Below are 922,746 nucleotides of genomic sequence, written 5' to 3'. Positions count from 1 at the left end.
GGGGCGATAGGACTGGGGCAGTGCTCTCAGCATACGCTGCCCGCTACTGGAAGGGCCTCCCCAGGAGAGTATACACTGGAGTATCCAGCAGCATAGCGGTTGAGGAGTACCTGCGCCCCAAGGGAATAGAGGTTGTATGGACTCCTGTGGGGAGCGTCGTGATATCCAGGATGATAAAGAGGGACGGCGGAGCCATATCGGGTTTCGAGGAGAATGGAGGCTACATGCACGTCCCCCACCAGATAGTGAGGGATGGAGCGATGAAAGCGGCCCTCCTACTCCACTTAGTGGATGAGGAGGGACCCTTATCCAAGATACTAGGCGAGCTCCCATCATACTATCCATTGAAAACCAAGATACCGGCGACCCGAGAGCAGGCGGCCTGCGCGGTGGAGGCGGTGAAGAAGTACTACTCAAGCCTGCGCCAGGTAACTATAGACGGGGTGAAAGTCTTCGGCGACGGCTACTGGATCCTTGTCAGGCCGAGCGGGACGGAGCCTGTTCTAAGGATAATGCTGGAGGCCGGCAGCAGGGAGGAGGCTGAAAAAATACTATCCGAGGTAAGGGAGGTTATTAGGAAGGAATGCGGAGTGGAGGGTTAGCAAGATGAAATACTTCGTAATGGACATTCTGGCCTGCCCCGTGTGTAAGAGCACAAACCTCTACCTACACGTGATAGAGGAGGTCGAGGAGGACACGAGTATACCGGTTGAGAAGGTGAAGTGCAAGCGGTGGTGCCACTATAAGAACAAGAATGCCAGTGAAGTCCCCCTAGAAGTATGCAGGGAGTGCGCGAGGAAGAGGATCAAGACGGGAGTCATAGTATGCAGGGACTGCGGGAGATGGTATCCTATAATAGACACGATAGCAGTAATGTTGGACGACGAGTACAGGGATGAGAAGATCTACAAGAGGTTCCTCGAGGAATACCTTGACAAGATACCGGCTAACGTGAGGGGAATGATGAAGATCCCCCCAGTGGGATCCAACCCCTGATCCAATATGGTATCACGCGAGTATCACAGAGGACCACCCAGGTTCAACCCAACTAGCCAGAAAAATTACATGGGGGTTATAGGTGAGCTATGCTGACGAGAAGGAACAATACATGAGCAAGGAGGAGGTCATATCCTGGATTAAGCAGAGGATCGAGGAACTAGAGTCTGAGCTGAGGGTTCTCAAGAGCATACTTGCACACTATGAACAGTCTGGTGGCGGTAGGCTCTCTCCCGACGAGAAGGTTGAGGAGGTCAAGGCTGGCAGGAAGCGGATCGCCCGCCTCTATGTTGGAGAAGACTACGTGAGGCTCGTTCCAGAGTTTGACATGGTTATCGTCGGCGACCTCAAAGAATACCTGGAGGAGACGGTGGAGGAGATCAGGGCGAGGCAGTCCAGGGAGGGTATCGGTGAGGAGGATCAGGCAAGACTCATTATAAAGGAGAAGGCGACTGGGGGAGTCAAGGAAGTTATGATAGTGAATATCGAGGGGATCTCGAGCATGATCAAGAGCAAAGCCGCCCTAAAGTACATCGCAGAGCTGGCATGGGATATCTATAAGGCTAGAGAGAAAGAATAGCGGCTCGGATCTCCACTCCACCGCATCCCTTACCACTAACGGACTTGCCGGGTCTCCTCACAGCCGGTAAGTAGCTGTGCGGCGCCAGGGGTATAAAGGAAACCCCATTCTCCAGGGAGACTCCTGCTTATAGGCTCTCCTCTGTAACATGATTTCGAGGGGGACCCTATTGGCCGATCTCGAGTTCAAGATCGTGGCTCAAACCTTCGATTCCATGGAAAGGATAACCTCGAGGACCCAGCTAACCCTCCTACTGGTTAAACTCTTCCGGCAAACACCCCCAGAAGTAATAGACAAGATAGTCTACCTTATCCAGGGAAAGCTAGGTCCCGAATGGAAGGATATACCAGAGCTGGGAGTCGGCGAGAAACTCCTGATCATAGCTATAGCGCTAGCCTACAAGGTGCAGGAGGATAAGGTGACGAGGCTCTATAAGGAGATGGGAGACCTCGGCAGGGTTGCTGAGAGCCTCTGCAGCGAGTATCGCGCGAGGATGAAGGGGGCGGGTCAGGGCCTTCTAGCCTTTATGGAGGAGGCCGGCGAGACCAAGCTCACCGTCTCAAGGGTCTACGAGAGCCTCTATAAGATCGCGAACGCCCAGGGTGAGGGGAGCAGGGACCTCAAGCTTAGGATCCTCGCAGGCCTACTAGCCGACGCGGAGCCCATCGAGGCCCGCTACATTGTAAGGTTTGTGGAGGGGAGGTTGAGGGTAGGTATTGGGGACGCGACAGTCCTAGATGCTCTAGCAACAGCGTTCGGCGGGGGAGCCCATGCGAGGGAGATCATCGAGAGAGCCTACAACCTCCGGGCAGACCTGGGCCTCATAGCACGCCTAGTCGTAGAGAAGGGAGTTGAAGCCCTTAGGGAGATCAAGCCGGCGGTAGGCACGCCTATCAGGCCCATGCTCGCAGAGAGGGGGAGGGACCCCGCGGAAATCCTCCGGAAGGTTGGTGGGAGGGCGCTCGTCGAGTACAAGTATGACGGTGAGAGGGGCCAGATCCACAAGAAGGGAGATACCATCTACATATTCTCTAGAAGGCTTGAGAACATAACATCAATGTACCCCGACGTGGTTGAGATGGTTAAGAAGCAGGTCAAAGCTGACGAGGCCATTATAGAGGGGGAGATTGTAGCAATAGACCCGGAAACCCTCGAGCTGAGACCCTTCCAGGAGCTCATGCAGAGGAAGAGGAAGTACGATATACACAAGATAATGAAGGAGGTCCCAGTCGCAGTCTTCCTCTTCGACATAATGCTGAGGGACGGAGAGGACCTTACAGTGAAGCCCCTCCTCGAAAGGAGGAGGAACCTGGAGGAGATAATAGAGAGGAATGATACATTCACTCTAGCAACCTCGATAATGACGAGCGACCCCGAGGAACTCTGGAACTTCTTCCTGAAAGCTATAGAAGATGGAGCAGAAGGGGTGATGGTGAAGGCTGTCCACGATCAGAGCATCTACAGGGCTGGAGTAAGGGGGTGGCTCTGGGTTAAGCTGAAGAAGGACTACAAGAGCGAGATGACGGACACAGTGGACCTGGTAGTGGTTGGAGCATTCTATGGGAGGGGTAAGCGCGGCGGTAAATTGAGCAGCCTCCTGATGGCCGCCTATAGTCCGAAGACGGACACGTTCAAGACCGTATGCAAGGTTGCAACTGGCTTCACAGATGAAGAGCTGGACAGGATGCAGGATATGCTCAAGCCCCTCATAATACCACACAAGCACCCGAGGGTCGACTCTAGGATAGAGCCCGACGTGTGGATAGAGCCAAAGATAGTTGCCGAGATACTGGGGGCAGAGCTCACGCTATCTCCAATGCACACCTGCTGCCTAGGCAGGGTTAGACCGGGAGTCGGGATATCCATAAGGTTCCCGAGGTTCATTAGGTGGAGAGATGATAAGGCCCCCGAGGATGCAACCACGGAGGACGAGCTCTACGAGATGTATAGGAGGCAGCTGAGGAAGATTGAGGAGGAAGCCAAGCCGTAAGAAGAGGATACTGAGAGACCTAGTATGGCAGAGGGCTAGAATACTATACGAGCACGCTGTAGAGGAGGCTAGGAAGGGAAGCCTAGACTACGCGGCGAGGCTAGGCTCACTCATACGGGAGCTTTCAGAGTCAACAGGAGTAAGGTTGCCGAGAAGCATCAAGAGGGGGCTCTGCAAGAACTGCAACATACCACTTATCCCAGGATTAACAGCAACATACAGGCTCAGGAGCCAGGGGAGATTATCATACATAGTAATTAGGTGTGAGAGGTGCGGTTGGATCCACAGGAGACCCTACAAGAGGGGTGCAGGGTTTGGAGAGGTTAAAGGAGAGAGTGAAGAGGGCGCACCACGGGCAAGCAGACGTGCTGATAGGAAAGAAGGGGATAACAAGCGAGGTGCTAGAGGAGATAGATAGGAGGCTTGAAAAGAAAGAGGTAGTCAAGGTCAAGATGCTCCGCACCGCTGTCGGGCCTGGGAAGGAGCGCAGGGAAGCGGCTAGGGAAGTCGCAGAGAGGCTGGGAGCCCGCCTGATGGGGGTAAGAGGGCGGTCCTTCATCTTATACAGGCCTAGGAAGAAGTGAAGACCACCATTGCCCAGTCCTTAACAATAATCTCCAGGAATATGATGTTAAATCCACCTGCCGGGTAGTAGGCTCTGGTCTTCCTGGAGTGTCCTTTGCCTGGGAGGAATTGGTAGGCTTGTATCCCCCCACCCTACCTCCGAACAATATCTACTAGTAGGGCGATGCCAGTGAGTATTAGCAGGTGTTCGACTAGTAGGGGGCCTGCGACGTCACGGCCATAGCCCATGGCCCTCCATTCAATGTAAGCCCAAAGGGATAGCCCTGTTTGGGCTATGAAGACGAGGGCTATACCTGCTAGCCTCGCCCCCACAGGCCCTACCTTCCTAGCCCCCCACACCATGGCTAGGAGCCATGCTACTAGCACCGCCTCGATTATTGTGAGACCGTATAATATGCTCCAATACGACATCATTTCTATTCACCCTCTACTCTCTTCGCGGAATCCAGTATGTCCTCCCATACCTCCTCCGCGATCCTTGTTAGCACGTAGGGGCTCCCATAACCCCTTCCAAGCCTCTCTACCAGCCCGTGCTCTTCCAACACCTTTAAGTGGTGTGTTATGCTCCTGTAGTTTACGTTAAGCTCTCTAGCCAGCTGGTTAGGGTTCATTGGCTTCTCCCTGAGTAATAATAATATTTTCGACCTGAGCCTGCCTCCCCTGCTCCCCTCTAGCAGCCACTTGAGAATCAGCCTGATCTCTCTGCGTTCTACCAATACCATACTCCAGTGTGGTAGAAATAGTGTGGGCGGGCATTATTTGTCTTCCCCGGGGTGGACTAGTATGAGGGTCCCGAACTCGTAGTCGTAGTAGTCGTGGTTGATTGGTTGAAGTTGAACGTGGCTCCACCGATGAAGGCCACGCTCCACACGTTCTTGACTCCGTGGCCTGTCGTGTCCCCCCTATTCATATCGTTTATCCAGTAGTATAGCGGGTATCCCTTGTAGGCTAGTTGTATTGTTCCATCGCTCCTCTTCGTGAAGCTGAAGTCGGTTAGGTTAAGGGTTGATGGTACTACGAGGCTGTTGGGCGTGAATGGCGGCCACTTCATAGCGCACTGTCCGTAGCAGTTGCTGGTACCGTTCACATCTTTGGCGAACACGTATAGGGTCTTGCCCTCCGAGTCTACCAGGTAGGCGCCTAGATCCGGCTTCACGGCTACTAGCACTGTGTAGTCGGGTTTCGCAATGAACCATACGCCTTTAATACCGTCCCCGTTTATGTCGCCGGGCTTCATGTCGCCTGCAAAGTAGTATAGTGGCCAGCCCTTGTAGGTTAGCTCCTTGCTCCCATCCTTTCTTACTACTACTCCGAAGTCGTCCGGGTTTAGGCCGGGCGCTATCTTGGGGTTCTCCACGTAGAATATGGGCCAGTGCTCTGCGCAGGTACCATAGCAGGAGCTGCTGCCATTGTAGTCTTTCGCGAAGAAGTAGAGTGTTCTACCCTCAGAGTCGACTAGGTATAAGCCATACTTTTCACTATAGGCTAGCTGCACGTCGTACTCTGCCTGTGCTGCTGCTCCTGTGCTGGTTTGGGTGTTTGAGCTGGTGGTCTCTGCGGCGCTTGTGTAGGTGTATCCATAGCCATAGCCGCTGGTTGTGGTTGTAGTCGTAGTACTGGGTGTGCTTGGGGTGTGAGCCACGTAGCCTATTGCGGCCCCCACTACTAGCCCCACTATCAGGGCGGCTATTAGGGTCGCGATGCTTGAATTCCCTTGCATCTGGCTCTTTCACCTCATGGTTAGTGTAGTCGTTTCTTATTATATAATATTTTTTCAAAGATTTCTACTAATTGTGTCTGATTTGCATGCAATTTGTAAGAACCCTCAAATCGGGTTGCCTCGACGGGGATCCCTCTGTGCTGGCGTATGAGGGAAATAGTATTTTTAATGGTGGCCGTCCGCGGTAACAGGTAAGTGGAGTGGGTGGAGTAAGCGATGGTCAACGCGCTGGAAGTACCCGCGGACATGCTGATCCGTAGGGTGGCTGAGAAGCTCAAGAAGTACGAGCAGATCAAGCCCCCAGTATGGGCGTACTTCGCGAAGACTGGCGTGCACAAGGAGAAGCCTCCTGAGGACCCTGACTGGTGGTATGTTAGGGCTGCCTCCATGATGAGGAAGATGTATAAGAGCGGGGAACCCATAGGCATAGAGACCTTTAGGACCATTTATGGCGGGAGGCAGAACAGGGGCTCCGCTCCGGAACACTTCAGGAAGGCGTCTGGTAGTGTTGCTAGGAAGATCCTGCAGCAGCTCGAGAATGCCGGGCTAGTGGTGAAGGTCCCCGGGAAGGGTAGGACTCTGTCACCGGCTGGTAGGAGCCTTCTAGACAAGACGGCTAAGGAGATAATGGAGGAGCTCGTCAAGGAGAGGAAGGATCTCGAAATCTACCTATAGCCTCACTTTAGCTGATACCCTTCTTATAAAACCCTGAAAACTACCACTTGTTAGGCTGGGTGGATACTATTGAGTATGGATGATAAGGATCTGGAAGAGATAAGGAGGAGAAAGCTACTAGAACTGCAGCGGCAGCTGGAAGAGGAGGAGAGGAGGAAGGCTATAGAAGCCGAGCTGAGGGCTAAGAAGGAGGCTCTTCTTAGGAGGATACTAACGGATAAGGCCCGGGAGAGGCTGGCCAATATTAGACTTGTCAAGCCAGAGCTTGCGGAGGCCGCTGAGAACCTTGTTATACAATTAGTCCAGGCCGGCCAGCTCATACCGCCGGTGAGCGATGAGCAGTTGAAGGCTTTATTACTCCGACTAGACTCCCATGGCAGGCGAGAGTTCAGGATACGCTTTGAGCGCAAGTAGGTGTAGCGGGATGGCGAGGAACAAGCCGCATGCGAGGAAGCTGAGGCTTGCGAGGGCTCTCAAAGTAAACCGTGCTATACCTGCATGGGTTATAATTAAGACTATGAGGAGGGTAACCTTCAACCCTGCAAGGAGGAACTGGAGGATTAACAAGCTGAAGAAGTAGGGGGTGGATTCGGGTGGCTGATAAGGAGAGGCTGATCGAGGCCCGCGTATACAATGTAAATCTCTCCCGCGTATACTGGGGGAGGAGGACCAATAGGGCTGATAGGGCTGTCCGCCTGCTGAGGAAGCTGATCCAGAGGCATACTAAAGCGGACAGGGTATTGATAATGGACGAGGTCAACAATTACATCTGGAGCAGGGGAAGGGAGAAGCCGCCTAGGAGGATCTCGGTGCTGGTAAAGGTCATTGAGAAGACGGGTGAGGAGGAAGAGGAGAAGATCAAGGAGGCCAAAGTATACCTGGCGCCAAAGAAGTTCAAGCCGGGCAAGGTCGAGCTAACCGCTAAGCAATAGGTGTAGTGGGATCGAACAACGGCTTTTACATCCTCCTCAAGTACTCTGTATCAATGGGTAGCGTGGTGCTATGTCATGGCGAAGTTCGAGGTTCAGGCACTCAGCATAATGGGGAACTCGAACGTCGGAGTATATATTGTAGCGACCGACTCCTACGTTCTCGTACCCAAAGGGATCGAGCCAGAGAGGAAGGAGATCATAGGAGAGGTGCTTAAGCTAGAGCCTATTGAGACGACGATAGCAGGGACCAGGCTCGTAGGGGTACTCGCCGGGGGGAATAATAAGGGTTTGCTCGTTCCATCAAATATCGAGGACGACGAGCTCCGGGCTCTCAAGAGGATTCTCGGCGACGGTGTGATCGTGGAGGTCCTCCCGTCTAGGAATAACGCTGTGGGGAACCTTATAGCGGCGAATTCACGTGCAGCGCTCGTCTACCCCGAGCTTGAGAAGGATGCTATAAAGATCATCAGGGATGTCTTAGACGTAGAGGTGTATCAGAGGGCTATTGCAGGAGTATCAACGGTCGGCAGCGTCGTCGCAGTGACTGACAGAGGCGGGCTAGTCCACCCCGACGCAACTGAGGAGGAGGTCCGCTTCCTCTCAGAGATATTCGGGGTCCCCATTCTGACCGGAACGGTTAATTTTGGCGTTGCATTCGTGAGAACAGGATTGGCGGCTAACTCGCGGGGGGCCATAGTAGGAGAGGAGACTAGTGGCCCCGAAATAGCCAGGATCCAGATGGCGCTGGGAGGTGGAGAGTAGTGTCCGAGGTTAAGATATACAGGGTATCAGGGGAGATGATGCTGTCCCACGACAGGTTCCCCGAGTGGAGGAAGTTCACGGTATATGTTAGAGCGGTTAAGCCAGAGCATGCGTTGGAGAAGGTTTACAGCGATCTTGGAGGAAGGCACAAGCTGAAGCGCTATCATATAAGGATAAAGGAGGTTAAGGAGGTTAGCATAGAGGAGGTAGACGACCTCTCCATAGTCCGCCTCTCCATGCTAACAAAGTGGGTGAAACCCTAGTGTCGAGGGAGGAAAAGAAGCCACAGCAGGTGGTAGTAGACCCGAACGCTCTACTGGCGCAGGCTCAGGAGCTGGCACAGGTTATAGAGAACTTGCAGAGCCTGATAGTCGATTTGAACGCTAGGAAGGAGAGCCTTATTAGGGCAAGCGAGACTATAGAGGCGGTCTCAGCGGCGGAGGAGCCCCTGCTGGCCCCAGCGGACCCTCAGGGTGTGGCGTTCTACAAGGCTGTTCCACACGATAGGGGCAAGTTCCTAGTACACCTAGGATTAGATGTCTACGCCTACCTGGACAAAGACAAGGCCCTCGAGAAGATAAAGGAGAAGGTGGAGGGCGTAGACAAGGAGATCAAGCTGGTATCTGAGAAGCTTGAAGATGCTAGGAGACAATATGAAGCCATACAGTCACTCCTACAGCAATTAGCTCTCGCCGCCCAGGCACAGCGGGGCGGGGGGCAAGCTACACAGGCGAAGTAATCCACCCTTCTAGCCCAAGACCATCTTAAACAACACACTTCAAGTGGGGTGCACGGGTTTTGTTCGACAAGCTGAAGAAAGCGTTCAAGCAGACCGTAAATAACATCAAGACAAGGGTCGGGGAGAAGATCCAGAAGGAGATAAAGGAGTCGGACATAGAGGATGTTCTCGAGGAACTCTTCATGGAGCTTGTAGAGGCGGACGTCGCCTACGAGGTTGCCGAGGCTATAGTTGAGAGTGTGAAGGAGACTCTCATTGGGAGGAAGGTCGCTAGGGGTACTGATATTGAAGAACTAGTCTACGATGCGATAAGAGGTAAGCTCCTAGAGCTCCTAGACAAGCCCGCCCCCGACATAATCAAGGAGGCCCTAGAGCGGAAGCCGGGGGAGAGACCCTTAGTGCTCGTATTCCTGGGAGTCAACGGTGTAGGTAAAACCACGACAATAGCTAAGATAGCTAACCTATACAGGAAGAACGGCGTTACACCAGTTATAGCGGCAGCCGACACCTTCCGGGCGGGTGCACAGGAGCAGCTGAAGGAGCACGCGCGGAGGCTCGATGTCCCAATAATATCTGGAAGGTACGGGGCTGACCCTGCAAGTGTTGCTCATGATGCGATAAGCTATGCAGTGGCCCGCGGATATAGGGCTGTCCTAATAGACACTGCTGGGAGGATGCATGTCGACTACGATCTCATGGGAGAGCTTAGAAAGATCGTGAGAGTAAGCAAACCGGACTATAAGATCCTTGTTGTAGATAGCTTGACGGGGAACGATGCAGTGGAGCAGGCCAGGCGCTTTAACGAGGAAGTCGGAGTAGACCTGGTTGTCCTGACGAAGACCGACGCTGACGTCAAGGGAGGGACTGCGGTCTCAATAGCAGGTGTGATCGGGAAGCCCATACTCTTCATAGGAACAGGGCAGGGTTATGATGATATTGAGAGGTTTGATGCCAAGAAATTTGTGGAGGAGCTGTTGAGGTAGTCTCTGGAAGGTTTAGCTGCTTGCAACCGCCTTCACGAACTCATGCTTTGTTATAAGACCTATCAATCTCCCCTCGTCGTCCACAACTGGTAGGGCTCCTATCCCGTTAGCGACCATTATTTGGGCGGCGTAGGCTGCGTCCTCGTCTCCCTTAATAGTTACCAGGTCCTCGCTCATGATATCCTTCGCTAGGGGGACAAAGTATTCTCTCACCGCCACAACCTTGTCCCTACCCATGATGTCGGGGGACTTCACCTTCCTGAACCTATCCTTACCCCGGGACATCCTTACCTCGTAGGATATGCTGGTGAACGCGAGGTCCCTCTTTGTTATTATCCCAATAGGTCTTCCCTCATCGTCTACTATTATGACCTTCCCCGCTGGGTCCAGTGATGAGAGGCGTGCGATATGGTATATGGCGTGGTAGGGGTTCGCTGTAGCATATGCTTCCCTCATTAGATCGCGGACCTTGTGCTCGCCTTTATGGTGGTCTGCGTAGGCCCTCGTTATATCGGTTCTAGTAATGATTCCCTTTAGCCTCCCGTCATCGCCTACAACTGGGAGGCCCCCTATCTTGTATCTCGCCATGATCTGGGCGGCGTGCCTTACACTCTTCCTCGGCGTTATAGTCTTAACATCTGTTGTCATCACGTCCTGGGCTGTTAGAGTGTTTATTGGCCTGGAGGGGTACTTGTTGAGGATCGCATCTACTATATCGGTTAGAGTGATTATACCCACAGGCTTCTCATCCTCATCAGTTACTATTATCCTCCCCACGTTATGTCTTAGCATTAATCGGCGGACGTGGGCTAGGTTCTCCCACGGTCTCACGACAATAACCTCGTCACTCATGTAAGAGGCTACCCTGGGAGCCAACGGTGATCACCATAGTATAGCCATGAGTATGTCTCTCTCAGTTACTATCCCGGTGACTTCCCCCTCCTCGTTAGTGACTAGGAGGCTGCTAGTGTTGTTCTCAATCATAGCCTGTGCCGCCTCTCCAGCATCCACGCTCTCCTCTACCGTGATTACTCCCTCAGTCATCACCTCGAATACTGGGGTCTTGAGGACCTCCTCGATATCGGTGCTCTCTAGATCCTTGAATGCCGCGTGGCTGCCGAAGAATGAGACATAGTCCTTCGCATTAATCATGCCTTTGACCTCGTCCCCACTCTCGCTGACTACGGGGAGGCGCCTGAAGCCGAACTTGACCATCCGCTTCGCCGCCTCATGGATTGTATCCTCTATACCTACTGACACAATGTTGCGGCTCGCTATCTGGCCAACCCTGACTCCGAGCTTCTTGCCGGCAACGTGTTTTACAATGTCATGCTCTGTTATGACACCATACACGCTGCCGTCCTCGTAGACCACGGGTATTATCCCGACTGCGTTTTCAACCATCATTATTATGACAGTGTCTAGGCTATCGGATCTTGAGGCGTATAGCGGTGTTGGATTGTATATTGAGCTTACATACTCGTCGCGTAGGGCTGAGTAGATATTCCTCTTGTGCCGGTTCATCACAATACTATAGTAGTCGCCTCCGCCGAGATAGTTGACTAGATCCATGGCTGTCAAGAGTCCTCTCAGCTGCTGCTTAGCGGGATCAGCTACTACGAGCCCCCTCACCTTATTCTTAGCTATGACCTCGGCCGCCTCCAGTATCGTGGACTGGGGAGCTATGGTTATGGCCGGGTGGCTGGCTGTATAGGCGACTTCCCCTTCTCTTGGAGGTATCCACTGCCTCCAATTCGGAGTACCATCCGCCCTTACCCACCTAATCCCCTCTGGCCTGAATACAACCTTTGGCCTGACCACAATCCTCTTGTTTACACGGGCAACCTGGACCTTCTTTACGGGAGGCCTCCTGGGAGCACTGCCCCCTCTACTAGTCCTCGCCATCACATACCACCTCCACACTACAAGATCAACTTCACGAGATCCTCACGATCAACAATCCCCACCAGCTGCTTATCTCTCTCAGACTCGACTACAGGGACCCTTCCAAACCCCTTTTCAACCATTATCCTCGCCGCCTCTAGGGCCTTCGACCATGGATACAGGTATACTACGGAGGCCGTCATAACCTCCTTCACCCTAGGACCCCTGTTAGGCCCGCCGGACGACTCGAGTGCAAGTCTTACCCCCTCGCTTAGGAGGTCAGACTGGGTGACTATGCCGACGAGCCTCCCCTTCTCATCAACTACCGGGAGCCCTGCATAACCCAGCTCTCTCATCTTCTCCCATATCGAAGCTACGAAGTCGTCACGCCCCGCAACCTCCACCCTACGGGTCATGATCGACTCGATCTCCAGTTCCTCCAGGGCGCTAGGGTTTTCCTCGAGCATCGATCTAATCACGTGCTCTAGTCCAAGGTGGCCTAGAAGCTTGTTCCCCTCAAGCACGGGAGCGTACCATTCGTCGGCAGCAAGCATGTTCTTCACCGAGTCCCCTACAAGGTCGTTTGGGGCGAGTACTATTGGCGGTTCATCCATAACAGACTCCACCGTAGCATTGCTCTTGGAACTCGAGATGACCAGGATCTCGCTCCTAGTTATCCTTCCCAAGAGCTTCCCTGTTCTCTCATCTATAACATACGCTACCCTAGCCCGGGTACTCCGGAAGAGGGCTCTAGCCCTGGTTAAGGGGTCACGTGGACTCAGGGTTAAGGGGGACGGGTCCATGAGCGAGGATACACTCCGACCCCTGGTGCGGGGGAATAAGGCGGTGTTCAAGCCAGGCAGTCACCATATATAATATATGATTGATGGTTAATAAAGTTGACCCCTTACGTGTTTTCAATTAACTATACCTTGAGTACAATGCTAACCTGAGATTTCGGCGATCGACCCAATAGCCTGCCCCGGCAGGTTAGGCTTGAACACCGCTATTAGGAGGGGGTTCCTCTTCCCATGCCTCCGGACCAGCCTACCCCGGTAGACCTTCCCCTTTCCATCCCTATAGATAATCGTCTTCCCTAAGAGCGAGTCAACCTTTCCCTCGTAGCCAATCACGCGTACAATCACTTTAGAGGGATACTGCCTCCCCCCACCCCTTGCGAATCCCTCGATAATCGCCTTCACAGCCAGCCACCCGTATTCTACACGTGTTTCTCAAAGAGAGTTATAAGGTGAGCGTCGGGGGAGAGATGTTCTTCCACGATCCTATAACCATAGATCCTCGCATACTCTCCAAGGAGAATCGAGGCGAGCCGGAGCTTCCTAGCCTTATACTCCAAGTCGCACGTCATCTTACCCACACAGGTTGGAGAGTGGAGGTTGAAGCCATATAGGGCGACCTCGCGAGCCCCAAACGCCATGGCTAAGAGGACAAGCCTATCCCCATCGGTGAAGCCTCCTATCCCGAGGACTGGCCAGGCACAGTAGGCTTGACTCGTATACACTACCCTCTCCCCATCCACTGGGCTCCAGGAGAGCACGTGTTCATAGTTATCTCCATGAATGTGGACGAGGCGGAACCTCTCACCCGCCGGGTCCTCAGTAATCCTGCCGCGGGTTACATCTAGATCACCGGAGACCAGGTCGCACTCCAGCCCCCACAAGGCAACCTGCTCCACTCCAACTACAACATCGCACCCTCTAGGGCGCTTCGAGAGACCATATAGTGGTCCAACCACGCAAACCCTACGCTCCGGGATATTCCTGAAGGCCCACTCGAGGAACCTGCACACCGCCGCCCCGCTGGCAACATGGGAGGCGTAGTAGGCCGCCTCAACCTCCCTCACCCTACTATAGCCCATAGCAGGCTCCACTATCTCTCTATAGAGGAGGCGGGCGGCTTCTAGGAGTCTACAGGCGCGTTCAAAGAGACTGCAGTAGCCTGTATACCCTGTCAACCAGCCCGTCATCTGCACCAGTCCTCCTCATACAGTCCAGCAGGTACCCTACAACCTCCCCGGAGGGGTCCATTACGCCCGCCCGGGCCTTAGTATAGATGACTAGCAGCTCGACGAGGCACCCATACCCTCTATGATACCCTCTAAAACCGGCTACAGTGATGGGCGTCAGCCTATCGCACTCGTACAGGGTGTAGGCACCGCTCTCCCCGACACGGTTTGGGAGGCAAGAGAACCAGCTCCCATACCCGCTGTCAAAGACAGCCCCAGGCATCCTTGATAGCCGTGCATCTAGCTCGTGCAGTACGCTTTCAAGGAACAACTCGGCCCTTGATGGGGCTAGGAGTAGGAGGCAATTTGAGCGCTTGAGGACTCGCTCTAGCCCCGCACCATGATACACACGGAAGAAGAAGGGGCCGCTGCCAAGAATGCCTAGGGGCATAGTATAGTCTAGGCTGCATGATACTGCTATGAACTCGTGGAACCTCCAGCAATCCCCACAGTCACTCATACCCGGTCTCCAGCCCCATATACTCCAGGCGCTATACTGGGATCAGAGTTATCTACCCTTACTACATAGGTAGGCTTGTTGGAGCGATGAGGTCCTCTGCCGCTGCTGAAGGGTCCCTCTAGTGGAGGGGCTCTTATGAGGGTGTGCGAACCCCTGACCGAGGCTCCTCCTCCGTGGAGAGGAGCCAAGTCCTCAGGAGCGTGACGGCGGCGCTTACCAGGGATAACCCCAGAACCGCTGCTAGGAGGCTGGCCGCTACCCTGGGAGGGTCGCTTGTTATTAGGGACATGCTGTTGAACATGAAGTATATCCCCGCGAGTATAAGGATGAGGGCGGTAGAGACTGTCACCACCTGCTTTGTCCTTGACATCACGTGCCGCCCCGCAGTGATACGGTGAGATTATCTAGGAAGCGTAGCCTCTTAGATATTGGGGGGTGGGTGGAGAATAGCTCCATGATGGGGTTCTCCTCCTCCCTCTTAAGAGCCTCTATCACATCGTCTACAGACATGAAGGATCCTCCCAGCACGTCTATGAGGGGTGCCACTATGAATAAGGGTGAGGCCAGCGAGTACTTTTCGGAGTTGTACCCTCCATCCTTTACGGCAAGGTATATCTTTGCTAGGGCTCTCTGGAGGGCCCTGGGCTTCCCCGTAGCTAGAGCAGAGTGGGCGTCGGCATAGTACTCCCTCAGCCTGTTGAAGTGGGCTATGAGGAATTGGAATACCACGCTTAACGCGATCAAAACAGCCCCTATCGCGGCTATGAGGAGGGGGCTGGAGTCTTCCCTCCTGCTATCCCCGCCTCCTAGAAGGCCGGAGTAGACTAGTATCCTTCCTAGGAAGTAGACCATTACCGGGATAATGCTAAGGGCTAGGATCCAGGTTACATCGCGGTGCTTCAAGTGCCCAACCTCGTGGCCTGCAACCGCTTCAAGCTCGTCATCGTCCAGGATGTTGAGGAGCCCCTTTGTTATCGCGATGTGCTTTCCCCCGAGGGGGCTACTGTATGCGAAGGCGTTGGGCAACGGTATGTCGGCGATCTTAACCTTCACCTCCCCCACTCCACTCCTAGAGGCGATTCTCTCAACGATACTCGCAGCGATCCTCTCCCTAGTCGATACAGGGTCCCTCGTTCTATACACCAGCCCTATAATCCAGGGTGAGAAGAGCCACTGGACGAGAATTATGCCGGCGGAGAGGATCGCTGCTCCAACTACTAGACCCTCTCCTCCAGCCCCCAGATAATTGGCAATCCCTACTATTAGGGCGAAGTATGCAGTGACAGTTGCTAGTGCAGTGACGATCATACCGCTTTTTAGGGCGGCGAGGCTTCTAGGCTCCCTCCCAACCAGCCTGTGCGCTCCTAGCACGAATATCCCAGTTACCCCTCCTACGACTAGGCTCTCGATTAGCAGCAGCCACCAGTAGGCTATCAGCCAGCCGAACATGGTATTACACCCTCCACTTTGAAGCCTCTTCTTTCGAAACCACTATCTCGCCATCCGGTATAATAGCCTTAATCCATGCCTTGGTAGCCTTGATACCTACAGATCCTATCTCATCCAGAAACTCGGAGAGGACACGAGAGATTAAATCCTCTACTAGGGACCCTTCCCCCAGCACCTCTTCAAGATAGGTGTGATCATACTTAGAAGTAACCCTCCTCAAGGCATCCTTCAACATGACAATATCCACTACCTTAACTACCTCGATGCAGGCCTTCAAGCCCACATCATGGCCATGCAGTCTCCCATCGAATTTCTCAGCCCTCAGCGCAATAGATATAATAGTGGAGACGCAGTAAACCGGCAACCATTGACACCTGTAAAGGATAATGACTCGACTAAGGACTATAAACTGGTTGGAGGTGGAAACGTTGAGTATTGATGAGAACAGCCTCGACAAGCTCATAGCTGAGAGCGGTGAAGGTGTAGCCATACATTTGCACGTGAAGCCTTCCGCCAAGAAGACTCTCCTCTCCCTCGAGTACGGTGAACTAGTATTCTACACTAGAGAGCCCCCTGTAGGGGGGAAGGCTAATGCGAGCCTCATCAAGTATCTATCAAAGCTACTGGGGGTCCCCCAGTCTAGGATTGAGATAGTCAGGGGTGGTAAGAGTAGGGATAAGATGGTTCTGGTTAAAGGTGTTTCAAGGGAGGAGGTGTTGGCTAAGATCATGAGTGTGGTGAAGTAGTGTATCACGGCCTCTTATCGGGGTATTAGTGGGAAGTCTCTTATCTTAGCCTCTCCACTCCTCCTCCCATCAGGCTTCTCAACGGTAACCGGCTCACCCAGGATTGCATACCTCGTATCGATATAGGCTTGCCCGATCCCCCTCTCGATTATCGGGCTGAAGGTTCCGCTCGTCACCCATCCGACAACTTGATCCTCTACCTTCACCAGGTACCCGGTTCTTGGTATGAATCTAGCGTGCTTCTTCTTCATAACTAGGCCAACCCTTATCCAGCGCACACCCTCTCTCCTACAAGCCCTCAGCGTGGGCTCCCCAACATAGCCCGTCTTCTTCCAGTCTATGGCTCCCAGCCCGTACCTTAAGCTTAGAGCGCATGGATACTTGACTGGGTCCTCTCCATACTCGTTACCTCCAAGCACGAAGCCCACCTCAATCCTTAGCGAGTCCCTAGAAGCTATGCCCACAGGCTTAGCCCCCGCCTCTATGAGCTCCTTTACAAGCTTAGCAGCCTCACTGTGCCTAGCCCAGAACTCGAATCCGTCCTCCCCAGTCCAGCCGCTCCTGCTTGCCACATAGACTTCAGCGCCACCTATCCTAACGTTGGTGGCGAACTCAAGCGGCTTCAAGCCAGTTACATCACTGCCGGCCAGCTTACCCAGAACCTCCTCTGCTCTAGGTCCTTGGAGGGCTAACAGGCTATACTCTCCCGTCAGGTCCTCTACCTCGACCTGGAGGCCGTATTCCCTTGCCTTACTCTTCATGTACTCTCTCATATGCTCTGTGACAGCCGCGTTGGGGACTACAAGCCACTCGTTATCGCTGAGGCGGTAGAACATCTCGTCATCCTTCACCCTCGCGTACTCGTTGAGCGCGAGCGTGGGGCCGCTCATAAAGCCTACTTTCGTCTTCCCAAGCCTCTTCGTGAAGAGCCTCTCCAGCAGTTCTAGTGAGTCGGGACCCTTGATGCGGAGCCTCCCCATATGGCTGATATCGAAGAGGCCAGCACTCTTTCTAACCGCAACGTGTTCTTCTAGAGCGGAGGTGTAGTACATTGGCACAGTCCAACCAGCGAACTCGCCGAAGGTGGCGCCTAGCTGAGAATGGAGGTCGTAGAGGGGTATCTTCTTCCCCATTGCAAGAGCACCATGAGATCCTAGCCTTCCCCAGTCTCTTTATTTCTTATTAACATTATGGGGGTGGGAGAATGTCTTGCAGAATCCAGGGGTTATAGTTAGAGTATAGTCTCATAGCCGACCGGAAGCAGCTCTCCCTGGGGGTCGTAGCCTAAATTATACCGGGGCTGGTAAGAGCACCATCCAATAGCTTCAAGCGCTCGTTTAACCCGTCCCTTGTAGAGGGCTCTCCACGCTTCTAGAACTAGGCTGTCAGAGGTTTTACCCGGACCATTACAGCCGGGGTTGAAGGTGAATCCCCCCTTAATGTAGAGCCTCGATAATGGTATCGCTTCACCTTCATATGTGTGGAAGAGAACGACTCCTCCATAGAGTATGGCCTTAGCCATTACGGAGTGTAGCGGGTCTCCCTCGCTAATCTCCCCGCCGGATAGGGCTCTCTCTACGAGATCCAGGACCCGAGAGGGGATCGCCTCATCAATCTCCTTCGACACTGTGGCTATTGCGAAGTTCTCGGATGCAGCTAGTATGACTGGATTATAGACTCGGACACGCGCTCCCATAATAATCAGTTCTCCCGGCAAGGGACCCCGCCCCCAGGATGCTACATGAAGCTTGTGGGGAACCCTTCATCCTTCCTTGTGTGCCCCGCTACTACTCCGAGCTCAGCGTTAAGTACAGTGGAGATCATCGCTAGAACGTTTACGAGGACCCTAACTCCCCCAGCGACGGCGGACCTGCTTAGCTCTTCATGGTAGAGTATCCTTGTAACTATAATGTTCTGCGGGTCTATATAGGAGGGCTGCACTACAACAACGCAGTCAGGGCATAGGTTGTAGACTGTTTTCAACACCTCGGCCACAACACGCATCCTCTTCTCTGGCTTAAGCCTCGCCAGCAACTCCCTGTGCTCGCTGCTAACCATGACTCCTAAAGTCATAATGATCCTGTCCTTCTTAGTAGATGGCTGCTGGACCACAACCTTAGCTATGACGGGAGGAACCTTAGCGGTGACGCTGAGTACCCATTCGAGGGGGGCCCCAGGAGGTACTGGTTCACTCTTGACCTCGTGGTCCTCATCGACAAGCCAGCCTATGATCTTATCCCTAATACTGGTATTGTTCAAACTCTAACACCTGGTTATCCGAAACGTGTTTGTCTTTATCTTATATATGGTGTCCCCATACCGGTATAGTGGAGAGCTTATAACTTGCAACGAAGGATACCTTTAACGGTGTTAAAAGGAGGGCATGTGAAATGACCACCGCACTGCGGGTCGAAGACCTGCATGTAAAGGTTGGAGGCAAGGAGATACTGAAAGGAATAGACCTAGAAGTAAAATACGGCGAAGTCCACGCAGTCATGGGTCCAAACGGTAGCGGCAAGTCGACCTTAGCATACGCAATCATGGGGAGGGAAGGCTACGAGGTAGTCAAGGGAGACATACTACTCGAACGGGGCAAGCATAAAGGACCTCGGCCCCGACGAGAGAGCGTTGAAGGGAATATTCCTAGCCTTCCAGGAGCCACCCAGCATACAGGGTGTGAGATTCTCAACATTCCTAATAGCAGCCATAAATAAGAAGATGGGATCAGAGGATCTAACAACGCTCAAGGATCCGAAGAAGCTCAGAGAGATCTACAAGCTGGTCGAGGAGGTAGGTCTTGACAGGAGCGTTCTAACACGAGAACTCTATGTAGGATTCAGTGGGGGAGAGAAGAAGAGGGCAGAGATGCTCCAAGCCCTCCTCCTAGACCCCAAGGTCATCATACTTGACGAGCCCGACAGCGGGCTCGACGTGGACGGAGTCCGCAAGGTGGCTGAGATAATAAATAAACTAAGGGAGAAGGGGAAGGCTATACTCGTCATCACACACTACGCACGCCTCCTAAACTACGTGGAGCCCGAGAAAGTCACGGTTCTAATAGATGGGAGAGTGGTAGCCTCTGACGGTCCAGAGCTGGCTAGAAGGATCGAAGAGAAGGGGTACCAAGTAGTCAGGTCTCAATAGGGGTGATAATGGATGAGTAAGGGAGCTGTGAAGCTTAGAGAGGATCTCTTAAAGGGAATGGACGCAGTTGACATGCTCGGCCTCACCGGTAAGCCTTACAAGGTGGAGGTTCAGCTGAAGGGTAAGATAACGAGGGATATGGTTGAAGAGATCAGCCGGTTGAAGAAGGAGCCCGACTGGATGAGGAGGCTCCGCCTCCGGAGTCTAGAGCTCTTCGAGAAGTTGCCTATGCCCAAGTGGGTTCCTGGGATCGAGGAGATCGACCTCGAGGAGCTGGCATACTATGTGAAGCCGGAAGCCCCTATGGCGAGGGACTGGGACGAGCTGCCCAAGGAGATAAGGGAGTACTATGAGAGGCTCGGAATACCGGAGGCGGAGGCCCGCTTCCTATCAGGGCTGTATGCTGTAATGGATAGTGAGACCGTATACGGGAAGGTTAAGGAGTCGCTGAGGGAGAAGGGAGTAGTCATTATGTCTATGGATGAGGCTGTCCAAAAGGACCTCCCCATACTCAAAGACTACTTCATGAGGGTATTCCCTCCGGGAGACCACAAGTTCGCCGCCCTCCACGGAGCCCTTTGGAGTGGAGGAGTATTCATGTACGTGCCAAAAGGCGTGAGGATCCCCGATCCTATCGAGGGATTCTTCCTGATAGGACAGGCTTATGAGGGCCAGTTCGAGCACACCCTGATAATCGCCGACGAGGGCAGCTATGTCAACTTCATAGAAGGGTGCAGCGCTCCAAGATTCGTGGGCTACAGCTTCCACGATGGAATGGTCGAGCTATACGCGCACAAGAACTCAGTGATAAAGTTCACAACCGTCCAGAACTGGAGTAAGAACGTGATCAACTACAACAACAAGAGGGCTATCGCCGAGTCCGGGGCGAGAGTAGACTGGTTCGAAGGCAGCATTGGCAGCAAGATAACAGTAACATATCCAAGCACCGTGCTTAAGGGAGAAGGCGCAGTCTCTAGGAGCATGGTAGTGAGCTTGAGCAAAGGGCCAGTGATAAAGGATACTGGGAGCAAGATGATCCACGCAGCCCCCAGGACTAGAAGCAGGATAGTTAACAGAGACGATCAGCGCAGAGGGCGGAGTGAACATCTATAGGGGGCTAGTAAGAGTCCTCAGGGGTGCAAAGTATGCGCAGGCTGATGTCGAGTGCGACTCCCTAATATTCGATAAGGAGAGCAAGGCCCACACTTACCCGCACAACCAGGTAGATGAGCCGACAGCCCAGGTAACCCATGAAGCCACCACAGGGAGGCTAAGCGAGCCCCAGCTCTTCTACCTCCAGTCTAGGGGCCTAGACGAGGACGAGGCTAAGAGCCTCATAGTACTAGGCTTCCTAAGCGACATACTAGCGGAGCTACCCTTCGAGTACCTAAACGTGCTCAGCAAGGTTATACAGCTGGAGTTCAAGAAGCTAGGAGGTGTAGGCTAATGTCAACCGCATACCTCAAGGAGAGATACCTAAAGGAGGCTGAGAAGAAGGAGTTCCAGGAGATCGCCGACTCCCCCACCCTTAAATACTACACAAACTGGGGCATATTCAAGAAGCGCATGAATGCTCCAGACTCAAAAACATACATCGAAATCCCCGACTGGGTCAAGGGATTATCCGATAAAATGGTGATCCTGTCAGACAAGGTAGTCGTGAAAGGAGTCCCAGAGGATCATGTAGAGGTCCACGATGAATACAATGTTGTAAAGGATCTACAAGTAGATGGGAAGATGGAATACTATGCAACAGCCCGCCTAACAAAGGCGGTAGAGATCAATATACCCTCCGAGGAGAAGGTTGAGGGCCTCGTAGTAGTCAGCCTCGGGGGAGATGGCTTCACAGGCCACCACGTGCACTTGAACCTTGGAAGCCTCTCAGAGGCAGAGATCATACTAGTAGACCTCGGGGGAGTATGGGATACATCAATAAAAACCCTAACCTTAGCAGGTGAATTGAAGAGTGACAGTAGGCTAAAGGTGTACTCTGCCAGTATTCATGGCGGATCGGCCACCTATAGTAGGAGAGTCTACCGGCTCTCGCCACGCTCCAGGCTGGAACTCTACACGCTGTACTCCTCGGGTGCTTCGACCAGGATCAACGAGGACGTCCATCTCCTAGGAGACTACTCAGAGGTGGAGATCGCCTCCTCGGGAGTATCGACTCCACACTCGTGGGGAGACGTGCTTTTGAACGTGAGGCACAAGGGCAAGAGGACGAAATCCTACATCAATGGGAGAGGAGTTGTCTTCGAGGACGGCTTCCTAACAATGAGGGGAGTCGCGATCGTAGAGGAAGAGGCCGAATGGTCTTCGACTCACGTTGAAGTCCACGTCTCATCCCTAGGGGAGACAGCTAAGGGGAACGCCAGCCCAATGCTAGAGATACACACGGGAAACGTGGAGGAGGCATTCCACAGCGCAAGCGTCTCAAGCCTATCAGAGGAGGAACTCTTCTACCTCCAGTCCAGAGGGCTGAGTAAAATTGATGCACGGAACCTCCTAACGGAGGGAACACTCTACTACTCGGGCGTCATGGATAAGCTCAGCATACCAGTAAAGCAGATCCTAACACCATTCAACAGCTAAGCCAACTCATCCTCTAATACCTTCATAAACTCCATTACAATCCTCAACCTCTCCTCAGCTATGGTTTTAGAGGCCTCCAAGTACATAAGGCCTGGAAGGCGGATTATCTTCTCCCTTATATGATTCAGGCTCTCCTCGAAGGCCCTCCTAAACTGGCAGCCTGTATGGAAGACGCGGGCTATACCAACTCCTCCTAGAGCGTCTAGCTTGTCTGCATCAGAGAGGATCATAGCCTCCAAGGTCCTCGCCTTCACTCCAAGAGAATAGCTGTGGGCGAGTATGGCATGAGCTACCGCGCCGATATCGCCCTTGAAGCCGATCGAGGCTAGGAGTTCCTCGGCGAAGCGGGCACTTTTCTCAGCATGGTGTCCTTCGCCGGGAAGAAACCTTCCAACGTCGTGCAGGAGTACCGCAGTTTCCAGGACAAGCCAGTCTACGCTCTCCTCTATCAGCGAGGCAATCCTTCTAGCCAACTTATATACTCGAACGACATGAGGCCATCCATGGGCCGGATCCTCACTCATGAGGGCTCTCGACACGAGCACAACGGCCCTAGGGGCTCTACCGAACTCCACTACGTCATCGTACCCGTAGCCATCCATGACCCGGGACCCCCAGGATAGCTGAACGGCGGGTGTTTATCTCTCCGCTAACAGGGTATAATCGATTATGGATTAGGGTGTTGGACCCGTAATGTGGCAAGGGTTGGGCACGAGCGTATAAAGGTGTGTATCTATATGTGTATTTACAAATGAATGGGACAAATCGATTACCTCGAAACCCCCACTATTAAAGACGAAACCCCAAGACTGGAGGGGAGTAGTTTGTCGCAGAACGTAGAGTGTAAGACGGAGAACGGGTACATTATTGTCCCCAAGGGATTAAAGAACGTTGTACCAGACGTTACCTACATCAGCGGAGTGGACCCGGAGGGCCGGGCTACAATTTACAGGGGGTACACTATTGACGATATAGGAGCTAATGCAAGCTTCTATGAGGCCGTCTGGCTGTTCCATAAGGGAGAGCTACCGTGTGATGAGGAGCTTAAGGAGATTAAGAAGAAGATCGACACCTATAGGGGTCAGGTACCGGAGAAGATCTTCGACGCCCTCAAGCTGGTTCCCAAGGCGCACCCCATGTACTATGGCGCCTATGGAGTAACCCTTCTAGGACAGTTCAACGCCCCCGACGACTGGAAGTTTGACCCCGACTTCCTCTTCGAGCACGCTCTCAGGCTAATAGCACAGCTACCAGTGATCTTCGCGGCAGGGTGGAACCTGGCCCACCACGGCACAGCTGTAAGGCCAGACCCCAACATGGACCACGCTAAGGACGTGCTGAGAATGATCGTCATGAGGGAGCCAAGCGACATTGAGGCCAGAGCGTTCGAGTCAAGCCTAGTCCTCTACATGGACCACGGCTTCAACGCATCAACCTTCACCACCAGGGTAATCGCCAGCACCCTAAGCGACATGTACAGCGCTGTTGCGGGAGGGATCGGGGCCCTGAAGGGACCCCTACACGGCGGCGCCAACGAGAAGGCCCTGGTAATGCTCCTAGATGCAAAGAAGAAGGCTGAGGAGAAGGGCAAGCCGCTAGAGGAGTACATTGAAGAGTACATACTAGAGAAGCTCGCAAAGAAGGAGAAGATAATGGGATTCGGCCACAGAGTCTACAAGCTCCATGACCCAAGAACCGATGTAGCCGCCAAGTACATAAAGCAGCTGCCCGAGGGAGAGTACTGGCTCAAGGTCCTCAAGAAGGCGGAGGAGGTAATGTGGAGGGAGAAGAAGCTGCCGGCCAACATCGACTTCTACACTGCAATACTATACATGCAGCTGGGCATACCGATACCAATGTTCACCCCAGTATTCGCCATGGGAAGGATAGTTGGCTGGACCGCACACTACATCGAGCAGGTGATGAACAACAAGATCATTAGGCCCAGCGAGAAGTACGTGGGCCCTGTCGGGAAGAAGTACCAGCCCCTAGAGGAGAGGTGCAAGAAGTAACACCGCCAACCAACTCAAATATTTTCTATTATTAAAATTTTCTTTTGAACGACTCCTTCGCAGGCCCAGCAACAGGTCTAAACGGCCCACACAGATCCATATTTGACTCCCAAAAGACAATTATCCAACCAGGTGCCAAGTCCTTGGCAACACTAGAAGAGAAACGGGATCTAGCCCACATACTAGCCGAGGCTCTGGGCGTACCGGTTGAGAGAGCTGAGAAGCTCCTGGAATCGAAGAGCACAAGGGTTATGAGGTACCGGGGCTTCAGGTACATAGCTTTGAGGAGGGACCTTCTAGGCCACTATGAGGGAACCACTATAATCATCTCGGGCGACGAGTATAGGGTGGTGGAAGGGTACCCCCACATCGAGAGGGTGTTGCTCCTCTCCAGAGCTGTACCCCGACACTTCATAGACGAGGTAGTAGTGGAGGAGAAAATGGACGGGCACAACGTTAGGGTGGTGAGGGTAGGAGGAGAGATCCTAGCGATTACACGGGGCGGGTACATTTGCCCGTACACGACAATGAGGATGAGGAGGAGGTATGGTGAGGGCCTCAATGCGATATTCGACGAGCTGGGCGATGACACTGTTGTTGCAGGGGAAGTAGTGGGGATGGAGAACCCCTACACCCGCTACTACTATCCGGAGGCGCCATACTGGGACTTTTTCGTCTTCGACATATTCAGGGGAGGGACCCCCCTCCGGGTAGGGGAGAGGAGGAGGCTGGTAGAAGAGCATGGTTTAAGGAACGTGCCCCAGCTCGGGGTAGTGAGCAAGGACGACTGGAAGAGGATCAATGACATTGTGAAGGGCCTCGAGTCCGCTGGCCGAGAAGGCGTGGTGTTGAAGGATCCAGAGTACAGGGTCCCCCCTCTAAAGTACACTACGAGCTACATAAACACCCACGACATACAGGAGGGGATGAAGTATCCGTTCGACGAAGGACATACCTTCATATTCCCCAGGGTCCTAAGGCAAATGTTCAGGGCATACGAGGAGGGATGGGACGAGGAGAGACTCCGAGAGGAGGCTGAGAGGATAGGTCTAGCAATACTCCTCCCCGCAGTGGAGAGCATAAGGAAGTATGTTATGGGGGAGCCCTTGGCTGAGGAGTTCATACTAGAATTCGCAAGCATTACTGAGCTGGAAGAATACATCTCCTACGCTGCCAGCCTAGGAATACCACTGACTGTTCTCTCAATCGATAGGGTAGACTCCTCTGTAAAGGTAAAGCTCCTCAAACACAAGAAGACGCCAGAGTACTACAGGAGGATCTTCAAGACGGGCATCTCACCCCTCGACTAACACTCCAAGCTCCACCGCGTAAGCGAGGCCCGAGGCGAGCGCCACAATATCGAGCACGGAGCCGGGATTCCACCCCCTACTCCTCCAGAGCTTGTCAAGCCAGGAAACCGCCAGATGGAGCCCGCTGTGTTGGGCGATGGAGAGGGCTACACGGGCCTCATGCATCGCCCTCTTATAGGCCCTCCACCCATACTTCCTCCCAATCAAAGTATCCCCGTACTCAGCTAGGAGGATTAGGACGGCTTCGATAATGGACTCCTCACCCACTCCCCCATTCAGTATTATTTTGAGGGCGGTCCTAGTCAACGGATAGCCCTCAAGCACCTCCCTGTGAACGTGATCCCACCTAGTATGATGTAATACTGGAACGAGGCCGGTTGGATACTCTCCCGAGCCCACGCTGGGCAGGGGTCCCTCATACCTTCCAAGGTGGGATACGCCTAGGCTCTCGAGAAGCCTATAGTACTCTACCCCCGACTCCCTCGAGTCGCAGGCAACCACCTCCTCGGAGGCCCGCTTGAGGAGCAGTCCAACTACCCCCTCCTCCCTAGAGGCGCGGCACACCGGCAGTAGAAGCAGGAGCGAGCCCAGGTTGAGGTTTGTCCCCGCCACCCTAGAGATTAGAGACCGGTAAGCCTTGAACCCCCTAGCCATGAAACCCCTACAGTCCCCCCTACAGGATGCCTCACAGGCTCTTAAGGCAGGATAGAGGCTCTTCGCATAGCTCACAATATCCTTGTCTGGGTGGCGGGAGCACCTGGTAACAGCGCCTGGCTTTGGGTGTGCTAGGGGTTCAAGCAATAGGCCCATAGCTACTGCGGCTCCCACACTGCACTCGCTGCTCAACCTAGTAGGCCCTTAGCCATCTAGTGGGTGATGCAAGGGTTAATTCCCTTCAACCACCGCAACCCCCTCTACGGGTGCTGTATTGTTGAAGGTGAAGCCTGCAGTAGCACTCCTACAAGCCCTAAGAGCCATGGCTGAATCAAGGGGGAGCGGGATCGCCGGCATCGCCAGAGCCGGCGGGCAGGAGAGGGTAAAGATCAATGTGAGGGCCCTCTTCAAGTACCACGACGAGGACACAGGGTACAGGCTAGTGGAGGAGGTCCTAGCCAGCATGGGGGAGGAAGACTACCGCATCCTCGAGGCTAAGGGTATTAGGCTGATACGGGCGGGGGAGGGTATATACATTGAAGTACCAGTCGAACTCCTAGAGGACCCGGGAAGGATCACAGAGTGAGGCGCAGGGCTTTGAAGATAGACTCACTAGAAGAAGCGTGGAGAACGTGGAGTAGGCTAGCATCGTACGCGAGCGGGAGGAGAGCATACCGGCTCCTAAAGATGATAACACTCTACCACAGAATACAGGCCTCAGCGGGCCTAAAGGAGGCCGTGAGCCTAATAGAGAGGATCCTAATAGATGAGGCCCCAGACAACGTGGAAGTCTACTCATTCAGGTACACGGGGAAGGCTGGGCCCGAATGGCTCAACCTCCCGGCCGGCTGGGACGTCTATGATGCATGGATAGAGGTACAAGGGATGAAATACACGTACACGCAACACCCTACCCTCCCAGCAGCCCATACACCACCCTCAGACGGGACAATACATGGAAACGTAGTACGGATAGGGGACCCTCTAGACGAGCGGGAGTACGAGAAGAATAGGGACAAGATAATCCTAGTCACCAGGCACCACAGGATAGCCTACAGGCTAGCGGCCGAGAACGGGGTCCCCGCAGTCCTGCTAGCGGATCCCAGCAAGCATCACGACTCATTCCCCTACATAGGACTCTTCCTAACAAGGGAGGAGGCGGAGAAGTACTCCACTGTAGCCGCAACCATACCCTGGAGAATGGCGGAAGGACTAGAGGGGAAGAGTATTAGCATGAGGGTAGACTCCGACCTCGGAGGGCCGGGGGAGCTGCCTGTACTCGCCGCGTGGATAGGGGATAAGGACGGCGAGGGACCCCTGCTCGCCGCCCACATATGCCACCCAGCTCCCGGGGCGAACGATAACGCGAGCGGCTCCAGCGCGGTCCTAGAGGCATTCCTTGCATTAGCATCCGCCATCGAAGAAGGAGCCCTCAGAGAACCAGACTACACTATACGCCTAGCCCTAATCCCAGAGTATACGGGGAGCATACTGGGGATGGAGGGATGGCTCGGCAACCTCGCGGCGTGGGGCCTGAACCTAGACATGGTGGGTAGAGCAGGTGAGTACTCGCCGGAGCCTAGGCTAGTATACTCTCCGGTAACAGCGGGACCCTCTAGGGCTGGAGACGTATACTATGACGTGCTCTACTCTACGGAGGCGGGGATGGGGATAGACTACTACATGGCTGGGAGCGACCACGACGTCCTCCTAGCCTATGGAAGGGACGCTGTAATGATCAACCAGTGGCCCGACACATACTACCACACGGACTCCGATGACGCCGACACTATATCGGTGGAGCGCCTAGAGAAGGCTGCAAGGAACGCGGCCGCCACAATATACCTCCTTGCAACAGGGTACCAGCCCACAGGCCTCTCCCGCTCTAGGCTCGTAGAGGAGGTAATAGGTGGGCATATCAAGAGGGGAGAAGTTGAAGCGGCTAGGCTGGCGGCGAGCATACTCCCACTCCGCTACAACGCCAGCGATAAGCTTGAGGGCGCAGTCTACGATTGGACGCCTGTAAGGGATGACAGGCTCATAGCCAGGAAGATACCAGTGTACGCGGGGCTCCTAACAATAAGCCTCGATCCACCCGGCATGGCCGAGTATACTAGGAGGCTCGAAGCCATAGGGTTGCCGAGAGACCTGCTTAGCGAGGTATTCATAGCGGCCGGTAGAGGATACAGGGTTGACAGGCTTCACAGCGAGCTGGCAGCGGTATACGGGGTGAGGGGTTTGAGCGAGAAGCTTGAGGCCCTCCTAGAGCTCCTAGCAGAATATGGGATGATAAGCCTCTCCTAGCCCTCCTTCAGGGATGATAGCACCCTATAACTCCTCTCCGCCACCGTGTAAGCCATGAGGGCAACCATGAGCCATAGGAGCATCCCAGCCCAATACGTGTTTCCGAGTGCAGCCAACAATGCTATGATGAATAGTGTGATCGTCCTATCACCCCTCTCCATCAACCCAACCCCCCGGAGCTGGACCCCCACGAGCTCCCCCTTAGCCCTCACATAGCTGATCGTAACAGCCAGCCCCACGCCCAGCACTACTGGGGCTGGTGGGAGCCCTGCCAGGTAGATTGCGAGGAAGTAGGCTAGGTCCGAGAGCCTATCAGTCACAGAGTCTAGGAACTCCCCGTACCTGCTGGCTCCACGGGTTATCCTCGCCACCGAGCCGTCGAGGGCGTCTACTAGGGCGGAGGCGAGGATCATAAGTGAGGCTGCGAGGTAGTGGTGCATGTAGGCTAAGAGGGGCACTGTCCAGGCGAGTACTCCCCCGAGGAGCGTGTAGAAGTCGGGGTTTGGGACTAGCCTGGCCAGCCACCTTGCAATCACTCCTAGCAGGTTCTGTGCCCGCGGCCTGGCCTTCTCCAACACCATCCCTAACCATACACCTCTAAACTCGATATATACCACACTGATATATTCCTGCCCGCCGCCAATTAGTAGACGGTGAATGGGATGCCTCCAATAAATCCCCTCCCCGAGGGCACAGAGGCCCCCGACTTCGAGGCAGTAGCCCATACTGGGGAGAAGGTTAGACTCTCCGACTACAAGGGCAAGATAGTAGTACTATACTTCTACCCTAGAGCAATGACTCCAGGATGCACTAGGGAGGGCCACAGGTTCGAGGAGCTGGCAGAGGAGTTCGAGAAGCGTGGGGCAGTAATATTGGGAGTCTCAACCGACTCCCCCGATAGGAACAAGAGGTTCGCGGAGAAGGAGGGCTTCAAGCACATACTCCTCCTGAGCGACGAGGAAGGCAAGATAGCAGAGTCCTACGGGGTATTAAAACCCGGGGCCAAGAGGCCGTCCGCCGCAAGAGTAACATTCATCATAGACAAGGACGGGGTAATCAGGAAGGTGCTCGTGGGCGTGAGGCCCGCGGAGAGGCACGCGGACCTAGCCCTAGAGGCAGTGAAAGAGCTATCAGGAGAATAGCACGTGGGGTCCCCCATTACAATGGAGGTATTCATTTTTCCCTTTCTACAAAATAATTCCACGCTAGAGTAAGACTGCAAAGCTTCACTCAGTGGAAATAATTCAAGGAGTGGCAACCAAGAAGTTACCGGTTATAGCAGACCCCATCCTACTGCACGCTACCTTAAGGTTCCCTAATCCTAACCGGGTCCGGAACCACGGAGGCTCCTCCTTGGACGTGCTTAATCGATGAGTGGATCGGTGTGGAGTCGATAATGACTTGTACCTTGAGCATAGATGCTTCGTAGGTTAGGGATTCCGCACGGCATTTGTACTGTTTTCGGTGAAGCCTGTATTTTTATCGATGTCCATATACGGTTAGTAGTGGCCTATTGGGAGAGGTGGCTTGTAGTTGACTGTGTTGGTTAGGAGGGACCCTCCTATATCCTGGGTTATTATTGACAGGCAGGATAAGGGTAATAGTCTTGATAGTGAGGAAGCTCGCCGGCTGGCGGAGAGGATCCGGGAAGAGTGTACTACCGGGGAGACTAGTGTTGTCGTCTTGACTGGTGCTGGGGACAGGTTCTTCTCCACCGGAGTCGACCTGGGGAGTGTGGCTGAGGTTAGAGATGAGAAGGATGCTTGGAGGCTCATGTATGAGGGCCTCGGAGCCGTCTGTGGAGCGGTCCATGACTGCGAGAAGCCAGTTATCGCGGCATTGAACGGGCACGCCATAGGGATAGGCTTCGAGATCCTCTACCACGCGGACATAGTAGTGGCGGTGCGCAGCGCTAAGCTTGGCACGCCAGCTGTGAAGTGGGGGATGGTCCCGCCCGCGACCCCCACTATTGGCCCTTGGCTTATCGGGTACAAGAACGCCGCCTACCTGGCATTGACTGGGAGGCTAGTATCCGCGGAGGAGGCGCAGAAGATGGGTATAGTGAACATTGTGGTGGAGGATAGAGAGGAGCTTGCAAGGGTTGTAGAGGAGATCGCGGGGGAGATAGCATCGAACGACCAGTGGGCTGTTAGGAGCATTAAGAGGCTCCTCCGCGGCGCCAGGCCAAGCGTGCTGGTGGAGCGGGGACTCACAACCCTAGTATACTCTACAGTTAGGAGGGAGACAAGGGAGAGGGCCAGAGGCTTCCTGGAACGCAAGAAGAAGTAGAAGAGTGCACCCCTCGATGGAAGGGTAGCCGTTATCCCCTCCCACCACCCCCTTATAGTATTACATGGAGCGTCGACTGTGGGGCCCTGGGCATTGCCGGGAGTAGCAGACCTGCCGCTGCACGGGGGGAGGGTCCCTCCGTGGATGCTCCGCATTATGGAGGAGCTCGCCGAGTCTATTGTGAGGTATATGGTTGAGGTCCGGGGCCCCTCAACGGTGCTAGCAATGCTAGCTGACCCCCTCTGGTTCCAGGCCTTCAACAACGTTATCGGGATGGACTGGGATAGTAGCGGTAGCACTACCGTGGTTACGGGTATACTCAAAACTGTAACGTGGAGGGACCCCAATATCGGAGTACTGGTGTTGGGTGGTAAGGGGGCTCGGATGAGGAGGGTCCCCGAAGAGGCGGTTGAAGCCAGCAAGCTGTACGGCGTTGACGCTGGAGAGCTTGAGAGGGCTAGCAGGATCGCGGCAAGGGCAGACTCATCATTCCTCCAGGACGGCTACACTCTGTACCACCACGCCCTCGTGGTGAGCGTGGAGGGAGACTACATAGTCGTGCAGCAGGGTATGAATACTGGGTCTGGTATGGCCAGGCGCTACCACGTCACCCGGTTCGAGCTGGAGGAGCCCCACTCGGGAGTCGCCGGTATATCTGGTGGAGAAGGAGTCTTGAACGCTGTCGCACGGGAGAGCAGGGATGCGCGGCGCCTCTACCTGGACCTCCTAGGTGAGGGGCCCAGGAGGCTCCTCCGCCTCCTCGGGGAGGCTAATAGGAGGATTAGGGGCCAGCCAAGCATCCTAGACTATATTGAGGGACCCTCCCCCCTCCAGGCGGGCAGGCGCCCTGCCTACTACCAGCCAGTCATCCCCTCCAGGAGCCTTGTGAAGACTATTGAGAGGCTTGCATCCGATCCCCCCATTGACGAGTTGGATCTAGCCTTGAAGCCTGGCGTGGGCCCCAGGCTTGTCAGGGCCCTCGCTCTCATAGCGGACGTGATCTACGGCGTCCCTACTAGTGTGAGGGACCCTGTAACCCACCCCCTAGACCCATACCTCTACGCCTACGCGATTGGGGGTAAGGATGGCGTCCCCTATCCCTTCGATCCCCGCACCGCTCGCGAGGCTATCAGCTTCTTAAGGGAGGCGCTGGAGGAGGCTAGGGTCGGGGAGAGGGTGAAGGCTAGAGCATTGGAGAGGCTCCACAGGCTCGTCTCATCACTTGAGAGGCGCTGCTTGTAAGGGGTAATAGTAATATTCACCTGCCCCCAGACATGGATTTTTGAGGAGTGGTATGGTGGCCCGGATCCTGCACGTGTCAGACATACACTGCCAGAATGATATACTGAAGCGCGTGCTTGCGGAGGAGGATTACGACCTAGTAGTTTCAACCGGGGACTTCGAGTGCATAGATACCGCTAGGATCTTCCTCGAGAATGCTAAGGCTAGAGCCCTAGCAGTGACGGGCAACCTCGACAACCCCGGCGTAGCGAGACTGCTCCGGGAGAAGGGGGCATTAATAGATGGGAGGGTTATCGATGTAGATGGCCTCCTGATCGCTGGCGTTGGCGGTATGGAGGTGCTAGGCAATATCAGGATGATAAAATCCGCCGCCCCCTCGAGGCCATTAGACCTGCTAGTAACCCACCATCCCCCCAGAGGGGTTCTCGATAAGACATTCTACGGGGTAAATGCGGGGATCGAAGAGCTGTGGGAGCTCATAAGCTTCCTCACCCCCAGCTACCACCTCTTCGGGCACATCCATGAGAGCCCGGGCGTTCTCGAGGGTGACGACGGCGTAGTGTTTGTTAACGCCGGCCCCCTTGCAAGGGGGAGGTACGCTGTGATAGACCTGGAGGAGGGCCGGGTAGAGCTCCGCGAGGTCAATAGGTGAGCTGCAGGCCAGACTTGCCCCAGGCCGCTACACCCACGGGTTCCCTTTATTATGCAATAGTAACAGTATAGGAGTGTGGTGATGTCGGAATGCCTAGGGCCCCCCTGAAGCATATAGCGGAGTACGCAGCCCGCTACGGGCTCAAGCCCCTGGAAGAGGAGGAGAAGCTCGTCATAAAGCATGAGGAGTACCCGTTGGAGATCGTGATCGAGCCACGCGGCGACGGCTACATTGTGCAGCTTAGGGTTGGAGAGGACTTGGAGGACAGCATATCAGAGTTGCTGGAGGAGGACGTTGATCCAAGGAGTGAGCTGGAGGACGTGATCGAAACTCTCGTTGCTGTCGTCGACTACGCTGTAAGGAAGCTGAGGGAGGAGGGCTTCAAGGTGGAGAGAGATACGAGGAACGCTATCCTCAACGTCTACGATGCACTGGAATCCTTCTTAGAGGAGGAAGAGTAGGGTTCAAGGTGCCTCCGGGCCTCGGCTAGGGCCGAGGCCATACCCTGTATGCTAGCTACTACTCTTGTTATGGGGATTTCCAGCTCCTCCCGCAGGTCTTTCCTAAGATACCTGTAGTCTAGGAGTATATAGACTGCCCTGTCCTCTGGCGAGCGGATGGCTCTTCCAAGCCCCTGCTTTATCCTAACTATCGTCTGGAAGTTGAAGACATAGTATCTAGCCCTCCTCTCCTCCATCCTCTTCGAGAGGTCCTCCTCCATAGTCCTGGTGTAGTCGTTCTGGCTGCGGGTATGGGACACCCACCATTACCACCGTGTGTAGCAGGTTCCTACCTTCATCGTCAACGAACTCGACTCCCTCCACGAGCTTCCCGCTCGCCACCGCATGTATCCCTATATCAGGCTCGGATCTCACCGCATCCTCTACTTCATCTATATTGGTGTCCCTCGACTCGATAATGATGTTAAGTGATACTGGAAGGTACCCTGTTATCTTCCTCATAACCTCATAGCTAGGGTACACGAAGAGCTTCGGCCCGGAGAGGCCTCGCGAGATCAGAGCCACGTAGGCTGAGAGCCTCTTATACATGTAGGGGCTCCTCTCCCTATACCGCGTCGTAACATCCCTCGCAACTACCGTGTAGATGTTGGCGTGCTTCACGAACCTCCCGAATACTACGTCGGTGTCAATGTACCTTCTCTGCCTATTAACTCCGAGGAGCTCCTGCACGTAGTCTCCTCTTGGGAGGGTCCCGCTCGCCAATATGACCGCTTTAGCCTCTTCCAGGGGCCTCCTCACAACCACTGAGGGATCCATTGGAGTAGCGACTAGGTCAGCCTCCTCATCCCCCGGCTCAGCAAAGAGATGGGATTCCGGGAGAAGCAGAGTCTCCACCCAGAGGGCCACCTTCGAGATCCAAGTCCTAACCCTACCCACCATGAGTGGGCCGGAGAGCACAGCCTCCTCCATCTTCTTCTCTCTCACAGCCTCCGCTGCGTCGAGGATCAATTCGAAGTCTACGCCGCTGTCGAGGACCGCTTCCTTATCCAGCCTTTCGGGCCTACGGAGCTTATCGGGGAGTATTCTGTTAACAGCCTCCAGCAGCTTCTCCAGCTCCTCTGCGTAGGCTTCTCCATTCTCAACGTACTTTCTCACCTCCTCGATGCTCTTCTCTATCACTGATCCCTTGATCCTCCTCTCCAGAAGCGAGTGGACTGTTGCCAGGGTGTGGGCCTCGTCCACAACCACTACGAAGTCGCTGTAGTCGAAGGGTTCTAGGACCCCCTGGAAGATGTCCTGCCGGAAGAAGTAGGGGTATGTCGCAACAGTGAAGGTTACATTGTCGACGAGCCTCCTCAGGGTGAAGAAGGGGCACGCCCCCTTCTCCTCGGCGATCTTCTTTGAGACGGGGACGGGCATGTCGCCGCTCGATAATAGGAGCTGCTTGACCTCGTCCAGGTCGACATCATCTACTCTCGTGTAGTACTGGCATATCCCTTTTACTCTCGCAATCCGGCAGTTGTCCCAGAAGTCCTCGGGTGGAGGCGGCCGCCCTTCCACGGTCATGAGGGGGCAACTCCTCCTAGCGCTGAATAGTAGGGTGAAGGGCTCCTTGAACCTCCTCAGCTCCCTTATGACGGGGTATAGCTCGTTAACCGTCCTCACTAGGTATAGGACCCGGTCCGCCCCCGCCAGTTTTAGACCGTAGATTATGCTGGAGGTCTTCCCGAAGCCTGTTGGGGCTCTCACTGAGAGTATCGAGCCAGTCTCCACTGTTTCCTTGACTAGCTCTGCTAGCTCTCTCTGACCCTTCCTGAACTCCTTGTAGGGGAATACTGGCTCTGCCACTGGATTCATCCTCTACCCTGCGTCTGGGGGGTCCCTCAGCCGCCACGTCCTCATCGCGTACATGCGTGCTCGGGGTTCGAGGTGGCGGTCATCCCTTTCCCTCGACTACTCGCCTATAACGGTGACTATTATCCTCCTAGTCCTGGGCCCATCCATTTCAACGAGCAGGATCCTCTGCCATGTTCCAAGGAGGATCCTGCCCTCCTCTACCGGTACTGTTGCGTGGTGGCCTAGGGTTGACTGGCCAAGGTGGGCGTGGGCATTATTGTCTATCCTGTTATGCTTCCACCTCCACCCCGGCCTGGTTAGCTCCTTGACATAGTCTAGTATGTCTTCTAGGAGGCCGCTCTCGGCCTCGTTAACCGTTATCCCAGCCGTGGTGTGGGGGACGTATACGTTAACCAGGCCGCGGGAGATGCTGGAGGATGAGACTATCCTCTCCACCTCGCTGGTCACGTCTACTATAGTAAACCGCTCTCGGGTAGGGACACTCACTGTCTCCCTGTAAACCTTGCATGTCAACCCTTCCACCTTGTAATATATTCCCGTGGCCTGGACGTTTTAGTGTGATTTGGAGGATAGGGGGAGGATGAGGCCCTATACTAGGATATTCTCCACGATGACGGTTGACGGCAGGATAGCCTCGAGGACAGGCTACAGCAGGCTCTCGTGCGAGGAGGACTTCACCCTCCAACACAGCTTGAGGGCTTGGAGCGATATCGTAGTTGTAGGGAGCAGGACTGCTCTAGCAGACGATCCCAGGCTGACAGTAAGGAGGGTCCCCGGCAGATCTCCAATGAGGGGAGTGGTGGATTCGAGGCTTAGGGTCCCTCCCACCGCTCGAATGTTCACGAGGCCGGGCGGAGTCCTCATAACCGTGGAGGGTCATGGGGAGGAGAGGCTCCGCCCGTACAGGGAGAGGGGCGTTGAAATCATACAGGCTGGGAGGGGTAGGGTCGACCTGGTCCAGGCTTGGAGGCTCCTTTATGAGAGGCTTGGTGTTAGGAGGGTGATGGTTGAGGGTGGAGGGGGCTTGAACCTTGGGTTGCTTGAGAAGGGTTTGGTAGACGAGGTTTGGGTTACCGTGGCCCCCTACGTGTTCGGATCCGGTGTATCGGTGTTCGAGGGGAGGGGATTCGACGGGCTAGTGGAGAAGGGTGAGCTTAGGCTTTTGGATGTAAAAGTATTATGTGGGGGCTGGGTGAGCCTCCGCTATGAGGTGCTCCGCCCCCGCCTCCCGCTTGATGTTTAGCCTAGAATATTATGCCCTTGTAGGCCTCCTTGTAGATCGGGTGGTTCTTCATCCTCTTCAAGTACTTGCTCCTGTCATACTTTTCTCCTGGGTTGAATGTCTTCACGTCCAGCTCCCTCTTGTAGGCTTCTAGGTCGGTTGAGTACTGTTTGAGTACGTAGTCCCTGTAGATGGTCTCCATCACGTTGTAGGCGCAGAAGGGTATCACCCTCCCATCGGGGGTGGTGTAGTGTATGTTGCACCTCCTCACCCTAGTCACGTCGTAGTTGTAGAGGTCCATGAAGTGCATCATTCCGAGGAACATCATCTTGTAGTGGAGTTCTCCTAGGGCATCGTAGTTTCTCTTTATGAAGACGTTCCAGAGCAGCTTTGTGAAGCTTAGTCCCTTGGGCATCTTATTCGTGTCCACGAACTTCTTTAGGTCGATCGCTCCCCTCAGCATGAGCATCTTCTTGCTCCTGCCCTCTAGCAGGTAGATCCTCTTCTCCTCGAGCCACTCGATGAAGCCGTCTACGTCGAAGAACTCTGATATAGGCACTATCTTGGTGGGGACGCCGTTCTCTCCCCTCTCTATAAACACGTATGTTCCTGCACCGCACATTGGGTGGTTGCTCATGCAGAACTGGGGTATTCCTGTCCAGGCCTCTATGAACTTGGCGAACTTAGCCGCTACTGGTATGGGGTACCATGCTTCCGGAGGAATCTGGTAGTCTGTCTGCTCCGCGATCCTGTGGATAGCGTCTGCTATGGTAATCCTCATCCTCTCCCTCTCCTTCTTCTTCATCTGCCCGCTGAGGCTGACGGGCTGGAAGTTGACCGCCCTGACAATGTCTATGTGCTTGCCTCCGAACCTTATGATGTCTCCGAGCTCGTGGTCGTTCATACCCTTGATAACGGTGGGTACTAGTACTACGCTGGTCATGCCAGCCTTCCTGAAGACCTCGAAGGTGAAGGGGACCTCCCAGTGGTTCTTCCAGTTAACCTTCGGGGATACTCCGTCGAAGCTCATATATACAGTGTTGACCCCAGCCTCTCTAAGCATCCTCGTGTACTTTACAGCGTGCTCGTAGTCGTCGAAGAACATCTTTGCAAACCAGATGCCGTTGGTGTTCAACTGTACGTGCCTCACGCCCTCCTCCTTGAGCATGCGGACAACATCTACTAGGTCACTCCTCATCATAGGCTCGCCGCCGGTGATCTGTATTGCTAGGGTTACGTTCTGCTTCTTCAGCTGCCTCACCTGGTACCTGAGCTGCTCAATGGTGGGCTCATAGACGTAGCCGGCCTTTTCGGCGTAGAAGAAGCAGTAGAAGCATGAAAGGTCACACCTGTTGGTAACAACCAGGTTAGCTAGGGCAGTATGGTTCTCGTGCATGGCGCAGAGGCCGCAGTTATAGGGGCAGGGGGTTGCCAGTCCCAGGTAGGCTTTAACATCGCCCGCACCCTTACCTGTCTCCTCGTACTTCATCATCCTGTGGTAGAGCTTCACGTCGCCGTAGTACAGCTCCTCGAACTCACCATGTTCTGGGCAGGTCTTCCTAATGTATACCTTACCATCCCTCTCAAAGATCCTGCCCGGGATGAGCCTCATACACACAGGGCACAGGGTCGAGGTGACCCGCAGGTGCTTCTCCCCCTCTCTCAGCGGGGGTAGCGGTCCTCCTAGCGGAATCCTCTTACCCGCTATTTCAACGTATGTTTTCCCGTTGATCTTTACGAGCCTGCTTGGGGGTGGTAGGGTGCGGGATTCGATTATTTTATTGGGTAATGTTGAAGGTTTAACAGCCATTTTATTACACCCTCTCGGTTAGATAATATCCTTAGACCATATATAACCCTTGACACGTGTTTATTGTTGACAACCACCTGGCTTACACTTTGTATGAAGGGTTTAGATTTAACTGGGCGCGGTCTAGGATTACAGGTACTGGGTGCATGTGTTGGGTAGTACTAGTGAGCTTGCGAAGAGGCTTGCGGAGGAGCTTTCGAGGAGGGCGGAGTTCGTAGAGACCCTAGCAAGGGATCCCGTGCCTGAGATTTCTAGGAAGGACTTTGACGAGCTAGTCAAGAAGAATAAGGTAGTGGTCCTCTACTTTACGGCCGATTGGTGTGGGCCGTGCATATCGTTCCTTGAAACGTTCAGGGATGTAGCCTTATCCCTTGCTAGACCCGGCGTTGCCTTCGCCAGAGTAGACGTCGACAGATCATATTCACTAGCCGACAGGTACAATATACAGCACATTCCCACGATCGCAATATTCAGGGAGGGGAAGCTGGTTGACACCGTCCTAGGCCAGACCTCGAGGGAGGAGCTGGTTAAGATAATAAAATCCCACATGAAGGCTGAGGGAATCCAAGTCTAACACTCAAATCCCGGAAGGCACGGGAGCCCTGTTGCCGCTCATTAAAAGAATCATTCTGCTGGGCATCCTCATCGCTCTCGCCATAATTGGGCTAGAGGGTTACATCCAGGTTCAACACCAAGTGGCTGAGGATGGAGAGGATCTTCTAGTAGTTGGACTCGTGGCGTACCTGATAATCCTGTCTGGGCCAGTTGCCCATTACTCGGGGCTTCCAGTCGCCGTTATAGAGCTGTTGATGGGGGTTCTTGCATCCTATTATAAGGTCTCGGAGAGCGAGGCACTCACCCTTCTAGCTGGTATAGGAGCTAATATGGTCCTATTCATGGCTGGAGCAGAAATAGATGTTGCACTCCTGAGGAGGAGGCTCCGCAGGGCCCTGGGTCTCGGCTTGATCGGGATGCTGGGCCCCTCCGCTGTTGGAGTAGCACTGGCGTATGAGAACGGGGTAAACGCGATAATATTATCGATAGCAGCCCTATCCGCAACGAGCGCCGCGCTAACCTACGGTATACTCCATTCGAACGGGCTGACTAAGTCTAGGACTGGCCAAATGGTGCTGGCAGCGGCTATGTTAACCGACATCGCCGGAATGATATTCTTGAATATCGCGACAAGCCAAGCAAACCCGCTGCTCCTACTCTATGGCGTAATTATTGTGATCGCCCTATTAGTACAGCCCATCCTCGCGAGGGTTGAGAGAGTAGGCTTCGAGACCGAGATAAGGCTGGTCACGATGGCCCTCATAGTGCTTGGGGCTGCGACAGAGTTCCTGGGGATCCACTCGGTTCTAACAAGCTTCATCCTCGGGATCATCGTATCGGAGACTCTAAGGGAGAGGAGGCTTCTCCGCGAGAAGCTTGAGGGTATGGCTTTCGGCTTCTTCTCACCATTCTTCTTCATAGCTAGCGGCCTCATGATCGACCCGTCCCTACTAGCCTCTGAGTGGATTCCTGTCATAGTGGTTGGGCTCGTATTGTTCTTGTTAAAGTTCCTCCCATCCTACCTGTATCTTAGAAGGAGGGGGACCCCACCCAGGTCCGCTATATTGTATGCCTCGAGCATTTCCCCCCTCCTCACAGTCACGCTGATCTCGGCCCAGGTGGGGGTTGCCACGGGCTTGATCGATGAGCGGTTATACATTATAATGGTGGGGAGTGTTTTGATAACGTCTATAATGGCGAGTATCCTCTCGCTCCTAGTGAGGGGAAGGCTACAGAGGCTCGAGGCTCACTTCTTCTAGCTGGCTGAGAACATACTCTCTTATCTCATCCAGGCTGGGTAGGGGGCGTATGAGTCTTCCATCCTCCATGTACTTCACGGTTACCTCTTCGAGGTTGGAGTCACACGTTGGCTTTTCATCCCATAAAGCTACTATCCGCTTCCCTCCGCACTTGTAGAGCTTCTTCGCTCCCGGCAGCTTGCCCCTCTTAGAAACCTTCACCCACTCGCCACCCCTATATACCTCTACTATATCCATGCTTAGGTCTATGTTGGGGGCCGAGGATATGCTCGTCCCTACGCCGAAACCATCCACCAAGTCTCTCAGCTCTACTATCTGCCTTTCCCCTATACCCCCGCTAACGATGATCTTCACGTTTGGGCGCCCCCTGAGCCTCAAAAGCCATCTTATCTCCTCGACTATCTCCCTCATCTTACCCCTCCTGCTGCTTGGAGTGTCGAGTCTCACTCCCCACAGCCTGTCGCCGAGGGTTTCCAGAGCCATCTCCACCTCGACTCTTTCATCGTTGAAGGTGTCTACGAGGGCTATAACGGGAGTCTCTTTCTCATAGAGGTCCGCGAACCACTTCCAGGCCTTCCTCTGGTCTCCTAGGGATATGATGAGGGCGTGTGGCATTGTCCCCTTGGGCTTCACTCCAAGGTATTTCTCGGCGAGAACTCCGCTGACGCCGTCTGCCCCACCTATGTATGCGGCCCTGTCGGCGACTGGGTAAACAAACGGGTGTAGCGCCCTGAGGCCGAAGTATAGGATGGTCTTGTCTCCTGCAAGCTTCTTCATCCTGGCGGCGGCGGTGGCTATTGTGGAGGAGAATCTCAGGCTTCCGAGTATTGCGGTCTCGAGCTCCGCGAAATCCTCGTATACACCCTCTATGACTAGTAGGGGCTCCTTCTGCCGGAATATGGTCCCCTCAGGGATGCTGTAAACGTCTACCTTCCTCCCCTCCAGTATAGCTAGTACCTCTTCGAGCCCCGCATAGACTGCCCACTCATAGCCTTTTGGCATGGAGTAGGCGTGGACTTCCATTCTAACCTTTAAGTCGGCGAGACCCGCTTCGCGGAGGATCCTCTTGGTTCTAAGGAAGTATATGTCTGTGGCCTCCCCGCTCTTTATCTCCTGGTGGCTGGCAGAGTATAGTCTTGGCCTCCTCTCGCTCAAATCCCATCATCCCATAAGATTCCGGGGAGGAGAGTATCGTATATATGGATAGCTACCTTGCCTCCAACTATGTTTTTCAACCCCGGTTAATTGCCTCCCATTTAATGGTGTCGTGGTTAAATGAGGGAATCGTGGATAAGGGACCCTCCCTTCAACCTGATAGTAACGCATATGCCGGGATGGCCCAACGCGAGGGATGCAGAGAGGCATCTAGAGTGGCTTCTAGACGATGTAGAGATAGTCCACCGTGCACCCAACATCATTCTAGCTAAAACCCATGATCCAAGGGCAGCTGTTGAGAGGCTTAGGAGGAGCCTGCCAGCCTCGACCCCCATACTACGAGTTATACCCGTGGATACCGTCACCTATCCAAGCGTAGAGGATGTTAAGAAGGCGGTCCATAAGCTTCTGGAGGAGCAGCCCCCGGGATCCTATGCGATAAAACTCGACGGACACCTTTACGGGGCGGATGGGGATCTGATGCATAAGGTGGACTCAATAGAGGTCATAGCTGACGGGATAGAGAGGCCTGTAAACCTCTCATCACCAGACATTCTAGTATATATTAAGATCGTCAAGTATAGGAGGTCGCACCTCGCAGCAATATACGTTGGCCCCAGTAGTGGGATACTCTCCACTGTGAAGGAGAGGGGCTGAGCATTGTCCAAGCTCTTCGGGACCGCTGGTATAAGGGGGAGGTATCTGGAGAAGATCACGCCCGAGCTAGCATACCGTGTTGGATTAAGCGTTGCAAACTACGTTGGCAGCTATGGGTCTGCTACGGTTGGCTACGATATTAGGACTACGAGCCCCCTCCTCGCCAAGCTCGTGGCAGCAGGACTGATGGCTGGAGGCTTAGACGCTATCGACGTTGGACTCGTCCCCACCCCGGTGCTAGCCTACTCGGTTCCAAACACGAAGTCTAGAGCCGGAGTAATGGTTACAGCTAGCCATAATCCTCCACCCGATAATGGGTTGAAGGTGTTCGACTCTGAGGGGATGGAGTATACTCTAGCAATGGAGCGGGATCTAGAGGGCCTGATATTCGAGAGGGACCCCAAGAGGCTCCATGCCCCGTGGGATAGGGTTGGACGCCTCGTCGCAAACCACGAGGTTATCGAGGAGTATGTTTACGATCTCCTCGATGTAATGACTGTTGAGAGGCCTAAGATAGATCTTCGGATCGCCGTGGACTGCGCTAACGGCACCGCGAGCAACGTCACCCCCCGTGTATTGAGGATGATAGGGGTTGGGAAGGTTGTGAGCTTCAACTGCCACTACGACGGTATGTTTCCCGGGAGACACCCTGAGCCGAGGCCCGACACGATCAGCCCCTATGTTAGTGCCGCTTCAAGCCTAAACGTTCACGCGCTCCTAGCCCATGACGGGGATGCTGATAGGCTAGCTATCGCGGTCCCGGGTCTGGGCTTCGTGAAGCAGGATCTCGTGATAGCATTGTTTTCCTGGTGGAAGCTGAGGGATCGTAGAGGAGCGATCGTCGTCTCAGTCGATGTTGGCCTGGAGGTTGAGGAGATGGTTGAAAGGATGGGGGGAAGGCTGGTGCGGAGCAAGCTCGGCAAACTGCACGAGAAGATCAAGGATACCCCGGGCGTACTACTCGCAGCGGAGCCCTGGAAGCTGATAGACCCCTCATGGGGTCCATGGGTTGACGGCATATACCAGGCGGCTCTCCTGGCAAGGATCTCGCTAGAGGAGGGTGAGACTCCCGCATCCCTCATCCAGAGGCTTCCATTCTACCCCTCGGCCAGGATAAACATCAAGCTCTCCAAGGATGAGGATAAGCTCAAGATCTACCCCGTTCTCGAGGAGAAGGCTAAGACCGAGCTGGCTAAAGGCTCAATAAGTATAGACGAGACTGACGGGGTTAGGATCACCTACGAGGATTCCAGCTGGATACTCCTAAGGGTGAGCGGGACCGAGCCGAAGATAAGGATCTACGCCCAGGCTACCAGCAAGCAGAGGCTCATGGATCTCATTGCTAAGGCGAAGGAGCTGGTGTACTCCACCGCAGCCCATTTAGGCATCCAGATAATGGGTATAGAGGAGCACATTGACGTGGGTAGGAGGCAGGGTTAGGGATCCTCAATTCTCTAAACCCGTTCACTTGGCTTCTTGGGGCTTCCTAAATTGTTCTCCCCTAAACCCGTATCTTTTGATGACCTCTGCCAGCCTCTTCGGGTTTTTCGTGTATAAGCGTAGTTTGAGTATTGTTCGCTTCGAGGTCTTCACGAGCTCGAACGAACCTCCTCTTCTCGTTAACGTTAACCTCGACATCCTCTGGTAGGGGGAATGTTACTGTAGTTGAGCCTACTATTCCCTTCAACACTATCCCCTTATCGGTGACGGTGAAGCCTGGCGGTGCCTGCACCATTGTGACCTTGCCAACTTTCCTCAGGGCCCACATGTAGACTGCCTGGTTTATGATGAAGAGGCCTTCAAAGTAGATGAGGAATGCGGTGAACTCAGAGAGCTTCCCCGGGCCCAGGCTAGCGGCGATTACAGAGTAGAGTTCATCCACATACCCCCAGAAGAGGAAGAAGTAGAGCATGGCGACCAGCATACCTAGGCTCGTGTACATTGTAAACTTCGACTGCTCCTGCATATCCTTCATGATCTCCGTATCCTTTGTCTGCAGCTCTCTCGAGTTGGACTCCTCATAAAGCTTCCTCCCCTTCAAAAGCTCCTCGGGCTTAACCTTCTCCTGGCCGAGAGGGTTCTTGCCAGACCTGCTCTGGACTATTGAAATTATTATGATGAGGATGAATACTAGGATAAACGTCTTCCAGTTCCTACCAAGGATAGCGGCTGCTACGGAGTACAGTATAATTGACAGCTGCCCTATCAAAACCCTGCTCTTAACGTCCTCTATCTGGTTCGCCAACCCTTTCTTCCCCTTGGACGGGTGGAGATTTAAGACGCTATTAACAGTTAGCAGGGAGGCGGGAGTGGGGATGAGGGACTCGTACTCTATACGTGCTGGAATGGCGGTTGTGGGGGAAGAGCTTGAATTAGTGAGGGACGCATGCATCCACGTTAGGGGCGGGATTATAGAGTCTATCTCTAGTGCTTCATCTTGTGGCAGGGGATTCTTAGGGGGCGGATCGATACTAGTAGCCCCGCAGCCGGCGCTCATCCACGTTCATAGTGGAGACCATGCATTCCCGGAGTATGGTGTGGATAGGAGTCTAAGCGAGCTCGTCGCCCCGCCGGATGGATTGAAGCATAGGAGGCTGGCTGGTATAAGTGAGGGTGAGCTTGTAGAGGCTATTCTGGAGTTCTACAGGCTCGCCTGGAGGCTCGGCGTAGGACTCCTGGCAGACTTTAGGGAGGGTGGAGGGGTTGGGTGCGCGGCGGCGAAGAAAGCATATAGTCGCGCCCCTGACGGGCTAGAAGTCCTCGTCTTAGGCCGTCCCGGCCCCGGTTTCCCAGCGGGCTGCGATGGGCTTGGATTGTCGAGTCCCTTAGACTACGAGGTTGACGAGTTGAAGCGTCTCACCAGTATGCTTAGGCCAGCCCTCACCCATGTTGCGGAGACCCGGGAGACTAGGTTGAAGGGGGACCTCGAGCTCGCATTGGAGGCTGGGTTCAACGCGGTCATACATGGAACGTTCCTATCAAGAGAGGACCTCCATATGCTAGAGGAGGATGGAGTAGGACTAGTACTGTGCCCTAGAAGCAATATGTGGCACGGCCTCGGACTCCCCCCGGTCAGGGAGGCTGCGGGTATACTCTCAAAGCTGGGCCTGGGCTCCGATAATGCCTCTTGGATGCCCCCCGACGTGTGGAGGGAATTGGAGGTTGCAGTGCTAATAGCTAGGGTGAAGGGTCCCGCTGGCGAGTGGTTGGCTAGAAGGATGCTGAGAGCAGTCTTCGTCGACTCATATAGGATGGTTGGAGGTGAACCCCGGATTGTAGCAGAGGGTGGGAGGGCCAGCTTCCTCTTATTCAATGTTGAGGGTTGGGGTATTGATAGGGCGGAGAGCGCGTACTATGCTCTAGTTAAGAGGCTAGGGGCTGGAAACCTGTTTGCGAGGGTTGATGATGGCGCTGTCTCCTTCCTCTAGAGGGTCTGGCTTGAGGATCCCTCAACCCGCTTAACCAGTCTAGAACATACGATAAAAATATATTGGAAGATTAATTAGATGGTATATCTCCTGTCTAGAGCGTTCGCCCCAGGGGGCTGGTCAGCCTTTAAGGCCAGCGTCTAGGAGCTTCTTCAAGTTCATAGTGTCTAGCACGTTGCCCGTGATCTTTATCTGTCTCTTCATGAAGGCTGCCATCGAGTCGAGCTCTCCCTTAATTTTCTTCTCTAGAACCTCGGCCTTACCGGTTATTGTCGCGATAGGGTTGCTGTGCTTGCCCTTCTCGACCTTCAACTCACCACCTGATATTTCGACGTAGAACTCTTCCCCGGTGTCCTCGACGATGAACTGGTATACCTTGTTCCAGCTGGATACCTCTGGTAGGCTGGACTTCGCCTTTTCGAATATATTCTTGAAGGCTTCGACTGCCTTCTCATATATGGCCATTAACGCCACCTCCCGCGTCAACTAAATGTTATAGCAATAACAGGATACTATTCCTTAGAGGGGAAAACACCATTACAGGATCACCACGGAGCATTTATAATTAGAAAGCATATAATCCCCAGGGTTATTTAAGAAAGCCACTATTGCCCTGTATGTGTACGGACTCAACTATTGATATTGGTAGCCATACTATTCGATGTAGAAGCGAGAAGCCTGTAGCGTTCGAGGGGTTTGTTATGGCTAGAAGAGTAGCGATAGTTGGAACAGGCCACTCTAAGTTCGGCGTGAGGAACGATGTCAACATCCCAGAGCTAGCATACGAGGCTATAAGCAAGGCAATCGCCACCGCTGGCATTGAGAAGAAGGACATAGACCTCGTGGTTACTGGGTATGTTGGAGGCTGGAGCAGCGAGCCCCTAGCCCCAGTCGTTGTCATGGAGTATGCTGGGCTTACAGGCAAGCCAGGGTATAGGATCGAGGCGGCCTGCGCTACGGGGAGCGCCGCTATCAAGGCGGCGCATGACGCCATAGCCGCTGGAGAGGCTGACATAGCGCTGGTAGTGGGAGTCGAGAAGATGAATGAGAGCCCCACCCCAACAGTGGTAGAGTTCATCGGGAGAGCTGGAAACTACTTCTGGGAGTTCGAGAACTTCGGCCTGACATTCCCAGGCTACTACGCCCTATACGCTACAGCATACATGCAGAAGTACGGTATGACGGAGGAGGACATGTGTAAGGTTGCTGTGAAGAACCACTACTATGCAAGCATGAACCCGAAGGCGCAGTTCCCAAGGAAGATAACGTTGGAGACCTGTATGCAGTCGAGGTACATTGCCTGGCCACTCAAGCTCTTCGACTGCAGCCCGATAACGGATGGAGCCGCAGCCGTGGTTCTCGCCAGCGAGGAGGTTGCTGAGAAGCTCACCGACTCCCCGGTATGGATTGAGGCTATAGGTGTATCCACTGGTACAAGCAACCTGTCGAAGAGGAGCCAGTTCACCAACCTCGAAGCGGCGAGGCTGGCAGCCCAGATGGCTTATAAGAAGGCTGGGATAGACCCCGACAACCCCGTCAAGTACCTCGATGTTGCAGAGGTCCACGACTGCTTTACAATCGCCGAGATAATGGCCTACGAGGACCTGGGATTCGCTAAGAGGGGCGAGGGATACAAGCTGGCAAGGGAGGAGCAGACCTACATAGGAGGACTAATACCAGTAAACCTCAGCGGCGGTCTAAAAGCTAAGGGCCACCCGCTAGCGGCTACTGGAGTCAGCATGGCGGTCGAGCTAACCAACCAGCTGCTTGGGAAGGTGGAGAAGGGTAGGCAGGCGCCGATCAATAACGGGAGGGCCATCGCCCACAACATAGGAGGCACGGGCCACTACGCCTACGTAACCATCTACTCGCTTTCTAAACCCAGATCCCCTGCTTGAAGGGAGGTGAATGGCTGTGAGTAATCAGAGAGAGCAGGCGGACATGTTCCTGGCCCAGATGGACCAGTTCGCGAACACCATGAAGGAGAGCGTTGGAGTCCCCGTGCTAATGGATCAGAAGACCGGGGTACGGATGTGGTGGGACCAGAGAGAGATCAAGCTGAGGTTCCTTATCAGCATTGAGAAGACGTTCAAGTTCTTCGAGGCCCTAGCAGAGGGCAAGCTGCTTGCGACTAGGTGCAAGAAGAGCGGCAAGATACTATTCCCGCCCCAGGTCGACTGCCCAGACGATCCAGAGGACGAGGTAGAATGGGTTGAGCTACCCAACAAGGGAGAGCTGCTAACCTGGACAGTCATATACGTGAAGCCCTACAGCTTCGGCCACTACCCAGACTACACAGTGGGCATAGCTAGGCTCGAGAATGGAGTGCAGGTGCTCGCCTGGGTGAGGGAGACAGACCCGAAGAAGCTGAGGGCCGGAATGCCCGTGAAGATCGAGATCGTGCGCAGGCAGCCGGAGAACTACCTCACATACGAGATAGTCCCGCTAGAAGAGTAGCCCCTGTTGAGGGACCCTCAAATAAACGCCCTACGCCTTTTTACCAATCCCGATATTTCTCAGAGCCTCCATAAGTTTCGTGTAAGCCATACGGGAATACTCCTGGCTAGCGTGGCCGATTCCAATCCTTATAGTGCCTGGAAGGTCGAAGCACTCTCCGGGATTGACCAGTATCCCTTCCTCGGCGTAGATCGACTGAGCCAGCTCCCACGTATCCTTTGTCCAGGGGACCCTTGCTAGGAGGAATGCTCCAGCCTCGGGCCACCAGGGCTCTAGTACGCCTCTATGATCCTCGAGCACTTGCTTAAAGACTTCTAGATTTGCCTTTACAATCCCTCTAGCCCTCTCCTCTAGCCTCCTCCTAACACTAGGCTCGAAAACGGCTATGGCCACAGCCTCGCTCAGCCTTGAAGGGCTTATACTTGTATAGTCTTTTACTGCCCAAGCCCTCTCTATAATCCCTTCGACATTACTGGCGATCCACCCTATCCTCAGTCCGGGGAGGCCGTAGACCTTCGAGAGCCCGCCTGTCGAGACAGCTATTATATTGTATTTCCTCGCCAGCTCTAATATTGAGGGAGGAGTCTCACCCGTGATCTCAAGCCCACGGTAAACCTCGTCGACTATGATCAAACTGTGAACCTTCTCAGCCTCCTCGGCGAGAGCCTTTAGAGAATCTCTTTCAACAGCCCCGGTGGGGTTGTTTGGATTAGTTAGGAATATGGCTCGGGGCTTCATCTTCCTCATCTGGTCTATGAGCTCGTCTACTGGGAGATGCCATCCATTCTTCGGGCTCCTCCAAGCCTCATACACCTCCGCGCTCCTGGCCTGGAGGAGGCCGTAGACTTGCTTGTAATTCGGCATGTCAACAATAACGATATCTCCTGGTTTGATGAGGCCAGCTACTACTAATAGGTTAGCCTCGGCAGTACCGTTTGTTATGAGAACGTTGTCCTCGTTTATATCGCCATAGTATTCCGCTATCCTCTTCCTCAGCCTCGGATCGCCCCTCGTCCATCCGTATCCTAGGTCTACGCTGTCAAAGTCTATCTCGGCACCGATGCCCTTGAGTTCTGAGAGGGTTAAAGGCTCCACTCCGCTCTCGCTTAACAGTATTTTGGCGGTGGTCTCCCTCTCGCTCTGCCATCTCTCAAGGCAGAATGGTGGTAGCTCGTATGGGAACGGCAAATTCCTATACCCCTGGTCATACGTCATGTTATCAATCAGTAAACTGGTTCTTATATATTACAAGAGGATCTCTACGACTTAATCTACCTATTATACACCTATAGTAGTATTAAAAAGAAGTTTTTGATATATATTTGCCGTGGATAACTTACTCCCTGGACTTTACGAGCTTAATGAACTCCCTCATCCAAGCTGGCAGGTCGGGCCACGCCCTGCTAGTTACAAGGTTTCCATCAACAACTACCTCCTTATCTACCCACGTGGCATCGGCGTTCTCCACATCCGGCTTGACGGCGACGTAGCTTGTCAGCGTCTTCCCCTTCACGAGGCCATAAGCTGCTAGTATTAATGGGCCATGGCAGATAGCTGCAACTGGCTTCCCAGAATCGAAGAAGTGCTCAACTATATTCTTGATGTGTGGGTTAAGTCTGACATACTCTGGCATCCTACCGCCTGGGATAACCAGGCCGTCGTAGTCGCTTGGATCGACTTCGCTGAAGCTCTTCTCAACCCAGGGGAACCTGTAGCCGGGCTTCTCAGAATACGTCTCCCATCCGGGCTCGAAGTCGTGTACTACTGTGAATAGGGTCTTTTTGCTTGGAGCGGTAACGTGGACTTCGAAACCCTCCTCTTTAAGCCTCCAATAGGGGTAGAAGAGCTCTTGAGCCTCCACTGCATCTCCTGCTATAATAAGGATGCGAGTCATTCCAATAGCCTCCACTAGCCTAGTTCGTTTAACAGTATTGTTGGAAGAAGTATAAATATTTTAATATATAAATATATTTTGAACGAGTATATTAAGCCGTAGAGTGCTGGTGGATGCCTAGAGACTGTAGAGTTCGGGCCTTCTAAGTCTTAATACTGGGAGCTTTTTCCGGGCCTCGTCCACCTCTTCTAAGCCTATATAGTAATGCAGCACCTTCTCTCCATGCCCAGCGTCCGCAACGACGACTCCGAAGGGGTTAACTATTAGGCTCCTACCGGTGAAGTGGTCCCCGTAAAGGATGGGCGAGGCTATCCATAATGTGTTCTCGTGGGCCCTTGTCTGCGCGAGGAACCTGTACTGCTCCTCCTTCCCGGGGCCATTGTACCAGCCGCTTGGGACTAGGATTAACTGTGCACCCTTCAACGCCTGGTAGCGGAAGATCTCCGGGAATCTTATCTCGAAGCAGATCGCGGCCCCCACCCTGACGCCGCATGCCTCTACAGGTTCAAAGAGCCTGTCTCCTGCCTCGAAGATCTCGCTCTCCCTATAGCCTAGAGCGTCGAAGAGGTGCGTCTTCCTGTAGGTGGCTATGATATCCCCACTCTCATCAATTATTGCGAGGGAATTGTAGGCTTTCCCTCCCTCACCCTTCTCGAAGAGTGTTGCGGCTATGCATGCCTCCTTGCTCCTAGCAATCCTCTTGATCATAGTCATCCACGGCCCGTCTAGGCTCTCAGCACCGCGGTTTACCTCTTCAGCTGTGAGCCCTGTGGGGTCGAACATTGAGTACTCGGGGATCGCTGTGATCCCATGCTCTACTACCGACTTCTCTAGCAACTTCTCCAGCATCTTCATGGATTCCTGCTTGTCCCTTCTAGCCCTCAACTGGATGAGCGTAACTGGTACCTCCATGATTGATCGCCTTTAACATATTCCTTGCCGTAATCGTGTATTACACTGGCGTTCCTGGGTTAAAGGGTATTACCGTTATCCCATTGATGGGGAGCCTTCGCCTATACGGGAGGAAGGATGAGAATGCGGATGACGACTCATGTAGCCTTTGGCCTGGGCCTGGCAGGCCTCCTCTCATCTTATGCTCGATGTAGCATGGATTGCTGGATTCTCTCACTCATAGTATCAGCGTCTATTAATCTAATTGTTGACCTAGTTGGCCATAGGTCTAGGTTAATGAAGCCTCCCATTAGGACCAGGGTAACTCATAGCCTTCCCGGTATAGTAGTGCTGTCGCTCGCAGTCTCTTACGTCACGGTTAGAGGGATTATCCTTCCACCCAGAGAGAGCTTTTGGCTCTACGTTATTGGTGTTGTAAGTGGGCTCTCCCACTGGCTCCTCGACGCGTTAAACCCGGGCGGGGTCTATATTGTTAGGAGGAGGTTTAGGCTAGCCCGGATACCCTACTACAGTCTAGTATGGAATACAGCATTACAAATGCTCGGGGGAGCGATGCTCCTGTACTCGCTCACCATGTTATACAAATGAGTATCGCCATTGAGGGTCCCTGCATCCCGTTTTAACCTGGAGGAAGGCAATTATATTATGGGGGTACTGGGTCATGGTTGAAGTAAGGGTCATAGACGTCACCCCAAGGGGGTGGGGGGCGGAGCTGATAGCCTCCTACCTCATCGTGTCCGAGAAGACCGCTCTAGTCGACGTTGGCCCCGCCAGCAGCGTGGACCAGTTGAAGGAGGCCCTTGAGGCGCTTGGAGCCGATCCAGACTATATCGTGGTAACCCATATACACTTGGATCACGCGGGGAGCGTTGGCCACCTCCTCCGCGATTATCCAAGTGCAAGAGTGATAGTCCACCCCCGTGGAGCGAAGCATCTCGTGAACCCGGAGAAGCTGTGGAGTGCTGCCCAGACGGTTCTGGGGAGGGTTGCCGAGATCTACGGGGAGCCACTCCCAGCGCCATCAGACCGTGTGGTCGCGGCTGAGGATGGGTATAGGCTGGACCTGGGAGGGGATGTTGCATTATCTATTCACCATACTCCTGGCCATGCTAGCCATCATCAATCAATACTCTTAGAGCCCGACGGGATACTCTTCACCGGCGACTCTGCAGGGATCTCGATAACGGTAGATGGGAAGCCTGTGGAGCTACCCACTACTCCTCCACCATTCCACCCGCAGCTCTACCTGGAGAGCTTGGAGAAGATGAAGGCTCTCAAGCCGAGGAAGCCTGCGCCTGCACACTATGGGGTTAAGGATGAGGATGGCGTAAGGTACCTGGAGAGAGAAGAGGACAGGATCAATAGATGGCTCAGTATTGTACGGGAGATCGTGTCTAGCGGGACGAGTGATGTTGATGAGGTGGCTAGGCTTCTCGCCGAGAGGGAGGAGGATGCAAGGGTGGCATTTGAGCACCCCAACCCTATAGTGAAGGAGGTCTTCTATAGGGGGACCGTGTGGGGCCTTGTTGAGGCGGTAAAGAAGATGATATAAGGATTTAGAAGGGGGAGGAGTGTACCTTTAACCCTCTTTCTTATACGCGTAGAGGCCAACCAGGTATCCTAGGAGTGCCGGTGTTACTATGTGGTAGGATAGGACTACTAGTAGTACGAGACCCCCTCCTATACCTGCTATGAGGTTGAGCCCTGCCAGTCCACCGGTGTAGGCTAGTGCTATGGCGTAGCCTGTTGCAGCAGATAGAAGGGCTAGTCCGGCCGATGCTCCAGGGGATGCCCTTGCTATTGCGATGGCCGCGGCCGCCAGTATCGGTGCTAGCGTTATCCCGGCAACTGGAATGTAGAGGGAGGCGAGGTAGAGTATGCTTCCGAATACCCATGCGAGGGCTGCTCTAGAGGCGTTCATGAGCTTCCACCTCCAATAAATTCAAGCATGGGTCCATTGTATGCTGAGGGATCCTCTCCAAGAGTGTAGGCTAGGTACTTGCCCTTGGTCCAGTAGTCTAGGTAGATGTCCTGGTAGTGCTGGCTGAAGGGGTTGCCGCTCTCTCCCCCGGGCAGTGCTATATTGTAGAGGCTCCCTGAGAGGTCTACCACCTGCCTTATGCTTGGCCCGTGGGTCACAGGCATCCCGTCTCTGGCGTTGAAGCTGCTTGGACTAGCTACGTTTATGGTGTAGGGTCCCCCGCTGGCCGGTATCTTTGCATAGTTCATTGCTTCAAAGGCTGGATGAGCCACGTTATAGTAGTGGATCTGGCCGTACTTCCACTTCGTGTAGTCGCTGGTCCCGTAGTATTCTGTTAGGGTGTTTAAGGCGTCCTCCAAGCTCTTGTTGACTAGTGCTTTGAGGTCGCCTCCGGGTATTAGCTTGAGGGCGTACTCGTCCCCCTGGGCGGCGGCCTTCACTATGCTCAGGGCATAGTGGAATCTTAGGAAGCCTATGTCGTCATCGCTGCCATATAGGTGCTCCCATAGCAGCTTGTGGAAGGAGTAGATCCATGCGACCGCTATTGTTGGGGCGTACTCGTCCTTCGACATTAGGGGTCCCTCGGTGGAGAGCCATTCTTGCAGTATGGCGGCGTAGTTTGAGTCGGAGTAGGGCAGTATTGCCGTCTCGAGGTAGTCCTTCACGCTCAGGTCGACTATGTCGGTTTGTATCTTCTTAACCTCGTCAACTGTTATAACGCCGTCGCTGAGGGACTCGTTTAGGAGCTGCTTAATCCTCTCCTCCCTATACCTGTCAGCGTAGTGCCAGCCCACCATATCACCGCACGAGCCGTCCCAGGGCTTAGAGTTGGCTGTGGCTATGTAGGGGATTGGGGGATCGTAGAGGATTGGGAGGTCCTCCTTGGGGACATAGCCAGCCCATTCTCCCTCTCCATTGCTCCCGTTGAAGGGTATGTAGCCCCTGTTCACTATCTCCTCCACGACTCTGCCAGCTACTGTAACGTTCCTTGCTAGGACGGGGAGATTCACCCGGACCGGGTAGGCGCCGACAGGGCTGTAGGCGAAGTTGCCCTGGTCATCTGCTACTACGAAGTTCTGGATTGGGGAGTGGAACCAGCGCTGCGCTGTTATAGCCTCCTGCACGGTGGAGGCATTGTTGAGTTCTACGAAGAACTGGAGCTCAAAGCTCGGGTCTAGCCCAGTCCACTTGACAGCGTATCTAACCCCATCCCTCTCGAGGACGGGCCCGTGGACTGTTCTCAGCACTGTTATCTTCTTCTCCTCGAAAGAGTGCTTCATGGGGTCATAGACTAGTATGGTTCTCTCCTTCTTCTCCGCCTCGAGCCACTGGCCCTTATACAGGTACCTGTCGCCATCCCACTTGTAATAATAGTAGTCTGTGAAGTCCCCCATAACATTGGTGAAGCCCCAGGCTAGGTGCTGGTTCCGTCCTATGACTATGAGAGGCGTCCCTGGGAAGAGTGCGCCTATCGCCTTAAAGCTGGGGGTGTGGATCTCTGCGAGGAACCATATGGGTGGGACTGAGAGCTGGAGGTGGGGGTCGTTAGCTACAATGGGCTTCCCCGACTCTGAAGCACTGCCGCTAACTACCCAGTTGTTTGAGGCGAGCCCTGCTGTTGCTATGCTCCAGAGGCTCCTCAGCTCATCTATCCATGAGAGGAGGGGTTCCGGGTTAGGGGGCGCCTCGCTCCCTCCAGCTAGAGCTACGCCCTCGCCTAGCGTTGAAGAGCTGTAGTTGTAGGGGTTCGGCTTAGTCGATACGTCTCCCCACTTCACCGCCATGCTGCAGCTTGCCTGCGTCACGGTCCCGCGCCATTCGTTCATATCCATGTAGGCTATGATCTGTGGCCCCCACTTGTCGACGAGCTTTCCTAGTACTAGGTCCTCATCGTTCCATGCGAGTCCTAGAGCTATCACTTTCTCAATGGCTATAGTATCCTCTGGCTTCCAATACACTGGTTTCTGGCCGAGGACCCTGTATTCTACGGGTAGCAGGTTGTGTTTTAGAGCATAGTCTATGTATGCGTTCACGCCATCTGTATAGGCTAATAGCAGGCTCTTCAGCTTCGACAGCTCTGGGTTGGACTGGATTAGCTGCCACGTCTCATTTATCGTCCCATCTATGCCGAGGCTCTTTATGAACACGTCGTTATCGTAGCCAGGCTCTCCGACTAGAGCTGAAAGGTTTCCTTCTCCAACCCTCCTCAGCATGTCCATCTGGAAGAGCCTCATGGAGGCTGTAACCCATCCTAGAGCGTAGACTCCGGCTTCGTCTGTTGAGGCGTATATGTGGGGGACCCCGTGCTCGTCCCATACAACTGTAGCGTTCTCGATAACCTGTACGTTATACTTCCCGGAGGGGAGGCCTGCTGCTAGGGCGGCTCCTGTGACTCCGTGTATGGGGTCTATGAAGGCTTGGAGGATTGGGGATGCGTATGGTAGGGCTAGGAATAATATTACTATTAATGCGGCTAAGGATGCGACTACTTTTCTCGCCAAGGGAGAATCCACCATATTTCCATGTATCATTGTTTGAGGTAGATAATAAAATTGAAGAGTAGGATGAGACAATACTATTCCTTCAACCGGTTATGACTATCCTCACTCCAGGCAGGCGGACCGGGCTGAACGTCCTACCCTGGCCGGAGTAGAATTTACTGAAGTACTCGTAGAAGTGGAGCCTCATGCTGTGGGCGAACGCTATTATTGCCTCCAGTCCTGCTACGAGTAGGTTTCCGAAAGCGTAAACCAGCCAGCCCGATGCTACTGCGATTGGGGAGGGTATGGATGTAGCGTTTGCTATTGCATAGTATAGCTCGGTGAAGCCCAGCATTAGTCCTGCATGCGCGAGGCCTAGGCCCATGATCCTAAGGAAGCTCGGTATATTGCCGAGCGCCATTAGCAGCATCTCGTATACTTCCATGAAGGCTTCTCCGAAGCCGTGGAAGAAGCTCTCCCCCTCTAGAGCGGCTCCAATAGGCTCTAGGAATAGCTTCCACAGGATTCCAATGATAGAGCCGTAGAAGACTATTGCTTGGAGGACTCCACCCGCCCCCTTATTGAATATGGCCTCGTGTATTACATGGCCCGCCTTAGCAGCGTCTGGTATAACTAGGAAGGGGAGTGTGGCTGAGAAGAAGAATATGAATACTGGTAGCTTCCCGAAGATCGCCTTAATCTTGTCTCCTTTAAGGAAGGCGTCTACCACGCCCAGCAGGGTCCCCAGGCTCAGCATGAAGGCGGCGATCCAGAGCGCTATCGTTATAGTGTTGAATAGGAGTGATCTAACCACTTCTCCCCCAAGGTGCTCTTCGACAGCGAAGGTCGCCTGCGCCAGCGGGGGCGCTTCGAAGCCGAGCTGCTCCCAGAATTTTAGGAGTCCAACCTTCTTTGCAACCATGGTGCCGAAGAATTCGCCTGCTAGGAACCCGGTGACCATGCTAGCCGCTCCCAGGATGGAGAGGATGTACTTCCAATCGGACTTCTTCCCGCGGAAGTACCATAGTGTGAAGAGGAGTACTAGTAGCCCGTGGCCCATGTCGGGGAACATTAGGGCGAATATGAGGGGGAAGGTGATCGCCACGAATATTGTTGGCACTACCTCGTCGGGGTCCGGCTCCCCATACATTCTAACTATTGAGTGGAAGGGCTTGAGGAACCCTGGCAGGTCGATCTTGGTAGGGACCCTCTCAGCCGCCCTCTTGACTCCGAGGGATAAGACTATGTAGGCTCCGCTTAGGGCCTCCTCCAGGATGGAGCGTAGCTTCTTGGAATCGGATCTATCCACGAAGCCCCGGAAGAGCGCCATGGTTTTGGTGAAGAGCGTGTTGGCTAGGAGCCTCCCTACTTCCAAGAGGGCGTGTATGAAAGTGTAGTATTCGTCTAGCTCCTTCTTCAAGGGCTTCAACTCTTCAACAATAGCGTCTGCCTCCTTCTGCATGCGCTCGATCTCCTTCACTATGGCCTCGTAGGCCTCCTTGGGAGAACCTGGAAGGTCCTCTGGTATCGAGATCGGAGTCCACTTAAGCCTCCTAATGGATGCGAGGAACCTCCTTATGTTATTGGGATGACCCGCCACAGCCACCACTGCAGTCTCGTCGCCCGTCTCCTCCACTGCAGCTACTATGCCGTGCTTCTCAGCCTCTCTCGCAATTATCGGGGCCACTCCCTCCCCCGCCACATAGCCTATGGCGTAGCCGATGAAGCTCAGCCTTGTCGCCTCCCTAACATCCGCTTCCACGTGCTTGACGAGCTCGAGGACGCTCCTGAGAGCCTCATATTCCTTGATCCTCGCCTCTATAACTGAGAGCCTCTGTATTCCCCTTTCGAATGTCTTCTCCACATCCCTATACTTCTCCTGGACCTCCTCGAAAGCCTCCTCCCATCCGCCGGCTCGAAGCTCTAGGCCTTCTACAGTTGATGGCTCCATTTCTAGGCTCTTATAGTAGGATTCGAGCCTGCTGTGCTTCTCGTTGATTCTCGCATACAGGGATCTATACTTTCTCGAGAACTGCCCACCCTTAACGTCTCTCGGAGGCTCGTCTACGTGGAATAACCCCTCCTTGACCAACGCCTCAACGGCTTTATTGTATAGTGGTATAGGCACCGCAACTACAACTTCTTCAACCCGCCTCGGCAACAGCATTAGTGTAGGCCACCTCCCACAGCGCTACTACCAGCCGCCAACCTAGCCTTGTGGACCCATGGAAATATTAACGATATGGGGAGACATCCACACCTATTAACCCGCCTATATAGGCTAACTCACAACTTGGGGTGGCGGGTTGGACTCTAAGCCCGGGGAAGGAAGGATCCTAGTAGTGTCTGACGAGGTGAGCGCTCCCCTCTTCAAAAGCGTGGGGCTCACTGTTAGGGAAGCAAGTGATCAGAAGAAGGTCATCGAGGCCGTTGAGCAGGCGTTTAGGGAATACAGTGATATAAGCCTCATTATAGTTCTAAAGCACCTTGTAGAAGACGAAGACGATCTCAGGAAGAAGCTCGAAAAGTACGGTGTAACCCTCCTGATCCTGCCAAGCAAATGGGCTAAGGCTGAACCCATAAACGTTGATAAGCTACTAGCAAAGGCTCTAGGATTCGGATAAGCCGGGTGCATGGAAATGGCTATATCGGGTAACCCGGAGAAAGTTGCTAGGGAAGCCGTCAAGAGAGAACTCGAGAAGGCCGAGAAGAACCTTGAGGAGGCTAAGAACGCATCAATCAAACTCTTAAAGGACGCCTATCAGGAGAGCCTGCGGGAGGCTGAGAAGAACCTCAGGGAGGAGTTCTCTAGGGCGGAGGAGCAGTTGAAGAGCCTCGCATCCGTCCTCGAACTCGAGCTGAAATCCAAGGTGGCTGAAGCCAAAAACAAGTATCTTGACACCGTCCTGGCCAAGGCTAAGGAGGAGATTAAGAGGAAGAAGGCTGAAGGGGAATGGTATAGAGCCTACATGGAGAAGGTGATAAAGACGCTGTCAGAGGAGGCCGAGTCCAAGCTAATAGTCCAGGTTGCACCCGAGGATAGAGAGCTTGCACGGGAGTTGATCGAGAAATATGGCGGCGGCCACCTCACTCTTTCCGATGAGCCCGCAGACATACTGGGAGGGGCTATCGCTTCAACCCCCGATGGAGCTAGCAGGGTTGATTATAGTCTAGACCTCATCATTAAGATGGAGGATTACAGGCTGAGGGGGGTTGCATCGAAAGTATTGTTTAAAGAGTAGAATCAATCGCATCCTAATGGAGGAGATGGGGATTGCCGGTTAGGGGAAGGATTGCGAGGATCGCTGGCCCCCTCGTTGTTGCTGAGGGGATGCAGGGCGCCCAGATGTACGAGATGGTTAGGGTTGGCGAGGACAAGCTCATCGGAGAGATAACCCGGATCAGGGGAGACAAGGCGTACATACAGGTTTACGAGTCAACCACGGGCCTTAAGCCCGGAGAGCCCGTCGAGGGCACCGGTGCACCACTCAGCGTATGGCTCGGGCCCGGTATTATAGGGAACATTTACGATGGAGTCCAGAGGCCTCTACCCCTAATAGCACAGGCCATCGCCGAGAAGGAGCCGAATAGGAGAATGTTCATAGAGAGAGGAGTCCACGTAGACCCCATACCCAGGAATAAGAAGTGGCACTTTAAACCAGGAGTAAACGGGTCTAAGCCAGAGCTTGGCTCGAAGGTGGAGCCCGGAGACCTAATAGGAACCGTACCGGAGACTAGCCTGATAGAGCACAGGATAATGATCCCGCCAGGAGTCAGGGGGCGCCTCAAGTGGCTGGCTGAAGAGGGAGACTACACTATCGAGGACACGATTGCTGTGGTAGAGCAGGATGGTAGAGAAGTAGAGGTTAAGATGGCTCACAGGTGGCCCGTAAGGATCCCTAGGCCATACAGGGCGAAGCTGGAGCCAAACCTCCCCCTCATAACAGGCGTGAGGATCATAGACACATTCTTCCCCATGGCAAAGGGAGGAACAGGGGCAGTACCAGGAGGCTTCGGGACGGGCAAGTGCGTCCCACCCTATACGCCCGTACTACTCTCCGATGGAAGCCTTGTCGAGATAGGAGAACTCTACGAGAAATACGCGGGGATGGGTGTCACGGTCGAGGAGAATGATGACGAGGTAATCATTAACGTCTCACATCTAGGCCTAAAAGTATTATCCTTCGACGGAGAGAAGCTCGTTGAAAAGCCCATCACGCACCTATACAAGGGCAGGTCCAACTACCTGGTAAGGATAAGGACAAAGTCGGGTAGAATAATAGAGGTGACCCCACCACACAAGCTCCTAAAGCTCGAAGAGACTGGAGAGATAGTTGAAACACCAGCCTATAAGTTAAAGGTGGGAGACAAGCTGGTTGTGCCCAGAAAGGTGCCAGTTAAGGCTTCCCCGCAGATAATAGACCCGTACCGGATAGGACTAGAAGATGCCACTGTGAGAGATGAGGAGACCCTGCAGGCGGTGAGAGCCAAGATAAGGGAGATGGCATCAAAGCTAGGAAGCCTGAAGGGGCTAGCCGAAGAGTTAAACGTGCACCCGAAGACTTTGGAGTCAATACTAAAGGGTAAGATCAAGCCGAGACTCAGCCTTGTAAGAAAGATCTACTCCCTAAGCAATACTGAACCCCCACTGCCTAGAAGGATCGGGCTGCCGAGGAGTAGGAAGTCGATAAAGCTCCCAGAGATTGTTGATGAGAGGCTAGCAGAGCTCCTTGGACTTCTATTGTCTAATGGTGAACTCACCGAGGAGAGCATTAGATTCTACAGCTCCAACAGCATCCTAAGGGAAAGGTTCTACGAGCTGGTAATGGAGCTGTTCGGAGTAGAGCCTAGGGAGAAGAAGTTTAACACGGTGCCAGGGTTAGAGGTCCACTCAAGGCTGCTGGTAAATCTAATGGCAGGCCTAGGTGTCTCAGCTTCCCGCGAGCCATGGAAAGCACGGGTGCCTCCAGTAATACTTTCCTCGCCAGAGCCCGTTCTCGCAGCATTCCTGAGAGGATACTATCTCGGAGCAGGTGTATTCGGGGAGAATGAGGTTGAGATAAAGGTAGCGTCACGCCAGATGGCTAGGGGTATCGGCTACGTACTCGCGAGGCTCGGGATACTTTACACGGTCAGAGAGGAGACTGTCAAGACTGACACCTATTATAGGCTAGTAGTAGCGGGCTGGGACGAGATCGAGAAATTCTACAACGCTATAAGGGCGGAGTGGACCGAGAGCATCGAAACGGTTAGGAGGATAAGGGACTACGTATCTTCCAAGAGGCAGGAGAGGGAAGCGAGTGGCACCGTGAGGCCTTCCTCCCAGCTACCCTTGCAGGCGGCGGTGGCGAAGCTATCCAATACCACTGTGCTTGGGGAGAGGACTGGGGTTGCACTCCTAGCCGGAGTATCGGGGGAGGTAGCCCTTTCCAAGCTGGCGAGGGCCCTAGAATACGTTGTTGTAGATGAAATAGTCGATATTGAGGTTGTCGAGGGCGACTTTACAGTATACGATGTAACCGTTAAGGATACACACAACTTCGTCGGAGGAGACACGCCATCCATCCTACACAATACCGTAACCCTCCACTCACTGGCTCAGTGGAGCGATGCGAGGGTAGTAGTCTACATTGGCTGTGGAGAGAGAGGGAATGAGATGACCGAGGTCCTCGAGAGGTTCCCAGAGTACAAGGACCCGTGGACCGGTAAGCCCCTCATGGAGAGAACGATCCTCATTGCAAACACCAGCAACATGCCCGTGGCTGCGAGAGAGGCCAGCATCTACGTGGGAGTCACTCTGGCAGAGTACTATAGGGACATGGGCTATGATGTGCTCCTCGTAGCAGACTCCACGAGCAGGTGGGCTGAGGCCCTCAGGGAGATTGCAGGCAGACTGGAGGAGATGCCCGCGGAGGAGGGCTACCCAAGCTACCTAGCCTCTAGGCTGGCAGAGTTCTATGAGAGGGCTGGCAGGGTCGAGGCCCTCGGAGCCCCCAACAGGCACGGTAGCGTGACGATAGTTGGCGCAGTAAGCCCGCCTGGAGGAGACTTCACGGAGCCGGTGACGAGCCATACGAAGAGGTTCATACGAGTCTTCTGGGCGCTCGACACCAAGCTAGCCTACTCGAGACACTACCCTGCAATCAACTGGATCCTCAGCTACAGCGCCTACGTGGACCTCGTAACTCCGTGGTGGAGCGAGAACGTTGACCCGAGGTGGAGGGAGTACAGGGACCAGGCCATGGAGATACTGATGAGGGAGGAGGAGCTCCAGGACATAGTAAGGCTGGTGGGTACTGAGAGCCTGGACGAGAAGGACAAGCTAATACTCGAAGCGGCTAGGATGATAAAGGACGGGTTCCTAAAGCAGAACGCCTTCGACCCAATAGACGCCTTCGCCACTCCAGTGAAGCAGTTCAAGCTGCTACAGCTGTTCATAGACTTCTACAGGAAGGCCCTGGAGCTGGTGGAGCACGGGATACCAGTTGCTAGGATAAGGGAGTCCATCGGTAGGCTCTACGTAGACATGATCAAGGCGAAGTTCGAGATACCCAACGATAAGCTTGAGGAGATAGACAAGCTCCGGGAGAGGGCTCTAAAGGCCCTCGAGGAGCTCGAGGCCCACTCGGGCTAAGGGGGGTGTGTGAGTAGTGTCTTATGGGGTAAGGGAGTACACGAGGGTAAGGGAGATAAAGGGTCCCCTCCTAATAGTGGAGGGAGTCTCCAACGTAGCCTACGATGAGATAGTAGAGGTAGAGCTCGCTACGGGAGAGAAGAGGAGGGGCAGGGTACTAGACGTACAGAAGGGTATAGCTGTAGTCCAGGTGTTCGAGGGGACCACTGGTATAACAACGACTGGGACAAAGGTGAGGTTCCTAGGCAGGCCCCTCGAGATACCCGTGAGCGAGGACATGCTGGGGAGGATCTTCAATGGATTAGGAGAGCCGATAGATAATGGCCCACCAATAGTCGCTGAGGATGAGAGAGACGTGAACGGCGCCCCATTGAACCCGGCTGAGAGAGCATACCCGGAGGACTTCATCCAGACCGGTGTAAGCGCGATAGACGGCATGAACACTCTGGTCAGGGGGCAGAAGCTCCCCATATTCTCTGGCAGCGGTCTCCCTCACAACGTGCTCGCAGCACAGATCGCTAGGCAAGCCACTGTTAGGGGTGAGGAGGAGGAGTTCGCGGTAGTATTCGCCGCGATAGGGATCAAGTATGATGACTTCATATTCTTCAAGAAGTTCTTCGAGGAGACCGGCGCCCTGAACAGGGTGGCGATGTTCGTCAACCTAGCCGATGAGCCCGCTATGATCAGGCTCGTCACGCCGAGAGCCGCCCTTACCCTAGCAGAGTACCTCGCATATGAGAGGGACATGCACGTCCTTGTAATACTCACTGATATGACCAACTACGCTGAGGCCCTAAGAGAGATCTCGGCCGCTAGGGAGGAGGTGCCGGGCAGGCAGGGATATCCAGGATACCTCTACAGCGACCTCGCAAGCATCTATGAGAGGGCTGGAAGGGTTAAGGGCAAGAATGGGAGCATAACCCAGATGCCAATACTCACGATGCCCAACGACGACATAACCCACCCCATACCAGACCTAACAGGCTACATCACTGAGGGGCAGATAGTCCTCAGCAGAGAACTCTACAACAGGGGAATCTACCCGCCGATAAACGTGCTAATGAGCCTCTCAAGGCTCATGAAGGAGGGAATAGGCCCTGGGAAGACAAGGGAGGACCACGCGGACGTGAGCAACCAGCTCTACGACCTACTCCAGGGGAGTAGAGCTTAGGAGCCTCGCCGCAGTTGTAGGAGAGGAGAGCCTCAGCCCAGTAGACAGGAAGTACCTCGAGTTCGCAGACCTCTTCGAGAAGAGATTCCTCAAGCAGGGGGAGAGGGAGAACAGGAGCATAGAGCAGACACTAGACATAGCATGGGAGATACTAGCAGTACTCCCGGAGGAGGAGCTAACCAACATAAAGGAGAAGCACATCAAGAAGTATCATCCAAAGTACAGGTCAGCCTAAACCCATACTCCCCCTTTCACCCGCCAGTTCTTTGATCCTCACCCTAACCCTCCTACCCCTAGCCTCACCAGTAAGCCTCCGAGTAAGCTTGCAGAAGGTGCAGGTTCCCCCAGAAGACAAGAGGCCGCACTCTGGGCACGCAGTGTAACTCTTCTCCCCCAGCCTCCACGGCTTCTCCCTAGCCAGGTGGTGGAGGAAGCCGAGCTTAATGCTAGGCCTCGACTCCTCCAGCCTGTTGAAGAACTCCTTAAACTGCACCTCGAGGCTCGTTAGCCTGGCGAAGGGGCAGTCCCTGTGAATATAGGGGAGGCCCTTTGAGAGCACGTAGAGGAATGACTCCTTCTCGTAGACATTATAGAGGGGCCTTATCCGGGGAGCCGCCAGTCCATCTACCCCCTCAACCATGGGGGTCAGCTTGGAGAGGCCCTCGTAGTCGCCCATAGCGAAGTCCTTCAAGGCGAAACCTATGATGTCGTCGGCATTATGGCCTGTCGCAACCTTTGCCCCAAGCTCCACCCCTACCGCGTTATACAGGTACCTCTTCACCGCTCCACAAATGCTACACGCCGGCCTCCTGAGCCTCCTGCTGGCCTCGGGTATGGTGAATCCCAGCTCCCTGCTAATATCGAAGACTATCAGGTCAACGCCGAGCCTTGATGCCAGTTCCTCAACAGCCCTCTGGCTAGCCTGGCTGTAATCTCCTATCTCCAGGTTAATGTGGAACGCTACAAGCTCGAACCCGACCCTATCCCTCAGGACTGCTAGGGTTGAGAGGAGTGTGGCGCTATCCTTACCCCCGCTAACGGCGGCGACAACCCTGTCCCCCCTCCTAATCAACTTATACTTCTCAATAGTCCTGGCAACCTTCTCCTCCACGAACTCAGCATAATGCCTGCTACAGTAGTACCTCTTCTGGTATGGCACATACGCTATCGCTTCAGCCCCACAGATGCTGCATTTAGCCACCACTAACCACTCTCACAACAACCACATCGCTACCGGGAGGGACCCTCTCCGACTCGGGGATAGGCTTGCCATCCACCAGCACTATATGGGATTCCCGGGATAAACCCAGTACACGGAGAAGCCTATCAACTGTAACACCCTCTCCAGCCTCTACCTCTACCACCCTATCCTCTGGGAGAAGCCTAACCCTCACCTTAACCATGCATCATCCCCTCCGGGAAAAGGCTATAGGAACACAGCTTTAACCTCCAGCAAGGACTATCAGGTCAAGGTGCACTTGTATTGGAGTATGGACTGAGTGGGGCAGTAATACTATTCATACTGGCAGCCGTATATGCAGGTGTAGCGCTAGCCTCCCATCACGTGGCAGCCTCAAGCAGCGACTGCAAATACTACTTCATAATATACGGGCAGGACTGGTGCCCACACTGCCAGCACATGGAGTCCTTCGTGATAGACAACTATGGCCCACAGTGCCTAGAGTTCAGGGACCTGGACGTCCCAGCCTGGAACAAGAACTTCACCCTAATAATACAGGACCTCAACCAGAGATACAACATACCAGTTCAACCAGCGTTCCCGTTAACAGGTATCCTTGTTAATGGCAAGCTAAGGGTCATAGTCCAGGGAGAGGTAACCAATACGGAGGCCATAGACTACATGGTTCAGTCCGCGGATGAGCAGGGTAAGGGACGGATAGCGGTATATATTGGAGACAACGGCTACGCCATAACACCAGATACTATTATCTTGAAGGCCTACACCCCACAAAAGCAGACCGGGCCAGGGAGTAGCGGGGTTAACAGGCTCCTCATAATAGGAGGGGTTGCATTAATCATTGCTGGGCTCGCGGGGGTCGCTTATCTCGCCTGGAGAAAGTAGGGGCACCGCTAGGGACCCCTTACTGCATACCCTATCTCCTCCCACACCACTGAACGTGCAGGGTGCTATGAGAGCTCTAACAGCTCTCCAGCGATTCTCAAAGCCCTCTTTCCAGATTCGCTGAGGATGCTGTTAAGGGCCTCAGGCGAGAGTCCACAATACTTTCCTGCAGCTTGAAGGTCTGAGTCGTCCAGCTTCCCCTTCCTAATATACCATCCAGGCAGGAGGGACTCCTCCCTGATCCTTGGCGCGGATATGAGGAATTTCGAGTAGCTCACACCTGCTATCTTATCAACTGTCTTGGCGTCGGGAGATTCTGTGATCTCCTGAGGGGATAGCGGGGTTCGCCTGCGGAACACGTATATCCTGTTCTTCCCTTCGCTTTTATAGGGCATGTAGCTGCTCCAGCTGATGACTAGTAGGGGCTCTATATGCTTGGAGAGGAGGCCCTTGGCTACCGCATAGACTTCCGCAGGGCTCTTCTTCAGGGCGGCGATTATCTGGGCAGCTCTTTCATCGGAGAGTATTATGGAGTCCCAGTGCCTCCTCTTCACAACGCCCCTGCTAGCTAGGACTAGGCTAACGCACGACCTCCTAAACCATGCAGCCCTACCCCTATCCGACTCCTCGGCTTTCCGGCGAAGGTATCCGAGTAAGTCGCCTGCTAGCCCGAGGGCAATCATCTGGAGGAGGTTCGTCACCGGCGTGTCGGTTAGGAGGGCTAGCTTCTCCTCTAGCTGATGGTATGGTGTGGGTTTGTGCTGGATGCCTGGTAGTCTGGCTAGGGATTCTAGGACGGGGTACTTCTCGAGCAGCCATCCCGCCTTCTCATCTCCTCTATCTGCATCGTCTAGCAGGTACCTTGCAGTCGCGTATAGTATTGCCATGGCTCTCGATGCTATAGCAGAGTAGGTCATGGAGATGTCGTGGAGGTAGACGTCGCCATACATGTATATCCTTGAGAGGAGCATGCTCTCGATAACAGACACGCCCTTATCCAGCACGCCGACGCCCAAGTTAACCCTATACTCCCCGCCGCCCAGCCCGCTCGTGATCCTCGGGACTATCGTGAGCACCGAGTAGTACCTGTTAATATCCCATATCCCGCTCCTGCTCCCAGTATGCATGCTATCCCTCAACGTATAATCGGCCCTATCCACGTCAATCGTGCTACTCAGAAGGTTGGCTATGATGCACTCCGCTACCCTCTCGAGGGCCCCCATGTCCGCCTCGAACTTTGGGACGAGGGTGTTACTCTTCCTAGTGAATCGTACGGGGCCGCAGGACTTACTCCACGCGCTCTTGTTGTATGCTCTATCCAGGATCTCCGCCACCTTCCTCATATCTACCTCCTGGCACGCGAACCTTACAGGCGGGCATTCCCCGCACTCTGCCCTAGCAGCTACTAGGAGGAGGCTCAGCTTCTCATGGTTGAAGCCCTCAAGCGCGGATTCACTCATAGTTATCCGTGGGTCTGGGCTGTAGAAGAGTATAGGGTCCCTTAAAGCGTCTTCTCCCGGATGGCTCAACGCTATATGGCCAGAGTCATGGTAGAGCGCTGCAGTTACAGCGACTGGCCTCAGCTCCTCAATCTTCCCTGCAAGGGCCTCTAGGAACTTTGCAAGGCTCTTGGCTATCGCCTTAAGCTCAGGGTCCCCACGGTATCTCTCGAGGCTGGGCACGACATGCTCCAGGGTATTGTTTACTAGAGACCTTAACGCCATCTGCATAACATGGGCTACTCCAAGCGAGTGCTCGAACCTAGTATGGGTGGCGCCTGGATAGACGAGGTGGGCTAGGCTGAGCTGCTTTATATCCCTGAGCCTCTGTAGGGCGAGCGTATCTATGGCTGTATCGAAGAAGTCTGATGGTAGCTCGACGAATTGGTGGACTACATCCTTCACCATCTTCGTCTTATACTCGCAGCCTCTCCTGCCCTGATTCAACCTCCAGTGCACCAGCAAGTAATGTTGTCTAGTCCATCTATGATGATCCCGCTTATAATGATTAAATAGTTTGCTAAAAGTAATCCTCTATACAGCTGTGAGAGGGTCCCTCTTGCTACCCTTATCCGTTCTCCTCCAGCATCATATATAGCGAGAACCCCGTCATGCCCTACACCAGTCGGATGATATGCTTCCAAAAAGGTAGATGTGCTCATAAGGTATACTCGAGGCCTTGAGAGAGTGTACATGAATAGTGCTATAGTGCTAGGTCAATGCAGCCCCGCCATACCAGAGTATATAAAATTTTTTGACTATTTTATTACACCGGGTGTTTTTCTGGTAGTACCGGGCATCCCCGTCTTCTAGCTCGGAGAGGGAGATATAGATCACTGGATGCTCTCGGAGCCCCCGTAGCATCGTTCACGTGCATGACGTGGTGGTTGGAGTGGATGATTGGGTTCGAAGGTGCTGGCTCTCCCCTCTCGCGGTAGTGTTGGGAATGCTATGGAAGGGTCCCTCCACGCTGGAGGAGGTGGAGGCATTACTCGCGAGGCTCTATGACGGATCCCCCCGATGCTGGGATTCCAGGGTTGCTAGGGGAGTAGTGGCTGTTTTGAAGGAGTATGGTTTGGTGAGGGAGGAGGGCGGGGTTCTACGCCTGGAGAGGAAAAAGCTCCACCCCGTTACGAGGGAGATAGCTGAGGGGGCCTCCGGCCTACTCTGACCCAACCTTTTCCACAACGAATACCCATCCGGGGAGGCTCCCACCATGCATCTTCTCGATGCTGGCGACCCATTCTTCAAGCGTCTCGTACCCGCTATGCTCTACGAGCCTTGACAGGATCTCGTAGCTCACCCTATGCTTCTCCTTAACAACAGCGTCGACCCACCTGGCGTGGTCTTCGACCCAGATCCTCACCCTCGTCCCAGGGTCTAGCCCGTACCTCATGATCAATGCAACCCTTCCATGCTTTACTAGGTGGTCTCCCATTGGCCCCTGGGTGAGGCGTATTATTAGTGGTCCAGGCATCGCGTTCAATCCTCCAATTATAACCTCTTGTATACACGAGTGTATTAAACTGGCTGTATAAGGGGTGGTGGGCTCAGAGGATGGTGCTGCCGATACTATACCTTCACTTGCGGAGGCTAGTGCACAGGCTGGCTAGGAGGAGGTTCATCCTACTCGCAGTAGCCTTCACCATACTATGGATTACGAGCGCCCTCCTATTCTACAAGGCCGAGGAGGGGTATGGGTTAACCCTCTCCTCCAGCCTCTACTGGGCCCTGATAACGATGGCCACAGTAGGCTATGGTGATATAGTCCCCCACACGGGCGCGGGCAGGGTGGTTGCCAGCCTAGCCGCAGTATTCGGCATCGCAGTCTACACCCTCTTCATATCAACCCTCGCAGACTACTTCATGGAGGCAACGGTGAAGGCGGCTATGGGCTTAGGGACCCTGCACAGGAAGAGGATCATAGTAGTGGGGGAGGGACCCATATGCGATGAAGCAGTGAGGGAGCTGGTGGCGAACAGCCTCAAAGACGATACAGGATGGCTCCTTGAACAGCAACCCCGGGGAAAGCCCCCAGTAGACTACATAGTCGGCCCCCTAAACGAGGAGGACCTCGACAGGGCAGGCATAAGGGATGCGGAGCATGTGATAATATGCCACGAGGACGACAGCAAAGTAATACACGCTTCAGCACTGGTTAAGGGGCTGAACCCTAGGGCGAAGATAACTGCCCTGGCAAAGGACAAGGCAACAATAAGGATACTGGAGCAGCTGGGCGTAGACAACATAGTCCCCGTAGCAGTACTAGGGAGGCTGTTGGCGAGCTCCACCTTCGAGCCATCCGTGACAACATTCCTCTCAGACGCAACCACTGCCGGGAAGGGAATAGACCTAACAGAATACAAGGCTGAAGGGAAGACCATAGAGAAGATAGAGGAGGAGACAGGATTCAGGGTAGTAGCCCTTGTAGGCAAGGACGGAAAGGTGAGGCTCCCCAAGCCAGGCATGACAGTGAAGGAGGACGAGAGAGTCATAGTACTAAGGAAGACGAGGGAGGACGAGGAGGAATAAGGCGAGGGATGAGCGAGGAGCAAATACTAGCAAGGGCAGTCCAACTCATACTCACAAGCCGGACAGAAGACGCACTGGAACTCCTAAGCAGGTACTATAAAACAACCACCCCAAAACTCCGGATAGGGCTCCCAAAGAGGTGCAACAAAGCCCTAGGATGCTACGTTGCAAGAGAGAAGACAATATACCTCCGCTCGAGCAGAGAGTACACGGACCCATTCGTAGTACTCCACGAATACTACCACCACCTCAGGTACAGGCTGGGAAAGCACAGGGGCACAGAGAAACACGCAGACCAATACGCCCTCAAAGCAATCCAGGCATGGAAGAGGCTACTGCAGCCAGGGGAGGACAAACTTTAAACCCCAAACCATGATAGAATAGGATACCGGCAAGGGGGCCGCCGTAGCTCAGCCGGTAGAGCGTCGCCCTGGTAAGGCGAAGGTCCCGGGTTCGAATCCCGGCGGCGGCTCCACTTACAATACTACAAAAATAAAAATATACTTGAGAGTGTATATTTGGGTTTCAATAGATTCTAGGATCAAATCCTAAGAATTTAGTTAATATTACTACGATTATCACTGCAACTATTATACTTAGTATTATAACTAATATAATTGAGTATACCGCTCTCGTAATTAGGTCTTTTACATCCACACCTCCTATCACGACATTTGGAAAATTTTGATATATATAAATTAATATAAAGAAAATTAAGATAACCATTACTATCCTTTCTATGTATAGTTCTGTTCTTATGCTAGCTTTCTTGTATGACATTACTAATACCCTATACAGTCTATACGTGTATTCAACGGAAAAAAAGTATATATAATCATTGCTTGGGATAAGCTTTAAGATAAAACTCTCAAGTTGGTATTACATGGTCTTGCCAGTTAAGCTTAAGTAGCAAGAATCGTGGGAATATACCTATATAACATAGTTCTCCAAAACCTTGCTTTTTGTTTTTCTCTTATAGAGAAATAAAAATAAGTCGCCGAAAAGCTTAGCTGGATAGGGATTGACTAGAATTTACTAGGAAGTCCCCAGACTTGCTTTGATGGAGTGGGGAGAATTGCAGGACATCCCAGTGTTGGGGCCAGATGCTCTCAGGATGCATTTAGACTTTAGGGGGTTAATCGACAAGATACGTGAGGTTTTGTTGAGTGATAGTGTTGCTCCGGTAAGGGCTAGCCTCACTCATAATGCTGTGTGGCTCGGTGCTATGCCTGCTGCGGGGCTTGGATTGCAGGTTGTGAAGATTGTCGGCGTCTATCCCGGCAATCCCGCTCGTGGGCTCCCTACTGTTCGGGGCGTTCTACTCGCTTTTGAGGAGGGGAGTGGCGAGCTCCTTTTCATGGCAGATGCTGGTCCGGTGACGGGTTATCGGAACTGCTGCGGCTTCGTGTCTCGCGCTTGGGCTGATGGGTTACCGTGGCGGTGGGCCTGTGGGTTTGTTGGTTCGGGTGTGCAGGCTTGGTACCATGCCAGTTGCCTAAGGTTAGTCTATGGTGTCTCGGACTTCCTCGTCATCAGCCGTCGTAGGGATAGGGCTGAGAGGCTTGCGGAAAGGCTCGGGTCTGGGGTGAGGGTTGCAGGGTCCCTTGAAGAGTTATTGATGGAGTCGAGGCTCGTGGTAGCTGCTACTACAGCGGAGTCTCCAGTGGTTTTGGGCCGGTTCCTCCAGCCCGGGAGCTGGTTAGTATTGCGAGGCGGATGACAGACTGTATAGTATTCGATAGGGAGGCTCCCTGCGGGGGGCCGCTGAGGGGCGTGCTTTCAGCCCTTGAGCTGGTGAGAGATGATATACTCTATGTGACTGTAGACCACCCCTACCTGAAGGCAGATACTCTAAAGAGGCTCCTCCACCATGTAGTGTTAATTCCGCAAGCATCGTCCTCTACGATCATAAGCGGCCCCGGGGAGACGGCTCAGTCCATAGGATATGTCTCTAGAGAGCTGGTGGAGAGGGTGGGAAAGATATGTAGTGCTAAGAGGGGGAAGGCGAGGCTTATCGATATCTACCGGCTACCTGGCTCGGTTCTAGTAGGCTGGAGCCTTCTAACGATGGATCCTGGAGAGTTCACTAACGTGAATAGGCCGGGTGTAGGGGCTAAGAGGGCTGGTTTGAGAGTGGACGAGGTGGTGTTCTTGAATCATGACTACTTCGCCGACTACATTAACCACCTTCTCGAAGTTGATTTGCTGGGGGCGTTGAAATCCCTCTACCTGGAGGCTTCATTATATTCCAAGCTAGGATTAAGATATTTAATCAAATATGTTTATAGGGATATTGATGCCCTCGTCAATCCCATACCATAAATACAATAATATATACATATGGCTGGATACCTGTATATATTCTCCTAAATATATATTTATTCCTTCTTCGCCTTAGTGAATAATGGGTTGAGAACAATCCTCTAAGGGTGTATTGGAAATGGTCATATTAATAAGCAGTGATATTAATGTTTTGCCGGGTATCGGGGGCTCATTTGAGAGGGTCCCCTCGAATAAAATAGAAGAGGTGATACTTGATTACACATTGCGCGGGGAGGCCGTTGTCGCAGTATACCCCCGTGCTTATGAAAGACTGCTCATGGTTATTGAGAAAATAAAAGCGGCTGGGGGCAACCCATTCCTCTATCAACCTGTGAGTGCCAAGCATGCCGAAGTACTTGGAGAGAGACTGCTGTCATTATACCTCGAGGTTAAGGAGCGGGAGATCTACGAGGGTAAGGCGTGGGAAGCACATTATAGGGTGACACTGGATAAGAAGGTCTCTAGAAGGGCTCTGCTAAAGGCTCCCCTAAACTCCATCCGCGAATATGTCGCCGCGCCCATCCTGGTTAACCCATACAAGTGCGAGTCTATAACCCGCTGCAACAATTGTATAGCAGCGTGCCCCTACGAGGCCCTAAAAGGGAAGCCTCCCGAAATAGATCTCAGCAAGTGTACCGGATGCGGGCTCTGCACTGCTTACTGCCCCTTCGAACTCCTATCAATGCCCGGAGCAGGCTGGAGTGCACTAATAGAAGGAGTTAGGGAAGCGAAGAGGCTTAATGGCAGGATATTAGTAGTGTTCGCGAGGAGGGACGACGCACCTGTAATAGACCACATCATCGACGAGGTAAATGCACCAGTATTCGTAGAGCTAGTGGATGAGCTCGGCTGGATAAATGAAAAGACGCTCATAAACCTGATAATGAACGGGGCCCACACTATTATAATATATACTGGCGAGGACGGAGGCGACGCGGATCTCCTCCGCCATGCTAGAGATCTACGTGATAAGGGTCTACCCATAATACTTGCTGGAGCCCTAAGCGAGCTAAAGGCGGAAGAGGCCCCAACAATAACGGGTGGATTCGAGGCAAGGATAATAACGGCAACCCCGGTAGCAGGCGTTGTACACGTAGACCCTGAGAACTGCACCATCTGCGGCGCGTGTGCTACGAATTGTCCAACCCAAGCATTAACCCTGGAAAATAGTGGAGATGGTGTGGCTCTCATATTCCACCATAGTAAATGCGTAGCCTGCAGGATATGCGAGGAAATATGCCCTCACAACGCTATAAGGGTGCTCTATGCCTTCGACCAGAGCATGATGGGTAGCAGGGTCACGCTTGCAAGAGATGAGACTGCAAGGTGTAGGAGGTGTGGGAAGCCTATCGGCCCATTATCGAAGATCCGTAAGCTAGAGGAAATCCTCAAGGCAAAAGGCCACAGCCAGTGGACTATAGACTCGATATGGTTATGCGAGGACTGCAAGAGGGAAGCTGTGCTCGGCCCCGCTATCCTCAAGGGCAAGACTGCCTAGAACCGAGTTCTATGATTATAGAATTACATAGCGTGGGTCGGCGGGCTGAGATTTATAGCTTGCAAATCATAAGCATAACATATACAAGTCTTTTCCGGTGCTATGTAGGGGTATAAGTTCGGGAATAAGTTTTTAACTGCAGGCTATCATATTATGACGAGAGGGGGATTAAATGGGAGCCTTCTTTCAGGGTAACGAGCTGTGGATAATCCTATTAATACTATTGCTATTATTAGGACCCTCAAAGCTACCCGCTTTAGCTAGGGCGCTTGGAGAGGCTATTAATGAGTTTAGGAAGGCTAGTCGGGGAGCCTACAATGAGAAGACCGAGAGCAAACCATCATCACAGGATAATATAGACGATGAGACTATAAAGCGCCTAGCGGAGAAGCTTGGCGTATCAACCGAGGGCAAGTCTAGTGAAGAGTTAAGGAAAGAAGTTATACAGAAGGCTAAGGAAAAGGAGCTGATACAATAACACCTCTCAAAGGATAAATTCCACGCCTAAACTCCTCTTTACACGAGGTAATGGTTTTGAAGATGTAGCGTAACTGATGAGTGGTGGTTAACAGGAGTTGCCAGATGAGGCCGAGTTCCGCGACGCCCCGCTGAGAGACGAGCCAAGGAATATTACAGAACATATTGTGGAATTATCTATCCGGTTGAGGAGGATAGTTATAGCTGTAGCCGTGGCTGGAGTGATACTTTCAGCCATACCTGTCGATACACATTACTACATTCCTTTGATCAGCTATTTCCCGAACAAGGTGATCAACTACGTCTTACCCTCCGAGGTGACGTGGAGGGGTCAGGTGATCCACGTACATATAGCACAGTATAATCCATTCGGGGGATTCAACATACTCTTAAAAACAGCTATACTACTCGGGGTTTTAGGTGCAAGCCCAATTATTGCGAAGGAGATATACGAATATATTGCTCCAGCATTATATCCTCATGAGAAGAGGCAAATCCTTAGATTATCCTGGGCAGCTATAGCATTATTCATGCTTGGAGTGTTTATAGCTTTCACCACGGTTATGCCTTTCGCCTTCAAGGTCATGATTATAACTTCCGCGGCTGTAGCTGGCCAGAATAACCTGATCGCATTTGCAGACGTAGAGAACCTATTCTCTACAATAGTTTTAATAGCGATTGCCACAGGCTTGGCTTTTGAAACACCGCTGATAGTTTACCTCCTAGTCTCCCTTGGAATAGTCAGCGAGGAATGGTTTACTGGTGAGAATAAGAAGTTCGTGTTCCTCGCAAGCCTAGTTCTAGGAGCAGCTATAAGCCCGGATCCAAGTGGTATGGGGATGCTGGTTATAGGGACGACCATGTTTGCTGCGATTATGTTATCTGCAAAGCTCGGTGCCAGGAACAAAGTTGAGAGGAAGAGGCGTGGAGAATAGACTACTATTCCTCCGTCAAGAGCAGTATCTGTCTAACGTTCATGACGCCCTCAATGCTCATGATTTCTGAGATGAGCTCCTTAATCCTAGGCGCAGCCCCTTTCACGACTATTGCAAGCATGCAGAGTTTGTGGGTAAGATGCACGTGGAGTGTTGATACTACCACGTCCCTGTAATCGTGTTGTACGTCCGTTAGCCGGCTATCCACTCCTTTTACATGGTGGTTGTATATGACTCCAATTATACCGGCTGTATTCCTCCCCGACTCCCAGCCGTGTTCGGCTATAAACAGCCTCAATGCTTCTTGGATAAGCCTTGATTTACTCTTTAACCCTGTCTTCTTCAAGAATTCTTCTATTTCAGAGGCGAGGTCTCCTGGGATGTAGACTCCGAACCTGGTATTGTTAGGCATGACGCATCCAGTTAGTAGAGTATGAGCGGGGAATTAACTCTTATACCAGGTGGCGATCTTTCAATGTATGCTCCCCTCCTACACGCTCCCCTAAAATAAGGACGCGGTGCCTCAGCGGTTGCCCGCCGTTCTCCCGGGCTACCTCCGTTGTTATACGTTGGGTGCATGGGCTTCCTCTCAGCCGCCTCATCGGAGTCGGTTTCTAGAATATTGCATTGAATTAATTGAATTGTACTATATTTAAACTATGCGGCCGTTCTCGATATATATCTTCCTTTCACACCTGATATCTTCATGAGTTTCGCCGGGTGAGGTTATAACAATCGTTTTTCCCTCTATTACCAACTCCTCTATAATGTCCTTGATTATCCTTTTTTTCTCGGGATGGAGGTTGCTGAAGGGCTCGTCCAGCAATAGTATCTCGGGGTCGTAAGAGAGTATGGAGGCTAGGGCAACTAGCTTCTTCTCGCCGAAACTAAGTGATACAGTCGGCCTGTCTAACAAATGCGTTATTCCCAGCAACTCAGCCGTCTTTCTAACCTTCTCATCTGTTGTCTTTTCATCGTATAACTGCCTGGGCCCATATGCTATCTCATCGTATACTGTGGGGTTTATCATCATGATTTCAGGGTTTTGGAATAACACTCCAAACCTCCTCCTAGCCTCCGGCAGGCGCTCTATTAGGGGGGCTCCCATATAGTAGACTTCTCCTCGAGTGGGCTTTAGTAGACCAGCCATTATCAAAAGTAGAGTGGATTTCCCCGAACCATTGGGTCCTATAATGCAGGTTATGGTGGATGCTGGGATATCTATGCTGATGTTTCTAAGTGCTGGCTCCTTCATTCCTGGATAAATATACGTAACATTCCTTACACTTAATACAGCGTTCAATTTCACTCCTTGAACACCAAGGGGTAATTTGTGAAGGTCCGGGCCTCTATAGCCATTTGCAGCCTCCTACTGTACGATGTAGACGAAATCATGAGGTTCCCCACTACGGTGGATAGTCTTCTCCACTCTATCCATGTGTTGCTCTTTAATGCTCTAGCATCATTGGCAAGTAGGAGTAATAGAGTGTGTCTCATCAGCCTTGGGAGCTGAACTATTAATATTGTGACTAGGAGGGCTATATTTCTCACTAGTGGAACCCTGTAGAGTTTTCTAGCTAAATTAGGCCATCCAGTATAGTAGAGAGTCACTATGACTGGAATGGGGGCAAGTGTTATCCTTACAACAAAGTTTAAGAAAATGTCTAATCCATTAGCATGGGTAGGACTCGCTGTCAATATATCAGTGACCCCATTTATCCTACTATGGCCGGTTAAAAGTATGGGTAGACCTATAACTGCGGATAGAAGTGCGAGGTAGAGGATGCTCTTAGCAATAATGTTTAGACTTGAACGTGAACTTGCTAGGATAATCGCCGAGTAAATGAAAGCAGCCAGCCATACAGTGTGGTTGTCGCTGACGCTCACCAGGTATGTGAGGGTTACTGAGGTCCCGAATAGCACGAGTACTCCGCTTCTCACCTTACCCATGATATTTATCCTATCAATTATGTCAGCGATGTCTCTAAGGAATGCTTCTACAATTCTATTCATGAGGCTTCACCATTTTACTTAGCAACCAACCTATAGCCATGATAATGCCCGTTCCCAGCAAACCAGCAAGCATGTAGCCGGCGACGGGATTCAGGCCCGGGAAGGTATAATCTTCGAAGGGGGTATGATATAGGCTTACCTCTTCGAGTCCTAGCTTTTCCGCTGCTACGTCTAAGGGTTCATGGTAACCGACTCTCTCGGCTAGGAGGACTCCGAAGAGAGGACTTATGATTATTAGTATAGTTATTACTAGGAGTAATTTATATCTCACAAAGCATCACCCCTAATCCCCAGAATGTCAGGGTTCTTCTTTACAATATAGGAAATCACTAACCCGGTGATTAAGCCTTCAATGATGCCTAGGGCGAAATGGAAGCCCCCCATTATAGGAACTGTTACAAGGATCCCGTAGGGGAATCGGGGGGATAATCCTATCTCGACACCTGCTACGACACCAGCTATAAAGACGGACATCCAGCCAGCAAGGAATGCAGGTATGAATACAGTCTTCTCCCCACTCCTCCCCGATAATAGCTTCACAGATATTTTATACGTGTAGTATCCTATGAGTACGGCTACGATTCCCATGTTCAGGATATTTGCTCCCAGAGTTGTTATGCCTCCATCGTGGAAGACGATCGCCTGGACAATAATGACTAATGCCATAGTTATGCTTCCAAGCCACGGTCCCAAAATTATACCAGCTAACCCGCCTCCCACGAAGTGGAGGCTTGTTCCACCGGGTATAGGCCAGTTTAGCATTTGGGCGACGAAGATCGCCGCGGCTAGTGTTGTCACTAGGGAGATTTTTTCTGGGGTTAATGAGGCTTTCCCCCTAACCCCTACTAGAGCAAAGTATAGTATCGTTAAAGTGTATGTGCCTGCTATCCATGGCGTTGAAAGGAAGCCGTCCGGTATGTGCATTTAGATGCACCATCTTATGTTAAAAGGTGCACCTGGTTTATAAGAATTATCCCGGTCCATAAAACCCACATTTATTTATGGCCGTTCACAGTTTAGGCTATTTATGGTGTATTTCCTTGGAGAAGTGGAGGCTTGCCTCTAGAAAACTACTTTCAAAAAGAATACTTTTATCTCATGGTGGTGGTGGGAGGGAAACCTATGAGTTAATTGAAAACTTGATCAAGGGACTGGTTCCCAGAGAATATTGGCGGGTGGGTGAGGGTACAGGGCTGGATCTGCTGGATGACTCTAGCATCATACCCGCATCTAACACGCCTATTGCAGTTACAGTTGACTCTTATACTGTCGACCCCATCTTCTTCCCGGGCGGCGATATTGGAGTATTGGCTGCAAGCGGTACGATCAACGACCTGTTAATGAGTGGTGCGAGGCCCACTGCTGCTCTCGACTCAATAGTAGTTGAGGAGGGGTTTGAGACCGATAAGCTGGCATTAATAATAAACAACATGGTTGAGACTTTCACCTCGAACAATGTTGCTCTGGTGGGAGGGGACTTCAAGGTTGTCCCAAAAGGCAACCTCGATAACTTGATTATAACCACCGTTGGGATAGGCTGGATTATTCACCCGGTCCGGGATGATAGGATTAAAGAAGGGGACAAGGTGATTGTTAGCGGACCAGTTGGGAATCACGGCGCCGCAATACTATCCGCCCGAGGAATGTATGGGTTAAAACTATCCATTGAGAGCGATGTGAGACCCCTAACAAAACTCATGATCCCATTGCTCGAAGATTATGGTTCATACATTAGTGGAGCCGGGGACCCAACCCGGGGTGGTGTAGCTATGCTCCTAAATGAATGGGCGAATAAAAATGAATTACTAATCTATATTGACGAGTCAAGGATCCCTGTCAGGGAAGAGGTAAAGGCTTACGCCGACCTGTTAGGAGTTGATCCGCTTGCCTTAGCAAGCGAAGGCGTCGCTGTCCTCGCAGTTGATGGGGATAGAGCAGGAGAGATTCTGCAGTTTATAAGGGATCTGGGCTGGAGCGAAGCTGAAATAGTGGGCGAGGTAAGAAAGCCCCGTGATCCAAGGTATAATGGGATGGTTGTTGCAAGGACTGAGGCGGGAGGATTCAGGATAGTCGAGCCGCCTAGCGGCGAGATAGTCCCAAGGATATGTTGAATCATCCATGGCATCTTAACGCTTTTTTAGGAGGTGTACAGCAATCGGCTCAACGTCTGTGAAGGCTTTAGTCCGTGCGATCCTGCTGAGATCTCCTATGGCGTCTTCTAGTCCATCATCATAACGCACTATAAACTCGTTCCTCCCGATCTTAAGCCTCTCGCCCCTAACCATATTGTAGACTATTGCGTCGGGTTCATGCCCCATGTCTCTGAGGAGTTTGAGGAACCTCAATAAGCTGTCAACCGCTAGCTTTGAGGGCGTTGATACTGCGACGATTCTTGGCTCCGGTATGTTTTTTAACAAGTCTAGTGTTACATCGCCAGCTCCCGGAGGAGTATCGATCACTACAGTATCGTACCCTGTATAGTCGGTTGCAGCAAGAAGCTCTCTCACAGCGTTAACTGCCTCTTCCCCCCTGAGGGGGAGGGGTTCTCCCTTAGAGTATGGTGAGATACTGAGGAAACCTACACCGTTAATACTTATGGGTTCTATCCCTTTCTTCTCGCCGGGCATTGTCTCCGCGGGGTTAACTCCTACTACAACATGCATGTTTGGGTCGGTTACGTCTAAGTCGACTAGAAGTACCCCTTTATTGTTTATTTTCAGAGCTACTCCTAGCATCACGGATATCGTGGTTTTACCTACTCCCCCCTTGGAGCCGAGGACGAGAATAACGTCTCTCCCCGATAACTCGCTACGTATCCTTGCAGGCCTTGGATCAGCAACTTTCACTCTCCGTCCACCTCGTAGACCAGTTTTACACCTCTCCCAGCTATTACGTCGAAGTCTGTTGAGCCGCACCTGGGGCATTTGATGTATGCGTGGATCGCTTCTGGCACGAAGTGAACTGCCTCTCTCACCTCGTCTGAGAGTTCAAGGTCTTTTAAGCGCCACTTATACCCGCATAGGTTGCACTTGAATATTGCCTCCTCCGTCTCAATACTATATTTTACATCTGGTGCTACTTCACCCATCATCATTTCTAGGTACTGGCTTAGGATGTGCTTGTCAATGTTCTGCAGTTCTCCAGTGATGATCTTGATCCTCCTTATCCTCCTGTTTTTTGATAATATGTTTTCCAGCTCTTTAACAATCGCCTCGGCTATAGCCCATTCATGCATCTGTTTGCACCCTAACCCTAATAGCCTAGTAGCCAGGTAGCTATTAGTATTAGCGTGTAGTATAAAATAATTTATCATAGCTTTAAACTATACGTGTATAGGAGCTGTCCTCCGGCAATACCACCATCGCCCGGCGGGATCTTCTCGTGATAGATAACGTTGACCCCGGCTTCTCTAGCAGCATCTTCCACACCCAACGCTATATACTCGTTTACAGATGCTCCTCCTGAAAATAGAATATTGTTATGCGTTTTTGATAGCGCCTCTTCTGCAAGCGTGTAACCTATCCAGTAAAGGACTGTAGCCGCACGCCTATAAGCTTCCAGCCTTTTACCTTCGAGTAGCGGCTCTGCAACATAGATGATTGACTCGAAGGGGTCGAGGTGCGATTCAATTAAAGGGGGATCTTGCCTCCTATATGGAACCACATTATTGGCTAGAAGGTGTGACTCTAGAGTAATGGCTGGCTCCCCCTCATATGTTCTATGGTATGATAATCCCAGTAGGGCTGATAGAGAATCTGCCAGTCTACCAGCACTACTAGTCAGTGGGCTTTTACCCGATATTCTTGCTATCATTGAGGCTTTCTCAACCCCTATAACGCGGGGAATTATTTCCAGCTTTTCAAGTAGCTCGGTTATTTCCTCCTCGCTCATACCGCGCTGAAGGATGCCTATAAGAGTCCTTACAGGTTCCTTCGTTGCAGCGTCTCCTCCTGGTAGCGTATAATAGTGGATGTGGGAGACTCTAGTGCATTCTCCACTTGAGACAGCGAATGCTTCTCCTCCCCATATGGCTCCATCGTCACCGTAGCCTGCCCCGTCAACAACTACTGCAGGGTATATATCGCTGGGGTCGAGGCCGTTATCTGCGATCGATGATAAGGCGTGTGCACAGTGATGTTGGAGCTCGACTGGTTCGACCCCGTATTCGTCTATGAAGTAGGGTGCTATCCTCCTGTTAGAATACGAGGGGTGCTTGTCTAATACAATGTATTCGGGCTTTAACCTGTACTGGTCAAGTAGCCATTTCAATTCACCACGCAACTCGTCCAATTGAACAGGATTGTCTAAATCACCAATATATTGGGTTAAAACAATCTTGTCGTGGAATGATACTCCACCAGCCGTCTGGAGCTCGGCTCCCAGGGCTATCGCTTCAGGGAGTCTCGCAGAGACTTCAATCCAGTAGGGGGCATACCCCCTAGACCTCCTCAACTGGACTAGGTGACCCCGGGTCCACCTAACCACGCTATCGTCTACTCTATGCACTATTTCACGCTCATGCTCGAGAATATAGTCTATTTCCCCGCCAACCTGGTCTAGGAGGCACTTCAAGTCTTTACACATTGGGAATCCATGCCTATTCCCACTAGTCATTATCAAGAATCCATCCTCAACCTGGTTTAATAATAAGGCTTGCAACCCCGTATATGGCAGCATTATGCCTAGCCAGTGGAGTTTTGGCGCAACTAGTTCCGAGGCCCGAGAAGCCCGTCTCCTCGGTAGGAGTAGTATGGGTCTCTGAGGCGATTTTAGAACGATACAGTCCTTCTCCTCCAACTCCACGAGCTGACCGGCGATTTCACAGTCCCTTACCATTAGGGCTAAGGGTTGAGTTGGCCTCTGCTTTATCCTCCTAATCCGCTCCACTACATTGTCGTCGCTAGCAATGCCAGCGATATGATAACCCCCTATACCCTTAACTGCAAGTATTTTCCCCTCTTCAAGGAGTCTCGCCGCCTCACTGATGGGATCACTGGTGTTGACGGGTTTGCCTCTACCGTCCAGGAGGATTGTTTTCGGACCGCATACTTGACAGCTTATTCCTTGGGCATGATACCTTCTCTCATTATATAGATCACGGTATTCCTCCTGGCAGTGGCTGCATAGCGGGAATTTATTCATGCTCGTGTTCTCGCGATCGTATGGTATCTTGTACATCATCGAGAATCTTGGACCACACCACGCGCAACTATTCCAGGGATAGCCGTACCTCCTATCCCGAGAATCTAGTATTTCTCTCAGGCATTCCTCGCATATCCCGAAGTCCGGAGGGATGGCGCTTCTCTCAGTAATTGTTCTCCTGCTAGGTAGTATCCTGAATTCTGTGTAGTTTTCTGGTTCTACATGCACAACTTTCATTTTCTTTATTATAGAGGGCGGTGGCTTCATGACTACCAGTTTTTCTAGGAACGAGTCGATCGAGCTGGAGGGTCCCTCGACGTGGACCTCTACTTCGCTACCCCCAAGATTTACAACGTAGCCTCTTAACCCGTGCGCGTGTGCTAACCGATGGATGTATGGTCTGAACCCTACACCTTGAACGAGACCTATGATTCTAATCTTCACCGCTTTCCTCTGCAATGTCTCCCTCCCTGAGGCCCTCAAGCATTTCTATGATTTCGCTCTCCTTCTCTTCGAGCTCTCTTATGAAATCGCGGATATCGTGTGCCCACTCCTCCATCTGCTCTATTGTCAGTTTAGATATGATTATTCCAGCATGGACTATAACATGGTCTCCTGGCTGGATCCCCTCAATAGTGTTTGCGTCTGTTTCGATAGTGACTCCATTACTGAATTCTACTACGGCTATACCGTTATCCTTTACCTCAACCACTCTACCCGGTACTCCAAGGCACAATCCTATACACCCCCTATCCTAGTCCGAGATCCTTTACGATCTCCTCGACAAGGCCGCCGCCACCGAATCTTGCCCAGACGGAGCATGCTCCTTCACTACTCACCATACACGGGCCATATGGTACTCCGGGTTTACATGTTTTCATGAATAATGGACAGTCTGTGGGTTTTGCGAGACCAAGTGTGACCTCTGCGCAGCGGCATCCTGGTGGGAGATCATATTTCCACTCTCTCTCCTCTAGTTCCCTTAGCCCATATTGGTGTATTGCGTTTATTGAATTATACTTCTCCCGGAATCGTAGACCGCTTTTGGGGACTATTCCTAGCCCTCTCCAGCTCGCGTCTACAACCTCACAGCACTCGTTTATGAGGCGTTTAGCCTTAGTGTTTCCCTCCCATGATACAGCTCTCTTATACTGGTTAACCAGTCTTGGCTTCCCATTCTTCAACATTAATAGAATATAGAATATGGCTGTCAAGATGTCTAGCGCCTCGAAGCCAGCTACAACTACTGGTATACCGTATTCTTTAGCGACGAACTCCCATGCTCCTGCCCCAACGATCGTTGAGACGTGTCCTGGGGCAATAACACCCCTTATCGGTGCATGTCTATGCTTGTCAAAAGTGTATTTCATGATAGGGGGTGTGAGGCGGTGGACATTTAGGATTGTTAGTCCCTCAGGGATTAGTTTATTCACTACTGCTGATGCTGTTGAAGGAGCGGTTGTTTCAAAGCCTACGGCTAGGAAAACGCTCTCACCACCATGATTACGATGGTGTTTTATCGCCTCAAGTAGGCTGTAGACTATTACCACATCTCCCCCTAGTGCTTTCGCATCGGCGAGGGTCCTAGGCCTCCCTGAGCCGGGCAGAGCTGACCCCGGTAGTAGATATGTATCTCCATAAGTGTATACTCTGACGCCATCCAATGCCAGCTTGATCACGGCGTCTACATAGTGGGCTGGTGTAATGCACACAGGACATCCCGGACCAGCGACTAGTGTAACATTTTCAGGCATAAGGCTCCTTATACCATTATAGACGATTGAGTGTTCGTGGGTGCCGCAGAAATCCATGATCTTTACTTCTTCGCCCTTAAGGGACCCTGCGATCTTCTTAATAAGTTCAACGATCATTGTGGTCTCTCTATGTATGCCTCTTATCAAACTCATTTCAATACACCTTTCATTTTCCATTTAATCCTCTTAGTAGCTTTTAAAAGGATTTATCATAAAATTTCAAATGAAAGTGGATTATTGTTTTATGAGGCGTAAGACATAACACTACCTCAACACAAGTATCCTGTATGAGGGGCTTATGGGGGTGTGGGTTGGCAAGGTCTGAGAACTTTAAAGGTGTTGCCGAGCTTTTTAAGGCTTTCAAGGAAATAACTAGCGTTATCGAGGAAATAGCTGGGGGCGTTGAAGAAGCTGTCTTCAAACCTCTTGTCGAGCCAGTAGAACATGCGGTAAACGAGGCTCTCCTCCGTGAATACCTCTATAACTTTAAGGTGCCTTCACAGGTGAAGCTAGAAGAGTTGGAGAGGATGATTAAGGAGTCGATGGGTGTTGAAGGTGACATCAGCGAATACCTCAGGAAACTCTTTAGAAGTACTAGTGGCGATAGTAGGGAGCCAGATTAGCTGGGCGGGCTTCTCCCTCATAGAAGTAGCCGAAGAATTCGATGAGAAGCGTATTGGGAAATGCATAATCAGGGATTCCGATGTTGATGTTATAACGCTGCTTGATTGGGCCAAGGAATATAGTGTATCCAGGATATACCTGGTGTTTCCAGCGGACACAGGTGAGGCAAGAGATCCTGGAGTCTATTTTGAAGGGTCTTATGAGCAACATGGAATTTTACGCCAAGCGGAACCACATGAGATAGTAAAGGATATTTGGATGAATCTAACGGGGAGCCTTAACAAGGATGACGTGGTATCAGCTTTAAAGATCCTAGCTCATATCCCATTCAGTGTTTACGAATGCCATCCAGATGCTTCAGGGTGTAGGGGTCCATTAAATGCATGGTTGAAGGAGGCTTGCAATGCTTAGAATAATAGGATTAGGTAACAGGATCTACGGGGACGATGGTATAGGTCCATGCCTAGCTGCAGCCCTCAAATCCTGCTCTCATCAAATTCATAAAAACATAGAGATTATTCCATTAGACCTTCCAAGCCACGGCGACATAACATACCTGATGGGGGCTGATACCATTATACTTATTGATTCAATCCTGGACGATGAGACCAAGCTATACAGGATAGACATAAACAAAGCTACTCCTAGCGAGCTACTTGAACTCGCCCAGTCGGGATCAGGGCACGGGTTATCTCCAACTACTCTAGTAGCATTGGCTAAGGCTTCAGGAATACTGGAGGATCAAGCAGTGTATCTACTGGTAATTGGTCCACTAACGCCCTCCTTCGGCAAAGGCCTCAGCGATAACGCTATTGTGAAAGCCATTCAGGCTTTGGATAGCCTTGTGAGGGTGGCATCCCACCATGGATACAAATTAAATGTTGATGAGGGGTGCGTTTACTCATTTCTGAAGGATGTTTGCTCTGACCCGCTTTCACCGCTGGACAGCGATTCTAGGAATCGATTATAGAATTCTTCAAGCGAACCGTTCTCCCAGTTTTCACGGAGTAATCTCTTAGCAACCCCACATACTTCCGTGAGGCTTTCCATAACTGCTTCAAACGCTGTAGTTGGATCGGAGCCACCACTCCTTTCAGCAACATACTCACTGCTGAGCACCATCGCCATGAATAATGGTGTGAATCCGAGCGTTAATCTGCGCTCGGAGAGGTTTATGATCAGGGGTAAAAGGTAATTTATGGAGTCTTCCAGTATCTTTTTCCCCCTTTCATTGTTTAGGAGGTAATCTATTTTTGCTTCGAGCCCACTTGACATAAATATCTGCACCATCGATTTCTTGACTAATTCATGGTTTTTATGCTTTAGCTGCATAACTGTTTCGAGACTCTTTATGTTTGAATGTTTGTTTGGTTATATTTAAATATTGACTAAGTAGTTATATAACACATATATATCTATGTGATTCATTTCACTAAAAAAGGGCAGTCCACCATTTGAGGGGTGCTAGTTGTGACGCTAAAATTAACCAGGAGAGATTTTCTAAAACTAGCGGGTCTAGGCAGTATTGCAGCTACTCTAAACTGGGACAGAATAATAAAGAAAGCGGTGGCAGCGGCTCAAAATGGAGAGATTAACGTAATATGGTTTGAAGCACAGGATTGTGCAGGGAACACGACGGCATTGATCCAAGCAACTGAACCTGATCTGGTCGAGGTCCTAGCTGGTGCAAGCCACGTAGTAGGTCCTGGAAACGTGAAACTATTATTCCATGAAACCGTTATGTTGCCATGGGGAGAGTCGGCTCTTGATATACTAAGGAAGGCTGCAGCGGGAGAGTATGATCCTTATGTATTAGTTCTTGAGGGAAGTTTCCCGGTTGACGAGAAGGCCGGTGGACCGCCTGGAAGCGACTTATTCTGCTATATAGGCGACGAGAATGGAAAGCCTGTTTCGTGCCTAGAGTGGATGAGGAGGCTTTTGAAAAGGGCGGTGGCCGTAGTAAGCGTGGGCAACTGTGCCAGCTATGGTGGAGTTGTGGCAAACAGGGTTATGGCGGAGGAGTTCTTTGACAAGCTGGGCTATTCCGAATACAAGAAGTGGGTTGGTGGCGGATGGAGCAGGAGTCCGACTGGGGGAGTAGGATTCTTCCCAGATAAGCGTAGGGGCCACAAGGGGTTAATCGACCTCCTACCAGAAGCTGAGCCTTTCAGGAAGTTTGCTTATGGCCAGTGTACTCCCAAGGTTGCCGGCCAACCCGACTGCAGGCCGGCTCTCGCAGTGCCTGGTTGTCCTGCCAACGGCAACGGACAGTTAAGAGTTATAGCCAACATGATACTCTGGGCGAAGGGGTTGCTACCACTGCCGGAGCTAGACGAGTATTGGAGGCCTAAGTTCATATTTGGACCCACTGTCCACGAGCAATGCCCGAGGGCGGCATGGTATGCTGCCGGAGACTTTAGGAAGACGCCTGGGGAACCATCGGCTCGCTGTCTATACGCGGTTGGATGCAAGGGTCCAGTGAGCCACTGCCCGTGGAATAAGGTTGGATGGGTTAACGGTGTAGGAGGCCCGACGAGAACCGGTGGAGTATGCCTCGGATGTACTGAGCCAGGATTCACGGATGCTTTCGAGCCCTTCTACGAGAAGCTTCCGTATGTTGGATCAAGCCGGCAGCAGTTGGAGAAGTATGTGGAAGCTGGGGCAGCCGCGACCGCGGCTGCAGGAGTACTAGCGGGAGTATGGGCTGCGGCACGAAGTAGGAGTAAGAGTAAGAAGGGGGAGGGGGAGGAATCTTGAAGTCTACAACGCTTACACGACTATGGTTTGCCAGCAACTTTATCCTCCTAGTCATTGTGATGGGGATTAGCTGGGGCCTAGTCTACTATCTCTCAATAGTACCCTTCCAGGAGGGAGGGGGATTTGCTAGGCTAGCTGAACTACTATCATCTCCTCAACTCGGCAAGACGCTTTGGTGGCGTGACTTCCTAGCACTGGCTTTCGACGTCCTGATAATTGCCGTTGCGATAATAGGTACGACTTGGGTCGCCGGGCATTTCGCGGTTGAAGCTAGAGATTTTAGAAAGTGGAAAAAATATTATAAAGAGCAAGGTCAATTCGATATATGGGTAGAGCGCATAGGATTATGGGAGAGGGTCCAACACATATGGATGATGATCACATTCATCATATGTGCATACACAGGGTTTGTGATGCACTTCGCTAACAATCCCTATTGGAGGTTCCTCTACATAAGCAGGGAGTCTTATGTTACAATACACGTTGTTAGCGGGCTCGCTATGGGCGTACTAGTTATCCTGCACGCAACCTACTATGGGGTGAAAGTGATTGCTGATAAGCTAAGGGGTGAGAGCCTGCTCAGCAAATACGAGTTATTCCAGTTCTACACTTTAACGTTCATCAAGACATTTCTAAGGACGCTAGCGTGGAGTATAACTGAGAGGGTCCAGCCGCCGAAGACGGGCAAGTACGATGAAGAACAAACCTTCGAATACTGGGGTGTGTACTGGGGGATCGCGGTGCTAGGAGTCCCTGGGCTTGTTATGTTACTCTATGGTCCTAGTGCTTTTGATGGAGTTATGTGGGTAATGCATGTTAAGGAGGCAGTACTAGCCTTCTTCTTCATCCTACTAGTACATATCGGTTATACACATCTCCGTCCAACGGTATTCCCATATGATCCAACATTTATACATGGTAAGATGCCGTTGAAAAGGATCAAGGAGGAGCACCCATTATGGTATGAGAAGCTTGTGAGGGAGGGAGTTATAAGGGAGGTTGTTGAAGAGGGGGGTACACCCTCTCCCACTCCTATTTCTTCTCAATCTTCTCGCGAGTCGGGGGGTGGTGTAAGTGGCTAAGCGCGAGATGGTTATTGATCCAATCACGCGTATTGAGGGTCACCTGGGCTTGAGACTAGTAGTTGATACGGAGAGTAGAAAGCCTATACCAGACAGTGTACGTAGCTTCGCCACTATGTTTAGAGGTTTTGAAGTTTTCAGTATAGGTCGCCCACCTGAGGACCTGCCACACATTACCAGCAGGATTTGCGGTGTTTGCGGTGCGAGCCACGCCAACGCTGATGTAATCGCTGCAGACATGGTGTATGGTGTCTCACCATACCCGATGGGCGTCGTGCTAAGAAACATGGCGTTCGCAATGACAGATCACATCTATGATCACAGCATTATACTGAATATGCTTGAGGGACCCGACTACAGCCAGGCGGTCGTGTCAAAGCTCACGCCCAGCGTTTGGGACGAGGCAAAGAATACTCTAGCGGAGAATAGGGATGTACATGGATTCACCAAAATCTCAGACATAATGGAGGCATTGAACCCAATAACGGGGAAGATGTGGCAGTATGCCATGAAGTTCCAGAGGTATGCTAGAGAAGCGGGAGTACTGATATATGGAAGACACAGTCATCCAAGCACCCTCATACCGGGAGGCATATCGACTGATCTAACAAATGCCCAGTATATTGCAATAGGATACACTTACAGGTTGACGAAGCTTACGGCCTGGGCTAAATACAACTACCTTGTATGGCACGACCTACTATCCTTCTTTGAGAACATAGGGTACGCTGACAATGGGCTCACGTATGATCCCCCAATCGCATTGAGCAGCGGGATATTTGAGGACCCGGACTCGTATAGTGGTTTAGGCGACTTTGTTGAGCCAGAGGAGTTCTACAATAATGTGGATAGTGCCGTAAGTAAACGGCTGCTTAAGCCGGGACTAGTTTTGAATGGAGAACTAGTGACTACAAAGTATACTGAGATACAGGCAAGCATAATGGAGCATGTAGCCAAGTCATTCTATATGGATTGGGCTGACAAGGTTAAGAACCTGGAGTTCTACACCGAGGAGGACCCTGCTGGAAACAAGCTGTTATGGGGCATACACGACCCAGCCTATCACCCATGGAACAAGATAACACTGCCAAACCCCACGGAGAGAGACTGGGCTTCTAAATACACTTGGGCTACCCATGTAAGATTGGTATGGAAGGATGGGACAATTACACCCTTCGAGGTAGGGCCATATGCAAGGCTATTAGTAACGTCAATGCAGCCGAGCGAGTTCGGATCAGGTAATAGGACTCTAAAGGTGACCCTTCCAAGAGCCTGTGCAGACGAGCTTCCACCTAGTGTGTGCGATGAAATGACGTTTGAATGGAAGGTGCCAATGAAGAGCACTACCATATATAGGCTCTGGGCCAGAGCCTTCAACCTCCTACTCAACGTCTATGCAGCGTGGGTTAACGTTGTTAGAGCCCTAGACCTAATTAAGTCTGGCAACACGGAAACTAGCAGGCCGTGGAAGGCTCCAGATAGGATTACTCGAGGCGTAGGGTTCACTGAGGCTCCGAGAGGCACAGTGAGGCACTGGATGGTTCAGAAGGGTGGGAAAGTCTTAAACATACAGATACACGCGCCCACCACTGGTAACGTGAGTCCATACGACGATTATGGGAGAAGCCCCTTCGAGCAGAGCGTGATAAACAGCTACATTACAGAGGAAGTAGCTCCCGAGCAATGGACGGGCCTCGACCTTGTGAGAGCGATTAGGAGTTTCGATCCATGCATTGCCTGTGCTGCTCATTTTGAAATACGAAACAATGGGAGAGTGTTAAAGACTATAAGGAAGATCATGATACCTCATACCTACACTCCTTAATAGATTGCAAGCCTCAACTATTTTTTCCTTCTCAACGTCAAACCACTTAGATATCCACTCCCCACTACAATCGAGGCTCCCTACGAGTGTATTGTACCAGCCTAAGTATATCTGCTCCTCCTTCAACCTTACGGCTAAGCAGGGCTCTATAGGCTGCTTCACCACTTGGATATCGCCTATCTCTTTCACCAGGTTAAACTGGTTGTTCTCGACCCAGTAGATTCTCTTGGACCAAACGTCGGCCTCATAATTACTAAACATATCAATATTCAGGGCTATAGCAATGGGGACCCTCCACGGGTACACTTGCTTTATCTCCCCTTCGTCATCTATTTCGACGAGTATTACCTCTCCTATACCGTAATCTATGCTTACTGCAATGTACCTGTGCCGGGATCTATCTATGTCCTTCAGTATTCGTATAATGTAGGGGGCTCTTCCAAGGGGTGTCTCAACCATAATTATGTTTCTCTTAGCTTCTGCTACAAATATTGGTACGCCGGACCTCGCAGCACGCTTGAATACACTATATACATGAGTTGTAACGTGCATCGCTACAACCACTAACTACGTTGTTTAACTGTTAATGGAGTTAAAGCTACTCTACGAGCCCAATATATACTCCTTATACTATTGGGAGAGGCTTGATAGGAGTAGGGCAAAGGTGCATTGCAGTAAGGATGGCTGGTGTTCTCTTCAATACACTTACTCATCTCTGGCAACCAATGGGCTAGGCGCTCTACAAGTAGATTGTTTGATTGTTTGTTAGAGGGTTTAACGAGACTGGATCAACATTGTCTAGAACCAGTGGTGTGTGCGCTAGCTCTAATTCAACCGGCAGACTGTCGGGTAGAGTGTAAAATCCCTGTTTAAATCCATGTTTAACTTCAATAATATGTTGTTGAGGTCCCTTAAAACACTTGTTCCGGCGAGTAGACGGCTACCGCCGACATAGACTGATTTATACATTGGGCATGTTGTGGTCGGCGGGCTAAGATTTATAGCTTGCACACCTTAACAGTGGTGGAGAACAGGGGATGGACCCGTAGCTCAGCCAGGATAGAGCGCCGGCCTCCTAAGCCGGTGGTCGGGGGTTCAAATCCCCCCGGGTCCGCCACAGGATAGGGCCGGGCTCCATCCCAACTATCCCCTTCAAAATCCTCGATAGCGTTGTTGGACCCCGGTTATAGTGGGCCGGAATAAATGCCTGGATAAAATCCTTCCCCCAGCTTGATTCTTCTAGCCGCATACTCCATAAGTATAATAACGTGGCTGTTAGCATCGCTTGAATAATGGGGCTGGCAGGTGTTCTTCAACCGCAGGGGGAGGGATGAGAAGAGGCTCGAGGTCCCTATCGACAACGACCTTGAAAGGATGCTAGAATACTATACGCGGTCCCGTAAAAACCTCAGCGTGGAGGAGGCTGTAAGGGAGCTGCTTAGGAAGGGTTACAACTACTGGCTTCTGGAAAAGAAGTATGGGGACAGAGTTGATTCCCCCCTCCTCTGGGATAGGGGCCTGCAATGCATGAGGGTGGAGTCGGCGTTCCTCTACTATAGGATGAGGGTGCGAGAAGTTATAGAGGAGCTGAAGAACGCTATCCTCATATTATCTGGTGTACTAGCCGACCTCGAATCCTGCTACAAAACCTGCAAGCCCGAGGCCGTTGACTTGAACCGTATCAACGAGTATAGGAGGGAGCTATCACGGTATATGAGGGAGTATATCAGGCCGTTGAAGGAGGAGGCTGAAAGCGATATGGGCCTAGACGTCGATAGGGTCGTCAGGGATGTCGAGAGGCTCCTGGCAGAGTATAAGAGCAGGGCCAAGGGCTAGCGGCGGCATATAGTTGGTGAGGTGTTGTAGCCCTTCAAGTACTCCAAGATCCTATACCATGCGGTCGCCTCCTCGCTTGAAGGCTCTTCCCTCGACCTGTAGTCGGCTTTGTCGATAAAGGATCTCGCCAGCCCCCGGAGATCCTCCAGCTTACCCCTCTGCACTCTAGCAAGCTCCTCTAGCAGCCCGGGGTCCCTCTTAGAGAGCATTGCGGCTACATCACTGTAGTGATTCCTGCATAGGAGTGAGGGTCCCCTCCTATATTCTTCCAGGAGATCCTCGTCGAGACAGCTGGCGAGGGCATTCACAAGGGACTCCTCCGCCTCCAAGGCGCTCCTGCATATGAGGCAAGAACTGCCCTTAGAGGAGCGCTGCTTGCCCTGCTCCAGGTCCTCGATCTCCTTCTCGAGGAGGTCCAGGTGGAGTATGGTCAGCCCTAAAGGCTCCACTATAGTGTCTAGCCTCCTCCAATAATACTCGACAGTCATCCACGAGTGGTATGGGCAGAAGCCTCCGGACTCTAATAGCTTCCTCCTGGTTTCGGGGTCGCTCAGCCCCTCGTAGAATAGGATGGTTATCGCCTTCTCCTCAGTCTTCCTCACTAGCCGGCATATGGGGCAACCTTGGTGCTTGAAGGCTTCTCTTAGACTTGATAATGCTATGCCAGAGCAGGCCTTCATCCCAATAATTGGCCTCGTCTCCATCGCCCTAGTTGCTTGATAGTTGTCTTCATGGAGAAAATAAGGTTTCAGGGGGACCTCTGGTAGGCTAGGCTTTTAGGGCGGCCTCAATCTTCTCTGTTATGCTCCTAGTCTTCCACTCTACGTATTTTATGAAGAGCTTTACCCCGAGCCTTACCAGGAAGGAGCGTGGGTCCTTCAGGTAGTACTTGTTTAGTATATCCTCCGCCCAGTATAGGCTGTGGGCTAGGATTTTCCTTAGAACCTCTTCATGCTCTGGTGTGAGGAGGTTCCTCCGGAACCAGTCCCTATTCTTCAATGCACCCATTGGGACGAAGAACATTGAGATAATGAGGCTCCTATAGGGCCTGAGCCTGTCCAGCATCTCCGCGGTTATCGCTACGTCTTCCGGCTTCTCCTCCGGAAGTCCCAGTATTAGGGTGGCTGCAGGTATTATGTGGTTCTCGTGCATTATCCTGAACGCGTCCTCCACTACCTCTGGCCACTTCTCGGGAGGGTAGGGGGCTGATTTGGCCGGCATTATTATCTTAGCCAGTCTGACGCTGAGGGTCTCGACGCCCACCTCGACTCCTAGGAAGTCCTGCTTTGTGAGTATGACGTCGTTCATCAACCTTGATATGAGCCTGTGCTTCTCCTCAGCATACTTAACCGCGGCCAGGCTAGCATGGCTCCACGCTATGCCTCCTGGGACGAGCTTTCGGACCATCTCGTGAAGTTTTAGCAGGGGCTCCGGTCTAGGCTTCACCCCGTCGGCACCGTATAGGAGGACGTCCTCGCTGTGGAGTATTGCACTCCGGATGCCGGCTTCGAGGTTTACTCTTATCTCCCTCTCAATCTTTTCGAGGGGCATGTATCTGAGGGGCCTTAGTGTTACGCTGCAGAACCTGCAGCCCCTGGGGCAGCCCCTCATTATCTCCACGAGGCCATTAACGCTTGGAGCCTTGATGACGGGGATCTCGTCTATACTGGGGATGTCCCGGGGCCCAACGTATATGTAGTCGGGGAGGGGCTCTCCATTCAAAGCCTTCTCAACTAGATCTACTATGACCTTCTCAGCCTCACCCTCTATAACAGTGTCTACTCTCCACTCCCTCCACTTCTCCAGCTCCCAGAGCCACTGCCAAGCCGCGGGTCCCCCAGCTATGATCCTTACCCCCTTCTCCTTAGCCCTCCTCACAACTGGGCTCTCCATGAACCTCCTGAAGGAGACCCTATTGACCGGCTCCTTACCTGTCAGCATCCACCACTCGCTGCTGGGGGGACCGTAGGCGAAGTAGTCGTGGTGGCCTATCATCAATACCTTCATTGTGTCGAGGTGCTTGTGGAGGTGGTCTCGGATCTATTACTGCAGCGTTGAATCCAGCGTCTTGCAGCTTGGCCTCTATCTTCCTCAAACCATACGGTGCCTCCCTCGGCCTCCCGAGATCGTCAGTCTTCATCTTTGGTGCGGCGAGCCACATCCAGAACTTCTCCGGCACTCCAATGGCTGGCCCAGTGGTCATGAAGCCGATGAACTCGTTCCCGTGGTGGTTTGTCATCATTGTTCTATCCGTTGTTATTACTATCTCATACCCTCTCACGATATCATCACCCCCGTCCTCGTAACGGGCTCGATTCCAAGGCGCTTTAGCACTGCCTCGTACTCCTCCAGCCCCTCCTCAACAATGTAGTCTGCCTCCCCACCATACTCTCTAACGAGGTTCTCTAGGTCCCTAGGGGATCCTCCATGATATCTAACCGTCAGTGTGTAGGCGATATTGTTTCGGATTAGATCCCTAATCCCCTCCATATACCTCATCCTGCCTAGCGGCGAGACTACGTGCACTACTACGCGCTTACCTCCTTTAGCGGCCCTCTTGTGGATCCGGGAGAGAGCCTTAGAGGCGAGCCTCGCCCCGCCACGACTATACACGAGCACCAGGTGGACAGCATCATCCTCAACCCAGACCATCGCTACTCACCCCCGGTCTTCTCGAGGAGTTCTGATAAGGCACGCTCTAGCCTTCCTAGAGCGTCGACCCTCCCGCCAATATCCCTCACAGCGTGTTCCAGAGACCTCCTCAGCTCAGCCAGGTGGCTCTTGACAAGCGACGCGACGGCCTCACTCCTAGCCCTGAATATCACCCTCCTCCCACGCATCCGGATCCTCTCGACGAGCCTCTTCTCCTCAAGGAGCCTTATGGTAGTGGATACGTGGCTCTTCGCGTACCCTGTGAGCGTGCTTATCTCGTCGAGGTCTAGGGCTCTTTCCTCGATGAGGAGCACTGCGACTATTGTTGCAGCGGCCGGGGGTAGTCCTATGAGGGTTAGCAGCCTTACTATCCCCTGCCCGCTGGGGAACATGACTCCCTCCCCCCAGATTTTCATATGCCATGTACTGTATGTTCGGTACGATCCGAATCATATAGGATTATAGTGTTGGGCGATGATAAATCTTTCCCGTCTAGAACGGGTTTGAGGAGTATTATTCTAATTTAGCCGGGCATCCCCTGTGGGCCCTTCTCAAGATAGTATTCTGGCCTCTTCTTGAACTCTTCCATACACATGCGGCTGCAGAAGTAGTATACTTTGCCCTTATATATGGTCTTGTAGGGCGTGCTCTGCTCCACGCTCATACCGCATACCGGGTCGATCCTCGAAGCCATGTATATACACCATGTACTATTGACTCCTCAAAGTATATATTATGGAGTATTGACACTAGATCTTCCAGCGGAGGATCCTGGCGCTGTTCGCCGTTACAGTAATGGAGCTGAGGCTCATCGCTAACGCCGCCACCTCTGGCTGTATAGTGACACCAGCCGGTGCAAGCACGCCTGCAGCTATAGGTATGAGGATGGAGTTGTAGGCGAACGCCCAGAATATGTTGAACTTCATGATCCTGGAGGTTCTCTTGGCGAGCTTTACTAGTTTAACCAGTAGTGTTAGATCGTTCTTAGCCAGCACTATATCCCCTGCTTGCCTAGCGACGTCGAGGGACTCGTTGACAGCGATTCCAACATTGGCACTGGCTAGGGAGGGTCCATCATTTACTCCGTCGCCCACGAAGGCGACAACCCCCTTCTCCCTTAGCTTCGATACGATGGCCTCCTTATCTAGGGGGTCGAGGCCGCCCATAGCGTTCCCGGGGGGAATACCGAGTTCTCTCGCTACGCGGCTTACAGCTTCCTGGGAGTCCCCGGATAATATGTAGACTTCTACACCCATCTCTTGTAGGAGGCGGACAGCCTTTCTAGCGTCATCCCTCACGCCATCCTCCAGGCCGATAACCGCCTTGACACGCCCGTCCACGACCACATAGACTCTCGTATACCCTGCTGTGTTGGAGGGAGGAGGGTTGAGGCCTAGGTCCTCGAGGAGCTTCTCTCCTCCAACCGCCACGCTCCTGCCATTGACCGATCCAATAATCCCCCGGCCGGGAACCTCGTCTACTGCCTCCGGCCGTGGAGGGTCCCTACCCCTCTCATTCTGGTAGTATTCGACGATGGCTCTTGCAATAGGATGCATGCTCTCCGCCTCCAGGCCTGCTGCAAGGGCTAATGCGTCAATATCGTCTTCTAGGATTTCAACAGCTGCAACCCTGGGTCTTCCATGGGTTAGGGTCCCAGTCTTATCGAATGCAGCAGTTGTGGTTTTTGACAGCGGCTGGAGGGCGTCGGGCCTCTTCAGTATAACACCTAGCCGGTGGGCTCTAGCCACGGCCGCCGCGGCGGCTGCTGGAATCGCTATTCCCAGCGCGCAGGGGCAGGCTACTACCAGGACGGTGGCGCCGATCATGAGGGACTCTATCACGCCTGCTCCTAGAATGTAGTGGGCTATCATTGTCGCCGTAGCTATGGCTAGCACTGTTGGGACGAAGACCGCCACCGCTCGATCCGCGAGCTCCTGGAGCCTAGACTTGTAGAGTCCCGCCTCCCTAGCCGCCTCTAGTGCTCTCTCAACAAGCCTATACCTGCCAGTGCGGAGCGCTGTTATCCTCAGCCATCCCCTTATCAAGGTGGAGCCAGCCAGAACAAGGTCCCCCTCGGAAACCTTCCTCGGCGTCGACTCGCCGGTGACGGGGCTCTCGTCTACCTCTCCCTCTCCACCGGATACCCTTCCATCGACTGGGAGCCTCTCTCCGGCCCTTACAATGACGGTTTCGCCTGGGGCTACCTCTTCCGCGCTTATATGGGTTTGTACCCCATTCCTCTCAACCCTAGCCTTCTCGGGGAGTATGCTTGTCGACTCCTGAAGGATCTCCTCAGCCCTCCTCTTAAGCCTGTCCTCCACATGTCTTCCGGCGAGGACGAATAGTGTTATGAAGACTATCGCCTCCGGGTAGGTTGGCCCCCCAACTAGCAGGCCATAGAGTGTTACTAGTAGTGCGGATCCAGTGCCCAGGGAGAGGAGGGTATCCATTATGAGGTATCCCCTCCTAGCTGCCTTGATTGCTGGGATGAAGAACTCGACTGCTGCCGGTATGAAGGCTAATAGGCCGGCGGCTATGGCTAATGGATGACTCAGTACAACGCCTACTGCGTAGAGGGCGGTGGCGGCGAGCGCGAGGAGGAGTGTGAGGGGGCTCTTTCCACTCCTGGCTGCGTGCTTTGCCGGTTCACTCTTCACCCCCATTTCACGGAGTTTTGTCACGATGTCATCCGGGCTCCGTGTGGCGGGATCGTACTCTACCTTTATGATCCCTGTCGACTCGACTACCCTCGCATCAACTATCCCGGGGACCCTCCTGAGGCTCTCCTCTATCCTCCTACCCATGCCTTCACGGAGGCCGTGGGCGTGGAGTATGAGCTTCTCTAGGACGGCGTCGTAGCCTATCCTCCTCAGGGCTTCTATTATAGCCTTCCTATCAGCATTCTCTTCCAGGACTACAGTGAGGGTTCCAGTGTTAGGGTCTACTGTGGCATGGGCTACTCCTGGGACCCTTGATAGCTCTGTCTCGATGATCCTCTTGCATGAAGCACAGTGTACTCCCACGAGCTTGTATCTCTCCCTAGCCCTCTTCTCTTCTTCTCTCGTTATTCTAAGCCCCAACAATCCTCCCAGGATATATATGTCGCGACAATATACAATAACTAACGTATATACGTGGGGGGTCGGAGGGGTAAGGTGTTTAACTTCCTCAACCCACCCAGGTTGTTCCTGGAAGGCTGCGTGGTTTAAGGGCGGTTGAGAATGATCGACAAGCGTCTGGTGGCTGCCGTCATAGTAATTGCAGTGATCGCTTTGGGCGTTGCATTCTACGCTGGCTCGAAGGAGAAGAGTTCATGCGGAGACTTCAAGATAATTAAGCTATGCGCTATGACTAACAGGATAATTGTTGAGACGCAGGGTTCGTGTAAGAGCGTAACCATGAAGTTCTACGATGAAGCTGGGGAGCTCAGGGCTGAGGCCGCGGTTGGGGTGGGCTCTAAGACGGTAGTCCCCCTCGAGCCCAACCTCCCACCGGGAAGGTATAGGGTCGACGTATACACCGGGGATAGTCTAGTTGAATCCTTCAAGGCAAACGTGAGCCTAGCTCCATACGTGGTGAGGTCTCAAGCTGTCGCCTGGCCGAACGGGACCATCATAGTAAACTTCCAGAGCCAGTACCCGCCATGCCTGGACAAGTACGGTATAACTGCTGTGATTGTGAGGCTCAATGATACAACCTATAATGTTACAGGCTTCTGGCCTGCTGGGGAGAAGTTCACGGTGCACGTAGACCACGAGATAACACCCAATACTAGGGTAATAGTGGTTCTAGTGGACTCGCTTGGAGACACGTATAGGGCCGCGGTGCTGCAGCCAACATAGGATGGGGGTGAATGGCTGTGGGGTTCCCGGAGGGGATACCTGGGCACGCCAGCCTCGAGGGGCCCTACAAGTGGCTCCAGGAGATGCTTAGGGAGGCTGGGGTTAGCTTCGAGGCTGAGGGGGAGACTACAAGGATACATGTTGGAAGCGTTATTGTCGAGGTTAAGGATGACCCTGAGCATGGGAGCATAGTTCAGGTCCAAGCACCCCTCCCGGTTCCAGGAGACAATCCTGGCGTGGCGGGTGAATCGCTGCGGCTGGCTGGCGAGATAATAGCGCGCCTCCACGGCAGCGTATACTATGAGGTGGAGGAGCTGGCTCCAGGATACCCCCTCCTGCGGGCGATCATCCCCTACGAGGATGAGTGGGTGCTTGTGAGGGACGTCTATGAAGCGGTCGCCTCTGCGGGGTCTAATATTATTAACGAGTACTAGCCGGGAGTATGTAGTGGGGTTGGGCGGGGCTCCCGCTTGGAATGGAGTAGGGGTGGACGCCGGTGGCTATAGACCCTCGAAAAGTGCTGCCTACGAAGATCAACCTGATAAGGCTCCGCAGAGAGGAGAAGATGCTCCGCAAGATAAGGGGGGTTATGGAGGAGAAGAGGGAGGTCCTCCTCCACTATATTAAGAGTGCTGGGGAGGAGTACAACCGGTACCAGAACGAGGTCTTCCGCGACATATACAAGCTCTTCTCCTACTACTACCAGGGCCTCGCAGAGGAGGGGGAGGCGAGGACCCGCGCCTACACCATGGCAGTCCCCGAGAGCCTTAGGGTTCGGGTGGACACGAGGGTCCTATTCGCTGTTAAGACCCCCACCTTCCAGGTAGTAGAGGAGACTATACCGGGGAACCCATACCCGCCAGAGGCTAGCCCCAAGCTGCGGGAGAGTAGGAAGATGCTGGCCAGCCTCCTCCCCTCAATACTCAAGCTCGCCGAGTACGAGGAGATGCTCCGGAGGCTCATAGCCGAGTTGAAGGAGACCCAGAGGCTGGTCAACGCCATGGACTATGTGATCCTCCCAAGCTACCAGGCGGCGATAAAGTTCATCAAGAGCGTCCTGGATGAGAGGATGAGGGAGGACTTCGTAAGGCTGAAAATGTTGAAGAGAAAGCTCGAGGAGAGGGAGGAAGAGGCTAGGGCCATATAGAGCCGAGTACGAGCAGCACTATCGCCGACACGATCAGCAGCTTGGCGAACTCCCCCGTATCCATATAGGATACAGCCTTCAACCCCCTATAGATTATCGCCCCCGCAATGAAGAGTCCGGCAAGGAGCAGTATTCCTAGCCCCGCGGCCGCTAGGTAGTAGCCTATGTCACCAGCATTTACACCGAGCGCCCCCTTGATGCTGTGTATAACCGCCTCCACGTCTTGTAAAGCCATAGTAGCGCACCCGACAAGTATTATTGTCTCAGCTGCTGGTATAGAAGGGTAGGCGGGGTGATACTCTAGTATCACGCCTCTCGCTGATTGCTATATTAAAGTTAAGGTAATTTTACCCTAACATGCTACTCTCTTAATCGAAGACCCCGCCCCTGTGCAGAATGCTGAAAGCTGCGAGCCCTAACGGGGGCCGTGAGCGGGGCCAGGACAGCGTAGGGGCGGGATCCAATGCCCCCGGCGGGTTTACTGGGATGGTGAGTCCGGTATGCCTATACCGTGGACGACGTACTCTATAATGCTGATAAGAGCCAGGTCCATACTCTTCAACGCTTGGAACGACTACGACGCCGGGGGCTACGAGTGGAGTATCAGGAAAGCCTGGCTCTCAGCCTCGATCGCTACCCTCCACTTAAACCCATTAGCCAGCGAGCCCATCGCATCGAGAGCCTATTATTCCAAGTGCGATCTCCTCGTGAGGGAAGCCTCAAGGGCGGCAGTGCTAGACTCCTTCAAGCACATAGTCTCCGATGAGTGGCTCCGTCTGGTCCTAGGATCCACATACTCAACGCCGAGCAAGACCGACTCCTTCGAAGCACTCGAAGCCGCAGCGAAGGTGCTGGATGCCGCCGAGTCCTGCGGTCTCACTGGGAGAGAGTTTAGGGAGCCACCCAGAACAGCGTTTAAGAACTCAGTGAGGCTTGGAAGCATACTTATAGGGCTAGATGACGGAGTTGGAAGACTCAACGCGTTTGAAAGGGTTAAGAGGTATAAGGAGAGCCTCCACCCCTCCTACTACAACATAATACTCACTGTGAGAGAGGCCGACGAGTACCTCAGGCTTCCGGGACCCTCTGCCATCGCTGAAAGGTGGAGCCTTGAGACTGTAACAGATGAGGGTGGAGTCGCGTCTAGGCTTGTCAAGAGGGTGAAGGGTTGAGTCCTCTAGCCTCCCCGAAGCCTCAAGGATTTATCCCGGAAAATACATAATAATATAGTGTTGTATCGCATCATGGTGCAGGCACTATATTGTCCGGAGGTGTATCTTGCCCTTGAAGCTCGTGCTCCCCGTAAGTAGGGGCGTTGGATCCTTTGAAGCCGCCGTCTCCGGCTTTACCCGAGTCCACGAGGAATACGATGTAGACGAGGTAGTGCTCCTGCACGTAACCGCCCTAGAGGAGGCAAAGAGGGTGGAGGAGTTCATAAAAAACAAGTTTAATGGAGTGAAAGTGGTGATCAAGGGTTTATCCACGCAGGCAGTTGCAGAGTACCAGGAAAGCCCTCTTCCAAGGATACTCCGGAAATCAATCCTCGAGGACAGCCCATCACTAGTACTTGTCTCGAGCGCGGGCAGGAGGCTAGCGGCGAGCGTAGCGATCGCAGGGGTAGACAAGGAGCATGCAATCCTCCACGTAAACTTCTACTGGGGTCCATGGACCGGCCTCTACTACCCCTACACGCCCAGGAGGCTCGAGCCAATAATCGTAATGCACCCCTCCCCACATGCAACCCCATTGCCAGAGCCTAGGAGTAGCGCAGACAAGCTCCCAGACATCTCGGTTGAGGGATGCAAGTTGCCCAAAGCAGGGACCCTACCACCCCTCCGCTACGCTGTAGCAGAGCTAGCTAGGAGGCTCAACAAGCACCCCGGATTTGTTAGGGGGCCGCCTCTCACCCACCGCTGCCCAACCCTCACGCTAGAAGTTGAGACCATGGGTAGGTGGAACGCAAACCTATGCAACCTGAAGAACGTGGAGCGATTCATTGAGAAGCTGGGCACCGCCCTGCACATGTGGGCTGAGGGGAAGGACCATATGAGGCTGAGCCAGATACTGGCATGGACAGGGGCGTCCCCTCTAGAATTCGAGGGTGACTTCTCGGGGACTCTAATAGCAAACACGAACCTCCTCTACCACGGGATCCACAACTACGCCTACGAGGGCGTGAAGGTAGCAATACCGGAATGCGCGGTCGCAGAGGTAATGAGCAGCATGGCTGAGGCTGTGAAGAGGAGGCGGAGGGACCCCCAATCCTTCGCCTCAATACTAGCATACCTCGCACTAAAGGAGGCGAGGGCTCACGGGGTGAACATAGTGCCAAGCGGCCCCAAACCCTGCGACACCGGCATGACTAGGATAGACCCCATACTAGTACAGGACGCAGTACTCGCAACAAGCGACTCGGGAGCATACAACCTCTGGACAGTACACCCAATCTCCAAGCTGGCAAAGCTGGTGCACGTACACTATAAGCCCGACCAGTACATAAAGCCCCACCCAGACAAGCCGGAAACAGTCTCACGAGCCTACTACGCCCTCCACCAGCTCATAATAGCAGTAGCACTAGCATCAAAACACGGAATACTAAACGCCAAAGTAGAAGCATACGTCGAGGGTGAAGAGGGAATAGTGAAGGCGCAGCCACCAACAAGCATACTCCTAGAAGCAGTAGGATACAAGACCAAGACACACAAGTAGCAATCAGGATGAATGAAGGCCTCATAAAGAATTAAACCCCACCCAGACAAGGATCGAGTAAACGGCGATGGGGCCCGGGAAGAGCCCCCCATATGGAGGGCGATGAACTACTACCAGGGCGGTCAAGCAAGATGGCCCGGGTAGCTCAGCCTGGTTAGAGCGCCGGACTGTGGATCCGGAGGTCCCGGGTTCAAATCCCGGCCCGGGCCCCACCCTTAAGATTAACAAGATAATTAAAAACAGAATTATCATAAAACAACCACAGGACGCTAACTGAAAAGGTGGCTATATAGTGGCCAACTTGAACGAATAGGGAGGGGTCCCTGCCTCATAGTCCTGTCATACGATATGGGTAAGCTGCTAGAAGAGGATCCTAGGGTTGTAGAGGAGTATAATAGAGAGTTTGCACTGGGAATAGAGAGGATTCTTAGGGGCGATCGGAGCCTATGCCAATAGAATTAATGGGAGAAGCGGCCCAGGGATAGAATACCCGCAGGCTGGGGAGTTCTCTAGAAGCTTCCTACTCTTCATGAGCCTCCGCGTCCAGCCTAGCCCGGCGGCTCCTAGAAACCCCCAGGTGGAATGGAGAATATCTCCCGCCCCTACATGTTCGATTTAATCGAATGTACATGGTAAAGAAAGGGGGTAGAGGGACTTATCACCAAGGGGGTATAGGTTCTGATGCTATCCTGCACCTTCTCCTCCGCTCTGAGAGAGGAACCGGTGGTATGCAGTCTTCCCTGTACTCGTTGGTGAGGCCTCTTTCTCAACCCTCACGATCATTGGCTCTCTTACCTTGGCGGCAAGGGCTTTCACAATAGCCCATCCACGGGGTAGTACTCTCACCTTTTCAGCTACTGGGCCCATGATCTCCTTCATCCTCTGTATGTCCACGTCTTCTACCCGGTGGGCTACGATGTTCTGGCCCATCTGGGTGGTTATCGTCTTGTCGATGAGGCTGGGCCTCTGCGTTGCTATGAATGGGGTTACACCGTTTCTGGGCCCGGTGGTTGCTATGAGTTTGAGTATGCTTTTGAGTTCTCTGACGTGCTCTTCGTCAGCTATTTGGAGTCCTCCCCTATACTCCGGCGCGTAGATGTGGGCCTCGTCTATCGCTACAATGCAGCCGAAGGTCTCGTCGCGGAGGACTTCATTGTAGATTCTTTTTAGGAGCCTTGCTAGAGTGTCGAAGGCGTGGTTGAAGTCGCTTACACTCGAGAGGTCTAGGTGTACTATCGTCTTCTCCTTGAGGAGCTCTAGAACTTCGCTTATACTTTTCCTTGCCTCCTCCTCAACAGGCTCTCCCGTCTTCGAGAGCCTGCTTTGCCATATGGTGATCTTAGTCCTCAGTTCCTGCGCTGTTTTCGGATCTCTTATAAGGGGTAGTATCTCGTCGCGGACAAACTCTGGAGTTAGGACAAGCTTCTCGCCCTGGTACTCCTGGACCGCCTGATACAAGGCCTTGGCAGCCTTAGGCCTTCTATCATAGTATCCTAGGATCTTGCGGAGCTTCTCTGCATAGGCGTGCTTGTCGGAGTATTCGTCTCCCCCTATCTCATCGATGCCTAATCTAATGTATTCTCCGGGGCCCGCTAGATTGATTAGTTCTTTGGCGCCGTATTCGCCGTCCTTGTCTATTATGAGGATGTGGGGCTTCCCTCCCAGCCTCTTGATCTCACGAATTGTTCTAGCGAGTATTGTTAGCATGGTGGTGGTCTTCCCTGTACCCACTCCTCCTACTACTAGGAGCCCCTGCCTCATGAGTTTTGGCAGCTCTAGCTTCAGGCTGTGCTTCCAGTTGGGGTAGATCTTCCCCACTTCAATGCTGGGCTCGCTGGGCTCTAGCAGGTTCCTTATTACAGTCTCGCTGGGCCTGTAGACCCTGCTGAGGGGCCTGATGTGCTCTATAAGCATCCTCAGATCGTCGGTGCTGGTCTCTCCCGCGAGGAGTCTCTCCACATCCTCAACGTATCCTATCTGTTTAGCCCTCGCCCTCGGGTAGTCTCGTGTCTCGTCTATTAGGGGTCTGCCAGCCCTGGCTAGGTCCTCCTCGTAGTCCCTAGCCTTTCTCCGGACTGGAACGTCTACTACCTGGTAGAATACGGGGACCCCTGGCTTAGAGGGGTGCTCTATGCTTACTATGTCCCCGATCTCTACCCTCTCCCCATGCATTACCGTGAAGGTTATCTCCGCGGGCTCATAGTAGCCCTCCTCGGAGAAGATGTAGCCCAGGGGCTTCTCCTCAACCAGACCCTCCAACCCCAACACTATACACCTCCGTACTCAGGGAGGACTGGGATTATGGCGTTGAAGCCCTGTTCAATGTACTTGTTTATCGCGTCGTGGAGGGCGTCCTCGTAGAGTTCTCGGAGGAGCCTATTCGTGATCTTAACCTCCTCGTCAACCTTCATCAGGGGGTAGGGTATGCCCTCCCTAGTCCTAGTCTTGTAGAGGTAGGCGAGTATCTCCTTGCAGAGGTAGGCAGTGTTGTGGGAGAAGTCTACCCTGTAGGGTGGCTGAGAGGGGCTTGTCCTTAGGAATGTGAACCTCGGCCGTGTCGCAGCAACTATCCTGTAGAGGTCTTCGTGGAGTGCTTCCTGGACTCGTGGAGGCTCCTTGGGCGGGGCTGGAGAGTATTCTCCCTCATCTAGGAGCCTTGATAGTACTACGTGGTCGAAGCCATCCACCCCGAGCCAGTGTGATAGGTATTTTGAGCGAGGCCTCTTAACAACCCCTATGAGCCCAACCCCCCTCTTCTCAGCCTCAGCGTGCAACCTTACCACGGCCTTCCTGTATCTCTCGAACGCCTCTAATTCGAGCCTTGTTCCAGCAACGGGCTTTACTAGGGCGTGGTAGGGGATCAGGGCTCCATCTATTATTAGGAGGTCCGGCTCCTCGTCGAGTAAATTGTAGGCAGTCTCGAAGACCATGGCCTCCCTAAGCTTGTCCACCACGCTTTTGACTTGATCGTATGCTTCGTAATAGCTGAGCTCGCTCGGGGTGGGCGGGACTATCTCTGGCTCGCTAACCTCGCGCTTCCGGACCCTCCTACCCTCTATGAGTATTCCCAGCGCAGCGGCGATCCCAATGTAGCCCGCGTTCAGCGCCATAACATTACCGCCGCCATCAACCACAGCGACTCTTTCCGGCTCCCAGCCGGTTCCTCCACTGCATACACAGTCTTTCCCTATCGAGGCAACCCTGCTCTCGTCTCCCTCCTGGTTGAGGGTCCCCGGTATCTGTGTGAGGAATGAGACCAGCTTCTCTCTCAGCTTGATTATTAGGTCGGGATCGGTGTAGACTTCCTCCTCTCTTATAGTGGCTGGTGACAAAGGTTTGCTCACATTATCCGATCAAGCCTCGGTAATACTATATATTTCTCCAAGCATATTACTTCATCGAATACCCCATGTTGTGGAGGCAGATTACAACCATGAATTTTAAACTGTATAAGTTTTAATTACATGACGGGGTATGTCGTTTTCCTACCGCTCCATGGGAACCTGCTGCTTTGAATACCTTGAAGGGGACCATCGCTTCTAGCATCCAGCTATATGAGAGTGTACCTCCTCATAAAGGTATATGTTTGCCGGAATACTGCATGGGCAAGAGAGTCTGGGAGGGGGTGGCTTTCTATATTCCAAGGAATTGATCAGCTCGTAGAATTCAATACCATCCTCATGATTATTCCTGTGAATGCTCCTCCTTCTACAAGCAATAAGAGCAACTGTTGGAGAAGTTCCCCCTAAAACGATGCTCCCTCCATGATATGTTATAATGTAGTCAGTCTCGTGTGCCTCTTGTATGTTATCTGCTTTCAAGAGGCGGTCACTGCTCGAAAATAAACACATCATCCAACTGGACGAGCCATTCATTAATTATTTTGGATCAGGGGTTATGCATACAGGTCATCATAGGCATTCCTGGATGCCATTCTTCACCGTTATGTTCCTCCATTGGCATCTCGTGAGGCATATGGTAGGGTTCCATGCAAGTCATGGAAATGGATGTTGCGATCACTACATTGTCTACTGAAGTTTTGATTCCTGTTATCGTAACGTTGTGCTCCATCATGTACATGGGGAAAACGTGGATATCCACTTCGTCATTGTATACTTTTTTCAGGTAGTTTCCAAGATTTGAACCAAGCAAAACAGTGTAATTCTCCCCATCCGATCTCACAACCATGAAGGGTATGTCTCTCCCTCCCGCTTCAATTACACCGTGAGCTTCAACCACCCCCCTAATCTGAATATACCCTTCTACACTCCCTATACCGGCGAGTCCGCACACGAATCCCGGAGCTCCTCGTTCACCGATGGTGCTGAGGACTGCCATGTTCTCATAGTATTTTAAAGGATATGTGGCATAGACTAGTGCTGATAAGAAAACTACTACTATAATGGAGAGTGAGAAATATTGTATCGGTTTCACTATCCTGTGCCCCCAGGCTATGGTGTTTCATCTGAGTGGATATAATTCATTGGCCCTGTTAGGTCTTTGCCTAGAACGTGTAGAGTTGATGCAATTGTAACTCCTCGATCACCATTGTATAGCCCATTTATTGTGATGTTTACCGTGTTCCCTTGTGAAACCATGTTCGTGATCTGATCTACTAGCCAGAAGCCGCTTAGCATATAGCCGTTATCCTCGTCAATGTACATTGGTTGTATCACTACGAGTACAGTGTCGTTTTCATTTGTCTTAACAATCAAGATGTTCTTTTCATTGACGGCTCCTACTACTGTACCGTTGATGGTTACTGGGATTCCATTATAGAAGTTCTCCGCATATTCCTCCATATTCTTTTCCATGTATTCCATGCCCGAGCAGTGTCCAATATAGTCGTCATGGTCATCTTCATAGTATGACTGGATCGGCATCATTCCGCTTTGACCCATCATTCCACCCATGCCCATTGGCCCATAGTCTTCTCCACCTTGCCTATAGGCTTCCTGCCCATGGGCATATGCCTGCAGGGCGACTGCAGCGGAACCTACAACTATTAGTGCGGCGATAATTAGGTAGACCGTATTCCTCGTGGTTCTTTCCATTTTTATTTCACCTCACGGTTAGTATAACGTCTTGTTTTTAACTTATATAGTAGACTCACTTAAAGTGAGTCGCCTTTAATCTAGCTAAGTTGATTGGATTGGGTGGTGGTTGGAATAATCGTAACACTGACGGCAACATCCATAGCTCTGATGATGTTGGAGGTAGTTGGATTCATCGGATTCTTATTGATCGCGTTGAGACTGTTTATCCTGTCTAGACTATTGAAGTCTGAGAGTCTAGAATACGCTACGATATCCTTCCTATTGCTGAGTTTCTCTCAGCTATCGATGGCTTTCAGCGCGATAATAGCAACCCCCAATATCTCAACAGCAATGTATGTTGCCTCAGGTGGATTTGCAGCCCTCGGATTCTACTCGTTGACAGATAAATATAAGGGACGTGGAGGGGAGTGGAACGAGTATGCATTATTTCCACTTTTATCACTCTACAAATTATTGATAGCGGTACCAGACCTGGCTGCTGGTTTTTTCGGGTTTAAAACTAGCAAGTCTGTTGAATCAAAAACTAATGCAGTAATGATAGGTATCGCCTTCACCTTCCTATTAAGGGGGCTCATCATAGCTTCAGCTATATTCAATCCACCACTAAGTATACTGGATTCAGGACTCATAGTTGTAGAACTAGTTAGATCCAGCTTGATCATGGCGCTCCTTATAAAGTACATTATAGAGGCAGGTGGGTTATGACGAGGAGAAGGAAGAGGTCAAAACTCTTGATAATAGCAGACGTACTAGACTATCTGCTAAAGGAGGGTGGAAGCGACTATGCGACAAGGATTGCGACTGGAACCGGGTTAGCCTATGATAGGCTGAGCAAGCTGCTTGAAGAGCTGGACTCTAGGGGGATAGTGAGGGTTAGGGATGAGGATGGGCGCAAGAAGGTTGAGATAACCGAAAAAGGAGTAAAATTGCTCGAAAATGTGCGGAGGCTTTGGAGCATTATAAGGGATTTCGGCTTAGACTTATGATGAACGTATATACGTGTACATAGAAATACATACTAAGATTATATATGCTTCATGTGAGTGAACAGAGAGTGAACAGACACGGAGGATGGGGGCTGTGGAGCCGGACTGTATAACACAGCACAGTTGAGGAGGATAAATCTGCCAGAACTAGCTACCGGCATAGAATTATTCCTAGTCAGGATCGATAATCTGAAACACCATGAAAAAACAATACCCAGCCGTCAAGCCAACATATCAAGGTCTATTGCAGAGAACGGATATCATGGCCCCCCGATCCTTGTAGAGGCCCGATACTTGATCATTCTTGACGGCCACCACAGGGTTAATGCGCTTAGAAGCCTCGGAGCCAGGTGGGTGCCAGCAGTCCTATTAGAGTATGGAGACGAACGCCTCACACTGTCCTCCTGGAGGCCGGATGTGAGTGTCACGCCTAGTGAAGTAGTGCGTAGGGCTCTAGCCGGCCTCCTCTATCCTCCAAAAACAACTAGGCATTTATTGAATATTGAATTACCCGTAGTTAAAGTGACTCTTAGGGACCTTAAGATCGGGAATGTAAGGGGTGTCATTATTGGGTGAGTGTTCCTTTAAGAAACTAGACATGATAAGGGCTCATAATATGCCGAGCATTGAGACCCTACTGGAGGAACTAGCCTTCATCCTTAGGGAGAAAAAATACGATCCCCTTAGATACAGGGGTGACGATAACCTAGCCTACTGGGTACTCCGGTTTCTAGGAGCAGACCTTATTCCCGTTGGAGACTGCGATGAGAAGATACCCATCGATAAGCTGGGATTCTATAGGCTCGCCGATTACGACGAATATAATGTTGCACATGAGCCTTTCATGCTTGTCATGGTTGGTAAGCCAACCCCCCTAGTCAAACTCTACATTGAGAAGAGGAAGCCACCCTTTATTTGGGCTAAGCTGGAATGGTATAATCCATATAGTCTCAGCGTGAAGGACAGGATTGCTTGGCAGATGATAGAGCTCAGTCTCGATAAATGTGAGCTATCAAGATATGATGGCATGATCGAGGTGTCTTCATCGAATACTGGCATCGCGCTCGCGGCATTAGCAGCGATACTTGGAGTAGATTTCAAGGTGCTTCTTCCAGCCTTCGCTCCTCTTGAGAACGAGAGGATCCTTAGGCTCCTTGGAGCAGAGGTGGAGAGGACTAGTGCCGGGATAACAACAGAGTTAATAGACAAGGTGAGGTCTGAGGCCATGGATAAGAACTTATATCATCCGGACCAGTTCAATAATGATGCAAACCTCCTAGCACATATGAGGTATACTGCCAGGGAGCTTTTAATTCAACTAGAGCATGCCCGGGTTAAGCCATCAAAGCTCGTGCTCCTATCGGGTACTAGTGGTACCGCTTCAGCAGTATCATTCCTCCTAACAAACTACTACCACCATGATCCACCTGAGACATTCATCGTTACTCCAGCACCAAATGAGAAGATTGAGGGAATCCGGAGGCTGGAGACAGGGGTGAAATGGCTCGATAAGATCGGGGTGGAGTATAAGGTTGTAGAAGTCAAGAGGTCTGAGGCGTTGGAGGGGATTAGGCTTGCCGCAAAGATTAATGGGATCATACCGGGTGTGAGTGGAGGTGCTGCAATCTCGGCTATAAGGAAACTCTATGATAACGGCGTTATTCAGAAAAAAGACAATGTTGTTACAATCATCCCAGATACAGGCTTCAAATACCCTCATGCAATCGAGAAGCTAGTTGGCTGACTCTCATCCATATATAAGGCGTTCCACTTGGTATTGTTCTGAGTGTTGTAGTAGGGGGTTAGATAAAGGGATAAAACGAGGATTGAACCCACACTCAAAACACATGGTGTTGTAGAATGCCTCTTGAAGGCCCAGAGCATTTATCCATGGCGTATGGGTTAAACCATTACAAACTGGACAAGCACTTGAAGGATACCCTCAAGTATTTCCTGGGCAGGGTCCCGGACCTAGACGATCTGGGAAGCTACGCTGGGACAACCGTGTACGAAGTCCTTTACCGGGTTGACAGGATGAGTCAACCATTACACGTAATGTGGAATCTAAGGGGAGAGAGGGTAGATGTTTCATGGCTCGACCCGTCCGAGAGAATTCTGATAAAGGACCTTATGCTGAAGTATGGGGTGAACCGCTACCCCTTCACCGGTGGAAGCTGGCATGAGCATTATGCAGGCATAAATTTAATCGGAGACCCTGGATTATCCTGTATATTTACTATAACGATCCAGAACAGCCTACGCCCTCAAAAAATACGGGCCAGAGGAGCTCCGCGCCTACTATGAGAGATTGGCTGGGCTCGCGGAGCCCCTCATGCTGGGTGCAACTTGGTTCACGGAGATCCAGGGTGGCAGTGACCTAGGAGCGAACACAACTACTGCTGTGAGGGGTGAGGGTGGAAAGTGGCTCCTCAACGGGTACAAGTACTTTGCCAGCGGGGCTGGACTTGCAGATATAGCCTTGGCCACCGCCAGGCCCAAGGGTGCTAGGAGCGGAGCCAAGGGCTTAGCCCTCTTCGCCGTACCACGGCTCCGCGGGGATGGGAGCCTAAACTTCTACCTCCGCAGGCTTAAGGAGAAGAGCGGCACAGTCGCGGTGCCGACTGGTGAGGTCGAGTTCATAGATACTGAGGCCTATCTATTAGGCGAGGCGGAGAAGGGGATCTACTACACCCTAGAGGACCTTATGGTTTCAAGGCTAGCCAATGCCGCAGGAGCTGTTGGCGTATCCCGGAAGGCCTACTTGGAGGCCTACATGTATACTCTACACAGGAGGGCCTTCGGGAAACGGGTTATAGACCATCCCCTCGCGAGGAGGGACCTGCTGGAGATGGAGATCCTCAACCTTGAATCCCTAGCCATAACCCATAAGGCCATAGACTTGTTCGAGAAGGCGTCGGGAGACCGGCCTCCATACACAAGGCAGTATCATTATGCAAGGCTCATGACTCACATCGCCAAGAACCTGACGGCGGAGAACGCTGCAAGAGTGACTATGCTCGCTATGGAGCTCTTCGGAGGCGTAGGCTTTCTATCAGAATACATGGTTGAGAGGTGGCATAGGGAGGCATTGATTACCCCCATATGGGAGGGGACGAGCAATATACAGGCGCTGGACATGCTCGAGGCTATTGTTGGGAAGAATGCCCACGAGCCCCTACTAGAGGATATGGGCCAGCTTGCTCGGGAAGCCTATGACCATGAGGTGGCGGGCAGCGCCTATGAGTTCATGAAGAGGAGGCTCTCAGGCCTAGCCGGGATGAGCCCCGCTGAGGCAGAGTTCAACGCGAAATACCTCCTAGAAGATCTTGGACACGCGGCGAGCGTCATACTATTAGAGAACATGGCCTCTACCCTAGATGAGGAAGTATATCACAGGGCCGCGGAGCTGGTATACAGATACGTGCTGGCGAGGAAGCCTCTAGAGAACCCGGGCACGCGTGTCCTAGAGGAGATAATCAGCCTGCAAGGGAGCCTCCCACTCTAGCTCGCGCTAATAAGTGTGGGACCTCATGAAATCCTGGATCTACTGTTAGCCCACATTTTTAATATTCCCACCCAATAATGGCTCTACGGTGTCCTACCTGTGACGGAGGAGGCTTTCAACGCGTATGCAAGCAGGCCCTGGCTTAAAAACTACGATGAAGTAGTACCCCCGGATGTAGAGGTGCCGGAGAAGCCCCTCTACTGGATCCTAGAGGAGGCTGCGAGGCAGTTCCCGGGCAGGGTGGCCCTATACTTCTACGGTTATAAGATGACATACCGGGAGTTGCTAGAGCAGGCTGAGAAGTTCGCCGGCTACCTCCGAAGCAAGGGGATCGGGCCCGGGGACGTGGTGAGCCTCTTCCTTCCCAACAGCCCCCAGTTCGCGATAGCATACTACGGCACATTGATGGCGGGGGCAACCGTTTCCCCCATGAACGTCCTATACGGTCCCACCTTAATCCGCCACCAGCTGGAGGATAACGGGGCGAAGATCCTGGTAGCTATAGATATGTTTAAGGAGAAGATAGAGGCGGGCGTCCCCGACAGTGTGGAGGAGATCATCTGGACAGGGATACAAGACTATCTCCCCTGGCTGAAGGGCGTATTGTATAAGCTGAAGACGAAGCCCCCTAAGATCAGGGAGGATTCGAGGAACAAGCTCTTCAAGAAGATACTCTACGGGAGCGAGAGGATAAGGGAGAAGCCGCATATCAACCCTAGGGAGGATATCGCCGCCCTAATGTATACTGGGGGAACCACTGGCGTCCCCAAGGGGGCAGAGCTAACCCACTACAATCTCCTCGCGAACACGATCCAGATCGACGCCTGGTACAAGATGGGTAAGAAGGCTGTAGACGTCTTCGTGGGAGCGCTGCCGTGGTTCCACATATACGGTCAGACAGCGGTGCTGAATAATGGAGTATACAAGGCGGCCTCGATAATAGTCTTCGCCAGGTGGGACGTGGAGGCTGTGATGAAGGCTATCGAGAAGTATAAGGCCAACGTGTTCCACGGAGTCCCCCTAATGTACATCGCTATAATAAATCATCCCAAGGTAAGCAAGTTCAACCTCAAGAGCCTCGAAGTATGCATAAGCGGAGCAGCCCCTCTCCCCGTCGCGGTTCGGGAGAAGTTCGAGCAGCTCACAGGGGCGAAGCTTAGAGAAGGCTACGGATTAACAGAGACGAGCCCAGTGACCCATGTAAACCCCATCCTCGGAGAGGCGAGGAGTGGGAGCATAGGCCTCCCAGTACCCAGCACGCTGGCCGCAGTAGCTAAGGTGGACGAGCCAGAGCTCCTACCGCCGGGAGAGGTTGGGGAGCTCGTTATAAGCGGCCCCCAAGTTATGAAGCAGTACCACAACATGCCGGAGGAGAACGAGGCGGTCTTCTTCGAGTGCTGCGAGAGGAGGTGGCTTAGAACAGGGGATATAGCGAAGATGGATGACGACGGCTACTTCTACATTGTTGATAGGAAGAAGGACCTGATAAAATACAAGGGATACAGCCTCTACCCGAGGGAAATAGAGGAGGTCCTCTACAAGCACGAGTGCGTCAAGGAGGCTGCCGTGATGGGGTCCCCCACCCCGAGTACTTCGAGGTACCCAAAGCCTTCATCGTGCTGAAGGAGGAGTGTAAGGGTAAGATAACCCCCGAGGAGATCAAGGAGTGGGCTAAGAAGCAGCTGGGAGAGATCAAGTACCCCAGGATCATAGAGTTCAGGGACGACCTACCCAAGACAGCGGTCGGGAAGATACTGAGAAGGGTGCTGAGAGAGGAGGAGCTGAGGAAGGCGAGGGAGGAGCAGAAGTAGCCCCCAGCCTATCTCAGCCCCACCACCTCCAACCCTCTACTAACAAGCCTTCTAGCAGTGGGAGAGAATACGACTAGAATCACCGAGTATACCAGGAGGGCTATAGCGGAGTGTATCGTGAGGGGGACTAGTTCCCTCCAAAACTCCGGGTATAGATGCCTGTTAACGCCAGAAACGTGAAGGTAGAGGAGGGACCCCGCGAAGGCCCCTGCAACTGCGAGAGCCTCTCTATTTTCCAGGGTGAAGTATAGCCTCCTCCTAAGCCAAACCGCGAATAGGAACAACTGTAGCAATGAGAAAGCTATGAGTACGAGTAGGAAGACGTTGAGGGACGATACAGGATCCCCCCGCAGCATGTATACCAGAGGCGCAGCGAATACGTATGGGGCCACCGCAAGGAGCGCGGAGTACTCTAGTGTGCGTGATAATAGCGTATTCCTATCAATCCTGCTCATGGTGGCCTCCGGCTGGTCCAGGGCGAGGAGGGCCTGGCGTATTATGTTAGCCACCCCACTGAACAGTGCTAGCACCGCCACGAGCTGTAGCGCGGTGGCTGAGGCAAGATACCTGGGATTATAGAGGTCTGCTATGGCGCGGGGTGCGCCTATGAATATGGAGGAGAGCATCCCCGTGAAGATAAGGTAGAGTACTAGGGACACCTCCACGTCCTCGGCCCTAGGCTTACGGAGGATCCTGGAATACATTGGCATCGATGTTAGGCTACTTGCCATCATGAGTGGGGTCTCGCTCGTCACGGCCACATTCAAGTATGCAACCGCCTCGCTGCTACCGGTGAGCCATGAAATGTAGGGCCTGTTGAAGAGCCTCATGATCCTGGAAACCATGTATAGGAGGGGGAGCCTCCAGTTACGGAGCCAGTAGGCTGCCAGACCCCAGTTGACGCCCCCCTCTCTAACCCCCGCTCTATCAAGGAGTATTATATAGCCTAGACCAGTAATGCTCGAGGCAGCGGTCATCGATAGTACCGCTCCACCAAACCCCCAACGGGCGGGGACCACAAGGATATAGCCGAGGAGGAACCGGAGGACCTCGTAAACAACCCTCATCAAGCCGACTCTTCCAGGCCTAACTACAAGGGTTATGTTAGATAGATAGTATTGTATCGGCGCCAATATCACGAACGCCCAACCCCCCGCTGTAAGGTCGAAGCTTATACCGAGGGCCCATGACTCTAGGGCTGCGAAGCCCAGGTAGAGTGGGGGGAGAATAATCAGGGAGTATGCCAGTGTTAAGGCTAGCCCCGCTCCAACCCCCTCATAGTCGCCCCTGGAAGCCCACCTCTGCGCCCAGAAAACCCATATGGTCGTGATCACCTGGGCTATTGTGGCGAAGGCTAGTATGAGGCCGAAGGCAGCGAACTCTTCAACCGACAGCTTCCTGGCAACTATTATCGTAAAGCCGACGCTCACAGCGAGCCTAACGATTAGTGAGGAGTACAGGATCACGTTGCTCCTCACTAGCCGGATCTCTCCAGGCACCTCTTACACCGCTTGGGCCGCGGAGGCGGCTTAATGCTCCCCTTTAACCGCCATAACGGTGAGTGGGTCGAGATTAATACTATAATCCTTCACCGAGCATTTCACCGATGGAGTGGCTGTTTCTTATTAATTCCCTGTAATCTTCCACATAATAGTATATACACTGGTCAGCTTGATGAAATAAAAATAGATTCCCACAATAATAACACCATGCACGGATTCTAGAGGTGGTTGGATGGGAGAGCTTCCTTCTCCGCAGGAATCCCTTAAGAACTTCATGGAGTCCAGGGACTACATCCTCTCCAGACCCCTCTACGAGGAGGCCCGAGCCAATTTCCGCTGGCCCCGCCTCGGGGAGTGGAACTGGGCAGTCCAATACTTCAACGGTGTCCTAGCCGAGAAAGCCACCAATCCCGCAGTCATCTGGGTCGACGACGAGCTCCTAGACTCGAGGGATAGTAAGAAGGTATCCTATCAGAGGCTTAAGGAGGACTCCGACAGGCTCGTGAACGCACTAGAGTCCAGGGGGTATAGTAAGGGTGACTCGATCCTCGTTATGACAGGCAACGACCTCGAGCTCTTCACGATATTCCTAGGCCTCCTTAAGGGAGGAATGCCAATAGTCCCCGCAACCATACTACTATCAACCGAGGACGTGCTGGACAGGGTGAAAAGAGCTAGTGTGAAAGCGGTATTCGCCGATAAGAACGCTTTCGAGAAGATAGAGGCAATAAAAGATAAGCTGGAGGCGAGCGGGGTTAGGGACTTCGTAAGCATAGGAGAGGATAGAAGGGGCTGGACTAACTTCGAAGACCTCCTCTCCGAGGGGGGAGTGGGCTACAATAAGGTGGTAACACGCGGAGACGACATAGCCCTCATATACTTCACCAGCGGTACCACAGCGAAGCCAAAGATGGTGTTCCACACCCACGCCTCATACCCAGCAGGACACCTCACCACAATATACTGGATCGGAGACCAGCCTGGAGACAGGCACTACAACATATCCAGCCCAGGCTGGGCCAAGTGGGCCTGGTCAACATTCTTCTCAGCCTTCAACGCTGGAGCTACGAGCATGGTATACGCCTACAAGGGCTTCAACCCCCCGAAGGTGCTAGAATTCATAACAGAGTACAAGGTGAACACCCTCTGCGCCCCACCCACCGTTTGGAGAATGTTCATACTAGAAGACATGACAAAGTACGACTGGAGCAACCTCCGCGAGGCAGTAAGCGCGGGAGAACCATTGAACCCCAAGGTCATAGAGACCGTTAAGGAACAGACCGGCGTCACCGTGAGGGAGGGATACGGTCAGACAGAGACAACACTCCAGATAGGATACTTCCCGGGCATAGAGGTGAAGCCTGGCTCAATGGGTAAACCAGCACCCGGATATGAAATAGTCCTCGTAGATCCGGAAGGGAACCCTGTCCCTCTAGGTGAAGACGGGCAGATAACGATAAGGATAGAGCCCGAGAGACCCCTAGGCCTCATGAAGGGCTACGACAACCCCGAGAAGAACAAGGCGGTGTTCAGGCTGGGACTCTACTGGACAGGCGACGTAGCCACAATGGACCACGATGGATACCTATACTTCATAGGCAGGGCGGACAACGTCTTCAAGAGCAGCGATTACAGGATAAGCCCCTTCGAAGTCGAGAGCGCCCTCATAAAACACCCAGCCGTGGCAGAGGTAGCTGTAGTGCCGAGCCCACACCCCATCAAGTGGACAGTGCCGAAGGCATTCATAGTACTGAAACCAGGCTACAAGCCAAGCCCAGAACTGGCAAGGGACATATTCAAGTACGCTAGAGAAAACATGGCGCCATACAAGAGGCCGAGGATAATAGAATTCGTCGACCAGCTCCCCAAGACCATAAGCGGGAAGATTAGGAGGGTACAGCTTAGGAGGCTGGAGAAGGAGCGCAGAGACAGGGGGGAGAAAGGAGAGAACGAGTACTTCGAGGAGGAATTCTTCCCCAAGCAAAAATAACACTAAATAATAGAAGTGAACATGACATAGAATCAATGGGTAGAGGGGCACAAGTTCAAACATTATTTCTCCATTCTCTAACCCTTCCATGCCTATCTAGTCTCTAACCCAACCCCCTATGGAAAACAAGGTATAGTGGAGTACGTGGAATCTATGGCACTTGCCCATCCTAAAACTAGTAATAATAGACTTTTTATTGAGGAAATAGTATTACCCCAGGATCCAGGTTGGGCATAACTGCCTAGGCCCTCAATGATGCTCTCCAGGGGAGCCCTTATAGAGTACTTTATTATCTATAAGGAATGTAATGGGGACTTCTTCCCCGAGGAGTTCTCTTAATTCTGCTACATTCTCTTCTGACCCGGATAGTGAGAATAAGCCTGCGATACTAGCTCGCGCTTTCATCGAGATCCTTATCAGGGGTTTTATACGGGTAGGATCGAGGTCAAGGGAAACTAGTAGTATTTTGGAGTTTCTCTCAAGGCATTTCTTGGGAACACCTACTGAGGCAAGGAGCCCGTTGCAGAGCTGGAGGGGCTCGGTTATTAGGTTGGACGAGAGGGGCCTGATCGATGAAATACAAAGTCTGGCTTTTAGGGATGTCGCTATTTGGGATGCGAGGGCGGCTGAGTACTCGTCAGGCGCAGATAATATTATTTCTATTTTTAATTTTCCATACTTCTCATAAGCCTTTAAGGATGCCAGCTCCAAGATCCCAGGGTTGCCTAGATAGCCCCACAAGTCCATAGAGCGTGGTAGTTTCTCCTCAAAAACTCTTTCAAATAGACGGAGAGCTCTTATTTTCTCAAGCAGTTTGCTAGTCGTTGTCTTCTCCGGGACGCTTCTGAGCATGATGTATCTCCATAGAACCTGGCTAGGGATTTCGAGCAAACTCTCCAGTTCCTTAAATGTATAGAAGTATTTTAGGACTCTCAGCTCACGGAGCAATTTATTCCTTGGATTCCTTTCTAGTGAACGCTCTAGAGAGTCCTCCAAATCGAACCTCCAGAGACGGTCATCTCTCGACGGGAATAAAAAGAGCGGCGCTTAAACCCGTTCGAGCTCGCGCTCCATTATATACGCGATTGGCTTGAAACCGTACCTTCTATAGAACGTGATTGCCTTCTTGTTTGCAAGCTCTACTCGGAGAGCCATACTATTCACACCTCTACTCAAAGCGTATTTGGCAGCCTCATCAAGTAATCTCTTACCAAGCCCTCTCCTCCTATGCCTCGCATCCACCTCAATGTCAATTATGAAGGCCTGCCTCTTGTAGTATACAGTATCCCACTCCTCTTTCAACCAGAGGAGGCCTACTATCTTATTGTCGGAGTCTAACACCACGAAGAAAACATTGTCTCCCGGAGACTCGTATAGAGCCATGAAAATTCTTCTGTGCAGCTGCTGGAATTCCTCATAGTTGCCATGCTTCCCACTGTCTTCTAGGAGCTCCCAGCTAATCCTTCTATCGAATTCTACAATTTCCTCGAGCATTGACTCGTCTGCTCTAAGTATCTTGTATCCTGTGGTGGGGTCCCTTTCTGATCTCACCCTTCACCGCCTCCTCTCTATCGATTTCTATCCATCCCTCTGGTGATAGGTACGCGTATCCCTTGACGTACTCCTCGTATATCCTGTAAACTTTCTCTCTGAAAGCTACGGGTATGTTATCGAAATGGGAGTTTGAGTCGTCGAACTGGAGCATTTCCACGTGATCGTGCCTCTTAGCCCCCACTATAGGCTTACCCGTCCTTTGCGCTAGCAGGTATAGGGAGTGTTCCAGCTCGTCTTTGTCGAGCCTTATCTTCCCCGCCCTAATCCTATCTAGGACGGTATCGATATGCGCCCGCTTATACCCTATAAGCTCCGGGTTGACACCGTTGGCTAGCAGGAACAGTATTATCCCGTTACACTTGGAGCAGGTTCCACACGGTACTATGCGGCCATTCTCAACGTGTACTGAGTGGCAGCTGCGCTGGAGCCGGAAGAGTTCAGGGTATCGTTTGGAAAGTACCCTTTCAACTATAAGGCCTGAAAGAGGCCTTACCACGGACCACTGTTTGAAGCCGAAACCTCTCTTTGAGAACCAGTTTGTCATATACTTGTCGAACTCCTGGCTCTGATCATATACTCCATTATAATGCCTAATCCCCCTATACGTGTATGATGTTCCAGAGGGGTCGTCGTATTCGTTCCCCAGTATTATATTGGCTATTCTCCTCTTGTAGATGAGCGGAAGGAACGAGAATACGTAGTGCTCGAAGAAGAATAGCCTGATTGGATAAGTGTCTGCCCTCCTTTTAGTGTATGCATTCTCCTTTAGTATCCTCATATGGCTACCTATGAACTTGTAGAGTCGGTCAACGTTGCTCCAAACCCTCATGGTCCGTGGATCGTGCTCGCGGAAATACCTATAAGCGGTTAGTGCAGTTAGCCAGTGATGCCCCGACTCATTGAAGAAGCAGGGGTAAACCTCGCATCCAGCCTCCCGAAGAATACCATAAGATAGCAGGCTCTCCTTACCGCCAGATGACATAACGGCGCACTTGCTCTCGTCTAGACTAGCGTATAGGGGCCTGGGGTCCACTGTATCGGTGAATACGAGTTCCGCCCTGGGCTCGGCGTCTTCTGGCTCGACGCTTTCAGGGTCGGGTACGAATTCTTCCCGGACAAACCCGGTCTTCTTCATGATCTTGTTGACGAATATATCGCGTGCAGTTATCCTAATCATATCCGAGAGGAATTGCTGGTCTAGCACGGTTAGAGGCAGGTCGAACACTATCTTATCCGCGAAAAGCCCATAGTTTACAGCGGGGACCGAGGCCATGAGTGCTGCGAACTCAACCGTCTCTTCGCCTTCGAGTTTTTCCTCGTACTTGTGTATGAGCCTATAGCGGAGTGTTCCTCCATCCAGCTTCTCTATAATGTAATCGGCGGTGATCCTGTACTTCTCTACCCGGAGATTAGATACAGTTATGCTTTTGAAGCAGTTGAGGTCGACCACTTCAGGCTCCCTCCAAGTAATCCCTCACTATCCCTCTCGCAACCTTCTCTACGCCGTGAAGGACTGGGTCGCAGGCTATCACGCCGTACTCCTTCTCGTAACGTTTAACGATCTCCTCGACTTCACTGGGTGTCAGGCCTTCATGGTTTATGGTTATGGCGTAGACCTCGCGACCCGTTAGTAGTTCTATTAGGCGCAGGTATCTCTCGAGGCTCGGCATGGGGTATTGGGGGAACCCGTCGAGATGCCTCCTGCCTGGGGCATGCTGGAGTATGATCACTTCGGGTCTTACCAGGGCGAGGATTTCGAACCCGCCGGGGAACACGGGGTGTAGGAGAGAGCCCTGGCCCGGGACTATTATGGCGCGTGGATTCTCAGCTCTATACGCTCTAACGATCTCATGCTCTAACCCCCCAGTGATGAAGTCGTTTATCATTGCATCCAAGACTATCCCGTACTTCGCGCCCTGCATCCAAGCCGTCTGCCCGGTTCCGATGAATATTGTCTTATACCCTAGCCTGTTCAGTTCATCTGCGAGCATGAGGGCGGTGGTCCTCTTCCCTATAGCTGAGTCGGTTCCTAAAACAGCTATCCTGAGAGAGTCAACCTCCTCTATCTCACCCGTATAGAATATTTTCATATCCCTGTAGATCTTCCTTACATCAATGATCCTTGCTCCCCTCTCTCTTGCGAGCCTCGAGAATTCTGGGTCCTCGCTTAGAAACTCGTGCAGCCCCGATACAATATTGAGGCCCCTCTCCAGCGCCTCCCTTACCATGGGCCTATAGTGTTCGGGGAGTCTTCCACCGGCTGTGGCGACTCCTATTATGAGTGTTTTTACACTTGGATTTTCGCGAAGCGCCTCTTCCAGGCTTGCATATATCGGGATCCCACGGGGCTTCCCATCTAGTACCTCTCCTGCATCGCTGCCGGCAAGCGTGCTATCGATCACACCCATAATCCTGTATCTTGCAGAGTAGCGGACTAAGCCATGGGCTGTCTTTGCATCGGTGCTCCGGTAGAGTCCTTCCGCTAATACTAGTGCCTCCTCCATGACTATAGACACCTACCTGTAAACACTACTACGTGGGCCCCGTCTCCATCGATCCCTCTTAGAATCGTGAGCGCCTCCAGAGTGGAGGCTGATGCTGGGAGGACGCATATGCCCTCTAACTCCATTGCCAGCCTCGAGTAGCGGGCCATCCTATGATCTGGGACTTCTACCACGAATCCACTCGTCTCCCTCACAGCTTTTAGAGCAAGGTCTCCGTCGAAAGCGATCATTGCTACGAGCGGCTCGTTCAGCCGGGTCTCCCTAACATTGGAGAGCGTGGGAGTCTTATCAAGACCATTCTTATACGCGTAGGCTATGGGGTTGCCGTGGATAGTCGTGGCCGCAATTATGCGAGGCATCCTCTCTATAACCCCGGAGTACAGGAGTTCCTTGAAACCCAGGTATATCCCGGCAAGTGTTGAACCGTTTCCTGCCGGCACAATTACACTCTCAGGTGCCCCTCCAAGGGCATCCACTATCTCGTAAGAGATGCTCATGTAGCCCTCTAACCCAATCATCCAATTCTTAGAGCCTGGATTTGCATCATACCATCCCTGCTCGCTGGCAATCCTAGAACTCTCTATAACGGCGTCTTCATATGACCCATCAACTAGTACAATTTTCGCCCCCAGCGAGGCCATTTCTCCTAGGCGCTCGTTGCTGTAGTGCCTGGGGACATAGATTACAGCTTGTAGGCCAGCCATTCTGGCGTAGTAGGCCAGTGATACTCCATAGTTCCCACACGTTCCTGCAGTTATTGTGTCGTAGCCCTCGCTCTTGGCAGTAGCTACATGTAATGCGGCTGCCCTGTCCTTCTGAGTCCCCGTGGGGTTAGAGCCCTCATATTTTACATAGAGCCCTTTTACGCCAAAGTAGCTTCCTAGACTATCTGCTCTTAATAGGGGAGTCGCAAGGCTTAGGGACCCTTCAAGGATCGTAGTCCTCAGGAGGCTTTCTACCACCATTTAACGCCTCTCACCACAAGCTAGGCGGGATAAACTAAAAATATAATAAAAATAGTTTTATTGAGAAAGCAGGTCATTTACCACTCTTCCTCCTCGACTTCCTCCTCTTCTTCGTATTCCTCTTCCGGCTCCTCTACCTCTAGTTCCTCTTCGTATTCTTCCTCTTCTTCCTCCTCCCTCCTCTTCCTGGGCGGCATACCGGTTCCCTCTTTTGGGGTCGTATCTACGCATAGAATGATGGGTGCTTTATCGGTGAGTAGACTCATGTGGTTCCAAGGCTGAACTAGTAAAAGCAAGGTATACATTACCCATATAGTACTCCAAGAGGCTACCATGTACTGTAGAAGCCGAGATATGATACCAGCCAATTATAAACTAATATTTATTAATTATCACTTATAATAATATTTAATTCCTATAAAAGAATACTCAATAATGACTTCACGATATGTATGAGGAGAGGAGAGTCGGGGCAGGAGAAGACACACATGAATTCTATATTAAACAAGAAGGGTTCTCCCCGAAACAAAAATAACACCACCAGCCAATACTGGAGAACGGGCGTCCTAGCAGGGCCCGTAGCTCAGCCAGGATAGAGCGCCGGCCTGCGGAGCCGGAGGCCCCGGGTTCAAATCCCGGCGGGCCCGCCACAGCCACGCTACTACCAGATATTCATTTTCACTGCTAGGCATGGCTTGGCGGCTTGTATTAGACGTTAACAAGCCCCTGTTTAACCATGTGAGCCTGCTGGATCTGATAAGATCTAAATGGTGTGTGTTGATGTAAAGAACTATTAAGGGATTTTGTAATAGGGGTTTCTAGAATAATTTTTTCACAATATATAATATTATGGCAAGTGCTATTACCACTATTGCCGCTGTCCCCACAGCTCCTCCGATTTTAACCATCTTGTAAGCTTTTTCCGTGTTAAAACCCCCGCTGGAAGACTGGGTTTCCCCCATGCTTGCTGAGCTGCTGCCTCCTCCATTATAGGTGTTGGAGCCGCCAACCCCACCGTTGCTAGTGGCACTTGATTTTGTGGCGGACCCTTCGTCTACTGCGTGGAAGTTCTTGGGAGAGGAGAGGCTAACGTCTCCCGCATTCACTACGTAAGATAGAGACCAGTAACTGTAGTCTTCACTGTATAGTGTTCCGGCTGGTAGCGCTACCGAGAATGAGACCTCGTTTTCTCCCACGTTTACATCTTGGATGGGCTGGAAGGCTACGCCTCCCGTTGGTGTTACAATAGCTATTGATGCATTGTCCACCTGCATCTCATTATTCTCGGAGTGGAGTACCACCATAACAGTATAGTTCCACATGCTCCCCTCATTCGCTACTTGTAGGACCCACATGAACATGTACCAGACATCCTTTCCTGTGTAGAGTCCTCCATCCAGCGTTATCTTTCCACTCGCCTGCCTCGATCCCCGATCCACGCTAAAGCTGGCGGAGCGTATGTCGAAGGAGGAGACAGGCGCATCTACCACGCCATTGCTGAGCATGACCACGTCCCCAGCATCATCAGTACCGGAGAATGTCTCGACCTGTGAACCGTGGATAATCGATGGCGTAGTGCTCAATGCCAGAAGGAGTAGGAGGACGAAGACTGCCTTCTCCAGCGACTAAATCGCTGGCACCCCTGGTGTTGGATGCTTCCTTAAATCTCTATATGAAAAACCATACTTTGAATGAAGGGCTGCTCTCGGGCTTCAATCCTCCTACTGCTGGCCATCAGGATCTCGTTGCAGAAGCACTTGTTGATCCTACCGGAGGCCCTGAGTACTCTCATGTGGAGCATGCTCCCGGTAGTCTGCTCTGTTATGGTTGCTAGTATGAATATTGGGGTCCCTATTAGGGGTGTGTTGCTGATGCTTCTGAGTAGTAGGATGGAATGTTATAGCTAACCCCATCACTAGTATTAGTTCGGTCCCGTTCCCTAGTATCTTGGAGTAGGTTCTCCAGTATCCGAAAGCTATGTACAGAATGTATGCTGCCGCAGCCGCTACCGATATTACTGGTCCTACCATCTCCATTTACCTTAAATTCGCCCCCCATTAATTCTTCACGGAGATTTAGGCTGGTCCTCGATATCTTCATAGTTTGGTATTACTCGTAAAGGTTAATCCCTTGGAATGGCTCCTACAAAACAAGTTGATAAGTAAGTTATCATAATCCATTTAAATATGTGATTAACTAGTTATACCGTGGTGACCTGGTTGGAATACGGCTACAGTATTGAGCCAGTCCCAAGAAGTGAGAGGAGGTACGGGTTCATAGAGAACCTAGCAATATGGTTCGGGGCAGGAATAAGCATAGCAGAATTCTGGGCCGGAGCAATACTCGTAGCCAGCCCATTATCACTCAACCTGAAAGCAGCACTCCTAGCAATAATCCTAGGCCACCTAATAGGCAACGCCCTCCTATCCCTAGTAGCTGTTATGGGCTCCGATACTGGTCTCCCAACGATGGTGTTGTCTAGGAGGCCCCTCGGAGTAAAGGGCTCTCACCTAGTCTCCGCCCTCAACTACCTGCAGCTCATAGGATGGACTGCTATAATGATTGTAGTTGGAGCTCGAGCCCTCGACACTGTCTCCGCCGAGGTATTTGGCCTCCACGCATACCATGCATGGATCCTAGTTCTAGGAGGCCTCGTAACGGCATGGGCTATAACCGGCCCCGAACGGTGGAGGTACCTCGAAGTACCATCGGCGATCCTGCTCCTACTCCTCGTGGCATGGCTCTCCTACATTGTGGTAAAGGACTACGGGTTCTCGAGCCACTTCTCCGGTGAGTTAAGCCTCTCCCCCGCCTTTTGGGTCGGGCTGGACCTTGTTATAGCAATGCCAGTCTCCTGGGCGCCTCTAGTAGCGGATTACTCTAGGTTCTCTAGGAGGAGTAGGGAGGCGTTCTGGGGGACCTATATCGGCTACTTCGCTTCAAGCGGCCTATTCTACTTCCTTGGAGCCTTCAGCAACATAGTGTTGGGCGAGATGGATCCGATAGGGGTTATAGCATTCTACGGGCTGGGGGTTCCCGCTATGCTCATCATACTATTCTCAACCGCCACAACAACGTTCCTCGACGTCTACAGTGCGGCGATAACTTACAAGAATATGAGGCCCGAGTCGGACGCCAGGCTCCAAGTCATAGTAGCTGGAGTACTTGGCACGCTACTCGCCCTCGTATTCCCCGTGGAGGAGTACGAGTGGTTCCTCCTCCTAATCGGCGGGGCCTTCGTAAGCCTCACAGCGGTGATGATCATGGACTACCTCGCCTGTAGAAGCTGCTACACGGAGCCCTCACGCGTCCTGAATCCAGGCGCCCGTGTAAGGTGGGGAGCCCTCACAGTATGGGCTCTAGGCTTCATCTTCTACATCCTACTTGCAATTGGATCCCTCATAGGTGTCCGGGTCCCCCTCTTCTCAGCCTTGGGGGATCGGTTGGGGAGCTCTATCCCCACGCTCATCCTGGTCTCCCCAGCCTACCTCCTATACCTTGCATTAACCGGGAGGTGGTCTTCCCGTGGAGAGTGTTGTGATCGGGAAGGTTGATAGGAGGCTCTTCGACGAGGTCATCCTCCCCCATCTTGGCAGGAGGGACCCCTCTATAATCGTGGGGCCTAGGCATGGCGTTGACTTCAGCGTGGTGGAGGTGGGGGATAAGGTCCTCATAGTAGAGGTTGACCCTGTATTCGTCGTCCCCGAGTACGGCTGGGAGAGGAGCGCCTGGTTCGCAGTAAACATACTCGCCAGTGACGTAGCAGTCTCTGGGGTGCCGCCAAGATACCTCTTCATAGACCTCAACCTCCCACTAACAATGAGCGACGAGGAGTTCAAGACGCTCTGGACCCTCATCCATAGAGAGTGCGAGAAGCTCGGAGTAGCCATCGCCGGAGGACACACGGGTAGGTACGGGGGAGTAGACTACCCCATGATCGGGGGAGCCACTATGATCGGGGTCGCTGGGAGGGATGAATACGTCACCCCCGCCATGGCTAGGCCGGGAGACGCAGTCATAATGACTAAGGGGCCAGCTGTTGAAACCGCAGGCATACTTGCAACCATGTTCCCAAGAGTCCTCGAGGAGAGGTATGGGAGGGAGTTCGCGGAGAAGGCAAAGGAGATCTTCTGGCTCCAGAGCGTCGTGGAAGATGCATTAACACTAGCAAGGCTGGGGCTGCGCCGGGGAGTTACTGCAATGCATGATGCAACAGAGTATGGGGTGTGGGGTGCTCTCCACGACATTGCAGAGGCCAGCGGTGTAGGGATTAGAGTATACAGGGACAGGCTCTTCATACGACCCGATGTCGAAAAGGTTGTCAAGGCCTTCAGCGAATACACGGGGATACCCATCGACCCGTACGCGGCGATAAGCGAGGGGACCCTCATAGCAACAGTATCACGGGATAAGGCTAGGGAGGCAGTAGAGCTCCTGGAGAGCAGAGGGATAGACGCTGCAGTTATAGGAGAGGTAGTAGAGGGGGAGGGAGTAGTCCTCGTGGATCATGGGGAGGAGAGGGAGCTCTCCAGGCCCAGCCAGGACCCCTTCTGGCCCGTCTTCTTCAAGACAATAGAGATCATACGAGGAGGCGGAGGAAGGTGAGGGTCCCTGTAGCCCTCACAATAGCTGGTAGCGATAGCGGAGGGGGAGCCGGGATACAAGCAGACCTGAAAACCTTCGCCGCCCTAGGAGTACACGGGGCATCAGCCATAACAAGCATTACAGCCCAGAACACGCGGGAGGTAAGGGCAATACACGATCTACCCCCAGAGATGGTGGTGGCGCAGATAGAGGCCGTAGCAGATGATCTAGGAGTAGACGCCGCCAAGACAGGGATGCTGAGCAACGCTGGAATAATAAGAGCAGTAGCAGGGGCGGTGGAGAAGTACGGGTTCCCCCTCGTCGTGGACCCCGTCATGATCGCCAAGTCGGGGGCACGCCTACTAAGAGAGGATGCAGTGGAGGCCCTGGTAAGAGACCTGATCCCACACGCGACGGTTGTAACCCCAAACAAGCCGGAGGCGGAAGCCATAACAGGGATCAAGATAAGGAGTCTCGGAGAAGCAAGGGAGGCCGCGAGGATAATAGTGGAGGACCACGGCGCGGAGGCCGCGGTGGTTAAAGGGGGACATATGACTGGAGAATACTCTATCGACATCCTCTACTATAAGGGGCGATACTACGAGTACAAGGCCGAGCGGATAAACACCAACACCACCCACGGCACAGGATGCTCCTTCTCCGCCGCCATAACAGCAATGCTCGCTCGAGGAGAGAGCATACCGCGAGCAGTCGAGGTGGCTAAGGAGTTCATAACCACCGCGATAAGGTACGGGCTCAGGGTAGGAGGCGGCCACGGCCCCGTAAACCCAGCGGCATGGACAATAATACCAGCCGAGAAGTACAGGGTGCTCGAGAACCTGAGGAGAGCGATCAAGATCCTAGAGGAGAACGGGAGGATCGTGAACCGGCTTGTGCCAGAGGTCTTCATAAACATAGGGATGGCGCTCCCAGCACCCTACGCTAGGACAATAGATGATGTCGCAGCGGTACCCGGGAGGATCGGGAGGTATAGGGACTCGATCATAGTGAAGGCGGAGCCCGAGTTCGGCGTGTCAAGCCACGTGGCCCGGGCAATACTCGCGGCAATGAAGTATGATCCAAGCGTAAGGGCTGCGGCGAACATAGCATATACCCGGGAAGTGGAGGAGGCAGCCAAGAAGCTGGGCTTGGTTGAAAGCAGCTTCGACAGGAGGGAGGAGCCCCCAGAGGTGAAAGCTGTGGAGGGGAAAACCACAGAGTGGGGGATTAGCACAGCCGTGGAGAGGGCTGGTGGGAGGGTCCCCGACATAATATACGATTACGGGGAGCACGGCAAGGAGCCGCTAGCCCTAGTATTCGGCAAGACCGCGGTTGAGGTGGCTGAGAAGATAATAAGGATAGGGAAAGTGATCGAGGCGAATAGCCCGTGGCTCCGACGATAATTGAATGGAAGAAATAGTTATTACTAGGCGTTGAAGGAGGGAGGGGAGACTCGTCCAGTCCGCTTCTCTACACTGGTACTCCGGCATGGGGATTTATTCAACCACTAATCGGTTGTTATAGTAACATTTTGCCCAGAAACCTTATTTTATAAGAGTATACTTGACCAGGCGGGATGCGGCATGGCCGGAGTAAAGAGAGTGTTCATCGCTACCCGGCCTTGGAGCTTCCCAATGACTATACTGGTAGTGCTCATCTCCACTGTGGTGGCGCCCCTAATCGATCATACTATGGATTGGCTCATGCTTACCATTGCGATCGCGGGCTCTGTTCTCCTCCATGCAATGGTTAATGTGCTGAACGACTACTTCGACTACAAGAGCGGCCTAGACAGGCCTGGGACGGGGACTGTAGAGTATAGGCCTCACCCCATAATCCACGGCATACTCTCGCCGGGATCCACTTTTGCACTCGGGCTGGGCTTCGGCGTTTCAGGGCTCATTCTAGCAGTGATCGCAGCATTCCTGGGTAGACCGCTTGCCGTTGTATTAGGGCTGCTGGGCTTTGCGATCGCATTCCTCTATACGGGTCCACCATTCCCCTTGAAGTATAACGCGCTAGGGGAGATTGGAGTCTATACTGCCTGGGGGATCCTTATACCCCTAGGCTCATACTATCTCGTAACTGGGAGGATTAGCCTCGCACCCATCCTGGTAGCTTTACCCATATCTATACTCATCGTTGACGTGTTGTTGGCTAACAATATACGGGATATTGAGGCGGATAGGGGTGCGGGGATCGAGACGCTAGCTACACGCCTAGGATTCAACGCTTCAAAACGCTTGTTTAAAACATTAATATACGGTGCGTATGCTGCTTCATTCCTCATAATTTTATTAGACAAGTCCCTCATTATAGCGTCCCTCCTGGGACTCCTCAGCATAGGTGAGGCTAGGAGGGTTGCATCCATGTTCGATGAGAACCCTTCTCCCCCCGACGCAGACCCTAGGACAGCTGTCCTTGTGCAAAGATTCTCCATCCTATACTTGATAGGCCTTATCACCGCAGTATTATTAAATATATTATGAGCTTTTGGTATTAATGGTTGCTGGGGCTTCGAGCGAGTCTGTTGGTGCTTTATAAAGTCACATCCCCTCCCAATTATCATTTCTTGGTGGAGTAGGACTGGTTGCCGGAGGATCCCTACTAGCCCTAATCTTACTGGGCTGGCTGGCGAGCAACCTGTAATAGCGGCATCCACTAGCCACATACGCTATTGTATCGGGCATCCCCCGGATGCGACTTCTATTAGTGCCTTCGAGATCCTAGTGGTATACCCAGATGATACTCCGCTGGAGCTCCTGGAAGAGTATAAGGGGATGGGTAAAACAGTGCTGGCATACCTGAATATAGGTTACGCGGAGGATTAGAGGGACTACTGGAACGATACAAGCCTCCACAGTATAATCTATGGAGGGACGGAGTATGAAGGGGAATACTATGTTGAGTATTGGAGGCCGGAGTGGAGGGAGGTAGTCATAGACCATGCCCTCAGCTATATTAGAGAATGGTTTGACGGGGTATACCTTGACAATGTCGACGCCTACTTGGTGTTGGAGGATGAGAACTTCTCCTGGACTAGTGGAGTGGCATTGAGGAGCGGGATGCTGAGCCTTGTAGAGGCTGTATCAACGGCGGTGCGGAATGATACTGGAGGCTCCGGCCTAGTCTATATCAACATTGGAGGCGCGCTTGAAGATCTAGACGGAGGCCTCGCCCTCAAAGACTACATAAACGGCTATGTTAGAGAGGAGGTTTTCTTCTACAGTGATGGAGCCTGTAAGGATCACAGGGCTCCATTCTGGGAGTGGTGGAGGCTCGAATACTATCTAAGGCTCGGAGTCGAGGCCGGGCTAGTCGGGAGCGTCGTCGAGTTCGTCTCGAACCCCACGGACGTCGCCTACGCCTTAATGGCTCACTCTCCATGGGGTAACGGCGTGATCCTACAGCCAGCCTGCGACCCATACTACTACGATCCCCAACTACACCTCTCCGCTACACGTTAAGCGGGTGAAGGAATAATGGAGCCCAAGAACATCACTGAGCGGTGAGGGGGCGTGAGTGGATGACGGAGTGCAGGATCCTAGTGGTGGGTTATGAGGGCTTCTCGAGATACTGGCCTAACCCGGCTGGAGAGCTCGCTTCCAGCCTCGACGGACTCGTCATAGGTGGGTGCAGGGTAAAGGGGGAGACCTTGCCAGTCTCCCTCTACTCGGTTAAAGCGAGGTTGCCAGTCCTCCTTAGGGGTGTGGATGCAGCGGTAGGGTTGGGCCTCGACCCTTCAGCCCGCCATCCTAGGCTGGAGCTAGCCGCTGTCAACATGGCCCACTACAGGGTCCCCGACGTTGAGGGGAGGAGGGCGATTCTAGAGGCAATTGTAGATGGGGCTCCCCTAGCCCTACCCACTGGCCTACCCTATAAAACGGTGTACGAGGAGTGCTCGGAGAGAGGTCTACCCTTATCGCCTGGCCTGGGGACGGGAACATACCTATGCAATACAATGGCTTACCTACTCCACTACTGGAGCATGGAGACGGGGAGGCCTGCGGGCTTCATACACATCCCCCCAGACACGGCTACCGTAATGAGGGTTGGAGGAGGCTATGGGGTCCCACGCTGGCTGCTCCTTGAGACTCTCACGTGTGTCCTCTCAGCTGTGGCTAGGGAGTTAAGGGTTAACACGTGATACCATGTAGGGTAATACTTGGCTGATGGAGGATCGAGGCTGTTGTGGGAGCCGCCGATAGCGTATACTGGGGCAGTCACTGGCTACCTGGTCGCTTCAGCCCTCTACTGCGAGTATAAGCCGCTACATGAAGCGAGGAGCTCTAAGAAGCTCACCCCAGGAGAGGCTAGGAGGCTTACAAGGAAGATGCTGGCCACCCTCAAGAACGCCCCCGATAAGGGGAGGTTTTTCGTAAGGACAACGCTGATCGGAGAGATTGAGGGATACCCCCTGGTAGTCAGCCCAGACGCAGTCTACATGGAGAACGGGGTTCCCAGGGGTGTTATCAAGTCTAGGATAAGGCCTAGCCTACGCCACTACACCTCGGACTGGGTTAGCCTCGTCCTATCATCCTACATACTGGCGGAAGCGTATGGTGTTGATAACATAATGATGGCCCTCGTGCTTGGAGCAGATAAGACGGCGCTCATGCAGGCACTCCAGGCTGTAAAGAGGGACGGGCCAAGGCCGAGGATGGGAGAAAACTGGCGGGTGGTAACGAGGGTCTACACGGGCCTGGAGGATCTAGCTCCCTACAGGAGGGCGGTGGACGTGATAGTTGGAAGAGCCCACCCAACGCCTCCCCCGTCGGAGAGGTGCCCTAAGTGCCAGTACAGGAGTCAATGCCCGTGGAGGAGGGATTAAGACCCCCTGCCAGGTAATTATTACTCCGGGATGGGTGGCGATGGAGAGGCTTGACCGCTGCCGACCAATAGGGCTTAGTGGGATGAGGAGCGAACCCGAGGCTCAAGCCACCCATATCAGGGATCCCTTGTAGGGTCCCTGGATTCGAGGCTTCTATGAGCGACTTTTAGGAGGAGTTCTCATACTCCGCGGCCCTAGTACTGTTCCTTCTCCCACGGATCTCCCTGGTAAACCTATAGACTAGTACCAGGGCGATACCCGACTCCAGCGTGGCGAATACCGCGTCCCTCCTAATTACAGCGTATACGTCTAAGAGGAGGGTCCCTGCAAGGTTTAACCCGTAGAGCCAAACCCAGTTCCTTATCAGGAAGCTGGCGAACACCAGCAGCATGCCGGCGACCCCTATCGCCTGGGCAGCGTCTATCACATTCACCACCTTGAACCACTGGGGAGCGGCTGCATTAGATTATAAGCTAGAGTCCGACAGGGCCCATGTATGAATTCTAGGATAATATAGTAGTGGCACACTCTATCCCCACGGGTGGATCACCTTGGAGCTCACGATACGATTGGATGATGAAGTTGCTGGAAGGCTGGAGCGCATGGCTGCGAGGCTTAAGGCGAGTGTAGAGGAGATTGTGGAGGCGTCGCTCTCATCGATGGCCGAATACGCCGGTGAACTGGCAAGATGGGGCCTCGACTTGAGGGTTAAGAAGGAGCACCGTGTTGAGAGCCTTTTCGACGAGGTATACTTCTACGCTGTCGAGGCTTGGAGGGGGCTGGTCTCCAAGATCCTGGACAGGCTTAAGGCGAGGGGGAGGTTCGAGCTTGAGATGCTGGAGTTCAACCCCTTAGAGCCGAGCATTATAGTAGAGATGACGGCGCTGGAGGGCAGCGACCTGCTGGCTGACAAGATAAGGATAGACTGGGGAATGGACGGCGTCCTGTTAGAGGCCTACTATTACCTGGAGGAGGGGGAGGAGCCCCCGCTTGCAAGGCAGGGGGAGGGGTATGACTGGGCTTATCTGCCCGACGAGCACGCTGTCGTGGTCACGGTTAGGGGGAGGAGCCTAGCCGATATTCCTCCTATACACGTCATCGACCGCCTATCGGGGCTTGTAGAGTGAGCGGGTCGTGGGTGGAGTTGGAGTGGGTCGGGATAGGGTTATGATAGTCGATGCTGGGAGGGTGGGCGTTGCAGAGGCTGCAGCAATCCCCCTATACATAGCGGGCCATTACCCAAGCGGGGCGGACATGGTTGTTGCAACAGCCCGTATATCCGAAGAGGGTGTTTCTGCAGGTGCTCTCAACCTTGTATGGTCCAATGAGAGGGCTGTTAGAAGGGCTAGTGGGGGGTTGAAGGCCAGCCTCCAGCCGGGGGACCACTACCTGGCGATCGTCCTCCGCTCGGGGAGCCTCCGCTACCTCTACACTAAGTATAGGGACATCCTAGCCGGCTACCAGGATGGGGTCATAGTAGGCTTAGGTCGTTCAGCTATGAGGCCCTTCATAGAAGTCTACTCCAGGAGGGAGCCGGAGGGGCTTGTGGATGCCTTTACAGGGGGCATGGAGGTTGCCGGCGAGGATGAGCTGGACCCCGACCTCCTAGTAGACGTGGTGGGGACCCTCACCGACCCCGCTTGGGTCGACCCGGTCGAGGCTTCCTCCGAGCTAGTCTCCTATAGGGTCATGAACGGCAACTACTACATCGGGGTGGTCGGCTACGTAGAGGACGGACTCATAATGGAGACGTGGCCGGACTCAAACATACACGTCTACCCGGCTGGGGCGGCGAGGGGGATATTCAAGGAGATAAGCATGGTCCCTCCAAGCCTCCCCCTAGCATTCCACGCTGCCAACGGCTTCCTGTCCGGGGTGGAGTTTGTGGGGGTGGATCCAGAGCATATTATGGAGGCTTTCCGCGGCTACATAACGGAGGCTGAAAGGGTTGCCGGGGAGTATTGAGGTTAGGGAGGAACCCCATAGAGCCTGCGTAGAGGAGTACACTGTAACCGACAGCGATGTTGCAGAGCACCTCGCAAAGCGTGGGAGGAGAGTTCTCTCAACGCCATGCCTTATACTCATGATGGAGAAGACTGCGAGGAAGTGCCTAGACCTAATACTAGGCGAGGGCAGGACGAGCGTGGGCTACAGGATAGATGTGAGGCACAGGAGGAGCGTCGGGGAGGGCGAGAAGGTTAGGATAGAGGCGAGAATGGTCTACTTCGACGGCAGGAGGGCAGTATTCCACATAACCGCGTCCAGCAAGGGCGAGATTGTCGGGGAAGGCTTCCACGAGAGGTACGTAGTGGAGGCATAACGCAGGGATGAGCCTGGAGGACATACCAGGCGTTGAGGTAGAGTACGAGGAGAGGACTTGGCTGATCCTCAGGGAGAAGAGGAGGAAGGCCGCGGAGATCATGAAGATCCTCACCCGCCTGTCTAGGGAAGTAATAGTTCACGGGAGTGTAGCGAGGGGGGACGTACACCCCTCCTCAGACATTGACATAGTGATAGTGCAGCCGGTTCCCCCCGGCCTGCTAGAGGTAGTGTTGGAGGAGGCGGGGTACCGGGTATACTACCGGGAGATAATACAGGCTACCCCAAACTACACCCCCAAGATATACTACTACCTCGACCCACACGAGGAGGTCGTTGTAAGCACCCCATTAAACAGGCTAAGGGAGAGGGAGAGGGAGTTCTACAAGTGGGGTGGAGAACTCGACCTAGAAGGGCTGCTGGAGGGGAGGAGGGTCCCCGGAGTAAACAAGGAGCTGAAACTCATCATACCAACGGCTAGGGGGCATAAGGAGGTGGAAGTCGAGGGGAACGAGTCCCTTGTAGCGAGGCTGACAGGGGTGAGCATAGAGACCGTGGAGGAGAGGATAAGGGTACTGGGGAGGAGGAGGGAGCATGGGAGAACGGGGGTGTTTGTCAAGGAGCCCGTGCCTGCAGGTGAGCCCGTGGAGGCAGTGATAAGGGAGCTGGCTCGGAGGAACCCATACTTCAGGAGGGCGATTGAGAGGTAGCCCTACGCGTGCCACCGGGACTGCTATTTTAGGCGGAATACGACATCCTTGCTCGTCACAGCTATCACGGGGTAGAGGCGTTTGAGGAGTAGATCCTTGTAGGGGAGGCTCTTTAGGAGGCTCGCGACAACTGCTCCTTTAGAGACACGGGAGAGCTCGCCCACCGCCTCATCCAGGCTGTCAACGAGGTCCAGGACAGTGAAGCTGTAGACAACGTCGAACGAGGCGGTTGGGAATGGGAGTTTTAGAACATTCCCCTCCACAACCATGCATTTCCCAGGGCAGATCCTGGAGAGCCTCCACTTCGCGATGCGGAGCATCTCCCAGCTGTAGTCGAGGCAAACGTAGAGGGAGACGCCTCCAAGGTAGCCTGCCGTCCTCATATACTCTGCAAGTAGCCCAGTTCCGCATCCAGCGTCTAGGATCCTCCCGTGGGGAGGGACCCTCCTAAGGGCGACACTATACTTCTCGTACTGCTCTGCCCTATAGAGCTCATCATATCCTGTGGCTGTAGCCTCGTACCTCTCCCGTATTATGTGCCCCTTCCTCCCGCGCCGCCCTCTCATCATACCATTCTCCAAATACATGTACCCCCAGCTATAATTCCCCCTAGGAACTAGTGTGAATGAGGAGGGTGTAAATAATCGTGGCCGGCGAGGAAAGGTTTAAGCTGATCCTGCACCCAACCTGCCCAACAAGCAAGTCTCTAGTAACGTACCTGCGCGAGGAGGGGCTTCTCGATGAGTTCGACTTCATAGTCCTTGAAAAGCCCACGCCACTCCCGGAGGGGGTCTTTCCATGGGCTGTCCCAATGGTCTTAGATGCTATGGGGGACCCTGTTGCCATGGATCCCCTAACTCCCGGCGAGCTAGCTTCACTATTGAAGGGTGAACCTGTCGAGATAGGCGATGAGGTCGAATTCTTCAAGAAGTCCATCCTGTACAGTGCCTATGCCAGCGCGCTCATGCTGGCTCACCACTCAATAGAACCACTGCTGCAGGAGTCCTTCCTATATCCAGCACTACGCCTTAAGCCGCGCAGGAGAAGGTATGAGGAGGTTTTGGAAGTCCTCTCAAACAGGGCCGAGGAGATATACGAGTCCGTGAAGGAGGTCGCGGCGAGGGCGCTGTCGCTTGCAGTTGTGAGGTTCTACTATTACAGCGGTGTACGGGGCTGGGAGAAGATAGCCGGGCTCAGCGAGGAGGACGTCTCATCCATTATACTTGCAATGGCGAGTGTGGGAAGGAGCCACCTCCCCGTTAAACCCGTCAAGCCAGACATGGCAGGCTATATAGCGAGCTTTATCTCACGCGGGGCGAAGGGGCTGTTGAGGAAGATCGAGAGAGAGTATCGCGAGACCTTGCTGGATGAAGACTACCAGTCGCTGATCAAGTCGCTGAAGGGCTAGTTCAATCGGAATCCCGCTCTCCTAATTTGTCCTATTGCATGAATAGAAATCTCGCGGCTGCATGAACGGTGGTGCTCACACCACTCCTCACACTTCTCCGCTATATCTCTCGAATTGTAGATGAGCCCGCACTTGCCGCATGCATAATACTTTTCTCCCTTGAGTGTAACAACTAGCATCGTCTACACCACAATATATGTCTACCTATAGTAACATATACCAGAGTATATACGTTGGAACAATAATTCTGGAAAGCTCCAGCTCCGGTATACCCTCGGAGCGAGCCTGCTGCTAGTATTACTGTTTATACAGGCTATTGTTTCCCAGCAGCCTTGAGGGACGCCATTAGTGCAACCAGTACTATCAATGCTAGGAGGGGTACGTGTTCTTTGGCTAGCTCGCCAAATTCTCCAGTCGGCTCAATAATGCTCCTGGAAACCCTCCCGGCGTTGAACCATGCGAGGCTCGCCGTGTAGATGTAGCCTTGACCCTCCAGGTGGAGCCAGAGGCTGATAGCGTATAGTATGGCTAGGGCTATGTTCTCTGCTATGAGGAATCTCTCGAGCTCGGCGATAAAGTTTATTCCAATATACCCAACTACCAGTAGTATTATGAGTATGGCTAGGAGGGCGTCGAACATATTCACCCCTTATCCACCCCGCCAACTCCAGCTGTCTGCTGGGCCCTACATTTATGGCCTTACACTATACCTGGAGGGGTCAGCAATGCTTTACTGGATTAAGAGGGTCCCTCAACACCATCGGGATGACTTCGAGGATGTCAAACGCCGTGAGCGCCTCACCATAGTATTCATACGCTATCTCCCCCGCCCTCCCAGCGATATATGCGGCAGTGATGGCGGAGTTGAGCGGGTCTGGGATTCCTAGGATAGATTTCCTCTTAGCTAGTATCCCCGCTGTTAATCCTGTTAGGATATCCCCGGTTCCGCCAACGCTCATCGCAGGGACCCCCGACTTGTTCAGCCTGCACTTCCCGCTTGGTGTGCACGCGGCGTCGACTGGGCCCTTGACTAGTGTCGTGGCTTTGGTATGCTCTGCTATCTTGGAGGAGGCTTCGAGGGGGTCGTCTACCGTCTCTCCTAGCAGCCTGGAGGCTTCTCCTCTATGGGGGGTTATCACGGCGTTCTCGTAGAGCTTCAGGCCGCATTCCTGGACTGCGTAGAGGGCGTCGGCATCAATAACTATGGGGGTCCCTCTACCCATAGCCTCCCGTATAAGGCTGCAGGTAGCCTCAACTGTTTCGGGGTCTCTCCCCAGCCCCGGGCCTATTGCTATCGAGTGGATCCTTGCAGAGAGCTTGGAGAGCTCATCTAGGTCGCTCTTGGAGAGGGCGTCGGATTCAAAGGGCACTGGTATGATTGTAGAGGACCTCATGGCCGCCTCCTCCGCTATCCTCCGAGTGCTGGCTAGGTATACTAGGTCAACGCCTGCCCGTGCGGCTGCGTTTGCGGCGAGGATGGCTGCTCCAACATAGTACTTGCTCCCAGCCACCACGAGAACCCTCCCCCCGACACCCTTGTGGGAGTCTCTTGGCCTGCGGGGGACCCTTGCCGCCACGTCTCCCGGACCTGCTACGAGCTCAACGTCGTGGGTTAGGCCGATGTCGGCGACAGCTATCTCTCCAGTGTACTCCACCGCCTTCAAGAGACCCTTCTTTACACGGTGCATTGTAACCGTGGCATCAGCCCTCGCGGCCCCCTCAGCAGCGCTGCCCGTGTCGGGGTCCACACCGGATGGAACGTCTATAGCTACCTTCAGCCCGGGCGCCTTGTTGAACTCAGCAACCGCCTCCCTAACGGGAGACCTGAGCCTCCCCCTCACTCCCGTGCCAAGAAGCGCATCAACTACAACATCGCTGTCTGAGACTTCTAGCCATCCCTTCGAGTAGGGCTTGACTATGCGTATACTCTCCAGGCTCATTAGGATGTTTAGGTTCGCCTTTGCATCCTCATGGGAGACCTCGGCGGGGGGATAGGCGAGGTGCACCTCTACAACAGCTCCTCTCCCTGCTAGGTGCCTCGCTGCAACGAAGCCATCGCCGGCATTGCCTCCCTTCCCGGCTAGGATCGCTATCCTCTTACCCCTAACATCGCCCAGCTTGTACTCGATATAGTCCGCTACGCTCCTCCCCGCATTCTCCATTAGGAGTATTAGGGGGAGACCCTTGCCCACAGCGTTGAGCTCGTATGCCCTCATGTCCTCGACGCTTATAGCCTCCTCTAGGAGTGGCTCGCGGATGATTCTAAAGCCATACTCCAAGACCGCCACCCTTTTACCAATAATCCCCCTCATGCTAGGTTAATTGCATAGTTGCTTCCTGCCGGGTAGGACTTAATACTATCGATGGGAAACAATTGTTTCCTGGAGGGGTGAGGGACCCGTGGCGTCCGTCGAGGTCCCAGAATACGAGATAGTCGAGTCAGTAGAGCTGAAGGCTAGGGAGACTGCAGTAATAGTAGTGGATATGCAGAACGACTTCGTCAAGCCACAGGGTAAACTATACGTCCCCACCGCCGAGAAAACGGTGGAGCCCATCAGGAGGCTTCTTAACAGAGCACGGTCAGCTGGAGCCAGGGTATTCTACACCCAGGACACTCACTACGATAATGACCCTGAGTACGAGATATGGGGAGAACACGTACGCTACGGCACCTGGGGATGGCAGATAATAGACGAGCTCAAGCCAAGAGAGGGGGACATCGTTGTTATGAAGACACGCTACGACGGCTTCTACGGCACACCTCTAGACGACCTCCTCCGGGTATACGGTATAAAGAACACGGTGATAGTCGGGACGGTCGCGAACATATGCGTCCTACACACGGCGGCGAGCGCATCCCTGCGATGGTACAAGGTAATAGTGCCAATGGACGGTATAAGCGCCCTCACAGACTTCGACTACCACGCCACCCTACGGCAGGTATCATGGCTCTACAAGGGACTGGTAGTGAAGAGTGTTGACGGGATAAGATTTATAGACTAATCTACCTTTTATTTATGAATATATTCGTGAATAACACTAATAAATCAAGAGCCCGCAACATTAACTATGCAACATGATGTGAAGTTACCCAGCGGGCTTCTCCCCAATGAAGGGGGAGAAAATAATCTACTTGTGGTAGAATGTCGTGGAAAGCTAACTTTGGCTGGCTCCTCCTTGGAGTCCTCACGTTAATTATTGGGATTAGCATCATCATCCTCATCCTTGTTTACCTCAAGGTTAAGGGCCACTGAATACATCGTAACTATTAGGAGGGTTTACTCTAAGTACGGCCTAGTAAGCCGGAAGACGGTAGAGGCTAAGCTGGAGTGGATAACTTATGTGATTGTTAAACAGGGCTTCTTCGCTAGGCTGTTCAATGTAGGTGACGTTATCCTTGCTACTCCCAGCGGTCCAATAATGAGTGTCGTGTTTAAGGGCGTGAGCGATCCAATGTACGTTAGGAGCCTGGTCTTACACTGGACGGAGAAAATCAAGGAGGCTCAGAGGATTAAGGAAAAGCTCAGGAGACTGGAGGAGGAATACGAGTTCGGAAAAATACCGGAACATAAGTATATCGAGTTGAGGGAGAATTATGAAAAAGAATTATCAGAAATAGAGTCTAGAGACGAGATGCCTTAGACTATTTCGACCCGGCAAACCACCTCTCCCCCATCATATCCTTTATGAGTTAGTATCTGTAACATGGAAGTTGTGGGCCGATGATCCCTGATCGCCGGCACCGAAGGAGGGTGTGGAGCAGGCTAAACGATGAGGCCCCATACCGGAGTATTACTGAGGGGAACATTCTCTCAACACTATAGGGGGATCCACCATGTATAGTGGTGGGCTGAGGTGTCTGTTCCGCCTGGTGCATGGCTAATAGTTGGCGAGGCTGCTGAGAAGTATAGGATGATGGCCGGAAGGTCTAGGAATCCCCATATAGCGGCTATTCTGAGAATGGCGGCTAACGTGCTGGAGCAGGCGGCTTGGGAGCTGGCTAATGGTAGGATCTCCCACTCTACACTTGAGAATCTCGAGGTTATGGAGAATCTCCTCAAGACTAAGGGTCAGCCGTTCTCCCCTGTCAGGTCCGCTAGGGAGCTGGCGAGGAGGTACTTGTCTAAGAGGCTGCTGGAGATTTCCGAGATCGCGGCTGACGATATCGGGCTTCCATCGTATGTTTAACCCTCGCCCCGTTTGATCTCGAATTCAACAGCCTCGTAGCCTGTTATCTTCGTGCCCCGTTTAACCTGGATGACTGCTATCCTGCCCTTATTCCTAAACGCTACTCTTCCCGGGGATTCAACTAGGCGTACCCTTCCATTGGGGGGTAGTATCCAGTATACTGTGTAGGGGTATTCTGCCCTCGAGGGCTCGTAGTAGTTCTCGTAGACGTTGACTCCCTCGAGGGGATTGAATGGTATTCGTATGTGGAATGTGAGGCTGTGCCTCCTCCTACCCCCCCTGAAGTGGAGCTTAACAGTATCAACTATGGGCCTGACCTCCACACCGTTTATTATAGTCCTCTCCGAGTCCATTGCCTCCTGCATAAGCCTCTTAGACTCTCTCTCCTCCATCCTTCTTGCTCGAGGGTCCCTGACGTATTCGTAGTATTCGCCTTCCAGGTCTATGTAGTCGAAGATTATAGTGTAGTAGATAAGCCCCCACGTCACGTGGAAGAATCCCTCACCGTATACGGGGACTATCCTCAACAGGTCCTCATCCTCCCATACTATACATTTTACCTGGCCGCAAGCATGCCTTCCAGGGGCAGGGGGTGAGTGATCCCGTACAGGCCCGCGTTTTTCATTGTGCTCCCGCCATATTATTACCTGTAGGCGGTCATCAGGGATTGTTGAGGGTTGGGTGGTGGCTGGCGAAGAACTGCTGGCCGAGATACACATGCACACCACGGCGAGCGATGGGAGCATGACTCCGGAGGAGGCGGTTAGGCTAGCCCGTGGAAAGGGTCTCACCGCCATCTCAGTTACAGACCATGATACCTTCCGAGGGAGCAGTCTAGCGGCGAGGATATCCAAGGTTATAGGAGGCCCCCTTATAGTGCCGGGGGCTGAGATAAGGACTGACCACGGTGATGTCCTAGTATATTGTGAGAGGCCCTACGAGGAGGTGCCTAGAAGCCTCCATGAGCTCCGGGACTGGGCGGATGAGAATAACTGTGCATTGGTGGCGGCTCACCCCTTCCACCCTGGTAGGGCCGCGGTTGGCTGGGCTATAACCCGCCTACTCCACCTGTTCGATGCGGTGGAGGTTTGGAATAGTAGGGGGCCTCCAGTATTCAATCTCCCCGCCATAGTGTTGGCTCATAGAAGGGGGGTCCCCGCGACTAGTGGGAGCGACGCCCATGTACCCCAGGAGCTAGGGGGTTCACCGGTCGCCCTCCCAGGGGAGCCCACCGGTGCAGGGGAGCTGGTTGAGTGGATCCGGAAGGGGCTGGTGAGGCCTACCTACGGCCTCCTCTCCCCGAGGGCTGTGCCCTATATTCTGGCGTGGAGTATAATTAGGAGGCTAGGACTGCTAGGCGAGGAGGACTAGTCTCTCCCCGAGGCAGGGGTCCCCTTCAAGGCAGGATCCTATCCTAGAGATGCACTCCTCGGTGCCTCCGGGGCAGTGGAATAGGTGACTGTACGCCCTTTGGTCATCGCTGCTACCGAAGCCCTTATGCACGGGCTTTAAACAGCTCTCCATAATACTGTAAAGGTCGGGTTCGCTCCTGGCGGGATCACAGCAGGTAGAGTATCCGATGGGGGTCGCTATAGTTCTAAGGTAGTCTATATGCCACCGTTTCCTCCCGCACCCGTGGATGTGCCTGCAGAGCCTCGCCCTTACCCCGCCTGGCCCCTTCCCGCTGCCTATGTAGGCGTAGACTCCTTCCTCGAACCACAGGTCTCCCAGGGACCCTACCCTTACATTCTCTCCCCTCTCTACTCTTAGGAGGAGTATGTAGACTCCCCTGCAGGATACTGGTATGCTTGAGCAGGCTTTCTCAAGGCTCAAGCGTTCAACAATCAATACTCTCCCCCCTCCAGGTGGGATGGGAGGGTTTAACCATTAATGGAGGCTCTCCTCCCAGTGATTATACCTCGTGGTGGGTGGAGCTGTACAGGCTGCTGGTGGTGTCGCCGCCAACTATAGACGTGATTGGGGATAGGTGTAGGGTTGGGGGCCCGGCGGTCTACGCGGGCGCAGTGTTTAGGAGGCTGGGTGGGTTAGCATACGCCGTGGGCCCTGTGGGGTATAGGACGCTTGGAACGGTATGGGTTGAGCGTAGGCTTGGCGTTGAGAGGCTCGGCTACTATAATGGTGGAGAGGGTCTCGTGTTCAATATAAAGTATCTGGGCGGCGGCCGTAGGATTGTGAGCCTCGAGTCAAGTACTAGCGGTTTGGATCCTAGCGTGGTGCTCTCGGCCTCCAGCGGGCTTGGACTATTAGATGCGGTATTATTGAGTCCCCTCTACGGTGAGGAGTGGGGTATGCTCGCCCCGCTCTTATCAGCTCGCTCCAGGCTGGTTGCAGTAGATGTTCAAGGCTATGTCCGCGCTGGCCTCAATCCTTCACCTACTAGTGGTGGAGCAGTGCTGGTTCATGCCAGTAGGGGTGAGGTTGGAGAGGGATTGCCCATCCTCTACTATGTTGAAACAGATGGTCCAGGAGACATAGTCCTGGTGGAGAGGGGTGGGATGAGGCTGGTAGCTAGGCCTCGTGGGGGACTGCTTAGAGATCCGACGGGAGCCGGTGATGCTTACACTGCTAGCCTACTGTATTATCTGCTGGAGGGCTATCCCGTTCGAGGACTCACTGGAGCTCGCGAGCGAAGTAGTGTATAGCGTCCTCCCCAGTATCCAGGAGGAGTTGTGGCTGGAGGACTGTAGTCTATGAGTTCGCCTGTATGAACCCTCTACTCTTTAACTGGCTGGGGCTTCCCGTATATGCTGGGAGAGCTGGAGGGTCTCGGGGATTGGATGAGGGTCTACTAGCATTCGCTGTCGGGCTTACGCTGTTCTGGATAGTGGTTTATGCGCTATATAGGGATAGGAAGGGTAGGGTGGAGGTTCACCCGGGCTATATTATTGCTAGGGTTGGTGTTAGCCTAGAGCCCATGCGTGAGGGCTGGGCTGCCCGGGCTTGGAGGATCTTTGGCTGGGTGAGCCTTATTCTCCTATTAATAGCGGGGATAGCATTCTACTATTACACTTTCAACCTCTTCATACTCCGCTACATACATCCCCCGAAGTGTGGTGGAGTCGCTGGATTTGTACCCTTCATACCAGGTGTCACAATGAGCTGGGAGGCAACCCTCTACATCCTACTAGTGGTGGGTATTGCAGCACTCGTCCATGAGCTCAGCCACGCATACGTTGCGAGATCTGTAGGGGTTAGGATACGGGATGCTGGGATCGCGTTATTCCTCTTCATACCTGGTGCTTTCGTCGAGCCTGATGACGAGGAGCTCGCTAAGACCTCCTCGAAGAACAGGCTCCTCATATACTCGGCTGGTGTCGGAGCCAACACTGTCCTTGGCCTACTGAGCCTCCTCCTACTGGGAGCACTAGTCTCGGGGGCTGTTATAACGGGTGTGGAGCACGGCAGCCCGGCGGAGGCGGCGGGGCTGGAGCCTGGCATGAAGATCCTCGAGATCAACAGGACCAAGGTTCACAGTGTTGGCGACGTCGTTAAGATCCTAGACTCCATGGGGATAGAGGATCCCAGTAGGACTGTAACTGTAGAGTTCAAGGTCGAGAAGAACGGTGTAGTTGAGACGATAATAGTCCATAGGGAGGGAGTCTCCAACGCTGGAGAATGTGAGAGGGGTAGGATAGGGATCACGCTCCAGGACCTCTACTGGCCTAGCCAGGCTCTAGGCGTCTTCCTAGGCTTCCTCTACCTCATCAATATAAGCCTCGCGATAATCAATGCCGCCCCCCTAGTACTGCCGCTTCCAGGAGGCTCCATATTCGCAGACGGCGCCTACGTGTTAAAGGAGTTCCTGCAGAAGGTTATGAGGGAGGAGGTAGCGACTCTCACCACGATCGCTGTAGGCAGCGGGACCCTCCTACTTGTACTATCCCTTATGAGCCTCCAAAGGATCATGTAGAACCACCTAACACACAAAATACCCCCACAGCCCCATCAACACCGTGGAATGGGTGGTTTAGTGGTGACTGAGACACTACGCTATGCGTCCATCGCCCTCATCGGGCTAATCTTATTGGGGCTCGGAGTATGGTTCTACCACTCCTATGCTCCAAGCCTCGCGAAGCCCTTCGACAAGAATCCAGTCGAATGCAACGGAAGCAAGTATGGGATCCCGCCATCTTATCTTGGAGAAATCGTTAGCGTTAAAGGATACATACACTATAGGAACGGTACTGTGATTGAACGCGACGGAGGGGTATGGAGGATCCACGTTATAAACGATGCCTGCAGGGACGGCTACGCAGAGGTGGTTATTGAGTCAAGCCTCCTACCGGCCCCCATGACCTACAACCTGACCCTAGACCAGCTCAGCAGCCTCCTGATCTCATCGCTTGACTTGCCAGCCATATACGGGCATCCCAGCAGTGCAGTAACCGGGCTCGGCCCAGCGCAGGCCCTCCAGATCAGCCTGCCCCCCAGGATAGTGGCAGGGTCAGACAACCAGTCGTACTACTACCAGTTCAACTCATACTACTATCACCCAGCAACCGGTTTACTCTTGAAGATAGAGTCACAGAGCATATTCGGAGTAGGAAACAACTCCACTGCGCCAGATCTAATCCTGCAACAGGCTACCGTTGATGACGTTCACTCGGCGACTGGTCCAAGCGGTGGGTTCGAATCCTACTCTAGGAGCGTGGAGCTGGGGGTCGCGGTCTCCATAGTCTCGGCCGCCTACATAGTTATAGGCCTCATACTCTTAGGATATGGTGTGGCTAGGCTTATAGCCTAGCCCGTCATAACTGATAGGGCGAGGAAAACTATACTTGTTATTATTATCAATATAATGCTAGGGCTGAGGACTTCCCTCGGCCTCATCAAAGCCCTTATGAAGACAAAGCCTAGAACAGTAGAGCTTCCAACCGCTAGGAATGATGCCGCCACCCTGGGATAGTCTGGGGAGGCCCCCGTTACCGAGTAGAGTAGTTTCGTGAAGTAGGCGCTAGCCGCAAGGTGGGATAGGAAGCCTGCGGAGAACAGGCCTGCTACGAAGCCGGAGATGGGGTTGAGCTTCATGTCTCCCGGCTGACCTGTTACCGCTAAAACTAGCCAGGCTATCCCCCCGGAGATCATCGCGGCTAGTATTGCTGAAGCGTATGCCTTGAAGGGCTCCCTCTTCCACGCAAAGTATGCTGGAGCGATATAGGTTGGTATTCCCGCTGCCATAGAGGCGAGGAGGGGGGAGCCTGTGGCTCTGAGCGTGGCATATGCTAGTATAGCGGCTAGTATTATGCTCCCTGTTCCAACTATTGGCTTCCTACTCCTCCTCGGCTGCTTTGATATGTTCAAATCAATACACCCACTTCAACGACCATGCCGCCTACAAGCCTCCATGCCTTTATATCAGAGGGCGAGGCTATGACCCATATATATGGCCACCTGCGCATGCCGTCAATATCTGTCCTGCTCGGAGCCGGCTCTCCGCATGGGTGGGTGTGGAATACTCCTAGAAGGCTTAAACCGTACTTGTCGGCCGCTGTGAATGCTACTACAACATCCCATGGGTCACCGGTGAATGCTGCCGGACTCCCCATGATATTTGATAACGGCATGTATAGCTGGACGACCCTGCCCCTTCCAAAGAGGAGGCCTATATGCTCACTCTGGTCACGGGCTAGCTGTTTGAAGAGTTGCGATAAACCCCTAATATCCAGTCCAACATCTCCAACATCTACTCCAGCCATACGAGCCTCGCCCGCATAGCCGGGACCTCTAGGATCGCCACGCTGGGCTTGGAGAGCCAGCCTCCCGCCTCTCCCGGGTTTAGGACGAGCACCCCCCTCCTATACGCTATCTCAGCCCTGTGGGTGTGCCCGTATAGTATGGCGTTCCATCTGCCAGAGTCTGCCAGGCTGTATACTATATTCCTGGTCTCCTCGGGGGAGCCGTAGCCGTGGAGGAGCAGGATCTTCGCCCCCTCCAATTCTATCGTGTATGGAGGGTCCCTTATCCCTGCCCCGTAGAGGTCTGCTATCCTCTTGAGGCCGAGCTTCTCCCCGCAGTTGTTGCCGTATACTGCTTCAACCCTAGCCTTAGCCCGCCCCGCCAGCTCTGCGAGGGTGAAGGGGGATACTATGTCTCCTAGATGGACGATTAGATCGACTCCCTCCTCATTGAAGATTTCAGCCGCCCTCCTAACATTGTCTAGGTTGTCATGTGAGTCGCTGATGACTCCCAGCTTCACAGTCCCACCAATATTATTATTATTCGAGTAGAGGGCTATTAGGTGATCGGTGTATTGGAGTGGCGTCTAAGCCTAGAGTGTTCGTTACGAGGCAGATCCCTGAGCCCGGGCTTAATAGGATTAGAGAGTACTACGAGGTCGATGTCTGGCCCGAGTACACTCCTCCCCCATACGAGGTCCTACTCTCCAAGGCGAAGGAATACGATGCCCTGGTAACACTCCTAACCGATAAGATCGACTGCAACCTAATAGAACAATCGCAGCCGAGGCTCAGGATAGTAGCACAGTACGCGGTCGGCTACGACAACATAGACTTGGATTGCGCAACCAAGCACGGAGTCTATGTGACCAACACGCCAGGGGTGCTGACAGAGGCTGTGGCCGACTTCACATGGGGCCTCATACTCGCGGTGACCCGTAGGATTGTTGAAGCAGACCAGTTCGTGAGGAGTGGGGAGTGGTATAAGACTAAGACGGGCTGGCACCCGCTAATGATGCTTGGATTCGAGGTCAACGGCAAGACTCTCGGCATCATAGGTATGGGCAGGATAGGGAGAGCCGTCGCCGAGAGGGCTAAGGGGTTCAAGATGAGGATACTATACTATGACACGAGGCGGCTCCCGGAGGATGTGGAGAAGGAGCTTAACGCAGAGTATGTTCCACTCGAAACCCTCCTAAAGGAATCCGATATTGTAAGCATACATGTCCCCCTAACGGAGAAAACCTATCACCTAATAGGAGAGAAGGAGCTAAGGATGATGAAGCCGACAGCGTACCTCGTCAACACAGCCCGGGGTAAGGTGATCGACACCAATGCCCTGGTGAAAGCCTTGGAGGAGAAGTGGATCGCCGGGGCCGCCCTAGACGTATTTGAAGAGGAGCCTCTGCCTCCAGACCACCCTCTAACAAAGTTCAAGAACGTGGTGCTGGCACCCCATCTGGGAAGCGCCACCACTGAGACGAGAACGAAGATGGCATTGCTCGTAGCCGACAATCTAATAGCATTCTACAAGGGAGAAGTGCCCCCAACACTTGTAAACAAGGATGTTGTGAACGTTAGGAAGCCCGGCTTCCACTAGCTCGAAGGGTGCCGCGGGTATGAGTGAGGACAGGGCTAGAGAGTATGAGGAGGCCCTAAAAAAGCTCAAGGAGCTGAAGGTGGGCGATCTTACTAGGCTCTGGATAGAATACGACAAGCAAAACGATATATTATACATCGTCTTCGGCGACGAGGAGCCCGACGAGAGCATAATGCTGGAGGACGACGTCGTACTCAGCCTTAGAGGTGACAAGCTCGTCGGGATATCGATTTACAATTTTTCAAGGAGAGCAAATATATAGAATAACACCTTAAATCTTTCTTGTTATGATTAATCGATTTACGAGATTAGAAATATTATCCCTAGTCTCACCTAAAAGTGAAACAGTGGAAATCTAGGTGAGTGGAATATTGTTGCATGATAAAGCCGTGACAATTATACTCCTAACTATAATGATTATAGCTCCAATGACATCACTAGTATCAGCAGGGCAAGTATCCGTTCAAGGACAAGTCACCGGCCAAGTCAATCTAGGCCAGACTCATAGCGCTGTGGACCTCCAACTATCCGCGACCGCCAACGAGTCATCCAACGCAACTGGTGCCCTCAAAATAGAACTCACCGCATCAAGCGATCACACTAATATCTCTGGCCATGGGAGCGCCAATATAACGCTCGAGGCTGAGGATGCTCCAGACTTTAACCTAAGCGTGCTAGGCGCTGCGGACTTCAACTCCGGCAACTACACATTAACAGCACAGATTCAAATCTACGCCAACTTATCCAGTGGTGGAAACACAACTTACATGATGCAGTCCATTTCCCAACTACCCTCCAAGGAAGAGCTACCTGTAATAGCCTCAGCCCTCGGAGGCATAATGGTAAACCCGCCCCAGCCGCCCATGATCAACTATACGGGTAGCATGATCTTCACACTCAACCTCAGCTACCAGAAGACTGGGTGGATGAGTGGGTTGAGCGGCCACACAGAGGAGGAGGCTAACGGGGCATTCAAACTGACAAACGGTGCCTTAATGATCGGAGTGCCAGGCGACATAGCGGGGACCATAACACTCCACGGCATTAGCAATACAGTCAATGGAACCACGACGTCGGACTCTACCATCAATATAACCTTCAACAGCGGCAACCCCCAGGTGGACCAGCTGGTGGCCCAGCAGGTATACATGTATCTGCAATTCTATATCTATAATGGTTACAACACTAACGTCACACTACAGCTGGTTGGCACCTCAATTATAATAACAAGGCACACCGTGAGCCAATTTTACGCGATAAACCTCCCAAGTATGCCAAATATACCCGGTAATATTCCTGGGATGGGTCCCTTCGGAAACATAACAATCCCCGAGGTAGGCAATGCTACCGTTATACCAGTATTCTATGAGAACGCAACCGGTCATGCGGCCTACAGTCTATCTATCAGGGGAGAACCCGACAAGAATGACATCGCGGTCAGCGGGATGTTCACAGGGTTCGTGAGTGGGATAAACCCTGACTCGACGCCCTTCTTCCCCACAGCGGTGGCCCTTAACGGGCAACTCAACGGAAACACTGCTAACCTAACAATACACCTAGAGGGTGACGGTGACCCCTCGATACCCTTCCTCATGGTCAAATCAATGCTTCTATTATTCCAGGGCCCTGGCTGTAGTATCATCAACATCAACGTTGCAATACAGACAGATGGGAGCGTGCACTTCTATAACGTGGCAACCGGGGAGGACCTAGGCACCTCTCTAACAGTGACGTGCGAAAACCTGGCGTTACTGAGGCATATTATTGTGGCGGAGGAAGGTGCCCTCGTCAATTCCCCCGCCATGGGAGTTATAAAAATCAATGGCGGAGGCGTAGTAACGCTTGGGATAGAACCGTTAATGCTTGCAAAAGTCTTAGAGGTCAACTCTACTAAGGTGGTAGTGAGCACTGGAGATGCGATACTAGCGGCGCCGAAGGCCATTCACATGATAACTGGAGGTGGACGCATTGTAGTAGTCTTGCTCGACCAGACCGTAATAAGGGGTAAGCTAGAGTTACAGTCCCTTGGCATGGACGAGGCCAACAACTTGGCGTCCCAATACGGTTACACTGCTCTTGGCCCTGGAGTAAAAGTTAACGGTATCGCTAAGGGTTCCGTGTCAATAACCCTCCCCCTGAAACAAGAAGCCAGTAATGTAGCAGTACTCGAAATAAGTGAGAATGGTTCCACCAAGCTGATAACGGACGTATATGTACACCCCAACGGTACAATTACTTTCACGGCTAATAGCTTTTCCTCATTCATACCCGTAGCACAAGCCCAGACTACAACGACCACTACACAGTCGACGACGAGTACCACATCCACTTCAACTACAGGAACAGGAGGCTACACAACCACCACTACAAGCCAGACAAGTACGAGCCAAACAAGCGGTACGACGACGCACTCAACCTATACCACTTCAACAGTAGGAGGCACCACGGGCCAGGGAACAACCACTACAGGCGCTGGTGGAGGCTCGGGTACGAGTTCAACAGGTCAGACCAGCGTGACTGGTACAAGTGGTGGAGGCTCGAACGCGGGCCTCATAGCAGGAGCGGTAATAGTTATAATAATAATTATAGCTGCAGCCTTCTATGTAATGAGGAGGTAGCCTAAATATACTGAAATATCCCATTATTTTTTATAGCAATACTGACAGGCATATATTCTATTCTCCACCCATAGGCACGTAAACGGGGAAGCCGCGTGGCCAAGAGGGTTAGGATCGTATTATTTGACATGGATGGTGTCCTGGCAAACATTCACAGCAGCTGGGAGTACCTTCACTCGTACTTCGGAGTACTAGATGAGGCTAGGAAGGTCATGAAGGAGTACGAGGAGGGCAGGTTCGACTATATTGAATGGATGAGGAGGGACACGAGCCTCTGGCTAAAAAAGAAGGAGAAAATACACATAAAAGAGCTAGTCAAAGCGTTCGATAGGGTAGAATTAAACCCGGAAATACGCCTAGTAGGACCAGAGCTCCACAAGAGAGGGATCATAATAGGCATTGTATCCGGAGGCATTGATCTCCTAGCCCGGAGGGTTGCCAGGGAGCTCGGAGCCGATGTCTGGATAGCTAACAGGCTGGTATTCGACAAGAGAGGATACCTTAAACCGGGAGGTATACCGCTTGTAGGCGTTGACAAGACTAGGGCTGTTAGGAGGATCCTTTCAGAGTACGGGATTCCCGGGGAGAACGCGATGTTCGTCGGAGATAGCAGGTGGGATGCTAGTGCTATGAGGATTGTGGGCTACCCGGTGGCATATGGTGATAAGTGTAGCGTGCTCGATGGTATAGTGAAGTGTAGGGTGAGGAGGCTCTCCGAAGTAGTTAGCTTGGTGGATGAGATTGAAAAAACAGGGGATTGCCCCAGCTTTAGGGTCTAGGCCTCCTTAATGAACTGTACTAGGGCGTCAGTGTATTCGGTGGTCTTGACTGGCTCCACGCCCGGCATGTGCCTTGCTAGGTCGTAGGTTACGATCTTGTTCTCTATCGCCTTCCTTATCGCGTTCTCTACGAGGGGCCTAACCTCCCTCCAGCCCATAACATCTGCTACTAGCAGCACGCCGCTTAGGATCTCTGCTGTCGGGTTGATCACGTTCTTCCCAGCATACTTGGGGGCGGTTCCGTGGACGGGCTCTCCCACGGCTATGCCGTCTCCAAGGTTGAGGCCTGCGGCCATTCCTATTCCTCCTACTAGGGCGTTTGCCTCGTCGCTGATGTAGTCTCCGTTCAGGTTGGGTGTAACGATTAGCTGGTAGTCCCATGGCCTCGTTATTATCTGTTGTAGCATGTTGTCGGCTATCCTGTCGTTTACTAGTATCTTGCCCTCAGGTAGCTCTCCATTATACTTGGACCAGAGCTCGTCCTCGGTCACGACATAGTCCCGGAACTCTTCAAGGGCTACCTCGTAGCACCACTGCCTGAACGCGCCCTCAGTGTACTTCATAATGTTACCCTTGTGCATAATAGTGACCCTTGTGAGGCCGTGGCTTACTGCCCACTCCATAGCCCTCCTCATATGCCTCTTAGTCTTGAACTCGCTGATAGGCTTGATACCGATCCCAGAGTCCTCTGGTAGCTCTACTCCAAACTCCTTCTTGAGGAACTCCCTGATCTTCCGGGCCTCCTCGCTGTCCTTCGGCCACTCTATACCTGCGTAGACGTCCTCAGTATTCTCCCTGAATACTACGAAGTTTACCTTGTCGGCATACTTGTGGGGGGCTGGCTGGCCATACCACTTTACAGGTCTAATGTTACTGTAGAGGTCCAGGCTCATCCTTATAGCGACGTTGAGGCTCCTGAAGCCACTACCCACAGGGGTGGTTAGGGGTCCCTTGAGGGCGAGCCTCGTCATCTTTATCGCTTCAAGGGTGGCGTCTGGTAGGAGTACCCCGCACTCATTCTTCGCTTTTTCACCAGCAAGCATCTCCCACCATACTATCTTCCTCTTCCCACCGTAGGCTTTCTCGACTGCAGCGTCGAGTACCTTCCTCGCTGACGCCATTATCTCGGGGCCTATCCCGTCTCCCTCGATGAATACCACTATAGGATTGTCGGGAACCACCAGCTTCCCGTTCTCCCACTTCGCCAGCTGCCCCTCGCTTGGAGGTTTAAGCTCCTCCTTTGAGCAGGCGTAGGTTGTCATGGTGATAATCCACCTCAATCTAAGAGGTCAATATAAATAAGTATATATGGGTGGTTAGATAGGTGGTATTGTTACTTCTCAAGGAGCCTCTTAAGACTCCTCATGTAGGGCGGGTATGCGATCCCCTTCTCGGTTATAATAGCAGTGATGTACCTGGGGGGAGTTACGTCGAAGCTGGGGTTGTATACGTTCACGTCTGGGAGGGTTATAGGGTATTTGCCCATAACCTTCCGTACTTCCTCGGGGCTTCTCTCCTCTATAACAATGCTCTCCGGGTCCGTGACGGGCTGTATCGTGCTTGTTGGAGCGGCGACGTAGAATGGCTTCTCGTTATCCCATGCAGCTAGGGCCACCATGTATGTCCCGATCTTGTTCGCGGTGTGACCCGTTAGTATGATCCTATCGGCGCCAACGATTGCGAGGTCTGCCATCCCCTTCTTGAAGACTAGGCCGGGCATACCGTCCGTTATTAGGGTGAAGGGGATTCCCTCCTTCTTCAGCTCCCACACGTTAAGCCTGGCACCTTGGAGCACAGGCCTGGTCTCAGTTGTGATAACGTGTATCTTTTTACCCTCATACCACGCGTACCGTATCACTCCGAGGGCTGTTCCGAAGCCCGCTGTTGCGAGGGCTCCAGTGTTGCAGTGTGTGAGGATCGTGTCGCCATCCTCGATTAGCCTTGAGCCGATCCTGCCCATCTCCACATTATTCTTTATGTCCTCAACATATATTGTCAGGGCCTCGTTCAGCACTGCCTCCCTGATGGCGTCTACACCCTCCTCGCGGTGCTCCTCAACAACCCTCCAGACCCTGTCTAGTGCCCAGAAGAGGTTGAATGCTGTCGGCCTAGTCGAGGCCAGGTACTCCCTTGCCCTCCTGAGTCCTTCAATATAGTCGTCGGTGTTAGCCGCTGTAGTCTCAAGGGCTGCTAGTGCCATGGCGAATGCGGCTGAGACACCTATAGCTGGGGCGCCTCTAATCTCCATATCTCTAATAGCCTCTCCAACACGCCGGTAGTCTCTAGTCCTCCTATAGACTTCCTGGAAGGGTATGAGCCTAGTGTCGAGCCAGACGAACTCGTTCTTATCTAAGTCCCAGTAGAGGGGTTTTATCTTGAGGTACTCTTCAAGCTTCTCTAGCTCCTTCAAGGGGTTCAAATAGTCCACCTCGCCAAGTGTGTGATGAGAGGATTATCCGCGGTTTATATTATTGGGTTGGGGGATGGGTTTAGAAGTATTCTTCTTCCTCGGAGAGTAGCTTGGCGATTCTATCCCTCACCGCATAGAACACCGCTGCAACCAGCGCAATGCCTACTAGGATCAGTATATATGGTATGAGCCTCTTCGCCTTGGTAACGTTAGTAGGCTCCAGCGTTACTACGAGTTCCCCATTCATGGGAACAGATAGGGCTACAGAGTTGGGAAGATACCCCTTGGCTTGAACCTCAACCCTATAAGTTCCCTCCAGCAGTTTGGCGGTAACTGTCCCATCTGGGAGCGTAACTGATGAATATACCAGTGTATCGTTGGAGTTGTAGATCTGGACTATCGCTCCCTCCAGCGGCTTCGATCGGTCATTTACAACCTTCACGATTACGGTATAGTATTTGAGAGGCTTCGTCGCCACCTCCTTTTTAACCTCGGGCTTAAGGGCTACATCTATGATTTGCGGACCCCAAGAGGGGATGCTGGTTGTGTAGTTTTTGAAACCGCTAGCTTTAACCGTTAGATTGTATGAGACACCGTCCCAAACATAGAATGTGACTTCACCGTCTCTGCCCGTCACTCCGGTTAACGGGTAGGGTTTAACGTTCAATCCCAGGCTTGGCTCCACCAATATAGGATTCAGCGAGACGATAGCGTTAGCGATGGGGCCAGTCGTGATATTGGCTGGGTATGTCTCATTCTCGGCTGGAGGTGGTACACGGACTTTAACAACTATTTCTCTTAGAGCGAAATCGATCTCCTCCTTATACTCGGGGAATTGGACGGTGACGTTCTTCGATATATAGCCTAGGCCTGGAACGTAGAAGTTGAAGATATAATTGCCACTTTGTAGGTAGAAGTAGAAATTACTTGTATTAGCAGGGACAACTGCGACTAATTCGCCTGTAGCGGCATCGTATACTTCGAGCTTGCTCCCCGTGGGCAGAGCCTGCGCTTTAGAGCCCTCCGGCGTCAGATAGAGGATGTTTGACGCTACCGCGACACGTATTATGTCAAGGTTGCTTAACCTCAGCAGGTAGAATACAGATTTTTGGGATTGAAGCGCTGAGGCTACTATGAGGTTAGGGGTGAAGGCCTCTCCTATGAGCCCCTGGAGCCCGGTTTCTATGCCATCGTATCCGTAGGGACCCCTCCATAGGGGGATCAGCTCATTGCCTGCGATTTCAACTAACTGTATCCTCCCCGATGCTGTGGTTACTAGGAGATAGCCTCCCTCCAGGAATGATACTTTGGTTACACTTTGACTGTCAACCTGGAGCGTTGCCAGGGTGAGGTAGCGGTTTAGAGTAGAATTCCACTCTAACCAGTAAACCTGACCGCTACTCGTCCCTATGAATAAGTCTGCTCCGTTTGGAGAAGACGCCACGCTGGTTACAGAGGAGCCGACGTCAACCACCTCTACATACTTGTATGGGGTCGATATCTCCTGGGGGTATAGCTGGCTATCCACGAGGTAAAGGTAAACGTACCTGTCGACTCCCATTACGAGGAGGCCGGTGGCTTGAGAGGGCCAGCTCTCTGGCCTCGACTCATACTGGAAGTACTGGAATAAGTAGCTTCCCCCCACCCCTGGCAGGTTCTTTGGCTCGAGGAGCAGGGTCATCCACGCGTCACCGTTGGGGCCGTATGAAGGGTTGGGGGTTGGAAGAGTGTATGTCCTAACAGCTAATAGCAGGTCTAGGCTCGTTCTCGTTCATTAAGGATATGCCGTGGTACTCCATGCAATCAGTGATGGTCTCTCCATGCTCCTCTAAGACAAGTCTTCCCAGGTTGAGTGTTTTACCGGGCTTTACACTAAACACGCCAGAAACCCCAGAGTAGCAGGTCGAGTTAACGATCTCTCCATTCACCTTGTTCTTGACAGTCACGATATACGCTGCGAAAATGGACTGCTTAACAGGGTATAGGTGGCTTGCAGAGATAGAGGCGTTCCCAGACTCGTTGAGGGCTGTGGTGAAATTGTAAGGATAGTAAACTATACCATAGTATAGGTGGGCTTCTACTGTGAGATTCTCGTTCCCGTTAAGCTCTGTAGGCTCCTCGGGCACCGCTGGCTTTAGTTCACCATTCTTATCCACGTAATATGGGTATAATACCACGCTGCCATAGGCGCCTTCCTCCAAGTTCTCCACTATAGCTGCGAGCCTTGATGGACCATTATACCAGTAGCCGTTGCTCTTGAACGTAACAGGCATGCTGGCATCATGTATTGTAAGGTTGGGTATACTGCCAATTGGTCCATTCTGGGGGTTATCTCCTATCTCGAACCATCCAGGCTCAGGGAGCTTATAGATGTAGACGTAGCCCTCGATATCTAAAACATAGAGTGTTGACTCACCGTTAAGGGTCCCTACTCCCAGCCTCTGTATAGGCTTCCTAGCGGCCGTGAAATACGAGACTCGGAAGTCGGGGTTCTTTGCATTAATGGCTAGTACCTCGCCGGAGTCTGTTCCTACAACAAACCATCCCGGGCTATAGTAATCGTCGACAGCGAGGGCAGTCGCCTTCCCAATGATACTATAAGCCCATATCACGTCCGGCGGCTCCGCGGTCAAGTCTATAAGGGCGACGTAACCTGTCCCAGCAGCTAGAAGCTTCTCTTGCCCCGGGATAAACTCTATCACGGAGAGGTCTCTTGGACCAATGATTGAGTATTGCTTCATAGATGATACAAGCGTTGAGTTCTCAGTTATCTTGAATTGGCTGTCTGTCACGAATCCCCGAGCCGTTAGGGATGCTCCATAGGAGGCAGTCATAACGAGTATCACTATTAGAGCCTGGATTATCTTGGCAGTGCTTTTAGAACGCCCCTTTTTCTCCAATAAGTCCACCACGTCTTCTATACTTGTCGCCCTATAGTATAATATAATTCCTAATGTTGGGACCACTCATATAGAAAGGGTTCTCTACTCGACCCCTACTATTATTAATTAACCCGGAATAATCTGGTTTAGAATGGGTTACTGCCGGGGTAGACACTATTTTGCCGAGGTTCAAAGGGTTTAGGATCCGGAAAAAGCCTAGTGGTGAGGAGGAGAAGAAGAGGGAGGAGATCAGGCTAGAGGAGAAGAGGAGAGCGGATGAGGAGAGGAGGCTGTACGAGCGCTTAATCTCCCTAAGAACCGATTATAGGATACTGGAGAACTACCCCCTCTACGACCCCTGGGCTAGAGCCCTTATACTTGAGAGGAAGACGGATGGAAGCATAATCTACTTCGTGGATGAGATCCCCCTCACCGCCGAAGAGCAGGAGATCTATGACAGGATTATGGATATCCTTTATTGGGAGCTCGAGCCCGCCCCTAGCGGGGTAGACCCGATCGAGCATTTCAAGCATCAGGCCTCAAGCATAATCAAGAGGTTCGCGCTCCGGTTCAAGTCAACAATCCACCCGGGTATAAGCTGGGGAAAGGTAGAATACTATATTCTAAGAGACACTATCGAGTACGACGTGATAACTCCACTCATGAAGGACCCTGCGATAGAGGATATCAGCTGCGACGGTGTAGGAAAGCCTGTATACGTGTGGCACCAGAGGTATGAGAGCATACCCACCAACATAAGATTCACTAGAGAAGAGGACCTCGACTCCCTAGTAGTGAAGCTCGCGCACAAGGCTGGCAAGCACGTGAGCGTGGCTTTCCCCATAATAGACGCCATCCTCCCAGAGGGGCATAGGCTCGCCGCCACCTATAAGAGGGAGGTATCCCGCCACGGCTCCTCCTTCACCATCAGAAAGTTCAAGGAGAAGCCCCTAAGCATAGTAGACCTAATAAGGGGAGGGACCCTCTCGAGCGAGCTAGCCGCCTACTTCTGGAAGCTCATGGAGTACAATATGACCGGGCTAATAATGGGAGTCACAGGGGCTGGGAAGACAACCCTCCTAAACGCAATCGCCACCCTGCTGCGTCCAACTATAAAGATCGTGACCATAGAGGATACACCGGAGCTTAGGCTGACCCACGAGAACTGGGTTCAGCTGTACTCCAGGCCCAGCTACGGGTTCGAGGCGGGCCTGGCGGAGATCACACTCTACGATCTAGTAAGGGTGAGCCTGAGATACAGGCCAGACGTACTGATCGTTGGTGAGGTCAGAGGCGAGGAGGCGAAGGTCCTGTTCCAAGCAATAGCGAGCGTCTCATGGGACACGCCTATAGCGGTAAAGGACCTAGCGACAGGAGAGGTTAAGATAACACCTATCGGGGAATTCGTGGATAAGTTCTATGTTAGGGGCGAGGAGAGGATTGCGAAGAGCGCCTTAGGATACGAGGTCCTCACATTCGACGGGGAAGAGGTGAGGTGGGAGCCGATAGTATACGTGCTCCGCCATAGGGCAAGGGATCTCTACGAGATAAGAGCTGAGGATGGCCTGGTATTGAAGGCTACCGGGAACCACAGCGTCTACGTAGTGGATGAGGAGACCCTCGAGGTAAAGGAGAAGCCAGTTAGGGATCTCAAGCCGGGAGACCTCCTGCTATCCTTCGAAAAGAACCTCCTAGGAGAACCATGGGAAGAGGCTATTAAGGACTCCGAAATAGTAGAGGTCCAGCCAACTACAGGCTCTGAATCCCACATATACGCTGATAGAGGAGGTGATTCGAACCCGCATATTCAAAGCAAAACCCCTATGCAAGCCTTGGATAGGGGAGAGGCGGCTAGGACTGCATGGATTATGAGAATGCATGGGCTCCACACAGAATACGTTGAGGTAGAAGACGAGATTAACGTGAAGATTGAAGAGGGAAGGGGGGCTAGAATACCGGTGCGAGCCCTATCACGCCTCCTAGGAAGAGGGGTGGAGGCTGCTCTTGAGGCTGGGTTTGCCGACTCCGAGACAGCCTTGAAGCTGCTGGAGGATGTCGATGCTGGAAAACTCGGTGAGGAGGAGTACAAGCTGTTTATGAGAGTGAAGGTCTTCCTCCGGGAAGGACTACGCCCTGTCAGAGTGCTCGAAGTGAGCAGGATAGACGGTTGGGAGGGGTTCGTCTATGATATAAGCGTGTTGGGGAGCGAGAGGTTCTTCGGAGGCAATATACCGGTGCTCCTCCACAACACAGGGCACGGAGGAATAACAACAATCCACGCCGAGAATATCGATGCAGCCGTGAAGAGGCTCACAAGCCCCCCAATGGATATACCGCCAGGCTACATACCACTAATGAACTTCGCCCTAGCCATCAAGAGGGTGAGGCTCCCAACGGGTAGCGGGAGCCACCGTATAGTCAGGAGGGTCACGGAGGTCTGGGAGATCAGGGATTACGAGGACTACCCACTCGTGGCGCGCTGGGACCCCGCTACCAGGGAACACTACGTGAACCTGGAGGAGAGCATGCTAATCCCCAGGATAGCGGAGATGACGGGCCTAGAAGTATCAGAGGTACTCCGCGACATCAAGATGAGGGAGACCGTCCTCAAGTGGATGGCAGTGAAGGGGATAACACGATACGAGCAGGTATCAGCCAAGATAATGGAATACTATAGGAGGCCCGAGAAAGTATACAGGGACGCCACCAGGGAGCTCGAGAAGCTGGAAGGCTTCACTTGACGAGATAGGGGGCTGGTGAGGGGGATGCCGAGGCTCAACCTGAGAAGACCGCGGAAAAGAGTAAAGAAGCCAGCGAGAAAGGTATCCGCAAAAGAAGCAATAGACTACCTATCAATAGCCCTGTTCTCGAAATACGCTGACCGGCTCGTGAGAGCGTTTGAGCTCGACAAGCACCTTGCAGAGGCAGGGATCCTAACCTATCCCCTACTCTACGCGAGCAGAGGACTCCTATACACCACGATCTCAGCCATACTATCAATCTACGCCCTAATAATACTCGCACTCCTACCCATATCCCTCGCCCTAAAAGTGATCCTAGGCATAATAGTCCTAATGACCCCCCTCTTCATCTTCTCCTACATACTCGTCTACCCTGCAAGCAAGAGAGAGGGGAGGAAGAGCGGGGTCGAGACAGAGCTCCCCTTCTTCGCAGCATACCTCACCACGATGGTCAGGGCAGGAGTACCCGTAGCTAAGGTTATCGAGAGGACAGCTCAGCTCAGAATATTCAAAGCCATTAGGCGGGAATCCCAGATGATAATGAGGAACATAACCCTCCTAGGCAAAGACCCGCTAGACGCAATAGAAGAGAACGCCCTAGAGCACCCCAGCCCCAAATACAGGGACTTCATGCTAGGCTACGTTACCAGCGTAAGGACGGGAGGGGACGTACTACACTACCTCGAGATAAGAACCCAGGACATATTCGCGTCGAGGATGAACGAAATGAGGATGATCGCCGAGAAGATGAGCATGTTCACCGAGATCTATGTGACTCTAGCAGTCATAATGACCCTCGTCTTCTACATATTCTTCACCATCCAGTCAATATTCCCCGCCGGCCCCGGAGGAGGAGTAGCACAGCTAGCACTATTCAGCTTCGTATTCCTCCCACTCCTAACAGTACTCCTACTCTGGATGATACACTCCAGCCAGCCAAAATCCCCCATAGAGTACAAGCGTCCATACAGGGCGATGCTCTCAATAGGACTACCCCTATCAATAGCAACATTCTCCCTACTATTCACACTCACGGGAGCATACAAGCTACTACAAGGAGAGGAAATAAACTACAAGAACATAATGTCGCTGACAACAACACTCAGCTTCACACTCATAGCACTAAGCCTACCACCAGCAATAATACACACCACTGAAGCCAGGAAAACAAGGAGAATAGGAGACGCGCTCGCAGCATTCCTCAGGGACCTAACAGAGGTAAGAAAGACCGGCTTGAGCCCAGAGAAGAGCATAATAATGGTAGCAACAAGGGGATACGGCCCCCTAGACCCCATACTCAAGAGAATATACACTGCACTAACCCTAGGACTAGAACTCGAGAAGGCAGTGGCAAGAGCCCTCAGGGGATACAAGGACTGGCTCCTCCTCGCAAACATGAGATTCCTAGTAGACTCGATCTCGGTAGGAGGTGGAAGCGCCGAGACCCTGGAGAGCCTGGCAAGATACGCTTTCAATCTAACAGAGCTGGACAAGGAATTCAAGAAGAGGCTCAGGAGCTTCATAGCAATGCCCTACATGGGAGCAGTACTAGTAGCAGCATCAAGCATGCTAGTACTAGGATTCACTTCGAAAACACTCCTCATAGGAGGTGGCCAGGCAACCACCCCCATCCCAAGCATGGGAGGAGCAAAAATAACCGCCGAGGATATGGCCATGGTTGCACTACTCCTCGCGCTAGGCTCTACCTTAAACTCTTGGCTAATGGGTATAGTAGCGGGGAAGATCCAGGATGGAAAAATAGCGGCAGGCTTCATACACGGGATAATACTAACCCTCATAACCCTAGCAACAGTAGCCCTAACCCTCAAAGGTATACAACTACCAACAGCCACACCATCCCAGCCGACAGCTGGAGCAATCATACCTGAAGGATTCCTAGCCCAAATCCTCATAGGGCAATAATAAATTATTCCGAGAGCCTCAAAAGGAGAGATTTAACAAAGAATATAAGGAGAGATTTAACAAAGAATATCCCAACACTTATAATCAACATCACCACAATAGACAATCCTGATAAGAGTGGTGACTGGTGGTGAGGAGGAGGGGTATTTCCCCGGTTATTGCTACCGTGATCATTGTGGCTGTTGCGATCGCGATTAGTATTGCGGTTGCTGGCTGGCTCTTCGGCGTATTCGGTGGTGTAAGCAAGACAGAGTCCCTGAAAATATTCCCAGACAGCTACATCGATGTAACCAACAAACAGCTCGTGCTACACGTGCAGAATGTAGGTGGCTCACCAGCCCAAATATACAAGATAGAAGTAAGCGGTTCTGAGATAACTACTGCGACTGTTACTACATCATCTCAGGGTGCAGCTACTACCACAACATCTCTTCCAGTTATTATTAAGCCAGGCGAGGATGTATACTTAAAAGTCCCACTCTCAGGTATCACGGCTGCGTCTGGTGTTGCGTATAGTGTCACTATTTATACTGAGGCTGGTAACGTATACACCGCCACAGTATACGGGAAGTGATCCTTATTAAGCTATTTTTCCTTTTATCTGTTTTTTTGGAGGTTGTAGTAGTACAATGGTTGCTGGTAGGAGGGGGGTATCGGCTGTACTGGTGGAGCTTATTCTTGTCTCAATTGCTTTGGCTATGAGTATATCGTTTATAGGTTATGTTATGGGTTGGTTTAGCTTCAGCACTTCTAGCACTCAGAGTATAAGGGTTTATCCAGATAGTTATATTGAATTAAATTATCAGGATAATACTGTATGTGTCCATCTACATGTATATGTTAATTATAAGCCCTATGTTATTGTAAATGAAATATTACTTCATAATACGAGGCAATCAAGCGTTGAGGTATTGGGCTTGGAACAGGGGAATGCGACGGTGAATGGGACCAAGATTATTTTATATGATGGTATGAAGGGATGGATTAAGGCATGTTACGGGGATCTAACTCCCGATAAGGTGCCTGAGGATTATCCTGGAAGGATAGAGGTCAATATAGTAACTAGTGAAGGATTTCTTATGAAGGGTGCTGTAAAAATAGAGGAGGTTAGCTAGTAGTTCATATTTTGAGGCCGAATGCTTGCCTCACTAGCTGTCTAACGATTGTTAGCCTCTGGATCTCGTTGGTTCCCTCGTAGATCGTGGTTATTACTGCGTCTCTTAGGTACCTGGCTACTCCTGTCTCCTCGTCTACTCCTACTCCTCCGTGTATCTGTATAGCCTGCCTGGCTATCCATTCGGCTGCTTCTGTTGCGAATGCTTTGGCTAGGCTTGAGGCTATTACGAATTCTCTCCTTCCCTGGTTTGCTAGGCTTGCTGCCCAGTATGTTAGGAGCCTTGCTGCCTCGAGCTTGATGTACATGTCTGCTAGCTTCTGCACTATCATCTCGAATGTGATGAGCTGCTGGCCGAATGCCTCCCTCTGGAGGGCGTAGTTTAGGGCTTGCTCGAATGTTGCCTGTGCTATCCCGACTGCCTGTGCGGCGATCCCGATCCTGGTGTGGTCGTAGGTTGTCACTATGTATTTGAATGCCTGGTTCTCCTCTCCTATGAGGTTCTCGGCTGGTACCTTGACCTCGTCTAGGATTACCTCGTAGGGTTGCTCTCCCCTCATTCCTATGACGTTGAACCTCTGCCCTATCTTCAAGCCGGGGGTATCCCGCTCGACTACGAATAGGCTTATACCGTACCATCTCTTCCCAGTCTCCTTGATGGCCTGCTCTATAGGCATTGTTCTAGCGGAGACTACGAAGTAGTCCGCCTTCTCGGCGCCGCTTATGAAGATCTTTCTCCCACTGATTATGTAGTGGTCGTTCTCCTTCCTCGCCTTTGTCTGTATGCCTGCAACGTCGCTTCCTGCTACGGGCTCTGTGTTAGCGTGTGCCCCGAACGCCTCTCCCCTGGCGATGGGGGGTATGTACTTCTTCTTCTGCTCCTCGTTGCCGAATAAGAGTATTGGTATGCCGAATAGGTGGTTTACGCCAATCGCTACTGCGAGGCTTGGCACCGCCCTGGCTACCTCCTCGGTCAGTATTGCTACCAGGAGCTGGCCTCCTCCCTGACCGTCGTATTCTTCAGGTATGCCTACTCCGAAGAAGCCCTGCTGGGCGAACTCCTCGAGTATCTCTTTGGGTATCTCGTTGTTCTTCTCTATCTCCTGCCAGCGCGGCATGACCTTGTTCTCAACGACCTCCCTGACCGCCTTCCTGAACAGCTCGTGCTCCTCGGTTATGTTGATCTTAAAGTCTTCAACGCTCTTGAACGGGAATACCACTTCTATAGCCCCTCCTTTAGTTCTACAGGTCTGTTTATTGAATTGTGGGAAATGGGTGTTTTCAGTATAAGTGTTAGCCCGTATAGTCTTCTCTCATGCCTGGTATTAAATAGGGGCCCGGTAAGCATACAAGCTGTCCATGAGGGCTTCTAGGATCTCTTTCTCCAGGGGGATTCGATTTGGAGACTAAAGAGAGGGAAAAACGAGTTTGATTCGGGCGGGCTCACGGTTATTCTATTTCCTCTTCTTCGAACTCTTCCGCTTCCTCTGTTGGGGGCATCGCCTCGAATATAGAGCCCACCAATAGGCCGAGTGCCCCGATGATCATTAGGATTGCTGAGGCGGTGAACCTAGCTATTGCGGGACCTATGCTCCCCTTCGCAGCTAACTTCTCCACGTAGAGGTCCCACCCGTATGTCCATGTGGTTATGAATACTAGGAATCCTATTAGACCCAGTATTATAGATCCCGTGTATACTAGGTAGGCAGGCGTCTCCGTCTCCCTGTATAGCACGTAGGATCCTACAGCCATGAGCGCCCATGGTAGTATGACTGTGAGGGCTTTGAGGGCGTTAGAGTAGCTTCTCAGGTGGAGTGCGCTTGCAGCGTTGGCCCCTGGGTTGCTGATGTAGGTTGATACTGCTTTTTGGGTTAGAATGGTTGCGACGATAGCTATTATTGCGACTATTCCGGTGAAGCTGTATGCTAGCTTAGCGTCCCAGCCCATCATTAGGCTAGCTAGGTATGCTAGCAGTATTCCTGATAGGAGCAGCAGTACTGCTATTAGGGATAGGTGGTGGGCTTCATTAGTCCAAGCCGCTGTTGGGACTGTTGGGGTGATTAGGGGTCCCTTGAATCCGCTTATCACGCTGACGTCTAGCTGTTTCACTATAGGGTATTTGATCGTATACTCGTTCAGTAGCCTCTCTGTGACAACGTTTTGGAAGTAGGATGCGTCCAGGAAGGCTAGTGAGAAGAGGAGCAGCGCTACTCCTTTCACAGCCTGCTCTCTTATCCTATAGGCATATGATAGAGCGAATATTATTAGGGATACGATTAGTAGGCTGAACCCCACCGTGTAATAGGTCATTAATCCAACCAACAAGGCTCTCTAACCCATCCCACTATTATAGAGGGGTTTAAGCATATAACGATTGAGGAAAGGAGAAGACGCCTTAAGAGGAGAGCTCCTCCAGTATCTGATCCCTCCAGAGGGGGATATCTGATAGTTTTACAGTATATATCACTCCATCTATATCTATGATTGACTCGCTGCCCAGCTCCTGGATGAGTTTCTCGGCCTCCTCACCACATAGGGTTCTGCCAGCTTTTTCAAGCGAGAACCTCATAGTATGCCCGTTATACAGTATTCTAAGCTTGTAATCCCCGTAATCGCCCACAAAGAAAACTATTGACTCGCTCGAAACATGCTTGTCGAGCTCCGCTTTGAGACCTGATAGCGGACCCCTGTATATAGTCTCTGCATGAGAAGATACTGTTAGACTGGCTAGTACGAGGCTGTCACATAGGACCTTACTTCCCTTGAAAACGCCGCCAGCCCTCCTCTCGTGACCCTCTCCCACATGCTTTACAGCTTCCCCGGTTTTCTCCTCTGCCACAGGAGGCCTCTCTACACTTCTAGGCTCTCCCCGCCCCACTGCCGGCGCCACGGGTTTCTCCTCTTGAACGGTCGCTTTTTCGGGGCCTTGTTGACGCTGCACCCTGGCTGGCGGAATGGGCTTTTCAACAGTTATCTCTGCAGTTTCAGTTGGTTGTGCAGGCTGCGCTTCAGCCTCTCGGCGGGGTGCCCTCCTGATATACACTGGACATCTCCTATAGTTGCCTTTACAGGGGTAGCGGAGGATTGATACTTTCTTGTTGAGGAGCATACATTTTGCGACTGTGCCCTTTACCCATTCAGCGTAGGGACAGACCACCTAATCCACCTCAGCAGCCCCCGCGGGCTTCCGTATAATCATTCCTACCTTAAGTTGTTTGTTTGTTGAAGCTTAAATTAATAGGCTTTTGGATGAAGGGGGTTTAGCCTACATGAGTCCTGATTGACCCACGTAGGCCTTGGTGCGCATCAACCTCAACCTCCATGGGGGTTCATTAGGGGTGTATCATTGGTCTTGCACCCTTTCGGGGCAACCCCACTCCTTCTCAGGATTGGGAGATTGTGCTCCTCCCAAACCATCACCGGGGGAAATCCCCACATCCTTAGCCATTCGGGTTATCCATCAGTCCCAGCTTCATCAAATGCTACATTTACCTACCAAATATTTAACAGTTTTGCTAGGCGAGATTGTATTAGAGTCTGTGTCCATCCGGGTATGGGGTCCTAGGTTTTTCATACATGTGTTTCGTTGCAGATGCTCTTCAACTTCTCAATGGTGGATCCTGGAATGCTTGGTGCAGGCACCTTTATTATTGTATTATTGTATTTTAATGCTTCCTGGTATAGCCATGAGTCTGCTTCTCCAACCGGCTCTCCTTTATCATCGACTGCTATGATGGCTATCGACCCGTTCTTTAGCAGGCTTTCAGCCAGGATGATGGATTGGGGATCTACCGCTGCCCCTTCACCCTTCTGAAGTATTACTGATATGTTTACGCCCATCCATGTTACAGCGTATTGCGTGAATGGTGATCCAGCAACACCCAGTGCTCCCTTGTAGTGGTCCCTGCACTCGTCTAGACTCTGTAGTTGCTCGAGTATTACTTGTAGGTTGGATTGTATCTCCTCCTTGCACTGGGGGAGGGCTGCCTCTAGTTTTTCCGCGACTCTACTAATGTAAATCCTGTAATTGTCTGGATCATAGATGGGCATGTGGGGATTTACGCCGTCTCCCGGGATCTCATAGTACTTTATCCCTTCTAGCCTCGGGATCTCTATTAGCTTATCGTCGAGGCCCAGGTTTCTTAGCTGTAATTCGTAGGATGTGTGTCCAGAGCTTACGACTACAAGCGCTTTTCTCACTATTGACGCTGATTTCGCGTCTAGATTGTATTGGTGGGGGTCTACTCCAGGGGGTATTAATGAGATCACCTCTACATTGCACTCCTTTACTAGGTATTCAAGATCGTATTTGAGGGGTTGGAGGGTGGCGACTATAGTGGGCTGCGTGTTATTGTGGACTGTTGTAAGGGCGTAAACTGCTACTGCTATGACTACTAGTGATACTAGTATTAATGCTATGATCTCTCTAGTCTCCATCTTTTACCACCACAAATTGAATGTGCATAGTCTTATCAGCTATAAAGCGTTGACGTGCACGGGTTTCCAGTGATAATACAGGTTATTCCCGAATGTATAAACATCCTAAGTATTGCTCTAGGTAATTATACCATAGTGCACATTAAACGATAAATACAGTGGAGTAAGAGTGGAAGTGTGCACGGTGGCGGTGGTGCGCATATCATTCGATGGAGTCGAGTACGAGGTAGGCGGAGAGAAGATACTAGAGGATATAAACTTATCAGTGGATGGGCCGGGTCTAGTCCAGGTGCTGGGCCCCAATGGAGCTGGGAAGACGACCCTCCTTAGGATAGCTGCTGGACTGTTAAAGCCGAGTAGGGGCAGGGTTGAAGTCTGCGGCGTAGACGCTACGGGAAGCCCGCGGCGTGCGGGGAAGTGCTTGGGGTATGTTCCCCAGAGGCCTCCGATATCCAGGTATAATCCTATGACTGTTCATGATTTCCTCGCGACTAGGGCTTCCTTGCGGAGGAGGTGGCCCAGGCTATTCAGCAGGCCTGCGAGGGTCGAACTCCTCAGGCTTCTCGAGAGGGTAGGTCTCCCGGGTGAAGTACTGTCTAAGAGGCTTTGGGAGCTCAGTGGAGGCCAGTTGATGAGGGTATTCATTGCTAGAACCCTTATGGGTGATCCCGGGATACTCCTTCTTGATGAGCCGCTGTCCCCTATTGATCCAAGGGGTAAGAGGGAGTTTGCCCGGCTCCTAGGCGAGCTTGCAGAGTCGAAGCTGGTTGTGGTTACGAGTCACGATCCGCTCCTACTAGAGAGGTACACTAAGGTTGTGGTGCTCCTCAACAGGAGGATTTATGCGGTGGGCCCGCCAAGCACTGTGTTGGTTAAGGATGTGCTTGCCAGGGTTTATAGTGGTGCTATCATTGAGGTTGAGAGGCACATTCACATCGTGGACGAGCATGGGGGTGTTAGTCTGTGAGAATGTATACGACTCTAGCATCGCTACTCCTAATCTTAATAATAATATTGGCGTGGGTGATCGGGGTAGAGTATAATCCTTACTGGGTACTTGTAATGGCATCTAGCGGTATAGTATTCGGAGCCCTCAGTGTCATGGTATATTCTAGAAGGCTAATGTACATGGCTGCCGCTTCTCCTCATAGTGCGTTTCTCGCGGCATCCCTCTCAATACCTTTATCGCTATCGCTTGGATTATCTATGGACGTCTGGATGCTCCTGGTAGGTCTCCTCTTGATCTATCTTGTCGGTCTCCTAGCGTATAAGGGGATGGATTCCGATGAGGCTACGAGTTTATTCGTTGGGTTCTCAGCGAGTGGGGGAGTTCTGGCATCATACTATGTGTTAACCCACTACCCGTTCTCATCTAGCATCGTTGCAGTAGTATTCGGTGACCCTCTCCTAGCATCTAGGAGTGATGTAATAATATCAGTCGCTACGGCTATCGTTCTTCTACTATTCGTATACACAGCGGTCGGCGAGATCGTCTATATTGGGGCAGACTTGGATGATGCATTACTATCAGGGCTAAGGGTGTGGCTATACGACCTCGCCTTCTATACTGCTATAGGAGTATCGGTGCTTGTTATGGTTAAGTTGGTTGGCTTTATACTAGAGCACGTCCTTATCTTACTCCCCGGGCTAACAGCGCACTACGCGACCAAAGGCGTATATAAGACTCTAACATTAAGCATACTTGTAGCCTTGTTCTCCTCCATACTTGGACTAGCGCTGGCAGTGGTTCTGAACCAGAGCCCATCCGCGATGACGGGGATGATACTGGTAGGAGCCTTCATAACCGCGTATATTGGGGGGTGGAGAAGGTGAAGAGGAGGTTCGGTATAAGCATAGACGAGTCGATAGCCAATACGCTAGAGGTTCTATCACACCAGACCGGCGTGAACAGGAGCAAGTTAATAGAAGAAGCCCTTAAAGGCTACCTTGAACATCACAGCCACCTACTAGTCCCCCACACGTGTAAGGGTATCCTAGTCGCCAGATGCCCCAACAGGAGCCTCCTAGCAGGAGTCTCCGAGCAGTACAAGGAGATCATAAAAGCATGGCTTCACTCCCACCTAGACGGCGAGTGCATGGAAGCATTCTTCGTCGAAGGGGACTCCGCAAAAATACGGGACCTATACTCCTCAATATTAAAGAAAGGATGTAGTTGCCGCTACGTTCCGGCGGAAAGCCTACCCCAAGACAGGAGAAGTGATTAAGCGTCCAACTCCCCTTAAACTAATCAATCCGACAATCTATACGCCTGGGAAATGAGTCGATGAGGCTTCTATGGCGAGCATGGTATATCGGCAGCCTACTATTGGTATGGAGTCTGGCGGAAGCCTACGTATCAAGGGATCTAAAGGGATCCTACTCTGCAAGCCTAATAGTTGCCGCCTGGGGGGTAACATGGTTCGCATCCAACGCTGTTTTCATAAAACACACGCTGACACCATCCTCCAGGAGGAAGCTGTACGCTATCTCAGCCCTAGCCGCTGTCACATCTCTAATTACTCTACACTATGCATCGCATAAGGTGGTCGGAGCACTAGCAGCCTATCTACTATCGACCTCATCGCTAGCAATAGCGACAACCGCAAGCGTCGCCTCAATACTAAGGGGGAGTATAGTGCACGACCTCGGAGCCCACATAGCGAGGCTAAGAATCTACCCCGGATTAACCCATGCCCTAATGGCATTGTTATTCAAGCTAATAGACCCCGCATTCTCCCTGCCAGTCCTAGTCCTACTCGTAGCGGTTCCCTCCGCGATCATGATACTCTCTGAGAAGCCGCCAATCATACCAGCAGTAACGATAGAGGTTTTCGACAGGTTTACAAGCCTACTCCTAAAAGGAGAGTACATTAATAATGGGTCACCTAGGATACCATTCTCGCTAATAGCCTTAATAATCTCTGCCTTATCGGTTGCCAAGCTCCTATATCTCCCTAGAGCAATGGGAGAGGTAGGAGTATATCATGCTCTCGTAGTCTACGCCACTGCTCTAGTCATGGGGGCATTCGTCGGAGCCTACTACAGGTCTCCGATAGCGATGCTGATACTAATGGGGGCTGCTGCCGGATCGACAATAATATCCCTTCACCCACTAGCTACTCTCTTCTTCATGGTGGCCTCCCTCGCCTACATAGAGGTTTACGCGTTCATTTCAACCGCTCTCATAACCCCTACTAGAATCCCCCTTCTATCATGGAGGATTGGATTATCGATGATGGTGATCTCAATCATATACTTACTCGTAGTAGTCCTGTGTGGTGGGTGCAGTATCATATTTTAATTAACTAGTGAGTGAAAATAAATTATTGATATGAAATAGATTGAATAACATATTGATTAGTAGGTTTGAAATATTAGTGTTCTCGTTCATCCATTTCAAAGGATACTTATAGCTGGAAGTAATCCTTTCTCTAAATTTATCGCTTCCAAACGGAACTCATTTATTTGGAGATACCTTATAAAATGAAGTAGAGTACTCAAAAGAAAAGCTAGTTGGGTGGGGGAGTTGGCTGATCTATTAGGACAGTGGGGCTTATACCCGGCCTTCAGTGATCGAGTACTCTCAATGATAGGTATCGAGGTCCACTGGGCTATACTGCAGTACGTTCTGGGCTTGAGCTTCCTATCATTCATAGCCTACCTAATATACATCAAGACTAATAATGAAAAGTGGGAGAAGATCGCCTACACGCTCTTCAAGGGATTCGTAATAGTCTTCGCCGTCGGCGCCGCAACTGGCACAGCGAGCGAGTTCGGACTAGTACTACTCTGGCCCAACCTAACCGAGGCGGCTGGTAGATACGTGTACTTCCCACTATACGCTGAGGTATTCGCATTCCTAATGGAGGTAGTATTCATTTACCTCACCTTCTACGGATGGCGGAAGTTTAGCAGAGGCGTACTAGCAATACTACTCCTGTTCTCGTTCATTGGTCCATGGTACAGCGCTGCAATGATAGTCAGCGTCAACAGCTACATGGTAGCTCCCACAGGCATAGTTCCAGCCTACGATCCCAACACGGGCGCCTGGCTATACGATCAAGGCTATCCCAAGTTGACACTCGCGGTTCCCAACGATCTTGTACCAGCTCTGAACCTAACGACGTTGCAAGCCCTCCACGTGACGGTAAAGGATACTACAGGTGACGCGGTATTAGTCGAAATGCCTGTGAGAATTGTTCAGCGCCTCGCCTACGAATCCTGGGCAGGGTATAAGGTTAAAGATAGCATTCTTGCCCTTGTAGCCAACAAGACTACCGTACAGGCTCACCCCGAGATCCTAGATATGCAGGTTAAGGATATAGTTGACAAGGTCCTAGCAAAGACCGTGGAGATTGTTGGGCCAACCATGGTTGCCTTCAAGAGCCCAGTCTATGCTGCGAGTATTCTACACGTCCTCGGGTCCGCGTTAACAGTCAGCGCGTTTACACTGATGGGCGCCTACGCCATGAGGATTAGGAGATACAATAGTGCATCTAAAGAGTACAAGGAGTACATAGATACAGCCTTCAAATATGCGGCGGTATCAGCCCTCATTATAATCATAGTGCAGGGCCTGGTCTTCGGCCACGAAATGGGCAGGGCGGTAGCAGAGTACAACCCGGAGAAGTTTGCTGCCGTGGAGGCTACGACTGACCAGATAACTCCGGTTACAAAGTACCTACCTGGCTCCGAGAAGTTAGTCGCCCTACTAGCATATGGCGACCCCAACGCTCCATTACCAAACTACGATCAGATTCCAAATGACTACTGCGTCTGCCAGGCGACTGCCCAGCAAGACTCGGCTAGGATAGGCTCCTGTAAGCCCCCACTAATAATACACTACCTCTACTACACCAAGATAACATTAGCTATTCTCCTCGGACTCTACTCTCTAATAATCGTCTACTACGTCTGGAGGAAGGGACCCGCTGGAACCCCTGGATGGCTACTTGCACTCGGACCCGTAGCGATAATCGTGGTGCAACTAGTGAGCTACCTAGGCTGGGCGGTTAGGGAGATCGGTAGGAAGCCATGGACCATCTATGGTGTAATGACGTCAGATGTAGCCCATACAGCGAATCCTGCAAGCACGGGAGTTGTCGCCCTCGTAGCGGTGTTCTTCCTCGCAATACTGGCGGCTTTAGGGTACAGCGTGTACAAGTTCCTCTGGCTCCCTGGTAGGCCCGAGGAGGTGAGCTAGCCATGTTGTGGACAGTATTCTGGCTTGCATTATCCTTCTCCTTCCACATAGTAATGGTAAACCTAGGCATATTCCTAGCACTATACGTCCCATACCTGAAGTGGAAGGCTGACAAGGAGGGCGATCAGGCGAAAGACAGGGTGGCTTACAAGCTGATGAGGTTCTACGCGGCAACCTACGGTGTCGCCGGCGTATTCGCAACGATCTTCACCGTATTCCTCCTCAGCTTCTACCCACACTTCCTTGGCCTAGCCGGCAACATCACCCTTATACCATTCGGATTAGCAATATTAATGATAGTGCTACACTTCTTCTCGATCACCGGATTCTACTATGGATGGTATAGGTGGAGCAGACCCGCACACTACACGTTTGGATTCCTCCTAGCACTGTCGGGGATACTCATACCATTCGGGTTCAGATCGGTATTCGCCTTCCTCAACATACCAATGGGCCTAGAACTCTCAGGTGGAAAACTACACCTCAATGTATCAGAGGCGCTACACAACCCAACATTCTGGCCACTCTACATCAAGAGCCTAACCGCCGCGATAACAGCGGGATCTCTCGCCGTGATAGGAGGCTTGGCATTTTCCTATGCCCGATCTAACGATGCAGACTATAAGAAGGCTATCGGCGAGGTGGTGAAGCAGCTCGCCCCCGTAGCCGCTGTAGGTCTAGTATTAATGCTGGTATTCGGGCTCTGGTACGCCCTCAGCCTAGAGAACATACCCTACAAGTTCAACAATGTATTCGCTAGGTTCGGCTGGAAGGCCGGAGATGGGACGATACACTATGATGTCAGCTGGCTATTCGCCCTGAAAATGATATTCTTCCTGGCACAGGTCTACGTGATCTCAGTAGCATACAAGCACCTCCGGGCCGGAGTAATCCCTGAAAACAAGGTCAACCTGCTCTTCTGGGGCGGAATAATAGCGCTTACCACCGTTGCACTCGGCGAGCTACTCAACGCCTTCAGCCAATACCCATACTTCATAGCATGCCTAGGAAGCCCCGAGCCATGCCAGGACATACTAGCTCAAATACCCCAGGACCAGCTGCCTAGGTTAGCATCTATACTAACCCTAGAAAACTACAACACCCTCGCAACTATCAAGAGCGTAGAGATCATCACAAGCCTATTCATGGCGTTCCTACTAGCGATGACCTTCTACTTCTTCTACGGGGTATTCGTGAAGGAGGAGAGGAGTCCCGCCCACTAAATAATTAAGCTTTTTTCCACAATCTCTCCCTCATTATAAATAATTTATCCTTAAATCGGGGCAACACCTCGCGTGATTACTTGAGGGACCCTGCATTGGCCTTGCGGGGAAACTGTTGAGAGGGTGAGGACTACAATTATCAGGATCTATGTATTGAGAGGCTCCAACTCCAGCCCCTGGGAGGGTGATTGTAGGAGCCCGCCTAGCATACTAGTTGAGGCTGGTTCAATATTCCTCTACAACTCTGGTAGGAATTATAGGAGCCTGTTAAATCATGCATCCCTATTAAGAATGAATCTTTCAACTCTTGATTTCGGAGTTCTAAGCGGGTGGTACAGGGGTAGCTATGAGGGTTTCTCGGCGTTAGCTGTGGTGAAAAACTACATTCCAATATATGCTCCTCCAGGCCAATATCATAGGCTGGAAAGGCTTGGATTCAAAGTAATACCTGTATCTCGTCCAACCCGCCCTAGCAAGGATATACATGTAATCCCGGTTGGATGCGGAGGTGGCTCCTGTAGGGCTCTCCTAGTAGTGGTAGAGTCTCATAGAGGATCTATAATTCTAGTGAGCTACGATAAGCCATTAAACATTGACCTTGAGAATTTAACTCGATATTCTGGCATGAAGCCCCTGATCTTAATTGCAGGTTTTCCTATCAATAAGGATTTAGCCTCGAGTATTATCGAGGAGATTAAGGGGTATCTATGCCTCGTAGGATGCGTTGATGAAGAGGTTATTGAGGGCTTGATAAAGAGATTTCCAGGTAGGGTTTGTAAGGCATACCCTGGAGCCAGCATACTTGTAGCCTAGGGGGGAGGGTAGAGGAGTTGAGGATAGCGGTAATTGCGAGGACAGCGTATGGGGCTAAGAACGCTTTTGGACCTATTATATCAGCTATAATAAAAGAGCATAGCCTAGACATCCCTATAAAAGTCGTGGAGGAGAACCCTCTCTCCTCAGCAGCGGAGTTCAAAGCCAAGGGGTACGAGCCTATCATACTCTATGGGGTCTCCAGCCCTCTTTACCTGGAGTTGAGAAGCGAGATTAGAAGAGCTTCACGCCTATACACTGTGATAGCCGGTGGCCCCCACGCTGAAGGAGCGTATTGGCACCTTTTACGTGATGGGGCATGGGCTGCCGTTGTCGGTGATGGGGAGAATGCTATAGCTGGACTCGTTGAAGCCCTTAAGAGGGGTGACGGTCCGGGAGAGGCTCCGAATGTAGCTTACAGAGAGGGGGACAAATTCAGGGTATCTAGGATCGAACACATTAATCTAGACGATTATGATCCCTATGTCGAATCCTTCAACCTATATCCTCCGATAGAGCTGATGAGGGGTTGCTGGTATAGGTGCAAATTCTGCCAAGTACCCTGGCTCTACAAGGCTAGGGTGAGATACAGGAGCCTCGAGAATGCACTCCGTATTTCCAGAGAGTACGTGAGGGCGGGCTACACGAGGGTACGCTTTATTCTCCCCATAGGGTTCTCTTATCTCAGTGATGGTAGGGAGCCTAATGTTGAAGCTATCGAGGAGCTGCTTTTAGGGGTTAGGAGGGTGGGAGGAATACCTTTTCTAGGCTCATTCCCCAGTGAAACGAGGCCCGAGTTCATTAATAGAGATGTTCTGGAAGCTGTTAAGAAGTACGCCGGTAACAGGAGGGTAGCGGTAGGGCTCCAGTCGGGGTCGGATAGGCTGTTAGAGCTGGTGGGTAGAGGACATACGGTTGCCGAGGCCGTTGAGAAAATAGAACTTGTATTGAAGGTTGGACTCCAACCCGTTGTTGACATCCTCTTCTCGCTGCCCGGCGAGGAGGAAGAAGACGTTATACAAACGATACGAGTAATGGAGGAGTTAGCAGGTAAGCATGTGAGATTGAGACTACACACATTCCTCCCCCTACCAGGCACCCCCTTTGCAAGGGCTAGGCCAAAACCAGTACATCCACTTTACAGGAGGACTATTAGGCGTCTATTGGGCAAGGGGGTATTGGAGGGTCACTGGGAGTGGCAGGAGGAGATAGCTCCTAAAATATACTGTCTTACAGCATTAGACCCCAAGCCAAGCCCAGATCCCGAGCCTTTACCTGGGGATATAGAGTACTGTTCTCGACTCTAACCGTCTATACTCTCTTATTATATCGAGTAGAAGATGGTTTATAATGAACTAGAATTTGACTTATGTGATTCAAGGGAACTGCATGTAAGAATGAAGGGTTTAAGAATAGATTGATTTATACGGGTCAAACCGGTGGTATCATGTCTCTCTCCGAAAAGCTGGATAGATACTTCAAGATATCCGAGAGGGGCTCTAGCATCAGAGTAGAGATATTAGCAGGCCTCACAACCTTCATGACGATGGCATACATACTCCTAGTCAATCCCGCCATACTGGGAGACAGCGGTGTCCCACCTGAAGGAGTAGTCACGGCTACCGCTCTATCATCAGCACTAGCCACGTTAATGATGGGGCTCTACGCCAACGCTCCATTCGCTCTAGCCCCGGGTATGGGGCTAAACGCCTACTTCGCGTATAGCGTTGTACCCTTCATTGCCGCCGTGCTCGCCGCTAAGGGGATAAACGGGGTAGAGCCGTGGAAGATAGCATTAGCCGCTGTACTAGTCGAGGGAGTTGTCTTCATAATACTTTCACTGGTTAAGGCTAGAGAGGCGGTTGCAAACGCCATCCCGCCAGGGCTCAAATACAGCATCGCCGCCGGTATCGGCTTGTTCCTCACACTCATAGGCTTCGAGAATGCAGGCCTAATAGTGTCGAACCCAGCCACATTCATAGGATTCAATATAGGTGCCTTCACACAGAAGGGTCCCCTCATAGCCCTAACATTCATACTAGTCGCAGGCATACTTATGGCGTTGAGGGTCCCTGGAGCCCTCCTCATCTCGATAATACTCGCCGCAATAACGAGCTGGGCCCTGAAAGTCTCCCCTCCACCAGAAGGCATAGTATCAGCCCCCAGCTTCAGCGCAGCATTACAATTAGACCTCCACTGCCTCCTAGACCTAGGAATAGCTACTGCTACAGCAATAGTATTCACCTTCTTCATGGTAGACTTCTTCGACACTCTAGGCACAGTAACCGGGCTCTCCGCAGTGGCAGGGCTAATGGACGAGAAGGGGAAGGTAAAAGGAATAGGCCGCATGCTGCTAACAGATGCCACGGGGACAACTATTGGAGCACTACTCGGAACAAGCACTGTTACAACCTATATTGAGAGCGCGGCGGGAGTAGAGGAGGGGGGTAGAACGGGTCTCACAGCGGTAGTTGTCGGCCTACTCTTCCTTCTAGGCCTCTTCTTCGCCCCAATATTCACCGCGACGCCAAAATACGCTACAGCCCCCGCCCTAGTTATAGTGGGCCTCCTCATGGCCCAGTCTATTAACAGGATAAACCTCAAGGACCCAACCGAGGCGATCCCAGCATTCCTCACAATAGCCGGGATACCTTTCACATTCAGCATAGCAGATGGCATGGCCCTAGGGTTCATAAGCTATGTGGTGTTGAAGCTGGCGACGGGGAGATGGAAGGAGCTTAACTGGATCCTGGTGCTGATTGCAGTAATATTCCTCGCATACTTCCTCAGCCTTCCGCATATACAGGCTCAAGCTCTAGGCTAATCCAATTATCTATAAAATATTTTTTATAATAATATAGTATAACTATCTGTCCTACTTTTAAAATATCCGATCTCAATCCGATCCCCACTAATGACGAGCGTTGCCCCTTATAGGATGGAGGCTAACGACAATCATATTATTATTTATAATAATTCCATAAATTATACTCGTTAATACAGGTGCTGGAGCATACACGGTGAATCAAGAAGTAAGGCTTAGAGGTCCAAAGATCCAACTCAAGCATATAGCAAATAGACCAGATTATAAGCTAGAGGTAGATCAATCGAGGAGCAGGCTAGACAAGAATAACAGCAACAAAGCAGACGATCTCGAAGCAAAAGCAGGCAACTTGCCCCCTAACCAGTCTCGGAGTAATAGTGCTATTCGATACATACCCCACTATGGATGATGGAGACGCTAAGATAGGAGCACCCTACTTGAGCGGAATGGCTCCAAATGCCTATCTTGGAGGGGCCATCGTGTGATTCCCTCACAGTCTCCTCTAATCCACCGCCTGTTCCGGAGCCAGGAATGCTCCCCGTAATCGTGGTATCCTCCCTTGTAGCTCTATTGTTGTGGAGGTTCTCTAGACTTTAATCCCCCTACCTCTCTTTTAGTGGCGAGGATGGGTATGTAGCCTGTCAGGGCATAAATTATGACCGCGTAGATTGTTACCTGTGATATAATATTCATTACCTGTCCACGGGGTAGCAGGGCTAGGATTAGAAGCGTGATTATCCTCCCCGCATCATAGAGCGAGATATGGGATCGATTAGCCTTCGACTCGCCTCCCCGACTCAGTGGGCGCCTATAGTAGGGGATGGGCAGGATCGATGCGGTTAGCAGGATGAACAGTATTAGTGGGTTGGGAAGCCTGCCCGCTAGGAGGGAGAGAACTATTACTAGGGAGTGAGCTATTAGTGGGAGCCCGTAGAAGTATTCGCGGCCAGGGACCCTCCTGTATACCAGTCTATAGTAGGCCCAGGGAACTAGTATCATGGCGTAGACAGTGTAGGGTACTAGGAGTGATCCGGGGGTGGATAATAGGAGTACTATGGGAACGACTACTTGATTATACCTGTCCACGCTCCTGTCCAGCATGAATCCCTCCCTTGTGGGACCCTCTATCCTCGCAGCTATCCCGTCAAGGGCGTCTAGGATGTAGGCTGCTAGGAGGAGTCTAACAGCTAGGATATCGTAGGACGTGGAGGTGTAGAGTGCTACTGATAGTGTTGATACGGCTGCTGATGATAGTGTTATGAGGTCGGCGAATCTAACCTTCAACGGGTGAGCACCATGCTGAGCAGTATTATCATCAACCGGTGAGCCGTCCTACAACGCTCCTCTTATAGTCGTCGATAGCCTGTATCTTCTCCGGGTCCCTACCTAGGAGCTCGGCTAGCCTAACGCTCGCCAACCCCGCAACCAGGGCGGCGTATAGTATTCCACCCAGCCTAGACTCCCCTATTATGTCGGCGAATTCTAGGACCTTTACAGGGCCTAGAACCGAGTAGGCTCTCGTTACGTGTTCTTTAATGAGGTTGCAGAGCCTACCACCTCCCATATCAATATAGAGGGTGTAGTAGTGGCCCCTGCTATGGCTCCAGCGGGCAATCCTATTATGGGCTGCCTCAGGGAATATCTCTAGGAGGCCGGGGTGCTTCGCGTTCTCGGCCAGCTCGGTTATCCACCTCTCAGCTACGAAGCCATAGGTTCCGCAGGATGCCACTATTGGAATGTAGGGGTCCCCATTATTGTAGAGGTTCTCAGCCACCTCCCCCGCTATATTGGAGGCTGTCTTAGTGTTAAGCACGCTGCTAGCACGCTGTATCTCTCCTTCCAACCCTCTTCCACCTATCAGGGCGGCTAATCCCCCTGCGAGAGATGCGAGGGAGGAGCGTGGGAAGCCGTCCTTCTCCACCTCTACAACCTTACCATTCATTGATAGGAGCCGTGCCAGCGTGCTGTTCTCACCAGCTACTCCTGCTACCTCTATATGGCGTTTCAGTGCTTGTTTAATGCATGATACCGTCTCGTAGGTTTCGCCTGAGTAGCTGACTCCGAGGACTAGATCATTGCTTGAGGCGAAGGATGGCAGGGTATCACTCCTCTCAACTATATACGGCTTATCCTCAAGGAGGGGCTTGATAGCGTATAGTGAGAAGCCCGAGCCTCCCATACCGCAGCCTATTATCGTCCTCTTAGACTCGAGGTCTAGGGGCTCATCTAATCCTTCGAGGCCAGCCTTATAGGTTTCTACTAGCTTGAGGGGCCATTCGAGATACTGGTCTCTAATATATTTGGCCATATTCCTCACCTTCTCAGCCATCCAGGATAAACTGCTACAGACCGAGTATAGTGTGTTAGTTCGGGGGGATAATTAATTAAGACCGGATAGAAAAGAGTCTTTACAGAACCGTCAAAGACGTGCCATGGAGTGAGGAGGGTAGGTGTAGAGCGTGGAGGCTCTCATAACACTGCTAACGATTATCCTTGTTAGCATTATAATCAATAAGTTTGCAACCGCGGCCCTCCAGAGAACGGGCCTGCCCAGGGATGTGGCCAGCTTCCAGGCTCAAAGCGCATTCTCGGGCGTCGGCTTCACGACGAGCGAGTCGGAATACGTTGTCAACCACCCGGTTAGAAGGCGGATAATCAGGCTGCTGATCCTAATGGGGAGCGCTGGCGTCTCCGGCGTCATCGCTACTCTTATCCTAACATTCGTAGGCCAGACAAGGGAGGGAGCTATAGTCAGGCTCGTCTACCTCTCAATAGGACTCCTACTACTCTACATCTTCGCCTCGAGCAGAAGGTTGATAAAGTAATTGGCAGAGTTATCGAGTGGGCGCTTGACCACTTTACAAGCATAAGAGTGGTGGACTATGAAGCACTGCTCGGCGTTGGCCACGGCTATACAGTCGCATCGCTCAAAGTCTCTAGGGACAGCTGGCTCGCCGGTAAAACATTGAAGGAAGCCAGGCTTAGGCAGGAAGGCGTGGTAGTCCTTGGAATATACAGGAGAACTAAGAAAGGGGAAACCATATACTTGGGAGCCCCGGGCCCAGACACCGTCATACGAGAGGGAGATGAGCTCGTAGTATATGGTCACGAGGAGACTATAGCAAACCTATCCGAACGACTAAAGGGGGTCAAGGGAGACCTAGACCACATAAAGATGGTTGAAGCACACATAGCCCGCAAGAAGGAAGAGGAAGCCAAAGAGTTAATCAGCTAATACACCTAGCAAAACCAAGCAACGATTAAGAACACGAGTAATGTATGGATCGCTTCATGGATCCCGTAGACTCTCACAGAGACCCGCTCATACACTCCTACCAAGTATAATGAAAGCCTAGCCACAACATCCAAAACAAGCAGGAAAGCGGCACCCCTGCAATACTGGTAGAGGCCCACAGTAGACGAGAGCACCGCGGATGCTCCGAGAACAACTGGAACCAGGAGGCGACCGTATTCTCCGGTAACCCTTGCACTAGCAATAGAGACTGTTAGCATCGTGTAGGCTATTGGGAATAAGGAGAGAACGGGACTCATAGAGGATAGGGCAATCCCTCCGCCCAGCCCAGCAACTAGGGGTCCCCCCGCCAGTATCAGCCTCAGCCCCTTAGACTTTAGCGCTACTATTAGAAGAGCGAGGGCAACGATCGAATAATAGATCGATGAAGGCCATGTAGAATAAATTACCGGCAAATAAAGAATGACAGCTGGGGCAACACGCTTCAACCTCCCAATACCAGGCGGGGCATTCATAGCGAGTGCAGTTAAAGGTACACCTATAATCGAAGCCAATATAGCTAGCCACTCGTTTAATCCTAGAACCTCCCTCGTCTTAACCAATACAAGCACTCCATAAACTACACTGGCAAGCCAAACGCCGAGAACGCCGCCCTCCCTTGGAATATAACTCTTAACTGCTGGGGTGCCGGCAGATGTTTGCTTGTTCCCGCCCAAGGACTCTACCCATGATGGTTTAACAAGGAGATCCGGGCTCCATGAAATACGTTTCTTCTATAGTCCACCAGTAGGTTGTTGTACAGTTAATTCATGGTGCGGGGGGTGGGATTTGAACCCACGCAGGCCTACGCCATCGGGTCCTGAGCCCGACCCCTTTGACCAGGCTCGGGCACCCCCGCACCCGTCCTTCAATCATATCATTACTAGCGGGTTTTTATTATTGCCCTCGTTGAACGCCGGTAGAGTGGTGGTGTCTGGTGTCGGGTTACTGTGAGGCTGATAGGGTAGGGGAGGCTATATCTGTTAGGGTTGAGAGTCTAGAGGACCTTGTTAGGCTCGCCAGCAGCCTTGCTAGCAGGATGGTTGTAATGCCAATATACAGGTATAGGATTGAGGGTGGGGCGGTCTACTTCCTACAGATGATGTATAAGGACTACTACAGGTGCCATGGTCTCCCAGTCATATACTATTATGTGAGCAAGGATGCAGAGAGAGAGTCTAAGAGCGCGAAGTACATTATAGCGAGGGCTGACGAGTCAGGTGAGAAGATCGAGCTAACAGATAGGGTAAGGCCTGGCTGGATAGCTGTGCCGATCATAAACCTGGCGGAGAAGCCCGTCTACGTGCCCGTAGAAGCCTGAGCCTCTCCAGCCTCTAATCCTCCCAGTACGAATTCTGCAAGCGAGTATGCGAGTCCCTTCCCCTGGGACTTCTCCAACAGCCTCCTCCCTATCAGGGTGATCTGGTAAATCTTGTAGGTGCCTCTAGCATACACCTTCTCTATGAGCCCGAGCTCCTCGAGGCAGTGGAATGAAGCCAGAACCCTGTATCTAGGCTCACCCGTTAACGCTACAACATCTCCCGGGGCGAGGGTCCCTCTAGCAGCCAGTATCTCCAGTATCCTCTCAGCCAGTCCCGGCAACTCGAACGCACCCGGTTCAAGGATTAGACTCTCGGAGAATTGTTCATGGGGTTGCCCCAGTGTTACCCATGGCCCACCCTAGAAGCTAATAGTTGCCTTCAGTTAATTGGAGTACGGGGCAAGGTAATGGGTCTAAGGAGGAAGCCGGCATGGATGTATAGGAGCAAGATCATGGTAAGGAGCAGGTGCATCCTGCCGAGGGGGGACGCGATCCTCTTACAGCGGGAGAGGAACGGCGTATACAGCGTACCTGGTGGGAGAGTGGAGTTCCTGGAGAGCCTACCATTCACTGTAGTGAGGGAAATGAGGGAGGAGGCTGGATTGGAGGTTGAGCCCCTTAGGCTAGTGTATGTGGTGGAGAGTCTTAGTGAGAGGAAGAAGGGGCCGAGGCACGAGATCCTCTTCTACTTCCTCTGCCAGGGGGAGGGTGAGCCTAGGAGGAGCTACGCCACTATATCCTTCGAGTGGAGGAACCCGGTTGAGGTGGCTGACAACTTCTGGCCGGCCGGGATGGCGGAGATAATAGCCCAGGATATACCCGACTTTAACAGGTTCGCCTATATCTCCTATATAGACGAGCGCCTCTCATTCATCAACACTTTCACGAGCCCTCCAAGATGCATATCAATAACTGGTAAAATGCCCGAGCACCTCAGCCGCGATACAGGGGGTGTGGATACGGAGTGAATAGGAGACTAGCTGCGGTCCTCCTAACCCTCCTAGTCGTTGGAGTCCTCCCCACCGTATCAGCCTCTACAACAACCCAGTCAGCAACACCTCAGAGACTACCCCTTTATAATGCAACTATGAAGCCCCTCCCGCAGGATCTGCCATGGTACTTTATAGTTGTAATCGGGGACGATAGGCCAGAGTTCGTCTCATGGGTTCAACTCCCAGAAGTATTCGTAGACTCCATAAAAGAGATATCCATGATCAACCCTCAAGCCCTCATAGGACTAGGAGACCATGTTAGCCAGGGCAGCGAGCGCCAGTACAAGGAGTTCTATAAAGTCATGATCTCATCCCACATAATAAACCAAATGTACGTTGTTGGAAACCACGACGTCAGCTATGGGAGAAAAGCCTACAAGTTCTGGAGAGAGTACATGGGGCCCTACCCGATAATATATGATGGAATACCAGGGTGGAGGATAGCGCTCCTCTCAACGGAGACAGGCTTCGATGAATGGAACAACAGCCTGGCAAGGACCTACTCGGGACTAGATGGGAGGAAGGTCATCCTCTGCTTCCACAGGCCTGTAAAACCCTACATCGGCCACAACCTCCAAGACGATAGTCCAGCCATGGCCAACACGCTCCTAGACTACATTAGGAGGCATGATGATACGCCGCTCGTACTACAATCCCACTGGCACGGCTGGGCCGAGTACAAGGAGAACAATACAGTATGGCTGATCGATGGTAGCCTAGGAGCCCCACTATACAAGACAGACCACTGCCAGGCAGGCGCGACCTGCCTCTCAACATACGTTTACCTAGTCCTCATACTCTACCCCGACGGCAACTACAAGTACATCCCAGTAAAGGCTGGAAACGGCTCCGGTAGCCTAGAAGTCGAGAGGCTCAATGAATCCACTGTACTGGTAGAAAATACTAAGGTTAATGTTTACGGCGAGCCAGTAAGCCTCCCTGTCAGGGTCGAGTTCAACTTGACCTCTAAGGGGCATAATTATACAGTCGACATAGTCACATTTGCACCAGCAGGTGGAAAAGAGATTATCCAAATAGTGGAGGGACCCTCCGGCCCAGTTATAGAGACCAATGCAACATCCCCCAACTCATACATCTACATAATGGGCTCCGAGACCGGAGAGGAGATAGCGGTGTATCAGGGCAGCATAAACGGCCTCAGCCTCTCACAGTGGATCGGAGAATCAGCTGTGCCCGCCTCCTCGCAGACTCCAGGTCCAGAAAACACTACTGGTCTAACTGGTAGCAGCGTATCGCATAGAAGTACTTCATCAGCCCTTTATGCGGGAGCGGTCATCATAATACTAGCGGTACTAGTGGCAGTAGCCTACTTGGTGAGGAGGTAGTCTGTTTCAAGCAGATCCCTATTCCTCCTGGTAAACTCGATTTTCTCCTCTCCCTCCCCAGCCCCCAATACTAGGTAGTCTCTCCTATCGAGCCCAAGGAGCCGACTAGTCCTCGTTGCAACGGCCCCCTTAACTTCAACGTGGACCCAGCCCATAACAACCGCTCCAGGCCCCATTCGGGAGGCCTCAGCAACCCTCAAGGCTGCGACACTGTCCTTGAAGGACTGTGCAAGAAGGAGCCCTCTCAACGGGATCCTAGCCATGGGCCCCTGCTTAGGGAACAGGCTGGATACTAGAACTTCATACTCTCGCACCAGTATACTTGGATCCGGGATCCCCTCATATCCTTCGGGAATCCTCCCAGTACGGGCTACCATGTTAGCAATATTTCTCGGGGGCATCACCCCTATTATCCTGGCCCCGCATTCTCGAGCTGTCTCGAGCATAGGCCTATACTTGTAGAGGTCGAAGCCCTCTGGGCCCTTCTCATACTCTCTAGCTAAGTCCTCGAACGAGATCTTCCCCATAAGCCAGGAATCCACAAGCTCCTGTTGCTCTACATTAAAATATTCCACTCCAAGGAATGACAGCCTCCCCCTAGCACACAGGTTTGTTAGGAGGCCTGCAACCTCACGTATAAGCCACTCCCTCTCATGTACCTCGCCTATGAAATATAGGTGGCTGGGGTGCCCAACAATCTCAGCCCTAGGAACAATCCTGAACGAGTAAGCATCAAGGTATACAGGGCCTGCACGACTGCTCACTTGTGGTTCACCTTTCACCATAAAAGCACAATACCGTGGACCACTATGTAACCTATAAGCGATGATAAAGAGGTGTATAGACTTGGAGGCTGAGAGAAGAGACTTGGAGGACGAGGAAAAGGAAGACGAGATAAAGGAGGCGAAGGAGCTGGAAATAGTACTCACTGCGGTATCCAGCTTCATAAAAGAAATACAGGAACCCCTAGCACGCCTCCTAGAAACCCTCATACAGCCTGTCAGGGGCGACAAGCTCGGCGAGGAGATAGCAGAGCTATATAAGAAGCTGAAGGAGAGCGGTATGCCAGAGGATCTAGCACAGAAAATGACCCTAGAATATTTCGAGAGGAGAACAAAGATACTAGAAAGCCTAGGCAACCTGGGGCAGCTATTCTCGAAAGCCCAGACCACCTGGAGTTGGATGAGTGAGAAAAAGCACCAGCATAAAGGAAGCGCTGGAGCCGGGGAAGGGGAGAGGGACGAGGGCTAACAATATTGCCATCCAGCCTCGACGAGAGGCTATCAAGGATCGAATTGATGCTCTCGGAGATCATCGACCGCCTCGTCGAATTAGAGATGCGGCTTAGAGCTAGCGAGGAGGCCGTTATCGCTGGAGAGCTAATTGGGGTGGCAAACCTACCAGCATATCGGGCCCTTGAGGCGGCGAGAATAGTGGTTAGACTAGCTAGGATCATAGGCGGTATAGACGAGATAACGAGGGCAATAATTGAAGCACTCGCCGCCAAGGGACCCCAAACCCTTAGGGGACTGGAGAGGGAAGTGAGGAGGATAAGGGGGAAAGCATCGAGGAGGAAGATCTCAGAGCGAGTACGCTTGCTTGAGGAGATTGGGGTTGTAGAAGTTGAGAGGAGGCCGAACCGTAGCATTGTGAGGCTGAAGAGTGTTGAGGAGAGCCCTGAAGATGGCTAAGGTCATAGGTTATTCTCTCCTACTCTTCGTGAGAGCCTTTTTCTTCGTCTCGTGGCTGAAGCTCCACCTCTTCTTGATAAGGAAGAAGAATAGCTCAATGTTTAAAAAGAGTATAAAGGACCTGCCTCCCGAGCTCCAAAGTAGGCTGGCCAGGGAATACGATAATAGGTTGAGGAAGGCGTTAAGTCTAAGCGTGACTGGCTTTGTCAAGAGGGCACGGGGAAGCTAAGCCAATAGCCCTTGCGCTACTACTAGCGGGATTCGGCGCCCTATTCAAGATTCTCGGCGGCGTACTCTATGGTTCAAGAGCAGTACTCATCGATGGAGCAACATGTATAGGGAACTTGCTTGCTGGCATAGCCCTCTACAAGGGGGTGAAGGAATCCCTCAGGCCACCGGATGAAGACCACCCCTATGGTCATAGTCGGCTCGTCCTCCACGGGGTCCTTCTAGTACAGGTGACCTATGCTTTCATAGCTGGCTTTAGCGCCGCAATACTATACTACTCCTTCATTGCGAGCTATGAGGTGGGGGCTGAGGCCCCAGTGTATGCTCTAATAGGGACCCTCTTCTACGCTGGCTCGATAATTATATCGAGGAGGCAGGGGTATGCGGGAACCGTTTTCGCAGGGTTCACTTACACAGAGATATTGGAGGGCGTCGTTACCATCGCTGCCAGCTATACTGCTCATCTCTATGGTAGACTGTACGATCTGGCAGGCGGGGTCCTAATCCTCTCCTACCTAGTCTACGAGATAATAAGTGAATCGTGGAGGCTAGGGTTGATGATGAGCGACTACGTGGATCCAACCGTTACCCGAGAGGTGAGGAGGCTGCTCGATGAGAGGGGGTTCAATGTGAAGGATTTGAGGATCCGCACTATCGTCCCGGGACACTATCATGGAGACGCTGTAGTCACAGCGGGGGGAATGCCCTACGAGGTGGCGGATCTCCTCGTCGATGAGGCCACCCACATCGCTAGAGAAAAGTATAACGTCGACCTAGTAGTTCATATTGATGTGGAGGACAAGCCTAATAGGCGTGGATCTCAATGATATCCCCATCCATTAGGACATGGTCCCCTCCAACCCTCTGCCCAGGATACTTAGCGCTAGGCCCCCACACCTTGGCATAGCGGAATCGTTTAACCAGATCCTTATGGATCCGCCTGGCAGCCTCTATGACAGTCGCTCCCTTCTCTAGGATCAGCGGGTCGGGGTCCGGCTCCTTATTGGGCTGCTTAGTATACACTCTAATTATTTCTAGGATATTGAATAATACCTCCCCCAGCTTATCAAGCCCTTCACCAGTAGCCGTGCTCACAACCAGCACGGGCACGTCTGGGGGAGCAGCCTTAACCGCCTCCCCAGCCTTCTCGCGTGAACCCTTAACGTCAGACTTATTCAATATTATGACTGCTGGCTTGTAGACTCTCGTTGTGAATATAGCGTCTTCCACATCGTCAAGGGTAACGTCGCCCTCAATCTCAACGACTGCATTATAGATCCTATACTGGCTGAGCAGCCTGCGCAGGTCGTCCTCCGTGAACCCAATCATCCTCCCATGCCCGGTGATCTTGACCCCGTTAACGCTCCTATCCCTCCTTATCCTAACCAGCCCCCTGGACTTAGTTATCACAACTCCTCTCTCAGAGAGGAACTCTATGAGTCTAACAAGCGTCCTCGCAGGGTCTGGGTTGTCTAAGCCTATAACTAGTGCCACTGCGTTGGCATTCCTAGCCAGCCCTATAACCCTATTATTGATGGGGCTGCTCGGCTGGTCTAGGAGGAGCGGTGGGGTATCGACTAGCTGGAACTGGATATCCTTGTAGTCCAGCATTCCCGGTGTGGGCTGCTGGGTTGAGAAGGGATACGGTGCTATCTCGGGGTTTGCATTTGTAACCCGGGCGAGCAGGCTGCTCTTGCCAGAGTTGGGCGGCCCTAATAGGACTACTTGCCCCGCTCCAGCCCTCTCAATGAATATGCGCGGCCCTCCCCCTCCTCTCCGAGCCCTCCTCGCTTCAGCCTCCTCCCTCAGCTCGGCGAGTCTCCTCCGAGCCCACAGCCTGATATTCTCGGTACCCTTATGCTTGGGTACGGCTGAGAGGAATTCTTCTAGCGCCCGAATCTTCTCCTCCGGCGTCTTAGCTTCACTGTACTTTGCCAGCTTCGCTTTAGCCTCCGGTGGTAGGTTTGCCGGCACGCACCCTTCCCCTTTATACATAGAACCATAGCCTGGAGTCTATTATAGTGTTGGAGTATAGGAGATCCTCTGCTATGCCGGTTGACTTACTCTTCCAATGCAGCCCTCTGGGCTGAATCCCTTCCTCTCCGCCGCCCTAACGCAGATCCTTGGGAGAGCATCCTCCACGGGAGCCTCTATTAGGATGTCGGGCTCGATCGGGGAGTAGATCTCCCCCACATTGACTATTATCACCCTTCCGCCCTTCCTCTTCACAATCTCCGGTATAATGTTTGCTGGGGAGACGTATAGGCTGCTCCCAGCTACAAGTATGGCGTCACTCCTCCTAGCAAGCTGGAAGGCCTCCATGAGCTCCCTCTCCGGTAGAGGCTCTCCAAAAAATACGACGTCTGGCTTTAGGACTCCACCGCAGTAGGGGCACCGGGGGACCCTCTGAAGCCTAGCCATCTCAACAGCCTCCTCGAGGGGGACCCTTCTCCCACACTCGACGCATACAGCATACTCCAAGCTCCCATGGAGTTCTATTACCCTCCTGCTTCCAGCCCTCTGGTGCAGGCCATCAATATTCTGCGTGATGATCGCTTTAAGCACCTCATTCTTTTCTAGCCAAGCTAAGCTGTAATGGGCTGGGTTCGGTTCAACGCTCTTCAGCGAGTCGTATAACTCGAGGAAGACCCTCCATGTACTCATGGGGTCTGACATGAAGTAGGATATATCGAACAGCTCTGGAGGGACCCTCCTCCAGAGCCCCTTGGGACCCCTAAAGTCTGGAATACCGCTAGGAGTCGATACTCCAGCACCTGTTAATGCAATAGCGTGCTTAGCCCCCGCGAGTATCCTTGCCGCATTCTCGATCAACTCCAGTATACTATCCATTCAGCCCGCCCACCATTGCCAATCTATAATTTCTTTATGGGTTAAATTGGCGTTGATGATCAACGGGTAGTACCCTGTTGTTACCACCCCATACTCCCCATTCTCTCTTGTACATAGATATTGAGTTATGGGTGGATTTTGATGGGAGAGGATGAGATCGTAGTCGAGTACTCTGACGACAAGTATGCTAAGGCTAAGACGCTGTCACAGGCCTTTCTAAGGAAGGGATTAAGGGTTAGGTTCAAGAAGGTTAACGGTAAAGGTGTCCTCTTGTTTAGGATTAACAAGCTCTTCTATAGTGAGTCTGATTACTCATATCTTGTAGCTAGGCTTGTAAATAGTGATCAGCAGAGGGAGCGGCGATAGCTTTCAATAAGCTCTTCGACCGTGTCTCCCCTCCTGTAGAGGACGGGGGCTACGCAGACCCTTACTCCTCCTCCAATGGTTGCGAATAGCCCTCCCCTCTGTATTGTGACTGCGCATTTCCTTGCCGCTTCAACGGCCTCGTCCCTGCTGCAATCTCCTATCTCTACCCTGCAGTGTTTGAAGCCATCACTGATAACCTTGGATAGAGAGGGGATGTTATGGTGTCCTAGGAGGGTGTCTATGCATATTGGTAGTATGTAGTAGGAGATGGGCTTCGCGAGGGCTCTAGCCCTCTGTATCTCCGCGTCCATCCCGGTGCTCAGGGGGATGTATACTCCCTCTGCCAGGCCAGTCTCCTTGGAGTGCTCCTTGTCTACAATTATGGCTGTGGTAACCGCTATTATATGGTCGCTCTGCGACACGTAGGCGTAGTCCCTTTCTTCTATCTGGGCCTTGATTAGATCGTGTAGTTGGCTCGCCAGCATACCCTTTAACGCTCCCTCACTTCTAGGCGAGTCTAGGTAAAGGTTGTGGACAAGTATGTCTACCTGTATATTGTGGTAGTGTTCATCGCCGTAGATCACCACCATCTCCGGGTCGAGGAGGCTAACGCTACCGCCCTCGCTGTAGGGGTAGATGCTGTGGTCTGAACAGTATTCTCGGAGATTGTCCTCGCTGAAGGGCCACCTATTCCAAGAGTCCACGAAGAGAGAATGTACGACTGGGTAATCCTTATCCACATTCAACTCCTCCCTAGCTTCTGGCCATGATCGACCGAGACCCTCTTTAGGGACATACTCGAGCACCTTCCCCAGCTTATCATAGTGGATCTCATCGATCGTGGTGGGTTCGAAGAGGACTAGGTCTTGCTCGGTTCTTCTCAATGCTTCTTTGAAGGCCTCGATAGCCTGGACTAGAGAGATATCCCTCACTGGCCTATCACCGACAGCGACATAGAGGGATCTAACCTGTGTGATGGGGTGGGAGACATAGGCTGTAACAGGCTTTGAGTCAACCAGGTACTCTCCTCTGGTCTTGAGAACCCTTTCTAGGAGCTTCACGAACTCTCTCGCAGGATGCTTCACCCCGTAAGTGTATATTGAAGTGCCGGGTTTAATGCTGTCAACTATCCCTAGAATATTGGAGTCTGCCGCCCTCCATGTTAGGTAGAGGACAGGGTCTATACTGTAGGGTGAGGCTGGGAGCCCGCTGCACCCCTTCGTGCCTAGTATCCTGCTGCTAGCGTCTAAAGCCATCGCTCTAAGCGCGTCGAAGTAGTCGTCTACAAGGTATATGATTGAAGCCTCCCTTCCGAGGGAGAGGAGCTCGCTTATAACAGGGTTGGCCGCGATCATCCTCCTGCTCATGTATGTTAGGTGGGCGAAGACAATAGCCTTCCTGCACCCCCTGGCATGTATCCTCTCTCTTACCCTCTCCACACCCCTCTTGAAAGCGCTAATCGCAGCCGGACGGGAGGTTAGCATCATAGCGATCAGCTGCTCTATGTCCTTGCACTTATTCTTAGAACCGTACTCTTCTTCGAGGAGGTCTTCGAAATGGTATACGCAGGCGGAGTCGCTGATGTTGAGCCTCTTGTTTTTCACGCAATTATAGATCTCCTTCAATCCTATCCCTGGCGTTCCGGCTATAATTACGACTTTCTCGGCATCATACTTCTCGCTCAACCCGTGGCTCCCAGGCAAATATGGGAGGCATTCCTTCTAATCAACTTATCACCTGGCTAGCAATGGGGGGTACGGGGACTACCTATTAAAACACTGCCTAGCTTATTGGAGGGTAGGATGGGTGGCGATGGGTAAGACTGTATCCGTAGTGCTGGAGTATGGAAAGTGTAGCTGGGGCGCCTGCTACTTCTGCGGTTGGGGTAAGCGGACTGCTAAGACCAGTCTAGACCAGCTGAGGGCTAAGTATCTCAGCGCCCTTTCACGCCACAGGGATATAGAGAGGGTCAAGCTCTTCTCCTCGGGCAGCATGGTTGACCCTCGCCAGTTCCCTCTAGACTTTACACGCTGGCTCATAGAGGAGGCGAGGAATAGAGGAGTAAGAGAGATCATAGTAGAGGCTAAGACTGATGATGTCACGCGGGAGAATTTAGAGAAGATAATAGTCGACGGCATAAAGATCACAATTGCCATAGGATTGGAGGTGGCCGACGACATCATCCTGTACAGGTACTATCGGAAGAACACTGGGGTAAAGGACTACATAAGAGCCGCGAGGCTCCTGAGGAAAGAGGGATTTGGGCTGCGAAGCTACATCCTAGTAAACGGGCACCCTATAATCTACCATAACCTCGAAGTTCAAGAAGTGCTGCTGGAAAGGACGATCGAGATAGCATCCGACTACAGCGACTCAATGGTTGTAATAAACGCCTATCCACACAGAGATACTAGGCTACTCCTAGACTGGCTCGAGGGAAGATGGAAGCCGCTGGACGAGCGCCAGTTCAAAGGGCTCGTTGAGAGGGTTATTGGGAGGCTTGGCGGCGAGAGAGTAAACGATAACCTATACATCTACAACAATGTGCCGGTTGAGGTTGATCACAGCAACTTCGCCTTCGTCCCCAAGATACCGAGGAGACTGTGGACTAGGATAAAAGGGGTTGGGAGAGATATACTTCTACACCCCCACTTCGAGGTATGGCAGGACTACTTCACCCGATTCTACAGGCCCCCCAATGGTAAGGACTACGCACTACTCCTTCCATGCAGTTATAGGAAGCCCTACAAGAGGAGCAGGACTCACAGAGCGATATTATCCGCGATCAGCGGGTATCCATGGTTCAAGAGGCTACACCTCATAGTCGTCTCAACGCCGGGCGTAATCCCATGGGAGTTCCATGACAGGTATCCCTTCACACACTACGACTGGCCAGAGTGGATGGAGACCGAGGAGGTGAAGAAGGACTACATAGAGATAACAAAGGAGAGGGTAAAGGCCTATCTCAGGGCTCACGCTGATAAATACAAGCTTTTCTTCGCATACTTCCACCTTGAATCAGAGACTCTTGAAGCCATAAAGGAGGCTTTCAAGGAGCTGGGGCTCGAGGATAAGCTAGTAGTTGTTCTTGACGAGGAAACCTACAGGCGGATAAAGGAAGAGATCGGTAAAGAGAGGGTTGGAAGCAGCGTGGTGAGGCACCCTCTAGCGCTGGGGAAGCTTAGGGAGACCCTCGCGAAGTACCTGGGAGGGGAATGGAATACAATAGCTGGGAGGACTAGTCTAGAATCTGGGGCCGGCGTGTGAGTTAAACCTCCGACCCCGACACTCCATATATGGGGAGGCCCTGCGAAGACGACGCCGGCCCCGATCCAACAATAATTATTGTTCAAGCCGCCCTACACCCGTTGGAAAGGGGATAGGAATCAAGGGCTGAAGCAGTAACTGTAGGGTTTGAGGGAGGCCGGCGGGATGCTCAAGAAGATAGCCTACTACTCGGGGCTCGCCATAATAGCGTCTAGCTTCTCACTGCTAGGATCGGGAGCATACGGCCTCTACCTATACCTAGCAGGGAACGCCGCCCGAGAACTGTATCCTGCCTCGGTGATGACTATTTTCGGCGGCTTCTATATCATAGCGGGCTATCTGCTTACCAGGGCTGGTACAGAGCCGTTGAAGATGAGGGAGGCAGTAGCAGTCACTGTCCTCGTATGGCTCCTGGTTCCGGCTCTAGACGCCATCCCATTCGCTATTGCATTGAAAATCCCCTTCGTAGACTCGCTCTTCGAGTCAGTGAGTGGTTGGACTACTACCGGCTTAACAATACTCAGTGGACAGCCCAGCTCATGGCATCACGTGTATGTCCCCGAGGTCAGTGCCATCCCGGATACGCTTAAGGTTTGGAGAACTCTTATGCAGTGGGAGGGAGGCCTTGGAATAGTCATATTCACTATTGCACTCCTTGCCCCGCCTGGAGTCTCGGTAGCGATGCTCTACTTGGCGGAGGGTAAGTTCGAGAGGCTGGAGGCTAGCCTGAAGAGGAGCGCCATAAAAATGGGAGCCATCTACATCATACTAACAGTTATAGGGGCACTCCTCCTATTCCTGGCCGGAATGCCTGTTGGAGACGCTATACAGCATTCCATGACGGGGATAGCCACCGCAGGATTCTCAACCCACACGGAGAGCCTAGGATACTACTTAAACAATACCTGGGTTCTCGTAGCATCCGCGATAGTAATGTTCCTTGGAGCGGTGAGCTTTGCAGACCACTACGCAGTATTAACGGGGAAGTTCAGGAGCTTAAAGAATAGTATTGAACTGCATGCCCAGCTAGTCATACTCGCATTATCAGTACTTTTCTCCTACTACATCTGGTGGAGGGACCCCTCATTCCACCACACATTCCGACCCATACAGGTATGGTATCACGTGGTATCCGCTTTCGCCACGGCAGGGTTCCAGGCAGGCGACCTTCACAACACGAGTGAATCCTACAAGATCATATTGGCAATCCTGTCAATCATCGGTGGGAGTGCCTTCTCCACGGCTGGAGGGATAAAGGTCCTCAGGCTCCTAATATCGCTGAAGAGCATATCCTATGAGGCAGACCTAGTGGTTCACGCGAGGGGGTATATGCCGAGGAGGAGGCTTGGAAACTATACTCTAGACGAGGATCTAGTACGGAGGACGCTGGCAACAGTAACAGCATTCATACTGACATACACGTCCCTAGTAGTACTCATGGCGGCAGTCTACCCGGGAATGTATGATCTTGGAGATATCATGTTCGAGATAGCTAGTGCCATGGGAAACGTGGGATTAAGCGCTGGGATCTCAGCCGCAGCGGCGCCTGTTGGCGCAAAGCTCATACTGATAGCAGCAATGCTGCTGGGGAGGCTAGAAGTAGTCGCTTACATCGCTACTCTCCGCTTCGTGTTCAGGAGACGCTAGTTCATCCCTTCTCCGAGACTCAACTATCTTCCTCCTCACATGCTCCGGGAGGGCGAAGTCCTCCCTCCTCAAGCCGGTTGGCTCCCTGACAATCATACCTCGGCCATCGACGATGTCCACCTCATGCATTACTAGGCTGTGCGGGGTCTGCCTCATCTTCTCGACTAAAACGAACCTCCTCAGGATCCCGCCTTTTATCATCCTGCGGAACCTTACAATGCCATCGGCTACGTGCTCTACTCCCCAGCCGAAGGCCTGCGAGGTTGTTATTGCATACTGGCTTACCAGGTATGTCGTGAAGTCCCACTTGTAGAGGACTCTCTTCACTGCATAGCTGTACTTCCTCGCCATTGCAGGCTTGTCCAGCCAGAAGGCGCTCATCGAGTCTATTATTAGCCTGGCTCTACCATATCCTAGCTTCTTCTTAGCGGCTAAGATCTTCTCCACGAGCTCGTCCAGGTCTAGGTCGCTTAGGCTCCACTCGTCCTGCTTACCCCTCATAAGAGCATCTATGATTATCATTTTCCCAGAGTCTACAGCCCTTGCAAAGTCCATCCCAAACTGGAGTGCCTGCTTAATAATACTCTCCCTGCTCTCCTCCGTAGTCACGTATACTACCTTATCTCCTTCCAGGACACCCTGCCATGCGAAGTGGATGCTGAACACAGTCTTACCAGTCCCGGGCTCACCAACGACTGCCACGAAGAAGCCCCGTGGCACACCTCCACTGATTAACTCGTTGAAGCCCTCTACCCCCGTTTTAAGCCTCTCAATATAGACTCCAGGCAATCCCCTCATTCCCGTGAAATGAATGGATGCATTCCAGGACTGATATAGCTGAGGAGGATTACGGGCCTCCGGGTACCCCAGAGCTAGTCACAGCCTCAACGGGCTCCTCTACCGGGCACGACTCACCCCATCGGCCCATTGATTATAGTCTTCCTCCAAGAGCAATAATTAGGTATCCCTCGGAGTATTGGACTGGTTAGCCCCTGATCTTCTCCAGTATGTAGTCTAGTATGTTATCGAGGTCCTGCTCACTGTATCCCTCGAGGGGCTCGCTTAGGAAGGGGAGATAGTAAACCCTCTTGGTACCCGTGAGGCTCAATACATCTCTAACCAACACACTCCTCAATCCGCCAGAGCCTAGCAGGACTTCTACAGCCTTAGCCCACCTCTCACCATCTACCACCCCTACAACCCCCCTGCCTACCACGAGTACTATGTCGGAGCCGAGACTGCTCGGGGAGGGCGCGGCTATGTCACTGTTGGACTCGAAAACCACAAGTTCGTGGCCCGCGAGGATCCTACTCATGCATGTCTCAACCTCTCCGATAAACTCGTAGCCTATAACACGCTCAACGAATCCGCTATCAACGCGTAGAGGGTAGGGCATGAGTCTTCCAGCCGCCTCCACGAGGCTGGCAGTAATGCCTGCTGGGACAACATTCAATGCCTCCACGTTTACAAAGTGGAGCGTATCGACTCTCTCACCGCACCTGCTAATCCTTCCCAGGACGATCTCGTCCTCTCTACCAGAAACTAGCCTCCAATCCTTAAGGCTCGGGTCTACAGGGGCGTATACGACCGTCAATGGATTAAGTATCTCTGGCGCTATAGAGTCACCCGACGAGCTCGCGAGCTTGATAGCGTCCCCGCTTACTACTAGCCTCCTCCTCTTTATCTCGTCCAGTATCCAGGGAGACTCCCAGATGTTGACTCCAGCCACCGGCTTGACCGCTACTGCATCATAGCCCCTCTTCCTAAGAAGGCCTACGAGGCTAGCGGTGAAGGTGGTTTTACCAGAGCTAAACTCGTTATAGCCAACAACTAGGATGCTGGCCATAGATTATGCCTCCATGGGCTCCTAGAGCCCCTGGGGCAGTTCCCTAGCCATATCGGCTGGAACGTATACTGGGGCTCTCCTGCTTGAACCGAACTTGACGATCAACCCCTCCTCTTCGAGAGCCCTAATGATCTTTCTAGCCGTACTTATTGTTACATTATACCTCTGGGATAGGCGTAGCGGTGTTAGATATTTGGTCCTCTTCAAGTCCTTCTTAGCCCTCTCCAATAGCTCTGGGGGCAGGCTAACATCGTACCGGGCCTGCTCTACTATACTCCTTGCCTTACCCTTTCCTTCCCCCTTGCCTTGACCCTTATCCTTCCTTGCCACACCAGTGCACCGTTAGTTAGGGTGCGATTGATACTCCTTATAAAAACACACGCTCCAGCCCGGCTCAGAAGCGGAGCCAATAGGGTTCATGCTAATAGTATGGGTTTTGTAGCTGATGACACCCAGAGCTATAGGATGGTGGCGGCGTTGAAGATCGTAATAGTAGCGGAGGGGCCGGTCAAGATACTTGCCGGCGGAAATCTTGAGGGTAGAGAGCTTGGAGGCAAGGGAATAATTATAACTATAGAGGGAGAGTCCTTTAAGGTAACAATTACTCCTCTCGAAGGGGGCTCTAAGCAGGCTGCTCGAGGGACGAGGGGAGAGAAGGCCGATATCATGACGCGTGAAGGAGCTCTTCATATTATTTTGGATCAGATGTTCAAAGGGTTCTCCGACATTCTGGACCGGGAGCTCCCACCTGGTGTTATCATTGATGAGGTTCTGGGTAAGGGGATAGAAGAGCCTATTAGGGTTGGCCGGGTCACTAAGTGGCCGGCCCATGACGACTACGACGTCTTCAAGATTGTCGAGCAGCTCTCGGATAAAGGGGGGAAAGTGGTATTCTTCACGGGCGACAAGAGGCTTGCACGACAAGTAGCCTCGCTGGGAAGAGATAACGTAATCGTAGAGTACCTGCCGCCCAACGAGTTCCCCGGTAAAGAGGCTCTCGCCAGAAAGATTATCGAGTCGACAATAAATGCTATGGGCTCGAATGGAGAGAATTAGAATCTCACTACTGCCAGGCCTTGTGGTGTAGGGATTATCAGGCTATCATATTTCTCTAGCCTCTCAAAGAACTCTTCCGGGGGTCTTGGGAAGTAAGCGTTGTGGAACGCCATTATCCCTCCACTAACAATACGGTTAACGAGGAGGTCGAATGCTTTGGGATACTGATACTTCTCGATATCAACGAACGCCATTGAAAACCTAGCATTATCGTCAAGTCCTTCAAGATATTTGATAGCATCCTCCACCACAACCTCAACCTCAACACCAGTCACCCTCTCTATAGCACTGGCATTCCTTTCTAGAACCTCTCCTACGTCAGGGTCCCACTCTACCGCCACAATCCTCGAGCCATCCTTGACTGATGCCCCCACAGCTAGCCATACCGTGGAATATCCTATCCCCGCTCCAAGGTCAAGTATAGTGCCTGGCGGGCTCGTGAAGGAGAGGGCGGCTAGTGCGGCTGCATCCTCCCTATCAATATGTGGAATATAATACTTACGGGACTCCTCCTCTAACCTGGCTATGAGGCTCCGGACTTCCCCGTCTAGTCTCAATAGAGGTCACCGCTCCGCTATAATCTATTAGTGTCAAAAGCCTATTAATAGGGATAGATTAATATCTTGTATTCTTAGTGAAGAGTTATGGTGTCGGAGAAGATCCTAGGTGGGCCTGCATATAGTTTGCTCGAGCTGGAGCTGTCGCCTGGAGAAGAGGTGTGGTTTGAAGCAGGCGCATACGTATACAGTCGGGGAGACGTGGAGATAAAAACCAGCACCGGGGGGATAGGAGCGGCTATCGCCAGGAAGCTATTTGGGGGAGAGAGCATCTTCCTCAACAAGATAAAGGCTAAGACGAAGGTGGTCGTCGGCCTTGCACCTAAGACTCCCGGAGACGTGATCGGGGTAGATCTGAATGGGTCCCTCCTCGTCCAGGATACAAGCTACCTAGCCCACACCGGGAATATCAAGGTGACCGTTGCTTGGAGGGGGCTGAAGGGTTGGCTTTCGGAGGGTCAATTCTTCTGGCTAAAACTAGAGGGGTCTGGAAAGGCGTGGATATCATCCTATGGAGCCATTCTTCTAAAAGAGCTCTCTCCCGGGGAGAAGATGATTGTAGACAACTTCCACCTCGTCGCAATGGATCCCACTATTGACTGGAAGGCTAGAAAGTTCGGCGGCCTCAAATCATTCCTCCTCGGCGGGGAGGGTATAGTGTTCGAGCTGAAGGGGCCGGGCAGGGTCTGGATGCAGTCCCGGCTCCTCCCAGAACTGGCTGGTCTACTATACAAGTACATGCCTAAAAACAAGTAGGATTTTAAGATGTGGGCCTACCATGGAGGCCCATGGGAGGTTCAAGCCTCTTTCTTAGATAGCAGTTCCCGGATTACCTCTTCAGCCCTTCTCTTTACATCCGCGAGCTTCTTCTCATAGTAGTTCTCTCCCGTCGTATCTATCGTTACAACTAGTGGACCGAACTCCTCGACCTCAAACACCCATAGAGCCTCTGGTATTCCGAGCTTGTCGAGCCAGTAGACGTCTACAACCCTCTTTATCCTGTCTGCCGCTAGGGCTCCGGCTCCCCCAGTGAAGACTGCATATACGGCCTTATACTTCCTCATTGCCTCCGCTGTCCTCTTCCCCATCCCGCCTTTTCCAACGATCATTTTCACGCCCGTCTTCGCTATGAACTCCGCCTCTACAGACTCCATCCTCATACTCGTGGTTGGCCCTGCCGCTACCACTTCCCAGGTGCCGTCGGGCCTCTTCCTCACAACGGGGCCGCAGTGGTATAGTACTAGGCCTCGTAGGTCTATAGGGGGCTTCTCGCCTCTCTCGATCGCCTCCAGTATCTCCTTGTGGGCTTCATCCCTCGCAGTAACCATGATCCCTGTAACGTAGACTATATCCCCTACCCGGAGCTTCTCTACATCCTCGTCCCGGAGTGGGGTCTTTAGATGGAAAACTCTAGCCTCGCTCATCACGCATCACCTCCTATAAAACGCACTCACCACCCTCCTCATGGAGGTGCCTCGACAGTATCCTGTATGATCCGTCCGGGGAGATCTCAATGCTACCCCTCCTTGTAGCCCAGCAGCTCGTTACAATCCCTATCGCGAATGTTGCAGGGTGCCTGTAGGCGTACTCCATCTTAACGTCGAGAGCTGTTAAGTGTCCTCCGAAGCCGTGGGGGCCAAGCTCTAGCTTGTTGAGGGCGTCTAGGAGCTCCTCCTCTAGCCTCGCTACATCGGGGTCCGGGTGTCGCTCCCCAATGGGTCTTAGAAGCGCCTTCTTTGCAAGGCTCATCACTATGTCTGCTCCAGCACCTATTGCCACTCCAACAATAACTGGCGGGCATGGTAGGGGCCCAGCGTTGGCGACCGTCTCTATAACTCCCTTCTTTAGGTTCTCGAACCCTTTGAGCGGCGTTGACATTATAAGGGTTGAGGGGGCCTCGCTCCCCCCACCCTTAGTCATAAGGTGGACTACTAGTTTATCTCCTGGGACAGGCTCCACGTGAACCCATGGAATATACCTTCCCGTGTTGTCGCCGGAGTTCTTCGCCCGCAGTGGGTCTACTGCGTTGGGCCTCAGGTACCCCTCTTTTGTTATCCTGCGGAGGGCGTCTTTGAACTCCTCAATTATCTTGGAAGGCTTTACTGGGAAGTCCTCTCCCCACTCGAGCCAAACATAGGGTGTACCGGTGTCCTGGCAGATCGGCCTCTTCTTTAGACAGGCGATCCTCATATCCTCTAATATGGCCTTCAACTGCTCCTTCGCGGCAGGAGTAGTCTCCTTCTCATACGCCTCCTTAATCTTGTTATAGACGTCTTCGGGTATGCCTGTGGCGACAGTCTTTATGAACTCGTAGAAGACTGGCTCTAACTTTAGAGTCAATTCCATTCACCCCTCAAGATTGCGTCGTATTTCTTCATGTTAGTATAGTATTGGATCGGGGTATTTACGCTGAAAAAGGATTCGACTCTTACCATTATAAATCACGTCCTTAAAGGGTGTTCTTAACTTAGGGATTTCCGGATAGGCTTGATTGGGGAGGAGATACAGTCATCTATAACAATCATCCCCAGCTATCCATTACTGGAGGGTGTGTGGTGTGGTTAAGGTCTCTCTCGTGGGCTTCGGCAATGTTGGGAGGGAGCTTCTGAAGAGGCTAGCAGATGTAGGTGGGGAGCTGGGTGTCGAGGTCACCGCGATATCTTCGAGCAGGGGCTCGGTTATCGTGGCGGGTCCCGGCGACCTGGCATATGCTCTCAAGCTTGCTAGGGAGGGGAGGAAGCTAGACGCCCACCCGGGGTTCAGGGAGGGGATGAGCGCTGTTGAAGCCTCTATTGTTGGCGACGCTGATGTAGCAATGATAACTCTCCCACCCAGCTACTCTACGGGTGAGCCCAACAGGTCAATCTACTATCGGCTACTAGAAGAAGGAGTATCCATAATCACTGCGGATAAGACTGTTCTATCGCTGGATGGCAGTAAGCTTCTAGAAAAAGCGATGAGAAACTGCCTCTTCATCGGCTACCGTGCCACTGTAGCCGCGGGGACCCCTGCTATAGATGCCGCTAGGGGTTTAAGGTTGCGGGAAGTAGCCCGGGTTAGGGCAGTACTAAACGCCTCCACAAACTATATTCTCGGCTTCATTGAGAAGGGTTTGAGCTTCGAGGAAGCAGTAAGGGAGTCCATCAAGGCTAAGCTGGCTGAGCCCGACCCCACAATAGATACTCACGGATGGGATCCAGCTGCCAAGCTAGTAATACTCGCGAACACTCTGGGTTCAGATGCTCGGCTCGACATGGTTGAAAGGACGCCTCTAGAATCATTCAGTGAGGAAGTCGTAAGAGATAGCGTCGGGCATGGGAGGAGGGTGAAGTATGTCGCTAGCGCCGACCTGGAGAAGGGGGTTTACAGGGTTCGGCCCGAGATACTTGACTCCAGGGACCCTCTAGCCACTGCTGAGGGGGAGGAGAACGTTATCGTGTTCGAGGTGGAGGGGACAAGTGTCTTGTTGAAGGGTCCCGCTGGACCGGCGTGGAGGACTGCTAAAGTCATGGTAACCGATATATTGGACTACCTCGAATGGAGGAATAAGTTAGAGTCATGCTAGAGCGGTGAAGCCAGTTTGCCAATCAATCCAGTCTGGGGCTTCATAGCATCATATGCAGTACTTGTAGCATTAGCGTGGAGGCTTAGGAAAGTATACCTAGTAATCGCTGCCATGATAGCTGTTTATGCCATCCTGAGCTCGACCGCCATGGAGGCGTGGGATGCAGCCAGGAGGCTGTCGGAATGGAATGACCTTAGAGTATTCGTCTACATATTCTTCTCAATGCTACTAGCAGGCCTAATGCGCGAAGCAGGACTCCTCAATAAGATGGTGGACTCCCTCGCATCGTCAAGCTGCAGGCTAGCCCTTACAGGGGTCCCAGCGCTTATCGGCTTAATGCCCATGCCTGGAGGAGCCCTAGTCTCAGCAATAGCATTGAGGGATAAGTATCTAAGGGAAGCAAGACTCTCACCAGATGACTCAACCTACCTCAACTATTGGTTCAGGCATCTATGGGTCCCTTCATGGCCCCTATTCCAGAGCGTCGTTATAACTGCAAGCGTCCTCTACATAAGCCCCCTAGACGTAGTTAGCCACTCGTGGATCGGAACCCTAGCCGCTATACTGGCGGGGGTGATTGTATCCTACCCTATACTGAAGAGGGTGAACTGTCTATCCAGGGGTTCCAATATCGGAGTATTCTTAGCATCAATATCTCCCCTACTAGCACTTGTTATACTGTTCTTCACCGGCGTATCCATGCTCTACTCTCTGATAATAGTCGTCTTAGTATTCCTGGCTGTATGGAGGCCGGGTAGGAGAGAGCTGATCAACGCGCTGAAACTAGCTACTAGACCCACGATACACCTCGTCCTCCTGGAAAGCCTCTACTTCAAGAACCTCCTGCTAGAGACGGAGATGGGTAAAGCCATGGAGGCTTTCGCGGGAAGCATAGGAGTGAACGAGTATATCCTTGTATTCATGGTACCCTTTATACTGGGCCTCGCCGCTGGAGGCGAGAACTTTTTCGCTTCAACTGCAATGCCGGCGCTAACACCCTACCTATTAACGGGGAGCGGCGTGGCCTGGGGCCTCCTCGCAATAGCATATCTGGGAGGCTACCTCGGGGTAATGGGTAGTCCAGTCCACCTATGCCTAGCCCTTACAGTAGACTACTTTGAGGCCAGGATGGGAAGGGTCCTGCTCAAAACATACGCTTCGATAATACTTAGCATAATATTCGGCGTCATACTCATATCACTACTCTATTTCTAGCAATAATATAAGAAATAAAATAATAAGTATCTGCTTATTTAACCCTTAAACCGGCCCACTAAACCGGAGAGTTGGAAAGATATGAGGAAAAATATTCTACTCCTAATCACCCTTTCATTCCTCCTAATAGCCCCCGCCACCGGCTATCTACAACCGGTAAAAGACGCCGGGGCCCAAAACATACCTCTAGAAGTTGAAAAATCGATTGCAGTCGGTACCTCCGATTACTTCAAGGCGATAGATACCATAGAGGACTCCAGCGGATACACAGACGTCCTGGCAGGGTCCGAAATAAGAAATGGGACAAACGCATTCTATGCGGCCAAGTACATTAACGGTCAAGTCGTTTGGTCTAAAACCGTGTTCTTAATAAATGAGTCAACATACCAGCACACAATGTTCAACGACGTAGCCGACTACCTCTTCGCTGGAAAGATAAATGGATCTATGAAAGCTGACACCCTCCTAGTACGATTAAACCAGACAAGCGGTGCACTCATATGCCAGAATATTATCATGCCAGGCAATATAAACTGGAACTCTGCGGCCAACGCAGTATCCCATACTAACTCCTCCGGAATAGCAACCGTTGTAGGGGCAGTTATTCTTGGAGAGGGCGACAACCAGTTCTCAACCGGAGCCTACCCGTACATTCTAGACGTAAACTCCGCCAACTGCAGCGTGGCAGGCGACTTCATAGTACCCTCAATACCGGGGGCTTTCACAGACATTACGATAGTTGATAACTCATCCAGCCCCTTCTACGGCTACAAGCTGATAAGCGGGTACAGTATAACTCCAAACCACGCGACAGGAGCAGTCATCATCTCCCCAGTAATCATCGCAGTTGATCAAGCAAACAATATAGTGGGGGGTAAAATGATAGACTTCAACACCGACGCCTACGCCACCAGTGTAACATATGCTGGAGATAAGATAGTATTAGGTGGAGCAATGTACACTCCTAATGGAGATACAGACGGGTTCATAGTAATCCTAGACAGCAATCTATCTGTAAACTCTACATTCAAGCTCATTGGACAAGCGAATGAAAGCATAGAATCACTCGCCACAATGGCGAATGGGACAATAATCTATACGGGAGTCCTGAATGAAAACGGGCAAGGAGGAGGCAACGCTGCAGCAGGCCTCTTAACCGTGACAGGTTCCCTGAACAAGCTACTAACGTACACCGGCACCCAGTCTAAAGGATACAGCATAACCTCAGATACCGCCGGCCGCCTCCACATAGCAGGAATGATAAGAGGATCATTCCCCAACAGCCTCACACACAACCCAGCACTAGCACTTCAACAGTCAGGTAACCCGCAGCTAGCCGCATACCACCCCTCAGTAAAGTACTATCCCCCTATAGAGGATACTGTAACTGTGAACGTCTACTCATACTGGCCTGTGGAGAACTTTGCCAACTACGCCAGAGATATGGGCCTATACCTTGTAACGGGCTTCGAGGAGACGCCTCCGCCAACCACAACGCCTAGACCCACAGGTACAACAACACACACAACCACGACCCATACGATGACAGTCAGCACTACCTCAATAACCCGAACACTTACATCGACGTCAACCGGAAACATGCCGGGTTGCATTGATATAAGCACGGGGACAACAGGGTACATGATACCACAGCCCTACGGGACAGTAGAGGACTATAATCAAGACTACCCCGACTGGAGGGTAATCAGTCCAGCGAACGCGACGCTCAGAGTAGCTAGTCTTTCAGCATGGATGGAGCCAAGCCCAAACGCTAAATGGATCACACCCTACAGCGACCCACAGGGTAACCCAATACACAACCCGCCCCCCGCACACTATCCACCCACAACATACCAGATGATAATAGCACTGCAGGTGCCATCTACACTAACAATGGAGTGGCCTGCAGATGATACCGGGAAACTATACATCGATGGAGCACTAGTCCAGGTAAACAATGCCTTCCCGTCAACCCAGGCATACACTACAGGCCTCCCGCCTGGAATACACAACTTAACAATAGTAGTAGAGGACAATGGATACTTTACTGGATTATACGTGGACGGCAAAATATGCCCCACAAGCATCACCACCTCAACCGCCTCCAGACCCACAACGACCACAGCGACTACTCCCACTAACGGTACCACTGGCACAGGAGGACAGCCATGTCCCTGCGAAGACACTATAACCTACGCCGCGGCGGGAGTATCCGGGCTCTTCGCGGCTGGATGGATAATAACATACATGATGATAAGGAGGAGGTAGAGAGGTCAGAGGCCTAGATAGGCCTCCTTGATAACAGGATTCGCCTGGAGCTCTTCCGGCGTACCCTCTAATACAACCCTTCCATTTTCTAGGAGATATCCGTAATCAGCGATAGTTAATGCGATATGGATGTTCTGCTCGACCAGGAGTATGGTCTTCCCCTCCTCATCCCTCAGCCTCTTAACTATACCAGCAATATCCTGGACCAGCTTCGGGGCTAGGCCGAGGCTTGGCTCGTCCAGCATTAGGATCTCGGGGTTAAGCATTAGCCCACGGGCTATAGCTAGCATCTGCTGCTCTCCACCGCTGAGGGTCCCTGCAAGCTGGTTCCTCCTCTCCTTTAACCGGGGGAAGTAGTTGTAGACTAGCTCGAGGTTCTCTTCAGCCCTAGCTCTAGCTCTGGGGATCATTGAGGCTAGTCTAAGGTTCTCCTCAACAGTTAGCTGGGGCCACAGCCTCCTCCCTTCTGGGACTAGTACCATCCCCAGGTGCACCTTCTCATGTGTAGGCAGGTATGTAACGTCCTCTCCATTCAATGTTATCTTGCCACTCCATGGATTCACCACGCCCATTATCGTCCATAGCGTCGTGCTTTTTCCAGCCCCATTCGAGCCTAGCAGCGTGGTTATTGTCCCCTTCTCCACGTTGAAAGATACTCCGAAGAGGACCTGGGTTTCACCGTATCCCGACTCCAGCTCTCTTACCTCGAGAATCTTGTCCCCAGTCATAATTAGCCACCTCCACTCTTGAACCTCTTAACAAACCTTAGCGCGAGTGTGGGATCCCCGAGGTAGGCTGTTATTACCTCTGGGTTATTGGCGACCTCCTCGGGTGTGCCCTCTGCCAGCTTCTTGCCGAAGTGTAGGACTACGATCCTGTCAGCCAAGTTCATAACTGCGTGCATGACGTGCTCTATCATTATTATAGTTACGCCTTTCTCCTCTCTTATCCTTCTAAGTAGGTTGAGCATGACCTCTACCTCGCTGGGAGTTAAACCTGCTAGCACCTCGTCGAGGAGGAGTAGTTCGGGTTGAGCTGCAAGGGCTCTTGCTAGCTCGAGCCTCTTCTTCTCCTGCACGTTCAGAACCCTGGCTGGAAGATCCTTCTTATCACCCAAGCCTATGAATTCGAGAACCCCCTCTGCTATCTCTCTGGCCTCTTCCTCTGTTATTTCTCCAGCTCTCTTCCCGAAAAGTGCTCCTATCATAGTATTTTCTAGTACTGTTAGGTCGCCGAAGGGCTTTACTATCTGGTGGGTTCTAGCGATCCCTAACCTGGCTATACGGTGTGGCTTCCAACCTGTAATGTCTATTCCCTTGAATACTACTCTCCCGTCCTCCGGCTTATAGACTCCTGAGATCACGTTGAAGAGTGTAGTCTTCCCGGCGCCGTTTGGACCGATAAGTCCAAGTATCTCTCCCTTAAAGACGTTGAATGATACATCTGAGAGTGCAACGAGGCCTCCGAAGCGCTTAGTTACATGTTCAATACTCAATATTACCTCCCTACTCATAACCTTCACCTCACTCCAGATACTTCCTGAGCCTGGGGAATCTATCCCTCAGTATTCCAACTACTCCTCTAGGCGTGAAGCTTACCACTAGGATGATCAGTATACCTAATATGACTAGTGCGAAGACTCCCGCTATGGTTTGAGTGTACCATTTCAGTGGATAGTAGATGAAGCTTCCTATAATTGGCCCGGTGAAGGAGCCTATTCCTCCAATGGCGTTCTCCAGCAACATTACCACGCTATTTAGGAGGCTGAAGTCTACTTGGGCGGAGAAGGACGTTCTAAACTCTCTGGCTACGCCCCAGAGGCTGGCTAGCCATCCAGCTATGGTGAAGGCGACTACTTTATACTTGAATGTATCGACGCCAATCACTTCTGCTGCGTCTTCATCTTCTCTTATAGCGGCTAGCCCGTAGCCAAGCCTGCTGACTCTTACGAAGTAGGCGACGAGGACTGTTATTATGAATACAAGGTAGTGCATCCAGTAGAAGTCGATGTTTGTGAGGCCCATTGACGGGTTTCCCAGTTCCTGCCCCTCTATACTCCCGATATAGTTTTTCAGGATGAATAATACTATGTACATTACCACGTAGTTTAATCCTATGGTTGCGATGGCGAAGAAAGCTCCTCTTAGACGGAGCACTGCGTAGCCGACGATGACTGCCACCAATACAGCTAGTACACTTGCGAGAAGTGAGCTTACTGTAAATAGTTTTAGAACCTCGCTGGTGGGGAGTGAGACGGAGCTGGGCGAGAGTCCAGCCTCTATAGCTTGTCTTCTAAGCTCGTTCATCGCAGCTATTATTGCGTCATAATTCCTTATAGCAACTATATAGGCGGCGGCGAAGGAGCCGATACCTATAAAGACTGTGTGGCCGAAGCTTACATAGCCTGCATAGCTCATAATCACCGCCATTGCTAGGCTTAGCCCTATCCACATCATCAGGTCCATGCCGTTTGCTATCATTTGCTCTGAGCCGATCCCGTATTGGCCTAGTAAACCTATTACTCCGAACAGTATGAGGAGGCCTAGTGCAATGTAGAAGCTTGGCCTCTTGATCTTGCTCATTGTATCATCACCCCTTACCGAAGAGGCCCTGGGGCTTGACTAGCAACATTATGAGGAGGATCGCGAATGCTGTGGCTAATGCTAGGGCTTGCTGTGGCTGGCCGAAGAAGGCCTGGCTAGCATAGACGATGATCTGGTAGATTAGTCCTAGTATAACTCCTCCAATATAGGTTCCCATAATACTGCCGAGCCCACCTAGAACCACGATTACGAAGCTTAGTGGAGCGATTATCGCCTCGGTTGTCGGGGTGACGCTTCCAGCATAGATTAAGTAGAGCACGCCACTTGCAACCGCTATGGAGGTTGATATTACCGTTGTTGCGAGCTTAACCATTACAGGGTTTATTCCGGCCAGGGCTAGGGCTCTAGAGTCTTGAGCAACGGCCCGTATTGTTAATCCGAGGCTAGTCCTGTTAATTATGGCGTGCGTCCCGAGGGCCAGTAGGAGCGCTACAACCGCTACAACGATCTGGGTGATGGATACTGTGAAGGGAGATGCCCCAATGCTGAGTGAGTATATATTGATCACTCCGGATCCTCCGATCGAAATTCTCCATGAGAGGCTTGGCTCAGTGCTATATGACGGGTAGAAGTGGTTTACTACATAGTGGAGGCCGAACACGGTTATGCCGAAACCGAATGTTGTCATGAGGGTGGCCATCTCTTCCTTCAGGGTAATGGTATCCACGTTACCGATGATCTTGTGTATTGATGTGTAGTAGAGTATTACGCCTATCGCTCCTCCTAGGAATAGGAAGATAATGAATATGGCGAAAGGATTTACGCCGGACTCTACGAACAAGTAGGCTGCAAGCATCGCTCCTAAAATAACTAAATGGCCATGGGCTAGGTTGACTACCTTCATTACACCCCAGATTAGGGTTAAGCCCACGGCCACGACTCCTAATGTGGAACCGTAGAGGAGACCTGCTACTATGCCCTGGGCTGTGAGTCTAGCCAATTCTCCAACGTCTACCATTTAGACACCCCATGCTCCCACTAAAGGGCTACAAGGTCCCACTTCTATGGGTATCCCGATAGATGTATAGATATAAATTTGTCTGAGTAGTAGAGGTAGGTATAAAATAATGAATAAATTTTAATAAAAAAGATTAAATTTATTATGGATTCTACTTCTTAGCATAGTAATATGCAGCCGCTATTATAATTATTAATATAATTATTACTACTGTCCAAATGAGAGCAGTATTCGTTTTACCCTCACCAGAAGTCCCAGTGGTTCCAGCACCACCCGTCTCTGTGGTCTGCCCAGCAGAGGTTGTAGCAGTGGTTCCAGCACCGCCAAACTGCCAGTTCGGAGGAGCGATGAGGGGCTGCGCCTCAGCATACTCCGTTGGATAAATTATTACTTGACTGCTGCCCTGCCACTGCATGATCAGCATTGGGTGACCGATCTGCTTCCCAGTGTTGGGATCGATCTTTAAGGGGCCGAAGAACGTCATGATGTATAGGTCGTTGAACGCCTCCCTAACCTTAGCGCTATCGGTTATCGCTGACTCACCATACATTTCATAGGCCTTCTTTATGGCTTCAACAAGATATACTACGGTTGCACCGGCTTCCGCAGACTGGTATGCAGGTTCATCTAGGTTGGGGCATACCTGCTTGAAGTAGTTGAGGAACTCGTCTATAGTGGGTCCGGCCCATGGTAGCCCAGCTTTCGCAGCAGAATCTGGATTGTAGTTCGCGTGGGGGCTCCACTGGCTTGGGTAGGCTACTCCGTTCGCAATAGACTCGCCTAGTTCATCGTAGAATTGGGGCTGGGCTGGAGCTACCAGTATTGCTATGAATTTGAGTGACCACTCCAAGTCATGGGCCTGCTTTACAAGAGCCTTGCCATCCTCATAGTGGCCACCTCCTAGTAGGACGTTGGCTCCCTTCTGCTTGGCCGCCTGTATGTACACGCTGAAGTCGCTAGTGCCAGGCTCATAATCGGCTTCATAGACTACCTTTATACCCTCTTTGTTTAGAGCGTCCACAAGACCACTCTTCACTGCCTGGGCGAAGGCGGCGTTCTCGAAGATCAATGCGACCTTAGCATCGGGTATCTTCTCCTTTATCAGCTTGGCTGCGGGCTCTAGGTACCTGCTTGCGGGAGTTAGAACCTGCACTATGTAGTAGTAGCCCTTGCTAACTATTGAGTCGCTCGCGCCTCCATGGCTCAGGATTAGCTTGTTGTTCTGCTCAGCCACGGGGAGCGCTGCAAGTGTCAGTGTGCTTGAATAGGGGGCGATGAGGAAGTCGACCTTATCCTGGGTTATCAGCTTCGTATAGAGCGAGGCTATGTTGTCCTTGCTTGACTCATCGTTATAGTAGATGAGCTGTAGCTTATACTTCGTTCCGCCAATGTCTACCCCGCCCTGGTCATTATACCATTTGATGACCGCCTCTACGCCGCAAAGCGCCTGGGTTCCCTCCGAGGAGAACTTACCTGATAGGCTGGCAGTCATACCTATCTTGATAACGTTCCCGGAGACCTGTTCTGGGTATGTGTCGGCGAAAGCTACCGGGCCAGCCATCATTAAGGCGACGAGGAGTATAGCGAATAGTGGAGTCACTCTCACACATCAACACCTCTTAGGGGATTTAGACTCTGTTTATATTAATGGGATTATGGGGGGCTATTTATGAATCCGGGGTAATTTCTCCATATGTTTTCATATATGAATGAATTCGCGGCAACAGTAAGTAGAATTACAGCCCCCATATTATAGTATTGAGGTTAGTAGTGTCATAAATGTGGGTGTGGTTCGTGGCTTGCCTCGATTCTAGGGTGGTATCAGCACACTGCAGCAAGATCGTTGATCCAGAGTACCTTGCGGATAGGATTGCACGCGAGACTAGGGATCTTACTCACCTGACCCTAGCAACAAGCGGGTTCGGCAGCGTTGGATACCCAAAGGTTTTCCCACCTGTCTTGGGAGAGAAGCTAGCCAGCGAAAATAGGAAGATGATTGTCCTCACGGGGGCCAGCGCTTACGGTATGGATGATAAGCTAGCCGAGCTAGGAGTGGTGGAGAGAAGGTACCCATACCAGTACAATCCACGTATGAGGAAGCTGATAAACAATGGAGCAGTCCAGTTCCAAGACTACCACCTCGGCGAATGGCCAGGCATGGTGGAATCTGGATTCCTCTGGAGGTTCTCCCACGGCATAGACATAGCCGTTGTTGAAGCGAGCATGGTATTAGAGGACGGCTTCGTCCCAACAGCAAGCGTGGGACCGGTAGCAACGTGGACTAGGATAGCCCACCGTATAGTTATCGAAGTCAACACCGACGCAAGCCCCAATCTATACGGCTTCCACGACATCTACAAGCCAAGAGCCGGAGAGCCCGTTCCAATAAGGAGTGTGAAGGATAGAATAGGAGAGCCCATCGTAAGGATCCCCAGCGAGAAGATCATAGGAATAGTTGAGGGGAGAGGAATAGACCATGGAAGCCCCCCTGTCGAGCCAGGCAAGGTTGAGAAGAAGATTGCAGAGAACCTCCTCGAATTCCTGGAAAGCGAGAATCGAGGCTGGAAGGCTCCCCAAGAACCTATATCCTCTCGAGAGCGGCGTTGGAACAGTGAATGACGCTGTCTTCAAGTCCCTCAGGGAAGCGGGGTTCAGGAACCTCTCGGCCTGGACTGAAGTAGCGCAGGACAGCCTCCTAGAACTCTACCAGGAAGGGATGATGGACAGCCTATCCTGCACAAGCCTCATGCTGACTCCAAAGACCCTCCAACATGTATACGAGAACCCTGGAGAGTACAAGGAGGGGGTTATACTGCGTCCCCAGGAAATTTCGAATAATATCGAGGTGATAAGGAGGCTAAGGGTGATTGCAATAAACACGGCCGTGGAAGTGGACCTGCTCGGAAACGTGAACTCAACACACATATTGGGTAGAAACGTTATAAATGGGATAGGGGGGAGCGGCGACTTCTCGCGGGCCGCATACCTCTCAATCTACATTACTCCTAGCGTTAGGAAGGAGGGGAGGATTTCCAGCATAGTCCCACTAGTTACCCATGTGGACATTCCAGACCATGATGTAGACGTGGTGATAACAGAGCACGGAGTATGCGATCTCCGGGGACTATCGCCCCGAGAAAAAGCACAGCTAATAATAGAAAACTGCGCGGACCCCGCCTACAGGGAACCGCTACATGAGTACTATTGGAGAGCCCTGAGCAGGGGCGGGCATATACCCGTCGACCTAGATCGTGCATTCGACTTTCATAAGGCCTACATGAACACTGGTGACATGAGAAGCACTAGGTAACTGGGTAAGGCTAACTCAAATATATTTCAAGGTACTCCCTTATGCTCTCGGCTATCCGCGCATGGAACTTCTCCTCCTGGGATATCTCGTCTAAAACAATACTCCAGAGTTCAGCGAATGAAACCGGTATACCAGATTCTTTAAGCAGCTTTTTCAATAACGGCATTACTACCATAACATAGTATTCTTCGGAAGCGAACTCCACGACTCCAACCAGATACTCGAACAGATCTAAGAGGGATTTCTTAGATAGAACCCCTTCGCGCTCAGCTTGTCTAACCTCCTCGAGCTTCCTCTTAAGCTTATTGACAGCCTCGCTATCACACTCTACCCGTCCACACTGTTCACAGTTAACTAATTCTCCCAGAGATTTCAAGCTTTTACCGTGGTTTTCACTCTCCCGAGCAATATGTAACAGCAAGCCCGAAATATAATGGGGTAAATACCTGGCTATGATTCTGTATAGTTCGGCCGTTAAGTTTTCCGCTTCTGCTATACACTTGATAATCTTTAATAGTTCAATATGGGATTCCTCATTGTCTTCCTCTTGATTATAGTGAGGCATTTTATTCCTCCCTACCATACTCAGTTCTAAAATTTGCTTGTTTTAAAGTATTCTATCAAACTCAAAATCTCTTCTTTAAATTTATTACTATCCTTTAGAAATAAACTTGTAAGAGCATCCAACATCTCTAATCTCTCTAATTTTATGAGTAGAGGCTTAATTATTATATTCTGGATAAAGAATTTAAGAGAATGTTCGTCACTATAATGACTGGATAATATATTCTTCAATCTGCCAGGATCATTGAAGAGTAGATCTATGAAACTTGACCCTCCCTCCTTGACGCATATGCGTTCTAGAAGCTCATAAGTGCCTGGGGCATAATTCCACAAGTAATCCTTATAGAATGACTTAAGCTTCATCTTTAAATCCTCACTCAAGATCTGATTCAACACTATCACCTCTCCCAATGAACGTATCGTGCAGCTTCCTTAGCAGCTCTGCATTGACAACGTCATTGTATTGGAAGCATTTTCTCTCTACTCCTCCCCTGGAAACACATAGGTAGAGATTCCTGGATATCTCGTATCTAGATGTAGCCACCAGGTCGAATGCCACGTCTGACAGTATCAAGTAGGCATTATATATATTTGGATTAATTTTATTTATAAGATTTACTATGAGTTTTCCTGACCTTTTCAAGTATAACAATTTATCAATAATATATCTGAAGTAAGGTTTATCCTTGTAGATGTACTCCAATATTTCTGGGTAGATATAGGCGACAACATCAGGATTAGCCTTCTCTATCTCTTCAATTTCAGTTGCTCCGAGTTCGATATAGCCCATACCCAGCGGGTTTATTGATACAACTTTAAGTCTTTCATCCATGAATTTTTCAATTATCATTGAGGTCTCTCTAGGAGGAATCTCAAAATCTTCTTGAAAAATAAATTTTAATAGATATTTTATCTCGTCCACGCTAAGCCAATAACTTATAATCATACCTTTCAAATTATATCTTTTTAAAGCATCAAGTAGTAGAACCAGCGACTGCGGCTTAGCACAGCAGGGAGGATAGAAAACACTTACAATTTCACCAAGCCTAATCCCACGTGAGACTGAGTCAAGCTTTTCCGAAGCGGTTCTTAGTGTAATCTTGTCTATTTTCCTTATACCTTTTATCGATGTAGGGGGATAGACACGTATACCTTTCTCAGTGATGGAGAATGGAAACTGGGCAGCCTTTACGGGTATTCCCCTAAACTTTCTAATCTCTAATTCACGTACAATTATGGAGTCCTCATACCTATACTTTAAGATTATTAAACCGTCAGCGACAAACTCTATGTCGCCGAGCCCCAACTGGCTTTCTCCGAAAGGAAGCTCTGCAAGCAAAATAACAAGCCCATTGATGAGGTAAGGTAGCTCGTAGAAGAAGTTCTGGAGGAGCGCCCTCATCCTCCTATTGGCCTTCACAGACTCGAGCAGTACGTTTATGGAATCAACCACGACGATCCTAGGAGCAAACTCGGCAACCTCTCTACTGATACTCTCAATAACGACTTGTGTATCTAGCGTTACTGGAAGCTTACTATACCTTATCTTCCCTTCAGACGTAAGCCTTAAGAATTCATCCCCCAACAATCCAACTGATCCCGCTAGTTTCTCCATCCTCTCCTGGAAGGTAACGTACAAGCATTTCTTACCCTTACGTGCATTATGAACACACATTGTTAATGCAAATGTGGTCTTCCCCGCTCCAGGATGACCCCCAACAACCAATAGTGAAGGATACTTGAAACGATAGCCTACCACCCTGTCAAGGCCTTTAATTCCTACCTCAATATCGGTTGTACTCAATGCAGTTTCACCACAAATCGAGTTATAATATATATATGAAGGCTGGGGGATAAATAAGTCATCCCATAATAGATACGAATTATCCCGGCGATTCTCTTACACATAATAACAGTCCAGAGCAAAATAGGAAAAACAAACCCACGCCAGCCAACAACTATCTACAGAAATTGACGAGGATTTATATACGAGGAGCACTATAATTATATTAATGAAGGGTGATTGGTGATGACTGGGAGGATTAGGGCTGTATCACCAGTAATAGCAACCGTGCTACTAATACTCGTAGCAGTCGCAGCCACAGTCATAATATGGACCTGGGTAAGCGGGGCAGCAGGAAACAACCCAACAGCCTAGCCAGCACTACAAGAAAAAATAAGAATAGACACAGTACAAGTCAGCAGTACCGCTGGCGGTACCACCACTGTAACAATATATGTGACGAACCTTGGAAACGTAAACACGAATATCACATCAGCATACGTGCTAGACGGGCTAACAGGGACAGCCGTTTGCGGTGGTCCATTAACTTCAGTAGTTACGGTAAATGCAGGTGCAACTAATAGCGTAGACGTAACTTGTAGTAGTGGCTTAACCTCAGGCCATCCTTATATTGCTAAGGTTGTGACTCAGAATGGTGTAGAGGCTACGTATAACTTCAATGGTTAAAGTCTAAAATAACGATAAGCTTTTTCCCCTTCTCTATTTTACTCTTTTCTAAGGGGCTTAGTGGATGGAGACTGCTGCTCTGAACATAGTCAAAGAGTACGAGGTCTCCAAGTGGGTTAGGATTAGGATCGTTGAGACTAGCGAGGATAAGCTAGTATACCATATTATTGAGCCTCCTCTCAGCGAGGCGGCATCGAAGATTTACCATAAGGTTATGGAGATGGTGTTCGATGACGTTGAGTTGCTGGAGAGGTTTTATGAGGCCCCGGACTTCGAGGATGCATTATACTTGGCAAGGAAGCTTGTCGGCGAGTTGGCTTCCAGGTATATGAGTAGCCTACCCCTCTTCCTGGCCTCTAGGCTGGGTAAGGCGGGGAGGCTGTCTGATGAGGACTTGGATGCAGCCGCGTATTATGTTGCCCGTGATCTCGTCGGCTATGGTAGGCTGGATCCCCTGATTAGGGACCCTCATGTCGAGGATATTACTTGTGATGGCCTCAACCTCCCCATCTACGTTTTCCACTCCGAGTATGAGTGGTTGGAGACTAATCTCGTGTTTAGTGACCCGGTTGAGCTGGAGAGGATCGTTTACCGCCTCGCATATAAGGCTGGGGTCGAGCCCAGTACTGCCCAGCCAATTGTGGAGGGGGTGTTGAAGCCCGAGGGTTATAGGGTTCACATTGTCCTCGACGCGGTCTCCCCTAAGGGGCACACGTTTACTATTAGGAGGTTCAGAGAGGTCCCCTACACTGTCGTCGACCTTATGAGTAGGAGGATGATTGATCCTTGGCTTGCAGCCCTACTATGGTTGGCTGTGGAGAATAAGGTTGGCACTGTGATTTATGGTGTGACTGGGGCTGGAAAGACTACTCTCCTAAACGCGGTAGCAATGATGTTGCCTCCAGAGTATAAGATCGTTACGGTCGAGGATACTCCGGAGATAAACCTCCCCTTCCACGAGAACTGGGTTAGACTCGTTTCGAGGCGAAGCACTGATCCGAGTGTTCAGAATGTTACTCTTCAGACTCTTATTGAATCGGCTATGAGGCAGAGGCCGGAGGTATTGATTGTAGGCGAGATCCGGTCAGTCGAGGCATACACCTTCTTCCAGGCAGTAACAAGTGGGCATGGAGGGCTAACGACTATTCATGCGGAGAACGCTGTATCATTGATTAGGAGGCTGTCTTCGCCTCCTATGAATGTGCCGAAGAGCATTATATCTTCCGCTAGACTCTATGTTGGCGTATTGAGGACTACTAGGCAGGATCGGGTGATAAGGAGGGTTCTTAGGATTAACGAGGTTGTAGAGTACGATCCCGGCAAAGACGCTATCCAGTTGAAGGAGGTCGCGAGGTGGAGCAAGGAGGATGACGTGTGGAGGATATCCCAGCAGCCTAAGATTCTCGAGCATATAGCGGGGGTAAACGCTATACCCCTCGAAGATGTCCGCAATGACTTCTATATGAGAGCCGCTGTCATGGAGTACGCGTACCGTAAGAAATATGATATTGTCTCACTCCAAGTTCTAGTTAGGAGATATAGGAGGGAACCGGCTAAAGTATACGAAGAGGCGGTAAGAGCTATTGGCGGGCACAGAGAACCTCTATGGGGAGAGGGGGAGGTTATCATCGTTTAGGCTACTCTTGATTATAAATCGTCCGGTTTACAATTTAATCTATAAGTTTAAGTCTGACCTCTCCGATATAGTTGTTGGCTCAGGGATCTCCCCCAGCTTCTACAAGTACGCTGAGGCCACGTCTACACTAATAACAATATCAATGATACTCTTCGGATTAATCGTCTCCCTCTCCCTCTACCGGCTGCTCGGATGGCTCTCCATATTGTTAGGGATACTAGTGCCTATCACAATAGTATTGCCGATAGGTATTGCTCTAGCTATACAGTTGCCATCTATCCTCTACAAGAATAGGGGGAGCCTCCTAGAAGCAAAGTTCCCCCTATTCATAGCGGTATTCGCGACCCTCGCGTCATCGGGGGCCCCGCTGCACCTTGTGTTTAGGGAGCTCGAGCATCGACTCGATATAATCAAGCCCTTTACTCTCGAGGTAAAGCTTCTAAACTCTCTAGTAAGTCTTGGCTACAAGATTGACGAGGCTCTGCTGAGAGTCTCCAGGATAACGCCTTCAAAGTCTCTAAGGGAGACCCTTATCTCCTTGAGGCCCATTTCGAGGATCGGGGGAGACCCTTATACTGTTGTTTCCTCAATATTTAAGAGATATAATGAAGAGTATAGGCTTAAAGTTGAGAACGTAGTAAACACTCTGGGAATGATTATGGAGATATTTGTCGCATCAGCGCTCCTTGTACCGATAACACTAGTCACAATGACTATACTCGTAGCCATCATACCCGGATCTCTCTCAGCACAGATGCTGATCATTGCACTAATACTTGTAACGGCAATCGCCAGCATAGCAATCCTGATAATCGCCGATATGATTGTCTCGAGGATGAGATTATGAATCGCAGAGTAGTCACATCAACACTGGTAGGATTATTGTTTATAGTATTTGGAATTATGGTATTCATACTGCCCTCACTCCCGCGAGTCATGGCTGGAATGAATATCCCAAACGAGACAGTAGCCTCCCTAAATGAATCCATTAACAAGCTATGCTCGGCAGACCTATGCACGGTTAGCGCTGGGATAAGCCCTGAAAGGGTCCCCGTGGTCAGCAAAGGATTCATGCTATTATTCTCACTAGTAGTTACGGGATTATCGCTCTCCTCCTACTATTACTTGAAAGGGAGGCTGAGTAGATACGAGAAGCTTAGGAGGCAGGTAGTAGAGTTCCTACCTATAGTGGCCTCACTAGCCCAAACCAGGACTACCACCGTGGAGGTGCTGAAGATGGCCGCCAATCTAATGGAGGACCCTCTCCGTACCTATCTCTTAAGAATGGTGCACTTGATAACGCTGGGAGAGGACCCGGAGACTGCATCGAAGAGGGTGGCTCAGGATGCGCCTGTCGAGGTTAAAGCGGTCTTCGACGCTGTAGCTATTGGTGCGAAGAGCGGTGGCAGATTCGGAGAGGTCCTAGAGAGGTCCAACGAGTACTTTATGGAAGTGCTGCGAATGGAGAGGGCTGTGAAAGATAGGCTCTCCGAGTACAAGATGATAGCCCTCCTAGCATCACTAACCTTCATAGCAGCCTCCGTGGTAGCGTTGAAGCTCATCTCCTCCATAGTCTCTGGTATTGGGAGTCTGCCTTCCGCCTCACAGGTAAATGTTGGTGTCCTCGAGTCCGCCTTGTTTATAACGTCAGTTATAGTCTCGCTCATGTCCTCCCTAGTCGTGGGGAAGGTTATTGAGGGGCATACCTTGAAGGCTCTAAAGTATATCGGCATAACAATGCTGTTGAACGGACTAGCATTTAGCCTCTACCAATTCATAATATAAGGGTGGACGGGGAAATGCCCTCGGAACAAGTATCGGCACTACTAATGCTGTTGATAGTGATAGCAGCCTCAATAATAGTATACGGCTACGCCATAAACATCATACAGTCCAAGACGCAGGACCTCGAAAGGATAGCATGGGAGCAACAGTATACTAGTTCGCAGGATCTATCAAAGCTACTAGCCTACATAAACGGCACCCACCTAATAATAGGAGTATACACGGGCTTAAACCCCGTAGACCTGGAGAGAGTATACATAAACAACACCCTCCGCACCGACTGCACACTCATCTACCAGGGAGGGAGCAGGGCAACTATAACGTCAAGTGGCACCATAAGGATCCCCTCCTTTTCAGCGGCGAAGATAATCTGCCCCATAAACAAGGACTACGCCATATTCAAGATAACCTACATGGGGGGAGCAGTAGTTGGCGAGGCATCAAAGATATAGGCGGAGTAGGAGGGGGTTATCAGGGATATGGAGCGGAGTACTAGTAATACTAATACTGCTACTCACATCATCCTTCATATTCGTAGCCCTAGACTACATAGACAAAGCAACCACCACAGCACTGAACACGGTGAAGAGAGCGGGAGAGTCATGCTCAATCACGAGATCAATCACAGGCTACTGGAACTATAACGATACCACTGGAGAGGTTACAATCAATATAACAAACTACTACCTTGAAAGCATAACAATAGTGTCACTAGGATTCATAATAAACAATAGTGGAACCATACAGAACATCATAATCGACAAGTACAACGCCTCAACATACGGAATAACACTCCCCCAACCAGTCCCCCCAGGTGGAAAGAAGAGCATAACCCTTACACTGCCAGGAAAACCAATAACAGTCTCAATAGGAATATGGGGCAGCGGCCTCGCAACCCTGATAATCCCTCCAGGTAAAGGAATAGAGGCCGTGGGAGCAATAAACCTGCCAGAAGCTGTAGGGTTGGGAAATAGGCTATCACTCGAACTGGTAGAAAACAATACAATATACTACACAGATATGAACACTCTACCTAACGGCTGGATACAAAAGAGTGGGAGGTGGAGGTTGGCAACAGATCAAGGATATTGGGGGACAGGGGACAACGCGCTGAGAGCAAGACTAAACAGGCGAAACCCAGTTGCAATTTACGCATGGAATACGAGTTTAACCAGTTATAATAATTTTACTTTCTATACTAAGATAAAATTTAGTAGAGTGGATCCTGGCACAGTCGCGACAGTAAGGTTAAACGGAACATACATTTATGTGCTCTGGTTTTTCCCTTTCCCTATCCCCATCCGGATCATAGAGCCTTACTTCTACAATGTAAACGTAACCTCAGAAAATCTAACACTAGAACTCATGTACAGGTATAGGGGGACTTGGTATTACGACTATCTAGCTGTACCAATTAGTATAGCTCAAAATCAATGGTATAGTCTAGTTGTGAGTTTAAAGCAAGATAACAATAATAATATAGACGAGATTAGAGTCCAATTGTATGATTCGTCCACAGGTTCGTTATTAAATAGTATTAATGCTATTGCAGACTTTTCCAGTATTTCCACAAGTGTCATTTATCATGCTGTTGAAAATGCTTCGTTAATAGGCTGGCTAGATACAGGTATCACTCGTAGGCCGTTTAATCTGTATTTCGACGAGGTGCTGGTGTCTACGGGTAACACTTCAATAATAACATTTACTGGGACAAACCCGGGATGGCGGGTCTCCGTTGGTTATGGCGGTAGTATTATTGGAGAATCGGTTGCTTCGGGGACTTCTACTAATGTTGATGTTGTAAAAGATGCCGTCACGGCTATTAACGGCTATTCTGACGTTTGCGTCGCCACGGGTGCTAGTACGGTGTGTGTCACTAGCGATATACCTATACTAGGAGGAAATGTATATAGAATCGTAGTTTCTGGTGGCGTTGTATCTAGGAATTTGGTTAGCATATCTTCTTCTAGCAGGTAGAAGGGATACAGGCTAGCTTGAGGACGCCAGTTTCTCGAGTATGGTTGACTTGAATTTTTCCGGGTCCTTGTATATTAGGTTTATGAGCTCTTCTTCCATGTCCAGCATATTGAGCTTTAGGAGTATTGGGCGGAAGATTAAGACTCTAAGGGCGAACCTCACAGTGTCTTCGTCGTGGTAGAGCTGTCTGAGCATTTCGAGGATTTTAGAAGGATGTTGAAGTAATAGTTCTGTCACCCTTCTGCACTCCATCTTAAGGCATATTGCCTGTAATAGCGGATATTGTCCTACAGCTTTCCTTGCGAGGTATCTCTTGAGCTCCGATTCCAGCTCCCATGTAAGCTCCTCTGGAAGTTCGATGCTTCTCCTCATTACAACACCCCCTGAGTTAGCTTTTGCTTGGCATTGGCGAGGATATCGTGGACGCAGTTGTAGAGTTCTCTCTCAGTTATCTTATAGGGCTTCTTACCTCTTCTCCAGGCATTAATTACATATTCTTTATCTGATGCGGTGTCTTTAACTGTAAACTCTAATATAACGATATAACGTCTGCAATCGAAGCCTTAAAATAGTATAAATCGTCGTCAGTTTTACTTTTTGGTATTACCGACATTATTCCTCGGCATTTGAACCTGATAATTTTATCATAGTATTCTATAAAGTACTGCGGGTTATTCTTGGCTATGGTATCTAGTACTTCTAATCCGTGGTAGACTACTACGTCCGGCTTGAACTCTTCTATAAGTCTATTCTCTATGAACTGGAGCTTGCTTAGCGAGTGGGCGAAGGGATTGATGCTAGCGATCTTGACTTTTTCAGAGATAAGATTTGCAATAGTTTCATGGTTTACCCTATTTCATTAGTTATTCTTTTTACCATGTTAATTATTGCTTCTTCTGAATACTTATATGATATAAATAACACGCGAAAGCCGTTTAATATTAATGATAGCAGGAATGTAGCAACGGTTTCTGTTGGCCTAGCATAGGCAGGGTATGTTATGAAGACATTGTCGGTTTTACTAAGAACCCCCACTGCCTCTTCTAATATCCTGCATGGAGGTTTTATGTATATTTGTGACTCTCTGATCCTGCTTGGATTGCCGGGCTTGAGGATCTCTATGCCCTTATTCTCCACTATGTCGAAGGGGTACTCTACAATTGAGAGTGGAGAGCCGCGTGCCTTTCTGATTTCCAAAATTCTCTCCATTAATCTATTTGTTATTCTTGTTTTCAATATTATAAAGGCATCTGCGACAAAATCCACATCACCTAATTCAACAGTCTCATCTCCAAACCGTATCTCCCCTATACCTATAACAAGCCCGTTGAGGATCTCAGCAAGCCTGTAGACGTAGTTCTGAAGCCATGCTCTAACCTTGCCTTGGTCTTCTAATAGTTTGAAGAGTGCTGTTATCGAGTCGATAACAACAACCCTGTATCCTCCGGAGATAGCTATTTTTGGATTTCCGAGAAAACATCCTCTACCGTGTCAACCATTGGAGCCTCAATTATTTTAATACTTCTGTTATCGATAAGTTTTTGCAGATTGAAGCCTAGTAGATTAGCCACCCTTACAAGCTTGCTGGCAGGCTCTTGAAGCGTTAGGTAGAGACACTTGTGGCCCAGCATTATATTCCTATAGCAAGCTGACAGTGCCAAGGTTGTTTTACCGGCTCCAGGATGTCCCGCTATAATCACAAGGCTTGGAGGCCTCAGAGAGTCACTTAATGTTTCATCTAAGCTTTCATTACCAATTGAATATCTTATTGAACTATTTGACATTTTATCCACCATATTCCCCCCCTTTCAGTATAGGAATAGAAGTAATGGAGCCTTATCTAGATTCAATTCATGTATTGGTTTAGATGTCTCATCATAAGCATGAAAGTGTTATAATTCACTCTTTTAGGTCTTTTATGGAAGAGTACTTGAGACTGGTGAAATGCACGGTGGCTTGCAATATTATTGAGTATCCTGGAAGGAAGCCGAGGGTCAGCGATTCAGCCTATATAGACCCCATGGCTAGAGTTATGGGCGATGTCTATGTTGGTGAAGATGTAGTCATACTATTCGGCTCGATTGTTAGGGGCGATGATGACAGCGTTTACATTGGAGGGAAAACTGCTGTGTTGGAGAACTCCCTTATCGAGGCTCCAAAGGGCTACCCGGTGAGGATCGGGGAGAGTGTACTCATCAGTCATGGAGCGATAGTCCATGGCGCCACTGTTGAGTCGGGCTCTCTTATCGGGATAGGTGCGATCGTCCTAAATGGGGCTAGGGTTGGAAGGGAGGCGGTAGTCGCTGCTGGCGCCGTAGTGCCGCCCGGGAAGGAGGTTCCGGAGAGGACTATTGTTGCGGGGGTTCCGGCTAGGCCTGTTCGGCGAGTTACAGACAGGGATCTGGAGGAGGTTAGGAGCGAGCTCGAGGCTGTGCATAGGAAGAGCGCTGTTTATAGGAGAATTCTCCCCCGGCTGTGCTGAAGGTTAACCGAACACTTTCCCCTTAAAATGAATAAATGGTAGAGGTAGTCTAGTATATTGAGCATATTTTTATATCGGTAATAATCTTAATGTAGCAAGGTGCCGCATAATAGTTTCCAGCAAGGCGCGAAGGAGGGAGAAGCTCTTATCCGGCCTATTAATTGTAGCAGTTACTCTGACTCTCGCCATAGTATTTCGTGAGGAGTTATCGTTTAACATGGACCTATATGCTCTCAGCGTAGTGAGTATGCTTCTTGCCTCCAGTGCCCTCATAGCAGAGCCTCTCTCTGTAGCACCTGCTATCGTGGAGATTGTGCTTGGCGTAATTGCGGGCGCTCTTGGAGTGCCTGCGACCTCATCAGTTAATCTTCTGGGCCTCGTAGGTAGTGTTTTCATAATGTATATGGCGGGATTAGAGATTGATGCATCACTACTCCGCAGGATACTGTTCCAGAGCCTCATAGCGGGCCTTGCCAGCTTTATCGCTCCAGCAGTATTCTCTTATGCGGTGCTAACGCTTATTGGTTATAGTAGTAGGGAGGCTCTTCTAGCCTCAATTGGAACTGCGACGACGAGCGTTGCTGTTGTTTACGCTATTATTAGGAGGAGGGCGATAAGCAGGCTTCCCATGGGCCAGTTGGTGCTGGCTACCGCTATGGTTGCTGATGTTACCAGCATACTAGTATTTGTATTAATCGAGACGGGCTTAACTGTCCACGTCATAGTATACTTTATCGGCGTCTTCATCGCTGTCCTGATTCTATCACGTTTCTTGGAGTGGGTGGCTGGAGGCGAGCACGAGGTCGAGTTGAGGCTTATATTATCGTTTCTAACCGCTGCCGCTTTGGTTAGTGAGTATATGGGGGCGCATGCAATCCTTTTCGCATTCCTCCTCGGAGTGGCGACAAGGAAGACTATTTCAAGACACAGGCTCCTGAACGACAAGCTCTCGGCCCTGACTTTCGGACTCCTAGCTCCAATATTCTTCGTTGACGCGGGGCTTCACGCTGCTCCAGAACACTTTATCCTATACGCTGAACTCGCGCTGCTCTTAACGGTAGTGACACTGCCTTCAAAGATACTTGCAACCCACTATACTCTCCGTATTCTAGCCGGGCGGAGGATTAGGTTGAGGCTTTCATCAGTGTTCGGTGCAAGGTTAACAGTTTCAACGGTCATAGCCTTCACGGGGGAGGCCACTGGGGCTTTATCCAAGGACCTGGCTGGTGCAGTTATAATATCAGCGCTGATAGCTACAATAGCCTCTGCATTAATCGCTGGAGCACCTATGACGGAGGAGGCCTGAGACTCTAGTTCCCAGCGTGGTAATTTTATATGGGAAAAAGACCTGTTGATCAGTAAAAAAGTTTTGAGATTTAATATAATATTTGGGCTACTCTGGAAGAACCGTCCTCCCGGCCGCTTCGTTGATTATTATGGCGGCAGAGGTGTAGATCGCAGAGGCCCCCGTCAGCACGCCCCATGCGCCGGCGAACTTTAGGAGGCTAGAGCTATTCGTTGCATCAGCTGCAGCTAATAGGAAGAACAATATCGTTAGTAGTGCGAGTACTACTGTGACAGCCCTCGCTTTTAGTGCTGCCGCACCAACCGCCATGTAGAGAGTGAATATTCCCCACAGAGCCATCCAAGCCGCTATCTCAGAGGCTGAGGATTCGAAGACTCCAGTGTTTTCCAGGAGTATCGCTAGGGCAAGCCCGATCCAGAATAGACCGTAGGATGAGAAGGCTGTACCGCCGAAGGCGTTGTTCCTCCTGAACTCAATAATGCCCGCGATAACCTGGGCCATCCCACCGTACATGAAGCCATATGCGAGTGTGAGGCCGGCAGTGGGTAGCGTCCCCATATTGTGTAGGCTTAGGGCGACTGTTGTGAGGCCGAAGCCTGCGAGGCCTAGGGCGGCGGGATTACCCCAGATGGCCTGGTTTTCGCTCATGGACTTATCCACCCCTCATTAGCTTCTTGAACTCCTCTACAGCCTTCTTCACTTCCTCTACCGCGTTGGGATCCTCTAAGGTGCTGGTGTCTCCTATCGGTCTTCCCTCAAGTAAGGCGATGATGATCCTCCTCATGATCTTACCGCTCCTCGTCTTAGGTAGCTTGCTGACGAATAGGATCTTGGCAGGTACAGCTATGGGCCCTATTATACGCTTCACTGTCTCCTTGAGTTCTTCCTCCAGCTGGGGAGTGGGCTGGTATCCTTCCTTCAAGACAACGACCGCCACGGGCACTTGTCCTTTTACGGGGTCGGGGGCGCCGACTACCGCTGCCTCGCTGACGGCGGGGTGCGATAGGAGAGCATCTTCCAGCTCTATCGTTCCGAGCCTGTGACCTGCAACGTTCATAACCTCATCTGCCCTGCCTAGTAGCCAGAAGTAGCCGTCGCTGTCCTTCACAGCATAGTCGGCGGGGTAGTATATCCATATCCCCTTGTCGGGTTTGCTGAACATTGACCAGTAGGTTCTTACATACCTGTCGGGATCGCCCCATACTCCCATGAGCATTCCAGGCCATGGCTTCTTTATGACTAATAGTCCCTTTTCTCCAGGGCTGGCGGGCTGGCCGTCCATCCTGAAGACGTCTGCGACTATCCCGGGTAGGGGGAACGTAGCGCTGCCAGGCTTCAATGGGACAAGGCTTATCCCTGGGGCGGGGGAGATCATCGCCGCCCCGGTCTCGGTTTGCCACCAGGTGTCAACTATTGGAGCCCTCTTCTTCCCTATCTTCTCATAGTACCAGCGCCACACTTCAGGGTTTATCGGTTCTCCGACAGTGCCTAGTATTCTTATGGAGTCGAATGTGTATGGCTTGAGCCACTCGTCTCCATACTTCCTCAGGAGGCGGAGTAGTGTAGGGCTGGTGTAGAAGGTTGTGACATCGTATCTCTCTATCATCTCCCATATGCGGTCAGGCCTAGGATAGTTTGGTGCTCCCTCGTACATAACCTGGCTTACGCCGTTCATTAGGGACCCGTAGACTATGTAGGTGTGCCCTGTTATCCATCCGATGTCGGCGGCGCACCAGTATACGTCGGCTGGCTGGGGGTCCCAGTTCCACTTGAAGACATGATATATGTAGGTCATGTATCCTCCTACGCTGTGCATTACCCCCTTAGGCTTACCTGTGGTGCCGCTCGTATAGAGTATGAATAGTACGTCGTCAGCCTTCCTTGGCTCTGGCTTTACGTATGCCTTGAGGGGAGCCTCCTTCATCAGCTCATGGTACCATGCGTCCCTCTCAGGGTTCCACTTTATATCAACGCCAGCCCTCTTCACCACGATTACCTTCTCTACCTTCACGCCGTTCTCGGCTGCCAGTGCGATTGCGTTGTCAGCCGCCTCCTTCAGCTTGATAACTTTTCCACGCCTGTAGAATCCGTCGGCTGTTATCAGGATCTTCGCTTTAGCATCAACGATCCTGTCTGCTAATGCTTGGGAGCTGAAGCCCGAGAATACGACGCTGTGGATTGCGCCAATTCTTGTCAGGGCGAGCATCGATATTGGCAGCTCCGGTATCATGGGCAGGTATAAGGTGACTGTGTCTCCCGGCTTTATCCCTAGTTGGTGCTTTAGGACCCAGGCGAACCTGTTGACCTCCCAGTAGAGCTCGCGGTACGAGATTGTCCTTGTATCTCCCGGCTCTCCCTCCCAGTAGTATGCAACCTTGTTGGCTGTGGGAGTGGTGATCCACTTGTCTAGAGCGTTTAGGTTGATGTTCGTCTCTCCACCCTTGAACCATCGATAGAATGGTGGGTTGGAATCATCTAGTACCTTGTCCCACGTCTTATACCAGATTAGTTCTCTAGCCTTCTCGTCCCAGAACTTCTCAATGTCCTCGATGCTCTTCTGGTAATAGTCGAGGTATGCCTCGAGGCTGGGAGTATACTTCTCGGAGAAGGGGAGTGCTTCTTCAGACAATATCCCACCCTTGTGGGTCATTAATATTGATTGGGCTAGTTCAATATATAAGGATTTATTGGAAAACTCTATAGACTGAAACAATCAAATAATTAATTCATATATATATTACATATATTAAACAATAATCGATATAGGCGCTCACAAGAGACTCTAAAAACGGGAGAATAATTGTAATGATGCCAGACACCATAGAATGCATAATAGACTCGCACGTCCATCTGCCAATCAATCCACCGCTAACTCCAAATATCCTAATGAAGGAAATTCAAAAAACAGGTATAAAAGCGGCAGTAATCCTGGGTATGCCAGCCGTAAAGAGCCTACTAGATAATCTCAGCCACGAGCAGGTTAGAAGGGAGCACGAGAGGGTGCAGGGATTCATCTCAAAATACCACCACAACCCCTGGGAGTTCCATCCCGACTCCCTCCTGGTAGCAACTTTGAGGTTAATCTCAAGCTACGGCAGGCTCTGCAGCTACAAGCCGGCAGGTGATAATTATAGAGTGCTGGCGGCAGCTGATCTGACGAAGAACCCAGATGAGCTAGCTAGAGAATTAGAAAAATATGCTACGAGAGGGTTCGCCGGGTTCAAAGTGATATCTACAATCTTCATGAAATACTTAGATGATCCCAGCGTTGAGGCCGTCTTCGAAGTGGCGGAGTCTAGGAATCTGCCGATTGTAGTACATGCCGGCTGCGATCCTGGGGTATGGGAGCTGCCCGGATACTGTAAGTATGGGGACCCATCACGCCTCCAGCCTTTAATAGATTCCCACAGGGATGTAACTGTTATCATCGCCCATATTGGGAGCTACAGCTATCTCGCCCCAGGAGTGTTTCTTGAAGAGACGCTCGAACTCGTGAAAAGGTATGGCAACATCTACGTTGACACTAGCGCAGTCCCCCCCCACTATCATACGGGCTGCTGCCGGTGTGATTCCACCTGATAGGATGGTGTTTGGAAGCGACTACCCGGTAGTTGATAATGTAGATATACCATTATTCATAACAGATGTGTATAGGGCTCTGAGAAGCGCGGGCTACTCCATCCGGGATGTGAATAAAGTTTTTTGGGAGAACTCATCAAATATATTCGGGTTAAGGTGTTGAATCTTGGATGTGGATTGCCAACAAGTAGTTGTTAATCATGATAAGATTGGCAGGATCACTGTCAGGAGGGGGACGCCGTACGATAAGAAGAAGCTCGAGAATTTCCTGGAAAGGCTTAGCGAGGAATCCATATATCACAGGTTCTTCCGGCTCATAAAAGACTATAAGAGCGTTGTAGATAAGATGTTCAGCGATGAAACAAGACTTTGCCTCCTAATAGAAAGGGAGGGCGAGGTCATCGGTTGCGCCGAGGTCTACAAGACCATTTGGCCCGATGTGGGAGAGCCCGCCGTTGCGATTCTAGACGATTATCAGGGAATGGGGTTAGGGACCCTACTAGTCTTCCTCCTAGCACTCTGCTCGTACAAGATCGGAGTCAAGAGGTTTAGAGCGTATATTTTCAAGGAGAACCTGCCAGCACTCAGGATAGCTATGAAGTTATCCCATAGGATAATAGACGACTACGGAGACTCTATCCTCATAGAGATGGATCTTGAGAACAGCGTAGCCCAGATACGTGACTATCTAGCGAGCCGACTAAGCCCGTCTAGACAAGAGGGCTAATACTAGAAGCAGTCATCCATTAGCCCTGCCAGGCGGAGGCTCGGTAAAGGCCAATCCGCTCATGCAGCTATCGCCGATAGCTGGTACATCATCGCCTCCATCTCCAGGAGGATTCTACTGTGGAAACATATAACGTTAATACGTCCCTGAGCGGGTTTCGGTTATAGGAGGCAGAGCTTGAGCAGTCTAAGGAGGGCGGTCGTGGATACGGCCCTCATAACTCCATCAGGCGCTTTAAGCCCGGGGCCATTATCTGCTTCCGCGATAGCAGCGGGCGCTGCCCTCGGAATACTGGGGGGAGTTTTGGTAGCGGTTGGCCACCTTCTAGTAGAGCTACCATACTATATTCTTCTAATCCTCGTTATGGGGGCTGTCGAGTCGAGGCTCGAGAGGATTAGGAGACTCCTTGACCTAGTGGCTGGTGGCTTCATGCTGTTCTTTTCAATCCTCTTAGTTGAGGCTGGCGTGGAACTCTATAATGGGCTCCCACTGCATGGTTCCGGCATAGTCTCTAGCCCCCTCACAGCCGTTATTACAGGGGCGGTTTTGACCGGTGCTAATGCCTACTTCCTGGCATGGTGGTTTACCGTGGGGAAGCCTATAATTGACCAGGCTAGGCGGGTTGGATGGGGCGGGGCTTCAGTGGTATATCTTGTCCACTATTCCTACGACCTGGGATGGCTTGCGCTTCTAGCGGGTCTAGGAGGGCTAGCCGGGGTTGCTGGGAGGATTATCCTCGCACCCCTCATGTTTATCCTAGCAGCAGTACTCGGCTATTATGGTATCAAGATGATATCGAGGGTATTCCTCGGTAAGGTTTAAACCCCACATTATATTCTACCCGTAACGGTGGAACTTGATTATGGCTCGCAGCTCGAGGGTGATTCGTGCCGTCTCCGCAGTCGGCGTGATTGCTTCCATCGCATACTTGCTAGCCGCATTCATATACTTAGCATTGGATAAGCCAAAAATCCATGCTAGGTTCATGCTCTATGGAGCCCTTGTACTGTTCCCCTACTCGGTGTCTCTCGCCTACGTTTCAAGTGTTGCGAAGAAGAGAGTTCCCAGCCTGATCCCCCTCACGGTGGGCAACATACTCTTGCTCCCGCTACCCGTGCTGTGGCTGTACGGTGTCAGCGATTCCTTCCTAGAGGGTATTCTCATAATTGCCGGACTCTTAGGCGTTCCATCAGCTTTCCTAGTTGCCAGAGAGAGGAAGGCCTCTGTCAAACTTAGCCTGGAGCTGGTGGGTTTAACCTATACCATTATGGCTGTTTCGGCGGCTTCCGCAGTCGTATCGACGGGGCTACTATTCCATGACCATGCATTGGCCCTAGTATATGCATTCCCATTACCCCTCGTCTACAGCGTCACAGTCAACGCCTTCCCGGCAACCTTTAAGGACCAGCCGAGCAAGAGGGCCTCCTACCTCCTACCACTACTAAGCCTGGTCTCAGCCATCCTCGTGCTACGAGGGAATGTTTTGTGGGCTAACATTGTATTCGCTTTAACCCTACTCCTATACATTTACGCGGCGAGACTCTATCGGATCCCGAGATACAAGGCCTTTCTAGATAACCTACCCGAAGGACCCGGCAGGGATGGACTCGCATACTTCTTATGGGGTCACTTGGCAGTATTAGTACTATCAGCAATCATTGTAGCCTACATGTTTCTGGGCGGAAGCATGTGCTCTAGCCTCTGCATCCTCCACCTGCTAGCATTAGGATTCACATCCCTCCACGTATGGATACATGGTCCAATGATGCTGCCCGTCATACTGGGGATGAAGCATAGGAGGAGATTCAATACATCACCCTATGCACTCCTACTCTTAGCCACGTTAGCATTCCCCTTCTCCGGTATCGCAGCGTTCTCTCTCTACATATTGTCGCTTGCAGCCGCATTGCTTATCGTGGTCTAGCCTATTGGACGCGCAGAAACCCGTTAGACCCCGGGTATGAGGAGGTTGGTGGGAGGATTACCCGTCGACCACCTTCACAGTGAAGGCTTCCTGTACTCCCTGACTCCTGGGAGCCTCTGGCTTCTTGGGGGCCTCCTTGGCCTGGATGCCTGTACCGCTGGCTAGCTCTAGGGTCTTGGAGAGCTTGTCCAGCACCTGTTTTGCCTCCTCCTTCTCCTTGGTGAATGCATCCTTCAGCTTCCTCAGGTGGCTTATTCCCTGCTCGAACTGCCTCTCGCCTACTTCACCGGAGAAGTAGGTCATCTGGAGTATCGCCATCGCTCTTGCAACGTGCATGTTCTGGACATCTATCTTCTCGATCCTCTTCTTGATCTCTGCTTCTACCTCCTTAGCCTTCATCTTCAGCCTTTTTATCTGGTCGGTGAGCTTTCTCTCCAGCTCCTTTAGGACCTCGCCGGGTATGTCTCCCTTCGCAGCCATCTCCTCAACTGCCCTCTTCCTCTTGTAGCTCCTGTCCAGGCTGTCTATGACCTTGATGGCCTGGTACTTCCACTCCGGGATCACAGTGATTCTTCCGTCCGCCACCTTGATCCTGTCGCCTGCTACCTTCTCAAGGCTGAGGTCCTCTACTTTAACCTCTATGTACTCAACGTTTCCCTCAGCGTCGGCGCTGACACTTACTAGCACTCCTACTTCTCTCCCGTACTCGTCGTATACCGTCCTCCCAATGCTCCCGGAGATCTCCTCTATCTTCAACAAGACTCATCCACCACTCTGGTATTACACTAGTATAGACGGTATAAAGGGGGGATAGGGATGAGACACCATGCAGTACCCTATAACATGAACTCCCCGACATACTAAACTGATCGGTGCATACCCCATGAGTCTAGACAAGTGGGCTAAGAACTGGAAGGGACCTGGCAAGAGGGAGACGATTGGGGAGAAGGTGAAGAACCTGATAAACCCGCCTGGACCCGTGAGGCACCAGGTGGTAAATGCTGTATACAGGCTCACCAGCCAGATACACAAGCTAGACTACAGCCTATCCAAGCTACAGGCCTACGATAAGCAGCTCTTCGAGAAGACTGTTAACGCACTCATAGAGGGAGATAAGACCAAGGCAAGGATGTACGCGAACGAGGTGGCAGAGATAAGGAAGATGGCGAAGATAATACTAACCGTGAGGCACACGCTGGAGAGGGTGAAGATCAGGCTAGACACCTTCCTCATAGTAGGAGACGTGCAGGCGAACCTAGCCCCAGCAGTAGTGGCCCTCAAGGGTGTTGCAGGCTACCTAAAGGGAATGATGCCCGACGTGTTCGCCGAGCTCATGGATATAGATGAGGCTCTCCAGGCTACAATGATGCAGACCGCAGTAGCAGCGCCTGGAATGATCGGAGGAGATATAGTCACAGAGGAGGCGCAGAAGATACTCAAGGACGCCGCAATCGTCGCGGAGCAGAGGCTCAAGCAGAACTTCCCAGAGCTACCAGTCATCGAAGGCATACCCGGCCAGACTGGAGCGCAGCAGGCGAGCATCGAGGAGGGCAAGTAGCCCCCTCAACCCTCCTCTTACCCTCTAATCACCCAGGGCTTTTAGAATACCCCATAGCTCGGAAAGGATCCTTCAAGCATACCTTAATAGAGGCTCCTCTAACGGCTTACTCTCTGGGTAAGCAGTCTTGAAGAAGCTTAAGGGAAGCACTAGTATACTACGAGGAAGCCCTGCTACACTTATCTACGAGGACTCCGACACCGTTTATATTGTGGACCCGGGTCATGGCTCTAAGAGGGCTAAGCAGCTCAGAAAAATCCTGGAAAAACTGGGGAAGCCTGCAGCCTTCCTTATAACCCATTATCACAGTGATCACCTAGAAGCCCTATCACACAATATAGGAGTACCCTTCAAGATCACCGCCACATACATGGACTCTCCTGGAATAGAGTATCCAGTCTACAGGATCGGAATGACGTTCGGGGCACCGCTTGAGTCGTGGGAGGATGCAATGCTCTATAAGGCTCCCGCATTGAGAGTCGATGAGAAGATAAAGTGCGGGGACAGCGTTGGCCCCCTCAAGACGATACACCTACCCGGCCACACGCCTGGCCAGATAGGAGTCCTAACACCAGACAACGTATTATACGCTGCCGACGCAGTCTTCGGGGAAAGGGTTCTCGAAAACTACCTGGCACCATACCATAGAGACCCATGCACTGCACTAGAAAGCCTACACAGGCTACTAGACGTGGACTTCGATATACTAGTACCAGGTCACGGCCCGGTGCTTGAGAGGGCTGAGGCAGAGAAGCTTATTCAGTTAAACATCAGGGTCCTAGAAGACTTCCAGGCAAAGTTGATCGAGTACTCTGCGAGTGGTAGCACCTATCAAGCCATACTCGAAAAGGTGATGGATGGGAGGAGCCCGGGATCACCAGGCCTCTATATGCTGGTAGAGCAGGCCGTCAGGGGAGGACTCACCTGCCTAGCCGGACGCGGGAAGTTAACGCTCGATACAACAGTTAATCCTCCACTCTGGAAGGCAGAGTCGAGTAGGGAGGCGTAAGGGTGGAAACAGCTGCTAGAGGGACCCTATGCCTGCGGAACCCCCCTTAACTACGACACCCCCCTCCTGGAGAGCATACCTCCTATCGTAGGCGGGACTTGTAGGCTTATCCAAAGACTTACAGAAGCCCCCTCTAGAGTCTACGTGAGAGTTAACACCCTGAAAACAAGCGTCGAAGACTATCTCCGGAGACTCAAGGAATCAGGATACCTGTTTGAGAGGGACGAGGACATACCGGAAGCGCTGTGGGTGAAGGTTGAGGGACCCTTCAGAATCCAGAGCATGGAGAAGAAGGTTGTAGCAGATAAGAGAGCGGCCGAGAACGTGATGATGGGTAGCGACCTATACATTCCCGGGGTAGTCGACCCGGGACGGGTAGTGAAGGGTGATGTGGTGACAATAGTCGCCCCCAACGGGATACCCGTCGCCAACGGCATCGCTGTTAGGAGCTACCGGGAGGTCCTAGAGGCGAAGCGGAGGAAGCATAGGGGGAGGCTAGGCGTGTTCGTAAAAGTTACAGAGTCGATCTATCGTAGTGTCAGGATAGGGGACCTACCGGGCTTGAGTGATGGATTAGCGTATGGGCAGAGCGTCTCCAGCATGTACGTTGCAAGACTCCTCAACCCGCAGCCCGGTGAATCGATAATAGACCTCACGGCGGCTCCTGGGGGGAAGATAAGCCATGTAGCCCAGCTAGCGGGACCCCACAGCAATCTGGTGGCTGTGGATAGGCCTAGTAAGGCGGGCAAGCTGAGGGAGAACCTCAATAGGCTGGGAGCTACATGGGTTAAGGTATTAGAGGCGGATTCAAGGTACCTAACATTAGACTATCCAAGCCTAGCCGGGAAGTTCGATAAGGCAATACTAGACCCTCCATGCACCAACCTCGGAGTAATACCCAAGGTAATGGACTCACGGAGCCATAGGGATTCGAGGAACCTAGCCCAATACCAGTTCCAGCTCGCTAAGACTGCAGCGAGGCTTCTAAGGAAAAACGGCATACTAGCGTATAGCGTGTGCACTCTCACCTATACAGAGTCTGAGGCACAGGCGAGGAGGATTGCGGATGAGCTGGGATTTGAGCCCATCGAGCCGGAGTTTAAGACTAGAAGGCCCATTAGGTCGAATTATGACTTCTGGTTATCCCCTCTCCTACACGGCGTAACAGGATTTTACATAAGTATAATGAAGAAAAAATAGGGCCGACCTCTCCGAATACGCGGGTCTGGTAAGCTACTCCATACATGCATATAAGAACTCGAACATATACTTATAGTAAGTGTATATAGAATTACGGTGAAATTATATATGAGAAGCGAATATGATATTATCATAATCGGTGGAGGGGCCGCGGGTTTCTCCGCCGCGATAGCTTCAAGCGAGGCTGGTGCAAGCACACTACTAATAAGTGATGGCCCCCTAGGAGGGACGTGCGTAAACTTCGGATGCGTCCCGACTAAGTACCTCCATGCCGCATTAACATTAGCTAAGAAGACCAGTAGATCCATGACCCTACCTGGTCTCCTAAAAGAGGCCGCTAGGATAGCCTCAGAGCTAAGGATTGAGAAGTACGAATCCCTACTCGAAAGCCTAGGCGTGGATTACATACGGGGGAGAGCGCGTTTCAAGTCTAAGGGGATCGTTGAGGTTGACGGAGAGGAAGTCACATATAGAAAGGCTGCTATACTGGCTGTTGGCGCAAAGGCTTGGCACCCCCCAATACCTGGCCTGGAAAAAGTCAGCAATGCCATAGTAGATAATGAGAGGCTCTTCAAAGAACAATTAGAGCCGGAGAGCATCGCCGTAATAGGCGGCCGGGCCCAGGCGGCCGAGATAGCACAAATAATGGCGAGGAGCGGGGTGGAGACTTACCTTCTACAGCGGAGCCCAAGACTCCTACCAACCGAAGAACCCGAAGCGGGGAAAACAATAAGAGAAATACTTGAGGAGGACGGAGTCAGAGTTTATACTTCCACAAAGATAGCAGGGATCGAGTCGAGTGGAGACCGCGTTAAAATTAAAATCAACGCTGGAGGAATGGGCCACATCATACACGCAGACTACATATACCTGGCGACTGGGAGGAAGCCCGTGCTTGACGGTCTAAACCTCGATCAGGTGGGTGTTAGCGTCTCCCAGAATGGCTACATCATTGTTAACGAGCACCTTAAAGCATCTGAAGGAGTGTACGCGGCTGGAGACTGCATCGGGGGTCACATGCTGGAGCCCGTCGCTGCAAGAGAGGGATACGTGGCAGCGATCAACGCTCTAGGAGGCTCCCTCAAAATGGATTACAGCGTTATTCCTAGGGCCGTCTTCACAGACCCAGAGTTTGCTAGGGTTGGGTTAACAGAGGAGGAGCTGGCGAGAAAATTAGGAGTATGCGCATGCAGAACCGTCGACTTGAAGACCGTGCCGAAGTCCAAGATACTAGGCTACGAGAAAGGATTCTTCAAGGTAGTAATCGATCCGCGCAACAAGCGTGTTGTTGGAGTACACATGGTAGCTCCGGGAGCTGCGAGACGCGATACATGAAGCCGCAGTAGCGATAAGGGCTGGAATGACTATCGATGATCTGATAGACACCATCCACGTGTTCCCAACCATATCGGAGGGAATAAAGTATGCAGCCCTCGCCTTCTATAGGGATGTCTCGAAAATGCCATGTTGCCTGCTCTAAAGCATTGAATTCCAGTCATGCGCATTAAAACGCGCCCTTGACCATTCCTCGCTGGAAGAGGGCAAAGGCTAGCATATATGAGAGCCATTAGAACCTCTCCTGCATCAGCCTCTAATCCCGTTGTGCGAGGGTCCCTGTGGCCGCTCGGAGCCATCCTCTTAACTCATAGCCCAGTGCTCGTTATCTCCAGCTCACCCACTCCTCACAGCGGCCACTAGAATAAAGTCCATATTACTGGTATTATATAGTGATTTCCAACCGTATGTTAGCCGGGTCTCTCCTAAGGCTTGCTCAGCGAGCCACAGCGTCTCGTACAAAATCATGATAAATGATTTCAATTCTATTGAACCTGGAGCCTACAGGACGCCTGCATAACTAGGCCTTCATTCTAGCTCCCTGTCGTAGCAGGGCTTCTCGGAGCTCTATCGGTACCCTTATTGGCTGGAAGGTGTCTGGGTCGATTGCCACGGTTACAATTGTGCATTCCGCCGATATAGCCTCGAGGTCTAGATTTACTATCCTATACTTGTAAGTTATGCTCTTCTCCCCTACGATTATGTCAGTTATCTCAACCCTGTACCTGTCGTGCACCCTCAGCGGGGCTTTGAAGTCGCAGGAAGCGTGTACTCTTGGAAACATTGGATTTCCGGGCTTCCACCTAGCACCTAGTACGCTGGCGAAGAACTCCTCCTCTGCCTCTTCACAGTATTTGAATATCGAGGAGAAGTGCGCTATCCTTGCCGCGTTCTGTTTCATTCCAGTATACTCTATCCTCCTTACTGTAAATCGGCCGAGCCAAGAGGTTATCACCGATATATGGTTGTAGGTCTCTGGTTAATTAGGGATTACAAGGAAGCTATCTTAACGTATCCTAGTATGAAAATATTTGCGATCACGATTCAATCCTAACTGACTTCTAAATATAAATTGGTGCAGACTATGGTCAAGAGGATCCTAGTAGTGGGCGGCGGCATCGCAGGTGTAGGTCTTGCCAGGGTGCTAGCTGAGAAGGGGAAGGGACAGGTCGAGGTAGAGATTATAACCAAGGACAGGTTCTACACCGCCGGTCCCAGCAAGCCTCTCATACTAACGGGCGAGCAGCAGACCGATAGGATCGCTAGGGGCTACGAGGAGCTTAAGAGGCAGGGTATCAAGGTAACCTTCGGAGCCGTCGCAAGGATCAGCCCCGAGGAGAGAATAGTAGAGTATACGCAAGTCCCCCCTGCCCACCACAAGAATGGTAAGGCTAGCTACGACTACCTCGTAGTTGCACCCGGAGTAGTGTTCGATGGCTCAGCGATCGAGGGCTATGAGACCGCGAAGGGAAGGATATCCAACGTCTACGAGCTAGGCAAGGTCCACACTCTGAAGAGCTGGCTCAACACCATTACGAAGGGGAGGGTAGTAGTATACGCGCCTCCAATGCCCTACAGGTGTGCCCCCGCCCCTAGCGAGACCACCCTACTAGCGGATAAGCTGCTTAGGGCTAGGGGCGTGAGAGAAAACGTTGAGATAATACACGTCGACGCCAACGATACTCCGCAGCCACCCGTTATTGGAAAGGAGCTCTCCACACTATTCGAGCTGAACGGTATACAGCTGATAACCAAGAAGCAGATCGTAGAAGTACACGACGACAAGGTCGTGCTAAATGATGGAGAGGAGATAACCTACGACATACTCGCGCTACTAGAGCCCAACAGGGCCCCCGACTTCGTGATAGAAGCAGGCCTCGGCAACAAGTGGTTCGAGGTAAGGGCCCCAGACAACCTAAGGCATGTGAAGTACGATGACGTATTCGGAGTGGGAGACGTAGCCAAGCTACCCTTCCCCAAGAACCAGGAGATAGCCTATGAGTCAGCAATGTTCGCAGCAAACAACCTGATCGAAGAGCTAGGCCTAGGAGAGACTGTAAAGGTCCAGTACGCCTTCCTAGGATGGGCATACGTAGGCAACTCAAAGGGCGACGAGCCAACCCTCAGCCTAAAGTTCGGCCTAAACTTCACCCAGAAGCCTCCGAAGCCCACCAAGGACCCAGAGCCCAAGGCAGAGTACACCAAAGCCAAAGACCAGTGGGAGCAGGCCTACCTCAAGAACCTCTTCGGATACTAGGCGCGGGCCACCCTATAGTTTATTTATCCCTCCTCTTTTAAAGATACTTATTCCACGGTGCTCCTCTCGTGGAGGATCATGTTGAACAGAGGATCTCATTCCGCTACAATCCTCCCAGGGCTGAAATAATAATAAACAGGCCGGAGAAAAGAAACGCTATGACCTATAACATGTGGAAAGCCCTCACATCCTACTACCGGAAAGCCTGCGAGGACAGCAGCGTCAAAATCATTATACTGAGAGGTGAGGGTGGAGCCTTCTCCGCCGGAGACGATATAGGTGAAATGGAGAGCCTTGCAGGCATCGAGGAAGCTAAGAAGTTCTTCAAGGCCCTAGAAGAGGCTTTCATCACCGTGTTAATGTGCCCCAAGATAACAGTAGCTGTTGTAGACGGGCCCGCTGTGGGGGGTGGAGGAGAGATACTCCTATTGATGGATTATGTCATAGCATCCACCCGGTCAAGGATAGGCTTCCCAGAGATCCGCATCGGTCTCCTCCCACCGGTCCTCTCAACGCTTGGAGTCTACATTCTTGGACTCCGGGCGGCTAAAAGGCTCTCCCTCACAGGGGAGATAATAGATGCTAGAGAAGCCCAGAGGCTTGGAATAGTGGACGAGGTAGTTGAGCCAGAGAGCCTCATGGAAGCCATAGAGAGAATAGAGAAGCTGTTCTCAAACCTCCCAGACATGGCAGTTGAGTCAATTAAGAGGCTCTTCAACGCCAACACCAAGCCTATACTAGAATATGGAGTGAGCGAGCTCATCCAGTTATCCACCACTAGCGAGGCGAAGAGTAGGATGAGATTATTCTTGGAGAAAAAGCTGCCTAGACCATCATGAGATCCTTATACTTTTCCACGAGGCTGACACTCTCCTTTAGATCCGCGAACAACCTCTCCGCTTCCCTAATATCTTCAGGCTGCACCTGTCTTGACCCCCTCCTCCTGGCGATGATCCATGCGGGATCCAGGAGCTGGAGCGCGTACCTGAGACTCCTAGTGCTACCTATCCTTGCCAGCTCATCAACAGCCTCGTCCGTTAAGGGTACTTCTAGCTCGTCGCTCCTTATCCTTATGATATCTCTTATCTCGTCTTCAGTATAAGGTCTAGTCGGTATTATCAGGAGCCTATCCAAGAGATCCCTGGGCATGCCATGCGGCGACTCTATATCTGTCCCCTTGATCTTCGTGACCCCCCTGTTCGTTGCGAGTATTATTAGGGGGGCGAAGTCGCTCTCCATGGCCTTAGTCAGGAATCCAAATGCTTCAATATCGAGTAGGTGAGCGTCATCTATAAACAGTACTCCAGGTACAAGCTCTGCCTTCCCCTCATCGATCATCTTCTTAACGATCTCATCAGTCTTCTTCCTAACCTCATCGCTGATCTCCCTCTCCCCTCCAAATACCGCGAAGAGCCCTGTGAAGATAGCCCTCTGGGCCGCTATGCTTACATCCACGTCGTGGAGCGTGAATGTTCTCACAACCTGCTTCGTCTTCTCAACGGGTCCCTCGGGGATCTCAACCTCCTCCTCAACCTCGATATCGTAGAGCTTCTTACCCCTACCCTTAGCCCTTCCCAGCTTCCTTACCTCAAGCGTCTCTGCGTCGATTACTATAACGTCTCCCTCCCTAACCCTCAACTGGTAAAGCTGTGCGGCAACCTCTGGAGGGACCCTGCTCAGCTCCAGCGAGTCATCCTTGGTCTCGAGCACTAGTCTGGCCCCGGCTAGTGTGGGGTAGGGTGAGAAGGGAGACCTCCTCCTTAAGTACTTGATCGAGGCAACAACCCCCTCCAATACCCTGCGCTGCTCGACCACCCTAACACCTATAGCCCTCCTGATCGCCTGCAAAAGTACCTCAGTCTTCTTCTTCTCAACACTGTACACCTCGCTAGCGTTGATCGCTACGAAGGGGGTGTCGGCTCCCAGCTCCCTGGCAATAGCTATAGCGATAGCTGTCTTCCCAGTTCCCGGCGGCCCTGCTAGTAGAACCCCCTTCCCAGCCAGGCGGCCCTCCCTCACAAGCTCCACTACAATTCCAGCAGCCTCTCTAGCCTCTTCCTGCCCTACAAGACCCCCGCCAATACGCTTAGCCTTACCGCTCTCATCTAGGCCGAGGCCTGTGATGTGGCTGTGGCTAGACACCTGGATAGTCCTGGCAGGGGCTCGGAGACCCGACTCCATGGCTCCCAGCCCACTCCATAAACATCCAGGGATATCGGGGATTTAGGATTATCGACAATAATACAATAATCATATATGAGGTTACATCTCGACAATAACATACGATAGCGGGAAAGCTTATCAAACACTTTCAAATCGAACTTTAGGGCAGGGTCAATGGATAAGGGCTTAGATTCCGGTCTAGGAGCGGTCGAGTTCGCCCTTCTAATGTTCTCTATGACGACTTGTCTGCCCCTATTTTTCCTGGGGCCGCTCGCCTTTAAGATGGAACTCAGCCTCAGCCAGGCTCTCACTGCAACACTAACAGGAAACGGTATCATCGCGGCGGCGATGATAGCTAACGGTTATCCCGGCGTTAAGGAGAGGATAGATTTTATTGAGCACTCAAAGAAGGTCTTCGGCAAACTCTACAAGATTCCAGTGATACTAAGAGGGCTCGTTGGAGGCTTATGGTATGGTGTTGAGGCCTTTAACGGGGCTCTCGCAATCTCCCTCATAATACTATACGCTGCGGGAGTCAGGGATGGAATTCTCGATAAGGCGATGATTATCCTACCAGTCCTCCTACTACTATATGTCGCCTCGGCAACAATTGTGTACCGGAAGGGAATGAAAACCGTGGGGAAAGCTGCTAGCCTCGCCGGCCCTATACTCCTGCTATACTTCCTCTACCTAGCCTACGCGAACAGGGGTCTCTCGCTATCCCCGTACAATGCTCCGGCAGGGGTTGCATGGACTAGTGCAGCATTCCTAACATACCTAGCTATACAGACCAACTGGTGGGCGACGGTAGCGATAAACGTGAGCGATCTAACCCGCAGCGCTAGGGATACGCGGAGCGTGGCCCTAGGAGTAGTAGTTGGGATGCTTGGAGGCCAGCTGCTTGGGACTCTCCTAGGCTACATACTAGCACTGCAATCGGGTAGTGCTCTCCCCCACGAGATAATACTAAATGGCTCCCCCAACGCAGCGGTTCTCCTCATAGGGCTCCTCTTCGCCTTCCTCGCGCCATGGACCACTGATCTAGCAGCGAACATTCCCGCCCTCGACGGATTAATACGGGCGGCCATCAACATTAACGCTAAGAGGGCAGCTTTAGTAGCTGGAGGGCTGGGATTCATCCTTGCACCATGGTACGCGATGGACAAGGCCCAGGACATTGTAGGATATGTTGCAGGCTTCGCCTCAAGCTACGGTGTACTGCTGGGCCCTATTTTAGGCTCAATGCTAGCATACCTCGCCTCCAAGAAGGTTGCAGGGCTACCAGCCTTCACAGGACTGCTCACAGGAATAGCAGCTGCATACGTCTACGCAGTAGCTACGGGGACAATACAATACTTCCAGGCGGGGTCCCTCACCATCCCATTCCCGCCAGGCGAGACAATATACATTGGACTCGCAACAAGCCTACTAGTATCCCTGCTGGCCGCACCAATAAAGAGTAGCACAATAAACTCGTAGCGTAATCAAGGTATTAAACTCATACCTTTTTAACCCTAGATACAGTATTCAATATTAAACCCTTCAATCCTATCACAGCCTAACCGGGCATGTCGTTGACGGCTAGCCGAGTATTGATAGTGGGGCATAGGGCTAACAGCGGGAGGATCGTTGAATTCTACAGGATCTCCAAGGTAACACATGTGGAAATAGACGTCAGGCAGAACGGCTCCGAGATACTAGTTGGGCATGGCAAGCCCGTTATCAACCGGGCGACTCCGATAGGCTCATTATGGGCTTGGCTAGACTACAAGCTGTTCTGGCGGGACCCGCTACTTAAGACCAGAACCCTAAGTGAGTGGTTCGAGGTCCTCACTGGAAAGCTTAGAGTGGAAGGAGTACTCCTAGACTTGAAGAATGAAGTTGACCCGGATACCCTAGCCATGACTATTAGGGAGTCCGGCTTCAACGGCGAGGTCTACGTCTCGGTCGAAGATCACAGGCGGATCCCCCGGCTAAAGAAGGAGCTCCCCCAAGCAAAGGTGCTAGCCTCATACAGCATAATGCCAGTAGATATTGTGGAATGCACAATCAGTTCGGGGGCTGATGGTGTCTCCCTTAGGAAGGATTATGTAACGAGGAGCGTCGTCGAGCAGCTACATCACTATAGATTACTGGTTTTCGCGTGGACGGTTAATAGGAGGAGTGATGTCCTACGAGTATACGAGGCCGGGGTTGACGGGATCATAACGGATAGGCCTGATATCGTGAGGAAAACCATTCTCAGTCTATGAAGGCTAGGTTCTCCTCGGTGTCCGGGTCGAAGAGCATTACCTTATCCCTCGGGATAGACAGGTATACAGTCTTACCAACTCTCTCCGCGGTAGATGGAGGGGCCAATACTTTAAGCAGGCTCCCATCCACCCGTACAGTAACTATAACCTCTCTTCCGAGAGGCTCAACAGTATAGACCTCTCCCTCCATAACTATACCATTATGTCCAGGCTTATCCCTCAGCATAGCATCTTCCGGGCGGAAGCCGACTAGGACTGTATCTTTACCCAACCTCCTCAGCCTCTCCGCTAAGATTCCTCTAGGGCAGAACTTCCCACTTGACAGTATGACGCAGGGCTCCTCCGTGAGGTCTACTTTCGCAGGGAATACATTGGCTGGTGGACTGCCGATGAATGTTGCAACGAAGACGTTCCTCGGCTTCCTGTATACTTCGTTGGGGGGTCCCTCCTGCTGTATCACTCCATTGTTTATGACTACTATCTTATCTGCCATGGCGAGGGCCTCGCTCTGATCGTGTGTCACGTAGATCGCGGTGATCCCCAGGTCCCTCTGCAGCCTTTTCAGCTCGCTCCTTATCCTTAGCCTAAGCATAGCGTCTAGGTTGCTTAGTGGCTCGTCCATTAGGAGGACGCTCGGCTCCTTAACAAGGGCTCTCGCCAAGGCTACCCTCTGCTGCTGTCCACCGCTCAGCTGGCCAGGATACCTGTCGAGGAGGTGGTGTATTTGCAGCATCCTAGCTACCTCCTTCACCTTCTTGTCTATGTAGGATTTGGGCTTCCTGGCTAAGCGTAGGGGGAAGCTTATGTTGTCGTAAACCTTCATGTGAGGGTATAAGGCGTAGTTCTGGAATACTAGGCCAATGTTCCTCTCGTTGGGCTTGAGGTGGGTGACGTCCCTCCCGTCGAAGAGTATCCTTCCCTTGGTGGGCTTGTATATTCCTGCTATTAGGTAGAGGAGTGTTGTCTTCCCTCCTCCACTGGGGCCTAGGATCGCGGTGAACTTGCCATCCGGTATCTCGAGGTCGACGTTGTTGACTGCTATGACGTTGCCGAATTTCTTCGTCACCTTAATAAGCTGGACTGACACCATTCGGCGTCACCCCTTAAGCCCACCACTCATAGTTTCTATAAGCAGCCTTTGAGTGAATATGAAGAACAGTATCGTGGGCAGCAGGTATAGGGTTCCGGCCGCCGCCATTATTGGGAGGTAGCTTGTCTCAAGGCTCCCGCTTGCCAGCTGTCCTTCAATGAATGTTGCAAGAGTCTTCTCGTTCGGGGGAAGGAATATCATGACGTAGATGAGGTCCTCCCAGCCGGCTAGGAAGGAGAATATAGCTACCGCGGCTAAGCCCGGCTTGACGAGGGGGAGTACGGCGTGGCGGAAGGCGGTCCACCTGCTACCCCCATCTACGAGAACACTCCACTCCAGCTCCCATGGGACGCGGTCGAAGAAGCCTTTGAGTATCCAGATGCTCATCGGGATCTCCAGGCTCGCCCTTGCTAGGATAACGAATACGAACGCGTATACTGTCCGGTTTTGCAGCGGGACATACTTTACCAGCGTGTAGTAGTAGATCGTGTAAACGCCGACTATGAGAGCCACTCCCGGAAACGCGTGTAGTAGGAGGAGTAGCTTGAGGCTTCCACTCCTCCACCGGTACTTCATCCTAGAGTATGCATATGCGCTGGTCGTGCTCCCCGCTATAACCACCGCTGAGACGCCAGCAGCCACTATTATCGTGTTCACAATCATCTCTAGGATCTGCCTGGTCGAGTAGATCCTAGCGTGGGTGGTGCTCAGCTCTCCACGGAAGAATGCGACCCAGTTATCCAGTGTCCAGTGGAATTTCACCCATGGGTTGGAAACAATGGTGTCGGCGAAGCTCGTAACAATTAGGGTCGTGTAGGCGAGTATGAGGGGGAGTGATACTAGGAAGAGGACCCCGACTAGGATGACAGCCTTGTACCCCGTGACAAGAGGGGACTGGAGCTCACTTTCTCCACCAGCCATCATATATCACCCTTAGGCTCAGCCGTGAGCTCCCCAAACCTCATCAAGCGGAGTGTTATGAGGCCCAGTATGCTCCCGATTATTACGAGGATCACTGCTGCAGCGGCGGCGAGGCCCTGGTTCTTAACGGCGCCAAAGGCTTCCCTGAAAACGAAGAGGGCCCATGTAGTGCCGTACCACGGGTCAACGATCCTCCAGTCTACCAGGACGAATAGGTGGGTGTAGCTTGTTGTGAGGCTCAAGAGCTGCCACACGGTTACGAAGACCAGGTGCCACCTTGTCAACGGGATGAGTATGTGCCTTACAATCTGCCATGTCGAGGCACCGTCAACCCTGGCAGCAATGATCAGCTCTGGCGGGATATTCCTGAATGCACTGTAGAATATTATCATCCCATAGCTTACCCCTACCAGCCCGTTCACGAACACTATGATGGACCATGCGCTCCAGGGTAGAAGGCTTGGATCGGTACCCCAGTATACGGGGTGGTCTATGAGGCCCATCTTGAGGAGGAAGGCGTTTAGTGTCCCTTGAGGGCTACCATAGAAGAAGTAGTACCATATCAGCCCGAATACCGCTAGCGGGGTCATCCTTGGTAGTAGCCATAGTAGCCTATAGCTTAGGCTGATCTTCTCTTCTAGGACATAGGTTGCTATCGCTAGGAGGAGCCCTCCTAGAACGTTGACTATTAGGGTTAGTGCTACGAATACTATGGTTGTCTCGAGTACTAGCCTGCCGAGTGGGTGTGTTGTTACGAATTTAAAGAGGGCCCTATAGTTTTCGAGGCCAACGAACTGTGAGAGTCCTGAGACTCTCCAGTTCCTGAGGGGGGTGAAGCTTATCCACGCCGTCACGATGAGGGGGAGTATGTAGAAGACTACTATGAGTAGGATTGCGGGGAGGAGAAAAAATATTGCTTTATCGAGCCTGTGGCCTAGCCGCATCTAGGCCTGCCCCTTCCCTCTTACTGCAAGGTATGCCGCTATTATTATTATAATGATTACTATTATTCCTATTACTAGGGCTGTGGTGCCTCCACCGCCCCCGCCAGTGGTCTGGGTTGCCTCTGTTGTGGTTGCTGTCTCCTCGGCTCCTCCAGTAGTGGTCGTGGTTGTTTGAGTCGATGGTACTAGGCTCCATCCGGCGGGTATGCTTCCCTTGAACTCTACGCTACCGGATAGATCGGGGTCAGCTTTCACGCTGTCCTCGATGAACTTGACCGCCTCTTCTGGAGTCATCTGTCCCTTAAGGACCCTGTCTACTGCCTGCGCGAAGATGTCGGCTAGCTTAGCATAGTATGGGTGGCTTGGGGCTAGGTGAGTGTATTCTAGCATGTAGCTCACGTTAGCTAGGAACTCAATGTTTATCGGGTTAGCGGTCTTCTGGATGATTGGCGATATCGCATCCATGACCTCCTTGGAGAGTGGTAGCTGGAGGTTTTGTAGCTCGTTTATGAAGGTCTCGTTCTTGAGGAGTGCTGTGGCAGCCTTTCTCACCGGTACGTGGGCGGAGATCACGCTGTGGACAGCGTTTATTAGCGGGTCGCTTGCAGCGACTACCATTAGGAAGGCGAGCTCCTGGTATACCATCTTATAGTCTGGGTTGTCGTAGTTGGGATTATCCTTTCCAGCGTTGGCGGCGATCATCCACATGAATGGCTGGCTGAGGGTTACTGGCTTGTCCCCCGGCTCCCCCGCTGGGAAGAGGGTGTAGTAGAACTTCTCCTTAACCTCCTCTGGGGTCAGGGGCCTCTTCTCACCGGTTGTGGGGTCTAGGTAGTAGTCCTTGGTCTGCCACTCTGTCCAATACCATGTCCCTCCAATGTCGAATAGGGTGTTGCCGGCTCCTCCAGCACTCTTCTTCTCACCGACAATGGTTGGGTGGATCTGGGTAGCCCAGTCCCAATCCATTATGTTCCTAGGGAGGAGGCCTGCGTCGGCGAAAGCGGCTTCTGTTGCGAGCCACTTGTATATCGCCGTCTCGTCTACTACGAGCTTGCCGGTGTCAGGGTCGTAGAGGGTCCCTCCGAAAGCGTATATGAACTGTATTAGGTCGGGGTGCGCGCTCCCCTTCCTATGGATTAGCCCCCAGTCGGCGCAGCCCTTCTCGACGGCCTCCTTAGCCTTCATGTAAACGTCTGCCCACGTGAACTTGCCCTCCTTAACCTTCTCGTCTAGGCCATTTAGATCCCAGCCCATGCACTTGGCGACGTCCTTCCTAATGTATAGGGGCCTGGCCTCAGTGTCCTGGGGGACGCCATAGTACTTGCCCTTGTACTTTGCAGCCTCCATTAGGGGGGTGTAGAAGTCTGAGAATGTGCTGTCCCAGTAAGCCTGGACCCACTTGGTTATGTCTAGGAGTCTCCCCTCCGAGGCGAGGGTTGCTATGTAGATGTAGCTGTTCACGAAGAAGTCGCCGTTCTGGCCGAGGTCGTACTGTGTTATGAAGTTGTCGTACTGCTTCTGGAAGCTGCTCTCCCAGTTGGTGTCTACCTTTACAACTACGTTGATCCCGTTGTCCTGCCATACCTTGTTGATCCTGTTGGCAGCCTCTACGATACCGTACATTCTCATAACGCTGTTGGGGTCTCCCGCGGCCTGCACAGTATAGTGTACTTCGGTGACACCGTGGGCTTCGAGCCATCTCCCTATAGCCACCACGTCCGCCTGCCAGTTGCCGGTCAAGTCAGGCACTAACTGGGCCCGGACCGCGTGTACTGCCGCCAGGGGTGCCGCGAGGATAGCAGCCAATAGTAGGGTGACAAGTATCTTCTGGGCATTCATGGCGAAAGCACCCGTTAGTTGAGTTGTCTCTTGTCGTATTAAAGTTTTAACTGGAGACTTAAAATGAAATATAAATTCCTCTAAGATACACTACCTAGATAATTTGTATGACTGGATGGATAAGTGTAGAGGCTTATGGGAGGTGTATGAAGGCGCCTTTCAAGTAGTCTAGGTACTCCTCGCCGCGGAAAACGTGGTCGGGTGAAGCCCCGCGGAGGCTCCCCAGAATCCTATAGGGTCCCCTCCACGATAGGGATTCCGATATCACTTTTAGGAAGAGGTCTCGGGTCAGGAAGTAGCTACAGCTGCTTAGATATAGGATAGCGTTGTCTCCAGCCTTCTCCGAGGCCCACCTGTATGCTTGGGTGTAGGCTTTAACTCCCCTCCTAACGCTCTCCGGATCTCCCCTCTGGATGAAGGCTGGTGGATCCACGGAGACTAGTGTGAAGTAGTTGGAGGGGACCCCTTCTGCCTGCCATATGCTCGTATTGATAATTCTATAGTTTTCTATATTGTTGAGCTTGAGGTTCTCCCTGAGGAGTTCGACGGCGTCCCAATCCTCCTCTATGAATACCACCTCGCGGGCCCCATTGTAGGCAGCGTGTATCCCGAAGCCTCCAGTGTAGGAGAAGACGTCCAGCACCCTGTCTCCATTAGCTGCGTACCTCGAGAATTCGAGCCTATTCATCCTCTGGTCTAGGTAGAAGCCCGTCTTCTGGCCCCTAACCACGTCTACTATGAACCTCACCCCCCACTCGTCAACGATTGTCCTCCTCTTCCTACCAAGCAACCACCTAGCACGGGGCTCTAGGCCGATATCCCTCCTACTCCTCTGCGTGCTCTTCTCGTAAACCGTGTCAACGCCTGTTAGATCATGGAGGATCCCGGCTATCCCTTCTAGGAGAGCGTCGAAGCTGTAGCTACTGGACTGGACAACAGCTATCTCACCGCCGAAAACATCTACAATTAGCCCCGACAGCATATCTCCATCGCTGTTTGCCAGCCTATAACTCCCCGTTTCTACTAGGCCGGCCCTCTTCCTAGAGAGAAATGCCTTCTCAAGCCTATCCCTCACAGCCTCGACAGGGTCCCTCCACTCGCAGGAGCCCACCCCTAATACTCGCACAGCCACAGGCCCCTCTGGCTCCCAGAGACCGCATGCGACAGGGTCCCCGCGGGGTGAGACTAGCTCGACAAGCGCTGCGGCTGGGAGGTTGTAGGGTGGCTTGACCCACTTCCTATAAACAATACCTGAGCCTCGGCTAGCCTTTTCCAGGCCCTTCCCATCTACCTTTACCTGCACCGGCCTCATACTTACCAGCCCTCTTCAAGTGATAGGCTACTACAGCAGTCACCACGGGCAGGTCGCAGTAGTTGTCCAGGTCGATAACCCCCTTCTCCAGGGCTGTTTTGAAATCAATGACCTTGCCTTCGAGGCTCTTGTTCCCCCTATAGAGCCATACGATGAGGATTGCGAGGAGTATGGTTGAGGTGATTCCCAGTACTTCTAGTTCGAGGGGGCCTATCAAGGAGAACGATACTGACATTGCTAAGGCTATAGCGCCAACTATTACTGTAAGTTTAATCCTGGCGGCAAGCCATCCTTCAACGTCCTCAAGTAGTTCAATGGCTTCCTCCTTATCGCATGGGAGCCTCTCCGTTATCATGATATACCACCTAGCTCGTCCTTCACGATGACCCCCCTGGCTATGACGGTGAGGGTCTTGTCATGCCCCCACTCGTAGCCTATCCACTTGTAGCTTGGATGCTCCCACACTACTATATCCGCGCATGCCCCCTCTGCGATCCGGCCGTGGCAGTCGTCTAGCCTAAGGCTCCATGACGCGTTAACTGTAGCGGCTGCTAGTGCTTCGAGTGGGGCTAGTCCTAGGAGGTAGGTTGAGATGTCCATTGTTGATTGGAGTATGGGGTTCATGCTGTTTGGATTATAGTCTGTGGAGACTGCTATTATGGCTCCTTTCTCCCTCAGCTCTCTAACGGGCGGCTTCTTCTCGGAGAATACTGAGAGCATGCTTGTTGGGAGCAGGTTTGCCACCGTTCTCTTCTCGACCATGGGCGGTATGTTTCCTGGTGGGAGGTGCTCTAGGTGGTCCAGGCTGTCGATGTCAAGGTCCCTTACTAGATCGCTGCACCCTATATAGGCTAGCTCCTCTGCGTGGAGCCTCGCCCTCAACCCCGCCCTTATTCCCGCTTCAATAATCCTCCTAGTCTCCTCAGGGGTGAAGGCTCCCTTATCACAGAAGACATCTATGTATCTAGGCTTTACGCTAGCCTTGAGGGAGCGGGGTATGATTTCTTTAATGAATAATTCGATGTAATCGCCTCGCCTCTCCATGTATTCTTCTGGGATCACGTGGGCGAGTAGGGTCGGAATTATCCTGGGAAGCCCGGGAGAGTCTAGCCCCCTTAGGGCTTCCAGCATCTTAACCTCATACTCGGGTAGTAGCCCGTATCCAGTCTTCACCTCTACAACTGTAGTGCCGTGCCGGGCCATGAGGAGCAGCCTTTCTAGTGCGAGCCTCCTCAGCTCCTCCACGCTAGCGCTCCTCGTCGCCTTCACAGTCCTGTAGATGCCCCCGCCCCTCGCTAGGATCTCCTGGTAGCTGTAGCCTTGGAGCTTCAGCTCGAATTCATCCTCCCTCGACCCGGCGAATAGTAGGTGGGTGTGGCTATCGACGAGGCCGGGAGTGACGAGGCGGCCGCCGGCGTTGATCCTCTCCTTAGCCTCGTATTTTGAGAGGATCTCAGTACTCGATCCTACCTCTATTATCCTCTCCCCCCTGACAGCGATTCCCGCATTCTCCATTATACCCGCGGCTCCAGGATCCTTTAGGAGCCTCGCGGGTACGGGTCCCTCGCGGAAGGTTACTAGCTGGCCAATATTGTAGATGACTAGGTCTGCTCTAGGCATTTCTACCGCACGCCTCCCTGAGCAGGTGTAGGGTTCTCGCGGCGAAGAGGCCCGCGAGCGAGACTGTGGCTCCACCCCTATCTAGCAGGGGTACGACCTCTACAATATCTAAACCTTTAGGGCAGAGGGCCGGTATCGCTTCTTCGAGGATCATCATTGTATGGTTGGGGTGGAGGCCCAAGGGTAGGGGCGCGTTCACGCCTGGAGCGTAAGCCTGATCCAAGTGATCCATGTCTATACTGACGTAGTAGGCGTCTGCTTCATCCTCAATATACTCTATTGCTTCATATATGCTTCCAGGGTCCCTAAGCACATCGACAGCTGGGAGAACGTGGAAGCCCGCCTCCTCTGCCCTCTCGGCAAGGTATGGTGGGTTCGAGTATTCTCCTACACCTATTATACTGGCAATCATCTTCTCCCCGTACATCTTATAGAGGTTGTAGAGCCACAATCCACTCGTATATCCTTCTACAACACTCCTCATATCATAATGTGCGTCAAGGAGGAGGAGTCCCACCCTATCGTACTTCTCGAGGAGCGGCTTGAGAGTCCATTCTGTTATACTATGGTCTCCGCCGAGCACGATCACATGCCTGTAGGATTCATAAGCTTCTCTCAACGCCTCAACAACTCTCACTCCTGTAAGGCTCCAGTCTCCCGGTGCCACTCTTACATCTCCAATATCCCTTGGCTTACAGTCGAGGCTTCCAAGTATTGGCGAGTACGTCTTCATAGAGTATAGCGCTCTTCTTATCTTGGAGGGAGAGAAGCGTGCGCCCGGCCTCCCAGTTATCCCCCAGTCCCATGGGACTCCTAGCAGTGCAATGTTATCGCAATCTGGCAGGTCGCCTATACGCGTGTTTAGAGGGTCCCTCATGAGTGGTGTTCCTGGAGGCTCCACTAGATCATCTATTCGCGCCAAATCAAATCAGCCCGCATAGGATCGTTTATCATTGTGGAGTCTTATTGTTCTACTCTCGCCATAGTATCCCTGTGATAGTGCCCCTCAACTAGTAGTATATGCCCTTCCACCTTACTCTATTATTATACACTAATCGTTCATAATATTGGATTGAGGGATCCTGTTATGGGTCTTGAAGGTATTCCTGGATGGGTTAGAGAGAAGTATTCTGGCAGGCCGATCATGAGGTTGATAGAGGAGGGCTACTATAAGCCTTGGGAGAGGCTCCGTGTAAGCCATATCACAGGCTGGGATCTCCACGTTAAGAGCGGCTCCTGGCAGCTTGAGGGACCCCTTAGGATGCTCTTCCACGTCCTCGATCCTGAGGTTGCGAAGGACCCTGAGCATCTCATAGTTTATGGCGGTACCGGGAGGGCTGCTAGGAGCTGGGAGGCTTTCGAGGCTATAGTTGATACCCTCATGGAGATGGATGAGGACCAGACCCTCGTGGTGCAGTCTGGAAAGCCTGTGGCTGTTTTCCGCACTCATAAAATGGCTCCCAGGGTTGTGATAAGCAATGCTATGCTAGTACCCAAGTGGGCTGACTGGGAGATCTTCCGTGAGCTCGAGAAGAAAGGGCTGACAATGTACGGCCAGATGACAGCCGGCTGCTGGGCTTATATCGGCACCCAGGGGATCCTCCAGGGAACATATGAGACCCTGGCCTTCGCTGCAGAGAAGCACTTCCCAGACGGGACCCTCGAGGGGAAGCTAGTGTTAACAGCAGGCCTCGGGGAGATGGGCGGGGCCCAGCCCTTAGCGGTCACCATGAACGGTGGTGTAGCGATAGTTGTTGAGGTTGATAAGAGGATGATCGAGAGGAGGATAAAACACGGCTACCTCGATACTTGGACTGACAGCCTCGACAAAGCCCTCGACATGGCTATGAAGGCCGTGGAGAAGAGGGAGCCGTTGAGCATAGGGTTGCTAGGCAATGCTGCCGAGATATACCCCGAGATACTGAGGGAGGGGATCGTCCCCCACGTGGTAACGGATCAGACGCCAGCACACGACCCCCTCAGCTATGTTCCCGCCGGGTTGAGCGTGGAGGAGGCTGAGAGGCTCCGCGAGGAGGATCCGGAGAAGTATAAGGAGCTCGCCCTAGAGAGCATGAAAGAGCATGTCCGCGCTATGGTGGAGTTTAAGAGGCGGGGCAGCGTCGTCTTCGAGTACGGGAACAATATTAGGAAGATGGCTTATGAGGCCGGGTATAAGGATGCATTCGAATTCCCCGGATTCGTCCACGCCTACATCAGGCCTATGTTTGAGGAGGGTAGGGGGCCCTTCAGGTACACGAGCCTCACCGGCAACCCCAAGGATATTGAGAGGCTCGACGATGAGCTTATAGCGGTGTTCAAGGATAACAAGAGGCTGGTCCGCTGGGTGGAGAAGGCTAGGAAGCACGTTAAGTTCCAGGGCCTCCCAGCCAGGGTTGTATGGCTAGGTTACGGTGAGAGGGCGAGATTCGGCAAGCTCATGAATGAGCTCGTACGCCTCGGCGAGATTGGGCCTATGTGGATAGGGAGGGATCACCTGGATAGCGGTAGTGTCGCGAGCCCCTACAGGGAGACTGAGGGTATGAAGGATGGTAGCGACGCGATTGGTGACTGGCCAGTCCTAAATGCCCTCCTAAACGCTGCTGCAGGAGCGACATGGGTGTGCTTCCACCACGGAGGAGGGGTTGGGATAGGCTACTCGATCCATGCCGGTATAGGTCTAGTACTAGACGGGACCAGGGAGAGCGAGCTGAGGGCTGAGAGGGTCCTAACAACCGATCCCGGATTGGGCGTGGTGAGGCACGCCGACGCCGGCTACGAGAGAGCTAGACAGGTGGCGTGTGAGAAGAATATTTGGATGCCCATGCTAAACTGTTAGCACCGGGTATATGTAGGTGTTTATATTATTCTCCACACATATATATTTTCTCTGGTGGATGAGATTGGCGGTGTACAAGCTCGAACTCACAGTAGAGTCTGCGAAATCTTGTAGAGAAAAACCGATCGCACTACTCTCAGTTATACTGTTGAAGGCCGCGCCAGGAGATATCGTTGAGCTGGAGGGAGAGGACCTCTACTACCCTTACAGGCATGTAAAGGAAGCCCTCCAGATCTCTGGAATGGAGATCCTAGAAGAGGACTACGACGGGTTCACGTACCGGATAAAAGCAGTGAAGAAAGGTGACATATAGTTGACTATAGACTGCGAGAGTGTGAGGAGGGATTTCCCCGAACTATCAAGAGGCAGGATAATCTATCTAGACAATGCCGCTTCAACCCTCAAGCCCAGGCAAGTCATAGATGAGATGAAGATGTTCATGGAAGAGCTGTACGCTAATGTTCATAGGGGAGTATACCCGCTGTCAGCCGAAGCGACTAGAATATACGAAGAGGCGCACTCGACAGTTGCAGACCTCATATGCGCCAGGCCGGAGGAGATCGTCTTCACCCCCCAGGGAACAACTAACGCGCTCCACCTGGCAGCCCTGCTCATCTACAATAACCGCCTTATAGGAGAGGGAGACGAGATAATCGTGCCCGGGGATGCCCATAACTCCAATCTACTCCCATGGGTTCAGATTGCAAAGTGGAGCAGGGCTAGTGTGAGGATACTGCCTGTAGGAGAGGACGGGACTCCAGAATGGCACAGGTTGGGGGAACTAATAAGTAAAAAGACGAGGATCGTAGCAGTTACCCACGTATCAAACGTTACGGGCTACGAGAGCCCGGTAAACGAGATCTCTAAGATAGCACGTGAAGTAGGCGCGCTCGTAGTAGTGGATGCAGCGCAGAGCGTGCCACACCAGCCAATATGCATCAATAGACTTGACGTCGACTTCCTAGCTTTCTCAGGTCATAAGATGCTCGGCCCAACAGGGATAGGTGTGCTATGGATCCGTAGGGATCTAGCTGTGAACCTGGAACCTCCCCTGGCCGGTGGAGGAACGGTCCGGGACGTAAATTACGACCACAAGGATAAGCTTGTGAGGGTGGAGTGGGATGAGCCTCCGTGGAGGTTTGAGGCGGGAACTCCTCCTATAGTTGAGGCTGTGGGCCTTGCAGCGGCCGCTAGATACCTTATGGAGAAGGGATTAGACAATATAGCGGCCCACGAGTCCAGCCTTACAAGGCAGCTTTTGGATGGTCTATCTAGCCTTGAAGGAATCAGGGTGATAGGCCCAAGGGATCCAGGTATGAGGAGGGGGATAGTGTCCTTCGTAGTTAAGGGAATGAACCCCGATCTCACAGCTTTAAGGCTTGGTCAGGAAGGGATCGCTGTGAGGAGTGGGACACACTGCGCCAACCTCCTACACCACATGTTAGGCGTAGACGAGGGCAGCGTGCGGGCCAGCTTCTACCTATATAATTGCCCATGGGAAATAGAATCCCTACTATCAAAGCTCTCCCAGATGCTAAATGAGAGATAACAGTATATACTCTCTAAACCCTAATAATAGACTGCTGGAGCAGGCCCGGGCGAGGGACCCCGATGTCGCGGGGATCAGTGAGCTCGGGAGGCTCCACCCCTAGGCCCTCATTACACCTTCCCACAGGAGAGGCGTGGTCTAACGATTGGAGGCTGGTTAAAGAGTTTAATTACTAAGAAGGCCACTGTAAATATACATATACATCCAAGATATATACAGGTTATACGTCAATATAGTTGTTGGGTGATGTAAATGGTACCTATAAAATTGCCGAGAAAAACCCTTCCACTGCTAGCACGTGATATAATGTCAGCACCGCCTCTGACGGTAACCGAGAAGACTCCTCTACGAGAGGCAGCGAAGATAATGTGCGAAAACAGGGTTGGAAGCGTTCTCGTAGTGGGAAGCAACGGGGAGCTTAGAGGAATTCTCACAGAACGAGACGTTACATGCGCCACTGCAAAGGAGACCAACGAGACCCCTATATGCGATATGCCTGTATGGGAGTTCATGACCCCCGATCCCGTCTACGTGAATCCCGAGACCCCGATTACTGAGGTAATGGAAAAGTTCAGGGAATTGGGTGTCCGCCACATACCAGTAGTAGATAAGAATAAGAAACCAGTAGGAGTCATATCCATGAGAGATATTCTCGCGGTCATCGAGCTACTGTTCAGAGTATTCCGTTAGACTATAACTCTAGATTCCACATTGTTTTTTATATATGATTACGTGCAGTTATATTCGAAGCACTAACTCTTGTATTAAAGACTCCGTTACTACTAAGATTCTGTGGGTGAAAAGTGGAGCGGTGGAGAGCATGAGCACTATAACCGGAACAATAACCATGCGCGCCGTGAATTGTAGAGAGAGGTTTCAACGCGCGGATCTCAACGATAGATGGATCCCTCGCCTTAAGTCGAAGATAGCAGATGTTGTAGCCGAGTGTATTGTAGAATTACTGGGTGAAGAAAACGTGGATGAGATCTATTATGTGGATTTAGCGGGCGGAGAAGTTGTACATTCCTTTGAAGGAAGAGATGTAGATCTCATTGTTAAGATTAGTAGGAATCTAGCAGGGTTAGAGAATGATATAAAACAGGCTCTAGAGAAAAGCCTCAACCCGATACTTAAGGATGTACTAGCATGGTATGTTTCCCTGAGCGGAAAGGAGGATCTACTCGAGGTTCACCTGGTTACAGATTATAGCCTCGGTTATGGTGTTCTTGTGAGGAGCAAGTTCTCTCCAGCTATAAAGATATGGCCGAAGAGAAGGGATGAAAGACTATTCTTCGATCTCCTGTAGTCTTGGCCTCTCCCATACTCGTATTAGCCTTGAATACCCGGAGAATATCATGTTCCAATAAGGTACGTCATCCTTCGACCTCACAATATGCACCTCTATAACGTTTGGAATGCCCAGTTTCTCAACGGGGTCGAATCCAAGAGTTTCACTTATTGCTAGTCTTGAGGCTTCATCCAACGTGGATTCAATGAGCCTCTCAGCCTCTCCATCGAGTTCGCTGCATCCTGGAGCATACAGTATTATATCCAGGTCTTTCCCTCCATGACCCTGAATGTAACTATGCTCTGCACCCGTTAGGTCTGCAAGGAATACAGTTTCTATGCAGTCCAAACCGCATTCCCTTAACACTTTTAGGATGCATTGGACTGCTGGATCAGCTATGCGCCTCTTAATGTATTGCCATGAATGACTCGCGTAGCCTTGCTCTTCAATATCCTTTAGGAGTCTCCTCAGGAGGGCTGGGTTCTCAGATAAATGCCTCAGTTCTTCCCTCGCCCTGTTTACCATACAGTATCCTATCCGATTGAAGCATTCGCCCGGCAGTTTCTACACCATGTTATTGTTATGCATATATTACATAATTCGTTGTTATTAAGGGTTTGTTACAGGGCTCTAGGGCTGTTTATACTGCATTGTTGTTAAACATAATGTTGTTCTAGCTAGCTCCTTCATGGATGCCAGTAGCGCTGCCGCTACACCCGATAGCCTTGATTTGTAAGTAGATATCTTCTTCAACCTTTCATCTATGTCGGAAAGCATTTCTAGAAGCCTCTTTCCACTTGTATTCGCAGCGGCAGAGGCTACCAGGACTAGCGCCTCGGATACCTCGTGTGCGACCTCTTCCCTTTCCTTGGCCTCGGAGTGGTAGAGTTCATCTACGAATAGCTTTAGACTTGACAGGAGGGAATACATTATGCCTACCGTCATTGGGTTGATGTTCTCGCCGCTGCATGTCAGCACCTTGTTCCTAAATACACTTCTAGCTAGGATGTCTATTATCATCCTTGCCTTCTCGTACTCTTTTTCAACCTCCTCTTTTGATACAGTATTCTTCGCTACTCCTTCTATCGAGTTCGCTATTATGTTAGCCACAAGCTTTAGGAACTTCCTGTTACCATCGTTGGCGGATAGCAACTGTGCCTCTATAACATTCATTACCTGAACCGCTTCTAGCACGAAGTCGCTCTTCTTCAACTCCTCGAGGATCTCTTCTGCGTTGACCCCGTTTGACCGCGGGAGTTCGATTAGGATCCTATCATACCCTGATATGAATGCGCACCTAGCGAGTTCTCTAGGATTTAACTCTTTCACATAGTTAGCGAGCTTTATGTTAACCGAGCCGATGTTCCTTACTAGTTCTGAGTTAGACGGGAGTATCCGAAGATGGTTTCCCTCATCTACAACAACTACTTCGTCTCCAATTCCAAGTCCTACTTTTTTAGCCCATGTCTTGGGCAGCGTTACTATAAGGCTTGAACCTCCTAGGCGCTGTACTCTTCTCTTTGTAACTCCTAAACTCAATGCATACCCCCGCTTACAATATAGGTAGGTTACAGGAATATAAGCTTTAACGCTGTTAAAGATACAGCGTTAAAGAAAACGACTAGCCAGCCGCATGCAACTCCTCCACGTCAACGTTGCCTACGAAAGGCCTGCTAACATCTTTAATACTAATAATTCCAACTAGTTTTCCATTCTCATCTACAACGGGGAGATGCCTGAAACCAAAGTGAAGCATTATCTCGAGCGCCCTTCGAGCAGGCTCCGACTCCTTTATGGTTATAGGGTCCCTCGTCATCACGTCTCCTAATCTCACTTTTTTCGGATCGAGGTCAGAGGCACATACTCTCCTGAGTAAGTCTCGCTCAGTAAATATGCCTATAGGCTTGAATTCCTCGTCTACAATAATTACACTCCCTATGTTCTCTTCAGCCATCTTCTTGACTGCCTCGTATACAGTGTTATCCTCCTTCATTACCACTGGAGACTTTGTTATTAATGACACTACAGGTAGGTCTTCAGCGTGTGACATTAGATATCACCGGTTAGAATTGGTGGCATCCGGAATAATAAAATAGTTGGTATATGGTTTAAATAACTATTTATACCTGTTCTTAATACATAATTTCCTCAGCCACTTGCTCATTTTTGAACAATCGAATTCCTTCGTCTCATCGCCATCGTGGATTTCTACTACGATCGTCTTAAACTTATCTACATCCTCTGCTGTGAGGAATGGTCTCGAAGTATTCTTAGCCGTATCCGTGGATAGGCATATTTCATTCTCTGGGTCATCAGGGTCTAGGACTGTAGTGGGCATCCAGTGTTTCTCTTTTAGCTTCCTACCGCTCGTGTAAACGTTTAAAACACCACCTACCAGTGCGAGTGGGGCCCCTGCATCAATCGACCTAGCTGTGAGGATTTTATCCACATAACAATGCTTCATTGTAACGAGGACACCGTCGCTCTCCGGCGGAGGTAGGAACCTGCTTTTGTATGGCATCATATGGCCTATCACGAGGTTTACTTTGCTAAATGAGAAAGCTTCAAAGATCATCGGCGAAAACAAGTCCTCATCTATAAAAACTCCGATTCTAGCTACAATATCCCCATTAATATCTATTATATTGAATATACCTGGCTCTTTTCCCCGTGTAAAGCCTAGATCTTCCTCAACCGGAGAAAGCGTGATCTTCCTATACTTCTCCAGTGATCCATCTGGTCTAATCAAAACCGTTGTTACGTAGCTCCTGGGCCCTGCCACCTCGTATACAGGCCCATAGAGAATGTTTACACCATAGTCATCTGCAAGCTTCAGAAGCATTCTCACAGGATTATTCTGGCTCATTGTCTTCGGGTTGAGAGTTGTGGCCCTAAACTTCACCTTCGCCTTCGCTCTCTCCGGGTTAGTTACGTAGGATGGAATGTTTCCTGTCACAGGGTAGGCGTGTGAGACGACTAAGTGTACTTTGAAACCTTTAGATTGAGACTGTTCTAAATGGTCTGAGATGAGGGAGACCAGCCTGTGAACGTTAGCATTATAGCTTGGCCCGCTTCTCGACGCCTTAACTGTTCCATGCAGAACAGATACGTGGAACTCCTTATCCATCACTCTGCCGCCTCCCCGCTGCCACCCGCCTCCATGTACTTAGAGACACACTCGGCCAACCCGTTTGACTCCCCTTTGCTCGCTTTAACTATCGGTTGAGCTATCCCCTCTAACTCACTGTATACCTCCCTCATTATATTCATTCTCTCGGCCTCTCCTCTCTCTATTGCCTCCATCTTTTCCTGAAGGATCCTGGTTCTCTCCTCGGATACAAGTGACGGTATCCTCTCCAAGTACTTGTATTCTATAATCTCCTCTAGCCCACGTGGATCGAGGGCTATTTCCCTTGTAAGGTACTCGTATACTGCCTTTCCTCTATAGGTTGGTATAATCCTGTCCTCGGGCCCCCTACTGATGTATTTCCTCTTATAGAGCGTCTCAACTATCTTAGCGTATGTGCTTGGCCTCCCAATACCCCTCTCCTTCATTAGTCTTATCACGTTGCCCTCAGTGTAGAGGGGGACCTTGCTCCTCTTCCTCACGAGTTCCAATGCTACCTCCATTTCACCCTCTGGCAGGGGTTGCTGTTCTCTAATGTAGGGCCATACTAGGGTGAACCCCTTCGTCTCTGGCTTATCATCCTCTCCAACCTTTATGATCCTGTCTACAGTTAGTGCTACAACAGAGGGCCCTATCTCTACACTATATGTTGCTCTAACTACAACTGCCTCCTTCATCTGGCTCGCCATGAACCTTCTGAAGATCAGGTCGTAGAGCCTGTAATGGGCTGGAGTCAGGTTGCCTGGGATCTGGATTACTCCCTCTTCTATAAGTCTTCTGAGGTTCTCTGCGTCAATAGGCCTAGTGGGCCTTATAGCCTCGTGGGCTCCTCCCTCTCCCCACTTCCTGGGCTTGAAGAGTTCTCCAGCCAAGTCGCCATATGTTTCCTGTAGCCATTCCTTGGCTACCTGGATGCCTCTATCGCTTACCCTTGTCGAGTCGGTTCTGTGGTATGTTATGAGTCCCATCTCGAAGAGGTTCTGAGCGAGCCTCATGGTCTCGGGGGCTCCCATTCCAAGGTAGCGGTTGGCGTCCATGATCATTGTGTCTGTGGTATATGGTGGCGGTGGTGCTATTACATCTTGCTTCACGTCGATAGTGCTTATCTTGACTACCACCTCGACCGTCTTTGTTTTCTTGAAATACTGCTTAAGCTCCTGGAGATTACCCGTTACATCTAGATCTGTAAAGTAGAGTCGCTGCCCGTCTACAATGAGCCTATACTCGTTAACCTTCTCCTTAGCCTCTTCCGCTCTTTCTATAATCCATCCAAGGACCGGCGTCTGAACCCTGCCAGCGCTCAGGTTGTAGTAGTACTTGTATCTCTTACACCTCGCTATCTCCCATGACTGGAAGTTCCCGATCTTGTTCGTCTTCCTCGAGAGAGACTCTAGCTCTAGTAGGCTTGGACAGTATACTCGTAGCCAGAAGTGGCACCAGAGTAGGGGGGAGAGGGTGAAACCTATCCACCTATCCTCTATCCTCCTAACTATCTGAGCGTCTACGAGGCGCTGGTCGAAGTCCCTGAGGCTCCTAAGGGCTTCCAGTATAGCCTTTCTAGTGACCTCGTGGAACTCGATCCTCCTTATACCTCTAGAGTACGGTCGCAGCAGGAGGGCTACGTCCCAGCCGATCTTCTCTCCCTCGGTGTCTGGGTCGGTTCCTACTAGGACAAGGTCTGATTCCCAAGCCAGCCTCTTAATGTCCTCTATGATTATCCTCGAATCCCTTATGTTCCTGCTCCCGCACCTTGGACATGTATTTGATTCTTTTGTGAACTGGTATCCACAGTCTAGACACCTCTTAATACTAGTGTAGATGGGGTGGAAGTCCCGGGTTCCCCTGTCGAGCACGTAGACACCGAAGAGCCACTCGCCCGCTTCCACTCCAGGTGGGAGATCGTTATCCAACTCTTCCGTCGCCAAATCGTATACATGGCCTCCGCTCGCTACGATTGAGAGGATTAGATCTCCGGTTGCAACCTCGTAGGCTCTTAGTCCACCTGGTAGGAGGCGTATGCTTGGTTGCCCGAAGAAGCCTGCTATTGTCCTAGCCTTATTGGGGGATTCTACTACGAGAAGGGCTGTCTTGACCAGGTCTCCTAGCTTCTCTTCTCCCTTGATGAGTCTCTTGACTCTGAGCCTCTCCTCCTCGATCTCCGAGATCACTTTTTCCAGGTCTAGCTCGTCGAAGCTCTTCCATTGAGCATCGGCCATCCAGCTGGTTCTTCTTATGAGTCCACGCAGGACCCTGTGGTCGTCCACTACCACTATGCTGAGGCCGAGAGTTATCCCTCCAGCGTAGAGCCTGCTGGTCCTCCCGCTTGCCTGCAGGTATGTGGCTGCGTCCGCGACCAGTATGTATCTCTCGCCATCCTCTCTCACTATAGCGATATCCTCTCTCTTCTCTAGGTGCTCCCACACCTCCTCATCGGATAAGGCGTTGAGGAGGAAATTGTAAGCCTCATAGATGGCCCAGGTGGCCTTGCTAGCCTTTGGATCTCCTTGGAGTATGCGTTCAGCGATCATCTGGAGGGCTGCGGGGCTTAGACTCCTAGTTATCCTCCTAACAATGGCTAGGTGCCTCCTAGCCTCCTCTGCTACATCCTTTAATGGTAGATCCGCGAGGAGTCCTAGGAGTCGTAGCACGCTGGAGGGAGAGGGGTATCCTACGCTTGCAGAGAACTTGTGCCTCGGCACCCCCGCGAATATTGCATACTTCACTCTCTCCGGGAGGTCTAGTCCCCTCACTAGTACGCCGTAGTAGTTTGCTACCCCCACGAGAACCTCTATCTCGCCCTTTGCGAACTCGTCTAGAAGAGCTAGATTCTTCTTTGAGTGGAAGGCCTCAGCCTTCACTCCTGCATTCCTAAGCATCTCTGCGAGCTTCTCCGCCCCCTCTATCCCGTGGTCTATGGGGACGTATACTAGGGTCCCGTCCCTAAAGTAGTTCTTCACGAGGGCAACTACATCCTCGTAGATTCCTTTCTCCGGATCCTTATAGGTGTCGATAACTCTTCGGAGGCCGATATCGCTTCTCCCTCCCGCCTCGAAACCTAGGAGAACCCTGAACAACTTTACCCTCGATCCTCTGGGTCTCCCTGTGGCGCTGCTGACTATGAGTGTAGACGCCTTCTTCTTAGACCTTTCAAGTATCCTTTCCAGCTTCTCAGCCTCTTCCTCGAGCTTGCGAAGCTCTCTCCTCAGCTCTTCCAGCTTCTGCGAGGAGCTCGGGGTTGGGGATAATTGGAGCCTCTGGATACTAGCCCTGAGGAATGCTATCCTTCTCTTGATCCTTAAGAGTTCCAGGCCTCTCTCTATATCCTTGTCGCTGAATCCTACTATGTGGAGTACGGCGTCAACGCTGCGGGCGCTCCTAAGGACAGCGTCGACATCGTCTATAAAGACAAGCTTGAACCCTATCTTGGAGAGTGCCTCGTCGTGTTTCCTCGCGAAGCTCGCGGTTGTTATCAATACGTCGAATTCTCCATTATTGAAGGCTTCAAGCGCCTCTTCCCTCTGCTTCTTTTTCAGCTTGCTGTGGATTGCCACTATTCTAGCCTTACATGATGCTTTCTTCGCGTACTCCTGTATTCTTCTATACGCCATTTCAACAAGCGTTGTAGTGGGGAAAACTAGGTAGCTCTTTCTTTTATGCCGGCATGCATGGTAGAGGCTCGCTACAAGTCCAAAAGTAGTCTTCCCCACGCCGGTGGGGGCTATGATGGAGAAGCTATCCCCTCTAACAATTCTCCTAGCCCATGTCCTCTGGGCCCCCCACGCGTCTGCTTCCTACTACTTGATTGAAGAAATCGATAAGTTCTCTTGCCTCCCGTTCAAGTTCGACCAGTTTCCTGAAATTCTCACTAATAGTCTCTTCCCTTTCTAGAACCCTGCCAATCGAAATTAAGTCCCCAAGGTCCGATGCATCCTTCTCGGGCAGGCAACGAGGGCACGGTAGGCCATGCTCTAGCCTCTTCTCTGTATTTGGACCACCGCAGTTAGGGCAAGAGTATCTGTAAGAGCCTCTACCGATTTTTAGATGGTGACTCAATGATCTACACCGTGCCCATCACACGCTTGCACCTAAATGATTACAGGTATACTGATATTATAATATAATTATCTGAATATGCATAAAAATATTTAATCTATTTTGTTCGACTAGAGACGTATATTACTCGGGCATTCAATTATATACTCTCGTCGATAGACTATTAGAGTGGTGAGTAGCATGAGTATAAGCAACATAAAAGTCAAAGTAAAAAGAATGGCGAGGGCAAAGCGCATCAGCTTCAAAGTAACTAGAAAGGATGAAGAGGACTATGACTGGTTCGTCACCAGCCTAATAGGGCTAGGAGCCTAGCTGGCCGGAGAAAAACACTGCTAGAGAATTATAATTACTCGCCAGTATCTGTATAAATATATTATCGTTTTAACTGCAGCTGTTATGGAAATCCTATATATTCTTGCATTAACCCCTACATATCCAAACCTTTAATATCTAACTATCAATTCAATTACCATGAGACCAAAGAGGTGTGAGAGGATATGCCCTTCAAGGTAAAGATAGAGCCAAGGGACACGTGCATCAGCGACATGGTATGCGTCTCAATATGCGGAGAAATATTCGAGATGAGCGACGAGGACGGAAAGAGCCAGATAAAGGCCGAGTTCAGGACCGACGCTAACAACGTCGCCGAGGGAGTAGTCCCCGACGACTTGAAGGACTGTGCCCAGGAGGCAGCTGACAGCTGTCCAGTCAACATCATCCACGTTGAGCCCGCCTAACCCAATTAATAATTTTTAATTCAAATTTATCTTTATTTAATCCTTTCTTTCAACTGCATTCGGGTCTTAGAGTATAATAGCGTTATCCAAAACTATAACGGTGGTATCATCTAGGAGAACAGGCAAGGAACGGTGAGTTTAGGGATGGAACTCGCATCATGGAGGCTACTGGCCAGGACGATGAAGAACGCTGACGTAGTACTAGAAGTGGTCGACATACGAGATCCTATCCACACCCGCAGCAGGCGAGTGGAGAAGATGGCTGAAGCCATGGATAAAGACCTCATTATAATCCTTAACAAGTCAGACCTTGTCCCTAGGAGCGTCGCTGAAAAGTGGGCCCGCATAATAGAGGGGCAGGGATACGATGTCCTCTACATCTCTGCGAGGAACAGGCTAGGTACAAGGATCCTGAGAGGCTATATCAAGCATGTCGCTCGAATAAAGCCCTTCAGCGTGGTTGTCGTAGGGTATCCCAAGACCGGTAAATCGAGCATAATAAACGCCCTGAGAGGTAGAAAGGGTGCTTCGACCAGCCCCATACCGGGGAGCCCAGGGTATACTAAGGGGATACAGCTATTGAAGATCGAGCCCGGCTTCTACATGATTGATACGCCGGGAGTCATTCCCGTGGAGGGGGGATGGCCGGAGGCAATTATAAGGGGTAGAAGCCCAGAGGAGCTAGTAGACCCCGTCCCCCAGCCCTAGCATTACTAGAGAGGGCTCTAAGATATAATCCTAGGGCTGTAGAGAGGGCTTACGGTATAACGGAGAGGGACCCTATGAAGATCCTAGAGAAGCTGGCGGCCAAGAGAGGCTGGTTCTATAAGCTGTCCGGAGAACCGCTCATAGAGGAGGCGGCTAGAACTGTTATAAGAGATTATCATAAGGCGAAGCTTCTCTTCTACGTACCGCCCGAGGAATACCTTGGAGCCGGAAGAGCGGGCTCTCAGTGACGAGCTAGATCCTCTCGAGTATTCGTTCTCACCCACCTATCCAGGCTGAAATTACGGTTATAGTATTATTTAATTGAGCCGGTGTGGAGCCCGGATACCTGGGGGTCATCCCAGAACGCCGCTGACAACGGCGCTGTCAAACCCCCAGGCGATACCCGTTATATCCCACGCTTGTGTGGGGTTATTAATGTAGACTTCACCTGGGGACTAGCAGACTTTACTCCCGGGCTCCACAGGCTCGGGAACGGTCAGGAATACGGGTTTAGACTCTCCACTGCATGGTGCTGCCAGTATCATCCCCTGGCTCTCCAAGCCCATCATCTTCTTAGGCTCAAGGTTTGCTACGACGACCACGTACTTCCCTATGAAGTCCTCGGGTTTATACCATTTCGCCAGCCCTGCGAGTATCTGCCTTTTCTCGCCTCCCAGGTCTACGATAAGCTTTATCAGCTTACGAGACTTGGGAACCTTCTCAGCACTCACTACCTTGCCGACGCGAAGGTCTATCTTAGCGAAATCCTCGTACTTTATGCTCCCTTCCATTGATCATCCCTATCCTTCTCTATCGGTGACAGTTACTTTTAAACGATTCACAACCGATCCCTAGAGTTAATTAATATTTAAACATATCATATTAAATCTAGTATATGTTGTGATATAAAACATCTCTCAATGACACATTTCTTATAGGTTATCGTAAATGAACGAGTACACGTCCAAGGCTAGTAAAGGCTACCTAGATACGGGTACACGTTTCCCTCGTAGAATGATCTGGGCTATGGGGCTCATCAAGGCCGCCGCAGCAAAGGCCAACTACGAGCTGGGAGTGCTGGAAAAGGACAAGTTCGAAGCTATCTACCAGACGGCATTAGAGCTGGCTAGAGGCGACTATGATGACGAGATTACCGTTGACGTTTTTCAGACAGGGAGCGGGACAGGGCTGAACTTAAATGTAAACGAAGTTATTGCCAAGCACGCATCTACAAAGCTGAATAGACCAATACATCCCCTCGACGACGTTAATAAAAGCCAGAGCAGCAACGATGTGGTCCCTACTGCTCTACGGATCATGACCTATAAGGAGACGGAGGAGCTGTTGGAGTCACTGAAGAAGCTAGCCAGCACCATAGGCTTGAAAGCGGGTGAATACGGGGATTATGTTAAGCCTGGTAGGACCCATCTCCGCGACGCCTTACCGGTTACCTTTGGAATGGAGCTGGAAGCGTATTCATTCATTTTCAGAGCACATGCTGAGGCACTAAAGTATGCTATGAGCATTTTAAGAAAGATACCGCTTGGAGGGACAGCTGTTGGCACTGGAGCCAATTCTCCTAGAGGTTATAAGGAGAGGGTTGTGGAATACTTGTCTAGCCTTACAGGTATACAGTTGGAGCCCATGGAGAATCCGTCTGCTAAAATGAAGAGTATATTCGACATCATTATACTTGCAGGGTCCCTCAAAGCGGTAGCACTGGATCTATATAGGTTAAGCCAGGACCTCCGCCTTCTCTACAGCGGCCCATTCACCGGCATCGCGGAGATCGATATCGAAACAGAGGCTCCCGGCAGCAGCATCATGCCGGGAAAGAAGAACCCGGTCACCCTAGAATCCATAATGCAAGCCGTCTCAGAGGTGTATGGTTTTGAGTCATCAATAGGCTTCTCCGCTACGCTAGGAGAGCTAGAGCTGTTCATGGGGTTCCCCGTCGTCGCGTACAATATTCATAAGATGATCGCACTCCTCAAGGAGTCTGTGGAGAAGATGACTACAGTAGTCCTACCCAGCATCAAGCCCGATAAGGAGAGGATGATGGAGCTGGCCAAAAGGAGTGCAGCCCTACTAACGGTTCTATCCCCTATACTCGGCTATGACAAGGTTGCTAGGATCGTTGAGAGGATTCAGTCGGGCGCTAGCCTAGAGGAGGCTTTGGAGGCGGAAGGGGTATCGAGAGAGCTGGCTGGTATGATTGATCCTAGGAGGATGCTAGGGGCCTACGAGGGGAAAATAAAATAAACTATAAAAACCAAAGAATGGGTTTATACTACTTTCTTACCCTTATAATGTATGATTTGAATATCTCCTTGAAGGTCTCTGAATCGACCACTGGCTTCCCGCCAACGCTTATCTCCTGCTTCGCAGGCGGCTTTTCCTTGTAGGTTGGTATGTAGTTCTGTATCCTGTCGAGTATCGTGTCCTTTGTCTTATCCTCGTAGAAGACGCCTACCGGTACCCTATCGCCCCATTCCCATGCCTTCTCTATAGCTTTGGCGATCTTCATGGGCCTCTCGCTCGGGTTTCTTACTACAGGGTCCCAGCCCGGCTCGTCTTCTAGCTTGTAGACTCTCTTCCGGTACCACTGCGTTGTGTAGATGTTGTTGTATGTTACGCAGGGCTGGAGAATGTCTACTACCGCTGCCCCCTTATGGTTGATAGCCCTCTTTATTATGCTGGTCAAGTGCTCTATGTCCATTGCGAAGGCTCTCGCTACGAACGTGTAGCCGCTTGTAATGGCTAGGGCTATCGGGTTAACGGGGTCTTGGAGGTTGGGTTTGGGTAGGGATTTCGTCTGCACGCCCGCTGGAAGTGTTGGACTAGCCTGGCCCTTGGTGAGACCGTAGACTTGGTTGTCGTGTATCAGCACAGTTATGTCGAGGTTCCTCCTACCTAGTGCTACGAAGTGGCCTGCCCCTATACCGAGCAGGTCTCCGTCGCCGCCATCTACTATCACTGTTAGGTCTGGGTTGCTCATCTTGATGCCTGTCGCGAAGGGTATTGCCCTACCATGCAGCGTGTGGACGCCGTAAGCGTAGATGAAGTGTGGTGTTTTACCGCTACATCCGATACCCGAGACTATCACGGTCCTCCACGGTGGTATCTCTAGCTCCTTCAGCGCCCTCTGTACTCCCGTTAGTATACCAAAGTCCCCGCATCCGGGGCACCAGTCTACCCAGACATCCGTCTTGTAATCCATTCTAAGCCCCATAGGTTAACACCTCCCTATCTGATCCCTCTAGGATCTTCAGGACTGCCCGAGAGAGCTCTCCGACATAGATGGGTCTCCCGGTCCACTTGAGTATATGCTTCTTGAAAACAAAGCCTGTATTCATAGTTGTCACCTTTGCAGCCATGCTCTCATAGTTTGCTTCTACAGCGATCACCCTATCCTGCGGGTACCTTCCGAGTACCTCTGCTACAAGCCTCTTGGGGAAGGGCTCGAACACCTTAAGGTGGAGGTACGCCCCCATATAGCCCTCCTCAGCAAGGAGTTCTAACGCTTCTAGCGCAGCCCCCTTAGTGGAGCCCCAGCCCACAAGGAGGAAGTCCTTCCCGTTACCATAGACTATAGCGCGCTCCTCTTCTGGTATCTCCAGGTCAGCTATCTCCAGCTTCTTCATTCTCAGCTCGTGCATCTTAAGCCTGTTCTCCGGGTCCTCGCTTATGTGGCCATCCTCGTCGTGCTCGTCCCCAGTGTACCAGGTAACCATTCCCTCCATGCCTACTATGGGTCTTGGAGTTATTGGGGACCCGTTCTTTTTGAAGTGCTTGTATCCCTCAACGGGCTTATCAAGAATCAGCCCCCGGTCAATGACAATCCTCTCGAATTGTGGTGGTGGTAGAGTTACGGTTGCGTTGGCCATGAACTTGTCAAGCAGGTGGATAACTGGAGTCTGGTATCTCTCAGCCCAGTTAAGCGCCTTTATCGCATCTAAGAATGCCTCCTCGTGATCCCCGCTCGCTATAATTATTCTCGGGAATTCCCCGTGGCTTGAGAATAGGGCTGAGAAGAGATCCTGCTGGCCACCTCTGGTCGGGAGCCCAGTGCTGGGGCCTCCACGCTGATAATACGTTATAACTACTGGCACCTCGTTTATCCCTGCCCATCCAAGTGCTTCAACCATCAGGTCGAAGCCTGGACCGCTAGTTGCCGTAGCGGCTCTTGCTCCTGTAAGGGCTGCTCCTATAGCTGATGTTATCGCTGCTATCTCATCCTCTGTCTGGAAAACTATGACTCCGCCTAGATCCTCCTTAAACCTTGCAAGGTTCTCGTGTGCTTCAATCATGAAGCTTTCATCCGCCGCCGGAGTTATGGGGTAGTATGACTGGAAGCGGAGTCCACCAACGATCTTAGCCATTCCAACAGCATCGTTTCCTGTCACCACAAAGTACTCGTCGGGAGGATTCTTGGGTTCTTCCAGCTGGTACCTGCCTCTCAGGTGGCTTGTCTCCTCGTAAACCTTCTCCGCCAGCTTCATGTTTTCCTCGATTATCTTTTCCCTCCCCTGGAACCTCCTCTCGAAGCCTGCACGGAGGGCCTCCAGCGTTAACCCTGTTATGTTAGCGATTGTTGCTATCGTGATCGTGTTCATATACCTCTTTGCCTGGAATCGTGGTATACCGGTTTCCTTGGAGAACTCGTCTAGTATCCTCTTATAGTTTAATGGTAGTGGTGTAGCCATCAGCTTATCCTTGGCGTACTTCACTGCGTCTTTTACTGTTGGGTCCCTTCCCTCGAAGAGCTTCCTGAGCCTCTCTTTCAGCTCCTTCTCCATGCTTGGAATGGAGCGGAGGGATACGTTCTCTTGTCCAACATCGTATATTATGGTAGTACCATCCCCAGCCTCGGTGAAGTGGGTTAGTATTGTCTCAGCGTCTATCCCCGCGATTATATGGGGGTTTTCTATGGGGGCGTAGGGCTGCTTGTAGGCGTTGACCCTCACGTTTATGTAGCTGTGCCTTCCCTTGATATTGGAGAAGTACTCCCTGCTTGAATACACCCTGTATCCTATCATGGCGTATGCTGATGCCAGTACTTGCGAGGCTGTCTCTAGACCCGTGCCCTGAGGGCCTCCTAGAAGAAATCTCGCCTCGACTCTTTTATCAGCCAATTTCAACTCCTCTATCCCTCAATATCACGTCCAGGATAAATATATTTAACACAGTTAAAGAACACATAGCAACATATATAATATGCGTCCAGTCATCGTTTTAGGAGCCCCCACCTAGCGCGTTGGCCCTCTCAACGACCTCGTCGTAATCTGGTTCAACGGCTGGGTCATCGCTAACCCACTTCCACCTCACTATCCCATCGGGCGTTATTATGAATACAGCCCTCTTCGCTAGCCTCTTGAAGCCCGCAAGCTCCTCGAGGACTACACCATAGGCATCTATAACCTCCCTGTTATAGTCGCTGAGAAGGTCGAAGGGCAACCTATTGGCTAGTTTAAACTCCTTGAGGCACCAAGGATTATCAACGCTGATACCGACGACTCTAGCATTTGCCTTTCCTAGCTTAGACATTCTATCCCTGAAGTTGCACAGCTCCCTAGTACATACAGGGCTGAAGGCTGCTGGGAAGAAGACGAGTACAACCGGCTTCCCCTCGGAGAGTAGCTGGTCGAGCGAGATCTTCTCCATATCTTGGTTCGGTAGAGTGAAGTTAGGGGCTTTATCTCCAACTTCAACCATATTCATTGCACCAACCTTGTAGTAACTTGTAAGAATGTATGAGTGTACGTATATATTACAAATCCTGCGGGCCATGATATATAATTCAGCCGATTAATTAATATAGAAATAGAATACATATTACTCTATATAAACCCAGCAATAATCACAGGCAATCCTCGGTTGAAAGCAATGACCAATACAAGCGATAAGACGCTAGACAAAGAGGTGCTTGAGCTCGCCCGCCAGAAGCTTATACTAGAACTACTGAAAGAAGAAACGAAAAAGAAATGCTGCACTATCAGTCCCAAGCAGGAGCTCTTCGAAGTCAACAGCATCGATGAATTCAAGAAGGCAATCTCAGGGTGTAAACTTTCACTGGCATTCTTCTATACTCCAACGTGCCCCTATTGTAAGATGATGCAGCCACTTGTAGAGGAGGCAGCAAGACTACTTGGAGACAGAATGATGATCTTCAAAGTCAATGCAGCACGTCTATATCAGATTGCAGGGGCCTACTACATTATGGGGACCCCCACTATAATAGCGTTCAGGAGGGGAAGAGAAGTAGACAGGCTTGTAGGACTCGTCCCCGTCGAGGTCTTCGAGGAATTCCTTACTAGGCTCTTGGAGAGCGAGGGATGCCCTATACCCGGATACGAGGAAGACGACTAAAGGAGCTGTTCAAGCCGCTTATATAACGCCCTACTAGTATCGTCCTCGTATACTGTTTCTAAACACCTCAAGGACCAGATTCAGCAGCTCTCTAGATAGCCTCATTTTATGACGCTAGGGGACTCATTTTTACGGTGGAGAAAAGCCGTAAGAGACGAGGCGGCGGGGAAGGAGTAAGATTGGCTAAAACCCTCTTATTAGCAGGATACGGTGGCCACAGCGGATACGCCTACGCAGTAGCATACTACCTTAACATGAAAGGTGAGAGACCCCTAATACTCGTTGCGAAGGGCAGCGGCTGGGTAAAGAAGAAACTCTCCAGGTTTGGAGAAGTAGAAGAACTAACACTACCCAGACGCCCCGGAGAACCGCTTGTTAGAACCCTTCATAGGTGGTTCATATGCCTTGGAGAGAGCATATTGAAGATTCCGGGAAGGCTAGAGGCTATCTTAGCCACAGGCTCGAACTTCAGCTTGATCCCGGCTCTCGTAGCGCGGGTGAAGGGTGTTAGAGTCTACAACTTGGAAAGCATAGATCGAATACTAGAAGCGAGTCGGGCGACCAAGATTATCTCCAGATTTGCGCACACAACCTTCCTACACTGGCCTGAGCAGAAAAAGAACTACCCTGAAGGCATAGTAGTGGGGCCAGTCTATGAACCTGCAACTGTGAAGCCTTATGAAGGGGGCTATGTGCTAGTAACGGCAGGGACCCTGGGCAATAAGGAGCTGTTCGACGCAGTACTCAAATCTAGTTGGGAAAGAGTTGTATTACAGACTGGCGAAGTCGATCCCGAACCTTATGCTAGGGCCAGGCCAGGCTGGAGAGTATTTAGGTTTACCCATGACTTCGACAGGGTCTTGGCTGGGGCGAGAGTTGTTGTTACACAGTTTCCCGGCATGACGGGAGCTACCGCCGCCCTAGCCTATAAGAAGCCGGTGGTCCTTGTACCTGGCCGCCACGTACCAATGTCCTCGAGCCTCGAAAACGCTCCATTATTCGCTGAAAAGATAGGGGCAGTATATGTTGATAGGATATCTCCAAGAGTGCTGGAAGAGGCGGTGGAGAAGGCTCTGAAGAAGACTCCTCCAAGCTATCCTAATGGGGCTGAGAAGATCGCATCAATACTCTTAGAGAACTCCATGGACCATTGGGACCCTCCTAATTAACTTATTGATTATAGGTACCCCGTCGCGGGAGACTGGTTAGGGGTGCAGGTTAGTGGCAGCGACCGCTGGAGTGCTCGGTCTAGATGCCCTACCCTACTGGTATATCGAAAAGCTTAGAGAGTGGGGGCAAACCCCAAACCTGTTAAGCATTCTTGAATCGGCAGCCAGCCTAGAGTGCATACCGCCGATAACTGAGGCCAGCTGGCCCTCGATAATGTCGGGCGTCAACCCTGGAAGGCATGGGATATTCTCATTCTTCCACGTGGACCGGGCATCTAGGGAGAGGAGGCTAGCCCTCGCCTGGGACCTAGAGCATCCGAGAGTACACGAGATGCTCTCATTCAATAAGCGTAAGAGCATCATGATTAATCCTATACCCGACTATCCCATCCTCCCCGTAAAATACTCTATAATAGTCAGCAACCTATTCTTTAACCCCTCCCCATCAAGCCACCCACTAAGAATATACGAGAAGTACTTCTCGGGGATAAACGCTGATAGAGATCAAGACTACCCAGCTTATATTCTAGAGTATCTTGAAGCGGTAAGGGGCCTCCTAGAGGAGGAGGGCGAGGTCGACCTCGCGTGGGTCACGCTAAACTTTCCAGACCATCTCTTCCATAAGAAACCTGGACTCTTGAAATCCCCCAGCCATGCCTCTAGGATATGGAAAAAGATAGACAAGCTAGCCGGCCAGATGCTCGCTTCCTATGATGACGTGTATATTGTGAGTGATCACGGCTTCAGGATGTACGATTATAGAGTTAACGTTAATGATATACTATACAGGCACGGCTACGTAGTCGCCTCCCAGGAGGACGAGGAAAAGCCTCTCGTAGACATGCTCGCGAGGCAGAAGGGGGCTAGGACTAAGAAAGTCAAGGTACCAAAGAGCCTCTACATGATAATAGCTAGGCTAGGCCTCGAGCCACTCGCAAGAAAGGCATTCCCTGCAATCGCACGAATATATGAGAGGTTAACGGGTGTGAAGCCGGTCGTTAGGTCTGGCTACTCAATCGACTACAAGAGGAGTAAGGCGTACATGCCGGAGGGGGGGACCTATGGAGTATACATCTTCGACGGGACCGTGAGCAAGCAAGAAATCATAGAGGTACTTAGAAAGTATAGGGGCATCAAGGTCTGGGATTCTCTGGAGGTCTACAAGGGACCCTATACAATAAGGGGTCCAGATGTCGTAGTATTGGGAGAACACGAGAAAGGCTACGTTCTTGGCCCCGCGAGAATAATGGGGACAATATACTTGAAGACCAAATACCACTCCCACGACCTCTGGGGAGTATTCGCGGCCAAGACAGGGGACGGCACAATAGAGGATGCAATCCGAGGAAGAACCTTCAAGAACACAATTGTAGCCCCATTAATAATGTGCCGCTTGAACGTTCCAGTGTCAAAGCACAGCGATGACCTGAGTACCTTGTCCTCCATATGTGGTAGGAGACCAGAGGTTGCCGATTATACTGGTAAGTTTAGGATAGTAAAGAGGCTGCATAAGAGGAATTGGGTGAGAGAAAGGGGAGGGAATAGACTATGAGGAGCCTCCTGCAACCTCTTCGGTCGGCCTCCTCTCAACTACCTTCTTGACCATTTCCCTGAGTTCTTTGGGTTTTAGAGTGTAGCTTGGCGGCTCCGGTATTATTCCTTTAGGCCTGAAGAATAATACGAGCAGTATTAGGAGGGCTATAAGTATAAGCTGTAATGCGTTGGCGAAGCTCCCGGTATCGAATCCGAACCTGGTGACATGCAGGGCTTCCGCAATGTCATTCTTATAGATGTTTATCGGGCCTATTATTGATGCTCCAACTATGATCGTCGCTATCGATATACCCTTGTTGCTACCCATCCCCCCGAGTATCATTAGCGCCCAAGGGAAGAACGTCCACTGCACTCGGTCGAATATGCTCTGCGCGGCTATACTTGATCCAGCGATCCATGGGGAGAAGCTGTATGCTACTCCAGCTACTGCGGCTAGAGCGCTTCCTATTATCATTGAGTCCCTCCTAACCTTAGCGATATCCTTTCCCACGGCCTCGGCACTCTCCTCATCGTCTCTCACAGCCCTGAATAATCTGCCGCTTGGACTGTTATGGAACCTCTCAGCATAGATGAATACTATAACTGCCAGGAGCGCTACGAATACCGTTGACCAGAGGCCAGGGTTGTCAGCAAATTTGAATAGTTGTGGTGTTGTTAATCCAACCGTGGGCGTCGCCCCCATCACAGGCTTAGTGTACATTAAGAGTATCCTTAGGCCTTCACTGGCTGTTAGGAGCATTATTGCCAAGTAGTCGCCTCTAAGCCTTAGCGCAGGGTAAGACGCCAGCCATCCGAGCAGACCACCCAGTATAAGCGCCGCTACAAGAGAGAATATGATCAGCATTACGTCGAGTATTGGTCTCGTTGCTAGGGCAGCGTTTACTTTAACCATTGTCGCCGTGTTGTCAGCTATGACTAAGTGCGCTGCTTCTCCAGGTGATACCCCTATCTGGCTCGCTACGAATGCTGCAGCGATTCTAGCCGCGAGGTTTGCGACTACAATGCCTCCTATAGCGAAGAACATTGCGTGGCCGAAGTCCGGTATCCCGGTTAGCCCAGCCTTTATGTTAAGTGCTACTGTTAGAATAAAATAGATTGCAACATAACTAACTATAATCTCGGTTAGACTGGCAATGTCCACCATCACCCTTCACCTCCACTCCTCTTAAATAATCTGGAGAACAACTCGCCCGCATTCTTCTCCTTCAGGTATCCCGCTATACCCTGCGGTGCGAAGAGGAGAGTTATTCCAACTATGAACATTGAGATGACCCTGCTGAACTTGAAGAGTTCGCTATAACCGGTTACCAAGGCTAGCCAGTGGGCAACGTATGTCTCCACGTATCCTATGAAGAAGCCTCCGAATATGCTCCCGAAGATACTATTCACTCCACCAACTATGCTGCCAGCGAAGGCGCTCACAACTATCTCGTCTGCAGGGCTACTAGCGCTTATCGGTTTCAACCCTCCACTACTCGGTTCTAGGAGCATTAGGAACCCCGCAATCCCTGCTGTAAGGCCGCTTATGATCCAAGATATCCCATAGATTCTATCAACGTTTACTCCCAGCACTTCTGCTAGCGGCGGGTTCTCTACACTGGCTCTCATCTTTATTCCTAGGGTTGTCTTGAATAGTAGGAGGTAGAGGGTTACTGCGAGCAGGGCGACTATTATGACTGTTAGTATGAAGCCTCCGGTAATGTATACTTGGCCCTTAGTGATCAGCGTGAAGTCGTAGGGGCTGAAGTCCATCTTTGATGCAAGTAGGTTGAGAGCCTCCTTTAGGATATACTTTACCCAAGAGTGTGAGTTGTAAAGGAACAGGATTGCATATAGTAGGAAATCGTAGGCTAGGGTCGCTATCATTAATTTGAGGCTGTCGGCTCCCCTCTTCTGTAGAGGCTTTAGTATCACGTAGTACTCGGCCATCGCCGCTAGTATCCCACCTATTATTGCCATGGTGAGGCCAATGAGATAGACGCTTGCCGGATAGGGTACTATGAGCTCCCCGCCCATGAAGCTCCTGCTGCTAAAATTAGCTTGTATCCCGTGTTCCCTAACGTATACCGCCATTGCAGTTGTTGCTAGGTAGGCTCCTACTAGGCTCAGTCTAGGATGGGCAAAGTTCACTACCCCCGTAGTCATATAGATGAGGGTGATACCTAGGGAGAGGAGGGCTAGAACGCCCCCGTAGATCGTGGTGCTCATGAACAGGTTAAGATCCACCCAGCTCACCCCCTCCTACACCAAGGTAGAGTTTCGCAAGATCTCTCCTGGCTAGGAGCTCCTTGGCGGGCCCATCGAAGACGACCCTTCCATTAACTACTAGAACCCCTTTATCACCGATCTCGAGGCCCGCCTTCACGTTCTGCTCCACAAGGACTATTGTATAGCCTTGCTCATTCAGCTTCTTGACATTTGCTAGCACCTCCTTTGCAAGCTTCGGAGACAGGCCCGCTGTCGGCTCGTCTATTAGGAAGATCTTGGGCCTCCTAATCATCCCTATACCCATCGCGAGCATCTGCCTCTCGCCACCGCTCATTGTGCCAGCCTTCTGCTTCGCCCTCTCCTTGAGCCGTGGGAAAGTCTCGAATACCTCTCGTATCCTCTCCTCTAGAACCTCCCTCGGCAGGTCGTGGCCTGCTAGCCTAAGATTCTCTATGACAGAGAGGTTGGCGAAGATATTGTTCAGCTGGAATATGAAGGCCATACCAAGCTTTGCCCTCTCATGTGGAGGCAGCCTAGTTATATCCTCCCCCTCGAGTTTTATCACTCCACTGTAGACCTTGGTAAGACCGAACATTGTCTTCAAAAGGGTGCTCTTGCCAGCCCCGTTCGGCCCGACTATCACCGTAATCTTTCCTCGGGGAACCTCTAGAGTGACGTCGAAGAGAGTCTGCAGCTTCTCGTATCCAGCGTTTACGTTCTCCAACCTCAATATAACGTCTTCGCCCACGCCTATCCCCCCAGATAGCTTTCCAGGACATTAGGATCGTTGAAGACCTTCTCAGGCTCGCCCTCGCTGATTACCTCTCCCATATTCATAGCGTAGGCGTAGTCAACGTACTTGCCTACAAGCCCGATTCTATGCTCTATTATAAGGAAGGTTACACTTCTCTCCCTGCTAAGCTGGATAATCCTTGAAAAGAGGTCGTGTACTAGGACGGGGTTCACGCCTGCCGCGGGCTCATCCATTATTATCGTATCTGCTCCCTTCATTATGGCTCTAGCGATTTCTAGTAGCTTGAGCTGGCCGCCGCTCAGGTCGCTTGCTTTAGAATCCCACTTATGGATTAAGCCGACCCACTTGAGTATCTCAAGAGCCCTCTCTGTTTGCTCTTCCTCGAACCTCCTCCACTTTCCCTTATATACTGGTGCAATGTAGGGGTTCTCCCCTGGGTTTCCCTCAGCAGCGGCCATGACGTTCTCCAATACTGTTAGGTTTTGGAAGGGCTTTGGGATCTGGAAGGTTCTAACAAGACCCATCTTCACGCGGTCGTGTGGGGGGAGCCTGGTTATGTCCCTCCCCTTGTAAACTACTCTCCCCTCCTCGGGGACGAGGAACCCGGAGATCACATTGACCAGAGTCGTCTTACCGCTGCCATTGGGTCCTATCAATAGGGTTATCCTTCCCTTCCTTAGCTTAATGTTTACCTTGTTTAATGCTATTATGCCCCCAAACCTCTTCACTATATTTTCAGTCCAAAGTATGTAATCTTGCCCCGTGTCCCGCTGGACTTGATATTCTCCGACACCTTTGCTCACCCTTTACCCACCTCGAGTTATCCCGGCTAAGTGGGATTCTCGAACCACAATTGCGCGAGAATGGATATTTATGCTCAACTAAGAAAAAGAGTTAAAGAATAGGAAAAATCACTTCTTGAAGGCGAATGCTGCAGCCACTATGATAATTATTATCAGTATTATTATACCTATGATTAGACCCGTGTTGCTGCCCCCGGCCTTGGCGGTGCCAGTTCCAGTGGTCCCAGCTGATGTTGTGGTTGCAGATGTAGTGGCAGCTGTTGTAGTGGTAGTGGTTGCTCCGCCTGCCCCTCCTCCGAATACTGCCTGGAGCTCCTCGAGATAGGTCTTGCCGCCGAACACGTCTAGAGGAGTGAATACGTTCTTGTCCTCGAGACCCTTATAGGTGCCTGCCTTCACCCAGTCATACTTGTCACCGACCTTCGCGACAAGCCACCAGTCGTAGTCGGCTGTAGCCCTATCGCCAGCGTCATTGAGGGGGAACTTCCCTGTTGCAGCGAACTGTGCGAACTTGTCGCTTGTCGTGATCTGTGGGAGGAGCTCCTTTACCTTGTTAACCAGCTGGTCCATGTCATCGGTAGGGCCAGCCTGTAGTATGGCAAGGGCAAGCGCAACGACTGCATCGTGGGCGGCGTAGGAGTAGGCGTCGGGCTTGACGCCGATCTGCTGCACTACATACTGCTTCACCTTCTCCTGCTCGTTGGTGGCGGCGGGGCTGAAGATTGGGTTGATGAAGAGTACGTCAGAGGCGAACTGGGCTGCGACAGGGTTGGAGGTTATCTCTGTTTGTAGGGCGGTTCCGTCGCTCCCGAACCATGGTACCTTCTTAAGGTTGGGATACTTAGCGGCGATGCTGAAGAGCTGTGCGACCTCGTCGAAGCCTATGAACACTATTCCAATCTCGCTGGGCTTGTACTGTTTGAGGAGGTTCCCTATCTCATCGTTTACCTGGGTGACTATTCCTGGGAAGTCGGGGCTCTCAGCATTGTAGCTGAAGACCTTGTTCTGTTTCGATCCCCCTCTCCTTAGCCGCATCGATGATGGCTTGCTTGAGTCCCTCACCCCATGTGTCGGCCCTGTTTATTATGATTATAACCTTGATTCCGGCATCCTGGAGTGTCTTAGAGGTCGCCTTGCTCTGAACATTGTCGGCTGGAGAGAACCTGAACACGTTGTCGTTGGGGATCGCTAGAGATATGGCCGTGCTCGATGGGCTTATTATAAGGACATTGTTCTGGTCAGCTAGGTCCTTAATCTTCTTAACCTCTGCACTTGTAAATGGGCCGACTATAAACTTGACACCCTGCGCTACTAGGTCGCTGAACTTTTGAACAGCGATATCCGGCTTTGTCTGCGTATCCTCGACTATGAGTTTTAGCCTAAACCAGGCATTATTCTCCTCAAGGTACTTGTTCATCTCGTCAACCGCGAATTTTACGGCGACCTGCTCCCTCTCACCATAACTCTGCAAGTCGCCAGTCAATGGTAGTAGAGCACCAATTGTAATTGTTACAGGCTTTGCCTTGGCGACCCTGAACGAGGCCGATGAGAGTAAAGGTGCTACGACTAGCAGCGTTATCAACACTATACTCAATACCCTATATTTACCGCTAACCATGTTTCCCACCCGTGTGGGTATCCTTGGGGAGTATCATGTCTTTTAACAGCATAAAAACCTTAATGCCATATGATAGACTTATTTGCATATTACAAAACCCTACAACACATATAATTTAATACTTCAAAGGACTCAGATATTAATAACTCATCATGCATATAGGAAAATTATAAATATAAATCTATAATTCAATAAAAATAAATGAAAATACCCGTGCAAATAACTATTCAGAGTCCATCGGCTCCATTATCTTTTCCAACAAGCCTAGAGAGTACCACCTAATCCTAAATTTACGCATTCCAATAGTCTATCTGATAAATCACGACACAATTTATGCTAAGATTGTAGCGGGCCCGCCGGGATTTGAACCCGGGGCCTCCGGCTCCGAAGGCCGGCGCTCTATCCTGGCTGAGCTACGGGCCCCATTGTAATATTGGGAGGGGTTGGTTGTAGTTTTTAATCTAGTTGTGGGGGTTGAATTGGCTGGGGTGGTGTAAGCGTGCCGGTGGAGATCAAGGATTGGAACGAGTTTGTAGAGATAAGCTCCAGGGCTCTAGAGTGCCGCGTCAAATATGCGAGGAAGGGTAATGTGGCCAAGATTAAGGCTAGGACTAGAAGGGTCCTCTACACTATTAAGGTTGAGAAGGATAAGGTGGAGGAGCTGGTTAAGGAGTTGAAGTGCCCCAGGATAGTCTTTATCGACACCGGGGAGGTTCGCGAGGTTAAGAAGTAGGCTGGGATGGACTGCTAGTCTAGCTCTATTACCTCGTTGTTTTCTGGCGTTAATACTTCAACGTTTAGTGTGCCTTCTATTTTCTCTTTGAGCGCTTCCTGGTTTTCGGGGTCCCCGTGTACTAGTATGACCCTCTCTACCCCGGATATGGAGGATAACGCCTTTAGTATGCCTTGTTGGTTTGTGTGGCTGGAGAAGTCGAACCACTGCACCCTAGCCCTTACAGGAAGCTCCTCCTCACCGTAGGTTCCCGTTTCGAGTATCTGTCTTCCAGGCGTTCCATCCGCCTGGTAGCTGACCATGAATACCGCGTTTTTCTCGCTTCCAGCCATCTTTTTGAGGTAGTATAGGCTGGGTCCGCCCTTCAGCATGCCTGCGCTGGCGATTATCACTCCAGGCTTCTTGTAGGCCTTCCTTCTATCCTGCCAACCCCTCACCATTTTAAACATCGACGCTGCCTTCGATAATAGTTTGAGGTCCCTAACATACTCGCCGTGGGCCAGGTATAGCTCGGTTACCTGCCTGATCATCCCGTCAACCCATACGGGGTAGCTGAAGTCTCTCTCAGCCAGTATTGACATTATCTCCTGTCCTCTGGATACGCTGAATGATGGTACGAGTACGGTTCCCCCCTTCCTTACAACTTCCTCCACGGACTCGTAGAAGAGCTTCTCGGTTTCCTCTCTCGGCGGGTGGTTGCTTGAGCCGTAGGTTGACTCTACTATAACCGTGTCAGCCTCGACCCCCGAGAATCTCGCGGGCTCCATTAGCTTGGTTGTGACTGTGTTCATATCGCTTGTGTAGAGGATCTTGTGGGCGTCCGCCTCTACTAGGACCGCGGCGCTGCCAGGTATATGGCCATTATATATGAACTGGAATGTGAATTGGCCGGCTTCAACCTCTTTATAGTACCCTACCGATTCCCCAGCCTTCAGCATGTCCTCAACGCTTGCCTCATCATATGGTAGGTGGGGGCCGTTCAGCTTGATCATATCGTATAGGAGGAGCCTCGACACGTCGAAGGTAACTGGTGTAGCGTATACTTTCGGCGTCATTGAAATGTAGAGGCTTGGAGCAGCCCCTACATGGTCGAGGTGGCTGTGCGTTATTACTAGGGCGTCGAGGTCCCTCGGCCTCACGTGAGCGGGGAATACGGGCCTGTCCTCCTCGTCGAAGTTTGTCCCGTAGTCCATGAGGAGGATACGCCCGTCCTTCTCAACCGCTACCGCCGCTCTTCCAACCTCTCTACCACTACCTAGTATCCTTATCCTTACCACTCTCTGCACCCTTCTCCACTATTCTATTCTCCACCCCTAACTGGGCGTCTCATATTGCATCGTATGCCTTTATGTTGAACGGGCTCGGTAAAGCTAATATAGGAAAACCATTGGAGGCGGAGGCTAGATTTCCCCTGCCGCCTCCCTCGCGGCCCTCACGAGGCTCTCTACATCCTCTATGGTATTGTAGACGTGGAGGGATGCCCTCACCGCGGAGACTCCAGCCTGCCCCCTCAAGCTAACCTTGAACCCGCGCTTCAATAGCTCCTTGTACAGCTTTTTGTTCAGGAATACTCCCCCGGCATCGAATGATACTATCCCGCTCAGGTTCTCAAACGAGTATTCCACTGCAGGGACCCTCAGCCCATAGGACATCAGCTCCTCCGCCAGAACCCTTGCTAGACCCAGGATGTGCTCCTCCACCCTTTTGATCCCCAACCGGTGCAAGTACTCTATGCTAGCCCTAGCCGCAACTATGCTGGGTAAGCTTACACCGGTGGGCGCCGCAAACCTCAGCCCATCGCCTCTCAGGGGCGGCGTGTCTATGCAGGTCTTGTTGGGATCCTCCCAGTATGCTTCCCAATCATCTATGACGGCGTTCCCTAGCCCATAGTAGGGCGGCGTCTTGTCAAGGAGCTCCTCTCCAACAACACACACAGCAGCCGTTGAGTGAGGAGCTAAGAGCCACTTCTTTGCAAACGCAGCGTATCCATCGGCTTCATTCTCCCCCTCCCTCAGGCTCAGGCCCCCAAAGTGCTGTACAGCGTCAACCACTACCCGGGCCCCCCTCTTATGAGCATACCTTACTACTCGGGCTAGGTCAGTCCTATACCCAGTAACCCATGATACTGCTGAGACCACTACCACCTCCGAGCCATCGTCCACAGCCTTCTCCACAGCCTCCTCTATCCTCCCCTCATAGACTCCAACCTCGCAGCCAGCCCTCTTACAGTAGGAGTTAACCATCATGACGACGCCGGGGAACTCCTCGCTACTAAAGCCCACCTTAGCCGGTTCCAGCGCGGCAACCAACTTATAGATGCAGTGGCTAGTCGACTCCCCAACTCCTATACGTCGCGATTCGAACCCGTAGAGCCCCGCTGTGAGGTCTATAAGCCTCGCTATCTCCTCGGAGAGTAGGCTAGACGCTCTCCCAGGATCCTTTACTGTTAACTCGAGGGCCCTCATCGACTCCTCGATTGAGGTGTTTGGAGGCAATCCAAGGGAGGCGGTATTTAGGTAATGCATCCCCTTAGGGAGGCTGCTGGAGAAATCCTCGGTAATCCCTTCCAGCCCAGACCCACCCCTGGGAATCGATCCCAGTGTATGAGCACGATTTTATCCTCGACCCCAACCCGGGGTTTCCAACACTGCCCGCTCAAAGTTCAACCACGCTGCCAGTAGCGACTGGAAGGTACTTGCTCGGATACCTCGCCTTGACATAAGATTTAGCATCGTCTCCACTGCAATGTGCGGGAGATAATAGTTCAGTCATGGAGGCGACCCTATCAAGAACCCTCTTGGAGGGATAATGGAATCCCCCGATCACAAGGTAGGCCCTACTATACCCTGAGGCAGAAAGCACCCTCTCCACGAGAACGTTTGCCCCGGGATGACTGCAACCCACCAGGACTACGAGGCCATTTGAAGCCTCTACTCCAATAGCCTGCTCGAATCCATCCACGGGGCCAGTTGTCCACACCCCATCTACTATCTGGCCGGGACCCTCCACGTTAACCACGTTGAAGCCCCATCGATGAGCCTCCCTGCTCTTCCCATCTGGAGGGGCGTAGAGTGGGATCCCCCTATTAAGCTGGCCTATAAGTGGGAGTCCCCCATAGTGGTCATAATGCCAGTGGCTTAATACCGCGAGGTCTAATCCCTCAAGCCTCACTCCTAGAACCCTTGAATTATGTTCTAGAACGCAGGGTTTTGTGTCAGCATCGAACAGGATCCTATACCTGCTTTCCACCAGTACGCTCCATCCCCACTCATTAACCAGTCCAGGAGATGGCTCGTTATCGTTGAGGACGACGAGCCTCAAGGCCATCCCCAAACTAGAATATGAGAGGCGGATTAACTAGTTATCATTAGTCCTGGCCTCGCTCTCGTGGCAGGCAGCCAATTCTTTAACCCTGGTGTAGCAAGCCCGATCGCTTCGGAGGCCTATCATACTAGGGAGGCTTATGCGCGCCTATTTTACCCCATAGGCCGCCTACATGGTCTGGAATGCCGCTTTCCCCCCTTGCGAGGTGTATGGTGTTTTGACTGGTTGCGAGTATGATATCGTATCTAATACTCCACTAAGCGAGTCTCTACTCCGCCTTGTTCACGGGGTCAGGGTCTATTCTCCGCCATCCCGGCTAGGCGTGGATGAAGCGTGGAGGCTCGCTAAGAGGTCGAGGGTCCTTGTAGCCTCCTTCATGCCAGTAACGAGAGAGATGCTCGAGGATCCCGGTTGCCTAGAGTTGATAATCACACGGAGCAGCGGCTATGATCACATAGATGTAGAAGCGGCAGGGGAGCGAGGGGTTTGCGTAGCGAACCAGCCGGAGATCATCACTGAGGCGGTGGCAGAGTATGCAGTCGCAGGAATACTGGCAGCGTATAGGCAGGTTATCGCGAGGCACAATGCGGTGGAAGAATGGTATAGGGAAGGGTGGCCGATTTACCTAGCAGGCTTCCTGGTGAGGGGTAGGAGCCTGGGACTCCTTGGTGCTGGGAGGATAGGGCAGAGCATAGCCTTAAAGCTACATGGCCTCGGAGTCTCCAGGATCCTATACTATTCGAGGAGTGCGAAGCCGTCGCTGGAGGCTCTCGGGGCGAGGAGGGTCCCTCTAGAGGAGCTGTTCGAGCACTCACAGATACTAGTGAACAGCCTCCCCCTATCAAGGGAGACCAGGGGCCTAGTAACCTACAGCCTCCTCCGCAGGCTGCCCGAGAACGCGGTTTACGTGAACATCGGGAGGGGTGGGACGGAGGAGCTCGGCGCTGTGGTTAGAGTAGCGCGTGAGAGGAGGGATCTCTTCTTCGTCCTAAACGTGCACCCCCAGGAGCCCATCCCACCAGGAGACGAGAGGCTCTCCTTTACAGGAGACCCTAGGTTCATACTAGCCCCCCACATGGCTGGTGCAAGCCTAGAGTCAAGGGTTGGGACCGCCATCCTAGCACTCCTACAGGCAAGAGACTACCTAGCACACGGATGCGTGTGGAACCCGGTCTCGAGGGGATGTAAAAGGTGCCCGTGGGGGGCTCCAGGTATTGATAAGGTTATTGAGATGGCTAGAACAGCCTATAGGAGCGCCTAGAAAGGGCTTGGCCTAGGCGCGAGGTGATAAGTGATAACCACCAGCATGAAGAAGGTCGAAGTCTACGCCGCCCTCGATTCATGTGAGAATGTGACCACTTACCTCGAATCCGAGAAGCTCTACTGGTATAAGGAGTTAGTTGAGATGGGAGGCTCCGGTAGAGTCTGCCGGGTAACCTTCTATGCCCCCGTCCACGCCCTAGTGGGCATACTGGAGGGCCTGGCTGGAGTACTTGATCTTCGGAGAAGGGAGAATACGGTAATAGTAGTGGATGTTGAAACCGGTATTGGAAGGCCCTATAAGACTACTGGGAGGAGATTCCGGCAGCTGGCGCGGGGATTGCTGGCGAGACCGCTTCCAGCCCTCCAGGAGGAGGCGGTGGAGAAGTCATCACTTTATCCTGCACAGGTCCTCCTAGTCGCGCTGGCAGGCATAATAGCTCTTGCAGGGCTTGCAAACAACAATCCCTACGTGATCATAGGGGCCATGCTCATATCGCCAATACTGGCGCCGATCTACTCTTTCTCCGTAGCAGTAAACCTCGGCGATGAGAGGACTGCCCTGAGAAGCATAGGTACACTTACAATACTCCTAGCACTAGCCTTCACCTCTACACTAATAGTAAGCCTGGCTGCAGAGGCTGCTGGAGCCCCTCTAGGAGCGACTAGGGAGCTATTATTGAGAACCCGCGCGAGCCTATCAGACCTGTTACTCGCCATGCTATTAGGCGCTGCGAGCGTGGTAGCGGTCTCCTCGAATGTGACTGAAGCCTTGACAGGAGTTGCTATAGCAGCCGCCATAGTGCCCCCATCAGCTACTCTAGGGTGGAGCGTGGCTGCTAATCCTGCCCTAGCGCCGGGCTCTTTGGAACTGATAATGTATAATGTAGCGGGGCTTCTAGCTGGAGGGACCCTGACTATAAGAGTACTGCTGGCAGTGGGTAAGCAGAGTTAGAGCCTGGCATCCACTGTTATAGGTTGTTTGAGTACAGAATCCCCTAATTACATTCTTAGACCCTACGAGGTAGATGATACCGTTGAGACCATCTAAACCTAAAAGGGACTATCCCACAGTCAACACATTTTAATCAGCAGAGGCCAAGTTACCATGGTGCCTATTATGCCTTCTAGCTCGACTCTTCCCTTATACCCAGACCCTCCCTGGCTCTACTGGGATGTAGAGGCTGTTATAGGCCTCGCACTCTTCAAGGCCGAATCTGTTAGAGGACTGCTCCCTAGAGGAGTGAGCGTTCTAGGAGATGAAGTCATGGGTGCGGTGTGGGTAGCTAGATACCCTCGGTCAACGCTGGGACCCTATAATGAGGCCCTCATAGCCCTCCAAGTATACGTGGGAGGGGATCCCTACTTTTACATCCCATACATCTACGTCGACAATGACATCGCCCTCGCGGCTGGCCGCGAAGGTGCCGGAGCCCCCAAGAAGTTTGCAAGGATAAGCCTGGAATGGCAGGGTAGAAGCATTGTAGGCTCAGCTAGCAGGGCTGGGATGAGGATTGAGGTCAAGGTGACCCCCGAGTACGTGGCGGACAAAGACCTCCTCACCAGCCTACTCTCGAGCGAGGGGACCCCGCTCCTGAACACGAGGGTGCTCCCGCCCGTTAAGGGTGAAGGCGAAGTAAGGGATCTCGTGGCATGGCATGCTAAGGTATGGTTCCATAAGGCGATGGATAGCGTTAAGGCGTGGGCTGGTAGAGCAGATATCAGGCTCGAGAGCGGGGCAGAGGATGACGTTGGAGCTCTAGGGATATCTAGCACTGCCGACGGATTCTACGCCTTCTTCGACATGGAGCTGGGCGTCGACAAGATCATAAGGAGGGAATAGCGGTTGCTCGCGAGGGGAATACTGCTAGAGGAGACCTTCTACCCACACGACCACGAGACCAGAATATTCCGTAAAACCGTCCGGGAGTGGGCTGAGGAGAACATAGCACCAATAGCAGGCAAACTGGACAATTCTAGCGAGAAAGAGGTTCTAATCGAGGCTAGGAGGATTATCAAGAAGACCAGCGAGATCAGGCTGCTCAGCCTAATTGTCCCAGAGGACCTGGGAGGCGCAGGGTCCCTCACCTACCTGGGCTCTAACAGTCTAGAAATCATATCATACTATGACGCTGGCGCGGCGACGAGTGTGGGGGCAGTATGGCTCGGACTACTACCCGTATTCATAGCTGGAGTCTTCGACGCAGGTGAATCATGGAGGAGGTGGCTAGCCCCATTCGCCTCCTCCGATGAACGGGGAGACCCGCAGGTATGGGCCTTCGCCATAACAGAGCCTACCGCAGGGAGCGATTATGAGAGGATCGAGCCGGGTAGTAGGCCCGAATACGTGACAGTGGCGAGGCCGGAGGGTGATGGCGGCTATAGGCTCACTGGGAGGAAGATCTTTATCTCGAACGGCCCCATAGCCGACTACGTAACCGTCTTCGCCGTGGCCGACAAGGAGAGGCCAAGGGAGACAATGACTTGTATGGTGGTTGAAAAGGGCGAGTTCAAGGTTGAAACAGTCTACGATAAGATGGGGCACAGGAGCAGCCCCACTGGGGAGCTCGTGTTCGAGGATGTCTCGATACCCAAGGAGAGGGTGCTTTGCCAGCCTGGCATGGGTTGGGAGGTCGCAGAGATCACCCTCTCATACAGCAGGGCCCCCGTGGGAGCGATAGGCCTTGGTATAGCTAAGAGGAGTCTAGAGGAGGCAATACTATACGCTAAGAGCAGAGTGCAGGGCGGGAAGCCAATAATAGAACACCAGGCTGTAAAGATGAAGATCGCCTCCATGCTAGAGAAAGCTGCAACTGCCGAGCACACAATCTACAACGTGTCAAGGATCCTAGAGGAGAAGTTCCCACCGCCAATAGAAGACTCGAGCATCGCGAAAGTGGTGGGCGCCGACGCCGCAGTCCACAACGCTCTAGAAGCTATACAGGTGTTCGGGGGCCTAGGCTATATGAGGGAGATGGGAGTAGAGAAGCTCCTACGGGATGCTAAGCTCATACAGATCTATGAGGGGACGAACGAGGTTAACAGGCTCACCTTCACAGAGAGGATAATAGACCGCATTCAGTGATGGGAGAATATATTCCACAACAATATCCAGTGTCCATATGGTGGGTTCATTGGATAGGCCCAGCGTAGACTATCCTCTAAGGAGAGGGTCCCTCCTCTTCCCCAATAGGCTCGTGGTAGGCCCGGACGCCCGGGTAACATACAGGAGCATGTACAATAGAGTGAAGAGGCTGGCAGGGTCCCTCCTAGATGAGGGTTTAGGAAGGGGAGACGTTGTAGCGGTAGCCGACGTTAACAGTGTACGCTTCATGGAGCTAGCCTACGCAGTAGGGCTAACAGGCTCCATACTACTACCGGTCAACTTCCGCCTACCCCCAGCCATAATTTCGGAGATCCTCGATGAAGCAGATGTTAAAGCATTCATCTACAGCGGCCCCTTCAAAGAGCTAGCGGCTATAGCGAAAGGAGCCGATAAGTACCAGTTAGAGGAGAGCTTTGAGGGATGGCTCGAGCACGACCCCTTGGATAGTGAAGGAGACCCGGAGGCCGACTACGTCCTCCTCTACACATCGGGGACGACGGGGAGGCCTAAGGGAGTACTATACAAGCAGTGGAAGATGGTTATGGGAGGGCTTTCAATAGCCCACCAGCTCTCACTATACGAGACTCCCGCGAGCCTCACGAGCAGGGACACGATCCTATCACTCATACCAATGTTCCACATACTCTCCTGGGGAAGCATATTCATAGCACCCTTCGTAGGGGCGAAACTAGTATTCACAGCCCGATTCGAACCCGAACAGATCGCCGAGTTAATGGATAGAGAGGGGGTGACCTGGTTCAACGCGGTCCCCACAATGCTAGCAATGCTCCTCGAAACCGAGAAAGACTTCAAAGGCGTGAAAGCCATAGTAGGAGGGTCCCCTCTTCCCAAGAACCTGTGGGATAAGGCCAGGGAAAGAGGCCTAAGGATCTCCATGATATACGGTGCCACCGACATGCTCGCGACAAGCATATCAATAATCACAGACCATACAAGCGAAGAGGATACCCGGCTAGTAACACACCCTGTCCCATACGCCGAGGTTAAGATCATAAAAGAAGACGGTACACCCGCAAAGCCGGACGAGGTGGGCGAAATATACTACCGTAGCCCATGGATGCCCGAGGGCTACTACAAGAACCCGGAGAAGACAAGGGAATCCTTCATAAACGGTTGGTTCAAGACGGGAGACCTCGGTGAACCAACAGAGGACGGGGGCTTCATAATCCTAGACAGGATCAAGGACGCTATAAAGAGTGGTGGCGAGTGGATACCAAGCAGCATACTCGAGTCAATAATCAGCGAGACGCCCGGGGTAAGGCTAGCTGCAGTAGTAGCGATACCCCACGAGAAGTGGGGTGAGAGGCCAGCAGCCTTCATAGTAGGTGAAGCAACAGAGGAAGATGTCATGAAACACCTCGACGAGGCGGTAAAGGAGGGAAGAATCGTTAAATGGTGGAAGCCCGACATGATAATCAAGCTAGGCAATCTGCCAATGACGAGCACCGGGAAGATCAACAAGAAGGCGCTCCGCGAGAAGCTGAGAGAATACATGGGCGGGTAGAAAGAGAGCCCTCAACTTTTTACCTCCAAAGCCAGGAACAGGCATCTCTAAACTCACAGATAGAGCCCTCTAATACCCGGCCTCTAGCAAATCTTAAGTCCACATTCTTATATGGAGACCGTATGGAGGGGTTGATGTAGAGGTTTAGCCAGTTGACAGTATACGAGCTGGCTAGGAGTAGGAAGAGTAATAGATGCTTCTCCACCGAACCAGTACCCATCGACGATGTCCTGTACGCGATAATGGTGGCATTGGAGGCTCCATCGGGTGCGAACCGGCAGCCTTGGCGTTTCATCCTGGTAAGGGACCCCCGTGTTAAGGAGAGTTTGAGGCGGGAGGCTGAGAGGTGGGAGAAGAAGCTCCATGAGAGCAAGAGTATTCCGGAGTGGTTCGCCGAGTGGCTTAGAGAGCGCGGTATAACTTGGAGGAAGGAATTCCTCACGAGAGCCCCTATCCTTATAGTGGTTTTGGCGGATAAGAGGGCCCCTTACTCCAGGGAAAGCGTCTGGCTAGCCATCGGATACCTCCTCCTCGCCCTTGAAGAGAGGAAGCTCTCCTCCCTCACCTACACACCCACTAATCCCAAGGCTATCGCAAGGATCCTAGGGGTCCCGGACCAGTATACCCTTGAGGCGATAATCCCGGTTGGAAAGCCGGACTGTATCAAAGAGAAAGAACCCAGGATCAGCCTGGAAGATGCAGTCTATATCGATAAATGGGGTGTAAGGCTGGCCTGAGCGGTAGCAAGAGAATCATACCCTTCCTTTTTAGTGCAGCCGGACTTCCTTTGTCCTCTTACTATGTTTCACTAGCTTGTCGTAGTCGACTTCCACTCCAATTCCAGGCTTGTCCGGGGCTACGAGCTTGCTACCCGGCTGCAGCTTCCAGGGCTCATCTACAATGTCTTCCTCATAGTACCTGTCGCTCGCGCTTATGTCGGAGGGGTATGCTACTCCGGGGAGGGTGGCTAACGCTACAAGATGACCCCTGCCGACTCCGGTTTCCAGCATCCCTCCGATCCATACTGGCCTGTGTGCTTTCATGCTCCATATGTCGTGTATCCTGAGGGACTCAATTATCCCTCCCACCCTTCCTGGCTTGATGTTTATTATTCTCGCTGAGTCTAGGCGGAGGGCCGCCACCGCTTCCCTGTGGGACTTTATGCTTTCATCGAGGCACAGGGGGGTTTTGATCATGGACTGGAAATCCGCGTGTTCTAGGAGGTCGCTGTAGTGGAATGGCTGCTCTATCATTAGCAGATCGTAGTCGTCGAGCTTCTTCAGCCTAGGCCCGTCTAGGAGCGTGTAGGCTGCGTTCGCGTCTACCTGTAGGGGGATGTCCGGGTACTCCTTTCTAACACGGTCTACCACTTCAAGGTCCCAGCCCGGGGCGATCTTTATCTTAATCCTGGCATACCCCTGGTCTAGATAGTATGCTATCGCCTCCAGGAGCTCTTCGACGCTGTCCTTTATCCCAATACTAACTCCTACCCGGACCTCCCTCCTAACACCCCCGATAAGCCTGTATAGAGGCACCCCCTCCAGCCGCGCCTTCAGGTCCCAGAGGGCCATTTCTATACCAGCCTTCGCCATGTTATGACCCCTAACCCTCTCCGCGCTGGCGATGAACTTCTCGGGATCCCCGTCCTCTGGTATCATCTTAACGAGGAAGTCGAGTGCTATGTGCCAGGCAGTCCAAACAGTCTCGTAGGAGTACCAGGGACCCTCACCCGCTACTATCTCCCCCCAGCCCACCGTGCCGGATTCATCCTCGACCCCAACTATAATCGCGGGCCTAAGCCTGGTCTCGCCGAAACTAGTACGGAATCCAGCCTTTAACGGCATCCAGACCTCGTAGAATTGGACTCGCTTTACCCGCGTCATATCAGCCCCCATTCCAGCGTTACAAATTTTACCTTAAAAATACTATTTACTGTACCCGGTACACGGCTGGGAGCCTGGGGGAGGGTAGTTTCTGGTTTGGAAATTCGAATGATTGTAAGGGATAAGAAGAGGTTGCTTGCGATAGCCACCTCGCTACTGCTCGTAGTGTTAGCCGTTAGTGGCTCGATCATAGCCTCGGAGGGATCCCTCGCGAGCGTTGCCAGTGAAGCCTTGAAGCGGAGCCAGTCAAATATCGAGATAGAGGTTAGTTCGGCTGGCGGGGCTATAGGAAATTCTAGTTATACCCGCATCCTAGACTCCTATAGGCAAGTTGGATACACCTACTCTCGCCTCAATCTCGATAAGAATGCTATAAGCATGCGTGGGAGTCTCATCTACACGCCGGTAGCTGTCCACTATATATTGAAGAAGGGATGCATCCAAAGACGGTTTTAGAGAAGCAATACCTGTCAGCCTTGATGGGAAGACCGTCTACTACGCCCACCTCGCCCGCATCATTAGCAGGCGTAGCGGGAGCAGGGAGACCTTATGCCTCTACAAGCTTAGCCTAGGAATCGCGACTCCCCTCGAACCCAGCCCGCCACCGAAAATGAGTATTGTTGAGGAACGCCTACCTGTCGAGGGCAAGACTCCTATAGAGGCGGCAGTGTACACGGGCTTCGCAGAATATATGGGGTGGAGAACTGGAGATGTTGTAGAGTTTCTGGAGAGCAAGTTGAAGATCAAGAGCCTCGAGGATGCTATTAAAGACGAGCTAATAAGGCTAGGTGCTGGATCGGAGATAAGGTAGAAAAGGGGACACTTAAGCGTCTCTCCACCAGCCATCTAAGAGGTAGAACTTGGTTCACAGGGCCTCTTAACGAGGAGAGAGGCGAGTTCCCAAGCGATCTCTCCGAATACGGGCATTACTCTCGTGACAATGAGCTCCCTAGCCTTCTCTACGCTAGCAGTATCCCTTGGCGTGGACCCTATCATCCATAGGAGGCTGTCGATGTTAAGCTGTGGTATACCCGATTCCTCGGATACTGTCCTCCAAGCCTCCAATGCAGTCCTGGGGTCTCGAAGGATATCCCTCCATTCTCTAGCCGAGACCAGGCCGGAGGAATATGTTATGCAGGATATTCTCACGTCCACTGGTAATGGTATATCCCTGGGTGCTGGGGGAGGTGGGTTGAGAATGCTCCTCACCGCATAGTATGCCATTTTCGCGGAGAACACTATCGTCTTGCGCCATGGTTCCTGGCGTAGAGCCCTTGAGAGGGACCCTGTAAGCCAGCTTGCTGATGGAAGTATGTCTTCTGGTTTATTGTATAGCTTCTCCAAGGCCCCCCTCGCACCAGTACACGCCCTCCTCACCCTCTTCTCCTTAGCCTCCCTCTGGACTACTGCTCCCCGGCACTCCCGCAGGAAGGAAGCTACAGCATCACAGGCCTCTGGCAGGGACCCTCTCTTTCCAATAGAGAAGTAGTCCCCGTAGCAAGCCCACCACTCTTCACCCTTCATTGCTAGACGGTAGCTCACCAGGGCTACTAGGGCCGCGGTTACTGATGCCCATCCTGGGCCATGATTGGAGGAGACCCTTCTTACAGCGTGTAGTTGAGGATCCTCCTCCTCCAGCTCGAGTATCCTCTCCAACCCTATTTTTCTAAGGAGGGCTCCTAGCCTCCTCGCCTTCTCCTCGTCGACCCTCTGCCTCAACCCCTCATATACCCAGGGTGTGGTATGGTTTCAAACCGGTGATTTATAGGTGGCATTACCAGGAGACAAGGCTGTCCGCGCCGTCCCGACAGCTGGGGAAGGCCAGGTGCAGCCCGCCGGAGTGGATCTGCGGGTCCAGCTGGTTGAGAGGATTATGGGGGAGGGAGTCCTTGATATAGGGTCTAAGGTTATACCCGAGGGGGTCCCTGTCGAGCCTGTTGATGGGTGGTGGGTTCTTGAGCCTGGGGCTTATAGGGTAAGGTTCCTCGATGCAGTAGAGGTACCTGGGGATGCTGTCGGCCTGTGCTTTCCAAGGAGTAGCCTGCTGAGGATGGGTGCCTTCCTCGCATGCGCTGTATGGGACCCCGGGTATAGGGGTAGGGGGCAGGCTCTCCTCGTAGTCTATAATCCAAGGGGGGTGAGGATTAGGATGGGTGCTAGGATAGCTCAGATCGTATTCTTTAGACTGGAGGGGCCGCCTGCGAGCCTCTATAAGGGATCGTATTATGGAGAGGGCCTCTAAGCGATATTCGAGGTGCCTCCTGTATAATGATGGTTTTAGTCAAAAACTAAAATTGGGGCGAGAGGGTATAGTTTTCTAAGCCTATATCTTCTTCGAGAGGAACTTCTCGGAGAGATAGTTGTTGAAGTACTCGGGGTTCACGGGCTCTCCTGTAGCCTTCTCTACCAGGACTTTTGGCGGGAAGGTAGAGCCCCACCTGTGTATCTTCTCTCTTAGATGCTCTTTTATGGCTTGGAAGTCGCCCTCCATAACCTTCTCCGCGAGACCGTTGAGCTCCACATCGATCTTGGCCCTTATTTGTGCGGCGAGCACGTTTCCGAGAGTGTAGGTTGGGAAGTAGCCTATGCTCCCGTGGCTCCAGTGTATGTCTTGCAGGACTCCCTCCTTGTGGGTTTTCGGTCTTACTCCGAGCAGTCTCTCCATCTCATCGGCCCATAGCTCTGGAAGGTCTGAGACCCTGATCTCTCCGGCTATGAGGAGCTTTTCCAGCTGGTATCTTAGGTATGTGTGGAAGTTGTAGGTTACCTCGTCTGCCTCGACCCTTATCAGCCCCGGCCTGACCGTGTTCACGTACCTGTAGAGGTCCTCCTCACTATAGTTTCTAGTGAAGTCTACGTGCTTGTCTAGTATCTTCTTGAGGTGGGGGATGAAGGCTCTACTCCTCCCAATAATGTTCTCCCAGAACCTAGACTGGCTCTCATGCACCCCCATACTCACGCCGGTCGCGAGAGGGGTTGCCATGAGCCTCTCGTCAATCTGCAGCTCGTATGTTGCGTGACCGAACTCGTGAATCACGCTGTAAATCGTGTTCTTGAAGTCTACTCCCTCGTACCTTGTTGTTATCCTCACATCCTTGATTCCTAGGCCGATAGTGAAGGGGTGGGGGCTCACGTTTAGCCTAGCCCTGCTCCAGGGGTATCCTAGGAGGTCTAGTATCTCCTTGTTCACTTTCTCGAAGGGGTCCCTTTCATACCTCACCTTTTCCAGCTCATGATGGCTGGGATAGTAGCCTTCGCCCATCACCTTCTCGAGCACCATCTTCGAGTGGGGTATTATGGAGTCGTATACCTGGTCCATGTCCCTGATCCTCAACCCCTCCTCATACAGGTCTAGGAGTGCATTGTATGGGTGCTCCTCATAGCCCAGGTACTCGGCTGTTTTCCTACTAAGCTCTACTATCTTCTCGAGGTATGGCTTGAAAATGTTGAAGTCATCCTTCTCACGGGCTACCCTCCAAGCCTCGAAAGCCTCCTGGGTTACTCTGCTGAACTCGTAGACATGCTCTGGTGGAAGCTTCTTCATAATGGTTATCTCTCTATCCAGTACCCTAACGACTCCCTGCTCGTACTCGTTGAGACCCTCTATACCCTTTGCCTTCTCTACTAGTTCTACGAAGTCTGGCTGTAAGAGGAGCTTTTGACTCAGGACTGAAAGCTCTGCTCTAGCAATGGCCCTCTCACTGACGCCTTCGCGAGGCATATAGGTTTCCGAGTCCCATCCCATGAGCCCCATCGCATGGTTGAGGGCCCAGATCACCCTGTATTTCCTAATGATCTCCTTTACAACTTCGTTCTCGAACACCAATCCCGGATCAGCCTCCATGATGCAAGATAATAGGCAGGATGGTTTAAATCAGTGAGTAAAGGGCGGCGGGTTAAGGATTAAACTGAGTCAAGGAACCACTTGTCTAGGCGGTGGAGGAATTTTGGAGTCGTACAAGGTCACGGTGGGAAACATTGAGTTCATACTTGTCAAGGGTATAAAGTATACGGATACAGACGAGTGGGCTAGGAAGGAGGACGGTATTGTTAGGGTTGGTATCACTGATTACGCTCAGAAGAGGCTCACGGACATTGTCGGAGTAGAGCTTCCGGAGGTTGGAGCGAGAGCCAAGAAGGGGGAGGCAATTGCGACCCTCGAATCCATGAAAGCCACCGCCGACGTATATGCACCCGTCTCGGGGGAGGTTGTTGAGGTGAATGAAAGGCTCTATGAGGAGCCGGAGCTAGTGAACAAGGACCCTTACGGGGAGGGATGGCTCTTCGCTATAAAACTGGAGGACCCCTCCGAGTACGAATCGCTCCTAGATGACGTGGCGTACCTTGAAAGTGTTAAGAGGAGACACCACTGATCAAGACATACCTATTTAAACCTTATCGTTACTCGATCATGCGAGCCTCTGCTCTAGAAGTTATATAATAAGTCTATATACTATATTCTCCTAGACCAGCAATAAGCCTTCGGAGGGGATAGGCCCCCGTGTAAAACGTGGGTGCACAGAATGGCTGTGGTTGAGACTATAGAGCACGATGTCGTGATTCTCGGTACTGGGATCGCTGGGCTTCGAGCCGCAGTTGAGATTAAGCGAAAATACGGGGATAAGGTGGATGTTGGGCTAATCAGCAAGATCCAGCTAATGAGGAGCCACAGTGTAAGCGCTGAGGGTGGAACCGCTGCAGTACTGTATCCGGAGGAGGGAGACAGCTTCGCCCTCCACGCATGGGACACCATTAAGGGCTCAGACTTCCTAGCAGACCAGGAAGCTGTATGGCTGTTCGTCAAGCTAATGCCCGAGGAGATAAGGCTGCTAGAGCACTGGGGGATGCCATGGAGCAGGAGGCCCGATGGAAGAATAGCTCAGAGGCCCTTCGGAGGCCACTCCCACCCGAGAACAGCATTCGCGGCGGACAAGACGGGATTCTTCGAGATGCAAACCCTATACAATAAGCTTCTAGAGTATGATGGATGGGAAAGGTACGATGAGTGGTTCGGCACCAACTTTGTAGTCGAGGACGGAGAGTTCAAAGGCCTGTACGCCATAAACTGGAAGGAGGGCAGACTCTACTACTTCAAGGCCAAGGCTGCGATAATAGCCGCGGGAGGAGGCGGCAGGCTCTACAATTTCACCACATACGCCCACACAGTGACGGGCGATGGCGCAGCGATGGCATTCAGGGCTGGAGTGCCTATGAAGGACCCCGAGTTCTTCCAGTTCCACCCCACAGGCCTGGTGCCAAGCGGGATACTCATCACTGAGGGTGCGCGTGGAGAGGGAGGAATACTCCTCAACAATAAGGGAGAGAGATTCATGCTTAGACAGGACTGCGCACCAACCAAGGGAGAGCTAGCCCCAAGAGACATAGTGTCGAGGTGTGAGATGAAGGAGATACTGGAGGGCAGAGGCTTCAAGGACGAGGTTTCCGGGCTAGAATACGTGCTCCTAGACCTCACTCACCTGGGAGAGGAGAAGATCAACGAGAGGCTGCCAGCCGTTAGAGAGATCGCGATAAGATTCGCAGGAGTGGACCCGGTCGAGGAGCCGATCCCCGTGAGACCAGTAGCCCACTACACTATGGGAGGAATACACACCGACATGTACTACAGGGTGCTCGACGAGGAGGGAAGATGGATACGCGGCCTCTTCGCCGCAGGAGAAGTCGCCGCATCCAGCATTCATGGAGCCAACAGGCTGGGCAGCAACAGTACAGCCGAGTGCCTCACGAGCGGTAGGCTGGCTGGCATGCTAGCAGCCGAGTACGTGGTGAAGGGTGCGCAGGCTAAGACCGTCTCGAGGGAGAGACACCAGAAAGAGGAGGACTTCGTGTGGGGCCTCTTGAAGAGGGAGAGCGGGACGCCCAGCTATGAGATCAAGAGAGAGCTGAGGAAAACTATGGGAGAATACTTCTACGTGTTCAGGACCGGTGATGGGATGAGAACCGCTCTAAGCAAGATAGTTGAGCTCCGCAAGAAGTTCAGGAGCGAGGTATACATAGAGGACAAGAGTAGCGTCTACAACACTGACCTACAGGCTGCGATAGAGACCCAGAACCTACTAGACTTCGCACTAATGGCTGTATCCGCCGGACTAGCTAGAACGGAGTCGAGGGGAGCCCACTACAGGCTAGACTACCCGAAGAGGGACGATGAGAACTGGCTCAAACACTCTCTAGTACTCAGGGACGGCGAAGACGAGGTAAGGCTTCTCTACACTCCCGTCGATATTTCCACGTACAAGCCCGTGGAGAGGAAGTACTAGGAGGTGTTGGTCGTGGCCGAGAAGAAGGCCTTAAAGGAGAAGATGAACAGGCCCGGGTGGATTGCAAGCGTCAACCCCTGGGTGTTGAGGATCGTAAACAATCCTGAGAGGCTAGCCTTCGTCCTCCACAGGGTGACAGGAGTCCTAATGGCCCTAATAATCATGGCCCACATCTACGTCACAGGCACGCCGGCTAGAGTTGGCTGGGACGCGTGGGTCGAAGAGATATCAAAGGCACACGGCATTACTGCTGTAACCCTCTACTTCTTCTTCTTCGCCGGCATCGCTTGGTACCACGGATTGAACGGCATAAGACTCCTCCTAGTAGAGTTCTTCGGCGTATGCATTGGGAAGCCGGAAAAGCCTAAGCCGCCCTACATAGCCCCAAGCCTCAAGAGCTGCCAGAGGAAGCTACTCTACCTGGTGTTCGCGCTATGGATAATCCTTTGGATCGCAACAGGATATATTGTATTCGTATCGTGATGGAGGTGGATCGTGATGGCGAGTAAGAGGCAGTTGTTGCTCCAGTATGTTACCGCGATACTGTTGATCTTCCTACTCACCTGGCACCTAGTGATAAGGGTGCCAGCCCTTAGGGGGGTAGGTAGCTTCATGGAGACGCTGAGCCCTAACCTCGTGTACGGCGAGATCTCCGGCTATGGAATACTATTATTGATTTTCGCGTATTCAGTCCTACTCCACGGCTTCAACGGATTAAGAACAGTGCTTTTAGAGTGGACGAATGGCAAATATAATAAAACCATAACAGCTATTATCGTAATATTATTCATAGTATTTGCTTACCTTGCAACCCTTACAGTGGTAGGCACGGCTCCGCCCTCGTGAGGTGAAGGAAAGGTGTCGTTTGATCCAAAGGCGGCAACGAAGACCCCTCCCAAGAAGGTGATCTTCCGGATCAAGAGATACGACCCAGAGACGGGCAAAGAGTGGTGGGAGGACTACGAGGTTGAAACCTACAGGGGAATGACGGTACTCGATGCCCTCATCAAGATTAAGGAGGAGCTAGACCACACGATAGTAATGAGATACAGCTGTAGAATGGGTGTCTGCGGAAGCTGTGGCATGGTAATAAATGGGATGCCGAGGCTGGCTTGCCAGACCCAAATTGCCGAGGTCGCTACCGAGGCGAACCCCATCGTAACAGTCGAACCACTAAAGAACTACCCGGTTATAAGGGACCTGTTAACAGACTTCACAACATTCTTCGAGAAACACAAGAAGGTTAAGCCCTACCTGCTGAGGAAGAACATTGAGGAACGGGAAACTGGAGACTACGAGTACGAGATGACCCCGGAGGAACACTACAACATCTACGAGTACACTCTCTGTATATCCTGTGGACTATGCTACAGTGCATGCCCAGTTGCAGCTAGCACTGACCGCTTCCTAGGCCCTCAGGCTCTAGCCTATGCTTGGAGGTATATCGCTGATCCAAGAGACGAGGCGTGGCAGGAGAGGCTCGAGATGCTTGACACCGATGAGGGACCCTTCAGCTGCCACTACGCCGCCAGCTGCAGCGCTGTCTGCCCGAAGATGGTAGACCCGGCCGCGGCTATACAGAGGCTGAGGTCCGCACTAGTAAAGTATAGGCTAGGCCTGTACAAGAAGAGCAGGATCAGTCAGAAGGTAAAGCCGATAACAGAGAAGAAAGAGAGGAAGCCTCTACCCCCAGAGGCTCAGCCCGTCGAAGGAGTAGACCCGTGGAAGAAGAATGAGGAGCCCGTCCAGATCCCAGTAGAACAGCTTTTAACCGCTTAATCGAAACTATTCTTTTTATATTTTAAACTCAAATATATTATTTCCCTATGCAATTGAGAGTCCCGAATGTATGGATCGTACAGGAAAATACTCGATTGAACCTCTAGTACACTCTAATCCTCTTAGTGATATATGGTCTTTCCTCTGAGTCGTTGATGAAGTTCCTAAGAGCCCTCCGTATAAGCTCGGATTTGGATATCTTCTTCTTCCTAGCATATTCCTCCAACAGTTCAAGCAGGTCTTCTTCTACTTTGAATGAAACGACTCTCATGCTATCACCGGGTAATACGATCAATCCCTGTCATGTGATATATCTCCAGCGCTATTCCTATTCTAGTAGTAAACCTTACAGGATCCGACATATCACCGAAGCATTTAATAGGAAGACTATAGTATTATTCTTGTATGGGGAAGACACTTGCCGACAGTCCACATATCACTGCCGTCAAAGACATATGAAGAGCTAAAGAAAAAGGCGGGAGAGCTCGGTATTCAAGTAACTGATCTCGTAAAAATCTACATCAAGAATGGGCTGGAGAAGGGCTTCACCAGCAACTCATGCGAGAACAACCTGGAAACTATTGAGGCTAAGATAAAGATTCTCGAAGAAAACCTTAAGCAGCTGAGGAAGATGGTAATGAGGGCTGAGGGAAGGTATAAGGAGGCGCTGGAATACTATCAGTATCTGAATGAAAGAATAGACTTCCTAGAGGAAATGGTAGTGCCGTTGAGCCAGGCGAAGAGCTCTACTAGATCTTAGAGTTTGCAATCGAAGGCTGTACAGCCCCGCCTCATAAGCTTGCGTCTCAGCTCTCGTCTTAGCTCATCTAGCGGTACTGCCCTCGTCGATGGCGACTCCCTGAGCCTGGACTGTTCTAGTTCTAAGTCTAGCTCAGTTACGATGCAGTGCATGTTCAGCCTTTCCCTAGCCTGGCCTATACCGCGGGTTCCCACTACTGCCTTGGCTGGCTCGCTCCACTCGTATACTTTGTCTAGATCTAGAAGGTAGGTGGTTGCGGTTAGTGGGGATACTTCCACCTTTCTAGTTTTGCCCCGTATTTCTCTGATCCCGTATTCTCCCTTGAAGGCATATACTGGGATTTTTGAGGCTTCACTGTGGATGCTTTCCATTATCTTTGATATGTATTCTACCTCAAACCTGCTAAGTCCCAGTACCTCAATCAGACCGTTCTGCCTAGCTATCGCTGCTATGTATTTGAGAACTGTTGAGGGGGGAAGCTCTCCATCCGCGCCCGGCCCGTGTACTGCCACGAACCCCGGTAGCCCCGACTCCTTCATGCCTGCTAGAGAGATAGCATCCGCCAGGGGGCTCCACAAGTTATCCTCACAGCCAAGGGCTAGTATGTCTCCCCCTGTATCGAGTCCTACAACTGCCTCAACGCCTAGCACCTCGTTAGCAGCTCTAAGGGCCTGTGAGACTCCTGCCACACCCTTAGAGGCGTCTATGAAAAGTGTTTCCTCACCCATTGCCTGTGATAGTCTCGCGAGCTGGAATTTCACCTCAACCCCGTACCTGTAGGCTATAGTATTCCCATTGACTAGTGCAGCGCTCCAACCGATTGGCTCCGCGTCTATTAGAGCCTCTATTGGTATGGGGCCCGGGTAGGGGTCGATAGGGTATCTTTCCCAGACGAGGGACCCGATTATGGGCTTCGCTCCAAGCTTCTTCAGCTTAAGGTACAAGTGCACTGTTCCCAGGGCATCCCCGCCACCACCCGCGCCGAAGACGAGTATCTTCTCGTGTCTCTCCGCTAAGTCTGCCAGGCTCTTGTAGCTCACCTTAAGCCACCCTTATTCAATCCAGCCACGCATATAGAGGGGTTATGATTGCAAGACTATATCCCTAAACAATAACATAATAGCGTGGAGTATTGAAGTGGTGACTTGTCGAGTTGAGCAAGTACGATTACATAATTGTCGGCGCAGGTATAATCGGTTTAACAACCGCCTACTACCTTTCTGAGTGGGATAGAGGCTCGCGCATACTAGTCGTTGAGAAGGGCCCGGGCCCAGCCTCTGGAGATACAAGTAGAAGCGCGGCAGCCTTCAGGGTATTCTTCACCTCCAGGATAAACATGTATCTAGCCAAGTCAAGCGTGTCCTTCTACGAGGACATTCAGAGGTCGGGCTTCGACCTCTCCTTGAGAAAAGTCGGCTACCTTTTCGCCGTCAACGCGATCAGGTATGAGAAGTTGAAAACAGGCTTAGCCCACGCCGACAAGCTCGGCCTCGAATACAGGATTCTGGAGCCCGCCGAGCTGGGGGAAAAGCTTGGAATGAGGACCGAGGTTGAGGGAACGGAGGAGGCGGAGATACTAGGGGCTAGAGACGTTGTTGCGGGGATCTTCATTCCTCAAGCGGGCACCTTGATGGCCGACAGGCTTGCCACCTACTACTATGAGAGGGCGAAGAGTAGGGGGGTAGAGTTCGCGTTTGACTCGCGGGTAACTGGATTCATACTTGAGCCCAGGAAGCCTATTGGGATAGAGGGAGAGCCTTTCCCATGGCAGGATAAGAGGGTATCTGGCGTAATAGTTGAGGGAGAGAAGGAGTATAGGGCGAGGAAGAAGATCATTGTAGCGGCGGGGGCGTGGACACCTTATCTCCTCGAGCCAATAGGAGTTGACAGCTTCTCGAGGCCCAAGAAGAGGCAAATCTTCGTTATAAGGGCTGAGAATGAAGAGCAGAGGAGGGTGCTCTTCGCAAGAGGCTTGAACGAGTATGGAGTGGCCCCCATGATCATACTGCCAAACATGGCCTACATGAGGCCAGCCCCGGAAGAGGCCTCATTCTGGACAGGATACAGTGATGAGCTAGGCAGACCATTCACCCTCGAAGAGAACCCTGTCCCAGAGGAGAGATTCTACACGTACACTATACACCCCCTTATCAGCGTATACTTCCCCCAGTTCGAGGGTTCAAGGCCAGCAGGCATGTGGGCTGGCCACTACAATCTAAGCCCAAACCTGCAACCCGTAGTATGCGAGCCGGAGGAGTCGGACCTGGTTATAGCCGCTGGGACCAGTGGCTCTGGGATACTGAAGGGAGACGCGCTCGGCCGTATTACCGCTGCAGTAGCTCTAGGCTGGAGTAGTGTGAGGCTCTATGATGGAACAGAGTTCAACACTAAATGGCTCTCCTACCGAGAGAGGCACGTTGATAGAGAGTACCTAGTCATATGAAACAACCCCCCGCCGGCCCCCGGCCTCCGCACTATACCCCATAATTCTAGTAGCATTTAGAACTGGCCCCATCAAAGAGGATACTGGAGCCAACGAGGTAATCGGGGGCTCGGGCGAGGAACTTTATCACCTCCTTCAACTCCTCGAGGCGGCCAGCCCGTTGCAGAGGAGACCTAGACTCGACCTCTCTCCTCCAGTATTCCTCGGGATCTACTCCAGCCTTACTAGCGAGCCTCTTAATAGTCTCCACAGCCCCTGGAGTCCTAAAGCTTCCAAGCCTAAGGAGCACGGGTAGAACCCTCCCCTTGTACTCGTATGTAGCAGCTTTGACTAGGGCTTCCAGCCCCCTCCTCACAGTGTCTGCGAGGATTAGCCCCGGATGCAGCTCGCTGGTTGTAAAGCTGGATATAATGATTGCTCTCACCCTTTCATACTTTGAGGCGAACCGGAGGAGCTCGGAGGTTGAGGCGAGATACATTCCTGCGGCCTCAATCCAGTCCCTCCACTCTACGCTTGCTAGGGTGCACGGCTCGCATGAGGGGTTGCCATAATTTATCACCATGACCCTAAGGCTCCCTTGCAGGACCCGTTCTGATTCTATTATGAACCTCTTAACGCTCTCCTCCCTTGACAGGTCCAGTTGGAGCAATACGGCGTTAGGAGCCCCCCTCTCTAGCAGTTTGTCGACGACGCCCTTGCTCCTTGCAGGGTCCCTGCTCGTTACTACCAGGCTGTATCCTTCCTCGGCGAGGGCTAGCGCCGCCGTGTACCCTATACCGCGAGTGGAGGCTGTAACAATTGCCCAGGGCACACCTTGAACCCCTGTTTTAGGAGTATTAGGGGACTGTATTTCTAGAAGGAGTTTTAATTGGGGTGTGTGATTGTTATTGTTTCTTCACAAGCTTTATCTCTATTGCTGAGACCCTCTTCTTCTTGCCGCTGGGGTCTTCTAGCTCCTCGCTATAGATGTTTACTCCGGCGACCTCGGTGTTCTTCATGAAGAGGTTCTTTACGTTCTCGGCGACGTCTACTGCTTTGCATATGTTCATTCCCCTAGCCCTTATAATGACTTCCTCAGCCCCGTCGTTGAAGAGCCTGATTACTGCTAGGACATAGTTCATTAGATCCTTCCTACCCACGAGCACCACATTAGTCTGGTAAGGCTCCACCATACCTCGACACACCTACCCTTATCCTTCTAAACTTCCCTCCTCCCTAGTATTATAAAGGCATATGGGGATGAGGAGTAGGGACCCTCCGAAAGATAAGCTGGTGTGGAGGGTGTCCTAGGCCGACCTCTTCCTAGACGGCTCATGACTACTTGCCTGCACTTCCCCCCAGCTTCTCTTTGAGCCACTCTACCTCGATCTCGAGCCTCTTAATCCTCCTCCTGGGAGTGCCTGTCCTGGATAGGTCGTGGTTCTCTCCCGGGAAGAGTGCTAGCCTCGAGTCTACTCCCCTCACCTTGAGAGCCGTGTAGAGGGTTAGGGCCTGGTCTAGGGGGCACCTGTAGTCTTGGAGGCCGTGTATGATTAGAGTGGGTGTCTCAATCTTGTCTGCGTGGAAGAGTGGGCTTATTCTCAAGTAGCCCTCGGGGTTCTCCCAGGGAGTGCCTCCCACATGGTCTCCGGCGAAGTACCATCCGATATCGCTTGCGCCCCAGAAGCTTGTCCAGTTACTGCAGCTCCTCATTGTTATCGCCGCCTTGAAGATCCTCGTCCTTGTTATTGCATAGTTTACCATCCACCCCCCGTAGCTTCCACCAGCTATAGCTACCCTCTCGGGGTCGAGCTTATCGTATAAGCTTGGCGCGACGTTCGCGAAGAGTATTATATCGTCGTAGTCTATGGTGCCATACTTCCCCCTGATATCAGCGAATTCCTCAGAGTAACCGTCACTTCCATGCGGGTTCCCATAAACCACGGCGAATCCTGCCGCGCTGAGCACGTGGAACTCGAACATGAAGCCTCCTCCAAAGCTTGTCTTAGGCCCTCCATGCACGTAAAGGACCCATGGAACACACTTTGCGCAGTCACGCTCGCCTTCTGGAGGGAGGATCCATAGGTCTAGGGATCCATTGCTCCCCTCCACTATATTATGCATGGGCTCGGAGAGGCTTCTCTCCCTTTCGATCCAGTCGTTGAAGTCGGTTACTCTCACAGGTTCACCTCCACGGTATAGGTAGAGTTCCTTTGGAATTGTGGGAGTCATGTAGGTGTAGGCTATTACTGCATCTTCGCCGTTCACGTCGAACTCGTCTATCACTCCATTTCCTGCGTTGAGATAGGGGAGCGGCTCCCCTCCCGGCTTCACCCTGTATACGTGTACCTTTCCAGCTTCGTGGACGTGGAAGTACAGCCACCCGTTCTTATCCCATGCTAGCCCGTTAACGCATGAGGGTCCCCTAACGTCGCTGTTCACAGTGTTTATCGTGTTGAGGTCTAGAGCGCATGTCGCACACTCCATTTCCCCGGTATCAACGTTGAGGAAGTAGATTTTGTGATGCGTGACTAGGCCCTTCTCGAAGAAGTGTCCTCTAACGGCTATGATGTCCTCGGTTGGGCTCCATGCGAGGCCGCTGATGCTCATATCCTTCACTAGTACTTTCTCCGCTCCAGTCTCGATATCATAGATTACAATCTCCCCCTTGTAGGGCTCCTTCATGCTGGGATATCGTGCGTAGGCAAGATACCTGCCTGTTGGACTCCATGTGGGGTGAGCAGCGTTTACTCCGTCGGGAGAGATTCTGGTTACTCCCCCCGAGGGATAGGATACCAGGTAGACTGAGCTTGGCCTGTCAAATATCCAGCCTGCACCGTTGAACCATGGAGGAATAGTGTCTATAAGGAGAACTTCTCTCTCATCATATTTCTTCCAGTCTTCACCCACATGCCTCGACACTACAGCGATAAACTCTCCATTAGGGCTCCAAGTAGACTGAGATATAGGTTGCTTGAACTCTGCAAGCACCCATGGCTCGCCCCCCTCAGAGCTTAGAATCATAATCTTGCTTCCTCCATCCTTAGAGGTTCTTACAAAAGAAATCATTGTAGAGTCGTGGCTCCAGACAGGGCAAGTGTCCTTCGGGCCGCCAGTCACCGGCTTAAACTTATCCCCATCCGTCAACCATATTGCCGAAGAGTACTCCTCCCGGGAAGGCCTAGTCGCTACGAATGCTACCTCCTCTCCACTCGGAGCTACACGTGGATTAGAGACCAGAGTTATCCTATACAGGTCCCCGGGCTCGAGCGGCTTCCTCGAAGTCATGCCAACCCACTCCTCTGGACCATGTAAAGGACTATTACAAGAACAATAATAACTACGGCTAAAGCGGCCGCGACCACTGCCGCCCTACCACTTGTCCCGAATATGATGGGTATAGGCCCGATAAGTATGACGCCTCCACCCTCAACCTCCCCCTTAGACCCGATACTGATTAAGCTACCCGTTACAACCAGGAGTATCCCTACTATTACTAGGACTATCCCTGCTAGAACCAGCAGCTCTCCCTGCACACTCTATCCCCCAATACTGCTAAATACACTCCCCGGGGAAATAGGTTAAATCGGCGTGCGGGTAGGGCTGGGAGGGTCGCCGCCTCCCCCACGGCCTAGCGCCGTGGCCGAAGGCGTAATGCGGGGCCAGCAACCGTCGGAGAGCGGGCTGCCCGGCGATGCCGGAGCCCGCCGGAGCCGTGAACCCCGTCCCGCGGGGCCGGCGGGGCTGGAGGCTCCGCTGGAGGGCGGAGTCTACCGCCGTCACCGGGGGAACCCGGCCAGGCCCGGAAGGGAGCAACCTGGCCCCGGACGCCGGCGTTCGCGGGGGTGCGGGGTGAGCGAGGGCGGGGCTAAACTCCGGGTCGCCGGAGGGCCTGCTCTCCGAGGAGCCGCGCGCCTCCCTACTCTGCTAACTGGTGGATGAGCAGATGGAGAGCGCCGGATTTTGTAGGGGCCTCGATAGGAAAGCTGTTGAGGTCATGAGCACCCCCACTATAGTGGCTAGGATGAACGATACCTTAGAGGATGCAGCCCGGCTCATGTATGAAAGCGGTGTTGGCAGTATAGTGGTAGTCGACGATGATGGGAGGCTTGCAGGCATACTGACTAGGAGGGACGTATTATACCTCGTTGCGAAGGGGGAGGCAAAGCGTAATCCCCGACTCTCAACTATAATGTCTACAAGCGTCATAACTGGGAGCCCGGATGAAGCTCTATCATCTATACTCCACAAGATGAGGGATGCCGGCGTTAAGCACGTGGTCATCGTGGATGATAAGGAGAAGCCGGTTGGAATCGTGAGCATGTGGGATATTCTAATGAGTATAGCTAGAGAGTGCCTCAGTGAAAGCCAGTAGCACACCCACCCCTCTAAAATAATTAGCCCGAAACGAGCTATGGACGAGTTTGGGGGAGTTTAGTGAAGTCGAAGCCCGCAGCACTAATACTAGTCATAGCATTACTCGCGGCATCGAGCCCTACTATGCCAGCTTGGGCTTCACAGCCTACCAGTCTAATAGAGCCAGGGGAAGTATTAGCCAAGATAGAATTCAATGGTAGAACAGGAGCAGTGGACTGGAGCCCGGATGGAAGCCTTATCGCAGTAGCCTTCACATCGAGCGCTAAGCTAGATCTTGTTCGACCCGATGGAACTATTATGGCTGAGTACTCACTACCCTACTCTGGCGAGCGGGTTGAGTGGAAGCCATCCGGCGACCTCATAGCAGTTGGAGCGGGTACTCGGCTAATCCTCATCTCACCCAACGGCATAATAGCCCTTGACAAGAATATGGGAAGCCACATCATGTGCCTCTCTTGGAGCAGAGACGGCCAGCTGATAGCTCTTGGCCTGGAGAATGGGACAATCGCATACTACAACTTCCGGGCTGGCATGTGGAGGAGGTTCGCCTATTCGAGCGCTGCAGTCACCGCGGTAGCCTGGAGCTCGGATAATAAGTTCCTCTTATGGGGAGATAGCGACGGGATAATCAGAGTACTGGATATAGACAGTCTCAGGCTTACCACGAGCTATAAGGTCTCTAGATCACCCATAACAAGCCTCAGCTATAATCCAGTATACAATATAGTAGCCTTCTCAACAGTTAACACCACCTACATGGCTTCCTTCAACAGGGGAAACATAACCATTTACACCCAGATACCGCGAGGGACCCTTGGAAACATAGAATGGTCTCCCGACGGCGAGAGGCTGATCATACCCTATGATCAAGCTGTCGCCATAGTGGGCAGGGATGGCAGTATTGCAAGAGAAGTTCATACAGAGACCATCTACCCGTATAGGTGGGCCTCCTGGAACCCCACCAACTACTCCCAGCTAGCACTCTCAGGATATAATACAGTCTACAGCAAGGGGGGACTCGTAATAGTCTACTCAGGTGCTCTTGTAAGCATCACAACAAGCCCTCCCATCACCAAGGTATGCTACTCGCAGACCTGTGGATCTAGCATAAGCTTCAATCCAGTCACGGAAACCTATAATGTGACCCTCACTCTGGAGGCTGGCGTGCCAGGTGGAGGGGTACAGATAGTAAACGTTACAGTGGCTGTGAGGGCGCTCCCCTTCCAAGAATACAGCTACAAAGCGTTCAGTCTCCTAGCTAATACGAGCCTCACGCGTAGAGTGATGGACGGGAGAGCCCTAGTCGTGATACTATGGGGAGCAGGGGCCAGCGCCTCGATCTCTAACAGCACTGGAGAATACAATGTGTCATCCAACGTCATAGTAGTCGAGCCTGGAGCCTACAATATCACGATCTACCATAAGAAGCCTAGCAGTTATATTGGTCCGTCCAGCCTCTTCGTGAAGAAGGTCGTATTCACAGCTCATGGGGGAGATGTCCTCGTATACAATTTCACCGGCTTCAACCCCGAAAACCACCTAGCATTGATCCAGCTCTTGACGGTACCAGGATCCACTCTCACCGTCTCCTATAACGGCTCCAAGGGGACTACGAGCGTCACTAACTCCTCCGCCACCTACCTTGTCCCGGCAGGCCACATACACATAACACTAGAGCTTCCCAGCAAGAATGTACTAGTCAGCGATATGAGCATGCTGGAGAAGTCCATCGACACCATACTCTACCCAGGCGACGTACTACATTTAACGTTCACCTATAATGATATTCTAGGCCGCATATCGATCAAGGGGCCTGAGGGAGCGATCCTATCCATCACGCCACCATGGTCTACACCCTATCATCAAGTAAAGTATAACTTCACCCTTACAGGGCAGGAACTAGAACTATGGGCGTATCCAGGAGTATACAGTGTAGAAGGCAGCGTTGAGGTACCAGCGAACTTTATTGGCCCGAAGACAGCCAGTGTAGAGTTCAATATAACCGTGGAGAGGGGGAGGACCGCGTGGATCGACCTCTATTCTCAGGGCAATCTAAGCACTGTGCTCGCGCTGCTGGAGAGATCCGCGAATTTGATTATAGAGTCCGAGCCAGGCTATACCGTGAGTATACATTACGATAACAAGACTCTCGAGTACAACCTGACCAACGGAACTATTAAGCTCCTAGTACCCCCCGGCGAGTACACTCTCAATCTTATAGATCCGAATAGACACGTTATAGTTAATACAAAACAGTTGACAGTGGCAGGGCCAGGGAACATAACACTCTCCCTCCAGGCCGCCGTACCGTCTACCACCCCATCCAGCGCCCCGGTGGTAGTAACTCAAACGGGGAGTAGTGGAATGATCAAGAAGGCCCTGGGAGTACTCATTATATTGATAGTTGTAGTAGTTGCAGCGGTGCTTGTTGCTAGGATGAGGGCAAGGGCTTTAGAATTCTAGCTTGGAAGCGGAGGATTCTCCACCATGGGTAGGTTCCTCGTTATAGGAGGGTGCAGGTTTATAGGATACGATGTTGCCGCATCCCTCATTGAAGAGGGAAACCAAGTCATAATATACGATGATACAAGATGCCCTTCGACGCCGAGTGGAATCGCCCGGATAATAATCTCTCCGCCAACAGACTATGAGAGACTCCTCGAAGAGGCAAGGGATGCAGATGTAATCTATAATTTCTACGAGTACAGCGGCGTAATAGAGTCCAGGAGGAATCCCGAGAAGGCGTTCGCCAGGAACGTCATGGTTTCCTCCCTCCTATACAGGATAGTAGCCCATTCACGCGTATACAGGGTAATCCACGCTTCTACAGCGGGAGTATATGGAGAGGCCCAATACCTCCCTATAACTGAGGAGCATCCAACCAACCCCCTAAACTGGTATGGTGCGACAAAGCTAGCTGGAGAGATACTCGCCCGGGAGATCCATGTAGAGAAGAAAGTTGACACGGTTATCCTCCGATTCTTCAACGTCTATGGGCCGGGAGAGTGGATGAGGGAAAATCCTGGAGTAATACATTATTTCATCATTAATGCTTTGATGGGCGCACCCTTACGCCTTGAGGGTGGAGGTGGACAGGTTAGAGACTTCATCCACGTAGCCGATGCTGTCAGGGCTTCCCTAACAGCCCTGGACATTAAGCCCGGCATTTATAATGTTGGCTCGGGCAGGGGGGTTTCGATAAGAGACGTCCTCGCTATAATCCAAGAGATACATGGTAGTCCATTAGAGGTTGTCATCGCCCCCGCCAGGTTCAATGATATCTCTAGAAGCGTCGCCGATATAGGAAGGATCAGCGAGGCTTCAAAGTGGAGGCCCCTAATCCCGTTAAGGGATGGGTTGAGGCACCTCTATAACCTGTATAGGGAGAGGTTGCAGGTCAGCTAGAGAGGATCCTGCATGCCTCCCGTATTATGTCCGCCTCTATTCTTTTATAGTATGAGTTAACAATCTGTTCATTAACCAGGCTTCCATGAGGCCGTAGGGCGCCCGAGAAAGTTTTCGGGATGTGGAGTAGCTCGTGGATAAGCGTCTTAACTTTCTCGCTGCAGGAGAGCTTGTTGAATCTCTCAGTTATCACCTCGATCACGTAGCCAGGCTCGAGGCCCGCGGCGATCCATGCTTTGGGGAGACCGTAGATCCTCGCTAATGCCCTCGATGCTGAGCCCTTGCTCTCGACGCAGCTTATCCTGTTAGGGTCTATGTGTGGGAAGAGACCTGTGGAGAGGATGAGGCGTAGGGCTTCACACACCTTTGGGGAGGGCTTATACTCGACCCTCGACATGCCTGCGGCTTCGCCCCCCGTCAAGCTACTTTCTCCACTGCTAGTGCTGATAGGATGGAAGCGTATATGTTGGCTGTAACCGGATCCGTGTCGACAACGATCTTGTTGAGCTTGACTCCTCTCAGGCTCGATGAGAGTATTAGGTCCTTGTAATTGTGCTCATCCACACCCGCTATGAACGCCGCTGTCTCCAGGGGACCCTTAGCGGTTGAAACCTCGTCGAGCGGCTTGGGCGTTGAGCCTGTGAGTATCGAGTAGTAGCGTGCGCCCGCCTCGAGGGTTGGCGAGTAATATATTGATTCATAGTTTTTACCAGCCAGGGATTCTAATTCTCTAGAGTACCTGTTGGACACCCATTCTACTGCAGAGTCGAGTGCCTCTACCTCCGCCTTAACCCTCTCCTCTCGGGCTCCCATCAGCTTAGGCCTCCAATATAGTGTCGCAGCCATCATGGTGAGTAGGGGGGCGGGCGATTTTACAATAATCCTCTCCACTCCAAGGCTGGACAGCGTCTCCTCCACCGCGGGGTGGAGGCTTGGACCCACTACTACTACTTCGACTCCTAGCGCTGAAGAGGCCATCGCTAGGTTAACTGTCCTAGCGTCTCTCTCGTCCATGGAGAAGGCTACCACCCTGTCTACCTCCCGGTATGGGAGGATGTGCACGCTCGCGAGGCTGGTATGGGCTAGGAGTGCATTGCGACCGGCGTGGAGTAGTGTGAGGTAGAGTGTGTATGCGGCTGGCTCTGCCCGCCAGGTATAGGTTATGATCACCTCTCCCTCCAAGCTGACGTGGGGGAGGGTTGACGCTTGCCTTAACGCCTCGTTGATCACTGCCTCAATGCTAGACGATTGCAATGTCCAACGCCCTGCAGCAACTGCACTTCCCGGGGTCCGGGTCCCTCGCCAGCCTTGGTATAGTCTTGTATAGTATTTCCTTGGCCCTCGAGACGTTCTGGGTCATTATCCTCTCAACCTCCTCCGCTGTAACGGGATGGTCTGCCCATACATCGTAGTCGGTGACCATTGCTAGTGTTGCGTAGCATACCTGGGCCTCGCAGGCAAGGTTTACCTCGGGGACGAGGGTCATACCTATAATGTCGGCTTTGAACACCTCCTTCCACACCCTGCTCTCGGCCCTAGTGCTGAACCTGGGTCCCTCGATGCACACGTAGGTTCCCTTGGGATGTATAGTGTAGCCTAGCTCTCGCGCTGAAGCGGTAATCTCCTCGCGGAGATCGTCGCAGAATGGGTCGGCCATGCTTACATGTGCGGTGATGGGGCCGTCGAAGAAGGTGTAATCCCTCTTCTTAGTCATGTCTATGAACTGATCCGGGACGACGAAGTCCCCCGGCTTATAGTCCTCGCGGAGGCTCCCCACTGCAGAGACGCTTATTATCCACTTAACCCCGAGGCTCTTGAGGGCCCATATGTTAGCCCTATAGTTTATCCTATGGGGCGGTATCCTATGCCCCCTCCCATGCCTTGGGAGGAAGGCGACTCTTACTCCCCCAAGCCTGCCAACTGTTATGAAGTCGCTGGGCTCCCCATAGGGCGTGTAGACCCGGACCTCAACAGGGTCCTCAATTATGCCTGGATCGTATAGGCCGCTTCCACCGATAATGCCCACGTGGGCGGAGACGCCCTCCGGCCTAGTCACGGGCCCGGTCAGGTACGACATAGACACCACCATCTAGAAGACTGTATCCCTGGAATCCATTAAATCTTGGATACCGCCCAGTCTACATAGGCGAGGCTTCTAACAGCCATAGTCGCATATAACCCTCGGGGTAGCGTGAGCCATAGTATTATCCTGCCACCCTCCACACGGCAAGAGGACCTACAAGCCTCAACAGCCACAGGCCTCATAGGGGCCTTAGCCGGAAGCAGGCGCGCTGGTATCGCCTCCTCCTCCAGCACCTCCCATAGTAGGGACGACCATCTCCCCGATTTGGAGAGGAGCCTCCTCGAGGGTAGGTGGGCGAGCCACGCCTTCCTCTCCACGGGGCAGAGGGCTCTAGACTCCCTCTCATAAACTCTTGGAGGAACCCCCTCCTCTAGTACCCTGCTGAGCATCCTATTCCATATATAGGATTCGAGGGCGTCCCTAGCAATAGATTGGGGAGTATGGTTGAGTACCCTGTAAGGGTCCCCCTCCTCCCTCATCTCCTCGAGGGCTCTCTCCTCATAACCCCCATGATAAGGGGGTTGCATGGGATACCAGTACCTATACTCTCGGACTAGAAGGCCTGGAGCCGGAATACCCGCTAGGAGCCCATAAAGGTGAGTGTTGGGCCTCTCAACACCGAACCGCTGGGGCCCATAGAAGCCAGGAACCACTAGTCCACCCGCCGCCCCGCAAACGCTCCGAGGATCTCCTTCAACTATGGTGACTTCAACCCTGAAATTATTCCAGCCGTGAACGCCTAGCTTAGGCCCCCTAGTCCTCCTCCCGATTAGCCATGCGTTGAAACCCTCTCCCTCTATCCTCTCCGGCCTCTTCGCAGCACCTCTAACAAAGACGTACTGGTACGAGATTGAGTCTGTGTCTTTGAGACCAAGAATCCTGGCCTCCCCACCCGTCTCCCGACTAATCAGGGATGCGAGCCTCTTAGATGATATCCCCTCCTTCCTTGCCCAGTAGAGTATCCACTCACCCTCCCTCTCCACCCGGAGCCTCCGCTCAGCTACTATGAAGCCGTCTGGCCTGTTGAGCCGGACGAGGGAGCCTGTGATGGGCTTATATCGTATCCCCCACGCCGCCTCTAGGGCTCTCGAGAGTACCGGCTGGATCGTCAATCGAGATCATTCCTCACCCGTATACCTGGGCGGGTAACAAGTATTATCGCGGAGGCTAAAACATAGTTGACTTGAGGCCGCGGTGACTGGGCCCCTACTCGCCGAGGCCGGGTCTGTATACTGGCTGTTGAGGAGGTGGTCCTCTGCAATAGTGTAGGAGCGGCCGCCTAGTATAGTTTCAGGCTTCCCGTCACCCTATCCACCAATGCGTTTGGAGCCGGCCCTACCGCGACCGCGGTCTTAGTTCCCGGCGGCAGCTGTGTGTGGCCGGCGTCGGCAACCAGGCTTGCAGGGAGGCCTTCGGCTTTCGCCTTCTCGTAAACCATTAGGAGCTCCTCTAAGCTATCAACCCTCAGCACCACCTTCTTCTGTCCCTCAACCCTCCACTTCTCGAGCCACTCCCTCCACTCCCTCTTCTTCGAGGATAGTATGAGGAATACAGCCTCGCAGGCCGCGTGAGCCGCTTGAGCAGCCGCCTTCCCCCTTCCCATTTCAAGGTCTCTACGCAGTACTATCGACTGCTTCATCCTACAGGGCACCGTTGGGAGCTTGTCTGGAGATGGATTAATAGATTGGATGGGGACCCTCAAGTGTACTGGTGGATGCATTGGTATGGTTCTCCCTAGTGGTGACTAGTGATAGAGTATACCGTGGTGAGAGGGAGGACAAGCTCACACCCCTGGTGAGGGAATACCTTGAAAGGAAAGGCCACGTCCTCATACACTCAACCATAGTCCCCAACGACCCAGGGATGATAAGGAGAGCCGTACTGGACGCGGCCAGCAGGGGGGATATAGTCCTCGTCACTGGAGGCACGGGCCCCTCCAAGCGTGATGTAACCGTCGACGTCCTGGAAAGAATCGCTGAGAGGAGGCTGGAGGGCTTCGGCGAAGCCCATAGGCTGAAGAGCATGGAGAAGGTGGGCTATAAAGCCCTCCTATCGAGGGCGAGCGCCTACCAGATCGGGCACTCCCTCATAATAGTATCACCGGGGGCACCAGGCGCCGTAGAGGTAGCCCTAGAGATGGCGATGGATGTAGCGGAGCACGTAAAGGCCATTGCTCAGGGGGCAAGTAGATGGGATAAGGGATGCCCGGGGAAAGACTCTTAACCCCCACCTCTTAAAAAAGGGGAGTTTGAGGGAAGGACGAGATGCCAAACGACTTCATAGTAGGCAAGCACGTCTATGGAAGCCTATACGGTATACCAAAAGACCTCGCCAGCAACGAGGAATACCTCAGGGACCTGATAAAGAGGGCAGTAGACGCTGCAGGAGCGACTCTAGCGGAGCTGAAGAGCTGGAGGATAGAGGGGGAGAAGGGGGGAGTGAGCGTTATAGCCCTTGTTCTCGAGAGCCACCTAGCACTCCACACCTGGCCCGAGTACGACTACGCCACCTTCGACGCCTACACCTGCGGCGAGAACACTGACCCATGGAAGGCCTGGGAGCTCGTCCTCCGCGAACTCAAGCCCAAATACTACACGGTCCACTACACGGACCGGAGCCAGAAACCGATACCATACCATCCCGAGGAGGAAGCCATTCCAGCCAAAGAGGCTCCAGCCTAACGTGTAAGACTGCTATCTCACTTTATAGTTTCAACATCGAAGATAAGCAGGTTCCCATTAACTGGATTCTTAAATGCTACTACAATTGAGAGCACTCCTGGATCCTGGGGGCTATTAATAAAGAAGTACAAGTTAACCTTCTGGAGCGGTTGAATAGTAATCCCCCAGAATGGTACCGCCATATCATCGGGTAGACCGACAACACTGCTCCTAGCCGCATCCAAGAGAGAGGGGCCGTTTATCGAGGTATCAATCTCGGAAGCATAGTATCCCAAACCCCTTACATCCGCGTCGGGCGGGAGAGGGAGTCCCCATAGCTCCCCAGACTCGTAGAGGTTGTATAGATCCTTGCATGGCATTATATTCTCGAACTCGACTGAATTAGTATTGTTGAGCAGCTCCACAACCCCATCACCGTCACTGTCATTGGCAATCCAAGCATACAGCTGCCTAGCTGGTTGCCCAGGATTGGTATAGTCTACTGGCGTCGCTATTATTGAACTGTCAACGGATAATCCACCTGTACCCTGTGCAACCGGGAGCAACGATAAGTAAACCCTTAACGGGTCCCCAGCCCTATTCGCTACACTAACCATGGTACAATACTGGTACTCGCCGTTAACGTTTGATGACGTGTAGATTTCAACGTGAACACTGATATAGTTAGAGTACGTAGAGTATGTGTTGTAGAGGGACTGTTCGACCCCCTGCCTCGCGTATATACCTGTAAAATAACCGTATAGGGCTATTGCAACGGCTAGTGTAGCTGCTACAAGTATCATTAGTGATATGGCGTTAGCCTGGCCCCTCCTCCTAGTGTTCGAATCCATCTAAACCCACCAGTCTCCCGCTACACTACAATATAACCTCACTCACATATTATCTTTTTACCGTAATCCACCCGCCACTGCCAGCCGTGAAGATGCGAAGTAAGACATATTGCTGTACATACGTCATTTAAAGGAGAGTGAGGGGGCATTTATTGTCTAAGAGGAGTAGAAGAGGCCAGTCAGAAGTTATCGGAGGCCTAATAGTGCTAACACTGCTATTCATGTTCGCGATACCAATAATTATGAACACCTACTACTCAATGGTAAAGACAGGGCAACAAGTCAAAGCCTCTCTAACACAGGAGAAGGGCAGCTTCAACGAGAAGCTCAGCGTTGGCCCCGTAGACCCGAACAGTGAACTTGCTCGGCGAGCTGGATGGGTGCCGGGAGTATGGATAAATAACACGGGAACGGTTGCCGTCACGCTGGACAAGCTCTACCTAGTAGACACCTACAATAACACGATCTACAAAGTATACGATTTAAAGAATGCGAGGCCGGGAACGCCTATTGATATAACTAAGATGCTAATAGATGTAACCTCGGAGGGCACCTCAAAAGGAACACCGCCCTCTGGACAACCCATAACACTTCAGCCAGGCGAAACCCTACTAATAGTATTCAACACATCCCTCATCAACGTGGCACCACACCTCGTAGTCTTAGTAGAATCCTCAAGGGGAATACTCCATCCCATAGCCGGCGCCACGGGCACACAAACCCTCTACCCCGGACGGCCAGGAGGCGCAGGGGGAGGGGCTGGAGCTTGGAGGGGGATATTTACACCCCAGAGCGGCTTCAGCCTAATAGGCTATGATCAACTCGCAAAATACGGTACATACTATGCGTGGAAGCCACCAATATTTGTGAAAGTGGAGCCAGAAGCTTTGGAGTTCTACCACAGCTTCATATATGAAGACCCAGACTATCCCGGGATGTATATGCTTGACGTGCAGGTTTATGAGAGCAAGCGGGGGCCCGATTACTACCTATTAGTCGTAACCCCCTATAAAATGAAGTCTGTGAATCTGAAAGATGGATATACAATATATGTGAGAGGATATGTAGGAACGTATGATACAGGACCGGGGAATAATAAGGCCACATATATTAGCGGCTACGCTTTCGAGGTCATTATCGTCAACTCTCATGGCAGTGTAAAATACCAGTTCGGCCCCTATCAACCCATCATCTTGGGATCTAGCCAGGATTACGGGATAATTGAGTCCGACTTCGATGGGAACGGGATAAATGAGCTGACCTTCTTCTCCTACCTTAATGGACCTACGTACTCGAGCAGTGAGAGAATTAATATAGACGCTGATGGCGATGGAAGTAGGAGTAAGGACGCTTTAGTCTGGACTTACATGGCTGCCAGGGATATAAGCGGTGTTGACTATGTGAAGGTTACCGTGAAGCTCAACTATTACTGGACAGACTTAATGCGTGGCGAATGCCCTAATTGGAGTTACAGGCACCTTAAGGTATTCTCTATAGTCGTGTGGAAGTATGACAGGGATTCTGGAACGTGGAGAATTGCGCAGTATCAGGACTTCGGGTATACGAGTGAGAAGCCTGTCCAGTTCCAGAAGACAGCAACATTCCCTCTAGATCATGACAGTACCTACCGTGTAGGAGTAATGATGTATGACAATTATAGGGACTGGGATGGTTATGGCTACCATTGCTATAAGGACTTCACCATGAGCCTGGAGCACATGATAGTCGAGTATGGAGTCTACAACCCGCTATTCCAGGAGAGCCCACCACTATACATTGTAGCTATTCCGCAAGCCGATCTCATCGGAGACATAGGAGAGAAGGACTATGCCAAAGCATATAACATCTCGGACCTATCAACGGCCAAAGTCCTAGCCCAACAGTCTCTACTCAATAAGCTCGAAAGCGAGCTGGGCTACGCGGGGGTGGCTGGCTATACGGTAGTAAGGGACCCCACTACACTCTGTAAACTACTCTTCTCTAGCGACCCTCCGAAATACGCTGTAATAATCTGGCTGCAGGGCAATAAGACACTCTCCGAAGTCACTGAGGGAGTCTGTAGCGTTGATTATTCTACACTCCGAGATAAGATCAGGGAGAATCACTGGGTACTAGTATGGCCCTTTGGCAAGCCATTCGGTGACATCACGGCTACATACACCTTTAACCACAGGGTCACTATTAATGGGCCCGGCAACTACACTGGGAACATTACTGAGGAGGGCATAAGTGTTAGGAAGAAGGCATACGCCTTCTACCTCCTAAACAGTGTCCCGTTCGAATACGAGGTCGTAGTTGGAGGTGACGATTTAGTAAAGAATACATCCTTCTACAAGATAGATGAGGATACCTATGGTACTGTTGGTTTCTGGGTATACGATTCCACCTATACGATAGTAAAGGGAGCGGTAGTACTCAACCCTGTCCACGTAGACTGGGATGCCTCTGGAGACGGAGCCCTTCCAGAGACTATCGCGCAGCAGGTAGTTTACTCGGCCCTCATAGCGTGGGTCGAGACATACCAGAACACTTGAGACCGGTAAATCCTTCCATTTTCCAACTAATACACTAGTGGACCGGCTAGTCTCTTTACTAGGATATGGAGCTCTCGTCACCTATAAAGGTGTATATTGATTACTTGTCTTTGACAATAATATAGAGTGGCAGTGGGAGCTATGAGGTCTGTTAAGTTTAAGTTAGCACTAGAAGATGTCCGAGAGGAGGATGGTAGATATACTGCTACTATTCGTTTGAAGGTTAGTGGAGAGGATAGGCTGATTAGGCTGGAGAAGCTTGCTCACCGTCCATATGAGGCTTGGGCCCGATTAGAGGAGGGGGTTCTCACGATCGACCTCATAGGTCCTGGCGGGGAGGGTTATGCGAGCTGCATAATCCACTTGGAGAATCTAGAGAAGCGGAATTGCAGGAGCCTGCTGCTTCCACCCTCCGAGTAGGAAGGATCCTAGGGGAAACCCGCTCTCCCTAAACAAGTGTTCACCGCTTGGGCGAGCGTGTTGAATCGGGGTCTAAGGGGATTACGGGCTCTAGCTATGTTCCTGGTATGGTCCCTGGGGTGTTTAACTGGAATTCAACCTGTGGGGGAGTTAGTTTCCGGTTAACTCTACCCCTGCTCGCCTGGCTGGTTGAGTTAAGCCCCGGTTAACTCTACCCCTCCAATCACAGCCAAAAACCATACCATTCGATTAAATATTTATACTAGTTTAACACAGATTATGGCTGTAATACTCTTCATCAGAGTACCCTGCAAGCTCAAACCCTTATGCTATATCTAGAGCGTTATATGTTGTGTGAGGCTAAGTGCGTGTAACACCTAATACTATATTTTAACACATTTTTATTACTAATTCCTGGTATTAATCACACGGTTTTTGGCTGGAGAGAGGGGGTTTATGGTCTATATTATGGGGCGGCTTGCTTGGGCTTCTCAGTGACCTTTAATACCAAATATAACCATTAATATTTATTCTTATGTTTATATCGAGTATTATTAGGCTGGATCCAGAGCCAACAATACATGCCATGATATAGCTGATAGCCCGCGGATCCTAGGAGTACAATGCCCAGTGTAATACCGGTATCATGTACCGTTAGACATCCACCAGTACACTTACCAGTTGACAGGAGAGTGGATGCATCCACACACTGCAGGAAGCACTCTACCCCCCGTTGGGGAAAGGCTTGTTCGACTATTGGATGGTAATAGGTACCGTGTTTAATGCCCCCCAATACCTTCAGTAATTGTGGGGATGATGTAGCCGACATAGTGGCTACTTGATGGCCGAGGGTCAATGGGCTGACCCGTCATGACGAGGACTTCATGATTATTTATCTTGATTGAAAGCTAATAATACAAGTAATGGGCGTTCAAAGTGCTCGCCCGAAACAGTAAATTCTGCATTGCTGGAGTAGTCTCGGAGCTATACAGTAGAAACTTAATAGATGATATAGTAAGCGAGGTTAAGGCTTCAGCGCGGAAGTTCCCTAATGAGTTTCTGGGCGTGTACCGTGACCCCGAGCTTTTACGGGAGGCTGTTGCTGCCTGCAATGTTGTTCTTCTTATCGTCGGGAGCGGTGGTACTGAGGGAATAATTTACAAGGGACTCCGACATTATAGGGGGAGCCTACTGCTACTCAGTTATAATGCCCATAATAGCTTAGCTGCCGCCGTCGAAGTCTTGCCGGCACTGCGCGACGCGGGTGTAAGGGTTACCCTGTATAATCACAGGTTGGGCTATGAGCGTAAAGGGCTCAAGGACTATTTGAGGGTCGCTAGCGCCCTGGCAAGGTTCTACTCCTCAAAGATAGGATTGCTCGGTGGACCTGCTCCTTGGCTCGTGTACTCTGGCATGACAGCTGAAGAGGCTGCCAGATTCGGGCCTAGGATAGCGGAGATACCATTGAAGAGGCTATATGAATATTACATGGAAGTTGGAGACGAGGAAGCCCATGAACTCGCAGAGATGTATAGGGGGAGGACTTCTTCCCTGATAAGCGATAAGGGCCTATTAAACGTTATGAAATTACACCTTGCAGTGAAAAGGATAGTGGAGGAAGAGGAGCTGGATGCCTTCACAATAGACTGCTTCGAGGTAACCAGGGTCCTCGGCGTAACACCCTGTTTTACTCTAGCCTATCATAACTCGATAGGGGTAATCGCCGGCTGCGAGGGAGACCTCTCATCCCTGCTAGCCATGATGATAGCTTCCTACATCTCAGGCGGCCCGCCCTTCATGGGCAACCTGGGAGATGCCACTCAGGACACAATAGTAGTCTCACACTGCACGGCCCCGTTAAATCTAGGCTTATACTACTTTACAACCCACTTCGAGACGGGGAGGCCGCTCGGGGTGAGCGTGACTCCTCCAGCAGGGAGGGTTGTAACCATACTGAAGCTCAATCATAGGAGGAAGCAGGTCTTGGTGGGTAGAGGCACCATTGTGTCTTCGAGCCCACGTCCAAACCTGTGTAGGACGCAGGTGGTTGTAAGGGTCCCCTTCGACCCCGAGATCCTACTAGAAGAGTCCCGGGGGAACCATTACACTCTAGTACTGGGAGACCATGTGTGGAAGGTTAGTGTTGCGGCGAGGCTATTGGGGCTCAACGTCGTAGACCTCACCCGGATAACAGGCTAGATACCTTCTCTACTAGCCACCCCAGTACATCTAGTATGCTTGGACCGTAGTGGGCGAGGCTGTCTGGCTCCAGTATTATGATTCTATTCTCTTCTAGCGCCTTCAGCTTATCTAGGCCTCTCTCCCGGAATGATTCGAGGATCTTCTCCTCACTGTACTTCTTGTAGGGGGCCTTCTCATATAGGAGGACGTGAGGGTCCCTCTCTATGATAGCTTTAGTATCGGGGTTTATTATCCATGGCTGCCGGATGTCGCTGAATATGTTAGCTAGCCCTACCCTGTAGAGAGCATCGTCTATGTAGCTGTGGGCTCCTATAGAGACTGGGCCTCCAAGATCTATCTCGTAGTATACTCTCACATCCCCTTCTATTCTTCCAAGCCCCTCAAGCTTCCCTGCAAGATCCTGTGATAGTCTTCTCGCAGCTTGGATCTCCCCTGTAACGATCCCTGTCTGGACGACCATGTCTATGATTCCCGGCAGGGAGACAGGTAGGGGGATGGGGTAGACTGTGTAGCCTTTACTGTCTAGTTCTAGTGCGAGCCTCCTCTGGGCTCCGGTCGTCACCAGTATTAGGTCCGGGTCGAGTTCTTCGAGCTTCCTGTAGTTTACCTGGAAGTAGCTGCCGAGCCTAGGCTTCTTCTTCGCCTCCTCCGGCTTGTTGCAGAAGAAGCTGACACCAGCTATCCTATCCTCTAGTCCCAGCAGGAAGAGGATCTCTGTTATCGCGGGGGCAAGGCTGACTATTCTCTCCGGCCTCTCTGGCACGCTCACCTCTCTTCCTAGGACCTCGGAGAATACCTTCACCTCTCCCATCTACTGGACACCCTAACCAATCCTGTACAGTAGGTTTCAAGTGATAGACTAATTAGCCCACTACATAACCATATAGGATTAATAGGATATATATCGCTCGGAAGTGAAGGGTCATGCCCCACCTCTTTAACAAGGATGAAGTAGAGCGATTGAAGAAGGAAGTTGAACGTTGGGAGAGGGAAGTCGTCCCCCAGTGGCTTAAACGGCTTCCTGAGAGGATGGATGAATTCACAACCCTATCCGGTATACCTGTCAAGAGGGTCTACACTCCAGCCGACATAGAGGACTTCGACTACATGGAGAAGCTAGGCCTCCCGGGCACATACCCCTTCACGAGAGGCATACACGCCACCATGTACAGGGCGAGACTCTGGACTATGAGGATGTTCTCCGGGTTCGGAGGCCCAGAGGAGACGAATGAGAGGCTCAAGTTCCTTATAAGGCATGGAGAGACAGGATTGAGCCTGGCATTCGACTACCCCACTCTCATAGGGATAGACCCCGACGACCCCCTGGCTGAGGGGGAAGTAGGCATCGTCGGCGTGAGCGTGCCAACACTTAAGGACATGGAGATCATATTCGACGGCATAGACATGGGTGCTGTGACCACGAATATGACGATAAACCCGCCAGCCCCGGTGCTCTTAAGCTTCTACGTCGCCACAGCCGAGAAGCAGGGGGTACCCTACGAGAGGATTGGTGGAACAACCCAGAATGATCCCCTCAAAGAGTTCATCGCGCAGAAGAGCTATGTCTTCCCGCCCGAGCCTGCAGTGAAGGTTGCAATGGACCTTATAGAGTGGAGCGTGAAGAACCTCCCCAAGTGGAACCCGATAAGCATATCCGGCTACCATATAAGGGAGGCTGGAGCCACCGCGGTCCAAGAGCTAGCCTTCACCCTTGCCGACGGGATAGAGTATGTAAGGCAGCTGATAAACAGGGGACTCAACGTCGACGAGTTCGCGCCTAGGCTGTCATTCTTCTTCGACTCTCACATCAACTTCTTCGAGGAGATCGCTAAGTTCAGGGCTGCGAGGAGGATGTGGGCCAAGATAATGAAAGAGTGGTTCGGGGCCAAGAAGAGGAGGAGCATGTGGCTCAGGTTCCACACACAAACCGCCGGCGTTAGCCTAACCGCCCAGCAACCCTACAACAATATAGTGAGGACCGCTATAGAGGCTCTAGCCGCAGTGCTCGGTGGAACCCAGAGCCTCCACACCAACAGCTTCGACGAGCCTTTCAGGGTGCCCAGCGAGTTCGCCGCCAAGATCGCTTTGAGAACCCAGCAGATCATAGCCTATGAGACGGGGGTGGCTGATACCATAGACCCGCTGGCTGGCTCCTACTTTGTAGAGTGGCTAACTGATGAAATGGAGGAGAGGGCGTGGAGGTATATTGAGAGGATCGAGAGGATGGGTGGGATGCTGGAGGCTGTGAAGAAGGGCTTCCCCCAGAGAGAGATAACCGAGGCGAGCTACCAGTTCCAGAAGGACGTTGAGGAGGGTAGGAAGTTCATTGTTGGAGTCAATATTTTCGTAGAGGAAGAGGAGGATGAGGTTAGAAACGTTCCCCTCCTAGAGTTCGACCAGGAGGAGATAGAGGAGAGGCAGAAGAGGAGGGTGAAGATGGTTAGGAGTATGAGGAACAAGGAGAGGTGGGAGAGGGCTCTAAACAACCTCCGCCGGGCGGCGGAGAGGGGTGAAAACATAATGCCATATGTACTAGAGGCGGCTAAGGCCTACGCGACCCTGGGAGAGATAATGGGGACCCTCAAGGAGGTGTATGGAGTATATGTCGAGCCCCCAATCTACTAGAGCGGTAGACGCTCTGCTAGCCCCCACGAAGAGGCCCATCAAGGTGCTCGTGGCGAAGATAGGTATAGACGGCCACGATAGGGGGGCGAAGGTTATCGCTAGAGCCTTGAAGGACGCGGGCTTCGAGGTAGTCTACACAGGTATAAGGCAGACGCCGAGGCAGGTGGCAGTAGCGGCTGTGCAGGAGGATGTAGACGTTATCGGCGTAAGCATACTGAGCGGCGCCCACATGCACCACGTCAAGAAGCTCATGGAGGAGCTGAAGAAGCTCAACGCCGACGACATACCAGTGGTGGTGGGGGGCACTATACCTATACCGGACATAGAGCCGTTGAAGAAGCTCGGGGTAAAGGAGGTTTTCCTGCCGGGTACAAGCCTTAGGGATATAGTGAGAGTCGTGAGGACCCTAGCCGAGGAGAAGAGGAGAAGAGAGGAGTCCTAACCATCACTCCCCAACCCAACATTTTATAGAGTAACACGCGGGAACCACCTACAAGGGTGCATCCTCGCTTGCAGATCATACACGCCTCGGACACCCATCTAGGAGCGAGACCCTACGGGATACCACAGCTTCGCGACCACGTCCTCGAAGCATTCAATAAACTGATCGAGTACGTGGTCGAAGCGAAGCCCGACTTCCTAGTAATATCCGGAGACGTCCTAGACAGGCCTAAGCCGGAGACCGAGATAATACACTATCTTGTAAGGAAGCTCAAAGAAGTGACTAGACACGGCGTAAAGGTTGTGCTGGCTCATGGAGAACACGATACTCCATCCCGACGGGATAAGACTAATCTGGAAGTGATAGCTGAAGCCTTGGATGGAGTATACGCGCCCAGGGTGAGCGGGGAGTCCCTAGAGGAGAGGGTTTCCCGCTCTATACTAAGGTTCGATGAAGGCACTATTGCAGTATACCAGTTCATTAAAGCTCATCCAGATAGGCAGAGGGAGTATGCAAGCCTAATTCTTCCATTATACAGTAGGGCTCTCGATAAGATAAACGGGGTGAAATTATTCGTAGCACACATCGGGATAGAGGGAGTGCTATTCGATAACGCGACGCACGCCAACATAAGAGACCTTCCAAAAGCCGACTATGCTGCACTAGGACATCATCATGGGAGATGGTATTGGAGGAGAGAGGGAGATGCAGGCCCCAAGCTAGCGGTATACCCGGGCAGCCTCTACCCTTTAAACATCAGGGAGGTTAGGAGCGATACTAAGAGGGGACCCCTCCTAGTGGATCTCTCAAGTGATGAGCCCGTGATCCAGGAGGAGTATGAGATTGAGGTGGCGAAACACGTTGTAGTGGGACCCGTCAGGATAGAGGCAAACAAGTACCTTGAAGCGAAGAGGAGACTCGTAGAGCTGGTTGAGAGGCAGATACGTGGCTTGAGTGGAGAGGTGATCGTTCACGCAGAGGTAAAGATCGGCCCCGGGGTATCGAGGAGCCGAGTTGACTCGATAGTAGCCGAGGCGGCCAAGAACCTTGGTGTACTCATAGTTCCCAAGATAGAAACCACCCACAGCATCAGGGGGGTAGCTGGAAGGGAGGTATCCATAGCAGGCATAAATCCAGTCGAGATCATAAAGGCCTCCTACGGCGTCTCCCAGGAGACGGCGGAGCTCATACTAGCGCTTAAGGACGCCCTCTCATCCGGCGATCTCGAAACTGCTGAGAAGATAATTGACGAGCTAACCACTAAGGGCGAGCTTTTGAAAATTGCTGCTAGAATGGGGTTGAGGTGAAAAATATGGGTAGGTATACGATCAAGGAACTCGCCCTCACAAACATTACGACCCACTCTAACACGAGGCTCACAGAAATACCAAGGCGTGGAAGCCTAGCCATTATAGGGCCTAATGGAGCGGGGAAGTCGAGCATTATAGAGTCAATATACTTCGCACTAACCCTTTCACCTCTAGGAACAAGAAATACCAGAGACCTAGTCTCATGGGGGCGAGAGCAGGGGAAGATTACCCTCGTACTAGAATCTGATGATGGAGACGAGATTAAATCCATCGTATACATTAAGGCCAGAGATAGGAGGGCGAAGGAAGCCTACCTATTCAGGCAAGGTAAGACAATAGCTACTGGAGTAGACAGCTACAAGAGGGAAATGGCAAAACTCCTGGGGATCCGTAGTGTCCGGGATTATGATGACCTCTTGAGGCTCAGCGCAATAATCCCACAGGGGGGACTGCAGGAGATAGCACGTGAAATGAGCAAACCCTCCAAGTTCAGGGAGCTTGTAGAGAAGTCTATAGGGTTGCCGGATTATAAGAGAGCCGTAGAAAAGCTTGAACAGGCTACACTAGAAGTTGACGGCTACACTTTCAACATACCAAGGATCTCCTCCGTACACCCGGCCATGATCGCCTCTAGGTCCAAGAACTACAAGAGACTAGTCGAGAAGATAGCTGATACAAGAGAAAACCTTGAAAAAATAAGGAAGGAGATCAAGAACAGCATTAACCTTAAGGAGAAGCTAGAGGATGAGACCAAGAGGCTGCAAGCCTTAGCTGATAGGCTAAAGAATGAGGTTGAAGAACTATCAAAGAAGCAGCAAACGATAGCCTCGAGGCTTGAGTCGGTAAAGCAGAAAATCAAGCTACTAGGAAGGAAGAAGGACGAATATGAGAATGCTAAGAGAGAACTGGAGGAAGCTAGGAAGGCTCTCCAGCTTCTCCCTAGAGTTGAGGAGGTCGCCGGGCTCCACGATGAGTTCACGAGGATCCATGAATTGAGGAACACGATAATGAAATTAGAATATAATAAGAAAGAACTGGAATCAATACTAGAAAACCTCAAAACAATTGAGGAAAACAAGAGCTATTACGAGGAGTATGAGGGGCTAGCAGAAGAGTATGATAAGCTTGAGAATCAGCGCCTGCAACTAGCAAGTGAAAAATCAAGCTTAGAGAAAGAGGTAGAAAACCTTAACAAGCAAAGAGAAGCAATCAACTCCATCATGGATCAGCTCTCACTCCTTCTAAACCTGAAGAGAACAGGCAGTATCGAAGAAGACTATGAGTGGATAAATGCAAAGCTGAAGGAACTGGAGAGGGACAGAGACGAAGCCCGCAGGAAACTAGAAGAATTGAATAGAGAAGAGTCGAGTATTGCGAGTAAGATCGAGGAGGCGAAAAAAGCACTGGATGCAATAATATCCGCGACACAGCCTAAGTGCCCCGTCTGTGGCAGACACCTCGACGAGAATTCAAAAAGAGAAATAATAAACCGTCTAGAGGAGAGTATAGTCAACTACAGTAACAAACTGAAGAATTTGAAAAACGAGAGGCTAAGGATAGAGCAAACCCTGAGCATTATTGAAGACCAGCTGGATAGGGCAAAAGCACTCCTAAACAAGCTCTCTCTCCTAAAGGAGAGTCTAAATACTCGGGACCTAGAAGAGAAGAAGAGAAAACTAGCTGATATAGAAAGGAGATACAATGAGGTAGAGAAGAGGATAAAGGAGGTAGGAGCGCGTCTTCTAGAACTCGAAGAAGCCGTGAGAGCTTATCATTCGGCCTTAGATAATCTAGAGAAACTTGGCTTAGACCCGTCCCAAAAAGTGGAGATAGAAGCCCGCTACAGGCAGTTGACTGGAGAGCTGGAAGAGCTCCGCGCGGAGCACGATTCCAGGATACGGAGGATCCTCGAGATTACTGGGAAGAAGAGGTTAGAGGATGCGCTGGTAGAGGTCGAGAGGGCGAGGAAGCTGCTGGTCGAGCTAAAAGTGAAAGCTAGGAGAGCTGGAGAGCTCGAAGAAAAAATAAGGGAGCTGGAGAGCGAGCTAGTTGAGCTCGAGGAGGCTGAGAGTCTCCTCTCCAATCTAGAAGAGGAGTACATGGAGATAGAGAGACTTCTAAGCGAGAGAAGCGAGGAGCTGGAGAGAGTTCGTGAGGAGAAGGAGAACACTGCCAGGGAATTAGCTAAGATAGAAGCTACGATTGAGCACCTTGAAGAGAAGGAGGGCGAACTGAAAAAGGAGCTTGAAGTTCTTTCAAAAGCCAAATCCAAGATGATAACCGCGATAATGGCTGGAGTTATTATTAAAGATACCCAGGAAAAGCTGCTGGAGACCACTAGGCAGGAGCTCGAGAGTGCAATGAGCGAGATCCTGGAGAAGTTCGGCCTGGCTTACAGAGAGGTAGAGATAGATAACACGCAAGAGGGCTTCGAGGTCTATGTGAAGACGATAGACGATAAAGGAAGGATAAGGAAGGCCCAGGTATCGAATCTAAGCGGTGGAGAGCAGACTGCTCTAGCCCTCTCCTACGTCCTCGCGCTCCAGAGAGTGCTAGCGATAAAACTGGGATTCCTAATACTTGATGAACCTACCAGCAACCTTGATAGCGAGAGGAGGAGCACATTGATAGACTTGATAAGCAACCTCGCGAACTATGACCTCGCTGGGCAACTGATTATTGTAACCCATCACGAGGAAGTCATAGACAGTGTTGACAAGACTTGCAGGATCGAAAGATTGGGGGGAGGCGTTCTCGAAGGTAGATTGCTAGGGCCTGGGAGCCCAGCCATAAAATTATAATCCCCTAATCTATTAGGGTTTTGAGAATCGCTTCTGTTATATCCACAGTGTCCTTCCTCACACCAGTTCTCCAGTTATAGTATGCGATGCCTATCCAGTCGTGCACTGCATCATCTGGTCCTCTATCATTTTCCTCGAGGTACATTGAAGGCCATCCTAGTGTGCCGGCACTCCTCCAGTTGAGGTCGTCAAGGTATACTATGAGGTCTGGAGGGTCCCCATTTACTTCAGGGTATAGTTCTGAGGGCGTGTAGACTTTCGTCTCCCACCTCTCTCCATCCGGCCCCCTAACTGACTCGAGCTTCTGCTTGAACTCCTCTATGAAGCCGGGAACCTCCTCTGGGTCTATGGTGCCCTTTGGCTCTCTCCCCTTGATGTTCAGGAATATTCTGGCATAGTAGCCTCCCCAGCCCCAGGCCTTCGTCTTCTCCCAGTCAACCATGTCTGGCCGCAGGTCTACCCCGGGCTTTTCGGGCTTCTTTTTGAGGGCTAGGTACCCCTCTTCTATCAGCCACTGGTTTATGGCGAATGCGCCCTTCATAGCCTTTGCTCCATGGTCGGAGACGACTATCACCCTTGTATCTTTCGGCACGACCTCGAGGATCTCTCCCACGTACTTATCGACGAGCTTGTAGTACTCGGGTATGACGTTCTCATACTTGTTTCCATGCCCTGGATAGCGCGGATGATTGGGATCATAGTACTTCCAGAATGCATGCTGCACCCTATCCACACCTATCTGAACGATCATTGCAAAATCCCACTTCTTGCCCGCTAACAGGTGCTTGAAGACCTTGAACTGATTCTCCGTCATCTCCCAGAGGCCCTTAACTATAGAATCCTTATCCTCTACCCTGAAGGGCACATCGAACTGGTAGGGTCCCCCTATAAGTGTCTCGATCTCCCTTTTGAGGCTCGGCGGCCAAGTATACGCCTTATCCGGGCCCGGAGTAATGAAGTCTGTAACTAGATACCCCTTTATGGGCCTAGGCGGATAGGTTGGAGGGACCCCCACCACAATACTCGATCTCCCAGCCCTCGTGTAGAGATCCCATACTCTTGGATAGCGTACATTCCTAGAGTTCACTATATACATGCTCTCATAGTCTCCCGGCTTCCTATGCCGGAACCCATACATCCCCAGCTCGCCAGGAGTCTTGCCAGTCAACATAACAGTCCAGGCGGGTATAGTTATCGGAGGGTGAGAACTCCTCAGATTGTGGGTCTCCTCCATTAGAGAGGAGAGGTTTGGAATCTCATCTTTCAACTCATCATACATGAGCCTCGGCGGAGCACTATCCAGGCCTATGACCAGGACCTTTTCTTCCGGCAACCTTTCCGCCAATGACAACTTAAGCCACCCTCATAACCACCCCAATACCAGGGATATAACAGGTTTCACTCGTTACTAGCACAGGAACAAATGCTACGTGTCTCAGAACTACATCTCCTCTTCAGGAGAGAATTACGAGATTCATGTATACATTGTGTGAACCTGTTATGTTGCGGGCTTGAGGGCGTCATTGCCACGGCTAGATTTCATAGAGGAAAAACTGCTAGGTGAAACGTTCATAGCCCTATAGCACCAGACTAGAGCACTCCGTGAATACGGGCTCAGATACGGTAAAGATTCCCTCCGCCTCTCTCCTCAAACAGGAGCCGAGACAAGTGAGACGGAGAACAGGCTCCATCCCGGTGGCTGAAGCTTTACATATACACACATACACAGTAACAGTTTAACAGAAGTTATCCTAATTTCCTAGATCGAGGCTGACGATAAGTTGCACGCTGAGAGGCTTAAACTGTGGCTCCCCATCCGCAGCCTAGGCTATGTAAACGTCTATGCTTTCACGAGCGGTGGGAGGGTTACCCTCATAGACGCTGGAATGCTGTCTGGAAGAACGATCCTCGACCTAGTATGGGGGTTGAAGGAGCTGGGCTACACCCTCTGCGATGTGGAGAGGGTGATATTAACCCACTTCCACGTAGACCACTCTAGCATCGCCGCAATACTCACACCATGTGGAGCGGAGATAGTTATGAGTGGGAATGATGCTAGAGTAGTGAAGGGGGATGTTAGGGGATTCATTGAGGCCGCCGCCAATCTCTTCCGTCTACACGGGGCTCCCGTGGAAGAAGTCAATGCTATGATAGAGCATCACCCGGCCCTGAGACTAGAATACGCTTTCTCCAAGCTAAAAGAGTCCGATATAAAAATTGTAGATGATGGAGATTATGTTCAGGCTGGAGATGTACAACTCAAAGTCATCTCGACTCCTGGCCACACCCCGGGAAGCATAGTCCTATTAGACATGGAGGAGAACTCGATTTACTCTGGAGACACTCTCCTCCCTGGAATAACACCGCACATAACTCTCCACGATCCATCAACTGATCCCCTCGGAGACTATATGAACAGCTTGAGGAGGCTCGCGGCTCTATCTCCTACGATAGCCTATCCCGGCCACCGGGAGCCTATAAAGGCGCCTGCACAGCGGGCTATGGAGATCCTCGAGCACCACCGGGAGAGGCTCGATGAGATCGAGGCGATAATCAGGCAGCTTGGAAGGGCTACAGCATATGACATTGCTAAGAGGGTTCGATGGAGGACCAGGTATAATAGTTGGAGCGAGTATCCCCCGCCTGAGAAGTTCTTCGCCTTGGGTGAGACGCTCGCCCACCTTCGCAGGCTGGAGGTTGAGGGGCGAGCTGAGCCCGTAGGGGATGGAGGCGTCGTTTATTGGACGAGCGCAGAGTAATAGGTATAAATAGACTCTGTCATCATTTTAAATCTATAAAATGGTGTCGTGGGGGATTCTATGGTAGTTGAAGATGAGCTAGAGCTAATAGAAGAGTGTGCAGACGAGTATATGAGGCTTTATGCCCGCACGAGGATACACAATGTAAGCGTACACCTCCACGATGTACCTCCCGGTCCTTCTCCCAACGAGATAGAAATCTACTTGAAGAGCGTTAGAGAAGTTAGTATAGACGAGATACCAATAGTTGTGGCACTCCTGGAGGCCTTCAAGGGCAGAAGGCTCGTAATATACGAGTATGAGAATATCAAGAAGAGGGATGACAGAGCTAGATTAGCCTCCAGGCTAGTTGAAAGAGGAGTGGAGGAGGGTAGGAGCTTCATCCTGGTGATGCCCAGCCTCATGCCTGTTAGCCTTGCTACAAGCCTCCCCTACGAGGTCCAGGATGCGGTGTCCGAGAGTCTAGGCCTAACAATAACCGTGACCTACGATAACATTCTCTACCTGCCAGAAGGAAAGCGTAGGGGGATCGAAATAGTTGCTAAAGAGAATAGTGAAGCCAGCTATGAAAGAGTCATGTGGCTAGAGAAGAAGGCAGAGGAGCAGGGCTTATACGTTAGGAGAACAGTATACCTCCCCGATAACAAGAAGATATTCGAGTACGTGACGGGTCTAGGGGCTGAGGGAATCTATGAAAGGGTCCCTGTCAACAAGCTTTCAAGCTACATAGTTGCCATGTCTAGGTGCCTCAGGATACCGGGTATTCGAGAATACATGCGCAGAGAGAACGTGAAACACTACGTTTACGGCTATAGGGTTCCTCACCAAGATTTCGCCCGACTCGCCAGGCTGCTGGAAAAATATACAGGAAGCTTCCCCGCCCCCAGCGGCCTCCTCTATGACGTCGTATATAGGGGTGTGAAGACGCTGATGGGAGAGTTATTGAATAGGCTCGGCCTGCTATGAAACTTCTATACTCTACTCTTCAACGTAGTCCGGCTCCTCCACGATCCTCGACCCTGCTACAACCTGGTCGATACTATGGATGACGCATCCGAGCAGGTCTAGTTTATCCTTTACTGCATTGAAGTCTATGTTTTCTCCCTCTATAGTCATGCTGAGCGTTATCGTTTCGACATCGATTTCCTTAACAGTTAGGTTTACTCCCTCAATCCCCTTTATTCCTGCTATCTCTCGAGCCACGTCGATAATCGAGGGACCCCTCAGAGGCTTGAGGATGTCGAGGACGAGACGCCTGATGGGTGCACCCAACCTTCTCTCTACCCTCCAGTAGACTATGCGAATGCTGGAAGTTTTTGAACATTGCCTTCAACATAACGTAATATAGTAAAATGTATTATCTCAAACCCTCCATAACAGCTTATGGGCGGATTGTATTGCATGCGGGGAGGCTAATAATACTATTCCATCCACTGCAGGAGGAAAGCTATATACTAGTAAAAGAGCTTATAGCAAGAGGCTATACCAGAAAAGTTGACCTCCTTCCCGCCTACATGGTGCCACCAAATATAAGAGGCATACCATGGAGCACCCCTGCTCTCTACACTCTAGACGGCGACCCGATAGCCATCAGCCCCCTCTCAGCCGAAGAGGCCATAAATATAATGGAGGGTAGATGGGCTCCAGGAGACATGAGGGACGACGATCTCCTAATTTCAAGTGTAGTAAAGAGTCCATACGCCTCGGCAATAGCACTGGTATGGGAGTCGTTGCTACCACTCATAAGAAACTGTGGCTTCCTAAAACCTGCTCTAAGACTACCTCTCAGGAATCTAGCATGCGAGCGGGTGAGTAGAGAGCTTGAGGCGTATGCGGATGAGCTCTATAATAGCGCCTGGAGGGGTATGATAATTAACCTAGCATCGAGCCTAACTTTCGACTACCTTACTGCCTCCGGCTTCAATGTTTCACCCGACGAACTCGAGAAGATGAGCTATAAAATTATAGCCCTATGGCTTTTATCGAAGGCCTCGATTGGATGGGTGGGAGCCCCCTTAACCAAGCTTGCTAAGAAGATTATCGACAACGTCAGCGACTATATCGCTACGAGGAGCTACCAGCTATTAGACTCCGTATACTCTAAAATCCAAAAAATAATGAGTGATAAAGAATACATGGAGCTAGTTGAGACCGAGACCGGCTGGTTCTACCCGTATCTTATGAGGAATCATAGTAGATAACATAGGTGTCCCCGTCATCGTATACTTCCTGGGGGGCTACACCGTAAGCGTACTTCCAGCTCCACCCTGGGTTCTCATCTATATCCGGTCCACCGACAGCCTTGTAGGATGCCCAGACCAGTTCGCTGCAATAATAGCTGCTGCCGTAGACTTGTTTGCTAAGCCAGTAGTAGTCGTAGGGCTTGCCCAGCTGGTTTAGGGCGAAGCTTACAGCTGCCGCCCGGACTGCATCGCTGGTCGCTACTCTTAGAACCGCTACCGTGTCGTAGCGGGAGAGGAATTCTTTCAGCGTAGTTAGGTGGACGCCCGACTCGTCGGACTCTATAACGAGCCAGTCCCCAATACTCGACGAGTAGCCTACTATCATGCCTGTGTGAGTCCAATACCCTGGTATGAGCCAGTCTAGCTTACCGTGGCCGATAACGATGTCTCCAGGCTTAACCCACGTGGGCTCCGGGTGCCAGTAGCTCCCGCCCGAGCCGAATGCATTCCCTACAAGGGCTATTGGGGAGGCGAGGAGAAGGGACGCTACGACCATAGATGCTAGAAGGAGGGACTTGGACCTCAATTAGCCCACCTACTCCCACCCTATTCCCATTTTATCTATATAAACATTAATGGAGACCGGAGTCCAACACTTTGTAATCTATGAGCGGGTTTGAAAGAGGCTTATAAGGGATAGATGCCAGGAGAGAAATTAAGAAGCTTACTATGAAAACTATAATTAATCTTAAGGTTTGAGCACCTATTTACGCCACCACTCTCTTACCTTCCCGGTCATCTTCAGATACTCCACCAGGAATGGTATCTGGAGTATGGGCGTTATAGCTGGTGGTATAGCCATAAGACCAGTTCCTGCTGATACGTCGATCGCCATTGCTGTCCCCTCATTTTTGCCAACGGACGTAAAGACTATAGCCATGTGCTCTTTGTAACTAAGACCTATCTTCTTATCCATGTAGGGAGCGGCATAGAGTGTTCGTGTAGTATAATGCTAGCGTAATAAGAGTCAGGCCTGCTATGCCTGGCTTGCTGGCTGCAAGCTTAGCTTTCTCGAGGAATACTAGGTATCGATATTGATGGGGGCGTTGGCTTTATTCTTTCGAAGCCTCTCGGACCCCTCTCGCGGATTAGGGCTATCCTTGTAATGTAGCCTAGTATTTGTACGATGTAATATGAAATCATATTTATTATTGTTTTATTTGTATAAAAATTTCTATCATACACATAGCTTATATACGAGAAAGATATTATATCTCTTATCGACATATCGCTCGGGAACAGGTGCATAGAATTGGACTGTGCTGCCGAGGCAAGAAACCTAGTGAAGATCTACCCTGGAGGCGTAAAGGCCGTTGACAACGTCTCGTTCTGTATAAGAAAGGGTGAGATCTATTCTCTCCTAGGACCTAATGGTGCAGGGAAGACAACTACAGTGAGGATGCTCTCTACGCTCCTCAAGCCAACCAGCGGAGACGCCGTGATCCTGGGATACAGCATCGTTGGAGAGCCGGACAAGGTGAGAAGGGTTGTGGGCGTTGTCCCGCAAGACCTTACGAGCGACGATGAGATGACCGGGTGGGAGAGTGTGTACGTCCAAGCCAGGCTGTACGGGTATTCGAAGAAGGAGGCTGAGGAGAGGACCCGGCAGGCCCTGGAGTTTATGGACCTCTTGAATGTTGCTAATAGAAGGGTTTCCACGTATAGCGGGGGGATGAGGAGGAGGCTCGAGATCGCTATGAGCCTTGTCCACGACCCAGAGGTCCTCTATCTCGACGAGCCTACACTGGGCCTGGATGTGCAGAGCAGGAGGCACCTTTGGGATTTAATTAGGAAGTTGAAGAGTGAGGGTAAGACCATACTATTGACCACCCACTACATGGAGGAGGCAGAGGCGTTAAGTGACAGGGTCGCTATAATAGACCATGGAAGGATAATCGCCGAAGGAACGCCTGCTGAACTAATCAGGCGGCTTGGAGGGGAAAGAATCCATCTTAAGACTAGAGGTTCTGAGGAGGCTAGGAAGCTGGTTGCCCGGCTCGCCTCAGCAGGGTTTAAGGCCAAGGCGTTTGGCGATACTGTTGTAGTAACCGTGGAGAACGCGGCGAGAGCATTACCTGAGATGGCCGGGTTCCTCTCAGACGTGTTAGAAGTGAGGATCATTAGGCCTAATCTCGAAGAAGTGTTCCTCGAGCTCACAGGCAGGCACTTGAGGGAGGAGGAGCCAATCGACTCTTTCAGATACCGTATCATGACTAGGAGAATAAGGGGGTGAGATGGGATGACGGGGATTTTAACTGGGACCCTCATTATTGCTTGGAGGGATATTAAGAAGTGGATTGGTAGAAGGGGAGTATTCGTAGTCAGCATAATCACGCCACTGATATGGATCGCCTTCTTCGGGAAGAGCATGAATATTCAGGGACTTCTAACAACGGGCGTGGAGGGAAACTTACCTCCTCACCTGAAGAGTGTGGTGGAGGAGGTCTTTAAGCAGGCTTTGAAGAATACTTTTGGAGCAGAGGATTACTTCACCTTCTTCTCAGCCGGAATGCTTGCTGTATTCGTATTATTTCAGAGCATGTTCAGCGGTGTTAGCGTTATATTTGATAAGAGGCTCGGGTATATGGACAGGCTGCTCATAACGCCTACTCCTAGGCCATCGATCTTCCTGGGGAAGGTGGGAGCTACACTCGTGAGGGTCACTGTATTAGAGGCGCTCCTTCTAGCCACAGCGATAGGACTAGGAATGCACCTAAAGCCTGATATCAGCGCCTGGGACCTCGTGGCGGCTTGGCTCATAATTATGCTTCTCACCGCCGGCCTCTCAGCCGCGTACACCACCCTGAGCTTCTATGCTGAAAACCAGGAAGTCATATTCGCAGTAGGGAATCTTGTAAACCTACCCCTCATGTTCACATCTAGCGCTATATTCCCAGTTGAGCAGATGCCCTCATGGCTACAGGCTATCGCGAAGGTCAACCCTGTCACCTATGCTTCAGACCTTGTGAGGTACCATCTAGTGGGCAAGCCTCTAGACAACTACGCATTCGATCTAGCAGTACTGGCGGCTGTCAGCATAGGATTATTCGTTCTAGGAATGGCTCTAAGCATCAGGTGGATGAACAACAGGTGAAACCCTCGAGTCACATCACGGGATCACGTCAACCTCCCCACATGTATGACTCTTTGAGCCCTCTATCCGTCCATGTCTAGTATACTGCTGCATACCTTATCATCGACGGGGCGCTTCGCGACATACCCATTACTCTTCTTAACCACTACCCCCTTCGAGGATAGGAAGTCCAGTATCTTAGTTATCATCTCGTACTCGAAGTATTCCATTATCTCCTCCATACCAGGGAGCCACCTCTTATAGATAGCTCCCCGCCCTACAAGCTTCCCTGGAGATAATGGATAATCACTGCTCAGCAAGCCGGCTACTCTCGAGAACTGCTGGCAGAGTCTTCCCAGGAAAAGGCCGAGCTCCTCCACCGCCTCTTCCCTGGTAAAGATTCTCTCCCTGTGGGATGTAGTATAGGCTCTACCCCCGAGCTCCATTGATGCCTTGATGTCTGCTATGAACGACTCGATACTTGACTCCGGGTGCCCATACCATGGACCGAAGCTTGTCAGGTCGATATCGGAGAGATGCACGTGATCGCCTATGATGAGCACGTGGTGTCCTCTCATATGTCCCGGGGCCGGGATGGCTTCTATTTGGATGTCCCCCACCCTTATAGTATCCCAATCCCCGTATTCATAGTCGGCTGGAGGCAGGCTCGTGAGCCCGAAAACCCGATGGACGTAATCGATCCACTCCCTCCACCTCCACCTTGTGTACCTCTTCGCCAGCTCTGGAAGGCTAGTGTAGACTGCGTCGGCAGATGGCTGGTAGGAGGGGATCCCTGCCAGCAGGTGGTGTTTTGATATATGGTCTGGGTGGATGTGAGTGTAGATTACAGCGTCTACCCTGCTTCTCACCTCAAGTATCTGGTCCTCTTGGCACCCGGCATCCACTAGTAGATTGGACTTTACGCCTTTAATGAAGAGGCAGTTTGAACTGGGGAAACGCCCCTTATTCCCGCCAACGAGCAGTTCCACCTTCAACCCTTCATCCCTGCTTCTTGCTCCAATTCATATACTAAGGGCTCCGATATATGAGCGAGTGTATGGGGAGGCTGCGGGTCGATGCCTGAAACCGGCCTGTGGAGGAGGGCGTTGGCAATAGCACTGCCTCTAATGTTAGCAGAGTCTGTCAACAGTATTCTCTGGATAATGGATACCTACTTCGTCAGCAGGCTGGGAGATGCTGCGCTTGCTGCGGTCGGTGTGGGCGGGTACCTTAGCTGGCTCACTTTCTCAGGCGGCAGCCTCTATTATACGGGGGCCCTCGTCCTGGTTGCCCAGGCTGTCGGGGCTGGTGATAGGAAGGCCGCTTCCATGTCGGCTGGTGAAGCACTCTCTGCCAACCTGCTCCTGTCCCTCCCAGTCGTGGCGGGCATGTGGGTCTTCTCCCCCGTCCTTGTAGGAATAATAGCTGGTGGAGGGACCTCCACCATAGTGAAGAGGCTTGCCATCGACTACTTCAGGGCGAGGCTCCTAGGCCTCCCCTTCACTTATTCCGGCCTAGTCCTTGGAGCGGTCTACCGGGGCGTAGGGAGGACTAGACCCGTCCTATACTCAACCATACTCTTCTCTACTGTCAACGGGGTCCTCGACCCCCTCATGATCTATGGGCTTGCAGGGTTCCCCGCTATGGGGGTGGCGGGGGCCGGCTACGCTAGTAGCATAGCTAGCGTGGTATATGCTGTCTCACTCTACATTATGGCGGCTTCCACCGTTGGCTTCAGCGTCCGCCCCCGCATCCCAGGAATATATGCGGTTAAGGCGACACGGATAGGACTACCAGCCCTCGTCGAAAGGCTGGCCTTCGTGGGCGGAAACCTCGCTTATATAGGGGCGGTTGCAAGGTGTGGCGAGGATGCTCTAGCAGCCCATACTATAGGGGTGAGGATTGAGTCTCTTGCATTCCTCCCATTATTCTCGATAGCAGAGTCCTCTGCTGCCCTCGCTGGTCAAGAGATGGGTGCGGGTAGAACACTGGAGGCTAAGAGGGCTGGGTGGGAGGTTGCGAAGCTTAACGGGGTGGCGGGATTAGCCACGATGGCCGTCATTATTGCATCGTCGGGTCTTCTTCCATGGATCTTCACCAGGAGCCCGAGGGTTGCGAGCCTCGCCCAGCTCTATCTTATAATAGCCGCGGTTACGGAGCCAGCGCTGGCGGTTGTCATGGCTCTCGGGATGGCTATTAGGGGGGCGGGTAATACTCTAGTCCCTACTATAGTGAATCTCGTAGGACTGTACCTTCTCCGCGTCGTCCCAGCCGGGATCCTGCCACGACTGATGCCTCCCGGGAAGTGTGTGCTCGGAGCGTGGCTTGCTATGGGTATAGACGTGACTGGTAGGGGGACTGTTATCTCGATTGTGTATAAGAGGTGGTTTGAGAGGATAGTTAAGAAGGTAGTGTAATGGGAGCTTCCTAGACCTTCACAACCCCAATCCTAGCCTTTAGTCCCCCTATATCCCAGTCTCTCGTGTAGGCTTCTGCTGGGGGCCTCTCATAGATTACCTCTACCGCCCGGGTCTCGCTCTTCACGTAGTCGAGCTTCTCCTTAACAGCCTCAATGATATTCTCGTCTCCCTCGATCCACACCCTTATCTTTGCCTCAACTGGCAGGTCCATCTCCTTCCTCATAGCCTGTATTCGTCTAACGACTTCCCTGGCGAGGCCTTCGATATACTCCTCCCTACCTATCCTAGTATCGACGCCTACTAGTCCCAGGGAGGTCTCTGTGACCGAGAGCCATTCGGGGTAGCCTGCCTTAATGTTGATGTGCCTTGGCTCCAACACTATTTCTTCTCCGTCCACCACTGTACGGTGGGCGCCCATTGAGACTATGTCCTTTGCAATGACCTGCTTGTTCTCATTGATGTACTCTATGATCTTCTTTGACTTCCTCCTGAATTCCGGTCCTATCGCCCGGTAGTTAGGCTCCACGTCATATACCTTCATGTCCTCGAAGAACTTGGGGCCTACAATCTCCAGCTTCTTCGCATTTGCCAGTGAGAGTATGATTTTCTCAGTCACCCTCAAGTGCTCCTCTCTATCACTCTCCTTCAGCGATACTATGATTCGTGAGACGGGCTGCCTGAGCTTCAATCCAGCCTTGTTCCTAGCCGCCGCCACCGCCTCCACTATTATTTTTGCAGTCTCCATCGCCTCTTCTATCTTCGGCCGCTTGAGGCTCGGTTCTCTCTCCGGCACCTCTAGAAGGTGGACTGAGACGGGTCCCTCGACAGCGTCTCTATACATCAGCTGGTAGATGTACTCTGTAGTGTATGGTATGAATGGGGCTGCGAGGAGCAGCCACTCCCATAGTACCTTGTGGAGTACTGCGTATGCAGCCTTCTTCGTTGGGGTGTCGGCCTCCTCCCACACTCTCCTCCTTATGATTCTAATATACCAGTGGCTCATGTCCTCTACTATGAATTCCCGGATGGCTCTGGCCGCCTCGTGGGGCTTGAGTGATTCCATAGCGTTATGGTATGCTTCCTTTAGGCTTGCGAGCCTAGAGAGTATCCACTCGTCCTCTACCTCAAGCCACTCCCTTGGTATCTCTTCAAGGGACGTCTTCTTGGGGTCGAACCTGTCTAGGGCCATATAGGTGGAGGCGAAGGTGTATACGTTCCATACTATGTTGAGGGCCCTCCACTCCTGCTCCATAGCCTTCCACTGGAACCTTAGATCCTCCCATACAGTGTTCTGCATGGCCCAGAGTCTTACTGCGTCCCGTGGGATCTTTGAGATGAGCTCGGTGAATTCTATGTAGTTTCCTAGGCTCTTGTGCATCTCCCTGCCCTTCTCGTCTAGTGCGAAGCCGTGGACTAGGACCTTCCTGTAGGGACCCTCTCCGAACCCTATTACTCCGCTCCGCAGGAGGCTGAAGAACCAGCCTCTTATCTGGTCGTGGCCTTCTACTATGAAGTCTACTGGCTTGAGCTTCTCGTAGAGTTCCTTATTCCTCGGGTAGCCTAGGCTGGCATAGAATGATACGCCGGAGTCGAACCAGACATCTAGTACGTTGGGGACCCTCCGCATTACTCCCCCGCACTTGGGACACTTCAACTCTACCCTGTCAACCCATGGCCTGTGCAGGTCCTCCGGAGCCCTGCCACCTAGCTCTACAAGCTCATCAATGCTCCCGACTGCATGGGTATAGCCGCATGATTCACACCGCCATACTGGGAGGGGGATTCCCCAGAATCTCTGCCTTGATATAACCCAGTCCCTCACGTCCTTGATCAGGTTTATGAAGCGGGTCTTAGCCCAGTCGGGGACCCACTCGACCTTCTCCGCCTCCTCTAGGAGCTTATCCCTGAGCTTCGATACCGCGATGAACCACTGGTTGGTTGCCCTCAACACTAGAGGTGTCTTGCACCTCCAGCATACGGGGTACCTGTGCTCTACCCACGACTTGTGGAATAGGGCGCCTCTCTCCTCGAGGTCATTCATTATGGCCTCGTTTGCCTCCGTTCTAAAGTATAGGCCCTTGTACCTCCCTGCCCCCTCAGTCATCCTCCCTTGATCATTTACGAGTGAGATGACGGGGGCGCCCACTTTCCTAGCGTTGACTTCGAAGTCGACGTCTCCGTGGCCTGGTGCTGAGTGGACTAGTCCCGTCCCTTCAGTGGCAACCACAGCCTCCGGAGCCATTACTACGCGATGGTACTCTTTCAATATAGACTGAGCCTCCACAAGATCTTCAAGCGGGTGGATGTACTTGAGACCCTCAAGCTTTTCTCCCGGGAAGGACTCGATTACCTCGTACCCGTCTACCCCGGCCTCCTCCATCACTTTCTCGAGGCGGGAGCGGGCTAGTATTAGGGTCTCTCCCTTCACGCGAACCTTCACATACTCTAGGTCGGGGTGGGCCATTATGAAGGCGTTGGCTGGCAGGGTCCATGGTGTAGTTGTCCATACTAGCAGGTAGGTGTCCTTCTCCCCCTCCACGGGGAACTTTACGTATATGCTTGGGTCTCTCAGGAGCCTGTACTCGCTGACCTCGTAGTCCGCTAGTGTCGTCTCACATCTCGGGCACCAGTGGACTACCCTGTGGCCCTCGTATAGTAGGCCCTTCTCCCACGCCTTTTTTATGAGCCACCATCCACTCTCAATATACTCGTTCTTGTAGGATATGTAGGGGTTGTCCCAGTCCATGAAGACCCCTATCTCCTTGAAGTGGTTGGTCATGGCCTCTAGGTTTTCCTTGGCGAACCTCTTACACTCTTCCACGAACTTCTCTACTCCTATCCTCTCTACTATCTCCTTCTTCGTCTTAACTCCAAGCTTCTGCTCTATCTTCACTTCAATAGGGAGTCCGTGGGTATCGTAGCCTGGCTTATCCCATACGTTGTAGCCCCTCATCCTATAGTATCTTAAGAGGACGTCCTTGATGACCTTGTTCCAGGCTGTACCGACGTGTATGCTCTTCGCGCTCGCATATGGAGGACCATCTAGGAAATAGAGCTTCTTTTTGCTCTTAGACGACTTCTCCTTAACGAGCCTGTAGACGTTATTTTCTACCCAGAACCTTTTAACCCACTCTTCCAGGCCGAACTGATCGTATTTCATCCTCGATATCCTATCGCTGATCGCTGGCAACCAACATCTCCGGGCTTGAATAGGCTATTCTAGGTGACAAATAAAAACAACCACTCATTCAACAGATGGATTCCACTCTACCTCCTCTTATTCTCGAGCTCTTCTTTAATCAGCTTCCGCACCAGTCTAGGGTCAACAGCCCTCTTCCCCACCCTCCTAATAACCTGTCCCACCAGGTAGTCGAGAGCCTTCTCCCTACCGGAAAAGTAGTCTTTAACCGCCTTCTCATTCTCTGCTATCACGCTTCTAACCAGCTCTCTCACCCCGCTCGCCCTCTCTGGGAGAATCTCTTGGAGGCTAGACTTGGGGTCCCTAGCTAGCCGGGGAAGCACTATCCCAGTCAAAGCCTCTAGAGGGTACTCTCCCCTCTCAACGAGCTGCGAGAGCCGCGCGAACACCTGTGGTGAAGGCCAGTTCTTCGGGTCGTATACGTCTTTATCGATCTCCTTGAGCACCCCCTTATAGTCTACTCCAATAATCCTAGCGAGGAGCCTTGGATCCCCGCCCATCTCTACAGCCTTCATAAATACACGAGCAGCTGGCAGAACCTGGGTTATGCTCCAAGCCGCTTCCCTTGAAACACCCCTTCCAGTGATCCATTCGAAGACTCTTCGTGGCTGCTCCTTTATCCTAGCCCGTGCCTCATCGAGGAGAGGCCTTGTTAGTACAGGTGGGAGGTCGGGGTTTGGCATATACAGGTATTCTTCCTCCTCCTCCTTGTGGCGTAGGGGCTTCGTCACTCTCCTCGCAGCGTCCCAGTGCCTGGTCTCCCTTTCAACTTTTCCGCCATGCTCTAGTATGAGCTTCTGCCTCCGGTACTCGTAGGCGAGGGCTCTCTCAACTTCGATCGTTGATCCAATGTTCTTGACCTCAACCCTTTCTCCGCTTTCAAGGCTTATGTTTGCATCAACCCTGAACGCGCCTTCAAGGCGAGGGTTCACCGCGCCGATATACTCTAGGCTTAATAGGAGGTATTCCACGAGGGCCCTCGCTTCACGTGGCGAGCCTAGGTCTGGCTCCGTCACAATTTCGAGGAGGGGGACGCCGCTCCTGTTGTAGTCCACAAGCACGATGGGGCTTGATAGTATGGATCCTTCGGGGTAAATGCTCCTCCCAGGATCCTCTTCAAGGTTGAGTCTCCTTATCCTAACACTCCTCCACACCCACGAGTCGGGGTCTAGGTACTCGAATACTCCCCCCATGCATACTGGGGCCCCGCCTGCCCTCTCATACTGGGTTATCTGGTAGTTCTTGGGGAGGTCGGGGTAGAAGTAGTGCTTTCTAGTAAAGACTATCGCTTTGGGGATCCTGCAGTTTAAGAGCATAGCTGCCGCGAGGGCGAGGACTACCGCGCTCCTCGAGGGTACTGGGAGGGCTCCAGGGAGGCCTAGGCAGACTGGGCAGACGTTGGTGTTAGGCGGATACTTTCTATACTCGCTGTCGCAGCCGCAGAAGAGCTTTGTCCCCGCCTGGGTCAGCTGGACGTGTATCTCTAAACCTATCCTCGCCTTCATGCAGCCTTCACCCCCCGGAGCCCTGTGATCTCCTCGACGAGGAGCCCCACGCGGAAGAGTTCCTCCTCGCCCCACGGCTTCGCCATGAACTGAGCACCTATGGGTCCCTCGCTTGACAGCTCTATCGGGACTTGAAGGGCGGGGACCCCTGAGAGATTCGCTGTGACGGTTGCTAGGTCTAGAGCGTAGAGGCTTAGAGGATCCTGTATTCTCTCACCTATCTTTGGAGGTGGAACCGGGCTCGTCGGAGAGGCCAGTATGCATTCCCTGGTATGGGAGAGGATTCTCGTCCCTCACCATCCTCCTAACCTTAGTCGCCAGCACATAGTATTCGTCCCTGTAGCCCTCGCTGAGGACTAGGACTCCCATCGCTATCCTCCTCTTAACCTCTGCCCCGAAGAGGCTTGACCTCACCCTCCTATTCCTCTCCTCCCATGAGCCCGATTTGTCGCCCATGCAGTTGTAGAGTCCTCCATCGTAGCGTGCGAGGTTGCTGGCGGCCTCCGCCATCGCGATAATATAGTATGCTGGTAGAACATGCCTCTGAGACCTTATCGTTACATAATCTATACTCGCTCCTTCACCCTCAAGAGAGTCCATGAGCCTGAGGAAGGCTCTGGAAACGGTTGGGTGCGAAGCCTCCACTAGATCCCTGACCACGCAGATCCGGAGGCTCCTAGGCTCCGCGGGCTCCAAGTCCTCTACCTTGACAGTGGGGCTGGGGATGCTTGTTGCATCCAGGGGGTCGTGGCCCGCTATGACAGTGTAGAGGAGGGCTGTATCCACTACGCTCCTAGCCATGGGTCCTATCTGCTCCAGGCTGTTAGCGTAGGGTATAAGCCCCCTCCTGCTGACTGCCCCGTATGTAGGCTTTAACCCAACTGTTGCAGTATACGCGCCTGGAAGCCTTATGCTGCCCCCCGTATCGCTTCCGAGCGCGAGATCCGCTGCCCCATATGCTAGGGCTGCAGCGCTCCCACTACTGCTGCCTCCAGGGACCCTACTGGTATCCCAAGGGTTCCTGGTTGGCCCGTAGGCACTGTATTCTCCTGTGCTGCCCATGGCGAACTCGTCCATGTTGGTTTTTCCTATGATCAGTGCTCCCTCATCTAGGAGCCTCTCCACCACGTAGGCGTTGTAGGGGGGCTTATAGCAGGAGAGCATCCTGCTCCCGGCGGTCGTGGTGAGCCAGCTCGTAGATATGTTGTCTTTAACAGCGACTATAACGCCTTCAAGCCTCCTAGGCCTCCCCTCTTCTATCCTCTTCCGGGACTCCTCCGCTCTCCTCCTCAACGCTTCCCTGTCGGCAAGAGTTATGAACGCGTTAACCTCATCCTCATACCTATCTATCCTCGAGAATGCCTCCTCGAGAGCCTCTACCGGATCATATGCTCCAGTCTTCAAGAGGGTGTAGAGGGACCCCGTCATCTCCCGCCCCTCCAGGGGAGCTTGACATAGCCGTCCTCAACTTCGATGCCCAGATCCTCTACCCTAACATGCTGGTAAGCCTCTCCCAGCCTCAGCTGGGACTCCTTCTCCCACACATGATATAACGGCTCCTTCTCCTCGACGAGCTCCCTAGCCTTCCTCAACTCGGAGAAGAAGCCTCGGATCGAGGCTATACTATCACAGTCACTAGGGTCTAGGTCGATTCTTGCAAGGGATGAGATAAGCCGGATCAGCTCGGCACACTCCTCCAATACTGAGCCCGCCTCATGTTCCATTACCCTGACTCTTTATAACTGTCCCTTTAAGGATTCATTGAGGGACCCTCTTCCTCAGTCGTGTATAGGTATCTACCCATTATACCCTGGTAACACCATTGTCCATCTGGGGCTGGAGGGTACCAGGATATGGATGGTATAAGGGTGGCTCTAGTCTCCTACACTAGAGACGGCGAGCGCCTTGTCGCCGCGGCTTCCAAGACAAGCCTCTCCAGAAAGCCCTTATCAAGCATCCTTGAAATCGGCGATGAGGAGGTCTACAAGTGGATCCTCGAGACTTGGAGGAGGCAGCATTTCAGCCCATGGGAGCACTCAAGCTACACATGGGTTGCCGAGGGATGCTCTAGAGTATGCAGCCACCAGCTTGTCAGGCATAGGCATGCCAGCTACACCCAGCAGAGCATGAGGTACACGGAGGGGGCTCTAAGGGATATGGCTCTAATGGCTGCTGAGGAGCTTGGGGTTGAATGTCCTAGGAGCCCCAAGGCGGCCGGGTACGAGAAAGCTTACAAATGCTATGCACACGTCCTCAGGGAAGCAGCGGCTGCGTTGAGCGACCCCCTCACGTTATCTAAGACGGCTTATGTCTTCCCTCCCAGCCTTAACAGGGAAGCCTTAGAGACTGTAGCCCGCCAGTATCTTTCCGCTACTGCAACCTACTATGAGCTACTCTCAAAGGGGGTCCCCCGCGAGGATGCCAGGTTCACTATCCCTGTAGCCGTGAGGACTAGGATAACTGTGACTATGAATGCAAGAGAGCTCGTTCAATCCTTTCTCCCCCTGCGGATGTGTACGAGAGCTCAGTGGGAGATAAGACGGGTAGCATGGCTTCTCTGGAGGGAGCTAGTACGAGTACACCCGCGGTTATTCAAGTGGGCAGGGCCCAGGTGCGTCTTCCTAGAGAACACTATAAGGGATAACCCTCTACCCCTCGAGGAATTGCTTGGAGATACTGGAGAATTCACCATACCCAGGTGTCCAGAGCTGGTTCCCAGAGAAGGAATCAAGAACTGTATTAAACACGCTATGAGCGGGTTGGACTCCTAAACCCGCTAGATCCACTGCTTAAGTTTTGCGTCCAGGGCGCCTATTCAATTTGAGGGCTTTACTAATGAATCATGTTGCCGCTATCACTATTACTAGTGATAATAATGTATTCACCAAGCACTTCAATAGGCACTTTTAACGGTGGAAACAAGGGTATCATGGGTCGTAAGGAAGGAATGACGGCGGCTCCTCCACCTCTAGGCGTGCAACTCTACGCCACCTGGCCACCTCTCCTACCCTGAACACTCTAGCGGCATGGAGGCCATAATTCCAGTGAACTACAGCTACATGGGAAGCCATTTCCACTGCTATGCGAGAATAGCGTATGGGAAAAGTAAGCGATACCTATACTATGAATAACACCGTTAATGCTACACGAAGGGGTGGCACTAGGATTCTGATAGACGATGATCTATTCCTTCGCCTAGAAGCCGTGGATCAAGTGGAGGAAGCACTCAAACTAATAGAATACGTTCGGAGGCGAGCCTTCCCAGCAGAGCCTACATGATATGCGGAGCTGTCTCATCTGCTTGGCTTATAGATGAGCACTAGTATGCAATGCTGGCCAGGGACCTTTACTGTTCTAATAGATTAAAGATTGATAGAACAATGGAGCTAGCAGGTCGTACTATTAGGATGCAGCTTTAATTTAATGGGTAGGAGACTTGGTATAAGTACATTTAGCCCTTCCTCTCTAGAAACTCCCTCGCCTTGGCAATGAAGTCCTCGCGCTCCGACAACACAACGAGGTCCCTAGCCCTCTCCAGCCATCCCTGTTTAACCCGCCTCAACCCTGACAAGTAGGAGCCAACAGCCTTCCAGCCACCCTCATTAATATTATTAGCCAGCATCTCAACAACTCTAACACCTTCATCAAGATCCTCCACAACGCCTGCAATGAGACCCAACCCTGCAGCCTCCTCAGCAGGTATCCTTATCATACCGAGCCCAGTATAGACGAGCTTCGAGGAAGCAGTGGCTGATGCAAAGCCTGCCAGCATGGGTGGTATGAGGCCCCATCGAAGCTCTGGCCACTGGAGCCATGAGCCCTTAACTGCAAATGCCACGTTGACCGCCAGAGCCAGCTCCGCGCCCCCGCGACCGCTGGTCCATTTAACAGTGCAACTACCGGCTTCCACGCTCCAGCCCCGCTCTCCTCCTCTCTACATGAAATGATCGCTTCTAGAAGGCTGACAAACTTCTCGAAAAGCCCCCTAACATCCCCTGGGGAGCTTGCAGAGGCTATCTCTCCAAGATCCATCCCCGACGAGAACAGCCTCCCCCTACCGGTTAATGCAACAAGGCTAGCCTCACTCCTGCAACCCTCCAGTACCGCCTCCCTCGCCTCTATAAGAGTTTTAGAGTCAAGGCTGTTGAGCTTATCCGGCCTGTCGAATTCTATCCAAAACACCCTTCCCTCCAGCCTCCTAACGACCATAAAGACACCCCAAGATACTCTTCTAGTTTATCGCATAATACTAGGGGAATAATATAAGTATGTAATGGAGCGGAAAGTCTAAAATCCGCTAGCAATGATTCCTAGAAGAGGGAGCCGCGGTCGCCTAGCCTGGTTAGGGCGCCGGCCTGCTAAGCCGGTGGGGGAGACCCCGCGCGGGTTCAAATCCCGCCCGCGGCGCCACACAATTTAAAACTTGTTCTCGCACCTTGGCGTCTACAGAGAACTCTTACGTAAGGGTCTACAGTGGGCTTCAGCTAGTATATGCCCTAGAGCTTGTCTAATTCTACTGTGAGGTTCAAGAGTTCTAGTGCTTCCTCCAGCGACCTAGGCGTTTTAGAGTGCTGCTTTATCCCTATCTTCCTACATGACTCTCCTCCCAGCTGTTTGGCTTCCCTTATGCTCTTCTCTTGGATTTCTAGTATGCTACTACTAGCCTCCTCGCGAGAGAGTATTCTGTTAATCACGAGTACCCGGCATCTCATTCCGAGTCTATCTAGGAGTTCCAGAGTGGTTTTGGCTTCATATACTGGTAGGGGCTCCGGCGTCGCTACTATCGCTACACTGGTTCTATCGTGATTCCTAAGATTCTCTGCCAGATTCTTGTACTTCTCGTGGAGCTCCTCTAGCTTCCTGAGGACTGGGTCGCTTGGCTTATACTCCCGACCGAGTGCTCTGGCTATGGCGTAGCGGAGGCTTATGATCTTAGTCCTTAGCTCATATAATTGCTCTATCCAGAAGGTGTGGAGGCTGGGTAGGGTTAGTATTCTATGTGTTATCCCTGTCGGGGGAGTATCTATAACTACATAATCGTAGTCCGACTCATATAGCTCCTCTAGTATCCTGAGGAAGATTTCCTCCTCGAAGCCCGGAGCGTTTCTAATAGCCTTAACTACTTCGTCTAAGTTCACTATAGTAAGGCCGGGCATAACCTGTTTGAGAGTTATAGTATACTCGCTGGAAAGCTTCTTTGCTAACGGTGCTATGTCGTATTGTACCGCGTATAGGTTTTCACCGATCCTTCTAATCTTAAGGGGCTTCTCTAGACCCAGGTATTCTATGAGGTGCTTCGCAGGATCCAGGCTTGCCACTAGGGTCCTTCCCTTCCTCGCATAGACGGCACCGGCCAGTATGCTGAACGTGGTTTTCCCGACTCCTCCTTTACCGATGACTATCAGTGTGTGCCTCCCCTTCACGTTATCGAGCAGTATCTCGCTTAGGAGCTCAGCGCCTGACGTCACCACTCGCCACCCATCTCAGTAAAGTATTCGGCCAGAACATCTGCCCCGAGGAAGTGCCGCTTCTCCAGGATCTTCACCTCATCCTTTAGTAGAGGAGCAAGCTCTATCGATAAGCCTATTGGCACCAGGTGGAGGCCTACTAGGCTCCCCAATACTAGGCTGAGGAATGCGTTCTCAGCCTCCAAGTACTCCAGTTCCAGCACTGAAACGCTATCTTCCCTCATAGCTTGGAATAGTCCTTGGAGGAACAATTTCATTTCCCTAGCAATCCTCTTCAGCGGATTGCCTCCCCTTTTAGACACCCATAGTTCACCCACTACCCACTACAATAGATAAGGAGCAGGGAGGAGAGAAAAATAGAGGGTCTTTAGACCTGTCAGGAGCTGGGCTTGGGGGCTCGGAGGCCTTTCACGAAGTAGTATATTAGGAGGAAGTCTAGCGCTAGGCTTATTACGACTATCGAGCCCGCACCGTACTTTTGCACTGCAGGTAATCCTGGCATTACTACTGTGGTCCACCATAGTAGTGCTAGCGTTACTGTTATCCAGAGGAACCATGCGGGGACCTGGATGATCCAGCTTATCTTGCCCCTCACATTCAGTACCACATACACCCATAGAGCCGTCGTTAGTAGCGCTAGGGCTGCTAGGAGCTGGTTGGTTCCCGCGAAGGCGGGCCAGACCACGTTGTAGGCTGCCTGAGTCTGGCCGCCGATTGTTACAGTGGGGTATGCTAGAGCCCATCCTATAAGGACTGCTAGGAATGTGGCAACGAACCTGTTTGTGAGAACCTTGTATAAGCCTGGGCTCTTCGGCTCTAGCCAGTCAAACATCTCCTGCCACGAGAATCTTGCAAGCCTTGTGGCTGTGTCGAGGGTTGTCAGTATGAAGGTTGCGAGTGCTATGGCGGCAAACAGTTTCGCAACGTTGAATGTCCCAGTAAAGTCTAGGCCTAGCTTTTCAAGAGCCTTCGCGGCCATATAGCCGTAGCCTACTACGAACCTGGAGACCTTGTCGAGCTCAAGTATGCTGGTCTGGTAGGCTGTCCCGGCGAGTTCTGGAGCGCTCCACGCGAGGCTTATAGGCATGATTACTGCCAGGCTAGATACTGCTCCCTCCGTTAGCATCCCGCCATATCCGATTAGGAGGGCGTCCAGCTCGTTGGAGAGCTGCTTGCTGGTCGTTCCCGATCCCACGACGCTGTGGAAGCCGCTCAGGGCTCCACATGCTATGATCAGTGGTATTGAGGGGAGGAATGGCGTTGGCTTCCCCGCTATGATCTTGGGTGAGAAGCTTGTGTAGGCGGGTCCAGTAAACTTGAGGTCTCCAACGAGGAATGCTGAGATTGCGGCTAGCGCGACGAAGAACCATAATAGGTATGCGTTGAGGTAGTCTCTGGGCTGCAGGAGGTACCAGACTGGGAGGCTCGCAGCTATAAAGGCGTATAATGATAGCACTGTCACCCATATGTGGTAGGTGCCCCATAGGTCTCCGGTTTTAGTAGCGGGGTTGTATCCTAGGATCAAGGGTACTTTGTAGGCGTAGTAGAAGGCGAGGACTGCTAGTATTAGTGCTATTATAGTGGAAGTCTTGACGTTTATCCCTATCCTATAAACCATGATCCCTAGGAGCAGTGCTAGGGGCATGTAGATTACGGCGAGGGTAGCTGCACTCGGGTTCTTCGTGTATACAGAGGCTGCTACGCTAGCGAATGCAGCGATTACTAGGATCAAGGCGGCGTAGACGTATACTAGGAATATGTATCTCGCCTTCCTACCCATAACGTTCTCCGAGATGCTCATGACGGAGAGTCCGCCGTATCTAACGCTGGCCATTACTGAGAGATAGTCGTGGACTGCTCCGATGAACACGTTTCCGAAGAGGACCCATAGCAACGGTAGAGCCCAGCCGTAGGCCATTGCTATTGCAGGACCTACTATGGGGCCTGCTCCCGCTATGCTCGCGAAGTGGTGGCCGTATAGCACGTACTTGTTGGCTGGGACATAGTCTACCCCGTCAAACCTGGTATATGCCGGCGTGGGCCGGTTTGGGTCAGCCTTTACCACCTTGTCCTGCAGAATCTTCTTGCCATAAAAGATGTAGGCTAACCCATAAATTATTATGACCGTTAAAACTATCTCTATGGAGTAGACCGCCATCACTGGCTCACCTCTTCAGCTTCTTCTTTATTGATACTGGCGTTTCGCCGAACCACAGCGCTGGTCCTATTAGTATGAAGAACCATCCTAGTAGAGTGAGCCATGCGTCTGTGTTGATCTTGCCAGCCTCGCCAATAGTGCCGTTAGCCGCTCCGTCGTAGAGGACATACACTATGAAGATTATGCCGAGGATGGTTATTGCCGCCCCTACCGCCTTCAAGACGGTACTTGACATGTTTTGAAACCCCCTTAAAGTGGGGCTTTCTATATTAACTCATACCATGGTCCCTATTAAATCATTTTTAGGGATCAGTCTATATACTCCGGGAGAATAGGGTGCAGGGACCGATTTGGCTTCGAACGGACTAACCGAGGCTATCGTCTTAATAATACTCATACTAAGCCTGCCAGCGGTGGCATGGTTCTTCAAGTTCCGTAAACCCATGATAAGGAAACAGTTGAACATACTAAGGTTCTTGGAAGCCGAGTACTCGCCTAGGGATAAGACCTACTGGTATCTAGGCTACCTAGTAGGATTTAGGGGAAAGTATAGGATAAGCAGGGGTAAACTGGAAAACGTATACGTTCTATACACTTCCCCACCTTATCACGTCTTCTTCTACCTCCCAATAATATGGCTCTTCAAGAAAAAGGAGAGGCTCGAAATAATACACCAGTACAGGGAGGACACCCCTATAAGGGGAGAGGCTCACATAGCTGATGTTAGGGTCAAATCCATAAAGCTATCACTACTCGCAGACTTAAAGGATCCCTCGAGGTACAATGTGAAGGAGCTAAGAATCGGGGAGAACAAGTATAAGGTCTACTATAAGGGTAAGGATGCCCTAGAGCTCGCAGAAGGGTTATTCGGAAAGCTCGCTCATAAACTGAGACTATTCCGCGTAAGCGTCGACGGGTCTCGTAAATCTATCCTCGTCTCATTCGAGCCCAAGAGCCTCGACGATATAAAGCTCGTTACACGGGAGCTATGGAGGCTCCCCAAGGAATGGACAGGGTAGTATTCAACGCACGTATTATTTTCAAGACACTCGCCCGCCTCGCCGGAGTCTATATAGCTGAACACCCCAACCGTTGTAGGCGAATACTCAAACCCAGCCAGATCATCATGATGATCTACGATTACCGGTCTGGTAGAAGAGGAGACGAGAGCACGCTTAGAGAGATAGCCTGCACCCTAGCCCAGGTGTCCCTTGAGATCGACGCGAGCCGGGCCGAGCTCTCAACATTAAAGGTCGATAAGCAACTAGGCCTTCACGAGCTAGCAACGTCGCTTCGTAAATTCTACGAGAAACCCTCAATCAATACGTTGAAGGATGCCGTAGAGGCGGTTGGAAGCAGTCTTGCCAAGCCCTGTGCGCCAGCTCCAGGTATAGAGGAGGAATTGAAGCGCCTGGATGAGCGTATGAAGTTCCTTGGCATCCTATTAGGCTTAACTCTACCCGTCCTCTTCCTAGCTTCCCTCATAGCGAATATCGTGCTAGGTGTTATTGTCATTGCTATCGCTATAGGGTTATGGATTATGATCAAGAGGGACGGAGATAGATACCAGTACTTGAACGTTGAGAAGGCTTGGCATGAATGCCTGTTCACGAGAGAAGTCCTGGAGAGGACACTTAAAGGGGAGAAACCACTACCCAGCGTATTTGAAATACTCGGGATACCACCTCCAAGGCTAGACTAGTAACGTCCTTGGAGCAAACCAATAAATTAACTATTCTATCGCATTTCAAGGATAGCCGGAGAGTGCTACCGACGAAGATGGAGGTTACAAAGTTGAGCACTGACTACGTGATCGCCGGCTTGCTACAGGGCTTCCTAGAATGGCTACCCGTAAGTAGTAGCGGGCAAGTTATGATAGCCCTCTCATTGGCCCTCGGAGTCCCACCCTCGGTAGCGCTCCGTATCGCATTGGCTCTGCATATAGGGACCCTCTTCTCGGCAATCATCTACTATTGGAGAGAAGTGCTTGAGGGCATCTTGAACCTCCACAGGTGGCGTAGTAACACTGTGGCCAAACTCTGGTTAGTCGCTACACCATTCAGCCTAGCAATTGGATACCCCCTTTACAGGCTCTATGAAGAGTTCATCGGCGATGTCCCCCAGGACTGGATAATGCTCCTCGTAGGAATCCCCCTTATAGTAATCGGGGCAGCTGGGTATGCTTTGGGGAAAACCTCCTGGAGAGAAGAGATCACAGATAGGGATATTGTACTTCTAGGCATAGTTCAAGGCACTTCGGTTATACCAGGAATCTCCAGGAGCGGGGTAACGATAGCCCTCCTCCTTTTCCGGGGGGTAAATCCACTAACTGCTGTCAGAGCTAGTTTCCTAGCTGGTATACCCGCGATTGGAGCGGCAGCACTCTACACTATAATAGTGGAGGGCGCATTCTCGAGTGGCTCAAACGCCCTAATCGGAGGCTTAACCGCTCTAATAAGCGGTCTAGCGAGTATATGGATCGTAGAGTGGCTCGCCAAGAGGTTCAACCAGTACCTATTCACACTCATTATTGGGGTTCTACTCGTCGTGGCAGGCTTGATCCCATTAATCTTCTAATCTTCTAGAATAACATTAAACAAAATAGTTTGCCTCATGTCCACATAATATTCTCGTCGTTTTATATAACATTATAATGAGCATAAAAGCACTCAACATTTTTTCATGTGAAATTGTAGGGCCTAAATCTACCATATACACATGTATGTATATACTGGCTCAGCTTTAAGGGATTAAGGCTTGGATATATATCATATATACACGACTGAGGTGTGAGATGAGATGACTAAGGGATTAGCGATCGTAATGTTCTCGGGTGAAGCAGAGAAGTTCATACCACTAGCAGTTCTAACTCAGACGGCGGCCAACCTAGGAGTACCTGTTAAAGTATTCGTGACCGGCTATGCCATGGCTTACTTCACTAAGAACAAGCCTGAGCCTAGGTTCACTAAGGAGTTTGAAGACATGGTGCCTAAGCTCCTAGAAGGGATGAAGAGGATGCAGCTCCCCAGCTGGTATGATATATTGAAAGAGGCAAAGGAGACCGGTGATGTCAAGATCTACGTCTGCAGCCTAATGGCGGAGGTAATGGGCGTTAAGAAGGAAGATCTCGACCCAATTGTCGACGATATGGTTGGAGCCGCGTACTTCATGACCGAGACAGCAGACTACCAGGTCATCTTCATATAAACCACTAGAGAGGGGAGTGAAGATGACAGAGAGGATCGTAGTAGATGCTAGAGGGACTGCCTGCCCAGGACCGATAACAAGGCTCGTTAAGGCATACAGGCAGGCTCAGAACGGCGATATAATAGAGGTGCTAGCAACCGACCCGGGCTTCAAGCCTGATGTCCAGGCGTGGGTCAAGAGGACAGGGAACGAGCTCGTAGAGCTGAAGGAAGAGGATGGAGTTATAAAGGCGGTGATCAAGGTCACCGCTAAGAAATAACACTATAATCTTTTTTCACGGGTGGTTCAAATGAGCGAGAAGATCCTAGTTTTGGGAGCTGGGACTGGAGGTCTTGTAGCGGGCAACCTACTTGCCCTCAACGGGTATAATGTAACAATAGTGGAGAAGAACGAGTACCATCTCTTCCAGCCTGGAATGCTATGGATAGCGTTCAGGGGGCACAAGCCAGACAAGTACATGAGGAGAGTAGACTCTCTAGTAAAGCCTGGAGTAAACCTTATACACGACAGGGTTGAGCTGATAGACTTAGAGGATAGAACGGTTAGGCTCTCCTCGGGCAAGACGATCGACTATGATAAACTGATAGTAGCTCTAGGAGCCTCCTTCGACTACGATGCAGTGCCCGGGCACAAGCGCCTGTGGGAGCAGTATGGCGACTACTACTCAGGACCGCAGCACGCTGAGAGGCTGTGGCGGAACCTGTCTAAAATCAAGGAGGGGACCCTCGTTCTAGCGGCAGCAAACCCCTCGTATAAGTGTCCACCTGCCCCTCATAAGGCGGCTTTCCTAGCGAGCGAGACTATAAAAGAGAGGGGACTAGCAGGGAAGGTTCGAGTCGTTCTAGCACTACCCTTCATACACGCTTACGCTTCCGAGACAATGGCTGAGATCATAGAGCCTAAGCTGGAGGAGGCTGGAGTCGAGGTTAGAACAATGTTCACCGTAGAAAGTATTGATGTTGAGAACAGGAAGATCTACTCTCTGGAGGGCGAGGAGCTAGAGTACGATATAGCGGCGGTGGTCCCCGTGCATAAGGGTCCACGCGTAGAGATCAAGCCGGAGAGTGCTGTCGACGAGGACGGCTTCTTAAAGGTAGACAAGTACACTCTTCAGATAGAAGGGTTCGATGACGCCTATGCTGTAGGTGATTGCAACAATACCCCAACTAGCAAGACTGGCGTCACTGCCCACCTAGGAGCCGAGGTAGTCGCTGACAGGATTATGGGCTACGACTCCAGGTTCACGGGAAGAACCAACTGTCCCGTTGTAGCTGATGGGACTGCCGCGTTTGTAATAAGTACTTACGACCACCCAGTCATACCTGTCAAGTTCAGTAAGTTCAAAAGGCTCCTCGAGGACTTGTTCATAGCGGCGTACTGGTCCAGCCTTAGGGACCCCGAGAAGTGGAGGACCGCCTTTAAAGCGTACTTTAGGGCGACGGATCCGAGCGTGTTGGGTGAGGAAGGGTGGTAGAAGTGATCGAGAGAGACCCCCTGGCTGAACTTCTCTCTGGGCTCGAGGATCCCGATCTACAAAATGCACTTTCCAAAATGATCGAACTATTGAAGAACCTGGAGAGGAGCGGCCTGCTTGACATGATGATAGCGCTTACTGAGCCTGAAGTAGTGAATAGGATCATGGACATGGTTATTACCACGGGCACTCTTAAACTGGGAGATTCAGTTGACACTCTACTCGACATGCTGGGCAAGCTGGCAGATGCTCTAGTCAAGGAGCCCGAGCCTATGGGTCTAAGCCAGGTTTTAGCGAGTCTAAAGGACCCAGAAGTCGCTAAGGGGCTTGCTAGGCTAGTGGCAATCCTCAAGATCCTGGGTAAATAAATCTAATTATTTTTATAAATATTTCATTTATTCTTAGATAAATGTTTAACCCCCAAGACAATGACCAGATGCCGAGGTGGACATGTTGTTTGGAATGAACCCGAGAGACCTCCAAAAAGCTATGAAGAGGCTAGGCATCAAGCTTGAAGAGTTGAACGCGGTAAAGGTAACTGTTGAACTCGAGAACGGAGAAATCCTCGAAGTAGAAGAACCCCAAGTAATGGTAATGAGAGCTAAAGGGCAGCCTCCAATGCTCTACATCACAGGGGATATAAAGAAGGTCGAGAAGAGGGCGATAGAAGAAGAGAAGCCACAGTTCACCGATGAGGATGTAGCGCTGGTTGCAGAGCAGGCTGGAGTCTCGTTGGAAGAAGCAAGGAGAGCATTGGAGGAGACTGGAGGCGACATAGCAGAGGCTATATTAAAGCTCCAACAGAACGAGTAGCCCCCAGCCTCATAATATAGAAAGGCTTAAGTGACAGGGGCTTGAAGGCAGTCCTTGTTTGTAGTCTGTCCTGTCCAACCATATTCAGAGCATCTCTCCCAGGAGGAAGGGTTACTTTAATATACGAGGGTCCCTGCCACCTCACCTTTATACAAGTATATAGAAAACGGGAGAACAGCCACTATAGGCCGCTCAATCCCGTCACAGCCTCCCCAACACTATATTTCCTGAGCCCATTTACGAGTTCCTCAACAGTCTCTGCTAGGCTCAGGATAAGGGGGACCCCGACAAGCTTAGCGAGTTCCACTGCAAGGGGGTCAAGCTTATCCCTAGGACCATGTATTATGACGATACCAGGCTTTACCGGAGATACCCTTACCGCAACCATTGGACTCCTCCCCATACGGACTCCTGTGAACACTATAGCTCTCTCAGGGGTGCCTCCAAGTAGAGCATAGAACTGCATACCCGACAGGCTAGCTATAGCCTTTATACTATCCACTACAGTGTAACCGTAGGCCCTCTTGTCTATGGGGTAGTCTGGCGCGAGCAGTACCCCGTTTACAGCCTCTAGGAGCTGCTCTATAGAGAGGGCTTCGCGGAACTCTCTCATATCTATTATAGCGCCTGCAGGTATTCCTAGAGTTCTGGAGAGTTCTTGTATCCTCGCCCATCCCCTCGACTGGTCTATGGCTATGAGAGCTGAGACGAATCGCTGTATGAATCTCGCACCCGGCAGCCGCCTCCCCTTCTCATAATCGCTTACCACGCTTGTCGAGACCCCCATCCGTCTGGCTACCTCGTTCTGGCTAGCCCCGAAGTACTCCCTCCACTTTCTCAGCGCAGCGCCGGTCTCCTCACTCATTACAATATCTCCGGCGATCCGCTTAGCTATTATTGTAATGGCGTACTCTCCTGGAGTTATAGACAATGGTCGAATCACCATTAAAGTCCTATTTGACTAGAGTCTAAAAACCTATCCCTAAACGATTATAAGCCACCCTGGAGGCATTAGGATAGCATGAGCTAGAAGGGAACCACCAGCTGGAGGGCCCGTCGTCTAGCCTGGCTAGGATGCGGGGTACGCCGAGCCCCTAGGAGGGGCGGTGCCCGACTCGGGACCCCGTGGTCCGGGGTTCAAATCCCCGCGGGCCCACCATACAACGCTCATCAATATGTCAACACATTAACATGCTATTGGTGGTTGCTCCAAACCTACACTGGAAGGCACCATCTGATTATTAAAGCATCAAGAATAGGACTCGGTCCCCTCGGTCCTAAACCTTAATCTAGACCCCCTGGTTGAACATTACAACACTATTCCCTAAAGCACCCTTGTTTCCCTTTTCCCAGTAAAGCGTCCATTGGGACAGCCCCGCTCTAGCATCGGGAAACTCTAGGTATCCCCATGATATAGAGCCTAAAGATCTAACCATAAGGTCACGAGGATTTTACTGTCACATTTATGTAGCCATAGGTATAGACTCCGGGTGTAATCTGGAATTCCTGCCTTAATTCGACTATACAGACACTACTAGGCATATACGCTGTCAGCTCAATGCTGCCCGCCTTCCAGCTACCAGTCCAGCTAGAGGGTGGAGTCATCATAATATAGCCTGTTGCACTATTGACAAGGTTCCCTCTACGAATTTCTATGGGTCCAGTCATGTCCCCCCACTCATTATAGAGGTATATGTAGAGATAACTGTCATCAATCAATGTACAGTTGGTTGAAATCACCTCGAGCCTGGTATCAAATCCACTGGGTAGATTCGAGTATATGTCTAGGATAGCTCCCGTGAATCTTATGACCTCGTAAACGTCCCCTCCAACCAAATAATCAAAACTCTTGCTAACGACAAGGCTCTCATCTGAATCATACACCTCGATCATAGCATTCGGGATTATCAGGTAACCCCAAACCTCCAGCGAGGCAACACCATCACTATCAGCGTATCCCTCATCTACTATCCCTCCTGTTGAGTCCTTGAGGACAACACGCCAGCCAGGCTGGAGCCCAGTAATATTAACAAGCCAGGGCTTAGCGTTAACAGTTATAATAAAATTATCAAAATATAGGTAGCCTCTCGTAATATCACCGCTCTCTTCATGCACTCCTATACCGACCCGGTCCGGAATAATCCTATAGGATGAACCTATACTCGCGCTGAGCACTCGTTGGGTTTGAGAACTACCTATAGTTTGTCCTTTTCCCCATAGTTCTGCCGTCCATGAGCTAAAATCAATGCCAGCACTTAAATTATGATAATAATCATACTCGAACCCTATTGCTCCACTTCCTAAGCTTGATTCGCCTAAGAGGGTTGATCGTCTATTATTCCTATAATAATACGCATCGGCAGTCGCATAATCTCCAGTATTACCAAGTAAGAACTCGTTGCGCAGACCCACAAGGTAGCTCTTACTAGCTGAACTATCTAAATATGTGAAGCCAATTCTGTGTATAGTACCACGAATACCACGATAACCCGAACGCCACATTATAGCTGACACGTATACTTTATCCCCGTTCCTAGCATACCCGCTAATATCAACATTCTTGGGATAAAAATAACAGTAGAGTCCATCCAAACCGCTAACGTTAATATAGATATAGTGGTTTGCATTATTCCATCCCCATAAATCATTACATCTATTCCTAGTTTCGAAATCTGAGGAAGGATCACTGTCGAACGTGTTATAGTATATTGCATGTCTTTCCTTTAAAGCTATATCTAGGGGCTGCATGTTGACGGATACGTCCGCATTTAGCCCCATCGCAGATACGGTTACGCCTGAGGTCCCTGGGTCCTGGTACCATATGGTGTAGGTGTCGGTTGCCATTAGCTTTCCATCCAGCTTTCTATAATTGAGTAATGCTGGGGTGGCTATTGTAGCTAATATTGTTATTGCCAACACTATTACTGTTGTTGACACCAATAGCGTTCTAGTAGGCTGATTCCCCATTACATGGCACCCCTCCTCAACTGTTATGGGCAATTATTACTGGCGTCTCAGCTAGTTCCTCATAGTATGTGATGAGGAAATATATTGTGAGGGCTGAGATGCCGATGAATGCCGCCGCTACTATAGGGTATAATGATGCTAGCCTGGTACTGTATATTCCCGCTATCGTATAGTATCCTCCAGAGGCGTGTAGTGTGAAGAGCCCGTAGGGTGTTGGATTAGACCCGCTTACGGGTATTGTAGGTATTATGTCCCTATAGAGGACTCTCAGTATTGAGATGAGGAATGCTATAGTCAAGCCCGCTACCGCGAACCCTGTGGCTGCCGCTTCTAAGTATATGCGTGGCACCTTGGCCCTTAGAATAGGGGATACGAGGACGGGGAGGACTAGGGCTATGGATAGGGTTGAGCCTAGTATTAGGGCGAAGGAGATCCTGATGAGGGAGTCGAGGACGGGTATCCTGACAGGTGATTCGGCAAGATAGACTGTATAGTGGGTGAGGCCTATCTCGCCGACTACAACCGATCCCCTTATAATGTATAGTGGGTGGAGGGTGATCCAGAGGATAAATATTTGCGAGGCGATAACAGCTAATGAGCCGAGAGAGAATCCAATTCTTAGCAATCTTCCCAGCCAATAATATCTGGTAGCCTCTACTGCTGCAAGCTCGAAGACCTCCTCTCCAGCCTGTTCCCGCCTACTAGACATGTATCGTCACCTTAACCCCCCTAGGATGTCCTAGGAAAACATAGTAGAACCTAACATCGATGATATCATTGCTCCATGATACAGGTAAGCCTACTATATAATGGGTGAATGGCTCTAATTCCACACTCTCCCTATAAATTATCCCTCTCCGGTGGCTGTATACTTCTATAGACCCGTTTATTGGGACCGGGTTATCGTTCTCCAAGACTACAGCGCTACCATTATAGGGTTTAACCTCGGGCTCCCTCCAGTTGAATGATAGAGGATAGGTACTGTTGAGGACGCCATAGTTGAAGCTGATGATGCACCTTAGGAAGATCGTGGTGGATACCCTTGCGGGGGGTGGTGGGAGACTCCATGAGCGGGTGCGATTAGAATCAAGCTCCCATAACTCCCTGAATACATCACCCGGTATTCTCACTACTATACTGGCGTTGCCGCCGTCCGCGTAGGCTTCCTCAACAAGAGCCTCAGCCGCTGTAGGTCTAACAACCATGCAACTAGGCGATCCTCTAAGAGTCAATATAGGAGTATATTTGAGTGATATGTTGACTACTCCCGAGGATAGGTTGAATGAAACCTTCTCACCGTAGACGCTGGGAGCATTTATCATAGTAGGGGTAGCATCTAACATGGATGAGCCAATATAGGCTAGGTTGAAGACCACATACACTATTATCATGATAAGGGCGAGAGTGCCGGGTGCCATAATAACGCGCCTCCTCTGGACACTGTAAGGGAGGTAGATGTAGTAGTAGGAGGCTGCTGCCCCTGCGGCTGCGAGGACCGCAAACACATAGGTTCTCGGTACCACCTCTACGACCACGTATGAGACCCTAGAGGATGGAACCGGAGGATCTAATTGCTCCACATTATCCCCTTTAGTGATTACGATGTATCCCTCCTCCCCCCTTCTTATTTCAACCACTCGGTGGATGACGCAGCTCGTCTTGAGCTTGTCCTCGGGAAGGCACCAGACTACTATATCCCCCTTCTCGACACCCCCCGCCATACTAGGACTAACACCTATGGCGAGGTCGAGGGGTTTCAGAGTAGGCTCCATAGATGAACCATATACGATCATTACCGCTACCGGCAATCCTAACAGCTTCCCAGCAAACAACGCTACTGCTACTGCAACACATGCATAGCATAGTGCTTTAGCCGCTTTAGTAGTCCTCGGCATTTTTCCCGCTCACCGTTGGGATAGCCGTTCACATTATATCCAGAGTCCCCAAGTTAATCAATTACAATTAATAAGAAAAGGGAAAATTAATGTAAGGGGTTATTAGATCCTTAATCCCCTAGGCTATTACCTCGGCTGCTCGCTACTACTACTCGACACGTAGAATCCTACTGTGAAGCTGTCGGAGGTGACGCTACCGGTAGCATTGATCATTACGTCTATCTGGAGTGCTTCACCAGAGTTTAACGTGATGGGTGTAGAAGTGATTCCTGTGGATTTCAAGTCGATTGAAGCTACTTGTGTTGTAGTAGTGCCATCAGTCTTATAGATTATCAGTTCTGCACTAACAATATTTGAGTCGGTAAGTGATTGGTTCACGTTTATCCATACATATACTGGGCTTGGACTGGTTATAGCTTTGGGGTAGCCGAAGCCCAGCACGTCCTGGAAGTACCAGGCTCCATTGGTGAGGTTGAAGTCGAAGTGGGCGTGCCCATAGAGGGTATTAGTTGTACCATCACTGGTATTAGTCCACTGGCAGACCGGGTTGTATAGGGTTACTTTTAAGCCATTATATCCGCTCGCGCCTACGCTCCAGTTTGCATCAGGGGCGTTGGTGCCAGCGTTTGGCAGCTGGTAATCGTTGGACACAGTGTTTCCTGAAGTAGCTCCTTTTATGTAGAATCCAGTGCAAGCCATGCCCGCGTTTCCGAGATTGCTTTCGGTTAGGCTGGTTAGGTCTGTTACCTGTACATTGCCTGTTAGGCTCCTGTATAGGAATACTGATGCGTTGACTACTCCCAGTGATGCCACTGCTACTATTACTAGGAGAACTGCTATCCACCTTTTCGATGATGCTTGCATTACTGTTCCCCCACTTAATTCTCCGGTTGTAGGTTTTTCCTAGTTATAAGCGTTTTAGACAGGTTATCGAACCCTTGAATTTAGGGAGGTAGCAAATTTGGGGTTTGGTAGTGAGGAGGGGGTGGTTTCCCTCATTGAGGTGAACTCGAGACGGTGGTTTAGGGGCTAGTATTATTCTAGGGCTCAGGCCTCACACGGTTCTACATTACGCTTCAGCTCCGAAGTCGGTCATCATCACCCAATCAATTGATGGAAGAGGGCCAGCATATAGCTTTATACATGATATTCATAATAAATAGTATATTTTGAGCTAGTAGATTCTAGGGTGTAGACAGGAACATGTTGGGAAGTATTCCAACTCCTTGAATATCTCCTTTCATAGCCGCGAAGGTCGGGAACTGCACCAGTGGAACTAGGGGTACATCGTTCGCTAGGTAGGTGTTTTGAATTGTCTCGTATATACTGGCTCTCAGGGAGTAGTCTACGCTCGCCATAGCCCTTTCAATCTGGACATCTACTTGGGGGTTTGAATACCCTATACCTAGCTCTATGTTAGCTTTACTATACATTGTTAGTAGTATGTAGAAGGTTGGATCGGGGTATATTGGGTAGAGCGTTACCAGTGCCATATCGTATTGCCCAGAGAGTATAGCTCCCAGGAAAGCGTCGTGAGTCAGATCCTTTATCTCTACATAGGCTATCCCGGTTGCTTCAATGCTTTTCTTTATTTCCTCCGCGATCTTCAAGTCGCTGGAGCCATACGTTGTTGATGAGACTATAAAGGTTAAACGCAGGAGGTTTGCCTCACCATATCCAGCCTTTTTGAGCAGGGCCTTCGCCTCTTGAATGTTCATTCCCGTATAGTTCTTGAACGCTTCTGTGTGACCAAGATAGCTTGACGGGATAACACCCAGGAGCGGCTCATCATAGTCGCCTGGCAGTATCTTGGCTATATCCTGCTGGTCTATAGCGTACGCGACAGCTTTTCTCACTTCTACGAGATGGCTCGGCCTTGAACCAGGAATGTGGAATGCCAGCAGTTTGACAGCGGTCTTAGCGGAGGATATGACCTTGAAGCCCTTACTCTTCAACTCCACGGCGTCACCGGCTGTTAGACCCCACCAGGCAACGTCAATCTCGCCCTTCTCTAGCGCCTCCTTCAACTTCTCGCTAGAATCATATATCTTGAAGACCAGCTTCTTGGTGCCGGGTTCTCCTCCATAGTACTTGGGATTTGCTACAAGGACCACCTTATCTATCCCGACACTCTCAATCTTATAGGGACCTATACCCCCATATTTGGCTCCCGCGACAGGGTTCTGGAGGGGATAATTAGGGCTCACCACATAGTAGACGGGAAGACTCGCCATCGCCGGAAAGTCCTGCACGGGCTTCTTCAACTTAATCATGACAGCTGTATCATTTAATGCCTTAACCTGGTAGATGAAGTCGGTTACAAGCCAAGAATAAGTACCCCTTATGATCATGACCCTCTCAATACTCCTTACAACATCATCTGCTTTCAGGGGGGTTCCATCATCGAAGACAGCATTCTTCCTTAATATGAAGATCCAGGTGACGCCATTGTCTGGGGTTGTCCATTTTACCGCGAGTCCCGGCTCTATAGCACCTGTCTCTGGGTTTATCTTGACGAGTCCCTCCATCACCTTGGAGAGTATCTCCCAGGACACGTAGTCATCGGCAATGGCGGGGTCTAAGTTAACCTTACTAGCAACTACACCAATCACCAGTTGACTGTACTTGGGAGTCATAGTCCCTTCAGCCGGCCCAGCAGTATTTGACCTCCAAGCCCAGAGGGCAATACCCGCCACGATTACCACTATCAATACGATAGCAGCGAGAAGAGTTGTTCGCCCTACCCCTTTACGAGACGGCAAGCTACCACCGATATCCCAGTATAAGATATCTATGAAATATATCGATAATGCCCTTTAAGCAAATAGGTCTGTGAGAAGGGTCCCTCCTAGAGCGTTCCAATGGACTCCGAGAGCTAGAAGCATTTGTTCGAATACAGTCTTCACGTACTCGTAGTACTTTGAAGAGTCAACCTCCGATAGCTTGGCAAGCTTAACAGGCTTTACACCTAGGCTGTCTCTTGTCTTAACATATGATACTATCGAGCCTCTCCCCACCCTTATTCCATTCTTCCTCAGGAGGAGTGCTGCCTTCACGTGCTGAGGAGTGTTCTTCTTGTACTCCTTCGGGTCTTTTGAGAGCATGACTTTTATCGCCAGCTCGTCGAGGGTATATGCCCTCTTCTTGAGCCTCTTGTAGATCTCGCTGACATGGGCTTTCATTTTTTCTAACACTTTTGCAACATCCTCCGGCTCATTCAGCTCGGTTAGGATCTCAACGGCCTTCCTGAACTCTTCTTTTATGAAGTTGGGAGTATTACTTTTCTTTCCAACCATTCCCTTTATCACTATAGATCCTTCTCGTGTTATTCCGATGTAGTTCTTCTTTAGACCGGAGAAGAGGGCTAGCTTGAACTCCTTGTCCTTCTCGAGATCTAGATCGAACTCCTTTTTGATATATGTTCGGAGCTCCTCAATCTTGTCCTCTGGAGGATCCCATAGGAAAATTGAGTCCGTGTCTCCGTAGAGGATTATCAGATCCAGCTCCTTAGCCTTTTTCTCTGTAGCTGTAAGGACCATCCTCCCAATGGTTGTAACGCTTTCGGCAACCGCCAGCGAGTAGAGGTGGAAGGCTTCTGCGCCGAAGACTCCGTAGCTGGCATTGATATATACCTTCATAGCTGCCTGGACAGTGTCATACCAGAGCCTTTCAGTCTCTGGGAGACTCTTGTCCTTCGCCTTTCTCTTATAGATCTTAACCCTAAAGTCCTTGAGGAGGCCAACTATGAGACTGGATATTCCCTGGATCGACTTGCACACATAATGGCCTACCTCCGGGATCTCTATCTTCTCCCCCTTGCAGTAAGGGTTATCCACCGTCTCATAGCTGAGGTTCCAATTCTTTATTATTGAAGGGTATAGGCTGGCGAAGTCCAGTACGTAGATGTTGAAGAAGACGCCCTGCGGGGGCTGGAGGACTTTCGCCCCCTTGTACTTCTTATCCTTAATAATGGCCTGCGAGCGGGCCTTGTTAGCGTACGCGGCTATCTCCTCCTTGGAGGGTATTAGGTATCCCCTCCTCCTATGCTCCCAGTTTATCAAGCTCTTTATCCATCCGGAGACTTGAGTCCTGGTGACATCTTCGAGGCCCATCTTGCTGATCCGCATTAGCAGGGTTATCAGGTTCCAGACTAGGTTATTCGAGTATGTCGTTAGCTCTACTGTCAGCTCTGCATCCCTCAAGTTGTACCTTGCAAGCTCTTCAAGGGTAAGCTCTGAAACATGCTTCTCAAGGCGGATCTTCTTCCTCCCCAGCAGTGCTTCTGCGACGGCGTCTAGGCTCTTCTCCCTGTACTTGTTTCCAAAGGCGTATACTTGGAGAGCTCTTATGTCGAAGAATCTGTGGAGATCAACGTGGAGTGCGTTGGTGAATGTGACATAGTCCTGTTTGAAATCAAATGGCAATAGCGAGGGCTCCAACCCGAGTGATACGAGCCTGTTGTACATGTATGGTAGGTCGAAGTTGTCACCATTGAATGTTATGATAACGGGATAGCGGAGCATTATCTCCAGCGCTCTTAGTAGGAGGTCAGTCTCATTATCGAATATCTCGACTTCAGCACCTATATTATCGAGATTTCCCGTCTCAACATCGCTCCTCCTTAGGAGCAGGACTTTCTTCACCCCCCTGTTGTCAGCTAGGGCTATGCTGATCACGGGGTAGGGGGCTGTAGAAGGGTCAGGGAGCTCGTCGGGCCGGGGAGAGTACACCTCAATGTCGACGGCGATTCTAGGAATGTCTGGAGGGGGCTGCTCGAAGACGGGCATCCATTCCACTGCTAGCTTCTTAAAGTCTTCACCCTCATCCGCGAATACCTCTGAGACGTGTCTCCAAGCCCTCTCCATATCTATGCCTTCCGGCTCCCACGTTTTAGAGACCCTGTAGATCATGCCTGGTATCAACTGGGCGTCGAAGATGTAGTTGTGGTGGTACCTTATATCGGCCTCCCAATACTTGAACCCGTTCTCCTTCACTCTCTCCCTCAGGCTCCTAACAGCTAGTGGGTCTGAGACAACTATCTTCGTAAGCCTAACCTTCTCCCTCGTAATAGGGTGGATCTTGGAGACAACCTCCACGTTCACAACTCGCTCGTCACTGGTTAATGGAGGCTTAAACTGGGCCAACTGCTCGGGAGAAGCGTTTGTTAAGAAGTAAGGTTTGTGTCCAGTCCTATCGATCCACTTAACGAGCCTCTCCCTATCCAAATCATAGATGTAAGCTACTGCTCTCCCTAGGTCTCCATCATATCTAACCTCAAGGAGGTATCCATATGCCTCCTTAACATATTCTTCCACTGATAACTGGGGAATATCTCTCGGCTCCGCCCCCTTCTTTTCACTAGCCTTGGATTTCTCCATTACACCAGCTATCTGGGCCTCCTTACTGTTTCCATCCTTCATTTCCGGTTTTACTTCAGGCTCTAGACTCGTTGTCTCCTGTGATAAGCTGGTTATAGCATCCGTTCCTTTCACATTTATCATTTTATTCTTCTTTTCTATTTCCTCCCTCTTTCTTCGTGGCTTTCCTGAAAAGAAGGCGTCTAATGTGACAGGGTTCTTTTCGGCGGGGCGAGGCGGTGTCTTCCTCGTACGCTCCTTTGGGGGTGTCAGAGTCCTTCCGTTGACTGCTTCATCTATCCTCTTAAGGAATTCGTTGAGTCTCTTAGGCTTCCTCGCCTGCACTACTCCTGTTCCCCAGTCATTTGTAGTGTCGTGGGAGTAATTAATCCCGCTTGCTATCATGGGTTTTTAAGGGAGAGGGGTATCTGGAACTATATGTATTTTATGAGCCCTTATAGTTTAGTATGATGTCCTCCTATTCTCTCCTGGAATTATCAGTGTTTGAGGGTGCTGGAAGTGGCAGACCCTGTTAGTATCCAGATCGAGCACTTTGCCATGGTGGAGGATCTAGAGCCTATAGTCTATATCGTGTCAACCATAACTGTAATCGTGCTATTGTACAGCCTTTACGCCGCCTACAAGCGGTGGACATATGGAGGCGAGAAAATACAGTACGGTCCATGGGGCCTGCGACTGAAGAATCTCTTGAAGTATGCGATCTTCCAGTGGAAGGTTGTGAGGCACAGGTTCCCTGGAACAATACACCTCCTCATTTATGGCGGCATGTTCTGGCTTCTCATAGCCACAACCCTCAGAGCGATAGACCTGCACGTCGCCAGGATACTTACCGGAGAAGTCTGGATGGTTTACAAGCTCCTCAACAATATCGCGGGGCTAACTGTGATAATAGGAAGCATCCTAGCAATTATCAGGAGGGCGCGAGGGCTAACCCCTAACCTGCCTAAGGATCCAGTCTACTATGTAGTACACATACTGTTCCTAACAATCGTTATAACAGGATTTTTCCTAGACGGCTTAGTAGCCTCAGTAACCAGAACAGCTTTCGAGAAGGTATGGTTTGATCCCATAGGGTACTGGATCTACAAGTGGGCTCTCGGCATGACAACAGGCGAGGTGGCATCTATCTACAGGCCCTTATGGCTGTTCCACTTCCTAATAGCACAGTTCACGCTCGCAATAATACCCTACACAAACCTCTGGCACATCGCCGCAGCCACGTTGAACGTGACCTTCGCCCGCCCCGAGCCTGCTGCTCAGGCGATCAGGGCGTTCCAGGATATAGATGAGAGGATCGAGGAGGAGAAGCCGATCGGGATCGTTAAACTCTCCGATACAACCTGGAAGCAGAGGATGGACTACGATGCATGCACAAGCTGTATGAGGTGTACCAATGCATGTCCAGCCTATAACTCTGGCAAGGTACTCTCGCCGAGAGACATTATTGTGAAGATGCGGGATCAAATGTATAATGGGAAGTGGGATGAGACTGTTTGGAAGGAGAACGAGGAAGAAGCTACTCTTAAGATAGATCCCGAAGCAGTATGGAGCTGCGTAACTTGTGGAGCATGCGTCAACGAGTGCCCAGTTCTCATACACCACGTTGACACGATCATAGACCTTAGAAGAGGGATGATGAGCACCGGTAGCGAGCAGATCCCGGAGGACGCACTCAACGCCCTCTACTCCATGCAGCAGACAGGGAACCCGTTCGGCTACAACCCAGTAGATAGGGAGGAGTGGATAAGAGAGCTAGCAGAGAAGTTCGGCGAGGACCTTATAGCAGATCCGGAGCAAGAGTACGACTACATCTACTGGATCGGGTGCGTGACAAGCTATGACCCGAGAATACGGCCGGTCGCTGAGAATACCATTAAGCTCCTAAAATCCGCCGGGTACAAGGTCGGAGTTCTCCTCGAAGAGGGATGCTGCGGAGAGCCAGCTAAACGTCTTGGAGAAGAAGCCCTCTTCGTTGAGATGATGAAAATGAACCTAGAGACCCTCTCACAGTACAAGTTCAAGAAGCTACTCGTAAGCTGCCCGCACGGATACCACGTGTTCAAGAACGAGTACAAGAAGTATCTAGACTACATCAAGAATAATGAAGAAACAAGGGAGCTGGCAGAAGTACTAGAAAACCTTGAGGTAGAACACCACAGCGTTGTCCTGGCAAGGCTAGTCAAGGAAGGCAAGATAAAGCCCTCAAAGACCCTAAACCTGGCCGTAACCTTCCACGACCCATGCTATCTCGGAAGATGGAATGGCCACTTCGATGAACCTAGAACCGTCCTGGAGACCGTCAAGGGCCTGAGGCTAAAGGAGATGCCGAGGAATAGAGACAAGAGCTTCTGCTGCGGCGGTGGCGGCGGCCACATGTTCTACGAGATCAAGAGGGGAGAGAGGATTGCTAGGATAAGGGCTGAGGAGGCGGCAAAGACCCTTGAGGAGGCGGGCGGAGATAAGAAGGTGGTGGCAGTCGCATGTCCATATTGTAACACCATGTTCCGCGGAGAGGCAGAGGACTTTGGCTTCGAGGTGAAGGATATAGCTGAGATCTTGGGGGAGTCGGTAGAGGATCCTAAAGAGAAATCTTCCTAGCCCTTATAATTATTAAACTATCCTTTTTATAAACCTTTACAGATGAGGGATCTATTGGCTGGGGTAGCTTATAGACACCCCGGAACACTTTCTTGGTCCTAGCAAGATGCCAACCCCTGAGGGCCTCCTCCACCTTCCTCTCATCCACCTCTCCCGCTACAACTATCTCTTCACTAGTTACTCTCACGTCGACGCTCTCATCCTTCACACCTGATACATCGACCACCATCACTAGCTCGTCCCCAAAGTCCCTTATCTCAACAAGAGGCTCCTCGACATCCGAGGTCATGCTTCTAACCCGCTCCTCGTATAGGTTTTCGAAATCCCTCACAACCTCCTCTATGTAGGATTCAAACCTCTCTCTGAGCGCCTGCATCCTCCTCAGCGCTTTTGCAATATCCCTCAGCATTTCATCGAATAGGTCCTCTGCCACGGCAACCACCCTTAACAAGCCCTTCTAAGACCCCCCTTAGGTATAGATTAGTGGGGGCCTGTACTCATACGTTTTACCCATCTTAGCCATGACATTGCGCGTCTCCTTCATTAGGTCCTTCAAGCGCAGCTTAAGCTTCTCAGCCTCCTCTAACAGCCTGGACACGTTAACATCTACTCCGGTAATCTTGGAAATAGACTCTACTGCAACCGCTGCAGCCTCTGGGTCGGGCAAGTCTATGAAGGATTCAACCATGAGTACAAGGTTTGGAACCCTCCTCCGAAGAGCCTCCTTGAGCAGGAGTGCATAGGGGCCAACTAGCATGCCGTTCTCAATCTTAGCAGGGTTCAGCCTACCCGCCTCTATCTCCGCCTCTCTGCCAACGGCTAGCGCGTATAGCCTTGGCTTCTCAACCTCGATCCTCTTAGGGGTCCCTAGCCCTGTAATGCTTAGGATCATCTTTACCTTGCTCATCTTAGCGAACTGAACGAGCGACTGTACGAACATTGGGAGTGCGGCCGGGATTATTGGAACGTCTGTAACTAGAACTCCAATACACTTTCCAGTATAGAGGCGTATCGGGTGCTTCGCCTCACCCTTGTGGATTACGACTACCGGTGGTAGGGCGGTATAGCTGTCTATCCCGACAACATCCTTCATGCCAAGCTCCCTGATTAGGTGAAGGCCTGCTATCGAGCCTACAAGACCCACGTCGGGTAAGGCTACCAGAAGGTATTCCAGGTCCCTGGGCTCCTCGAATATGTAATAGCTGAACCCGTTTATCTCTTCCTCATATATTCCCGTCAATAGAACTCACCCTCCCCACTATAATAAGGTATCTTAGCCCAATAATATTGGCTTGGGTTCAAGGCACTTGAGCGGAGAGGCCGGTAAAAGCAGCTATCTGATCAAAGTATTCCTACTACTCTCACTGGTATCCTTCTTCGCCGACTTCACATACGAGGGGGCTAGGAGCATCTCCGGCCCCTACCTGTCAGAGCTTGGAGCCTCACTCGTTATAGCAAGCAGCATATCGCTGGGCGAGTCCCTATCATACGCTGGCAGGCTTTTATCCGGGCTCCTAGCCTACAAGTACGGCTCGCCACGATTCTACTGGGGAATGGTCTTCCTCGGCTACCTGGTAAACCTGGGCGCGGTCCCCCTACTAGCGTTCTCAGGGAACTGGGAGGAAGCGTATATCTTATACATCCTAGAAAGGGTGGGTAAGGGGCTCCGGGTCCCAGTGAGGGACGCAATACTGTCCGAGGTCGGTTCGGGCCTAGGCTCTGGTAAGCTTTTCGGGATACACGAGCTCCTCGACCAGGGAGGCGCGATAGCAGGGGCGCTCTTCATATCATGGTCCCTGGGGGGAGCCGGTGTTAAGAGGGGACTGCTCTTCCTCGCCATCCCAGCTGCTATTGCAATAATGCTGCTAGCGGCAGCCTACTGGATGCATCCCAAGCCCAGCGTGGCTGCTAAACCCCTGCGCGGCGCCGGCCTCCTACTACGGGATGCCCTCAAACTCTCTATTCCACTCGCGGCCTCGATGCTAGTATTCATACACTGGGCAACTGCCGGCTACATACTCTCTACTAGACTAGAGGCCGAGACTATAGCACTATTATACTCTCTCGCAATGCTCGCCGATGGCATCATAGCAGTCCCTCTGGGCCTCCTATACGATGCCTGGGGAGGCAGAACCCTAGTCTTGACACCCATCCTCTCAGCCTCCGCCACCATCACACTCTTTACTGCGGGGCCGATCGTCTTCGCAGTCGTCTGGGGAGCGGCTATGGCAACATATGAGACCCTAGTCAAAGCCTACATATCAGACCATGTCAGGGAGGAGGAGAGGGGCGTAGTTTATGGTGTGGTTTACGCTGTAATGGGCCTTTCATGGACTATTGGAAACGTAATACTCGCATACCTCATCTAATCGGAACCCCCCATACGGGTAGGGATTCTAATAGCTAAATACCTGTCCGGGAGATAATTAGTAACGAGTTCTTACTGTGGGGGGAAATCATTGTCGTTGCCTGAAAAAGTTGAGAGGCGTCCTGGATACGATGTGACCCTGGACACAATCTACAAGAGGGCTCTCGCGTTATTCCCGGACATGGAGATCGTTTATAGGACGAAGAAGGGTGTAGACAGGTATAGTTTCGCGACAGCAGCAGAGAGAATGGAGAGGCTCGCGTCAGCCCTCTCAAGCCTCGGTGTTGGAAGGCTCGACAGGGTTGCAACCCTCGACTGGAACACCCACTGGCACTACGAGGCCTACTTCGCAGTTCCAATGATGGGGGCTGTGCTCCACCCAGTTAACATAAGGCTGGCTCCAGCAGAGATAGTCTACGTCATGTCCCAGGCTGAGGACAAGGTCCTCATCACAAACGCGGATTTCCTAAAACTTGTCGAGGTCATAGCACCAAAGATACCCAGCCTCGAGAAGATTATAGTAGTAGATACCGACTCGGTGCCCGAAAAGATCGCCGGGATCCCAGTCTACCACTACGAGGATCTTTTGAAGGAGCATGGAGGATCATTTGAGTGGCCCAAGCTGAGCGAGGACCAGCCTGCAGCCATGGGCTATACGAGCGGCACTACGGGCCTCCCCAAGGGGGCATACCACAGCCATAAGGCGATCGTTCTCCACACGATGAGCGGTGCCCTCCACCTCGCAACAGTCTCGAGGGACTTCAGGCTATCCAGCCTCAACACGATCCTCCACATAGTCCCAATGTTCCACGTCTACTCATGGGGGCTACCATACATAGCAACCCTGCTCGGAATGAAGCAGGTGTACCCGAACAAGCTAGACCCAGAAGTGCTCTTGGAACTCATAGATAAGGAGAAAGTAGACTTCACCGCAGGAGTCCCAACCATACTATACATGCTACTAGCCCACCCAGCCAGCCAGAAGTACGACCTCAGCAGGCTCACATTCGTAAACGGAGGCTCAGCCCTGCCACGCGGCCTAGCAGAGATGGCTAAGAAGCGCGGCATGCGGGTATTCGTCGGCTACGGTATGACTGAAACCGCGCCCATACTCACCCTAGCCGCCCCACCCGCAAAGACCGGTGTAACAGTTGACAGTCCAGAGTACTTAGACTACGCCTTGAGGACTGGATGGCCCATACCACTAGTAGACCTGCAAGTCGTAGACCCCGAGATGAACCCCGTACCCAAGGACGGTAAGACCATGGGAGAGATCGTGGTTAGAGCCCCATGGATAACGCCGGAATACTACAAGAACCCGGAAAAGACTGAAGCCGCCTGGAGGGGAGGATGGTTCCATACTGGAGACATCGCAGTATGGTATCCCGACGGAAGCATCGTTATAGTTGACAGGGATAAGGACGTGATAAAGAGCGGCGGTGAATGGATTAGCAGCGTTAGGCTAGAAGATGCTATAAGCAGGCACGAGTGCGTCGCCCAGGTCGCAGTAATAGCTGCGAAGCACCCCAAGTGGCAGGAGAGGCCAGTAGCACTAATAGTGCCTAAGCCAGGCTGCGAGGATAAGATAACCTTGGAGGAGATCAACGGCTTCCTCATGAAGAACTTCGTAGAGCCTGGAGAGATACCTAAATGGTGGCTCCCAGACAAGGTGATTGTAGTCGAGGATCTGCCGAAGACCAGTGTGGGTAAGATAAACAAGAGAGCACTAAGGGAGAAGTATTCTAACGTGCTCCTCGAAGAGGAGAACCAGTAAAAAGAGCCATTATTAACATCTTTTCCAATACCCGAATAATGTCACAAGCCATCATCTTTTTATTACCGCGGCAAACGACTAACTTGTAAACGACAATAATCTAACTGGAGGCGCTGTGATTTGCCTGAAAAGGAGAAGGAACAGGTCGACTGGTATTCTCTAAGCGTTACCCTCCACAAGTTCTATGGGGGGAAGATTGAGACTATACCAAAAGTGCCGGTGAGGAGGATTAAGGACTTCGCTATCTGGTATACTCCGGGGGTCGCGGAGCCCTCTAGGAGGATAAGTAGGGACCCCGACGAGAGCTTCGAGTTCACGAGCAGATGGAACACTATAGCCGTTGTTAGCGATGGCACCCGAGTCTTAGGCCTCGGCAAGGTGGGGCCAGAGGCCGCATATCCTGTCATGGAGGGTAAGGCTCTCATCTTCAAGTTCCTCGGCGGCGTCAACGCTATCCCCCTAGTCCATAGGAATAGGGACCCCGAGAAGTTCCTCGAGCTACTCGAGGCGGTAGAGCCCTCGTTTGGAGGGATCAACCTAGAGGATATAGAGAGTCCTAAGTGCTTCTACATATTAGAGGAGGCGAGGAAGAGGCTCAACATACCAGTATGGCACGATGACCAGCAGGGTACCGCCGCAGTCACCCTTGCCGGCCTGATAAACGCCTTCCACATTGTAGGCAAGGATATTAGAAAGTCGAGGATAGTTCTCTTCGGCGCAGGAGCCGCTAATATAGCGCTCTACAGGCTCCTAACAAAGTATGGTATACCTCCAACCAACCTCGTAGTGGTGGACAGTAAGGGGGTTCTTCACCCCGATAGGGAGGATATCGACAAGCTCATGATAAGCCATCCGTGGAAGTACAGGATCGCCATAGAGACCAAGGGAGGAGGACTGCCTCCAGGAGCCCCTATTGAGAAGGCTCTAGAAGGGGCAGACGCTGTAGTAGCCGCGAGCAAGCCAGGGCCCGGGACTATCAAGAAGGAGTGGGTCGCCAAGATGGCTAAGGATGCAATAGTGTTCGCAGAGGCGAATCCCGTGCCAGAGATATGGCCATGGGAGGCTAAGGAGGCTGGAGCCAGGGTCGTGGCAACTGGTAGGAGCGACTTCCCCAACCAGGTGAACAACAGCCTTGTATTCCCAGCGGTCTTCAGGGGGGTTCTCGACGTGAGGGCTAAAACAGTTACCGATGAAATGGCTATAGCCGCTGCTGAAGAGCTGGCAAAATTCGCAAGGGAGAAGGGGATACACGAGGACTACATTCTGCCAACGATGGAGGAGTGGGAGGTATATCCGAGAGAGGCCGCGGCTGTAGCAGTGAAGGCTGTTGAGCTGGGACTTGCCAGGAGGACTACAACCTACAGGGAGGAGCTGGAGAGGGCTGAAGCTATAATATCTACCGCTAGGAAGAAATACGAGGAGCTATGGAGGAATGGCTACATCCCAAAGCCCCCAGTAGATTATGAGTAGGGTTGAAGGGTGATTTGTGATGTATGAGCCAGCAATAGTTGTTAGGAAACCCCTAGAAGAGGACCTTGAAGCACTCGCTAACCTCATAAAGAGGTTCTACCTCTTCAACGAAGAGTTCGACCCAGCCTGGGCTGTCGCTGACAACCTCGACCAAGCCGTCCTGGAGAGGGCTAAGGCCTACATTAACGGCGAAGGCCTCACACTAGTAGCAGTATTAGATAAGGGCCCAGTTGGATACCTTCACGCAGAGGTTAAAGAAAACCCGCTCCTAGCCACGAGAAAGCTTGGCGTCATAACCGAGCTGTACGTTACCCCCTCAATGAGGAAGAGAGGCATAGCTACAAGGCTTGTAGAAGAAGCACAGAATGCTATGGCCGAGATGGGTATAACTCATATCGCCGCCGAATTCCCCAGCAAGAACTTTGTTGCAGAGTCCTTCTACAGGAAGCTCAAGTTTAGATCATATTCTAGCATATACCTTAGGGAGGTGTAGGCGGAGATGGCAAACATCTATGTGAGAGAGGCTAGGGAAGGCGACGTCCAGGTCGTGGCCGACATGGTAGCTAGGCTGAAAATGCTTAACGAGGAGCTCGACCCGCACTTTAAAGCAGTTGAGAACATAGAGGAAGTGGCAGAAGAGTATGTTAGGAAGGCAATAGAAGATCCAAACACGCTAGTCATAGTCGCCGTCGACGGAGACACCGAGACCGTTGCCGGAGTGATAATTCTAAGGATAGAGGACAGGATCTTTTACGAGCCCAGGAAGAAGGCGCTAATAACAGACTTTTACGTCAGAGCAAAGTATAGGAGAAGGAGGCTGGGAACACTACTCCTTGAACAGGCGATAGAGCATGCCAAGGAGAAGGGTGCTGGCCTAATCACAGCAGTGTATCCTGCAGGGAATATTATAGCCGATGAATTCTACAGTAAGGCTGGATTCAAAGACCTCCTCGTAGAAAAATACAAGCCCCTCTACTAGAGACTAGCGGGGAATACTCTACACACACCATTTTTATTTTATCCACACTATCCCATTTTATGTAGCCTAGAGGTAGGAGAATACTCTAGTATAGAGTCTCTCATAGTAGTTCTCCCACCACTTGAAGCGGGCGAGCTTCACCTTGGAATTACATAGCTTAACCCTAACGGTCTCACCTGGAGACAGCCTAGACGACTCCTGTCCGTCGAGGACCAGGTAGAGCGGGTTACTATTAGACTTGACCTCCACATCTATAGTCGCCTCAAGCGGTAGAACGACTGGTCTAAGATATAGCTGCACCGGGTTTAGCGGGGTTAGTACAATTACTTGTAGGTTTGGATCGATGATGGGTCCCCCAGCGCTCAGGCTATACGCGGTGCTCCCAACAGTTGTTGAAATGACGAGGCCATCCCCGTCTATCCCCATGATCCTCTCGCCCCCAACATATACGGAGAGTCTAACGAGCTTCGCATGATCCATTACTAGGACGGCGTCGTTGAGGACGCAGTTAGATCCTCCAGGGTATAAGACTTCGAGCCTCGGGTAAACATGGACCTTGTACTCGCCGTTTATGAAGTCCTCGAGCCTCTCTTCAACCTCGTACGATTCAACGTCCAGCAGGAAGCCCCTCTTGCCAGCCCTCACAGTCATAATAACTGTATCCTCCGGTCTACCGAGCCGCATGAGGGTGCGCAGGAGCGTTCCATCCCCGCCGATGACAACAATCTTCTCTGGAGGATCGCTTAGATTGAACTTGTCGAATTCACGGAGAGACTCGTACGCCTCCCAGCTCGTCTCCTCCACGAGAACCTCAGCTTCCAGCTCCAACAGGGCTCTCGCCGCTCTAATAGCCACCCTCTCTGCTAGGGCGCTGTTGGGCTTTACTACAATACCCACTCTGTTGGCCTGCAACTCCCCCATCCCAGTAAACTGCTAATAGGGGGATCTGGTAATAATATCCACACGTGCACACACTAGCATTCATGGTCGGAATGAGCGGGGAGCGCGTGGAGTCGGAGGCAGTGATAGTTGATAAAAGGGTCGCGGAGAGGGCTAGGAAGCTTCTACTAAGACATGGTCTACTCGATAAAAGCTTCAAGGCGGCGAGGGTTGGCGATCAAAGGGTAGCGTTCCCCGTGGTAGACTCCGGCTTAGCCTCTAAGATCCTAGAGGAAGAAGGAATACCCTTCGAGGCCGGTAAGTACCAGTTCACCCCAATAAGGAAGCCTGGGAGACTGGAGGGAAGGGTAAAGAGCTTCAAGATTATTGGTGATATAGTGGTTTTCAGCAGGAGCGGCGACGTTCCCCTGGAAGAATATGTGGACTCAGCCGTTAAACTGCTGGGGGAGAATCCTAGGCTGAGGGCTGCCTGGCTTAAAGTTGAGACTAGAGGAGAGGAGAGGCTCCCTAAGCTCATACACCTCGCCGGCGAGCGGAAGACGAGGGCCGTGGTCAAAGAATACGGTGTGAGGCTAGTCGTGGATATCTCTAGGGCATATTATAATCCAAGGCTCGCTGGAGAGCACTGGAGGGTGGCGGACCTAACTCGCGACGGTGAGCTGGTCCTCGACATGTTTACCGGGGTAGGGGCGTTTGCCCTCCACATAGCCAAGCGTAGAAAGACAATAGTAGCAGCCTCCGACATAAACTATGAGGCTCTAAGGCTGGCAGGCGAGTCCCTAGCACTAAATAGGAGGCTCTCGGGAGCCGTTATCCTCTTTAACGCGGATGCCAGAGCCCTTCCTCTGAACGCCCGCTTTGACAGGATTATAATGAATCTTCCAAAAGACAGTCTCCGCTTCATCCCCGAAGCCTGCAGGCTCATCTCAACGGGAGGATTCATCCACATATATACACTTCAACCCGGGAGTAGGGAGGCTGTTGAAGCAGTGGAATCAGCCCTATATTCCTGCGGGTGCACTCCTATTGTAGAGCTGTCTAGGAAGGTACTCGACTACAGCCCGACCAAGTCAATATACGTTGTAGACGTGATGGTAAAGGAGAGGAGGGAGCATAGAGAGTGTGGGTGAAGTTTAAGGCCAAGGGACACCCCAACGTGAAAGCTACCCATAAGACTACCCTCGAGATAACCAGGGAAGACTACCTCACCCCCAGAGGCGACTGCATCATTGGAGTATCGTCTGAGATGGGTGCAAGGGACCTTCCCGGCTGGTTCAAGGAGGCTGCTAAGAGTAGGGAGGCTGTAATAGTCATGGTATTATGCAGCGGGGAGATCTGCGACTCCATTGCTGGAAGGGGAGATCCAAGACTCACATTCGGGGACCCGGATAGGATTGTGGCTAGGAAGAGCGAGTATGTCGACGGGAAGACGCTCATGGTTAAGGCGAGCAAGAGCGCCAGGGATATCCGGAGGGATCTAGTGGAAGCACTCAGAAAAGGGTCCCCCTTGGAGGTTTACCTCACAGTCCTAGACTCTCGTCGAGGAGTATCCGAGCCCTGCAGGCATCACTCCTCCTAATCCCCCGCAATCCACTCCACCCGTACACTGCCTCAACAGCCTCTGCCTCGACGGCTGAGACCTCCCCAGGTATAATGAGGCTCGATGGCTCAAGCCAGTCACCGTCTTCTACAGCGAGCCCCTGTAGGCTCTCGTAGATTTTAACCCGGCCATCCTCATACCCCGCCTTCTCCACTACCATGACGCTAGAGTGGGATAATAGGTTGACACTCGCCTCCTCCTCTAGCCCCATCAGTATCCTCGCGGCCTCACTTGGTGGCAGTTGGCGGCCATCTGGATCTATATCGAGCAGGACATGAGTGTGGAGGCCTATACACGCGTTATCATAGATGTAGCCTAGAATACTGAACGCCTTCACCTGGCGCCACGGGCCTGGAACAGTCACAGTCCTACCATACTTGTAGTAGTCTAGCATAGCAAGGGTTTTGGAAGCACAAACCCCGGAAACGCCGGGGACAACCCTATAGGATACACCAGCCCTAGCCGCAGCCATGATAATAGCCTTATGGGTGGTCGCGATGAGAGGGTCCCCTGGCACCACGACAGCGACGATCCTATCTCTAGCCTCCTCGACAATACGCGCAGCTCCCTCCTCCAGCATGCTCCTCGCCGCTACCACGACCTCTCCACTAGCCCTACCCTTAACGTAGGAGGCAAGCCAGTCGGCCCCGGGAACAGTATACGACTCGACATAAACCTTCTCACTCTTCGATAGAATGTCATCAAGGATACCGGTTTGATAGCCGGGGCCAAGGCCGCCCCCAACCAGGTACAGCGGCACCCCCAACACCCCTTAAAACCGGGGACAGCCCAGTTTAAATGAGGGGGTCCGCTTCAACCGGGAGGCGTAGGAGGTTGCACTGCATAAGCGGCGAGATCCTAGTAGCCGCCTCAGCCCTCGGCCTTAAAGTCCTTGATACCGGAAATGAATACATAGTGGAGACTAAGGACGGCTTCTACATAACTGGAGGTAGGACCGGCATCCGCTTAGCTCCCTCGAGTGAAGGCTACAGTCTCTCCTGGGGAAGGGGGGAAGCGATAGTAACTAGAAATCCCTGCGAGGCCCTTATACTAGCATATAATCTCGCCTCGGATAATGCGAGGAGGAAGAACAATTCACGGTCAACAAGGATAGTAGAGAGGCTTAGAGCCTACACCCCCTCATCAGCCTGCGAAAAGTGGATCTCTCGAGCCACAGGAATCGCTGCAAGCGGCTCTCTCCCCCAGGTATTATGCAGATTATCACCCCTAATCCTAGCATTATACGAGCAGGGAGAAGGCAGGAATCCACTCCTCGCCCAGGCTAGTAGCGAGATCGCCTACTTCATAGAGGGGGCGAGTAGGATTGAGGAGGTTAGGAGTATAGCAGACTGGGTAAGGAGGCTCCTACCCGATCACACGGTAACCCTCCACTCTAGGCTCCTACACGCTACAATAGCTGGTATCACTGGTGTAAATGTTTGGGGGCTATTACTCGCCTCGTATCATGCATCTAAACACTGCGCTGCAGGCAGGGTGGTTGTGAGGGACCCTCATCCAGCCTCCCTAATCGCCGGCTCTGAGCTGGCATGGATCCTAAACGCCAGCCTCGAAACAAGTCCAAGCCCCATCGTTAAACTTCTAGCAGTATTTGCAGTTCCCCTCGACTACTACGCTGGGAGAGAGGAGTCTTCTACGATACGGGTATGTAATGGTTTATGCCGCATACCCTACCTGATGCTGGGAGATAATATCTTGCAGAGAATCTTCGAATCCTACACGGAAGGGATAGGCGGTGTAATCTACTTGGAGAACGGAGAGCCTGTCTCCTCCCTTCTAGGCGTGGGGAGAGAGCTTGCTTCTGTAGATGCTACAGGCGTCCATAGCTCTGCACAGGCTATATTAAGGGCGATGAGGGCTGTAGAGGAGCCCGTCTCGACCAGCAGTCTCACATCAAAGCTGATCTCGTGAATAAATAAGCCCGGAGAGTAATGGAGATTGTTAATGGCGGGGGTTGTGAAGAGGGCTGGTATTACCGAGGAGAACCGGTGAGGACGGACACCAGTATGAGAGCCCCCGCCGATAACAGTTATAGAGTAAACATATATCACAGCCTGTTATATCGTAGTATAATACACGGGTGCAGTTAGTGAGATGTAAAAAGCCTGGGATGAAGTGCCGGAAACAACAGCGAACCCAAACAGTATACAAGGAGAGCCTCAGGAACCTCGTCCTAAGAATACTCCTAGACGGCCCCCTACACGGCTATGAGATCATGAAGAGGATAGAGGAAGTCACTAACGAGAGGTGGAAGCCGGCTGCCGGGACCCTCTACCCCCTACTCGAGCAACTAGTTGAGGAAGGACTCATAGAAGTAGCGGAGATCGAAGTCAACAACGTGAGGGGAGGGAGGAGGATCGCCTACCAACTAACAGATAAGGGCCTAGAGGAGGCTACCCGGATAATCAAGGAGGCGGCCAAGGCGAAGTTTGACTTCACAATATTCTATATTGTGAGAGGAGCGAGAGCCCTGCGAAACTACGGGCTAGAGGACGAGTACAGGGAGATATGCTCCATAATCAAAGAGGGCTTCAGCAAGCTTGGAGTAGCTATAGACGAGAACTGCCAGGACTAACCCTCACGCTTTATTATAGATGAATAGGGCGTGGTATGGGTAGCCTCTCAGCCTTTCAATCAACACGCTAGGCTTCGGAGCAGCCCTGGCCGCGGCAACTATGAAGCCGTAGTCCATCAGGTAGATTCCACCGGTTCTGCTGGCTGCAACTATCCTCTCGTAGGCACCCTTCCAGGCTCCTTCAAAGGGCCTACCCGTGTGAGAAGTGTACCTCTTTATAATACGCTCAGCCATCTCCCCGTCCTGCACGGCCAGCGTCACCCCTCTCCCCCCAAGCCAATCCGCGGCAAGACTCATTGCATCAACAATCTCCCCTACACAGTCTGAGAGCCTCGGGCACGCAACCCTCTTACCCAGCAACCCAGCCGGCGGATCCCTTGGGAGACTAGCCCTTGGCCTAGCAAAGTACTCCTCTAGCCCCCTCCTCAAAACCTCGTTTACCATTCCCGTAGAGGTTTTGGAGGCCTGGAGGGCAGACTCTAGGAGATCCTGGAGGGCCCGGACCTTCTCCTCCTCAGACCACATAGCGGAGACGACCTGGCTGAACTCCTCAGGCGGGAGGATCTCTAGGGTTTCATGTTTGCGGTCCAGAGAGAGGTTGATCACCACCAGCTGAGCCCCTCTAAGCTCGACTGGAACATGTTCACTGCACTCTCCAGTCTCAATCCTCACCGGCCCAACTCTTATAGTGAGGGGCCTGTAGCCATCTATTATTCGAGTACACCGGGCAATACTGATAGGTAATTTCTCCGCCACTCCCGGCAGCTTCTCTCTGGGGCCCACAACTACTCCGCCGCCTAGGTCCATGTACCATGGGAGGTAGTTCTGATGGCTCCTCTCCTCTCCTAAACTTGTAGCCTGCTAGGGATCCTCGAAGACTCCAGTAGTCGAGGTAGCCTAGCCTCTGGAGCATGCTCACCGATTTCAAGCCCAGAATGGCATTGTGGAGTGCTTGTGTTGGGAGGACTATCATGGGGCTACCGCCAGTCCGTTCTCTAATAGCGTGCCAGAGGCGGATGATCGTGTTGTACGTTGTGGCGATAGAGGATGGGGTTGTCCTCTGCCTCCTAGCCATCCTCACCCTCTCATCGAAGTCCACAGGGTTATAGAAGGTGACTATCCTAGCTTCCCTTCCATCCCTCCCAGCTCTCCCAGCCTCCTGATAGTAGTCCTCTATGCTGTCGCTGGCCGTGAAGTGGAGGACCCACCTTATATTCGGAATATCCACTCCCATACCGAAGGCTTTTGTTGCAACAACCACTAGCGGGTCCCTCTCCCCGGAGCTAGCCTGGTATACGGTGTTCTCCCGGATCCTCCTCTCCCTCCCCGTGAGCTGGCCGTGGTAGCTGATGGTGGAGAGCCCAGTCTTCTCCCCCAGCAGCTCGGCGAGCTTATCAGCGTTCTTCCACTCCATGCTCGTCTTCTTAACGAATCCAGTATAGACTATACCCACCCAAGGCTCTCTAAACGATGAAGACCATTCCGCGAGCTCGCGTATAAGCCGAGCAGCCCTATCAACCCTCTTCGGACCCTCCTCCACCGGGACCACAGTAAACACAAGCTCCGGCCTCACCACTGGACCCCGGAATACTAGAGCACCTTCATCGGGATACTCGTAGTCGCTTGCCCCGTCGAGGTCCAGCCTCACGGTCTTGTACGTTGATACTCCGATCGAGGCGAGGGACCCTTCAACCACGTCATCCGGGGCCGTAGCGGTGAAGAGTGCCACGGGAGGCCAAGCATCGGTTTCCCTCAGGTTTGCCAGCAACTTCGCTGCGTGAAGGTATGCTGGCCTAAACGATTGACCCCATCTAGCAAGGGTGTGGGCTTCATCCAATACCACGAGAGTAGGCGGCGCTTCCACCAGCAGCTTGTTGAAGTCCTCGTCCATAAACCTCTCGGGGGTAACGTATAGTATGTCCACGGCCCCGGCCCGCGTGTATGAGAGGATCCTGGCCTTCCTCCTACCACTCACAGTAGAGTCTATCCTCTCCGCGGAGAAGCCATGCCTGCGAGCATTCTCAACCTGGTCCCTCATGAGGGCTCGGAGGGGTGAAACCACGAGCACGTAGCCGCCTAGGCCGAGCCTCTTCCCGATTAAGCCCGCCACCTGGAATATTGCGCTCTTACCGCTCCCGGTCGGCAGTATTGTATAGACGGGTTGATTGGGCCTGCTAGTCATCATCTCGACTAGGGCTGAGACAACTGTTGCCTGGTAGCCCCTCAACCTGTATCCGGTCCAGTGTTCCATGAAGACTCTCTCCGCCTCATCTACTACTTCACTTCTTGAAACCCTAACCGTTCTAGTAGCGGGGACCCTCTCCTCCCCAACCAGCTCTCCTCCCATGTGGTAGGCGAGCCTAGAGACCATGAGCCTTGAAACCTGGGATGCGAGAGAAGATATCCACGCCTCCAACTCTACGGGATCAGCGGGTTTACCGGGATAAGCCTCTGGATAGACCAGGACCATACGCTTGGCAATCCCTTTAAGCCACGGCATCCTGAGCAGGTCGCTCCACGAGGCGACAGCATCTAAACCCGTATCAATCCAGTCGTCAACATCTCTAGGAGAAGATACAAGGTATAATCCTAGCTCCCTCCCCGATATCGTAGCCGCGAGCCTGCTGGGGAGAACGTAGAGTGTGGGGCCACCGCCCCAAAGTTCCCTAGCAACCGATACAGCCTCGAGGGGGCCCCGGAGAAGGGGGGAGGCGGAGGCAACCCTAGGCTTAACTCCTAGGCCCCCTTCAATCTTTAACCCGGCCCGCCTCCTACAATCCTCAACCACACCAGAGCACTCGAACACGACATTATACATTGAGGGGTCTAGGATGCGGGCATCCTCCGGGGCAACCTGGAACCCTCCCTCCCCGGGAGGTGGGGAATCCTTGAGAAGGCGCTGGATGGCTTCATGGAGCTTCCCGAGCCAGGGCCTTTCCGGGTCCCGGTGAGGGACCCTCCTATAGTCTCCTCTCCTCACTGCAAGCGATTTGAGAGCGACCCAAGCCTCGCCTGGTAAGTCTTCGGGCCTCTCGCTTGGAGGATCTATTGTTTTAGGGATCCAGGTGGGGCAGGAGGCCCTCGGATGATCTGTTACGACAACTGTATCCCTCCCTATCCCACACCAAGAGTCCTCCCTGGATAAAGTGTTGGTGATCCACTGAGGGACCCCTATTTCATCTAGCCCATCAACTATACCCGCTATCTGGAGGGCGATGGAGGTCGCCCTTCCAACGATCTCCGCCCTAGAGCCTTCTATCCCGAGATGGTAGGAGAGGGCCGCAGTGGATAGGGGCATCTCCGGGAATACTATGCCTAGTATCCTCTCCGAGGATAAGCCGCCCCTGCAAGCCCAGGTAGCAAGGACTCCTGCTCCAAGGAGTGCTGCGATGGACTCTGGATGGATAGAGGCTTTTATCCTCGCCACCGCAGCCTCTGGTAGGCCTCTCGTAGTTATCGTCTTCCCTCCATCCCACAGCTCTACGACGCTCCTCCCGCAGTAGAGGGATGCTAGGAGTGGCCTTGGAGGCCTGTATCCGTAGGGTTCCAGGTAGGATGCCTGCCCCATTAGAATATGGAACCTAACAGCTTCATCAACTACCTCTTCTGGAACACTGCACCCCCTCTTGTATAGGAGGGTTATGGGCTCGTATAGCCCCCTCTCCCTCAGCCCATTGACTATTTCGACGCTGGGGCACTTTCCCTTGCTCGAGGCTAGGTGTATTATGGAGAGGTCTCGGCTCCTATCATAGGCGTCGAGGACAGCCTTCCATCCCAGCTCCGATTTCTGAGCGTATCTTCTAAGGAGGGCTAGAGTTATCCTCTTTAATGGCGGGGAGAATACGAGTGCGCCCAGCCCCGTCGCTTCCCTCAACGCGTATACTCTGACGCTGGCTAGGTATGCTAGGATCGGAATCGCTACTGCTACCATGAGGTATGCTATACTCGTGTTCTCCAACCTAGGGGTCCCTCCACTATGAAATGGTTTGGGGTTGGAGGGTATTACTTGGGTAAGACTCCACGAGCCATCCTAGCTACGAGCCTTGCTATTGCTGGAGCCGCCGTTAGGCCGGGAGACTCTATGCCTATAAGGTGTATTATCCTTTTAGACCGCTTGCTGTATCCTATGTGAAAGTCCCGTCCAATAGTGGTGGCGCGGAGTCCTACTATCACGTGGGGCTCTCCCCTTAGCTCGGCTTCTAGTAGGGGCTGGAACCTCTCCCTTAGCTCCGCCAGGTCCATCCCACTATACGAATAGTCGTCCTTCCCGGCTACGCCGGCATAGTTGGGGCCAAGCAGGGTCCCTAACCGGTGGGGTATGACTCCTCCACCCTTGGTCTCGCGGCCGGCGTCGAGCTTGAGCCATGTAATTATCGAGTTTACCCTTACCGTGCTGTAAACAGTCATCACCCCCTTTACGGGATAGATCCTGAAGCTGTCGCCAGTCATCGCTGCAACCTCGTCAGCGTGGAGGCCCGCAGAGTTCACGAGGAGCCCTGCCTTATACTCGCCCCTCTCAGCCTCGACAAGCACGTTGTCGCCGCGCACCTCTATGCCCATAACCCTGTCATTGTAGCTTATTGAAGCCCTCTCCTCCACGAGCCCCGCCATCTTCCTCGCAAGGCTTTCCGGGTCTACCACGCCGTAGCCCAGAACCTCTATGGCGATCTTTATCTCCCGGCTCGCCTCCGGCTCCACGCTCCTCACATACCTTCCATCAACCACCCTTACAGTGTAGGGTTTGGGGAGCTTCCTTCTAAGATACCAGGCGGCGCCTATAGCAAGTGGGTAGCGTAGTCTGCTCTTCAATGCTAAGTATGCGTTCACCCACCTAACTCCTAGGCCGAGCTCCTCGTCTAGTTTGTGGTAGAGGAGGTTTCCCTGTATGCAAAGCCTGCTCTTGAGGGAGTCGAAGGGCGGCTGGAGCACGTGTATTACGCCCGCGTTCCTGCTGGTAGCCTCTTTTCCGGGGCCATCCATCTTCTCAACCACTATTACGTCGTAGCCCATGCGTGAGAGCATGTAGGCTGTGAATAGGCCTACTATGCCAGCTCCTACTACTACTGCGTCGGCCTTATCCGGCATACTAGGCTACCTCATTCCCTGGAGGCCTGCCTTGAACCTGTCTTCCGAGTCTAGCGCCTTCTTGATCATCCCTGCTAGCTTCGTGCTTCCCGGGTACTCAGTACTAGCCCACTTGGCTCTAACCCTTCCAAACCCGTGATGGTGTAGTATTGAAGCTCCAACCCCTAATGCAGTCTCCAATGCAGTCCTCCATATCCTCCAGTATGTGTCGGGGTCCCTGTCGAAAACTATCGTCGTGTACAGGGCTCCACCGTTCCGGTAGAAGTGGGAGGCGTGGCTATAGGATAGTGCCACGCCCTGGGTCTTGTCTAGGGCCTCGTGGATCTTTTCGTGGAGCCGGGGGAGTATGCTCCAGTAGGTAGCCATGTCTATGGTTTCAAATGCGAGTCCTGTTGAGAGGACCATCTTCATGAGCCTGGAGTATTCGTAGCGGTTCCTCCACCATTCTTCAACGAGCCCCTCCCTCTCCCTGCCGCCGAGGGATTCGAGCAGCTCCTTAATGTGGTCAGCCTTCGCCTCCGCGACCCTCTGGGGGCCCATTACCTCGACTAGTACAACTGCCTCGTCTAAGCCGTATGTGAGCCTGGCCTCCCTTTCATCCTGGACTCTCATGAGCTGTGGAGGCTCCCACGAGTATACTCTCCTCGCAGCCATTATGGCTTCCGGGAATCCTGGTAGGGTATAGGATAATCCTATTCGAGCCTCGGGCTTCTCAACCACCCTCAACGCTACCCTCGTTATCACGCCGTAGGCTCCCTCTCCCCCGAAGAAGACCATGTTTACTCCAGGCAGGACTACGCCGCGGGGATTAGCCCTGCTCCCGACGATGAGCCTCTCTCCATCCGGCGTCACCACCTCGAACCAGAGGACCACGTCCTCAATATTGCCTATCCCAGGCGAGAAGGCCCCTGCCCCCAGGGTGCTTATGCTCCCCCCAATGCAGGCTAGCTTCTCTGACTGCGGCCTATAGGTTAGAGTATACCCCCTCTCCTCAAGCCAATCTATAAGCGATGAGATCCTAGCCCCAGCACCTACAACTACGAGCCTGTCCTCCGGCCTAAACTCCTCGACCTTATCGAGGCGGGATAGGTCTAGGAATACGCATTCGCCTCGAGGCTCAGTGTCACCCACAACATTGCTCATCCCGCAGACGGGTATTAGGCACACACCCGATTCTCGAGCGAGCCTAACCGCCTCCTCCACCTGCTCCGGTGTTTCGGGCTCTACTACGAGCTTTGGCACAGGTATACTCCGGCCCTGGAGCTTCCTCACAATATTGTAGGGCCACATGTCGAAGGGGGCGCTCCATCTATCGTAGTCGTCAACTACCACCTCACGGTATTTTTCATCTGGCCTCTCAAACCTTATACCGTGAGATCCAAGGAGCTCCTCGTACACCTCTACGCCATTCCTAGCCGCCAAAGGATACACCCCTAACGCAGTCCGGCCACGTGCCGTTTGCGCGTTCTACTACAACTATCTGCTCTGCCGGGTGGATCTCCGCCCACCTCCCGTGATCAGTGTCGATCACGAAGACGCCTGTGACCCTCACAACGTCACCCGGGCATACGCCCCCTCCCACCGGTGATAGAACACGGTAGTGGTCGGCCGGCACCACTTCGACGTGTAGTCCTCCCCTCCTCAAAATGATGTTACCTATCCCTAGAAGAGTCGAGTCGTTTACTTCTAGGTCGAAGCAATAGTCTCCATCACTAGCGATGCCGGGGACAGGCTTCACGACTCCCTCTACAGTCACGCATTGACTAATAATCCTCAGCCTTGAGGGGTCGTGAGTGTGTTGGAAGACGTTCCCAGATGCATGGCAGCCACCTGCCTCCTGGACAGCCCACCTATCGCTGCTCCAGCTGTGGGGGTTGAAGGGGTAGAGGGCTGCTCTCGCGTTATAAGCTAGAGGAGCACCTCCCGCCGCGAACCCTAATACCGCTAGTATTATGGCTGCCGCGGCGAGCCATGAGAGCTTGACGCTGGGGAGTCTCGTGTAGAGGATTGCTAGACCTGCGATCGATGCTAGTAGTAGGGGGATGGACAGGAAGGCGAGGGCGCTTAGCCAGTATGCGGCGAGAAGTACTATTGATGCAGTTGCGGCGAGAGGGTTGACTTCGATCCGGTTGAACCTATATATAGAGTAGGTGAAGGGGGCTAGTAGGAGCGAGTATATAGCTAGGCCCACGTGCATCCCGTCATCGCCGTAGATGAGGATCGCCGCTGAGAGAGCGAAGAGCTGCTCTAATGCAGCGAGGGATAAAGCAGCCCCCGCCGCGCCCAGCCTATGCTTAACCCTGCCGATCACGAGTACTAGGATGGGTCTCAGCACTAGGCTTGCAACAGCCACGGTTAGGAAGAGGCTCCTAGTATAGATGAGGATTGGTAAGGCTATGAGGTGGGCGGTGAGGAAGAGGAGGGCGCCTGTTAGAGGCGGGTATGCGAGGATCGCATAGTACTCTACCGCATATACTAGTCCATAGCCTACTAGTATGCCTGGCGCATTAACCATTGTAGAGGTGGCGAGGGCTCCCAGTAGTATGTAGAGGATGCTTGAGGCTCTAATGCGCAGGACAACCACCTGTTTCATAGAACACTATACACCATTATTATTTATCCTTTAGAGCGCCTCTGTAATGATTATAGTATCCTTCACGCTTGATACCCTAACATTTATAATGCCCTCACGAAGGGGGATGCTAGACCTAACAGTTACGAGCCACTCGTTGTCGAGCGTTACTGCGAGGTAGGTTCCCCTCAACCACCCCCTACCAAGCAGGCGCACCCGCAACCTCGACCCAGCCCTATACGGTACCATGTAGCGGGGGGCAGACCTAATCCCCCACTCTTCGGCCCTCCACGTCACTCTTAGCCCAGTCTCTTCCTCCAGCGTCTTCAGCCTCCTCCAGAACTCACTCCACGATAGAGCCTTCACCCCCCTCGGCCTCCTCCCATACTTGTGGATGTTGAACTTCTGGATGGTGGCTGGCGGCCATCTTTTACCAGCGCCTATCCTGTACGCCCATTTAACCACTTGGACAACGTCTTCATCGTTTACACCCGGAACCCACACGGGTGTTACGTGGAGGTCTATGCTAGTCTCCCTGGCAATATACTCGGCCATCTCTCTAACCCGGCCCACGTCGTACCAGGGGGTCCCTGTGAGGAGCCTCGCCTTCTCCGGGTCGAGGGTGTCTATACTGAGATTCACCCGGTCGAGGCCAGCCTCCTCCAGCTCGTCTACGAGCTCCTTCGTTAAAGCCCATCCGTGGGTCTCGACCGCGACGCTTGAGACTAGGCTCGCGTCTTCTTTTAAGAGGCGAACAAGCTGTGGGAGCCCCCTGTACGTAAAGGGGTCGCCCACGCCATCGATCAGCATCTCCACTCTAGTATTCTTAGCTCTAGCGACGCGGAGAGCCCATTCAGCAAGCCATCCCGGGTCTTCTACTTCGAACTCCCTTATCCTCCACCTACTCCTGGGACCGGCGTCCACGCTACAGAATATGCATGAGAGGGGGCAGAGAGTGGTTGGCCTCACCTGGAGTATGTTGGAGCCCCAATCAATAACTCCTATGAATACTGTTCCCACTAGGGGGAGCGGCTCTCCTATGAGTGCAAGCTCCCTCCTCCACCCCGTCAGCTCGATTACCTTGAGCCCTCCAGCTATAGGCCCCACCCTCACATGCTATATGCTGACTTGAAGCCCCCTAACACCCACAATAACCCCCCTCCTCCTGGAGCTTCTAAGTCTAGCCCTGAGCTCCGATAGGCTCTCGGGAGATAGGTGGTACGCTATAACTCTTCCAGCACTGATAGAGGTTGCAGTGTCGAGGAACTCTGTGACAGTAGTGTGCCCAGAGGCGATCGCCGCCTCCCTATTGCTCGAGGAGAGTGTTGCCTCGTGGAAGACAAGCTCCGCCTCCCTCACGGCTTCAACTATACTTTTACTTGGCCTGGTATCGCTTAGTACTGCTAGGAGAACCCTGCCCCGCTCCTCTATTATCAACCCATGGGTTGGGACCTTATGCTTCATTTCCACAGTTCTAGCCCAGTAGCCCTCGATCGAATAGTATCCACTTATCGAGTCAATAGCCAGCTTTAAACTATGGGGGAGGTGCGGTGGTATCAAGGTGGAGGCTTCCCCTGCAACCACCGGTGCGGCGAGAATCCTCAGGCGAGGATACCCCTCAGCTATCCTGGCCACTGCCAGCTGCGGGAGGCCGGCCCAGTGATCTATGTGAGTGTGGGTAAGGAATACTGTATCTATATCGCATGGCTTGTAGCCTGCCATGCTAAGCCCCGTAAGGCAATCCTCACCGCAGTCTACCAGTAGTGGGCTTCCGTCAACGTCTACGAGGATCGAGGGTCCCCCATACCCGGGAGGCGGGTATGAGCCCCCGGCTCCTACAAGAGTTACAAGCAAGCTCCCCACCTTCCCTACCCGGGCCGTTGAAGTAACATATTATTTCCGGGTATGGTGGAGACTACTATTAACGGTGTGGCCCCCTTTGACGGTTATTCAATTCCTGTGGGAGCTTTTCCTATGGTCTATAGGACTAGGCCTTATAGTGATACTCGTAATCCTTGTATTGAAAATACTGCCTGAGAGCAACGCTACGAGTTCGGCTGTAGTGAGATTCTATTATAGGCTTGTTCCACTAGAGAATCCTCCCGAGGATCTCATGGAGCATCTCCACTTGGAGCTAGGTAAGAGGGGCGTCTATAACGATCTCAGCGACGACGGTTTAGTGATAAACGATGTAATATATTGGCGTCTAAGCCTGCAGGAGTACTCTAACGGCAAATACATATCCGTAGAGGCTGGGGTAAAGACGTGGTATCTTATTCTAACAATTATTGGCGTCTTCCTTTTCTTCGTGGCGGGTGTCGCGCTCGGGCTCCTAGCATATTTGAGGTTTGTTGAGAAAAGAGATGTTATAAGGAGTGTACTCACAACTATTACGGGCGACCCCAGGCTAGCTGCACAGCTATAGGCGGTGGACACATGCTGGAGGAAGTAGTCGAAGCTATCCGTGAGAAGCCGCTCATAGTGTATAATTGGAACCCAGACAGTCTTATATCAACGATCCTAACCCTCACATATGCAACTAGTAATGAGGAGGCTCGTGTACTAGCACTCGACGATTGGCGGCCGAGCATTAAACTGTTAGAGAATATTGCGGTGAAGTCGAGGAAGGCGAAGAGCCTAGTACTAGTAGGGCTGGGCTGGAGTGGACCAGATATAGATCTCCTAGCTCCAATGGTACTCGCCCCAGTAGTGGTTATAGACCAGTCCTGGCACCAACTCCGCCCAAGAAGGCCCAACGTGATCTACTATAACCCCTCCCCGAAGGGAGAGAGGATTGGCAACTGGCCCAGCGTCTCAAGCCTCGTATCCATCGCGTTGAAGCACCCCCACCCGTTCCTAGCCGCATCGGGGATTGTCAGCGTTATGGGAGAGACTGCCAAGTCGAACAGGCTGTACCAGACCCTCATGACTATGGCTGGCCTCGACCACAACTCTGATTATGAGCTAGCATATGACTGTGCAATGCAAGCCTATGGTATAACAAGTATGGGGGAGCCAGGCATACATGGCGATGTCGCTAGGAGTATTGTTGAAGTCGGCGTAGACCCCTGCAAGGCTATGCTGAAGGACGCCCTCCTCACGTTTATGAGGGGCTCCGCTGAGGTTACTCTGGAAGAGGCCATCTCCAACGCCAGCGTCCGGGAGAATGGCGGCCTTACCCTCGTTGAGGCTAAGGGTTATGGAAGGCACGCATTCTATGTGGCAAGGCACTATGCTTTAGAGTACAGGGACAAGGTGGTGCTAACCCTCTACGAGGATAACATGACAGGGAGGAGAACCGCCTGTGCATGGAGCATCTCCGACAATAAACCCCTAGCAACACTATACCCGTCTCTCCGGGGCCTAGGCTATAAGGTGATAGCAAACTATCATGGACTAGTCAACTACATATGCTACACTGGGAAAGCCCCTGCGAGGAAGCTGGCAGAAGACTTCCTAGCCGCTGCCAGTAAGGGGGGATGAAGGGCTTCCACTCCTCCTCTCGACCCACCTGCCAGCAAAGTAAGTAAATGCTCCAACTACTGGGAGGAGGAGGGTCGCTACAATAAGCCAGTTTACGGGCCCGTAATAGTTCATGAACAATCCCGCCGTCGCTGTGCCCGTGACCCAGCCAAGGTTAAAGGCGAAATTGTAGAGGCTCGACGCAGTATACCTTTCGGATTCCGGCATCCTCGAAATGATATACACGTTCCCCGCCACGACTATCACTGCGTAGGAGACTCCCTGGATTACTTGTGCCAGAACCGCCATCCAGAGGCTTCTAGTATAGTAGTATGTGAGGAATACGAGGCTCGTAGAAGCTATGCCGGCAGAGTAGTACTTCAGCTCCCTCCCCCTTACCATATCCGCTATGAACAAGCTGGCAGCGGCCTGCACAACAGGATTTACCGCAAGAGCCACAGCGGTTTCTAGGATGCTTAATCCGAGTATCTGGTTGAATAGGACTGAGAGGATAGCGTAGACTCCTGAGGCGAGCGTATTCCTGGCTAAGAGGCCGGCTAGTACGACCCAAACGCTCTTAGGAGCCCTCGCAAGCACTTCCCAAAAGCTAGATCCGAGACCTCACGCGTGGGAAGCTGGTAGACAATGATACAATAGAGGCTAGTAGGCTTATCAATGATGCACTGTAGAACATCCACTCAAATCCAATATACGTTATTAGGAGGCCTCCAACAATAGACCCAGACGCCATACCCGCAGCCATCATGAATGCATTAACACCAACCCCCCGGGAGACTCCAAGATACAGGCTAAGAGCTCCCAGCGCGATGGGGAACGATGTGGAGAGCCCAAGCGCCTGTATGATCCTCGTCCCCATCAGGGGGGTAGGCTTAGTTAAATGTGCCATAAGGTAGACTGCTAAGGCGTTTAACAACATGCCAACAGCAACTATCCTATTCGGGCGTTCACTTCTATCCCCCAGCCTTCCAACTATAAGCGTGGAAGGGGTGATTACTAGGAAGTAAACCGTCGCCAAGAGCTGGACTTGGAGGTAGCTGAAGCCATTTATCTTGGCGTAGAGTGATAGCCAGAACCCCACGCTGCCAACCGTGTACATGTATGCGAATACAGGCAATCCATACTCTATGACCCTAAGCTTGCTACGTTCTCCACTCATTACCGGATAGTCACCTTCGCCTTGTGGGAACCATTATATCGATTACCAATATAGGCTTTCCCTCGATTCCCGGAACCAGTCCCGGAGGGTCCCTAATCTAGTATGAAGGGGGGTATGATCTAAACGAGAAAGGTGAACAGGCATGAGGCACGGGTTCAAGAAGGTCATTGGTGGAGTCTTCATCCTGCTAATGATAGCCCTGTCTCTAGCCTACCCACTGACGGCCCTCGCACAGTCAAGCGACGAAACCAGTGGGACACAGAAGAGCGGGAGAGGAGCCGAGCTTCTAGCCGCCAAGATGTATGTTAATAGAGTATCATTATTAATTAATAGAACCCTTGAAGTAGCCGAAGAAAACAACATAACTATACCAGATAACCTAACCAGCCATATTGATCATGCACGGCAACTCCTACAAAAGGCTAGGGACGCTCTCGAAGAAGATAATGCTTCGCTCGCAGTAAGGTATGCGGCCCAGGCATCGCAGGAATTCATAAAGGTATCAATATATGTCTGGACCCACCTGTCTACAGAAGCCCGCCAGAACCTCGAACAGGAGAAGGTGATAAACGCTATTGAGGCCAGGCTAGCGGCACTCCACCACCTGAAGCTCATAGTCGATAAGCTGAAGGATGCCGGAGTCAACACTAGCAGGCTGGAAACCATAATCCTACAGGTTAACGAGACGCTCAACAATGCATTAGAGCTGGCGAGACAGGGCAATATCACCGGTGCAAAGATGCTCTTAGCCCACGCAACCGATGATATAGGGGAAGCTATGAGGGCTACCCTGAAAACCTCCCACAAGAGCCTCCATGGCGCAATAGCTACTGCGGCTGCTATAAGGAAGACTACAGGAGTACTGCATGGAATAACCATGCGGCTCAACGAAACCATACAGTACATAGAAAACGGGAGCACTAGTGAAGCCTTAACTAGGCTGTACAAGATCGAGGACGCCCTAACCACCCTAACAGCATACCTTACCAGAGTCCACGAAGCCATGGTAGCAAGGAACCTTAGCGAGGAGTACCTGAATGCCGTTGAGCTACTATTAAACGCGACTAATACCAGCACAGTCTACATCAACGACTCGATAGCCAGCCTAGAAGCCAACGATACAAATGCCTCAATAATGTATATTGGAATTGCAGTAGACGTGCTCTCAACAGCAATAGACTCGCTGAAGGAAAACAAACTCCCCAACATAGTGATAAAGCAGGTCAAGGAGCTAAAGATAACAACCATGAAGGCGAGAGGGCTAATAAAGTGGAACAAGGCTAAGATGTACGCCGCACTATCAATGCACCTCGACAAGGAGAAGGTTAAACTGGAAATACTGCTACACCGGTATCAAGAGGGCAAGATACCCAAGATTAAGCTGGTGAGGGAAGCATTACACACGTACAAGGAGTTAATAGTATTGAAGCATTCACTAGGCCCCAATGCCCCCGACTGGCTGCTGAAGAAGATAGACGACCTACAAGAGTGGATAAAGACAAACATACCAGAAGCGGTACAAGGATAGAATGGGCATATAGGGGTCGCGGATAGCACATCTGTATAGATGGCAGGCCTTCAGCCGCAATGCAGGTGCGGTTATAGTATAGGGAATGGTGGAGAGCATTGAGTCCAGCAGTGCGTATCGGGGCCGGTAGGGGTAGGGTAGGAGTGGCTATAGCTCTATTCTTTCTTTTTCTTGTAAGCGTTACATTTTCTCCTTCACTAGCCTCTTCCGGTGGGTTGGACTCCTGTATCGAATCGCTCATGATAGTATACCCTGATGGAAGTGTTCTCATCAACGAAACGATACAGGTAAAAGAGGCTCCAGCAAACGTCACGATACACTTCATCTCGCCACCAATCTATGCATATGCAGTGGACTATAATGGAGAACCGCTCCCCCTCGACTATAATAGTTCCACCGCTGTAGTCACAGTATATGATAATGGAAGCTTCACCCTCTCCTACTACACGCTTAACTTAACCTCAAAGAACGGAGATGTATGGACGCTATCATTCACCCCGGAGTGCCCTGTATACGTACTCCTGCCGTCAAACGCTGTTCCAATATCCATTAATCCGACTCCAACCCCTACGATAGTAATGAATGAGACAGCCCTGCTCTTCCCTGCAGGCGCCGGCATAACCTTGAACTACTATCTCCTCCCCGGCCAATTCCTCACTACGCCTCCGCCAGGCTCGAGTGAAACAAGCGAGACAAGCGCCTCCCCACCTACTGGAGAGAGCAGGCTCGGATTGTACGCTGGGATAGCCCTAATTATTATAGCTATTGCAGTAATTATTTATATAATTATGCGCAGGAGGGGGAACCGTGTCAGCGAACAACTTCCACCCACTAGTAGAGTGGAGGCGGGCACCTTAGATGACAGGGATGAGAGGATACTGGAGGCACTTAGGAAGAGACCGATGACCGCTCCAGAACTGATGAATGAGACAGGAATACCGAAGACACCCTTGTATAGGAGGTTGAAGAAGCTGGTAGAGGAGGGCTATATTGAGTATAGTGAGGAGAACGGCGTTAGAATATATAGGTTAAAGGAGGATCAGGGGGAGGATAAGAATAGGTAAATTAAACAATAGATTATATCCTGTAGATATACATTCTTTCTCCGGGGCCGATTCCCAGTGGATGGTTATAGGACCGTGAGGGTTACGGGAGCGGTTCTCGAAGAGTTCCGTAAACCCTTCGTTGTCAGGGAGTTTGAATACCAGGTGCCCGAGGACTGGGTCGAGGTAGAGGTCAAGGCTGTCGGGGTATGCGGGCGCGATACTGTGGTTTGGAAGGGTGGCTTCCGAAACCTAAAGCCTCCGCTCCTGCTGGGACATGAAGTATTCGGCTATCATGATGGTGAACCCGTTGGAGTATTCCCAGCGTTAGTTGTTAGCGAGGAGTGTAGGAGGAGGATGGATACCGACCCTGCAGCCATATGTGGGCCTGGTGAAGCCTTGATACTCGGCGAGAACATCCCGGGGGGCTACGCTGACCGCGTATATGTTCCCAAGTGGAATCTGGTGAAGCTCCCCGACGAAGACTTTCCAAAGTATGCCGCGGCAGTCTGCGGCGTAGCCACCCTGATGAGAGCGGCTAGGGTTGCCAGGATAGCATCTGGCGATAAGGTGCTTGTCACGGGGGCTAGCGGCGGGGTTGGGATCCATGGTGTACAATACCTTCGCCTCCTTGGTGCGGAGGTCTACGGCTACACGAGGAGCCCGGAGAGAGCTAGGATACTCAGAGAGATCGGGGTCAACCCGGTTACATCCCTCGACTTCTACCGGGAGATGGGGAGGGTTGACGTGGTCCTCGAGCTGGTTGGAAAGTACACGTTCAACGACTCTATGAGGGCCCTTAAGCCTCGTGGGAGGATGGTTCTAATCGGGAATATCTCGGGCGAGCCGTTGGAGCTGTTGAGGCCGGCGTTGCTGGTTATGAGGGAGCTGGAGATCCACGGGTCCGCCGCCTACTCGAAGAAGGAGTATGAGGCCGCTGTAAGACTAGTGGGTGAGGGGGTGGTTAGAGCCTTCTATGAGAAAATGCCCCTCTCTCAGATAAATAGGGCATACGAGATCGTTACTAGTGGAGAACTTGTTGGTAGGATGGTGTTGGAGCCCTAGCCACGGCAGAATCCTATTAAACCATCCTCTATTGCCTTGCTGAGGCTCTCGGCGACCATGAACCCATTTCAATCCTCCGGGGGTATCCTAGTGACTCCTGTTAGGACTAGGAGGGAGTCTATTCCAGCCTTCACACCCATACTCATGTCAATGTCTACTCTATCTCCTACGAGGAGGGGGTTGCTCGGCTTCCCAGCCCGCTCCAGTGCTAGCTCGAGTATCCACTTCTCGGGCTTTCCAGCGTTATAGTCTGCCTTCCTCCCAGTAGAGGTTTCTAGGAATGATACTATGGCCCCAGCCCCCGGTATTGTTCCTCCCGTTACCGGGTAGGCTGGGTCCCTGTTGGTTATGAGGAAGAATGCTTTATTCCTGGTGAGGGCTTTATGGGCAGCCATCAGCTTATGGTACGTTATGTGCCTGTCGAGGCCCACGACAACGGTGTCGGCATACCTCCACTCTGTCACGCTGAAGGCCAGGTGGCCCGCGAGCTGTAGCTCGACTATAAGGCCCTCTTCCCCGATAGGGTAGACTCTCGAAGGGCCGCGGTGCCTCTTCAACCACTCGGCGGCGCTGTAGGCGCTGTTCACTATTCTGGACTCTGGTATCTCCCTGCCTATGGCGTCGGAAAGGAGGATTGAGTAGATCCTCCGGCTCCTGGTGGCGTTGTTGGTTAGGAATACCACATTTACCCCGGCGTCTATGGCTTTTCTTATTGCCCGTATATTCTCCTCTATAAGGGTTCCCTCGAGCCAGACTACCCCGTCGACGTCTAGTATTAGTGCGTCGTAGCAGTTGGGCATTAGAGGGTCACCCTAGGACTCGGGAGACTAGTTTTCTCACGAAATCGTCCAGCGCGCTCCGGGGTAGTCTTGCGCTTGCATATGTTTTGCTCCCTCCTCCTTTCCCGTTATAGGATTTAAGGAGGTCCCTTACTACTCCGCCGAGATTGACATTTAGCTGTGAGCCTATAGCTATATCGGCTTGCACTGTCCCTTCTTCAGCATCGCGGTAGATTACTACGAGTCCATCGTCAACTTTCTGGGTCAGTCTTCTCAATACATCCTGTATGACCCTTCTATCGGTTTCAACAGCCTCTGCAACAACGTACCTGTCCCTCTCTAGCCGTGATAGGAGTTCTTCTATCCACATTTCACGGTATCTTCTAAGGGATTCCTCCATCGCCTCCATTGACTCTAGCAGGGATTTTGCCTTCTCCTCTAGGTTTTGGGGCTTCGCTCCTATCGCCTCGGCTACGCTTTGTATCTTGTCCTCTAGCTCTTCTGCGACCTCTGAAACCCTTGTACCCGCCACGTACTCTAGCCTAACTACGCCATCCTGTATCTTTGAGGCTGATATGATCTTGATAGCTCCCGCCTCACCCGTGTTCTTGAGGTGTGTTCCTCCACAGGCCTCTATATCCCAGTCCTCTATCTCGACGAGGCGTATCGTTGGCGTCTTTGGCACGCCTCCCTGGTAAATCCTGAAACCGTACTTCTCCTCCGCCTCTATACGGGATAACTCCATGAATCTAAGGGGTCTTCTCGAGTCAACAACCATATTGGCGAGCCTCTCGATCTCGCGGAGCTGCTCCTTTGTTATGGGCTTATGATGTGTTATGTCGAGCCTAGCCTTCTCCGGCGTCTTCTCGGCGCCGGCCTGCCATACGTGCTCTCCGAGGACTCTCCTCGCAGCACCTAGTATTATGTGTGTCGAAGTGTGATGCCTCATTAGCCTGTATCTCCGGGGCCAGTCTATGATCAGCTTAACCCTCGCTCCAACCGGTATATCAGCTTTCTCGGCGAGTTCATGGACTACTGTTCCACCAGCCTTCTCCACCCTTACGACCTTATACTCTACTCCGTCATAGACTATTACGCCTGTGTCGTGGAGCTGGCCACCTCCGGTGGGATAGAATATTGTCTCGTCGAGGATCAGGTACTTGCCCTTCACCCCGATAACGCGGGCCTCGTGAACCCGCTTATACTGGTCTTCGTAGTAGACTTTCCTTGTCGGATTGAAGGATGAGGCCCACTCAACTATATCATCTGGTAGGCTCGCTTTCTCCTCAGCCTTCTTGATCTTGGCCGGAGCTTTATGCCTGCTGGCGACCAGGCTGTAGAAGTTGTGGGGTAGAGGGACCCTTACGCCCATCTTGGCGGCGAGCTCCGCTACTATTTCTGGGGGTATACCGTGGCTGTCGTATAGGTTTACTAGGTCTTCTACTGTGATCTCCCTTCTCTTTTTGAGCATCCTCCTGACTATCTGCTCTCCTTTCGAGATAGTCTCCTTGAACCTCTCCTCCTCCCAACTCGTGGCGTCTAGTATGTAGTCGCGGTTCTCGGCAAGCTGGGGGAAGTCGCGGCCCCAATAATCTATCTGCATGTCGACAAGCTCGGCTAGGGATGCCTCGGCGCCGAGAAGTCTTAATTGTCTCAGCGCCCTCCTTATAACAAGCCTTGCAAGGTATCCCTCGCCGGTGTTGCTTGGGACTATCCCGTCTCCTAGCATTAGGGCTATTGTTTTAGAGTGGTCTATTATACTATAGAGCCTGGCCTCTCTTTCTAGGACACGTCTAACTTCCTCCACGTCTATTCCGGTATTGGAGGCGACTCTTTCATAGTAGGCTTTAAGGCTCACTGGATCCTCCGGGTCAAGGTTGCCTGCCGCCCTGAAGGCCGCCCAGAGTATCGCCTCTTCCGGCTTCTCTACGCCTAGAATGCTCCTGTACTTGTCTAAGAGGCTACCGTATATTGTGTGGAATGCTGTGGGTGTCTTCCTCGTATACCATGCAATCCTTTCAACACCATAGCCTGTGTCGACTATCTTTAATGGTATATCCTCGTAGCGGCCGTCGACCACCTTGTACTTCATGAAGACGAGGGTTGCTAGTTCTAGGCCTCCAACCGTAACCTCGAAGCTCGGCCCCGCGTTGCCGCCTCCCTCCCACCAGGACTCCTTGAATACTATCTGCTCCGGCGGAATGCCTAGCCTCTTCGTGAAGAACTCGTAGGCTAGCCTAACGGTTTCCTCCTTCCAGTACACCTTCTTATCGGGGTAGTTGAAGGCGTGGTGGGCTGCCATCTCGAATGTTGTTAGGTGGCGTCCTATCGTTATACCCACGTTATCTATGTCTTCGAGCCTAATGCTGGGCTGGCTTATGACTAGAGGGTTGGCTGGTGGAGGTACTAGGCCGCTTGTGACGTGGGGCTGGAACACTACTATGCTGGCAATTGTCAGGTATAGGTCGTCCCTCCACCTGGCGACTACGGGGCGGGGCTTCACTGGAGTGTGGCCGTTTTCCTCGAAGAATGATATGAATTCCCTCCTGGCCTCAGCTACTGATAGGACACGTGATGATGGTATCTTGTCGAACCAGTAGTCTACGCATGGAGTGTCCTGTGGCTCCTCAAAGTCTGGGTTGAGAGTCCAGAAGTATTCTCCTTTACACTTCTTACCCTCCTTCCGGATAAAGCCATGTTCCTTGAAGAAGTCCAACTGGTATTCTTTCGGGTCAATCGGGGCTGTCATGTCTTAAACCTCCCAGTTTGAGAAGGATGGCTTTACGGGATTAAGAGGTTAAGAATAGATTCCGGGGTGGGTGGGCCTAGAAGCCGAATAGGCCTCCTAGGCCCTCGCTTAGATCGACTTCCTTCTCCTCCTCCTTCTCTTCCTCTTCCTTCTTCTCCTCCTCGGCCTCTCCGGACTCTGCTGCTGGGGCTGCGGCTGGAGCTGCCGCTACCGCCGCTACTGGGGCTGCGACTGCGCTCTTCAGCACCTCCTCCAGGTTGATCTCGCTTAGGCTTGCTACTAGCATCTTGATCTTGGCCTCGTCGACCTGGAGGCCGAGTGCCTCGATTACCTTCTTGAGGTTCTCCTCATTTACCTCCTGGCCCGCATAATAGAGTGCGAGAGCCGCGTGGATGTATGCCTTCCCCTCTTGCGCCATCTCCATCCACCTACCTCTCATCCGTCACTTCACGGCTTGCTTTAGAATATAAAAATCATATTGGGGGCTAGAAGCCGAATAGGCCTCCTAGGCCCTCGCTTAGATCGACTTCCTTCTCCTCCTCTTCTTCTTCCTCCTTCTTCTCCTCCTCGGCCTCGCCAGCCTTCTCCTCTGCGGGTGCCGGCGCTTGTGCCACTGGTATCTCTTCTATCCCCAGCTCCTTGGCTTTGTCGCCTAGCGCTGCTATTACTGCTAGGGCTTCGCTCACCGCCCTTCCCACCACGTACTCTGCGACGTCGCTGGTTAGGAACCCGGTTTCTCCAGCTATTGCTCTTATTGCCTGTTCTGCCTTGACTAGCGCCGCTTCTACCGCCTCCGGTACTGGCAGGTAGACTATCTCCGCTGCTAGGCCTAGCGCCTCCCTAGCAGCCTCCAGCACATCGTTCTTGAACTCCTCAAGGTCTACCAGGAGCTCTTCTCTCGGTATTACTACCCCGCCGTCATAGGCTGCCACTAGTTTTAGGCCTACCTCGAAGGGCTGTATGCCCAACTGTTGTAGTAGACCAGCCAGCTCTGTGCTTATAACATCGCCCGGCTTCGCTACTACCGTGTCCTTCTTAACGTAGACTGTCCCCTTCCTTATCTCGTAGGGGATCCTGAGCTTTCCGAACACGCTTAGCATTGGGCCAGGGGTTATCCCTGTGTCTCCCTCGGGTATGACTATCTCCTTGTCAGTTACCTGCCCTGGCTTCGCGGGGATCGGGACCTTCTCCTTCTCTATGAGCCTGGCCATCTTGAAGGGGTTCATTTTGGTGAAGAGGAGCATTGTGCTTCCTGTTATGTACTTCTCTATCTTCTCCTTCTCTATCCCGGCCCTCTCCGCCGCGAGGAGTATGAGGTTCTTCTTGGCCACCTTGAATACAATGTTTCTCCTAAACTTCTTCCTTATGAGCTGGAGCTGTTTGGTGGGCATTCCTGTTAGGTCTGCGATGCCCACTACAGGGTAGGTTTTGAAGTACTCCTCTAGCTCCGCTACAACCCTCTTCTTCCACTCGGGTATCTCTCTCCTCTTCTTAGCGTGTAGAGCCTTCATACTCACAACCAATCACCCCCATTAGAGCTGGACCTGGACGGGGGGACCCATAGTCTTTTTAATATATACTTTTGCTATTTTCTGCCTACCGAGCTTGCCCTCAACCGTCGATAGAACTGCTCTTATATTCTCGGCTATCTCTTCGGGCTTCATATCCTCCGTCCCGACCCTAACCATTATCTGGGGCTGATTCTTAGTCCTCACCCATACTGCAAACTTGAACCTGTTTACTAGAGCCTCGATATCAGCGTTGGGAGGAACTGGCGTCGGCGCCTTACCCCTAGGGCCTAGCGCTGGTCCAAGGGTCCCTCCAGCGAGACCCATTAGCGGCGCCATAACCAGGACCCAGTCACACTTCTTGGCGAGCTTTTTAGCAGCCTTCCTGTCCCCCCTCAGCTTCTGGAGCTCCTCCCTATTAATCACGGGGACTCCCAGGGCCTTTGCCTTGACCTCCATGTCGCCCTCGGCCACCACGCATATGGTGGGCTCCTTCGAGGGCTTGTGGGGAAGATATACTATCTCCCTTATCCTCCCCTCAGGGCTTCGGAGGTCAACGTCCTTTAGAACTATTACTAGGTCTATGCTCTGCTTGAACCTCCTTGGCTTGCCCAGGGAGATCGCCTTAGACACTGCCTCCTCAAGTCTTCCATCCACAGACATCTCTTACCCCCCTAGCGGGCCCCGTGTAAGGGCCCTCCTCCCCGGGCATGCTCGCCGGGGAGTCGTTTATGGTGTATCTGGGTGTAGGGATTAAATAATACTCGGTTACTCTTCCTCCTTCTCCCACTCCTCTTCGTACTTGGCTAAGACTGCGTCGTAGAGGCCTTCCTCTATCTCCCTCGTCACCTGCTTCGGATCCTTACCATCCACTGTTATACCAATGCTCCTAGCAGACCCTAGTATGGTCTTGACGGCGGCCTTCAGAGTCTTAGAGAGGAGCTGGGGCTTCTTCTGCAACGCTATCTCAATGATCTTCTCGATAGGTAGATCTCCTATCTTCTGGTGCATTGGGTCGCCCGGAGGCTCCTTCGCGCCAACAGCCTTTAAGAGGAGAGCGGTGGTAGTGGGTATTCCCACCTCTATCCTGTACTTCTTAGTCTTAGTATCTATTATTATCTTGACAGGTATCGTCATTCCTTCGAACTGCTTCGTCTTCTCATTGATCTCGTCTACCACCTGCTTCACGTTCAATCCGAGCTGCGATAGCATAGGCCCTAGTGGGGGTCCCGGCCTAGCCTTGCCCCCCTCAACCTGCACTGTCACAGTCTTCTCGCTGGGCATTCCGCCTCCACCAACCACTCACCTATGAGGCGATCAACAGTGAATTTTAATCCTATCCCATCCCCCATCACTACGATAACCCGGGGTATCCAGCTATTGAACAAGCTGGAGAAGACGAATAGGAGGATACTGGCTGTACAAATGCTAAGGGCTGCTAGGAGGTTCTATAAGCTCGTATACCTCTCCGAGGTTCTCGGCATCGACCCCTCAGTGCTCTCCCGGTATGCTACTGGGCAGACGCTTCCAAGCTATGAGCAGGCGGTTAAGATCATCCATGTTCTCCGGGAGAGGATCAACCTCCCAAGCCTAGTGCTTAGAGAGGCTGAAGGCCCGAACGGCATGATAGATCCCTCGCTTCCCTTAATGGATAAGAACCTCCTAACCCTGATAGCGATAGAGTTCTACCTCCGCCTTGAGGGAAGACGGGTATCCAAGATCCTGGTGCCCGAGACGAGTGGAGTCGTATTGGCCACCGCAATCTCAATGTATGTAGACGCAGACGTTATAGTGGCTAGGAAGAGGAAGACGAGCCCTCACCTCAGGTGGATCGAGGCCCACGTCACTGCTCCGCCCAATATTAACAGGTCCTTCTACGTGCCCTACAACTCTATAAGGAGGCGTGATAGGGTTGTGATCGTTGACGACTTCGTGAGGTCCGGGTACACGTTGTCATCCATGGTGAGGATTATTGAGGAGGCCGGGGCTAGCCTGGAGGGAGTCCTATCACTCATAGTCTTTGGGGAAGAGTGGAGGAGGGTCTCCGGGGTTAGAGATATAGACGCTATAGTGAGGATAGGAGAGGCTATTAAGCTTCCTCGCTGACAGGCCTGACTTGCTCCAGTGGGACTGTTATGATCATTCTGAAGTCTGATTCGAGGAGAACAAGAATCCACTTCTCCCCTTGTCTCGTAGACCTCTACCACCTTACCCTTCATCCCCCTAAATGGGCCGCTCACAATCTCCACTATCTGATCCTTGGACACCATTGGTACTTCAACGACTGGAGCGGCGAGCCGGACTGCCTCCTCCTTCTTGATTAGCACTGGCCTCCTCCTCTTCACATCCCTTAAACCCCTTATCAGGTCGAAGAGGTCTCCCGGGTTGCCAACCTCTACTATGAGGGTTCCCCTCAGCTCGAGCGGCACTATTATACTTCTAATATCTAAGCCGAGAGCCAGTGCTCTCTGTCGGAGTACTAGGGCAACTCTCTCCTCGGTTCCACCTGTTACGTAGATGGCGTAGAACCTTGACGGGTGCTCTTGCTCCGACACCTTCTACCACCACTCTAGCTTGTTAATAGCACGTATACTAGGTGGATGATGTAGGCTATTCCTCCTACCAGGGTGAATCCCAGAAAGTTTAGCTTTGTAAGCAGCATGAACTCCTCTTCGTCGGGCCTCCTCGAGAGGACGAGTATTCTCCTCCACGCATTCCAGTACTCCTTTAACTTGCTCGTCACCATCCCCTTGCCACCGCAGTAGACTAGGCTATAATGCCTCCTCGAATAAGTCTGGCTTTATGCCCAGTTTAATTAGTTTCGCATGGTACTCGTCTCTTAGGCTCCTGTATTCCACCGGGCCCATCGGGTATTTCTCCCTCCAAACCCTAGCCCTGAACCTGTATACTCTTGTAGCCTTGTCGAGCCAGCAGTCGGGCCATAGTCCAGCCTTTATACATGTCTCTGAGAGGAAAGTTGTCCTATCCCATACCTCGTCTACCGGAACGCTTGGTAGGAGGAGGCCAGCATACGGGGGCCTCTCCACCACCAATCCGTCCCTCCCAATCAGTATATTCCCGCGCCTCTCGCCAGGCGTGTCACCGAGGTACTCGTAGTCTGATAGGACTGAGACCTCGAATGTCACCTGGTCCAGCTCATACTCCTCCATAGGCGGGAACCTTGGATCGTTGAAAGCGGAGTTTAGAGTGGAGTCTATTACTGCCTCTATCAATGGCTTCACAGGCCTGGTTACACCTATGCACCCTCTAAGCTCACGCTTCCCCTCACCGTAGTAGGTTTCAATCGTCACGAATACTGCCCCAGGCCTTTTCAGCAGAGGATTGACGTTTGCCGGAGGAGTGGGAGGACGCCCCTCCTTGAAATAGTGCTCCAGGACCCTCCTAGCGAATTTCACCAGGTATTCTCCGTGCCTGTGTGAGAGTTCCTCCGGATCAACTGGTTTTCCCAGCATGCTTCACCGCCTCCACCAGCCTTCTAGCCTCTTCAGCTATTTTCCGGATATTCCTCCAGTGACCCCCCTCCCAGTATACTCTGCCGCACCGGGGGCATAAGTAGAATGTAGAGTACCTTTCATAAGCACCGGGAGGGACCCTGTCTTTGACCAGCTTTTTATCCCTCACTACCACGAGCTCCGCGTTACACTCGGGACAACGGCTCCTCGAAGGATCGGGGTCAAGGTGTATACCGAGCTTTAACACGAGCTCCGCGAGCCTCTCAGCAATCTTATCAGTGGAGACGTATACTGAACGGAGGCCCTGCTTACGAGCCCTTACATGCAGGCCCCAGTCCCTGGTTAGTATGACTCTGCCAGTTTTCCTGGCTATGCTTAGGATCTGGTAGTCGCTGTAGTTCCTAGAATATAATACGTCGTAGCCGAGTATCCTCAGCCACCGTGCAACCTCGCCGAGCATGGCGTCGGCTATCATGGCTGTCTTCTTATCGTTCCTACTTGTTCCATTATCCTCGCTACTCATCTCTACCACTGCATTTAGAGAAGGATTATTGAGGGGAGGCTATATTGTTAGTACTCTTGCGAGCTCGAGCCCGGTTATGACTCCAACGGGCCTCTCATTATCCAAGACAACAACCGCCCTGTACCTGTGCTCCAGCATCTTGGATGCTGCCTCTGATAATGGAGCGTCTGGATCTACACTTGGCGGCCTCAGCTTTATAGCGTCTGCGACAACAAGGTACTTGAGGGGTGTTATCCTCTTCGGCTCTCCTCTTGATAGCTCATAGTATTTTATAAAGATGAGGGCTATCTCATCTACCCCTATCACTCCAACGAACCTTCCATCCTCAACCACGGGGATAACGCTTAGGTCGTGCTGGTGTATTAGCTGGCGTGCGTGGAGTATCTTTGTCTGTAGCCCCACGGAGACGGGTGGAGTCTTCATAACAGTCCTGACACTAATGTCGCTACTCGCCTTAGCCTCGCTGATCAACCTTGCTAGCTCCCACCTAGATAGGAGTCCTACAGGCTTACCATCCTCGACCACCGGTATACTCGTTATCCCCCGCGACGTCATCTCCTTAGCCGCCCTGAGCAGCGTCTCGTTCTTTTCGAGAGTGAAGACAGGGGTGCTCATGAAGCTTGATGCGTGGAGTGCTGATGGCGTTGTCTGCTTGGTTCTAACAGTGCCCAGCTTAAAGATTACGTCTCTAAGAGTTAGTATTCCCCTTATCTCGCCCTTCTCGGTTAGGATTATCCTATCTGTCTTGTACTTCTCCATCTCGTCTAACGCCGCCGCCAGCGAGTAGTCCTTGTCGAGAACCGGATACTCTGTGGTCATCGTTTCAGCTATGGTCCTCAGGGCCACCTCTTCAAACATGAATCTACACCCCCTAGTCAATCCCATTCAAAGCCATATTATGTTATCCTATTCCATCCTACGCTTCATTAGAGCCAGATCTATATAGTGTGGTGCTAGCCGCACTATATCCCTCATTGATATGACGCCTACAACCTTCCTGCTCTCTGCGTCTATCACGGGGAGGTGGCCTATCCCATAGGACCCCATTATCTCTGCAGCCTCCTTTACTAGCGAATCAGTTGTCACATAGTATGGGTTCCTCGTCATGATCTCCCCCAGCATTACGCTCCCAGGATCCCTGCCGGGAGCGACGACTCCTCTAACGAGATCCGTTTTAGTCACGATCCCGAGGAGGCTCCCCCTCTCATCTGTAATGATAAGGCTTCCCACGTTCTTCTCTATCATTATCCTAGCAGCTGCCGAAGCGGTCTCATGGGGCGACGCTGTCACTGGCGGCGTGCTCATTATATCTTCGCATCTCAGGTCTTCTGGAACACTCGACAATCCTACCTTCACCCATGGTATAGAAGACTGGTTGCCAGCTATATATCAAATACACTCTACCAATTATTCGGCGGGGAGTTGCTTAGTGAGTGAGAGAGTACCAGGTAGAATACTAGTATACCCTCCAGGCCACCCATACCTCATAACAGTATATATACTGGTAGCATTCATAGTGGCTCTCTTCGCATCCAGCGCCCTAGCCCAGATAATAGCGGAGTTTGGAGGATTAAATTACCTCGTAGCCGCCTATACTGTAGCCTACCTGGTATTCCTAAGCCCCATCCTGAGCTTCATCAATATAGTGATAACAACAATCCGCTCCGGCTATGTGGAGAGGGTGCTCGAGCTGGAATATGCAACGATCTTCGGCATACCAGTCCCTGTGCCACGCATAAAGCTGGTGGAGAGGAGGAGCCTGCTCGCGATAAATGTAGGCGGTGGACTCGCGCCAATAATAGTTAGCCTAGTAGTGCTAGCAGTCCTCTGGAACGGCGCGGGCCCTAGAGGGTTGGGTGTCGCCGCAGCATCGATAATAGTCACTAGCGTTGCAACCTACCTGACTTCTAGAACGATACCGGGGGTTGGCATTGCCGTCCCGGCCCTCATACCCCCTCTTGCCAGCGCGACAACAGTGATCCTCGTAGCTAGTACGGGCCCCGTTGCGGCTCTATCGGCGTATGTTGGAGGGAGCCTCGGAGCTCTCATTGGAGCTGACATCCTTAGGCTTATGCGCGACGTTGACAAGCTAATGGCTCCCGTCATAAGTATTGGTGGTGCGGGCGTGTTCGACGGCGTCTTCCTGTCAGGTATAATAGCGGCTTTCCTAGTATACTAGTATAAAATGAAATGATTTTGATTTAATTATTTAATAGGTGGTGGAGGATAGAGGCTACTCCTCCTTTAAGAGTTCCTCTAGGGCAGAGGGACCCTGTTCTTTCAGCCTCCTGAGCTCCTCAATTAGAGCCTTGGTTACCTCCCTGTAGTCTCCAACTACCCCGTAGTCGGACTGCTGGAAGATCGGGGCGTCTGGGTCGATGTTAACCGCAACGATCCTTCCAGCCTCCCTTACTCCTATCATATGCTGTGCTGCCCCGCTTATGGCGAGGGCGATGTAGAGGACGGGTTTTACAGACTTCCCCGTCTGTCCTACCTGCCGGTCTGGCGGTATCCAGCCCGCGTCGACCGCCTTCCTGGAGCCGCCTACTACTCCTCCCAGTATCTTGGCTAACTCTTCAGCCAGCTTTACTCCGTCTGGGCCACCTACTCCCTTACCCACAGATACTATGATCTCGGCTTTCTCTATCAGGACTTCCTCTCTCTTCACGGGCTTGTAGACGGCCAGCTCCATTCCGGGATCTATGATGGAAGCTGTCTCCTCGATCACTCTCCCAGTCCTAGACTCGTCCCTGGGGGGAACCGGGAAGACATTTGGCCTCGCCGTCCCCATCTGCGGCTTCCTGAACGGGGTCTTGATGTAGGCTAACATTATCGCTGCGAACGGAGGCCTTATCATTAAAACATCTCCAGTCTTCTCGTCGACGTCGAAGTCAGTACAGTCTGCAGTAATACCTGTTCTAAGCGTGTTGGCTATGTAGGGAGCCATCTCTCTGCCGCGCATTGTTGCAGAGACGAGTATGACTGAAGGCTTGTACTTTTTGGCTAGGTCGACGATAACTTGCCCGTATACTCTGGGATAGTAGGTTTTCAGCCTTGAATCATCTACTACTATTACCTCGTCAGCCCCGTGCTTGATTAGCTCGTCTGCCCACTTCTTCACATTATAGCCTACCAGTACTCCAACGATCTTTTCTCCCAGCTTGGAGGCTATCTTTTTAGCTGGAGTCAGCATCTGCAAGCTGGCTTCGTGGAGCTCGTTCTCGTCCGCTTCTGCTACAACCCATACTCCCTTAAACTGCTCCGGGTCGTCGCAGGGCCACTCCGGGCACAGCTTCTCACAATCAGGCTTTTGCACCATACCTTATCACCCCCATAGAGCCTTCTTCAAAAACGGGGCAACTGCCTCGTCTGTGAAGAGCTGTTTGAGTATCCATCTCGCCGCGTCCCTGGCGTCCTTTGGCTTATAAACTAGCTTCTTCCTGGGTACCTCGGGCATGAATGTTACCTTCCCCACTACTGTTGGGGAGCCCTTGAGGCCGACGCACCTCTTGTCCAGGCCCAGGTCATTGTTAGTCCACCATACGATAGGCTTCTCCATCATCGCCCTTAGCTTATACTTCAGCCTAACAGGCCTAGCCTCTAGCGCCTTTATCGCGGTGGCCACGACAGCCGGCAGCTTGAGCACGTATTCTTCCACGGCCCTCTCAGTCTGCCTTCTAACCTTCAGCCTCCCATCCTCCAGTAGCTCGGCATCCCTTGCATAGTATACGTAGGGCCAGCCGAGCCAGCTCGCTACCTGGGCTCCGATATGGGCGGTGCTGGAGTCTATAGTCTCGTGGCCGAATACTGCCAGGTCCACGTGCCCTATCTCCTTATCGATTTTCTCTATGCCCTTGGCGAGAACGTAGCTGGTGGCTAGCGTGTCGGCTCCAGCGAAGGCCCTGTCGGTTAGCAGTATGGCCCTGTCAACCCCCATGCCGAGCACGTGCATGAGCCCCTGCTCGGCGCTTGGAGGCGCCATTGAGATTGCTATTACCTCTCCCCCATACTTGTCTCTAAGCCTCAGGGCAAGCTCTACTGCGGGCAGGTCGTGGGGGTTTATTATGGAGGGGACTCCTTCCCTGATGAGGGTCCCGGTCTTGGGGTCGAATCTCACCGCCTGCGTATTAGGGACCCACTTTATACCTACTACTATCCTCACATCAACCACCCCTTCACGCCTTAAGTGAACCTGTAGTGCACCCCTCTACCGCTCTTAGGATACTCCCACTTCATCCTGGGGTTGTTCGAGATGACCCTGCAGAGCCCGCATTCCAGGCATCCCTCGTAGCTGTAGAGGAGTTTTTCTCCAACCTTGGTGTAGCATCCGCAAGGGCATAGCAGTGTTAGGGCTTTAGGTATCCCGGACTGGTCGTCGCTGGGTATCGCTATGTGGGGCTCCTCATCCACGTCCCAGACATTCCTTTGGAGCAGATCCTCCACCTTAAGGGGTTTCTCAAGAACCTTCCCTTCCGAGCTCATAACCTGCTCACCACCGACATTAACTTAAACACAAACCGGGTTAGGGACATCTCCTCCTCCCTGAGAGATTCCAGCAACGCTTCCAATATGGTGGGTTCCTCGTAGTCAGCCTCATACAGCTTTGCCAGGATGCTGTTTACCACTGCTGGGAGCTGCTTGAAGAAGAGGGGCTCTGACATCACGTTTGCAATACCCCTATGCTTGTATAGCTCCTTATATATGAAGCTCTCCTTCACCTTCCTCTCATACCTAGCCATGTTCTCCTCGGTAGGGCCTCCATTACTGTGGGCCTCTATAATGGTCTCTGCCGCGAGCTTCCCGCTGTAAACGGCGTAGTCCACGCCTCTTATTGTATAGCCCGTGTTCAGGAGGAAGCCGGCAGCGTCACCCACAACGAGGAAGCCTGGAAGGTATAATTTCTTCGGCATGAACCTTAGTCCGCCCTCGATCGTCATGTGGGCTCCATACTCCATTACGTCGGCGTCGCGCCAGAACCTCTTGAAGAACGGGTGTAGCCTTAAGCTTTCGACAAGAGATGGCAGGCTCTCCCTTAGCTCACCCGAGTTGGCGGCATCTAGCGCCCTGCCTATATGGACTACTAGGCCTATGCTGACAGTGTCCTTCATAGTGTAGATGAAGCCTCCTCCCGGTATGCCCCGGGTAACGTCTCCCGCGAGGAGCCATGCTAGTCCCTCCCCGCTCTCTAGGGCGAAGCGCTCGTTTATCGCCTTCTCTCCAACCTTCAATACCTCCTTAACGCCTAAGGCTACCGTGTCGGGGTCGATCTTCTCTACCAGGCCTAGTTTCTCTAGGAGCTTCCTGTTGACTCCTTCAGCGTCTATCACGTAGTCCGCGTATAGCGTGTCGGGGCCGCTCCTTATCCCCACGACTCTTCCATCCTTTTTAACGATCTCGTCGACTACAACCTCGTCGACTAGGAGTGCCCCGGCCTCCACCGCCTTGCTCGCCATCCACTTGGCCATCTCTGTAAGGTATGTGGTGAAGGCTACACCCTTCCCCATCTTGAAGTCTATAGTAGTGATTCTATCGCCCGCTGTGATGCTCAGCTTCTCCCTAGTAACCCACCTGTGTATTGGGGCCTCCTTGTCGAGTTCGGGCCACACCTCTCTTAGGGGGGCAGCGTAGATCTTGCCCCCGTAGAGCTCCTTGCTGCCAGCCCCTCTTCCCCTCTCGACCATCACGACCTTGAAGCCGGCCTTAGCCAGCAGGTACGCTGCCGCGCTACCTGCCGGGCCAGCTCCTACGACGATCACGTCGAACTTAGTAGGCGTACTGGGGGTTGTACCCAACAGTTTTCCACCCTTTGAGTGGATTACTCCTTACTTGTATATTAGGCGAATATGGAAGGGGTTACTGCAGTTGTAAGGTGTGTGCCTTAAAAACCCTGTTATAGATTCAGCTTGTTAGACTCCGAAAGTCGATCACGCCGCCCCTGCCCCTCCGAACGCTCGTTATCCTGGCCTTGCCCGGTATCCTTGAAGCTAGATCCTGGTCTGGAACAGCGAGTATGTAGGCTCTCTCGTCTCGCGATAGGAGCTTTGAAAGCTCCTGCTTTAGGGCCTTCGCGGCTTCAAGCCTCCTTTCATCTCCCGGGACAAGGCTTCCATACGCTAGGGAATACGCTTCCACCACTTCCCTAGATCCCTGTATTATCCTCGGGATACCGTCGGAGTCAACACCTATACCTATCCAGATCCTTACTGGAACCGGTTTCAGATAGTTTTTCCTCCCGTATACCATTATTCCTCCCCTGGCTAGGTACTCGCCTGAGGGGGGAGAGAGTGATACCTGGCTTGCTGGCACGTAGAAGACCTGTACCGAGCCGACACCAGCCTTCCAAGCCCTGCTGTAAGCTACAGCTATGACTGCGGCATCGTAGAGGTCCCCCTCCTCCGGCGTTGAGCCCCGGGTCTTGACTACAACGGCGGGAGCCCCGTGTATGTCGGCGTGCATGAATATATCGTGGGGTTCAAGATACCTCCGGACTATTAGTTCATTCTGCCCTGCATCCTTCCCTCCTATCGCGAGGAAGCCGTTCCTCGTGATTGTGTAGTGGAAGGATTCGAACCAGTACCTCCTCCTCTTCTTATATAATTCTCCAATCTCTCTGCTCCTAGCCTTTACCGCGAGATCCTTCAGCTTCTCCTCGATCTCTACCCTCATCTTTTCAGCCCTCTCAGCTTTAGCCTCGAGGGTCCCTGCTCTCCGGTAGAGCTCTACTATGATCTCGTCAACGCTCTCGACGTTCACGGGTATCTCGACCCTGCGCTCCCGTACATTAACTACGAGTCTTCCACGCTCGAGGGACCCTTGCACCCCGTACCGGTCTAGGCACTCTGCTCCCCTCTCCTTTACGCACTCTAGGAACCTGGTGAATACGGTATAGCTACTGGAGATCCTCTCTGCAAGTAGGCGGAGGATCTCGGCCTCTTCACGGTATTCAGAGGCTTGCTGCCTCGCCTTCTCGAGGCTAGCTAGGAGCCTCTCCCTCTCCTCCTCGACGCCTCCTGCTGGAGTAGCATGTTTAGCCGCGGCCATTAATTCGAAGTAGTCATCCAGCGCCCTGTTGAAGTCTTCGTATTCTTTGATCTCAGCCTCCTCCTCGAGCCTTGAGGGGTAGAAGGGGTCTGCCTCGACCCCTACACCCTCCTTTACAGCCACGTACCCCTTGCCCGCGAGTGATTCCCTAACGATCTCCTTGACGGCATCGAGTAGTGCTTCAGCTTCCTCCATCTTTATACTAGAGGCATTCTTATCCACTCCCACCCGGAACGCTGCCTCCTCTGCGACCTCGCCGGGAATGCCTAGGAGAGACACCATTGCTGGAACGAGCCTGCCCCTCCTCTCAACGGCTTCAACCACATCCCCCGCAGTAATCTCCTCTAAACGCTTACCTCTAGAGGGTGGTGGAGTGTAGGCTTCCTTCGGCTTGATCACCCTGTCTCTTAGGCTAGCGTACCTAGTCGCTGCGAGGATAACTCCTTCAGGCGAGGTTAAAGCCGCTATCCCCCGCGGCACAAGCTCTACTATAATGCTATAGCCCCCCTCACTGGTGAGCGATATTATCCTATCTCCTCCAAGGAGGGATAGGCTTTTGAGCCTTCTGTTCCTCATGTGCTTTCTAGCAAGCACTACGAGGGGGTCTGGCTTGAACTCTGATGGCGGCTGCCTCCTTATTGTTACGTGAATCCTCCTCCCAGGCTCTGCTAGTACTAGTATTCCCCCCTTGAGCTTAAGATAGACTAGTCCCTCCCCTTTATCATAGTAGATGTTGGCTATGTGCCTTCCCAGCAGCTTCTCTCTAGCATGCTCGATCCATGCAATGACGTCTACGATGTTCATAGCCTTCCGAGCCAATACTCGTAACGCCCCGCTTACGGGATCCCTATCCCCTTTATTCCCTACCCCGTTATAGGTTTAGGGGGGCATGGGCTTGGCTCGAGTCATAATAGCTAGGAGGTACGCCGTTATAGCAGCTCTCGCCGGCTCATTACTAGGGGTTATTCTAGGGGTTCTCTCCGCTGTTGGAGCGCTGGATTCGATATCCCCTCTAGCCCGTGGAGCTATAGGTGTGGTGGCAGGCGCGCTGTTAGGGGTGCTCGTCGCCCCCGTGGGGGCAGGGTTCAAGTACAGGCTAGGGACCAGTCTTGTTGTCGAGGCTGCTCTCACCTCGGCCCTCTCAACTATAGTGGTGTGGCCAGTAGTCTACGCGGTGCTCGCGGGTTAGGTGTGACGTATACTTTTAATTCTATCAATCTATGATTGAATCCTAAGAAGAACGATTGGGGGTTGGTGGCTGAAGGGTGCCAAGGAACATAGTGGTGGAAGAGTATCTGCTACCCTCTGTAGAGGATATTGAGGTAGAGCTTGTTGAGAGGAAGGGTCTGGGCCACCCCGACTATATAAGTGACGCATCGGCGGAGGCGGCCAGCAGGGCTCTCAGCAAGCTGTACCTAGAAAGGTATGGAGAGATACTTCATCACAACCTAGACAAGGTCCTCCTGGTGGGCGGGCAGGCTCGCCCCGTATATGGCGGGGGCGAAGTGCTCCAGCCCATCTACATTATAATATCGGGTAGGGCGACGACCGAGGTTAGGACCAGTGATGGAGTCGACCACATACCCGTCGGCCCCGTCATAATAAAAGCCGTTAAGGAGTGGATAAAGGAGAACCTCAGGTTCCTCGACCCGGAAAGACACGTCGTAGTAGATTATAAGATAGGCAAGGGCAGCGCCGACCTAGTAGGGATCTTCGAGGAGAAGGAGAAGACCCCTAGAGCCAACGACACAAGCTTCGGCTCAGGCTACGCTCCCTTCTCCACGCTTGAAAAGCTCGTGTTCGAAACCGAAAGGCTCCTCAACAGTAAGGAGGTTAAAAGCAGAATCCCAGCTATAGGAGAGGATATTAAAGTGATGGGGCTGAGGAAGGGTAAGAGGATAGACCTCACCATAGCTATGGCGACTATAAGTAGGCTCATCCTAGACAAAGACGAGTACGTCTCGGTTAAAGAGGAGGCAAAGGAGCTGGTCCTAGACCTCGCCTCTAAACTGGCCGGCGACTACGAGGTCAACGTCTACATTAACACAGGCGACATTGTAGAGAAGGACATAGTATACCTAACCGTGACCGGGACGAGTTCAGAGCACGGCGATGACGGGATGACTGGGAGAGGCAATAGATCCAACGGACTGATAACTCCACTTAGGCCAATGAGCCTCGAAGCAACCGCCGGAAAGAACCCGGTCAATCATGTTGGCAAGATCTATAATGTTGTCGCCAACGACCTCGCCCAGAGAATCTATGGAGAAGTAAACGGGCTCAACGAGGTCTACGTTAAGATACTCAGCCAGATCGGGAGGCCTATAGACGATCCTCTCGTGGCCGATGTAAAGGTAAAGGCGGATAAGCTGACGAGCAACATGAGGAATGAGATCATATCCATTGTAGAAGAGACGCTAGATAACATCACGAAATACACCGAGCTCATACTAGAAGGAAAGGTAACACTCTTCTAACACAATACCAAACTAATCCAGCGGTACAAGCCCAGAGGAAAGAAGCAGGGACTACTACTATCTCTTCATTTTATTGGCACGTCTAGCGGACCTATATTCCCTTATAAGCCTCTCAAGGTCAAGCTCGGCGCGCTTCCTCTCTTCTATCTCCCTAGCAACATCCTCCAGCATACCCGTAACAATGCCCGGAGCGACAAGCAGACCAGCGATGCTCTCAACTCCCCCAGGGACCCTAGAGGAGGGGATAGCCGGTATGCCGTAGGAAACGAGTAAATCGGCACTCTTCTCGTCCTCTGCTATCACGCCATGAATGGAGGCCTCAGCTAGAATCCCTAGGGCCTCTCTATCTATAGGGGCTGAGCGGGGCAGGAAAATGATCTCTCCTGGAAGTAGTGGCCCGAGAACCTCTTCGCTCTTCCTAATGCTACGCGGTGTGAGCGAGGAAAGCCTTCTTAAAAGGACCAGGTCCCCCCTCTGGAGCTTAACCGCTACCTCTTCAAGCCTCCTTACAACACCCATAGCGTGCTCAAGCCTCTCTTCGAGCTCATTGATCCTTGACTCGAGGAGGCGGGCTCTCTCCCTCAGCCTTCGGACCTCCTCGTCCTTTAATATTTCAAGCCTAACCTGCCTTCTAGCACTAGCCACCTCAAGCTCAGCTAGCCTCACTCTCCTCTCCAGCTCTCTTATCTTATCCTCCAGGATCCTCCTCTCCGCCTCAAGCCTCTCAATCTTCTCTACGAGATACCGGTAGTCTGGCTCACCGCGGTTCTCCGTATTCCTGGCTTGTACCTCCCTATCGCCTTCCCCGCTCCTCTTCTTCTCTCCCAATACATCATCGATCGCCCTCTCTATCGCCTCGGCCAGCGTCACTCCCCTGACAACGCTCTCCTTAACCTTATCAACGTCGATCTCGACACCCATCTTGCTGAGCTCGTGCTCAACGTGCTCCAGCTTCCTCCTCATAAGCTGGAAGGCCTTATACGCTGCCGCTAATGCGTCTCTCTGATGCGTATCGACAGGTGGCCTTCCAAGTATCCTTGTAGCGATCTCCCTCTTCTCAGCCGCATCGAGATCCGCCGGGGGCGAGTAGACGGGCGCGTTGAACTTTGCCGCTATCCACCTAACGCTCTCGGGAACCTCGGAGACGTCCACGGCGAACATTACAGGCCTGCCTAGACCGGAGATCTCCTCAATAATCGAGCCCCTATCTATTCCCTTGATACTCGCTAGATAGATGGGTTTACCGTTCAAGTCTAGCACAGCGACCCCAGTGGTGACTCCTGGGTCCACGCCGACTATTACGGGTCTATCCGGCCTTCTAGAGTCGCTTGCTACGTTCAGCCTAGACTTGTATATTGTCTTAACGGTTATAGTGTAATCTAGGCCCCTATGCGGCCTCACTAGGCCGTAGAGGCGTGTCCGGGGAGCGTATACTGTGAAAACCGCCTGCTCCAGGCCGCCTACACTCCTCCTATAATGCATATCGTATTCTATCCCCGCCTTGTCGAGGGCCTCTTTAACCTTCATGGCTGCTATATGCACGCTTGCCCTTACACGCCTCTGCAGCCTCTGCTGGCTGAACCCTCCCCCTCTAGGGCTCCTCGCCTTAGACACTATGATTATCGTTTTCTCCTCTATAGAGCGGATAGGGGTTCCCTCCCCCTCCTTGGCTAGATACGCTGCAATGAAAGCTGTCTTGACCGAGGACAGCTTCCCCTTCCCAGCCTCTAGTCCATGCTCTCTTGCCACAGTCTTCAACTTCTGGAGACGGCCATCGGGGGATAGATTGACTTGTACTATCTCCGACTCCGGGGGGAATAGGCTTAGTATCTTCTCGAGCTCGCCCACGCCGGCCGCCAGCTCTAGGGGGTTGTCAAGCCCTATCTTAACAGGCCTATAGTCCCATGCAAGCCTTATGACTCGGGAGAGGGGGACCGATGGGTTAACTAGGACGGGCCGCCCGTCTCCGTTCACTATCACTACACTATACTTAGGCCTCCTCGAACCCTGGGGGCTCCCCGATGCTATATCTATCCCCATGTAGAAGGTTCTCTTGCCCCCGGTCATAGGGCGGCACCCACGAGTGCCTCCAGGATCTCCTCGGGGTCTACTGTTATGCCGAACCTTCTCTTGAAGAAGCTCGTGATATAGGTTATATCCCTCCTGAGTAGGGCCGGGGCTTCCGGCTCATCCTTGTAAACGTATTGGGGCCAGTCTATGACGTAGCCTCTCCCATCCTCGCCCACCAGCACATTATACTCTGAAAGGTCGCCGTGGACTACTCCAACCCTCTTGTAAGCAATCTCCACGGTCTCCAAAACGTCCCGCAGCACCGTCTCCGCGGTCTCCTTATCTAGAGTTCTTACCCGGTAGAGCTCTATACCGGGGATGTACTCCTGCACAACAGCGTTTCTATTCCACGATATAGGCCTGGGGACCCTGGCCCCCTCCCTCTCAAGTGCAACCATTACCTTGAACTCCCTCTCCCCCAGTAGCTTGGCTATGCGGAGCCACTGCTTCCTGTCAATGTTCATAGCCGCGCTCCTAAGCCTCCTTATTCTCTGAAAGCTCGTTCTCCCCTCACGGTGGAATTTTACTATCACCTTCTCCCCAGCGGGTGTAAGGCCCAGGTATACCTCGCCCTCCTTTCCAACCCCGATTTGCCCGCCCAGCACTGCTACAATGTTCCTCCTGTGAAGAGAGTCGAAGGCGAGCACGTTGAGACCGTGGAACGTTAGAGAGTAGCCGATCACGCTCCCCAGGTTCCTCCGGACAAGCTTGAGCTGGTTTAGCTTGTCCAGCGACCGGAGGATCCTGGAGGCAGGAATCCTGAGCCTCCTCTCAAGTACCTCGACTGGAACGTACATGTAGCGCGATGAGAGCTTCTCGATCGCGGCTAGCACTGCTATATCGCTTCTTTCAAGCTTCTCCCAGAGCTGCTGTGGATTCCTAGTCAAGGGTCTTCATTCCCTTCCTAACAGAGACCACTAGTACAGGTGTTGGATGAAAGCCTATATTTTATAACTGGTTTGATTAGCCTTAACGTTTAAACCAGTCCATCCACCACAATTACAGTAAAACAGAGATATGATGATTCTATATGATAACCTATTTAATCTCTTTGATACATGTTCGAATAACTGGTGGTCATTTAATGGAACAAGAAATTCCGTTCCAAAAAGAGGGAATCTATGCCAGGAACAGGACACTCTACGTCATAGGGCCAAGGCACATAGCTAAGGTGGCTAAGGTTCTAGCAAGCGAAACCCGAACCAAGATACTTGAAGTCCTCGCGGAGGGGGAAACTGATCTAGACTCGTTGGCTAAAAAGATAGGGCAGAGCAAGGCCAACATAAGCAGCCAGATAAGACTCCTAGAGTCGATAGGAGTGGTTAGGGCCTCCTACGTTCCCGGAAATAGGGGTATTAAGAAAATGCTCGAACTAAACGTTGACATGATCCTAATGAAGGTTAAACCCTAGCCCTCAACCCCCGGCGGCAGCCCTAAGGAAGCCTAGGAAGACCGGGGCTGGGGATAGGGGTCTGCTCTTATATTCTGGATGCGGCTGCGTGCCGAAGTAGAAGGGGTGTATTCTCCGATCGAGTTCAACAAACTCTGGTAGCCCATCGGGGCTCCACCCGCTGACTCTCATACCGTGCTCTTCCAGGAGGCCCACATACTTGTTATTCACCTCGTACCTATGCCTGTGCCTCTCGTATACGGTGTCTCTCCTGTACAGCTCGTAGGCTATGGTTCCCTTGACAACGTGTATCGGCGATGCGCCAAGCCTCATGGTGCCTCCAAGCCTATCTATTCTCTCCTGTCCTGGGAGGAGGTGTATTACTGGGTGGGGCGTGTTCGGGTCGATCTCCTGGGAATGGGCCCCCTCTAATCCTACAACGTTTCTGGCGAACTCTACGACGGCCAGCTGCATTCCGAAGCATATCCCCAGCGTGGGGGTCTTCGACTCTCTCAGAGCTTTGAGCGCCGCTATCTTCCCCTCTACTCCTCTAGCGCCGAAGCCGGGGAGGACTATGGCTGCGTCGACCTCTTCTATGAAGCTTAGATCCTCCTTACCCGCCTCTATGTCGGTTGCCTCCACCCATCGCAGTAGGGGCTTCAATCCTAGGCTGGCTCCAGCATGCTTTAGGGCTTCAACTATGCTAATGTAGCTATCCTTCAACTTAGTATACTTCCCCACCATCGCTATCTTCACGGGTTTAGAGGCTCTTGTAAGCCTCTCTACGAAGTCCCTCCAGTCATCCAAGTCTGCCCCCGGGTCCTCTAAGCCGAACTTGGATAAGATCAGCCTGGGGAGGCCTTGCTCCTCTAGCACGAGGGGGACACGGTACACTGTGTCGAGGTCGTGGTTGCTGAGTACGTGGTCTTCTGGGAGGGTGGCGTAGAGCGCTATCTTCCTCCTAGCCTCGGGCTCTAGGGGCCTCTGAGTCCTAACTATTACAGTGTCTGGCTGTATTCCTATCCTCCTAAGCTCCTGCACACTGTGCTGTACAGGCTTGGTCTTCTGCTCTCCTGTCGTTGAGAGTATTGGTGCTAGGGCAACGTGGGCGAAGAAGGTCCTAGAGGGTCCCTCCTCCAGCTTCATCTGCCTCACAGCTTCGAGGAACGGTAGGCCCTCTATGTCTCCTACTGTGCCTCCTATCTCGACTATGAGGAAGTCTACGCCCCGCTCCCTAGCGAGCTCCCTTATCCTATCCTTGATCTCGTTTGTTACATGGGGTATGACCTGCACTGTCTGGCCTAGGTAGTCTCCCCTCCTCTCCTTCTCGATTACGCTGAGATAGACCTGGCCGGTTGTTATATTATGTTTTTTACTCAAGTTTATATTCATGAAGCGCTCATAGTGGCCTAGATCCAGATCCGTCTCGCCACCATCCTCTGTAACGAATACTTCTCCGTGGGCGAAGGGGTTCATCGTGCCAGCGTCCACGTTAATGTAGGGGTCGATCTTCACTGCCTCCACGTGGAATCCACGGGATTTCAGGAGGAGCCCGATGCTACTAGTTACGATCCCCTTACCTACGCTCGACAGCACCCCTCCAGTCACGAAGATGTAGCCTTGCACCACAGGTATCTCCTGGGGGTAGGAGGTAGTGGGTGTGGCGAGTTTTATAATTGGTCGCCTCGCGGAGGCCTCAGGCAAATGCCTTCACGTCATCCCTTCGGCGTCGGGAGTAGACATCATTGGCCCGGTATTGACTTGTAGGGGTGCGGATGCTCTTATTTCCCGCTCTCCCTTAGCCTTTCCTCAAGCTTGCTCCTCACTATGCTGGCGACGATCTTACCGTCGATTCTCCCCCTCAGCTTAGCCATAGCCCTGCCCATGAGCAGCCCCATAGCCTTCATCCCTCTCTGCTTAACGGCTTCAATATTCTCATTAATGATCTCATCAATGATCCTCTCCGCCTCTTCCCTCGAGATTGTTGTGAGCCCCAGCTCTTCGGCGAGCCTGCTAGCGTTGTAGTTCTTCTTCTCGTAGGCCGCCTTCACAAGCTCTTCAAGAGCCTCCTTCGCTATCCTCCCCTCAGCCAGTAGGCCTATCAGCTCCTCGTAGAACTCCTCCGGTATTGCGTCTATGTCTACTCCCTCTCCCCTTAGTCCTCTTAGCGTGTTTATGAAGAAGGATGCTATGAGGGATGGTTTAACATGATCCTTATACTTCTCTATTAACGCCTCTATCACGTCTAGGCGGACATCGTTTAGTACCTCCTCCGCTAGCTCGGGCGATAGGCCGTAGTCTTGTATAAGCCTCTTCCTCTTAACGGGTAGGGGTTCCGGTTTAAGCTCCTCCGCCTCCCTATGGTGGTATTCGGTGATCCTCTTCGGTGGGAGGTCGGTCTCCGGATACATTCTCGCAGAGCCGGGCCTGGGGCGGAGGAATCTTGTAGTGCCGTCCTCATTGGCGCCCCTCGTCTCCTCGGGGACCCCTATCAGTGCTAGCTTGGCCCTCTCTAGAATAGACTCCACCGCCCTCCTCGCCTTTTCCTCGTCGGCGGCGACTATAACCACTGCATCCCTTCCCTTAACAGCGCCTGTAGCCTCGTATACTTTGTCTAGCTCCTCACTGGTTATCCCATACTTTGGCAGCTCGTCGCTGTGGAATATGCCTCCTACGCCAGCCCAGAACCTCACATAGTCTGCGAACTCTGTCCCAACCCTTCTCCCGGGCATAACCTCTCTTCCAAGGAGCCCGTGGAAGTGGGCTAGCTTGACAGCATAGACCCTGCCTCCCGAAGAGACTACCTTCCTGACGATCTTGCTCCTGGTCTCCTTGAAGACTCCTGTAACATCCACCGGCTCCACGTCGTAGTCTTCGCTCCTCGCCCCCCTCTTCCTGAGCTCATCTCTCACCTCCAATAGCGTCTTCTGGCGTAACACCTCGTAGTGGATTACCTTTGGGATGAGGTCTAGCCTCTGGACGCCCTTTATCTCCGTCTTCGCACCGCCACGTATACTAACGTTAAGGTCCTGCCTAATCGTACCTAGGCCCCTCTTAACCTTCCCAGTTAGCCGGAGTGTTCTTCCAATAGCAAGCGCGACTCTAGCCGCCTCCTCTGGCGTCTTTATGACGGGGGCTGTACTGATCTCTACTAGGGGTATCCCGAGCCTATCGAGACGGTAGCGTATCCTTAATCCCTCCTCCCTTATCTTCCTCGCAGCATCCTCTTCCAGGCATATCGTTTCAAGCGGCACCTCCTTGCCATCAACCGCTATACTGCCGCCGAGAGCGATGATCGCGGTCCTCTGGAAACCTGTAGTGTTGCTCCCATCGATCACTATCTTCCTCATAACATGGACCTGGTCGACTATGTGGGAGTTGAAGGCCTTCGCTATAGCCATAGTTATTATGAGTGCCTCGTCGCTTAGCTCGTGAGGGGGCTCCTCGTCAGCCTCCACAAGGCAACTATGGTATATGGGTGCCTCGTAGAGGTATGATCTACCCTTCCTCCACTCGAATAGTGCAGCGATGTCAACCTCTCCCATCTCTCCCCGAGTAGGCCTTAGCCTCCTCTCGAACTCGTCATGGTCCTCCTCGGAGAGCTCGGCGGGGCAGGGGCAGAAGAGCTTGGTCTTCGTAGCTAGCTGCTGGTGGATCTCTAATCCAACCTTTAAGCCTAGGGCCTCATAGTCTATCTTATCCCCGTTCACTCCAGCTACACCCCCACCTTGTAGCTATGATCCCATCTAGGGTAGAGGCGGAGGCTCTGCCTCTCGCCAATCTCGTAGGCTAGGGGAGTCTGCATGAGCCTCTTAACCTCCTCCAGGTCCCTCGTATGAGCAAGTACCCAGGAGAGCTTGACGTATGCTGTCTCAGCGATCATGTCATCAACCGGTATAGCGCCTGCCTCTAGCATCTTTCTCCCCGTCGAGTATACGTTCAAGTTCACCCTTCCGAACACGGTCTGGGTGGCGATAACAACTGGCACTCCGCTCCTAGTCGCCCTCCTTATGACCCTGATCGACTCGTCGTCAACATGGCCGAAGCCGGTGCCCTCAACCACGATCCCGTGGTAGCCCGCGTCTACCAGCATCTCTATCAGCTCCGATGCCCTGCCAGGGAAGAACTTGACGAGTGCAACCTTATCATCGAAGCCATTATCAAGTATAGTCTCCTCGGCACCCCTCCTTCGATACCTCTTATCTAGTATCTCTATCTCCCCCCTCCACGGGTACACTTTAGCTAGCGGGGGAGCATTGATGGATTGGAAAGCATCCCTCCTGCTAGAGTGCATCTTCCTAACCCGGGTCCCTCTATGAGCCAATGCATAGGTGTCCCCCGTCTCCCCATGCATCACTACAGTTACCTCGGCGAACGGCGCTCTAGAAGCAACCAGCACTGCTGATACGAAGTTGAAGGCCGCATCACTGCTAGGCCTGTCACTGCTCCTCTGGGATCCAACCAGCACTACAGGCGCACTCAGCCCCTTGTGGAAGGCGAAGGATAATGCGGCTGCAGTGTAGCCCATAGTGTCCGTTCCATGGGCTATCACTACTCCATCGTATCCTTTCCTGAGGGCCTCGCAGACTTTCTCTGCAATCTTCTCCCACTGGCTTGGCTTCATGTTCTCGCTTAGAATATTGAATAACTCCTCTACATCAATACTGCTATACCTGAAGGCTTCTGGAACCGCTTGAGCAAGCTCCTCAGCGTCGAGCTGAGGCTTTACCGCACCGGTCTCATAGTCTATCCTGCTCGCTATCGTACCACCCGTACCGATAACCAGAATCCTCGACTCCTCGCTTACTACAAGCTCCCCTGCGAGGGGTGCGGGCTCTCCCGGCTTCCTGATCCTCTCCCCGGAGGCTATTCTTTCAATACTCTTTATCCTCGAAGCCTTGATCCCTACATTGTACCCGTTGTCCAGCTTTAACACGATATGATCAGAGCCCTCCAACTCATAGCCAGGCAGCACTATCCCTTCAAGCACAAGTCCATCGTCTCTCTCGATCCTCACCCGCTCTCCAGGCTTCAAGTCTAACCCGGCCAATACCACCGCCTCGATCCAACCCGGTGAGTTATGGTTAGGATAATTCCCTTACCCTAGAATATAGACCGGCTTGTAGGATTGGAGTAGAACTCACACATGTTCTAGGAGGAGCTGTGCTACCTCCTCCGCCTCCTACCAGCCACCTGAACAGGCTGCTCTAGCATCTTCCTGTACTTCAACCTGTTCCTTATCCTGGGAGGCGGATTCTTCCTCTCCTTACCGGGGATCTTAGGCGTCTGCTTCCTCACCTTACCCGCCTTGGTCATTGAACCGTGCGTGGGCATCCCTTACTCCACCAGTACTGGAATGGTTGGAGGAACGGAGATATTAAAGCATGCAGTTAGGAGATTCTAAGTGTGCCGATAATCAACGGTACCGCTCTAGGCTGTGATGTGCTGGACGCGGAGGGGCCTGTTGCCTTCTCCCAGATATTTAAATACTATAATTATCATCATAAATGTGATATTTATGATGGCGGCATCGATATAGACTCGCTAGCTTCTACCTCTTCGTTTGGAATAGCTGGTGCCTTTGCACTCGTTCAAGCCCCTATACCCGCGCAGTGGTCTCAACCCATCTTAACGGATTATTTGACAGATGGAGCCAGAGCTGCGTACAGGAAGCATAAACTATTACACCGACCGATATGATGGGTTACTTCATTCATGCGCTAGTAGAGTGCTAACTGATACATACTTCGAAATTATGATGAGCCTTACTCGCCTTGCCGCATATTAAATGAGTTCTCAGCTTTGGTCTCCATCACCTCGAGGGTGGGTAATACTCATTATATTGAATGAAAGAGGTATAGTCTTAATAACAGCGCATGCACTTGGAGAGTATGGGATGACGAGTTTAGACGGGGTGTAGTATGGATTGAAAGTGTATATCGCCGACCTGATAATTGGGGCGTTTGCATTCAACGAGAAGGGGGAGAGGATAGACTACCAGCTCGCCCCTCGCGATTTGGATGAAGCAGTGGATCAAGCCCTTAAGATTGAGCAGGGGGAGGTGTACGGTCCCCTAGCGGATCTCCTGGAGAGGCTCCGCGGGGAGAACCCCACTATAGTTGTTGAGGACGACTATCTAGCGAGGTCGATCTCCAAGCTCGGCTTCGAGACCGAGGTTGAGCCTGCTAATGATATTGCGGTGAAGGCTAGGGAAAACCTGGTATCCCTTGCAGTTGAGACGGGCTTCGCCGAGGATGAGAAGAGGTTCCTAGAGTGGCTGTTCGAGGCTGAGCTGGAGTATACTAGGAGGAAGCTGAGGAAGGCTGCTGAGAAGAGAGACCTCCTAGCAGCACAGGCTATCAGGGCGATCGATGACATAGACAAGACGGTGAACCTCTACGTTGCGAGGCTGAGGGAGTGGTATAGCATCCACTTCCCTGAGCTCAACGATCTAGTTAAGGAGCACGAGGACTATGTGAAGATAGTTGCAGAGCTTGGACATAGATCCAATATAACGAAGGAGGCTCTAATGCAGCTGGGCTTCAGCGAGGCGAAGGCTGAGAAGATAGCTGAGGCAGCCAAGAACAGTATAGGCGCTGACCTGTCAGAGTTCGACATCGAGGCGGTTAGGACCCTTGCGAGGATCGTGAGCGAACTCTACAGGCTGAGGAGGAACCTAACAGAATACATAGAGCAGGTAATGAAGGAGGTGGCCCCCAACATAACCGCTCTAGTAGGGTCCCTCCTGGGAGCCAGGCTGATCAGCCTCGCAGGGAGCCTCGAGAAGCTGGCAAGGATGCCTGCAAGCACAATACAGGTGCTGGGCGCAGAGAAAGCACTATTCCGCGCGCTCAGGACGGGTGGGAAGCCGCCCAAGCACGGTATAATATTCCAGTACCCGGACATACACAGGAGCCCCAGGTGGCAGAGGGGTAAGATAGCAAGAGCACTAGCAGCGAAGCTCGCTATAGCGGCTAAGGTCAACGCTTTCAGCGGCAGGTTCATAGGAGACAAGCTAAGGGAGGAGCTAAGGAAGAGGATAGAGGAGATTAAGAGAATCTATGCAAAGCCGCCTAAGAGGAAGCCCGAAGCGGCTAAGCCCGCCGCGGCGAGGCCCAAGAGGCCCAAGAAGGGTAGGGGAAGACGGCCTGGAAGGGGCGGCGGTAAGAGGAGGAAGAGGAGGTGATGAATAGTGGAGGTAGTGAGTGTTAGGGAGCACCCCAAGTGGAAGGGTGTCTACGTGGTAGAGCTTGAAGACGGTAGCCTAAGGATAGCCACTAAGAACCTGGTCCCCGGCCAGAGAGTGTACGGCGAGCGTCTCTACCACTATGGTGGAGTAGAGTATAGAGAGTGGAACGCATATAGAAGCAAGCTCGCCGGAGCCCTCCTGAAGGGCCTCGAGGAGCTGCCAGTCAGTGAAGGAGACTCGATACTATACCTTGGCATAGCCAGCGGAACAACCGCTAGCCACATAAGCGACATCATAGGGCCGGAGGGCAGGATCTACGGTGTCGAGTTCGCCCCAAGGGTCATGAGGGACCTCATACTAGTCGTGAGGGAGAGAAGGAACATCTACCCAATACTAGGTGATGCCAGGTTCCCGGAGAAGTATAGGCACCTCGTTGAGGGAGTCGACGGCCTCTACGCGGACGTAGCGCAGCCAGAGCAGGCTGAGATAGTTGCGAGAAACGCCAAGTTCTTCCTAAAAGACGGCGGCTACATGCTCCTCGCTATAAAGGCTAGGAGCATAGACGTAACCACGGCGCCCAGCGAGATTTACAAGCGCCAGATCCAGACCCTTGTAGAGGCGGGCTTTGAGATCAAGGACGTAGTCCACCTAGACCCCTTCGACAAGGACCACGCAATGATCTATGCAAGGTATAGGAGAGGATAACAGCTGTGGGAGAGAACCTAAAGAAGATCGTAGAATCAAAGTACAGGGAGGAGCTAAGGAAGCTATCAAGCTATTGGCCCGCAGAATACCTCACACTCAAACAGCTCTCCGAGGGGAAGAGGAGGATCCGCCTCCAGACAGGGGGAGAGCACGTATTCCCCGACGACGAGGTCTCCAGGCTACTCTCAACAATACCCCCATATTTCCACGAGCTCATGAAGGTCCCTGTAACCCTACGCTATGAGAGAGTGGGTGGAGTAGCCCGGTATAAGGTGCTGGGGGACCACTGGCAGAGGCGCCTTGTCGAATTAATGCTTTCTGGCAAGTACTCTTATCATGGAAGAGAAGAGCTCTCAGTCGAGGAGTTCATAAGGCTCTTGAAGAGATACAAGTCGCTGGTTTTCGTCTCTGTCACCCTCTAGATGGAGATGAATAACAAAATGCATCTACAAATCGACAGTACTGTGATCTACTGGTGTAAATTTAAGCTCCTCTCATCCAGGGTTTTAAAGGGATGAGGCGTAGGGATGCCGGAGGACAACGAGTTGGCTAAGCCGATAGGAGAACTCGAGAAAAACAAGGCTGAGATAGCTGCTCTTCTCTACCGGGAATGGGCTGAGAAGAAGGCATTAATTGAGGAGGAGATAAACAGGGTCGTTAACAGTCAGATGAATGAAGCGGAACTCATAGATGTCGCAAAGTACATTTCGGCTGGGGGTAAGAGGTTCAGGGGATTCCTCACAATACTAACGGCGGAGGCCCTTGGGGGGAGGGTTGAGGATGCGATAGACGCTGCCGTCGCAATTGAGCTCGTACAGGCTGCTAGCCTAGCCCTCGACGACATTATTGATAGGGACTCGATTAGAAGGGGAAGAGCCGCCGCGTGGATAGTCCACGGGCTCCCCAAGACGATACTCTCAAGCCTCCTCTTCATACCCGTCTCGCAGAGGATGGTGGAGAAGCTCGGGTTCCGGGCAATATTCCATGTTATAAGGGCATGGGAATCAACGGTTAGAGGGGAGATATTAGACTCCTTTATCCCGGAGCTGGTCCCCGCCTCCAGGTATATTGAGTTGTGCAAGTTGAAGACCGGGAGCCTCTTTAAGCTCGCAACTATTCTAGGCGCTATAAGCGCCAAGGCCCCCGCGGACGTGGAGCGGAGGATGGGAGAGTATGGGGAAGTCCTCGGCATCCTCTACCAGGTTGCCGACGACGTAGTCGACTACTACAATTATAAGAGGGGGGCCGGCGAGTACGAGCCTGGCCTCAAACACTTCGAGAAATGGGCTAAGACAAGGGGGGAAGACCCTGTAAAGGTCGGGATCGAGTATCTAAAGGAGAAGCTGGACTACACCAGGAAAATACTAGCGGGGATAGACTTCAAGAGCGAGAAAGCAGTGCTCTTAGAATTCATACCCGAGTTCATGGTATCTAAAATGCTAGCGGAGGCTGGCCTAGAAAAACTCCTAGAGTAGAAGCCCTACCACAAAGGGCAAACCCCTTAAACCTTAACCGCTCATCCATGAATATTGGAGGCCGGGGTGGCCGAGCGGTCGAAGGCGGCGGGCTGCAGTGGACAGCCCCATGGCAGCCCATCGTAGAGACCCGTTTGATCCCGGGTTCGAATCCCGGCCCCGGCTCCAAGACACAACAATCCTATCAGGGAATGACCAGTCACCGCCAAATAGCCCGGTTACGAATCAGTGAGGGGCGGGAAAAAGCCTTATACCCTCTAAGGGGTCTAATTGGTTGACTTGGACCGGCCGTAGCTCAGCGGCAGAGCGCCCGGCTGTAGTGGGACGCGGGCGCCGCGGGAGGCCCCCTCTCATACTGGGGGTCTCCTGCCTGCAGAGACCGGGTGGTCCGGGGTTCGAATCCCCGCGGCCGGACCACCCGCCTTACACGTTACCCTTTCTAATATGATTTTAATCGACTTTATGTCTAATAATGCTTGATCTATGCCCTTGGCTGTGATGAGTGGCGGGCTTAGGAAGGGACCCTCACGGGGGATGAGCTGTGCGGTCGTAGCTGAGCGGGCTCTAGTGCTAGCCTAGGAACTTCGGCTTCTCCTTTCCATCCTCGTCCGAGGCAAGCTCATCCACTACATTGTCCACGTATTCCTTGAACTCGTCTAATACCCCTATCTCCTCGGCCCTCTCAAGGGCTATGCTAGCCATCTTGATGGCATTGTCTAGGTGGTCCTCATCCACCTTCTTAGGCCATTCCTTTAAAGCGAGCTCTAGCCCGTAGCTCGCCTTGTAGAGTGGTGCTAGGATCCATGCTTTCGTCTTATTGTCTAGCTTAGCCCATGTGGGTGTGCATTGGAATAGGAATCCCGACTCTATGAGGCTCTTTGTTAAGAGTATCTTGGCGGCCTGGGCCGAGTCTGCCACCTCGGCCGCCGTGTTTAGCCTTACAAGCTCTATCACGCTGGTGGGATCGTTGCAGATCTTTTTCCTCTTCTCTAGGAGGTATTCTCTCAGGTCCTCGTCTATCATGTTGAGGTACTCTAGGAGTACCTCCTCTGCCTCTTCCAGGGTCTCGGTCCAGTATATTTCCTGTATAACCTTTTTGAAGGCCTCGTTTACGGGGTCTGACATCTCCTTCCAGCTCCCTCCATAACCCGGATCCCGCGGCGGGACTTATATGATGTGGGTTATACTCTACTCTCTCCAGTCTTCTCGAGGAGGCGCGCTAGCCTCTCTCTACTGGATAGGTCTATTAGGAGGGCCTTCGTGTCGTCTGTGAGCCTTCTGGCCACGTCGGCCTTATGCCTCACACCTGGTGCTAGAGCGTCTGGGAGATCGAGGCTCCGCAGAGCCAGGTAGATTGCCTCCATCACCTCGAACAGCCTCCATGCCTCATCGTAGGATCCAGTTCTAACCTTCTCCAGCACGAGGCGTCTCAGCTCCCCTACAACGTCGCCTAACCCCTGGAGGTAGGGGGCTGGGGGGACCCCTAGCTCCTCGTAGCCCGGTATGTCCCTGCCCGTTACGATGTTGTAGAAGATTATGGCCTCCACATACTCGCTCATAGCATTGTATGCCATCCCAGAGTAGAAGAGCTCGGGGTAGGGCTTCACCAGGCCTAGGAACCTCCGGGTAGACTCTTCGAGGAGACCCTTATACTCCACCGCCTTATCCATGTCGCCCTTGTGGATCTCTGTGATCATCCTCCCCGAGTACTTGATCACGTCTCTCGATGCCTTGATAGCGTTCTCCCTTATCTCGTCCCTCTCGGATAGGAAGGCCCGGGCCTTTTCAACCTCCTCCTGTATCCTTCTCATGTAGTCCAATAGTCTCTACCCATCTAGCACCCTTGTGGGGGCGTCGAGTATATGACTTGAACACTCCACTAGCTGGGATAGTGGGAGTTGGACTATGAGGAACGGGTGCGTCGAGGTATCTGCCCCTTCACACGTCCATACTGGAAACATAGATATTAATGGGGGGCTTGGAAGACTCTACGGGACACTAGGCTTCACCCTAGAAGAGCCTAGGTTGAAGATGAAGATCTGCAGGGACAAGGATAACAGCGTTGCTGGAACCAGCCGCGGGGATGTTCTCGGCTACGTCGAACTCTTCTCGAAACTCTACAATGTGAAGATGAGGGTTATAGTAGAGGAGGAGATACCGCCACACGTCGGGCTCGGCTCGACAACACCCATAGCCCTAGGAGTAGGAGTCGCCGCCGCCATCCTCTCTGGGAGGAGATACAGGCTCGAGGAGATAGCATTAGCAGCAGGGCGCTCTCAGGTATCCGGGCTCGGATACCACGCTTTCATGGGAGGAGGCTTTATTGTCGATGGGGGCTTCAAGCCTGGGGTTAAAATGGTTCCTCCCCTACTCGCTCGAATCCCCGTTCCATCCAAGTACAGGATCGTTTACGCGGTACCCAATGCCCGTCTGGACGAGATTCTAGCTTTGAAGGAGAGGGAGGAGGAGATACTGGAGTCAATGCCTGTAATGGACGAGGAGATGGCGGCTCGGAACTCTAGGATCGTGCTCATGGGCATCCTGCCCGCCGCGTTAGAGGGAGACTGGGCCACGGCGGGCAGATGGCTCTACGAGTTCAATAGGGGTCTAGGAGAATACTGGGCTAGCCGGCAGGAGGGCGTATACTGCTGCAGGGAGGTCGAGGAGGTTGTGGACTTTCTAATGGAACGGGGAGCCTACTGCGCCTGCCAGAGCAGCTGGGGGCCGACAGTCTACGGGCTGTTACCTAGCCAACATGCAGACAATGTCTACAGAGAGCTGGGCGAACTCCTTGAGAGGATGGGTGGAGGAATCAGCGGGGTTTCCAGAGTAGACAATACGGGTGCAGTCATCCGGGTGGTGGGTGATGGCTAGAGTTCTCGGTATCGATCCGGGTACTGGCTCTATGGACCTCCTGCTCCTAGATGACGAGGATAACAGAGTCTTATATGAGGAGGCAGTTCCCAGGCCGCTGGTCACTAGGAATCCTCGAATCATAATTGATAGGGTCATGGAGCTCAACGAGGAGTACGGGTTAGACGCTGTTGCGGCCCCGTCGGGATACGGGATCCCCTTCATCCGGGATAGGGATATAGTCGACTACATAATGGAGGCCACCTTCATCAACGAAAACGATCTGAGAGAGAACCTGCAGATCCAGGGCCTGAGGAGGGTGATGCTCGAACTCCACGAGTCCAGCCTCAACGTTTACTTCACACCCGGAGTAGTACAGCTCTCCACTATACCCCGGTATAGGAAGGTAAACCGGGTCGACATGGGAACCGCGGATAAGGTGTTCACAGTTGCAGCCGCACTCTACGATGCAGTGGAGCTGAGGGGAGAGCCTGTTGGAGAGACGAGCTTCATAGTAGTCGAGGCGGGTAAAGCTTACAACGCCGCCATTGCAGTCGAAGCAGGCAGGATAATTGACGGTGTCGGAGGGACCCTTGACGGCCACGGATATCTAGGTGCGGGAGCCTTCGACGCGGAGGTAGCCTACGCCCTCGCCTCTCTGGAGGGGAGTTTCTCGAGGAAGAGGCTCTTCGAGGGAGGCGCCGGATACCTGGCTGGACGGCTGGACTTGGAAGACTATACGAGAGGACTCGAGAGGGGGGATGAGAGGGCTGTTGAGGCCGCTGTTCTCCTCTCAGAGTCTATTATTAAGAGCGTATTCCAGCTCCTGCCAAGCTTTAGAGGGAGGCCCCGCTCCATCTATGTTAGTGGGAGGCTATTCCGTGCAGAGCCCCTGGCCTCCATGATTCTCGAGCGGTTAGAGGATGCCCTTTCAAGGTATAATCTGGGCTTGAAGGTTAGGAGGGTCCCCCGCCTGGGGAGTGTTACCAAAGAGGGTGCTACGGGTGCCGCTCTCCTTGCGAGCGGGTATGCCGGTGGGAGGTACGAGTGGATAGTTGACTCGCTACGCCTTAGGGAGTCGAGGGGCTCTATATTCGAGCACGTTATCCTCGCAGGCCTCTGGGAGAGGGCTCCCCGCTACTTCACCCGCGTTGGCAGGGAGGGGCTGGAGCATAGGTGAGGACCCTGTGGTTGGAGAAGTCATATAATACCCTTCCAGGTGCCAATCCAGGAAGGGTGCGGGTAGTAGTGTCGACTGTGGAGGCAAGGAAGATAGACGTGTACGACCCTGTCACGCCCCCAGTGTGTACTAGCTGTGGCAGGATAATACACCCGAACGAGAGGGCAACGGTGTTCGTATGCCCCAACTGCGGCGTGGCCGTGATTAGGCGGTGCAGCAGGTGCAGGGCCCAGGGCACGCCATATACTTGCCCTAACTGCGGCTTTACCGGACCCTAAAGGAGAGGTGAGAAGGATATGGCTAGGGTAGCGGTTATAATGAAGGTTCTCCCGAACTCGGTCGAGATAACCCCCCAGCAGCTGCTTGAGAAGATAAAGGAGGTTCTCCCAAGCGAATACCAGATCATGGATAGCGGTGAGGAGCCCATAGCCTTCGGCCTCAAGGCCCTCAAGATAATAATCTCGATGCCCGAGGAGACTGAGGGGGGCACCGAGAAGCTAGAGGAGCTGATAAAAAGCATAGATATTGTTGAAGAAGTAGAGGTTGAGGCCGTCCACAGGCTCTAGCACGCAACCCCCTCCACTCTGGAGGGCTCATTGGAATTCTAGTTTATAGCCTCCTGTTGGAACACCATTCTTAACGGGATACTGTATAACGGGGTGAAGCCGCGGATTGACTGAACCGCAGGGCGAAGAATTCAGGAAGGAAGTCGTTCTCAGGGTTGAGGAGGCTAGGAACAGGGATACTGGTAGGAAGAGGGTAAGGATCGATATCCAGACTATGAAGGAGCTCGGGCTCCGGCCGGGAGATATAGTGGAGATTGAGGGTAAGAGGAAGACGGTCGCCATAGTATGGCCCGGCCTCCCAGAGGATAACGGTAGAAACATTATCAGGATGGACGGCATATTGAGGAAGAGCGCGGGCGTTAATGTCGGAGACAAGGTTATAGTTAGGAAGGCGGAGGTCCAGCCTGCTATTAAGGTGAAGCTTGCCCCCGTAAGCCAATCCTCCGTGATAGACGAGGGATTTAAGAGGTACATTAAGAAGAGGCTCCTCGGAATACCTGTTGTCGAGAGGGACATAATACAGATACCCGTCCTAAGCCAGGGAATACCCTACACTGTAGTTGTAACTAAGCCGAGGGGGCCTGTGATAATAACTGAGAAGACCACCATCGAGGTTCTCAACAAGCCGCTCAGCCCAAGCCAGGTTCCCAGGGTATTCTACGAGGACATAGGCGGCCTCGCCAATGTGATAGAGAAGGTTAGGGAGCTAATAGAGCTCCCCCTAAGGCATCCAGAGCTATTCGCAAGGCTTGGCATAGAGCCGCCGAAGGGAGTACTCCTCTACGGTCCACCGGGTACAGGTAAGACTCTCCTCGCGAAGGCAGTAGCCACGGAGAGTGACGCGTACTTCATCGCGATAAATGGCCCGGAGATTATGAGTAAGTTTTATGGTGAGAGCGAGCAGAGGCTTAGGGAGATCTTCAAGGAGGCCGAGGAGAACGCTCCAAGCATAATATTCATAGACGAGATAGACGCAATCGCGCCAAAGAGAGACGAGGTCGCAGGTGAAGTTGAAAGGAGGGTCGTGGCCCAGCTACTGGCCCTCATGGATGGTCTCTCCACGAGAGGACAGGTTATAGTCATTGCTGCAACCAACAGGCCTAACGCCATAGACCCGGCCCTTAGGAGGCCTGGGAGATTCGACAGGGAGATCGAGGTACCCCTCCCAGACAAGCAGGGGAGGCTGGAGATCCTCCAGATACACACCAGGCACATGCCGCTAGCAGAGGACGTGGATCTGGAGACACTCGCCGACATAACCAAGGGCTATACTGGTGCAGACCTCGCTGCACTCGTAAGAGAAGCGGCAATGCACGCCCTAAGGCGGTACCTGCCTGAAATCGACATAGAGGAGGAGAGGATACCGGTAGAGGTCCTCGAGAAGATGGTAGTGAAGATGGAGGACTTTATGGCAGCGTTCAAGGAGATAACGCCCAGCGGCCTGAGAGAGATCCAGGTAGAAATACCTGAGGTGAGATGGGGAGATATAGGAGGTTTGAAGGAGGCCAAGCTCGAGCTGAGGGAGACTGTAGAGTGGCCGCTCAAGTATCCGCACTCGTTCGCGAGGCTCGGCATCAAGCCTCCTAGGGGGATACTACTCTTCGGGCCGCCAGGCACCGGTAAGACTCTGCTGGCTAAGGCGGTAGCCACGGAGAGCGGGGCGAACTTCATCGCCGTGAGAGGTCCCGAGGTGCTGAGTAAGTGGGTTGGAGAGAGCGAGAAGATGGTTAGGGAGATCTTCAGGAAGGCTAGACAGTATGCCCCTGCAGTAGTATTCTTCGACGAGATAGACGCGATAGCCTCGGTGAGGGGCTCCGAGATAGGCACTAGAGTCGGCGAGAGAATAGTGAGCCAGCTGCTAACGGAGATAGACGGGATCTCGGAGCTGTCAGATGTGGTAGTAATAGCTGCAACCAATAGGCCCGACATAATTGACCCAGCCCTTCTAAGGCCTGGGAGGCTGGAGAAGCTGATCTACGTGCCCCCACCGGACATGGAGGGTAGGCTGGAGATACTAAGGATCCATACGAGGAACGTGCCTCTAGCGGACGACGTTGACCTAGTAGAGATCGCTAAGAGGACTGAAGGCTATACTGGTGCAGACCTCGCTGCACTCGTAAGAGAAGCGGCAATGCTGGCGCTAAGAGAGAACCTTGACGCCAAGTATGTGTCTATGAGGCACTTCGAGGACGCACTCCTCAAGGTTAAGCCGAGCGTTACAGAGCAGATGATAGAATACTATAAGAGGTGGATGGAGTCCGCCAGGCAGATGAAGATCTCGAGGAGGGCGAAGGCCGCCCCCACCCTCACATACTAGGCCAATCACAGTCTCCCTCCACTACCATTCTATTTAGGCTTCAATACAATACTCCAAGTCTCAATTGGAGGTGTTTGCGGTGAGCATATGGTCTCCTCAGCCGCTCATCAACATAGTCTACGAGGCCCTGCTAAAACTCTCAAAGGATGGGACGGTTCCAGTCAGCGAGCTAGACTTGATTGCAGAGCTTAAGAGGAGGGGCGAAGACGTCTCAAGGAGGGATCTGGCGAAGGTCTTGATGACCCTAGAGATACTAGGCTACATATCGACCCAGACAAGTAGGCGGGAACTCCTCATAAGCGTGAGGAAGGGGGAGTAGGCAGTGGGGGTAAATCTCAGGGAGCTTATACCAGACAATGCGAGGCAGGAGGTCGAGCTGAAAGCCCTAAAAGGTAGAGTGGTCGCCCTAGACGCCTATAACGCCCTATACCAGTTCCTAGCAGCGATAAGGCAGCCGAACGGCACCCCCCTCATGGACAGGCAGGGTAGGGTTACAAGCCACCTATCAGGCCTCTTCTATAGAACGATAAACCTTGCAGAGGCCGGGATAAAACCAGTCTACGTCTTCGACGGCAAGCCGCCGGAGTTGAAGAAGAAAGAGCTGGAATCGAGATTTGCCCGTAGAGAGGAGGCGGAGAAGAAGTACGAGGTTGCCCGGAAGACGGGGAGGGTGGAGGAGGCCCGCAAGTATGCTGTACAGGCGATTAGACTCACTAAGGAGATGGTAGAGGACTCCAAGAGACTCCTAACGGCGATGGGGATACCATGGGTCCAAGCCCCGGAAGAGGGTGAGGCCCAGGCCTCATACATCGCTAGGAAGGGAGATGCCTGGGCTGCGGGAAGCCAGGACTACGACTCACTCCTCTTCGGGGCCCCAAGGCTTGCCCGGAACCTCACAATAACTGGCAAGAGGAAGCTCCCAGGGAAGGATGTCTATGTCACCATTAAACCGGAGATCATAGAGTTGGATAAGCTGTTGAAGAGTCTCGGCATCACTAGAGAGCAGTTGATCCTCATAGGAATAATACTCGGCACAGACTATAATCCGGGAGGGCTCCCCGGCTATGGCCCGAAGAACGCTTTAAACCTGGTTAAAACCTTGAAGGACCCCGAGAGAATCCTGAACGCTATACAGTCTAGGCTTCCCCAGTACGATGTTAGGAGGATATACGAGTACTTCCTCAAACCCACTGTGACTGATGACTATAAGATAGAGTTCAGGGAGCCCAACATGGAGGAGATAAAGAGGATACTGGTCGATGAGCACGACTTTAATATCGACAGAGTTAAGAGGGCCTATGAGCGGCTTAGGAAGGCGTACAAGGAGAATCTTAGGAGCAGGCACGTAGGCCTCGACGCCTGGTTCGGCTAGCGGGTGGCTCCTCCCCTTACTCTAGTTTATTCAGTAGGTCCCTCACGTTAGGCTTCTTTATACCAAGCCACTCGGGCTTCAACACGCTCGAAGGACCCCCCTCGACGTACTCAACATACACTTGCCTCCCGAGAAGCTTCTCGGCGAGCTTCATCACGTACTTCCCCTTTATCGACTCGAGTAGGCGCTTCGCCTCCTCCGGGACCTTTACCACCAGCACCTGGCTCCCGTCGGGGAGGTATGCCTCGTGTATCCCGTGCACCTTGTAGGGGGCGATCAGGTCCTCGATCAGCTGCCTCTTATCCTTCCTGTGCTCTACTACTATCACTCTACTTATCTCCTCTGAGCCGAGGGCTCTCCTAACATCGACTCCGAGTGTTGAGGGTAGGCCGGGCTTCGCCTCAACGAGAACATATATTATATCATCTATCTGGTATGATTTCACGTACCGTATATGGTAGTCCCGGTACTTTTTCTCAACATCCAGGAAGGCCTTCATAACCTTCACATCTAGCTCCGTGTACTTGCCGCTCCGGACAAGAGACTCGCAACGTGGGCATAGGACTCCACTCTTAACGCAGATCTTGTCTAGCGGTATCTCCATCACTAAACCACACACCCCCGGGGAATGAGCTAGTGTATTGTTAGAGGTTAAGTAGATGCGTAGAGCATGGTTAATGGTTAATAACCCCCCGGGTCACAACAGCCCATTCTGGGTGTAGAGAATGCCGATAACCGACCCAGAGCTGATAGCGATAGTAGAGAAGAGGCTGTTCAATAAGCTAGTGTGTAGGAAGTGCGGCGCGCTCAACCCTCCGGGCGCTACAAAGTGTAGAAGGTGCAAGAGTAAGAACCTGAGGCCTAAGAAGAAGAAGTAGCCCCAACCAGCATAGTTCCCTAGATTTTACACCTGGACTACCCAGCGATTCCACGTTCTGTTCTCATATTCCATGCCAGACTAGGTACGAGTTCTGGTTCATCTCCTGCTGAACCCGGGTATGATTAGAGGAGTGTAGGGTTTGAGGGACCCTGACCGGGCCCCTAAGATAAACCCTCCGAGCCCGCGCATGGTGCCGCCGCCGGGATTTGAACCCGGGTCACGGGCTCGAAAGGCCCGCATACTGGGCCGGGCTATACTACGGCGGCGCCAATAGTCTGATTCCGCCTCACCGGGGTTATAAGGGTTAGCTGGTGATGGGGTGCCTAGGACAGCATTCCTTTTAAGACTATTCGGGAACTTGGGGGGTTCTGGGGAAGGGTTATGGGTGGAAAACACGGGAAGTACGTGTATGTGAAGAGGGATGATGGCTGGTATGTTAAGGTTAGGGTTTTCAAGAGTAGAGCAGAGGATGAGCCAGAGAGATACCTTGTAGTGGGCCCTAAGGTGAGGGAGCCTCCCTTCACATTCGAGGTGATTGATGAGGGAGAGCTGCCGGAGGAGGCCCGCGAGAAGGTGAGGGCCCTCTGAAGGGTCTAGAGTGATAAAGTTGAGCACCCCCAGGGCTACAATTATAATCCCTACATATAATGAGGCGGAGAACATCGGTCCACTGCTAGACAGGATAGTCGAGGTTATGGAGAAGGAAGGCATAGAGAGCTTCGAGGTCATAGTTGTCGACGATGACTCACCCGACGGGACATGTATGGTTGCTCGGAGAAGGAGCGAGAGGGACCCTCGAATAAGATGCATACTGAGGAAGGGGGAGAAGGGGCTCTCCTCCGCCGTAGTTACTGGATTCATGAATGCGAGAGCCCCCATAGCTGTCGTGATGGACGCTGACTTCCAGCACCCGCCTGAAGTGATCCCTCGCCTCATTAGAGCAGTTGAGGAAGGAGCAGACGTAGCCGTTGCAACCAGGTATGCCAGGGGAGGGGGAACTGAGGGCTGGAGCCCCATAAGGCTGTTGATGAGCAGGGCCGCCACTTTAGCCGTTAAGGTTCTTGTCAGGGAGGCTAGGGTGACGAGTGATCCCCTTTCCGGCTTCTTCGCTGTTAGGCTCAAATCGATCCGCTTGGATGATCTTAAGCCTAAGGGCTTCAAGATCCTTTTAGAGATACTGGCTAGGAACCCCTGCCTGAAGGTTAAGGATGTACCGTACACCTTCAGGGAGAGGAGGCACGGGGAGAGCAAGCTTGGGTTCAAGGTGATCACTGATTTCCTTAGACAGTCATGGGAGATCTCTCCAATGCCCAGGTTCCTTCTCGTGGGGGCCAGCGGGGTAGTGGTTAACCTCCTCGTAATGTGGCTAACGCTGCGTTTAACCAGCTATGTCGACGTTGCGAGCCTGGCTGGCATCGAGGCAAGCATACTATCAAACTATACATTACACGAGACCTTCACATTCCGCCACTTTTTCCGAAGGGATTGCAAGGAGAGGGGGGCTCTTAGGAGGCTACTTTACTATCACAGGGCTTCACTAGCATCTATCATAACAACTTACCTGTCTATGAGGATCCTGGTCACGATTACATCGATAAATCCCCTTATAGCCCAATTTGTAGGGATCCTCCTCGGATTCGGGGTCAACTATGTCCTCTCGGTAGAAACCGTCTGGGAGTGTGGACGGCATGGTGGATGCAGTGGAAGAGTACAAGAGGCTCGTCGAGGAGATTAGAAACTGCAAGAAGTGCCCCCTTTACCGGACGCGGAAGAATGCTGTTCCGGGAGAGGGCCCACTGGACGCTGATGTCATGTTGGTTGGAGAGGCTCCGGGCCGGAAAGAGGATGAGCAGGGCCGCCCCTTCGTGGGGATGGCAGGCAAGCTGCTCGACGCTATCTTGGAGAAGGTCGGAATGCCGAGGATTACTGTGTATATAACTAATGTTGTTAAGTGCAGGCCTCCGGGTAACAGGGACCCTAAGCCGGATGAGATACGGGCGTGTCTTCCATACCTTCGGAGACAGATAGAGCTTGTCAGGCCTAAGATAATCGTGGCTCTCGGGAGGATCTCCGGCAAACTCCTTTTCGAGGCCGCTGGACTCCGGTGGAGTGGGATCTCGAAGGAGAGGGGTAAGCTTAGAGACGCGAGGGTCTTCGGAGTTGATGTTAGGCTTATCGCAACCTATCATCCAGCGGCCGCACTTTATAATCCTGGGTTGAGAGACTCGATAGAGCGTGATCTCGCGGTGGTTTCACGTTCTAGGAGAGAGGCTGACTCCCGGAGGAGGGGGACTCTCGAGGATTTCTTCTAGCTTTCTAGGGACTCCCTGAGGATCTTTGCCGCGCTTTTAATGCTCGACAAGTATCCTACGACGTAGGCCATGAGCGCTACTATTGTTGCCAGTATAATTGTTTCTGTCGGAGTATAGGTCTGACCCTGTACGCTCTTATACTCGCTTGTTGTTTTGTTGATGCTAGAGTGTGCTATTGTGAGCATATCCCATACCATGGCGCTGACTACTGCTTCGTCTTTTAAGAGTATGCTGGCTTCAGTATTGTTTAGCTCCTCCTCTGCTATCGCATAGTCATAGTATGCTGGAGCGAGGCCTGGTGTGAGACCCCTATTTAGGAGGCGGATCACTATGGAGTCATAGAGCCTTGTGAGCTCCTTCATATAATCCGGGATTACTGTTCCCGGCCCCTTGTAGGCTTGGATCGAGGCCTGGAACATTACGTTTAAGCTTTGGGAGAGCAGCTCCCTGTAGAATCCTATTGCGGCTAGATAGTTTGACTGGTTCATGTACTCCACAGCCCTCTCCTGAAGCGAGCCAAGGATATCTATATAGACTAGGAGTCCCTTGCTCCTCCCATAGTATTTCACCGCATACTCTGCAAGCGAGGAGGCGTAGTCTCCGCTGGTGGTAGCGTAATCCCTGAGGATCCATGCTAGCCTCTCAATATCGCTACTGCTCAGTACGGGATTCTCGCTCCTAGTGGCGTTTGCGCTTTTGATCCACTCCTCTATACTCGTTATCCTAGCCGCCGCGTGGGCTAGCTCTGGTATTGCGTAATCATAGACCGTCTCGGCGGACTCCGAGTAGTTGTGGTATGCTATGAGGCTACTCCTAGCGGCGGCTAGCCTCGTGTACGCGGTTGCAACGAACTCTACGTAGTATATAGATCCATTCCTTGGGAGATCCTCTAGGATTTGCTCTAGGCTGTCGAGGCTCTTGGAAACGTTCTCGGCCACATCGTCTAGGATCGCCTTGGCCTCTTTGTAGGTCTTGTTCATTGTTAATCCTGTTAAGTAGATGCTATATGCGTCCCTTAGCGATGAGAAGGCTAGGCTTGCTGCAGCGTATGGGTGGGTTTCTAGTAGAGACTTACTCTGCCTGATAGTGTTCTCTATCGGTTCAATTTTAGCGTTTGCCACGCCTAATGATTTGGCTTTCTCTAGGAGATCCTCAGCCATGCCCGCCATCCTCTCGGCTGCTGCCCTCATGGTCTCGTTAAACTCTTGGGGGAGCGTGAATGGAGGCTTCGGCGTAGGAGGGCTTGATACGTGGAATACTTGGCTTGTGAGGTTGAGGATTCCCGTGTACCTGTACCCACTGCATGTTTTGGCGAGCTTACTAGTATAGTTTACTAGGGGATAGTAGAAGGCTAGTCCTCCCTCTCCGGCAGCCTGGCACTTATACTCTACCCCTCCAACGCTCGAGGCGAGGCCGTCGGGGGATACTGCGCCGGTAACCACTATACCCTTAAATCCCTCGCCTGTCGGGGCCCCTGAGAGGAGAGTGTATGCGACGAGAGCTACCATTACGCTTCCGCTTGGCCCATCGATTCCTGAATCTGTGTGAATGGTTAGGTTGAAGTCCCATTGCCTCCAGTCCACGCCGGAGAGGAGTGATGCCAGCTTTACCGCTTGAACAGTGCTCTTCAATGTTATGTCTCCAACCCCTCCCCCAGCGTTGACTAGGACTGTGCCGTTCCCGGGGTAGGTTATTGTGAGTGTCGCCGGGATTAGTACACCTTTATCCTTCCCCTCCACTACAGCCACAAGGTTGAAATCCACCGATAACCTGAGTCTCTCCTCGCCATTCCCGGCTGCATCGGCTATTGTGTTGGGTATAGAGGCGGCCGCGACCATCATAATTAATACTAGTCCAACTACCCTTTTCAATGCCCTCCCCGCCGACCGGGGTATGGGGAGGCTTAATCCATGCTTAATAGTCTTAAGAGGAACTGTTAAACTCAATTGGCTGGGGGAATGGGTATGGCTAAGAAGAAGGAGAAGAGCGGTGGACAGCAGGAGGGGAAGGGCACCAAGGACTTGAAGATTATTAGCGTTCAAGTCGTCACTCCCGAGGCTGTTATGAGGAATCCTAGGCAGATGGCGCTGCTCTACATTATCGATAGGCTCGGCCCCACCCACGAGAAGACCCTGCAGCACATAGCATACGTGATCCAGGAGGAGCTGAATGTTAGCCTAGGATATGATTTCAGGAAGGTTGGGAACACCCCTTACAGTCCACAGTTAAAGTCGGATCTAGTATCCCTCCTATACGTTGGATTCGTTGAGAACGAGCCCGGCCTGTACAGGAAGCTTAGGACGACGAGTTCGGGCAAGGATGCGCTCGAGAAGGCGGCTCCACCCGCGGGCCTGGTAGAGGCGATAAACAGTAACTTCGAGATGCTGAGGAACAAGGCTTCTATACTAGACAGCGAGCTCGACCTGGAGATAAGGAAGAGGATGAAGGGTCTCAGGGGGAGCAGGCGGCGCAGCTTCTTCTAGGCGTGAAGAATTGCCTGGAGGCCCGGCTTCCCTCTTTTACAAGTATATTATTGAGAAGTCCTTCTTCCTAGTCTATGGACCCTACGCTACTGGTAAGACTCATCTAGCCTACGAAGCCTACTTGGTTGCGGAGATGTATGGCTATAAGCCTATAATAATAGCTACAGAGCCCGGGACTGCCTCCTTCCTGTCAGGCCTAGACGTCGACTCTGTCCGGGTTCTAACAATGGATGAACTAGCGAGAGAGGCTACAAAGGCTGTAGTGAACGGTCGCTATACGGTTATCGATAGCATTAACTGGCTCTACCGTGAAAACCCTGGTCCAGAGCATGGGCGCCTACTAGCCTACGTATCGGCGCTTCTAGGGAGTAAGGGTGGATTTGCCACCGCCCAGGTAGCTGGCGGCGATGACGAGGCCAGCGGCTTCCCCTACATGTTTCCTTGGAGCAGAGTTATCGCAAGGACCCGCAGGGAAACGGGATTATACCTGTTAGAATTCATGAGACCCTTAAGGAGGATCCTAGGCTTCGAGATAAGGGGGAAGCGTGTAAAATGGCTGTAGAGAGCGGGGAACACGCTAGGAGCCTAGCAGTATATCTCATGATAACCTCGTTTCTCCTCACCATCACCGTCCTATACTTCTACTACTATATTGGAGAGCTGGAGTATTTCGCCGGGCTACTCGCATTCCTAACCCCCGCAATGACGGCGAATGGGTCCGCGGTTCTAGCCAAGAAGGTCAAGGGCCGCCTTCGAGGAGGTGATGCACCGCTTACCCCCATAGATGGGGGGAGGATGTGGAGGGGTAAGAGGATCCTTGGTTCTAACAAGACGTGGGAGGGACTATTCCTAGGCTCCCTCGTAGGAACCCTTGCCGGTATGTTTTTAGCAGTGATAGCATGGCTGGGCATCGGATGGAGATACTCTCTACTACTCGCAGCCTCAGCCCCCTACTCGAGCCTAGCAGCACTAGTGGGGGATGTTGTGTCGAGCTTTTACAAGAGAAGGAGGGGGCTCAGGCCGGGCGAGCCGCTGCCAGTCTGCGATCAACTGGACTTCTACATGTTCGCCGTAATAGTCCTCTGGCTGCTGGGGGTTCCAATGACGCTTGCAGATGTTTTGTTGGCTGCGCTCCTAGTATACGGCCTCCACATACTGACGAACTGTCTTGCTTGGGAGGCGGGTTTGAAGAATGTATGCCCGTAGGGGGCTCTATGGGTCCTCGAATTCCCCCGCCATCTTCTTCATTAGATACCTGTACTTGATGAAGCGGTCGTCTGGAGAGAAGCGGGGTGGATGAGGGACCCTCACTTCTCCACCGCATACTGGGCACTTGTCTCTGCGGAGCGTGTACCTTCCGCAGCGGACGCATTTTCTAAGTAGCCACTTCAAGCTGGGGACCCTCCTACGCCTTAATCCAGCTACTCCTTGAGCCTCTCGAAGGCATATTCTACTCCGAGCTTGCCCGCCTCCTTCTCCGCCGCCTTCAGTCCGTTCTTGAGTGCCTTCTCGAGGATCTTGTAGTCGTGGCTTTGTAGGTCCACCCTATACCTCGGCGCTCCGATCGTGTATACTCTTACCTTGATATCCTCTCCCTCCACCACCGCGTTATCCCGGAACCTCAGAAGCACCCTCCTTATCCTCTCTACTCCATCGGGGGCTAGGGAGCGGAGGGTTAGTATTCCGGAGATCTTAACCTCCTTGATCTTGACGTGCGTCTTCGCAGCCTCTAGGAGGGGTTCAATCCATTCCTCGGGTATCCCGGCCTCCTCCAGCGCCTCCCTACCGTAGATCACTGCCCTCTCAAGCCCTGTCATTGGGTCACCATACGCGTCCTCCAGCTTCCATATTACCTCCTTATAGGCTTCGTCCAGGCTCTTCCCCAGGCTCTTAGCTACAAGCTCTATTATCGAGACAGCCTTCACCCTCCTCTTGTAGTCGATCATCTTCCTCCTTCTCTCGCCCTCCATAACCCTCTTGAGGCTCACATCCACCTGCTTCCTGGCCTTGTATACCCTGATCACCTTGACGACTACCTTTCTACCAGGCTGTACTACCCTGTCTATCTTCCTCACTGCTCTCGTCGCTACCTCGCTCCATGGCAGGAACCCCCTCATCCCGTCATACTCGTCGAGTGAGAGGTATGCTCCGAAATCGTAGACTTCCTCAACTGTTCCTACGACTAGCTCTCCTACGCTGGGCAGCGGCTTCCTAGGCTTGAGGGTCGTCACCATCCCATCTAACACCAATGGATACTGGATTAAGGCGAGGAAATTAAGGGATAGCCTTCTAGCCTAGGATCCTTTCTATCTTGCCGAGGATCTTAGCCTTACCCCCAGTCGGCTGGACTAGGAGAGCGCCGCAACTAAGGCACCTTGCCGGGAATGTTGCGTGGCTGAAGACTACCTGCCTCTGGCCGCACTGGGGGCAGGTTACTAGGAGGAACCTGCTCCTAGGCTGGGGGACTAGTATCTTCCTCCTCCGCCCCCCGAATTCTACAGCCGACACTGCCTCATCCCCCCTATACGTGCTTCTCTACCAGCTCGATCTTCTTGAGCCTTATGCCTAGAATGTGCCTCTTGTACCCGCACTCTGTACAGCTTATCCTTAGCACTACCTTCTTTGTGACCTTGGCATACCTCTTCTGCTCAGGCCTCCTCTTAGAACCGTATCCCTCCTGCTTCCTCATATACCTCCTCTGGCCCTCTGACATGGTCCTCCTCTTCCCATGCTTGTATACCGCGACCGTGTGCACCGTGTGGGTCTTGCACCTTGGACAGTACGTTCTTATCTTCTTCGGAAACTTCACCCTGTCTTCCCCCACTACCTCCTCCAACCGCCTAGTCGTTTCCAGGTAATTTTATAGCTGTTTCCCTAACCGGCTCAGCCAGTCCAGCGAGAACGAGTCCAAATCCCCTGTTCAAGGGTAGAGGGAGAATCTCTCCAGGCTCCACGACGACACCGTCTAGCGAGAAGGGCTGCTTAGCCCTAATCACCACGTGCTCCCCATAGGTTATGAGGGCGCCCGCTATGTATTCGGCATAGAGGCTGACGAGGTTAGAGTACAGGTCTAGTACCCCCCGGTCTATCCCGGCATAACTTTCACTATAGGAGAGGTCGTAGATTCTAGCCCTAGCCACGAGCTCCGCCGCCTTCAATAGGCGGGGGAGGTAGCCTTTGCAGAATGCCCCTGGACAATATGTGTATAGGAGGCTCTTGGCCTCAGCTAGGTGCTCTAGGTTGAGGGAATCGTGCATCCCCGTTGAAGCCCTAAAGGGACCCCCAGCCGGTATGCGCTCTGACAACTATCTCACCCCCTTTTACCCTGCATAGCCCCTTTGACTCAAGCATTAATCCTATCTCGGCGGGGAGTGATGCCTCCTCGCCGGAGCGGAAGCCTCCATGGAATCCATAGTAGTTCTCCTCGGGTATATCTGATAGACACCTAGCCTCAACCTCTCCTTTAAACGGGGAGAGCATCCTGTAGTCGGGCCTCCAATCCCTCCCCACACTGACGGCGAGGAGGCTTGTCTTACCGTTTAGGCTCCCCTCGATCCTAAGCAGTCTCGAGGGATCCTGCGTCACCTGCTGGTCTATCTCAACAGCCACCCTTGAAACCGCTTTAAGGAGTTTATCCCTCCAATCCCTCCCCAGCGACCTGAGTGAGCCCTGCCCTTTAACGCCTAGGGCTCCAGCTATCCAGCCCCTCCACCCGGGCTCCTCCCGGCTGGGGAGGGCGGGCTGGTATCCTTTGGGGGGATTAAGGGGGAATAATATTCCAAGGTCGAGGCCGTGGGCCGAGATATACTGTGCTATCTCTTTCCTCTCATTTCTTCCGAGGCGGAAGCACTCCTCGCACTCTACGATCACATGGAACCCCCTATGACCTGTGAAGTAAACGTGCCAGGAGGCTGCGCCTAGATCCCTCTTGGTAATGTCAATTATCCTATAGGCCATTTCAAGGCCCTTATCAATACAGCTTGCGGGAGGCACGGGTCCCCCACATCCTTCCAGGTGGTCTACGTCTATGTCGAAGAATAGGTCTCCCCCTATCCACCCCTTCTCCTCCATGGACTTGGCCTCCGGCAGCTCGTACAGGGAGACCGAGTAGTAGGCTTGCTTGGGAGGATTCTCGATCATGTGTTCGAGGACCTCGTCCATTGACGAGAAGGACATGTGCCTCCGGTAGCCCTCCTCGCCGAAGTACTGGAACGCGAACTCCCTCTTCTCTATATCCGTTGGCTCGCGGAGTCTGGGTCTAAGAGAGTAGTAGGTCTTGTAGAGTAGGGGAAAGTCTACCCTTCCCCCTCTAACCCTGTAGACCTTCTCCCCCGGCCTATAACGTCGGCGATACATAGAATGTCAGCCTTCCCCCGCCCACATATTCCAAGTCCACTCTCACAGGAGCGTCCTCAGCGTATTTTATGGTGGCGGTCTCGGCCGCCTGGGCGGCTTGAAGCATTTGACTGAAGTATTCCAGCGAGTAGTCTGCCTTGTCCTCCGACTCTACTACTAGGTCGAGGAGGCTCTGCCTGTCCATTGACATCGAGAATTCCAGCTCGGCGCTCTCTATGTCTCCAATACCCCTCATAACGAATTTCTCCCCGGAGGCCATCAGCCTTATGGTGTCGGCTATTGGCTCAAGGGTCTTAACCGCCTCCCGGAAGACGGTTGCAAGCATCCTGGCTGTCACGGTGAATCCAATCTTGGGCTCCGGCGGCTTCTCGACTGTCAGGGAGATCTGGGGGATCCTGAACCTCCTAGTCCCCCTCCCCAGGAATACAATGTCTATGAAGGCGTCGGAGACCCTAATCTCTAGCTCGTCATCCTTCCTAGCCCTCCTGAGGACTTTAACTAGAGTGTCGAAGGAGACCCCGAACTCTACTTCCTGCTCCTCAAGCTCGTAGTCAAGCATGGCGTCGGAGGGGTAGAAGAGGTCTATCATCACAACCCTTGAAGGATCTAGGGCTCTAAAGGATAATCCCTCGCTCGAGGCGACGAATACCCCCTCCTCTAGGACCTTCTCCATCGATGCAACGATGTATCTCCACGTCCTAGCGTCCTGGAACCTTATGTGTGAAGCCATGCGCTTAACCCCCTCTTTGATATAGGATGATGACCCGGATAAAACTGTCTCGTGGCTCCCGCTCCCTAGCAGTCCATACTCTTCGCCAGGTCATGGGCTATCACAGCCAGGGAGTGGGCTAGCCTCTGCATCTCCTCCAGCAGCTGGCGGGATGTTATGGTGTATGGAGTCCTCTCGGCGGCCTCTACTAGGTCCCTAGCCAGCTTGTCTAGGCCTCTCGAGAGCGTATAGACCCTGGCGCAGTCGTCTACGCGTACTCTCTCCATGTGTAACCACACACCTTGCACTTGTAGAATCTTGTAGGGGGCTCGTCCGCCGCCCTCGTCTGCATCATCCAGAAGTAAACCTCGTCTGCGCCGCACTTCGGGCAGCGAACCTGGCCCTTCAGCAACACCGCTGTGGATGGCGCCTTATCAGCCTCTACTACAATAATCTTCTCCCTGGGGCTGTGCTCGACCTTCCTCTTAACCTTATACGCCTCCACATCCTCATCGTCTACGTTTAAGACGTAGCCGCAGCGGGGGCAGAACAGCTGGAGCTTCCCATCCTTCATCCTCGGGTACATTACCGATCCGCATCTAGGGCAAAATCTTATCCTAGACTTCCTCGCCGCCGGCTTTGTCGTGGGCATCCCCTGCACCTCTACGGATTAAGACTGTCTAGCGGCGTTATATGTTACTGGTCATGGATCCCCCGTGAGGATTCTCATAGAGCGGGACATCCATAGGGGTAGGCTGGATGATAATGCGAGGATTAGGGATTCAGTCTCCCCAGTCACAGTGGGTGGGGTGGGGAGGCCGCACCTACAGTCCCCCACAGCGTACCGCAGCTCTCCCGTGTAGCCTTTAGTCTCCAGCTCCCTGCATAGGGCGCTGCATGAGGGGCCTGCTACGGCCCCGTCAACATCGCTCCCCCTAAGGACTATGCCAAGGCATATGCCCGAGTAGCATTTTGATACGAGGACTCTTGCCTCCCTTTTAGCCCTCAACGTTTATCCCGGCTTCGCGATAGGCCTCGATAACCTTCTCCCTAAGCTCTCCCGCCTCCTCTAGGATCTTCTCTAGAGCGTCTGAGAGCACTTTTACAGGGTCTTCATCCACCGCGAGCTTAACGTAGACCTTGATCTTATCCTCAAGCGGGTGCACCAGGGTGTAGTAGGAGTTTACAACCCTCTCGTCCCGCTGGAGATAGTATTGTAGGAGGCTACCCAGTGTATGGTCCTCTCCATCTATAATGAACTCGTATTCCCTCTCACCGATCCTCTTCAGCTCCACCCTCGCCAAGCTCTAACCCTCCACCCTCTTTTCCTGCTAGGACCCTTTTTACTGCTTCCCTCCAATCCAGGTTGAGGTAGAGCTTCCCCTCGTCATCCTCCTCCAGAACGTCGTGCTCGAAACCCCAGTCTATCGCCTCTAGCACTCCAGCTCCCGTGGCGGCGCCGACAGCCATGAGGAACTTCTTCGCAGTCCTGGTGGCGTCGAGCGTCTTCATCTCCTCGAGCATCCTCGCTATCTCCCTGGCAGCGGAGTATACGAGGCTGGTGGGGGCCTTCGTCACTATCTCGTCATCTTCAACACGGGTCTCGTATCCATAGCGGGATAAGAGGAGTTCCAGGACATCGAGCGGGATGGCTACACCCGCCTCCCTATAAACTACCCTTCTAGGGATCCTCACCATACCCGCTCCAGGGACCCTTGGAGTGGAGAACTCTTCGAGGACCCGGCGAATGCCGAGCAGGGTCTGCCTTGCAAGTACATCGCCCCCGTAAACTTCTACTCTAACCTGATCACCCTTAACCCGTATCAGTACAGGGTCCCCGGCGACAGCCTTGAAGAGGCGCTCAAGGAACTTCTCCCTATTAGCCCTCGCCTCTGGGGGGAGCTTGACTATGAAGACCCTCTTCCTCCCCATATCCCCGGTTCACCTTATCGGTATAACGAGGTACTTCTTCAGCTCAAGGCTGAGGGCCCGGGAGGAGGCGAGCACAGAGACCTTCCTCTTCTCAACGTGCCCGCACCTGGGGCACTTCATAGTCCGGGGGTTAACGGGCTCCAGTACTGCCCCACACCTAGAGCACTCTGCGTAGAGGACCCCGTAGGGGGGCTCTACCGTGGAGAGGTGGTAGGGGTTCGAGCTGTTGAGAACCTTTACGAGAACTATGTCTCCTTTCCTGTAATAGTCGTCTATGCTCTTCACGTACTCCTCGCTTATGTTGGCTATGGGTATAGCGCCGAGGAAGCGGCCGCTGTACTCGTAGAGCCATTTGGGGCTGGGCTGGAGCCTCACTTCGCCATAAAGTTCCACGAGTACAACGTCGTGTCTAACCTGGGTTACTAGCCCCACTGCTGAGGAGCCTGGTCTGGGGACTTTCAGGGTCTTGTCTGCCTTCACCTCCACCGTCCTGGTCGCCATGTTATAGGTGGCAGTCCCCTTAACCGATGCCCTGATAACTCCGTGATCCTCGTCGATATACGTTCCTGGCCCGGGTATGAATTCTTCGATGGCCGCTAGTATCTCTCCTGGCAGGACCCTCTTATCCTTATACTCTCTCGAATACTGAGACATTCACCTCAACCCTCCTTATCCTAGACCTGTGGTGGCGCATCTGGGCTGGTATAGGGAACCATTCCCTGTAGAGCACCCTATGCCTGTACCCGTACTTCTCCGCCAGCCTTGTATGGTATTGTTCGTTACCGGTTTTTAGTATAGCGTAGATTAGGCGGGCCCCCAGCTGCATAGCATATGTTAGAAAGGCGGTATCTGCACCCCTCTTATGGACTCCGAATGGAGGGTTGGTTACGACGGTATCCACTCTTCCCTCGATAAGTGGGCCTCCGCCGGGCTTGATCCACGATAATATGTAGGCCTCAGGCCCAGGGAGACCTGCGCGCTGGAAGGCCTCCCTGCATAATGGTGGAAGGCGGGGATCTGCTTCTACAGCGATTATCCTCTCCGCCCCATAGAGTGCCAGTGCGAGTGACAGCCTGCAAGTCCCAGCACCCAGGTCCGCTATGAGGCCATCTCCCAAGCCCCCCTCCAGCATGATCGTGTTGGCTAGCCTAGCCGCTATATCGCCGGGCGTAGTGTATTGTTCAAGCATGGGCGACGGGTTGGGTATGGTGGGAGCAAGCTCTTCTACAAGCCTCGCAACCCGCGAGACGTGGGGCATCCCTGCTACCAGGGGAAGAGGTAGGGCTCCAGCCTCCCCGATAGAGCCATTCTAGCCTCTCCCGGTGTGAGCACTGGCTTCTCGTAGCCGTGGAGGTCGTCTAGGGGTATCCTGGGGCAGCTCGTGATGATCCACGCGTCGATTCCGGGTGTATCGATGGTCCTCAGCCTCTGCTCGTCAACATGCTCCATAGCGTATAAGTAGTATGTTCCCCCATTCTCCTCGATCATTCTCGCCAGCTTCTCGACGAGCCATGGCCTATACTGGCCTGTTTTGAGCCCGGCAACGAGCCCCCACACCCTTGCACCCATGGCCTTGGAGACCTTGTAGAGCCTCGCACCATAGAACCTTGAGAACTCGCTGGTCCTATCCAAAACCTCCCCCCTATACGGGTCCACCTGTATGAGGGGCTTGAGAGTGGAGAGGTATAGTCCGAGGGGGTGGAATACTCCCCCAGACACTATCACGTAGGCGTCCGCCTCTATTCTTCTAGCTAGGTGGTAGTCGCACCCCAGAACCTGGCCCTCCTCGAAGTAGGGGGGCTGTGCCGGCGGGATATACGCCTCCACTCCATAAGCTACGAGCCCTCTTCTCAACTGCGGGAGGAGGTGAGTGTGCTGGCTCGTTGCCGTTAGGACTATTCTTCTCCAGCCCTCCCTCTTAGCCCTCCCCGCTACCTCCTCCACAGCTCCTTCTGGTAGGGGGAGCCTGCTCCTAGCCGGGAGGTATAATATTCTAGGCCTCCCCTGGGGCTCGACTTTCTCGCTAGACAGGCTGGGAGGGTATGGTGTGTGGCCAACGTGTACTATGAGGTTTGCTCCCAGTATTTGGGAGAGTCTGGGCCAGTGGAGGTCGCATGCTCCGAAGCTGCTGTCCCCGTCAATGTAGACAGTCGCCCCTGTAGCCTCCTTTATCCTCTCGGCTAGGCAGGGAGCATATTGCTTGAGGCCATCGGGGAGCTGTAGGATTATTCTCTCAGCCTCTACCTTATCGAGTGGGGATAAATCGATATGGTAGGGTAGGTTGCAGTCTTGCATTAGGACACCTGCCCTGCCTGGGCTAGAGGCTTTATCTTGATCCTAGTGGGGATGGGGAACTTGTCGCTTCCCCTCCTCAGCGCCTCCTTGATCGCTTCAACGTCCTTGGCCCTGCCCCATACTTCGAGGATCACGTGGCCTGGGTATACTCTAGCAGCGGTTCCTATCGGCTTCCCGAAGGCCTGCCTCATCCCATCCTGGAGACGGTCTGCTCCCGCGAACGCCATCATCTTGTTCTCTCTCAGCACGTGGTGGGGGTATACTCTTATCCTGAAGTAGAAGTTGGCGTCGCCAACCGTGGAGGAGAGGTACTTGTTCACAGCGATCCTAGCGGCCTCGAGGGCATTATGCCTTATCTGTCCAGCCTCTATAGCGATGAGCTCGCCCTTGACCTCAGCCTGCTCTAGCATCTCCCTGTTGCCCATCTCGAACTTGGTTATCTTGGGCTGGGGTACACCGTGGATATACTCCTTCCTAGTGTAGGGCGGGCCGCTGAAGTGGGTATAGCATCTTGCAGGCCTGAGCGGCACGTGTCATCCCTCCATGCTCCACAATCCCCCCGTCTCCCCTCAAGGTTATATTTGTTGGCTAGCCTGGCTTCTCGAAGACGAGGAGTGAGACCCACAGGTCCCCGTGCCTCACCTTTCTAGCATGGGCTACTCTAAACCCAGCCCTCCTCGCCACCGTTACAGCATGATTCGACTCTGTAGTGACTATAGCAGCCCTTCCTCCAGGCCTCATTACATTGTAGAGTGACGGTATGAATTTGGAGTAGAGTTTGCGGACGCTTGTAGGGTCCCCTAGCCTTATACCATAGGGCGGGTTGCTGGCGGCGTAGTCAACGGTCTCCTCTCCCAGGACCTCCTCGAGCCTCCTCGCATCGCCTACTATGAACTCTATCCTCCCCGCCACCCTCGCGGCGAGGGCGTTCTCCAAGGCCCCCCTCACATGCCTGGGGTTCTTCTCATGGCATATGATCCTGGCGTCCTCGTAGAGTAGGGCGGCCTCGATTGCTACAGTCCCCCCTCCACACATGGGGTCTAGTATTACGGAGGAGTCTCTAGCCCCGGCTAGGCGGAGGAGCCCGTATGCGAGCGTCGACTTGAGCGCCGCTGGGTGATCGTATACCCTGTACCCCCTCCTATGCCCGCTCCTCTCACCAACTATAGCCACTCCCACCCTGAATACGTCGCCATCCACCTCAGCCACGACAGCCACTCCGGGAGCGCCTAGCCTAACCTCTGGGAGGTAACCGTACTCCCCCTGGAACGCCTCTTGAACAGCCTTTCCAACAACCCTTGCAACATCCATACTCGTATACTCGTGTCCCTCCCCAATCCTCTCAGCCCTCACGGCAAATGATGAGCCCTGGGGGATGTACCTGTGCACCCCCGAGGCTCGTGCAATATCAGCGATCTTGTCTAGAGCATCTGATCCATACCCTACCCTCTCCTCGGCGAGGAGGATGGCGGCGGAGTGTATGCTCCTCATCCTAAAGAGGGGGCGGATGAGAGGGGTCTCCGCTTCAACTATGACTCTCCCACGCCCCTTCCTAACCTCAACTATCCTAAGCCTACCCTGGTATTCCTCCTCAGCCTCTAGGGCTGTTACGTCCTCAAGCCCCGGGTTACATTTTAGAAGCATCCTCACTACGGCATCCCTCTATCAGGTTGCACGCCCGTGAGAGAAGGTATAATAGGGATCTAAGGTCTTTCTCGTAGCCCACGTTTCTCGCCGCCAGCCTCCTCAGGGATACTATAACTTCTCTCCTCCTCCGCTCGTCCGGAACCAGTATCCTAGCGAGGCTCTCCACGTACTTCTCTACCAGCCTCACGTATCTAGAGTCAACCATCTCCTCGGTCTCACTACGCCTGGCCTGGTAAAGCTCGTAGAGGAGTATAGCGGTAGCGTTAGCCAGGTTGAGCGCCCGGTAGCGTGGACTGGTGGGTATTGTCACCATTAGATCGCACTTGGAGAGCTCCTCTCTGGTTAAGCCCACACTCTCCCGCCCCATGACGAGGGCGACCGTACCCTTAACACCCGCCGCTATCTCCGCGGCCTTCCTAGGGTGTAGGGGGAGCCGGAGAGGGTCTCTCCAGCTAGCCTTAGCGGAGGTGCAGAGGGATAGGCTAGAGCCCTCGAGGGCCTCCTCGAGCGACTCCACTATTACTGCTTCATCCAGCCTTCTAGCGGCTCTAACCGCGTACTCGCGTGCCTCCTCGATGCTAGCCTTTGGCGATACTAGGTAGAGTTCGTCTACATCGAAGTTCTCGCAGAGCCGGGCTATCATCCCCAGGTTGACTGCCCCCTCTACCCCCACCAGGACGAGCCTCAGCTTCTCCACTACCCACCCCTCTCCGCGACGACAGCGTAGAGCTTCTCCATAAAGTAGGATTCCTCGAAGACCTCCACCACCCTAAACCCCTCACCTTCAAGACATGCCGGGGCGTCCCAGTTGGAGAGGCTAGAATAAACCATCACTATCACCCTAGATATCCTCGCCGCACCCTTGCAGGCCTCCTCCAACACTCCGGGGGCCCCGCTCCAGGCTAGGGCTAGCTCCCTGCACTCCCTCACCTCATCCATTACTGGAAGATATGGGGGATTAACCACTACTAGGTCAACGGGTCCCTTTATGCATGAGAGCCACCTGCAGAGGAGTAGTGAGGCATCTGCTCCTTGAAGGGTTCTTCTAGCCGCCTCGACCGCATAGGGGTTGATGTCTACACCAAGTAAGAGGGCTGCCGGGAATAGCCTGGAGGCCGCCAGAGCCAGTATGCCGGATCCAGTGCCCGCGTCGACTACAACCCTGGGCCTGTAGCCTTCACGGGCGAGGAAGCTGAGGGCCCTTATGGCTAGAAACGAGTCCTCCGCCGGCTCGTATACACAGGGGTGAGTGTACACCCTCAGCTCTCCAGCAGGCGTCGAGTACACCCTCCAGCCTTCTCCAGCATCCACTCGATGTCACCCACGGTTAGGTCCCGGACCCTCTTACCCGAGAGGAGCGAGAGCTCTCCCCGAGCGACTCCCAGGCACTTGGAGGCCATCTTATCGGCCAGCTTATTCCTCCCCGTGAAGAGGCATGCAGTCACCCTCTCGAAGCACTCGTCCCCCTCCCTCCACCTCCTTATCCTCTCCAGGAGCACTAGTGACCCGTGGACCTCTGGCCTGGGATAGAACCACTCCCTGGGGAGCCTTGCGACCTCGACGGGGTTAAAGTACCTCCTCACAAGTAGAGTGAGTCTACCATACTCGCTGGACCCGGGCTCTGCCAGAACCCTCCTAGCAACCTCGAGCTGGAGGCCTAGGAGGGCTCTATTGATATTGTTGTTTCTAGCAGCAGCCGCTATGATCCGGGAGGACTCCCCGTAGGGGGTGTTGGAGTAGAAGCCTGGGGCCTTCAAAGCCTCTATTAGAGATACTCCATCGCCTAGCAGCACGCTTGATCCCCTATCCTCTAATACCTTGGCGGCTATGCGGGCTAGGCCCTCGTCTATCTCAACGCCCAAAACCGGCCCAGTGTGGGCTGAGACGTAGTATGTGATGTGGCCTGGCCCCACACCAATCTCCACTATCGGGGGGGCTAGCAGCCCCGCTACCGCATCTATGAAGGCACGGATCCCCCGTGGATCTACGAGGAACACCTGGCCAAGCCTCTGGCTTGGCCTCCTACCGAGAATTAAGAAAACCCTCCGGATCCAGGAGTGTAGGTTGCTAGGCTCTTCTGGGAGGGTGGGCACCCTCATCTCTTAGACCTTGCCCTCTCGATCTTCTCGAGGTAGTTTAGGAATGGAGGCTCAGGGCTCGGTGGCTTGATGAACAAGTAGTATTTAGCCTCGCCGCGTATCTCTTCGAGGATCTTCTCGGTGAGAGCCTCAACGGGATCTGCTTTTAACACCTTCTTCACGTCTTCGAACGACTTGAACGGCCTCTGACTCCTCGCCTTGAGGAGCGTCATTAGAGTCCGCTTCCCAACGCCTTTGAGGAGGGATAGGCTGTGGAGCCGTATGTTTATTGGCTGGGCTATGTTGAAGAACGTAACGAAGTCAGCCTCCCTCTTCCTAATGATCCTCGCGACTGCCTCCTCCAGGTTCCTCTTAGCTAGATCCGACAGCTCCTCGTAGCGTAGAGGCCTCCTAGGGATTACTACTATCTTCTCCGGAAGACCCTTCTCTTGGGCAACGCTCTTGAGGGCTTCCAGCCTATCTAAGACTATAATTCTCGGGTCAGCGGCCTCCAAATCCATCCTTAGGAGGTCAACAAGCTCCTTATCCCTGTATTCTAGCGGTAGACAGTAGATCCTCTTATCCGCGCCTGGAAGGCACGCAAGGAGGCCCGTGTACTTCCTAGGCCTAGGTGTCCTGGGAGAGGGTGGGAGGAGTACTGTCCTCGGAACCTCTCTCGCCAGTGTGACCTCTTCTAGAAGGTCTACCTCCTCCAGCGGGATCCCGTCTGCTAGCGTAAACCTCCGGGTCCCTACAACCTGTGCTATAGGGGTCTCCCGGTGCTCCCTGTGGGGGTCGGCATAGTAGCCGGTTGGCATGTAGTCTAGGACGAGCGCCGTCCTCTCAAGCTCGGCCGGATGTGGCTCCGGCCTGCCTGGCCTCCCGTGCTCCCTAGCCTGCCTCGTCATCGGCGTGCCACCATAAGCCCACTTTAACCAATACATAGGGAGAGTAATGAATGTGAGGATCGCTTTAAACTATCCTATTCCTCGGGATAGGTGGATGAGCAGTAGTCTGATATGGCCTCTAGGATCTTCTCGAACGAGCTCCTCGTCGTATGTGAGCTCTTTCCTCATGGATAGGATGCTCCTAACCTCTCCCGGGGTTGAGGGGCATATGTTTGCCACCACCACCGACAGCTCCTCGTCGAGGCCTAGATTCATGAGCTTCTCAACCGCCTCCCTGGCCTTGTCCGGGTCCTTATCCCCGAACATCCTGAGGTAGTTCAGCGTCTTATCTATCGTTATGATTACTCCGAACTCTTTCTCCCTAACCCTCTTCTCGAGGAGCCTCCTCGCTTCAGAATAAGTTATGTTCCTCTCCCTTACAATGCGGCGCTCCAATTCCCTGCACCTTAACCAAGTCTAGCAGTTGGGTGGGTGGCTATTAGCTCTTGAGGGGCCTGATGTGCTCTGGGGTTACTATTAGGAGCTTCCTCTTCCTGCCCAGGTAGACTTCTACCTCGTAGGCTCTACCCCTCTTCCCCACTATGGTTCCGGTGAGCCCGTGGAACCTTCTATGGGGCATGGCGTAGTGGAATGAGGGGTCGATCTTTATCGCCACCTTATCCCCTATCTTATACGGGTATAGCAGCACGGTTATCTTGGGGACAGCCCCCTTCTCGCGCACCTTCTTCCTCAGCAACCTCCTGGTCCTGTGCCTGTACCCTCTCGGCGGCTTGACCATATCTACCCTACCCCATCCTCTAACCAGCTCGTCATCTAGGTTTTAAACTAGAGGGTTCCAGTCCAGGATGCTCCACGTAGACTACGTCCAGCTCTACGCACTCCGCCGGCTTACCGAGCACCTCCGTGAAGCTCGGCGTGGTCCTACCCTCGTCGCCGGAGACAAGCTCTTTAACGTAGAGGCCGCCATCGGCAACTATAAGGCACTCTGCAGCATTCTCCATAAGCCTCCTGCACCTTACACTATGCACCCTTCTCCTCCTCAGTACGTCCGGCCTCCTATGGAGGACCCTCCTAGGAGTCCTCTGAAGTATCAGCCTGCCCTTGAAGAACTCTTCGAGCCCGCGCAGGTCATTGTCGTCGACACTACCCTCGAATGCAACTAGGGCCTTGTAGGCTTTCCGCTTCTGCGAGTAGTCCTCCTTGTAGAGCCTAACCATCCGCCTCGACCCGAGGCCCTCAACCCTAAACTCTACTAGACCCCTCCCATCCCTGTTAGCAGCCTCCTCAAGCCTCTCTAATGGGAGCCTCCTCCGCCTCGGAGCCTTCAACTCTATCAAAGCAGGCCTCCCAGAGCCCAGCATGCGGGCGTCAACATCCTCCCTCCCCGAGGCGTGCAGTATCAGCCTCTCGCTACCCGTCTCCCTCAGGAGGCCCCAAGCGGCCTGTTCCACGCTGAAGTACCTGGGTCCCTCCGGTCCCGGCCAGTATGCTTGGCTTATGTAGCGTGCCTTCTTCCAGTACCTTACTCTTATGAAGAGGCTGTTAACCTGGACCTCGATCTCCCCGCTGGGATAGTGTACTAGGAGGGTTGCCTCCGGCTCCTCGAAGTCCGGGCTCATGTCATCGCCCATCATCCTCTTCCCGACCTCCCTCCTTATCTCTGCCTTGATGCTCTCACCGTAGGGAAGGCTGAACTCCTCCCTGATCCTCCTCTCCCTCTCCTCAACCTCGGGGTCGAGCTTCACCCCCACAATATACTTTGATACATCATAGGCTTTGAGTAGGCGTCTCCCATTCTCCGCCGCCTTCATTATAACCTCGTCGAGGCGTCCACCGCAAATGATGCACTCCCTAGCCTCCAGCTTCTCACCATAGAGCTTCTCGTATAGCGGGGCCGCCTGCATGCCAATGTTCCCCGCCACTCTCCTGAACTCTTCGAGGGCGCCCTCCTCCCGCCTCCAGATCCTCTCGTGGAGGCTCATCACCGCTACCCGCTTGAGGGCGTCCCCCCTCTCCCTGTTGCTCCACCCGTACCCTAGAGCCGCGAACAGCCTGCCAAGGCACCTGTCGCATAATGGGTACTTCTTCAACACCTCCAGCGCCTTCCCAGCTACATCGTTCACCCTCTACATCCCCACGCTTGAACAGGGCACAGCCCCTATATACCCTAAACCCGCTACACCATTGCCGTGGGCACACCATGAAGGTAACTGTGCTGGCCGAGCATGCCCCGTTAGCCAGGTGGATCCTCAGGCACCTGCGCGACTCCTCCACTGGGGTTGAGGATTTCAGGGAGTGGATGAGGCGGGCAGGCCTGCTCCTCGCCGCCCACATCTCCAGCGAGATAGAGTGGGAGATGGTTAGGGTTAAGACTCCTCTAGGGGCTGAGGCGGTGGAGCTGGAGCCGAGGGAGAAGCCGCTCCTCGTAGGCATACTGGGGGCTTCGATACCTCTCCTAGAGGGCTTCGAGCAACTATACCCTGGGAGCCCGATTGGACTGGTTGCGGCGAGGAGGATCGAGGAGGGGGAGGGGGTTGAGATAAGACTCTACTATGAAAGACTGCCGTCCCGCTACGAGGGCACAGCTGTACTAGTGGATCCAATGCTTGCAACTGGGCAGACGATCGCCGCGGTGGCAGACGCCGTTGCAGCGAGGGGGGCTAGAAGGATCATAGCCGCCACAGTAATAGCTGCAAGGCCCGGGCTAAGCTACCTCCAAGCCCATGGCGGCGTAGACCACGTCTACACGCTCGCAGTAGACCCCATGCTTAACGACAAGTACTTCATAGTCCCGGGCCTAGGCGATGCCGGAGACAGGAGCCTCGGAGTAACACCGGACCACTAAACCCCCTACACGCTCCTAGCCCTACCCAGAAACTCTTCGAAGTTACGCGAGGACTCCAATACCCTAATAGCCTCCTCAGCTCCAACCCTCTCAACGAGGCCTCCTAGAGCGTAGAGGAACTCGTACTGCTCCCAGGTTTCCGGGCCGCAACCCCTCCTCAGCCTGTAATAGGCGATCGCCTCCTCAACCCCTAACCCCTCTTCCAACACAAGGTATGCGGCGATGAGGGTCCCTGTCCTCCCGCAGCCAGCCATGCAGTGAACATATACGCTGGCGCCCCTCCTCCTCAGCTCGATAAGCTTCAAGAGGGCTCCGGTGAAGTTCCCTAGGGGCTCCACGCTACCATTAAATAAGGGGTAGCAGTACTCGACAGCACCCTCAGCCTCAACCCTGCAGGAGGGGTCGAGGCATATCACCGCGTCAACACGGGGCGCTCTAATACATCCCCCTCCAGCATAGAGGCCCTCCACGATCACCGCGTAATCCTTCCCCACAGTCCTCTACCCCCCGGGTATACTATAGGACCACAGTGCCCTACATGGTCCGGGTCATATGTTTCTCTCACCCCTACCACGGGGCGGCACCTCTCCCGCGCGCCACCTGCCCGGCGCCACAGCCAGAATTAAGGTGGTTGCGAGGAGGAAGCTTGAGACTGCAAGTGCCAGCAGCGGTGCACCAGACAACCCTAAGACTCCAGCAACTAGGAGTATCGTTCCCGTTATACTGTAGCTTGAAGATACGATCGCTGTCCCCATGGCTTCTCCCGCAAGGCTGGAGGCGTGTTTTACCAGTGATAGTTCTAGGAGAGGGTATAGTGGTAGGGTCCATAGGAGTGCCATAGCTATTCCTCTTGACTTGTCTAGGATCAGCGTGTAGGCTGCGTATGCAATGAGGGTCGCCGCGAGCACCCTTGTCGACCCAGCCTCATCGACCAGCCTGCCGGCTAGGGGCCTTGCAACTGCCCCTATTAGTCCAGCGGCGGCGTTTGCTATACTATATAGTGTTGTACCCACCTCCCTGCTTAGCCTCGCCATGTACACGCTCCCTATAATCTCAACTCCAGTGAAGGCTAGTGCCGAAGCGATTATCATCCCCGTGAATCGTAATGGCCCCGGCCCCTCACCGTTACCCGCAGTCTCCACGGGCTTTGAGGGTCCCGCCATCGCCGCCAACGCAATATATACTGCGATAACTGTAGCCCCCATTGCAGCGAGTATAGGTCCTCCCCCTAGCACAGCTGCTGGTATTGGAGCGAGGCTGCCTAGAGTGTAGCCTAGAGTGGCTCCAGCTGTAGCTATGCCGAGGCTCTCGCCTCTCCCACCGCTGCTCGTGAGCGTATACGCATAGATCTGGGGGCCGGCGATAGACCATGCCAGGCTTGCAGCGAACATTATTATGAGGAGGAGGGATCCATCCCCAAGGTATATTCCAGCGAGGACTAGGCCTATGCCCTCGAATATACCTATTAGGAGGGGGACCCTGTACCCGTACCTTTCACTCAACCATCCCCCCAAGAGCCCGGCTATGGTGGGTAGGGTTTCAGCCGCGGCCAGCCTCACCAGGTACGAGGGGTCCCCGTTGTAGACCTGCCTCGATATAGTGAAATACGCCGCCCAAGCCGCAACGTGGATTAGTTGGAGCAGCGCTATTTTGGCCTCCCGCCGCATAGCCTTCTCCCTTTAGGGGCATGATGATGGGCCCCCGAGATCCTGTCATTATACGCATGGACTATTAGTGGATGCTAGTCTCAAGGAAGCCTGTAACCACGAAGACCCTGACCGATATATCCTATTATACTTCTCCCTGCTACTTGCTCGGACCGTTATCTACTCGGCAATATACGCTATCCATGAAGTCCTTGCCACTACACCACTACATGGCCCTGGGAGTCCTAACTATGCTGTTGGGTGTGCTGGGAGGCAACGGGGTGGAGCCACTAGTCCCCCGGGATAGGGGCGGGTTTGGATAATCTTATCCCGGTGATTGCGTCTAGGCTAGCTTCCCTCCGGAGCCCATGCTCGAATCAACGCTCGCACAATAGTATCCGAGTATAACGTGAATGCATGTAAGCCTCGAATCATCCCTCAAATATCATCTACCCACAAGTATCCCTCTCCTAAACCTGTATATACTGGTTTATAGAAACATTATTGCTACGGTGTTACCCCTTTGAATCCTCAGAATAGGATCCTTGAAGAGCTAACTAGGATCAAATCTGGCGATATAGACCCTTCTGAAGGGAGGCTCTTCACCTACATATATGAGACTGGAGATAGCGAGCTCCGGGAGCTGGCTAGGAAAGCCTACACGATGTTCCTCGATACAAATGCTCTAGACCCAACTGTCTTCAAGAGCGCCTTCTTCTTCGAGAAAGAAATTGTAGCTTACGCTAAGCGGTTGATGAATGCTGGCCCCGAGGTTGTTGGCACCGCCACCTATGGTGGTACTGAGAGTATAATGCTCGCTGTGAAGGCGGCTAGGTGGGCTTATCGGAGAAGGCGCGGTAGCGGGGCTGCAGTGCCGGAGATCGTTGCACCCCTAACTGTTCACCCCTCAACTAGGAAGGCGGCCCACTACCTGGGCTTACGGTTCGTTGAAGCCCCGGTGGACCCGGAGAGTAAGAAGGCCTTGGTGGAAGCTGTTAAGGAGAGGATTAGTGATAGGACTGCGCTCGTAGTCTTATCTGCCCCTAACTTCCCCTATGGCACTATTGATCCCGTACGTGATATTGCAGAGTACGCTCGAGACATGGGGGTCCCTGTCCACGTTGATGCGTGTGTCGGGGGCTTCATACTACCCTACTTTGAACGGCTCGGCCTAAGCGTGCCAAGCTATGACTTCAGGGTTGAAGGCGTCTCCTCTATATCGCTGGACGCCCATAAGTATGGCTATACCCCGAAGGGTGCCTCAGTGATACTCTTCCGTGGGGACGAGTTGAAGAAGGGCACGATCTTCGTCGACCTTGACTGGCCCGGCTACCCTCTCATAAACACGACCGTTCTCTCCTCCCGGAGTGTTGCTCCACTAGCTGGGGCGTGGGCTGTAATAAATTATCTGGGGGAGGAGGGGTACCTCGCCCTCGCCCGTAGAGTTGTGGCGGCGAGGGACTCGCTCCTTGAGGGCTTGAGGAGGCTGGGTTTCAGGAGCCTAGCCCCTGCTGAGTCTCCCCTGCTCTCGCTAACCCTAGATGATGAAAGCGAACTTTTCAAGTACCACGCTGGCATGTCGTTAAGGGGGTGGGTTATAGGCTTACAGCCCAGAGTGGAGGGGATAGCCCCCTACAATGTGCATCTCACAGTTATGCCCGTTCATGATAGGGTGGTACCCGACTATCTGCGAGACTCGGAGGAGGTGTTGAACGCTCCACCGCCAAGGGAGCTATTGGAGGTGCTAGAAGCTACTGTGAGGGATCCCCTCAGCCTAGCCTCCAGGATAGGGGAGTCGCCTCTCGACTCTATAATCATCGCTAAGATACTCGAGTCAATCCCCCGGGAGCTGGCAACTGAGAATCGCTAGGCAGCTTGCTGTGGAGGTATTCAAGTGATGAGGAGGAAGCTCCTCCTTGCTGGAGTAGCTCTCGCAGTATTCGACACGCAGGCTATATGGGTTACCTTCTCCCCCGCCAGCTCGCTTGTAGCGGATGAGCTTGGAGTCTCTAATGAGGCTGTAGGATTACTTGCACTGGTCTTCCTGGTGCTCTTCCTAATACTATCCATCCCAGCTGGTCTCCTCCTTGACAGGAGGTTTAAGAGGTGGCTCAGCATAGGAGTCACAGTAACAGGGCTCGCTGGCCTCCTAAGGATACTCTTCCCCCACAACTACTACTGGCTCCTGTCATGCCAGATCCTTGGAGGGGTTGGGCAGGCCCTGCTCATAAACTCCTTCGCACCCTTCGCTAGTAGAGTCTACCCTGAGAAGAGGGGGATGGTGGTCTCACTCCTCAGCCTCTCAATGTACCTAGGAATAATATACGCGTTGGGGTCTGGGAGATGGCTTTACGAGGCCTATGGGCTCACGGGCCTCCTCGCCCCGGTGGCTGCGATATCCCTGGCTGCGATCGCAGTCTACTGGCTTGCTATACGCGGAGCATCGTTCACCGGCGATGGGCAGGGGAAGAGCGTGTTGGAGGAGATGAGGGAGGTCGTCTCCATGAGAGAGCTGTGGATACTAGGCTCTATACTCGGCTTAGGGGTAGCGTTGTTCGATAACATGTCTATATGGCTCGAACCGGTGCTCGCAACTGTGGACCTCGGCGCTCCGAGCAGGCCCCTCTGTAGCCTTATCCATTATAATGGGTCTTGCGGGGATAGCGGTCCTGCCCTCCATCGCTATTAGGAGGTCTAAGAGGAGCCTCTACATTAGGATCGCCGCCCTCTTCGCGACACTAGTCTTCACCACTCTAGCCCTAAGGACCAGCTGGCTTGGAGTGATGACCCTTATACCGGCGCTGGGCCTCATTATGCTCCCAGCGTACCCGATCATAATGGAGTGGATAAGCACCTTCTACCCTGTAAGGATACATGGGAGCTCATCTGGATTCATAGGCTTCGTCTCTAGGATCTTCACCGTCACCCTTGCAACCGTCTCCATCTTCTTCATAGGATCCCCGACAAGCTACTTCGCATTCCTAGCCTCACTGGCCGCCGCTGCGCTCATGGCAGCAGTCCTGCTACCATCGGATAGGTGAGGCTCTCGGATCTCTTACAGCATGTTTAGGATGTGTGTTGAGAGGAGTGGCGCCGCGGCCGGGATTTGAACCCGGGTCACGGGCTCTCCGTGGTCCGCCTCCGCCCCCGCTGGTATCTAATCACGTCCTATAACTCCTTATAAAGCTTCCTATCAGCCCGGACTCTAGGAGGACTATCACACGTCTTAATTCTTAGCTTAATGTAGGCCATCTTGGAGGATGGGGGCGGAGGCGGGCCTTGACAGGCCCGCATACTAGGCCAGGCTATACTACCGCGGCGTCCGCAGTTAGTGTTGATAGTGCTGGTGGGGGTAATAAGGGTTGCTGGAGGAGGGGGAGCATCTACTCCACGGGCCCGGAAGGCTCGATGTGGAGGCGGGGAGCGTAGAGGTCCTCGGATACCGTGTCGAGGCTGGTGGGAGCCTAGTTGTCCCTGTGGGGAGGAGTGTGCTGGCCAGGGTAGAGGCTGGGGCTAGGGCTTCGTATACGGGGAGATCCACTCCAGCTCCCAGGGGCTCCTATGAGAGGTGGTCGAGGGCCGTCGCCGAATTGGGGGATCTAGGCTCTCGGATACTCCTCGTGGGGCCCAGTGATGTGGGTAAGAGCACGCTTGCAGCCTGGATAGCTAATACCATTGCTAGTAGAGAGAATGTTAGGCCATTATTCGCCACCATAGATATAGGGCAGAATGAGAACTACTGCCCCGGCTTCACGAGCAGCGTGGTGGTGGAGCCCCCCTTCATCCCTGGCGGGGGCGGGAGGCTGTATCGGGCTTGCTTTGTTGGCTCCTTCACTCCTGCAACGAGTGTTGCGAGATATGTTTACTGCTCCCGCCGTATAGTGGAGGGGTGGAGCGGCCCCCTAGTTATGGATAGTGATGGGTGGGTCACCCTATGGTCTGGCCTTGAGTCTAAGGTTGCGGTTGCAGCGGCTGTCGGCTTCGATAAGCTCGTCCTAGTTGGCCTCCCCGATAATAGGGCCGAGTACGTGGAGAGGAAGCTGGAGGGGGTTGAAGTCGTCAGGCTCCCCTCGCTAGTCGATTCTAAGAAGACGAGGGGTGAGAGGAGGATCCATAGGGAGAGGCTCCTCGCCAGAGCCCTTGCTGGGGGCCGGGAGAGGGGGTTCCGCGTAGACTCCACCCCAGTCTATGGCGGGCCATTGTTTGCTGGTGAAAGGGTTGACCCCCGAGTAGCTGGCGAGGTGCTGGGGGTTAGGGTGTATTATGCTGAGAGAGTCGAGGGAGAGCTGCGGGTGGTTGCTAGGAGGGACCCCGGCGGTGTAGAGGGTGCTAGGATCGTGGAGCCTGGATGGGAGAGGGGGCTCCTGGCAGCCCTATATTCTGGGGAGAGCGTTGCCCCGGGGATCACTACCCGGGTAAACTATAGGACGGGGACCCTCTACATCTACACTCCCTTCGACGGGAGCCCCGACTATATAGAGCTGGGGGCGGCTAGGGTAGACCCCGACTCCTTCATGGGGAGGGCGAAGTGGTAGCTGTGTAACACCTAATACCCTCACCCCACCACCTATTATAATGGTGTATTCTCATGTCTTGTGGAGAGAAGGTGGCCCACTACTCTAGTGTTGTCGAGGAGCCGGTCCCGGAGGATATGGGTAAAGGGGTTACTATAAGGTGGCTTATCTCAGAGAAGGATGGGGCTAGGAGCTTCTACATGAGGCTCTTCAAGTTCGAGCCTAACACTCATATCAACGCCCACTTCCATCCATGGGAGCACGAGATATTCGTGCTGGAGGGGTCGGGCAGGGTTAGGATCGGGGGGAAGACATACGACATAAGCGAGGGCTACTTCATCTACATACCACCTAACGTGGAGCACGAGTACTGGAGCGGCAGCGAGGGGATGAGGGTCCTCTGCATGATCCCCGCGAGGCCTACGGCGGAAAAGCTGGATAAGCCGTTGGAGTGCTAGCCGCCGCGGCCCAGCTTCTTAAGATAGTCTTTCAGAGCCTCTACATTCCACTCGTGGACGCTCTTCCTCCTCTTATCAACATATAATCCCAGCTTCCTCGCCTCCGCCGGGGTTAGCCCTACAGCCTTCAGCTCTCCTAGGCTGAACCCCCTACCCTTCCTCACGCCCTGGTCTAGCCCGCCGTGCTTTATGAGCCTGGGCCTCTTCACTATGGGTGTGGGCGGCGTCACTTTTCCCTCACTCATCCCTTCCACCACCCTCACTTACCCGTAGCCTGTAGAGTTTTAAGACTTCCCCGCCCCTCCGGTAGGCTTCAGCGTATTGTGGCCTCTGGATCCCCGCCTTCTCCAGGAGCTCGCAGAGCTTGCAGAGCCTCCTTCCATGGCTTGTCGGCTCACCGCACTTCTCGCACCTTGGGAGCGGCTGGGGTTTCAGCTTGCTCGCCTCCTCTTCGAGAAGCGTGTCTAGCGTCTCCATGAATCTAAGGAGGGTCCCTGGCCTCTCCTCCTCCAGCCTGTATAGGGCCCTCCTCACCCGGGCCCGGAGGGTTGGCATGAGGTTTATGTAGGCGCACTCTGTCTCCTGGAGCGGGAACCCTCCTAGGTAAGCGTATGTGGCCGTCTCCCACTCGTAGATCTTTCGGATCGGCTTGACCCTTGGAACTATTAGGGGGCTCGCTGGCTGTGACTGGGGGTGCTGCCTGAGGAGTCCCTCCCAGTCCCCGCGGAGCAGGTTTATGAATGCGGCCTGGCTCTCATCGTCTAGGTTGTGGGCGGTCGCCGTCTTGTCGGCCCCATACATTCTAGCGTAGTGGTTTAGGATCCTCCTCCTGCTTATACCGCAGAAGGTGCATGGTGACACCCTTAGGCCGTTCTTGAAGGCCCTCTCAACGATCTCTGCAAGCGTGTAGCCAGTATACTCCTTTATGCTAGTCATTATATGGTCCACGCCGTATTCTCTCGCCTTCATCCTTACCCGTTCAGCGTATTCCCTCCGATTGTAGCCCGGTATCCCCTCTATGATTGTAACCGCGATTATCCTCCCTGGATCGTGTATCTGTGTAAGCGTGTCGAGGAGGACCCAGCTGTCCTTCCCCCCTGATAGGCCTAGGAGTATGGTCTCTCCCGGCTCTATCATGCGCCACCTTTCGATCTCGGCCTTAACCCTCATCTGCACGTTCTCCATGAAGCACTCTTTGCAGAGCCTCAGCCCCGTGTGCTTCTGGTATACTACTGCCTTCCTCACTCCGCACACGCTGCACGTGGCCACTCCGGCATCATCCCTGTATTACTCCTACCTTGTTAACTGGGGCTTCTTATCCTCCCGTATAAGAGGGTGCCTTGGAGGGTATTGTATCCATGGGGCTATAGGCTATGATGTGCCGGGTGATCGTGTTCGACTTCGACGGCGTCCTCTACCGTGAGGGTGATGTGAGGGGTCTGGGGATCGCGCTGGTAGCAGAGGCTCTCAGCCGCGGGTTTAGAGTCTATATTGTCTCTGGGAGGAGGGTTAGGGATCTGCCACTGGTGAAATCGATCCTCCGCGAGGCGGGGGTTCCTCCTGGGAGGCTCTCGGGGATCATGCTGCGGGATAGGGGGAGTGAAGCCTGGTTTAAGCTGTCAGCTTACTCCTCCATAGTAGACTCTGAGGGGTGTATTCTAGAGATCCATGACGATAACGCTGAGGCCCTATGGCCTGCGAGGAGGATTGTGAGTGGGGGTCTGGTCCTCCACTATAACGGCTACTGCAGCGTCATCTATGGGTCCACTGTTTTCGAGGCTTGTAGAGAGTAGAGTCTCCTTAGGATGCGCAGGGTTGCTCCCCATAGCACTCCGCCCGCCAGCCTATAGCCTTCGACGGTGAGCCCCCTCTTAGGATGTTTTACCTTCACCGTGGGTGTTCCCGCTATAGATAGGGGAATCCAGAGTACTGCGTCTACCTCGCTGCTGGCTGGCTTGGGGCAGAGGGGTCCCTTAGGCCTCGCCAGGACTGGGTAGATGAGCCTCCCACCTACTAGGGTCTTCTCGGGCGGTAGGAGTCCCTCAACCTCTACCATTGAGGGGTGTATCCAGGCCTCCTCCCATGCCTCGCGGAGCGCGGCTTCAACCAGGCTCTCCCCCCTCTCCACGTGCCCTCCTGGTAGGGCGATATCGCAGGACCAGTAGGATTCGAGCCTGCAGCTCTTCCGGACAACGAGTATCCTAGGGGGGTTCCCCCAGAGGAGTGCGAGGACCGCCGCTATCCTCAATATATACACCGAGCCGTGTCCGGAATTGACTTGTTGGATTGAAAGATATTTAATGTCTCTATCCCCCTCGATTGTCCACGACTATTAATCCCACAGGGTGGACACCGAGATGAGTTATAGGAGGAGGGCGGCTAGTACCACCACCTGGGTCGCGGCTATAATAATCATTGTATTGATCATAATTGGAGCCGCCTACTTCCTTGCAGGTAAGGGGGGAGGCGGAGCAGCGACAACTACGACCGGGACCGCGACAGGTGGAGGAGCCACCACTACAACAACCACGGCTACCGCGACAGGCGGGGTTAGTACACAGGGCGTAGTAGTGATAGGTGTGACTGACAAGATAACTGACCTCGACCCAGCGAACGCCTATGACTTCTTCACCTGGGAGGTCCTCAGCAACGTCATGGCCGGCCTGGTAAAGTACGATCCAGACACGGGCGAGATCGTTGGCGACCTGGCGACGAGCTGGGACGTACAGGATAATGGGACCGTGTGGATCTTCCACCTGAGGCACGATGCGAAGTTTGCCGACGGCACCCCTTGTACAGCGCAGGACGTGGTTAGGAGTATTGAGAGGGTTATGAAGATCCAGGGCGACCCGAGCTGGCTAGTCACCGACTTCGTCGAGAACGTCACAGCCCTAGACAACTATATTGAGAGGGTTATGAAGATCCAGGGCTACCCGAGCTGGCTAGTCACCGACTTCGTCGAGAACGTCACAGCCCTAGACAACTATACTGTAAAGTTCACTCTGAAGACTCCCGCGAGCTACTTCCTAGCACTTGTCGCGACGCCCCCATACTATCCTGTCAGCCCCAAGTACCCCATGGACCAGATTGCGAGCGACGCAACGTGGGGAGGATGCGGCCCATACATGATAAAGGAGTGGATTAGGGATGAGAAGCTAGTCCTAGTACCCAACCCATACTATTACGGCGAAAAGCCGAAGAACAGCAAAGTGGTGATCTCATTCTACTCCTCCGCTAAGGCGTTGAAGGATGCTCTCCTATCCGGGCAAGTGGATATAGCTTGGAGGACCCTCAACCCAGAGGATATCCAGGATCTCAAGAGCAACCCCAACTATAATGTGATAGAGGTGCCCGGACTCTACATAAGATATGTCGTGATAAAGACTGATGCCCCGCCAACCGATAACGTGCTCGTGAGGAGAGCACTCGCCGCCGCAGTGAACAGGACGGAGATCGCCCAGCTAGTCTATAAGGGGACCGTGGAGCCGCTCTACAGCCTGGTCCCCGCAGGTCTATGGAGCCACGTGGACGTGTTCAAGGAGAAGTATGGAGATGGAAACCTCGACCTCGCGAGGCAGCTCCTCCAGCAGGCTGGCTACAGCGAGAGCAACAAGCTCCACATAGAGTTGTGGTATACTCCAACCCACTATGGTGATACAGAGCAGCAACTCGCAGCGGTCCTCAAGACGGAGTGGGAGAAGACTGGAATGATCACTGTCGATGTGAAGAGCAGTGAGTGGTCCCAGTACGTGGACCAGTTGAGGAATGGAGAGATGATGGTGAGCCTCCTAGGATGGTACCCCGACTACCTTGACCCCGACGACTACCTGACGCCGTTCCTAGCATCTTCAGCTAATGGGTGGACTGGTACAGGGTACTCTAACCCAACCGTTGACCAGCTGCTGAAGAAGGCGCAGATCCTTACAGACCAGGACCAGAGGGCTGAGATATACAAGCAGGTCCAGGAGATACTCGCGGACGACGTGCCCTATATACCATTGATACAGGGCAAGCTCTTCCTTGTGACCTCGCAGAACGTTGAGAGCCTGAAGGTAAGCCCGCTGATGTTCTTGCTCTACGACACCATACAGGTAAAAGGATAATTTAATACATTCATTTCTTTTTTAATTGGTTAACCAAACACGTATATAATCCTACTATGAACCAATCATTCAACGCGAGTCTGGGTGTTGATGGAGTGGGGCGACTGCTGCGCTACATAGTGGTTAGGGGGCTCCTCATAATCCCAACGATACTCATACTCTACACGCTAGTCTTCATACTCCTAAGAGTGATCCCCGGAAACCCCATCCTCTCAGCCCTGGGAACACACTATGTTCCACCAGAGATCCTCGAGGAGAAGATGCACAGGCTAGGCCTGGATAAGCCCCTAATATACCAGTACTTCGACTACCTGTGGAATATTCTCCACGGGGACTTCGGGGAGAGCATGGTTATAGAGGGTAGGTCGATATCTCGGGACCTAGCATACAGGATCCCCGCTACAGTCGAGCTGACTATCGCTGGCTTCACAGTCAGCGTTCTCCTCGGAGTAGCCACGGGGGCTCTGGCTGCGGTTAAGAGGGGGTCTAAGACAGACTATGCTATGAGGATATATGGTATAGTAGCCTACACGCTCTTCATACCCTGGCTTGGCTCCCTCCTAATACTCCTCTTCTCCGTATACCTAGGCTGGCTCCCTAGTGGGGGGAGGCTTGACCCGTCGATAAGCCTCGACAGGATAACTGGGATCTACACGCTAGACGCCCTATTGACGGGTAACATGGAGGCTTTCATCAATGCTGTCAAGCACCTAATTCTCCCCTCCCTCACCCTCGGCATAGTCCTTAGCGGCCCCTACACTAGGCTTGTACGCTCCAATCTATCCGACATACTGCAGGCTGACTTCATCCGGGCTTATAGGGCTAGGGGGCTTGCGGAGAGGAAGGTGCTCTGGTACGCGTTGAAGAACGCGATGATCCCAGTGGTAACATACATGGGGCTGCAGTTCGCTATATTATTGGGTGGAGCAGTCCTTACCGAGACGACGTTCTCTTGGCCCGGGCTGGGGAGCTACTTGTTCGAGAAGATACAGTATAGGGATTATAGTGCGATCGAGGGGACTATCATGGTTTTCGCCTTCATAGTTGGCATAGTGAGCCTCATCGTCGACGTCATCTACGCATTGATCGACCCGAGGATAAGGTACTAGGAGGGGGTGGTGTGGATGAGGACAGCTGAATTGCTCTTTGGAGGCGTACTGGCGAGGAAGCCTGGGAGAGGCCTAGTCCTTGCGGGCTTAACCATAATAATCGTGTTCACGCTCTTAGCGGTTTTCGCTCCTTGGATAGCCCCGTATAGCCCGACGGAAACCAGTGTTCCCCTTAAGCTTGCAGGGTCCCCGCAGCCGCCTGATCGCAGGCATATTATGGGTACAGCCGAGCTCGGCTACGATGTATTCTCGAGGATCGTCTGGGGGTCTAGGGTTGTCTTGTTCGTGGTGGTGCTCTCAGCTATACTATCAATGATTATAGGCGTACCCCTAGGCCTAGTGTCGGGCTTCTACGGCGGCGTGTTGGATAGGGGGCTCAGCATGATCATGGATAGCATCTATGCTTTCCCAGGCATAGTGCTCGCTCTAGCTGTTGCTAGCGTGCTCGGCCCCAGCCCCGCCAACGCCGCCATATCGCTGAGCGTGGTGTATGTTCCCACCTTCTACAGGATGGTTAGGGGCCAGGTGCTCGAGGTTAAGGAGAGCCTCTATATTGAGGCGGCAGAGGCGCTCGGGTACCCGAGCAGCCATATAATGCTCCACCACATCCTCCCCAACGTCGCCTCCACAGTCCTGGTGGTCTTCGGGTTAGCAGCTACAGACGCTATACTCACTGAGGCTGGCCTAGCATTCTTCGGCCTAACAGTATCCTATCCAAGCCCTGATTGGGGCCTCGATCTAAGGGTTGGCTTGAGGTACCTCGACAAGGGGGCGTGGTGGGTCACAGTCTTCCCGGGGCTAGCGATTACCCTCCTAGCCCTCGGCTTCGCCCTCGTCGGGGAGGGGCTTGGGGAGAGGTATGCGATTAGAACTGAGAGGTGAAGCGTCTTGGATGCCCTGGTGAGGATAGAGGATTTGAGCGTCCACTACTACACTCTCACCGGCGTGGTTAAGGCTGTTGACAGGGTAACCCTCGACCTGCCGCGGGGAGAGTTCGTAAGCTTCGTCGGAGAGTCTGGCAGCGGGAAGAGTACTCTTGCCCTAGCCCTCCTCAGGCTGATCCCTCCCCCCGGCAGGATAGCTGGGGGTAGGATCGTCTTTGAGGGGACTGATCTAGTAGGGCTGCCGGAGAAGAAGATGAAGGGGATCAGGGGCAGGAGGATCTCCATGGTATTCCAGGATCCTATGACCAGCCTAGACCCCCTGCGTAGAGTGGGGGAGCAGATAGCAGACGTATACCTCGAGCATGGGGTTGCAAGCGATAAGAAGGAAGCCTTGAAGCTAGCGGGTGAGGCTTTAGAGATGGTGGGCATGCCAAGGGATAGAGTCTACTACTACCCACACCAGCTCAGCGGAGGCCAGAGGCAGAGAGTGTTAATCGCTGCAGCCGTCGCGTTGAAGCCTTCCCTCCTCATAGCAGACGAGCCCACTACCGCCCTCGACGTGATCGTGCAGGCCAAGATCATGGACCTACTAGAGGACCTCATGAGAGAGCTCAAGATGACGGTTCTCCTCATAACCCACGATATAGCCCTCGCCTCCGAGAGGAGCAATAGGATCGCCGTAATGTACGCGGGGAGAGTGGTAGAGTACGGGCCTGTGGATGCGGTGATAGAGGATCCACTCCACCCCTACACCCGGGGACTCTTAGAGAGCGCGCCCGACCTATGGGGGGAGAAGAGGATCAAGGGCCTCCCAGGGACCCCTCCAGACCTCCGCAGACCCCCTCCAGGATGCCCCTTCCACCCGAGGTGCCCCAGGAGGTTCGAGCCCTGCGATAAGGTTGATCCATCCTATACGAGGGTTGGGGATAGGATAGTGCTCTGCCACCTATACTCGGGGTGAGATTGTATGGGTGTACTGGTGAGTGTTAGGGGGTTGAAGAAGTACTTCGTCCAGGGAGGAGGATTCCTTGGCGGCGAGAAGCAGATCGTGAGGGCTGTTGATGGGGTCAGCTTCGACATAGCTAGGGGGAGACGCTCGCCCTAGTCGGGGAGAGCGGGTGTGGAAAGACTACTACGGGGAGGCTTGTCCTCCGCCTCCTCGAGCCTGATGAGGGAAAGATAGTCTTCGACGGCATTGATATAACCCACATGAGTAGGAAGGAGCTCCGCCCACTCCGGAGGAGGATGCAGATGATCTACCAGGACCCCTACGCCAGCCTCAACCCGAGGAAGCCTATCGGCGAGGCTATAGCAGAGCCCCTCATAGTCCATGGCCTAACTGACAAGGAAGAGGCGAGGAAGCGAGCCACTAAGATGCTTGAGAGGGTAGGGCTCACACCCCCCGAGGACTTCTATAATAGGATACCGAGCCAGCTGAGCGGGGGGCAGAGGCAGAGGGTGGTTATAGCCAGAGCCATGATATTGAAGCCAGACTTCGTAGTGGCGGACGAGCCCGTGTCAATGATAGACGTCTCGATGAGAGCCTCCATACTAGAGCTCCTGAAGAGCTTCCAACTGGAATACGGCCTGTCAATGCTGTTCATAACCCACGACCTCTCCGTTGCAAGGCTGATAGCCGACAAGATAGCTGTCATGTACCTCGGGAAGATCGTGGAGTACGGGCCCGTTGACGATGTGCTACAAGACCCTAGACACCCCTATACTGCGGCGCTAGCCACTGCTGCTCCAAGCATTCGGAGGAGGAGGAGGAAGAGGCTGGACATAAAGGGTGAGGTAGCAGATCCGAGGAACATACCCTCGGGGTGCAGGTTCCACCCAAGGTGCCCCTTCGCGAAAAGAGACTGCTCCCTGAAGGAGCCCGTGCTCAGGGAGGCGGACCCTGAGAGGCTTGTGGCATGCCACTACCCGCTCGAGGAAGGCTTCCTGAAACGCTGGCTGGGAGGGTAGCCGGCGTCTCATGCGGGCCTTGTCATCAACAGCGGCGCTCACACCCTGCTGAAGAGGGGGTCACGCCGCCTCTAGACCCGGGTTCCAGAACCCTGTCACCCGCCAGCCACCCTCCACCAGGATCCCCACGCGGGGAACCCTTATTACATTCCACCACCCAGAAATACTGTTACTGGTGCCTGGCTGGAGGGCCCGTAGCTCAGCCAGGCAGAGCGGCGGGCTCCAAACCCGTAGGTCGGGGGTTCGAGTCCCCCCGGGCCCACCACACACGTAGGTCCCGGGAGCTAGAGATAGGGGCCCTCCACCCTTTGCCTGCATCCAAATCCTAATATCCTGAGCCCGTGCCCCGCGCTCCTAACATGGATCAAGGTTAAACCTTTATCCCAGGTAATTGAATCCTTCAATGGGGTCTCATAATGGTTAGGAGGAAACCATACGTCACCCACATACTCGAAGCAAACAGCGATGGCAGCGTAACCATATATGGTATAGGGAAGCCTAAGAAGCTAATGCTCCCAAGTGAGGTGGCGGAGTGGGCTAGTAATAGCGTGATCGCTAGAAGGCTCCTAGAAGAACTGATCACCCACTACAAGTTCCGGGCGAGACTGAGCCATCCAGGTAGCCTGAGAAGCCTGCTCCTACTCCTATACTCGAGAGCCCACAGGATACCGCCGTACAAGACCGCTAGGAAGTATGGTGTCGCACCGGAGCAGCTCTACAGGATAGAGAGGGGGCTCAAGAAGGATGGATTATACGAGCTTGTCATGAACCTGTTAGCCCTGGAGTCGGAAAACCCCTAAAAACCCCTCACACCCAATAGATTCATGCGCGGAGGGCGCCGGGGTAGCTCAGCTAGGTAGAGCGCCGGGCTGTTAACCCGGTGGTCGGGGGTTCGAGTCCCCTCCCCGGCGCCACCGAATCCTCCTATAGACTTGAGAATTACTGGAAATATCCCCTTGTGTTGCTTGTTGCTGTCTATGCCGTGTTCTCCTACTATTTTATTATAGGGGTGCGGTCTGGCGGATTGTTGGATATCCGATATATCGGGGGTAGACATGGGGAGGCTGTGGACGAGGAACGTGGTGGCACTGACCCTCTACAACGTGTTCAGGGGCTTCGCTGTAGGGGGATTCATGACACTCTTCCCCATGTATATGAAGTATCTTGGCTACTCTATGAATAGTATTGGGGGTGTTATATCTGTTGGAAGCATCCTACTATCCATTATACTCCCAGTTATAGGGTATATGATTGACAGGTATGGGTCCCGGTTGATGGTGACTGTAACAGGCTTCCTCCTCGTCCTCGCAATGCTCCAAGCCATCCTCGCAGGCAGCCTTATAGGTTTAGGCGTCGCTTACGGCCTCTTCCTATTCAGCTTCCTGGCAGGGCAACCTGCTAGGATGAGCTTCCTCGCCTCCAGCGTTGGGGCTTCTAGGATGGGTGAGGCTGTAGGTTTATCTGGGGGCGTGTTTAGTGCTTCGAGGACTCTTGGCCCCCTTGTCTCGGGGATTGTGGCGCGGGTTTGGGGTTTTAGGCCGGCTTTCATCATGCTTGAGGCTTCAGCTCTCCCGGGGCTCGCCGCCTTCATAGTATTGAGTGAGCCCGCTCCATCCCTGGACAAACCTAAGAGTATTATTGAAGCCTACAGGTATCTTGCGAGGCCCCCTAAGCCCTTCGCACTGGTACTTGGCTTCGTCTCCCTGGACAGGTTCGCTTGGAGCCTCTGGTTCCCTATGCTGAGCGCCCACCTCTATGCTTCTGGTTATGGGGAGGATCAGGTCGGCTACATTATAACCTTGTCTGGGGTTGTGAGGACAATAACCCTCCCCCTGGTTGGGGGGTGGGTGGATAAGCTGGGTGCTTGGCTCGCAATCTCTGTTGGAGAAGTTGCAGGAGGCTTGGCCGCACTCCTCTACGCTGCCCCCTCCAACTGGATCAATGTAGTAGGAGCATCCATTGCAATGGGTATTGGTATAGCGGTATGGATACCTGGCTACAATAGTCTAATAGCTAAGGTTACCGGGGGGACTGGGGGAGCATATGCAGCTGCAAATACTGCGAGGAGCCTCTTGGGCTCACCAGCCCCCGTAGCCGGAGGCTTCCTCTACGATTCAATTGCCCCAGGAGCCCCCTTCCTAGCTAGCACCCTACTACTAGCTGGGGCAAGCATCTATGCAATAACCCTGCTACGAAGGGTTGAGGAGGCGCCCCCGAGAGCATAGTATAGTATGCTTCCCATGGGGTTTCCTCCAGCCTGGGGGCCCCGGGGGGCTCTCAGCGCCTGTGGAGCGGATAGCTCGTTGGGCCATCTCAAGCCCCTTCCATGGGACCTCACTCGGCTAAGAGGGTATCGACTCCGAGCTTTTCCACGATTGAATTGTAGATTGAACGCCAGGTATCACCCGTTGACTCAATGATCACGGAGACCCAGGGGCCCAGTATGAGGCCGAAGAGGACATCGCTTAGCCAGTGGACGTGTAATAGGATCCTCGAGAGGGCTATGAGGAGCGCATAGGTCCACCAGAGTAGACGGTACCTGGGGAGCCTCCTATCGAGGAAGTATGCTAGGATCGACGCCCTTGTAGCGTGGCCCGAGGGGAACGCGTAGTAGTCGGCGTTCACCAGCGCCTGTAGAATTGCCATGCTCATCGGGGACTCGCCGGGCCTTGGAACCTGTGTAAGCGCCTTCAGTAGGGCAACCAGGATCATCCCCGCTACTAGGGCTACTATGAAGTTCAGGGTGTCCAAGCTAACCCTACCCCTCCTCCTAACATCCCATATGATAAAGGCTAGAGCGTATACTCCGAAAGCCAGGCCCGCGGTACCAGTCAGGAATTCAATCCAGAGGGAATTCACCTGGGGGGTGCGAGCCGATACAGTACTGTCCACTCCATTGAATAATCCGAGGACCTCGGCTACAACCATGAACACAACAAGTAAGGTCAGGAACCCTAAGAGCAATGCCCTCGAATCACGCATCACCCAAACCCATTTATCACTCAAACCCGGGAATAGCCTGAATAAATTACTTAGTCCTCGTTTCAGTGTCTTTTGGATTCTTCAGTATAGGAGTAGGTAGCCTTGAGCTTCAGGGTTGCGATAGCCATAGATAACCTGGAGACCAAGCCACTAGTAGTTAACCCCATAACACCCGACTATGAATCATCCTCCACCCCCAAATGCTTCAAGATACTCCAGGGTTAACTCCATCTACCCCAATACATCGGATTGGATCATAAACCCCAATCTCCTCCAGGATATGTGTTAGATCAATCCCCCTCCACCTAATACCAAGGATCCCAGCTATATCCCTCGGCATCCCCAATATTCTCAGACTCACTATCCCTATCAGGCATTATTAAGCCAAAAACCCTTCCTCCACCCAACAGCCCTAACAGCCAAGAAAGCAGTAACTGTGGAGTCAATAACCACCACTCAAACCCAGAATCACTCCATCCTTCCCAAACCTACTCACCGTATCAACGATAAAATCAGTAGCCCCCCCCCCCCCCCAACAACACTCTCATAATCTAGATTCTCATGCTCAGCCAATAATTCATTCAACATCCACTCACCAATAAACTATATAACATGTTTCAATTTTGTTTTAAACATATAATAGTGAGTACCTGGGTGAGTCTAGCCTCTCTTAGTTTTGCTTGTTTTGAACGAGCCGGAGCACCTTCCTACCCTGCCTCCACTCCTCTTAGTTTTGCTTGTTTTGAACTGATAACTGGAAGGTTACCGCTAGTGCTGGGGAAATCTCTTAGTTTTGCTTGTTTTGAACTTAGCAATTATCTGTGGCGGTAGACCCTCCTCTCTTAGTTTTGCTTGTTTTGAACCGGGTATATCAAACTCGTTAAATCCTCCTGCCACTCTTAGTTTTGCTTGTTTTGAACGAGTGATACCAATATAACGCCTTCTATCTCGTCCTCAGCTCTTAGTTTTGCTTGTTTTGAACTGGGCTGAGTCCAGGGGACTGGGAACGCCGTCACTCTTAGTTTTGCTTGTTTTGAACTGGATATTGAGGGTAGATTGGGAAGGAAGATAAACTCTTAGTTTTGCTTGTTTTGAACTTGCTTGTTTTGAACTGAGACCCAGACCCGCGATAAGCCAGTCTCTTAGTTTTGCTTGTTTTGAACTTGTGGCAGTATTGGCTGGGTGGTTTCTATGACTCTTAGTTTTGCTTGTTTTGAACACAGCTATCTCAACATCAACCATAGGGTCATCGCTTCTCTTAGTTTTGCTTGTTTTGAACACATCTCAGTAGGGTTCCAGCCCTGTGACGGCTCTTAGTTTTGCTTGTTTTGAACTCACCTTTGGGTATCCTAGTCTCTCAAGCTCTACCGGCTCTTAGTTTTGCTTGTTTTGAACTGGTTTTTATCATAGGATCGGTATCTATCTCGTTTAAAAACTCTTAGTTTTGCTTGTTTTGAACCTGATAACGGTTAACACCCTGACTCTCGATCTCTCGGCTCTTAGTTTTGCTTGTTTTGAACCCGCCTGAGAAGGGACCCATAACCAAGGCGACTCTTAGTTTTGCTTGTTTTGAACTGTAAAGATGAGGAGGGGAAGCACCCGCCTGCCCACCTCTTAGTTTTGCTTGTTTTGAACCCTTCTTGGAGATAGCGGCTGAGTTGTACCCCTCTTAGTTTTGCTTGTTTTGAACGGAGGAAAACGGCGGGTGGAGGAAAATATACTTACCCTCTTAGTTTTGCTTGTTTTGAACTGGAGGATACAAGCTTACCATTATAGTAAAACTCTTAGTTTTGCTTGTTTTGAACCTGCTAATAGCCACCATCCACAGCGCAATGCTCTTAGTTTTGCTTGTTTTGAACCCGAGCAAGAAAATAAGGCCAGCGACATGCTAGTAATAGCTCTTAGTTTTGCTTGTTTTGAACGAAGAGGGATAATACTCATACCAAGTTACTGTTAGACTCTTAGTTTTGCTTGTTTTGAACGCGTTAAGCAATAGTGGATTCGGGGTAGGATGGGACTCTTAGTTTTGCTTGTTTTGAACGTGAATGTAGGCGAGAAGATTGATATAGGATTGATATCTCTTAGTTTTGCTTGTTTTGAACATGCGGTGTGGAGGATGGCGTATAGAAAACACACTCTTAGTTTTGCTTGTTTTGAACTGGTAGCTTCCCATTCACTGTTTCTATCGTTGTCTCTTAGTTTTGCTTGTTTTGAACTGTTAATTTCATAATAGTGTTCGGTAAAGATTCGAGTCTCTTAGTTTTGCTTGTTTTGAACGGGAGGAGGGCAAGGAGCTCCTAGTCACGCTTGGATTGGACTCTTAGTTTTGCTTGTTTTGAACATTATAGACGGCAGCGCCGAGAAGGCGGCCGACTCTTAGTTTTGCTTGTTTTGAACGCGGGCGGCTGAATAACGCAATATAATAATGCTCTTAGTTTTGCTTGTTTTGAACTAGTATAAAGCCAAAGCCGAAGCCGAAGCCACAAAAACCTCTTAGTTTTGCTTGTTTTGAACCGGGAACCGATGCCGGTCTCACACGACTCATGCGCAAAACTCTTAGTTTTGCTTGTTTTGAACGATCAAAACGAAGAGCAAGAAGATGAAAAAATTGAACTCTTAGTTTTGCTTGTTTTGAACTGGGGAGGGAGAATAGCCATGCCTGCCGCAGTATTCCGTCTCTTAGTTTTGCTTGTTTTGAACGCAGGAAGGAGAGGCCGATACTGGTCGCCAGGAGGGCGCCTCTTAGTTTTGCTTGTTTTGAACAGGAGCGCCTGCTTAGTCTTCATATAGTAGAGCTTCTCTTAGTTTTGCTTGTTTTGAACGTGAGCGGGGTGACAGGGACCCCAAGCGATTTCTCTTAGTTTTGCTTGTTTTGAACTTCATGGTCCATAAGGGCTGTTCCTCTCCGGGCGCCTCTTAGTTTTGCTTGTTTTGAACCTGGGCTATCGATACCGCCATGCTTGTCATCCCCCTCTTAGTTTTGCTTGTTTTGAACAAGAAATAAAAGATACCCTGGAAGAGCTGCGGGAAATAGTCTCTTAGTTTTGCTTGTTTTGAACGCGCACCCGTGAGGTTCTTCACCATCACGTAGCTGGCTCTTAGTTTTGCTTGTTTTGAACTAGATTTAGTGGATTTGCTGGAGGACTTGGCTGTACTAGACTCTTAGTTTTGCTTGTTTTGAACCTGAAAAAAGGGGGTTCAGGACCCCCTAACAGATTATACTCTTAGTTTTGCTTGTTTTGAACTAAGAGGTTGGGTGGGTATCCCGGGGAGGAGCTAACTCTTAGTTTTGCTTGTTTTGAACTTGCAACTATTCAACAAGAAGAAATATTTGCTCAACTCTTAGTTTTGCTTGTTTTGAACTAAGGGCTTCCTTCACCGGGAATCCATTTGATACCTCTTAGTTTTGCTTGTTTTGAACGCCGAATCAGATGACCCACATTCCCTCGTTTTATTCTATACTCTTAGTTTTGCTTGTTTTGAACGAGAAGGATAAGAGGGGACTAGCGCTAGGGGGATACTCTTAGTTTTGCTTGTTTTGAACTGAACTCCCTCTCAGGCTTGTTGAGGATGTCCGCTCTTAGTTTTGCTTGTTTTGAACCAAGACTGTCTCCAGGGTCCATGCAACGGGAGAGACCTCTTAGTTTTGCTTGTTTTGAACGAGGGAGAGAGTGATGGCTAAGGATAAGAGGATTTGTGCTCTTAGTTTTGCTTGTTTTGAACCCGTCTAACGAGAATGCGAAGCACCTTACTGCCTCTTAGTTTTGCTTGTTTTGAACTTGAGAAAGATTTGGTTTACCCACTCATTAGAGGTAGCTCTTAGTTTTGCTTGTTTTGAACTAGCCTGTTTGTGTGGTTCTTTTTCATTGTTTTTATCTTGGGGTGGGGATCCCTAGTTCCAACTGGATCCCCGCCCGGCGTGGCCCATGCTTGCTGGTTGGACAAAAAGTTTTTAAATCTATCTGTGTTGGAGAGGGGCTACTACCAGTCTTACGCTGGGAAAAACGAACCAGTTGGATAAATAAAATATATTATCGGTTCGATATCCTATAATATTTAGTATCGGAATTTTATTTTTAGATCTAGATTTCTGCGAGGAATCCTGGAGTCGGAAGGGGGGAGATGTTGGGTTTGTTGTTTTTAGGATTGTATTTTTATCCCTTCTTGTGGTTTTGGGAGATTTTATCTAACTCTTTTTCCTCTTCGCGTACTGGGAGCGATCCCAGGCAACCGTTAGCCTCGTCCTCCTGCACTTTCCTTCTAGGTGTTTTGCTAGGCAGAATGCTTTTAGGTGTAGTTGTTGGTAGATTGTCTTTCTAGTTCTCTTGTGTTGTAGAGTTAGGTACTCGTATAGTGTTTTTATAGCCTTCCTCACCCATTCTTGTGTGAGCTCGCCGGTCTCGTCCAATTGTGGGAGGCCTTCATTGTTTATCATCTGTATTGTCGCTTCAATTGCCACTGGCTTGAACATCTCGATGTAGTCGAATGTTAGCGGGGTGCTGTATCTTGTCCTGTGGAGGAAGCCGTATGTAGGGTCTAACCCTGCCGCGATCAGTGCTTTAGTGGCGAGGGAGTATAGGACTGCGTACATTACTGATAGGGTCTTGTTAAACGGGTCCGGGTGTCTGGGCTTCCGGCCCGTGAAACCGTATTCATCCTTAAGAGTCTCTAGTAGCTCTGGCCTTACTAGTTCTACTAGCTTCTGCCAGAGGGTGTGGGAGGCCATGGCCTCCCATGACCGTATGCTCTCCTCGTAGAGGGATGGGTCCCCTGGCGTGCTTGGCGGGTCCGGGATGCCTGGAGGCGGAGTCTTGTGGTATGTGAGGATGTTCTGCATGCCTTTTACTTTAGACTTTATATACTCCAGCGCTATTCCTAGGGCCTTCTCCTTCACTAGCTGGTATTGGAGCCTCCTGTAATTGTTGTATCTTGTACCTATTGGGTTGACGAGTACTGAGACGCTGTCCATGGCTAGGATTGCGAGGGGTATGTTATGCATTGATAGGACTGGGGGTAGGGATGACCTTATCCTGACACGAGAGCCTATCACAAGAACCGCGTCAACGTCTCGGAGCCCGCGCTCCACGATTCTATCCGCTAGTTTAATAATGAGAGTGGATCTCCCCTTAACTCCCAGCTCTTCCGCCCTCTTCACGACTACAAGGCGCATTCTTAAACCTCCCTGTGGGGGCAGTAGTCTGCTAGCTCGCAGAGACTGCATAGATTGGGATCCTTCTTGTAGTGGTTCTTCCCTTCGATAATCTTCTCATGGATGCACTCCTGGTCCTCCTTGGAGAGTAGTTTATACATTACCTTCTGGGGGGAAGCGATTATGACTCCAACAGGTATTAGGCTCTCATAGTAGAGGGCTGTAGCGCGGAGCAGGGCCTGCCACGGCTTGGCCCTGTTTATACCATGCGAGGACACCTCTATATACAAGTTCATGAGGCCGTAGCCCGTGTCTAGGATATATACGAGGTCGGCCTTCGAGAGGGCGCATAACTGCTCATCCCCTCTCCTAAACCCTATCACTAGGTCATACTCTCTAGCCCCGCTCACGATACACGGTTTTCTCCTGCCTCCTCTGGAGCATGGCTTGACCACGTCTAGGAAGATATCGTTCACAAGTCTTACTAGATTGTCATGTGGCTTCTTGCTCTCCTCTGCAGTTGGGTAGGAGGGTTGGTCTAGAGGCGTTGATCCGTGCCATAGCAGGTTTAGGGCGTGGCGGCAGAGCATAGCCCAGCCTAGGAGGTTGAGCCTAGTATACCTCGAACCTTCTCTCCTGCACGATGTAGTGATCTTTTCCATCAAATACGTGTGCCCTCTGGTATTCGTCCTCTCTAACGACGATGATAAATAGTGAGTCGCCTTCTTCAACGATTTCCTTAGCTCGCTCCGCAATAATCTGCGCAGTTGTCGAGGTTCCTGGCCCTGCATAGACGCTGCGGTTAACTCTTGAGAGACCCATTTTGCGGAGGAATCTTCGCAGCTTTCCCCTCCTCTTCTCCTCCCCGATGTCGTATGTGACAATTACGATCACCTCGCGCCCGCCTCATATGAATACGACTGCATACCTGCTCCCCTTGGGGGCAGAGATCTCTGCACCCTCACCGGTATAGGATAGGTATTCTGAGACCTCTCCCCCGAAGTCGCCCAGGTAAACTAAGGTATCCTTTGCCTGTGGAGCTTCGAGGGTTATACGATCGCCGATAGAGATTCTCCCATTTAACAATTTCATGAGAAGGCGAAGCTCTACTATTCTTCCAGAGAAGGGTGAGGGGTTTTTCTCAACGATGACTTTCAGGGTAGATCTCTCCGGCTCGAGGCTTATCCAAAGGGTTCCCTCATTATCAATTCCCTTTATCTTAAAATTCCTTACAAGTAGCCCTATGGAAGCCTCTCCTCTAACCTGGTTACCCATCCCCGAATCTATCTTGTAAGCCACTGTGAAGCCTGTCCGCCTAAACATTAGTAGCTTTGCGAGGGAGCTTGGCCGCCCCGCATAAGCTCCAAGCAGGGATCGTGCTTCCTGCCTGAGACTTTGGAGGCCGTCTCCCAACTTTTTGGCCCCGGAGATCCTTGCGAGGGAGGCGATGCCGAGAGAGTATATGAGTTTCCTTCTCATCCTCCGGAATTCCTCGGGTAGTAGGTTGGCGACATCCCTCCTCCTCTTCGGATAGTCAGGGTATACTCTCTTCACCCAGTCAACGAGCTCGTAGTATCCCATTCTCCCACGAGGCGGGTTCTCCTCCAACGCATAGGCGGGCAGGACGAGATATACCTTTGAATCGACTCCTCTTCTCCCAATTCTCCCAATCCTTTGAACCACATCCTCGGAAGATGTTCCGGCCGTGACGCCAAGCACCACTCTGCCAAGGTTTACTCCCTGCGTGGTTGCCTCACTCCCAACAATAATGTTGGAGCCTGGAGTACAGTCTTCCTGAGGAATTATAGAGGCTATACAGTCAACCTTCAGCCCCCTGCTAGATAGGCTTCGGGCTAGGACCGATACCATCCACAGCCTGTCTAGTATGATTAACGCCTTACCAGCCCTTAGCGTTCTCAGCATCGCCAACAAATCATTCTCTACAATGCTAGGGACCCTATCCGACGCCCTAAAGTAGGCAGTATATCCTCTCCCAGCGTCTTCTACTGGCAAGAGTATGAACTCTGTATCCCCTCTCACGGGGAACCCATCGCCTCCCCCAGCTAAATTTGCCCTTACACTAACCGGATTAAGCTGGACGTGGGGCTTGATTTCTTCTAGGATATCCTCGGCTGGGGTTGCCGAGGAGAATACTATTGGGTTCTCGCCGCCTATGTACTCTTTGTAGAGTTTGAGGATTGCAATGAGAGAATCTACCTCGTAGGGACCGTAAAGGTGGAACTCGTCTATGAATAGTGGCAGCTGGAATAGTCTCTGGGCTGTTGCGATGCTCCCTACCTCTTCCCTAACCATTACTTGTGTTTCTCTAAGGATGTCATCTACCTCCTCCAATGTCTTCCCCTCTGCGAGAGCTACCAGTATGTTGTGCAGTGTTTTCCCAACCTTGTTGAAGTCGCGGTAGGCTCCCGTGGATACTAGCATGTATGTGTCGGGGGTCGCAAACACTATGAGGTATGTATCCTCTTTCCTAGCATACTTGTTGTAGATCCCCTCTACCAGGTGTTCAATAACCTCCCTCTTGGGTTCACCGTTGGGGGAAGTGATATACCTGCCTGAGAGGGCGAGGAGGATAACATACCGGCTCCCAGCCCAGGCGTTCCCAGCCCGTGAAGTGTCAACCTTATACACTATAAGGGGGCTCTCCCCGATTATTCTCCCTGCCCTGCAAAGTTTTCCCTGGTCTGAGTCTTTTGCATCTATTATCTCAGCTCCTAAATGCTCTACTAGGATTTCTTCTACAGTGCACATTTGGTTCAAGAGGAGAGTATTGTTTGGATATAACGCGATGAAGCCCCTAAGCTTATGATTCCCGGGAATTGTCACCCCTTTTTCAGTATTGAGGAGTAGGGTAAGAGTCTTCCCTGACCCGGTTGGAGCTGTCAGGACAACATCTTCACCCCTGTTCACGAGTTCGTAGACTTCCGCCTGGAACTGGTTGAGGGTTAGCGTGTCCGATAACTGCTTCTTAGAAAATGGTATTGAGAAGGCCTGCACGAGTATTATAGGTGCAGCTGATGACATTACTACTCAGCCACCCTAAGGGATGGCAGTACTACTACTTGTTCCCTAGAACCGTGCCTCACCTTGTAGACTAGAGCTCTCTCGGCGACCCCGAACGAGGCGATCTGCCCAGCTCCATGATCTAATAGTATAGAGTATCCTTCAACACTCACAACATCTTTCAGGTTGAAGGGGTGGGTTACTCTCTGCCACTCCTTAATAGCAACCCTAACAGGGGTTAGGTGCACCCGGAGGACCCCGCTTCTCTTCGCTCCTATTCTTGTAACTATTCTCTTAGGGAGCTCCCGTCTTGACACGATAAGGGTTCTTAGGATTGAACCAGGCATTAATACTACGTTTTTAGTGAAAAACGGGTAGGCTAGTCTAGGCCTGCCTCTTAATGTAACTATGCCTTCATTCTGGGCGGCCATTAATATCTCGGATAAGACAGCCTTTGCTACTATAGCCGGATATGCATATACCCCGTATTCCTGGTATAGTTTTATTGGCTCCTTATACTTTGTATGGTTGAATATTGATACGTAGCCAACATCGGGGTCTACTATATATCCTGCTAGAGCTAGTGTAAGGCCATAGTTGTGGACAACCGGCTGTATATTGTGGACGTAGTATTTAGTGGTAGGGTGCGCCCTGCTGTGATACCATAGCATCCCATCTATTCTAATATCGGCGTGATAGTACCAGGGCAACTCTCTCCAGGCCCCCAGGGCTCCTATCCGGATTTTGAGCCCTTTCCACGCCGTTGTTGCTGCTTACCTCCGCCTCTCAGCTCTTCTGTTATCAATTTATAGAGCTGCTTTATGTATGATATGCTGCTCTCCCATAGGTCCTTTATTGCTCCATCTGGATCGCTTGGATCAACTCTGCCAATGATATCCTCGTTGCTTAATGGGGTGAATCCTAATTCCTGCAGTTTTTTCTTCAAGTGATTTATTATCTCGCTCGGCTTTGTTATTCCCTGCCCCGCTATTTCATCGGCTAACTCTAGGGCGGTTGACACTGAGTGGTTGCCGCATCTTACTCCTAACAGGCGTACTCTTATCGTGCCGTATACTCCGCTTCTACCTCCTATTTCCTCTATGGTGGCTAGCGAGTAGAGTGTTGCAAGAAGCTCTGGCTCTGTTACATCATTTAGGACTACCCTTCCAATGAAGATAGTTCCTGGCATAACGTGGATCTCGCTGAATAGCGCACCGCCGGTGGTGGATATGTGCCCCTCTGTTACCTTATTGTGGGTCTCTGGCTGGATCATCCTGGCGGTGGCGAAGGCCGGATCGAAGTGGACTCTTGTCTTGATCCCTATACTCATGTTTCCACTAGCTACTGAGAACTGGGCCTGGGTTAGTGCGGCACCGAATATTGCGCACGCCGGACAGTAGCCGTCCATCCCAATATCAGTTAGCTTCTCTCCGCCACCCTTATCAGCTAGTGGAGGCTGGATAGTGCAATTCCACCCTTTCTCTAAGTGAGTCTTTGCCTTCACGAAGCCAAGATCAGCGGCCTGCTCTATGTACTTGGAGAGATCGGCTCCAGCGTCCCTGTGTGCTCTGAGGATCTGCAGCGTCCTCCTCCTTACCACGGCCATTAGCTTCTGCGGCTGTATTATGGGGACACTTAGCCCAGTCTCGGGCAGGGTTGCCTCATTGATGTCCCCCGGACCCTCCGTTCTCAACAGTAGTAGATTGGCTGCCTCGATAGTGAATACTACTTCTATCCTCTTACCATTAGGGAAGAGCCTTCCAGACTCATCTACTTCCCTAAGGCACGACTTCACGCTATCAAGCCAAGACTCAGACGTCACGGGCTCTCACCTCCCATCTCACTCTCTGAGGTGGGGCCCTGCTCAGGGCCCTGTTTGGAAAAAATGTAAGAGGCTACCTCTCTCCCGACCGGGGGAATCTTATTATACCTGGCCATCTCGGCAATAGCCGCTAGGGTCATGTTCATCAACCTTATCCTGGCACCAATAGGAAGGTCGCGGGTCGTCTCCCTGAACCTTCTAAGAAGCCCGACTAGAAGGTTGGCGAAGCACTCCCTACCCTTCTTGCTTGTTATCCTGTCTGGGACGTTTGACTCGGCTGTGACGGGAATATATTCTTCGTACCGGTCCCATACCATGAAGACTAGGGTCTCCAGTGCCTTTCTAACCTCCTTAACGTATGCATGTGTGGATTTATCCTGCCCGTGACCCACGATGGAGCCTAGTATGCCGGCTAGGGCCCCTGCATAATAGTCTACCCCCCGGCCGGGATCATACTTGCAGAGATCCTTTCCCGCGTCCACACTTAACCACCTCCCAGTCTAACCCTAAGGGATTCCAGGATAGAGTAGAGTGAGGGGGAACCGTATTGGAGGAGGAGGGGGGAATGCTGAGGAGGATAATCTAGCACCTCTAGTACTGCTGGGAGGTTCTCATTAAGCCTGTACTTCCTATAATATAACTCTACGATGGAAGCCATTGAGCTAGCCACGTAGGGAGTGTACCTGCCAATCACTTTATCGGAGGGCGGATAATCATACAATGGCTTCTTTCCCTTATAGTATGTGAGGAGATTCTCGCTTGGAACCCGTGGTGGCTCCTCTGATATTGTTAGAGGATATATTCCCCAGGCTCTGAGTACCCCTGCATGAGTCATGTCTGCTACCCACTCCCTTACATGTTCCCTAATCTCGTTCCGGTAAGGGATGTATACTGTCGATGAGAAAACGTCGTAGACGTAGTTTGGCTCCCCATAAGTACCTATGTCCTTGACCACTTCATTAAGCGTATCCTCCCAGTCATCACTGTAGAATAGACCTAGTACACTGTCAACCCTCGGAATCCCATTACCTAGGATAGTCCGGGCTAACTTGTTCATAAGCAACCCCACATCTCTTAGAACTTCGACTGGAACAGGCGGTCGTATTGTGAGGCTTATGAGATAATCCGTGTCTAATCTACTCCTAACTATAGCGTCTCCTAAGCATAAGGGGTCTACCGCATAGCCTACTCGTGGATTCCTCATAATCGTATTGACATTGCCAGGGTAGAGAGTTCTGTTCCACTGCTCTGTCTTGATCTTACTATTAAAGAACTGAAGGAAGTCGCCGGGCACGCCTACTGGCGTCCGGAGACCACATATAGGACATGTATATGTGCCTTCAGCGAACTCCACACCGTTTAACTCGATACCTTGCAACATATCCTTTACATGGCTTGGGAGAATCACCCTCCCCTGGATCCTTGACCTATAACCGTAGTAGATAAGGGCTATCTTGTAAGAGTTACCCCTGAAGTCGGGGTGCACGCCCTCATCACAATTCCCCTTAGTGTACCTATGCTCGCTGCAGTGCCTTGGCTTAGACCTCCCAGAGCACTCCTCACGGCATCGAGGGTTATCGCAGCAGTCCGAGTCCCAGCGTAGATAACCCTCAGTAGTCGCATCGATTAGCCCTTTTCCGTCTAGCCCTTCTCTAACAACGTCCCAGCTTATGGAGGCCACATTATTCCGGGTGGACGTGGGATCACTTGTGATAATAGCGAGCCCCATCGGCGTTGAGACTGGTACTACAAAGTTGGGCGATTCCCCGGCATAGTCCAAGATCTGTTCGTAAACTATCCTGCTGAGTAGGCTTCTTAAGTGAGGCTGGGGGATAGTAATGTTGAGTAGTAGTATGTCTAGGTCAATACCGAGGTCCTTTCTAGCTTCTGCTAGGATTGAGACTATATCAAGGGGGTTGCTGACTCCCTGGAGGCGGTCTGATATCCAAAGGAGCCTCCTCGCAGACCTTGGAAGCGTGGGGTCTAGCATTGTCTCAGCAGGATTAGTTACTAGATATGTTAAGTAGTATTTTGCTTCATCGGGGGTTAGACCGTAGGCCTCAAGGCCCTCTTCTACCCATTGACGGACTCCTTCGAGCGATGATTTATCTATGATTCCCATTTTCTGGGCCATGTCGTGGAGGAAGCCTACTATGAATGCTTCCTCTTCATCGATCGTGTCTTCAGAGATCTTCTTGTATTCACTTATGAATAGCTGGAATGTAGTAGCTACGCTATAGCTGTGGAGCCAGAGGCTTATGCTTGTCCAGTATTTGGCTGGGAGTGCTGCTAGTGGGGGTGGTAGGAGGGTGTATGCTAATCTTAGTCTCTCCTCGGTTTCCAATATACCCCCCAACTCTATATTCTGATGTAGTCTTACTATTTAAGTCTTACTATACAGGGTTAACTCAACAATAGTAACCCTTTAATAGGTGAATAATACACCGCTCCCTCGTGGCGAGTGTGGGGTGGGTGATTGCATAATCATCCCTGTCGGGGTGACCAAGGAGACCGTTTTGAGCCTAGTATCAGCCTCGAGCCTGGGTGAGAAGCTTGAGTGCCTCGTAGCCGTAACGGTCGCAGGCCTCGAGGAGGAGAAGAAAGCGATACTCGCGGGCCTAGAAGACAGCGCACGCTCAATGGGCCTAGTCTATAAAGAACTATGGGTTAAGAGGGAGATCTCAGATTTCGCCTCGACGCTCCTAGAAGCCCTCCTAGAGCATAAGCCCACTCGTGTCTACTTGTCGCTGCTCAGCGGCTCACGGTTCCTCTACCCCATACTGACCCAGGTCCTCCTATACTACTGGAGGCTCACTGGGGCGAGCGTCTACATCCTCCAGGGAATCGAGGGCGGTCCTTGGAGGGCTGAACCCCTTCCCGGATATGCTACAGTCGAGCTACCTCAGGGTCAGAGGAGGGTGTTTATACAGATCTACGAGCATCCAGGCGAGGAGCTCAGGACTATGGAGGACCTGATAGAGAAGTATGGTTATGGTAGGAGCATTTACAAGATCCTAAGAGAGCTGGAGGTGAAGGGGCTTATAGTGTGGAGGAGGAATAGGATACGGAAGACACTGCCAGGCAAGATCCTGTACAGGATGATGGAGGTGTCGGGTGGTGGAGTACAGGGCCATTAGAGTCCTGTTAGAGGTTGATGCGGGGGAGAGGTTCTCTGATTATACTGTGAGGCTTACTAAGACATTCATTCATGCATTAAACCAGGATGTGCTTGGCCTCATCAGGGGGTTTAAGGGGGTCCCCCAGCCACTCCACATCTCCCCATTATTCACTCGTGGAAGGAGGGAGTGGGAGCTGGGAGATGTTGTCACGCCGCGATACGTTTGGGGGGAGGATGGGTGGAGGCTCGAGCCTGTAAGGATTCAGGGAGAGTACCTCCTCCACGTGGGTGGAGAGGCTGGGCTCGTAGACATGATAAGGGAGAGGCTCGAGCGAGCTGGAAGGGAGATGCACCATATAAAGATTGGCGACCGCTTCATCCCATTCAAGGTAGAGGCGGTTGAGGACGTGACTAGTGCTGTAATGGAGAAGGAGCTTTCTGGAGGGAAGGTCGCGCTCTACCTTAAGGCTCCTACTCTACTATTCAATGTTTATGCGAAGTCTAGGTTGCCGAAGTTCTCCCCCACAGCTGTAGAGGTGTTGATGACCCCCTTCCTTCTCCGGAGTATGAGGAGCATGGACTACTCTGCCCTGGTTGAGGCCTCGAGCCTCCTAGGACACCTTGTTGAGACGTACTACTCCCTCAACACCCTAAAGCCAGTAATGATACCGTTTAGGGGGAGGAGGGAGGCCGCCTTGATGGGGAGGATCACGTATCTGGTCGAGGATAGGGAGCGTATAAGGAGGGAAGTTGAGGAGATATTGAGGCTCGCCGAGATCCTGGGGGTTGGGGAATCTAGGATGAACGGGTTCGGCACAGTCTCATGGACCAGCAGATAGTTGGATTGGGGGTATGGGAGATAAAACAGAGCCTCCTCCCGGGGCTTGTGTACTGATCACTGTTGTTATGCTAGTGGGCCTGGCTTAGCCTGCTTTAGCATCCTCTTGACTTTCTCCTCCGCCTCCTTCCCAGCCTCTGTGAACAGCAGCTTTATCCTGTCGCTGTACTTGAGGTATGTTATCATGATCGGGGCCTGTATATGTGCCATGAAGGCTGGATGACTGCCATGAACCGGCCCTGCCTGTCGAATACTGAAACGAGTACTGCTATTGTGAGTGATACGTTCTTGCTGACAGCGGTGAAGACTACGCTCTGGTGCTGCCCATACTCGAGCCGGAGCAGCTTAGAGTTGACTAGTGCTGTTAATAGTATTGTTGTCCCATAGAAGAGCACAGCTAGGGGGGTTAACACTACTAGGTCCATGTAGTGGGCTACCACAAGTCTATCCTCGCTGGCGAATATCACGTAGAGTACTAGGTAGAATCCTATCAGGGTTATTGTTGAAGAGTAGGGCTTAACCCTCCCGTACCCTCAAGGATGCTCGAGAAGCATATTACTTTATGCTGGTTCACCTAAAACCCCCATAGAAGCAACCAATTACAGTATCATGATAATACATTGCATGAGGGACTCTCCAGTAGAGTCTTAGAAGCACCACGAGTGATCACGGCTCTAATAAAGTAAAGCGGCGGGGACGTGGTCGCCATGGGGATTACGCTCTTCACTGCCCCCTGCTAGAGGGGCTCCGTCGACCGTCGTCCGCTCATCCAGAAATAGATTTATGCTGGGAGGGGTTTTATCCCCGGCTCTACCTTGGCCTCTTCCCCTCTATGAACTCCATGAACCACCTGTGGGCCTCCTCGTCGCTGGGCGCCTGTACTGGTGGGTGCTTGAAGAAGGGGGCGGAGACGCTTATAACTGGGCCTGCTACATGCCTGTCTAGGGCGATTCTTAGCCCCCCTCACCGCATCTATCATTGCCCCGGCGAACATGCTCTTATCGTCGACCTGGAGCTTCACCTCTATGGTTACGGGGAAGTCGGCGAAGGCTCTACCCTTCAGGTAGATATAGGCTATCTTCGTATTGCCAAGGAATGGGACGTAGTCGCTGGGGCCGATCCTAACCTTCCCCTTCCTCCACAGCTCCTCCCCATATGGGAGTATGCTTGTGACGGCGCTCGTCTTACTGATCCTCTTGCTCTTCAGCCTCTCCTCCATGAGCATGTTCTCGAAGTCAGTATTCCCTCCAATGTTCAACTGGTAGGTTTCCTCAACCCTGAGTCCCCGCATATGCATTAGTCTAACCAGGGTCCTGTGGAGCACGGTCGCCCCCAGCTGCCCCTTAATATCATCACCCACCAGGGGGAGGCCCGCCTCCTCGAACTTCTGGGGCCACACCCCCTCAGGGTCGCTGGCTATGAAGGTGGGCATCCCGTTGACAAAGGCGACCCCGGCTTCGAGGCTGGCTCTCGCGTAGAAGCGGCTCGCCTCCTCGCTCCCGACGGGGAGGAAGTTTATGAGTATGTCTGCTCCGCTAGACTTGAGGACGTCCACCACCTCCCCAAGTGTTACCTCCTTGTCGTGGGGGTTGAACCGGTCCCTCATATGCGGTGCTACGCCATCAAGGACTGGGCCAGGGTGGACTGCTACACCTATCCTCCTGGGGAGGTCTGCGAACTTGGGGGTGATGTTGGGGGGCTGGAATATTGCCTCTGCCAGATCCCTTCCAATCTTATTCTTGGAGACATCGAATGCAGCGACCCACTCTATGTCCCCTACATGGTATCCTCCAAGCCTCACGCTGGTGAGGCCCGGGACCTGCTCGTTGTCGTCGGCGTCCTTGTAGTAGTACACTCCCTGGATTAGGGCTGAGGCGCAGTTTCCAACGCCTGCTACAGCGACTCGTATCCTGCCCATATTTCACCACCGCAAATATACTATCTGGATTAATATGTCACCCCGCCATATAATAACCCTTACCCTCAAACCACACTATGAAGCGGGTTAAAGGGATTGAGCAGGCCCCCACCACTAAAGAGGCTGGAGAGGAAGCTTACAGTAGAAGTCCTATGGCTCTACATAGTAGCAGTCCTCCTAGCCCACGGCCCCACCTACGGATACGATGTAAGGAGGAGGATCTGGGAGGACTACGGCTTCAAGCCGGCAACAGTGACGACGTACACCGTCCTCTATAGGCTCGAAAAGGAGGGGATACTGGAGAAGGATGAGAGGGGAGTATACAGGGTGACTGAGAAGGGGGTAGAACTCTACAGGGATGCACTCTCCATGCTCCAGGGCATTGTTGAGAGGCTTAAAGCAGCTACCCATGGGGGGACAGCATAGAGACTATCTCCTCCGCAACCCCATACCTCTCCCCCCTCTCGAGACCGGTCAAGTCATAGGTGCCCACAACCCCCTTGGGGGGAGGCATGAGGACCACTATCCTATCAGCTATCCTAGAGGCTAGGAGGAGGTCGTGTGTAACGAGGACTATAGAGAATCCCTCCAATAACTAGGCCTGCAAGCATGTCTATAAGGGCAGCCTTCCCAGCAACGTCCACGCCGCTGAAGGGCTCGTCTAGGAGGAGTATATCCGCGCCCATAACAAGCCCCCTTGCTACGCTGGCCTTCCTCCGGGTCCCCCCGCTCGCGTGCCTAGGATACTTCCCGAGATGCTCCTCGAGGCCGAGGAGGCGTGCAACCCGCTTAGCCCTCTCAACGGCCTCCTCCCTAGGAGTCCCGCGGACGCGGAGCGGGAGTATAATGTTGTCGAGCAGAGTCTTCCAGGGGAGGAGCATGTCGCTCTGGGGTATATAGGTGGGGGTTCCCCTTACCACTAGCCTACCCCTAACACCACCAACAAGGCCCGCGATAGCCTTGAGGAGCGTGGTCTTCCCAGCACCGTTTGGGCCTGCGATAACCACTATGCTCCCCTTCTCAACAGTGAATGTGGCTGGCCCCATCCTAGCACGCCCGCCCGGAGCCACTACGAGATCCTCCGCCTCAATCATCACGCGATCCACTTCCTGCTCCATGACTCAAGCCTCTCCAGCACAAGCTTATCCAACACCACCATGAGGGTTACCAGGAGTATGGCCCAAGCCATGAACCCCTCATACATGTGCAGCTGGTAGTATAGCCAGAGCCTATACCCTATACCCCCACTCGCCCCGAAGGCCTCCGCAACAACGCTGATCCTCAACGCCACCCCAAGAGCGCTCCTCCCAGAAGCGATTATGAACGGCACGCTGGCGGGGGCGAGTATGTGAACCAGCTCCCCCGTCCTGGATAAGCCGAGGATCCTGGAGAGCTCACCGTACTCGCTCCTGGCGACCTCGAATCCCTTGAGGGTCCCCGATAATAGTATGGGGAAAGATGTTGCCGCTGCAACCCCGACAGCGGGCAACCTGCTCGTGAACCCATATATTATTAGGAAGAGGAGGGCCCAGACCAGCGCCGAGACGCTATGGATTAGGACGTTGAAGGCTTTAACAGTCTCCTCCACGAGCCCGTTAACCATGGCTAGCCATGCAAGGATAAGGGATGCCGCGAGCGCCAACGTAAAGCCCGCCAGCGTATTCTCCAGCGTTACCAGTGCATCCCGTCCAGCCACATGGAGGTTCCTGGCTAGGAAGGAGAATGTATCCCTTATACCGGGGAGTATCCCGGAGTGGGTGGAGAGGATAAACCATGCTGAGAGGAAAATAATCGTTGAAACCGCATACGCTGTCGTGCTCCTCAGCCACGCCCTACCCAACTCGCCATTACCCATAGCGGTTAGCCGGTTGAGGATAGAGTGCTGCAGGTAATTATCCTGTCACTAGACGGGATCTCGTTGATGTATCCCGCCTCCTTAGCCAGCTCCCATATCTTGACCATTGAGTCGACGTAGTTGTCGGGTATACAAGATCCCGCTAGTATAGGGTCCCTCTCCCAAACCTTCTCAGCAACCTTCTCGTCGATATTGTATTCTCTGGCTAGGAAGCTTATTGTCCAGTTGCTATCGTTATTCCACTTCTCCGCGGCGAGCTCGTGTGCCTTCAGCACCCTCTCAAGGAGAGTCTTATTCTTAGCCACACTAGATGAAGCGACCCACACGAGCATTGGGTCCGGCTGGTCCCCTGCATACTGGCTCCATAGGTCCTTATAGGTTGCAACCACCTTCATCCCATACTCCACCACTGCCTCCGAGACGAGGGGCTCCCAGATCACTGCGGCGTCGACATCACCCTTAACCAGTGCGTCAACCACCGCGGGCGGCGGGAGGTTGACCACCTGTACATCATAACCCTCCCCCTCGCCAACCGATAGGTTGTAGAGTTCCTTCATGAACGCCTTGAACAAGGCGTAGGTACCCGAGCCCACGACGGCGGCAACCTTCTTCCCCTTAAGATCGGCTGGAGTACTGATGTTGGAGTCGGGCCTCGCGAGTATGGCCTGGTTTAGACCATAATCCACGGCTATAATGTAGACGTCGCCGCCCCTCTCCATCGTAACAGCGGCAAGCTCCACGGGCACCACTATGATCTGGGCGTCACCCTTCAGTATAGAGTCGACGACCTGTGGGGGAGTATTGAGTCTTAGGAGGGTAAGATTCAAGCCAGCCTCCCGCTGTATATCCTCTGAGGCGGCCACCACGTCTATACTGGATATGCCAGACTTTATAGTAGCCCCCACAACTTTGAGCGGCGCTCCGCCGCTCGCCTGCCTGGAGGCGAGGATGTATCCACCTATAACTATCACGACTACCAATAATACTGCGACCACAGCCCACGTCCTATTCAATCAACAACCACCCAGTGGTTCCCATGTCCTCACCGGGAATAAAAACGGGAGAGTATAGATTATAATAACAGGCCCCTATCACACCATTTTACAAGACCATATAATACCCGGATCCGCACGGATAATCTTATGTGGAATAGGTGGGAGTATTGGCTTTTGAAAAGAAGGCGTTCGAGGACTACATGGAAACCCCCCAGGGGAAGGCCAAGATCTACAGGATCGACAGGATCGACGAGCTGGGCCTGGGAAAGTACGAGCACCTCCCCTACTCGATAAGGATCCTCCTCGAGAACCTTGTGAGGAACTACGACGGATACGTAGTGACCGAGAAGGAGGTCGACGCTGCAGCTAGGTGGGAGGAGTACGCTGGTAAGAAGGATATCCCGCTCTTCCCCAGCAGGGTTATAATGCAGGACTTCACCGGGGTCCCTGCAGTCGTGGATCTAGCCGCTATGAGGGACGCCCTGAAAGACTTCGGGAGGGACCCTGCGCGACTGAACCCGCTGATACCAGTCCACCTCATCATAGACCACAGCGTCCAAGTAGACTACTTCGGGACATCATACGCCCTCCTCTACAATATTAGGAGAGAGTATGAGAGGAACTCTGAGAGGTACACCCTCCTAAAGTGGGCGCAGAACTCCTTTACAAACATGAAGGTAGCGCCTCCAGGGAAGGGCATAATCCACCAGGTGAACCTCGAGTACCTAGCCAAGCTAGTATGGGTTGCTAAGTGGAACGGAGAGCTCACAGCATACCCCGACAGCGTGCTCGGAACAGACAGCCACACCACCATGATAAATGGGCTAAGCGTGCTGGGATGGGGAGTTGGCGGAATAGAGGCTGAGGCGACAATACTAGGCCAGCCCTACTACATGCTCCTCCCAGAAGTCGTAGGGGTAAGGCTTGAGGGAGAGCTGCCTGAAGGCGCTACGGCCACCGACCTAGTACTCTACATTACCGAGAAGCTGAGGAAGGTGGGTGTTGTAGGGAAGTTTGTAGAGTACTTTGGAGAGGGTGTAAAGAAGCTCTCTGTCCCCGACAGGGCTACGATAGCCAACATGAGCCCCGAGTACGGCTCCACTATGGGATACTTCCCACCAGACGAGGCCACGATAAACTACCTCCTGCTCACCGGCAGGGACCCCGCCCACGTTAGGACGGTGGAGGAGTACCTCAAGAAGCTCAGGATCTGGTATGACCCCGAGAACCCTGTCCCACGCTACACCCAGGTCGTGGAGATAGACCTCAACAACGTCGAGCCAAGCATTGCAGGGCCAAGCCACCCCGAGGACAGGATACCCCTCAGGGAGGCCAAGAAGAAGGTTAGCGAGGTAATCAACTCGTACCTAGAGGAGAAGAAGAGGGGCAGGATCACAGTAGAGATTGAGAGCGACGGGGAGAAGTTCAAGCTGGGAGACGGGAGCGTAGTACTAGCAGCGATAACCAGCTGCACAAACACGAGCAACCCAGGCCTCATGATAGCCGCGGGCCTGCTTGCTAAGAAGGCTGTGGAGAAAGGCCTAACAGTCAAACCATGGGTGAAGACCAGCAACGCCCCCGGAAGCAGGGTTGTTCCAGACTACTGGGAGAAGCTGGGTCTAATGCCCTACCTAGAGGCGCTGAGATACCACATTACGGGATTCGGCTGCACAGCATGTATAGGCAACAGCGGCCCGCTGCCACCCGTGATAGAGGATGCTATCAAGAAGAACGACCTATGGGCGGCGACAGTGCTGAGCGGGAACAGGAACTTCTCCGGCAGGATCCACCCGCTGGCCAGGGGCAACTTCCTAGCCAGCCCACCACTCGTGATCGCGTACGCCCTAGCAGGGAGGATCGACATCGACTTCTACAATGAGCCGATAGGCTACGACCCCAACGGGAACCCAGTATACCTCAGGGACATATGGCCATCAGCCGAAGAGGTGAGGAAGGCTGTAGAGGCCGCGCTGGATCCAGAATCCTTCAAGGAGAAGTACGCGAACATATGGGAGGGAGACGAGCACTGGAACAAGCTGCCAGAGCACAAGTCGGTAACATACCCGTGGGACCCGAAGAGCACCTACATAAGGAAGCCCCCATTCTTCGAAGGCATGCCCCTAGAGCCACCAGAGCCCCAGGACATTAAGGGTGCAAGGGTACTAGTATGGGCCCCCGACAGGACGACTACAGACCACATAAGCCCCGCCGGAAGAATACTCCCCGACACCAAGGCGGGCCAATACCTGCTAAGCCTGGGAGTCAAGCCACACGAGCTAAACACCTGCGGGTCGAGGAGGGGCAACCACGAGGTCATGATGAGGTGCACCTTCGACAACCCAAGATTCAGGAACAAGCTCACCCCCGACAGGGAGGGAGGATGGACTATATTCTGGCCCACAAAGGAGGTCATGCACGTATACGACGCCGCGATGAAGTACAGGGAGATGGGGATCCCACTCATCATACTAGCAGGGAAGCAGTACGGGACAGGGAGCAGCAGGGACTGGGCGGCCAAGGGGCCAGCGCTGCTGGGAGTTAAAGCAGTGATCGCCGAGAGCTACGAGAGGATACACAGGAGCAACCTCGTAGGAATGGGAATACTACCCCTAGAGTTCATGCCCGGCGAGAACGCTGAGAAGCTCGGCCTCGACGGGAGCGAGGAGTACGATATCCTAGGCATAAGCGAGGGCCTAGAGCCAGGAAAGATACTAACCGTCAGGGCTAGGAAGGAGGATGGCACTGTAATAGAGTTCAAGGTAAAGGCGAGGCTCGACACCCCCATCGAGGTAGAATACTACAAGCACGGAGGCATACTCCAGTACGTGCTAAGAACCAGGTTCCTCAAGGGCTAGGCAGGACCCCTTAAGCCTCTCGAGAGCCCACTCATACACCCTCCTTTTACCACCCACATACCCGTAGCCAAGCTTAAACACTCTCGCGGAAACCCTCCTACCCCTAACCCTTGCAACTACAACCATGTCTCTCCACAATCCAATGAACACGCGCCCCTCCCTAACAATACAAGCCCCGGGGGGATTATCGCAGAAGCCGAGGCGGCTCCCCCAGTAGACTAGGCTCCTAGCCAGCCTCGCAGACACTCCAAGCTCCCCCGCCAGCACTATAGGGTCGCAGGGAACACTCCTCTCAAGAGCCCACACCAAGGGGAGGAGCCACGGATACCTCTCGAGCAACCCTCCACAACCCAGCCAACCATTATAGGCGGCCCCTGGGGTATAATCCATTCCCCGGGAGGGCGGCGATGACGCCCGCTGGGTTATATGACTGGGAGAGGGATGAGTAGTTCACGGACCAACAGAGCCGCCCTCCCACATAAACACCAGGCGCTGGAGGCGACACCGATTGAGTATATCCGGTTTAAGCAAGGATGAGATAAGGAAAATCGTCTATAAGAGGCTCCGCGAGGCGGGGGTAGCTAGGCCACCCTACCCTATAGAGGGGAGGATACCGAACTTCAAGGGGGCCGAGCAAGCCTGTAGGAGGATCGCGGCTCTCCCCGAATGGAGGAGGGCTGAGACGGTTAAGATAAACCCTGACTCTCCCGAGAGGAGCATACGCTACCTCGCCCTAGCAGAGGGTAAGCTCCTACTAATGCCCACCCCCAGGCTGAGGAACGGGTTCCTCCTACTAGACCCCTCCCGCATACCCCGGGAGAGGCTTAGGGAGGCCTCCACTATAAGAGGCTCCTTCAGGCTGGGCGAGCTTCTCGGGACCCTCGATAAGCTATCAGCTAGGATCGAGCGAGTAGACTTCATAGTTGAGGGGAGCGTCGCCGTTGACAAGTATGGTGGAAGGCTGGGCAAGGGCCACGGGTACGGCGACCTAGAGTGGGGGATACTGAGGGAGCTGGGGCTTGTAGGCGAGGAGACCCCCATAGCGACCGCTGTCCACGACCTGCAGGTATTCGAGGAGAAGCTGCCCCAGGAGCCTCACGACGTGCCAGTAGACTATATCTCGACACCAACAAGGCTGATCCATGCAGTGGGTGGGAGGAGTAAACCCAAGGGGATAATATGGAGTATACTAGATACTGAGAAGATCAGGGAGATCCCCATACTACGAGAGCTCTCGAGGGGTGCATTGTGATGGCCAAGTGCTGGAGGCTTGGAAACGGGATAACCCTCATAGTAGAGGAGGGGGATATAACCAAGGCCCGCGTAGACGCTATTGTGAACGCCGCAAACAGCCTCCTAATAATGGGAGGGGGAGTGGCCGGCGCGATAAAGAGGACTGGGGGAGAGGAGATCGAGAAGGAGGCAGTCAAGCACGCTCCAGTACCAGTGGGGGAGGCGATCGCAACCGGGGCCGGGAGGCTGCCGGCGAAATACGTGATCCACGCCCCCACAATGGAGAGGCCGGCAATGAGGATACCCTTGGAGAACGCTGTAAAGGCCACTAGGGCCGCCCTTAGAGAGGCGGAGAGACTGGGCGTAGAAAGCATAGCCTTCCCAGCTATGGGGGCAGGCGTGGGGGGCCTGCCTGTCCGCGGCGTCTCCCGGGAGATGGCTAGGGTTGTTGCAGGCCACAAGCCCGGGAGCATCAAGAGGGTCTACTTCATAGCATATGGTAAGCGGGCATACGAGGAGATGGTGGAGGGAGTAGAGGAGGCGCTTGGAGCGGGAGAAGAATGCGAGGGGATCCTTGGAGAGTGAAGTCTGTATCCCTAGCAATAACAGGGGCCTCCGCCGTAAGGGTAGGGGTAGCTGTAGCTAGAGCCCTCCACGAGTATGGCGTGGAGGTTGCTGGAATAATAGTTTCAAGGGGAGCCTACCAGGTAGCCAGGTACGAGGACAACCTTAGCCCCGAGGAGCTGAAGAGCACGCTAGAATCCTATGGGCCCGTCTACGATGAGAGCGACTTAACCTCGCCCCTCGCCAGCAGCAGTAGCCAGCCCGATGCGATGGCTATAGTCCCAGCGAGCATGAAGACGGTGGCAGCACTAGCCTCGGGGTATAGTGGAAACCTAGTGGTGAGGGCGGCTCTCAGCATACTCCGGCTCGGTAGGAGGCTGGTGGTGGCGCCCCGCGAAACGCCGCTTGGAGTCATTGAGTTGGAGAACCTAGCCCGAATAGCCAGGGCTGGAGCAGTGGTAGTACCCCTCTGCGTAGCCTTCTATAATAAGCCTAGGAGCCTGGACGACGTGGTTTCTTTCCTCGCCGGCAAGGTGCTCGACGCGCTCGGAGTCCCAAACGACCTCTACAGGAGGTGGAGGGGAGGCTAGAACTCCTCGTCGAAACCGAACTCCCTCTCCAGATCCATCAGCTCCTCCTCGAACTCCCTACCCTTCTTGGCTTTAACGGCGAGGGCGCACCTACCGTCGGGGAGCATTGCTCTCTTCTCGCAGTAGGCGAACCTGCAGCTCGCTCCAATACACTTGTCGCCTATCCAGGCGCACATTGCAACCTTGATCGGCCTCCCCTTATACTGTTCAGTCACGATTCTCAGGGCCCTCTTCTGGCAACGGAAGAAGGGGCAGAGGGGGTTGCATCGATCACCTATAGGCCTGGGCTTCGGCTCTCCTCTCCCGCCCTGCCTCCTTTCCGGGTATCTCCTCCTGGGACCCCTTGGACTATATGTTGACACGACTATACCCCTCAAGCATCCCCTGGAGCATCATGCCTCTCTACGTCTTCTTCCCGATAATTAGTCATGGCAGGAGCCATTTAAAGATTAAGTAACTAGGAGACCCGTTAGGCTCTACAGACGCGAGTATGAATGCCTTCCTAACACTATGGCTCAGCCTCCCAGCCCTAACAATATCCGTAGGCTCAAGACCCTCATCGTAGCCTACAACGTGTACAATGTATGGGGCGTGCTCCAGTCCAGGGCCAAGCCTGTAGACGGTGAAGTCCGCACCGAACTTGAGCCCGCTTCGCACTATGAGCCCCTGGGAGCGGAGTGCCTTGTAAACAGGGTATTCCAGGGGGAGGTCTGGGTAGTATTCCTTCATCCTATCCCACAGCTGGCTGAAACCTATAGGCTCTCCGCTTTCATCGACTATTGTGATCACTCCCTCCTCTAGCAGGTAGAGGGCTTCCAGGGGTGATAGCCTGACAGGCGAGTCGAATTGGGCGTTCCGCGGCTTCTCCACTCCCAGCGGGTGGCCGTAGAAGCCTTCCCCATAGAGGCATCTAGAGTCCTCTACCGACTCTACTACCGCCAGGGAGCCGTAGAGCCTCGCCCTAGGCTTACATTTCATAGGCGGTCCCGCCGCCACCTGTACTGGTGGAAGCCATCCCCACGCCTAGTATGAAGTAGTTGAGCGAGAGCTTCGAGAGCAGGTCCATTGCCTCCTCGAGCATGTCGACGGCATCCCTTACAAGGATGTAGTTCTTGAAGTCGCCGGCAGAGTGTATGAGGGTCTCAAGTATCTCCCTGTACAGTTCGTCGACAAGCCTTTCTACCTCCTGCACCTTATCATTCCTAGACTCCATCATCCTTGCAACCTCATGGTTCCCCATAACCCTCCCGGCTAGGCGGGCTAGGGTTGTAACATGCCCGCTCGCCTCAGCTATAAGCTTGAGCATCTCCTTCATATCACCCAGTATCTTCTGGTCTGGGACCGCCCCAGCCATCTCCGCCAACTTTATCCTATGGATGAACGCCTCGATCCTAGCCACTATATCCCTGTAACCCTCGGTTAAACGGAGGATCAGCTCCTTTGAGTCGACAAGCTCGATCCTCCCCGAAGCGATGTAGAGGAGGAGCTGGGCAACGCTCCTCTCAATCCTCTCCTTAGATAATGCTAGATCCTGCCTGAACAGCTTATCCACGACCTCAGCCCTAGGCAGGGAGTCCTGGTCGAATGTATTGTTGACTGCTACTATGATCGCCTCCAGCTCCCTGGCGATGTTGACCAGGTGCTCTACTACCACCTCTCTACTAATGCTACCAGAGCCTGCAAACATGCTAGCACACCGGCGGTTCTGCGTGTTTCACTCGTTAGGCATCCGGGTTATAAAGGATTAGACTCTCGCTACTCTAGACGGTTGAGTATCTCGTAGAACAACTCCCTCAGCCTAGAGGCCTCCTCTAGATCCCTGCTACCAGCATACTCTGCAAGCCTCTTCAGGAGCCTAACCTCCGAGTGATACGCTGCCTCCGCATAGTAGCCGGCTAGAGCGTATAGGGCCTCCGACTCCGGGCCAGCCTGTATCCGGCCTTCCTCGATCGATGCAATGATCCTCTCGGCATCGCTTATCAGGGCTCTGCGGAGGCTCCTCAATCTATTCAGGGAGTCTCTAAGCTCTGAGACCGTGCCTCCGGGGTCGACTGTAGCCTCCTTTATCATCTCCTCTATTGACTCGACCGCTCTAAGGTGCTCCTCGAGCTTCATGGAAAGGAGCTGGGCTAACACGTTTGCTTCTCCAGTCAACAATCCCCCACCCTTGGGGGTAAGAATGATGGTTAAGGGTGTTATACGTTCAGTCTTACTCCCAGCTTCTCTGTTCCCCTATAGGGTCTAACCGTTGCTATGCTCTCATCGGCGATCCCATGCTCCTCCATGAGGTCTGGGTTAACGTGGACATGATTCTCATCAACTTCCTCGTCCTGTATGGCGAGGAATACGAACCTGTGCCTACGGGCAACAACCACTTCCAGCTTCTCCGTTATACCGAGCATTGAGGCTAGACGGGGGTTGATCTTAGCCTTCTCCGGTGGAAGTGAGTCGTCGTATTTCAGCCTAATCCTCTTCTCCGAGATCTTCTTCTCCCTAACCTTTAGGCTAGACGCGGGGGGTATGACTGATAGTATGTCTTTAAGGGACCCCCTGGGCCTCTCGGGCTGCACCTCTTCACCTTGCTCGGAGCCCTCTATCCCCTCGCGGGGTGCTTCCTCCTCGAACACCACTCGTTATCACCCATCCACTCCCCGGCTGCTCTCTTCTTCGTCAAACCGTACCGGGGTACCCAGTTCATGGATATCTACTTTATCGTATAAGAACCTTGCCAGGGCCTCAGGGGCCCTCCCGAGCGGGAGGCGGACCTGCCTCCACGTGTCACGATCCCTCATTGTAACAGTCCCATCCTCTAGGGTCTGATAGTCCACGGTGAAGACGGCGGGGACCCCTATCTCATCCATCCTCGCATACCTCTTACCAATACTCCCGCTATCATCGTATAGCACATAGTAGCCGTTCTCGACTAGCAACCGGTACAGCCTCTGCGCCTCCCTCCGCAGCGACTCCTCCTTCTCAACCAGGGGGACGACCCCAGCCTGCACGGGCGCTATGTCTCGGGGGAGGCTGAGGATCGTCCTGCCAGCCTTCTCCCTGTAAGCGTACTCGAAGGCTACATATACGATCCTATCAGTTCCGAATGAGGGCTCAACGACGTGGGGGATTATCCTCTTGCCGGCAACCTTCTCCTCCCTCTCAACAACCCTTATCGCCTCCGGGGGTATCTCGTAGCCCGCTACCCGGATGGCCTCCCCCCTCTCAGCCGCCTCTAGGAGGCGCTCCTCCGGTATCCTAGCAGCCTCGCGGAGTATGCGGCCGGCCTCCGATCTAAAAAGTCTCCCAATATAGGCCTTGTCGAGGAAAGCCCTCTTCACCCTAACCTTGATCGGCTTCTCGTAGGGTTTGAAGACGGTGAGGTCGGCTCCACTGTACTTCATGTGCCTTGACAGGTCATAGTCCCCCCTATAACTGTGGCCTGCAACCTCCACCCAGCCCCACCGGGACACCTTAACCATCTGGTCGAAGGTCTGGGAGGAGTAGTGGGCCCTCTCATTAGGCCCCTTCTCGTCGAAGAACATGTTCTCGTCGGGTACTCCTAGGCTGTTCATGAACCTCTTAGCCACCGCCATCCAGTATGCGAGGCACTTATGTATAATGAGGCCCTTATCCACAGCCTCGTCAACAGTATACTCTCGGGGAGCCTCCCCCTTCTGCTTCATCTCATAGGTCCTTATCCGGAGAACCTCCCCCGCCACCCTATCGTAGAAGGGGCAGCTCCCCTCGGGGTCCTCGGGGTCTATGAAGTACTCCATCTCCATTATAGTGAACTCTCTAAGCCTCATCATCGCCTGCCTGGGGCTTATCTCGTTCCTACCAACACGGCCGATCTGCGCTATGCCCAGTGGGAGCCTCCCCCTCATAACCTCCAGGACCCTCTTGAAGGCGACGAACATCCCCTGGGCTAGCTCGGGGCGCAGGAAGCCGCGGTTCCCCTCATAGGGGCCGATCTGGGTCTCGAATAGGAGGTTGAATAGCTTAACCTCACCCAGAGGCCCACCGCACACGGGGCAGCGTATATCGTGCTCCCTGATAAGCCTCGTCATCTCCTCGGGGCTCAGGCCCTCAGCATCTATGCCTAGCTTCTCCTCTATCAGGTGGTCCGCCCGGAACCTCCTCCCGCACTTGAGGCATGACACTATTGGGTCGGTGAAGTTCTCAACGTGCCCGCTGGCCTCGTAGACGCGGGAGGGGCCTATTATAGGGGTCTCGATCTCCACCACGTAGTTGCTGTGATCCTCTACAATAAACTTCCTCCACTTCTCAATAATCCTCTTCTTCAAGACGGCGCCATAGGGGCCGAAGTCGTAGAATCCAGCGACACCACCATATATCTCGTAGGAGGGCCAGAAGAACCCCCTCCTCCTAGCGAGCTCCATGATCTTGTTGTAGAGGTCCTGCCTCTCCAAACCAAACACCCGCCACAGTAGCCCATTACACCCCGGGTTCCAGCGGCCCCAATTTATACGATGCAGGAGGGTCCCTCTCAACAAGGTGCTGGAGGGGTTGGGTGCGAGGGAGCTCTACACTAGTAGGGGAGAGTGCCTGTTTGGCCCCGAGAGGACTGTGGAGAACCCCCAGTATACTGTTCTAGGAGTTCCCCTCGACTCTACAAGCTCTTATAGGCCCGGGCAGAGATTCGCCCCCCTAGAGATTAGGAGGGCAGTCTACAATATAGAGTGGAACAGCCTCTTCGTAGACGAGGCCTACCTCTACGATGTAGAGGTCGAGGACGCCGGAGACCTAGCAGTAGTCCACGGAGACCCGAAGACTACTCTCGAGAGGCTAGGCAACGTCATAGAGGAGATAGCGGGCTCCGGCAGGATACCAGTGGTGCTGGGCGGAGAACACCTCATACTCTACGGTGTGATCGACGGGCTTGTAAGGGCTGGGCTGAGGCCATGCATAGTGTCCTTTGACGCCCACTTCGACCTCAGGGAGGAGTACCTCGGCCTCCGAATGAGCCACGCCACGGTGATGAGGAGGGTTGTGGAGAAGTTCAGGCCCCCAAGAATATACTATGTCGGCGTGAGGGCCTGGGAGAAGGAGGAGATAGAGTACGCGAAGACCCGGAGGGAGATAGAGTACGAGACAAGCATGGGGCTGAAGAAGATAGGCCCCCTAAACCTCCTAGCATCAATTAGGAGGAGCCTCTCCGGATGCAAGCACATCTACGTAACCATAGACATGGACGCCCTCGACCCCGCCTACGCTCCAGGGGTAGCGAACCCGGAGGCGGTGGGGCTAACCCCCAGCGAGCTCCTACAAATCCTATACGGGCTCGCAACAGATGAGAGGCTAGCCGGGTTAGACCTCGTGGAGGTCTCACCCCCCTACGACCCTGGGGGAGCGACGAGCATACTCGCGGCGAGAATACTCGTGGAGGCACTCATACTGAACCAGCTAGTAAGGAGGGGGGTTAGGCTCTCCGGGATACCCGGTTAGACAGCGTATATCCTCCGCCTCTTCAGGGTCTCCGGGGGAGGCCTAAGCTTCACGAAGATCCTCCCACCGCAGTTCTTACACATCATGTCGTGGAACTGCATAAGCTCCTCCCGCGACATTATAGTCCCGCACCTAATACACATGTAGTAGACGGGCCTCTCCTTGATACCATAGGGTAGAGTCGAGAACTCACCCTCCCACTCGTAGCCCTCACCTTCAGCCAAGGCTCCAGCACCATCCAACCCACAACTGGGAGGGTGAAGGCTTATATCCCTTAACAGGTAGTAACATGGAATCACGCAGGGAAAGGTGGTATCAAAGGCCATGAGTGACCTCTCTATGTGCGGCGGACTCCCCCCGGAGATCTGCGAGCAGCTTTCTGCGGAAGAGCAGATCATAAAGATCAGGGTTGAGAAGAGGAGATTCGGCAGGGAAGTAACAATCATAGAGGGCATCAACGAGAAGGAATTCGACTTGAAGAAGCTGGCCAGCACGCTCAAGAGCAAGCTCGCCACAGGCGGTACAGCTAAGAACGGGCGGATCGAGCTCCAGGGAGACCATAGGCACAGGGTTAGGAAGATTCTCGAGGAGATGGGCTTCCCGCCGGAGAACATAACGATAATAGAGTAAGCCCCGCCAGCCCGGGAATCCCCGCAGCGGCAAGGGAGCCATCCCTAGAGGGTCTTTCCCTCGTCCTAGACGGTTTTAACCCCCTCACCCCAAACCGAGCAGGCTCAACAAGTAGGAGTAGAGGTCCCCACCAGCCCTCCAAGCCATTGACGCCAGTATCCGGAGGGCCGCGAGGGGCCTCCCAGCCACCAGCCCCAGAAGCGCCTCGTGCCCATCATAGTCGATCCGGCCGTCCAGGACGCTGCACAATCCAGCGTCGAAGGCCGCCTTCAATAAGCGTGCGCCCGCGTCGGGTCCCTATAGTATCCCCGGGCGATCCTATACTGCCTCCGCAGCCTCCCAACCAGCTTGGAGACCGCTCCATCCAAGCCCTCCAACCGGTCGCCGGCGAGGTCTATGGAGGACGCCATGCTTGCCAGGAGAGCGTTTGGGTAGAGTCCGCCTCCTGTTAAGGGTTTATTGAAGCCCGCGGCATCACCTACAACCAGAACCCTACCCCTCCTAGGCCTCTCCAGTGGGGGCCCGTGGACCACTATTCCACCATACAATCCAGCCCCCTCGCCTGCCCCTCCAGCTACTGCCCGCTTAACCTTCTTGGGGTCGCGGGAGAGGGCTCCTACAAGAAGGGCCCCGGGCGTCGACAGCCTCCACCTGAACCCCTCTAGCCCCTCCTCAAACCCTATCCACACGTACCCGCCATCCTCCCCGCCTTCCCCTCTGAGTTCACGGTTTAAGCCAAACGTTGTTACTACACGATGCTCTACCCCTATGAGGCTCCTCAGCCGCCCATGCAGGCCCTCAGCCAGCACCACTAGGTCGTAGCTCCTACTCCCCCCCTCCCTAGTTGATACTACTCCCTCGCGGGAGAGGGAGTCAACCCTCACTCCGAGACGGATCCTTGCCCCGTGGGATTCCGCCTCCTCGAGGAGCTCCCACTCCAGCCTGATCCTGTCAAGCTTCACCACCCGGTTCCTCGTATTGATCCTGCACCTGCTTCCACCGGCCTCTAGCTCGACCCCCCTATATGTGGCTTGAATGCTCCTCCTCGCTGGGGGACCTATCAGCTCTACAGTGTCGGATGAAACGAGTCCCGTGCAGTGTGGGGGGAACCCTACTCTAGTGTGCTCCTCATATAATTCAACATCATAGCCCCTCCTTGCGAGCTTGTAGGCGAAGACTAGGCCGGAGAAGCCGCCCCCTACTACTGCGATCCTCAACCCAGCGACTCCCTCAGCGCCTGGCCCGCATCCACTACGCACTCGAAGCTGTGGGGGGCTGAGACTATTATCCCGTCTAGGAGCGTGGAGGCTGGAGTGGCGAGATCCACTATACTGCGGGGATTGGAGCAAAGCGCATCGTCCATTACGAGGTATGCGTAGACCCTCTTACCCATACCATGGGCTTCACCAGCCACCTCCATCAGGAGCCCCTTGTTGCTCCACCCCCTCCAGTCGAGGTTTAGGAGCATGTAGAAGCCCGCGGGGACCCCGAGCCTCCTCCTTATCTCCCCAATACTCCTCCTCAAACTCAAGAGGAGGCCGGGCTCCGGCGCCTCCGGCCTGGTCCTAGCATAATAGACCGCCTCCTCCGGCGTATAGTCACCCACGCTGCTACCCTGCTGCGGGGGGTCCCCGCGGAGGTATACGATCCTCTCTACTCCAAGGGAGCCCAGGGTCTTAGTTATAGTCTTTAGAGCGATAGTGTTGACGTCCACAACCCGGAGGTGAGCGATCACCCGGTAGCCGAGGGCGGAGAGGTACGCTGAGATCACTGGGGAATTATAGTTGGGCTTCCCCAGGGGAGCGTCTGGTATATCGATCCAGTCGAACACCCTCTGCAGCCTGCCAGCTAGCTCAACCAGCCTCCGAGGGTCCCTCGGCGGGTTGAACTCGGCCACCAGCTCCAACACAGCTACCCCGCTAGAGCGCCTATCATGAACCCTAAGAGTCCCAGGAGCATCGCTACTAGAACATTCCTCTTATGCGTTAAAACAGTCCCCCTCCCCTGATCGCGGACTATCCTTACAGACTCATAGACCAGGATTGCATCAACCACCGCGACGAACACGCCATAGGCGATGGGGTCGACGCCCCCCAGTAGTAGTGGGGTGGGGCTGAGGGCGACCGCGGCAAGGTAGAGTATAGCCGCTATAGCTGCAGACCTCCTCTCCCCTAAGATTATGGGGAGAGTCCTAGCCCCCGCCGCCCGATCACCCTCCACGTCAGCGATATCCTTCGCCACCTCCCGCCCCAGGACTGTAAGGAATACCATAGCCCAGAACACGAGGGAGTAGCCCTTCCACTCCCCCAGGACAGCCATAGCGTAGGGGAAGGGGAGGCTTGTAGAGAAGGCCACCATAAGGTTGCCGGGGAACCCGCTCCTCTTACCCCACAAGTCGTAGAGGCTCCCAACGATCCAGCCCAGCACGGCTACGAGGAGGGCCTCCCACCCCAGGGGGTAAGATGCGAGGAGCCCCACCGCTACGAGGAGGGCGTAGCAGGCGTAAGCCGCCTTCACGGAGATTAACCCCGACACGAGCGGCCTCTCGGGAGCATTGATCCTATCGATCTCGATATCAGCTAGGTCGTTGAGTACCATCGACGCCGCAGAGATGGAGAAGCCAGTCGTATAGGCTAGGATGAGGGTTTCCGGCGGGATCCGGGAGACCCCCCTCCCAGCGACTATGGCAAGGCCGACCAGAACAGCGAAGCCAACCATTAAACTGTTAACTACCCTTACCAGCCCAAGGCAAGCCTTAGCCCTGACAGCGAAGCCCTGCTCCAACCCCTGCGCCCTCCAGGTGTGCCTGGAGGAGAATGCTGGGTACTAATATTCTAATTAAGGAATTATAATCGCTTCTAGTAGAGGAGGCTGAGGGGGACCCTCCAGATGACCCTCTTAGCCCATGTATCGTGGATCGTGGTTTTTGGAGGATAGATCCTCCGAGCCAGCTCCTCCACCAGCACTGCCGGGTCCCTCACAACCACCACCCCCCGCCCACCCCGTGTGTGGGAGCCGCCAGCCCCAAGGACTGCTTCAAGGCGCCTGGTGGATGCCCCATGAAGGTTCACCGCCACGGATTCAATATCCCTAGCGTAGTCTATGAAGACGACCGGGACCCTCCGGGCTCCAAGCCTCCTCAATACCATCAGCCTGTGGTGTCCATCAACCAAGAGCATGGTCTCCTCATCTACAACCAGCGGCTTAACAACTGCCCTGATCCTGCGCACCTCCTCCTCCACAATAGCTAGCCTCGCAGGCGTCACACGCTCATGGGGTACAGGTATAGCTGCCTCTAACAGCTCTATTCTAGGCCTCACCCCACGCCACCCCAGTCTCGGGGGAGATTAGGAGGGCTAGGAGCCCCCGTCCAGCCCTGGTATATCCTCCAGCCTCGGCCCCTCAACCACGGCGTCGGTGAGCCTACCCTCCAGGTAATCGCTGTATCCTTGGAGGTCTAGGAGGCCGTGCCCGCTCAGGTTGAAGAGTATTATCCTCTCCTCCCCCTTCTCCCTCGCATCTACCGCCTCATCAATCGCAGCCTTTACAGCGTGAGCGCTCTCGGGGGCTGGTATGATGCCTTCCGCCCTAGCAAAGTATACCGCAGCATCGAACACCTCCGACTGCCTATAGGCCCTCGGCTCCACTAGCCCGTGCTTCACCAGCACAGCTAGGGTGGGGGCTACACCGTGGTATCTCAGTCCGCCGGCGTGTATTGGTGGGGGCACGAACCTGTGGCCGAGCGTATACATGTATACCAGCGGGGTCATCTCTGCAGAGTCCCCGAAGTCGTAGGCCAGCAGCCCACGGGTCATAGAGGGCGCCGCGGTGGGCTCTACCGCTACAAACCTCGTATCAGACCTGCCAGCCAGCCTGTCAGCCATGAAGGGGTAGCTTATCCCGGCATAATTGCTGCCGCCGCCAACAGCCCCTATCACGACGTCGGGGTATACTCCCAGCTCCTCCATCTGCTTCTTAGCCTCCAACCCGATAATGGTCTGGTGTAGGAGGACATGGTTCAATACGCTGCCAAGACTATACCTGGTATCCTCCCTCCCAACAGCGTCCATTATCGCCTCACTTATAGCGATCCCGAGGCTGCCGGGATGATTCGGGTCCTCTGCAAGAAGCCTCCTACCATACTCGGTGTACTCGCTAGGGCTCGGCACAACCTCGGCACCATAGACCTGCATAACGATCTTCCGGTAGGGCTTCTGCATATAGCTGACCCTAACCATGTAAACCCTAACCTTCAAGTCGAAGAGGGCCCCAGCCAGGGCGAGAGCGCTGCCCCACTGGCCAGCACCCGTCTCCGTTGTGAGGCGCCTCACACCCTCCAGCCTATTATAGTAGGCTTGAGCCGCCGCAGTATTGATCTTGTGACTCCCAGTCGGCAGTACGCCCTCGAACTTATAGTAGATCCTAGCAGGCGTCCCCAGCAGCTCCTCCAGCCTCTTAGCCCTCAGCAGCGGAGTCGGCCTACCAAGCCTAGCGTACAATGCACGCAGCTCTCCAGGTATCTCTATGAAGCGCGACCGAGAGAACTCCTGCTCAATAAGGCTCCTAGCGAATACCGGCTCGAGATCAGAAGGCTTAACCGGCTCCCCGTCGGGCCGGAGCATTGGAGGGAGCTCCTCAGGGAGGTCCGGGACAATATTATACCAGTAGGAGGGGATGAGGGAGGCGTCCTGAGACGCCCTCAGCCCAGCTAAATCCATTGGCGCATCGACATCACCTCAACCCAAACCAATAATGCAAGCAGTATAAAAACCTTTCCCACAAAACACCCACACCCATTCACACAACTATCAATCAAAAACCTAAAACCCCTAAATTTTAAACTAGCTGAGTGTATCCACCGTTTTGCTTATTTTCAACTAAAGCCCCGATTCCAAAAACCACTCTCTAGGTTTTGCTTGTTTTCAAGTAAGCAAAAATATGTCGACGCACGATAGTAGAAGTGGCGGTAAATGAAAATGGGCAAGCTAGGGAATGTAATCGCGACACTCATTTCACTCGCGGTCCTCGTGTTTCTGCTTTTCGTTATCCCGGGGATAGGCTTGTTTGTGCTCGCCCTTCTAGTCTTATACGAGGAGGAGCGGAGGAAGAAGAGGAGGAAGGAGAGGGCGAGGTGAAGCGTAGTGGCGGAGTATGAGTATCTAGTCGTGCCCTCCGTGTTCTCCCCCAGCATGCTTAGGCTGGACTCTTAGTTTTGCTTGTTTTCAACTATAATGTTGCGGGCTCACCGCGCTGGTGCTTCTCTTAGTTTTGCTTGTTTTCAACTCGTGAAAGGCGCAGATTTCTACTATAAACAAATCTCTTAGTTTTGCTTGTTTTCAACCCATAAGAAAAGCAAAGAATGGATGCTACGTCTCTTAGTTTTGCTTGTTTTCAACCCTACTCGGGCACAAACCTTGGCGGTGGAAATGCTGCTCTTAGTTTTGCTTGTTTTCAACCCATACCAATGTTAACATACTTCCATAGTTATCTCTTAGTTTTGCTTGTTTTCAACCGGTTATATCGCATGAAGCACTGCATCGATTACTCTCTTAGTTTTGCTTGTTTTCAACCGAAGGGTATGATTTAACCGCGTATCGTGATGAGGCTCTTAGTTTTGCTTGTTTTCAACCCTCTAGTCTACGCGCGTTAAATGAGTTATTCCTCTTAGTTTTGCTTGTTTTCAACCAGCTTTTTGATCGGCTATGCCACTTGTATCCACTCTTAGTTTTGCTTGTTTTCAACGCAAGAGCACCAAGCCTACAGCGGCTATGGCTACTCTCTTAGTTTTGCTTGTTTTCAACATGAGGGAAGAAAATCTACCAAAAATAACGGAGATCTCTTAGTTTTGCTTGTTTTCAACAAACACTATAAGGATACTTTTCAATAAAAAGACTCTTAGTTTTGCTTGTTTTCAACTAAAATCTCTCCGAAAACACCTAAAAAATTCAGCTCTTAGTTTTGCTTGTTTTCAACTTTAGATTTAACACTCTCAGGTGCAAAATCCCCTCTTAGTTTTGCTTGTTTTCAACAAAGTACGAGGTAGTGGCGAGTAATTTAGTCTTCTACTCTTAGTTTTGCTTGTTTTCAACTTGCCCGGCGCTGGATAGACGTACGTGGAGTAGTCTCTTAGTTTTGCTTGTTTTCAACACATCAACCAAATAAATAAGAGGAAGATATTCACTCTTAGTTTTGCTTGTTTTCAACAAAAATAGAACAAATAGCCAAATCACTAGAATCCTCTTAGTTTTGCTTGTTTTCAACCCTGACACCGGCCAGGCTCTCATCGCGGCATCTCTTAGTTTTGCTTGTTTTCAACTCACCCTCCTTGAACACCTCGGTCACCAACTCTCTTAGTTTTGCTTGTTTTCAACTTGAGAAGCTTATGGCGCCAGAGGGGCCCATAGCTCTTAGTTTTGCTTGTTTTCAACAGGTTAAACCGCCAACTGTTCAAGAATGGGTAGAATCTCTTAGTTTTGCTTGTTTTCAACCAGTTACAGTTATGTTAAGGACTCTCTCCTGGTTAGCTCTTAGTTTTGCTTGTTTTCAACGAAACTAACAAACCCAGAAATAACAAAAATCCACTCTTAGTTTTGCTTGTTTTCAACGGGGCATAGTAGCTACAAGTGGCTCAAGGCCTACCTCTCTTAGTTTTGCTTGTTTTCAACTAGCCCTGGACTTAACGCTAGGCTAGGGTGGGGGCTCTTAGTTTTGCTTGTTTTCAACTGGGGGTTGGTTGGGGTTAGGGTAGCTCGCATCCACTCTTAGTTTTGCTTGTTTTCAACTACTGGAGCCGAAGAGATCCTTGATAAGGAGCCTCTTAGTTTTGCTTGTTTTCAACTAGACATACCACGCGGTAATCACTTCACCCATGACACACTCTTAGTTTTGCTTGTTTTCAACTGGGCGGGGGTATAGGATTATTAGCCGCCATCACCTCTTAGTTTTGCTTGTTTTCAACTCCCCCAGGCTAACCCCAACCCATTCGCACCCTCTTAGTTTTGCTTGTTTTCAACTATAATCTACAAGGGGATTATAATATGGAATCGACTCTTAGTTTTGCTTGTTTTCAACTGTCTTGGTGAACTCCTTTAGACCACTGCTAAGCTCTTAGTTTTGCTTGTTTTCAACTGGAGCAGCTATCAGAATTCGCCGACGTCAACTACGATCCAGCTCTTAGTTTTGCTTGTTTTCAACAAAGATATGGAAAGATGCCGCCAACAAGATGCCACTCTTAGTTTTGCTTGTTTTCAACTAGGATACCGTGTAGTGCCTCTGGGTCTCCAGGCGCCTCTCTCTTAGTTTTGCTTGTTTTCAACCCCGTATAGCACTCGGTGAACGCGGAGAACACCCCTCTTAGTTTTGCTTGTTTTCAACCCGTGCTCCAGCACAAGGTCCCTTATCGCCTCTCTTAGTTTTGCTTGTTTTCAACGCAAGAGCACCAAGCCTACAGCGGCTATGGCTACTCTCTTAGTTTTGCTTGTTTTCAACACATCACGCTACCGAGCTGGCTACAAGGCCACTCTTAGTTTTGCTTGTTTTCAACGCGGGCTCTGGTTTCGGGATTGGCGGAACAGCTCGATGGCTCTTAGTTTTGCTTGTTTTCAACCCAACCCCTGGGTTGAAGCCGGTGCCTGCGGCTACTCTTAGTTTTGCTTGTTTTCAACCGTCCTCCAGCAAAGTGTAGAGGTCGAACGCTCTTAGTTTTGCTTGTTTTCAACTTTGAAGAACTCCCTGAGGAAGCCCACCACCTGGTCATCTCTTAGTTTTGCTTGTTTTCAACGAAAAGGAATTAGAGGCCGCCAGGGTAATAGCCTCTTAGTTTTGCTTGTTTTCAACTCCACATATACCGGCTAGAGCTACCGGGATGGCCTCTTAGTTTTGCTTGTTTTCAACTGGATCTATTATAAATCTTACGTTAAATGGAATGCTCTTAGTTTTGCTTGTTTTCAACGCTGCGTCCAAACGAGATGCGCGACGAGGAACGCCGCCTACTCTTAGTTTTGCTTGTTTTCAACCCGATAGGAAGTATCTCATAGTAATCCTCAAGCTTCTCTTAGTTTTGCTTGTTTTCAACAGTATGAAGACTGGAGGCTATACGCGGTTCTCTCTTAGTTTTGCTTGTTTTCAACGTGGATTAGAGGTCCGGGTCCAATACGAATACGGACGCAACTCTTAGTTTTGCTTGTTTTCAACCTACAATCTCCACATATACAGGATAGAGCTGCCACAATGGCCTCTTAGTTTTGCTTGTTTTCAACTAGCCTGTTTGTGTGGTTCTTTTTCATTGTTTTTATCTTGGGGTGGGGATCCCTAGTTCTAACTGGATCCCCTGTCTGGCGTGGCTCATGGTGTCTTGTTGATCAAAAAGTTTTTAAATGTATCTGTGCGGGGGTGGTGCTGCAGACCGATTTTACGCCGGAAAAAACGAACCAGTTGTATAAATAAAATAGTCGCCAAACATGTGTAGTATTTCATTTAATGGTTGTATTGTTTGTTTTTGTGCTGGTTTGGTTGTTTAGAGTTATTATTATGGTGGTGTTGTCCACCTGCCTTTATGGGGTGTGTAGAGGGTTTGGCTCGGCATTGGCTTGACGAGCTAGTTGATAGGTTGGAGGAGGGTTTGAGGCGGAGGCTTGAGGGGAAGGGTGTTGTCATTATTAATGGTGGGTTGAGTGTCTCTGGGCTCCAGCATATTGGCCGTCTTCGCGGGGAGGTTTTGCTTGGCGAGGCTGTTAGGAGGGAGCTTGAGAGGAGGGGTTACCGTGTAAGGCAGCTGCTTACACTGTACACGGTTGATCCCTGGAAGGGTAAGAAGGCGCAGCGGATGCAGTTCACCGACCAGCGGGAGGCTGAGAGGTTTGTTGGGTGGCCCTTGAAGGATGTGCCGGACCCAAAGGGCTGCCATAGGAGCTGGGTTGAGCATTACTGGAGTGATTTCGGCCCCTACCTGGGGGAGTTTACTGATGGAAGGATCGAGATCGTTACCACGGAGGAGTTGTACAGGGGGCCCTTCCGGGAGCTCATACTTAGAGAGGTCCTCCCCAACAGGGAGAAGATACGCGAGATCATCAACAAGTATAGGGGTAGGAAGCCATACCCAGAAGACTGGATCCCAGTGGAGCCCCGCTGCGCGAGATGCGGGAGGATCGATAAGGCCAGGGCCCTAAGAGTTACCGGGGACGGCCGGGTAGAATACGTTTGCAGCAACTGCGGCTACCATGGATACGCTGACCTCTCCGATGTGAAGTTGAACTGGAGGATCGAGTGGGCCGGCGTCTGGAAGGTCCTCTCCGTCGACTTCGAGCCCTACGGGAAAGATCACGCAACCCCCGGGGGGAGCAGGGATAGCTGCGCCGAGCTCTCTGTTAAAGTGTTCAACTATGAGCCGCCGCTTGGAGAGTGGTATGAGTGGGTAAGCTATCGTTTCGGGGGCAGGGAGGCTGACATGTCCAGCAGCAGCTTCACGGGTATGACTCCGAGGGAGTGGCTCATGGTTGCCCATCCCCAGATCCTACGCTTCCTCTTCTTCTACACCCACCCCCATAAGAGGGTGGTGGTGGACCCCCTCCAGATCCCCCAGTACTATGAGCAGTACTATAGGGCTGAGAGGGTCTACTTTGGAGTCGAGGAGGCCGAGGACAAGGAATACCTCAGGAGGACCTATGAGTTGAGCCATCCCAAGGAGCCGCCGGAGAGGCTGCCTGCCCAGGTCCCCTACACGCACGCAGCGATACTTGCACAGCTCATACCACCCGAGAGGATAGGGGAGGCGTTGGAGAGGCTTAAGAGGACGGGACACCTCCCAGAGGAGCCCGACGAGTATAGTCTGGAGTGGGTCCGGGGGCTCTTGGAGAAGGCGGGGAGGTGGGTTGAAGCATACAAGCCAAGTGGGTTGAGGGTCTCTATACTCGAGTCCCTAGATCCCGGGCTCGTCAAGGAGTTGAAGTATAAGGAGGTGTTCGCGGAGCTCGCGGAGAGGCTTGAGAAGCTGGAAGATTGGAGGGAGGACGGCATTAAACAGGCTATGATCGAGGCTACCAGCAGCTTGTCCGGCCGGGAGAGGAGGGAGTTCTACCGTGAATTCTACCGTGTATTCGTTGGAGAGGATAGGGGGCCGAGGGCAGCCCCTCTCCTAAGCCTCCTCGAGAAGGACTTTGTTATAGCACGTCTCAGGGAGGCTGCTGGAGTCGGAGGGGGAGAGTAGATGAGTGCTAGACGATCGAGGGGGCTAGCAGGTATCTCACTCTACTCCCATCAGGACTCTTGAATACTAGTTCTAGGGGCTTCTTGCTGGAGAACTTTATCTCCACCGCCTCCGCTATCTTTGTGAGGTTTAAGACGTTCTTTAGGTATGTGACATCGTATATGCTCGTTGATGGTTCTCTGACATCTAGGTAGAGGAGGGCTGTCGAGACGCCCTCCTGGAGTACTGCTTCAACCTTGGATCTGCCCTCGCCCTTAGCTCTTATGACCAGCTTCCCCTGGCTCGCCTCGAACTCTACCTCCTTACCTACTATCTCGACGTCCTTCACAGTCTTTTTAAGGACGTCTGACATCACGCTCGCTTCTACATCGTGTTCTAGTTCTAGGTTTTCGGGGAGGTCTAGGTATACTTCGATGTTGGGTATGAGGAACCTCTTCACCACGACGCTGTCGATCTGGATAAATATCCTGTCATCGGATACCTTGAATAGGACTGGCTCCCCCTTCTTCCCCTTCTTCAAGGAACTCGCAAGGGACTCGAGGCGGACGCCCATGTAGACTTCCTCCCTAGACTCGTCAACATTGTACTCGAGAAAGGATTCCCTGGGTATGAAGACTTCTATGTAGGCTACCTTGGCAGGATCCATGCCGGCAACCCTAACCCCTTCACCCCTTATATCGAATCTCGCCTCATCAAGGATCTTCGCCAGAGCCTCCACGAACTCCCTGAAGCTTTTAGCGTCGGGGTAGCGCAGTGTTGCGACAACATCCCTTATCTCTGATTCAAGCGTCTCCGCCAATCAACTCACCCTTTAAACATGTATAGCAGTGTCTTCCTAAATAGGGTTAACAGTCTAATTACCATGTTATCTGGGAGGGGGCCGATGACAGGTACGCCATCGCCCAACCCCACCCTTGGGGGATGGGGGCGCCCGTCCCCAGGAGGCCCCCCTTTACAAGTACTTCAACCCGGATCCCCGAGCCTGTACGCCCACTGCTACGGCGAATAATGCGTCGCTGAGCCTGTTCAACGTCTTCAACGCCAGCTTAACCCTCTCCTCTCCCGCCTTGAACTCCACCCCGGATCTAGCCGCTGCTACAAGCCTCCTCTCAGCCCTCCTCACTATACTCCTAGCCACATGTATGTGGGATGAGCACTTGTCGCCGCCGGGGAGTATGAAGCCCTTGAGCTCAACCCCCTCCATGTACTCGTCTACGATCTCCTCGAGGCGTTGCACCTGGTCCTCGCCAACCTCCGTGTAGCCGGCTAGGGAGAATCCTATGTTGAAGAGGAGCCTCTGCATCTCCTCAAGCAGGGATTTCTCGCGGCCACCGCAGTAGGCGGCTGCCAGCCCCAGGAAGCTGTTCGCCTCATCCAGCGCGCCCATGAACTCTATTAGGGGGTGGTCTTTAGGGACCCTGGAGGAGAGGGCTGCACAGTACGTTGTACCCTCGTCACCAGTCCTAGTATATATGCGGGGCACAGGGTCTTCACCCTTGAGGACTACGGTGTTGCCGGCCTCGTTATAAAATGGGGGCGTGGAGCCGCCGGCGGGATTCGAACCCGCGACCACCGGCTCTCCCGCGACCTCGGAGTGTGTATCAAGACCGTTACGAGGCCGGCGCTCTACCGCTGAGCTACGGCGGCCCCCAAGAGAATGGTCTAGGATGCCGTGGTGATTTAATCCTTTACCGTCCCCCCGGCTCGCCCGCCCGGTCTACTGAGGAGATCATTCTCCTCAGCATGTTCACGAAGTCCACGGGATCCACTACTATTATACCCAATTGCTCCCCCAGCCTCCTAATCCCCGCATCACTTGTAACTATTATCCCCTTCAACTCCATTGCGAGGAGTATAGTATCTAGATCCTCCACGCTGTCCACAAGCCCCTTACGGGTCGCCTCCCGATACTTGTCCCTCAAATCCCTTATCGACTCGCCTATACAGGGTTCCCCAGCCTCATAGCACTCCTTCGCAGCCCTTCTCAACGCAGTCTCAGCGACGCGGAGGCCCTTGAACAGCCTCCTCCTAATATCTGCAACGTATTCTGAGAAGACACTAGCCGGTATCTGGAGGCTTAGCTTGTCGGGGGCCTTCACCGTAATCCAGGCCGCCAGCTCCTGTATAGTGTCGAGGCTAACCTGGTTCCCAATAAGGATCCTCCTAAGCTCGCTCCAGGTCAAGGGGGTCATATAGAATCGCGCCTGGAGCCTAAGCCTCGCCTCCCTGATCAGCTCCGCTATCTTAGAGACTACCCCCTCAAGGTCGTTGACGCCGAGAGCCCTCCTCAGCCTCACCTCAGTTATGCTTGTCGTGTCGAGCACGAAGATATCCAACACTTGCACCTCGAAGCTTCATCCCTGGGGGGCACATTATTAGAGGTAGAGTCGAGACTGCTAAAAACGGTGCACACCACATTGGAGGAGAAGCCCAAGCTACCCCCATTCGCCTCGGGAAGGATAGCGGGGAGCTACAGCCTCCTCTTCGAGTACTGGAGGGTTGCGAGGGAGAGGGGTAGGGAGGACCTAGTCGAGAAGGCTATGCTGAGCGATGAAGACTATAGGAGGCTCCGCGAGATAGCCTCCCAGGGGGAGCGGGTGAGGCTCACCGATCTCCTCGACGAGCTAGTAGACTACTTCATGGAGAGAGTGGATGAAGAACTAGCAGGTGAGGCTGCGGGGAGGCTGGGGTACCGTATCAGCGGTAGTGATGCGAGGAGGCTCATCGCGAGACTCCTAGCTAGCTGGCTCGTCGAGGCCGGGGAGTACTGGAACATAATCCGGATCAAGTCCTAGCTCCTGTGAGCGGTTGATAGGCCCGCGGCGAGCGCCAGCTTCGCCCTCCCCACTATACCCGATAGGCGGGAGACGCTGGAGGCTGAGGCGAGATCCTTGTCAGTTAGGAGTTTGAGCAGAGCCTCCAGCTCGCCCGCCAGGTCCTCTAATATGATATCCCCGACCTCCGACAGCCCGAGCTCCCCTGCAAGCTCAATAGCCCTCAATACGACAGCATCTCTTGGAGTAGATTTACCCGTAAGGTACTTGTGTACCGCTGCAACCGTGACTCCGAGGCCTTCAGCGAGCTGCCTATAGCTCAGCTCCCCGGCTAGGACTTCTATTATCCTCCTCCTAGCCCACGGGCTTATTATGGCTACACCGGTCCTCGGCCTTAGAGCTTCCATGACCATCCTCCAAGAAGTTAACCGTGTAGGCTTGGAGGGGAAAAAGGGGGGTAGGCTTACTTTCCAAGCTTGTCCTTTACGAGCCGGGCTATCCTCCTTACTCCCTCAGCTATCTGCTCCTTGGAGGGGTAGCTGAAGTTCAGCCTCATAGTGTTCTTTTTCTTGGAGACTGGGAAGAAGCTCTCGCCGGGCACGTATGCTACCCTGTACTTCTCGATCGCCTCAAGCATGAGGGCCTTCATATCGATCTCTCCGTTAACGTATACCATTGTGAAGAAGCCGCCCACCGGCCTAGTCCACTCCGCTAGACCAGTCATGTGCTCGTCTAGGGAATTCATCATCACGTCTCTCTTCTCCTTGTAGAGGCTCCTGGCCCTCTCTATAGTTGCATCTACAATCCCCTTCCTTATCGCCTCCATGACTATGTACTGTGAGAGGGTGGCGGTGTGGAGGTCCACCGCCTGCTTCGCCAGCTCAATATAGCTTATTAGATCCCTTGGGCCTAGGACCCACCCTACACGCAAGCCTGGCGAGAGTATCTTGCTGAAAGTGGACGTGTAAATCACCCTCCCACTCTTATCGAGGCTCTTAAGATAGTCCACATTAACTGGCTCGAACGTGAAGAAGCTGTACGGGTCATCCTCTATGATCAGGAAGTCGTACTGCTCAGCCAGCTCTATGAGGTGCCTCCTCCTCTCCTGGCTCATAGTTGAGCCGCTTGGGTTCTGGGATGTCGGGACCAGGTATGCCAGCTTAGGCCTCTTCTCATCCCTACCCATACTTTTGAGCCTCTCCTCTAAGACGTCTGTCTGCATCCCCTCGCTATCCACCGGTATTGCTTCAAAGACGGCTCCATGCTCCCTGAACACATTCACCGCAGCCAGATAGGTGGGTTCCTCAACGATCACCTTATCCCCCGGATCCACCAGCACCCTCGCCGCTAGGAATAGGGCCTCCTGGCTCCCAGTTGTAACGATTACATCGTCGCCTGGATCAACCCTGATCCCCTTGGATGCTGCGAAGTCCTTCAAGACCTCCCTGAACTCCGTCACGCCCGCTGTGGGAGAGTACTGGAGAGCGCGCTCGCCCCTCTCCGCTATAACCTCCCTGGCTATATCGGCCAGCCTGGGATCAAACACCTTGGGGTCCGGGAGGCCCCCTGCCAGGCTTATGACGTCCTTTCCCTCGGTTAGCTTTAGAAGCTCCCTTATCTCTGAAGCCCTGAAGAGAGACGTTCTTTTAGAGGCGAATCTACTATATCCATCCACGAGAATCCCCCATATCATTTAATACCTCTTGCAAGATTAAAGAGGTAGATCATAAAGAGGATAATGGGATACGCGTGGGCTCCTCCACCCATCACCAGAGAGACTTTGTAACTCCAAGAACCGAGTCGGTCTCCCTTATCGCCTTCTCCGGGTCCCTCTCCAGGCCTGTCATCGCCTTTATCGCATCAATATTCTCCGGGACAACTATCGACTCCTGGTGGACTGCCTGGAAGAATACCAGCTCGCGCCCCTCAACGTGCACAGTGTCCTCGAATACTACGAGCTCTGGTATGTCGTATCTGGGCCGTGATTCCCTGGCTGCCTCTACAAGCTGGGCGGTCGACTTTATCCCGGTCGCCTCACTCGATACTAGCATTATCCTGGGAGCTTCCCTGAGGGCTTCCAGCACCTCGCTGCGGGACGCCTCCCTCCTCAGTATAACTGTCAGGTGGTGTACATGCATCAAGGTGGTAGGCACAACTACGGCGGCGGTCCAAATATCGAGCCACGGCAGCACTGCCTTCACGTCTAAAGCGTGGTGGCTCGGCAGCCTGGGCGGGTTTAGGACTATGCTGTTCACGGGCCCCCTCTTGATCTCTTTGGGATCCGCAGCCCTCCTTATCAGGGTGGCTCTAACCTTCTCCACTCCGAATGCCTTGTTGAGGGTGCATATTGCTCTCAGCAACCCCGTCGTGTTGCAGGATACTACTCGCAGGCTCCTCTTACCAATACCCTCCTCATAGTTGCATAGGCTGCTGAAGGATGCCTCAGCGACCTCCGCCTTCTCCCCACCCTGAAATATCGCCTTTACACCACGCTCCTCGTATATTGGCTTGTACTTGGCCCCGACTCCTCCGGGAGTCGCATCTACTATGACGTCCACCCTATCCAAGAGCTCCCCCAGGGTCCCTGCCACCTTTACTCCAGCCTTCTCGAAGGCCTGCAGCGAGTCTTCGTCTGGAGCGTATACGGGAATACCCCTAGCCAACGCTTGGAGGGCGGCGTAGTCGGGGCTCCTCTTTACAACCCCGACAAGCTCGAGCCCCTCTATCCTTGCAACTGCCGCGGCGATCCTCTTACCGATCGTCCCGTAGCCGTTCACTCCAACCCTGACAGCCACGAGGATCACCCCCTAAAGTACTTCTCATACGAGCTAGCTAAAGACTCTAATCCAGGAAGCCTCCTATTAGCCAGGAAGTATAGTAGGGCGCCCCCACCAGTGCTAATGTGGCCAACCCTCCTCCTAAGCTCCTCCGGGAGCTCTGATAGGATTGCGTTGAAGTGCCCCCCGCCGAATATTGTGAAGGCGTTAGACCTCAACGCGATCTCGACGAGCTCTCTGGTACCCCTTCGGAAGCGGGGGTCCTCGATAACCCCTGCGGGACCCCTCATAACGATCATCTTGGCGCTCATCAGCTTCCAGGAATAGTACTCTATCGTGGACGGGCCGATATCCTTCGGGGCCCCCTCTATACTCGATGAATCCACGAGCTCCACGTCACCGTCGATCTCAGCGTAGAAGTCGAGGGGGACCCTTATCGGGGCTCCAGACGAGAGGAGGCTCCTGGCTATCTCAACAGTCCCCTCATCAACCTTCGACCTTACAAGCTCCTCCGCCTCCCCAATCTTGACCCCAGAGACTAGGAGGAAGAGGAGTGCGACCAGCCCCGTGGTTAGGATCTCGTCGGCTACTCCGGCTTCGACAACGTGCTTGATCACCTTCACCGTATCCTTAACCTTCGCCCCTCCCAGCACGAACACCTTGGGCCTCTCCCCTTTCGAGAGAACCCTTGATAGTGTTACGACCTCTAGCTCCATAAGCCTCCCAGCTACGCTTGGAAGCACCATGGGGAACCCGACTATACTTGCCTGGCTTCTATGAGCTGTGGCGAATGCATCGTTTACGTAATAGTCTACTAGCTTGGAGAGTGTTGAAACCATTATGCCCCTACCGTGAACCTCTGGAGGAGCCTCCACATAGTCCTCGCTTATGATCCTAGTATTATCAAGCAGGAGGATCTCTCCCGGCTCCAGCTCCTTTATCCTCCTCTGGGCCTCCGGGCCTATCACGTCGGGCACGTAGCCTATACTCTTCCCGAGCAGCCTCGAGAGAACCTCCGCGTGCCTCTCCAGCCGGGTGAAATCCTTGCCCGTCGGCCTGCCCTGGTGGCTCATCAATACCACTGCTGCCTCTTTGTCGACTAGCTCCCTGATCGTTTTAAGGTGGGATCGGAACCGTGTATCGTCAAGTATTTCACCCGTAGAGGGCTCGATCGGGGAGTTGATGTCGATCCTAACAAGCACCTTCCTCCCCTTAACGGATACGTCGTCGAGGGTCCCGATCTTCTTATCGAGATAATCGATAGGCACCTGAACCCCCGGAGACAAAAAGCCGTAGCCTCGGAAATTAAGATTTATCAAATTAACCCGCATACAATTATAGCCTCCCCTCCCCCAGCTACTCCTACAGGTGGGTTGTGTGGCTGGAAAGCTTAGGGTTGAGTGGTTCGGCCACTCATACTTCACGGTAGCCTACGAGGACTATACTATAGCTATAGACCCCCATGATGGGGGGAGCCTTAACCTGCCAGAGTATAGGGTGAGAGCCGACGCTGTGCTTGTGACGCATAACCACTACGATCACAACGCTGTGGAGATGGTTGAGGCAGGGGAAGTCGTGAGGTGGAGGAGGGGCCGCTTCCGCCTTGGACCCTTCACTGTAGAGGGGGTGCTGAGCTATCATGACAAGTCCCGGGGGGAGCTTAGAGGCGAGAACACCCTATACAGGCTGGAGGCGGGACCCTATACTATAGTCCATGCAGGTGACCTCGGCCACGTTCCTGGAGAGGAGCTTCTTCAAAAGCTGAGGGGAGCCTCGATCCTCATGATCCCGGTTGGGGGAGTATACACTATAGATGCTGAGGAAGCATGGGAGATCATCTCTAAACGCAGCCGAGCCTCGTAATACCCATGCACTACTGGGTCCCCTACTCAACGCTGCCACTCGACCCCCTCGACAAGTTCCTAGCACTATCTAAGGCGAGGAGGATCCGGCTCGACAGCAGGGTCCTTGAGGTGGGTGAGGGCGAGCTCCCCGAGAAGACTACTATTGTTGTGTTCCCACCGCCTACTCCTTGAAGAACTAGTGGCGCCGGGGGCGGGATTCGAACCCGCGCCCCCCGTATGGGGGAACGGGTCTCCAGCCCGTCCCCTTGGTCCGCTCGGGCACCCCGGCGCCCGTCCTGTCCAGCATAGGATTCCTGTAGGGGAGGTTTTATATAGGATTCAGCCTGGTTGAGGGTTACCCCCTCACCTGTTTGATCTCGATCCTCACGTTGCGGGGGATCTGGATCCTCATGAGCCTCCTCAATACCCTCTCGTCGGCTGCAAGGTCTATGATGCGTTTATGTATCTTCATCTCCCAGTGCTCCCAGTACTTGCTGCCCTCACCATGGGGCAGCCTGAATATTGGCACCTCGAGCCTCTTCGTGGGCAGAGGGATGGGGCCCCTTATCGGTGCTCCCGTCTTCTTTGCTATCTCCCGTATCTGCTCCACCACCTGCTGGAGGCTCTTCACGTCCGTGCTCCATAGGTAGATCCTTATCTTGAACGCCATCCTTCTTCTCCACCCGTAACCGTAGATGGCTTGTGCTCCAGGTTATAAAGTAAATGCTCGCGGTGCGAGAATATAGGAATAGAATATATTGTTTTAAAGATTAGGGGTTTGTCTTAATTATAAAATGTTGATTGAATGAGTGGGGGGTTACTTCTTCCTTATCTCCACCTGTGCTGGCTTGACGTCGGTTATGATGCCGATACCGATGGTCCTGTTCATGTCTCTCATGGCGAACCTTCCTAGTGCGGGGAAGTCGCTGAACTTCTCAACTACCATCGGCTTGACCGGCTTGAACCTCACTATTGCGACGTCGCCGGGCTTGAGGAACTGCGGCTTCTCCTCCACCACCTTACCGGTCCTGGGGTCGAGCTTGGCCAGTATCTCAACCATCCTTGCGCTGACGCTCGCGGTGTGAGCGTGTATGACTGGCGTGTACCCTGGCGCGATGGCGCTTGGGTGCCAGATCACGAATATCCTAGCTGTGAACTCCTCCGCTACAGTCGGCGGGTTGTCTGGGTGGCCTGCCACGTCTCCCCTCCTTATGTCGTTCTTGCTCACGCCCCTGACTGCGAAGCCAATGTTGTCTCCTGGCTCAGCCTTCTCAAGGTCCTGGTAGTGCATCTGTATGCTCCTAACCTCTCCTATCACTCCCGGCGGCATGAAGATTACCTTGTCGCCTACTCTCAGCACTCCGGTCTCGACCCTGCCTACTGGCACGGTGCCTGCTCCTGGGATCGAGTACACGTTCTGTATGGGTATCCTCATGGGCTTGTCTACTGGCTTTGCCGGCGGCTGCAGCTGGTCTAGGGCCTCTACTAGTGTCGGCCCCTTGTACCATGGCATGTTGGGGCTCCTCTCGATGAGGTTGTCTCCCTTCCATGCGCTGACAGGTATGAAGGGTATCTGGTCTACCTTGAATCCTAGGCCCTTCATGAACTTCTTGAGTATGTTGGCTATCTGTTCGTACCTCTTCTGGTCGTAGTTGACGTCGGGCGCGTCCATCTTGTTTACCGCCACTATTACCTGCTCAATACCCATCGTCTTGGCTAGGAGGAGGTGCTCTCTAGTCTGGCCCTCGGGGCTCATTCCAGCCTCGAACTCTCCCTTCCTAGCCGATACAACGAGTATTGCTGCGTCCGCCTGGCTCGCGCCGGTGATCATGTTCTTTACGAAATCCCTGTGTCCGGGTGCGTCGATTATTGTGAACACGTAGTTCTTGGTCTCGAACTTCATGAAGGTGAGGTCGATCGTTATACCCCTGTCGCGCTCCTCCTTCATCTTGTCGAGGATCCATGCGAACTTGAAGCTCTCCTTACCCTTAGCCTTCGCCTGCTCCTCTAGCTCCTTCAGCTTCTTCTCCTCGATGAGGCCAAGCCTGAAGAGCAGGTGGCCTACTAGGGTGCTCTTTCCATGGTCTACGTGACCTATTACCACTAGGTTCATGTGCGGCTTCTCGGGCATTCCCTATACACCCCATAGCTACATCTAGCGCCGATTTGGAGGTTGTATTGGAAGGAGTTAAAAAGGCACCGTTTCAGTGGAGTAGGTGTGGGACCAGGAGGCTACCTGGAGCTGAGGGCGATCCTCTCGATCTCCTCCTTCTGCCTTATCGCGTGGCTCTGCGGGTCGCTCCTCGAAGCGAGGATTATCTCCTCCGCAAGGCACTCCTCGATCGGCTTGGGGTTGTTGAATGCACAGTTCCTCGCCCCCTCTGCCAGGAACCTGAGGGCTAAGTCAACCCTCCTCTGGGGCGAGACGTTTACGGAGACCCTGTATGTTATTCCACCGTATACGATCCTGGTGGTCTCCTCCCTTGGGGCGGCGTTCTCGATGGCCCTAACGAGGACCTGTATCGGGTTCTCCCCTGTCTCGAGGTAGATTATGTCGAATGCGGTCTTCACTATGTTGTAGGCTAGGTGCTTCTTGCCCCCATTCCTGCCAGGCCTCATGAGCTGGTTGATCAGCCTCTCCACTATAGGTACCTGGCTCTTAGCGAACCTCCTGTGCTCGTGGCGGCCGCCGGTGTGGGGGATCCATATTGGCCTTAGACTGATATACCTCTTAAGCCCGGGGTCCCTTACCTCAACCCCCACCCAGCTCCACTTGCCGAATAGCCTTATCGAGTCAGCCCTTACCTCTATTCCCTCCGGGAGGGTATACTCGTCCGCCGACACTTCCATCCAGCACCCTTAAACCCAGGCCTCTCCCCGACCCTTATAAACTTCCACTGGAAATCATAAGCGTAGCCAATTAGTTGATAAGCCTTAGTTCGGAAAGCCTATACCCAGCCGTGGGTGACAGGGTTGAGCGTGTTGCGCAGGGTCGTCGATATCGCGCCGATATACCAGGTGGTCTACGGCGACGATGATAACTATATAGTAATAGGTGGGAGAGGCAGGCTCCCTATAGGCATCCGCCTCTACCTGGAGGGGAACGACATTTTCGAGATGTACTATGTCCCCCCAGAGGTCGTGGATGCTCTGGAGATGATAAAGGAGGGGAACCCTCCGCCTCGCAGGCAGAGCCTATTCTCTCTCCTCGCCTTCCACGATGAGTTCAGGAGGATGATAGAGGAGAGCCTCGATAAGATAGTGATAGACGAGTACGATGAATCCACCGGAGTCTATACTGCTACAGCACACTTCGAGTCGGATGGAGTACATGTCAGTATAAAGATGATCCCCAGCCACGCCGTCTTCCTAGCGCTGGTTGCGGGGAAGCCCATCTATGTGACGCAGGAGTTAGTCGATATCTCCCAGGATATAGGCGATGATGAAGAGGATGAGGGGGAGGATGGAGAGGTCTGGTAGCTCTCCCACACCTACCTCCTAGGCTTCTGCTTCTTACCGAGCCACAGCGCCTTCAGTGAGACTCCGTTGACCATTACCACCTTGTACCTTACACCGGGGATGTCTCCCATCGATCTTCCCCTAGGACCCCCTATACCCTCGATGATCACCTCGTCGTGCTCGTCTATGTAGAGTATTCCACCGTCCCTGGGCACGAATGCAGTGACAACCTTCTTGTTCTTTACGAGCTGTACCCTGACGCACTTTCTAAGAGCCGAGTTCGGCTGCCTAGCCTCTACTCCAACCTTCTCGAGAACAATACCTCTAGCCATGGGGGCGCCTTCGAGGGGGTCGTACTTCTTCTTTAGACCGAGCCTCCTCCTCTTGAACTCTAGCTGGCTCCACCTGAACTTCATCCTCTTCTTCCTAAGCTTCCTAGCCGCGAATAATCCTACAGGCGACTTCTTACCGGTCATCCCTACTACCCTCCCTGCCATGTAAGGGTAGGGTCTTTAAAAACTAATCGCGGAGGGTCCCTGGCTACCTTATAACTACACTTGATACGCCGTAGAGCTTTTGGAGGACTAGACGGGCCCTCTTTATATTCCTACCCTCCTTCCCGATAGCCCTCCCTTTATCCTCCTCTGCAACCCTCACCACTACCTGTTTCTCACCGTTCCTCTCGTTCACTGTTATGCCTAGGATCTTCACGGAGGGGAATAGGTTTCTCACCATCGACTCCAGGTCCTCGGCGTAGGGGACTATCTCAATGTTCTTCTTGAGGAGGCTCCTCAAGAGTTTAACGTTCTTCCCGCCCCTACCGATAGCCTTGCCCACATCGGTGTCTTTGACGAGGAATATGAGCTTGTTATTGTCGTCGTCCATTATACACCTTATCCCGAGCGCGCCGGTCAGCTCCTCGAGAATTGAAAGATACCTTAGCTCTTCCGGGGTTATCCGTTCCTCTACCATCCCCAGCCCTCCTATCCTACGAGTTCGAGTATTCTCGACGAGCCCTCATCTACTACTCCTATCAGGGATACCACGAATGGTTTTCCAAGCGCGTGGCCCAGCTCATCGCTGGTTCCATCGTACTCGATCACTGGGGTCCCTCCTAGCCTGGCGTAGTATTGGACTCTCCTCTTAATCTCGGGCGGGGTGTTCTTAGCCATAATCACCAGTTTTACCTTTCCCAGCTTGAGTAGTTTTAGGGTCTCCCTGGTTCCGAGCACATACTCTCCGGTCCTTATCAGGTTCCTTAGCTCCCTCTCTACTGAGAGCGACATCCATGCTCACCCGTCCATCTACTCTTCCTTAACAGCCTCTACCTTCCTCCCGGTCTCACGGGATTTTAACCATACTACGATTCCGGTGCCTACTGGAGGGGGCTGGCCTATTATAGTCTTTTCTGAGACGCCGACGAGCCTCTCGTATTCTCCCGTAGCCGCTGCATCGTATAGGTTCTTCACTGTTACCTCGAATACTGCTCTTGCTAGGGGGCTCTCCTTCTCGCCGGCGACGCCGAGCCTTCCGATCTGGCGGATCTTGCCTGTGAAGGTCATCAGGTCTGCTACTAGCATGATGTGCCTTATGTCTACGTTGAGTCCAGAGTCTTGGAGCACCCTCTGGATCTCCCTTATGATCGCGTTCCTAGCCGCCTCTATACCTAGGACCTCGGCTATCTCGTGGATGTTGTTTGTGGTCGTCCTCCTATGGTCTACACCCCTCACTCTCAGTACTTCGGCGAGATTGCTTCCCTCGGTTACTATGTAGTATTCCTTGACTTGTTTTCCGTCTACCTCTTTCTCCTCAGCCTGTATGACTGCTCTCTTTATCCCCTTGATCCCCTTCAGGTAGATCTTCCTTATCTTGTTCTCTATCTCCCGGTAGACGCCTGGATCATAATAGTACTCTGGGGGCAGGAACTTCTCGGAGACTGTGAGCGTTATAACATATGGGTCGTCGGTGGTGGATACCTCTCCCAGCTTGCTTCTCTCTAGCGCCTCGATTACCTTCTCGACGGTGACACCCTTATCCTCGAGCTGCTCTGGGTCTAGAACTATAGTGAACTCGTTGCTTCCCTGGAAGTATTCTATCTCGCTCACTACAGCGTCGAGCACCGTGTACTGGATCCTCCTAGCTATCTCCTTAGCCTTCTCCTCGTCATACTTGTGCTTCTCGTCTAGGTATATTGTCATCATGGGGGTTGAGGGCTCCCTCCTCGCATCTATGATCTCTATAAGCCTGGGGAGTCCTAGGGTGACGTTCGAACTCGACTATTCCAGCGTAGTGGAACGTTCTGAGAGTCATCTGGGTTCCGGGCTCTCCTATAGATTGTGCGGCAACGGTGCCGACGGGTTCTCCGGGCTGTACTAGCGCTTTAATGTATGTGATTATGGCGTCTCTCACTATGTAGATCTTCTGTTTCTCGTTTAGCTTATCATTGTCTAGCACCTTCTCCTTTATCTCCTCATATTTGCTCTTGGGTAGTACTCTTCTAGCTATGTCCGCTAGGGTTTCAAGGTCGTCTACGAATATATTGTACGCCATTCCAGCATCACCTCACGTGCGAGTACTTCTCTATAAGCCTGTCCACGTCCACGGGGTCCCCGTGGTAGGTCTTCATCGGGTCAACCCCGTCTTCCCCGTATTTTATCTGTATCAGGTTGCCGTAGGCGTCTCTGACCGTGCCGTCATGCAGTACCACGAGGTCGTTTAGAGCGTTTATCAGCCTCCTCTGCATGTATCCGCTCTGGCTGGTCTTGACAGCCGTGTCTACTAGTCCCTCTCTTCCAGCGGCTACGTGGAAGAAGACCTCGGTGGGCCTTAGACCATAGCGGAAGTTGCCCTTAACGAATCCCTTAGCCTCTGGGGATAGGTCTCCTGGGGGGAAGTGGGCTAGCGTCCTCTTCCTGAAGCCCCTATGGATCCTCTTACCCCTAACCACCTGCTGTCCCAGCATGGCGACCATCTGGGCGATGTTTGTCTCGCTGCCTCTGGCACCTGTCCTCGCCATTATGAAGACGTCGTTGAATGGGTCCATGTAGTTGACGGCGACCTCCTGGCTCTTCCTGAAGAGCTCCTGCAGCCTATTGATGATCTTTATCTCGAGGCTCTCCTCCAGAGTCCTACCGGGTATCGGCTCGAGCTTGCCCTCGTGGAACTCCTTTATCATCTCGGCTATCTCCTTCTTAGCCTCTTCAATAAGCTTGGCTATCTCATCTCTAGCCTCCCTGGGTATGTCGACGTTCTGAGAGGCTGAGGCTGAGGCCTCTCAGCTCCAGCATTTTTATGAAGGACTTGTACAGCGTGTCTAGGAGCTCACGTGCCTTTTCATTACCGTATTCGAGCGCGATTATATGGAGGACGTCGTTGGGCTGCTCCGCTCCTATAGCGCTCTTATCGAAGACTCCCATGAGCAGCTTTCCATTCCTTATCACGATGTACGAGTCGTTGAAGCAGTCGTAGTTGTCGCATGCGAGTGGGCCAGCGTTGATCTTAGCCCTGCCCTCGTAGGAGAAGTCTTCCGGCAGGAAGAGGCTCACCACCTGCTTGCCTGTCCAGAGCTTCCTGGGGTGGAGGATGGCGGGTTCTGGCAGGTCTCCCTTGTAGCCGGCCTTCGAGAGTAGCTCTAAGACCTGCTCCTCGGTTAGGAGCCTCGACTTTACAGTCATTAGGTATGCTCCGCTGATGTAATCTTGCCTCCCGCCTATGATGGGGCCTCCATACCTTGGAGTGTTTATGTTCTTCTCTACTAGGAGGATCTCCTCAGCCTCAGCTACGGCCTCCTCGAACCTTGGAACGTGGAGGTTCATCTCGTCACCGTCGAAGTCGGCGTTGTATGGCGGGCATACCAGCGGGTTCAGCCTGAAGGTCTTGCCCGCCATCAACCTTACCCTGTGGGCTAGTATGGACATCCTGTGGAGGCTTGGCTGCCTATTGAATAACACTATGTCCCCGTTGAGCAGGTGCCTCTCTACTATGTCTCCTACCTCGAGGCTCTCTGCGAGCTGCTTGTGGTTCCTGTGGTATCTCAGGTCTATCTTCGTCCTGGTCCTAGCCTTTATCACATATGTTGCTCCCGGCCACTTGTAGGGGCCGTTCAAAACATACCTCCTTGCCTCCTCAATGTTCTCTGGCGTCACCCTCATGGGATAGGTTAGTATCATTGCTATATCGATCGGGACCCCAACCTCGTTTATACTTATCTCGGGGTCAGGGCTGATCACGGTCCTAGCGGAGTAGTTGACCCTCTTACCGGAGAGGTTGCCCCTGAGCCTCCCCTCCTTACCCTTCAGCCTCTGCGCGAGGGTCTTGAGGGGCCTTCCACCCCTATGATGGATCACGACCACGTTGGGGAGCTCGTTATCTATGTAGGCGGCGACTGTTTGCTGCAGTGTTATCCATGAGTCCTCCACCATAGTCTCCGGAGCGCTCGTTGCTAGATAGTGCTTTAGCCTCTCATTCTGCCTTATGATCTCGACTAGGGCGTGGGTTAGGTCGTCCTCCGACTTGAGCCCGGTCTCGAGGGTGATCGGAGGCCTAACAGCTAGCGGCGGCACTGGGAGGACTGTCGCGACCATCCACTCGGGCCTCGAGTACTCGGGGTCGAGGCCTAGGAGCTCGGCATCATCGTTTCGGACCTTCTCAAGCCTATCCCTTATCTCGATGGGGGTTAGCCTAACTTCTCCTTCAGGCCTCTCCTCGTAGAAGATGACTGGCCTGATATACCTTATACGGTACTGGCGGGCACCACAGTGGGGGCACACGCTGTTCTGAGCCGCCTGCTTCCTAACCTCCTTCACGAAGTTCGATGCCAGCTGGGGCCAGCGATTCTTAAGAGTCCTCAGGATCCTGAGCATCCTCTTAGCCTGTTCCTCGGGTAGAAGTATCCTGCTACAGGAGCGGCAGGTTGCCTGGAGGACAGCGTTGACGTGGTCGCTGTAGTAGGGTATCACCACCGGCCTTGCGAGGTCAATCTTACCGAAGTGTCCGGGGCAAGCGTCCCTCCTATTACCGCATACCGGGCAAGTCTCGCCAGGCTCTATTGCTCCGAAGTGCGGGTCCCTCGGGCCTCCCATAACAGGGGTTCCATCGGACTCGTACAGCTCGGGCCTTGTCACCGTGACACGGGCCATCCTCGAGATCTCGTGGGGTGGGAGGACACCGAACTTAATCCCGCTTAGAATATATCTCTCCTCGCTCACACCCAATCACCCCCTACTGGCTTCCCCCTTACCATCCTTCCCGTTCCCGCGGAGGCTCCTCTGGAGGAGGGATGCCTGGAAGCCTGGGAGCTTGTTCAACACGTCTATCTTACTGTTCACGATCAGCCTGGGCTTCACGAACATGCTAGTTACCTCTTGGAGGAGGAGCTTGAAGGCGTAAGGCACTATCACGGGCCTCACGTCGCCGTCCTCTTCATGTATAGGGCACTCATACACGCCCCTCCTCGCATTATACCATGCTATATGGCCGCACTTGCTGCATACCAGCATCTCGTACTTGTCGCTGTTGAAGAGCATCCTATCCCTCAACAGGGCGGTGGCGCCGTGGCCTATGAGGCAGTCCCTCTCCATCTCACCAAACCTGAGGCCTCCCTGCCTCGCCTTACCCTCTGTCGGCTGTCTTGTGAGGAGCTGCACCTTACCGGTAGCCCTTGCATGCATCTTGTCGCTTACCATATGGTATAGCCTCTGGTAGAAGGTGACCCCGATCGTTATGGGCCTCTCGATTCTCCTGCCAGTCCTCCCATCATACATTATCTCGCGGGCGTTGGGGTCGTAGCCCCTCTTTACCAGCTCGAGCCGCAGCCCGTCTATATCCTCCTTATAGAAGGGGGTGCCGTCGATGTAGCTGGCCTTCAATGCTCCAACCTTCCCAGCGATCGTCTCTCAGCAGCTGGCCGACGGTCATTCTGGAGGGTATGGCGTGCGGGTTCAGTATGACGTCCGGAACGATCCCGTCCTCCGTGTAGGGGAGGTCGTAGCGTGGGAGGAGTATGCCTATTACTCCCTTCTGCCCGTGCCTGCTAGCGAACTTGTCGCCGATCTCCGGTATCCTCTGCTCCCTAACCCTAACCTTTACGAGCTTGAAGCCGTCTATGTTCTGGGTTAGGATTACAGTGTCGACTACGCCGCGCTCCCCATACCTTAGCTGGACACTAGTGTCCCTCCTCACTAGGGAGGTTGAGACCATGACTCGCTCCTCGCCTATGAACCTTGGCGGGCTGACCTTTCCAATGAGGACGTCGCCGCCCTCAACTTCAACCTCTGGATCCACGATCCCGTCGGGGCCCAGCTTCCGGTAGTACTCGTCGCCCTTATGGTCTAGCAGGTTGGGCTCCGGCACCCTTATCTCGTCCATCGCTCCTCCAGCGTAGAGGTTCTGCACCGCAGTGTATACTCGGAAGAAGTGGGCTCTCGCGAGGCCGAAGTCTATGCTGGACTTGTTGAATACTAGGGCGTCCTCCATGTTATAGCCCATGTAGGCCATTAGAGCCACTACCATATTCTGGCCCGCAGGCCTCTCATTATAGCCTATGAGCTCTAGGGTGCGGGTCTGGACTATTGGCTTCTGCGGGTAGTGGAGTAGGTAAGCGTGGCTGTCAGCCCTATACTTGAAGTTCAACGCGTAGAGGCCGAGGGCCTGCTTGGCCATAGCCGACTGGTACGTGTTCCTCGGGCTCTGGTTGTGCTCCATGTATGGTATGGTTGCTGCGGCTACACCTACTATGCCGTGGACCCATAGCTCCAGGTGGGTGTGGTCCCTTGTGATATCCTCTGGGAACTCCGCGATGTAGGCGTTCTCCTCCTCGTCCGGGTCTAGGAACTCTATGACACCCTCCTTCACCAGGTCCCAGAAGGATATCTCGCCTCTCCTCAGCTTCTCCACGTGCTCTTTGGTCAGCTTAGGCTTCCCGTTCTCGACGACTATAAGGGGTCTCATGAGCCTGCCTTCATCAGTGTTGACGTAGACTTCATTATAGTACTCGGTCTGTATGTGGGCCACGTTCACCTCATAGTGGATCTTGCCCTGCCTCCTAAGCCTCCTTATCTCCTCGGCCAGCCTCTTACCGTCAGGGTGGAAGCCTATAGGCCTCCCGTTTAGGAATACCTTAGCCCCCGTCTCCATGATCTCCGGTGGCTCCCCATTAGCCACCGCCTCATCGACTACCTTCTTTATCGGGACAACACCCATCTTGTAGAGGAGCTGCTCAACGCCCTCCTCGGGTACTCCCACGGAGATGTAGGCTAGGAGCGCCAGGTTCTTCACGAGGCCACAGTTGATCCCCTCTGGGGTCTCGAATGGGCACAGCCTAGCCCAGTGGGTGCCGTGGAGGTCTCTCGCCTCCAAGTGCACCTGGCCCCTGCTGAGGGGCGAGATGACCCTCCTCAAGTGGCTGTGGAGGCTTATCCAGTTAGTCCTGTCGAGGGCCTGGCTTACACCGGTCCTATCCCTCCCCCAGTTCCCAGTGGCTAGCGCGGTCCTCAGCTTGTCCGATATGACGTCGGGCCTTATCACGTGTGATAGCTTAATCATGTTCGCCGGGCGCTGGGTGAGGAGCCTCTCCAGCTGCTGCTCTACCGAGTATACGAAGTTGTTGAGCGCATCCCTCAACACCTCCGCTAGGAGGTCTCCCGCGAGCCTCAGCCTCTTGTTCGAGTAGTGGTCCTTGTCGTCAGGGTCCCTCTTACCCAGGTAGAGCTGTAGCACCCTGTTAGCCATCTCGGCCAGGTAGAAGGCTTTCTTCTCCCTATCCTCCGGCCTCGTCCCAAGGTGCGGTAGGAACTGGGTGTCGAGGAACTCTAGGGCCCTCTCGATCCTCTTCTCCCTCGGCTGCCCGCTCGCGAGCCTGTTCCCAATATACTCGAGCGCCTCCTCCTGCGTCCTTATGGTGGCGGAGACCTTCTCGAAGCTTGTGATAAGCTCCCTATGTATGTCCGGGTCTGCTGAGACCGCGAATGCTATCCTTGGCTCCTCCACGAAGCCGAGGGCCCTCATGAGTACGACGAAGGGGACCCTCGCGTTTAGCCTTGACATCGACACCTCCAGGCTACCGTCGCTCATCCTGTCTACTATGACCTGCCTCCTAACACCCAGCATCGTGGAGACTACCTTGGCGGTATGGGTTATCTTAGCCGTTCCCGCCGCCGCTGGGCCAACAATTATCCGGTTGACTGCGAGATCCTCCTGGACAACGATAACCTTCTCGCTCCCATTAATTATAAAGTAGCCCCCCGGATCATAGGGGTCCTCCCCGATACTGATGAGTTCAAACTCCGACATCTTCGAGGTTGGGTCGATCTCTGACTTAACCATCACGGGGAAGTCTGCTATCTTGACCAGGTGCTTCTCCTTCTCAACACCATTAACTATGAGAGAAGCCTCAACGTAGAGGGGCGCCATGTAGGAGAGATTCCTGATCCTGCAGTCCAAGGGGTAGATCTTGGCCGCGTAGCCAGCCCCCTTAGCCTCCGGGGACCCCAGATATACTTTTCCAAGCTTAATCCTCACGTCAGGCAGTCCCACAGGGGATACTGGGGCGCGCCTTCTCCTAATCATACGCCACGCTGGAGCTATCTCACCTATCTCATCTATCATCTGCTGGATCTTGTATAATACCAGCTGGTTGTACGATGCTATATGCTGCTTCGCGAGACCCATGCCCTTAATGTAGGATTTGAAGACGTCCCATAGATCCTCCTTGCTCAATCCTGGATCCTTCTCTCCACTCCCCATAATACCCTCGCTCGTAGACACTACCCGACACCCCATGCTAGAATGCTACCACGATCCTATAGTACTCCGCTTCTCCAGCGGTTGGAGACTTCCTTATAATACGTATAATGTCTCCAGGCTTAGCCCCCAGCAGCTGAACGATAGGATCGTTTATACTGATTGCTGGGAGCCTATTAGGGGGTACTCCGAGCTTGCGAAGCACTTCCACCGCCTCCTCGAAGGAGAGGACTTCATGCTTAGGCACGAGCTCGTGCTCGAGTATCTTTTTACTAACCCTCCTCTTAGACCTGGATGGCAACCTTTACAAGCCCCCCATACTCCGCGCAGAAATATGGCTGGGTTAAATGGTTCTTATAGCCTTTACGCGACCCTCCACGCAACACGATTGTGGGCCCGTTCGATTCTTCACCAGGATCAATAACACTGATTGTAACACTTAAATCTATCCCGTGCTCATCGATACTGATAACTGGAGTGAGGGGAGGGCCCGTAGCTCAGCCAGGTTAGAGCGGCGGGCTTTTAGCGTGGAGGCGTGTCCTGGCCTCCGTCGGGGGAAACCCGTAGGTCCCGGGTTCGAATCCCGGCGGGCCCGCCACAAACCCCACAAAGAGGGCTCCTAATACTTTATACTCGGATAAGAGATTCCACCCTCCAAGGTTGACGCTAATGGAGCAGGGTAGGGTATGTGATAGGGCAGAAAGATATGCGAGAGGGGTGCTTGAGGCCCTCGATAAGGTCTCTGATCGGGTAGGGGAGGAGTACTCTAACCTGCTAGACGCTGCTAGAAGGTATGCTAGGGACGCCCTATACTATGTTGAGGCCGGCGACTGTGAGACCGCCCTCTCAGCCGCCTCCTACGCCGAGGGCCTCATAGACTCCCTCAAGTACACCGGTGTCCTGGAGCCCGAGTGGCCGAGTCTAGCGGTCGACGATAAGATCGTGTTCGTAGCGGGGACCTTCGACCTCATCCACCCAGGCCACATTGAACTATTAAGGTACTCCTCGAGGTATGGCAAGGTCCACGTTGTGATCGCCCGAGATAAGAATGTGGAGAAGGAGAAGGGGAAGAAGCCGGTCCTGGACGAGGAGACTAGGCTCCAAGTTATCTCCTCAATCAGGTACGTGTACAAAGCTATACTCGGGGACCCGGTGGATAAAATGAAGCCTCTAGAGTGGCTGAGGCCCGACGTGATAGTGCTAGGCCCCGACCAGCCATATGATCCAGAGAAGCTAGCCGACATCGTAGAGGAGAGGACTGGTAAGAGGCCAAGAGTCTACAGGTTCGAGGCGAAGAAGCCATTCTCAGGCGGCTTAATGGGTACTAGTGATATTATTAGGAGGATCTGTGAGGGAAGCTACTGCTCGAGCAATCAATAAACCCGGGACCGGCGCTGCTGGAGGCGATAAGCCTCCGCAGTTGCTTCGAGACTCTATCAGCTATCCTCGTGGGCTCGGGGAGCCTGTGGCCCCTCCTAAGCATCGATGCAACCAGGCTAGCGGCTGACGCAGGAGTGATCCTGTGGCCGGGGCTCACGTAGATCCTGGAGCCCCTCCCCGACTCCAGCACATATGCTATAACATTTCCTGACTCGTCTACGAGAACCCTCCTACCAGCCCTCTCCTCCTCCCTCCCGTAGAGCCGCTTCTTCGCCACTCCTATGGAGGGCTTATCCATAGCAATGCCGATATGACTTGCTATGCCGAGCCCCCTGGGATGCGCTATTCCATGGCCGTCGACCACGTATAGGTCTGCTCCAGCCTCCGCCTCTAACCTTATCACTGCTGGGGCCAGGAGGCTCATCTCCCTGAAGGCTAGGAGCCCCGGTATGTAGGGTATGCACGCCCACCCTACATAGGCTATGCAATGCTCAACTTTGAGGCTAGGATATGAGAGGAGGACTGCAACCCCCACTCCCATAGGGTCCCTGCCTCTCCGAGCATATGCTACGTCGAGGCCAGCCACCCTTCTTATGGGGCCATAAGCATCTCTAAGGATGAGCTTGGAGGCTAGGAGCCTCTGGGCCCTCATCGCCTTCTGGGGCGAGAACCTGGCTTCTATGCCCCTGCAGACTTCCCCAGAAGATTCTTCCAAGCCCGCTACACTTCCCCTCCGGCCTGCTCCTCCCTGGACTCGGCGATGCGGACTTCGAGCCTTATCCTCTTCTCCCTCACCCCATCCCTGGTGATGGAGAGTATATCGATCCCGTCACCGCTTCCAGCGTCTCTTATAATAGCGGTTTTCACAGCCCTCTCAACTATTGCCTCCGCCTCCTCTAGGCTTAGATCCTCCCTATAATTCGCCTCAAGGTAGCCTAGGGCTATAGTCGCCCCGCTGCCCACCGCCGCGTATGGCTCTTCAGTTATCGAGCCGAGCGAGTCTAGAACGTACAGCTTCGACTCCCCGCTCGGGTCTAGGCCCGCCACGATGGTCTCGACGTAGAATGGGAGCATCTTGTAAGAGTACATTATAAGGGAGAGCCTCTTAGCAACCATTAGCACGCTAGGCTCGGCATTATTGATTAAACTATAGCTCTTGATATCGGCTCGGAGCATTCTTATGAGCCCGCTTATGTCACCGTAGAGGCCCGCGAAGGCTATCCCAACCCTGTTGTTGATAGTATAGATCTTCTTAGCATTCCTGCTCATTATGAAGGTCCCATAGGACATCCTCCTATCAGTAGCCAGAACGACTCCATCCTTGACCCTCACACCCACGCTGGTCGCGCCGAAGTAGCTTGACACTCTAGGCACCCTCATTCAAGGATCGCCACCTTTAGAGCCAAATAAGTTACGTTCAATACCTGGAGTACTGCCACCTCGCACCCCTCCCCTCCCCCACCGTGATACCCTGTGTCCCGACAGCCTATGGAATACCGGGTGCAGCATTTCCCCCGGTGGGGATGGCGTGGAGAAGTGCCCCGTCTGCGGCTCTACACGGCTGGCGGTGAACCCTATAACTGGGGAGCTCGTATGCCAGGATTGCGGGACCGTTTTAGAGGAGAATCCCTTCGACGACACTCCCGTCCCCCCACACTACGATCCCTTACACCACCAGAAGAGGGCTAGGAGGGCTATGGTGGAGAGGCGCATGAGAGAGGTGATCTCCAGCCTAGACACTAGAAGGTGGGGCGAGCACCAGAGGAGCAGGGGCTTCGAGGAAGTCGACCAGGAGCTTATCAGTCAGTTGAAGACAGGGTTCCCCCCATACAGGATGCTGAGGAGGAGGACCCTTGCAGCAGTAGCAGTCTATGTGAGGGAGAGGAGCGAGGGAGCCTCTAAGACGGATGCATTAAAATCGGCCTCTAGGAGAACAGGGGTAAGCATGAGAACTCTTGAAAGGATAGTACGTGAATATAGGGACTGGATTGAAGAGGCTGTTAGAAGGGCTGCTAGAGGATGAAGAGCAGGCAAGCATACAGGGACCCCACAGCGGTCGCCGAGAAGATCCACGTCCCAACCTACGAGGAGATACTCGAGAGGATAAGATCGAGGTACCCCCGTAGGGCTAAGACCCTCTACGACAGGGAGGTGGCAGCGCTGCAGAGGACCCACGACATAGTGATATCGAAGACCGACTTCGTGAAGCAGCTGGCGGCGCTCCTAGACTTCCTCCATCCATTCTACTGGAGGCTTATCGAGATCGAGTTCGACAGGGACAGGATCCATAAAGCAGTCAAATGCATTAGCAGGGGGAGGAAGCTGGCGAGCAAGCTGTTCGAAAAGTACAGGTTCCTGCTAATGGCCGCCGAGAACAAGAGGGAGCTTGTTAACACGGGTAGGGAGGCTAGGGGGAGGATCCTCTCCCTCTTCAAGAAGTGCAGGAGGGAGCTGGACTACCTCCGAGACCTCGTAGTATTCATACAGAGGCTCCCCGCGATAGACGCTACCCTCCCAACCGTGATCGTGGCAGGCGCCCCCAGCAGCGGAAAGTCCACTCTCGTAGGAAACGCTACGAGGGCTAAGCCAAAGGTTGCAGTATACCCCTTCACAACAACAACGATACACATAGGCCACTACACCATGCCTAATGGCAAGATCCAGGTGATAGACACCCCGGGACTCCTGGACAGGCCAGTTGATGAGATGAACGAGATAGAGAGGAGGGCTGTCGCCGCCCTAAAGGAGCTTAATGGAATAATACTCTTCCTAGTCAACGTCAGCCCAAACGCCTACATGAGCGTTGAGAGACAGTTCGACCTCCTATCAAATGTTAGGCGGATAGCTCGGGGCAAGCCCATATACGTTGCCCTCAACAAGGTCGACAACCCCGACCCAGAGAGCCTCGAGGAGGCTAGGAAGAAGGCTCAGGTACTCCTCGGAGAGGGGGTGATCGAGGCGGTCTACGAGACCGTGGCCGCGGATAAGGAGAAGGTGTCCCGGCTAATGGAGTCGCTGGCCGAGGAGCTCACCTCGAAAGCCCAACGCCCCGGATAACTGCTTTGAATGGAGACTCCCCCGAGAGCTCCGCCTCGAAGCCCGGCACTATCATCTCTAGTAGCTTGAACACGGTCCTGGCGTGGCTCGTCAATCTAGCACCCGTATAAGATGAGACCCCGTCGGCTAGAGCCATGTACACGGGCACCATGTCTCCCGCGAACCTATCTATCCCCGCCCCCGTAGCGAGGTCTTCTAGAAGCTTGGATGCAGCCTCGCGTCCAACCTTCTCAGCAGGCTTACCGCGAGCCCCTAGACTGTCTGAGCCTAGAACGGTGTTCGAGGCTATACACCAGAGCGTGATCCCGCTGCCAGGCCCCAGGTGAGGGTCCCTCCCGGGCTCATACCATTCTATCTCGATAGAAGGCTTGACCCCAAGCCTCTCAATTATGAGGTCGGCGGCGGCTCTCGCCTGCCTCTCAGCCACATGCCTAGGGAGGCGGACAGCGTGGCTCCTCCCATAAACTCCCGTGATCTCCCCCCTAACAGTGAAGTCCACAGGCCTAAACCCACGCGGTGGGTCATCGATTCCTACTTCCACAATCCCGCCTCCACGTGGATAGTGCCCCCTCCTCCTAACCTCAACTGTGAACTCGTAGCCCATCCTCGACAAGAGCCTGGAGAGGACCTCTCTAACATAGTCTATGGTGGGCGACATTGGAACATCAGTGCCTCCAGTTAAGCGTAGACGGACAGGCCTGTCAGCATATGCTAGTGCTGGGAGGAGGGCCTGGAGAACTAGAGGTATGCTCCCTGCTGTCCCTATATCGAACCTGTAATCTCCACCCCTAACAGGGCCGGGCCAGAACTCAACCTCCATGCTCCCAACGCTAGCCCCCTTAACCCTAGCCCCCGTTATCGCTGCGAGAGCCTTCACAGCTGTAAGATGCTGGGGTCTCAGCCCCGGGTTCCTCCTCTTAGCCCTTATATTCACGACCCGAACCGGCCTCCCTGTAACCGCTGATATGGCGAGCGCGGTCCTCAGTATCTGTCCTCCTCCCTCACCCATAGAGCCATCAATCACTACCGGCTCCACTCCCAGGCTCACCTCCAAGAGCCATCCAGCTGGGAGGATTAGTCCTTAGCTGAGAGCCTCCTCAGCCTCCCCGCGAAGTCTAGGCGGGCTAGATCCTCCTTTATTTCATCGGGGATGCACGATGGGCTATCTACACCCTCTAGTATCTGGCTCCTTATCCTCGTCCCCTCGCACTCGCCCCTATCATACATCGGCTGCATTATTACTTCATAGCCCGAGTCCTTGAACAGCTCTGCTACCAGCGGGTTCCTTGTCACGACGCCGTCGAAGCTGGGGAGGAGCATTTCAAGGTACCTTACCCACACCTTATTCATGTTAATATCCATCACCGGGACCAGCTTCACCCTCCTACAGTAGTCCTCTCCGAGCCTGCTCTTTAGAAGCTTGTCCAGCAGGTGAAGCCTCTCCCCCGCCGTCAATGGATCCTTGAGGGTGAAGGACTCCTGCGCTGATCCTATTACGACGATGACCTCCTCAGCCAGCGATAGGGCATACTCTATCAGGTGGACGTGGCCGAGGTGTGGCGGCTGGAATCGGCCTACAACCACGAGCCTCCTATGGGGGTACTCCATTACCTGCACCTTGAAGGGGGATTCTGCGTTGAGAAAAATATTCTATTTATCGTTGAGATGCATGGATATCCCAAGGGAGCACCGGCTAATGTATTGGAAGATGGAGAGAGTGGTTTCCAGGCTAAGGGAGAGGCTGAGGGACCCCCGGGTAAGAGGGCTAGCCGAGAAGTACGGTTACCTCCCCTACATGATCGCCCGCTACCTAGAGGTACTAGGATATGATGGTACGCTGAGCCTCCTAGAAGCCAACGAGCAGCCCCTTCCAGACTCGATAAGATGCAACGATTACGCCATAGACTGCGGGGAACTCGTCGAGAGGCTGGAGGAGAAGGGCTACGTTCTGGAAAAGATCCCGTGGCTCCCCCACGGCTATCGTGTCGTTGAAGAGGGGGTTGGAAGCATTGGGGGAACACACGAGTACCTCCAGGGCTACTACTACGTGCAAGACCCTGCATCGATGAGCGTAGTATACGAGCTGGAACCCGCGCCTGGCGAGCTGATTATTGATATGGCAGCCGCACCCGGCGGTAAGTCCACCCAGATCCTCCAGCTAGCAAGGGACCGGGCAGTGCTTGTAGCGGTAGAGAAGCACCCGAGGAGGATAAGGAGTCTAAGGTCGAACCTTCAGAGGCTCCGCTTCAGCAACTACGTGATACTCAAGGGGGACTCGACGAGGCTCAGCCTCCCCACAGCTGATAGGATACTAGTAGATGCCCCCAGCACGGGGGAGGGCATTATAAGAAAAGACCCTCGGAGGAAGAGGTCTAGAACTATAAGCGACCTAGCATTCATACACGAGCTCCAAACAACAATGCTGGAGAAGGCCATTGAAACGGTGGCGCCCGGAGGGGTAATAGTCTATAGTGCCTGCACTCTGGCCCCCGAGGAGGGAGAGATGGTTATAGACAGGGTTCTGGAACAGCACCCCGACATCCTGGAGGTGGAGCCCCTCAAAGCCCCAACGAGCCCCGGCATCACAGAATACTTCGGCGTGGAATTCGATGAGAGAGTCAGAATGTGCGGCAGGTTCTGGCCGCACGTGCAGGGTGTGGAGGGCTTCTTCATATGCAAGCTCCGGGTGGTAGATCGTTGAGGACAGTGATTAAACAATATGATCCGGAAAGCGGCTACTGGGCTCCCCTAACAGGCTTCTTAAACGAGATAGGGGTGGATGGCGACCTCCTCCCACCCATTATAATAGCTGTGGAGAGGATAAACTATGAGTACGTCGAGGTCTTCTCGCCCTCCCAGGAGGTCTTCGCCCTCCTATCAAGGCTCCCCCTGGACAGCTTGTACAGTCTAGGCCTCTACATGGGGATGATGAAGCCCGGCTCCTGGTACAAGCCTGGGCTCCCCTTCGCACACAGGCTTGCTCCACACTGTGGGAGGGTGAAGTGTATTGTGCTAGACGAGAATGGCGAGAAGTACTTCCTCTATGGGAGAACAGTCTACGCCGAGAACACCGTATCATGGACCGCGGGGCCAGCCTTGGTTGTTAACTTGAAGGGAGAAGCCCTTGGCTGGGGGGTTGGGAAGATAGCTAATATAGGGGGAAGAAGGAGGCGAGTAGTGGAGCCTATATGGGATATGGGCTGGTATTTGAGGAGAGGTGGATGACGTGCCCGTGAAGGAAGGCGATGTAGTAGAGCTCCACTACACTATAAAGATGCTAGAGGATGGGAAGGAGATACTGTACGAGACCACGAAAGCCGATGTCGCGAAGGAGCACAACGCCTTCGACCCGAACAAGAGATACACCCCAATATTCATAGTTGTGGGGAAGTCCAAACTCCTAGACCCCATCGAGAAAGCCATCAGAGAGATGGATGTAGGGGAGAAGAAGGAGATCATAGCCAAGCCCGAAGAGGCGTTCGGCCCCTACAGGAAGGATCTAGTAGTAACAGTCCCCGTCAAGGCCCTTAGGAGGAGCGGTATAAGGCCTAGGGTAGGAGAAGAGGTTGAGGTGGAGGGTAGAAGGGGAGTCATAAAGAAGGTGACCGAAAGGTTCGCCTACATAGACTTCAACCACCCGCTAGCCGGGAAGACACTGAAGATCGAGGTAGAGATAGTGAGGAAGCTGGAGAAGGACGAGGATAAGATAAAGGCGATCGTGCTGAGATACCTACCCCTGAAAGAAGACGCCGTACAGGTTAAGGTCGAGGATGGAGTTGCAACGGTAGAGCTGCCGGCCTCAGTGATAGTAGTCCGTGATCTGGAGAGCATCCTACAATCAATACTATCAAACGTCTACGAGCTAACCAGTGTGAAGGAACTAGTACTCACCATCAGGATGCCCCTGAAGAGGGAGGAGGAAGAGGGTAAGGGAGAAGAGGAAACCGAGGAGGAGGCTGGAAAGCAGGAAGAGGAGGAGCAGGAGGAGGCTGGAGAGGAGGCTAAGCCCTCTCAATAACTCCAGTCTTTCTAGCCAGCCTCTCAGCCGCCTCCCTGGTTAACCCCTTTTCGCCGAGTATCGTATACCTCTCGGGCCTTATCCTGGCCGCAATTGTCAGCGCCTCTACAACCTCGTCATCAGTCACACCCAGCTCTCTCGCCGTGACAGGGAGCCCCACTCTCTTCAAGAGCTTCCTGATCTTCCTCCACGCTAGACCATGGAGGTAGGCCATCATAATAGTGCCTACACCCACGGCTTCACCATGGAGGGGCTTATTCCCCGCCACTATCGTGAGGGCGTGGGCGAAGAGGTGCTCAGACCCGCTGGCCGGCCTCGTGCTCCCGGCGATCCCCATCGCCACCCCGCTGCTTACCAGGGCTTCTAGGAGAACCCTTAGACCCTCACGTGTGCCGAGCGCTATCTCCTTGTAATAGGAGCTCACATGCCTCGCACTCATCAGTGCAAGGCTGGTAGCATATCCACCATAGTATTCTCCCTTCAGCTTATGGGCCAGCCTCCAATCCCTAACCGAGGTAAACTTTCCTATTAGGTCTCCGAACCCCGCCATATTGTAGCGGTGGGGTGCCGACGCGACTATGTCAACGTCTATGAGTATTAGGTCCGGGGACTTCGCCTTCACCGACATTGGCTTCTCGAATCCCTTCAGGCTCGCGAAGGGGCTAGTAATGCCATCGTGGCTGGCGACGGTAGGCATGCTTACAAAGCCCTTCCCCGACTCCTTCGCAGCGTACTTTGCCAAGTCGATCGACTTGCCTCCGCCGAATCCTACAATGATCTCTGCCCCCGACTCCTTAGCCTCGTTCGCCACTCTCACAGCAGTGTCGACGCTAGCGTCTTCCGCGATCGCATATGATACTGTGAACCCCGCGTTCTCCAGCGACTCCCTCAGAGCATGATAGTACCGTGAGTAGACGTTGGGGCCCAGGACTACTAGGACGCTCCTCTCCCTCTGATAAACCATTTTGAGGAACTCGCCTGCCCTCCTAAGTATCCCGTATCCCACAGCGATCTTCTTTGGGATATCTATTACGTGTATGCTCCTCTCCTCCAATTCCGGGCACAGCCCCTCAATAACAGCTCGAACCGGGGATGATATAGGAATATGACATATAGCTATAAGCTTCCCCCTCAACTAGGCGGAGTTGGAGAAATAGGTGATTGAACAGTGTACCCGGGATGGGAGAAGTCCTTCACGCCAACCGGGGGCCAGCCCAAAGCGATCCACGGGACAACAACTGTGGGCCTGATAGCAGGGGACAGCGTCATCCTCGCAGCTGATAAGAGGGCTACGGCTGGAACCCTTATAGCGAGCAGGAGGGTTAAGAAGATAGTCAAGATAACAGATCGGGCAGCCATGACGGTCTCCGGGCTAGTCGCAGACGCCCAGGCCCTGGCAGACGTGGTGAGGGAGGAGGCTAGGCTCTACCAGCTAATGCATGGAGTTAAGCTCTCCATTAAGGGGCTCGCCACCCTTCTCTCGAACATACTGTTCTCGTCAAAGTGGTTCCCATACCTCGTCCAGCTAATAGTTGGAGGCTATGATGTCAAGCCCAGACTATACACTTTAGACCCTTACGGTAGTATAACGGAGGATAACTTCACGGCTACAGGCTCCGGCAGCCCCGTCGCGTATGGTGTGCTCGAAGACTACTACCGGGAAGACCTTACGGTTGAAGAGGCGATCGAGATAGCGAGGAGGGCTCTCTGGTCGGCTATAAGGAGGGATTCTGCGACAGGCGACGGTATAGATGTAGTTATAATCAACAGTAAGGGTTATGAGGAAAGATTTATACCCTTCACTAAGTAATCCCTTCTACGGCGATAAGGTTATTCCTAGCCTGGCATGGGCCAGGCGGGAATTCTCTCCCTAGAGCCAAGGGACAGCTCGTGAGAGTAAAGGGTGTTTAAGATGGCGGTACAGTCTAGAGAGAGGCTGACAGGCGAAGACCTGCGGCGGATGATAATATTCGAGATATACAATGCCCTCCGGGGAGCCGATATAACCAGGATCGAGTTCGAGGGCCCCGAGATAGCAGTATACGTGAAGAACCCCGAGTACATACTGGCTAACGAGAAGGTCGTGGGAGAACTCGCTAAGAAGCTGAGGAAGAGGATAGTTCTAAGGACAGACCCCAGCACCAGGAAGAGCCACGAGGCTACCAAGAAGTACCTCCTCGAGATCCTACCAAAAGAGGCCGGGGTCGGCCCAGGCGATATAGAATTCGACGACCGTCTAGGCGAGGTGACCATCCTAGCGAAGAACCCCAGCGTGATCCCCTACAAGTCCGCCTCCTTCCGCAACAGGATCCTGGCGGAGACAGGGTGGAGGCCTGTAGTTATGAGGAAGCCCAGCCTAACGAGCAGGACTCTCAACATCATACTCAGGAAGTCGCTCACCGATACCAAGGAGAGGCAGAAGGCGCTGAGAGACGCTGGAGAGAGGATCTTCCGAGACATACTAGTGGGGACCAAGAGGATCAGGGTGATAGGGCTAGGAAGCTTCGGCGAGGTTGGGAGGAGCGCTATACTAGTCGATACAGGAGAGTCCAAGATACTCCTCGACGCAGGCGCCGCCCCCACCAGCCTAGGCCCCGAGGCATTCCCCTACTTCAACGCTCCAGAGTTCAGGATAGAGGATCTGGACGCCGTGATCATAAGCCACGCCCACCTAGACCACGTGGGCATGCTACCCCTCCTCTTCAAATACGGGTACCGCGGGCCAGTCTACATGACGGCTCCAACCAGGGACATAGCGGTCCTCGTACTCCTAGACTTCATAGAGCTTGCTAAGAGGGAGGGTAGGGAGCCTCCCTTCACACAGAAGGAGATAAACCTCATGCTCACCAGGACAATAGTAATGCCATACAACGTGGTAACAAACGTAGCCCCCGACACGAAGCTAACATTCTCCAACGCAGGCCACATACTTGGAAGCGCACTAACCCACCTCCACATAGGCCAGGGACTCTATAACATACTCTACACGGGAGACCTCAAATACTACAGGATAAAGGGTGATACAAGCACAAGGCTCCTCCCACCAGCAAACTACCAGTTCCACAGGGTCGAGACACTCATAATCGAATCCACCTATGGAGCCACCGAGACGCAGCCAAGGCACATGGCTGAGGCGGAGCTCATAGACCTCGTCAACGAGGCTGTGAAGAATAAGGGCAAGATCCTCATACCGGTCATGGCTGTTGGGAGAGGCCAAGAGATACTGCTAGTATTGAATAGGGCCCTCAGGGAGAAGAAGATCCCCGACATACCCATATACGTCGACGGCCTAGTATATGAGGTAACCGCAATACACACCGCGTACGTCGACTACTTCGCCAAGCCCGTTAGGGAGGCTATACTAAACGGGGACAACCCGTTCCTATCAGAGAACACTGTATACGTGAACAGCCAGTCCAAGAGGGACGAGGTCATCTACAGCGACGAGCCAGCAATAATACTAGCCACGAGCGGCATGATGCAGGGCGGCCCAGTCATAGACTATTTCAAGCACCTAGCAGAGGACGAGAGGCACATCCTGGCATTCGTAAGCTACCAGGCGCCAGGGACCCTAGGCAGGAGGCTGCTAGAAGGTGAGAGGGAGATCGCCTTCCAAGAGAATGGAAAGCTAAGGGTGGTGAAGGTACGCATGAAGGTGGCGAGGGTCGAGGGCTTCACAGGCCACGCAACACAGAGCGAGCTCCTCCTATTCCTCAGGCACCTCACCCCAAAGCCCAGGAACATAATACTAAACCATGGAGAGCCAACAGCCCTCCTAACCTTCGCCAGGAACATAAAGAACCGGTGGCAGAAGCTGGGCTTCGAGAACCCGCCGGAGGTCGTGGTACCGGAGAACCTGGAGGCTGTAACCGTATATCCAAGAAACTACAGGCTCCACTCCGGTGTACAGTACTAGAGGCTCTCACCCAGCCTCCAGAGCAGGTCCCCAGGCCTATGGATCACCTTGACAGCCCTACCCCTCCTCTCACCCTCGAGCCTCTCCAGCACCTCTCTTGAAGACATCAACGCCCTCCCAACAGCAACGGGGATCCCGGTAGCCTCGTCGACAATCACAACTATATCGCCCTCCCCGAACTCGCCTTCAACCCTCCGTATACCCGGCACCATCAGGTCTGCTCCACGGCCAACTGCAGCAGTAGCGCCCCTATCAACAACCACCCTCGGGAGCCTCCCAGGAGTCCTCCTCCTAACAAGGCAGAGGAGGTGAGGGAACCTCTCACCCTCAGCCTCAACAATGCAGGGGAGACCGTCGACAACGTAGACTGTGAACCCCTTATACTCCACATGCTCCACGCTGCCAGGCTCACTGTCTAGGCCAAGCATGTCCATAAGATACCTCGCAACCAACCTCCTCTCCTTCTTAGAGGCAGGGTAGCGTTTAGAGGGCTTCAACCCCTCTCCTTTATCCTTCCCCATCCAGCGACACCAGCCTATAAATTGGGTAGCAACGCTTTATATTGCGAGAGTAGAGCCTAGAGACTGGCAGGCGGTGCGCGAGTAATACCAGTGGCCTGGCATAGAGTATAGTGGGAGGGATGCATGGTGAGTAGCGAGACGCTGAGGGTGCTGGAGGACTTCCTAGAGAGGAACGTGCTCGTCCAGCTCAAGGGTGGAAGAATGCTGAAGGGGATACTAGAAGCCTACGACAACCACCTAAACGTTCTCCTAAGACAAGCAGAGGAGATCGAGGGAGGAAGAACCCGCCAGCTAGGAACAGTACTGGTAAGGGGGGACAACGTAATAGTCATAAGCCCGGCAGAGTAAGTGGGGCAAAAGGTGGCACTAGATGGGTAAGGGAACTCCATCGTTCGGAAAACACGGGAGGAGCAAAACCCACATAGTATGCAGGAGATGCGGGAGGAGATCATTCAACGTTGCCAAGGGATACTGCGCCCACTGCGGATTCGGCAGGAGCAGAAGGATGAGGAGGTACAATTGGCAAACCAAGAAAGTAAATAGGGTTAGAATAGTCTAAAGCAGGGCATTCCAGCATCGCATTCCTATAAACCACTCTAGCTAACATAACTCTACTCTATACACGAAGCCAGCTGCTCGGAACTAATCTCCTATCTAGCAGTATTAAGAGATAAACCAGCAAATAGCATTATTCAACCTGCGGTTTAATATCTAGCCGCACATAAAGAGCATAGTTTATCATCAAACTGCACAACCAACCAGCCAATTCTCCATGCAAGGCGGAGAATACACACTTAGAAATCATGGAATTTAATGTTGGAAAGAATGTTTCTCATTTTAGTGTCAACGCCGTAAATCCCTAAGTCCATACAGAATACATACTGGAAGACCAATAGCGGAAGGACGGTATAGAGGTTGAACCATAAGCATTATATTGACCTCTAGACCTGGGAATAAGCGTTGAATACGGCTATAGTAACTGGAGCTCTAATAATAGGATTAAGGGAAACATTTGAGATAGCGCTTCTCATATCACTCATTCTAGCCGTAGCGAAGAAGAGGAACGTGGCTACCCTACAGTACATTCTCCTTCCAACGCTATTGGCCCTAATAGCTGGGTTTTCGCTAGGGTCCCTGGCATACAGCGTAATATCTAGCAGCCTTGACACCTGGATGGCTGAAGCGTTATCGTATTTGCTGGCAACAATTATCGTGCTTTGGGTAGTAGTTTGGTCATCTACCAGTACAAGGAATATTGAGGCAAGTATTAGGAAGAGTGGAAGCCTTTGGATTCTTGGAGGACTAACATTCCTGTTCGTCGTTAGGGAGGCTCTTGAGATCGCGCTGATAGCGCTACCATTAGCCAGCGTAGAATTCCTCTCCGCTATTATAGGGCTCACCGTAGGCGGAGGATTATCAACGATCATAGCCTATACTATATACAGGTACGGAGTAAGGCTACCTATCGGAGTATTCTTCAGAATCCTTAGCGGTACACTTGTATTACTAGGGGCCTGGATGATGTGGGAGGCCATAAGTGAAGTAGTAGAGGGCGTTTCTCTAGCAGGCGAACTGGAGGAGATAGTGCCCTTGACCGCCGCCATCCTATATGCTATCGCCGCCATCCTTCTCATGACAAGGAGTAGTCATCCCGCAGCTAGGGAGAACCCATCATAGCAAAGCCTTCTATACCTTACCCCGTCAACATCATTTAAACTAGGTGGAATCCCTTGAAGTTATGGACAGAGAATCGTAGAAAGCTTAAAGAGCTCCTCCAAGAGAATGATGCCGACGCACTGGTCCTAACCAGTGCATCGAACATGACATACGCTACCGGGATAAGGGACCCTACAGGCATGCTTGTGCTGTCAGAGAAGTGCGGTGATTCGATCATAACACCCCTACTCGACTACTATAGGATACATTCAATGACTCCCGGGGATATAGAAGTCTATGCATTCTACCGTGGAGGAGAGGAGGGGGTTGAAGCCGACATACCCCCAAAGAAGCTCATAAAGGGATCCCCAGTAGAGGCTCTATCCAAGACGCTAGATCAATGTAACGGAAAGATCTTGGCAGATCTGGGATATGCCAACTATGGTTTAGGAAGAACCTTGGTTGAGAAGCTAGGCGTGGAGGATGCGACCCAGAGGATCTCGCGGGCCCGGATGGTTAAGAGCGACTCCGAGGTCCAACTCATACAGGAGGCTGCGAGGCTGGCCGAGGAGGCTTTCCGGCGGGCAGTAGACGCTCTAGGCGAGGGTGTGAGCGAGGCTGAGATCGCCTCCATAATATACTCGACGATCGTGAACAATGGAGGGTGGGGTCTAGCCTTCCCCACCATCGTGGCGTTCTACTCTAACACGGCATACCCCCACCACACCCCTGGAATGGATAGGTTGAGCGTTGAGGGACCCGTACTCATAGACTGGGGCGCAATATACTCTGGCTACCGGAGCGATACCACGAGAACCCTATGGTGGGGCTCCAGCCCCTCCAAACAATTCAAAACCCACCTAGAGAGCGTAGAGGAAGCAGTGGAGGCGGCACTAGACGTCCTAGCCCCCGGAGTAGTCGCTGGAGACGTCGACAACGCAGCGAGAACCGTGCTGCGTAAGAGGGGGCTGGCCAAATACTTCATACACGGCCTAGGCCATGGAGTTGGAGTGGACATACACGAGGAACCCTACCTGAGGCCCGCCTCCACCACCGTGCTCGAACCAGGAATGATCGTAACTATAGAGCCCGGAGTATACCTGCCAGGCCTATACGGTATAAGGATAGAAGACCTAGTACTCATAACAAAGACAGGCTTCAAACACCTAGTAAGACTACCACACATAATAGCCTAGCAAGAGGGTCACCGCCTACAAAGACCCGTTCAACCACATCTCCCCTAACAGGGGGATCGGGGCAGAGCGCTCGTCACCGGCGGATCATCCCCTACACGCTTTAGTGTCTTTTAGATTTCCTTCAAATACATGCATCCATCTGATCCCATAACCCTTCAGTATCTTTTGGGTTCTCCCGGTAAAAGCATTACTATGCCAACGCAATACTTCAAGATCACCAACCCCGCCATACCAGGGAAGCCGGTGAACAAGGGAGTCTATGTTTACATCAGCGAGACCGTCTTCAAGCACCTGAGGGGACAAGGGAAGATAAGAGACCTAAGCTCATAGACACCGCGACGCGACCCGCGAGATTATTCTATTTCTTGGTTTTTACTCTCCTCTTCCCCTCTTCTACCGCGGCATAGAGGTGTACACTCGGTTGAGCTGGGACTATGACCATACTACAGAGGATGAAGAGTTAGATGAGGAGCTGCTACTATTATATGATGACGACCTCGACCGTCAACCGCCACCCGCGACGCCATGCCCGACCCGCCAACCCCCTTCTAGAAGCGCGTGTAACACGGAGGGGTTGTGGTATGCAAGGGAAGGCGTGGAGAGGTTAACGCGTGTTGTCCGTGGTCTCGACCGGATGGGCGCAGACTTCCTAGAATATGAACGCATCTACACTCTTCTACCAAGCATAGACGCCTACACGTATTGTCTCGATAAACTATGTCGCGGCGGTCGACTCTCACGTGAATTAGAGGACGCCGCCCGCTTCCTGAGGAGAAAGGGTCACGAGAGACTCGCACGGTTCACCGAGCTGGGCAAGTCGTATCTTGACACAGCATGTTCTTACTGGTTGGCATGCGAGGACGCTGATAATAGACTGTGCTGGTTCAAAGTAAGAGTCACGGGGTGAACACGCCGTGACACTATACTATGCGAGCGTCCAAGACCTCCGCGTTTCAGTGTCTTTTGGATTCTTCGAAGTCTAGGTGCACCGAGCGCTAGCGGGCGGACGGCTACTAGATCCTTCTCGGTTTCAGTGTCTTTTGGATTCTTCGTGATGTGCTTGTTCACCACGCGCGGTATGCGCACTTGTTCCTTATGCGGTCTGTTTCAGTGTCTTTTGGATTCTTCAGGTTAACATAATCATAGACATACCTCGCGGTAATCACTTAAAGCGCTATGTTTCAGTGTCTTTTGGATTCTTCTAGCCTCTTCGCCTCCTCAATTGAGCATACGCCTTCGAGTCTATACCAGTTTCAGTGTCTTTTGGATTCTTCGAGGTGGAAGCGTGCGGTCAATAAGCAAGCGCCGCGCGTGATTGGCGTGTCTGCGTTTCAGTGTCTTTTGGATTCTTCAGTATGGTTATTTCCACCGGATATAGTTGGTCGTCTTTTTGTAGCGGCCTCTCGTTTCAGTGTCTTTTGGATTCTTCCAATCATTGTGTTTCTCGGGGACCTTATATATTCCTTGCGGGGCTTGATGGTCGCACCATGAAACAAGCCATCAACCCCGACCAATATACAAAATTTACCGTGTGTTCTGGGAGTTTAAATTAATAGAATTATATTATGGTGCGGGGGGTGGGATTCGAACCCACGCAGGCCTACGCCAACGGGTCTTGAGCCCGCCCCCTTTGGCCTGGCTCGGGCACCCCCGCCTCCATACTGTATAAGCGTTTCATGGAGAAGTTAAAATTCTCTCCAGACCCATGCTATTGTGGGGTCTCGTTATGCCCGATGCACCCTTAGAGCTTCTTGAGAGGGTTGAGGAGATAGCTTCGAAGTATGCTGTTGTGACTGATCGTGAGAATAGGGTCCCCGATGAGGCATTGGGGGAGCTTGTTGGGGCTGGTGCTTTCAATGCTGCGGGACTCGGCCCTCTCGGGATAGTGCAGGTTGTTAGGAGTATTAGCAGGCATAGTCCGGGTATGGCTCATGTTGTATTGGTTCACTCTACTTCGGTGTTCGCCTCCGGCCTTGGCAGTGTGGATGGGATTGTTGCTTTTAGCATGACGGAGCCTGGCGGGGGGAGTGATGTCCTCGGTAATCTTAAGACTACTGCTAGAGAGAGGGATGGCTCCGCGGTTATACGTGGGGAGAAGCTCTTCACAAGCAACGCTCCCTATGCGAGGTACTTCCTAGTCTTAGCCAAGGGTCCCGAGGGGCCTACACTGTACCTTGCTGAGAGGGATGAATCGATCCAGGTTGAGCCCCTCGACCTCCTAGGACTAAGGGGGACTGGCAGCTCTAGGGTCGTATATAATGATACACCTGCCCGGAGGGTTGGCGAGCCTGGGAGGGGTTTGAGGGAGGCCCTCAACGGTATAAACATGGGGCGCCTAGGCTACGCTGCGATAGCGCTCGGCATAATAGACGCCTCTCTAGAGGAGATAGTGAGGCACGCCTCAAGCAAGATCGTGTTTGGGAAGAGGCTGATAGATTACCAGGGGTTGAGGTGGAGGATCGCGGAGCTTGCAATGGAGAGGGAGGCGCTCGAGGCCCTAGTCTACAGTACTGCTAGGGCTGCGGAGGCTGAGGGTAGAGTGGACCCGTTGAAGGCTGCGGTTGCGAAGAACCTGGGAGCATCAGCGGCGCAGAAGGCGGCGTGGACCGCTACCCAGGCTCTGGGGGGTAGGGGGCTGCAGAGGTGGAGTAGGATGGAGCGCCTGTCAAGGGATGCAAGGGTGCTGGATATCGGGGAGGGGAGCAGGGAGGTTCTGTTGGACTTTATAGCATCGAGGATCGTGAAGGCTCTCCAGGGCGGATCGGGTTGAGCCTATATAATCTAGTGGCCTGCCACGCTCTACCCTGGTGAAGCGCTACGAGCAGAAACACCCTATTAGGACTATTATTAATAATATTGGTAATCGGCGGGGTCATGGTGTACCTCGGTCTCTCCCACAGCCAGGGAGGCACGAAAACCCAGGAGAATACAACCACCATGGCTCCCGGAAACGCTAGTCTAGGCAGCCAGAAAACCTACACGCTAGGAATCTCGGTTGGAAGCACTATAGCCTACAACAACTCCTACACCACGGGTGAGGGTAACGTCTCCCAGTCAACCATCTACACGGTTAACATAACCCAGATTCAGTGGCCCCTCCTCCTTGGAGTATACCATATACAGGGCTCCAACAGTACTGGGTCCGCCAAGATGGCTGTGGGGAACCTGCTCCTACCCCTAGAACTCCTAGGGAAGAAGACTGTGAGTGTACCCGTAATAATACCGGCAGTCAACACGGGAGCCTGCGCCAACCTAACCCTACAGGGTGAGAGAAGCCTTAACCTAACCGGGAGGGTCCTGGACGTATACGTCTACTCCATGAACCTCTCAACTGGCCAGTTCAGAGTCACAGGTGTGCTGGCATATAATAAGAGCAACGGGATCCTTGTCGACGCGAATTATACAGTCTACGGTAAGGGGGAGCCCCTCTTCGGCAACAGGCAGTATATCGTAAACGCTACTCTCACGGGCAGGACGAGGACCATGACTCCGAGCGACTGGTTCTGCACCCAGCCCTACTCCTCCGACTTCAGGTTCACCCTGGAGGGCACATACCTCCTCCAAGACGGGAAGCTAACCCCCGCCAGCATAGACGTGGTTAGGAATGTGTCCCTCCACACCGGTATAGTGGGGGTTATCGGTAAGGATGGGCAGGAGATAACCCTAGAGTTCTGGAAGACACTCCTGGAGGCGAGCATGAAGTGCCCCCAGGCCAAAGTCTACCTAGTCATAGTAGGCCCCCTCTCCGACTCAACCCAGGGTGCTGTCGCGAGGAACATACTCGAGAGGGGTGGAGCCGCCGAGTCCACGGTTATAGTGAAGTTCGTCGAGGGGGTCCCCGGGGATAAGGCCTACAGGTACGCCACTCTAGACGAGCTAACTAGCCTGTTATGCGGATCCTCCTAGACCCGACACCGTAGCCTTGGTAGGCGCCTATCCCCCCAAACACCCTCGCATACTCTCTCTCGATATCCTCAGTCACCAGGTGGAGGTACCTCTGCGTAACCTTGATGTCACTGTGGCCTAACAGCCTCTGCAGGGCTGGGAGGCTCATCCCCCTCCTGAGCGCCTCGGTGGCGAATGTATGCCTCAACACGTGGGGCCTCACGAGCCTCGGATCGACCCCGGCTCTCCTGGCGAGGCTCTTCACCTTCTTATAGAGCGCCTGGTATGAGAAGGGGAAGATCCTATCATAGAGTCTAGGCCTCTCCTCCTCTGCAAGGGCGGCGAGGGCCTCCCGGGAAACCGGGCCTAGGAGCACGATCCTCTCCTTCCCATACTTCCCCCTAACCCTCGCCACCCCCTTACCCAGGTCCACATCCCTCCAAGTAAGCTGCAGGAGCTCGCTAGCTCTGAGGCCGGACTCGGCCATCACTGCTATCATGGCCAGCTCCCTATAATCCCTCGCCGCCGCCATTAGGGCCTCAACCTGCTCCCAGGATAGGGCGTGGCTGAACTCCTTACTCCCACCGGGCACTGCTGGCAGGCCGCTCGTGTTACCGAGCCACTCGAGGAACCGCCTCACGAATATGCTGTAGTAGTGGAGGGTGGACTTGCTGGGTGAGGGGTTCCTCCTCCTCAGGCTCGAGAGCCAAGACGTGTAGTGGTCCTCACCCACCTCCCCAGCCCTAACACTCCCCCCGACGTGGGCCAGGAACGATTTGAGGGCCGCCCTATACGATTTAACAGTCTTCGCAGACGCCCCGCTGGCTGAGAGAGAGTCTAGGAAAGCCTCAACAGCCCTCTCCAGGCTGTAATCCCTAACACGCCGGGGAGGCGGTAGTAGCGGTATGCTTGGCACCTGATCCCCCACCCATATATCCATTATGTATATCCTCAATGGTATCAGCGTGGAGGCATAGTAGTACGTGGGTGACACTGTTGACAGAGCTGGACTGGAGGGCCCTCGTATCAGAACATCGAGCTCCTGGCAAAGGCGGGCTGCTACGACAAGGTTAACAGGATCCTAAGCCTAGGTCTCGTAAACAAGCTGAGGAGAGAGGCGGCAAGACTGGTACTCAAGGATAACGGATCCTACGCCGACCTAGGAGCGGGGCCAGGGGCCTCCGCCAAGATAATCAGGGAAGAGATGGGAGACTCAACACTCATACTTGTAGATCCATCGATACCGATGCTAATGATCTCCCATGACAATGTGAGGGACCCCCGGATCATAAGGTTGGGGGGCAGGTTCGAACGCCTCCCCTTCAAGGACAGCAGCATAGACGGGGTGACAGCGATGTTCTCCTACCGGGACGCGGTAGACTACTATGAAGCCCTAGATGAGATAGCACGGGTGCTGAAGCCCGACGGTAGACTTGCGATACTAGACTTCTACAGGAGCACCAGCAGGATCCTCCATTCGATCATAAAACTATACATAATAATAATGGTGCCAGTCGCCCTTACAGTCAGCCTCTGCCCCAAGCTCCTCCCAACCTACAAGAGCTTCCTAGCAAGCTTAGACAGGATGCTCACCGACAAGGAGCTGGTCGCGGAGCTGGAGAAGAGGTTCAGGGAGGTCGAGGTGATCAAGAAGGCCCCCGGAGTCGCTATATTCTATGCTGCAAGGCCGAGGGGGAAGGGTTGAAGAGGCTCCTCCAGGTCCCAGTAGTAGGATGCGTTTTCATTAAGAGGCTCAACAGGTTTGTGGGAGAAGCCCTAATAGGGGGATCCCCCGGGAGGATCCACATAACCAATACCGGGAGGCTCACGGAATACCTCACTGAGGGGAGGAGGTGCCTCGCGACACCGATAAGGGGGAGGAAGCTCCAATACAGGCTCGTTGCAGTAGAGGATATGGGGGCCTACGCAGTTATAGATACGAGGACCCAGTCTAGGGCCTTCGAGGCCGCGGTTGAAGCCAGTTTAATCTGCGGGATCCGCGGGTGCAGGGTCTCAAGGAAGGAGCCCAGAGTAGGCGAGGACAGGTTCGACTACATACTAGACTGTCCAGGCGGAGAGATGGTTGTGGAGACTAAGAGCGCAGTGCTCAGGGGCCCTAATGATGAGGCCATGTACCCCGACTGTCCAAGCGACCGGGGCCTGAGGCATATACGCCACATAACAAGGCTTCACTCTCAAGGTGTTCGCGTCGCGCTGGTCTTCACCGCCGCCCTCCCCGGCGCCAAATGCTTCAAGCCATACCGGGAGGGGGATCCTAGGATCTATGAGGCTCTCAGCAAGGCTTACATTGCTGGTGTCCCGATCATAGCGTATTCCATCAGGATGGAGCAGGATGGCTCGGTGATTATCGAGAACCCCTGCCTCCCCCTATGCAGGGACTGGATATCCAGGCTTAGGAGTTAAACCATAAGGGGAGTGGAGGGGATTAGGGTAAGGGTGAGGGCTGTGATGAGTGGTGACGGCTGTGACGCGGCCCACGAGGCCGCCTGCTTGGATGAGCATATGTCACCCTCGCTGAGCCCGTAAAAAGTTAATTTCGACCCGAATCCCTTCCACGATCCCGGCTTTAGCGACGGTGCATTGGGATTGCAGGGAGCTAGTGGAGGAAACGTGAAGACACACATGGACTACGCTTACGAGCTAGACCTGGTCGTGAAGCCCGATTCTAGAGCGCCGCTCTTCGAGCGTGAATACGCAGCCTTTACAGGGGCGGGGGTCCCCCTCTTCAGCCTGGGCGGGGGCTACTATAGGTACGCGCTCATAGATATTCTAGCCAGGTTCCATGCTAGGAGGGGCTACTTTATAGCCGAGACACCCATCATAGCCAGCACCTACCTATACCAGGTCTCCGGCCACCTGGACTTCTTCCGGCAGAACATGTTCCTCTTCAAGATAGAAGACCACGACTTCGCAATAAAGCCCATGAACTGCCCATACCACATACTAATCTTCCTAAGCCACCTAGCAAGGTATAGGCAGAAGGTAAGGCTCCCATTCAAAATATTCGAGGCCGGAAGAGTCCACAGGTACGAGCCCAGCGGTAGCCTCTACGGGCTGTTAAGGGTGAGGGCATTCACCCAGGACGACGCCCACATCATAACCCCGGAGGATAAGGCCGTAGACTCGCTAGTCTCAGTATTCGAGGAGATGAAGCTCCTCCTCGAAAAACTATTCCTAATGAAGCTCGACCCCCAGAACATAACCCTCCGCCTCAGCCTCTCCGATAAGGAGAAGATCGGGTCAGAGTTCATGGGGACAAGGAGGGAATGGGAGGCCTCGGAGACTGCTCTCGAGGAGGCGGCCAAGACCCTCCGAGACCGCTACGGCTTCGACTACTACAAGGAGGAGGGGGAAGCCGCCTTCTACGGGCCCAAGATAAACGTGATCATGAGGGTTGAGGAGAGCGGTATCGAGAAAGAGTGGCAGCTCGGCACCGCACAGTTCGACTTCAACCTTCCAAGAAGATTCAAGGTCTACGACGCGGTCCGCGAGATCTACGGGAGCGACACTAGAGTATTCATTATACACAGGGCCCTAATGGGCTCCATCGAGAGATTCCTAAGCGTATACCTCGACTACGCGAAGGGAAGAATGCCATTCACCCTCTCACCAGTACAGTTCGCGGTGGTGGCGATAAAGGTTGGAGACCCGTCTGTAGACGAGAAGATCGCGAAGCTGGCAGAGAGCGTCCACAAGGGACTCATAAGTGAAGGGTATAGGAGTGGTATGATCGAGACAACAAAGACAAGCCTCTCCGGCGAGGTTAGGAGGATAGAGTCAACAATCAAGCCAGCAGTGACAGTATACGTTGGGGCTAGGGAGGCGGAGGAAGGCTATCTCACCGTTAGACCCTACATACACTCAGAGAAGAAGAGGATCTCCAAGAAAGTCAGCATAGGGGAGAACCCCCACATAGACGTGATCATGGCTGTGAAGGACCTAGAGGAGGGTATAGTGGAGCTCGCAGGCTACCCTCCAAGGATACCGGGGGATGTATCCCACCTCCTCTAACCCTCCCCCGGATCCCTTATAGTAGGGTTCTAGGAGAGCCGGGGCCCCCTCCTAACAGATGCAGTAGTCCTCCGAGCTAGGCCCTCAGAGATCGCACTCCTCTACACTAACAGGTGCCCCGGCCCCTGGCAGGCTGCGTGCTAGAGTGAGAGCTGTAGAGAAGCAGTCCATACTGATCGAGGCGACAACTAGGTAGTCGGGGCTCCTAACCCTCTCAACCACATCCCTAACCTGCCGGTACCCGAGCACCTCCATAATGAAGAGTATAGGGGTGCTCCTAACCCTGGACCCCCTATACTTGGAGTCGAGCGCGTGCAGGAGCCCCACTGCAGCCTCACACATGCTCATAGGCTCCCCCGGGAGGGCGGCTATGACTGTATTATCCAGGCATTCAGGGGGGAGGGACTTATACGCCTCCCCCGCCCCCTCCGGCGAGCCATTATACTCTATGAACTCCAAGTAGACTCTTACTCCCGGGAGGAGGGTTACCGCGGGCATTACTCTTCCCGGGCAAACTCGCCCCGCTCCCATGGGAAGACGATCCAGTTCCTAGTGGTATAGGCGTAGTAGTCTGGCACGAACTCTGTCCAGGGCTTGATGTATATTGAGGCCGTCCTCACCTCCCCGGGCATGAAGAGGTTCACCGCCTCAACAGCGAGCTGGAGGGTTAGCCCCGAATCAGATATGTCATCGACAATCAGCACCCTCCTACCCGTCAGGGAGAGTATAGGGGGCTGGCGCAGGTAGGGCCTCTCACCCTTAATCCCTGTCCCCCTATAGAGCTTGATCTCCATCATAGTCAGGTCCTCGACCCCCAGCCTGTCGGCTACGAGCCTCGCAGGTATTACTCCTCCCCTCATGATCCCGACTATGACCTCCGGCTTGAAGCCCGAATCCTCAATTTTAGAGGCTATCTCATCGACTCCCTCGTCTATAGCGGTCCAGTCGACCATCTCAATATCCACGCCGTTCGAGCCACCGTGGATAGTGGGGAGGACCACTATCTCCCTAGGGGTCCCTCCATCGTAGAGCCGGTAATCTACACCATCCACGAAGACCATGTAGCTGGGACCTGGTTCTCCACTGGAGTTTAGAGCCTCTCTAAGCGGCTCGTATTCCTCCCTAAGCTTCGCGAGGGCCTCTCTCCAATCATCAGCCTCCACGACGAGCTCCTTAGACCCAACCCTCTCAGCTAGAGTAGCCATTAGTTTAACCCTTATCCTAGCCAAGCCTATAACCCCGCTTCTAGAGGATAAGCTAGCCCAGCCTATTATGCTGGACGCAAGAGAGTATGGGTTAGCCCGAGGCCTCCTTCTCAGCCTTCTTCCGCTGCAGGTTTACTAGGTGGGTTATGTAGCCGGCGATCTGGTTCCTCAGCTTCTTACTATCATACTCTATCAGCTGGGAGACTACTCTCTTATTATGCTCGAAGTCGCCTGTGAATAGCTCGGGGTACTTCTCCAGCAGCTTCCTCGCGGTCCTCTTGACCAGGGTGGTTCTTACCTTACCCATCCACTCTCCCCGCATGGGCGGGGATCCGGCTTGGATACTTAAAGGTATAACTCGCTCCCCCCTCCCAGGATGGGCGCAACGCTTATATAGAAGTGATAACCCCTTGGAAACTCGGAGTCGAATTAGGGAAAAGGTGACATGAGATGGCCGCAGGAATACCAATGGAGACGATGGGAGTCCCCGTGATTATACTTAAGGAGGGAACCCAGAGGTCCTACGGGAGAGAAGCTGTAAGATCCAACATAATGGCAGTACGCGCCATATCGGAGATCCTGAAGACCACCTACGGGCCCAAGGGAATGGACAAGATGCTCGTAGACAGCCTAGGAGACATAACCATAACCAACGACGGCGCAACCATACTAGACAAGATCGACCTGCAACACCCGGCCGCAAAGATGCTTGTCCAGATCTCGAAGGGACAGGACGAGGAGGCCGGAGACGGGACTAAGACCAGCGTGATATTCGCCGGCGAGCTCCTCAAGGAGGCGGAGAAGCTGCTAGCCCAGAACATTCACCCCACCATAATAGTAGAGGGCTACAAGGCAGCCCTACACGAGAGCCTAAGGCTCCTCGACGAGATGGCTGAGCCCATAGACATAAACGACAAGGAGACCCTCAAGAAGATCGCGCTAACCAGCCTAAGCAGCAAGGCCGTGGGTGAGGCTAGGGAGCACTTCGCAGAGCTAGCCGTTGAGGCCGTGAAGGCGGTAGCCGAGCAGAGGGATGGAAAGTGGTACGTTGACCTAAACAACATCCAGATCATAAAGAAGCACGGCGGCAGCCTAACCGACACCACCCTCGTAAAGGGTGTTGTGATTGACAAGGAGGTTGTCCACCCCGACATGCCTAAGCTGGTCAGGAACGCTAAGATCGCAGTACTAGACGCGCCACTAGAGATCGAGAAGCCAGAGATAGACCTAGAGGTCAGCATAACCAGCCCCGACCTCGTAAAGAAGCTCCTAGAAAAGCAGGAGAAGATACTCCAGGAGAAGGTCGAGAAGATTGCTGCTACTGGGGCTAATGTGGTTATTACTCAGAAGGGTATTGATGAGGTTGCCCAGCACTTCCTCGCTAAGAAGGGTATTATGGCTGTGAGGAGGGTGAAGAGGAGCGACATCGAGAAGATAGCTAAGGCGACGGGAGCAAAGATCGTCACCAACATCGACGACATAAGCCCCGACGACCTAGGATACGCTGAGCTAGTAGAAGAGAGGAGAGTAGGAGAAGACAAGATGATCTTCATCGAAGGAGCAAAGAACCCCAAGAGCGTAACAATACTCATCAGGGCAGGCTTCGAGAGGCTCGTAGAAGAGGCTGACAGGGCCCTCCACGACGCTCTAAGCGCAGTAGCCGACGCTGTCATGGACGGCAAGATCGTCGCCGGCGGAGGCGCTGTCGAGGCAGAGCTCTCCAAGCACCTGAGAGAGTACGCTAAGACCGTTGAAGGCAAGAAGAGCCTAGCAATAGAGGCATTCATCAGGGCGCTAGAAGCGCTCCCACAGACCCTAGCCTACAACGCTGGCCTCGACACAATAGAGATACTCATGAAGCTGAGGAGCGCCCACGAGAAGGGCGAGAAGTGGGCCGGCATCGACGTAGCCACCGGCGAGATAGTCAACATGAAGGAGAAGGGGGTAATAGAGCCTGTAAGGGTGAAGGCCAACGCCTTCAAGGCCGGCACCGAGGTAGCAACCATGATACTAAGGATCGATGACGTCATCGCCGCCAGGAGGACCAAGGAGGAAGAGTCCGGTAAGGGCAAGAAGTAAACCCCCAATCCCCATTTAACTCTCTAACCAGTACGATTTACCTCAGGATCAATTTCTTTAATTCATTTTTAAAATGCTAGTTATAGTGGGAGGATCCTCCTAGAACAGGCTAGATAATTACTCTTGGATTAAAATCCATCGTCTATGATGGGTGCAGTGCAGGGTTGACACAGTATACAAGATACGTTATCCCAGTAACTGGTGTGCCGGGAACGGGGAAGACGGAGGCGTCAACGCTACTCTCCCGCCTCCTAGGATGCAGATACGTCAACTCTTCGAGCCTCCTAAGGAGGCATGGCCTGGCGGAGAGGGACCCTACTGGGAGAATGACTATGATCGTAGATGTTGATAGGCTGGGGGAGGCCGTGGACCTACTCTTAAAGGCTGGAGAGTGCATTGTACTGGAGACCCTCTACCCTGTGGAGTGGCTTGAGGCTGGCCTCGAAGACCACGTGCCCGTAATACTTCTACTACGAACTCACCCCCTTACACTATACGAGAGGCTCAAGCGCTCCCGCCCCGATTGGCCTAGAGATAAGATTGTGGAGAATGTTCTAGCGGAATCCCATAATGTAGTGGCGGAGGAATTAGCTGATCGAAGCCATTACGTGGTAGAGGTTGACACAACCCGTCTCTCACCCGCCGAGGCTGTAGACGTTTTCTTCGAGAAGCTAGAGGCGTGGGATACCGGTGTCAGGATCGACTGGATAGCTAGGGACCCGGGACTGGTTGAGGCTGTCTCCAGGTGGAGCATGAGCCTTGACCTTGACAAGTACAGGCTCGGGTATTGAGGGGGCCTGAACTAGAGCTTCGCCGCGGTCCAGCTTGTCTAGTAGGTGGAGCCTGTACTCGTCGAGGCCCATAGTTGACTGGATAACCATCTTATCCCTCTGCCCGCGCAGCGCGTGCACGATCTTAGTGTTGGTGTTGAGGAAAACCCTGTCTGGTACACTACTAGGCGACTGGGTTGCGTATACTATGCTTACCCCGTGCTTCCTCGCCTCCGCCAGTATCTCCTCGAAGATCCTCGACTCTCCAAGGAAGAGGTTGTGTGCCTCATCAACAACCACCAGCACTCTACCCCTCCGCGCCGGGGCCGTGAAGTAAATATAGGAGAGGAGGGAGAGCACGTACGCCGCCCTAGCCCGAGGGCTCCGTATCCGTGATGCATCTACAACCACCAGGCCCTCACCGAGCCGGAGGCTCCCCTCGAAAGCATCCCCAGCAACAGTGAGGGCCTCAAGCTTCCTCCTAAGCCCCCTCTTCACCTCCCTATCCCACTTGGACTCCTCCGGCCAGGACTCGACAAGCTCAACTATCTCCCCGAGCGTAGACGGGGCCCTCTCCAATACCCTGGATAACATGTAGGTTTGCGGATTAGTTAGCCCCAGGCTGTGGGATAGGATCTCGGCGAGCATGAGCCTACCCTCCCTACTCTCGAGAAGCTCCCCCAGGGGCACAGGCACCCCTCCCCTCCCAGGCCCCGCGGCCGCCTGCGGTAGGACTCCGGAGTGCTCCCCTGTCCAATCCACAAGTAGTACACTCCATCCCAAACCGCTAGCCTGCAACGCTATCACCCTGAGAGTCGTTGACTTCCCAGAGCCTGTTGAACCAAATACTCCAACGTGCCCCTCGAGGTCTGCGCGCTCTAGGTATACAGGCTCCGGCATTGGAGTGTCAAGGTTGTCTCCCAGGTAGACTAGGCCCCCATGCCGCCTCCTCCTTGAGGGAGGCATTGTGATAGGGTTGACTAGAACCCCGCTATTAGGAGCCCCCGAGGCTAGATCGAGAACCAGGGACGCATCGATAACACCCCTCCTCTCAACCCTTGCACCCTCCGAGATGGAGGCTACTAGGGTCTCGAAGATCTCCGTCTCCCTCTCGAGGAGGCCGCCGCCACCGCAGACGAGGAGAGTTGACGAGACGCTCCCATCCCTGTTATAGTATGAGAGGAGGAGGTAGGAGGCGTAGCCCCTCTTAGCCCTCTCACTAACCAGCCTGTTAAACGCGGGGATGCCGCTGGGATCCCTCACCCTCACACCGTAAACCACGCACTCGTCGCCATGCTCTCGCGGGACACGCCTCTTCCGATAGGCTGCGAGGAGAACACCCGCCCCCGCCAGGGAGGCGGATGCCGCGTACACCATGACCTGTAGGCCCGGGTTTGGGGGGTGTAGTAATCCAGTTAGCCATAAGATGATCAGTGCACCAGCTAGGCCCGGAGCTATCCTAGCCCATAGAGGGACCCTCTCCCCAAGCTCCAACTAGACCCCAGTATAGGACCGGTGATTGGATAACAATGGGGGAGGGGGGCCTCCGGATCTCTCGTTGAATACACTCCTCAAGCCCGTCTAATACATAGGTAGTACTTTACCTCGGGCTCCAGCCCTATGTTCGGCTCGAACCGGAAGATCAGGCCCCATATTGAGAAGATGGTGAACTCGTCCTCAGGCTTCGAAGCCATGTATCCCTGCCCGCAGAATATGTACTTGTCCATACTTCTCGGCTTCTCCTTGTGGAACTCGAGCACGATCTTATCCCCGCTCTCAACATTAACAAGGTCCTCTATGAGGTCGAATTCAACGCGGACCCTCCTGCTCTTAGCCCTTACTATCCTCTGCCCCCTCAACTTACCCGGCTCTACCGCCTCCACGGTCACAGTCATCCTCTTATACGGTGAAGTCATCACTCACCCACCCTGCTAACCTATTAAACCCAATCCTCAACGATGTCCCGTTGGGGGTAAAAATGGCACTTGTAGGGGAAGCCTCCAGGAGGTTTATATCGAGGCTCAACGCCCTCCTCGGGAAGAGTGTGATAGTCCATACTATGAAGGGGAAAGTGTATAAGGGTATACTATACGGCTTCGACCAGTCAACTCTCAGCGTAGTCCTAACCAACGTGGAAGAGCAGGGTGGGAGGAAGCACCCTCTAGTATTCGTTACAGGCCACAACCTGGCGGAGATCACGGTTGAGGAGACCGCGATATTCGATGCGAGGGAGTTCGCCGACTTCCTGGTAAGGCACGGCGGGATAGCCCTCCACCAGGTGAGAGTCTATGATGACCTAAACATCGTAGAGGTCTCGAGGAGCGTTAAGGTCTCAAAGGACGGCGTGGAGGGAGCAGGACCCCTAGCCCAGAAGATCTACACACTCTACAGGGAGTACCTGAGGAGGAAGGGAGTAGGAGATTGACCAAGACCCCCGGAGCCTTCGAGATCAAAGACGTAGACCTAGCCGGAAGGATCGGGAGGCTCCACACCAGGAGCGGTGTGGTTGAGACGCCAGCATTCTTTCCCGTAATAGACATCTACAGGCAGGACCTCCCACCAGACATGATACGCGAGGCAGGCTTCAACCAGGCCATAACCAACGCCTACCTAACCCTCAAGAGATTCGGAGAGAAGGCGGCTGAGAAGGGGATACACGAGATCATAGGCTTCCACGGAGTCGTAATGACGGATAGCGGAGCCTACCAGATGCTCGAGTACGGAGAAGTCGACGTGGACCAGGAGACCATAATACGCTACCAGGAGAGGATCCGGAGCGATATAGGAGTCATACTAGACGTCCCAACAGGCATGGCCAGCTACGAGAAGGCTAGGGAGAGCGTATACGCCACCATCAAGAGGGCCGAGGAGGCGGTGGAGCTGATCAAGGACTCCCCCATAGTCTGGGTCCTCCCAGTACAGGGCGCAGGCTACAGGGACCTTGTAGAGGCGAGTGCTGAAGCCGCGAGGAGGCTAGCCCCCAGCTACGGGATGCTGGGGATAGGGGGACTCACAGTCTACATGGAGCAGTACGACTACCTAACAGTAGTAGAAACAATCCACGCGGCTAAGAGGATCCTCCCAGGCGGAAAGCCAGTCCACCTCTTCGGTGCAGGCCACCCCCTAATCATAACCCTGGCGATAGCGTTGGGGGTAGACGCCTTCGACAGTGCATCCTACATACTCTACGCCCGCGACGACCGAATCATAACAGACTACGGCGTTGAGAGGCTGGATAGGCTCGAATACCTCCCATGCACATGCCCCGTATGCTCAAAGTACACGCCCCGCGAGCTGCTAGAGATGAGTAAGGAGGAGAGGGTGAAGCTGCTCGCACTACACAACCTATACGCCATCCGGAGGGCGATAGACAGGGCTAAGCAGGCCATAAGGGAGGGAAGGCTCTGGGAGCTCCTCGAGGAGATCTCTAGGAAGCACCCGGCCGCCTACGAGGCATTCCGTGCATTCAAAGACTTCAAGGAGTACCTGGAATCAACAACCCCCTACTCTAAGGGGGTAGTAAGGGGCCTCCGCCTCTACGGCGAGGAATCCCTAAGCCACCCCAAGATCCAACTCTACAGGAAGAGGATCGAGGAATACGCTAGGGGGAGGAGGACGGACAGGATAATACTGAAACCCTACCCAAAGGGTGGAGACGAGTGCCCCAGAAGCCAGCCTCCCGGAGAAGCCCTCACAGCATACTACACCCCCTACCTAGGCATTATACCAGAGGAGCTCTGCGGCACCTACCCCACAATCCACTTCAACTACCCTGAGAGGAGGGTCCCCAAGGCAGTGGTAGAGGAGCTGGCAGAGTACGTGGCCGGCTTCATTAAAACCCACTACCCAGGAGCCCATGTTACTGTTGAGGATGGTGAGGGCTGGAGGCTGCAGGCGGCCCGCCTCATACGTGAGAGGCTGGGGCTACAGGATCAGTAGGCTCAGCTACATGTGTATGCCAGGCCTCCCCTTCTCCCCCTCACCCTTCGACTCCTCCTCCATCATCTTCATCAGCTGCTCTACCAGCTCCCTCTGCCTCACACCCATCTCCTCGAGAGTCTTAACGTTGACCTCCCGGCCAAGGAACTTAGACGCTATAAGCTTGACCCCGAAGGCGGCGGCAGTCCAGTCAACATCCTCCGCCGAAGTATAGGGGAGCACTATCGCGGCTGGGACCTGGAAGTAGTCTAGGTGCATGTAGAGGAGGGCTAGGGGGCCCATCACTCCAAGGCCAGCCTCCATCGGCGGCGCCTCCAGCTGGGGGCCGTTGTAGAACTTGTTCACGATATACCTGTACCCGTACTCCTCGCCCTCGGGCCTATACTCCACCCTCAACCCGCCGACCAGCACCGCGAGTCTAGGCTTGATCCTGCTCACCCACTCGCTCAGGCCCCACACGTACTCGTCGGTATGCTCCCTTTCCGGCAGGGCCCTATTGACTACTATCACGGTCCTAGGCTCCTCTACCAGGTATATGTCGTAGGGGTAGCCGGGCCCATCATCCTCAATGAGCACCAGCGGCGGCATGGAATCTGTTATAATGTAGCCTATCTTCCTCCCGCCGAGGAGGAGGGCTAGGTACTTGGATACAAGGTACCCGACCATGCCGAAGCCCCGGAAGCCTGTTACGAAGATTGCTCCCTCCAGCTCCCTCCTATCAACGTCTACGACCAACTCTACTCCCATCGCGATCACGCCCTCGACCTAACCCTAGCCACTTCACCATACACTAGGCCATCGATCATCCGGTAGGGGACCCTCAGCCTCCCCACCCCAACCAGTGCGTCGTTCTCATCCACTATTACAACCTCGTCCCCAGGCCTAAGCTCCGGATCCATCCCGGCCACGTCCCTGGCCAGTATACTACCCCTAACCTCCCTATCCCCCCGAATAATAATCCTATACCTGGGGGGCTCGGAGGCAGCAATTATCCTCCGGGCCGCCGCGAGTGAGGGGGAGAACAAGCCGTCGTTGGGTCTAAGGGTAAGGTAGACGGATCCCTCCATGAGAACGTACCTCATCCTACCCCTAACAATATCAACCATGAACCCCTCGGGGCCCGGTATGAGGGCCCGGGCCACGCTCCAATCCCACTGATACGCTGCCCGGGCCCTCAAGAGCATGGCATCGCTCTCCGAGAGCCTACGCCTCAACCCCATACTACCCTAGGGGAGGGAAGGGTAAGAGGGGAGTCTAATAGTGTTGGGTGAGGGACTGGGATGGTGAACTGCTGGAGCCCCTGATCCTACCCCTAACCTTCTCCACAGCCCTGAGGAGGTCTTCCATACTGATCCTCCTCCTACCCTCCCTTATAGCATAGTAGCCTGCCTCGGTTACTACGGCTTTTATATCGGCTCCGCTGAAGCCCTCGGTGATCCTAGCGATCCTCTCGAGGTCAACGTCTCCCGCGAGCTTCACCTTCCTAGTATGCACTCTAAGGATCTCCAGCCTACCCTCGAAGTTTGGAAGCGGGACCTCTATGATCCTGTCAAACCTGCCGGGCCTCAGGAGCGCTGGGTCCAAGAGGTCCAGCCTGTTGGTGGCCGCGATAACCTTCACGTTGGAGAGGGGCTCGAACCCGTCCATCTCGGCGAGGAGCTGGAGGAGCGTCCTCTGGACCTCCCGGTCACCGCTAGTGCCTAGGTCCGCCCTCCTAGCCCCTATAGCGTCGATCTCGTCGATAAAGACTATGGCTGGGGCATTATCCCGAGCGTACCTGAACACCTCCCTGACGAGCCTCGCACCCTCCCCTATGAACTTGTTCACGAACTCGCTAGCCACAACACGGATGAATCTAGCATTAGACGCCCTCGCCACCGCCTTGGCGAGCAGGGTCTTACCAGTACCCGGCGGGCCGTGGAGGAGAACCCCTTTCGGAGGCTCTATGCCCATCTCCCTGAAGACCTCTGGCTGCACGAGGGGGAGTACTACGACCTCTTGGAGCTCCCTTATCTGATCCCTCAGCCCGCCTATATCATCGAAGGTTACATTCGGCTTCTCTATAACCTCCATAGCCTTAACCATGGGGTCTACAACGTTGGGGAGCACCCTAACAATCGTGGAGCCCCTGTTATTGAGCGCCACCCTCATGCCGGGCCTAAGGCTCCTAGCATCAATCTTCTCGGAGACCTTCACCACAAGGTTTGGCCCAGTAGTGCTCTTGACGATCACAAATCCATCATCCAGGACCTCGAGCACAGTCGCCTCAATATGCGGGGGGCTCATCAGCTTCTCAATCTCCCGTCTATACCTGTCGAGATCCTGCTCTAGGCTCATCTTGATCTGCATGAGGTGCTTTACCCTCTCCCTAAGGAACCGCACCTCCTCCTCGACGTCGTCGAAGTGCCTCCTACCACTGGTACTCAGCGACAACCCCCAGCTTCACCATTTAACCACTAGTATCCAACAACCCTTATAATGAGGCTAGCCTTGTTTATCCTAGTATATACCACGCTACTATCGGGAGAGCACCATCCCCCCAGGAACCAGCCAGGTGCCCGCTTGCAGAGTATCGCTCGCCGTTAATTGTGTAACGGTGCCTTGATCCTAGGAGAGAGTATTAAGGCTCTGGGCTAGACGTGATAGGTTAGGGAGAGTGGCTAGAATTGCCTGGGACGGGCCAGGTATACTACTGCGAGATGTGTGGTAGGAGGATCGAGGGCCGCCCCTACAGGGCGGTGGTCGACGGCGTGGAGATGGTCCTCTGCGCGAGCTGCTATCTAAAACTCTCCAGGAGCGGGCGTGCAGTCCTCCTGAGGGAGGCTCCTAGGAGCCAGCCTAAGAAGAAGCCCGTGTTGAAGAGGAGGACCCCCAAGACCCTACCCTTGGACCAGTACGAACTAGTGGAGGACTACTATGAGAGGATCAGGAGGGCTAGGGAGGCTAAGGGATGGACTACTAGCGTCCTAGCCCAGAAGCTTAGGATAAGCGAAACAATGCTCAGGAGGATCGAGTCCGGCAAGATGAAGCCCTCCATAAGCCTTGCCAGAAAGATCGAGTCATTATTGAAGATAGAATTGCTGGAGCCGACCGAGCTCCCCGACATGGAGGAGGACTACAGGTCGGATCCAGGGACCCTCACCCTGGGTGACGTAGTTATTGTCAGGAAGGACGAGGACTAGCCCAGACCAGGACTCACTCCTCCTAATACCCAGGAGAGACCTCGACTACCTAGACGAAGCCCTAGCACTAGCCCAGACAGCAGGCTACAGGGTAAAGGGGATAATCAAGCTCCGCAACCCGGGAAGACCTGGGAAGGGGACCATCGAGAGAATAATGATGGAGGCGGACGAGCTCGGAGTAGGCACTATAATATACTACGGTGAGCCCCCACCCACAACAATCTACGCCCTCCAAAAGGCGACCCGGAGGAGGGTGATAGACAGGGTATCACTAATCCTCGAGATATTCACACGCCACGCGGGGAGCAGGGAGGCAAAGCTCCAGATAGAGGCGGCGAGGATAAGGCACCAGCTCCCCCTCCTAAGAGAGTACGTGAGGAGGGCGAGGATGGGCGAGGACCCCGGCTTCCTCGGCCCAGGAGAATACGCTATAGACAGGTACAGGTACAGCCTTGAGAGGAAGCTCGCCAGGATAAGGAGGCAGCTGGAGGAGCTCCGGAAGAGGAGGGTTAACAGGCTGGAGGAGAGAAGGAGGCAGGGCATGATCCACGCCTCCATCGTGGGCTACGCGAGCGCCGGGAAGACGACTCTCTTCAACACCCTCACAAGGGAGGACAAGCCAACCGGGGAAGAGTACTTCACAACACTCCACCCCAAGCATAAGGCTGTATCCTATAAGGGGGCTAGGATCGTGTTCGTCGACACAGTGGGATTCATAAGGAGGGTCCCCCACGAGATTATTGAAGCCTTCCGCTCAACCCTCGAGGAGGTAGCATACAGTGACGTGATCATATTCGTAGTAGACACTACCGAGCCAGACAGAGACATAGCCGAGAAGATAGAGGCGGGGCTCGAGACACTCGCAAACATAGGGGCCGCGGGTCTCGACGGGAGACTAGTAATCGCCGCCAACAAGATCGACCTACTTGAACCCGGAGAGGCCAGGGAGAAGATAGACTACATACGGAGGATAACCAGAAGCTTCGCCCCAGGGACCCCTATAGTCCCAGTATCAGCCCGGACTGGCGCGGGGCTAGGAGACCTGCTAGAGGTGATCCTGAGAATTGCAGGAGAAGCTGCCGAAACCGTGGGACCCCTACGGTAAAGTATACGTGCTCCGCCTAGGCCACAGGCCCCAGAGGGATAAGAGGATCACAACCCATGTAGCGCTGGTAGCGAGAGCCTTCGGGGCCAACGGGTTCATCCTAGCAGGCGCCTGCGACGACAGTGTGGAGAGGAGTCTCCGGAGGACTCTCGAGTGCTGGGGTGGGGAGGTCGAGTACGAGTGCGGAGTGAGCGGTAGGAGGAAGGTGGAGGAGTGGCACGAGATGGGAGGAGAGGTCATCCACCTAACAATGTACGGGGTCCCTGTCGACGATGTGATAGAGGAGATCCGCTCGTCAACTAGGCCGAAGCTGATAGTTGTGGGGGCTAGCAAGGTTGAGAGGTACTATTATGATGCAGCAGACTATAATGTGGCGGTTGGGAACCAGCCTCACAGCGAGGTCGCAGCGCTAGCCGTATTCTTGGATAGACTATATAGGGGCCGAGAACTATATAGTATCTTCTATGGAGCCAGGGCTAGGATAGTACCTAGCCCCCGCGGTAAAACGGTGACAGGCGGTGTCGAATGCTGATAACAAGCGGAAGACAGAGGCACTATTCGAATTCATAAGGAGGCTCGCTTTAAAGAACAGGCTAGACCCAGACAATGCTGTGAAGATATTCACAACCCTGCTCCAAGCCACCGATGGGAAGGGACTGAGCGACGAGGAGCTATCGGAGATAACGAAGCTGAGGCAGGGAGAGATAAGGAACGTGCTCCGAATGCTCTACTCGCTCAGGATGGTCGGGTATAGGAGGGGTAGGCACCCCACAACCGGTGCGACGAGATACTACTGGTACCCAGACTATACTGGGATCAACATGAGCCTCTACTGGAGGAAGAAGAAGGTGCTGGAGAAGCTCAGGCAGAGGCTAGAGTATGAGGAGAGCAACACCTTCTTCCGCTGCCCCACCGACGGGTTAAGGTACACGTTCGAGGAGGCGTTCGAGTTCGACTTCACATGCCCCAAGTGCAACACTATGCTGGTAGAGGAGGACAACAGTAGGGTTAAGGAGTACCTCCGCAAGCGCATCGCCATGCTCGAGGAGGAGATAAGAAGGGATGAGGAACTCCTTCGAGCTCCTTGACCTATTCTCCGGGGCCGGCGGGTTCGCGAGGGGCTTCGAGGAGGCCGGCTTCAAACCGGTGCTGGGAGTCGACAACTTCCCCCCAGCCGCGAAGACGTATAAGGCGAACTTCCCAGGTGCATACTTTATAGCCGATGATATAAAAGAGGTGGACCTAGCCGTTATAAAAGATCTGACAGGATACACTAGGGGAGACTTCGACGTAGTCATAGCGAGCCCTCCATGCGAGCCCTTCACGGGAGCAAACCCCCGGAGGATGAAGAACCCCCTAGACAGGCTCTACAAGGACCCCGCGGGCCAGCTATTCCTCCACGCTATAAGGCTGATAGGGGAGGTTAAGCCAAAGGTATTCGTGATCGAGAACGTGGCCGGCATCCTTGAGAAGCCAATACAGGCAGCAATACGAGACGAGCTTAAGAGGCAGGGCTATGAGAAAGTATACTTCAACACCCTGAAGGCAGAGGACTACGGGACCCCCAGCCACAGGACCAGGGTGTTCGTCTCAAACCTAAGACTCAAGCCGGCGAGGAGGAGGCCCCCAACAGTAATGGAGGCGTTGAAGGGCCTCCCAGAGCCGGGAGCAGGATACCCCGCGAACCACGACCCACCCCCACAGCTCTCCAAGCGGTATGCTAGGAGGCTCGCGAGGCTCAGGTGGGGAGACTCCCTCATAACATATACAGGCGCCGGGGGGAGGAGGCTTCCAAACTACATCAAGCTGCACCCGAACAGGATCGCCCCCACCGTTATGGGGTCGTCGAGATTCATACACCCAATCCACCCCCGCCTCCTCACAGTGAGGGAGCAGGCTAGGCTCATGGGGTTCCCAGACTACCACATCTTCCTTGGAAGCAGGGATGCACAATACGATATGGTGGGGGAGGCTGTCCCCCCACCCCTCGCCATGGCGATAGCAGAGTCTATAATCCACGCCCTCAACGAGGTATAGGAGGGTGCCGTGCAGGGTTGGAAGTGATACCTGTACTCCACAATGTCAGCAGCGTTCAAAGGGTAAGCGATATGGCCAGGCTAGTCTATAGTCTAGGCTACCAGACCCTCGTTGTAACCAAGGCCTACGGGGGCGCCGCGCAGGCCGGGATACCCGAGGCCACAAGGATAGCCCTGAAGGAGGGGAAGAGGCTTATAGTGCTGCCAGACCTAAACGATGCAGTAGAACTCCTAGCCCCGGACAAGACCCTTATAGTCACACGGGACTACATGGAGGAGGAATACGATCCCAGCAACCCGCCAGTATATGAGGGCAGAGTGCTCATAGTATTCCAGGGCTCCGAGCCGGACTTCACTGTTAAAGAGGCGAAGATGGGGACCCCCATATACCTCCGCGGAGTCGAGGGGAGGCTCGGCCCCATAGCGGAGGCCAGCATAATACTATACTCCCTGAAAGAGAGGGGTTGAAGCTCTGTGCCCCGGGGCTTTGGCAGGACGGTTAAGGATCTTATCAAGGAGGCGAAATACTACTCGAGCATAGCGGTAGACCTAGCCCTCTACTCCCTAGCGAGCGGGAGCAAGATAGCCGCGATGGAGGTCCTCCACATAGAGAATAGGATCGACGACCTAGTCAGGGAGATCGCTGCTAAAGCAAGCCTATCAGTCAGGAGCCCGGATCAAACAGGCCTCGCGACAGCAATAACCGACCTAGCCAGGGCCTTCGACAGGATAACAGACTCTGCCGGAGACCTGGCCGGGCTGGTGATAAGAGACTACCCAATACACAGGTATGTGAGGAGCGTTGTGAACTGCTGCGGGGAGGTCATAGGACTGATAAGATCCTCCAAGACGGTCTCAGAGCTGGATGGAAACGTCGATATACTACTCGTCAGGAGGGGAGACAATTACATCCTAGCACCCCGGGAGGAGAGGATACTTGAAGGCGACCTCCTAGTCATAAGAGGGACTCCTGAAGAAGTCCTTCAAGTCTCAAGGCAGCTGGAGGTGCCCGGAGACAGGACCCCGCTAGGCAACAGCTACCTGGTATCCGCAGCACTGGCGGGAGACGAGCTCGCGGATGGGCTCCTAAGATTGAAGAATATGAGCAGGCTTATGCTAGAGATCTCCTTCCACGCCCTAGTATATGTTGATAGGAGCCTGGCATCCCTCATAGGGGACCTGGAGACGGGGATCGACGGCCTCTACCTCGACGTGCTCGAGAACTCCTACGCATCATCCATCCCGGCGGAGGCGAGGGAATCCGTCAGCATCTCCATATTCGCCACAGCCCTCGAGGAAATAGCTGATGCGGCGGTACTCATTTCGAGGATAGTTCTCTCCCCAGAATATGAAGAGTACTCAGAGTTCCTGGGAGAGGCTGTCGAGGAGGCGGAGGAGGGGTATACGAGGCTAAGGGTTTCCAAGGAGCTCGACGGGGTCCCCCTAAGGAGCCTCAAGCTCGCAGATTATGGAGTAGAAGTGCTAGCGGTCAAGAGGGGATCCAAGTGGATCCTCCCCGTACCCCCAGACTACGTGCTCCGCGAGGGGGACGAGCTCCTAGTAAAGTACTTCAAAGAGGCCGGTCCAGAGGGGGTAGAGGACGAGGAGGAGATCCTGGGATCCCTCCACAAGCTAGGACTAGAGGAGCTGGAGGAGATAGAGGAGGAGTAGGTGTAGCTGATGCCCCGCATACCCCCCGAGCTCTGCGCCCGCTGCAAGGGGTACAAGAGGCTCTGCGGGCTCCCGAAATGCCCTATACTAGAAGCCTTCAGGGCCCAGGTTAAAGCGGCTACAAGCGCGAGGGGGACCCTCGTAGAGGGAGCTACCCCACCAGGGATACTTGTGGGCGAGCACGGCTACCCGAAAGTTAGAGTCTACTACATGATACCCCCAGGCCTCCACGGCGAGGAGGCGAGGTATCATGAAGCGCCAACCCTATGGGCCGTGAGGAGGGAGCCCCTCTCCAGGATCATAACGCTTCGCAGCGAGCTCCTATCAGCCAGTATGAGCGTGGATGCAAGGGACCCCTACAGGCTGTACCAGGAGGAGGTTGGCCTCGCCGCGGTCTCCGAGGAGCCCGTTGATAGTGAGGCGAAGCTCGCCAAGCCACCAGTGCCTAGGCTATCCTTCGACGGGATCAGCAAGCCCCGGGGTCCCTCCGCGCCCGTGGAGAGGATAAGGGTGGCTGGCAACCCCCGCCTCCCGAAGCCCGCTGAGAGGATGATCTGGGACGACGCTCCCGCCGCAGACGCTATAATAGAATTATACGAGGCGGGGCTGGACGTCTACTCGATCCAGAGGATCATGAGCGTTGGCTTCCTAGGCAGGCTCAGGGCGAGGAGGGTCGTGCCTACAAGGTGGGCTATAACAGCCGTGGATGAGACTATATCGAGGCACTTGAGGGAGAAGCTGAGGGATAAGCCCGAGCTCGACAGGGTCGAGGTATATCATGGAGAATACCTTGGCAACAAGTTCACCATAATACTCATGCCGGGTCCCGGGAGCATCGAGTGGATCGAGGCGTGGCAGCCAAACACGCTATGGACTAGGAGCGCGAGGGACCCTGTAATCTGGAGGGTTGAAGAAGACCCCCTCGGCAGAAAGACGGCTGAGGACGGAGGCTATTCTGCAGCCAAGATAGCGGTCCTAGAGCACCTGGCTAGGAGGGGTAGGAGGGCCGACGTTGTAATACTGCGGGAGATAACCCCCTCATACTATGCTCCGGTAGGAAACTGGCATATTAGGGAGACTGTCCGGAGGGCTATGGGGTCTGGGCCTATAGCCTCGTCGCTTGCCTTGGGGGAGCTTGAATCGATTGTTAGGGGGCTCCACGATAACCCTGATAAGCTCCTCTCTGAGAGCAGGTTTCTCCCATGGGGGAGGTTCCGGAGGAGCCGGGTTACAGACTTCTTCTAGCCAAGATCTACTATACGCTACCCTGCCCTGTATTTCTTGTTGGATTCTCCCCTCCGCGCCAGGTATTATTGAACATCAATATGCAAACCGCTAGTATAGGGTCCCTCGCGAGGCAAGCCTAACCCGCCTCTCCACCACCATAATACCGGGCCAGTATAGTAGTATGTGTAATGTTAACCCGCCTCCACACAGGATTCCAGAGACTCCTTCATGTTCTTAGTCAGGCCTATCCTGACTCCAAGCCTGGGATCGGTGTAGATGTATACTATACCCTTGCTCTGGAGTCGTCTAGCCACCCTTAGGAGCCAGTTGTAGTCTGCTTCCATAGCCTCCGCGAGGTTGTCCAGGTAGATGTAAGTGTTCCCCCACTTGGCGTAGTGTGAGAGGAGGCTTGAAAGCACCTCCAGCTCCTCCTCGTCTAGGTCGTCCTTGTACACCTTCAGCACGCATGCGGCCCTCCGAGCTCTTTCTTGTAGTTTATTGTGGCTCTTACCTGTTCGAGGCTCAATGAATGACAAGGAACCGCGGCCACGGCCCCCGCGGCTGGGGGAGTCTTTGTAGTTTATTGTCTCCTTAACGTTTACACTCGACAATATACGTTTGGCTATGGAAGCCATCTTATCCAAGTCCTCACTGGTCTCCCTCTCAAGGACCTTCTCAGCATACTCCTCCCCCTTCGGGGTGAGGGTCCAGTACCCGTTCGAGTAGTCCACGTAGCCCCTGGTCTTCCAGTATGAGAGGTAGCTTGACACGTACTTGGTCTCAAAGCCTAGTATCGAGGCTATCTCCGAGCTCCTCATGGGGCGGGATAGTAGGAGGACCATTATCGCCTCCACGATCCTGCTCCGCGGCCCGCCCCTCTCCCGCTGCCTCTCCTCGCTGAGTATTCGTCGTACTGCGTCGGCGATATCGTCCACTAGGCAGGCACCCGGTTGAGATTATTGCTTGGAGGAGATACTAGGGAGGGTCCCCTAGGTATCACCGCAGTACTCTCTCATGATGAGGCGGAGGAGGCCGGTGTAGGCTTTACCCAGGCATTCCCGGGGGACTATCACCACCACTCCCCTCTCGACTCCAGGGTCCCATGCCGTTAGGGTCTCAGCCTCACCGCCGGGTATGCCCGGGTAGTGGGGGACCCCCGCCTCTACACCCCCTATAATGCTTACCCTGCACTCCTCGGCTACCAGATAGTCTCTTACATTGTATACACCAACTAGATCCCTTACAGGCTCGGGCACCCCTGATACTAGGGCGTAGGAGTCTCCTAGAGGGGAGGCCCTCAGCCTATGGAAGCGTATCAGCCTCGACAGGACAGCATGGTATTGGATCCCCGCCTGGGAGGCCCTATGACCCCTCCCGCCGGGAACCTTTTCCACTAGGCCGAGCCTCTCCAGCCTGGATAGGAGGGTCTTAGCCGCCGCCTCGCCTATGCCGAGCTCTCTCTGGAGGCGGGGCCTTCCAACGGGGGGCTCCTGGGAGAGGAGCCTGAGGGCTTGTACCACATGATATGCGGTGTAGCCGGTGCTCCCGCCCCGCCTAGGCTCAGCCGCCTTCAACACGGCCTTTACGGCCTGGCAGGCCTGTTGCAGGCTCAACGTCCCATGCACCCTCGTTGGGCTGGAGGCCCGCGTCTATCATGTATACTGCGATGTCCTGGGGGGTTATCTCGTTATCCCCTAGTATCGCTTGCTCTATGCTCTTCCAGTCCCTCCTCACCCTCTTACCGAAGTCGTCCCAGAGCCACTCCACGAGGTCATCGAGGTCCGCGCCGGACTCTCTCAGCTGGCGGAGCAGGGCCTTCTTGATCGCCTTCTCCTTCATCCTAGCCCTGTAAGACGCCATCAAACCACACCCGTCTGTGCCGGTGGATGTGTTAGAGCCTATAACCCTCTATGACGCCTTATGAGGGTCCCTGGGGTGTTGGCTGTGACATTGTATAACTTGAAGGGTAGGAGCCTCACTTGCCTAACAGAGTACTCCCCCGACGAGATCCGGGCCCTTATCGAAATGGGCCTCCAGTTTAAGAGGAGGTACTATGCAGGAGAGAGGGTCATACCAGTCCTCTCGGGAAGGAGTATAGCGATGATCTTCGAGAAGCCCAGCACCAGGACTCGTGTAAGCTTCGACGTCGCCGCCTGGCAGCTCGGCGCTAGGGCGCTGTACCTGGGCTGGAGGGAGCTCCAGTTAGGCAGGGGTGAGACTATAGCCGATACTGCGAGGGTTCTGTCAAGGTATGTTGACGGTATAGTTGCACGGGTGAAGGAGCACAGCAAGGTCGAGGAGCTGGCTAGGCACTCGAGGGTCCCTGTGATCAATGGGCTAAGCGACCTGAGCCACCCTGTGCAGGCGCTGGGAGACTACATGACTATACTAGAGGTTAAGGGGAAGCTCAGGGGAGTGAGGCTTGCCTTCGTTGGTGATGGGAGCGATAACGTGCTCCACAGCCTCCTCGTCGCGGGGGCTAAGCTTGGGGTCGACGTGATCGTCGCCACACCCAGGCAGCTCCAGCCGGATAAGAGGATTCTTAGACGCCGCCCTGAAGGCTGGGGAGGAGTCTGGGTCGGAGATAAGGATAGTGGAGGATCCCTTCGAGGCCGTGAGCGGGGCCGACGTGGTATACACAGACGTCTGGGTCAGTATGGGGCAGGAGGCTGAGAGGGAGGAGAAGATCCGCCTCCTCAAACCATACCAGGTGAACTCCAAGCTGATGGAGGCTGCGGGCAGTAAGGCGTTATTCATGCACTGCCTACCAGCCCACAGGGGAGAGGAGGTAACCGATGAGGTGATAGATGGAGGGCAGAGCATCGTATGGGATCAGGCTGAGAACAGGCTCCACATACAGAAGGCGGTCCTCGCCACACTAATCCCTTAGGAGGAGGGAGCCCTTCCACGGGGTCAAGCCTCTACACTGGCTAGATCGAATAAGGGCTCCGTCAAACCATGCTCCTCCTTTATCTTATCGAACACGGCGTCAACGATCTCAACCATCAAGGGAGCCCTTCCACTGGCGACAGCTATATCCTCTACCAGCGTTGTAGGGATGCCCTCCTCCCTCGCCTCCTCCCCGCTTAGAGGGACCCTAATCACAGCCACCTCCACGGGGATACCGTACTCCCTCGCCAAGAATACCTGGGCCTCCCTAGCAATCCTCTCCGCAAGCCTGCTCTCCTCATCCGGCCCCGTATAGACTGTAACCATGATATAATCAGCCAACTCCTCAACCCCCCATTCAAGAGAAGTAGGGTCCGGCGGCATGATACCGGTTCAAGCCTGGTAGTAGCCGGGTAACATCGATGCCAAACTAAACATGTTTATAGTTTTATCAAGATTTATCAAGAAATCCTTATCACGTTGGACCCTCCACCCACCTCTGGAGCTAGGCCGTGGAAGGTCAACTATATAGGTGACGGTAGCGCTCTCCCTAGACGTGTTCAAGTTCCTCGCAACATGAGTGAAGAACCACGTTGCTGGAACAGATAGGGGGATATAGGGATAGCCAACTATAACCCGGCGTCATCCTAGCCTCTCCCCAGGAGTCTTATGACTTCACTAGCCTTTATCCCACCCTCCCTCAGAACAACTGGTTCCTCCCCGGTGAGGTCCACCACGGTGCTAGGCTTCCCGGTGGGGGTGGGACCCCCATCTATGTAGAGGTCAACGCTATCACCTAGCTCTATGTGGGCGTCATACGCCGTTCTAGGAGGCGCCCGCCCACTCTTGTTAGCGCTTGTGCCGACAACTATGCCTCCAAGCCTTCGGGCTATCTCCCTGACTAGGGGGCATTTGGGGAGCCTGACTCCCACCCCCCTCCATTCTCCTAGGCGTCCTGGCAGGTTCTCTCTGGGCTTCTCCACTATTGTTAGGGGGCCGGGCCAGAATGCTAGCGCTAGCTTCCAGAACTGGGGGCTTGGCTCTACCAGGAGTAGGGCTTGGTGGCTTTCGCCGAGCAGGAGTGGGACTGGCTTGCCAGGGTCCCTCCCCTTAACCCTGTAAAGTCTCTCGAGGGCCTCTTCGTTGAAGGGGTCCGCGAGGAGGCCGTATACTGTATCTGTTGGGGCTACTACTAGTCCAGCGTTCCTAAGGGTATCGACAGCCAGCTCTACTACGTCGTTGGTGGGGCAGTAGCAGTTAGCCTCGACCATTTCCACACTCAACCACCCTTGAGAGGCTCGCGAAGTAGAGTATGGGTTAAGGTCTCCACCCAGTATACGATATTCTCGACTGAAGTATAATAAGGCTAGAGGGGGAACCCTATTTAGGAAGGTGCCATCGAGGGTGCAACGCGGGAGAATAGACGAGACAAAGCTAGTGATATCTAGGAGGAGGCTAGCTAAGCTCCTGAAGGAGCTCAAACAGTGGAGTGCTCCAGCTACAGTACTCCTAAGCCTCTACGTTCCACCGGGTAGGCCGGTTAGTGATGTTATGAACCTCTTGAGCGAGGAGCTGAGCGTGGCTGATAACATTAAGTTGAAGAAGACTAGGAATGCTGTGAAGAGGGCGCTCTCGGCGGCTATAGATAGGTTGAAGATGATACCCAAGATCCCCCCAAACGGCCTGGTTATGTTCTGCGGCGAGAACATGGATACTGGGGACTTCGCCTGCTACGTCTTCAGCCCGCCCGAGAAGATCAATGTCTTCTACTATAGGACTGATAAGCGGTTTATAACAGACTTCCTGGAGGAGATGGTTGAGGATCGAGACGCGATAGGGATACTTATTGTGGAGAGGGACCAGGGGACTATAGGCATACTTAGAGGGTCCCGGCTCGAGGTCCTAGAGGAGGTCTCAGACTATATTCCAGGCAAGCATAAGATGGGAGGCCAGAGCCAGAGGAGATACGACCGTATAATAGAGCAGATGGTGGATGACTTCTTCAAGAGGTTCGCGGAGCACGCTGCCAGACACTTCCTCCCCTACGTTGAGAAGGGGATGCTCAAAGGGATCATAGTGGCGGGCCCAGGCTATGCGAAGCGGGACTTCGTGAAGGGCAAGTACCTAGACTATAGGCTCCAGAACCTGGTCTCCGACGAGCTAGTTGATGTAGCCTACCAGGGCGACCAGGGGTTAAAGGAGGTGGTTATGAAGGCTCATGGTGCAGTCCAGATCCAGCTCTACAGGGACTCGATAGAGGCTATGGAGGAGTTCAAGAGCCACCTAGCCAGAGCCACGGGCATGGTAGTATATGGTGAAGAGGATTTGAAGAGGGCGCTCGAGATGGGTGCAGTCAAGCTCCTACTGATACATGAGGATAGAGACGACCTGGAGGAGTGGAAGGAGATGGCCGAGAACTACAGTGGAGCCAAAGTCGTGGTCATACCCAGCAGCCTCCCCGAGTCTGAGTGGTTCAAGAACACCTTCGGGGGCCTGGCAGGTATACTGAGGTATAAGATTTCAAGGTAGGCCTCCCCAGGGAGGCTATCCTAGTCCTTCGCCAGAGAGTGCCTCAACCTCTCGATCCCGCCTATGGACAATATGTACTCGGCTGTCCGGGGAGTTACCGCTTCAATCCACCTTGGATCCCCGGAGGCCATCTGCTCCCTGATCCTCTCACCCCTCCACACCTCCCTGTTGAACACTGGAGGCCGGAGCACCCCAACCCCCGCGTCCTCGAAGATCTTCCCTATGACCGGGTTCCTGGTTAGGATAACGTCTACCCTCGGCACATAGGAGAGGACGTAGTATACGGATCCAATGCTGGTCTCCAGCGTCCTGATTGTGGCTGTTATAAACCTCTCCAGGCCTAGGCCTTCGTCCTGGAGGCTCAGCCTAATCATCTCGATCCTCTCGCCCGCGGTGAAGGGGTTGCGTGGTGTATAGTTCTCCGAGGCCATCCCTACCAGGAAGACTATTTCATCGAATCCCTGGTCTAGGGCCCACTTAGTTATAGCTAGGTGTCCTTTATGGAAAGGCTGGAACCTGCCGAAGATCAGGGCCCTCTTCACCCTCTCTGGCAACGCTCACACCACCCCATTGGAGAAGTCTATGCAGGGGGGATAGAAAACTAGATAGACACTAGTTGATCCCCGATACTAGACAGGTGAAGCGTGGATGCCGGAGGAGCTGGACAGGCCGAGCGAGGATATAACTAGGAACCTGACCGTGATATACCAGGACGAGGATATAATAGTCTATACCGCGCCGAACGAGGACGAGTTGAAAGACATCCTCCTAGACCTTCTGAGAAAGTATCAGAAGATGAATATACGGGAGCTACACGCCCACCTCTCGGGGCTGGCAAGCGAGGATAAGATCCGCATGGCTCTCAACGACCTCTTAAAGGATAACAAGGTCGTCGTTGACAGGAACGGGTACTTCTACCCAGCAGAGCTCGCCGAGGAGATCGAGGGAGAATACTATAGCGAGTATGACTGGGCCATGGAGGATTATCCTGTAGATTACCAAGGAGAATATTATTAAAATAAAATTTCTTATACTATTAAATAATTACGGACTATATTATTATATTGGTCCCATAAGGTAGGCCTGGTTAACAACGTCCTGGAAGTCCCTCGGCAATATCTTCTTCCTGCTCGTATAGTAGTCATACATCTTCTCCAGGAACTTGGTGAACACGGGGCACCCGTCGAATCTCCCGTCCCTATCGCATCTCCCAGGCCTTCCCTCTACAGTGACCATTAGCAGGCACTGCCCGGTCTTCTTATCGTAGTATGGGCACAGCTTGTGATACTTCTTAGCACTCTTAACCATACTGTTTACCCACTTCCTCTTAGGGTCCTCTTCCTCCCTCTTCTCCTCATGCTCTACGTCTACCATGCCTTTCAGCACCTCCCCTCTAACCCGCTCTTGAAATGTATGAGACCGAGACATTATTTTTTATCCCCTATAACCGGGAGGCCTATCGTCAGGGAATCCACCAGAAGATTAGGGATGCTGCGAACAAGAGGGCCCAGACGAGAGGGTCCCTCCTCGCAATCTTCGCTCCGTCTAGTGGAGGGATCGGTAGCAGGTTGAATAGGGCGACCCAGAAGTTCACCTCTGCAACAATCCTTAGATAGTAATGCCAGTAGGGGGTTGCAGCCATGCCTGCTGCGAGCACTATTAGACCCAGTATGATGTTCGCTGCGGGCCCGGCTTCAACGCTGCGAATAGCCCCCCTCCACCCGCGGGGTCCCGGAGCGTATACTTCCACGTAGCCTGGAGTGAGTATGACTAGGCCCGGTATGAAGCCTGTAAGGAAGGTGATCAGCAAGCCTGCTGGTACTGCTATGAACTCGGAGTATAGCCCGTACATTCTAGCAACTGCTCGGTGGGCTAGCTCGTGGGATATGAAGGCGACCAGTATCCCTATGAAGTAGGGTCCCGTGTAGAACGAGGGGTTAGTGACATTCCAGATCTTCCCTACCGAGAAGGTTAACGCTATTATAGCTAGGATCCAAGACCACGGCTCCCTTACCCCACCCCACCAGCGCGGCATGGTGTTCCAACCCATAAGGGTATACTCGGCCGAACCCCTTAATACAGGTAGAGTATTAAACCATGATTTGCAGGGGTTCCCAGGGCATGGATGCAACGAGCCTACCGGTAGATCTAGAGTTCACCCTAGAGCTGCTGGAGAGAGATATGGAGAGGCTTATGAGGGCGGCGGAGGCCTTCGAGCGCAACGGCAATACCAGCGCAGCCTACGAGGCCATTACGTGGAAGCTCGCCCTGGGAAGAGTATACAGTGAGGCCTACGGCCTCGCCGAGTCTATAAGGGAGGGCCGCCTCCTTGAAGCCTCGGCGAGAGCCTGTAGCCTTATCGACAAGCTCCACACCCTAATGAGGGAGGCCGAGGGCGACAGGCTCGTCTTCGTAGCGGCCCCCAGCAGGAGGATTATAGCCACACTATTAACCCTGGCCAGCAGCTACTGTGCTCGGGGATGAGCGGGCTTCTCGGCCTCTACCGAGTCGATGAGGAGGCTTTAGGCCAGCGACCTTCCCTCCATAATTACTGCGCGGGCCTCTTTATCGTAACGATTATAACCTCTCACTATATACTATGGTAATGGAGTAGAACATGTCTACTAAAGGGGTGATAGTATGACCACAGGTTATGAGGTCGAGTTCCCAAGCGTGCCCATTAAGCCCATCGGTGCCAAGGAGGTTAGAGAGCTCGAGATAGCCCTAATCCTAGGAACGATTCTCCGCCCAGACGTCTTCAAGGAGATCACGGAGCCCAAGGAGTTCACCACGTGGGTCGATAGCCTCGCCGTGGCAGCCGGGGCCCTAGCTAGGGAGAAGGCCGGCTACCCGATCTCGAAGATAGCCGAAGAGTTGGGGAGGACTGAGACCACTATTAGGAATCACCTGCAGGGCAAGACTAAGGCTGGCCAGCTGGTTAGGGAGACCTATGAGATGTTAAAGACAGGTAAGCTGAAGATAATGCTCCCGATAGCAGGCGAGGAGGTAGAGTCTCTCAGGAAGAGGGTAGAGGAGCTGGAGAACGAGAACAAGGCGCTGAAGGAGAAGCTAGACTATGCGAGGAAGACCCTCGAGGAGCTGCTAGCCAAACTGTCACAGTAATAAAGCCTCAGGGGACCCTCCGAGACCGGAGGTACCCGTAGAGTGTCGAATAACCTAGAAGGATACACGGGCGGTAGGAGGAAGGCAAACGTCATATACAAGCCGATCCACCTCCTATATACCCGGCCCCGATCCGAATGCGAATTTTTCCATTACCAGGAGGAGTCCGGTGCATACATAGCTTACTGTAAGGTTCTGGGCAGACCACTAACCAAGGACGAGGCTATCAAATGCGAGAATTATTGGAGGACCTGCCCGTTTAGGAGAATAGGTCTTCAAATGGAGGAGAGTGGGGTCTCGACGGGTTAGCCCCGTACCCTCTTAATGGAGACCCCGAGTTCCTTCGCCTTGGACAGCACTGATTCTGAAACCTTGGGTCCTGCACCGTATAGGACTAGGATTGGCTTGTAGCCCTTCTCCCCTGCATCACCGGCTAGCTTCTCCACCACACTGTCTTCTACAGGACCCGACTTATACACTACCTTCACGGCCAGCTTCTCGCCCTTCTTATACGCTGTGAAATTATATGGTGCATCCTCATCAATAGTATCCACGTCCACCTGGTAGCCTGCCTCCCTATACCTGCCGGCGACCTTGCCTACAACGCCGTACTTCTGCGCTAGCTTCTTTGCCTCAAACGCCTCCCTAGCAGTCGTCATACCACTCATCACCCCTTCGATTACACGTGGGAGCTAGTTTTTTATGGATTGTGGGACTATGAGGGTCCCGCTCTCCCCCTTGTAGACCTTGTATGCCTCGCTTAGGCTTCCTATGGAAGCAGTCCCCCGAGTCGCCCTGACGAATTCTATTGCGGCGAGGACTTTCGGCCCCATGCTTCCCGGCGGGAAGTGGCCTTCCCTATAGTACTCTTCAAGCTCATCCACACTTACCTTGGAAAGCCACTTCATGTTAGGCTCCCCATAGTTTAAGGCTACACCTTTCACGTCAGTCAGTATGATCAGCTTATCAGCTCCTATGGTCCTCGCTAGAAGGCTGCTGGCGAGATCCTTGTCGATGACAGCCTCGACCGGGTTCATATCCTCGTCGACAGGTATTCCACCGCCTCCAACAGCTATTACTATGTATCCCTCATCTACCAGCTTCTTGACCCTGTCTGCCTCATGGATCATGAGGGGTTTAGGGCTGGGTACTACCCTCCTATACATTCCACGGGGGTCCCTCTTCATGACCCACCCGTACTTCTCCGCCAGCCTCTTAGCCTCTTCCTTGGTGTAGTAGGAGCCTATGTACTTGGAGGGGTTTTGGAAGGAGGGGTCCCTCCTTGAGACCATTACCCTGGTGGCTATAACCGCGGTTTTAGCTTCAATCTTTAGGCTCCTGGCTTCTCTCTCGATACTGTGGGCTATGAGGTATCCTAGCCACCCCTGCGTCATCGCCACGGCTAGGTCTAGGCTCTGCCTCGGCTTCTCGGGGGGTAGGGATTCGAACGCCTCGATCAGGTAGCCTACCTGGGGGCCGTTTCCATGCGTCACAACTACCCTGGCTCCATTGCCGGCTATCCTAACTATCTCCCTGGTGGCTTGCCTCACTGTTTCCCATTGCTCCTCGGGGGTTCCTTTTGCTCCCTTCCTTAGTATCGCGTTGCCCCCTAGAGCTATTACTATCGTCTCCAATTCTATGCTTCACCGTTCTAGGGAGTACCTCAGCTTCTCCCTGGTCCTCTCCAGGAACTCCTCGACCATCTCCTCTATTGTTGGCCCCTCGATGACCTTGACCTCGTACCTCACCTGCACTATTGGCTTGTTCACCTTCACCACCCTGTCGAGTCTTATCGGGGTCCCCGAGACTACAACGTCGGCTGGCACACTGTTGATCGTCTCCTCTAGGTCCCTTATCTGCTCGGGAGTGTATCCTGTGCTCGGGACCACGGGTCCCATGTGTGGGTACTCCTTGTACATCTCCGCTATGATCCCCTTCGCGTAGGGCCTTGGGTCCACTATTTCGGCGGCCCCATACTTCTTAGCAGCCACGTATCCGGCCCCGTAGGGGGCGCCGCCGTGGGTTACTGTGGGTGAGTCCTCTACTACTACCACCCTCTTGCCCCTCACGGCGCTTGGATCGTCTACAACAACCTCGCTCTCCGCGACCGCTATCTTTGCCTTCGGGTTCACGGTGGAGATGTTTCTCTTGATCTTCTCTATAGCCTCCCTTGTGGCCTGGTCTGCCTTGTTTATTATGACAGCGTCAGCCATCCTCACGTTGACCTCGCCGGGGAAGCTCCCGATCTCATGGCCGGGCCTCATGGCGTCTGCAACAGTTATCATGTAGTCTGGCTTGTAGAAGGGCCAGTCGTTGTTGCCTCCGTCCCAGAGAATAATGTCTGCCTCACGCTCCGCCCTCCTCAGTATCTCGCCATAGTCTACTCCAGCATATACTATTAGGCCCTTCTCGAGGTAGTGCTCGTACTCCTCCCTCTCCTCAACAGTCACACCATACTTGTCAAGGTCCTCTATTGTCTCGAACCTCTGGACGGCCATCTTAGCCAGATCGCCGTAAGCCATGGGGTGCCTTACAGGGACGACCTTCAACCCCTTCTCCATCAATACCCTAACCACTGCCCTGGAGGCGCTGCTCTTCCCCGCGCCAGTCCTGACCGCGGTAACCGCGATAACCGGCTTAGAGGATACGAGCATTGTATCTCTGGGGCCTAGTATCATGAATGAGGCCCCCGCGCCTAGGGCTGCTGAGAGCTTACGACCTACTACATCGTAGAGTAGATCGCTATAGGCTAGTGCTACGAGGTCTACCCCCTGCTCTCTAACGATCCTCTCAAGCTCCTCTTCAGGGACTATCGGTATCCCGGATGGATACAGGCTCCCTGCTAGCTCGGGGGGATAACGGCGCCCCTCGATGCCGGGGATCTGGGCGGTGGTGAACGCCACCACGCGGTATTCTGGATTGTCCCTGAAGAAGACGTTGAAGTTGTGGAAGTCCCTCCCGCCTGCTCCCATTATAACGACCTTCACCGGCCTCGCCATCAACTATCACCGGGTAATAGAAGGGTGGCTGGGTGGAATTAGAGGTTTCTTATGGAGGGACCCCTATTTGGGTAACAGTTAAGTCCTCTTTTATGGAACTTGAACCGGAACGGCGGCGGGTTAAAGGGTGCCATAGTTGGCGAAGGTGAAGAGCAGGGAGTCTAAGGGAGGTACTCCTAGAGGAGAGATTGGCGGTATAACCTCCAGGCTGGCAGTATTTGCCGCGAGGTACTCAACGCTCCTATCAATACTTGTCCTAGCAGTGTTAGTGGCGGTTGGCGTATACATTAGGGTGCTGCCAGCCATCCGGTATGGCCTGGAACTGGATGCCAACGACCCATGGATAGCGTATTGGGAGGCGGAATACTTCCACCAGCACGGGCTCTTCAACTTCCAGGGGCTACACGATGTCAAGTCGTTCTGGTGGCCGGTGGGAAGGGACTTCACTCGCACAGACTCTCTGGGAGTCTCATGGCTAGCCGCAGCAACATATAGTATAGGGGCACACTTCGGCCTGACACTGAAAGAATGGCTGGCGCTATTCCCGGTGTTCGCTGGAGCCGCTGCAATAGTAATGCTCTTCATACTAGTATACGTGGTGACGGGGTCTAAGCTCGCCGGCCTAGTCAGCGCGGCCTTCTTCGCCCTAACCCCTGGAGCCATCGCGAGAACCACCGTCGGCTTCGTAGAGAAGACTGGTATAGCGGTTCCCGTGGTGGCTTTAGCTTACACCTTCTTCGCGCTGGCGCTCCGGAACAAGGGCTTGAGAAGCATGATATACGCGGCGCTAGCCGGGATAACTGGAGGCCTCGTAGGCTACCTGTGGGGAGGCTATCATGTGGTAACACTTACGTTCTCCCTAGCATTTCTCATCGACCCGATCTTCGCTAAGCCGAGTAGGGAGAGGCTGAAGGTATACGCAATACTATCACTATTCTATATCATCGTGGCGGCCGCGTACCCGAAGATCGGGCTCAAATACTTCATTGGAAGCCTGGGAGGCGCTCTCATAGCTAGCCTAATAATATATGCTATCGAGGTGTACATTGAAAACAGCCCATTAGCATCGAGGATACTGCCTGACGGCGTGACCCCCCGGTTCCAGCTGTGGCTCTTCATTGTGCTAATAACGGCGGCCTTCATATCCGTCTACTCTGGCCTTGTACCTGTCAGCAAGAGGCTGCTGGCGGCGGTTGGGATTAGGAACCTTAGCCCCCTGGTTGAGAGTGTTCAGGAGCACCAGCCAACCTCTATTGCAAGGATCTTCCAGGAGTACGGTCTAGCCCTCCTCTTCACGCTGGCTGGGATCATAGTATTCGCGGCCAGGGTGGTGAGGGGGTCGATCAAACTATACCAGGCCGTAACCGGGTCGATGATCTATATCATGGCATTATTCCTAGTATATGCGAATAAGCAGCTAGCTTACTTCACCCAGATGGCCTCATTCTACGTGACCATGGCGGCCGGGCTGGCAGTGGCAGATATAATAGCTGGCTCCGTTATGGTCTCGGAGCCTAAGAGTAAGAGGGCTTCCAGGGCTGCTAGCCAATACGAGGTAAGGGATCCCCTGAGGGTCTTGGCTGGGATCTTCATAATACTCGTTGTCGGCATTGGAGGAGTCTACTACGGGGTTCAGTCGTACAAGACCAACGAGTATAGGGCGCCCCAGATACTCACCTCTGGATTGTCTCCCTTAACGCTCCTCAGCTCCTCGGGTCAGTCTCGTATAGTGGTGCCTCTAAACAAGGCCTGGCTGAACGCTCTCGACTGGATCAAGAACAATACTAGAGAGGACGCCCTCATCGTGAGCTGGTGGGACTACGGGTACTGGATAACCGTGAATACTGGTAGGAAGACTGTAGCGGATGGCGCAACCCTCAACGAGACCCAGATCAGGGCGCTCGCTAGGGTACTTACAGGCGATGAGGGAGAGGCTAACTATCTCTTGAAGAACGTGTTCCACGCTGAGCCCAACAACACCTACGTAGTGTTCTACGAGATATTCGAAGGCGTAGTTGACTTGAAGAATAACATGACAATCCTCTACCCCAAGCCAGAAGCGATCCAGCAGCCCCAGCAGGGCATCCCAGGAGCAGTGATCCACGGATTCGCAGACTTCCCCAAGTCTACACAGATGCTGAAGATCGCCTATAGGATACCACCCTTCACCACTTCAGTGTTCTTCACGCCATACTCGAGCCTCTACATAGATAGCAGCGGGCAGCAGTGGGTGGAGTTCCCGGGATTCGTGGGCCAGCCGGAGGAGAACGTGTCCAGGGTGAGGAATACTCTCATATACAAGATGGCGATCAATGGAATATACGCTCTCCCCAATGTGGCTGTTGCAGACTCCTCATGCCAGGCTATAATTAACAGGACGCAGGCCGCGGTTATGGCGGTTGCAGCCGCTAGGAGCACGGCGGGAGGCTACCAGATCCAATACCTCTTCCCAGAGAGCCAGTTCAAGTCGTTCAAGCCCGTCGCAGTGAGCATATCCTGCCCGATAGTCAACCAGGTCGCAGACAGGTATACCATGCTGGCGGTAGTGGTATTCATATACCAGTGGACCGGGTAGGCCTTGAAAACCCCTCTTATACACTCCCCAGCCCTTCTATATTCTTGGAGCATGCATTGATTGGGAACCGCCTAGAGTGTAGTGATCCGAGATGAGGAGGACTAGCAGGAAGGACGCTATGAGGATGGTGCTGAACACGCTGTCAACAGTTAGAAGGGCCCAGCTAGAGGTTAAGAAGGCAAAGGCCCGGGCAAGGAGCATGTCCAGGCTTGTCCCTAGAGAGGAGTATAATAACCTCATAGTTACACTCGAAACCATAGACATCATTCTAGAGAGGGTTGCCTTGAGGCTACAAACTATACTTGCCTCGGGGATAATCACCCGAGACCTCCTCATAGTCCCCAAAGCCGTGGTCGAGAAGGCCTCCGAACTCTCATCATCCATACCATTAGGGCTCACCCAGTATCTAGCTGAGATAACAGACATGCTCGAAGTCCTAGCCTCAACAGCGCCCGCATCACCAGATACGCCTAGCTACATGGGAGACTTCACCCCCTCTAGAGAGGAGGTAGAAGAGGTAATCAGGGAGGCCAGAGAGGAGGCTAAACGCAGGCTAGAGCCGGAAGGACTAGTTGGATGAGCTAAACACCTCACGCCCGGGACTTGCCTCCCTAGGCAATCTTCATTACCAGAAGGTGCTCCATTGGGGCTACTTACACCTACACTGACAATTACCGGCTGCGCCCTCCATAGAGATTTAATGCGATGAGGACCTATCTTAACGAGCGACGCCTATTAGTGTAGTCTTTACACCCGGACTCTCAGGGTAAGGGATCATTCTATTCTATTAAGATTATAGGGCGTTTACTGGGAGGGATAATGAGGGCCTGTGAGGACTCCTAGCCAGGCTTACCGGTGGGGATGCTGAGTGGACCACAATCCGAGGCCCCTTTAAGTTAAAACCTTCCAGGATAGTGTGTGTTTCCCTGGGCTGGTAGGGTTGGTCTGGTCTATACTCGAGCTGTTGCGCAACGACCCCGAGAGGTTGAAGTACTATGTCAGGATAAGGCTTATGGACGAGTCACTGGTTGAGAGGGCGGTTAAACTAGACAAGGAATGGAGGCAGCTACTCACCAGGGTTAACGAGCTACGGCATAAGCACAACCAGACAAGTAGGAGCATAGGGAGGACTAGGGACCCCGAGGAGAGGCAGAGGCTGATAAGGGAGGCTAAGCGGCTCCTCGAAGAGTTGAAGGCACTGGAGGAGGAGTTGAAGAGAGTTGAAAGGGAGAGGGAGCAGGCTTTAATGATGCTCCCCAATATAGTTGAGGAAGACGTCCCCATTGGCGACGAGTCCGCTACTAGACCGATCGAGTTCTGGGGGAGGCCCCGGGTGTGGAGGGGCCACCTCCAGCAGTTCATGGAGGAGACGCGGGGGTTCAACGTTGAATTCGACGTTATAGATTGGAGGCCTATTGGCCATGCTGACATGTTGGAGAACGTGTTAAAGCTGGGAGACACACTTAGAGCTGCCAAGGTGGCTGGCTCCAGATTCTACTACTTGTTCGAGGACCTAGTGTGGCTGGACTTCGCCCTCCTCCAGTACGCGATAGACACCCTGACTAGGAAGGGATACACCCTGGTCCTTCCACCCTATATGTTAAGGCATGAAGTGGTGACTAGGGTTATCGATATTGAGACTTTCAAGGACGCCATCTACAAGCTCGAGAACGACGACCTATACCTAATCTCCACCGCAGAGCACCCGCTCGCGGCACTCTACTACAAGGACGAGTTATACGATGACGAGCTCCCACTCAAGCTCGTGGGTATAAGCCCCTGCTTCAGGAGGGAGGCGGGCGCCGGTAACAGGGATCTTAAGGGGATCTTCAGGGTACACCAGTTCCACAAGGTGGAGCAGTTCATATTCTCGACACCAGAGGAGAGCAGGAGGCTCCACGAAGAACTGATCAACAATGCAAAAGAGCTCTTCCAGGGGCTAGGGATACCGTTCCGAGTAGTGAACATAGCAAGCGGAGATCTCGGTGCATGCGCCGTCAAAAAGTATGACTTGGAAGCATGGATGCCGGCGCAGGGCAGGTACAGGGAGATGGTTAGTGCAAGCAACTGCACAGACTGGCAAGCCTACAGGCTGGGGATCCGCCTGATAAGGAGGAAGGGGATGGAGAGAGGCTATGTCCACACGCTGAACGGGACGGGAATCGCTAGCACTAGAGCGATAACAGCTATACTCGAGAACTTCCAGGAGGAGGACGGGACTGTCAAGATACCTAAGGTGCTTAAGCGGTACCTTGAAGCGTTCGAGAGGGCTCCAAAGGATTACATCGAGCCCAGGAGGAAACCCCCTATACCCTCATCCAGGGGCTAGCGGCCTAGGAGCCGCTTAATGAACTTCCCAAACCCTTCGAACTCCCCTTCTCCCCCACTCATCCTAGCCATAGCGAGGGATCTAGCCTTGTCCTCGCTCATGAACGCATACTTTTTAGCTACAAGCACGAGTTCTCTCAGCTCGTCCTCGCTCGCATAGTCTAGGGGGATACCCTTCTCTCCCGAGTCGAGCCAGGCCCTGATCAGCCTCTCGTATATCGGCTCTACTCTCGGGTCGCTGTAGAATGCAGCCTTCCTCCAGGCTACATCGTTATCCTCTATTAAGGATATTAGCTCCTGTATAAGGCGATCCCTCTCACTCAAGCTACACACCATCTACAAGTAATGGGTATCTGTAGAGGTAATTAGCCTTGAAGAGACTGCTCGGCCATCCTCCGCTTCCAGTCTTCTACAACGTCGTAACCGTATATCGCCTTGAGGAGCTCCCTTCCCTCCTCGGTAACGTAGTCTGGCGACCAAGGCGGATCGAAGGTTACCTCAACCTCTACCTCCTCGACCTCGGGCACCATCTCCTTGATGGCCTCCTCAGCATAAGCCGCTATCTGGCCTACTACGGGGCAGCCTATGGCTGTGAGCGTCATCACTATCTTAACATAGTATTTGCCCGGCTTGACCTCCTCAGCGTGGATCTCGTATACGAGTCCTAGATCGTAGACGTTTACGGGTATCTCTGGATCGTATACTTCCTTGAGGGCCTTTATCACCTTATCAATTATCTCCTTCGGCCCAGTTGTTATGGGGAATTTCTTCTCATCAGCCATCTAAATACACCAGGCTTATTGATTCAGTCTAGGCTATTTAAGAACCAGTATAGTTTAGCCGTAGTCCTCTCTTCTAATGAGTCGTAGTGTGAGGGCCAATGATATATATGGAGAGGCTGCAACGATGGCAAGCCCAGCGATGAATAATGCTTCGATCCTCGATAGCCCGCCTAGTATTGTTGCTAGAGAGCCGATACCGGCTACTAGTATTGTGAGCTTAATCTTGTAGGATACAATTGATCTCGGACGCCTTCCCGCCAAGCTCTTCTCCCCTCTCCCTGACATATTCTAGCACTCTCCTCGCCTTCCCAAGTGCCTCCTCGCGGGTCTCTCCCGACGCGAGTGCCCTGATCTCTAGTACAGGACCGGAGGTCTCGTGGCCCTTCGGGTGACTCTTGAGGTAGACTCCCTCCTCCATCCTAGACGCCCTCTTTATCCATGGCGCCAGGCCGGACTCCGGAACCCCTGTTAATGTGAAGTAGCAGTCCACAGCCTCTCTGTGGGGTGCTATCTCCCTGAGTAGGGGGGCTAGGTGTTGCTCGAATATCGCCTTCATCTCCGCGGGGACCCCTGGGAGGCTGGCTATAACTTTACCATTAAGCCTTAGAAGCATGCCTGGAGCAGCGCCGACGGGGTTGGGGAGGGGTTTGGATCCCTCCGGCAGATAGGCCATTTTAAGCCTCTCCTCTGTCAGCTCGTACCCCACCTTCTCGTAGAACCTTCTAACCATCTCTAGGGCCTCCTGGTTCAACACGAGCCTCCTCCCCACCGCTCTAGCCACCCCTTCTAATGTTATGTCATCGTAGGTTGGACCCAGACCTCCTGTCGTCACAACTACGTCTGCCCTACTCACGCCGCGGCCGACCTCCTCCTCTATATCCTCTAGCCTATCCGGGACCGTGATGATCCTCTCAACGCGGAAGCCCATGAAGGTGAGCTTCTCTGCAAGCCAGGAGGAGTTGGTGTTAACAATCCTACCAACAAGTATCTCGTTCCCCACCGTTATTATCCAGGCAATAGGCTCTTTCCCAGGCACCCCGCCGCACCCCTCCTTGTGGTATTGTAGTACCCGCTTTCATCCCATGGGCCGCTCGGCCCAGTCGGCGGGTTGGCGCGCAAATAGAAATTGTTGGTTTATGGGGGCTTATACGGTATATCCTGGGATAAGTGTTCATGTTAGGAGGTCTAGCATGGTCTCAAGGTCTCCCTCAACAGTATAGTGTATTCTCGTGTAGTTCTTCCTGAATTCTATCACGTCCCTCTTAACCTTCTCCGGCTCCTCCTTCTTAATGAGAATTCTAGCGATGAACTCTGCTATCTGCTTCATCTCATCCTTACCCATGCCGAACCTCGTCATTTCCTGCACGCCTAGTCTCAAACCACTCGGGTCTTTGACTGCTTCCGGGGGATCCCAGGGGAGCAGGTTCTTGTTGACTATTATGTTCGCGTCCTCGAGTAGCTTAGCGGCCTTTGCACCTCCACCCTGCTTTCTCACGTCTACGAGGACCTGGTGGCTCTTGGTATAGCCTAGGTGCTCTCCTAGCACGTTGAATCCCTGGGCTGCGAGTTCTTCTGCCAGAGTCCTGGCGTTCTCAACTACTGTACTAGCGTATTCTCTGCCTTTAACAGCCATCTCGACGGCGGTGATTGCGGTGGCAGGGATCCTGTGGAGGTGGTGGTTGCTGACAAACCATGGGAATATTGTTTTGGAAACCTTCTTGTAGAGGTCTTTATCGTTGAATGCTATGAGGCCTCCCTGGGGGCCAGGGAATGTTTTATGTGTTGAAGCAGTCATTACATCTGCTCCATGTTCGAGCGGATTCCTCCAGGCTCCCCCTACTATTAGGCCGAAGACGTGGGCTGCATCATACATTAGCTTCGCCCCAACACTATGGGCTGCTTCAGCGATCTCCTTGACCGGGTGCGGGAAGAGGTACACGCTGCCGCCGAGGACCACGAACCTAGGCTTCTCACCCTCGATAACCTTGATGGCACCGTCCACGTCCACGTTCATGTTCTCCTCATCATAGGGGAGATCCACTTGAATAATTCCTAGAGCACCTAGGGTCCCGAACTTTGTATGGCTTACATGGGCCCCAGCCTGCACAGGGGCTATAGCCGCTTTATCCCCAGGTTCAGCCAGGACCCTGAAGACCGCGGCGTTAGCTATCGTCCCGCTCGTGGGCCTTAGCTCTACGCCCACTGCTCCAAGCATACCAGCTATGAACTCCGCGGTCGCAACCTCAAGCTCGTCAATGTATCTTGCCCCCTGATAGTAGCGTTTGAAGGGCTTGCCCTCAGCGTACCTGTCCATGAAGTCTGAGAGGTAGGCTTTCAGGGCGAGGGGGCTCATGACATTCTCGCTCGCTATAAGGTTAATGGATTCCCGGAGCCTCCAATTGTTCTGGAGGCGAGTCTTCTCGATAACCATTTCGAGGAGTTCTCTTGGGTTCAACAGCGCACACCCATATTCAAAGAATATGAACCCTATGAAGGGTTAATATTTAGCTGGCGATTGGAGATGACGCTCTTCCCCATAGATAACAGTGACAGGAAGCCCATAGGCTCCACGGGAGAGACTGTCTCAGCTATCGGGGTCGGGACGTGGGCTATAAGGGACCCGGATAGGATGGTTGAGGCCCTAGTCTATGCTTTCAGTAACGGTATAGATAACGTGGATACTGCGGAGATGTATGGGAACGGGCTCGCAGAGGAGGTTGTTGGTAGAAGCGTTAAACGGGTTGGGAGGGACAACGTGTTCATAACAACCAAGCTCCTCCCCCACAGGTTCCGCTCGGAGGACCTTGCTGAGAAGGCAATGAAGAGGAGCCTATCCCGGCTAGGCGTTCGATTACGTCGACCTAGTCCTAATACACTGGCCCGACAACGTAGCAGGCATCCAGGACCAGATTAGGAGCCTCGAGTTCCTAGCCGAAAAGGGCTACACAAGGTATATTGGTGTAAGCAACTTTGAAGCCAGCGACCTCGAGGAGGCCATATCCTCGACCAAGAAGCACGAGATAGTAGTTGACCAGATCCACTACAGCGTCCTCTACAGGCATCCGGAGAAAACCCTCCTCCCCCTAGCTATCGAGAAGGGTATAACTGTGCAGGCGTATACACCTATAGAAAGAGGCAGGGTTAACACGATAGATCTCTTGAAGGAGATCGGGGAGAAGTATGGGAAGACCCCCGTGCAAGTTGCTCTCAACTATCTCATATCCAGGCCGCGAGTAGTCGCTATACCAAAATCGGAGAGGGTTGAGAGGATAAGGGAGTTTATCGGGGCTATGGGGTGGAGGCTCTCCTCCTCGGATATAGAGTTGATAGAGAAATCATTGATATAATATAATATATTTTTGTTATTTCATGGTTGATGGTTTTTATGGCTTATATGGTGTTACCACGGTATACTCCGGCTTGCTTCTTATTTACAGCTCTCCAACCAATACATCCGGTTGGGGGTGTCTGGTGACACTAGTATCCCACACCGCAAAGTATCTTCCAAGAATAAGGGTGAAGCTAACAGGAGTCGCAGCCCTACACCTCACCAGCCTAGCATGGAGCGTGGCTGAGAGGCTGTGGAGGAGCTATGGAATCTACGTTGAAGTCGAGGATGACCCATACTATCTCGTTAACCCCACCCTCGGCGTGGGGCTTGGAACCGGTGGAATGCAGATAATAGTTGAGGACCCTAATGGAGAACCCCAAGTATATGACTTGGGTATTGGAGAGGGCGAGGAAGCCCTGGATAGGCTAGAGAATCTGATCCTGGGAGTTATAACTAACGGGCAACCCGTGCTCGACAGAGATATGAACGACTCGCTCGTGGATAGGGACCTTTACGTGGATGTGGCGATAGCCTAATGCCACCTGTGAGCGCTGGCCCTTCTAGCCTCGATTATCCTAGTTACATGGGCTAGTATGTGGCGGAAGAGATCTCTCTCCGAGTAGAAGAGAGAGTCGCAGTAAGGACACTTGTATAAACCATTAACCTTCTCGACCCTTATGATAGACCCGTTATATTCTACTATTGTGAAGCCTTCCCCCTCATCCATTAGAGGACCACCTATTCCATGCGTCCATTCTAGGAGAGTAGGTATGGGCTCCAACTTAAGCTAAACAGGTCTCCTTAGCAACCGCTACACTAATACTGGATCATCATTTGTAAAGTGAAGGTTAGATGCTCGCGTACAACTGTGCCAGCCTACTTTAATTAACTCCTGTAAGAATCCAATTATACAGAGGCTAGGTGAGCGGTTGTCTCAGAGCGTGGGGATGCTGGGTTGGCTAACGACCTGCTGAAGCTGCTTAAAGAGCGTGGCTTCAAGCTAGAGTGCAGAAAGGAGCTTCTATCGAATGGGGCGAGAAGCAAGGTTGTCGCAGGACCATGTAAGTTCCAGGGGATGGTCGGCCCTATTCCGATAAAGGGCTTGATAGTCGTGGCCGAGACGGCTAATGCCCAGATTATACGTGAGCTGGCTAAGATAAGGCTAGTGGAGCTAATACCCGTTGCGATCATAGTCACAAGGGACCCGCCTTCAAAAGAGATAGAGGAGTTGGCTGGAGCCCTTGGGGTTATAGTAACCCAGGCAGAGGTCTGGGGCAAGCAGGTTGAAGAGAAGGTTAAGGACTACACGGTGATTCCGAGGCTTGATACCAGCAGCGCTAGAAAGGTGTTTGAGACTAGGGTAAAGAGTGATCTTCTCGGGCTCTTCGGCGGTGTCCTATCTTCCAAGAAGCTCCGGTTTATCGGGTTGAAGCTAGCCTACTTCCCGCTTAGATGCTATGAGGTCTTAATACATAAGCTGGGCGAGGATGACGAGGTCCTAGAGACCAGCAAGACAAGTCTTTGCTTCGAGACAGCCAGTGGGAGCCTCGTAGGCGTTAGGGATGGCGTGATCTATATAAGAGACGAGCTAGTCAGGCTCGGTGAACTCGACGACGACGCGATCAATGTACTGGAGCTAATTTCATCGATGGGTGCTGCGAGTATTAGCGAGATAGCCGAGCACCTTGGCGAGACTGATAGGGCCAGGATCATAACCGACGTGCTCGTAGAGCTTGGCTTGCTAGAGCCAGACTATAATGGCTTGTTCCACATAAGCCCCATACGCTTAGAGAACTATGTCAGCCCTCTCACCTACCTGAAGGAGGAGAACCTTCTAACCGAGGGGAGACCCGCCCGCTGCTCCAGGGTGCTCGAGCCGGGATTCGACCTTAACAAGCTGGATAGGATAGTAGGGGCGTTCGGCCTAGTCAAGTCGACTCTAAACATATACTATCCCCTCTACATAGGGGTGTTCAGGAAGAGGAAGAATGGGAACTACGTGGATATCGCGGCGATAATAGATGGAGCTACCGGGCATAGGCTCGAGGAGCTTGAGGAGACTATTGCTGGCAGCAACATGGTCTACCAGCTTGACAAGATCATAGAGGAGATAACCGGTTCAGTAGAGGAGGAGTGCCCGGAGGGAGAGGAGGGCTCGGAACCGGCTCGGCCTACTCACAGCCCCCGGGAGGGCTCGGGGCCGGGCTAAGGGCTCCTCACAGCCGCGGAGTTCTAGTGTAGGAGCCTAAGGTTTAATCCCTTATCTCCTCTAATCCAAGTGTGCCCCGCCTTACCGTTCCGCCTCCATCTTCATCCCCCATCATGGGGTCTCGGCGGACGTGAGACCGGCGGGGCCGTTAATTACAGCTATTATCGGGCGAGGATAACATAATTTGCGCTGGCATTGTTTTTGCAGCCTCCTATGGCTCCTCGAGGAGCAGCGTCCGGGATACATCTTAATTCCTTATAATGCCCGTCTGGTGATGGGTCGAACTGGTGTCGGCGGTGGTGTATGGATCGGCTGATGACGCGTTAAAAGCTATGGTTGAGATAGCTAAGTTCGTTGAAAAAGCCGCGGGCGAGATAGACAGGGGCGATGTTGAGCGTTTAATCAACCTACTAGTAAGCGTTTACGGGGATCCCTCGCGGAAGATCCTGGTAATGGGGGCTGGGAGGAGCGGGCTTGTTGGAAGAGCGTTCGCCATGAGACTCCTCCACCTCGGCTATAACTCCTATGTTCTAGGGGACACGATCGTCCCCAGCGTCAGCGATAAGGACGTGGTTATAGCCATATCGGGTAGTGGTAAGACCAAGCTCATCGTAACCGCGGCGGAGGCGGCTAAGAATGTGGGCGCGACAGTCGTAGCCATAACAACCTATCCAGACAGCCCCCTAGGAAAGCTTGCAGACCTCGTGGTGAGGGTGCCGGGCAGGACTAAGCACAGCAAGCTAGACGACTACTTCGCCAGGCAGATCCTCGGAATACACGAGCCCCTAGCACCCCTAGGGACCCTCTTCGAGGATACAACCCTCATATTCCTGGACGGCGTAGTCTACGCGCTCATGAAGAGGCTAAGGGTGTCTGAGGACGAGATGAGGAATAGGCATGCCAACATCGAATTATAGCCGGGCACGGAGAGGCTCAGTCCTCGCCCCCTTCGACCCCTGGAAGAGCGAGCTATGCACCTGCCCATTCAAGCTCTCCCTCAACCCATACACGGGTTGCAGTATAAGATGCCTCTACTGCTATGCGACGGCATATATTGGAGAACGAGACAGCAGCCCGAAGAAGGACTTCCTAAGGAGGCTTAAGAGGGACGCCGCCCGGTGGCCCCCGAGAATACCAGTAAACATCGGGACCAGTAGCGACCCGTATCCTCCCGAGGAAGCCTACTATGAGCTAACAAGGCAGGCTCTAGAATACCTCATACCCCGAGGATACCGTATACTGATAACTACGAAGGGGACCCTCTACGCCAGCCGCGACTTAGACTTGATCTCCAATGGGAACGTGGCGGTAACACCTACCATAACAATGCTCGACCCACTACTATCCTTGAGGGTTGAGCCCAATGCTCCCCTCCCAGAGAAAAGGATCGATGCTGTGAGGAGAGCCGCGAAGGCAGGCGTGCCTGTAGGGGTTAGAGTTGACCCCATAATTCCATACATCAACGACGACCCACACATGCTGGAGGATCTTGTTGGGAGGCTCGCGGAGGCTGGGGCGGTTTTCATAGTAACCTCGACCTATAAGGCTAGGCCAGACAACCTTGCCAGGATCCGTCGGAGCCTGGACAGTCTAGGAGAGCGCATATACAAGCTCTACAGGTCCCGCGGGGTGAGGGTGAACGGGTACCTATACCTACCGAGGGAGGAAAGGGAGAGGCTCCTTAAACCCGTGATCAAGGCGGCTAGGCGCATGGGGATTCAGTACGCTCACTGCAGGGAGGGCTTCACCGGTAGGGAGTGGTTCAACGCGCCCAGCTGCGACGGGACCCACCTAATACCGGAGAGGGTGAAGCCTGTTGCTGGAGGCCTCGACTCCTGGGTACGTTGACGGGGTTGTCTTTGAGGCTACAGTCGCTGGCATCCCAGGCTACTATATGGTAAGGGGGTACAGGCACCCTCCAGGCCGTTTGCTGGTGGAACCCTATAGGGTATCGGGCTGTAGGGGTAGGCCTGTGGCTGTGAGGGAGTATGTTCACTGCCTCGGCGTATACGCCTATACTGTTCCTAGAAAGAGCGTCGTAAGAATACTCTCCGGCCCAAAGTCGCTCTCCACCCTACCATTGAGGGTCAGGAGGGTTATCGGGGACTTCGTCGACCGCCTAGGCCTAGAGTGGGCGGGGGTTACGGGCTCCTATGCAGTCGGGTGTGAGAGGCAGGATAGCGACGTGGACATACTGGGCCTCTACAGGAAAGGCATCCTTAAAGCACTCAGGGATCTCTACGAGGACGGGCTGATCCACCAGTGCAAGATGGGCGACGTTATGGCTAAGCGGGGGAGGGGGCCGGGGGGAGTGGCCCTCGACCATGAAAGGATCGAGAGAAGCCTAACAGACTCCTGCTATAGGGGTATCCCGTATACTCTCAGGCTCCTGACAGTGCTCCAGGACGCTGAGTGCACAGATACACTCACACCGCTCGGAGTATTCGATGGGATCCTCTACCTAGAACCTGTCGGGGAACCGATAACCGTTCCAACCAGGTATATGGGTATCCCGGCATCCACAACTCCTATGGGCTGGGCCGGGGAGATTATAGTTGAGACGTGGAGGACTAGATACCAGGAGCTCCCCCCAGGCTACTACAGGGTGCGCGGGCTGGTGAGGCTTGACAGTCACGGGCACACAATACTATCCCCAGACCACGGTGGCGTTATTGAATGGGCGCAGCCTCCACTCCTCGATAATCCTAACTAGGAGCGGAGTATGGGGGCAGGCGGTAGGCATCCCCACCCCTCCAGGCATGATAGCCTATATACCCAAGTATGTGGCTTGCGAGGAGCCCAGCCCGTGGAGGATGCTATCCTGGAACCTCTGCAGGATCATACCATCCTATGGGCCTCGGGGGCTGGAGAGGGTGATGAACCGGTTGGGTGGGAGGTGGAGAAGGGACCCCAACTACGGTGCAAGGATGCCCTATGAACTGTTGGAGAACCTGACACTACTACTCCACCCCGTAGATGCTCTCAGGAGGCTGGTCTATCACCCCTATGAGGGGGCGGAGGGGGCTGTTTCGCTTATCTCAGACCTAGCGGGAGAGGCGGGAGTGTCGGTAGAGGATCTCGGCCTCACAGGCTCCTATGCACTGGGGATCCCCCATGGGGAGTCAAACGTGGATCTAATAGTCTATGGGGAAGCCGCTGTCAGGATGTATGATTTCTTCGCCAGCCATAGAAGGGGTCCCTCAAGGGATGATCTCGGAGGGATCACGACTTTCCCAGAGATAGACTTATCCTGGAGGAGGGGTGTTCTGTGGGGTTATAAGGTGACGTGGACAGGGGCTCCCATAGAATGGCACTGCCCACCCCTGAGGAGCTACTACACTATAAGCCCTCCAGTTAAGAGGATCCGGGCCGTGCTCAATGTAGAGCCGGGTCAGGCTGGAGCCCTCCTCTACCCACCATGCGTCAGGGCTGGAGACTACTGGATAGTCTCGTACGAGTATAATCTTGGAGGACTACTATATGAGGGGGGAGCATTCGAGTTAGAAGCCTATTCCTCGAAGGAGGGGGTCATATATTTGGGTTTGAGAGAGTACCCGGGACTAGTTAGAAGGCTCCCTAGTAGAAGCGGTGGCGGCTCCTAGGATTTCTAGCGCCTCCATTAGGCTCTTCCTCTTAGCATCCTCATCCTCGCTGGCGAGGCAGGCTTCAACCACCTTAGCCAGGACACGGTAGAGTATAGCTATCTCGCTAGCTTGCTGCTTCACCTTGGAATCCAGGACCTTTACTGTAGCGTTGGTGGAGTCGAGCAGTAGCTCGATGACGGTTAGCAGCTCGTTGACGTCTCCGTGGTGGTGATGATGGTGCTCGTGTTCATGCTCGTGCCCGTGTCTTTCAGAGACCTCCTCTACGACCTTCTCTATATCCTCCCTCTTCTTGGGGAGCGTCATCCTCCTTTTCCGCTTCTTCTCCTCGCTCATACCAAGCATCCCCTTTAACTAACTCCTGCTTCCAGGGAATTGGTGCGGGTATTAACCATTATTTTATACGATCCTCTCCTCACCAGGTAATCATTGGCGAGTACGGGAAGGGTGACTGGTGTGGCGGACGATAAACTGCTCAACCCGAAGATAATAGAGTTGGAGGGGAAGGCTCAGATTGGCCTAGTCAAGGAGGTCGAGCTGGTGGACTGTGAGGAGCCGGAGGGCTGGAAGAAGATAATAGCCCGGCTCAGGGATGGGAGCGTCGAGTCGACCAACTGCATGGAGCCCGATGCCGCTAAACGCAACTATATGGTCATGGTGCTCTACTCTAAGAAGTGGGGGCCTCTTATAAACGAGAGCCTAAACGATTCCAGCGAGGAGTGAAAACCTGTTGAGCCGATGATGACTGGTATTACCGCTTAGCCCATGAGCGGTGAAGAGAAGCCCAGCCTGAGGCTCCCCGAAGTATTCAGGGAGCGGGGATTGAGGGTTTGGGCTGGTTTATTCAAAAAGGCTTAGTCCTCCTCGCAGATCCTCCCCGAGTCTCTAATCGCTTTCAGGTAGGCGCCCGCCGCCTCCCTGATCCTCTCGAGGCTCTCTACTATACTCTTCGGCACGCACCCCTCGCTCTCTCCATGTAGCTTCTTCTCTAGAATCTTCCGGGCCTCCATGGATAGTATGTATATGTTGTTCATTATCTCGTAGAAGAGGTTCAGCTGCTGGAGGAGGTGCTCCATCCCCTTCCTGGTGAGCTTGTAGATCTTCCGGGCCCTCCCCTTCTCAACTATCAGCTCCTCTTCGATGAGCCCCTCCTCGCTTAGATCGTGGAGAACCGGGTATATGCTTCCAGGGCTCGGCTTGAGGGTTCCAGCGGTTACCTCCTGGATCTTCTTTGTAAGATCGTAGCCGTGGGTCGGCTTGAGGGCTAGGATTGTGAGTATAAGAAACCTTATCCTGTACTTTATAGGGTCTACTCGGTCATCGCTGGCCACTGGCCTCCACCTTTCCCGGGTATCTGGGCCACCAGGAGGCCTTTCCAAGTAGCGCTATTAGTGGTGGTGTGAGTATTAGGCTCGCGTCCAGCCCTGCTAGCAGTACTCCCAGTATGAGGGCTGTACCCATAGTGCTTAGGCCGGGGCTAGAGGCTAGGGCTAACCCAACATAGGCGCCAGCCATTATAGTTGCTAGGCCGAGAACTGTTGGGGTGGCGTACGCTATGCTCTTAGCTACCCCGCTCCTGGAGCATTCGACCGAGCACTCCTCCCTGGCCCTTGCAATGTAGAAGCTGTTGTAGTCCATTCCTACTCCGAGTATCGCGGTGAACACTATGACGGGTAGGTACCATGCCACCTCCTCGCCCATTAGATTCTGGAAGAGTATTATGGTGAGCGCGCTTCCAGCATAGGTTGCTAGCACTACTGCTACTATCGCTGATAGTGCTGTAATAACGCCTCCGTACGCTACTAGGAAGGTGAGGAACATGAGCGTTACTGCAGCCGGATAGACCCTGTGGTAGAACCTGTCGTTTATAAGATTCCTCATGTCAAGGTTGACAGCGCTCATCCCGCCTACTAGACTCTCGGGGTCGATTTTATGGGCAACACTCCTTATCCGGGAGGCGCAGTCTACTCCCTCCTTGCTGAGCGGGTATACGTTCATGACTGCCTTGACAACTCTGCCCTGGTAGCCCTCCATCACGCTCGCCTGTGAAACACATGATAGGTTCTCTACGGCATTGGCTATCTCCGAGGCCTTATCCTTGCTAGACGCTACAATGTAGACGGGGTAGAGTATGCCGGCGTCATAGTTGGTGTTAATGTATTCCAGGGCCTTCCTAGCCTCAGAGCCTGAGGGGAGGTTTATGGATAGGTCATAGCTCCCCGTGAAGCCGGCCATCACGTAGCCTGCGAAAACCGCTAGTATCACGGCAATCGCTAGGGGGATCGCGGGCTTGCCTGCAACTGCCCTCCCGACACCCATGAATCTCGGGGTCTTCTTAGCGGATTCAACCGGGTGACGTGGCCACCAGAACCACCTGGTTTCCCCCACGTAGGCTAGGAGGGCTGGTATGAATGTTATACTAGCCGTCATGACGAAGAATATGGTTAGGGGGACATTCGTCCCTATACTGGATACGAATGGGAAGTCCCATGCCAGGAGCATGCTTCCGAACCCGATCATGGCAGTGATTGCTCCAGCCATCACCGGCTTTACAGACTTCCTGTAGGCCTCGGCGGCCGCCATCCTGCTGTTGAGGCCCTTGGCCGCCGCCTCCCTGAACCTCCTGGAAACGTAGGCGGCATAGTCTATTCCAAGCCCCAGGCCTGTGGTGAACATTATAGTCCTGCTATGCGTTGTGATATCTATTATGCCGTACTTGCCGAGAATGTAGGCGAGTGCTAGGCTCACCACTAGGCCGAAGCCTATCCCTATGAACGGTAGGAACACTGCGGCTATACTCTCCATTATCAGTGCCAGTATTATGATAACGAAGACCATGCTGAGCCTGTCGCTCCTCTCAATATCCTGCCTTGCCGAGGTGCTCATCTCATAGCTCATGTAGTCGTCCCCGCCTAGCAGGATGCTAGCGTTATATCCGAGCTCCTTGAGCCCATCCTTCATATCAGCCTTGATTGCTTTGGCCTTCTCAACCCTCTCATCTAGGTTGCCGCCAGATACGTTGAAGCCTACTATGAACCCCTTGCCATCCCGCTCAACAAGTATACCCTTAAACCTCTCAACTATCTTAGGGAAGACTTCTTTCATAGTGTTGTTTACGAGCTCGCCTACAGCGGCATCGAATGAAAGCTCACCTTTATAGACCCGAGCAGCCTCTCTCAATAAGGCCTCAGCCTGCTCCTGGGTTATGTTAGCCATCCCCCCAGCCATTGCCTGTGCTAGGAGCTTCGGTGCAGCATCGAGTATAGCATTCTCTCCCCTGCCGAGCAGGCCCGCAGAGGCTAGGAGGTCCAGCATGCCGGCAGCTTGCTCGCCAGCCTTAGAGGCTAATACTACCCTACTAGCCTTCAAGGCGGCTTCATCGAGGCTCTTCGACGATAATAATTCCTGCTCCACATCCGGGGTTAGGGTTGCATTAGACTGCTCAGCTATGAGTACCGCGGCCACACCATACTTCGAGGGCCCGGTTAGAGCGCCCGCCGCGTTCCCATCATACCTCTTAACAATTGAAGCTATCGCCTCTAGGAGCTCTCCTGGCACCACTACTCCCTTCTGGGATAGAGTAGTGTTTACAGTCTCGACCGCGAGCCTCAGTGCCTCATCCATAGTGTAATTACCATGGTAGACCTCGCTAGCGATAATCTCGGCTATCCCGGCAGGTATCCCCTTCTCCTCCAGGACCCCTGCCAGCACTCTGACGGCTACTTGATCATTAACTGTGCAGTTGCTCTCCAATACAGCATCAACCGTGGCATTAACTAACGGCGCAGCCTCAGGTGGGAGCTGGGAGGCTAGTGCCTCGCCAACACTCCTCGCGAGCACAGGCTTTACAGCCTCCTCCTCAGAGGCAATCTTCTGGAGCAGCTGCATCTGGCCTATGCTCAGGTTCTGGGAGCCTGCTACGATCTGCCTATCATCTCCGCCATCCACGGTTGAAGACCACACATTCGCGGTGAGGTTGAAGAACGCCAATGCCTCTCCGGGAACCCCCTTAGCCTGTAATGCCTGCAGGGCGATCCTAGACGCTATCATGGAGGCTAGACTGTTATTGAACACCGCAGGACCGCCAGCAGATACAGTAGCGTTATAGGTAGCCACAACCAGTGCGGGGTCAAGAGGCCAGGCCCCACTAACATTACTCGCAGCTACAACCGCCGCTATATCCTGCTGGTCTATGGGAGGACTAGTATAGGCATCGGTCAACGCCTCCAAAAGCGCCTCAGCCCTAACAACATCATAATAGCTCGTCGCGACCGCAGGGAGGAACACGTTACATGAAGTGTTAAGCGCGGAGGCAGTCTCCTCCACCACAGGGACCCCAGCCTGCAGCTGGGAGCCAGCCACCCAGTAGCCATGATAGGCCTCATCAACAGCCCCAACCAGCTGCGCGGTCTGATTCACTCCATCCAGGGTCTCATTGTAGGCCTTAGCAACTTCGACTAGACCCTTCACAGCCTGCAAGGACTGGTTGAGCCCGACCTCTACTCCGCTGCTAACATTAGCCTCGACAGCCGATACTATATCGATCCACGAGGAGAACGTGGCACTCTCATACTTCTTCTTCAACCCCTCATACCACGGTTTAAGCTTCCAGTAATCATTTAGAGTAACCGGAACATTGGAGACAACGGCTAGAAATGGCAGAACACCGCCCTTCTCAGAAGCACTGGGCGCACCACTTGAGAGATTCTCCATGGCATCGCTAGCCCTAATACTCTCGACTGTTGAGGGGAGGAACTCCTTCTCACTAGTCTTCACTACATCATTGATACCTGCCGCTAGCGGCCCGGAGAGTATTACTATCACCAGCCACACAGCAATTATCGCCCAAGGCCTCCTAGATATAACGCTCTCCAACACATATCAGCACCCGATCCATATCAACCACCGACCTATATTTAAGAACGATCATATACAGTGGACCTACTGTGAATTTTGTATATTGGTCGGGGTTGATGGGGTGTTTCATGGTGCGACCATCAAGCCCCGCAAGGAATATATAAGGCCCCCGAGAAAAACAATGATTAGAAGAATCCAAAAGACACTGAAACAATTTTACCATGTGATTTCATCTATGCATTCTTCCGTCCTGTTTTCGGCTAGCTGTTCGAGCTTGTTGCTTGTGAAGTTTTTGCAGTGTAGTATTGCTGCGGCTGTGTTTGGGTATGGTGGGCCGAGCCTTGAGAATAGTGTGAGTACTCTCCCTCCATGGTCGTACTTGTAGCCGTTTGGAGTCCATTCGTGCCCCCTTATTATCATTTTGACTCCGAGCTTCTCAAGCACCCTCTCCGTGTCCCTCTTACTCCATAGGAGTCCTGCTCCCCTCACGTGGTTTCTTACCGTCTCCAACCCGGCCTCTTCGGGTAGGGGATCGCTCCACAGGACTTCTTCTAGCAGGCTTGGTTGTGGAGGGAATTTGTCTCCTCCTAGGTATTCTATGGGGTCCCTCGCGGTGTCTAGGGTTGTTATTGGGGGTCCCCCGTGGACTAGTAAAGCTCTATCCTCTAGGAGGAGCGCGTAGGGGAGGTGGTCGAAGACCCTCCTGGAGAGTTCATAGAGCCTCCCTGCCCTGGGGCCGTAGAGTATGGTGAGGGCTTGGGGGTAGTCGTGGGGGTATGGGATCAGTTCTGGTGGGGGCTCGTGGTTCCCCCGGAGCGGGACTAGAGCTTTGCCTTCCGCGAAGAGTTTGAGGACGGTGTGGAACACGTATACTTGCCCTTCGGGGGGTCCCCTGTCAACGTAGTCTCCTAGGAAGATCATGAATGAGTCCTTGTACTTTTCAATTATCTTGTTGAAGGTATAGTGGTCTCCATGGGTGTCGCCTACCACAGTGACGGGTCGGGGTGAGGGGCTCTTTCCCGAGGCAAGCCATGCCCCTCCATAGACCTGGAATCTCTCCCCTCCCACCATTACGGTGCCTTCTTCGACCGCGGCTTCCAGCTTGCCTAGAGCCCTTTCTAGGACCCGCTCATACTCGCTGGCATCTATGAATGGAGGGTCCCTGTCAGCCCGCACTATCCTTATCTCCCCCTCTAGATGATGGGGTATAGAGTGCCCCCTTTACCCCATAGCGATATATGATATTATGGTATATTATGTTGGTTATCGCTACAGTCCCTGTTACCCTAGGCTGGGAATGCCTTCACCTATTATATCCTGGTATACATATTATAGGATTGGCGGCTCGCGATGGCTCGTTTCCCTGAGTCCTCTAGGGACCCGAAGGAGGTCTTAGAGGCTCTCCGCTCCATGGCATCCCGGGACTTTGATCCCAACTCGAAGCGTATGTTTGGCCACGTCTATGATACTGGCCTCGACGAGGTTAAGGAGGCGGCTCACAGGGCTTTCATGATCTTTCTTGACAAGACCATGCTGGACTTCACAGTATACCCTAGTGTGTTGGAGCTTGAGCGAGAGGTTGTAGGGATGGCTGCATCGCTGGTGGGGGGTGGTGATGGTGTTGTTGGGGCATTCACTTATGGGGGCACGGAGAGTATTATGTTGGCTGTGAAGGCTGCCCGCGACTATTACAGGCGTAGGGGTGGGAGGCTCAAGCTCGTACTCCCCATAACGGGTCATCCCGCCTTCGTGAAGGCCGCGGAGTACCTCGGCGTTGACCTCGTTAAGGTCCCTGTTGACCCGGAGACTTATAGGGTTGACGTGGAGGCTGTGAAGAGCGAGGTCACAAGTGAAGCCGTGATGATCGTTGGTTCAGCCCCCAACTACCCCATGGGGGTTATCGACGACATAAAGGCGCTGAGCGATATAGCAGTTGATAAGGGGGCATGGCTCCACGTTGACGCATGTATAGGCGGATTCCTCCTACCATTCCTCCGGGATGTTGGAGACGAGGTGCCCGAGTTCGGATTCGAACTCCCAGGCGTAACGTCTCTCTCAATGGACCTACACAAGTACGGCTACGCTCCCAGGGGCGCCTCTATAATTCTGTACCGGGGCGAGGAGTACAGGTTGAACCAGATATTCGTCCACTCCAAGTGGCCAGGCTACCCGATCGTGAATATGGCTGTCCTCTCCACTAGGAGCGCCGGGCCCCTAGCCGCGTCGTGGCTGGTTCTCAAGTCGCTTGGCATGGAGGGCTACAGGAGGCTTGCGGAGAAGGTCCTCTATACTAGGAGGAGGATTATAGATGGCCTGGGCAGGCTTGGTTTCAGGGTCCTAGGGGACCCTCATGGAGGGATAGTAGCCTTCACCACAGGAGAGGTATCGCCTACAAGCCTCGCCACAGCAATGCATAGGAGGGGCTGGTACATCCAGGTGCAGCCCGGCTCGAGGAAGCTGGGTCTCCCCAAGAGCATCCACTTAACAATAAGCCCCGCCCACTCGAGTATAGTGGAAGAATTCCTCCACGACCTCGAAGAGGCTAGGAGGGAAGCACTCGAGAATCCAAGCGTGAGGGAGGAGGATGTGGCATCACTGGCAGGAGTGATCGAGTCTTCGAGTGTAGACGAGGTTCTATCTCTCCTAGGACTCTCAAGAGGAGGCGGTAGTGGATTGAGCGGCGAGGTTCTGGCTCTCGTAGACGAGCTGATACACTATCTCGACCCAGACCTGGTCGAGGAGCTCCTCCGGAGGGCTGTAAGCAAGCTCTTCACTTAAACCCTCATTTGTTCAAGGCTCTGTAGAGCCCCCTGGTAGACTTGTAGAGGCTCGTGTAGTGCTTGAATAGGTCCTCGTAGACCCTCCATATTTGGGGATCTGGCCGGTACTCCCTATCATACTCGAACCGCCTGGCAGCCTCTTTGACCGAGGAGCAGACGCCCGTGCCGGTACAGGCTAGTGCAGCGGCGCCGCGGAGGCCTGCATCCTGGGGGTCCCTAAGCCTCCTAACAGGCCTGTTGAGAGCACTCGCGAGATTCCTAGCAAGCTCTTCGAAGAGGGCTCCACCACCCGCTAATGCTAGATAATTTTGCCTGCCAACAAGCTTCTCAAAGTAATTGTAAGCCCACTTTATATTCAATATGATCCCGTCCACGATAGCCCTCGCAACGTCCTCCCAGGTGGAGTGCAGGGATATGTTGAAGAGGGCCCCTCTAAGGTATGGGTCGTCGACAGGCGCCCTCTCACCATAGAGCCATGGAGTGAATAATAGGCCGGAGCCCCCGGGAGGGACCCTCTCGAGAGCTTCCTCGACGAGATCATATCCACCACTCCTACCCGTCAGCTCGAGGAACCACTCGAGCGCTCCAGCCGCTACCTCCTGCTCTGCCACCACGAAGTAGTATCCTGGAATAGCGCTCATGATCGAGCCAATGTAGTGGGATATATCGAGGAGCCTCCTAGTGTGATGTGCAGCCACCCAGTTGCTAGTCCCAATATAGACGTGGGCCTCTCCTACACTTACGGCTCCAGAGCCTATACCGGCAACAGTCATATCCCCGCCTCCAACAGCGACGGGGATCCCCTCCCTCAACCCCAAATCCCTCGCGGCATCAGCCCGCAGCCTCCCCGCGATGCTCGTGGAATCCCTTATCACAGGCAGCTTCTCCAGTGGGATCCCATATTCACGCAGGAGTCCCTCGTGCCAGACTACCCGGTTGCCCCGGGTGTCGGCGAGCCAGGTAAGGCTCGCCTCATCGGGGCTCATTGTATAGGAGCCCGTAGCCTTCGCGACAAGGTAGCCAGTAACGCCGAGGAATTTATAGGCCCTCCTAAACGTGTCGGGCTCATTATCCATGAGCCAGTGGAGCTTGCTCAGGGGGTCCTTACCCGTCTTCCCCGGTGCGCCGCCAGTCACTCTCAGAAACCTAACCAGCTTGAAGAGGTTGTAGCCGTAGACGCGGGGAAACCCTCTCCAAAGGCTCTTTGGATAGCCAGCTGCCCTCTCATCGAGCCATATAATGGCATTCCTTAGAGGAGCTCCACTATCATCTACCGGTACAACACCCGCCATGTGAGCAGTGAACGCCACCCCCACAACCCTGTCCTCGAACCCATCTACCAGATCCCTGGCTAGGCCGGCTAGAGAGTCCCAGAGCCCCTCCACATCCTGCTCCGCCCACCCACTCCTAGGATACAGCACATCAGCCGGCCTGGAAAGCCTCCTAACAACCCTAAACCTCCCACCTTCAACCAGTCCAGCCTTCAACTTAGTGGTTCCTACATCAAAGGCCACGAAGAAGACCTCGCCATCCATTGAGCCCACCGATAACCCAGAGCATACCACTTTATAATCATACATAATAGATATCTATTATGTATTAGCATTACTCGAGGAAAGACTCCCAATGCTTTCGACAAACCAAAAACTCGTCTTGAATCTATAGCCGGCTGAAACCATGCAATACAGAATCGGAAGAATATGATAATTGTGGCGGGCCCGCCGGGATTTGAACCCGGGACCGCCGGCTCCGGAGGCCGGCGCTCTGTCCTGGCTGAGCTACGGGCCCATTCCTTCTCTCGCTCGATATTAGCTAGCCTGGTGAGAGTGTTTTATTGATTCCTACCCTCGATTCTCCCATGTCTTCCCAGCTGGTGATGGCGCCGGCGTGGTCTATTATGTGATAGTTATGGTGTTGGAGGGTTAGAGCGGTGGTTAGCTTGGGCATAGTGCTTTCTCTATCTTCTCCTTGGCTTCTTCGAGGGATTTGAAGTCTTTCCATGCCTGGAGGAATATTATTGGCCCCAGCCTTTCTCGCACTCCTTCTAGGTGGATCCTCCTGTCATCAATGTAGACTATCTGGCAGGGCTTCAATCTTATACCATATTCCCTCTCCACGGCTTCTACTATGCGGGCGGCATACTCGCCCTTGTCTGGGTGGGGTTCTATCGCGTGGTAGTCGAACAGCCTTGTCAGCCCGAATGCTTCGAGGGCTGCGAGGGCGTGGCTTGGCTTATTCCAGCTGAGGGTTGATACTACCGCTCCCCTCCCACGGGCCCACTCTATGAGCCGTACAATTTCATGGTTTAGGTGGATCTCGGCTCCCTCCGAGTCCCTTATAGTGTCTTCGCTGAGCCTGTGGAATGGAGGCTTTAGTGTTGAGACGTTGGGGTGGTCCCATAGGGTCCTATCTAAGTCTATGAAGAGTAGCCACACAGTCACAGGGTTATCCCCCCGGGGTGTTCTGCCGAGTTTTGAAGACTGTCTCTTATATTCCGAGGCTTGTGAGGCTATAGGCTTCTCCGTCAATAGACCCCCTGCGACCCTGAGGCGTCCTAGCTCCACCACTTCAAGGTTTCCACGAGGAGATGAGTGTTACCTTATTATCCCCAGCGTTAATTGAGGCTTCACTCATAGCCTTTTTGGGTAGGGACGTTCGCATAATACCCCTCTTCCTATTTCAAGCCGCCTCAAACAATATAGTACAAGTACAAGGGGTTATCTAGTGTGGAGGACTGGATGAATTGTGCCGTATACTAGTGGCGATGGCTAGGCAGGAGGGAATACGCTTCCTCCAATCCCTAATAAGACTTCACGCCTTAGCGACCAAAAGCGACCCTTACCTGGCAAAGCTAACCCGGGGCGATGGGCGCCACTGCCATGGTTACGGCTACCTGCTCCTAGCAGACTATGGCAGCGGGTGGGTGATCCACTACCACAAGCATGATGCAGCAGACCTTCTAGGGGAGGGAGAGGAGTCATGCAAAGCTAATCTAAGCCATGTAGAGGAGGAATCGAGGCGGCTCACAGAACTGTTGGATGGCGCGGAGGCGGCGGTGCTGCTCCTCCACAGTAGGAAGGCGAGCAGGAACACGCCAAGAGGGACCCTACATGCACACCCCTACAATGCGGGGATCCCGGGGATTTCGGGGTATGGAGAGGTTTACCTTGCTCACAATGGATCAGTCCACCCTGAACCCCTGGCTAGAAAGCTAGGGGTGGACCCCAGCAGGTATACTGACAGCCACCTCCTAACACTATGGCTCGCGCAACAGCTCTCCAGGGGAGTCGGGCTAAGGGACGCCCTAGCCGGGGCAACCGAGTTTACGAGGACCGCCCTGGTAGCTGGAGCTGTATACGTTGCCGGGAAGAATGTGGAGGCCGCGATAATATCGCATCTCTCATCCGACCTCACCAGCGAGAGGATGGAGTACTACACGCCATATCTTGTCGAGGCCGTTGGGCTGAAGGCGCTAGCCTCCCCAACCATAATCGATCTAGCCGTGAGGCAAGGGCTGGAGTTCGAGGCTTCAAGGTTCCAGGGGACAAAGATCCTCTATCAGGGAGGCCCCCGATCATGGAGTGCTACACCATTTGGTAGAGTTGATTAGAGGCTTAGACAATGCCTCCGGAAGGCGGGAGGGAGAGAATAGTGTTTCGGGAGGCTTATAGTATTAGAGGTATGAGGTATGATTAGGGGCTGCATTTCGCCGTCCTTGGCTTGAGCCTTGAACTCGCTGGCTCGGGGCTCCAGTCTAATTCCTAATAGATGGTATTGTAGCCCTCCTAACCTCCTACTCCTATGCTAAGCTCACTGCAAGGTATCCAAGCCGTGGGGACTGTGGAGTTCCTCGTGAGAGCGTATGGCTCAGGGGTCTTAACTGGCGGGCTCAACATGCTCCCTATAGCTAGCTATACGGTTATGATAGCCCTCTACGCCTACGCCTTTGGAAGCTATGGAGCCAACGCGGCTGGGAGCTGATGGCTCCTAACCCACACTCTAGCCAGTCTAGAAACGAGCCGTGACGCCGCCGTCTCGATCAAGGCATGCAGGCCTACTTACCCCTACTTAATGTACATGCAAGAATGTTTTACCCACCACTACACACCGCGGCAACCCGGGAATGATACTGTTGCAGGGCAAGATCCTTGTCGTAAGCGATATCCACGGGAATATCCATGCTCTGGAGAGGGTGGTTGAGAGTGTTAGGGGCTGGGATAGGATCGTCGTTCTAGGCGACCTGGTAGACTATGGCCCGAGGCCAGCGGAGGTCATAGACTACCTGAGGGAGCACGATGCGCTAATAGTTAGGGGGAACCACGACCACGCAGTCGCCTATGGTGTCGACTGCAGGTGTGGGGAGAAGACGCATTGGCTGAGCGTATGGTTCAGGGAGAATATAACCAGCAAGCTGCTGGATGAGGGTGATAAGGAGTTCTTAGCCCGCCTACCTACCAGGGAGAATGCGGATCTGGGCTCCATCAAAGCCCTCCTAGTCCATGCCGCGCCCCGCAACCCCCTCTACTCATACCTCCACCCATGGCTTGGCGACGAGGAGGTCTGTAGCATGCTGCGCCCCAGCGCGAGGCTGAGGGGCAGGGGGAGGGGCTGTGATGGTGTGAGTGGAGTCTACCTGGTGGGTCACACCCATATCCAGTTCCTCCGGACAGTCAACGGTGCGCTAGTTGTCAATCCTGGAAGCGTTGGGCAGCCCAGAGACGGGGACCCCAGGGCGGCTTACGCTGTCATAGACGGGGATGGCAGAGTAGCATTCGGGAGGGTAAAGTATGATGTCGACCCTGTTATACGAGACCTAGAGGCACTAGGGATTAAGGGGCCCTACTTGGAGGCGTTAAAGGTTATGCTGAGGGAGGGCAGGGTCCCTAACCCGCCCCCCGGAGTAGTACGAGGCTGATCCCGGCGAGGGTTAGGAGCATCCACCCCGCCTCAACCAGGGTTACTGGTTCTCCTAGGATAGCCCATGCCAGCAGCGATGCTCCTACGGGCTCGCCTAGCACGGGTATTGTCGCGGCGAGGAGGCTCATTCTAGCCAGGAGGTAGTTGATCACCGTGTGCCCGCCCAGCATGGGGAGGAGGGCTAGCCCGGCCAGGTAGAGGTATGTATCTAGCCCATACCCGGTCAGCCTGTAGCCTAGCGTTATCGTCGCGGCGAGGGATACCGGTGAGGCTATACTGTATACTATACCAGTATAGGTGAGGGTCCCTACTCGAGCCCTCACGCTCTTACCGGTTGAGAAATACACTGACACCGCTAGCATCCCTGCAAACGCCAGCAGGGACCCCTTGACTGGGTCGCCTCCCGTAGGTATTGGTGAGCCCCTTCCGGAGGAGAGGGCTAGGCCCGCCACGCCGAGCATAGCTGCGAGGGCGCCCGCTAGCTGGAGCCTATCGTACTCCTCCTTGAAGAGGAGCCTCCCGACAACTGCTAGGAGTGCAGGGTAGCTATCGACTATAGTCACGCTGGCCGCGATGGAGAGGTGGAAGAGGCTCACCATCCACAGGTCGAAGTGGAGTGCCAGCGCTATGCCTGCCACTATCATTAGGGCGGCGTCTTTCACGGTTATGCGGGCCCCTCTATGCTCGCGGGTCGCAGCGAGGAGGGCGAGGGTGATTGCGGAGGAGATTATGAGCCTCCACGTTGCAGCGGCTTCATCCCAGGCCTAGTCATACTAGCCCCCGGCTACGTGGGGATATATGCATCAAGCCCCTATGTTGCTAGGGGTGCTGTGAGGAGCGTTGAAGCGGGACCCGCAGCCAACATTGTGATCGGGCTAGCCGCCCTCCTAGCCAGCTATATTCTAGCAGGGCAGTCGGCGTTTTTCCTAAGGATCGTGGCCATGGTGAACGGTTGGATCGCATTATTCAACCTAATACCGGTTCCACCACTCGACGGCTCAAAGATAATGAGGGCTGACTTCAACTCTTGGATAACCATGTTGCTACTGGCACTAGTATTATGGTGGGTTCCCTAAAAGCTTTTTGAGGTGTTGGGCCCGGTTGAATCGAGATGGGCTGGTTTGAACTCATTGTTAATGATACGTGTTGGTGGAGGTAGGGGGCGAGAGCTCAATGCATGTATTATTCATCGTTAATGGCAACATGGCTTCCCAGTTGAAGTATAGTGTCTTAGATCAGGCTAGCTTGGAGAGGAATTGGTATGAGGGAGGGTAGGATAGGATTCAAGGAAGCTTTTAGCATTGGAGTCGGGGGCATGATTGGAGGCGGTATTTTCGCAGTCCTCGGCTTAAGCCTTGAACTAGCTGGAAACGGTGCACCAGTATCCTTTCTGATCGCTGGCATCGTAGCACTGCTCTCAGCCTACTCCTATTCAAGACTGACTATGAGGTATCCTAGCCGAGGTGGTACAGTCGAGTTTCTAGTCAGGGGTTTTGGACCCGGGTTGCTCGCCGGAGGGTTGAACATACTGTTGATAGTGAGCTATACTGTAATGGTGGCTCTCTACGCATACGCTTTCGGAAGCTATGGTGCCAGCGTCTTCGGCGGGGGGTTGGTTCTAATCCACGTGTTTGCAAGTCTCGTGATAATAGCCTTTACAATCATCAATGCATTAGGCGGGGGGACTTCGGGTAGAGTGGAGGATATACTAGTTGGGTTCAAACTGGCCGTCTTACTATTTGTAGTCGTCTCTGGAATCGGGATGGTTTCCTGGGGGAAGTTTTCACCGAGCAACTGGCCATCATTCTCCAATATAGTGGTTGGAGGCATGGTGATTTTCCTCGCGTATGAGGGTTTTGAACTAATAGCTAATGCTGCGGGCGAAGCCTCCTCGCTGAGAGATCTCTCTAAAGCCTATTATGCTTCCGTGAGCGTAGTGACTGTGGTTTACATAGCGATAGCTCTCGTGTCGGCTGGAGTACTATCTGCCTCTCAAGTTATCCGGGTTAGGGACTATGCGTTAGCCGAGGTCGCCAGCCTTTCAGCGGGGGCTATGGGATTCTATATTGTTGTAGCCGCTGCGCTTGCCTCAACCGCTTCAGCGATAAATGCCACCCTATATGGTACGGCTGGGATAAGTTATGTTGTAGCAAGGTATGGGGAATTGCCGGGATCGATGGACAGGGTGGTTTGGAGGCAGGCTCCAGAGGGCCTATTATTGACCGCGTTTATATCACTTGTATTAGTTAATGGCGTGGGACTGGATGGAATTGCGTTTGCGGGTAGCGCAGGCTTCCTCGTGATCTTTGCTATGGTAAGCCTAGCCGGTTACAGGTTGAGGAGAGAGGTTAAAGTCAACCCGGTGTTAGAGATCCTAGGCTTCCTCTCATCACTTACCGCCCTGGTGCTTCTACTCTATCACACTATGGTTCGGGAGCCGGTTCAAGTGGCGCTTTTCATCATACTATTATCGGCGTCTTTCACCGTGGAGGGATTGTATAGGAGGCTTACTGGTAGGAGGTTATCCCACATCATTGATAGTAGGCTAGCCGAGAGGGAGAGGTTGAAGAGAGAGTGGAGGAAGTGGGTCCCTCACCTTATAGATGCTATTGGCCAAGTGTTGAAAGAGTTCGAAGTCTACCTTGTCGGTGGAATTGCTAGGGGAGAAGTCGACAGGTCCCACGATGTAGACCTCCTAGTAGTTTCAAGAGAGAAGATTAGAGTTGAAGAACTAGAGGAGAAGCTGGTTGATATAACCGGGTTTAGGATGCATCCAATACACATCCATATAGCTAAGCCCGAGGAGAAGGAGAAGTGGCTTAGGAAGAGTGGCGAGTATAGGAGGCTTGGTGGTAAGAGTTCCACGTGAGCATCTATTTACCCAGCAGTCTTCTGAGCGACTGGTAGAACTAAGTGCTTTGAAGGTGATGTTCCGTGAGGCCAGGGTCCCTAGCCCTCCTCCTTCAACAGGACGAGGCTTATCCCAGTGAGGGTTAAGGCCATCCATAGGGCTTCTTCCCCCGTCACTGGTTCTCCTAGTATTATCCATGCTAGTATTGTTGCGCCTATTGGTTCTCCTAGCACGGGTACTGTTGCTGCTAGGAGGCTTAGCTTCTCTAAAACATAGTTTATGATTGTGTGTCCCCCGAGCATTGGGAATAGTGCTAGTCCAGCTAGGTACATGTAGGTCTCTAGCCTATAGCCTGTGAGCTTGTAGCCAAGCATGTATGTTATAATGGTTGAGGATACAGCGGCTATAGTGTAAACTATCCCTGTGTAGGTGAGGGTCCCGTGCTTCGCCCGCATGGTCTTGCCTATCGAGAAGTATACTGCTACTGCCACCATTCCTGATGAGGATAAGAGGGATCCTATCAGGGGGTTTCCTCCCGGCGGTGCTAGACCCCCGTGGCTGGAGGATAATGCTAAGCCCCCTACTCCGATCATTGCAGCGCCGGCTCCTGCAAGCTGCCATTTATTGTATTCCTCTCCTATAATGTAGTGTCCTATGAGTGCTAGTATGGCCGGGTAGCTGTCGACTATTGTCACGCTAGCCGCTACTGTTAGGTGGAATAGGCTCATCATCCATAGGCCGAAGTGGAGTGCTAGCGCGATCCCGCTAATAGTCATTAATGCCAGGTCCCTTAGTGTTAGATCCACTCTAACCCATTCCTTAGAGGCTAGTAGTAGGAGTAGTGTTAGGGTTGAGGATAGTATTAGCCTCCATGATGCCGCTACGAAGCCTTGTACACCTGCAAGCCTTACTAGGATGGATGCCGTTGAAATGTTGGCTACGGCGAACACTACTAGTATCACGTATTTTAGCCTGTCGCCTGCCAGAATGGGTCACCACTCCACAATATGCCTGTCTTAATGACTCAACTATGGCCAACTATTATTGTGTTTCGACGTGTATCTTTATCATGGCGGGGAGGGCCCCTTATACTGGGCTGTGAGGAGGATAGCGGTCTCCGACGCAGCGTGTGGGGAGGGATTAACCTTCCGAGCCCCCTACCTGTACATGACGAGCTTCTCCTCCTCGAAGCTCCTGACTGCTAGGAGTAGGAAGGCTGCGAGGAACCCTAGTAGGGCGGCTATGTGGAGTAGGGGTGCGTTGGGCTCTCCTACAGCGTAGGTGTGGACTGCCAGCGCGGCGTGGGTGAAGGGTATGAGCTGGAGGGCTAGCGAGACCGCCTCCGGGACCCTGGAGAGGTCGACGAGGAGGGCTGCGAAGTAGACGGCCATAGCGGCGGCTAGCACTATGAATGAGGCGTTCTGCGCTCCGCGCGCGGTCTCGCTCCTAGCGGATACGGCGGCTACCAGGGCGGAGGTGACTAGTATCACTAGTGCAGCCGAGGCCCCCCAGAACAATGGCGAGTCCCCCGGTGACTGTTACCGGTAGGCCCGAGAGGAGGAAGAAGAGGAGGATACCCGCGGCATCCATTAGGCTGGCGGCGAACCCCAGTATGAAGGAGGCGAGCATCTTACCTGCGAGCAGGTCGAGCTTAGAGACTGGTGCTAGTAGGAGCTTCTCCATAGTCCTCCTCTCCCTCTCACCCACTATGCTGTCAGCCATGTACACGACTGCAGGGTTTACTACGAAGAGGAAGGCGAACTCGAGGAGCCTGGCGGTGAAGGCGGCCTCAGCCCTGCCTGGCGGGGCTGGTGCCCCGGTCGCCTCATGGTACATGCTCACAGCCTGGATCGGATCCAGCACTCCCTCGGGGTTTACGGTCTCGTTCGCCCTTGATGCAAGCTCCTCTATCCTCTCTAGGACTATCTCTTCCGATATGCTCCTTAGAGCCTTTTGGAGAGCCTGGGAAGCGGCCTCACCGCCGGGCCCGAGGCTTATGCTGACGAGGAGCCTAGCTCGCCCATCTATCCTTGAAAGGTTAGCAGTGAACCCCTTGGGAACGATAACCAGCAGGTTTGCTGCTTCAGGAGCCCCTCCACGGTATATGGTGACGTTAACCCTATAGCCCATCCCAGCCACCGCCTCCTGGAGGCTTGATGACAGGTTCTCAACGAAGCTTGTCGCGTTCTCATCCTCCTGTATTATCGCTACGAGTATTGTCTGCGTGGAGGCTAGGGCTCCTGCGAGGAGTGCGAGCCCTGGGAGGCCCAGCATTGGGAGGAGGATTACTGAGGCGAGGGTCTTCCTATCCCTCGATAGGTCCAGCAGCTCCTTCCATAGAACCGTTCTTATCACTGCTCTTCTCCCCCACAAGCTTCTTGTCTAGCCATAGGATCATCGAGGCGATTATTGGCATAGTCACTCCTAGAGCGATGGAGCCGCGCCACTCCAGCCACTCCCACCCGGCGGCTGCCCCTATAAGGATTGAGGCTGACAGTATGATTGCCTCTCTCCTCGACGGCCTCCTCTCCGGTCCTATAAGGTTGAATGTGAGCACCCTGATGAGCTCGAGTATTAGGACTATCGTCGCTTTAACCCATCCCTCCTTCTTGTAAGCCATGTATATCTTCTTCCAGTCCATCGAGAATATTACTGCTGTAGCGACTATTGATGCAGCAATCATTCCCCCTACTAGTAGGCCGAGGTTCTCCTGGCCCTGGGCTGCGAATAGGGCGTTGAACGCGCTCTTGTAGGCCTTTCCGAGGAAGAATACTAGGCCGGTGAGGATGATCTTCCCGAGTACAACCGCGATAGTGAAGGATACCGCTTTGAAGCCTGTGAGTCCTAGGGGTATGTAGAGTAGATCGTTCTGGGAGGGGTAGGGCGGCGAATAATAATACGAGTATGAATACGCCCTTCTCAGCCTCCTCCCCCAGCCACTCCGTATTCTCCCTCACACGCTGGAGCCTCTTCGAGGCGTGGCCTAGGGCCCTGGAGGACATGAATACGAGGACCTTCCCCAGGCCAGCCCCAACCCCAGAGACCACTATGGCTAGGATTGAGTGCCCTATATCGCTGGCTACGAGGGCGTAGCTGCCTACGAAGGCTAGGTATATGGCTGGGAATCCGGGGATGGCGTTGCTTATGAATGATATTAGGAATAAGCCTATGGGTCCAAACTCGTTGAGCTCCTCGATGAACCCTACCACGTTCAACCCTACAGCACCGTGCGTTGGGGTCCCTCTCGCTCCAGACCTTCCACACAGCCCAAGTATCCAGAGGGCTCGGAACGTCCCTGCCCTGTCATCCCCCACCGTCTCTAAGGGTTATATGAAGTCGATGGATTAATTTCTATTAGACAATACATTCACCTACATGGGAGGGCACCTTAATTTGTCGACTGCACGGATCTTCGACGAGTACTATGAGAGGTACGACTCCTGGTATGAGAGGCATCCCGGCCTGGCGGAGAGCGAGTACCTTGCCGCCAAGAAGGCGCTGGGTGACTACAAGCACCCCTGCCTCGAGGTCGGAGTGGGGACTGGATGGTTCGCCCACCGCCTGGGCTGCGAGGTAGGCGTGGATCCGAGCATTATGATGCTCTCCAAGGCTAGGAGGAGGGGTGTGGAGGCGGTGGCTGGGAGGGGAGAGGCCCTCCCTATATCCTCGGGTAGGATCCCGACGGTCCTCATGGTTGTGACTATTTGCTTTGTAGACGACCCGTTAAGGGTGCTGATGGAGTCGTCCAGGGTGCTCGTGGATGGCGGGAGGCTCGTCGCTTGCATAGTCCCCCGCGACTCGGAGTGGGGCCGCCACTACATTGAGCTGGGCAGGAGGGGTCACCCGTTCTACAGGCATGCTAGGTTCTACACTGTTGAAGAGCTACTCAACATAGCCTATGAGGCCGGGCTCCGCCTAGAGGGGGCTGCCGCCACTATAACGTATCCTCCAGGAGCTGGGGAGAGGGTTGAGGGGCCGGTAGAATATACTGGTGGGGAGGGCTTTGTCTGCCTTAGGCTTGTGAAGGCTTAGGTAGGGACCCTAATACCCTCCACACACCCCGTACACTCGTGGGGCGGCTGTGAAGTGGCTCGAAAGGGCTTAGGCGCCCCCTATTGACGCCTATGACGAGCCCGCGCAGGGCTGAGCCGCCCTCAAGCCACGGGTTTATGGAGTTCCCATGGATCCATACACTACGATATATCAGTACCAGGCATGTTTAAACCGCCCACTCCTAATAGTGCGGGCTCGGTGGGTGTCTGTGAAGGCGTCGAGCCTAGACCTGCTAGTAGTGTTCATGGGGGGAGGTCTAGGCGCAATAGCGAGATGGCTCCTGAGCGCATACGTTCAGGAGAAGACGGCGTCACCCCTCCTCCCCTGGGGTACCCTTACAGTAAACGCTGCCGGGAGCTTCCTCATAGGCTTCGTGATGGGAGCCTATATAATACATGGAGTCTTCGGCCACGAGTCTAGACTCTTCCTCGCCACCGGCTTCGCGGGAGCCTTTACAACCTTCAGCACATTCATGTATGAGAGCCTAAGGCTCATGGCAGAGTCCTCGGTGGACGCTGCAGGCTATATTGCCGCAACTCTTATCCTGGGACTAGTCCTGGTATATGCAGGGTACGTGGTGGCGGGCTTTGTCTATAGATGAGAGGCCCAAGTGGCTTAGGCTGAGGATCTATATTGGTGAGAGCGACAGGTACAAGGGGAAGCCTCTCTACATCTACATACTCGAGTACCTGAAGGGAATGGGGGTGAGGGGTGCCACCGTATACAGGGGCATCGCAGGCTACGGGAGCCATAGCCTGATACACACGGTGGACATCCTGAGGCTGAGCGAGGACCTGCCGGTCGTGGTGGAGGTTGTGGATGAGGCTGGGAATATTGAGAAGGTGCTCCCCCACATTGAGGAGATCGTGGAGGAGGGCCTCATAACAGTGGATCCAGTGAGGCTCGTATACTACGGGCACAAGAGGAGGGATAGCCGGAAATAGATCACAGCCCCACCCATTACGGGATCCAACCCTGACTATCAATCTCTAGGCGGCGATATCAGGACATCTAGTTATAGAGAGACGCGCAGCACCATCTCGAATACAGCGTGTTATTCGAGCATGCATGCTATGAGTTTATACCTTCCAGGAGCGATACTAAAACCCGCCCGCGGCTTCCCGGCGGCGGCGCGGGGGGACGGGGGGCTGAGCCCCCTGAAGCCCGTGCGACGGGTTGAATGACCCTCCAGCCTCCAGCCGCGGGCACACCTAAGATGGGGGTTTAAGTATTACGCCATGGATACTGGACCATAAGGGTTAAATCCCCGGATCGGGAATAGGTAAATCCCCGGCCGCCCCGGGGAGGAAACAGATACCCCGGGGGGCCAGGGTGAGACGCTTACCAGGATAAGTGGGGACCCGAACACCCCCAGGAAGGGTATCCTGGGGAAGTTCGGGTCCGACAGGGGCTTCGAGGCGAGCCTGCGAGCGCCCGGGGGCTACCCGGGCCTGGGCCCGCGATCTAGCGGCCCACATGCTTGGCCCGCCCGTGGCTGCGGGCAGCCGCGGCCGTAACTCCGGTTGATCCTGCCGGACCCGACCGCTATCGGGGTAGGGCTAAGCCATGGGAGTCGAACGCCCCGCCGCTGCGGGGCGTGGCGGACGGCTGAGTAACGCGTGGCTAACCTACCCTCGGGACGGGGATAACTCCGGGAAACTGGAGCTAATCCCCGATAGGCGGGGAGGCCTGGAATGGTTCCCCGCCGAAAGGCGCCGCCGGGGGTTATCGCCGGCGGTGCGCCCGAGGATGGGGCTGCGTCCCATCACGGTAGTTGGCGGGGTAATGGCCCGCCAAGCCTACGACGGGTAGGGGCCGTGAGAGCGGGAGCCCCCAGATGGGCACTGAGACAAGGGCCCAGGCCCTACGGGGCGCACCAGGCGCGAAAACTCCGCAATGCGGGCAACCGTGACGGGGCTACCCCGAGTGCCCCCCTCGTGGGGGCTTTTCCCCGCTGCAGGTAGGCGGGGGAATAAGCGGGGGGCAAGACTGGTGTCAGCCGCCGCGGTAATACCAGCCCCGCGAGTGGTCGGGGTGCTTACTGGGCCTAAAGCGCCCGTAGCCGGCTCGGCAAGTCCCCTCCTAAAGCCCCGGGCTCAACCCGGGGAGTGGAGGGGATACTGCCGGGCTAGGGGGCGGGAGAGGCCGAGGGTACTCCCGGGGTAGGGGCGAAATCCATTAATCCCGGGAGGACCACCAGTGGCGAAGGCGCTCGGCTGGAACGCGCCCGACGGTGAGGGGCGAAAGCCGGGGGAGCGAACCGGATTAGATACCCGGGTAGTCCCGGCTGTAAACGATGCGGGCTAGGTGTTGGGCGGGCGAGAGGGCCCGCCCAGTGCCGCAGGGAAGCCGTTAAGCCCGCCGCCTGGGGAGTACGGCCGCAAGGCTGAAACTTAAAGGAATTGGCGGGGGAGCACCACAAGGGGTGGAGCCTGCGGCTTAATTGGAGTCAACGCCGGGAACCTCCACCGGGGGCGACAGCAGGATGATGGCCAGGCTGAAGGCCTTGCCTGACGCGCTGAGGGGAGGTGCATGGCCGTCGCCAGCTCGTGCCGTGAGGTGTCCTGTTAAGTCAGGCAACGAGCGAGACCCCCGCCCCCATTTGCCATCCCAGGGGAGACCCTGGGGGCACTATGGGGGGACTGCCGCCGCTAAGGCGGAGGAAGGAGGGGGCAACGGCAGGTCAGCATGCCCCTAAACCCCCGGGCTGCACGCGGGCTACAATGGCGGGGACAGCGGGATCCGACCCCGAAAGGGGGAGGCAATCCCTCAAACCCCGCCTCAGTTGGGATCGAGGGCTGCAACTCGCCCTCGTGAACGTGGAATCCCTAGTAACCGCGCGTCATCATCGCGCGGTGAATACGTCCCTGCTCCTTGCACACACTGCCCGTCGCTCCACCCGAGGGGGGAGGGGGTGAGGCCCTCACCGCCGGGTGGGGGTCGAACCCCCTCCCCCCAAGGGGGGAGAAGTCGTAACAAGGTAGCCGTAGGGGAACCTGCGGCTGGATCACCTCCCGTGCCGGGCGGGCCATAGAGGGCCGCTGCGCGAGAGGTCCAGGCCTCGGGTACCCCCGGGCCATTGCAGGGCTCGCCTCGAAGCCCCAATCAATGATTACGATTAGCGTCCGAGATGCAACTCGCGAGGCGTAGCCTCGCGGGTGTAGGGCGTTAGGGGTCCCCCATAGGGGGCGCTGAATGCTGGCACCCCCTTGATGGTATTGGGGCCCCGGTGAGCGCCGCTTCAAGGAACGGCCCTAGCAGCCCAGAGTCCAGCGCCTGGGCGGCGTCAAGCAGCCGCCCGTTGGGCATGGCCCCGTGGGAGCCCTTAGGCTCTGGGTCCTGCTAGGGCCCCGTCCCCAGGGCCTGCGGCACCCACGCCGTCCGGTGGATGGCTCGGCTCGGGCGCCGAGGAAGGGCGTGGCAAGCTGCGATAAGCCCGGGGTAGGCGCAGGCAGCCGTTGAACCCGGGATCCCCGAATGGGACCTCCTGCCACGGGCGAAGAGCCCGTGGCGCCCCCGGCAGGGGGCGGGAACCCCCCGAAATGAAGCATCTGAGTAGGGGGAGGAGAAGAAACCAACAGGGATCCCCTGAGTAGGGGCGACCGAAAGGGGGAGAGCCCAAACCAATCCCCCACGGGAGGACCGTGGGGGGATGAGGGGTTGCGGCTCCACGGCTGGGGCCTCGAGCCCCAGCGGGCCTAGCCACGGTAGCCGAAGTGGCCTGGAATGGCCCGCCGTAGAGGGTGACAGCCCCGTAGGCGAAACCGTGGTGGCCCGCGCCGTGGAGCAGAGTACCACGGCTTGGTATTGCCGTGGGAAGCTGGGAGGAACCGACTTCCAAGGCTAAATACGTCCCGAGACCGATAGCGAACTAAGTACCGTGAGGGAAAGCTGAAAAGAACCCCAGGTAGGGGAGTGAAAAGAGCCTGAAACCGGACGGCTACAAACGGTGCGGCCCAGAAGGGGTGATGGCCCCGAAGGAAACCCGGGCGACCGGGGAGTACGAGGGGCCCGGACCAGGGTCGCACCGTCCGTCTTGAAACACGGGCCGGGGAGTTCACGGCCGTGGCGAGCCTAAGGGGTTCACCCCCGAAGGCGTAGGGAAACCGACTGGCCCGCAGCCCTAATGGGCGAGGGGCGGGGTCCTAACAGGGCCCGGAGTCACGGCCGTGAGACCCGAAACCGGGCGATCTAGGCGGGGGCAGGGCGAAGCCGGGGGAAACCCCGGTGGAGGCCCGCAAGGGTTCTGACGTGCAAATCGTTCCCCTGACCCCCGTCTAGGGGTGAAAGGCCAATCTAGCCCGGTGATAGCTGGTTCCCGCCGAAGTGGCTCTTAGGCCAGCCCCGCCGGAGGACGGGCCGTGGGGTAGAGTTACTGATTGGGCGTGCAGGGGGCGTAGTAGCCCCCGGCGCCCAGTCAAACTCCGAACCTGCGGCCGCCGTAGATGGCGGGAGTGGGGCTCCCCGGGGTAAGCCTGGGGGCCGAGAGGGGAACAACCCAGACCGGGGTTAAGGCCCCAAAGTGCCGGCTAAGTGCCAAGGGAAAGGGCGTCCCCCGCCTAAGACAGCGGGGAGGTGGGCCTAACAGCAGCCATCCTCTAAGGAGTGCGTAACAGCTCACCCGCCGAGGCGGGGGGCCCCGAAGATTGGTCGGGGCTTAAGCCGGCCGCCGAGACCCCGGGCCTCCCCTCCAGTGGAGGGGAGTGCGGTAGGCGGGCGCCGAGGTGGCGTAGAAGCCGGGCCGTGAGGTCCGGTGGAGCCGCCTCGGGTGCGGATCCCGGCGGTAGTAACAGCGAAGCGGGGTGAGAATCCCCGCCGCCGGAAAGGGCCAGGGTTCCCCGGCAACGGTCGTCGGCCGGGGGTTAGCCGGTCCTAACCGGGACCGTAACTCGGATCCCGGGAAGGGGAAACGGGTTAACATTCCCGTGCCGTGGGGGTACGCTTCGCGGCAACGCAAGGCCCGGTCTCCGACGCCTCGGGGTAGGCGGACCAGGGGCCCCCGTAACGGGGGCGACCTGGCTAACTGCCCGAAGGCCGGGGAGTGCCGTCATGGCGAGAACCGGCTGAAGGGGGGAATGGCCCGCCTATGGCGGGTTCCGCCGACCCCTGGGGCCCTTGAAAAGGGGACCGGGAAGGATCCCCCACGCCCGTACCGAGAACCGACACAGGTGCCCCTGGGTGAGTAGCCCAAGGCGTCTGGGGGCTAACGCGGGCCAGGGAACTCGGCAAATTGGCCCCGTAACTTCGGGATAAGGGGTGCCTGCGACCCTGGGGTACACCCCTGGGGCCGCAGGTCGCAGTGCCTAGGGGGGCCTGACTGTTTAACAAAAACATAGCTCCCCGCTAGCCCGAAAGGGTGTGTACGGGGGGTGAGCCCTGGCCACTGGCGGTCCGTGAAACCGGGGTTCAACCCGGCGAAGCGCCGCTGAAGGCCGGGAGTAACCCTGACTCTCTTAAGGTAGCCAAATGCCTTGCCGGGTAAGTTCCGGCGCGCATGAACGGGTTAACGAGGTCCCCACTGTCCTGGCCCGTGGCCCCGTGAACCCCCTGAGTGGGTGCACAGTCCCACATCCCCCCGCAGGGAGAGAAGACCCCGTGGAGCTTTACCGCAGCCCGGCGTTGGTCGACGGGCGGGGGTGCGTAGCGTAGGTGGGAGCCGATGAGCCGTCCTCTCCGGGGGACGGGGAGGCGTCCATGAAACACCACCCTCCTCCGCCCGTCGACCTTACCCCGCCCCGGGCGGGCGGGGGACAGCGTCGGGTGGGCGGTTTGGCTGGGGCGGCATGCCCGCGAAAGGGTAACACGGGCGCCCAAAGGTCGGCTCAGGCGGGTCAGAACCCCGCCGTAGAGTGCAAGGGCAAAAGCCGGCCTTACTGGACCCCTGAAGGCAAGGGGTCCAGTCGGGAAACCGGGGCCTAGCGCACGCTCGTGTCCCCCTCGGTGGGGGCCGGGCACGACAGAAAAGTTACCCCGGGGATAACAGAGTCGTCGCGGGCGAGAGCCCCCATCGACCCCGCGGTTTGCTACCTCGATGTCGGCTCTTCCCATCCTGGAGGTGCAGCAGCCTCCAAGGGTGGGGCTGCTCGCCCATTAAAGGGGAACGTGAGCTGGGTTCAGACCGTCGTGAGACAGGTCGGTCTCTACCCGCGGGGGGTGTCGGCCGCCTGAGGGGAAGGTGCCCCTAGTACGAGAGGAACGGGGCGCCGCGGCCTCTAGTGTACCGGTTGTCCGGCAGGGCAGCGCCGGGCAGCCACGCCGCAGTGGGGTAACCGCTGAAAGCATCTAAGCGGGAACCCCTCCCCGAAAAGAGGCGGCCATCCGCCCCATATGGGGCGGCGAGGGCTCCCGTAGAAGACGGGGTTGATGGGGCGGGGGTGTAAGCCTCGAGGGGGCACTGGCCCCCGAGAGGTTCAGCCCGCCGCTCCCAATCGCCCGAGGCCGCAGGGGTACTCACCCTGGGGCGGGCTGCACAACGTATAACGGTTGTAGCCCGAAAGCGGGGCCCTAGAAGGGCCCAGAGCCCCAAGGGTGGGGCCTGCCCGCGGGCGGCTGGACGCAACCGTCCGGGCGGGCTCTGGGAGTAGGGGTCGTTCCTTGAAGCGGCGCTTCCCACTAATCCTGGTCTCCCTTCTCATCTAACGTAGCTCATTATTCGTGATTTAGGCAGGTTTTGTATAGTATTATTTGTAAAGACTTGAATAATATTTTATATTATATCACTTTATATGCTTGGCCTCCAGCGGGTTAACCTCCCCCTTATTTAGACACGTTCGGGAACCACTAGTCCCTCTCGGTGGATCTGAGTTGAACCTGGCGCCGTCAACCGATGCAACGCCGTACCTGATGCTCTTCGTAGTACTGGATCCATTCGGGATACTACCCTACATCCAGGCTGTTGTGCAGCGGGTGCCTGTGGAGCATAGGGGGTATGTGCTTAAGAGGGCGGTGGTTTTCGCCTACCTCATGCTCCTCGCCTTCGCCCTCCTAGGAGACGCACTCTTCAAGCTGCTACATGTGACGATAGCAGACTTCAAGATCGCCGCGGGGATAATACTAGCCATCTACGCTGTCGCCGCGATATTCGAGATCCATATAGGGGCTAGTGAGGGGGAGCCGGAGAAGGTTGCACTGTTCCCCATAGCAACGCCGCTGCTTGCGGGTCCAGGCTCTATATCTACAGTGATCTACATAAAGTACGTCTACGGCCTCCCAACAGCCCTCGCAGCCACCACAGTGAACATACTCGTAGCATACCCTATCCTAGCATCGTCAGGCCTCATCCTTAGGCTGATAGGGAGGCATGGAGCGCTCTTCATAGACAAGTTCATGAGCCTGATACTCGCAGGATTCGCGGTCTCACTTGTGAGGGAGGGAATACTATCTATGGTGAGCTCGGAGGGTAGTCCCCTAACCTACATCACCGGCCCGCCCTGAGAGGCCTCCGCTTACTAGGCCCTCCTCACAGCCCAAAATTATAGAGCTATCAATGAGGGTGGATATAATACTCCACCCCATCCACCACGGCATTCACGGTGCAGTCAAGCTTGCCGGCTAACCCCGTAGTCGACTTGTTATCGAGGCTCGTATCAATACCCACAGTGAACGATCCAGCCCGTGGAATCAGGGTGGGCAGCGAGGAGGCGCTGCAGGTAAGGAGGATACTCGCAGAGTACGGGCTCGAAACCGACCTCATACTCAACAATGGAGTCCCAACACTCCTCCACGTAGCAGGAGAGGGCAGACCCGTCACACTCTTCCTAGCACACTTCGACGTAGTCCCCCCGGGGCCCGGATGGACCGTTACAGAACCATTCAAGCCAATCATAAGGAATGGGAGGCTCTACGGCAGGGGTGCAGCGAGACGACAAGTCCAACGTAGCGGCGATAACAGTGGCACTAGCAGGCTACAAGCCCAGCAAGGGCACGGTCATCATAGCTTTCACCGGGGACGAGGAGATAGGTGGAGCAGACGGAGCCGGAATGCTGGCTAAACGGTTGGAGAGGGAGGGATTATTCCCAGACCACCTCGTCAACGGGGACGGGAGCCTCTCCAAGGTCATCATTAGGAGGAGGAGCGCATTCAAAGCCAGGGTAGAGGTGAGGGAGGAGAAGAAGCCAGCAAGAGGGACCCCCGCCAGCAGAGTATTCGAAACAGTCATAAGGGAGAGGGAGACAATGCACTCCGCCTACTTCACCCCCGGAGTAGACACACACGCCCTCCTCGAGGCCAGCCTATGGGCCAGGGACAACAGGGCCGAAGTCATAAGCCTAGAGGGGGAGTGGGTTAAGAACAACGTCCTCCCCCGGAAGGTGACCCTCAACTACATGCGTGGAGATGGCGCCGGCAGCCTCGATGTGGATGAGGCATTGACTAGGCTGGTGAAGGCACTACTACCAATATCCAGGGCCCCGATACCAACGGAGAAGTACAGCGACTACGGAGTGACTGTGAACCCCAACGTCTACGAGTACAGTGGCGGGTGGCACGCGGTAGTATTCGATATACGGGCAATGCTCACGGGGGCGGAGAATGTTAGGAGACCCCTGGAGCCAGTAGTCTCAGAAGCCCTAGGGGGAGGGACCCTCGAGGTAAAGGGTGGAGTGGGATACCTCTACACTCCCAGAGACGCCTACCTGGTAAGACTAGCCACAGGGATCAACGCGGCGCTAGGCCTGGACCCGGAGCCCATAGAGGCTGGAGGGGCGAGCGACTCCCGCTACTACAGTCCACGCGGCTCTCAAGCTATAGACTATGGGCCGCGGGGCTACAATATACACGGCCCCAACGAGAACGTTGTACTAGAGGATCTAGCTAAAAGCGTTGAATTCTACCGGAGGATAGCAAGGGAGATCCACGGGTAATTACGCCCACATATTATCCACCTCCCCCACCATAACCAACAGGTTACAGGTGGACACGTATGGCTAACGTGGAATATACGGAGCTCGGCTCGACCGGGATAAAGGTTTCAAGGATAGGCCTCGGAGCCTGGCAGTTCAGCCAGTCCTGGGGCGTAACAGACTATGAGAAGGCAAAGGCGATCATATCCAAGGCATTAGAGCTCGGAATCAACCTGATAGACACTGCAATAGTCTACGGGCGCGGGATGAGCGAGGAGTTCATTGGAAGAGCCCTCAAGGATCTCGGAGTAAAGAGGGACGAGGTGGTAATAGCCACCAAGATACCCGGAGAGATGCTCTCATACGACGACGTATTCAAGGCTACAAGGAGGAGCCTGGAGAGGCTCCAAACAAGCTACATAGACCTCATGCAAGTCCACTGGCCGCCATGCTGGCACAATATACCGACATGCGAGTACATGAAGGCTCTCGAAAGACTCCTCAACCAGGGCCTAATCAACGCGATAGGCTTAAGCGACCACCCAGTCGAGCTAGTAGAGTCTGCCAGGACATGCCTAGCAAGGGCTGACGTGGAAGTCATTCAGGCAAGATTCAACCCCGTAGAGCTGGATGCGGAGAAGGAGCTCATACCCTACGCTGAAGAGAACGATATGAGCTTCCTAGCATGGAGCCCTCTAGCCAAGGGAGCAGTACTAGGCAAGTACACCCTGGAAGATGTGAGGAAGCTGGAGGACGTGAGGGCGGGAGACCCAGTATTCCACCCAGAAAACTACAAGCAAATCCTCCAGGTAGCCGATGTTATAAAGGAGGTAGCAGCGAAGCACGGGAAGACACCAGCGCAAGTAGTCCTAAACTGGCTCATAATGTACAGCGACGTGATAATACCAATACCTGGCGCTAAGTCCCCCCAGCAGGTAGAGGACAACGCTGGAGCTATGGGATGGAGGCTCTCAAGAGAGGACTGGCTCCGGATTTACGAGGCTGCTAGAAGCATTAGGATAAGCAGGGTTACATTCTAGCAGTTCTATTAATTTTATATAGATATTTTTCATTCCTATAAACCAGATTCACCCAGAAATCAGGCCATATCAATATATAACCCTATAGATGGTTACATATGATAACTAGTTAAACTGTTGTTTGAGGGTGAATGGAGAGTGCATAAGCATAGGAGAGGCGCATCCACAGCCACAATAGCTGCGGTTGTCATTATAATAATTCTCATAATAATAGGAGCCGCATACTATATGACTAAGAGCGGCGAGTCCGCCACGGGTGGAGGCACTACCCAGACAGGTGAAGCCTACAAGGTCACGATTTTGACTGGCAGCACGGCTGGAACATATTACCCGGTAGGCACGGCGTATGCAGAGCTCCTAAACAAGTACAGCAACGGCCTCATACAGGCGACTGCAACCGAGGGCAGGGCCAGCGTTGCTAACATAAAGGACATATGCTCCGGCGTGGCAAACGCTGGGCTGGCCCAGAACGATATATCTTACTACGCCTACCACGGAACCACGATCCCCGACTTCCAGGACAACCCCCAGAACTGTATAAGGGCTGCGGCAGTCCTCTACCCCGAGACAATACAGATCGTGACACTCGCCGACAGCGGGATCAACTCTATACAGGACCTAGCGGGCAAGAAGGTGGCTGTCGGAGCAGAGGGTAGTGGAACTTACTGGAACGCCAGGCAGATACTCGAGGCCGCCGGTGTATGGGATAAGATCATACCCGAGTACAAGAAGTTCTCCGAGATCGTCGATGACTTGAAGCTAGGCAACATAAACGCTGCATTCCTAACAGCGGGTATACCTACCAGTGCGGTCGAGCAGCTAGCTGCAGAGGTCAACATAAAGATCATACCAGTCCCCACCGAAGTATACCAGGCATTGAAGGAGAAGTATCCATTCTACATACAGCAGACCATACCAGCAGGCACCTATAATGGTGTGAACGAGGACGTGCAGACAGTCGCTGTAATGAGCATGCTACTAGTCCACAAGGACGTCCCAGACGACGTAGTATACACTATGGTGAAGATCCTCTTCGAGCACGCTGACGAGCTCAAGCAGAAGGTGCAGAAGCAGAGCGTCCAGTACATAAGCCTCGACCACGCACTAGAGGGCCTCAGCATACCCCTACACCCCGGAGCCTACAAGTACTATCAGGAGAAGGGCCTCAGCGTACCCGACGAGTTCAAGCCCACAGGTTAAGGCTCGAGGGAAAGGATTAAATGAAATATAAAAACATAATTTTTTCTACTATTATTATTCTCGCCTTTATCTTGTCATCGGCATACCTCCTAGAAAATAGGCCCGGCGCCGCCTCCAGCCCAGAACTATTAATAACCTGCGACAATAAGACTATAGAATTGCCCCTGGAACCCAACACGACCCTAACGTACAGGTGGATACACAGCGTAGAGAAGACCCCCATAATAGAGGTTTACAATGTAACCCCAAAGGGCCTCATACTAATAAGAGCTGTAACCCAATCCTTCGGAGCAGGACACCCCTACTCGGCTGAAGAGTTTAACGGCACATTCCACTTCTCGAAAGACTACATGGTCTACGACATACACTACAATATAGGGGAGAGACTAGAGATCCTGGGAAACCCGAGCTTCAATGGAACAATCCTAGTAAGCCAAGACGGGAGGACAACGACGGTTTGCAGACAATTTATCCATGGAATAATATCTATCAAGAATTGAATTGCTACAAGTATATGATATTAACCCGACCCCCCGCGTATAACCCAATAGATAGTTATGTGATTACATGAGGGGAAGACGGTGGCTAGCACTGGAAAGGAGCAACAGCTGACCCCGTTCTCAGTAGTCCAGATGAGGGCTAGAACCGGAGTCGTGAGATGGTTCGTTTTCAGCCTTGCCCTCTTCATGGCGTTCATAGAAATACTTTACGTTATGAACTTCTATACTACGTTCGCCCAGTTCATAGAAGCCATAGGCTTCCCTCACGCTGCAGCGTGGATAAGGGAGACCCTTCATGTCTCGGGCAGGTCTGTACTAGGGCTAGTGATGGCTTCCATTATTAGCGTGGGCTTCCTCATATTCCCGGTGAGGAGGCCCCCGCTCAAGGCGAGCGAGGAGGAGCTGAGGGAGTACAAGAAGAAGTACGTTGACAGGGTCCCCCTCTACGACTGGATACTAGCCATTATTGCACTGGCGGCATTCATCTATCAAGCCCACCTGGGAGCCTACGTTGAAGCCAACGAGGGAGAGCTCCCACCGGGTAGCGAGAATATAGCTCTAGCATTCGCGATAATAGGGACCCTGCTAGCATTCGAGCTTACACGGAGAGCCGTGGGACCCTGGCTCGCAGGAGTAGTAGCATTCTTCCTAGGATACTACCTCTACTTCTGGAAGGCAAACACGCTGCTGTCAGGCTACAGTATAGGCCTCAAGTGGGCTAAGGACATGTACTACTCCAGCTACGGTCTCTTCAACATACCATTCCAGGTAATGGCAGCCTACGTGTTCGCATTCCTATTCTTCGGGACATTCCTCGAACGGATAGGGATAGGAGAATACATAACCACCCTCATGCTCGGCCTCTTCGGAAACAGGCCTGGAGGCCCAGCGAAGGTTGCAATAGTCTCGAGCGGCTTCATGGGCATGCTCTCCGGGAGTAGCGTGGCAAACGTGTTTACAACAGGCACCTTCACAATACCCCTCATGAAGAGGAGCGGCTTCCCACCGGAAGTAGCCGGAGCAGTGGAGGCAAGCGCCAGTACTGGCGGTCAGATAATGCCCCCGATAATGGGGGCCGCAGCATTCATAATGGCCAGCTACATCGGCCGCCCCTACGGAGACATAGTGATAGCGGCATTCATCCCCGCAACCATATACTTCCTAAGCCTGTACTACTTCGTAGACCTTGAGGCGAAGAGGCTCGGCCTACGAGGACTCTCCAAGGAAGAACTCCCCAACGTTAAGGCCCTCATGGGCAAGATCTACCTCCTCAGCCCAGTCATACTCATAACCCTGCTCCTCGTACTCAGGCTTCCGCCCCAGCACAGCGTAGTAGCGAGCCTCAGCCTAGCACTCCTCTCAGCAGCCTGGGCAATGGAGGGCAAACTCTCCTTCAAGATATCCTACACGATCGCCCTGATCATCATCGGCCTAATAGCTTGGATGGCGGGAATGAACCTGAGGGCAGCCGTATACTTTACGGGCATGTTCTTCCTAATCCTATCAATGCTCTTCATATTCACCAAGAACTACAGGGGCTTCGGACAAGTGATAATAGACAGTATAGAGCAGGCGGTGAGGAACAGCGTACCAGTCTTCATGGCCGCCGCCCTCGCGGGTATAGTGCAGGGGAGCCTAACCCTCACCGGTCTAAGCACGAGGCTCGGAGAGACCCTAGTAAACATCGCCCACAACAACATATACATCCTCCTCATACTCATAGGCCTGCTAAGCATACTAGTGGGAATGGGGGTCCCCACAACAGCCAACTACGTCATAACAAGCCTCCTAGGAGCCGCAGCCATAGTAAAGGCTGCGACAACAATGCTGGGCCTCCCAGTGAAGGCTGCAGTCCTGGGAGCGCACATGTTCGTATTCTACTACGGCATACTAGCAGACCTAACCCCACCAGTAGCGCTCGCAGCATTCGCCGGCGCGACAGTAGCAAGAGCAGACTTCTGGAAGACAGCGGTCAACGCAACCAGGTTCGGCTTCACAAAGTACGTGCTCCCATTCGTATTCGCCGTCAACCCTGCAATGCTAGTCATACCGGTTCTCGAGGGATACATGACTCTAGGAGACTTCGCCTGGAGCATTGTAACCATAACAGCAGTCGTAGTAACGGCGAGCGCAGGCTTCGCGGGCTACTTCGGAGGCCACATAAAGAGTAAGGCATGGAGAATCATACTATCCATAATAGGAATACTAGCCGTGACAGGCAACCCATACCTCGTTGCAACAGCTTATGCACTGGTGATAGCTACCTACATCTACAATAGGAGGATGCAGAGATCTGAGTCTACACAGTAGGACTCGCTAAGTACCAGCCTACAAATATTACACTGTTTCACCCGGGTTTTAAACGACAGCCGCTTCAAGTTATGAGGGGGTAGTAGTGGCTAGACCAACAGCTATAAGGGTTAGAAATACGCTTGGGCGGAGGATCGAAGAGTTCGAGCCATTCAACCCGCCACTAGTCAAAATGTACGTCTGCGGGCCAACACCCTACGACTACACCCACATAGGCCATGCTAGGTCCTTCGTGGCATTCGATGGGATCAAGAGGTATCTCCAGCTCCGCGGCTACGACGTCTACCACATACAAAACATAACAGACATAGATGACAAGATAATCAACAAGAGCAGGGAGACCGGTAAATCCTGGAGAGAGATCGCCTACACGTATACCAGAGACTACCTGGAAGCTCTCAAACAGCTCCGTATAAGGATCGACGTCCACCCAAGAGTCACAGACCACATAAAGGAGATCGTAGAGTTCACCGAAAAACTCATAGAGAAAGGATACGCCTACGTAGCCCCAAGCGGCAGCGTATACTTCGACGTCGACAAGTACCCCGGCTACGGGGAGCTCAGCGGGAGGAAGAACAAGGAGTCATGGACACAGGAGGAAGAATACGCACGGGAGAAGAAGAACCCCTACGACTTCGCATTATGGAAGGCCGCCAAACCTGGAGAACCATACTGGGAGAGCCCCTGGGGCAAGGGTAGGCCGGGCTGGCACATAGAATGCAGTGTAATGAGCATCAAGTATGCTGGGGGAAGGCTAGACATACACGGCGGCGGGATGGACCTCATATTCCCCCACCATGAGAACGAGAGAGCCCAATCGGAGGCATACCTAGGCACGAGCCCCTGGGTCAAGTACTGGCTGCACACAGGCTACCTAACAATCGAGGGGGAGAAGATGAGCAAGAGCCTAGGCAACATCATAGCCCTCAGGGACGCCCTTAGGGAATGGGGTGCAGGGACACTTAGGCTATGGCTCCTAAGCGGCCACTACAGGACCCAGCTAGAGTACAGCGAGCAGAGCCTCAACCAGGCAAGGAGGCTCCTCTCCAGGCTAAGGGATGCAGCGTTCAAGCTCCAGAAGAGGCTGGCGGAGGACGAGCCCATACACTACATTCAGGGCAAGGACCTAGAAGTGATACGGGAGATTGACTCGATCATCCTCGAATGGCATAGGGAGATGAGCAGCGACTTCAACTTGGCGGGAGCATTAAGGCAGGCATGGGAGCTAACCAACCTATACTATAGGGAAATCGAGCACTCTGAGAGCAGGGCTCTCCTCTACAAGGCCTACCAAGCCCTAATCCAGATGAACAAGGTCTACGCGGTGCTAGACGATATACTAGCCCCCGAGGAGGCTGCTAGGCCGGAGGAAGACCTACTAGGAGGCATAATAGACCTGGTAGTAGAGGTGAGGGGGGAGCTTAGGAAAAGGAAGATGTACGACCTCGCAGACACGATCAGGGCTAGGCTGGCAGAGCTGGGAATACAGCTCCTAGACCAGAAGGACAAGACAACGTGGAGGTGGAACAGATGAACTGCCCCCCGCCGGCAAGGGACCCTCGCTACGACAGGCAAATACCCCTAATCGGGGAGGAGGGCCAGGAAAAGCTCTCAAAGGCAACAGTAGCCATAGTAGGCCTAGGAGGCCTCGGTAGCATAACAAGCCAGTACCTAGCAGCGGCCGGGATCGGAGAACTAATAATTATAAACGCAAACACAGTGGAAGAGAACAATCTCAACAGGCAACTACTCTACGATGCGGCCAGCATAGGCCTCCCCAAAGCCCCACTGGCGGCGAGGAGGCTGAAGAGCCTAAACCCATGCATAAGAGTAGAGTGGAGGCAAGCTAGGATAAGCGATGACAACATAGGCGAGCTCATACCCTCAGCCGACCTAATACTAGACTGCCTCGACAACTGGAAGACCAGGCTAGTGCTGGACAGGTACTCGCGGAGGACCGGTATACCCCTCCTCCACGCCGCAGTCGAGGGATACTACGGTCAAGTATACCTATCCGTGCCCGGCAGGACAGCGTGCCTGGAATGCATAGCCCCATCCAACCTCAATGTTAAGAGGAAGATACCCGTCCTAGGGGCCAGCGTAGGCATAGTAGCTAGCCTACAAGCCCTCATAGCAATACGCTACCTGGTAGGAGACTACAGGGATGAAGGGACCCTAATCCTAGTAGATGGGAGGAGGCCCGGGATCGACAAGATCAATATAGACCCGAACGCCTGTAAGTGCACCCGGGCATAGCCTACCAGATCCTAGTCTACTGGGCAGGGTTAATTACTCCTCAAGGCAATACTAGAACATATTCTCTAATGTGATAATCAATGTTTTAAATGAGCAGGAAGGGATAGGCTTTAACCCGGAGGTGAAGTCCTCTCCATGAACAGGCGAGGAGTCTCCTCAAAAGCAATAGCAATAATCATTATAGTGGTAATAATCCTGGCCGGTGCAGGAGCCCTCCTCATGAGGGGAGGCGGCGGAGGAGCGACTAGCCAGGGCACTACCGGAGCAACAAGTACAAGCTCGGCCAAGATCAAGGTTCTGGTCCTCTTTGACGTAGGCGGGAAGGGAGACTTGAGCTTCAACGATATGGCGGTGCTGGGCGCGGAGAAGGCTATGGATGAGCTAGGCGTAGAAGTAGACTATCAGACCCCTGCAAGCGTAGACGCTATGGAGAGCCTGTTAAAGAGCGTCAGCCAGTCTAAGCAGTACGACTTGATCATTGGGATAGGCTTCCTCTGGCTAGACCCGATGGTTAAAGTCGCCCCACAGTTCCCCGACCAGAAATACGCTATTATCGACGCTGCGCCGGAGAACCCGATACCCAATCTCGCAGCCTACGTGTTCAGGGAGCAGGAGGTGGCGAGCCTGGTAGGGGTCCTAGCAGCCGACATGGCCAAGAATATTGGATCGAACTGCGCCGGAGCAGTTGCTGGAATGGATATACCACCACTATGGCGCTTCCACATAGGATACCTCTACGGGATACAATACTACAATCAGCACACAAACAGCAACATAACGCTCAAGTTCATCTACACGGGCGACTTCCAGAACCCTGCGCTTGGAAAGCAGACCGCCCAGCAGATGATAAGCCAGGGCTGTAGGGTCCTATACGGCCTCGCAGGCCTCACCCACATAGGCATGTTCGATGCCGTAAGGGAGGCGAACCAGCAGGGTATACTAGCCCTAGCAATAGGCGAGGACGCAAGCCAGGAATGGTATGATCCAGAGCACATAATACTCAGCGGCCTCAAGAGGGTTGACGTCGCAGTATACGATGCCATAAAGAGCGTTGTAGACGGGAACTTCCAGGGAGGAATACACAGCCTAGGCTTGAAGGAGGGGGCGCTAGGAATCAGCGATGATAATATAATCGAGTACTTCGCAAAGATAGCGGCCGACCAGGGCAAGCTGCCCAAGGACATGACCCCAGAGCAGGTAGTCAAGATAGTCGAGGAGCAGAGGCAGAAGTACATCAGTCAAACCGCCTGGGACCTCGAACACCAGCTTGAAGAGGCGATCAAGAACGGGGAAGTGAAATTCGTCACTCCAACAAGCCACGACCAGTACGAGGAGATAATAAACCAGCTGGAGAAGGGCAACCTGCAGGCGGCGCTGGAGACCAGCGGCTAGCGCTTACTCCCATCCCAATTATTTTCTTATCTACACCAGTCCACCGTTGATAATTGGAGGGTAGTGTTGGGTAAGGAAGCACTCCCTGTAGTGAGCCTGGAGGACATTGTTAAAGTATACCCGGATGGAGTGAAGGCACTGGACGGGGTAACGCTCCGCGTCTACAAGGGAGAGGTCCACGCCCTCCTTGGAGAGAACGGGGCTGGTAAGACGACTCTCATGAGGATACTCTACGGCGAGATAAAGCCCACTCGAGGAAGGATCCTACTAGAGGGGAGGCAGGTCCGCTTCAACACCCCCCTAGACGCTATTAGAAGCGGTATAGCCATGATCTACCAGCATCCTAGAATGGTGCCAACCCTAACCATAAGGGAGAACATAGAGCTATACATGGACAACGCGGGGGTCCCCAGAGGGGAGAGGGAGAAGAGGCTTAAGACGGCCGAGGAGATAACAGGATTCAATATCCCATATGATCTCCAAGTAGAGGATGCGCCGATAGGAGTACTCCAAAGAGCCGAGATAATAAGGAGCATTGCAGCCGGAGGCAGGATCCTCATACTGGACGAGCCGACAACAAATCTAACCCCCTTAGAGGTGGAGGGCCTCTTCAACGCGATACGGAACATGAAGGAGAGGGGCCTTTCAGTAATCTACATAACGCACAGGCTACCCGAAGTCAAAGCCATAGCAGACACAGTGACAGTGCTGAGGAAGGGGCGTGTAGTAGGAGAGGGAATACCAGCTAGAGAGGCGAGCCTAGAAGAACTAGCAAGGCTCATGGTAGGCCAGCTCCCAGAGCCTAAGCCGAAACCCCCGGCCAGAAGGGGACGGCCAGTCATAGAGGTGAGAAACCTAAGGGTGAGAGGGAGGATCAGCCTCGACATTGAAAGCCTCGCTCTATACGAGGGTGAGATTCTGGGGGTAGCAGGCGTTGAAGGGAACGGGCAGGACGAGCTAGTAGCCTCTATCCTAGGCCTCTTGAAGCCGTTAGAGGGGGAGGTCCTCCTCCTAGGGGAACAGGTGAGGGGACCCCGCGACTTCCTAATCCGGGGAGGCGCATACATCCCCGGAGATAGAACGAGGGCTCTAGTCCCATGGATGAGCATAGCTGAGAACCTAGCATTCCTAGTATACGCCCACAAGGGCCCCAGCCTACTAACGCCGGGGAGAATACTATCACTCTACGAGGAGATCAGGAAGCGATACAATGTCGTAGCCCGCTCGCCATGGGCCCAGATATCCACTTTAAGCGGGGGCAACCAGCAAAAACTGCTTGTGGGGAGCCAGCTGAGCCTAAGGCCCAAGGCAATAATAGCAGTGAACCCTACGAGGGGCCTGGACATTGCGACAACCAGCTATGTGAGGAGGCTCCTAGTCGAGCACGCCTTGAAGGGCGCCGGGGTCCTCCTAGTCAGCAGCGACCTGGACGAGATACTAGATGTCAGCGACAGGATAATCGTCCTATATCGGGGGAGGATAGCGGGTATGCTCTCAAGAGAGGAGGCATCCCCGGAGAGGATAGGAGTGCTAATGGGGGGTGGAGGTAGTGGGGGAGCTAGCTAAGAGAATCGCTTACGAGGCGCTCCTAGTAGCAGCCGCCTTCGCGATAGGACTGGTAGCTGTAGTAGCTGTGGCAGTTTACTTCAAAGCCCCCGTCACCGGGATGCTCGAGGCCCTCCTAACATCATGGGCAACGCTCCCAGACATGGTTGCAGAGTATACTGCCGTCCTCGCATTAACTGCGGCAGCCTTCAGCATCCCATTATACGCGGGCCTATTCAATATCGGGGCCGAGGGAAGCCTTTACGCCGGAGCACTTGTAGCCCTCTGGACAGCGCTTGAGACCGGGAGCCTCCCGCTATCCCTCCTAGCAGGAATCGGAGCTGGTATATCGGTATCCCTCCTTGCCGGGGGGTTAAGGGTATACCTGGGGGTAAACGAGGTCCTCAGCACCATAATGCTGAACTGGATCCTATACTGGGTACTCCTCTACACGGTCATAGTATACCTGGTAGACCCCACGACTCCCCAGAGGACTCTACAAGTACCGGTGTCAGCGAGGCTCCCAACAATAAGGGGGATCCCGTCAACAATCATAGTATCAGCCGCCGTGATGATAGCACTCTTCATATATGTCAGGATGACCAGGCAGGGCCTCCTCCTAAGATTCTCAGGCGCCAACGAGGAGGCTAGCAGAGAGAGGGGTGTAAACACGAGATTCTACAGGCTCATATCAATGGTGATAGCTGGACTCCTAGCCGGTCTAGCAGGAGCTATACACGTGCTCGGCTACTCTTACAGCATAGACGTCCTAGGCGGCACGGTAAGGAATTACGGATTCAACGGTATAGGGGTAGCCCTTATGGGCCGAAACGACCCCCTAGGCATATTGGCGGCAAGCTTCATATTCTCCACCCTCCTAGCAGGCAGCCAGCTAGTGGAGCCACTCTATAATGTGCCCAAAGAGGGAGCAGACCTAGCTATAGGAATCATAGTGATCGCCCTCGCCGCGCCTGAAGCGTTCAGGATAATCTACAGGTACATGAAGGGGTGGAAGTGATGCTCGTCCACGACGCCCTAATAACGATGATCATAAGCTTCTCGGCTATGACTCCAATAGCACTCACCGCGGTGGGAGAGGTCATAGCCGAGAGGGCCGGCGTAGTTAATATAGGATTAGAGGGTATACTACTCATATCCGCATGGCTGGGAGCCTACGCCACCATATCAACCCACAGCGTATTGCTAGGATACGCTGCAGGCCTACTAGCAGGCCTCATACTAGGCCTCCTACACGGAATCATAAGCGTTCACCTCAAAGGAGACCAGATAATAGCGGGTGTCGGCTTGAATATGGCTGCAGCCGGCTTAACAGCGGTACTAACAAGGGCCGCTTGGGGCAACTATGGGCAAAGCCCCCCGATAGGAGTGAGACCGCCCGGGATCATCGTGATGGGGGAGAGGGTGAGTATAGCGTTCTTCCTGGCAATAATAGTAGGAGTCCTGGCATGGTATATCCTGGATAAGACTAGGCTCGGCCTAAGGATCAGGGCTGTCGGAGACGATCCAAGAAGCGCGGAGGCGCTCGGGATCAACGTCTACCGTATAAGGATGGCGGCCGCAATAGTCGGGGGGATGCTTGCTGGAGTAGCTGGAGCCTACCTTAGCGTCGACTATATTGGGAGCTTCGTGAAACTGATGAGTGCGGGGAAGGGCTTCATAGCGCTCGCAGACGTAGCCTTCAGCGGCTGGAACCCCCTCTACGCCCTCCTAGGAGCCTTCATATTCGGATACAGCGATGCCCTTGCACGGTACTATACAATAACGAGCAACACTACCGCGGCAGCATACCTGATAAACACTATACCATACCTCGTAACACTGGCGGCGATAACGATTACAGCCAGGAAAGCCGTAGCGCCTAGAGCCCTTGGCAGACCCTATATCAAAGAGTAGCATCCAGCTAAGGCTTAACCAGCACCCTAAACGAATCCCTCTCCAAGCTTCTCTCAAAAGCCTCCCTAACCATGTCTAATGGATAGACTCCGCTAACAGGCACATCGATCCTATCACTCGATAATAAGCTGAGGGCGAGCCTGAAGTCTCTGAAGTCACCGCACCTAGACCCAATCACCTGGGCCTCCTTAACCACCGAGGCCGTCTGAGGGAAAGAAGCGATGCCTCCAGGAGTGCTCTTCAAGTGGATCACGCCCCTGGGCCTCACCAGGTCAACCGCGGTCCTAAGGCCTTCATTCGATCCCGTCGCCTCCACCACCATATCATAGCCTAGGCCCAGGCTGCTCTCCGACCTAGCGATCTCTACCGCCTCACTTGCATCGACGACCCTGAAGCCCGCCGCCCTTATCATCTCAGCCTTCACACTCCCCCGCCTCGAGATCACCAAAACGTTCGCTCCTAGAAGACGGGCTACCTGGGCTGAGAGGTAGGCTATGAACCCTGTTCCCAAGACGGCTACAAGGTCACCGGGCCTGGGAGGATGCATCCGGTACATGTGGAGCACCGCCGCGAGGGGTTCCGCCGCGAACGCCCTCTCATGGGGCATGTTGTGCCTGTGAAGAGCCCAGGCTGGAGCGGTGAAGTACTCCGCCATACCCCCATCAAAGTCTATGCCTAGAGTCTTCTTGTAGGGGCAGTGGGTGTACATGCCAGCCTGGCAGACCTGGCACTTTCTACAGGCGAAGTTAATCTCGCTAACAACCCTGCTCCCTAAAAGCTCCTCGGGCCCCTCAACAACGACACCCGAGACCTCGTGGCCCGGGATAAGGGGCTTCTTGAACAAAGGGTAGCTCCCAGTGTAGAAGGCCTTATCAGTCCCACAGATCCCGGCTACACCAACCTCTACTACCGCCCAGTCGCTGCTGGGCTTAGAGAGTCTAACATCTCCCACGGTCAGATTCCTGGGCCCGTGGAGTATTGCCGCCTTCAATCTCCTCCACCAACCAGTCCTGTGGGATCGTAGGCAAGCATCTGGCCCGAATCCACCAAAATCACGCTGCCAGTAATGTTTCTGGCACGGTCGCTGGCGAGGTAGATGGCGAGTCCAGCCACATCCGCGGGATCAACGAGGTCGCCAGTTAGAGTATAGCGTTTCTTGAACTTCTCCAGGTCGATGTTTAAGGCGCGGAAGAAGCTTAACCCCATATCAGTCTTGGCAAAGCCCACTGCTATGGCATTAACCGTGACACCGGTCCCTCTCAGCTCCTGTGCAATGCTAAGAGTGAAGCCGATCACACCCGCCTTCGCGGCACTATAAGCTGAAAGATAGGCTAGCCCCCGGAGCCCAGCGATGCTTGTTATATTGATGATCCTACCCCACCCCTGCGAGATCATGTATGGAAGAGCCCTCCTCGTACAGTAGAAGACACTGTTAAGGTTAACCCTGATATGCCGCTCCCAGAGTCCATCATCCATAGTCTCGATAGGGCTTAGGAAGCCCCAGCCGGCATTATTAACCAGTATGTCGACTCCACCAAAACTCTCCCTTACACGCTCAAACATCCCATCAACCTGCACTGGATCCGAGACGTCGGCCTTAGCCAGGAGGCCTTCACCCCCAGCCTCCTCCACCAGCCGGAGCGTTTCCCTCGCCTCACCATCACGCTTCCTATAGTTGATCACAACCCTGTACCCAAGCCTAGCGAACTCTACCGCGATAGCCCTGCCAATACCCCTACTAGCACCCGTAACCAGCACGGTCTTCCCTTTAATCACTCATCCCCCAGACTCTTCTCCATCTCCCTGACCTCTTCCATACCCTCCTCCATCAACTTCTCCAGGGAGGGGTCACACTTCCTGAGGAGGTAGAAGAACTCGCCAAAATGCTCCTTCTCCTCGTTAGCGACATCAATGAAGACTTTCTTAACAAGGGGATCCTCGACCTTCTCAGCCAGCTGCATGTAGAAGCTTACAGCATCCAATTCCGCAATAATAGCCATCCGGAGAGCTTCGCAGACCCTCTCCCCTTTAAGAGAGCCAGGAATATCTACAGGATTCTTTCCAAACACAGCGTGCACCCCAAGCCTTCGTGTGGGAGTTTTGCTGCTCCACCTAAAATATTAGGAGTAACTGTTATGCTCCCGGGTACCCTATTACTGGAGAGGCCGCGTTGATAAATGCCTCTTCGAGGCTGCTGGCACGGTATTCTCTTAGGGCATCCTCCACAGTACCGGAGAATATAGTTCTGCCCCTAACAATGAATGCAATATGATCTGCTATGGTCTCGGCTTCCAGCATGTTGTGCGTCGTAAGGATAACCGTCTTACCCCGTTCGACTAGGCTTCTTATCCACTTTCTTATCCGGTATGATGAGAATACGTCTAAGCCGCTGGTCGGCTCGTCTAGTACCGCCAGGTCTGGGTCGTGCATTAGGGAGGTGGCGAGGAGGAGGCGCCTCTTCATCCCCCTACTATACTCCCCAGCCTTCATCCTCAGTTGCTCGTGGGTGAGCCCGGAGAGCTCCACTCCACGCTCGAAATACTCTTTCTCTCTACTCTTGTCTCCGCGCGAGTAGAGCTTGGCGTAGAAGAGTATGTTCTCATACCCCGTGAGCCTCTCGTAGGGGGCGGCGTCCTCGGGCAGGTATCCTATCCTCTCCACAATCCTCCTCCACCCCCTTCCGCGGGGCTCTGCCCCAAGCACCTCTACCCGGCCGGAACTCGGCTTGTAGAGGCCAAGCATAACCCTCACAGTCGTGGTCTTACCGCTGCCATTAGGTCCTGCTAGGATGAATAGGCTCCCCTTAGGGACCCTCAGGTTTATACTCTCCAGTATTACCTTTCCATTAACCCTTTTATAGACACTCTCTAGTATGACCGCGTAGCTCATGAACCAGGCCCCTATCCCGCTTCTTGTCGATTCTTGTCCAAGGGAAAAAACAGTAGTGTTCATGGTGGTAACTGGATTTAACCCTGTACCAGGTAATCGATCAATAATGCGCGAGCAGTCTCCAGCCGCAAGGCTATACATAGAGGGGCCTAGAAGGTGATGCTCGAAGAGTTCATCGCCAAGTACGGTGAGAGAGGCTACCTGGTGCTAAAAGCTATACTGGAGGCTGCGAGGAGGGCTAAGAAGCCCTTCAGCCTAGGAGACTTTAACTTCAAGGATGTAAAAGCAGTGCTCAAATCCATGGGGGTAGACTATAACCCGGCCCCACTCCTCTCCAAGCTAGAGAAAGAGTATGGCGTAATAGAGACCAGCTACAAGTCGAGCAGCCAGCGCTGGTGGAGGATCGTAGACAGGAGGACTCTAGAATCCATTGTAAGGGAGTGGGAAGGTAGGCCCGAACCCGACCCCGAGGATCCACGGCTTAGGATGCTCAGGATACAATTCTACTCCCTGCAACCATACGAGATCCTAGACCTCCTCACTAGGCTGTCTAAGAGGAGAAGACTGAATTCGGCTGAGAAAGCTAGGCTCCGCAGGATAGCCTTCGAGGATCTACCCCTAATAGTGGATTTCATTGAGAGGGCTCAGAGCGATTATCCAGACGAGCTATCCCAGGAGATAGCTGTCGCCGAATCTATACTCGACTTGTTCGAGGAGCTCGTAGGCCCAGCTTCCAGATCGGGCGAGAGATACAGTGGGGGGCTAGAGCACCCCCTTAGAAGCCGCGAGAGAGAGCCTATCTAGCATCGCCTTGAAAGCCATGGAGAGCACCCTCCTATTATCATAGTCCTCCACTAGCCTCGACAGCTCATCCCTACTCCTCCCCCTAAGCTCCCTGACAAATTCAACAATATTCCTAGTCGCCCTTATCGCCTCGTCAACTATCGTTACAGTGGCTTTCTGGGCAGTCCTGCTGAACGGGTTAAGGTCTATAGCTGCAACCCTCTTACCCCAAGACACGAGCGCCTCAGTCCTATCACCGTCCTCAATTGCCAAGAGGACGAAGTCTGCAGAGGCTATCCCATCCCGGCAGACTATTCCCCTCTTACTCTCCAGGCCAGGGACCCTCGTCTTCTCACAGTCTGGGGGCAGTATGTTCTCAACGCCGTGGTCTAGGAGGAACTCGTATATCCTCCTAACCCTCTCCTCGGTTCTGTGGAAGAGGTTCACCTCAACCGGGGCCCCCGTCTCCCTGGATAACGCCTCGATCTCCTCGGGGGCTAGGGCAGCATAATTGCCGTTAACGGAGATAACTGGCTTCTTGGAGAGTAGGAATAAGGCTGCAGTGACACGCTCGGCTTGGAGAGCGAAGTCGTGGCTCCTCTCACCCAATATGTAGTCGAACGCCTCCCCCCTACCGTGCGCTATTAGACCCTGCGGCACAACCAGGCCCAGCTTAAACCCTTCTACAAGCTTCTCCCTCTTGAGGAGGGAATGGTATCTTGGGTGGCTCTTGGGGATGTCATTGCCCGTCAAGATCAGGTCCACCAGAGCCTAGGCGGTCCCATGGAGGGTTCTAAAACTCTTGGCTCAAACCCCTTCTCCCGGAGATCCTCCACGGCGTCGGCGAGCCACTCCCTCTCTAACAATAGGATAACGACCCTCTTCTTTCCATAGACGCCGGCGAGGCCCCTCAGGCTTGGCAGCTCCCTCCCTCCCAGGGCCGCCTTAAGCATGCCGGACTCTTTCGAGAACCTGGTTGACTCGTGTAGGAACTCCTCCACCGTGAAGTTATCGATTATGCGCTTAAGCGCGCTCCTCGCCAGCTCGTAGACCCTTTCCCCCAGGCTTGCAAGCATATCCCTGGTGTTCATGAAGCCCGTCTCCAATGATAGGATGCTGAGGGTGCCGGGAAGCTGGAGGCACTCTGTCTCGCCTAGTCCGGGGGCTCCAGCACTCTTCCTCAAGACCACTCCGACCCCGCAGGATATGGCTAGTACATCACCCAGCCCAGTACCCTCGAAGAGATCGGCTAGGTGGGCGGTCCTAAGCGACTCCCAGTAGCCCCTCCCAGCGACCCTACCCACTACCAGGCTGGAGGCTACCGCTACAGCAGCGCTGACGGCATAGCCTGCCGAGTGTGGAAGGGGAGCCTTTACGTCCACGCCCTGAGGGGAGGAGAGCCCCATGAGCCTAACTACCCGTGAGGCTATCCTGCTCTCTCCTCCGGTGCTTGTTGAGCATGCAGTGAGGCGAGGCTCTACTGCGAGCCCTACGCCTATTGAGCCTGTTCTAAGAGGGTCCCTGCTCCTTACGGGGTAGAATATGCTTGTTATATGGTGGGGGGAGTCTGCGCACCATGCACTCATTCTCATACCCTTGCCTCCCTTACAATGCTGAGTGGCGGTGTTGGTGGAGGGACCCTCTTGTGCTCGGATTTCTTGTGGAGCTCCATTATCCTGTCAACTACCTTCTTAGGGACGCCCGTGGCTTCTGGGACCTCATCCACCGGTATGCCGAGGTCGAATATCGAGTATAGTACAACGTCTACTTCCTCGTACCTCACGCCGAGCTCTCCCTCAGCCATTTGACCCGGCCATAGCCTGGGGCTGCTTGGCTTAAACGCTATCTTCTCGGGAACACCAAGGTGGACGGCGAGCCTCCGGACCTGATTCTTATACAGTATGCCTATTGGCAGGAGATCTACACCGCCATCACCGTATTTGGTGAAGTAGCCTATCAGGATCTCGCTCCTATCCCCTGTTCCGAGGACGAGCCTGTTCATCTTGTTGGCGTAGTAGTATAGGAGGCTCATCCTTATCCTCGCCTTCAGGTTGCCTAATGGAGCCCTGTCTTCATCGCCACCCCTATATATGGGTAGGGCAGACTTATACACCTCGACTATGGGGGTTATGTTTATGATGTGATGCTCTACTCCAGCCATCTCTGCGAGGGACTTGGCGTCCTCCAAGTCCTCGGGGGGCGTTGCCTCCGAGTCCGGCATTATGAGGGCATGCACCCTCTCCTTCCCAACAGCCTTTACAGCGAGCATGAATGCAGTCGCTGAATCGACTCCTCCACTAAGCCCTACAACATACCCGGAGGCCCCGGTTCTCTCAAGCTCTTCTCGGAGGAAGGATGTTATCCCGTCAGCGATCTTCCCATAATCGAGTCTTACAACATCCTCAAGCGTTACTCTAGCCATGAATCATCACTCGACCTTCAACGCTATATCGAGTATTGTTCTAGCTAGCACCTCTTTATCAATCTTGCCGATGAAGTCTTTATGAAGCCGTCCATCAGAAGAGCGCCAGATTAGTAGAGCCATGAGGTCCTTGGAGGAGAACCCAACCCCTTCGCGTCCAACCACGTTAGCGACAACTATGCTAGCTCCATACTTCTCCATCTTCTCTAAAGCCGCCTTTTCCAGATCCTCCCGGCTCTCACTGGTTTCCGCGGCGAAGGCTGCTAGGACCCTGACCCTGCCAGCGAGGCCTCCTATAACCTTGGGGGTGGGCTCCAGCTCTAGTTTGAGATCCCTTATTCCACTCCTAATCTTCTCCCCCATCCTTCTAGCGGGCCTGTAGTCGGCAGGGGCCGCTGCTGCAACGAGAATATCGATCCTCTCTTCATCGACTATGCGGGAGACGGTCTCCGCCATCTCTTCAGTCGTGTCAACACTGTATAGTTTTACCATGTGAGGCACCACGTGCCTCGTACTCCCATGGACAAGGTAGACCTCCGCACCGCGAGCCCACGCTTCAACGGCGACCTCTATCCCCATACGGCCACTGCTGGGATTGCTTATGAACCTGGCGGGGTCGATCCACTCCCTCGTGGCCCCTGCGGTTACAAGGATCCTTCTACCTGCAAGATCCCGGCCTCTAGCTGTTAGGGCCGCAGCAGTCCTAGCGACAGTCCACACGTCAGGGTACTTGGCCACCCCCTCCTCGATCCTAGGAGGCAGAACAACTGCCCCCATGGACTCGAGCCTCTCAACTATCTCCGGGTAAACGGGTGAATCCATCATGCTCTTGTGCATCGCTGGTACAATCAGTACGGGCTTCCCTTCACCCAGCACGGATACAGCAGCTAGGGCGACGCTGTTATCCACTATACCATAAGCTATTTTAGCCATGGTGGAGAGGGTCGCGGGGGCAACGATCATCGAGTCACAGTCCTTAGAGTAGAGGATGTGTTCAACCCTCCCAGTATAGTCTACTAGAGCCTCCTCTCCCGTAGCCCAGTGGAATAACATGGGGGCTACCAGTTGGGCGGCTGGCCTGGTTAGAACAGGCTTAACCCTAGCACCCCTCCTAATCAACCACCTCGCAACGTCAACAGACCTATAGGCGGAGACGCTACCAGTTACCCCGAGAAGTATGCATCTACCAGCTAGGTAGTCGTTGACGCTCGCCTCAATCGCCTTTGACGGATGCTCTCCTGGAAGCCTCCCAGTCATACCATGCACTCCCCACGTTCCAGTACTCTCTGATATTACCCCTACCCATAAATCTAGTATCATGGTGGAGACCGGCTTGGAGACGGTAGAGGCGAGGAGCGGGGTCTCCTTCAGGATTAGAAGAGCTACCAAGGAAGACATACCATCAGTTATGGCCGTTAACCTAAGGAGCCTTCCCGAGAATTACTGGTACGGATTCTACGAGTATATACTCATGAATTGGCCCGAGTCCTTCCTCGTGGCAGAGGTTGATAATACGATAGTAGGCTATGCTATGTCTAGGGTTGAAGACACCGGAGACCCCCTGTTGCTCGGGCTATTCGACGAGAACACGCTACCAATCTACAATAGGTGGCTAGAGCCGCGCAAGGCTGGCCACCTGGTATCCATTGCAGTACTGAAAGAGTATAGGGGGAGGGGTATAGGTTCCGCTCTTCTCTCGGAGACAATAAATGTTATGAAGAACATCTACAAGGTGGAGTCTCTCTTCCTAGAGGTCAGGGTATCGAATACCCCGGCTATAAGATTATATAAGAAATACGGGTTTAAGGTGGTTAGAAGGATACCCCACTACTACCGCGACGGGGAAGACGCCTACGTGATGGTTGTTAGGCTAGCGGGGAAGCCTACCAGGTGATCCCAAGCTTCCCCTTATACTCCCTATAAAGCGCCTCTACCCTCTCAATCCAATCCTCGAGCCTGCCTGGAGTCTCTGGGTAGTTTAGGTAGAGCTCCTTAGCCTTCTTCATGTACCTAGAGACGGTTACCAACTCCTGCAGCATGCTCGGCCTTCCGAGGAGCTTGAAGAGCGTCTTCACCTTGTCTAACACGCTGAAGTTCGCCTTCAACTCGCCAGTAACGCTGGTATCATATGCGTCTTCAGCCTTCATTATACCGTTCTTGAGCCCCCACTCGATCTCCTCGTTGCTCAGCTCCTGGAGGTATATCCTAAATATGTCGAGGCTCGCCTGCTTAGCCCCGATACCCCTCATGTATCCAAGGTTGAGCTTCCACAGCGGGCCGTACCTCGTGAAGTCGTTAGCCTGGAAAGCCTCGATTATAGCCTTAGAGGCATGGTAGGCCGCGTTCATGGCATAACCCATACCACCGCCGTGTACGGGGTTGACGGTGTAGCCGTTGTCACCTATCCCCACGAAGTTGTCCCAAACGAGCGTGTTGGCAGGCCTCCTGGTCGGGACTGCCGCCCCCGCGTCTGCGTAGACTTCAACCTGGCTGCCGACGTCCCTCCTCTTCATGAGGATCTCATCATAGATCTTCTTGGGGTGCGGATAGCCCCTACCACCCTGAACTCCCAGTCCAATGTTCGCCACGCTAGAGCTCTTGGGGAAGAGCCACCAGTACCCGCCAGGTGCTATCTCCTGGTTGACGTAGATCCTTATGTAGTTGGGGTCTTCTATCTCCTCTTCCAGCTTCACGATCCTTCTATACGCTATGTTCATGTCAACGGGCTTGAGGGGCTCGTTGACGGGCCACTCTTTCGGTAGTCTCCTCCTCAAAACGCCGCTGGTGCCCGTAGCGTCTACGATCACCTTGGCCTTAAAGAGGATCTCCTCGTCCCCGCGGACAGCTTTAACGCCAACAAGCTTCCCATCCTCTAGCACAGGGTTTCTAACGTAGGTCTCCAGGTAGATGTCTACACCAGCCTTCTCAGCCTCGCTGACGAGCATTCTACCGTAGGCGTTCCTGTTAATCATGAATCCCTTTCCCTTAACCCTTAGCCTAACCTCCTCGCTCGGACTATAGAGGTCTATGCCCTCGACATTGTTCGCTAGTGCCTCTCCAGAGGGCAAAGGCATGCCGGTCTCGTGGAAGTGGTGCTCTCCTATAGCGTCCCCGCATGGCTTCCCCCAAATACCGTTAATGTCAACCAGGTCCACGCCCGCAATCCTCAGCCCCGACTTCCTAAGCTGGTACGCCAGCGAGGAGCCAGCAGGACCCAGACCGACTATGACAACATCGTAGTCAAACTGTTTAGCCACACGCACTCACCAAGCCGTTGTCCCGAACCAGTATAGCAGTCCCAAATAAATCTAAATTCAGACTCTCCCGGCGTACGGGTAGAATTGGAATAATGCTATAGTCGCGTGTCGCTTCCTCTAAACATTATTAGCCCTAAATGTTACGGGTTAGTTTAAGCGGGTGATTGATGAAATGAGCTGGTTTAGCAGGAGAAAAAGGAGGAATTACTTCGATATAGAGGATATATTCGAAGACGTATTCGAGGAGTTCAAGAGAATGGAGGAGATGTTCAGGGACCTGATCAGGGAGAGCTTCGCAAGGAACCTGGAGAAGATCGGTAGCGAAGGGAAGCCCCTCGTCTACGGTGTAAGGATAACCATAGGACCCGATGGAGTCCCTAGGATAGAGGAGTTTGGTAACGTTAAGATAACGAAGACCGGCAAGCCCCTCCTAAAGGAGGAGATGGAGCCACTTGTAGACGTGATGGAGGTGGACGATGAGGTATGGGTGATCGCCGAGCTACCTGGAGTCGACAAGGAGAAGATAAAGGTTAGGGCAACTGAGAACAAGGTCATTATCAGGGCTGAGAATGATCGTAAGTACTACAAGGAAGTCGAGCTACCCGCTGAGGTTGACCCAGACACTGCTAAGGCTTCCTATAGGAACGGCGTATTAGAGATAAAGATCAAGAAGAAGAAGGCCAAGAAGGAAGAGGAGGGCAAAGAGGTAAAGATAGAGTAGCCCTCAACCACTTAAACCACGAGACCCCTAAACGGGCGAATACATCCACTCCGGCTTTTTACTCTCGCAGAACTCGTCTAGAGGCTCCTCGACAACGCCCTCTCCAGCGACGCGGCTGGTCCCCTCATAGTCACAGATTACTAGGGTGAACTCCTCTTTCCCATCAATAGCCCTCGTAATCCACTCCCTATTCTCTCGGCACCCAGGCTCCTCCCACCTACCCCTGCAGGCGGCCTCTAAGGCCTGCATAAAGCGGTGGAGAACCCCCTCTACAGTAGTTATGAACCCCTGGCTCGCGGGGCCAGGTATCATCTCGTAACCCTTCTCTAGTATCGCGAGGTAGGCGTAAGCAGACTTGACTAGAAGGTATCTCAGCTCCTTCTCCCCCCTAACACGGACTACTATCTTCTTCGGCTCCGTCGCTTCCGCTAGCCTTACATCCCTATAGGTGTAGCCGCAGTTCATGCACTTCCCAGACGATATTATTATCTTCCCGAAGTATGGGACATCGTATAAGTACTCTTTCAGGTCAAGACTCTTCCTACCGCATGCAGGGCAAGTCACGACTCCACGATACAATAGTATTGGTTGCCTCTCGCCAGCAGGCATCTCGCCCGAGTCGATCCATGGCTCGCCACTCATCAAACCACCCTTGGAATTTAAATTCAATGGCCGACTCTTAAGCTTGAATAGCTTTTATTCCGCTAATACCATAAGCAATAGCAGGATAGTTCTATGGTGACTATGGGATGGCAGGTAATATAATGAGGGAGGACTACCCACTGTCGATGGTCTCGAATGGTTTATCCAAGAATAGAACCATAACTGCGAAGGTGAGCGAGAAGGATCTCGAGAGGATCAATAGGATAGTTGACATGCTTGGGGTTACAAAGAGCATGTTCATTAGAGAGGCCGTAATGGCTGTAGTCGAGTACTTTGAGGAGGCGGGCTGTACGTCCTCCTCTAGGGAAGATGTGCAGTCCTCGTTTAAGGATAGGTTGTGGAGGCTCTGTAAGAAGTAGGGGGCGTAAAGGCTGATTCTTCTAGGGCTTCATACTCTTCGCAACCTCCAGAACGGTATCAGCAATGTCGCTGGATATGCTCTCTATAATCCTAGCCATACAATCAGCTAAACACCTCCCAACCTCTTCGCTGGATGCGTTAGCGCAATCGCCATAGAGGCACATCCTCCGGATCTTCCGCGTGCTAATATAATGGGCGACAATGTTTCCCCTGCCTTGAGATTCTATGTAATTGTCGAAGCCGGAGAGGCGGATTATTGTCTCAACAACCCTGGAATCCACAAGAGTTTTATCGAATATGAACGCTTTGAGATCGGACTTAAAGGACTCGGCGATCCTTTTAGCCACTTCCATGCGGTCGCTTAACATAACCATAACCCGGGGGAATCGATAGTGGTTGCTCCGGTTAAACTTTATTATGGTGTCATAGAGAAGATTAAAGTGGCCCAATCGTAGGGGTGGCTTGGTAGTGGCTGATGAGGGTAAGCTAATCGATATGGTCACTTATAATAGTGTATCTGACTTCTTCAAGGATCTCGATGCTAAGCTTGTCGAGATGAGGAGTAAGCTAGGCGAACTCCTAAGAAGGCTAGAAGGTGCTAAGGCGAAGGCCGAGGTCCTGGTCCGGCTCGAGAGCCTGTTAGCTGAGACTTCTGGAGGCGCTAAGATCGGGGGTACCGAGATATCGCTTGGCACTGCGAAGGCTGTGGTAAATCCTACGCCAAAGCAGGAGTTTGATATTCTCGTAGATGTTGTTAGGAGCCTCCAGAACAGAATAGTAGCGATGGAGAGGGTAAGGAAGGAGGTTGAGCCCCTCTCAAAGCTAGGGGATCTTGAGTTGCGAGCTGGAAGTGGTCTATGAGAACGGTCTTCCAACGCGAATACTAATCAGGATGTAGCATAATAATATAAATTTTATTAATAATATACTATTAAGAATCCGTCTCCTCGCCATTAATACATCTCGAGGATTACAAGATAAGGGTAGGGAGAAGGGATCCCATACTCTAGAGGCAAAATCCACTCGTTTAGACGAGTTCGAGGGCTATTGCCGCTGCACCTCCTAGGCCGTGGCATATGCTGGCAATACCCCTCTTTCCACCATGCAGTGAGAGGACATTCACGAGTTCAAGCGTTATTCTAGCACCGCTCATGCCAAGAGGGTGGCCAATTGCAATAGCCCCGCCGTGAACGTTCATCTTCTCATAGGGGACGCCGAGATACTTATGCATGAGGAAGCTGTTTACCGCGAACGCTTCATTATTCTCCCAGTAGTCCACATCATCAACACTCCATCCGAGCTCCTCCAGCAGCTTCTTAACGACAACTACTGGTGCATAGGGGAACCTTGTGGGGTGGACTGCGCCGACCGCCCAGCCGACGATCCTTGCTATGGGCTTTAGCCCTAGCTCATCAGCCTTCTCTTTGGAGGCGACTATAAGGCTTGCAGCCCCATCGCTGATCTGGCTGCTGGTTGCAGCCGTGTGGAAGCCGTCCTTGAGGAATGCTGGTGGAATCTTCTTGATCTTCTCGAGGCTTGTATCCCTGCGTATGCCCTCATCGGTCTCCAACAGCACTTTTCCATTGTACTCGAATGGTTCAACATACCTCTGCATCCATCCATTATCCCATGCCTTAGCAGCCCTCATATGGCTCTCATATCCTATCCAGTCCAGCTCCTCCCTAGAAGCCCCGTGTTCCCTAGCAGTCTCATCAGCCTCCTCGCCCATGACCTTGTCGAATAACGGATCGTATAGTCCCTCGTTAACCATTGCATCCAGCACTGGCAGGGAGCCCTTGTAGACGAGCCTAACACCCCACCTGACCCTGCTGGTGACGGTGAATGGCGCGTTGCTCATCGACTCCATACCGCCGGCTAGAGCAATGGAGAAGGCCCCAGACTCAATGTACTGGGCAGCGTCAATGATAGCCTTCATACCACTAGCACACACCATGTCGACTGTTGTGGCGTCGACTCCGAAGGGTATCCCAGCCTTAATCGCTGCCTGCCTAGCAGTGTTCATCCCGGTTCCAGCTCTTATAACGTGGCCGAAGAAGACGTGGTCGATTATGGAGGGGTCTATCCCTGTCCTCTCCAAGAGCTTCTTTATAGTAAACGCTGCCAGATCAACGGCTGGTACGTCTCTTAGGCTCCTACCGAACTTTCCGATAGGCGTTCTTACCCCGTCAATTATGAATACATCCTTTGACAGCTTGTGAGCTTTAGCCCCTTCATTTGACAAACCAGATACACCGTGGGAAATAGATGGGGAAACCAGCTTATTAACATCGATATTATTGCTAGACAATACATGCAGGAGCAGGTAAAGGTAAATGACCCGCGGCGGCGTGGGATCCTCTATCTAATCATGCGCCAGAGAACAATAATGAGGCCAAGAGTCTTAACGGCATCACCTGCTGCTGATACGAGTGAAGCGGCCGGAGCCACAAGTATCACGGGGAGGAATACCATGAATACGACGACCCCGACGAGGAAGAGGAGCGCGCCCATCCTAGACTCTCGCAGGAAGTCCCTGTAGAGCTTAACCCCCACAAACAGCTCCACAATATATGCTAGCACTATGAGGGACCCTCCTAGGACGGGCCCGTAATAATAGCCTGCTGCAACACCCAAAGCTCCTAGGAGTAGGGCTACTGGGGAGAGGTGCCTCATGTGCCAGGCGGCTTCCACCGTATAATACCAGTAGCCGATAAGAGCGAACACGCCTGAAGCGATTAAAGCGATCATGGCGTAGACTACTGGAGGCTCAAATATTCTATCGATCCCGGAATAATAGATTTCGACTAGGACGTAGAGTATAAGTATAGCCGCCACTATGCTGGCGACCGTTCCAATGATCCCACCAGTTCTTCTATCCACTGCAGCTCACCACATTCAATACTATACTCAAGCGCCGTGTTATGAGTTGCAATGCCTGTATTCATAGTGGAGTATTTACATAAGGAGGATATGGGAGGGCAGGGATAGGAGCCCTCTTTGCAGGGTTTGTGGCGGGCCCGCCGGGATTTGAACCCGGGACCGCCGGCGTCTCCCGCACAGGCAGGCCTTCGCGCGCTTAGAAGGCCGGCGCTCTGTCCTGGCTGAGCTACGGGCCCTCCGGTTATGCCCATAGGACGGTTTCCGGCTTATCAAAGTTTTGCCGTTACATGCTAGTCGCTGATTTACAGGTTAAGAGACTATGATATCGTGGCGTAACGCTTATATCGGTTCTCGCCTAGCGAATAAATAATGAAGGTATCGAGGTGGACTCGTATGGCAGAGAAGTTGAAGTTCTTCGACATCGTGGCTAAGAAGCCCTTCGAGACCGACCAGTACACTGTGGAGATAAGGACCACTAAGAAGGGCAGGAAGGTCAAGATCGCCTTCGCCATAAGCCCCTACACGGGTAAGAAGATAGCGAGGATACTTGGACCAGCCTAAACATACCTTATATTCATTATTTTTATAATAAATATTTATTTATTTAACGTGTTGGGAGGAGCCTCCGAGTTGAAATGGAAGACTCTACTCCATACAGGCCCCATAGCAGTAGTGCTCGCCTGGATAATAATCGGGGCCTCATGGTACCTGAACAGGGACTGGTTCGTTTTCACTCGAGACGCCTTCAGCGACTTCGGTGGAAGCAACAGCTGCTGCCCGGGACTCTATAACTACGGCCTGATCACTGTTGGAGTCCTACTAGCCCTGTACGGGGTAGCCATCGCGGGGTTGGGGGAGAATAAGCTGGAGGTTTCCGGGGGCGCCTACATGGTTCTAGCAGGAGTATTCCTTATGCTAATAGGAGTGTTCTATGAGGGAACTAGGCCTCACACATTCGTTTCAACCTGGTTCTTTATACAGGCCGACGTCTCCCTAGCCCTGGTCACCCTAGGCCTATGGAGGAGGATGAAGACACCCACCTCCCTCTCAGGCTTCGCAGCCGCAGTCGCAGCGTTCCCTGTAGCCATAATACTGGCCGTGACAGTGGGGTGGCCTAGCGCCGCGGTTCTGGAGGCGTATGGGGTTATAGTTATAGATATCATAGCGCTCCTTGTTTACATCGACTATTATAGGAGAATCTAGTAGTGGAGGCGGTGGGGTTTACGGGTATATTCTATCCCGGAACCGGGGGAAGGGAATAGTATCCCTCACGTGGTCAACGCCGGTCACCCACATCAGGTACCTTTCAACGCCGAGGCCGAAACCGCTGTGGGGGACGCTCCCATACCTTCTCAAGTCGAGGTACCACTGGTAGTCTCTCGGATCATATCCCCTAGACTCGATCTGCTTGTAGAGTGCTTCGTAGTCGTCCTGCCTCTCGCTTCCACCAACAATCTCCCCCACTCCCTCGGGGGCTAGTAGGTCGAATGCAAGAGCCTCACGGGGATTCTGGGGGTCGGGTTTCATGTAGAAGCTCTTCAACTCTACGGGGAAGTGTGTTATGAAGAAGGGCTTGTCGAAGTCCTGGGTCAGTATTCTCTCCTCGTCAGCCCCTAGGTCGTCCCCATACTCTATCCTAACGCCTCTCCCCTGCAGCCTCCTTATAGCCTCCTCATACCTTATCCTCGGGTATGGGGTTTCCAGCGCCGGCTCCAACGCCTCCGTGCTCCTTTTCAGAATCGATAGCTCTTCGAGCCTCTCCTCAAGGATCCTCCGAGTGGTATAGGCTACTAGCTCCTCTACCAGCCTCATCTCATCCTCCATGTGAGCCCAAGCCTCCTCCGCCTCGAGGTGCCAGTACTCGTACAGGTGCCTCCTAGTCCTACTCCTCTCAGCCCGGAAGCTTGGGGCAAGCGTCCATACACGCTCGAGGCTGAAGATCATTGCTTCTAGGTAGAACTGGCTGCTCTGTGTCAGGTAGGCGGGCTTGCCGAAGAAGTCGACCTTGAATAGGGTAGCGCCCCCCTCAACCGCAGCCTGGGTCAGCATTGGCGGGCTCACCTCCCAGAAGCCCTTGGACTCAAAATACTCGCGGAACGCCTTGAAGGCGCTCTGCCTTATCCTCCACATCGCAGTCATCTTCCTACTCCTTATCCAGAGGTGCCTAATGTCGAGGAGATAGTCTATACCCTCACCACCCTTTATGGGAAAGTCCTCGGCCAGCCCAACAATCTCGAACTTCTCAAGCTTCACCTCTACGCCGCCGGGAGCCCTGGGGTCCCTCGAGGTGACACCCTCAGCCACTATACTAGACTCGATAGTAGCCCTCCGGGCCTCCTCAACGTACTCCCTGGGCGTATACCTCTCATCAGCAACCAGCTGCAGTATACCATCCGCATCCCTCATTACCACGAAAACCTTCCGCCCAAGATCCCTATGCCTATAAACCCATCCGCGAACCCTAACCCTCGACCCAGGCTCCAGCTCCTTAACCCTCCTAGTACTGATGAAGCCGCCATCCACTCTACCTCCACCCTTCAAGCCAGTATATGCCGGGGTGCAGGCATCGTTAATTATTATGGTACCAGCACAGTGGTCTCCGGGAACAGTTATGGGTAAGGGCTCAATAGAGGTATTCTTCTACCCTAGGACAGTCGCCCTCATAGGAGCGTCTGGAAAGCCTGGAGCCTTCAGCCACGAGATGCTCCGGAACCTTGCGAGATCCTTCAAGGGCCGAGTCTATGCAGTCAATCCAAAGTATAAGGAGATCCTAGGCGTAAAGAGCTATCCAAGCATACTGGATATCCCCGACGAGGTCGACCTCGCAGTAGTAGCTGTGAAGGCTGAGGGGACTATAGAAGCGGTCAGGGAGGCTGGAGAGAAAGGGGTAAGGGGCGTAATAGTAGTTGCTGGAGGCTTCGCTGAGACAGGAGAGCGTGGTAGGAGGCTCCAGGAAGAGCTCGTCGAGACCGCTAAGAGGTATAATGTGAGGCTCGTGGGCCCGAACTGTATAGGAGTCTATAATGCGGTGAATGGGCTTGACACCTTCTTCCTCCCCCCAGAGAAGATGAAGCGGCCCCCGAGAGGCTATATCGCAGTCGTAAGCCAGAGCGGGGCATTCCTGACCACCATGATGGACTGGCTCGCTAGTGAAGGAGTAGGTATAGTAAAGGCGATAAACATCGGGAACAAGGCGGACGTTGACGAGGCGGAGATAATAGAGTACTACGCTGGCCAAGAGTACGTCCGCACCATAATGATGTACATTGAGGGAGTCGCCCCGGATAGGGGAAGGCCCCTAGTAGAGGCCATAAGGAGAGCCCGGGAGGCGGGGAAGAACGTGGTAGTATTGAAGGGAGGGAAGACGTTAAGCGGGTCGAGGGCCGCTAAAAGCCACACCGCCTCACTAGCTGGAGACTACAACATATTCCATGCGGCCATGGAGGAGGCAGGAGCAGTAGAGGCTGAGAGCGCCTCCGACTTCATAGACTGGGCAAAGGCCCTCTCCTACATGTCACACCTCCGGGGAGAAGGCAACGTGCTAGTCGTAACAAATGCTGGAGGCCCCGGGGTTATAGCTACTGACGCTCTCGCCTCGAGAGGGCTGAGGGTCCCCCCGCTCCCAGACAGGGTTAGGGAGAGGCTAGCCTCGAAGCTCCCCCCAATAGTCTCTCTCTCGAACCCAATAGACCTAACCGGGCAGGCGAGGGATGAGGACTATAAGCTGGTCCTAGAGGAGGTGGAAGGCGAGGACTTCTACGACTCCCTCCTCATACTAGCCCCTGTACAGCCTGCGACTATGACTATAGGCGTAGCAGACATAATAGCCGACTGGGTCTGGAGGAACAAGAAGCCCGCCGTGGTAATGACGATCGGATCCGACTACGGCCTCCTAGTGAAAGAATACCTGGACTCCCGCGGGATCCCTGCTTATACAATGCCCGATAGGGCTGCAGGCGCCCTGTACGCGCTGATGGAATCCTCGAAGCCTCTATGCCCCATTGGCGGAGGCCTACCAGCACCTCCTAGAGCAGAGGAGATCATCGAGGAGGCTAGAAGGGAGGGTAGGATTAAGCTCCTGGAGCACGAGGCACTAGCAGTCATGGAAGCATACGGGATCCCGGTGCCAAGGTACTGCCTAGCAACAAGCAGGGATGAGGCAGGCAAGTGTGCATCCATCATAGGCAAGCCGATGGCGGCCAAGATAGTATCCCCAGACATAGTCCACAAGTCGGATGTGGGAGGAGTAGTACTAGGTGTAGCCGGGAGAGAAGGGGCGGTGGAAGCGTTCGATAGGATCCTAGAGAATATAGGGAGGAACGCTCCAAACGCTAGAGTCGTGGGAGTACTATACCAGGAGATGGCGCCCTCCGGGCTTGAAGTCTTCGTTGGGGAAAGAGGGACCCTTCATTCGGTCCAATAGTAGTATTCGGGCTGGGAGGGGTCTTCGTCGAGGCTCTAAGGGATGTAGCGATAAGCCTAGCCCCCACCAACAAGTGCAGAGCCATGAGGATGCTCGGATCGATAAAGGCTAGGAGGCTCTTGGAAGGCTATAGGGGTATGGCTCCACGGGACAAGGAGGCGATCGCTGACGCCATCGTTAAGATCTCCTCGCTAGTCTCAAACCACCCCAGTATAGCCGAGGTAGACGTAAACCCTCTAATCGCCTATGATAGGGGAGTGCTGGCAGTCGACGCTAGGATCATACTCCGGTGAGAACAGCGGCGATGGATTATGGATGTAGGGACCCTGGATAAAGAGGAGGATAGAATAGAGAGTCTAGAGGTTGACCCTCTATATTTTAGAGGCCTTTAAACCATCATTATAGCCCTTCTCCAACACGCGTATATTAGACTCCGGGCTCCTAACCCGTGATCTCACCGCCTCCTTCAGAGAGTCCAGCGTGACCATCCCGCCATATCCATGCACCGCCAGAGCGTATCCTAGAACATACATGTTAGCCGCCCTAGCGTTTCCAAGAGCCTCCGCCTCCCCAACAGCGTTTACAGGGTACGCGGCGACCTCCGCCTTTTCAAGAGCCTCCAGTATCTCTCCCAGCGAGGGGACCTCTATGTTTGGGAGCGGGGGCCTAATAATCCTCATGTCGGTAACGACCACGGCTCCTTTCCTAACGTATTTGAGGTAGCGTATTGCCTCGTTGGCTTCAAGGGAGAGCAGCAGGTCTCCGCTCCCCTCCATTATAAGTGGGGCTTCGACGTCCCCGAGCCTAACGTGGACTATTACTGTTCCACCCCTCTGGCTAAGCCCATGAGTCTCAGCAACTATAGCGTTATACCCTAGCCTAAGCGCGGCGTCGGCGAGGACTGAGGCCATGGTTATTACACCCTGGCCTCCAACACCTGCCATTACAACGTCTACCTTCCCAACACTACCAGTCATGGCGGTCACCTCGGCTTAGCAGTCCTCATGATCCTGTTCCACTCCATGCTCGCCTCCTCACCGGGCTTGAAGGCGTTGAAGGGACATATCTGGGCGCACTCGCCGCAGCCAGTGCACAGCAGGGGGTCTACTACAGCCTTCCCATCCTCCCTGGGGGATATTGCGGGGCAGTTGAAGGCCCTGTAGCAGAGGCCGCACGCCGTGCAGGCATCCTCGTCGACGTAGTAGATGGGATAGCTGACGCCCTGAGCCCTAGCATTTGCTATTGCTAGGAGTATGCATGCTCCCCTCGCCACTACTAGTGCTGGCTTCCTCTCCCTCTTAACATACTCTAGCGCCTCATAGAAGACTTTCTCCTGGCCCTTCACGTCGAAGGAGTCGGTTACAGCAGTGTATTCAACGCCCATGGCCTCGGCTATACGGACCGGGTCCAGCTCAACAGTCTCCTCACCTCTAGCAGTAACTCCCACTCCGGGGTGCGGCTGGTGTCCGGTCATCGCTGTAGTCCTATTGTCTAGAACCAAGATGAGCATAGGAGCCTTGTTGTAGACGGCGTTAGCTAGTCCAGGAAGGCCCGCGTGGAAGAACGTGCTGTCACCTATTATCGCGATAGGAACTTGATCCTCTACTACATGAGACATACCATTAGCCAACCCTATACTACCGCCCATCTCAACGAGAGTATCCTGCATTTCAAAGGGAGGCAGCACTCCGAGGCTATAGCATCCTATATCTCCACTATAGATCGGCCTCACCCTAGCCTTCCCAACAGCCCTCCTGAGAGCATAGAAAACTGACCTGTACGGGCATCCAGGGCACAGGACTGGTGGCCTCGGGGGAGGAGTGAGCTCCACCCTCGGCGGTTCTGGCAGCGTGTAGTCTAATTCTAGGAATTTCGCCATCCCCGGCAGTACCTTTTCCAGTGTGAGCTCTCCGATCCTCGTTATGTAGCCGTTGCCCTTACCGGCAACCTTTACATGGACTCCCTTGTCAAACAGCATGCTCTTCGTGAGGGTCTCTACTACCGGCTCCCCCTCCTCTACGAAAAACACCTTCTCCCTACCATCGATCTCCCTGAGGAGGAGTCTTTCCGGCAGGGGTACTGGTGTGGAGAGCTTGAGTAGTCTAACCCTTTCAAGCACGCCGAGCATCGCGAGGGCTTCCCTAGCGAACCTGTAGCCGAGGCCCACCCCCACTACGAGGACATCTGCATCCTCCGGGCCCTCCGCCTTGTTGAGGGGGTGCTCGGAGAGCCTCTCAGCAATCTGCTCCCACCTTTCGAGGAGCTCCACCCTGAGCCTCCGGGCGTGCGCTGGTATAAGGGTTGTCCTCTCGATCTCCTTTCTGAACCTGCCCTTAGCCCTCAGCCTCTCCAGGGGGATCTCGCCCGTCTCGACAGGGACCCTCGTGTGCCCTACCCGCGTCGAGGTCCTTAACATGACGGGGTGGTTGAATTCCTCGCTTAGCTTGAAGGCAGCGATAGCCGCCTCCTTAGCCTCCTGGGCGCCAGCAGGCTCCACTACGGGGATGTAAGCGTGTACTCCATACCACCTGTTATCCTGCTCGTTCTGGCTACTGTGCATTCCAGGATCGTCGGCTGATACTATCACGAAGGCAGCCCTCACACCTGTATAGGCGCTGCTGAACAAGGGGTCGGCTGCAACGTTTACGCCCACATGCTTCATTGACGCTAGTGAGGGGACGCCCGCCAACGCCGCCCCATAAGCCGCTTCGAGCGCGACCTTCTCATTAGTACTCCACTCTACGTATGGGGCTCCAAGCTTCCTGGAAGCGTATGAGAGTGCCTCGACGATCTCCGTTGACGGCGTTCCTGGATATGCCGAGGCGAATCCTATACCGTACTCTAATGCTCCCCTCGCGATGGCCACGTTACCTAGCATGAGGACCCTGCGTCCCGGTTCAGCAACTACCTCCCTATGAGCCAAACTCCACCGCCATTCTAATATGAGAATCCCAAGGGTATAACAGCATTCTCTATACGCCCACCAGTGTGACAGCTTAGATTATATAGCCCGGTAGACTGTAGGGTATAAGGGGATGCTGTATGCTACGAGGTATACTTGCATTATCCGCACTATTACTCATAGTGGCTGTTGGAGGCCTAGCCGTAGCAGATGCCGCCAACACTACAACCGTGGCGGGAAACACTACGTCCACCGGCAATACTACACTCGGACAAGTCGTCTCAGCCGCCGTATCTAACCCCAGAATGGCCTTCACCATACTAGTCGAGTTCATCCTGGGAGTCGCTCTAGGATACGTGGGGGTTAAGGCGGTCAGGTACCTCCTAGCCTTCATAGGAATACTGATACTAGGCAGCATGATGTCCGCCTGGAGCCTAGGAGGGAACCTTGAGAGCATATCCAAGCAGCTGGGAGTTCAGCTTAAGGAGTTCCTCCCTCTATTAAAGCAGTTAGCTATAACGCTTGGGGCAACGATTGTCGGCCCAGCATCACTCGGAGTAATAGTGGGGATAATACTGGCTCTCGTGAAGAAGTAGTCTAGAGGCAGAGGGATCGTGCCGATCTACTCGCAGCACCACGTCATACCAGATGCTATAAGGGGTCAGCCGGTAGCCCGGATAATCCAGGCGCCGTTAAACAACACCAATAATACACTAACCAGCACAACAACTACAACAACAACCAGCACAACAAACCAAGTACTGAATGCATCTATAGGCTCGTACGCGCTCGCCTCCCTCATAGCACTAATACTGGTACTAGTGGCGGCCTCCCTCATATTAGTGGTTGGGTACAGGAGAGAGCCCAGGCTCCCCCAAAACGCAGAGGCGGCTAGGGGGAGATCGTTTCTCTCAACATACACCTACCCGGGAGCAAGAGCCATCCTACGGAGCACATTCCTCCAGCTGAGAGCCCACGTTGAGAAAGCGGTTGGAGCCCCGCTATCATCTAAGACAGCCTACGAGATAGCAGGCATTATTGGCGGCGGAGCACTCCGCTTCGCCAGGAAATACTCCTACCTCATGTACTCCAACCACCAGCCAGGGGAAGAAGAGGTTAGGGAGCTCAGTAACCTGGTTGAGGGGCTGGTTGAAGAGTGGCGGGGATTCCGAGAACAGTAGCGGTAGTGATTATAGCGTTGACGCTAGTCTTATTTGTGGCGGGCGCCTCGATTTCGGTGGAGACGAGGAACTATCCCTGGCTCTCCACCAGCCCCAACAATCCGGGTGAAGGCGGCTCGTACTGGTTCTACAAAGACCTCTCCTCGAGGGCTAGCGTGATCCTAGGAGGCCCCCACACATTGGAGAAGACAAGGGGGGCTAGACTTTACCTCGTGATAGGCCCAGACAAGCCATTCACCGACACGGAGGCCGAGCTGATCGCTAGGAGCGTGGAGGAGGGTAATCTAACACTCCTGGTAGCGGATGAGACCAGCAATTCCAGGAGCCTCCTGGAGGCCCTGGGCCTCAACGTTCTTGGAGAAACCGTATACAATGAGACCGTTCACGGCGGGGGCTGGGAGTGGGTTGTAAAGCTAACCTGCCTAAACCAGACAATTTACACGACGAAGGCTGTAAGGGTGAGGGAGACCCCGGGCTCTAGGGTAATCTGCAGGTACGGCGATGGATCCCCAGCAGCGGCCTCCTACAAGGTGGGTAATGGCACGGTGATCGTGGTAGGAGACTCATCTATATTCGCAAACTTCCTTTATAGGGGAGACTACAAGCTCCTACCACCCTCTAGGAATGTGGTCCTCATGATAGTAGGGGAGGCCGGGCTCAACGGGCTAGTCATCTTCGATAATACCCACTACAACTATACACCCAGCGATAGGGGACTATACTATCTAACAGGATTAGCGGGCCAGGTGGCTTCCTCTATAGACCAGCTCCGGGAGAGGACTGAGTCTATGAGTAGGGGGACCCTCCTCTTCCTAGTACTCGCCGCCAGTGCTCCATGGGCCCTCATATTCCTCTACCCTTCCCGGCCGCCGGGATGGGGGAAGTCGAGGCTCGAAGAGCATATGGAGTGGCTATTATCCGTGGAGGCCTCCAGGGTGGGGGTGGAGGCTGAAACCCAACGTGGAGGCCTTGACGTGAACAGGGTTGCAAGGAAGGTCTTGAAGGTGGCTGGGAGTGGCGGTGAACCTGAGGGAGAAGATACACGGTGAGGTCTCAAAGGTAGTAGTTGGGAAGAGTGACGCTGTGGATGCGGTCATATCAACTATCATAGCGGGGGGACACGTTCTCCTGGAAGGAGTCCCTGGGGTGGCGAAAACCCTGCTGGCGAAGGCAGTCGCCTCCGCTCTAGGACTGGAGTTCAAGAGGGTCCAGTTCGTCCCAGACCTCCTTCCAAGCGATATAACGGGGACCATGGTCTATAAGGCTGGGGAGTTCGAGTTCCACCCTGGACCCGTCTTCACAGAGATACTCTTGGCGGACGAGGTCAACAGGGCGCCCCCTAAAACCCAGGCGGCGCTCCTAGAGGCTATGCAGGAGAGGAGCGTAACGGTTTGGGGTGAGACCCGCCGCCTCCCGCCGCTCTTCACGGTAATAGCAACCATGAACCCCATCGAGTTCGAGGGAGTCTATCCATTGAGCGAGGCTCAGGTTGACAGGTTCATGTCAAAGGTCACCCTCGGCTACCCTTCGATCGACGAGATGGTAGAGATCATCGATAGGCTTGAGGCTATAGAGGAGTGGCCGGTCAGGCCCGTTGTAACGAGGGAGGAGTTGCTGGAGGCTAGGAGGAGAATATGGCGGGTGCACGTTGATGACAACATAAAGCGCTACGCCGCCTTTATTGTTGAGGCAACCCGGAGGGACCCCAGGGTCCTTCTGGGTGGTAGCCCTAGGGCGGTCATCTCAATGATCCAGCTGGCAAGGGCTTACGCTGTCCTTGAGGGGAGGGACTATATTGTCCCAGACGATGTGAAGCGCATGGCCCATCACGCCCTAGATCACAGGATAATACTCAAGCCGGAAGCCAGGCTCGCTGGAGCAACCCCCGAGGCGGTGGTGGATGGAGCCCTAGACCAAGTAGAGCCTCCATGAGAATGGTGTGGGGCTTGAAGGCTGAGCCCACGGTTAAAGCGGTGGGGGTAGGGTTCATTGCTCTAGCACTAACAGCCCTCTCGCTATTAAAGGGAGGGTCCCTCATACTAGTCTTCGCCTCCCTTCTAGCGGCGGCAACCCTCGCTGTAGCCTATGCAGAGGCCACTAGGGCGGCGGGCGTCCTCTCAACCCTAAGAGTGGAGCGTCGCACACCAACTAGAACCGCTGAAGGAGTGGAGGATCGGGTCACAATCACAGTCGAGAATCTCAGCGTGGAGAGCCTCCCATACCTCACAGTAGAGGACAGGCCCCCATCCAGGTCGAGGGCGTCGGGGTACAAGGGCCGGGTAGGGCTAGGCCCCAGAGAGAGAGCCGAGGCATGGTATGTGATCAGGCCAGCTCCAGGATACCAGGTGTTCACAGGCATCCTTCTATCAACGGGGGACCCGCTGGGATTATTCAAAGCATACAGGCAGGTGAAGGCCGCCTCCAGCATAACTGTAATGCCCCTATCCCTCAAAGAGGCGGCCCGGGGCGGACATGCACTTGGGGCGGTTGAACCCATAGTATCCAGGGCTAGGGGAGCCTCCCTTGAATACTATCAGATACGAGAATACCAGTATGGAGACGACCTCCGCTATGCTTCGTGGACTGCGACTGCAAGGACTGGGAGGCTCATGGTGTGGGAGGGGCTCAGCGATGTAAGGGTCGATGTAGCAGTATATGCAGACCTCTCCGGGCCCAGCTGGCCGGGGACCCCCGGAGATGCCCCGGCAGACTGGATAATGAGGATCGCCCTGACAGCCGCGAGCCAAGCGGTTTCATCGGGAGGAAGCCTATGGTACACTATACTCCGGGGGGAAGTATGGGAGGTCGAGGGACCCCTTAAGGGCTCCGACGCCATAGAGGCGCTACGCCTTAGACTCAGCCTCGTGGGGCCAGACAACTCAACGTTCAGGGTTAAGCTTGAGGACAGCCTCTACTCCCTCCTATCCAGGACTCCCCCCTCCGCCGCGAAGATAATACTCCTAGCCCCTGGAGTCAGCCTAGGCAGGGTTCTAGGAGTGCTCGAGGAGTTCCCATCCACATCCTGTACGACACTCGTCTTGCTGGTGGCTCCAGTGGGAGGATCCCCTTTCGAGGAGGCTGTGAGGAGGGTTGAGGAGAAGCTGTATAGGGAGTGGAGGCACAGATTTGCTAGGATAGGGGTAGGCTTAGGGCTTGTGGCGAGTAAGGGTGAAGCCTTCAGCTACGCGGCGAGAATCGGGAGGATGCTGTCGAGGGGGAGCCTCTGTTAGGCTCGCCTGCACCCTCCTGGGAGCGTATGGCGTCACGGCCGCCCTCCTCCTAGAATCATTCACCACCCTGGTACTTGTGGGGGCAGTGCTGGCCCTGCTGGGGGTAGCCCTATGCTTCTCAAGATGGGAGGTTGCAGGGTCCCTTATGATCTTCCTCGGCTACACAGTACTGGACGTGGTTGATCAGAGTATACCCGTCCTCCTAGGCCTAGCAGGCTCTGTCGTGCTATTCATCTACTCAGATAACCCATCGGTAACGTGGCGTCCTACTGCGTATACTATTCTGAAGGCGCTCCCATTCGCAGCCTACGGGACCCTCTACGCCTACATACTCCACAACTATGCCCCCAAGGCAAGCTACCTCCCAGCACTATCCAAGCAGGTCTTCCAGGGGGATGGGGGCTATGCTTTAGCAGGTGTTGCCTCAACAGTCTTCTTCTCACTCCTAGCCCTATGGGTGTTCCTGCCGGGGAGGAGCATTCCGAGCGTGGGGTCCCTCTACAGGTGGCTCTCCAGGAACAGGATAGCGCCTGTGGAGGCATTGGTGTATGCCTTAGTCCTCCTATCTCCCAGGGCGAACCTCCTGGCATTCTTCGCCATAATACTCGGTGTGGGGGCGTATGTTTGGGTAAGGGCTCTAGGATATGGGAGGGCCGCGTCCTTCCTCGGATTCGTGATCGTATACGCCCTCCTACTCTATCTTACCGGTGCCGCTGGGGATGTGGACGCGTACTTCGCTAGGATTCCCTGAGGAGGTCGGCTCCAACTATTAGGGCGACGGAGCCGGATGAGACCCCTATTAGGCTTGCTATAATGTAGCCCCTGACGGCTAGGGCTACTGATGCCGCGAAGAATATGAGGGAGAAGAGTACAAGGAGCAGGCCTACAATATACACTCTAGTCCTCCCAGCCAAGACGCCTACCACCTTGAAAGGTATCTTACCTGTGCCCCGGTATCCGGGTCTGGGCCCATGGTTGCATTAACAGTTTCCACCGCCTTAACAGGGTCCCCGGTCTTTATGAGCGCATCTACCCACGCTTCAAGGAACTCGTCCGAGTATATCCAGGTAACATTGCCCTCCCAGCCTATGAACACGCTGGCTCCCCGGGATAAGAGGGTTTCCGCGAGCCTATTGTCGGTCATCCCAAAGCACCCTGTAAAGAATACTATGGTATTGTTTAGTGATGCAGCCATTGTCTTGAAGAATTTGGGGCTTACTGAGAGGTATTTGGGAAGCTGGCTTAGAGGGACCCCCTCTCGCGGTATAACTGCAGGGGCGTACAGCCCATTCCTTATCCCTTCCTCAACCGTGTCTACACCGTATAGGGCCTCAGCCTCTACAACGTATAGGCCTGTATAGACGTACGCCCCTAGAGGTTTCCCTGTGGAGGGGTCTCCGTTGTAGGCTCCATGAGCCCTGATTATAACGATCCCGTACTTGCCCATTGCAACGAGCTGGTCTAGGGTGGCGTTCCTCCCCTTATATACGTCTACACTGAAGCCCGCCTCCTCAAAAGCCCTAACAATGTGATCGAGTACTTCATCGTCTGGGAACTCCCGGTACAGGGAGTCGTAAATGAGGACCGTCCTTGACACGTTGCCGAGCGTGATCCCCCCTATCCCGGCGTGGCCGGTTGTAGTAGTGGTTGTGGTGTGTGCTTCTCCTCCGCCATTGGAGGGTCCCGTGTGGCCCCCTAGAATAGTGTAGACGGCGATACCCGCCACTACTAGGATGGCTATTATGATTGCTGTAAGACCGCGCTTGCCCGCCACTGTACTTCAGCTCCAGGAGTGCACTGGTGCGGGGGGTGGGATTTGAACCCACGCAGGCCTACGCCATCGGGTCCTCAGCCCGACCCCTTTGGCCAGGCTCGGGCACCCCCGCACCCGTCCTTCAATCATATAACTGGGCCCGGGTTTATTAATCGTGCTATTCCTTAGATGGGGAGACCCTTCCCTCCCTGTGTCTCCTACTTTTTAACCCGTATGGGGGTGCGGGAATACTGGTATCTGGTGGGTGTAGGGGCGTCGTCGGCGTTACGGTGAAGTAGTGTGGGAGTGTTAGAGTTCCTGGCAGCCATCTCAGAACAGGTTCCCTACAGTAGAGAAGCCGGTTCCTAGGCCGAGCCTTTACAGGAGGCTGGCCTGGACAGGGATAATCCTAGTACTATACCTGGTTATGGCTAACATCCCCCTCTACGGGATACCCGCCCAGGCCACGGAGACCAGCGTCTCGCTCCAGAGGATCATATTCGCTAGCAGCGCCGGGAGCCTCATGGAGCTCGGCATAGGCCCGATAGTCACGGCTGGCCTCATCCTCCAGGTCCTCGTCGGCGCGAAGCTCATCGACATAGACTTGAACAACCCAGAGGACAGGAAGACCTTCACTGCGGCGCAGAAGAGCCTCGCCATACTCTTCGCAATATTTGAGGCCACAATGTATGTTATAGGGAACAAGTACTGGCAGGGGACGGGCATCACTCCCAGCTGGGGTGTGAAGCTCCTCGTAATCCTACAGCTCTCGTTCGCAGCATTCCTGGTCCAATTGTTCGACGAGATGCTCCAGAAGGGCTGGGGGATCGGGAGCGCGATAAGCCTGTTCATCCTCGCTGGAGTTGCCCACCAGGTGTTCTGGAGCTTCCTGGGCTACGTGCCGAGAGTCGCAGAGACCTACGGGTTCATACCAGCACTGATCAAGGAGAGGAGCCTCCTCCTAATAGCCCGGCCAAACGGATACCCCGACCTAACAGGCCTGCTGGCTACGGTGGCGATGATCCTCTTCCTAATATACGTCCAGGCTATGAGGGTTGAGATCCCTGTTACCTCGGCTAGACTTAGGGGTATTAGGACGAGGGTCCCCCTCCAGTTCATGTACGTGACCAACATACCCATCCTACTAGTCGGTATAGCCGTGGCAGACCTCCAGTTATTCAATGGAATAATACAGAACCTCGCCGGCCCCACCAGCACGTGGGCCCGCTACTACCAGGATTTCGTATACTATGTGACCCCGCCTAGAGGAATAATCCCAGCCATAAGCGACCCCCTGAGAACGGTCACCTTCACAGTATCCTGGACGATCCTCGCCGTCGCCTTCGGATTCATGTGGGTCGAGCTGGCCGGCCTGAACCCAAGGGATCAGGCTGAGAGGCTTATTGAGAGCGGGATGGAGGTCCCCGGTATGAGGAGGAATCCTAGAGTGCTCGAGTCGATCCTGGCGAAGTACATTTACCCGCTAACCCTCCTCTCCAGCCTCATAGTGGCGGCGATAGCTATAGTGGCCGATATATTCGGGGCTTATGGAACGGGAACCGGTATACTGCTGGCTGTCGGAATTATAAACCAGTACTATATGATGATATCATACGAGAGGGCTCTCGAGACATACCCGCTGCTCCGGAAGTTGCTCGGAGAAGGGTGATGAGGATGAGGCATCCATTCAAGGTCGTAATAGTGACGGGGGTTCCCGGTGTTGGGAAGACCACGGTAATCAGTCACTTGAAGGAGATCGCCGCGGAGAAGGGCCTCAAAGTTGAGGTAGTCAACTTCGGCTCATTCATGCTCAACTACGCGGTGAAGGAGGGTATAATCGAGGATAGGGATAAGATCAGGACCCTCCCACTGAGGAAGCAGCTAGACCTCCAGGCTAGGGCTGCGAAGGCGATAATAGAGTATGCTGGGGAGAAGCTTGGGAGCGAGGGCTTTTTGGTTATAGATACTCATGCCCTCGTTAGGACTGTGGCGGGCTACTGGCCTGGTCTACCAAAGCACGTCATAGACCAGTTGAAGCCAGACATGATTGCGGTCATTGAGGCTCCCCCCGAGGTTGTAGCGGGCAGGCAGGCTAGGGATAAGACTAGGTATAGGGCTGACTTCGGCGGCGTGGAGGGTGTGAGGAGGCTTATGGAGTATGCTAGGGCCGCCAGCTTCGCCAGCGCAGTATTCTACGCCTCAACTGTTGCGATAATCGAGAACTTGGAGGGGCAGGCTGAGGAGGCTGCGAGGCAGCTGCTATCCTACATGGAGAACCTCTAGGTGTAGGCTTTGGATCCGACCCCCCTACTGGTGCTCGTAACCCCACTAGTTCTCTCTCTTTCAGCAGCCTACACGTATAGGAGTATCTACCCTTACGAGCAGGTAAAGAGAGCAGTTGATAAGATGACGGAGTATAGGCTGATGAAGGCTAAGCTGGGCTCGGGCAAGAGGGCTAGGAAGAAGCTTAAGGCTATGGAGCCCGAGTATAGGAGGGCTAAGAGGATAATCACGAGGAGCATACTTGTAAAGATGACTCTCCTCCTAATATCATACATGCTGGGAAGCATACTGGTATTCGTATACGTCCCAGCGGTTCCGGCTCCCTTCAGCCTCCCGCCCTTAACCGTCTCGGCCGATGGAGGATACTATATTGTATCGGCCCTGCTGTACTTCCTAGTCTATGTTGTCGTCTTCCTAGCGATACGCGATACCTTCTTATAGCGTCCCTGCATCCGATACTCTAATGAAGGGTGCCGGAGCCATGGTGAGGCCCGCCCTGAGGAGCAGGAGCCTCAGGAGGGTGAAGAGGAGGACTCCAGGCGGGAGGGTCGTCACCTTATATGAGAAGAGGAAGCCAGGCCCCGCCCGCTGTGCTAGGTGCGGTAGGCCGCTGGCAGGAGTCCCCAGGTACAGGCCCAACGTGATAAGAAACATGAGTAAAACGTCGAAGAGGCCGGAGAGGCCCTATGGTGGTGTGCTTTGCCCATCGTGCCTTGCAGAGCTCCTAAGAGAAGCGATAATAGGAGGCCAGTCATAGTAGTCTCCGGCCCCCCAGGCTCTGGCAAGTCCACATACGCTAGGCGCCTGGCCAGCGATTTCTGCCTCGACTACCTCACCACAGGAGACATATTCAGGTCTATGGCTAGAGAGATGGGTATATCGCTGGAAGAGCTGAGCAAGCTGGCAGAGAGAGATCCCAGCATAGACCTTGCGATCGATAAGGAGACGGTTGAAAGGGCTAAGAAGGGTGGAGTAGTGATAGACAGCCACCTGGCCGGCTGGGTACTATCTACTACAGCCGATGTCAGGATACTGGTGAACGCCAGCTTCCCTGTCAGGGTGGAGAGGATAGCCTCGAGGGAGGGGAGACCCTTGGATGAGGTGCTCGTGGAGACGGGAGTTAGGGAGTTCAGCCAGTGGATGAGGTTCAAGGCATACTACGGATATGATACCCAGGCTACCAGCGCGTTCGACCTGGTGATTGATAATACCATGCTAGGTGTTGAGGAAACGTATAGGGTCATCAAGGGCTATGTAGAGTATAAGCTCCGGGCTCTAGGATACGAGGTCGGGAGACTAGTGTAGCAGTCATTTTAATATTCTCACTGCACAGCCCAACTGGGAGTGGGGTGGATTCGAGTGCCCGCGATAGAGGTTGGGAGGCTCTGTGTGAAGCTGTACGGTAGAGAGGCCGGCAGGAAATGCGTAATCGTCGACATAATAGATGAGAACTTCGTCCTAATAACAGGGCCCAAGCAGCTGACTGGAGTAAGGAGGAGGAGGGCCAACGTCGACCATATTGAGCCGCTGGACAAGAAGATCGAGATAAGCAAGGGGGCAAGCGATCAAGAGGTCCTCGACGCTTTAACAAAGGCTGGCCTAATCCAGTTCATGCAGGAGAAGGTCAAGCCCGCCCCCGCCATATAATCCTAGACACGTGCATCCCCGCATCCCTTAAACGATCCAAGCCCCTTCTGGCCTAAACCTATTTGAGACCCATTAGCGACTCCATACTCCCAGGTGGTGGAATGAATGACTGACGTCACCAGTGAGGGGAGAGAGTTTATACAGTCACTCGACGAGTTCTGCGGCTATAATAGGAAGTGGCTCGTGAAGATAGATGAGCCAACAGATGAAAAGTACGGGTTCATACCTACGAAGAGGCCTATAGACAAGTATATCGAGTATGGCGTCATAAACCTTGACAAGCCCCCGGGACCGACGAGCCACGAGGTGGTCGCTTGGATAAAGAGGATGTTCAACATTAAGCGGGCAGGGCACGGGGGGACCCTAGAGTCCCTCCCGGGTAAGCTACTAGCTTCCCGGAGGGGCGGGGATACCCCAAGGTAACTGGTGTCCTGCCCGTAGCCCTGCAGAGGATGACAAGGATAGTTGGAAGCGTCATACACAGCGATAAGGAGTACGTGTGCGTAATGCAGCTGCACGCTCCCGTCGAGGAGGAGAGGCTTAGGGAAGTGTTGAATGAGTTCGAGGGCGTCATCTACCAGAGGCCTCCACTACGTAGCAGTGTTAAGAGGGCGCTGCGGAAGAAGAGGGTGTACAAGATCGAGCTCCTCGAGTATACGGGGAAGTATGCACTCCTCCATATATGGTCTGAGGCGGGGACATACATGAGGAAGATCTGCTGGGACGTCGGCCTAGTTCTCGGCACGGGGGCCCACATGAGGGAGCTGAGGAGGATCCGGACCGGCCCCTTCACCGAAGAACGCGGCCTGGTTAGAATGCAGGATATAGCTTATGCACTAATAAGGTATAGAGATGAGGGAAAGGAGGACCTCCTCCGCAAATATGTTCTTCCAGGCGAGTACTCAGTATGCCACCTACCAAAAGTCGTAGTAAGGGATAGCGCTGTAGAGAGTATAGTGAACGGAGCCATGCTAGCTGTGCCTGGTATAGCAATGCTTCATGAGGGGATAGAGAAGGGGGACACTGTAGCCCTTCTCACTTTGAAGGGAGAGCTAATCGGTCTAGCTAGGGCTGAGATGTCGTCCGAGGAAATACTCTCTGCTGAGAGGGGTATAGCCTTCAAGCCGAGGAGGGTGATAATGGAGCCAGGCCTCTATCCTCGCATGTGGAAGGCTAAAGGCGGCTCTTAATCGACAATGGTGTAGAAGGGTTGGGAGGTCTCAAGCATCGAGTCATGAAAGGCTTGAAGTGGGGGGTCGAAGCTTTCATCCTAATCCTACCCCTGGCACTCATATCTATCTTGTACGAGTACTCGAGGAGCCTAGCCTACAAGATTGATCTGGCTATAGATTATAATGCTCCGCTCTTACTTGAAAAGTACCTTTTCGGTGCCCCTCTGGCGGTTTATTTCCAATCGTTCTCCTGGGAGCCTCTCAACGTGTTCTTTTCGGTCATATACTCGCTCCATCCATTATATTTCATATTATTATTATTGTTTATTTTGGTTTTGGATAGGACGGTATACAAACATGCTCTCATCTCAGTCACAGTCGCTAGCACAGTCGCTATAGCATTCTACATACTATGGCCTGTGGCTCCCCCATGGATAGCGGTGCCTGGTATAACGAGGATGCCCAACTATTTATTCCGGGTAATAGGAAGGAGTACTTCAATAGACCCCAACGCATACGCAGCTATGCCAAGCATGCATGTCGCGTATTCCTACTTCTTCGCATACTACTCCATAATAGTCTCAGGGGAGAGAAGGGGGTGGAAATGGCTGGTGTGGGGCGGGAGGCTCATGGCCCTCCTAATGCCCATAACAGTCATCTACACTGGTAACCATTACCTCCTAGACGTCTTCATGGGACTCCTCATAGCAATGTTATCCTTGGAAGCCGCCAATATAGTATATAGGAGGCTTCAGCCCTCATGGATCGTGTTTATGAGACAGTCATAGCATATGACGGGAACTCGTAGTCTTTGAAGGGACCCTACGAAGTATAGGTCTACATCCATGGAGGGCACTTCGAAGAGATATCCCGACACAGTAACGTTGGCAGGGATAGGGTTATCATTAATCACGTTAACAACGATCCTGCTAATAATGAGATTATTATTAGACCCTGGTACAGGTAGAAGGATGTAGTCGTCAGACCCTGCATGTCTAGTAGTCTCGTAGTAGATGACATCATTCCAGGCGAACTCCTTGACATCTAGGTAGAGTGATGAAATATTACTCGAAACGTGGATTAGAACGGCGATGCTCGAATTAGTAATATTGAACCTGTAATCCATGGGGAGTATGACTCCTTCCCCAGGGGGAAGTATACGGTATATGGTGAGGTTACGCGCGTACATGTGTGGCTCATCCCTTCTCAGCTCTTCTACCAGCTTTACTGGTGAGCCCTCCGGCTTCCTCTCTACAACTGCCTCCTGGATATAGGATTCAAGGTAAGTCACGGTTCTCTCCGGCATCACATGGACTACTATGCTGGAATCAAGGTAGGGGGAAACGGTGATCCCCGATAGGCCCAGATCTATGCTTGTATTCATTCCTCCATGGTTTAACACTATTCTGCTTAAATAGTAGGTGTTACCATTGAAAGTATTATTCACGAGGAGCTTGCACTCAAGGCTATTCATTTCCAGCAGGCAATAACCCTTGACGCCAGGAGCCTCCGGGTTCGCAGCTTGCTCCGGCTTTTCTCCCCTACTGGAGAATGAATAGAACATGAAAGCTAGGATGGATGCCGCGATCACGGCTAGCGCAAGGTAGTAGAGTCTCCGATTATTCTCCAATTCTGTTCCCCGTAGCGGTTTCTAGAGTTGGTGAAGATTGGCGCCGGGGGTGGGATTCGAACCCACGCCCCCCGTATGGGGGAACGGGTCTCAAGCCCGTCCCCTTGGTCCGCTCGGGCACCCCGGCGCCCGGTCCTAGCCCGATACTGGATGGGCAACGTCTATAGAAGTATTATCTGGCTACCCCTTTATTATTAACACGTCTACCGGGGACTTTTCAACTATTTTCTTAGTAATACTCCCTAGAATAAATCTTTCTAAACCAGAGAGCCTCCTTTTACCCAGCACTATTAGGTCGTAGCCCTCCTGGACAGCGAAATCTATTATAGTATCGGAAGGCTCTCCTACAACGACCTCCACAGTAACGTGCTCAACTCGCGTCTCTTTCTTCAATTCTTCAGCTAGTTCGCCTAGCCTCTTCCTGGAAGACTCGAGTAGGGGGGTAGTATCTATGATCTCCGGTGTCATCAATTCGCCTAGGAAGGCCGTTGGTGGGGGGATAACTGTTATCAGGGTGAGCTCCGCCCCACTATTCTTGGCGAGTTCAGCAGCCCTCCTAGCGGCTCTTAGGGAAGCATCGCTAAAATCTACGCCAACAAGTATCTTCTTATACATGTTAATCCATCCCTATATTATAGTATAGGGGCTGGTGGATATTAGTCTATGGACTACCTCCTTGTGCAAGAGACGGTATTAGGGCCAAATCCTAATACTTTCTGCTTGGATCCCTCTAGCGCCCGAGGGGTGGGAGAGGAAGAATCATAATCGCTTAATACTACTAGTAGTGATGCCCCGGATGTAGAGCGCCACGAAACCGAACCCCCTTCGCTGGGGGATGCGGATGGCTCGTGTTGCTGAAGGGGCGTAGGATTCATTGCGGGATGATGTAATCGAGGTAACCGGAGTAGGTGACGACGTTATCCCCGTCTGACCGTGCAGGGGTGGAGTGTGTTGGCGTGCAAAGCATACTCGGTGGCTACGATCTGGCTTCGCGAGGGGGTCCCGTGGACTAGGACCCTCCGTGAGCTGGCAAGTCACGGCAAGATTACGGCTAAAGACGAGATTAATCGCAGGATCGTGGTTGAAGTCCCACTGGTAAATATAGGTAGAGTAATAGAACTGATATCCCGTGTAGCCTCTGCTGAAGTCTTCGAGGTCAAAGTATCCTGTAGGGGGGATAAGGACCTCCCCAGTGAGGGAAGGTGGAGGATCATATCGCGAAAGCCAAGGCTAGTCGCCTACGGGATTATAAGGGGGAGGTATGTCTTCGCTGAGAAGATACGCGGCTCAACCATATTCAAACTTGGTAGGCGCTCCCGGGCAACTATACCGCCAAGCATCCTACCAGCATCCGCATTCCAGTTCTCGGGGAAAGAACTATTAGGAATAATCGAGGAACTGAACAGACTCGTCGAGATGCTATCCAGGTGATGCTTCATGCCGATAGCGGGGGCTGACTTCGTCATTGACGTGATAATAGCGCTGCTAGGCGGAGCATTAATAGGCTTAGAGAGGGAGAGGGCCCAGTTAAAGCCTTCTAAAGCCAGCCCTAAGACCAGCACAATGCCGGGTATGAGGAGCTTCGGCCTCCTAAGCATCTACGGGGCGGTGGCAGGGTATATTTCACAGAATCTCGCCGTGGAATTATATGGGGGGAGCTTTATCCTACCCCTCTCCTTCCTAGCCCTCATACTGATAGTGGTGGTTCACGCCTATACACGAATGGTTAAGCAGAGAGTACTCGGCATGACAACCTACCTGGTAATGTTCATCACATTCCTCGTGGGATTCCTAGCTGGCTTAGGCCTCCTCCTAGAATCGGCTTCACTAAGCGTTATCGTGACACTAGTCCTAGCATTAAAGTATCCGGCTGAGAGGCTCGCCTCTGAAATAAGCTATGGCGAGATCCTGGCAATGCTCGAGGTCGCCGCCATATCGCTAGTGATAGGCCCCATTGTCCACTCCTACTCTCAAGAGTCGGGATTAGACATAATCTACAAGGTATACGTATTCTTCGCCATTGTCCTCCTCCTATCATTCATAAGCTACGCGGCAGCAAAAATATGGGGCGGAAAAGGTATCCTATACGCCGCAGGCCTTGGGAGCCTCGTGAACAGCGAGGCAACTATTGGCGGGATCACACTACTTATAGGCGAGATCGAAGACAAGCGTTTAAGGAAGAACCTATTATCAGCAGCGGTCAAAATAATACTGGCAGTGCTGCAAATAAGGGCGGCCAGTCTAATACTCATTGCCCTATACATATTCACAGGAACCATTAGCACGGTAGCGGCGATGGCAACCCTGATTCTAATCCTAGTCCACCTCGCAATATCCCTGGGAAGGGTAAAATTAGAGGGAGAAAGCGAGAAGAGAATTATAACCCTCAAGAGCCCTCTCTCATGGTCCCTGGCGTTAAAGAGTGCTTTTGCCTACCTACTGCTAACCATTACTTTCCAGCTAATAGGGAGATTCCAAAACCTGCTACCTCTCGACATAGCTACACTAGGCATATCAGCCCTTGGAGGCCTAGTAAACGCGACGGCGACAATACTATCCCTGGCAACGGTCTATGGAGAGATACCTGCACGTTTGGCTCTATCCGGAATGTTCCTATCAATAGCAACAGCCTCGCTCAACAAGATCCTATATGCGGACATGTCGAAACTCTCGCGTGATGAAGCGTCACTCATACTCCGCTGGAGTATAATTGAATCGCTGTTCCCCCTTATTCTCAGCATACTAATCTATGCATACCCATAGCATATTAATAATAAAAATAACTTTAAAATTTAAAATTAATATACTCGCGGAGCCCTCATATTACCCCCACTCGCAGCGAATTAATAATAAAGTGCAGAATGAAACGAACCAAAATATGAAATGACAGCCACCAGTAATATTCAAGATACTTGCCAGTAGGGAAATTATGTTAAAAACTCATGGTGCGGGGGGTGGGATTTGAACCCACGCAGGCCTACGCCATCGGGTCCTAAGCCCGACCCCTTTGGCCAGGCTCGGGCACCCCCGCACCCGTCATTATAAGCTAGACTCGGCGGGGGGTGTTTAAGAGGATTACGCCTCTTCCCCCTCGTATTCCTCCCCCTCTTCTACCTCCTCAGCGGGGATGAGGGCTAGTATCTCTCTGACTACTTTCTGAGCCTCTCTCTTCTCAGCGTTTCTAGCATTACTGATTAACTCTGATACATGTCTTTCAATATACTCGTCTAAGTCTCCTTCGACCTCGACTGTTGTGCGCTTCAACACCATAGGAGTGGGGTCTGTTATAGCTCCACGGACTACTGCTGATCCATCTAGTGGTGTGACTAGAAGTGCTCCTACTCTAATGTTATTGTATAGCAGCTCGTATACAATGTCTCCCGTATCGGTTTCACCCAGCTTTCTAGCCTCGATCGCGATCTCGCCCCTCATGTATTCCTCTGCTTTTGCCAGGGATTCCTTTACCTTTGGCTCGATCTCCTCGTCGGGGATCCTCTTCCAAGCCTGTATCTGAAGCGTATCAAGCCTCCACACTATATTTGGTGGTTCAACATCGTATTCGATAGCTATCCTGACTACGTCGCCCTTGTCGATCATGAGCCTGTTGACGAGGATCTCGAATAACAGCCTGTTTAGTTCAGCAGCGGCTCTAGCTACATCGCTGTTTGACAGCTCTCCCTTCTTAATACTGTCTCTAAGCTGTGCGAATAGGACCCGTCTAACCTTATCGGCGTAGCCTCCCGCGATCACCAGCCCCGTTCTTAACGTGTATGAGGCCAACCACGATCACCCTAATACTAATATCATTCAACGTTATTAATTACCTTTGCGGAGTAAACTCCTCCAGCTTGATCGAGACTAACAATAAATCCTTCAAACCCGGTATTTTAACTCAGCCCGGTCCCGACAGGGCGTGGTGCCCTTGGGTGACGAGCCGACCACCGGAGGAGAGAGCCTCGAGGGGCGATGATCACGTGGAGAAACGCTGCTATAGTTGCAAATATTGGAGGCCCCACGTCCACTATCCCTTCATAGGCTACTGCGACCTCCACGGCAGACTAACTATGGAGGACTACTCCTGCGACAAGTGGGAGGAGTTAAAAATAAACGACCACGAATTCTACTGGTGCTCCACCTGCAAGACTAGAATAATTGGAGAAGAGGCAATTAGGCTTCGTGAGAAAGGTCATAGGGTGCATAGGGGTGCGTATATTGACCCAGATATTAGAGAGGAACTATATAGTGTGTTCTAGCACCCCTTTACATGAATGGAGTGGGTGAAGCGGTATTGAATGATCCCGAGTTACTATTCCTTATAGGAGGCCCACAGGGCGGCGGGATCGAATCCGCCGGTCAAATCGCCCTCAAATCACTAGTCCTCAAAGGATACGCGGTCATCGGAACACGGGACTATAAAAGCAACATTATGGGGGCCCACAGCTATTATACTATAAGAGCATCGTTCAGGAGGCCTGGAGCCATACACTTCCCAGTAGACGCTGCAGTAGCTCTTGACGCAGAGAGCCTATTAACGCACTTCAACGATGTAAGAGAGGGAGGTATACTAGTCTATGATTCCGGCTCGCTCAATACGAAGATAGACACTATACAGCCCATGGAGCAGGCGTTGAAGAATAGGCTGAAGAGCCTCTTCGCATCCAAAGGACTACCGCCCATAGCTGAGAGTGCAGCGAAGCTAGCGGAGGAGAATGGTGTTAAGCTTATAGGCTTACCCATGAGGGAACTCGTGAGGAAGCTGGCTGAGAGGACAGGTGCCAGCCTCACATCCGTTGCTAAGGCCGTTAACACTATGGGTGTAACTACACTACTCTACCTTATGGGTGTCGAGCCCTCCTTCATTGAGAAGGGGATAGCTAGTCATTTCGCGGCGAAGAAGAAGGTTGCAGACATAAACGTGGAGGCCGCAAAGCTCGCAGTAGAATATGTTGACTCTAACTTTGGAGGGCCTAAGGGGTTCCTCCCAGACGGTCCCAATACGGGGAAGAAGGTGATGCTAGCCACCGGCAACGATATGGTTGCTATGGGTAAGATCACCGGCGGCTTAACCTTCCAGAGCTACTACCCGATAACACCGGCAAGCGACGAGGCTATATACATGGAGAGGTTCAGGTACAACGAGCTCACAGAGGAGGCGAGGGAGAAGCTTGGGATACCCAAGCTGGGCACTGTAATAGTTCAGACCGAGGATGAGCTATCAGCGATAATGATGGCTATAGGCGCAGGCTCCGCGGGGGCACGGGCTGCAACCAGCACCAGCGGCCCCGGCTTCGCCCTCATGAATGAGGCCATAAGCCTCGCCATAATGGCGGAGGTACCCGTTGTATTAACGATTTGGATGAGGGGAGGCCCCAGCACAGGATTGCCAACAAAGGAGGGCCAGCAAGACCTCCTACACGCAATGTTCTCGGGCCACGGAGACAACCCCAAGATAGTCCTTGCTAGCGGAGACCATGTGGAGGCGTTCTACGACGCTGTGAAGGCACTCAACTGGGCGGAGAAGTATCAGACCCCAGTAATCCACCTGCTAGACAAGTACCTAGCCAGCACAACAACCTCCCTCTATCCTGAAGAGATAGACCCGTCTAGGGTAGTGATAGATAGAGGAGAGAGGCTGGAGGAGCCGCCGAGCGACTACAAGCGCTACAAGATAACCGAGAGCGGGATAAGCCCATTCGCCCCTATAGGCTCGAGGGAGATGATACTCACAGGCCTAGAGCACACTGAGGAGGGATTCCCCACAGAGGATCCCGTGGTAAGAGATGAGATGATGGCTAAGAGGAGGAGAAAATTCCAGACCATCGCCAAGGAGATCCCGCCAGAGGAGAAGGTGGTACTCCACGGGGACCCGGATGCTAAGATCACCCTAGTCTCCTGGGGCTCGACAAAGCCGATAATACTAGAAGCCCTCAAGCTACTAGAGGAGAAGGGAGTGAAGGCAAACTTCCTCCAGATCAGGCTCTTCTACCCGTTCCCCGCCAAGGAGGTCTTAGATGTCTTAACCAGGGCCGAGACCGTGATCAATATAGAGCAGAACGACCTCCTACAAGCCGCGTTCCTCATAAGAGGCTTCACAGGATTCAGCATTAAGCACCACGTGAAGAAGCTAAACGGGAGGCCCCTGTGGGACACGGAGGTGGCCCAGGCTGTTTTGGAGATCCTTGAGACTGGAAAGGAAGAGGTGGTGGTGAAGGGTGGCGCGTAGCTGGATGGATTATAAGACCCCTGCGTGGGTCCAGTGGTGCCCTGGATGTGGTAACTTCGGTATACTAGCAGCCCTGCAGAGGGCGTTTGCCGAGCTCGACATAGAGCCGAGCAAGCTCGCCGTAGTATCCGGTATTGGATGCTCAGGGAGATCCTGCTACTACATTAAGGGCTCTAACATGCACGTCCTCCATGGTAGAGCGATACCGGCGGCTACAGGGATCAAGCTAGCTAATCCAAGTCTAACAGTGGTGGCGCTCGGCGGAGACGGCGACATGCTGGGTATAGGTGTAGAGCACTTCGTATCAGTTGGGAGGAGGAACATAGACATAACAGTGATCGTACATGATAACTCAGTATACGGGCTGACCAAGGGCCAAGCGGGCCCCACTCTACCGGCTTGGGTGCAGACGAAGGCCCTCCCAGGCCCCAACCTGCACGACAACATTAATCCAGTCCTCCTAGCCTTCGCCAGCGGCTACACTTTCATAGCCAGAGGATACGCCTATCACGTGGAGCAGACCAAGGAGCTGATAAAGCAGGCGATTGAGCACAAGGGGACGAGCCTAGTCCAAATACTACAACCATGCCCCACATACAACAATATCATGACCAAGCGCTGGTATGAGGAGAGGATATACTACCTGCACGAGGAGGAGCCCGACTGGGATCCGCTTGTATCAACCTACGACGAGTATCTAGAGAAGATGCCGAGGATACTCCTAAAGCTAGTCGAGTGGGGCGACAAGATACCGCTTGGAGTATTCTATAGGAACATAGCAAAAGACACCTTCGAGGACAGGCTCAGCAAGATAATACTAAACTATAGAGAGATGCCGCCAGGCAAGAGGCCTGTGCACGTCGACGGGAAGCCACTAGTAAATCCATGGGATATATTCAAGGAGAAGGTCCTAGAAGCATAGCGCATCTAAACCCTCAAACCCTCCTATTTTAACACAATGGGAGCGGTAAGTATGCCTAGAAAGCTGAGCGACTACTTCGACGACGCGAAGAGGGGTACTCCTGTAAGCCAGCGTAGGATTGACGAGAAGGATATAAAAAGGATAGTGGAGTTAACAGTAGCAGAATTCCTCCAGCCCATACTGGGAGAGCTGAACGAGCTAAAGGAGGCAGTGAAACGGGTTGAGGAGAAGCTAGAGAGGATAGAGGAGCGCCTAGATAAGAGCGTGGAGTCAGCAGGCAGGGGAGGACACAGTCCCAGCACCCGCGTGAGGGATCCTCTAGCAAAGAAGGTTCTAGAAGCAGTCGAGAAGGAGAGGTGCATATACGCCAGCACATCGAGGTCGAAGCTTAAGATAAGCGGCTATACACTCCTAGATGTTGCAAGAAGGCTGGGATTGGAGATAATTGACCTGGAAGGCGACTACTGCGTAATGTCCAGGCAAGGCTATGAGGAATTCAGGCGGAAGCTCTCAGAGGTCAAGACGAGTGACCCGGAGGAGGCGGCTAACAAGATGGGCATATACAGGGACCTCTTCACTAGGCTTAGAAGGGCGGGTACAGTATACTTCGACGCCTCAACGAAACAGTGGAGGCTACTAAAATAACCCTCCTTTCACTCCGCACTCCAAACAGGGTGCTATAATGGGCTACCGCCTATACGCCGACAATAGGGGAGTGCCGGGCGGAGTAGTAATAGTGTATTTGTCGGACGACGATGTAGTGGGAAGGGTAGAGAGGGACGAGGAGAAAGGAATAGTTTTGAGGGTCCCCGAAATCCTCTCTGAAGGAACCCTTGTAGGTGAGGAGGAGGCGCTGGAAGCGATTATGAAGGCGGACGTAGCAGTACTCTATGGGAAGCGGATCGTTGAACTAGCCGTAGAGAAGGGACTGGTTGCTAAAGACTCTATTCTATGGGTTAATGGTCTCCCACACGTTCAAGTATTCAAGTTCCCCTACTAGCCGAGTTAACCCACGCTGTACTGGAAGGAGGATCCTCCCGCCTCGCTATGGCTTTATAGAGCACGGTATGCTGGTTGACTATACGGGAGATAACACATCTTATAATTGTAGGAGGAGAATCCTACACAGTTATGGAATACCCTTGGTGAACGAGTATGGGAGACATAGTTGTACTCGTAAAGCCAGCGCTCAACCCCGACATGGTTAGATCTAAGCCTGACGGAACAGTCGACCTCGACGCAATCCCGTTAAAGCTCGACGACATCGACGCCAACGCACTCTTCGAGGCACAGAACCTCAAGAAGGCTCTTGGAGGAAAGGTCGCAGCCATACTAGTCTTGACCTGGGGGCCTTCAAGTAAGAGGTCCAAGGACCTTAGGATGGTTGCGCAGGAGGCCCTTGCTAGGGGGGCTGACGAGGCCCACATAGTTGCTGACGACTCAATCATCCCGGGCGATCCATTAACAACTGCCTCAGCAGTGATAGCTACTATTAAGAAGGCCGGGCTCAACCCGGACCTCATACTTGTAGCTGAGGCTTCAATAGATCAAACCACAGGGCAGATCGCGGGCAGAGTCGCAGGCATGCTTGGGCTCCCATTCATAAGCTTCGCGAGGAAGCTAGAGGTTAAGGATGGAAAGATCATAGCGGAGAGGGATCTAGAGGAGCACGTGGAAGTAGTCGAGGCCCCGATGCCTGCAGTTGTAAGCGTGACCCAGGAGATCAACGAGCCCAGGCCTCCCACACTCATACAGATTAGGAGGGCGGGCAAGAAGCCCCAGAACTACTATACTGTAGCTGACCTAGAAGGCGTCGTGAAGCCCGTTAAGGAGGGGCTGGAGTACAAGATACTCACCGTCTCGAGAAAGCAGGTGATAATTGAGGGCGACACTCTCGAGGAGATCGCTGAGAAGCTGATCGAGGCCCTCGAGAAGGAGGGTGTCCTCAAGTAGGAGGGGGTGAATGGGTATGGTGAAGGCGCTCATAGTTGGATCCAGTATACCCGAGATCAAGGAGTCTCTTGGAGCAGTCTCCCAGGCAGGGGAGAAGGTTATCCTAGCTTATGGGAATGCTGCGGAGGACGAGCAGCTACAGCAGCTGGGATTCAAAGTCTATAGGCTCAAATCCAGCCACCCCGACCATATAGTGGCGGCGGTTGAGAAGGTCTACGACGAGTTCAAGCCGGACATCGTGATTGGATGGATAACCAAGAACAACAGGGCTGCACTCTCATACTTCGCTGGAAAACGCGGTCTTCCAATGCCTACGGATGTGACAAGCCTCGAGATCAAAGAGGACTCTATAATATACACGAGGGGATTCCTCAGCGAGAGGGCCATAGCTAAGGAGAAGGTACCCCTACCCGCTATAGTATTGATCAACCAGAAGGTCTTCAAGCCCTTCGAGCAGGCCGGTCAGGCTGAGATAGTTGACCTGACTCCAGCCGGAGAGACTGTGAAGCTAGTTGAGGTAAAGAAGAAGGTTCTCAGCGGAATTAATCTGGAGGAGGCAGAGATAATAGTTGGCGTAGGGAGAGGATTTAAGAAGAAGGAGGACCTAGAACTAGCATTCAAGCTCGCAGAACTCCTAGGAGCACAGGTAGGAGCTTCAAGGCCAATAGCTGCCGACTACAAGTGGCTGCCAGAAGACGCTTGGATAGGTATAAGCGGTAAGAGGGTCTCCCCCAAACTCTATATAGCAATAGGCATAAGCGGGGCCCCACAGCACATGGCGGGAGTAATGAACTCAAAGATAATAGTAGCAGTCAACAAGGACAAGACTGCCCCGATATTCAAGCAGGCAGACTATGGGGTTGTCGCCGACCTATACCAGTTCCTACCAGTACTGATAAAGAAGCTGGAGGAGAGGAGGAAGTAGCGATACACTTAGACCCAACACCAAACCTATTATCCATTAATACCAATCAGCCCCCAGTTCTTTTTCAACCCGGGTTCCAGGGGTGGTCGAAGCATCCAGCGTGGCATGCCAGCCAATACCCGGGTTAACCATTACACTCCTAGCAATACTACTACTCGTACTCTTCCTACCATTCAAGTCCAAGAAGGTTGAGGAGAACCTAGAGCCCTTCTTCCTCCTAATGGGAATAATAGCGATTACAGCCAACTACCTCTTCGGAGAGACCACTATTCAAGAAATCCATATGGTGGCGAAGAAGGCTCTCATAACACCAGTATCCATATCTGGGATGCCAATCGGAATAACACAGGTTGTCTTCATATTCGGCCTCCTATTCTACTACTTCCACAAATGGATCTACCGAGGCCTCGATGCCATGATCAAGAAGATAGGATTCACCGCGTTCGCATTCGTTATAGTCCTATTCTTCGGGCTAACATCAAGCATAATCTCTGTAATAGTAACGGCGGTAATACTAGCTGAGCTCGCGGCAGCCCTGAAAATGGAGAGGGCTGCAAAGGTAGAGTTCGTTGTACTTGCCTCCTTCGCTGTAGGATTAGGGGCAGCACTCACACCGGTGGGAGAGCCTCTCAGCACCATAGTTGTTTCCAAGCTGGAAGAGAGCTTCGACTACCTCCTAAGAATACTTGGAGTCTACGTTATCTCTGGAGTAATCCTGGTAGCAGCTTACACCGCATACAAGATTAAGCGGGGAGGAGTTAGAATCTACGGTGTCGAAGCGACCTACGGAGAGAGCCTGAGAAGCGTGATAGAGAGGACCATACGCGTATACATCTTCGTAGCCGCCTTAGAATTGCTGGGGCACAGCTTCTCATACCTAGCCTACTGCTACTTCAGCAAGATACCTCCATGGGCCCTGTACTGGCTCAACACCATAAGCGCAGTAGTCGATAATGCAACACTAGCAGCGGCTGAGATCAACAAAGCCCTCACAGTCGAGCAGATAAGGAGTGCATTAATGAGCCTCCTCATATCCGGTGGAATGCTGATACCAGGAAACATACCAAACATAGTTGCAGCAGGGAGGCTTAAGATAACGAGTAGGGAATGGGCGAGGATAGGGGTCCCATTCGGCATAGTCCTGTTAATCATCTACTTCATATTGATAGAAGTGTTAGGGCTGCATATAAGCATCTACGCTACAATATCTGGTTGGTGGCTGGGTTGAAAATGAGACCTTTAGAGAGGATCCTAGTCCCCCTGGACCTATCCCCTGTGAGCGACAAGCAAGTAGAGCTGGCTGCGAGCATCGCTAAGAGATATAGGAGCGACATGATACTCTTCCACGCAATAGACTCAGCCATACTAGAACACGTTGCAGCCGGCTTTGACCCAGAAAAGATAATCTCCAATATGGAGGCAGAGGCCAGGAAGAAGCTTGAAGCATACCGGGAAAAGCTGGAATCAGAGGGCATCAATGCGGAGGTATACGAGGAGATCCCCATCGCTGACCCGGCTATTGCTATAAATGAGGCTTCATCTAGAGTCAGTGCCAGCGAGATACTACTATTAAAGAAGGGGTGGCATGTAAAAAGGTTCACCCTGATTGGTGGAACCGCTGTTGAACTAGTAAAAATCGCGAAGATTCCAATACTACTATTCCACGTCCTCTACAGGGAGAGAGAGAGCTCTGTCGAGGTCCATGGAGGACCCGACTTCGCTAAGAAGATAGTTATGGCGGTAGACAGGAATACAACGGAGAACTTCATAGACTATATCAAGGAGCTCTCAACCATAGCGAACACCGAGGAGCTGATAATACTGCACGTCCAAGAGCATGAAGAATCAGAGGACGAAGCTAATAGTCTTGGTGGAAGGGTATATGAGCGCCTACAAGATGCAGGAATACATGTGAAGAGAGCGATCCTTCAGAACGGTAAGATAGGAAGGCTCATAATAAAGTTCGCCGAGTCCATGGGAGCCTCGCTGGCAGTAGGGAGGACTGTGAAAAAGAGCTTAATAGAATGGTTCCTGGGAAGCACATTAGATCATATTATATCATACTCTATGCAGCCCGTAATTATATATCCTATACGCCATATATCGGAGTAGATGGGCCGGTGAGGAGAGCATAAAGGACTGAAATGTGATTGAAGGGTGCAAGCACCGAGGCATCTAACACGGAGCAAGAGGCTCCCGCAGCCTTCCACTTTTCCCTGTAGGGGTTGGTAGGATGCGATAGATTTTTACGTGGGCATTGGTAAGACAACACCTGGTGCTGGATACCGTGTCCACTGAGAAGGGATTGGCAGTAGTAGCTTATACAGCTATCATTATAGCAATAATTGGCTTGTCAATAGCGGGGTACATGTTCTATAAAGCGTCGAACGAGATAAGCAAAACGAACGAGAAACTGTCGGAGATATCCGAAAAGCTCACAGCCCTAAACAAGACACAGGCGGAGCAAAACGCGAAGTTAGAGAGCTATTCCCAGCTAGCCGAGGCCATTAAAAATATAAACGAGAGCCTTAAGAACGTGGCGTCCGCCCAGGACCTAGTCAAGATAGCTGAAGAGATAACCCTCCTTAAATCATCTATCAACCAGAGCCAGAAGGATCTCATAGAGCAGATCACCAAGCTGGAGGAGAAGGTTAAGTCTTTGGAGGACAAGATCCTCTTCCCCGCAACCATAATAGATGGGAGCGGTGATGAGGTACTCATACCATCCAAGCCGGAAAGAATAGTATCGCTAGCCCCATCAGTTACCGAGATCCTCTATTATGTCAACGCTACTGACAGGCTTGTCGGTGTGGACTCCTACAGTGACTACCCAGAGTGGGTGGCTGAGGCGAGGAATAATGGAAGCCTAGTCGATGTAGGAGGCTTCTTCAATCCAAGTGTTGAAGCAATCCTCTCAGCACAACCAGACCTCGTCATTGGCGTAGCAGGGGTGACTGCACACCAGCAGGTAAAGCAAATACTTAAAGCATATGGGATCCCAGTTATCCTCCTACCCCAGAGTAGCCTCAACGACATAAAGAAATCACTCTTAATTGTTGGGAGAGCCACAGGCAACATCGAGGAGGCAGTTAAAGCCGCGATGCAGTTCGAATCAGACCTCTCCAGAATAAAGCTCGCAAACTACACATCTACTCCAAAGGTCGCCCTAATAGTATGGCTAAACCCAATCTGGGTCACAGGAAACAACACCTTCCAATCAGAGGCAATCTATTGGGCCGGAGGGGTTAACGTGTTCGCCAACTACACGGGGTGGGGGACAATAAGCGCAGAGCAGCTGCTTGAAGCATCACCCGACATAATAATAGGGGTTGGTGTAAACAAGACAGCAATAATAAGCCTCCTCGAGGAGGAGCTGGGCGACTCTGCAAATCAGATCCCCGCCATAGCCAATGATAGGGTATACTGTATAGGATACCCGTACAGCGACATGCTGAACAGGCCAAGCCCGAGGATAATCAATGCTATAGTAGTACTCCAACTCATAATACACCCTGAAGTATATGGGTACACGCCGAGCACTGTTCCGTCATGTATTAACTCTACATCCCTGCCGAGTGTTCCAAGCGTTCCATCGGTTCCATCCTAGGATATGGTGGAATAATGAATAAAGTAATAATATTATTTTTAATATTATCTTTGCTTGTTCTCTTCACAGGGTCCCTCCTAATAGGACCCTACCACAAAGTCACACTCTCAGACATCATAAACTTCTTCACCACCGGCGGAATTAAAGGGAAAGCGGGGATCATAAGGTATAGGCTGATCAGAACACTAGCTGCCACGATACTTGGAGCCGGTCTAGCATCATCTGGGCTTACGATGCAGTACGCCCTCAGGAACCCCCTTGCAGATCCCTTCCTACTAGGAGTCTCCTCCGGCGCTGCTCTAGGGGTGGTGATTGCCCTCGTAGTATATGGGAACGCGAACCCCCTTTTCATATACGCTATCGCAATGTTATTCGGAGTCTCAACCTTCTTCATAGTCATAGGGATAGGGGCTCGAAGCGGGGGGACCCCTACGGCTATAATAGTGGCTGGGGTATCGGTCAGCTACGCCATAACTGGAATAATTATTATGATTATGACAAAATATATTAACAGGATAAACGTGACATACATGTGGCTGTTCGGCACAGTAGCGTATACGCTCCTAAAAACCCTAACATACAGCACCATCATCCTAGTAGGGGGCTTAGTACCACTCTACATGTTATCAAAGAGGATCTACACGCTCATACTCGGAGACGACGTGAGCGAGAGCATGGGGGTCAACGTAAAGAGAACTAGGTACACTGCACTCATACTATCAGCCATAATAGCATCGGCAATGGTGGCGTTAGCTGGTCCAGTCGGCTTTATAGGGCTAGCAGCACCATGGCTCGCTCGACTCTTAGCAGGTAACGAGTTCGGCAGGACTCTAACAGTGTCAATGCTTATGGGAGTAATTCTCGCACTTATCTCGGATATGGCGATAAGGATAGCATCCCCCAGCCAGGAGATGCCACTCACAGCATTCACAGCCCTCTTCGGAGGCCCCCTCCTCTTCTACCTCTCCAGGAAATCCGGGTGGTAAAAGGTGACTCCCGGAATCCTCGTTGTTGAAAACCTGAATGTCACGATAGAGGGGAGGAGGATAGTATCAAACGTAAACCTCCAACTAGGGCCTGGAGTCCACAGTATAGTCGGGCCAAACGGGGCAGGGAAAACCACGCTCCTAAAATCCATACTAGGGCTAATACCCACATCCGGCCGAATAGTGTATGACGGTAGGAGACTGGATCCTGCAGAGGCAGCCTATTCCCCTGCTACTCCAATCGTTGACCAATTAGCTCTCGTAGAAGACGTGCTTAGGGCAGGAGTATACAATTCGAGGGGAGGTTTCGAAGATGCAGTCTCATATCTAAGAAGACTAGGGCTTCAAAGCTACATTAGGAGAAGATACTCGTCCCTCAGCAGTGGAGAGCAGAGGCTGGTATGGATCGCGAGGACCCTGGGGAGGAGAGCAAGACTAGTACTACTTGACGAGCCACTCTCCTTCCTAGACGTTAGGAACCAGTCAATAGTACTAAGGATGCTGAGAGAGTATTCTCGCATCAACAATGCAGTCGTGATCCTTACTACACATGAGATACACTATATCTGGTATTTTGATACTGTCAGCGTAATGAACATGGGCCGCATACTCTACACTGGCCCCCCTGAAGGGCTCGACAAAGAGGTGTTAGAGGAAACGTATGGTGTGGAGCTAAGGTATGTTAAAGTTAATGGCATGTCATTTTATGTTCCATTTATCGAGGGGGATTAAGCTCGTTGTATCAAGCCCTTCTCTATCAGAGATGATATCGTCAGCCAACATGTGAGCTTATCCGTCGCGGTCCCTAATAATCGTAGGAAGTCCTGGGTCTTAGCGAACAAATATAATGACGTACCACCATCCTTCTTAACTGCATCCGGCAACTCAGCCTTTAGCCTTTCAAGGTCCGCCATCACGCCCTTCAGGATCTCAACGTCCCCGCTTCTCAGGGCATTTGAGAGTTTCTCGATTACATCTATCAATGTTTCAGTTATTTCTATAATAATGTTTGATATATTAGATGGTTGATACATGCTAAGAGTCTCGATGGTGTCTAGAGCTATTTGGCTCATAAGATATGCTAGGAGTGATAGGGAGGGGGCAAGGAGGCTGTTACCTGTCTTCTCCATCCTCCCTGGAGGAGTATAGGGGGACTGATAAGCGGTTCTAACTATAGCATAGTAGTTCTTGGAGATCTCATTACCCAGCATCTTGGCATCGTTGAGGAGACTGCTTAACTTATCCTGGTTGCGGATGACCTTAAGTATAGTTCTCATTAGGAGGACTAGATCCCTATATATGGACCATAGCATTGATGATATATTCTCCTCTGTATCGATGAGTACTTTGACTTTTATTCTATTATCTCCTAGGCATGTTGCCCTAACCCCTAACAGGTTGGAGGCTCTTGTAATGATCTTGTTTATAGTTGACACATCGAGGTTGTTGGCTCCAAGTACTGCATCCGTGAAGCCTAGTATATAGAGGCATAGTGGGACTTCGGATATTAGAATATCATTTTCTAGTTTTTTTAACTCGATGAAGTGTTTCCCTTTTTCTTGTGGTCTCTTAGTTGGAGGGAGTATGCGGATCTCGTCGCCTTCTATAATCATTGTAACCTTATCTCCAGGATTAATATTGACTTTTTTAACCCATTTTTTGGGTAATGTGACTATTAATGAGCTCGTGCCCAGCCTCTGGACTCTCCTCTCCTCGATGTTCGACTCCACACTCGCACACCCCCTAGGAATTGGTATATATGGAGGAGTTTATACGTATATGTTTGAGAGAGGGTATATTTGTATCGAGCCACTATCTAGGTATGATTAAAATATGAAGAATACTAAAGCTGTTGGGGATTATCGTGTCAACCCCGCCCCCCTACGAGCCGGTAGCAACCCCTGTATAGTGTTGTGCTTAAGAAGATCCGCGGAAAGTAAGGGGCTAGAGGTGTTACGAGCTGCTGGGATATGGAGGTAGAGCCCTGCTATCAAAGCCGAAAATGGCGGCAGGGTGTAATCTGTGCTTCGCCGGAGTAAAGGCAGTTATATTTGTGACAGGGCTATGCGACGACCACTGCTACTACTGCCCCGTCAACCGGAACAGACTGGGCCACAACGTCTTCTACGTCAATGAGACCCCAGTCTCATCTATAGAGGATGTAGTGGTTGAAGTAGCGAGGAGCGGGGCTGAGGGAGCTAGCCTCACGGGAGGGGACCCTCTAGCAAGGTACAGTAGGACTCTAGCGGTGATACAGACGCTTAAAGAGTGGTTCGGGAGCAGGTTCCACATACATCTCTACACTAGCGGGAGATATGCTACTAGGGAGGTTCTAGTCGAGCTAGACAGGGCCGGGCTCGACGAGATAAGATTCCATCCCACACTTGAGTGGTTTGTGGATAGAATAAGTGTGGCGAAGAAGTACACCTCTATGGATGTAGGGCTCGAGATACCCATCGCGCCAAACCTTGTTGAATGGGCTAAAAGAATCATGAAGGAGGCTGATGCTAGAGGCGTGGACTTCATAAACCTGAATGAGATGGAGTTCGTCGAGCCTAATGCTAGGGCGCTCCTTCAACGGGGTCTGCGAGAATCTAGGAGGAGGCCGTTCACTGTGAAGGGGGCCTATGAAGCCGCGGTGGAGCTAGTGGAGTGGGCTGAGGAGAATATCCGGGCGCCGGTCCACTTCTGCCCAGCATCCTTTAAGGACGCGGTACAGACGAGGAATAGGCTTAGGAGAACAGCTCTAGTTGATAAGAAATGGTATGAAAGCGTAACCCCGACGGGGACAGTAGTATACACTCGAATACATAGAGATGGGGGATGCGAGAGAATAGAGGCATATCCTACTCCGAGCAGAGAGCCTATTGTAAGCGTTGAACAAATAGAGTGTGACGGGGCTAATACTGATTAGGCTGTAAACCCAGAGAATCGCCTGGTGGGAGCAGAGTAATGAAGACTCCGAGGCCTCCTAGGGGGTTCCGCGACTTCCCCCCAGACGTGATGATACTGAGAAAGGAGTTATTCTCCAAACTAGAACGCGTATTCCAGAGATATGGGTTTGACCCGATAGACACCCCCGCCCTAGAGTACTGGGAGACTCTAGCAGGGAAATATGGCGAGGAGGCAGAGAACAGGCTTATCTGGAGATTCCAGGATCCATGGAGTGGGCGGGAGTACACGCTAAGATATGATCTAACAGTCCCCCTAGCCCGCTTCATAGCTAGCCACAGGGATCAGCCAATGCCCTTCAAAAGATACCACATAGGCCCGGTTTGGAGGCACGAAGAGCCCCAGAAGGGCAGGTATAGGGAGTTCTACCAGTGCGACGCGGACATAGTCGGTAGCCCCTACCCAGAGGCAGACGCGGAGATCATAGAGTTAACCATTGACGCCTTGAAAGCACTTGGATTCAAGGAGGGGTTCAGGGTTAGGATAAATGATCGGAGGCTCCTCCGGGGAATATTCGAGCAGGAACTGGGGATAACTGATCCCCTCCCAGTATACAGGGCTATAGACAAGCTGGACAAGATAGGGCTTGAGGGTGTAGAAGCCGAGCTTAGGAAGATCGGGCTGCGAGACGACACGATAGATAAGATAAAGAACATTATAGGGTTTAGGGGAGAGCCGGATGAGTCCTTGCAATGGATTGAGGAGAAGTATAGTGGGAACAAGCTTGTGTCCGAGGCAATAGAGCACCTCAACTCCATAATCGAGCTGGTAGGAGGAGACGGCCCAGTCGAGATCGACCTAAGCCTGGTAAGGGGGTTAGACTACTACACGGGACCCATAGTCGAGGTGGTACTAGACAGGCCAAGGATCGGGAGCGTAGCGGGAGGCGGGAGATATGATAACCTCATTGGAATGTTCACAGGCCAGCCGACTCCAGCCACTGGAGTGAGCATTGGTATCGAGAGGATAATAGATGCAGGCATTGAGCTGGGAATCTACTCGCTCTCGAAGAAGACGCTAACACAGGCCCAGGTCATAGTACTGGATCACAACTACTATTCCTATGCATGGAGAGTGGCCAGTCGCCTGCGAGAAGCCGGAGTTAATACGAGAATAGACCTCTCAAGGTCGAGCCAGAAGGCGCAGCGTAAAAAGGCGAAGAGGCTGGGAATAAGATACCTGATCTTTATAGGTGAAAAAGAGGCGGTTAATGGAAAAGTAACAGTCTATGACTCCGTAACCGGGGAGCGCCGTGAAGTAGAGTTTGAGAGAATAGAGATGATATTATAGTGTGGATTATCGGTCGAAGTAATTAGTGTTGTTTACTAAAATAATATTATATTAAATTATTTTCATATTGAAAGTGGGAATCTTAAATAATGGAAGCCCCTACGTAGGGTAGCGGTGAAGTTCTAGTGGCTAAAAGGAACTATGTATTATGGTTGGAGGAAATCGATAAGTCACTTCACGAAAAAGTCGGTGGGAAAGCAGTTGGGCTAGGCGAGCTCATCAAGGCTGGGATACCCGTCCCTCCAGGCTTCGTAGTTACTTCTGATGCTTACAAGGACTTCATATACGAGACGGGGATAGCCGGGTTTATCAAGCATGTTCTAGAAGAAGTCATAATAAGTGGGAAGCCCGAGGAGTACGAGAAGGCCAGCGAGCTTATAAGGTCGAAATTCGTTAGGACGCCGATGCCCCACAAGATAAGGGAAGCGATCGAGGCCGCTTACAAGGAGCTAGCCCGGAGAGTCGGAGTAGAGGCTCCGAGGGTAGCTGTGAGAAGCAGCGCTACAGTGGAAGATCTGCCCGAAGCCAGCTTCGCGGGCCAGCAGGATACCTACCTAAACGTTCAAGGAGTAGAGGAGGTAATAGAGCACGTGAAGAGAGCCTGGGGTAGCCTGTGGACGGCTAGGGCCCTCAGCTACAGGGACTCTCTCAACGTATCCCACGAGCAAGCGTACATGGCTGTTGTAGTCCAGAAGATGGTTAATAGTAGGAGTAGTGGGGTATTATTCACAATCCACCCAGTAACAGGGGATGAAGACAAGATCGTCATAGAGAGCGCTTGGGGCCTGGGAGAGTTCGTGGTTGCAGGCATTGTTACACCCGATTCATTCACGGTTGATAAGGAAACCCTAGAGATCGTGGAGAAGAGGATATCGAGGAAGGAGAAGGCTCTATTCTACGATCCAAGGAGCAGGATGAACGTCGAGATAAAACTACCGGAGAACGATGAGGAGCTCGAAGAGTTGAAAGCGAAACACCCTGAAATAGCCGAGATGATCGAGAAGTACGCCATGTTCCCAGAGGCCCAGTCGATAACAGATGAGGAGGTTAAACAGATCGCCGCATTTGCTAAAAAAGTGGAAGAACACTTCGGCACCCACGTAGACATAGAGTGGGCTATAGACGCGGACATAGGCTCGCCCGAGGGCATATTCCTCGTTCAAGCGAGGCCTGAGACTGTATGGAGCAAGAAGAAGAGCGCTGAAAAAGCAAAGGAAGAGTTAGCGGAGACCGTAAAGGAAGGAGAGGTCCTGGTAAGGGGTGTGCCAGCTAGTCCAGGAGTAGCATCGGGCAAGGTTAAGGTGGCCCTTACAGTAGAGGAGGCCGCTAAGAAGATGGAGAAGGGAGACATCCTTGTAACAAAGATGACCGATCCTGACTGGGTTCCGTATATGAAGCTAGCCTCTGCCATAGTAACGGATGAGGGTGGAATGACCGCCCACGCAGCTATTGTAGCCAGAGAGCTGGGTATACCGGCAGTGGTTGGAACAGGTAACGCCACCAGCGTTCTAAAAGACAACCAGGTGGTAACAGTAGACGGCTCCAGGGGAGTAGTGTATAGTGGTATACTCAAGGCAGAGGAGGAGGAGAAGCCAGCGGCCCCCACAGCGCTCCCGGCAGAAATACTGGTAAACCTATACCCCGTCACCGCAACCAAGATCTACATGAACCTAGGCCAGCCAGACGAGATCGACAGGTACAAGGACCTCCCCTTCGACGGAATAGGCCTGATGAGGATCGAGTTCATAATATCTAGCTGGATAAGATACCATCCACTCTACCTCATAGAGCAGGGGAGAGGAGTATACTTCGTCGACAAGCTAGCAGAGGGCATTGCTAAGGTTGCGTCGGCAATATACCCGAGGCCAGTGGTAGTGAGGTTCAGCGACTTCAAGACAAACGAGTACAAGAGGCTGATAGGCGGGGAGAAATATGAAGACCTAGAAGAGAGGAACCCGATGATAGGCTGGAGAGGAGTCTCACGATACATTACGCCAAAGTTCGAGCCAGCCTTCAGGCTAGAGGTTAGAGCCATCAAGAAGGTGAGGGAAGAGTGGAACCTAAACAACGTCTGGGTAATGTTCCCCTTCGTAAGGACCACGTGGGAGCTTGAGAAGGCGCTGAAGATACTAGAGGATGAAGAGCTATACAGGGGGAGAGACTTCAAGGTATGGATAATGGTCGAGGTGCCAAGCACAGTACTCCTCGCTGACGAATTCGCGAAAATGGTCGACGGCTTCAGCATAGGTAGCAACGACCTCACACAGCTGACGCTGGGAGCAGACAGGGACAGCGCCCTCCTAGCGAAGCTGGGATACTTCGATGAGAGGGACCCCGCAGTACTAAAAGCTATCAAGATGATAATAAACGCCGCGCACAGAAACAATATAACAGCCAGTATATGTGGACAGGCCCCAAGCGTCTACCCCGAGCTAGTAGAATTCCTAGTTAGGAACGGGATAGACAGTATAAGCGTGAACCCAGACGCTGTTATAAGGACGAGGAGGCTGGTAGCGAGTATTGAGAAGCGAATCCTGCTAGAAGGGCTCCGCAGTGATAGATAAATAGCCAGCTCATACTATCTTTACATAATCCTCTTCTTTCGGAGTGAATTCACCTTTTTCTCTGAGTGCTTCCAAAACCTCGATAACCTCCTCAGGGCCGCCGTTAACGAATAATATACCAATTTTATATTTCTCTATTAAATGACCTAGGAACAAGTATGCTGAAGTAAGTAGTTTTCCTCCTGGAGAATAATATATTATCACAATTTTACCTTCATCCATATTCACGTGCTTTAAAGCTTTCTCGAAGATTTTCAAGCTCTCAAGACCCGTGAGGGTTCTCTTATAACCTAAGGGTAGAAGTAGGATGACGAATCTCTGTAACTTCACCCTAATGATTATAATGTCGTCAGAGTGTATTATCTCGTAGTTGTATCCGTGTAGTGTGTCAAGGAGCTGCCTGGCTACCTCCTTGGCTGATTCTCTATCAATACCAGTACGCTCCATGACATTAAGCTTCACATCACCAGCACTAATCTTATCTATTATAGTCTCGTATTCCTCCTCGCTGTACACACTTCTCCCCCACCCATTAGCATTGCTGGGCAAGAATAATGAAATTATAGCGGAATAACTTCCACCAAACCCCCTCCGCCCCCAATAAAATAGGCTAGACAAAGTGGGGAGAAGGTTGAAGAGAAGGGGACTAAGCGAGATTATCGGCGGGATGATAGTTCTTCTTGTACTGGTGTCGGCTGCATTGACTGTTAGCGTCACGCTATCAAGCTCTCTCGAGAGAGCCGACGACTACTTTACAGGTAAAATGGAGACGCTATTGGATCAATCAAATCCCCCTATAATATTACCTTATATTATAGAGGAGAATGGTACAAGAGTTCTTCGAGTATACATCTCTCCAGTAGGGTATGGCGAAGACACCACTGTATATGTTCTATCAAAAAATTATACTATAGTTAAGAGGTTAAAAGCAAGCGTTAACTACATCAACGCATCACTTGTCGAAGACTATGATTGCTCTCCCGTCTACATCCTTGTCGAGAGCTCCTCCGGGGCTCTCTATGCATACAATGCTCTGAGGGACCCTCGAATAACACAAGCAGGGGGTAACTTTGATTTAAAAGATCCTAGGCTATTCACATGTAATATCTCTCTTGAAGATACGAGTTCACAAACGCCGAGAGAGGGCTCAGGGGACCTATTCACCGGATTTCCACTTATAGGTTTAAATTATCCACAAATAATATCGGGTATACCTATAAAAATAGGTAGAATATATAATTTAACAATGTCCGGGTGGGCCCTGATCTTCGACAATGGCTCAAAGGCGTGTAGTATCACCATCAAGTACGGAGATGATACCTGGATAACAAGGTCATGCTCCTATAGTGTTGAAATAGCGAGAAATATTAGATATTCATTATCAATTAATATAAATACAACAAATAAGACAGTATACGGGTACTTGGAAGTAACACCTAGATCACCCGGCACCTTAATAGAAGCAAAAGTATACTCGAGGCTAACAGGAAACCACGTCTATTATACGAAAGTCCCACACTACTACACGTATGGCTCCCTAGAAGACACCTACCTCCCAATAATATACGGTCCCATAGTAACAGGGCAAGTATACTCTAAAACAGCAGTAATCCCAAACGGCTACTCTTACAAGGTAGTGCAAACAGCCAATTCCACCGCTCAGGTTGCCAGTACGGGTCCAATCCTAATCTTCTTATCGACTAATAAATTAAAGTATTTCACATTCAATATGAAGATTAATGTCGAGATAACTAAAATTATAATCCCAATAACCAATACACAAACATACAAGTTAGGCATAACGAAGAAACTAACTATAATCACTCATCCATTACTAAAAGTTAAACCAGCGGACTTTCTAGCAGAAGCGATAAACTCAATAAAGAATGAAGACTGGAACCTAGCACATCCACAGATCAAGATAACTCACAAGGGCACCACGCGCTTCATTACCATTGAGCCCAACACCATATTAAGAATATACAACAAGGATCCATTCAATGCAAGCATAACTATTATGGGAGGATACAATATCGACCCGATATCCTCCTATCAAATAACAGAGAAAGAATACAATTCCGGGTCCAAGCACGGCTACATTGTGACAGGATACACCGTTTCAAAGCCTATTCCCCTAGCCAGCCACCTACCATACATTATAGAAATAAAATATAATTATAATATAAAATACTTGATAGCGGGAAGCGATTACAAGCAAGAGATCCTTATAGCAAACCTAACATTCCCAGGCGAAGAGCAAGAATGGATACTATACACGTATGGAGCCCACTACATAGATCTAACTTCTATAAAGGCTAGTCTGGGCTGCGTGATTGAAGCTTCAAGTAGTGGGAGCTACATTCCCTCTACAGCGATAAATTCGACTGCCGTATGCTCTTCAAGCGAACTCGACATAGAGCCTCAAAGCCTGTACTTAATAATTTTAGCCAGCTATACTGGAGACCAGTTTATTCCAGCAGGCCTTGCCTACAGGCTCTTATGGAATAGCTAAATAATACTATTTATTTTATAGTTAATAGACCAGGAAAATCCCAGGGTTATCCGGGGGAGGAAAGCCTAGAGAGGAGGCTTAATCCTTAAATAGAGACTTCAAGCATGCCATAAATAACAGAGCCCGAGCTCTCGCCTTGGGCTATAAGTGTATAGTATAAGGAGGGTGGATATACCCATGAAGTGGAAGACGATCTTCGCGGTAGCACTTGTACTGCTAATGGTCATACCAGTAGTACCGGCAGTAACAACTAGGGCAGCCGCGACAGGAGGAGTAGAAGTAATCCCGACAGCAGTATCCCCCGGCTCACCGGTCCCCTTCTTTGTCAACCTGACATACTTGAGGAACACGCTGGGATGGGTCGGTAGCCAAGTATCACTCTACTGGAGCAACAATGGCTACGCAACAATAGACCCCAACAACGACGTCGTTGCAGTCAGTGGCGTCTACGTTGCCGGTATGGATTACGTAGCAGGAACGCTCCTAGCTCCCTCCGGGGCGAATCTCAGCAAGCTAATAGGGAACAACACCTCTGGCTACCTATTCCTGAAGGTGACAGACGGTAGCAACGTTGCTGTATCCGCCAGATTCATGATAGTCGCAAACCCCGAAGACTACATTACAGTAAACACTCATAAACTAGCATATACGCCTGGCGCGCTGGGTACAACGAACGTTTTCGAGTTCGACGCGAACCTGACGGGGATAAATGCGCAGCTCACAGCAGCCGAGCAAATCAACTTTAACAGCAGCAACACCAGTACCGTAAAGGTAATATTCACATCCACAAAGAACCCGAGCTTCAACTTCACCGCATTCCAGGTTGATGTGGCCAACAACGCTAACACTACCACGCCTACCAGCGACATATTCAACATAACCCAGTTCGCCGCTACAACCAACAACACCAGTGGCGAGACCCAGGTCTTCTTCAATGGAATCCTAAAGGACTTCCCGCTAAACAGTACTGTGGGGCTATATTACACCAACGAGCTAATGGGTATCAACCAGATAAACTATGCAGAGTTCACCGTAACATTCCAGGTGGTAGGAAACAATTCTATCCCGCTAAACGGCACCATTAAACTAATAATCAACAATAATGTAGTCAATAACCCTGTAACAAACTACAGCCTAGACGATGTCAAGGTATCCCTGAAATACCCGGACGAGATAGAGATCTACCCCAGCGTGGAATACACCGGGTTCACCGATAACACCACGCTAAACACCCCCACAGGAGAGGTCAACCCGAACGACCGGGTCACGCTAGAACTACACAACTTCCCAGCAAACAGCAACATAACCACGATCACAATGTACCTCTACGACGCCAACGCCCATGCATACACCAGCTTCCTCCCATTCAACATAAACGGAGCCATACAAACTGACGCGAGTGGATGGGCGAACGTAACACTCCTACTACCCGAGCACCCATATGGCGGGCTCAGCTATGTATTTGTGGCAACCGTAGATGATGCTGGCAGCGATGTAATAGGCCTGCCATCAGCCAACGTAACTGTAATGCCGTATATCGAGGCCTTCGCGGCCACAGACAACGGGACTTTCAGGGCCACGCTAGCAGGCCCCACGGCGCCCGGAGACTACATACTCGTAAAAGGCCACGGATTCCTCAAGGAACAAGTAACCCTAACAGCGAACCTAGCCACGAACCTAACACAGGTACTATTCAACCTGCAGGTGCTAGCATCCTATGGTACCTCCAACCCAGAGATAAACGTCCTCAGCAATGGAACCTTCCTGGCAATAGCTAAGATACCTGCAGACGTCTGGACCAACAACACCTTCAAGATAGTAGCGAACGGGGCCACCCCAAGCGACGAGGGGACACACCTAGGCACCTTCGAGTTCGTCCTTGGCGACAACGCAGATGGGGTCCAGAAGGTATACGTCAACCCAACACCAGTCATAGTTAACGCAAACAATGGTTACATAGAGCTAGGACTTAGCCCGGCATACCCGTACCCAGCCGTCTGGGAAATGGAGGAGTACAGAGTATTCACTGTAGAAGTAATAGGATTAGATCCGACCAACTTCAGTACTGTATCCATCAACCTGACCGATGGCACCCACACGGTAGAGATAGAGTCGAATGTAACCCCGGTATACGGCTACCTACTCTTCACGAACGTCCACGTGCCAGAGACGCCGATGGGCGACTATAACGTGGTCGTCTATAACGTGACTGATCCAAGCATCACTGAGACAACACCATTCCCAGAAGTGAACGTGACCCATACCACCGCGCTACAAGACCCGCTCTCAGGAATGTGGGTGAAGACAGTCTTCATCCCCGGACCAATGGACGTCAACATATCCGGCTATGGATGGCCAGACAATGTACCGATGGAGTGGGACATCAACGAGTTAGCAATACTAGGATACGTCAACCTCACCATACAGACGCTCGACCTATCCGGCCAGGTATACACAGATGCGAATGGAAGCTTCATCGGAGTACTAAGGACAAGCATATACCTCTACAACCAGCCCAACGGAATCTACCACATAACGGTGCACCCTGAGAACAGCAACCTAAGTGACATAGTGGCCATCAACCTAGGCCAGCCGCCTGCCTTACTAGTCAAGGTAGACACCGGTAAGACGAAGCTAGTCGGAGATACACTGGATGTTTGGGTACTAGTCAGGTTCAGCAACGGAGCACTGGCCAACGATTCCCAGGTCCCCGATGTAAGAGTATTCGTGTTCATGTACACCAGCTCTGGCACTACTGTGAGCCTAAACGGACCCACCGGTGAACAGGCAGAGTACACTGGCATACCCGGACTATGGCACTACACCTTCCAGCTCAACGACACAGTGAAGGGCAAGGACCTCGCAGTATTCGTAAACGCTACCGGGCACTTTGCCTCATTCCTGCCACTCACAACCGCAAACGACCTAGCAGTAGTCACAGTATCCGGAGTACTAGACGACAAGCTGAACAACATATCCAACGGAATCGCACAGATCAACGAGACAGTAAATGAAATCTACATGAAGGTTGAGGAAATATCAAACAAGATCGCCCAGCTAAATGACACCATAACGGAGCTCAAGACCACCCTAGTAGAGGTTAACGCGACCCTATCAGGGCAGCTAGCCGAACTAGAGCAGATGATAACAGAGATATCCGCCAACCTAACCAGCATGCTCGACCAGGTTAACGAGACCCTAACCTACATAATCACTGCTATGATGGAGAACATGGAGAACCTAACCAGCCAGCTAGACGAGCTCAGCATGACCCTAGAGGCTATAAACAGTAACCTAACCAGCATGCTAGTCGACCTCGAGAACTACATAACTGCAATGAATAGCAACATCACCGGCAGCCTTAACGACATCAACGCATCTCTAGGCAACGTACAGAGCGACCTACAGGACATCTCAGCGAACATCCAGCACCTACAATCAGCTCTAGCCTCACTAAGGGACAGCATTAGCAGCAAGCTAGACAGTATAAACGCGACCATAGTCAACACTGGCAACGACCTCTCTGGTAAGCTAGACAACCTAAGCAACAAGGTAGATAAGGTCGACAGTGACGTAGGAGCGGTATCAACCAAGGTAGACGCAGTACAGACAACGCTCGGCCAGATCAACAAGAAGCTAGACGACATACAGAATTCAATCGACACAGTACACAATAACATGACGAAGGCTAAGGGAGACATCTTAAACGCCATTAACGATCTAGGCTCGAACACAAGGAGCGACATTAACCAAGTAGGTGATTCAGTCAAGAACTTCGGCATTGCCAGCGTCGTACTACTAATAATAGTGCTAATAATAGCCGCATACGGAGCATTCTCCAGGAAGGGCTAGCCAAAGTAGAAAATAAAATAACTACCCAAAACCCTTTCTTATTTTTACTAATATAGTATTCTCCCACCCATACCCATACTAGGTTCATTTATAAATCTATCAACAGCCAACTTTTCTTGGGGGCGGGGAAGAAAATAATTGGTAGTCAGCGTGGAAATCTCTGGAGTCTTGGAAGAGAAGTTAAGAAGACTAGTAGAATTAGGGATATATGCGAGCGTATCAGAAGCTGTAAGAGACGCAATCAGGAATATGCTCGAGTCCCTGGATTTGAGAAAGATCGCTTTAAACCTATACCTGGAGAAGGGCTCATCACTACACTATGCATGCCACTTCTCCGATACACCCTGCCCCGCCTTTATAGACTATCTCCTTCTACAGGGATATACACCGGGGCTAGGCTTTCTAGATCCCCCACCAAACGTAGATGAAAACGCTAGCTACGTTCTTGACTATAGCTCCGCCTACGTAATATACACGTCAACATTAAGCGGTGTAATAGACCAGATTGTGACGCTTGAACTGCAGGTACCCAGTATAATGCGGAATTACTACAATCTACTCAGGGTCCGCGCTGTTAGGGTGAATTCGAAGCCATCCAGAGCCCTCCCCCTAGTAGAGGTAAGACTGAGGAATCCTCCACAATCCCTCCTCGTTACGAGCCATGAATATTCTATCATAAAGTATGCTGAAGAGACGGGTAGCGTCCTTGTAACAGATGATATATACATCCAAAACTTTGCCCGAGAGAGGAAAATAATGATAATCCCGTCTATAAGCCTCCTAGTCTACGCATTCCGCAAGGGAGTGATTAATGAAATACAGTATCGGGAAACATTAATGTCCCTGGATAGTATTCCATACACTTACCACGCTTCTCTATACGATCTACTAAGGTGATTGAAATGGAGCTGACAGATACAATATATGTTATCGACGCGAGCCTAAGCATGAGGAAGGCTCATGCAGACTTCCGCCCCAACAAGCTATTAGCAATAGTAAATCTGGTATCAAAGGCCGCCGCTAGGAAGATACAGGAGTTAAAGGGCAGGGTAGGCCTTGTCGCCTTCTACGGTATCGCTTTCCCAATACTCCCACCCACAGATCGCCTGGAAGCCGTAATGAGATCCCTCTCACTCATTACTAGGACGGACGAGGGATCCGCTATTGGAGACGCAATAATCGAGGCTGCTAAGCTTCTGAGGGGATCGCATAGGAGGAAGGAGATCATAGTTCTAACAGACGGAGACCTAAACATGGGAGCCCCACTCGAGTTAGCCGTAGCCTTCGCCCATAATACGGGATGCTGGACATGCATCATTACAATGGGACAGAAGGATAGGATTAAGATCGCTCAGGAGCTTAACTTGCTAGCTAAAACTGGTATGATAGAGTGGCGCCATGTAGAGGATATGAAAGGAGCACTAGCAACACTCTTTCAATGCAGTGGGGTGCAACCATGAGTTGAACGTGGGAGTCGGGCTCCTCCTCGACTATACAAGGAGTATTAAGAAGGAGGCTAGGTTAGAATTTCTAAACTATTTCCTGAACAAGGAATACACGAGTTTTATAATACTGTACGGCAACAGGGCTTACCCGTTGTGCGAATTAAATTGCTACGATCTAGCTATGAGAGATTACTCGTTAACATCAGCACTTGAAGGGCCCCCGGAGCCCTACAGGGCTGTGAAGGAGGCTGTCGAAGTGGTCAATGCGTACGGTCTTAGAGATCAGAAAATATTACTAGTGTGGAGCGCTTCCAGGAAGCCTCTTGTAGATATAAGATTGGCATTCAACTATGCAGAGTATAACTCGCTACAACTATACATGGTAGTAATGCACCCCCACTCCGCCTCATGGCTGACTAGGATTCTTAGCTCGATTGATGAGGAGAAGATAATAAAAGTCACGAGGAAATTAAGCATAGATAGGATTATCAGGAAGATAGCTGCCCACTAGCATATACACATACCCCTTAAACTCTTCGGAGAATAACTATATACACGGGTGTAGTAGGTTTTGGGCAGGCTAAGATTCGGCCCGGCGGGAAAGCCACTCTCATTCAAGGGGAAAATGGAGAAAGTACCAGAATTCCTAGAGGCCATCGGCCTCGACGCTCTAGAATATGAGGCGGTAAGAGGGGTTAGGATAAGCGAGGAGAAAGCCAGACTTCTAGGAGAAGAAGCCAAGAGGCACGGGGTAGTGCTGAGTATACACGCTCCCTACTTCATAAATCTCGCGAGCCCAGACCCCAGCGTTGTTGAGAGGAGCATTAAGAGGATCGTAGACTCTATGGTAGCTGCGGAATGGATGCAAGCCTACGCAGTAGTAGTTCACACAGGCTACTATAAAGGACACAAGTCGAAAGAAGATGCAGTAAGGCAGGCTATTGAAGGATACCGTAAAGCCATTGAGATGCTCCCAGACTGGGTGAAGACGCCAGAGGTATCCCCCGAGGTAATGGGGAGGACTACAGCGATAGGAGACATAGATGAAGTGATACAGATATGCACTGAGGTTGAAAGATGCAGGCCCACAATAGACTGGGCCCACCTTTACGCTAGATACCAGGGAGAGAGAGTGAAAACGGTCGACGACGTGATTCAGGTCGTGGAAGAGTTCGAGAAAAACCTAGGCAAGCACGCGGTAGACCCTCTCCACACACACTTCTCGAAGATAGAATATGGGAAGGGCGGCGAGAAGGAGCACCACACGCTAAGCGAGGAAGAATACGGGCCAGAGTGGAGCATCGTCTGCCAAGCCTACCTTGAAACCGGGATCAACGCAGTCATCATAAGCGAGAGCCCAATACTCGAAAAGGATGCACTCCTAATGAAGAAGATCTGCATGGAAAAGAGGAAATAAAAACCCGCTCTGTACTAATCGAGTCGGTGAAGACTAGTATGGGGAAAATTAAGAAGCTCGTACTTGACACGGCAGAGTTCCACCCACTACACAAGGCGTGGATGAAGCTCGCGGAGAAACTCGCCCAGGAGTTAGGGGTGGAGCTAGAGGTTAAGAAGGAGGACTACGTATACGCAATAGAGCACGGATTAACGAACAATCTCGGAATGGCAGCCCTCCCACAGCTCTTCGCCGAGCTAGAGGACGGAACAGTCAAACTAGTATTAGGAACCTATCCCTTCGACCCAGCGACAACGAAGCCAGACGAGGAGATGGCGTACCAGGAGGCTAAAAAGAACATAGAGAGGATCGTGAGCGATCCTTGACACTGGAACTCAAAAACCTCCTAGAAGACTCCAAGATTATTTACATTACTATCTCCCCTACAGCTAGGACCGACGGTTTCATCCCCGAGAAGGGCTATGCGGGGAGAACAGGGAGGATAGACGAGGTTGCAAGAGACCTCCTAAGCATATGGAACCCAGACTCCCTCCTAATAGCAGTCCTTTTGGGCCCGCCGAGCCCGCCAAAAACAATCTTCTATAAGAGGTCATGGTGTAAGCTCTCATCGGAGAGGCAGGCCGTTGGAGAGCTGCGCAGAGTCCTCCAGGGGAGGAGCAGTTGTCTCAGGGTAGCAAGACTATTCCCGGAGGAGATCGTTCCAATACTCTGGAAGGCTGGATATAAGCTTGTATTATTAACTGAGGAGGGCGACCGCCGGAGACTACCGGTAAGAGAGAGGATAGCGTTCCTCCTCGGGTCACACGTTGATATCCCCCGGGAAATACTGGCTAGGCTCGAGAAGTACGTTGAAATTAAAGCGAATATAGGACCCCATAGTTACCAGACGAGCCAAGTTATCGCGTACCTGGAGTGGGAGGTTCAGAGATGCAGGAGCATGGTCTAGGCGGGTGGATGCTGGCGGAAATGCTAATATCAGCACTGGTAGCGGCAGGGCTAAATATGGTCCTCACAAGGGTCTGGATACGCTTGACGGGTAAGGCAAGCATATTCCTAGTGCCAGACAAGAACAAGCCCGGCTACCCTAGAGCCTCCGCCGCGGGTGGAACATTTACCATGGCCTCTGTAGCCCTAGGCATCCTCACCTTCGAGATCCTGCGGATCTACATACATGGCGATGAATTCTACAAGCCCGAAATAATGGCCCTATCACTCATGGCGGTACTCTCAACCCTCCTTGGCTTCGTCGACGACGTTTTGAGCCTGCTAAGCTATAGCCGAGAGTCCGCGGTAGAGGGTCTAAGCCCCGCATCAAGAGTACTCCTAATGGCGCCCATATCCCTCCCCCTAGTTGCGATAAAAGCTGGCTATAGTAGGCTCGACATCCCCCTAGTGGGGGTAGTGGATCTGGGCCTGGCCTATCCCCTGATAGCAGTACCCCTAGGCGTGATTGGAGCCTCCAACGCATTCAACATGCTTGCAGGCTACAACGGGCTAGAGGCTGGAATGGGGGTTCTCTTACTCGTATCCGCTCTAATAGTCGGGGTTGTTAAGGGGCTGAACCTCGTCATTCTAGCCTCGATCGTAGGGGTAGCTGCGATTCTCGGCTTCCTCTACTTCAACTGGTATCCCGCCAAGACCTTTCCAGGGAATTCATTCACCTATGGCGTTGGAGCCTACTTTGCTGGAGTGGTTATACTAGGGAACTTCGAGAAGTACGGGGTAACAGTCTTCCTCCCATACTTCCTCGAGTTCGCCCTATACCTAAGAGCGAAGATAGACGGCGTGAAGAAGGTCAACTTCGCGAAGGTATGTGGGGATGGGAGCCTAGCCCCTCCCAGCGAGAAATCCTACAGTGTAACCCATCTAACCCTAAAACTACTGGTATGGCTTAAGAGGGCGAGAGGATGCCCCACGAAGGTCAAGGAGAGCGAAGTTGTCCTCGTGATCCTACTCTTCGAGGCCCTCATAATCATAGCGGCCTCACTAATCCTCCTATAGGATGGCCTGGTCTAGTATCCAGGCTGGAAAGGCTACATCCTTCAATACTCTCAGGAGCCTCGACAAGTCCTCGACTGGCGGCTCCTCTAGGAACTCGTAGCTTGTAACGGTGGCCTTGACGAGCTCCGGATCTAAGCCTATGAGCTTGGCATAGGATTCAATGAATACACTGTCCTGGAGCCTCCTCCTAGCCTCCTCGACAGCCTCCGAGAAGAGCTTAGCTATAACCTCCTGTTCGCCCCGGAGGCTAGCGTTCCCACCGAGGAGGCAGCAGAAGGGTAGGTTGCAGGGCTCTATCCTCAATCCCCTCCTTTCAGCCAGGTAGAGGTAGGGCTGCCAAACAACTCCCATGGCGACCTTGCCCTGGAGGACGCTCTCCACGATGTCCCATCCCCTCCTATAGTATAATCGTGGAGGGGGGAGCCTCTTGATCTCAGCGCATACCTCCATGGTGGAGGCCATTGTTGTGGCGTGGCCGACCCCGTTCTCCCCCATTACTATCCCAGCCCCTCCACTGCTGCCGCCGGCGAAGATGTATGAGAGGCCACCGCTCACCCTGTGGACTATGAGATGGGAGATGGCTGGAGCCATGCCGAGGTGCACCTTCCCCAGAGCGATATCATAGGCTAGCTCGAATGCTTCATCATAGACTAGGATCTCGACCTCGTTAAACCTCTCCCTAAGCCTCTTGGCGAAGGGGATTATGTAGGGGTATTCTGAGGCGCGGAGTATGCCTATTCGGATGAGCTTCTTATACGTCTTCTCTGCAGGGTGGGCTATGAGGGTCCCTCCCCTCTTCTCTAGCCTAAGCGCATTCTCAGCCTCCAGCTGGCGCAGGGTCTTCCAAACCCAGCTGCGCGAGTATCCTGTTATCCTAGCCAGCTCGGATGCGCTTAGGGAGCCGTGGCTTAGTATTAGGGAGAGTATCCTTATCTCCGATGTTTTCTTCTTAGGCAACTCACATCACGCCTATTATAATGATCCGGGATTGAAAAATATATAGCCTGGTATAGGAAACAATTGTTTCCTAACGGTGGAGGGGGATGAAGCTCGAAGCCCTAGTGGCAGTCGTAATGGTACTGCTCATGTACCTACCATACGCCTTCAAGGGGGCCCTGGAAGGACTAGCCCTATACACCTACTGGAGCCTAGTAGCGCTCGCCACGCTAGTCTACGCATGGATTGAGACGGGGAGGTGGAGTAGGAGTGAGTGAAGTACTAGTAGCCGCGGCCGTGCTAGGATTATACCTAGTCCTAGGGACCCTACTAGCACTATGGAGTAGGAGGAGTCTCAGGGGAGGACTGGAAGACTTTTTCACCGGTATGGGGCGGCTCGGAGGCTTCCTCTCAGCAATGACATACGCAGCAACAACCTACAGTGGATTCATGATCGTGGGTCTCGTAGGCTTCGCCTACTATACTGGCATAGGGTCCCTCGGCTTCGAGCTCGCATACTTCGTAGCCACCCTAACGCTACTAGTCCTCTTCGCTAGAAAAGTGAGAAGGATGGCCGGGGAAAGAGGCTGGATAACGCCAAGCCAGATGCTGGGAGACCTACTAGGAGGGAAAGCTGTAGCAGTAACGGCCGCGGTAATATACCTGGTAGCACTCATACCATACGCTGCTAGCCAGCTTAAGAGTATCGGAGAGAGCATTGCAGGCATGGTTGGAGGCTACTACGCCTGGGGAGTCGTAATAGGCCTGCTCATCATAATAGTATGGAGTATGATAGCAGGGATATGGAGCGTTGCAGTAACAGACGCCCTACAGGGGCTCTGGATGATATTCTCAGCCCTAATCCTGTTAGGCTACATCCTATTGATCTGGAACAGTAATGCAGGAGACCTATCCAGCGCCTGGAGCCTGCTAGAAGACAAGGGGCTCACAGGGCTAAACGGCTTCTGGAAGCTCAACACCTTCCTAGCATTCACCCTACCATGGATCTTCTTCGCAGTCACAAACCCGCAGGTAGTGCAGAGGCTCTACATGCCCCGGGACGAGAAGAGCCTAGCATCCATGATAAGATGGTTCGGCGTCTTCGGACTCCTCTACACCATCATAGTCACGCTTGTAGGACTATACGCCAGGGCCTCTGTCGAGGCGGGATACCTAAACATCACACCCAGCGGAAAGGACCAGGTCACACCACTCATACTCTCAACAATGAACCCTGTGCTCGCAGGGATAATCTTCACCAGCATAGTTGCTGCGAGCGCCTCCACAGCAGACAGCATACTATTAACACTGGCAAGTGTGGCAGCGGTAGACCTGGTCGAGGGCGACGAGGCTAGGAAAAAGAGGGCGGCATGGGCGGCCGTGATCGTGGTAGGAGTACTCATGGCTGCAGTAGCACTCTCCAGGGTGAGCTACATAGTTCAGCTCAGCGTGCTCTCAAGCCTAATCCTCCTAAGCCTGGCACCAGCAACGATAGCGGCGTGGGCCGGTAGAGTAGAGGGTGAGGGATGGGCCCTCTCCTCAATACTATCAGGGCCCATAATTGTGGCAGTAGTAACGGTAGTAGAGGGCAGCCCCCTAGCGGCATTCTCAGCCCACCCCCTAGGAGTACCAATAGCGGCGTGGATACTCATAATATCAACACTACTAGTATTACCCGCCGTGAGAAAATAACAAGGGGCAGCCGGTGTCACTGCAGTGGATGAGGTGCTGGTGAGGGTCCCCCTTAGAGTAACAGCCAACAGGGTCAAGAAGGCTGGGGGACCCTACGCGAGGATAAAAGGCCACTACTACATCCTCCTAGCCCTCCGCGTAGCAGGCTTCTCCTACAGGTGGGAGCCGCACCTGGTAATAGATAGGACCGGGACCCTGGGAGAGGAGGGGATAGTGTCAGTTGCTGGCCCAGTAGTACTCTTAGAGTACAACGGGTACGATACAGTAATGGAGCTGGCAAGGGGGCATGGGATAACAACACTATACCTCCCAAAATGGGGGTTCCCAGCGATACTCCTATTCCACGTAGAGGAGCTGGGCGAGGACGACCTAGCGCTGCTCGACATGGCAGGACTCTCGAAGGCGAAAAGCCTCCTCAAAGAGTTGAAGAATCAACTCAAAATCGAGGAGTCATAAGAGAGACCCTTCAGTCTATACCATCACCTTATTAGGCGTATGCAGGCCTAGCAAGGATGGAGGCGATTATGGATGCCGATGATTTATTCCCCAAGATCAACCAGGTCATCTTCGATCAAGATAAAGGATAAGGACAGCATGAAGAGGCTGATAAAGATCTACGCGAACTCCGAGAACATTAGAGACGAGGCTAAAGCTGCAACCCTCCTCATATACGAGGGCTACCGGGCCTGGGTAACAGGTAATCGCGGGAGGAGCATAGAGTACCAGCTGGCAAAATACTATACGATGACCAGCGAATTGCTGGAAGCGTTAAGGGTGATAGTGGACGGGATCCAGCGCATAGCCAGCTCGATGGATGAGAGCATAGAAGCCAGGGCAGACCTAGAAAAGTACGCCAGGTACGGCCGGGAGATCCTAGACCAGGCAATCGTAGAGATGGGAATGGAGAAGGAACAGTTGCAATAAAGGGTAAACATGAAAAACCACTGGGAAGACTATAGATATAATGGGAATGATGATGGCTGGATTGCCGGATCACCGTGAAGAGGATCGCCCGCCTGACCGCTACGCCCTCATAATAGGAGGGTCGAGGGGCATAGGGGCAGAGACCGCGAGGCTATTCGCCTGCAACCGCTACAATGTAGCGATAACCTACAATAAGAGCAGGGAGAGAGCACTGGAGACCCTGGAGAAAGTAAGGGAGTGCAACCCCCACGGAAGCCATCATGCATTCAAGGTAGACGTTAGACTCTATGGTGATGTAGAGGAGCTGGCCCGGAGGATAGAGGGGGAGTACCCCTACCTCAACGTCCTAGTATACTCCGCTGGAATACTCCAGCTGGGAGGCATAGAGGAGCTTGAGCCTAGAGAGTGGCGCGAGGTCATAGACACAAATCTAACCGGAGCCTACTACGCAACCAAAGCGCTACTATCCAGCCTCAGGAGGGCTCCATGGGCCTCAATAGTATACGTCTCAAGCATAGCCGGGGAGTCGGGTAACGTGGTTGCAGGCCCAGCGTACGCGGCGAGCAAGGCCGGATTGATAGGCCTAGCTAAGAGGCTGGCAGTAGAACTGGCAGGGTACGGGATAAGAGTAAACACTGTGGCCCCAAGCTTCGTGGAAACAGACATGACCAGGCAATTCCTAGACACCCCCGAGAAGAGGGAGAAGGTCAGAAACCTGCACCCACTCCGCATAATACTCCAGCCAAGAGACGTGGCGAACGCAATACTATTCCTGGCAGACCCAGTCTGGTCGCGGGGGATAACAGGCCACACACTATCAATAAACGCGGGCCGGAGAACATAGCCGGGAAGGAATCCTCCACAGTAACCCTAAAAACCCAAACCACCATAATACAAGGTAGAATACATGGGACACCACTGTAGGGGGCCGCCGTAGCTCAGCGGGCAGACCCCCTGCGCGGGGCCCAAAGCGCCGGCCTTGTAAGCCGGTGGTCGCGGGTTCGAATCCCGCCGGCGGCTCCACACCCCCAAAACACGTCGAAACACTACTCAAGATTCCCTTATTCACAATGACTCCCAGAACACCATAAGATGTACCACACAATATATGGGCTAACGTCTGAATCCGAGGCTAGATGTACTCATGGTTTTTGGTATAGTAGAGTCCTGTAACCCGATGAAACGATAGAGGTGCATGATATAGACATGGTTTAATGGATAGGAGATAAGGGGGTATTGTATAATACCATATGGGAATACTGGCTGAAAGGATAGCTCCTAGTAGGATTAGTAGGTATCAGCCAAGCAAATACGCCTCAAAGCATAGTCAAGCTGAAGAGTACTAAAAGATAAACGGGATGGGTTAGCTCGGTCTCATGAGCATGCTGGACCACTATGCCTGGTTTTAAGATATTATTCTAAAATCTATTTTGTTCTTCTTAACCTAGGCTAACATCAATGACGAACTCGCACCCGGCCTGTTAGGCTAATACAGTAGTAGTTGAATACGCTTATGGCATCTTAGACATTCCAGCTTCCCTACCTCATAGAATCTAAAACTCCAAGGGTCCCTTGAGAACTTGAACTTTGAAGGATCGGCCTCATAGCCAAATATGGTACTTAACCATAGGGGATCACCTACTCGTATAGGGTAGTTGGAGTAATTCTACCGATCTCTTCCATAGCCTTGTTAGGATATACATTTTGGCGAGCTCTCCTAGCGATATGAATAGGCACTTGCGTCTAATAGAGTTGAAGGCTGGGTTCCGAATGCTTCTCTCATACTCTCTCCGCATCCCCTCTCCCGAAACTATGAATAGCTTTGCCTCGAGCCCTCGTATTGCAGAGAGCCTTAGTAGGGCATCACGCATGCTACCACCAATAACAACCTCGAATGCATAGAATCTACGCGCCTCATCAGAGTACCAGACTACATCAATCCGGCTCAGGGGCTTCAAAATAATTTGGCCAGCGAGTTCACCTAGATCCTCCTTGCTCATGTTTGCAATGTTTTTAAGTTTTCTACCACTGCACTCCCTCGAGGGGTCGGCTGTATAGACCTTAAAATCCAGGTCTCTACCAATACTCATCAACATGTATTCCGCGCAAGTATGCGTGATGTGGAAGCGATCCTCTGGGACATCTAAAAGCCGGCTTATAGAAACCATCAATTCATCGATTATTCCCAGCTCCGTTTCCGGCGGAAGCTCCCCAGCCCTCCTCCTAATCTCTCTAACCACATGTTCATCAATATAATGCAGGCCCCTTATTATCCATCCAGCAATAGGCAGTTTGCTTGTCGGAGTCTTTACATCAGTTAGCTCCTTCTTTAGAACCTCCTTCTTGTATTTTTTGAACTCGTCGAATAATATAATCCATCTCCTTTCATTCGGCTTAAGTTTTTGGGGGTTATCTATTAGCCCCTGGCTTGCAAGCCTATTATATTCCTGCGGGTCTACTTCCTTTACCTCCCTTACCGTGAATTCTCCGCAGAAGGCGGAAGGCTTACTTGATGTGGGCCTGGTCATTACGATGCAGATGGAGCCGGGGGCTAGGGCACGTATTCCTTGCCGCCGCCTATATTTAAAGTCGTATATCTTAATGCTCCCTGAAGCTGCTGCTTCACACCATTCCCTGTCCGCGATAACTATAGCGTGTTTAGCCATGGCTCACAGCCCTCCTAACAATTACCCTACCCTCTTCGAAGACCCATTCAATTCTATCACCCTCGTTGATTTCTAGAAGCTTCCTAACTTCTCGTGGGACAGTTGTCCTATAATACTTGCCGATTCGGGTTACGGCTAGGACTGGCATGAACCCTATATCACCCTATATGGTTTAAGGTATTGAGTAATATAAAAAATATAATCTCACTTACCATCGCGAGCTCTTCAAGACTCCTCGTACGGTGAAGCATTACTGGGGTTTTAGGGTCAAGGGCGACTGTCTTGAAAGCGTTATTAGTGGATACTCCAAGGTGTCCTATAGAAGCCTCCTAGCCATACTAACAGGTTTCCCCAGGGATCCTGTTGATCCGATTTGTGCGAGGGACCCTTATTGTTAAATCGGGGAAGGCGTGACGGTCCCTGAATAACCTAGTGTAGGCTTGGAGGGCCCCTCTAGTAGCCTATAACCCAGCACTCGCGACACCTGTGATTAAGGGTTCTGAGCCTGTAATATGCCTCTTAGTTGATAACCTAATGAGGGTCCCTCCTCCAATAATAGGGCCCTACGCAGCCCGCATCATTGTTTAAGCTAGCTCGATAAGGGTTAACCAGGGTCCCTCCCGTGATTTTACACTTGGCTTGCATTATATGAAGCGTATGGATAGCACTTTCCAATGCTATACTTCATGACACAATGGTTGTATATCAAAGTATAACAAAAGGTGAATCAAGCTCTTCCAGCACAATAACTTTCCCGGAAATATTGGATATTTGCATCACAAGCCTTCTCTTTATGGTGTGCCTGACACCACCTAATACAGCTGTATTCATCCTCTCCAATATTCGCCTTATCTCTTCCTCTTTGTACACCCCATCCACATAGAAAATCTCAACCATTTCACTACCCCCTCTGATTATTTGGATGTGTCTCTTAGTGATGCATATTAGAAGTAATACCGTTGATGAGACATGAACGTGGCTGGACCTCTTAATTGAATTGTCCTTCAATAGTTTTGACCCATTCATGAGACTTAATTTTGCTGATTAACTCTTGAATTTGTTCATCATTCAACAGCTCTTCATAAACCTCCTTTATCGTATTCAGGTTTTGTTCCTCAAGTTCTTTTAACTCCTTTTCCTCATCTTCACTTAGATTACCTTCAAGTTGCTTCTTCCAATACAACTCACTCCATCTATCATAGTTTATTGGCTTAAGATGTCTTGAAACGAGCTCTAGCAAATATTCTTTAGCCTGTGGATAAAGCCCATCTTCGTGGAATTTCTCTTTAAAGTAGAGTTCGTAAATGAGAAACTTTATTATTGAATAATCCAAGGTATTCCTGCCTTTGTAGAGGCTTAATAAGGCGTACTCTACTAATGTGTAGAACAAATCTTGGATTTTCTTGCCACCTCTTATTATGTCTTCATAGTTGAGAATGTAGTCAATTTCTTCTTTTGTAAGTCCGTATAACTTTCCAATAACAATATCACATAAATCTATAACTGGCTTCACATTGGAAGTCTCAAAGCGGTTATGCTCTTCATCAAAATTGTAAAAGAGGAAATCCATTAATAATGAGGAAAGAAAAGAGAAAAATTTGGTAAGAGGCAAGATCTTCTCTTTTTGTGGTATTGGGAAAGCTTTCATTATATCCGTATTCATGTGTCTTCCATCACCATAAATCCTGAACCACAAATAATATGTAGAGCTATTTATCAAGATAAGCAGAAAGTCTTTAAAAATAGGATCTACTTTAATTGCTTTAATTTCTGTACTTTGATATGGCATCCTATCCCAAGCATTATACCAGTAATTTCCACTAGTTCTTATCCAAATTCTTTCATTAGAATCTTCTAAAATCAGATCATTAAGGGAATATTTATTTTCAATTAATTTCTCTAGAATGTGCAAAGTGATTTCGTCGCCTATTTTAGGCAATCGGTGTTTATCTGTAAATGAAACTCCTATTTTGTTGCCCAATAAATAATCATTAGCATACTGAAACTCTATCTTTTCAAGTTCAGGCATTTCCCTAAACATTCTGGATGTATAAAATTTGCAGTTCGAGCCTGGAGTTTTCTTCTTGCATAGCATTATTGAAACAGATTGGGTCATATTATCAAAAAACCTGCATTTGTCCCTGTCAAAAGTTGAAATAAAACATTCCCTGTAGTTTTTATAAATCTTTTCCCTCGTCCCCCACAGATCTTTACTGAAAGTAATTGCATAGGTAATAATAAAAGACAGGTATCCTTTATCCTTGTTTAAAGGCATTACTCTTTCTACAAACACAGATGCAATTTCTCTAGTGTATGAAGAATAAACTCGAGATATTTCTTTTTCATCATCACTTAAAATATTCCCATATGGCGGATTCCCCACAACAACATCGAATCCCCCTTTCTCCAAAAACACTTCGCTGAACTCCATTATCCAGTGGAAATAACCGATCTTCTCTTTTAGATCATTCACATCGATCTTGATTCCATGTCTTCTAAGATGTTTCACAAATTCCTCGTTCAATTTCTCATTGAACCTATCTGTAATCTCATCAATTAACCTCTTAAGTTCAACAGCGTAATCTGTGTTCAAGGATACGAGTAGAATCTTTATTAGATCGCTCCTCAGCCTCAAGACTTTTTCTAAAATTTTTCCAGTTAGCTTTTTATTAAATTCCTTATGGACTTCAACTAGGAGAGGATAAGCGTTTGTACCAATTACATTGTCCATTTTCTTAATATAGTCTTCGAGCTTCTTACTGAGTTTGATTTTTAGGGGTTCTCCATACTTATTAGTGAAGAACTCCTCTAACGTTACTTGTCTCCGTCCCTTCTCAAATATTTTTGTATCGGCAAAGCCTATCAGGGAGTTCCCAACCCTTAAATTGAAGTGGACATTCGGGAATCTAACGTATACTCCTTTCTCTGCATCGAAATGCTTTGCTAGGCTCAGGAATAGTCTTGCCCTTGCAACTTTTATAGCACTCGGTAGAATGTCGACCCCGTATATGTTCCTTGAGATTATGATGTGGAACTTGAGCTTGAGTTTTCTCTCATCCTCATCCTCGATTGCTAACAGCGGTTCACTAATTATCTCTCCTTTTTCGTTAGCAGTCGTGATAACAAAGTTCCCAAGGGAGAAGCCAAGTTTCCTCGCCCGCTCTCGTATTTTCTCGTAGATTTCTACAAGGACGTTAATCGCTGTCTCGAGGAAATGACCGCTCCCGCTCGCTGGGTCAAGGATTTTTATATTCTGTAATTCGTTAAACAAGAACTTGTAATGCTCCTCGACTGTATCCTCCTCGAAGAACTCGTCTAGGCTTTTATACTTTGTACCGAATTCTTCATTTATTCTATCGGTTAGATATGGCTTGATGGTGTTGTCGCAAATATACTTTGTTATGGGTTCCGGAGTATAGTATGCACCCTTCTCTTTTCTCTCCTCAGCCGTCATTAGCTTCTCGAAAATTGCCCCCAACACGTACTCATCAATGTTTCCTTCCGTCCAATCCCGGCTCTCGAATAAGTTAAGAATTGGAACGTCAAATGATTTTATCTTTTTAGGATTCACCTTCTTTAAAAGGTCTGTCTTTCCTTCAATGTAGAATACTTTGTCTGGAATCTCCACTTCCTCTAGGGGTCCATTAAGGAATGGTGCTGGACCGGTAACTACAATCCTGTCGAATCTATCATCCCTATAATAGATTCCATCGTTGGGTTCATCCATCATAACTGTGAAGAGGCTTCTTAGGAAGTCGTAGTAGCTTTTGAATCCAAGCCTTTTATACTCCCTGAACTTGTTTACTAGGTAGTTGGGGTCATTGTTGAGGAATCCCCGCTTCTGAAGATACCAGATTATCAATAACTGCATTAGCAGGTTATCTGCGAATTCCTCCTTTTTATTATCATCATGTATACCCTTGATGTTATTGAGCAGGTTCTCCCTAGCCTTAATATAGAGCTTGTAGAATTCCTCTATAATGTCGCTTCTATCGAACAGTTCCTCCCAGTGCTGCCAATTTCCAACATCCTTCAGAAGCTTCCTTAGTTTCTTTTTAAAGGCTGGTGTAATTTTATCGATAGATTTCCTCAAGACAGCAACTTTTGACTCCAGCCCTTTTATGACCCTTCTCAAGAACACCACTTGATTGCCAACAAATAAGATGCCGTATTCTCTCCTTTCACCTTCTACAACGCCCGCGTCATTCTCGATTTCCTTCTTTAGCCTGCTTACATCCTCCTTGTAGTTTTGACCCTTTCTCACCACCAAGATATTGTATATCTCAAGCTCCTTGTCTTCGAAAACAATAAACTCTCCTTCTCTTACTTCCTTGTACCTCTTTCTCAAATATTTGATAAGATTATCATAGTCTAAATAGTCTAACAATTCATTAATATTCAATACCACCACCCCACCAATTTTCCGTTTAGTTGTTTTTCAATATCACCAACCTTGAAGTAATCATAAATGATGTCGACTAGCCCAGCTGGGTCTGTTACATCATAATTGTTATTCTTAACTCTGATTACTCCAGTCTTTATAAGATGTTCTTTGAGCTCTCTTCTCTCTTGAGAATTGAGTTCAAACCACGCTAAGTATGTTAGCACTTTCCTTAACTTGTTCTTATCTATTGTCTGGATGAATTGTTTTTGTCTTGAGAGCTGATAGAGATAGTTATATATTTTCTTAATTAGACCGGTCTGAGTTATTTTGCCCCTATGCTTTGGTAATATATCCTCTTCGAATTTTTTCTTTACTTCGGAAGTCAATTCAGCTATCTTTGCTAAATCTATACTATCGCTCTGTGCTTCCGTATGGTTCCATAATTTAATGAACTCCCTACAAGTGGACTCAGTAAGCTTGCCATTTTCGTAAACTACAACCTTTTTCCCAATTTTTCTGTCGCCCCGATAAATTTCGAACATTGAAACTACTTTACCTCCATTAATTAGTGTATAAACAGGCTTCCTAGATGATGCTAACGGTAGGATATCCTCAAAGTCTTGCCTCTTTAATCCTAACTTATTCTGCACGAAGTCCAACAATTCAAATTCGGCCAAAACTTCCTCTGGGATGCCACCCTTAATTAACTTTGAGTCTTCACTAGCAGAGACTTCTTCTAATTCACTAATGCTTAGTTCAGCCAACCCCTTTAATTTTTCTCCAAATGTTTCGATAGAAATTTCTTCCTCATCCGCACTAAGAATATAGAACTCCTTTCCAACTAATAAGGTAATATCCTTAATCTTTTCTTGCAACTTAGCAAGTATACCCAAAGAGATTTCAATCTCTTGAACAGGAACGAAATTCTTAACAAATATGTCCTTTTCATTTCCTATTCTATTAACCCTACCGACTCTCTGAACTATTCTCATAGGGTTCCAAGGTAAATCGTAGTTTACGACACCATCAGCATCTTGCAGGTTAACCCCTTCACTCAGGGAATCAGTTGATACGAGGATCATCAGTTCTCCCAATTTATCAACCTCCCTCCAACCATCGTTAGCTCTTGGAGCAAACCTCTTTATCATTCTCTCCTTTTCTTCGACATCTAGATCTCCGGTTACTAGTCCAATCTTTAGAGAACCTCTTTTAGTATCGAAGAGGTATGTTAAGGTTGATTTCTGATCTCTTATCCAATTCTCGAGGTTGCGGTAAATATATTCCGCTGTATCTTTGTATTGTGTAAATATGATGTACTTCTTACCAACAAATTCTGTATACATCAAATGCTTTAATTTTTCGAGCTTAGGATCTTTGTAAACATAAATTGGGTATGTATCATTTTCATCACGGATTTCGACTAGCTTGATTTTTTCTAATTCATCTTTTATCTTTTCCAATATCTCCTTATCCCTCTGAAGATCTTCAACCATTAGGTTAATGCCTCTCCTTAGAGCTTTGAGTAATTCTGGTCTTTTCTTAAGCATTTCAAAGAGTTCTTTCTCATCTCTAGGTTCAGGTAACGGTAACATTCCTGTTCCAAGACCTTTTGAAATGAAATTAACTAGCATCTTGAGTTTTGGATTGTATTGATACTCGGTAGAGAGGTCTTCTTCATCGGTTAATTTTCTGACAACATCTTCCTTTTCAGCAATAGCTATAAACTGATTTCCAACTTCCTCCAATTCTTTTATAAATTCATCCAAGGACAGTTTATCGATTCTCTTACTAAAATCCTTTAGGACATTGTAGAACTTCATATTCTTGTCATGTACTTTATCTAACGTCTTTTCGAAGGCAAATATACTGCTTTCAAGCCTTTTCGACAACAACAGCTTGAGAATAGTGTCAATTGGAACGGCTATACTCTCCTCCTCAGCATCCCCCGGCCTTTCTGCAAATGACGAAGAACTTGAATTACCTATGACAACAAAACCACTCGTATAAAGCTTGGTGTATGCAAATTCCAAATCCTCAAGAAGTTTGCTTACCTTTTTTAAGAACTTCCAGTATTCCTTGTATTTGGTTATATCATCATATAAAACCTTTTCAGGTTTAGGTTCTTTGAATGTAAGTTCCTTATCTCCAACTTTGATTTTACCATCCTTTCCAAACGTTTCTTTGATATATTTTCTCGTTCTAAGAACCATGATATTGTCCAAGACTTTTTCTTTGATCTCCTGTGCCTTGAGACGTAGTTCGGATTCATATTTTGGATTTTCTTTCCACTTCTTCTTTAAATCAGTAAAGTCTTGGAATAGCTGGGTTATATTAACCCCCTCAGCCTTGAATGTTGAAAACAAGTCATCTGAGAATAATTTGATCAAGTTATAAATGTCCCATATAGTATTGTTAAGTGGGGTGGCTGTAAGAAGGATGAACTTATTTTGGAAGGAATTGGGATTGTCTGGATCTTTGAATCTTAACATTCTTGCGTTCTTCCACCTATTGGTCTGGCGATTTCTGTACTTGTGAGCCTCATCGATAAGGATCAGGTCATAATCATAGTTTAAGTTCATATCCACGATGTCTTTCTCACTATACCCACTGAAGATCCCAAGGGACATTAGGGCAACTTCGCCAAGCTTTATTGCTCCATTATCCGTCCTTTTGTAGATTTCATATACTTTGAATCTCTCAGTAGGTGTTGGTTTTTGCTTGGCGTAGATCTGGCCACTAAAGAAATAACCACTATTAAATAATAAGTATTCCCATTGTGGAATTAAGGAAGGTGGCAAGATCAGCAGGGCCTTCCGATCCTTGCTAATTCCAACCCTATTCGGATCCCAATCGGGAAGCTTTCCAATAATATATTCTTCAACAATTGATGCCCCAATAAAGCTCTTGCCAAGACCTACCGAATCTGCAACTATGACACCATTATGTTTGTTTATTATATTTATGGCATTGATAACTCCAATTAGCTGAAATTCTGCTAAAATGTCTTTCTTCTCAATAGGTTCAACTCTGCCATCAAACCACTTCCACACAAGCACTTTGAATAACTGTCTTGGGGTAACAAATTTTCCAATCTCTATCTTTCTTTCTTTGGCAATTTCAAGTATTCTTAGAAGTTCTCCTCTAAAATCTTCACTCTCTGCCCAAAGTTCATCAAACCATTTGTTCAGATCAATTATGGCATCTCTGTCTGTTAATAGGACATTCAACTCCTTGTTCTTTGTCAATCCTTTTGCTGTGAAGTTCGAGGACCCGACGATGGCAACCCCGGGAGATTCTCCAGAATTATTAAACAATTCCTCGGGTCTCTTTAAGAACAGATATAATTTTGAGTGTAGCTTTGATTTATTATAAACTCTTATATCAATCTTGCCTTGCCTTATTAATTCGTGTAGTTCCCTTACTTTAGATAGATCCTTTATATCCGATAAATCTTCCAACATTCTCAGCTTAGGGTCATAACCCCTTACAAGCTCATTGCTCGTGGCCTCTGTGGTCTCGTCACCCATGACAATTTTAAGGAATCCCTCTTTTGCATTTTCCGGAAAATTATTTTTAACCAAGTTCCAACCACTTATAAAGAAATAACCTATTGCGAATTTGGCTTCCTTGCTATCTTTAATATGTTCACTAATATATTCAGCGACTTTTTTATTTTTATTATCTATAATCTTAACCATAGGTACCACCGTTGAGTATAGATTTATCATTTTTCCTTTCATGAATTCCTTAAACATCTTACATTTTGTGTCTCTTCTGGATCATAGGGTAAATAAACTTTTGTTTGAGCATCCTAGTACCATTATATTGAGTTCAGGTTTAAAGATTTTGCCCTTTCTATTCATACTGTTAGGATAACTAGGGCATCACCTCCTGAAGCCGTTCAGTAGCGTCATCAGGTATAATATGGTTTCAGCTCTCATATTACTCCTTCTTTTCTCTTGGCACTCTCTTTTTAGATATAATTCATGTTATATCCAAAATCATCCGATTCTACAGGAGCCTTATTAGAATACGTTCATTACTCCAACACTGTAACACCTCACCAACTTTTAATTCTCCTAGAGTCTCATTGGAAGATGACCCTTAGGGGTGTGCCCTTACCCTCGTGAACATACCTACATGAGCCTTCAAGGCCCGTTCACTTCCAAAGGTTTTACAACAATATGAGTGGGTGTATGCCTTATCTTTAGTGAGATCACAGCGCCGTTTTATAGAACTATAACAAATCCCACATGGTCGTACTGGGCTTTACACCACGTTATTATCGTGGTATTAACTTGTTCTCCTGCCTAATCGTGTGGACGGGGGTAAGTATACTATCGGGTGCGGGTTTATGGGTTTAATGAGACTTATACTGGGATTCGATAGCCGTGATTACTACGAGTTGAAGGAGAGGGTTGAGCGCCTCGAGGAGAGAATCGGGAAGCTGGAGGAGTTAAACAGTAACCTGAGAAGTCTTGCCAGCGAGCAGGCTGCGGTTATTGAGTTGTTGAAGAGTGAGCTGTCGGAGGCTAATGATACTATTGAGGCTCTTGAGGCTGAGGTGGGTCTTCTTAGGAGTAGGCTTGAAGAGATAGAGGCTTGGATGAAGGAGCGGGAGCATGTGGAGGTGAATCCGGATAGTGATATGGATGGGGATGAATATCGCGGCGCTGACTTACATGGACCTGCTGGTGGCGTGGAGGCTGGCGGGGACGAGGAGGCTGAGAGGATAGTATTAGAGGCGATAAGGAATGGTGTATCGAGTCCTAGCGAGATAATCAGTGCTACGGGACTGAATAAGCACCGCGTATACGCGGTGTTGAAGAAGCTCAGCGATGAGGGATTGCTTGAGAAGAGGAGGGATGGTAGGAGGGTCCGTTATAGTATAAAAATACCTGTTGAAAATTAAAATATTTTATTACTTGAGCTTCTTGAGGCACGCTCCAAGATTCTTGGCGATGGCAATCAGGTAGCCTAGACCCTTCTGGACGTTGGGGTCCCTAAGCGCTGACATTAGCCCTATCATTCCCCTCGGCTGGGCCTCGGAGGGCTTTGTCTCGGCTAGACTGTTGAATATACAGTATGCCGCGTCCTCAGTGTTCATCTTCAGGGATATTGCCTTCTCTGCCTCAAGCCTCCTGGAGGCTTCCAGCATAGCTCCTAATAGCAGCCCCAGCCTGAAGGTGCTCACGTCGGCCTGCATGCCCTCCATCATAGCTTCGTAGCTTTCTGCGAACTCTTTTAGCATGCCTAGTACTCCGGTCTTCTTCAGCTCCCTAGCTACCTCGAGGAGGTCCTCTAGAGCCTTTACATCAACCTCATTATACTCTATACCATTAACCATTACACATCACCCCCACATTACATCCTGAGCCTGTCAAGCCATCCCTGGTAGAAGGCTCTCTTTACAAGCTTCATGGCGAAGCTCTCCATCACATTATAACACTTTTGCCAGTTATATTTCTCGCCGTCGAAGGTCACCTCGCATACTCCCATGAAGCCCTTGTCGCCGCTGTAGGCTACACACGCCACTGGAGTGTGCTCGTGTACCTCTCCTACACCGTATAGCTCGTTTAGGAGGAGGTTGACGGCCTTTGAGGTGGCTGCGTGTATGAATACGCCTGCAGTCCCCAGCCCTGTTGGGGGCATCGAGTGCTCTCCAGTGAGGAAGATGTCGTCGTATTCTGGGTGGCGGAAGTCCCTTGGCCTCGCCTTCACGAACCTCTTATCGTGTTCGAAGAGGAACATGGGGTCCTCGAGGACCTTAGGGGGTCTGGGCGGCGGCACCTTTACTAGGAGATCATAGGGTTCCTCGTAGTTCTTGGTTACCACCACCTTCTTCTCTGGGTCTACTCTCTCTATACCCTCGTGTGTCTTGATCTCTACTCCGAACCTGTTGAAGTACTTGTTCCACAGCCTCTTAATGTCGGGGCCGAGACCCCACGAGATATCCATACCGTTCATACTGGGGCTTAGGATGGTTATCTTGGCATTGATCCCTTTGACTTTGAGCTTGTATCCTAGGACGCTTGCAAACTCCATTGGATATATTCCACACCTGAACGGAACTTCTGGGACTAGTATAACTACTTTCCCACCCTTGAAGGTGTTGAGCGCCTTGTTGAAAACCTGAGCTGCCTCGGGGTCATAGTTGTGGTATCCTGCCTCGGCAAGGCCTGGGTAGGCTTCCCAGCCGTTCCTCAGGCCTAGCGTGACGAAGAGGTAGTCGTACTCAACCTTCCTGCCATCGGCAATCTCGACATTCCTCTCGTCTGGATTTATCTTGGTAGCTTCCCCGATAACGACGTTGACCCCATATTTTTCCAGATTCTTTATTGGAGCCCTAGTCTTCTCAATTGGCAACCCCTCGAGGGCTACGTCCATCCATAGGGGTGGCATATAGTGCCACTCGTCCTTGTTTATCACGGTAACTTCCAGGTCTAGGTTGTGCTTCTTCTTAGCCTCAGCGAGGGCAAGAGAACCTACTATTCCACCTGTTCCCCCGCCAAGGAAAACAATCCGCTTAGCCACTCTCGTCACCTTATCCGCACGTGTTGTTTAATTGTTTAGAGGGGTATCTATATAGATATATTTGTTCTGTAAGGACAGTCCAATGAAATACTTATTAAGTCGTAATCCCCGGATATGGTTGAGAATATTCTCAACACTTTGATTTGAGAGGAAAGCGTGTGCGGGGCCTGGGAGGCTTATTGGTGCCGCCGCCGGGATTTGAACCCGGGACCTCCGGATCTCCCAGGCCCCTGCGACTTCGGCAGGGACTGTGCCGTATGAGTCCGGCGCTCTGCCAAGGCTGAGCTACGGCGGCACCCGTTTCCAATAGGAGGTCTATGGATTCGGGTTTTTGAGTGTTGCTTTTCCTCTGAGGACCTCTTCGATGATTCTGTCTAGTGCGTAGCGGATGAGCTCGCTTCTTGAAAGACCGAGTTTTAGCGCTGCCTTGTCTACTTCTTCTAGCCTAGACGGCTCGATCTTGAATGTGACTACTCTGAGCTTTTCCCTGTAGCTGTAGTCTCCATACTCAATTATGATTGGTATTGATGTAGCCATCTCTTCTCTCCCCTGGAGGATCTTGGCTGATAGGGTATCTTGTAGGAAGTGGGTACAAGGTATCCAATTGGGGGAGGGGTGACCGGAAGTAATACTCTCCACGGAGACCTCCGGTAGCCTAATAATTAATAGGAGGCTATCCTTCAAGCCCTAAGTTTAAAGGTAAGGGTAATACGTCCGGTTAGGAGGTTTGTATTGAGATGAGGCTGTATGAGACCCTATACTCCTTCCCCGGGACGGTGATGGTGGCAGTCCAGTCCGGTACAAGCGCCTGCCCATTATAATCCACTATAGCTAGCGAGAATAGTACTTGGGCCCATGGTGTCGGTGCACCCACAACGCGGGGGATAACCTGCACTGTAGCGCCGTTTAGTGTTTTATTCATTAACTTTACACTTCCAGCTCCGACCCTTACATCTACGAGTGGACTTATCTCGTTCTGTCTGGTTATCTTGCCTACCTTACTCCAGTCGATCTGGACCCTCTCTTGTAGGAACTTGTGGAGGTAAACTGGGGCTATGCCGGGGAATGGTTTGAACGCGTACACTGTGTTGTTTTGACTGTCGTATGAGAATTCGAGGCTGGTTAGGAAGTAGTCCTCGATCATAACGACATCTGCACCCTTATACTCCTGTATTGTTCCATTGGGGTATACGATCTTTCCGTAGGTGAGTCCTGGCCCAGAGTATTGGTAGTAGAGTGTGTAGGTGAGATTATTGTCGGTGTAGAGCACTGCTTTCCCAGACTTGTTGGAGGGGTAATTCCATAGTTTTACTAGATACTTGTGTCCATCTTGGTCAGTAGCATTATACTCTAAGTATGTGACGTGTGATAAGACTTCTTCCAAGTTCCCAGTATGAGCCGCCACCCTGAAGGGGTGCAGGTAGGAGTAGTAGATCGCCACTCCTACCACTGCTGATACAAGCGTTGCCGCAAATGATATAATTATTATCATTTTTATCTTGTTCAATCCTACCCCCCGCCACCATCGGAAATAAGCATGCCACGTTGCTGGATAATAAGTATAGGCACCTGCTGGAGCAGAGAGTATGGGTCGGGAAGACGGGTTGAATAGCATCTCTTTTAAGCCCATCCAATCCCCGTTGGAATAGTCGGGTGGATAATAGAGTGACCATAGGGCTGATCCGGGGAACAAATGCGCACGGCCACATGGGCTGGGTGCTGGTTAGGTGCAGGGTCTGCGGTAGATACCTAAGCCTAACAGGCCAGCACCCCGGCGCGGCTAGGAAGACAGAGGTAGTATACACGTGCCCCAGGTGTGCTAAGGATTATGGAGCATACTTCTGCGCAGCCGATGCTAGGAAGCTAAACTACCGCTGCCCATTCTGTGGAAGGCAATTAGTGGTAGCGACTCCCATACAGGAGGAGTAAGGGGGGTCCCCCATACCCGGCTATATCCTAGAGGAAGAGGTTTTCCAAGACCATTACAGGGTAGTGAAGATAGAATTCTCCGGGAAGAGACTGTACAGTATAGACGCCTACAAGCTCCTAGAAAAGAAGCCCGACTGCAGCGAGGAGATAAGGGAGGAGAGCATAAACGCTAGGATATGCTACACCACCATAGCGCCAGGCTGTGAAGCGGTGATCCTCGAAACCCCAGGGAGGAGGGAGCTAATCAACCTTAGGCTCACAGCTAGTAGCGAGAGCGACCCTGCAGGAGGAAGCCTTTCGAGGGCTAGAGAATACTGCCTTGCTAAGATGGAGGAGTGGCTGGAGAGTTGAAGAGGGTTTGCGGTCTAATATCCGGGGGTAAGGACAGCAACTACGCATTCTATATGGCTCTCCGGGAAGGCTACCATCCAGCATGCATCTTATCGGTAAGACCCGGGCGGAGCGATAGCTGGATGTTCCATGTACCCTACACCTCTCTAACAAGGTACCAGGCTGAAGCGATGGGGTTAATGCAAGTCTACTATGAGTACGGGGTCAGCGGGGTAAAGGAGAGGGAGGTGGAGGAGCTGGCCAAGATACTTGCCAAGCTCAAAGAGAGAGTCGGCTTCGAAGCACTGACAGTTGGAGCCCTAGCCAGCAGGTACCAGTACGAGAGGATAGCATGGATAGCTGATAGGCTTGGTGTGGAAGTCTACGCGCCACTCTGGGGGAGGGACCCGGTAGAGTATATGAGGAGGCTGGTGAGGGAGGGATTCACATTCATAATCACCAGGATAGCAGTATACGGCCTACCCTCGAGACTTCTAGGTAAGCCGATAGGGCGGGAGGAGGTCGAGGAGATCATAATGCTCTCGGAGAAGCACGGTTTCCACCCAGCATTCGAGGGAGGCGAGGCCGAGACGCTAGTAGTAGACGCTCCACATTTCCATAGGAAGCTGCATGTGGAGGGAGAGCCTGTCAAGAAGGGACCCTACGAGTGGGAGTTGCGAATTCGCAGGGTGGTGCTTGTAGAGAAATCAAGAGTTTAGGAGAAGAGAAGCCTATGCGAGTTCCTAGCGGCTACTTCTCTAACAATCTCTTCGGGGACTCCCTTTAACTCGGCGACTAAGGATATGGAGCGTGGTATTAGCTCAGGGCCCAGCCTCACTCCCCTGTAAACGTATGGACCGTCACTCTCAAACACCATATGGTCTAAGGGGGCTATCTCAGCTACCCTTCTGTGCTTCTCCTGTATAGCTATAGCTGGGTTTATTGATACATAGTAGTTCACTGCTACTATCTCGTCTATGAGGCTGAGGGGGCCGGTATACCAGTGGAACATAGCCTTCCCCACCCCGGCATCTACGAGCATTGATAACACTCTACCCCAAGCTCCCGGAGAGTGTATAGTCACGTAGGCATCAAGCTCCCTTGCGAGGTCAAGGAATACCTTGAAGATCTCCTCCTGCATGGGGAGTGTTGGAGAGGGGAGGAACTTCGTGTCTAACCCAACCTCGCCAATACAGTGTATTCCCAGCCTATACGCGGTCCTCGCAACCTCGAGCGCCTCCTGTATGCTGCCTCCATTCTTAAGGTTCCATGGGTGGTAGCCCGCGCAGGGTATGACGTTATCGTAGGAGTGCGACAGCTCGACTGTCTTGTAGAGTGATGCTTGATCGTCGCTGACAGCTACAAGAAGGGTTCCTGGAGTAGACGCGGCGGCCTCGGGGTCCTCGTACTCGTATAGGTGTATGTGCATATCGTAGTACTTAGCCACGATCACAGGCTCTCACCTCTTCTTCAACAACGTGCTCAAGATACTTCCTCATCCTGCCAGTTATGAGTATGAGGAGAAAGCCGGGTATAAGGCTGAAGAGTATGTAGGTTATACGCCATCCTATCAGGGTCTCTGGATCCAATACTCCTGCAAGCCCATACTCAAAGAATAATGCTCCACCTGGCGTGGGGCTCATAACCATAACATTTGAGATCTCGAGGGCTAGGAAGGACCTCCATAGATTCCAGAGAACGTTCCAGTCTAGGGGGGTTAGTGGTGTGGGGGATAGGATCATGATTGAGAATGTTTCGAGCAGGTGAGCCATCAGTGTAAGGGTCCCTCCAACTACTACGATGAACCTATCCTTCACGATAGAGGAGAGGCTTTCTAAGAAGAGATCCCTCTGCCTCAATAGATAGCATGTGTAGCTTTTACCTCTAAACCTTCTTTCTATGAACCTCGTAAACTTTTCCGTCTTCGCCCATGCAATCCCACCGATCCACATGACTCCGAGGAAGAGTGATGTGAGAAAGGGGAGCCAGGTTCTGGGTAGTAGGGGGATTGTTAGGATCAGTGTTATAGTTATGGGTAGGAATGTGTCGAAGAGGCTCTCCAATGTTGCAAGGCCAAACGCTGTACCCGCATGCATCCCCGTCTCCGCCGCTATCACTGCCGCGCGGGCTGGGGTGGAGCCTGAGTAGGCGGGGGTTAGTATGCCGAAGAACCTTCCAACAAGCCTGCTAACCACTGCCCAGAGCAGGCCTACCCTTTTATTCATGCTCTTGGAGAGAGCGACTAGCCTCACACCCCTCACGATATCTGCTAGGAGTAGGAAGACCATAGCGACTAGAACCCTATAGTCTATCTCAACAATGACTCTAATGAAGTTGCCTATGCCTCCAGCTAGGTGTATTAGGCTCAGCCCTGATAGGGCGAAGAGCAGTAATGCCCCCACTAGCAGCGTGTGCTTCTGGTTACTCTTGTTCAACCTCCTCAGCCATCCTCTCGTAGTACTTCAATCCACTGCCGGTCAGCACCAGTAGGGGGCACTCCTCTCCTAAAGCCTCAGCCGCCGCTAGTACAGTTGCAGACGAGGGCTCTACTATAAAGCCCCTTCTCGCAAGCCTCCTCCACGCGCCCCTCACATACTCGTCCCCCACCACAACCACGCCTCTAGTAGCGGCCTCAACCATCTCATCAAGCCTGGGAGGATTGCGGAGAACCAGTGCGTTCGAGCATCTTACTCTCAGAGCCGAGCCTTGCAAGGACTGGGACCCTACCAGATAGGCTCGCGGCGGCCGGAGACTGTACAGCCACTATACTAGGCTCCAGGCCGAGCTCTTTCAATCCCCTGTAGAGCGCGATTAACAAACTCCCCGAGCTGGCTGGAACAAATATAGTCCGGTCTCGTGCAACCTCAGCAAGCTCGGAAGCGATAGTCTCAACCCCTTTAAGGAAGACGGGGCTGGTGGAGTGCGCCACATAATAACATGACCCAGACTCCCTCCTAGCCGCCTCCCCAGCTTCATCCCTGGATGAGTGGAGCACTACTTCAGCACCGAGAAATCTTAGGAGGGCAAGCTTCCCCCTCGAAGCGGTGGCGGGCACGTGGACCCTAGCCTTCAGCCCGAGCCTCCCAGCATACGTTGCAACCGATAATGCAGTATTACCACTGGAGTCCTCTACGACGCAGTCATAGTCGAGGAGCCTTGCCAGGTAGACTGATAGGGATGAACCCCTGTCCTTGAAGCTCCCGGAAGGGTTGAGGTATTCCAGCTTGTAAGCGGCCCCCTCATGATCAACCACTAGGGGAGTACTGCCCTCGCCGAGGATGGGCCTGGGGGGAACTGGTAGGGTCCCCTTGACTTCTAAGGGCCCGCCGCATCTAGGACAATAGGGGTGGTACTCTTCCCCGGCGCCTTCCCAGCCGCATCTCGGACAGTATAGGGACCAGGCCATCTCCACCCACTACCCCGAGCCAAGGATATTGTGCAGGACTAGTATAATTAGAAAGCCGTTGTCTCGGTGAGGCTTGTAGGCATGGTTAAGGTAACCTAATTATACTCGTCACAGCTTGCAGTTCTTAATGCGCTTTTCATAAACAAGCCTCAGCCTCTGCAGGGTCTCCTCGCTTGGGAAGTGTTCTATTAACTCTGCCTCCGTGTTAGCCTTCTCCTCGTCAACGCCAATAGCTATTAGGAACTTTCTTATGAGTTCATGGGCCTCAACGATCTTTTCAGCGTGCCTCCGCCCCTCTTCGGTAAGCCTTACGTCGTGATGCTTCATATAATTGACGAGGCTCTTACTTTCCAGGCGCCTAATCATCCCTAAAACGGTTGGCGGCTTGGCCCCGAGGAGCTCCGTTACGTCAGTTATACGGGCATAGGGCCGGTAGGGAGTGCTAGGGTATGGTAAGCATCGGCTTTAGAATGGCGAGCATTAAACACCCTACTCTAAGGATATTGGAATAATCTGGAATCCGGCAGAGAATATTATTACGCTCTCCTTAGTGGTTTAAGGAGGAGGCTATGGACCGGGTGGTTCCGGTTAGCTCTCCTCCTTTATCTCCCTGTGCTGGGCTTCTAGAACGTTGAACACTACCTGTGCTAGGTGTTCTGGCTTGGTATAGAACTTGTCGTACAGGTACTTCTGCCCCTGGAAGCTGATCTCCACGTTGTCCCCGGTATCCCTTATAGTCATATATACTTGGCCGCCCTTCATTAGGCTGAACGAGTTCTTGCCGCGGGGGAGTATCTTTAGCCCGTACTTCTGGGCTTCCTCCCTAACTAGCTTCTTTACCTCATCTATGTACTCGCTCACACGCTACACCCGATTAACCCCCGGTCTAACGGGCAGGTTTTAAATATATCCCCTTATCATAGATAACAATTACAGCAACGGCTACACGAATATTAGCTAACACTACTGCTACCTATAATCGAGTCAAGGGTGTGAGATCCTATGGTGAAAGTAGACGATATAAAGACGATAACCGTGGTTGGAGCGGGAACGATGGGTCATGGCATCGCCGAGGTGGCCGCTGTAGCCGGGTATAAGGTATACCTGGCTGATATCAAGAAGGAGATACTAGACAATGCTCTCGAGAAGATCAAGTGGAGCCTATCAAAGCTGGCCGAGAAGGGGATGCTGAGGGATAGCGTGGAGGCCGTAATGGAGAGGATAACGCCCATAGTGAACCTCGACGAGAACGGGAACTATACAGAGGAATTCGCTAAAGTGCTGAAAGAGACCGATGTTATGATCGAGGCTATTATTGAGAGGCTCGACCTCAAACAGAAGCTATTCGCCTACGCCGACCAGCACGCCCCAGAGCACGCCATACTTGCAACCAACACTAGCAGCCTACCCATAACAGAGATAGCCGCTGCAACTAAGAGGCCCGAGAAGGTCATTGGGATGCACTTCTTCAACCCACCACCATTAATGCCGCTAGTAGAGGTGATACGCGGTGAGAAGACTAGTGATGAAACAGTTGAAACCATTATGGCTCTAGCGAAGAAGTTCGGGAAGCAGCCTGTACTAGTGAAGAAGGATGTTCCCGGATTCATAGTCAACAGGATCCTGGGAAGGTTCCTTAACACTGGCTGCCATCTTGTAGCTAAGGGCCTCGCAACTATAGAGGAGGTCGATGCTGCAGTAAGATATGTGCTTGGCCTCCCTATGGGTATATTCGAGCTCAGCGACTACTCGGGGATAGACGTATTCTACTATGTCTTCACGGCGATGAAGGAGAGGGGCTTCAATATAACCCCGTGCCCACTCTACGAGGAGAAGTTTAAGGCCAAGGAATATGGTATGAAGACTGGTAAAGGCTTCTACACCTATCCAGCCCCCGGCAAGTATGCCAGGCCTAACATACCAAAAGAGCTGGCGGGCAAGGTGGACCCCGTCCTAATACTAGCCCCAGCAGTCAACGAGGCGGCATGGCTCCTGAGGAACGACGTGGCGAGCAAGGAGGATATCGATAAGGCTGTGAAGCTGGGCCTAGGATGGCCTAAGGGAGTATTCGAGTTCGCGGACGAATACGGTCTCGACAAGATAGTTGAGGCCCTTAGAAAGCTGAAGACCGACCTCGGCCTAGAAGAGATGGAGCCAGACCCTCTCCTAGTGGAGAAGGTTCAGAAGGGAGAGCTTGGAAGGAAGACTGGTAAGGGCTTCTACGAGTACGGTGAGGTAGAGGAGATCAAGAAGAATACAATCATAATAAGGAAGGAGAAGCCGATAGCCTGGGTAATCCTAAACAGGCCCAGGAAATACAACGCTCTCAGCCCCGAGCTACTAAAGGAGCTAGGAGAGGCCCTAGACGAGCTAGAGGACGATGACGACGTCAGGGTGGTCATACTGAAGGGAGAGGGTAGAGCCTTCAGTGCTGGCGCAGACGTTACCGCATTTGCAGGGGTAACACCGATCTCTGTTGCAAAGTTCTCGAGAAGGTTCCAGGAGCTCACCTTGAAGATGCAGTTCTACACCAAGCCGATCATAGTAGCACTCCACGGCTACGTGCTAGGCGGAGGCCTAGAGATCGCGATGAGCGGCGACATTAGGATCGCCAGCGAGGACGCGATGCTAGGGCAGCCCGAGATAAACCTAGGCTTCATACCAGGAGCTGGCGGAACCCAGAGGCTCCCCAGACTAGTAGGTAGGGGTAGGGCCAAGGAGCTGATATTCACGGGAGACATGATACCCGCCAGGGAAGCGGAGAAGATCGGGCTAGTAGACAAGGTTGTACCGCCTGAGAGGCTGGACCAGGAGGCTAGGGCTCTGGCACTGAAGATAGCGGAGAAGCCGCCGCTCGCCCTCATGGCCGCCAAGTACGCTATAGAGTATGGGCTAGAGTCCAACATATGGGCGGGACTAGCCCTAGAAGCCCACCTATTCGGCCTCCTCTTCTCAACAGAAGACGTGATCGAGGGAGTAACTGCCTTCCTCGAGAAGAGGAAGCCCAAGTTCAAGGGTAGATAGGCTACCCGCGGGACCCTACCACCCTCGAAAACAATAATTTTTCCATTCCCCTACAGGCTATATCCGAGTGCCTACAAGCGTTGTTTTCACAATCATTATTAGGATAGACGACTATTACCATAGCTGGGGGCTATGCATGGATAAGACTATCATAAAACCTCCTCCAGAACCCGAGGCTGTGAAGAAGGCATTAAGAGCCCTCTACGAGGCTCAGGGAGGAAAGGCGAAATACATAGTATTCGCTGGCAACAAGCTCCCGAAATACCTCTGGGACCACTGGTCCGAGGAAATGCACAGGGCAGGGCTTAGATGGCAGGACCTCCTCCGGAGTCTCTCCAAGAACTCGGAGAAGGCTATGGCTTGGATAACCGGTGAAGCAAGCTGGGAAGAGCTGGTTGAAGCCATAATCAGCGACTTAGCTGCTGGAGCATCGAGGGAGAAAGAGAGGAGGGGAGCCCGGAGAAAGATACGGGCTCTCACAGACTTCTTCTAGCCCTGGAAGTGAAGCGTTTAATAGACTGCGGCCCAGATCTAAATATAGTAGAGGGTAGCCGGGTCGTCTAGCGGCCAAGGATGCGGGGCTTTGGATAGCGGGCCCCACCCCGCATCCATATTCTCTACATAAGGATGCTGGCGGGCCAGAGATTCCTTTATAAGGCCAGTTCGCGAATAGTGGTAGAATGCGGCAGAGGGGTGGGGCCCGCTAGAAGAACCCCCGTGACCGGGGTTCGAATCCCCGCCCGGCTACCACTCCCTTCCCTCCTTCAACCATATTCTACGAGGAAAATCCCTATAACAGCCAGGCTCGCTGCGATCAAGTGTATTGGTCTAGGCCTCTCGCCTGTCACGCTCCTCATTATCGACGAGAAGAATAGTGTGAAGAACGGGTAGAGGAATATTAGCACGGTTGCCTTCGCGACTGATAGTGTTGAGAGTGCATAATATCTTGTCACCTGGGCCAACGCTACAATGATGGCTGCAGATACCATGTAGTAGAGGTGTCTTTTATTATCCTCTGTGGGCTTGAGGCTTCCCCTAGCCCAAGCGAGAGCTACTGGGAGGGCTGAAGTGTAGGATATGGCGGCTCCATAGAGGGGGTCCGCCTGCCAGATGCTGGAGGCTGCCCTCACGAGGACCGCCGTTGAAGCGAACACTATGCTTGCTGCGACACCGGCTACAGCGCCTAGGGAAGCCTTGCCCCCATGCAGGGGTTTCGCCGATGGATTATAGGATGCGATAAGCACTGCCAACGTGACGAGGAGCACTCCAGCAGCTCCTCTCAATGATAGTGGTTCGCCAAGGAATATCAAAGCAAGCAGCGCTGCTATCGCTACTGTTGGGCTCGTTAGGATCGACGCTGTTGTAGCCCCGCTGTAGGTGATGGAGTAATAGAATAGTAGCCTGCCTATTACAAAGTTGAGAAGCCCAGCTACTATATAGGCGAGTACTCCGCCCACGCTAAGCCTCGGCTCGCCTAGAAGTAGAGCTGTTACCCATATGAGGGGGGTGCCTACAAGGAGGCTTATAATGAGGTTCTGCTGCGGCTTAAGCTTTGCTGAGGCAGCGCGGACCAGGGAATCGCTGGCCCCGAATAGGAGGCCCGATATTAGTGCGAGTAGATAGCCCACTGTATCCTCCATCCGTGCTGTAGCACCTCGCGGACCATTCTAGCTATATGATCCTAGCCTCGACGCCCAGCTCCTCCATGATAGATTTAATCATGTTCCTGGTCTCCGCTCTCGCCGACTTCTTCTGTATGAACGCTACCTCCGGCGTGCGCGGCCATGTTTTGGTGACTGCCTGGATTATCACCTCTCTAGTGGCCTCTCTTAAGGCGTAACGGGGTATAATGTGGCCTAGACAATACTCTGTCTCGAGGTGTATCTGAGTGAATTTCTTCGGGTAGTGTGTGTCTCCAAAGCCTACTGCCGGCGTGCAGTCTCCGAAACCCTCCTCCACCACTCCGGCGACGGCTTCAGCCATGGCCCAGTGTGCTCTCTCATCCCTCCAGTTCTCCTCCACTGAGCCAATCTCTATGAATACGAGCGGCTTCGTCGGCTTCGTGGGACCGTGATGCGTCGCTTCCAGGGTGAGATCGTACTCTCCCAGCAACCCCCGTGAGCCGGCTGTCTCCTTGTACCTTGATAATAACGCCTTAGATAATGGTGGGGCGGCTGTTGAGAGCTTGTAGGGCTCGCCTCCAAGCGTCTTGGAGGTAGGGTTTCCTGTGTGGTGGGTTGTTAGGCTCGGGGTTGCACTCGAACTGCTATGCCTCGAGAGGACTATGACCGCGTCTGCATCTGGGTCCGGCGACTCGTCTAGGAAGTCGAAGTAGACTTGCTCTGTGTCGTAGCCTGCAAGCACTGCCGTATTCGGGATCTCATAGCAGGTTTGGGCCCCGGTGCAAGCCGCTTGCTTCCAGTCGAGTATCTGGAGCAGTTTCTCAGCTGCCCCTCTACCGGCAGGGTCCCCGATATTATACACTATTGACAGCCTCGGCTTCACTCTCGCATTCCCCTTGTCAATCTCTTCTCGCTAGAACATTCGTGGGTTGATTGTTTATTAGTTGTTTGACTAGGATGAAAGGATCATGAAAGAATCTGGGAAAAATATTTAATAATTTATGTGATTAATTAAATTTCTTATTTGGGCATGTCTCTTATGTGGACATCCAGCTGCGGGAACGGTATCTCTATACCGTTCCTTGAGAACTCTTCATAGATCGCCTTCACAAGATCAGCCTTTGTAGCTCCATAGTCCTCCTTCTTCACCCATACACGGAGCTGCAGGTTAACGGAGGAGTCGGCTAGCTCTGTTACAACCACTGCAGGCTCGGGCTGTTCGAGCACCTTTGGATGGCTCTTGATAACCTTCATGGCAACGTTTATCGCCTTATCGAGGTCTGTACCGTAGGCGACTCCCACGTCCAGGGTTATCCTCCTAATTGGTTCCCTCGTGTAATTGACTATTGGGGCTCCCCATACGTTCTTGTTGGGTATGGTTATCACGACGTTGTCGAACGTCTTTAGGACAGTAGACATTACTCCGATACCCTCTATGATACCCGAGTAGCCTGCCACCTCTACAAAGTCTCCCTTGTTGAAGGGTCTGATGATAGCCAGCCATACCCCGGCGGCCATATTGGTCCATGTATCCTGGAGGCCAAACCCTAGGATGAGGCCAATTACTGCGGATAGTCCTAGTGTTACAGTACCGGTGCTTATTCCAATGGCGGGTAGGGCTGCGAGTATTACCAATACGTAGCCTATAACTCTCACAATACTGTCAAGCAACCCTACTACTAATGGTGGTGCCCCAGCCTTCTCGAGCGTTTTTCTAAGGAGCTTTGAGATAACCCTGACAATGATTATTCCAACGATTAACGTTATGATGAATATTGCTAGCTGGAATAGGCTGAAGCCCACGACTGGTAGAGGCTCTGTAAACACATTGTTACTCGTGGTGTTCATTAATTTAACACCTGATTTAGGGCTGTTAATTCGATTCCTTTTTAAAAGATTATGGTCATCTATTCGAACGCCCAGCAGGGTCACTCGCTGCAATAGTCCTTACCGGCTATTATGGAGTAGACTGTTTTGAGATCCCTTATCTTGGCCTCCCTTATCATTGAAAGAGCCTCTGTGATGCTCAGCTTAACCAGCTCTTCAATAACCTCGTAGTTCTCCGGCCTAGCCTCTCCATGCTCAGGGTCTAATGCTAGATAGATGTACATGTATTCTGTCGAGTAGCCGGGGCTCGTGTATCCTTCGGCGATCTTAACTAGCTTTCCACCATGCAGCCCTGTTTCCTCGGCCAGCTCCCTTGACGCCGCCTCCTCTGGAGACTCGCCGGGATCTATAACCCCTGCGGGAGCCTCCAATAGCCACTCGCCTACTGCTGGCCTATACTGTTTTATCAGGTAGACTGTGCAGTCCCTAGTCGTGATGGGGAGTACTGTGACTGAGTTGGGGAAGGTTACTCTATCAACCCTCAGCTTTACCCCGTTTGGCAGCTCCTCTATCCTCGAGGTGAATGCTACCCTTCTCCCCCTGCATTCAACTCTGTCCTCCACGGATCTTCCCCCTACCCAGAAGCTCGTGGGCCGAGGCCAGGTGGCCTGCGGCTAGAGCGGCTAGGAGGTTGAGCTCCCCCGCCAGCACCGTTGCTGCCACGATCTCAGCGAATTTCAGGGCGTTAGATCCCACGGGGTCGCCGCCGCCTGCTACACCCATTATTGATAGAGCCTCCCTTTGAGTTGGGAGCCTTGTTCCTCCCCCGACAGTCCCTACTTCCAGGCTGGGGAGTGTTACCGAGATGTATAGTCCTTCGCTGCGGGGCTCGGTCCAGGTGAAGGCTAGGCTCGACTCTACTATCTGGGCCGCGTCTTGACCGGTGGCTAGGAAGATCGCGGCGATAATGTTGGCTACGTGGGCGTTGTAGGAGGGGCTCCCCGCGGCAGCGCTGCCCATGAGATTCTTCGATATATTAACGTAGTGTATCGCCTCCGGCGTTGTCTTCAGCCTCTCCTCAACGACCTCTCTCTTCACCAATGCCTCTGCTACCACGTACTTGCCTCGCCCAAGGAGCCTATTCACGATAGCCGGCTTCTTATCAGAGCACATGTTCCCACTGAGAGCTACACACTCTATCCTGCCTGGGTACTCTTCTAGTATTCTCCTGCAGACCCTGTCGCTGGCGATAGTAGCCATATTCATGCCCATAGCATCGCCCGTGCTATACTTCATCCTTATCCAGACCAGGTTTCCCACGATGTAAGGGTAGAAGTCTACTAGTGCTCCATGCCTAGTAGCCTTGCCGGCCTCCTCCCGGAGCATATCCCAGTGCTCCCTGATCCACGCTACTAATTTCACGGCCTCGCTTACACTCTCAGTTCTTATTAGAGGGGCTCTCGTCATGCCGTCTGCGATTATCCTTGTTGTTGCGCCCCCGCTTAGGGTGATTGCTTTGACGCCGCGGGATATGCTTGCTACCAGGGCTCCCTCGGTTGTTGCCAGGGGGACGTAGAAGTCGCCCCTAGCGTATTCCCCGTTCACGCGGAGAGGTCCAACTACTCCGACAGGGATCTGTACGGCGCCTATAGGGTTCTCAATGTTTCTCCCATAGAGTACTTCGAAATCTAGGATCGTGCTGGCTATCGAGGACAGGCTTATTCCGAGCTTGCGCTCTAAAAAAATCCTCCGGGCAAGGGCTGCTAGGTTGGCGTTTCCAATTATCTTCTCGAGCCTTGATAATGATATTTCTCCCTTCTCAAGCTTCTCAAGTATCTCGTCGAGATCCTTGCTCATCAGCTCTTCCCCAGGACTGGCCGGAACTTTATCCCGTACATTATTGTTCCGGTGTCGCCGTCCTCCCTTATCCTCCTCATAGCAGCCTCTACCCTCATGCCGGTCTTCAGTTCCTCGGGGCTGGCATCGGTTAGCTCAGCCACCAGCCTGACACCGTTGTCGAGCTTGACGAGGCCAACTAGTACTGGGGCGTGTAGCCTGGAGTCGCCGGGAACACTATATACTACCGTGTAGCTCTCCAACACTCCAGTCCTGGGGAGCTGGACCTCTTCCAGCTCGGTTGAGCCGCAGTAGGGGCAGGCGTTCCTGGGTGGGTAGTGTATTCTGCCGCAGGACCTGCACCTAGCCCCAATCAGCCTGTATCTGGGTATCCTCTTCCTCCACCACCTGGGTAATACCACTCCACATCACCCCTCCATCTAAGCCTTCTCTAAAACAATCATTCTAGCCGAGGATCCGTGGCCGTTTACTCCAACAGCGAGGCCTTTCTCGGCGCCATCCCTCCTCACACCAGGGAACTTTCCGGCAAGCTGCAGCGCCAGCTCGGCGACCATGTATACTCCAGTAGCGCCTATCGGGTTACCCCTCGCCTTGAGCCCTCCACTCGCGTTTACAAGGGGACCCTCGCCGTCGGCTGAGAAGTGGCCGCTAGCCACAAGCTCGGCAGCCTTACCCCTCGGCGCCAGGCCTAGCGACTCTAGTATCAGGATGCCTGTTATGGTGAAGCTGTCGTGTATTTCTACTACGTCGATCTTCTCGGAGGCTATATTCAGCTCTGAGGCGAGCTTAGCTACAGCGTCTAGGCTGAGCGGATCCTCTGCTAGAGCTATAGATGGAGTGCCGACTGCGCTCGCTACACTGGTTATCTTGGCGAGGTGGTCTCCCTTAGCATCCTCGCTCGATAGGAGGACTGCTGCAGCACCGTCTCCCAGCGGGTAGGCGTCTAGGAGCGTTATCGGTTCTGCTATCGGCATAGCCGACGCCACCTTCTCCGGTTTTATAGCGAATCTCAGCATTGCATAGGGGTTCTCCTTTGCATGGGCATGCATTAGCGCGGGCCAGTAGGCTAGCGTCTCCCTGTCGACCCCGTATTTCTCCATATACATTCTCATCAGGAGGGCTAGGGGGGCCGCGTGGCCTATATTGTAGACCGCGTCGCTCTCGGTATCGTAGATTGCCTCGAGCATCTCATAGGTCGGGTTGCTCTGATAGTCTGTTAGCTTGTCTACCCCCACTACTAGAACCTTCTCCGCAGCGTGGGCCCTGATGAGGTTGACTCCGACCTCTACTGCGGCTAAACCGCTGTTCTCTCCCGCCTCCACTGCTAGAGCGGACTTTACATGCACTCCTAGGCTGGAGGCAATATAGGCTGCGAGGTCGAGCTGGGGGGATTGGAGGTAGCTCATGCTCGATGCTACCACGAGGTAGTCTATGCTGTCAGCATCCACGTGGGAGAGGGCCTCCCTTACCGCCTCGAAGGCGAGGTCCCTAGGCCCCTTCTCGTAGTGTCTTCCAACCCTAACCATGCCAGCCCTTGTCACATACACCATTCACGATCACCCCCTGGGCAGCATTGTAAGGATCCTTCTAAACCTCGTATAGGATGCATAGTCCACTTCAACCTTCCTTGCCAGGTAGTCGTCGATCTTCGGTGCAAGGCTCTGCCTCTCAACGATCTCGTCGGTGACGATTATACTGTAAGCGTCACTTCCCGCCCCGCTCCCAAAGGGGGCCAAGAGTATCCTCTGCCCCGGCTTAGCTGAGTCGAGGACCCTGGCAAGCCCGAGGAGAGCGCTAGCGTTGTAAGTGTTCCCGATCATGGGCGTTACCAGTCCAGCCTCAACCTGCTCCCTGGTAAACCCGAGCCTCTGGGCTACCTTTAAGGGGAACTTCCCGTTAGGCTGGTGGAATATTGCGTAGTCGAAGTCCTCGGGCTTCAGGCCTGTCTTCTCGAAGAGGCCCTTAACAGCCCCTATAATGTGGGCGAAGTATGCTGGCTCTCCAGTGAAGCCCTCGCCGTGCCTCGGGTAGGGCTTCTCAGCCCTCCTCCAGAAGTCGGGGGTATCCGTTACATACGTGAACGTATCCTCCACTATCGCGGCCGCCCCATCAGCGGGGCCCACTATGAAGGCTGCTGCTCCACTGGAGGCTGTGAACTCGAGGACGTCGCCGGGCTCCGCCTGCGCTGTGTCACTTCCAACTGCGAGGGCGTACTTAACCATGCCCGATGAGACTAGGCCGAGGCTGGCCTTCAACCCTTCGCTCCCAGCCCTGCAGGCGAACTCGAGGTCGCTGGCCATCGTGTCTGGTGTAGCACCGATCATCTCCGCTATGAGGGTTGCCGAGGGCTTCACGGCGTAGACCTTGGACTCGCTCCCGAAGAATACTGCGCCTATGAGCTTTGGGTCTATCTTGGCGCGGAGAAGAGCGTTGTAGGCCGCCTCGAAGCCCATAGTGGTGGAGTCTTCATCTGGACCGTCAACGGACTTGTGGGAGACGTTCAGCCCCTTATACTGGTGTTCGGGCCATCCCCAAACCCTAGCTATCTCGCTGGTGGGGAGCCTATAGCGGGGGATGTAGCCGCCCCAACCATGGATCCCGGCCTTGCCGGGCGCTATACTTGAGCTTGAATTCGCCATTGTAATCCCCTTGGAGTCTAGGTTCTAACGAAGTTTTTACTAGGATTTAAGCATTTAGCCATTCGACGATAGACTAGTAGACTATTGTCTAATAAAACTGGGAGGGTCCCCCAACGAATGTTATAGGCGCTGTGAAAAACCCATGATTATACTAGATCATTATCGCTGGGTGATGGGGGAGTTGAGCCTCGAGACCAGGATCTATTGGGCAGGAGGGGTAGAGTGCAGAGTCTCATACCTTGTTATGGGTACGAGCGGGCCCCCTATACTCTTCCTCCACGGATACAGCTTCACTGGAAACACTTGGAGCGAGGCGGGGATAATCAATGCAGTTGTTAAAGAGGGGATAGATGTTGCGGCGCCGGACATGCCCTATGGTAAGAAAACAGAGTGCAGCAAGCACTCAAGGAGCATCGAGTTGAACCTGCAAGCAATAAGGGAGGTCGTAGAGAGCATACTCGGGGGTCGGGAGCCCTTCATAGTTGGAGCAAGCCTTGGGGGAAGGGTGGCACTCTACTATGCCGTGGGAAGAGAGCTACCGGGCCTATTACTAGCCTCTCCCGCATTGAGGGAAGATGACCCCATATGGAGCAGGGTGCGCCATGTGAGAGCCCCGGCTCTAATCATTAGGGGGCAGAGGGACTTCGTCCCCAGGAAGATACATGAGAAGCTGTCTAGAAAACTCAACGCCCCCCTAATAGTCTACGAGGGGGCAGGGCACGCAATGTACCTCGATCAGCCAGAACGGTTTACCAGGGACCTCCTAGACTTCTACAGGAGAGCAACTAGTCGAAAGCAGCCAGAAGGGACCCTTGGCCAACCCTAACAGCTTCCCCTAACCTCCATAGATTAACCCTTTAAATGATGTCATCCCCCATTTAAAGGATGGGAGAGAGAGCTTGGATGAAATAGTTGACTACATCCTGGAAGCGTTCTTCAAAGCACAGGAGCGGGGAGCTTCCTACGTGGATGCTAGGCTCCAGTCCTATGACTACGAGCTGATAGTATATGATAATGGAAGCCTCAAGGAGCACTCCTATAACACTAGAGTGGGAATAGGGTTCAGGGTGATATACCAGGGAGCTGTAGCCTACAGCTCCACCACAAACTTCAGCAAGGAGGCTATTATGGAGGCTGTAGACAAAGCACTGAAGGCCGCGAAGGCATTATCACTCAACGTTAAGGAGAAGGTCAGCCTCGCAGAGTATAAGACGCTCGTGGCAAGAGCCGCGTCCCGCTACGTCATAGACCCGTTCAGCGTAGAAGAGGAGAAGCTCGAGATAGCCGAGCAGGCGAACAGGACAGCTATGGAGCAGAAGGGGATAGTGTCTGCGATTACAAGGCTAGGAGTGCAGAGGGATAAGAGGACAGTCCTCACAAGCGACGGGATACACGTTGACGTCGAGGTTGTTATGACCGGGTTATCCCACGCATCAGTGGCGCGCAGCGAGAAGGGTATGGAGTATGTTTCAGACTACGATTCTAGAGTGGCGGGATTCGAATACCTCCGCTCAGTTGATTGGGAGGAGATGACTAGGGAGGTTTCAAGGCTAGCAATCCTAGCATCAAATGCCGAGGTTCCCAAGGGAGGAGAATACACGGTTGTACTGGAGCCTAGAATGGTGGGCCTCCTCCTCCACGAGGCATTCGGTCACGCCAGCGAGGGCGACCTCGTCGATGCAGGCTCGAGCATACTTCAAGGGAGGATAGGTGAGAAGGTGGCCTCAGACATAGTTACAATATATGATGACGGCCGGGTGGAGGGCGGATACTATGTGCCCTACGATGACGAGGGGGTAGAGAAGGTTAAGGTGAAGGTCGTGGATAAAGGGATCCTATCCAGCTATCTTACTGATCGAGCGAGCGCCCAGAGGCTCAACCAGGAGCCCACCGGCAACGGGAGGGTGATGTCCTTCTCGGACCCGGTTATTGTGAGGCAGACAAACTACTACATGGAGCCCCGAGACTACCAGCTGGAGGAGTTGCTAGAAGACATAGATTACGGTATATACGCGACTGCGAAGGGGTCTAAGGGTGGCCAGGTAGACCCGGGTATGGGGACCTTCACGTTCAGCGCAGGGGTATCTTGGCTTGTAGAGAACGGTAAGATCTCGAAGCCCCTTAGAGGAGTCAATCTCTCAGGCCAGATACTAGAGGTCCTCTCCAGGATCGATGCTGTCGGGAGGGACTTCGAGGTGGAAACAAGCGTTTTCGGAGGATGCGGTAAGGCTGGGCAGATGGTTAGAGTGGGCACTGGGGGACCCCACGTTAGAGTTAGGGGCATGATAATTGGAGGGAGGTGAGCTAGGAATGGAGTTAGATGTTGAGAAGATACTCGAGCTCGCCAAGGCAAAGGGGGCTAGTGAGGCAGAGGCCTGCATCCACACTATCACCTCCACCGAGGTCGCTGCGAGAAAGAGCTCGATAGAGAACGCCGTCATCGAAAAGTTCGTGAGGGTAGGTGTGAGGGTAGCGGTTGGTAAAAGGATAGGGGCTGCCGGCGGGATAGTGAGTGGGTATAAAGATGTCGAGAGGGTAGTCGAGAGAGCAATATCCATAGCGAGGACTGCCCGCGAGGATAAGGACTGGCCGGGATTCAACCCCAAAGTAGGTAGGGCCAGCACGGTGCCCGAGACCTATGATGAGAGTATTGAGAGCCTCTCCCCGGAAGACCTCGTAAAGCTGCTAGGGAGCCAGATCAAGACCGTGACTATGAAGGAGGGAGTCTCACTCGCAGAAGCGGCTGTTTCCGGAGAGGTTCTTCGGAGCCAGTATGGGAATACTAATGGAGGAGTCATAGATGGTCTGACAACCACCTTCGCCTACGTTGTAGAGCTTAAGTCAAAGACTGCTGGAGGAGAGGGTACCTTCTACGATTATTTCGCTAAGGCGAAGTACATGCCGGAGAAGGTGGAAGAAACTACCCGGAATGCTGTGGAGAAGGTTCTCCTCGCCGCGGAGGCCAAGCCCATAGAGACCTTCAAGGGAGACATGATCCTACTCCAGGACGAGGCCAGCTCCATTATAGGAGTACTCCTATCCCCAGCCGTCTCTGCGGAACAAGCGCAGCAGGGGAGGAGCCCGTTGAAGGGAAGATTGGAGGAGAAGGTTCTGAATGAGAGGATAACCGTAATCGACGACCCATTCCTCCCATGGGAGACGGGCTCTGCCAGCTGGGATTCTGAGGGCCATCCTACTATGAGGAAGAACGTGTTCGAGAACGGGGTTTTCAAGACCTTCCTATACGATCATTACACTGCCAGCAAGGAGGGCAGGGAGTCTACCGGGAATGCTTATAGGAGGACTCCCTGGGCGAAGCCCACGCCAGCACCCATGAACCTCGTCGTAACAGTTGAGGGTGCTTCTCGGAGCCTAGAAGACCTCCTAGGCGATGTCGAGAAAGGCGTCGTAGTTGTGAGGACTATAGGGAGCTGGATGTCAAACCCCATCAGCGGGCAGATAAACGCAACTGTGAGCTTCGGGCTACTAGTCGAGAACGGCTCTATAACGAGGCCCGTGAAGGGTGCTGTAATAGCCGATAACATATACGAGGTGCTTGGCGAGCGGTTCGCCGGTGCCGCCGAACCCCAGGAGTGCAGAAGCGGAGTCTGCGCCCCCATCATAAGGGCTAGAGGGGTCACCTTCTCCGGCAAGGGCTAGAGTATACAAGCTCCCCGTCTACATAAACTACGCCGCCACCCTTTCTCTTTAATGACTCCAGGATCCTCTTGACCTCCCTCCTGAAGCCTGTGTAAGCCTCTCTCCTGCCACGGGCAGGCCTCGAGCCTACGGGGGCGGATATTGCTACTATAGTTGCCGTTACATCTGCGTATCTGCATAGCTCTTCCTCGATCATGACAAGGTCGTTTGCCAGCTCCTTGGGGGTTGTAAGGGGTACTTCGAGCACCGCTTCCTCAGTGCCTCTTTCCTCATCGAGCCCGTAGACTACGATGGCGCGCCACTTGGAGGCGAATTCCATGATTAGCCCGGTGAGGAGTCCTGTTGCGGGGTTGGGTTTGTATTCGCTCCAACCCCTCTCCCGAACAATATCTTCCATTTTATCTATATCTATTATTATTATTGTTCCTTCTACCAGGGCTGCGGGAGCGGCGGTCCGAGTGAGACTAGGCTCTTCACCCTTCCCCGAGTCATTGGCTGCTCGCTTCTTCACACCGCCGCCCCAGAATGAAGATTTGGAATGTAGGCTTATTATCCCAGGTGTGTCAGTGAACCTTGGTTTATACGAGTCTTCAATAATTCCTTTAAATAGTCGGAGGCGGTAGTTTAAAAAGGGGTGCATGTATTGGAGGAGGAAATTCACAAAGAAAAAACACTGCCCGAGCCAGAGTCGAGAATCGAGAACATAGTAGCAACAGTGATCCTCGACCAGAACCTCGACCTCAACCTGATCGAGGCTAGGATACCCGATGTAGACTACAACCCAGACACCTTCCCGGGCCTAGTATATAGGCTCAAGACACCCAAGGTGACTGCTCTAATATTCAAGTCGGGTAAGATGGTCGTTACGGGAGCCAAGAGCATATCCGAACTTGTATTAGCAGTCAAGAAGATCATTAAGGGGCTCAGGGACTCTGGTATAGAGATCGTAGGTAAGCCTAGGCTCCAGATCCAAAACATAGTTGCGAGCGCCAACCTGCATGTATATATAGATCTCGATAAGGCCGCCTTCGTCCTAGAGAGAAGCATGTACGAGCCCGAGCAGTTCCCCGGCCTCATCTATAGGATGAATGATCCTAAAGTTGTCCTGCTAATATTCAGTAGTGGAAAGATGGTTATTACTGGAGCTAAGAAGGAGGAAGACGTGAAGAGGGCCGTGGAGAACATTTACAAAACCCTAAAGGAGACCGGGTGTATACTGGGCCCCGCAGACTGAACCTCTTATACCATAAATCATCATAATATAAAATAATAGGGCGTTGACTCGCTATAATCCTATCTAGTGGTATGAAGGGACCCTATGAGGGCGGCTGGGAATACTGAAGCCTCCAGGCTTATGAAGAGCAGTGCTGAGCTCCGAGGGTCCCTCCGCCATAGCATCTAGTAGGCTAGGATCTCCTCGAGCAGCGACAGCCTGACTAGAGGCATTAAGCCGGCTTCATCGTCAACGACTATGGGCAGGGCCTCCTCGGGCACGCCATGCTCCCGGATAACGGGGCTCAGATAGTCTCTTCTATCAGTGGAGACCACGTTTCCTACTTGATAGGCTCCGGTGGGCGGGAGGACTACTGCTGAAGCCCCCGTCTCGAGGGGCATGATGAGGAATACGGGGAACTTAGCCCTCCCTCCTCCAACAGAGACCTTCAGCGCAGGATGCTCGTGGCCTATTACGATGAACTCGTAGTCGGCCTCCACCTTCTTGTGGCCATGGGCTACGACAATCCCCTTGCCAAGATCGAGGTGATCCTCTATCATCTCTACGCCCATGGGAGAGAGAACTGTCTTAGCATAGTTGTCGTGGTTCCCTCGGACGACGAGGATCTCCCTGAACCCCATTTCCTGTAACCCCCTCACAAGCTTGGCTAGCTCCACCCTCTCCTGCCTAGTAAGCTTCTGGAAGCAATGCTTCACATCTCCTGCCAGTATGATCCTGCTGCCTGGCCTCACCTTTGAGAGCCTATCAAGCACCTCCACTATCTTTTTATACTGGATCCTTGGGAGGAAGACTCCTGTTCCAGCCATTACCTCCTCGTACCCCAGGTGGAGGTCCGCGAGTATGAAGGCGTCTGCATGGCTAACGTAAACTGCTGGCATCGAGTCCACTAATAGTATTCCCTTTCTACCCGCTTCGCCGACAGCCACCAGTTCCCCGTTCATCTCTTGTCAGTCCCGTAATACCCTGATTGTATACTGGCGGTAATAATGGACTTGTAGGGAGGAATGAAGGGTTGTTAGGAGCCCCATTGTGGGGGTTTGTGGCGGGCCCGCCGGGATTTGAACCCGGGACCTACGGGTTTCCCCCGAAGGGGCGATAGGCCCCTCTACTGCTAAGAGCCCGCCGCTCTACCAAGCTGAGCTACGGGCCCACCCGCCAGCTAGAGAGTATAGCATGGTGTGCTTTTTAAGGGTTTCTTTCACCCGGCAGTGTTTTGTGGAAAGAATACCCGGCTAACAATAGCACTATTACCCGGGGTGGCTATGGGGCTGTCCTCCTCGGCCGATATGAGGTTGGGGAGGAGTAGAAGGGTATTCTGGCATGTTTCCATACCTCACTCCTCGCTGTACCAATACCCTTCTCACTCGACGAAGGGGTTGTCGAACTCGAGTATAACCTTGGCAACCTCCGGCCTCATCATATGCTCTGGCGGTATCTCCCCCCTCCTCAGCATATTCCTTATCTTGGTTCCACTAATCCTCAGCCTATCCTCCTCAGAGTGAGGGCAGGTTTTCTCAGTAGCCATACCACCGCACTTCCTACAGTAGAAGGCTTCGCGTATGAAGAGGGGCGTTATGCCTAGGTCTGGGAATTCTGAGAATAGGTCCCACGCCTCGTAGGGGCCGTAGTAGCTTCCTACTCCAGCATGATCCCTGCCTACAATGAAGTGGGTTGCCCCGAAGTTCTTCCTAACGATTGCGTGGTGCACAGCCTCCCTTGGGCCGGCGTAGTGCATGTTCATCATGAGGCCTGAGAGGACGACGACGTCCTTAGGATAGTAGTGTTTTATCAGCGCCTTGTAGGCCTTGATTATCACCTCATCCTTGTAATCTCCCTTCTTCTTCCACCCTAGGAGGGGCTGTATTAGGAGACCGTTTGTGAAGGTTAACGCCGCCTTCTGGACGAACTCGTGGCCCCTGTGGGGCACATTCCTCGTCTGGAAGGCCGCTATAGTTCTCCATCCCTTCTCCTTGAAGAGGACGCGGGTCTCTATAGGCCACAGCACTATGTCTGCGTGCTTGTTAGGGGGCTCTGTTAGAAGGTCAATCCTCCCACCTATGAGGAGCTCCTTCTTCTCCATGGTTTTAGCTACGCCCGGGTGGTTGAGGTCGGTGGTCTTGTAGACTAGCTGTGCGTGGAGCTTCTTATCCCACCCGTAGATCTCCTCAACCCTCATTAGTGCTATTGGCGAGTCCTTGTAGTATAATGCTATGTCGTCTCCCTCCTTGATACCAGCTATCTCCTCGGGGTCTACGTCTAGGATTATTGGTATGGTCCAGGGCGTGTCGTCGTGGAGGCGCATATCGTGTAGTACGTGAATGTAATCCTCTTGTAAGAGGAACCCTTCGAGTGGGCTGAAGGCGCCGTGGGCTATGTCTAGAATGTCGATGACTCTCTCGTAGGATACCTCTAGTCTTGGAACCTCGCGGGCCTCCTCAAGGAGGGCATCCCTCCTCCTACCCTTCACGACCCTGTTAACCAGCCTCCCACCATGCGGCTTACTAGTCATCGCATATCACCACTCTAGATGTATCCTAGCCGCTTCAGCTTCTCGATGATCTTCTCCCTGTCCTCCTCGGTGAAGGGCTCCTCTCCCTGCTGGCTCTCGTGCTCAGCGATGATCTCTCTTAGGACGTAGACGACGAATTGTGAGACGCTGGTGAATCCTGTTCCCTCGATTATCTTCTTTATCCTATTATAGAGGGTGACGGGTATTGAGACCGTGGTGTATCTGGTCTTCTCCTTCTCCTCACTCAAGGATCCTGCACCGGGATGATAAATAACAGGGGACGGGGGTTAATTAAGTATAATTAAGACTGCTAGATGTAGCCTAGATCCCTTAGCCTCTCCTTGATCTTCTCCTCATCCTCCTTCGAGATCTCCTCTCCCTCAGTCGACTCTGTGGCCTCGTCTATGAGGAATTCTATCAGGGCCTCGACGCTTGGGAACCCTGCTTCCTCCGCGAGCTTTGAAGCCTTCTCATAGGCATCCTTGCTGATCTCGATCTTAACCTTCTCAGTCATATCTCAACCCTCACATACAACTCTGGCTCGGTTTAATACTCGTTTAACCTGTCGGTATAAAGTTTCAATGTTCTCCTCTGCTGAATGCTTCTCGGTGTCTAGTACTAGCCATGGGTTCTCAGGGGGCTCGTAGGGGTCGTCTATCCCGGTCATATGCTTGATTTCTCCCGCGAGAGCCTTCTTATACAAGCCTTTAGGGTCCCTCCGAATAACCTCTTCCAGGCTAGCCTTTACGTATACCTCTAGGAAGTCGGCCTCCTCTCTAACGATCTCCTCAACCATCCTTCTAGCCTCCCTGTAGGGGGAGACGAAGCTTGCCAGCACTACCACGCCGTTCCTTGCAAGGAGGCGTGTGACCCAGGCGATCCTCTTTAGATGGTTGAGCCTCTCCTCCCTAGTGAAGCCTGCTCCCACGCTTATAGTCTTCCTAGCCCAGTCTCCATCTATGAGTTCAACCCTGTAGCCTTCCCCTACAAGCTTTTCATAGACGCCCCTGGCTATTGTCGTCTTCCCGCTGCCGGGGAGGCCGGTTAGCCAGACCACCACGCCCTTCTCCAAGCACTTCACTCTATTGCACCGTTCCTGTCTACGGGTGTTAATGGTATATAATTAGCTCCCTATCCCCTCTAAAACAAAGCCCCGCGCCAATACGCTTGATAGGAGGGGGATCGGGGATAAGGGGAGAGGTCACACCAGAGTTCCTTGCAAGGCTCAGCAGGCTCTCATCGAGAATGGAGTCCAACAGGAGGCCCACTGTGTTCAAGTGGTGGGGTAGGAGGCCCCTCCCCCTCGTCAGGGCCTTCATTGCTCTAGCAGTCGGCGCCGACGCTGAAACTGCATTACAGGCTGCGGAGGGTAGTATGGATGCTGTGAGGAGGGTTAGGAGTCTAGCGAGCGGTTTGAAGCTCCTCGATCCATTCTCGGGATCCGGGGTAATACCTATCGAAGCCTCCAGGCTGGGCTTGGAGGCTGTAGGGCAGGATATCAACCCATACGCCCACGCCCTCGCTACGAGCGCCTCAGACCTCTGCACGGGAGCCTGCAGGGTGAAGGCGGATTGCCTCTGGACTGCCCTCGCCAGGGCGTGGCAGAGGATACGAGGCCTCTGGTGCTTAAAGGGATGGTGTATAATCCACGTCCTCCTAGCCAGGTGCCCCCCATGCACCGCTCCCAGGTGGGTTTCAAGTAGGAGGGGTAGGAGGGCCCCCAAAGAGATACTGGTTATAGGAGACGATGGAGGACTCGAGTGGAGGGACCCTCGTCACATCGAGGAGGCCAAGGCGCCGATACATCTCCCGAAGGGGCTCCCGGAGGAGGCGGATGGCTACGTAGCCTACGCCCTAGAAGTCTACAGGAGGGGAGAGGGGAGGAGGTGGATCTCGCTAATAGGCGGGGGCAGGGAGGGGCTGGAGTGGAGGAGGTTTCTCGAGGAGACAGGAGGGATTGCTAGGAGGCTGAGCGAGTCCCTTGGAGGGATCCCCGTTCCCCTCATGGAGGAGACCAGGCGCCTCTACAGGCACGGTAGGACGAGGAGTGATAAGCTCTACACCTGGAGGCAGAACACCTCCTACAGGGAGTTCCTATCCCAGGCGAGGAACTGCGGGGTCGAAGCGGGGCTAGCGGTTGCAACTGCATCTCCCAGCACAAGCCTACTAGCAATATACTACCAGCCCCTCGCAAAGGTTAACCCGGGGATGGTTGTCAAGAGCTACTGGCTCCCCAGGAACCCGGTTGAGCTCAACCCATTCTCCCACGAGGGTATGCCGAACACTCCAAGCCGGGGGGCAGCGCCTGTGGGTAGAGGGACCCTCGTCTCAGTGATAGGATCCTACACGGAGAGCTGCGGGGTTGACGGGTGCACTATACCACCCTCATTCACACGGGGGGATTCTAGGGAGACTGTTCCGGGGCGCGGCTATGATATTGTGGCCACCGACCCCCCATACCCGGGGCTACAGACGTACAAGGATCTAAGCCTCTTCTACGCTCACGCCGCCCACCTCGCCGGTAAAAACGTTAGCCTCTCATGGGAGGAGATAGACACTAGGGATCTCGAAGCCTATAGGCGGGACGTGGTGCGTGCTCTCCGCATCTCGCTCTCGAGAGCGAGGCTGGGAGCGCGGCTAATCCTGTTCATCTCGAGCCCGAGTGGAGAGGGAATCGCTGTCGTCTCCGACATTATAGCCTCCCTCGAAAACTATGGCGCCGGGGTCGCCGGAGTCTATCCCGTTGTAGGGGAAGCCCGGGGCACGCTCGGCAGGGCGGCCAGCAAGCTAGTCTACGTGGTATACGCTGTTAAAGGAGCAGACACCAGCCCAGGCGCTCTAAAACCCCTCGAGTGGACGGAGAAGATAGTTCGAGCAGCTGGGCTTAGGGATAGAGAGAGGGAGCACGCTATCAAGCTGTCCCGCGTCTTCCATGAAATGCTTAGAATGAAGATGAAGGCCCCTACCTAATACTCTCGGCCACGTCGAACAATAGCCTTGGCTCAACAAGATCCACATCACCGAGGGGCTCGACCACCTCAGCATCCAACGGGGGCGGTGCGTCAATCCCGCAGGCCCTGGCAGCAAGAATCGCAGCACCCCTTGCAGGGGCATCGGTTTGAAGGCTCCTCTCAACACTCCTCCCGAGATATGTTGCTACTAGTCTTACTAGGCGATGTAGCCTCGAGAGGCCGCCGGTCAAGACTATCCTACCAGGCCTGCCAGCAACCCTCTCGAGGAGAGATTCGAGGAAGGCTATCGATGCGGCTACAGAGTGGGCCACTCCCCTCGCGATATCCATTAAACCATGCCCCGGCTGTATATCAATGACCCCGGCAACCCCCCTCATTATCCTCGGGTATCTCAGCCCCCAGAAGAAAGGGAGCACAATAGGGGGCCTCCCCGGCATCCCCGCGGCCTCGTCTAGTATTCCATAGTCTCCGCCTAGGAGGTTGTCTACGAACCACTCGACAGCCTTCCCGAGACCAGTGATGTAGACCTCCAGCCCGTAGACTCCGCTCCCACGGCTCCTATAAAGGATGAGTGGTACTATCCCCCTACCAGAGTAGAGCCTGGGCTCGCCAGTGGTGAGGGATGCGAAAACCCCGCTCCCCATACTTATCCTCATACAGCCTTTCTCAAGGCATGCTAGTCCGTGGTTAGCCGCCTGCTGGTCCCCCATAAAGGGTCCAATACTGTAGCCCTCGACCTGTATAGCCTCGTCGTGGTAGAGGGTTTCCGGGATAGGTATCTTTGGCAAGCCGAGCAGGCGTGCCGCAGCCCATACGGGTTCGAGGCTCTTGGGGTTAATGACGCCCATTAGGGCCTTGTTGCTCGGATCGCTCAAGTAGCTTCGTGTAAGCCCCTCAAGCAGGTATGCGTCTACATTCCACGCGTGTATGAGGCCCTCTCTTAGGGCTTTATCGAGCCGTGGATTCTCCATTGAGAGGATCCTGAGCTTAACCATGGGTGACTCGGGGGATAGCATCGCCCCGATAACCGGTAGTTTTGAGGCTATCCTCGCCTTTAAGGGTATCTCCCCGTACTTCTCAAGGCTTCTCCTATCCATCCACGTGACTATGTTAGTCAAGGGTTCTGCTGGTGGCTTCCAAGCAAGTATGCTTCCTCTATAGGTTGCTACGCCTATGCAGCCCGCCTCCAGCTTCTTAGCTTCATCGATGAGACGCTTTACATTATGGAGGAGCCTCTTAGGATCGTGCTCTACCTTGTTCCCCTCAATAATGAAGTCGTTGACCAGCTCCCTCCTCGCTATAATTTCTCCTCCATCGTATACTTCAAGCTTGACCCTGCTCGTGCCTACATCGAGCCCCGCGACACGATCCCGTGAGGCCATTCCTTCTCAACCTAAAGGTAGTCTCGCAGCCCGCTCTCCCTCCACCTCTCCAGGACAAGCCTCCTAGAAGCCTCGTCCTCTGGTGGGAGCGGTGGTCTTACATTGTCTGTTGGTATGAGGCCCTCGTGTGATAGAATGGTCTTGATACCCCCCTGTATACTCCTAGCCGGCTCCAGCACCCAGGAGATCTTGTTGATGAGCCTGTTGAGCCTCTCAGCCCTCCTAACATTCCCCGAGCGCCACTCCTCGACGAGCTCGACGTGGAGTTTTGGGGTGAGGTTGCATCCAGCGACGACTCCCCCATCACCCCCCAGAGAGAGATTGAGGAGGAGGAGAGCGTCTAGCCCCGAGTAGACGTGGAATGAGGGGTTCTCTTCCTTCACCTGCCTGATGAGCCTGGCTTGGAAGAGTATGTCTGGGACAGTAGCCTTTACACCAATGATCCCGTCTTCCCTGGAGAGGGCGGCGATGGTCTCCACTGATACCTCGACTCCAGTATGACTCGGGATAGTGTATATTAGAACGGGGACCTCTATGCTCCTCGCAATCCACTGGTAGAAGCCTACAAGCGAGTACTGTGGGACCGGGTAGTAGTATGGAGGAGGGACCAGGATCGCATCAGCACCGGCGCCAGCGAGGATCCTCGCCTCTTCAAGCACCATGTATGGGTTAGGCCACCCAGAGCCCGCTAGCACAGGGACCCTACCCGCCGCCCCCTTCTTGAAGCTCTCCACCAGCCTCCTCTTCTCGTCCGGCATGAGAAGAGGCATCTCGCCCGTGGTACCTGCGGCGAAAACTGTGATCCCCAGGGATGCGAAGCGGGAGGCGAGCGACTCCGCCGCGTCATAGTCTGGGATAAGATCACCGTCGTAGGGTGTGACAACGGGGACTATCACAGGGCCCAGCCGTAAATTGGGCAATACTTCACACCAACCCAAGTAGTGAACAGGCAGGAGAATAATAATGTGTGATAATAGGGGGCCGCCTCGGATGCAGAGGCCCCGCTCCCCAAACCCGGGAGGGTCGGATAGGGGGACCGGGCATTCCTCACTGGCAGCCCCATAATACAGCATTCTAATAGGCTACGGTATGAAACTATAGTATTGGGTTTAACGGTGAATTGGAGTGACGCTACCCAAGGCTGTATCCAAGTTCGTGGAGGCCTGGTATGCTCTAGGCCATATTAGGGATGATAGCATCATCGCTATATCTGGCTTCAACATGCCCCTTACCCCAGAGTACCTCGTCCAGGGCCTCTACCAGCTCTACAGGACAACAGGCCACCCTAAGAACCTCTTCATAATATCAGACACCTTTCCCGGCACCCCAGGGAGGGGGCTGGACTGGGTTGCGGAGAGGCTCTACAAGGAGGAGGGCGAGTCCCAGGAGTTCATAAGGGGGATGCTGGTAGCCTATTATGGGTGGAGTAAGTGGCTCCAGCTGATGGCTGAGAAGAACCTCTTCGAAGCATACACTTGGCCCATATGCGTCCTCGCCAGCTGGTTCCGAGACGTAGCCTCCGGGAAGCCTGGTACTATTTCAAGGGTGGGACTAGGCACATTCCTGGACCCAAGGTACGATGGTGGAGCCCTCAACGACCTGGCTAAGGAGAAGAGGACTGCTAAGACCGAGGTAGTTGTGGTTGATGATAACGAGTTCCTAATGTACAAGGCGCCGCTCCCCAATGTGGCGATAATTAGGGGGAGCAGGGCTGACGAGCAGGGCAATATAAGCCTCGACGAGGAAGGGATTATAGGCCCTATACTCCAGATAGCCCAGTCTGCTAAGGCTAAGGGGCGCAGGGGGCTGGTCATAGCCCAGATACTATACCCCGTTAGGAGCGGAACTATAGATCCGAAGAAGGTCGTTGTGCCGGGCCCCCTAGTAGACTACATCGTGAGGGCGCCCCAGGACAAGCACTGGCAGAGCGCCACAATACAATACGACCCCAGGATCAGCGGGCAGGTAAGCGTCCCAGTAGAGTACCTGGATGTGAAGCCAGAGCCGCTGAACACTAGGAAGGTTATAGCGAGGAGGGTCCTCCTTGAAATGCTCAGGATCGTCGAGGAGAGAGGCTCCTACATAGTAGTGAACCTGGGAGTAGGGATCCCCAGCCTCGTCAGCACAATAGCTGCTGAGGAGGGCATCAGCGACCTCGTAATCTCCACTGTAGAGTCTGGGCCTTGGGGAGGGATACCGCTCCACGGGCCAGACTTCGGCGTAGCCATAAGCCCCAGAGCCATAATCCCCCTCAGCGAGCAGTTCGTCTTCTACGAGGGCGGGATCATAGATGCAGCCAGCCTGGGATTCCTCCAAGTCGATAGCAAGGGCAACGTGAACGCGAGCATCCTTCCAGGAAGACTCACTGGCCCCGGAGGCTTCCCCTGCATAAGCATGGGTGCCCCCAGAATCTACTTCGCCGGCCACTTTACTGCGGGCAAGCAAGACATCAGGGTGAGCGAGAAGGGGATCCAGATAGTACGGGATGGTAATATAAAGAAGTTCGTCGAAAACGTATACAAGATCCTCTACTGCCCCTGCAACGCTATAGAGGAGGAGAGAGAGCACCTCTACATAACAGAGAGAGCAGTGTTCAAGCTAACCAGCCAGGGGCTGGAGCTCGTAGAGGTGGCGCCGGGCGTTGATATCGAGAAGGACATACTTGATAAGATGGAGTTCAAGCCGATCATAAGGGGAGAAGTAAGGGAAATGGATAGGATCATATTCTCTACGGGGAGGATGGGTATAGGGAGGGAGTTGAGGGAGAAGCTGAGGCGCTAGTCGCTCAGCCAGAAGTCGTAGCCCCTCCCCCTCAACTCAGCCAGTATCTCCTCGATCACGCTCCTGCCAGGCGCCTCGAACGTTATAGAGACAAGCGCGTTCCATGCTGGGATAGAGTGGCTGGTCCTGTCATGGAATATACCTATCACGTTACCCCTATGGTTAGCAATAATCTCTAGAACAGTCTTCAACTGGCCAGGAGCGTCGGGGACGTATCCCGTTATCTTAGCGAGCCTCCCAGCCTTCGAGAGACCCCTCAATATGATCCTGTAGATATGTGTCAGGTCAATATTGCCACCACTAACTATCCCCACGCTGGTCTTCCCCTTTATCGGTAGCTTTCCATGGATCATCGCGGCGAGAGCCGCAGCACCGGCACCCTCGGCAAGCACCTTACCCCTCTCGAGGAGGAGGTAGATGGAGTGGGCCAGCTCATCCTCCTCGACGAGGGTGACGCCCGATACAAGCTCCCGTATCACCTGGAATGTGAGGCTTCCCAGCCTCTTCACAACCAGTCCATCAGCTATAGTAGGCTTGGGCTCAATATACACGGGTCTCCCAGCCTCGAGGGATCTCAGGGTCTTTGGTGCGGCAGCCGGTTCTACACCGTAGACTTTCACGTGGGGCGCCTCCTTGTAGAGCACCGAGGCAACCCCTGAGATGAGGCCTCCCCCTCCTATGGGGACGACTACTGTGTCGAACTGGTCTAGCTGCTCTAGTAGCTCGTAGGCTATTGTCCCCTGGCCTGCCATTACGTCGAGGTCGTCGAAGGCGTGTATTAGGGCGTAGCCTCTCTCCGCGGCTATCTTCTTAGCGACCTCCAGGGTCTCATCATATACTCTCCCGGCTAGCACGACTTCGGCTCCATAGCTCTTGGTAGCCTCGATCTTCGAGATGCTGGCTGAGACGGGCATGACTATGACGGTCTTCAACCCGAAAATCCTGCCTGCATAAGCTACCCCCTGAGCGTGGTTTCCAGCGCTTGCCGCAACAAGCCCCTTATACTCATCCTTAACTTTGAATACCTTGTAGAGGGCACCCCTAGCCTTGAAGGCTCCGGTTTTCTGGAGGTTCTCATACTTAAGGTAGACGCGGGAACCACTCATCTGGGAGAAGGTTGCAGACTCCTCTAGGGGAGTCTCATGTATGTACTCTGATATTATCTCTCTAGCCTCACGGCTCCTCCTGGCTACCTCGAGCGCTAGCTCCTTGCCGCTGGCCAACCGTGTCCACCTTCAAAGCTAGCAGAGGTAAGCTATAGCCTCGATCTCGAGGGGCGCGTCTAACGGGAGATTAGAGACTTCAACAACCGCCCTCGCGGGCTTCGAGTGCTTGAAGTACTCAGCATATATCTTGTTGAACTCGCTGAACCTCTTAATGTCACGGATATAGACTGTAACCTTAACTATACTGTCTAAACTACCCCCAGCGGCCTCCACTATCGCCTTCACGTTCTCCAAGGCCCTCCTCGACGCTTCCTCGAAGCTCCCGCTCACAAGCTCGCCCGTGCCTGGGTCTATTGGTATCTGGCCGGCTATGAAGAGGAAGCAGCCAGCCTTAACACCCTGACTGTAGGGGCCTACGGGCCTAGGAGCCTTATCTGTATAGATATACTCTATCCCTTCCTGGGTCAACCCTAAAACACCATATAGCCCTATTGGAAGGTGCCGGGATATATTTCCAGTTATGGGAGGGAATCCTAATTCTAGGATTTTATGATCTACCCGCGCCCCAACCCACCAGTATGCCTCCCAGCACAGCGATGAGTAGGTAGGTGCTTGCACTTGGAGAGGCTGCTACGGGCACCTTATACTCGATACTGGCTAGAACGTATCCGTTAACCGTGGTATTGAGGGGGTTGATTATCTTCACCTCATAGGAATCGCCTCCGGCTAGGATCAACCTCCAGCTCCTTACACTCGTAACACTCTCCTCTAGTAGGGTCCCTCTAGGCGAGTCTACGATGACAACGTATGTAGTGTTATCGTTAACGCTCCCAGTGGCTAGAGTGAGAATACTCTCGCTGGGCGCCTTGAACATGTAGGAGACTCCGGAGCCTCCATTTAGTGTCCACGTTGAGTTAGCGACTGTTTCACTCATAACAGTATGGTCATAGTAGAGGTATACTATGGGCGCGGCGACGAGGATCACTCCCAAGACGAGGATCGCAAGGCTAATCGTTTTCTTCATCAACTCCTCCACCATTACTCCGGCACTCCTAGATAGCCCTTCGAGAGTAAAGAGCATTATACACTCTAGCCTCTGAGCCTATAATAGCGGGATTCCAGCCTTATAGGAGAGGGGTACTAGTTTGATCGAGGTACGGAACCTCGTAAAGAGATACCGATACCTTACAGCAGTCGACAATGTAAGCTTCGAGCTGGGGGAGGGGGAGGTCCTAGGTCTTGTAGGCCCTAACGGGGCGGGGAAGACTACTACGATAAAATCCATACTCGGTCTAGTAGTCCCAGACCAGGGAAGCATCCTCGTCGATGGCGTTGACCCACTTAGGGATCCCAGCGTGAAGCGGAAGATAGCCTATGTCCCCGAGATCCCTCAAGCGCCGGAATGGGCTACGGTATGCGGCCTCCTCGAGAGCCTGGGGGTTCTCGAGGGCCTATCTAGAGTGGAGGCGCGTAGAAGGGCTTTGGAGGCTCTAGAGGAATTCGGGGTGAGGAGCCTCTGTAATAGGAAGATGAAAATGACCAGCAAGGGGCAGAGGAAGAGGATACTTCTAGCCCAGGCTGTGCTCACGGATAAGAGCTATGTCCTCCTAGACGAGCCCGTATCCGGCTTAGACCCCGAGTGGGTGGCGGCGGTTAGAAGGAAGATCCTCGAGTGGAGGAATAGTGGAATAGGAGTACTGGTTAGCAGCCACATACTAAAGGAGCTCCAGGAGATTGTTGACAGGGTCGTGATACTGTCTAAGGGGAGGAAGGTGTTTGAGGGAACGCTCCGAGAGCTCGCCTCCATCGTGGGCGTGAAGGGGATTGTAACCATTACAACCCCCGCAGCCCCAGATGCTGCTAGGATACTGGAGAATGAGGGCTACAAGGTCCTCTCGGTTACAGGTAAGACCCTGAGAGTGGAGGTTGAGAATGAATCTAGCCCCAAGAGGATCCTGGGCCTTCTCGAGGAGAGAGGGATTAGTATTGAGGGGTTCGAGTATAGGGAGGCAAGCCTGGAAGATGCATATATGAGGCTTGTGAGGTGACGTGTATAATGGCTAGGCTTAAACCTGTAGCATTGATATCAGCCTTCGAGCTTAGAAGGGAGTCTAATAAGAGGACTCTCTGGCTTGTTATTGCCCTCATGGCCCTACCGCTTATTGTAGCGTTCATCGTGAGGTCTTATGCAAGCTCCAGTGTTAGTGACCCTATGCTTTGGGCCACCATCATGGGGTTTAGGGTTGGGGATTCACTGGCGGCTCTAGGAGTGACTACCCTGAGCGTGATATCATGGGGGTGGCTGATAGCTATACTCTTCGGCGGTGACCTGCTGGCGGCGGACCTAGTAGACGGGTTAGCAGCCCTCGTACTCGCTAGGCCGATATCGAGGCTAGAATACGTTCTCGGGAAGGCGCTTGCTGCTTTTGTAATGATGCTCGCAGTATTCATAACGGGCGGTGTAAGCGTATATGGGGCGGCTTGGATTATTGGGGGGCCCCAGACTGGTTTCTTGGAGGTTCTCTTGCTCTCCATGCTTGTAGCGGTAGGGTCCCTCCCTCTACTCCTACTGTCTGCATGGTTTGGGATGAAATTCCGTAAGCCTGTGACCGGCTATGTTTTGGGCTTCGTAGCTTACTTTGTATCCTCTATATCCGTTGGTATGCTGGCCGCCTACTATGTTGCTGTGAGGCATAGTGAAGAGCTGGCCTTCAAGGCTGCGAACCTGGCGAGAGCGTACCTCCCTATCTATGATCTAGGATTCCTTAGCCGGGCAGTCTACGGGCTCCTACACCCGGAGGAGGCGGGGACCGTGTACATTGGAGGGGTGGAGGTCCAGGTCATCCCAACCAGCTATCTCCTGCATGCAGTAGCAGGCCTGGTGATATGGATAACTGCTATGATCCTATTGTTGTGGAAGACGTTGAGGAGGATGGATGTTTAGCCGGAAACCTTCTCCTTGAACTCCCTGACGAGCGCCTCCCCCCTCTCCTCAACGAGCCTCGTGAAGGTTAGATGCTTCTCCTCGATCTTAGCCAGCGATTCCTTGAGGGCCTTCTCCGCCTCCTCGTGGAGCTTCCCTAGAAGCTTTTCCTGGAGCTCCTTCGGCATCTCCACTAGCCCACACCCATTGGCTTCCCCCCTCCTATCGGCTAATAAAAGCTAGTCATCTGCACCGCTAAGGCCTGGGAGTGCATATGGATGCAAAGTGTAGGCTTGGGGAGGGTAGGGTTCTATTGGTGGAATGCTTGAATGAGGTGTTCTGCAACCAGTTGGAGAGGGCTGGTGCGAAGAGGGGGGAGACTATTGACCCCTTGGAGGCCGCGTACCAGCTTGTGAGGGGCAGGCTCGCAGTAGAGGGGCTCCCGTGGGGCTGGATAGGCGGTATCCAGCTTGCAAGCATGACTGTGGGGGATCCGGATCTCTTCATAGTCTACTATGACTTGAGGCGTAGGGGTAGGAGGGTTAGGAGGGGGATTAGGGAGAGGACTCTCCGAGTCGCCCGGGGAGAGGGTAGGGAGCTAGAGGTTCTCGTATTAAGCGAGGGGGCCAAGACGACGTTCCGCGACATAGCCGAGTGGAGCAGGCTCGCGGCGAGGGACGGCTTCACCCCGGTAGTCGCTATCGTTGACGGTTATGGAGTGGTAACCTACTATGAGGCTAGGAGGACCCAGAGCCTCTCATAGCCGAGTAACTAGGAGCGAGGAGGAAAGGGCGGCGAGGGAGGGTATTAGGGAGGGGACCCTCCCCCTCCACAGCACGGTCCCCGGTATGGGTATAAGGGGAGAGACTGCCAGTATGAGGGAGGCCATCGCCTCCAAGCCCTCAGCCCCCAACCCCGGCATTTGACCCGTCGAGCCTATGCTCGCTATAGCCTTCACTATGTAGATTGAGACTGCCGGGATCACTGTTGCTAGACCCGTCAATACTAGCCCCTGCCCCCTCGCTGAATGGACAGCCTCCTTAGCAGACTCTACGATCCTTAGTATGCTTGACAGGGCCTCCGCCGCCCCTATCTTTCCGGCGTAGCCGAGTGCTTTGATCAACGCCTTTATCGACCTCGATGCAACGGGTACTGCACGGGATAGGTGGTCTTCGAGGAACCTCCCATACTTCGCTCCCGCAGCCGCCTCCCTCAGGGCTGAGAGGGCCTCCTCCTCGATCCGGGAGAAACGCTTGTGTAGGTGCTCGTAGAGGCCAGCAGCTATAGCGAGCACGGCTAGCCCCGCTAGGGCTCCAGAGATATACGTGGCTAGGGAGGAGATGATAGCTGCGAGCAGTGCTCCTAGGGTATAGTATACCCCTACCTCTACCTCGCCCAAGTTGGGTCTAGTCATCACCAATAATATGCCGGATACTAGTGATAGAATGGCGGCGACTAATACTGCTGGGGCTCCAGAGTAGCCTGATAAGAGGCTTAGCGGCGCCAGTACGACTGATGCTAGAACGGTTGCGGTGAGCGCCTCTACAAGGCCCCTGCCTAGGTCTATGTAGGATCTCCACTGGCTCCTCGTCTCGTTAACCGCCTCTTCGAGGAGGCTGAGGGTTACCTGGCTCTTAGGCGACCCGATCTCCTGGGAGTGGACGTAGTCTAGTAGTATTTCTCGCAGCCTCCTAGAGGGGGTGGTTGATGCGAGCTCCTTCAACGCTGTAATAGGGTCGTGGCCGAGGTCTAGGAGGAACCTCAGCCTGTCAGCCTCCCATTCGAACCATGGAAAGAATTCTCTGGGCGCAGCGGCTAGAACGTTTGCCAGGTACTTGGGCCCCGCGGAGTATGGGAGAGCGTATGATAGGAGGGAGGGGAGCTCCCTAGAGACTTCATGGGCTAGGACCAGCCTCCAGGCCATGGGGAGTATGTAGGGTGTGAGTGCGAGGAGAATTGACACCACGGGTAGGATTAGAGCGTAGGGTTTTGGCAGCAGTAGGGAGAGTGGGGAAGCTGCGGCTAGAAGGAGGGCTGTTAGTAGTGTGAGGCGCATGATCCTCCTCATAGTGGCGGAGGCCCTTGGCCCTAGAAGGATGGGGCTAGCAGTGCTCAATGCAACCCTATCCGCCTCGGACTCGATGGCTTCGGCGAGCTTCTTGATGGGTGAGAGGGGCATTTCTATGAGTCCACCCCGTACTTTCTCGAATAGTATTTTGCGAGGCTGGCGTAGAATACTTCTCCTGGATGATTAATCCTCTCCTCGAGGAACCGGGCTCTCTCCTCCAGCTCTGCCTCTAGGCTCCCACCAGGCATCCCCAGTCTGACCCATGCCTCCCGGAGCGCGCTGCTCCTCTCAACCACCTCCTCGCTCCTCTTAGGGGTGAGGGAGTCTGCCTCGGGCTTCCATTGGAAGATTGTTACTAGTTCATCGTCTTGTATCTCTGTTATCGAGGTAACCCTCCTGAGGAAGCCTCCTCCAACGACAGGGATTCTCTGTATGTGTACGAAGGCCGTGATTATCCGGAGGAATAGGGGTGGGAGGCTGATGGGATCGAGTCTAAGCCTTAGTATTGCCGCCTCGGGTGAGTCTGCATGGAACGTGGTGAGGCTTCCATGGCCGCTTGCCGCCGCCTGGGCTAGTAGGCGGGCTTCTCTTCCCCTCACCTCGCCTACTATTACGTGGTCTGCTCTCCTCCTTAGGGCGAAGCGGAGGAGGTCTTCGAGGTCAACCTCCTCTATATCCTCTCCCGGTATCCGGGGCCTGGTTACGAGTGAGTCCCAGTGCCTATGGTATAGTCTCACCTCTGGAGTGTCCTCTATCGTGACGATCCTGTGATGCGGCGGGATGAGGCCTGCGAGTGCTTGGAGGAGCGTCGTCTTCCCGGCCCCCATGCTCCCTATTATCATTATGAAGCTGTGTGCCTCTACCAGCAGCCAGAGGTAGGCTGCGGCGATCGGTGTTAATACGCGGGTTGCTAGGAGGTCTGTTATCGATACGGGCTTCTCCGGGTACTTTCGGAGCACTATGCTTGTCCCATGCCGTGTTACCTCCCTTCCGAGGGTTACGGCTATCCTGTGCCCGTCACTAGTGATCCCTTCAGCGTAGGGTGTTGCGAGGCTGAGGAGTCTCCCGGCTTTCCTGGCCAGCTGTATTGCTATAGAGTCCAGCTCAGCCTCTCCCAGGGTGAGGTCTACGTCTATCCAGTAGCCTGGTATGAACCTGTGGAGGACTGAGACCCTGTTGCCGGGACCGTCAACTGTGATCTCCTCTATGTTATCGTCTATTATGAGGGGGTAGAGCTTCCCGTAGCCGCTTGCCCTCTTCCGGGCGTGGTACTTCTCTGCATCCCCTCGAGGGTGCTTTACACCCGCTATTATATCGTATATAACGTCTTCCGGGGGCTCCCGGGGCTCTACTATGCGGAGGCGGAAGAATCCGTACTCGTCTACGTAGAGGTAGTATTCTACAGGCCCCACCTTGTAGTGTCCCTTAATCCTACCCGCGTCAATCGGCTCGACGAAACCAGCCTCTTCAGCGACGGGTTTAGCTCTAGCCTCCCTCCCAGTACTCCTGCTTTTCTGGAAAAATTTTTGGAGTAGATTCAAGGCTAGGGACCCTCCCGGGGTAGCGGTGCTATCCCGCCAGCTGTACAGGCTCGGACTCGTAAACCTGGCCGTTGACCTCGTATGTTACATAGGCTGCGGCGGGCTTCTCACTAGTCTTCAGCATTACGTTGATCTTCTCTCCAGGCTGGACCTCTGCCGGTAGAGTGCCGCTTCTCAGCAGGCTGGCTTTGATAGTGTTGCCGTTATCGTCTAGGAGAGTCACGTTTACAACTGTGATCGGCTGGTCGTTCTGGTTCGAGATAGTCACTTTCACTAGAGTGGTGTTGGCGTTTAGCACCAGGGCTGATGGATTGACTACTACGTCCTCGGATAGCCCCTTGATCTTGGTGAAGCTGTCCTGGAAGTAGTGGTATACCAGCATTCCTCCCAGCACTGTCGCGCTTATTAGGAGGACGCTCGCTATGAGGGGTGATAGTCCTCTCCTCCTCACCACTCGACCACCTCTCATCGATTAATGGTGGTGGAGGAGGGATGGTGATTGGTGTTTGAATGAACAATTCTTTATAAGGAGGCGAGACATGTCACTCGGAGGGTGTATTATTGTGGAGCCTGTCGAGGACGTAAGAGTTAGGCCCGACGCCACGATAGAGGAGTTGATCGAGTGGTACTCGCGCATCCACGGGTTCATGGCGGGACACCTTGTTGAAGCTGTAAAGCTCCTGAGGAGGGCGTTGAGAGAGTCTAACCTGCGTATACTCACCTTCACAGCGAACCTGGTCTCGACGGGCCTGAGAGGAGTATTCGCCCAGCTTATACGGGAGGGGCTCTTCAACGTTGTCTTCACCACTGCAGGGACCCTGGACCACGACATAGCCAGGGCTAATGGTGGAAGGTATCTCAAGGGCTACTTCGACGCTGATGATAAGAGCCTTGCCCGGGAAGGATACCATAGGCTAGGCAACATCTTCATCCCAGTCGAGGACTATGGGCCCAAAGTTGAGGCGTTCGTGAGACGGCTCGTTGAGGAGGCTAGGAAGGAGAAGGAGAGGTGGGGCGTCTACGAGATACTCGACCTCGCAGGATCAATGATCGAGGATGAGAACAGCATACTCAGGGCCGCCCACGAGAGTGGAGCCAAGATCTTCGTACCCGGCTGGCCCGACGGCGCCTTCGGCACTGCAATGTTCATGGAGAGTCAGGCGGGGAGGGGTGTAACTCTAGACTACTACATAGACATGAAGCTGCTCTCAGACATATTCTTCGACAGGAGCGGGAAGGCTACAGCACTCATAATAGGCGGCGGGATAAGCAAACACCACGCAATATGGTGGAGCCAGTTCCGAGAGGGCCTAGACTACACGGTATACGTAACCACCGCCGTCGAGTACGACGGCAGCCTCAGTGGGGCTAGGCCAAGGGAGGCTATAACATGGGGGAAGGTGAAGCCGGAGGCATCGAAGGTGGTAGTGTACGGGGACGCCACCATAATAGTCCCCATCCTAGCAGCTGGTATACTTGGTACGCGGAGCTAGCAGCCCGGGCCCTCAGCAGAGCCAGGAGTAAGGGCTGGAACAGGATAACCGGCCTAGACCCTGCGCCTAGAGGAGAGACAGGATACGCAGAGTTAATAGTATCCGGCTCCCATGTAACGTCATGCAGGACCCTCAAGGCGAGTATTGAAGACATCCTTCCAAGGCTGCGGCCCGGCATACTTGTTGTAGACGCCCCACTACACCCTCCCTACCATGGGTATAGGGCTTCGGAGAGGATGCTCCTCGAAAACGTGCCGGGCGCCAGGCTCTTACCAGGCGGCCTCCCCGGGATGAGGCTCCTGTCACTCCTCGGCTACTCCATCCTCCACCTATCTGTGGAGGCGGGCATCATAGTCTTTGAAACCCATCCTGGAAGTATCCGTAGGATCCATAGGCTCCCAGTCATTGGAGGGAAGGATATCTACGATGCGGTATTAGCAGCCTCGGCTGGTCTCTGTGCCTTACTGGGTGAATCCTACTATATAGTAGCGGGGGATGGCTTGATAGTTTTCCCGGGGAGAAAGTGTAAAGCATTTATAATAAAAATGATTAGAGAGTGTCTTGGAGGGGTTACTTCTTAACTCCCCAGAGCTTCTTTATGATGACCTTGAACCCTGCGCTTACGCTGTCAAGAACCTTGGGGTGAAGCTGCATCCTAACCCTCTCTGGCGGCGGGTAGTCCTGGCTCAGCTGGTAGGCCGTAGCAAGCGCCTCTGTCAGCAACTTGTGGGCTCCCTTGTATGGATCCTGCTTTATGAAGCCCTCGAAGTAGGGGATCCAGTCCTGTGGACGCCTGCTCCTCCTGATGAGGACTATGAATCCGCCTACCACAGGGCCGATCTCGGGCTTCAACCTGTACCACTTGTACCTGGACTCGTCTCCTCCCTCTTCGGTGATGTAGTCGTACTTCTTGAGGACGTCTACCATGGTCTTGAAGATGTCCTCAGCCATCTTGCCGCCCATCCTAATCATAGTGGATTCTCTAGTTTGCATGGTGCTGCTGCGGAACTGTATTACCGGCCCCCTAGCTGTCTTCCTTAATACGAGCTTCCAGCTCCTATCCTCGAACACTACTATTCACCTCTATCTAGAGCACCACTAGTATAGTATTATTTAATCAAGGGTTTATATATGTCTCGCTCAATGCTGAGATATAGCTGAATCTTCACTAAATAAATATATGATTATACAATGGTAATACATACATACTTAAACAATAACCCGGCTTAAAAAACCTGGTAGAGTTATAAGGGTTCCCCCACCACACTTTTTCATATGGAAATATAGGGTGTAAGGGCTTGACCGGTCATAACGGGGGTTCGCTCAAGAGGAAGATACAACGCCTAGGAGCCTCCTCCCTCATCGTTACTCTCCCTAAGGATTGGGCTAGGAGGAACAAGGTGAATGTTGGAGACATGCTTCATATTTATGATGATGGGGACAAGCTCATCATCGCTCCAGAGAACGCCTCGATGAAGGTCACACTAGACTTCAGCCTCTCGCATTTCAGTGTAGAGAAGCATGCTCCTAGGATAACCCTCTGCACATATGTTTTCGGATTCGATAAGATCATTTTTAAATCTAATAAAAAAATAAAGGAGCCTGTGATAGATAGGATAGGGAAGATGGAAGAGATACTTCCGGGAACTAGGGTCCAGGTTGAGGAGAAGCAGCGGATCATAGTGGATCTGGGAGAGAAGAGCGAGGACCTGCTGGACCTCCTAGTAGACTATGGGAGGAGTATAAGCAGGGTCTTGAACAGGCTCTCCGGCTTCCTAGAGGGGAAAGTACACCTCACTAAAGAAGAACTCGATATGGAGTATGAGAACCTCCTAAAGCTCAACTACCGCCTCCTGAGGACTGCTAACAGTGTCAAGACCACTGATATAATGGAGGAGAGGAAGGCCAGGTACATGGTTAGCGCCTCCAACCTCATAGGCATGGTGAATGACTCGGTTTACAAGTTCGCCCTAGATCTCCTCTACATGATGGGGAACCTGTCGGAGAGCGAGAAGCAGAGGCTATCATTCCTCCTGCAAGTACTAGAGGTGGCAGTGTCGACTGTGGTGCTTAGCCTGGAGCCGCCGAGTGTTAAGAAGGCTGAGGAGTCCTACTGGAAGGTTAGGAGCATTCTAGACCTGGAGGGCAACATTAGGGAGATCGTTGAGAACGATAGTCCAGCATTCACCTACCTCCTAGCCAAGATCATAGATATTGCAAGAATCATAGACATAGCTGAAAACGTGATCCTATGCCACGCTCTCATCACCAAGTTCAACGAGGCCGGAGAGGATGGATCGAAGTGAATTATATCGCCCCCGCAAATACACGGTGTACCCCCAGGGCGGCTATGCGGTGGAACCCCGATTACCGAGCCATCTAGGCGGTGAGGTGACTCCGCATCGCTGAGGCCGCCCGGCTGACCGTCATTTACCATAGCGATTTCCTCCTCCACAGCCCCGAACCCTACGAGCACGTCGAGAACCCTCAGAGGCTTGAAAAGGCTGTAAACGCACTAATCGGGATTAAGGGGTTAGAGTGGAGAGAGCCTCCCCTAGGAGATGCTAGGAGCCTCTACACGCTCGTGCACTCTCCCGAGTACATGGATCAAATATACCGTGCGGCGGAATCGCCTAGTCCAGTCTTCATAGACCCAGACACCTACGTCTCCCCGGGAACCCCTAGAGCCCTCGACAGGCTCGCCGGGGCGGTTGAGGAGGCAGTAGACCAACTACAAAGGAATGAGGGACCCGTCTTCATACTGGGACGTCCTCCAGGGCACCACGCTGGGAGGAAGGGGCCAGCGCTCGGCGCACCCACACTGGGATTCTGCATATTCAACACCTCCGCCCTAGTCGCCACCCTACTCTCAAGGCAGGGTAGGACTGCTGTGCTGGACTTCGACCTCCACCATGGGAATGGGACGCAGGAGATACTGTGGGATACAAGCATACTCCACGTGGATATACACCAGGATCCCTCAACAATCTATCCGGGAACAGGGTATCCGTGGCAGCGAGGCGCCCACAACAACCTTGTGAATATCCTTCTCCCCCCTGGAAGCGGCGATGATATATTCATGGATGCTATAAGCAAGGCATTCGAGAGGATAAGAGACTATGATCCCGAGTATCTCGTGGTCTCAGCGGGGTTCGACGCCTTTCTCGGGGACTTCGCATACATGAGGATCACTGAGGCTGGCTACGAGTATATCGCTGAAGAGATCAAGTCCCTGGAAGCAGGCATAGTAGTGGTCCTCGAGGGCGGATATACCCAGGGCCTATCCAAGGGGCTCCCGTCCTTCACAGCAGCCCTCCTACAGGATAAGCACAGACCCGGACCCCACACTATATCAGAGGAGAGCCTCTGGTACACCTATAGGAGGATCAATACCGGGGTAAGCGTGGAGTAACCCACACCTTACACTCCTACAAACCCTTAAGTAACCCTATCCAATATATTGGATAGGTAGGCAAAGGTGCATGGCCTTGGAAACTCCATACATTGATCCTCAGCTATTAGAAAAAGCTGTAGGACGGGCCCTCGACTCGGGGGCTGAATACGCGGAGGCGAGATTCCACAGGGTGAGGGGCTTCTCCTTCAACCTATTGAATGGACAGCTCATAGGAGCATCCTACAGCGACTCCACCGGCTACGCTGTACGTGCGCTTGTGGAGGGAGGGTTGGGATTCGCCTCCACAGACTCGCTGGATGAAGCATCGCTGTACGAGGCCGTCGATAGGGCTATCCGGGGGGCGAGAGCCTTCTCGTCACTGGCGAAGGAGAAGATAGGCCTCTCCAACGAGAGGCTGGGCACTGCGAGGTACGAGGTTAGCCAGAGGAAGCCTTTGGGTAGCGTGGATGACAGCGACCTGATTGGAATCATACAGGAGATATACAAGTCGATAGACACTAATGTGGGGGTAGATGTAAAGAGCGTTCTGATAGGATTCTCATATAGTATAGAGGATAAGATCCTCGTAACCAGTGACGGTGCACACGTAGAGTCTAGGATCCCTAGGGTCGCGATCTTCTACTCGGTGACGGCAGAGTATGCGGGGGAGAGGGCGAATAGGTGGAACCAGCTCGGCGCCACTGGAGGCCTAGAGCTGGTAGAAGGGCTAAAGCTGAAGGAGAACCTGGAAGACGACTTGAGGAGCCTGAAGATCTACCTGGTTGACGCCGGCAAACCCCCAAGGGGAGAAATGGACGTAGTCCTTGGCCCCGAGATAGTGGGCTTAGCGGTCCACGAGTCAGCAGGCCACCCCAGCGAGGCAGACAGGGTTATGGGTAGAGAGGCTGCACAGGCTGGATTAAGCTATAGGCGTAAGATGAAGCCGGGTGAGAGGATAGGGAGCGATTACTCAACGGTCATAGATGATCCCTCGATACCGGGGAGCTATGGATTCTATCTCTACGATGATGAAGGAGTCCCTGTGAGGCCGCGGTACCTTATAAGAAACGGGATACTGGAGGAGTACCTCCACAACAGGGAGACAGCATACGCGATGGGGACCCATAGCAACGCTGCTGCGAGGGCCAAGGAGTGGTGGGCCGAGCCGATAGTGAGGATGGCCAACACTTACTTCGCCCCGGGAGACTACGAGGTGGACGAGCTGATAGAGGGGGTGAAGCATGGAGTCTACATCAAGAAGTATATGGAGTGGAACATCGACGACTACAGGTGGGTCGCTAGATACGTGGGTCTAGAAGCGTATGAGATCCAGAATGGAAGGATAGGAAGACCGGTAAAGAACCCAGCGCTGGAAGTCAACAGCCTCCAGTTCTACTCGAGCGTGGACGCCGCGGGAAGAGACCTACAATTCTACGCGGGCACCTGCGGGAAGGGAGAGCCCGGCCAAGGGGTGCCCGTATGGTTCGGTGGACCCCACATAAGGTTGAGGGGGGTGAGGATCCTGTGAACGTGGTAGAGCTCGCGGAGGAGGTAGCCCGGGTAATCGGGAGCAGGGTTGACGAGTACACTGTGATTATAGAGGAAGGCTCTTCAACAATGCTGAAGCTCGCCAATGGACAGCCGAGCATAATACAGTCGTGGAGAGACTACCAGGTAGGACTCTATGCTGCCAAGGACAAGAAGATCGTGGGATCAACCTTCCGTTCAACTAGGCCGGAGGAGGTAGTTGAGAAGACTGCGAGGATAATAGAAAAGCTCCAGCCATCACCACTATACGCACCCCTACCAGAGCCGACCGGCAGGCCGTACAGTCTAGTAGATAAGAGGATAGAGGAGATGGCCACCACCGGAGACGTCACCAGGCTCATCGAGGACCTAGAGCTAGAGAACCTGCCAAACGCTGCCGGGGCGATAACAGTATCGGTAAGGAGGAAGGTCCTCAGGGGAAGCAATGGGGCGAGCCTGGAGGGCTCTAAGACCCACTTCAACGGATACATACGCGTCTTTGCAACAGACGATAAGAGTGGCCAGTGGAGCTGGACCTCAACCCGCTACGATCCAGCCTCAGCGAAGAAAGCCATAACCACAGCCATAAAGCTGGCGGAGGAGTGCAACAAGCTGCCGAACATAAAATTAGAGACTGGGAAATACAGGGTTCTACTATCCCCTATGGTTGCTGGTAACCTAATAGAGTATATCGCCCGGGCCGCCTCGGGATCGTCTGTGATATTTGGGATGAGCTTCTTCCGCCCAGACCAGCTTGGAGGAGAGGTTGCCAGCGGACAACTAACGATCCATGACAAGCCCCTCATGGAGGAGCTCCCGGGATTCGCGAGCTTCGACGACGAGGGCGTCGCGACAATAAACAAGCCTATCATAGAGAAGGGGGTGCTCAAGACGTTCCTCCACAACTCCAAGACGGCTAGGCTTCTAGGAGGAAAGACGACCGGTAATGCTGGAGTCATATTCCCGAGAGCATTCAACATAGAGGTGGAGCCGGGAGACCTCGACGACGAGGAGCTAATGGAAGCCCTAGGAAACGGCATCTATGCCACAAACAACTGGTACACTAGGTTCCAGAACTACGCTGAGGGACTATTCTCCACGGTCACTAGGGACGCATTATTCGTGGTCGAGAATGGCAAGCCTGTCGGATGCGCGCCGAGAGCGAGGATAACGGGATCCCTACCAGGACTGATGAAGAGCGTAGAGGCCGTCGGCAGGACTAGGTGGCCGATAGAGTGGTGGGAGGTAGGCATACCCAGCCTCCTACCCCACATCCTAGTAGGAGAGATAGGCATTACGAGCGAGTAGCCGGTCTAAGGCAGGAGGGAGAGGCTGCAACCGGGACTAGTAATGTGATGATGACGCCCTGGCCAAGGGCCAGCGCTGAGGCCTCCAACCCCCCATATTTTACGATAACCGGTAAACCGGTATCCATTGTTGTAGCTCCACCGAGCGCTACCGCTGTACACTTGTACCCCCTCCTAGAGAGAAGGGGGTAGAGGGCTATGTGAAGCGCCTCCCTGAACAGGTTTGCTCCAAAAGCGGCTAGCCCCAGGAGGGGGTCGTATAGCGATACCAGCGGGCCCGCTATACTATACCAGCCCGATGCTAGGCCCGCGAATCCTGCCAGCCGAGGGTTAACACCTAGTAGGAGCCCTACGGTGTAGCCGGAAGCCCACCCAGCAGCCATAACAGCCACTCCCAGTAGGCTCCCTGCAAGCGCAGTCCTCCCCGGCGGGGGACCCTCAACATGGATCATCCTTCCAATACCCGCTCCCGCGGCGAACACTAGTATGTAGAGCAGGATCCTAACTAGTCCTTCAACCTCATACCTTGGGTTGAGGGCTCCCACCGCCACGCCTGCTGATAACGCCACCAGTACTGCTAGGAGGTAGGGGATCCTCACTTGCAGAGCCACCTCAGCTTATGAGCAGCTATAGCCGCGGCTAGGCTAGCTGCCATGGCGGAGGCTAGGAGGAGTAGTATCGCGTATAGGACTTCGATTAATGAGCCCCCTGCACCCGACAATATTCGACCGCCCTCAACGCCTACAAAGAAGACTATGAGGATGACTACCGCCTCCATTATGCGGTCAACGACTCTAGCGGCGCTCTCGTACCCAACCCTGCCGGCAAGGTACCCAGCCACTATACCGGCAACCAGCAGAGCGACCAGCAGCATCCTCGGGGCACACCATTAATGTCTCCGTAACATGGAACACGATATAACTTCCCCCACCAAACACTATTCTATGGGAGAGGATAAGGGTCTCCACACTGATTGGCGGGGAGGAAATGATTTGGTGCTAGACGGGGTAAGAGAGGCAGTCGCTAAGTTCCTCAAAGGAGGCGGAACCTACGAGAAGGCAGTCCAGGAGTTCATACGAGACCTGCAAAAAGAGCTGATCAAGTCAGACGTGAATGTTAAGCTGGTATTCCAGCTTACTAAGAGGATAAAGGAGAGGGCAAGCAAGGAGAAGCCCCCGCCAGGAGCCAGTAAGAGGGAGTGGCTCCTAAAGATCGTGTACGAGGAGCTATCCCAGCTCTTCGGAGGAGACCAGCAGCCCAGAATCCTCCCACCAAAGACACCATGGATAATCCTCCTCGTAGGAGTGCAGGGTAGCGGTAAAACAACAACTGCGGGTAAACTCGCATACTACTATACGAGGAGAGGCTACAAGGTAGCCCTAGTCTCCACCGATACCTTCAGGCCGGGAGCCCTCCAACAGCTTAAGACCCTAGCCGAGAAGGCTGGAGCCATATTCTACGGCGAGGATAAGGGGGACCCTGCAAGGATCGCTGAGAAGGGCATAAAGTACGCTCTAGAGAGGGGGGCCGAGATAATAATAGTTGATACCGCGGGGAGACACGGGTTCGGGGACGAGGAGGCCCTCCTAGACGAGATGAAGAGCATATCCACAGCGATCAACCCTGACGAGGTCATACTCGTCCTCGACGCCGCCATAGGCCAAAAGGCGTACGAGCTCGCCAGAAAGTTCCATGAGGCCACCCCCATAGGGTCCCTCATAGTAACAAAGCTCGACGGCACAGCCCGCGGGGGAGGAGTGCTATCAGCCGCTCGGAGCTACGGGTGCCACTGTTAAATTCATAGGGACAGGGGAGAAGATCGACGAGCTCGAGCCCTTCAGGCCCGCGAAGTTCGTGGGAAGGATACTCGGCCTCGGAGACCTCGAGGCGTTGCTGGAGAAGCTCAAAAGCCTTGAGGAGGCTAGGGAGCTGGAGGAGGCGGCCGAGGACATCCTGAAAGGAAAGATCAACATGAGGGTCATATACAGGCAGCTGAAGAGCATGAGGAAAATGGGACCCCTCAACAAGGTACTCCAGATGCTTCCAGGCTTCGGGTTAATGAGTAAGATAAACGATGAGACAGCGAGGCTCGGGGAGGAGAAGATCAAGAAGTGGCTCGCTATAATAGAGAGCATGACATACCAGGAGCTGGACAAGCCCGAGATCATAGATCGGAGTAGGATGAGGAGGCTAGCCATAGGATCGGGGACCACTACGGAGGATGTCAAGGAGCTCCTAGCCTACTATAAGAATCTCAAGGTTATGATGAAGAGGTTGAAGAGGGATAAGCGATTGCTGAAGAGGCTAGGACTCTCCTAGAAGGCTACAATAGAATACACATAGCACCGGGCCCCCTCACCCTGAGGGAGGCGGCGAGATTCCTATCAATGTCACTACTCATAAGCAACGGGATAAGGAGGGACACGGCCTCTATAGTCTGGGTCGGTGGGAAGTGGATCATTGCCCCTGGAGACTGGGTCCGCCATTTGAGGCCAGATGCGGATACAAGTGAGGGCTGGGTTAGAGCGGTTCTACGCGGGAAGAGGCTGGGCGCGATAGTCCTGGAGGAGCCTCCCATCCTGGATGGAGTGACTGTGCTCCTCCATGAGGGGGAGGTTGGGGGAGGGGAGCTCTCAGCCCTCTACGATGCCTCAACACCGATAGTGCTGTGCTACACGAGCTCTTCTGTAGAGGATTGCTCTGGTAGGGTAGAGGAGATCATACGTGTGCCGGACTGGGGGTATTGGAGGACTGCGATAATAGCGAATATAATTCTCGATAATAATGGTGGTGGGGGCCTTTGCTAGGCCTGCCTCTCCCTAATCCTTATGATCTTGGGCTTCCCCATGATCAGCCAGTACTCTACCGTTACGCCAGGCTCTAGCTTCCCGGCTAGATTCTCGTCCTCGGGCTTCTCGACCTCGAAGGTATCGTAGGTCTCCATATCCATTATCTGAACCATGTCTCCCATGTCGGCCAGTATCTGGCCCAGCCTCTTCTCGATTATGGGTACCTGGACACGAGTGTCTACGGGGGCGATGAGGGTCCTCTTCTGCCCAGTAAATACACCAATGGCGACAACGTGGGCCTTTGCGCTTCCATGCTTACCCGTCTTAGCCTTCGTGATCTCCACTATCCTGCAGGGCTCTCCATCAATCACAATATAGCTGCCCTTTTTCAATTCTCCAAGGCTTGCATAGTTCACACTCACGCCTAGCCACCCATATGACCCAGTAGCTTCTGCTCCCCTTATAAGTGATAGGTGGTAGTGGGGCTCGGCGCTCTTAGAGCAGTCTTCACAGCCTCTACGCCTCTGTTCCCGGGTTCCCCCTCATCGCCCCTATACAAGTACGGGGATTTAATTCAAGTTTTTATCTAACATGGCTACCCAATTATAATAATAGCTGAGGGTTCCTGCGATGGTAGGAGTATTCGACTCCGAAGACATAAGGCTCCTAAGGAGCAGTGTCCGTGAGTTCGGCGAGAAATACCTTGCACCCGTCGCCAAGAAGATTGACGCGGAGAACACTGTCCCCGAAGATATTATTAGGAGTGTCGCAGACATGGGCTACTTCGCCCTAAGAGTCCCCGAAGAGTATGGCGGACCCGGCCTGTCAACCCTGGAGAGCGCCATAGTAGTAGAGGAGCTTGCAAGGTACTCCAGCGCCGTAGCTATAATGGCTACGGTCTCGGGGACTATGGTTGCATACCCCCTAGTCCACTATGCAAGCGACGAGATCAAAGAGAGGTACCTTAAAAGGCTGGCTGATGGGGAGATCGGAGCCTTCGCCCTAACCGAGCCCTGCTGTGGAACAGATGCTGCCGCGGTCACCACTAGGGCCAGGCTTGACGGGAACGAGTGGGTCATAAACGGTAGGAAGACATTCATAACAAACTCGCCCTATGCAAGCTTCTTCCTAGTAGCGGCTAGAACTGGGAGTCCAGAGGACCGCCACCGCGGCGTATCTCTCTTCGTAGTCGACAAGTCTGACTGCATTGAGGTTTCAAAGCTTGAAATGATGGGTTACAGGGGGAGTGGGACCAGCGAGGTCGTTTTCGAAGACTGCAGGGTCCCCAAGGAAAATATTATTGGAGAGGTGAACAAGGGCTTCAAGATCGTTATGGACGCCCTAAACGAGGGCAGGATCATAACAGCCGCCACAGGCCTAGGCATCATGCAGGCGGCGTTCGACGAGGCACTAGAATACAGCAAGCAAAGGGAGTCCATGGGCAAGCCCCTAATACAGCACCAGATGGTCCAGTCGATGATAGCAGAGATGAAGCTGCTCCTAGAGGCGACGCGCCAGCTCATATACACTGCCGCGGTAAAGGTAGATAACGGGGAGCCAGACTACCCCCTCTGGAGCAGCCTTGCAAAACTGGCGGCCGCAAAGTGGGGAGTAGACCTAGTCAGGATGGCGATGCAGGTGTTAGGGGGTATAGGATTTAGTAGGGAGAGCCCTGTAGAGCGCTACTATAGGGACATAAAGATGATAGAGATTGGCGACGGGACCAATGAGGTCCAGAAGATGGTTATAGTCAAAGCCCTTCTCGGCAAGGTCAGGGCTCCCAGAACCTAGCGAGGGCACCATAGCCACTGGCCTCCCATTCTTCCAAAACTATACGCTTTATACATTCCTCAATTACATGGGAAAAAGGGGTGTAAAGGCTTGACCCTCCACGCTTTTCCTAGAAGGATATACTGGGGCGAGAGCGTAGAAGACGTCCTAGGCACCCTCGCAAGCGAGCACAGCCTCAAGAGGGTGCTCGTCGTAACCGACAAAGTACTATCCGGCCTCGACTGGTTCAAGAGCATCACAGAATCACTCAAGAATACTGGGGTAGAGGTAATAGTCTACAATGACGTACCCCCAGAGCCACCCATAGATATTGGTGAGAAGATCACTGCATCACTCCCCCGAGATGGAATAGACGCTATCATAGCAGTGGGAGGGGGTAGTGTGATAGACGCTGCCAAAGCGGCTAAGGTCAAGCTCCTCCGACCCGATGTGGGAGTCGAGGATGTAGCCCCCTTCAACCCCCTCGGTATAGACCTCGAGGAGCCCCTACTAATAGCGATACCAACCACCGCCGGGACAGGCAGTGATGCCAGCTACGGCATAGTCCTCACAAAGGAGGAGGGAGGGAATAGAGAGAAGATTGATGTGGGAAGCTACGAGATCATACCCTATGCCTCCATACTAGACCCACGGCTGCCCAAGAGCGCGCCGAGACACATCATTGTGGGAGCCGGCCTCGACGCTCTAGGCCACAGCATTGAAGCCCTCTCATCAAATCAAGCAACACCCCTAACCGACGCACTCGCCGAGAGGGCGGCGGAGGAGGTCCTATTATGGCTTCCAAAGGCCGTAGGAGGAGATATGGAGGCGATGGCCCACGTCCACCTAGCAGCGACAATGGCTGGGATAGCATTCACTAATGGCGGATTAGGCCTTATACACGCGATAGCCCACCCGCTAGGGGCTAAGCTCCACATACACCATGGAACAACTGTTGGCATAGTCACGCCATACGTTGTAGAATATAATAGTAGGGACCCTCATGTCGCTGCAAAGTACAAGAGGCTAAAAACAGTCCTCGAGGAGATACACGGCTGGGAGAAGCGGGAAAGCCTATCAGACCATATAAGGGCGTTCTACGATGAACTGGGATTCAAGCCGAGGCTGAGGGACCACGGCGTTGGAGAGGAGGATTTCATAGAGGCGAAGCACTGGGTTCTAGAGGAGGCGTACCACGATCCAAGCATGGCCTTCGCCCCAATAATACCGACGCCCGAGGAGCTGGAGGAGATTCTGGACAAGCTATACTAAACGGTCCCCCATATGCAAGTACTAATACGGGTATGCACTATAATTTAGGAGGGGTGTACTTGTATGCCTAAGTTTCCTAGCCGTGAATGGGCTGAAGCCTACTGTCAAGAGCTGAACTCCAACCCCAACTATGAGAGGAGCGGTAAAGGCTGGGTGTGGCCGATACTCTTCAAGGTAACCAAGATGCCCAGAGAGCTGGAGGAAAAGTTTGGAGGGAAAAAGCCGGGGTTCATCCTAAAGCTCAACAATGGAAAGTGCGAGGGCGTGGAATGGTACGATGACTCCAGCCAGGCAGACGCGCCCTTCATACTGTCAGCAAGCTATGATGACTGGCTAGACGTGATCTCTGGCAAGGTGAACCCTCTGACCGCTATAATGAGGAGGAAGCTCGTAGTGGAGAAGGGGAACTATTCGGTCATAATGAGGTTCCCGATAGCTGCTCTGGAGATGGTTAAGACCGCTCAGCGCGTCGGAGTGGAGTGAACCCGCAAACCCTCCGCAGCGGGCAGGTCTCACAGGCACAATTAGCCGTATCGAGCCTAGCTGGCTTAGCCAGCCCGCTCGCAACCAGGGTTGATGCTATGAGCCTTGCCCGGTCAACGCTTATACCCAGCTCGGCCGCCACCTCCTCCAGCGTATACCCCTTCTCAAGGAGCTGAAGCATCCTAGCTACTATACTAGTCAACCAGCACCACCACATGGTATGTTATAGTCGCGAAGGTAATTGCCAAGAGTATGGAGTAGGCGGCGTAAGCTAATACGAGCTTCCAAGACCTCGTTATACTCCTCATCGCCGCAAGTGTGGCTATGCATGGGAAGTAGAGGGTGATCATTACTAGGAAGCCCAGGGCCTGGGGGAATGTGAGCCCGAGCGATCCTATAGCCTCGTGCACCGACTCCTCCTGGAAGCCCAGGCTTATCGCTATAGCGGTGAGGACGCCCTCCTTGGCTATCAGGCCATCGAGTAGAGCTAGGCCTAGGATCCTATCCTTGCCTGGCCCAACTCCTATGAGCCTGGTGACCTTCCCCACGTAGTCTCCCAGTATAGCCCCATAACTATAGTCGGGGTTAGCAGTATACCCGTTTGGCCCATATGATAGGAGACCCCATGTTATTACTGCTAGGAGGAATATCACGGTGCCAGCCTTACGGATGAAGTGCATAGTGTTGTCTCTAACATACCACCACACTACCCTCCAGTGCGGCTTGTGGACTGGAGGCAGCTCCATTATCAGCTCGGGCTTAGGCTGGTAGAGGAGCCTCGCCTTCTCGCTCATTAGCCTAGGCTGTACCACCCTAGACACTATGAGGCTCGTGAGGAGCGCGGCGATAATCGCCTCTGTATAAATAATTGTTATAGCTATACTCTGCTCTAATATGCTGGTTACCATAACGCTAGTGATCGCGATGATCACTGCTAGCCTTGCCTGGCATGGTATGAAGGGGACCGCGAACACTGCCCGGAGCCTCTCCTCCTCGGGTAGGCTCTTAGTGGCGTATTCTGCCGGCACGTTGCAGCCCATGCCTAGGAGGAGTGGGAACACGCTTCTCCCAGAGAGGCCGAACCTGTAGAATAGTGGGTGGAAGCTTATCGCCATCCTCGTAGCTAGCCCGGAGTCCTCGAGGAGTCCGAGGAACAGGTATACTAGCATGACTAGTGGGAGGAAGCTGAGTACGAATCCAACCCCTCCAATAATCCCGTCTCCTATAAGCCCCCCGGCGGGACCCGGGATAACATCCTTGACTATGTTGGAGAGGTATGTGAAGGCCAAGTCAAGCAGGCTCGCCAGATTATACTCGTCTAGGAGGCTGGCGACCCCCTCATAACCCAATGCCCTAAAGATTATGTTAAGCGGGAATCCAGTGTTCACTGAGAACACAGCGGCAAACGTGAGGAGGAGGCCTACGAGGCTCCCTATAGGACCGATAACAGGGTGGATCAAGACATCCGCGATCTTCTGCCAATAGCTCCCTGCAGGCTTCCTCCTAACAACCACCTCCGATGCTAGATGCTCTATGAAGGCGAGCCTCCTCTCAGCTATGTATAGCTCGGGCCTCAACCCGGTCTTCTTCATGGCGGATTCATACGCCTTCATGGCTAGTGATACTAGATCATGGTATCCATGCTCCTCGAGGATCGATAGGAGCGACTCGTTATTCCCCAGCAATTGTATAGCGAGCCACTCGGGCGTAACCCTAAAATGCTCTGCGGCCTCAATTACCATGCTATTGTTTGCCAGCTCCTCTAAATCCTCCTTCAACAGTCCATAGTCTATCCATAGCTTATGGGTGTTGAATGTTTCCCTTGAGGCTATGTGGGCTAGGAGCTGGTCTAATCCCTGCCCCTCGAGGGCTGAGACCGGCACCACTGGCACGCCTAGGACTCTCGAGAGCTTTTCAACATCGATGTGGACTCCCATAGCGTGGCTTATAGCGTATTTTGTGACCGCTACCACAACCCTTTCGGGGGCGGCCTCTATCAACTGTAAGACTAGGTTGAGGCTGCCCTCGGGGTTAGTGGAGTCGAGGAGAGCCACTATCTTGTCAGGCTTGAGTGTGAGTAGTGCTTCCAGCGTGACCTCCTCCTCGGGGCTTGTAGGTACTAGCCCATATGCGCCTGGGAGGTCTATGATGCACGCTTTTTCACCTCTAACGTTGATCTTTCCAATTTGTATATCTACTGTTACGCCGGGCCAGTTGGCTACCATGGACTGCTGGCCGGTTAAGGTGTTGAAGAGAACGCTTTTACCCACGTTTGGTGCTCCCACCAGCGCTACCTTAATGGTGCAGTCCCATAGTTTCTCGGCTACTGATTTGATGTTGGTGGTGGCGCTGTGGCTGTGCAATCCTCTTCTCCCAGGAATACATTGGTTGGCAAGGTTTAATAGGATGGGTTAATTATGATGTGAAATACTTCTATGTAGAAGTCACTTCTCCTCGTCTCTATTCAAGCCCACTCTAAGCTTTTCAGGGAAGTGGACGTCGAGCTGGGGGTATGGTATCTTTATACCAGCCTTGTCCAATGCGGGCTTGAGCCTGGTTTGGAGGTCTATCTTGGTAGCGAACCAGGCCTGGGTTGGAGCCCAGCACCTCATCTTCAACACTATAGCGCTATCCGCGTAGTTGTCTACGAAAACCTCAGGCGCGGGGTTTACGAGGCATAGGGGGTGATCCTCCATTAGGGCTTTTATAGTGCTTATAGCCTTCTCTAGATCGCTATCATAATGTATCCCTATATTGAACTCTACACGCCTAGCCTTCATCCTTGAATAATTCATTATGATACTGTTGAAGACCTCATTGTTCGGAATCCTAACTATGGGACCCTCCCACGTCCTTATCAGAGTAGAGAGTATATTGATTCCCACTACGACACCCGAGTAGCCTGCTATGCTCACGGGGTCCCCTATGCGGAGGGGTTGCTCTATTAGAAGCATGATCCCGCTCACGAGATTGCTCAAAGCGTTCTGAGTAGCCAAGCCTACGACTATGCCCGCGAATCCTCCAGCTATTAGGAGTGATGTCAAGCTGATCCCGAAGGGTGCGAGGGCTAGTACACCGGCTGTTATGAGGAGGCTGTAGTAGACTCCGGCCTCGAGGGGCTTGTATACGTGTGGTGGGAGCCTGTGGCTTAGGCTCTTCCTCATAATATTCCTAATGAGTACAGCGAACAGGAGTCCTATAGCGAATATCACTACTGCTTCGAGAGCATTCAAGGCATTCCCCTTAATAGACTCAAGTATTCCAGCTACAGTATCTCCTCCCCCTCCAGCTGTGGAAGTGCTCATGCCTGGCATCACCTCCACTAGGGTTGTGGGAGATACCTCTTCACAACATCGACTTTCATGGTGAATGAAGCTGCATAGGAGATTGGGACTGGGAAGAGGGGCCTCCTGTATTTGTAGTAGCTGTGGTTGCCAAGCTCTACTGGTCTCAACCCCTTCTTCGGGGGCGCATCCATCCTCTTAACGCTGACTAATCCTCCCTCAACGCTCGCCTCGAGGAGGGGATAGTAGAGCCTGCCATCCTCGTCTACGTAGAACTCCACCCCGCCGGCGTTGAAGCCGACGCCTGGAAGGAGGACGCTGGAGCCTCTAACTATGAACCTTACTATCGCTGTCCCAAGCTTGTACTCGAGCTGCTCCTCGTCGAAGACGGCGTCCGCCTTATGGTACCTGGCAAGGATCCCATCGTTTACATCGCCAATGAGAGTGTGCTTGACCATGACAGGTGAGAGGCGGACCAGTGCAAGGTCTCCAGCGTAAACCTCCAGCTCGATCGGGGCTAGTGTCCAGTAGTCCTCACCCTCCTCGATCAGTATACGCTTGCTGAAGTCCACGTAGATGAAGGGGGTCGCGGATAACACCCTGTATATTGCAGGGATCGGGACCGCGTAGACGAGCCTCTCCGGAGGGACCCTCGCGGTTACGCATCCATACCGGTCGCAGGCCTCCAGGTCTCCATAGCTATTCCTCCTAATACTAGCCTCTCCAAGCACTATCTCTTCTCCAGGCCCGATCCTCCATGGAACTTTAAGCATGGTGACGTTTTCAGACGCCAATACCCCCAGGCACCAGTAATAAGTCGCTGTGGTGGGGGCAAAAATTTGGCGCGGACAAGCCTCGGTTAAAGGGTTTCTCCGCTCTCGTCGGGCCTATAGCAGTATACTTTCCTGGCCCTCTCCATGCTCACCTTGCCCTCAACCGTATCCCTCTCAACGAGCCTCCGATCCCTCGAGCACGGGTCCCCGTAGCCTCCACCTCCCGGTGTATTGATATACACGGTATCCCCTTCCCGTAGCTCGACAGTAGCCCTGCATCCAAGCTCCAATCTATCCCCTTCAGCCCTCACGAGGTAGTGGCGTGACGCCGCCCCCTCTCCTCCTCCATGAAGCCCCCACGGCCTGCGCCTACACCTCTCCGCTACTATAGTGAGGGTGGCCCTTCCCTGGGTTAGCTTGAAGGCTCTCACGATTCCCAAGCCGCCCCTGTATTCTCCAGGGCCCTCGCTATCACTCCTCAACTCGTACCTTACGAACAATACTGGGTATTCGGCTTCGAGCCTCTCTATGGGGGTGTTAAGGGTGTTGGTCATATTCGTGTGGACACCGTCGACCCCGTCCTTCCCGGGCCTAGCTCCCTGGCCGCAAGCGATGGTCTCGTAGAAAGCCCACATCCCCCCGTCTGGATGGACTCCTCCGAGCATGACATTAGTCATAGTCCCGCAGCTGGCCGCGGGGACCCTCCCTGGTAGGGCTTTGGCGAGGGCCTTGTACACCACGTCAACGATCCTCTGACTAGTCTCCGTGTTGCCACCGCTAACAGGAGCTCCCCTATGGGGGTTTACTAGGCTCCCCTCCGGAGCAGTTATATCGACCACCCTGAAGAAGCCATGGTTAACCGGCATGTCCGGGTCTAACACTGTCTTCAAAGCGTAGACTGTTGAGGCAACAGTTACACCGTAGACTGCGTTCAGGGGCTCCTCAACCTGCGGGCTGGTGCCGGAGTAGTCTACCCTGACCCTATCACCGGTTATCTCGACGGACGCCCTTATCCTGGCTTCCCCCTCCGCCAGTTCTATATAGTCCTCGCCGGTCCACCTCCCCCTAACGCCCAGCTCGTTTATCCTAGCCATCGTATAGCGTTCTGTGTAGTCTAGGATCTCCCTCCACGCTTCTAAGAGGGTCTCGCCCCCATACCTCTCCGCTAGCTCAATTATCCTCTTCTCGCCAACATTCAATGATGCTATCTGCGCGCTCACGTCGCCCATGAAGATGTCGGGGGTCCTAACGTTAGCCTTGACGAGCTCTATGATATCGCTCCTGAGCCTGCCTGCCTCTATAATCTTAACTGGAGGGATAATGATCCCCTCCTGCAGGAGCTCTCTCGCCCCTCCTCCAATGCTCCCCGGAGTGATGCCTCCAACATCAACATGGTGGGCCTTATTGGCGACGATTGCAACCAGGACTCCCTTATAGTATACGGGTTTAACCATCATAACATCATTAAGGTGGGTGCCGGCTATGAAGGGATCATTAACCATAACTATATCGCCGGGATCCAGGCTGACCCCGTGGGATTCCAGGTACTCCATAGTATTGTGGACGCCTACAGCCATACTCCCAATATGAACGGGGATGTGCTCGGCTTGAGCTACAAGCTCTCCCCGCGGAGTATATACGGCGCAGGTGTGGTCCATTCTATCCTTAATGTTTGGGCTGTAGGCGGTGTTCCTCAAAACAATACCCATCTCCTCGCTAGCATATATCGCCGCGTTCCGGATAACCTCGACAGTAAGCTTATCCACACCGGGTCACCCCTCTATGACGATGTCTCCTAGATCGTCCACGACGCCCGAGTAGCCTGGCGGGACGGCGATCGTAGTATCACTGGCTTCAATAATAGCTGGCCCCTCAACTCTACTCCCCGGTGGGAGCCGCTCTCTCCTATACACTGCAGCCGTGTGCCAGCCGCCGTTGAAGAAGGCCTCCCTCTCCCCAAGGAGGGGGTCCCCCTCCATTCTAGGAGGCTTAATCGAGGGCTTACTCGTCAAGCCGTAGGCTTCAAGCCTGGCGAGAACGATCTCGACCCTCTCCCCAGGCCTCGAGAAGCCATAGCGCGCCTCGTGGAGCCTGTGGAACTCCTCCACCGCACCCCTGACACTGCCACGGTAGGGGACTCGGAGCGTGTAGGCCTGCCCCCAGTACTTTACATCGAGGAATAATGCATACCTCCTCTTCTCGGCGGGGACCCCTTCAGAGCCCAGTATCCCCTCAGCCTTCTCCATCATCACCCTGAACGCCTCCTCTAGGAGGCCCTCATCAACGGTGTCAGCAGGCTTGACTACGGGCTCGTGGAAGCTGTGCCTGTAATCCGCTACCAGCAAGCCGAAGGCGCTGAAGACGCCCGCATAGGGTGGAACTACCACCCTCTCAGCCCCTACCTCCCCTGCGAGCTCCACGGCGTGAAGGGGTCCAGCACCGCCGAATGCGAAGAGGGTGAAAACCCTGGGATCGTGGCCCCTCTCAACGCTCACAAGCCTTAGGGCCCTGGCCATCACATTATTCGCCAAGCCAATAATCGTCCACGCTGCATCCACCGGGTCTAGACCGAGGGGCCTCGCTATCTTCTCCTTGATAGCTTGTAGAGCAAGGTCCTTCCGGAGCCGGAGGCCCCCGGAGAGCACTTCTGGAAGCCTGCCAAGCACCAGGTTAGCATCAGTAACAGTAGGCTCGACCCCACCCCTACCATAGCATGCAGGCCCCGGATCGGCGCCACGCTCTTGGGCCCTACCCGGAGTCCTCCCCCCGGATCAACCCATGCAATCGTCCCCCCGCCCGCGCTCACCTCTGCAAGGTCTATGTGGGGGAAGCGGACCGGGTACCCGCTCCCCCTAACAAGCCTCCCCATATGGACGCGGCCGCCAACCTCATAGACGTCTACAACCTCTGGCTCCCCATCGATTATGCTGGAAGCCTTAGCAGTAGTACCACCCATGTCGAAGCCGAGGGCCCACTTCACCCCGAGCATCCTGGAGAGATACGCTGCCGCCACCGCGCCGGCGCTGGGCCCGCTCTCGATGAATGCAGCGGGCTTCTCGAGAGCCTCCCTCACCCCACTTACTCCACCACTGCTCTGCATAACCAGTATCACTCCCCTGAATCCCTGGCTCTCCAGCTTCTCCTCGAGCTGGGAGAGGTAGGAGGAGAGCACTGGCTTGAGGATGGCGTTCACGACGGTAGTGCTCGTCCTCTCATACTCCATGGGCTGCGGGTCGACCTCGTGGCTAGCCACCACTATGGAGCCGGGGCAGGCATCTAGTATGATCCGTTTAGCGTTCGCCTCGTGGACTGGGTTGCGGTAGCTGTGGAGGAATGATACGATGAACACCCTAACACCCCTACCGCACCATTTCCGGGCCTCCCGGGCAACCCCCTCAGCATCAAGGGGCTCCAGCTCCCTGCCCCGGGCATCGATCCTCCCCCCTACCCCCACACGGTGGTCTCTGGGTATGAGGGGCTTGGGCCTCTCATAGAACATGTTGTAGAGGCTGGGCCTGTTCTGCCTCCCAATCTCCAATACATCCCTGAAGCCCATGTTGGTGAAGAGCACGGCCTCTGGTATCTCCAATCCGACTTGTCCGAAGAACATGTTCGTCCCAATAGTAGTGGCGTGGACAAACACTCCAACACCCTCGAAGCCCCCCAGCACATGGCGGAGGCCTTCCATGATACCCTCAACGGGCCTAGCCGGGGTAGTGGAGGATTTACCCGTCCACACCAATCCGGAGTCTTCGTCGAACACTACAATATCCGTGAAGGTGCCGCCAACGTCAACCCCCACCCTCTTCAACCCAGAAGACACCCTTTAACCCACACTATTCCCCGAAGCACGCATGGGAGATTTACGGTCGACCCTAGCATTCTACATTATATCCCTTGGTAATAACAGGATTTGAAGCCTCGATAACAATGATAAGTGAGAGCGTATGCATACAAGCGGGCTGGTGGTGTCACCGAGCATGGCATCCTACAACATATTGGCTCAGGGCATCTACAATGAGCACCTTGACCTCGTAGGAGACGCCTTACTTGTAGAGGAGGGAGTCATCAAGAGGATCGGGAGGGCGAGCTACGCCTCCAACGTGAGAGTGGAAGGCTACATCACCCCCGCGTTCATAGACGCTCACCTACACATCACCTGGATCGGCTTGGCTAAAAACGGGGTAGACCTACGCGGCTCAAAGAGCCCGGAGGAGGTGGCTAGGAGGCTCTCCAGGGCAAGTGGAGAACTAGCCTATGGGAGGGGGTGGGACCAGGAAGAGTTCACCGAGAGAGGGACCCTACCCACGAGGAAGCTCCTTGACAAATACGTTCCAGACAAGCCGGCCGTCGCAGTGAGGGTTTGCGGCCACCTCGCAGTATTGAACACGATAGCCCTCCGGCTCTCACAGATACACGAGAAATACCCAGATCTAGTAGATAGGGAGCAAGGCATAGTACGGGAGGATGCAGTATACCATGCGGTTGAGAGCCTCCTCTCCCACGTCAACACAGCCGGGATAGTAAGGGACGCTATAGAGGAGATGGTGAAGCACGGGGTCGCTGGCGCCTCAAGCATGTCCTGCCCACCGAGCGAGGCAAGAGCCCTAGCAAGCCTGGAGCGTAGAGGACGCCTCCCAGTAAGGGTAGCATGCTATCCCAGGATAAACAACCTGGAAGAGGCTATGCGGGCCCTGGAGGATTCGAGGATGGCGGGGGTTGCCGGGGTGAAGGACTTCGCAAACGGCAGCCTAGGGGCGAGGACAGCATACCTCTCCCAAGACTACGCCGACGACCCAGGGAACAGGGGCATGCTCCTCCTGGACAAGAAGGCGATAACCAGGCTAGCGGAGGGAGTACTCGGTAGGGGGCTGAGGCTGGCGATACATGCGATAGGGGACGCGGCATTATCAGAGGTGATTGAGGCCTACGAGGAGCTGGGGGTCGGGTCGGAGGGGAGGATCGAGCACGCAAGCATCGCGACGCCACGCCAAGTGGAGAAGCTGGCGAGCCTAGGCTCCCACGTAGTGGTGCAGCCTCGCTTCAGGGTGTCAGATTGGTGGATCACCGACAGGCTCGGACCGGAGAGGGCGAGGTGGGCGTATCCATTCAAAACAATGGCTGATGCGGGAGTAAGACTCGCATTCTCCACAGACGCTCCAGTAGAGCCCCTAGACCCCGGGGAGACGGTATCTGCTGCCGAGTCAAGGTGCAGCCAGCCAGCCTGCAGGGGCGAAGAGGCCCTATCCAGGAAGCAGACTATATACTACTACACGAGGGGCAGCGCGGAAGCCTCCGGAGGCCCAGTAGAGGCTCTTGGAAGACTAGAAACTGGGGCGCCAGCGGCCCTAGTATGGTTCAAGAGGGACCCAGCCGGAAGCAGCGGGCTGGACAGTCCGAGGTGGATCCCGCAGCTGGCACCCACCATCTAGCCCACCCATGCAAGGCCCAGCTCTCCAATACAATGTATCGGTCAAATCACGGCATGCCTCCAAACATTGCATGCGGCGGCAATCCCCCGTTTGGGGCCGCTGTGATAGTACCCGGGGGGAGGAGTACGGGATAGTGGGGCTTGACCCAGAATCTATACACTATAAAAATATTGGGAAAATAATGGTTTGGGGTGGGATCAGCACGGCTAGGACATGTAAAATAATAATTTTTTTATATTCTTATTGTGGGTTAGTCCTCGCCTGGCTCCTCTAGCGAGTAGTCAATCTTACCCTCATGCACAACTATAGTAACCTTAACCCCATTACTGCAGGTAAACATGTGGACGCCCTCATTCTCCATCAGGTCAGTTATCATGTCAACGGCCTTCTCAATATCCTCCATACTGCAGCCGGCGTCAACCATGTCAGCGGTGAGATCAATTGCGGCCACAGTACCCTTACACTCCCACTCGCCTAGCAAGTCCCTAGGACACTCATCCATTAGAGGGTCATTCTCGAAGTCATCTCCGGGATCGCCGTGCTCTGGAGACGAGTGAACCACCTAGCCCACCCCCGGGCAGTCTAACCTGGAGGAAGACCGGGGAAAATATCTAATGATTTAAGAATAGAAACTCCCCTAATGGGAAAATTACCTGCTTTACCATAACCAGAAAAGAGGAAAAACACCCGGGGGGCTCCCAGATAATACATACACTCCCATATCAAACCCCGAAAACAATCATCCAACCCCGAGAAAGGTGATCCCCGATGGCGAAGATACAAATAATCGCATCACGCAACGGTCCATACCTTATAAAAGTCGATGGAAAAATAAAAACAGCGCTCTGCAGGTGCGGCGGCTCAAACAACAAGCCCTTCTGCGATGGAACGCATGCCAAAATAGGCTTCAAGGCCCCCGAGACAGTAGCCTTCGAGCTCGATGAGTAAAAAATTATGCATGAATTAATTTAATGCCAAGAACCCCCAACCCACGAGCTAGCCGCATCCACAACCAAGCCCACACAAAAACAAAACAATACAACCATTTAGGCGACTATTTTATTTATACAACTGGTTCGTTTTTTCCGGCGTAAAATCGGCTGCAGCACCACCCCCATACAGATACATTTAAAAACTTTTTGATCAACAAGACACCATGAGCCACTCGGGGCGGGGATCCAGTTAGAACTAGGATTCCCCACCCCAAGACAAAAACAATGAAAAAGAACCACACAAACAGGCTAGTTGAAAACAAGCAAAACTAAGAGCAAAAACGTTATTGAATCAGTCTCACCATCAGGTTGAAAACAAGCAAAACTAAGAGGCGTCAAGTCTACCCGCCTCCCGTGTTCTACTTAGTTGAAAACAAGCAAAACTAAGAGAGGCGGTGATGACTTGGGACTACAAAGCTCGTGTTGAAAACAAGCAAAACTAAGAGTAGTCCCCGTCTACCGTGCGGTGGACCAGTAGATAGTAGCCTGTTGAAAACAAGCAAAACTAAGAGTTATTTCTTCATACATTTTTTATCTCCCTCTTTTTGTTGAAAACAAGCAAAACTAAGAGTTTATGGTTAGGATTATTTGTACATGTACTTTGTTAGTTGAAAACAAGCAAAACTAAGAGTTTTATCAGGGCCCTGAAAAAGGGATAACTAGTTGAAAACAAGCAAAACTAAGAGTTATCTCCTCCTCTACTCTACTCACGTTTTCTCACCTCTGTTGAAAACAAGCAAAACTAAGAGCGGGCGGGTTACCCGCGGCGACAACCTTGATATTAGTTGAAAACAAGCAAAACTAAGAGTTATGTGGCTCAAGCCAGCCCGGTAGTGTAAGTTGAAAACAAGCAAAACTAAGAGTGCTCTAACCTCTCGGGGCTGGGTAGCTCCACGTTGAAAACAAGCAAAACTAAGAGCCTCGGCGGAACACACTCCTTCCAGCTTCCCATACACCCCTCCCGAGTTGAAAACAAGCAAAACTAAGAGGAACCATATTAGTGTTTTTACACCATTAATATTCCTGTAGAGTTGAAAACAAGCAAAACTAAGAGCCTTGTGAAGCGGACGCAAACCATCGCTGTTCGGTTGAAAACAAGCAAAACTAAGAGACGCCGAAAATAAATCTGGCTTTCCCAATCACTCCACCGTTGAAAACAAGCAAAACTAAGAGTGCTATGTGTCCTGGAGTCCTGTTAAAGGGCTTGTTCGTTGAAAACAAGCAAAACTAAGAGTATTATAATGTAATAGAGACTCCCCCCCATTATTAGTTGAAAACAAGCAAAACTAAGAGTATTAGGCGTCCTATGGATCCACACCGCATACAAGGTTGAAAACAAGCAAAACTAAGAGGTGCCGAATAGCATGAATGGATAGGTGTTGTTTAGCTCCACGTTGAAAACAAGCAAAACTAAGAGCCAGGGCTTAGCCCCCCGGGGGGCTAGGGTTTTGCTTGGTTGAAAACAAGCAAAACTAAGAGTCCACGTCTTCAACAGCTTCCCATCTAGATAGAGCTTGTTGAAAACAAGCAAAACTAAGAGTGATGAGGATCTCGACGAGCTTATCATTGACAAGTTGAAAACAAGCAAAACTAAGAGTTTATTTTTATTTTCCCATTCATTCCGTTCCCCCTCTTGAAAACAAGCAAAACTAGTAGGATACTGTATTATGTTTTTATGGTGGGTGTTGTTTCCTGTAGTGTTTTTGGTTGTTGTATTTATTTTGGTTTGATGGGTGTATGGTGGGTTTGGGTGGTTTGATTGGCTTGTGGTTTGGGTTTGGAGGGTGCCCGTGTTCTCGTTACTGCTTCGACTCGGGGTATTGGTGGGGGTATTGCGAGGGTTTTGCTTGAGTGTGGGGCTCGTGTTGTTATTAATGGTAGGAGTGTGGAGGGTGTTCGTAGGGCTCTAGGCGGGCTCTCCGGGTTTGAGGGGAGGGTTCATGGCGTCGCAGCTGACCTGTCGGTTGAGGGTGAGGCTGAGAGGCTTGTACGGGAGGCGGTAAGGGTTCTCGGCGGGCTGGATGCTCTGGTTTACGTGCCTCCCCCTGTTCCTGGAGGGCGGTTCTTGTCTCTAGGCATGAGGCTGTGGAGGCTCAGCTACCGTCTCTTGATCGAGGCGGCTGTCGAGGCAGTCTCAGCCTCCTACCCCCACCTGGTCGAGTCGGGGAATCCCTCGATCACCTTCATTACGAGCATCGCTGCCTGGGAGCCCCTGCCCGAGATAGCTACGAGCAGCGTTCTCCGCCCCGGACTCCACGCTATGACGATCCTGCTGGCCCGGGAGCTCGGCCCCGACGGTATTAGGGTGAATGCTGTGATACCCGGGTATATTGAGACTGACCGGCTCAGGCAGGTTGCCGAGGCCAGGGCGCGGGAGAAGGGTACAAGTGTTGGGGAGGAGTTGAGAAAAATGGCTGAGGGGGTCCCGTTGGGGAGGCTTGGACTCCCCGGTGATATTGGGTGGCTCGTCGCCTTCCTAGCCTCGCCGAGGGCCTCCTACATCACGGGGGCGTTGATACCTGTTAGTGGGGGCCTGCACTCCTCGGTCCACTAGTCGTGGACCGGCTCCCAGTAGAGTATGTCTGTTATTGCCCCAGTCCTCTCCTCCGGGGGCTTGAATACTGGTTTAACCCTCATCCCCGGGTAGACCGTGTCTGGGTCCGCCTTAACCACGCCCAGGTAGCCTCCAATCGCTCCCGGAACCGTTATCAGTGCCAGCACCTGCGGCTCCTCCAGCTTCCTCCCGTAGAAGTCCCGGTGGATGACTGTTGCTAGTGTTATCGTGTAGGGTCCCTCCAGCTCGACAACCTCTCCTCGGCTCATCTCCTCGTCGGGGCAGAATGTCTTCGGGGGAGGAGCAGCTGGTCTCCGCAGAGCATCCCCGGTATTTTCCCCTTCCTCAGGATCTCCACGGCCTCCAGCCCGTGTATTCCGGGAGGGTAGAGGTAGTAGTCTGGCTCCTGCTTGCCCGGGTAGTGTATTATGTCTCCGGGCAGCGCCCTCTTATCCCAGCTCACCCCTAACTCACCCCTCTACAGGCTCGAAGCACTCTATGTCGGTTATGCTGCCAGTCCTCTCCTCCACAGGCTTCCACCTCGGCTTAACCCTCAATCCTATCGCTGACCCGTCCATGACCTGTTCCGGTGTTACGCCGCAGATCTTGTGGAAGAGGCCTGCGAACTCGTACTGTCCCTCCTTGTAGCCTGGGGCGTCCAGCCTTATCACGCCCACGATCTCGGGCTCCTCGAGCCTGCTCCTATCAGTCGCGATGTAGCTTACCACAGCCGTGTGTATCCTCCCTGTCCCGGGCACCTCTACCCAATCAGTGGTTGGGGCGTGGCAGTACTCGCAGTATGCCCGTGGGGGCACGTATACTCTCCCACACACAGGGCACTTCACGCCCAGGATCCTCCCCTCCTTCAGCCCCTTCAGGAACCTCGACTGCGCCTGGCCGGCGGAGAAGAGGTACCTGGCCCTAGCCTGGTACTTTATCATGCCTGGGAGCTTCATGTACTCGTCCCGCTTAAGATAGGTGCCTGGGAGGGGGGTCTCCGGCTTACCCTTACCACTACTCACACCAATCCACCTCCATCTAGTTGCTCAAAACAATAACTGTCCCCGCTTGCATGAGATCGCCCCAAGCCTGGGCGACACCCTTATGGACGGGCTTCTTCACCTGCCTCTTCCCAGCCTCGTAGCGGAGCTGCCAGAAGATCTCGGCTACCTTCATCAAGCCAGCGGCCGCTATAGGGTTGCCTACGCCCAGCAGCCCCCCGCTGGGGCTCGTGGGCAGCTCTCCGTCCCTGTCGAAGTATCCTTCCCTGAGGAGCTTCCACGCCTGGCACCTGGGGGCTAGCTGGAGTCCTTCTATGTGGTGTAGCTCCTTGTAGTCGAAGGGATCGTATGGCTCCGCGACATCGATCTCCTTCCAGGGCCTCTCGATGCCAGCCATCCTGTAGGCCATCCTGGCGGCGTATTCAACGTATCTCGGGTAGGATAGCTCCCTGTTGTACCAGTGGGTGTTGTCGAGGGTCCATCCCACCCCCTCGATCCACACGGGGGAGTCGGTTATCCTCCTCGCCTCCCTCTCCCTCGCTATAATGAGTGCGACGGCCCCATCGCTCACGGGGCTTATGTCGAGCCTGTTCACCGGCCATACTAGGAGCTCGCTGTTCAACACGTCATCTACTGTGATCTCAGCTGCCGCCTGTGCTGCTGGGTGGTCTAGGGCGTTCCTCTTATTCTTCACGCTCACCAGCGCTATATCCTCCTTCCTTGCACCGCACTTGTACATGTAGCGCCTCATCTCCATTGCGAAGATCCATATTAGGTTGGGGCCGAGGGGCCTCTCGAGTATAGGGTCCCATATGTAGGAGAAGACGTACTGTGGGTGCTTCATTGCATGGCTCATCTTCTCCTCCGCCACTGCTAGAACCGTGTCGCAGTGGCCGCTTGCCGCGTGCCACCATGCCGATATTGGCACCATTACCCCGGTTCCGCCACCTATGTAGATCCTGTCTACGGGCTTCCCGAAGCCCCCGCTGCCGTCAGCGAGGTATTCCCCGTTTAAGTGTACTCCGTCGAAGGCGTCTGGGGCGGTGCCGATCACGACACAGTCTATGTCGCGGAGCGTGAGGCCCGCGCTGTCAAGGGCCTGCTTAACCGCCTCCCACGCCAGCTCCCTCGGGGTTTCCAGGAACCTCCTCCTGAAGAGGGTCATCCCAGCCCCAACTATCGCAACCCTATCCTTCACGTGGAGATTAGCCCTCACACCAATTCACCCCTCCACCTAGAATCCAGCCTCCGGGCCCGAGAGGACAGCGACCATAGAGGTCGTCGTTGGCGGGCCCCTCCATGAGGCGACGATCGCCCTCTCAACCCCCTTCAGCTGGTTGCCTCCAGCCTCCCCCCTAAGCTGGAGGACAGCCTCTAGGAGCCTCACTAGGCCCGTGGCCTCGAGGGCTACGCCCATGGCGAGCGAGCCGCCGCTCGGGTTAACAGGGTAGGCGCCGTCCAGCTCGTACTCTCCCCTCTCGTAGAGCTTGTGGGCCTCCCCCTCCGGGGCGAGCCCGAGCTCCTCGAGCGCTATGAGCTGGTACACGCTAGCCCTATCCTCTACCTCGGCGAAGTCGGTGGCGGAGAGGGGGTCCCCGATCCCAGCCTGCCCGTAGGCTATTGTCGCGGCCATCCTCATACTAGGCATCCTCCCCCAGGAATGCCACTCGAGCGTGCCGGTACCTGTCTCGGTAGCGTATCCTATCCCGTCGATGAAGACGGGCTTATCGGTCAGCTTCACCGCGATACTCTCCCTGGCAACTACCACGACTACCGCTGCATCTACGAAGCCGGCGATGTCATAACTGGTCAGGGGGTCCATGACTGGCTCGGACTCGAGTACGTCGTCGATGGTAACCCTACCAGCAAGGCTAGCCCTCGGATTAGCCAGTCCACGCGTCCTGTTCTCAGCCGCTACGAGGGCTAGGTGAGACCGGTCCGCTCCCGTCCTAAGCATGTATGCTTGGGCGTCGAAGGCCATCATGAAGAGGGGGTTCGCGGGCCCCACGGGCCTATGGTGTAGGGGGTCGAGTGCGAGCTCGTAGATCTCGCTGAGTGTGGCTATATCGCTTGGCTTGGCATGGGCCTCGACAGCTACTATGTCGAAGTAGCCAGTCTTGACTAGCATAACAGCGTTTGCGAGGGCCTGGAGCCCGTCACCGGCAACGGTAACCGTGGGCCTAAGCACTCCGCCGATCGGCTCGGGGGCGAACTCGTCTGCGATAGCTATACCCTCCCAGAAGTCCTCCTGCGCGCTGAGGAAGGCGTCTACATCCCTCCTCGGATCAACTCCCGCGTCGGCGTAGGCCCTTGAAGCGGCCTCGAACATCATCTCCCTGAAGGAGACCTCGGGGGTGGCGGGCTTGAGCCCATACCACCCCACGCCGATAATAGCGGCTCTCTCCAAGACTAGACTCCTCATGGTATAAACTGGGGTTGAATTAACATTTAACACTTAGGTTAAAGCCAGGTAAATACGTGGGGTGTAGATAGAGTGGGATATATCTGGACTCCTCCCCGAGACCTGGTCGCCACTGCTAACGTGTCCTCATTCATGGAGAGGCACGGCTTCAAATCCTATAAGGAGCTAGTAGACGCATCCCGCCGCGACATAAAGTGGTTCTGGGGCAACCTCCCAGGCTGGCTCGGAGTCGAGTGGTTCAGGGAGCCGAGGGAGATAGTAGACCTCTCCAAGGGCCCCGAGTGGGCAAAGTGGTATGTTGGGGGAAGGCTCAACGCAGCCTACAATGTAGTAGACCTCCCCGCGGAGAAGTATGGGTCTGGAAAGGAGGCATTCACATGGGTGGGAGAGGAAGGCTCCGCTAGAAGGGTATCCTACGGCGAGCTGAGAGACCTAGTCTGGAGGTTCGCCGCATACCTGAGAGAGGAGGGTGTGGGTAAGGGGGATGTAGTAGCAGTATACGCCCCCATGCTCCCCGAATCCATAGCAGCAATGCTCGCAGCCATAGAGATAGGGGCGATAGCGAGCCCAATATTCTCAGGCTTCGCCCCACCCGCAGTCGCCACGAGGCTCAGAGACTCAGAGGCAAAGGTCATGGTCACAGTAGACGGCTACCTCAGGAAGGGTAGGAAGATCAACCTGAAGAAGAACGCCGACGAGGCAGTTAGGCTGGCAGGCTACCCGGAGAGGGTGGTGGTGATCGAGAGGCTCGGCATCGAAGTCGAGTGGAGCATGGAAAGGGATATATCCTGGAAGGAGGCGGTGGCAGGGAAGAAACCGACGCCCCAGCCGGAGGAAACCGAGGCGGAGGACCCAGCACTCCTCCTATACACGAGCGGAACAACCGGGAAGCCTAAGGGGGCAGTGATCAGCCACGCGGGGACCCTCCTGCAGCCGGCGAAGGAGCACTACTTCAACCTAGACATCAAGCCTGGCAGCAGTGATAGACTGTGGTGGATCACCGATATAGGGTGGATGATGGGTCCCTGGCAAGTCTTCGGCACGCAATTCCACGGTGCAAGCCACCTAATCGTGGAGGGAGGCATAGACTATCCCGAGAAGGACCGGGTCTGGAGGCTTATAGAAGAGTATAGGGTAACCCACTTCGGCTTCGCCGCCACAGTTGCGAGGATGCTCCGAAGCTACGGATTGGAGCCTGTAGAGGCCCACGACCTGTCAAGCCTGAGAGCATTCGGGAACACCGGTGAGCCGATAGACCCCGAGACATGGCTGTGGATAGTCAGGGATGTGGGTGAGGAGAAGAGGCCCATGATAAACCTCTCGGGGGGAACAGAGATCTTCGGTTGCTTCCTCCTCCCAAGCCCCGTGGTGCCGTTGAAGCCGTCAACACTATGGGGGCCAGGCCTTGGAATGGACGTTGACGTGGTCGACGACTCCGGCAAGCCCGTGAGGGGTACACCAGGATACCTGGTTGCCAGGAAGCCTGCTCCAAGCATGACCAGGGGCCTCTGGAGGGACCCCCAGAGATACCTCGAGACATACTGGTCGAGGTTCCCCGGAATGTGGTACCATGGAGACCTAGCCCTCATAGACGAGGACGGCTACTGGTACATCCTAGGGAGGGCAGACGACGTGATCAAGGTAGCGGGGAAGAGAATAGGCCCCGCCGAGATCGAGGCGATACTCAACAAGCACGGGAAGGTTAAGGAGTCAGCCTGCATAGGAGTACCAGACCCAGTCAAGGGCGAAGCGATACTGTGCCTAGTAACCCCGAAGCCGGGAGCAGTGATAGAAGAGGATGACCTAGAAGCCCTAGCAGACAGGGTTGCGGCTGAGCTGGGTAAGCCCTTCAAGCCCAAGAAGATCCTAGTAGTAGAGGACCTGCCGCGGACAAGGAGCGGGAAGATAATGAGGCGAGTAATAAGAGCAATGGCCAGGGGGGTTAGCGTGGAAGCGTCGCCCGTAATGGAGAACCCCGAGAGCCTCGACCACGTCCGGAGGGCTCTAGAGAAGCTTGGGTATACCTGGTGAATGAAGCCAAATACCCCGCTACACTCAGAATGGACTACGCCCTCTCCGTGCAATTCTAGTAGTGGGGGCCTAGCATACCTAGACTTTGAGAGAAAAGGTGTGGCGGGAATAGTCTCAACCGCTAGAGCATTCCAAAGAGAACTATTCATTGAACCCCATGTACTGCAACGAGTAACAAACCAGTCCCTGCAGGGATTAACTCTCTCCTATATCCCAGCGGAAGCAGGCTGCAGCCCACGGACAAGCCGGGTTCGATATGGATGTGGAGGATAGAGGTGTCTCACTCCCCGCCTGGGGGAGAGCCTCTAATAGGATCGGGGGGTAGTACTAGGTCTCTCCGCCCCCTTCACTCTCCGCCTCCCCAACCTTTGCGACGAGTATTTTCTCCGCCAGCCCCCTCCCCAGGGCTACCTCGACACCGCGGATCCTAACAATGACGGGGCTCCACGGATACTGTATCGGGTTATCGATGACCTTCAGCCTCGTCCCCGGGGCTATTCCGAGGCTTAATGCCCTATAGTAGGCTCCCTGCCCCGCCATTATCGCTTTAACAACGACCTCGTCCCCTGGCCTCGCCATACTCAGGGGGAAGGCTTCAGCCGTAACCTCCACTGTTCTCGCTCTGGAAGAGTCCTGCATCGCCCAGTATGGCCATTGGCCTCCTCCCCATCCTCTACCCCGCCGCCACCATTTTCTCCAATCGTGCCATCCCATCAACTACACCACTTTCACATTGTACTATACTGATACCTATATTATGTTGCCTATACAATGTTATAATTACATGTGATAGTTTACTCGTCAATAAGGATTTTAATATAGCTGGACGGGGACTTAACCCTTAATGGTCGGAGTTGACGGGGGAAGGGTGTAGCGAGGGTAAGGGCTACCGTGTGATGAGGGGAGTCATAGACTCCCTCGAGATACTATTGGCTATAATCCTTACGCTTTCAATCCTTATAGCTTCCGCTAAGCTCTTCATGTTGCTTTACGAGGATCTAGTGGAGCAGCCTATGCTTGAGAAGACCTCGGTGCTCGAGATCCTAGATATTACACTACTACTCCTCCTAGCTATAGACATACTCAGGACCCTATTGACGGGCGTGGTGAGGAGGAGGTTCCCGATCCGGATAGTTGTGGAGGCCGCCATGCTCGCCGCGCTAAGAGAGATTATTAGCGTAGAGATAAGGCACCTGGACTGGCTAATGCTGCTCTCCCTCGGCATAGTCTTCCTCATACTGTCGGCAGTGTGGCTTAGGCTAGGTAGGATCGAAGCCGCCGATAAATAGACTGTTCGCGGCGCCAGTTAGCCCCCGGCGGCAGGTGGGAATACGTCGATCACGTCTCCATCCCTAACCTTGGTATCGAGGCCTTCTAGGAATTCTATATCCCTCCCATTGAGGAGGACCTTGTAGAGGCTCTTCACCCTCCCATTTTCGACTACTAGACTGTATACCCCCGACCTCCTAAGCATGTCTGCGACTGTTTCGCCCTGTCTGAAGGGTAGTGTCACCTCTCTCTTCCCCAGCTCCTCGATTAGGGTGGCGTAGACCCTTACCGTCACTGGCATTCTTCAATCACACCCGGCGGGAGGCTACCCTATAATACAGTTCTCAATCTAGGGGTTTATGCTAGAGTATAGTATATTCTACGCCTCCTCCGACCCTTACTCTCCAATTTAACCAGTCTAACGCCGCCGATCTCACAGGTATTCTTTACATGTGGCCCTCCATCAGCCTGTATGTCTACTCCCGGGATCTCCACAATCCTGACATTCTCCTCCTCGGGCGGCAGCTTATCGGCCAGCTTCACTAGGCCCGGGATCTTCAAGGCCTCCGCCCGGGGGAGCCAGTAGACTTTTACCTCGATGCACTTCTTGATTATACTGTTAACCTCCTCTAAGGCTTCGGTGAGCACCTTCTTCCAGTCTCCCTCAACCATTGATAGGTCGAAGTCATCCCTAGCCACCTCCGGTGTGATGTGGCCGCCTGTAACGAGGGCACCGTATCGATCGTACAGAACTGCTGCAAGGATGTGGCTTGCCGTGTGGAGCTTCATCATCCTATACCTCCTCTCCCATTCGATCACGCCCGTCACAACGTCGCCTGGCTCCAGCCTGTTACCGGGGACAACGTGTACTACCTGTCCGTTCTCAACGATTACATCCACCACCCTATACTCTTCCCCACCCTTCCTGAGAACTCCGGTGTCAGCGTCTAATCCACCAGCGGGCCTAGGGTGGAAGGCCGTCTTATCAAGCATTACCTTCTCGCCGTCTACACTTACAACCCTGGCCGTGAACTCCCGGAGATAGCTATCCTCCTGGAATAGGAGCTTTACCCCAGCCATCCCCCACCCACTAGGATATACACTGGGATCATGCCAGCCAGTATAATAGTTGTAGGAGGGTCCCTCTCCACCCAGAGCCCTATCACCAAAATTTATTTTTAAAATATTAGTGTGAGTGCTGGGAGGGGTATTACTAGGCGCCACCCTTCTACACTATTCCTTAATTAAAGTCTATCCCGTTGGGGGCCCTGCGAGTTGATAAACGAGGAGATCGAAGGAGAGGGTAGGGTATTCACTCCAGGCTTCCGGGCAATGCTAGACCTGTTCTCGACAGCTGTAGGCGCGGGTATAATCTACAGCTACATGGTAAGCCCCGGCAGCAGCTTGGCCTCGCAGGCCGACCTCCTCTTCTCCATCATCATATTCGCGACAGGGGTGCTCGCAGGGGTCCCCCTCGCACTCCTAGCCTTAACAAGCCTCCCCGCCACACTTGTCTCAATGGCCTCCCACATGGTTGTACCAGGTAGCAGTCTACCCACCCTAAGCCTTCTAGCCCTCCGCCTAGCAAGGGTCGTTTACGACGTGAAGTACCTTGCCTCGGGCATGGGGAGGTTGGGGAGGCTCCTCGACGCACGTATAATCCAGGCCGGAATCCTAGCCCTGGTAACCGTAGCAGGCGGCAGCCTCACCATCTACATAGTCGAGTCTGGTGCTCCAGGCGCGAAGATCCACTCCCTCTCTGACGCCTTCTGGCTCACGCTTGCAACAATAACAACAGTCGGCTATGGCGACGTTGTCCCCACCACGCCTGCAGGCAAGTTTGTCGCGGCCTCATTAATGCTTGTGGGGATAGGCATGTTCACCTTCTTCGTCTCCACAATGGCCGCTGGACTTGTAAGGATAGTTATGGCTGAGGAGGAGCCATCCCCCCTCGAGGTTAAGAAGAGGCTGCTCGTTGAGATGATTAAGAGGATAGAGGAGCTGGACGATGAAGAATACAGTATGCTGAAGAAGCACCTCGACCTACTATACACGATAGCAACCGCTGACAGGAGGAGCAGTATAGTAATAGACCTCTCCCCAGAAGCCCTTGGGGTCCCATCACACCTCCTAGGAGAGAGGAGGGGTGAGGCCGAGGCGGGCGGTCAACAGTAAACACTTGTTTGAAGGCGATTAATATTATCCCGGATGAGCACACGATCCCCATGGTGCGGTGCTTGCCTCAGGACAAGCCCCTCGTCGTGAGAGACTTAAGGAAATCGTATGATGGGGTGGAAGCCCTTCGTGGGGTCAGCTTCGATGTAGAGGAGGGGGAGATCTTCGGATTAATAGGCCCCAACGGGGCAGGCAAGACTACGACGCTCCGGATAGTTGCGGGTCTGATAAGACCAGACAGTGGGGAGGTTAGAATCTACGGCCTCAGCCCCCAAACGGGGGATGTTAGGGTTAAGAGGCTCATAAGCTACCTCCCAGAGGAGGCTGGCGTCTATAAGAATCTTACCGGCCTCGACTTCCTAGAGTTCATAGCCGAGGTCTACGCTGAGGATGGTGGAGAGGCCCAGTCAATGGTTGACTGGGCCCGGCGGGTGTCGGGGCTGGGGGACCGGTTGAGGGACCCTCTACGCACGTATAGTAAGGGGATGAAGAGGCGCCTCCTAATAGCTGCGACGCTAATGACTAGGCCCCGGCTAGCAATATTGGACGAGCCAACAAGTGGGCTCGACGTTTATCACAGCGTGGTTATGAGGGGGATCATAAAGGAGTATGTGAGGGAGACTGGCGCCGCAGTCCTCCTGTCTAGCCACAACATGCTCGAGGTGGAATACCTCTGCGACCGGGTGGCGTTCATAAACCGTGGAGTAATAATCGCCACCGGCAAGCCCGGAGAGCTGAAGGAGAAGTATGGGGCAGAGAACCTCGAGGACGCATTCATAAAGGCGGTGGAGGAGGCGGGGATGGTTGGCCAAGTATAAGATACTTGTTAGGAAGGAGCTTAAGGAGCTCTCGAGGGAGAGGATAGTCCTCTTCGGCCTCCTACTAGGCCCCCTCATAATGTACATCATACTGGGAGGGGCGGCGTCGCTCGCCACGCGGGAGACTGCGAGGCAGGCGTTGAGCAGGGCCAGCGTGGCAGTATTGGAGAATACTACAAGCGAGCCCGGGATAATTGCAAGGATGATAGCCTCAGCCCTCAACTCTCCACTCTACACTAATAGGAGCCCCGTAGAGCTGTTGGGCGAGGGGTATGATGCAGTCCTAATACTACCACCTGGCTTCGAGGAGAATATAACAAGGGGCCAACCTGGCAGGACGCTCCTAGTATACCAGCCCAGGACCCTCGGCTTCATAGCACTGCAGAAGCCGGACCAGATAGGTGGGATTGTTGAATCGGCTGTGAGGACCGCGATAACACCGCTGGTGAGAGACTGCCTGCCGGAGGCCACGCCCGAGTTCCTCGCCCAGCCAGTCATGCTCCAGGTATCCTACTATTACCGAGGCGAGCTCGTGTCTGGGGAGCAGATCACCGGATTAGTGCTTGGTGTGAGCATAGCCGTACCCCTAGCCCTGCTTATGACTGCAGTGGCAGCAGCTCAGGTGGCGGCGATAAGCTTCGGCCTCGAGAAGGAGGCTAAGACGCTTGAGAAGCTCCTAACCCTCCCCGTGACGAGGAGGGAGCTACTCCTAGGGAAGCTGGCGGCTGTATCGATTCTAGCTATTGGAGGGGTTGCGAGCTACATGATCGGCTTCTACATCTACGTCAAGCTGGCGCTTGCGGGGCTATCCCCTCAGGGAGGCGGGTTATCCCTATCCATCCCCGGCTCGGCTCTCATAGTCCTCGCGCTCGGCCTCGCCCTCACCCTCTACACCAACATAGTCTATGGCTTCATGATCGGGAGCCAGGCGGGCGATGTTAGGAGCAGCCAGATGGCTGCGAGCTACCTCAGCTTCATCCTATCAATACCACTCTTCCCAATGTTCTTCGGCCTAGACCTAACAGGATTCTCCACACCAGTAAAGATCCTACTCGCACTAGACCCCTACTCCCTCCTCGGCATGGTCTCAACGGCAGGAATAACCGGGGATGCAGTCATACTAGTGCTGGGGACCCTGGGCCTGCTAGCCCACGCACTGGTATGGACTATTGTCGCAGTGAGACTCCTCAGCCCCGAAGCAATGATCGTTGGCCACCCACTCTTAAAGAGGATCTCCCAGCGCCTCCAGGCTAGACGCTAGCCCTCCAGTCCGGTTGAGGCCTCCTTGCAGCCACCCTCAACCCCCCACACCCTAACCATATCCTCGTCGACTGCAAACCTCACCTCCTCGCCCACCCGCCACCGGTGCACGCCCCGTATAACGGCTCTCACAGTAGAGCCCCCGCTCTCGAGGGCTACTAGGGTGTAGTGTTTGCGGGGGGCAGAGTATGCTACTCTCCCCGTGTAGGGTCCCTCCCCCACTATCACAGCCTCTGGCGGGAAGGATACGGGCCCCCCGTCCTGTGCGAGTGGAGGACTACACACGATATTGTGGCCGAGGAACCAGGCAACCCCGAGATCGGCGGGCTCATGGTATACTCGTAGAGGGTCCCCCGAGTCTAGAACTCTACCATTAACCAGGACCACGAGCTTATCAGCCACCTCGAGCGCCTCATCCTGGTCGTGGGTAACCTGTATAATGGTGGCACCCCTCTCACCCGCAATCCTCCTAACCAGCCTCCTGAAGGACTCGCGCAGGGGTAGGTCGAGGTGGGCGAAGGGCTCATCTAGGAGAAGGACCCTTGGCCTAGCAGAGATCACTGCGGCTAGGCTAGCCCTCTGCAGCTGCCCCCGCTGAGGGTCCCCGGCTTCCGGTCAAGGACCCCCTCTATCCCAAGGTAGGAGGCGATCCTTCTAGCCTCCTCGACCGCCTCCCCCCTACCCAGCCCCTGCGACTCCGCCGCTAACACTATGTTCTCGAGTATAGTGAGGTGGGGGAGGAGAACCGGCCTCTGGCTGAGCATCACAGCCCTCCTAGTCCAAGGAGGCTCCCTCGTCACGTCGACACCGTCCAGCAGGATCCTCCCCTCGTCGGGCTCCTCTAGCCCGGCTATGATGCGGAGGAGGGTTGATTTCCCACTCCCGCTAGGCCCGGCTATCACAGTGACTTCTCCCGGAAGCGCCTCGAGGGACACGCTGCGGAGTGCCTCTACACCATCATACCTCTTACTTACATCCTCGACCCAGACCCTAGCGCCGGCGCTCAACCCCACGCATCGCCAGGTGCAGATGCAATCTGGCAGCGATTAATTTACTAGTCCCAATACATCACATCTAGAACTGGGAGTTAACCCGCCGGGTATGGTTGGAGGCTTGAACGTCATGGACTGGTTCTGGGGTAAGGGACTCCTCGTAAACATAAGAGGCTCGAGGGTAGAGTCCCGCGAGGTAAGCTTGGATCCAAAGATATACACTCTCCTATCGGGTGGAAGGGGTCTCGCAGTCTATGCCTGGATAATGCTCTCCGGTGGGGGGAGACCAGAACCCCTTATCCCCGGATAACCCTCTAGTTATAGCTCCAGGCAGCCTAGTGGGATCGGGCCTCTCAACCGCTAGTAAGACAGCCTATGTCGCTAGGAGCCCCCTCACGGGCCTCCTCGGCCGCGCTATAGCTGGGGGTAGGGCTGGATGGGAGATTAGGAGGCTAGGCTACGACTTCCTCGCCATCACTGGCGCGGCGAGTGAGCCCTCAATACTAGTAGTGGACGGTGACGGGGCTAGGCTTGAGCCGGCAGGGGAACTATGGGGGGAGACCATCAGCAAGGCCCGGAGGAGGCTGATGGAAAGCTACAAGGGGTACGCCGACATACTCATCGGGCCCGCAGGAGAAAACAGGTCAGCGATAGCCATGATAGACTCTGGTGGGAGGCAGGCGGGAAGAACGGGGCTGGGAGCTGTAATGGGGGCGAAGATGATTAAAGCAGTAATGTTGAAGGGAAGCCTCACCCCAAGAATCCATGATAAAAAGAGGGTCCTCGAGGCAATAAGAGAGCTCAACGCGAAAACCCACGGGAGCCCAGCCTCTAAGAACCTAGTCGAGTACGGGACCCCTCTGATGGTCAACTATACCGGTAGAGCCTACGGCGTACTGCCAAGCCTAAACTGGCGGGAAAGCACACTCTCATGGTGCCCCAACCCGGAGAAGGCATATGATGAGCTATCACGGTTCGCCCCCAAATACAGGGTTGGGAGGAACCCCTGCATAGGATGTGGAAGGCCCTGCACCCAGGTAATCCGCGTGAATGGCTCGGAGGTTGACGGACCCGAGTACGAGACAGTCTACGCTCTAGGCACCGATATAGGAGTATGCAGGATCCAAGACATAGCCCATCTCAACAAGCTAGCCGACGACTACGGGTTCGACACGATAAGCCTAGGGGCAACCATAGCTTGGGCCATACACGCCTCTGAAGAGGGGATACTAGACCTAGACATCCACTGGGGTGAGACGGAAAAGATAGCAGAGCTCATCAGGGACATAGCCTATAGGAGGGGGATCGGGGACCTCCTAGCCGACGGGTCGAGGAAGGCTACGGAGAAGCTCGGAAAGGGCAAGGAGCTCCTCGTCAACGTAAAGGGGTTGGAGCCCCCCGCATACGATGCCAGGGGACTTAAGGGTATGGCCCTAGGATACGCTGTATCAAGCAGGGGAGCAGACCACCTAACAAGCGGCGCCTACGCATTCGAACTCTACGGCAGGCTCTGGAGGTATGAAGGCGTCGACAGGCTCTCATACAAGGGTAAAGGCCGCCTGGTAAGGGATGGAGAAGACCTAATGGCATTCTACGACAACACTGGAATATGCAAGTTCTCCCGCGGAACACTGCAGCCCGAGAACGTGGCCCCCCTATGGAGCAGTCTAACAGGAATCCCTGCCACAGGAGGAGACCTCCTCCTCACAGGTGAGAGGACCGTCAACCTAGAGAGGCTGGTAAACCTACACCTAGGCCTGGACCCCCTTAGAGACGATACCCTCCCCCAGAGGCTCTTCAAGGAGCCCATAAAAAGAGGGCCCAGTAAAGGCGAGGTGGTAGATGAAGAGGCCTTCAGGGAGATGAGGGCCGAGTACTACGCTGCAAGGGGCTGGACCAGCAACGGTATCCCACTGGAGTCGACCCTGGTGAGGCTGGGCCTACACGAGATACTCCCAGACTGGCTGGTGAGCTACGCGTCTAAGACCCCAGGCTAAAGCGATAACATGGTTATCATTACGTAAATAACTCTATAAGCCAGTCCCGGCAGGTTTATCTCAACGGTGACGGAGATGACGGATGGAGCCCGGAAGACCCTCTACTCGGTAATAGGACTAATAGTAGTAGCAGTTATAGTTGCAGGCATAGCCTACTACGCTCTCCAGCCGGGGAAGGAAGGGAAGGAGCTTGTAATATACGTGTATAAAGACTTCATGGCGTGGGGAGAGAACCCTGACCAAGTATGGCATAAGGTCTTCGACGAGTTCGGGGAAAAATACGGTGTAAAGGTGGTTGTTAAAACATTCGATGACGCGAGGACCGCCCTCGTAACAGTCATAGACGAGTACAATAGGGGTGTGAGGACCGCTGACCTCGTAATAGGAGTAGACAATATACTGGTGTACGAGGCGAAGAAGGCAGGCATACTAGAGTGCTACTACAGCCCCCTAGCAGAGGAGACAGTGCCCGAGGAGATCTCTAACGTACTGGATCCCGAAAAGTGCGTCACCCCAATAGATTATGGCCTCATAACCCTAGTCTACGACCCCAGCAAGCTCGACAACCAGACCCTCCAGATCCTAAGGGACAAGCCAACATTCGAGGACCTAGCAAACCCCAACATAGCCTCGAAGCTCATCGTAGAGGACCCAACTAAGAGCAGCCCAGGACTCTCATTCCTCTACTGGGAGATCGCCGTAGAGTCGAAGCTCGAGGGGAAGGACTGGAAGGAATGGTGGAGCAGCGTCAAGGACTACGTAATGGTTGCACCGAGCTGGGGGGATGCATACGACGAGTTCCTACGAGAGGGAGGGACCCGTGGAATAGTGGTGAGCTACGGCACAGACCCAGCATATAGTGCATGGAGCAATAACGGGGCCCCCACGATAAACGCCAGCCTAATCTACTATAATGGAGAGTCAACAGCCTGGCTCCAGGTGGAGGGAGCACTTGTAGTAAAGGATCAGCCCGGCACGAAGCTGGCTGAGAAGTTCGTGGACTGGTTGCTCTCCGACGAGATACAGGAGCTGATACCGAGCAACCAGTGGATGCTCCCCGCAAACTCTAAGGTGCCCCTCCCAGACTACTACAAGTACGCCCTCACAATAGACGATGTGGACATAATAGCTAACAACCTCCTCACCCCAGACGAGATCAAGGCCAACTACGAGTCATGGCTGCTGAGCTGGACTCAAATAATGGGCGGCTAAACCCGCTGATAGTGGAGGCCACTGTTGAAACGCAACGAGTGGAGCCTGGTATCAGCGAGGCTGCCGAAGTCAGTGAAAATACTAGCCTACACGATAGTATTATTGTTCACAACCGCTCCAATCCCACTCTTATTCTACCTCCCCAGGGCACCATTAAGCCTCATCACACAGGTAAACCTCTCATGGATCATTGAGTGGACGCTCCTAGAAGCTGCAGCCTCGGCTACGATAGCAGTCCTGGTAGGAGCACCCGTGGGTATAGCGGCAGGCTACTACGGGTCGAGGCCGGCGAGGCTGTACAGGGTCCTGGGCCTGCCAGTCTTCATGGCGCCATCAGTTGCAGTAGTATTAGGCTTCCGCTGGCTAGCAGGCCTACCCTACATGCCAGAATGGATTGCCAGGGCGCCATGGGGGATCATAGTGGTCCACTCATACTTCAACATCCCCCTCGCAGCAGTGCTGGTATACTCTAGCATCGCGGGGGTCTCGAGGGAGATCGTGGACTACCTCGAATCAATAGGGGTGAGGGGCTGGAGGATCTGGCGCCTCCTCCTAATACCCGCCTCTCTAAGGGGGAGCCTATCAGCGTGGATCCTCACATTCATCTACTCCTTCACAGGCCTAGCCGCCCCCCTGATGGTTGAGGGCTCAGCATACCGATACTATACTCTGGAGGCGTGGATCTACACGATATTCAGGGGCTTCCCCTCCTACAGGATCCTCGCGGTCCTGTTAACCCTCCTACAGGCGGGCTTCCTCACCATAGTGGCAGTACTCTTCCTCCGCTCCCAGTTCAAGGCGGCCGCGGCAGAGCTGGGGGAGGCTACTAGGAGGCCGAGGGAGACGAGGTGGAGGCTCGCCCTCGACGCCTACTCCACTATTGTCCTAGCATACCTCTACGCCCCGATACTAGGGGTCCTACTGATGAGCTTTACGACCGGGCGGGGCATCGGCTTAGACAACTATGCTAGGCTTATACAAGGGCCCCTCCCAGTCCCCCCAGGCGCCTCATTCGCAAGGAGCATCCTAAACAGCATCGTTTACGCCTCTATAGCCGTAGCCGGCTCAATACTGGTATCCCTCCCCCTAGTGGCTGGTAAGAGGAGGCTCCTCGGAAGCCTAGCCGGGGTATCTCCACTCGTCATATCCCCGGTCACCCTAGGAATCTCACTGTACCTCGTATACTATACTAGGCTCCACGGCATCATAGGGCATATTCCGACAATCCTCTTCCTCGTGGGGCTATCCCATATAGCGATGGCCCTCCCACTCGCCTCTAGAGCAGTCGATTCAGCCCTCTCCCGCCTCCCAGGAGAGGTATTGGAGTTCATGGTCATGGTAGGATTGAAGGGCTACAGGCTCCTAACACTGCTCGCAAGGTCCTCGGGACCCGGCCTAGTCTCAGCCGCCATGCTCGCAGCCGCATCGAGCCTTGGAGAGTTCGGAGCCACACTCGTCCTGACCGAGCCGTCTACTTGGAGCCTTGGAGTACTAACCTATAACCTATACGGGGCCGGGAGGCTGCTGGGAGTGGCTAGTGCATCAGCGTCCGTTCTCCTCGCTATGTCGCTAGCCCTCCTCTTCCTGGTTGCCAGGAATCTTCGAGAGTGGTTCTGACATCTTAAGCAGCCCCACTACCCCTACAGCATAGACTATTGTTGAGAGGACCGCCAGGAGCATCACCCCGCCGTACACTTCGGGGGTCTTGACTAGGAAGTTGTGGAGCGACACTAGTGTCATAACGTATACTATGGTGAATAGGATCAAGCCTCCAATCTTAACCTTGCCCAGCGACACCCGCGCCACCTCCGGGGAAACCCCGAATTATGGATTAGAGGCTGGGACCCTATAGGGACATCGTCAATATTCCCAGTATGGGAAAAGGTGGCTAACCCCTACCTTATTGGCTCCGCTTCCCTCCAGAACTCGTCAAGCCTCCTCCAGAGGCTGCGGGAGAAGTCCTTGTGCCTAACATATACTGATATGACTTCGTAGGAGGAGCTGGGTAGTCCTATTATCACTGTGTCGCAGGCCACCATTGAGTCGATCATGGCTGTTGGGTGCCTCCTCACCTCCACCCCTTTATCCGTGACGGTCTTTATTATCTCGAGGGGCACGTTTATATTGGGTGGGATTAATACCCTCGCCTTTGGAGACAGCCTTTCCACTAGTGGGCTTAGGAGGCTCCACAGCTCCTCGATCTTCTCCGCGGACTTGAAGGAGGTGAAGTATACGATCTCGTTGCAGTTGGCGACGGCTGATAGGGCGGCGGCGAGGCTCTCCCTCAACCCGTGTATGAGCCTTATCTCCTCCTCAACAACATTCTCACTGTACTCCTCCTCGAGCTCCTCAGCAAGCTCCTCCAGCTTCCTGATAGTTTCAAGCGCCTCTATTAGAACACGCTGGCCCAGCCTTGAAAGAGCCCTCCTAGGGTGTACAGCCGAGTATTCATGGCCCTGCCTGTTCACCAGCCCCTTAGCCTCAAGACTCCTCAGCACATCATAGACCCTTCCCCGGGGCACGCCGCTGATAGAGGATAGGTCTACAGCCTTCTTTGGCCCCTTCCTCAGAAGCGTAATGTAGACTCTCGCCTCATACTTGTTGAGGCCTAGGAGCAGCCTTAGCCTAGCCTCCGCGTCGGCGGCCTTCATCTCAAGCTCTTCCTCTATCAAGTCCTCCATGCCTCCCGGTATTTAAGTGGTTGGAGACGAGCCTCGACCCCCATCCTTAATGGATGAGGGGGGCCCAGACCATCGATGACAGGATATACTGTATGAATAGGCTCGTGAGAGAGAAGGGTACACTGTACTTTAGGAACTCCCCTGCAGAGACCCTGTAGCCCTTCTCCTCGGCGAGAGTGACGGCAACATAGAGTGCGGGCGCTGCGGCCGTAGTAGTGTTGCTGGCTAGGGTAGCACTCCACGCCATCCCCCAGTAGAGGGGCCATGGGTTGAAGCCTCCAGCCTCGGAAGCGTCCCTTATAATGTAGAGGAATGTTAGGAGTAGTGCGTCATGCTCCACCACTGTTGAGAGCGCACCCACAACCCAATACGATATAGTGTAGGCTGCAACTCCCCCCGCCATAAGGTATGGTATGAGCCACTCGGCCACCATCTCAAGCACTCCAGAGTGCTCCAACCCCCCAACAAGGGCGAATAGCCCGGCATAGTATAGGAGGGCCCTCCACTCCACCTCGCCAAGTATCTCGTCGAAGCCAGGCCACTCCCGGCCCATCCTCTTAGTAGCCTCAACCGTTAAGGCTAGGAGGACGGCGCCTGTCACAGTTATGAAGCCAAGCGGGACACCCAGTAGGGGTCTAATAGCCATGCCCGCCACTGTTAGGGCGAAAAAGATGGTAGAAAGCAACAGCAGACCCCTATCAACACCCTCCTCATCATCGTAGATTGTATTCAGCTCTCCAGGCTCCTCCCTGATATAGAGGAGATAGTATGCTGCGAGGGTTAGGATGAATGTGATTGTTAGGAGGGGGAAGCTGCTGGGCCTTCCATGGCTCCATATGAAGTCTGAGAACTCAGCGCCAGCGATGCTGTGGAGGAGCTGTGGGGGGAGGTCTCCCATCAAGAGGGCTGTGCCCATGAAGTTGGCAGAGAGGCCGATTAAGACAACCGCGAGAACCGGGTTCCCACCGCTCCTCCTAGCCGCCTCTATGGCGAGGCCCCCGAACAATAGTATGACTAGAACGTTGTCGACGAAGAGGGATACGAACCCCGCGGTGACTGCCAGCATCAGTATTAGGCTCCTATAGCTCTGGACCCGCCTCCTAATATAGCTCAAGACAACCTGCGAGAAGCCAGCCTTCACCATATAACCTGTTAGAACCCACATGCCGAAGAGTATCGCCATAACATTCCAATCAATGTAGTGGAATGCATCTATGGGAGTATAGCTGGTGAGCACCACCATGAGCACTACTCCTGCCAGGGCGGCTACAGCCTCCTCTAAAGCCCTGGAGACTATAGCCAGTATCACCACTATGAACAGGGCAGTCGCTATGACAGCCTCCATACCGCGGCTCCCAAGCCATCCGTGAACCTACACGGTATAAGAAGAAGGCTTCCGCGACCGGATCCAAACCCAGAAGATGACACCGAGCAGGACCAATGCCGCCAACAAGACGGCTGGAGGAAGGACACCCTTGCTCCTAGAGGCTTGTAATGGGGGGTTCGTAGACGTGGTTATAGAAGCCTCAGCTGGCGGCGATGTAGTGTTCACTAAGGGGACCCTTCTTACTACGAGTACCAGTTCCCGATATTCGCCTGGAAGCTGGACTTCAACAACACCAGCACCCCTGCCAGAGGCTATAAGCTCGCTTCCACTGTAGACCTCGACGCTGACACCAGCGCTTGAAACGAGCTTGACAACCCCCACAGGCCTCTCAAAGCTTACCAGGTAAACACTCCTGTTACTGCCTGGGAGCATTTCCAGTGCTGGGAGAACGCTGGCATTAGCGACCTCGATTACAGTGGTGTTCTCCGGAGCCCCCATATAGGGGTGTTGGAGGCCTGGGTCCCCATACCAGTCCCTCACAGTGATGGAGGCGTTTAAGTTGAGAAACTCCACCACCGCACCACCAGGCCTTACAAGGCGGTCCCCGACGATGATGGCTGGGCCGAGGATGGATCCATAGTATGATTTAGATGTTGCATAGAAGGCTTTCCCCTTGAGAGGAGGGTATCCGATGAGGAGTATTCTAGCACTCCTATCGATTATGGAACCGTTAACTCCAAGGTACACTGTAGAGTTTACAATATGCACCGACATCGTCGCCGCTCCGAGCACACGAGACCCTGTAATTGAGAGGTTGAATGTCCCATTATACACCCAATACACTATCCCTTTCGATGCAATCTGGGACCCGTTGAATACCACGCTGGAATCCCCCACCGCGACAACATATGCCTCGGGAGACGAGAGCCTCGTGCCTGCTACCTTGAGATGCCCGTGGAGGAAGAGTGATAGCCTCCTAACCGTCAGCTTCGAATCAACTATGCTAGTATTCCCCGCGAAGACATTCATGAGGACACTATTCGATGAAGAGTTCACGAGCAGGACCTCCCGGGCGGTGATCGAGACTGAGACCGCTGGGAGCCTCGACTCGTTGCCCGTCCTCACAATCTTGCCTACAATGCTATTCATGATCAATACCTGGGATGCTCCCGTGGGCTGGAGGGAGGCGTAGGCGCTGTTCCCACTCCCGGGCGGGAGGTGGTGGCGGCCCTCGGCCCCGAGAGCTGTTATACTCACATTGCCATATACGACTGAATCGTTGACGACGAGCACCCCCGATCTGCCGCTAACCCATTGGAGGGAAGAGTTGCTGTTATTCATCACCAGGCCCTCAATGATCCCGCGGGAGAATCCCTCCAACAACATCTCCGACCTACCCCCTGTACACGTGATGGAAACGTTAGAGGCGTACACGCTCCCGCCGGAGCCGGAAGCGTATAAGCCCCCGAAGGGCCGAGAACAGCTCATAGCCAGATCACGTACTATGAGGACCGGGCTCCCACCACGAGCCCGAGCAGTGAGGACACCGCCTCTAGAATCCTCGACGCTAGCCCTGCTAGTATAGGCTACCACCACACCCCCGAATACACTACCATTAATATTAAGCGAGTCAACGGAAGCGTTGAGAGTAGCCAGCCTCGACCCCTCCACATCCAAGAGGCCAGCACCCTCAATTACAGCGGTGCCCACATGCGACTCCATAACAAGCACGTTACTCAACACTCCTCCACGACTCCAAGCCTCAAACTCATCGATAGACGAGTTGGAGACAACAATACTAGCCCCTCTACACCCATCCCCAACAACCACGACGAGGGACCCTATAGTAGCATTTCTCACATCAACGCTGCACCCTCCAGTGGGAGTGGGGAGTACAACCGTGACACTCTCATGACTCCCCGAAACAACCACACCGCCACCAGCGTCGGCTAACGCAGGGTTAACGCTAGACGCTGCCACGAGCACCAGGAGGACCAGTATATACCGTATAGCGACAGGCAGTCTCAACAGTCTAGACACCCAAACCCGTACCCGGCGAGGGACCCTCACACTCTTAGGGTCTATAAACCACGAGTAAAAGCAGTTAACAAATACAACACCATGACACCACCAGCCAAGAGCTAACACCTATAAACCCACAAGCCAAAACAAGACAATCAACGGAGAGCGGCCGTCGTCTAGCCTGGACTAGGACGCCGGCCTTCCAAGCCGGCGATCCCGGGTTCAAATCCCGGCGGCCGCACCATCATGCATTTATGTGCATTCACATATTCTAGCCGTTCTATTAGTGCAAATCGCCGTTGGTTGTGTTGCTGGGTTCTCGTGCTGTGAACTGCAGCAGTCTTTTATAGGGGCCGCGGAGTCTAGCAGGCAGGATCAGGTTAAATGAGTATAAGACTTATATGGCTTGTGTATCCAATGTGTGCTAATAGAGTTTGGTGTGTGTGGTTTGGGCGGTCAGAGAAATAGTAAGGCTAAGAGGGTCCAGGTTACATTTACGAGGGAGCAGTGGGAGGTTATTGAAAAACTTCGGGGGATAATGGGCAGCGACGATGCTGAGCTTGTCAGGAATATTGTCTTGTCGTGGCTCTCCGAGAAGTCAATCATCTCATACTATACTAAGAGAAATATTGGAGGCAGAGGGTCTTGAAGCAGTACACAGCTGTATCCCTATTCTCCGGCGCAGGGGGACTTGATCTGGGCTTTGCTGAGACGGGAAGGTTCAAGATAGTGTTCGCCAACGAGCTCAAGCCGGCGGCCGCCAAGACATACTCCAACAATCTTGGCTTAAAACTCTCGCTGTGCAGCGGGAGTGGAGCTGAGCCTGCGGAGACGGGGACTATTTTAGCATGCGACGTATCCCGTGTGGACTTCACCAGCCTATCTGGCTCCGATATTGATGTTGTCATCGGAGGTCCTCCCTGCCAGGATTTCTCGATTGTCCGGGGACCCGACTGGGATAGGAGGGGGATAGAGGTAAAGAGGGGCAGGCTCTACGCTCATTTTGTGAGGGCTCTGGTAACCCTCCAGCCCAAAGCCTTTGTCTTCGAGAACGTGCCCGGCCTCGTCAGCGCGAATAAGGGGATGGCGTACAAGGTTATACTAGAAGACTTCGCCAATCTAAAAATCCGCTGGGATGAGGTCAGAAAGGTAATAGCCGCATCCAGCTCGAGCAGAGTTGAGGGCTACGAGATAGCCTTTAACAGCATCGTGGACTTTTCCAAGCTAGGAGTCCCTCAAAAGAGAGAGCGGCTTATCATAATAGGTGTGAGGAAGGACCTGGTCAGAAGGGGAATGGCCGAGCTGCTCACTCTTTGGGCAAAGCTTCGAGCCACTGTAGGGGGAAGGAGGTGGCTCTTCTACAAGTATCCGCTCACTCCTATCGAGGTGTTCGAAGGGCAAAGGCTCGACAAGCTAGACGGCAAGTATAGGGATGTCATGAAGAAGTGGGAGAATGTCTGGCGCGAGGTGGGCACGCCGAGAGCATTAAAGTGGAAGGAGAAGGTGTGGGACAGGCTCACATTCAACATTGTGGAGGACTACTTAGCCGCTAACAAGGTTGCCGCGTCATCGCCCGAGGAGCTTGAGGAGGCCTTGCGGCACCACGAGGAGGTGCTCGGGGAGCTTGGGTACCTGGGTCAGCCTGTTGAAGAACTCACACTCCCCGACTCCACAACAGACCCGCCGAGAGAGGACCCCGCTGTGGTTGAGAGGATGAAGAGGATCCCCCCTGGAGAAAACCACGAGTTTGTACGAGGGACCCCCTGGGAGGTTGAGGGGAGGGGGATAAGCCTGGTCTATAAGAGGATCCATCCCCTGAAGCCCGCCTATACAGTAGTCGCTTACGGGGGAGGAGGAACCCGGGGATACCACTACGACAGAGACAGGGTGACGCTCACTCTTAGGGAGAAGGCTAGGTTGCAGACGTTCCCAGACAGCTTTCTCTTCTACGGCAGAAAGAGCGAGATAAGAGCGCAAATAGGCGAAGCAGTACCACCGCTAGCCGCTAAGAGGATAGCTGAAGCCCTAGCAGCAGTCCTTGACGATCTGGCTTAAAGATCCCGGACGAGCCTCTCCCAGTCCTCCCTCCTCCGCCTTAGGGCCCCGGAGCTGACTATAAAGTGGAGGGTTCTCGAGAAGTTCCCTATGCCGGCAAACTCTATTTTGACGTTCTCCGGGACGCTGTATCCCTGTCTTCTTAGTACTTCGAGAATCCTCTCCCTGTACTCCCTCCTCTCAGGGTGCCAGTAGCCGGCGAAAAGGTTAACTATGAATCTCTTCCTCTTCATTTCGCCGCCGGCGAGGATTATCGAGGTCCTCTCGCTAACGGCGTCTTCGTACTCTCTCTTGTCGAAGAATCCGGCGATGGAGGCCGGTATCCTGGTAAACTTGGGGATCGCCCTCCAGATATTATCGCGCTCATCCTCGGATACAATCCCCATCTCGAACGCCTTAGCCAGGATCTTGTCTTTGATCGCGCTTATCTCCTTGAGGAACGCGAGAAAGTGCTCTCGAGAGACCCCGACGCGGACGAGAACGAACACGTGGCTGTGCTCGATCTGCTTGAAGGGAATGTCCAGCCACATCCCCCTAAGCTTTGTTGTCTTAATGCTCACATTAAGGTTTGAAGGCCGACCATTCACAAGCTTTATATCTGAGGGGAGGAACTCGGCTAGACGCCCCCTACGGTAATCGAGGCTCACGCTTATCCCAAACCGTGCTTTCAGCCATTTTGCAAGCGCTATCTCGCCAAGAAAGCCCCTCACAGCATCGGTTACCAGCTGGCCAAGATCCCTCTGCCTCGCTGTCCCGTAGTCCGTAGCGGCTATCTTGGGTGCTAGACTCAGCGTGTGGACAGTCGCGGTAAGGTAGTCTTTTTCATCTAGCAGTACAGTGCTCCAGCTCAGCCACTCAAGCAGCTCATCTACGCTTGAGAAAGACTCCCAATCACGCCCCCTCACAATCCCCTCACATAAGGTGTCTGCACGCCGAACTCGACGGCGGGGGTCCTCATAGTGCAGGTACTCGATCGAGAGAGAACCCCTTCTAACAGCTTCTTCTATCAGCTGCCTGCATAAGGGAACAGTTAAAGGCGGCACCCGGCATCCCATGCAATATGCTTATCCACCTCTGTGTATTAATTAATGCACAGCGGGGGTTGACGGCTTCTATGCTACAGGGCGACGCGGATAGGATTGAAGAGTTCCGGCGGAGAGTGATAGAGTGGTACAGGAGGCATGGAGACAAGCACCTGCCGTGGAGGAGAACAGCCAGTGCATGGGAGATACTTGTAGCGGCGTTCCTTCTTAGGAAAACCACAACAAGACAAGTGGTTAGAGTCTACGAGGAGTTTATTAAAAAGTATCCCTCCCCCAAGGACCTGTTAGCTGCAGGGGAAGACGAGGTCAGAGCGATCATACGCCCCCTGGGCATCGAGCATCAAAGAGCCCGCCACCTAATAAGCCTGGCCAGGAAGATAGAAGACGAGTTCAAGGGCATCATACCCTGCCACAAGGAAAAGCTGAAGAAGTTGCCCGGAGTAGGAGACTACATAGCCTCAGAGGTTCTTCTAGGAGCCTGCAGGAAGCCAGAGCCCCTCCTCGACAGAAACATGATAAGAGTAGTTGAAAGAGTCCTCGGCGTAAAGTCCGCCAGGAAGAGGCCCCACACAGATCCCAAGCTGTGGAGCTATGCGAAAATGCTACTTCCAAAAGATCCAGACCTAGCCAGGGAATTCAGCTACGGCGTGCTCGACTTCGCCAGAAAAATATGCAGCGCTAGAAGCCCCAAGTGCCATGAATGCCCCATGAGAGATATTTGTACTTACAGGCTGCGGTTGCTGTCTCAGGGAGATTAAGCAGCTGTGCAAGCCCAGACCGGACATGACCATCCGAGCAGTTGAGGGAAGATCAGCACAGGTTGTACGCAGGGGGATGGACATCTGTTGTCCAGGAAAATATACTCCTGCCATTCATCCTCGGTCATTGGAGCAGGGCGCACCATCTCTCCATGAATTATATTTATTTTAATAATATGTTTGAAATTATAGAACTCTATGCCGCAGTAATCGTGAATTGGAAGATGCTTCATCTCTCAGAGTCGAGCACAAAGCGGTTCAGAACAGCTGAACTACTACGAAGAACTAAGATGCGGACGAATATGAATGAAAGAAGATGAATGATAAAGAAAACCTTATTACTGTAGACGAACTATAACTAACACAGAGGAGACCAGCTATGGGAGGCGGCTTTAAAGTTCCTCTCATTTGGAGGGGGAAGGGGTCTCACGGTCCGGATGTGGAGGCAGTGTTGCTCATTCCTCTGGTAGTAGCTGTAGAATCAAAGCCTTCAGTGACTACAGCACTGAACCAGATTGGACAGATCTTAAGATATAAAGAGTCCGGCGTATATGACTCAGTCATACTTCGACTACAGGGAGAGCCTAGAGACAAAAAGGATCTGGATATCCTTAAGAGATATGCAAATGAGAACGGGGTCGGCATAGTGATAGGGAAGGGACCCCATGACCCGCCGGGGCGCGATAAGGTTATCCTTCCGGCTAAATTAGATTTTAAGGGGAACCCATACAAATTCTTTACGGAGAATCGTGTGAGTTTTAGAGAGGATATTACTGAAGAACAGGATCTCGCGGATGCTTTGAAGCATTTAGTTGCAAATAGAAAGTATTTTAGGGTGGTTTAGATGAGGGTCCGTAGGAGGCAGGTGGAGCTTATTAGGAACGACCCCTTTATCGATGTGGCTTTCCTGTTGCCTCTATTGAATGAGGAGGCTTGGCGTGTGATTGAAAGGCAGTCGCTCATATTTATAAGGACAGGAGATATAGGTGAGGAAACGGTCACCTTCCGCAATTACAGGGCGTTTGTACGGGGGTTCGTTGTAAGTCTATTTAAAGGACACTATAGCAAGATAGATAGTTATCTAACTGAGGAGGTCGTCGATTGGAAGGCGAGGGGTGCCTGGCGCGCACTGCTGGCTTGGTTCGCATTTGGGAGAATGCTGCAGCTGGCGGGTTCATCTTCGGAGATGATACCGTCGTGGAGGACTCTTAATCCCTCATTACTGTCTTCATTTATAGAGAATCTGATAAGGGAGATTAGCGGAAACCGAAGGGCCCACGATGTTCTTTACACGGCTTTCCAAGCTCTTGAGGAAGGGGTAAGGTATGACCTCATGCCCTTCCTCTGGCTGGTAAATCAGATAATGGAGAATAAGGTGTTCGAGGGAGTATACAAGTATCAGTACTTGTTCTACTCTATGAGAAATGAAATAGAATCTTTTGCTAGAAATATTGAAGGATCGCTGGCGAAGGTAGAAGGCCACGAGCACGACTTAGACTATATGCTTTACGAAGTGCAGAAGTCTCTCCTCTCAAGGAGCGTTGAGCTGAGAGGCCAATATATAAATAAGTTGCAGAGAGCAGTGCTGTTCGTCAAGCTAAGACCTAGAACGCATCCTAGAGATTTCCAGGAGTGGAAGTGGTTCGTGAGAGACGATGTCATGACATATGCGGCCGCCACCTATATGGTAGCCCTCCAGGACTTCGCAGGCAGGAGAGCCATCTCCCTAGACTTGATGAAGCTCATTGCGCCCAGAAAAGGCATATATGCTGGAGCGGCTTCAGCCCTAGCAAGCCTGCTCTTCCTCTCTCCGATACTCTTACAGTACGCAATAGAAGCGCGCAACACTTTTGCCGTCACTCCTGCAGATATAGCTGTAGCTGTTTCGCGGCTTATCAAGAAGCACGGTGAAGGATCAGGCTTCACCTCGAATATTGAAGAGGTTGCTAAGGAAATACTCGAGTTCTGGGATGAATCGGATATCCTGAGGAGGATCAAGGCCTCAATAGGCTCGGTTAGCATATCCACCGAGCTGTTGTACAAATCGAGCTCTTTCACAGATTCCCTAGCTCTACTTATAGAGTCCGGTGTTGACGGGATTCACATTGCAACTACAAGGGAGCCGGTGCTGAGACTGCCTCCAAGAGGTATAGGATATGACTCAATTTTTATACGTCCTAATAGATTTATGTTAATAGTAAAGAATATCTGGGAGTAGGTGGTGCGCCGTGAAGGCAGGTGAGGACTGCAGGAGAAGAGTTGAAAAACTTCTAAGCAGGATGGTGGGCAGGATATCATACGACGAATTAGGCAAGGTGCTTAGTAAAGGCCTCGACCAGAACCCTGTGTTCAATTATATTCGAAGCCAAGGCGCTTTCGACAAAAACATAATAATAATCCTAGGTGGGAGGGGTTGCGGGAAAACCCTCCTTATGAAATATGTGCAACACTATCACTCGCCAGAATGGGAGTTCAAATACGTCCCTGGAGATATGCTCAGCGGAAGCGGACTTCAAAAGTTTAATAGTTTAATAGATAATGTTAAAAAAGAGCTTGAAGACGCGGGGGAGAAGAAGATCATTCTTGCACTTGATGACATAGCTGAAGCGAGCGAGGCCGCCATGGGATACATAAAGGATGAAATTATGCCTCTATTACTCGAGCATGCGGGAAGGTTAAAACTCGTCATCGCAGCGCAGAGCGAGCGCACCACCCGGGAAGGGCAAGCTATTGTCTCTAGGATCTTCTCCGATATCCTGGCTAGCGCTCCTAAGGCTACAATGTTCTTTGGCGAGTCCCCCGAAAGATCTCTAACTGAGGCGTTCAAAAAGAGCTACGTTGAAATGACTCCTGTTAAACCATTTAGAGGCGCTACACTGGTTAATCTAGACGCATACTGGTCTAGGATGAGGTCCTTAAGCAAGCTTGATGAGCTGGGTAAAACTATAGTGGGAATCTTTGAGTTCTATATCATAAACGCTGGAGGCGACTGTAGCGAACTATTAGAATACGTTAAGTCTTACACGCACGGTTTGGCGATGCTCGCTCTTGCAAGCCTCCCCAAGGTCGCTGACATCCATGAAGGAGTAATCATTGAATACTACAATCCGGAAGCCTCAAGAGATAGGTTCGTAAACGCCTTGAGCGGCTCTGGTATCGCAGACCTGCTGCTCAAGTTCTTGAGAGATAGGAGAGTGGTGGAGCTGGCCGCTGATTTAGAGAAAGTCTACTCAAGCTACTTGGTCAAAAAGAAAGAAAACATAGATGTAAGCGATCTAAAGAGAGCTATTCTTAACGGCGTAGACGCACTCAGTGCTGAGCTCAAAGCAGAGGCTATAAGGTCCTCGAGCATTCAAGCATTAGGTATAACCCCGCCTGCGGAAACCTATGCAAAGAGCGGATCAAGGAGGAGGAAATCTGGACCCAGGATAGACTTTATACTGTTAAGAAGAACTATTGGCCAGCGTGAATCCGTAATAATAGTGGTTCTCCATGACTTAAAGCTCGATACGAGAGGGTACATTTCGTCGAGCTCTCGAAGGAAGTTTAGAACCCTTATCGATCTAAATGTTCCAAGTGAAGCTGAGGGACGGTACCTCGCCGTCCTGCTCCCCAGCATGGTGAATGCTCTCCGATACGTATATGAGGACGTGAGGAATTTGAGCAGAGTGGGACGCGATGTAGTTCCACTGCAGACTTCAAGACTGGATAATATGGACACGATAGTTGTAAATCTCGTTGCACGCGGCCCCAAGGAGGCTTTGGGGGAGCTGGATCTAAAGGACGTGGATGGAGTAGTCAACGTCTTGTACAGGATTATGATAGGATCAGTCTTGTTCAAGCTGAGAACCCCAGAGGGTGAGCCATGGCTACTGTACTATATTCTCCCAACTGTGGTGTAGTCCTTTTTTCTCCTGCTCTTTTGCGAGGCTGGATTTATTAATTTTCTATGTATTAAACTAATATTTTTAAAATATTGATCGAAACAGGTTCGTGCCGGGACGCGAGCTTTAGATGTACCTCTTGTGCTCGTCCAGCACATACGGCTTCCTCAGCACAAACAGCTTTTCATGATATATCAGCAGGAAGTCTCTCTCCTTCAGCTTGCTCCATTTCTCCCGTGTCGTCTTCATTTTATGCTGGATTTTTATTATTTCTTCTTTTAGTATGAATCCTGTTTTTAGGAGTTCTTGGAGTGCGTAGTGTGTTATTGGAACGTAGTGTTTGCGGATTCTTGTGTCGCCGAGGAGGATCGCCATGTGCCTTCCTGGGCGGAGGACTCTGTAGGCTTCCTCGGCTATTTTCCGTAGCATTTCAAGGTATTCCCCCAGGTTTTTTGCCCTGGAGAGGTCTCCCTGTGTCTTCTCCCCCTTCTTACCGTAGCGTATTATGTTGTAGTATGGTGGGTGGGTTGCTACCAGGTCTATGGTCTCGTCTCTCATCTTGTCTAGGTTGCGGGCGTCACCGTGGTATATTTCCACTTTGGCCTCCAGCATCTCCTCTAATGTGGCGTTTTGGCTTGGGGAGGGACCCTCAATCTGGTTTTTACCTTTGAGTCCCTCTTGGAGTACTGCTGCCTCCTCCAGATGCTTCTCCAGCCAGTACAGCCTGTGGAGTGCTAGTATGACTGCATCATAGTTTATGTCTACTCCTATACAGTTCCTCCCCAGCAGCTTCGCCTCTATGCAGGTGGTTCCACTACCCATCATGGGGTCCAGGATCGTGTCTCCCGGCATAGTGTAAGCGAGGATTAAGGCTCTAGCCAGCTGCGGGGGCCAGTTTCCCCGGTAGTCTCCCCTGTGAGTCGCCCACCTGCCCCTTTTCGGGAAGCTCCACACTGTAGTGCTCGTATCTGTTAGCTCATCTTGCGTGGGATGGAGCCTCCTGACCTTGATTGGCTCCAGCTTTATCTTTGTGTTCTCTACCTGTACTGTGTCGTTTTCCTTGATGTATTCTAGGTAGTCGTCGTATGTTACCCTCTTCATAGTGTGGGGTCCCTCTCCCGGCTTGTTATTGGGCTCACGGGTCATTCGCGGCTTCAGCCCCGCGTGCATGTCAGCGGTATTCTCGTGTTGGATGGTTGAATTGCTCATCCATATTATAGGTGGGGCTGCTGGTGGTTTATGGGAAAGAGTCAAGGGGTATTAGTGGGTTGCTGGTTCTAGAATTTGACGTAGTCTTTTCCTAGTGCTCCGCATATTGGGCATTTCGGCGGGGGCTCCTTGCCCACGTAGGTGTGGCCGCATATCGGGCATATCCAGATGTAGCCGTTGAGGGGCCAGTCCTTGCCCTGGTCCACGTACTTCTTGGCCTCCTTGAATAGCTCTGCGTGTATCTTCTCGGCTGAGAGGGCGTAGTAGAAGCTTATCTCGGCAGCCTTATCCCCCTGTTTCTTGGCTATCTCTATGTATATGGGGTACATCTCGTTTATCTCGAACTCCTCGCCCATTATCGCTAGCTCCAGGTTCTGGGAGGTGTTCCCTATACCTATCGGGGCGCCGGCGGTGATCTTCTCATCCGCCATTACATCCTTGAGCCTCCTCAGGTGGTTTCTCGCATGTATCTGCTCTGCGAAGGCGATTGCGCGGAATAGTCTAGCGACGTTGGGGAATCCCTCCCTCTCAGCGACCTCTGCGTAGATGAGGTACCTCATGTGGGCCATCGACTCTCCCGCGTAGGCGGAGAGAAGGGCCTCTTTAGTCATAGGTCTAGGCTCTGTCACGAGTAATGCACCACTCGATTATACACTTGTAAAGCGTTCCCCGGATAAAAATATCTAGTCGAGCCAGGCTGGGACTGGTCTCGATAAATACATGATTTATCCTAGACTGTATATCCGGCGATTGTCTTGGGCGTCGAGCAGGGAATTGTGAGGGAAGCATACTCACCCCGCGGAGCGACTGTGGCGAGCGAGGAGCCTATAGCCTCAGCCGTAGGCTTATGGATCCTCTCCCAGGGAGGGAACGCTGTAGACGCGGCGGTTGGCGTCAGCCTCGCACTGGCCGTCGTAGCCCCCCACCTGGGGGGTATTGGCGGGGACTATTTCGCCCTCATCCATACCCCTGGTGGGGAGACGCTCTTCATAGATGGATCCGGCCCCGCACCCTCACAGCTGACTAGAGACCTTCTAGTCTCGAAGGGATATGAGAGGGTCCCCCGCCGAGGCCCCCTCTCCACTACCGTTCCGGGGATGATAGACGCCCTATACGAGATGTGGAGGAGGCTTGGAAGCCTAGAGTGGAAGAGCATAGTTATGAGAGTAGCCAGGTTAGCGGATGAGGGATTCCCTGCCCCGCCAAGCCTAGCCCGGGCGGTTGAGGCATACAGGAGCATCCTCTCACAAGACCCTGGTTCCAGGGAGACCTATCTTGGAAGAGACCAGCTGCGCCCCGGCGACCCCGTGAGGTTTCCAGGGCTGGCAAAGCTGCTCCAACTTATCGCCGACGACCCAAGGAGCTTCTACGAGGGCGAGCCGGCTGGGAGGATTGAGGAGTACCTCGCAGAGAGGGGTGGAGTGCTGAGCCACGAGGATATGAGTAGGTACCACTCTGAGTGGAGGACTCCAGTCTCAATAACGTATAGGGGCTGGAGGGTTTGGGAGATGCCGCCGAATACTCAGGGTGTGACAACACTCCACATGCTCTCAATACTAGAACAGTGGAGTCTTCCAAGAGACCCCTCCGACAGGTTCTACTACATACTCTCCGCAGCAGTCCCCGCCTATAAGGCTAGGGACGCCGAGCTCGGAGATCCCCGCTACATGACTATGAGTGTTGAGGAGCTTCTCTCCCCCAACTATACTAGCATGCTGAGGAGTATGGCTGCGAGGGGCCCTCCGAGCTGTGCAGGCGTGAACAATGGGGCGGGATTCGGCGATACAACATACTACGCCGTAGTAGACAGGGAGGGTATGGTTGTCTCCGGGATACAGAGCCTATTCATGCCATTCGGCTCCGCGGTCACTGAGCCGGAGTACCAGGTCACCCTACACGGGAGGGCGAGCGGCTTCACCATGGAGCCAGGGAGGCCCAACACTGTTGCACCGGGGAAGAAGCCCCTCCACACCCTCTCAGCAGTAATAATGGAGTCCAACGACAGGATCATTGCATTGGGGGCTTCAGGTGGACACTTTAGACCCCAGCAGCACGCTTATCTGGTGACGAGCATCGTGGACCACGGCTACACGCTGGGTGAGGCGGTGGCGCTGCCACGCCTCCTATGGGATCCTGGTAGCTGCCGCGTAGTCGCCGATAGATGTGCTAGGGAATCCCGTGTGCCGCCGGGTTATGAGGTGGTTTATGGGAGGACCGGGGTTGCGGCCGCCGTCATGCTTGGGGATAGCGTTGTCTGGGCTGCAACGGATCCGAGGGGAGACGGCTACCCCGCAATAATACAAATATAGCTATTTCTAATAATCCTAATCTTATCGTTTCTTTATTGCCGTGGTTGATTTATAGGGTTGCCTACTCGTTTATTGATGCGAGAATGGACTGCATCTTTGCCAATGCTCTTCCCAATTCAACTCTGTAGCCCAGCGCGGTGAAGCTTCTCTCAAGAGCTGCTATAGTCGCAATCAGCTCGTTGTAGCCGACTTGACCCATATGTCCTATTCGGAATATCTTGCCCTTCAACTCGCCGAGCCCTCCGGCTATCTCTATACCCCTCTTCCGCATCTCCCTGTAGAGACTGGCCCAGTCTACTCCCTCGGGGAGATAGGCTGCCGTCACAGTGTCGGCTTGGAAGCCTTCCTTCGCCACAAGGCTTACTCCCATCTCGCTTAGTGCTGATCTAACGAGTCTCGCCATGATCCTGTGTCTTTCAAACCTCCGTTCTAGCCCCTCCTCTAATATTATATCCAGCGCCTTGTCTAGGGCGTAGACTAAGTTGACAGATGGTGTGACATAGTAGTTTCTCGTCGTCTCCATCTCCCTTCTCAGCATGTCGATATCGAAGTAGAGCGACTTTGATTTGGCCTCTAAATCTCTACTGAATTCCTCACTAAAAGCAACTATTCCAAGACCTGGCGGTGCTCCCAGTGCCTTCTGGGAGCCGGTGAAGCAAACGTCGATTCCCCTCTCGTCCATATTAGACCTCATGCCTCCGGCGGAGGCTACACAGTCTACTACAATCCGCGCCCCATGCCCCTTAGCAGTCTTAGCTAATTCACTAATGGGGTTCGCGACGCTGGTTGAAGTATCCACATGCTGCAGCGCCACCACATCGACATCTTTATGCTTCTCTAGTGCCCTGTCAAGGGCTTCCGCTGTGAAGCCGGACCCTAGAGGGGCCTGTTCAACGATTACACGGGCATTTAGGAGTCTAGCTCCCTTCTCCAAGTAGTTGGCGAAGTAGCCTGTCTTCAAAACTAGAACATTTGTCGATTCTCCTACGACGCTTCTCAACGCCAGCTCCATAGCACTAGTACCACTACCGGGAATTAGGAGGACCTCGCCGTTTGTCTCGAAGACCCGCTTCAGCTTCGCGAGGACGTTACGGTGTACTTCCTCGAACTCGGGCGAGACGTGGTTCACAGTAGGTTTTGCCATGGCGAGGAGGATCTCATGGTCCACGAGAGTGGGTCCAGGGGTCATAAGGATGAGCTTACGATGCGGCATTTTAGACCCCTATTATAATAGAGTTAGCCCGCATTCATAAATCTATTAATCAAGGCATGGCGGGGAGGGCCCTGTGAGGGGCTGAGGCATTACTAGTCTAGTAGATATATATGTAGCCGATTCACTTAATACTCTATCCTAGAGCATGGGATTATGGTGTCGCGATGCAGGAGTACGCTATCGAGACAAGGGAGCTCACAAAGTTCTTCGGAAAGCTAAGCGCAGTCTACAATCTCAACCTCCGTGTCCCAAAGGGCGTAGTATACGGCTTCCTGGGACCCAACGGGGCGGGGAAGACGACTACGATCAAGATGCTTACGGGGGCAGTTAAGCCATCCTATGGGGAGATAACGATCCTAGGTCACGAGATGCCGCGGGAGCGGGTTAAGGCAATGGCTAGGGTAGGCTATATGCCCGAGAAGCCCCTTGCATACGAGGATATGACAATACATGATTTCCTAGTCTATATGGCCCGCCTAGCAGGCCTTCCAAGGGATGAGGCGGTTAGGCAGGCTAGGAGCGTGATGGCCTTCACCGGGGTGGGGAGGCTAGCCTACTATAAGATAAAGGAGCTGTCGAGCGGTCAGAGGCAGAGGGTTATCTTCTCCATGGCCCTCCTCGGCGACCCGGATCTCCTCATACTCGATGAGCCCACCAGCAACCTCGACCCTCTAGGGAGGATGGAGTTCATCGGTAAGGTTCTGGAACTCTCAAGGAGGGGGAAGACGATCTTCGTCAGTTCCCACATTGTGGGGGAAGTTGAGAGGATGTGCAATTATGTGGGGCTCATAAAGGATGGGCAGCTGGTTGAGCAGGGTAGGCTGCGTGACATCGTCAATGTAGAGTCTGAAGACTACGATGTAATAGTCTCTGACCCGGAGAGGCTCCTAGAGTTCCTCCGGGATAAGGTCTACGTGAGGGAGGCGTGGGTGGAGGAGGGGGTTGTAAGGGTCCGCCTCGATGAGAGGTTGATGGAGGAGTTCTTCCACGAGATTCCAAGGTTCCTGGCAGATAACGGGATAGCCCTCAAGCTCTTCAAGCCCCACATAAGCCCACTCGAGAGGATGCTCATGAAGCACTTCAGCTTGGAATTGGGGAGGGAGGCGCAGTGACCCGGTCGATTACACCTTTCATGGCGCTCGTCGAGTCAGAGTTCTCTAGGATGGTTGGATCCAGGAAGTTTAAGGCCCTCTTCGCAGTAACACTGCTGCCAAGTATAATCTACCTCCTAAGCCCAAGCCCGCAGGGAAAGGGCGTGGACGCAATGCTGGAGGGGGTAGAGTCCCTCCTAGCAAACCTTATACCAAACTACTGGCTGGGGATAATAGGCCAGTTCATAGCCATAATACCCATGAGCGACCTGATAGCGGGGGAGATAGACCGGGGCACTATAAGGCTCCTCCTAGCCAAACCGATCAGGATAAGCGAGATCGTGGCTGGAAAGTTCCTCGCAGGCCTCGCAGCCCTCATGATCCTCTACGGGACCCCTATCGCGATAATCCTCGCATACGCACCCCTACCATACCATGCAGGCCTAGACGGGCTCGAGAAGGTGGCTGAGCCACTGCTCTACGCAATCGCGGCAACCATGCTAGTACTAGTCCTCCTCGGAAGCCTCACAATACTAGTCTCCTCCATCATACCACGACCACTATACGCTGCCCTAGCAGCCTTCGGCCTAGTATTCCTGGCACAGTACCTCATACCACAGATCCCCTACATAGAGAACCCGGAGGACTACACTCTAACCCACCTTGCACTGGTACTCCTAAAGCCTGGATTCACGAGCATTGAATTGGGGATGGTGGCCGGCGACCCACTCCGGGAGGCGGCGGCCTCCCTCCTCATAGCCTTAGCCTTACTAGTAGGGTCTTGGATCATCCTGTCCCAGAGAGACTACCCCGTCTGAAGCCTCAATATGTATGCTCTTATTTTAATAACTTGAAATAATATATGATCCCGGTGAGGAAAGTGCCCGTAGTGGTAGTGAATAGGATTACTGCGAAGGATAAGGAGTCGTTCAACCGCATTGTGGAGGCTTTCAAGCACAGGTCCCATATGGTGGAGGATATGGAGGGCTTCATGGGCGTAGAGGTGCTGGTTAACGAGGAGGATATGGAGGTACTAGTGCTGACGAGGTGGAGGGACCTGGAGAGCTTCAAGCGGTGGGTTGAGAGCGAGGAGTTCAAGAAGGCCCACTCCGGCGAGAGGACTAGTGGCATAAACGCGGAGAGCGAGGGGAAGGTCTACATAACGCTGGAGAGCTAGTTTACCCAGCATTCTACTCCGGCCTGAACTCGGGGATCTCCTCCCCGCGAGCCAGCTTATCCAGCGCCTCCAGCATCCACCCTGCTAGGTTTGTGGCGAGGGCGAAGGTTGACCCGATATACGTGTATGCTGAGCTCGGGTCGCCTGGCGGGAAGTATGCTAGTATGAGGTCCCTGTCAACCCCTATCGCGACCTTGTACCGTGTTGGAATGGTTAGGAGTGCCTCTAGGAACCTTAGCTTCTCGCTGCATTCAAGCTTCTCGAGAGAGTCGACCACGCCCTTGAAGCCAGCGTGGCTCTGCGGCCTACCATCCTCTAGGCACTCGGAGGTATAGGCGAAGGCCCTCCCCTCCTCGTCGAGGGCGAAGAAGCTGGTGAGGGTCCCATCATCCGCTATCATTGCGGGGAAGCCTGCGGCTTCAAGGGTCTTCCGGGCCTCCTCCATGGACTTCATGCAATCACTGCTAGGTGGCAAGCTAGCACCCGGGTATGCCTGGGGTGGTTGGTGGGGGGTATTATTATGGTGGGGCCTATGGGAGGAGGGCTGCGAAGGCCACAGCTAGGCTTGCCAGTAGTAGTAGGATGCCGTACTGGATCCTGCCCCCATCATCTATAGGGGTCCGGGGTGAGCCTGGAGTCATACCCCTCGAGTATAGGGAGTACTCAATCATCCTTCCCCTCTTCAGCTGGGCTAGAACCGAGCCGGTTAGAGGATCCCTGAGCCCCTTACCCAGAAGCCTCTGGCTCGCATACGCTGTTGCAAGGTCGCTAGCCGCCTGGGGAGCGAGCCTGTAGAGTAGCAGGGTGATGTCGTGGAGGAGAGGAGCCCTCCTGGCGAAGAGGCTGGCTAGCCTCACAGGTGTTGTGGTTGAGAATGATAGGAGGGTCCCCGAGGATAACCCGTATACCCTTCCAGTGAGGACGAGGCCCCTCTCCAGCCAGGGCATGGTGAGGGGCTTATAGGGGGAGATGAGGAATACTGCTACTGCAACGAAGGCTGTGGGCAGTATGGATGCTATGAAGGCGTACTTCGCCCTCCTCCACCCGGCTAGGGGGTGGAGTGCAAGCGGGTAGACTAGTGCGACCGCCATCTTCGCGGGGGTTGAGGCTTCTAGTATGGCGGCCCACGATACTAGTAGGGCTAGGAGCTTCAAGCCAGCATGGGCCTTATAGACTAGCCTATCCTCCTCCTCATAGTTTATGGCGGCCTCTATCCTCTGGAGGAGCCAGGGTATCATGCCTGGGACACCCTCCCCTCCCTCACAGTGTAGATCTTATCTGCTAAGCCAGCAAGCTCCTCGTCATGAGTCGCCATAACGATCGTGTAGCCCTCGCTCCTCAAGGCCAGTATCGCCTCGGCTATCACCCTCCTATTCCAGGGGTCAAGGCCCACGGTGGGCTCGTCTAGGAGGAGGAGCCTCCTCCCAGACAATGCTACGAGAGCTAGCGCGGCGAGCCTCTGCTCTCCACCGCTAGCCTTCAAGATGGGCTTGTCAATAATCTTCTCGGCCCAGCCTGGAGGATCCCCTCCGAGCGCCTGGGCCTCATCGCGGAGGGTCCCCCGGGAGAACAAGAGGAGGGGGTCTGGGGGTAGGAGGGCGGGCTTCTCCCCAACAACCACCCGCCCCCTGCTCGGGGATAGGATTCCAGCTAGAACCAGTAGTATAGTCGTTTTACCCGAACCGTTGGGGCCGAGCAGCGCTACTATCTCTCCCCGCCCCGCCTCGAGGCTCGCGCCGCGGAGGGCCCACCTTGATGATCCAGGATACCTAGCCCAAACACCCTCCACCCTCACAACAGCCCCACCGCCCCGCTTAGCAGGGGGTGGCTTCATTGGCAGCGGCGGCCCCCTAGCACACCCCTCAGTTAAGCTTACCCTTACGGTATAGCACTTGTCCGCCATCTCATGTATTCTTTTATCATGGCTTGCCACCAGCAGGCCCAGCCCCCTCCTCCTCAGCTCCTCAAGTATTAGCTGGAGCGAGCGGGCGGAGGGCGGGTCTAGGTGGCTGCTGGGCTCGTCTAGTAGGAGGTACCTTGGATCTCCCGAGAGAACGCCTGCGAGCGCAGTCTTCACTAGCTCTCCAGTGGAGAGCCTGTGAACTGGTCTTCCCGCGAGCCTGGCTATGCCGAGGAGCATGAGCGCCCTCTGGGCTCTTTGGAGAACCTCGCCCCGACTAAGGCCCCAGAGGCTAGGTGTTAGGGCGGCCTCCGCGAACACCGTGGGTCCCACAACCTGTGCTACTGGATCCTGCTGGGTCCCCTGAAGGATCCTCCTTATAGCTCGGGGGTCCCTCAACGGATCCACTCCATCAACTAGTATGCGTCCCTCAACCCTGCCTGGGAGATAGTTCGGTATGATCCCCAGGAGGACTCTGAGTATGGTTGTCTTCCCTCCCCCGTTGGGGCCGGATAAGACTACGATACTACCAGGCTCCACGGTGAAGGAGGCGTGATCAACCACTATTCTGTCGTCGAGCCATACCCGGAGCCCCTCTACCTCAATCATAACCCGCCCGCCTGACCGCCGAAACCAGGGGTAGGGCTATGCTCGCCCCTATAAGGGCCTGGCCGAAGTTGACGGGTATCTCCGCGGCGGCGGAGACGCCGTAGCCTAGGACTATTGACTCGTATAGGAAGTAGCCCGTCACCATTAGGGTCCCTCCGAGGAGCATTCCTATGAGGGCTGATGAGTAGCGTGGGTCGCTCCTCAACACGACGTATATGATCCAGAGGCCCACGATCAGGCTCACCAATACCCAGGCCCAGAGGGGGATGTGGAATGAGACGCTCCTACCCCAAATCTCTAGAACCGTGTCGCCGCCATAGAGTGCTCCGTAGAGCACTGATCCCGCAGCCACTATTGATCCAGAGACTAGGAGGGAGAGGGGTAGGGCTAGCTTCCTCAGAGTCTCCCTGCTGAGCCGGGAGAGCCTGACATAGACTAGCCCGGTGAGGTATCCCTCCAGCCCCTTTATCACAAGGGTGCCAGGGGCGTAGTGGCTGTAGCCGAGATAGAGGTCTGCGAACGCACTCCCAATACCACCGGCTAGTCCACCTATAATCGGCCCGCCGAGGACTGCGCTCGTGTAAACCATGCTCTCTCCTAGATTGAAGTAGCCCTCAGTGATGGGGGTCGAGACGGAGATAAGGGTGGCGGCGAACACTAGGGCTGCATAGATCGAGGTATATACAACTATACGGATCCAGCTCCTCGTCTCCCCGCCCGTGTTCTCCCCGTTCGTCAATACCGTGATCCACCCCCATATCGGGGTGCATCAGCTGTTATCCCGTTTAATGTCCTATGCCTGCATAGTAAAAAGGGTTTCCTGGAGAATAATTTATGCCTGCCTCCTCTATCCGCCTCAATTAATTTCCCAGGGACTATCTCTGCGTCGCGAATAAGTTTATGATAATAATGAATATATTAACCAATATATATAAGCCCCGTATACGAGCCTAGACATGGATGAGAGAAATGCCGGTCTTAAAGTTAGGAGTGATAGCTTCGACGTTAGAGCTGCATGGCGATGAACCAGGAATGATGGGTGGTTGCTGTGGAGGTTTTATGGGGTTCGGGATGATTTTCTGGATAATATTCCTGGTATTGTTGGTGGTTTTAATTATAGCTTTGGTGAACCATGTATCCTCTCGCAACAATTACAGCGAGGTCGAAGAGTTGAGGGAGGAGGTCCGCCGCTTGAGGAAGGAGCTGCGTAGGCTGAAGGAGGAGGAAGAAGAATAGCCTTCTACTCGAGCCTCTAGAAGGGCTAATGGTACTTGTAATATTCGGGCTGGGAATAGTCTAGTCAATTTATATAATTTTATATTATGATGAACTAATAAAATATAAATACTCTAATTGAAAACGCACAGAGCTAGAGGTGTATACGAGCTTGTCCACGGAAAACCACGCCAGCGATAATTCATCCCAGCAGAGCGTCCAGGTCGATGAAACAAAGATGTGGTAGCTGATAGCGTGGGTCCTAGGCATTATAGGAGCGATAATAGCCTACGTAGCTGGCCCGAAGGATGACCCTAAGGTGAAGCACTGGATAAGGAACTCTATTGCCCTAACAATAATTTGGATCATAGGCGCGATATTCCAACCTATCCCAATAATAGGAGTAATAGGGTGGCTGATCGTGCTGGGGGCCTTGATCATATGGATTATAGGGATACTGAAGATACTCAATGGAGAATTATGGGAGCCTCCCGTAGTCTCCAGGATAGCAGTGATGATAAACATATAGAGGATCTCCTCCATAAGGGCAGATAATGTCTTTTTATTCTGCTGGATGCTAGTGGTAATGCTTGCTTACTCACATAATTATTCTATCCTAACTAGTTAAAAAATACTAACTTCTACTTAATAATTCCAGTCCCAGCATGTATCTTAAACGGTGCTTGCCGTGGCAGGGGAGGGGAACAGCCTGCTGGAGGAATACATGAAGATCGTATACGCTAGGAGGTCTGTCCGCAGGTATAAGCCTGTAAAGATCCCGATGGAGCATGTAAGGGTCATGATGGAGGCGGCGCAGAGGGCGCCTACAGACGCCGCCCTCCACCTCTGGAGCGCGGTGCATGTTAGGGATGATGAGAAGAAGTGGAGGATCGCGGAGCTTACCGGTCAAAGACATATAGGGGAGGCCAGCGACTTCTTCCTCTTCATCGCCGACCTCTATAGGCTGGAGAGGCTCCTCGAGTACCGTGGGGAAGAGATGGGGGACGTAGACCATGCACTCCTGCTCTTCGCCGCGATAGACGCGGGGTTAGCTGCTGAGAACCTAGCGCTAGCAGCGGTGAGCATGGGCTACGGGACCTGCTTCATTGGGGCCGTCCATAATGCCGCGGAGGAGATTATAGGCTTGCTGAAGTTGCCGAGGAAGACCTACCCTCTCTTCGGCCTTGTAGTGGGGGTCCCCAACGAGGAGCCTCCACTGAGGCCTAGGCTCCCACTAGAGACTCTCTTCCACAGCGAGGAATACCACGAGTACAGTGAGGATGAGTTGGCGGAGGCCTACGGGGTTATGGCCCCTATAACGAGGAGGGGAGACTACCTCCGGCTCCTAAAGAGATACGTTGGCAGGGGAGGATACTTCGAGGTGAGGAACAGGGAGCTTCCAAGACTACTAGAGAAGATGGGCTTTAAGCTATAGTATATGCGTGATTGTAATTACCGGTACTTATACTTTCATAGAAGACTCTTAGCGATCTAATCCACCGGATAATACGCTCCCCCCACACTCCATCCTCACCAAGAAAACTGCAGGTGCACATGAGATGATGAGGGGCAGCTGGCCTTACCACGAGAAGCCGCTGCTGGTCTTCTGGGAGACAACAAAAGCCTGCCTGCTAAAATGCGAGCACTGCAGGGCTGAGGCGATAACAGAGGCTCTTCCAGGCGAGCTCTCGACCGAGGAGGGTAAGAGGCTAATCGACATGGTCGCCGAGTTCGGCAGGCCGTCGCCAATACTCATCTTCACGGGCGGCGACCCCTTGATGAGGAGGGACATCTGGGTGCTCCTCGAATACGCCCGCGACAAGGGGGTTAGGAGTGCCATGGCTCCAAGCGTAACCCCCCTCCTAACAGAGGAGGCGATAGACCGTATCTCATCCATGGTTGGAGCCGTGAGCCTCAGCCTCGACAGCCCCTACCCGGAGGTACACGATGACATCCGGGGTATCGAGGGTACATGGGAGCGGACCGTCTGGGCGCTGAGGGAGTTTAAGAAGAGGAAGGTTAGGGTCCAGGTAAACACTGTTGTGATGAAGAAAACCGTCGAGGGGCTAGCGGATATGGTTAAGCTCCTCAGGGATCTCGGGATAACAACGTGGGAAGTCTTCTACCTAGTACCAGTGGGGAGAGGGGAGAGGAGCCAGGACCTGACACCTAGCGAGTGGGAGGATGTCAGCCACTTCCTCTACGAGGCCAGCAGGTACGGGGTGAGGATAAGGACTACGGAGGGGCCAATATTTAGGAGGGCTGCCCTTACAAGGAGATACTATGAGGCTAAAGACAGGCTGGCTGAGATTGACGAGCATCTCGGCCCCCTCTACCATAGGCTCATGGAGAGGCTTAGGGAGCTCCTCGGCGACCCCGAGGGTCCCCCGCTTGCCCACACCACTGGAACGATGGATGGGAGGGGAGTGGTATTCATCTCATATAATGGCAGCGTTTACCCGAGCGGATTCCTCCCCCTCTCCGCGGGGAACATTAGGCATAGGAGCCTAGTCGAGATTTATAGGAGAAGCCTCCTCTTCTCCAGCCTACGTGAGAGGCTTAAGGGTAAGTGTGGGAGGTGCGAGTTCCGCGATATATGCGGGGGCAGCAGGGCCAGGGCATTCTCCTACACAGGGGACCCCCTCGCAGAGGACCCCTCCTGCCTCTACGAGCCTGGTAGCCTTCCTATGGAGGTGTTAGAAGGAGTTGGCAGGTAGCGTGGTAGACGAGGTATCCCTATCCGGGTTTGAAAAGGACCTCCTCATGGAGCTCCAGTACAGGTTCCCCAGAAGCCATCGCCCCTTCCACGTTGTAGCTGAGAGGCTTGGGGCGAGCGTAGACGAGGTCGTCGAAGCACTGGCTAAGCTGAGGAGGGAGAAGAAGCTGAAGAGGATAGGCTACTATGTCAACTATAGGAGTAAGGGGTTGAAGGCCGCCCTCATCGCCTACCGCAGCGAGGGCAAGATTGGGGAACTGGCAGCCATCTACCAGAGGGACCCCCACGCCACCCACGTCTACCTCCGTGACCACCCGGTTTACGATGTATGGGTTGTTACTAAGAGGCCCACTATGGAAGAGCTGGTCGCCCACGCCAAGAGCGTGTCGGAGCAGCTTGGCATCGACTACGTCATATTATACAGTGTGAGAACCTACAAGCTGAGCGTGAAGTACGACCTCTACAAGGGGATCTCGTGGGCCGGCGAATACAGCTATGTGAACCCAAACCCTCCCAGCTCGCTCGAATATGGGGTGGAGCCTGGAAAGCTCAACCTCTTCAAGTCACTAGAGCTCTCAGCAAACCCCTACTCGAGGATCGCTCAGAGCCTGGGAGTGAGCGAGGAGGAGGCAGCGGCTCTAGCGTGGAGACTGTTGGAGGCAGGTATCCTGGGGGACCCCGGCGCGGCCCTAGACGGTCACAGGGTGGGATTTGTGGAGAACGCTATGGTTGTAATGGAGCCGGCTGGCGTCGAGGAGAGGCTCTGCGAGTGCGTATCGAGCCTACCATTCGCGACCCACGTGGTTCAGAGGGCGAGCATACCGGCTGGGAAGTGGAAGCACACCTGCTACTTCATGGTCCACGCCGTGAACAGGAGGCTGATGGAAGAGGTGATCTCCGAGGCGGTAGAGAGGTGTGGTCCCAAGAGCTACCATGTGATCAGGAGTATTGAGGACCTCAAGCCTGGGGTGGTGAGGTGAGAGGGCCGTGATCCCCCTATCAGTTATGGCGACGGGGAAGGGTACTGTCTCTACTAGGATAAAGGGTAGGTATCATAGGGGCAGGCCGAGCAGGTTCACCAGCCTGCTCAGGCCGGTGGTATTCTGGAACGTCACATACAAGTGCAACCTGCACTGCGAGCACTGCTACATAAACGCGGGGCCCAACCCTGGCCTCTCGGAGCTGAGCATCGAGGAGACTATGAGGATAGCGAGGGAGATAGTTGAGCAGGGGATCCCGCTGGTAGTCTTCACGGGAGGAGAGCCCCTTATAAGCGAGAAGTTCTGGAAGCCCCTCGAATACTTCCACAGCATGGGAAGGCCGAAGACGAGCGTCTCAACAAACGGGACCCTCATAGACGAGAAGAACGCTGAGAGGCTCGCCAGGCTCGGAGTCTCCTATGTGGGGATAAGCCTCGACAGCCTCGACCCAGAGGTTCACGACAAGTTCAGGGGCGTCAAGGGCGCTTGGGAGGCGGCGGTGCGTGGAATGAAGAACTCCGTCGCAGCAGGCCTCCCCACAGGATTAAGGGTGACCGCGACCAGGTGGAACACGGAGGAGGTCCCCAGAATGATCGATTTCGCCGCCGAGCTGGGCCTTCAGAGGGTTAGCGTTTACCTACTAGACACTATAGGGAGGGGTAGGGAGCTGGTAGAGGACCTGCCGAGCCACGAGCAGCTGAAGAGCATGATCGACGCCCTGGTAGAGAAGGCCCGGGAGTACGAGGGCGCTTTGGAGATACTATTGGTGAGGATGAACTTCGCAGGCATCTACCTAGCAGATATACTCTCGAAGACTAAGAAGGAGTTCCAAGAATACCTGGAGCTTGTGGGGGCACAGGGGGACTGTGGTAGGAAGACTGTAAGCATATACCCCGACGGCACTGTGAGGCCGTGCCAGTTCATAGACTACGTGGTGGTAGGAGACCTCCGCAGGCAGAGGCTCAGCGAGATACTGACCCCGGAAAACCCGAAGCTGAAGCCGTTCTTCAACATTCCATCGAGGTTGAGGGGGCCGAAGTGCTCATCCTGCCCCGTAAAGGAGGTCTGTGGAGGAGGCAGCAGGAATAGGGCGCTGGTGGTGAACGGGGACTTCTGGGGCGATGACCCGTCATGCTTCATAGACACATGGGCTTTGGGGAGGAAGTGGTATGGAGGCTGAATGGCTCCCCTTCTACATAAACCCCCGAGGCCTCAAAGCAGTGGTGTTCGGAGGGGGTGGAGTAGCGTCTCGGAGGGCTCGAATGCTAGCTGAAGCGGGGGCGAGGGTGAGGGTATACGCTCTAGACTTCACCCCCGAGCTCACTGAGCTAGCGGAGAAGGGACTGGTGGAGATAGAAAGAGTTGACTTGAGGGACGCCAATATAGGCGAGCTTATTGGAGACGCGGTTATCGTGGTCATAGCAGTAAGTGATAAGGGTCTAGCAGAGAGGATAGCGGGGGAGGCTTTAAAGAGGGGGATCCTAGTCAACAACGCCGTCGAGGCGCGGAAGGGCAACATGATAGTCCCCTACCGCGGCCGGACCAGCTACGGGCTCCACATAGCAGCCACCAGCCTGGGCGAGACGGGTGTTGGTGCTAGGAGGGCGCTGGAGAGAATCCTCCAGGTCCTTGAGAGGGACCCCTACTACAGGACCCTCTATAGGGCTATGGCTAGGCTGAAGAGGTACTTGAAGGAGAACGTGGCGGATCCAAGGGCTAGATTTAAGGCTAACCTCGCCGCCGACGCTGACCCAGAGGTTCACAGGCTCGCTGGGGAGGGCGATGAGGAGGGTGCATATAATAGGGCTCTAGCCGCAGCGCTGGAATCCATCAAGGACCCCCGTGATCCAGGAGGCGACTAGATCCATGCTGCCCTCTAGAATAGAGGGCAGCCTAGTACAGCCCTGCCCGTCTAGGATCTCGGTGAGCTTGCTGGGAGCCATTACGAGGGGAGCATACACTCTATTATCAGCGCACTCGACCCGCCCACCATACTCGTAGGGCGTGGACTCAACCTCTACCCCGAGCAGGTTTGAGAGCCTCCTAGCGAGGCGTCTGGCGGCCTCCTCCCTCTCCCTCAGCCTCCTCCTAGACGCATAGTATATGAGTGTAACCCCTCTCCCCCTCCCCCGCCGGGTAGCCCTGTGTAGTGGCGTAGGATGTGCTCGATAACCACTGCCTCGTTCAGAGGGCCAACAACGCGGTCACCGAACCTTTCTGCAACCGTCTCATGGTGGCCTCCGCTGAAAACGAATAGGCTAACGACCAGGTCTGGAGAAGCATTGTAGCCTTCGAGTGAGTCTACGTCGACATGGTTTACTCTAGCGTCCAGGAGGCTTGAGAGGAGCCTCGTGAGCCCCTCATAAGCCTCGCCCGCATCCACCCGCACAGGCCTATGATGAACTATTAGCAGCTCCCTCAACTCATACTCCCCACACCATCCATTGCTGCAGAGGGATACCCGTCTTCGTACTTACAAGTAATTACTGCATCGAAGCCGCTATGCAGGCGAAAATACTATGGTGGATATCCCCCGCACCAGCCCAACCCTTGTCTAGGAGGCTGAGGGTTGGAGGAGTTAACAATAGAACCATTCGATAGTATAGCTGTAGTATACGCTTCACACAAAGAGGCCCCCCTGGACGTGATAGGAAGACTATCACAGGCTAGGGAGGAGGTCTACAGGCTGAGGAGGCTGGTTAAGGGGCTGGTAGTACTCTCCACCTGCAACAGGTTCGAGGTATACTTGGATGGAGCAACACCCAGTGCCGTCGAGGAGGTTGCGGAGATATTCAGGAGGTACGGGGTGGAGCCAGGAATAGCCTGGGGTAGGGAGGCTGTCGAGAGGATACTCAGGATAGCCTCCGGGCTAGAGAGCAGGATCATCGGTGAGCCCGAGATCCTAGGCCAGGTTAGGAGAGCCTGGAGCAATGCCAGGGAAAAAGGCTACACCAGCCCCCTCCTAGACTCGATATTCCACCAGGCGGTGGTGACTGGTAAGAAGGTGAGGGCCCAGACCGGGATATCTAGGGGCCACGCCAGCTACGCCTCGGCAGCAGTTCACCTTGTAGCCAAGAAGCTGGGGGGACTCGATGGTAAGAGGGTGGTGGTTGTTGGAGCGGGGGACGCTGGATTGGGGGTCCTCCGCATACTCTGCAGTATGCATAGGCCTGGCGAGGTAGTAGTCTATACGAGGGACCCGGGGAGGGCTCGGGGAAGTGTTGATGCAGCCTGCCCCGGTGCAGATGTGAGGGAGAGGTCGAGGCTTGGGGGTGATAGGGGGTTTGACGCCGCCTTCATAGCAGTCGATGACCCAGACACGCTGAGTGTTGAGTCGGATATAGCGCGGATAGTGGTCGACCTCTCAGTCCCACCAGCCTTGAGGGGAGTGAACGTCTACGGTCTCACTGATTTGGAGGAGGAGATTAAGGGTGTTATTGAGGAGAGGAGGAAGTGGATGGGGGAGGCCCTGGAAATAATCAGGGGAGACCTCGCCCGCCTCGAAGAGAGGGTCAGGCAGAGGAATGTTTCCAGGATCCTCAAGCTCCTCGTGGAATACGCAGACCACCTTGCCAGGGTCGAGTCCGGGAAGGTGAACGGTTGCAGGGACCCCTACCTGGTTCTCTCCTCATTTTCCAAGAAGCTCCTCCACCCTCTCATGGTGAGCCTCCGGCAGACCGCTTCCCAAGCCTGGAGGCTCGATGAATTCATACGTGTACTAGAAGAGTCGTATTCTAGAAGGATAAGGGGTGATGTGGGTGACGGGCATAACTAGCCTGCCAGGATACCCTGTCTCTAGGCCTAGGAGGCTCCGCCTCCTCCCAGGGCTAAGGGATCTAGTCGCCGAGGCGGGCCTCGAGCCCAGGTCTCTCATGCTCCCAGTATTCGTCTCGGAGAGGGTTGCGAAGCCTGTTGAGATCGAGAGTCTACCGGGCCACTACTACTACCCCCCAAGGAGCCAGGAGCTGGTGAAGCTTATACAGGAGGCCCTAGATCTTGGTGTGAGGAGCTTCCTCCTCTTCGGCTATCCCAGGCAGAAGGATGAGGAGGCGTCCAGGGCCCATGCCCGCGACGGTCCAGTGCAGGAAGCGATTAGGAGTATAAGGAGGGAGCTTGGATACGAGCCGGTGATCGCGACAGACCTCTGCATATGCAACTACCACAGCAGCGGCCACTGCGGGCTGCCAGGGAAGTGCAGGTTCGGGGACTGTATCGACAACGACTCAACCCTAGAATTGTACAGGAGGATCGCTGTGAGCCAGGCTGAGGCTGGAGCAGACATTATAGCGCCTAGCGGGATGATGGACGGTCAAGTCAAGGCTATAAGGGAGGCCCTCGACGATAACGGCTACTGGGACACCGCCATCATGGCCTACAGCGCCAAGTATGCTAGCAACTTCTACGGGCCCTTCAGGGAGGTATTGGACTCTGCGCCCAAGTGGGGAGATAGGAGGTCCTACCAGGCCGATCCCCGTAACGCCCGGGACGCCCTGGTGGAGGTGGCACTCGACCTCCAGGAGGGAGCGGATATCGTGATGGTTAAGCCGGCCCTAGCATACCTCGACATAATACGCCTGGTGAAGGAGCGGTTCCCATACGCTCCCCTAGCAGCGTATAATGTGAGTGGAGAGTACATGATGGTCGAGCTAATGGCGAGGCACGGATACGCTGATAGGAGGAGCCTCATGATGGAGGTCCTCTACGCTATAAAGAGGGCTGGAGCCGATATAGTGATCACCTACCACGCCCTAGAAGCGGCGAGGCTGGTGAAGGGGCAGTGACTGGGGACCCCGAGAGGATATTGATGGAGGCATCCCGCTACCTAGTGGGCGGGGTGAACAGCCCGGTTAGAGCATTCTACAAGCCACTCCCCCTCGTAGTGGCGAGGGGGGAGGGACCCTACATCTATGACGTAGCAGGGAGGAGGCTGCTCGACCACGTGCTCGGCTATGGGCCACTAATACTCGGCCACAGGCACCCCGCGGTACTGGAGAGGGTTAGGAGCACCCTTGAGAACGGCTGGCTGTACGGCGCCCTAACAATTGATGAGGTGAGGCTTGCCGAGAAGATACTCCACCACATCTACCCCGGGGGGCTCATAAGGTTTGTTAACAGCGGGACCGAGGCTACAATGCTCGCCATCCGGCTTGCGCGGGGCTTCACGGGCCGGGATAAGATCGTTAAATTTGAAGGCTGCTACCACGGCGCCCACGACCATGTCCTGGTGAAGGCTGGGAGCGCTGCGAGCCACCTGGGGGTTCCAACAAGCAAGGGGGTCCCACAGGCTGTAACCGGGCTCACATTAGTGGCTAAATACAATGATCCAGAGGGGCTAGAACAAGTATTCAGGGAGCATGGAGACGATATCGCCGCGGTTATCGTTGAGCCGGTTATAGGGAATTATGGAGTAATACCCCCCAGGAAGGAGTTCCTCCAAGCCCTCACGAGCCTTACGAGAGAGTATGGGAGCATCCTCATATTCGATGAAGTCATCACGGGCTTCCGCCTAAGCCTCGGGGGCGCGCAGGAGTATTATGGGATAAGAGCAGACCTGGTGACCCTCGGCAAGATCATAGGCGGGGGCTTCCCCATAGGAGCAGTAGCCGGCAGGAGGGAGATAATGGAGCTCCTAACCCCTAAGGGACCCGTCTTCAACGCTGGAACATTCAACGGCCACCCTGTATCTATGGCGGCGGGCATAGCAACAATAGAGACGCTGGAGAAGGAGGGCCTTAACCGAGCGTCGAGGGCTGCGAGGGCGTTGGAGGAGGTGATCTCCGACACCCTCCGGCGCAGGGTAGGCGACTACACGGTTAACAGGGTTGAATCCATGCTCCAATTCTACATAGGCGTCGACCGGGTGGAGACCCCATTAGACGTTGCACGAGCCGACAAGGATGCCTACTTGAAGATCCACGAGGAGCTTTCTAGGAACGGGGTTCTCATAGCCCCGAGCCAGATGGAGGCCCTCTTCACGAGCATCGTCCACGGCGACGCGGAGATAGAGCTGTTCCAGGAGGCCTTCGAAAAAGCCGTTGAGAGGGTGGCCAGGGATTGAGGATAAGGGTGGCGGCGAGGCCTTCCCGCCTCAGCCTCCGCCAGGTAGAGATCATTATGGAGTACATCTCCACAAGGCTGGGCGGAGTCAGCTACGAGGTGGTGAAGACCCAAACCCGGGGGGACAGGGAGAGGGATAAGCCCCTACACGAGATCGGGGGCAAGGGCCTCTTTGAGAGGGAGGTAGACAAGCTAGTCCTAGAGGGTAGAGCGGACGCCTCCATACACAGCCTGAAAGACCTGCCCAGCCAGCTACCCAACGGGCTAACGATAGTCGCAGTCTCACCCAGGGGGCCACGGGAGGACTCGCTCATACCAAGGAGGGGGAGGCCCGCCGTCGCCCCGGAGAAGCTGCCCAGCGGAACCGTAGTGGCAGCGGGGTCTCCGAGGCGCAAGTACGAGCTCCTCCACGTTAACCCCAGGGTTGAGACAACCTGGATCCGTGGCAACATAGACACGAGGCTGAGGAGGCTGGACGAGGGGAGAGCAGACTACCTGATCACTGCTGAGGCCGGCCTTGTAAGGCTAGGTATAGGGAGGCAGAGAGTAGTTCTGCCAGTGAAGCCCTTCACGCCGGCACCCGGCCAGGGGATCATAGCCCTGGTTGCTCCGAGCGAGTCTAGTACTGCAAGGCTCCTCTCAAAAGCGACTCATAAGCCTACGCATATGGAGATGCTCGCCGAGCGAGCCTTCCTCGAGGCACTCCAAGCCGGGTGCGCGAAGCCTGTGGGGGGAGTATCTTTCTATAAGGATGGACGGTTGAGGTTCATCGCCGCCTCATTCTCCGGTGATGGGAGGGCGGAGTGGATCACTGTGGAGGGGAGGGACCCTTTGGAGGTGGGTGCTCGTGCCGCGGAGGAGGTCAAGCGGCTCCCATGGTGGTAGAGTAATCCTTGTTGGTGCTGGCCCCGGGGATCCGGAGCTTATAACGGTGAAGGGACTCAAAGCCCTCAGGGAGGCTGACGTTATCGTCTATGATAGGCTGGTATCCCAGGAGCTTCTAAAGCATGCATCGAGGGACGCCGAGCTCATATACGCTGGGAAGGCTCCTGGCAGGCACACGCTATCCCAGGAGGAGATAAACGAGATCCTCGTCGACCGGGCGTCTAGAGGCTACACTGTGGTGAGGCTAAAGGGGGGAGACCCCCTCACCTACGGCAGGGGTGAGGAGGAGTGCCTACACGTAACCCTACACGGGATACCCTGCACAGTGGTCCCCGGGGTTCCAAGCTATACGGGGGCGAGCGCTGAATACCTCATCCCTCTAGGGGCTAGAGGGTATAGTAGAGCATTTACAGTCGCTACAGGGACAATAGCTGGGGATAAACCCCTAGACGTGGAGAAGACCGCGAGGATAATCGAGGCTAGCGATACAGTCGTGTTCCTAATGGCTGCCCGGAGGGCTAGGAGCATACTCGAGCTGGCGGTGAAGGTTAGGGGGCCAGGAGACTACGCTGCTGTAGTAGAGAAGGCTACTCTACCTGGCTCCAACGCGGTAATCGGGAGGATAGGCGACCTGCTGTCACGGGGCATAGAGCTGGCTCCCCCAGCAATCCTATACATTGGAGGCGGTGTCAGGTGGAGGGCGGAGAAGCTAGGTGTAGAGCCCTAGTATTCGGCCCGGATAAGCCGCCAGATCGCCTCGGACCCTGCAGGGTCGAGTGGCACCCAGTGCTATCGCCTGAGCCCATCCCCGGCTCCGCGGGGGCCCTCATAGCTTTAGGTGGCTGGGTGGACAGCGTAGCCTTCACGAGCCCCAGGGCTCCCAGGTTCCTCTACAAGGACGCAGTAGAGTCTGGATTACTGGAAGAGCTGCTTGACTTGGTGGGGAGGGTTAGAGTCTACGCGATAGGCCCTAGGACTAGGGACGCTGTTGCCTTAACCCTAGGCGTCGAGCCACTGCTCCCCCCGAGGTACCGTGGGGAGGATCTCGCCCGCCTCATAGCCATGGATGGTATGAGGAGGGTTGTGGGGGTTCGCTCTCCCGATGCTCTAAGGGATCTCCCAAGGATCCTGGCCGAGTCCCGAGTCTCATACGTTGAAGTATACTCATATATGGTTAGACCGTGTATGGAGTGCCTTAGGGGTGTTGAGGCCTCTCCCACTGACTACATAATTGCTACAAGCCCTATGATCGCGAGGCTATTAGCAAGGAGGGGGTTGAGGGGGAGGTATGTTGCTATTGGGCCAAGTACTGCTGAAACACTAAAAGGCTACGGTTTGCAACCCCATTGCATCCCAGGAGAGTATACCCTGGCCGGGGTAGCGGAGTGTTTAACGAGGCTAGAAGGCGGTGAGTGATGGAAATAGATGTTAGGAGAGTACAGAGGGTTGGAACTAGCAGCCTTGTTGTGACATTGCCGAAGGAGTGGGCGAGGAGGCATAACCTGGCCCCAGGCTCTCAGGTCATGCTCGTCGATGAAGGGGACAGTATCAAGATCATGCCGGTCTCAAGGACTAAGGACGCTGCTATGGAACTAGATCTCTCTAAGCTGCCGGAAAAGCTTGCAGTATCTACGCCCCTTTGCATATACCTCTCACCCGCCAGCGAAGCCGAGGTGGCGTTTCCATCAAGGAAGGCCCTTGGTGATGCTAAGAAGAGGTCGCTTAACCTCATGGGTCTACAGATCTTCGACACTCCCGAAGGTGAGAAGGCTAGGATCGAGGTACTCCTGGATCCCTCCAGGATCGACCTCTCAAAGCTTTTGAAGACGCTTACTGTGAGCGTGAGGGAGACTGTGGACCTCCTCGTAAAAGTCCTCCGTGGAGAGGGGGACGGGGTCGAGGAGAAGGTTGAGCTCGTCCGGACCCAGTTCCTGAGGACCCATTATATTGTACTAAGATATCTGGCTGCAAAGTATACCAGGAAGGGGGGTCTAGAGAACTATCAGGTAACCCTTTCCACCAGCTATGCTGGCTTCGCGATCGACCTCCTCCAGGAGCTTATACTTACAACAAAGAGGCTCGCCCTCAACGGTGTTGACGGCGAGGATCTAGAGGCCCTCATTAATATAGCAAGAGGGATAGAGGTCTCCGGAGACCTGCTCTTCAGGACACTAGCCAACCCCAGTGTTAAGAGGCTCGTAGAGCTGCAAGGGGAGCTCATGAAGACTAGGGCGCTCTCAGAGCAGTTAATGCTCGGCGCGAAGAGCAAGGCTGCGGCCGTGATAGCAGGGAAGCTCCACGATATAACTAGGCTCATGATAATCTCATCCTACGTGGCAGTATGCAGGGTTATAGCGGGCCTCGCCTCTAATAAGAAGTAGGCCCGGCTCCCCCGGATCGAGACGATCTTGTACAAGACCAGCATTGTAATAATCAATATCCCCGATGCTGTGAACGGCAAAACCCCCATAGCGGGGTGAGATCTCGTAGAGGGCACCCGCTACTAGGGGCCAGTCTTCACTCCTATGCTCGACGCCTAGAGCTAGAGAGGAAGCCGCTGCCACTATGAGGACCCGGGAGCTACTATTATCATTTACACTCTCAACCCTCCTGGCCGAAGCAGTCTCCCCTCTAGAAATCCTAGCCTCCAGCATAGTGCTTGGAGCAGACTACAACGTGAGCTTGCCGGCAACGCTCGCAACAATGCTCCATAATAATCATAGGAGCCTCTCTACTATAGGATCAGGCCTCCTCCTAGCCCCCCGGCTAGGAGCCAGGAGGCGGCGATGGCAATAGTAAACTAAATTCCTTCTCCCAGAGAGCATAAGGCCGTTCTCAAACATCTACCCCCTCTCGATCACTATTGACGCGGTAATAGCCACGTTGCTAGTATACGGTGTTGGGCTTGTCGTATTCGATTAGCTTGTTTCGAGGGCGGTCGAGGATTAATTATGGATAGGGATTGGTGGGGCCGCGGGGATTTGAACCCCGGACCACGGGGGCCCAAGCCCCGCATCCTAGCCAGGCTAGACGACGGCCCCCCGCATCCTCCAAGACACTAGATACTCGTGGGGAGGGGGTAAAAAGGTGAAGGGGTGGGTTTAGCAGTCTCTGCACGTTGTATGAGGAGATTTACCTCGCAACCACGAGTGCTACGATGGCAATTATCACTAGCACTATTATTATGGCTATTATGATCTGGATAGTGTTACTACTCTCTCCTCCGGCCGCAGGGGTGGTAGTTTGCGCCTGGCTTGTCGTAGCTTGTGTAGTGGGGCTTGTTGTGCCTGGAGCTGTGGTTGTTGTCGAGTGTGTGGTTTGAGTCGTTGTTGTTGGTGGCGTGGGCCCTGCTAGTGTTATGGTTATGCTTTTTGTTGTGGTATGACCCGCGAAATCCTCTGCGGTAACCGTTATGGTAGCATTAGCCTGAACATTGGATATTACCTGGAACTGTGCTAGATAGGTGTTTCCGCCATAAGGTGTGAACTTGAATACCTTTACCTCGCCCGCTGAGGCTGTTATGTTCGCTGTAACTTTGCTTACTCCCCAGGAGTTGTCGTCCACGTTCACGTATAGCTTTACGGTCTTGTTAACTGACGGTTGCTTTGGTAATATGGTCTTGAACTCCACCTGGGGGGCGTCGTTGTCTTCCTCAGTATATAATGCAAGTTTGAGTACTGAGTTATGGGGTAAGTTGATATGGAGTGCTATGAAGGTTCTGTTCAACTCGTCTACCCTGAGCTGGTCTACGATCTCGGCGCTAGCCCCTGTTGAGTCGAGCAGCTTTAAGTTCACCTGGTAGCCGGAGGGCCAGGGCAGGGCTAGTATAATGGTCCTGTTAACGTCAAAGTAGGGTAGGTTGTTGACTAGTTTAAGGATGAGGGCTTTCTTACCCTCTATGAGTTCACCGTAGTATGTTGTATTATCGAATATCTTCTGGTTCCAGTTCCTCGAGTATTGAGGTAGAGTATTGGGTATGGAGTTGAACGTGTCGCGGACGGACTGGTTCTTGTAGCCTACAAACCACGGCGGGGATAGCGGGTATGAGATATTTCCACTGGTAAGGTTGAGGGTGAATACTTGGAATCCCTGGTACATTCCTGAGCTCTGGGATAGAGTTGTAGTCGTCTGGAAGAGTGTGGTAGTGTTCGTTCTCGATGAGTGGAATTTGACATACATGTCATGGTGTATGTGGCCGGCTAGGACAAGGGTTACATTGTAGTCTTCGCATAGCTTGAGGAAGTACCTGGTTGCAGTCAGGTTCTCACCCCAGTAGTAGCTCACAATGCTGTTGCTGTTCTCATGCGGGTTGGTTAGGAGAGAGGTATTCTCCTGGCTGTTGAAGGTTATTTCTCCCTGATAGTAGAAGACAGGGTGGTGTATCATCACGATCTTGTATGGTATGTCACTGTACTTCTCTAGTATGCTCTTGAGCACTTGAAGCTGTGTCCAGTTGGCGTAGCCATCCTCACCGGTGTCGACGTATGCTATAAGAAGTGTCCCTGGTATGACTGTGTAGGCGACGTCCTTCTCATAGTAATTTATGAAGTTCTTTATGGGCCAGTCATGGTTGCCCGGGTTGAGGACTTCTGGAATAGGATAGGCCAGCATGTACCTGTAAGCGAGGCTTGCCAAGTACTGGGAGGAAGACGCAGTGTCTGCCTCGTCTCCAGTATTAAGGATCATGTCCACTCCTGCTAGCTGGCTGAATAGGAAGCCTGCAGCCCTCTTATAGTCTCCGATGGTAGGGTTAGGCTCACCAGCCCCGAAGTGGACGTCAGTTATGTGGAGGAAGCGCAGTAATCCGTTGAATTGGCTGGGGGAGGTTATCACCCAGATGCTCCTAGCAGATACGAGCGTCTTACCCGACTCTGTATTCAGTATAAGGTCGTAGAGTCCGCCCTTGACACCCGAGGGAATTGTGAGGTTATATGAGGACTCGTTTATTCTCGCTACTGGAAGGTCGGCTGTCGCTTCGACAAGTTTACCATTTTCGAGGTAGATTGCTAGTATCTTAGCAGAGGTTATATTCTCCGTAGTATACCTGCTCTTCAAGGTAATCGTTACCGTCCCACCAGGGGTTACGATAGCGGGGAGTCCTGGGCCAATGTTTAGGAGGGGGTTGGGGATGCCTGCTTGATTGATGTTAGGAAGAACGCCGTTGTCTTGCCCGCTTGCTGTTGCAAGGTATGCGGTGGGGGCTACCAGGAGAGCTGTTAGGAGGAGTAGAGCTAGGAGCTTTTTATGCTCTCCTGCGTGAATCATCTGGATCCCTCGCGTATTTGACTGTTGGGCGACGGGTTTAAAAACTTATATATGATAATTAAAAAGAGGGAAAAAGTGTATTGTTTTTACTTGCGTAGGAAGTATACCGCTCCAGCTATTATTATTAGTATTAGTATGATTGAGCCTATTATAAGCCCGGTGTTACCGCCCCCACCTGCCTGCGTAGTGGTGGTTGCGGCTGGCGTGGTGGTAGTAGCGGCGCCTCCCGTAGTGGTTGTTGTAGTCGTCGCAGGGCTGGTGGTGGTTGTTGTTGTGGTTGTAGTTGTTCTGAGTTGTTGTAGTGGTTGTTGTGGTTGTAGTTGTTGTGGTTCCGGGGGCGGATGCAAACTCTGTTACGAGGGTCTGGAACCACTTGATCATGTTGGTCACGAACTTGGGTCCATCAAGCTGTACTCCATGGTATTCGGGGGACCAGGTGGGCTCGTAGTCTCCGTAGGGAGACTCTCCGCTTACAACTATTAGATTGTGGGTGTCGTTGTGGAACTCTGCTGCTATGAATACGAAGGTGAAGTTTCCGGCACCCTTACCGTAGAATAGCGGACTATATACTAGTGGGTCCGGTGGGTTGTTGTCGCCGATGTAGCTGGTGTTGTAGCTCCAAGCTATCCTGACGAGGCCGGGGAAAGTCTCGTTTACAATATCGTGTGGGTTCCCCTGCTCATCGACCCATATGACCGGGGCGGGACCGTGGCCTAGTATAGGCTTGGTGATCCCCTCCTTTATTATGTCAGTGTGGAGGTAGGGTACGTTGTCTGGGTCAACATGGGTTAGGACCCTGTAGAACGCCCCTGCGTTGTGTATGTCGTCGTAGAAGCTCGCGTACTCCACCCTGAGCTTCGCCCCGATATACTCGAGCAGATTGTTCACATACACCTGGGTAGCGTTTCCGCTGCCATAGTCGCTGTCGCCGGCCACCCAGAGGACCTTGTCTCCCTGGGCAAGCCACTGTACAATAGCGTCCATCTCGTCGGTGGAGAATGCGATTGTTGGCTGGCCTATTATGAAGACGTCCACGTTCTTGAGGGTGTCGAGGGTTATTGGGCTAGCGTTTATCACCACCCAGTTGACGAAGGTTATATTGCCCATTATATAGTCGAGATACTTATCGCTCTCCCCATGGGAAAGGTCGACAGCCACCGTTATCGTGTTATTCGACTCTGCCAGCGCAGGGTGAGCGGTTGTGAACGCGAAGGGGGATATGAGGAATACGGCTAGGAGCATGAGCCCCCAAGCAACTCTCGTGTATTTCACCATATTCCACCCAGATCGGCTTTCTCGCGTAAACGGGTCTGAGACTCCTGCTTTAAAGGATTTAGCTGGGTTCCCTCTATGATATCTGGGAGAGAATGGGATTACCCATTAAACCACATAAACACCATTCATTGCAAGCAGTAATACTATCGCCATAAATGATAGGATGCTGACCGGCGAGAGTGAATCCTTATTTTTATACGTGTGGGACTCGGATTACTTGAGGGAATGAATGTTGGTGGGAACCAGGCTAGTTGCCCTCATGTTGATCGCTCTCATAGCAGCTCCTGTCACCCTCGCCATCCTCCCTCAAGCACAGCAGGAGCAGTGGCCTTGGGGGAATGCACAGGAGCCCTTCCCATGGCTCAACTATCTTAAGAGCCTACCCCACGAGGATGGAGTAACATTGATAATTATTACAAGGCACGAGTCAACCATACTAGAGAAGACGAGAGAGAAGTTCCTAAACTCTCCGGTTGCAAAGGAGCTTGGTATTAAGAACATACAGTTTGTACAGGCGGGTCCAGCCCAGTGGGAGACATACATTAAGAAGGGGATAGAGAGAGGGAGACCTATAGACGTAGCTTGGAGAGGAGGCCCAACCCTATTCAACTATATTGACAGCCTAGGATACCTAGAGCCTCTAAACACGACGGCTCACCCAGAATACCAGGCTATAATGTATGAGATGACAAAGATACCCAAGGAGATAGCTGGAGTCCCAACGTACCTTAAGGGCAGTGATGGGCTAATCCACTGGATCGGAGCCGCGATTAGCAGCTTCGGGATAACGGTGAACCACAAGGTACTGGAACAGTACAATCTCCCCACGCCTAAGACATGGGATAACCTAACCAACCCCATATTCGCCAAAGAGCTCCCCACCACCCCCCTCGTAGGGGTGGCAGACCCGACTATGAGCACCAGTAATACAAGGATGTACGAGATCGTCCTCCAGGGCTACGGTTGGGATGAGGGCTGGAAGATACTAACCCTGATGGCGGCTAACTCCAAGATCTACGACTCGAGCAGCGGTGTTAGGGATGCTGTCATAAGGGGCGAGATAGCCGCTGGGATAACTATTGACTTCTACGGCTATACAGCAATGCACCAGAACCCAGACTGCGAGTACATCCTGCCACAGGGCCTCACCATTGTAAACGCTGACCCAATAGCGATAATCAAGGGGACAAACCACCCGGTCCAGGCGGCGGCTTTCGTTGCATGGGTCCTCAGCCAGTACGGTGGCCAGCAGATATGGCTTGACCCCGACGTGAACAGGCTACCCATTAACCCAAGCGTATTCAACACAACCCTGGGCCAGCAGAGGAATGACCTCCTACAAGCTTATCAGACCGCAATCAACTCGCCTAGCATCGAGTTCAACGAGACGCTCGCAGGCCTAACTGAGAGGCCAATGCAGTTCTACTTCAAGGCCACACTCGTTAACGCACACGACGACCTACAGCAGGCATGGGCTGCGATCGCGAAGGCATACCTTGACGGGAAGATAACTAAGGACCAGTTCAACCAGCTAGTCGAAAAGCTCACTGAGCCCTTCAAGTTCAAGGACCCGGTAACTGGCCAGGAGGTCACATTCACTAAGGAATACGCTATAAAGATAAGCAAGAACATAAGCGATCCAGCAGTATACCAGGCTCTAATGCAGGAGTGGGAGGACGGAGCTAGACAGCGCTACCAGGAAGCCTACCAGCTCCTCCAGCAGATGCTCCAGGGTGGACAGGCAACCACCACCGCGACAGGCACAGTCAGCGTCACAACCAGCACCGCGGCAACCGCTGCTGAGAAGGGGACGAGCGCCACCACGTGGGCGGCCGCTGTAATCGTCATTATCATAATAATAGGTATAGCATATTATATCCTTAAGAAGTAGGGTCTAACCGGGGAGCCTCCACAATTCCCCCTTTTTATTAACCCATCCATTCTACGAGTCCATCTAGGAGTCCACGCTTCCCCTCATTGGATGCTGGAGGATAAGGGTCATGGGCCAGGACAGCGTTGAACCCCGCTACAAGCCCAGGCACCTATTCCTAGCAGGATTAGCAGGTGCACTAGCCTACTATCTACTAGTTGAGCTCTTAAAAGTCCCTCACGGGGAGTGGATTGCATGGGCTACAGCAATAATTCTAGCCGCTGCAATGTATGCTAAAGGCTTCGACTCCAACAGGTTAAAGTACAGCATGTCTATGAGCTTCATTGTCATGATAGCATACCTCTACGACACCCTGATCATCCTCCTCCGGATACCGGGGCTTGCACGGGCAGTAGCACTCCTGTTAGCCCCAGTAATCTTAGTCCACATTGCGACTTATACAGCCAGCCTACGGAGGACTAGGGTGGAGGAGGCTAGGGTAAAGGTCCCACTCGGTAAGAGGATCAGGACCAGCATGTTCAAGCTCGACACTATAATAATAGCCTTCCTAGTTGTAGGCGGCGTGATCCTCCTAGTATTCCTGGTCACACCAGTTCTAATAATGCTCTGGAACGCATTCATAACTCCTCCCGGGACCCCCTTCTATGAGAACTTCGTAAGGATATTCACCGGGAGATCATATGTCAAGCTCCAGTCCTTCGGGGACACGTTATGGTCATGGCAGGTTAGGGGAGGGACGAGGGTACTCGTAATAGACGGCGTCGACCACGGGGTACTATTGAACAGCCTGATAAACAGCGTAATCGTCACCAGCGCAGCCACTCTCCTCGGCATCATAGTAGCGTTCGTGCTGGCGAGATACGACTTCCCCGGGAGGACCTTCATAAGACTATTCGCTATAGTCCCCCTATTCGTAACCCCCTTCATAAACAGCTACGTTATAAAGCTCCTCTTCAGCGCAACTGGCCCAATCTCATGGATAACACTCCACCTGTTCAACTATGCCGTGGAGATCAAGGATCTCGCTGGAGTAACCATCGCCCAGATCATGGCATTCTACCCAATAGTATACCTCAACGCCTACTCTGCCTTCATGAACATAGACCCGAGTATGGAGGAGCAGGCGGAGAACCTAGGCTCCCGCGGACTAAGGCTCTTCACAACCGTAACCCTCCCCCTAGCACTCCCCGGCATAGCTGCAGGGTCGATTATAGTCTTCATATTCAGCCTCGAGGACCTGGGGGCGCCGATCGTCTTCCAAGAGAGGAGGCTGATGAGCTACCAGATCTACAGTAGCTTCACCAGCGAGACCGGCATAGTATCTCCAGAGATAGCGGCGCTGGGGTTCGTCATGCTATTCCTGGCAGTAGTGAGCTTCCTCGCCATAAGAAACTACATCAGCATGAGGAGCTACGCTATGATAAGCAGGGGTGGGAGGTGGCATAAGAGGGAGAGAAGGCTGGGATGGAAGGGCCTATTAGCGGTATACCTTGTCCTCCTCCCCCTGATCTTCTGGACTGCACTGCCACAGATAGGAGTCATACTCCTAGCATTCAACATAATGCCTCCAACCCAGTTCTCTCTAAACCTCCACAACGCCTCAGCCAAGTACTTCCTAGAACTCTTCACCAACCCCAACATATTCATGTACATTAGGAACACGATCACATACGCGCTTACAGCAGTCGTTATAGCAGTCACCCTCTCAATAATGATAGGCTACGCGGTGAGCAGGACCCGGATAAAGTTCATAACTCCAACGCTCGACGCCCTCGCAACGATCCCTATAGCTATACCCGGCCTGGTGGTAGCCCTGGGCTACTTCTACTTCTTCGCGGACTTCTTCGCCAACACCCCCCTCGACCCCACGGCTGGCCCCACAATATTCCAGGCGTGGGTAGTATTGATCATAGCATACAGTATTAGGAAGCTGCCCTTCGTCGTGAGGAGCGTATACGCCGGGTTCCAGCAGGTCCACGAGGGGCTCGAGGAGGCCGCCCTGAACCTGGGCGCCACGAGGAGGAAGACGGTCTTCGGGATAGTCCTGCCATTAATCCTCTCGTACATCATCAGCGGAGCAGTGATCGGCTTCATCTACATCAGCACCGAGGTCTCCACTAGCGTAACTATAGGCGCTCTCCGCCCCGACCAGGCGCCTATGACATTCTACATGAAGAACATCTATATTGGAGGACAGCTCGCAGGCATACAATATGTTGCAGCCATGGGAGTATTGTTGATCCTATTCCAGCTTCTAGCAATACTGATAGTGATACTGGGGTTGAAGCAGAGCTACGCCTTTATAGGCGCGTAGCCGGCAACCACTATTATATCCTAAACTACAACCCATTCAAAACCGGCCAGCGGGTGCCTGCCTGTGACTAGGATAAGGCTAGAGAATGTCACGAAGGTATATGGCAGCGTAGTAGCAGTCGACAGGGCAACGCTAGAGATAGAAGACGGCGAGTTCTTCACCATAATCGGTCCAAGCGGCTGCGGCAAAACCACAACACTAAGAATGATAGCCGGGTTCGAAGTCCCGGAGGAGGGGAGGATATTCTTCGACGACAGGGATGTAACCTTCCTAAAACCCTACCTGAGAAACACTGCCATGGTCTTCCAAAACTACGCCCTATGGCCCCACATGACGGTATACGATAACATCGCCTACGGCCTCCGCCTCCGCAAGGTCCCAGAAGAGGAGATCAAGAGGAGAGTCCGCAGGGTCCTAGAACTCGTGGACCTGGTGGGGTTAGAGAACAGGTACCCCCTCCAGCTGAGCGGAGGCCAGCAGCAGCGGGTAGCGCTCGCAAGGGCACTGGTAGTGGAGCCAAGCGTCCTACTCCTCGACGAGCCACTAAGCAACCTGGACGCCAAGCTAAGGCTCGAGATGAGGGAGGAGCTCCGAAGCCTCCAGAGGAGGCTGGGGATAACGACGGTATACGTAACCCACGACCAGCTGGAGGCCCTCAGCATGAGCGATAGGATCGCCGTAATGAATAGGGGGAGGATACTCCAAGTAGGGACCCCCGAGGACCTCTACATGAGGCCGAGGAACCTGTTCGTCGCAGGCTTCCTTGGGAGGAGCAATCTCGTGAAGGTTAGGGTTAAGGGTAGGAGGAACAGCTATCTAGAAGTCTACTCGCCCACTATGCAGGAGAGCCTCCTAGCAGTGGGGGAGGTGGAGGCGGGCAGCGCGATAGCGGTGATAAGGCCTGAGAGCTTCGAGGAGGCTCGAGAAGCCGCTGGAGAGAACATTTTGGAGGCTAGGGTCGAGTACTCCATGTTCCTCGGAGATAAGAGGGAGCTGAGGGTAAGGGTGGGGGAGGAGCGCCTAGTAGTCTACCTTCCACCCGACTCCAGGGTTGAGGCTGGTGACAGGATAAGGCTCAGAGTCAAGCCGGAGAGGATCATGGTTCTCCCAGCAACGGGGGATATTGAGGAGATCTAGCCGGCCCTAGTGGGAGGGTCCCTCCCCAACTCCACCCTCTCCGCGCCTACACCTCCTCGCCGCCTCCAGTACCATTGCCACCAGTATGGGTTCTAGGGGATCCCCCATCGCCTCATACCTGTACGCATCCAGCACCCTGTAAACCCCATCCAGCAGCTCCTCTAAGAGTGCTCTATCCTTAGGGTCCCTTAGACGCCTAGCCACCCTACGCAGCCTCTCGAGCTCAGCCTCTACAAGTACTCGGCCAGCGGGCGCTGTCCTACCCATCTCCCAGCCACCACCAGCTCAGCGTTATGGATAAGGCTCCTCGCAGGGACCCTCCTGGCGGGGTGCTTTACGAGGGTTGCTAGAACCCCCCTCCTAGACGGGTCGAGCCTCACGATCACGTGTATGCTGTGATGGTGGAAGCTCCCTCCCTCGGGCAGATAGCCCTTATTGAACCTCGTAGCCCTATTAGCCACTACCACCCTAGCCCTACCAGCCGCCCTCCTAATAGCAGCGGTAACCCTGGTTAGCAGGCTATACATCCTCCAGCTCCTAGGAGCGTAGAGGTAGGGGTCAACCACCACTATGGTCTCGGCCCCCGTCTCAACAGCATCATCCACAAGGCGCGGCACGTCTGCTAGCCTAAACCCGCGGGCAACGAGTATGTTCTCTGGATCGCTCCCCCTAATCTTGGAGAGCCGCGTTAAGAGGTAGGGGTTGAGGCCGCCGAACTCCTGCACGTGGACCACAGCCACCATGCCACGCCTAGCCGCCTCAGCCACAGCGTGATGATAGACTAGCCTCACCCCACCCTCATACCCGTAGAACTCGACAATCCACCCCCTCCTCAGGGGCTCTAGCAGCGTGTCTAGGCTAGGAAGCCCTGTTACCCCCATACCACCCGCCTACTAGACGCTTATAATTCCCGAATAATTTCAAGTGAAACCCCTCTATCATACCATACCAGGGGACCCCGAGGCGCAAGTAATACCAGAAACGCCATAGTACAGGATTACATCCGCTCCAGGAACGGGGGCTAGTGGCGCCCGTCAACGCAGGCCTCCATGGGAAGGAGACTGTTATCGGGTGCATGCAGGGGTTCAATAGCCGAGTAGCTTCCGATACATCTCCCCCGCCGGCCCCTCCATGACTATACTACCGTCTTCGAGATACACTATCCTATCGCAGAGGCTCCCCAAAACACCTATATCATGAGATGCCATAACGACTAGCTTTCCCCCCTCCACCAGCCCCCTTATAATACTTGAAATATTCTTCCTCCGCTTAAAGTCCAGGTTAGAGTAGGGCTCGTCTAAGACCAGCACGTCCGGGTCGAGCACCAGAGCCCTCGCAATAGAGACTAGCTGCCTCTGCCCTGCAGAGAGGCTCCGTGCATCACTGTCTAGGAGGGGGAGGAGACCCAGTTCACCTGCGATCTCCCTGATCTTCTCCGCCACCACTCCATCGCTATAACCTCTAATCCTGAGCCCCAGCGCGATGTTATCGTATACGCTACCCCTAACCATTACCGGCTTGTCATGCACATGCACTATACGCCTCCTGTACACGGTGACATCACTCATCCACGGGTCCACACCATTATAGAGGACTTGACCCGCGACGGGCTTGTATAGTAGGGATATGATCTTGAGGAGAGTTGTCTTACCGCTCCCATTAGGCCCCGTCACCCCTATACATGCACTACTCTCTAGCCTTGTGGAGACGTTGATTATGGCTGGAGTTTTGGACCCCGGGTAGGTGTAGAATACCCTTTTCAGCTCTATCCTAGCTCCCACTCCCTCCTCACCAGCCTCACCGCTATGGATACTCCAATCGCTATCACTGTCAATACAGCTCCCAGCTTCAACGCCGCCTCATACTCCCCCATAGCGGTGGCGAGGGCTATTGAGGTGGTGAGGGTCCTCGTAACCCCCTCTATGTTACCACCCACAATAAGGGCTACCCCCAGCTCTCCGACAGCCCTTGAGAACCCCATTACCGTGGAGGATACGAGGCTTGGAAGGGTTTCACGGAAGACTAGGAGCGCGGCCTGCCTACTACTAGCGCCGAGGGTGAGGGCCAGCTCCTTATACCTCTGGATCCCAGCCAGGAGGGCATTGTAGGACACGGCTGTAATGAGGGGGGTTATGAGCACCGCTTCTCCAACCACGATGGCTTGGGGAGTATACAGCATTCCCAGGAAGCCGAGGGGGCCTTGCCTGCTTAGGAGGAGGTAGAAGAGCAGTCCAACTAGTACGGTTGGGACTCCTACGAGGGCCTCCACTAAGTACACTAGGAGCCTAAGCCTCTTGGACTCAGCTAGGAGGTAGGCTAGGGGGATGCTCCAGGAAGCCGCTAATACTGTAGCGGACCCGGATATCGCGATCGACCGCAGCGTAACCGCTCCCAACGACTCCAATCTTCAACCCTGCCCTGCAAGCTCCCTCCACACTTGGGAGAGCTCGTTCGAGCTCTCCCTTCGCCGGGTAGAATAGTGGCTGCCCATACTTCTCTACGCCGTAATTGGCGATTAGGGACTGACCCGTGTCGCTCGTTATGAAGTCTATGAACTCTTTAGCAATGCTCCTCTCATCACCCTGGCAGGAGGTGACGAGGTAGGCGCTGTAGATATTGATCAGGGCGGTGTCGTTGCCATATAGGATCTCGAGGCCCGGAATCCTTCCATCCTTCTTGAACTTCAGGTAGGTGCCTATATCGCTCAGCGTATAGGCTTGCTTCTCATAAGCCGTGACTAGGGTCTCACCCATGCCCTGCCCCGACACAATATACCAAGGCCTCCCCTTCGGGTCTAGGCCAGCCATCTGCCATAGCTGCAGCTCCTTAACATTGGTTCCAGACTTGTCCCCCCTACTTATGAATAGAGCCTTCCCCTCTTCTCCAGCCCGGTATATCCTCCTCATAGCATCTGTGAGGTTCTCTGCCTTCCCCACCCCCGCCGGGTCGCTAGATGGCCCCACGATTACGAAGTAGTTGTATGCGAAGATGTGATGGTACTCGAGGACGCCCTTACTAATATACTGGGCCTCCAGGCTGGGGGCGTGGACGAGGACGAAGCAAGCGTCGCCTCCCTCAGCTCTTCTCAGGGCCTCTCCGCTCCCGACGGGTATGAACTGTATCGACGCCTCAGGGTGCTCCTCCTGGAACTTCTCCGCCAAGTAGTCGAGTAGCCCGGTGGCATAGAGGCTGGTGGTTGTTGTAGCCCTAACCGCCAACTTACTGTTATGGTTCGCGTAGAAGGCGTAGGACGCTAGTAGAATAATTATGATGATCGCTATTGCTATTGCAGAGAGTGTGCCCTTATTCACTCCGCCACCCTCCCGTTATCACTGATCCGATAACGGTCTATTAAACATTAAACACACTCCATGAGCCGAGAAGACCACCACGACGCAGGGGATAGGCGAGTATGTCTCATGATTATCAAGCATTCTCCTCTTAGTCTAAGCCACAATAACCTCTCCTACACCTCTGCCTGCCCTATAGCCTTGTAGACGGGCTAGATGGGGGAGGACATCATCCTTGAGGGCTTTTATGAATAGGTCTCCATGTTTCTCGTAGAAGTCTCTCCTAAGGAGGAAATCGTACCTCTCATACCCTACTAGGGTGAATTCTAAACCGTAAAGGTCGGCGGCGTATTGGATGGCTAAACCCACATCCGCCTCTCCACGAGCAACCGCCTCAGCAACCTGGAGGTGGGTTGAGACAGTGTTTTCGTATCCCTTAACATGCCTCGAGTACTCCGAGGCCTTTATCCCGAGCTCCTCCGCCTTTCTCGCCAGGAGAGCGTCTAGGAGCTTACGGGTCCCCGAGCCAGCCTGCCTATTCACTAGTCTAAGCCTCCCTTTAATCAACCCCTCAAGTATCTCCTCCACGCTCATCCTATGCTTGGAGACGAAGCCTGTAGCCCTCTCATAGCCCCTAACGAGCACCGCTACACTCTGGAGGTTCAGTGAATGATAGTATGGGAGGTTATACTCTCCCGTCTCCTCATGGAGCAGGTGTATCCCTGCTATGTCAGCGTCGCCGTAGAGCACAGAGTTCAACCCGCCAATAGAGCCGATCCAGTAAACGTCGGCCTCGAGGCCTCTACGCCTCAGGGCGCCTATTAGAATGCTAGCCGCGGCATCGTGGCTGCCTGCGAACACTATCCTCTCACGCAGTCCATGCCGGCCCCCGCCACGTGGGGGCTGGAAGTCCCTCCCCACTATCCTCTTATAGTATGATATGTAAGTGTGCAGCACCATCCTACCTGCCTCTGTCAGCTCGGTTCCTCCCCTCCCAGCCCCACCCTTCTGCCTCCGTACAAGCCTTCGTCCCATGAGCTTCTCGCACCTTGCCAGCTTCTCCCACGCCCTCGAGTATGGTATACCGAGAGACTTGCTCGCAGCGATTATCGAGCCGAGCTCATCGATCATATAGAGGAGGCTAGCGGTCTCCTCGTCCACAGCCTCCCTACCGTCCACCATGAGGACTAGCTTCAGGACAGGTTTAACTCGGGGCTCGCTCAAAACACTTTCTCCCAGAATACAGAGACTCTCATCTTTGAGGGGTAATAGTGGTTTCCCCCCTCTCGGCTAGTAGTCTATGCCTCCTTTCCCGCGGCCGGTAGGTAGGTGGCTCTCCTTGCAGGCTCCGACTGAGCCTTGTATAAAGAGTAGAATCTCCCCCTCTTCTCGAGCAGGAGGCTCGGCGGCCCCATCTCTACGATCTCACCGTTCTCCAGAACAATTATATTGTCTGATTCAAGGGCCATCGAGAGGCGGTGGGCGATCAGTATGCTTGTCCTCCCCTTCATCAACTCCCTCATAGCCCTCCTAACGAGGGCCTCGGTGTTGGGATCCACGCTAGATAAGGCCTCATCCATTACCACTATGTCTGGATCCTTCAGCATAGCCCTCGCGATCGCAATGAGCTGCTTCTCTCCCGTTGAAAGCCTCTTCCCCGCCTCGCCGGCATCCGTATCGTAGCCGTTGGGGAGCCTCATTATGAACTCGTGTATTCCGAGGGCCTTGCATATCTCCACTACTTCCTCGTCGGAGGCTTCAGGCTTCGAGATCCTAATGTTATCCATAATCGTGCCGGGGAATAGGTACGTCTCCTGGGGGACGTACGCTATCCTCCTCCTAAGCGACCTCGTATCGATCCTTCGTATATCGATACCGTCTAAGAGGATGCTCCCACTGGTTGGATGGTAGAATTTCATAAGGAGGTTCACGAGCGTAGTTTTCCCAGCGCCGGTCTCCCCAACTATAGCAACAGTCTCCCCCGGCTCCACGGTGAATGATATGTTCTTGAGCACCGGCCTCCCAGGCTCGTATTCGAAGTAAACGTTCCTATACTCGATAGCTCCACTCAGCTTCTCCACTCTTATATCGCCTGTCTCCTCGGGCTCTGCTCCATCGATTACCGCATAGATCCTCTCAAGGGAGGCTAGGGCGGACTGCAGGGAGTCGTAGAGGCTTACAACGTTATTGATCGGCCCCCGGAACCTCTGCACGTACTGTACGAACGCGGCCACCACTCCAATAGTTGCTCCTCCAACCTCGACGAGGTAGGCGCCGTAGACTAGGACGGCGGCGACGCTTATGATGGTGGAGAGGTTCATGAGGGGCCAGAAGATGCCCATGTATACTGCTACGCGGAGGTATGCCTTCACAGTCTCCCTGCCAGCCCTGTCGAACTCGCGGGTGACTCTGGACTCCTGCCTGTAGGATTTGATAGCCTCGATCCCGGAGACGCTCTCCTCTACAATGCTTGACACCTTAGCGATCTTCTCTCTCGTCTCCCGGTAGGCCCTCCTCATTCTAGTCCCAAAGTAGACTGCCGCCGCAACCATTAGGGGCACGGTTGCTAGGGCTACGAGCGTTAGCTCGACGTTGAGGTAGATCATGGCTATTATTATGCCTATCAGGGATAGGAGGTCTCCAAGACTCCCCAGGAGGCCTGAGATGAAGACCTCGTTCACCACGCTCGTATCATTAATAACCCTGCTCACAATGTCTCCCGTCTGCTTATCCTTGTAATAGTCCATCCTCGCCTCTAACAGCCTCCTGAAGGCCCTATTCCTCAGGTCGTACAACACCTTCTGGCCGAAGACCTCCACATACCAAGTCCGCAGCGTTGAGAAGGCCCACTGGGCTACGAGTGCTGCAAGGTAGAGGCCTGCAGCTAGGGGGAGGCCTTCCCACTTCGCGGGTACAATGTACTTGTCGATCGCATATCCTAGTATGTAGGGCGACGCCAGCCCTGCAAGTGATGCACCTATTATCGTTAAGATCACTAGTGTAAGTGTTCTCCTGTGAGTGAAGGCTTCACCGAGGAATCTCCGGAGCAGTCCAAGCGAGGAGTTCTTCTCCACACCCATCACCTCCAGGCCTCCTTGTAGAGTCTGTAGAACTCTCCCTTCCTGGCTAGGAGCTCTTCAAGGGTCCCCTCCTCCACAACCCTCCCGTCCACGACTACTATGATCCTGTCGGCGAGGGCTAGGAGGCTGGGCCTCTGCGTGACTATTAGGGCCGTCCTACCCTCCAGTATCTCCTTTAGGTCCTCAACAAGCCTCTTCTCCGTCTCCGCGTCGAGGTTTGAGGCTGGATCGTCTAGTAGGAGGATCTTGGGCTTCGCCACTAGAGCCCTGGCTATTGCGAGCCTCTGCCTCTGCCCTCCGGACAGCGTTACACCCCTCTCCCCCACGAGCGTATCGTACCCCTTAGGGAGGCTGGCTATGAAGTCGTGTATCTTCGCTATCTTAGCCGCCTCAACCACCTCCTCCAGGGAGGCGTCGGGGTTGCCTAGTGCGATGTTCTCCTTGATGCTCCTGTTGAATATGAAGGGCTCCTGGGGAACGTAGCCTATGTGTTTTCTAAGGGACTCGGGCTTTATCTTCTTGATCTCGATGCCGTCGATCAGTATCCTGCCCTTCTGGTAGTCGTAGAAGCGGAGGAGGAGCTTGAATATGGTAGACTTGCCCGAGCCGGGTGGGCCGACTATCGCCACCCTCTCCCCAGGCTCCACGTGGAAGGAGAGGCCCTTCAACACGGGCTTCCCGGGCCGGTACTCGAACCACACGTCCTCGAATGTGATCTCGCCCCTCACATCCTCCAGTTCAATAGCGTCTCGGAGCCTCCTCGACCTTGGGCCTCGTATCTATTATGTCGAAGAGCCTCTTACTGGCGGCCACAGCCCTCTGGATATCGCCTATAGAGAAGCCCAGGGCGACTAGAGGCCAGGTCATTGTAAGCATGTATGTGAGGAATGCTACGAGAGACCCTACAGTGAGTGTGCCCGCGATTATAGCCTCCCCGCCATAGTAGAGCATTCCCGCCATAGCAGCGCCTGTTATGAGGAATGGGGAGTTCCCGTAGATGGCGCTCAACTTGCTCGCCTGAAGGTTGTAGGCGTAGAACTTATCGTTCTCCCCCCGGAACCTCTGATATATGCTGTCCTCGACTGCCAGGGATTTCACGGTCTTTATCCCGGCGATCGCGCTGGTCACTATCCCTGCGAGCACACCGGTCTGGTGCCTTATCTGGTCGTAGACAGGCCTTATCAGGTTCCCATACCTAGTCATCACTATTACGACTAAAGCTATCGCGGCGAGGGCTATGAGGGTCAGTTCTAGGCTCATCCCGTACATGTAGTATACTGCCACTCCTATCAGGAATATAGAGTAGACCAGCATCCGGAGACGGAACTGGATGAACCTCGAAACCCTCTCCGCATCATTCGTTACACGGGAGATCAGCTGGCCTACGAGTGTCTTGTCGAAGAAGTCCATCGACTGCCTTTGGATGGATAGGAATGCCTCCATCCTCATCTCGTACACGGTCTCCTGGGCCACCTTGACGAGCAGGTACCTGCCGGCGAAGCTGAGGATCCCTGCTAGAAGCGTTGCTAGTATAATGAGTAATCCGTAGTAGATCGCAGTGTCTACATCACCTGCAATGACCCCGGAGTCTACTGCCCTCTTAATCAGCACCGGGACTACTCCGTTGGCGTAGGAGGAGAGTATGACTAGCACCAGTGCTGTGGTTAGGAGGAGCCCCCTCCCCCTAACCATGTAGCGGAATAGTCTAGTCAACACCCTGACGCTGCTGTACTCCGGCAACCCCTCAAAGCCCCCGGGTAGTTTATAGCAGGCTAGGGTTTATATCGCTGGTAGATATATGGGTTACGCATACTCCAATACAGTGTAGCGACGGATCCATCCACGATTCCATAAACCAGGACGTCGAGGACCAATAAAATTACATCCGATCCCGGGTCTCCCCGCGAGCACCCCTGTTACCCGTTGAGCCAAAACAATACCCCGAGCGTAAAACCATCAACTGGGCGGATAATGTGCTAGATGGAGTCCTACTCGACGCTGAGCCGGTTAAGGGGGGAGTAAGGCTAGCGCTAGCCACTGAAGAGGGGCTAGCAAGGATAAGCCTGCCGGCCAGGTTCAAAGCATACTTCAAGCCAACCCCCCACTACACGGCGGGCGAGATCGCCCGGGGCATAATACACGAGGATCTCGAGGCCTGGGTGGAGGAGTGGCTGGAGCCGCCATGGTATACTAGGAGGGTTGAAGTGGTAGCGGTCTCCTCCCCAAGCATACCCCTCCTCGAACGCGTTGCGAGAAGCCTGGAGGCGAAGGGGGTAGCGAGGAGGGTAAACGAGTACCCGGGCCCACTGGTAACGGCGCTCTGGGAGATAGGGACCCCGCCGGGGGTAGCGGTTAGGGTACGGGCAGGGTATGTTGAGGCGCTTGAGGACCCGGAAAACCCCCTCTACGAGCCCCCACCCCTAACCATAGCCCGCCTCGAAGCCTACTCCTGGCACGGACCAATAGCGGTGCCGTGGGAGGAGCCAGCCCACTACCATATAGAATGCTGCGGCCTAGAGGTGGAGGCCAGGGACCCCTACGAGGCCAGAGACCTCCTAGCCTCAATGAACCCCCACATAGTAGTGGCGAGGCTCGAGGCTAGGAGCAGGCTCCCCACGGGGAGGGTGGAGTGGCTGTGGTTCGACCCATCCCGCAACCTAGTATCACCATGGGGCCTCATCGAGTGGATGAGGATCTCCTGGCTCCCCTACAGGATGGCCCACTCAGCCCCCATAGGGAAGATACTAACTGCGGCAGAGGCCAGGGAAGCGTATAGGAGACGGTACCTTGTAGACTCCAGAGCCCCGAGAGTCGAAGCGTTCCGGGGCCTCCGGGCCCTGGAAGCCGCGGACATGGCGGGAGCAGCTGAGGATCCCGGAGGCGGGCCTCTACTGGAACATAATACAGTTAGACTACTCGAGCCTCTACCCCAGCCTCATAAGCATACACAACATAAGCTCCGAGACCGTGGAGAGGCCGGGCTGCAGGGGATACGAGGAGGCGCCGGGGGTGGGGCACAGGATATGCATGGACCACCCCGGCCTCGTAGCAACGGTTCTCGGAAGGCTCGTGGAGAGGAGGGCTAGGGTTAAGGCTTCGGGGAGCAGGGATCCGAGGGTGAAGGAGAGGAGCGACGCGATAAAATGGATCCTCGTATCAGGCTTCGGATACCTAGGCTACAGGAACAGCCTCTACGGCAGCATAACAGCCTACGAGTGCGTGACAGCCTACGCTAGGAGAGCCCTGGCGGTGGCCGAGGAGGAGGCTGAGAGGGCTGGGTATAGGATCATACACTCTATAATAGACTCGGTATTCATCCAGCCAGTGGACCCCGAGATCAGCGTGGAGGAGCTCGCAGAGAGGATAAGGTTGAGGGTAGGGGTCCCCTTGAAGATCGAGGCCCGCTACCGCTGGCTGTACATACCCCCAACCCGGAGGGGGCCGGGGGCGGTGAACAAGTACTATGGGAGCCTAGCTGGGGGCGGTGTAAAGCTCCGGGGGGTAATGGCTGTAAGGAGGGATACGCCCGAGTATATTGCGAGGGTCCAGAGGGCAGTGATAGCAGTGCTGGCGAGGGCAGGGGACCCCAGCACGTTCCAGGAGCTGCTAGGTGGGGCTGGCAGGATAATCGAAGCAGCCGCGAAGGCTCTGGTGGAGGGTAGGGTCCCTCTAAGACTCCTAACCATAGAGAGGAGGATAGGAGAGCAGACAAGGAGGCCCCAGAAGTATGCTAGGAGCCTCATAGACCAGGGGATAATTGTGGATAGGGTGAAGTACGTCGTCACCAGGAGAGGGCCGAAGCCGGTGTGGGAGCTGAGGGGGAACGAGGAATACGATCCAAACCACTACCTCATCGTACTCGAGAGGGCGCTTGCCGAGCTCCCCCAACCCCTCATTGCCAGGCTAAACCCAATAAACCAGTAGCCCGGAGGGACAACCATGAAAGAAGAGGAGAGGGCAGGGTGGAATCCATACTGATCCGGGGGAGCTAGGAGTGATTGGCACTATGGTGCTGCCTATGGCCTGGGGCTGGCAGCGGCTGGGGTATGTATTCTACTCCGGGCCTGTTGTGGGGGCTCTGCGGGTAGAGCTCCATTAGCTCGTAGACTTCCGGCGGCACCTCATCCTTCACTGGGAGCCCCAGCTCCTTAGCCTTCTCGTAGGTTATCGGGTAGTCGTGGGTCCACCTCCCCTCTGTTAGGAGCTTGGCGATCTCCTCGGCCCTCTCCCTCCCCATCTTGTCCTCGAGCAGCTCAACTATTACCTCCCTCATCTCCTCGATAGCCTTCCTTGCCACATCTGCCAATATGAGGGTGGTGTCGCTGGCATCCTTACCCTTCAGCTCCGCGACCCTGACTAGGCTGGGCGCTGGCACCACGGGTCCCTGCGGGCTCACCGCGAGCTGGGGGTCTAGGGGTCCAAGCACGGCGTTGGGGTCCATTAGGATCTCGTCGGCCGCGAGGGCTATGAGGGTCCCTCCGCTCATCGCGTAGTGGGGGACTATGACTATCTTCTTCCCCTTATGCCTCTTCAGGGCCCTTGCTATCTGGCTCGCCGCCAGTACTAGTCCTCCGGGAGTGTGTAGTATGAGGGCGATCGTCTGCCCCTCCGGAGTAGTCCTTATAGCCCTGAGAACAGCCTCGCTGTCATCTACATCGATGAACCTCTGTATTGGTATTCCTAGGAACGAGACCCTCTCCTCCCTATGGATCATCGTGATTACTCTCCAATTGTATTCCCTCTCAAGAGCCCTTATGATCGCCAGCCTAGCCGCCTGGAGGCGCCTCATGTTGAATAGAGGGGAGAGCATTGCTATGAAGAATAGGAGCCAGAAGAGAGTCCATATCGTGCTGTTTATGTAGTCTGTTGTAGCCGTCATTATCCAGCACCACTTATATCATGGCGGAACCCAATTTTAAATGGGAGACCACAGCTCCCACCGGAAACCCAGGAGTCCATGGTATTAGAGGATGACGGGAGTAGCCTATCTCCTGTCGAGCCTGAACGGGGAGATCATATCACCATACCTGGATCGAGCCTCTAGGAGCCTCTCCTTCTGCCTCTCAAGCTCCTCAAACACAACCCTCGGCGTCCCCGGTATTCTAGCGTAGATCCCCGCTATCCTCTCGATCTTGGCGAGGTGCTGAGGGACCCTTATCTTGAACTGCTCCTCATACTCCTCCTCAGTACACGTCTTCCCCAGCTCCCTGTCGAAGAGGATCCTGAGGTCCTCGTAGACTGGTATGAGGCCTGTGGGGGCTTCTACCGCATCAGCCTCCCCGTGCACCCTGAGGTCTATCCATTTGAGCCACACCCTCTTATCCCTCTTCTCGTTAAGGTAGCGCCCCTTCTCGCCTCGGAGGAAGTAGTTTACACTGTAGATCCTAGGCGGCTCCCTCAGCTTCTCCGCGAAGTCCAGGTGTAGCTTTATGAAGGAGGCGATCGAGATGGGTATGAAGTCTAGTATCGCAAAGGGGTTGAACTCAACCACTCCAGCCTCGCCTATGACGGCGCTTGTCCTCTCAGACTCCAGCGCCGCCGCCATTGTAGCGATCCCGTGGAGCCAGTTGAAGGCCTCTTTAACGGGGACCCATGTGTCCGGGTCCCTCCCCCCGAAGAGCATCGCGTGGACCGGGACCCCTTCTGGGTCGTCGACGTGCTCGTTGACTATGGGGAGACTGTAGAGGGAGAGGGTGAACCTGGCATTGGGGTGGCTCGGGGGTATCTCCCTGCCATCCCTACCCCTCTTCCCAGGCCACCACTCTCCCTGATAATTCACTCCCGGCCCCGGGGGCTCTGGCCGCCCCCTCCACCAGGGGGTGCCGTCCCTCTTCAGGAGTATGTTGGAGTACACTATCTCATTGCCCGGGTCTGTTAGAGCCTTGTAGAGGACTGGGTCGTCCTCGGGGTTCACCCCGTCTATTATCCCGAACATCCCAGCCTCCGGGTTCACGGCTCTAGCCTCTCTGTTAACCTCCCTTATGATCGCTAGATCGTCTCCTACGATCGTGTCTGAGGCGAAGGCCGTGCTCGTCTTACCGCACCCTGCTGGGAAGGCGCCCGCGATATACGTTGTCCTCCCACCGGGCCCGTGGACGCCTGCTATGAACATGTGCTCGCACAGCCACCCCTCTAGGCTCCCCTTGTGTATGCATAGGCGGAACATGAGCTTCTTCATACCGATTGAGTTCCCACCATACTGGGTGTTCAAGCTATAGGTTCCGTGGCCCTCAAGGTCAATGTAGATCCTCCTCTTCTCTACATTCTTCACCCATCCATGCTCATCCCTCTCCCCTGTAGCATGGATTAGCCTTGCATACTTGATGCTAGGAGCCTTCTCGACGAACTCGTCGTCAGCAGCTCCTATAGAGTATATTCTCATTATGTATAACGTATGCGGAGTCACTCGCCTGTACAGCGTGCATTGTGAAAGGAGAGCCTTTGGGGCCGAAGCAGTAGAAGGCGATGAAGAGCTCGCGGCCCTTCATAATACCCTGTAGCAGGTTCCACGCCTCCTCCAAGCCCCTGGCGCGGTCGAGGGAGTTGACGAATGGGATCTCCCGGCCCCCTTCAACCAGTATCTTGGTATTCCTCCTATCCCTACCGGTGTCCCATGGCCCGTCGAAGTGAACTGTGTGGAGGGGATTCCTAGTCATGTATTCCTCCCTATTCTCCAGCGCCCTCCTCCTAACATACTCGTGGTCCTCTCTCCTCCCTGTTACTACATAGATCCTGCTTGGCCCCGCAGCCTCTGCGAGCCTAGCTACCCAGGTGTGGAGGCCGGGATCCCTTATCGCTCTAAGCCTTTCAATCATCTCGCCATCCATATACTTTGAGAGGGCTCGTAGAGGGTCCCTCACCGGCTGCTCTATAACATCTCCCATAGTACTGTGCCCCTAAATCCCAGACAACACTGTTGAGACGGTATAAATGGCTCAATATACTATCATGCAACGCCTGCAGGGCCTCCTCCTTCAACGCTCTAGCCCATTAACCCGCGGGGCAGGGGGGTTCCCGGGTGGGGGAGGAGAGCCGTCTTCCTAATACAGGATGGTTGGAGTTGGTTTAACTCCAACCCGGGCACTGCGGGCACAAGTCCCCGCCTCTTACAGCAGCGTCTCCGGAGGAACTAAGTCCTAAAACCTTCCAGTACTAGCATATGGACATCGTGCTCCTGCATTGGAGTCTCGTAGTGGCTGGTAGGTTACCTATGAGCCGGTGGACTATAAAGGAACCCATAAGGGGGCCGGGATGAGCGGGGCCCCATCACTATAGGGTGCCTCGTGTGAGGGACTAGAATCTGGGGGGCTCAACGATGCTCCACGCTACCTCCTTAGCCTCCTCCAGCTTCTCCTGGTGCTTCTCAAGGAATGCCTTGAGCTTCTCGGCCCCCATAGTCTTGCATTCTCCGCAGAGCATGGTCCCCGACCTGCAGTCACGGTAGATCCTTAGCAACTCGTTGTCGTCTGGGACTAGATGGTACAGGTATAGGTCGTAGACGGTGCACTTCTCCGGGACTCCGCCCAGCCTCCTCTGCTCCTCCGCCGTAGCCCTGCCGCCTGTTAGGGCCCTCTTCAGCTTCCAAACCGCCTTCTCCGGCGGGTCGGTGAGGAATATCGTGTAGTCCGGCCTGCTGCTGCTCATCTTCCCCCCGTCGAGACCCCTTATCAGCTTGTGGTAGGTTGAGGCCGGCCTCTCCAGCCCTGCTATATCGTGGAGCCTGTCCGCAAGATCCCTTGTGAGGCGGAGGTGCGGGTCCTGGTCAGCGCCCACCGGGACTACTACCCTCTTGTACCCGCCGTATTCCTCAAGCTGCGGATGGAGTATGTCGGCTGCCTGCGTGAGTGCTGCCACGATCTTCCCCGGGGTGACGTCTCCGTATATCGCCTCCAATTCTGCCATGGTCACCTTGCCGGAGAAGAGCTGGATCAACCGGTAGTATGGGGTCCCCCTATTGGTCTGGAAGTAGAAGTCCGTCTTATCCGGGTCTAGGCCGAGGGCTATCATGTTAGCCACATACTCCTCGATCCCCAGCCTTATGATCTCCCTCCTTGGAAGCCTCCTCACCGCGAAGGCCTCGCCGTCTGCTAGGGCGACGAAGACCTTTGCCCCCAGCTCCCGCTGGAAGTATATTAGCTGGTCAACTGTGAGCTTGTGGCCGAAATGGAACCTCCCGCTCGGCATGAACCCGGTTAGTATCGCTATCTTCTCCCCCCGGGCTAATCCCTCGAGTATCACCTTGTCGAAGTCCCTGTGGCCGAAGATTATGTTCCTCCTCATGTGGAGGCTTAATGGTAGGCCCAGCTCCCTCATCCGGGGGATTACCTCTGAGAAGGGCCTTATCCCGAAGACTCGGCGTAGCCTGTCGTAGTCCTTTATCTCTATGGTCCCCCACGGGTCCAGCCTCTCCCCATTCATACTCCACCACCGGTTTATGGGAGGAGCCTCTCCGGGTCCCTTGGGAGGAGCCTCGCCTCCCTAATGTTGTCGAGGCCTAGAGTCTGCATCACTATCCTCTCAAGCCCCATGCCGGCTCCTCCATGGGGTGGGGCTCCATGCTTGAAGAAGTCGAGGTAGAACTGGAAGGACTCCTGCTTGAGGCCCTTATCACGCAGGTTCTTCAACAGCTCCTCGTACCTGTGCTCCCTCTGGCTCCCCGTGACAACCTCGAGGCCCTTCATGAGGAGGTCGAAGCCAGTCGTCCACTCTGGCTCGTCCTCGAGCCTCATAGTGTAGAAGGGCCTAGCAGCCCATGGGTACTCGGTCACGAATACTAGGTCGGAGTCGTACTTCTCCCTAACATACCTCCCCAGCAGCCTCTCCCCCTCGGGGTCTAGGTCTTCGCCGTAGGGGATCTTCTTGCCGTACTCCTCGTCTAGGATCTTGTAGGCTTCACGTATAGAGATCCTAGGCACCTCGCGCGGGACCCTCAGCTCGGCGTTGAACTCCTCCGCGATAGCCTTCGCCAGGGGGTCCCTCTCTAGCCCCTCAGCTATCTTGCGGAAGAAGCCCTCGACGAACCTCATGACATCCTCGGGTCCCTCGATGAAGCCCACCTCTACGTCGAGGCTGTGGTACTCTGTAAGGTGCCTTGTCGTGTGGTGCGGCTCAGCCCTGAATACGGGGCCTACCTCGAACACCCTCTCAAGACCGCTAATCACAGCCATCTGCTTGTAGAACTGGGGGCTCTGGGCCAGGTATGCCTCTCTTCCAAAATATAGTACTGGGAAGACCTCAGCCCCGCTCTCGGTTCCGGCGGCGACGATCTTGGGCGTGAAGATCTCTATGAAGCCCTGGCTCGTATAGTAGTCTCGGAAGGTCCTGGCAACCCACGCCTCGAACTGGAAGATCTTGGAGACCCTCGGGTTGCGGGCGTCGAGCCACCTATAGTTCAGCCTGGTGGCGAGCCCCGCATCTAGGCTCGTGTCGGGTTCTAGGGGGAGGGGCTCGACGGGGACTGAGAGGATCTTCAACCCCGATGCTTTAAGCTCCACTCCCAGCTTGCTCTTAGACTCTACAAGCCTGCCAGTATAGCATACGACGGATTCGAGCCTGAGCTTCTCGGTCTCCTCAACCACCTCGTCCGGGCTCTCTCCCTTCTTAACCACAACCTGGAGGACGCCGGTCCTGTCCCTTAACAGTATGAATTTGAGGCGGCCGAGATCCCTTATCCTATGCACCCAGCCGCAAACCCGGATCTCTCTCCCTAGGAGCATGCTCCTCCTACGGTATACCTCCTCTATGAATGCTTCCTTGTACAAGCCTCGGGGGCACCCCTTCCCTTCATGGACTTGGAGACTGTTATTGTCAAACTTTAAAGTGCTATTGGATTACACTGGGTTCCCAAAGGATGATTCAAAGGGGTGGCGGCTGTGAGCGTATTCTACGTTACCACGCCAATATACTACCCCAACGCCGACCCCCACCTAGGCCACGCCTACACAACGGTATACGCCGACATCCTAGCGAGATACCATAGGTTGAGGGGTGACGAGACCTTCTTCCTCACCGGCACCGACGAGCACGGTTTGAAGCTCCAGAGGACTGCTGAGAAGAGGGGGGTCCATCCCAAGGAGTTCGTGGACGAGATGGCTGAGAAGTATAAGGGGTATTGGAGGCTCCTAGACATAAGCTACGACCGCTTCATAAGAACTACGGACCCCGACCACGAGGAGGTAGTCAAGTGGGCGCTCGAGGAGCTCTACAGGAAGGGGCTCATCTACAAGGCAAGGTACTCGGGCTGGTACTGTGTGGACTGCGAGAAGTTCTACAGTGAGGGGGAGTACGAGGTTGTAGAGGGTAAGCCCCACTGCCCCATCCACAAGAAGCCTCTGGAGTGGCTTGAGGAGGACTCCTACTACTTCCGCCTCAGCGAGTTCAAAGACTACCTGGTAGGGGTTTTGAAGGGGGATACCGTATACCCGAGGCAGTACGCGCTCGAAGTGCTGGGTAAGATCGAGAAGGAGGGCCTCCTAGATGTGAGCATAGCGAGGCCCAAGAGCAGGGTTTGGTGGGGAATACCGCTGCCATGGGACCAGGAATACACGACATACGTCTGGTTCGACGCACTCCTAAACTACCTCACCGGCGCCGGCATATTAAGGGAGCCCGCTCGCTTCAAAAGGCTCTGGCCAGCAGCACACCACGTTATAGGAAAAGATATACTATGGTTCCACACAGCCATCTGGTTCTCAATGCTCCACGCCCTCGAAATCCCCCCACCACGCCGCGTCCTAGTACACGCGTTCCTCATAAACAGGGGCCTAAAGATGGGGAAGAGCGCAGGGAACGTAGTGAGGATCGAGGACCTGCTAGAACGCTACCAAGGCAGCGACGGGCTACGCTATATCATCGCCAGGCTCTTCAACCTCCACAAGGACATAGAGGTCTCAACAAGCCTCTTCGACTCTATATACAACGGGGACCTAGCAGACAACTACGGCAACCTAGCGAGGAGGGTAGGGACCCTCGCCAAGAGGAAGCTCGACGGAAAAGTAGGAGGAGACAGCATAGACGAGGACCTCCACGAGGCCATAATAAAAACCCATATGGCCTACGAGGAGGCAATGCAGTCCTACGAGGTCTCCAGAGCAGTAGAGGCAGTAATGGACCTCCTGAGGAGGGCGAACGCCTACATGAACGAGTCGAAGCCGTGGGAGAAGCAGGAGCCCGTGAGAGAACTATACACAGTACTGGAGGCGGTTAGGGCGGCGACAATAATGCTCCACCCAGTAATACCCAAAGCCACCACCAAGCTGGCGGAGGCATTCGGATTCCAGCTAGACTACAACACCATAACCGAGCCACTCCAAGAATACAATATAAGGGAAGCACCAATACTATTCAAGAAGATAAAGTAGCATATCCACCCCCAGCAACAATAATCCTCTGGAATCCCTTCTCAGCCAATACTACACGGATAGGGAGACGGTAGGGGTCGTTATGGATGTTAAAAGGCGGAATGGCAGGGAGCCGGTGAGAGTGTCTGAGGAGGAACACTACGATGTCAAAAGCATCGCGAAGGACAGCTACGATGGGATCACCTAGGAGAGGATTATAGAGGCTAAGTTGAAGGAGAAGAACCAGCTCTGGTTCGAGCTGGAGGAGAGGGAGGTCGAGGTTGCCGAAAAGATGAGAGACAAGTACTGGGTCTACCTAGTCTACGGGGCTATGAGGGATAAGCCTGTAGTGCTCGCCATCAGGGATCCGTTGAACACCCTGCCCCATAGGATTGCGGGCGAAGTTGTTAGGAGGAAGCGGGTCATTTTTGGAGCAAAGTAGGGGGGCTAGCCCCGCAGCTGGTTTACCCAGTCCTCTACGGCAGACCATATCATTTGGGCTGCGACGCTCGCTATTATTAGGCTCATGAATCTCGCCATCGCCTTTATCCCGGTCCTCCTCAGGGCTCTAAGGAGTAGGTTGGAGGACCTCATTGTGGCGGCTATTGTTAGTGTTGAGAGTATGAAGGCGGTGACCACTTCTGGCAGGTGGCCTACTGTGCCTAGGTTTATGAGGAGGGTCATGGTGCCGGGGCCCACAATCATTGGTGTTGCTAGGGGGACTACTGCCACCTCTCCCCCCTCCACTGTCCGGGTCTTTGGCTGCCCGGAGAGCATGTCTAGGGCTATGTAGAGGAGGAGTATTCCTCCCCCTAGCTTGAGGCTGTTGAGGCTTAGATGGTAGAATTCTAGTATGAGCTTCCCTGCCAGTATGAAGAGGAGGCCTAGCACTGCAACCACTACTAGTGCTTGCCGGAAGACAGCTCTGGCTTCCTCATCCCTCATCCCCTCTGTTAGGGTGAGGTAGTTGTTGAGGGCTGTGAACGGGTTCATTATAGCTACTATGCTACCGTAGTAGGCTAACACCAGTGCTAGGCTGTACACCCTTACCCCCCACGGTCCTCTTTGGCTCTCGGGGAAGGGCCGGGAGGATTTAAAGGGGTTTCCTGTCGTTGAAGGGTGGGAAAACGTATGGGGGCATGCCTCCAAGCCTAGTATAATCATGAGGGACCCTCTACCAGGTCTGGGGGGCTGGAGGGTCCCTCTGGTGGGGACGAGAGTTGGGGTGGATCGCGGGGCTCATTGAGGAGAAGGAGAGGATTAGAGAGGAGCTTAGAGAGTTGCTGGGCCCTGAGGAGGCTTTGGAGGCTGAGAGGGACCATCACGCTCGGAGGAGGCCCAGGCACTGCGGGATGACCATACACACGGGTGTAGGCTGCAGTTATGGGTGCGTATACTGCTATATCTGGGATATGGGCTTCCCAGGCAGGCCGGAGCCCTACCCCCTTTCACCCCTCCAAATGGCCTACGCCCTCGCCGTCAACCCCTACGTGGTCCCCGAGAGGACCATGGCTGCGTATGGTAGTGTGACGGAGCCCTTCCTCCCCGAGACGAGGATTCGAGCCCTCGACTACATACGTACAGTATACGAGTGGCTCCGGCTCCCCAGCCAGGTCTCCACCAAGTCCCTCCTAGACGATGACCTCGTAGAGGAGCTGCTGGGGGCGGAGCCTGGGATAAGCGTGCTGGTCACGGTGGTGGCGCTGGGCGAGGATGCTAGGAGGCTCGAGCCCGGGGCTCCCCCGGCTGAGGAGAGGCTCGCTGCAATGGGGGAGGCGGCGAGGAGGGGGTTGAACGTTGCATTATTCATGAGGCCCATCATACCTGGCGTTGCAGACCGCCACTATCGCGGGATCATAGATTATGCGGTCGAGTATGGTGTGAGGCACATAGTTCTGGGCAGCCTCAGGGTCACCCCAGGCATCCTCTCGAGGCTCGGGGCGGTGGGGATAGATACAGGGGTTATAAGGGCGAGGCTTATTGGGTCTTTGAGGGACCCTCGGAGGCAGGTTCCAGTCGACACCCGGGACTTGAAGAATACTATAGCCTCCTACGCTCGGGGGAAGGGTATGGTGGTGCACCCGTTTGCCTGCAGCCACAACATGTGGAGTCATAGGTCGCCCTGCCACGCCTGCAAGTATGGGCCGTGCTATGGTAGGCCGGAGACGCCGGATCCGGGGGATGTTAGGGAGGCTGTTGAGATCCTAGGCGGTAGGGTTAGGGATGTGGAGGTTAGGTACCCCTACATCATCCTCCGCGGGGTTAGTGGCGTTGATAGGAGGAGGCTCGTGGAAGTCCTGCAGGCGGCGGCTAGGCTTATGGTGAGGCTCGCCTAGCCCTGTATGTATTCCTCGCTAGGGAATGCCCCGTTGCGGACCTCGCGGGCGTATTCCTCGACTGCTCTCCGCAGGTATTCGTAGGCGTTGGCGTAGCGCTTGGCGAATGGAGGCGACTCTCTGTAGAGTCCTACTAGGTCGTGGAAGACTAGTACTTGCCCGTCGCAGTAGCGGCCGGCCCCTATACATATTGTTGGGATGGAGAGCTTCTCTGTTATCCTCTTAGCTATCTCCTCCCTCGTAAACTCTATCACGATCGAGAAGGCACCAGCCCCCTCCAGCTCGAGTGCATCCTCTATGATCTTCTTCTCCTCGCTCGGCGTCTTCCCCCGGAGCTTGTAGCCTCCGAAGCTCAGGTAGCGCTGGGGGGTCATACCGACATGGCCCACGACGGGGATCCCGGCCTTAACAATCTCCCTAACCCTATCAATATACTCTGAGCCAGCCTCCAGCTTAACCGCCTCAGCCCCAGCCTTCACGAACTCGACTGCAGACTCAACCGCGACCCTGGGGCTGGGCTCGTAGCTTCCAAAGGGCATGTCGCCCACGATCATCGCTTTAGGCTTAGCCCTCGCAACCGCCCTGGTATGGTGGAGCATCTCCCAGAGTCCTACGCCGTGAGTTGACTCCATTCCTAGGACGACCATCGCGAGGCTGTCCCCGACGAGGATCATGTCTGCTCCAGCGTCATCTACGATCCTAGCAGTAGGGTAGTCGTAGGCGGTGACCATAACGATCCGCTCCCTCCCCTTCATCTTGAGGATCCTTCTAACAGTCATCTTCTTCCGTTCCTGCAACGCCTGCCCCCTGCGTCTTCAAGGGCCTTGATCAGCATATATAGATGCCTTAGAATAGGAGCCTCGACACCAGCCTCCCTGGCCCTCCTAACAATGTAGCCTAGTATCTCGTCTGCCTCAGTCCTCCTCCCCGCCTCCACATCCTGCAGCATGCTGCTCTTGTTATCCCTCGTCCTCTCCGCGACCCGGAGCATGTACTCGACTGGATCGTAGGGTAGCCGTATACCCAGTGCCTCGGCCACCCTCGCGACTTCACTCGCCGCCTCCACCGCGATGCTTCTGGCCCACTTATCCTCTACTATGAACCCGTTCCTCACGCCTAGGAGGGCTGTGACTGGATTGATCCCTGCATTAACGGCGGCCTTAGCCCACCTATACCCAGTAATATCATCGACGACCACTACATCAGCACCACCCCTCTGGAGAAGCCTGCTGAGTTGGAGTGCATGGTCCCTCGCCCCCGGCGGGGAACCTATAATTATCCTGCCGACACCTGTAACCTCAACGTATCCATCACCCTTCCTCGTGGCACCATAGTCTACCACGAGCTCTAAGAGAACAGCTCTCCCGCGAGGGTCCCTCGGCGCCTCTATAAACCCGTTAACCGCTACCGCCACGACCGGGGAGAGCCTGTAGGCCTCGAGAAGGGCTCTCGGGGCATCATAAGCCTTAACTGAAACGATCGCATAGCTGCAGGAGTCGTCCTCCAGCTCTCCTGTGAGGTAGGGATCGACGGGGAACTCCATGCTGTATAGTCCCCCCAGCCTGCACCTATACCTCTCCAGCGTGTCTCGATGCTCCCTCCTCCTCACTATGCAGGCTGGGGGCTCTTGGAGGCTCGTCCATAGGAATCCTGCTAGGAGGCACCCTATTGCACCGCAGCCCACTATACAGGCTCTCATCCCAATTGCCCTCAGGGGTTGATCACAAGCTATAAACCGCTCCATCCCATAATATTCAACGTGTAGATCCCGGCTTCCACCACGGCTTCATAGCCGGGTCTGGCAAGGGTGGATTGGGAGTGGATGGGACGTGGCTTGACACTATAGCGTTAGCCTTTGGCGGGGACCAGATTGTACCATTTGTTGCGACCAGATGGGAGATTATACCCAGGATACTAGAGCTTCTAGACCTGAAGAGGGGGGAGGTGTTCTACGACATAGGCTGTGGCGACGGGAGGATAGCTATCGCCGCCGCGAAGTATTACCCGATTAAGAGGGCGGTGTGCGTTGAGGTGAATAAGAGCCTCGCAGCGCAGGCTGTTGAGAACAGTATTAAGGAGGAGGTCCAGGATAGGGTTCTTGTCCTCAACACGGACTTCAGGAAGGTTGGACTGTGGGATGCCGACGCAGTCTACATGTACCTTCTCACCAGCGTAAACGAGTACCTCCGCCCAAAGCTGGAGAGAGAGCTTAGGCCGGGGGCGAGGGTGGTGACGCTTGACTTCCCGATCCCTGGCTGGGAGCCTGTGAGGGTAGTGGGGGAGCCGGGGTGGCAGAATACCCTCTACCTATACGTTAAAAGATAGCCGGCCCCGCGGCGTACCTGGTGGAGCCTGGGTTGTCTTGGACCGGTGATCCCAGGAGGGATATAGCGGAGGTTATGAGGCTCCTCTACCAGAGGGGTATCGTGCAGGTTAGAGGGGGGAATGCTAGCATAATTGATCGGGGGAGGGGCCTAGTATACATGTCCCCTACAGGGGTCCCGAGGAACCTCTTGGCTCCAGGAGACGTTGCAATATTGAAGCTTGATGGGACTGTGGTTGTGGGTAGGCCGACGAGCGAGTGGAGGATGCACCTTGCAGTATACGAGGCCGACCCCATGGCTAGGGCCGTGGTCCACGCTCATCCCCCAGCCCTCCTCGCATTAACCTATAAGGGGAGGCTCCCGGACCCCGAACTCCTTACCGAGGTTAAGCTCAACGCTAAGTGCATAACCATGGCCCCATATGCGGAGCCCGGGTCGCGCGAGCTGGCGGAGACTGTTAGAAGGGTAATCGTGGAGACCGGGTGCAACGTGGTGGTTCTTGAGAGGCACGGCGTCCTAGTATACTCTGACAAGACGATCTATCACGCACTCGACCTGCTGGAGGCGGTGGAGGATCTCTCTAGGATCGCTCATTACCTGGATGGGCCCTCATAGCCAGGGGACTCTTCACCCGTGATCCGACGATGCGGGCAGACACCCAACGGTACTTCATCGGGCCACTCATTGTTTAGATAGGCCCTCTCCCGGGGGTTTAACTTTAACCTTCCCCTCTACCTCGCGGGTCCCCCGTAGAATATTAGGTAGCCGAACCTGGCCATTATCTCGTCCCTGGGATCCCCATCACTGTACCTCCTAAACCGGTAGAGGGCTGCGTCTGCCTCTTCGAGGACGCCCATCTCGACCAGCTCTTGGAGTAGGCTGCTAGCCAGCCCTACAGTGTACTCTTCCCTGCTAACGCCCCAGTCTACATTAGGGACTTCATCCATTATCCTCTTAGCCTCCTCCACCACGCTCTCAGCTGAGATCCTCTTCCCCTCCCTAGACAGCCTAAGCGCGGCCAGCAAAGTGAGTACTAGGCCCTTCCTCTCTCCACTCTTGAATCTCTCCAGTAGGCGGTCGAGCTTCTCCTTGAGGCTCGCGATCGTTCTTAGCCGCCATAGCATACTCACCCCATGCACCACGGATCCTATAATTCCCGGGGAGGATTATATCCTGGTGCTCCCTGTCTACCTTGGATTATAAGGGTTCTAATTCTAGGATTCATGGATAATGGGCCTAGCCCACCTCCAGGATAGGACCCAGAGGGTTGCTGTTGCCCCCACTATCCAGTTGCTTAGACTCATTCCGGTCCACAGCCCAGTGTCTCCCATGCTTAGATGATAGGCTAGCATCCAGGAGAGGGGTATCCGGAGGAGCCACAGCCTGCTTATCCCCAGGGCGCTCATGAAGAGGGTCCGCCCGCTCGCCCTAGCTATACTGTTTGCGAATATGAAGAGGTCGAATCCCAGCACGCTGGGCCCGAATATTAGGAGCATTCTGTTCGCTGGACCCCATACGTTGGGGTCGCTTGTAAAGGCGCTTATGAACCAGCCCCGGAATAGTATGAGGGCTACTATGTAGAGCCCTATCGACGCGACTAGCAGGAGGAGTCCCGTCTTGGCCGCCTTCTTGGACCTCTCTATCATTAATGCTCCTAGGCTCTGGGCTACTATTATGCCTGTGGATCTGGCTATTGGGAAGGAGATAACGTGGTCTATGTTAAGCACTACCTGTCCAATACTGTAGGCTGCGACGACGGGAGTGCCGAGGCCGTTGACGAGCCCCACCATCACAATGAATCCTATCGTCGTCAGGAGCCTGCTGGCTATCATTGGCGTAGAGATCTTGGCGATTAGCCTTGTGATCTGCTTCTCCGGGAGCAGGTCCCGCCAGTAAACCCTTAACCCGTGCCTTCCAGTAGCGAAGCTGTAGGCTGCGTAGGAGCCGCTGAAGAGGTTCGAGAGCATTGTTGCCAGAGCTGCCCCGCGACTCCTAGTCCAGCCCAGAATATGAGGACTGGGTCTAGGATGAAGTTGAGTGCTGTCGCGGCTATGCTAATCTTCATGGGTGTAATGGTATCGCCTACAGCACTTAGGGCGAAGTTGAATGTGAGGTACAGGTACATGAAGGGGACCCCTGCCAGCGTTATTGCAATGTAGGGGTCTACGAGGCCCCTCATCTCGGGGGTGACCCTCGTCGCGTCTATGTAGAAGTGTCTTGCATAGTAGAGTATGATCGTGCCGGATACGCCTATGGCTAGGAGTAGGCCTATCACCTCCCCTAGGCTGCGGGAGGCGCTTCTATAGTCCTTGGCTCCAACATACTGGCCTACGAGGGCTGAGACGGAGCTTGCTAGTCCGAAGCCTAAGCTCATCAATACTCCTTGATAAGGCCACGATACTGTGGGGGTCCCTAGAGCGGCTGAGCCGAGCTTTGAGAGCCAGTAGGTGTCTGTTATGTTGTAGAGGCTCTGAACGCTGCCGGAGATGAAGAGGGGGACGCTTAATGTTAGTATTAACTTGGCTAAGTTCTCCTCTCCCAGTATCCTCTCTCTTTGCCTCGATACCTTCTCGGCCGCATCGCCTTCGCTGCTCATTATACCGGTTCCCGGTATATCGGCGGGTCTCCGAGGGGATTTTATAGGAGGACTCCATGTTTACTGCGAGGGGTTCGTTTAGGGGAACTCGTGGAAGCTTATCAGCCCCCTCAGGGCATCCCTAATACTGATTACTCCCACAACCCTGCCCGTCGAGTCTACTACGGGCATGTGCCTTATCCCGTGCTCGAGCATCTTCTGACTAGCCTTTACGAGGCTCTCGTATGGCTGGACTGTTATCACGCTCCTAGACATATACTTCTCAACGGTGTCCTTGTCTGGGTCGGCGTGTCCTGCGATCGCCTTGACAAGGTCTCTCTCGGTGAAGATCCCGAGGAGCCTCATCCCATCGTCGAGGACGAGGAGGCTGCCGACGCCGTGGGAGTGCATGATCTTTGAGGCCTCTCTAAGCGTCGTCTCCGGCGTGCATGATACGATGGCTTCCTTCCTCATATACTCTGCTACCGTGGGCAAAGGAACCACCACTACTAAGCTTATTGCGTTTGGGAGAAATATGGGTTATACTTAGATTAGAGGGTAAGCTATACGTATACCTGGGGGAGGATCATGATAGACTACAAGATCATAGAAGTAGACCCTGGCAAGGCTAAGGCTTCTGAGAGGATTCTCAGCGATGTATCCGGGGCGGTAGAGGCTGGACTGAGAATACACGAGGAGAAGGCGAGCTGGGAGCATCCCCCGCTATCGAGCAGCAACCCCGTATTCATAGGCATGGGGCCATTCGCTGGGGGACCCCTCTTCGGCAGCCACAGGCTTACAGTAGTCTTCAAGTCCCCAGTCTCCCAGGGACTCCACTTCAGCTCTATGGGGGGCGCCGCCTACTCCTTCATGAGGACGGGGCTCCACGGAATAGTAGTTGAGGGGGCATCCCGGGAGCCCTCGATAATCTACGTCTTCCAGGGCCCCTCTGGCCTCGAGGTCGACTTCGACTATCTCGAGTGGAGCAGGCTGGAGGAAGTCTATAAGAGCCCGCCTGGAGGGACGAGGTCCCTCCACAAGTATATCGCCAGCCGACTCGGAGAAGAGATGATCAAGTATAAGGCTCGGATACTATTGGTGGGTCCCGGCGCGTATACAACAAGATTCGCCGGGTTATTCTCGTGGGTCCCCGACCAACGGGGGATGCCGGGGCCAGTTGTTGACAGTGCGAGCCGAGGGGGTGCTGGCAGCGTACTGGCGCAGGGCCATGGAGTAGTAGCTATAGTTGTGGGAGGGGTGGATTCTAGCCCCAACCCTGTGGGCCGGGAGCTGGCCTCGCTCGCCTCGAAGCTGCTGGGTGGCAGCTACTACAAGGAGCTCGAGAAGGCTACCGTGAAGTACAGGTATGATCCCCGGCTCGGGACTGGCGGGACCTTCGGGGTGAACTACGCCCACTACCGTGAGCTCATCCCCGCCCTAGCATACAACACCATATACTACTCGCCAGGGGTTAGGCTCGCCCTCCACGAGAAGATAATGAGGAGCTTCTGGAAGCCATTCCAGGAGAAGGTGCATGGGAGGGATAAGGGGAGGAACTGGAGGACGTGTGGGGAGCCCTGCAGCGTTGTATGTAAGAAGATCTGGGATGGTGTGAAGATAGACTATGAGCCGGCCCACGCCATGGGCCCCATGATAGGGGTGATCACGCTTGGCGACACTGCGAGGCTCGTGGAGAAGCTGGATGATCTGGGATTAGACGCTATAGAGGCTGGCCACATGGTTGCATGGCTATTCGACGCGGTCAGCAGGGGGCTCCTTGAGCCCGGAGAAGTAGGGCTCCCATACAAGCCCGTATTCGACCCTATAGCGTTAGACGAGGAGGTGAGCAGGAGGAATGCCCTCCTAGCATCTAGAATAATAGACATGGTCTCTGAAAGGAGGGGGGAGCACGCAAGCCTCATAGCGTTGGAGGGTCTAAGGGAGGCGGCGAGGATGCTCGATGAACTATACGATAACCGGGTGTCGAGCCTGGGTTATAGCTTCAGGGACCTCCTAGTATACGCGGGCTTCGGCAGTACAGGTTACTTCACCCCCAACTACTATTGGAGCCCCGGCGTCATAGCACCCCTATTCGTGCTTGGAAGGTACTGGACAAACTACAGTCCGAGCTACACTGATCCAGAGGACTACGCGGTCCACAGCTACAACAGGGCGGTGGCGGAGCTGGCTATTGACAACGCTGGTATATGCAGGTTCCACAGGAAGTGGGCGGAGAGGATCCTTGATGGATTATACAGGGAGGTCTACGGATCCGACGAGCCCATAATTGATAGGGCGAAGAGGTTATACTCGAGGATCGCATTATACCAGGTTAGGGCTGGAGCAGAACCCGTCCCCTGGGAGTCGAGGAAGACAATGGACATCGTAGCAATGATGGCGGCCGAGCTGAAGGCCCCCGGCTGGGAGACCCTCGCAGGGAACTACGAGGCCCTAAGGGACTGGTGGGACAGGTTCTACTCTAAAGTGAAGGATCTGGTGGGTGCAACCGTAGGGTGACGTGTAAGGAGAGGGTCGGGAAGGCAAAGCTATACTCAGCCTCCGAGAGCGTCCTCGGGGAGGCAGTGCTCCACCCCCGGGGGTGTATGGGGGCGAGGCAGCACCACCTAGACATCATTCTATCAAGGGACCCCTGCGGGCTGAAGGAGCTCCTAGAGCGGGGCGGCCACTGCGTCACCGCATCCCGGCATAATGGGATCCTTGTACTTGATCTCTCCGGGCTAACCGGGTACCCCTGTGTAATAGAGGCGCCAAACCCGCTGGGGTGGAGGAGGGTGTACGTCATGCTATCCCGAAGCGGCTCAATATACATCTCCAGCTGCCGGGGGAGGCGTTGAGGTGGCTGAGGGAGGCTATGACCCTGTAAGGCTGGCCGAGATAGTGGAGGAGAGGGTCTCGAGGAGGCGGGCAGGCGTCGTTGAGAGGCGGTATTGGAGGATAAGGAGCACCCGCCACTATGGAGGCAATGTTGCGGGAGACGTGGTTGGCTGCAACCTGAGGTGCGCCTTCTGCTGGGCTTGGAGGTTCGCCCACTACACGGATAAGGGATTCTACCTATCACCCATGGAGGCTGCGAGGAGGATAATGGCGGCAGGCCCCTATAGGATAGCTAGGCTTACGGGCGGGGAGCCCACTATCGCCTGGGAGCATACGAGGAGGCTTGCGAAGATCCTGGTTTCCAGGAGCTACATCTTCGTACTGGAGACGAATGGTATACTCATAGGGGCTGGCCGTATAGATCCGAGCAATATACCCCGGGGCGTGTTTGTTAGAGTCTCGATCAAGGCCCCCGACCCCGACTCATTCCACCATGTCACAGGGGCTAGGGCTGACTCATGGATCCTCCAGTTGAGGGCTCTCGAGGCCCTCGTAGAGGCTGGACTGGAGCCTGGCCGGGACTTCCGGGCGAGCATCGTCTTGGGGGTTGCACCGGCTCGAGACTACTCCAGCCTCCTGGAGAGGCTGGCATCTATACACCCTGGGATCGTGGAGGAGCTGGAGCCCGAGGAGATCATACTCTACCCCCACGTAGAGGAGCTGTTGAGGAGGAGGCGCCTCCGCCTCTACCATTACAGGAAGCCATAGACCCACCTGTACGTGTAGAGAATTATAATCACCAGCCCCCCATGATCCCGTTATTTGGTGGATGAGTGTGCCCCGCTACGTTGAAAAACTCACACCTGTTGATGAGGCACTCCGTCTCCTCAAGGAGAGGGTTAAGAGGATAGATGATACCCTCACGCTCCCGGTGTGGGAGGCTCAGGGGCTGGTGCTAGCCCGGGATATAGTGATGCCCCACGACCATCCTCCACGCCCCAAGTCTGCATACGATGGCTATGCTGTGAGGAGCAGCGATACTCCCGGCAGGTTGAAGGTTGTTGGAGAGGCTCCTATCGGGGAAGTAGATGTTGGCTTGAGGGTCTCGAAGGGCGAGGCGGTATACGTTACCACTGGAGCATATCTGCCCGAGGGCGCCGACGCAGTAGTTCCCGAGGAGAAGGCGAGGGTTGAGGATGGCTATATCGTGGTTGATGATAGCTATGAGAAGTGGGACAACGTAGACCCGCCTGGAGCCTATGTGCGGAAGGGGGACGTGGTCCTCTCCAAGGGGACCCTACTAACACCCTTCGACGTGGTAGCCCTGTTGGATGTAGGAGTGGGGGAGGGGGAGTTCTACAGGCCCATACGAGTAGGCATCATCGAGACTGGGAATGAGCTGTTCAAGCCCTCGACTCCAGAGGAGCTAAGGGATAAGGTCCTCCGTGGCCTGGTAGCAGCGACGACGGGGGACCTGGTTGCGTGGTTCGTGGGCGAGTACCTGCCTTGGGTCCAGGTAGTCGACCTAGTAACACTACCCGACCAGCTCGAGACGCTGGTGTGGTATATTGGCCGCCTCCTAGACCATGTCGACGTAGTACTAGTCACGGGGGGAAGCGGGCCCAGCGAGATAGACCTGTTCTACAGGCTCCCAGAGGCCCTGGGAGGGGAGCTTGTATTCCGCGGCTTATTCGTGAAGGGCGGCCGCCCAACAAGCGCGGTGGTGGTTAACGGTAAGCCCATCATCGGCCTCTCCGGCTACCCGATAAGCGCCCTCCACGCCTTCACCAGGCTCGTCTACCCGCTCCTCGCATACATGGCTCACGCCGAAACACTTCCACCAATACCATTCGTATGGGCAAGGCTGACGAAGCCCCTCAGCATAAAGAGGCCTAGGCCGATAAAGGTGAAGCTATCGTATAGTGGAGGGACCCTCTACGCCACCCCATTGGAGAGGAAGATGCAGCACTCCAGCGCAATGATAGCCCTCTCAATGGCCGACGGCCTAGCCCTCACAATGAACAAGGAGTACAAGGAGGGGGACGAGGTGCTGGTACTCGCATACAGGCTCCCGCCGGGCTATCATAGTCCCTCGATCACCTTTTAATTCCAATCCAGTAAGTCTATCATGGTGAGTATCCTCGTGGCGAGGGTGCCCGTCAAGCTAGTATCCTGGGAAGAGATAGTAGAGTGGAGCAGGGGTCTTGCAGAGAAGATAAGAGAGTCAGGGTTCCAGCCAGACGTTATCGTAGCGGTTGCGAGGGGAGGCTATGTACCTGCGAGGCTCCTAGCCGACTTCCTAGACGTGTCAAACATGCTCAGCATACAGAGCCAGCACTGGGTTGAAGCTGCTAAGGCTGCTGAGAAGGCAATCCTCAAATACCCCTACAAGGTAGACCTCTCGGGCTCCAAGGTGCTCCTAGTCGATGATATAGTCGATACGGGTGAGACGCTCCTCCTAGCCAGGGACTTCATACTAAGGGAGTGGAGCCCCGCCGAGGTGAAGATCGCCACGCTCCAATGGATCAGCCCAGTGGCCAAGTTCAAACCCGACTACTACCACTTGGAGGTTAAGGAGTGGACGTGGTTCCAGTACCCATGGACGAGGCTGGAGGACCTCCAGCAGTTCATAACCCGGATCTTCCGGGAAGATGAGAGGGCCGGCAAGGGCCTAACTAGGGGGGAGCTGGAAGACCTGTTCCGTGAATGGTATGGGGTGGATCCGGGAGAGTTCGGATTCTACTGGGAAATGGCATTGGAGAGGCTCGTGGAGAAGGGCGCCCTCACCGTGGAGGGCGGCGTCTACAGGTTCTCCGGCTAAACACAGCCTAGTATCTAATGTTCCGGATCTTTATCTCGAATACACCATGCTCCCTGCTCCAAGCTGCCAGTACTATCGGCTTCCCACCGAGGGGTACAGAGAGCTTCTCGTACAGCTTCTCCATTCCCTCACTGTAGGAGTCGGCCTTGATCCGTATCGGTGAGATCCCCCACCTTAACCTCAGCTTCCTCTCAAGGATCTCTGTTGGTACCCCCACGTATATTGGGATCTTGGGCTTGAACCCGGAGATCCTGTTCGGCAGCCGGCCCCCCATCGAGTAGACTTGGAGCGGCGCGCCAATACTCTCGGCGAGGTCTACGAGACCCAGGGCTAACTGTTCGGGCCTGGTAGCGGGAGCGGGCCTTAACGGGCTCGCGGTCTCGAATGCCCTGGTCGCGGCCCTCCTAGCCCATGCAACAGCCCTAACCGGGTACTTGCCGATAGCTGTCTCCGCGGTTAGTAGGAGGGCGTCTGCCCCCTCTCTAACTGCTTGGAATATGTCTGTTATCTCGCTCCTAGTAGGCTTAACCCTCTCAATCATACTTGTCAATAGCTCCGTAGCGACGACAACCATCTTCTTCCTAGCAACTCCCGTCCAGGCGAGCCTTGATTGCACGACGGGCATGTCTTCCAGCGAGTAGTGCATTCCAAGGTCCCCCCTGGCTATGACGATTCCATCCGCCTTCTCGGAGATCTCGTCGGCGTTGCTGACTCCACCCGGAGACTCTATCTTGGCGATAATGCTGAGGTGGTCTAGGCCCTCCTCTCGGAGCTTCATTCTTAACGCCTCTACGTTATCAGCGCTCCTCACGTAGCTCATCATGACGTGGCTGAAGGGTTTTCCGTGGAGGAATCTAATCGCCTCCTCGTCGCGGGGAGTTATCGGAGGGAGTGGTAGGTCCTTCCCCCGAAGAGCTACCCCCATCCTGGGCTTGACGACTCCCGCTGCACGGGAGACCGCCTCCGCCTGGGAGCCGGATACCCTGGTAACGGTGAACCAGAGGAGCCCGTCGCCCAGTATGATCGTGTCTCCCTCCTCCATAACCCTGAACAGGGCTGGGCTCGATACAGGTATGCAGCCCTCCTTATCGCCTTCATAGCAGAACCGTATCTTCTCTCCCTCCCTAACCTTGACTGGCTCAACGTCGCCTGCAACCCTAACCCGGGGACCCTCCAGGTCTGCTATCAGCGCTATCCTCAACCCAAGCCGGTTCTCGGCCTCGACAACATTCTCTACGAGCATGCTCCAGTACTCTGGATCCCCGTGGCTCGTGTTAATCCTAACCCCCCATGCCCCTTCTCTAATCATTGATTCGATGACGCCTGCATCCTGGCTTGAAGGCCCCAGGGTGGCTATGACCTTCACAGGGATCCACTCAAGGGGATTCAACACTATACACCCTTAGGGGGGAGTAGAGCTAAACCTTGAACCCCGCCTCGCGGAGCCTTCTCAATATAACCTTCTCGTCGGGGAAGAGGCTCGCCGCCTCCTTCAATGCCGCCTCATCCACCTTGAGCCTCCCCTTCTTAGCGAGCCTCGCAATCTCCTTCAACCTATCCATGTCGCTGGAGCGGCCGGCGTTCGCCTTCAATACAATGTGGTCTTCTAAAGCCACCATCTTCACCCTCACCCCGTTGAGCCTAACCCTTCTAGCCCTGTTCAAGATCTCCTCTGGAACGTTGAAGTCGAACAGGTTATCGTAGAACTCTATCGGGAACTCCTCCTCAAGCCTAGCTATGAGGGAGGGGGTTCCAAGCCACGTCTGCCCTACCCCCCACCCAAGCTTCTCAGCCACAGCATAATACTGCTCCTCCATGAAGACGTTGGGCTCCTCCGCGAAGAGATCCACGTCCGGGCCTAGATCCTTCGAGCCCAGCTCTAGCTCTACAACGGTGCCACCGATAACAGTGAACTGGAAGCCCTCGTCGAGGAGCATCCTCAGCGCTTTAGCGAGCACCTGGCTTGATACCATCTCTTCAACACCACCCATAGACTGCAACCGCACACGCCAGCGTGGAGGCTGGAAGGGCTCCGGGAGGGACCCTCCAGCCCTCCAGTCGCCAGCCATGTAGGGGATACATTATAGGGGCCCAGCTTTATACGTGTCTCCTGCATGTGGCGGAGAGCTTCTAATCCACCGGCAATAACCCTAATATCTCCCAGCCCATGATGTATACTCTTGGAGCGTGCCGGGGTGGCCGAGCGGACCAAGGCGGCGGGCTCGAGTTTGGCGGACTGGTTCAAACCGCCGCCTAAGAGAGACCCGTTGCCCCGACGAGGGGCGCGCGGGTTCGAATCCCGCCCCCGGCGCCACATGAACTCGCACGCCGCGATCTCCTATTGAGTATAGTGTAGAAGGGGGGTTGGGGTATGGCATGATTCCTAACCGGTTGCCTCTGCGGTGTAACCGTAGGTTCCAGATGGTATCTCGCTCTTAGATTCTTCTAGGAGGACTGCTATGACCTCTCCATCCTTAACCTTTACAACACCGCTTCCCCCCGGCCAGCTCACAGTGATGGTTGCTACGGGCTTCCTCAATGCCCTCGCGAGTGCCACGGCCCCCCTAGCGATCTCCACGACTCCGGCGGCCGCGGTCCTGTCATCTATTGCCTCGATGCTTCCAGCAGTCCTGTACCCGGTCTTATCAACCTGGATGACTCCGTACTCTATGGGCACGAGCCTCACCATTATACTAGTTAGCATTCGCCAAGTCATATCGTGTAGGGGGCAATAGCACCCACGTCATACCCGGGTCGTCCCTCTCTCCACCCGGTGGGCGGTCTGTCAAGGCTGAACAATTCAACCCCCCTACTCTGGGGTCCTTGACGCCTGGGCTCTTCATCCCGCCCAATTTATTATATCCCAGCCCTACTCTATAATCGTATAATGGATGATTCATCGCCTAACGTGTGGGGTGTAGTTGTTTGGATAAGGGGCTCTCGATACTAGTAGGCTTCATCACGCTGATCGTATTGTTACCAGTATTCCACCTTGGAGGGGCGTTCATAGCAGGCCTCGTTGCAGGTGCACTCGCAGATCACAGCGCCGAGAGGGGGTTCAAGGTAGGCTTCACCGTGGGCATATTGGGGGGAATTATAATAGCGGCGCTTATATTGATCTTTGGAGCCGCTATAGCCGGCCCAGTGGGAGTCGCCTTCAGCGCCATCGCTGGTCTCATGGTCATCATAGTATTCCTAATAGTAGCGATCATCTCGGGTATCGGAGGCCTCATCGGCGGCCTCCTAACAGGGAGGAAGTAGAGTATACTAGTCCTCAAAGGAGTTGAGGGTTAATGGTGCCCTTGGATTGGCCTGGGGGGCGGAGTGGGTAGCGGTAAGACCCGACGCTGTCAGGGTGTGGCGGGACCCGGAGGTTAGGAGGAGGCTCTCCTGGTACATGAGGGTAATGCTGAGGGAAGCCCCGCCCAAGTTTGTGATGGCTAGGAGCTACCCGGCAGGCTTGGATCATGGAGAGGACCCCTGGAGCCTCGAGGCGGGGGAGCTTTGGAGGATCCATGAGAAGGCCTCCAGCGAGTTCCGTAGGATGTGGATTAGGGTTAGGGAAGGCTCTATTGAGTACAGGGATCTCGAGGCGGAGCCGGGGGAGAGCCTCCTAGCAGTCAAGGCGGTATTGGCTCATAGGCTGGCGAGTCCTTGCATACTGTGTGAGAGGAGGTGTATGGTTGAGAGGAGGAGTGGGAGGATCGGAGCGTGTAGGCTAGACTACAATGTCTACGTTCACTCCGCATTCCTCCACCTCGGAGAGGAGGCCCCGCTGGTACCGAGCGGTACAATATTCTATGGGGGATGCAACTTCTCATGCGTCTTCTGCCAGAACCATGATATAAGCCAGGATAATCCGAGGGGAGGCTTGAAGGTAGACCCTGTACGGCTCGCCAGTATACAGGATGCTCTAGCCCGAAAGGGGGCTAGGAACATTAACCATGTGGGAGGAGACCCTACTCCCAGCCTCCACATTATAATGGAGAGCCTCCTCCACGTGGAGTCCCATATACCCCAGCTGTGGAACAGCAACTTCTACATGTCGCGGGAGGCCATGGAGCTCCTAGTCGACGTGATCGACATATGGCTCCCCGACTTCAAGTATGGCAATGATAAGTGCGCCTTCCGCCTCAGCGGCGTAAGGAACTATGTGGAGGTTGTGAGGAGGAACCTGAAGACCGCTGCTATGTACGGGGATGTGATAATAAGGCACCTCGTCATGCCCAACCACCTGGAATGCTGCACTAAGCCGGTACTACGGATGATCAGGGAGGATCTACCGGTCGACAAGGTGCTCGTTAACATAATGGACCAGTACACTCCAATGCATAGGGTAGCCCGGAGGCCCCACCTATGGCCTGACATAGCCCGGAGGCCTACCCGCGAGGAGGTTAGAGAGGCTAGGGAGTATGCTACAAGCCTAGGGATCCTGTGGGAGCCTGTCTCCTAGGTAGCTTGATACTCTATCTAAATATTCCATCATAAATCCCTCAGCAGGCAATAATGGATAGAGGGAATGATGTATAATGCGGGAGTACCTCTCTGAAGTGAAAGCCTCTACTAAAATGGAGGGTGCTGAAGGAGATGTATTCTCCTACATCCTCCTAGCCAACCCAGGATACTGTCCATGCCACGCCCAGGAAATAGCTGGGAGGATAAAGGAGGCTGGCCTCAAACCCGTCGTAGTGAGGATCTCCACCCGTACAGTGCAAATCTATACTAAGAGGAGCCTAATACCAGAGCTCGAGAGGATAGCGAGCAGGGTCCTGGGACTGCCGAGGATTCCTAGGGAGCCCGTCCCCGAATGCGAGAGTATAGATTGCCTCTTCGACGAGTACACCATGCTATTGGGGGAAGAGCTATTCTGGGAGGCCCATGAGGTTGCTGAGGCAATATGGAGGCTGGGGTCTCCCCAGGGCCACCTCCTCGCGGTTGCTGCAGGAGTGTTGGCGAAGGCCCAGGAAGGAGTATTCCAACCACTGCACAAGATAACCTCATGGACCCTGCATGTCGTGAGGATGGGGCAGGCGGGTGTCGGGCAGGGTGTGGACTACTCCTGTATGGTCTCGGAGGCCGAGAAGATACTAGCCTGTGGTAGACCTGAGGCTGTGAAGTGTATAACACGCCCCGCAATCACTATATCGTATAGGAGGAAGTAGGGGATGACTAGAAGGGTTAAGCTGAGGATGCCCCCGCACATAAAGTACCTAGAGGCGGCTGGGGCGCTGGGTGATGGAAGAGTCAGGGTAACTGGGAGGAGCGGGGGCAGGATTGAGGCTATCGTTGACAGCAGTACTGGGGAGAGGAGTTACAGGGTGCTAGTCGAGGATGCCGGGGATGGGGTTGTATACGTATACAGCGATGATAATGGCACCCGGTATAGGGGGTACGTGGGCTACCCAATAATAGCGGTGATGATGCTGGCTGGCCTCCTACCGAGAGATGAGAGGGTTGAGGGGGCTTTGAAGGGGATCCCGTGGAAGAAGCTGAACGAGAAATACAAGAAGTACTCTATAGTCATGGAGCACGTGGTATCTCATGCTGAAAAGCAGGGCGTCAGCAGGGATGTGATTGAATCCTTTATTTCAAGAGTAAAGGAGAAGCTCGCCTCCTACAAAGTATACTATAGAATGGATCCAGAGAAAAGGAGCCTCACAGAATATATGTAGTAGTGATGCTGGATGAGACTATCACCCTCACAGCACGGGTGGCCTGGGGGATGCTCCCCGAGCACCTAAGGGTTAAGCTTAGTAAGAAGATGGCTGGACTACTACGCCACTACGGAGAAGAGTATGGGTTAAAGTTCACGAGGGACGGCTGGGTGCGGATAACTGACCTAGTCCAAGCCCTCCGCAGGATCCCCGGCTTCGACTGGGTCACTGTCCAGGACGTGCTGGAGGTTGTTAGCCGCGACGAGAAGGGCCGCTACGAGGTCCGGGATGGCATGATAAGGGCCCGCTATGGTCACAGCATTAAGGTTGAGGTCGAGTACGAGGAATTATCGAGGGAGGAGATACCAGAGACCCTATACCATGGCACAGTAGCAAGGAGGCTCGAAGGAATTTTGAGGGAGGGCCTCAAGCCTATGAGGAGGAGATACGTCCACTTAAGTCTCACGCCCCAGGACGCCTACACAGTGGGTAGGAGGCACGGCGTTGACGTTGTAGTTCTAGCGGTCGATACTCGATGCTTGGAAGAGAAGGGTATACCAGTATACAGGGCGTCTCACAAGGTATACGTTACCCCCTGGGTTCCCCCAGACTGTATTAGGCTGGCTGGGAGGGGCTAGACCCCTGCCGCCATACCGAAGCTCATAGCCATGACGAGGCCGGGGACCCTCCACTACACACGAGGCCTTTATAGGATCCCATGGCACCTGTCCGTTGTGTGGGTAATTCGAGCTCAGCCTTATCATATCCTGTCAAAGTAATCGACCGGCAACCCCGGGTAACTATTGTGGGATTAGCATGGATGGAAAATAATACACGTATACGGGGCTCCAAACGCTCGTGTCACCTCATACCCCAGGGTTGAATGGGGGTCGGGGGCACTACTCAGCTCATCGCCCCGATGGATATTAGACCTCTCCTCTCCGGGCTAATTAATCCTCAACACCCATAAGCTTGCGGATCGCCTCTAGAAGCCTTCCCGCATCCCTTGATACCAGGTATATGACCGGCTCGAGCTTATCCGCCATTTCAACCTCCGCCTCAACCCCCTCCACCTCCTCCAGTATGCGGATAACCCTCGCATCATACTTCACCACGGTAGCCCAAGCTCCAGTGCCCCAGCGCTTCGCATACTTCAAGGCCACTGCACCGGTATGCTTGCTCCCACCATACACGGGGGTCCCCGCGACTATCACCCTCCCCGTAGCAGTTTTCACAATCCTCCCATCTAATCCTATCACGTCATCTATCTTCTCAGCGCCTGGAGGGGCGTAGGCTAGGTTCGACCCCACCTCTGGTATAAGGTCTATAATGGGGAGGGATACAAGGGACTCTAGAACCTTATAGTAGGCCTTCAGCACCGCCGGCTTCTCCGAGCAGAGTGTGGACTCGCAGAGGCTCCTGTTCCCCCTGCAATAGCTGGAGTGGAGGGCTAGAGTGTTGGCGGCGAGGGCTATCTCGCCGCGGTCTCCCTTTATCAGGCTGTCGCATGCGATGTCCAGGAGAAGCCTTACTGTAGACTCCCCTATCCCTTCTCTCGCTAGGGCCTCTATATAGGACTCCTCCCGCTCCCTCAGGTACCTGTAGACCATGGGCTGGGTAACGCCTAGGAGGCGTGCTATCCTCCTCTGGCTGAGCCCCTTCCTCCTAAGACAGTGAGCCAGCGCCCCCCGGATATGGGGAAGTATTACGCGGGCAACGTACTCCTGGGGGAGTTCTCCGTGCAAGCGACCGTGCCCCTCTGCATGAATACGGGAAGGCTTAGGGTTTAGAGCTTTAACGCGCACATTGTTAACAGTGGCGTCGGGAGTGGATGAGGAGTGGCATCTGGCGGTAGCGGTGACAAGGATAGGGACCTGGTGAAGAAGATAGCTATGATGGTGATGCAGGGCGCAGTAATGCTCTCGGAGACCTGCCCCATATGCGGGTCTCCCCTTTTGAAGCTGAGGAACGGAGACATAGTCTGCCCTATACACGGCAAGGTGATAATGGTAAGGAGCGACGAGGAGGCGCGGGAGGTTGAGATAGACAGTATTATCGCCGGCCTCGAACACTACGCTGCAACCAGGATAAGGGAGCTAATGGAGAGCGGGAACCCCCGCGAGATCCTTGACTGGCTCCACGTCATAGAGGCGGGGGAGAGGATAAGGGAGATACGCGATAGGAGGAGGGAAGCAGGCAAGCCGGCGGGCGAAGAGGCAGCTCCTAGGAGGGAGGGCAGAGGGAAGCCTAGAACCCGTTAATTAGGTAATACGCCTACACCCTCCTATCCAGGGTCGACCCCCCGGGGAGATGCACTGTGATAGATGAAGCCACAGCCCGCTCCCTGGCAGAAGCCAGAGAATACATTAAAAGAATCCTAAAAAATGAAAATGAAAACATTATGAAGAATCAGGTCTGCCCGGAAGGGAGAAACCTGCAGCCCCTCCCCGACCCTAAACCGGTTAGGGCCCACGCGGCAGTAGACGGGGGGAACCAGTCCCTCCAACTGGACGACTTCACCTTCTTCGCGGCACGCGCGTGGGCGTATATACACGAGTTGAGGGAGAAGCCGCAGAGAACAGGCTATGCAGGGATAGTGGTTCCACCCCATCACGCAGACTACCGGATAACGATCTACCGTGAAACCCTGGAGGCTGCAGCCCTCATAGGTAGCGGTGTGGTGAATGGGAGGAACCTAGCTGAAATGGCCGAGCTGGTCTTGTTCGACGGCAATATTAGGAACTCGATAAGATGGTGGAGTCCCGGAGCCGTGAGGCCACAGGGAGAGGAGGAAATCGACCTCGGTAAGGGGCTGGATCACGCCTACAACGTACTATGGGATCTCTACAACACAGGGACTAGTGTTGACTCAATCAGCTTCCTCCAGTGCAACGGGCGCAGCGACTGCGTCGAGGAGTTTATAGCGAAGGCTGTGGAGAGGCCCATCGTTCCCCGCCTGGTCTTGGAGATGGTTGCGAGGGATCTAGACGGGAAATACTTCAGCGATACTAAATGGATAACTGCTCTTGAAGTAGTCGAGAAGCTCTACCTTTACAAAGAGGCGCTCGAGTCCTCTTGGAGGAACGGCGGGTACCCGATATTCCTCTCCAAGTCCAGCACGACCACCCAGCTGTGCAAGGAGAAGCACAGCGACATATTCTATCTTAGAAGGATACATGGGAGGAGCCTAGAGCCGGGCTATATCTTTTGGAGCGACAGCCTCCAGTGCGGAGCCTACGAGATAACCAGGCTAGTGAGGAAGAAGGCTAAACCCCTGGTCGGGGAACCCGTATGTTCTCCCTCGCAAATGCCTAGCAGAGGGTACAGGTTCTTCCCCGAAGTCCTCGGCTTAAGGCACTTCTACGTTAACAGGCTTGGTTCAATTGAATTCTATGTTAGGCTTTCAGGCACAGGCCCCTTCATGAACGCCAACCTAGCCTTCGACATGGCAAGAGTCGACTTCTCCGACCTGGATGATGCTAGGGCAATGCTCGAGGAGGCACTGGCAAGGCTTGCCAGCGTCCCCATGACCCATGGTTACCCCCTATCCCTCGTATTAACCCATAACCACGCCAGGATACTCCCAGAGGAGGTTATAGCACTAGCCCGGGGGGCTGGGCTAGAGCTGCAAATGGATCCCAGGATGAAGCTCTACTCTCACAGCAGGTGGTAGGAGTTGCCTTGTGGGGTAGGAGATAGCATTGGATGGATAGTAGGCGAGTCCACCCCCGTCTCTAGCCTCGTAATATTCAACCGCAACCTCCCTAGCCCTGTCAGGGCTGGAGACTACCTTGTGGCAGAGGGGCCGGAGGGCTGCGTGCTGGGGATAGTCGAGATAGTCTGGGCTGGGCACAGGATGCTCCCACCAACCGTCACCGACCCCGAAGCTGTAGATCACATAGCACAGTGGACTCAGACGGTTAGTGACGAGGACTTGTACAATAGGGGCAAGGTTAGATGGCTATCTATACTAGACAAGATAAAGGGGGCTGGAGCAGCCGTTGCCCCCAAGACCCCTATCCAGCCGGGAACCAAGGTGTACAGGGCAGACCCTACGGTTTTGCAGACCATATTCTCGCCGGGCCAGAGGAGCTGGATAAGGCTGGGGCACCTCGCAAACGACCCCAGTGTAGAGTTCCACATCGACGCCAACGGCCTGACGAGGCACCTGGCAATATTAGCTGTAACCGGTGGTGGTAAGAGCAACACTGTATGCATTCTGGCGAAGAGGATTGTTGGGGACTTATGCGGTACAATGGTGATATTCGACATGCACGGCGAGTACAGCAACATGAAGCTCAAAAACGCATCCATAAAAACACACAAGCCACCTAAGCTGAACCCCTCCAAGATAACCAGGAGCGAACTCTTCACCCTAACCAGGGTGGGAGAGTTTGCCTCGAGGCAGAAGAGGTACCTCAGCTGGGCTTGGAGGGCCGCGGTTGCAACGTACGAGAAGATGAAGGCTAAGACAAATGCTAGGGGCTGGGATATATTGATGATAGCAAAGAGGCTCTTGGAGGCGCTCTACAATAAGAAAGGGGTGGAGAACATCTATAAGATGCTAGTTCAGTTAGAGGAGAAGGGTTTAGAGAAGGGAGACTCCAATAAGGCTCTTGAAGAAGTGAGTAAGTGGCTTAAGGGCTACCTCCCATCCCCATTAAATGAGCTGGCTGCTGAAGCCATTGTTGAGAAGAAGATCCTGCCCCCGAGACAGATCGCGCAGGACAGTCTCGAGGGGGCGCTGGCGAGGCTGGACGACCTCGAAGACTACTACTCTGAAACCCTCGACGTGACAGCCTACACGAGGTTAGTAGACGCCATACCCCCCTGCACTCTAACAGTATTCGACCTATCAGAGCTGGACGAGAACGCTGCAGACGCCCTGGTTAGCCACTACCTCAAGAGGATCCTTATGGAGAGGAAGGCGGCGAAGCAGGGTGTGGGAGGCTACAAGTATCCCGTGATAGTAGTGTTGGAGGAGGCCCATATCCTCGTGCCGAGGGATAATGATACCCTCACCAAGTACTGGGCTGCGAGGATCGCTAGGGAGGGGAGGAAGTTCGGCGTCGGACTCGTACTTGTGAGTCAGAGGCCGAAGAACGTGGATCCCAACGTGTTGAGCCAGACCAACAACAAGATCATACTGAGGATGGTGGAGCCCGAGGATATAAGATATGTGCAGAGGGCGAGCGAGGAGATGAGCGATGACATAGCAAGCCTCCTCCCATCCCTAAACCCGGGAGAAGCAGTGGTACTGGGGAAGATGGCCAAGCTCCCGGCACTGGTGAAGATCGACCTATGCCCCAAGGATGAGAAGCCGAGCGGTGGAGACATAGACATAGTAGCAGAGTGGCTGAGCTATAGGGATAGGCAGTCTGAGACTATGGAGATAGTTGAGGGGCTCTAGCTTGAAGCTACCTGTAATAGTAGGGCTAGACGCTCTAGGCGGCGACAGGGATAGGGCTGAGGAGCTAGCGCGCAGCCTCTGCGGCAGGGTAGCCGGATACAAGGTAGGGTATCCAAACATCCTGCCATGCACTGGTGTAGGTGAGGCTGTTAGGAGAGCATGTCCAGGCGCACTGATTGTGGCGGATCTCAAGCTCGCCGACATAGGGTATACCATGAAGCATATCGCATCCCACGTTATTGATTGGAGCGACGCTGCAATAGCACACTCCTTTATAGGAGTGGAGGGGGCGTTAGACGAGCTGAAAGAGTACCTTGACTCCAACGGGAAGAGGCTCGTCCTCGTAGCATCAATGAGCCATCCGGGGGCAGGTAGGATTATCGACCCCATACTGGATAAGATAGTCGAGGTGGTGGGAGAGATAGGGCCTTGGGGGATAGTGGCTCCCGCAACAAGGCCCAACGTGGTGAGAATACTCAGGGAGAGGTTCCCAGGTAAGGTGATCCTCTCGCCCGGAGTAGGCGCGCAGGGGGCGTCGCCTGGAGACGCCCTGAGGGCTGGGGCAGACTACGAGATAATTGGTAGGATGATAACTGCCTCAAAGAACCCTCTCCTAGTGGTAGAGAGTCTAGAGGAGAGGTATAGGATGGTGCTGGGTGACTAGCTAGCATACCGATACCTTTAATTCTCCCTCCTCAAGCAGACCCTCTTACCGGGCGCATTAATGGGGGACTGGAAGGGTAGGGATGTCCTAAACATACTAGACTTCACGAGGGATGAGCTGGAGGAGCTCTTCGACCTCGCCTCAGAGTATAAGAGAGCGTTGGAAGCAGGGAGGGTCACGAGGGTTCTAGAGGGGAGGATCATAGCGCTCGCATTCTTCGAGCCCTCCACTAGGACCCGTATGAGCTTTGAAACCGCGGCGAAAAGGCTTGGAGCAGCCACTGTAGGCTTCACTAAGGGTGAGGGTACTAGTATTGAGAAGGGAGAGAGCCTAGCCGACACTGTCAGGATGCTCGATGCATACGCTGATCTCATAGTGATTAGGAGCAGGTACGAGGGCTCCGCACTGCTCGCAGCCGAGGTTGCAGAGCACCCGGTTGTTAATGGAGGGGATGGGAAGCAGCATCACCCGACCCAAGCAATGATAGACTTCTACACTGTGAAGGAGCTCTTCGGCTCCCCCGACGGGCTAACCTACGCTGTAGTAGGGGATCTCCGGTATGGGAGGGCTGCCTCCAGCTTCCTCTATGGTCTCACCCGCTTCCGCCCGGAGCGCGTGTTCCTAGTTTCGCCTCCACAGCTACGGGCGAGGCCCGAGGTCTTGCTAGCACTCATGGATAGCGGCGTGGAGTACAGCGAGGCAGACCTTGAAACCGCGGTGGAGGAGGCAGACGTGGTCTACGTGACCAGGATACAGAAGGAGAGGTTCCCGGACCCAGCTGAGTACGAGAAGGTCAAGGGGAGCTATAGGATAACGAGGAGGCTCCTAGAGTCGAGGGCTAAGAAAGGCTTGAAGGTCCTCCACCCTCTTCCAAGGGTCGATGAGATAACGTATGATGTAGACTCTACAGAGTGGCAGGCCTACTTCATCCAAGCGGCTAACGGGGTCCCTGTGAGGATGGCTCTCCTAACACTCATACTGGGGGGTGATGGCGTGTGAGCGAGGGTATGCTTGTAAGGAAGATCAAGAGTGGAACAGTCATCGATCATATCCCGGCGGGGAGGGCCCTGATGGTCCTCCGCATACTCGAAATCACCGGGAGAGAGGGCTACCGGTTAGCTGTGGTTATGAACGTGGAGTCGAAGAAGCTGGGCCGCAAGGACATTGTCAAGATAGAGGACAGGTTCATGGAGGGAGAGGAGGTCGACAAGATCGCGCTAGTAGCGCCTACTGCTACAATCAATATTATAAGAGACTATAAGATTGTCGAGAAGAGGAAGGTATCAGCCCCACGCCTCCTAGAAGGTATACTGAGGTGCACGAATCCAACTTGTATAACAAGGAAGGAGAGGGAGCCCGTAACGCCCCGCTTCCGCTTGGTAGAGGGGAAGAAGCTGAGGTACCAGTGCCTCTACTGCGGCACCATAATAGAGGAGGATGAGATACTGGAGCAGTTGATCGGTCGAAACCCATGATCCTCAGGCCGCTCAGCCCACAATATAATCTAGCCCTGGAAGAGGCAGCCTACAGGGAGTGTAGCCTCGAGAAGCTAGCGGGCAGAGTGTACGTGTGGGTCAACAGGCCATCCGTGATCGTCGGGAGATCAAGCAGGGAGGGTTTAGACTACTCGTGCAGTGCGGCGAGAAAATATGGGGTGCCAGTCTATAGGAGGTTCACTGGTGGAGGAGCGGTTCTCCACGACGAGGGAGTCCTCTCCATAACCCTGATCGGAGAGCGTAGAGGGTCCCTCCGGGAAGTATACAGGGCTGGAACCAGCCTCATAGTGGCGGTTGTAGAGGGCCTCGGAGGATGGGCTAGGGTTGCAAACGAGGCGGACATCGTTGTGGGGGGCTGCAAGGTCTCGGGCGGCGCGGCGCACCTTGCAAGGGACAGGTACCTCTACCACGCCACCCTCATAGTAGACTCTCCCCTCGAGGGTGTAAGGGAGCTTACCCCTCCTCGAACCGATAGGATCGCCTCTGGCAGCGTGGACCCCGTGAAGTACAAGCCCTGCCCCCTCTCAGGGTCGCTTCCGGGTATAACTGTGGAGGACGTGGTGGATGTGATGGGAGAGGTTGCGGAGGCTATGGGTAGGAGGCTGGCCCCACTCATACAAGCAGCACCGGAGTGCGGGTTGAGTAGTGGACTCCTAATGGAGTATGTTGATAGGAGGTTGAGGGACCCTCACTGGACCCCCTGCGGCTAGTAGAGACTCTTGCATGCCTCCTGGGATAGCCAGAGGGCCTTCCCGACAAGGTTAGAGGCCTCCCTCGCAGCCCAATCGAGGTCCTCCTTATTCTCCTCTATACTCTTCTCTAGAGCCCTCCTTAGGAGGTTCTCGGCTAATAGGGCTATTAGGAGCTTCCTCCTAGCAGCAACCTTCACCTTGTCCAATCCGTTGGACTCTATGTACCTCCAGTGCTCCTCTATGGCGTCTACCAGCTCCTCTATACCTGTGCCCATGATGGCGCTGGTCTTTACAACCTTGGGGGTCCAGCCGGAGCCTGGGCCTATGTCGCCCTTCTCCACAGCGAATGTTATGTACTCGTATGTCTTCGCCGCCTCCGGCTTGTCGGCCTTGTTGACAACGTATATGTCGCCGATCTCCATTACACCCGCCTTCAGCGCCTGTATATCGTCTCCTGCCCCCGGCATCGTTAGTACGAGAATGGTGTGGGCCGCGTTCATTATGTCTACCTCCGCCTGCCCTACCCCAACTGTCTCGACAATAATCTTATCGTAGCCTAGAGCGTCGAACGCCTCAATCAAAGCGATGGCGGCGAGGCTCAATCCACCCTTAAGCCCCCGAGTAGAGAGGCTCCTGATGAAGACGCCCGCGTCCCCAGTATACTCCTGCATGCGGAGCCTGTCGCCCATTAGGGCTCCACTAGTAAGGGGGCTGCTTGGATCGATTGCTACCACTGCCACCCTGTAGCCTCGAGAGCGGAGCCCCTTGATGAGCCTGCCTATGAGGGTGCTCTTCCCCGCACCGGGTATGCCCGTGACCCCTATAACGTGGGCATTCCCCGCCTTCGAGGCTAGGGATTCTAGGAGTTTAGCGCTCTCAACATCAATGTTCTCGAGAATAGATAGGAGCCTCCCTAGAGCCCTCAGGTCTCCATGGGAGGCCTTCTCCACCAGGGCGGCGTACTTGCCGAGGGGCTTACTCATAATAAGGCACCGTACTCAATATAGGAATATTAAGGGAATATAATTCCCCACCCGGGTAGCCTTTGGGATGATAGGGTATGGGCGAGTCGATGGACAAATGCGTTGTGAATGATGTAGCAGCGATAATGGCGAGGCTCCCCCTATCTATGCCCGCCCGCCACTACACCACCCCCCAGGTTGAAATAGAGGTTATCGACAGGGAGTCCCGGGAGGGCCTATTATTCATGCTCGACTCAGGTAGACTCGTGATTAGAGAGCCGGGAAGGGTGGAGGTAAAGCTGCCTGATAGGCTCCTCTCAAGGCTTAGTCCTGCGGATATAAGCCTGCTTAGGCTCGCGCTAACACTAATGGAGGAGTGCGGGAGCGTCTACCTCGCCACCGACGATTACGCTCTCCAGGAGGCAGCTGTACGCCTGGGTATAGAGGCGTTGCCCGTACGGTATAGGGGTGCAAGGGTTGCAAGGAGAAGATAAGTGGTTCCTGGCCAGGAAGAGGCTCCTCGACCGCCTCTGGAGGGAGGGATACATACGGTCGAGGAAGGTATACGAGGCAATGCTCCGTGTTCCCAGAGAGCTCTTCGTGCCTGAAGCCTACAGGGATCTAGCATACGAGGATAGACCCCTACCCATAGGCTATGGGCAGACGATTTCAGCACCCAGCATAGTTGCATTTATGACTGAGGAGTTGATGGCCGACGTTGGCATGAGGGTCCTCGAGGTAGGTACAGGGAGCGGATACCAGGCGGCGGTGCTTGCAGAGATAGTGGCGCCGTCGGGTACAGATCCCCGGTATTGGGGGCACGTATACACTATTGAGAGGATAAAGGAGCTAGCCGAGCTCGCCAGGAGGAGGCTGGAGGAGGCCGGGTATGGGAGCAGGGTTACCGTTATAGTGGGTGACGGGAGTAAGGGCTGGCCGAAGGAAGCACCCTATGATAGGATCATGGTAACAGCCGCTGCACCCCACATACCAGAGCCATTACTGGAGCAGCTGAAGCCAGGGGGGCGCATGGTCATACCCGTTGGAGGAGTCTTGGAGCAAACCCTCTACATCGTGGAGAAGAGGATGGACGGAAGCATTGTTAAGAGGCCATCCCTCCCCGTCTTATTCGTCCCCCTGATAGGCGAGTACGCATGGAGAGAGGAGATATGATAGGAGCCGCTAGCCGGCTTCATGTATTTTGTCTTAGCGTGTACAGCCTCTCGAGGGTCCCTCGAGCGTGTACGTAGATTAGTATTACAGCGATTATTGTTAGGACGGGGATAAATAACCCTATGATCCACAGGATGCCGTCCGCCTTAAAGTCATCTATAGGTACACCTCTACGCCTCAGCTCCTCCAGCCTCAGCAGGAATATGCCAAATAATATACCTCCCACCAGTGACATTATGGCTCCCAGGAATACTAGTATGAGGGAGAGCACCGCGGCAGTCCTGGCTAGTACGCCCAGCATACCCACGACAGTCATTATGAGACCGTAGAGCATGTATTTTGGACCGGACTCTCCATAGTCTAGGACGTATGGCTCCACCCTCTTTAAATTGGCTCCTCCTTCCTTGAACATGAGGACTCCGACTACAGATAATATCGCCGTAATGATGCCGGGGCCGATGAACCAGGGGGCTCCAATCACCTCTATTCCAGAGCCCGACCTATAAATGTGGGTGACGCTGTGGATAGCCACCATTGCAGGGAGTACTATTATCCAGACTATTATGAAGCCTATTATTAGAATTAATGCTCCATTTTTGAGGTTTTCAAACCCGTTTACCAGAAAGGTGAAGTTTTCCTCTATCCACTCACTCCTAGAATCATTGTTCAATGAAGAACACCCATATTCAAGTTACACTGTAGTTTAAATATTTAATTCCTCGTCCGGCCAAGTCATTCCTTCCTAGACCTGGATATGTGATAGTATACTCCAGCAGCCAATGCCAGTGCTGCTCCCATTATGAAACCGGCCAGGAAGTGCTCCCGGAACATCATAGATACTTGGGCGAACGGGGATGTGCCTGGCTGTATCCCGCGGGATAAGGCGTAGCTTGTCGTGTACTTGAAGCGGGCGAGGGGCTTGGGTGTAAGGTAGAGGAACCAGGCTATGTTTCCAAGGTATACTGCGAGGTCCAGGTACCAGTTCTCGTAGTACTTGTGGAGGAGGATTAGGAGTATGGAGAGGCCCGCAACTAGCCCCGCGATGGTGTAGAAGTTGGCTAGGAACTCTGCTATCTGCTTGTATCTAATATAGTCTGTATCAGTGCTTATCCATCTCCACGGAATAGCTGTACCGTAGACGTAATCGCTCACGATCTTCTCTAGTACAGCGGCTCCTCCAATTAAAGGTAGCAGGCCGGCTAGCAGGTATACGGTGTACCATGTATTCTCTGGTCTACCCAGATACTCCCTCCTCCTCGCCGCGATGATGGCTCTAATCCATATGTATAGGAGTCCTAGGAGGGGCATTACTGTTGTAACGACCAGGTAGGGCAGGTATGATTTCACAGCATAGGATACTGATGGGGCTACGCTGGGCCCTATGCCGCCGCCTATCCCTCCTCCTCCAACCGGCATTGGGGGCAGTTCTTGAAGCTCGATCACAGGACGCACCCTCCAGTCTATACTATGCATACCATGAGATCCGAGTTCCTCCAGTTAGTCTAGGATGTTATATAACACCAGTATCATTTTCCTCCCCATTGAAGGGATTGACAGTGGCTCCCCTCTTTAATACCCCCCTCCTATAGCTCCACGAAGCTACTCCCCCAACGATAACTAGCTCCGGCCTTCCCGCGAGACTAGCCATGAAGTGTACTGGAAGCCTATGCTTTGAATCCGTGAATCCGGGGAACCTCCACCTTGCATTGGGGTCGAGTACTACAAGGTTCGCCCTAGCCCCATAATCGATGATACCATAGCCCGATAGGCCTAGGATCTCAGCCGGCCCCCTAGAGGTGAGGTAGAGGAACTCATCTAGCCCCATCGCCCCGCTCGCAACAAGATGCTTGTAGGCGAGCCAGGGCCAGAGTGGGAGCCATGGGAATCCCGGGGAGCAGATTAGGGGCTCGCTCTTCTCCCACTGCGCGTGGGGAGCATGGTCTGAGGCGAGAGCGTCTATTTCCCCCAGTATGAGCATTTGCCTCAGGATCGACGAGTCTACGGGGCTCCGGAGGGGAGGATTCACCCTGTAAAGGCAGCCTTCAGAATGGTAGTTGTAGAACAGGTGGTGGGGCGTGGTATCCACGCTGTAGCCGTTCCTCCTGGCAAGCCTTACGGTTGAGGGGCATGAGGCGTGTGTTACGTGGATCCTTCCTTTAACTCCGAGGGAGGCGAGGAGTTCAACGCTCGCCCCCTCTAGGTGGCAGCCTCTCGCCTCCCCCCTCAACCTGTTATTCTCGTACTCGGCCATCCGTGTACCGTAGAGGAGTTCCGGGTGAACTATTAGGAGCTTGCCAGCCCCTGCTGCAGCCTTAATTAGCTCCTCGCGAGCCAGGTCTCCTGGATATGTTTTGAACCCTGCTATCGGCGCCTGAGCCAATTTATCGACGTGCTCTCTTGACGTGGGTATGCCGGAGTATAGGGAGTAGTCTGTCCAGGAGTATTTTGATAGCTGGTCTAGCTTATGCCGGACAGCTTCTGGAGTGTTGAGGTACGGTTTTGTATTGGGCATATCCACTACTAGCGTAATTCCAGCCTTCAGGGCTTGTAGGGTCCCTGTTTCCTCGTCCTCCTTATACGAGAGCTGTAAGCCCCTGAGATGTACATGTAGGTCTATTAGACCTGGTATGATCTTCATCCCAGTCCCCGTGTAGTCGAGGCCCTCTCCGCGGGGCTTCTCGGTGATGGATTCAATCTTTCCCCTCCCAAAGTTAATGCATTGGATTCCAAGGCTTCCTCTGTAGTCGTATAGCTCCCCGCAGATGCTCTCGATCGATTCAACCATCCCATACCGTCCCCCGTTATCTGATCTGGCCCGGGTGTATTAACCGGAGGTTTTCTTCCACTGATTCACTAGGAGGTATACCCTACATTGTAGACTGCTTCATAGTCTTCGCGAACAGCCTGGTAGAACGATGCTCCCCGCCTTATAAGCAGTTCCCCTTCTATAAAGGTTTCTATCGGTGGTTGTCGTGAGGCTCATAACAGTGAAGATGCCCGAGATCTATGTTAACGGGATAGACGAGCTCGTCAAGGCTGGGAGGTACTCTAGCAGGAGCGAGGCGATAAGAATCGCTGTTAGGGAGCTGTTGAAAAGGGAGCTTTGGGGCCACCTGAGGGAGCCATACGCGGTGGCGAGGCATGAGGATGTGGAGGCACCCTTCGCGTTCGCACAAGATGAGGGGGTGGTCGACCTAGTCTAGACTCTCCTCACCCTTCTAACGATGAGCTCGTAGAGCCTCTCTCCGGGCTGTAGCCTCTTATAGCTGAATGGGGGCATCCAGCCGGGAATGATCCTCCTTATCTCCTCCAGAGATACTGGCCTCGGATAGAGCCTTGGATTCTCCACCTTTATCGCCATAGCCCTCCTAGCACCTCTAATGTAGGCCCATGCATCCCCTCCGATACCGGTTCCGGGACGGGATACTACAGCCCATATACGTTCGGGAGTATCGATTATGATCTCGCCGGCTGTGAACTCTCCCACTATACTCTTCACCTTCCCGCTGCTATAGACTATTATGACTGAGCCCTCCTCGACGGGTTTTACTCCAGAGAGCTTTCTCAGCTCATACTTCTTCCTCTTAGAGAAGATCGCGTTAGCATACTGAGGCCTGATGCTCATCAGGTACATTGCTGCCTCCTCTAGGTATTCCTCCATCACAGCGCAGCACCATCGTTATCCTTGAATCCTAGCCCTCTTATTCAGTTCGAGAGTAATTATTGGTGTGGCTCTATTTGAGATGTGAAGAAAAAGGGGGAGGGTTTCCGGGACCCCCGCTTTTAAGGGGGTTTCCACGCTACCGCCTAGCCTGCAATATTTGCGCTACGGGTGCCTTGAGCTCCTCCGCCTTCTTCACCAGAATGCATCCTGGGTCCGGTGCTAGCGGGTCACCGTAGTAGGCGTAGGCACGAGCCCTGCAACCTCCACAGATGTACTTGTACGGGCAGCTGCCGCATGCGCCCTTGAGGAGCTCTCTATCCCGGAGCTTTTGGAAGAGTTCGCTGGTCTCCCAGATCTCCGAGAAGGTCTTCTTCCTAATGTTGCCGACGACTATTGGGAGGAAGACGCATGGTGTGACATCGCCGTTGGGCTGTATGGCGGCGTAGATTCTACCGGCCCCGCACCCGCCTATGAACTCTGCCAGTGCTGCGACGATCTTGTCTCCGCCCAGGTAGAAGTGTGTTGGGGCGATCTCCTCGCCCCCGCTCAGCTGCAGGGCTACTCTCCCGAACTGTGGGGCGGTGCTGGCTATCTCGAACTTTCTCTTCTGGTGCTCCTTGTATAGCTTCCTGAGCACCTCTTCTCTCTCCTCGGGTGTTAGGTCTAGATGCCTGTTCTCCTCTCCCCTACCTACCGGGATGAAGTTGAAGAATATCACCCTGTTGACTCCGATTGACTCGGCGAGGTCAAGTATGTCGTCGATCTCGTGCAGGTTCATCTTAGTTATAGTTACAGCCATTCCATTGTTTACTCCCAGCTTTACCGCGTTCTCGAGCGCCTTTACGGCGAGCCTCCAAGCACCCGGCACCCTCCTGAACTTGTCATGTATTTCGGGCTTCGCGCTGTCTACGGAGACTTCAACGTAACGGAGCCCTGCCTCCTTAGCCTTCTTCAAGAAGTCTATGTTCGCGAACCTAGTCCCATTAGTTGCTACAGCAGTGTAGATCCCCCGGGATGAGAGCTCGCTTACTATCCTGAGGAAGTGGGGGTGTATGGTTGGCTCTCCCCCACTCAATGCTACAGCGGCCACCCCTGCCCTGTCGAGCTGGTCTACGAGGTCTAGTTTCTCCTCTAGGGTTAGCTCGTCTGGCCTTGGCTTGTCGGCTCTCTGGTAGCAGTGCATGCACCTCAGGTTGCACATGTTGGTGAAGTTCCAGACTATTAGGAAGGGTGCTGGCATCTTCTGGGGCACTGTGGGCCCGTAGAGGGCTAGGCCCTTGAATACTAGCGTCACGCCCCTTCTTACGGCTGGGTCTGATAGCGACTCTCTAGCGGCCTTCATATCTCCCTTCAGCATCCATACTCCGAACCTTATAGTCGACCTTATGAGCCATGACGCGAACCTAGCAGTTATTGGGCATGAGAGGCTCTCTCCAGCCAGCTGGGATAGTGCATGGTAGAGGAGGCTTTTCTCCCTCTCCTCTACACCGCTGGTACACTTGTATTCCTTAAGGGATAGTCTCAGGAGGCTCCGAGTCACGGGGTTCCCGAAGAGGATCCTAACCCCTGCGAGGAGGGCTCCCATGCCCCCCCGCTTCTCCTTGCCTCCTTCAAACACGATCTCCTCATCAACCACCCGGGTTCACCTCCTAATCCTCCACTGGATAGGATAGGTTACGGCCTCCTTCAGGTACCGTGAGGCCTCCCTCCCCAAGACCTTGAGGAGGTCTAGGAAGTTTCCATTACCAATCTGCCTCCGGATGAAGGAGAACCTGAGGTAGAACTTCCTATACGCTCGGGTAATCATTCTCCCGAGCTGCTCGCGGGTGAATTTGAACCCCCTCATAACGGGCCTTATAGTGGTGTAGTGCTCCCAGTTCCAGTCCTCTATGAGGTTATGCCTCTTAGCGTACTCGAACATGGGGGTTCCGGGGTAGGGTGTTAGGGCTGTGAACTGGGCGTAGTCTGGGTCGAGCTTTACCGCGAATCTTATAGTGTTCTCCATGTCCTCGAGGGTTTCCCACGGGAAGCCTAGTATGAAGGAACCCACCATGTATGCTCCGACCTCCCTCTTCCACTCGAAGACCCTCTTCACCTGGTCTATGGTGATCCTCTTCCCGATCTTGTCAATCGTCTCCTGACTGGCAGACTCGACTCCAACATAGATGGTGACGCAGTTATTGTCTACCAGATACTTCATTATCTCCTTGTTCAAGTGATCCACTCTAGCACCGCACGCGAAGGGTAGGTCTAGGCCCCTCTCCTTCATCTCCTTGATATACTCCCTCACAAACCGTCTATTGATCAACAGCTCATCGTCTGCGAAGACAACGTACTTCACCTTGTACTTGTCGTAGAGGTACTCTATCTCCCCAGCCACATTCCGGGCGCTCCTAAACCGGACCTTCCTCCCCCAGAAGTAGCTGGTTGTGCAGTACATGCACCCGTAGGGACAGCCCCTGCTAGCCATTACGTGGGCTATCCTAATCGGCTTGTTGAATAATGTATACTTATCCATTGGGAGGAGGTGGCGTGCCGGCCAGGGGAGGGTGTCAAGGTTCAGTATTATGGGTCTGGGCGGAGTGAGCCTAACCCTACCATCCTCGCGGAAGGCGAGCCCCTTAACCTTCTTCAGCTCCTCCTTATCCATCCCATGCTTTTCCAAAGTGTTTACCAGCTCTAGGAGGGTTAGCTCCCCTTCACCGATAACGACAATGTCTGCACCATTATCCAGAGCCTCCTGGTACATGAAAGAGGGGTGGGGTCCCCCAACCACTACGGGGACATCTGGCATCTCCTCCTTAACCCTGACAATAGCTTTGTAGGTCTTGGGAGCCAGGGGGTTAGGACCGAGAACCCGATCACATCAGGGCGCCAGCTCTTAACCTCCCTCATCCACTCATCCATCTCGAGCTCGAGGGTCGGGGAGTCAACTATACGGACCTCGTGGCCGTTCTGCTCCAGCACGGCCGCGATAGAGGCTAGTCCCAGTGGAGGTGCTTTCATGCCGGTGATCCTGTAGATTTCTAGGTTGTGGACGCCTGGCGCTATTGTTAGTAGGATTCTCAAAGCCCGCCGCCCTAATATAGTAGTGGTGTTCCAGGATAGATTCAACTATTTGTAGATGAATCGCTTGGTGGAATATGTAAATCTGTAGATCAAGTCAAGCATGGAAGTATGCCTTGATCCGCCTGAGGGCTGGCGACACCTTATAGATCTCCTCGGGAGTCTTGGGAACATAGGGTAGGATGAATGAGAGGATCCTCCTATACCCCTCATTATGTAAAGCTTCGAGGAGGAAGGACTCGAGCTCTCCACTACCCCTACGCCATATAACATTCGTCAAGGAATCAAGCAGTGAGAAGGTTCTCTCCAATCCATAATCCCTTGCCATGAGGGTTAGGAGGCGTATAATGTTTATTCTTATCTCAACGTGCTCTAGGACATTTCCATTTAAATAGATCCTTACAGTATGACTCCTTGGGGTGAAGTGGCATAAGTGCCCTCCCCTTTTTATCTTAATGGCATCCATAGCGTCTAGGGGTATGATTAGTCCATTGTAGCTTATAGAGCATACTGCTTCGATGCTTGTTTTTACCATAAGGTTGAAGGTTGCATTCCTATACTTGTAGAGGACCGGGGTTCCAGGGCTTGATTGGAGGGCCTTCCACATACTCCGGATAAGGTACTGGCTGTAGCCCATGCTGTAGAGGAGCCTGGTAGTTGCTAGTGGAGGGTCCCTGCAGTCGAGATTGTAATTTGTACATGCCTCCACGAGCTTTTCAGCCGCCTTCACCAGCATCTCTAGGTGGAATGGTTTCAGCTTCGCTGCCTTGGCCACCTATTCATTCACCCTGGACTGCTTACATACGTGTATGTTTGAGCCTCTTTACTCTAGCTTCTAGATAGAATGGTCAAGTAGTGCTGATTCGGCTAAGGGTTCCTAAAGGCGGGGTTGAAGAGTGTTTATTGGAATGTAGTGTAGGGCATGTACTCCTCTGGTTTAAGGCCTAGGTATATCCCGGATAGGATGGTGGTTAGGTCCTCGATGTTTATCTTCAAAGCGACTATTCCAGCCGCTATTAGGCCTGCGTGGAACGGGTAGCTGGAGTAGACGCTTAGAGCCTTGTTGAGGCTGATGTTCCTAGCCCTAGCCCTCGCCTCCTCGAGGGCCTCAACGAGGTCCTTAGAGACATCGATCTTCACATACTTTACTATCTCATCCATGACTCCAGCCAGGCTCTCCGGGGCCGGCTCCCTCTCGTAGGCTGCCCTCGCCTCCCTAGCCCGGAAACCGCACGGTGGAACGTCTACGAGGAGCTCATCGATTATCCTGGCCTCCAGGCTATCCTTCTTAGCCTGCACTAGGAATGAGGCTATCATCCAGTTTAGGAGAGGGCAAAGGGGCTTAGCCGCCATCGGCTTGCCCAGCCTAGAGTCTAGGCTATCCAGGGCCAAACTGTACTCGCTGGCAGTTATCGCCAGCCTCGCCCAGTTCATCCTAGCAGGGTTATCGGAGGCCGCGACGCTCTGCATGAGTTTAGAGTATCTCCCAGCCCAGGTTCCCTCAAGGTACTCTAGGAACCTTGAGAAGCTTGCCAGGGCCTCCGGTTCCCTAGCAATCGTTGCCGGCAGGCTCCACTCAACATTCTTCGTTACGAGGTCTGGTATTTCACCCGCCCGGGTCATAGTGTATACTGCCAGTACTAGGAGGTCTCCAGCCTCTACTTCGTGGATGAAGGCATCTATGAGGGGGTACGCCTCCTTCGGCGAGAACTTCTTCAGGCTCAACAGGTACTCCATGTAGAAACTAGTGAGGTCCCTTTGGATCCCACGGAGAGTAGTGGACTTTATGGCATCACCGTATATTGTATCCTTTAGGAGTCCAAGCGCCTCCTCAATACTCGCCTGGGCTATGAGCTCTCGAGCCCTCTCCCCGCTGATTAGTCTCGGCAGTAGCGCCCTAATCCTTGGCACTATGGGGGCGTACTTTGTGGGGCTGGGGCTGGCCTTCAACTACCTCTACACCCCTGCTACTATCTTTATTATCTCCTCAACGACCGCCTTAACAGCCTCCTCCAGGTTTGCCTCCCCAAGCCTGTGGATCTTCTCGATCTCCTCCTTCTCCCTCTCAGCATAGTAGGAGCGGACCGCGGCCTTCTGCTTCTCAAGCTCTTCATGGATCTCATCTACCAGCCCCTTAAGGAGTATCTGGATGTCGTTGGAGAGCTGTCTCGCAAGCTCGTCTCCTGCCTTGACAAGCTCGTTGGCGTAGCTTTGAACCTGGCTGTCGAGGTCTAAGAGTCCCTTCTCTAGGTCAAGCACTGCTCTTGTAAGCCTCTCAACTGGGCTATTCTTAGCCATCTTCTTTCTCCATGGACTGGTTAGTGGAATATTCTCTGTTTAATAGTTAACCTTGCGGGTCGGATAAGGGTGGGGTCCCCATACTTGCTTGTCGGACCCAAAGGTCCTCTTCATCCCATCATAGACTTTTATATGGGGGGAATAATAATGGTGTCATCACCCCTATTAGGGGTCCTCTAGCTTTGTAGTCCTAGGTCTTCTAGCTCTACACCTACCGGGCTCTCCTCCTCTACACCGTAATAGTGCTTGGAGAGCTTTCTCACTATCTCCTTGAGGCCAACCATTATCTTGTACGCGTGGACCCCGAGCTCTCCAGCTACTTCATCCCAGCTTCGTCCCTGCAGTACTTTAGCTACCAGGATATACCTCTCCTTATCGGAGAGGGTGGGCCTCTTTTCGGGCGGATGCATCCAGTAGGTCTTGGCCAGCATGTTTATGAGGTCGGTCGCGGCCTCATAGGTCATAGGCCCGTAATTGTAGACCCACAGCCTGTCCCTCACTATGGGGTTGTCTCTCGGCCTGTATTCGGAGTCTATCCCTGGAGGGTCCTGGTCGAGGATCATGATCGCCACATTGGTCTCCAGGTCCCTGTAGGTGTCGTATAGGCTGTTGAGGAGCTTCCACTTGAACTCCCTCGATGAGTACTCGATTGCGATTCTACACCTATCGCTTATAGGCCTCATGACGAGCGTCGTGTACTCGCCGCTGACCGGGTTCCTATCGGGGCTGAGGTGGAGGCTTGTGAACCCGTTCTTAAGCCAGAAGTTGAGGAGCTTCTCGTTGACCCCGAAGCCGCTGCCTAGCCAGTCGTATCCCCTCTCTATGCTCTCCTTGTACAGGTATTCGAGGAGCCTCGACCCGATACCCCTGTCTTGGACGTCGGGGTGGGTGGCGATCCTTACTATCCTCCACCCCTTCATCCTCCCATACTCCCTGATCCTTGCATGCTTGAGCATCCTGTCGGGTATGATGTTTCCAGCTATCTTCTCTCCCCGGAGGAGCCTGTCTATGAGGTCCTCCGGTAGGGACCCTTCCTCCGCAACCTGGGCTGCTCCAACGATCTTGCCTCCACTAGCCGTCCTCACTGCCCTTACACTGTGGTGTGGGGCATCAGCTAGCATGCCGAGATCGTTCGGCTCGTTCCTGTAGTGTGCTAGCACGTATATGCCGAAGAGCTGGCGGAGGGTCTCCTCTCCCTCCTTGCTGAAGAGCCACTGTGGGTCTAGCTTCAAGTACTCGAGCCTACCCTCCTTTATGTCCTCGAGGTCCTCTTCGCTTAGAGCTGCGGGTTCAGCATCTAGTAGGAGGACGTTGAAGAGCCACCTCTCGACGGGGTCGCCTTTCGAGTACCTTATTGGCTCTTCCATTTCAACCATTCTAAGCTTGGTGTTGGGATCATTCTTGAGGGCCGATAGGAACCTTACGCTGAACCCTCTGCCAGCGCCCTCGTAGCCGTGTATGGTGGCGGCGAATACTAGGCGTTTGTGAGCCTTCCAGATCTTGTGGAGGAGTGGGACATGTATCCCGCTGGCCTCGTCTACGGCGACGATATCCGCTTGCAGCCTCGTCACTGCCAGGGGCTCCCAGTATTCGAGGCTGAACTTGTGGCCTTGTATCTCGATTATCTTGCCGCCCCTCTTGATCGCCTTAGGCTTCAGCCCAGCCTCCTCTGCAGCCCTGTATGCTAGCTCCATCAGGCTCTGAACGTTGCTGAGGCTCGGGGCGGTTACGAGGATTCTTACCCTGTTCTTCACCTCTCCTAGCTTCTTTGCAAGGCCTATGAGACCTATTCCTACTCCACAGCTTTTCCCCCTACCCCTGTCTGCGGTGACTATTACGACTTTCTTCTGCCCCTTCTTTGGCTTCTCGTAGAGCCATTCCAGCTCCTTTATCACGCGGACTTGGTCCTGGGTGAGGGCTAGCTTGTAGATCTCGCGTGGGAAGAGGGGGTTCGATGGTATCTTCAAGGTCTTCTTGCTCCTAGCCTGGAACTTCGAGGGGGGCTTTCCGCTTATCAGCTCGCCTCTGTCCGCGTCATAGACGAATATGTTCTCCTCGTGCTCTAGGAGCTTCCTCTTGAACCACGTGATGAATATGTGCCTGGGCTCCTCGTGGCCTGGGACGAGGAGGTTCTGCTTGAAAAGAGTCATCTTAGTATCCCACTCGTCCCAGCTGGGAGCCTGTAGTATGATCAGCCCGCCACCCTCAACTACACCAACCAGTCTACCGACGTCGTTGGGCTTCAGGTCGTTGGTTAGGTCGAGCACTAGTGCCTGGAAGGTTGTCCCCAGGTACTTCTCGCTCTCCTCGTATCTGGCAGTGGTCTGTTGGAGGAGGCTCGCCTTCTCCTTGACAGCCCTTTTAACTATCTCCTTCCTAAGCCTGGCATCGTCGAACTCGTCGTGGAACATGTATAGGAGGTTGAGGGGCCTCCTCCCGGCTATCCTCCTATACCTCCTCTCATAGTAGAGTAGGGCCCTCGCAGTTATTGCTCCAACCCTCCGGGGATCACCGCCTGCTATTACGAAGAGGACCCTGTAGCCTGCCGGTATTGAAGCCTTCAGGGCTCTTCCAACCTTCTTTATAGCCCTTAGTGCAGGATTCCCGGCCACGCTCTCAAGCTTGCCGACTACCTCTAATGCCTCCTTCTCAATCTCCTCCCTCGACTTCACCGCGGAGCCACCCTACGGGCCTGCCGCCTTGGCGGCCCGAGGGACCAGAGCCGATCCCTCAAGGTACCCTTTAATCCCGTATCGGGGCGTTGGTGGTATAAAGGGATATGCATGCCGCTGTTGGGGAGGGTGTCGAGGTCTTGGATGCGGTTAGGGAGAACGACCCTGTAGCACTGCTGGTAGTGAGGGGGTGGAGGAGGAGGGAATACTTTATCAGGCCGAGGAAGGGGGGAGTCTACGCCACATTCGCGGGCATGCTCAGGTGGGATGACATCATTGGGAAGCCATGGGGGTATAAGGGGAGGGTCGGGAAGGCATCCTACTATATACTCCCGCCTACTAGGAGCCAGCTGCTTGAGGAGTTCGGTGAGAGGAGGAGCCAGGTCATATACCTCAAAGACTCCTCCATTATTGCTTTGAGGGCTGGCATAGGGCCTGGTAGCAGGGTTTTCGAAGCCGGAGTCGGATCCGGGTTTCTAACTGTGGTCCTCGCCACGATAGTCTGCCCTACCGGGATGATTTATGGGGTGGAGGCCAGGAGCGATATGCTCGAGGCGGCCAGGAGGAATATTGAGCTGGCGGGTCTAGGGGAGTGTGTCTCGCTAAGGCTTGGAGATGTAAGGGATGGGGTGGGTGTCACTGGTCTAGACGCTGGCTTCCTAGACCTCCCGGACCCGTGGACAGCCCTCCCAGCAGCCTATAATGCGCTCAAGCCAGGCGCCCCACTCTTAGTCTTCGTGCCTACAATGAACCAGCTGGATAAGCTCTCGCAGAGCGTGGAGGCCTCCGACTACTTTGTTGTAGAGGAGGCGTTCGAGATCCTGAAGAGAGACATAGAGCTGACACCGGGAGCAGTACGCCCCTCCCCCCGCATGATAGGTCACACAGGCTACATAGTCGTGCTAAGGAGACTCGCCCATCACGCCGCGGATGCAGGAGAGGGTGGTTAACCCCCACAGCTCGACGCCCAGGGATGAAAGCCTCTCCCTCGCTCCCTCCTCTCGGTCAACAATAACCACTGCAGCCACCACAGTAAACCCTGCCTCCCTTAACGCCCTTATCCCTGCCTCGAGACTCCCCCCGGTGGTTGCCACATCATCGAGGATTACTACATTCATGGGTGGATCAACGCCTTCAACCATCCTGCCGAGGCCATACCCCTTAGACTTGGATCTAACATATCCTACAGGCACCTCCCTAAGGAGGCCGACCGCGGCGGCCCAAGCTATCCCGCCAGTAGCGACTCCTATAATAGCGTCTGCATCCTCGACCTGGGAGACTAGATCGGCTAGGAGGATGGACACCTGCTTGAAATAGTATGGCTTTCCCAGGAGCCTACGGGCGTCAACGTAGAGGTTGCTGGTCTTCCCGCTTGAGAGCCTGAAGGTACCCCTCTCCACAACCCCGGCCTCAACAAGGATCCTAGCGGCTTCCTCCATTCTCCTACTGCAGCTACCCCGAGACCCATTCAACACTAATCCCTCCAATAGATACTGTCCCGTATACTGGAGGGATAATACCTTGGAGGTGACTGTTGAGGCTGGGAGCAGGCTCCACGCAGGCTTCCATGTTATCGGCGACAGGATGCACGGGATAGACTATGCGGGCGCAGGCTTCTACGCTATGGAGCCCCGGCTGAGGCTGACAGCGATCCAATGTGGTGAGGCCGAGTATAGGGGTCCCGGGGAGTTTAGGGATCCAGTCATAAGCGTGATCAAGAAGCTTGATGCAAACGTTTGCGTGAGGCTAGAGGAGGCTCCTCCAAGGCATGCTGGCCTTGGATCTACAACCCAGGTTATGCTTGCAACCTACCACGCAATAGCAGTGTTGCAGGGTGGGAATCCAGCGCCCTCCGATCTAGTCGAGGCTGGCCTACACCTGCTAGGGAGGAGAATAGCTTCAAGCGTAGGCACGATCCTCTACGCTTACGGGGGCTTCGCATCCGGCATAGGAGTACCTCCCCCGCAAGAGTATTATCCTATTAGGCTCGAGATACCAGAGGACTGGCGCTTCATTATAGTAGTCCCAGAGGCGAGGCGAGGCCTCAACGAGGAGGAGGAGTTAAGGCTTCTCTCGCCAGCTAGGCCGGCGGCTCCCAAGATATCAGCGTTGATGTCCCGGGGCTTCCACTATCTCCTCCTCGGAGTGGCTAGGAGGGACTTGAACCTCGCCCTAGAGGGCCTCAACCACATACAGTCTGCTACAGGCCTCTACTTCTCCAAAGTACAGGGCGGAGTCTACAGGAGCGACCTGGCATTGATAGCTGATGAGGCATCTCGGGACGGGATAGTTGTCGCCCAGTCCAGCTGGGGACCCGTCCTCTACACGATAACGACCTGGGATTCAAGCGACAGTGACAGGAAGACCCTCAAATCCATAATGCGGGAGCTGGGTGTACGGGGAGAAGTAATTGTTTCCAGGCCGAGGAACCGAGGGGGAACAGTCTCTCGGTTGGAAGGATAAGGTTTCTGGGTACTATATGAGCAGTCGGGGGAAGTTTATTATAATCACTCGAGATAAACAGTGTAGACAGGTGGTTTTCCACGTTGCCCGGCAGCCGAGATAGTTGGAGAGCACTTAATTCTACAATTGCCGCAATAGTCATTATAGTATTGATAATCGCGGGCGTGCTGGCATACTTCTCACTCTACTCCCAGCCCAAGAGTGGGAAAGCGGAGCTGAGGGGCGTCATTAGGGTAGGATTCACAGCGTCTCTTTCCGGGAAATACTCTGAAGTAGGCGAGGAGTTCCTAGAAGGTTTAGAGCTGTGGGCTAAATGGGCTAACCAGACAGGCATAAACTATGAAGGGCAAAAATACGGCGTCAAACTGTACTATTATGATGACAAGAGCGATCCCGAACAGGTACAAGCCCTCTACGAGAAGCTCGTCAAGGATGACAAGGTAGACTACCTTATATCACCACCCATAGACGTACTAGCCAGGCCAGCGATACAGGTTGCCGAGCAGTATAGGAAGATAATAATCGTCACAGCGCCCGAGGAGTCCCTGTTCAGGAGTGGCTTGAAGTACTCCTACCAGATCGCCACGCCAGCCAGCAGATACTTTACCGCGGTTCTAGATATAGCCAAGGAGATGGATCCCAATTCAACCAGGATAGCCATTATAGCGATAGACACTACTGCGGCGAGAAGCATGGCTAGCGGAGTAAAGCTATGGGCCTCTCAGAACGGGTACCAGGTGGTATTCGAATACTACTATCCCCCCGGCACAAAAGACTTCACGAGCACCGCTATCACGGTTGCAGCTAAGGCTCCAGATATAATAGTTGGCGGGGGAGGCATTGAGGAAACCATCGCTCTAGTCAAAGCACTCTACGATGCAGGAGTGCGGCCTAAGCTGGTAGCCCTACTCGACGGCCCCCTAAGGGACGAGTTCGCTTCAAAGCTCGGAGAAATCGCCGTTGGAATAATGGGAGTGAGCGAGTGGGAGGTCTACGCCTCCTACTCTCCATTCGCTGCCAAACAGTTAAACCTCACATGGTATGGTCCAAGCCTCACAGAGTTCATAACAATGTATAATAGCGAATACAACGAGTCACCAACATATGCAACAGGGTTAGGCTTCGCTGCAGGCCTCGTACTCCAGTACGGGATCGAGCATGCGAACCCGGTGAGCACTGCCAGGGTTATTGAGGCCCTCGACAACGCGAACATCCTAACCCTATATGGGGTGATAAAGTTCGATACAACCCCAGAAATCCACGGGCTCCAGATTGGCCACCAGCCCCTCGTAGTACAGTGGATAGAGAAGGGTGGAGAGATCCAGAAGGTAGTTGTCGCCCCGAAGGAGTTCGCCACGGCAGAGCCACTCTACCCCCTTCCATGGGGCTAGTCAAGTATTCGAGACCCTATCCGTTTATACCACATCCCCTATCATTATAATCTCTGGTGCACTATCTTGGGCTACCCCTACTGGTCCCCCCTACTCGGGCGTAAGGGCGACTTGGAGAAGATCCTCAGGGAACTCGGCATCAAAAGCATTGAGGAGCTGTACAGGGACATACCCGGAGAGATAAGGATTAGGGAGGAGTGGGATAAGCTCCCTATAGGTGAGGGTGAGCCTCTACCCGAAGCTGAAGTCTCTAAGAGGATGGAGGCAATCCTGGAAAAGATCACGGTATTCAAAGACCCACCGCCCTTCGCGGGAGGTGGGGCGTGGCCCCACTATGTCCCCAAGCCGGTATGGGATGCGGTTTTGAGGGGAGAGTTCCTAACAGCATACACTCCATATCAGCCAGAGATCAGCCAGGGACTCCTCCAGGCACTCTTCGAGTACCAGAGCCTCATAGCGGAGCTTCTAGACATGGATGTTGTAAACTCTAGCATGTATGATGGAGCAAGCGCTGCTGGAGAGGCCTTTCTAGAAGCCTTCAGGGTTGTTCGAGGTAGGAGGAAGATACTCGTACCAGAAACTATGAACCCCCAATACTATGAGGTGGCGAGCCTCTACGTTAAACCCCACGGTGTCATAGAGAAGGTTCGAGCAGACCCTGAGACGGGCGAGGTGGACCTAGAAGACCTGGAAGGGAAGCTGAATGGAGGTGTAGCCGCGGTCTACCTAGAGTACCCCAGCTACATTGGCGTGGTAGACGGGAACGCCGAGCATATAGGGGAGATTGCTCATAGGAATGGCTCCCTATTCATAATGGGGGTTGACCCGATAGCTGTATCCCTCTACAAGCCTCCGGGGAGTCTGGGAGCGGATATTGCAGTGGGGGATGGGCAGCCGCTGGGCCTCGGCTTAAACTATGGGGGCCCGTCGCTCGGAATCTACGCTGTGAGGTGGAGTGGGAGGCTCGTGAGGCAGATGCCTGGGAGGCTCGTAGGCCTCACAGAGGACAGGGATGGGAGGAGAGCGTACGCCCTGATACTCCAGACGAGGGAGCAGCATATCCGCAGGGCCAAGGCGACGAGCAATATAACTACCAACCAGGCATTCCTCGCTATAGTAGCGGCGGCTTATCTCGCCTATATGGGGGGATATGGGCTTAGAAGGATTGCTGAGAAGATCCTCTATAACACGGTAAAGCTCTCCAGGAAGCTAACCGCCGCCGGCGTGAAGGCCCCCCTAGTGAGTGGTGAGGTGTGGAGGGACATTCCAATCCGATTGCCGAAGGGCTCCTACTCGACTGTTAGGGAGAGGCTAGCCGGGAAAGGCGTACTAGTCGGACCCCCACTCGAGGGCCACACGGACTGGCTGGGTGGAAGAGATGGGCTGGTATCCGTGACCGAGGTTCATACTGACAGGGACATGGAGAAGCTGGTATCCAGCCTAGTCGAGGCATTGGAGGTGAGCTAGGAGAATGATGAGAGAGTATAGGCAGGCCCGGTCGAGCGAGCCCCACATAATGGAGTATGAGGGGATAAAGAGCGAGCCCCCGGTCCAGATGCCATCCAACGAGGAGCTAGAGGAGATACTTGGGGATCCCCGCAGGAGGCCTCTATTGAGGAGCAGCCCGCCTAGCATACCCCAGCTCTCGGAAGTCGAGCTCGTAAGACACTATACTAGGCTCTCCGAAATGGCGTATGGTGTTGATAACGGCCCTGTCCCGCTCGGATCATGTACCATGAAGTATAATCCCAGGATAGCCAAATACTATGCCTTCCACCCAATCATACAGAACCTACACCCCCTCCAACCAGAGGAGACTGTACAGGGACTTCTAGAAGTCGCCTACAAGCTCCAGGAGTGGCTTGCAGCGATAACGGGGATGGACCAGTGCAGCCTCCACCCCGCGGCGGGGGCGCAGGGCGAGCTGGCCGGAGTACACATGATCCGTAAATACCATGAAATGCTTGGCAGGCTTGATAGGGATGAGATCATAGTCCCCGACAGCGCCCATGGAACAAACCCTGCCAGCGCCTCTATGGCAGGGTTCCGGGTCATAGAGGTGCCCACGGGCTCCGATGGAAACGTGGATATGGAGGCGTTGAAGGCGGCTGTCTCGAACAGGGCGGCCGGCCTCATGATAACCAATCCAAGCACCCTAGGACTCTTCGAGCAGAACATACTAGAGATTGCAGAAGCCATACACTCTGCAGGCGGCCTCCTCTACTATGATGGAGCCAACCTCAACGGCCTACTAGGCTATGCAAGGCCCGGGGACATGGGCTTCGACATAGCACACATCAACCTACACAAGACCTTCTCAAGCCCACATGGCGGCGGGGGACCCGGCGCCGGCCCAGTATGTGCGCGTAGGGTCCCTGTAGGCGACACGGGATACTACCTCACAGACCTCCTACCAGGCCCGATTGTGGTGAAGGGAGAGGACGGGAGGTATCGCCTGGAAATGCCGAGGGCAAGCATTGGCCGGCTTAGGGCGTGGTGGTTCTCTACAATACCAGTAGTATGGTCATACGTCTACATCCTATCCCTCGGAGCCCGCGGCCTGAGGGAAGCTGGAGAGGCGAGCGTTCTCGCCACAAACTACCTCCTCCACCTAATAAGGGGAGTGGAGGGCTACGAGATACCCTACGATCCAGATAGGCCGAGGAAGCATGAGGCGGTGGTAAGCGCGAGGCCCCTCATGGAGGAGACGGGTGTTAGGGCAGATGATGTAGCTAAAGCCCTCCTGGACAGGGGCTTCTACGCCCCCACAATATACTTCCCCCTCATAGTCGAGGAGGCATTAATGATAGAGTTAACCGAGAGCGAGCCCCTGGAGGGGATAGAGGAGTATGCTAGAGCCCTAAAGGAGATAGCTGAGGAGGCGAGGAGGGACCCGGAGAAGGTGAAGAACGCCCCCAGGAACACCACAGTCTCGAGACTGGACCTTGTGAGGGCTAACCACCCCAGAACAGTTACTCCGACATGGAGGGTCCACCTAAAGAGGCAGAGGGGAGAGCTGGGAGTCCTCAAATAACCTCCCCCAAATTTATTATTACGCCATCACAAGAATAACCGTGACGGTGTAGCTGTATTGGAACTCCGTATACTCTCCCCCACAGCCATCCTGGGATACGGCTACCCCCTAGAGGCCTTCAACAAGACGCTGAAGGAGGGCGTAGACGCGATAGCAGTTGACGCCGGCTCCACTGATCCCGGACCCTACTATCTAGGATCAGGAGAATCATTCACTTCGCGAGAGGCGGTTAAGCGGGACCTAAAATACATGATAAGGGCCGTCAAAGAATACGGGATCCCCCTCATAATAGGCTCAGCGGGGGGAGCGGGGTCAGAGCCCCATGTTGAATGGACCCTCAACATTATACGCGAGCTGGCCAGAGAGCTGGCGGTTAAGCTCCGCACTGGTGTAATCTACTCGGATCTCGATAAGAACATGCTCCTTGAAACCCTCCCGTATAGGAGGCATCAACCCTTAACCACATACTTCGCCAAAACCCTGCCCGATAGGATCGGGGAGTCGGCTAGGATAGTTGCACAGTTAGGGGTAGAGCCTGTAGTCGAGCTCCTTGAGAGGGATGCAGAGGTAGTAGTTGCGGGTAGGATCGTGGACGTCGCCCCAGCAGCCGCGCTGCCGTGGAAGAAGGGGTACCCTAAAGGCCTAGCGGTTCACATGGCCAAGATACTGGAGTGTGGAGCTCTCGCGGCCGAGCCCGGTAGTGGGAGCGACGGCATGGTGGGGGTGATTAGGCCGGGAGAATTCGAGGTATACCCTATGAGTGCCTGGCGGAGGGCAACAAGGCTGTCCGTGGCGGAGCACGCATTATACGAGAGAAGCAACCCTTACCGTGAGAGTATACCGGGCGGGTACGCGGACCTCTCCAACTCGACCTACGAGGAGGTTGATGGCAGGGTCATCGTTAAGGGCACCGAGTGGGTCAGCGTTGAGCCAAGGCATGTGAAGGTGGAAGGCGTTAGATGGAGGGGCCACCGCTATATAGTGATTGGCGGGGTGAGGGACCCGGGCTTCCTCCGCTTAATAGACAAGGCTATGCAGGAGGCCCTGGAGAACGCTGACCGGCTAGTGGGGCTAGGAGACTGCCGCGTATACTATAAGGTTTACGGGCGGGATGGAGTTATGGGTGAAAGGGAGCCCCATAAGGTGATAGCTCACGAGGCAGGAATACTAGTTGAAACAGTATGCGGCGACAAAGGCAAGGCTAAAACAGTTGCCAGCCTAGTCAGGAGCACGCTCCTCCACTACGGGTGGCCAGGCAGGAAGACCACTGCGGGAAACATGGCGTTCCCATTCAGCCCCAGCGACTTCTACGGCGGAGAAGTCTACGAGTGGAGCATATGGGACCTAGTAGAGGAGAGGGACCCCCTAGAATTCTCGAGGCTGGAGGTGCTGGAGGTGAGCGGGTAGTGGAGAAGAGGCTGGGTGAGATAGCGAGGGTCGTGAGGAGTAAGAACTCGGGCCCCTTCACCTTAACCCTTGACATCATATTTGAGGAGGAGGACTGCTTTGAGAAAGTACTCCCCAGGCTAACAAGGGACCTAATAGCAGAAGCATATAGAGTTACACCTGGAGACGTGGAGGTTATAGGCTATCCCCCCGCCTATGCTATAAAGATCAACATCCCACGCCTCACCCCCTCCGGGCACCCCGGGGATAGAGAACGTATATGGAGCGCAACAACATGCGCCACTCCTAGACCTCCAGTTGGATGTAGACTGCTAGAAGGGTGAATTGTGCTGGTCGAGGTCCTTAGACAGGATGGTTGAGGTGATTATTGAAGCCCGCGAGAGTGCCCATCTAGGATGTGCCCGGCGGGCCCTCAAAGACTCGCTCCTAGCTTCCGCGGCATCCGGGGTATTGGGGGCTCGAAGGGATAGGGAACAAGCCCGCCGGAGTAGATAGGGGCCGACCCACGCTATTCGGTCTGCGAGTGTGGAAGGCTGGGCTTAACGCTGCTCTGGCAAACGCATTCCCAACCCATGATATGGAGCTGGACGACTGGCTGGTCCTAGATATGTATATGTGGGGATCGCGAATGTTCCGATAATCGCCTTCTATGCTGATATCTCTGCACTTGCCTGGAGGAGTCTCTAAGATGGTCCAGGAAGAATTCCTGTAGATTGATTTTAGGAAAGCCTGGTACAAATATTCTCGATGGTACCATGGTTTTCTCGTGAGTGGGGGATTCAATGTTAGGTATGATTATGCCGTAACATTATTGGATAAGAATATTATATATTTTTTATGAAATACGTTTAAATTAGGCGGGGCAGACCACTGACATGCGACCCGAGGAAGGGTCGGAGAATAAGAAGATATGAACAACAAGTCAAGGATGGTGGCAGTACTGGCAATCGTACCATTACTAATAATGGTTACTGGAGGCCTTGCTGTTAGCCATTGGGATGACGAAGTCCAGGTCACGGGCAGCGTGGCCATGGGCACGTTCAACGTCCAGATGAGCTTAGAGGACTACTGGGACAATGAGAACTCGCTCGACGTAGGCCAGGTACAGGCTTCACTAGTGAACATGGATGACGGCGACGACACAGACGGCGGCATAAACGATGCACTAGTCATGAGCCTCAGCAACGTATACCCTGGTTACGAGGCATGCATAGCCTTCAACGTCGAAAACACGGGCAGTATACCCGCACAGTTAACGGACAACACTACTGGTTATGCGACGGCAAGCTTCGACTGGGAAGAGTATGGTCAATACTTCCAGTTCAACGTGACGTATGAGACTGACAATGGCTCAGTCTTGATAATGCACTTGGACGAAAACGGCAACATGATAACAGACTACAACTTCCTAACAGACCCGTTAGGAATAACTCACTTGGATGCCGGTGAGACCGAATACTTCACAATATGCTTCGGTCTAGAATCGCAGCCAGTCAACGCGCCTGAAGACCTCATGGACCAGAACCTAAGCGTAGAGGTCGTAATGGAGTGGATACAGGCAGTCCCGTAATGAGGGACAGCCCTACACTCCCTACGGAGGTGAACAACGATAACTAGTTTTTCTATAAAAAAACTAATACCTGGAATAACACTACTAATGCTGATCGCAGCGGCAGGAGGAGGCCTAACCCTATCCCACTGGACCGACCAGACGTCGGTAACCGGTAGCATGAGTACAGGCCATCTCGAATGGGATATAACGCCAACGGCACTAGGATGGAACACTAACACGGTCATGGAGTTCGATGTCGACGTAGACCATGCAGGCGACGGGCCAGGGGACACTGGATTAATATCCGTGGACCTAGACAACGCCTACCCAAACGGCTACGGGGCTCTGCTCCTCGTAGTGAGGAATGAGGGAACGATACCAGTACACGTAACGTTCTGGTTCGACCCAACAGCGCCCCAGTGCACAAACAGCGCCCTACTCGACTATGTAATGGTGAACCCGGCATATGACGCTCCAAACTATAATGGACAGTTCGACTACTCATGGTACAGTATAGCGGCGATCTCATCCGGCTGGATAGACCCATGGACACACAACGTGACATGGTGGAACGCCAACCACGGGAGCCCTGCTACACAGCTGTCCCTAGAGGATATCGCAGCCAGCGGTAACGTGTTGAAGCTCAACACCTCGTCAACAACAATAATGCAGTATGACAATGACACTATAATAATGCCTGGAGAAAAACACGCTATATTCCTATGGATAGGGATAAGCGACGACCTCCAGGAGCACGAAGAGCTAATGGGAGAAAGCTGAGCCCAGCCTTCGTGATACACTACCATGCTGTCCAGGCGTTACCGTAACGAGTGGTGACTGGATTGCAAGCCCACCAGGCAAACCCCTTTTTCAAGAGCAAAAGCCTACTACTATTCAAG

961 protein-coding genes, 30 tRNA genes, 2 rRNA genes, 1 other RNA gene, 18 pseudogenes and 4 CRISPR repeat arrays (2 of these 1016 running past the window's edge) are annotated in these 922,746 nt (G+C 53.2%); of the genes and pseudogenes, 521 read left to right on the top strand and 491 right to left on the bottom strand.

Annotated elements, in window-relative coordinates; translation table 11 throughout:
- The 6 genes from glmM to ACZ47H_RS05325 all read left to right on the top strand — a co-directional run.
- Positions 1–602, top strand: the final stretch of a protein-coding gene (glmM, locus tag ACZ47H_RS05350; RefSeq protein ID WP_464932663.1) for a phosphoglucosamine mutase. It extends 772 nt beyond the left edge of the window; 602 of the gene's 1,374 nt are visible here — the last part of the coding sequence; its start codon lies beyond the left edge, outside the window; it ends in the stop codon at positions 600–602.
- A 4-nt stretch (positions 603–606) separates the two neighbouring features.
- Positions 607–996 carry a Trm112 family protein gene (locus ACZ47H_RS05345; RefSeq protein WP_464932662.1) on the top strand — a complete coding sequence of 130 codons (390 nt, stop codon included), beginning with the start codon at positions 607–609 and terminating at the stop codon, positions 994–996.
- 82 nt (positions 997–1,078) lie between these two features.
- The gene (locus ACZ47H_RS05340) at positions 1,079–1,576 is read left to right on the top strand and encodes a hypothetical protein (protein WP_464932661.1); all 498 of its coding nucleotides are present in this window, start codon (positions 1,079–1,081) and stop codon (positions 1,574–1,576) included.
- A gap of 148 nt (positions 1,577–1,724) precedes the next feature.
- The gene (locus tag ACZ47H_RS05335) at positions 1,725–3,566 is read left to right on the top strand and encodes an ATP-dependent DNA ligase (protein ID WP_464932660.1); all 1,842 of its coding nucleotides are present in this window, start codon (positions 1,725–1,727) and stop codon (positions 3,564–3,566) included.
- Positions 3,544–3,984, top strand: a complete 441-nt coding sequence (locus ACZ47H_RS05330) for a ribonuclease P protein component 4 (protein ID WP_464932659.1) — start codon at positions 3,544–3,546, stop codon at positions 3,982–3,984. The genes ACZ47H_RS05335 and ACZ47H_RS05330 overlap by 23 nt, the downstream gene beginning before the upstream one ends.
- The gene (locus tag ACZ47H_RS05325; protein WP_464932658.1) at positions 3,872–4,150 is read left to right on the top strand and encodes a YhbY family RNA-binding protein; all 279 of its coding nucleotides are present in this window, start codon (positions 3,872–3,874) and stop codon (positions 4,148–4,150) included. Before ACZ47H_RS05330 ends, ACZ47H_RS05325 begins: the two co-directional genes overlap by 113 nt.
- A 133-nt stretch (positions 4,151–4,283) precedes the next feature.
- Here ACZ47H_RS05325 and ACZ47H_RS05320 read toward each other — a convergent pair whose 3' ends face one another.
- The 3 genes from ACZ47H_RS05320 to ACZ47H_RS05310 all read right to left on the bottom strand — a co-directional run bounded on the left by ACZ47H_RS05320 (position 4,284) and on the right by ACZ47H_RS05310 (position 5,871).
- Positions 4,284–4,565: a hypothetical protein gene (locus tag ACZ47H_RS05320; RefSeq protein ID WP_464932657.1), complete on the bottom strand. Its 282-nt coding sequence runs from the start codon at positions 4,563–4,565 to the stop codon at positions 4,284–4,286.
- 2 nt (positions 4,566–4,567) lie between these two features.
- A complete protein-coding gene (locus ACZ47H_RS05315; protein ID WP_464932656.1) occupies positions 4,568–4,867 on the bottom strand; it encodes an ArsR/SmtB family transcription factor in 300 nt (99 codons plus the stop codon).
- Between the two features lie 62 nt (positions 4,868–4,929).
- The gene (locus tag ACZ47H_RS05310; RefSeq protein ID WP_464932655.1) at positions 4,930–5,871 is read right to left on the bottom strand and encodes a hypothetical protein; all 942 of its coding nucleotides are present in this window, start codon (positions 5,869–5,871) and stop codon (positions 4,930–4,932) included.
- A 216-nt stretch (positions 5,872–6,087) separates the two neighbouring features.
- On the opposite strand from ACZ47H_RS05310, the gene ACZ47H_RS05305 reads away from it, so the two are divergent.
- The 8 genes from ACZ47H_RS05305 (at position 6,088) to ftsY (ending at position 9,962) form a co-directional block, all read left to right on the top strand.
- Positions 6,088–6,546 (top strand): 30S ribosomal protein S19e, encoded by a 459-nt coding sequence (locus ACZ47H_RS05305; RefSeq protein WP_464932654.1) that lies wholly within the window; start codon positions 6,088–6,090, stop codon positions 6,544–6,546.
- A 75-nt stretch (positions 6,547–6,621) separates the two neighbouring features.
- Complete coding sequence (locus ACZ47H_RS05300) at positions 6,622–6,960, top strand: DNA-binding protein (protein WP_464933954.1); 339 nt, start codon at positions 6,622–6,624, stop codon at positions 6,958–6,960.
- Positions 6,961–6,970: 10 nt separating this feature from the next.
- The gene (locus ACZ47H_RS05295; RefSeq protein WP_464932653.1) at positions 6,971–7,126 is read left to right on the top strand and encodes a 50S ribosomal protein L39e; all 156 of its coding nucleotides are present in this window, start codon (positions 6,971–6,973) and stop codon (positions 7,124–7,126) included.
- 13 nt (positions 7,127–7,139) lie between these two features.
- On the top strand, positions 7,140–7,478 hold the full coding sequence (locus ACZ47H_RS05290; protein ID WP_464932652.1) for a 50S ribosomal protein L31e: 339 nt from the start codon (positions 7,140–7,142) through the stop codon (positions 7,476–7,478).
- A 75-nt stretch (positions 7,479–7,553) separates the two neighbouring features.
- A complete protein-coding gene (locus ACZ47H_RS05285) occupies positions 7,554–8,240 on the top strand; it encodes a translation initiation factor IF-6 (RefSeq protein WP_464932651.1) in 687 nt (228 codons plus the stop codon).
- Entirely contained in the window at positions 8,240–8,503 is a 264-nt protein-coding gene (rpl18a, locus tag ACZ47H_RS05280) for a 50S ribosomal protein L18Ae (RefSeq protein WP_464932650.1), read from the top strand. The genes ACZ47H_RS05285 and rpl18a overlap by 1 nt, the downstream gene beginning before the upstream one ends.
- On the top strand, positions 8,503–8,979 hold the full coding sequence (pfdA, locus tag ACZ47H_RS05275; RefSeq protein ID WP_464932649.1) for a prefoldin subunit alpha: 477 nt from the start codon (positions 8,503–8,505) through the stop codon (positions 8,977–8,979). The genes rpl18a and pfdA overlap by 1 nt, the downstream gene beginning before the upstream one ends.
- A 59-nt stretch (positions 8,980–9,038) precedes the next feature.
- Positions 9,039–9,962: a signal recognition particle-docking protein FtsY gene (gene ftsY, locus ACZ47H_RS05270; RefSeq protein WP_464932648.1), complete on the top strand. Its 924-nt coding sequence runs from the start codon at positions 9,039–9,041 to the stop codon at positions 9,960–9,962.
- Between the two features lie 12 nt (positions 9,963–9,974).
- Here ftsY and ACZ47H_RS05265 read toward each other — a convergent pair whose 3' ends face one another.
- The 9 genes from ACZ47H_RS05265 to ACZ47H_RS05225 all read right to left on the bottom strand — a co-directional run bounded on the left by ACZ47H_RS05265 (position 9,975) and on the right by ACZ47H_RS05225 (position 16,145).
- Positions 9,975–10,838: a CBS domain-containing protein gene (locus ACZ47H_RS05265; RefSeq protein WP_464932647.1), complete on the bottom strand. Its 864-nt coding sequence runs from the start codon at positions 10,836–10,838 to the stop codon at positions 9,975–9,977.
- Between the two features lie 6 nt (positions 10,839–10,844).
- Entirely contained in the window at positions 10,845–11,867 is a 1,023-nt protein-coding gene (locus ACZ47H_RS05260; RefSeq protein WP_464932646.1) for a CBS domain-containing protein, read from the bottom strand.
- 17 nt (positions 11,868–11,884) lie between these two features.
- Positions 11,885–12,700 carry a CBS domain-containing protein gene (locus tag ACZ47H_RS05255; protein WP_464932645.1) on the bottom strand — a complete coding sequence of 272 codons (816 nt, stop codon included), beginning with the start codon at positions 12,698–12,700 and terminating at the stop codon, positions 11,885–11,887.
- Between the two features lie 90 nt (positions 12,701–12,790).
- A complete protein-coding gene (locus ACZ47H_RS05250; protein WP_464932644.1) occupies positions 12,791–13,048 on the bottom strand; it encodes a 50S ribosomal protein L35ae in 258 nt (85 codons plus the stop codon).
- A 17-nt stretch (positions 13,049–13,065) separates the two neighbouring features.
- Positions 13,066–13,833, bottom strand: coding sequence for a hypothetical protein (locus tag ACZ47H_RS05245; RefSeq protein ID WP_464932643.1), 768 nt, complete (start codon positions 13,831–13,833; stop codon positions 13,066–13,068).
- Complete coding sequence (locus tag ACZ47H_RS05240) at positions 13,787–14,332, bottom strand: hypothetical protein (protein WP_464932642.1); 546 nt, start codon at positions 14,330–14,332, stop codon at positions 13,787–13,789. Before ACZ47H_RS05240 ends, ACZ47H_RS05245 begins: the two co-directional genes overlap by 47 nt.
- Positions 14,333–14,465: 133 nt before the next feature.
- Positions 14,466–14,702 (bottom strand): hypothetical protein, encoded by a 237-nt coding sequence (locus ACZ47H_RS05235; protein ID WP_464932641.1) that lies wholly within the window; start codon positions 14,700–14,702, stop codon positions 14,466–14,468.
- A complete protein-coding gene (locus ACZ47H_RS05230; RefSeq protein WP_464932640.1) occupies positions 14,702–15,781 on the bottom strand; it encodes a zinc metalloprotease HtpX in 1,080 nt (359 codons plus the stop codon). Before ACZ47H_RS05230 ends, ACZ47H_RS05235 begins: the two co-directional genes overlap by 1 nt.
- 4 nt (positions 15,782–15,785) lie before the next feature.
- Positions 15,786–16,145: a hypothetical protein gene (locus ACZ47H_RS05225; RefSeq protein WP_464932639.1), complete on the bottom strand. Its 360-nt coding sequence runs from the start codon at positions 16,143–16,145 to the stop codon at positions 15,786–15,788.
- 64 nt (positions 16,146–16,209) lie between these two features.
- On the opposite strand from ACZ47H_RS05225, the gene ACZ47H_RS05220 reads away from it, so the two are divergent.
- Positions 16,210–16,527 (top strand): DUF167 domain-containing protein, encoded by a 318-nt coding sequence (locus ACZ47H_RS05220; RefSeq protein WP_464932638.1) that lies wholly within the window; start codon positions 16,210–16,212, stop codon positions 16,525–16,527.
- A gap of 14 nt (positions 16,528–16,541) precedes the next feature.
- On the opposite strand, the gene gcvT is transcribed toward ACZ47H_RS05220, so the two are convergent.
- The 3 genes from gcvT to ACZ47H_RS05205 form a co-directional block, all read right to left on the bottom strand.
- On the bottom strand, positions 16,542–17,660 hold the full coding sequence (gcvT, locus tag ACZ47H_RS05215; protein WP_464932637.1) for a glycine cleavage system aminomethyltransferase GcvT: 1,119 nt from the start codon (positions 17,658–17,660) through the stop codon (positions 16,542–16,544).
- Positions 17,661–17,758: 98 nt separating this feature from the next.
- Entirely contained in the window at positions 17,759–18,244 is a 486-nt protein-coding gene (locus ACZ47H_RS05210; protein WP_464932636.1) for a hypothetical protein, read from the bottom strand.
- A gap of 20 nt (positions 18,245–18,264) precedes the next feature.
- Positions 18,265–18,786 carry a DUF2299 domain-containing protein gene (locus tag ACZ47H_RS05205; protein WP_464932635.1) on the bottom strand — a complete coding sequence of 174 codons (522 nt, stop codon included), beginning with the start codon at positions 18,784–18,786 and terminating at the stop codon, positions 18,265–18,267.
- A 131-nt stretch (positions 18,787–18,917) separates the two neighbouring features.
- On the opposite strand from ACZ47H_RS05205, the pseudogene sufC reads away from it, so the two are divergent.
- The 3 genes and pseudogenes from sufC to ACZ47H_RS05190 all read left to right on the top strand — a co-directional run bounded on the left by sufC (position 18,918) and on the right by ACZ47H_RS05190 (position 22,263).
- Positions 18,918–19,671: pseudogene (sufC, locus tag ACZ47H_RS05200) on the top strand (Fe-S cluster assembly ATPase SufC).
- A gap of 57 nt (positions 19,672–19,728) precedes the next feature.
- A pseudogene (gene sufB / locus ACZ47H_RS05195) lies at positions 19,729–21,118 on the top strand (Fe-S cluster assembly protein SufB).
- Entirely contained in the window at positions 21,118–22,263 is a 1,146-nt protein-coding gene (locus ACZ47H_RS05190) for a SufB/SufD family protein (RefSeq protein ID WP_464932634.1), read from the top strand. The pseudogene sufB and the gene ACZ47H_RS05190 overlap by 1 nt, the downstream one beginning before the upstream one ends.
- Here ACZ47H_RS05190 and ACZ47H_RS05185 read toward each other — a convergent pair.
- Positions 22,260–22,865 carry an HD domain-containing protein gene (locus ACZ47H_RS05185; RefSeq protein WP_464932633.1) on the bottom strand — a complete coding sequence of 202 codons (606 nt, stop codon included), beginning with the start codon at positions 22,863–22,865 and terminating at the stop codon, positions 22,260–22,262. The two genes, ACZ47H_RS05190 and ACZ47H_RS05185, sit on opposite strands and share 4 nt — an antisense overlap.
- A gap of 222 nt (positions 22,866–23,087) precedes the next feature.
- Between ACZ47H_RS05185 and ACZ47H_RS05180 the strand changes: the two genes are divergently transcribed.
- Together ACZ47H_RS05180 and ACZ47H_RS05175 are read left to right on the top strand one after the other, a co-directional pair.
- A complete protein-coding gene (locus ACZ47H_RS05180) occupies positions 23,088–24,275 on the top strand; it encodes a citrate/2-methylcitrate synthase (protein ID WP_464932632.1) in 1,188 nt (395 codons plus the stop codon).
- 143 nt (positions 24,276–24,418) lie between these two features.
- The gene (locus ACZ47H_RS05175; RefSeq protein WP_464932631.1) at positions 24,419–25,585 is read left to right on the top strand and encodes an RNA ligase; all 1,167 of its coding nucleotides are present in this window, start codon (positions 24,419–24,421) and stop codon (positions 25,583–25,585) included.
- Here the strand turns inward: ACZ47H_RS05175 and ACZ47H_RS05170 are convergent.
- Entirely contained in the window at positions 25,571–26,431 is an 861-nt protein-coding gene (locus tag ACZ47H_RS05170) for a triphosphoribosyl-dephospho-CoA synthase (protein ID WP_464932630.1), read from the bottom strand. The genes ACZ47H_RS05175 and ACZ47H_RS05170 overlap by 15 nt on opposite strands.
- Before the next feature lie 85 nt (positions 26,432–26,516).
- Here ACZ47H_RS05170 and ACZ47H_RS05165 point away from each other — a divergent pair, with 85 nt between their 5' ends.
- The gene (locus ACZ47H_RS05165; RefSeq protein WP_464932629.1) at positions 26,517–26,825 is read left to right on the top strand and encodes a hypothetical protein; all 309 of its coding nucleotides are present in this window, start codon (positions 26,517–26,519) and stop codon (positions 26,823–26,825) included.
- Between the two features lie 11 nt (positions 26,826–26,836).
- Positions 26,837–28,543 (top strand): DUF4910 domain-containing protein, encoded by a 1,707-nt coding sequence (locus ACZ47H_RS05160; RefSeq protein ID WP_464932628.1) that lies wholly within the window; start codon positions 26,837–26,839, stop codon positions 28,541–28,543.
- On the opposite strand, the gene ACZ47H_RS05155 is transcribed toward ACZ47H_RS05160, so the two are convergent.
- A complete protein-coding gene (locus tag ACZ47H_RS05155; protein WP_464932627.1) occupies positions 28,540–29,124 on the bottom strand; it encodes a CDP-alcohol phosphatidyltransferase family protein in 585 nt (194 codons plus the stop codon). The two genes, ACZ47H_RS05160 and ACZ47H_RS05155, sit on opposite strands and share 4 nt — an antisense overlap.
- Positions 29,125–29,205: 81 nt before the next feature.
- Between ACZ47H_RS05155 and ACZ47H_RS05150 the strand changes: the two genes are divergently transcribed.
- The 5 genes from ACZ47H_RS05150 (at position 29,206) to ACZ47H_RS05130 (ending at position 33,187) form a co-directional block, all read left to right on the top strand.
- Complete coding sequence (locus ACZ47H_RS05150) at positions 29,206–29,685, top strand: peroxiredoxin (RefSeq protein ID WP_464932626.1); 480 nt, start codon at positions 29,206–29,208, stop codon at positions 29,683–29,685.
- 397 nt (positions 29,686–30,082) lie between these two features.
- Positions 30,083–30,832 carry an enoyl-CoA hydratase/isomerase family protein gene (locus ACZ47H_RS05145; RefSeq protein ID WP_464933953.1) on the top strand — a complete coding sequence of 250 codons (750 nt, stop codon included), beginning with the start codon at positions 30,083–30,085 and terminating at the stop codon, positions 30,830–30,832.
- A gap of 93 nt (positions 30,833–30,925) precedes the next feature.
- Entirely contained in the window at positions 30,926–32,074 is a 1,149-nt protein-coding gene (locus ACZ47H_RS05140; RefSeq protein ID WP_464932624.1) for a DUF763 domain-containing protein, read from the top strand.
- A gap of 55 nt (positions 32,075–32,129) precedes the next feature.
- Positions 32,130–32,726 carry a metallophosphoesterase family protein gene (locus tag ACZ47H_RS05135; protein WP_464932623.1) on the top strand — a complete coding sequence of 199 codons (597 nt, stop codon included), beginning with the start codon at positions 32,130–32,132 and terminating at the stop codon, positions 32,724–32,726.
- An 89-nt stretch (positions 32,727–32,815) separates the two neighbouring features.
- Positions 32,816–33,187 (top strand): hypothetical protein, encoded by a 372-nt coding sequence (locus ACZ47H_RS05130; RefSeq protein ID WP_464932622.1) that lies wholly within the window; start codon positions 32,816–32,818, stop codon positions 33,185–33,187.
- On the opposite strand, the gene ACZ47H_RS05125 is transcribed toward ACZ47H_RS05130, so the two are convergent.
- The 3 genes from ACZ47H_RS05125 to ACZ47H_RS05115 form a co-directional block, all read right to left on the bottom strand.
- The gene (locus tag ACZ47H_RS05125) at positions 33,148–33,486 is read right to left on the bottom strand and encodes a helicase C-terminal domain-containing protein (protein WP_464932621.1); all 339 of its coding nucleotides are present in this window, start codon (positions 33,484–33,486) and stop codon (positions 33,148–33,150) included. The two genes, ACZ47H_RS05130 and ACZ47H_RS05125, sit on opposite strands and share 40 nt — an antisense overlap.
- The gene (locus ACZ47H_RS05120; protein ID WP_464932620.1) at positions 33,404–35,035 is read right to left on the bottom strand and encodes a helicase C-terminal domain-containing protein; all 1,632 of its coding nucleotides are present in this window, start codon (positions 35,033–35,035) and stop codon (positions 33,404–33,406) included. Before ACZ47H_RS05120 ends, ACZ47H_RS05125 begins: the two co-directional genes overlap by 83 nt.
- Positions 35,036–35,140: 105 nt before the next feature.
- A complete protein-coding gene (locus ACZ47H_RS05115) occupies positions 35,141–35,557 on the bottom strand; it encodes a secondary thiamine-phosphate synthase enzyme YjbQ (protein WP_464932619.1) in 417 nt (138 codons plus the stop codon).
- Between the two features lie 67 nt (positions 35,558–35,624).
- Here ACZ47H_RS05115 and ACZ47H_RS05110 point away from each other — a divergent pair, with 67 nt between their 5' ends.
- A complete protein-coding gene (locus ACZ47H_RS05110; RefSeq protein ID WP_464932618.1) occupies positions 35,625–36,287 on the top strand; it encodes a dihydrofolate reductase family protein in 663 nt (220 codons plus the stop codon).
- 1 nt (position 36,288) lies between these two features.
- Here ACZ47H_RS05110 and tes read toward each other — a convergent pair whose 3' ends face one another.
- Positions 36,289–38,076: a tetraether lipid synthase Tes gene (gene tes, locus ACZ47H_RS05105; RefSeq protein ID WP_464932617.1), complete on the bottom strand. Its 1,788-nt coding sequence runs from the start codon at positions 38,074–38,076 to the stop codon at positions 36,289–36,291.
- A gap of 151 nt (positions 38,077–38,227) precedes the next feature.
- Between tes and ACZ47H_RS05100 the strand changes: the two genes are divergently transcribed.
- Together ACZ47H_RS05100 and ACZ47H_RS05095 are read left to right on the top strand one after the other, a co-directional pair.
- On the top strand, positions 38,228–38,650 hold the full coding sequence (locus ACZ47H_RS05100) for a thioredoxin family protein (protein ID WP_464932616.1): 423 nt from the start codon (positions 38,228–38,230) through the stop codon (positions 38,648–38,650).
- A 31-nt stretch (positions 38,651–38,681) separates the two neighbouring features.
- Positions 38,682–39,890 carry a cation:proton antiporter gene (locus ACZ47H_RS05095; RefSeq protein ID WP_464932615.1) on the top strand — a complete coding sequence of 403 codons (1,209 nt, stop codon included), beginning with the start codon at positions 38,682–38,684 and terminating at the stop codon, positions 39,888–39,890.
- Here ACZ47H_RS05095 and ACZ47H_RS05090 read toward each other — a convergent pair.
- On the bottom strand, positions 39,861–41,045 hold the full coding sequence (locus ACZ47H_RS05090; protein WP_464932614.1) for a nicotinate phosphoribosyltransferase: 1,185 nt from the start codon (positions 41,043–41,045) through the stop codon (positions 39,861–39,863). The genes ACZ47H_RS05095 and ACZ47H_RS05090 overlap by 30 nt on opposite strands.
- A gap of 120 nt (positions 41,046–41,165) precedes the next feature.
- On the opposite strand from ACZ47H_RS05090, the gene ACZ47H_RS05085 reads away from it, so the two are divergent.
- The gene (locus ACZ47H_RS05085) at positions 41,166–41,702 is read left to right on the top strand and encodes a THUMP domain-containing protein (RefSeq protein ID WP_464932613.1); all 537 of its coding nucleotides are present in this window, start codon (positions 41,166–41,168) and stop codon (positions 41,700–41,702) included.
- 3 nt (positions 41,703–41,705) lie between these two features.
- Positions 41,706–43,142 (top strand): phosphopentomutase/phosphoglucosamine mutase, encoded by a 1,437-nt coding sequence (locus ACZ47H_RS05080; RefSeq protein WP_464932612.1) that lies wholly within the window; start codon positions 41,706–41,708, stop codon positions 43,140–43,142.
- 24 nt (positions 43,143–43,166) lie between these two features.
- On the opposite strand, the gene ACZ47H_RS05075 is transcribed toward ACZ47H_RS05080, so the two are convergent.
- Both ACZ47H_RS05075 and ACZ47H_RS05070 read right to left on the bottom strand, forming a co-directional pair.
- A complete protein-coding gene (locus tag ACZ47H_RS05075) occupies positions 43,167–43,340 on the bottom strand; it encodes a DUF2208 family protein (RefSeq protein ID WP_464932611.1) in 174 nt (57 codons plus the stop codon).
- Positions 43,318–44,094, bottom strand: a pseudogene (locus ACZ47H_RS05070) (DUF2208 domain-containing protein); the annotation flags it as partial. The gene ACZ47H_RS05075 and the pseudogene ACZ47H_RS05070, both read right to left, overlap by 23 nt.
- Here ACZ47H_RS05070 and ACZ47H_RS05065 point away from each other — a divergent pair.
- Positions 44,012–45,130: an amidohydrolase family protein gene (locus ACZ47H_RS05065; RefSeq protein ID WP_464933993.1), complete on the top strand. Its 1,119-nt coding sequence runs from the start codon at positions 44,012–44,014 to the stop codon at positions 45,128–45,130. The pseudogene ACZ47H_RS05070 and the gene ACZ47H_RS05065 overlap by 83 nt on opposite strands.
- Before the next feature lie 120 nt (positions 45,131–45,250).
- On the opposite strand, the gene ACZ47H_RS05060 is transcribed toward ACZ47H_RS05065, so the two are convergent.
- The gene (locus tag ACZ47H_RS05060; protein WP_464932610.1) at positions 45,251–45,595 is read right to left on the bottom strand and encodes an SCP2 sterol-binding domain-containing protein; all 345 of its coding nucleotides are present in this window, start codon (positions 45,593–45,595) and stop codon (positions 45,251–45,253) included.
- Positions 45,596–45,831: 236 nt separating this feature from the next.
- Here ACZ47H_RS05060 and ACZ47H_RS05055 point away from each other — a divergent pair, with 236 nt between their 5' ends.
- Both ACZ47H_RS05055 and ACZ47H_RS05050 read left to right on the top strand, forming a co-directional pair.
- On the top strand, positions 45,832–47,028 hold the full coding sequence (locus ACZ47H_RS05055) for a thiolase domain-containing protein (protein WP_464932609.1): 1,197 nt from the start codon (positions 45,832–45,834) through the stop codon (positions 47,026–47,028).
- A gap of 16 nt (positions 47,029–47,044) precedes the next feature.
- Positions 47,045–47,587, top strand: a complete 543-nt coding sequence (locus ACZ47H_RS05050; protein WP_464932608.1) for a Zn-ribbon domain-containing OB-fold protein — start codon at positions 47,045–47,047, stop codon at positions 47,585–47,587.
- Between the two features lie 30 nt (positions 47,588–47,617).
- Here the strand turns inward: ACZ47H_RS05050 and ACZ47H_RS05045 are convergent, their stop codons facing one another.
- The 3 genes from ACZ47H_RS05045 to ACZ47H_RS05035 all read right to left on the bottom strand — a co-directional run bounded on the left by ACZ47H_RS05045 (position 47,618) and on the right by ACZ47H_RS05035 (position 50,393).
- On the bottom strand, positions 47,618–48,775 hold the full coding sequence (locus ACZ47H_RS05045; RefSeq protein WP_464932607.1) for an aminotransferase class I/II-fold pyridoxal phosphate-dependent enzyme: 1,158 nt from the start codon (positions 48,773–48,775) through the stop codon (positions 47,618–47,620).
- Positions 48,776–48,923: 148 nt separating this feature from the next.
- The gene (locus tag ACZ47H_RS05040) at positions 48,924–49,481 is read right to left on the bottom strand and encodes a DJ-1/PfpI family protein (RefSeq protein ID WP_464932606.1); all 558 of its coding nucleotides are present in this window, start codon (positions 49,479–49,481) and stop codon (positions 48,924–48,926) included.
- Positions 49,482–49,598: 117 nt separating this feature from the next.
- Positions 49,599–50,393, bottom strand: a complete 795-nt coding sequence (locus ACZ47H_RS05035) for a carbon-nitrogen hydrolase family protein (RefSeq protein ID WP_464932605.1) — start codon at positions 50,391–50,393, stop codon at positions 49,599–49,601.
- A 129-nt stretch (positions 50,394–50,522) separates the two neighbouring features.
- Between ACZ47H_RS05035 and ACZ47H_RS05030 the strand changes: the two genes are divergently transcribed.
- Together ACZ47H_RS05030 and ACZ47H_RS05025 are read left to right on the top strand one after the other, a co-directional pair.
- Positions 50,523–50,981 (top strand): DUF1286 domain-containing protein, encoded by a 459-nt coding sequence (locus ACZ47H_RS05030; RefSeq protein WP_464932604.1) that lies wholly within the window; start codon positions 50,523–50,525, stop codon positions 50,979–50,981.
- Between the two features lie 73 nt (positions 50,982–51,054).
- Entirely contained in the window at positions 51,055–51,945 is an 891-nt protein-coding gene (locus tag ACZ47H_RS05025) for an MBL fold metallo-hydrolase (RefSeq protein WP_464932603.1), read from the top strand.
- Positions 51,946–51,972: 27 nt separating this feature from the next.
- Here the strand turns inward: ACZ47H_RS05025 and ACZ47H_RS05020 are convergent, their stop codons facing one another.
- From ACZ47H_RS05020 to ACZ47H_RS05010, 3 genes are all read right to left on the bottom strand, one after another.
- Positions 51,973–52,314, bottom strand: coding sequence for a hypothetical protein (locus ACZ47H_RS05020; protein ID WP_464932602.1), 342 nt, complete (start codon positions 52,312–52,314; stop codon positions 51,973–51,975).
- A complete protein-coding gene (locus ACZ47H_RS05015) occupies positions 52,311–54,875 on the bottom strand; it encodes a penicillin acylase family protein (protein WP_464932601.1) in 2,565 nt (854 codons plus the stop codon). The genes ACZ47H_RS05020 and ACZ47H_RS05015 overlap by 4 nt, the downstream gene beginning before the upstream one ends.
- 82 nt (positions 54,876–54,957) lie before the next feature.
- On the bottom strand, positions 54,958–57,021 hold the full coding sequence (locus ACZ47H_RS05010) for a V-type ATP synthase subunit I (RefSeq protein WP_464932600.1): 2,064 nt from the start codon (positions 57,019–57,021) through the stop codon (positions 54,958–54,960).
- A gap of 139 nt (positions 57,022–57,160) precedes the next feature.
- On the opposite strand from ACZ47H_RS05010, the gene ACZ47H_RS05005 reads away from it, so the two are divergent.
- The 4 genes and pseudogenes from ACZ47H_RS05005 (at position 57,161) to ACZ47H_RS04990 (ending at position 62,894) form a co-directional block, all read left to right on the top strand.
- Positions 57,161–57,478 (top strand): V-type ATP synthase subunit F, encoded by a 318-nt coding sequence (locus ACZ47H_RS05005; protein ID WP_464932599.1) that lies wholly within the window; start codon positions 57,161–57,163, stop codon positions 57,476–57,478.
- 15 nt (positions 57,479–57,493) lie between these two features.
- The gene (locus ACZ47H_RS05000; protein ID WP_464932598.1) at positions 57,494–58,096 is read left to right on the top strand and encodes a V-type ATP synthase subunit E; all 603 of its coding nucleotides are present in this window, start codon (positions 57,494–57,496) and stop codon (positions 58,094–58,096) included.
- 32 nt (positions 58,097–58,128) lie between these two features.
- Entirely contained in the window at positions 58,129–61,488 is a 3,360-nt protein-coding gene (locus ACZ47H_RS04995; RefSeq protein WP_464932597.1) for a V-type ATP synthase subunit A, read from the top strand.
- A 16-nt stretch (positions 61,489–61,504) separates the two neighbouring features.
- A pseudogene (locus ACZ47H_RS04990) lies at positions 61,505–62,894 on the top strand (ATP synthase subunit B).
- Here the strand turns inward: ACZ47H_RS04990 and ACZ47H_RS04985 are convergent.
- Entirely contained in the window at positions 62,886–63,860 is a 975-nt protein-coding gene (locus ACZ47H_RS04985; protein WP_464932596.1) for a PP-loop family protein, read from the bottom strand. The pseudogene ACZ47H_RS04990 and the gene ACZ47H_RS04985 overlap by 9 nt on opposite strands.
- The gene (locus ACZ47H_RS04980; protein ID WP_464932595.1) at positions 63,853–64,062 is read right to left on the bottom strand and encodes a MoaD/ThiS family protein; all 210 of its coding nucleotides are present in this window, start codon (positions 64,060–64,062) and stop codon (positions 63,853–63,855) included. The genes ACZ47H_RS04985 and ACZ47H_RS04980 overlap by 8 nt, the downstream gene beginning before the upstream one ends.
- An 80-nt stretch (positions 64,063–64,142) precedes the next feature.
- Here ACZ47H_RS04980 and ACZ47H_RS04975 point away from each other — a divergent pair, with 80 nt between their 5' ends.
- Positions 64,143–64,742: a hypothetical protein gene (locus ACZ47H_RS04975; RefSeq protein ID WP_464932594.1), complete on the top strand. Its 600-nt coding sequence runs from the start codon at positions 64,143–64,145 to the stop codon at positions 64,740–64,742.
- A gap of 65 nt (positions 64,743–64,807) precedes the next feature.
- Here ACZ47H_RS04975 and ACZ47H_RS04970 read toward each other — a convergent pair whose 3' ends face one another.
- Together ACZ47H_RS04970 and ACZ47H_RS04965 are read right to left on the bottom strand one after the other, a co-directional pair.
- A complete protein-coding gene (locus ACZ47H_RS04970) occupies positions 64,808–66,688 on the bottom strand; it encodes an HD domain-containing protein (RefSeq protein WP_464932593.1) in 1,881 nt (626 codons plus the stop codon).
- On the bottom strand, positions 66,685–66,903 hold the full coding sequence (locus ACZ47H_RS04965; RefSeq protein ID WP_464932592.1) for a hypothetical protein: 219 nt from the start codon (positions 66,901–66,903) through the stop codon (positions 66,685–66,687). The genes ACZ47H_RS04970 and ACZ47H_RS04965 overlap by 4 nt, the downstream gene beginning before the upstream one ends.
- 230 nt (positions 66,904–67,133) lie before the next feature.
- On the opposite strand from ACZ47H_RS04965, the gene ACZ47H_RS04960 reads away from it, so the two are divergent.
- Positions 67,134–67,412 (top strand): hypothetical protein, encoded by a 279-nt coding sequence (locus tag ACZ47H_RS04960; RefSeq protein WP_464932591.1) that lies wholly within the window; start codon positions 67,134–67,136, stop codon positions 67,410–67,412.
- Here ACZ47H_RS04960 and ACZ47H_RS04955 read toward each other — a convergent pair.
- Positions 67,404–67,718 (bottom strand): hypothetical protein, encoded by a 315-nt coding sequence (locus tag ACZ47H_RS04955; RefSeq protein ID WP_464932589.1) that lies wholly within the window; start codon positions 67,716–67,718, stop codon positions 67,404–67,406. The genes ACZ47H_RS04960 and ACZ47H_RS04955 overlap by 9 nt on opposite strands.
- An 80-nt stretch (positions 67,719–67,798) precedes the next feature.
- Between ACZ47H_RS04955 and ACZ47H_RS04950 the strand changes: the two genes are divergently transcribed.
- The 8 genes from ACZ47H_RS04950 to tatC all read left to right on the top strand — a co-directional run bounded on the left by ACZ47H_RS04950 (position 67,799) and on the right by tatC (position 74,005).
- On the top strand, positions 67,799–68,773 hold the full coding sequence (locus ACZ47H_RS04950; RefSeq protein ID WP_464932588.1) for a potassium channel family protein: 975 nt from the start codon (positions 67,799–67,801) through the stop codon (positions 68,771–68,773).
- 8 nt (positions 68,774–68,781) lie between these two features.
- On the top strand, positions 68,782–69,135 hold the full coding sequence (locus ACZ47H_RS04945; protein ID WP_464932587.1) for a hypothetical protein: 354 nt from the start codon (positions 68,782–68,784) through the stop codon (positions 69,133–69,135).
- A 37-nt stretch (positions 69,136–69,172) separates the two neighbouring features.
- A tRNA-Thr gene (locus tag ACZ47H_RS04940) sits at positions 69,173–69,248 on the top strand.
- Positions 69,249–69,887: 639 nt separating this feature from the next.
- Positions 69,888–70,493, top strand: coding sequence for a hypothetical protein (locus tag ACZ47H_RS04935; protein WP_464932586.1), 606 nt, complete (start codon positions 69,888–69,890; stop codon positions 70,491–70,493).
- Positions 70,490–71,095: an NTP transferase domain-containing protein gene (locus ACZ47H_RS04930; protein WP_464932585.1), complete on the top strand. Its 606-nt coding sequence runs from the start codon at positions 70,490–70,492 to the stop codon at positions 71,093–71,095. The genes ACZ47H_RS04935 and ACZ47H_RS04930 overlap by 4 nt, the downstream gene beginning before the upstream one ends.
- A 118-nt stretch (positions 71,096–71,213) precedes the next feature.
- Positions 71,214–72,593, top strand: coding sequence for a 4Fe-4S binding protein (locus ACZ47H_RS04925; protein WP_464932584.1), 1,380 nt, complete (start codon positions 71,214–71,216; stop codon positions 72,591–72,593).
- A 172-nt stretch (positions 72,594–72,765) separates the two neighbouring features.
- Positions 72,766–73,071 (top strand): Sec-independent protein translocase subunit TatA/TatB, encoded by a 306-nt coding sequence (locus ACZ47H_RS04920; protein ID WP_464932583.1) that lies wholly within the window; start codon positions 72,766–72,768, stop codon positions 73,069–73,071.
- A gap of 97 nt (positions 73,072–73,168) precedes the next feature.
- Positions 73,169–74,005: a twin-arginine translocase subunit TatC gene (tatC, locus tag ACZ47H_RS04915; protein ID WP_464932582.1), complete on the top strand. Its 837-nt coding sequence runs from the start codon at positions 73,169–73,171 to the stop codon at positions 74,003–74,005.
- A gap of 4 nt (positions 74,006–74,009) precedes the next feature.
- Here the strand turns inward: tatC and ACZ47H_RS04910 are convergent, their stop codons facing one another.
- From ACZ47H_RS04910 to ACZ47H_RS04890, 5 genes are all read right to left on the bottom strand, one after another.
- On the bottom strand, positions 74,010–74,417 hold the full coding sequence (locus ACZ47H_RS04910; RefSeq protein ID WP_464932581.1) for a CopG family ribbon-helix-helix protein: 408 nt from the start codon (positions 74,415–74,417) through the stop codon (positions 74,010–74,012).
- A 240-nt stretch (positions 74,418–74,657) separates the two neighbouring features.
- The gene (locus ACZ47H_RS04905; RefSeq protein ID WP_464932580.1) at positions 74,658–75,314 is read right to left on the bottom strand and encodes an energy-coupling factor ABC transporter ATP-binding protein; all 657 of its coding nucleotides are present in this window, start codon (positions 75,312–75,314) and stop codon (positions 74,658–74,660) included.
- Positions 75,311–76,018: a CbiQ family ECF transporter T component gene (locus ACZ47H_RS04900; protein WP_464932579.1), complete on the bottom strand. Its 708-nt coding sequence runs from the start codon at positions 76,016–76,018 to the stop codon at positions 75,311–75,313. Before ACZ47H_RS04900 ends, ACZ47H_RS04905 begins: the two co-directional genes overlap by 4 nt.
- A complete protein-coding gene (locus ACZ47H_RS04895; protein WP_464932578.1) occupies positions 76,011–76,289 on the bottom strand; it encodes a PDGLE domain-containing protein in 279 nt (92 codons plus the stop codon). The genes ACZ47H_RS04900 and ACZ47H_RS04895 overlap by 8 nt, the downstream gene beginning before the upstream one ends.
- Entirely contained in the window at positions 76,286–76,942 is a 657-nt protein-coding gene (locus ACZ47H_RS04890) for an energy-coupling factor ABC transporter permease (protein ID WP_464932577.1), read from the bottom strand. The genes ACZ47H_RS04895 and ACZ47H_RS04890 overlap by 4 nt, the downstream gene beginning before the upstream one ends.
- A 116-nt stretch (positions 76,943–77,058) precedes the next feature.
- Between ACZ47H_RS04890 and hypE the strand changes: the two genes are divergently transcribed.
- Entirely contained in the window at positions 77,059–78,129 is a 1,071-nt protein-coding gene (hypE, locus tag ACZ47H_RS04885) for a hydrogenase expression/formation protein HypE (RefSeq protein ID WP_464932576.1), read from the top strand.
- Positions 78,130–78,144: 15 nt separating this feature from the next.
- On the opposite strand, the gene ACZ47H_RS04880 is transcribed toward hypE, so the two are convergent.
- The 5 genes from ACZ47H_RS04880 to hypD all read right to left on the bottom strand — a co-directional run bounded on the left by ACZ47H_RS04880 (position 78,145) and on the right by hypD (position 83,067).
- The gene (locus ACZ47H_RS04880) at positions 78,145–78,864 is read right to left on the bottom strand and encodes a P-loop NTPase (RefSeq protein ID WP_464932575.1); all 720 of its coding nucleotides are present in this window, start codon (positions 78,862–78,864) and stop codon (positions 78,145–78,147) included.
- Positions 78,861–79,253 (bottom strand): hydrogenase nickel incorporation protein HypA, encoded by a 393-nt coding sequence (gene hypA, locus ACZ47H_RS04875; protein ID WP_464932574.1) that lies wholly within the window; start codon positions 79,251–79,253, stop codon positions 78,861–78,863. Before hypA ends, ACZ47H_RS04880 begins: the two co-directional genes overlap by 4 nt.
- Before the next feature lie 74 nt (positions 79,254–79,327).
- The gene (gene hypF, locus ACZ47H_RS04870) at positions 79,328–81,619 is read right to left on the bottom strand and encodes a carbamoyltransferase HypF (RefSeq protein ID WP_464932573.1); all 2,292 of its coding nucleotides are present in this window, start codon (positions 81,617–81,619) and stop codon (positions 79,328–79,330) included.
- A complete protein-coding gene (locus tag ACZ47H_RS04865; RefSeq protein WP_464932572.1) occupies positions 81,594–81,896 on the bottom strand; it encodes a HypC/HybG/HupF family hydrogenase formation chaperone in 303 nt (100 codons plus the stop codon). The genes hypF and ACZ47H_RS04865 overlap by 26 nt, the downstream gene beginning before the upstream one ends.
- Positions 81,897–81,909: 13 nt before the next feature.
- Positions 81,910–83,067, bottom strand: coding sequence for a hydrogenase formation protein HypD (hypD, locus tag ACZ47H_RS04860; RefSeq protein ID WP_464932571.1), 1,158 nt, complete (start codon positions 83,065–83,067; stop codon positions 81,910–81,912).
- Between the two features lie 158 nt (positions 83,068–83,225).
- On the opposite strand from hypD, the gene ACZ47H_RS04855 reads away from it, so the two are divergent.
- Genes ACZ47H_RS04855 through ACZ47H_RS04845 form a run of 3 tightly spaced genes read left to right on the top strand, consistent with a single transcriptional unit; the run spans position 83,226 to position 84,508 of the window.
- The gene (locus ACZ47H_RS04855; RefSeq protein WP_464932570.1) at positions 83,226–83,537 is read left to right on the top strand and encodes a hypothetical protein; all 312 of its coding nucleotides are present in this window, start codon (positions 83,226–83,228) and stop codon (positions 83,535–83,537) included.
- The gene (locus ACZ47H_RS04850; protein WP_464932569.1) at positions 83,470–83,949 is read left to right on the top strand and encodes a hypothetical protein; all 480 of its coding nucleotides are present in this window, start codon (positions 83,470–83,472) and stop codon (positions 83,947–83,949) included. Before ACZ47H_RS04855 ends, ACZ47H_RS04850 begins: the two co-directional genes overlap by 68 nt.
- The gene (locus ACZ47H_RS04845; protein WP_464932568.1) at positions 83,942–84,508 is read left to right on the top strand and encodes a hydrogenase maturation protease; all 567 of its coding nucleotides are present in this window, start codon (positions 83,942–83,944) and stop codon (positions 84,506–84,508) included. The genes ACZ47H_RS04850 and ACZ47H_RS04845 overlap by 8 nt, the downstream gene beginning before the upstream one ends.
- Here the strand turns inward: ACZ47H_RS04845 and ACZ47H_RS04840 are convergent.
- The gene (locus tag ACZ47H_RS04840; RefSeq protein ID WP_464932567.1) at positions 84,436–84,813 is read right to left on the bottom strand and encodes a hypothetical protein; all 378 of its coding nucleotides are present in this window, start codon (positions 84,811–84,813) and stop codon (positions 84,436–84,438) included. The genes ACZ47H_RS04845 and ACZ47H_RS04840 overlap by 73 nt on opposite strands.
- A 195-nt stretch (positions 84,814–85,008) precedes the next feature.
- On the opposite strand from ACZ47H_RS04840, the gene ACZ47H_RS04835 reads away from it, so the two are divergent.
- Genes ACZ47H_RS04835 through ACZ47H_RS04825 form a run of 3 tightly spaced genes read left to right on the top strand, consistent with a single transcriptional unit; the run spans position 85,009 to position 89,202 of the window.
- Positions 85,009–86,295: an NADH-quinone oxidoreductase subunit B family protein gene (locus ACZ47H_RS04835; protein WP_464932566.1), complete on the top strand. Its 1,287-nt coding sequence runs from the start codon at positions 85,009–85,011 to the stop codon at positions 86,293–86,295.
- Entirely contained in the window at positions 86,292–87,377 is a 1,086-nt protein-coding gene (locus tag ACZ47H_RS04830) for a cytochrome b/b6 domain-containing protein (RefSeq protein WP_464932565.1), read from the top strand. The genes ACZ47H_RS04835 and ACZ47H_RS04830 overlap by 4 nt, the downstream gene beginning before the upstream one ends.
- Entirely contained in the window at positions 87,370–89,202 is a 1,833-nt protein-coding gene (locus ACZ47H_RS04825) for a nickel-dependent hydrogenase large subunit (RefSeq protein WP_464932564.1), read from the top strand. Before ACZ47H_RS04830 ends, ACZ47H_RS04825 begins: the two co-directional genes overlap by 8 nt.
- On the opposite strand, the gene ACZ47H_RS04820 is transcribed toward ACZ47H_RS04825, so the two are convergent.
- A complete protein-coding gene (locus ACZ47H_RS04820) occupies positions 89,155–89,754 on the bottom strand; it encodes a hypothetical protein (RefSeq protein ID WP_464932563.1) in 600 nt (199 codons plus the stop codon). The genes ACZ47H_RS04825 and ACZ47H_RS04820 overlap by 48 nt on opposite strands.
- A gap of 487 nt (positions 89,755–90,241) precedes the next feature.
- Between ACZ47H_RS04820 and ACZ47H_RS04815 the strand changes: the two genes are divergently transcribed.
- Positions 90,242–90,319, top strand: a tRNA-Arg gene (locus ACZ47H_RS04815).
- Between the two features lie 188 nt (positions 90,320–90,507).
- Positions 90,508–91,038, top strand: a complete 531-nt coding sequence (locus tag ACZ47H_RS04810) for a hypothetical protein (protein ID WP_464932562.1) — start codon at positions 90,508–90,510, stop codon at positions 91,036–91,038.
- On the opposite strand, the gene ACZ47H_RS04805 is transcribed toward ACZ47H_RS04810, so the two are convergent.
- From ACZ47H_RS04805 to ACZ47H_RS04780, 6 genes and pseudogenes are all read right to left on the bottom strand, one after another.
- Positions 91,035–91,742 (bottom strand): DUF6062 family protein, encoded by a 708-nt coding sequence (locus ACZ47H_RS04805; protein ID WP_464932561.1) that lies wholly within the window; start codon positions 91,740–91,742, stop codon positions 91,035–91,037. The two genes, ACZ47H_RS04810 and ACZ47H_RS04805, sit on opposite strands and share 4 nt — an antisense overlap.
- 64 nt (positions 91,743–91,806) lie before the next feature.
- Positions 91,807–93,280 (bottom strand): annotated as a pseudogene (locus ACZ47H_RS04800) (B12-binding domain-containing radical SAM protein).
- A gap of 35 nt (positions 93,281–93,315) precedes the next feature.
- Positions 93,316–93,690 (bottom strand): hypothetical protein, encoded by a 375-nt coding sequence (locus tag ACZ47H_RS04795; protein WP_464932560.1) that lies wholly within the window; start codon positions 93,688–93,690, stop codon positions 93,316–93,318.
- A gap of 2 nt (positions 93,691–93,692) precedes the next feature.
- The gene (locus tag ACZ47H_RS04790) at positions 93,693–94,082 is read right to left on the bottom strand and encodes a MarR family transcriptional regulator (protein ID WP_464932559.1); all 390 of its coding nucleotides are present in this window, start codon (positions 94,080–94,082) and stop codon (positions 93,693–93,695) included.
- Positions 94,083–94,213: 131 nt separating this feature from the next.
- The gene (locus ACZ47H_RS04785) at positions 94,214–94,384 is read right to left on the bottom strand and encodes a YHS domain-containing protein (RefSeq protein WP_464932558.1); all 171 of its coding nucleotides are present in this window, start codon (positions 94,382–94,384) and stop codon (positions 94,214–94,216) included.
- 55 nt (positions 94,385–94,439) lie between these two features.
- Positions 94,440–96,770: a heavy metal translocating P-type ATPase gene (locus tag ACZ47H_RS04780; RefSeq protein WP_464932557.1), complete on the bottom strand. Its 2,331-nt coding sequence runs from the start codon at positions 96,768–96,770 to the stop codon at positions 94,440–94,442.
- A gap of 141 nt (positions 96,771–96,911) precedes the next feature.
- Here ACZ47H_RS04780 and ACZ47H_RS04775 point away from each other — a divergent pair, with 141 nt between their 5' ends.
- The 3 genes from ACZ47H_RS04775 to ACZ47H_RS04765 all read left to right on the top strand — a co-directional run bounded on the left by ACZ47H_RS04775 (position 96,912) and on the right by ACZ47H_RS04765 (position 98,679).
- Positions 96,912–97,532, top strand: a complete 621-nt coding sequence (locus tag ACZ47H_RS04775) for a hypothetical protein (RefSeq protein ID WP_464932556.1) — start codon at positions 96,912–96,914, stop codon at positions 97,530–97,532.
- A gap of 11 nt (positions 97,533–97,543) precedes the next feature.
- Positions 97,544–97,966: a hypothetical protein gene (locus ACZ47H_RS04770; protein ID WP_464932555.1), complete on the top strand. Its 423-nt coding sequence runs from the start codon at positions 97,544–97,546 to the stop codon at positions 97,964–97,966.
- A gap of 62 nt (positions 97,967–98,028) precedes the next feature.
- A complete protein-coding gene (locus ACZ47H_RS04765; protein ID WP_464932554.1) occupies positions 98,029–98,679 on the top strand; it encodes a V-type ATP synthase subunit D in 651 nt (216 codons plus the stop codon).
- On the opposite strand, the gene ACZ47H_RS04760 is transcribed toward ACZ47H_RS04765, so the two are convergent.
- A complete protein-coding gene (locus tag ACZ47H_RS04760; RefSeq protein ID WP_464932553.1) occupies positions 98,666–98,914 on the bottom strand; it encodes a hypothetical protein in 249 nt (82 codons plus the stop codon). The genes ACZ47H_RS04765 and ACZ47H_RS04760 overlap by 14 nt on opposite strands.
- 265 nt (positions 98,915–99,179) lie before the next feature.
- On the opposite strand from ACZ47H_RS04760, the gene ACZ47H_RS04755 reads away from it, so the two are divergent.
- The 3 genes from ACZ47H_RS04755 (at position 99,180) to ACZ47H_RS04745 (ending at position 101,600) form a co-directional block, all read left to right on the top strand.
- A complete protein-coding gene (locus ACZ47H_RS04755; protein ID WP_464932552.1) occupies positions 99,180–99,851 on the top strand; it encodes a hypothetical protein in 672 nt (223 codons plus the stop codon).
- Positions 99,852–99,963: 112 nt separating this feature from the next.
- Positions 99,964–101,388 carry a hypothetical protein gene (locus ACZ47H_RS04750; protein WP_464932551.1) on the top strand — a complete coding sequence of 475 codons (1,425 nt, stop codon included), beginning with the start codon at positions 99,964–99,966 and terminating at the stop codon, positions 101,386–101,388.
- Between the two features lie 134 nt (positions 101,389–101,522).
- A tRNA-His gene (locus ACZ47H_RS04745) sits at positions 101,523–101,600 on the top strand.
- Positions 101,601–102,072: 472 nt separating this feature from the next.
- On the opposite strand, the gene ACZ47H_RS04740 is transcribed toward ACZ47H_RS04745, so the two are convergent.
- The 4 genes from ACZ47H_RS04740 to ACZ47H_RS04725 all read right to left on the bottom strand — a co-directional run bounded on the left by ACZ47H_RS04740 (position 102,073) and on the right by ACZ47H_RS04725 (position 106,442).
- Entirely contained in the window at positions 102,073–103,653 is a 1,581-nt protein-coding gene (locus tag ACZ47H_RS04740; protein ID WP_464932550.1) for a helicase HerA domain-containing protein, read from the bottom strand.
- 2 nt (positions 103,654–103,655) lie between these two features.
- Complete coding sequence (locus tag ACZ47H_RS04735) at positions 103,656–104,720, bottom strand: DNA double-strand break repair nuclease NurA (RefSeq protein WP_464932549.1); 1,065 nt, start codon at positions 104,718–104,720, stop codon at positions 103,656–103,658.
- A 556-nt stretch (positions 104,721–105,276) separates the two neighbouring features.
- A complete protein-coding gene (locus ACZ47H_RS04730; protein ID WP_464932548.1) occupies positions 105,277–105,822 on the bottom strand; it encodes a hypothetical protein in 546 nt (181 codons plus the stop codon).
- A gap of 17 nt (positions 105,823–105,839) precedes the next feature.
- Complete coding sequence (locus ACZ47H_RS04725) at positions 105,840–106,442, bottom strand: hypothetical protein (RefSeq protein ID WP_464932547.1); 603 nt, start codon at positions 106,440–106,442, stop codon at positions 105,840–105,842.
- Between the two features lie 105 nt (positions 106,443–106,547).
- Between ACZ47H_RS04725 and ACZ47H_RS04720 the strand changes: the two genes are divergently transcribed.
- From ACZ47H_RS04720 to ACZ47H_RS04685, 8 genes are all read left to right on the top strand, one after another.
- On the top strand, positions 106,548–107,150 hold the full coding sequence (locus ACZ47H_RS04720; protein ID WP_464932546.1) for a hypothetical protein: 603 nt from the start codon (positions 106,548–106,550) through the stop codon (positions 107,148–107,150).
- Positions 107,147–107,431: a winged helix-turn-helix domain-containing protein gene (locus ACZ47H_RS04715; protein ID WP_464932545.1), complete on the top strand. Its 285-nt coding sequence runs from the start codon at positions 107,147–107,149 to the stop codon at positions 107,429–107,431. Before ACZ47H_RS04720 ends, ACZ47H_RS04715 begins: the two co-directional genes overlap by 4 nt.
- Positions 107,432–107,554: 123 nt before the next feature.
- A complete protein-coding gene (locus ACZ47H_RS04710; protein ID WP_464932544.1) occupies positions 107,555–108,007 on the top strand; it encodes a ParB N-terminal domain-containing protein in 453 nt (150 codons plus the stop codon).
- A complete protein-coding gene (locus ACZ47H_RS04705) occupies positions 108,000–109,175 on the top strand; it encodes a pyridoxal-phosphate dependent enzyme (protein WP_464932543.1) in 1,176 nt (391 codons plus the stop codon). The genes ACZ47H_RS04710 and ACZ47H_RS04705 overlap by 8 nt, the downstream gene beginning before the upstream one ends.
- A gap of 116 nt (positions 109,176–109,291) precedes the next feature.
- Positions 109,292–109,735, top strand: coding sequence for a hypothetical protein (locus tag ACZ47H_RS04700; protein WP_464932542.1), 444 nt, complete (start codon positions 109,292–109,294; stop codon positions 109,733–109,735).
- A 4-nt stretch (positions 109,736–109,739) separates the two neighbouring features.
- Positions 109,740–110,936 carry an acyl-CoA dehydrogenase family protein gene (locus ACZ47H_RS04695; protein ID WP_464932541.1) on the top strand — a complete coding sequence of 399 codons (1,197 nt, stop codon included), beginning with the start codon at positions 109,740–109,742 and terminating at the stop codon, positions 110,934–110,936.
- Between the two features lie 99 nt (positions 110,937–111,035).
- Positions 111,036–112,559 carry a long-chain-fatty-acid--CoA ligase gene (locus ACZ47H_RS04690; RefSeq protein WP_464932540.1) on the top strand — a complete coding sequence of 508 codons (1,524 nt, stop codon included), beginning with the start codon at positions 111,036–111,038 and terminating at the stop codon, positions 112,557–112,559.
- Positions 112,553–112,747: an AMP-binding enzyme gene (locus ACZ47H_RS04685; RefSeq protein ID WP_464932539.1), complete on the top strand. Its 195-nt coding sequence runs from the start codon at positions 112,553–112,555 to the stop codon at positions 112,745–112,747. Before ACZ47H_RS04690 ends, ACZ47H_RS04685 begins: the two co-directional genes overlap by 7 nt.
- Before the next feature lie 8 nt (positions 112,748–112,755).
- Here the strand turns inward: ACZ47H_RS04685 and ACZ47H_RS04680 are convergent, their stop codons facing one another.
- Complete coding sequence (locus ACZ47H_RS04680; protein WP_464932538.1) at positions 112,756–114,246, bottom strand: MATE family efflux transporter; 1,491 nt, start codon at positions 114,244–114,246, stop codon at positions 112,756–112,758.
- A 235-nt stretch (positions 114,247–114,481) separates the two neighbouring features.
- Here ACZ47H_RS04680 and ACZ47H_RS04675 point away from each other — a divergent pair, with 235 nt between their 5' ends.
- Positions 114,482–116,239 (top strand): acyl-CoA synthetase, encoded by a 1,758-nt coding sequence (locus tag ACZ47H_RS04675; protein ID WP_464932537.1) that lies wholly within the window; start codon positions 114,482–114,484, stop codon positions 116,237–116,239.
- Positions 116,240–116,488: 249 nt separating this feature from the next.
- On the opposite strand, the gene ACZ47H_RS04670 is transcribed toward ACZ47H_RS04675, so the two are convergent.
- Genes ACZ47H_RS04670 through ACZ47H_RS04650 form a run of 5 tightly spaced genes read right to left on the bottom strand, consistent with a single transcriptional unit; the run spans position 116,489 to position 121,262 of the window.
- Positions 116,489–117,235, bottom strand: a complete 747-nt coding sequence (locus tag ACZ47H_RS04670; protein ID WP_464932536.1) for a hypothetical protein — start codon at positions 117,233–117,235, stop codon at positions 116,489–116,491.
- Between the two features lie 51 nt (positions 117,236–117,286).
- Entirely contained in the window at positions 117,287–117,790 is a 504-nt protein-coding gene (locus ACZ47H_RS04665) for a GNAT family N-acetyltransferase (protein ID WP_464932535.1), read from the bottom strand.
- On the bottom strand, positions 117,747–119,243 hold the full coding sequence (locus ACZ47H_RS04660; RefSeq protein ID WP_464932534.1) for a hypothetical protein: 1,497 nt from the start codon (positions 119,241–119,243) through the stop codon (positions 117,747–117,749). Before ACZ47H_RS04660 ends, ACZ47H_RS04665 begins: the two co-directional genes overlap by 44 nt.
- A 1-nt stretch (position 119,244) precedes the next feature.
- Positions 119,245–120,297, bottom strand: a complete 1,053-nt coding sequence (locus ACZ47H_RS04655; protein WP_464932533.1) for a DUF1611 domain-containing protein — start codon at positions 120,295–120,297, stop codon at positions 119,245–119,247.
- A 2-nt stretch (positions 120,298–120,299) separates the two neighbouring features.
- Positions 120,300–121,262: a pyridoxal-phosphate dependent enzyme gene (locus ACZ47H_RS04650; RefSeq protein WP_464932532.1), complete on the bottom strand. Its 963-nt coding sequence runs from the start codon at positions 121,260–121,262 to the stop codon at positions 120,300–120,302.
- Between the two features lie 572 nt (positions 121,263–121,834).
- Here ACZ47H_RS04650 and ACZ47H_RS04645 point away from each other — a divergent pair.
- Positions 121,835–121,912 (top strand) — tRNA-Arg (locus ACZ47H_RS04645).
- 168 nt (positions 121,913–122,080) lie between these two features.
- On the opposite strand, the gene ACZ47H_RS04640 is transcribed toward ACZ47H_RS04645, so the two are convergent.
- On the bottom strand, positions 122,081–122,845 hold the full coding sequence (locus ACZ47H_RS04640) for a hypothetical protein (RefSeq protein WP_464932531.1): 765 nt from the start codon (positions 122,843–122,845) through the stop codon (positions 122,081–122,083).
- Between the two features lie 77 nt (positions 122,846–122,922).
- The gene (locus ACZ47H_RS04635; protein ID WP_464932530.1) at positions 122,923–123,054 is read right to left on the bottom strand and encodes a hypothetical protein; all 132 of its coding nucleotides are present in this window, start codon (positions 123,052–123,054) and stop codon (positions 122,923–122,925) included.
- A gap of 427 nt (positions 123,055–123,481) precedes the next feature.
- Between ACZ47H_RS04635 and cytX the strand changes: the two genes are divergently transcribed.
- The 7 genes from cytX (at position 123,482) to ACZ47H_RS04600 (ending at position 130,677) form a co-directional block, all read left to right on the top strand.
- Entirely contained in the window at positions 123,482–124,816 is a 1,335-nt protein-coding gene (cytX, locus tag ACZ47H_RS04630; protein WP_464932529.1) for a putative hydroxymethylpyrimidine transporter CytX, read from the top strand.
- Positions 124,788–125,867, top strand: a complete 1,080-nt coding sequence (locus tag ACZ47H_RS04625; protein ID WP_464932528.1) for an AIR synthase family protein — start codon at positions 124,788–124,790, stop codon at positions 125,865–125,867. The genes cytX and ACZ47H_RS04625 overlap by 29 nt, the downstream gene beginning before the upstream one ends.
- Positions 125,864–127,249 (top strand): bifunctional hydroxymethylpyrimidine kinase/phosphomethylpyrimidine kinase, encoded by a 1,386-nt coding sequence (locus ACZ47H_RS04620; protein WP_464932527.1) that lies wholly within the window; start codon positions 125,864–125,866, stop codon positions 127,247–127,249. The genes ACZ47H_RS04625 and ACZ47H_RS04620 overlap by 4 nt, the downstream gene beginning before the upstream one ends.
- Positions 127,250–127,429: 180 nt before the next feature.
- Positions 127,430–128,335: a UbiA family prenyltransferase gene (locus ACZ47H_RS04615; RefSeq protein WP_464932526.1), complete on the top strand. Its 906-nt coding sequence runs from the start codon at positions 127,430–127,432 to the stop codon at positions 128,333–128,335.
- A 525-nt stretch (positions 128,336–128,860) separates the two neighbouring features.
- The gene (locus ACZ47H_RS04610) at positions 128,861–129,313 is read left to right on the top strand and encodes a hypothetical protein (protein ID WP_464932525.1); all 453 of its coding nucleotides are present in this window, start codon (positions 128,861–128,863) and stop codon (positions 129,311–129,313) included.
- Between the two features lie 59 nt (positions 129,314–129,372).
- Positions 129,373–129,993, top strand: coding sequence for a pyroglutamyl-peptidase I (locus tag ACZ47H_RS04605; protein WP_464932524.1), 621 nt, complete (start codon positions 129,373–129,375; stop codon positions 129,991–129,993).
- A gap of 18 nt (positions 129,994–130,011) precedes the next feature.
- Entirely contained in the window at positions 130,012–130,677 is a 666-nt protein-coding gene (locus ACZ47H_RS04600; RefSeq protein ID WP_464932523.1) for a hypothetical protein, read from the top strand.
- Between the two features lie 166 nt (positions 130,678–130,843).
- Here ACZ47H_RS04600 and ACZ47H_RS04595 read toward each other — a convergent pair whose 3' ends face one another.
- Positions 130,844–131,110, bottom strand: a complete 267-nt coding sequence (locus ACZ47H_RS04595; RefSeq protein WP_464932522.1) for a hypothetical protein — start codon at positions 131,108–131,110, stop codon at positions 130,844–130,846.
- A 118-nt stretch (positions 131,111–131,228) separates the two neighbouring features.
- Here ACZ47H_RS04595 and ACZ47H_RS04590 point away from each other — a divergent pair, with 118 nt between their 5' ends.
- From ACZ47H_RS04590 to ACZ47H_RS04575, 4 genes are read left to right on the top strand one after another with little or no spacing between them, the layout of a single operon-like run.
- Positions 131,229–131,804, top strand: a complete 576-nt coding sequence (locus tag ACZ47H_RS04590; protein WP_464932521.1) for a ribbon-helix-helix protein, CopG family — start codon at positions 131,229–131,231, stop codon at positions 131,802–131,804.
- 22 nt (positions 131,805–131,826) lie between these two features.
- Positions 131,827–132,642: a hypothetical protein gene (locus ACZ47H_RS04585; RefSeq protein ID WP_464932520.1), complete on the top strand. Its 816-nt coding sequence runs from the start codon at positions 131,827–131,829 to the stop codon at positions 132,640–132,642.
- Entirely contained in the window at positions 132,626–132,997 is a 372-nt protein-coding gene (locus ACZ47H_RS04580; protein ID WP_464932519.1) for a thioesterase family protein, read from the top strand. Before ACZ47H_RS04585 ends, ACZ47H_RS04580 begins: the two co-directional genes overlap by 17 nt.
- Before the next feature lie 7 nt (positions 132,998–133,004).
- Complete coding sequence (locus ACZ47H_RS04575; RefSeq protein ID WP_464932518.1) at positions 133,005–133,706, top strand: nucleotidyltransferase domain-containing protein; 702 nt, start codon at positions 133,005–133,007, stop codon at positions 133,704–133,706.
- A 23-nt stretch (positions 133,707–133,729) separates the two neighbouring features.
- Here the strand turns inward: ACZ47H_RS04575 and ACZ47H_RS04570 are convergent, their stop codons facing one another.
- On the bottom strand, positions 133,730–134,287 hold the full coding sequence (locus tag ACZ47H_RS04570; RefSeq protein WP_464932517.1) for a class I SAM-dependent methyltransferase: 558 nt from the start codon (positions 134,285–134,287) through the stop codon (positions 133,730–133,732).
- Positions 134,288–134,352: 65 nt separating this feature from the next.
- Between ACZ47H_RS04570 and ACZ47H_RS04565 the strand changes: the two genes are divergently transcribed.
- Positions 134,353–135,114, top strand: a complete 762-nt coding sequence (locus ACZ47H_RS04565; RefSeq protein ID WP_464932516.1) for a hypothetical protein — start codon at positions 134,353–134,355, stop codon at positions 135,112–135,114.
- Between the two features lie 313 nt (positions 135,115–135,427).
- On the opposite strand, the gene ACZ47H_RS04560 is transcribed toward ACZ47H_RS04565, so the two are convergent.
- Positions 135,428–135,760 carry a hypothetical protein gene (locus ACZ47H_RS04560; protein WP_464932515.1) on the bottom strand — a complete coding sequence of 111 codons (333 nt, stop codon included), beginning with the start codon at positions 135,758–135,760 and terminating at the stop codon, positions 135,428–135,430.
- A 73-nt stretch (positions 135,761–135,833) separates the two neighbouring features.
- Entirely contained in the window at positions 135,834–137,393 is a 1,560-nt protein-coding gene (locus tag ACZ47H_RS04555; RefSeq protein WP_464932514.1) for an NAD(P)H-hydrate dehydratase, read from the bottom strand.
- 121 nt (positions 137,394–137,514) lie between these two features.
- Here ACZ47H_RS04555 and ACZ47H_RS04550 point away from each other — a divergent pair, with 121 nt between their 5' ends.
- From ACZ47H_RS04550 to ACZ47H_RS04540, 3 genes are all read left to right on the top strand, one after another.
- Positions 137,515–138,117 (top strand): cysteine hydrolase family protein, encoded by a 603-nt coding sequence (locus ACZ47H_RS04550; RefSeq protein WP_464932513.1) that lies wholly within the window; start codon positions 137,515–137,517, stop codon positions 138,115–138,117.
- Positions 138,118–138,339: 222 nt separating this feature from the next.
- Complete coding sequence (locus ACZ47H_RS04545; RefSeq protein WP_464933952.1) at positions 138,340–138,756, top strand: PH domain-containing protein; 417 nt, start codon at positions 138,340–138,342, stop codon at positions 138,754–138,756.
- A 213-nt stretch (positions 138,757–138,969) separates the two neighbouring features.
- Positions 138,970–139,302, top strand: coding sequence for a hypothetical protein (locus tag ACZ47H_RS04540; protein WP_464932512.1), 333 nt, complete (start codon positions 138,970–138,972; stop codon positions 139,300–139,302).
- Here the strand turns inward: ACZ47H_RS04540 and ACZ47H_RS04535 are convergent.
- Positions 139,299–139,829, bottom strand: coding sequence for a hypothetical protein (locus tag ACZ47H_RS04535; protein WP_464932511.1), 531 nt, complete (start codon positions 139,827–139,829; stop codon positions 139,299–139,301). The genes ACZ47H_RS04540 and ACZ47H_RS04535 overlap by 4 nt on opposite strands.
- Before the next feature lie 157 nt (positions 139,830–139,986).
- On the opposite strand from ACZ47H_RS04535, the gene ACZ47H_RS04530 reads away from it, so the two are divergent.
- Positions 139,987–140,673: a PHP domain-containing protein gene (locus ACZ47H_RS04530; RefSeq protein WP_464932510.1), complete on the top strand. Its 687-nt coding sequence runs from the start codon at positions 139,987–139,989 to the stop codon at positions 140,671–140,673.
- Here the strand turns inward: ACZ47H_RS04530 and ACZ47H_RS04525 are convergent.
- Complete coding sequence (locus ACZ47H_RS04525) at positions 140,656–141,150, bottom strand: GIY-YIG nuclease family protein (RefSeq protein ID WP_464932509.1); 495 nt, start codon at positions 141,148–141,150, stop codon at positions 140,656–140,658. The genes ACZ47H_RS04530 and ACZ47H_RS04525 overlap by 18 nt on opposite strands.
- 80 nt (positions 141,151–141,230) lie before the next feature.
- Between ACZ47H_RS04525 and ACZ47H_RS04520 the strand changes: the two genes are divergently transcribed.
- The 3 genes from ACZ47H_RS04520 (at position 141,231) to ACZ47H_RS04510 (ending at position 144,067) form a co-directional block, all read left to right on the top strand.
- Positions 141,231–141,965, top strand: a complete 735-nt coding sequence (locus tag ACZ47H_RS04520) for a carbohydrate kinase family protein (protein ID WP_464932508.1) — start codon at positions 141,231–141,233, stop codon at positions 141,963–141,965.
- 131 nt (positions 141,966–142,096) lie between these two features.
- Positions 142,097–143,233 carry a site-2 protease family protein gene (locus tag ACZ47H_RS04515; protein WP_464932507.1) on the top strand — a complete coding sequence of 379 codons (1,137 nt, stop codon included), beginning with the start codon at positions 142,097–142,099 and terminating at the stop codon, positions 143,231–143,233.
- A 63-nt stretch (positions 143,234–143,296) separates the two neighbouring features.
- The gene (locus ACZ47H_RS04510; protein WP_464932506.1) at positions 143,297–144,067 is read left to right on the top strand and encodes a hypothetical protein; all 771 of its coding nucleotides are present in this window, start codon (positions 143,297–143,299) and stop codon (positions 144,065–144,067) included.
- On the opposite strand, the gene ACZ47H_RS04505 is transcribed toward ACZ47H_RS04510, so the two are convergent.
- The 3 genes from ACZ47H_RS04505 to ACZ47H_RS04495 are packed head-to-tail and all read right to left on the bottom strand — an operon-like array spanning position 144,064 to position 145,519.
- The gene (locus ACZ47H_RS04505; RefSeq protein ID WP_464932505.1) at positions 144,064–144,624 is read right to left on the bottom strand and encodes a hypothetical protein; all 561 of its coding nucleotides are present in this window, start codon (positions 144,622–144,624) and stop codon (positions 144,064–144,066) included. The two genes, ACZ47H_RS04510 and ACZ47H_RS04505, sit on opposite strands and share 4 nt — an antisense overlap.
- Positions 144,621–145,019, bottom strand: coding sequence for a M67 family metallopeptidase (locus tag ACZ47H_RS04500; protein WP_464932504.1), 399 nt, complete (start codon positions 145,017–145,019; stop codon positions 144,621–144,623). Before ACZ47H_RS04500 ends, ACZ47H_RS04505 begins: the two co-directional genes overlap by 4 nt.
- Positions 145,007–145,519, bottom strand: a complete 513-nt coding sequence (locus tag ACZ47H_RS04495; protein ID WP_464932503.1) for a metallophosphoesterase — start codon at positions 145,517–145,519, stop codon at positions 145,007–145,009. The genes ACZ47H_RS04500 and ACZ47H_RS04495 overlap by 13 nt, the downstream gene beginning before the upstream one ends.
- Before the next feature lie 59 nt (positions 145,520–145,578).
- On the opposite strand from ACZ47H_RS04495, the gene gyaR reads away from it, so the two are divergent.
- The 4 genes from gyaR (at position 145,579) to ACZ47H_RS04475 (ending at position 149,995) form a co-directional block, all read left to right on the top strand.
- On the top strand, positions 145,579–146,598 hold the full coding sequence (gyaR, locus tag ACZ47H_RS04490) for a glyoxylate reductase (RefSeq protein WP_464932502.1): 1,020 nt from the start codon (positions 145,579–145,581) through the stop codon (positions 146,596–146,598).
- A 19-nt stretch (positions 146,599–146,617) separates the two neighbouring features.
- Positions 146,618–146,860, top strand: a complete 243-nt coding sequence (locus tag ACZ47H_RS04485; RefSeq protein WP_464932501.1) for a DUF2283 domain-containing protein — start codon at positions 146,618–146,620, stop codon at positions 146,858–146,860.
- A gap of 112 nt (positions 146,861–146,972) precedes the next feature.
- A complete protein-coding gene (locus ACZ47H_RS04480; RefSeq protein WP_464932500.1) occupies positions 146,973–149,216 on the top strand; it encodes a hypothetical protein in 2,244 nt (747 codons plus the stop codon).
- A gap of 95 nt (positions 149,217–149,311) precedes the next feature.
- Entirely contained in the window at positions 149,312–149,995 is a 684-nt protein-coding gene (locus tag ACZ47H_RS04475) for an HAD-IB family phosphatase (RefSeq protein ID WP_464932499.1), read from the top strand.
- Here the strand turns inward: ACZ47H_RS04475 and ACZ47H_RS04470 are convergent.
- From ACZ47H_RS04470 to ACZ47H_RS04455, 4 genes are all read right to left on the bottom strand, one after another.
- Positions 149,992–151,257 (bottom strand): NADP-dependent isocitrate dehydrogenase, encoded by a 1,266-nt coding sequence (locus ACZ47H_RS04470; protein ID WP_464932498.1) that lies wholly within the window; start codon positions 151,255–151,257, stop codon positions 149,992–149,994. The two genes, ACZ47H_RS04475 and ACZ47H_RS04470, sit on opposite strands and share 4 nt — an antisense overlap.
- Before the next feature lie 71 nt (positions 151,258–151,328).
- The gene (mtnA, locus tag ACZ47H_RS04465; protein ID WP_464932497.1) at positions 151,329–152,414 is read right to left on the bottom strand and encodes an S-methyl-5-thioribose-1-phosphate isomerase; all 1,086 of its coding nucleotides are present in this window, start codon (positions 152,412–152,414) and stop codon (positions 151,329–151,331) included.
- A 70-nt stretch (positions 152,415–152,484) separates the two neighbouring features.
- On the bottom strand, positions 152,485–154,086 hold the full coding sequence (locus tag ACZ47H_RS04460; RefSeq protein WP_464932496.1) for an MSCRAMM family protein: 1,602 nt from the start codon (positions 154,084–154,086) through the stop codon (positions 152,485–152,487).
- Positions 154,087–154,141: 55 nt separating this feature from the next.
- The gene (locus ACZ47H_RS04455) at positions 154,142–155,305 is read right to left on the bottom strand and encodes a hypothetical protein (RefSeq protein WP_464932495.1); all 1,164 of its coding nucleotides are present in this window, start codon (positions 155,303–155,305) and stop codon (positions 154,142–154,144) included.
- 161 nt (positions 155,306–155,466) lie between these two features.
- Here ACZ47H_RS04455 and ACZ47H_RS04450 point away from each other — a divergent pair, with 161 nt between their 5' ends.
- From ACZ47H_RS04450 to ACZ47H_RS04435, 4 genes are all read left to right on the top strand, one after another.
- Positions 155,467–158,028: an ATPase, T2SS/T4P/T4SS family gene (locus ACZ47H_RS04450; RefSeq protein WP_464932494.1), complete on the top strand. Its 2,562-nt coding sequence runs from the start codon at positions 155,467–155,469 to the stop codon at positions 158,026–158,028.
- A 24-nt stretch (positions 158,029–158,052) separates the two neighbouring features.
- Positions 158,053–159,951, top strand: a complete 1,899-nt coding sequence (locus tag ACZ47H_RS04445) for a type II secretion system F family protein (protein WP_464932493.1) — start codon at positions 158,053–158,055, stop codon at positions 159,949–159,951.
- Between the two features lie 130 nt (positions 159,952–160,081).
- Positions 160,082–160,525, top strand: coding sequence for an archaellin/type IV pilin N-terminal domain-containing protein (locus tag ACZ47H_RS04440; RefSeq protein WP_464932492.1), 444 nt, complete (start codon positions 160,082–160,084; stop codon positions 160,523–160,525).
- Positions 160,526–160,580: 55 nt separating this feature from the next.
- The gene (locus ACZ47H_RS04435) at positions 160,581–161,066 is read left to right on the top strand and encodes a hypothetical protein (protein ID WP_464932491.1); all 486 of its coding nucleotides are present in this window, start codon (positions 160,581–160,583) and stop codon (positions 161,064–161,066) included.
- Between the two features lie 4 nt (positions 161,067–161,070).
- Here ACZ47H_RS04435 and ACZ47H_RS04430 read toward each other — a convergent pair whose 3' ends face one another.
- The 4 genes from ACZ47H_RS04430 to ACZ47H_RS04415 form a co-directional block, all read right to left on the bottom strand.
- Positions 161,071–162,285, bottom strand: coding sequence for an acyl-CoA dehydrogenase family protein (locus tag ACZ47H_RS04430; RefSeq protein ID WP_464932490.1), 1,215 nt, complete (start codon positions 162,283–162,285; stop codon positions 161,071–161,073).
- Positions 162,286–162,514: 229 nt separating this feature from the next.
- Entirely contained in the window at positions 162,515–163,375 is an 861-nt protein-coding gene (locus ACZ47H_RS04425) for a hypothetical protein (protein ID WP_464932489.1), read from the bottom strand.
- An 85-nt stretch (positions 163,376–163,460) separates the two neighbouring features.
- Positions 163,461–164,222 carry a hypothetical protein gene (locus ACZ47H_RS04420; protein ID WP_464932488.1) on the bottom strand — a complete coding sequence of 254 codons (762 nt, stop codon included), beginning with the start codon at positions 164,220–164,222 and terminating at the stop codon, positions 163,461–163,463.
- Between the two features lie 413 nt (positions 164,223–164,635).
- Positions 164,636–165,502 carry a metal ABC transporter solute-binding protein, Zn/Mn family gene (locus tag ACZ47H_RS04415; protein ID WP_464932487.1) on the bottom strand — a complete coding sequence of 289 codons (867 nt, stop codon included), beginning with the start codon at positions 165,500–165,502 and terminating at the stop codon, positions 164,636–164,638.
- Between the two features lie 169 nt (positions 165,503–165,671).
- Between ACZ47H_RS04415 and ACZ47H_RS04410 the strand changes: the two genes are divergently transcribed.
- The 9 genes from ACZ47H_RS04410 (at position 165,672) to ACZ47H_RS04370 (ending at position 175,565) form a co-directional block, all read left to right on the top strand.
- The gene (locus tag ACZ47H_RS04410) at positions 165,672–166,469 is read left to right on the top strand and encodes a metal ABC transporter ATP-binding protein (RefSeq protein ID WP_464932486.1); all 798 of its coding nucleotides are present in this window, start codon (positions 165,672–165,674) and stop codon (positions 166,467–166,469) included.
- 2 nt (positions 166,470–166,471) lie between these two features.
- Positions 166,472–167,335, top strand: coding sequence for a metal ABC transporter permease (locus tag ACZ47H_RS04405; RefSeq protein WP_464933951.1), 864 nt, complete (start codon positions 166,472–166,474; stop codon positions 167,333–167,335).
- Positions 167,332–167,727 carry a CopG family ribbon-helix-helix protein gene (locus tag ACZ47H_RS04400; protein WP_464932485.1) on the top strand — a complete coding sequence of 132 codons (396 nt, stop codon included), beginning with the start codon at positions 167,332–167,334 and terminating at the stop codon, positions 167,725–167,727. The genes ACZ47H_RS04405 and ACZ47H_RS04400 overlap by 4 nt, the downstream gene beginning before the upstream one ends.
- A gap of 59 nt (positions 167,728–167,786) precedes the next feature.
- On the top strand, positions 167,787–168,803 hold the full coding sequence (locus ACZ47H_RS04395) for a hypothetical protein (protein WP_464932484.1): 1,017 nt from the start codon (positions 167,787–167,789) through the stop codon (positions 168,801–168,803).
- Between the two features lie 225 nt (positions 168,804–169,028).
- The gene (locus tag ACZ47H_RS04390) at positions 169,029–170,705 is read left to right on the top strand and encodes a cytochrome ubiquinol oxidase subunit I (RefSeq protein WP_464932483.1); all 1,677 of its coding nucleotides are present in this window, start codon (positions 169,029–169,031) and stop codon (positions 170,703–170,705) included.
- A 2-nt stretch (positions 170,706–170,707) separates the two neighbouring features.
- Positions 170,708–171,928, top strand: coding sequence for a cytochrome ubiquinol oxidase subunit I (locus ACZ47H_RS04385; RefSeq protein ID WP_464932482.1), 1,221 nt, complete (start codon positions 170,708–170,710; stop codon positions 171,926–171,928).
- Between the two features lie 123 nt (positions 171,929–172,051).
- On the top strand, positions 172,052–172,741 hold the full coding sequence (locus tag ACZ47H_RS04380) for a hypothetical protein (RefSeq protein ID WP_464932481.1): 690 nt from the start codon (positions 172,052–172,054) through the stop codon (positions 172,739–172,741).
- A gap of 17 nt (positions 172,742–172,758) precedes the next feature.
- Entirely contained in the window at positions 172,759–174,048 is a 1,290-nt protein-coding gene (locus tag ACZ47H_RS04375) for a TIGR04013 family B12-binding domain/radical SAM domain-containing protein (protein ID WP_464932480.1), read from the top strand.
- Positions 174,049–174,188: 140 nt separating this feature from the next.
- Positions 174,189–175,565 carry an NCS2 family permease gene (locus tag ACZ47H_RS04370; RefSeq protein ID WP_464932479.1) on the top strand — a complete coding sequence of 459 codons (1,377 nt, stop codon included), beginning with the start codon at positions 174,189–174,191 and terminating at the stop codon, positions 175,563–175,565.
- 567 nt (positions 175,566–176,132) lie between these two features.
- On the opposite strand, the gene ACZ47H_RS04365 is transcribed toward ACZ47H_RS04370, so the two are convergent.
- Complete coding sequence (locus ACZ47H_RS04365; protein ID WP_464932478.1) at positions 176,133–176,849, bottom strand: CDP-alcohol phosphatidyltransferase family protein; 717 nt, start codon at positions 176,847–176,849, stop codon at positions 176,133–176,135.
- A 31-nt stretch (positions 176,850–176,880) separates the two neighbouring features.
- Positions 176,881–177,873 carry an SIS domain-containing protein gene (locus tag ACZ47H_RS04360; protein ID WP_464932477.1) on the bottom strand — a complete coding sequence of 331 codons (993 nt, stop codon included), beginning with the start codon at positions 177,871–177,873 and terminating at the stop codon, positions 176,881–176,883.
- Positions 177,874–178,024: 151 nt separating this feature from the next.
- Between ACZ47H_RS04360 and ACZ47H_RS04355 the strand changes: the two genes are divergently transcribed.
- Together ACZ47H_RS04355 and ACZ47H_RS04350 are read left to right on the top strand one after the other, a co-directional pair.
- Positions 178,025–178,390 (top strand): hypothetical protein, encoded by a 366-nt coding sequence (locus ACZ47H_RS04355; RefSeq protein ID WP_464932476.1) that lies wholly within the window; start codon positions 178,025–178,027, stop codon positions 178,388–178,390.
- 50 nt (positions 178,391–178,440) lie between these two features.
- Positions 178,441–178,800, top strand: a complete 360-nt coding sequence (locus ACZ47H_RS04350; protein ID WP_464932475.1) for a potassium channel family protein — start codon at positions 178,441–178,443, stop codon at positions 178,798–178,800.
- A gap of 5 nt (positions 178,801–178,805) precedes the next feature.
- Here ACZ47H_RS04350 and ACZ47H_RS04345 read toward each other — a convergent pair whose 3' ends face one another.
- Together ACZ47H_RS04345 and ACZ47H_RS04340 are read right to left on the bottom strand one after the other, a co-directional pair.
- Positions 178,806–179,534 (bottom strand): hypothetical protein, encoded by a 729-nt coding sequence (locus tag ACZ47H_RS04345; RefSeq protein WP_464932474.1) that lies wholly within the window; start codon positions 179,532–179,534, stop codon positions 178,806–178,808.
- Positions 179,535–179,628: 94 nt separating this feature from the next.
- Positions 179,629–179,716, bottom strand: a tRNA-Leu gene (locus tag ACZ47H_RS04340).
- 78 nt (positions 179,717–179,794) lie between these two features.
- Here ACZ47H_RS04340 and ACZ47H_RS04335 point away from each other — a divergent pair.
- Positions 179,795–180,178 carry a hypothetical protein gene (locus ACZ47H_RS04335; RefSeq protein ID WP_464932473.1) on the top strand — a complete coding sequence of 128 codons (384 nt, stop codon included), beginning with the start codon at positions 179,795–179,797 and terminating at the stop codon, positions 180,176–180,178.
- Here ACZ47H_RS04335 and ACZ47H_RS04330 read toward each other — a convergent pair.
- Entirely contained in the window at positions 180,157–180,459 is a 303-nt protein-coding gene (locus ACZ47H_RS04330; protein WP_464932472.1) for a transcriptional regulator, read from the bottom strand. The two genes, ACZ47H_RS04335 and ACZ47H_RS04330, sit on opposite strands and share 22 nt — an antisense overlap.
- Before the next feature lie 126 nt (positions 180,460–180,585).
- Between ACZ47H_RS04330 and ACZ47H_RS04325 the strand changes: the two genes are divergently transcribed.
- A complete protein-coding gene (locus ACZ47H_RS04325) occupies positions 180,586–181,146 on the top strand; it encodes an NUDIX domain-containing protein (RefSeq protein WP_464932471.1) in 561 nt (186 codons plus the stop codon).
- The gene (locus ACZ47H_RS04320; RefSeq protein WP_464932470.1) at positions 181,143–182,516 is read left to right on the top strand and encodes a metallophosphoesterase family protein; all 1,374 of its coding nucleotides are present in this window, start codon (positions 181,143–181,145) and stop codon (positions 182,514–182,516) included. The genes ACZ47H_RS04325 and ACZ47H_RS04320 overlap by 4 nt, the downstream gene beginning before the upstream one ends.
- On the opposite strand, the gene ACZ47H_RS04315 is transcribed toward ACZ47H_RS04320, so the two are convergent.
- Entirely contained in the window at positions 182,498–183,280 is a 783-nt protein-coding gene (locus ACZ47H_RS04315) for a ChaN family lipoprotein (RefSeq protein ID WP_464932469.1), read from the bottom strand. The two genes, ACZ47H_RS04320 and ACZ47H_RS04315, sit on opposite strands and share 19 nt — an antisense overlap.
- Before the next feature lie 82 nt (positions 183,281–183,362).
- Here ACZ47H_RS04315 and ACZ47H_RS04310 point away from each other — a divergent pair, with 82 nt between their 5' ends.
- From ACZ47H_RS04310 to ACZ47H_RS04295, 4 genes are read left to right on the top strand one after another with little or no spacing between them, the layout of a single operon-like run.
- On the top strand, positions 183,363–183,767 hold the full coding sequence (locus ACZ47H_RS04310) for a hypothetical protein (RefSeq protein ID WP_464932468.1): 405 nt from the start codon (positions 183,363–183,365) through the stop codon (positions 183,765–183,767).
- Positions 183,768–183,772: 5 nt separating this feature from the next.
- Entirely contained in the window at positions 183,773–184,207 is a 435-nt protein-coding gene (locus ACZ47H_RS04305; protein ID WP_464932467.1) for a hypothetical protein, read from the top strand.
- Positions 184,182–184,436 carry a hypothetical protein gene (locus tag ACZ47H_RS04300; RefSeq protein WP_464932466.1) on the top strand — a complete coding sequence of 85 codons (255 nt, stop codon included), beginning with the start codon at positions 184,182–184,184 and terminating at the stop codon, positions 184,434–184,436. Before ACZ47H_RS04305 ends, ACZ47H_RS04300 begins: the two co-directional genes overlap by 26 nt.
- On the top strand, positions 184,411–185,262 hold the full coding sequence (locus ACZ47H_RS04295) for a cation efflux transmembrane domain-containing protein (RefSeq protein WP_464932465.1): 852 nt from the start codon (positions 184,411–184,413) through the stop codon (positions 185,260–185,262). Before ACZ47H_RS04300 ends, ACZ47H_RS04295 begins: the two co-directional genes overlap by 26 nt.
- Here ACZ47H_RS04295 and ACZ47H_RS04290 read toward each other — a convergent pair.
- Entirely contained in the window at positions 185,240–186,409 is a 1,170-nt protein-coding gene (locus tag ACZ47H_RS04290) for an OBG GTPase family GTP-binding protein (protein WP_464932464.1), read from the bottom strand. The two genes, ACZ47H_RS04295 and ACZ47H_RS04290, sit on opposite strands and share 23 nt — an antisense overlap.
- Before the next feature lie 72 nt (positions 186,410–186,481).
- Complete coding sequence (locus tag ACZ47H_RS04285) at positions 186,482–187,285, bottom strand: NAD-dependent protein deacylase (RefSeq protein WP_464932463.1); 804 nt, start codon at positions 187,283–187,285, stop codon at positions 186,482–186,484.
- 141 nt (positions 187,286–187,426) lie between these two features.
- Between ACZ47H_RS04285 and ACZ47H_RS04280 the strand changes: the two genes are divergently transcribed.
- Positions 187,427–187,651, top strand: a complete 225-nt coding sequence (locus ACZ47H_RS04280; RefSeq protein ID WP_464932462.1) for a hypothetical protein — start codon at positions 187,427–187,429, stop codon at positions 187,649–187,651.
- Here ACZ47H_RS04280 and ACZ47H_RS04275 read toward each other — a convergent pair.
- The gene (locus ACZ47H_RS04275; RefSeq protein WP_464932461.1) at positions 187,630–189,336 is read right to left on the bottom strand and encodes a hypothetical protein; all 1,707 of its coding nucleotides are present in this window, start codon (positions 189,334–189,336) and stop codon (positions 187,630–187,632) included. The two genes, ACZ47H_RS04280 and ACZ47H_RS04275, sit on opposite strands and share 22 nt — an antisense overlap.
- Before the next feature lie 127 nt (positions 189,337–189,463).
- Between ACZ47H_RS04275 and ACZ47H_RS04270 the strand changes: the two genes are divergently transcribed.
- Together ACZ47H_RS04270 and ACZ47H_RS04265 are read left to right on the top strand one after the other, a co-directional pair.
- The gene (locus tag ACZ47H_RS04270) at positions 189,464–190,918 is read left to right on the top strand and encodes a DUF5591 domain-containing protein (RefSeq protein WP_464933950.1); all 1,455 of its coding nucleotides are present in this window, start codon (positions 189,464–189,466) and stop codon (positions 190,916–190,918) included.
- Between the two features lie 165 nt (positions 190,919–191,083).
- A complete protein-coding gene (locus ACZ47H_RS04265) occupies positions 191,084–192,565 on the top strand; it encodes a TrkH family potassium uptake protein (protein ID WP_464932460.1) in 1,482 nt (493 codons plus the stop codon).
- Here ACZ47H_RS04265 and ACZ47H_RS04260 read toward each other — a convergent pair.
- The 3 genes from ACZ47H_RS04260 to ACZ47H_RS04250 all read right to left on the bottom strand — a co-directional run bounded on the left by ACZ47H_RS04260 (position 192,512) and on the right by ACZ47H_RS04250 (position 194,741).
- Entirely contained in the window at positions 192,512–193,363 is an 852-nt protein-coding gene (locus ACZ47H_RS04260) for a KaiC domain-containing protein (protein WP_464932459.1), read from the bottom strand. The two genes, ACZ47H_RS04265 and ACZ47H_RS04260, sit on opposite strands and share 54 nt — an antisense overlap.
- 187 nt (positions 193,364–193,550) lie before the next feature.
- Positions 193,551–194,411 (bottom strand): hypothetical protein, encoded by an 861-nt coding sequence (locus ACZ47H_RS04255; protein ID WP_464932458.1) that lies wholly within the window; start codon positions 194,409–194,411, stop codon positions 193,551–193,553.
- Positions 194,412–194,432: 21 nt separating this feature from the next.
- Complete coding sequence (locus ACZ47H_RS04250) at positions 194,433–194,741, bottom strand: winged helix-turn-helix transcriptional regulator (protein WP_464932457.1); 309 nt, start codon at positions 194,739–194,741, stop codon at positions 194,433–194,435.
- A 99-nt stretch (positions 194,742–194,840) separates the two neighbouring features.
- Here ACZ47H_RS04250 and ACZ47H_RS04245 point away from each other — a divergent pair, with 99 nt between their 5' ends.
- A complete protein-coding gene (locus ACZ47H_RS04245; protein ID WP_464932456.1) occupies positions 194,841–195,467 on the top strand; it encodes a hypothetical protein in 627 nt (208 codons plus the stop codon).
- Here ACZ47H_RS04245 and ACZ47H_RS04240 read toward each other — a convergent pair.
- Positions 195,464–196,024, bottom strand: coding sequence for an O-methyltransferase (locus ACZ47H_RS04240; RefSeq protein WP_464932455.1), 561 nt, complete (start codon positions 196,022–196,024; stop codon positions 195,464–195,466). The genes ACZ47H_RS04245 and ACZ47H_RS04240 overlap by 4 nt on opposite strands.
- A gap of 87 nt (positions 196,025–196,111) precedes the next feature.
- Here ACZ47H_RS04240 and ACZ47H_RS04235 point away from each other — a divergent pair, with 87 nt between their 5' ends.
- Positions 196,112–196,780 carry a TIGR00266 family protein gene (locus ACZ47H_RS04235; protein ID WP_464932454.1) on the top strand — a complete coding sequence of 223 codons (669 nt, stop codon included), beginning with the start codon at positions 196,112–196,114 and terminating at the stop codon, positions 196,778–196,780.
- A gap of 41 nt (positions 196,781–196,821) precedes the next feature.
- Here the strand turns inward: ACZ47H_RS04235 and ACZ47H_RS04230 are convergent, their stop codons facing one another.
- Together ACZ47H_RS04230 and ACZ47H_RS04225 are read right to left on the bottom strand one after the other, a co-directional pair.
- Positions 196,822–197,448, bottom strand: a complete 627-nt coding sequence (locus ACZ47H_RS04230; protein WP_464932453.1) for a FumA C-terminus/TtdB family hydratase beta subunit — start codon at positions 197,446–197,448, stop codon at positions 196,822–196,824.
- 13 nt (positions 197,449–197,461) lie between these two features.
- Positions 197,462–198,370, bottom strand: a complete 909-nt coding sequence (locus ACZ47H_RS04225) for a fumarate hydratase (RefSeq protein WP_464932452.1) — start codon at positions 198,368–198,370, stop codon at positions 197,462–197,464.
- A 211-nt stretch (positions 198,371–198,581) separates the two neighbouring features.
- On the opposite strand from ACZ47H_RS04225, the gene ACZ47H_RS04220 reads away from it, so the two are divergent.
- The 3 genes from ACZ47H_RS04220 to ACZ47H_RS04210 all read left to right on the top strand — a co-directional run bounded on the left by ACZ47H_RS04220 (position 198,582) and on the right by ACZ47H_RS04210 (position 203,072).
- Positions 198,582–199,589, top strand: coding sequence for a hypothetical protein (locus tag ACZ47H_RS04220; protein WP_464932451.1), 1,008 nt, complete (start codon positions 198,582–198,584; stop codon positions 199,587–199,589).
- Positions 199,590–199,604: 15 nt separating this feature from the next.
- On the top strand, positions 199,605–200,804 hold the full coding sequence (locus tag ACZ47H_RS04215) for a DUF401 family protein (RefSeq protein WP_464932450.1): 1,200 nt from the start codon (positions 199,605–199,607) through the stop codon (positions 200,802–200,804).
- Positions 200,805–200,885: 81 nt separating this feature from the next.
- Positions 200,886–203,072, top strand: coding sequence for a hypothetical protein (locus ACZ47H_RS04210; RefSeq protein WP_464932449.1), 2,187 nt, complete (start codon positions 200,886–200,888; stop codon positions 203,070–203,072).
- 5 nt (positions 203,073–203,077) lie between these two features.
- On the opposite strand, the gene ACZ47H_RS04205 is transcribed toward ACZ47H_RS04210, so the two are convergent.
- The 5 genes from ACZ47H_RS04205 to ACZ47H_RS04185 all read right to left on the bottom strand — a co-directional run bounded on the left by ACZ47H_RS04205 (position 203,078) and on the right by ACZ47H_RS04185 (position 208,239).
- Positions 203,078–203,800 carry an ABC transporter ATP-binding protein gene (locus ACZ47H_RS04205; RefSeq protein WP_464932448.1) on the bottom strand — a complete coding sequence of 241 codons (723 nt, stop codon included), beginning with the start codon at positions 203,798–203,800 and terminating at the stop codon, positions 203,078–203,080.
- A 2-nt stretch (positions 203,801–203,802) separates the two neighbouring features.
- Entirely contained in the window at positions 203,803–204,585 is a 783-nt protein-coding gene (locus ACZ47H_RS04200; RefSeq protein WP_464932447.1) for an ABC transporter ATP-binding protein, read from the bottom strand.
- Between the two features lie 10 nt (positions 204,586–204,595).
- Positions 204,596–205,654 carry a branched-chain amino acid ABC transporter permease gene (locus ACZ47H_RS04195; RefSeq protein WP_464932446.1) on the bottom strand — a complete coding sequence of 353 codons (1,059 nt, stop codon included), beginning with the start codon at positions 205,652–205,654 and terminating at the stop codon, positions 204,596–204,598.
- Positions 205,655–205,661: 7 nt separating this feature from the next.
- Entirely contained in the window at positions 205,662–206,633 is a 972-nt protein-coding gene (locus ACZ47H_RS04190; RefSeq protein ID WP_464932445.1) for a branched-chain amino acid ABC transporter permease, read from the bottom strand.
- A gap of 151 nt (positions 206,634–206,784) precedes the next feature.
- Complete coding sequence (locus ACZ47H_RS04185; protein ID WP_464932444.1) at positions 206,785–208,239, bottom strand: amino acid ABC transporter substrate-binding protein; 1,455 nt, start codon at positions 208,237–208,239, stop codon at positions 206,785–206,787.
- A gap of 188 nt (positions 208,240–208,427) precedes the next feature.
- Here ACZ47H_RS04185 and ACZ47H_RS04180 point away from each other — a divergent pair, with 188 nt between their 5' ends.
- A complete protein-coding gene (locus ACZ47H_RS04180) occupies positions 208,428–209,252 on the top strand; it encodes a sugar phosphate isomerase family (protein WP_464932443.1) in 825 nt (274 codons plus the stop codon).
- Positions 209,245–209,943: an acetyl-CoA hydrolase/transferase C-terminal domain-containing protein gene (locus tag ACZ47H_RS04175; protein WP_464932442.1), complete on the top strand. Its 699-nt coding sequence runs from the start codon at positions 209,245–209,247 to the stop codon at positions 209,941–209,943. The genes ACZ47H_RS04180 and ACZ47H_RS04175 overlap by 8 nt, the downstream gene beginning before the upstream one ends.
- Before the next feature lie 10 nt (positions 209,944–209,953).
- On the opposite strand, the gene ACZ47H_RS04170 is transcribed toward ACZ47H_RS04175, so the two are convergent.
- Together ACZ47H_RS04170 and ACZ47H_RS04165 are read right to left on the bottom strand one after the other, a co-directional pair.
- Positions 209,954–210,508, bottom strand: coding sequence for a hypothetical protein (locus tag ACZ47H_RS04170; protein WP_464932441.1), 555 nt, complete (start codon positions 210,506–210,508; stop codon positions 209,954–209,956).
- Positions 210,509–210,880: 372 nt separating this feature from the next.
- Complete coding sequence (locus tag ACZ47H_RS04165; protein WP_464932440.1) at positions 210,881–212,311, bottom strand: RAD55 family ATPase; 1,431 nt, start codon at positions 212,309–212,311, stop codon at positions 210,881–210,883.
- A gap of 225 nt (positions 212,312–212,536) precedes the next feature.
- Between ACZ47H_RS04165 and ACZ47H_RS04160 the strand changes: the two genes are divergently transcribed.
- The 6 genes from ACZ47H_RS04160 to ACZ47H_RS04135 all read left to right on the top strand — a co-directional run bounded on the left by ACZ47H_RS04160 (position 212,537) and on the right by ACZ47H_RS04135 (position 218,375).
- Entirely contained in the window at positions 212,537–212,665 is a 129-nt protein-coding gene (locus ACZ47H_RS04160) for an archaellin/type IV pilin N-terminal domain-containing protein (protein ID WP_464932439.1), read from the top strand.
- A gap of 376 nt (positions 212,666–213,041) precedes the next feature.
- Positions 213,042–214,613, top strand: a complete 1,572-nt coding sequence (locus ACZ47H_RS04155) for a type II/IV secretion system ATPase subunit (protein WP_464932438.1) — start codon at positions 213,042–213,044, stop codon at positions 214,611–214,613.
- On the top strand, positions 214,561–215,460 hold the full coding sequence (locus ACZ47H_RS04150; RefSeq protein WP_464932437.1) for a type II secretion system F family protein: 900 nt from the start codon (positions 214,561–214,563) through the stop codon (positions 215,458–215,460). Before ACZ47H_RS04155 ends, ACZ47H_RS04150 begins: the two co-directional genes overlap by 53 nt.
- On the top strand, positions 215,457–216,398 hold the full coding sequence (locus ACZ47H_RS04145) for a type II secretion system F family protein (protein ID WP_464932436.1): 942 nt from the start codon (positions 215,457–215,459) through the stop codon (positions 216,396–216,398). Before ACZ47H_RS04150 ends, ACZ47H_RS04145 begins: the two co-directional genes overlap by 4 nt.
- Positions 216,399–216,412: 14 nt before the next feature.
- Complete coding sequence (locus ACZ47H_RS04140) at positions 216,413–216,850, top strand: hypothetical protein (protein ID WP_464932435.1); 438 nt, start codon at positions 216,413–216,415, stop codon at positions 216,848–216,850.
- Positions 216,828–218,375, top strand: coding sequence for a hypothetical protein (locus tag ACZ47H_RS04135; RefSeq protein WP_464932434.1), 1,548 nt, complete (start codon positions 216,828–216,830; stop codon positions 218,373–218,375). The genes ACZ47H_RS04140 and ACZ47H_RS04135 overlap by 23 nt, the downstream gene beginning before the upstream one ends.
- A gap of 12 nt (positions 218,376–218,387) precedes the next feature.
- On the opposite strand, the gene ACZ47H_RS04130 is transcribed toward ACZ47H_RS04135, so the two are convergent.
- From ACZ47H_RS04130 to ACZ47H_RS04120, 3 genes are all read right to left on the bottom strand, one after another.
- Complete coding sequence (locus ACZ47H_RS04130; RefSeq protein ID WP_464932433.1) at positions 218,388–218,747, bottom strand: hypothetical protein; 360 nt, start codon at positions 218,745–218,747, stop codon at positions 218,388–218,390.
- 474 nt (positions 218,748–219,221) lie between these two features.
- On the bottom strand, positions 219,222–219,827 hold the full coding sequence (locus tag ACZ47H_RS04125; RefSeq protein WP_464933949.1) for an RAD55 family ATPase: 606 nt from the start codon (positions 219,825–219,827) through the stop codon (positions 219,222–219,224).
- A 2-nt stretch (positions 219,828–219,829) separates the two neighbouring features.
- Positions 219,830–220,159 carry an RAD55 family ATPase gene (locus ACZ47H_RS04120; protein WP_464933948.1) on the bottom strand — a complete coding sequence of 110 codons (330 nt, stop codon included), beginning with the start codon at positions 220,157–220,159 and terminating at the stop codon, positions 219,830–219,832.
- A gap of 167 nt (positions 220,160–220,326) precedes the next feature.
- Between ACZ47H_RS04120 and ACZ47H_RS04115 the strand changes: the two genes are divergently transcribed.
- Positions 220,327–220,857: a gamma carbonic anhydrase family protein gene (locus tag ACZ47H_RS04115; RefSeq protein ID WP_464932432.1), complete on the top strand. Its 531-nt coding sequence runs from the start codon at positions 220,327–220,329 to the stop codon at positions 220,855–220,857.
- 217 nt (positions 220,858–221,074) lie between these two features.
- Positions 221,075–222,163, top strand: coding sequence for a cation:proton antiporter (locus ACZ47H_RS04110; protein ID WP_464932431.1), 1,089 nt, complete (start codon positions 221,075–221,077; stop codon positions 222,161–222,163).
- 87 nt (positions 222,164–222,250) lie between these two features.
- Here ACZ47H_RS04110 and ACZ47H_RS04105 read toward each other — a convergent pair whose 3' ends face one another.
- Positions 222,251–222,811, bottom strand: a complete 561-nt coding sequence (locus tag ACZ47H_RS04105) for an acetate uptake transporter (protein ID WP_464932430.1) — start codon at positions 222,809–222,811, stop codon at positions 222,251–222,253.
- Positions 222,812–222,815: 4 nt separating this feature from the next.
- Complete coding sequence (acs, locus tag ACZ47H_RS04100; protein WP_464932429.1) at positions 222,816–224,813, bottom strand: acetate--CoA ligase; 1,998 nt, start codon at positions 224,811–224,813, stop codon at positions 222,816–222,818.
- Between the two features lie 155 nt (positions 224,814–224,968).
- On the opposite strand from acs, the pseudogene ACZ47H_RS04095 reads away from it, so the two are divergent.
- The 4 genes and pseudogenes from ACZ47H_RS04095 (at position 224,969) to ACZ47H_RS04080 (ending at position 228,393) form a co-directional block, all read left to right on the top strand.
- A pseudogene (locus ACZ47H_RS04095) lies at positions 224,969–225,905 on the top strand (amidohydrolase family protein).
- 9 nt (positions 225,906–225,914) lie between these two features.
- Positions 225,915–226,469, top strand: a complete 555-nt coding sequence (locus tag ACZ47H_RS04090) for an N-acetyltransferase family protein (protein ID WP_464933947.1) — start codon at positions 225,915–225,917, stop codon at positions 226,467–226,469.
- Between the two features lie 177 nt (positions 226,470–226,646).
- Complete coding sequence (locus ACZ47H_RS04085; RefSeq protein WP_464932428.1) at positions 226,647–227,291, top strand: LysE family transporter; 645 nt, start codon at positions 226,647–226,649, stop codon at positions 227,289–227,291.
- A gap of 40 nt (positions 227,292–227,331) precedes the next feature.
- Positions 227,332–228,393 carry a hypothetical protein gene (locus ACZ47H_RS04080; protein WP_464932427.1) on the top strand — a complete coding sequence of 354 codons (1,062 nt, stop codon included), beginning with the start codon at positions 227,332–227,334 and terminating at the stop codon, positions 228,391–228,393.
- A gap of 57 nt (positions 228,394–228,450) precedes the next feature.
- On the opposite strand, the gene ACZ47H_RS04075 is transcribed toward ACZ47H_RS04080, so the two are convergent.
- Complete coding sequence (locus ACZ47H_RS04075) at positions 228,451–229,149, bottom strand: CdvA-like protein (protein WP_464932426.1); 699 nt, start codon at positions 229,147–229,149, stop codon at positions 228,451–228,453.
- A 127-nt stretch (positions 229,150–229,276) separates the two neighbouring features.
- Here ACZ47H_RS04075 and ACZ47H_RS04070 point away from each other — a divergent pair, with 127 nt between their 5' ends.
- The 5 genes from ACZ47H_RS04070 (at position 229,277) to ACZ47H_RS04050 (ending at position 233,640) form a co-directional block, all read left to right on the top strand.
- Positions 229,277–229,951: a Snf7 family protein gene (locus ACZ47H_RS04070; protein WP_464932425.1), complete on the top strand. Its 675-nt coding sequence runs from the start codon at positions 229,277–229,279 to the stop codon at positions 229,949–229,951.
- Between the two features lie 127 nt (positions 229,952–230,078).
- Entirely contained in the window at positions 230,079–230,960 is an 882-nt protein-coding gene (locus ACZ47H_RS04065; protein WP_464932424.1) for an MBL fold metallo-hydrolase, read from the top strand.
- A gap of 12 nt (positions 230,961–230,972) precedes the next feature.
- A complete protein-coding gene (locus ACZ47H_RS04060) occupies positions 230,973–232,160 on the top strand; it encodes a PUA domain-containing protein (protein WP_464933946.1) in 1,188 nt (395 codons plus the stop codon).
- A 108-nt stretch (positions 232,161–232,268) separates the two neighbouring features.
- Positions 232,269–233,495: a mercury(II) reductase gene (merA, locus tag ACZ47H_RS04055; RefSeq protein ID WP_464932423.1), complete on the top strand. Its 1,227-nt coding sequence runs from the start codon at positions 232,269–232,271 to the stop codon at positions 233,493–233,495.
- A 25-nt stretch (positions 233,496–233,520) separates the two neighbouring features.
- Entirely contained in the window at positions 233,521–233,640 is a 120-nt protein-coding gene (locus tag ACZ47H_RS04050) for a hypothetical protein (protein ID WP_464932422.1), read from the top strand.
- 375 nt (positions 233,641–234,015) lie between these two features.
- On the opposite strand, the gene ACZ47H_RS04045 is transcribed toward ACZ47H_RS04050, so the two are convergent.
- Positions 234,016–234,396: an acyl-CoA thioesterase gene (locus ACZ47H_RS04045; RefSeq protein WP_464932421.1), complete on the bottom strand. Its 381-nt coding sequence runs from the start codon at positions 234,394–234,396 to the stop codon at positions 234,016–234,018.
- Positions 234,397–234,579: 183 nt separating this feature from the next.
- Here ACZ47H_RS04045 and ACZ47H_RS04040 point away from each other — a divergent pair, with 183 nt between their 5' ends.
- Both ACZ47H_RS04040 and ACZ47H_RS04035 read left to right on the top strand, forming a co-directional pair.
- The gene (locus ACZ47H_RS04040) at positions 234,580–235,752 is read left to right on the top strand and encodes an FAD-dependent oxidoreductase (RefSeq protein ID WP_464932420.1); all 1,173 of its coding nucleotides are present in this window, start codon (positions 234,580–234,582) and stop codon (positions 235,750–235,752) included.
- 68 nt (positions 235,753–235,820) lie between these two features.
- Complete coding sequence (locus ACZ47H_RS04035; RefSeq protein WP_464932419.1) at positions 235,821–236,591, top strand: enoyl-CoA hydratase/isomerase family protein; 771 nt, start codon at positions 235,821–235,823, stop codon at positions 236,589–236,591.
- Here the strand turns inward: ACZ47H_RS04035 and ACZ47H_RS04030 are convergent.
- Positions 236,578–237,933: a RuvB-like helicase gene (locus ACZ47H_RS04030; RefSeq protein ID WP_464932418.1), complete on the bottom strand. Its 1,356-nt coding sequence runs from the start codon at positions 237,931–237,933 to the stop codon at positions 236,578–236,580. The genes ACZ47H_RS04035 and ACZ47H_RS04030 overlap by 14 nt on opposite strands.
- Positions 237,934–238,089: 156 nt before the next feature.
- Between ACZ47H_RS04030 and ACZ47H_RS04025 the strand changes: the two genes are divergently transcribed.
- Complete coding sequence (locus tag ACZ47H_RS04025; protein ID WP_464932417.1) at positions 238,090–239,394, top strand: cytosine permease; 1,305 nt, start codon at positions 238,090–238,092, stop codon at positions 239,392–239,394.
- 95 nt (positions 239,395–239,489) lie between these two features.
- On the top strand, positions 239,490–240,167 hold the full coding sequence (locus tag ACZ47H_RS04020; protein WP_464932416.1) for a glycerophosphodiester phosphodiesterase: 678 nt from the start codon (positions 239,490–239,492) through the stop codon (positions 240,165–240,167).
- On the opposite strand, the gene ACZ47H_RS04015 is transcribed toward ACZ47H_RS04020, so the two are convergent.
- The 8 genes from ACZ47H_RS04015 to ACZ47H_RS03980 form a co-directional block, all read right to left on the bottom strand.
- Complete coding sequence (locus ACZ47H_RS04015; protein ID WP_464932415.1) at positions 240,157–241,257, bottom strand: ABC transporter ATP-binding protein; 1,101 nt, start codon at positions 241,255–241,257, stop codon at positions 240,157–240,159. The two genes, ACZ47H_RS04020 and ACZ47H_RS04015, sit on opposite strands and share 11 nt — an antisense overlap.
- Before the next feature lie 6 nt (positions 241,258–241,263).
- Positions 241,264–242,178 carry a carbohydrate ABC transporter permease gene (locus tag ACZ47H_RS04010; protein ID WP_464932414.1) on the bottom strand — a complete coding sequence of 305 codons (915 nt, stop codon included), beginning with the start codon at positions 242,176–242,178 and terminating at the stop codon, positions 241,264–241,266.
- Positions 242,178–243,122, bottom strand: coding sequence for a carbohydrate ABC transporter permease (locus tag ACZ47H_RS04005; RefSeq protein ID WP_464932413.1), 945 nt, complete (start codon positions 243,120–243,122; stop codon positions 242,178–242,180). The genes ACZ47H_RS04010 and ACZ47H_RS04005 overlap by 1 nt, the downstream gene beginning before the upstream one ends.
- Positions 243,123–244,961 (bottom strand): type 2 periplasmic-binding domain-containing protein, encoded by a 1,839-nt coding sequence (locus ACZ47H_RS04000; protein ID WP_464933903.1) that lies wholly within the window; start codon positions 244,959–244,961, stop codon positions 243,123–243,125.
- 133 nt (positions 244,962–245,094) lie between these two features.
- Positions 245,095–246,273, bottom strand: coding sequence for a class I SAM-dependent rRNA methyltransferase (locus tag ACZ47H_RS03995; protein ID WP_464933902.1), 1,179 nt, complete (start codon positions 246,271–246,273; stop codon positions 245,095–245,097).
- Positions 246,224–246,628: a hypothetical protein gene (locus tag ACZ47H_RS03990; protein ID WP_464933901.1), complete on the bottom strand. Its 405-nt coding sequence runs from the start codon at positions 246,626–246,628 to the stop codon at positions 246,224–246,226. The genes ACZ47H_RS03995 and ACZ47H_RS03990 overlap by 50 nt, the downstream gene beginning before the upstream one ends.
- The gene (gene hutI, locus ACZ47H_RS03985; protein WP_464933900.1) at positions 246,625–247,893 is read right to left on the bottom strand and encodes an imidazolonepropionase; all 1,269 of its coding nucleotides are present in this window, start codon (positions 247,891–247,893) and stop codon (positions 246,625–246,627) included. Before hutI ends, ACZ47H_RS03990 begins: the two co-directional genes overlap by 4 nt.
- Positions 247,886–248,815 (bottom strand): arginase family protein, encoded by a 930-nt coding sequence (locus ACZ47H_RS03980; protein ID WP_464933899.1) that lies wholly within the window; start codon positions 248,813–248,815, stop codon positions 247,886–247,888. Before ACZ47H_RS03980 ends, hutI begins: the two co-directional genes overlap by 8 nt.
- A 165-nt stretch (positions 248,816–248,980) precedes the next feature.
- On the opposite strand from ACZ47H_RS03980, the gene hutU reads away from it, so the two are divergent.
- From hutU to ACZ47H_RS03955, 5 genes are all read left to right on the top strand, one after another.
- On the top strand, positions 248,981–250,729 hold the full coding sequence (gene hutU, locus ACZ47H_RS03975) for a urocanate hydratase (protein ID WP_464933898.1): 1,749 nt from the start codon (positions 248,981–248,983) through the stop codon (positions 250,727–250,729).
- 64 nt (positions 250,730–250,793) lie between these two features.
- Positions 250,794–251,042: a hypothetical protein gene (locus ACZ47H_RS03970; protein ID WP_464933897.1), complete on the top strand. Its 249-nt coding sequence runs from the start codon at positions 250,794–250,796 to the stop codon at positions 251,040–251,042.
- The gene (locus tag ACZ47H_RS03965) at positions 251,043–252,278 is read left to right on the top strand and encodes an aminotransferase class V-fold PLP-dependent enzyme (protein WP_464933896.1); all 1,236 of its coding nucleotides are present in this window, start codon (positions 251,043–251,045) and stop codon (positions 252,276–252,278) included.
- Positions 252,279–252,530: 252 nt separating this feature from the next.
- Positions 252,531–252,968 (top strand): CBS domain-containing protein, encoded by a 438-nt coding sequence (locus ACZ47H_RS03960; protein WP_464933895.1) that lies wholly within the window; start codon positions 252,531–252,533, stop codon positions 252,966–252,968.
- 121 nt (positions 252,969–253,089) lie between these two features.
- A complete protein-coding gene (locus tag ACZ47H_RS03955) occupies positions 253,090–253,584 on the top strand; it encodes a hypothetical protein (protein ID WP_464933894.1) in 495 nt (164 codons plus the stop codon).
- Here ACZ47H_RS03955 and ACZ47H_RS03950 read toward each other — a convergent pair.
- From ACZ47H_RS03950 to ACZ47H_RS03925, 6 genes and pseudogenes are all read right to left on the bottom strand, one after another.
- Positions 253,564–254,091, bottom strand: a complete 528-nt coding sequence (locus ACZ47H_RS03950; RefSeq protein ID WP_464933893.1) for a hypothetical protein — start codon at positions 254,089–254,091, stop codon at positions 253,564–253,566. The genes ACZ47H_RS03955 and ACZ47H_RS03950 overlap by 21 nt on opposite strands.
- A gap of 105 nt (positions 254,092–254,196) precedes the next feature.
- A complete protein-coding gene (locus ACZ47H_RS03945; protein ID WP_464933892.1) occupies positions 254,197–255,105 on the bottom strand; it encodes an AbrB/MazE/SpoVT family DNA-binding domain-containing protein in 909 nt (302 codons plus the stop codon).
- Between the two features lie 82 nt (positions 255,106–255,187).
- Positions 255,188–255,616 (bottom strand): CBS domain-containing protein, encoded by a 429-nt coding sequence (locus tag ACZ47H_RS03940; protein WP_464933891.1) that lies wholly within the window; start codon positions 255,614–255,616, stop codon positions 255,188–255,190.
- A gap of 66 nt (positions 255,617–255,682) precedes the next feature.
- Entirely contained in the window at positions 255,683–256,696 is a 1,014-nt protein-coding gene (locus tag ACZ47H_RS03935) for a hypothetical protein (RefSeq protein WP_464933890.1), read from the bottom strand.
- Positions 256,693–260,451 (bottom strand): annotated as a pseudogene (gene rgy / locus ACZ47H_RS03930) (reverse gyrase); the annotation flags it as partial. The pseudogene rgy and the gene ACZ47H_RS03935, both read right to left, overlap by 4 nt.
- Positions 260,447–260,746, bottom strand: a complete 300-nt coding sequence (locus ACZ47H_RS03925; RefSeq protein WP_464933889.1) for a hypothetical protein — start codon at positions 260,744–260,746, stop codon at positions 260,447–260,449. The gene ACZ47H_RS03925 and the pseudogene rgy, both read right to left, overlap by 5 nt.
- 180 nt (positions 260,747–260,926) lie before the next feature.
- Here ACZ47H_RS03925 and ACZ47H_RS03920 point away from each other — a divergent pair, with 180 nt between their 5' ends.
- The 4 genes from ACZ47H_RS03920 (at position 260,927) to ACZ47H_RS03905 (ending at position 262,439) form a co-directional block, all read left to right on the top strand.
- Complete coding sequence (locus tag ACZ47H_RS03920) at positions 260,927–261,058, top strand: hypothetical protein (protein WP_464933888.1); 132 nt, start codon at positions 260,927–260,929, stop codon at positions 261,056–261,058.
- A 185-nt stretch (positions 261,059–261,243) separates the two neighbouring features.
- Positions 261,244–261,483, top strand: a complete 240-nt coding sequence (locus ACZ47H_RS03915) for a ferredoxin (protein ID WP_464933887.1) — start codon at positions 261,244–261,246, stop codon at positions 261,481–261,483.
- 144 nt (positions 261,484–261,627) lie between these two features.
- Positions 261,628–262,191 carry a GTPase gene (locus tag ACZ47H_RS03910; RefSeq protein WP_464933886.1) on the top strand — a complete coding sequence of 188 codons (564 nt, stop codon included), beginning with the start codon at positions 261,628–261,630 and terminating at the stop codon, positions 262,189–262,191.
- 74 nt (positions 262,192–262,265) lie between these two features.
- A complete protein-coding gene (locus ACZ47H_RS03905; RefSeq protein ID WP_464933885.1) occupies positions 262,266–262,439 on the top strand; it encodes a hypothetical protein in 174 nt (57 codons plus the stop codon).
- Between the two features lie 207 nt (positions 262,440–262,646).
- Here ACZ47H_RS03905 and metG (ACZ47H_RS03900) read toward each other — a convergent pair whose 3' ends face one another.
- Entirely contained in the window at positions 262,647–262,982 is a 336-nt protein-coding gene (gene metG / locus ACZ47H_RS03900; protein WP_464933884.1) for a methionine--tRNA ligase subunit beta, read from the bottom strand.
- Positions 262,983–263,139: 157 nt separating this feature from the next.
- Between metG (ACZ47H_RS03900) and ACZ47H_RS03895 the strand changes: the two genes are divergently transcribed.
- On the top strand, positions 263,140–264,453 hold the full coding sequence (locus ACZ47H_RS03895) for a lyase family protein (protein ID WP_464933883.1): 1,314 nt from the start codon (positions 263,140–263,142) through the stop codon (positions 264,451–264,453).
- 28 nt (positions 264,454–264,481) lie between these two features.
- On the opposite strand, the gene ACZ47H_RS03890 is transcribed toward ACZ47H_RS03895, so the two are convergent.
- The 3 genes from ACZ47H_RS03890 to ACZ47H_RS03880 all read right to left on the bottom strand — a co-directional run bounded on the left by ACZ47H_RS03890 (position 264,482) and on the right by ACZ47H_RS03880 (position 267,906).
- On the bottom strand, positions 264,482–265,411 hold the full coding sequence (locus ACZ47H_RS03890) for a 2-oxoacid:ferredoxin oxidoreductase subunit beta (protein WP_464933882.1): 930 nt from the start codon (positions 265,409–265,411) through the stop codon (positions 264,482–264,484).
- 1 nt (position 265,412) lies between these two features.
- A complete protein-coding gene (locus tag ACZ47H_RS03885) occupies positions 265,413–267,326 on the bottom strand; it encodes a 2-oxoacid:ferredoxin oxidoreductase subunit alpha (protein WP_464933881.1) in 1,914 nt (637 codons plus the stop codon).
- A gap of 100 nt (positions 267,327–267,426) precedes the next feature.
- On the bottom strand, positions 267,427–267,906 hold the full coding sequence (locus tag ACZ47H_RS03880) for a peroxiredoxin (protein WP_464933880.1): 480 nt from the start codon (positions 267,904–267,906) through the stop codon (positions 267,427–267,429).
- Between the two features lie 171 nt (positions 267,907–268,077).
- Between ACZ47H_RS03880 and ACZ47H_RS03875 the strand changes: the two genes are divergently transcribed.
- The 3 genes from ACZ47H_RS03875 (at position 268,078) to ACZ47H_RS03865 (ending at position 271,281) form a co-directional block, all read left to right on the top strand.
- Complete coding sequence (locus tag ACZ47H_RS03875; protein ID WP_464933879.1) at positions 268,078–268,560, top strand: thioredoxin family protein; 483 nt, start codon at positions 268,078–268,080, stop codon at positions 268,558–268,560.
- Positions 268,561–268,739: 179 nt separating this feature from the next.
- Positions 268,740–269,729, top strand: a complete 990-nt coding sequence (locus ACZ47H_RS03870) for a UDP-N-acetylglucosamine--N-acetylmuramyl-(pentapeptide) pyrophosphoryl-undecaprenol N-acetylglucosamine transferase (RefSeq protein ID WP_464933878.1) — start codon at positions 268,740–268,742, stop codon at positions 269,727–269,729.
- A gap of 52 nt (positions 269,730–269,781) precedes the next feature.
- A complete protein-coding gene (locus tag ACZ47H_RS03865; RefSeq protein WP_464933877.1) occupies positions 269,782–271,281 on the top strand; it encodes an alkaline phosphatase family protein in 1,500 nt (499 codons plus the stop codon).
- On the opposite strand, the gene ACZ47H_RS03860 is transcribed toward ACZ47H_RS03865, so the two are convergent.
- From ACZ47H_RS03860 to ACZ47H_RS03830, 7 genes are all read right to left on the bottom strand, one after another.
- Complete coding sequence (locus tag ACZ47H_RS03860; RefSeq protein WP_464933875.1) at positions 271,276–272,427, bottom strand: branched-chain amino acid ABC transporter permease; 1,152 nt, start codon at positions 272,425–272,427, stop codon at positions 271,276–271,278. The two genes, ACZ47H_RS03865 and ACZ47H_RS03860, sit on opposite strands and share 6 nt — an antisense overlap.
- Positions 272,427–273,509 carry a branched-chain amino acid ABC transporter permease gene (locus ACZ47H_RS03855; RefSeq protein WP_464933874.1) on the bottom strand — a complete coding sequence of 361 codons (1,083 nt, stop codon included), beginning with the start codon at positions 273,507–273,509 and terminating at the stop codon, positions 272,427–272,429. Before ACZ47H_RS03855 ends, ACZ47H_RS03860 begins: the two co-directional genes overlap by 1 nt.
- A complete protein-coding gene (locus tag ACZ47H_RS03850) occupies positions 273,499–274,239 on the bottom strand; it encodes a branched-chain amino acid ABC transporter ATP-binding protein (RefSeq protein WP_464933873.1) in 741 nt (246 codons plus the stop codon). Before ACZ47H_RS03850 ends, ACZ47H_RS03855 begins: the two co-directional genes overlap by 11 nt.
- 2 nt (positions 274,240–274,241) lie before the next feature.
- Complete coding sequence (locus ACZ47H_RS03845; protein ID WP_464933872.1) at positions 274,242–275,048, bottom strand: ABC transporter ATP-binding protein; 807 nt, start codon at positions 275,046–275,048, stop codon at positions 274,242–274,244.
- 108 nt (positions 275,049–275,156) lie between these two features.
- Complete coding sequence (locus tag ACZ47H_RS03840; RefSeq protein WP_464933871.1) at positions 275,157–276,110, bottom strand: type 1 periplasmic-binding domain-containing protein; 954 nt, start codon at positions 276,108–276,110, stop codon at positions 275,157–275,159.
- A complete protein-coding gene (locus ACZ47H_RS03835) occupies positions 276,028–276,666 on the bottom strand; it encodes a penicillin-binding protein activator (protein WP_464933869.1) in 639 nt (212 codons plus the stop codon). The genes ACZ47H_RS03840 and ACZ47H_RS03835 overlap by 83 nt, the downstream gene beginning before the upstream one ends.
- Before the next feature lie 348 nt (positions 276,667–277,014).
- Positions 277,015–277,089, bottom strand: a tRNA-Arg gene (locus tag ACZ47H_RS03830).
- 76 nt (positions 277,090–277,165) lie between these two features.
- Between ACZ47H_RS03830 and ACZ47H_RS03825 the strand changes: the two genes are divergently transcribed.
- Positions 277,166–277,399 (top strand): 5'-nucleotidase, encoded by a 234-nt coding sequence (locus ACZ47H_RS03825; protein WP_464933868.1) that lies wholly within the window; start codon positions 277,166–277,168, stop codon positions 277,397–277,399.
- A gap of 14 nt (positions 277,400–277,413) precedes the next feature.
- On the opposite strand, the gene ACZ47H_RS03820 is transcribed toward ACZ47H_RS03825, so the two are convergent.
- The 3 genes from ACZ47H_RS03820 to ACZ47H_RS03810 form a co-directional block, all read right to left on the bottom strand.
- The gene (locus tag ACZ47H_RS03820; protein ID WP_464933867.1) at positions 277,414–278,676 is read right to left on the bottom strand and encodes an MBL fold metallo-hydrolase; all 1,263 of its coding nucleotides are present in this window, start codon (positions 278,674–278,676) and stop codon (positions 277,414–277,416) included.
- 123 nt (positions 278,677–278,799) lie between these two features.
- The gene (locus ACZ47H_RS03815; protein WP_464933866.1) at positions 278,800–279,924 is read right to left on the bottom strand and encodes an aminotransferase class V-fold PLP-dependent enzyme; all 1,125 of its coding nucleotides are present in this window, start codon (positions 279,922–279,924) and stop codon (positions 278,800–278,802) included.
- A gap of 130 nt (positions 279,925–280,054) precedes the next feature.
- Positions 280,055–280,726 (bottom strand): MBL fold metallo-hydrolase, encoded by a 672-nt coding sequence (locus ACZ47H_RS03810; RefSeq protein ID WP_464933865.1) that lies wholly within the window; start codon positions 280,724–280,726, stop codon positions 280,055–280,057.
- A gap of 214 nt (positions 280,727–280,940) precedes the next feature.
- On the opposite strand from ACZ47H_RS03810, the gene ACZ47H_RS03805 reads away from it, so the two are divergent.
- The 6 genes from ACZ47H_RS03805 (at position 280,941) to ACZ47H_RS03780 (ending at position 287,351) form a co-directional block, all read left to right on the top strand.
- Positions 280,941–281,984 carry a 2-hydroxyacid dehydrogenase gene (locus ACZ47H_RS03805; RefSeq protein WP_464933864.1) on the top strand — a complete coding sequence of 348 codons (1,044 nt, stop codon included), beginning with the start codon at positions 280,941–280,943 and terminating at the stop codon, positions 281,982–281,984.
- 30 nt (positions 281,985–282,014) lie between these two features.
- Positions 282,015–282,938 (top strand): TIGR00341 family protein, encoded by a 924-nt coding sequence (locus tag ACZ47H_RS03800; RefSeq protein WP_464933863.1) that lies wholly within the window; start codon positions 282,015–282,017, stop codon positions 282,936–282,938.
- Positions 282,939–283,103: 165 nt separating this feature from the next.
- Entirely contained in the window at positions 283,104–283,826 is a 723-nt protein-coding gene (locus ACZ47H_RS03795) for an acetoacetate decarboxylase family protein (RefSeq protein WP_464933862.1), read from the top strand.
- 3 nt (positions 283,827–283,829) lie between these two features.
- Complete coding sequence (locus ACZ47H_RS03790; protein ID WP_464933861.1) at positions 283,830–285,068, top strand: acyl-CoA dehydrogenase family protein; 1,239 nt, start codon at positions 283,830–283,832, stop codon at positions 285,066–285,068.
- 49 nt (positions 285,069–285,117) lie between these two features.
- Positions 285,118–286,614 (top strand): AMP-binding protein, encoded by a 1,497-nt coding sequence (locus tag ACZ47H_RS03785; RefSeq protein WP_464933860.1) that lies wholly within the window; start codon positions 285,118–285,120, stop codon positions 286,612–286,614.
- Between the two features lie 152 nt (positions 286,615–286,766).
- Positions 286,767–287,351, top strand: coding sequence for a nitroreductase family protein (locus tag ACZ47H_RS03780; RefSeq protein WP_464933859.1), 585 nt, complete (start codon positions 286,767–286,769; stop codon positions 287,349–287,351).
- Between the two features lie 30 nt (positions 287,352–287,381).
- Here ACZ47H_RS03780 and menC read toward each other — a convergent pair whose 3' ends face one another.
- Positions 287,382–288,497: an o-succinylbenzoate synthase gene (gene menC / locus ACZ47H_RS03775; protein WP_464933858.1), complete on the bottom strand. Its 1,116-nt coding sequence runs from the start codon at positions 288,495–288,497 to the stop codon at positions 287,382–287,384.
- A 108-nt stretch (positions 288,498–288,605) separates the two neighbouring features.
- Here menC and ACZ47H_RS03770 point away from each other — a divergent pair, with 108 nt between their 5' ends.
- The gene (locus tag ACZ47H_RS03770; RefSeq protein ID WP_464933857.1) at positions 288,606–288,953 is read left to right on the top strand and encodes a hypothetical protein; all 348 of its coding nucleotides are present in this window, start codon (positions 288,606–288,608) and stop codon (positions 288,951–288,953) included.
- 154 nt (positions 288,954–289,107) lie between these two features.
- Positions 289,108–289,308 carry a hypothetical protein gene (locus tag ACZ47H_RS03765; protein ID WP_464933856.1) on the top strand — a complete coding sequence of 67 codons (201 nt, stop codon included), beginning with the start codon at positions 289,108–289,110 and terminating at the stop codon, positions 289,306–289,308.
- Positions 289,309–289,343: 35 nt separating this feature from the next.
- On the opposite strand, the gene ACZ47H_RS03760 is transcribed toward ACZ47H_RS03765, so the two are convergent.
- Positions 289,344–290,216 (bottom strand): N-glycosylase/DNA lyase, encoded by an 873-nt coding sequence (locus ACZ47H_RS03760; protein WP_464933855.1) that lies wholly within the window; start codon positions 290,214–290,216, stop codon positions 289,344–289,346.
- A 49-nt stretch (positions 290,217–290,265) separates the two neighbouring features.
- Here ACZ47H_RS03760 and ACZ47H_RS03755 point away from each other — a divergent pair, with 49 nt between their 5' ends.
- Complete coding sequence (locus tag ACZ47H_RS03755; protein WP_464933854.1) at positions 290,266–290,739, top strand: deoxyuridine 5'-triphosphate nucleotidohydrolase; 474 nt, start codon at positions 290,266–290,268, stop codon at positions 290,737–290,739.
- 81 nt (positions 290,740–290,820) lie between these two features.
- Here the strand turns inward: ACZ47H_RS03755 and ACZ47H_RS03750 are convergent, their stop codons facing one another.
- Entirely contained in the window at positions 290,821–292,323 is a 1,503-nt protein-coding gene (locus ACZ47H_RS03750; RefSeq protein ID WP_464933853.1) for a carboxypeptidase M32, read from the bottom strand.
- A gap of 118 nt (positions 292,324–292,441) precedes the next feature.
- Here ACZ47H_RS03750 and gcvH point away from each other — a divergent pair, with 118 nt between their 5' ends.
- From gcvH to ACZ47H_RS03725, 5 genes are all read left to right on the top strand, one after another.
- A complete protein-coding gene (gene gcvH / locus ACZ47H_RS03745) occupies positions 292,442–292,870 on the top strand; it encodes a glycine cleavage system protein GcvH (RefSeq protein WP_464933945.1) in 429 nt (142 codons plus the stop codon).
- Between the two features lie 150 nt (positions 292,871–293,020).
- Positions 293,021–294,775, top strand: a complete 1,755-nt coding sequence (locus ACZ47H_RS03740; protein ID WP_464933852.1) for a succinate dehydrogenase/fumarate reductase flavoprotein subunit — start codon at positions 293,021–293,023, stop codon at positions 294,773–294,775.
- 12 nt (positions 294,776–294,787) lie between these two features.
- A complete protein-coding gene (locus ACZ47H_RS03735) occupies positions 294,788–295,258 on the top strand; it encodes a succinate dehydrogenase/fumarate reductase transmembrane subunit (protein ID WP_464933851.1) in 471 nt (156 codons plus the stop codon).
- Between the two features lie 15 nt (positions 295,259–295,273).
- Entirely contained in the window at positions 295,274–295,621 is a 348-nt protein-coding gene (locus tag ACZ47H_RS03730) for a succinate:quinone oxidoreductase (protein WP_464933850.1), read from the top strand.
- A gap of 12 nt (positions 295,622–295,633) precedes the next feature.
- On the top strand, positions 295,634–296,554 hold the full coding sequence (locus ACZ47H_RS03725; protein ID WP_464933849.1) for a succinate dehydrogenase/fumarate reductase iron-sulfur subunit: 921 nt from the start codon (positions 295,634–295,636) through the stop codon (positions 296,552–296,554).
- A 103-nt stretch (positions 296,555–296,657) separates the two neighbouring features.
- On the opposite strand, the gene ACZ47H_RS03720 is transcribed toward ACZ47H_RS03725, so the two are convergent.
- The gene (locus ACZ47H_RS03720) at positions 296,658–296,825 is read right to left on the bottom strand and encodes a DUF6290 family protein (RefSeq protein WP_464933848.1); all 168 of its coding nucleotides are present in this window, start codon (positions 296,823–296,825) and stop codon (positions 296,658–296,660) included.
- Positions 296,826–296,972: 147 nt separating this feature from the next.
- Here ACZ47H_RS03720 and ACZ47H_RS03715 point away from each other — a divergent pair, with 147 nt between their 5' ends.
- Positions 296,973–297,314, top strand: a complete 342-nt coding sequence (locus tag ACZ47H_RS03715; RefSeq protein WP_464933847.1) for a hypothetical protein — start codon at positions 296,973–296,975, stop codon at positions 297,312–297,314.
- Here the strand turns inward: ACZ47H_RS03715 and ACZ47H_RS03710 are convergent.
- On the bottom strand, positions 297,311–298,354 hold the full coding sequence (locus ACZ47H_RS03710) for a DUF1152 domain-containing protein (RefSeq protein ID WP_464933846.1): 1,044 nt from the start codon (positions 298,352–298,354) through the stop codon (positions 297,311–297,313). The genes ACZ47H_RS03715 and ACZ47H_RS03710 overlap by 4 nt on opposite strands.
- Positions 298,355–298,467: 113 nt before the next feature.
- Between ACZ47H_RS03710 and ACZ47H_RS03705 the strand changes: the two genes are divergently transcribed.
- Complete coding sequence (locus ACZ47H_RS03705; RefSeq protein ID WP_464933845.1) at positions 298,468–299,757, top strand: NAD(P)/FAD-dependent oxidoreductase; 1,290 nt, start codon at positions 298,468–298,470, stop codon at positions 299,755–299,757.
- Between the two features lie 46 nt (positions 299,758–299,803).
- On the opposite strand, the gene ACZ47H_RS03700 is transcribed toward ACZ47H_RS03705, so the two are convergent.
- The 4 genes from ACZ47H_RS03700 to ACZ47H_RS03685 form a co-directional block, all read right to left on the bottom strand.
- Positions 299,804–300,568 (bottom strand): SDR family oxidoreductase, encoded by a 765-nt coding sequence (locus ACZ47H_RS03700; protein WP_464933844.1) that lies wholly within the window; start codon positions 300,566–300,568, stop codon positions 299,804–299,806.
- 73 nt (positions 300,569–300,641) lie between these two features.
- Entirely contained in the window at positions 300,642–300,929 is a 288-nt protein-coding gene (gene albA, locus ACZ47H_RS03695; RefSeq protein ID WP_464933843.1) for a DNA-binding protein Alba, read from the bottom strand.
- Between the two features lie 145 nt (positions 300,930–301,074).
- A complete protein-coding gene (locus ACZ47H_RS03690; protein ID WP_464933842.1) occupies positions 301,075–303,024 on the bottom strand; it encodes a dipeptidyl-peptidase 5 in 1,950 nt (649 codons plus the stop codon).
- On the bottom strand, positions 303,021–303,272 hold the full coding sequence (locus ACZ47H_RS03685; protein ID WP_464933841.1) for a TIGR00304 family membrane protein: 252 nt from the start codon (positions 303,270–303,272) through the stop codon (positions 303,021–303,023). The genes ACZ47H_RS03690 and ACZ47H_RS03685 overlap by 4 nt, the downstream gene beginning before the upstream one ends.
- Positions 303,273–303,326: 54 nt before the next feature.
- Between ACZ47H_RS03685 and ffs the strand changes: the two genes are divergently transcribed.
- From ffs to ACZ47H_RS03665, 4 genes are all read left to right on the top strand, one after another.
- Positions 303,327–303,650, top strand: an RNA gene (gene ffs, locus ACZ47H_RS03680) — signal recognition particle sRNA.
- Between the two features lie 32 nt (positions 303,651–303,682).
- A complete protein-coding gene (locus ACZ47H_RS03675; RefSeq protein ID WP_464933840.1) occupies positions 303,683–304,111 on the top strand; it encodes a CBS domain-containing protein in 429 nt (142 codons plus the stop codon).
- Positions 304,112–304,173: 62 nt separating this feature from the next.
- On the top strand, positions 304,174–306,576 hold the full coding sequence (locus ACZ47H_RS03670) for a WD40 repeat domain-containing protein (RefSeq protein ID WP_464933839.1): 2,403 nt from the start codon (positions 304,174–304,176) through the stop codon (positions 306,574–306,576).
- 24 nt (positions 306,577–306,600) lie between these two features.
- Positions 306,601–307,518: an NAD-dependent epimerase/dehydratase family protein gene (locus ACZ47H_RS03665; protein WP_464933838.1), complete on the top strand. Its 918-nt coding sequence runs from the start codon at positions 306,601–306,603 to the stop codon at positions 307,516–307,518.
- Here the strand turns inward: ACZ47H_RS03665 and ACZ47H_RS03660 are convergent.
- The 5 genes from ACZ47H_RS03660 to pth2 all read right to left on the bottom strand — a co-directional run bounded on the left by ACZ47H_RS03660 (position 307,511) and on the right by pth2 (position 311,240).
- Entirely contained in the window at positions 307,511–307,939 is a 429-nt protein-coding gene (locus ACZ47H_RS03660) for a putative metallopeptidase (protein ID WP_464933837.1), read from the bottom strand. The genes ACZ47H_RS03665 and ACZ47H_RS03660 overlap by 8 nt on opposite strands.
- Positions 307,936–308,772: a hypothetical protein gene (locus tag ACZ47H_RS03655; RefSeq protein WP_464933836.1), complete on the bottom strand. Its 837-nt coding sequence runs from the start codon at positions 308,770–308,772 to the stop codon at positions 307,936–307,938. Before ACZ47H_RS03655 ends, ACZ47H_RS03660 begins: the two co-directional genes overlap by 4 nt.
- The gene (locus tag ACZ47H_RS03650; protein WP_464933835.1) at positions 308,759–309,595 is read right to left on the bottom strand and encodes an S-methyl-5'-thioadenosine phosphorylase; all 837 of its coding nucleotides are present in this window, start codon (positions 309,593–309,595) and stop codon (positions 308,759–308,761) included. Before ACZ47H_RS03650 ends, ACZ47H_RS03655 begins: the two co-directional genes overlap by 14 nt.
- Before the next feature lie 38 nt (positions 309,596–309,633).
- The gene (gene truD, locus ACZ47H_RS03645) at positions 309,634–310,713 is read right to left on the bottom strand and encodes a tRNA pseudouridine(13) synthase TruD (protein ID WP_464933834.1); all 1,080 of its coding nucleotides are present in this window, start codon (positions 310,711–310,713) and stop codon (positions 309,634–309,636) included.
- A gap of 167 nt (positions 310,714–310,880) precedes the next feature.
- Entirely contained in the window at positions 310,881–311,240 is a 360-nt protein-coding gene (pth2, locus tag ACZ47H_RS03640) for a peptidyl-tRNA hydrolase Pth2 (RefSeq protein ID WP_464933833.1), read from the bottom strand.
- A gap of 80 nt (positions 311,241–311,320) precedes the next feature.
- Between pth2 and ACZ47H_RS03635 the strand changes: the two genes are divergently transcribed.
- Both ACZ47H_RS03635 and speD read left to right on the top strand, forming a co-directional pair.
- Positions 311,321–311,824, top strand: a complete 504-nt coding sequence (locus ACZ47H_RS03635; protein ID WP_464933832.1) for a MogA/MoaB family molybdenum cofactor biosynthesis protein — start codon at positions 311,321–311,323, stop codon at positions 311,822–311,824.
- Positions 311,825–311,865: 41 nt separating this feature from the next.
- Positions 311,866–312,282: an adenosylmethionine decarboxylase gene (speD, locus tag ACZ47H_RS03630; RefSeq protein ID WP_464933831.1), complete on the top strand. Its 417-nt coding sequence runs from the start codon at positions 311,866–311,868 to the stop codon at positions 312,280–312,282.
- 17 nt (positions 312,283–312,299) lie between these two features.
- Here the strand turns inward: speD and ACZ47H_RS03625 are convergent, their stop codons facing one another.
- Positions 312,300–313,112: a hypothetical protein gene (locus tag ACZ47H_RS03625; RefSeq protein WP_464933830.1), complete on the bottom strand. Its 813-nt coding sequence runs from the start codon at positions 313,110–313,112 to the stop codon at positions 312,300–312,302.
- A 152-nt stretch (positions 313,113–313,264) separates the two neighbouring features.
- Between ACZ47H_RS03625 and ACZ47H_RS03620 the strand changes: the two genes are divergently transcribed.
- The 3 genes from ACZ47H_RS03620 to ACZ47H_RS03610 all read left to right on the top strand — a co-directional run bounded on the left by ACZ47H_RS03620 (position 313,265) and on the right by ACZ47H_RS03610 (position 318,265).
- Complete coding sequence (locus ACZ47H_RS03620) at positions 313,265–315,646, top strand: hypothetical protein (RefSeq protein ID WP_464933829.1); 2,382 nt, start codon at positions 313,265–313,267, stop codon at positions 315,644–315,646.
- A 141-nt stretch (positions 315,647–315,787) separates the two neighbouring features.
- Entirely contained in the window at positions 315,788–316,066 is a 279-nt protein-coding gene (locus ACZ47H_RS03615) for a hypothetical protein (protein WP_464933828.1), read from the top strand.
- A 936-nt stretch (positions 316,067–317,002) separates the two neighbouring features.
- The gene (locus tag ACZ47H_RS03610; protein ID WP_464933827.1) at positions 317,003–318,265 is read left to right on the top strand and encodes a hypothetical protein; all 1,263 of its coding nucleotides are present in this window, start codon (positions 317,003–317,005) and stop codon (positions 318,263–318,265) included.
- On the opposite strand, the gene ACZ47H_RS03605 is transcribed toward ACZ47H_RS03610, so the two are convergent.
- Positions 318,246–319,079, bottom strand: coding sequence for an ABC transporter substrate-binding protein (locus tag ACZ47H_RS03605; RefSeq protein WP_464933826.1), 834 nt, complete (start codon positions 319,077–319,079; stop codon positions 318,246–318,248). The two genes, ACZ47H_RS03610 and ACZ47H_RS03605, sit on opposite strands and share 20 nt — an antisense overlap.
- 113 nt (positions 319,080–319,192) lie before the next feature.
- On the opposite strand from ACZ47H_RS03605, the gene ACZ47H_RS03600 reads away from it, so the two are divergent.
- From ACZ47H_RS03600 to ACZ47H_RS03585, 4 genes are all read left to right on the top strand, one after another.
- Positions 319,193–320,893: a methylmalonyl-CoA mutase family protein gene (locus ACZ47H_RS03600; RefSeq protein ID WP_464933825.1), complete on the top strand. Its 1,701-nt coding sequence runs from the start codon at positions 319,193–319,195 to the stop codon at positions 320,891–320,893.
- Positions 320,894–320,906: 13 nt separating this feature from the next.
- Entirely contained in the window at positions 320,907–321,335 is a 429-nt protein-coding gene (locus ACZ47H_RS03595; RefSeq protein WP_464933943.1) for a cobalamin B12-binding domain-containing protein, read from the top strand.
- 68 nt (positions 321,336–321,403) lie between these two features.
- Positions 321,404–322,642 (top strand): metallophosphoesterase family protein, encoded by a 1,239-nt coding sequence (locus ACZ47H_RS03590; protein WP_464933824.1) that lies wholly within the window; start codon positions 321,404–321,406, stop codon positions 322,640–322,642.
- A 5-nt stretch (positions 322,643–322,647) separates the two neighbouring features.
- Positions 322,648–325,446: an AAA family ATPase gene (locus ACZ47H_RS03585; RefSeq protein WP_464933823.1), complete on the top strand. Its 2,799-nt coding sequence runs from the start codon at positions 322,648–322,650 to the stop codon at positions 325,444–325,446.
- Between the two features lie 4 nt (positions 325,447–325,450).
- On the opposite strand, the gene ACZ47H_RS03580 is transcribed toward ACZ47H_RS03585, so the two are convergent.
- On the bottom strand, positions 325,451–326,797 hold the full coding sequence (locus tag ACZ47H_RS03580; protein WP_464933822.1) for an alkaline phosphatase family protein: 1,347 nt from the start codon (positions 326,795–326,797) through the stop codon (positions 325,451–325,453).
- Between the two features lie 430 nt (positions 326,798–327,227).
- Between ACZ47H_RS03580 and ACZ47H_RS03575 the strand changes: the two genes are divergently transcribed.
- Both ACZ47H_RS03575 and ACZ47H_RS03570 read left to right on the top strand, forming a co-directional pair.
- On the top strand, positions 327,228–328,205 hold the full coding sequence (locus ACZ47H_RS03575) for an MBL fold metallo-hydrolase (protein WP_464933821.1): 978 nt from the start codon (positions 327,228–327,230) through the stop codon (positions 328,203–328,205).
- Positions 328,206–328,265: 60 nt separating this feature from the next.
- The gene (locus tag ACZ47H_RS03570; protein WP_464933820.1) at positions 328,266–329,171 is read left to right on the top strand and encodes a hypothetical protein; all 906 of its coding nucleotides are present in this window, start codon (positions 328,266–328,268) and stop codon (positions 329,169–329,171) included.
- 12 nt (positions 329,172–329,183) lie between these two features.
- On the opposite strand, the gene ACZ47H_RS03565 is transcribed toward ACZ47H_RS03570, so the two are convergent.
- Positions 329,184–329,477: a DUF211 domain-containing protein gene (locus ACZ47H_RS03565; RefSeq protein ID WP_464933819.1), complete on the bottom strand. Its 294-nt coding sequence runs from the start codon at positions 329,475–329,477 to the stop codon at positions 329,184–329,186.
- Between the two features lie 125 nt (positions 329,478–329,602).
- On the opposite strand from ACZ47H_RS03565, the gene ACZ47H_RS03560 reads away from it, so the two are divergent.
- Positions 329,603–330,406 (top strand): hypothetical protein, encoded by an 804-nt coding sequence (locus ACZ47H_RS03560; protein WP_464933818.1) that lies wholly within the window; start codon positions 329,603–329,605, stop codon positions 330,404–330,406.
- Here the strand turns inward: ACZ47H_RS03560 and ACZ47H_RS03555 are convergent.
- A complete protein-coding gene (locus ACZ47H_RS03555; protein WP_464933817.1) occupies positions 330,384–330,974 on the bottom strand; it encodes a YiiX/YebB-like N1pC/P60 family cysteine hydrolase in 591 nt (196 codons plus the stop codon). The genes ACZ47H_RS03560 and ACZ47H_RS03555 overlap by 23 nt on opposite strands.
- A gap of 177 nt (positions 330,975–331,151) precedes the next feature.
- Entirely contained in the window at positions 331,152–331,283 is a 132-nt protein-coding gene (locus ACZ47H_RS03550; protein WP_464933816.1) for a hypothetical protein, read from the bottom strand.
- Positions 331,284–331,700: 417 nt separating this feature from the next.
- On the opposite strand from ACZ47H_RS03550, the gene ACZ47H_RS03545 reads away from it, so the two are divergent.
- Positions 331,701–332,681: an ATP-binding cassette domain-containing protein gene (locus tag ACZ47H_RS03545; protein ID WP_464933814.1), complete on the top strand. Its 981-nt coding sequence runs from the start codon at positions 331,701–331,703 to the stop codon at positions 332,679–332,681.
- Between the two features lie 6 nt (positions 332,682–332,687).
- A complete protein-coding gene (locus ACZ47H_RS03540; protein WP_464933812.1) occupies positions 332,688–333,542 on the top strand; it encodes an ABC transporter permease in 855 nt (284 codons plus the stop codon).
- A gap of 62 nt (positions 333,543–333,604) precedes the next feature.
- Here the strand turns inward: ACZ47H_RS03540 and ACZ47H_RS03535 are convergent, their stop codons facing one another.
- On the bottom strand, positions 333,605–334,510 hold the full coding sequence (locus tag ACZ47H_RS03535) for an MBL fold metallo-hydrolase (RefSeq protein ID WP_464933942.1): 906 nt from the start codon (positions 334,508–334,510) through the stop codon (positions 333,605–333,607).
- Positions 334,511–334,597: 87 nt separating this feature from the next.
- Between ACZ47H_RS03535 and ACZ47H_RS03530 the strand changes: the two genes are divergently transcribed.
- Positions 334,598–335,938 (top strand): MATE family efflux transporter, encoded by a 1,341-nt coding sequence (locus tag ACZ47H_RS03530; RefSeq protein ID WP_464933810.1) that lies wholly within the window; start codon positions 334,598–334,600, stop codon positions 335,936–335,938.
- A gap of 10 nt (positions 335,939–335,948) precedes the next feature.
- On the opposite strand, the gene ileS is transcribed toward ACZ47H_RS03530, so the two are convergent.
- The 5 genes and pseudogenes from ileS to ACZ47H_RS03505 all read right to left on the bottom strand — a co-directional run bounded on the left by ileS (position 335,949) and on the right by ACZ47H_RS03505 (position 342,369).
- Entirely contained in the window at positions 335,949–339,131 is a 3,183-nt protein-coding gene (ileS, locus tag ACZ47H_RS03525) for an isoleucine--tRNA ligase (protein ID WP_464933809.1), read from the bottom strand.
- Positions 339,132–339,208: 77 nt separating this feature from the next.
- Complete coding sequence (gene gatB / locus ACZ47H_RS03520; RefSeq protein WP_464933808.1) at positions 339,209–340,645, bottom strand: Asp-tRNA(Asn)/Glu-tRNA(Gln) amidotransferase subunit GatB; 1,437 nt, start codon at positions 340,643–340,645, stop codon at positions 339,209–339,211.
- Positions 340,646–340,761: 116 nt separating this feature from the next.
- Positions 340,762–340,854: pseudogene (locus tag ACZ47H_RS03515) on the bottom strand (hypothetical protein); the annotation flags it as partial.
- A gap of 4 nt (positions 340,855–340,858) precedes the next feature.
- Entirely contained in the window at positions 340,859–342,073 is a 1,215-nt protein-coding gene (locus ACZ47H_RS03510; protein WP_464933807.1) for an amidase family protein, read from the bottom strand.
- Complete coding sequence (locus ACZ47H_RS03505) at positions 342,070–342,369, bottom strand: hypothetical protein (RefSeq protein ID WP_464933806.1); 300 nt, start codon at positions 342,367–342,369, stop codon at positions 342,070–342,072. Before ACZ47H_RS03505 ends, ACZ47H_RS03510 begins: the two co-directional genes overlap by 4 nt.
- 129 nt (positions 342,370–342,498) lie before the next feature.
- On the opposite strand from ACZ47H_RS03505, the gene thyX reads away from it, so the two are divergent.
- Complete coding sequence (gene thyX / locus ACZ47H_RS03500) at positions 342,499–343,416, top strand: FAD-dependent thymidylate synthase (RefSeq protein ID WP_464933805.1); 918 nt, start codon at positions 342,499–342,501, stop codon at positions 343,414–343,416.
- A gap of 156 nt (positions 343,417–343,572) precedes the next feature.
- On the opposite strand, the gene ACZ47H_RS03495 is transcribed toward thyX, so the two are convergent.
- Complete coding sequence (locus ACZ47H_RS03495) at positions 343,573–343,716, bottom strand: hypothetical protein (RefSeq protein WP_464933804.1); 144 nt, start codon at positions 343,714–343,716, stop codon at positions 343,573–343,575.
- Positions 343,717–343,741: 25 nt separating this feature from the next.
- Here ACZ47H_RS03495 and ACZ47H_RS03490 point away from each other — a divergent pair, with 25 nt between their 5' ends.
- Complete coding sequence (locus ACZ47H_RS03490; RefSeq protein ID WP_464933803.1) at positions 343,742–343,924, top strand: hypothetical protein; 183 nt, start codon at positions 343,742–343,744, stop codon at positions 343,922–343,924.
- A 172-nt stretch (positions 343,925–344,096) separates the two neighbouring features.
- Here ACZ47H_RS03490 and ACZ47H_RS03485 read toward each other — a convergent pair whose 3' ends face one another.
- Both ACZ47H_RS03485 and ACZ47H_RS03480 read right to left on the bottom strand, forming a co-directional pair.
- Entirely contained in the window at positions 344,097–344,357 is a 261-nt protein-coding gene (locus ACZ47H_RS03485; protein ID WP_464933802.1) for a hypothetical protein, read from the bottom strand.
- Positions 344,354–344,854, bottom strand: coding sequence for an enoyl-CoA hydratase/isomerase family protein (locus ACZ47H_RS03480; protein WP_464933801.1), 501 nt, complete (start codon positions 344,852–344,854; stop codon positions 344,354–344,356). The genes ACZ47H_RS03485 and ACZ47H_RS03480 overlap by 4 nt, the downstream gene beginning before the upstream one ends.
- A 113-nt stretch (positions 344,855–344,967) precedes the next feature.
- Between ACZ47H_RS03480 and ACZ47H_RS03475 the strand changes: the two genes are divergently transcribed.
- A tRNA-Ser gene (locus ACZ47H_RS03475) sits at positions 344,968–345,055 on the top strand.
- 86 nt (positions 345,056–345,141) lie between these two features.
- Here ACZ47H_RS03475 and ACZ47H_RS03470 read toward each other — a convergent pair.
- From ACZ47H_RS03470 to ACZ47H_RS03455, 4 genes are all read right to left on the bottom strand, one after another.
- Positions 345,142–346,113 carry an ArsA family ATPase gene (locus ACZ47H_RS03470; RefSeq protein WP_464933800.1) on the bottom strand — a complete coding sequence of 324 codons (972 nt, stop codon included), beginning with the start codon at positions 346,111–346,113 and terminating at the stop codon, positions 345,142–345,144.
- Complete coding sequence (locus ACZ47H_RS03465; RefSeq protein ID WP_464933799.1) at positions 346,110–346,415, bottom strand: DUF7990 family protein; 306 nt, start codon at positions 346,413–346,415, stop codon at positions 346,110–346,112. The genes ACZ47H_RS03470 and ACZ47H_RS03465 overlap by 4 nt, the downstream gene beginning before the upstream one ends.
- Before the next feature lie 74 nt (positions 346,416–346,489).
- Complete coding sequence (locus tag ACZ47H_RS03460) at positions 346,490–348,271, bottom strand: carbon starvation CstA family protein (protein ID WP_464933797.1); 1,782 nt, start codon at positions 348,269–348,271, stop codon at positions 346,490–346,492.
- A gap of 7 nt (positions 348,272–348,278) precedes the next feature.
- Entirely contained in the window at positions 348,279–348,506 is a 228-nt protein-coding gene (locus tag ACZ47H_RS03455) for a hypothetical protein (RefSeq protein WP_464933796.1), read from the bottom strand.
- Between the two features lie 115 nt (positions 348,507–348,621).
- Here ACZ47H_RS03455 and ACZ47H_RS03450 point away from each other — a divergent pair, with 115 nt between their 5' ends.
- From ACZ47H_RS03450 to ACZ47H_RS03415, 8 genes are all read left to right on the top strand, one after another.
- Positions 348,622–349,290: a hypothetical protein gene (locus ACZ47H_RS03450; protein WP_464933795.1), complete on the top strand. Its 669-nt coding sequence runs from the start codon at positions 348,622–348,624 to the stop codon at positions 349,288–349,290.
- On the top strand, positions 349,278–349,973 hold the full coding sequence (locus tag ACZ47H_RS03445; RefSeq protein ID WP_464933794.1) for a hypothetical protein: 696 nt from the start codon (positions 349,278–349,280) through the stop codon (positions 349,971–349,973). Before ACZ47H_RS03450 ends, ACZ47H_RS03445 begins: the two co-directional genes overlap by 13 nt.
- Before the next feature lie 92 nt (positions 349,974–350,065).
- Positions 350,066–350,848, top strand: a complete 783-nt coding sequence (locus ACZ47H_RS03440; RefSeq protein WP_464933793.1) for an undecaprenyl-diphosphate phosphatase — start codon at positions 350,066–350,068, stop codon at positions 350,846–350,848.
- A 222-nt stretch (positions 350,849–351,070) separates the two neighbouring features.
- Positions 351,071–351,478: a DsrE/DsrF/DrsH-like family protein gene (locus ACZ47H_RS03435; RefSeq protein ID WP_464933792.1), complete on the top strand. Its 408-nt coding sequence runs from the start codon at positions 351,071–351,073 to the stop codon at positions 351,476–351,478.
- Between the two features lie 22 nt (positions 351,479–351,500).
- Positions 351,501–351,737: a sulfurtransferase TusA family protein gene (locus tag ACZ47H_RS03430; RefSeq protein WP_464933790.1), complete on the top strand. Its 237-nt coding sequence runs from the start codon at positions 351,501–351,503 to the stop codon at positions 351,735–351,737.
- Positions 351,738–351,767: 30 nt separating this feature from the next.
- The gene (locus ACZ47H_RS03425) at positions 351,768–352,952 is read left to right on the top strand and encodes an NAD(P)/FAD-dependent oxidoreductase (RefSeq protein ID WP_464933789.1); all 1,185 of its coding nucleotides are present in this window, start codon (positions 351,768–351,770) and stop codon (positions 352,950–352,952) included.
- Positions 352,946–353,320, top strand: coding sequence for a helical membrane plugin domain-containing protein (locus ACZ47H_RS03420; RefSeq protein WP_464933788.1), 375 nt, complete (start codon positions 352,946–352,948; stop codon positions 353,318–353,320). The genes ACZ47H_RS03425 and ACZ47H_RS03420 overlap by 7 nt, the downstream gene beginning before the upstream one ends.
- 94 nt (positions 353,321–353,414) lie before the next feature.
- Positions 353,415–353,765, top strand: a complete 351-nt coding sequence (locus tag ACZ47H_RS03415) for a nascent polypeptide-associated complex protein (protein ID WP_464933941.1) — start codon at positions 353,415–353,417, stop codon at positions 353,763–353,765.
- A gap of 181 nt (positions 353,766–353,946) precedes the next feature.
- On the opposite strand, the gene ACZ47H_RS03410 is transcribed toward ACZ47H_RS03415, so the two are convergent.
- Positions 353,947–354,630, bottom strand: coding sequence for a helix-turn-helix domain-containing protein (locus ACZ47H_RS03410; protein ID WP_464933940.1), 684 nt, complete (start codon positions 354,628–354,630; stop codon positions 353,947–353,949).
- A 184-nt stretch (positions 354,631–354,814) separates the two neighbouring features.
- On the opposite strand from ACZ47H_RS03410, the gene ACZ47H_RS03405 reads away from it, so the two are divergent.
- Positions 354,815–354,924: transfer RNA gene (locus ACZ47H_RS03405), tRNA-Pro, on the top strand.
- Positions 354,925–355,205: 281 nt separating this feature from the next.
- Here ACZ47H_RS03405 and ACZ47H_RS03400 read toward each other — a convergent pair.
- The 6 genes from ACZ47H_RS03400 to ACZ47H_RS03375 form a co-directional block, all read right to left on the bottom strand.
- Positions 355,206–356,732, bottom strand: a complete 1,527-nt coding sequence (locus tag ACZ47H_RS03400) for a hypothetical protein (RefSeq protein ID WP_464933787.1) — start codon at positions 356,730–356,732, stop codon at positions 355,206–355,208.
- A gap of 16 nt (positions 356,733–356,748) precedes the next feature.
- Positions 356,749–357,441, bottom strand: coding sequence for a hypothetical protein (locus ACZ47H_RS03395; protein ID WP_464933786.1), 693 nt, complete (start codon positions 357,439–357,441; stop codon positions 356,749–356,751).
- On the bottom strand, positions 357,434–358,627 hold the full coding sequence (locus tag ACZ47H_RS03390) for a S24/S26 family peptidase (RefSeq protein ID WP_464933785.1): 1,194 nt from the start codon (positions 358,625–358,627) through the stop codon (positions 357,434–357,436). The genes ACZ47H_RS03395 and ACZ47H_RS03390 overlap by 8 nt, the downstream gene beginning before the upstream one ends.
- Before the next feature lie 126 nt (positions 358,628–358,753).
- Positions 358,754–359,491, bottom strand: coding sequence for a hypothetical protein (locus tag ACZ47H_RS03385; protein WP_464933784.1), 738 nt, complete (start codon positions 359,489–359,491; stop codon positions 358,754–358,756).
- Between the two features lie 320 nt (positions 359,492–359,811).
- Positions 359,812–361,323, bottom strand: a complete 1,512-nt coding sequence (locus ACZ47H_RS03380) for an ABC transporter substrate-binding protein (protein WP_464933783.1) — start codon at positions 361,321–361,323, stop codon at positions 359,812–359,814.
- A 120-nt stretch (positions 361,324–361,443) separates the two neighbouring features.
- The gene (locus tag ACZ47H_RS03375) at positions 361,444–364,329 is read right to left on the bottom strand and encodes a DNA-directed DNA polymerase I (protein WP_464933782.1); all 2,886 of its coding nucleotides are present in this window, start codon (positions 364,327–364,329) and stop codon (positions 361,444–361,446) included.
- 174 nt (positions 364,330–364,503) lie between these two features.
- On the opposite strand from ACZ47H_RS03375, the gene ACZ47H_RS03370 reads away from it, so the two are divergent.
- Positions 364,504–366,603, top strand: a complete 2,100-nt coding sequence (locus tag ACZ47H_RS03370; protein WP_464933781.1) for a heterodisulfide reductase-related iron-sulfur binding cluster — start codon at positions 364,504–364,506, stop codon at positions 366,601–366,603.
- Here the strand turns inward: ACZ47H_RS03370 and ACZ47H_RS03365 are convergent.
- Both ACZ47H_RS03365 and ACZ47H_RS03360 read right to left on the bottom strand, forming a co-directional pair.
- Complete coding sequence (locus ACZ47H_RS03365) at positions 366,584–367,036, bottom strand: Hsp20/alpha crystallin family protein (RefSeq protein ID WP_464933780.1); 453 nt, start codon at positions 367,034–367,036, stop codon at positions 366,584–366,586. The two genes, ACZ47H_RS03370 and ACZ47H_RS03365, sit on opposite strands and share 20 nt — an antisense overlap.
- A 36-nt stretch (positions 367,037–367,072) precedes the next feature.
- Entirely contained in the window at positions 367,073–367,843 is a 771-nt protein-coding gene (locus tag ACZ47H_RS03360; protein WP_464933779.1) for a proteasome assembly chaperone family protein, read from the bottom strand.
- 67 nt (positions 367,844–367,910) lie between these two features.
- On the opposite strand from ACZ47H_RS03360, the gene ACZ47H_RS03355 reads away from it, so the two are divergent.
- From ACZ47H_RS03355 to ACZ47H_RS03335, 5 genes are all read left to right on the top strand, one after another.
- Positions 367,911–368,972 carry an MFS transporter gene (locus tag ACZ47H_RS03355; RefSeq protein ID WP_464933778.1) on the top strand — a complete coding sequence of 354 codons (1,062 nt, stop codon included), beginning with the start codon at positions 367,911–367,913 and terminating at the stop codon, positions 368,970–368,972.
- Positions 368,973–369,062: 90 nt separating this feature from the next.
- Entirely contained in the window at positions 369,063–370,745 is a 1,683-nt protein-coding gene (locus ACZ47H_RS03350) for a long-chain fatty acid--CoA ligase (protein ID WP_464933777.1), read from the top strand.
- A gap of 120 nt (positions 370,746–370,865) precedes the next feature.
- Complete coding sequence (locus tag ACZ47H_RS03345; RefSeq protein ID WP_464933776.1) at positions 370,866–372,215, top strand: NAD(P)-dependent malic enzyme; 1,350 nt, start codon at positions 370,866–370,868, stop codon at positions 372,213–372,215.
- Between the two features lie 19 nt (positions 372,216–372,234).
- Positions 372,235–372,708: an N-acetyltransferase family protein gene (locus ACZ47H_RS03340; protein WP_464933775.1), complete on the top strand. Its 474-nt coding sequence runs from the start codon at positions 372,235–372,237 to the stop codon at positions 372,706–372,708.
- 6 nt (positions 372,709–372,714) lie between these two features.
- Entirely contained in the window at positions 372,715–373,194 is a 480-nt protein-coding gene (locus ACZ47H_RS03335) for a GNAT family N-acetyltransferase (RefSeq protein ID WP_464933774.1), read from the top strand.
- Positions 373,195–373,260: 66 nt separating this feature from the next.
- Here the strand turns inward: ACZ47H_RS03335 and ACZ47H_RS03330 are convergent, their stop codons facing one another.
- Entirely contained in the window at positions 373,261–374,106 is an 846-nt protein-coding gene (locus tag ACZ47H_RS03330) for an NAD(+)/NADH kinase (protein WP_464933773.1), read from the bottom strand.
- A gap of 95 nt (positions 374,107–374,201) precedes the next feature.
- Here ACZ47H_RS03330 and ACZ47H_RS03325 point away from each other — a divergent pair, with 95 nt between their 5' ends.
- Positions 374,202–375,224, top strand: a complete 1,023-nt coding sequence (locus ACZ47H_RS03325; protein WP_464933772.1) for a class I SAM-dependent methyltransferase — start codon at positions 374,202–374,204, stop codon at positions 375,222–375,224.
- Positions 375,221–375,673, top strand: coding sequence for a DUF371 domain-containing protein (locus ACZ47H_RS03320; protein ID WP_464933771.1), 453 nt, complete (start codon positions 375,221–375,223; stop codon positions 375,671–375,673). Before ACZ47H_RS03325 ends, ACZ47H_RS03320 begins: the two co-directional genes overlap by 4 nt.
- Here the strand turns inward: ACZ47H_RS03320 and ACZ47H_RS03315 are convergent.
- On the bottom strand, positions 375,615–376,454 hold the full coding sequence (locus tag ACZ47H_RS03315) for an SAM-dependent methyltransferase (RefSeq protein ID WP_464933770.1): 840 nt from the start codon (positions 376,452–376,454) through the stop codon (positions 375,615–375,617). The two genes, ACZ47H_RS03320 and ACZ47H_RS03315, sit on opposite strands and share 59 nt — an antisense overlap.
- A 74-nt stretch (positions 376,455–376,528) precedes the next feature.
- Here ACZ47H_RS03315 and ACZ47H_RS03310 point away from each other — a divergent pair, with 74 nt between their 5' ends.
- Positions 376,529–377,623 (top strand): hypothetical protein, encoded by a 1,095-nt coding sequence (locus ACZ47H_RS03310; RefSeq protein ID WP_464933768.1) that lies wholly within the window; start codon positions 376,529–376,531, stop codon positions 377,621–377,623.
- 178 nt (positions 377,624–377,801) lie between these two features.
- Entirely contained in the window at positions 377,802–378,287 is a 486-nt protein-coding gene (locus ACZ47H_RS03305; protein WP_464933766.1) for a PadR family transcriptional regulator, read from the top strand.
- Between the two features lie 3 nt (positions 378,288–378,290).
- Here ACZ47H_RS03305 and ACZ47H_RS03300 read toward each other — a convergent pair whose 3' ends face one another.
- From ACZ47H_RS03300 to ACZ47H_RS03270, 7 genes are read right to left on the bottom strand one after another with little or no spacing between them, the layout of a single operon-like run.
- Positions 378,291–378,959, bottom strand: a complete 669-nt coding sequence (locus ACZ47H_RS03300) for a hypothetical protein (protein WP_464933765.1) — start codon at positions 378,957–378,959, stop codon at positions 378,291–378,293.
- Positions 378,949–382,245, bottom strand: coding sequence for a DEAD/DEAH box helicase (locus tag ACZ47H_RS03295; protein WP_464933764.1), 3,297 nt, complete (start codon positions 382,243–382,245; stop codon positions 378,949–378,951). Before ACZ47H_RS03295 ends, ACZ47H_RS03300 begins: the two co-directional genes overlap by 11 nt.
- A gap of 44 nt (positions 382,246–382,289) precedes the next feature.
- Positions 382,290–383,372: an NAD(P)/FAD-dependent oxidoreductase gene (locus tag ACZ47H_RS03290; RefSeq protein WP_464933763.1), complete on the bottom strand. Its 1,083-nt coding sequence runs from the start codon at positions 383,370–383,372 to the stop codon at positions 382,290–382,292.
- A gap of 6 nt (positions 383,373–383,378) precedes the next feature.
- The gene (locus ACZ47H_RS03285) at positions 383,379–384,794 is read right to left on the bottom strand and encodes an FAD-binding oxidoreductase (RefSeq protein ID WP_464933762.1); all 1,416 of its coding nucleotides are present in this window, start codon (positions 384,792–384,794) and stop codon (positions 383,379–383,381) included.
- On the bottom strand, positions 384,784–385,965 hold the full coding sequence (locus ACZ47H_RS03280; protein WP_464933761.1) for a hypothetical protein: 1,182 nt from the start codon (positions 385,963–385,965) through the stop codon (positions 384,784–384,786). The genes ACZ47H_RS03285 and ACZ47H_RS03280 overlap by 11 nt, the downstream gene beginning before the upstream one ends.
- Positions 385,966–385,995: 30 nt before the next feature.
- Positions 385,996–387,051: a radical SAM protein gene (locus ACZ47H_RS03275; protein WP_464933760.1), complete on the bottom strand. Its 1,056-nt coding sequence runs from the start codon at positions 387,049–387,051 to the stop codon at positions 385,996–385,998.
- 9 nt (positions 387,052–387,060) lie between these two features.
- The gene (locus ACZ47H_RS03270; RefSeq protein WP_464933759.1) at positions 387,061–387,807 is read right to left on the bottom strand and encodes an MBL fold metallo-hydrolase; all 747 of its coding nucleotides are present in this window, start codon (positions 387,805–387,807) and stop codon (positions 387,061–387,063) included.
- A gap of 76 nt (positions 387,808–387,883) precedes the next feature.
- Here ACZ47H_RS03270 and ACZ47H_RS03265 point away from each other — a divergent pair, with 76 nt between their 5' ends.
- Positions 387,884–388,369 (top strand): hypothetical protein, encoded by a 486-nt coding sequence (locus ACZ47H_RS03265; RefSeq protein ID WP_464933758.1) that lies wholly within the window; start codon positions 387,884–387,886, stop codon positions 388,367–388,369.
- A gap of 11 nt (positions 388,370–388,380) precedes the next feature.
- Positions 388,381–389,427, top strand: a complete 1,047-nt coding sequence (locus tag ACZ47H_RS03260; protein WP_464933757.1) for a hypothetical protein — start codon at positions 388,381–388,383, stop codon at positions 389,425–389,427.
- On the opposite strand, the gene ACZ47H_RS03255 is transcribed toward ACZ47H_RS03260, so the two are convergent.
- Together ACZ47H_RS03255 and ACZ47H_RS03250 are read right to left on the bottom strand one after the other, a co-directional pair.
- Positions 389,401–390,003 carry an MFS transporter gene (locus ACZ47H_RS03255; protein ID WP_464933756.1) on the bottom strand — a complete coding sequence of 201 codons (603 nt, stop codon included), beginning with the start codon at positions 390,001–390,003 and terminating at the stop codon, positions 389,401–389,403. The genes ACZ47H_RS03260 and ACZ47H_RS03255 overlap by 27 nt on opposite strands.
- 10 nt (positions 390,004–390,013) lie before the next feature.
- Positions 390,014–390,583 carry an MFS transporter gene (locus ACZ47H_RS03250; RefSeq protein WP_464933755.1) on the bottom strand — a complete coding sequence of 190 codons (570 nt, stop codon included), beginning with the start codon at positions 390,581–390,583 and terminating at the stop codon, positions 390,014–390,016.
- Positions 390,584–390,725: 142 nt separating this feature from the next.
- Here ACZ47H_RS03250 and ACZ47H_RS03245 point away from each other — a divergent pair, with 142 nt between their 5' ends.
- From ACZ47H_RS03245 to ACZ47H_RS03235, 3 genes are all read left to right on the top strand, one after another.
- Entirely contained in the window at positions 390,726–392,111 is a 1,386-nt protein-coding gene (locus ACZ47H_RS03245; protein WP_464933754.1) for a hypothetical protein, read from the top strand.
- Between the two features lie 215 nt (positions 392,112–392,326).
- Positions 392,327–393,175, top strand: a complete 849-nt coding sequence (locus ACZ47H_RS03240) for a helix-turn-helix transcriptional regulator (RefSeq protein ID WP_464933753.1) — start codon at positions 392,327–392,329, stop codon at positions 393,173–393,175.
- Between the two features lie 57 nt (positions 393,176–393,232).
- Entirely contained in the window at positions 393,233–394,219 is a 987-nt protein-coding gene (locus ACZ47H_RS03235; RefSeq protein ID WP_464933752.1) for a zinc-binding dehydrogenase, read from the top strand.
- 68 nt (positions 394,220–394,287) lie between these two features.
- Here ACZ47H_RS03235 and ACZ47H_RS03230 read toward each other — a convergent pair whose 3' ends face one another.
- The 6 genes from ACZ47H_RS03230 to ACZ47H_RS03205 all read right to left on the bottom strand — a co-directional run bounded on the left by ACZ47H_RS03230 (position 394,288) and on the right by ACZ47H_RS03205 (position 400,539).
- Positions 394,288–395,019, bottom strand: a complete 732-nt coding sequence (locus ACZ47H_RS03230; RefSeq protein WP_464933751.1) for an HAD-IIA family hydrolase — start codon at positions 395,017–395,019, stop codon at positions 394,288–394,290.
- A gap of 7 nt (positions 395,020–395,026) precedes the next feature.
- Entirely contained in the window at positions 395,027–397,747 is a 2,721-nt protein-coding gene (gene alaS, locus ACZ47H_RS03225; protein WP_464933750.1) for an alanine--tRNA ligase, read from the bottom strand.
- A gap of 76 nt (positions 397,748–397,823) precedes the next feature.
- Positions 397,824–398,165 carry a 50S ribosomal protein P1 gene (gene rpl12p / locus ACZ47H_RS03220; RefSeq protein ID WP_464933749.1) on the bottom strand — a complete coding sequence of 114 codons (342 nt, stop codon included), beginning with the start codon at positions 398,163–398,165 and terminating at the stop codon, positions 397,824–397,826.
- Positions 398,166–398,232: 67 nt separating this feature from the next.
- Positions 398,233–399,258 carry a 50S ribosomal protein L10 gene (locus ACZ47H_RS03215; protein ID WP_464933939.1) on the bottom strand — a complete coding sequence of 342 codons (1,026 nt, stop codon included), beginning with the start codon at positions 399,256–399,258 and terminating at the stop codon, positions 398,233–398,235.
- Positions 399,259–399,279: 21 nt separating this feature from the next.
- Complete coding sequence (locus tag ACZ47H_RS03210) at positions 399,280–399,918, bottom strand: 50S ribosomal protein L1 (RefSeq protein WP_464933748.1); 639 nt, start codon at positions 399,916–399,918, stop codon at positions 399,280–399,282.
- A 105-nt stretch (positions 399,919–400,023) separates the two neighbouring features.
- Positions 400,024–400,539 carry a 50S ribosomal protein L11 gene (locus ACZ47H_RS03205; protein ID WP_464933747.1) on the bottom strand — a complete coding sequence of 172 codons (516 nt, stop codon included), beginning with the start codon at positions 400,537–400,539 and terminating at the stop codon, positions 400,024–400,026.
- A 96-nt stretch (positions 400,540–400,635) separates the two neighbouring features.
- On the opposite strand from ACZ47H_RS03205, the gene ACZ47H_RS03200 reads away from it, so the two are divergent.
- Positions 400,636–401,361, top strand: a complete 726-nt coding sequence (locus ACZ47H_RS03200; protein WP_464933746.1) for a phosphoribosyltransferase family protein — start codon at positions 400,636–400,638, stop codon at positions 401,359–401,361.
- 86 nt (positions 401,362–401,447) lie between these two features.
- Here ACZ47H_RS03200 and ACZ47H_RS03195 read toward each other — a convergent pair.
- The 6 genes and pseudogenes from ACZ47H_RS03195 to ACZ47H_RS03170 all read right to left on the bottom strand — a co-directional run.
- Positions 401,448–401,810: pseudogene (locus ACZ47H_RS03195) on the bottom strand (KOW motif-containing protein); the annotation flags it as partial.
- 14 nt (positions 401,811–401,824) lie between these two features.
- The gene (locus ACZ47H_RS03190) at positions 401,825–402,001 is read right to left on the bottom strand and encodes a protein translocase SEC61 complex subunit gamma (protein WP_464933745.1); all 177 of its coding nucleotides are present in this window, start codon (positions 401,999–402,001) and stop codon (positions 401,825–401,827) included.
- 25 nt (positions 402,002–402,026) lie between these two features.
- Positions 402,027–402,728, bottom strand: coding sequence for a TIGR00296 family protein (locus ACZ47H_RS03185; protein ID WP_464933744.1), 702 nt, complete (start codon positions 402,726–402,728; stop codon positions 402,027–402,029).
- Complete coding sequence (locus tag ACZ47H_RS03180; RefSeq protein WP_464933743.1) at positions 402,709–403,251, bottom strand: Mut7-C RNAse domain-containing protein; 543 nt, start codon at positions 403,249–403,251, stop codon at positions 402,709–402,711. Before ACZ47H_RS03180 ends, ACZ47H_RS03185 begins: the two co-directional genes overlap by 20 nt.
- A 39-nt stretch (positions 403,252–403,290) precedes the next feature.
- Positions 403,291–404,109, bottom strand: coding sequence for a CBS domain-containing protein (locus ACZ47H_RS03175; RefSeq protein WP_464933742.1), 819 nt, complete (start codon positions 404,107–404,109; stop codon positions 403,291–403,293).
- Between the two features lie 48 nt (positions 404,110–404,157).
- Complete coding sequence (locus tag ACZ47H_RS03170) at positions 404,158–404,595, bottom strand: CBS domain-containing protein (protein WP_464933741.1); 438 nt, start codon at positions 404,593–404,595, stop codon at positions 404,158–404,160.
- 85 nt (positions 404,596–404,680) lie between these two features.
- Between ACZ47H_RS03170 and ACZ47H_RS03165 the strand changes: the two genes are divergently transcribed.
- Complete coding sequence (locus ACZ47H_RS03165; RefSeq protein ID WP_464933740.1) at positions 404,681–405,430, top strand: DUF1614 domain-containing protein; 750 nt, start codon at positions 404,681–404,683, stop codon at positions 405,428–405,430.
- Positions 405,431–405,484: 54 nt separating this feature from the next.
- Here the strand turns inward: ACZ47H_RS03165 and ACZ47H_RS03160 are convergent, their stop codons facing one another.
- From ACZ47H_RS03160 to rqcH, 5 genes are all read right to left on the bottom strand, one after another.
- Positions 405,485–406,570 (bottom strand): electron transfer flavoprotein subunit alpha/FixB family protein, encoded by a 1,086-nt coding sequence (locus ACZ47H_RS03160; RefSeq protein WP_464933739.1) that lies wholly within the window; start codon positions 406,568–406,570, stop codon positions 405,485–405,487.
- 6 nt (positions 406,571–406,576) lie between these two features.
- On the bottom strand, positions 406,577–407,413 hold the full coding sequence (locus tag ACZ47H_RS03155) for an electron transfer flavoprotein subunit beta/FixA family protein (protein WP_464933738.1): 837 nt from the start codon (positions 407,411–407,413) through the stop codon (positions 406,577–406,579).
- Between the two features lie 20 nt (positions 407,414–407,433).
- On the bottom strand, positions 407,434–407,733 hold the full coding sequence (locus ACZ47H_RS03150) for a ferredoxin family protein (protein ID WP_464933737.1): 300 nt from the start codon (positions 407,731–407,733) through the stop codon (positions 407,434–407,436).
- A complete protein-coding gene (locus ACZ47H_RS03145) occupies positions 407,730–409,043 on the bottom strand; it encodes an FAD-dependent oxidoreductase (protein WP_464933736.1) in 1,314 nt (437 codons plus the stop codon). The genes ACZ47H_RS03150 and ACZ47H_RS03145 overlap by 4 nt, the downstream gene beginning before the upstream one ends.
- A 106-nt stretch (positions 409,044–409,149) precedes the next feature.
- Positions 409,150–411,111: a ribosome rescue protein RqcH gene (gene rqcH, locus ACZ47H_RS03140; RefSeq protein ID WP_464933735.1), complete on the bottom strand. Its 1,962-nt coding sequence runs from the start codon at positions 411,109–411,111 to the stop codon at positions 409,150–409,152.
- Positions 411,112–411,187: 76 nt separating this feature from the next.
- On the opposite strand from rqcH, the gene ACZ47H_RS03135 reads away from it, so the two are divergent.
- Both ACZ47H_RS03135 and ACZ47H_RS03130 read left to right on the top strand, forming a co-directional pair.
- Positions 411,188–411,481, top strand: coding sequence for a hypothetical protein (locus ACZ47H_RS03135; RefSeq protein ID WP_464933734.1), 294 nt, complete (start codon positions 411,188–411,190; stop codon positions 411,479–411,481).
- A 76-nt stretch (positions 411,482–411,557) separates the two neighbouring features.
- A complete protein-coding gene (locus tag ACZ47H_RS03130) occupies positions 411,558–412,769 on the top strand; it encodes a methionine adenosyltransferase (protein ID WP_464933733.1) in 1,212 nt (403 codons plus the stop codon).
- A gap of 57 nt (positions 412,770–412,826) precedes the next feature.
- On the opposite strand, the gene ACZ47H_RS03125 is transcribed toward ACZ47H_RS03130, so the two are convergent.
- Together ACZ47H_RS03125 and ACZ47H_RS03120 are read right to left on the bottom strand one after the other, a co-directional pair.
- Positions 412,827–414,836: a DUF460 domain-containing protein gene (locus ACZ47H_RS03125; RefSeq protein WP_464933732.1), complete on the bottom strand. Its 2,010-nt coding sequence runs from the start codon at positions 414,834–414,836 to the stop codon at positions 412,827–412,829.
- The gene (locus ACZ47H_RS03120; protein ID WP_464933731.1) at positions 414,833–415,726 is read right to left on the bottom strand and encodes an RIO1 family regulatory kinase/ATPase domain-containing protein; all 894 of its coding nucleotides are present in this window, start codon (positions 415,724–415,726) and stop codon (positions 414,833–414,835) included. Before ACZ47H_RS03120 ends, ACZ47H_RS03125 begins: the two co-directional genes overlap by 4 nt.
- Before the next feature lie 197 nt (positions 415,727–415,923).
- Here ACZ47H_RS03120 and ACZ47H_RS03115 point away from each other — a divergent pair, with 197 nt between their 5' ends.
- On the top strand, positions 415,924–416,250 hold the full coding sequence (locus tag ACZ47H_RS03115) for an ArsR/SmtB family transcription factor (RefSeq protein WP_464933730.1): 327 nt from the start codon (positions 415,924–415,926) through the stop codon (positions 416,248–416,250).
- A 3-nt stretch (positions 416,251–416,253) separates the two neighbouring features.
- Here ACZ47H_RS03115 and ACZ47H_RS03110 read toward each other — a convergent pair whose 3' ends face one another.
- The 4 genes from ACZ47H_RS03110 to ACZ47H_RS03095 all read right to left on the bottom strand — a co-directional run bounded on the left by ACZ47H_RS03110 (position 416,254) and on the right by ACZ47H_RS03095 (position 421,563).
- Complete coding sequence (locus ACZ47H_RS03110; RefSeq protein WP_464933938.1) at positions 416,254–417,855, bottom strand: CTP synthase; 1,602 nt, start codon at positions 417,853–417,855, stop codon at positions 416,254–416,256.
- Between the two features lie 155 nt (positions 417,856–418,010).
- Entirely contained in the window at positions 418,011–419,939 is a 1,929-nt protein-coding gene (gene gatE, locus ACZ47H_RS03105; protein WP_464933729.1) for a Glu-tRNA(Gln) amidotransferase subunit GatE, read from the bottom strand.
- Positions 419,940–419,944: 5 nt separating this feature from the next.
- Entirely contained in the window at positions 419,945–421,285 is a 1,341-nt protein-coding gene (gatD, locus tag ACZ47H_RS03100; RefSeq protein ID WP_464933728.1) for a Glu-tRNA(Gln) amidotransferase subunit GatD, read from the bottom strand.
- A gap of 110 nt (positions 421,286–421,395) precedes the next feature.
- Positions 421,396–421,563 (bottom strand): 30S ribosomal protein S30e, encoded by a 168-nt coding sequence (locus ACZ47H_RS03095; protein ID WP_464933727.1) that lies wholly within the window; start codon positions 421,561–421,563, stop codon positions 421,396–421,398.
- Between the two features lie 592 nt (positions 421,564–422,155).
- On the opposite strand from ACZ47H_RS03095, the gene ACZ47H_RS03090 reads away from it, so the two are divergent.
- The 6 genes from ACZ47H_RS03090 to ACZ47H_RS03065 all read left to right on the top strand — a co-directional run bounded on the left by ACZ47H_RS03090 (position 422,156) and on the right by ACZ47H_RS03065 (position 426,015).
- Complete coding sequence (locus tag ACZ47H_RS03090) at positions 422,156–423,415, top strand: C/D box methylation guide ribonucleoprotein complex aNOP56 subunit (RefSeq protein WP_464933726.1); 1,260 nt, start codon at positions 422,156–422,158, stop codon at positions 423,413–423,415.
- A 3-nt stretch (positions 423,416–423,418) separates the two neighbouring features.
- The gene (locus ACZ47H_RS03085; protein WP_464933937.1) at positions 423,419–424,123 is read left to right on the top strand and encodes a fibrillarin-like rRNA/tRNA 2'-O-methyltransferase; all 705 of its coding nucleotides are present in this window, start codon (positions 423,419–423,421) and stop codon (positions 424,121–424,123) included.
- A gap of 5 nt (positions 424,124–424,128) precedes the next feature.
- A complete protein-coding gene (locus ACZ47H_RS03080; RefSeq protein ID WP_464933725.1) occupies positions 424,129–424,545 on the top strand; it encodes a DUF61 family protein in 417 nt (138 codons plus the stop codon).
- A gap of 105 nt (positions 424,546–424,650) precedes the next feature.
- Complete coding sequence (locus ACZ47H_RS03075; protein ID WP_464933724.1) at positions 424,651–425,598, top strand: polyprenyl synthetase family protein; 948 nt, start codon at positions 424,651–424,653, stop codon at positions 425,596–425,598.
- 60 nt (positions 425,599–425,658) lie between these two features.
- A tRNA-Cys gene (locus ACZ47H_RS03070) sits at positions 425,659–425,766 on the top strand.
- 116 nt (positions 425,767–425,882) lie between these two features.
- A tRNA-Tyr gene (locus ACZ47H_RS03065) sits at positions 425,883–426,015 on the top strand.
- 153 nt (positions 426,016–426,168) lie between these two features.
- Here ACZ47H_RS03065 and ACZ47H_RS03060 read toward each other — a convergent pair.
- Both ACZ47H_RS03060 and ACZ47H_RS03055 read right to left on the bottom strand, forming a co-directional pair.
- Positions 426,169–426,723: a hypothetical protein gene (locus ACZ47H_RS03060; RefSeq protein ID WP_464933723.1), complete on the bottom strand. Its 555-nt coding sequence runs from the start codon at positions 426,721–426,723 to the stop codon at positions 426,169–426,171.
- 56 nt (positions 426,724–426,779) lie between these two features.
- A complete protein-coding gene (locus ACZ47H_RS03055) occupies positions 426,780–427,409 on the bottom strand; it encodes a haloacid dehalogenase (protein WP_464933936.1) in 630 nt (209 codons plus the stop codon).
- A 94-nt stretch (positions 427,410–427,503) separates the two neighbouring features.
- Between ACZ47H_RS03055 and ACZ47H_RS03050 the strand changes: the two genes are divergently transcribed.
- The 7 genes from ACZ47H_RS03050 (at position 427,504) to fen (ending at position 433,886) form a co-directional block, all read left to right on the top strand.
- Entirely contained in the window at positions 427,504–428,472 is a 969-nt protein-coding gene (locus ACZ47H_RS03050) for a GHMP family kinase ATP-binding protein (RefSeq protein ID WP_464933722.1), read from the top strand.
- Positions 428,465–429,631, top strand: coding sequence for a DUF1464 family protein (locus ACZ47H_RS03045; protein ID WP_464933721.1), 1,167 nt, complete (start codon positions 428,465–428,467; stop codon positions 429,629–429,631). Before ACZ47H_RS03050 ends, ACZ47H_RS03045 begins: the two co-directional genes overlap by 8 nt.
- 68 nt (positions 429,632–429,699) lie before the next feature.
- Positions 429,700–429,909, top strand: coding sequence for a zinc finger domain-containing protein (locus ACZ47H_RS03040; protein WP_464933720.1), 210 nt, complete (start codon positions 429,700–429,702; stop codon positions 429,907–429,909).
- 18 nt (positions 429,910–429,927) lie between these two features.
- Positions 429,928–430,197 carry an elongation factor 1-beta gene (locus tag ACZ47H_RS03035; protein ID WP_464933719.1) on the top strand — a complete coding sequence of 90 codons (270 nt, stop codon included), beginning with the start codon at positions 429,928–429,930 and terminating at the stop codon, positions 430,195–430,197.
- 106 nt (positions 430,198–430,303) lie between these two features.
- Positions 430,304–432,514, top strand: coding sequence for a CDC48 family AAA ATPase (locus ACZ47H_RS03030; protein ID WP_464933718.1), 2,211 nt, complete (start codon positions 430,304–430,306; stop codon positions 432,512–432,514).
- A gap of 79 nt (positions 432,515–432,593) precedes the next feature.
- A complete protein-coding gene (locus ACZ47H_RS03025; protein ID WP_464933717.1) occupies positions 432,594–432,833 on the top strand; it encodes a hypothetical protein in 240 nt (79 codons plus the stop codon).
- A 3-nt stretch (positions 432,834–432,836) separates the two neighbouring features.
- Positions 432,837–433,886 (top strand): flap endonuclease-1, encoded by a 1,050-nt coding sequence (gene fen, locus ACZ47H_RS03020; RefSeq protein WP_464933716.1) that lies wholly within the window; start codon positions 432,837–432,839, stop codon positions 433,884–433,886.
- 16 nt (positions 433,887–433,902) lie between these two features.
- Here the strand turns inward: fen and ACZ47H_RS03015 are convergent, their stop codons facing one another.
- Positions 433,903–434,493, bottom strand: a complete 591-nt coding sequence (locus ACZ47H_RS03015) for a hypothetical protein (protein ID WP_464933715.1) — start codon at positions 434,491–434,493, stop codon at positions 433,903–433,905.
- A gap of 118 nt (positions 434,494–434,611) precedes the next feature.
- On the opposite strand from ACZ47H_RS03015, the gene ACZ47H_RS03010 reads away from it, so the two are divergent.
- A complete protein-coding gene (locus tag ACZ47H_RS03010; RefSeq protein ID WP_464933714.1) occupies positions 434,612–434,764 on the top strand; it encodes a 50S ribosomal protein L40e in 153 nt (50 codons plus the stop codon).
- A gap of 190 nt (positions 434,765–434,954) precedes the next feature.
- Here the strand turns inward: ACZ47H_RS03010 and ACZ47H_RS03005 are convergent.
- Positions 434,955–435,032 (bottom strand) — tRNA-Glu (locus tag ACZ47H_RS03005).
- A gap of 115 nt (positions 435,033–435,147) precedes the next feature.
- Between ACZ47H_RS03005 and ACZ47H_RS03000 the strand changes: the two genes are divergently transcribed.
- The 3 genes from ACZ47H_RS03000 to udg are packed head-to-tail and all read left to right on the top strand — an operon-like array spanning position 435,148 to position 437,078.
- A complete protein-coding gene (locus tag ACZ47H_RS03000) occupies positions 435,148–435,354 on the top strand; it encodes a DUF5622 domain-containing protein (RefSeq protein ID WP_464933713.1) in 207 nt (68 codons plus the stop codon).
- 19 nt (positions 435,355–435,373) lie between these two features.
- Complete coding sequence (locus ACZ47H_RS02995) at positions 435,374–436,501, top strand: glycosyltransferase family 2 protein (protein WP_464933712.1); 1,128 nt, start codon at positions 435,374–435,376, stop codon at positions 436,499–436,501.
- Positions 436,467–437,078 (top strand): type-4 uracil-DNA glycosylase, encoded by a 612-nt coding sequence (udg, locus tag ACZ47H_RS02990; RefSeq protein ID WP_464933711.1) that lies wholly within the window; start codon positions 436,467–436,469, stop codon positions 437,076–437,078. The genes ACZ47H_RS02995 and udg overlap by 35 nt, the downstream gene beginning before the upstream one ends.
- Here the strand turns inward: udg and ACZ47H_RS02985 are convergent.
- Positions 437,075–438,949 carry a hypothetical protein gene (locus tag ACZ47H_RS02985; protein WP_464933710.1) on the bottom strand — a complete coding sequence of 625 codons (1,875 nt, stop codon included), beginning with the start codon at positions 438,947–438,949 and terminating at the stop codon, positions 437,075–437,077. The two genes, udg and ACZ47H_RS02985, sit on opposite strands and share 4 nt — an antisense overlap.
- A gap of 93 nt (positions 438,950–439,042) precedes the next feature.
- On the opposite strand from ACZ47H_RS02985, the gene ACZ47H_RS02980 reads away from it, so the two are divergent.
- From ACZ47H_RS02980 to ACZ47H_RS02970, 3 genes are read left to right on the top strand one after another with little or no spacing between them, the layout of a single operon-like run.
- On the top strand, positions 439,043–439,561 hold the full coding sequence (locus tag ACZ47H_RS02980; protein ID WP_464933709.1) for a hypothetical protein: 519 nt from the start codon (positions 439,043–439,045) through the stop codon (positions 439,559–439,561).
- Between the two features lie 10 nt (positions 439,562–439,571).
- On the top strand, positions 439,572–440,123 hold the full coding sequence (locus ACZ47H_RS02975) for a DEAD/DEAH box helicase family protein (protein ID WP_464933708.1): 552 nt from the start codon (positions 439,572–439,574) through the stop codon (positions 440,121–440,123).
- Positions 440,114–440,767: a CDP-archaeol synthase gene (locus ACZ47H_RS02970; protein WP_464933707.1), complete on the top strand. Its 654-nt coding sequence runs from the start codon at positions 440,114–440,116 to the stop codon at positions 440,765–440,767. The genes ACZ47H_RS02975 and ACZ47H_RS02970 overlap by 10 nt, the downstream gene beginning before the upstream one ends.
- 6 nt (positions 440,768–440,773) lie before the next feature.
- Here the strand turns inward: ACZ47H_RS02970 and ACZ47H_RS02965 are convergent, their stop codons facing one another.
- The 24 genes from ACZ47H_RS02965 to ACZ47H_RS02850 all read right to left on the bottom strand — a co-directional run bounded on the left by ACZ47H_RS02965 (position 440,774) and on the right by ACZ47H_RS02850 (position 455,609).
- Positions 440,774–440,953 carry an RNA-protein complex protein Nop10 gene (locus tag ACZ47H_RS02965; protein WP_464933706.1) on the bottom strand — a complete coding sequence of 60 codons (180 nt, stop codon included), beginning with the start codon at positions 440,951–440,953 and terminating at the stop codon, positions 440,774–440,776.
- Between the two features lie 29 nt (positions 440,954–440,982).
- Entirely contained in the window at positions 440,983–441,795 is an 813-nt protein-coding gene (locus ACZ47H_RS02960) for a translation initiation factor IF-2 subunit alpha (protein ID WP_464933705.1), read from the bottom strand.
- Positions 441,796–441,850: 55 nt separating this feature from the next.
- On the bottom strand, positions 441,851–442,069 hold the full coding sequence (locus tag ACZ47H_RS02955; protein ID WP_464933704.1) for a 30S ribosomal protein S27e: 219 nt from the start codon (positions 442,067–442,069) through the stop codon (positions 441,851–441,853).
- Between the two features lie 13 nt (positions 442,070–442,082).
- On the bottom strand, positions 442,083–442,370 hold the full coding sequence (locus ACZ47H_RS02950; protein ID WP_464933703.1) for a 50S ribosomal protein L44e: 288 nt from the start codon (positions 442,368–442,370) through the stop codon (positions 442,083–442,085).
- A 31-nt stretch (positions 442,371–442,401) separates the two neighbouring features.
- A complete protein-coding gene (locus tag ACZ47H_RS02945; protein ID WP_464933702.1) occupies positions 442,402–442,866 on the bottom strand; it encodes a hypothetical protein in 465 nt (154 codons plus the stop codon).
- Entirely contained in the window at positions 442,832–443,917 is a 1,086-nt protein-coding gene (locus ACZ47H_RS02940) for a DNA primase small subunit domain-containing protein (RefSeq protein WP_464933701.1), read from the bottom strand. The genes ACZ47H_RS02945 and ACZ47H_RS02940 overlap by 35 nt, the downstream gene beginning before the upstream one ends.
- Positions 443,898–444,647, bottom strand: a complete 750-nt coding sequence (locus ACZ47H_RS02935) for a DNA polymerase sliding clamp (RefSeq protein WP_464933700.1) — start codon at positions 444,645–444,647, stop codon at positions 443,898–443,900. Before ACZ47H_RS02935 ends, ACZ47H_RS02940 begins: the two co-directional genes overlap by 20 nt.
- A gap of 65 nt (positions 444,648–444,712) precedes the next feature.
- On the bottom strand, positions 444,713–444,913 hold the full coding sequence (locus ACZ47H_RS02930) for a hypothetical protein (RefSeq protein ID WP_464933699.1): 201 nt from the start codon (positions 444,911–444,913) through the stop codon (positions 444,713–444,715).
- Positions 444,895–445,242 carry a transcription factor S gene (locus ACZ47H_RS02925; RefSeq protein ID WP_464933935.1) on the bottom strand — a complete coding sequence of 116 codons (348 nt, stop codon included), beginning with the start codon at positions 445,240–445,242 and terminating at the stop codon, positions 444,895–444,897. The genes ACZ47H_RS02930 and ACZ47H_RS02925 overlap by 19 nt, the downstream gene beginning before the upstream one ends.
- A gap of 87 nt (positions 445,243–445,329) precedes the next feature.
- Entirely contained in the window at positions 445,330–445,635 is a 306-nt protein-coding gene (locus ACZ47H_RS02920; RefSeq protein WP_464933698.1) for a hypothetical protein, read from the bottom strand.
- Positions 445,625–445,921, bottom strand: coding sequence for an RpoL/Rpb11 RNA polymerase subunit family protein (locus ACZ47H_RS02915; RefSeq protein ID WP_464933934.1), 297 nt, complete (start codon positions 445,919–445,921; stop codon positions 445,625–445,627). Before ACZ47H_RS02915 ends, ACZ47H_RS02920 begins: the two co-directional genes overlap by 11 nt.
- Positions 445,899–446,558 carry a DUF2067 family protein gene (locus ACZ47H_RS02910; RefSeq protein WP_464933697.1) on the bottom strand — a complete coding sequence of 220 codons (660 nt, stop codon included), beginning with the start codon at positions 446,556–446,558 and terminating at the stop codon, positions 445,899–445,901. Before ACZ47H_RS02910 ends, ACZ47H_RS02915 begins: the two co-directional genes overlap by 23 nt.
- 9 nt (positions 446,559–446,567) lie before the next feature.
- Positions 446,568–447,212 carry an exosome complex RNA-binding protein Csl4 gene (locus ACZ47H_RS02905; protein WP_464933696.1) on the bottom strand — a complete coding sequence of 215 codons (645 nt, stop codon included), beginning with the start codon at positions 447,210–447,212 and terminating at the stop codon, positions 446,568–446,570.
- A complete protein-coding gene (locus ACZ47H_RS02900; protein ID WP_464933695.1) occupies positions 447,187–447,816 on the bottom strand; it encodes an METTL5 family protein in 630 nt (209 codons plus the stop codon). Before ACZ47H_RS02900 ends, ACZ47H_RS02905 begins: the two co-directional genes overlap by 26 nt.
- A gap of 5 nt (positions 447,817–447,821) precedes the next feature.
- Positions 447,822–448,853 (bottom strand): diphthamide biosynthesis enzyme Dph2, encoded by a 1,032-nt coding sequence (gene dph2 / locus ACZ47H_RS02895; RefSeq protein ID WP_464933694.1) that lies wholly within the window; start codon positions 448,851–448,853, stop codon positions 447,822–447,824.
- The gene (locus tag ACZ47H_RS02890) at positions 448,853–449,383 is read right to left on the bottom strand and encodes a 50S ribosomal protein L16 (protein ID WP_464933693.1); all 531 of its coding nucleotides are present in this window, start codon (positions 449,381–449,383) and stop codon (positions 448,853–448,855) included. Before ACZ47H_RS02890 ends, dph2 begins: the two co-directional genes overlap by 1 nt.
- A 58-nt stretch (positions 449,384–449,441) precedes the next feature.
- Positions 449,442–450,497, bottom strand: coding sequence for a methyltransferase domain-containing protein (locus tag ACZ47H_RS02885; protein ID WP_464933933.1), 1,056 nt, complete (start codon positions 450,495–450,497; stop codon positions 449,442–449,444).
- Positions 450,481–451,197: an RNA methyltransferase gene (locus ACZ47H_RS02880; protein WP_464933692.1), complete on the bottom strand. Its 717-nt coding sequence runs from the start codon at positions 451,195–451,197 to the stop codon at positions 450,481–450,483. Before ACZ47H_RS02880 ends, ACZ47H_RS02885 begins: the two co-directional genes overlap by 17 nt.
- Positions 451,197–451,811 carry a 50S ribosomal protein L11 methyltransferase gene (locus tag ACZ47H_RS02875; RefSeq protein WP_464933691.1) on the bottom strand — a complete coding sequence of 205 codons (615 nt, stop codon included), beginning with the start codon at positions 451,809–451,811 and terminating at the stop codon, positions 451,197–451,199. The genes ACZ47H_RS02880 and ACZ47H_RS02875 overlap by 1 nt, the downstream gene beginning before the upstream one ends.
- Entirely contained in the window at positions 451,760–452,599 is an 840-nt protein-coding gene (locus ACZ47H_RS02870) for an rRNA adenine N-6-methyltransferase family protein (RefSeq protein WP_464933690.1), read from the bottom strand. The genes ACZ47H_RS02875 and ACZ47H_RS02870 overlap by 52 nt, the downstream gene beginning before the upstream one ends.
- The gene (locus ACZ47H_RS02865) at positions 452,596–453,486 is read right to left on the bottom strand and encodes a DUF655 domain-containing protein (RefSeq protein ID WP_464933689.1); all 891 of its coding nucleotides are present in this window, start codon (positions 453,484–453,486) and stop codon (positions 452,596–452,598) included. The genes ACZ47H_RS02870 and ACZ47H_RS02865 overlap by 4 nt, the downstream gene beginning before the upstream one ends.
- Before the next feature lie 69 nt (positions 453,487–453,555).
- Positions 453,556–453,921: an RNA polymerase Rpb4 gene (locus ACZ47H_RS02860; protein WP_464933688.1), complete on the bottom strand. Its 366-nt coding sequence runs from the start codon at positions 453,919–453,921 to the stop codon at positions 453,556–453,558.
- Between the two features lie 43 nt (positions 453,922–453,964).
- A complete protein-coding gene (locus ACZ47H_RS02855; RefSeq protein WP_464933687.1) occupies positions 453,965–454,264 on the bottom strand; it encodes a 50S ribosomal protein L21e in 300 nt (99 codons plus the stop codon).
- Positions 454,265–454,295: 31 nt separating this feature from the next.
- Positions 454,296–455,609, bottom strand: a complete 1,314-nt coding sequence (locus tag ACZ47H_RS02850) for a tRNA pseudouridine(54/55) synthase Pus10 (protein WP_464933686.1) — start codon at positions 455,607–455,609, stop codon at positions 454,296–454,298.
- Positions 455,610–455,686: 77 nt separating this feature from the next.
- On the opposite strand from ACZ47H_RS02850, the gene upp reads away from it, so the two are divergent.
- Positions 455,687–456,331: a uracil phosphoribosyltransferase gene (upp, locus tag ACZ47H_RS02845; protein ID WP_464933685.1), complete on the top strand. Its 645-nt coding sequence runs from the start codon at positions 455,687–455,689 to the stop codon at positions 456,329–456,331.
- 5 nt (positions 456,332–456,336) lie between these two features.
- Here the strand turns inward: upp and ACZ47H_RS02840 are convergent, their stop codons facing one another.
- Entirely contained in the window at positions 456,337–456,825 is a 489-nt protein-coding gene (locus ACZ47H_RS02840; protein ID WP_464933684.1) for a protein-tyrosine phosphatase family protein, read from the bottom strand.
- A gap of 54 nt (positions 456,826–456,879) precedes the next feature.
- Positions 456,880–457,998 carry an MFS transporter gene (locus ACZ47H_RS02835; protein WP_464933683.1) on the bottom strand — a complete coding sequence of 373 codons (1,119 nt, stop codon included), beginning with the start codon at positions 457,996–457,998 and terminating at the stop codon, positions 456,880–456,882.
- Positions 457,999–458,500: 502 nt separating this feature from the next.
- Between ACZ47H_RS02835 and ACZ47H_RS02830 the strand changes: the two genes are divergently transcribed.
- The 3 genes from ACZ47H_RS02830 to ACZ47H_RS02820 are packed head-to-tail and all read left to right on the top strand — an operon-like array spanning position 458,501 to position 461,018.
- Positions 458,501–459,847 carry a pyridoxal phosphate-dependent decarboxylase family protein gene (locus tag ACZ47H_RS02830; protein WP_464933682.1) on the top strand — a complete coding sequence of 449 codons (1,347 nt, stop codon included), beginning with the start codon at positions 458,501–458,503 and terminating at the stop codon, positions 459,845–459,847.
- A gap of 27 nt (positions 459,848–459,874) precedes the next feature.
- Positions 459,875–460,666: an MFS transporter gene (locus ACZ47H_RS02825; protein WP_464933932.1), complete on the top strand. Its 792-nt coding sequence runs from the start codon at positions 459,875–459,877 to the stop codon at positions 460,664–460,666.
- Positions 460,623–461,018, top strand: coding sequence for a hypothetical protein (locus tag ACZ47H_RS02820; protein WP_464933681.1), 396 nt, complete (start codon positions 460,623–460,625; stop codon positions 461,016–461,018). Before ACZ47H_RS02825 ends, ACZ47H_RS02820 begins: the two co-directional genes overlap by 44 nt.
- 47 nt (positions 461,019–461,065) lie before the next feature.
- Here ACZ47H_RS02820 and ACZ47H_RS02815 read toward each other — a convergent pair.
- Positions 461,066–461,297, bottom strand: a tRNA-Asp gene (locus ACZ47H_RS02815).
- A gap of 42 nt (positions 461,298–461,339) precedes the next feature.
- Between ACZ47H_RS02815 and ACZ47H_RS02810 the strand changes: the two genes are divergently transcribed.
- Both ACZ47H_RS02810 and ACZ47H_RS02805 read left to right on the top strand, forming a co-directional pair.
- Positions 461,340–462,512 (top strand): Clp1/GlmU family protein, encoded by a 1,173-nt coding sequence (locus ACZ47H_RS02810; protein WP_464933680.1) that lies wholly within the window; start codon positions 461,340–461,342, stop codon positions 462,510–462,512.
- A 53-nt stretch (positions 462,513–462,565) separates the two neighbouring features.
- Entirely contained in the window at positions 462,566–462,949 is a 384-nt protein-coding gene (locus ACZ47H_RS02805; protein ID WP_464933679.1) for a cupin domain-containing protein, read from the top strand.
- Here the strand turns inward: ACZ47H_RS02805 and ACZ47H_RS02800 are convergent.
- Both ACZ47H_RS02800 and ACZ47H_RS02795 read right to left on the bottom strand, forming a co-directional pair.
- Positions 462,946–463,194: a 50S ribosomal protein L13e gene (locus tag ACZ47H_RS02800; RefSeq protein WP_464933678.1), complete on the bottom strand. Its 249-nt coding sequence runs from the start codon at positions 463,192–463,194 to the stop codon at positions 462,946–462,948. The genes ACZ47H_RS02805 and ACZ47H_RS02800 overlap by 4 nt on opposite strands.
- On the bottom strand, positions 463,187–464,218 hold the full coding sequence (locus tag ACZ47H_RS02795) for a TIGR00269 family protein (RefSeq protein WP_464933677.1): 1,032 nt from the start codon (positions 464,216–464,218) through the stop codon (positions 463,187–463,189). The genes ACZ47H_RS02800 and ACZ47H_RS02795 overlap by 8 nt, the downstream gene beginning before the upstream one ends.
- A 104-nt stretch (positions 464,219–464,322) precedes the next feature.
- Between ACZ47H_RS02795 and ACZ47H_RS02790 the strand changes: the two genes are divergently transcribed.
- Positions 464,323–464,742, top strand: a complete 420-nt coding sequence (locus tag ACZ47H_RS02790) for an HAD family hydrolase (protein WP_464933676.1) — start codon at positions 464,323–464,325, stop codon at positions 464,740–464,742.
- Here the strand turns inward: ACZ47H_RS02790 and ACZ47H_RS02785 are convergent.
- Complete coding sequence (locus ACZ47H_RS02785) at positions 464,706–465,197, bottom strand: NUDIX hydrolase (RefSeq protein WP_464933675.1); 492 nt, start codon at positions 465,195–465,197, stop codon at positions 464,706–464,708. The two genes, ACZ47H_RS02790 and ACZ47H_RS02785, sit on opposite strands and share 37 nt — an antisense overlap.
- Before the next feature lie 109 nt (positions 465,198–465,306).
- Between ACZ47H_RS02785 and ACZ47H_RS02780 the strand changes: the two genes are divergently transcribed.
- The 9 genes and pseudogenes from ACZ47H_RS02780 to ACZ47H_RS02740 all read left to right on the top strand — a co-directional run bounded on the left by ACZ47H_RS02780 (position 465,307) and on the right by ACZ47H_RS02740 (position 473,238).
- Complete coding sequence (locus ACZ47H_RS02780) at positions 465,307–467,052, top strand: ABC transporter substrate-binding protein (protein ID WP_464933674.1); 1,746 nt, start codon at positions 465,307–465,309, stop codon at positions 467,050–467,052.
- Positions 467,053–467,108: 56 nt separating this feature from the next.
- Entirely contained in the window at positions 467,109–468,161 is a 1,053-nt protein-coding gene (locus ACZ47H_RS02775; protein ID WP_464933673.1) for an ABC transporter permease, read from the top strand.
- 15 nt (positions 468,162–468,176) lie between these two features.
- On the top strand, positions 468,177–469,043 hold the full coding sequence (locus tag ACZ47H_RS02770) for an ABC transporter permease (protein WP_464933672.1): 867 nt from the start codon (positions 468,177–468,179) through the stop codon (positions 469,041–469,043).
- A gap of 6 nt (positions 469,044–469,049) precedes the next feature.
- Positions 469,050–470,006, top strand: a complete 957-nt coding sequence (locus ACZ47H_RS02765; protein ID WP_464933671.1) for an ABC transporter ATP-binding protein — start codon at positions 469,050–469,052, stop codon at positions 470,004–470,006.
- A 6-nt stretch (positions 470,007–470,012) separates the two neighbouring features.
- A pseudogene (locus ACZ47H_RS02760) lies at positions 470,013–471,013 on the top strand (ABC transporter ATP-binding protein).
- A gap of 188 nt (positions 471,014–471,201) precedes the next feature.
- Positions 471,202–471,278, top strand: a tRNA-Trp gene (locus ACZ47H_RS02755).
- Between the two features lie 151 nt (positions 471,279–471,429).
- A complete protein-coding gene (locus tag ACZ47H_RS02750; protein ID WP_464933670.1) occupies positions 471,430–471,813 on the top strand; it encodes a hypothetical protein in 384 nt (127 codons plus the stop codon).
- A gap of 37 nt (positions 471,814–471,850) precedes the next feature.
- Positions 471,851–471,927 (top strand) — tRNA-Asn (locus ACZ47H_RS02745).
- A gap of 141 nt (positions 471,928–472,068) precedes the next feature.
- Complete coding sequence (locus ACZ47H_RS02740) at positions 472,069–473,238, top strand: MFS transporter (RefSeq protein WP_464933669.1); 1,170 nt, start codon at positions 472,069–472,071, stop codon at positions 473,236–473,238.
- Between the two features lie 109 nt (positions 473,239–473,347).
- On the opposite strand, the gene ACZ47H_RS02735 is transcribed toward ACZ47H_RS02740, so the two are convergent.
- A complete protein-coding gene (locus ACZ47H_RS02735) occupies positions 473,348–473,995 on the bottom strand; it encodes a phosphatase PAP2 family protein (RefSeq protein WP_464933668.1) in 648 nt (215 codons plus the stop codon).
- Between the two features lie 102 nt (positions 473,996–474,097).
- On the opposite strand from ACZ47H_RS02735, the gene ACZ47H_RS02730 reads away from it, so the two are divergent.
- The gene (locus ACZ47H_RS02730; RefSeq protein ID WP_464933667.1) at positions 474,098–474,220 is read left to right on the top strand and encodes a hypothetical protein; all 123 of its coding nucleotides are present in this window, start codon (positions 474,098–474,100) and stop codon (positions 474,218–474,220) included.
- Positions 474,221–474,662: 442 nt separating this feature from the next.
- A CRISPR array of direct repeats spans positions 474,663–477,835; the repeat unit is 24 nt; unit sequence CTCTTAGTTTTGCTTGTTTTGAAC.
- A gap of 346 nt (positions 477,836–478,181) precedes the next feature.
- Here the strand turns inward: ACZ47H_RS02730 and cas1 are convergent.
- The 8 genes from cas1 to ACZ47H_RS02690 are packed head-to-tail and all read right to left on the bottom strand — an operon-like array spanning position 478,182 to position 486,331.
- Complete coding sequence (gene cas1, locus ACZ47H_RS02725) at positions 478,182–479,165, bottom strand: CRISPR-associated endonuclease Cas1 (RefSeq protein WP_464933666.1); 984 nt, start codon at positions 479,163–479,165, stop codon at positions 478,182–478,184.
- 2 nt (positions 479,166–479,167) lie between these two features.
- Complete coding sequence (locus ACZ47H_RS02720; protein WP_464933665.1) at positions 479,168–479,809, bottom strand: hypothetical protein; 642 nt, start codon at positions 479,807–479,809, stop codon at positions 479,168–479,170.
- The gene (gene cas2 / locus ACZ47H_RS02715; protein WP_464933664.1) at positions 479,757–480,038 is read right to left on the bottom strand and encodes a CRISPR-associated endonuclease Cas2; all 282 of its coding nucleotides are present in this window, start codon (positions 480,036–480,038) and stop codon (positions 479,757–479,759) included. The genes ACZ47H_RS02720 and cas2 overlap by 53 nt, the downstream gene beginning before the upstream one ends.
- A gap of 12 nt (positions 480,039–480,050) precedes the next feature.
- Positions 480,051–482,186 carry a DEAD/DEAH box helicase gene (locus ACZ47H_RS02710; RefSeq protein WP_464933663.1) on the bottom strand — a complete coding sequence of 712 codons (2,136 nt, stop codon included), beginning with the start codon at positions 482,184–482,186 and terminating at the stop codon, positions 480,051–480,053.
- Between the two features lie 2 nt (positions 482,187–482,188).
- Positions 482,189–482,875, bottom strand: a complete 687-nt coding sequence (locus ACZ47H_RS02705) for a hypothetical protein (protein ID WP_464933662.1) — start codon at positions 482,873–482,875, stop codon at positions 482,189–482,191.
- 23 nt (positions 482,876–482,898) lie between these two features.
- The gene (gene cas7d / locus ACZ47H_RS02700; RefSeq protein ID WP_464933661.1) at positions 482,899–483,987 is read right to left on the bottom strand and encodes a type I-D CRISPR-associated protein Cas7/Csc2; all 1,089 of its coding nucleotides are present in this window, start codon (positions 483,985–483,987) and stop codon (positions 482,899–482,901) included.
- Complete coding sequence (locus ACZ47H_RS02695; RefSeq protein WP_464933660.1) at positions 483,984–484,469, bottom strand: hypothetical protein; 486 nt, start codon at positions 484,467–484,469, stop codon at positions 483,984–483,986. The genes cas7d and ACZ47H_RS02695 overlap by 4 nt, the downstream gene beginning before the upstream one ends.
- Before the next feature lie 2 nt (positions 484,470–484,471).
- Positions 484,472–486,331 carry a hypothetical protein gene (locus ACZ47H_RS02690; protein WP_464933659.1) on the bottom strand — a complete coding sequence of 620 codons (1,860 nt, stop codon included), beginning with the start codon at positions 486,329–486,331 and terminating at the stop codon, positions 484,472–484,474.
- A 124-nt stretch (positions 486,332–486,455) separates the two neighbouring features.
- Between ACZ47H_RS02690 and ACZ47H_RS02685 the strand changes: the two genes are divergently transcribed.
- Positions 486,456–487,124, top strand: a complete 669-nt coding sequence (locus ACZ47H_RS02685; RefSeq protein WP_464933658.1) for a hypothetical protein — start codon at positions 486,456–486,458, stop codon at positions 487,122–487,124.
- A complete protein-coding gene (cas6, locus tag ACZ47H_RS02680; protein WP_464933657.1) occupies positions 487,105–487,944 on the top strand; it encodes a CRISPR system precrRNA processing endoribonuclease RAMP protein Cas6 in 840 nt (279 codons plus the stop codon). The genes ACZ47H_RS02685 and cas6 overlap by 20 nt, the downstream gene beginning before the upstream one ends.
- A gap of 181 nt (positions 487,945–488,125) precedes the next feature.
- On the opposite strand, the gene ACZ47H_RS02675 is transcribed toward cas6, so the two are convergent.
- Positions 488,126–488,410: a hypothetical protein gene (locus ACZ47H_RS02675; RefSeq protein ID WP_464933656.1), complete on the bottom strand. Its 285-nt coding sequence runs from the start codon at positions 488,408–488,410 to the stop codon at positions 488,126–488,128.
- A 343-nt stretch (positions 488,411–488,753) separates the two neighbouring features.
- Positions 488,754–489,861: pseudogene (locus ACZ47H_RS02670) on the bottom strand (inositol-3-phosphate synthase).
- Positions 489,862–489,957: 96 nt separating this feature from the next.
- Between ACZ47H_RS02670 and ACZ47H_RS02665 the strand changes: the two are divergent.
- Positions 489,958–490,287 carry a PadR family transcriptional regulator gene (locus tag ACZ47H_RS02665; RefSeq protein ID WP_464933655.1) on the top strand — a complete coding sequence of 110 codons (330 nt, stop codon included), beginning with the start codon at positions 489,958–489,960 and terminating at the stop codon, positions 490,285–490,287.
- Positions 490,288–490,400: 113 nt separating this feature from the next.
- Here the strand turns inward: ACZ47H_RS02665 and ACZ47H_RS02660 are convergent, their stop codons facing one another.
- The 3 genes from ACZ47H_RS02660 to ACZ47H_RS02650 are packed head-to-tail and all read right to left on the bottom strand — an operon-like array spanning position 490,401 to position 492,729.
- Positions 490,401–490,967: an ATP-binding cassette domain-containing protein gene (locus tag ACZ47H_RS02660; RefSeq protein ID WP_464933654.1), complete on the bottom strand. Its 567-nt coding sequence runs from the start codon at positions 490,965–490,967 to the stop codon at positions 490,401–490,403.
- Positions 490,955–491,701 carry an ABC transporter permease gene (locus ACZ47H_RS02655; protein WP_464933653.1) on the bottom strand — a complete coding sequence of 249 codons (747 nt, stop codon included), beginning with the start codon at positions 491,699–491,701 and terminating at the stop codon, positions 490,955–490,957. Before ACZ47H_RS02655 ends, ACZ47H_RS02660 begins: the two co-directional genes overlap by 13 nt.
- Positions 491,702–491,721: 20 nt before the next feature.
- Complete coding sequence (locus tag ACZ47H_RS02650; RefSeq protein ID WP_464933652.1) at positions 491,722–492,729, bottom strand: ABC transporter substrate-binding protein; 1,008 nt, start codon at positions 492,727–492,729, stop codon at positions 491,722–491,724.
- A 182-nt stretch (positions 492,730–492,911) separates the two neighbouring features.
- Between ACZ47H_RS02650 and acnA the strand changes: the two genes are divergently transcribed.
- The gene (acnA, locus tag ACZ47H_RS02645; RefSeq protein WP_464933931.1) at positions 492,912–495,566 is read left to right on the top strand and encodes an aconitate hydratase AcnA; all 2,655 of its coding nucleotides are present in this window, start codon (positions 492,912–492,914) and stop codon (positions 495,564–495,566) included.
- On the opposite strand, the gene ACZ47H_RS02640 is transcribed toward acnA, so the two are convergent.
- The gene (locus ACZ47H_RS02640) at positions 495,540–495,905 is read right to left on the bottom strand and encodes a hypothetical protein (RefSeq protein ID WP_464933651.1); all 366 of its coding nucleotides are present in this window, start codon (positions 495,903–495,905) and stop codon (positions 495,540–495,542) included. The two genes, acnA and ACZ47H_RS02640, sit on opposite strands and share 27 nt — an antisense overlap.
- 169 nt (positions 495,906–496,074) lie before the next feature.
- Between ACZ47H_RS02640 and ACZ47H_RS02635 the strand changes: the two genes are divergently transcribed.
- The 3 genes from ACZ47H_RS02635 to ACZ47H_RS02625 are packed head-to-tail and all read left to right on the top strand — an operon-like array spanning position 496,075 to position 497,953.
- Positions 496,075–496,818, top strand: a complete 744-nt coding sequence (locus ACZ47H_RS02635) for a 5-formyltetrahydrofolate cyclo-ligase (protein ID WP_464933650.1) — start codon at positions 496,075–496,077, stop codon at positions 496,816–496,818.
- Positions 496,818–497,384: a macro domain-containing protein gene (locus ACZ47H_RS02630; protein WP_464933649.1), complete on the top strand. Its 567-nt coding sequence runs from the start codon at positions 496,818–496,820 to the stop codon at positions 497,382–497,384. Before ACZ47H_RS02635 ends, ACZ47H_RS02630 begins: the two co-directional genes overlap by 1 nt.
- Positions 497,381–497,953, top strand: a complete 573-nt coding sequence (locus ACZ47H_RS02625; RefSeq protein ID WP_464933648.1) for a UbiX family flavin prenyltransferase — start codon at positions 497,381–497,383, stop codon at positions 497,951–497,953. The genes ACZ47H_RS02630 and ACZ47H_RS02625 overlap by 4 nt, the downstream gene beginning before the upstream one ends.
- On the opposite strand, the gene ACZ47H_RS02620 is transcribed toward ACZ47H_RS02625, so the two are convergent.
- The 6 genes from ACZ47H_RS02620 to glyS all read right to left on the bottom strand — a co-directional run bounded on the left by ACZ47H_RS02620 (position 497,950) and on the right by glyS (position 502,347).
- Entirely contained in the window at positions 497,950–498,315 is a 366-nt protein-coding gene (locus tag ACZ47H_RS02620) for a hypothetical protein (RefSeq protein ID WP_464933647.1), read from the bottom strand. The genes ACZ47H_RS02625 and ACZ47H_RS02620 overlap by 4 nt on opposite strands.
- A gap of 64 nt (positions 498,316–498,379) precedes the next feature.
- Positions 498,380–498,931, bottom strand: a complete 552-nt coding sequence (gene endA, locus ACZ47H_RS02615; RefSeq protein ID WP_464933646.1) for a tRNA-intron lyase — start codon at positions 498,929–498,931, stop codon at positions 498,380–498,382.
- Entirely contained in the window at positions 498,921–499,640 is a 720-nt protein-coding gene (locus ACZ47H_RS02610) for a hypothetical protein (RefSeq protein ID WP_464933645.1), read from the bottom strand. Before ACZ47H_RS02610 ends, endA begins: the two co-directional genes overlap by 11 nt.
- A gap of 68 nt (positions 499,641–499,708) precedes the next feature.
- Positions 499,709–500,107, bottom strand: coding sequence for a hypothetical protein (locus ACZ47H_RS02605; RefSeq protein WP_464933644.1), 399 nt, complete (start codon positions 500,105–500,107; stop codon positions 499,709–499,711).
- Positions 500,108–500,148: 41 nt separating this feature from the next.
- Positions 500,149–500,583, bottom strand: coding sequence for a hypothetical protein (locus tag ACZ47H_RS02600; RefSeq protein WP_464933643.1), 435 nt, complete (start codon positions 500,581–500,583; stop codon positions 500,149–500,151).
- A gap of 6 nt (positions 500,584–500,589) precedes the next feature.
- On the bottom strand, positions 500,590–502,347 hold the full coding sequence (glyS, locus tag ACZ47H_RS02595) for a glycine--tRNA ligase (RefSeq protein WP_464933930.1): 1,758 nt from the start codon (positions 502,345–502,347) through the stop codon (positions 500,590–500,592).
- A gap of 127 nt (positions 502,348–502,474) precedes the next feature.
- On the opposite strand from glyS, the gene speB reads away from it, so the two are divergent.
- Positions 502,475–503,413: an agmatinase gene (gene speB, locus ACZ47H_RS02590; protein WP_464933642.1), complete on the top strand. Its 939-nt coding sequence runs from the start codon at positions 502,475–502,477 to the stop codon at positions 503,411–503,413.
- Here the strand turns inward: speB and ACZ47H_RS02585 are convergent.
- Positions 503,410–503,637, bottom strand: a complete 228-nt coding sequence (locus ACZ47H_RS02585; RefSeq protein WP_464933641.1) for a TFIIB-type zinc ribbon-containing protein — start codon at positions 503,635–503,637, stop codon at positions 503,410–503,412. The two genes, speB and ACZ47H_RS02585, sit on opposite strands and share 4 nt — an antisense overlap.
- A gap of 100 nt (positions 503,638–503,737) precedes the next feature.
- On the opposite strand from ACZ47H_RS02585, the gene yciH reads away from it, so the two are divergent.
- Positions 503,738–504,043: a stress response translation initiation inhibitor YciH gene (gene yciH, locus ACZ47H_RS02580; protein WP_464933640.1), complete on the top strand. Its 306-nt coding sequence runs from the start codon at positions 503,738–503,740 to the stop codon at positions 504,041–504,043.
- Positions 504,044–504,127: 84 nt separating this feature from the next.
- On the opposite strand, the gene ACZ47H_RS02575 is transcribed toward yciH, so the two are convergent.
- The 6 genes from ACZ47H_RS02575 to ACZ47H_RS02550 all read right to left on the bottom strand — a co-directional run bounded on the left by ACZ47H_RS02575 (position 504,128) and on the right by ACZ47H_RS02550 (position 508,761).
- Positions 504,128–504,316: a hypothetical protein gene (locus ACZ47H_RS02575; protein WP_464933639.1), complete on the bottom strand. Its 189-nt coding sequence runs from the start codon at positions 504,314–504,316 to the stop codon at positions 504,128–504,130.
- Positions 504,313–505,260 carry an NAD(P)/FAD-dependent oxidoreductase gene (locus ACZ47H_RS02570; protein ID WP_464933638.1) on the bottom strand — a complete coding sequence of 316 codons (948 nt, stop codon included), beginning with the start codon at positions 505,258–505,260 and terminating at the stop codon, positions 504,313–504,315. The genes ACZ47H_RS02575 and ACZ47H_RS02570 overlap by 4 nt, the downstream gene beginning before the upstream one ends.
- Positions 505,257–505,940 (bottom strand): methylenetetrahydrofolate reductase, encoded by a 684-nt coding sequence (locus ACZ47H_RS02565; RefSeq protein ID WP_464933929.1) that lies wholly within the window; start codon positions 505,938–505,940, stop codon positions 505,257–505,259. Before ACZ47H_RS02565 ends, ACZ47H_RS02570 begins: the two co-directional genes overlap by 4 nt.
- A gap of 14 nt (positions 505,941–505,954) precedes the next feature.
- Positions 505,955–506,827 (bottom strand): UbiA family prenyltransferase, encoded by an 873-nt coding sequence (locus ACZ47H_RS02560; protein ID WP_464933637.1) that lies wholly within the window; start codon positions 506,825–506,827, stop codon positions 505,955–505,957.
- Positions 506,828–506,901: 74 nt separating this feature from the next.
- Complete coding sequence (locus tag ACZ47H_RS02555) at positions 506,902–507,363, bottom strand: ParB N-terminal domain-containing protein (protein ID WP_464933636.1); 462 nt, start codon at positions 507,361–507,363, stop codon at positions 506,902–506,904.
- A gap of 36 nt (positions 507,364–507,399) precedes the next feature.
- Positions 507,400–508,761 carry a TrpB-like pyridoxal phosphate-dependent enzyme gene (locus ACZ47H_RS02550; protein WP_464933635.1) on the bottom strand — a complete coding sequence of 454 codons (1,362 nt, stop codon included), beginning with the start codon at positions 508,759–508,761 and terminating at the stop codon, positions 507,400–507,402.
- Between the two features lie 258 nt (positions 508,762–509,019).
- Here ACZ47H_RS02550 and ACZ47H_RS02545 point away from each other — a divergent pair, with 258 nt between their 5' ends.
- Both ACZ47H_RS02545 and lysS read left to right on the top strand, forming a co-directional pair.
- A complete protein-coding gene (locus ACZ47H_RS02545) occupies positions 509,020–509,178 on the top strand; it encodes a hypothetical protein (RefSeq protein WP_464933634.1) in 159 nt (52 codons plus the stop codon).
- 68 nt (positions 509,179–509,246) lie between these two features.
- Positions 509,247–512,301: direct repeats of the CRISPR family, unit length 24 nt; unit sequence CTCTTAGTTTTGCTTGTTTTCAAC.
- Between the two features lie 314 nt (positions 512,302–512,615).
- Entirely contained in the window at positions 512,616–514,247 is a 1,632-nt protein-coding gene (lysS, locus tag ACZ47H_RS02540; RefSeq protein WP_464933633.1) for a lysine--tRNA ligase, read from the top strand.
- Between the two features lie 7 nt (positions 514,248–514,254).
- On the opposite strand, the gene ACZ47H_RS02535 is transcribed toward lysS, so the two are convergent.
- The 4 genes from ACZ47H_RS02535 to ACZ47H_RS02520 form a co-directional block, all read right to left on the bottom strand.
- A complete protein-coding gene (locus ACZ47H_RS02535; RefSeq protein ID WP_464933632.1) occupies positions 514,255–515,046 on the bottom strand; it encodes a DNA polymerase sliding clamp in 792 nt (263 codons plus the stop codon).
- 153 nt (positions 515,047–515,199) lie between these two features.
- On the bottom strand, positions 515,200–515,730 hold the full coding sequence (locus ACZ47H_RS02530) for a cob(I)yrinic acid a,c-diamide adenosyltransferase (protein WP_464933631.1): 531 nt from the start codon (positions 515,728–515,730) through the stop codon (positions 515,200–515,202).
- A 56-nt stretch (positions 515,731–515,786) separates the two neighbouring features.
- Positions 515,787–515,894 (bottom strand) — tRNA-Thr (locus ACZ47H_RS02525).
- A gap of 41 nt (positions 515,895–515,935) precedes the next feature.
- Positions 515,936–516,583: an RNA ligase partner protein gene (locus tag ACZ47H_RS02520; protein ID WP_464933630.1), complete on the bottom strand. Its 648-nt coding sequence runs from the start codon at positions 516,581–516,583 to the stop codon at positions 515,936–515,938.
- An 81-nt stretch (positions 516,584–516,664) separates the two neighbouring features.
- Here ACZ47H_RS02520 and ACZ47H_RS02515 point away from each other — a divergent pair, with 81 nt between their 5' ends.
- The gene (locus ACZ47H_RS02515) at positions 516,665–517,042 is read left to right on the top strand and encodes a hypothetical protein (protein ID WP_464933629.1); all 378 of its coding nucleotides are present in this window, start codon (positions 516,665–516,667) and stop codon (positions 517,040–517,042) included.
- Here the strand turns inward: ACZ47H_RS02515 and ACZ47H_RS02510 are convergent.
- The 4 genes from ACZ47H_RS02510 to ACZ47H_RS02495 form a co-directional block, all read right to left on the bottom strand.
- Entirely contained in the window at positions 517,039–517,428 is a 390-nt protein-coding gene (locus tag ACZ47H_RS02510) for a helix-turn-helix domain-containing protein (RefSeq protein WP_464933628.1), read from the bottom strand. The two genes, ACZ47H_RS02515 and ACZ47H_RS02510, sit on opposite strands and share 4 nt — an antisense overlap.
- 56 nt (positions 517,429–517,484) lie before the next feature.
- A complete protein-coding gene (locus ACZ47H_RS02505) occupies positions 517,485–518,696 on the bottom strand; it encodes an aminotransferase-like domain-containing protein (protein WP_464933627.1) in 1,212 nt (403 codons plus the stop codon).
- A 91-nt stretch (positions 518,697–518,787) separates the two neighbouring features.
- The gene (locus ACZ47H_RS02500) at positions 518,788–519,816 is read right to left on the bottom strand and encodes a type II glyceraldehyde-3-phosphate dehydrogenase (protein WP_464933626.1); all 1,029 of its coding nucleotides are present in this window, start codon (positions 519,814–519,816) and stop codon (positions 518,788–518,790) included.
- A gap of 5 nt (positions 519,817–519,821) precedes the next feature.
- A complete protein-coding gene (locus tag ACZ47H_RS02495) occupies positions 519,822–521,066 on the bottom strand; it encodes a phosphoglycerate kinase (RefSeq protein ID WP_464933625.1) in 1,245 nt (414 codons plus the stop codon).
- A 109-nt stretch (positions 521,067–521,175) separates the two neighbouring features.
- Between ACZ47H_RS02495 and ACZ47H_RS02490 the strand changes: the two genes are divergently transcribed.
- Both ACZ47H_RS02490 and ACZ47H_RS02485 read left to right on the top strand, forming a co-directional pair.
- Entirely contained in the window at positions 521,176–521,661 is a 486-nt protein-coding gene (locus ACZ47H_RS02490) for an MBL fold metallo-hydrolase (protein WP_464933624.1), read from the top strand.
- 5 nt (positions 521,662–521,666) lie between these two features.
- Entirely contained in the window at positions 521,667–521,834 is a 168-nt protein-coding gene (locus ACZ47H_RS02485) for a hypothetical protein (RefSeq protein WP_464933623.1), read from the top strand.
- 8 nt (positions 521,835–521,842) lie between these two features.
- On the opposite strand, the gene ACZ47H_RS02480 is transcribed toward ACZ47H_RS02485, so the two are convergent.
- From ACZ47H_RS02480 to ACZ47H_RS02465, 4 genes are all read right to left on the bottom strand, one after another.
- A tRNA-Ser gene (locus tag ACZ47H_RS02480) sits at positions 521,843–521,931 on the bottom strand.
- A gap of 66 nt (positions 521,932–521,997) precedes the next feature.
- Positions 521,998–522,312, bottom strand: coding sequence for a 30S ribosomal protein S10 (rpsJ, locus tag ACZ47H_RS02475; protein WP_464933622.1), 315 nt, complete (start codon positions 522,310–522,312; stop codon positions 521,998–522,000).
- Positions 522,313–522,459: 147 nt separating this feature from the next.
- Positions 522,460–523,773: a translation elongation factor EF-1 subunit alpha gene (tuf, locus tag ACZ47H_RS02470; protein WP_464933621.1), complete on the bottom strand. Its 1,314-nt coding sequence runs from the start codon at positions 523,771–523,773 to the stop codon at positions 522,460–522,462.
- Between the two features lie 101 nt (positions 523,774–523,874).
- Positions 523,875–524,486, bottom strand: a complete 612-nt coding sequence (locus ACZ47H_RS02465) for a 30S ribosomal protein S7 (RefSeq protein WP_464933620.1) — start codon at positions 524,484–524,486, stop codon at positions 523,875–523,877.
- A 135-nt stretch (positions 524,487–524,621) separates the two neighbouring features.
- Between ACZ47H_RS02465 and ACZ47H_RS02460 the strand changes: the two genes are divergently transcribed.
- Positions 524,622–525,122, top strand: a complete 501-nt coding sequence (locus ACZ47H_RS02460) for a bifunctional nuclease family protein (RefSeq protein ID WP_464933928.1) — start codon at positions 524,622–524,624, stop codon at positions 525,120–525,122.
- Between the two features lie 11 nt (positions 525,123–525,133).
- On the opposite strand, the gene ACZ47H_RS02455 is transcribed toward ACZ47H_RS02460, so the two are convergent.
- From ACZ47H_RS02455 to ACZ47H_RS02425, 7 genes and pseudogenes are all read right to left on the bottom strand, one after another.
- Positions 525,134–525,577 carry a 30S ribosomal protein S12 gene (locus tag ACZ47H_RS02455; protein ID WP_464933619.1) on the bottom strand — a complete coding sequence of 148 codons (444 nt, stop codon included), beginning with the start codon at positions 525,575–525,577 and terminating at the stop codon, positions 525,134–525,136.
- A gap of 64 nt (positions 525,578–525,641) precedes the next feature.
- Positions 525,642–526,073, bottom strand: coding sequence for a NusA-like transcription termination signal-binding factor (locus tag ACZ47H_RS02450; RefSeq protein WP_464933618.1), 432 nt, complete (start codon positions 526,071–526,073; stop codon positions 525,642–525,644).
- Positions 526,074–526,084: 11 nt separating this feature from the next.
- A complete protein-coding gene (locus tag ACZ47H_RS02445; RefSeq protein WP_464933617.1) occupies positions 526,085–526,387 on the bottom strand; it encodes a 50S ribosomal protein L30e in 303 nt (100 codons plus the stop codon).
- Positions 526,388–526,405: 18 nt separating this feature from the next.
- A pseudogene (rpoA2, locus tag ACZ47H_RS02440) lies at positions 526,406–527,651 on the bottom strand (DNA-directed RNA polymerase subunit A'').
- A gap of 7 nt (positions 527,652–527,658) precedes the next feature.
- Positions 527,659–530,308: pseudogene (gene rpoA1 / locus ACZ47H_RS02435) on the bottom strand (DNA-directed RNA polymerase subunit A').
- Between the two features lie 6 nt (positions 530,309–530,314).
- Positions 530,315–533,843: pseudogene (locus ACZ47H_RS02430) on the bottom strand (DNA-directed RNA polymerase subunit B).
- 37 nt (positions 533,844–533,880) lie between these two features.
- Positions 533,881–534,141, bottom strand: a complete 261-nt coding sequence (locus ACZ47H_RS02425) for a DNA-directed RNA polymerase subunit H (RefSeq protein WP_464933616.1) — start codon at positions 534,139–534,141, stop codon at positions 533,881–533,883.
- 185 nt (positions 534,142–534,326) lie between these two features.
- Between ACZ47H_RS02425 and ACZ47H_RS02420 the strand changes: the two genes are divergently transcribed.
- Both ACZ47H_RS02420 and ACZ47H_RS02415 read left to right on the top strand, forming a co-directional pair.
- Positions 534,327–534,438 (top strand) — tRNA-Lys (locus ACZ47H_RS02420).
- A gap of 71 nt (positions 534,439–534,509) precedes the next feature.
- Positions 534,510–535,220: a DUF357 domain-containing protein gene (locus ACZ47H_RS02415; RefSeq protein WP_464933615.1), complete on the top strand. Its 711-nt coding sequence runs from the start codon at positions 534,510–534,512 to the stop codon at positions 535,218–535,220.
- On the opposite strand, the gene ACZ47H_RS02410 is transcribed toward ACZ47H_RS02415, so the two are convergent.
- Together ACZ47H_RS02410 and ACZ47H_RS02405 are read right to left on the bottom strand one after the other, a co-directional pair.
- Positions 535,177–535,935 (bottom strand): endonuclease V, encoded by a 759-nt coding sequence (locus ACZ47H_RS02410; protein WP_464933614.1) that lies wholly within the window; start codon positions 535,933–535,935, stop codon positions 535,177–535,179. The genes ACZ47H_RS02415 and ACZ47H_RS02410 overlap by 44 nt on opposite strands.
- 5 nt (positions 535,936–535,940) lie before the next feature.
- Positions 535,941–536,600, bottom strand: a complete 660-nt coding sequence (locus ACZ47H_RS02405; RefSeq protein WP_464933613.1) for an Ntn hydrolase family protein — start codon at positions 536,598–536,600, stop codon at positions 535,941–535,943.
- A 148-nt stretch (positions 536,601–536,748) separates the two neighbouring features.
- On the opposite strand from ACZ47H_RS02405, the gene ACZ47H_RS02400 reads away from it, so the two are divergent.
- Together ACZ47H_RS02400 and ACZ47H_RS02395 are read left to right on the top strand one after the other, a co-directional pair.
- Complete coding sequence (locus ACZ47H_RS02400; RefSeq protein ID WP_464933612.1) at positions 536,749–537,243, top strand: TFIIB-type zinc ribbon-containing protein; 495 nt, start codon at positions 536,749–536,751, stop codon at positions 537,241–537,243.
- Entirely contained in the window at positions 537,240–538,277 is a 1,038-nt protein-coding gene (locus ACZ47H_RS02395) for an NOG1 family protein (RefSeq protein WP_464933611.1), read from the top strand. The genes ACZ47H_RS02400 and ACZ47H_RS02395 overlap by 4 nt, the downstream gene beginning before the upstream one ends.
- Here the strand turns inward: ACZ47H_RS02395 and rtcA are convergent.
- Together rtcA and ACZ47H_RS02385 are read right to left on the bottom strand one after the other, a co-directional pair.
- Positions 538,249–539,313 carry an RNA 3'-terminal phosphate cyclase gene (gene rtcA, locus ACZ47H_RS02390; protein WP_464933610.1) on the bottom strand — a complete coding sequence of 355 codons (1,065 nt, stop codon included), beginning with the start codon at positions 539,311–539,313 and terminating at the stop codon, positions 538,249–538,251. The two genes, ACZ47H_RS02395 and rtcA, sit on opposite strands and share 29 nt — an antisense overlap.
- 38 nt (positions 539,314–539,351) lie before the next feature.
- On the bottom strand, positions 539,352–539,885 hold the full coding sequence (locus tag ACZ47H_RS02385) for a nicotinamide-nucleotide adenylyltransferase (RefSeq protein WP_464933609.1): 534 nt from the start codon (positions 539,883–539,885) through the stop codon (positions 539,352–539,354).
- Between the two features lie 88 nt (positions 539,886–539,973).
- On the opposite strand from ACZ47H_RS02385, the gene ACZ47H_RS02380 reads away from it, so the two are divergent.
- Genes ACZ47H_RS02380 through ACZ47H_RS02370 form a run of 3 tightly spaced genes read left to right on the top strand, consistent with a single transcriptional unit; the run spans position 539,974 to position 542,295 of the window.
- Positions 539,974–540,978 (top strand): RsmB/NOP family class I SAM-dependent RNA methyltransferase, encoded by a 1,005-nt coding sequence (locus ACZ47H_RS02380; protein ID WP_464933608.1) that lies wholly within the window; start codon positions 539,974–539,976, stop codon positions 540,976–540,978.
- Positions 540,979–540,983: 5 nt separating this feature from the next.
- Positions 540,984–541,502, top strand: a complete 519-nt coding sequence (locus ACZ47H_RS02375) for a hypothetical protein (protein WP_464933927.1) — start codon at positions 540,984–540,986, stop codon at positions 541,500–541,502.
- 1 nt (position 541,503) lies between these two features.
- Positions 541,504–542,295, top strand: a complete 792-nt coding sequence (locus tag ACZ47H_RS02370; protein ID WP_464933607.1) for an FKBP-type peptidyl-prolyl cis-trans isomerase — start codon at positions 541,504–541,506, stop codon at positions 542,293–542,295.
- On the opposite strand, the gene ACZ47H_RS02365 is transcribed toward ACZ47H_RS02370, so the two are convergent.
- A complete protein-coding gene (locus tag ACZ47H_RS02365; protein ID WP_464933606.1) occupies positions 542,279–543,349 on the bottom strand; it encodes an NAD(P)-dependent glycerol-1-phosphate dehydrogenase in 1,071 nt (356 codons plus the stop codon). The genes ACZ47H_RS02370 and ACZ47H_RS02365 overlap by 17 nt on opposite strands.
- A 114-nt stretch (positions 543,350–543,463) precedes the next feature.
- Between ACZ47H_RS02365 and psmB the strand changes: the two genes are divergently transcribed.
- Entirely contained in the window at positions 543,464–544,105 is a 642-nt protein-coding gene (psmB, locus tag ACZ47H_RS02360; protein ID WP_464933605.1) for an archaeal proteasome endopeptidase complex subunit beta, read from the top strand.
- A gap of 102 nt (positions 544,106–544,207) precedes the next feature.
- Positions 544,208–546,211, top strand: a complete 2,004-nt coding sequence (locus tag ACZ47H_RS02355) for a beta-CASP ribonuclease aCPSF1 (RefSeq protein WP_464933604.1) — start codon at positions 544,208–544,210, stop codon at positions 546,209–546,211.
- Here the strand turns inward: ACZ47H_RS02355 and ACZ47H_RS02350 are convergent.
- Entirely contained in the window at positions 546,208–546,732 is a 525-nt protein-coding gene (locus tag ACZ47H_RS02350; RefSeq protein ID WP_464933603.1) for a DUF1947 domain-containing protein, read from the bottom strand. The genes ACZ47H_RS02355 and ACZ47H_RS02350 overlap by 4 nt on opposite strands.
- Positions 546,733–546,858: 126 nt before the next feature.
- On the opposite strand from ACZ47H_RS02350, the gene ACZ47H_RS02345 reads away from it, so the two are divergent.
- From ACZ47H_RS02345 to ACZ47H_RS02320, 6 genes are all read left to right on the top strand, one after another.
- On the top strand, positions 546,859–547,080 hold the full coding sequence (locus ACZ47H_RS02345) for an LSM domain-containing protein (RefSeq protein WP_464933602.1): 222 nt from the start codon (positions 546,859–546,861) through the stop codon (positions 547,078–547,080).
- A gap of 22 nt (positions 547,081–547,102) precedes the next feature.
- Positions 547,103–547,291: a 50S ribosomal protein L37e gene (locus ACZ47H_RS02340; protein ID WP_464933601.1), complete on the top strand. Its 189-nt coding sequence runs from the start codon at positions 547,103–547,105 to the stop codon at positions 547,289–547,291.
- A gap of 401 nt (positions 547,292–547,692) precedes the next feature.
- Complete coding sequence (locus ACZ47H_RS02335; protein WP_464933600.1) at positions 547,693–548,409, top strand: FTR1 family protein; 717 nt, start codon at positions 547,693–547,695, stop codon at positions 548,407–548,409.
- Between the two features lie 53 nt (positions 548,410–548,462).
- Positions 548,463–549,584: a M24 family metallopeptidase gene (locus tag ACZ47H_RS02330; RefSeq protein WP_464933599.1), complete on the top strand. Its 1,122-nt coding sequence runs from the start codon at positions 548,463–548,465 to the stop codon at positions 549,582–549,584.
- Between the two features lie 192 nt (positions 549,585–549,776).
- Positions 549,777–549,914, top strand: coding sequence for a hypothetical protein (locus ACZ47H_RS02325; protein WP_464933598.1), 138 nt, complete (start codon positions 549,777–549,779; stop codon positions 549,912–549,914).
- A gap of 79 nt (positions 549,915–549,993) precedes the next feature.
- Positions 549,994–550,491, top strand: coding sequence for a hypothetical protein (locus ACZ47H_RS02320; protein WP_464933597.1), 498 nt, complete (start codon positions 549,994–549,996; stop codon positions 550,489–550,491).
- 43 nt (positions 550,492–550,534) lie between these two features.
- Positions 550,535–551,013: a CRISPR direct-repeat array (repeat unit 24 nt; unit sequence GTTTCAGTGTCTTTTGGATTCTTC).
- A 137-nt stretch (positions 551,014–551,150) separates the two neighbouring features.
- On the opposite strand, the gene ACZ47H_RS02315 is transcribed toward ACZ47H_RS02320, so the two are convergent.
- Positions 551,151–551,238, bottom strand: a tRNA-Leu gene (locus ACZ47H_RS02315).
- 72 nt (positions 551,239–551,310) lie between these two features.
- On the opposite strand from ACZ47H_RS02315, the gene ACZ47H_RS02310 reads away from it, so the two are divergent.
- Both ACZ47H_RS02310 and ACZ47H_RS02305 read left to right on the top strand, forming a co-directional pair.
- Positions 551,311–552,354 carry an acyl-CoA dehydrogenase family protein gene (locus tag ACZ47H_RS02310; RefSeq protein ID WP_464933596.1) on the top strand — a complete coding sequence of 348 codons (1,044 nt, stop codon included), beginning with the start codon at positions 551,311–551,313 and terminating at the stop codon, positions 552,352–552,354.
- Between the two features lie 104 nt (positions 552,355–552,458).
- Positions 552,459–553,490 carry a hypothetical protein gene (locus ACZ47H_RS02305; protein ID WP_464933595.1) on the top strand — a complete coding sequence of 344 codons (1,032 nt, stop codon included), beginning with the start codon at positions 552,459–552,461 and terminating at the stop codon, positions 553,488–553,490.
- Here ACZ47H_RS02305 and ACZ47H_RS02300 read toward each other — a convergent pair.
- Complete coding sequence (locus ACZ47H_RS02300; protein WP_464933594.1) at positions 553,465–554,385, bottom strand: tyrosine-type recombinase/integrase; 921 nt, start codon at positions 554,383–554,385, stop codon at positions 553,465–553,467. The two genes, ACZ47H_RS02305 and ACZ47H_RS02300, sit on opposite strands and share 26 nt — an antisense overlap.
- A 117-nt stretch (positions 554,386–554,502) precedes the next feature.
- Between ACZ47H_RS02300 and ACZ47H_RS02295 the strand changes: the two genes are divergently transcribed.
- The 3 genes from ACZ47H_RS02295 to ACZ47H_RS02285 all read left to right on the top strand — a co-directional run bounded on the left by ACZ47H_RS02295 (position 554,503) and on the right by ACZ47H_RS02285 (position 557,501).
- A complete protein-coding gene (locus tag ACZ47H_RS02295; protein WP_464933926.1) occupies positions 554,503–555,174 on the top strand; it encodes a class I SAM-dependent methyltransferase in 672 nt (223 codons plus the stop codon).
- Positions 555,171–555,893, top strand: a complete 723-nt coding sequence (gene sfsA, locus ACZ47H_RS02290; protein ID WP_464933593.1) for a DNA/RNA nuclease SfsA — start codon at positions 555,171–555,173, stop codon at positions 555,891–555,893. The genes ACZ47H_RS02295 and sfsA overlap by 4 nt, the downstream gene beginning before the upstream one ends.
- A 183-nt stretch (positions 555,894–556,076) precedes the next feature.
- Complete coding sequence (locus tag ACZ47H_RS02285) at positions 556,077–557,501, top strand: aminoacyl--tRNA ligase-related protein (RefSeq protein ID WP_464933592.1); 1,425 nt, start codon at positions 556,077–556,079, stop codon at positions 557,499–557,501.
- A gap of 84 nt (positions 557,502–557,585) precedes the next feature.
- Here the strand turns inward: ACZ47H_RS02285 and ACZ47H_RS02280 are convergent, their stop codons facing one another.
- The 3 genes from ACZ47H_RS02280 to ACZ47H_RS02270 all read right to left on the bottom strand — a co-directional run bounded on the left by ACZ47H_RS02280 (position 557,586) and on the right by ACZ47H_RS02270 (position 559,013).
- A complete protein-coding gene (locus ACZ47H_RS02280) occupies positions 557,586–557,999 on the bottom strand; it encodes a hypothetical protein (RefSeq protein WP_464933591.1) in 414 nt (137 codons plus the stop codon).
- Positions 557,999–558,730: a phosphoribosyltransferase family protein gene (locus tag ACZ47H_RS02275; protein WP_464933590.1), complete on the bottom strand. Its 732-nt coding sequence runs from the start codon at positions 558,728–558,730 to the stop codon at positions 557,999–558,001. Before ACZ47H_RS02275 ends, ACZ47H_RS02280 begins: the two co-directional genes overlap by 1 nt.
- A gap of 67 nt (positions 558,731–558,797) precedes the next feature.
- Positions 558,798–559,013 carry a 30S ribosomal protein S17e gene (locus tag ACZ47H_RS02270; RefSeq protein WP_464933589.1) on the bottom strand — a complete coding sequence of 72 codons (216 nt, stop codon included), beginning with the start codon at positions 559,011–559,013 and terminating at the stop codon, positions 558,798–558,800.
- A gap of 143 nt (positions 559,014–559,156) precedes the next feature.
- Between ACZ47H_RS02270 and thsB the strand changes: the two genes are divergently transcribed.
- Positions 559,157–560,785, top strand: coding sequence for a thermosome subunit beta (thsB, locus tag ACZ47H_RS02265; RefSeq protein ID WP_464933588.1), 1,629 nt, complete (start codon positions 559,157–559,159; stop codon positions 560,783–560,785).
- 164 nt (positions 560,786–560,949) lie between these two features.
- Positions 560,950–561,576 carry an AAA family ATPase gene (locus ACZ47H_RS02260; RefSeq protein ID WP_464933587.1) on the top strand — a complete coding sequence of 209 codons (627 nt, stop codon included), beginning with the start codon at positions 560,950–560,952 and terminating at the stop codon, positions 561,574–561,576.
- Here the strand turns inward: ACZ47H_RS02260 and ACZ47H_RS02255 are convergent.
- Both ACZ47H_RS02255 and ACZ47H_RS02250 read right to left on the bottom strand, forming a co-directional pair.
- Positions 561,457–563,049, bottom strand: a complete 1,593-nt coding sequence (locus tag ACZ47H_RS02255; RefSeq protein ID WP_464933586.1) for an ATP-binding protein — start codon at positions 563,047–563,049, stop codon at positions 561,457–561,459. The genes ACZ47H_RS02260 and ACZ47H_RS02255 overlap by 120 nt on opposite strands.
- A gap of 77 nt (positions 563,050–563,126) precedes the next feature.
- The gene (locus ACZ47H_RS02250; protein ID WP_464933585.1) at positions 563,127–563,471 is read right to left on the bottom strand and encodes a DNA-directed RNA polymerase subunit G; all 345 of its coding nucleotides are present in this window, start codon (positions 563,469–563,471) and stop codon (positions 563,127–563,129) included.
- 62 nt (positions 563,472–563,533) lie between these two features.
- Here ACZ47H_RS02250 and ACZ47H_RS02245 point away from each other — a divergent pair, with 62 nt between their 5' ends.
- Both ACZ47H_RS02245 and tgtA read left to right on the top strand, forming a co-directional pair.
- Positions 563,534–563,980, top strand: a complete 447-nt coding sequence (locus tag ACZ47H_RS02245) for an Lsm family RNA-binding protein (protein WP_464933584.1) — start codon at positions 563,534–563,536, stop codon at positions 563,978–563,980.
- A complete protein-coding gene (gene tgtA / locus ACZ47H_RS02240; protein WP_464933583.1) occupies positions 563,977–565,494 on the top strand; it encodes a tRNA guanosine(15) transglycosylase TgtA in 1,518 nt (505 codons plus the stop codon). Before ACZ47H_RS02245 ends, tgtA begins: the two co-directional genes overlap by 4 nt.
- A 6-nt stretch (positions 565,495–565,500) precedes the next feature.
- On the opposite strand, the gene ACZ47H_RS02235 is transcribed toward tgtA, so the two are convergent.
- From ACZ47H_RS02235 to ACZ47H_RS02225, 3 genes are read right to left on the bottom strand one after another with little or no spacing between them, the layout of a single operon-like run.
- On the bottom strand, positions 565,501–566,241 hold the full coding sequence (locus tag ACZ47H_RS02235) for a proteasome assembly chaperone family protein (RefSeq protein ID WP_464933582.1): 741 nt from the start codon (positions 566,239–566,241) through the stop codon (positions 565,501–565,503).
- Positions 566,242–566,246: 5 nt separating this feature from the next.
- Positions 566,247–566,708, bottom strand: coding sequence for a PUA domain-containing protein (locus ACZ47H_RS02230; RefSeq protein WP_464933581.1), 462 nt, complete (start codon positions 566,706–566,708; stop codon positions 566,247–566,249).
- A 40-nt stretch (positions 566,709–566,748) separates the two neighbouring features.
- The gene (locus ACZ47H_RS02225; RefSeq protein ID WP_464933580.1) at positions 566,749–567,927 is read right to left on the bottom strand and encodes a proteasome-activating nucleotidase; all 1,179 of its coding nucleotides are present in this window, start codon (positions 567,925–567,927) and stop codon (positions 566,749–566,751) included.
- 233 nt (positions 567,928–568,160) lie between these two features.
- On the opposite strand from ACZ47H_RS02225, the gene ACZ47H_RS02220 reads away from it, so the two are divergent.
- The 8 genes from ACZ47H_RS02220 to ACZ47H_RS02185 are packed head-to-tail and all read left to right on the top strand — an operon-like array spanning position 568,161 to position 574,733.
- The gene (locus ACZ47H_RS02220; protein WP_464933579.1) at positions 568,161–568,676 is read left to right on the top strand and encodes a multiprotein bridging factor aMBF1; all 516 of its coding nucleotides are present in this window, start codon (positions 568,161–568,163) and stop codon (positions 568,674–568,676) included.
- Complete coding sequence (gene hflX, locus ACZ47H_RS02215; RefSeq protein WP_464933578.1) at positions 568,654–569,781, top strand: GTPase HflX; 1,128 nt, start codon at positions 568,654–568,656, stop codon at positions 569,779–569,781. The genes ACZ47H_RS02220 and hflX overlap by 23 nt, the downstream gene beginning before the upstream one ends.
- Entirely contained in the window at positions 569,741–570,313 is a 573-nt protein-coding gene (locus tag ACZ47H_RS02210; protein ID WP_464933577.1) for a tRNA (cytidine(56)-2'-O)-methyltransferase, read from the top strand. Before hflX ends, ACZ47H_RS02210 begins: the two co-directional genes overlap by 41 nt.
- Positions 570,300–570,869, top strand: coding sequence for a transcription initiation factor IIE subunit alpha (locus ACZ47H_RS02205; RefSeq protein ID WP_464933576.1), 570 nt, complete (start codon positions 570,300–570,302; stop codon positions 570,867–570,869). Before ACZ47H_RS02210 ends, ACZ47H_RS02205 begins: the two co-directional genes overlap by 14 nt.
- Positions 570,844–571,818, top strand: a complete 975-nt coding sequence (locus ACZ47H_RS02200; protein ID WP_464933575.1) for a DNA cytosine methyltransferase — start codon at positions 570,844–570,846, stop codon at positions 571,816–571,818. The genes ACZ47H_RS02205 and ACZ47H_RS02200 overlap by 26 nt, the downstream gene beginning before the upstream one ends.
- 23 nt (positions 571,819–571,841) lie before the next feature.
- Entirely contained in the window at positions 571,842–572,285 is a 444-nt protein-coding gene (locus ACZ47H_RS02195) for a RecB-family nuclease (protein WP_464933925.1), read from the top strand.
- A 6-nt stretch (positions 572,286–572,291) separates the two neighbouring features.
- Positions 572,292–573,488: a potassium channel family protein gene (locus ACZ47H_RS02190; protein WP_464933574.1), complete on the top strand. Its 1,197-nt coding sequence runs from the start codon at positions 572,292–572,294 to the stop codon at positions 573,486–573,488.
- 9 nt (positions 573,489–573,497) lie between these two features.
- Positions 573,498–574,733 carry an Nre family DNA repair protein gene (locus ACZ47H_RS02185; protein WP_464933573.1) on the top strand — a complete coding sequence of 412 codons (1,236 nt, stop codon included), beginning with the start codon at positions 573,498–573,500 and terminating at the stop codon, positions 574,731–574,733.
- Between the two features lie 173 nt (positions 574,734–574,906).
- Here ACZ47H_RS02185 and ACZ47H_RS02180 read toward each other — a convergent pair whose 3' ends face one another.
- From ACZ47H_RS02180 to ACZ47H_RS02170, 3 genes are read right to left on the bottom strand one after another with little or no spacing between them, the layout of a single operon-like run.
- Positions 574,907–575,650, bottom strand: coding sequence for a helix-turn-helix domain-containing protein (locus tag ACZ47H_RS02180; RefSeq protein ID WP_464933572.1), 744 nt, complete (start codon positions 575,648–575,650; stop codon positions 574,907–574,909).
- 54 nt (positions 575,651–575,704) lie between these two features.
- Positions 575,705–576,328, bottom strand: coding sequence for a MarR family transcriptional regulator (locus tag ACZ47H_RS02175; protein WP_464933571.1), 624 nt, complete (start codon positions 576,326–576,328; stop codon positions 575,705–575,707).
- Positions 576,276–576,575 (bottom strand): hypothetical protein, encoded by a 300-nt coding sequence (locus ACZ47H_RS02170; protein WP_464933570.1) that lies wholly within the window; start codon positions 576,573–576,575, stop codon positions 576,276–576,278. Before ACZ47H_RS02170 ends, ACZ47H_RS02175 begins: the two co-directional genes overlap by 53 nt.
- Positions 576,576–576,635: 60 nt before the next feature.
- On the opposite strand from ACZ47H_RS02170, the pseudogene argF reads away from it, so the two are divergent.
- A pseudogene (gene argF, locus ACZ47H_RS02165) lies at positions 576,636–577,605 on the top strand (ornithine carbamoyltransferase).
- A 23-nt stretch (positions 577,606–577,628) separates the two neighbouring features.
- Here argF and ACZ47H_RS02160 read toward each other — a convergent pair.
- Together ACZ47H_RS02160 and ACZ47H_RS02155 are read right to left on the bottom strand one after the other, a co-directional pair.
- On the bottom strand, positions 577,629–577,946 hold the full coding sequence (locus ACZ47H_RS02160; protein WP_464933569.1) for a hypothetical protein: 318 nt from the start codon (positions 577,944–577,946) through the stop codon (positions 577,629–577,631).
- A 305-nt stretch (positions 577,947–578,251) separates the two neighbouring features.
- Complete coding sequence (locus tag ACZ47H_RS02155; RefSeq protein WP_464933924.1) at positions 578,252–578,881, bottom strand: L-threonylcarbamoyladenylate synthase; 630 nt, start codon at positions 578,879–578,881, stop codon at positions 578,252–578,254.
- 127 nt (positions 578,882–579,008) lie between these two features.
- Here ACZ47H_RS02155 and prf1 point away from each other — a divergent pair, with 127 nt between their 5' ends.
- Positions 579,009–580,133, top strand: a complete 1,125-nt coding sequence (gene prf1, locus ACZ47H_RS02150; RefSeq protein WP_464933568.1) for a peptide chain release factor aRF-1 — start codon at positions 579,009–579,011, stop codon at positions 580,131–580,133.
- Positions 580,134–580,153: 20 nt separating this feature from the next.
- On the opposite strand, the gene ACZ47H_RS02145 is transcribed toward prf1, so the two are convergent.
- On the bottom strand, positions 580,154–580,687 hold the full coding sequence (locus ACZ47H_RS02145; protein WP_464933567.1) for a nicotinamide-nucleotide adenylyltransferase: 534 nt from the start codon (positions 580,685–580,687) through the stop codon (positions 580,154–580,156).
- Positions 580,688–580,781: 94 nt separating this feature from the next.
- Here ACZ47H_RS02145 and ACZ47H_RS02140 point away from each other — a divergent pair, with 94 nt between their 5' ends.
- On the top strand, positions 580,782–581,150 hold the full coding sequence (locus ACZ47H_RS02140; protein ID WP_464933566.1) for a hypothetical protein: 369 nt from the start codon (positions 580,782–580,784) through the stop codon (positions 581,148–581,150).
- 42 nt (positions 581,151–581,192) lie between these two features.
- On the opposite strand, the gene ACZ47H_RS02135 is transcribed toward ACZ47H_RS02140, so the two are convergent.
- Together ACZ47H_RS02135 and ACZ47H_RS02130 are read right to left on the bottom strand one after the other, a co-directional pair.
- The gene (locus ACZ47H_RS02135) at positions 581,193–581,507 is read right to left on the bottom strand and encodes a hypothetical protein (protein WP_464933565.1); all 315 of its coding nucleotides are present in this window, start codon (positions 581,505–581,507) and stop codon (positions 581,193–581,195) included.
- 88 nt (positions 581,508–581,595) lie between these two features.
- Positions 581,596–582,168, bottom strand: a complete 573-nt coding sequence (locus ACZ47H_RS02130; RefSeq protein WP_464933564.1) for a M50 family metallopeptidase — start codon at positions 582,166–582,168, stop codon at positions 581,596–581,598.
- Positions 582,169–582,254: 86 nt separating this feature from the next.
- On the opposite strand from ACZ47H_RS02130, the gene ACZ47H_RS02125 reads away from it, so the two are divergent.
- The 3 genes from ACZ47H_RS02125 (at position 582,255) to ACZ47H_RS02115 (ending at position 583,565) form a co-directional block, all read left to right on the top strand.
- On the top strand, positions 582,255–582,617 hold the full coding sequence (locus tag ACZ47H_RS02125; RefSeq protein WP_464933563.1) for a hypothetical protein: 363 nt from the start codon (positions 582,255–582,257) through the stop codon (positions 582,615–582,617).
- A 156-nt stretch (positions 582,618–582,773) separates the two neighbouring features.
- Complete coding sequence (locus ACZ47H_RS02120) at positions 582,774–583,256, top strand: transcriptional regulator (protein WP_464933562.1); 483 nt, start codon at positions 582,774–582,776, stop codon at positions 583,254–583,256.
- A 42-nt stretch (positions 583,257–583,298) separates the two neighbouring features.
- A complete protein-coding gene (locus tag ACZ47H_RS02115; protein ID WP_464933561.1) occupies positions 583,299–583,565 on the top strand; it encodes a hypothetical protein in 267 nt (88 codons plus the stop codon).
- Here ACZ47H_RS02115 and ACZ47H_RS02110 read toward each other — a convergent pair.
- From ACZ47H_RS02110 to ACZ47H_RS02100, 3 genes are read right to left on the bottom strand one after another with little or no spacing between them, the layout of a single operon-like run.
- Complete coding sequence (locus ACZ47H_RS02110; RefSeq protein WP_464933560.1) at positions 583,562–583,915, bottom strand: hypothetical protein; 354 nt, start codon at positions 583,913–583,915, stop codon at positions 583,562–583,564. The genes ACZ47H_RS02115 and ACZ47H_RS02110 overlap by 4 nt on opposite strands.
- Positions 583,916–583,948: 33 nt before the next feature.
- Positions 583,949–584,890 (bottom strand): carbamate kinase, encoded by a 942-nt coding sequence (arcC, locus tag ACZ47H_RS02105; protein ID WP_464933559.1) that lies wholly within the window; start codon positions 584,888–584,890, stop codon positions 583,949–583,951.
- Positions 584,891–584,899: 9 nt separating this feature from the next.
- Positions 584,900–586,255 (bottom strand): cyclic 2,3-diphosphoglycerate synthase, encoded by a 1,356-nt coding sequence (locus ACZ47H_RS02100; protein WP_464933558.1) that lies wholly within the window; start codon positions 586,253–586,255, stop codon positions 584,900–584,902.
- 145 nt (positions 586,256–586,400) lie between these two features.
- Here ACZ47H_RS02100 and ACZ47H_RS02095 point away from each other — a divergent pair, with 145 nt between their 5' ends.
- From ACZ47H_RS02095 to serS, 3 genes are all read left to right on the top strand, one after another.
- The gene (locus ACZ47H_RS02095; RefSeq protein ID WP_464933923.1) at positions 586,401–588,830 is read left to right on the top strand and encodes an STT3 domain-containing protein; all 2,430 of its coding nucleotides are present in this window, start codon (positions 586,401–586,403) and stop codon (positions 588,828–588,830) included.
- A gap of 91 nt (positions 588,831–588,921) precedes the next feature.
- Complete coding sequence (locus tag ACZ47H_RS02090) at positions 588,922–589,410, top strand: hypothetical protein (protein WP_464933557.1); 489 nt, start codon at positions 588,922–588,924, stop codon at positions 589,408–589,410.
- Positions 589,411–589,770: 360 nt separating this feature from the next.
- Positions 589,771–591,159, top strand: a complete 1,389-nt coding sequence (gene serS / locus ACZ47H_RS02085; protein WP_464933556.1) for a serine--tRNA ligase — start codon at positions 589,771–589,773, stop codon at positions 591,157–591,159.
- On the opposite strand, the gene ACZ47H_RS02080 is transcribed toward serS, so the two are convergent.
- The 5 genes from ACZ47H_RS02080 to glyA all read right to left on the bottom strand — a co-directional run bounded on the left by ACZ47H_RS02080 (position 591,156) and on the right by glyA (position 594,371).
- Positions 591,156–591,482, bottom strand: a complete 327-nt coding sequence (locus ACZ47H_RS02080) for a hypothetical protein (RefSeq protein WP_464933555.1) — start codon at positions 591,480–591,482, stop codon at positions 591,156–591,158. The two genes, serS and ACZ47H_RS02080, sit on opposite strands and share 4 nt — an antisense overlap.
- A 41-nt stretch (positions 591,483–591,523) precedes the next feature.
- The gene (locus ACZ47H_RS02075; protein WP_464933554.1) at positions 591,524–591,940 is read right to left on the bottom strand and encodes a metal-sulfur cluster assembly factor; all 417 of its coding nucleotides are present in this window, start codon (positions 591,938–591,940) and stop codon (positions 591,524–591,526) included.
- Between the two features lie 54 nt (positions 591,941–591,994).
- Entirely contained in the window at positions 591,995–592,201 is a 207-nt protein-coding gene (locus ACZ47H_RS02070; RefSeq protein ID WP_464933553.1) for a hypothetical protein, read from the bottom strand.
- The gene (locus ACZ47H_RS02065; RefSeq protein WP_464933552.1) at positions 592,158–592,976 is read right to left on the bottom strand and encodes a nicotinamide mononucleotide deamidase-related protein; all 819 of its coding nucleotides are present in this window, start codon (positions 592,974–592,976) and stop codon (positions 592,158–592,160) included. Before ACZ47H_RS02065 ends, ACZ47H_RS02070 begins: the two co-directional genes overlap by 44 nt.
- Before the next feature lie 135 nt (positions 592,977–593,111).
- Positions 593,112–594,371: a serine hydroxymethyltransferase gene (gene glyA / locus ACZ47H_RS02060; protein WP_464933922.1), complete on the bottom strand. Its 1,260-nt coding sequence runs from the start codon at positions 594,369–594,371 to the stop codon at positions 593,112–593,114.
- Positions 594,372–594,461: 90 nt separating this feature from the next.
- Here glyA and ACZ47H_RS02055 point away from each other — a divergent pair, with 90 nt between their 5' ends.
- The 3 genes from ACZ47H_RS02055 to ACZ47H_RS02045 all read left to right on the top strand — a co-directional run bounded on the left by ACZ47H_RS02055 (position 594,462) and on the right by ACZ47H_RS02045 (position 595,807).
- Entirely contained in the window at positions 594,462–594,854 is a 393-nt protein-coding gene (locus tag ACZ47H_RS02055; protein ID WP_464933551.1) for an aldo/keto reductase, read from the top strand.
- On the top strand, positions 594,811–595,287 hold the full coding sequence (locus ACZ47H_RS02050; protein WP_464933921.1) for an aldo/keto reductase: 477 nt from the start codon (positions 594,811–594,813) through the stop codon (positions 595,285–595,287). Before ACZ47H_RS02055 ends, ACZ47H_RS02050 begins: the two co-directional genes overlap by 44 nt.
- A gap of 124 nt (positions 595,288–595,411) precedes the next feature.
- Entirely contained in the window at positions 595,412–595,807 is a 396-nt protein-coding gene (locus tag ACZ47H_RS02045; protein ID WP_464933550.1) for a hypothetical protein, read from the top strand.
- Here ACZ47H_RS02045 and ACZ47H_RS02040 read toward each other — a convergent pair.
- Entirely contained in the window at positions 595,804–595,998 is a 195-nt protein-coding gene (locus ACZ47H_RS02040) for a hypothetical protein (protein ID WP_464933549.1), read from the bottom strand. The two genes, ACZ47H_RS02045 and ACZ47H_RS02040, sit on opposite strands and share 4 nt — an antisense overlap.
- A gap of 228 nt (positions 595,999–596,226) precedes the next feature.
- On the opposite strand from ACZ47H_RS02040, the gene ACZ47H_RS02035 reads away from it, so the two are divergent.
- From ACZ47H_RS02035 to ACZ47H_RS02015, 5 genes are all read left to right on the top strand, one after another.
- On the top strand, positions 596,227–597,480 hold the full coding sequence (locus ACZ47H_RS02035) for a hypothetical protein (protein WP_464933548.1): 1,254 nt from the start codon (positions 596,227–596,229) through the stop codon (positions 597,478–597,480).
- Positions 597,481–597,812: 332 nt separating this feature from the next.
- On the top strand, positions 597,813–598,397 hold the full coding sequence (hxlB, locus tag ACZ47H_RS02030) for a 6-phospho-3-hexuloisomerase (protein WP_464933920.1): 585 nt from the start codon (positions 597,813–597,815) through the stop codon (positions 598,395–598,397).
- Complete coding sequence (locus ACZ47H_RS02025) at positions 598,378–599,328, top strand: SPL family radical SAM protein (RefSeq protein ID WP_464933547.1); 951 nt, start codon at positions 598,378–598,380, stop codon at positions 599,326–599,328. Before hxlB ends, ACZ47H_RS02025 begins: the two co-directional genes overlap by 20 nt.
- Complete coding sequence (locus ACZ47H_RS02020) at positions 599,297–600,193, top strand: hypothetical protein (RefSeq protein ID WP_464933546.1); 897 nt, start codon at positions 599,297–599,299, stop codon at positions 600,191–600,193. Before ACZ47H_RS02025 ends, ACZ47H_RS02020 begins: the two co-directional genes overlap by 32 nt.
- Positions 600,153–601,082 carry a hypothetical protein gene (locus tag ACZ47H_RS02015; protein ID WP_464933545.1) on the top strand — a complete coding sequence of 310 codons (930 nt, stop codon included), beginning with the start codon at positions 600,153–600,155 and terminating at the stop codon, positions 601,080–601,082. The genes ACZ47H_RS02020 and ACZ47H_RS02015 overlap by 41 nt, the downstream gene beginning before the upstream one ends.
- Here the strand turns inward: ACZ47H_RS02015 and ACZ47H_RS02010 are convergent.
- Positions 601,041–601,418, bottom strand: a complete 378-nt coding sequence (locus ACZ47H_RS02010) for a hypothetical protein (RefSeq protein ID WP_464933544.1) — start codon at positions 601,416–601,418, stop codon at positions 601,041–601,043. The two genes, ACZ47H_RS02015 and ACZ47H_RS02010, sit on opposite strands and share 42 nt — an antisense overlap.
- 120 nt (positions 601,419–601,538) lie before the next feature.
- On the opposite strand from ACZ47H_RS02010, the gene ACZ47H_RS02005 reads away from it, so the two are divergent.
- Positions 601,539–601,805, top strand: coding sequence for a hypothetical protein (locus tag ACZ47H_RS02005; RefSeq protein ID WP_464933543.1), 267 nt, complete (start codon positions 601,539–601,541; stop codon positions 601,803–601,805).
- Positions 601,806–601,936: 131 nt separating this feature from the next.
- On the opposite strand, the gene ACZ47H_RS02000 is transcribed toward ACZ47H_RS02005, so the two are convergent.
- From ACZ47H_RS02000 to ACZ47H_RS01990, 3 genes are all read right to left on the bottom strand, one after another.
- Entirely contained in the window at positions 601,937–602,413 is a 477-nt protein-coding gene (locus tag ACZ47H_RS02000; RefSeq protein ID WP_464933542.1) for a PadR family transcriptional regulator, read from the bottom strand.
- Positions 602,400–605,957, bottom strand: a complete 3,558-nt coding sequence (locus ACZ47H_RS01995; protein WP_464933541.1) for an MMPL family transporter — start codon at positions 605,955–605,957, stop codon at positions 602,400–602,402. The genes ACZ47H_RS02000 and ACZ47H_RS01995 overlap by 14 nt, the downstream gene beginning before the upstream one ends.
- Before the next feature lie 198 nt (positions 605,958–606,155).
- A complete protein-coding gene (locus ACZ47H_RS01990; RefSeq protein ID WP_464933540.1) occupies positions 606,156–607,115 on the bottom strand; it encodes a metallophosphoesterase family protein in 960 nt (319 codons plus the stop codon).
- Positions 607,116–607,289: 174 nt separating this feature from the next.
- Between ACZ47H_RS01990 and ACZ47H_RS01985 the strand changes: the two genes are divergently transcribed.
- A complete protein-coding gene (locus ACZ47H_RS01985; RefSeq protein WP_464933539.1) occupies positions 607,290–608,717 on the top strand; it encodes a pyridoxal phosphate-dependent decarboxylase family protein in 1,428 nt (475 codons plus the stop codon).
- 4 nt (positions 608,718–608,721) lie between these two features.
- Here the strand turns inward: ACZ47H_RS01985 and ACZ47H_RS01980 are convergent, their stop codons facing one another.
- From ACZ47H_RS01980 to ACZ47H_RS01970, 3 genes are all read right to left on the bottom strand, one after another.
- Positions 608,722–610,254 carry a xylulokinase gene (locus ACZ47H_RS01980; RefSeq protein ID WP_464933538.1) on the bottom strand — a complete coding sequence of 511 codons (1,533 nt, stop codon included), beginning with the start codon at positions 610,252–610,254 and terminating at the stop codon, positions 608,722–608,724.
- 175 nt (positions 610,255–610,429) lie between these two features.
- Positions 610,430–610,507: transfer RNA gene (locus tag ACZ47H_RS01975), tRNA-Arg, on the bottom strand.
- A gap of 146 nt (positions 610,508–610,653) precedes the next feature.
- Positions 610,654–611,160, bottom strand: coding sequence for a magnesium-dependent phosphatase-1 (locus ACZ47H_RS01970; protein WP_464933537.1), 507 nt, complete (start codon positions 611,158–611,160; stop codon positions 610,654–610,656).
- A gap of 323 nt (positions 611,161–611,483) precedes the next feature.
- Here ACZ47H_RS01970 and ACZ47H_RS01965 point away from each other — a divergent pair, with 323 nt between their 5' ends.
- The 3 genes and pseudogenes from ACZ47H_RS01965 to ACZ47H_RS01955 all read left to right on the top strand — a co-directional run bounded on the left by ACZ47H_RS01965 (position 611,484) and on the right by ACZ47H_RS01955 (position 613,634).
- Positions 611,484–612,329 (top strand): hypothetical protein, encoded by an 846-nt coding sequence (locus tag ACZ47H_RS01965; protein WP_464933536.1) that lies wholly within the window; start codon positions 611,484–611,486, stop codon positions 612,327–612,329.
- 95 nt (positions 612,330–612,424) lie between these two features.
- Positions 612,425–612,682, top strand: a pseudogene (locus tag ACZ47H_RS01960) (amino acid transporter); the annotation flags it as partial.
- 169 nt (positions 612,683–612,851) lie between these two features.
- On the top strand, positions 612,852–613,634 hold the full coding sequence (locus ACZ47H_RS01955) for a metallophosphoesterase family protein (RefSeq protein WP_464933535.1): 783 nt from the start codon (positions 612,852–612,854) through the stop codon (positions 613,632–613,634).
- On the opposite strand, the gene ACZ47H_RS01950 is transcribed toward ACZ47H_RS01955, so the two are convergent.
- Entirely contained in the window at positions 613,603–614,352 is a 750-nt protein-coding gene (locus ACZ47H_RS01950; RefSeq protein ID WP_464933919.1) for a DMT family transporter, read from the bottom strand. The two genes, ACZ47H_RS01955 and ACZ47H_RS01950, sit on opposite strands and share 32 nt — an antisense overlap.
- Here ACZ47H_RS01950 and ACZ47H_RS01945 point away from each other — a divergent pair.
- Positions 614,317–614,712, top strand: coding sequence for a metalloprotease (locus ACZ47H_RS01945; RefSeq protein ID WP_464933534.1), 396 nt, complete (start codon positions 614,317–614,319; stop codon positions 614,710–614,712). The genes ACZ47H_RS01950 and ACZ47H_RS01945 overlap by 36 nt on opposite strands.
- A 185-nt stretch (positions 614,713–614,897) precedes the next feature.
- Positions 614,898–616,505 (top strand): amino acid permease, encoded by a 1,608-nt coding sequence (locus ACZ47H_RS01940; RefSeq protein ID WP_464933533.1) that lies wholly within the window; start codon positions 614,898–614,900, stop codon positions 616,503–616,505.
- A gap of 80 nt (positions 616,506–616,585) precedes the next feature.
- Here ACZ47H_RS01940 and ACZ47H_RS01935 read toward each other — a convergent pair whose 3' ends face one another.
- The 5 genes from ACZ47H_RS01935 to ACZ47H_RS01915 all read right to left on the bottom strand — a co-directional run bounded on the left by ACZ47H_RS01935 (position 616,586) and on the right by ACZ47H_RS01915 (position 619,702).
- A complete protein-coding gene (locus ACZ47H_RS01935) occupies positions 616,586–617,449 on the bottom strand; it encodes a DMT family transporter (protein ID WP_464933532.1) in 864 nt (287 codons plus the stop codon).
- Between the two features lie 195 nt (positions 617,450–617,644).
- Entirely contained in the window at positions 617,645–618,004 is a 360-nt protein-coding gene (locus ACZ47H_RS01930; protein ID WP_464933531.1) for an ABC transporter permease, read from the bottom strand.
- Positions 617,934–618,842, bottom strand: coding sequence for an ABC transporter permease subunit (locus ACZ47H_RS01925; RefSeq protein WP_464933530.1), 909 nt, complete (start codon positions 618,840–618,842; stop codon positions 617,934–617,936). The genes ACZ47H_RS01930 and ACZ47H_RS01925 overlap by 71 nt, the downstream gene beginning before the upstream one ends.
- Positions 618,793–619,107 carry a hypothetical protein gene (locus ACZ47H_RS01920; protein WP_464933529.1) on the bottom strand — a complete coding sequence of 105 codons (315 nt, stop codon included), beginning with the start codon at positions 619,105–619,107 and terminating at the stop codon, positions 618,793–618,795. The genes ACZ47H_RS01925 and ACZ47H_RS01920 overlap by 50 nt, the downstream gene beginning before the upstream one ends.
- Positions 619,079–619,702: an SNARE-associated domain-containing protein gene (locus ACZ47H_RS01915; RefSeq protein WP_464933528.1), complete on the bottom strand. Its 624-nt coding sequence runs from the start codon at positions 619,700–619,702 to the stop codon at positions 619,079–619,081. Before ACZ47H_RS01915 ends, ACZ47H_RS01920 begins: the two co-directional genes overlap by 29 nt.
- 178 nt (positions 619,703–619,880) lie before the next feature.
- Here ACZ47H_RS01915 and ACZ47H_RS01910 point away from each other — a divergent pair, with 178 nt between their 5' ends.
- The 18 genes from ACZ47H_RS01910 (at position 619,881) to ACZ47H_RS01825 (ending at position 641,538) form a co-directional block, all read left to right on the top strand.
- Complete coding sequence (locus ACZ47H_RS01910; protein ID WP_464933527.1) at positions 619,881–620,519, top strand: class I SAM-dependent methyltransferase; 639 nt, start codon at positions 619,881–619,883, stop codon at positions 620,517–620,519.
- Between the two features lie 229 nt (positions 620,520–620,748).
- On the top strand, positions 620,749–621,141 hold the full coding sequence (gene crcB / locus ACZ47H_RS01905; RefSeq protein WP_464933526.1) for a fluoride efflux transporter CrcB: 393 nt from the start codon (positions 620,749–620,751) through the stop codon (positions 621,139–621,141).
- Positions 621,128–621,484 carry a DUF190 domain-containing protein gene (locus ACZ47H_RS01900; protein ID WP_464933525.1) on the top strand — a complete coding sequence of 119 codons (357 nt, stop codon included), beginning with the start codon at positions 621,128–621,130 and terminating at the stop codon, positions 621,482–621,484. The genes crcB and ACZ47H_RS01900 overlap by 14 nt, the downstream gene beginning before the upstream one ends.
- A gap of 572 nt (positions 621,485–622,056) precedes the next feature.
- Positions 622,057–623,556, top strand: a 16S ribosomal RNA gene (locus ACZ47H_RS01895).
- Between the two features lie 343 nt (positions 623,557–623,899).
- A 23S ribosomal RNA gene (locus tag ACZ47H_RS01890) occupies positions 623,900–626,988 on the top strand.
- Together the 16S and 23S rRNA genes form the textbook arrangement of a ribosomal RNA operon.
- A 356-nt stretch (positions 626,989–627,344) precedes the next feature.
- Entirely contained in the window at positions 627,345–627,974 is a 630-nt protein-coding gene (locus tag ACZ47H_RS01885) for a MarC family protein (RefSeq protein ID WP_464933524.1), read from the top strand.
- A 110-nt stretch (positions 627,975–628,084) separates the two neighbouring features.
- Positions 628,085–628,531 carry a M20/M25/M40 family metallo-hydrolase gene (locus ACZ47H_RS01880; RefSeq protein ID WP_464933523.1) on the top strand — a complete coding sequence of 149 codons (447 nt, stop codon included), beginning with the start codon at positions 628,085–628,087 and terminating at the stop codon, positions 628,529–628,531.
- Positions 628,431–629,402, top strand: coding sequence for a M20/M25/M40 family metallo-hydrolase (locus ACZ47H_RS01875; RefSeq protein WP_464933918.1), 972 nt, complete (start codon positions 628,431–628,433; stop codon positions 629,400–629,402). The genes ACZ47H_RS01880 and ACZ47H_RS01875 overlap by 101 nt, the downstream gene beginning before the upstream one ends.
- Before the next feature lie 68 nt (positions 629,403–629,470).
- A complete protein-coding gene (locus tag ACZ47H_RS01870) occupies positions 629,471–630,421 on the top strand; it encodes an aldo/keto reductase (RefSeq protein WP_464933917.1) in 951 nt (316 codons plus the stop codon).
- A gap of 138 nt (positions 630,422–630,559) precedes the next feature.
- The gene (locus ACZ47H_RS01865) at positions 630,560–631,621 is read left to right on the top strand and encodes a TAXI family TRAP transporter solute-binding subunit (protein WP_464933522.1); all 1,062 of its coding nucleotides are present in this window, start codon (positions 630,560–630,562) and stop codon (positions 631,619–631,621) included.
- A 20-nt stretch (positions 631,622–631,641) separates the two neighbouring features.
- A complete protein-coding gene (locus ACZ47H_RS01860) occupies positions 631,642–632,121 on the top strand; it encodes a DUF1850 domain-containing protein (RefSeq protein WP_464933521.1) in 480 nt (159 codons plus the stop codon).
- A gap of 81 nt (positions 632,122–632,202) precedes the next feature.
- Entirely contained in the window at positions 632,203–634,431 is a 2,229-nt protein-coding gene (locus tag ACZ47H_RS01855) for a TRAP transporter permease (protein ID WP_464933520.1), read from the top strand.
- Between the two features lie 85 nt (positions 634,432–634,516).
- The gene (cysS, locus tag ACZ47H_RS01850; RefSeq protein ID WP_464933519.1) at positions 634,517–635,965 is read left to right on the top strand and encodes a cysteine--tRNA ligase; all 1,449 of its coding nucleotides are present in this window, start codon (positions 634,517–634,519) and stop codon (positions 635,963–635,965) included.
- Positions 635,962–636,687: a HesA/MoeB/ThiF family protein gene (locus ACZ47H_RS01845; protein WP_464933518.1), complete on the top strand. Its 726-nt coding sequence runs from the start codon at positions 635,962–635,964 to the stop codon at positions 636,685–636,687. The genes cysS and ACZ47H_RS01845 overlap by 4 nt, the downstream gene beginning before the upstream one ends.
- A 219-nt stretch (positions 636,688–636,906) precedes the next feature.
- Entirely contained in the window at positions 636,907–638,079 is a 1,173-nt protein-coding gene (locus tag ACZ47H_RS01840) for a BMP family lipoprotein (RefSeq protein WP_464933916.1), read from the top strand.
- Between the two features lie 66 nt (positions 638,080–638,145).
- Complete coding sequence (locus ACZ47H_RS01835; protein WP_464933517.1) at positions 638,146–639,645, top strand: ABC transporter ATP-binding protein; 1,500 nt, start codon at positions 638,146–638,148, stop codon at positions 639,643–639,645.
- The gene (locus ACZ47H_RS01830) at positions 639,629–640,642 is read left to right on the top strand and encodes an ABC transporter permease (RefSeq protein WP_464933516.1); all 1,014 of its coding nucleotides are present in this window, start codon (positions 639,629–639,631) and stop codon (positions 640,640–640,642) included. The genes ACZ47H_RS01835 and ACZ47H_RS01830 overlap by 17 nt, the downstream gene beginning before the upstream one ends.
- Positions 640,642–641,538 carry an ABC transporter permease gene (locus ACZ47H_RS01825; RefSeq protein WP_464933515.1) on the top strand — a complete coding sequence of 299 codons (897 nt, stop codon included), beginning with the start codon at positions 640,642–640,644 and terminating at the stop codon, positions 641,536–641,538. The genes ACZ47H_RS01830 and ACZ47H_RS01825 overlap by 1 nt, the downstream gene beginning before the upstream one ends.
- 7 nt (positions 641,539–641,545) lie before the next feature.
- Here ACZ47H_RS01825 and ACZ47H_RS01820 read toward each other — a convergent pair whose 3' ends face one another.
- From ACZ47H_RS01820 to ACZ47H_RS01805, 4 genes are all read right to left on the bottom strand, one after another.
- Positions 641,546–642,529 (bottom strand): MDR/zinc-dependent alcohol dehydrogenase-like family protein, encoded by a 984-nt coding sequence (locus ACZ47H_RS01820; protein ID WP_464933514.1) that lies wholly within the window; start codon positions 642,527–642,529, stop codon positions 641,546–641,548.
- The gene (locus ACZ47H_RS01815; protein WP_464933513.1) at positions 642,526–643,314 is read right to left on the bottom strand and encodes an SDR family NAD(P)-dependent oxidoreductase; all 789 of its coding nucleotides are present in this window, start codon (positions 643,312–643,314) and stop codon (positions 642,526–642,528) included. Before ACZ47H_RS01815 ends, ACZ47H_RS01820 begins: the two co-directional genes overlap by 4 nt.
- Positions 643,311–643,607: a ferritin family protein gene (locus tag ACZ47H_RS01810; RefSeq protein WP_464933512.1), complete on the bottom strand. Its 297-nt coding sequence runs from the start codon at positions 643,605–643,607 to the stop codon at positions 643,311–643,313. Before ACZ47H_RS01810 ends, ACZ47H_RS01815 begins: the two co-directional genes overlap by 4 nt.
- A gap of 64 nt (positions 643,608–643,671) precedes the next feature.
- A complete protein-coding gene (locus ACZ47H_RS01805; RefSeq protein ID WP_464933511.1) occupies positions 643,672–644,427 on the bottom strand; it encodes an ABC transporter ATP-binding protein in 756 nt (251 codons plus the stop codon).
- A 156-nt stretch (positions 644,428–644,583) separates the two neighbouring features.
- On the opposite strand from ACZ47H_RS01805, the gene ACZ47H_RS01800 reads away from it, so the two are divergent.
- Positions 644,584–645,231 (top strand): hypothetical protein, encoded by a 648-nt coding sequence (locus ACZ47H_RS01800; RefSeq protein ID WP_464933510.1) that lies wholly within the window; start codon positions 644,584–644,586, stop codon positions 645,229–645,231.
- Here ACZ47H_RS01800 and ACZ47H_RS01795 read toward each other — a convergent pair.
- The 4 genes from ACZ47H_RS01795 to coaBC are packed head-to-tail and all read right to left on the bottom strand — an operon-like array spanning position 645,190 to position 648,889.
- Positions 645,190–645,963: a phosphopantothenate/pantothenate synthetase gene (locus ACZ47H_RS01795; protein ID WP_464933509.1), complete on the bottom strand. Its 774-nt coding sequence runs from the start codon at positions 645,961–645,963 to the stop codon at positions 645,190–645,192. The genes ACZ47H_RS01800 and ACZ47H_RS01795 overlap by 42 nt on opposite strands.
- 2 nt (positions 645,964–645,965) lie before the next feature.
- Positions 645,966–646,796 (bottom strand): hypothetical protein, encoded by an 831-nt coding sequence (locus ACZ47H_RS01790; RefSeq protein WP_464933508.1) that lies wholly within the window; start codon positions 646,794–646,796, stop codon positions 645,966–645,968.
- Between the two features lie 2 nt (positions 646,797–646,798).
- The gene (locus ACZ47H_RS01785) at positions 646,799–647,632 is read right to left on the bottom strand and encodes an NAD+ synthase (RefSeq protein WP_464933507.1); all 834 of its coding nucleotides are present in this window, start codon (positions 647,630–647,632) and stop codon (positions 646,799–646,801) included.
- A 6-nt stretch (positions 647,633–647,638) separates the two neighbouring features.
- Positions 647,639–648,889, bottom strand: coding sequence for a bifunctional phosphopantothenoylcysteine decarboxylase/phosphopantothenate--cysteine ligase CoaBC (gene coaBC, locus ACZ47H_RS01780; RefSeq protein ID WP_464933506.1), 1,251 nt, complete (start codon positions 648,887–648,889; stop codon positions 647,639–647,641).
- Between the two features lie 76 nt (positions 648,890–648,965).
- Between coaBC and rimI the strand changes: the two genes are divergently transcribed.
- Entirely contained in the window at positions 648,966–649,526 is a 561-nt protein-coding gene (rimI, locus tag ACZ47H_RS01775; protein ID WP_464933505.1) for a ribosomal protein S18-alanine N-acetyltransferase, read from the top strand.
- Here rimI and ACZ47H_RS01770 read toward each other — a convergent pair.
- The gene (locus ACZ47H_RS01770) at positions 649,516–650,889 is read right to left on the bottom strand and encodes a digeranylgeranylglycerophospholipid reductase (protein WP_464933504.1); all 1,374 of its coding nucleotides are present in this window, start codon (positions 650,887–650,889) and stop codon (positions 649,516–649,518) included. The genes rimI and ACZ47H_RS01770 overlap by 11 nt on opposite strands.
- A 172-nt stretch (positions 650,890–651,061) precedes the next feature.
- Here ACZ47H_RS01770 and hsp20 point away from each other — a divergent pair, with 172 nt between their 5' ends.
- Positions 651,062–651,610, top strand: a complete 549-nt coding sequence (gene hsp20 / locus ACZ47H_RS01765; RefSeq protein ID WP_464933503.1) for an archaeal heat shock protein Hsp20 — start codon at positions 651,062–651,064, stop codon at positions 651,608–651,610.
- 27 nt (positions 651,611–651,637) lie between these two features.
- Here the strand turns inward: hsp20 and ACZ47H_RS01760 are convergent, their stop codons facing one another.
- Complete coding sequence (locus ACZ47H_RS01760) at positions 651,638–652,252, bottom strand: ZPR1 zinc finger domain-containing protein (protein WP_464933502.1); 615 nt, start codon at positions 652,250–652,252, stop codon at positions 651,638–651,640.
- Between the two features lie 107 nt (positions 652,253–652,359).
- Between ACZ47H_RS01760 and ACZ47H_RS01755 the strand changes: the two genes are divergently transcribed.
- The gene (locus ACZ47H_RS01755; protein WP_464933501.1) at positions 652,360–652,632 is read left to right on the top strand and encodes a ribbon-helix-helix domain-containing protein; all 273 of its coding nucleotides are present in this window, start codon (positions 652,360–652,362) and stop codon (positions 652,630–652,632) included.
- Positions 652,633–652,653: 21 nt separating this feature from the next.
- Here the strand turns inward: ACZ47H_RS01755 and ACZ47H_RS01750 are convergent, their stop codons facing one another.
- On the bottom strand, positions 652,654–652,980 hold the full coding sequence (locus ACZ47H_RS01750) for a hypothetical protein (RefSeq protein WP_464933500.1): 327 nt from the start codon (positions 652,978–652,980) through the stop codon (positions 652,654–652,656).
- 121 nt (positions 652,981–653,101) lie between these two features.
- On the opposite strand from ACZ47H_RS01750, the gene ACZ47H_RS01745 reads away from it, so the two are divergent.
- Complete coding sequence (locus ACZ47H_RS01745) at positions 653,102–653,494, top strand: hypothetical protein (RefSeq protein WP_464933499.1); 393 nt, start codon at positions 653,102–653,104, stop codon at positions 653,492–653,494.
- Positions 653,495–653,660: 166 nt separating this feature from the next.
- Here the strand turns inward: ACZ47H_RS01745 and ACZ47H_RS01740 are convergent, their stop codons facing one another.
- From ACZ47H_RS01740 to ACZ47H_RS01730, 3 genes are all read right to left on the bottom strand, one after another.
- Positions 653,661–654,875, bottom strand: a complete 1,215-nt coding sequence (locus ACZ47H_RS01740) for a thiolase family protein (RefSeq protein WP_464933498.1) — start codon at positions 654,873–654,875, stop codon at positions 653,661–653,663.
- A 116-nt stretch (positions 654,876–654,991) separates the two neighbouring features.
- Entirely contained in the window at positions 654,992–655,513 is a 522-nt protein-coding gene (locus tag ACZ47H_RS01735; RefSeq protein ID WP_464933497.1) for a cation diffusion facilitator family transporter, read from the bottom strand.
- Positions 655,514–655,642: 129 nt separating this feature from the next.
- Positions 655,643–655,749 (bottom strand) — tRNA-Arg (locus tag ACZ47H_RS01730).
- 157 nt (positions 655,750–655,906) lie between these two features.
- Here ACZ47H_RS01730 and ACZ47H_RS01725 point away from each other — a divergent pair.
- Entirely contained in the window at positions 655,907–656,074 is a 168-nt protein-coding gene (locus tag ACZ47H_RS01725; RefSeq protein ID WP_464933496.1) for a hypothetical protein, read from the top strand.
- A gap of 69 nt (positions 656,075–656,143) precedes the next feature.
- Positions 656,144–656,716, top strand: coding sequence for a DUF998 domain-containing protein (locus ACZ47H_RS01720; RefSeq protein WP_464933495.1), 573 nt, complete (start codon positions 656,144–656,146; stop codon positions 656,714–656,716).
- 18 nt (positions 656,717–656,734) lie between these two features.
- Here the strand turns inward: ACZ47H_RS01720 and asnS are convergent, their stop codons facing one another.
- On the bottom strand, positions 656,735–658,036 hold the full coding sequence (gene asnS / locus ACZ47H_RS01715; protein ID WP_464933494.1) for an asparagine--tRNA ligase: 1,302 nt from the start codon (positions 658,034–658,036) through the stop codon (positions 656,735–656,737).
- Between asnS and ACZ47H_RS01710 the strand changes: the two genes are divergently transcribed.
- Together ACZ47H_RS01710 and ACZ47H_RS01705 are read left to right on the top strand one after the other, a co-directional pair.
- Positions 658,020–659,936 carry an acetate--CoA ligase family protein gene (locus ACZ47H_RS01710; protein WP_464933493.1) on the top strand — a complete coding sequence of 639 codons (1,917 nt, stop codon included), beginning with the start codon at positions 658,020–658,022 and terminating at the stop codon, positions 659,934–659,936. The two genes, asnS and ACZ47H_RS01710, sit on opposite strands and share 17 nt — an antisense overlap.
- Positions 659,933–660,229: an acetate--CoA ligase family protein gene (locus ACZ47H_RS01705; RefSeq protein ID WP_464933915.1), complete on the top strand. Its 297-nt coding sequence runs from the start codon at positions 659,933–659,935 to the stop codon at positions 660,227–660,229. The genes ACZ47H_RS01710 and ACZ47H_RS01705 overlap by 4 nt, the downstream gene beginning before the upstream one ends.
- Positions 660,230–660,307: 78 nt before the next feature.
- Here ACZ47H_RS01705 and ACZ47H_RS01700 read toward each other — a convergent pair whose 3' ends face one another.
- Together ACZ47H_RS01700 and iorA are read right to left on the bottom strand one after the other, a co-directional pair.
- A complete protein-coding gene (locus tag ACZ47H_RS01700; protein WP_464933492.1) occupies positions 660,308–660,913 on the bottom strand; it encodes an indolepyruvate oxidoreductase subunit beta in 606 nt (201 codons plus the stop codon).
- Positions 660,914–660,918: 5 nt separating this feature from the next.
- Positions 660,919–662,859, bottom strand: coding sequence for an indolepyruvate ferredoxin oxidoreductase subunit alpha (gene iorA, locus ACZ47H_RS01695; RefSeq protein WP_464933491.1), 1,941 nt, complete (start codon positions 662,857–662,859; stop codon positions 660,919–660,921).
- Positions 662,860–662,978: 119 nt separating this feature from the next.
- Here iorA and ACZ47H_RS01690 point away from each other — a divergent pair, with 119 nt between their 5' ends.
- From ACZ47H_RS01690 to ACZ47H_RS01665, 6 genes are read left to right on the top strand one after another with little or no spacing between them, the layout of a single operon-like run.
- Positions 662,979–663,434, top strand: coding sequence for a hypothetical protein (locus tag ACZ47H_RS01690; protein WP_464933490.1), 456 nt, complete (start codon positions 662,979–662,981; stop codon positions 663,432–663,434).
- 18 nt (positions 663,435–663,452) lie between these two features.
- Positions 663,453–664,019: a hypothetical protein gene (locus ACZ47H_RS01685; RefSeq protein WP_464933489.1), complete on the top strand. Its 567-nt coding sequence runs from the start codon at positions 663,453–663,455 to the stop codon at positions 664,017–664,019.
- Entirely contained in the window at positions 663,995–665,068 is a 1,074-nt protein-coding gene (locus ACZ47H_RS01680) for a DUF4350 domain-containing protein (protein WP_464933488.1), read from the top strand. Before ACZ47H_RS01685 ends, ACZ47H_RS01680 begins: the two co-directional genes overlap by 25 nt.
- On the top strand, positions 665,034–665,951 hold the full coding sequence (locus tag ACZ47H_RS01675; RefSeq protein WP_464933487.1) for an AAA family ATPase: 918 nt from the start codon (positions 665,034–665,036) through the stop codon (positions 665,949–665,951). The genes ACZ47H_RS01680 and ACZ47H_RS01675 overlap by 35 nt, the downstream gene beginning before the upstream one ends.
- 14 nt (positions 665,952–665,965) lie before the next feature.
- Entirely contained in the window at positions 665,966–667,249 is a 1,284-nt protein-coding gene (locus tag ACZ47H_RS01670; RefSeq protein ID WP_464933486.1) for a DUF58 domain-containing protein, read from the top strand.
- Entirely contained in the window at positions 667,188–668,000 is an 813-nt protein-coding gene (locus ACZ47H_RS01665; RefSeq protein WP_464933485.1) for a hypothetical protein, read from the top strand. Before ACZ47H_RS01670 ends, ACZ47H_RS01665 begins: the two co-directional genes overlap by 62 nt.
- Here the strand turns inward: ACZ47H_RS01665 and ACZ47H_RS01660 are convergent.
- From ACZ47H_RS01660 to ACZ47H_RS01650, 3 genes are all read right to left on the bottom strand, one after another.
- On the bottom strand, positions 667,987–668,163 hold the full coding sequence (locus ACZ47H_RS01660) for a hypothetical protein (RefSeq protein ID WP_464933484.1): 177 nt from the start codon (positions 668,161–668,163) through the stop codon (positions 667,987–667,989). The two genes, ACZ47H_RS01665 and ACZ47H_RS01660, sit on opposite strands and share 14 nt — an antisense overlap.
- Positions 668,164–668,168: 5 nt before the next feature.
- Positions 668,169–669,023: a hypothetical protein gene (locus tag ACZ47H_RS01655; RefSeq protein ID WP_464933483.1), complete on the bottom strand. Its 855-nt coding sequence runs from the start codon at positions 669,021–669,023 to the stop codon at positions 668,169–668,171.
- A 24-nt stretch (positions 669,024–669,047) separates the two neighbouring features.
- Positions 669,048–669,135, bottom strand: a tRNA-Leu gene (locus tag ACZ47H_RS01650).
- Between the two features lie 255 nt (positions 669,136–669,390).
- On the opposite strand from ACZ47H_RS01650, the gene secY reads away from it, so the two are divergent.
- The 9 genes from secY to ACZ47H_RS01605 all read left to right on the top strand — a co-directional run bounded on the left by secY (position 669,391) and on the right by ACZ47H_RS01605 (position 674,892).
- The gene (gene secY / locus ACZ47H_RS01645) at positions 669,391–670,671 is read left to right on the top strand and encodes a preprotein translocase subunit SecY (protein WP_464933914.1); all 1,281 of its coding nucleotides are present in this window, start codon (positions 669,391–669,393) and stop codon (positions 670,669–670,671) included.
- A complete protein-coding gene (locus ACZ47H_RS01640) occupies positions 670,671–671,285 on the top strand; it encodes an adenylate kinase (protein ID WP_464933482.1) in 615 nt (204 codons plus the stop codon). The genes secY and ACZ47H_RS01640 overlap by 1 nt, the downstream gene beginning before the upstream one ends.
- A 9-nt stretch (positions 671,286–671,294) precedes the next feature.
- Entirely contained in the window at positions 671,295–671,726 is a 432-nt protein-coding gene (locus ACZ47H_RS01635; RefSeq protein ID WP_464933481.1) for a hypothetical protein, read from the top strand.
- Positions 671,727–671,766: 40 nt separating this feature from the next.
- Positions 671,767–672,042 carry a 50S ribosomal protein L34e gene (locus tag ACZ47H_RS01630; RefSeq protein ID WP_464933480.1) on the top strand — a complete coding sequence of 92 codons (276 nt, stop codon included), beginning with the start codon at positions 671,767–671,769 and terminating at the stop codon, positions 672,040–672,042.
- The gene (gene cmk / locus ACZ47H_RS01625) at positions 671,994–672,590 is read left to right on the top strand and encodes a (d)CMP kinase (protein WP_464933913.1); all 597 of its coding nucleotides are present in this window, start codon (positions 671,994–671,996) and stop codon (positions 672,588–672,590) included. Before ACZ47H_RS01630 ends, cmk begins: the two co-directional genes overlap by 49 nt.
- Before the next feature lie 54 nt (positions 672,591–672,644).
- Positions 672,645–672,932, top strand: a complete 288-nt coding sequence (locus tag ACZ47H_RS01620; RefSeq protein WP_464933479.1) for a 50S ribosomal protein L14e — start codon at positions 672,645–672,647, stop codon at positions 672,930–672,932.
- 105 nt (positions 672,933–673,037) lie between these two features.
- The gene (locus ACZ47H_RS01615; RefSeq protein WP_464933478.1) at positions 673,038–673,355 is read left to right on the top strand and encodes a tRNA pseudouridine synthase A; all 318 of its coding nucleotides are present in this window, start codon (positions 673,038–673,040) and stop codon (positions 673,353–673,355) included.
- Between the two features lie 29 nt (positions 673,356–673,384).
- Positions 673,385–674,122 (top strand): RNA-guided pseudouridylation complex pseudouridine synthase subunit Cbf5, encoded by a 738-nt coding sequence (locus tag ACZ47H_RS01610; RefSeq protein WP_464933477.1) that lies wholly within the window; start codon positions 673,385–673,387, stop codon positions 674,120–674,122.
- 20 nt (positions 674,123–674,142) lie between these two features.
- Complete coding sequence (locus tag ACZ47H_RS01605) at positions 674,143–674,892, top strand: phosphatase PAP2 family protein (protein WP_464933476.1); 750 nt, start codon at positions 674,143–674,145, stop codon at positions 674,890–674,892.
- Here the strand turns inward: ACZ47H_RS01605 and ACZ47H_RS01600 are convergent.
- The 3 genes from ACZ47H_RS01600 to ACZ47H_RS01590 form a co-directional block, all read right to left on the bottom strand.
- Positions 674,856–675,734: a hypothetical protein gene (locus tag ACZ47H_RS01600; protein ID WP_464933475.1), complete on the bottom strand. Its 879-nt coding sequence runs from the start codon at positions 675,732–675,734 to the stop codon at positions 674,856–674,858. The genes ACZ47H_RS01605 and ACZ47H_RS01600 overlap by 37 nt on opposite strands.
- Positions 675,735–675,772: 38 nt before the next feature.
- A tRNA-Ser gene (locus ACZ47H_RS01595) sits at positions 675,773–675,861 on the bottom strand.
- A 53-nt stretch (positions 675,862–675,914) separates the two neighbouring features.
- Positions 675,915–676,349: a universal stress protein gene (locus tag ACZ47H_RS01590; RefSeq protein ID WP_464933474.1), complete on the bottom strand. Its 435-nt coding sequence runs from the start codon at positions 676,347–676,349 to the stop codon at positions 675,915–675,917.
- A 336-nt stretch (positions 676,350–676,685) separates the two neighbouring features.
- Between ACZ47H_RS01590 and ACZ47H_RS01585 the strand changes: the two genes are divergently transcribed.
- Both ACZ47H_RS01585 and ACZ47H_RS01580 read left to right on the top strand, forming a co-directional pair.
- Positions 676,686–677,165 carry a hypothetical protein gene (locus tag ACZ47H_RS01585; protein WP_464933473.1) on the top strand — a complete coding sequence of 160 codons (480 nt, stop codon included), beginning with the start codon at positions 676,686–676,688 and terminating at the stop codon, positions 677,163–677,165.
- Between the two features lie 6 nt (positions 677,166–677,171).
- Entirely contained in the window at positions 677,172–678,497 is a 1,326-nt protein-coding gene (locus tag ACZ47H_RS01580) for a DUF4010 domain-containing protein (RefSeq protein ID WP_464933472.1), read from the top strand.
- 180 nt (positions 678,498–678,677) lie between these two features.
- Here the strand turns inward: ACZ47H_RS01580 and ACZ47H_RS01575 are convergent.
- Both ACZ47H_RS01575 and ACZ47H_RS01570 read right to left on the bottom strand, forming a co-directional pair.
- Positions 678,678–678,765: transfer RNA gene (locus ACZ47H_RS01575), tRNA-Leu, on the bottom strand.
- 44 nt (positions 678,766–678,809) lie between these two features.
- A complete protein-coding gene (locus tag ACZ47H_RS01570; RefSeq protein WP_464933471.1) occupies positions 678,810–679,514 on the bottom strand; it encodes a DUF2258 domain-containing protein in 705 nt (234 codons plus the stop codon).
- A gap of 146 nt (positions 679,515–679,660) precedes the next feature.
- Between ACZ47H_RS01570 and ACZ47H_RS01565 the strand changes: the two genes are divergently transcribed.
- From ACZ47H_RS01565 to ACZ47H_RS01510, 12 genes are all read left to right on the top strand, one after another.
- Positions 679,661–679,987 carry a hypothetical protein gene (locus tag ACZ47H_RS01565; protein ID WP_464933470.1) on the top strand — a complete coding sequence of 109 codons (327 nt, stop codon included), beginning with the start codon at positions 679,661–679,663 and terminating at the stop codon, positions 679,985–679,987.
- A gap of 35 nt (positions 679,988–680,022) precedes the next feature.
- Complete coding sequence (locus ACZ47H_RS01560; RefSeq protein WP_464933469.1) at positions 680,023–681,957, top strand: 2-oxoacid:acceptor oxidoreductase subunit alpha; 1,935 nt, start codon at positions 680,023–680,025, stop codon at positions 681,955–681,957.
- 4 nt (positions 681,958–681,961) lie between these two features.
- Positions 681,962–682,879 (top strand): 2-oxoacid:ferredoxin oxidoreductase subunit beta, encoded by a 918-nt coding sequence (locus tag ACZ47H_RS01555; protein WP_464933912.1) that lies wholly within the window; start codon positions 681,962–681,964, stop codon positions 682,877–682,879.
- A 51-nt stretch (positions 682,880–682,930) separates the two neighbouring features.
- Complete coding sequence (locus ACZ47H_RS01550; RefSeq protein ID WP_464933468.1) at positions 682,931–683,524, top strand: hypothetical protein; 594 nt, start codon at positions 682,931–682,933, stop codon at positions 683,522–683,524.
- Between the two features lie 37 nt (positions 683,525–683,561).
- On the top strand, positions 683,562–683,879 hold the full coding sequence (locus ACZ47H_RS01545) for a DUF424 family protein (RefSeq protein ID WP_464933467.1): 318 nt from the start codon (positions 683,562–683,564) through the stop codon (positions 683,877–683,879).
- A gap of 155 nt (positions 683,880–684,034) precedes the next feature.
- The gene (locus ACZ47H_RS01540) at positions 684,035–684,832 is read left to right on the top strand and encodes an electron transfer flavoprotein subunit beta/FixA family protein (protein ID WP_464933466.1); all 798 of its coding nucleotides are present in this window, start codon (positions 684,035–684,037) and stop codon (positions 684,830–684,832) included.
- 16 nt (positions 684,833–684,848) lie between these two features.
- Positions 684,849–685,757, top strand: a complete 909-nt coding sequence (locus tag ACZ47H_RS01535) for an electron transfer flavoprotein subunit alpha/FixB family protein (protein ID WP_464933465.1) — start codon at positions 684,849–684,851, stop codon at positions 685,755–685,757.
- Between the two features lie 82 nt (positions 685,758–685,839).
- Complete coding sequence (locus ACZ47H_RS01530; RefSeq protein ID WP_464933464.1) at positions 685,840–686,985, top strand: DUF1646 family protein; 1,146 nt, start codon at positions 685,840–685,842, stop codon at positions 686,983–686,985.
- 2 nt (positions 686,986–686,987) lie between these two features.
- On the top strand, positions 686,988–687,869 hold the full coding sequence (locus ACZ47H_RS01525; RefSeq protein WP_464933911.1) for a universal stress protein: 882 nt from the start codon (positions 686,988–686,990) through the stop codon (positions 687,867–687,869).
- A 175-nt stretch (positions 687,870–688,044) separates the two neighbouring features.
- On the top strand, positions 688,045–689,364 hold the full coding sequence (locus ACZ47H_RS01520) for a helical backbone metal receptor (protein ID WP_464933463.1): 1,320 nt from the start codon (positions 688,045–688,047) through the stop codon (positions 689,362–689,364).
- A 14-nt stretch (positions 689,365–689,378) separates the two neighbouring features.
- Complete coding sequence (locus ACZ47H_RS01515; RefSeq protein ID WP_464933462.1) at positions 689,379–690,350, top strand: FecCD family ABC transporter permease; 972 nt, start codon at positions 689,379–689,381, stop codon at positions 690,348–690,350.
- A gap of 3 nt (positions 690,351–690,353) precedes the next feature.
- Positions 690,354–691,082: an ABC transporter ATP-binding protein gene (locus ACZ47H_RS01510; protein WP_464933461.1), complete on the top strand. Its 729-nt coding sequence runs from the start codon at positions 690,354–690,356 to the stop codon at positions 691,080–691,082.
- Here the strand turns inward: ACZ47H_RS01510 and ACZ47H_RS01505 are convergent.
- Positions 691,079–692,080 carry an AbrB/MazE/SpoVT family DNA-binding domain-containing protein gene (locus tag ACZ47H_RS01505; protein ID WP_464933460.1) on the bottom strand — a complete coding sequence of 334 codons (1,002 nt, stop codon included), beginning with the start codon at positions 692,078–692,080 and terminating at the stop codon, positions 691,079–691,081. The two genes, ACZ47H_RS01510 and ACZ47H_RS01505, sit on opposite strands and share 4 nt — an antisense overlap.
- A gap of 272 nt (positions 692,081–692,352) precedes the next feature.
- On the opposite strand from ACZ47H_RS01505, the gene ACZ47H_RS01500 reads away from it, so the two are divergent.
- From ACZ47H_RS01500 to ppsA, 3 genes are all read left to right on the top strand, one after another.
- On the top strand, positions 692,353–693,264 hold the full coding sequence (locus tag ACZ47H_RS01500; RefSeq protein WP_464933459.1) for a radical SAM protein: 912 nt from the start codon (positions 692,353–692,355) through the stop codon (positions 693,262–693,264).
- Positions 693,265–693,302: 38 nt separating this feature from the next.
- The gene (gene hisS / locus ACZ47H_RS01495) at positions 693,303–694,592 is read left to right on the top strand and encodes a histidine--tRNA ligase (RefSeq protein ID WP_464933458.1); all 1,290 of its coding nucleotides are present in this window, start codon (positions 693,303–693,305) and stop codon (positions 694,590–694,592) included.
- A 125-nt stretch (positions 694,593–694,717) separates the two neighbouring features.
- The gene (gene ppsA, locus ACZ47H_RS01490; RefSeq protein ID WP_464933457.1) at positions 694,718–697,156 is read left to right on the top strand and encodes a pyruvate, water dikinase; all 2,439 of its coding nucleotides are present in this window, start codon (positions 694,718–694,720) and stop codon (positions 697,154–697,156) included.
- A gap of 9 nt (positions 697,157–697,165) precedes the next feature.
- Here the strand turns inward: ppsA and ACZ47H_RS01485 are convergent, their stop codons facing one another.
- Positions 697,166–697,672 carry a hypothetical protein gene (locus ACZ47H_RS01485; protein WP_464933456.1) on the bottom strand — a complete coding sequence of 169 codons (507 nt, stop codon included), beginning with the start codon at positions 697,670–697,672 and terminating at the stop codon, positions 697,166–697,168.
- 115 nt (positions 697,673–697,787) lie between these two features.
- Here ACZ47H_RS01485 and ACZ47H_RS01480 point away from each other — a divergent pair, with 115 nt between their 5' ends.
- The 9 genes from ACZ47H_RS01480 (at position 697,788) to ACZ47H_RS01440 (ending at position 708,383) form a co-directional block, all read left to right on the top strand.
- Entirely contained in the window at positions 697,788–699,668 is a 1,881-nt protein-coding gene (locus ACZ47H_RS01480) for a hypothetical protein (protein ID WP_464933455.1), read from the top strand.
- Between the two features lie 177 nt (positions 699,669–699,845).
- Positions 699,846–703,520 carry a hypothetical protein gene (locus ACZ47H_RS01475; RefSeq protein WP_464933454.1) on the top strand — a complete coding sequence of 1,225 codons (3,675 nt, stop codon included), beginning with the start codon at positions 699,846–699,848 and terminating at the stop codon, positions 703,518–703,520.
- Between the two features lie 138 nt (positions 703,521–703,658).
- Positions 703,659–704,417: a ribbon-helix-helix domain-containing protein gene (locus tag ACZ47H_RS01470; protein WP_464933453.1), complete on the top strand. Its 759-nt coding sequence runs from the start codon at positions 703,659–703,661 to the stop codon at positions 704,415–704,417.
- A gap of 5 nt (positions 704,418–704,422) precedes the next feature.
- A complete protein-coding gene (locus ACZ47H_RS01465) occupies positions 704,423–704,980 on the top strand; it encodes a vWA domain-containing protein (protein WP_464933452.1) in 558 nt (185 codons plus the stop codon).
- Between the two features lies 1 nt (position 704,981).
- The gene (locus ACZ47H_RS01460) at positions 704,982–705,476 is read left to right on the top strand and encodes a hypothetical protein (protein WP_464933451.1); all 495 of its coding nucleotides are present in this window, start codon (positions 704,982–704,984) and stop codon (positions 705,474–705,476) included.
- A gap of 60 nt (positions 705,477–705,536) precedes the next feature.
- The gene (locus ACZ47H_RS01455; RefSeq protein ID WP_464933450.1) at positions 705,537–706,382 is read left to right on the top strand and encodes a deoxyribonuclease IV; all 846 of its coding nucleotides are present in this window, start codon (positions 705,537–705,539) and stop codon (positions 706,380–706,382) included.
- A 38-nt stretch (positions 706,383–706,420) separates the two neighbouring features.
- A complete protein-coding gene (locus tag ACZ47H_RS01450) occupies positions 706,421–706,747 on the top strand; it encodes a hypothetical protein (protein WP_464933449.1) in 327 nt (108 codons plus the stop codon).
- Positions 706,744–707,328, top strand: a complete 585-nt coding sequence (locus ACZ47H_RS01445; protein ID WP_464933448.1) for an RNA methyltransferase — start codon at positions 706,744–706,746, stop codon at positions 707,326–707,328. The genes ACZ47H_RS01450 and ACZ47H_RS01445 overlap by 4 nt, the downstream gene beginning before the upstream one ends.
- A complete protein-coding gene (locus ACZ47H_RS01440) occupies positions 707,310–708,383 on the top strand; it encodes an MraY family glycosyltransferase (RefSeq protein ID WP_464933447.1) in 1,074 nt (357 codons plus the stop codon). Before ACZ47H_RS01445 ends, ACZ47H_RS01440 begins: the two co-directional genes overlap by 19 nt.
- Here the strand turns inward: ACZ47H_RS01440 and ACZ47H_RS01435 are convergent.
- Positions 708,378–709,340: a winged helix-turn-helix transcriptional regulator gene (locus ACZ47H_RS01435; RefSeq protein WP_464933446.1), complete on the bottom strand. Its 963-nt coding sequence runs from the start codon at positions 709,338–709,340 to the stop codon at positions 708,378–708,380. The two genes, ACZ47H_RS01440 and ACZ47H_RS01435, sit on opposite strands and share 6 nt — an antisense overlap.
- An 86-nt stretch (positions 709,341–709,426) precedes the next feature.
- Here ACZ47H_RS01435 and ACZ47H_RS01430 point away from each other — a divergent pair, with 86 nt between their 5' ends.
- The 6 genes from ACZ47H_RS01430 to ACZ47H_RS01405 all read left to right on the top strand — a co-directional run bounded on the left by ACZ47H_RS01430 (position 709,427) and on the right by ACZ47H_RS01405 (position 712,958).
- Complete coding sequence (locus ACZ47H_RS01430; RefSeq protein WP_464933445.1) at positions 709,427–709,597, top strand: hypothetical protein; 171 nt, start codon at positions 709,427–709,429, stop codon at positions 709,595–709,597.
- Complete coding sequence (locus tag ACZ47H_RS01425; RefSeq protein ID WP_464933444.1) at positions 709,590–711,011, top strand: sodium:solute symporter family protein; 1,422 nt, start codon at positions 709,590–709,592, stop codon at positions 711,009–711,011. The genes ACZ47H_RS01430 and ACZ47H_RS01425 overlap by 8 nt, the downstream gene beginning before the upstream one ends.
- 24 nt (positions 711,012–711,035) lie before the next feature.
- Positions 711,036–711,467 carry a hypothetical protein gene (locus ACZ47H_RS01420; RefSeq protein WP_464933443.1) on the top strand — a complete coding sequence of 144 codons (432 nt, stop codon included), beginning with the start codon at positions 711,036–711,038 and terminating at the stop codon, positions 711,465–711,467.
- Positions 711,468–711,539: 72 nt separating this feature from the next.
- Positions 711,540–711,935 carry a hypothetical protein gene (locus ACZ47H_RS01415; protein ID WP_464933442.1) on the top strand — a complete coding sequence of 132 codons (396 nt, stop codon included), beginning with the start codon at positions 711,540–711,542 and terminating at the stop codon, positions 711,933–711,935.
- A 61-nt stretch (positions 711,936–711,996) separates the two neighbouring features.
- Positions 711,997–712,779: an SDR family NAD(P)-dependent oxidoreductase gene (locus ACZ47H_RS01410; protein WP_464933441.1), complete on the top strand. Its 783-nt coding sequence runs from the start codon at positions 711,997–711,999 to the stop codon at positions 712,777–712,779.
- An 83-nt stretch (positions 712,780–712,862) separates the two neighbouring features.
- Positions 712,863–712,958, top strand: a tRNA-Thr gene (locus ACZ47H_RS01405).
- 611 nt (positions 712,959–713,569) lie between these two features.
- On the opposite strand, the gene ACZ47H_RS01400 is transcribed toward ACZ47H_RS01405, so the two are convergent.
- The 5 genes from ACZ47H_RS01400 to ACZ47H_RS01380 form a co-directional block, all read right to left on the bottom strand.
- Positions 713,570–714,601 (bottom strand): hypothetical protein, encoded by a 1,032-nt coding sequence (locus ACZ47H_RS01400; RefSeq protein ID WP_464933440.1) that lies wholly within the window; start codon positions 714,599–714,601, stop codon positions 713,570–713,572.
- Entirely contained in the window at positions 714,594–714,749 is a 156-nt protein-coding gene (locus tag ACZ47H_RS01395; RefSeq protein ID WP_464933439.1) for an AbrB/MazE/SpoVT family DNA-binding domain-containing protein, read from the bottom strand. Before ACZ47H_RS01395 ends, ACZ47H_RS01400 begins: the two co-directional genes overlap by 8 nt.
- Positions 714,750–715,306: 557 nt before the next feature.
- Positions 715,307–715,498 carry a hypothetical protein gene (locus tag ACZ47H_RS01390; protein ID WP_464933438.1) on the bottom strand — a complete coding sequence of 64 codons (192 nt, stop codon included), beginning with the start codon at positions 715,496–715,498 and terminating at the stop codon, positions 715,307–715,309.
- Positions 715,499–715,589: 91 nt separating this feature from the next.
- Positions 715,590–719,003: an Eco57I restriction-modification methylase domain-containing protein gene (locus tag ACZ47H_RS01385; RefSeq protein ID WP_464933437.1), complete on the bottom strand. Its 3,414-nt coding sequence runs from the start codon at positions 719,001–719,003 to the stop codon at positions 715,590–715,592.
- Positions 719,000–722,683, bottom strand: coding sequence for a helicase-related protein (locus ACZ47H_RS01380; protein WP_464933436.1), 3,684 nt, complete (start codon positions 722,681–722,683; stop codon positions 719,000–719,002). Before ACZ47H_RS01380 ends, ACZ47H_RS01385 begins: the two co-directional genes overlap by 4 nt.
- Positions 722,684–723,339: 656 nt before the next feature.
- Between ACZ47H_RS01380 and ACZ47H_RS01375 the strand changes: the two genes are divergently transcribed.
- Entirely contained in the window at positions 723,340–723,897 is a 558-nt protein-coding gene (locus ACZ47H_RS01375; protein WP_464933435.1) for a helix-turn-helix domain-containing protein, read from the top strand.
- A 9-nt stretch (positions 723,898–723,906) separates the two neighbouring features.
- Here the strand turns inward: ACZ47H_RS01375 and ACZ47H_RS01370 are convergent, their stop codons facing one another.
- From ACZ47H_RS01370 to ACZ47H_RS01350, 5 genes are all read right to left on the bottom strand, one after another.
- The gene (locus ACZ47H_RS01370) at positions 723,907–724,332 is read right to left on the bottom strand and encodes a helical membrane plugin domain-containing protein (protein WP_464933434.1); all 426 of its coding nucleotides are present in this window, start codon (positions 724,330–724,332) and stop codon (positions 723,907–723,909) included.
- A 17-nt stretch (positions 724,333–724,349) separates the two neighbouring features.
- Positions 724,350–725,519 (bottom strand): FAD-dependent oxidoreductase, encoded by a 1,170-nt coding sequence (locus tag ACZ47H_RS01365; protein ID WP_464933433.1) that lies wholly within the window; start codon positions 725,517–725,519, stop codon positions 724,350–724,352.
- Between the two features lie 180 nt (positions 725,520–725,699).
- Positions 725,700–725,814 (bottom strand) — tRNA-Met (locus ACZ47H_RS01360).
- Between the two features lie 20 nt (positions 725,815–725,834).
- Positions 725,835–726,158 carry a ribbon-helix-helix protein, CopG family gene (locus tag ACZ47H_RS01355; protein WP_464933432.1) on the bottom strand — a complete coding sequence of 108 codons (324 nt, stop codon included), beginning with the start codon at positions 726,156–726,158 and terminating at the stop codon, positions 725,835–725,837.
- 79 nt (positions 726,159–726,237) lie between these two features.
- Positions 726,238–727,026 (bottom strand): hypothetical protein, encoded by a 789-nt coding sequence (locus tag ACZ47H_RS01350; protein ID WP_464933431.1) that lies wholly within the window; start codon positions 727,024–727,026, stop codon positions 726,238–726,240.
- Between the two features lie 200 nt (positions 727,027–727,226).
- On the opposite strand from ACZ47H_RS01350, the gene ACZ47H_RS01345 reads away from it, so the two are divergent.
- The 3 genes from ACZ47H_RS01345 to ACZ47H_RS01335 all read left to right on the top strand — a co-directional run bounded on the left by ACZ47H_RS01345 (position 727,227) and on the right by ACZ47H_RS01335 (position 728,497).
- Complete coding sequence (locus ACZ47H_RS01345; protein ID WP_464933909.1) at positions 727,227–727,448, top strand: hypothetical protein; 222 nt, start codon at positions 727,227–727,229, stop codon at positions 727,446–727,448.
- A 63-nt stretch (positions 727,449–727,511) separates the two neighbouring features.
- Positions 727,512–727,799: a hypothetical protein gene (locus ACZ47H_RS01340; RefSeq protein WP_464933430.1), complete on the top strand. Its 288-nt coding sequence runs from the start codon at positions 727,512–727,514 to the stop codon at positions 727,797–727,799.
- A complete protein-coding gene (locus tag ACZ47H_RS01335) occupies positions 727,784–728,497 on the top strand; it encodes a diphthine--ammonia ligase (RefSeq protein ID WP_464933429.1) in 714 nt (237 codons plus the stop codon). Before ACZ47H_RS01340 ends, ACZ47H_RS01335 begins: the two co-directional genes overlap by 16 nt.
- On the opposite strand, the gene ACZ47H_RS01330 is transcribed toward ACZ47H_RS01335, so the two are convergent.
- The 6 genes from ACZ47H_RS01330 to ACZ47H_RS01305 form a co-directional block, all read right to left on the bottom strand.
- A complete protein-coding gene (locus tag ACZ47H_RS01330) occupies positions 728,494–729,231 on the bottom strand; it encodes a TatD family hydrolase (RefSeq protein WP_464933428.1) in 738 nt (245 codons plus the stop codon). The genes ACZ47H_RS01335 and ACZ47H_RS01330 overlap by 4 nt on opposite strands.
- Positions 729,218–730,213, bottom strand: coding sequence for a lysylphosphatidylglycerol synthase domain-containing protein (locus ACZ47H_RS01325; protein ID WP_464933427.1), 996 nt, complete (start codon positions 730,211–730,213; stop codon positions 729,218–729,220). Before ACZ47H_RS01325 ends, ACZ47H_RS01330 begins: the two co-directional genes overlap by 14 nt.
- A complete protein-coding gene (locus ACZ47H_RS01320) occupies positions 730,200–730,418 on the bottom strand; it encodes a hypothetical protein (protein WP_464933426.1) in 219 nt (72 codons plus the stop codon). Before ACZ47H_RS01320 ends, ACZ47H_RS01325 begins: the two co-directional genes overlap by 14 nt.
- 4 nt (positions 730,419–730,422) lie before the next feature.
- On the bottom strand, positions 730,423–731,184 hold the full coding sequence (locus ACZ47H_RS01315; protein WP_464933908.1) for a pyridoxal-phosphate dependent enzyme: 762 nt from the start codon (positions 731,182–731,184) through the stop codon (positions 730,423–730,425).
- 108 nt (positions 731,185–731,292) lie between these two features.
- Positions 731,293–731,550, bottom strand: a complete 258-nt coding sequence (locus tag ACZ47H_RS01310) for a metal-dependent transcriptional regulator (RefSeq protein WP_464933425.1) — start codon at positions 731,548–731,550, stop codon at positions 731,293–731,295.
- A gap of 222 nt (positions 731,551–731,772) precedes the next feature.
- The gene (locus ACZ47H_RS01305; protein ID WP_464933424.1) at positions 731,773–732,045 is read right to left on the bottom strand and encodes a hypothetical protein; all 273 of its coding nucleotides are present in this window, start codon (positions 732,043–732,045) and stop codon (positions 731,773–731,775) included.
- A gap of 144 nt (positions 732,046–732,189) precedes the next feature.
- Between ACZ47H_RS01305 and ACZ47H_RS01300 the strand changes: the two genes are divergently transcribed.
- The 3 genes from ACZ47H_RS01300 to ACZ47H_RS01290 all read left to right on the top strand — a co-directional run bounded on the left by ACZ47H_RS01300 (position 732,190) and on the right by ACZ47H_RS01290 (position 734,958).
- Positions 732,190–734,208 (top strand): 3-hydroxyacyl-CoA dehydrogenase/enoyl-CoA hydratase family protein, encoded by a 2,019-nt coding sequence (locus tag ACZ47H_RS01300; RefSeq protein ID WP_464933906.1) that lies wholly within the window; start codon positions 732,190–732,192, stop codon positions 734,206–734,208.
- 67 nt (positions 734,209–734,275) lie between these two features.
- Positions 734,276–734,701, top strand: a complete 426-nt coding sequence (locus ACZ47H_RS01295; protein WP_464933423.1) for a hypothetical protein — start codon at positions 734,276–734,278, stop codon at positions 734,699–734,701.
- 56 nt (positions 734,702–734,757) lie between these two features.
- A tRNA-Gln gene (locus tag ACZ47H_RS01290) sits at positions 734,758–734,958 on the top strand.
- 14 nt (positions 734,959–734,972) lie between these two features.
- On the opposite strand, the gene ACZ47H_RS01285 is transcribed toward ACZ47H_RS01290, so the two are convergent.
- The 8 genes from ACZ47H_RS01285 to ACZ47H_RS01250 form a co-directional block, all read right to left on the bottom strand.
- Positions 734,973–735,848, bottom strand: a complete 876-nt coding sequence (locus ACZ47H_RS01285; RefSeq protein ID WP_464933422.1) for a DMT family transporter — start codon at positions 735,846–735,848, stop codon at positions 734,973–734,975.
- A gap of 31 nt (positions 735,849–735,879) precedes the next feature.
- Positions 735,880–736,713 carry a D-aminoacyl-tRNA deacylase gene (locus tag ACZ47H_RS01280; protein WP_464933421.1) on the bottom strand — a complete coding sequence of 278 codons (834 nt, stop codon included), beginning with the start codon at positions 736,711–736,713 and terminating at the stop codon, positions 735,880–735,882.
- A gap of 137 nt (positions 736,714–736,850) precedes the next feature.
- A complete protein-coding gene (locus ACZ47H_RS01275; RefSeq protein WP_464933420.1) occupies positions 736,851–737,678 on the bottom strand; it encodes a mechanosensitive ion channel family protein in 828 nt (275 codons plus the stop codon).
- Positions 737,679–737,758: 80 nt separating this feature from the next.
- Complete coding sequence (locus tag ACZ47H_RS01270; RefSeq protein ID WP_464933419.1) at positions 737,759–738,280, bottom strand: NUDIX hydrolase; 522 nt, start codon at positions 738,278–738,280, stop codon at positions 737,759–737,761.
- Positions 738,264–739,514, bottom strand: a complete 1,251-nt coding sequence (gene hmgA, locus ACZ47H_RS01265; protein WP_464933418.1) for a hydroxymethylglutaryl-CoA reductase (NADPH) — start codon at positions 739,512–739,514, stop codon at positions 738,264–738,266. Before hmgA ends, ACZ47H_RS01270 begins: the two co-directional genes overlap by 17 nt.
- Positions 739,514–739,915 (bottom strand): Zn-ribbon domain-containing OB-fold protein, encoded by a 402-nt coding sequence (locus ACZ47H_RS01260; RefSeq protein WP_464933417.1) that lies wholly within the window; start codon positions 739,913–739,915, stop codon positions 739,514–739,516. Before ACZ47H_RS01260 ends, hmgA begins: the two co-directional genes overlap by 1 nt.
- Before the next feature lie 18 nt (positions 739,916–739,933).
- On the bottom strand, positions 739,934–741,064 hold the full coding sequence (locus tag ACZ47H_RS01255) for a thiolase family protein (RefSeq protein WP_464933416.1): 1,131 nt from the start codon (positions 741,062–741,064) through the stop codon (positions 739,934–739,936).
- Positions 741,065–741,070: 6 nt separating this feature from the next.
- Positions 741,071–742,153 (bottom strand): hydroxymethylglutaryl-CoA synthase, encoded by a 1,083-nt coding sequence (locus ACZ47H_RS01250; protein WP_464933415.1) that lies wholly within the window; start codon positions 742,151–742,153, stop codon positions 741,071–741,073.
- Between the two features lie 181 nt (positions 742,154–742,334).
- Here ACZ47H_RS01250 and ACZ47H_RS01245 point away from each other — a divergent pair, with 181 nt between their 5' ends.
- The 3 genes from ACZ47H_RS01245 to ACZ47H_RS01235 all read left to right on the top strand — a co-directional run bounded on the left by ACZ47H_RS01245 (position 742,335) and on the right by ACZ47H_RS01235 (position 745,813).
- Positions 742,335–742,979, top strand: a complete 645-nt coding sequence (locus ACZ47H_RS01245) for an alpha/beta fold hydrolase (RefSeq protein ID WP_464933414.1) — start codon at positions 742,335–742,337, stop codon at positions 742,977–742,979.
- 73 nt (positions 742,980–743,052) lie between these two features.
- Positions 743,053–744,456, top strand: coding sequence for a TldD/PmbA family protein (locus ACZ47H_RS01240; protein WP_464933413.1), 1,404 nt, complete (start codon positions 743,053–743,055; stop codon positions 744,454–744,456).
- A 7-nt stretch (positions 744,457–744,463) separates the two neighbouring features.
- Positions 744,464–745,813, top strand: coding sequence for a TldD/PmbA family protein (locus tag ACZ47H_RS01235; protein WP_464933412.1), 1,350 nt, complete (start codon positions 744,464–744,466; stop codon positions 745,811–745,813).
- Here ACZ47H_RS01235 and ACZ47H_RS01230 read toward each other — a convergent pair.
- Positions 745,791–746,324, bottom strand: a complete 534-nt coding sequence (locus ACZ47H_RS01230; RefSeq protein WP_464933411.1) for a hypothetical protein — start codon at positions 746,322–746,324, stop codon at positions 745,791–745,793. The two genes, ACZ47H_RS01235 and ACZ47H_RS01230, sit on opposite strands and share 23 nt — an antisense overlap.
- Before the next feature lie 132 nt (positions 746,325–746,456).
- Between ACZ47H_RS01230 and ACZ47H_RS01225 the strand changes: the two genes are divergently transcribed.
- Positions 746,457–747,047, top strand: a complete 591-nt coding sequence (locus tag ACZ47H_RS01225; protein WP_464933410.1) for a TATA-box-binding protein — start codon at positions 746,457–746,459, stop codon at positions 747,045–747,047.
- A gap of 164 nt (positions 747,048–747,211) precedes the next feature.
- Here ACZ47H_RS01225 and ACZ47H_RS01220 read toward each other — a convergent pair whose 3' ends face one another.
- From ACZ47H_RS01220 to cysC, 6 genes are all read right to left on the bottom strand, one after another.
- Positions 747,212–747,973: a metallophosphoesterase gene (locus ACZ47H_RS01220; RefSeq protein WP_464933409.1), complete on the bottom strand. Its 762-nt coding sequence runs from the start codon at positions 747,971–747,973 to the stop codon at positions 747,212–747,214.
- 114 nt (positions 747,974–748,087) lie between these two features.
- A tRNA-Lys gene (locus ACZ47H_RS01215) sits at positions 748,088–748,197 on the bottom strand.
- 210 nt (positions 748,198–748,407) lie between these two features.
- A complete protein-coding gene (gene sat, locus ACZ47H_RS01210; RefSeq protein ID WP_464933408.1) occupies positions 748,408–749,556 on the bottom strand; it encodes a sulfate adenylyltransferase in 1,149 nt (382 codons plus the stop codon).
- A 14-nt stretch (positions 749,557–749,570) separates the two neighbouring features.
- Positions 749,571–749,804, bottom strand: a complete 234-nt coding sequence (locus ACZ47H_RS01205; protein ID WP_464933407.1) for a hypothetical protein — start codon at positions 749,802–749,804, stop codon at positions 749,571–749,573.
- Between the two features lie 62 nt (positions 749,805–749,866).
- Positions 749,867–750,070, bottom strand: a complete 204-nt coding sequence (locus tag ACZ47H_RS01200) for a CopG family transcriptional regulator (RefSeq protein ID WP_464933406.1) — start codon at positions 750,068–750,070, stop codon at positions 749,867–749,869.
- A gap of 3 nt (positions 750,071–750,073) precedes the next feature.
- Positions 750,074–750,637 (bottom strand): adenylyl-sulfate kinase, encoded by a 564-nt coding sequence (gene cysC, locus ACZ47H_RS01195; RefSeq protein WP_464933405.1) that lies wholly within the window; start codon positions 750,635–750,637, stop codon positions 750,074–750,076.
- Between the two features lie 86 nt (positions 750,638–750,723).
- Between cysC and ACZ47H_RS01190 the strand changes: the two genes are divergently transcribed.
- Positions 750,724–752,526 (top strand): hypothetical protein, encoded by a 1,803-nt coding sequence (locus tag ACZ47H_RS01190; RefSeq protein WP_464933404.1) that lies wholly within the window; start codon positions 750,724–750,726, stop codon positions 752,524–752,526.
- Here ACZ47H_RS01190 and ACZ47H_RS01185 read toward each other — a convergent pair.
- Both ACZ47H_RS01185 and ACZ47H_RS01180 read right to left on the bottom strand, forming a co-directional pair.
- The gene (locus ACZ47H_RS01185; protein WP_464933403.1) at positions 752,519–753,910 is read right to left on the bottom strand and encodes an FGGY-family carbohydrate kinase; all 1,392 of its coding nucleotides are present in this window, start codon (positions 753,908–753,910) and stop codon (positions 752,519–752,521) included. The two genes, ACZ47H_RS01190 and ACZ47H_RS01185, sit on opposite strands and share 8 nt — an antisense overlap.
- Positions 753,911–753,921: 11 nt before the next feature.
- Positions 753,922–754,830: a dihydrodipicolinate synthase family protein gene (locus tag ACZ47H_RS01180; RefSeq protein WP_464933402.1), complete on the bottom strand. Its 909-nt coding sequence runs from the start codon at positions 754,828–754,830 to the stop codon at positions 753,922–753,924.
- Between the two features lie 205 nt (positions 754,831–755,035).
- Between ACZ47H_RS01180 and ACZ47H_RS01175 the strand changes: the two genes are divergently transcribed.
- Positions 755,036–756,691 carry an acyl CoA:acetate/3-ketoacid CoA transferase gene (locus tag ACZ47H_RS01175; protein WP_464933401.1) on the top strand — a complete coding sequence of 552 codons (1,656 nt, stop codon included), beginning with the start codon at positions 755,036–755,038 and terminating at the stop codon, positions 756,689–756,691.
- Here the strand turns inward: ACZ47H_RS01175 and ilvA are convergent.
- The 3 genes from ilvA to ACZ47H_RS01160 all read right to left on the bottom strand — a co-directional run bounded on the left by ilvA (position 756,688) and on the right by ACZ47H_RS01160 (position 758,881).
- The gene (ilvA, locus tag ACZ47H_RS01170; protein ID WP_464933400.1) at positions 756,688–757,914 is read right to left on the bottom strand and encodes a threonine ammonia-lyase; all 1,227 of its coding nucleotides are present in this window, start codon (positions 757,912–757,914) and stop codon (positions 756,688–756,690) included. The two genes, ACZ47H_RS01175 and ilvA, sit on opposite strands and share 4 nt — an antisense overlap.
- Before the next feature lie 18 nt (positions 757,915–757,932).
- Positions 757,933–758,325: a RidA family protein gene (locus ACZ47H_RS01165; protein WP_464933399.1), complete on the bottom strand. Its 393-nt coding sequence runs from the start codon at positions 758,323–758,325 to the stop codon at positions 757,933–757,935.
- A gap of 79 nt (positions 758,326–758,404) precedes the next feature.
- A complete protein-coding gene (locus ACZ47H_RS01160) occupies positions 758,405–758,881 on the bottom strand; it encodes a hypothetical protein (RefSeq protein ID WP_464933398.1) in 477 nt (158 codons plus the stop codon).
- A 121-nt stretch (positions 758,882–759,002) separates the two neighbouring features.
- On the opposite strand from ACZ47H_RS01160, the gene ACZ47H_RS01155 reads away from it, so the two are divergent.
- Together ACZ47H_RS01155 and ACZ47H_RS01150 are read left to right on the top strand one after the other, a co-directional pair.
- On the top strand, positions 759,003–759,905 hold the full coding sequence (locus tag ACZ47H_RS01155; protein WP_464933397.1) for an ABC transporter ATP-binding protein: 903 nt from the start codon (positions 759,003–759,005) through the stop codon (positions 759,903–759,905).
- Positions 759,906–759,913: 8 nt separating this feature from the next.
- Complete coding sequence (locus ACZ47H_RS01150; protein WP_464933396.1) at positions 759,914–760,801, top strand: ABC transporter permease; 888 nt, start codon at positions 759,914–759,916, stop codon at positions 760,799–760,801.
- Here ACZ47H_RS01150 and ACZ47H_RS01145 read toward each other — a convergent pair.
- Positions 760,798–760,974 carry a hypothetical protein gene (locus ACZ47H_RS01145; RefSeq protein WP_464933395.1) on the bottom strand — a complete coding sequence of 59 codons (177 nt, stop codon included), beginning with the start codon at positions 760,972–760,974 and terminating at the stop codon, positions 760,798–760,800. The two genes, ACZ47H_RS01150 and ACZ47H_RS01145, sit on opposite strands and share 4 nt — an antisense overlap.
- An 80-nt stretch (positions 760,975–761,054) precedes the next feature.
- Here ACZ47H_RS01145 and ACZ47H_RS01140 point away from each other — a divergent pair, with 80 nt between their 5' ends.
- Positions 761,055–761,543, top strand: a complete 489-nt coding sequence (locus ACZ47H_RS01140) for an SEN2-like domain-containing protein (RefSeq protein ID WP_464933394.1) — start codon at positions 761,055–761,057, stop codon at positions 761,541–761,543.
- Here ACZ47H_RS01140 and ACZ47H_RS01135 read toward each other — a convergent pair.
- The 3 genes from ACZ47H_RS01135 to ACZ47H_RS01125 are packed head-to-tail and all read right to left on the bottom strand — an operon-like array spanning position 761,538 to position 764,843.
- Positions 761,538–762,959: a hypothetical protein gene (locus tag ACZ47H_RS01135; protein WP_464933393.1), complete on the bottom strand. Its 1,422-nt coding sequence runs from the start codon at positions 762,957–762,959 to the stop codon at positions 761,538–761,540. The two genes, ACZ47H_RS01140 and ACZ47H_RS01135, sit on opposite strands and share 6 nt — an antisense overlap.
- A gap of 2 nt (positions 762,960–762,961) precedes the next feature.
- Positions 762,962–764,389 (bottom strand): type II/IV secretion system ATPase subunit, encoded by a 1,428-nt coding sequence (locus ACZ47H_RS01130; RefSeq protein WP_464933392.1) that lies wholly within the window; start codon positions 764,387–764,389, stop codon positions 762,962–762,964.
- A gap of 28 nt (positions 764,390–764,417) precedes the next feature.
- A complete protein-coding gene (locus ACZ47H_RS01125; protein ID WP_464933391.1) occupies positions 764,418–764,843 on the bottom strand; it encodes an archaellin/type IV pilin N-terminal domain-containing protein in 426 nt (141 codons plus the stop codon).
- A gap of 109 nt (positions 764,844–764,952) precedes the next feature.
- Here ACZ47H_RS01125 and ACZ47H_RS01120 point away from each other — a divergent pair, with 109 nt between their 5' ends.
- Together ACZ47H_RS01120 and ACZ47H_RS01115 are read left to right on the top strand one after the other, a co-directional pair.
- Positions 764,953–765,882: a deoxyhypusine synthase gene (locus tag ACZ47H_RS01120; RefSeq protein WP_464933390.1), complete on the top strand. Its 930-nt coding sequence runs from the start codon at positions 764,953–764,955 to the stop codon at positions 765,880–765,882.
- Entirely contained in the window at positions 765,780–766,463 is a 684-nt protein-coding gene (locus ACZ47H_RS01115) for a hypothetical protein (RefSeq protein ID WP_464933389.1), read from the top strand. The genes ACZ47H_RS01120 and ACZ47H_RS01115 overlap by 103 nt, the downstream gene beginning before the upstream one ends.
- On the opposite strand, the gene ACZ47H_RS01110 is transcribed toward ACZ47H_RS01115, so the two are convergent.
- Positions 766,453–766,953, bottom strand: a complete 501-nt coding sequence (locus ACZ47H_RS01110) for a hypothetical protein (protein WP_464933388.1) — start codon at positions 766,951–766,953, stop codon at positions 766,453–766,455. The genes ACZ47H_RS01115 and ACZ47H_RS01110 overlap by 11 nt on opposite strands.
- A gap of 227 nt (positions 766,954–767,180) precedes the next feature.
- Between ACZ47H_RS01110 and ACZ47H_RS01105 the strand changes: the two genes are divergently transcribed.
- The 4 genes from ACZ47H_RS01105 to ACZ47H_RS01090 all read left to right on the top strand — a co-directional run bounded on the left by ACZ47H_RS01105 (position 767,181) and on the right by ACZ47H_RS01090 (position 772,111).
- Positions 767,181–768,188 (top strand): AbrB/MazE/SpoVT family DNA-binding domain-containing protein, encoded by a 1,008-nt coding sequence (locus ACZ47H_RS01105; RefSeq protein ID WP_464933387.1) that lies wholly within the window; start codon positions 767,181–767,183, stop codon positions 768,186–768,188.
- 95 nt (positions 768,189–768,283) lie between these two features.
- Positions 768,284–769,294, top strand: a complete 1,011-nt coding sequence (locus ACZ47H_RS01100; RefSeq protein ID WP_464933905.1) for a histone deacetylase family protein — start codon at positions 768,284–768,286, stop codon at positions 769,292–769,294.
- Between the two features lie 76 nt (positions 769,295–769,370).
- Positions 769,371–770,804, top strand: a complete 1,434-nt coding sequence (locus ACZ47H_RS01095; protein WP_464933386.1) for a TldD/PmbA family protein — start codon at positions 769,371–769,373, stop codon at positions 770,802–770,804.
- The gene (locus tag ACZ47H_RS01090; RefSeq protein WP_464933385.1) at positions 770,801–772,111 is read left to right on the top strand and encodes a TldD/PmbA family protein; all 1,311 of its coding nucleotides are present in this window, start codon (positions 770,801–770,803) and stop codon (positions 772,109–772,111) included. The genes ACZ47H_RS01095 and ACZ47H_RS01090 overlap by 4 nt, the downstream gene beginning before the upstream one ends.
- Here ACZ47H_RS01090 and ACZ47H_RS01085 read toward each other — a convergent pair.
- Positions 772,098–772,709 carry a LysO family transporter gene (locus tag ACZ47H_RS01085; RefSeq protein WP_464933384.1) on the bottom strand — a complete coding sequence of 204 codons (612 nt, stop codon included), beginning with the start codon at positions 772,707–772,709 and terminating at the stop codon, positions 772,098–772,100. The genes ACZ47H_RS01090 and ACZ47H_RS01085 overlap by 14 nt on opposite strands.
- A complete protein-coding gene (locus tag ACZ47H_RS01080) occupies positions 772,706–772,984 on the bottom strand; it encodes a hypothetical protein (protein WP_464933383.1) in 279 nt (92 codons plus the stop codon). The genes ACZ47H_RS01085 and ACZ47H_RS01080 overlap by 4 nt, the downstream gene beginning before the upstream one ends.
- Positions 772,985–773,105: 121 nt before the next feature.
- On the opposite strand from ACZ47H_RS01080, the pseudogene ACZ47H_RS01075 reads away from it, so the two are divergent.
- Together ACZ47H_RS01075 and ACZ47H_RS01070 are read left to right on the top strand one after the other, a co-directional pair.
- Positions 773,106–774,429: pseudogene (locus ACZ47H_RS01075) on the top strand (signal recognition particle protein Srp54).
- A 68-nt stretch (positions 774,430–774,497) separates the two neighbouring features.
- Positions 774,498–774,917 carry a hypothetical protein gene (locus tag ACZ47H_RS01070; RefSeq protein ID WP_464933382.1) on the top strand — a complete coding sequence of 140 codons (420 nt, stop codon included), beginning with the start codon at positions 774,498–774,500 and terminating at the stop codon, positions 774,915–774,917.
- On the opposite strand, the gene ACZ47H_RS01065 is transcribed toward ACZ47H_RS01070, so the two are convergent.
- Complete coding sequence (locus ACZ47H_RS01065; protein WP_464933381.1) at positions 774,914–775,321, bottom strand: translation initiation factor IF-5A; 408 nt, start codon at positions 775,319–775,321, stop codon at positions 774,914–774,916. The two genes, ACZ47H_RS01070 and ACZ47H_RS01065, sit on opposite strands and share 4 nt — an antisense overlap.
- A 208-nt stretch (positions 775,322–775,529) precedes the next feature.
- Here ACZ47H_RS01065 and ACZ47H_RS01060 point away from each other — a divergent pair, with 208 nt between their 5' ends.
- The 3 genes from ACZ47H_RS01060 (at position 775,530) to ACZ47H_RS01050 (ending at position 778,424) form a co-directional block, all read left to right on the top strand.
- Positions 775,530–776,690, top strand: coding sequence for an acyl-CoA dehydrogenase family protein (locus ACZ47H_RS01060; protein ID WP_464933380.1), 1,161 nt, complete (start codon positions 775,530–775,532; stop codon positions 776,688–776,690).
- Positions 776,691–776,780: 90 nt separating this feature from the next.
- Positions 776,781–777,941: an iron-containing alcohol dehydrogenase gene (locus ACZ47H_RS01055; RefSeq protein ID WP_464933379.1), complete on the top strand. Its 1,161-nt coding sequence runs from the start codon at positions 776,781–776,783 to the stop codon at positions 777,939–777,941.
- Between the two features lie 63 nt (positions 777,942–778,004).
- The gene (locus tag ACZ47H_RS01050; RefSeq protein WP_464933378.1) at positions 778,005–778,424 is read left to right on the top strand and encodes an SCP2 sterol-binding domain-containing protein; all 420 of its coding nucleotides are present in this window, start codon (positions 778,005–778,007) and stop codon (positions 778,422–778,424) included.
- Here the strand turns inward: ACZ47H_RS01050 and ACZ47H_RS01045 are convergent.
- The 7 genes and pseudogenes from ACZ47H_RS01045 to ACZ47H_RS01015 form a co-directional block, all read right to left on the bottom strand.
- Entirely contained in the window at positions 778,393–778,626 is a 234-nt protein-coding gene (locus ACZ47H_RS01045; protein WP_464933377.1) for a hypothetical protein, read from the bottom strand. The two genes, ACZ47H_RS01050 and ACZ47H_RS01045, sit on opposite strands and share 32 nt — an antisense overlap.
- The gene (feoB, locus tag ACZ47H_RS01040) at positions 778,619–780,787 is read right to left on the bottom strand and encodes a ferrous iron transport protein B (protein ID WP_464933376.1); all 2,169 of its coding nucleotides are present in this window, start codon (positions 780,785–780,787) and stop codon (positions 778,619–778,621) included. The genes ACZ47H_RS01045 and feoB overlap by 8 nt, the downstream gene beginning before the upstream one ends.
- A gap of 81 nt (positions 780,788–780,868) precedes the next feature.
- Complete coding sequence (locus ACZ47H_RS01035) at positions 780,869–781,729, bottom strand: mechanosensitive ion channel family protein (RefSeq protein WP_464933375.1); 861 nt, start codon at positions 781,727–781,729, stop codon at positions 780,869–780,871.
- A gap of 17 nt (positions 781,730–781,746) precedes the next feature.
- The gene (locus ACZ47H_RS01030; protein WP_464933374.1) at positions 781,747–782,502 is read right to left on the bottom strand and encodes a DUF432 domain-containing protein; all 756 of its coding nucleotides are present in this window, start codon (positions 782,500–782,502) and stop codon (positions 781,747–781,749) included.
- A 65-nt stretch (positions 782,503–782,567) separates the two neighbouring features.
- Positions 782,568–784,247, bottom strand: a complete 1,680-nt coding sequence (locus ACZ47H_RS01025) for a hydantoinase B/oxoprolinase family protein (RefSeq protein ID WP_464933373.1) — start codon at positions 784,245–784,247, stop codon at positions 782,568–782,570.
- Positions 784,248–784,253: 6 nt separating this feature from the next.
- Positions 784,254–784,727, bottom strand: a complete 474-nt coding sequence (locus ACZ47H_RS01020; RefSeq protein WP_464933904.1) for a hypothetical protein — start codon at positions 784,725–784,727, stop codon at positions 784,254–784,256.
- 135 nt (positions 784,728–784,862) lie between these two features.
- Positions 784,863–786,244, bottom strand: a pseudogene (locus ACZ47H_RS01015) (hydantoinase/oxoprolinase family protein); the annotation flags it as partial.
- 205 nt (positions 786,245–786,449) lie between these two features.
- Between ACZ47H_RS01015 and ACZ47H_RS01010 the strand changes: the two are divergent.
- Positions 786,450–787,913, top strand: coding sequence for an amidohydrolase (locus tag ACZ47H_RS01010; RefSeq protein WP_464933372.1), 1,464 nt, complete (start codon positions 786,450–786,452; stop codon positions 787,911–787,913).
- A 250-nt stretch (positions 787,914–788,163) separates the two neighbouring features.
- On the opposite strand, the gene ACZ47H_RS01005 is transcribed toward ACZ47H_RS01010, so the two are convergent.
- Positions 788,164–788,475, bottom strand: a complete 312-nt coding sequence (locus ACZ47H_RS01005) for a hypothetical protein (protein ID WP_464933371.1) — start codon at positions 788,473–788,475, stop codon at positions 788,164–788,166.
- A 206-nt stretch (positions 788,476–788,681) separates the two neighbouring features.
- Here ACZ47H_RS01005 and ACZ47H_RS01000 point away from each other — a divergent pair, with 206 nt between their 5' ends.
- Together ACZ47H_RS01000 and ACZ47H_RS00995 are read left to right on the top strand one after the other, a co-directional pair.
- Complete coding sequence (locus tag ACZ47H_RS01000) at positions 788,682–788,861, top strand: CDGSH iron-sulfur domain-containing protein (RefSeq protein WP_464933370.1); 180 nt, start codon at positions 788,682–788,684, stop codon at positions 788,859–788,861.
- Between the two features lie 296 nt (positions 788,862–789,157).
- Positions 789,158–790,561: a CRISPR direct-repeat array (repeat unit 24 nt; unit sequence GTTGAAAACAAGCAAAACTAAGAG).
- A 103-nt stretch (positions 790,562–790,664) separates the two neighbouring features.
- Positions 790,665–791,459: an SDR family oxidoreductase gene (locus ACZ47H_RS00995; RefSeq protein ID WP_464933369.1), complete on the top strand. Its 795-nt coding sequence runs from the start codon at positions 790,665–790,667 to the stop codon at positions 791,457–791,459.
- Here ACZ47H_RS00995 and ACZ47H_RS00990 read toward each other — a convergent pair.
- The 5 genes from ACZ47H_RS00990 to ACZ47H_RS00970 are packed head-to-tail and all read right to left on the bottom strand — an operon-like array spanning position 791,456 to position 794,867.
- Entirely contained in the window at positions 791,456–791,728 is a 273-nt protein-coding gene (locus ACZ47H_RS00990) for an OB-fold domain-containing protein (protein WP_464933368.1), read from the bottom strand. The genes ACZ47H_RS00995 and ACZ47H_RS00990 overlap by 4 nt on opposite strands.
- Complete coding sequence (locus ACZ47H_RS00985; RefSeq protein ID WP_464933367.1) at positions 791,725–791,922, bottom strand: hypothetical protein; 198 nt, start codon at positions 791,920–791,922, stop codon at positions 791,725–791,727. The genes ACZ47H_RS00990 and ACZ47H_RS00985 overlap by 4 nt, the downstream gene beginning before the upstream one ends.
- 7 nt (positions 791,923–791,929) lie before the next feature.
- The gene (locus ACZ47H_RS00980; RefSeq protein ID WP_464933366.1) at positions 791,930–792,481 is read right to left on the bottom strand and encodes a Zn-ribbon domain-containing OB-fold protein; all 552 of its coding nucleotides are present in this window, start codon (positions 792,479–792,481) and stop codon (positions 791,930–791,932) included.
- Between the two features lie 16 nt (positions 792,482–792,497).
- Positions 792,498–793,676, bottom strand: a complete 1,179-nt coding sequence (locus ACZ47H_RS00975) for a thiolase domain-containing protein (protein WP_464933365.1) — start codon at positions 793,674–793,676, stop codon at positions 792,498–792,500.
- A gap of 18 nt (positions 793,677–793,694) precedes the next feature.
- On the bottom strand, positions 793,695–794,867 hold the full coding sequence (locus ACZ47H_RS00970) for a thiolase domain-containing protein (protein ID WP_464933364.1): 1,173 nt from the start codon (positions 794,865–794,867) through the stop codon (positions 793,695–793,697).
- An 87-nt stretch (positions 794,868–794,954) separates the two neighbouring features.
- On the opposite strand from ACZ47H_RS00970, the gene ACZ47H_RS00965 reads away from it, so the two are divergent.
- Positions 794,955–796,913: an AMP-binding protein gene (locus ACZ47H_RS00965; protein WP_464933363.1), complete on the top strand. Its 1,959-nt coding sequence runs from the start codon at positions 794,955–794,957 to the stop codon at positions 796,911–796,913.
- 327 nt (positions 796,914–797,240) lie between these two features.
- Here the strand turns inward: ACZ47H_RS00965 and ACZ47H_RS00960 are convergent, their stop codons facing one another.
- Positions 797,241–797,552, bottom strand: coding sequence for a FeoA family protein (locus ACZ47H_RS00960; RefSeq protein WP_464933362.1), 312 nt, complete (start codon positions 797,550–797,552; stop codon positions 797,241–797,243).
- A 215-nt stretch (positions 797,553–797,767) separates the two neighbouring features.
- On the opposite strand from ACZ47H_RS00960, the gene ACZ47H_RS00955 reads away from it, so the two are divergent.
- Positions 797,768–798,202, top strand: a complete 435-nt coding sequence (locus ACZ47H_RS00955; protein WP_464933361.1) for a phosphate-starvation-inducible PsiE family protein — start codon at positions 797,768–797,770, stop codon at positions 798,200–798,202.
- A gap of 17 nt (positions 798,203–798,219) precedes the next feature.
- On the opposite strand, the gene ACZ47H_RS00950 is transcribed toward ACZ47H_RS00955, so the two are convergent.
- Together ACZ47H_RS00950 and alaXM are read right to left on the bottom strand one after the other, a co-directional pair.
- Positions 798,220–798,483 (bottom strand): MoaD family protein, encoded by a 264-nt coding sequence (locus ACZ47H_RS00950; RefSeq protein ID WP_464933360.1) that lies wholly within the window; start codon positions 798,481–798,483, stop codon positions 798,220–798,222.
- Positions 798,484–798,539: 56 nt separating this feature from the next.
- Positions 798,540–799,262 (bottom strand): alanyl-tRNA editing protein AlaXM, encoded by a 723-nt coding sequence (alaXM, locus tag ACZ47H_RS00945; protein ID WP_464933359.1) that lies wholly within the window; start codon positions 799,260–799,262, stop codon positions 798,540–798,542.
- A gap of 195 nt (positions 799,263–799,457) precedes the next feature.
- On the opposite strand from alaXM, the gene ACZ47H_RS00940 reads away from it, so the two are divergent.
- The 3 genes from ACZ47H_RS00940 to ACZ47H_RS00930 all read left to right on the top strand — a co-directional run bounded on the left by ACZ47H_RS00940 (position 799,458) and on the right by ACZ47H_RS00930 (position 802,436).
- A complete protein-coding gene (locus ACZ47H_RS00940; RefSeq protein ID WP_464933358.1) occupies positions 799,458–800,357 on the top strand; it encodes a potassium channel family protein in 900 nt (299 codons plus the stop codon).
- A 62-nt stretch (positions 800,358–800,419) separates the two neighbouring features.
- Positions 800,420–801,175 (top strand): ABC transporter ATP-binding protein, encoded by a 756-nt coding sequence (locus tag ACZ47H_RS00935; protein ID WP_464933357.1) that lies wholly within the window; start codon positions 800,420–800,422, stop codon positions 801,173–801,175.
- Complete coding sequence (locus tag ACZ47H_RS00930; RefSeq protein ID WP_464933356.1) at positions 801,162–802,436, top strand: ABC transporter permease; 1,275 nt, start codon at positions 801,162–801,164, stop codon at positions 802,434–802,436. Before ACZ47H_RS00935 ends, ACZ47H_RS00930 begins: the two co-directional genes overlap by 14 nt.
- On the opposite strand, the gene ACZ47H_RS00925 is transcribed toward ACZ47H_RS00930, so the two are convergent.
- Complete coding sequence (locus ACZ47H_RS00925; RefSeq protein WP_464933355.1) at positions 802,433–802,996, bottom strand: ATP-binding cassette domain-containing protein; 564 nt, start codon at positions 802,994–802,996, stop codon at positions 802,433–802,435. The genes ACZ47H_RS00930 and ACZ47H_RS00925 overlap by 4 nt on opposite strands.
- A 5-nt stretch (positions 802,997–803,001) precedes the next feature.
- The gene (locus ACZ47H_RS00920) at positions 803,002–803,442 is read right to left on the bottom strand and encodes an ATP-binding cassette domain-containing protein (protein ID WP_464933354.1); all 441 of its coding nucleotides are present in this window, start codon (positions 803,440–803,442) and stop codon (positions 803,002–803,004) included.
- 94 nt (positions 803,443–803,536) lie between these two features.
- Between ACZ47H_RS00920 and ACZ47H_RS00915 the strand changes: the two genes are divergently transcribed.
- The 4 genes from ACZ47H_RS00915 (at position 803,537) to ACZ47H_RS00900 (ending at position 808,253) form a co-directional block, all read left to right on the top strand.
- The gene (locus ACZ47H_RS00915) at positions 803,537–803,737 is read left to right on the top strand and encodes a hypothetical protein (RefSeq protein ID WP_464933353.1); all 201 of its coding nucleotides are present in this window, start codon (positions 803,537–803,539) and stop codon (positions 803,735–803,737) included.
- Entirely contained in the window at positions 803,703–805,424 is a 1,722-nt protein-coding gene (locus tag ACZ47H_RS00910; RefSeq protein ID WP_464933352.1) for an aldehyde ferredoxin oxidoreductase family protein, read from the top strand. Before ACZ47H_RS00915 ends, ACZ47H_RS00910 begins: the two co-directional genes overlap by 35 nt.
- Positions 805,425–805,499: 75 nt before the next feature.
- The gene (locus ACZ47H_RS00905; protein WP_464933351.1) at positions 805,500–806,636 is read left to right on the top strand and encodes a thiamine ABC transporter substrate-binding protein; all 1,137 of its coding nucleotides are present in this window, start codon (positions 805,500–805,502) and stop codon (positions 806,634–806,636) included.
- Between the two features lie 24 nt (positions 806,637–806,660).
- The gene (locus ACZ47H_RS00900; RefSeq protein ID WP_464933350.1) at positions 806,661–808,253 is read left to right on the top strand and encodes an ABC transporter permease; all 1,593 of its coding nucleotides are present in this window, start codon (positions 806,661–806,663) and stop codon (positions 808,251–808,253) included.
- On the opposite strand, the gene ACZ47H_RS00895 is transcribed toward ACZ47H_RS00900, so the two are convergent.
- The 4 genes from ACZ47H_RS00895 to ACZ47H_RS00880 form a co-directional block, all read right to left on the bottom strand.
- Positions 808,206–808,433: a hypothetical protein gene (locus ACZ47H_RS00895; RefSeq protein ID WP_464933349.1), complete on the bottom strand. Its 228-nt coding sequence runs from the start codon at positions 808,431–808,433 to the stop codon at positions 808,206–808,208. The two genes, ACZ47H_RS00900 and ACZ47H_RS00895, sit on opposite strands and share 48 nt — an antisense overlap.
- 98 nt (positions 808,434–808,531) lie before the next feature.
- The gene (locus ACZ47H_RS00890) at positions 808,532–809,317 is read right to left on the bottom strand and encodes a TrmB family transcriptional regulator (protein ID WP_464933348.1); all 786 of its coding nucleotides are present in this window, start codon (positions 809,315–809,317) and stop codon (positions 808,532–808,534) included.
- A gap of 46 nt (positions 809,318–809,363) precedes the next feature.
- The gene (locus ACZ47H_RS00885; RefSeq protein WP_464933347.1) at positions 809,364–810,662 is read right to left on the bottom strand and encodes an SLC13 family permease; all 1,299 of its coding nucleotides are present in this window, start codon (positions 810,660–810,662) and stop codon (positions 809,364–809,366) included.
- Between the two features lie 27 nt (positions 810,663–810,689).
- Positions 810,690–812,672 (bottom strand): hypothetical protein, encoded by a 1,983-nt coding sequence (locus ACZ47H_RS00880; RefSeq protein ID WP_464933346.1) that lies wholly within the window; start codon positions 812,670–812,672, stop codon positions 810,690–810,692.
- Between the two features lie 159 nt (positions 812,673–812,831).
- Here ACZ47H_RS00880 and ACZ47H_RS00875 point away from each other — a divergent pair.
- The 3 genes from ACZ47H_RS00875 (at position 812,832) to ACZ47H_RS00865 (ending at position 814,721) form a co-directional block, all read left to right on the top strand.
- Positions 812,832–812,910 (top strand) — tRNA-Gly (locus ACZ47H_RS00875).
- A 204-nt stretch (positions 812,911–813,114) separates the two neighbouring features.
- On the top strand, positions 813,115–813,315 hold the full coding sequence (locus ACZ47H_RS00870) for a CopG family transcriptional regulator (RefSeq protein WP_464933345.1): 201 nt from the start codon (positions 813,115–813,117) through the stop codon (positions 813,313–813,315).
- On the top strand, positions 813,312–814,721 hold the full coding sequence (locus ACZ47H_RS00865) for a DNA cytosine methyltransferase (RefSeq protein ID WP_464933344.1): 1,410 nt from the start codon (positions 813,312–813,314) through the stop codon (positions 814,719–814,721). Before ACZ47H_RS00870 ends, ACZ47H_RS00865 begins: the two co-directional genes overlap by 4 nt.
- On the opposite strand, the gene ACZ47H_RS00860 is transcribed toward ACZ47H_RS00865, so the two are convergent.
- Positions 814,718–815,764 (bottom strand): hypothetical protein, encoded by a 1,047-nt coding sequence (locus ACZ47H_RS00860; protein ID WP_464933343.1) that lies wholly within the window; start codon positions 815,762–815,764, stop codon positions 814,718–814,720. The two genes, ACZ47H_RS00865 and ACZ47H_RS00860, sit on opposite strands and share 4 nt — an antisense overlap.
- 59 nt (positions 815,765–815,823) lie before the next feature.
- Between ACZ47H_RS00860 and ACZ47H_RS00855 the strand changes: the two genes are divergently transcribed.
- From ACZ47H_RS00855 to ACZ47H_RS00840, 4 genes are all read left to right on the top strand, one after another.
- Entirely contained in the window at positions 815,824–816,522 is a 699-nt protein-coding gene (locus ACZ47H_RS00855) for an A/G-specific adenine glycosylase (RefSeq protein ID WP_464933342.1), read from the top strand.
- A 379-nt stretch (positions 816,523–816,901) separates the two neighbouring features.
- Entirely contained in the window at positions 816,902–817,366 is a 465-nt protein-coding gene (locus ACZ47H_RS00850; protein ID WP_464933341.1) for a hypothetical protein, read from the top strand.
- Positions 817,367–818,740, top strand: coding sequence for a hypothetical protein (locus ACZ47H_RS00845; protein ID WP_464933340.1), 1,374 nt, complete (start codon positions 817,367–817,369; stop codon positions 818,738–818,740).
- 10 nt (positions 818,741–818,750) lie between these two features.
- Complete coding sequence (locus tag ACZ47H_RS00840; RefSeq protein WP_464933339.1) at positions 818,751–820,424, top strand: AAA family ATPase; 1,674 nt, start codon at positions 818,751–818,753, stop codon at positions 820,422–820,424.
- A 108-nt stretch (positions 820,425–820,532) separates the two neighbouring features.
- Here the strand turns inward: ACZ47H_RS00840 and ACZ47H_RS00835 are convergent, their stop codons facing one another.
- Both ACZ47H_RS00835 and ACZ47H_RS00830 read right to left on the bottom strand, forming a co-directional pair.
- Complete coding sequence (locus ACZ47H_RS00835; RefSeq protein WP_464933338.1) at positions 820,533–821,552, bottom strand: TRM11 family SAM-dependent methyltransferase; 1,020 nt, start codon at positions 821,550–821,552, stop codon at positions 820,533–820,535.
- A gap of 131 nt (positions 821,553–821,683) precedes the next feature.
- Complete coding sequence (locus tag ACZ47H_RS00830) at positions 821,684–822,244, bottom strand: rubrerythrin family protein (RefSeq protein WP_464933337.1); 561 nt, start codon at positions 822,242–822,244, stop codon at positions 821,684–821,686.
- A 126-nt stretch (positions 822,245–822,370) separates the two neighbouring features.
- On the opposite strand from ACZ47H_RS00830, the gene ACZ47H_RS00825 reads away from it, so the two are divergent.
- Positions 822,371–823,924, top strand: a complete 1,554-nt coding sequence (locus ACZ47H_RS00825) for a gamma-glutamyltransferase family protein (protein ID WP_464933336.1) — start codon at positions 822,371–822,373, stop codon at positions 823,922–823,924.
- 61 nt (positions 823,925–823,985) lie between these two features.
- Here the strand turns inward: ACZ47H_RS00825 and ACZ47H_RS00820 are convergent, their stop codons facing one another.
- Positions 823,986–825,137: a pyridoxal-phosphate-dependent aminotransferase family protein gene (locus tag ACZ47H_RS00820; RefSeq protein WP_464933335.1), complete on the bottom strand. Its 1,152-nt coding sequence runs from the start codon at positions 825,135–825,137 to the stop codon at positions 823,986–823,988.
- A gap of 164 nt (positions 825,138–825,301) precedes the next feature.
- On the opposite strand from ACZ47H_RS00820, the gene ACZ47H_RS00815 reads away from it, so the two are divergent.
- The 3 genes from ACZ47H_RS00815 (at position 825,302) to ACZ47H_RS00805 (ending at position 827,405) form a co-directional block, all read left to right on the top strand.
- On the top strand, positions 825,302–826,249 hold the full coding sequence (locus tag ACZ47H_RS00815) for an ABC transporter ATP-binding protein (protein WP_464933334.1): 948 nt from the start codon (positions 825,302–825,304) through the stop codon (positions 826,247–826,249).
- The gene (locus ACZ47H_RS00810) at positions 826,246–827,046 is read left to right on the top strand and encodes an ABC transporter permease (RefSeq protein ID WP_464933333.1); all 801 of its coding nucleotides are present in this window, start codon (positions 826,246–826,248) and stop codon (positions 827,044–827,046) included. Before ACZ47H_RS00815 ends, ACZ47H_RS00810 begins: the two co-directional genes overlap by 4 nt.
- A gap of 62 nt (positions 827,047–827,108) precedes the next feature.
- The gene (locus ACZ47H_RS00805; RefSeq protein ID WP_464933332.1) at positions 827,109–827,405 is read left to right on the top strand and encodes an antibiotic biosynthesis monooxygenase family protein; all 297 of its coding nucleotides are present in this window, start codon (positions 827,109–827,111) and stop codon (positions 827,403–827,405) included.
- 13 nt (positions 827,406–827,418) lie between these two features.
- On the opposite strand, the gene ACZ47H_RS00800 is transcribed toward ACZ47H_RS00805, so the two are convergent.
- The 4 genes from ACZ47H_RS00800 to ACZ47H_RS00785 are packed head-to-tail and all read right to left on the bottom strand — an operon-like array spanning position 827,419 to position 830,653.
- The gene (locus ACZ47H_RS00800) at positions 827,419–827,880 is read right to left on the bottom strand and encodes a hypothetical protein (RefSeq protein ID WP_464933331.1); all 462 of its coding nucleotides are present in this window, start codon (positions 827,878–827,880) and stop codon (positions 827,419–827,421) included.
- A 55-nt stretch (positions 827,881–827,935) separates the two neighbouring features.
- Positions 827,936–828,643, bottom strand: coding sequence for an energy-coupling factor transporter transmembrane component T family protein (locus tag ACZ47H_RS00795; RefSeq protein WP_464933330.1), 708 nt, complete (start codon positions 828,641–828,643; stop codon positions 827,936–827,938).
- Entirely contained in the window at positions 828,640–829,914 is a 1,275-nt protein-coding gene (locus tag ACZ47H_RS00790) for an ATP-binding cassette domain-containing protein (protein WP_464933329.1), read from the bottom strand. Before ACZ47H_RS00790 ends, ACZ47H_RS00795 begins: the two co-directional genes overlap by 4 nt.
- A complete protein-coding gene (locus tag ACZ47H_RS00785) occupies positions 829,907–830,653 on the bottom strand; it encodes an ECF transporter S component (RefSeq protein ID WP_464933328.1) in 747 nt (248 codons plus the stop codon). Before ACZ47H_RS00785 ends, ACZ47H_RS00790 begins: the two co-directional genes overlap by 8 nt.
- 230 nt (positions 830,654–830,883) lie before the next feature.
- Between ACZ47H_RS00785 and ACZ47H_RS00780 the strand changes: the two genes are divergently transcribed.
- The 8 genes from ACZ47H_RS00780 (at position 830,884) to ACZ47H_RS00745 (ending at position 836,826) form a co-directional block, all read left to right on the top strand.
- Positions 830,884–831,150: a hypothetical protein gene (locus ACZ47H_RS00780; protein ID WP_464933327.1), complete on the top strand. Its 267-nt coding sequence runs from the start codon at positions 830,884–830,886 to the stop codon at positions 831,148–831,150.
- 226 nt (positions 831,151–831,376) lie between these two features.
- Positions 831,377–831,658: a magnetosome magnetite crystal formation protein family gene (locus ACZ47H_RS00775; RefSeq protein WP_464933992.1), complete on the top strand. Its 282-nt coding sequence runs from the start codon at positions 831,377–831,379 to the stop codon at positions 831,656–831,658.
- Positions 831,659–831,817: 159 nt separating this feature from the next.
- Entirely contained in the window at positions 831,818–832,564 is a 747-nt protein-coding gene (locus tag ACZ47H_RS00770) for a nitroreductase family protein (RefSeq protein WP_464933326.1), read from the top strand.
- Between the two features lie 124 nt (positions 832,565–832,688).
- Complete coding sequence (locus ACZ47H_RS00765; protein WP_464933325.1) at positions 832,689–833,846, top strand: TIGR04053 family radical SAM/SPASM domain-containing protein; 1,158 nt, start codon at positions 832,689–832,691, stop codon at positions 833,844–833,846.
- A complete protein-coding gene (locus ACZ47H_RS00760; RefSeq protein ID WP_464933324.1) occupies positions 833,836–834,825 on the top strand; it encodes an Lrp/AsnC family transcriptional regulator in 990 nt (329 codons plus the stop codon). Before ACZ47H_RS00765 ends, ACZ47H_RS00760 begins: the two co-directional genes overlap by 11 nt.
- A gap of 7 nt (positions 834,826–834,832) precedes the next feature.
- Positions 834,833–836,005, top strand: a complete 1,173-nt coding sequence (locus tag ACZ47H_RS00755; RefSeq protein ID WP_464933323.1) for a radical SAM/SPASM domain-containing protein — start codon at positions 834,833–834,835, stop codon at positions 836,003–836,005.
- Positions 835,995–836,687: a precorrin-2 dehydrogenase/sirohydrochlorin ferrochelatase family protein gene (locus tag ACZ47H_RS00750; protein ID WP_464933322.1), complete on the top strand. Its 693-nt coding sequence runs from the start codon at positions 835,995–835,997 to the stop codon at positions 836,685–836,687. Before ACZ47H_RS00755 ends, ACZ47H_RS00750 begins: the two co-directional genes overlap by 11 nt.
- A 4-nt stretch (positions 836,688–836,691) precedes the next feature.
- Positions 836,692–836,826, top strand: coding sequence for a hypothetical protein (locus ACZ47H_RS00745; RefSeq protein ID WP_464933321.1), 135 nt, complete (start codon positions 836,692–836,694; stop codon positions 836,824–836,826).
- Between the two features lie 76 nt (positions 836,827–836,902).
- Here ACZ47H_RS00745 and ACZ47H_RS00740 read toward each other — a convergent pair whose 3' ends face one another.
- On the bottom strand, positions 836,903–837,247 hold the full coding sequence (locus ACZ47H_RS00740; RefSeq protein WP_464933320.1) for a hypothetical protein: 345 nt from the start codon (positions 837,245–837,247) through the stop codon (positions 836,903–836,905).
- 147 nt (positions 837,248–837,394) lie between these two features.
- Here ACZ47H_RS00740 and ACZ47H_RS00735 point away from each other — a divergent pair, with 147 nt between their 5' ends.
- The 8 genes from ACZ47H_RS00735 (at position 837,395) to ACZ47H_RS00700 (ending at position 844,563) form a co-directional block, all read left to right on the top strand.
- Entirely contained in the window at positions 837,395–838,600 is a 1,206-nt protein-coding gene (locus tag ACZ47H_RS00735; protein WP_464933319.1) for a glutamyl-tRNA reductase, read from the top strand.
- On the top strand, positions 838,584–839,606 hold the full coding sequence (hemB, locus tag ACZ47H_RS00730) for a porphobilinogen synthase (RefSeq protein ID WP_464933318.1): 1,023 nt from the start codon (positions 838,584–838,586) through the stop codon (positions 839,604–839,606). The genes ACZ47H_RS00735 and hemB overlap by 17 nt, the downstream gene beginning before the upstream one ends.
- Positions 839,603–840,883: a glutamate-1-semialdehyde 2,1-aminomutase gene (gene hemL / locus ACZ47H_RS00725; RefSeq protein WP_464933317.1), complete on the top strand. Its 1,281-nt coding sequence runs from the start codon at positions 839,603–839,605 to the stop codon at positions 840,881–840,883. The genes hemB and hemL overlap by 4 nt, the downstream gene beginning before the upstream one ends.
- Positions 840,880–841,767, top strand: a complete 888-nt coding sequence (gene hemC, locus ACZ47H_RS00720; protein ID WP_464933316.1) for a hydroxymethylbilane synthase — start codon at positions 840,880–840,882, stop codon at positions 841,765–841,767. The genes hemL and hemC overlap by 4 nt, the downstream gene beginning before the upstream one ends.
- On the top strand, positions 841,730–842,494 hold the full coding sequence (cobA, locus tag ACZ47H_RS00715; protein ID WP_464933315.1) for a uroporphyrinogen-III C-methyltransferase: 765 nt from the start codon (positions 841,730–841,732) through the stop codon (positions 842,492–842,494). The genes hemC and cobA overlap by 38 nt, the downstream gene beginning before the upstream one ends.
- The gene (locus tag ACZ47H_RS00710) at positions 842,461–843,183 is read left to right on the top strand and encodes a uroporphyrinogen-III synthase (RefSeq protein WP_464933314.1); all 723 of its coding nucleotides are present in this window, start codon (positions 842,461–842,463) and stop codon (positions 843,181–843,183) included. The genes cobA and ACZ47H_RS00710 overlap by 34 nt, the downstream gene beginning before the upstream one ends.
- Entirely contained in the window at positions 843,183–844,148 is a 966-nt protein-coding gene (locus ACZ47H_RS00705; protein WP_464933313.1) for an AbrB/MazE/SpoVT family DNA-binding domain-containing protein, read from the top strand. Before ACZ47H_RS00710 ends, ACZ47H_RS00705 begins: the two co-directional genes overlap by 1 nt.
- A 184-nt stretch (positions 844,149–844,332) precedes the next feature.
- Positions 844,333–844,563, top strand: coding sequence for a hypothetical protein (locus ACZ47H_RS00700; RefSeq protein WP_464933312.1), 231 nt, complete (start codon positions 844,333–844,335; stop codon positions 844,561–844,563).
- 167 nt (positions 844,564–844,730) lie between these two features.
- On the opposite strand, the gene ACZ47H_RS00695 is transcribed toward ACZ47H_RS00700, so the two are convergent.
- From ACZ47H_RS00695 to ACZ47H_RS00685, 3 genes are all read right to left on the bottom strand, one after another.
- Positions 844,731–844,808 (bottom strand) — tRNA-Pro (locus tag ACZ47H_RS00695).
- Positions 844,809–844,899: 91 nt separating this feature from the next.
- Positions 844,900–847,032 (bottom strand): metallophosphoesterase family protein, encoded by a 2,133-nt coding sequence (locus ACZ47H_RS00690; protein WP_464933311.1) that lies wholly within the window; start codon positions 847,030–847,032, stop codon positions 844,900–844,902.
- Between the two features lie 162 nt (positions 847,033–847,194).
- A complete protein-coding gene (locus tag ACZ47H_RS00685; RefSeq protein WP_464933310.1) occupies positions 847,195–848,304 on the bottom strand; it encodes a motility-associated ABC transporter substrate-binding family protein in 1,110 nt (369 codons plus the stop codon).
- A gap of 238 nt (positions 848,305–848,542) precedes the next feature.
- Between ACZ47H_RS00685 and ACZ47H_RS00680 the strand changes: the two genes are divergently transcribed.
- The 3 genes from ACZ47H_RS00680 (at position 848,543) to ACZ47H_RS00670 (ending at position 853,649) form a co-directional block, all read left to right on the top strand.
- Entirely contained in the window at positions 848,543–850,198 is a 1,656-nt protein-coding gene (locus ACZ47H_RS00680; protein ID WP_464933991.1) for an ABC transporter substrate-binding protein, read from the top strand.
- A 109-nt stretch (positions 850,199–850,307) separates the two neighbouring features.
- The gene (locus ACZ47H_RS00675; RefSeq protein WP_464933309.1) at positions 850,308–852,512 is read left to right on the top strand and encodes an ABC transporter permease; all 2,205 of its coding nucleotides are present in this window, start codon (positions 850,308–850,310) and stop codon (positions 852,510–852,512) included.
- 63 nt (positions 852,513–852,575) lie between these two features.
- Positions 852,576–853,649, top strand: coding sequence for an ABC transporter ATP-binding protein (locus ACZ47H_RS00670; RefSeq protein ID WP_464933308.1), 1,074 nt, complete (start codon positions 852,576–852,578; stop codon positions 853,647–853,649).
- A 6-nt stretch (positions 853,650–853,655) separates the two neighbouring features.
- On the opposite strand, the gene ACZ47H_RS00665 is transcribed toward ACZ47H_RS00670, so the two are convergent.
- From ACZ47H_RS00665 to ACZ47H_RS00625, 9 genes are all read right to left on the bottom strand, one after another.
- Positions 853,656–853,916, bottom strand: a complete 261-nt coding sequence (locus tag ACZ47H_RS00665) for a DUF8156 family protein (protein WP_464933307.1) — start codon at positions 853,914–853,916, stop codon at positions 853,656–853,658.
- Positions 853,880–854,530, bottom strand: coding sequence for a hypothetical protein (locus tag ACZ47H_RS00660; protein WP_464933306.1), 651 nt, complete (start codon positions 854,528–854,530; stop codon positions 853,880–853,882). Before ACZ47H_RS00660 ends, ACZ47H_RS00665 begins: the two co-directional genes overlap by 37 nt.
- Positions 854,531–854,734: 204 nt before the next feature.
- Positions 854,735–855,430 (bottom strand): energy-coupling factor ABC transporter ATP-binding protein, encoded by a 696-nt coding sequence (locus tag ACZ47H_RS00655; protein ID WP_464933305.1) that lies wholly within the window; start codon positions 855,428–855,430, stop codon positions 854,735–854,737.
- Positions 855,415–856,053, bottom strand: a complete 639-nt coding sequence (locus ACZ47H_RS00650) for an ABC transporter permease (RefSeq protein WP_464933304.1) — start codon at positions 856,051–856,053, stop codon at positions 855,415–855,417. The genes ACZ47H_RS00655 and ACZ47H_RS00650 overlap by 16 nt, the downstream gene beginning before the upstream one ends.
- Positions 855,950–856,960: an ABC transporter substrate-binding protein gene (locus ACZ47H_RS00645; protein ID WP_464933303.1), complete on the bottom strand. Its 1,011-nt coding sequence runs from the start codon at positions 856,958–856,960 to the stop codon at positions 855,950–855,952. Before ACZ47H_RS00645 ends, ACZ47H_RS00650 begins: the two co-directional genes overlap by 104 nt.
- A gap of 135 nt (positions 856,961–857,095) precedes the next feature.
- Positions 857,096–858,163: a substrate-binding domain-containing protein gene (locus ACZ47H_RS00640; protein WP_464933302.1), complete on the bottom strand. Its 1,068-nt coding sequence runs from the start codon at positions 858,161–858,163 to the stop codon at positions 857,096–857,098.
- A gap of 74 nt (positions 858,164–858,237) precedes the next feature.
- Positions 858,238–860,019, bottom strand: coding sequence for an ABC transporter ATP-binding protein (locus ACZ47H_RS00635; protein WP_464933301.1), 1,782 nt, complete (start codon positions 860,017–860,019; stop codon positions 858,238–858,240).
- Positions 860,019–860,747 carry an ABC transporter ATP-binding protein gene (locus ACZ47H_RS00630; protein ID WP_464933300.1) on the bottom strand — a complete coding sequence of 243 codons (729 nt, stop codon included), beginning with the start codon at positions 860,745–860,747 and terminating at the stop codon, positions 860,019–860,021. The genes ACZ47H_RS00635 and ACZ47H_RS00630 overlap by 1 nt, the downstream gene beginning before the upstream one ends.
- A gap of 10 nt (positions 860,748–860,757) precedes the next feature.
- A complete protein-coding gene (locus ACZ47H_RS00625) occupies positions 860,758–861,759 on the bottom strand; it encodes an ABC transporter transmembrane domain-containing protein (RefSeq protein WP_464933299.1) in 1,002 nt (333 codons plus the stop codon).
- 1,125 nt (positions 861,760–862,884) lie between these two features.
- On the opposite strand from ACZ47H_RS00625, the gene ACZ47H_RS00620 reads away from it, so the two are divergent.
- Positions 862,885–863,943 (top strand): DNA polymerase domain-containing protein, encoded by a 1,059-nt coding sequence (locus ACZ47H_RS00620; RefSeq protein ID WP_464933990.1) that lies wholly within the window; start codon positions 862,885–862,887, stop codon positions 863,941–863,943.
- Positions 863,944–864,007: 64 nt separating this feature from the next.
- Here the strand turns inward: ACZ47H_RS00620 and ACZ47H_RS00615 are convergent, their stop codons facing one another.
- The 5 genes from ACZ47H_RS00615 to aspS form a co-directional block, all read right to left on the bottom strand.
- Positions 864,008–864,898, bottom strand: a complete 891-nt coding sequence (locus tag ACZ47H_RS00615; protein ID WP_464933298.1) for an SDH family Clp fold serine proteinase — start codon at positions 864,896–864,898, stop codon at positions 864,008–864,010.
- A gap of 105 nt (positions 864,899–865,003) precedes the next feature.
- Positions 865,004–866,425, bottom strand: a complete 1,422-nt coding sequence (locus ACZ47H_RS00610; protein WP_464933297.1) for a phosphoenolpyruvate carboxykinase domain-containing protein — start codon at positions 866,423–866,425, stop codon at positions 865,004–865,006.
- Positions 866,373–866,903 (bottom strand): hypothetical protein, encoded by a 531-nt coding sequence (locus ACZ47H_RS00605; protein WP_464933296.1) that lies wholly within the window; start codon positions 866,901–866,903, stop codon positions 866,373–866,375. The genes ACZ47H_RS00610 and ACZ47H_RS00605 overlap by 53 nt, the downstream gene beginning before the upstream one ends.
- A gap of 409 nt (positions 866,904–867,312) precedes the next feature.
- Positions 867,313–868,437, bottom strand: a complete 1,125-nt coding sequence (locus ACZ47H_RS00600; protein WP_464933295.1) for a tryptophan--tRNA ligase — start codon at positions 868,435–868,437, stop codon at positions 867,313–867,315.
- Positions 868,438–868,451: 14 nt separating this feature from the next.
- A complete protein-coding gene (gene aspS, locus ACZ47H_RS00595) occupies positions 868,452–869,780 on the bottom strand; it encodes an aspartate--tRNA(Asn) ligase (RefSeq protein WP_464933294.1) in 1,329 nt (442 codons plus the stop codon).
- Positions 869,781–869,882: 102 nt separating this feature from the next.
- On the opposite strand from aspS, the gene metG (ACZ47H_RS00590) reads away from it, so the two are divergent.
- Positions 869,883–871,379, top strand: coding sequence for a methionine--tRNA ligase (metG, locus tag ACZ47H_RS00590; RefSeq protein ID WP_464933293.1), 1,497 nt, complete (start codon positions 869,883–869,885; stop codon positions 871,377–871,379).
- Between the two features lie 193 nt (positions 871,380–871,572).
- Entirely contained in the window at positions 871,573–871,800 is a 228-nt protein-coding gene (locus ACZ47H_RS00585) for a protein NO VEIN domain-containing protein (protein ID WP_464933989.1), read from the top strand.
- Positions 871,801–871,805: 5 nt separating this feature from the next.
- On the opposite strand, the gene ACZ47H_RS00580 is transcribed toward ACZ47H_RS00585, so the two are convergent.
- Positions 871,806–872,402 (bottom strand): MarC family protein, encoded by a 597-nt coding sequence (locus tag ACZ47H_RS00580; RefSeq protein WP_464933292.1) that lies wholly within the window; start codon positions 872,400–872,402, stop codon positions 871,806–871,808.
- A 176-nt stretch (positions 872,403–872,578) separates the two neighbouring features.
- Between ACZ47H_RS00580 and ACZ47H_RS00575 the strand changes: the two genes are divergently transcribed.
- Complete coding sequence (locus ACZ47H_RS00575) at positions 872,579–873,694, top strand: radical SAM protein (RefSeq protein ID WP_464933291.1); 1,116 nt, start codon at positions 872,579–872,581, stop codon at positions 873,692–873,694.
- Here the strand turns inward: ACZ47H_RS00575 and panB are convergent.
- Positions 873,691–874,473, bottom strand: a complete 783-nt coding sequence (gene panB / locus ACZ47H_RS00570; RefSeq protein WP_464933988.1) for a 3-methyl-2-oxobutanoate hydroxymethyltransferase — start codon at positions 874,471–874,473, stop codon at positions 873,691–873,693. The genes ACZ47H_RS00575 and panB overlap by 4 nt on opposite strands.
- Positions 874,470–875,393, bottom strand: a complete 924-nt coding sequence (locus tag ACZ47H_RS00565; protein ID WP_464933290.1) for a ketopantoate reductase family protein — start codon at positions 875,391–875,393, stop codon at positions 874,470–874,472. The genes panB and ACZ47H_RS00565 overlap by 4 nt, the downstream gene beginning before the upstream one ends.
- 119 nt (positions 875,394–875,512) lie before the next feature.
- Between ACZ47H_RS00565 and ACZ47H_RS00560 the strand changes: the two genes are divergently transcribed.
- Positions 875,513–876,019, top strand: coding sequence for a class I SAM-dependent methyltransferase (locus tag ACZ47H_RS00560; protein ID WP_464933289.1), 507 nt, complete (start codon positions 875,513–875,515; stop codon positions 876,017–876,019).
- Between the two features lie 32 nt (positions 876,020–876,051).
- On the top strand, positions 876,052–876,633 hold the full coding sequence (locus ACZ47H_RS00555) for a class II aldolase/adducin family protein (protein WP_464933288.1): 582 nt from the start codon (positions 876,052–876,054) through the stop codon (positions 876,631–876,633).
- Positions 876,634–876,749: 116 nt separating this feature from the next.
- Here the strand turns inward: ACZ47H_RS00555 and ACZ47H_RS00550 are convergent, their stop codons facing one another.
- From ACZ47H_RS00550 to ACZ47H_RS00535, 4 genes are all read right to left on the bottom strand, one after another.
- The gene (locus tag ACZ47H_RS00550) at positions 876,750–877,148 is read right to left on the bottom strand and encodes a hypothetical protein (RefSeq protein WP_464933287.1); all 399 of its coding nucleotides are present in this window, start codon (positions 877,146–877,148) and stop codon (positions 876,750–876,752) included.
- A gap of 84 nt (positions 877,149–877,232) precedes the next feature.
- On the bottom strand, positions 877,233–877,985 hold the full coding sequence (locus ACZ47H_RS00545; RefSeq protein WP_464933286.1) for an MATE family efflux transporter: 753 nt from the start codon (positions 877,983–877,985) through the stop codon (positions 877,233–877,235).
- Positions 877,919–878,614, bottom strand: coding sequence for an MATE family efflux transporter (locus tag ACZ47H_RS00540; RefSeq protein WP_464933285.1), 696 nt, complete (start codon positions 878,612–878,614; stop codon positions 877,919–877,921). Before ACZ47H_RS00540 ends, ACZ47H_RS00545 begins: the two co-directional genes overlap by 67 nt.
- A gap of 78 nt (positions 878,615–878,692) precedes the next feature.
- A complete protein-coding gene (locus ACZ47H_RS00535) occupies positions 878,693–879,088 on the bottom strand; it encodes a CBS domain-containing protein (RefSeq protein ID WP_464933284.1) in 396 nt (131 codons plus the stop codon).
- Positions 879,089–879,181: 93 nt separating this feature from the next.
- Here ACZ47H_RS00535 and ACZ47H_RS00530 point away from each other — a divergent pair, with 93 nt between their 5' ends.
- From ACZ47H_RS00530 to ACZ47H_RS00510, 5 genes are all read left to right on the top strand, one after another.
- Positions 879,182–881,110 carry an aldehyde ferredoxin oxidoreductase N-terminal domain-containing protein gene (locus tag ACZ47H_RS00530; RefSeq protein ID WP_464933283.1) on the top strand — a complete coding sequence of 643 codons (1,929 nt, stop codon included), beginning with the start codon at positions 879,182–879,184 and terminating at the stop codon, positions 881,108–881,110.
- On the top strand, positions 881,107–881,448 hold the full coding sequence (locus ACZ47H_RS00525) for a hypothetical protein (protein WP_464933282.1): 342 nt from the start codon (positions 881,107–881,109) through the stop codon (positions 881,446–881,448). The genes ACZ47H_RS00530 and ACZ47H_RS00525 overlap by 4 nt, the downstream gene beginning before the upstream one ends.
- A 1-nt stretch (position 881,449) precedes the next feature.
- Positions 881,450–882,196, top strand: coding sequence for a radical SAM protein (locus ACZ47H_RS00520; protein WP_464933281.1), 747 nt, complete (start codon positions 881,450–881,452; stop codon positions 882,194–882,196).
- Between the two features lie 61 nt (positions 882,197–882,257).
- Positions 882,258–883,535: a molybdopterin molybdotransferase MoeA gene (locus tag ACZ47H_RS00515; protein ID WP_464933280.1), complete on the top strand. Its 1,278-nt coding sequence runs from the start codon at positions 882,258–882,260 to the stop codon at positions 883,533–883,535.
- Positions 883,536–883,571: 36 nt separating this feature from the next.
- On the top strand, positions 883,572–884,249 hold the full coding sequence (locus tag ACZ47H_RS00510) for a phosphoribosyltransferase (protein WP_464933279.1): 678 nt from the start codon (positions 883,572–883,574) through the stop codon (positions 884,247–884,249).
- 7 nt (positions 884,250–884,256) lie between these two features.
- Here the strand turns inward: ACZ47H_RS00510 and pyk are convergent, their stop codons facing one another.
- Entirely contained in the window at positions 884,257–885,639 is a 1,383-nt protein-coding gene (pyk, locus tag ACZ47H_RS00505) for a pyruvate kinase (protein WP_464933278.1), read from the bottom strand.
- A 28-nt stretch (positions 885,640–885,667) separates the two neighbouring features.
- On the bottom strand, positions 885,668–886,318 hold the full coding sequence (locus ACZ47H_RS00500) for a nucleotidyltransferase (protein ID WP_464933277.1): 651 nt from the start codon (positions 886,316–886,318) through the stop codon (positions 885,668–885,670).
- A 120-nt stretch (positions 886,319–886,438) separates the two neighbouring features.
- Here ACZ47H_RS00500 and ACZ47H_RS00495 point away from each other — a divergent pair.
- Positions 886,439–886,563 (top strand) — tRNA-Ser (locus tag ACZ47H_RS00495).
- Between the two features lie 69 nt (positions 886,564–886,632).
- Here the strand turns inward: ACZ47H_RS00495 and ACZ47H_RS00490 are convergent.
- Entirely contained in the window at positions 886,633–886,926 is a 294-nt protein-coding gene (locus tag ACZ47H_RS00490) for a hypothetical protein (protein ID WP_464933276.1), read from the bottom strand.
- A gap of 248 nt (positions 886,927–887,174) precedes the next feature.
- Between ACZ47H_RS00490 and ACZ47H_RS00485 the strand changes: the two genes are divergently transcribed.
- The 5 genes from ACZ47H_RS00485 to ACZ47H_RS00465 all read left to right on the top strand — a co-directional run bounded on the left by ACZ47H_RS00485 (position 887,175) and on the right by ACZ47H_RS00465 (position 890,541).
- Positions 887,175–887,510 carry a DUF5518 domain-containing protein gene (locus ACZ47H_RS00485; RefSeq protein WP_464933275.1) on the top strand — a complete coding sequence of 112 codons (336 nt, stop codon included), beginning with the start codon at positions 887,175–887,177 and terminating at the stop codon, positions 887,508–887,510.
- A 46-nt stretch (positions 887,511–887,556) separates the two neighbouring features.
- Complete coding sequence (locus tag ACZ47H_RS00480) at positions 887,557–888,702, top strand: radical SAM protein (protein WP_464933274.1); 1,146 nt, start codon at positions 887,557–887,559, stop codon at positions 888,700–888,702.
- A 76-nt stretch (positions 888,703–888,778) separates the two neighbouring features.
- Entirely contained in the window at positions 888,779–889,411 is a 633-nt protein-coding gene (locus ACZ47H_RS00475; protein WP_464933273.1) for a DUF309 domain-containing protein, read from the top strand.
- A 3-nt stretch (positions 889,412–889,414) separates the two neighbouring features.
- Entirely contained in the window at positions 889,415–889,921 is a 507-nt protein-coding gene (locus ACZ47H_RS00470) for a hypothetical protein (protein WP_464933272.1), read from the top strand.
- A 5-nt stretch (positions 889,922–889,926) separates the two neighbouring features.
- On the top strand, positions 889,927–890,541 hold the full coding sequence (locus ACZ47H_RS00465; protein WP_464933271.1) for an RNA 2'-phosphotransferase: 615 nt from the start codon (positions 889,927–889,929) through the stop codon (positions 890,539–890,541).
- Positions 890,542–890,853: 312 nt separating this feature from the next.
- Here ACZ47H_RS00465 and ACZ47H_RS00460 read toward each other — a convergent pair whose 3' ends face one another.
- Positions 890,854–891,648, bottom strand: coding sequence for a thiamine-phosphate synthase family protein (locus ACZ47H_RS00460; RefSeq protein ID WP_464933270.1), 795 nt, complete (start codon positions 891,646–891,648; stop codon positions 890,854–890,856).
- 93 nt (positions 891,649–891,741) lie between these two features.
- Here ACZ47H_RS00460 and ACZ47H_RS00455 point away from each other — a divergent pair, with 93 nt between their 5' ends.
- Genes ACZ47H_RS00455 through ACZ47H_RS00425 form a run of 7 tightly spaced genes read left to right on the top strand, consistent with a single transcriptional unit; the run spans position 891,742 to position 898,183 of the window.
- Entirely contained in the window at positions 891,742–892,164 is a 423-nt protein-coding gene (locus tag ACZ47H_RS00455; RefSeq protein ID WP_464933269.1) for an Sjogren's syndrome/scleroderma autoantigen 1 family protein, read from the top strand.
- A 56-nt stretch (positions 892,165–892,220) separates the two neighbouring features.
- Entirely contained in the window at positions 892,221–893,576 is a 1,356-nt protein-coding gene (locus tag ACZ47H_RS00450; protein ID WP_464933268.1) for a DNA double-strand break repair nuclease NurA, read from the top strand.
- A gap of 3 nt (positions 893,577–893,579) precedes the next feature.
- Positions 893,580–895,313, top strand: coding sequence for a helicase HerA-like domain-containing protein (locus ACZ47H_RS00445; RefSeq protein ID WP_464933267.1), 1,734 nt, complete (start codon positions 893,580–893,582; stop codon positions 895,311–895,313).
- 1 nt (position 895,314) lies between these two features.
- Positions 895,315–895,977, top strand: coding sequence for an orotidine 5'-phosphate decarboxylase / HUMPS family protein (locus ACZ47H_RS00440; protein ID WP_464933266.1), 663 nt, complete (start codon positions 895,315–895,317; stop codon positions 895,975–895,977).
- Positions 895,978–896,037: 60 nt separating this feature from the next.
- Complete coding sequence (gene pyrB / locus ACZ47H_RS00435) at positions 896,038–896,976, top strand: aspartate carbamoyltransferase (protein ID WP_464933265.1); 939 nt, start codon at positions 896,038–896,040, stop codon at positions 896,974–896,976.
- Between the two features lie 8 nt (positions 896,977–896,984).
- Positions 896,985–897,452 (top strand): aspartate carbamoyltransferase regulatory subunit, encoded by a 468-nt coding sequence (pyrI, locus tag ACZ47H_RS00430; protein WP_464933987.1) that lies wholly within the window; start codon positions 896,985–896,987, stop codon positions 897,450–897,452.
- Positions 897,449–898,183, top strand: a complete 735-nt coding sequence (locus ACZ47H_RS00425; protein WP_464933264.1) for a lipoate--protein ligase family protein — start codon at positions 897,449–897,451, stop codon at positions 898,181–898,183. Before pyrI ends, ACZ47H_RS00425 begins: the two co-directional genes overlap by 4 nt.
- On the opposite strand, the gene meaB is transcribed toward ACZ47H_RS00425, so the two are convergent.
- Positions 898,180–899,148: a methylmalonyl Co-A mutase-associated GTPase MeaB gene (gene meaB / locus ACZ47H_RS00420; protein WP_464933263.1), complete on the bottom strand. Its 969-nt coding sequence runs from the start codon at positions 899,146–899,148 to the stop codon at positions 898,180–898,182. The genes ACZ47H_RS00425 and meaB overlap by 4 nt on opposite strands.
- Before the next feature lie 77 nt (positions 899,149–899,225).
- Between meaB and ACZ47H_RS00415 the strand changes: the two genes are divergently transcribed.
- Together ACZ47H_RS00415 and ACZ47H_RS00410 are read left to right on the top strand one after the other, a co-directional pair.
- The gene (locus tag ACZ47H_RS00415; RefSeq protein WP_464933262.1) at positions 899,226–899,621 is read left to right on the top strand and encodes a hypothetical protein; all 396 of its coding nucleotides are present in this window, start codon (positions 899,226–899,228) and stop codon (positions 899,619–899,621) included.
- The gene (locus ACZ47H_RS00410; RefSeq protein ID WP_464933261.1) at positions 899,605–900,300 is read left to right on the top strand and encodes a protein-L-isoaspartate(D-aspartate) O-methyltransferase; all 696 of its coding nucleotides are present in this window, start codon (positions 899,605–899,607) and stop codon (positions 900,298–900,300) included. The genes ACZ47H_RS00415 and ACZ47H_RS00410 overlap by 17 nt, the downstream gene beginning before the upstream one ends.
- Before the next feature lie 19 nt (positions 900,301–900,319).
- Here the strand turns inward: ACZ47H_RS00410 and ACZ47H_RS00405 are convergent, their stop codons facing one another.
- From ACZ47H_RS00405 to pyrC, 3 genes are all read right to left on the bottom strand, one after another.
- Positions 900,320–900,970, bottom strand: a complete 651-nt coding sequence (locus tag ACZ47H_RS00405; protein WP_464933260.1) for a DUF973 family protein — start codon at positions 900,968–900,970, stop codon at positions 900,320–900,322.
- A 62-nt stretch (positions 900,971–901,032) separates the two neighbouring features.
- A complete protein-coding gene (locus tag ACZ47H_RS00400; protein ID WP_464933259.1) occupies positions 901,033–901,743 on the bottom strand; it encodes a hypothetical protein in 711 nt (236 codons plus the stop codon).
- Positions 901,744–901,810: 67 nt separating this feature from the next.
- Complete coding sequence (pyrC, locus tag ACZ47H_RS00395) at positions 901,811–903,085, bottom strand: dihydroorotase (protein WP_464933258.1); 1,275 nt, start codon at positions 903,083–903,085, stop codon at positions 901,811–901,813.
- Positions 903,086–903,263: 178 nt separating this feature from the next.
- Here pyrC and ACZ47H_RS00390 point away from each other — a divergent pair, with 178 nt between their 5' ends.
- The gene (locus ACZ47H_RS00390; protein ID WP_464933257.1) at positions 903,264–903,503 is read left to right on the top strand and encodes a ribbon-helix-helix domain-containing protein; all 240 of its coding nucleotides are present in this window, start codon (positions 903,264–903,266) and stop codon (positions 903,501–903,503) included.
- Here the strand turns inward: ACZ47H_RS00390 and ACZ47H_RS00385 are convergent.
- From ACZ47H_RS00385 to ACZ47H_RS00350, 8 genes are all read right to left on the bottom strand, one after another.
- Positions 903,500–903,961: an ASCH domain-containing protein gene (locus tag ACZ47H_RS00385; protein ID WP_464933986.1), complete on the bottom strand. Its 462-nt coding sequence runs from the start codon at positions 903,959–903,961 to the stop codon at positions 903,500–903,502. The two genes, ACZ47H_RS00390 and ACZ47H_RS00385, sit on opposite strands and share 4 nt — an antisense overlap.
- A gap of 139 nt (positions 903,962–904,100) precedes the next feature.
- Positions 904,101–905,549, bottom strand: coding sequence for a radical SAM protein (locus ACZ47H_RS00380; RefSeq protein WP_464933985.1), 1,449 nt, complete (start codon positions 905,547–905,549; stop codon positions 904,101–904,103).
- Positions 905,550–905,606: 57 nt separating this feature from the next.
- Positions 905,607–906,758 carry a B12-binding domain-containing radical SAM protein gene (locus ACZ47H_RS00375; RefSeq protein WP_464933256.1) on the bottom strand — a complete coding sequence of 384 codons (1,152 nt, stop codon included), beginning with the start codon at positions 906,756–906,758 and terminating at the stop codon, positions 905,607–905,609.
- Positions 906,740–907,033, bottom strand: a complete 294-nt coding sequence (locus ACZ47H_RS00370) for a cobalamin-dependent protein (protein ID WP_464933255.1) — start codon at positions 907,031–907,033, stop codon at positions 906,740–906,742. Before ACZ47H_RS00370 ends, ACZ47H_RS00375 begins: the two co-directional genes overlap by 19 nt.
- Before the next feature lie 94 nt (positions 907,034–907,127).
- On the bottom strand, positions 907,128–907,805 hold the full coding sequence (locus ACZ47H_RS00365) for a hypothetical protein (protein WP_464933254.1): 678 nt from the start codon (positions 907,803–907,805) through the stop codon (positions 907,128–907,130).
- 125 nt (positions 907,806–907,930) lie between these two features.
- Entirely contained in the window at positions 907,931–908,980 is a 1,050-nt protein-coding gene (locus ACZ47H_RS00360) for a V-type ATPase subunit (RefSeq protein ID WP_464933253.1), read from the bottom strand.
- 6 nt (positions 908,981–908,986) lie between these two features.
- Positions 908,987–909,328, bottom strand: coding sequence for a hypothetical protein (locus ACZ47H_RS00355; RefSeq protein ID WP_464933252.1), 342 nt, complete (start codon positions 909,326–909,328; stop codon positions 908,987–908,989).
- Positions 909,329–909,504: 176 nt separating this feature from the next.
- A complete protein-coding gene (locus ACZ47H_RS00350; protein ID WP_464933251.1) occupies positions 909,505–912,000 on the bottom strand; it encodes a tRNA(Met) cytidine acetyltransferase TmcA in 2,496 nt (831 codons plus the stop codon).
- Positions 912,001–912,107: 107 nt separating this feature from the next.
- On the opposite strand from ACZ47H_RS00350, the gene ACZ47H_RS00345 reads away from it, so the two are divergent.
- Positions 912,108–912,950 (top strand): tRNA (adenine-N1)-methyltransferase, encoded by an 843-nt coding sequence (locus tag ACZ47H_RS00345; protein WP_464933250.1) that lies wholly within the window; start codon positions 912,108–912,110, stop codon positions 912,948–912,950.
- On the opposite strand, the gene pyrE is transcribed toward ACZ47H_RS00345, so the two are convergent.
- The gene (gene pyrE, locus ACZ47H_RS00340; protein ID WP_464933249.1) at positions 912,903–913,472 is read right to left on the bottom strand and encodes an orotate phosphoribosyltransferase; all 570 of its coding nucleotides are present in this window, start codon (positions 913,470–913,472) and stop codon (positions 912,903–912,905) included. The genes ACZ47H_RS00345 and pyrE overlap by 48 nt on opposite strands.
- A gap of 49 nt (positions 913,473–913,521) precedes the next feature.
- On the opposite strand from pyrE, the gene ACZ47H_RS00335 reads away from it, so the two are divergent.
- The 9 genes from ACZ47H_RS00335 to ACZ47H_RS00295 form a co-directional block, all read left to right on the top strand.
- On the top strand, positions 913,522–914,463 hold the full coding sequence (locus ACZ47H_RS00335; RefSeq protein WP_464933248.1) for a hypothetical protein: 942 nt from the start codon (positions 913,522–913,524) through the stop codon (positions 914,461–914,463).
- Between the two features lie 83 nt (positions 914,464–914,546).
- Positions 914,547–915,854 carry an amino acid ABC transporter substrate-binding protein gene (locus ACZ47H_RS00330; RefSeq protein ID WP_464933247.1) on the top strand — a complete coding sequence of 436 codons (1,308 nt, stop codon included), beginning with the start codon at positions 914,547–914,549 and terminating at the stop codon, positions 915,852–915,854.
- A gap of 66 nt (positions 915,855–915,920) precedes the next feature.
- A complete protein-coding gene (gene gcvPA, locus ACZ47H_RS00325) occupies positions 915,921–917,321 on the top strand; it encodes an aminomethyl-transferring glycine dehydrogenase subunit GcvPA (RefSeq protein WP_464933246.1) in 1,401 nt (466 codons plus the stop codon).
- A 7-nt stretch (positions 917,322–917,328) separates the two neighbouring features.
- A complete protein-coding gene (gene gcvPB, locus ACZ47H_RS00320) occupies positions 917,329–918,888 on the top strand; it encodes an aminomethyl-transferring glycine dehydrogenase subunit GcvPB (protein ID WP_464933984.1) in 1,560 nt (519 codons plus the stop codon).
- Between the two features lie 57 nt (positions 918,889–918,945).
- Positions 918,946–920,295 carry an acyclic terpene utilization AtuA family protein gene (locus tag ACZ47H_RS00315; RefSeq protein ID WP_464933245.1) on the top strand — a complete coding sequence of 450 codons (1,350 nt, stop codon included), beginning with the start codon at positions 918,946–918,948 and terminating at the stop codon, positions 920,293–920,295.
- A complete protein-coding gene (locus ACZ47H_RS00310) occupies positions 920,295–920,618 on the top strand; it encodes a DUF4387 family protein (protein WP_464933244.1) in 324 nt (107 codons plus the stop codon). The genes ACZ47H_RS00315 and ACZ47H_RS00310 overlap by 1 nt, the downstream gene beginning before the upstream one ends.
- 587 nt (positions 920,619–921,205) lie before the next feature.
- Entirely contained in the window at positions 921,206–921,865 is a 660-nt protein-coding gene (locus tag ACZ47H_RS00305) for a hypothetical protein (RefSeq protein WP_464933243.1), read from the top strand.
- An 87-nt stretch (positions 921,866–921,952) separates the two neighbouring features.
- Positions 921,953–922,627 (top strand): hypothetical protein, encoded by a 675-nt coding sequence (locus tag ACZ47H_RS00300; RefSeq protein ID WP_464933242.1) that lies wholly within the window; start codon positions 921,953–921,955, stop codon positions 922,625–922,627.
- Between the two features lie 62 nt (positions 922,628–922,689).
- Positions 922,690–922,746 carry the beginning of a signal peptidase I gene (locus ACZ47H_RS00295; RefSeq protein ID WP_464933241.1) on the top strand. The gene runs 1,179 nt beyond the window's last position, so the window shows 57 of its 1,236 coding nt (coding positions 1–57); its start codon is at positions 922,690–922,692; the stop codon falls past the right edge of the window.

The sequence above is a fragment of the Thermodiscus maritimus genome, assembly GCF_055382595.1.
Note: the sequence above shows the minus strand (reverse complement) of the source record. Positions and strands in the feature narration are given on the sequence as shown.

Coding starts and splice junctions, on each gene's coding strand:
- ACZ47H_RS05345 (WP_464932662.1), top strand. CDS start 607: ATGAAATACTTCGTAATGGACATTCTGGCCTGCCCCGTGTGTAAGAGC.
- ACZ47H_RS05335 (WP_464932660.1), top strand. CDS start 1,725: ATGATTTCGAGGGGGACCCTATTGGCCGATCTCGAGTTCAAGATCGTG.
- ACZ47H_RS05320 (WP_464932657.1), bottom strand. CDS start 4,565: ATGATGTCGTATTGGAGCATATTATACGGTCTCACAATAATCGAGGCG.
- ACZ47H_RS05310 (WP_464932655.1), bottom strand. CDS start 5,871: ATGCAAGGGAATTCAAGCATCGCGACCCTAATAGCCGCCCTGATAGTG.
- ACZ47H_RS05305 (WP_464932654.1), top strand. CDS start 6,088: ATGGTCAACGCGCTGGAAGTACCCGCGGACATGCTGATCCGTAGGGTG.
- ACZ47H_RS05300 (WP_464933954.1), top strand. CDS start 6,622: ATGGATGATAAGGATCTGGAAGAGATAAGGAGGAGAAAGCTACTAGAA.
- ACZ47H_RS05295 (WP_464932653.1), top strand. CDS start 6,971: ATGGCGAGGAACAAGCCGCATGCGAGGAAGCTGAGGCTTGCGAGGGCT.
- ACZ47H_RS05285 (WP_464932651.1), top strand. CDS start 7,554: ATGGCGAAGTTCGAGGTTCAGGCACTCAGCATAATGGGGAACTCGAAC.
- ACZ47H_RS05260 (WP_464932646.1), bottom strand. CDS start 11,867: ATGGCGAGGACTAGTAGAGGGGGCAGTGCTCCCAGGAGGCCTCCCGTA.
- ACZ47H_RS05245 (WP_464932643.1), bottom strand. CDS start 13,833: ATGACGGGCTGGTTGACAGGGTATACAGGCTACTGCAGTCTCTTTGAA.
- ACZ47H_RS05240 (WP_464932642.1), bottom strand. CDS start 14,332: ATGAGTGACTGTGGGGATTGCTGGAGGTTCCACGAGTTCATAGCAGTA.
- ACZ47H_RS05235 (WP_464932641.1), bottom strand. CDS start 14,702: ATGTCAAGGACAAAGCAGGTGGTGACAGTCTCTACCGCCCTCATCCTT.
- ACZ47H_RS05230 (WP_464932640.1), bottom strand. CDS start 15,781: ATGTTCGGCTGGCTGATAGCCTACTGGTGGCTGCTGCTAATCGAGAGC.
- gcvT (WP_464932637.1), bottom strand. CDS start 17,660: ATGGGGAAGAAGATACCCCTCTACGACCTCCATTCTCAGCTAGGCGCC.
- ACZ47H_RS05190 (WP_464932634.1), top strand. CDS start 21,118: ATGTCAACCGCATACCTCAAGGAGAGATACCTAAAGGAGGCTGAGAAG.
- ACZ47H_RS05185 (WP_464932633.1), bottom strand. CDS start 22,865: ATGGATGGCTACGGGTACGATGACGTAGTGGAGTTCGGTAGAGCCCCT.
- ACZ47H_RS05155 (WP_464932627.1), bottom strand. CDS start 29,124: ATGGTGTTGGAGAAGGCCAGGCCGCGGGCACAGAACCTGCTAGGAGTG.
- ACZ47H_RS05150 (WP_464932626.1), top strand. CDS start 29,206: ATGCCTCCAATAAATCCCCTCCCCGAGGGCACAGAGGCCCCCGACTTC.
- ACZ47H_RS05130 (WP_464932622.1), top strand. CDS start 32,816: ATGCCTAGGGCCCCCCTGAAGCATATAGCGGAGTACGCAGCCCGCTAC.
- ACZ47H_RS05110 (WP_464932618.1), top strand. CDS start 35,625: ATGAGGCCCTATACTAGGATATTCTCCACGATGACGGTTGACGGCAGG.
- tes (WP_464932617.1), bottom strand. CDS start 38,076: ATGGCTGTTAAACCTTCAACATTACCCAATAAAATAATCGAATCCCGC.
- ACZ47H_RS05085 (WP_464932613.1), top strand. CDS start 41,166: ATGAGGGAATCGTGGATAAGGGACCCTCCCTTCAACCTGATAGTAACG.
- ACZ47H_RS05075 (WP_464932611.1), bottom strand. CDS start 43,340: ATGTCGAGGTTAACGTTAACGAGAAGAGGAGGTTCGTTCGAGCTCGTG.
- ACZ47H_RS05060 (WP_464932610.1), bottom strand. CDS start 45,595: ATGGCCATATATGAGAAGGCAGTCGAAGCCTTCAAGAATATATTCGAA.
- ACZ47H_RS05055 (WP_464932609.1), top strand. CDS start 45,832: ATGGCTAGAAGAGTAGCGATAGTTGGAACAGGCCACTCTAAGTTCGGC.
- ACZ47H_RS05040 (WP_464932606.1), bottom strand. CDS start 49,481: ATGACTCGCATCCTTATTATAGCAGGAGATGCAGTGGAGGCTCAAGAG.
- ACZ47H_RS05035 (WP_464932605.1), bottom strand. CDS start 50,393: ATGGAGGTACCAGTTACGCTCATCCAGTTGAGGGCTAGAAGGGACAAG.
- ACZ47H_RS05030 (WP_464932604.1), top strand. CDS start 50,523: ATGACGACTCATGTAGCCTTTGGCCTGGGCCTGGCAGGCCTCCTCTCA.
- ACZ47H_RS05025 (WP_464932603.1), top strand. CDS start 51,055: ATGGTTGAAGTAAGGGTCATAGACGTCACCCCAAGGGGGTGGGGGGCG.
- ACZ47H_RS05020 (WP_464932602.1), bottom strand. CDS start 52,314: ATGAACGCCTCTAGAGCAGCCCTCGCATGGGTATTCGGAAGCATACTC.
- ACZ47H_RS05010 (WP_464932600.1), bottom strand. CDS start 57,021: ATGCTGTTGCCGAGGCGGGTTGAAGAAGTTGTAGTTGCGGTGCCTATA.
- ACZ47H_RS05000 (WP_464932598.1), top strand. CDS start 57,494: ATGGCTATATCGGGTAACCCGGAGAAAGTTGCTAGGGAAGCCGTCAAG.
- ACZ47H_RS04980 (WP_464932595.1), bottom strand. CDS start 64,062: ATGGTTAAGGTGAGGGTTAGGCTTCTCCCAGAGGATAGGGTGGTAGAG.
- ACZ47H_RS04965 (WP_464932592.1), bottom strand. CDS start 66,903: ATGAGCACATCTACCTTTTTGGAAGCATATCATCCGACTGGTGTAGGG.
- ACZ47H_RS04955 (WP_464932589.1), bottom strand. CDS start 67,718: ATGCCTGGACCACTAATAATACGCCTCACCCAGGGGCCAATGGGAGAC.
- ACZ47H_RS04950 (WP_464932588.1), top strand. CDS start 67,799: ATGGTGCTGCCGATACTATACCTTCACTTGCGGAGGCTAGTGCACAGG.
- ACZ47H_RS04945 (WP_464932587.1), top strand. CDS start 68,782: ATGAGCGAGGAGCAAATACTAGCAAGGGCAGTCCAACTCATACTCACA.
- ACZ47H_RS04935 (WP_464932586.1), top strand. CDS start 69,888: ATGCATTTAGACTTTAGGGGGTTAATCGACAAGATACGTGAGGTTTTG.
- ACZ47H_RS04930 (WP_464932585.1), top strand. CDS start 70,490: ATGACAGACTGTATAGTATTCGATAGGGAGGCTCCCTGCGGGGGGCCG.
- ACZ47H_RS04925 (WP_464932584.1), top strand. CDS start 71,214: ATGGTCATATTAATAAGCAGTGATATTAATGTTTTGCCGGGTATCGGG.
- ACZ47H_RS04920 (WP_464932583.1), top strand. CDS start 72,766: ATGGGAGCCTTCTTTCAGGGTAACGAGCTGTGGATAATCCTATTAATA.
- ACZ47H_RS04910 (WP_464932581.1), bottom strand. CDS start 74,417: ATGCCTAACAATACCAGGTTCGGAGTCTACATCCCAGGAGACCTCGCC.
- ACZ47H_RS04900 (WP_464932579.1), bottom strand. CDS start 76,018: ATGAATAGAATTGTAGAAGCATTCCTTAGAGACATCGCTGACATAATT.
- ACZ47H_RS04890 (WP_464932577.1), bottom strand. CDS start 76,942: ATGCACATACCGGACGGCTTCCTTTCAACGCCATGGATAGCAGGCACA.
- hypA (WP_464932574.1), bottom strand. CDS start 79,253: ATGCATGAATGGGCTATAGCCGAGGCGATTGTTAAAGAGCTGGAAAAC.
- hypD (WP_464932571.1), bottom strand. CDS start 83,067: ATGAGTTTGATAAGAGGCATACATAGAGAGACCACAATGATCGTTGAA.
- ACZ47H_RS04845 (WP_464932568.1), top strand. CDS start 83,942: ATGCTTAGAATAATAGGATTAGGTAACAGGATCTACGGGGACGATGGT.
- ACZ47H_RS04840 (WP_464932567.1), bottom strand. CDS start 84,813: ATGTCAAGTGGGCTCGAAGCAAAAATAGATTACCTCCTAAACAATGAA.
- ACZ47H_RS04820 (WP_464932563.1), bottom strand. CDS start 89,754: ATGCACGTTACAACTCATGTATATAGTGTATTCAAGCGTGCTGCGAGG.
- ACZ47H_RS04805 (WP_464932561.1), bottom strand. CDS start 91,742: ATGGAGACGAGGCCAATTATTGGGATGAAGGCCTGCTCTGGCATAGCA.
- ACZ47H_RS04795 (WP_464932560.1), bottom strand. CDS start 93,690: ATGGTCTGGGTTGAGGATGATGCTGTCCACCTGGTGCTCGTGTATAGT.
- ACZ47H_RS04790 (WP_464932559.1), bottom strand. CDS start 94,082: ATGTTCCCCAGCGGGCAGGGGATAGTAAGGCTGCTAACCCTCATAGGA.
- ACZ47H_RS04785 (WP_464932558.1), bottom strand. CDS start 94,384: ATGGCTTCGAGGATCGACCCGGTATGCGGTATGAGCGTGGAGCAGAGC.
- ACZ47H_RS04775 (WP_464932556.1), top strand. CDS start 96,912: ATGATCGACAAGCGTCTGGTGGCTGCCGTCATAGTAATTGCAGTGATC.
- ACZ47H_RS04770 (WP_464932555.1), top strand. CDS start 97,544: ATGGCTGTGGGGTTCCCGGAGGGGATACCTGGGCACGCCAGCCTCGAG.
- ACZ47H_RS04760 (WP_464932553.1), bottom strand. CDS start 98,914: ATGGCTTTACAAGACGTGGAGGCGGTTATACACAGCATCAAGGGGGCG.
- ACZ47H_RS04755 (WP_464932552.1), top strand. CDS start 99,180: ATGCCTATACCGTGGACGACGTACTCTATAATGCTGATAAGAGCCAGG.
- ACZ47H_RS04725 (WP_464932547.1), bottom strand. CDS start 106,442: ATGGAAAGAACCACGAGGAATACGGTCTACCTAATTATCGCCGCACTA.
- ACZ47H_RS04715 (WP_464932545.1), top strand. CDS start 107,147: ATGACGAGGAGAAGGAAGAGGTCAAAACTCTTGATAATAGCAGACGTA.
- ACZ47H_RS04700 (WP_464932542.1), top strand. CDS start 109,292: ATGCCTCTTGAAGGCCCAGAGCATTTATCCATGGCGTATGGGTTAAAC.
- ACZ47H_RS04675 (WP_464932537.1), top strand. CDS start 114,482: ATGGGAGAGCTTCCTTCTCCGCAGGAATCCCTTAAGAACTTCATGGAG.
- ACZ47H_RS04655 (WP_464932533.1), bottom strand. CDS start 120,297: ATGGAGGAGGCACTAGTATTAGCGGAAGGACTCTACCGGAGCACCGAT.
- ACZ47H_RS04650 (WP_464932532.1), bottom strand. CDS start 121,262: ATGGTGGTAGAAAGCCTCCTGAGGACTACGATCCTTGAAGGGTCCCTA.
- ACZ47H_RS04635 (WP_464932530.1), bottom strand. CDS start 123,054: ATGAGAGTACTCAGGGCCTCCGGTAGGATCAACAAGTGCTTCTGCAAC.
- ACZ47H_RS04615 (WP_464932526.1), top strand. CDS start 127,430: ATGGCCGGAGTAAAGAGAGTGTTCATCGCTACCCGGCCTTGGAGCTTC.
- ACZ47H_RS04605 (WP_464932524.1), top strand. CDS start 129,373: ATGACGGAGTGCAGGATCCTAGTGGTGGGTTATGAGGGCTTCTCGAGA.
- ACZ47H_RS04575 (WP_464932518.1), top strand. CDS start 133,005: ATGAGCCTGGAGGACATACCAGGCGTTGAGGTAGAGTACGAGGAGAGG.
- ACZ47H_RS04500 (WP_464932504.1), bottom strand. CDS start 145,019: ATGGCTGGAGTAGATGTTGGAGATGTTGGACTGGATATTAGGGGTTTA.
- ACZ47H_RS04485 (WP_464932501.1), top strand. CDS start 146,618: ATGAGTGAGGACAGGGCTAGAGAGTATGAGGAGGCCCTAAAAAAGCTC.
- ACZ47H_RS04470 (WP_464932498.1), bottom strand. CDS start 151,257: ATGACAACCTACGCCTGCTCAAAGGAGGAGCTTAAACCTCCAAGCGAG.
- ACZ47H_RS04460 (WP_464932496.1), bottom strand. CDS start 154,086: ATGACCCTGCTCCTCGAGCCAAAGAACCTGCCAGGGGTGGGGGGAAGC.
- ACZ47H_RS04445 (WP_464932493.1), top strand. CDS start 158,053: ATGCCGAGGCTCAACCTGAGAAGACCGCGGAAAAGAGTAAAGAAGCCA.
- ACZ47H_RS04435 (WP_464932491.1), top strand. CDS start 160,581: ATGGTTGCTGGTAGGAGGGGGGTATCGGCTGTACTGGTGGAGCTTATT.
- ACZ47H_RS04425 (WP_464932489.1), bottom strand. CDS start 163,375: ATGACCTATTACACGGTGGGGTTCAGCCTACTAATCGTATCCCTAATA.
- ACZ47H_RS04415 (WP_464932487.1), bottom strand. CDS start 165,502: ATGGAGACTAGAGAGATCATAGCATTAATACTAGTATCACTAGTAGTC.
- ACZ47H_RS04405 (WP_464933951.1), top strand. CDS start 166,472: ATGTATACGACTCTAGCATCGCTACTCCTAATCTTAATAATAATATTG.
- ACZ47H_RS04395 (WP_464932484.1), top strand. CDS start 167,787: ATGAGGCTTCTATGGCGAGCATGGTATATCGGCAGCCTACTATTGGTA.
- ACZ47H_RS04385 (WP_464932482.1), top strand. CDS start 170,708: ATGTTGTGGACAGTATTCTGGCTTGCATTATCCTTCTCCTTCCACATA.
- ACZ47H_RS04370 (WP_464932479.1), top strand. CDS start 174,189: ATGTCTCTCTCCGAAAAGCTGGATAGATACTTCAAGATATCCGAGAGG.
- ACZ47H_RS04360 (WP_464932477.1), bottom strand. CDS start 177,873: ATGGCCAAATATATTAGAGACCAGTATCTCGAATGGCCCCTCAAGCTA.
- ACZ47H_RS04325 (WP_464932471.1), top strand. CDS start 180,586: ATGGGTCTAAGGAGGAAGCCGGCATGGATGTATAGGAGCAAGATCATG.
- ACZ47H_RS04285 (WP_464932463.1), bottom strand. CDS start 187,285: ATGGATAGTATACTGGAGTTGATCGAGAATGCGGCAAGGATACTCGCG.
- ACZ47H_RS04280 (WP_464932462.1), top strand. CDS start 187,427: ATGGGAGAGGATGAGATCGTAGTCGAGTACTCTGACGACAAGTATGCT.
- ACZ47H_RS04270 (WP_464933950.1), top strand. CDS start 189,464: ATGGGTAAGACTGTATCCGTAGTGCTGGAGTATGGAAAGTGTAGCTGG.
- ACZ47H_RS04265 (WP_464932460.1), top strand. CDS start 191,084: ATGCTCAAGAAGATAGCCTACTACTCGGGGCTCGCCATAATAGCGTCT.
- ACZ47H_RS04260 (WP_464932459.1), bottom strand. CDS start 193,363: ATGAGGGGATTGCCTGGAGTCTATATTGAGAGGCTTAAAACGGGGGTA.
- ACZ47H_RS04255 (WP_464932458.1), bottom strand. CDS start 194,411: ATGGCCAGCATCCTAGTTGTTGGCTATAACGAGTTTAGCTCTGGTAAA.
- ACZ47H_RS04245 (WP_464932456.1), top strand. CDS start 194,841: ATGGGTTTTGTAGCTGATGACACCCAGAGCTATAGGATGGTGGCGGCG.
- ACZ47H_RS04235 (WP_464932454.1), top strand. CDS start 196,112: ATGGTGTCGGAGAAGATCCTAGGTGGGCCTGCATATAGTTTGCTCGAG.
- ACZ47H_RS04230 (WP_464932453.1), bottom strand. CDS start 197,448: ATGAGCGAGGCTAGAGTTTTCCATCTAAAGACCCCACTCCGGGACGAG.
- ACZ47H_RS04225 (WP_464932452.1), bottom strand. CDS start 198,370: ATGGAATTGACTCTAAAGTTAGAGCCAGTCTTCTACGAGTTCATAAAG.
- ACZ47H_RS04210 (WP_464932449.1), top strand. CDS start 200,886: ATGAGGAAAAATATTCTACTCCTAATCACCCTTTCATTCCTCCTAATA.
- ACZ47H_RS04205 (WP_464932448.1), bottom strand. CDS start 203,800: ATGACTGGGGACAAGATTCTCGAGGTAAGAGAGCTGGAGTCGGGATAC.
- ACZ47H_RS04200 (WP_464932447.1), bottom strand. CDS start 204,585: ATGAGTAGGGAGGTAATATTGAGTATTGAACATGTAACTAAGCGCTTC.
- ACZ47H_RS04195 (WP_464932446.1), bottom strand. CDS start 205,654: ATGAGCAAGATCAAGAGGCCAAGCTTCTACATTGCACTAGGCCTCCTC.
- ACZ47H_RS04190 (WP_464932445.1), bottom strand. CDS start 206,633: ATGGTAGACGTTGGAGAATTGGCTAGACTCACAGCCCAGGGCATAGTA.
- ACZ47H_RS04170 (WP_464932441.1), bottom strand. CDS start 210,508: ATGCCTCACTATAATCAAGAGGAAGACAATGAGGAATCCCATATTGAA.
- ACZ47H_RS04160 (WP_464932439.1), top strand. CDS start 212,537: ATGACTGGGAGGATTAGGGCTGTATCACCAGTAATAGCAACCGTGCTA.
- ACZ47H_RS04155 (WP_464932438.1), top strand. CDS start 213,042: ATGGAGACTGCTGCTCTGAACATAGTCAAAGAGTACGAGGTCTCCAAG.
- ACZ47H_RS04145 (WP_464932436.1), top strand. CDS start 215,457: ATGAATCGCAGAGTAGTCACATCAACACTGGTAGGATTATTGTTTATA.
- ACZ47H_RS04140 (WP_464932435.1), top strand. CDS start 216,413: ATGCCCTCGGAACAAGTATCGGCACTACTAATGCTGTTGATAGTGATA.
- ACZ47H_RS04130 (WP_464932433.1), bottom strand. CDS start 218,747: ATGAGGAGAAGCATCGAACTTCCAGAGGAGCTTACATGGGAGCTGGAA.
- ACZ47H_RS04120 (WP_464933948.1), bottom strand. CDS start 220,159: ATGTCAAATAGTTCAATAAGATATTCAATTGGTAATGAAAGCTTAGAT.
- ACZ47H_RS04110 (WP_464932431.1), top strand. CDS start 221,075: ATGGACCTATATGCTCTCAGCGTAGTGAGTATGCTTCTTGCCTCCAGT.
- ACZ47H_RS04105 (WP_464932430.1), bottom strand. CDS start 222,811: ATGAGCGAAAACCAGGCCATCTGGGGTAATCCCGCCGCCCTAGGCCTC.
- acs (WP_464932429.1), bottom strand. CDS start 224,813: ATGACCCACAAGGGTGGGATATTGTCTGAAGAAGCACTCCCCTTCTCC.
- ACZ47H_RS04080 (WP_464932427.1), top strand. CDS start 227,332: ATGGCTCGCAGCTCGAGGGTGATTCGTGCCGTCTCCGCAGTCGGCGTG.
- ACZ47H_RS04070 (WP_464932425.1), top strand. CDS start 229,277: ATGAGTCTAGACAAGTGGGCTAAGAACTGGAAGGGACCTGGCAAGAGG.
- merA (WP_464932423.1), top strand. CDS start 232,269: ATGAGAAGCGAATATGATATTATCATAATCGGTGGAGGGGCCGCGGGT.
- ACZ47H_RS04050 (WP_464932422.1), top strand. CDS start 233,521: ATGACTATCGATGATCTGATAGACACCATCCACGTGTTCCCAACCATA.
- ACZ47H_RS04045 (WP_464932421.1), bottom strand. CDS start 234,396: ATGAAACAGAACGCGGCAAGGATAGCGCACTTCTCCTCGATATTCAAA.
- ACZ47H_RS04040 (WP_464932420.1), top strand. CDS start 234,580: ATGGTCAAGAGGATCCTAGTAGTGGGCGGCGGCATCGCAGGTGTAGGT.
- ACZ47H_RS04030 (WP_464932418.1), bottom strand. CDS start 237,933: ATGGAGTCGGGTCTCCGAGCCCCTGCCAGGACTATCCAGGTGTCTAGC.
- ACZ47H_RS04025 (WP_464932417.1), top strand. CDS start 238,090: ATGGATAAGGGCTTAGATTCCGGTCTAGGAGCGGTCGAGTTCGCCCTT.
- ACZ47H_RS04015 (WP_464932415.1), bottom strand. CDS start 241,257: ATGGTGTCAGTCCAGCTTATTAAGGTGACGAAGAAATTCGGCAACGTC.
- ACZ47H_RS04010 (WP_464932414.1), bottom strand. CDS start 242,178: ATGGCTGGTGGAGAAAGTGAGCTCCAGTCCCCTCTTGTCACGGGGTAC.
- ACZ47H_RS04005 (WP_464932413.1), bottom strand. CDS start 243,122: ATGCGGCTAGGCCACAGGCTCGATAAAGCAATATTTTTTCTCCTCCCC.
- ACZ47H_RS04000 (WP_464933903.1), bottom strand. CDS start 244,961: ATGAATGCCCAGAAGATACTTGTCACCCTACTATTGGCTGCTATCCTC.
- ACZ47H_RS03995 (WP_464933902.1), bottom strand. CDS start 246,273: ATGAGGCCGGTGCAGGTAAAGGTAGATGGGAAGGGCCTGGAAAAGGCT.
- ACZ47H_RS03990 (WP_464933901.1), bottom strand. CDS start 246,628: ATGATAACGGAGAGGCTCCCATGCGATAAGGAGGAAGCCATTGAACTA.
- hutI (WP_464933900.1), bottom strand. CDS start 247,893: ATGCCTAGAGCAGACCTAGTCATCTACAATATTGGCCAGCTAGTAACC.
- hutU (WP_464933898.1), top strand. CDS start 248,981: ATGGGTCTTGAAGGTATTCCTGGATGGGTTAGAGAGAAGTATTCTGGC.
- ACZ47H_RS03960 (WP_464933895.1), top strand. CDS start 252,531: ATGGTACCTATAAAATTGCCGAGAAAAACCCTTCCACTGCTAGCACGT.
- ACZ47H_RS03950 (WP_464933893.1), bottom strand. CDS start 254,091: ATGGTAAACAGGGCGAGGGAAGAACTGAGGCATTTATCTGAGAACCCA.
- ACZ47H_RS03940 (WP_464933891.1), bottom strand. CDS start 255,616: ATGTCACACGCTGAAGACCTACCTGTAGTGTCATTAATAACAAAGTCT.
- ACZ47H_RS03920 (WP_464933888.1), top strand. CDS start 260,927: ATGAGTATAAGCAACATAAAAGTCAAAGTAAAAAGAATGGCGAGGGCA.
- ACZ47H_RS03915 (WP_464933887.1), top strand. CDS start 261,244: ATGCCCTTCAAGGTAAAGATAGAGCCAAGGGACACGTGCATCAGCGAC.
- ACZ47H_RS03910 (WP_464933886.1), top strand. CDS start 261,628: ATGGAACTCGCATCATGGAGGCTACTGGCCAGGACGATGAAGAACGCT.
- ACZ47H_RS03905 (WP_464933885.1), top strand. CDS start 262,266: ATGAAGATCCTAGAGAAGCTGGCGGCCAAGAGAGGCTGGTTCTATAAG.
- metG (WP_464933884.1), bottom strand. CDS start 262,982: ATGGAAGGGAGCATAAAGTACGAGGATTTCGCTAAGATAGACCTTCGC.
- ACZ47H_RS03895 (WP_464933883.1), top strand. CDS start 263,140: ATGAACGAGTACACGTCCAAGGCTAGTAAAGGCTACCTAGATACGGGT.
- ACZ47H_RS03890 (WP_464933882.1), bottom strand. CDS start 265,411: ATGGATTACAAGACGGATGTCTGGGTAGACTGGTGCCCCGGATGCGGG.
- ACZ47H_RS03880 (WP_464933880.1), bottom strand. CDS start 267,906: ATGGTTGAAGTTGGAGATAAAGCCCCTAACTTCACTCTACCGAACCAA.
- ACZ47H_RS03875 (WP_464933879.1), top strand. CDS start 268,078: ATGACCAATACAAGCGATAAGACGCTAGACAAAGAGGTGCTTGAGCTC.
- ACZ47H_RS03860 (WP_464933875.1), bottom strand. CDS start 272,427: ATGGTGGACATTGCCAGTCTAACCGAGATTATAGTTAGTTATGTTGCA.
- ACZ47H_RS03835 (WP_464933869.1), bottom strand. CDS start 276,666: ATGGTTAGCGGTAAATATAGGGTATTGAGTATAGTGTTGATAACGCTG.
- ACZ47H_RS03815 (WP_464933866.1), bottom strand. CDS start 279,924: ATGCATTACCTAAATACCGCCTCCCTTGGATTGCCTCCAAACACCTCA.
- ACZ47H_RS03810 (WP_464933865.1), bottom strand. CDS start 280,726: ATGGCCTTGAGGCTCGTCGTCCTCAACGATAACGAGCCATCTCCTGGA.
- ACZ47H_RS03795 (WP_464933862.1), top strand. CDS start 283,104: ATGCCTTCTAGCTCGACTCTTCCCTTATACCCAGACCCTCCCTGGCTC.
- menC (WP_464933858.1), bottom strand. CDS start 288,497: ATGACGCGGGTAAAGCGAGTCCAATTCTACGAGGTCTGGATGCCGTTA.
- ACZ47H_RS03770 (WP_464933857.1), top strand. CDS start 288,606: ATGATTGTAAGGGATAAGAAGAGGTTGCTTGCGATAGCCACCTCGCTA.
- ACZ47H_RS03765 (WP_464933856.1), top strand. CDS start 289,108: ATGAGTATTGTTGAGGAACGCCTACCTGTCGAGGGCAAGACTCCTATA.
- ACZ47H_RS03740 (WP_464933852.1), top strand. CDS start 293,021: ATGGCTGTGGTTGAGACTATAGAGCACGATGTCGTGATTCTCGGTACT.
- ACZ47H_RS03730 (WP_464933850.1), top strand. CDS start 295,274: ATGGCGAGTAAGAGGCAGTTGTTGCTCCAGTATGTTACCGCGATACTG.
- ACZ47H_RS03720 (WP_464933848.1), bottom strand. CDS start 296,825: ATGAGAGTCGTTTCATTCAAAGTAGAAGAAGACCTGCTTGAACTGTTG.
- albA (WP_464933843.1), bottom strand. CDS start 300,929: ATGGTGGAGCCTTACCAGACTAATGTGGTGCTCGTGGGTAGGAAGGAT.
- ACZ47H_RS03690 (WP_464933842.1), bottom strand. CDS start 303,024: ATGACTTCGAGGAAGCCGCTCGAGCCCGGGGACCTGTATAGGATAACT.
- ACZ47H_RS03675 (WP_464933840.1), top strand. CDS start 303,683: ATGGAGAGCGCCGGATTTTGTAGGGGCCTCGATAGGAAAGCTGTTGAG.
- ACZ47H_RS03665 (WP_464933838.1), top strand. CDS start 306,601: ATGGGTAGGTTCCTCGTTATAGGAGGGTGCAGGTTTATAGGATACGAT.
- ACZ47H_RS03650 (WP_464933835.1), bottom strand. CDS start 309,595: ATGTCGTACCTGACCGGGCCCGTGACTAGGCCGGAGGGCGTCTCCGCC.
- pth2 (WP_464933833.1), bottom strand. CDS start 311,240: ATGAAGCAGTCGATAGTACTGCGTAGAGACCTTGAAATGGGAAGGGGG.
- speD (WP_464933831.1), top strand. CDS start 311,866: ATGCCAAACGACTTCATAGTAGGCAAGCACGTCTATGGAAGCCTATAC.
- ACZ47H_RS03625 (WP_464933830.1), bottom strand. CDS start 313,112: ATGGATTCGAACACTAGGAGGAGGGGCCAGGCTAACGCCATATCACTA.
- ACZ47H_RS03615 (WP_464933828.1), top strand. CDS start 315,788: ATGAGGTCTGTTAAGTTTAAGTTAGCACTAGAAGATGTCCGAGAGGAG.
- ACZ47H_RS03605 (WP_464933826.1), bottom strand. CDS start 319,079: ATGGGAGAGGTGAAGGTATTCTCCGAGGTCCTAGGAAGAGAGGTGAGC.
- ACZ47H_RS03600 (WP_464933825.1), top strand. CDS start 319,193: ATGCCCCACCTCTTTAACAAGGATGAAGTAGAGCGATTGAAGAAGGAA.
- ACZ47H_RS03585 (WP_464933823.1), top strand. CDS start 322,648: ATGGGTAGGTATACGATCAAGGAACTCGCCCTCACAAACATTACGACC.
- ACZ47H_RS03570 (WP_464933820.1), top strand. CDS start 328,266: ATGGTAGTTGAAGATGAGCTAGAGCTAATAGAAGAGTGTGCAGACGAG.
- ACZ47H_RS03550 (WP_464933816.1), bottom strand. CDS start 331,283: ATGGCGATCGACGTATCAGCAGGAACTGGTCTTATGGCTATACCACCA.
- ACZ47H_RS03540 (WP_464933812.1), top strand. CDS start 332,688: ATGACGGGGATTTTAACTGGGACCCTCATTATTGCTTGGAGGGATATT.
- ACZ47H_RS03530 (WP_464933810.1), top strand. CDS start 334,598: ATGCCTGAAACCGGCCTGTGGAGGAGGGCGTTGGCAATAGCACTGCCT.
- gatB (WP_464933808.1), bottom strand. CDS start 340,645: ATGAAGGCGAGGATAGGTTTAGAGATACACGTCCAGCTGACCCAGGCG.
- ACZ47H_RS03510 (WP_464933807.1), bottom strand. CDS start 342,073: ATGACGGGGTCCCTCTACACCCTCTTGAAGACTGGAGCATATGATCCG.
- ACZ47H_RS03505 (WP_464933806.1), bottom strand. CDS start 342,369: ATGGAACATGAGGCGGGCTCAGTATTGGAGGAGTGTGCCGAGCTGATC.
- thyX (WP_464933805.1), top strand. CDS start 342,499: ATGGATGGTATAAGGGTGGCTCTAGTCTCCTACACTAGAGACGGCGAG.
- ACZ47H_RS03495 (WP_464933804.1), bottom strand. CDS start 343,716: ATGGCTTCCCATGTAGCTGTAGTTCACTGGAATTATGGCCTCCATGCC.
- ACZ47H_RS03490 (WP_464933803.1), top strand. CDS start 343,742: ATGGGAAAAGTAAGCGATACCTATACTATGAATAACACCGTTAATGCT.
- ACZ47H_RS03485 (WP_464933802.1), bottom strand. CDS start 344,357: ATGATAAGGATACCTGCTGAGGAGGCTGCAGGGTTGGGTCTCATTGCA.
- ACZ47H_RS03480 (WP_464933801.1), bottom strand. CDS start 344,854: ATGGTCGTTAGGAGGCTGGAGGGAAGGGTGTTTTGGATAGAATTCGAC.
- ACZ47H_RS03460 (WP_464933797.1), bottom strand. CDS start 348,271: ATGGCGGTCTACTCCATAGAGATAGTTTTAACGGTCATAATAATTTAT.
- ACZ47H_RS03455 (WP_464933796.1), bottom strand. CDS start 348,506: ATGTCAAGTACCGTCTTGAAGGCGGTAGGGGCGGCAATAACCATCCTC.
- ACZ47H_RS03445 (WP_464933794.1), top strand. CDS start 349,278: ATGGACAGGGTAGTATTCAACGCACGTATTATTTTCAAGACACTCGCC.
- ACZ47H_RS03435 (WP_464933792.1), top strand. CDS start 351,071: ATGACTAAGGGATTAGCGATCGTAATGTTCTCGGGTGAAGCAGAGAAG.
- ACZ47H_RS03430 (WP_464933790.1), top strand. CDS start 351,501: ATGACAGAGAGGATCGTAGTAGATGCTAGAGGGACTGCCTGCCCAGGA.
- ACZ47H_RS03425 (WP_464933789.1), top strand. CDS start 351,768: ATGAGCGAGAAGATCCTAGTTTTGGGAGCTGGGACTGGAGGTCTTGTA.
- ACZ47H_RS03415 (WP_464933941.1), top strand. CDS start 353,415: ATGAACCCGAGAGACCTCCAAAAAGCTATGAAGAGGCTAGGCATCAAG.
- ACZ47H_RS03410 (WP_464933940.1), bottom strand. CDS start 354,630: ATGAGTGAGGAGACCGGCGCTGCGCTGAGAAAGTGGAGGGAGTACTTC.
- ACZ47H_RS03400 (WP_464933787.1), bottom strand. CDS start 356,732: ATGGGGAATCAGCCTACTAGAACGCTATTGGTGTCAACAACAGTAATA.
- ACZ47H_RS03395 (WP_464933786.1), bottom strand. CDS start 357,441: ATGTCTAGTAGGCGGGAACAGGCTGGAGAGGAGGTCTTCGAGCTTGCA.
- ACZ47H_RS03390 (WP_464933785.1), bottom strand. CDS start 358,627: ATGCCGAGGACTACTAAAGCGGCTAAAGCACTATGCTATGCATGTGTT.
- ACZ47H_RS03385 (WP_464933784.1), bottom strand. CDS start 359,491: ATGCAAGCATCATCGAAAAGGTGGATAGCAGTTCTCCTAGTAATAGTA.
- ACZ47H_RS03340 (WP_464933775.1), top strand. CDS start 372,235: ATGTATGAGCCAGCAATAGTTGTTAGGAAACCCCTAGAAGAGGACCTT.
- ACZ47H_RS03335 (WP_464933774.1), top strand. CDS start 372,715: ATGGCAAACATCTATGTGAGAGAGGCTAGGGAAGGCGACGTCCAGGTC.
- ACZ47H_RS03290 (WP_464933763.1), bottom strand. CDS start 383,372: ATGCCGGATAAGGCCGACGCAGTAGTAGTAGGAGCTGGCATAGTAGGC.
- ACZ47H_RS03280 (WP_464933761.1), bottom strand. CDS start 385,965: ATGAAACAGGTGGTTGTCCTGCGCATTAGAGCCTCAAGCATCCTCTAC.
- ACZ47H_RS03260 (WP_464933757.1), top strand. CDS start 388,381: ATGCTGGAGGAAGTAGTCGAAGCTATCCGTGAGAAGCCGCTCATAGTG.
- ACZ47H_RS03250 (WP_464933755.1), bottom strand. CDS start 390,583: ATGAGTGGAGAACGTAGCAAGCTTAGGGTCATAGAGTATGGATTGCCT.
- ACZ47H_RS03245 (WP_464933754.1), top strand. CDS start 390,726: ATGAGGCACGGGTTCAAGAAGGTCATTGGTGGAGTCTTCATCCTGCTA.
- ACZ47H_RS03230 (WP_464933751.1), bottom strand. CDS start 395,019: ATGCCCAACTGCTACGACGCACTAATACTAGACGTCGACGGGGTAGTC.
- alaS (WP_464933750.1), bottom strand. CDS start 397,747: ATGACAGCCCCGATTGACCCGAAAGAATACCAGTTGGACTTCTTCAAG.
- rpl12p (WP_464933749.1), bottom strand. CDS start 398,165: ATGGCGCAAGAGGGGAAGGCATACATCCACGCGGCTCTCGCACTCTAT.
- ACZ47H_RS03215 (WP_464933939.1), bottom strand. CDS start 399,258: ATGAAGGCTCTACACGCTAAGAAGAGGAGAGAGATACCCGAGTGGAAG.
- ACZ47H_RS03210 (WP_464933748.1), bottom strand. CDS start 399,918: ATGTCTGTGGATGGAAGACTTGAGGAGGCAGTGTCTAAGGCGATCTCC.
- ACZ47H_RS03205 (WP_464933747.1), bottom strand. CDS start 400,539: ATGCCCAGCGAGAAGACTGTGACAGTGCAGGTTGAGGGGGGCAAGGCT.
- ACZ47H_RS03190 (WP_464933745.1), bottom strand. CDS start 402,001: ATGGTGACGAGCAAGTTAAAGGAGTACTGGAATGCGTGGAGGAGAATA.
- ACZ47H_RS03185 (WP_464933744.1), bottom strand. CDS start 402,728: ATGCTGGGAAAACCAGTTGATCCGGAGGAACTCTCACACAGGCACGGA.
- ACZ47H_RS03180 (WP_464933743.1), bottom strand. CDS start 403,251: ATGAGTAGCGAGGATAATGGAACAAGTAGGAACGATAAGAAGACAGCC.
- ACZ47H_RS03175 (WP_464933742.1), bottom strand. CDS start 404,109: ATGTTTGAAGAGGTGGCCCTGAGGACCATAGCTGAAACGATGACCACA.
- ACZ47H_RS03160 (WP_464933739.1), bottom strand. CDS start 406,570: ATGGTGCAAAAGCCTGATTGTGAGAAGCTGTGCCCGGAGTGGCCCTGC.
- ACZ47H_RS03150 (WP_464933737.1), bottom strand. CDS start 407,733: ATGAGCTCGGAAGGGAAGGTTCTTGAGAAACCCCTTAAGGTGGAGGAT.
- ACZ47H_RS03125 (WP_464933732.1), bottom strand. CDS start 414,836: ATGACCGGGGGCAAGAGAACCTTCTACATGGGGATAGATATAGCATCG.
- ACZ47H_RS03115 (WP_464933730.1), top strand. CDS start 415,924: ATGGAACAAGAAATTCCGTTCCAAAAAGAGGGAATCTATGCCAGGAAC.
- ACZ47H_RS03095 (WP_464933727.1), bottom strand. CDS start 421,563: ATGCCCACGCACGGTTCAATGACCAAGGCGGGTAAGGTGAGGAAGCAG.
- ACZ47H_RS03075 (WP_464933724.1), top strand. CDS start 424,651: ATGCCGGAGGACAACGAGTTGGCTAAGCCGATAGGAGAACTCGAGAAA.
- ACZ47H_RS03060 (WP_464933723.1), bottom strand. CDS start 426,723: ATGTCAGACCCCGTAAACGAGGCCTTCAAAAAGGTTATACAGGAAATA.
- ACZ47H_RS03055 (WP_464933936.1), bottom strand. CDS start 427,409: ATGAGAAGGATACAGGAGGAGGTTGAAAAGGCCCGGGCCTTCCTATCC.
- ACZ47H_RS03050 (WP_464933722.1), top strand. CDS start 427,504: ATGAGGAACGGGTGCGTCGAGGTATCTGCCCCTTCACACGTCCATACT.
- ACZ47H_RS03045 (WP_464933721.1), top strand. CDS start 428,465: ATGGCTAGAGTTCTCGGTATCGATCCGGGTACTGGCTCTATGGACCTC.
- ACZ47H_RS03035 (WP_464933719.1), top strand. CDS start 429,928: ATGGCTAGGGTAGCGGTTATAATGAAGGTTCTCCCGAACTCGGTCGAG.
- ACZ47H_RS03010 (WP_464933714.1), top strand. CDS start 434,612: ATGCCGATAACCGACCCAGAGCTGATAGCGATAGTAGAGAAGAGGCTG.
- ACZ47H_RS03000 (WP_464933713.1), top strand. CDS start 435,148: ATGGGTGGAAAACACGGGAAGTACGTGTATGTGAAGAGGGATGATGGC.
- ACZ47H_RS02980 (WP_464933709.1), top strand. CDS start 439,043: ATGGCTAAGAAGAAGGAGAAGAGCGGTGGACAGCAGGAGGGGAAGGGC.
- ACZ47H_RS02970 (WP_464933707.1), top strand. CDS start 440,114: ATGGCTGTAGAGAGCGGGGAACACGCTAGGAGCCTAGCAGTATATCTC.
- ACZ47H_RS02960 (WP_464933705.1), bottom strand. CDS start 441,795: ATGGTGACGACCCTCAAGCCTAGGAAGCCGCTGCCCAGCGTAGGAGAG.
- ACZ47H_RS02940 (WP_464933701.1), bottom strand. CDS start 443,917: ATGTATCGCCGACGTTATAGGCCGGGGGAGAAGGTCTACAGGGTTAGA.
- ACZ47H_RS02935 (WP_464933700.1), bottom strand. CDS start 444,647: ATGGCTTCACACATAAGGTTCCAGGACGCTAGGACGTGGAGATACATC.
- ACZ47H_RS02930 (WP_464933699.1), bottom strand. CDS start 444,913: ATGGAGAGAGTACGCGTAGACGACTGCGCCAGGGTCTATACGCTCTCG.
- ACZ47H_RS02910 (WP_464933697.1), bottom strand. CDS start 446,558: ATGGGGAGGAAGAGGGTCTTCATAGTCAAGCTCCCCCCAGAGGCGAGG.
- ACZ47H_RS02905 (WP_464933696.1), bottom strand. CDS start 447,212: ATGTCTCAGTATTCGAGAGAGTATAAGGATAAGAGGGTCCTGCCAGGA.
- ACZ47H_RS02900 (WP_464933695.1), bottom strand. CDS start 447,816: ATGCCCCACGTCTCGCGGGTTGCGAGGCTTGTAGAAGAGCTTGCTCCC.
- dph2 (WP_464933694.1), bottom strand. CDS start 448,853: ATGCAAGACTGCAACCTACCCTACCATATCGATTTATCCCCACTCGAT.
- ACZ47H_RS02885 (WP_464933933.1), bottom strand. CDS start 450,497: ATGCTTCTAAAATGTAACCCGGGGCTTGAGGACGTAACAGCCCTAGAG.
- ACZ47H_RS02870 (WP_464933690.1), bottom strand. CDS start 452,599: ATGAGGGTGCCCACCCTCCCAGAAGAGCCTAGCAACCTACACTCCTGG.
- ACZ47H_RS02865 (WP_464933689.1), bottom strand. CDS start 453,486: ATGACGAGGCAGGCTAGGGAGCACGGGAGGCCAGGCAGGCCGGAGCCA.
- ACZ47H_RS02855 (WP_464933687.1), bottom strand. CDS start 454,264: ATGGTCAAGCCGCCGAGAGGGTACAGGCACAGGACCAGGAGGTTGCTG.
- upp (WP_464933685.1), top strand. CDS start 455,687: ATGAAGGTAACTGTGCTGGCCGAGCATGCCCCGTTAGCCAGGTGGATC.
- ACZ47H_RS02835 (WP_464933683.1), bottom strand. CDS start 457,998: ATGCGGCGGGAGGCCAAAATAGCGCTGCTCCAACTAATCCACGTTGCG.
- ACZ47H_RS02825 (WP_464933932.1), top strand. CDS start 459,875: ATGAGGAGGAAGCTCCTCCTTGCTGGAGTAGCTCTCGCAGTATTCGAC.
- ACZ47H_RS02820 (WP_464933681.1), top strand. CDS start 460,623: ATGGGTCTTGCGGGGATAGCGGTCCTGCCCTCCATCGCTATTAGGAGG.
- ACZ47H_RS02805 (WP_464933679.1), top strand. CDS start 462,566: ATGTCTTGTGGAGAGAAGGTGGCCCACTACTCTAGTGTTGTCGAGGAG.
- ACZ47H_RS02800 (WP_464933678.1), bottom strand. CDS start 463,194: ATGAGTGAGGGAAAAGTGACGCCGCCCACACCCATAGTGAAGAGGCCC.
- ACZ47H_RS02790 (WP_464933676.1), top strand. CDS start 464,323: ATGATGTGCCGGGTGATCGTGTTCGACTTCGACGGCGTCCTCTACCGT.
- ACZ47H_RS02780 (WP_464933674.1), top strand. CDS start 465,307: ATGAGTTATAGGAGGAGGGCGGCTAGTACCACCACCTGGGTCGCGGCT.
- ACZ47H_RS02775 (WP_464933673.1), top strand. CDS start 467,109: ATGAACCAATCATTCAACGCGAGTCTGGGTGTTGATGGAGTGGGGCGA.
- ACZ47H_RS02770 (WP_464933672.1), top strand. CDS start 468,177: ATGAGGACAGCTGAATTGCTCTTTGGAGGCGTACTGGCGAGGAAGCCT.
- ACZ47H_RS02750 (WP_464933670.1), top strand. CDS start 471,430: ATGGTTAGGAGGAAACCATACGTCACCCACATACTCGAAGCAAACAGC.
- ACZ47H_RS02740 (WP_464933669.1), top strand. CDS start 472,069: ATGGGGAGGCTGTGGACGAGGAACGTGGTGGCACTGACCCTCTACAAC.
- ACZ47H_RS02735 (WP_464933668.1), bottom strand. CDS start 473,995: ATGCGTGATTCGAGGGCATTGCTCTTAGGGTTCCTGACCTTACTTGTT.
- cas1 (WP_464933666.1), bottom strand. CDS start 479,165: ATGCGCCTTGTAGTCGTGAAGAGGGCGGAAGAGCTGGGAGTTAAGGGG.
- ACZ47H_RS02710 (WP_464933663.1), bottom strand. CDS start 482,186: ATGTCATCAGCTGCACCTATAATACTCGTGCAGGCCTTCTCAATACCA.
- acnA (WP_464933931.1), top strand. CDS start 492,912: ATGGAAACCCCCCAGGGGAAGGCCAAGATCTACAGGATCGACAGGATC.
- ACZ47H_RS02630 (WP_464933649.1), top strand. CDS start 496,818: ATGGCCAAGTGCTGGAGGCTTGGAAACGGGATAACCCTCATAGTAGAG.
- endA (WP_464933646.1), bottom strand. CDS start 498,931: ATGAAATGTAAGCCTAGGGCGAGGCTCTACGGCTCCCTGGCGGTAGTA.
- ACZ47H_RS02610 (WP_464933645.1), bottom strand. CDS start 499,640: ATGTTTGCAGGCTCTGGTAGCATTAGTAGAGAGGTGGTAGTAGAGCAC.
- glyS (WP_464933930.1), bottom strand. CDS start 502,347: ATGGAGCTCGCTAGGAGGAGGGGGTTCTTCTGGCCCTCCTACGAGATA.
- yciH (WP_464933640.1), top strand. CDS start 503,738: ATGAGTGACCTCTCTATGTGCGGCGGACTCCCCCCGGAGATCTGCGAG.
- ACZ47H_RS02550 (WP_464933635.1), bottom strand. CDS start 508,761: ATGGATTTAGCTGGGCTGAGGGCGTCTCAGGACGCCTCCCTCATCCCC.
- ACZ47H_RS02545 (WP_464933634.1), top strand. CDS start 509,020: ATGGGCAAGCTAGGGAATGTAATCGCGACACTCATTTCACTCGCGGTC.
- ACZ47H_RS02510 (WP_464933628.1), bottom strand. CDS start 517,428: ATGGAAGCTCTAAGGCCGAGGACCGGTGTAGCCATAATAAGCCCGTGG.
- ACZ47H_RS02485 (WP_464933623.1), top strand. CDS start 521,667: ATGCACTACTGGGTCCCCTACTCAACGCTGCCACTCGACCCCCTCGAC.
- rpsJ (WP_464933622.1), bottom strand. CDS start 522,312: ATGGCGTTCAAGATAAGGATCTACCTATGGAGCACGGACGTGAAGAGC.
- tuf (WP_464933621.1), bottom strand. CDS start 523,773: ATGCCCGAGAAGCCGCACATGAACCTAGTGGTAATAGGTCACGTAGAC.
- ACZ47H_RS02455 (WP_464933619.1), bottom strand. CDS start 525,577: ATGACCGGTAAGAAGTCGCCTGTAGGATTATTCGCGGCTAGGAAGCTT.
- ACZ47H_RS02450 (WP_464933618.1), bottom strand. CDS start 526,073: ATGGTAGAGGAACGGATAACCCCGGAAGAGCTAAGGTATCTTTCAATT.
- ACZ47H_RS02445 (WP_464933617.1), bottom strand. CDS start 526,387: ATGTCGCTCTCAGTAGAGAGGGAGCTAAGGAACCTGATAAGGACCGGA.
- ACZ47H_RS02415 (WP_464933615.1), top strand. CDS start 534,510: ATGGAGCAGGGTAGGGTATGTGATAGGGCAGAAAGATATGCGAGAGGG.
- ACZ47H_RS02405 (WP_464933613.1), bottom strand. CDS start 536,600: ATGAGGGTGCCTAGAGTGTCAAGCTACTTCGGCGCGACCAGCGTGGGT.
- ACZ47H_RS02395 (WP_464933611.1), top strand. CDS start 537,240: ATGAAGAGCAGGCAAGCATACAGGGACCCCACAGCGGTCGCCGAGAAG.
- ACZ47H_RS02385 (WP_464933609.1), bottom strand. CDS start 539,885: ATGGAGTACCCCCATAGGAGGCTCGTGGTTGTAGGCCGATTCCAGCCG.
- ACZ47H_RS02380 (WP_464933608.1), top strand. CDS start 539,974: ATGTATTGGAAGATGGAGAGAGTGGTTTCCAGGCTAAGGGAGAGGCTG.
- ACZ47H_RS02355 (WP_464933604.1), top strand. CDS start 544,208: ATGGCGGTACAGTCTAGAGAGAGGCTGACAGGCGAAGACCTGCGGCGG.
- ACZ47H_RS02350 (WP_464933603.1), bottom strand. CDS start 546,732: ATGGGGAAGGATAAAGGAGAGGGGTTGAAGCCCTCTAAACGCTACCCT.
- ACZ47H_RS02340 (WP_464933601.1), top strand. CDS start 547,103: ATGGGTAAGGGAACTCCATCGTTCGGAAAACACGGGAGGAGCAAAACC.
- ACZ47H_RS02325 (WP_464933598.1), top strand. CDS start 549,777: ATGCCAACGCAATACTTCAAGATCACCAACCCCGCCATACCAGGGAAG.
- ACZ47H_RS02310 (WP_464933596.1), top strand. CDS start 551,311: ATGCCCGATGCACCCTTAGAGCTTCTTGAGAGGGTTGAGGAGATAGCT.
- ACZ47H_RS02305 (WP_464933595.1), top strand. CDS start 552,459: ATGGTGTACCTCGGTCTCTCCCACAGCCAGGGAGGCACGAAAACCCAG.
- ACZ47H_RS02280 (WP_464933591.1), bottom strand. CDS start 557,999: ATGCCCGCGGTAACCCTCCTCCCGGGAGTAAGAGTCTACTTGGAGTTC.
- ACZ47H_RS02270 (WP_464933589.1), bottom strand. CDS start 559,013: ATGGGTAAGGTAAGAACCACCCTGGTCAAGAGGACCGCGAGGAAGCTG.
- thsB (WP_464933588.1), top strand. CDS start 559,157: ATGGCCGCAGGAATACCAATGGAGACGATGGGAGTCCCCGTGATTATA.
- ACZ47H_RS02250 (WP_464933585.1), bottom strand. CDS start 563,471: ATGACTTCACCGTATAAGAGGATGACTGTGACCGTGGAGGCGGTAGAG.
- ACZ47H_RS02245 (WP_464933584.1), top strand. CDS start 563,534: ATGGCACTTGTAGGGGAAGCCTCCAGGAGGTTTATATCGAGGCTCAAC.
- ACZ47H_RS02235 (WP_464933582.1), bottom strand. CDS start 566,241: ATGGGAGTAGAGTTGGTCGTAGACGTTGATAGGAGGGAGCTGGAGGGA.
- ACZ47H_RS02200 (WP_464933575.1), top strand. CDS start 570,844: ATGAGGAACTCCTTCGAGCTCCTTGACCTATTCTCCGGGGCCGGCGGG.
- ACZ47H_RS02185 (WP_464933573.1), top strand. CDS start 573,498: ATGCCCCGCATACCCCCCGAGCTCTGCGCCCGCTGCAAGGGGTACAAG.
- ACZ47H_RS02170 (WP_464933570.1), bottom strand. CDS start 576,575: ATGGCGTCTTACAGGGCTAGGATGAAGGAGAAGGCGATCAAGAAGGCC.
- ACZ47H_RS02140 (WP_464933566.1), top strand. CDS start 580,782: ATGCCGGAGGAGCTGGACAGGCCGAGCGAGGATATAACTAGGAACCTG.
- ACZ47H_RS02135 (WP_464933565.1), bottom strand. CDS start 581,507: ATGGTAGACGTAGAGCATGAGGAGAAGAGGGAGGAAGAGGACCCTAAG.
- ACZ47H_RS02130 (WP_464933564.1), bottom strand. CDS start 582,168: ATGCCGCGCTGGTGGGGTGGGGTAAGGGAGCCGTGGTCTTGGATCCTA.
- ACZ47H_RS02125 (WP_464933563.1), top strand. CDS start 582,255: ATGGATGCAACGAGCCTACCGGTAGATCTAGAGTTCACCCTAGAGCTG.
- ACZ47H_RS02120 (WP_464933562.1), top strand. CDS start 582,774: ATGACCACAGGTTATGAGGTCGAGTTCCCAAGCGTGCCCATTAAGCCC.
- ACZ47H_RS02110 (WP_464933560.1), bottom strand. CDS start 583,915: ATGACGACTGCTAGGGAGGCGTTTGAGGCAAAGAAGCTAGCGCAGAAG.
- ACZ47H_RS02100 (WP_464933558.1), bottom strand. CDS start 586,255: ATGGCGAGGCCGGTGAAGGTCGTTATAATGGGAGCAGGCGGGAGGGAC.
- ACZ47H_RS02090 (WP_464933557.1), top strand. CDS start 588,922: ATGAGGAGGACTAGCAGGAAGGACGCTATGAGGATGGTGCTGAACACG.
- ACZ47H_RS02075 (WP_464933554.1), bottom strand. CDS start 591,940: ATGGCTGATGAGAAGAAATTCCCCATAACAACTGGGCCGAAGGAGATA.
- glyA (WP_464933922.1), bottom strand. CDS start 594,371: ATGGTTATCGAGAAGACTCGCCTCCAGAACAATTGGAGGCTCCGGGAA.
- ACZ47H_RS02055 (WP_464933551.1), top strand. CDS start 594,462: ATGACGCTCTTCCCCATAGATAACAGTGACAGGAAGCCCATAGGCTCC.
- ACZ47H_RS02040 (WP_464933549.1), bottom strand. CDS start 595,998: ATGGATGAGGGGGAAGGCTTCACAATAGTAGAATATAACGGGTCTATC.
- hxlB (WP_464933920.1), top strand. CDS start 597,813: ATGGTTGAGATAGCTAAGTTCGTTGAAAAAGCCGCGGGCGAGATAGAC.
- ACZ47H_RS02025 (WP_464933547.1), top strand. CDS start 598,378: ATGCCAACATCGAATTATAGCCGGGCACGGAGAGGCTCAGTCCTCGCC.
- ACZ47H_RS02010 (WP_464933544.1), bottom strand. CDS start 601,418: ATGAGCGAGGAGAAGAAGCGGAAAAGGAGGATGACGCTCCCCAAGAAG.
- ACZ47H_RS01985 (WP_464933539.1), top strand. CDS start 607,290: ATGGCTCGTTTCCCTGAGTCCTCTAGGGACCCGAAGGAGGTCTTAGAG.
- ACZ47H_RS01980 (WP_464933538.1), bottom strand. CDS start 610,254: ATGGATGGCGAGGTCTTCTTCGTGGCCTTTGATGTAGGAACCACTAAG.
- ACZ47H_RS01965 (WP_464933536.1), top strand. CDS start 611,484: ATGGCTAGGCAGGAGGGAATACGCTTCCTCCAATCCCTAATAAGACTT.
- ACZ47H_RS01945 (WP_464933534.1), top strand. CDS start 614,317: ATGCTCGCGGGTCGCAGCGAGGAGGGCGAGGGTGATTGCGGAGGAGAT.
- ACZ47H_RS01940 (WP_464933533.1), top strand. CDS start 614,898: ATGAGGGAGGGTAGGATAGGATTCAAGGAAGCTTTTAGCATTGGAGTC.
- ACZ47H_RS01920 (WP_464933529.1), bottom strand. CDS start 619,107: ATGGCTTACAAGAAGGAGGGATGGGTTAAAGCGACGATAGTCCTAATA.
- ACZ47H_RS01860 (WP_464933521.1), top strand. CDS start 631,642: ATGAAATATAAAAACATAATTTTTTCTACTATTATTATTCTCGCCTTT.
- ACZ47H_RS01845 (WP_464933518.1), top strand. CDS start 635,962: ATGAACTGCCCCCCGCCGGCAAGGGACCCTCGCTACGACAGGCAAATA.
- ACZ47H_RS01840 (WP_464933916.1), top strand. CDS start 636,907: ATGAGGGGAGGCGGCGGAGGAGCGACTAGCCAGGGCACTACCGGAGCA.
- ACZ47H_RS01825 (WP_464933515.1), top strand. CDS start 640,642: ATGCTCGTCCACGACGCCCTAATAACGATGATCATAAGCTTCTCGGCT.
- ACZ47H_RS01805 (WP_464933511.1), bottom strand. CDS start 644,427: ATGAGCTACGCGGTCATACTAGAGAGTGTCTATAAAAGGGTTAATGGA.
- ACZ47H_RS01790 (WP_464933508.1), bottom strand. CDS start 646,796: ATGAGTGCATGGTGCGCAGACTCCCCCCACCATATAACAAGCATATTC.
- ACZ47H_RS01785 (WP_464933507.1), bottom strand. CDS start 647,632: ATGGCTAGAGTAACGCTTGAGGATGTTGTAAGACTCGATTATGGGAAG.
- coaBC (WP_464933506.1), bottom strand. CDS start 648,889: ATGACTGGGAGGCTTCCAGGAGAGCATCCGTCAAAGGCGATTGAGGCG.
- hsp20 (WP_464933503.1), top strand. CDS start 651,062: ATGAGCTGGTTTAGCAGGAGAAAAAGGAGGAATTACTTCGATATAGAG.
- ACZ47H_RS01760 (WP_464933502.1), bottom strand. CDS start 652,252: ATGAGTGGCGAGCCATGGATCGACTCGGGCGAGATGCCTGCTGGCGAG.
- ACZ47H_RS01755 (WP_464933501.1), top strand. CDS start 652,360: ATGGCAGGTAATATAATGAGGGAGGACTACCCACTGTCGATGGTCTCG.
- ACZ47H_RS01725 (WP_464933496.1), top strand. CDS start 655,907: ATGGCAGAGAAGTTGAAGTTCTTCGACATCGTGGCTAAGAAGCCCTTC.
- ACZ47H_RS01710 (WP_464933493.1), top strand. CDS start 658,020: ATGAAGCCGCCATCCACTCTACCTCCACCCTTCAAGCCAGTATATGCC.
- ACZ47H_RS01700 (WP_464933492.1), bottom strand. CDS start 660,913: ATGACTGGTAGTGTTGGGAAGGTAGACGTTGTAATGGCAGGTGTTGGA.
- ACZ47H_RS01690 (WP_464933490.1), top strand. CDS start 662,979: ATGCTACGAGGTATACTTGCATTATCCGCACTATTACTCATAGTGGCT.
- ACZ47H_RS01640 (WP_464933482.1), top strand. CDS start 670,671: ATGAGGATGAGGCATCCATTCAAGGTCGTAATAGTGACGGGGGTTCCC.
- ACZ47H_RS01630 (WP_464933480.1), top strand. CDS start 671,767: ATGGTGAGGCCCGCCCTGAGGAGCAGGAGCCTCAGGAGGGTGAAGAGG.
- ACZ47H_RS01615 (WP_464933478.1), top strand. CDS start 673,038: ATGACTGACGTCACCAGTGAGGGGAGAGAGTTTATACAGTCACTCGAC.
- ACZ47H_RS01610 (WP_464933477.1), top strand. CDS start 673,385: ATGACAAGGATAGTTGGAAGCGTCATACACAGCGATAAGGAGTACGTG.
- ACZ47H_RS01590 (WP_464933474.1), bottom strand. CDS start 676,349: ATGTATAAGAAGATACTTGTTGGCGTAGATTTTAGCGATGCTTCCCTA.
- ACZ47H_RS01580 (WP_464933472.1), top strand. CDS start 677,172: ATGCCGATAGCGGGGGCTGACTTCGTCATTGACGTGATAATAGCGCTG.
- ACZ47H_RS01555 (WP_464933912.1), top strand. CDS start 681,962: ATGGATTATAAGACCCCTGCGTGGGTCCAGTGGTGCCCTGGATGTGGT.
- ACZ47H_RS01550 (WP_464933468.1), top strand. CDS start 682,931: ATGCCTAGAAAGCTGAGCGACTACTTCGACGACGCGAAGAGGGGTACT.
- ACZ47H_RS01545 (WP_464933467.1), top strand. CDS start 683,562: ATGGGCTACCGCCTATACGCCGACAATAGGGGAGTGCCGGGCGGAGTA.
- ACZ47H_RS01540 (WP_464933466.1), top strand. CDS start 684,035: ATGGGAGACATAGTTGTACTCGTAAAGCCAGCGCTCAACCCCGACATG.
- ACZ47H_RS01535 (WP_464933465.1), top strand. CDS start 684,849: ATGGTGAAGGCGCTCATAGTTGGATCCAGTATACCCGAGATCAAGGAG.
- ACZ47H_RS01525 (WP_464933911.1), top strand. CDS start 686,988: ATGAGACCTTTAGAGAGGATCCTAGTCCCCCTGGACCTATCCCCTGTG.
- ACZ47H_RS01515 (WP_464933462.1), top strand. CDS start 689,379: ATGAATAAAGTAATAATATTATTTTTAATATTATCTTTGCTTGTTCTC.
- ACZ47H_RS01500 (WP_464933459.1), top strand. CDS start 692,353: ATGGCGGCAGGGTGTAATCTGTGCTTCGCCGGAGTAAAGGCAGTTATA.
- hisS (WP_464933458.1), top strand. CDS start 693,303: ATGAAGACTCCGAGGCCTCCTAGGGGGTTCCGCGACTTCCCCCCAGAC.
- ACZ47H_RS01475 (WP_464933454.1), top strand. CDS start 699,846: ATGAAGTGGAAGACGATCTTCGCGGTAGCACTTGTACTGCTAATGGTC.
- ACZ47H_RS01465 (WP_464933452.1), top strand. CDS start 704,423: ATGGAGCTGACAGATACAATATATGTTATCGACGCGAGCCTAAGCATG.
- ACZ47H_RS01450 (WP_464933449.1), top strand. CDS start 706,421: ATGGGGAAAATTAAGAAGCTCGTACTTGACACGGCAGAGTTCCACCCA.
- ACZ47H_RS01440 (WP_464933447.1), top strand. CDS start 707,310: ATGCAGGAGCATGGTCTAGGCGGGTGGATGCTGGCGGAAATGCTAATA.
- ACZ47H_RS01430 (WP_464933445.1), top strand. CDS start 709,427: ATGAAGCTCGAAGCCCTAGTGGCAGTCGTAATGGTACTGCTCATGTAC.
- ACZ47H_RS01415 (WP_464933442.1), top strand. CDS start 711,540: ATGCCGATGATTTATTCCCCAAGATCAACCAGGTCATCTTCGATCAAG.
- ACZ47H_RS01400 (WP_464933440.1), bottom strand. CDS start 714,601: ATGGCTAAACACGCTATAGTTATCGCGGACAGGGAATGGTGTGAAGCA.
- ACZ47H_RS01395 (WP_464933439.1), bottom strand. CDS start 714,749: ATGCCAGTCCTAGCCGTAACCCGAATCGGCAAGTATTATAGGACAACT.
- ACZ47H_RS01390 (WP_464933438.1), bottom strand. CDS start 715,498: ATGGTTGAGATTTTCTATGTGGATGGGGTGTACAAAGAGGAAGAGATA.
- ACZ47H_RS01380 (WP_464933436.1), bottom strand. CDS start 722,683: ATGGTTAAGATTATAGATAATAAAAATAAAAAAGTCGCTGAATATATT.
- ACZ47H_RS01375 (WP_464933435.1), top strand. CDS start 723,340: ATGGGTTTAATGAGACTTATACTGGGATTCGATAGCCGTGATTACTAC.
- ACZ47H_RS01370 (WP_464933434.1), bottom strand. CDS start 724,332: ATGGTTAATGGTATAGAGTATAATGAGGTTGATGTAAAGGCTCTAGAG.
- ACZ47H_RS01345 (WP_464933909.1), top strand. CDS start 727,227: ATGGGCTGGGTGCTGGTTAGGTGCAGGGTCTGCGGTAGATACCTAAGC.
- ACZ47H_RS01320 (WP_464933426.1), bottom strand. CDS start 730,418: ATGGTTGAGGCCGCTACTAGAGGCGTGGTTGTGGTGGGGGACGAGTAT.
- ACZ47H_RS01315 (WP_464933908.1), bottom strand. CDS start 731,184: ATGGCCTGGTCCCTATACTGTCCGAGATGCGGCTGGGAAGGCGCCGGG.
- ACZ47H_RS01310 (WP_464933425.1), bottom strand. CDS start 731,550: ATGATTAGGCGCCTGGAAAGTAAGAGCCTCGTCAATTATATGAAGCAT.
- ACZ47H_RS01285 (WP_464933422.1), bottom strand. CDS start 735,848: ATGGAGGATACAGTGGGCTATCTACTCGCACTAATATCGGGCCTCCTA.
- ACZ47H_RS01275 (WP_464933420.1), bottom strand. CDS start 737,678: ATGAACACCACGAGTAACAATGTGTTTACAGAGCCTCTACCAGTCGTG.
- hmgA (WP_464933418.1), bottom strand. CDS start 739,514: ATGAGCAAGGATCTCGACGAGATACTTGAGAAGCTTGAGAAGGGAGAA.
- ACZ47H_RS01255 (WP_464933416.1), bottom strand. CDS start 741,064: ATGGTGTATGTGACAAGGGCTGGCATGGTTAGGGTTGGAAGACACTAC.
- ACZ47H_RS01250 (WP_464933415.1), bottom strand. CDS start 742,153: ATGGCGAATTCAAGCTCAAGTATAGCGCCCGGCAAGGCCGGGATCCAT.
- ACZ47H_RS01235 (WP_464933412.1), top strand. CDS start 744,464: ATGGAGTTAGATGTTGAGAAGATACTCGAGCTCGCCAAGGCAAAGGGG.
- sat (WP_464933408.1), bottom strand. CDS start 749,556: ATGACTAGTAAGCCGCATGGTGGGAGGCTGGTTAACAGGGTCGTGAAG.
- ACZ47H_RS01200 (WP_464933406.1), bottom strand. CDS start 750,070: ATGACTGAGAAGGTTAAGATCGAGATCAGCAAGGATGCCTATGAGAAG.
- ACZ47H_RS01185 (WP_464933403.1), bottom strand. CDS start 753,910: ATGGCCTCACGGGATCGTGTCGCGGGGCTCGATGTAGGCACGAGCAGG.
- ACZ47H_RS01160 (WP_464933398.1), bottom strand. CDS start 758,881: ATGAAGAAAACGATTAGCCTTGCGATCCTCGTCTTGGGAGTGATCCTC.
- ACZ47H_RS01150 (WP_464933396.1), top strand. CDS start 759,914: ATGGCTAGGCTTAAACCTGTAGCATTGATATCAGCCTTCGAGCTTAGA.
- ACZ47H_RS01140 (WP_464933394.1), top strand. CDS start 761,055: ATGGATGCAAAGTGTAGGCTTGGGGAGGGTAGGGTTCTATTGGTGGAA.
- ACZ47H_RS01135 (WP_464933393.1), bottom strand. CDS start 762,959: ATGCCCCTCTCACCCATCAAGAAGCTCGCCGAAGCCATCGAGTCCGAG.
- ACZ47H_RS01115 (WP_464933389.1), top strand. CDS start 765,780: ATGGGGGAAGGTGAAGCCGGAGGCATCGAAGGTGGTAGTGTACGGGGA.
- ACZ47H_RS01080 (WP_464933383.1), bottom strand. CDS start 772,984: ATGCTGCTGGTCGCTCTGCTGGTTGCCGGTATAGTGGCTGGGTACCTT.
- ACZ47H_RS01070 (WP_464933382.1), top strand. CDS start 774,498: ATGTCACTACTCATAAGCAACGGGATAAGGAGGGACACGGCCTCTATA.
- ACZ47H_RS01060 (WP_464933380.1), top strand. CDS start 775,530: ATGGTAGGAGTATTCGACTCCGAAGACATAAGGCTCCTAAGGAGCAGT.
- ACZ47H_RS01050 (WP_464933378.1), top strand. CDS start 778,005: ATGCCTAAGTTTCCTAGCCGTGAATGGGCTGAAGCCTACTGTCAAGAG.
- ACZ47H_RS01035 (WP_464933375.1), bottom strand. CDS start 781,729: ATGAGCACTTCCACAGCTGGAGGGGGAGGAGATACTGTAGCTGGAATA.
- ACZ47H_RS01020 (WP_464933904.1), bottom strand. CDS start 784,727: ATGGAGAAGGCTGAGGGGATACTGGGCTCTGAAGGGGTCCCCGCCGAG.
- ACZ47H_RS01000 (WP_464933370.1), top strand. CDS start 788,682: ATGGCGAAGATACAAATAATCGCATCACGCAACGGTCCATACCTTATA.
- ACZ47H_RS00990 (WP_464933368.1), bottom strand. CDS start 791,728: ATGAGCCGAGGAGAGGTTGTCGAGCTGGAGGGACCCTACACGATAACA.
- ACZ47H_RS00960 (WP_464933362.1), bottom strand. CDS start 797,552: ATGCAGGACTCTTCCAGAGCGAGAACAGTGGAGGTTACGGCTGAAGCC.
- ACZ47H_RS00950 (WP_464933360.1), bottom strand. CDS start 798,483: ATGCCAGTGACGGTAAGGGTCTACGCCACCCTAATCGAGGAGCTGGGG.
- alaXM (WP_464933359.1), bottom strand. CDS start 799,262: ATGGCTGGGGTAAAGCTCCTATTCCAGGAGGATAGCTATCTCCGGGAG.
- ACZ47H_RS00915 (WP_464933353.1), top strand. CDS start 803,537: ATGGTTGGAGGCTTGAACGTCATGGACTGGTTCTGGGGTAAGGGACTC.
- ACZ47H_RS00905 (WP_464933351.1), top strand. CDS start 805,500: ATGACGGATGGAGCCCGGAAGACCCTCTACTCGGTAATAGGACTAATA.
- ACZ47H_RS00890 (WP_464933348.1), bottom strand. CDS start 809,317: ATGGAGGACTTGATAGAGGAAGAGCTTGAGATGAAGGCCGCCGACGCG.
- ACZ47H_RS00885 (WP_464933347.1), bottom strand. CDS start 810,662: ATGGAGGCTGTCATAGCGACTGCCCTGTTCATAGTGGTGATACTGGCT.
- ACZ47H_RS00850 (WP_464933341.1), top strand. CDS start 816,902: ATGGGAGGCGGCTTTAAAGTTCCTCTCATTTGGAGGGGGAAGGGGTCT.
- ACZ47H_RS00845 (WP_464933340.1), top strand. CDS start 817,367: ATGAGGGTCCGTAGGAGGCAGGTGGAGCTTATTAGGAACGACCCCTTT.
- ACZ47H_RS00835 (WP_464933338.1), bottom strand. CDS start 821,552: ATGACCCGTGAGCCCAATAACAAGCCGGGAGAGGGACCCCACACTATG.
- ACZ47H_RS00820 (WP_464933335.1), bottom strand. CDS start 825,137: ATGCCGCATCGTAAGCTCATCCTTATGACCCCTGGACCCACTCTCGTG.
- ACZ47H_RS00815 (WP_464933334.1), top strand. CDS start 825,302: ATGCAGGAGTACGCTATCGAGACAAGGGAGCTCACAAAGTTCTTCGGA.
- ACZ47H_RS00795 (WP_464933330.1), bottom strand. CDS start 828,643: ATGATACCCTGGCTCCTCCAGAGGATAGAGGCCGCCATAAACTATGAG.
- ACZ47H_RS00790 (WP_464933329.1), bottom strand. CDS start 829,914: ATGATTGAGGTAGAGGGGCTCCGGGTATGGCTCGACGACAGAATAGTG.
- ACZ47H_RS00780 (WP_464933327.1), top strand. CDS start 830,884: ATGCCGGTCTTAAAGTTAGGAGTGATAGCTTCGACGTTAGAGCTGCAT.
- ACZ47H_RS00765 (WP_464933325.1), top strand. CDS start 832,689: ATGATGAGGGGCAGCTGGCCTTACCACGAGAAGCCGCTGCTGGTCTTC.
- ACZ47H_RS00750 (WP_464933322.1), top strand. CDS start 835,995: ATGGAGGCTGAATGGCTCCCCTTCTACATAAACCCCCGAGGCCTCAAA.
- ACZ47H_RS00745 (WP_464933321.1), top strand. CDS start 836,692: ATGCTGCCCTCTAGAATAGAGGGCAGCCTAGTACAGCCCTGCCCGTCT.
- ACZ47H_RS00705 (WP_464933313.1), top strand. CDS start 843,183: ATGGAAATAGATGTTAGGAGAGTACAGAGGGTTGGAACTAGCAGCCTT.
- ACZ47H_RS00700 (WP_464933312.1), top strand. CDS start 844,333: ATGAGGACCCGGGAGCTACTATTATCATTTACACTCTCAACCCTCCTG.
- ACZ47H_RS00690 (WP_464933311.1), bottom strand. CDS start 847,032: ATGATTCACGCAGGAGAGCATAAAAAGCTCCTAGCTCTACTCCTCCTA.
- ACZ47H_RS00675 (WP_464933309.1), top strand. CDS start 850,308: ATGGGCCAGGACAGCGTTGAACCCCGCTACAAGCCCAGGCACCTATTC.
- ACZ47H_RS00665 (WP_464933307.1), bottom strand. CDS start 853,916: ATGGGTAGGACAGCGCCCGCTGGCCGAGTACTTGTAGAGGCTGAGCTC.
- ACZ47H_RS00660 (WP_464933306.1), bottom strand. CDS start 854,530: ATGGGGGTAACAGGGCTTCCTAGCCTAGACACGCTGCTAGAGCCCCTG.
- ACZ47H_RS00635 (WP_464933301.1), bottom strand. CDS start 860,019: ATGGGTGTGGAGAAGAACTCCTCGCTTGGACTGCTCCGGAGATTCCTC.
- ACZ47H_RS00615 (WP_464933298.1), bottom strand. CDS start 864,898: ATGACGGCTACAACAGACTACATAAACAGCACGATATGGACTCTCTTC.
- ACZ47H_RS00605 (WP_464933296.1), bottom strand. CDS start 866,903: ATGGGAGATGTTATAGAGCAGCCGGTGAGGGACCCTCTACGAGCCCTC.
- ACZ47H_RS00600 (WP_464933295.1), bottom strand. CDS start 868,437: ATGAATGGGGAGAGGCTGGACCCGTGGGGGACCATAGAGATAAAGGAC.
- panB (WP_464933988.1), bottom strand. CDS start 874,473: ATGACTGTTAGAAGGATCCTCAAGATGAAGGGGAGGGAGCGGATCGTT.
- ACZ47H_RS00565 (WP_464933290.1), bottom strand. CDS start 875,393: ATGAGAGCCTGTATAGTGGGCTGCGGTGCAATAGGGTGCCTCCTAGCA.
- ACZ47H_RS00545 (WP_464933286.1), bottom strand. CDS start 877,985: ATGCTCTCGAACCTCTTCAGCGGCTCCTACGCAGCCTACAGCTTCGCT.
- ACZ47H_RS00540 (WP_464933285.1), bottom strand. CDS start 878,614: ATGAGCAGCGAAGGCGATGCGGCCGAGAAGGTATCGAGGCAAAGAGAG.
- ACZ47H_RS00530 (WP_464933283.1), top strand. CDS start 879,182: ATGATAGACTACAAGATCATAGAAGTAGACCCTGGCAAGGCTAAGGCT.
- ACZ47H_RS00515 (WP_464933280.1), top strand. CDS start 882,258: ATGAGTGTGCCCCGCTACGTTGAAAAACTCACACCTGTTGATGAGGCA.
- ACZ47H_RS00500 (WP_464933277.1), bottom strand. CDS start 886,318: ATGGCTGGCGACTGGAGGGCTGGAGGGTCCCTCCCGGAGCCCTTCCAG.
- ACZ47H_RS00475 (WP_464933273.1), top strand. CDS start 888,779: ATGCGGGAGTACCTCTCTGAAGTGAAAGCCTCTACTAAAATGGAGGGT.
- ACZ47H_RS00470 (WP_464933272.1), top strand. CDS start 889,415: ATGACTAGAAGGGTTAAGCTGAGGATGCCCCCGCACATAAAGTACCTA.
- ACZ47H_RS00465 (WP_464933271.1), top strand. CDS start 889,927: ATGCTGGATGAGACTATCACCCTCACAGCACGGGTGGCCTGGGGGATG.
- pyrB (WP_464933265.1), top strand. CDS start 896,038: ATGGGGGACTGGAAGGGTAGGGATGTCCTAAACATACTAGACTTCACG.
- pyrI (WP_464933987.1), top strand. CDS start 896,985: ATGCTTGTAAGGAAGATCAAGAGTGGAACAGTCATCGATCATATCCCG.
- ACZ47H_RS00425 (WP_464933264.1), top strand. CDS start 897,449: ATGATCCTCAGGCCGCTCAGCCCACAATATAATCTAGCCCTGGAAGAG.
- meaB (WP_464933263.1), bottom strand. CDS start 899,148: ATGAGTAAGCCCCTCGGCAAGTACGCCGCCCTGGTGGAGAAGGCCTCC.
- ACZ47H_RS00415 (WP_464933262.1), top strand. CDS start 899,226: ATGGGCGAGTCGATGGACAAATGCGTTGTGAATGATGTAGCAGCGATA.
- pyrC (WP_464933258.1), bottom strand. CDS start 903,085: ATGGTTGAATCGATCGAGAGCATCTGCGGGGAGCTATACGACTACAGA.
- ACZ47H_RS00385 (WP_464933986.1), bottom strand. CDS start 903,961: ATGGAGGAATACCTAGAGGAGGCAGCAATGTACCTGATGAGCATCAGG.
- ACZ47H_RS00380 (WP_464933985.1), bottom strand. CDS start 905,549: ATGGGAGCCCTCCTCGCAGGGGTTAGGATCCTCTTCGGGAACCCCGTG.
- ACZ47H_RS00375 (WP_464933256.1), bottom strand. CDS start 906,758: ATGCCAGATGTCCCCGTAGTGGTTGGGGGACCCCACCCCTCTTTCATG.
- ACZ47H_RS00355 (WP_464933252.1), bottom strand. CDS start 909,328: ATGGCTAAGAATAGCCCAGTTGAGAGGCTTACAAGAGCAGTGCTTGAC.
- ACZ47H_RS00345 (WP_464933250.1), top strand. CDS start 912,108: ATGCATGCCGCTGTTGGGGAGGGTGTCGAGGTCTTGGATGCGGTTAGG.
- gcvPB (WP_464933984.1), top strand. CDS start 917,329: ATGAGAGAGTATAGGCAGGCCCGGTCGAGCGAGCCCCACATAATGGAG.
- ACZ47H_RS00305 (WP_464933243.1), top strand. CDS start 921,206: ATGAACAACAAGTCAAGGATGGTGGCAGTACTGGCAATCGTACCATTA.
- ACZ47H_RS00300 (WP_464933242.1), top strand. CDS start 921,953: ATGCTGATCGCAGCGGCAGGAGGAGGCCTAACCCTATCCCACTGGACC.